Annotated in this window: 642 protein-coding genes, 8 tRNA genes, 1 pseudogene and 2 riboswitches (1 of these 653 only partly in view); of the genes and pseudogenes, 304 read left to right on the top strand and 347 right to left on the bottom strand. The window is 32.8% G+C overall.

Going from position 1 to position 735835, the window contains the following annotated elements; translation table 11 throughout:
* Nucleotides 1-6: 6 nt before the first annotated feature.
* The 5 genes from ACVCXO_RS18970 to xrtF all read right to left on the bottom strand — a co-directional run bounded on the left by ACVCXO_RS18970 (nucleotide 7) and on the right by xrtF (nucleotide 4212).
* Complete coding sequence (locus tag ACVCXO_RS18970) at nucleotides 7-363, bottom strand: heavy-metal-associated domain-containing protein (protein ID WP_452231159.1); 357 nt, start codon at nucleotides 361-363, stop codon at nucleotides 7-9.
* A 64-nt stretch (nucleotides 364-427) separates the two neighbouring features.
* Entirely contained in the window at nucleotides 428-2668 is a 2241-nt protein-coding gene (locus ACVCXO_RS18965; RefSeq protein WP_452231158.1) for a TonB-dependent receptor, read from the bottom strand.
* A 99-nt stretch (nucleotides 2669-2767) separates the two neighbouring features.
* The gene (locus ACVCXO_RS18960) at nucleotides 2768-3181 is read right to left on the bottom strand and encodes an HYC_CC_PP family protein (RefSeq protein WP_452231157.1); all 414 of its coding nucleotides are present in this window, start codon (nucleotides 3179-3181) and stop codon (nucleotides 2768-2770) included.
* A 58-nt stretch (nucleotides 3182-3239) separates the two neighbouring features.
* The gene (locus ACVCXO_RS18955) at nucleotides 3240-3668 is read right to left on the bottom strand and encodes an exosortase F system-associated membrane protein (protein ID WP_452231156.1); all 429 of its coding nucleotides are present in this window, start codon (nucleotides 3666-3668) and stop codon (nucleotides 3240-3242) included.
* On the bottom strand, nucleotides 3661-4212 hold the full coding sequence (gene xrtF, locus ACVCXO_RS18950; RefSeq protein ID WP_452231155.1) for an exosortase family protein XrtF: 552 nt from the start codon (nucleotides 4210-4212) through the stop codon (nucleotides 3661-3663). The genes ACVCXO_RS18955 and xrtF overlap by 8 nt, the downstream gene beginning before the upstream one ends.
* 89 nt (nucleotides 4213-4301) lie before the next feature.
* Between xrtF and ACVCXO_RS18945 the strand changes: the two genes are divergently transcribed.
* Complete coding sequence (locus ACVCXO_RS18945; protein ID WP_452231154.1) at nucleotides 4302-4757, top strand: GAF domain-containing protein; 456 nt, start codon at nucleotides 4302-4304, stop codon at nucleotides 4755-4757.
* Between the two features lie 103 nt (nucleotides 4758-4860).
* On the opposite strand, the gene ACVCXO_RS18940 is transcribed toward ACVCXO_RS18945, so the two are convergent.
* Nucleotides 4861-6114: an ABC transporter permease gene (locus ACVCXO_RS18940; RefSeq protein WP_452231153.1), complete on the bottom strand. Its 1254-nt coding sequence runs from the start codon at nucleotides 6112-6114 to the stop codon at nucleotides 4861-4863.
* A gap of 197 nt (nucleotides 6115-6311) precedes the next feature.
* Between ACVCXO_RS18940 and purH the strand changes: the two genes are divergently transcribed.
* The 7 genes from purH to aqpZ all read left to right on the top strand — a co-directional run bounded on the left by purH (nucleotide 6312) and on the right by aqpZ (nucleotide 14494).
* Nucleotides 6312-7844 (top strand): bifunctional phosphoribosylaminoimidazolecarboxamide formyltransferase/IMP cyclohydrolase, encoded by a 1533-nt coding sequence (gene purH, locus ACVCXO_RS18935; protein ID WP_452231152.1) that lies wholly within the window; start codon nucleotides 6312-6314, stop codon nucleotides 7842-7844.
* Nucleotides 7845-8044: 200 nt separating this feature from the next.
* Nucleotides 8045-9073 carry a rod shape-determining protein gene (locus tag ACVCXO_RS18930; protein WP_452231151.1) on the top strand — a complete coding sequence of 343 codons (1029 nt, stop codon included), beginning with the start codon at nucleotides 8045-8047 and terminating at the stop codon, nucleotides 9071-9073.
* 19 nt (nucleotides 9074-9092) lie between these two features.
* On the top strand, nucleotides 9093-9914 hold the full coding sequence (mreC, locus tag ACVCXO_RS18925; protein WP_452231150.1) for a rod shape-determining protein MreC: 822 nt from the start codon (nucleotides 9093-9095) through the stop codon (nucleotides 9912-9914).
* Nucleotides 9907-10413 (top strand): rod shape-determining protein MreD, encoded by a 507-nt coding sequence (locus ACVCXO_RS18920; protein WP_452231149.1) that lies wholly within the window; start codon nucleotides 9907-9909, stop codon nucleotides 10411-10413. The genes mreC and ACVCXO_RS18920 overlap by 8 nt, the downstream gene beginning before the upstream one ends.
* On the top strand, nucleotides 10410-12338 hold the full coding sequence (mrdA, locus tag ACVCXO_RS18915) for a penicillin-binding protein 2 (protein ID WP_452231148.1): 1929 nt from the start codon (nucleotides 10410-10412) through the stop codon (nucleotides 12336-12338). The genes ACVCXO_RS18920 and mrdA overlap by 4 nt, the downstream gene beginning before the upstream one ends.
* Nucleotides 12339-12341: 3 nt before the next feature.
* Nucleotides 12342-13619 (top strand): rod shape-determining protein RodA, encoded by a 1278-nt coding sequence (gene rodA / locus ACVCXO_RS18910; RefSeq protein ID WP_452231147.1) that lies wholly within the window; start codon nucleotides 12342-12344, stop codon nucleotides 13617-13619.
* A 173-nt stretch (nucleotides 13620-13792) separates the two neighbouring features.
* Nucleotides 13793-14494 carry an aquaporin Z gene (aqpZ, locus tag ACVCXO_RS18905; RefSeq protein ID WP_452231146.1) on the top strand — a complete coding sequence of 234 codons (702 nt, stop codon included), beginning with the start codon at nucleotides 13793-13795 and terminating at the stop codon, nucleotides 14492-14494.
* 74 nt (nucleotides 14495-14568) lie between these two features.
* On the opposite strand, the gene gldC is transcribed toward aqpZ, so the two are convergent.
* Together gldC and gldB are read right to left on the bottom strand one after the other, a co-directional pair.
* A complete protein-coding gene (gldC, locus tag ACVCXO_RS18900; RefSeq protein WP_452231145.1) occupies nucleotides 14569-14904 on the bottom strand; it encodes a gliding motility protein GldC in 336 nt (111 codons plus the stop codon).
* A complete protein-coding gene (gene gldB / locus ACVCXO_RS18895; RefSeq protein WP_452231144.1) occupies nucleotides 14904-15866 on the bottom strand; it encodes a gliding motility lipoprotein GldB in 963 nt (320 codons plus the stop codon). Before gldB ends, gldC begins: the two co-directional genes overlap by 1 nt.
* A 78-nt stretch (nucleotides 15867-15944) precedes the next feature.
* Between gldB and nadE the strand changes: the two genes are divergently transcribed.
* Together nadE and ACVCXO_RS18885 are read left to right on the top strand one after the other, a co-directional pair.
* Nucleotides 15945-16733: an NAD(+) synthase gene (gene nadE / locus ACVCXO_RS18890; RefSeq protein WP_452231143.1), complete on the top strand. Its 789-nt coding sequence runs from the start codon at nucleotides 15945-15947 to the stop codon at nucleotides 16731-16733.
* A 106-nt stretch (nucleotides 16734-16839) separates the two neighbouring features.
* Entirely contained in the window at nucleotides 16840-17466 is a 627-nt protein-coding gene (locus ACVCXO_RS18885; protein ID WP_452231142.1) for a response regulator, read from the top strand.
* On the opposite strand, the gene dnaG is transcribed toward ACVCXO_RS18885, so the two are convergent.
* On the bottom strand, nucleotides 17461-19419 hold the full coding sequence (gene dnaG / locus ACVCXO_RS18880) for a DNA primase (protein WP_452231141.1): 1959 nt from the start codon (nucleotides 19417-19419) through the stop codon (nucleotides 17461-17463). The genes ACVCXO_RS18885 and dnaG overlap by 6 nt on opposite strands.
* A 254-nt stretch (nucleotides 19420-19673) precedes the next feature.
* On the opposite strand from dnaG, the gene ACVCXO_RS18875 reads away from it, so the two are divergent.
* Both ACVCXO_RS18875 and ACVCXO_RS18870 read left to right on the top strand, forming a co-directional pair.
* Nucleotides 19674-20261 carry an aspartyl/asparaginyl beta-hydroxylase domain-containing protein gene (locus tag ACVCXO_RS18875; RefSeq protein WP_452231140.1) on the top strand — a complete coding sequence of 196 codons (588 nt, stop codon included), beginning with the start codon at nucleotides 19674-19676 and terminating at the stop codon, nucleotides 20259-20261.
* Between the two features lie 24 nt (nucleotides 20262-20285).
* Entirely contained in the window at nucleotides 20286-21770 is a 1485-nt protein-coding gene (locus ACVCXO_RS18870) for a pyridoxal phosphate-dependent decarboxylase family protein (protein WP_452231139.1), read from the top strand.
* A 146-nt stretch (nucleotides 21771-21916) separates the two neighbouring features.
* Here ACVCXO_RS18870 and ACVCXO_RS18865 read toward each other — a convergent pair whose 3' ends face one another.
* The 4 genes from ACVCXO_RS18865 to ACVCXO_RS18850 all read right to left on the bottom strand — a co-directional run bounded on the left by ACVCXO_RS18865 (nucleotide 21917) and on the right by ACVCXO_RS18850 (nucleotide 25416).
* Nucleotides 21917-22996 carry a hypothetical protein gene (locus ACVCXO_RS18865; protein ID WP_452231138.1) on the bottom strand — a complete coding sequence of 360 codons (1080 nt, stop codon included), beginning with the start codon at nucleotides 22994-22996 and terminating at the stop codon, nucleotides 21917-21919.
* Nucleotides 22997-23028: 32 nt separating this feature from the next.
* Entirely contained in the window at nucleotides 23029-23823 is a 795-nt protein-coding gene (locus ACVCXO_RS18860) for a hypothetical protein (RefSeq protein WP_452231137.1), read from the bottom strand.
* Nucleotides 23810-24373, bottom strand: a complete 564-nt coding sequence (locus tag ACVCXO_RS18855; protein ID WP_452231136.1) for an RNA polymerase sigma factor — start codon at nucleotides 24371-24373, stop codon at nucleotides 23810-23812. Before ACVCXO_RS18855 ends, ACVCXO_RS18860 begins: the two co-directional genes overlap by 14 nt.
* A 65-nt stretch (nucleotides 24374-24438) precedes the next feature.
* Nucleotides 24439-25416: a polyprenyl synthetase family protein gene (locus ACVCXO_RS18850; protein WP_452231135.1), complete on the bottom strand. Its 978-nt coding sequence runs from the start codon at nucleotides 25414-25416 to the stop codon at nucleotides 24439-24441.
* A gap of 171 nt (nucleotides 25417-25587) precedes the next feature.
* On the opposite strand from ACVCXO_RS18850, the gene ACVCXO_RS18845 reads away from it, so the two are divergent.
* Nucleotides 25588-26403: a choice-of-anchor J domain-containing protein gene (locus tag ACVCXO_RS18845; RefSeq protein WP_452231134.1), complete on the top strand. Its 816-nt coding sequence runs from the start codon at nucleotides 25588-25590 to the stop codon at nucleotides 26401-26403.
* Nucleotides 26404-26457: 54 nt separating this feature from the next.
* Here the strand turns inward: ACVCXO_RS18845 and rlmN are convergent, their stop codons facing one another.
* The 13 genes from rlmN to ACVCXO_RS18780 form a co-directional block, all read right to left on the bottom strand.
* On the bottom strand, nucleotides 26458-27498 hold the full coding sequence (gene rlmN, locus ACVCXO_RS18840; RefSeq protein WP_452231133.1) for a 23S rRNA (adenine(2503)-C(2))-methyltransferase RlmN: 1041 nt from the start codon (nucleotides 27496-27498) through the stop codon (nucleotides 26458-26460).
* Nucleotides 27499-27778: 280 nt separating this feature from the next.
* A complete protein-coding gene (queA, locus tag ACVCXO_RS18835; protein WP_452231180.1) occupies nucleotides 27779-28828 on the bottom strand; it encodes a tRNA preQ1(34) S-adenosylmethionine ribosyltransferase-isomerase QueA in 1050 nt (349 codons plus the stop codon).
* A 105-nt stretch (nucleotides 28829-28933) separates the two neighbouring features.
* Nucleotides 28934-30157 (bottom strand): 3-phosphoshikimate 1-carboxyvinyltransferase, encoded by a 1224-nt coding sequence (locus ACVCXO_RS18830; protein ID WP_452231132.1) that lies wholly within the window; start codon nucleotides 30155-30157, stop codon nucleotides 28934-28936.
* 56 nt (nucleotides 30158-30213) lie between these two features.
* Complete coding sequence (locus ACVCXO_RS18825; protein ID WP_055443603.1) at nucleotides 30214-30540, bottom strand: nucleotide pyrophosphohydrolase; 327 nt, start codon at nucleotides 30538-30540, stop codon at nucleotides 30214-30216.
* Nucleotides 30537-31055 (bottom strand): metal-dependent hydrolase, encoded by a 519-nt coding sequence (locus ACVCXO_RS18820; protein ID WP_452231131.1) that lies wholly within the window; start codon nucleotides 31053-31055, stop codon nucleotides 30537-30539. The genes ACVCXO_RS18825 and ACVCXO_RS18820 overlap by 4 nt, the downstream gene beginning before the upstream one ends.
* Before the next feature lie 18 nt (nucleotides 31056-31073).
* Complete coding sequence (locus ACVCXO_RS18815) at nucleotides 31074-31601, bottom strand: hypothetical protein (protein ID WP_452231130.1); 528 nt, start codon at nucleotides 31599-31601, stop codon at nucleotides 31074-31076.
* A 75-nt stretch (nucleotides 31602-31676) separates the two neighbouring features.
* Nucleotides 31677-33512: a DUF3857 domain-containing protein gene (locus ACVCXO_RS18810; protein ID WP_452231129.1), complete on the bottom strand. Its 1836-nt coding sequence runs from the start codon at nucleotides 33510-33512 to the stop codon at nucleotides 31677-31679.
* 135 nt (nucleotides 33513-33647) lie between these two features.
* Nucleotides 33648-34100: a D-aminoacyl-tRNA deacylase gene (dtd, locus tag ACVCXO_RS18805; protein WP_452231128.1), complete on the bottom strand. Its 453-nt coding sequence runs from the start codon at nucleotides 34098-34100 to the stop codon at nucleotides 33648-33650.
* A 100-nt stretch (nucleotides 34101-34200) separates the two neighbouring features.
* Nucleotides 34201-35148 carry a ribosome small subunit-dependent GTPase A gene (rsgA, locus tag ACVCXO_RS18800; protein WP_452231127.1) on the bottom strand — a complete coding sequence of 316 codons (948 nt, stop codon included), beginning with the start codon at nucleotides 35146-35148 and terminating at the stop codon, nucleotides 34201-34203.
* A gap of 173 nt (nucleotides 35149-35321) precedes the next feature.
* Nucleotides 35322-36404, bottom strand: a complete 1083-nt coding sequence (locus ACVCXO_RS18795; protein WP_452231126.1) for a chorismate mutase — start codon at nucleotides 36402-36404, stop codon at nucleotides 35322-35324.
* A 120-nt stretch (nucleotides 36405-36524) separates the two neighbouring features.
* A complete protein-coding gene (locus tag ACVCXO_RS18790) occupies nucleotides 36525-37376 on the bottom strand; it encodes a prephenate dehydrogenase (protein ID WP_452231125.1) in 852 nt (283 codons plus the stop codon).
* Between the two features lie 154 nt (nucleotides 37377-37530).
* A complete protein-coding gene (locus tag ACVCXO_RS18785; RefSeq protein WP_452231124.1) occupies nucleotides 37531-38673 on the bottom strand; it encodes a pyridoxal phosphate-dependent aminotransferase in 1143 nt (380 codons plus the stop codon).
* The gene (locus ACVCXO_RS18780) at nucleotides 38670-39497 is read right to left on the bottom strand and encodes a prephenate dehydratase (protein WP_452231123.1); all 828 of its coding nucleotides are present in this window, start codon (nucleotides 39495-39497) and stop codon (nucleotides 38670-38672) included. The genes ACVCXO_RS18785 and ACVCXO_RS18780 overlap by 4 nt, the downstream gene beginning before the upstream one ends.
* Before the next feature lie 319 nt (nucleotides 39498-39816).
* Here ACVCXO_RS18780 and gldA point away from each other — a divergent pair, with 319 nt between their 5' ends.
* Nucleotides 39817-40710 carry a gliding motility-associated ABC transporter ATP-binding subunit GldA gene (gene gldA, locus ACVCXO_RS18775; RefSeq protein WP_452231122.1) on the top strand — a complete coding sequence of 298 codons (894 nt, stop codon included), beginning with the start codon at nucleotides 39817-39819 and terminating at the stop codon, nucleotides 40708-40710.
* 455 nt (nucleotides 40711-41165) lie between these two features.
* A complete protein-coding gene (locus tag ACVCXO_RS18770) occupies nucleotides 41166-41318 on the top strand; it encodes a hypothetical protein (RefSeq protein ID WP_452231121.1) in 153 nt (50 codons plus the stop codon).
* Nucleotides 41319-41513: 195 nt separating this feature from the next.
* Here the strand turns inward: ACVCXO_RS18770 and ACVCXO_RS18765 are convergent, their stop codons facing one another.
* Entirely contained in the window at nucleotides 41514-42299 is a 786-nt protein-coding gene (locus tag ACVCXO_RS18765) for an ABC transporter permease (protein ID WP_452231120.1), read from the bottom strand.
* A 4-nt stretch (nucleotides 42300-42303) separates the two neighbouring features.
* Nucleotides 42304-43221 carry an ABC transporter ATP-binding protein gene (locus tag ACVCXO_RS18760; RefSeq protein WP_452231119.1) on the bottom strand — a complete coding sequence of 306 codons (918 nt, stop codon included), beginning with the start codon at nucleotides 43219-43221 and terminating at the stop codon, nucleotides 42304-42306.
* A 223-nt stretch (nucleotides 43222-43444) separates the two neighbouring features.
* Here ACVCXO_RS18760 and ACVCXO_RS18755 point away from each other — a divergent pair, with 223 nt between their 5' ends.
* Complete coding sequence (locus ACVCXO_RS18755) at nucleotides 43445-43936, top strand: hypothetical protein (protein WP_452231118.1); 492 nt, start codon at nucleotides 43445-43447, stop codon at nucleotides 43934-43936.
* Between the two features lie 257 nt (nucleotides 43937-44193).
* Here the strand turns inward: ACVCXO_RS18755 and ACVCXO_RS18750 are convergent, their stop codons facing one another.
* The 18 genes from ACVCXO_RS18750 to ACVCXO_RS18665 form a co-directional block, all read right to left on the bottom strand.
* Complete coding sequence (locus tag ACVCXO_RS18750; protein ID WP_452231117.1) at nucleotides 44194-44940, bottom strand: head GIN domain-containing protein; 747 nt, start codon at nucleotides 44938-44940, stop codon at nucleotides 44194-44196.
* Between the two features lie 85 nt (nucleotides 44941-45025).
* Nucleotides 45026-46120: an acyloxyacyl hydrolase gene (locus ACVCXO_RS18745; protein ID WP_452231116.1), complete on the bottom strand. Its 1095-nt coding sequence runs from the start codon at nucleotides 46118-46120 to the stop codon at nucleotides 45026-45028.
* Nucleotides 46121-46151: 31 nt separating this feature from the next.
* Complete coding sequence (gene metF, locus ACVCXO_RS18740; protein ID WP_452231115.1) at nucleotides 46152-47105, bottom strand: methylenetetrahydrofolate reductase [NAD(P)H]; 954 nt, start codon at nucleotides 47103-47105, stop codon at nucleotides 46152-46154.
* Between the two features lie 305 nt (nucleotides 47106-47410).
* Nucleotides 47411-50086 (bottom strand): methionine synthase, encoded by a 2676-nt coding sequence (metH, locus tag ACVCXO_RS18735; RefSeq protein ID WP_452231114.1) that lies wholly within the window; start codon nucleotides 50084-50086, stop codon nucleotides 47411-47413.
* Nucleotides 50086-50367, bottom strand: a complete 282-nt coding sequence (locus ACVCXO_RS18730) for an antibiotic biosynthesis monooxygenase family protein (protein ID WP_452231113.1) — start codon at nucleotides 50365-50367, stop codon at nucleotides 50086-50088. Before ACVCXO_RS18730 ends, metH begins: the two co-directional genes overlap by 1 nt.
* Complete coding sequence (locus tag ACVCXO_RS18725) at nucleotides 50367-51368, bottom strand: homocysteine S-methyltransferase family protein (RefSeq protein WP_452231112.1); 1002 nt, start codon at nucleotides 51366-51368, stop codon at nucleotides 50367-50369. Before ACVCXO_RS18725 ends, ACVCXO_RS18730 begins: the two co-directional genes overlap by 1 nt.
* Before the next feature lie 52 nt (nucleotides 51369-51420).
* Nucleotides 51421-51539: riboswitch (SAM riboswitch) on the bottom strand.
* A gap of 58 nt (nucleotides 51540-51597) precedes the next feature.
* The gene (gene cysM / locus ACVCXO_RS18720; protein ID WP_452231111.1) at nucleotides 51598-52488 is read right to left on the bottom strand and encodes a cysteine synthase CysM; all 891 of its coding nucleotides are present in this window, start codon (nucleotides 52486-52488) and stop codon (nucleotides 51598-51600) included.
* Nucleotides 52488-53216 carry a serine O-acetyltransferase EpsC gene (gene epsC, locus ACVCXO_RS18715; RefSeq protein WP_452231110.1) on the bottom strand — a complete coding sequence of 243 codons (729 nt, stop codon included), beginning with the start codon at nucleotides 53214-53216 and terminating at the stop codon, nucleotides 52488-52490. The genes cysM and epsC overlap by 1 nt, the downstream gene beginning before the upstream one ends.
* Before the next feature lie 9 nt (nucleotides 53217-53225).
* The gene (locus ACVCXO_RS18710; RefSeq protein ID WP_452231109.1) at nucleotides 53226-54275 is read right to left on the bottom strand and encodes an NAD(P)/FAD-dependent oxidoreductase; all 1050 of its coding nucleotides are present in this window, start codon (nucleotides 54273-54275) and stop codon (nucleotides 53226-53228) included.
* On the bottom strand, nucleotides 54268-54864 hold the full coding sequence (locus ACVCXO_RS18705; RefSeq protein WP_452231108.1) for a precorrin-2 dehydrogenase/sirohydrochlorin ferrochelatase family protein: 597 nt from the start codon (nucleotides 54862-54864) through the stop codon (nucleotides 54268-54270). The genes ACVCXO_RS18710 and ACVCXO_RS18705 overlap by 8 nt, the downstream gene beginning before the upstream one ends.
* A gap of 12 nt (nucleotides 54865-54876) precedes the next feature.
* On the bottom strand, nucleotides 54877-55659 hold the full coding sequence (cobA, locus tag ACVCXO_RS18700; RefSeq protein ID WP_452231107.1) for a uroporphyrinogen-III C-methyltransferase: 783 nt from the start codon (nucleotides 55657-55659) through the stop codon (nucleotides 54877-54879).
* 12 nt (nucleotides 55660-55671) lie between these two features.
* Nucleotides 55672-57765 (bottom strand): HEPN domain-containing protein, encoded by a 2094-nt coding sequence (locus ACVCXO_RS18695; RefSeq protein WP_452231106.1) that lies wholly within the window; start codon nucleotides 57763-57765, stop codon nucleotides 55672-55674.
* 12 nt (nucleotides 57766-57777) lie between these two features.
* On the bottom strand, nucleotides 57778-58398 hold the full coding sequence (locus ACVCXO_RS18690; RefSeq protein ID WP_452231105.1) for a phosphoadenosine phosphosulfate reductase domain-containing protein: 621 nt from the start codon (nucleotides 58396-58398) through the stop codon (nucleotides 57778-57780).
* A gap of 121 nt (nucleotides 58399-58519) precedes the next feature.
* Nucleotides 58520-58930, bottom strand: coding sequence for an RrF2 family transcriptional regulator (locus ACVCXO_RS18685; RefSeq protein ID WP_452231104.1), 411 nt, complete (start codon nucleotides 58928-58930; stop codon nucleotides 58520-58522).
* A 25-nt stretch (nucleotides 58931-58955) separates the two neighbouring features.
* Nucleotides 58956-60119, bottom strand: coding sequence for a trans-sulfuration enzyme family protein (locus ACVCXO_RS18680; RefSeq protein ID WP_452231103.1), 1164 nt, complete (start codon nucleotides 60117-60119; stop codon nucleotides 58956-58958).
* 24 nt (nucleotides 60120-60143) lie between these two features.
* A complete protein-coding gene (gene thrA, locus ACVCXO_RS18675) occupies nucleotides 60144-63593 on the bottom strand; it encodes a bifunctional aspartate kinase/homoserine dehydrogenase I (protein ID WP_452231102.1) in 3450 nt (1149 codons plus the stop codon).
* A 27-nt stretch (nucleotides 63594-63620) separates the two neighbouring features.
* Complete coding sequence (locus ACVCXO_RS18670; RefSeq protein ID WP_452231101.1) at nucleotides 63621-64913, bottom strand: O-acetylhomoserine aminocarboxypropyltransferase/cysteine synthase family protein; 1293 nt, start codon at nucleotides 64911-64913, stop codon at nucleotides 63621-63623.
* 121 nt (nucleotides 64914-65034) lie between these two features.
* Nucleotides 65035-65157, bottom strand: a riboswitch (SAM riboswitch).
* 107 nt (nucleotides 65158-65264) lie between these two features.
* Nucleotides 65265-66809, bottom strand: coding sequence for a hypothetical protein (locus tag ACVCXO_RS18665; protein ID WP_452231179.1), 1545 nt, complete (start codon nucleotides 66807-66809; stop codon nucleotides 65265-65267).
* 146 nt (nucleotides 66810-66955) lie between these two features.
* Here ACVCXO_RS18665 and ACVCXO_RS18660 point away from each other — a divergent pair, with 146 nt between their 5' ends.
* The 5 genes from ACVCXO_RS18660 (at nucleotide 66956) to ACVCXO_RS18640 (ending at nucleotide 74103) form a co-directional block, all read left to right on the top strand.
* Nucleotides 66956-68131 (top strand): 2-isopropylmalate synthase, encoded by a 1176-nt coding sequence (locus ACVCXO_RS18660; protein ID WP_452231100.1) that lies wholly within the window; start codon nucleotides 66956-66958, stop codon nucleotides 68129-68131.
* Nucleotides 68132-68164: 33 nt separating this feature from the next.
* Nucleotides 68165-69565, top strand: a complete 1401-nt coding sequence (gene leuC / locus ACVCXO_RS18655) for a 3-isopropylmalate dehydratase large subunit (protein ID WP_452231099.1) — start codon at nucleotides 68165-68167, stop codon at nucleotides 69563-69565.
* 90 nt (nucleotides 69566-69655) lie between these two features.
* Entirely contained in the window at nucleotides 69656-70243 is a 588-nt protein-coding gene (gene leuD, locus ACVCXO_RS18650; RefSeq protein ID WP_452231098.1) for a 3-isopropylmalate dehydratase small subunit, read from the top strand.
* A gap of 158 nt (nucleotides 70244-70401) precedes the next feature.
* A complete protein-coding gene (gene leuB, locus ACVCXO_RS18645; RefSeq protein WP_452231097.1) occupies nucleotides 70402-71520 on the top strand; it encodes a 3-isopropylmalate dehydrogenase in 1119 nt (372 codons plus the stop codon).
* A 3-nt stretch (nucleotides 71521-71523) separates the two neighbouring features.
* On the top strand, nucleotides 71524-74103 hold the full coding sequence (locus ACVCXO_RS18640) for a phosphoenolpyruvate carboxylase (protein WP_452231096.1): 2580 nt from the start codon (nucleotides 71524-71526) through the stop codon (nucleotides 74101-74103).
* A gap of 358 nt (nucleotides 74104-74461) precedes the next feature.
* On the opposite strand, the gene ACVCXO_RS18635 is transcribed toward ACVCXO_RS18640, so the two are convergent.
* Genes ACVCXO_RS18635 through ACVCXO_RS18625 form a run of 3 tightly spaced genes read right to left on the bottom strand, consistent with a single transcriptional unit; the run spans nucleotide 74462 to nucleotide 77126 of the window.
* Nucleotides 74462-75694 (bottom strand): ammonium transporter, encoded by a 1233-nt coding sequence (locus ACVCXO_RS18635; RefSeq protein ID WP_452231095.1) that lies wholly within the window; start codon nucleotides 75692-75694, stop codon nucleotides 74462-74464.
* 8 nt (nucleotides 75695-75702) lie between these two features.
* Nucleotides 75703-76041, bottom strand: a complete 339-nt coding sequence (locus ACVCXO_RS18630) for a P-II family nitrogen regulator (protein WP_452231094.1) — start codon at nucleotides 76039-76041, stop codon at nucleotides 75703-75705.
* Between the two features lie 56 nt (nucleotides 76042-76097).
* On the bottom strand, nucleotides 76098-77126 hold the full coding sequence (locus ACVCXO_RS18625; protein WP_452231093.1) for an outer membrane beta-barrel protein: 1029 nt from the start codon (nucleotides 77124-77126) through the stop codon (nucleotides 76098-76100).
* A 441-nt stretch (nucleotides 77127-77567) separates the two neighbouring features.
* Between ACVCXO_RS18625 and gltB the strand changes: the two genes are divergently transcribed.
* Together gltB and ACVCXO_RS18615 are read left to right on the top strand one after the other, a co-directional pair.
* Nucleotides 77568-82064 (top strand): glutamate synthase large subunit, encoded by a 4497-nt coding sequence (gene gltB, locus ACVCXO_RS18620; RefSeq protein WP_452231092.1) that lies wholly within the window; start codon nucleotides 77568-77570, stop codon nucleotides 82062-82064.
* 3 nt (nucleotides 82065-82067) lie between these two features.
* A complete protein-coding gene (locus tag ACVCXO_RS18615) occupies nucleotides 82068-83534 on the top strand; it encodes a glutamate synthase subunit beta (protein WP_452231091.1) in 1467 nt (488 codons plus the stop codon).
* On the opposite strand, the gene ACVCXO_RS18610 is transcribed toward ACVCXO_RS18615, so the two are convergent.
* The 17 genes from ACVCXO_RS18610 to ACVCXO_RS18530 all read right to left on the bottom strand — a co-directional run bounded on the left by ACVCXO_RS18610 (nucleotide 83531) and on the right by ACVCXO_RS18530 (nucleotide 104877).
* Nucleotides 83531-84487, bottom strand: a complete 957-nt coding sequence (locus tag ACVCXO_RS18610) for a hypothetical protein (protein ID WP_452231090.1) — start codon at nucleotides 84485-84487, stop codon at nucleotides 83531-83533. The genes ACVCXO_RS18615 and ACVCXO_RS18610 overlap by 4 nt on opposite strands.
* Nucleotides 84488-84543: 56 nt before the next feature.
* Nucleotides 84544-85818 (bottom strand): argininosuccinate lyase, encoded by a 1275-nt coding sequence (gene argH / locus ACVCXO_RS18605; protein WP_452231089.1) that lies wholly within the window; start codon nucleotides 85816-85818, stop codon nucleotides 84544-84546.
* A gap of 99 nt (nucleotides 85819-85917) precedes the next feature.
* Nucleotides 85918-86979, bottom strand: coding sequence for a M20 family metallo-hydrolase (locus ACVCXO_RS18600; protein ID WP_452231088.1), 1062 nt, complete (start codon nucleotides 86977-86979; stop codon nucleotides 85918-85920).
* The gene (argB, locus tag ACVCXO_RS18595; protein ID WP_452231087.1) at nucleotides 86976-87752 is read right to left on the bottom strand and encodes an acetylglutamate kinase; all 777 of its coding nucleotides are present in this window, start codon (nucleotides 87750-87752) and stop codon (nucleotides 86976-86978) included. Before argB ends, ACVCXO_RS18600 begins: the two co-directional genes overlap by 4 nt.
* 93 nt (nucleotides 87753-87845) lie before the next feature.
* Nucleotides 87846-88781, bottom strand: coding sequence for an acetylornithine carbamoyltransferase (locus tag ACVCXO_RS18590; RefSeq protein WP_452231086.1), 936 nt, complete (start codon nucleotides 88779-88781; stop codon nucleotides 87846-87848).
* 78 nt (nucleotides 88782-88859) lie between these two features.
* Complete coding sequence (locus ACVCXO_RS18585) at nucleotides 88860-89987, bottom strand: aspartate aminotransferase family protein (RefSeq protein WP_452231085.1); 1128 nt, start codon at nucleotides 89985-89987, stop codon at nucleotides 88860-88862.
* Nucleotides 89988-90084: 97 nt separating this feature from the next.
* Nucleotides 90085-90885 carry a pyrroline-5-carboxylate reductase gene (gene proC / locus ACVCXO_RS18580; RefSeq protein ID WP_452231084.1) on the bottom strand — a complete coding sequence of 267 codons (801 nt, stop codon included), beginning with the start codon at nucleotides 90883-90885 and terminating at the stop codon, nucleotides 90085-90087.
* A gap of 196 nt (nucleotides 90886-91081) precedes the next feature.
* Nucleotides 91082-92065, bottom strand: a complete 984-nt coding sequence (argC, locus tag ACVCXO_RS18575) for an N-acetyl-gamma-glutamyl-phosphate reductase (protein WP_452231083.1) — start codon at nucleotides 92063-92065, stop codon at nucleotides 91082-91084.
* A 118-nt stretch (nucleotides 92066-92183) separates the two neighbouring features.
* Nucleotides 92184-93368, bottom strand: a complete 1185-nt coding sequence (locus ACVCXO_RS18570; RefSeq protein ID WP_452231082.1) for an argininosuccinate synthase — start codon at nucleotides 93366-93368, stop codon at nucleotides 92184-92186.
* On the bottom strand, nucleotides 93361-93987 hold the full coding sequence (locus ACVCXO_RS18565) for a GNAT family N-acetyltransferase (RefSeq protein WP_452231081.1): 627 nt from the start codon (nucleotides 93985-93987) through the stop codon (nucleotides 93361-93363). The genes ACVCXO_RS18570 and ACVCXO_RS18565 overlap by 8 nt, the downstream gene beginning before the upstream one ends.
* A gap of 433 nt (nucleotides 93988-94420) precedes the next feature.
* Nucleotides 94421-96013, bottom strand: coding sequence for an NADP-dependent glyceraldehyde-3-phosphate dehydrogenase (locus tag ACVCXO_RS18560; protein WP_452231080.1), 1593 nt, complete (start codon nucleotides 96011-96013; stop codon nucleotides 94421-94423).
* Between the two features lie 175 nt (nucleotides 96014-96188).
* Nucleotides 96189-97457, bottom strand: a complete 1269-nt coding sequence (gene ilvA / locus ACVCXO_RS18555; RefSeq protein WP_452231178.1) for a threonine ammonia-lyase — start codon at nucleotides 97455-97457, stop codon at nucleotides 96189-96191.
* A 99-nt stretch (nucleotides 97458-97556) separates the two neighbouring features.
* The gene (gene ilvC / locus ACVCXO_RS18550; RefSeq protein WP_452231079.1) at nucleotides 97557-99059 is read right to left on the bottom strand and encodes a ketol-acid reductoisomerase; all 1503 of its coding nucleotides are present in this window, start codon (nucleotides 99057-99059) and stop codon (nucleotides 97557-97559) included.
* 22 nt (nucleotides 99060-99081) lie between these two features.
* Entirely contained in the window at nucleotides 99082-99612 is a 531-nt protein-coding gene (ilvN, locus tag ACVCXO_RS18545) for an acetolactate synthase small subunit (protein WP_452231078.1), read from the bottom strand.
* Between the two features lie 112 nt (nucleotides 99613-99724).
* Nucleotides 99725-101461 (bottom strand): biosynthetic-type acetolactate synthase large subunit, encoded by a 1737-nt coding sequence (gene ilvB / locus ACVCXO_RS18540; protein WP_452231077.1) that lies wholly within the window; start codon nucleotides 101459-101461, stop codon nucleotides 99725-99727.
* A gap of 64 nt (nucleotides 101462-101525) precedes the next feature.
* Nucleotides 101526-103205, bottom strand: coding sequence for a dihydroxy-acid dehydratase (gene ilvD / locus ACVCXO_RS18535; protein WP_452231076.1), 1680 nt, complete (start codon nucleotides 103203-103205; stop codon nucleotides 101526-101528).
* A gap of 496 nt (nucleotides 103206-103701) precedes the next feature.
* On the bottom strand, nucleotides 103702-104877 hold the full coding sequence (locus ACVCXO_RS18530) for a pyridoxal-phosphate-dependent aminotransferase family protein (protein ID WP_452231075.1): 1176 nt from the start codon (nucleotides 104875-104877) through the stop codon (nucleotides 103702-103704).
* A gap of 483 nt (nucleotides 104878-105360) precedes the next feature.
* Here ACVCXO_RS18530 and metK point away from each other — a divergent pair, with 483 nt between their 5' ends.
* A complete protein-coding gene (gene metK / locus ACVCXO_RS18525) occupies nucleotides 105361-106617 on the top strand; it encodes a methionine adenosyltransferase (RefSeq protein WP_452231074.1) in 1257 nt (418 codons plus the stop codon).
* Between the two features lie 225 nt (nucleotides 106618-106842).
* A tRNA-Tyr gene (locus ACVCXO_RS18520) sits at nucleotides 106843-106924 on the top strand.
* A gap of 374 nt (nucleotides 106925-107298) precedes the next feature.
* Here the strand turns inward: ACVCXO_RS18520 and ACVCXO_RS18515 are convergent.
* The 3 genes from ACVCXO_RS18515 to ACVCXO_RS18505 all read right to left on the bottom strand — a co-directional run bounded on the left by ACVCXO_RS18515 (nucleotide 107299) and on the right by ACVCXO_RS18505 (nucleotide 111843).
* On the bottom strand, nucleotides 107299-109995 hold the full coding sequence (locus tag ACVCXO_RS18515; RefSeq protein WP_452231073.1) for a carboxypeptidase regulatory-like domain-containing protein: 2697 nt from the start codon (nucleotides 109993-109995) through the stop codon (nucleotides 107299-107301).
* 41 nt (nucleotides 109996-110036) lie between these two features.
* Entirely contained in the window at nucleotides 110037-110927 is an 891-nt protein-coding gene (locus ACVCXO_RS18510; RefSeq protein WP_452231072.1) for a GLPGLI family protein, read from the bottom strand.
* 109 nt (nucleotides 110928-111036) lie between these two features.
* The gene (locus ACVCXO_RS18505; RefSeq protein ID WP_452231071.1) at nucleotides 111037-111843 is read right to left on the bottom strand and encodes a GLPGLI family protein; all 807 of its coding nucleotides are present in this window, start codon (nucleotides 111841-111843) and stop codon (nucleotides 111037-111039) included.
* Between the two features lie 122 nt (nucleotides 111844-111965).
* Here ACVCXO_RS18505 and ACVCXO_RS18500 point away from each other — a divergent pair, with 122 nt between their 5' ends.
* Genes ACVCXO_RS18500 through ACVCXO_RS18485 form a run of 4 tightly spaced genes read left to right on the top strand, consistent with a single transcriptional unit; the run spans nucleotide 111966 to nucleotide 115546 of the window.
* Nucleotides 111966-113435 carry a sensor histidine kinase gene (locus tag ACVCXO_RS18500; protein ID WP_452231070.1) on the top strand — a complete coding sequence of 490 codons (1470 nt, stop codon included), beginning with the start codon at nucleotides 111966-111968 and terminating at the stop codon, nucleotides 113433-113435.
* Nucleotides 113428-114111 (top strand): response regulator transcription factor, encoded by a 684-nt coding sequence (locus ACVCXO_RS18495; RefSeq protein ID WP_452231069.1) that lies wholly within the window; start codon nucleotides 113428-113430, stop codon nucleotides 114109-114111. The genes ACVCXO_RS18500 and ACVCXO_RS18495 overlap by 8 nt, the downstream gene beginning before the upstream one ends.
* 34 nt (nucleotides 114112-114145) lie before the next feature.
* Nucleotides 114146-114928, top strand: a complete 783-nt coding sequence (locus tag ACVCXO_RS18490) for a hypothetical protein (RefSeq protein WP_452231068.1) — start codon at nucleotides 114146-114148, stop codon at nucleotides 114926-114928.
* Nucleotides 114929-114931: 3 nt separating this feature from the next.
* A complete protein-coding gene (locus tag ACVCXO_RS18485) occupies nucleotides 114932-115546 on the top strand; it encodes a deoxynucleoside kinase (protein ID WP_452231067.1) in 615 nt (204 codons plus the stop codon).
* 277 nt (nucleotides 115547-115823) lie between these two features.
* Here the strand turns inward: ACVCXO_RS18485 and ACVCXO_RS18480 are convergent, their stop codons facing one another.
* From ACVCXO_RS18480 to ACVCXO_RS18470, 3 genes are all read right to left on the bottom strand, one after another.
* A complete protein-coding gene (locus ACVCXO_RS18480) occupies nucleotides 115824-116828 on the bottom strand; it encodes an App1 family protein (protein ID WP_452231066.1) in 1005 nt (334 codons plus the stop codon).
* Nucleotides 116829-116902: 74 nt separating this feature from the next.
* Complete coding sequence (locus ACVCXO_RS18475; RefSeq protein ID WP_452231065.1) at nucleotides 116903-119332, bottom strand: sodium-translocating pyrophosphatase; 2430 nt, start codon at nucleotides 119330-119332, stop codon at nucleotides 116903-116905.
* A gap of 263 nt (nucleotides 119333-119595) precedes the next feature.
* Nucleotides 119596-120123: an inorganic diphosphatase gene (locus tag ACVCXO_RS18470; RefSeq protein ID WP_452231064.1), complete on the bottom strand. Its 528-nt coding sequence runs from the start codon at nucleotides 120121-120123 to the stop codon at nucleotides 119596-119598.
* A 190-nt stretch (nucleotides 120124-120313) separates the two neighbouring features.
* Between ACVCXO_RS18470 and ACVCXO_RS18465 the strand changes: the two genes are divergently transcribed.
* Entirely contained in the window at nucleotides 120314-120691 is a 378-nt protein-coding gene (locus ACVCXO_RS18465) for a hypothetical protein (protein WP_452231063.1), read from the top strand.
* 24 nt (nucleotides 120692-120715) lie between these two features.
* On the opposite strand, the gene ACVCXO_RS18460 is transcribed toward ACVCXO_RS18465, so the two are convergent.
* The 12 genes from ACVCXO_RS18460 to ACVCXO_RS18405 form a co-directional block, all read right to left on the bottom strand.
* Nucleotides 120716-121717, bottom strand: a complete 1002-nt coding sequence (locus ACVCXO_RS18460; RefSeq protein ID WP_452231062.1) for an NAD(P)H-dependent glycerol-3-phosphate dehydrogenase — start codon at nucleotides 121715-121717, stop codon at nucleotides 120716-120718.
* Nucleotides 121718-121721: 4 nt separating this feature from the next.
* The gene (locus ACVCXO_RS18455) at nucleotides 121722-124952 is read right to left on the bottom strand and encodes an HAD-IB family hydrolase (protein WP_452231061.1); all 3231 of its coding nucleotides are present in this window, start codon (nucleotides 124950-124952) and stop codon (nucleotides 121722-121724) included.
* A gap of 6 nt (nucleotides 124953-124958) precedes the next feature.
* Nucleotides 124959-126140: an alpha/beta hydrolase gene (locus tag ACVCXO_RS18450; protein WP_452231060.1), complete on the bottom strand. Its 1182-nt coding sequence runs from the start codon at nucleotides 126138-126140 to the stop codon at nucleotides 124959-124961.
* A gap of 9 nt (nucleotides 126141-126149) precedes the next feature.
* Nucleotides 126150-127085 carry an alpha/beta fold hydrolase gene (locus ACVCXO_RS18445; RefSeq protein ID WP_452231059.1) on the bottom strand — a complete coding sequence of 312 codons (936 nt, stop codon included), beginning with the start codon at nucleotides 127083-127085 and terminating at the stop codon, nucleotides 126150-126152.
* 3 nt (nucleotides 127086-127088) lie between these two features.
* A complete protein-coding gene (locus tag ACVCXO_RS18440) occupies nucleotides 127089-128933 on the bottom strand; it encodes a wax ester/triacylglycerol synthase family O-acyltransferase (RefSeq protein ID WP_452231058.1) in 1845 nt (614 codons plus the stop codon).
* Between the two features lie 196 nt (nucleotides 128934-129129).
* The gene (locus ACVCXO_RS18435) at nucleotides 129130-130440 is read right to left on the bottom strand and encodes an ABC1 kinase family protein (protein WP_452231057.1); all 1311 of its coding nucleotides are present in this window, start codon (nucleotides 130438-130440) and stop codon (nucleotides 129130-129132) included.
* Between the two features lie 68 nt (nucleotides 130441-130508).
* On the bottom strand, nucleotides 130509-131159 hold the full coding sequence (locus ACVCXO_RS18430) for a TetR family transcriptional regulator C-terminal domain-containing protein (protein ID WP_452231056.1): 651 nt from the start codon (nucleotides 131157-131159) through the stop codon (nucleotides 130509-130511).
* A gap of 128 nt (nucleotides 131160-131287) precedes the next feature.
* Nucleotides 131288-131575, bottom strand: a complete 288-nt coding sequence (locus ACVCXO_RS18425; protein WP_452231055.1) for a hypothetical protein — start codon at nucleotides 131573-131575, stop codon at nucleotides 131288-131290.
* A gap of 28 nt (nucleotides 131576-131603) precedes the next feature.
* Nucleotides 131604-132461 carry a hypothetical protein gene (locus tag ACVCXO_RS18420; RefSeq protein ID WP_452231054.1) on the bottom strand — a complete coding sequence of 286 codons (858 nt, stop codon included), beginning with the start codon at nucleotides 132459-132461 and terminating at the stop codon, nucleotides 131604-131606.
* A gap of 106 nt (nucleotides 132462-132567) precedes the next feature.
* On the bottom strand, nucleotides 132568-132831 hold the full coding sequence (locus ACVCXO_RS18415; protein WP_452231053.1) for a hypothetical protein: 264 nt from the start codon (nucleotides 132829-132831) through the stop codon (nucleotides 132568-132570).
* Between the two features lie 171 nt (nucleotides 132832-133002).
* Complete coding sequence (locus tag ACVCXO_RS18410; protein ID WP_452231052.1) at nucleotides 133003-133803, bottom strand: AfsR/SARP family transcriptional regulator; 801 nt, start codon at nucleotides 133801-133803, stop codon at nucleotides 133003-133005.
* Between the two features lie 9 nt (nucleotides 133804-133812).
* Nucleotides 133813-134379 carry a hypothetical protein gene (locus tag ACVCXO_RS18405; protein ID WP_452231051.1) on the bottom strand — a complete coding sequence of 189 codons (567 nt, stop codon included), beginning with the start codon at nucleotides 134377-134379 and terminating at the stop codon, nucleotides 133813-133815.
* A 161-nt stretch (nucleotides 134380-134540) separates the two neighbouring features.
* On the opposite strand from ACVCXO_RS18405, the gene glpK reads away from it, so the two are divergent.
* Both glpK and ACVCXO_RS18395 read left to right on the top strand, forming a co-directional pair.
* Nucleotides 134541-136034: a glycerol kinase GlpK gene (glpK, locus tag ACVCXO_RS18400; protein WP_452231050.1), complete on the top strand. Its 1494-nt coding sequence runs from the start codon at nucleotides 134541-134543 to the stop codon at nucleotides 136032-136034.
* 2 nt (nucleotides 136035-136036) lie between these two features.
* Nucleotides 136037-137713: an FAD-dependent oxidoreductase gene (locus tag ACVCXO_RS18395; protein WP_452231049.1), complete on the top strand. Its 1677-nt coding sequence runs from the start codon at nucleotides 136037-136039 to the stop codon at nucleotides 137711-137713.
* 5 nt (nucleotides 137714-137718) lie between these two features.
* On the opposite strand, the gene ACVCXO_RS18390 is transcribed toward ACVCXO_RS18395, so the two are convergent.
* A complete protein-coding gene (locus tag ACVCXO_RS18390) occupies nucleotides 137719-140217 on the bottom strand; it encodes a DUF5686 family protein (RefSeq protein ID WP_452231048.1) in 2499 nt (832 codons plus the stop codon).
* Nucleotides 140218-140302: 85 nt separating this feature from the next.
* Nucleotides 140303-141319, bottom strand: coding sequence for a pyruvate dehydrogenase complex E1 component subunit beta (locus ACVCXO_RS18385; RefSeq protein WP_452231177.1), 1017 nt, complete (start codon nucleotides 141317-141319; stop codon nucleotides 140303-140305).
* Between the two features lie 270 nt (nucleotides 141320-141589).
* Here ACVCXO_RS18385 and ACVCXO_RS18380 point away from each other — a divergent pair, with 270 nt between their 5' ends.
* From ACVCXO_RS18380 to ACVCXO_RS18355, 6 genes are all read left to right on the top strand, one after another.
* Nucleotides 141590-142336: an electron transfer flavoprotein subunit beta/FixA family protein gene (locus tag ACVCXO_RS18380; RefSeq protein WP_452231047.1), complete on the top strand. Its 747-nt coding sequence runs from the start codon at nucleotides 141590-141592 to the stop codon at nucleotides 142334-142336.
* Nucleotides 142337-142445: 109 nt separating this feature from the next.
* Nucleotides 142446-143405, top strand: a complete 960-nt coding sequence (locus ACVCXO_RS18375; protein WP_452231046.1) for an electron transfer flavoprotein subunit alpha/FixB family protein — start codon at nucleotides 142446-142448, stop codon at nucleotides 143403-143405.
* An 85-nt stretch (nucleotides 143406-143490) separates the two neighbouring features.
* Complete coding sequence (locus ACVCXO_RS18370) at nucleotides 143491-144105, top strand: bifunctional nuclease domain-containing protein (protein ID WP_452231045.1); 615 nt, start codon at nucleotides 143491-143493, stop codon at nucleotides 144103-144105.
* Nucleotides 144106-144210: 105 nt separating this feature from the next.
* Complete coding sequence (locus ACVCXO_RS18365) at nucleotides 144211-145878, top strand: NupC/NupG family nucleoside CNT transporter (protein ID WP_452231044.1); 1668 nt, start codon at nucleotides 144211-144213, stop codon at nucleotides 145876-145878.
* A gap of 227 nt (nucleotides 145879-146105) precedes the next feature.
* Nucleotides 146106-146930, top strand: a complete 825-nt coding sequence (locus ACVCXO_RS18360) for a thymidylate synthase (protein ID WP_452231043.1) — start codon at nucleotides 146106-146108, stop codon at nucleotides 146928-146930.
* A gap of 15 nt (nucleotides 146931-146945) precedes the next feature.
* Nucleotides 146946-147803, top strand: coding sequence for a hypothetical protein (locus ACVCXO_RS18355; protein ID WP_452231042.1), 858 nt, complete (start codon nucleotides 146946-146948; stop codon nucleotides 147801-147803).
* Nucleotides 147804-147891: 88 nt separating this feature from the next.
* Here ACVCXO_RS18355 and ACVCXO_RS18350 read toward each other — a convergent pair whose 3' ends face one another.
* Complete coding sequence (locus ACVCXO_RS18350) at nucleotides 147892-148188, bottom strand: isoamylase early set domain-containing protein (RefSeq protein ID WP_452231041.1); 297 nt, start codon at nucleotides 148186-148188, stop codon at nucleotides 147892-147894.
* A gap of 252 nt (nucleotides 148189-148440) precedes the next feature.
* Here ACVCXO_RS18350 and ACVCXO_RS18345 point away from each other — a divergent pair, with 252 nt between their 5' ends.
* The 10 genes from ACVCXO_RS18345 (at nucleotide 148441) to lspA (ending at nucleotide 156625) form a co-directional block, all read left to right on the top strand.
* Nucleotides 148441-149349 carry a dihydrofolate reductase gene (locus tag ACVCXO_RS18345; protein ID WP_452231040.1) on the top strand — a complete coding sequence of 303 codons (909 nt, stop codon included), beginning with the start codon at nucleotides 148441-148443 and terminating at the stop codon, nucleotides 149347-149349.
* 54 nt (nucleotides 149350-149403) lie between these two features.
* Nucleotides 149404-149859 (top strand): GNAT family N-acetyltransferase, encoded by a 456-nt coding sequence (locus tag ACVCXO_RS18340; protein ID WP_452231039.1) that lies wholly within the window; start codon nucleotides 149404-149406, stop codon nucleotides 149857-149859.
* Nucleotides 149860-150233: 374 nt separating this feature from the next.
* Complete coding sequence (locus tag ACVCXO_RS18335; protein WP_452231038.1) at nucleotides 150234-150671, top strand: hypothetical protein; 438 nt, start codon at nucleotides 150234-150236, stop codon at nucleotides 150669-150671.
* A 198-nt stretch (nucleotides 150672-150869) separates the two neighbouring features.
* Nucleotides 150870-151472: a TetR/AcrR family transcriptional regulator gene (locus tag ACVCXO_RS18330; protein ID WP_452231037.1), complete on the top strand. Its 603-nt coding sequence runs from the start codon at nucleotides 150870-150872 to the stop codon at nucleotides 151470-151472.
* Nucleotides 151473-151527: 55 nt separating this feature from the next.
* Nucleotides 151528-152328: a haloacid dehalogenase type II gene (locus ACVCXO_RS18325; RefSeq protein WP_452231036.1), complete on the top strand. Its 801-nt coding sequence runs from the start codon at nucleotides 151528-151530 to the stop codon at nucleotides 152326-152328.
* The gene (locus ACVCXO_RS18320; RefSeq protein WP_452231035.1) at nucleotides 152329-152709 is read left to right on the top strand and encodes a DoxX family protein; all 381 of its coding nucleotides are present in this window, start codon (nucleotides 152329-152331) and stop codon (nucleotides 152707-152709) included.
* 11 nt (nucleotides 152710-152720) lie between these two features.
* A complete protein-coding gene (locus ACVCXO_RS18315) occupies nucleotides 152721-153455 on the top strand; it encodes an SDR family oxidoreductase (RefSeq protein WP_452231034.1) in 735 nt (244 codons plus the stop codon).
* Between the two features lie 80 nt (nucleotides 153456-153535).
* On the top strand, nucleotides 153536-155092 hold the full coding sequence (locus ACVCXO_RS18310; protein ID WP_452231033.1) for an NAD(P)/FAD-dependent oxidoreductase: 1557 nt from the start codon (nucleotides 153536-153538) through the stop codon (nucleotides 155090-155092).
* 159 nt (nucleotides 155093-155251) lie between these two features.
* A complete protein-coding gene (gene fabD / locus ACVCXO_RS18305) occupies nucleotides 155252-156145 on the top strand; it encodes an ACP S-malonyltransferase (protein ID WP_452231032.1) in 894 nt (297 codons plus the stop codon).
* The gene (lspA, locus tag ACVCXO_RS18300) at nucleotides 156146-156625 is read left to right on the top strand and encodes a signal peptidase II (protein ID WP_452231031.1); all 480 of its coding nucleotides are present in this window, start codon (nucleotides 156146-156148) and stop codon (nucleotides 156623-156625) included.
* Nucleotides 156626-156669: 44 nt separating this feature from the next.
* Here lspA and ACVCXO_RS18295 read toward each other — a convergent pair whose 3' ends face one another.
* From ACVCXO_RS18295 to ACVCXO_RS18285, 3 genes are all read right to left on the bottom strand, one after another.
* Nucleotides 156670-156861 (bottom strand): hypothetical protein, encoded by a 192-nt coding sequence (locus ACVCXO_RS18295; protein ID WP_452231030.1) that lies wholly within the window; start codon nucleotides 156859-156861, stop codon nucleotides 156670-156672.
* Nucleotides 156862-157023: 162 nt separating this feature from the next.
* Nucleotides 157024-158043: a UDP-glucose 4-epimerase GalE gene (gene galE, locus ACVCXO_RS18290; protein ID WP_452231029.1), complete on the bottom strand. Its 1020-nt coding sequence runs from the start codon at nucleotides 158041-158043 to the stop codon at nucleotides 157024-157026.
* 101 nt (nucleotides 158044-158144) lie between these two features.
* Nucleotides 158145-159302, bottom strand: a complete 1158-nt coding sequence (locus ACVCXO_RS18285; RefSeq protein WP_452231028.1) for a DegT/DnrJ/EryC1/StrS family aminotransferase — start codon at nucleotides 159300-159302, stop codon at nucleotides 158145-158147.
* Between the two features lie 142 nt (nucleotides 159303-159444).
* Between ACVCXO_RS18285 and ACVCXO_RS18280 the strand changes: the two genes are divergently transcribed.
* From ACVCXO_RS18280 to ACVCXO_RS18270, 3 genes are all read left to right on the top strand, one after another.
* Entirely contained in the window at nucleotides 159445-160707 is a 1263-nt protein-coding gene (locus ACVCXO_RS18280; RefSeq protein WP_452231027.1) for a 3-deoxy-D-manno-octulosonic acid transferase, read from the top strand.
* Nucleotides 160708-160822: 115 nt separating this feature from the next.
* Nucleotides 160823-161257 (top strand): hypothetical protein, encoded by a 435-nt coding sequence (locus ACVCXO_RS18275; RefSeq protein ID WP_452231026.1) that lies wholly within the window; start codon nucleotides 160823-160825, stop codon nucleotides 161255-161257.
* Between the two features lie 100 nt (nucleotides 161258-161357).
* Nucleotides 161358-161771: a hypothetical protein gene (locus tag ACVCXO_RS18270; protein ID WP_452231025.1), complete on the top strand. Its 414-nt coding sequence runs from the start codon at nucleotides 161358-161360 to the stop codon at nucleotides 161769-161771.
* 561 nt (nucleotides 161772-162332) lie between these two features.
* Here the strand turns inward: ACVCXO_RS18270 and ACVCXO_RS18265 are convergent.
* The 3 genes from ACVCXO_RS18265 to mutS form a co-directional block, all read right to left on the bottom strand.
* Nucleotides 162333-162416: transfer RNA gene (locus tag ACVCXO_RS18265), tRNA-Leu, on the bottom strand.
* A gap of 50 nt (nucleotides 162417-162466) precedes the next feature.
* Nucleotides 162467-162538: transfer RNA gene (locus tag ACVCXO_RS18260), tRNA-Gly, on the bottom strand.
* Between the two features lie 100 nt (nucleotides 162539-162638).
* Complete coding sequence (gene mutS / locus ACVCXO_RS18255) at nucleotides 162639-165251, bottom strand: DNA mismatch repair protein MutS (protein ID WP_452231024.1); 2613 nt, start codon at nucleotides 165249-165251, stop codon at nucleotides 162639-162641.
* Nucleotides 165252-165407: 156 nt separating this feature from the next.
* On the opposite strand from mutS, the gene ACVCXO_RS18250 reads away from it, so the two are divergent.
* Together ACVCXO_RS18250 and ACVCXO_RS18245 are read left to right on the top strand one after the other, a co-directional pair.
* Nucleotides 165408-165851 carry a DUF1573 domain-containing protein gene (locus ACVCXO_RS18250; RefSeq protein ID WP_452231023.1) on the top strand — a complete coding sequence of 148 codons (444 nt, stop codon included), beginning with the start codon at nucleotides 165408-165410 and terminating at the stop codon, nucleotides 165849-165851.
* 67 nt (nucleotides 165852-165918) lie between these two features.
* Nucleotides 165919-166464 (top strand): RNA methyltransferase, encoded by a 546-nt coding sequence (locus ACVCXO_RS18245; RefSeq protein WP_452231022.1) that lies wholly within the window; start codon nucleotides 165919-165921, stop codon nucleotides 166462-166464.
* Here ACVCXO_RS18245 and ACVCXO_RS18240 read toward each other — a convergent pair.
* Both ACVCXO_RS18240 and folK read right to left on the bottom strand, forming a co-directional pair.
* Complete coding sequence (locus ACVCXO_RS18240; protein ID WP_452231021.1) at nucleotides 166448-168748, bottom strand: hypothetical protein; 2301 nt, start codon at nucleotides 168746-168748, stop codon at nucleotides 166448-166450. The genes ACVCXO_RS18245 and ACVCXO_RS18240 overlap by 17 nt on opposite strands.
* A gap of 40 nt (nucleotides 168749-168788) precedes the next feature.
* Entirely contained in the window at nucleotides 168789-169916 is a 1128-nt protein-coding gene (gene folK / locus ACVCXO_RS18235) for a 2-amino-4-hydroxy-6-hydroxymethyldihydropteridine diphosphokinase (protein WP_452231020.1), read from the bottom strand.
* Nucleotides 169917-170174: 258 nt separating this feature from the next.
* Between folK and ACVCXO_RS18230 the strand changes: the two genes are divergently transcribed.
* The 3 genes from ACVCXO_RS18230 to rpsU all read left to right on the top strand — a co-directional run bounded on the left by ACVCXO_RS18230 (nucleotide 170175) and on the right by rpsU (nucleotide 173965).
* The gene (locus tag ACVCXO_RS18230; protein ID WP_452231019.1) at nucleotides 170175-170879 is read left to right on the top strand and encodes a queuosine precursor transporter; all 705 of its coding nucleotides are present in this window, start codon (nucleotides 170175-170177) and stop codon (nucleotides 170877-170879) included.
* Nucleotides 170880-170969: 90 nt separating this feature from the next.
* Nucleotides 170970-173690, top strand: coding sequence for an AsmA family protein (locus tag ACVCXO_RS18225; RefSeq protein ID WP_452231018.1), 2721 nt, complete (start codon nucleotides 170970-170972; stop codon nucleotides 173688-173690).
* An 80-nt stretch (nucleotides 173691-173770) separates the two neighbouring features.
* Complete coding sequence (gene rpsU, locus ACVCXO_RS18220; protein ID WP_055443717.1) at nucleotides 173771-173965, top strand: 30S ribosomal protein S21; 195 nt, start codon at nucleotides 173771-173773, stop codon at nucleotides 173963-173965.
* A 66-nt stretch (nucleotides 173966-174031) separates the two neighbouring features.
* On the opposite strand, the gene ACVCXO_RS18215 is transcribed toward rpsU, so the two are convergent.
* Entirely contained in the window at nucleotides 174032-174826 is a 795-nt protein-coding gene (locus tag ACVCXO_RS18215; RefSeq protein ID WP_452231017.1) for a DUF2797 domain-containing protein, read from the bottom strand.
* 136 nt (nucleotides 174827-174962) lie between these two features.
* On the opposite strand from ACVCXO_RS18215, the gene ACVCXO_RS18210 reads away from it, so the two are divergent.
* Nucleotides 174963-176477 (top strand): GH3 auxin-responsive promoter family protein, encoded by a 1515-nt coding sequence (locus ACVCXO_RS18210; protein ID WP_452231016.1) that lies wholly within the window; start codon nucleotides 174963-174965, stop codon nucleotides 176475-176477.
* Between the two features lie 232 nt (nucleotides 176478-176709).
* Here ACVCXO_RS18210 and ACVCXO_RS18205 read toward each other — a convergent pair whose 3' ends face one another.
* Nucleotides 176710-177576, bottom strand: a complete 867-nt coding sequence (locus ACVCXO_RS18205) for a MerR family transcriptional regulator (RefSeq protein ID WP_452231015.1) — start codon at nucleotides 177574-177576, stop codon at nucleotides 176710-176712.
* Between the two features lie 151 nt (nucleotides 177577-177727).
* Between ACVCXO_RS18205 and ACVCXO_RS18200 the strand changes: the two genes are divergently transcribed.
* From ACVCXO_RS18200 to ACVCXO_RS18180, 5 genes are all read left to right on the top strand, one after another.
* The gene (locus ACVCXO_RS18200) at nucleotides 177728-179146 is read left to right on the top strand and encodes a fasciclin domain-containing protein (protein ID WP_452231014.1); all 1419 of its coding nucleotides are present in this window, start codon (nucleotides 177728-177730) and stop codon (nucleotides 179144-179146) included.
* A gap of 78 nt (nucleotides 179147-179224) precedes the next feature.
* Nucleotides 179225-180691 (top strand): phytoene desaturase family protein, encoded by a 1467-nt coding sequence (locus ACVCXO_RS18195; protein ID WP_452231013.1) that lies wholly within the window; start codon nucleotides 179225-179227, stop codon nucleotides 180689-180691.
* A 1-nt stretch (nucleotide 180692) separates the two neighbouring features.
* Nucleotides 180693-181529: a phytoene/squalene synthase family protein gene (locus ACVCXO_RS18190; protein ID WP_452231012.1), complete on the top strand. Its 837-nt coding sequence runs from the start codon at nucleotides 180693-180695 to the stop codon at nucleotides 181527-181529.
* Nucleotides 181530-181558: 29 nt separating this feature from the next.
* Nucleotides 181559-182017: a sterol desaturase family protein gene (locus ACVCXO_RS18185; protein ID WP_452231011.1), complete on the top strand. Its 459-nt coding sequence runs from the start codon at nucleotides 181559-181561 to the stop codon at nucleotides 182015-182017.
* A 3-nt stretch (nucleotides 182018-182020) separates the two neighbouring features.
* Nucleotides 182021-182722: a lycopene cyclase domain-containing protein gene (locus ACVCXO_RS18180; RefSeq protein WP_452231010.1), complete on the top strand. Its 702-nt coding sequence runs from the start codon at nucleotides 182021-182023 to the stop codon at nucleotides 182720-182722.
* Here the strand turns inward: ACVCXO_RS18180 and ACVCXO_RS18175 are convergent.
* From ACVCXO_RS18175 to ACVCXO_RS18145, 7 genes are all read right to left on the bottom strand, one after another.
* Nucleotides 182700-183221: a GNAT family N-acetyltransferase gene (locus tag ACVCXO_RS18175; protein ID WP_452231009.1), complete on the bottom strand. Its 522-nt coding sequence runs from the start codon at nucleotides 183219-183221 to the stop codon at nucleotides 182700-182702. The genes ACVCXO_RS18180 and ACVCXO_RS18175 overlap by 23 nt on opposite strands.
* Before the next feature lie 76 nt (nucleotides 183222-183297).
* Complete coding sequence (gene clpX, locus ACVCXO_RS18170) at nucleotides 183298-184530, bottom strand: ATP-dependent Clp protease ATP-binding subunit ClpX (RefSeq protein WP_452231008.1); 1233 nt, start codon at nucleotides 184528-184530, stop codon at nucleotides 183298-183300.
* 89 nt (nucleotides 184531-184619) lie between these two features.
* Nucleotides 184620-185294, bottom strand: coding sequence for an ATP-dependent Clp endopeptidase proteolytic subunit ClpP (gene clpP / locus ACVCXO_RS18165; RefSeq protein ID WP_055443725.1), 675 nt, complete (start codon nucleotides 185292-185294; stop codon nucleotides 184620-184622).
* Nucleotides 185295-185472: 178 nt separating this feature from the next.
* Nucleotides 185473-186801: a trigger factor gene (gene tig / locus ACVCXO_RS18160; protein WP_452231007.1), complete on the bottom strand. Its 1329-nt coding sequence runs from the start codon at nucleotides 186799-186801 to the stop codon at nucleotides 185473-185475.
* A 182-nt stretch (nucleotides 186802-186983) separates the two neighbouring features.
* Entirely contained in the window at nucleotides 186984-187331 is a 348-nt protein-coding gene (locus ACVCXO_RS18155) for a phage holin family protein (RefSeq protein WP_452231006.1), read from the bottom strand.
* Between the two features lie 46 nt (nucleotides 187332-187377).
* The gene (locus tag ACVCXO_RS18150; protein WP_452231005.1) at nucleotides 187378-188154 is read right to left on the bottom strand and encodes an alpha/beta fold hydrolase; all 777 of its coding nucleotides are present in this window, start codon (nucleotides 188152-188154) and stop codon (nucleotides 187378-187380) included.
* Nucleotides 188155-188213: 59 nt separating this feature from the next.
* The gene (locus tag ACVCXO_RS18145; protein WP_452231004.1) at nucleotides 188214-188927 is read right to left on the bottom strand and encodes a pyridoxine 5'-phosphate synthase; all 714 of its coding nucleotides are present in this window, start codon (nucleotides 188925-188927) and stop codon (nucleotides 188214-188216) included.
* 91 nt (nucleotides 188928-189018) lie between these two features.
* On the opposite strand from ACVCXO_RS18145, the gene ACVCXO_RS18140 reads away from it, so the two are divergent.
* The 8 genes from ACVCXO_RS18140 (at nucleotide 189019) to murI (ending at nucleotide 197356) form a co-directional block, all read left to right on the top strand.
* Entirely contained in the window at nucleotides 189019-189678 is a 660-nt protein-coding gene (locus ACVCXO_RS18140; RefSeq protein WP_452231003.1) for a CBS domain-containing protein, read from the top strand.
* 2 nt (nucleotides 189679-189680) lie between these two features.
* Complete coding sequence (locus ACVCXO_RS18135) at nucleotides 189681-190553, top strand: NAD kinase (RefSeq protein WP_452231176.1); 873 nt, start codon at nucleotides 189681-189683, stop codon at nucleotides 190551-190553.
* 98 nt (nucleotides 190554-190651) lie between these two features.
* Entirely contained in the window at nucleotides 190652-191344 is a 693-nt protein-coding gene (porG, locus tag ACVCXO_RS18130; RefSeq protein ID WP_452231002.1) for a type IX secretion system protein PorG, read from the top strand.
* Nucleotides 191345-192085: an isoprenyl transferase gene (locus ACVCXO_RS18125; RefSeq protein WP_452231001.1), complete on the top strand. Its 741-nt coding sequence runs from the start codon at nucleotides 191345-191347 to the stop codon at nucleotides 192083-192085.
* Between the two features lie 4 nt (nucleotides 192086-192089).
* Nucleotides 192090-194708, top strand: coding sequence for an outer membrane protein assembly factor BamA (gene bamA, locus ACVCXO_RS18120; RefSeq protein ID WP_452231175.1), 2619 nt, complete (start codon nucleotides 192090-192092; stop codon nucleotides 194706-194708).
* A 186-nt stretch (nucleotides 194709-194894) separates the two neighbouring features.
* Nucleotides 194895-195917 carry an OmpH family outer membrane protein gene (locus ACVCXO_RS18115; protein WP_452231000.1) on the top strand — a complete coding sequence of 341 codons (1023 nt, stop codon included), beginning with the start codon at nucleotides 194895-194897 and terminating at the stop codon, nucleotides 195915-195917.
* 30 nt (nucleotides 195918-195947) lie between these two features.
* The gene (locus ACVCXO_RS18110; RefSeq protein WP_452230999.1) at nucleotides 195948-196457 is read left to right on the top strand and encodes an OmpH family outer membrane protein; all 510 of its coding nucleotides are present in this window, start codon (nucleotides 195948-195950) and stop codon (nucleotides 196455-196457) included.
* A 119-nt stretch (nucleotides 196458-196576) separates the two neighbouring features.
* Nucleotides 196577-197356 carry a glutamate racemase gene (murI, locus tag ACVCXO_RS18105; protein WP_452230998.1) on the top strand — a complete coding sequence of 260 codons (780 nt, stop codon included), beginning with the start codon at nucleotides 196577-196579 and terminating at the stop codon, nucleotides 197354-197356.
* A 342-nt stretch (nucleotides 197357-197698) separates the two neighbouring features.
* On the opposite strand, the gene ACVCXO_RS18100 is transcribed toward murI, so the two are convergent.
* From ACVCXO_RS18100 to ACVCXO_RS18090, 3 genes are all read right to left on the bottom strand, one after another.
* Nucleotides 197699-198211 (bottom strand): gamma carbonic anhydrase family protein, encoded by a 513-nt coding sequence (locus tag ACVCXO_RS18100; RefSeq protein ID WP_452230997.1) that lies wholly within the window; start codon nucleotides 198209-198211, stop codon nucleotides 197699-197701.
* A gap of 250 nt (nucleotides 198212-198461) precedes the next feature.
* A complete protein-coding gene (locus ACVCXO_RS18095; RefSeq protein WP_452230996.1) occupies nucleotides 198462-199196 on the bottom strand; it encodes a LytR/AlgR family response regulator transcription factor in 735 nt (244 codons plus the stop codon).
* A 153-nt stretch (nucleotides 199197-199349) separates the two neighbouring features.
* Nucleotides 199350-201524, bottom strand: coding sequence for a tetratricopeptide repeat-containing sensor histidine kinase (locus ACVCXO_RS18090; protein WP_452230995.1), 2175 nt, complete (start codon nucleotides 201522-201524; stop codon nucleotides 199350-199352).
* A gap of 205 nt (nucleotides 201525-201729) precedes the next feature.
* Here ACVCXO_RS18090 and ACVCXO_RS18085 point away from each other — a divergent pair, with 205 nt between their 5' ends.
* Together ACVCXO_RS18085 and ACVCXO_RS18080 are read left to right on the top strand one after the other, a co-directional pair.
* Nucleotides 201730-202743 (top strand): SIMPL domain-containing protein, encoded by a 1014-nt coding sequence (locus tag ACVCXO_RS18085; RefSeq protein WP_452230994.1) that lies wholly within the window; start codon nucleotides 201730-201732, stop codon nucleotides 202741-202743.
* Between the two features lie 18 nt (nucleotides 202744-202761).
* Nucleotides 202762-203919 (top strand): vWA domain-containing protein, encoded by a 1158-nt coding sequence (locus ACVCXO_RS18080; RefSeq protein WP_452230993.1) that lies wholly within the window; start codon nucleotides 202762-202764, stop codon nucleotides 203917-203919.
* 78 nt (nucleotides 203920-203997) lie between these two features.
* Here ACVCXO_RS18080 and ACVCXO_RS18075 read toward each other — a convergent pair whose 3' ends face one another.
* The gene (locus ACVCXO_RS18075; RefSeq protein WP_452230992.1) at nucleotides 203998-204999 is read right to left on the bottom strand and encodes a PorP/SprF family type IX secretion system membrane protein; all 1002 of its coding nucleotides are present in this window, start codon (nucleotides 204997-204999) and stop codon (nucleotides 203998-204000) included.
* Nucleotides 205000-205243: 244 nt separating this feature from the next.
* On the opposite strand from ACVCXO_RS18075, the gene ACVCXO_RS18070 reads away from it, so the two are divergent.
* From ACVCXO_RS18070 to ACVCXO_RS18055, 4 genes are all read left to right on the top strand, one after another.
* On the top strand, nucleotides 205244-206146 hold the full coding sequence (locus ACVCXO_RS18070; protein ID WP_452230991.1) for a NifU family protein: 903 nt from the start codon (nucleotides 205244-205246) through the stop codon (nucleotides 206144-206146).
* A 128-nt stretch (nucleotides 206147-206274) separates the two neighbouring features.
* Nucleotides 206275-206475 carry a dodecin family protein gene (locus ACVCXO_RS18065; RefSeq protein WP_055443742.1) on the top strand — a complete coding sequence of 67 codons (201 nt, stop codon included), beginning with the start codon at nucleotides 206275-206277 and terminating at the stop codon, nucleotides 206473-206475.
* 106 nt (nucleotides 206476-206581) lie between these two features.
* Nucleotides 206582-206941, top strand: coding sequence for a DUF1304 domain-containing protein (locus tag ACVCXO_RS18060; RefSeq protein ID WP_452230990.1), 360 nt, complete (start codon nucleotides 206582-206584; stop codon nucleotides 206939-206941).
* A gap of 120 nt (nucleotides 206942-207061) precedes the next feature.
* Complete coding sequence (locus ACVCXO_RS18055) at nucleotides 207062-207874, top strand: mechanosensitive ion channel family protein (RefSeq protein WP_452230989.1); 813 nt, start codon at nucleotides 207062-207064, stop codon at nucleotides 207872-207874.
* 82 nt (nucleotides 207875-207956) lie between these two features.
* On the opposite strand, the gene tsaB is transcribed toward ACVCXO_RS18055, so the two are convergent.
* The 48 genes from tsaB to ACVCXO_RS17815 all read right to left on the bottom strand — a co-directional run bounded on the left by tsaB (nucleotide 207957) and on the right by ACVCXO_RS17815 (nucleotide 264051).
* Entirely contained in the window at nucleotides 207957-208634 is a 678-nt protein-coding gene (gene tsaB, locus ACVCXO_RS18050) for a tRNA (adenosine(37)-N6)-threonylcarbamoyltransferase complex dimerization subunit type 1 TsaB (protein WP_452230988.1), read from the bottom strand.
* A gap of 8 nt (nucleotides 208635-208642) precedes the next feature.
* Nucleotides 208643-209932, bottom strand: coding sequence for an efflux RND transporter periplasmic adaptor subunit (locus tag ACVCXO_RS18045; protein WP_452230987.1), 1290 nt, complete (start codon nucleotides 209930-209932; stop codon nucleotides 208643-208645).
* A 5-nt stretch (nucleotides 209933-209937) separates the two neighbouring features.
* Entirely contained in the window at nucleotides 209938-211380 is a 1443-nt protein-coding gene (locus ACVCXO_RS18040) for a TolC family protein (protein WP_452230986.1), read from the bottom strand.
* Between the two features lie 50 nt (nucleotides 211381-211430).
* The gene (locus ACVCXO_RS18035; protein WP_452230985.1) at nucleotides 211431-212594 is read right to left on the bottom strand and encodes an efflux RND transporter periplasmic adaptor subunit; all 1164 of its coding nucleotides are present in this window, start codon (nucleotides 212592-212594) and stop codon (nucleotides 211431-211433) included.
* Nucleotides 212595-212701: 107 nt separating this feature from the next.
* A complete protein-coding gene (locus tag ACVCXO_RS18030) occupies nucleotides 212702-213958 on the bottom strand; it encodes an ABC transporter permease (protein WP_452230984.1) in 1257 nt (418 codons plus the stop codon).
* 1 nt (nucleotide 213959) lies between these two features.
* Nucleotides 213960-215204, bottom strand: coding sequence for an ABC transporter permease (locus ACVCXO_RS18025; RefSeq protein WP_452230983.1), 1245 nt, complete (start codon nucleotides 215202-215204; stop codon nucleotides 213960-213962).
* Nucleotides 215197-215898 (bottom strand): ABC transporter ATP-binding protein, encoded by a 702-nt coding sequence (locus ACVCXO_RS18020; protein ID WP_452230982.1) that lies wholly within the window; start codon nucleotides 215896-215898, stop codon nucleotides 215197-215199. Before ACVCXO_RS18020 ends, ACVCXO_RS18025 begins: the two co-directional genes overlap by 8 nt.
* A 136-nt stretch (nucleotides 215899-216034) precedes the next feature.
* Nucleotides 216035-216256 carry a hypothetical protein gene (locus tag ACVCXO_RS18015; protein WP_452230981.1) on the bottom strand — a complete coding sequence of 74 codons (222 nt, stop codon included), beginning with the start codon at nucleotides 216254-216256 and terminating at the stop codon, nucleotides 216035-216037.
* 48 nt (nucleotides 216257-216304) lie between these two features.
* The gene (locus ACVCXO_RS18010; protein ID WP_452230980.1) at nucleotides 216305-216832 is read right to left on the bottom strand and encodes a DUF420 domain-containing protein; all 528 of its coding nucleotides are present in this window, start codon (nucleotides 216830-216832) and stop codon (nucleotides 216305-216307) included.
* 96 nt (nucleotides 216833-216928) lie between these two features.
* Nucleotides 216929-217678, bottom strand: coding sequence for an SCO family protein (locus ACVCXO_RS18005; protein WP_452230979.1), 750 nt, complete (start codon nucleotides 217676-217678; stop codon nucleotides 216929-216931).
* Between the two features lie 121 nt (nucleotides 217679-217799).
* A complete protein-coding gene (locus ACVCXO_RS18000; protein WP_452230978.1) occupies nucleotides 217800-218516 on the bottom strand; it encodes a hypothetical protein in 717 nt (238 codons plus the stop codon).
* Nucleotides 218517-218584: 68 nt separating this feature from the next.
* Nucleotides 218585-218965 carry a cytochrome C oxidase subunit IV family protein gene (locus tag ACVCXO_RS17995; RefSeq protein WP_452230977.1) on the bottom strand — a complete coding sequence of 127 codons (381 nt, stop codon included), beginning with the start codon at nucleotides 218963-218965 and terminating at the stop codon, nucleotides 218585-218587.
* A gap of 56 nt (nucleotides 218966-219021) precedes the next feature.
* Nucleotides 219022-219999 (bottom strand): cytochrome c oxidase subunit 3, encoded by a 978-nt coding sequence (locus ACVCXO_RS17990; RefSeq protein ID WP_452230976.1) that lies wholly within the window; start codon nucleotides 219997-219999, stop codon nucleotides 219022-219024.
* A gap of 137 nt (nucleotides 220000-220136) precedes the next feature.
* Nucleotides 220137-220718 carry a cytochrome c oxidase subunit 3 gene (locus tag ACVCXO_RS17985; protein ID WP_452230975.1) on the bottom strand — a complete coding sequence of 194 codons (582 nt, stop codon included), beginning with the start codon at nucleotides 220716-220718 and terminating at the stop codon, nucleotides 220137-220139.
* Nucleotides 220719-220720: 2 nt separating this feature from the next.
* Nucleotides 220721-221614, bottom strand: a complete 894-nt coding sequence (gene cyoE, locus ACVCXO_RS17980) for a heme o synthase (RefSeq protein WP_452230974.1) — start codon at nucleotides 221612-221614, stop codon at nucleotides 220721-220723.
* 405 nt (nucleotides 221615-222019) lie between these two features.
* Nucleotides 222020-222214, bottom strand: coding sequence for a hypothetical protein (locus tag ACVCXO_RS17975; protein WP_452230973.1), 195 nt, complete (start codon nucleotides 222212-222214; stop codon nucleotides 222020-222022).
* A gap of 262 nt (nucleotides 222215-222476) precedes the next feature.
* Nucleotides 222477-222644, bottom strand: a complete 168-nt coding sequence (locus tag ACVCXO_RS17970) for a hypothetical protein (protein WP_452230972.1) — start codon at nucleotides 222642-222644, stop codon at nucleotides 222477-222479.
* A 566-nt stretch (nucleotides 222645-223210) separates the two neighbouring features.
* A complete protein-coding gene (locus ACVCXO_RS17965) occupies nucleotides 223211-223405 on the bottom strand; it encodes a hypothetical protein (protein WP_452230971.1) in 195 nt (64 codons plus the stop codon).
* A gap of 442 nt (nucleotides 223406-223847) precedes the next feature.
* Entirely contained in the window at nucleotides 223848-224459 is a 612-nt protein-coding gene (locus tag ACVCXO_RS17960; protein WP_452230970.1) for a hypothetical protein, read from the bottom strand.
* Nucleotides 224460-225419, bottom strand: a complete 960-nt coding sequence (locus ACVCXO_RS17955) for a hypothetical protein (protein WP_452230969.1) — start codon at nucleotides 225417-225419, stop codon at nucleotides 224460-224462.
* 35 nt (nucleotides 225420-225454) lie between these two features.
* Complete coding sequence (locus ACVCXO_RS17950; RefSeq protein ID WP_452230968.1) at nucleotides 225455-225832, bottom strand: hypothetical protein; 378 nt, start codon at nucleotides 225830-225832, stop codon at nucleotides 225455-225457.
* Nucleotides 225833-225888: 56 nt separating this feature from the next.
* Nucleotides 225889-226257 (bottom strand): hypothetical protein, encoded by a 369-nt coding sequence (locus tag ACVCXO_RS17945; RefSeq protein ID WP_452230967.1) that lies wholly within the window; start codon nucleotides 226255-226257, stop codon nucleotides 225889-225891.
* Between the two features lie 338 nt (nucleotides 226258-226595).
* Entirely contained in the window at nucleotides 226596-228683 is a 2088-nt protein-coding gene (locus ACVCXO_RS17940; protein WP_452230966.1) for a gliding motility protein RemB, read from the bottom strand.
* Nucleotides 228684-228801: 118 nt separating this feature from the next.
* Entirely contained in the window at nucleotides 228802-229596 is a 795-nt protein-coding gene (locus ACVCXO_RS17935) for an energy transducer TonB (RefSeq protein WP_452230965.1), read from the bottom strand.
* A 116-nt stretch (nucleotides 229597-229712) separates the two neighbouring features.
* Complete coding sequence (locus ACVCXO_RS17930) at nucleotides 229713-230441, bottom strand: energy transducer TonB (protein WP_452230964.1); 729 nt, start codon at nucleotides 230439-230441, stop codon at nucleotides 229713-229715.
* A gap of 61 nt (nucleotides 230442-230502) precedes the next feature.
* Nucleotides 230503-230877: a VanZ family protein gene (locus ACVCXO_RS17925; RefSeq protein WP_452230963.1), complete on the bottom strand. Its 375-nt coding sequence runs from the start codon at nucleotides 230875-230877 to the stop codon at nucleotides 230503-230505.
* Nucleotides 230870-231250 carry a glycine cleavage system protein GcvH gene (gene gcvH, locus ACVCXO_RS17920; protein WP_452230962.1) on the bottom strand — a complete coding sequence of 127 codons (381 nt, stop codon included), beginning with the start codon at nucleotides 231248-231250 and terminating at the stop codon, nucleotides 230870-230872. The genes ACVCXO_RS17925 and gcvH overlap by 8 nt, the downstream gene beginning before the upstream one ends.
* A gap of 60 nt (nucleotides 231251-231310) precedes the next feature.
* The gene (gene sov, locus ACVCXO_RS17915) at nucleotides 231311-238519 is read right to left on the bottom strand and encodes a T9SS outer membrane translocon Sov/SprA (RefSeq protein WP_452230961.1); all 7209 of its coding nucleotides are present in this window, start codon (nucleotides 238517-238519) and stop codon (nucleotides 231311-231313) included.
* Between the two features lie 6 nt (nucleotides 238520-238525).
* The gene (gene ruvA, locus ACVCXO_RS17910) at nucleotides 238526-239107 is read right to left on the bottom strand and encodes a Holliday junction branch migration protein RuvA (protein ID WP_452230960.1); all 582 of its coding nucleotides are present in this window, start codon (nucleotides 239105-239107) and stop codon (nucleotides 238526-238528) included.
* Nucleotides 239108-239208: 101 nt separating this feature from the next.
* A complete protein-coding gene (locus tag ACVCXO_RS17905; protein WP_452230959.1) occupies nucleotides 239209-241515 on the bottom strand; it encodes an NADP-dependent malic enzyme in 2307 nt (768 codons plus the stop codon).
* Between the two features lie 197 nt (nucleotides 241516-241712).
* A complete protein-coding gene (locus ACVCXO_RS17900; protein ID WP_452230958.1) occupies nucleotides 241713-242618 on the bottom strand; it encodes a hypothetical protein in 906 nt (301 codons plus the stop codon).
* 177 nt (nucleotides 242619-242795) lie between these two features.
* Complete coding sequence (locus ACVCXO_RS17895) at nucleotides 242796-243956, bottom strand: hypothetical protein (protein WP_452230957.1); 1161 nt, start codon at nucleotides 243954-243956, stop codon at nucleotides 242796-242798.
* Nucleotide 243957: 1 nt separating this feature from the next.
* Nucleotides 243958-244410: a hypothetical protein gene (locus tag ACVCXO_RS17890; RefSeq protein ID WP_452230956.1), complete on the bottom strand. Its 453-nt coding sequence runs from the start codon at nucleotides 244408-244410 to the stop codon at nucleotides 243958-243960.
* Nucleotides 244411-244426: 16 nt separating this feature from the next.
* Nucleotides 244427-244927 carry a hypothetical protein gene (locus ACVCXO_RS17885; protein ID WP_452230955.1) on the bottom strand — a complete coding sequence of 167 codons (501 nt, stop codon included), beginning with the start codon at nucleotides 244925-244927 and terminating at the stop codon, nucleotides 244427-244429.
* A gap of 96 nt (nucleotides 244928-245023) precedes the next feature.
* Nucleotides 245024-245998, bottom strand: a complete 975-nt coding sequence (locus ACVCXO_RS17880) for a hypothetical protein (RefSeq protein ID WP_452230954.1) — start codon at nucleotides 245996-245998, stop codon at nucleotides 245024-245026.
* A 138-nt stretch (nucleotides 245999-246136) separates the two neighbouring features.
* On the bottom strand, nucleotides 246137-246604 hold the full coding sequence (locus ACVCXO_RS17875) for a hypothetical protein (protein ID WP_452230953.1): 468 nt from the start codon (nucleotides 246602-246604) through the stop codon (nucleotides 246137-246139).
* Nucleotides 246605-247610: 1006 nt separating this feature from the next.
* Nucleotides 247611-248321: a hypothetical protein gene (locus ACVCXO_RS17870; protein ID WP_452230952.1), complete on the bottom strand. Its 711-nt coding sequence runs from the start codon at nucleotides 248319-248321 to the stop codon at nucleotides 247611-247613.
* A gap of 320 nt (nucleotides 248322-248641) precedes the next feature.
* The gene (queG, locus tag ACVCXO_RS17865; protein WP_452230951.1) at nucleotides 248642-249568 is read right to left on the bottom strand and encodes a tRNA epoxyqueuosine(34) reductase QueG; all 927 of its coding nucleotides are present in this window, start codon (nucleotides 249566-249568) and stop codon (nucleotides 248642-248644) included.
* Nucleotides 249568-250896 carry a cytochrome P450 gene (locus ACVCXO_RS17860; protein ID WP_452230950.1) on the bottom strand — a complete coding sequence of 443 codons (1329 nt, stop codon included), beginning with the start codon at nucleotides 250894-250896 and terminating at the stop codon, nucleotides 249568-249570. Before ACVCXO_RS17860 ends, queG begins: the two co-directional genes overlap by 1 nt.
* A 140-nt stretch (nucleotides 250897-251036) precedes the next feature.
* On the bottom strand, nucleotides 251037-252059 hold the full coding sequence (gene ruvB, locus ACVCXO_RS17855) for a Holliday junction branch migration DNA helicase RuvB (protein ID WP_452230949.1): 1023 nt from the start codon (nucleotides 252057-252059) through the stop codon (nucleotides 251037-251039).
* A 187-nt stretch (nucleotides 252060-252246) separates the two neighbouring features.
* Nucleotides 252247-254040: a cytochrome c oxidase subunit I gene (locus tag ACVCXO_RS17850; RefSeq protein ID WP_452230948.1), complete on the bottom strand. Its 1794-nt coding sequence runs from the start codon at nucleotides 254038-254040 to the stop codon at nucleotides 252247-252249.
* Between the two features lie 28 nt (nucleotides 254041-254068).
* Nucleotides 254069-255136: a cytochrome c oxidase subunit II gene (locus tag ACVCXO_RS17845; RefSeq protein ID WP_452230947.1), complete on the bottom strand. Its 1068-nt coding sequence runs from the start codon at nucleotides 255134-255136 to the stop codon at nucleotides 254069-254071.
* 29 nt (nucleotides 255137-255165) lie between these two features.
* A complete protein-coding gene (locus tag ACVCXO_RS17840) occupies nucleotides 255166-256506 on the bottom strand; it encodes a quinol:cytochrome C oxidoreductase (RefSeq protein ID WP_452230946.1) in 1341 nt (446 codons plus the stop codon).
* A 25-nt stretch (nucleotides 256507-256531) separates the two neighbouring features.
* Nucleotides 256532-257089 (bottom strand): c-type cytochrome, encoded by a 558-nt coding sequence (locus ACVCXO_RS17835; RefSeq protein ID WP_452230945.1) that lies wholly within the window; start codon nucleotides 257087-257089, stop codon nucleotides 256532-256534.
* A 1-nt stretch (nucleotide 257090) separates the two neighbouring features.
* Nucleotides 257091-257627 (bottom strand): DUF3341 domain-containing protein, encoded by a 537-nt coding sequence (locus ACVCXO_RS17830; RefSeq protein WP_452230944.1) that lies wholly within the window; start codon nucleotides 257625-257627, stop codon nucleotides 257091-257093.
* Nucleotides 257628-257636: 9 nt separating this feature from the next.
* On the bottom strand, nucleotides 257637-259382 hold the full coding sequence (gene nrfD, locus ACVCXO_RS17825; RefSeq protein WP_452230943.1) for an NrfD/PsrC family molybdoenzyme membrane anchor subunit: 1746 nt from the start codon (nucleotides 259380-259382) through the stop codon (nucleotides 257637-257639).
* 30 nt (nucleotides 259383-259412) lie between these two features.
* On the bottom strand, nucleotides 259413-262676 hold the full coding sequence (locus tag ACVCXO_RS17820; RefSeq protein WP_452230942.1) for a TAT-variant-translocated molybdopterin oxidoreductase: 3264 nt from the start codon (nucleotides 262674-262676) through the stop codon (nucleotides 259413-259415).
* Nucleotides 262677-262755: 79 nt separating this feature from the next.
* Nucleotides 262756-264051, bottom strand: a complete 1296-nt coding sequence (locus ACVCXO_RS17815; RefSeq protein ID WP_452231174.1) for a c-type cytochrome — start codon at nucleotides 264049-264051, stop codon at nucleotides 262756-262758.
* Between the two features lie 213 nt (nucleotides 264052-264264).
* On the opposite strand from ACVCXO_RS17815, the gene ACVCXO_RS17810 reads away from it, so the two are divergent.
* Nucleotides 264265-264663, top strand: a complete 399-nt coding sequence (locus ACVCXO_RS17810) for an SPOR domain-containing protein (RefSeq protein WP_452230941.1) — start codon at nucleotides 264265-264267, stop codon at nucleotides 264661-264663.
* An 89-nt stretch (nucleotides 264664-264752) separates the two neighbouring features.
* On the opposite strand, the gene ACVCXO_RS17805 is transcribed toward ACVCXO_RS17810, so the two are convergent.
* From ACVCXO_RS17805 to rimP, 6 genes are all read right to left on the bottom strand, one after another.
* Nucleotides 264753-264977, bottom strand: a complete 225-nt coding sequence (locus tag ACVCXO_RS17805; RefSeq protein WP_452231173.1) for a T9SS type A sorting domain-containing protein — start codon at nucleotides 264975-264977, stop codon at nucleotides 264753-264755.
* 237 nt (nucleotides 264978-265214) lie between these two features.
* Nucleotides 265215-265397 carry a hypothetical protein gene (locus ACVCXO_RS17800; protein ID WP_452230940.1) on the bottom strand — a complete coding sequence of 61 codons (183 nt, stop codon included), beginning with the start codon at nucleotides 265395-265397 and terminating at the stop codon, nucleotides 265215-265217.
* A complete protein-coding gene (locus tag ACVCXO_RS17795) occupies nucleotides 265394-265741 on the bottom strand; it encodes a phage tail protein (RefSeq protein WP_452231172.1) in 348 nt (115 codons plus the stop codon). The genes ACVCXO_RS17800 and ACVCXO_RS17795 overlap by 4 nt, the downstream gene beginning before the upstream one ends.
* A gap of 222 nt (nucleotides 265742-265963) precedes the next feature.
* A complete protein-coding gene (gene infB, locus ACVCXO_RS17790; protein WP_452230939.1) occupies nucleotides 265964-268843 on the bottom strand; it encodes a translation initiation factor IF-2 in 2880 nt (959 codons plus the stop codon).
* Between the two features lie 35 nt (nucleotides 268844-268878).
* A complete protein-coding gene (nusA, locus tag ACVCXO_RS17785) occupies nucleotides 268879-270111 on the bottom strand; it encodes a transcription termination factor NusA (RefSeq protein WP_452230938.1) in 1233 nt (410 codons plus the stop codon).
* A 12-nt stretch (nucleotides 270112-270123) separates the two neighbouring features.
* The gene (gene rimP, locus ACVCXO_RS17780) at nucleotides 270124-270585 is read right to left on the bottom strand and encodes a ribosome assembly cofactor RimP (protein ID WP_452230937.1); all 462 of its coding nucleotides are present in this window, start codon (nucleotides 270583-270585) and stop codon (nucleotides 270124-270126) included.
* 164 nt (nucleotides 270586-270749) lie between these two features.
* On the opposite strand from rimP, the gene ACVCXO_RS17775 reads away from it, so the two are divergent.
* Complete coding sequence (locus ACVCXO_RS17775) at nucleotides 270750-271580, top strand: universal stress protein (RefSeq protein ID WP_452230936.1); 831 nt, start codon at nucleotides 270750-270752, stop codon at nucleotides 271578-271580.
* Between the two features lie 112 nt (nucleotides 271581-271692).
* Here the strand turns inward: ACVCXO_RS17775 and ACVCXO_RS17770 are convergent.
* Nucleotides 271693-271765: transfer RNA gene (locus ACVCXO_RS17770), tRNA-Gln, on the bottom strand.
* A 222-nt stretch (nucleotides 271766-271987) separates the two neighbouring features.
* Between ACVCXO_RS17770 and ACVCXO_RS17765 the strand changes: the two genes are divergently transcribed.
* Both ACVCXO_RS17765 and ACVCXO_RS17760 read left to right on the top strand, forming a co-directional pair.
* On the top strand, nucleotides 271988-275416 hold the full coding sequence (locus ACVCXO_RS17765) for a protein O-mannosyl-transferase family (RefSeq protein WP_452230935.1): 3429 nt from the start codon (nucleotides 271988-271990) through the stop codon (nucleotides 275414-275416).
* 12 nt (nucleotides 275417-275428) lie between these two features.
* A complete protein-coding gene (locus tag ACVCXO_RS17760; protein WP_452230934.1) occupies nucleotides 275429-276067 on the top strand; it encodes a polysaccharide deacetylase family protein in 639 nt (212 codons plus the stop codon).
* A 51-nt stretch (nucleotides 276068-276118) separates the two neighbouring features.
* Here ACVCXO_RS17760 and ACVCXO_RS17755 read toward each other — a convergent pair whose 3' ends face one another.
* Together ACVCXO_RS17755 and ACVCXO_RS17750 are read right to left on the bottom strand one after the other, a co-directional pair.
* Nucleotides 276119-276412, bottom strand: coding sequence for a thioredoxin family protein (locus ACVCXO_RS17755; protein ID WP_452230933.1), 294 nt, complete (start codon nucleotides 276410-276412; stop codon nucleotides 276119-276121).
* Between the two features lie 138 nt (nucleotides 276413-276550).
* Nucleotides 276551-277783 carry a metallophosphoesterase gene (locus ACVCXO_RS17750; RefSeq protein ID WP_452230932.1) on the bottom strand — a complete coding sequence of 411 codons (1233 nt, stop codon included), beginning with the start codon at nucleotides 277781-277783 and terminating at the stop codon, nucleotides 276551-276553.
* 117 nt (nucleotides 277784-277900) lie between these two features.
* Between ACVCXO_RS17750 and ACVCXO_RS17745 the strand changes: the two genes are divergently transcribed.
* Nucleotides 277901-279565: an MFS transporter gene (locus tag ACVCXO_RS17745; RefSeq protein ID WP_452230931.1), complete on the top strand. Its 1665-nt coding sequence runs from the start codon at nucleotides 277901-277903 to the stop codon at nucleotides 279563-279565.
* A gap of 121 nt (nucleotides 279566-279686) precedes the next feature.
* Entirely contained in the window at nucleotides 279687-280301 is a 615-nt protein-coding gene (locus ACVCXO_RS17740; RefSeq protein WP_452230930.1) for a response regulator, read from the top strand.
* Here the strand turns inward: ACVCXO_RS17740 and ACVCXO_RS17735 are convergent.
* On the bottom strand, nucleotides 280293-282227 hold the full coding sequence (locus ACVCXO_RS17735; protein WP_452230929.1) for a histidine kinase dimerization/phosphoacceptor domain -containing protein: 1935 nt from the start codon (nucleotides 282225-282227) through the stop codon (nucleotides 280293-280295). The two genes, ACVCXO_RS17740 and ACVCXO_RS17735, sit on opposite strands and share 9 nt — an antisense overlap.
* A 493-nt stretch (nucleotides 282228-282720) precedes the next feature.
* On the opposite strand from ACVCXO_RS17735, the gene ACVCXO_RS17730 reads away from it, so the two are divergent.
* The 4 genes from ACVCXO_RS17730 to ACVCXO_RS17715 all read left to right on the top strand — a co-directional run bounded on the left by ACVCXO_RS17730 (nucleotide 282721) and on the right by ACVCXO_RS17715 (nucleotide 289448).
* Nucleotides 282721-285252 carry a T9SS type A sorting domain-containing protein gene (locus ACVCXO_RS17730; RefSeq protein ID WP_452230928.1) on the top strand — a complete coding sequence of 844 codons (2532 nt, stop codon included), beginning with the start codon at nucleotides 282721-282723 and terminating at the stop codon, nucleotides 285250-285252.
* A gap of 86 nt (nucleotides 285253-285338) precedes the next feature.
* On the top strand, nucleotides 285339-287630 hold the full coding sequence (locus tag ACVCXO_RS17725) for a tail fiber domain-containing protein (protein WP_452230927.1): 2292 nt from the start codon (nucleotides 285339-285341) through the stop codon (nucleotides 287628-287630).
* A complete protein-coding gene (locus tag ACVCXO_RS17720; RefSeq protein ID WP_452230926.1) occupies nucleotides 287627-288640 on the top strand; it encodes a hemagglutinin protein in 1014 nt (337 codons plus the stop codon). Before ACVCXO_RS17725 ends, ACVCXO_RS17720 begins: the two co-directional genes overlap by 4 nt.
* Nucleotides 288641-288665: 25 nt before the next feature.
* On the top strand, nucleotides 288666-289448 hold the full coding sequence (locus ACVCXO_RS17715) for a T9SS type A sorting domain-containing protein (RefSeq protein WP_452230925.1): 783 nt from the start codon (nucleotides 288666-288668) through the stop codon (nucleotides 289446-289448).
* 69 nt (nucleotides 289449-289517) lie between these two features.
* Here the strand turns inward: ACVCXO_RS17715 and ACVCXO_RS17710 are convergent, their stop codons facing one another.
* Both ACVCXO_RS17710 and cphA read right to left on the bottom strand, forming a co-directional pair.
* Nucleotides 289518-290927, bottom strand: a complete 1410-nt coding sequence (locus ACVCXO_RS17710; protein ID WP_452230924.1) for an aldehyde dehydrogenase family protein — start codon at nucleotides 290925-290927, stop codon at nucleotides 289518-289520.
* A gap of 158 nt (nucleotides 290928-291085) precedes the next feature.
* Complete coding sequence (cphA, locus tag ACVCXO_RS17705) at nucleotides 291086-293728, bottom strand: cyanophycin synthetase (RefSeq protein ID WP_452230923.1); 2643 nt, start codon at nucleotides 293726-293728, stop codon at nucleotides 291086-291088.
* Nucleotides 293729-293832: 104 nt separating this feature from the next.
* On the opposite strand from cphA, the gene ACVCXO_RS17700 reads away from it, so the two are divergent.
* Together ACVCXO_RS17700 and ACVCXO_RS17695 are read left to right on the top strand one after the other, a co-directional pair.
* Complete coding sequence (locus ACVCXO_RS17700) at nucleotides 293833-294693, top strand: cyanophycinase (protein WP_452230922.1); 861 nt, start codon at nucleotides 293833-293835, stop codon at nucleotides 294691-294693.
* A 467-nt stretch (nucleotides 294694-295160) separates the two neighbouring features.
* The gene (locus ACVCXO_RS17695) at nucleotides 295161-295457 is read left to right on the top strand and encodes a GIY-YIG nuclease family protein (RefSeq protein WP_452230921.1); all 297 of its coding nucleotides are present in this window, start codon (nucleotides 295161-295163) and stop codon (nucleotides 295455-295457) included.
* 349 nt (nucleotides 295458-295806) lie between these two features.
* Here the strand turns inward: ACVCXO_RS17695 and ACVCXO_RS17690 are convergent, their stop codons facing one another.
* Entirely contained in the window at nucleotides 295807-296736 is a 930-nt protein-coding gene (locus tag ACVCXO_RS17690; protein WP_452230920.1) for an isoaspartyl peptidase/L-asparaginase family protein, read from the bottom strand.
* A gap of 219 nt (nucleotides 296737-296955) precedes the next feature.
* On the opposite strand from ACVCXO_RS17690, the gene polA reads away from it, so the two are divergent.
* The 4 genes from polA (at nucleotide 296956) to ACVCXO_RS17670 (ending at nucleotide 300549) form a co-directional block, all read left to right on the top strand.
* Nucleotides 296956-299802 (top strand): DNA polymerase I, encoded by a 2847-nt coding sequence (polA, locus tag ACVCXO_RS17685; protein WP_452230919.1) that lies wholly within the window; start codon nucleotides 296956-296958, stop codon nucleotides 299800-299802.
* A gap of 108 nt (nucleotides 299803-299910) precedes the next feature.
* Nucleotides 299911-300159: a hypothetical protein gene (locus ACVCXO_RS17680; protein WP_452230918.1), complete on the top strand. Its 249-nt coding sequence runs from the start codon at nucleotides 299911-299913 to the stop codon at nucleotides 300157-300159.
* A 3-nt stretch (nucleotides 300160-300162) separates the two neighbouring features.
* Complete coding sequence (locus tag ACVCXO_RS17675; RefSeq protein ID WP_452230917.1) at nucleotides 300163-300330, top strand: NUDIX domain-containing protein; 168 nt, start codon at nucleotides 300163-300165, stop codon at nucleotides 300328-300330.
* Between the two features lie 30 nt (nucleotides 300331-300360).
* Entirely contained in the window at nucleotides 300361-300549 is a 189-nt protein-coding gene (locus ACVCXO_RS17670; protein ID WP_452230916.1) for a hypothetical protein, read from the top strand.
* Here the strand turns inward: ACVCXO_RS17670 and ACVCXO_RS17665 are convergent.
* A complete protein-coding gene (locus ACVCXO_RS17665; RefSeq protein ID WP_452230915.1) occupies nucleotides 300546-302513 on the bottom strand; it encodes a DUF2075 domain-containing protein in 1968 nt (655 codons plus the stop codon). The genes ACVCXO_RS17670 and ACVCXO_RS17665 overlap by 4 nt on opposite strands.
* Complete coding sequence (locus tag ACVCXO_RS17660; protein ID WP_452230914.1) at nucleotides 302514-302783, bottom strand: helix-turn-helix domain-containing protein; 270 nt, start codon at nucleotides 302781-302783, stop codon at nucleotides 302514-302516.
* Nucleotides 302784-302873: 90 nt separating this feature from the next.
* On the opposite strand from ACVCXO_RS17660, the gene ACVCXO_RS17655 reads away from it, so the two are divergent.
* Nucleotides 302874-303194, top strand: coding sequence for a hypothetical protein (locus ACVCXO_RS17655; RefSeq protein WP_452230913.1), 321 nt, complete (start codon nucleotides 302874-302876; stop codon nucleotides 303192-303194).
* Nucleotides 303195-303445: 251 nt separating this feature from the next.
* Here ACVCXO_RS17655 and ACVCXO_RS17650 read toward each other — a convergent pair whose 3' ends face one another.
* The 4 genes from ACVCXO_RS17650 to ACVCXO_RS17635 form a co-directional block, all read right to left on the bottom strand.
* On the bottom strand, nucleotides 303446-304249 hold the full coding sequence (locus ACVCXO_RS17650; RefSeq protein ID WP_452230912.1) for a tryptophan-rich sensory protein: 804 nt from the start codon (nucleotides 304247-304249) through the stop codon (nucleotides 303446-303448).
* Nucleotides 304250-304676: 427 nt separating this feature from the next.
* On the bottom strand, nucleotides 304677-304979 hold the full coding sequence (locus ACVCXO_RS17645; protein ID WP_452230911.1) for a type II toxin-antitoxin system RelE/ParE family toxin: 303 nt from the start codon (nucleotides 304977-304979) through the stop codon (nucleotides 304677-304679).
* On the bottom strand, nucleotides 304976-305218 hold the full coding sequence (locus tag ACVCXO_RS17640) for a type II toxin-antitoxin system ParD family antitoxin (protein WP_452230910.1): 243 nt from the start codon (nucleotides 305216-305218) through the stop codon (nucleotides 304976-304978). The genes ACVCXO_RS17645 and ACVCXO_RS17640 overlap by 4 nt, the downstream gene beginning before the upstream one ends.
* A 93-nt stretch (nucleotides 305219-305311) precedes the next feature.
* The gene (locus tag ACVCXO_RS17635) at nucleotides 305312-306379 is read right to left on the bottom strand and encodes a methyltransferase (RefSeq protein WP_452230909.1); all 1068 of its coding nucleotides are present in this window, start codon (nucleotides 306377-306379) and stop codon (nucleotides 305312-305314) included.
* Between the two features lie 270 nt (nucleotides 306380-306649).
* Here ACVCXO_RS17635 and ACVCXO_RS17630 point away from each other — a divergent pair, with 270 nt between their 5' ends.
* A complete protein-coding gene (locus ACVCXO_RS17630) occupies nucleotides 306650-308920 on the top strand; it encodes an aminotransferase class III-fold pyridoxal phosphate-dependent enzyme (RefSeq protein WP_452230908.1) in 2271 nt (756 codons plus the stop codon).
* Nucleotides 308921-309133: 213 nt separating this feature from the next.
* Here ACVCXO_RS17630 and ACVCXO_RS17625 read toward each other — a convergent pair whose 3' ends face one another.
* The 3 genes from ACVCXO_RS17625 to ACVCXO_RS17615 form a co-directional block, all read right to left on the bottom strand.
* Entirely contained in the window at nucleotides 309134-311095 is a 1962-nt protein-coding gene (locus ACVCXO_RS17625) for a YgiQ family radical SAM protein (RefSeq protein WP_452230907.1), read from the bottom strand.
* Nucleotides 311096-311293: 198 nt separating this feature from the next.
* Nucleotides 311294-312463: a lipase family protein gene (locus ACVCXO_RS17620; protein ID WP_452230906.1), complete on the bottom strand. Its 1170-nt coding sequence runs from the start codon at nucleotides 312461-312463 to the stop codon at nucleotides 311294-311296.
* A gap of 101 nt (nucleotides 312464-312564) precedes the next feature.
* A complete protein-coding gene (locus tag ACVCXO_RS17615; protein WP_452230905.1) occupies nucleotides 312565-314196 on the bottom strand; it encodes an ABC-F family ATP-binding cassette domain-containing protein in 1632 nt (543 codons plus the stop codon).
* Nucleotides 314197-314440: 244 nt separating this feature from the next.
* Between ACVCXO_RS17615 and rplM the strand changes: the two genes are divergently transcribed.
* From rplM to ACVCXO_RS17550, 13 genes are all read left to right on the top strand, one after another.
* Nucleotides 314441-314896 carry a 50S ribosomal protein L13 gene (rplM, locus tag ACVCXO_RS17610; protein WP_452230904.1) on the top strand — a complete coding sequence of 152 codons (456 nt, stop codon included), beginning with the start codon at nucleotides 314441-314443 and terminating at the stop codon, nucleotides 314894-314896.
* Between the two features lies 1 nt (nucleotide 314897).
* Nucleotides 314898-315284, top strand: a complete 387-nt coding sequence (gene rpsI / locus ACVCXO_RS17605; protein ID WP_452230903.1) for a 30S ribosomal protein S9 — start codon at nucleotides 314898-314900, stop codon at nucleotides 315282-315284.
* Nucleotides 315285-315494: 210 nt separating this feature from the next.
* Complete coding sequence (rpsB, locus tag ACVCXO_RS17600) at nucleotides 315495-316271, top strand: 30S ribosomal protein S2 (RefSeq protein WP_452230902.1); 777 nt, start codon at nucleotides 315495-315497, stop codon at nucleotides 316269-316271.
* 96 nt (nucleotides 316272-316367) lie between these two features.
* Nucleotides 316368-317330 (top strand): translation elongation factor Ts, encoded by a 963-nt coding sequence (tsf, locus tag ACVCXO_RS17595; RefSeq protein WP_452230901.1) that lies wholly within the window; start codon nucleotides 316368-316370, stop codon nucleotides 317328-317330.
* Between the two features lie 196 nt (nucleotides 317331-317526).
* On the top strand, nucleotides 317527-318234 hold the full coding sequence (gene pyrH / locus ACVCXO_RS17590; protein WP_452230900.1) for a UMP kinase: 708 nt from the start codon (nucleotides 317527-317529) through the stop codon (nucleotides 318232-318234).
* Nucleotides 318235-318352: 118 nt separating this feature from the next.
* Nucleotides 318353-318910 carry a ribosome recycling factor gene (frr, locus tag ACVCXO_RS17585; RefSeq protein WP_452230899.1) on the top strand — a complete coding sequence of 186 codons (558 nt, stop codon included), beginning with the start codon at nucleotides 318353-318355 and terminating at the stop codon, nucleotides 318908-318910.
* A gap of 64 nt (nucleotides 318911-318974) precedes the next feature.
* The gene (locus tag ACVCXO_RS17580; RefSeq protein ID WP_452230898.1) at nucleotides 318975-319715 is read left to right on the top strand and encodes a peroxiredoxin family protein; all 741 of its coding nucleotides are present in this window, start codon (nucleotides 318975-318977) and stop codon (nucleotides 319713-319715) included.
* A 5-nt stretch (nucleotides 319716-319720) separates the two neighbouring features.
* Nucleotides 319721-320998: a hypothetical protein gene (locus ACVCXO_RS17575; RefSeq protein ID WP_452230897.1), complete on the top strand. Its 1278-nt coding sequence runs from the start codon at nucleotides 319721-319723 to the stop codon at nucleotides 320996-320998.
* A gap of 123 nt (nucleotides 320999-321121) precedes the next feature.
* The gene (locus ACVCXO_RS17570) at nucleotides 321122-323533 is read left to right on the top strand and encodes an efflux RND transporter permease subunit (protein WP_452231171.1); all 2412 of its coding nucleotides are present in this window, start codon (nucleotides 321122-321124) and stop codon (nucleotides 323531-323533) included.
* A 71-nt stretch (nucleotides 323534-323604) separates the two neighbouring features.
* Nucleotides 323605-325038 (top strand): asparagine--tRNA ligase, encoded by a 1434-nt coding sequence (gene asnS, locus ACVCXO_RS17565; RefSeq protein WP_452230896.1) that lies wholly within the window; start codon nucleotides 323605-323607, stop codon nucleotides 325036-325038.
* Nucleotides 325039-325050: 12 nt separating this feature from the next.
* Complete coding sequence (locus ACVCXO_RS17560) at nucleotides 325051-325242, top strand: hypothetical protein (protein ID WP_452230895.1); 192 nt, start codon at nucleotides 325051-325053, stop codon at nucleotides 325240-325242.
* 120 nt (nucleotides 325243-325362) lie between these two features.
* Entirely contained in the window at nucleotides 325363-326823 is a 1461-nt protein-coding gene (rpoN, locus tag ACVCXO_RS17555; protein ID WP_452230894.1) for an RNA polymerase factor sigma-54, read from the top strand.
* The gene (locus ACVCXO_RS17550) at nucleotides 326823-327431 is read left to right on the top strand and encodes a hypothetical protein (protein WP_452230893.1); all 609 of its coding nucleotides are present in this window, start codon (nucleotides 326823-326825) and stop codon (nucleotides 327429-327431) included. The genes rpoN and ACVCXO_RS17550 overlap by 1 nt, the downstream gene beginning before the upstream one ends.
* An 81-nt stretch (nucleotides 327432-327512) precedes the next feature.
* Here ACVCXO_RS17550 and ACVCXO_RS17545 read toward each other — a convergent pair whose 3' ends face one another.
* From ACVCXO_RS17545 to ACVCXO_RS17500, 10 genes are all read right to left on the bottom strand, one after another.
* Nucleotides 327513-328211: a porin family protein gene (locus ACVCXO_RS17545; protein WP_452230892.1), complete on the bottom strand. Its 699-nt coding sequence runs from the start codon at nucleotides 328209-328211 to the stop codon at nucleotides 327513-327515.
* A gap of 63 nt (nucleotides 328212-328274) precedes the next feature.
* The gene (locus tag ACVCXO_RS17540; RefSeq protein ID WP_452230891.1) at nucleotides 328275-328760 is read right to left on the bottom strand and encodes an ExbD/TolR family protein; all 486 of its coding nucleotides are present in this window, start codon (nucleotides 328758-328760) and stop codon (nucleotides 328275-328277) included.
* A gap of 20 nt (nucleotides 328761-328780) precedes the next feature.
* Nucleotides 328781-329413, bottom strand: a complete 633-nt coding sequence (locus ACVCXO_RS17535; protein WP_452230890.1) for an ExbD/TolR family protein — start codon at nucleotides 329411-329413, stop codon at nucleotides 328781-328783.
* A gap of 1 nt (nucleotide 329414) precedes the next feature.
* Entirely contained in the window at nucleotides 329415-329855 is a 441-nt protein-coding gene (locus ACVCXO_RS17530; RefSeq protein WP_452230889.1) for a hypothetical protein, read from the bottom strand.
* A 30-nt stretch (nucleotides 329856-329885) separates the two neighbouring features.
* Nucleotides 329886-330656 carry a MotA/TolQ/ExbB proton channel family protein gene (locus ACVCXO_RS17525; RefSeq protein WP_055443845.1) on the bottom strand — a complete coding sequence of 257 codons (771 nt, stop codon included), beginning with the start codon at nucleotides 330654-330656 and terminating at the stop codon, nucleotides 329886-329888.
* A 163-nt stretch (nucleotides 330657-330819) separates the two neighbouring features.
* Nucleotides 330820-330907 (bottom strand) — tRNA-Ser (locus tag ACVCXO_RS17520).
* 75 nt (nucleotides 330908-330982) lie between these two features.
* Nucleotides 330983-332014, bottom strand: a complete 1032-nt coding sequence (locus ACVCXO_RS17515; RefSeq protein WP_452230888.1) for an asparaginase — start codon at nucleotides 332012-332014, stop codon at nucleotides 330983-330985.
* A 104-nt stretch (nucleotides 332015-332118) separates the two neighbouring features.
* Complete coding sequence (locus ACVCXO_RS17510) at nucleotides 332119-332886, bottom strand: TatD family hydrolase (RefSeq protein WP_452230887.1); 768 nt, start codon at nucleotides 332884-332886, stop codon at nucleotides 332119-332121.
* A gap of 42 nt (nucleotides 332887-332928) precedes the next feature.
* Entirely contained in the window at nucleotides 332929-333675 is a 747-nt protein-coding gene (locus ACVCXO_RS17505) for a tetratricopeptide repeat protein (protein ID WP_452230886.1), read from the bottom strand.
* A 4-nt stretch (nucleotides 333676-333679) separates the two neighbouring features.
* Nucleotides 333680-334261, bottom strand: a complete 582-nt coding sequence (locus tag ACVCXO_RS17500; RefSeq protein ID WP_452230885.1) for an RNA polymerase sigma factor — start codon at nucleotides 334259-334261, stop codon at nucleotides 333680-333682.
* A gap of 153 nt (nucleotides 334262-334414) precedes the next feature.
* On the opposite strand from ACVCXO_RS17500, the gene ACVCXO_RS17495 reads away from it, so the two are divergent.
* The 6 genes from ACVCXO_RS17495 (at nucleotide 334415) to ACVCXO_RS17470 (ending at nucleotide 341916) form a co-directional block, all read left to right on the top strand.
* Complete coding sequence (locus ACVCXO_RS17495) at nucleotides 334415-334855, top strand: hypothetical protein (RefSeq protein ID WP_452230884.1); 441 nt, start codon at nucleotides 334415-334417, stop codon at nucleotides 334853-334855.
* Between the two features lie 78 nt (nucleotides 334856-334933).
* Nucleotides 334934-335950, top strand: a complete 1017-nt coding sequence (locus ACVCXO_RS17490; protein ID WP_452230883.1) for a hypothetical protein — start codon at nucleotides 334934-334936, stop codon at nucleotides 335948-335950.
* Nucleotides 335951-336198: 248 nt separating this feature from the next.
* Nucleotides 336199-338160: a PKD domain-containing protein gene (locus ACVCXO_RS17485; protein ID WP_452230882.1), complete on the top strand. Its 1962-nt coding sequence runs from the start codon at nucleotides 336199-336201 to the stop codon at nucleotides 338158-338160.
* 47 nt (nucleotides 338161-338207) lie between these two features.
* Nucleotides 338208-340784: a CHAT domain-containing protein gene (locus ACVCXO_RS17480; protein WP_452230881.1), complete on the top strand. Its 2577-nt coding sequence runs from the start codon at nucleotides 338208-338210 to the stop codon at nucleotides 340782-340784.
* On the top strand, nucleotides 340781-341224 hold the full coding sequence (locus ACVCXO_RS17475; protein ID WP_452230880.1) for a retropepsin-like aspartic protease: 444 nt from the start codon (nucleotides 340781-340783) through the stop codon (nucleotides 341222-341224). Before ACVCXO_RS17480 ends, ACVCXO_RS17475 begins: the two co-directional genes overlap by 4 nt.
* A gap of 59 nt (nucleotides 341225-341283) precedes the next feature.
* Nucleotides 341284-341916 carry a response regulator gene (locus tag ACVCXO_RS17470; RefSeq protein ID WP_452230879.1) on the top strand — a complete coding sequence of 211 codons (633 nt, stop codon included), beginning with the start codon at nucleotides 341284-341286 and terminating at the stop codon, nucleotides 341914-341916.
* Nucleotides 341917-343136: 1220 nt separating this feature from the next.
* Here ACVCXO_RS17470 and odhB read toward each other — a convergent pair.
* Complete coding sequence (gene odhB / locus ACVCXO_RS17465) at nucleotides 343137-344348, bottom strand: 2-oxoglutarate dehydrogenase complex dihydrolipoyllysine-residue succinyltransferase (RefSeq protein ID WP_452230878.1); 1212 nt, start codon at nucleotides 344346-344348, stop codon at nucleotides 343137-343139.
* A gap of 21 nt (nucleotides 344349-344369) precedes the next feature.
* The gene (locus ACVCXO_RS17460) at nucleotides 344370-347126 is read right to left on the bottom strand and encodes a 2-oxoglutarate dehydrogenase E1 component (RefSeq protein ID WP_452230877.1); all 2757 of its coding nucleotides are present in this window, start codon (nucleotides 347124-347126) and stop codon (nucleotides 344370-344372) included.
* Between the two features lie 102 nt (nucleotides 347127-347228).
* On the opposite strand from ACVCXO_RS17460, the gene ACVCXO_RS17455 reads away from it, so the two are divergent.
* Nucleotides 347229-347789, top strand: coding sequence for an alpha-ketoglutarate decarboxylase (locus ACVCXO_RS17455; protein WP_452230876.1), 561 nt, complete (start codon nucleotides 347229-347231; stop codon nucleotides 347787-347789).
* Nucleotides 347790-347818: 29 nt separating this feature from the next.
* Here ACVCXO_RS17455 and ACVCXO_RS17450 read toward each other — a convergent pair whose 3' ends face one another.
* Together ACVCXO_RS17450 and ACVCXO_RS17445 are read right to left on the bottom strand one after the other, a co-directional pair.
* Nucleotides 347819-348169, bottom strand: coding sequence for a hypothetical protein (locus ACVCXO_RS17450; protein WP_452230875.1), 351 nt, complete (start codon nucleotides 348167-348169; stop codon nucleotides 347819-347821).
* An 80-nt stretch (nucleotides 348170-348249) separates the two neighbouring features.
* Nucleotides 348250-349224, bottom strand: coding sequence for a polyprenyl synthetase family protein (locus ACVCXO_RS17445; protein ID WP_452230874.1), 975 nt, complete (start codon nucleotides 349222-349224; stop codon nucleotides 348250-348252).
* 123 nt (nucleotides 349225-349347) lie between these two features.
* Between ACVCXO_RS17445 and ACVCXO_RS17440 the strand changes: the two genes are divergently transcribed.
* The 4 genes from ACVCXO_RS17440 to ACVCXO_RS17425 are packed head-to-tail and all read left to right on the top strand — an operon-like array spanning nucleotide 349348 to nucleotide 355998.
* Nucleotides 349348-349953 (top strand): TetR/AcrR family transcriptional regulator, encoded by a 606-nt coding sequence (locus ACVCXO_RS17440; RefSeq protein WP_452230873.1) that lies wholly within the window; start codon nucleotides 349348-349350, stop codon nucleotides 349951-349953.
* A 7-nt stretch (nucleotides 349954-349960) separates the two neighbouring features.
* The gene (locus tag ACVCXO_RS17435) at nucleotides 349961-351304 is read left to right on the top strand and encodes a TolC family protein (protein ID WP_452230872.1); all 1344 of its coding nucleotides are present in this window, start codon (nucleotides 349961-349963) and stop codon (nucleotides 351302-351304) included.
* A 22-nt stretch (nucleotides 351305-351326) separates the two neighbouring features.
* Complete coding sequence (locus ACVCXO_RS17430) at nucleotides 351327-352499, top strand: efflux RND transporter periplasmic adaptor subunit (protein WP_452230871.1); 1173 nt, start codon at nucleotides 351327-351329, stop codon at nucleotides 352497-352499.
* A 10-nt stretch (nucleotides 352500-352509) separates the two neighbouring features.
* Nucleotides 352510-355998 (top strand): efflux RND transporter permease subunit, encoded by a 3489-nt coding sequence (locus ACVCXO_RS17425; protein ID WP_452230870.1) that lies wholly within the window; start codon nucleotides 352510-352512, stop codon nucleotides 355996-355998.
* Nucleotides 355999-356077: 79 nt separating this feature from the next.
* Here ACVCXO_RS17425 and ACVCXO_RS17420 read toward each other — a convergent pair whose 3' ends face one another.
* The 3 genes from ACVCXO_RS17420 to ACVCXO_RS17410 all read right to left on the bottom strand — a co-directional run bounded on the left by ACVCXO_RS17420 (nucleotide 356078) and on the right by ACVCXO_RS17410 (nucleotide 362717).
* Nucleotides 356078-356914, bottom strand: coding sequence for a hypothetical protein (locus ACVCXO_RS17420; RefSeq protein ID WP_452230869.1), 837 nt, complete (start codon nucleotides 356912-356914; stop codon nucleotides 356078-356080).
* Nucleotides 356915-356920: 6 nt separating this feature from the next.
* Nucleotides 356921-359827 carry a TonB-dependent receptor gene (locus ACVCXO_RS17415; protein ID WP_452230868.1) on the bottom strand — a complete coding sequence of 969 codons (2907 nt, stop codon included), beginning with the start codon at nucleotides 359825-359827 and terminating at the stop codon, nucleotides 356921-356923.
* Nucleotides 359828-360092: 265 nt separating this feature from the next.
* The gene (locus ACVCXO_RS17410; protein WP_452230867.1) at nucleotides 360093-362717 is read right to left on the bottom strand and encodes a TonB-dependent receptor; all 2625 of its coding nucleotides are present in this window, start codon (nucleotides 362715-362717) and stop codon (nucleotides 360093-360095) included.
* 190 nt (nucleotides 362718-362907) lie between these two features.
* Here ACVCXO_RS17410 and aspS point away from each other — a divergent pair, with 190 nt between their 5' ends.
* From aspS to ACVCXO_RS17395, 3 genes are read left to right on the top strand one after another with little or no spacing between them, the layout of a single operon-like run.
* A complete protein-coding gene (gene aspS, locus ACVCXO_RS17405; protein ID WP_452230866.1) occupies nucleotides 362908-364662 on the top strand; it encodes an aspartate--tRNA ligase in 1755 nt (584 codons plus the stop codon).
* A gap of 45 nt (nucleotides 364663-364707) precedes the next feature.
* Complete coding sequence (locus ACVCXO_RS17400; RefSeq protein WP_452230865.1) at nucleotides 364708-366498, top strand: chloride channel protein; 1791 nt, start codon at nucleotides 364708-364710, stop codon at nucleotides 366496-366498.
* Between the two features lie 51 nt (nucleotides 366499-366549).
* Nucleotides 366550-366789 carry a hypothetical protein gene (locus ACVCXO_RS17395; RefSeq protein WP_452230864.1) on the top strand — a complete coding sequence of 80 codons (240 nt, stop codon included), beginning with the start codon at nucleotides 366550-366552 and terminating at the stop codon, nucleotides 366787-366789.
* A 220-nt stretch (nucleotides 366790-367009) separates the two neighbouring features.
* Here the strand turns inward: ACVCXO_RS17395 and ACVCXO_RS17390 are convergent, their stop codons facing one another.
* A complete protein-coding gene (locus ACVCXO_RS17390; RefSeq protein ID WP_452231170.1) occupies nucleotides 367010-367459 on the bottom strand; it encodes a nucleoside deaminase in 450 nt (149 codons plus the stop codon).
* Between the two features lie 93 nt (nucleotides 367460-367552).
* Here ACVCXO_RS17390 and dxs point away from each other — a divergent pair, with 93 nt between their 5' ends.
* On the top strand, nucleotides 367553-369319 hold the full coding sequence (dxs, locus tag ACVCXO_RS17385) for a 1-deoxy-D-xylulose-5-phosphate synthase (protein ID WP_452230863.1): 1767 nt from the start codon (nucleotides 367553-367555) through the stop codon (nucleotides 369317-369319).
* Here the strand turns inward: dxs and ACVCXO_RS17380 are convergent.
* The 3 genes from ACVCXO_RS17380 to ACVCXO_RS17370 all read right to left on the bottom strand — a co-directional run bounded on the left by ACVCXO_RS17380 (nucleotide 369316) and on the right by ACVCXO_RS17370 (nucleotide 374308).
* A complete protein-coding gene (locus ACVCXO_RS17380; RefSeq protein WP_452230862.1) occupies nucleotides 369316-369444 on the bottom strand; it encodes a hypothetical protein in 129 nt (42 codons plus the stop codon). The genes dxs and ACVCXO_RS17380 overlap by 4 nt on opposite strands.
* Nucleotides 369445-369671: 227 nt before the next feature.
* The gene (locus ACVCXO_RS17375) at nucleotides 369672-372902 is read right to left on the bottom strand and encodes a PA domain-containing protein (RefSeq protein ID WP_452230861.1); all 3231 of its coding nucleotides are present in this window, start codon (nucleotides 372900-372902) and stop codon (nucleotides 369672-369674) included.
* A gap of 59 nt (nucleotides 372903-372961) precedes the next feature.
* A complete protein-coding gene (locus ACVCXO_RS17370) occupies nucleotides 372962-374308 on the bottom strand; it encodes a deoxyguanosinetriphosphate triphosphohydrolase (protein ID WP_452230860.1) in 1347 nt (448 codons plus the stop codon).
* Between the two features lie 178 nt (nucleotides 374309-374486).
* Here ACVCXO_RS17370 and ACVCXO_RS17365 point away from each other — a divergent pair, with 178 nt between their 5' ends.
* A complete protein-coding gene (locus ACVCXO_RS17365; RefSeq protein ID WP_452230859.1) occupies nucleotides 374487-377300 on the top strand; it encodes a TonB-dependent receptor domain-containing protein in 2814 nt (937 codons plus the stop codon).
* Between the two features lie 44 nt (nucleotides 377301-377344).
* Complete coding sequence (locus tag ACVCXO_RS17360; RefSeq protein WP_452230858.1) at nucleotides 377345-378526, top strand: multidrug transporter; 1182 nt, start codon at nucleotides 377345-377347, stop codon at nucleotides 378524-378526.
* Nucleotides 378527-378597: 71 nt separating this feature from the next.
* Here the strand turns inward: ACVCXO_RS17360 and ACVCXO_RS17355 are convergent, their stop codons facing one another.
* A complete protein-coding gene (locus tag ACVCXO_RS17355; protein WP_452230857.1) occupies nucleotides 378598-378957 on the bottom strand; it encodes a toxin-antitoxin system YwqK family antitoxin in 360 nt (119 codons plus the stop codon).
* Nucleotides 378958-379333: 376 nt separating this feature from the next.
* Between ACVCXO_RS17355 and ACVCXO_RS17350 the strand changes: the two genes are divergently transcribed.
* Both ACVCXO_RS17350 and ACVCXO_RS17345 read left to right on the top strand, forming a co-directional pair.
* On the top strand, nucleotides 379334-380518 hold the full coding sequence (locus tag ACVCXO_RS17350; protein WP_452230856.1) for a porin: 1185 nt from the start codon (nucleotides 379334-379336) through the stop codon (nucleotides 380516-380518).
* Between the two features lie 69 nt (nucleotides 380519-380587).
* Nucleotides 380588-382897 carry an anion permease gene (locus ACVCXO_RS17345; RefSeq protein ID WP_452230855.1) on the top strand — a complete coding sequence of 770 codons (2310 nt, stop codon included), beginning with the start codon at nucleotides 380588-380590 and terminating at the stop codon, nucleotides 382895-382897.
* A 294-nt stretch (nucleotides 382898-383191) separates the two neighbouring features.
* Here the strand turns inward: ACVCXO_RS17345 and ACVCXO_RS17340 are convergent, their stop codons facing one another.
* Nucleotides 383192-384985, bottom strand: coding sequence for a ribonucleoside-diphosphate reductase subunit alpha (locus ACVCXO_RS17340; protein ID WP_452230854.1), 1794 nt, complete (start codon nucleotides 384983-384985; stop codon nucleotides 383192-383194).
* Nucleotide 384986: 1 nt separating this feature from the next.
* Nucleotides 384987-386261, bottom strand: a complete 1275-nt coding sequence (locus ACVCXO_RS17335) for a ribonucleotide-diphosphate reductase subunit beta (protein WP_452230853.1) — start codon at nucleotides 386259-386261, stop codon at nucleotides 384987-384989.
* 710 nt (nucleotides 386262-386971) lie between these two features.
* Here ACVCXO_RS17335 and ACVCXO_RS17330 point away from each other — a divergent pair.
* Nucleotides 386972-387712: a LytR/AlgR family response regulator transcription factor gene (locus ACVCXO_RS17330; protein WP_452230852.1), complete on the top strand. Its 741-nt coding sequence runs from the start codon at nucleotides 386972-386974 to the stop codon at nucleotides 387710-387712.
* 3 nt (nucleotides 387713-387715) lie between these two features.
* Nucleotides 387716-389683: a tetratricopeptide repeat protein gene (locus tag ACVCXO_RS17325; RefSeq protein ID WP_452230851.1), complete on the top strand. Its 1968-nt coding sequence runs from the start codon at nucleotides 387716-387718 to the stop codon at nucleotides 389681-389683.
* A gap of 12 nt (nucleotides 389684-389695) precedes the next feature.
* Here the strand turns inward: ACVCXO_RS17325 and ACVCXO_RS17320 are convergent, their stop codons facing one another.
* A complete protein-coding gene (locus tag ACVCXO_RS17320) occupies nucleotides 389696-390265 on the bottom strand; it encodes a DUF3109 family protein (RefSeq protein WP_452230850.1) in 570 nt (189 codons plus the stop codon).
* A 287-nt stretch (nucleotides 390266-390552) separates the two neighbouring features.
* Here ACVCXO_RS17320 and ACVCXO_RS17315 point away from each other — a divergent pair, with 287 nt between their 5' ends.
* From ACVCXO_RS17315 to ACVCXO_RS17305, 3 genes are all read left to right on the top strand, one after another.
* Nucleotides 390553-391134 carry a MarC family protein gene (locus tag ACVCXO_RS17315; protein ID WP_452230849.1) on the top strand — a complete coding sequence of 194 codons (582 nt, stop codon included), beginning with the start codon at nucleotides 390553-390555 and terminating at the stop codon, nucleotides 391132-391134.
* A gap of 86 nt (nucleotides 391135-391220) precedes the next feature.
* The gene (locus tag ACVCXO_RS17310; RefSeq protein WP_452230848.1) at nucleotides 391221-391424 is read left to right on the top strand and encodes a hypothetical protein; all 204 of its coding nucleotides are present in this window, start codon (nucleotides 391221-391223) and stop codon (nucleotides 391422-391424) included.
* Nucleotides 391424-392026, top strand: coding sequence for an FAD-dependent oxidoreductase (locus ACVCXO_RS17305; RefSeq protein ID WP_452230847.1), 603 nt, complete (start codon nucleotides 391424-391426; stop codon nucleotides 392024-392026). Before ACVCXO_RS17310 ends, ACVCXO_RS17305 begins: the two co-directional genes overlap by 1 nt.
* On the opposite strand, the gene ACVCXO_RS17300 is transcribed toward ACVCXO_RS17305, so the two are convergent.
* The 4 genes from ACVCXO_RS17300 to ACVCXO_RS17285 all read right to left on the bottom strand — a co-directional run bounded on the left by ACVCXO_RS17300 (nucleotide 392027) and on the right by ACVCXO_RS17285 (nucleotide 394916).
* Complete coding sequence (locus tag ACVCXO_RS17300; RefSeq protein ID WP_452230846.1) at nucleotides 392027-393616, bottom strand: S41 family peptidase; 1590 nt, start codon at nucleotides 393614-393616, stop codon at nucleotides 392027-392029.
* Entirely contained in the window at nucleotides 393616-394047 is a 432-nt protein-coding gene (locus tag ACVCXO_RS17295; protein WP_452230845.1) for a deoxycytidylate deaminase, read from the bottom strand. The genes ACVCXO_RS17300 and ACVCXO_RS17295 overlap by 1 nt, the downstream gene beginning before the upstream one ends.
* Before the next feature lie 128 nt (nucleotides 394048-394175).
* Complete coding sequence (locus ACVCXO_RS17290) at nucleotides 394176-394763, bottom strand: HupE/UreJ family protein (RefSeq protein ID WP_452230844.1); 588 nt, start codon at nucleotides 394761-394763, stop codon at nucleotides 394176-394178.
* Between the two features lie 73 nt (nucleotides 394764-394836).
* Nucleotides 394837-394916: transfer RNA gene (locus ACVCXO_RS17285), tRNA-Leu, on the bottom strand.
* 144 nt (nucleotides 394917-395060) lie between these two features.
* On the opposite strand from ACVCXO_RS17285, the gene ACVCXO_RS17280 reads away from it, so the two are divergent.
* The 3 genes from ACVCXO_RS17280 to pth all read left to right on the top strand — a co-directional run bounded on the left by ACVCXO_RS17280 (nucleotide 395061) and on the right by pth (nucleotide 397363).
* Nucleotides 395061-396002 (top strand): ribose-phosphate pyrophosphokinase, encoded by a 942-nt coding sequence (locus ACVCXO_RS17280; RefSeq protein WP_452230843.1) that lies wholly within the window; start codon nucleotides 395061-395063, stop codon nucleotides 396000-396002.
* 26 nt (nucleotides 396003-396028) lie between these two features.
* A complete protein-coding gene (locus ACVCXO_RS17275; protein WP_452230842.1) occupies nucleotides 396029-396646 on the top strand; it encodes a 50S ribosomal protein L25/general stress protein Ctc in 618 nt (205 codons plus the stop codon).
* A gap of 150 nt (nucleotides 396647-396796) precedes the next feature.
* On the top strand, nucleotides 396797-397363 hold the full coding sequence (gene pth, locus ACVCXO_RS17270; protein ID WP_452230841.1) for an aminoacyl-tRNA hydrolase: 567 nt from the start codon (nucleotides 396797-396799) through the stop codon (nucleotides 397361-397363).
* A gap of 48 nt (nucleotides 397364-397411) precedes the next feature.
* Here pth and ACVCXO_RS17265 read toward each other — a convergent pair whose 3' ends face one another.
* Complete coding sequence (locus ACVCXO_RS17265; RefSeq protein ID WP_452230840.1) at nucleotides 397412-400126, bottom strand: T9SS type A sorting domain-containing protein; 2715 nt, start codon at nucleotides 400124-400126, stop codon at nucleotides 397412-397414.
* A 320-nt stretch (nucleotides 400127-400446) separates the two neighbouring features.
* Between ACVCXO_RS17265 and ACVCXO_RS17260 the strand changes: the two genes are divergently transcribed.
* From ACVCXO_RS17260 to ACVCXO_RS17185, 16 genes are all read left to right on the top strand, one after another.
* Nucleotides 400447-403338 (top strand): choice-of-anchor J domain-containing protein, encoded by a 2892-nt coding sequence (locus ACVCXO_RS17260; RefSeq protein ID WP_452230839.1) that lies wholly within the window; start codon nucleotides 400447-400449, stop codon nucleotides 403336-403338.
* Nucleotides 403339-403421: 83 nt separating this feature from the next.
* Nucleotides 403422-404360, top strand: coding sequence for a bifunctional riboflavin kinase/FAD synthetase (locus ACVCXO_RS17255; protein WP_452230838.1), 939 nt, complete (start codon nucleotides 403422-403424; stop codon nucleotides 404358-404360).
* Complete coding sequence (locus tag ACVCXO_RS17250; protein ID WP_452231169.1) at nucleotides 404350-405675, top strand: HTTM domain-containing protein; 1326 nt, start codon at nucleotides 404350-404352, stop codon at nucleotides 405673-405675. The genes ACVCXO_RS17255 and ACVCXO_RS17250 overlap by 11 nt, the downstream gene beginning before the upstream one ends.
* 77 nt (nucleotides 405676-405752) lie before the next feature.
* Entirely contained in the window at nucleotides 405753-407024 is a 1272-nt protein-coding gene (serS, locus tag ACVCXO_RS17245) for a serine--tRNA ligase (RefSeq protein WP_452230837.1), read from the top strand.
* Nucleotides 407025-407432: 408 nt separating this feature from the next.
* A complete protein-coding gene (locus tag ACVCXO_RS17240) occupies nucleotides 407433-409211 on the top strand; it encodes a tetratricopeptide repeat protein (RefSeq protein WP_452230836.1) in 1779 nt (592 codons plus the stop codon).
* 59 nt (nucleotides 409212-409270) lie between these two features.
* Nucleotides 409271-409792, top strand: a complete 522-nt coding sequence (locus ACVCXO_RS17235) for a GNAT family N-acetyltransferase (RefSeq protein ID WP_452230835.1) — start codon at nucleotides 409271-409273, stop codon at nucleotides 409790-409792.
* 78 nt (nucleotides 409793-409870) lie between these two features.
* Nucleotides 409871-410206, top strand: coding sequence for a DUF4286 family protein (locus tag ACVCXO_RS17230; protein WP_452230834.1), 336 nt, complete (start codon nucleotides 409871-409873; stop codon nucleotides 410204-410206).
* Nucleotides 410207-410308: 102 nt separating this feature from the next.
* Nucleotides 410309-411100 carry a 16S rRNA (adenine(1518)-N(6)/adenine(1519)-N(6))-dimethyltransferase RsmA gene (gene rsmA, locus ACVCXO_RS17225; protein WP_452230833.1) on the top strand — a complete coding sequence of 264 codons (792 nt, stop codon included), beginning with the start codon at nucleotides 410309-410311 and terminating at the stop codon, nucleotides 411098-411100.
* A 6-nt stretch (nucleotides 411101-411106) separates the two neighbouring features.
* On the top strand, nucleotides 411107-412480 hold the full coding sequence (gene mgtE, locus ACVCXO_RS17220) for a magnesium transporter (RefSeq protein WP_452230832.1): 1374 nt from the start codon (nucleotides 411107-411109) through the stop codon (nucleotides 412478-412480).
* 210 nt (nucleotides 412481-412690) lie between these two features.
* Nucleotides 412691-413650 carry a 2-hydroxyacid dehydrogenase gene (locus ACVCXO_RS17215; protein ID WP_452230831.1) on the top strand — a complete coding sequence of 320 codons (960 nt, stop codon included), beginning with the start codon at nucleotides 412691-412693 and terminating at the stop codon, nucleotides 413648-413650.
* A gap of 60 nt (nucleotides 413651-413710) precedes the next feature.
* On the top strand, nucleotides 413711-414133 hold the full coding sequence (locus ACVCXO_RS17210) for a hypothetical protein (RefSeq protein WP_452230830.1): 423 nt from the start codon (nucleotides 413711-413713) through the stop codon (nucleotides 414131-414133).
* A 6-nt stretch (nucleotides 414134-414139) separates the two neighbouring features.
* A complete protein-coding gene (locus ACVCXO_RS17205; RefSeq protein WP_452230829.1) occupies nucleotides 414140-414598 on the top strand; it encodes an iron chaperone in 459 nt (152 codons plus the stop codon).
* A gap of 51 nt (nucleotides 414599-414649) precedes the next feature.
* The gene (locus ACVCXO_RS17200) at nucleotides 414650-415036 is read left to right on the top strand and encodes a VOC family protein (RefSeq protein WP_452230828.1); all 387 of its coding nucleotides are present in this window, start codon (nucleotides 414650-414652) and stop codon (nucleotides 415034-415036) included.
* A 51-nt stretch (nucleotides 415037-415087) separates the two neighbouring features.
* Complete coding sequence (locus ACVCXO_RS17195; protein ID WP_452230827.1) at nucleotides 415088-415618, top strand: hypothetical protein; 531 nt, start codon at nucleotides 415088-415090, stop codon at nucleotides 415616-415618.
* An 87-nt stretch (nucleotides 415619-415705) separates the two neighbouring features.
* Complete coding sequence (locus ACVCXO_RS17190; protein WP_452230826.1) at nucleotides 415706-416164, top strand: YtxH domain-containing protein; 459 nt, start codon at nucleotides 415706-415708, stop codon at nucleotides 416162-416164.
* A 115-nt stretch (nucleotides 416165-416279) separates the two neighbouring features.
* Nucleotides 416280-416609, top strand: coding sequence for an ArsR/SmtB family transcription factor (locus ACVCXO_RS17185; protein WP_452230825.1), 330 nt, complete (start codon nucleotides 416280-416282; stop codon nucleotides 416607-416609).
* Nucleotides 416610-416673: 64 nt separating this feature from the next.
* Here ACVCXO_RS17185 and ACVCXO_RS17180 read toward each other — a convergent pair whose 3' ends face one another.
* From ACVCXO_RS17180 to ACVCXO_RS17160, 5 genes are all read right to left on the bottom strand, one after another.
* Nucleotides 416674-417723, bottom strand: a complete 1050-nt coding sequence (locus ACVCXO_RS17180; RefSeq protein WP_452230824.1) for a carboxypeptidase-like regulatory domain-containing protein — start codon at nucleotides 417721-417723, stop codon at nucleotides 416674-416676.
* Nucleotides 417724-417810: 87 nt separating this feature from the next.
* On the bottom strand, nucleotides 417811-418833 hold the full coding sequence (locus ACVCXO_RS17175) for a carboxypeptidase-like regulatory domain-containing protein (RefSeq protein ID WP_452230823.1): 1023 nt from the start codon (nucleotides 418831-418833) through the stop codon (nucleotides 417811-417813).
* Between the two features lie 7 nt (nucleotides 418834-418840).
* A complete protein-coding gene (locus tag ACVCXO_RS17170; protein ID WP_452230822.1) occupies nucleotides 418841-420661 on the bottom strand; it encodes a GNAT family N-acyltransferase in 1821 nt (606 codons plus the stop codon).
* A 79-nt stretch (nucleotides 420662-420740) separates the two neighbouring features.
* Nucleotides 420741-421991 carry an aspartate kinase gene (locus ACVCXO_RS17165; RefSeq protein WP_452230821.1) on the bottom strand — a complete coding sequence of 417 codons (1251 nt, stop codon included), beginning with the start codon at nucleotides 421989-421991 and terminating at the stop codon, nucleotides 420741-420743.
* Entirely contained in the window at nucleotides 421988-422467 is a 480-nt protein-coding gene (locus tag ACVCXO_RS17160; RefSeq protein WP_452230820.1) for an N-acetyltransferase family protein, read from the bottom strand. Before ACVCXO_RS17160 ends, ACVCXO_RS17165 begins: the two co-directional genes overlap by 4 nt.
* A gap of 119 nt (nucleotides 422468-422586) precedes the next feature.
* Here ACVCXO_RS17160 and fbp point away from each other — a divergent pair, with 119 nt between their 5' ends.
* The 5 genes from fbp to ACVCXO_RS17135 all read left to right on the top strand — a co-directional run bounded on the left by fbp (nucleotide 422587) and on the right by ACVCXO_RS17135 (nucleotide 426867).
* Nucleotides 422587-423591 (top strand): class 1 fructose-bisphosphatase, encoded by a 1005-nt coding sequence (gene fbp, locus ACVCXO_RS17155; protein ID WP_452230819.1) that lies wholly within the window; start codon nucleotides 422587-422589, stop codon nucleotides 423589-423591.
* Between the two features lie 72 nt (nucleotides 423592-423663).
* The gene (locus tag ACVCXO_RS17150) at nucleotides 423664-424026 is read left to right on the top strand and encodes a fructose 1,6-bisphosphatase (RefSeq protein WP_452230818.1); all 363 of its coding nucleotides are present in this window, start codon (nucleotides 423664-423666) and stop codon (nucleotides 424024-424026) included.
* An 18-nt stretch (nucleotides 424027-424044) separates the two neighbouring features.
* The gene (locus ACVCXO_RS17145) at nucleotides 424045-424863 is read left to right on the top strand and encodes a cell envelope biogenesis protein OmpA (protein WP_452230817.1); all 819 of its coding nucleotides are present in this window, start codon (nucleotides 424045-424047) and stop codon (nucleotides 424861-424863) included.
* Nucleotides 424850-425341: a Rab family GTPase gene (locus ACVCXO_RS17140; protein ID WP_452230816.1), complete on the top strand. Its 492-nt coding sequence runs from the start codon at nucleotides 424850-424852 to the stop codon at nucleotides 425339-425341. The genes ACVCXO_RS17145 and ACVCXO_RS17140 overlap by 14 nt, the downstream gene beginning before the upstream one ends.
* Nucleotides 425342-425352: 11 nt before the next feature.
* A complete protein-coding gene (locus ACVCXO_RS17135) occupies nucleotides 425353-426867 on the top strand; it encodes an ATP-binding response regulator (RefSeq protein ID WP_452230815.1) in 1515 nt (504 codons plus the stop codon).
* A 57-nt stretch (nucleotides 426868-426924) separates the two neighbouring features.
* On the opposite strand, the gene ACVCXO_RS17130 is transcribed toward ACVCXO_RS17135, so the two are convergent.
* Nucleotides 426925-427356, bottom strand: a complete 432-nt coding sequence (locus ACVCXO_RS17130) for a TerB family tellurite resistance protein (RefSeq protein ID WP_452230814.1) — start codon at nucleotides 427354-427356, stop codon at nucleotides 426925-426927.
* Between the two features lie 309 nt (nucleotides 427357-427665).
* Between ACVCXO_RS17130 and mfd the strand changes: the two genes are divergently transcribed.
* The 4 genes from mfd (at nucleotide 427666) to ACVCXO_RS17110 (ending at nucleotide 435372) form a co-directional block, all read left to right on the top strand.
* Entirely contained in the window at nucleotides 427666-431016 is a 3351-nt protein-coding gene (mfd, locus tag ACVCXO_RS17125) for a transcription-repair coupling factor (RefSeq protein ID WP_452230813.1), read from the top strand.
* 30 nt (nucleotides 431017-431046) lie between these two features.
* Nucleotides 431047-432414 (top strand): TlpA family protein disulfide reductase, encoded by a 1368-nt coding sequence (locus ACVCXO_RS17120; RefSeq protein ID WP_452230812.1) that lies wholly within the window; start codon nucleotides 431047-431049, stop codon nucleotides 432412-432414.
* 183 nt (nucleotides 432415-432597) lie between these two features.
* Complete coding sequence (locus ACVCXO_RS17115; RefSeq protein WP_452230811.1) at nucleotides 432598-433320, top strand: LamG domain-containing protein; 723 nt, start codon at nucleotides 432598-432600, stop codon at nucleotides 433318-433320.
* A gap of 210 nt (nucleotides 433321-433530) precedes the next feature.
* Nucleotides 433531-435372 (top strand): cystathionine beta-synthase, encoded by a 1842-nt coding sequence (locus ACVCXO_RS17110; protein WP_452230810.1) that lies wholly within the window; start codon nucleotides 433531-433533, stop codon nucleotides 435370-435372.
* Between the two features lie 112 nt (nucleotides 435373-435484).
* Here the strand turns inward: ACVCXO_RS17110 and ACVCXO_RS17105 are convergent, their stop codons facing one another.
* Nucleotides 435485-435829, bottom strand: a complete 345-nt coding sequence (locus ACVCXO_RS17105) for a DUF983 domain-containing protein (protein WP_452230809.1) — start codon at nucleotides 435827-435829, stop codon at nucleotides 435485-435487.
* Between the two features lie 95 nt (nucleotides 435830-435924).
* Here ACVCXO_RS17105 and ACVCXO_RS17100 point away from each other — a divergent pair, with 95 nt between their 5' ends.
* Complete coding sequence (locus ACVCXO_RS17100; protein ID WP_452230808.1) at nucleotides 435925-436800, top strand: helix-turn-helix domain-containing protein; 876 nt, start codon at nucleotides 435925-435927, stop codon at nucleotides 436798-436800.
* A 66-nt stretch (nucleotides 436801-436866) separates the two neighbouring features.
* The gene (locus ACVCXO_RS17095; RefSeq protein WP_452230807.1) at nucleotides 436867-437472 is read left to right on the top strand and encodes a hypothetical protein; all 606 of its coding nucleotides are present in this window, start codon (nucleotides 436867-436869) and stop codon (nucleotides 437470-437472) included.
* Here ACVCXO_RS17095 and ACVCXO_RS17090 read toward each other — a convergent pair.
* Nucleotides 437449-438123, bottom strand: a complete 675-nt coding sequence (locus ACVCXO_RS17090; RefSeq protein WP_452230806.1) for a methyltransferase — start codon at nucleotides 438121-438123, stop codon at nucleotides 437449-437451. The genes ACVCXO_RS17095 and ACVCXO_RS17090 overlap by 24 nt on opposite strands.
* Nucleotides 438124-438298: 175 nt before the next feature.
* Here ACVCXO_RS17090 and ACVCXO_RS17085 point away from each other — a divergent pair, with 175 nt between their 5' ends.
* The 8 genes from ACVCXO_RS17085 (at nucleotide 438299) to ACVCXO_RS17050 (ending at nucleotide 443836) form a co-directional block, all read left to right on the top strand.
* Nucleotides 438299-438862, top strand: coding sequence for a TetR/AcrR family transcriptional regulator (locus ACVCXO_RS17085; protein WP_452230805.1), 564 nt, complete (start codon nucleotides 438299-438301; stop codon nucleotides 438860-438862).
* A 75-nt stretch (nucleotides 438863-438937) separates the two neighbouring features.
* Nucleotides 438938-439486: a carboxymuconolactone decarboxylase family protein gene (locus ACVCXO_RS17080; protein WP_452230804.1), complete on the top strand. Its 549-nt coding sequence runs from the start codon at nucleotides 438938-438940 to the stop codon at nucleotides 439484-439486.
* Between the two features lie 88 nt (nucleotides 439487-439574).
* On the top strand, nucleotides 439575-439889 hold the full coding sequence (locus ACVCXO_RS17075) for an EthD family reductase (protein ID WP_452230803.1): 315 nt from the start codon (nucleotides 439575-439577) through the stop codon (nucleotides 439887-439889).
* Between the two features lie 24 nt (nucleotides 439890-439913).
* Nucleotides 439914-440585 carry a hypothetical protein gene (locus tag ACVCXO_RS17070; protein WP_452230802.1) on the top strand — a complete coding sequence of 224 codons (672 nt, stop codon included), beginning with the start codon at nucleotides 439914-439916 and terminating at the stop codon, nucleotides 440583-440585.
* Nucleotides 440586-440645: 60 nt separating this feature from the next.
* Entirely contained in the window at nucleotides 440646-441302 is a 657-nt protein-coding gene (locus ACVCXO_RS17065) for a DsbA family oxidoreductase (protein WP_452230801.1), read from the top strand.
* A 27-nt stretch (nucleotides 441303-441329) separates the two neighbouring features.
* Nucleotides 441330-441995, top strand: a complete 666-nt coding sequence (locus ACVCXO_RS17060; protein ID WP_452230800.1) for a peroxiredoxin-like family protein — start codon at nucleotides 441330-441332, stop codon at nucleotides 441993-441995.
* Between the two features lie 27 nt (nucleotides 441996-442022).
* Nucleotides 442023-443099 carry an L-dopachrome tautomerase-related protein gene (locus tag ACVCXO_RS17055; protein ID WP_452230799.1) on the top strand — a complete coding sequence of 359 codons (1077 nt, stop codon included), beginning with the start codon at nucleotides 442023-442025 and terminating at the stop codon, nucleotides 443097-443099.
* 53 nt (nucleotides 443100-443152) lie between these two features.
* Nucleotides 443153-443836 (top strand): haloacid dehalogenase type II, encoded by a 684-nt coding sequence (locus ACVCXO_RS17050; protein WP_452230798.1) that lies wholly within the window; start codon nucleotides 443153-443155, stop codon nucleotides 443834-443836.
* A gap of 31 nt (nucleotides 443837-443867) precedes the next feature.
* Here ACVCXO_RS17050 and ACVCXO_RS17045 read toward each other — a convergent pair whose 3' ends face one another.
* Together ACVCXO_RS17045 and ACVCXO_RS17040 are read right to left on the bottom strand one after the other, a co-directional pair.
* Complete coding sequence (locus ACVCXO_RS17045) at nucleotides 443868-444227, bottom strand: YraN family protein (protein WP_452230797.1); 360 nt, start codon at nucleotides 444225-444227, stop codon at nucleotides 443868-443870.
* A 224-nt stretch (nucleotides 444228-444451) separates the two neighbouring features.
* A complete protein-coding gene (locus ACVCXO_RS17040; RefSeq protein WP_452230796.1) occupies nucleotides 444452-445483 on the bottom strand; it encodes a S66 peptidase family protein in 1032 nt (343 codons plus the stop codon).
* A gap of 58 nt (nucleotides 445484-445541) precedes the next feature.
* On the opposite strand from ACVCXO_RS17040, the gene metG reads away from it, so the two are divergent.
* The 8 genes from metG to ACVCXO_RS17000 all read left to right on the top strand — a co-directional run bounded on the left by metG (nucleotide 445542) and on the right by ACVCXO_RS17000 (nucleotide 455380).
* Nucleotides 445542-447602: a methionine--tRNA ligase gene (metG, locus tag ACVCXO_RS17035; RefSeq protein ID WP_452230795.1), complete on the top strand. Its 2061-nt coding sequence runs from the start codon at nucleotides 445542-445544 to the stop codon at nucleotides 447600-447602.
* A gap of 1 nt (nucleotide 447603) precedes the next feature.
* On the top strand, nucleotides 447604-449040 hold the full coding sequence (locus ACVCXO_RS17030) for a hypothetical protein (RefSeq protein ID WP_452230794.1): 1437 nt from the start codon (nucleotides 447604-447606) through the stop codon (nucleotides 449038-449040).
* A 32-nt stretch (nucleotides 449041-449072) separates the two neighbouring features.
* A complete protein-coding gene (locus ACVCXO_RS17025) occupies nucleotides 449073-449540 on the top strand; it encodes a hypothetical protein (protein ID WP_452230793.1) in 468 nt (155 codons plus the stop codon).
* A gap of 399 nt (nucleotides 449541-449939) precedes the next feature.
* Nucleotides 449940-450410 carry a lipocalin family protein gene (locus ACVCXO_RS17020; protein WP_452230792.1) on the top strand — a complete coding sequence of 157 codons (471 nt, stop codon included), beginning with the start codon at nucleotides 449940-449942 and terminating at the stop codon, nucleotides 450408-450410.
* 6 nt (nucleotides 450411-450416) lie between these two features.
* Nucleotides 450417-451121, top strand: a complete 705-nt coding sequence (locus tag ACVCXO_RS17015) for an OmpA family protein (RefSeq protein ID WP_452230791.1) — start codon at nucleotides 450417-450419, stop codon at nucleotides 451119-451121.
* 89 nt (nucleotides 451122-451210) lie between these two features.
* Complete coding sequence (locus ACVCXO_RS17010; protein WP_452230790.1) at nucleotides 451211-453337, top strand: Tex family protein; 2127 nt, start codon at nucleotides 451211-451213, stop codon at nucleotides 453335-453337.
* A 113-nt stretch (nucleotides 453338-453450) separates the two neighbouring features.
* Nucleotides 453451-454350: a DMT family transporter gene (locus tag ACVCXO_RS17005; RefSeq protein WP_452230789.1), complete on the top strand. Its 900-nt coding sequence runs from the start codon at nucleotides 453451-453453 to the stop codon at nucleotides 454348-454350.
* A 562-nt stretch (nucleotides 454351-454912) separates the two neighbouring features.
* Nucleotides 454913-455380, top strand: a complete 468-nt coding sequence (locus tag ACVCXO_RS17000) for an H-type lectin domain-containing protein (protein WP_452230788.1) — start codon at nucleotides 454913-454915, stop codon at nucleotides 455378-455380.
* Nucleotides 455381-455413: 33 nt separating this feature from the next.
* Here ACVCXO_RS17000 and ACVCXO_RS16995 read toward each other — a convergent pair whose 3' ends face one another.
* Complete coding sequence (locus tag ACVCXO_RS16995) at nucleotides 455414-456082, bottom strand: C40 family peptidase (protein ID WP_452230787.1); 669 nt, start codon at nucleotides 456080-456082, stop codon at nucleotides 455414-455416.
* Nucleotides 456083-456530: 448 nt separating this feature from the next.
* On the opposite strand from ACVCXO_RS16995, the gene ACVCXO_RS16990 reads away from it, so the two are divergent.
* The 20 genes from ACVCXO_RS16990 (at nucleotide 456531) to ACVCXO_RS16895 (ending at nucleotide 482011) form a co-directional block, all read left to right on the top strand.
* Nucleotides 456531-457460: a polysaccharide lyase family 7 protein gene (locus ACVCXO_RS16990; protein WP_452230786.1), complete on the top strand. Its 930-nt coding sequence runs from the start codon at nucleotides 456531-456533 to the stop codon at nucleotides 457458-457460.
* 77 nt (nucleotides 457461-457537) lie between these two features.
* Complete coding sequence (locus tag ACVCXO_RS16985) at nucleotides 457538-459847, top strand: chondroitinase-B domain-containing protein (protein ID WP_452230785.1); 2310 nt, start codon at nucleotides 457538-457540, stop codon at nucleotides 459845-459847.
* Nucleotides 459848-459872: 25 nt separating this feature from the next.
* Nucleotides 459873-460895, top strand: a complete 1023-nt coding sequence (locus tag ACVCXO_RS16980) for a polysaccharide lyase family 7 protein (RefSeq protein WP_452230784.1) — start codon at nucleotides 459873-459875, stop codon at nucleotides 460893-460895.
* Nucleotides 460896-460996: 101 nt separating this feature from the next.
* Nucleotides 460997-462880: an NADP-dependent phosphogluconate dehydrogenase gene (gene gndA, locus ACVCXO_RS16975; RefSeq protein ID WP_452230783.1), complete on the top strand. Its 1884-nt coding sequence runs from the start codon at nucleotides 460997-460999 to the stop codon at nucleotides 462878-462880.
* Between the two features lie 27 nt (nucleotides 462881-462907).
* Nucleotides 462908-464182 carry an Nramp family divalent metal transporter gene (locus tag ACVCXO_RS16970; protein ID WP_452230782.1) on the top strand — a complete coding sequence of 425 codons (1275 nt, stop codon included), beginning with the start codon at nucleotides 462908-462910 and terminating at the stop codon, nucleotides 464180-464182.
* A gap of 41 nt (nucleotides 464183-464223) precedes the next feature.
* Nucleotides 464224-465327 carry a polysaccharide lyase family 7 protein gene (locus ACVCXO_RS16965; RefSeq protein WP_452230781.1) on the top strand — a complete coding sequence of 368 codons (1104 nt, stop codon included), beginning with the start codon at nucleotides 464224-464226 and terminating at the stop codon, nucleotides 465325-465327.
* Nucleotides 465328-465339: 12 nt separating this feature from the next.
* Complete coding sequence (locus ACVCXO_RS16960) at nucleotides 465340-466107, top strand: SDR family NAD(P)-dependent oxidoreductase (RefSeq protein WP_452230780.1); 768 nt, start codon at nucleotides 465340-465342, stop codon at nucleotides 466105-466107.
* A gap of 34 nt (nucleotides 466108-466141) precedes the next feature.
* On the top strand, nucleotides 466142-468415 hold the full coding sequence (locus ACVCXO_RS16955; RefSeq protein WP_452230779.1) for an alginate lyase family protein: 2274 nt from the start codon (nucleotides 466142-466144) through the stop codon (nucleotides 468413-468415).
* A gap of 76 nt (nucleotides 468416-468491) precedes the next feature.
* Nucleotides 468492-468866 (top strand): cupin domain-containing protein, encoded by a 375-nt coding sequence (locus ACVCXO_RS16950; RefSeq protein ID WP_452230778.1) that lies wholly within the window; start codon nucleotides 468492-468494, stop codon nucleotides 468864-468866.
* A gap of 487 nt (nucleotides 468867-469353) precedes the next feature.
* Nucleotides 469354-472440, top strand: coding sequence for a SusC/RagA family TonB-linked outer membrane protein (locus tag ACVCXO_RS16945; RefSeq protein WP_452230777.1), 3087 nt, complete (start codon nucleotides 469354-469356; stop codon nucleotides 472438-472440).
* Between the two features lie 10 nt (nucleotides 472441-472450).
* Nucleotides 472451-473896 (top strand): RagB/SusD family nutrient uptake outer membrane protein, encoded by a 1446-nt coding sequence (locus ACVCXO_RS16940; protein WP_452230776.1) that lies wholly within the window; start codon nucleotides 472451-472453, stop codon nucleotides 473894-473896.
* 16 nt (nucleotides 473897-473912) lie between these two features.
* Complete coding sequence (locus tag ACVCXO_RS16935) at nucleotides 473913-474911, top strand: PKD domain-containing protein (protein ID WP_452230775.1); 999 nt, start codon at nucleotides 473913-473915, stop codon at nucleotides 474909-474911.
* Between the two features lie 28 nt (nucleotides 474912-474939).
* Complete coding sequence (locus tag ACVCXO_RS16930; protein ID WP_452230774.1) at nucleotides 474940-475842, top strand: polysaccharide lyase family 7 protein; 903 nt, start codon at nucleotides 474940-474942, stop codon at nucleotides 475840-475842.
* Between the two features lie 144 nt (nucleotides 475843-475986).
* Nucleotides 475987-476688 (top strand): FadR/GntR family transcriptional regulator, encoded by a 702-nt coding sequence (locus tag ACVCXO_RS16925; RefSeq protein WP_452230773.1) that lies wholly within the window; start codon nucleotides 475987-475989, stop codon nucleotides 476686-476688.
* A 28-nt stretch (nucleotides 476689-476716) separates the two neighbouring features.
* Nucleotides 476717-478018 (top strand): MFS transporter, encoded by a 1302-nt coding sequence (locus tag ACVCXO_RS16920; protein WP_452230772.1) that lies wholly within the window; start codon nucleotides 476717-476719, stop codon nucleotides 478016-478018.
* A gap of 43 nt (nucleotides 478019-478061) precedes the next feature.
* Entirely contained in the window at nucleotides 478062-478826 is a 765-nt protein-coding gene (locus tag ACVCXO_RS16915; protein ID WP_452230771.1) for an SDR family NAD(P)-dependent oxidoreductase, read from the top strand.
* Between the two features lie 86 nt (nucleotides 478827-478912).
* On the top strand, nucleotides 478913-479935 hold the full coding sequence (locus ACVCXO_RS16910) for a PfkB family carbohydrate kinase (protein WP_452230770.1): 1023 nt from the start codon (nucleotides 478913-478915) through the stop codon (nucleotides 479933-479935).
* Nucleotides 479936-479944: 9 nt separating this feature from the next.
* Nucleotides 479945-480613, top strand: a complete 669-nt coding sequence (locus tag ACVCXO_RS16905) for a bifunctional 4-hydroxy-2-oxoglutarate aldolase/2-dehydro-3-deoxy-phosphogluconate aldolase (protein WP_452230769.1) — start codon at nucleotides 479945-479947, stop codon at nucleotides 480611-480613.
* 6 nt (nucleotides 480614-480619) lie between these two features.
* Nucleotides 480620-481147, top strand: a complete 528-nt coding sequence (locus tag ACVCXO_RS16900) for a LacI family DNA-binding transcriptional regulator (protein ID WP_452230768.1) — start codon at nucleotides 480620-480622, stop codon at nucleotides 481145-481147.
* A gap of 18 nt (nucleotides 481148-481165) precedes the next feature.
* Nucleotides 481166-482011, top strand: a complete 846-nt coding sequence (locus ACVCXO_RS16895) for a DMT family transporter (RefSeq protein WP_452230767.1) — start codon at nucleotides 481166-481168, stop codon at nucleotides 482009-482011.
* A gap of 59 nt (nucleotides 482012-482070) precedes the next feature.
* Here ACVCXO_RS16895 and ACVCXO_RS16890 read toward each other — a convergent pair whose 3' ends face one another.
* Complete coding sequence (locus tag ACVCXO_RS16890; RefSeq protein ID WP_452230766.1) at nucleotides 482071-482403, bottom strand: single-stranded DNA-binding protein; 333 nt, start codon at nucleotides 482401-482403, stop codon at nucleotides 482071-482073.
* Between the two features lie 171 nt (nucleotides 482404-482574).
* On the opposite strand from ACVCXO_RS16890, the gene ACVCXO_RS16885 reads away from it, so the two are divergent.
* The 3 genes from ACVCXO_RS16885 (at nucleotide 482575) to ACVCXO_RS16875 (ending at nucleotide 484150) form a co-directional block, all read left to right on the top strand.
* Nucleotides 482575-483135 carry an HNH endonuclease gene (locus tag ACVCXO_RS16885; RefSeq protein ID WP_452230765.1) on the top strand — a complete coding sequence of 187 codons (561 nt, stop codon included), beginning with the start codon at nucleotides 482575-482577 and terminating at the stop codon, nucleotides 483133-483135.
* A gap of 131 nt (nucleotides 483136-483266) precedes the next feature.
* The gene (locus ACVCXO_RS16880; RefSeq protein ID WP_452230764.1) at nucleotides 483267-483797 is read left to right on the top strand and encodes a GNAT family N-acetyltransferase; all 531 of its coding nucleotides are present in this window, start codon (nucleotides 483267-483269) and stop codon (nucleotides 483795-483797) included.
* 2 nt (nucleotides 483798-483799) lie between these two features.
* Nucleotides 483800-484150, top strand: coding sequence for a hypothetical protein (locus tag ACVCXO_RS16875; protein WP_452230763.1), 351 nt, complete (start codon nucleotides 483800-483802; stop codon nucleotides 484148-484150).
* Nucleotides 484151-484152: 2 nt separating this feature from the next.
* Here ACVCXO_RS16875 and ACVCXO_RS16870 read toward each other — a convergent pair whose 3' ends face one another.
* Nucleotides 484153-484617: a CBS domain-containing protein gene (locus ACVCXO_RS16870; RefSeq protein ID WP_452230762.1), complete on the bottom strand. Its 465-nt coding sequence runs from the start codon at nucleotides 484615-484617 to the stop codon at nucleotides 484153-484155.
* Nucleotides 484618-484729: 112 nt separating this feature from the next.
* Here ACVCXO_RS16870 and ACVCXO_RS16865 point away from each other — a divergent pair, with 112 nt between their 5' ends.
* Entirely contained in the window at nucleotides 484730-487030 is a 2301-nt protein-coding gene (locus ACVCXO_RS16865; protein ID WP_452230761.1) for a M28 family peptidase, read from the top strand.
* Between the two features lie 53 nt (nucleotides 487031-487083).
* Here ACVCXO_RS16865 and ACVCXO_RS16860 read toward each other — a convergent pair whose 3' ends face one another.
* From ACVCXO_RS16860 to ACVCXO_RS16850, 3 genes are all read right to left on the bottom strand, one after another.
* Nucleotides 487084-489174, bottom strand: coding sequence for a M13 family metallopeptidase (locus ACVCXO_RS16860; protein ID WP_452230760.1), 2091 nt, complete (start codon nucleotides 489172-489174; stop codon nucleotides 487084-487086).
* A 144-nt stretch (nucleotides 489175-489318) separates the two neighbouring features.
* The gene (locus ACVCXO_RS16855; RefSeq protein WP_452230759.1) at nucleotides 489319-489849 is read right to left on the bottom strand and encodes a nuclear transport factor 2 family protein; all 531 of its coding nucleotides are present in this window, start codon (nucleotides 489847-489849) and stop codon (nucleotides 489319-489321) included.
* 1 nt (nucleotide 489850) lies between these two features.
* A complete protein-coding gene (locus tag ACVCXO_RS16850) occupies nucleotides 489851-490366 on the bottom strand; it encodes a hypothetical protein (RefSeq protein WP_452230758.1) in 516 nt (171 codons plus the stop codon).
* A 144-nt stretch (nucleotides 490367-490510) separates the two neighbouring features.
* On the opposite strand from ACVCXO_RS16850, the gene ACVCXO_RS16845 reads away from it, so the two are divergent.
* The 4 genes from ACVCXO_RS16845 to ACVCXO_RS16830 all read left to right on the top strand — a co-directional run bounded on the left by ACVCXO_RS16845 (nucleotide 490511) and on the right by ACVCXO_RS16830 (nucleotide 494010).
* Nucleotides 490511-491461 (top strand): NAD-dependent epimerase/dehydratase family protein, encoded by a 951-nt coding sequence (locus ACVCXO_RS16845; protein WP_452230757.1) that lies wholly within the window; start codon nucleotides 490511-490513, stop codon nucleotides 491459-491461.
* Between the two features lie 53 nt (nucleotides 491462-491514).
* Nucleotides 491515-492117 (top strand): hypothetical protein, encoded by a 603-nt coding sequence (locus ACVCXO_RS16840; protein ID WP_452230756.1) that lies wholly within the window; start codon nucleotides 491515-491517, stop codon nucleotides 492115-492117.
* 199 nt (nucleotides 492118-492316) lie between these two features.
* On the top strand, nucleotides 492317-493438 hold the full coding sequence (locus ACVCXO_RS16835; protein ID WP_452230755.1) for a hypothetical protein: 1122 nt from the start codon (nucleotides 492317-492319) through the stop codon (nucleotides 493436-493438).
* Nucleotides 493439-493500: 62 nt separating this feature from the next.
* Entirely contained in the window at nucleotides 493501-494010 is a 510-nt protein-coding gene (locus ACVCXO_RS16830; protein WP_452230754.1) for a hypothetical protein, read from the top strand.
* A 30-nt stretch (nucleotides 494011-494040) separates the two neighbouring features.
* Here the strand turns inward: ACVCXO_RS16830 and ACVCXO_RS16825 are convergent, their stop codons facing one another.
* Complete coding sequence (locus ACVCXO_RS16825; protein WP_452230753.1) at nucleotides 494041-495291, bottom strand: NAD(P)/FAD-dependent oxidoreductase; 1251 nt, start codon at nucleotides 495289-495291, stop codon at nucleotides 494041-494043.
* Between the two features lie 111 nt (nucleotides 495292-495402).
* Between ACVCXO_RS16825 and ACVCXO_RS16820 the strand changes: the two genes are divergently transcribed.
* From ACVCXO_RS16820 to ACVCXO_RS16645, 36 genes are all read left to right on the top strand, one after another.
* On the top strand, nucleotides 495403-496932 hold the full coding sequence (locus ACVCXO_RS16820) for an HAL/PAL/TAL family ammonia-lyase (protein ID WP_452230752.1): 1530 nt from the start codon (nucleotides 495403-495405) through the stop codon (nucleotides 496930-496932).
* Between the two features lie 103 nt (nucleotides 496933-497035).
* The gene (locus ACVCXO_RS16815; RefSeq protein WP_452230751.1) at nucleotides 497036-498163 is read left to right on the top strand and encodes a WG repeat-containing protein; all 1128 of its coding nucleotides are present in this window, start codon (nucleotides 497036-497038) and stop codon (nucleotides 498161-498163) included.
* Between the two features lie 25 nt (nucleotides 498164-498188).
* Nucleotides 498189-498920 (top strand): 3-oxoacyl-ACP reductase FabG, encoded by a 732-nt coding sequence (gene fabG, locus ACVCXO_RS16810; RefSeq protein WP_452230750.1) that lies wholly within the window; start codon nucleotides 498189-498191, stop codon nucleotides 498918-498920.
* A 17-nt stretch (nucleotides 498921-498937) separates the two neighbouring features.
* Nucleotides 498938-500155 (top strand): beta-ketoacyl-[acyl-carrier-protein] synthase family protein, encoded by a 1218-nt coding sequence (locus tag ACVCXO_RS16805; protein ID WP_452230749.1) that lies wholly within the window; start codon nucleotides 498938-498940, stop codon nucleotides 500153-500155.
* 6 nt (nucleotides 500156-500161) lie between these two features.
* Nucleotides 500162-500404 carry a phosphopantetheine-binding protein gene (locus ACVCXO_RS16800; RefSeq protein ID WP_452230748.1) on the top strand — a complete coding sequence of 81 codons (243 nt, stop codon included), beginning with the start codon at nucleotides 500162-500164 and terminating at the stop codon, nucleotides 500402-500404.
* A gap of 20 nt (nucleotides 500405-500424) precedes the next feature.
* Nucleotides 500425-501315, top strand: coding sequence for an LpxL/LpxP family acyltransferase (locus ACVCXO_RS16795; RefSeq protein WP_452230747.1), 891 nt, complete (start codon nucleotides 500425-500427; stop codon nucleotides 501313-501315).
* 114 nt (nucleotides 501316-501429) lie between these two features.
* On the top strand, nucleotides 501430-502353 hold the full coding sequence (locus tag ACVCXO_RS16790) for a dialkylrecorsinol condensing enzyme DarA (RefSeq protein WP_452230746.1): 924 nt from the start codon (nucleotides 501430-501432) through the stop codon (nucleotides 502351-502353).
* A 9-nt stretch (nucleotides 502354-502362) separates the two neighbouring features.
* A complete protein-coding gene (locus ACVCXO_RS16785) occupies nucleotides 502363-503496 on the top strand; it encodes a beta-ketoacyl-ACP synthase III (RefSeq protein WP_452230745.1) in 1134 nt (377 codons plus the stop codon).
* Nucleotides 503497-503919, top strand: a complete 423-nt coding sequence (locus ACVCXO_RS16780; protein ID WP_452230744.1) for a hypothetical protein — start codon at nucleotides 503497-503499, stop codon at nucleotides 503917-503919.
* Nucleotides 503919-504383, top strand: a complete 465-nt coding sequence (locus tag ACVCXO_RS16775; RefSeq protein ID WP_452230743.1) for an ABC transporter permease — start codon at nucleotides 503919-503921, stop codon at nucleotides 504381-504383. The genes ACVCXO_RS16780 and ACVCXO_RS16775 overlap by 1 nt, the downstream gene beginning before the upstream one ends.
* Before the next feature lie 5 nt (nucleotides 504384-504388).
* Entirely contained in the window at nucleotides 504389-504796 is a 408-nt protein-coding gene (locus ACVCXO_RS16770) for a hypothetical protein (RefSeq protein WP_452230742.1), read from the top strand.
* Nucleotides 504786-505781 (top strand): BtrH N-terminal domain-containing protein, encoded by a 996-nt coding sequence (locus tag ACVCXO_RS16765; protein ID WP_452230741.1) that lies wholly within the window; start codon nucleotides 504786-504788, stop codon nucleotides 505779-505781. The genes ACVCXO_RS16770 and ACVCXO_RS16765 overlap by 11 nt, the downstream gene beginning before the upstream one ends.
* Before the next feature lies 1 nt (nucleotide 505782).
* Nucleotides 505783-506526, top strand: a complete 744-nt coding sequence (locus ACVCXO_RS16760; RefSeq protein ID WP_452230740.1) for an ABC transporter ATP-binding protein — start codon at nucleotides 505783-505785, stop codon at nucleotides 506524-506526.
* Nucleotides 506519-507784, top strand: a complete 1266-nt coding sequence (locus ACVCXO_RS16755; protein WP_452230739.1) for an ABC transporter permease — start codon at nucleotides 506519-506521, stop codon at nucleotides 507782-507784. The genes ACVCXO_RS16760 and ACVCXO_RS16755 overlap by 8 nt, the downstream gene beginning before the upstream one ends.
* On the top strand, nucleotides 507774-508211 hold the full coding sequence (locus ACVCXO_RS16750; protein WP_452230738.1) for an acyl-CoA thioesterase: 438 nt from the start codon (nucleotides 507774-507776) through the stop codon (nucleotides 508209-508211). Before ACVCXO_RS16755 ends, ACVCXO_RS16750 begins: the two co-directional genes overlap by 11 nt.
* On the top strand, nucleotides 508204-509349 hold the full coding sequence (locus tag ACVCXO_RS16745; protein ID WP_452230737.1) for a beta-ketoacyl-[acyl-carrier-protein] synthase family protein: 1146 nt from the start codon (nucleotides 508204-508206) through the stop codon (nucleotides 509347-509349). Before ACVCXO_RS16750 ends, ACVCXO_RS16745 begins: the two co-directional genes overlap by 8 nt.
* A 2-nt stretch (nucleotides 509350-509351) precedes the next feature.
* Nucleotides 509352-510413, top strand: a complete 1062-nt coding sequence (locus tag ACVCXO_RS16740) for a methyltransferase (protein ID WP_452230736.1) — start codon at nucleotides 509352-509354, stop codon at nucleotides 510411-510413.
* A 3-nt stretch (nucleotides 510414-510416) separates the two neighbouring features.
* Nucleotides 510417-511037 carry a 3-oxoacyl-ACP synthase gene (locus ACVCXO_RS16735; protein WP_452230735.1) on the top strand — a complete coding sequence of 207 codons (621 nt, stop codon included), beginning with the start codon at nucleotides 510417-510419 and terminating at the stop codon, nucleotides 511035-511037.
* A 1-nt stretch (nucleotide 511038) separates the two neighbouring features.
* Complete coding sequence (locus ACVCXO_RS16730) at nucleotides 511039-511296, top strand: phosphopantetheine-binding protein (protein ID WP_452230734.1); 258 nt, start codon at nucleotides 511039-511041, stop codon at nucleotides 511294-511296.
* A gap of 83 nt (nucleotides 511297-511379) precedes the next feature.
* Nucleotides 511380-512582, top strand: a complete 1203-nt coding sequence (locus tag ACVCXO_RS16725) for a beta-ketoacyl-[acyl-carrier-protein] synthase family protein (RefSeq protein WP_452230733.1) — start codon at nucleotides 511380-511382, stop codon at nucleotides 512580-512582.
* Between the two features lie 2 nt (nucleotides 512583-512584).
* Nucleotides 512585-513646, top strand: a complete 1062-nt coding sequence (locus tag ACVCXO_RS16720) for a beta-ketoacyl synthase N-terminal-like domain-containing protein (RefSeq protein ID WP_452230732.1) — start codon at nucleotides 512585-512587, stop codon at nucleotides 513644-513646.
* The gene (locus tag ACVCXO_RS16715; protein WP_452230731.1) at nucleotides 513640-514416 is read left to right on the top strand and encodes a polysaccharide deacetylase family protein; all 777 of its coding nucleotides are present in this window, start codon (nucleotides 513640-513642) and stop codon (nucleotides 514414-514416) included. Before ACVCXO_RS16720 ends, ACVCXO_RS16715 begins: the two co-directional genes overlap by 7 nt.
* Nucleotides 514409-515026, top strand: a complete 618-nt coding sequence (locus ACVCXO_RS16710; protein WP_452230730.1) for a LolA family protein — start codon at nucleotides 514409-514411, stop codon at nucleotides 515024-515026. Before ACVCXO_RS16715 ends, ACVCXO_RS16710 begins: the two co-directional genes overlap by 8 nt.
* The gene (locus ACVCXO_RS16705; protein ID WP_452230729.1) at nucleotides 515007-515612 is read left to right on the top strand and encodes a hypothetical protein; all 606 of its coding nucleotides are present in this window, start codon (nucleotides 515007-515009) and stop codon (nucleotides 515610-515612) included. Before ACVCXO_RS16710 ends, ACVCXO_RS16705 begins: the two co-directional genes overlap by 20 nt.
* Nucleotides 515609-517510, top strand: coding sequence for a transglutaminase-like domain-containing protein (locus tag ACVCXO_RS16700; RefSeq protein WP_452230728.1), 1902 nt, complete (start codon nucleotides 515609-515611; stop codon nucleotides 517508-517510). The genes ACVCXO_RS16705 and ACVCXO_RS16700 overlap by 4 nt, the downstream gene beginning before the upstream one ends.
* A gap of 6 nt (nucleotides 517511-517516) precedes the next feature.
* Nucleotides 517517-519685 (top strand): hypothetical protein, encoded by a 2169-nt coding sequence (locus ACVCXO_RS16695; protein ID WP_452230727.1) that lies wholly within the window; start codon nucleotides 517517-517519, stop codon nucleotides 519683-519685.
* A 47-nt stretch (nucleotides 519686-519732) separates the two neighbouring features.
* Nucleotides 519733-520377, top strand: coding sequence for a porin family protein (locus tag ACVCXO_RS16690; protein ID WP_452230726.1), 645 nt, complete (start codon nucleotides 519733-519735; stop codon nucleotides 520375-520377).
* A gap of 4 nt (nucleotides 520378-520381) precedes the next feature.
* Nucleotides 520382-520747, top strand: coding sequence for a 3-hydroxyacyl-ACP dehydratase (locus tag ACVCXO_RS16685; RefSeq protein WP_452230725.1), 366 nt, complete (start codon nucleotides 520382-520384; stop codon nucleotides 520745-520747).
* A 65-nt stretch (nucleotides 520748-520812) separates the two neighbouring features.
* A complete protein-coding gene (locus ACVCXO_RS16680; protein ID WP_452230724.1) occupies nucleotides 520813-521310 on the top strand; it encodes a hypothetical protein in 498 nt (165 codons plus the stop codon).
* Between the two features lie 19 nt (nucleotides 521311-521329).
* Complete coding sequence (locus ACVCXO_RS16675) at nucleotides 521330-522526, top strand: DUF2062 domain-containing protein (protein WP_452230723.1); 1197 nt, start codon at nucleotides 521330-521332, stop codon at nucleotides 522524-522526.
* The gene (locus tag ACVCXO_RS16670; RefSeq protein ID WP_452230722.1) at nucleotides 522519-526196 is read left to right on the top strand and encodes an MMPL family transporter; all 3678 of its coding nucleotides are present in this window, start codon (nucleotides 522519-522521) and stop codon (nucleotides 526194-526196) included. The genes ACVCXO_RS16675 and ACVCXO_RS16670 overlap by 8 nt, the downstream gene beginning before the upstream one ends.
* A gap of 4 nt (nucleotides 526197-526200) precedes the next feature.
* On the top strand, nucleotides 526201-527739 hold the full coding sequence (locus tag ACVCXO_RS16665; RefSeq protein ID WP_452230721.1) for a phytoene desaturase family protein: 1539 nt from the start codon (nucleotides 526201-526203) through the stop codon (nucleotides 527737-527739).
* The gene (locus ACVCXO_RS16660) at nucleotides 527729-529405 is read left to right on the top strand and encodes a C45 family autoproteolytic acyltransferase/hydolase (protein WP_452230720.1); all 1677 of its coding nucleotides are present in this window, start codon (nucleotides 527729-527731) and stop codon (nucleotides 529403-529405) included. The genes ACVCXO_RS16665 and ACVCXO_RS16660 overlap by 11 nt, the downstream gene beginning before the upstream one ends.
* Before the next feature lie 62 nt (nucleotides 529406-529467).
* Nucleotides 529468-529686: a hypothetical protein gene (locus ACVCXO_RS16655; RefSeq protein ID WP_203460570.1), complete on the top strand. Its 219-nt coding sequence runs from the start codon at nucleotides 529468-529470 to the stop codon at nucleotides 529684-529686.
* Between the two features lies 1 nt (nucleotide 529687).
* Nucleotides 529688-529993 (top strand): type II toxin-antitoxin system RelE/ParE family toxin, encoded by a 306-nt coding sequence (locus ACVCXO_RS16650; RefSeq protein ID WP_452230719.1) that lies wholly within the window; start codon nucleotides 529688-529690, stop codon nucleotides 529991-529993.
* Entirely contained in the window at nucleotides 529990-531279 is a 1290-nt protein-coding gene (locus ACVCXO_RS16645; protein ID WP_452230718.1) for a phenylacetate--CoA ligase family protein, read from the top strand. Before ACVCXO_RS16650 ends, ACVCXO_RS16645 begins: the two co-directional genes overlap by 4 nt.
* Nucleotides 531280-531291: 12 nt before the next feature.
* Here ACVCXO_RS16645 and ACVCXO_RS16640 read toward each other — a convergent pair whose 3' ends face one another.
* From ACVCXO_RS16640 to ACVCXO_RS16630, 3 genes are read right to left on the bottom strand one after another with little or no spacing between them, the layout of a single operon-like run.
* Complete coding sequence (locus ACVCXO_RS16640; RefSeq protein WP_452230717.1) at nucleotides 531292-532293, bottom strand: type I phosphomannose isomerase catalytic subunit; 1002 nt, start codon at nucleotides 532291-532293, stop codon at nucleotides 531292-531294.
* 12 nt (nucleotides 532294-532305) lie between these two features.
* Nucleotides 532306-532791, bottom strand: a complete 486-nt coding sequence (locus tag ACVCXO_RS16635; protein ID WP_452230716.1) for a glycosyltransferase — start codon at nucleotides 532789-532791, stop codon at nucleotides 532306-532308.
* Between the two features lie 27 nt (nucleotides 532792-532818).
* Nucleotides 532819-534003 carry a response regulator gene (locus ACVCXO_RS16630; protein WP_452230715.1) on the bottom strand — a complete coding sequence of 395 codons (1185 nt, stop codon included), beginning with the start codon at nucleotides 534001-534003 and terminating at the stop codon, nucleotides 532819-532821.
* Between the two features lie 270 nt (nucleotides 534004-534273).
* Between ACVCXO_RS16630 and ACVCXO_RS16625 the strand changes: the two genes are divergently transcribed.
* Genes ACVCXO_RS16625 through ACVCXO_RS16615 form a run of 3 tightly spaced genes read left to right on the top strand, consistent with a single transcriptional unit; the run spans nucleotide 534274 to nucleotide 540088 of the window.
* Entirely contained in the window at nucleotides 534274-537363 is a 3090-nt protein-coding gene (locus tag ACVCXO_RS16625; RefSeq protein ID WP_452230714.1) for a hypothetical protein, read from the top strand.
* On the top strand, nucleotides 537363-538580 hold the full coding sequence (locus ACVCXO_RS16620) for a hypothetical protein (RefSeq protein WP_452230713.1): 1218 nt from the start codon (nucleotides 537363-537365) through the stop codon (nucleotides 538578-538580). The genes ACVCXO_RS16625 and ACVCXO_RS16620 overlap by 1 nt, the downstream gene beginning before the upstream one ends.
* Entirely contained in the window at nucleotides 538574-540088 is a 1515-nt protein-coding gene (locus ACVCXO_RS16615) for a cellulase family glycosylhydrolase (protein WP_452230712.1), read from the top strand. The genes ACVCXO_RS16620 and ACVCXO_RS16615 overlap by 7 nt, the downstream gene beginning before the upstream one ends.
* A 148-nt stretch (nucleotides 540089-540236) precedes the next feature.
* On the opposite strand, the gene ACVCXO_RS16610 is transcribed toward ACVCXO_RS16615, so the two are convergent.
* Together ACVCXO_RS16610 and ACVCXO_RS16605 are read right to left on the bottom strand one after the other, a co-directional pair.
* Complete coding sequence (locus ACVCXO_RS16610) at nucleotides 540237-541457, bottom strand: glycosyltransferase (RefSeq protein WP_452230711.1); 1221 nt, start codon at nucleotides 541455-541457, stop codon at nucleotides 540237-540239.
* Nucleotides 541458-541692: 235 nt separating this feature from the next.
* Nucleotides 541693-542934: an oligosaccharide flippase family protein gene (locus ACVCXO_RS16605; RefSeq protein WP_452230710.1), complete on the bottom strand. Its 1242-nt coding sequence runs from the start codon at nucleotides 542932-542934 to the stop codon at nucleotides 541693-541695.
* A gap of 180 nt (nucleotides 542935-543114) precedes the next feature.
* Between ACVCXO_RS16605 and ACVCXO_RS16600 the strand changes: the two genes are divergently transcribed.
* From ACVCXO_RS16600 to ACVCXO_RS16590, 3 genes are all read left to right on the top strand, one after another.
* A complete protein-coding gene (locus tag ACVCXO_RS16600) occupies nucleotides 543115-545175 on the top strand; it encodes a tetratricopeptide repeat protein (protein ID WP_452230709.1) in 2061 nt (686 codons plus the stop codon).
* A gap of 491 nt (nucleotides 545176-545666) precedes the next feature.
* Complete coding sequence (locus tag ACVCXO_RS16595) at nucleotides 545667-547187, top strand: PAS domain-containing sensor histidine kinase (protein WP_452230708.1); 1521 nt, start codon at nucleotides 545667-545669, stop codon at nucleotides 547185-547187.
* Complete coding sequence (locus ACVCXO_RS16590) at nucleotides 547174-547569, top strand: response regulator (RefSeq protein WP_452230707.1); 396 nt, start codon at nucleotides 547174-547176, stop codon at nucleotides 547567-547569. The genes ACVCXO_RS16595 and ACVCXO_RS16590 overlap by 14 nt, the downstream gene beginning before the upstream one ends.
* A 144-nt stretch (nucleotides 547570-547713) precedes the next feature.
* On the opposite strand, the gene ACVCXO_RS16585 is transcribed toward ACVCXO_RS16590, so the two are convergent.
* From ACVCXO_RS16585 to ACVCXO_RS16525, 13 genes are all read right to left on the bottom strand, one after another.
* A complete protein-coding gene (locus ACVCXO_RS16585) occupies nucleotides 547714-550314 on the bottom strand; it encodes a DUF6923 family protein (RefSeq protein WP_452230706.1) in 2601 nt (866 codons plus the stop codon).
* A gap of 116 nt (nucleotides 550315-550430) precedes the next feature.
* Nucleotides 550431-550925, bottom strand: coding sequence for a CAP domain-containing protein (locus ACVCXO_RS16580; protein WP_452230705.1), 495 nt, complete (start codon nucleotides 550923-550925; stop codon nucleotides 550431-550433).
* Between the two features lie 416 nt (nucleotides 550926-551341).
* On the bottom strand, nucleotides 551342-552055 hold the full coding sequence (locus ACVCXO_RS16575; RefSeq protein WP_452230704.1) for a LytR/AlgR family response regulator transcription factor: 714 nt from the start codon (nucleotides 552053-552055) through the stop codon (nucleotides 551342-551344).
* Nucleotides 552056-552064: 9 nt separating this feature from the next.
* Complete coding sequence (locus tag ACVCXO_RS16570; protein ID WP_452230703.1) at nucleotides 552065-552382, bottom strand: Hpt domain-containing protein; 318 nt, start codon at nucleotides 552380-552382, stop codon at nucleotides 552065-552067.
* Complete coding sequence (locus ACVCXO_RS16565) at nucleotides 552354-553433, bottom strand: sensor histidine kinase (RefSeq protein ID WP_452230702.1); 1080 nt, start codon at nucleotides 553431-553433, stop codon at nucleotides 552354-552356. Before ACVCXO_RS16565 ends, ACVCXO_RS16570 begins: the two co-directional genes overlap by 29 nt.
* The gene (locus ACVCXO_RS16560) at nucleotides 553433-554566 is read right to left on the bottom strand and encodes an FIST signal transduction protein (protein WP_452230701.1); all 1134 of its coding nucleotides are present in this window, start codon (nucleotides 554564-554566) and stop codon (nucleotides 553433-553435) included. Before ACVCXO_RS16560 ends, ACVCXO_RS16565 begins: the two co-directional genes overlap by 1 nt.
* Before the next feature lie 2 nt (nucleotides 554567-554568).
* On the bottom strand, nucleotides 554569-556527 hold the full coding sequence (locus ACVCXO_RS16555) for a PAS domain-containing sensor histidine kinase (protein WP_452230700.1): 1959 nt from the start codon (nucleotides 556525-556527) through the stop codon (nucleotides 554569-554571).
* Nucleotides 556527-557066 (bottom strand): heme NO-binding domain-containing protein, encoded by a 540-nt coding sequence (locus ACVCXO_RS16550; protein ID WP_452230699.1) that lies wholly within the window; start codon nucleotides 557064-557066, stop codon nucleotides 556527-556529. Before ACVCXO_RS16550 ends, ACVCXO_RS16555 begins: the two co-directional genes overlap by 1 nt.
* A gap of 4 nt (nucleotides 557067-557070) precedes the next feature.
* Nucleotides 557071-557484 carry a response regulator gene (locus tag ACVCXO_RS16545; protein WP_452230698.1) on the bottom strand — a complete coding sequence of 138 codons (414 nt, stop codon included), beginning with the start codon at nucleotides 557482-557484 and terminating at the stop codon, nucleotides 557071-557073.
* Between the two features lie 137 nt (nucleotides 557485-557621).
* Nucleotides 557622-557942 (bottom strand): hypothetical protein, encoded by a 321-nt coding sequence (locus ACVCXO_RS16540; RefSeq protein WP_452230697.1) that lies wholly within the window; start codon nucleotides 557940-557942, stop codon nucleotides 557622-557624.
* A 222-nt stretch (nucleotides 557943-558164) separates the two neighbouring features.
* Nucleotides 558165-558238: transfer RNA gene (locus ACVCXO_RS16535), tRNA-Asn, on the bottom strand.
* 75 nt (nucleotides 558239-558313) lie between these two features.
* Complete coding sequence (rseP, locus tag ACVCXO_RS16530) at nucleotides 558314-559654, bottom strand: RIP metalloprotease RseP (RefSeq protein ID WP_452230696.1); 1341 nt, start codon at nucleotides 559652-559654, stop codon at nucleotides 558314-558316.
* A 72-nt stretch (nucleotides 559655-559726) separates the two neighbouring features.
* Nucleotides 559727-561667 carry a M1 family aminopeptidase gene (locus tag ACVCXO_RS16525; protein ID WP_452230695.1) on the bottom strand — a complete coding sequence of 647 codons (1941 nt, stop codon included), beginning with the start codon at nucleotides 561665-561667 and terminating at the stop codon, nucleotides 559727-559729.
* A gap of 114 nt (nucleotides 561668-561781) precedes the next feature.
* On the opposite strand from ACVCXO_RS16525, the gene ACVCXO_RS16520 reads away from it, so the two are divergent.
* The 4 genes from ACVCXO_RS16520 to ACVCXO_RS16505 all read left to right on the top strand — a co-directional run bounded on the left by ACVCXO_RS16520 (nucleotide 561782) and on the right by ACVCXO_RS16505 (nucleotide 565041).
* Nucleotides 561782-562453 (top strand): SCO family protein, encoded by a 672-nt coding sequence (locus tag ACVCXO_RS16520; protein ID WP_452230694.1) that lies wholly within the window; start codon nucleotides 561782-561784, stop codon nucleotides 562451-562453.
* A gap of 73 nt (nucleotides 562454-562526) precedes the next feature.
* Complete coding sequence (locus ACVCXO_RS16515) at nucleotides 562527-562763, top strand: FeoA family protein (RefSeq protein ID WP_452230693.1); 237 nt, start codon at nucleotides 562527-562529, stop codon at nucleotides 562761-562763.
* On the top strand, nucleotides 562756-564855 hold the full coding sequence (feoB, locus tag ACVCXO_RS16510) for a ferrous iron transport protein B (protein WP_452230692.1): 2100 nt from the start codon (nucleotides 562756-562758) through the stop codon (nucleotides 564853-564855). Before ACVCXO_RS16515 ends, feoB begins: the two co-directional genes overlap by 8 nt.
* 54 nt (nucleotides 564856-564909) lie before the next feature.
* On the top strand, nucleotides 564910-565041 hold the full coding sequence (locus ACVCXO_RS16505) for a FeoB-associated Cys-rich membrane protein (RefSeq protein ID WP_452230691.1): 132 nt from the start codon (nucleotides 564910-564912) through the stop codon (nucleotides 565039-565041).
* Between the two features lie 297 nt (nucleotides 565042-565338).
* Here ACVCXO_RS16505 and ACVCXO_RS16500 read toward each other — a convergent pair whose 3' ends face one another.
* The gene (locus ACVCXO_RS16500; RefSeq protein WP_452230690.1) at nucleotides 565339-565764 is read right to left on the bottom strand and encodes a hypothetical protein; all 426 of its coding nucleotides are present in this window, start codon (nucleotides 565762-565764) and stop codon (nucleotides 565339-565341) included.
* A 112-nt stretch (nucleotides 565765-565876) separates the two neighbouring features.
* The gene (locus ACVCXO_RS16495) at nucleotides 565877-566533 is read right to left on the bottom strand and encodes a metal-dependent transcriptional regulator (RefSeq protein WP_452230689.1); all 657 of its coding nucleotides are present in this window, start codon (nucleotides 566531-566533) and stop codon (nucleotides 565877-565879) included.
* 99 nt (nucleotides 566534-566632) lie between these two features.
* Between ACVCXO_RS16495 and ACVCXO_RS16490 the strand changes: the two genes are divergently transcribed.
* From ACVCXO_RS16490 to ACVCXO_RS16465, 6 genes are all read left to right on the top strand, one after another.
* Nucleotides 566633-568885: a TonB-dependent receptor gene (locus ACVCXO_RS16490; RefSeq protein WP_452230688.1), complete on the top strand. Its 2253-nt coding sequence runs from the start codon at nucleotides 566633-566635 to the stop codon at nucleotides 568883-568885.
* A gap of 40 nt (nucleotides 568886-568925) precedes the next feature.
* Nucleotides 568926-569837 carry a metal ABC transporter solute-binding protein, Zn/Mn family gene (locus tag ACVCXO_RS16485; RefSeq protein WP_452230687.1) on the top strand — a complete coding sequence of 304 codons (912 nt, stop codon included), beginning with the start codon at nucleotides 568926-568928 and terminating at the stop codon, nucleotides 569835-569837.
* A 146-nt stretch (nucleotides 569838-569983) separates the two neighbouring features.
* On the top strand, nucleotides 569984-570781 hold the full coding sequence (locus ACVCXO_RS16480) for a metal ABC transporter ATP-binding protein (protein ID WP_452230686.1): 798 nt from the start codon (nucleotides 569984-569986) through the stop codon (nucleotides 570779-570781).
* 355 nt (nucleotides 570782-571136) lie between these two features.
* On the top strand, nucleotides 571137-572264 hold the full coding sequence (locus tag ACVCXO_RS16475) for a metal ABC transporter permease (protein WP_452231168.1): 1128 nt from the start codon (nucleotides 571137-571139) through the stop codon (nucleotides 572262-572264).
* Nucleotides 572257-573417 carry a metal ABC transporter permease gene (locus tag ACVCXO_RS16470; protein ID WP_452230685.1) on the top strand — a complete coding sequence of 387 codons (1161 nt, stop codon included), beginning with the start codon at nucleotides 572257-572259 and terminating at the stop codon, nucleotides 573415-573417. The genes ACVCXO_RS16475 and ACVCXO_RS16470 overlap by 8 nt, the downstream gene beginning before the upstream one ends.
* A 98-nt stretch (nucleotides 573418-573515) precedes the next feature.
* Complete coding sequence (locus ACVCXO_RS16465) at nucleotides 573516-573662, top strand: hypothetical protein (RefSeq protein ID WP_452230684.1); 147 nt, start codon at nucleotides 573516-573518, stop codon at nucleotides 573660-573662.
* Here the strand turns inward: ACVCXO_RS16465 and ACVCXO_RS16460 are convergent.
* Nucleotides 573659-573818, bottom strand: a pseudogene (locus tag ACVCXO_RS16460) (DnaJ domain-containing protein); the annotation flags it as partial. The gene ACVCXO_RS16465 and the pseudogene ACVCXO_RS16460 sit on opposite strands and share 4 nt — an antisense overlap.
* Before the next feature lie 485 nt (nucleotides 573819-574303).
* Between ACVCXO_RS16460 and ACVCXO_RS16455 the strand changes: the two are divergent.
* Nucleotides 574304-574678 (top strand): GreA/GreB family elongation factor, encoded by a 375-nt coding sequence (locus ACVCXO_RS16455; protein ID WP_452230683.1) that lies wholly within the window; start codon nucleotides 574304-574306, stop codon nucleotides 574676-574678.
* A gap of 71 nt (nucleotides 574679-574749) precedes the next feature.
* Here the strand turns inward: ACVCXO_RS16455 and ACVCXO_RS16450 are convergent, their stop codons facing one another.
* A complete protein-coding gene (locus ACVCXO_RS16450) occupies nucleotides 574750-575532 on the bottom strand; it encodes a TerB family tellurite resistance protein (protein WP_452230682.1) in 783 nt (260 codons plus the stop codon).
* A gap of 468 nt (nucleotides 575533-576000) precedes the next feature.
* Here ACVCXO_RS16450 and ACVCXO_RS16445 point away from each other — a divergent pair, with 468 nt between their 5' ends.
* The 4 genes from ACVCXO_RS16445 (at nucleotide 576001) to ACVCXO_RS16430 (ending at nucleotide 578918) form a co-directional block, all read left to right on the top strand.
* A complete protein-coding gene (locus tag ACVCXO_RS16445; RefSeq protein WP_452230681.1) occupies nucleotides 576001-576411 on the top strand; it encodes a BrxA/BrxB family bacilliredoxin in 411 nt (136 codons plus the stop codon).
* Between the two features lie 115 nt (nucleotides 576412-576526).
* Nucleotides 576527-577264, top strand: coding sequence for a lysophospholipid acyltransferase family protein (locus ACVCXO_RS16440; RefSeq protein ID WP_452230680.1), 738 nt, complete (start codon nucleotides 576527-576529; stop codon nucleotides 577262-577264).
* Nucleotides 577265-577268: 4 nt separating this feature from the next.
* Entirely contained in the window at nucleotides 577269-578255 is a 987-nt protein-coding gene (locus ACVCXO_RS16435; protein ID WP_452230679.1) for an acyl-ACP desaturase, read from the top strand.
* A 6-nt stretch (nucleotides 578256-578261) separates the two neighbouring features.
* Nucleotides 578262-578918 carry an HD domain-containing protein gene (locus tag ACVCXO_RS16430; RefSeq protein ID WP_452230678.1) on the top strand — a complete coding sequence of 219 codons (657 nt, stop codon included), beginning with the start codon at nucleotides 578262-578264 and terminating at the stop codon, nucleotides 578916-578918.
* Between the two features lie 51 nt (nucleotides 578919-578969).
* On the opposite strand, the gene ACVCXO_RS16425 is transcribed toward ACVCXO_RS16430, so the two are convergent.
* Complete coding sequence (locus ACVCXO_RS16425; RefSeq protein ID WP_452231167.1) at nucleotides 578970-579842, bottom strand: AraC family transcriptional regulator; 873 nt, start codon at nucleotides 579840-579842, stop codon at nucleotides 578970-578972.
* A gap of 359 nt (nucleotides 579843-580201) precedes the next feature.
* Between ACVCXO_RS16425 and ACVCXO_RS16420 the strand changes: the two genes are divergently transcribed.
* Together ACVCXO_RS16420 and ACVCXO_RS16415 are read left to right on the top strand one after the other, a co-directional pair.
* Nucleotides 580202-580798 (top strand): hypothetical protein, encoded by a 597-nt coding sequence (locus ACVCXO_RS16420; protein ID WP_452230677.1) that lies wholly within the window; start codon nucleotides 580202-580204, stop codon nucleotides 580796-580798.
* Nucleotides 580799-581105: 307 nt separating this feature from the next.
* Nucleotides 581106-581705 (top strand): hypothetical protein, encoded by a 600-nt coding sequence (locus ACVCXO_RS16415; protein WP_452230676.1) that lies wholly within the window; start codon nucleotides 581106-581108, stop codon nucleotides 581703-581705.
* Between the two features lie 87 nt (nucleotides 581706-581792).
* Here the strand turns inward: ACVCXO_RS16415 and ACVCXO_RS16410 are convergent, their stop codons facing one another.
* The 7 genes from ACVCXO_RS16410 to ACVCXO_RS16380 all read right to left on the bottom strand — a co-directional run bounded on the left by ACVCXO_RS16410 (nucleotide 581793) and on the right by ACVCXO_RS16380 (nucleotide 588492).
* A complete protein-coding gene (locus tag ACVCXO_RS16410) occupies nucleotides 581793-583316 on the bottom strand; it encodes a hypothetical protein (RefSeq protein WP_452230675.1) in 1524 nt (507 codons plus the stop codon).
* 24 nt (nucleotides 583317-583340) lie between these two features.
* Nucleotides 583341-584123, bottom strand: a complete 783-nt coding sequence (locus ACVCXO_RS16405; protein ID WP_452230674.1) for an enoyl-CoA hydratase/isomerase family protein — start codon at nucleotides 584121-584123, stop codon at nucleotides 583341-583343.
* A gap of 63 nt (nucleotides 584124-584186) precedes the next feature.
* Nucleotides 584187-585638: an ATP-binding protein gene (locus tag ACVCXO_RS16400; protein ID WP_452230673.1), complete on the bottom strand. Its 1452-nt coding sequence runs from the start codon at nucleotides 585636-585638 to the stop codon at nucleotides 584187-584189.
* A gap of 181 nt (nucleotides 585639-585819) precedes the next feature.
* Nucleotides 585820-586368 (bottom strand): CopD family protein, encoded by a 549-nt coding sequence (locus ACVCXO_RS16395; protein ID WP_452230672.1) that lies wholly within the window; start codon nucleotides 586366-586368, stop codon nucleotides 585820-585822.
* 7 nt (nucleotides 586369-586375) lie between these two features.
* Nucleotides 586376-587407, bottom strand: coding sequence for a ferrochelatase (gene hemH / locus ACVCXO_RS16390; RefSeq protein ID WP_452230671.1), 1032 nt, complete (start codon nucleotides 587405-587407; stop codon nucleotides 586376-586378).
* A gap of 34 nt (nucleotides 587408-587441) precedes the next feature.
* On the bottom strand, nucleotides 587442-588338 hold the full coding sequence (locus ACVCXO_RS16385) for a helix-turn-helix transcriptional regulator (protein ID WP_452230670.1): 897 nt from the start codon (nucleotides 588336-588338) through the stop codon (nucleotides 587442-587444).
* A gap of 25 nt (nucleotides 588339-588363) precedes the next feature.
* Nucleotides 588364-588492, bottom strand: a complete 129-nt coding sequence (locus ACVCXO_RS16380) for a hypothetical protein (RefSeq protein ID WP_452230669.1) — start codon at nucleotides 588490-588492, stop codon at nucleotides 588364-588366.
* Between the two features lie 39 nt (nucleotides 588493-588531).
* On the opposite strand from ACVCXO_RS16380, the gene hemA reads away from it, so the two are divergent.
* From hemA to ACVCXO_RS16340, 8 genes are all read left to right on the top strand, one after another.
* On the top strand, nucleotides 588532-589794 hold the full coding sequence (gene hemA / locus ACVCXO_RS16375; protein WP_452230668.1) for a glutamyl-tRNA reductase: 1263 nt from the start codon (nucleotides 588532-588534) through the stop codon (nucleotides 589792-589794).
* Nucleotides 589787-591370 (top strand): hydroxymethylbilane synthase, encoded by a 1584-nt coding sequence (hemC, locus tag ACVCXO_RS16370; protein WP_452230667.1) that lies wholly within the window; start codon nucleotides 589787-589789, stop codon nucleotides 591368-591370. The genes hemA and hemC overlap by 8 nt, the downstream gene beginning before the upstream one ends.
* Nucleotides 591371-591471: 101 nt before the next feature.
* Nucleotides 591472-591828: a four helix bundle protein gene (locus ACVCXO_RS16365; protein WP_452230666.1), complete on the top strand. Its 357-nt coding sequence runs from the start codon at nucleotides 591472-591474 to the stop codon at nucleotides 591826-591828.
* Nucleotides 591829-591871: 43 nt separating this feature from the next.
* Nucleotides 591872-592900, top strand: coding sequence for a uroporphyrinogen decarboxylase (gene hemE, locus ACVCXO_RS16360; protein ID WP_452230665.1), 1029 nt, complete (start codon nucleotides 591872-591874; stop codon nucleotides 592898-592900).
* 260 nt (nucleotides 592901-593160) lie between these two features.
* Nucleotides 593161-593928: an EI24 domain-containing protein gene (locus ACVCXO_RS16355; RefSeq protein WP_452230664.1), complete on the top strand. Its 768-nt coding sequence runs from the start codon at nucleotides 593161-593163 to the stop codon at nucleotides 593926-593928.
* Nucleotides 593928-594473 (top strand): GNAT family N-acetyltransferase, encoded by a 546-nt coding sequence (locus ACVCXO_RS16350; RefSeq protein ID WP_452230663.1) that lies wholly within the window; start codon nucleotides 593928-593930, stop codon nucleotides 594471-594473. Before ACVCXO_RS16355 ends, ACVCXO_RS16350 begins: the two co-directional genes overlap by 1 nt.
* Nucleotides 594474-594546: 73 nt before the next feature.
* Complete coding sequence (gene hemF / locus ACVCXO_RS16345) at nucleotides 594547-595449, top strand: oxygen-dependent coproporphyrinogen oxidase (RefSeq protein WP_452230662.1); 903 nt, start codon at nucleotides 594547-594549, stop codon at nucleotides 595447-595449.
* 96 nt (nucleotides 595450-595545) lie between these two features.
* The gene (locus ACVCXO_RS16340) at nucleotides 595546-595935 is read left to right on the top strand and encodes a YchJ family protein (protein ID WP_452230661.1); all 390 of its coding nucleotides are present in this window, start codon (nucleotides 595546-595548) and stop codon (nucleotides 595933-595935) included.
* A 4-nt stretch (nucleotides 595936-595939) separates the two neighbouring features.
* Here the strand turns inward: ACVCXO_RS16340 and ACVCXO_RS16335 are convergent, their stop codons facing one another.
* Nucleotides 595940-598576 (bottom strand): DEAD/DEAH box helicase family protein, encoded by a 2637-nt coding sequence (locus ACVCXO_RS16335; RefSeq protein ID WP_452230660.1) that lies wholly within the window; start codon nucleotides 598574-598576, stop codon nucleotides 595940-595942.
* Between the two features lie 72 nt (nucleotides 598577-598648).
* On the opposite strand from ACVCXO_RS16335, the gene hemB reads away from it, so the two are divergent.
* Nucleotides 598649-599638: a porphobilinogen synthase gene (gene hemB, locus ACVCXO_RS16330; protein ID WP_452230659.1), complete on the top strand. Its 990-nt coding sequence runs from the start codon at nucleotides 598649-598651 to the stop codon at nucleotides 599636-599638.
* A gap of 56 nt (nucleotides 599639-599694) precedes the next feature.
* The gene (locus ACVCXO_RS16325) at nucleotides 599695-601143 is read left to right on the top strand and encodes a hypothetical protein (protein WP_452230658.1); all 1449 of its coding nucleotides are present in this window, start codon (nucleotides 599695-599697) and stop codon (nucleotides 601141-601143) included.
* Between the two features lie 15 nt (nucleotides 601144-601158).
* Here the strand turns inward: ACVCXO_RS16325 and ACVCXO_RS16320 are convergent, their stop codons facing one another.
* On the bottom strand, nucleotides 601159-602388 hold the full coding sequence (locus ACVCXO_RS16320) for a hypothetical protein (RefSeq protein ID WP_452230657.1): 1230 nt from the start codon (nucleotides 602386-602388) through the stop codon (nucleotides 601159-601161).
* Nucleotides 602389-602390: 2 nt separating this feature from the next.
* The gene (locus tag ACVCXO_RS16315) at nucleotides 602391-602897 is read right to left on the bottom strand and encodes a hypothetical protein (protein WP_452230656.1); all 507 of its coding nucleotides are present in this window, start codon (nucleotides 602895-602897) and stop codon (nucleotides 602391-602393) included.
* Nucleotides 602898-603294: 397 nt separating this feature from the next.
* On the opposite strand from ACVCXO_RS16315, the gene ACVCXO_RS16310 reads away from it, so the two are divergent.
* The 4 genes from ACVCXO_RS16310 to ACVCXO_RS16295 are packed head-to-tail and all read left to right on the top strand — an operon-like array spanning nucleotide 603295 to nucleotide 606860.
* Nucleotides 603295-604410: a CNNM domain-containing protein gene (locus ACVCXO_RS16310; protein WP_452230655.1), complete on the top strand. Its 1116-nt coding sequence runs from the start codon at nucleotides 603295-603297 to the stop codon at nucleotides 604408-604410.
* Between the two features lie 2 nt (nucleotides 604411-604412).
* On the top strand, nucleotides 604413-604886 hold the full coding sequence (locus tag ACVCXO_RS16305) for a methylated-DNA--[protein]-cysteine S-methyltransferase (protein ID WP_452230654.1): 474 nt from the start codon (nucleotides 604413-604415) through the stop codon (nucleotides 604884-604886).
* Between the two features lie 58 nt (nucleotides 604887-604944).
* Nucleotides 604945-606096, top strand: a complete 1152-nt coding sequence (locus ACVCXO_RS16300) for a serine hydrolase domain-containing protein (protein ID WP_452230653.1) — start codon at nucleotides 604945-604947, stop codon at nucleotides 606094-606096.
* Nucleotides 606097-606146: 50 nt separating this feature from the next.
* On the top strand, nucleotides 606147-606860 hold the full coding sequence (locus ACVCXO_RS16295) for a 3'-5' exonuclease (protein ID WP_452230652.1): 714 nt from the start codon (nucleotides 606147-606149) through the stop codon (nucleotides 606858-606860).
* 327 nt (nucleotides 606861-607187) lie between these two features.
* On the opposite strand, the gene ACVCXO_RS16290 is transcribed toward ACVCXO_RS16295, so the two are convergent.
* A complete protein-coding gene (locus ACVCXO_RS16290; protein WP_452230651.1) occupies nucleotides 607188-610067 on the bottom strand; it encodes a GEVED domain-containing protein in 2880 nt (959 codons plus the stop codon).
* 166 nt (nucleotides 610068-610233) lie between these two features.
* On the opposite strand from ACVCXO_RS16290, the gene ACVCXO_RS16285 reads away from it, so the two are divergent.
* The gene (locus ACVCXO_RS16285) at nucleotides 610234-611925 is read left to right on the top strand and encodes an ABC transporter ATP-binding protein (RefSeq protein WP_452230650.1); all 1692 of its coding nucleotides are present in this window, start codon (nucleotides 610234-610236) and stop codon (nucleotides 611923-611925) included.
* A 232-nt stretch (nucleotides 611926-612157) separates the two neighbouring features.
* Here ACVCXO_RS16285 and ACVCXO_RS16280 read toward each other — a convergent pair whose 3' ends face one another.
* From ACVCXO_RS16280 to ACVCXO_RS16245, 8 genes are all read right to left on the bottom strand, one after another.
* Nucleotides 612158-612802 carry a hypothetical protein gene (locus ACVCXO_RS16280; protein ID WP_452230649.1) on the bottom strand — a complete coding sequence of 215 codons (645 nt, stop codon included), beginning with the start codon at nucleotides 612800-612802 and terminating at the stop codon, nucleotides 612158-612160.
* Between the two features lie 186 nt (nucleotides 612803-612988).
* A complete protein-coding gene (locus ACVCXO_RS16275; protein ID WP_452230648.1) occupies nucleotides 612989-613642 on the bottom strand; it encodes a CoA transferase subunit B in 654 nt (217 codons plus the stop codon).
* 3 nt (nucleotides 613643-613645) lie between these two features.
* Nucleotides 613646-614347, bottom strand: coding sequence for a CoA transferase subunit A (locus tag ACVCXO_RS16270; protein WP_452230647.1), 702 nt, complete (start codon nucleotides 614345-614347; stop codon nucleotides 613646-613648).
* 94 nt (nucleotides 614348-614441) lie between these two features.
* Nucleotides 614442-615017, bottom strand: a complete 576-nt coding sequence (locus ACVCXO_RS16265) for a TlpA family protein disulfide reductase (RefSeq protein ID WP_452230646.1) — start codon at nucleotides 615015-615017, stop codon at nucleotides 614442-614444.
* A 125-nt stretch (nucleotides 615018-615142) separates the two neighbouring features.
* Nucleotides 615143-615538, bottom strand: a complete 396-nt coding sequence (locus ACVCXO_RS16260) for a hypothetical protein (RefSeq protein WP_452230645.1) — start codon at nucleotides 615536-615538, stop codon at nucleotides 615143-615145.
* 516 nt (nucleotides 615539-616054) lie between these two features.
* Nucleotides 616055-618409 carry a penicillin-binding protein 1A gene (locus ACVCXO_RS16255; RefSeq protein WP_452230644.1) on the bottom strand — a complete coding sequence of 785 codons (2355 nt, stop codon included), beginning with the start codon at nucleotides 618407-618409 and terminating at the stop codon, nucleotides 616055-616057.
* A 40-nt stretch (nucleotides 618410-618449) separates the two neighbouring features.
* Nucleotides 618450-618938 carry a gliding motility lipoprotein GldH gene (locus ACVCXO_RS16250; protein WP_452230643.1) on the bottom strand — a complete coding sequence of 163 codons (489 nt, stop codon included), beginning with the start codon at nucleotides 618936-618938 and terminating at the stop codon, nucleotides 618450-618452.
* Complete coding sequence (locus ACVCXO_RS16245) at nucleotides 618928-620316, bottom strand: PSP1 domain-containing protein (RefSeq protein ID WP_452231166.1); 1389 nt, start codon at nucleotides 620314-620316, stop codon at nucleotides 618928-618930. Before ACVCXO_RS16245 ends, ACVCXO_RS16250 begins: the two co-directional genes overlap by 11 nt.
* 280 nt (nucleotides 620317-620596) lie before the next feature.
* On the opposite strand from ACVCXO_RS16245, the gene ACVCXO_RS16240 reads away from it, so the two are divergent.
* On the top strand, nucleotides 620597-622009 hold the full coding sequence (locus ACVCXO_RS16240; RefSeq protein ID WP_452230642.1) for a peptidoglycan DD-metalloendopeptidase family protein: 1413 nt from the start codon (nucleotides 620597-620599) through the stop codon (nucleotides 622007-622009).
* A gap of 4 nt (nucleotides 622010-622013) precedes the next feature.
* Here ACVCXO_RS16240 and ACVCXO_RS16235 read toward each other — a convergent pair whose 3' ends face one another.
* Both ACVCXO_RS16235 and trhO read right to left on the bottom strand, forming a co-directional pair.
* Complete coding sequence (locus tag ACVCXO_RS16235) at nucleotides 622014-623018, bottom strand: radical SAM protein (protein ID WP_452230641.1); 1005 nt, start codon at nucleotides 623016-623018, stop codon at nucleotides 622014-622016.
* Nucleotides 623019-624089 (bottom strand): oxygen-dependent tRNA uridine(34) hydroxylase TrhO, encoded by a 1071-nt coding sequence (gene trhO / locus ACVCXO_RS16230; RefSeq protein ID WP_452230640.1) that lies wholly within the window; start codon nucleotides 624087-624089, stop codon nucleotides 623019-623021.
* Between the two features lie 714 nt (nucleotides 624090-624803).
* On the opposite strand from trhO, the gene recA reads away from it, so the two are divergent.
* The 4 genes from recA (at nucleotide 624804) to ACVCXO_RS16210 (ending at nucleotide 628612) form a co-directional block, all read left to right on the top strand.
* The gene (gene recA / locus ACVCXO_RS16225; RefSeq protein WP_452230639.1) at nucleotides 624804-625811 is read left to right on the top strand and encodes a recombinase RecA; all 1008 of its coding nucleotides are present in this window, start codon (nucleotides 624804-624806) and stop codon (nucleotides 625809-625811) included.
* A gap of 104 nt (nucleotides 625812-625915) precedes the next feature.
* On the top strand, nucleotides 625916-626335 hold the full coding sequence (locus tag ACVCXO_RS16220; RefSeq protein ID WP_452230638.1) for a hypothetical protein: 420 nt from the start codon (nucleotides 625916-625918) through the stop codon (nucleotides 626333-626335).
* A 22-nt stretch (nucleotides 626336-626357) separates the two neighbouring features.
* Nucleotides 626358-626900 (top strand): RNA polymerase sigma factor, encoded by a 543-nt coding sequence (locus tag ACVCXO_RS16215; protein ID WP_452230637.1) that lies wholly within the window; start codon nucleotides 626358-626360, stop codon nucleotides 626898-626900.
* Complete coding sequence (locus tag ACVCXO_RS16210; protein ID WP_452230636.1) at nucleotides 626900-628612, top strand: hypothetical protein; 1713 nt, start codon at nucleotides 626900-626902, stop codon at nucleotides 628610-628612. Before ACVCXO_RS16215 ends, ACVCXO_RS16210 begins: the two co-directional genes overlap by 1 nt.
* An 85-nt stretch (nucleotides 628613-628697) precedes the next feature.
* On the opposite strand, the gene ACVCXO_RS16205 is transcribed toward ACVCXO_RS16210, so the two are convergent.
* The gene (locus tag ACVCXO_RS16205) at nucleotides 628698-629438 is read right to left on the bottom strand and encodes a lysophospholipid acyltransferase family protein (protein ID WP_452230635.1); all 741 of its coding nucleotides are present in this window, start codon (nucleotides 629436-629438) and stop codon (nucleotides 628698-628700) included.
* A gap of 180 nt (nucleotides 629439-629618) precedes the next feature.
* Here ACVCXO_RS16205 and trpS point away from each other — a divergent pair, with 180 nt between their 5' ends.
* Nucleotides 629619-630587 carry a tryptophan--tRNA ligase gene (gene trpS, locus ACVCXO_RS16200; protein WP_452230634.1) on the top strand — a complete coding sequence of 323 codons (969 nt, stop codon included), beginning with the start codon at nucleotides 629619-629621 and terminating at the stop codon, nucleotides 630585-630587.
* A 91-nt stretch (nucleotides 630588-630678) separates the two neighbouring features.
* Here trpS and ACVCXO_RS16195 read toward each other — a convergent pair whose 3' ends face one another.
* Together ACVCXO_RS16195 and dprA are read right to left on the bottom strand one after the other, a co-directional pair.
* Entirely contained in the window at nucleotides 630679-635160 is a 4482-nt protein-coding gene (locus ACVCXO_RS16195) for a T9SS type A sorting domain-containing protein (protein WP_452230633.1), read from the bottom strand.
* Between the two features lie 96 nt (nucleotides 635161-635256).
* On the bottom strand, nucleotides 635257-636360 hold the full coding sequence (gene dprA / locus ACVCXO_RS16190) for a DNA-processing protein DprA (protein ID WP_452230632.1): 1104 nt from the start codon (nucleotides 636358-636360) through the stop codon (nucleotides 635257-635259).
* A 103-nt stretch (nucleotides 636361-636463) separates the two neighbouring features.
* On the opposite strand from dprA, the gene ACVCXO_RS16185 reads away from it, so the two are divergent.
* Nucleotides 636464-637402 (top strand): HU domain-containing protein, encoded by a 939-nt coding sequence (locus tag ACVCXO_RS16185; RefSeq protein WP_452230631.1) that lies wholly within the window; start codon nucleotides 636464-636466, stop codon nucleotides 637400-637402.
* A 364-nt stretch (nucleotides 637403-637766) separates the two neighbouring features.
* Nucleotides 637767-638282, top strand: coding sequence for an acyl-CoA thioesterase (locus ACVCXO_RS16180; protein WP_452230630.1), 516 nt, complete (start codon nucleotides 637767-637769; stop codon nucleotides 638280-638282).
* 181 nt (nucleotides 638283-638463) lie between these two features.
* Here ACVCXO_RS16180 and ACVCXO_RS16175 read toward each other — a convergent pair whose 3' ends face one another.
* From ACVCXO_RS16175 to ACVCXO_RS16075, 21 genes are all read right to left on the bottom strand, one after another.
* Nucleotides 638464-639696 (bottom strand): murein hydrolase activator EnvC family protein, encoded by a 1233-nt coding sequence (locus ACVCXO_RS16175; RefSeq protein ID WP_452230629.1) that lies wholly within the window; start codon nucleotides 639694-639696, stop codon nucleotides 638464-638466.
* The gene (locus ACVCXO_RS16170; RefSeq protein WP_452230628.1) at nucleotides 639696-640466 is read right to left on the bottom strand and encodes a DUF4292 domain-containing protein; all 771 of its coding nucleotides are present in this window, start codon (nucleotides 640464-640466) and stop codon (nucleotides 639696-639698) included. Before ACVCXO_RS16170 ends, ACVCXO_RS16175 begins: the two co-directional genes overlap by 1 nt.
* Nucleotides 640467-641828: a tetratricopeptide repeat protein gene (locus tag ACVCXO_RS16165; RefSeq protein WP_452230627.1), complete on the bottom strand. Its 1362-nt coding sequence runs from the start codon at nucleotides 641826-641828 to the stop codon at nucleotides 640467-640469.
* 61 nt (nucleotides 641829-641889) lie between these two features.
* Nucleotides 641890-642909, bottom strand: coding sequence for a sugar phosphate nucleotidyltransferase (locus ACVCXO_RS16160; RefSeq protein ID WP_452230626.1), 1020 nt, complete (start codon nucleotides 642907-642909; stop codon nucleotides 641890-641892).
* 205 nt (nucleotides 642910-643114) lie between these two features.
* The gene (gene dut, locus ACVCXO_RS16155) at nucleotides 643115-643549 is read right to left on the bottom strand and encodes a dUTP diphosphatase (RefSeq protein WP_452230625.1); all 435 of its coding nucleotides are present in this window, start codon (nucleotides 643547-643549) and stop codon (nucleotides 643115-643117) included.
* Between the two features lie 90 nt (nucleotides 643550-643639).
* Nucleotides 643640-645103, bottom strand: coding sequence for an oligosaccharide flippase family protein (locus ACVCXO_RS16150; RefSeq protein WP_452230624.1), 1464 nt, complete (start codon nucleotides 645101-645103; stop codon nucleotides 643640-643642).
* 64 nt (nucleotides 645104-645167) lie between these two features.
* A complete protein-coding gene (locus ACVCXO_RS16145) occupies nucleotides 645168-645704 on the bottom strand; it encodes a hypothetical protein (RefSeq protein ID WP_452230623.1) in 537 nt (178 codons plus the stop codon).
* A gap of 174 nt (nucleotides 645705-645878) precedes the next feature.
* Nucleotides 645879-646739 (bottom strand): ATP synthase F1 subunit gamma, encoded by an 861-nt coding sequence (atpG, locus tag ACVCXO_RS16140; RefSeq protein WP_452230622.1) that lies wholly within the window; start codon nucleotides 646737-646739, stop codon nucleotides 645879-645881.
* 116 nt (nucleotides 646740-646855) lie between these two features.
* Complete coding sequence (atpA, locus tag ACVCXO_RS16135; protein ID WP_452230621.1) at nucleotides 646856-648436, bottom strand: F0F1 ATP synthase subunit alpha; 1581 nt, start codon at nucleotides 648434-648436, stop codon at nucleotides 646856-646858.
* 69 nt (nucleotides 648437-648505) lie between these two features.
* Nucleotides 648506-649042 carry an ATP synthase F1 subunit delta gene (gene atpH / locus ACVCXO_RS16130; protein WP_452230620.1) on the bottom strand — a complete coding sequence of 179 codons (537 nt, stop codon included), beginning with the start codon at nucleotides 649040-649042 and terminating at the stop codon, nucleotides 648506-648508.
* A 9-nt stretch (nucleotides 649043-649051) separates the two neighbouring features.
* A complete protein-coding gene (locus ACVCXO_RS16125; RefSeq protein WP_452230619.1) occupies nucleotides 649052-649552 on the bottom strand; it encodes a F0F1 ATP synthase subunit B in 501 nt (166 codons plus the stop codon).
* Nucleotides 649553-649644: 92 nt separating this feature from the next.
* Entirely contained in the window at nucleotides 649645-649833 is a 189-nt protein-coding gene (gene atpE, locus ACVCXO_RS16120; RefSeq protein WP_013993139.1) for an ATP synthase F0 subunit C, read from the bottom strand.
* 36 nt (nucleotides 649834-649869) lie between these two features.
* Nucleotides 649870-651015, bottom strand: a complete 1146-nt coding sequence (gene atpB, locus ACVCXO_RS16115; protein WP_452231165.1) for a F0F1 ATP synthase subunit A — start codon at nucleotides 651013-651015, stop codon at nucleotides 649870-649872.
* Between the two features lie 141 nt (nucleotides 651016-651156).
* Nucleotides 651157-651543, bottom strand: coding sequence for a DUF6168 family protein (locus tag ACVCXO_RS16110; protein ID WP_452230618.1), 387 nt, complete (start codon nucleotides 651541-651543; stop codon nucleotides 651157-651159).
* Nucleotides 651536-651745, bottom strand: a complete 210-nt coding sequence (locus ACVCXO_RS16105; RefSeq protein ID WP_452230617.1) for an AtpZ/AtpI family protein — start codon at nucleotides 651743-651745, stop codon at nucleotides 651536-651538. The genes ACVCXO_RS16110 and ACVCXO_RS16105 overlap by 8 nt, the downstream gene beginning before the upstream one ends.
* The gene (locus ACVCXO_RS16100; RefSeq protein WP_452230616.1) at nucleotides 651738-652157 is read right to left on the bottom strand and encodes a bactofilin family protein; all 420 of its coding nucleotides are present in this window, start codon (nucleotides 652155-652157) and stop codon (nucleotides 651738-651740) included. Before ACVCXO_RS16100 ends, ACVCXO_RS16105 begins: the two co-directional genes overlap by 8 nt.
* A gap of 13 nt (nucleotides 652158-652170) precedes the next feature.
* Nucleotides 652171-654741 carry a type IX secretion system periplasmic lipoprotein PorW/SprE gene (gene porW / locus ACVCXO_RS16095; protein WP_452230615.1) on the bottom strand — a complete coding sequence of 857 codons (2571 nt, stop codon included), beginning with the start codon at nucleotides 654739-654741 and terminating at the stop codon, nucleotides 652171-652173.
* 150 nt (nucleotides 654742-654891) lie between these two features.
* Nucleotides 654892-655599: an ABC transporter ATP-binding protein gene (locus ACVCXO_RS16090; RefSeq protein WP_452230614.1), complete on the bottom strand. Its 708-nt coding sequence runs from the start codon at nucleotides 655597-655599 to the stop codon at nucleotides 654892-654894.
* Nucleotides 655600-655610: 11 nt separating this feature from the next.
* Nucleotides 655611-657089, bottom strand: a complete 1479-nt coding sequence (locus ACVCXO_RS16085; RefSeq protein ID WP_452230613.1) for a DUF5687 family protein — start codon at nucleotides 657087-657089, stop codon at nucleotides 655611-655613.
* Between the two features lie 42 nt (nucleotides 657090-657131).
* On the bottom strand, nucleotides 657132-657896 hold the full coding sequence (locus ACVCXO_RS16080) for a hypothetical protein (protein WP_452230612.1): 765 nt from the start codon (nucleotides 657894-657896) through the stop codon (nucleotides 657132-657134).
* Complete coding sequence (locus tag ACVCXO_RS16075) at nucleotides 657896-658234, bottom strand: PadR family transcriptional regulator (RefSeq protein ID WP_452230611.1); 339 nt, start codon at nucleotides 658232-658234, stop codon at nucleotides 657896-657898. Before ACVCXO_RS16075 ends, ACVCXO_RS16080 begins: the two co-directional genes overlap by 1 nt.
* A 108-nt stretch (nucleotides 658235-658342) precedes the next feature.
* On the opposite strand from ACVCXO_RS16075, the gene ACVCXO_RS16070 reads away from it, so the two are divergent.
* A complete protein-coding gene (locus ACVCXO_RS16070; RefSeq protein WP_452230610.1) occupies nucleotides 658343-659395 on the top strand; it encodes a 2Fe-2S iron-sulfur cluster-binding protein in 1053 nt (350 codons plus the stop codon).
* Nucleotides 659396-659671: 276 nt separating this feature from the next.
* Here the strand turns inward: ACVCXO_RS16070 and ACVCXO_RS16065 are convergent, their stop codons facing one another.
* The 3 genes from ACVCXO_RS16065 to ACVCXO_RS16055 form a co-directional block, all read right to left on the bottom strand.
* On the bottom strand, nucleotides 659672-660685 hold the full coding sequence (locus tag ACVCXO_RS16065) for a glycosyltransferase family 9 protein (RefSeq protein WP_452230609.1): 1014 nt from the start codon (nucleotides 660683-660685) through the stop codon (nucleotides 659672-659674).
* Nucleotides 660686-660782: 97 nt separating this feature from the next.
* Nucleotides 660783-661391 carry a DUF4254 domain-containing protein gene (locus ACVCXO_RS16060; RefSeq protein ID WP_452230608.1) on the bottom strand — a complete coding sequence of 203 codons (609 nt, stop codon included), beginning with the start codon at nucleotides 661389-661391 and terminating at the stop codon, nucleotides 660783-660785.
* 89 nt (nucleotides 661392-661480) lie between these two features.
* Nucleotides 661481-664234, bottom strand: a complete 2754-nt coding sequence (locus ACVCXO_RS16055; protein ID WP_452230607.1) for an SdrD B-like domain-containing protein — start codon at nucleotides 664232-664234, stop codon at nucleotides 661481-661483.
* Nucleotides 664235-664447: 213 nt separating this feature from the next.
* Between ACVCXO_RS16055 and upp the strand changes: the two genes are divergently transcribed.
* The gene (gene upp / locus ACVCXO_RS16050; protein WP_452230606.1) at nucleotides 664448-665107 is read left to right on the top strand and encodes a uracil phosphoribosyltransferase; all 660 of its coding nucleotides are present in this window, start codon (nucleotides 664448-664450) and stop codon (nucleotides 665105-665107) included.
* Here the strand turns inward: upp and ACVCXO_RS16045 are convergent.
* Complete coding sequence (locus tag ACVCXO_RS16045) at nucleotides 665078-666019, bottom strand: DUF6427 family protein (RefSeq protein WP_452230605.1); 942 nt, start codon at nucleotides 666017-666019, stop codon at nucleotides 665078-665080. The genes upp and ACVCXO_RS16045 overlap by 30 nt on opposite strands.
* A gap of 47 nt (nucleotides 666020-666066) precedes the next feature.
* Between ACVCXO_RS16045 and ACVCXO_RS16040 the strand changes: the two genes are divergently transcribed.
* Nucleotides 666067-666294, top strand: a complete 228-nt coding sequence (locus tag ACVCXO_RS16040; protein ID WP_452230604.1) for a DUF6341 family protein — start codon at nucleotides 666067-666069, stop codon at nucleotides 666292-666294.
* 3 nt (nucleotides 666295-666297) lie between these two features.
* Here the strand turns inward: ACVCXO_RS16040 and purD are convergent, their stop codons facing one another.
* A complete protein-coding gene (purD, locus tag ACVCXO_RS16035) occupies nucleotides 666298-667569 on the bottom strand; it encodes a phosphoribosylamine--glycine ligase (protein ID WP_452230603.1) in 1272 nt (423 codons plus the stop codon).
* An 84-nt stretch (nucleotides 667570-667653) separates the two neighbouring features.
* Here purD and ACVCXO_RS16030 point away from each other — a divergent pair, with 84 nt between their 5' ends.
* From ACVCXO_RS16030 to ACVCXO_RS16020, 3 genes are read left to right on the top strand one after another with little or no spacing between them, the layout of a single operon-like run.
* On the top strand, nucleotides 667654-668964 hold the full coding sequence (locus tag ACVCXO_RS16030; protein ID WP_452230602.1) for a phenylacetate--CoA ligase family protein: 1311 nt from the start codon (nucleotides 667654-667656) through the stop codon (nucleotides 668962-668964).
* 1 nt (nucleotide 668965) lies between these two features.
* Nucleotides 668966-670060, top strand: coding sequence for a non-hydrolyzing UDP-N-acetylglucosamine 2-epimerase (wecB, locus tag ACVCXO_RS16025; protein WP_452230601.1), 1095 nt, complete (start codon nucleotides 668966-668968; stop codon nucleotides 670058-670060).
* A complete protein-coding gene (locus tag ACVCXO_RS16020; RefSeq protein ID WP_452230600.1) occupies nucleotides 670060-671226 on the top strand; it encodes a glycosyltransferase family 4 protein in 1167 nt (388 codons plus the stop codon). Before wecB ends, ACVCXO_RS16020 begins: the two co-directional genes overlap by 1 nt.
* Here ACVCXO_RS16020 and ACVCXO_RS16015 read toward each other — a convergent pair.
* The 29 genes from ACVCXO_RS16015 to ACVCXO_RS15875 form a co-directional block, all read right to left on the bottom strand.
* A complete protein-coding gene (locus ACVCXO_RS16015; RefSeq protein WP_452230599.1) occupies nucleotides 671223-672581 on the bottom strand; it encodes an undecaprenyl-phosphate glucose phosphotransferase in 1359 nt (452 codons plus the stop codon). The genes ACVCXO_RS16020 and ACVCXO_RS16015 overlap by 4 nt on opposite strands.
* 1 nt (nucleotide 672582) lies before the next feature.
* Nucleotides 672583-673569, bottom strand: a complete 987-nt coding sequence (locus tag ACVCXO_RS16010; protein WP_452230598.1) for a UDP-glucuronic acid decarboxylase family protein — start codon at nucleotides 673567-673569, stop codon at nucleotides 672583-672585.
* Between the two features lie 12 nt (nucleotides 673570-673581).
* Nucleotides 673582-674979 (bottom strand): UDP-glucose 6-dehydrogenase, encoded by a 1398-nt coding sequence (locus ACVCXO_RS16005; RefSeq protein WP_452230597.1) that lies wholly within the window; start codon nucleotides 674977-674979, stop codon nucleotides 673582-673584.
* A gap of 39 nt (nucleotides 674980-675018) precedes the next feature.
* Nucleotides 675019-676119, bottom strand: coding sequence for a DUF1972 domain-containing protein (locus ACVCXO_RS16000; RefSeq protein ID WP_452230596.1), 1101 nt, complete (start codon nucleotides 676117-676119; stop codon nucleotides 675019-675021).
* Nucleotides 676094-677374: a hypothetical protein gene (locus ACVCXO_RS15995; protein ID WP_452230595.1), complete on the bottom strand. Its 1281-nt coding sequence runs from the start codon at nucleotides 677372-677374 to the stop codon at nucleotides 676094-676096. The genes ACVCXO_RS16000 and ACVCXO_RS15995 overlap by 26 nt, the downstream gene beginning before the upstream one ends.
* Nucleotides 677374-678543, bottom strand: coding sequence for a glycosyltransferase (locus ACVCXO_RS15990; protein ID WP_452230594.1), 1170 nt, complete (start codon nucleotides 678541-678543; stop codon nucleotides 677374-677376). The genes ACVCXO_RS15995 and ACVCXO_RS15990 overlap by 1 nt, the downstream gene beginning before the upstream one ends.
* Nucleotides 678540-679742, bottom strand: coding sequence for a hypothetical protein (locus ACVCXO_RS15985; RefSeq protein ID WP_452230593.1), 1203 nt, complete (start codon nucleotides 679740-679742; stop codon nucleotides 678540-678542). Before ACVCXO_RS15985 ends, ACVCXO_RS15990 begins: the two co-directional genes overlap by 4 nt.
* Nucleotides 679726-680715 carry a glycosyltransferase gene (locus ACVCXO_RS15980; RefSeq protein WP_452230592.1) on the bottom strand — a complete coding sequence of 330 codons (990 nt, stop codon included), beginning with the start codon at nucleotides 680713-680715 and terminating at the stop codon, nucleotides 679726-679728. Before ACVCXO_RS15980 ends, ACVCXO_RS15985 begins: the two co-directional genes overlap by 17 nt.
* The gene (locus ACVCXO_RS15975; RefSeq protein ID WP_452230591.1) at nucleotides 680691-681578 is read right to left on the bottom strand and encodes a sulfotransferase family protein; all 888 of its coding nucleotides are present in this window, start codon (nucleotides 681576-681578) and stop codon (nucleotides 680691-680693) included. Before ACVCXO_RS15975 ends, ACVCXO_RS15980 begins: the two co-directional genes overlap by 25 nt.
* Entirely contained in the window at nucleotides 681578-682138 is a 561-nt protein-coding gene (locus tag ACVCXO_RS15970) for an acyltransferase (protein ID WP_452230590.1), read from the bottom strand. Before ACVCXO_RS15970 ends, ACVCXO_RS15975 begins: the two co-directional genes overlap by 1 nt.
* Before the next feature lie 2 nt (nucleotides 682139-682140).
* Entirely contained in the window at nucleotides 682141-683439 is a 1299-nt protein-coding gene (locus ACVCXO_RS15965) for a flippase (RefSeq protein WP_452230589.1), read from the bottom strand.
* Nucleotides 683440-683491: 52 nt separating this feature from the next.
* Nucleotides 683492-684043: a hypothetical protein gene (locus ACVCXO_RS15960; protein WP_452230588.1), complete on the bottom strand. Its 552-nt coding sequence runs from the start codon at nucleotides 684041-684043 to the stop codon at nucleotides 683492-683494.
* An 18-nt stretch (nucleotides 684044-684061) separates the two neighbouring features.
* Entirely contained in the window at nucleotides 684062-685315 is a 1254-nt protein-coding gene (locus ACVCXO_RS15955) for a sulfate adenylyltransferase subunit 1 (protein ID WP_452230587.1), read from the bottom strand.
* A gap of 131 nt (nucleotides 685316-685446) precedes the next feature.
* Nucleotides 685447-686883 (bottom strand): hypothetical protein, encoded by a 1437-nt coding sequence (locus ACVCXO_RS15950; protein ID WP_452230586.1) that lies wholly within the window; start codon nucleotides 686881-686883, stop codon nucleotides 685447-685449.
* Between the two features lie 9 nt (nucleotides 686884-686892).
* Nucleotides 686893-688131: an MBOAT family O-acyltransferase gene (locus tag ACVCXO_RS15945; protein WP_452230585.1), complete on the bottom strand. Its 1239-nt coding sequence runs from the start codon at nucleotides 688129-688131 to the stop codon at nucleotides 686893-686895.
* Nucleotides 688132-688391: 260 nt separating this feature from the next.
* A complete protein-coding gene (gene cysD, locus ACVCXO_RS15940) occupies nucleotides 688392-689297 on the bottom strand; it encodes a sulfate adenylyltransferase subunit CysD (RefSeq protein WP_452230584.1) in 906 nt (301 codons plus the stop codon).
* 275 nt (nucleotides 689298-689572) lie between these two features.
* Nucleotides 689573-690550, bottom strand: a complete 978-nt coding sequence (locus ACVCXO_RS15935) for a lysylphosphatidylglycerol synthase transmembrane domain-containing protein (protein ID WP_452230583.1) — start codon at nucleotides 690548-690550, stop codon at nucleotides 689573-689575.
* Between the two features lie 69 nt (nucleotides 690551-690619).
* Nucleotides 690620-691222: an adenylyl-sulfate kinase gene (gene cysC / locus ACVCXO_RS15930; RefSeq protein ID WP_452230582.1), complete on the bottom strand. Its 603-nt coding sequence runs from the start codon at nucleotides 691220-691222 to the stop codon at nucleotides 690620-690622.
* A 94-nt stretch (nucleotides 691223-691316) separates the two neighbouring features.
* Nucleotides 691317-691742 (bottom strand): DUF2061 domain-containing protein, encoded by a 426-nt coding sequence (locus ACVCXO_RS15925; protein ID WP_452230581.1) that lies wholly within the window; start codon nucleotides 691740-691742, stop codon nucleotides 691317-691319.
* On the bottom strand, nucleotides 691743-692537 hold the full coding sequence (gene cysQ / locus ACVCXO_RS15920) for a 3'(2'),5'-bisphosphate nucleotidase CysQ (protein ID WP_452230580.1): 795 nt from the start codon (nucleotides 692535-692537) through the stop codon (nucleotides 691743-691745). It lies immediately after the preceding gene.
* Nucleotides 692530-693387, bottom strand: a complete 858-nt coding sequence (gene rfbD, locus ACVCXO_RS15915) for a dTDP-4-dehydrorhamnose reductase (RefSeq protein ID WP_452230579.1) — start codon at nucleotides 693385-693387, stop codon at nucleotides 692530-692532. Before rfbD ends, cysQ begins: the two co-directional genes overlap by 8 nt.
* Complete coding sequence (rfbC, locus tag ACVCXO_RS15910) at nucleotides 693384-693929, bottom strand: dTDP-4-dehydrorhamnose 3,5-epimerase (protein ID WP_452230578.1); 546 nt, start codon at nucleotides 693927-693929, stop codon at nucleotides 693384-693386. The genes rfbD and rfbC overlap by 4 nt, the downstream gene beginning before the upstream one ends.
* Before the next feature lies 1 nt (nucleotide 693930).
* The gene (gene rfbA, locus ACVCXO_RS15905) at nucleotides 693931-694794 is read right to left on the bottom strand and encodes a glucose-1-phosphate thymidylyltransferase RfbA (protein ID WP_452230577.1); all 864 of its coding nucleotides are present in this window, start codon (nucleotides 694792-694794) and stop codon (nucleotides 693931-693933) included.
* A gap of 15 nt (nucleotides 694795-694809) precedes the next feature.
* Nucleotides 694810-695856, bottom strand: a complete 1047-nt coding sequence (gene rfbB, locus ACVCXO_RS15900; RefSeq protein ID WP_452230576.1) for a dTDP-glucose 4,6-dehydratase — start codon at nucleotides 695854-695856, stop codon at nucleotides 694810-694812.
* 10 nt (nucleotides 695857-695866) lie between these two features.
* A complete protein-coding gene (locus ACVCXO_RS15895; RefSeq protein WP_452230575.1) occupies nucleotides 695867-696976 on the bottom strand; it encodes a hypothetical protein in 1110 nt (369 codons plus the stop codon).
* 9 nt (nucleotides 696977-696985) lie between these two features.
* Nucleotides 696986-698674, bottom strand: a complete 1689-nt coding sequence (locus ACVCXO_RS15890; protein WP_452230574.1) for a DUF6909 family protein — start codon at nucleotides 698672-698674, stop codon at nucleotides 696986-696988.
* A 28-nt stretch (nucleotides 698675-698702) separates the two neighbouring features.
* Nucleotides 698703-700205: a GH3 auxin-responsive promoter family protein gene (locus tag ACVCXO_RS15885; RefSeq protein WP_452230573.1), complete on the bottom strand. Its 1503-nt coding sequence runs from the start codon at nucleotides 700203-700205 to the stop codon at nucleotides 698703-698705.
* Nucleotides 700205-701062 carry an alpha/beta hydrolase family protein gene (locus tag ACVCXO_RS15880; protein WP_452230572.1) on the bottom strand — a complete coding sequence of 286 codons (858 nt, stop codon included), beginning with the start codon at nucleotides 701060-701062 and terminating at the stop codon, nucleotides 700205-700207. The genes ACVCXO_RS15885 and ACVCXO_RS15880 overlap by 1 nt, the downstream gene beginning before the upstream one ends.
* A gap of 32 nt (nucleotides 701063-701094) precedes the next feature.
* The gene (locus ACVCXO_RS15875; protein ID WP_452230571.1) at nucleotides 701095-701964 is read right to left on the bottom strand and encodes a M23 family metallopeptidase; all 870 of its coding nucleotides are present in this window, start codon (nucleotides 701962-701964) and stop codon (nucleotides 701095-701097) included.
* Between the two features lie 115 nt (nucleotides 701965-702079).
* On the opposite strand from ACVCXO_RS15875, the gene tatA reads away from it, so the two are divergent.
* On the top strand, nucleotides 702080-702259 hold the full coding sequence (gene tatA / locus ACVCXO_RS15870) for a twin-arginine translocase TatA/TatE family subunit (RefSeq protein ID WP_452230570.1): 180 nt from the start codon (nucleotides 702080-702082) through the stop codon (nucleotides 702257-702259).
* Between the two features lie 78 nt (nucleotides 702260-702337).
* On the opposite strand, the gene ACVCXO_RS15865 is transcribed toward tatA, so the two are convergent.
* The 4 genes from ACVCXO_RS15865 to ACVCXO_RS15850 form a co-directional block, all read right to left on the bottom strand.
* Nucleotides 702338-703318, bottom strand: a complete 981-nt coding sequence (locus ACVCXO_RS15865) for a DUF4837 family protein (RefSeq protein ID WP_452230569.1) — start codon at nucleotides 703316-703318, stop codon at nucleotides 702338-702340.
* A gap of 23 nt (nucleotides 703319-703341) precedes the next feature.
* Nucleotides 703342-704931, bottom strand: a complete 1590-nt coding sequence (locus ACVCXO_RS15860; protein ID WP_452230568.1) for a LysM peptidoglycan-binding domain-containing protein — start codon at nucleotides 704929-704931, stop codon at nucleotides 703342-703344.
* Between the two features lie 84 nt (nucleotides 704932-705015).
* A complete protein-coding gene (locus ACVCXO_RS15855) occupies nucleotides 705016-706203 on the bottom strand; it encodes a phosphoglycerate kinase (RefSeq protein ID WP_452230567.1) in 1188 nt (395 codons plus the stop codon).
* 102 nt (nucleotides 706204-706305) lie between these two features.
* The gene (locus tag ACVCXO_RS15850; RefSeq protein WP_452230566.1) at nucleotides 706306-707523 is read right to left on the bottom strand and encodes a hypothetical protein; all 1218 of its coding nucleotides are present in this window, start codon (nucleotides 707521-707523) and stop codon (nucleotides 706306-706308) included.
* 181 nt (nucleotides 707524-707704) lie between these two features.
* On the opposite strand from ACVCXO_RS15850, the gene ACVCXO_RS15845 reads away from it, so the two are divergent.
* Nucleotides 707705-708862, top strand: a complete 1158-nt coding sequence (locus ACVCXO_RS15845; protein WP_452231164.1) for a DNA polymerase III subunit — start codon at nucleotides 707705-707707, stop codon at nucleotides 708860-708862.
* 32 nt (nucleotides 708863-708894) lie between these two features.
* Here ACVCXO_RS15845 and ACVCXO_RS15840 read toward each other — a convergent pair whose 3' ends face one another.
* The 6 genes from ACVCXO_RS15840 to ACVCXO_RS15815 form a co-directional block, all read right to left on the bottom strand.
* The gene (locus ACVCXO_RS15840; RefSeq protein ID WP_452230565.1) at nucleotides 708895-709404 is read right to left on the bottom strand and encodes an OmpH family outer membrane protein; all 510 of its coding nucleotides are present in this window, start codon (nucleotides 709402-709404) and stop codon (nucleotides 708895-708897) included.
* Nucleotides 709405-709615: 211 nt separating this feature from the next.
* Complete coding sequence (locus tag ACVCXO_RS15835; RefSeq protein WP_452230564.1) at nucleotides 709616-710491, bottom strand: class I SAM-dependent methyltransferase; 876 nt, start codon at nucleotides 710489-710491, stop codon at nucleotides 709616-709618.
* Nucleotides 710492-710568: 77 nt separating this feature from the next.
* Nucleotides 710569-711057, bottom strand: coding sequence for a hypothetical protein (locus ACVCXO_RS15830; RefSeq protein ID WP_452230563.1), 489 nt, complete (start codon nucleotides 711055-711057; stop codon nucleotides 710569-710571).
* 96 nt (nucleotides 711058-711153) lie between these two features.
* Nucleotides 711154-713025, bottom strand: a complete 1872-nt coding sequence (gene mnmG / locus ACVCXO_RS15825) for a tRNA uridine-5-carboxymethylaminomethyl(34) synthesis enzyme MnmG (protein WP_452230562.1) — start codon at nucleotides 713023-713025, stop codon at nucleotides 711154-711156.
* 99 nt (nucleotides 713026-713124) lie between these two features.
* On the bottom strand, nucleotides 713125-713541 hold the full coding sequence (gene ybeY, locus ACVCXO_RS15820) for an rRNA maturation RNase YbeY (RefSeq protein WP_452230561.1): 417 nt from the start codon (nucleotides 713539-713541) through the stop codon (nucleotides 713125-713127).
* Nucleotides 713534-716941 carry a hypothetical protein gene (locus ACVCXO_RS15815; RefSeq protein WP_452230560.1) on the bottom strand — a complete coding sequence of 1136 codons (3408 nt, stop codon included), beginning with the start codon at nucleotides 716939-716941 and terminating at the stop codon, nucleotides 713534-713536. Before ACVCXO_RS15815 ends, ybeY begins: the two co-directional genes overlap by 8 nt.
* 200 nt (nucleotides 716942-717141) lie before the next feature.
* On the opposite strand from ACVCXO_RS15815, the gene gltX reads away from it, so the two are divergent.
* Nucleotides 717142-718650: a glutamate--tRNA ligase gene (gene gltX, locus ACVCXO_RS15810; protein ID WP_452230559.1), complete on the top strand. Its 1509-nt coding sequence runs from the start codon at nucleotides 717142-717144 to the stop codon at nucleotides 718648-718650.
* A 116-nt stretch (nucleotides 718651-718766) separates the two neighbouring features.
* On the opposite strand, the gene ACVCXO_RS15805 is transcribed toward gltX, so the two are convergent.
* On the bottom strand, nucleotides 718767-719453 hold the full coding sequence (locus ACVCXO_RS15805) for a hypothetical protein (RefSeq protein WP_452230558.1): 687 nt from the start codon (nucleotides 719451-719453) through the stop codon (nucleotides 718767-718769).
* A gap of 74 nt (nucleotides 719454-719527) precedes the next feature.
* Here ACVCXO_RS15805 and ACVCXO_RS15800 point away from each other — a divergent pair, with 74 nt between their 5' ends.
* Nucleotides 719528-720454, top strand: a complete 927-nt coding sequence (locus ACVCXO_RS15800) for an SPFH domain-containing protein (protein WP_452230557.1) — start codon at nucleotides 719528-719530, stop codon at nucleotides 720452-720454.
* 50 nt (nucleotides 720455-720504) lie between these two features.
* Here ACVCXO_RS15800 and ACVCXO_RS15795 read toward each other — a convergent pair whose 3' ends face one another.
* The 5 genes from ACVCXO_RS15795 to ACVCXO_RS15775 all read right to left on the bottom strand — a co-directional run bounded on the left by ACVCXO_RS15795 (nucleotide 720505) and on the right by ACVCXO_RS15775 (nucleotide 728469).
* Nucleotides 720505-720708, bottom strand: coding sequence for a hypothetical protein (locus ACVCXO_RS15795; protein WP_452230556.1), 204 nt, complete (start codon nucleotides 720706-720708; stop codon nucleotides 720505-720507).
* Between the two features lie 80 nt (nucleotides 720709-720788).
* Entirely contained in the window at nucleotides 720789-721946 is a 1158-nt protein-coding gene (locus ACVCXO_RS15790) for a GNAT family N-acetyltransferase (protein WP_452230555.1), read from the bottom strand.
* A gap of 70 nt (nucleotides 721947-722016) precedes the next feature.
* Nucleotides 722017-722502, bottom strand: a complete 486-nt coding sequence (locus ACVCXO_RS15785; protein WP_452230554.1) for a DUF1761 domain-containing protein — start codon at nucleotides 722500-722502, stop codon at nucleotides 722017-722019.
* A gap of 147 nt (nucleotides 722503-722649) precedes the next feature.
* Complete coding sequence (locus tag ACVCXO_RS15780) at nucleotides 722650-726276, bottom strand: S8 family serine peptidase (protein WP_452230553.1); 3627 nt, start codon at nucleotides 726274-726276, stop codon at nucleotides 722650-722652.
* A 183-nt stretch (nucleotides 726277-726459) separates the two neighbouring features.
* Complete coding sequence (locus tag ACVCXO_RS15775; protein ID WP_452230552.1) at nucleotides 726460-728469, bottom strand: glutamine--tRNA ligase/YqeY domain fusion protein; 2010 nt, start codon at nucleotides 728467-728469, stop codon at nucleotides 726460-726462.
* Nucleotides 728470-728596: 127 nt separating this feature from the next.
* On the opposite strand from ACVCXO_RS15775, the gene ACVCXO_RS15770 reads away from it, so the two are divergent.
* From ACVCXO_RS15770 to ACVCXO_RS15755, 4 genes are all read left to right on the top strand, one after another.
* Nucleotides 728597-728806: a zinc ribbon domain-containing protein gene (locus ACVCXO_RS15770; RefSeq protein ID WP_452230551.1), complete on the top strand. Its 210-nt coding sequence runs from the start codon at nucleotides 728597-728599 to the stop codon at nucleotides 728804-728806.
* 123 nt (nucleotides 728807-728929) lie between these two features.
* Nucleotides 728930-729292, top strand: coding sequence for a dihydroneopterin aldolase (gene folB / locus ACVCXO_RS15765; RefSeq protein WP_452230550.1), 363 nt, complete (start codon nucleotides 728930-728932; stop codon nucleotides 729290-729292).
* 84 nt (nucleotides 729293-729376) lie between these two features.
* Nucleotides 729377-729447 (top strand) — tRNA-Cys (locus ACVCXO_RS15760).
* Between the two features lie 764 nt (nucleotides 729448-730211).
* On the top strand, nucleotides 730212-730445 hold the full coding sequence (locus ACVCXO_RS15755; protein WP_452230549.1) for a hypothetical protein: 234 nt from the start codon (nucleotides 730212-730214) through the stop codon (nucleotides 730443-730445).
* Nucleotides 730446-730495: 50 nt separating this feature from the next.
* On the opposite strand, the gene ACVCXO_RS15750 is transcribed toward ACVCXO_RS15755, so the two are convergent.
* Complete coding sequence (locus tag ACVCXO_RS15750) at nucleotides 730496-731497, bottom strand: fibronectin type III domain-containing protein (protein WP_452230548.1); 1002 nt, start codon at nucleotides 731495-731497, stop codon at nucleotides 730496-730498.
* A gap of 706 nt (nucleotides 731498-732203) precedes the next feature.
* Here ACVCXO_RS15750 and ACVCXO_RS15745 point away from each other — a divergent pair.
* The 3 genes from ACVCXO_RS15745 to ACVCXO_RS15735 all read left to right on the top strand — a co-directional run bounded on the left by ACVCXO_RS15745 (nucleotide 732204) and on the right by ACVCXO_RS15735 (nucleotide 734193).
* A complete protein-coding gene (locus tag ACVCXO_RS15745; protein WP_452230547.1) occupies nucleotides 732204-732425 on the top strand; it encodes a PLDc N-terminal domain-containing protein in 222 nt (73 codons plus the stop codon).
* Nucleotides 732426-732677: 252 nt separating this feature from the next.
* A complete protein-coding gene (locus tag ACVCXO_RS15740; RefSeq protein ID WP_452230546.1) occupies nucleotides 732678-733334 on the top strand; it encodes a hypothetical protein in 657 nt (218 codons plus the stop codon).
* Between the two features lie 571 nt (nucleotides 733335-733905).
* A complete protein-coding gene (locus tag ACVCXO_RS15735) occupies nucleotides 733906-734193 on the top strand; it encodes a hypothetical protein (protein WP_452230545.1) in 288 nt (95 codons plus the stop codon).
* A 9-nt stretch (nucleotides 734194-734202) separates the two neighbouring features.
* On the opposite strand, the gene ACVCXO_RS15730 is transcribed toward ACVCXO_RS15735, so the two are convergent.
* From ACVCXO_RS15730 to ACVCXO_RS15720, 3 genes are all read right to left on the bottom strand, one after another.
* Nucleotides 734203-734880 carry a LysE family translocator gene (locus ACVCXO_RS15730; protein WP_452230544.1) on the bottom strand — a complete coding sequence of 226 codons (678 nt, stop codon included), beginning with the start codon at nucleotides 734878-734880 and terminating at the stop codon, nucleotides 734203-734205.
* Between the two features lie 39 nt (nucleotides 734881-734919).
* A complete protein-coding gene (locus ACVCXO_RS15725; RefSeq protein WP_452230543.1) occupies nucleotides 734920-735597 on the bottom strand; it encodes a head GIN domain-containing protein in 678 nt (225 codons plus the stop codon).
* Nucleotides 735598-735658: 61 nt separating this feature from the next.
* On the bottom strand, nucleotides 735659-735835 hold the 3' portion of the coding sequence (locus ACVCXO_RS15720; protein ID WP_452230542.1) for a YbjQ family protein. It continues 123 nt past the right edge of the window; the window shows 177 of its 300 coding nt (coding positions 124-300); the start codon falls outside the window, past its right edge; it ends in the stop codon at nucleotides 735659-735661.

Raw genomic sequence — 735835 nt, 5'->3', positions numbered from 1 at the left:
CTCTCGTTATTCTTTATGATCGTCTTTCACTTCTTCATCGCGATACTCACAACAAGGATGCACCGTTGCATACGCTTCATCGGTTGCTTTTAAATCTTTCGTATCATGACCAACCGCTGCAATACCAGTATGAATTGCATTTAAGTTCGTTTTTTCCTCGTTATAAATAAGTTGCAATTCATGCGTTTCTACACTCCAAATTGCAGACTTTACCCCTTTAATTTTAAAGCATGCTTTTTCAATTCGGTCTTTACACATACCGCAAACGCCATCTACTTCAATAGATGCTTTCGCGTTTTTGTTTTGCGCAAAAGTTGCTGTACCAACAAATAATAAAACGAGTAATGCTATTGTTTTTTTCATAATAATCTTCTTTTTTTTATTTCCACGAAGGTGGAAATCTTTTTATTAAACTTATTTTTATTTTTTACTGTATTTTAAATCGTAATCCCGCGTAATAATTAGATCCATAAATAGGACCATATACAAATGTGGTATCAAAATTTGCGCCAAAAGGATCGTCTGCTCCTAAAATAGGATTGTTCTGTCTTACATTGGTAACATTTTCTCCTCCTAAATATACTTCAAATTTTGGAGAAAACACTTTGGTTACTTGCAGATTTAAAGTTCCTACTGTTGGTGAATATTCGGAAAGCTGATATTGCAATGGATTAGATGCGGTTGACGAAAAACGTTGTTTACCTAACCAATTAAATGTTGCATCCATTTTCCAATGTCCTGTTTTCCCTTCTTTAATAGGTGTTTCATACGATGCATTTGCAAAAAATCTATTTTTAGGAACAAGTGGTTTTTCTAATTTCTCGGAACCATATTGCGTTTGTACATCATAATATTTATAAGCCAATCGCAAATCGAAATTGGTAAACATATTATAATTCATTTCTATCTGAAAGCTATTCGCATAACTATCCCCTTCTAAATTATAGAAGTTTACTTCTTGCGGATTTTCATAATCTACAACCACTTGATTCTGGAAATCTGTTCGGTAATAATCTAAAGTAATGTCTGCTTTTCTATTAAATAAATTAAATCCTTGTAAAAAAGAAACACCATAATTCCATGCTATTTCTGGATCTAAACCATAGATTTCCCCTCCAGAATTTAAAATATTAAAAGTTCTAGAGGTAGAAAATATACTTTGATTTTCGGCAAAAATACTAGCACTACGTTTTCCTCTTCCAAAAGAAGCTCTTAAAGCAGATTTTCCCCAAGGTGTATATCGTGCATGTACTCGTGGCGTAACAAATGTGCCTAGCAAATTATGAGCATCTACACGAATTCCGGCAGTAACGTTTAGGTTCTTTAAATTATCATATGCATATTCAAAAAAGGCACCAAAATCCGCTTCATTTCTTCCGTAATCTACCGTGTTTACTAATTCGTCATAATGATCGTAGGTATAACTAATTCCGGTTTTAAACTTACTTCTAGAATCCCCAATAATCGAGTTATAAATTATTGTAGAATACAAACTGTTTTGGGTAATATCATAGGTATTCAATCCAAAATAAGAATCTTGCGCATGACTACTAAAAGCTGCTTGCACGCTAACACTTTGCCAAGGAATTTGTGGATTTACATAACCCAACTTTGAAGAAACCTCATATCTTCTTGTGTCAATTTCACTTCCCCAAGCGTTAGTTGTTCCTCTATCTGTTTTAGGATCAAAATCGATTTCTCCAGTTTGCTTTTCATCATTTAAAAATTTAAAATTAATAAAGCTTACTAGACCTTTTTCTTGGTTGATATATTGCCAACGGTTCATTAGATTTATTTGATTATACAAAGGCATATCCATAAATCCGTCATCATTTACATCATGCTTTTCATTATGGGTATTCCCGTGTAAATATATTCCTGTATCCCATTTTTCACTTACTTTAGTATTAAAGTGTGTATTTAATTCTAGACGCGTATTACTTGCTCCATAAAGATTCACGAATAATTTATCATCGGATGCAGGCTTAACCAATTCGGCATTTATTTGGCCAGCAATACTTTCATAACCATTAACAACGCTTCCCGCACCTTTTGTAATTTGAATACTTTCTACCCAAGTTCCAGGAATAAAACTTAATCCGAAAGCTTGAGATGCGCCACGAATGGATGGTATATTTTCGGTAGCAATTAATAGATATGGACTTGTTAAACCCAGCATTTTAATTTGTCGCGTTCCAGTAACTGCATCTGCAAAATTCACATCAATAGATGGGTTTGTTTCAAAACTCTCCGACAGATTACAACATGCCGCTTTTAACAGTTCTTTACTGCTTACCGTAAAGGTATTCGTTGCATTCAAATAAGATTTTGCAGTTGCCTGTTTTCTAGAAGTTATAGTTACTTCTCCTAAATCACTCTTAGATTCTAATAGAATTTGAACCTTTTTCGCACTATTAATCGTTAAAGTATCGGTTTTAAAACCAACATAACTAATTACTAGTTTTTTATAGGAAGTGTTATACGGAATACTAAAGTTTCCGTCATAATCGGAAGTAGTACCAACAGAGGTATCTAGCCAATATACATTTGCTCCAAATAAAGGAGACTGTTCATTTTTATCATTGGCTTCCATAATTACGCCGCTAATTTTGTCTTGTGAAAAAATGGCAAGAGGAAGCATTAATACTATATATAATATGTTTTTCATAGGTTTTATTAAGTCCATAGATTGTTCTATGTATACGGAAAAGTTTGCGCATACGTGTTTACTTCCATAAAATGAAAGCATCGATAATCACTTAATAAATCAAATTAAAAAAGTATCGTGAACCAGCTGAAGATCTACAACTAGCCTTGGCGGAGCATAATCTTTATGAGGAATAATTTGCGTTGAAAAATCTTCAAAAAGAGTGCTATACGTGTAGGTAAATGCTGTTAAAAATAATTGCTGTTCAAACTCTAAATCGTCAATAGTTTTAATCGTCAAATTCTTTTGACCTTGCACTACATCAATCTCATTTTTACAACAACTCTTTTTTGTGATTACAGCTTTTTCTAATGCTAAAGTATCCTTTCCGCAATCTTCTCCTTCAGAAAAAATGGAAACATCTACCAAAACATCACCACAAAAATGCTTTTCAATAGTAAGAGATACTGTTGAAAATAGCACTAAAAAGGCTAATGTTATAGAAAAACTGGTATGTAAAAACTGTTTTATCACTTTGCAAAATTACAAAAACAAAGTTTAAAAACCTTGTTTTGTAGGACCATTAACAATTTTACTCCTGCCGTTTATAATTATAGAATGCAGGAATTAAGAGCAATAATATTAATGGCTGAATTAAAAATCTTCGCACATTAAAAAACAAATAATAATCTTCTTGTCTCGGACTTATTACAAAATACAAGAATAACACTAAAAGTATCACTAATGCTAGTGCGTATATAATAACAGAAAATTTAACGATGCTTTTATCTCTAAAAAGAACAAATAAAATGGCTAAAGAAATCGCAGAATTAATTACATATCGTAAAACCGTAAACATGGTTAACTTAAAGGCTTCTTGCCTTGGCGAGTCTAAATACAAATAATCATTCTTAAAAAAAGACAAATATGGATCATAAAAAATGTGTTCTTCAAACACGCGAATTAATATGAGTAAAACACCCAAAACCAACAACATACCATATTTTGCTAATTTATGCATCTTGCTTCTTAATTTTAGAAAAACGATTCACCCAAACTATCCAGAGTAAACAAACCATACCATAAATAATAGCAGGAAAAATTACAGTGTGTAAAATATCTTTTCGCCAAGGATAATGATATAAACCAATGGATAGGATTACAATTCGAACTAAATTAGCAATATAAATTAATACACTTCCTGCTAAAATATAAAGCGCTGTAGTTTTAAACTTACTGCCAAATGCTATAATAAAGGATATAAATAAAATAATAATACTTACCGAATTACAACCTTCTATAACTCTAGCCACATATTTTTCGTTAATAATTAATTTTAAAGAAGCTTCTGTAGGATGTGGTATAAGCGAAACTCTGTAATCTAAAGCGCTTAATATTTCCTTACTTTGTTTTCCTACCAAATTAGTCATGTAATCTGGATAATAATCTTCTCCTGAAGAATATTGTAAAAACAATTTATAGCTAAAAGTTAAAACGGCATACACCAATAAAAAGGTTACTATAAATTTTATTACCGACTTATATTTTATAAAAAGTTGTTTCAATATTTCTTTTAGTTTACAAGGTTAAATTTATACAAAAAGCGATTAAGTTTATTGGTTTTTAAATACTTTTGTAAAAAGTTTTTAAAGAAATGAATTTCGAGCAATTAAAACCAGAGATAACAAAAATAATTAACACCAAAGAAACGTCTGTAGATGATAGATTATTATCTATTTGCACACTTCTTGACGAAAATATCACGTACTACAATTGGGTTGGTTTTTATTTTAAAAATGGAGATAAAAACGAATTAAAGCTTGGTCCTTACGTTGGTGAGCCAACAGATCATATTATTATTCCTTTTGGAAAAGGTATTTGTGGTCAAGTTGCTGTTAGTAATGAAAATTTCGTGGTTGCAGATGTTGCTGCTCAAGATAATTATATCGCTTGTAGCATTACGGTAAAAGCAGAAATTGTAATTCCTATTTTTGTTAATGGCGAAAATATAGGACAAATAGATATTGATTCGAATACTCCAGATCCTTTTAACGAGGCAGATGAGCGTTTTCTAGAGTTTGTTTGCGCGCAAGTTGCTAAGATCTTATAACAGAGTAACAATTAAAATTAAAAAAAATCCTCAAGATTCATATATAAATGAATGCTGAGCATTTTTTGTGTGTTTATAATTTAAAAGCAAGCTTCGTTAAAACCTACATTCCGGATCTAATAGCTTCTACAGGATCTAATTTGGAAGCGGAAAGCGCAGGAATAACTCCGGAAACCAAACCTATAATGGTCGAGAGTATAAACCCTAGAAACATATTACCATAAGACAAGATAAACTCAAAGCTATCGGTAAGTTGTGTCATTAATATAGATACTAGCCAAACTAAAAACAAACCAACTAAACCACCTATTACAGCTAAAATAACTGCTTCAAACAAAAACTGAAACAGAATAAATCGGTTTTTTGCTCCTAGTGATTTTTGAATTCCTATTAAATTCGTTCTTTCTTTTACACTAACAAACATAATATTAGCAATACCAAATCCGCCAACTAAAAGAGAAAAACCACTAATAATCCAACCCATAAAATTTAGTTGTCCGGTAATATTATCTATTAAATCGGTAAAACCTTGCAGCTCATTTACAAAAAAATTATTTTCTTCTCCTGCTTTTAATCCTCTAAAGTTTCTCAATCCTTGTGCAATAACCGCATTAAACTCCGATAAATCCACACCAGATTCTGGTTTCACTACAATAGCAGGGAAAGCTATTTTATTATTATCCCCTAAAAGTCTTCGTACAAAGTTTACAGGTAAAATTGCCGCGGTGTCTTTAGAGCCTCCAAATAAACCAGAGCCTTCTTTTTTAAGCACCCCGATGACTGTAAATTTTCTTCCGTAAAGGCGAACTATTTTTCCAATAGGATCTAAATTACCAAACAAGCTACTTGAAATTTCATCTCCTAAAACCACCACTGGCGAACCAGAATCAGATTCCGATGCATTAAAAAAGCGACCTTGTTCTATTTGTAAACTTTCAATATCATAATATCCACTAGTTACTGCAGCCATTTCTACATTTTCAACTGAAGCTCCTTCATATTTAATGGTTTCCGGATTTACATTTAACGAGAAAGATGCAGCTTCTACATTCGGGATTCGATCTTGTATAAATTGATATTCTTCATACGTAACATCTGGAAATTGTTCTCTTTTCCATTGCGGAATCGTAGATGGACCAAAAGAAAAACGCATAATATATAAGGTACTATTATCTAAAGAACTAATACTTCCTTTTATATCATTTTTTAAAGAATCTACCGCCGCTAAAACTGCTATAATAGAAAATATACCAATGGTAACACCAAGCAAAGACAAAAAAGTTCTCAGCTTATTGTTGGTCAAGGCACTAATAGCAAAAGAAAAGCTCTCTTTAAAGAGACGTAAATACAGTAACATATGCAGTAAATATTATACTTTTTTAAAGTGATATAAAGGTAAGACGTTTTTATATATTATTTGTTACAAATAAATGAAAACAAATTACAAGAACAAAGTTGTTAATAACTCCTTGTTTTAGTTGAAAAAACAAATGTAATTTCACTTATTAAAAGCACTTTATATTACTATTTTTGCAGCCAAACAACACAACAACAATGAGCAACAGTAAAACAATTAAGTCTGCACTAATTTCGGTTTTTAGTAAAGATGGTTTAGAACCAATTGTAAAAAAATTAAATGATCAAGGAGTAATTATTTATTCTACAGGCGGAACACAAAAATTTATAAACGATTTAGGTATCGATGTCGTTCCTGTAGAAGATGTAACTTCTTATCCTTCTATTCTTGGCGGACGCGTAAAAACATTACACCCAAAAGTATTTGGAGGTATTTTAAACAGACAAAATCATGCAGGTGACGTAGCAGAATTAGCAGCATTTGAAATTCCGCAAATCGACTGTGTAATTGTAGATTTATATCCTTTTGAAAAAACAGTTGCTTCTGGAGCTAGCGAACAAGACATTATTGAAAAAATCGATATTGGTGGTATTTCATTAATTCGCGCAGCTGCAAAAAATTATGCAGATGTCATTTGCGTTTCTTCGGTTACTGATTATTCTGAATTTTTAGAATTAATCACAGACAAAAACGGAAACCTAACCGAAGCAGATAGAAAACAATTTGCTGCAAAAGCGTTTAATGTTTCTTCGCATTACGATTCTGCTATTTTTAATTACTTCAACAAAAACCATGAGATCGCTTCTTTTAAACTTAGCGAAACGCAAGGGAAGACTTTACGTTATGGAGAAAATCCGCATCAAAAAGGTTTCTTCTTTGGTGATTTTGATGAAATATTCACGAAACTTCATGGTAAAGAATTAAGCTACAACAATCTTTTAGATGTGGATGCTGCTGTAAATTTAATAAACGAATTTAAAGGAGAAAAACCAACATTCGCCGTTTTAAAACACAATAACGCTTGTGGTTTTTCACAACGTGAAACGGTACTTGATTCTTATGTTGATGCTTTAGCTGGAGACCCAGTTTCTGCATTTGGTGGTGTTTTAATTAGCAACACGGAAATAGACAAAGCTACTGCTGAAGAAATTCACAAGTTATTTTGTGAGGTTGTAATTGCACCTTCGTTTTCTGCGGAAGCTTTAGAAATTTTAAAAGGAAAGAAAAATAGAATCTTACTTATTTTAAAGGATTTTGATTTCCCACAAACGACAGTAAGAACTTGTTTGAATGGTGTTTTAGTTCAAGAAAGAAATAATAAAACGGATAGCCTTGAAGATTTAAAAGATGCTACAAACAATAAACCAACCCAAAAGGAGTTAGATGATTTAATCTTTGCATCTAAAATTTGCAAACACACCAAATCAAACACGATTGTTTTAGTAAAAAATAAACAATTATGTGCAAGCGGAACAGGACAAACAAGTCGTGTAGATGCATTAAACCAAGCGATTCATAAAGCGCAATCTTTTAAATTTGATTTACAAGGAGCGGTAATGGCGAGTGATGCATTTTTCCCGTTTCCAGATTGTGTAGAGATTGCTAAAAACGCAGGAGTTACAGCAGTAATACAACCTGGAGGATCGATTAAAGACCAATTAAGTATCGATTATTGTAATGCTAATAATGTTGCAATGGTATTTACTGGCACAAGACATTTTAAACATTAAAATCCCTTAAAAAAAGGGATCTTAATAGCAATAATAATTCCACGAAAGTGAAAAATATAAGCTTAAATAAATAGTTGAAAATCTGCATTTAATGGTGTAGATTTTCAGCTATTAAAACATTAATTTTAAAATCAAATTTAGAAAGAGTTTTACTACCTTTACGAGATGTGATTTTTTAACGTACATAATTAAAATAAAGAATGGGATTTTTTGACTTCTTAACCGAAGAGATTGCAATAGATTTAGGAACTGCAAACACTTTAATTATTCATAATGACAAAGTGGTTGTTGATAGTCCATCCATAGTTGCTAGAGATAGAATAACAGGAAAAATTATTGCTGTTGGTAAAGAAGCCAGTATGATGCAAGGAAAAACGCATGAAAACATTAAAACCATTAGACCATTAAAAGATGGTGTAATTGCAGATTTTGATGCTTCAGAGCAAATGATAAGCATGTTTATTAAAAACATTCCCGCTTTAAAAAAGAGACTCTTCACTCCTGCTTTACGTATGGTAATTTGTATTCCTTCTGGAATTACAGAAGTAGAAATGCGAGCGGTAAAAGAAAGTGCAGAACGCGTAAATGGTAAAGAAGTTTACCTAATTCACGAGCCTATGGCTGCAGCAATTGGTATTGGTGTAGACATTATGCAACCAAAAGGAAACATGATTGTGGATATTGGAGGTGGTACTACAGAAATTGCAGTAATTGCTCTTGGAGGAATTGTTTGTGATAAATCTGTAAAAATTGCCGGTGATGTATTTACAAATGACATTATTTATTACATGCGTACCCAACACAATTTATATGTTGGTGAACGTACTGCCGAAAAAATTAAAATTCAAATTGGTGCTGCTACCGAAGATTTAGATCTTCCGCCAGAAGATATGAGTGTTCAAGGTCGTGATTTACTTACCGGAAAACCAAAGCAAGTACAAATATCGTATCGTGAAATTGCGAAAGCTTTAGATAAATCTATTCTTCGTATTGAAGATGCAGTAATGGAAACACTATCGCAAACACCACCAGAATTAGCTGCAGATATTTACAACACAGGAATCTACCTTGCAGGTGGAGGATCTATGTTACGTGGTTTAGACAAGCGTTTATCTCAAAAAACAGATTTACCTGTTTATATAGCAGAAGATCCATTACGTGCTGTTGTTCGTGGTACAGGAATTACCCTTAAAAACCTAGCTAAATACAAAAGCGTATTGATTAAATAAGAGTAATACCCATTAAATCATGCAGCAAATAGTTAATTTTATATTACGTAACAAATCATTTTTGTTATTTATATTGCTGTTTTCTATATCCTTTGTTTTTACTATTCAAAATCATTCGTACCAAAAAAGCAAGTTTGTAAACTCTGCTAATTTTTTGTCTGGAGGTATTTATAATAAAGTAAATAATATTAGTCAATATTTTGGTTTAAAGGAACAAAACCTACTACTCCAGGAAGAAAACAATAAACTAAAATCTATACTTTTTAATACCAATAAAGATACAATATCTAGTTTTTTAGATAGTCTTTCGTATAGCTCTATTTACAAGGTTACACCCGCCATTGTAATAAAAAACAACTATACATTTAGCACCAATATTTTACTTATTGACAAAGGAAAACGCGATAGTATTGAACAAGATTTTGGTGTTATAACGTCTAAAGGAATTTTAGGAATTGTAGATCATACTAGCAAAAAATATGCAACAGTACTTTCCATTTTAAACACGAAAAGTAAAATTAGTGCGCAATTAAAAAGAACCAATCATTTTGGTACCCTAAAATGGAATGGCAAATCACCAGAGTTTGTGCAATTGGTAGATATCCCATCTAAAGCAAAGCTAATACAAGGAGATACCATAATGACTTCTGGTCGTTCTGCTATTTTTCCCAAAGGAGTTCCTATAGGTATAGTAAAAGACTTTAAGTTGGATGCTGCCGAAGATTTTTACGAGATCAACGTTACTTTATTTAATGACATGACCAATATGGAACATGTTTACGTGATTGAAAACACAGATGCAAAAGAAATTAAGAACCTAATAAATCCTGTGGATGAATAGTATCATTTCTTCCAACGCTATCCGATTTATAGTATTAGTGCTCGCGCAAATATTAGTGCTTTCGCATATTAACTTTTTAGGGTACATAAACCCTTATATATACATTCTGTTTATCCTTTTATTTCCAGTAAAAAATAACAGAATGCTGTTTTTGCTTTTAAGTTTTTTATTAGGTATTACTATAGATATGTTTTTAGATTCTGGTGGTATGCATGCAGCTGCTTGTGTAACCATCGCTTTTATAAGACCAGCCGTTCTAAAATTTTGCTTTGGCGCAGTATATGAGCACCAAACCATTAAATTTAATCAGGTAGAATTTGGCCCAAGACTAACCTATATAACCATACTTACAGTAATACATCATTTCCTATTATTCCTTTTTGAAATTTTTAACTTTTCAAAGATAATTTTAGTACTTCAAAAAACGTTATTCTCAAGTATATTTACTATTATACTATGTGTTTTAGTAACCATTATATTCAGCAGAAAATCTAAATGAGGCAAATACTACTTTTCATTTCCATAATTTTTGTCGGTATTCTTTTTATTGCAAGACTTTTTTTTCTTCAAGTATATCAAGATAATACCAATAATTTATATGAAGACAACGCCATACGTAAGGTATATGATTACCCAAAACGAGGTTTTGTATATGATAGAAACGGAAAACTTCTAGTTTCTAACCAACCATCTTATGATGTGATGGTGATTCCCCGCGAAGTAAAACCACTAGATACTTTAGAGTTTTGCTCTCTTTTAAAAATAGACAAAGAACAGTTTATTCAAACCTATAAAAAAGCCTACACCTATTCTCCAAGATTGCCTTATGTTTTTCTTCCGCAATTATCGAAAGAAGACTACGCCGTTTTACAAGAGAAAATGCGCAAGTTTGAAGGGTTCTACATTCAAAAACGTTCTTTAAGAAATTACGAAACCACCATTGGTGCCAATGTACTTGGTGATATTGGTGAAGTAAATCAAAGAATCATGAATAAAAATCCCTATTACAAAATGGGCGATTTAATTGGTATGCAAGGTATTGAAGCTTCTTATGAAACCACATTACGAGGTGTAAAAGGAATAAAATTCATACAAAAAGATAGATTTAATCGAAATATCGGTCCCTACAAAAAAGGGAAATTTGACACCTTACCAGAATCTGGGAAAGACATTAAAACAACTATCGATGCTACGTTGCAAGCGTATGGCGAAATATTAATGGCTAATAAACGTGGTGGAATAATTGCTATTGAGCCAAGCACTGGAGAAATACTTTCTATGGTAGCTGCACCAACATACAACCCTAATTTATTAGTCGGTAGAGATCGTTCTAAAAACTTCACCAAACTATATAATGACTCCATTGCAAAACCATTATTTAATAGAAGTTTACAAGGCGTTTATGAGCCTGGCTCTCCTTTTAAACTAATGAATGCATTGGTTGCTTTACAAGAAGGTGTAATTTCTACAGACGAAAAGATTACCTGTTATGCTGGTTATAAATACGGGAACAGATTTATGAAATGCCATTGTAGAAGTGGTACAAGAAACGATATGGTACATGGTATTCAAGAATCTTGTAATGCCTATTTTGCAACGGTATACCGAAGAATTTTAGACAAGCCCGAAAATGCTTCCTTAGGAATTAACGTTTGGAGCGATCACGTAAAAAGTTTTGGTTTAGGAAACTTTTTAAACAACGATTTATACGTTGGTCAAAAAGGAAGAATTCCGGACAGAGCCTATTATAAAGGTATTTACCCAAAAACGTTTTATTCCACATACACTATTTCTAATGCTATTGGACAAGGAGAAGTTGCTACAACACCAATTCAATTAGCAAATATGATTGCGGCAATTGCGAATAGAGGTTATTATTTTACACCCCATATTATAAAAGAAATTAAAGGAGAAAACGTAGATCTAAACTTTACTACACCAAAATATACAACCATAGATAAACAACATTTTGAAACTGTAATTGAAGGGATGCTGAATGTTTACAAATATGGAACTGCAAGTCATTTACAAGTTCCTGGAATTGAAATTTGTGGAAAGACAGGTACTGTTGAAAATTTTGTGAGAATTGATAGTGTAAGAACACAACTTACAGACCACTCTATATTTGTAGCCTTTGCACCTAAAAATAATCCAAAAATTGCCATTGCAGTATTTGTTGAAAATGGATATTGGGGAGGACGCTTTGCAGGACGTATTGCAAGTTTAATGATAGAAAAATATATAAATGGCGAAGTAACCAGAAAAGATCTAGAAAATTGGATAGTATCGCACAGTTTAGAAGATGAATATGCTAAACCATACTCGGGTGAACCCTTTAAAATTAATGGAGGAACCACGCTACAAACAATTTCCTTAGAAGAAGTAAATAAACTAAAAGAACAACTAACCAAATTAGAATACTAATCTATGTTTAGACAAACAGATAGACATTTTAAATTTGACTGGGTTACTATTATTTTATTTTTAATTTTAGTAGGTTTTGGTTGGATGAATATCTTATCCGCTTCCCACACAGGAACAACCATTGATTATACTAATTTCTCCCAACCTTACGGAAGACAACTAATTTTCATAGGCTTAACCATTATACTCATAATCTTTATTCTTTCTATAGACGCTAAGTTTTACGAACGGTTTGCCAGTTTAATCTTTATCGTTTCCATGTTATCCTTAGTTGGTCTATTCCTCTTCGGTAAAAACGTAAACGGAGCCACTTCTTGGTATGGTATTGGAGGCATGACCTTTCAGCCCAGTGAGTTTGCCAAAGCTGCTACGGCATTAGCTGTTGCCAAATACATAAGCGATTTAAATACCGATATTAGAACCTTTAAAGACCAAATAAGAATCTTTATTATCATCCTAATTCCTGCCTTTTTAATCTTACTTCAAAATGACGCAGGAAGTACTTTAGTTTATGCCTCTTTCTTTTTTGTTTTATACAGAGAAGGTTTACCAAAAATATACCTAACACTTGCATTAACCTTAGTTGCTATTTCCATTTTAGCATTAAAATTCGGACCAATAATCACTTCTGTTTTAGCTATTATTTTCATTATAGCAAACTACTTTATTCAAAAAAAGAAACCTGTAATCTTACAGCCAATTCTTACCGCTTTGGTTTGTATAGTAATTGCTTTCGGAATTAAATTTTTCTACCAAAACATTTTACAACCACACCAACAAGACAGAATAAGTCTTTGGTTACGTCTAGAAAAAGATCCGCAAAAAGTAGCAGAAATGCGTAGAGATATTTTGTATAATTTATACGAATCTGAAAAAGCAATTAGCTCTGGAGGTTTTTCTGGAAGAGGGTTTTTAGAAGGAACAAGAACCACAGGGAAATTTGTACCAGAACAGCATACAGACTATATTTTTAGTACTGTTGGTGAAGAATGGGGTTTTCTAGGAAGTGTTTTTGTAGTCATCATATTTGTATTACTGATGCTTCGTATTTTAAAATTAGCAGAACTCCAAAAATCACAATTTAGTAGAGTGTATGGCTATTCGGTAGCCTCTATTTTATTTTTCCACTTTATGATTAATATTGGTATGGTAATGGGTTTAATACCTACCATTGGTATTCCGCTTCCCTTTTTTAGTTACGGTGGTTCCGGACTTTGGGGATTTACCATTTTACTATTTATATTCATCAAATTAGATTCGAATAGAATTAATGAATGGTAAGTAATTACCTTCAAAAATTATAGTATTCAACAGATTACAGAATAAAACAATCACTTCATCCGAAAAAATAGATTGGTCCAACTTCCAAAATAAAATATTTCATTCCTTTTTTTTAATTTAGAAAACACTCTAATATTTAGAGCATTCAAACTAATTAACAAAAAACAAAAACAATGAAAAAATTATTAGCAGAGTTTATTGGTACTTTCTGGTTAGTACTAGGTGGTTGTGGTAGCGCAGTTTTAGCAGCAGGAATTCCCAATATAGGAATAGGTTTAGTAGGTGTAGCACTTGCTTTTGGACTTACCGTTTTAACAGGAGCGTACGCTTTAGGACATATTTCAGGCGGCCATTTTAATCCTGCTGTATCTATTGGTCTTTTTGTTGGTGGACGATTTGACGGAAAAGATTTACCGGGGTACATTATTGCTCAAGTATTAGGTGGTATTGCTGGAGCCGCAATACTCTATGCCATTGTTAGCGGTATGGATGGTTTTGCTGGCTACTCGAAAGCTGGCGATTTTGCAACTAATTTTTATGGCGTAGAACAATACGGACATACCTTTAGTATGACCTCTGCGTTACTAATTGAAGTAGTAATGACCTTTATGTTTTTAATCGTGATTTTAGGCGCAACGCATAAAAATGCTTCACCAGGTTTTGGCGGATTGGCAATTGGTTTGGCATTAACACTAATACATTTAATTAGTATTCCTGTTACAAATACTTCTGTAAATCCTGCGAGATCAACTAGTCAAGCTTTATTTGTTGGCGGGGAAGCAATGGGACAACTATGGTTATTCTGGGTAGCACCAATTGTTGGCGCTATTTTAGCCGGCCTTGTTTACAAGTTTATGGCTCCAAATAAAGACTAATACCCAATATTATATACTAAAAAAGCGTCTTAAAATTAAGTTTCAAGACGCTTTTTGTATGTATAAAAGGAAAGTTAATCCTTTTTCAATTCTAATTTCTCAGCAAAATAATCACAAAAATCTTTCATGGTTGCCGTCATTTTTTCGTCTTGGGTTGCTCTATTAAAAGTATCACTCATAGCAACCAATGTTTGATGAAAAAACACTTTCATTTCATCGACAGGCATATCTTTTGTCCAAAGATCTATACGTAGCATTTCTTGGGTTTTACTGTCCCAAACAGAAAGCATCATCGCTTTAGCTTCTTGTTTACTAATGCCTCCATCTTCTGCTGTCCATACTAATTTTTCTGGAACTCTATTTTCGTCTAGTTCTACGTTTAATTCAATTTTTGAGGTAATCTTAGCCATTACAATTCTGGTTTAAAGTTCGATTTATTAAATATTTCTTCGGCATTATCAGTAAGCATTTCTTTTAAAGACACATTATTATTCTTCATATAAGCGCGTACAATTTGCCATCCTATATACTGACCTATTCTTCCTGGAGATTCTTGATCTATTTCTACCAACTTGAATTTAGAAAAAGGTGCTGGATTTATAAACCTATTTGGTAAATCTGCATCTGTACTAAACAATAATTCATTTTCTACAAAATAGCTCCAAATTTGTGCTTCATTGGCTTTCGACCAATCTAACTGTTCTTGCGAATAGCCAATTTTTTCTGCATCTGTTTTAAACGGAATCATGATATCTTTAAAATATAATTGTTTTCCAAAGAAAATCATTTCGTCTAAAAATGTTTTATTCCCTTTCGGAAAAATATAGTTTTCCGCATATTTGGAAGCAAAATCTACTACGATCTGATCTTCTGTAAAATTTGCTGCTAAATACTTTTGAATGCCATTATAAAAAGGATGTTCACTTCCTAAATACGTATCTATCGAAATAAGCGAAATCGTATCGGTTACAATCACTTTATTTCTATAATCTACAAAGGAAGTTGCACTAACTAAACGCGGTGTTTTAAATTCGGGAAAATAGTATTTCATGTGTTGAAAGAAACTTTTTAGCTCACTTTCCACCGTATTCAGATTGGGATATATTTTTTCTACTTCGGTATTTAATTCTAATTGTAAGGTGTCATGCATTTTGGCCACCCAAAAAGAATCTACATATTTTTTAGAAAACATAAACGGAAAAGCATCTTTTAAACTACTAAGGTCATTCGCTTTAGCATGTGCAAATGCCAAATCAAATCGCTCAATAGCCACAGACACATCTACTTTAGAAATTTCTTTTTCAAAGCTTGCATCCCGTTTACACGAAACACACAAAACAGCGATAAAAAGAAATAAAAAAATATTCTTCATAAACTTATTTTTATTAATTAAGCTATTGTTTATTTTTGTTAGGCAAAGGTACTATTCTTTGTTCTAAAATCTTTAAAAATGCAAACAGAAAAAGTAGCACATCATATTGTAAATTGGTTAAAAGAGTATGCATTAAACGCTAAAGTGAATGGTTTTGTTGTTGGTGTTTCTGGCGGAATAGATTCTGCGGTAACTTCTACTTTATGTGCAGAAACAGGCTTAGACGTTTTATGTATTGAAATGCCAATTCATCAAGCAGCAAGTCATGTTAGCAGAGCACAAGAGCATATCGATCAATTAAAAAAACGATATACAAATGTGCGGTCTACAAGAACAGACTTAACTCCTGTTTTTGAAGAATTTAAAACCGAAGTTTCTTTAAATGGCGACCAAGCTATTGTAGATATGGCCTTAGCAAACACGCGAGCTCGACTACGTATGACTACTTTATATTATTATGCAGGATTACAAAAACTACTGGTAGCAGGAACCGGAAACAAAGTAGAAGATTTTGGTGTTGGTTTTTACACGAAGTATGGAGATGGCGGTGTTGATTTGAGTCCGATTGCAGATTTATTAAAATCGGAAGTATATCAAATTGGAGAATATTTAGAAGTACCGGAATCTATAATGAAAGCTGCACCAAGTGACGGATTATTTGGTGATGCTAGAAGTGATGAAGATCAAATTGGAGCGTCGTATCCAGAACTAGAATGGGCCATGCAAATGCATGATGAAGGTAAGACCGAGGACGATTTTTCAGGAAGGCAAAAAGAGGCTTTTGTAATCTACAAACGTTACCATTCGGCTAATAAACATAAGATGATTGCCATTCCTATTTGTGAAATATCAAAAGATTTAAAATAAAATATTTTATTTATCAGTAAGAATTCACTACTTTTACTAAACGACTAATAGCAAAAACGTCTGTTGTTTTCCTCAGAAGTTATAACAAATTTAAAAAATTAAAGTTATGATTAAACTGTTGGTAGTAGACCATCATCCTATAATTAGGAAAGGTCTAGAACTACTTTTTATTACGTCGTCTAACATTCAAGTTGTTGGCACACTAGATGATGGTGAAGCCATATTTGAATTCTTAAACAAGAATAAAGTAGACATTATTATTTCTGAAATTGACTTACCAAAGCTTAATGGCATTACTGCCTTAAGAAGGCTTAATCAAGAACATCCTGATGTTAAAGTTATCATGTTTAGCGCCCAACCTGAAGAGGTCTACGCTATGAACACGATAAAAGCTGGGGCTTCTGGTTACTTATGCAAAACGGCTAATATTGTTACACTTAAAGAAGCTATTATAAAAGTGTATAGTGGCGGCATTTATTTAAGTAATGATCTCACGCAACGTTTAGCAATTGGTAAACGGGTTAGTCGATCTGGTAATTTTTACAAGAAATTATCTACGAGAGAAATTGAGGTTTTAAAACTCATTTCATCTGGAAGAAAAAACAAAGAAATTGCGGTAGAACTTGCTATTAATGAAAAAACAGTGAGTACATACAAAGCGCGTTTAATGAAAAAACTAAACGTTTCTAATATTGTCGACTTAATTAATAGAGCAAAATTATTAGAGTTATAAAACTCTATTTAGTTTTCGGGAAAGTAACATTTTTAGACTAGAGTAATCTTTTACTTCTTCTAGAACGCTTCTGTTTACTTCCGATCTGTTTTCAAGTGTTTGCTGCATAAACTCTTTTACTTTTTGGTCTATTAAAAAACAACGCAAACTTAAAATGGTTTCGCTAACTAACTGGGCAATAGATTGATCTTTCTGTTTTGGGAATATATTTTTACTATGCCAATCCGATAAACTATAACGTTCATCCTCCATTAAAATGGAAGATATTTCATTCGCCACATCCTGTTCTACCGTATTTACAAACTGCTCAATGGCAAAATCCGGATTTTGGTTTAAGGTATCAATTATGGTGTAATACAAGTTTTTAAACTGCTCATTGGTAAACTGCATTTCATCATCTTGCAAGTCTAAATATATTTTTTCAAAAACTTTAGTTTGGTGTTTTACAGGCTCGAGAATTAATTCGTTTTTCTCGTTTTCTTTTAAAACTAAATCTTCAAAATCCTCTGTTTTATTCCCATAAAGCAGCAGTATTTCAATAATTTTACGTTCTAAAATGTATTGCACATCCACCTTCTTCTTAGGCTGTTCATGCTTAATAACTTCAAAAGCAGTTTGTTTTTTACTCTGTTCCTTATGCGTTTCTTGAACGTCTTTATTTGTTATTTGTGCCAAGGTTGTAAACAATACTTGCTCACTAATATCCATAATTCTAGAACATTCTTGAATATAGATTTCCTTTTTAATTCGATCCGGAATTTTAGCAATACTATTTACAATATCTCGAATAGTATCGGCTTTTTTAACCGGATCATTTTTAGATTCTTCATATAAAACCGAAGCTTTAAATTGAATAAAATCTTGTGCATGCTCTTTTAAATACTCGCTTAACTCTTCTAAAGTATTTTGTTTTGCAAAACTATCTGGATCTTCTCCTTCGGGAAACGTACAAATTTTCACATTCATACCTTGTTCCAGAATTAAATCAATTCCGCGAAGCGATGCACGTAATCCGGCAGCATCTCCGTCAAATAGTACGGTAATATTTTTAGTAAGCCTATTTATTAATCGTATTTGATCTGGCGTTAATGCAGTACCAGAAGAAGAAACCACATTATGAATTCCGGTTTGGTGAAACTGAATCACATCGGTATATCCTTCCACCAAAAAACAATTATCTTCTTTAGCAATACTTTGTTTGGCCTGATAAATCCCGTATAAAACTTTACTTTTATGGTAAATATCACTCTCTGGAGAGTTTAGATATTTCGCCGCTTTTTTATCATTGGTTAAAATACGTCCGCCATAACCAAGCACGCGCCCACTCATACTTTGAATAGGGAACATCACGCGACCTTTAAATCGGTCAAAGCGTTTTTCGCCTTTCACAATAGTCAGTCCCGTTTTTTCTAGAAACTCTATTTTATATCCTTGTTTTAAAGCTTCGTCTGTAAAAGCTTGCCACTCATCTAAAGAAAAACCCAGTGCAAATTTCTTAATCGTTTCGTCTGTAAAACCACGTTCTTTAAAATAGCTTAAACCAATCGCTTTTCCTTTATCGGTTTTTAGTAATACCTTCTGAAAATACGTACTCGCATATTCACTTACTAAATATAAACTCTCCCGTTCATTGGCTTGCTCCTTTTGCTCGTTGCTCTGCTCGGTTTCTTCAATTTCAATATTGTACTTTTTAGCCAAGTACTTTATAGCTTCGGGATAGGTAAAATGCTCATGCTCCATTAAAAAAGCAACCGCATTCCCTCCTTTTCCGGTACTAAAATCTTTCCAGATTTGTTTCACAGGAGACACCATAAAACTTGGTGTGCGTTCTTCACTAAAAGGGCTTAATCCTTTAAAACTACTTCCCGACTTTTTTAACTGCACAAAATCGCCAATAACCTCTTCTACGCGTGAGGTTTCAAATACATGATCTATGGTGGATTTTGATATCAATTATGGAAGTTTTTTCGCTTTCGCGGAATTATTCCGTAAATGTAATATAAAAGATTTTGGTTTAAAAATTAATAGCAATAGGAAAGCTCTCTTTCTAAAAAATTCTATTTATCCTCTGGAATACAACCAGATATAAAAAACAAAACATATTCCGTTAGAAAAAAAAAGTTAACTTAGATAAGGAAAATTATAAATCAGCAAACTGAAAATCAACCACTACGACTATAAAATTCAAAGAAACGGCAAAATACCAAATGGAAACAAAGAAGCAATTTAGTGACAGAATACAATTACCTTTTACGTTTGATGTAGAAAAAATGGCCGCAGAAGCACAGGCATTAAAAAAGGAACATTACGAATATTATAAAGTTATTACTTTGCGTTCTCCGGCACATTTGGTAGACAGCTCTTTGCCTTTCCCTCCGCCTGCAACGGATTATGCAGATGGCTCTTGGACAGATTGGATGAACACACCGAATTTAGAAAAATCACCATATTTAAAAAGCGTTATCGATAGCTTTAGCAAGCATACTTCCGTTAATTTGGTTAGGTTATTATTTTTGGCACCAAATTCTGTAGTAAAAGAACATACCGATCCTACTTTAGGCTTAGAGCAAGAAAAATCAATGATTAGACTTACCATTCCCATAGATAATAATGAAGGCGTTTCGTTTTTTCTTAACGACTCTTTGGTTACTATGAAAACTGGAGAATGTTGGTATTTGCGTTTAACCGATAAACATCGTGTTATTAATAATGGCAACACAGATCGTATTAATTTAACCATAGATGTAATACCTAATAATAGCATTGTTGAAATCATTTCTAATGCAGTACACTAATAAATTCACAAAACAAACCGAAGCATGAAGACTAGAGAAAACGCCATCGAAATGGATAAAGCAGCGTTTCGAAAAATTGGTTATGAACTAATTGATACCATTTCTGATTTTTTGGAAGAGCTTCCGGACAAACAACTTACAACAAAAAAGACACCAAAAGAATTACAAAATATATTAGGAGATGCTGCTTTACCAGTAGATGGAAAACCAGCGGAAGCATTAATTTCTAATGCTACGAAATTACTATTAGACCATTCGTTATTTAATGGACATCCTAAATTTTTTGGCTATATCACATCTTCTGCAGCACCAATTGGCGCTTTAGCAGATTTATTAGCAGCTTCCGTCAACCAAAATGTTGGCGCACAAATACTGAGTCCGATAGCCACAGAAATAGAAAAACAAACCATTAAATGGTTGGCAGAATTTATTGGTGTATCTCCAAATTATGGAGGCATTTTGGTAAGTGGTGGAAACATGGCTAATTTTACCGCTTTTCTAGCAGCAAGAACAGCCAAAGCTCCAAAAGAGATTAAAGAAAACGGACTTTCCAATGCATCGAAACAATTAATTACCTACTGTTCGAAATCTACACATACTTGGATAGATAAAGCTGCCATTTTGTTTGGGCATGGTTCTAAATCGGTACGTTGGATTGCTACAGACACATCCAATAAAATGAATACACATCTTTTAGAGCAAACCATAAAAGAAGATATAAAGCAAGGCCATCAACCGTTTATGGTTGTTGGTACTGCTGGAGATGTGAGTACAGGAATTATTGATAATTTAGAAGCTATTGCTGCTATATGCAAAACCTTTGATTTATGGTTTCATATTGACGGTGCTTATGGTGCTCCTGCTGCAATTATTCCGGAATTAAAAGAATTATTTATAGGAATAAAAGAAGCCGACTCTATTGCTTTAGATCCGCACAAATGGTTGTATAGTCCGTTGGAAGCCGGTTGTACTTTGGTAAAAAACCCGAAACATCTAATAGACACTTATAGTTCGCATCCAGAATATTATAATTTCAGTTTAACGGAAGAAGGAGGATCACAGAATTACTTTGAATACGGACTCCAAAATTCTCGTGGTTTTCGCGCATTAAAAGTATGGCTTGCATTACAACAAATAGGAAGCAATGGCTATACAAAACTAATAAGGGAAGACATAGAATTATCAAAATATTTCTATGCCTTGGCGAACAGTCACGAAGAATTAAAAGCCGTAACTCAAAACTTAAGTATTACCACACTTCGATATGTGCCAAAAGATTTAGAAGGAGATGTTGAGGAAAAAGAGGTTTATCTAAATACCTTGAATGAGAAACTATTAGACGAACTTCAAAAAGGCGGAGAAATATTTCTATCTAACGCGATTATAGCAGATCAATATTGTTTGAGAACCTGTATTGTTAACTTTAGAACTACAAAAAAAGATATAGAGGATTCCATCAAAATACTAGTTACAGAAGGACGGAAAATGCATTTAATGCTGCAAAGTTAGATAACAATAAAGCAACTCGTTATAGCATATATAATTAAAGTACATTCTACTTCTAAAAACAAATCACGTAACTAATCATTAATAAACATCTTAAACAAAAAAAGCACCAAAAAGGTGCTTTTTTTCAATTCACTAACTCAAAAAAATTAATCCAAATCAAATCGTAATCCTAAAGAAATATTGTTTTGATCTATTGCTTGGTCTTTAAATAATGGTGACAAATCATACTTTGCATATACGGCAACATTACCAAAAGAAATGTAACTACTTATCCCATAAACAAAAGGATTGGTGTTTAAATCGGTTTCTTTATCCTTTTCTCTATCGCCATCTAGTTTGTATTTAATTTTATGCATCGAACTTAAATTAACTCCTGCGTAACCACCAACTCCGATTTTAAATTTATTATAAGTCGAGTATCTAAAATACGTATCACGTTCAATTTTTTTGGATGGGCCAAATTCAAAATGTATTGGCACTACTAAATTGGTAGTTCTAAACTTAGATTTGTTTAAGTTAAAAGCACTTGTTTCTAAAGAAACAACATCATTATTTTCGGTAAGAAACTGATCGTCTTTTAGATCTAATTTATTCCATTGCACCGATAGACCATACTTTAAACGTACCGCATTTGAATTTTTAAACAGACGTGTTTTCCATGCCCAACCTAATTCTACAAATCCAGAACCACCTAATTTATATGGCGAATCACTTAACGATTGCCCTTCAATGATTGCATTATTAAAACCTATGGCAAAAACCATATCGCTTGTGGTACGTCTATCGTATATTTTCGGAATTGCTTTCTGTTTCGGACCAATATAAATACCGCCTTTATCAAACTCATCGGAATCTTCCTCCTTTCCAATAGAAATTACAAAACCATCTAGGTTAGCACCAACATCGGAAGTTACTTCTTCATTTCTTTCTAATAAGGCAATTTTATTATCTAGAATAGCAATTCTATTTTCAATATTTAATGCGTGTTTTTCTGCTTCTGTTTGCTTTAATACATCTGCTTCTTCACTGGTAATTTCGCCACTATCTAATTTGACATTTATACTTGCCACACTTTCTTTTAAAAACTCCTTTTCCTCATTTGTAACTTGCTCCTTTTTATTTTCTAAAAATTCAATCTTTAATGCATTTGGATTTTCTTGTGCTTTGGCAAATTGCATCGCACACACTAAAATAATACCGATTACGTATTTTGTTGCTGTTTTCATTACTGTTCGTTTTTTAATGGATGATTTATATATTACTCGTTTCTAGTAGCAACTGCTGTGGTTGCCGTTTTAAAATTTTCCTCAATAACTTTAAATAACTTACCTCTTAATGATGGAGGCAATTCTGTTTCTGTATCTTCTAATAATGTATTTGCATCAACCTCAATAGACTTTACGCTGCTATTCGTACTTAATTGCATCTTTTTATTAGCAGTCTGCAATAGCGCTTCAATTTCAGAATCTGTTGTTTTTAAATTGGTGCTTACTATTTGACTTTCTTTCTTTCCTAAAACGCCTTCTGTTTTAACAACCGAAGCTATAACCTCTTCTTCCGCTATCCCAATAACACTTAATACTTTTGATTCTTTTTTAGCGCTGTTTGTTATGGCGGAATTACGAACTAATGGCTGCTTTATTTTTTGATTTTGGATTGTTTTTCGAACTGTATTTTCAGTAATACTACTGTTAGTTGGTATGGTATTTATTTTCATGTTTTCTGAAGTTTGCACTTGTTCTTGAACCACTTCTTGTATTTCTAGAATGATTTCCGAAGTTGGACTTGGATTCGTACTCGTTTCATTTTCTGCATCTACAACAATAGGTGAAACAGTCGAATTGGTAGTATCTAGCGTTACAAATTGAGTAACCACAAACAAGAGACCTATTACACTTGCCGCAATACCAAACCATAAAAACGTATTTTTACTTGGCTTTTTTTCGTCTGCATTTAAGCGTTGCTCTAAACTTTCCCACGCATTTTCAGAGGACTCCAGAGTTCTTCTCTCCAGCTTCTCTCTTATGTTTTCTTCAAATTTAATTGGTGCCATAACCTGTTTTGTTTAATGCTTTAATTTTTTGCTGAAGCGCTTTTCTTGCTTTGAACAATTGCGACTTAGAAGTACTTTCAGAAATCCCCAACATGTCTGCTATTTCTTGGTGTTTATAGCCTTCAATGGCATACATCACAAATATCATTTTATAGCCTTCAGGTAAATCATCTATGAGTTGCTGGATTTCGGCAACTTCCATATTTGTTTGAATATTATTGGAATGATTTACATCTTCTACTTCTGCATCCGACGAAAATTCAATTTGCTTTTTCTGCCTTAAAAAAGAAATAGATTCTCTTACCATGATACGTCTAATCCAACCTTCAAAACTACCTTCGTTTTTAAAATTTTTTAAATTCTGAAATACTTTAAAAAAACCATTTAACATGGCTTCTTCTGCAAATTGGGTGTCTTTAATATAATACCGACAAACGCTTAACATTTTGGGTGCATGCAACTGAAACAATACGTGTTGGGCTTCACGATTATTTTTTATTGCTTTTTTTATAAGCAAGGGTTCGTTTTTATGCAGTTGAATAACTTTCAAAATATGCGTACGTATTACGTTCTATTTATAAAGACGCAAAAAGGAAGGAAAAGGTTGCCTGAAGATTATTTTTTTCTATCAATTACGTAATTAACCATAATCTCTAGCGAGTTTCTATATTGGCTTTCTGGATATTTTTGTAGTATTTGCAGTGCTTCTGCTTGAAATTCTTTCATTTTAGCAACTGCATAATCTAATCCGCCATTATCTTTAACAAAAGCAATAACTTCTTTTACTCGTTTTTGATCTTTGTTATGGTTTTTAATAGAATTGATTACCCACTTTTTATCTTTTTTGCTCGCATGGTTTAATACATAAATTAAAGGCAAGGTCATTTTTTGCTCTTTAATATCTATTCCTGTTGGTTTTCCTATTTGTTCTTTACCATAATCGAACAAATCATCTTTTATTTGAAAAGCCATCCCTATAAGTTCTCCAAACTTCCGCATGGTTTCTACATGCTCGGATTCTGGTTTTACAGATGCAGCACCAAGGCTACAACAGGCAGCAATTAAAGTAGCCGTTTTTTGTCTTATAATCTCGTAGTAGATAGCTTCTGTGATATCTAGTTTTCTTGCTTTTTCAATTTGAAGAAGTTCCCCTTCGCTCATTTCCCGAACGGCAATAGAAATAATTTTTAGTAAATCGAAATCATTATTATCTATAGAAAGTAGTAATCCTTTTGAAAGTAAATAATCACCAACTAGAACCGCTATTTTGTTTTTCCAGAGTGCATTAACAGAAAAGAAACCACGACGACGATTGCTCTCATCTACTACATCATCATGTACAAGTGTTGCTGTATGAATAAGTTCAATTACCGAAGCGCCTCTATAGGTACGTTCGCTAACCTCTCCATTAGAAACCATTTTAGAAACCAGAAATACAAACATTGGTCGCATTTGCTTTCCTTTTCGGTTTACAATATAATGTGTTATTCTATTAAGTAATGCTACTTTAGAAGACATAGAAAGTTGAAACTTTTGTTCAAAAAGTTCCATCTCATACGCAATAGGCTGTTTTATTTGTTCTACAATTTTCAATAGAAAAAAGGTGTGAAATATGTAATAACAAACGTACTAAAAATGTGTGTGAAATACTATTAATCTCCTATAATTAGAACATTTAGAAATGAAATAACTAAGAGTAAAAGAGTTATAAATGCTTAAATTTTTGTAACTTTATTTATAATAACAACCACAAAAACAAATACTATGAAGAAAATTACTTTATTCGTTTTTTTACTGGCATCTTTTTTTAGCTATAGCCAGACCTCCATTTATAGTGAAGATTTTTCATCTGGAGACATTTCTAGCTGGACATTTTATGATGTAAATAATGTAGCTGGTGACGATTGGTTTTTAACAGACGAAACCAATTGGACAACACCTTTTGGCTATTACACAGATAACTTTTTAGCCTCCTTTTCATGGAATGATGTAGATTTTACGCCGGACAACATTGCTGTATCCCCACTAATTTCTATTCCTACTGATGCAACAGATGCTTCTCTAGATTTTTTAAGTGGTTCTGGTTCGGATCCAGCTTTTTTTAGTGAACATTATGCGGTATATGTTACTACAACAAATGATCAAGCTTCTATTCTAGCTTCCACTCCTGTTTTTGAAGAAACTTTAGGAATGGTTGGCACAAGTGTAAAAACGGTTAATCTATCTGCTTATGCTGGAATGGATGTTTATATTTCATTTAGACATTTTAACACTACTGGACATTGGCTTTTAGCGATTGACGAAATAGACCTTACCTCTCTACTACTTAGCGTAGATGAATTTGATCAACCGAATTATTATCAAATAAGTTGTAATGATAAACGGGTAACTATTTCTAATATACAAGGTGCAGCGAATTACAAAGTAATTTCTTTAACTGGACAAACCGTTTTAGAAAGCAGTACTCGTTTAGAAACGCAAACTATAAATCTTAATAGTATTGCTTCTGGTATTTATATTGTGGAAGTTAGTAATGCAGAAAATAGCAAAGTGAAACGTAAGAAAATTGTATTGCAATAGTATTTCATATTTATAATAAATAAAAAAGCTTCCTAAATTTAGGAAGCTTTTTTATTATTGCTTGTTTGCTAATTGTCCGCAAGCGGCATCAATATCTTTACCTCTAGAGCGTCTTACCGTTACGGTAATATTGTTTTGTTCTAGTATAGAAACATACATATCTGTTGCAGCACTATCTGCTTGTTGAAACTCGCCATCGTCTATTGGATTGTATTCGATTAGATTTACTTTACTCGGCGCAAATTTACAGAATTGCACCAATGCCTCTACATCTTCTCTTTTGTCGTTAATATCTCGCCAAACGACATACTCGTAAGTAATTCTGTTTTTTGTTTTTTCGTACCAATATACCAAAGCTTCCCGTAAATCTTTTAAAGGAAAGGTTGCATTAAATGGCATGATAGAAGTACGTACTTCATCTATTGCAGAGTGCAAAGAAACGGCTAGTTTAAACTTCACATCATCATCTGCCATTTTTCGAATCATTTTTGGCACTCCAGAAGTAGAAACTACAATTCGTTTTGGTGACATGCCTAATCCTTCTGGGGATGTAATCTTGTCTATTGCTTTTAGCACATTGTTATAGTTCATGAGTGGTTCTCCCATTCCCATAAAAACAATGTTACTTAATGGTTTATTGTGGTATAATCTACTTTCTTTATCTATGGCAACTACTTGATCGTAGATTTCGTCTGGATTTAGATTTCGCATACGTTTTAATCTAGATGTTGCACAAAATCTACAGTCTAAACTACAACCTACTTGACTAGAAACACATGCTGTGGTTCTTGTTTTTGTTGGTATTAAAACAGACTCGACTATTAAACCATCATGCAAGCGTACTGCATTTTTTATAGTACCATCGCTACTTTTTTGCATGGTATCTACATGAATGTGATTGATAACAAAGTTATCTTCTAGCATTTGTCTGGTTTCTATAGAGAGATTCGTCATGTCTTCAAAAGTATGTGCAGACTTGCTCCATAACCATTCATATACTTGGTTACCACGAAAGGCTTTATCGCCTTCTTTTACAAAGAAGTCTCTAAGTTGTTCTTTGTTTAATGCTCGGATGTCTTTTTTAGTTGTTGCCATTGTTCTGCAAAAGTAGTGAAAGGAATTTGGTTTGACGAATTACTGTTTTATGTTTTATGCAATTGCCTTTGGTAGGTGCATTAGGGATTGAGCAATTGTGGAAGCTCTTTTTATGTTGTTGCATATATGCAACATAAAAAAGCGACTTGCGAAAGCGCGACGCAACGTAGCTTAAGCGTAGTTGGGTAATGCCATAAAAAAAAGCCTCTAAAAAAGAGGCCTTATTTATATTATAATTTAAATCTCGGTGATAATATAAGATTCTCAATCTGGTTGCGGACTAAATGATTAGCATCGCGTCACCATAACTGTAAAAATTGTATTTTTCTTTGATTGCTTCTTGGTATGCTTTTAAGATAAACTCATGACCTGCAAAGGCGGAAGCCATCATTAACAGCGTTGATTTTGGCGTATGAAAGTTTGTAATCATACAATTTGCAATACTAAATTCATAGGGTGGAAAGATGAATTTGTTGGTCCAACCATCATACTCATTTAATGTACCGCTGGATGAAACCGAGCTTTCTACTGCACGCATTGCTGTTGTACCTACTGCGCAAATACGTCTTTTATTCTTTTTAGCATTGTTTATAATATTTGCCGCTTTTGCGTCAATGATTATTTCTTCGCTATCCATTTTATGTTTCGATAAATCTTCTACCTCAACCGCATTGAAAGTCCCTAAACCTACGTGAAGTGTAACTTCTGCAAATTCTACTCCTTTAATTTCTAAACGCTTTAAAAGGTGTCTAGAAAAGTGCATACCTGCTGTTGGTGCTGCTACTGCCCCTTCGTTTTTTGCAAAAATAGTTTGGTAACGCTCTTCATCTTCTGGTGTTACGTCTCTTTTTATATATTTTGGTAAAGGTGTTTCCCCTAATTCGGTAAGTTTTCTTCTAAATTCTTGGTAAGAACCATCATAAAGAAAACGTAATGTTCTACCTCTAGATGTAGTATTATCAATTACTTCTGCGACTAAAGTCTCATCATCCCCAAAGTATAATTTATTACCAATACGTATTTTACGTGCTGGATCTACTAATACATCCCAAAGACGTTGTTCTTCATTAAGTTCTCTTAATAAAAACACTTCAATACGCGCTCCAGTTTTTTCTTTATTACCATATAAACGTGCAGGAAATACTTTGGTATTGTTAAGTATTAATACGTCATCCTCTTCAAAATAATCAATGATATCCTTGAACATTTTATGCTCAATGGTTTGCTTTTCCCTATTTAAAACCATTAAACGAGACTCATCTCTATTTTCTGCTGGATGTTCTGCTAATAATTCTTCTGGAAGCTCAAATTGATAGTGAGACAACTTCATTTTAAAATTCTGCATGTAGTAGTATTAGGTATTGTAATGTATTTTACAAGGCTACAAATATACAATCTCAAAGTAGGCGTTGTCAAGTAAATAGCTAATTATTATTTAAAATAATTTAAAACCAATGCCTTTTAAGTCTTCCCAAAAAGTAGGATACGATTTAGAAACCACGAATGCTTCTTCTATTATTATCGACGTTTTTAATGCTAACGGCGCAAATGCCATTGCCATTCTGTGATCTTGATATGTTGCTATTTTTACATCTTTGTTCATTATAGTGGAAACTTCAAGCTGTAAGGTTTTATTTGTAATAGTTACTTTACCACCTAATTTTTCTATTTCGGTTTTTAAAGCTACAAGTCGATCTGTTTCTTTAATTTTTAAAGTATGCAATCCTTTTAAATCACATGCAATTCCTAAACCAAAACAAGTGACAGCAATAGTTTGCGCAATATCTGGCGCATTTTTAAGGTCTAAAACAATTACCGTTTCCGGAGGAACAGTTGTTACTTTTTGAAGTCTAATGCTATGGTTTTCAAAAGTTGTTTCTACGCCAAACTGCTTATAAATTTTAGCCAAAGCTGCATCGCCTTGTAAGGAGTTCTCTTTATAAGAAGCTAATGTAATTTCGGTGCCAACGGCACTCATTGCAACAATACTATAATAGTAGGAAGCCGAAGACCAATCGGATTCGATGGTCAATTGTTGCTTCTTAATTTCGGATTGCGGGTTTACTTTTATAATATTATTTTCAAAACTTGTTTCTACTCCAATATCGTTAAGTAACGATAATGTCATATTTATATATGGAACAGATGTTATCTCTCCATCTAAAGTAAGTTCTAAACCGTTTTCTAGTTTTGGCGCTATTAATAATAAAGCCGAAATATATTGGCTGCTTACATTTGCTTTTAAGGTTACTTTATTTTTTGCTATTTGTTTCCCCTTTATTTTTATTGGTGGATAGCCATCGTTTTTTTCATAACTAATTGAAACACCTAATTGACTTAATGCATCTACCAAAATAGCAATAGGTCTTTCTTGCATTCTTTTAGATCCAGTAAGAATTACTTCTCTATTATTTTGAATAGAAAAATACGCGGTTAAAAAGCGCATTGCTGTTCCTGCGTGATGGATATCTATAACATTTTCTGAAGCGAGCAAAGCTTTTTGCATGACTTTAGAATCGTCGGAATTAGAAACATTATTGATTTCTAAATTAGGATACAAGGCTTGTAATAATAACAATCTGTTAGATTCACTTTTAGAACCTGTTACTTGTATTGTAGATTGCTTTGCAATGGATGACTTTTGAAGGTGTACGTTCATAGGTATAAATAGAATAAACTATTTTATTGCACTTCGACTGCGCTCAGTGTGACAATTTATTTTAGTTTTTCGTTGTTGTGGTGACGATCGTGATCGCGTTTGGTTTTAATATCTAGCTTTTTATCGAATGCTTCTTGTAAATCGATTCCGGTTTGGTTTGCTAGACATAAAACTACAAACATCACATCTGCTAATTCTTCGCCAAGGTCTTTATTTTTATCGCTTTCTTTTTCGCTTTGTTCGCCATAGCGTCTTGCAATAATACGTGCAACCTCACCAACTTCTTCGGTTAATTGCGCCATATTAGTAAGCTCATTAAAATAACGAACACCATGGTTTTTTATCCAATTATCTACTTCTAGTTGTGCGTTTTTTATGCTCATGCTTTTTTCTTTTTTAGGAAATGTAAAGTTATTAAAATAATACAGCATGGAATAGCGATATACTGTAATTCGCTAATAATTACTCGTATTCCCCATTCTGAAAAAAACTTTTCTATACCAATTGGTGAAACTTTTATGACTTGCCAAGGAAAGAAAAATCTAGAATTATCGAAAGGTATAAAAAAACCAACTCCTTTTCCTCCTGTGGTTAGTGCGTCTAAAAGTCCGTGAGAAATTGTCGATAAAAACAAAACGATAAAGAAGATTTGCTTTCTCGTCTTTCCGAAGAGAAAAGCCAACAACAAACTCCAAAGTACAGCAAAAACAATAGAATGCGTAAAACCGCGATGCCCAAAAGGATCCAAATAAGGGATACCAAAATGAAAAGCCAAGACATCTAAATCTGGAAGCATAGTAGAAACTATTGCTAATCCTAAAAGTAATTTACTGTTTTGAGAATCGATTACTTTTGCTGTTGTGTATGCTACTAAACCATGTCCGAAAATGGATGCCATATTATACCAATTTAGCTATTATATTTTTTTAAGTACTATTTGCTCTGTTTGTTTTTTAAATACTAAGTCGAAAAACCGCTTAAATTCTAGATAATCTTTGGGTAATAGAATGGATTTGTTAATATCTAGATTTGTTGTGATTTGCAATAAATTATTGCTATGTTTTATTAAATACACAAAGCTTCCATCCTTAATATTTGATATTGTAAATTTTGTTTGCTTCCAATAGCGATTTGTTTTTTCTTCAAAAATGCCATTATTATTCGGTTTCGTATCTTCTACTTTCCCATTATTTAAATTATAGGTGTAGGCTTTAAAATTGATTAATTTATATTTAGTATCATTACCTTCATCATAAAGACTTATTGTTTTTGTAGCATAATCATCTTTATTGTAAATCTTGATACGTTCATGAATTTCATTATACTGCACAAAACCTTTTCCTTGCTCGTACATAAAAGAAACATCTTGATTTCTATACAAAACAGCTGCACTAGCTTCTGGCTCCAATGGATGTTGTGTTTCTTCTAATTCCTCTTTACTCACTTTGCCAAATTTAAAATCTTGAGAAAATGTGAATTGCGTTATTAGCAGTGTGATGATTAGTACTGTTTTCTTAATTTAGTTATTCGTTTTTAATACTATTTTAGATTTATCGTGCTTTGTTACTTTTAATAAAAATTTTCTAAACTCTTTATATTCTTCTTTGCTATAGTTTCCTTTTTTTAATTTGAATTTTCGTTGAAACAAAAGCGTATTCGCATCTTTTTGCGTAATGGAGAAATGATACTCCCCAAATTTATTGGTTATAGTAACTGCATCTTGCAATGCTTCCACCTGAAGTGTTTTTGGTATTGTAATTTCGAAAGCATTATTATTTACTCTCCCTCTTTTAATTTGAAAAGGTAAATTTCTTTTTTTATAACGCGGAGGAACGTATTCTTCTTCATTGAAAATATTTGGTCTTAGTAAGATTCGCTCTCCTACTTTGGAAGCATATTTTGTTGCTTTAACCGCTACGTTTTCCGTAAAAACAATATCCTCTTTATTGTTATTAAAAGTGATTGCGTTAATTTCTAAATTATTAATCGTATTATAATACGCTTTATAATGCAGTTTTTGATCTTTCTCTAATTCGTTCTCTATATAATAATGCTTCGCATATCTTGTACCTTTACTGGTAATTTTGACTTGTGCAGTAATATTTCCTGTCACATCTAGTTGTACTTTTGCTTTTGTTTCTGTCGTGTTTTCTTCTGCCGAATACACTTTGGTATGCACAATTTTTCCGCCTTCTGGTGTTACTACTAAAACATCTCTATCGTCTGTGAAATTCGCGGTATACGCAAAAGGACTTGTTTGACTAGTACATTCTAACCATAAATAATCTTCTTCATCTGGAATGCTTAATATCACATGATTTCCTTGTAAGGATGAAAAATCTTTATCGATATCTATAATATCATTATCCCCATAAACTACGGTATAGTAAGATTCGACGCCTACTTCTGCCAATAGTGATTTGGTGTAATTTGTTAATGCCTTGCAATCGCCATAACCCAATCGATCTACTTCTTCTGCGAACATGGGTTTCCAGCCACCAATACCAACTTGAACACTAATATATCGCGTTTTATTCTGCATATATTGGTATACAATTTTTGCTTTCTCTCTATTGGTTGTCGCTAATGCTGTCTTTGCTTTTATTTCGTCTATTACAGCTTGTGGTAATGCTTCCGTTCCTGAAATTAATTCGTCGTACATCCATTTTCCAAAATCTTGCCAATTGTTATTTACACCGCGAACACCTTCCATATTAAAATCCGTCAAAGTAGCTTTTAAATATGGTGCATAGGTTTTAAACGAAGGACTGTAAGATTCGCTTTTAATAGCTTTTAAATTCTCAGCAATAAAATGATAATCACTTTGCTTTTTGATGTTGTAATCTTCAAAATTTAAAGTTTGTATTCTAACCTTTCCTTCAGATACATTTGTAATCTTATATTCAGCACTTTCGATACTGACATAAAACCCTTCCACGGGTCTCCAACTATGTAAAAAAGCAGTAGATTGGTATACTACTTCTACATCAAAAACCATGGTATACGGATAATTTATGGGTGTGTAATCTAAATATTTAACACGACTATCGGAATATAATGTCCCACCACTAACGGCACTCACATCTTCAAAATCTTTTTCTCTAAACTTCTTGATTTCTTTGCCTTGGGTATTATAAATTCTTGCTTCTAGCTTTTTAATATTCGTGTTTTTATCGTAATGCTGATAGGCGCCAAGATTGTTATCGCCTTCTTTATTAAGAATGGTTACTATACGTTTATTGGTATATACCATTTTATCAAAATCTTCTATTTCTATATGCATATGCTCGGATCGAACCACAGCATTTGCATTCATTTTTAAAGCAAGAGGAATGGTAGAGGAATCTAACAGCATTTCATCTTGTGCATGTATTGAAAAAACCGAAAGAAATAAGAAAAATATAAGTAGGAATTGCCTTGAAATCATCTAGTTGGGTTTGCGCTTTTAAAAATACTATTTTTTAAGACCTCACAAAACAAAACAGAGATTTTATTCTCTATTTTTAGTATCTATAAGGATAGTCACAGGACCATCATTTAAAAGAGAAACTTGCATATCTGCGCCAAACTCTCCGGTTTGCACCGATTTACCTAAGTCTTTTTCTATTTGTAAAATGAAGTTTTCATATAAAGGAATGGCAACATCTGGTCTTGCTGCTTTAATATAACTTGGTCTATTTCCTTTTTTGGTATTTGCGTGCAATGTAAATTGGCTGACTACAATAGCATCGCCATTATTTTGCACTAATGAATTATTCATGACACCTTCTGCATCATTAAAAATACGAAGGCTAACTATTTTATTAGACAACCAATTAATGTCTTCTTGCGTATCTTCTGCTACAATACCTAAAAGAATTAATACACCTTGTTTTATAGATGCTACTTCTTTACCTTCAATAGTAACACTTGCGTGAGAAACCCTTTGTATAACTGCTTTCATCTAATAGAGAGATTCATTTTTTTTTATTGTTCTCGATACAAAATACTTTTGCAAAGCATTTCACTCGAACTGACGTTAAAACGCGAAGTACAGGAATATATTAATTATAATTATCGGTTCTGTAGTGCTCGTCTTCCCCTTCAATAATACTAACATAGCTTCTATAGCGTGAGTATGCTATTTCTTCTTTTTCTACAGCTTCTTTTATAGCGCATTTTGGTTCTTCAATATGCAAACAGTTATTGAATTTACAATGTTGTTTTAATTCGAAAAACTCTGGAAAATAATCACTTATTTCTTCCTTTTCCATATCTACAATACCAAATCCTTTTATTCCTGGAGTATCTATAATTTTAGCATTAAAACTAAGATCAAACATTTCGGCAAAAGTGGTTGTATGTTGTCCTTGACTATGTTGTGTAGAAATAGCTTTGGTTTTTAAGTCTAAATTTGGTTCTATCGCGTTTACTAATGTAGATTTACCAACTCCAGAATGGCCAGCAAACATGCTTACTTTATCATGCATCATGGCTTTTACTTTATCTACATTTTTCCCTGTAGTTGCAGAAACACCAATACATTCATACCCTATTTTTCTATAAGTATGCGCTAAAAAACGAACTTCGTCTAAAGTCTCTTTATCATAAGTATCTACTTTATTAAAAAGTAAAACGGTTTTTATAGAATATGCTTCTGCCGTAACTAGAAAACGATCGATAAAGGAAGTCGATGTTGGTGGATTATCAATAGTAATCAATAAAAATACCTGGTCGATATTAGATGCAATGACATGTGTTTGTTTAGAAAGGTTAACCGATTTTCTAACAATGTAATTTTTTCTATCGTGAATATATTTAATTACACCTATCGGATTTTCATTGTTATCGGTATCTAAATCGAAATCCACAATATCACCAACAGCAATAGGATTGGTACTTTTAATCCCTTGCAATCTAAATTTTCCTTTTATTCTACATGGGTATGTTATACCTAATTCCGTTTTTACGGTGTACCAACTTCCTGTAGATTTATAAACTAGTCCTGTCATTACTGCAAAGATGCCATTATTAAATTAATAATTAAAAAGGATTTTAATTTAATGCAAAAAAGAAATTAAGGAAAACAGTCATTTTGAGGGTGTTTTAAAAATATTTTTAATGCATAACCAACATTTGATATTTCTCTATTACCCTCAAAATGACATTATCTTCCTAATTTAAATTAACTCTTTAAAATCTTTTCTTGATGATTAATAGATTCTTGGTGAATGGCTTTAAACATACGTAAAATAAACTCTTCACTTAATCCTTTTTCATGGCCTTCAAGAACCATTTTACCTAGTATTTCGTTCCAACGTTTACTTTGTAAAACAGCAACGTTCTTTTGTTTTTTAAGCGATCCAATACCATCTGCTACTTTCATTCTTTTACCTAATAAATCAATAATTTGATTATCTACCACATCAATCTGTGCTCTAAGGTTATTCAATTCCGTATTGTATTCTGCTTCTGGATCCGATTCTTTTCTAATACGCAAATCGGTCATTATTTGCACTAAAGCATCTGGTGTTACTTGCTGTGCAGCATCACTCCATGCGTTATCTGGATCATAATGTGTTTCTATCATTAAACCATCAAAATTAAGGTCTAATGCGGTTTGCGAAACATCTAAAATCATATTTCTATTTCCTGTAATATGCGAAGGATCGTTAATTAAAGGAAGGTCTGGAAATTTATTTTGAAACTCAATAGCTATTTGCCATTCTGGAATATTTCTATATTTCGATTTTTCGTAGGTTGAAAAACCTCTATGAATTGCTCCTAAGTTTTTAATTCCTGCAGCATACAGTCTTTCAATGCCACCTAACCATAAAGCTAAATCTGGATTTACTGGATTTTTCACCAATACAATTTTGTCTGTTCCTTGTAAAGCATCTGCAATTTCTTGCATGATAAATGGACTTACAGTAGAACGTGCACCAATCCATAATAAATCGATATCATGTTCTAAAGCTAATTTTACGTGGTTTGCATTTGCAACCTCAGTACAAGTTTTCATTCCTGTTTCTGCTTTTACTTTTTGCAACCATTTTAAACCTAAAGCACCAACACCTTCAAAATTCCCTGGTCTTGTTCTTGGTTTCCAAATTCCAGCTCTAAAATAGTTTACATCGGTATCTTTCAACTCATGCGCAATTTTTAAAACTTGCTCTTCTGTTTCTGCACTACATGGTCCTGCTATTACTAGTGGATGATCTAATTTCATGTCATCTAACCATGTTCTTAATTCTTTCTTGTTTTCCATACTCATTTTCCACCAAAGTGGAATCTTATTAATTCAACTTATTTTCTTTATGCTTCTAACTTCCAATTTGCATTCAAAGCTACCTTTCCAATAAAAGAGGAAGGGATTTTTTATTTACACTTACTGTATTCCGTTTAATATATCTTTAATGTAATTGGTGTTTTCCATTTCATTAAAAATGGTTTCAAAATCATCTGCTTTCATACTGTCTTTAAAATGGGTAAGATTGCTGATATATTCTTCTAAAGTTTCAATTACATTTTCTTTATTCTGCTTAAAAATTGGTGTCCACATTGCTGGGGAACTTTTTGCCAATCGTACTGTGGAAGCAAACCCACTTCCTGCCATATCAAAAATATCGCGTTCGTTTCGTTCTTTATCAATTACTGTTTTCCCTAGCATAAACGCACTAATATGTGATAAATGTGATACATAAGCAATATGTTTATCGTGTGCTTCTGGATTCATATAACGAATACGCATTCCCATAATTTGAAAAATAGCTAATGCTTTTTCCTGTAATTTGAATGCTGTTTTTTCTACTTCGCAAATGATATTTGTTTTCTTTTGAAACAAACCTACCATCGCTGCTTTTGGCCCGGAAAACTCTGTTCCTGCAATAGGATGTGTTGCTAGAAAATTTCTTCGTTTCGGATGGTTTTCTACCGCTTTACAAATATCTCTTTTTGTAGAACCTGCATCCATAACCAAAGCGTCATCACTTACCATATCTAGTATTCCTGGTAATATTTTCACCGAAACATCTACAGGAACGGCAAGTATTACAAAGTCGGCATGCACCACATCTGGTAACGTTGCTTCAAAATCTATTACATTTAATTCTAATGCTTCTTTTAAATGCTCGGCATTAGAATCTATACCAAATATGCTAATACTAGGATTTAGGTCCTTCACATCTTTAGCGATGCTTCCTCCTATTAATCCTACGCCAACTATGTATATATTTTTCATTCCTATCTGTGTCTTTTCAAGACCTCTTCCTAAAGGGAAGCTTTATTATTTATTAATAGTTACAAGGCTTTAAAAAACCTGCAGAAAGTCTACTTTTAATTTTGACCCTTAACTATTCCTTTTACTTATTATTTTACTGCCTACTGCATACTATTTACACTCTCGCTAAAGCTTCTTCTAAATCCTCGGTCGAAGCACATAATGAAAACCTTACATACCCTTCGCCTTGCGTTCCAAAAATGGTTCCTGGAGCAATGAATATGTGATTTTCTTTTAGCAGTACATCTATAAATTCTTCCGATTTAAAATGTGGTGGTAATTTTGCCCAAACAAATAATCCCGAAGCATCCTTATTATAGGTGCAATTTAATGCATCAGCCAATTTCCAAACTAATTTACGTCTTTGCTCATACACACTATTTAAACTCTGATACCACATATCAGAACATTTCAAAGCTTCTATTGCTCCTTTTTGAATGCCATAAAACATTCCAGAATCCATATTACTTTTCACTTTTATAATCGCTTCTATATGTTTTGCGCTTCCTAAAACCATACCTACTCGCCAACCAGCCATATTAAAGGTTTTACTTAGCGAGTTTAGCTCTAAACAAACTTCTTTCGCTTTTCTAACGCTTAAAATACTTCTTGGCGTATCGTTTAAAATAAAACTATACGGATTGTCATTTACTATTAAAATATCATGCTTTACAGCAAAGGCAACTACATCTTCAAATAACTGTGCTGTTGCTTTTGTTCCTGTTGGCATGTGTGGATAGTTAAGCCACATAATTTTTACTTTACTTAAATCTAATTTCTCTAATTCTTGTAAATTAGGAAGCCATCCTTTGCTTTCTTCCAAATCATAAAAAACGGGTTTTGCACCAAGTAATTTAGTAACCGAAGCATAGGTTGGATACCCTGGATTAGGAATCAGTACTTCGTCACCTTCATTTAAAAAAGCCATAGAAATATGCATGATACCTTCTTTGCTTCCCATTAATGGTAATACTTCTGTCATCGGACTTACATGAACTGAAAAATGCTCTTTATAAAAACCTGTAATTGCTTCTCGCAGTTCTGGTAAACCCTGATAACTTTGGTATTTATGCGCTGTGGCATCTTGAAAACTATTTGCAATAGCCGTAATTACTTTTGCTGGTGGTTGTAAATCGGGACTACCAATACCTAAATTGATAATTGGTTTTCCGTTTGCTTTAAGCAAGTTTACTTCACGCAATTTTCTTGAAAAGTAGTACTCTTCTACGGTATGTAATCTGTCTGCTACTTGTATCATTGTTTTGCGTTTTTAAATTCGCCTAATATTTTAAAATCTTGTGCCATTATCTCTAATATAGATTTAGCCTTTTTATAATCTGCATACATATCAAAAGTGATATCTACAAAAAAAGCATACGTCCAAGGGGTTTCTATTTTTGGTAAGGATTGTATTTTAGTAAGACTCATTTTACAATCACTCATCACATTAAGGATTGCGGCCAAGCTTCCTCGTTTGTGTTCTAGTTCGAACTTAATAGATGCTTTATTTATTTCGTTTTCCGAAATTTCGTGATTCTCACGTTTTACAATTACAAAACGAGTTTCATTAAGCTGGATCGTTTGAATGCTTTCTACTAAAATTTCTAATTCAAAAATATCTGCTGCCAAAGCACTTGCGATTGCTCCTACATTTTTTAAATTGTTTTTCTGAATTCGTTGTGCAACCTCAGCGGTATCTTTATCTTCAATGAGTTTAATGTGTGGATATTTTTTAAAAAACTCCTTACATTGTAACAATGCCATAGGATGCGAATATACTTCGGTAATATCTGCAATACTTTGGTTTGGCAATGCCATCAAATTATGCTGTATATCTAAATACTGCTCACCAACAATATGTAAATTATGATTATCAATTAATGCGTAATTTGGGATTATAGACCCTGCAATAGAATTCTCTAAAGCCATAATTACAGCATCTACTTTTTTATCTAATAGGTTTTGCACCGTTTCGTCAAAAGACAAACATTCTTGTATAGCAACCTGGTTTCCAAAATATTGTTGTGCTACAATATGGTGAAAAGATCCTTTTACTCCTTGAATTGCTACTGATTTAATCATACCTATTAATTGAGATAACTTTTCACTAAAAAATATGCATAAAAAAAAAGCCTCGATATATCGAGACTTTTTGTTTAATTTATATTTTAAAATACATATACAACGTCCCGTTTCTTTATTTAAAAAAGAAATATATCCAGCTATAAAATGTAAAGTTTGTTATCATGTTCATTATTACATGGCTAAAGTAATTAAATATCTGAATAAACAAAATTGTTGAAATAGTTTTTTGCCTTTTACGTTTAATTTTTAAAGATTTAGTAGTTATTAATCTATTAAATTATATAATTACTATTATTTTTGAACAAACTATTTATCTATGTCTATTGAAGTTACAAACATTTCTAAAGTTTATGGCACGCAAAAAGCGTTAAACCAAGTATCTTTTAAAGTAAGCAAACCCGAAATAGTTGGTTTTCTTGGTCCGAATGGCGCCGGGAAATCCACCATGATGAAAATTCTAACTACTTATTTAGATGCTTCAGAAGGGGAAGCTATAGTAAACGGACATAATGTAAACACAGAAACCAAGCAAGTACAGCAAAGTGTTGGCTACTTACCAGAACACAATCCATTATATTTAGAACAGTACGTAAGAGAATATCTTGCTTTTAACGCCCAGGTTTATGGGGTTACTAAAAGTAGAATCAATGAGGTTATTGCACTTACAGGTTTAACACCAGAAGCACATAAAAAAATAGGACAGCTTTCAAAAGGATACAGACAACGTGTTGGTTTAGCAAATGCACTTTTACATAATCCCGATGTTTTAATTTTAGATGAACCTACAACTGGTTTAGATCCAAATCAATTAGTAGAGATTAGAAACTTGATAAAAAGTATTGGTAAAGAAAAAACAGTTTTCCTTTCTACACATATCATGCAAGAAGTAGAAGCGATGTGTGATAGAGTGATTATCATTAACAAAGGAGAAATTGTTGCCAATAAAACCTTGAAAGAATTACGTACCGAAAAAGAGCAAGTAGTAATTGTGGAATTCGATTACCGAGTGGAAGATACTTTTTTACTAAAATTACCAAAAGTGAAATCTGTAAAAAATACACACGATTTTATTTATGAAATTACTTTTGCAACTACGGAAGATATGCGATCTCATGTATTTGATTTTGCACATGACAACGACTTGAAGATTCTTCAACTGAACCAAAAGAATGCGAGTTTAGAAAGTTTATTTAGAGAATTGACGAGTTAGACACATTCGTTATTCTTTAACAAAAAAAAACATTCAAAGAAATCTTTTGAATAGCGCTCTTAAAAAAACCAGCTATAAGGCAACGGCATGACTTATTTACGGGATATCATAATAAAAGTTGTTATATAACACGTTGGCAATAATTTAGAAGACACTATTCCGATAAATTCAAAATTAAACACTAATAATTAAATTACCTCAAATGAAAATTAAATTAAATTAATCATCATTCTCTTTTTATCTATTACAACTTCTATTTATGCGCAAAAAATAAAATTAAAAAAAGAATCTATCTATGTTGACGGAAAAGCGATATTAAGTTTTGAAAAGAAATCTTACGGAAATGAGTTTGTTATATATGAACTGAATACAAAAAATGAAATAATTTCTGCTACATATAATCCAAATGGAAACTATCAAAAAATATTCTTTGTGAATACAAAAAAAGTATGGAAATGAAACCAAAATATTGGAATAAATCTCTAATAAAGTGGTTCATAGAGCAAGGTCTTTTAGATTTAAATGGTGATTTTAATGATGACAAAGTTGATGTATTTATTGAAAAATTTGATGAAAATATTACTGAACGAACTATAATTAGAAATTAAAACTATTACCAACACCGTATAAAAATAATTGCGGCTTAGTGCTTAATCAAAGGTCGTTGCGAGTTTGTAACGTCTGATTTCCCTTCGGAAAATCCTCGCATACAAATCCGCAACTATTCTTATACATAAACGTTATGCAGCATATAAAAAACTCGCAAAAAAAGTGAATAATCATCAAAATAATTTACTATTTGCTTATTTAATATTTAACTTCTTTATGTTAAAATAACCAAAAATACTTGTTATTAAAAAGCACGTGATACTAAATATAGTAACAGAGGAAACACCAAAAATCAAAGGCATTTTATCACCTAGAGAAACGGATAAAACACTAAACGAATATGGGAAATAAATGGATAATTGTGGCGCTTGTGAAACAATGATACCTATAATAGCTAAAAACATTCCAAACCCTAAAGGAATAACAAAGTTCTTAAATCTAAAACTTAACCAAAATTGAATTCCAATAATACCAAAAGAAGCTACAAAAGATGTCGTTAACATTTTTAGGTATCGCCAATGTTCGGGCGGAAAATTTAAAAACCCCAAATCTGGATAAACAAAACCTAATAAAATACCGGATAATAGAATTGCGATATAGTAATATATATAAGTAACTATTATAGCTAAAATGACAATGCTTAATTTCCCGAAATAGATACTCCATTTAGGCACAGGCAATGCAAATAAATGTTTTATACCTAAAGACTTATGCTCTATTTGCATAATCAAGCTCGTAATTAAAACAATAAACATGGGTATAAAAAAGGGTGTAGAATTTTCAATTTGAGTCACCATAAATTTCTCCCATGGATTCACTCCTGCTAATGGAACTAAAGTTTCACGCTCAAAAACATAAGCTACAATGAATAATATAGGAAAAAGGACTGCACTAATAATTGTAAGCCAAAAAGCAAAGGTTCGTTTTAACTTAATAAGTTCATTTTTTAAGCTTGCGGTATAATATAATATTGTTGGCATATTATTAATTTTCGGTTAATGATAAAAAGAGTTCTTCTAAATTATTCTTAATAGATACTTGATAAATATTAATTCTTTCAGCTCTTAAAACATCTATCACTTCTGTAATTTCATTTTTACTTTTCACTTCAATTTGCAGCAAATCATCAAGCAACGAAATATTTTCCATTTTCAAATTCTTAAGTACAGACAACCCTTCAATAGGAGAATCTACTTCTATTTCAAATTTGATATTTGTTCCTTTAGATTCTTTTAAACTTGCTACAGTATCTTGATATAACATCTTACCATTTCTAATAATACCAACATGTGTACAGGTTTTTTCGATTTCACTTAATAAGTGACTTGAAATAAAAATTGTTGTCCCAAACTTTTTGTTTAAGTCTTTAATAAGGGTACGCATTTCTATAATCCCTTTTGGATCTAATCCATTCGTTGGTTCGTCTAAAATGATAAGTTCAGGATTACTTAATAAAGAAATTGCTAATCCTAAACGTTGTTTCATTCCTAGTGAATACTCTTTAACTCTTTTATTTTTAGCGTACGTTAGGTTTACAATCTCTAACACTTCTAAAATTCTACTTGGCGATATATTTTGCCTGTAGTTGGCAGATATTTTCAAATTATCAATCGCATTTAAGTGTTCATATAAAGACGGATTCTCTATCAAGGCACCTACTTTATTCAAAACTTCAAGTCTTGATTGTCCATTAAAGAGTTCCCCAAAAAGAGAAACAGTTCCAGAGTTTTTCTTTAAAAGACCAAGAATTAGACGAATGGTGGTACTTTTCCCGGAGCCATTTGGACCTAAAAAACCATAAATACTTCCTTTAGGAACTTTAAGCTCTAAATTTTCAATATCATTCTTGGTTTTAGAATATGAAAAATTGAGATTTTTGGTTTCTACAATAAGTTGATTCATTTTTAAAGTTTAATGGGTTGGTATATTATCATAACGATTAAAGAGGGAAAATGTAACAAACCATTCAATAGAGAAAGAATAATTTTACACATGCAATGGGAATAATGCGTTGCACAACGGCGTTTATAATTAATTGTTAGGTTCTCACTTACTTGGAAAGTTCAATCCGAATTTTCTCTGGTTCGTTTTCTTTTACTAGATGAATTCCACCCAACACAACTAAGTGTATACAAGAACGTTAAACAAAATTCTTATAATACAAAAAAAATTACTATTCCTATGTTTATTACTTATCACTCCAATCATTTCGGCTCAAAACAAGGTTAACATAGAAATTATCTTCGAAAGACAATCCGATAATAGTATCGATTTCTTTTATTCTAAAAACGTTCTAGGCACTAATTCTTTAAGACTAGAGTTCACACGTTTAACAAATCCATATGACAAACGCGATTCTAATCCTAAAGTAAATACATCTATAAAATATAGCTTACTCTTTATTAATGAAAAGGACATAACGATTATGGAAGCATCTTATTTAGGTGAAACCTATTTTCAAAACGAAAAACCAATAGACTGGAAATCTTTTGTAGTGTACTCAAAGAAAGCAGACACTATATGTAGCATGAGAAAAGGAAAAGTGATTAGAATCATTAACAAACATAAAAATAACAGCACAATAACAAAGTATATACTAGTAAAAGGAATCGTATAACCATAAAACATGAAGATGGCACATTCGCTATTTATACTGGTTTGGATAAAAATAAAATAGGCGTAAAACTTGGACAAGACGTTTATCGGCAAACCAAATTAGGAGTCTTAGAAATCTTTAATAAAATTAATTATTGCTTAGGTTTTAATGTGTATTATTATCTCGAGAATGTTCTTGATAAACCTAAAAACGAAACTTTAACAAATAGAAAATATAGTAAAAATTATAAAAAAAACGTGTACCAACACAACGTAAACCTATCTAAAAATCAATTTTCCATCATAAAATTCTTCCACAGTCACAAGTGCTGGTTGGTGATACGCAACCACATCTCCTGTACTTCTAATTTCTCCTGTAATAGATGCTTGCGGATTTACAAGAATATCATTGGTTCCTCTATGGTAGATTTCTACATCTTGAGCGATTAAGTCTTCGCCTTGAAAACGCCCTGTTCCTGAGAAAAATCCAACGTATAATGCTTCCGTTGTCCCAGAAATATAAAAGGAAGAAATATTATTCCCAACTACGCTTAAGCTCTGTGTATTTACCTGTAGTTTAAAATCGCCAACAGTAAAACTTTCTGGCACATTAAAATCTTCTGAAAACAATTCTAAATGGGTATAGTTTAAAACACCATCACTAGAAATATCATATTGTGTAGAGCTTCTAATAGCTGTAATATTTGGAGCGGTGACATACACTTTAGTGATACCATAATCCCGAACGTAGTTACAGGTATTCTTATCGGTAAGCTGTAATTCATTAGCTACCACTTTTGCTTCTACATCATTTAATAAATTTTCACCAGTCTCAATAACGACTTGAAAAGTGACTCCTTGTTTTAATATCAACTCTATATCTCTATGTACTAGAATTTTTTCAAAGGAAGAAAGCATCACTTCCTCTTGTACTATTTTTCCTGACTTTTGAAAGCAATCATTTGCATCTTCGCTATTGCAAGAAAACAAAATGGCAACTATTAATATATATACTATTTTTTTCATCTTTATATCTTTCCGCGCTACGACGCAAAATCCGTTTATAATTTATTTTACAAGTATTTCAAAGCAAGTCCGAAAAAACGAGTATTTATAATCTAATCCCAACACCAAGTTCTACAGCTTCGGCTTTTGCACCATGAGACTTCAAGGTTAAAGCAGCGAACCATTTTTCACCAAAATAACGTTTTAAACCAATTCTAAGATAGGTTCTTCCTTCAAAATCATAAGGGTAATACACATAGTAACCAAACTGTGTTTCTAACGACATTTTATTTATAAATAACTCGTGACCAGCAAAAACACCAACACGTTTATAATCTGCAGTACCATCTTCACCTTCTTCTGGAAAAGCAGCAGCTCTATATTTTATGTGTTCCTTTAAAAAAGTAGAGAAGAAAACATCGGTTCCTAATTGAATCGCGCTTTTATGATTTAAACGTTTGTCGGCATATGCCGAAACAATATAAAAAGGAAACTGACCTGTACCTACAACATCACTTTCATTCACTCCACTTCTAAAAACAATATTATATTTTATAGGTTGCGTGAATTTCTCTTTCGTTAAAGTACTTTTAAATTCGGGATCTTCTTCGTCTAGATTATAAGTCACACCAACATTAAAAGCAATAGTATTCACACTCGCATTTGGCGCTTTCACATTCGCATTAGAATAATGAATTAAGGAAACACCTGCTTGCAAACCAAACCTATCAAAAATGCGCTCTTTTTTGTAATTAAGCATCGCATAGGTACTACTTAAAATACTAGAACCAAAAGCAACATTTTTATGGTTGTCTACTTTATCATACGGATTAGAAGTATACCCCAAACCTTGACCAATACGAAACATTAAGTTCCGTTTTAAAAAATAAAAATTGTAATGTGCATAAATAGAAACATTGTTACCAAGCACGCTATTTTTTAAATCTTGATAAGCTAGAGAAAATCCGTAATCCGGATAATTATAACGTTGTTGCCAATCTTCTTCTCCAAAGGTTTTGGTATTCCAACTGACAATAAAACCTTCCGGATGTCCTTTAATTAAATGCGAAATATCGGTATTATGTAAAGCAATATTTCCTGAGAAATAATTTACATCAAAATAAGAATCTGTAGCTTTCTTTTCTTGCGAAAAAACACAAGCACAAAAAAGGCAAAAAATGTAGGTTAATAAACGCTTCATTAAATTTAATTAGAGCGCAAAAATATAAAATTTAAAATAAAGCCGAAGCAATCGTTTTTATATTATCACTTTTTCCCATAGAATAATAATGAAGCACAGGAACTCCTGCATCTTGTAGCTCCTTAGATTGCTGAATGGCCCATGCAACACCAACTTCTCTAACTTGCTTATTATCTGTGCAATTATCTACTGCCTGAATTAAATCTTCTGGTAAATCTATTTTAAAAACCTGAGGCAATAATTGCAAATGTCTTTTTACAGCAATCGGTTTTATTCCTGGTATAATTGGCACGTTTATTCCCGCTTTTTTTGCAGCATCTACAAACTGAAAATATTTTTCATTATCAAAAAACATTTGCGTCACCACATAATCTGCTCCAGCATCTACCTTTTCTTTTAAGCGTTTTAAATCCGTTTGCAAAGAAGGTGCTTCAATGTGTTTTTCGGGATAACCGGCAACACCAATACAGAAATCAGACTTATCATCCACTTCTATAACATCATGCAAATAGTTTCCTGTATTCAAATTCTGAATCTGTGCCACCAAATCCCTCGCGTACATATGTCCACCTTTTTGCGCTTCAAAGTATTTTTGATGACTCATCGCATCGCCGCGCAAAGCCATTACATTATTAATTCCTAAATAATGACAATCGACCAATAAGTACTCGGTTTCCTCTTTACTAAAACCACCACACAAAACATGCGGCACCGTATCTACATCATATTTATGTTTAATTGCCGCACAAATACCAACAGTACCAGGACGCATTCTAGTGATTTTACGATCTAAAAGTCCTTGTTTCTCTATGTAAATGTATTCTTCTCTAGAAGTGGTAACATCTATAAAAGGTGGTTTAAATTCCATTAAAGGATCAATATTATCATATAAATCCTGAATATTCTTTCCTTTTTTTGGCGGAATAATTTCAAACGAAAATAACGTTTTCCCGTTTGCATTTTTTATGTGTTCGATTACTTTCATAATAATGCCAGCGAAGGCAGGTATCTCATTAAATTATTATTTATTTCTTTTGGGCGTTACCTTTTGCTCATACCTGCCAGGTTTAGATGCCAAATAAATTGGCACAAGCCTTGCAGGATCGCAAAACGTCGCGCTTTTCGCTATATCTTTTTACTGGTTCTCGATACTATACTCCTTGCAGTCGCAGCACTCGAACTGACATAAAAAGGATGCCGCTACAATCCCTAACGCAGCTATCCGTTATGTTTTTTTCTTTCCAAGATGCTGTGCTTATTTGCAATGAGATTCCTGCCTGCGCAGGAATTCTAATCCGCTAAATTCGGATTCAACCATTTTGTGGCTTCTTCTATACTTATGCTTCTTCTTTTTGCATAATCTTCTAATTGGTCTTCCTTAATTTTCCCTAGTCCAAAATATCTAGCTTCCGGATTTGCAAAATAATAACCACTAACACTTGCTGCTGGCCACATCGCTAGACTTTCTGTTAACTGAACACCAATAGCTTCCTCCACGTTTAAAAGTTTCCAAATAGTTTGCTTTTCTAAATGATCTGGACAAGCAGGATAACCAGGAGCTGGACGAATACCTTTATATGTTTCCTTAATTAAATCTTGGTTGCTTAAGTTTTCGTTATGCGCATAACTCCAATAATCTGTTCTTACTTTTTTATGTAAATATTCTGCAAAAGCTTCTGCTAAACGATCTGCTAATGCTTTTATCATAATCGAATTATAATCATCATGTGCATCTTCAAATTGTTTTGCGAGCTCTGCAGTTCCAAATCCTGTAGACACACAAAATGCGCCCATATAATCTTCTCTTCCTGTTTCTTTAGGAGCAATAAAATCTGCCAATGCAATATTTGGTTTTCCTGCTGCTTTTCTAGATTGCTGACGTAGCGTTAGAAAATTTAATGTTTTCTCTTGAGATGCTTCTACTTCAATATCATCATCATTTACCGTGTTTGCTGGAAACAATCCGAAAATCGCCTTCGCTTTTAAAAGCTTTTCGTTAAATACACGTTGTAATAATTCTTGTGCGTCTTTAAAAAGATCGGTTGCCTGTTCGCCAACTACCTCATCGGTTAAAATATCTGGATACTTTCCATGTAAATCCCAACTTCTAAAAAATGGAGACCAATCGATAAATGCTTCTAATTTGGTGATATCAAAATCTTGAAAATCTTGAATCCCTAATTGTTTTGGTTTTGTAATTTGAGACGTATTCCAATCTATTTGAAACTTGTTTTTTCTAGCGTCTTCTATCGAGACGTATTCTTTCTTTGTTGTTCTGCTTAAAAACTGCGCTCTAAACTTATTATATTCTTCACGTATTTGCTCTTTATATATTTTATTGTTTTTGTTTAACAACTGACCAACTACAGTTACCGCTCTCGACGCATCATTAATATGCACGACTGTATTGCTATAGTTTGGCGCAATTTTCACCGAAGTATGTGCACGAGATGTTGTTGCGCCACCTATAATTATTGGAATGGTAATATTCTTTTTTTCTAAGGACTTGGAAACATAAACCATCTCATCTAACGAAGGAGTAATTAATCCACTTAAACCAATAATATCTACCTTTTCTTTAATGGCAATTTCTACTATTTTTTCTGGCGGAACCATAACGCCCAAATCGATGATTTCATAATTATTACAACCTAAAACAACACTTACAATATTTTTACCAATATCATGTACATCGCCTTTTACGGTCGCCATTAATATTCTACCTGCAAATTCTTGTTTCCCATCTTTTTCCGCTTCAATAAATGGTTGTAAATAGGCAACAGCTTTTTTCATAACACGAGCAGATTTCACTACTTGTGGTAAGAACATTTTTCCGCTTCCAAAGAGATCTCCAACCACACTCATTCCAATCATTAAATTCCCTTCAATCACTTCGATGGGTTTTTCTGCAATTTGCCTAGCTTCCTCTACATCTTCGATAATAAAAGCATCAATCCCTTTTACTAATGCGTGTGTTATTCTTTCTTGTAACGGATTACTTCGCCATTCTAAAACCTTGGTAACATCTTCTTTTACATTTCCTTTTACGGTTTCTGCAAAATCTAATAAACGTTCGGTAGCATCATCACTTCTATCGAATAAAACATCCTCAACATGGGTTAACAAATCCTTATCAATCTCATCATAAACCTCTAACATCGTCGGATTTACAATTCCCATATTCATTCCATGTTGAATCGCATGATATAAAAACGCAGCATTTATAGCCTCGCGAACGGTATTATTTCCTCGAAAAGAAAAGGACACATTGCTCACACCACCTGAAACATTTGCATACGGCAGATTTTCACGAATCCATTTGGTAGCACGAAAGAAATCTAGTGCATTTAATCGATGTTCGTCCATTCCTGTTGCTACAGGAAATATATTAGGATCGAAAATAATATCTTGAGGTGCAAAGTGGACAATGTCCACCAATATTTTATAAGAGCGTTCGCAAATTTCAATTCTGCGTTCATACGTATCTGCTTGTCCGTTTTCATCAAACGCCATTACAATTACAGCAGCACCATACCGTTTTACCAGTTTTGCTTGTCTAATAAATTCGGCTTCCCCTTCTTTTAAACTAATAGAATTCACGACGCATTTTCCTTGTGCTACTTGTAATCCTGCTTCAATGATTTCCCATTTGGAGCTATCAATCATTAATGGCACACGAGAAATATCTGGTTCGGATGCTATCAGGTTTAAAAACTTCACCATGGCATACTTTCCGTCCAGCATACCTTCATCCATATTCACATCAATAATTTGTGCGCCTCCTTCTACTTGATCTCTGGCAACACTTAATGCTTCTTCGTATTTCTCTTCTTTTATTAATCTAAGAAATTTACGTGACCCAGTAACATTTGTACGTTCTCCAACATTAATAAAATTACTTTCGGGAGTAACTACCAATGGTTCTAACCCAGAAAGAGTAAGGTATTTATTTTTAGCTTTTTTCATTATTTATAATGTTCTACTGTTGGGAATGGTTGATAAAAATGATGCAATAAATTTTTCCATGTTTGATATGCTTCCGATTTTCTAAACCCTATTTCATGATCTTCTAAAGCTTCCCAATGCACTAATAAGATGTATTTATCTTCTTCTTCGATACATTTTTTAAGCTGATGTGAAATGTATCCTTTCCTAGAAGAAATTATTACCTCTGCATTTTTGAAGGTTTCTTCAAATTCTTCTGAAACACCTTCCCTTATATTTAAAATTGCAACTTCTAATACCATTATGCTTCGATTTCTAATTTTCTTGGTTTGTACTTTGCAGCAACTTCGGCTATGGCTTTAATATGTTCCGGACTTGTGCCACAACAGCCACCAATGATATTTATTAAATCGTCTTGTAAGTATTCTTCAATATATGCTTGCATCTGTTTTGGAGATTCTTCATACTCCCCAAAAGCATTTGGTAATCCTGCATTTGGATGTGCAGAAGTGAAAAATTCTGTTTTATCGGATAAGCGTTGTAAATAAGGCTTCAACTGTTCTGCTCCTAAAGCACAATTAAATCCGACACTTAATAAAGGAATATGAGAAATGGAAGTCAAAAAAGCTTCTACGGTTTGTCCAGATAATGTTCTACCAGAAGCATCTGTAATAGTACCCGAAACCATTATTGGAATATCGATATTGCGTGCTTCTTTCACTTCTTCAATAGCAAATAATGCGGCTTTTGCATTTAGCGTATCAAAAATGGTTTCTACTAAAAGTAAATCTACACCGCCATCGATTAACGCTTCTACTTGCTGTTTGTATGCAACGCGTAATTCTTCAAAAGTAATAGCTCTATATTCTGGTCTATTTACATCCGGTGATAAACTTGCTGTTTTATTGGTAGGCCCAATACTTCCAGCGACAAATCGAGGTTTGCTTGGGTTTTGTTTGGTGAATTCTTCCGCAACTTTTTTAGCGATTTTAGCAGACTCGTAATTTAGCTCGTATACTAAAGCTTCCATATCATAATCTGCCATGGCGATTGTAGTTCCAGAAAAGGTATTGGTTTCTACAATATCTGCTCCAGCTTCAAAATATTTAGCATGAATAGTAGCAATTGCTTCTGGTTGGGTAAGCGATAGTAAATCGTTATTTCCTTTTAAAGAAGAAGGATAATCTTTAAAACGTTCGCCACGAAAATCTTCTTCAGAAAAATTATATTGCTGAAGCATGGTTCCCATCGCGCCATCGAGAACTAAAATATGTTTTTGTAAAATGTGTTTGATATCAGACATGTTATATTAAATTATATAAATGTCATCAGAAGGGAAGTAAGGTAATTACTTGTGGTTATCTGTCTAATTTCTGAAATACATTCAGAAAAAAGTAGAATTTAGCACCTTCTTTTTTATAAAGGGTTGCCAAGGCTTCAATGGGTCTAATCCCTCTGCCTTTCGTGATAACATTCAATACGATTAAGAACTAAAGTGTAAATTAAGGGAATAAAAATAGGATTACCAATTTTTATTCGTATAAATCTGAGGAAATATAACGATCACCAATATCACAGATAATAGCGACAATAATTCCTTTTTCTATTTGTGCTGCAATTTCTAATGCGGAAGCAACAGATCCACCACTACTCATTCCTGCAAAAACGCCTTCTTCTTTTGCTAGACGATTCGTCATTGCTCTAGCATCTTCTTCACTTACATCTACCACTTGATCTACTTTGGAAGCATTAAATATTTTTGGCAAATAGGCTTCTGGCCATTTACGAATTCCCGGAATCTTCGCGCCATCTTTAGGTTGTGCACCAACAATTACAACGTCTTTATTTTGCTCTTTCAAATAAGTAGAAACGCCCATAATGGTTCCTGTGGTACCCATTGCAGAAACAAAATGTGTGATTTCGCCGTTCGTATCGTTCCAGATTTCTGGGCCCGTGGTTTTGTAATGTGCTTTCCAATTATCCTCATTTGCAAATTGATTCAGCATGAAATATCCTTTTTCTTTTTCTAGTTGGATTGCTAAATCTCTTGCACCTTCTATACCAACTTCTACCGAAGTTAATATTAATTCCGCGCCATAAGCACGCATCGTTTTAATACGTTCTTGTGTAGAATTTTCTGGCATCACAAGCACCATATTTAATCCGAAAAGTTGCGCTATAAATGCCAAGGCAATTCCGGTATTACCACTTGTAGCTTCCACTAAAGTATCCCCTTTTTTAATATCTCCACGTTTTAAGGCTTCGGTAATCATATTATAAGCAGCTCTATCTTTAACGCTTCCGCCAGGATTTTTTCCTTCTAGTTTTAAAAATAGTCGTACACCTTCTTTTTGTAAAATATGCGTTGCTTCTATTAAAGGCGTATTACCAATTAAGTCTGTTATCGATTTTCCTTCTATCATTATTTTCTAGTCTTAATTTTAATTTCAGATTGGTACGTAACTAATGAATTTTCTGGAACAGATTGTGTAATCCACACATTTGCTCCTATAATACTATTTGCTCCTATAACAATATCGCCACCAAGAATGGTTGCATTTGCGTAAATAGTCACATTATCTTCAATGGTTGGATGCCTCTTTGTGGATGCCAAACTTTTTTTGACTTGAATGCCGCCTAAAGTAACTCCTTGATAAATTTGAACTTGACTTTTAATAATTGCAGTTTCGCCAATTACAACACCTGTTCCGTGATCTATAAAAAAGGAATCACCAATAGTAGCTCCTGCATGAATATCAATTCCTGTAATGCCATGAATATACTCCGACATCATTCTAGAAAGAATATGCAAATCTAATTTATAAAACTCATGACTTAAACGATACACAGCTATAGCGTGAAATCCCGGATATGCTAAATACACTTCCTTTAAACTTTTACAAGCTGGATCATTATCTTTTGCAGCAATGGCGTCTAACTCAATTTTCTTTTTAATTAGATGTAATCTTTCAGAAAAAGACTTCCAAATAGCCTCTCCTTTTTCTACAGAAAGTGCTGTTGAAAATTTTAAAAAAACTGCTTTTAAGTACTTTAATTCCTCTTTTTGTTTTTCTCTACTTTCAAATAAAGCATAAAACAAATCTTTAGTAAATATTGCTACTTCTTCTTTTAAACGAAGGTTGAAAACCATTTAAATTCATTAGTTAATGGATTGAACTACTGCTTTTGGCGCTTCTTTACGTGTACCGTCAAAACCATCAATACCACTAACTGTTGTATATTTTAACACATACTTTTTACCAGGATTAATAATTTTATATGCGGATTGGCACATTAAAGTTGCTTCATGAAAACCACACAAGATCAACTTCAGTTTCCCTTCGTATGTGTTTACATCTCCAATTGCAAATATACCGGGAATATTTGTTTGATAATCTAATGTATCCACTTTTATAGCATTTTTAACAATTTCTAATCCCCAATCTCCAATAGGACCTAATTTAGGAGACAAACCAAATAGCGGAATAAAGTGATCTGTTTCTAGTAAGGTTTTTTCACCGTCTTTAGTTATTGTAATGCCGTCTAACTTATTATTACCATGCAAAGCAGTAACTTCTGCTGGAGTTATCAAGTTTATTTTACCTAGTTTTTTTAATTCTTGCACTTTTTCTACGGAATCTAAAGCGCCACGGAATTCATTTCTTCTATGAATTAAAGTTACTTCTGAAGCTATATTTGCTAGAAACACACTCCAATCTAAAGCAGAATCGCCACCTCCAGAAATCACCACTTTCTTATCTCTGTATACTTCTGGATCTTTAATAAAATATTCTACACCTTTTTCTTCGTAATACGCAATGTTTTCAATCTTCGGCTTACGCGGTTCAAAAGAACCTAAACCTCCCGCAATGGCAACAATTGGCGCTTGGTGTTGCGTCCCTTTATTTGTAGTTACAATAAAACTTCCGTCTTCTTGTTTTTCTATGGTCTCTGCACGTTCCCCTAAAGTAAAACCAGGTTCAAACTGTTTCCCTTGTTCTAATAGATTTGTAGTCAAATCTCCTGCTAAAACTTCAGGAAATCCCGGAATATCATAAATAGGTTTTTTAGGATAAATCTCAGAACATTGTCCGCCAGGCTGAGGCAATGCATCAATTAAATGGCACTTTAATTTTAGCAATCCTGCCTCAAAAACTGTAAATAAACCTGTTGGACCTGCTCCTATTATTAATATATCTGTTTTAATCATGATGTACTTCTTTCTTACTAATTAAACCTTTTGTGAATTCGTTTAAAGTGTCTACTTTTTCTTCGAAATCCCCTTTTATTGTTTTTCTAAAAACGTTCAAATTCTTCACCATATCGTCAATATTATCTGGAATAACATCTTCAAAAAACTGACGTAATCGTTTTGCTGTGGTTGGGGATTTTCCATTGGTGGAAATGGCTATTTTCACATTTCCTTTGGTAACAATGCCGCCCATATAAAAATCACAATATGGCGGATTATCAGCCACATTTACTATAATATTCCGTGCTTTGCAATCCTCGTAAACTTCTATATTTACATCGATATTATCTGTGGTTGCAATAACGATGTGTTTATTACTTAAAAGCGTATTATTATAAATATTTGGTATCATTTCAATGCCAAATTTTGTGGCAAGCGTAATAGTTTCGGCTCTAAAAAAAGGAGCTACCATTTGCACTTTTGCATTCGGACTAGATTTTAGCAAAAAGCTTAATTTCTCTAATGCGACATTTCCGCCACCAACAATGAGAACGTTAAGTTGTTCTACTTTTAAAAATATTGGATATAAATTATTTCTCTCTTCCATTTTACACGAATCTTATGCAGAAATCACTTCTGGTTGCTTATTCACTTCTTTAAAAATAGAATCTAATTGTACGCGTTTTTCAACCACTTCTCCTATTACAATTATTGCAGGGTTTGCCAGTTGTTTTTCTTTTACCACATTGCAAATAGTTTCTATCGTTCCTACGCCGAATTTCTCTTCTTTTGTAGTTCCGTTTTGAATGATTGCGATGGGCGTTTTTTGTTTTCCTTCCGAAGAAAAAATAGATACAATTTCTTCTAATTTCCCCATTCCCATTAAAATAACAACGGTTGCTGTAGATTTTGCTGCAAGCGCAACATCATTAGAAATAGTATGTGCTTTTGTAGTTCCTGTAATTACCCAAAAACTTTCGGAACTTCCTCTTTTTGTTAATGGAATTCCTTGATATGCAGGAACTGCTAACGAAGAGGAAATACCTGGAACCATATAGGTTTCTAATCCAAATTGTCTTACATAATCGATTTCTTCTGCACCACGACCAAAGATAAATGGATCACCACCTTTTAAACGTACTACATGTCCATATTGTAAAGCGCGACTAACAATAAGCGCATTAATTTGTTCCTGTTGGTATGCATAACAACCTTTGCGTTTCCCAACAAAAATTAATTCTGCCTTTGACGATGCATATTGCAATAATTCTTTATTTACAAGTGCGTCGTACAAAACAACTTGCGCATCTTTAATTGCTTTAATTGCTTTTAAAGTAATTAAATCTGGATCTCCAGGACCTGCGCCTACAACGGTTAGTTTTGGTGTTATTATCGCTTTCATCTTACACGTAATTTAGGATACTAATTGTTTTTCTTGTTCTCTAAATACACGGACAGCTTCTAAGAAATCCCCTGCACTTTGGATATAGTTTTTCGCAAATGCTTCGGTTGGAGCATTATTTTTTATCTGATAAATTAATTCGGAAAAAGAAACGCCTAAATTAATTTTATTGCTTTCTACAAATTCAGTTTGAAATGTATTGATAATTCCTGCTTGTGTATTCACTGAAATATTTTCGGAAAGTAGAATTGCTTTCGCCGAATTCACCATCGAGCTATATGCAAAATAGATCGCATTGGAATACACTTTATTACTAAATGCTTCTTTTGCCGTTTCTATTTTCTCTTCACTTTCTAAAAAAAGCGTTGCAATTAAATCGATAACAACTCCTGCACATTCTCCAATTCCGATAGCTTTTATATAGGCTTCGTTGGTTCCCCAATCTATAAAATCGTCTTGTGTAAGATTTGTAGCATCAGATAAATCGGTTAACATTTCATAGAAATATTTTTCTCCTTGTTGTAAATAATAATCTACAAACAGTTTTCCGTTTCCGTTAGCTTCAAAATCGTTTAAAATTCTACGTAAGGCTTCTGGACCTCTTCTACTTGGCATTTTCACCACTTTATCTGCAAAAACACCTTTTCCGTTTCCTCTATTTCCTCCTCCTAAAAGTACTTGTACTGCTGGCGCAACTAATTTATCTGGCGTACGAATGGACATTCCTTGAAAGCCAATATTTGCGGCATTGTGTTGTCCGCAAGCATTCATACAACCACTAATTTTAATGACTAAATCCTCATTTCTCAAGTATTGCGGATACTCTGCTTTTATAACACGTTCCAATTCATCTGCAATCCCGGTACTACTTGCAATCCCTAAATTACAAGTATCAGTACCTGGACATGCAGTAATATCTACCGCTTTATTATAACCCGCTTCTACAAAACCTAGCTTGGCTAATTCTTGGTAGAAAAATGGCAATAAGTCTGCTTTCACAAACGGAATTAATATGTTTTGGCGCAAACTTAATCGTAACTCTCCTGCAGCATATTCTTGCACCAAATCTGCTAACAATCTTGCTTTGTCTGTATAAAAATCTCCTAAAAGGACTTTAATTCCGATAGCGAAATATCCTTTTTGTTTTTGCGGAATGACGTTTGTTTCTTTCCAAAGGTTAAAAGCTTCTTCGTCCTTAATTTCTACTTTTGGAGCTGTCACTGTAACAGGAATTGAAATAGGATATACATCCGCATCTATTGCCACCGTTTTATATTCGATAGCACCCTGTTCTTCTTCTACTAGTCTTTTAAATTCTTCTAAACCAAGATCTTTTATTAAGAACTTCATTCTAGCTTTGGCCCGGCTTTTACGTTCGCCATAACGATCAAAAACTCTTAAAACACCTTCCATTACAGGAATGATTCTATCTGATTCTAAAAAATCATAAAATAAATCCGCATGTCTTGGTTGTGAACCTAATCCGCCACCAAGCATCACTTTAAAACCTCTTACACCATTTTGTATTTTAGCAATAAAACCTAAATCGTGCATGTACGACAATCCAGTATCTTCATCGGAAGCTGAAAAAGAAACCTTGAATTTTCTTCCCATTTCCTGACAAATAGGATTACGTAAAAAGAACTTAAAAATAGCATCCGCATACGGCGAAACATCAAAAGGTTCATTCACATCTATTCCAGCAGTTTCACTTGCGGTTACATTTCGAACGGTATTACCACAAGCTTCACGAAGTGTCACATCATCTCTTTCTAATTCTGCCCAAAGTTGCGGTGTACGATCTAAATCGACATAATGAATTTGAATATCTTGCCGTGTAGTAATGTGTAATCTTCCACGAGAATATTCATCAGAAACATCAGAAATTCTGTGCAGCTGATTACTCAAAACTTTACCGTAAGGCAGTTTAATTCGAATCATTTGCACTCCTTCTTGACGTTGGCCGTAAACTCCTCTTGCCAAACGAAGACTTCTAAATTTTTCTTCATCTACTTTCCCGGCCTTAAAAAGCTGAATCTTATTGGCCAGATCCATAATATCTTGTTCTACTACTGGGTTTTCTATTTCGGTTCTAAAACTTTGCATACTGTTTCAACTTTATTGCAAGTGTATACCACACTCTCTATTCTCTAATGCTTTTATGGGATCAAAATACTCATGGTTTATAGGCAAATTGTGGACTTCTAAATAATTATCTAAATCATAATCTGTCCAATAATAAAATGGGCTAATTTTTAAAATCCCATCTTTACTATAACTTAAAATATCTTTCTTGTCTCGTAATTCGGTTTGACGCACTCTAATATTTGTAAACCATAAATCGGGTTGATGCTCTTGCAATGCTCTTCTAAAAGGTTCTAATTTTACAATTTCAGAAAAGGCTGCATGATTATCATCTTCTATAGTTGGTAAACCTATGGTTGCATCTATCTCCTCTTTAGTTTTTAACGATTGGTATTTATTGATTTTTAAATCAAAATCCTCTATAAGATTAGCAGCATGCGCATAGGTAGTTGGTTCATTATATAATGTATCGCACCAAATCACCTTTATATCTTTATCATGCTTAGACATGGTACTTAACAATATTGCAGAGTATTTCCCAAAACTTGTCGTTACTATTCTGTTGTCAGATAGAGTTAAAGCCCATTGAATAATTTCATCAGGTGTTTTCGTTTTTAACTCTTTGTTTAGTGTATTAATATCTAATTTGATCATTCTGTTCTTTTAATTCTATAAATCCCATCGACTTACTAGGGTAATAAAGCAAATGTATTATTTTATTCTTCTTTAAACACTAATTAAATCATAAAAATAGGGGGTTGTTTTTATTAATATGTTAACGAGTTAAATCTGCAAGCGAGGTATTTCGAAAAATATCTAAAGTATTATCTCTCACTTTAATCATTAACAAATGTACAGCACAAGAGGCTTCGTCTGGGCAATCGGAACATTTTTCGTAGAAGTTTAAACTTACACAAGGAACCATTGCAATTGGACCTTCTAAAATTCGCATGACATCTACCATTTGAATTTCATTTGGTGTTTTTAAAAGATAATAACCGCCACCTTTTCCTTTTTTAGATCCTAAAAACCCATTTTTCCGTAAGCTTAACAGTATACTTTCTAGAAATTTTCTTGAAATGTTTTCACTTTTAGAAATCGTTTCAATAGCTACTGGTGCATTACCTTCTTGTTTCGCCAAAAAGGTGAGCGCTTTAATTCCGTATTTTGTTTTCTTTGAAAGCATCTTACAAAGGTACTTCTTTTAAAGATTAATCTAAAGCCTGTTTTAAATCGTTAATAATATCTTCTACATTCTCTAAACCAACCGAAACACGAACTAATCCATCTGTAATTCCCACTTCTAATCTATCCGTTTCATTTAACTTACTATGTGTTGTAGAAGCTGGATGTGTTACAATAGTTCTTGTATCTCCTAAATTTGCAGAAAGGGAAGCCATTTTAATTTTATTTAAAAAATTTCTTCCTGCTTCTATTCCACCTTTCACTTCAAAAGCGACAATATTTCCTCCTTTTCTCATTTGCTTTTTAGCAATTTCGTATTGTGGATGCGACTTTAAAAAAGGATATCTCACTAAGTTCACATTGGTATGCGACTCTAAAAACAACGCCACTTTTTCGGCATTTTCGCAATGTCTATCTACTCGAACAGCAAGTGTTTCTAGACTTTTGGACAATACCCAGGCATTAAATGGAGATAATGCAGGGCCTGTATTTCTGGAAAACAAATAAATTTCTCGGATTAAATCTTTACTCCCAACCGTAACGCCTCCCAAAACGCGACCTTGACCATCTATTAATTTAGTTGCAGAATGAATTACTAAATCTGCTCCAAATAAAATCGGATTTTGCAAATATGGTGTTGCAAAACAGTTATCTATTACCAATAAAATATTGTGTTTTTTAGCAATGTTTCCCAAGCGTTCTAAATCGATAATATCTACTGCTGGATTTGTCGGACTTTCAGCATATAGAATTTTGGTGCTAGGCTGAATTAAAGCGTCAATGCTGTCTAAATCGTTTACATTAAAATAACTGGTGGTGATATTCCATTTTGGTAAAAACTTGGTAAACAATCCATGTGTTGAACCAAAAATACTCCGTGCAGAAACAATATGATCTCCTGCATTTAGCAACGCGGCAAATGTGGAAAAAATAGCAGACATACCAGTTGCAAAGGCATAACCAGCTTCTGCACCTTCCATTTTACATATTTTATCTACAAATTCCGAAGTATTCGGATTGGTAAAGCGGCTATAAATATTTCTATCTTTTTCTTCTGTGAACGAAGCTCTCATGTCTTCGGCATCTTCAAAAACAAAACTAGAAGTAAGATACATTGGCGTGGAATGCTCTAAAAACGGAGAACGTTCCATCTGAGTTCTAATTGCTTCGGTTTCAAAATGCTTGCTCATACCAATTTAGGTTATTAAATACTATTAATTATTATTTTCTATTAGTCTCAAAATATCACCAAAAACACCTCTTGCCGTTACTTGTGCTCCCGCTCCTGCACCTTGAATCACCAATGGTTGTTCTCCGTACGATTCTGTATAAATTTCAAAAATAGAATCCGATCCCTTTAAAGCACCCAACGGTGAACTTTTAGGAACAGAAACTAATTTCACTTCTAATTTCGCACCATTTTCATCTTCTAAATTCCCAGACAAATCTCCAATATATCGCAATACATGCTCTTTTTCTTGGTTATTTTTTAACGTCGAATAGGCTTCATCCATTTGACCCAAACCATTCAAAAACGAAGATACATTTACACTTTGTAGCGCTTCCGGAATTAAATTCTGAATCACAACATCTTCCATTTCATTATTTAAATCTAACTCTCTAGCTAAAATGAGCAGCTTTCTAGCAACATCATTTCCGCAAAGATCTTCTCGTGGATCTGGCTCTGTAAACCCTTTTTCTATGGCGTCTTTTAATACTTCGGAAAATAATCTATCTTCCACAGAAAAGGTATTAAACAAATAACTTAACGAACCAGAAAACACACCACGAATACGCGTAATGTTTTCACCGGAAAGATGTAATAACTTAATGGTATCGATTAAAGGCAAACCCGCTCCGACATTAGTTTCGTATAAATATTTTTTCTGATTTCTATCTAAATTCGCTCTTAGTTCCTTATAAAAATTCAAACCTATTGTGTTTGCAATTTTATTGGATGACACCAAATCAAAACCATGAGAAACTAACGTATTGTAATTCTCTACAAAGGTTTTACTTGCCGTATTATCTATTGCAATTAAATTTTCTAAATGGTGTTTATCTGCAAAATCTAAAATACTCTGAATAGCATATGTTTCTCCATTTTCTAGTATTTCTTCTTTCCAATTTTCAGTAACCCCATTTTTAGATAACAGTATTTTTTTCGAATTAGAAATGGCGAAAATATTCAGTTTTACACCTTTGCGTTTTTCAATTTCTTTTGCAGAAGATATTATTTGATTAATTAATGCACCACCAACCAAACCATGACCAAAAATAGCGAGATTCACTTTTTTTGAACTGTTGAACACTTCGCCATGAATGACATTTGCAGCCTTTAACAATTGATCTTTTCTAACCACTAAACTTACATTCTTTCCGGTAAACGTATTATTGAAAAGCAATGGTGTAATTTGATTTTTTATAAGTGCATTAAATGGTTTATGAAAGGCACTCAATTCGATACCAATAATAGAAATCACCGAAACATCGTCTACAACATCAATCTTATTAACGTCTTGCGAGTAAAAATCATTTTCAAACTCGCGCTCTAAAGCAATAACGGCTTGTGTGGCTTTATCTGCATCAATAATTAATCCAATTCCTCTTTCTGAGGAACCTTGAGAAATAATACTTACACTAATATCATGTGCGCTTAATGCTTTAAAAATTCTAGCATCCACACCAACTTTACCTAACAACCCTCGACCTTCTAGGTTTATTAGAGCGACATTATCTAAAACAGATAAGGAAGTAGCTTCCGTGCTATCTTTTTTGGCAGTAATTAAGGTACCTTCATCGTCTGGATTAAAAGTATTTAAAATACGAAGGTTTATATTTTTTTCTAATAACGGAATGATGGTTTTTGCATGTAATATTGTCGCTCCAAAGTTTGCTAACTCATTCGCCTCGGCAAAAGAAAGCTCTTTAATCTTTTTTGCATCTGGAACCAAATCTGGATTAGCAGTATAAATTCCGTTAACATGCGTATAATTCTGAAGCTCTTCTGCATCTAAATAATTTGCCAATAAAGCAGCCGAATAATTACTACCATTCCTTCCTAAAGTGGTGGTTTCATTTTTCAGATTAGAGCCAATAAAGCCGGTTACTACATTCACTGTAGTTCCATTATATTGTTTAAAATGCGCCAAAACATTCTCTTTAGAAACATTATGAATTGGTTGCGAGTTACTAAAATTACTATCTGTTTTAATTAAAGCTCTAGCATCTGTTGCATTAGCATTTACTTTTTGTTCCTTTAGTAATTCTGCAATTAATTTAGCAGATAAAATCTCACCAAAAGCCAACACTTGATTTTCAATTTTCTCACTATAATCTCCTAATAAGAATACGCCTTCAAAAATAGTTTCTAAGGTTTTAAATTCTTCGGAAAAATCTATCGTTTTTAAAGGTGCAATTTGGTATTCTTGAAATGCTAAAAACGCTTCTTTGTATGCTTCTTTTTTGGAAGCTTTCACAAGAATTCCCTCCAACTCATTCGTTGTATTTGCTCTTGCCGAAACCACAACGGTTATACGCTCTTCTTTATTTACTTTATTCTTTATAATGGAAATAGCGTTGTTTAAACCTTCGTTATTCGCTAAAGATTTCCCACCAAACTTTAATATTTTCATTTTATTTTTTTTACAATTCGGATTAAAAATAGTTTCAATTATTTTTTCTAACTGCTCGAATTCTATTAAAAAAGCATCATGTCCATGATCGGAATTAATTTCATTATACGTCACATTTGGATGCAATAATGCTAATTGTTTTTGTGTTTCTCTGTTTTCTTCCGCAGTAAAAAACAAATCCGAATCTACACCTACAATGGTAATATTAGCATTGATATTTTTTAAAACAGTATCGAAATCACCTCTGTCTTTTGTGACATCTATACTTCTTAATAATTGGTTCATTAATTTATATGCCGACAACTGAAAACGCTCTTGCAATTTTTTACCATGATGCAGCAACCAGCTTTCCACATTAAAAATTTCTAACTCCTTATTTCTACTTCTTTTAAAACGTTCTTTAAAAGATTTTGGCGTTCTATAACAAAGCATAGCGTGCATTCTTGCGTCATGTACTGGATTGCTCGAATTCACTAAAAACTGCTCTTGTATTTGGCAATTTGCAATTAGCCAATCTGTAGATTTCCAATCGGTTGCAACCGTAATTAAATGTGTTGCTAAATTTGGAGATAGCACAGCCATTTCCCAAGCAATTCCTCCTCCTAAAGAACCACCAATCATTGCAAATACAGCCGATATATTCAATTTTTGAAGTCCTACTAAAAATAATTCTGCAATATCTCTTGCTACAAAATCTTTGTAGTTAGTAATTACAAAACCATCGTAACCATTTCCAGGAATATTAAAAGCTAAAACGGTATACGTATTTGTATCAATCACTTTGTTGGGACCAATAACATCACTCCACCATCCATCATTACCGGTTACATTACTATTTCCTGTAAGCGCATGATTCACCAATACAATTGGTGCTTGATGTAAAGGTTGTCCGAAAATTTGATACGACAATTCCACATCCTGATTCACGCCAGAAGCAAGTTGGAAACCAGAAATTTTTATGTAATGCAATGCAGCCATTATTACGTTTGGAGTAGTTAGAAATGCTACGCAAAAAATATTACGCAGCATTTATTTATGAACACGAATGAAGATGTATTAAGCCAGAACTGTTTTCTTTAAAACTTGAAAAGCTTCTTTTAAATCTGCTTTTAAGTCTTCAATATTTTCAATCCCAACAGACAAACGAATTAAATCTTTTGTAACTCCTGCTGATTCTTGAACTTCATCACTTAGCTGCTGGTGTGTTGTACTTGCTGGATGAATAATTAAGGATTTTGTATCGCCAATATTAGCCAGCAATGAAAATAATTTGGTCGTATCTGCTATTTTTTTAGCAGACTCATAACCGCCATCTACACCAAAAGTTACCACACCACTTTGTCCGTTTGGCAAGTATTTTTTAGCAAGCTCTTTGTACTTACTAGTTTCCAATCCTGGATAATTCACCCAATTTACTTCAGGTTGTTCTTGTAACCATTTTGCTAATTCGAGTGCATTTTGACTATGTTTTTTAATACGTAACTCTAAAGTTTCTAAACCTTGAATGATTTGAAAAGCATTAAAAGGACTCAATGCAGCACCATAATCACGAAGACCTTCAATTCGAACTTTTGCAATAAAAGCTGCTGCTCCAATAGCTTTGCTATATACTAAACCATGATAACCTGCAGAAGGCTCTGTGAATTCCGGGAATTTTCCGTTCGTCCAATCAAAAGTTCCAGCGTCGATAATAATTCCGCCAAGGGAAGTTCCGTTACCAGTAATATATTTTGTTAGCGAGTGAATTACAATGTTTGCACCATATGCTATTGGATTTAATAAATATGGAGTTGCCACGGTATTATCTACAATTAAAGGCACTTTACTACTTTTAGCTTCTTTAGAAATAGCTTCTAGATCTAAAACATCTAATTTTGGATTCCCTAAAGATTCTACAAAAAACGCTCTTGTATTCTCTTGGGTTGCATTTTTAAAATTTTCGGCATCCGAAGGATCTACAAAAGTGGTTGTAATACCGTGTCTTGGTAGCGTAACACTTAATAGATTATAGGTTCCTCCATACAAACTGCTCGATGCCACAATATGATCTCCAGCTTTTAAAAGTGTCAGTAATGTTGTAGAAATAGCTGCTGTTCCAGAAGCTGTTGCTACTGCTGCAATTCCGCCTTCCAAGGCAGCTAATCGTTGTTCTAAAATATCGTTTGTAGGATTATTTAATCGGGTATAAATAAAGCCTGGAACCGAAAGATTGAATCTTCCTGCTGCATCATCCGAATCGTTAAAAACATAAGATGTTGTTTGATAAATTGGAACGGCTCTGGTTCCTCCTGTTTTACTAACGTCGTGTCCTGCGTGCAACGCTTTGGTTGCGAATTTTTGTGTACTCATTTTTCTAAGTTTTTTTGAATTAAAATAAATTAAACCAAAAGCCAAATAAGCCTCGTTAGAAGCGTACTTAATAGAAAAATGTTAAAAAGAAAATACTAATTACAGATGGGTAATTAGATTTGAGTTATCTATCCAATATTTCGATTAATGAATCGAAAATTAAGTAGAATTTAGCACCTTCTTAGTAAATCTAAGGGTTGCTAAGGCTTCAACGAGTCTATCTCTCCGCCTTTCTTGATAACATTTCAGTAAGTGTTTGAACTTTGTGAGCACAAATATTGCATCACAAAAGTTTAATATCCAAATTTTTAAAGCTTTTTTTATTTCTTTTTTTTGAAATCAGATAAAAATCTAAGCATAGTTTTCAATATACTTGTCTTTGATAACCTGACCTACAGGCTTATTTTCAATTTTACTTTCCAGCCAAGAAATAATATCTAAATATAAAAATGCACGACGTTCATACGGATGATCTTCATATTGTTTTAAAACTTCTAATAGTTTTTTAAACTCTTTTTTAAGGTCTTGCGGATAAATATCTTGTAAACCTCTAATGAATTTTATCATCTCTTTTTGCACTTCATGCAAATCATTCATCTTGATTAAAAATTTATAAGTACTTCTTAACAAGGTTTCTAAATGATAATCTAAACCCGCTTCATAATGCGCAACAAGATTTAAAACTCTAGAAAAACAGAGCAAATCTTCTCGCATGGAAAGTGTTTTATTGGATATAATTTTATCTAAATATTTAATACATTCTTTATTATTCCCTGCTCCAAAATGCATACTTGCAAACTTGTAATAGAAAACCATTTTATGGTGTGCATCAATTTTAGTTTTGAATGGAATTAGCTCCTTTTCTATTTGAGGAATAAGCGACAAACCTTCGTCAAAACTACCATCGATAAAGTGTCCATTTATTTTATGAAAATTAGTATATAGAAAAACTAAGCTTGCTACATTTTCGTCTTTAGGGAAGTTTTCTGCATGAACTGCAGATTGAAACTCGTTTAGTTTTTCAAGAAATTTGGGTTTATTTCTAATAAAAAATATAGCCTCTAAAAGATAGTTATTTCCTTTTAAAAAGAAAACTGGATTTAGATTTATCATACTTGGATTCTGATAAAATAAATCCACCCATTTGGAAGCATATTTATAACAATTTAAAAAATCTTGTAACAAAAAGCTATACCATAAATGCGCTTTATAAAACCATAATTTCTCTCTAAAACCTACTTTAGCTATATTAAATTTGGGTAGCCTTTTATTAAAATAATCGGTTACTAAAAGGCTTTCTTCTTCGTTTTTAACATAACCTGTTTTTAAGATTATACTATATAATTGAAGTGATAAATTCGACAATTTACTAGCAATAACATTTAACGAACTAATCTCTTTTGCTTGCATTGCCAATGCATCTGCACGTGTACTTATACTTCGCGTAATGTATTGGGATTCGATTATTTTTTCTAATTCAATAATCTCAAAAGCAGCATTTTTTTCTTCGTTAACAATTGCCAACTCTTTTGCCTTATCCAGAATTTTTAGACTTTGTTTATACAATCCTTTATGATATAGAATAGACGCAAAATCTAACTGCTCTCTAATTTGAGAACGTATATTTTGATGGGAAGGATTTAATTTTAAACTTATTAAAATCTGCTTGTACAAATGCGCTTTTACATTAGCAACCTGTTGTTTTTTAACAATACCGCTTTTAATAATGGAAGCCTCGTCATACGTTGGGGCCTTATCTAACAGGTTAAACAATTTTAAAAACTTAGAATCTGAATTTACTCCAAGTCTGCCCACATACAATTTAAATTGTCGCTTTTCAGATTTAGTTAATGACTTAACTAATAAAAATAAATTATCTTTTTGTTCTTTAGTTATCAATAGAATATTGTTTTAACTATTTGATTTTCAATACATTAAATTAAGTTTATGCTTTTGAGCATCGTAAAAGTAAATCAAAAACAAATAATAATACCTAATCAAAATATAAATTCGTAATACAATACTAAAATATATTTTGATATATGTCAAATAACAATATACAAATATTCGATACAACACTGCGTGATGGAGAGCAAGTTCCTGGTTGTAAACTGAACACCGAACAAAAAGTTATAATCGCAGAGCAGCTAGACGCACTTGGAGTGGATGTCATTGAAGCGGGTTTTCCCGTCTCTAGTCCAGGAGATTTTAAATCGGTTCAAGAAATTTCTAGGATTGTAAAAAACGCTACGGTTTGTGGTTTAACTAGAGCTGTAGAAAACGATATTAAAGTTGCTGCAGAAGCACTAAAATACGCTAAAAAACCTAGAATACATACAGGAATCGGAACATCAGACTCTCATATTATTCATAAGTTTAAGTCGAATAAAGAAGCAATCATAGAGCGTGCTTTTGCCGCTGTAAAGTATGCAAAGTCGTTTGTTGAAGATGTGGAATTTTATGCAGAAGATGCAGGAAGAACAGATAACGAGTATTTAGCTAGAGTTTGCGAAGCTGCAATTAAAGCTGGCGCTACCGTTTTAAACATCCCAGATACTACAGGATATTGTTTACCAAGTGAATATGGTGCAAAAATCAAATATTTAAAAGAAAATGTAAAAGGCATTGAAAAGGCAATTTTATCTTGTCATTGCCATAACGATTTAGGTTTAGCAACTGCCAACTCTATTGAAGGAGTAATAAATGGCGCTCGCCAAATTGAATGCACCATTAACGGTATTGGTGAACGTGCAGGAAACACTGCTTTAGAAGAAGTAGTGATGGTATTAAAACAACATCCATATTTAAATTTAGATACCAATATTAAAACCGAAATGCTTTACGGAATTAGTCAATTAGTTTCCGATAGCATGGGGATTTATACCCAACCAAACAAAGCAATTGTTGGCGCAAATGCTTTTGCACATAGCTCCGGAATTCACCAAGATGGCGTTATTAAAAACCGTGAAACGTACGAAATCATCAACCCCAAAGATGTTGGTGTAACAGAATCGGCTATTGTTTTAACCGCTAGAAGTGGTAGAGCTGCTTTAGCATATAGATCTAAAAATATTGGTTACGAATTAACCAAATTACAATTAGATGAAATCTATGCAAGCTTTTTAACGTACGCCGATAATAAGAAAGAAATTAATGATCATGATATTCATCAAATCATTGAAACTAGTAAAGTATACCAACAAATAATTAGCGCTTAGTTAATTGAAATTACCGCTTTCGCGGAAACAAATATGAGTAAGAAAACACTATTCGATAAAGTTTGGGATGCACACGTGGTGGACACTATAGAAAATGGTCCACAAGTTCTTTATATAGACAAACATTTAATACACGAAGTAACAAGTCCGCAAGCTTTTAACGAATTAGAAGATCGCGGAATTCCTGTTTTTAGACCAGAACAAATTGTTGCAACAGCAGATCATAATACACCAACACAAAATCAAGATCAACCAATTAAAGATGAATTATCTAGAAAACAACTAGAACAACTATCTATTAATTGTAAAAAAAATAATATTACGCTTTACCAATTGGGCCACAAATACAATGGTATTGTACATGTAATGGCTCCCGAATTAGGTTTTACCCTACCAGGAATGACTATGGTTTGTGGCGACAGCCACACCTCAACACATGGCGCTTTTGGCACCATAGCTTTTGGTATTGGAACCAGTCAAGTAGCACAAGTTTTTGCGAGCCAATGCTTACTACTCACAAAACCAAAAAGCTTAAGAGTTTCGGTAAACGGAAAGCTTAAAAAAGGGGTTTTACCAAAAGATGTTATTCTTTATATTATCTCGAAATTAGGCACCAATTCTGGAACCGGATATTTTTGTGAATATGCAGGAAATGTTTTTGAAGAAATGAGCATGGAAGGAAGAATGACCGTTTGCAATATGAGTATTGAAATGGGCGCTCGAGGCGGCATGATTGCTCCAGACCAAACGACATTTGATTATGTGGAAGGAAGAGAATTTGCTCCTAAAGGAAAAGAATTTGAAAACAAAGTAGCCTATTGGAAAACCTTACCAACAGATGAAGGCGCTACTTTTGATAAAGAATATTTTATAGATGCTGAAGATATAGAACCAATGATTACCTATGGTACTAATCCAGGAATGGGAATTAAAATCACCGAAAACATTCCTACAGACACTAGTGCTTCCTTTAAAAAATCTTTGGAGTACATGAATTTTGAAGCTGGAGAAAGCTTAATAAACAAACCTATTAATTTTGTATTTATAGGAAGCTGTACCAATTCTAGAATTGAAGATTTTAGAGTTGCCGCAAAATTTATAAAAGGAAAACAAAAAGCCGACAATGTTACTGCTTGGTTAGTTCCGGGAAGTAAACAAGTAGAAGCTCAAATTATAGAAGAAGGACTAAAAGATATTTTTGATGCCGCTGGATTTGAATTAAGACAACCAGGTTGTTCTGCATGTTTAGCCATGAATGATGATAAAATTCCGCAAGGCGAATATTGTGTATCCACTTCTAACCGAAATTTTGAAGGCCGCCAAGGACAAGGTTCTAGAACCATTCTTGCTAGTCCGTTAGTTGCAGCCGCAACAGCTGTTGCAGGAAAAATAGTAGATGTGACGCAAGAAATTGAGGAATTAGAATTTGCTTAATTCTTAATGCACAAAAAAAAGACCTGTCAGGTTTGATAAATAAAACAATAACTAATTAAATAGAGATTCCTGTTTTTGCAGGAAGTTGAGATGGAAAAATTTACAACATTACAGTCTAGAGCAATTCCGTTACAAATTGAAAATGTCGATACCGATCAAATTATTCCTGCGCGTTTTTTAAAAGCGACAGATAAAAAAGGCTTTGGAGACAATGTTTTTAGAGATTGGAGATATAAAAAGGACGGATCTATAAACACAGAATTTGCACTTAATAACGAAAATTACTCTGGAACCATTTTAGTCGCTGGAGATAATTTTGGATGTGGTTCTAGTAGAGAACATGCAGCCTGGGCTTTAACCGATTATGGTTTTAAAGTAGTAGTTTCTAGTTTTTTTGCAGACATCTTTAAAGGAAATGCTTTAAATAATGGTTTGTTACCAGTTCAGGTTAGTGAAGTGTTTTTAAAAGAATTATTAAATGCTATTGAAAACAAACCAGAAACAGAAATAATCGTTAATTTAGAAGTACAAACCATTTCGGTAGCTGACACTAATTTATCGGAAGCTTTTGAAATTGATGCATACAAAAAAACCTGTATGATAAATGGTTATGATGATATTGATTATTTACTAAGCAAAAAAACAGTCATTGAGGCTTTTGAAAATGCAACTAGTTAACACGTGCGTTAGCGATTGCAGTGGCATCCTTTTTTGAGGCACGAAAAAAAGATATAACGAAAAGCGCGACCACACGAAGCTTTAGCGCAGTATGGTAACGCCCAAACAAAATAAAAATTAAGATTTCCGTTTTCACGGAATTGAAAAAAATAGCAAAGATGAAATTAAAAATAGCAGTTTTACCAGGAGATGGTATTGGTCCAGAAGTGACAAAGCAGGCAATAAAAGCTTTACAAGCAATTGCTTTAGAGTTTGATCATTCGTTTTCATTTACGCAAGCTTCTGTTGGCGCGATTGCAATTGACGAAACAGGAAATCCGTTGCCAGAGCAAACATTAGATTTATGCGAGGTCTCTGATGCTATTTTATTTGGTGCGATTGGAGCTCCGAAATACGATAACAATCCAGATGCAAAAGTGCGTCCGGAACAAGGTTTATTGCGTCTACGTAAATCTTTAGGTTTATACGCAAACATTAGACCTGTAAAGGCTTATGAAACTTTACTGGATCAATCGCCATTAAAAAGACACATCATAGAAGGTACCGATATTAGTATTTATAGAGAATTAACGGGCGGTATTTATTTTGGAGAAAAGTATTTAAGTGCAGATGGTAATACGGCTTCCGATTTATGTTTATACACAAAACCTGAAATTGAACGTATTGCACATTTAGCTTTTAAAGCTGCAGCAACTAGAAGAAATAAAGTGACTTTAGTGGATAAAGCAAATGTTTTAGAAAGCTCTAGACTTTGGCGAAGAGTAGTTACTGAAATCGCAAAAGAATACCCAACGGTTGCCTTAGATTTCTTATTTGTAGATAATGCTGCGATGCAAATGATTTTAAACCCAAAACAGTTTGATGTTATTTTAACAGAGAATATGTTTGGTGATATTATTAGTGATGAAGCTAGTGTAATTGGCGGTTCTATTGGTTTATTAGCTTCGGCATCTGTGGGAGACAAATATGCCATGTTTGAGCCTATTCACGGTTCGTATCCAGAAGCTACAGGAAAAGGAATTGCAAATCCAATTGCTTCTATTTTATCTGCTGCCATGTTATTAGAGCATTTTGATTTAACCGAAGAAGCAAATGTGATAAAACAAGCGGTTGAAAAATCATTACTCCTTAACATTACAACACCAGATTTAAATACAGAGTATAGCAATGTAACAACCTCTAAAGTTGGAGATTTTATTGCGGACTACATTTCGAACCCTAAAGATTCTAATCTTAATTTTAATAATATACATTTAGGTCAATCTACTATCATATAACACATGTCTACACAACCAAAACTAACAAGATTTAATCAAAACGTACTAGCAAAATACCAGATATACAATAGTATTTTCATGACTTTGCCTTTTGATTCTATTACAAAAACAGGTGTTTTATTGCCATTGTTTCATGAAACTTGTAAAAATGGTTTTGAAAACGGAGAAGACCCAACAACAATTGTAAATACGTTTTTTAAAAAATATCAAGCACGAAGATCCCCTGACAGTCAAATTAGTTTACTCTTTAAATTTATTCAATATATCGAACGTCAGGTAGTATTATTTGATGCCATTGAAGACGCTGCATTTCCTGTGGTTAATAATATGGACGGTATTGGTACGTTACGAAGCTTGAAAGAGACCGCTTCTGCGGAAGGCAAACTAGAAACACTTCAGAAATATCTGGAAGAATTTAAAGTCCGAATTGTTCTAACCGCACATCCTACACAATTTTATCCAGGTTCTGTTTTAGGGATTATTACGGATTTAACCGAAGCTGTTAAAGAAAATGACTTGCTAAGAATTAATGATTTATTAGCACAATTAGGAAAAACACCTTTCTTTAAACATACAAAACCAACACCTTATGATGAGGCAGTGAGTTTAATTTGGTATTTAGAGAATGTTTTTTATAAATCCTTCGGAAGCATTTACGATTATATTCAACAAAATATTTTTGACGGGAAACAAATAGATAACGACATTATAAATATTGGCTTTTGGCCTGGAGGAGACAGAGATGGAAACCCATTTGTAACTCCAGAAATAACACTTAATGTTGCTAAAAGATTGCGAGAAACCGTAATTAAAAACTACTATAGAGACGCTAGAAGATTAAAACGAAAGCTTACTTTTCATGGTGTTGAAGAAAAAATTGGGGCTTTAGAAAAAGAACTTTATAATATAATTACCAATAAAGAATCGAACTTAACGGTAGCATATTTTACTTCCGAATTAAAAGAGATAAAACAAGTTATTATAGATAAGCATCAGTCGCTTTATGTGTCTGAAGTGAATAGTCTTTTAAATAAGATTCACCTTTTCGGATTTCATTTTGCAAATCTAGACATTAGACAAGATAGCAGAAAGCACGACCAATTCTTTAAGGATATGGTGGATGCTTTAATTACAAGCGGAAGCGATATTTTCCCGAAGAATTATCACGATTTATCAGAAACAGAACAAATACAAATCCTATCTAAAGTAAAAGGAAACGTAGATCTTTCTTTAATAAAAGACGAAGAAACGCTAATGGCTTTAAAAACGATGCAAGCCATTAAAACCATTCAAGAATCTAATGGAGAAAAAGCAGCAAATCGCTATATCATAAGTAACAACCAGACTACTTTAAATGTCATGCAATTGTTTGCGATGTTAAAACTAGTTGCTTTTCAAGATACATTAACGGTGGATATAGGACCACTTTTTGAAACGATTACAGACCTAGAAAATGCGCCTGCCATTATGGAAGCGTTATATACAAATCCAGAATATGCCGCTCATTTAAAAGCTAGAGGCAACAAACAAACCATTATGCTTGGTTTTAGCGATGGGACAAAAGATGGTGGTTATTTAATGGCAAACTGGGCTATTTATAACGCCAAAGAAAACCTAACAACCATTTCTAGAAAATATGGCATAACCGCTATTTTCTTTGATGGCCGCGGTGGACCTCCTGCACGTGGTGGTGGAAAAACGCATAATTTCTATGCGTCTTTAGGACCAACTATAGAAGATAAAGAAGTACAATTAACCATACAAGGACAAACGATTAGTTCTAATTTTGGGACTTTAGATTCTTCGCAATACAATTTAGAACAACTTATTACTTCTGGAATTCATAATAGTTTTAGCGAAACCAGCTTAAGCATGCTTCCGGAAAACAGAGAAGTAATGAATAATATTGCTAAACTGAGTTATGATGCATATGTGAAATTTAAAGCACATCCTAAATTCATTTCGTATTTAGAACACATGAGTACTTTAAAATATTATGCAAAAACAAATATTGGTAGTCGCCCTTCTAAAAGAGGAAAAGCAGAAGGTTTAGTTTTTGAAGATTTAAGAGCAATACCTTTTGTAGGATCTTGGAGTCAATTAAAACAAAATGTTCCAGGGTTTTATGGTGTTGGTACTGCATTAAAAAAATATGAAGACGCTGGTGAATTTGATAAAGCACAGCATTTATTTAAAACATCCGATTTCTTTAAAACATTAATAGAGAATAGCATGATGTCTTTATCTAAATCGTTTTTCGATTTAACAAAATACATGTCTGAAGATCCTGAATACGGAGAATTTTGGAAAGTAATATACAACGAGTATGAAACATCAAAACGCCTTATACTCAAACTTACTGGCTATAAAGAATTAATGCAAGAAGAACCTGCCGGAAAAGCATCTATTGCCGTTAGAGAATCCATTGTTTTACCATTATTAACGATACAACAGTTTGCTTTAAAAAAGATTCAAGAATTAGAAAAAGCGGAAGTTAGAGATGAAGAACAAATTAAAATCTATGAAAAAATAGTAACACGTTCCTTATTTGGAAATATAAACGCAAGCCGTAACTCTGCCTAACCTAAGTATTTTATAGTTAGTCTAATTAAAAAAACCTCGAAACATTACGTTCCGAGGTTTTTTCTAACAAACAATTAAACTAAATAAATGAATACGCATTCATTCTAAAGTCTAGATATGCATTCCTACCATATTTACAAACATCAAGAGCTTCTATTTCTGAAACCGTATTCCTAGTTCTTTATTGTAAACAGGATTAAAGCGGACAACTAAATAAAACCCCTAAAATGAGTAACGTGTTTACTATTAGAAAACACAAGTAGCAACACGACCTAAATACTTTTAAATTAATGTAATTAAAAAACCTCGAAACATTACATTCCGAGGTTTTTTCTAACAAACAATTAAACTAAATAAATTAATGTTCATTCATTCTAAAGTCTGGATATGCATCCATACCGTGTTCATGAACATCAAGACCTTCTAACTCTTCTTTTTCTGAAACTCGTATTCCCACTATTTTCTTCATGGTAAACAGGATTAAAAAGGACGACACTATACATATTGCAGCATAAGAAACGACACCTATAAGCTGACTTACAAATTGTGCACCACTAGCCAATTCTCCAAAAAGACCAACAGCTAATGTTCCCCAAATACCACATACTAAATGTACCGCAATTGCTCCAACTGGATCATCTAGTTTTAATCTATCAATTAATGCTACTGCAAAAACAATAATAGATCCTGCTATCGCTCCAATTATAATAGCATCTGTTGGACTCATTTGATCTGCACCCGCAGTAATTCCAACTAAACCTCCAAGAATACCATTTAAAAACATGGTTAAATCTAAATTTTTATATAATAATGTAGATACTAATGCTGCTACTACTCCACCAGCTGCTGCTGCCAAACATGTAGTTACCAAAGTTAAAGATGTTAATCCTGGATCTGCAGATAATACAGAACCACCATTAAATCCAAACCAACCTAACCAAAGTATTAAAACTCCAGCTGTTGCTAATGGAATATTATGTCCTGGAATCGCTTGAATCTTACCATTTTTAAATTTCCCAATTCTGGATCCTAATAAACACACAGCTACTAAAGCTGCCCATCCACCAACAGAGTGTACTAATGTAGATCCTGCAAAATCATAAAAAGGAGTTTCTAATGTTTGTAAAAATCCGCCTCCCCATTTCCAAGAACCTGCAATTGGATAAATTAATCCAACATATATAATAGCGAATATCATAAAAGGGCCTATTTTCATACGTTCTGCAACTGCTCCAGAAACTATAGTCGCTGCTGTTGCTGCAAACATTCCTTGAAATAAGAAATCTGTCCAATACGTATATCCTTCACTGTACGTTAAATCTAATGCTCCTTCTGCTGTTAAAGGGGAATCTAATCCGAAACCAGCAAATCCAAAAAACCCATTAAATTCTCCTGGATACATTAAATTAAAACCAACTAAACAGTATAATAATAACCCAATGGTAATTATAAATATGTTTTTAAAAAGTATGTTAATTGTATTTTTTTGTCTTGTTAACCCAATCTCTAAAAATGCAAAACCTAAGTGCATAAAGAAAACGAGTGCTGTACAGATCATCATCCATACATTATTTATAGTAAGTAATTCCATGTTTTTTTTTATTTTAAAGTGTTTCCTCCTTTTTCTCCTGTTCTTATTCTGTAAACGTCATCGATTTTCGAAACGAATATCTTACCATCCCCAACTTCACCAGTTGACGCAGCTTCAAGAATAGCTTTGATAGTAACTTCTTCAAAATCGTCGTTAACTACAATAGATAAGTAACGTCTTTGGATATCGCTAGTGCTATACGAAACACCTCTATATACATGTCCTTCTTTTTCGTTACCAAGTCCTGTAACATCCCAATACGAGAAGAAGTTTACGCCTACTTCATGCAGCGCTGTTTTTACCGCAGAAAACTTAGATTTTCTGATTATTGCTTCAACTTTTTTCATATAAAATTTGCTTAATTTATTCTACCACAGCAGAAAATTTGTTAGTTATTATTTAATTAAAACTGGTAAATAGCAGCCATCGTAAATGCAGCAAAACTCTTCGTGCTTTCTAAATCACTATCTGCATACACTTCTTGCGAATTGCTATCTAATCTTAATTCTGGTTTTATAGTTAAACTTTCGTAGGTATAACTTCCTGTTAACGTAAGCGCAAGTACATCTTGATCATCTACAGAAGTATCCGCATCACTTAACCAATCAAAGTATTCTCCTCTTAAACCAATAGAGAATTTATCGGATGCAGCAAACTGCGGATAGATAGCAGCTCCCATAAAACCTTCACCATCATTATCTGCATACGCAGCATTTAATCCTAAGTAGAAAGAATCAGAAACATCAAATCCACCGGTATAATCAATTTCAAAACCTAAAACCTCATTATCATCATAATAGAAGTTTAAAAATTGTCCCGAATATCCTAATTGCGCACCCAAGGCATAACCTCCAATGTAATTATTGTTAACATCTGTTGGGTTCATAACCGCCACCATTAAACTAAAATCATCTGATAAAGCAAAGTCTGCCTTTAAACCAACATGAGAGAATGGTCCACTAGAAAATAAATACGAAGTACTGTAGTTAAAATTTCCTGTTGGAGAAATTACCTCATAACCTAAATACGTATTAAAACGCCCTAAAGTTAAAGTGGTACTTTCTGTAACATTCCAATACGCATATAATTGATTTAAATTATAACCTCCTATAGCAGCATCTCCTCTTGGCCCAAAAACTAAGTCTGCAACAACTCCAGTTTTCCCCCCTTCATACTTGGCAATAATATTTGCCATACCTAAAGCAAAACCAGTTTCATCTGCGAATGAAGTTCCAAAAGATTGAAAGGCATCACCGTCGTCGCCAAAAATAGCTTTATCACTGGAAGTTAAATTTGTTTGATAGTATGCATCCACACTTCCTTCAAAAGAGAACTTTTTTTCCTTTGTTTCTGTTTCGGTAGTTTCTGTAACTTCTTGTGCAGAAATATATGATGTTGTTAATAGCATAGCAGAGAGTAATAATTTTTTCATAAAGTATATGTTTTAGTGGTTATTAGAATTCCAAATCTATATTAAAAACAAATCAACCCCTAAACTTTAAGGGGTGAAATAGTCATTTTTATCAATAAACCATTTTGAACCCTATTTTTTATAGGGTAAAATAAAATAATTATGTTTTTATTGATAAATCCATATTCGAAAAAAGTGATATTATCAACAATTTTGAATTTTTGATAAATTATATTCATCTTTTTCATATTTACGAAAACGTTTTCGCAAAAAAAGCTTATTTTCACTACACATTATTCATTGCTTATTTATTAGTATTCACTCATATTATTACCGAATTTTCATTTAGAACGAACTTAACTAGGGATATGAGAAAAGTGTTTCCTGCTTTTTTTTTATCAAACAATAGCTTCTATATTAGAGATATAATAAGGCTCTAAAAGCCTTTAAATTTTACTCATTATGCTTAAGAAACAAGGACTTTATTTACCAGAATTTGAACACGATAATTGTGGTGCGGGATTTATATGCAGTTTAACAGGAAAACGATCCAACGACATCATTCACAAAGCACTTGAAATCTTAGTGAAATTAGAGCATCGTGGCGCAGTAAGCGCTGATGGAGTTACAGGTGATGGCGCAGGTATTTTAATAGATATACCACATAAATTTTTTAAGATTTTTTGCGAGTTTGATTTACCTGAAGCTGGCGAATATGCAGTTAGTAATGTATTTCTTCCTAAAAAAGAAAACCAACGAGAATATTGTATTGGCATTTTTGAAAAAGAAATACAAAATCAAGGTCTTAAATTAATAGGCTGGAGAGACGTCCCTGTAAATAGCGATGTTTTAGGTAAAATCGCTAAAATAACAGAACCTTTTGTAAAGCAAATTTTTATAGGAAAGTCTAACGAAAAGCAAACAGAAAGAGAGTTCAACTTAAAATTATACGCTGCTAGAAAAATTGCAGAACACACTATATATGATTCTAAATTATCAGAATCTAAATTCTTTTACCTTCCAAGTCTATCTACCAAAATAATTATTTTCAAAGGCTTACTCATGCCAGAACATATTAATGAGTATTATCTGGATTTATTCAATTCGGCTTTAGACACTCGTTTAGCATTAGTACACCAACGTTTTTCTACCAACACATTTCCAACTTGGGATTTAGCACAACCTTTTAGATACATTTGTCATAATGGCGAAATAAACACCGTAAGAGGTAATGTATCGCGTATGTTTTCTCGTGAAGAAATCATGGAAAGCCCATTATTTGGTGAGGATATTAAAAAGATAATTCCGACTATCTTAAGAGGGAAATCCGATTCCGCAACCTTAGATATGGTTGTAGAATTATTATTAATGACAGGCCGCTCACTTCCTGAAGCCATGATGATGCTTGTTCCTGAAGCTTGGGAGAAAAACCCTAATATGTCGGATGCTAAAAAAGCATTTTACGAATTCAATTCTTGCCTGATGGAACCTTGGGACGGACCAGCTTCTATACCATTTACAGATGGTAATTTTATTGGTGCCGTTTTAGATAGAAACGGTTTACGCCCTTCTAGATATACGGTTACTAAAAAAGGAAATGTTATCATGTCTTCCGAAACCGGAGTGGTAGATATTAAACCTGAAAACGTAGAATTCCATGGTCGTTTAGAACCTGGAAAAATGTTTCTAGTAAACATGAGCGAAGGTCGAATCGTTAACGATGAAGAAATAAAAGAAGAAATTGCTTCTAAGTATCCGTACAGAAAATGGCTAGATGAAAATTTAGTACACTTACGAGATCTTTCCGCAAAACAAGGACATATTGAATACGACGAAATTGAATTAAAAAAACGGGAAGTTGTTTTTGGCTATACCGAAGAAGATTTAAATACCATCATTCGTCCGATGGCGCAACTAGGAAAAGAACCTATTGGATCTATGGGAAGCGACACGCCAATTGCGATTTTATCGGAAAGACCACAACTCATTTATAATTACTTCAAACAATTATTTGCACAAGTTACCAATCCGCCTTTAGACGGAATTCGCGAAGAACTAATTACAGATATCAGTTTAACTTTAGGAAGTGACGTAAACCTTTTCGATATTAACGCAGAGCATTGTAAAAAATTAAAAATACAGAATCCTGTAATTTCAAAACACGATTTAGACAAAATTAGAGATTATGATACGAATCCTGATTTTAAAGTCGAATCTATTTCGATGTTATATGAAGTAAATCGTGGACTAAACGAATTAGAAGTTGCTCTTGAAAACTTAGTAACTAAAGCCTCAAAAGCAATAGATGAAGGTGCAAACATTATTATTTTATCCGATAGATTTGTAGATGAAAATCACGCACCAATTCCTGCTCTTTTAGCATGTTCTTATGTAAATCATGCTTTGCACAAATTGAAAAAACGCTCCAGAATTAGTTTAATTATTGAATCTGCCGAACCTCGTGAAGTACACCATTTCGCTCTATTATTTGGTTATGGCGCAAGTGCTGTAAACCCATATATTGTAAACGAAATTGTTCAAGAACAAATTAACAATGCAGATCTTACTGATTTAGAATATTTAGCTGCCATTAAAAATTATAATAAAGCAGTGGGAAAAGGAATTCTGAAAGTAATGAACAAAATTGGAATCTCCACTCTAAACTCCTATCGCGGCTCCCAATTGTTTGAATGCATCGGAATAAATACGGCTACCGTTGAAAAATATTTCCCAAACACACCAACCAGAATTCAAGGTATTGGCTTAAGAGAAATTGAACAAGAAATTGTAAAACGTCATAAAAGAGCATTTCATAAAAACATAGAACCAGATATCGAAGTTGGTGGAGAATACAGATGGAGACGCGGACAAGAAAAGCACATGTTTAATCCATTAACGGTTGCAAAACTTCAAGAATCGGTAAGAACCAATAAAGCCTCTACTTTCAAAGAGTTTTCAGATTTAGTTAACGATCAATCTAAAAGTTTAATGACGATTAGAGGATTGTTTGAGTTTGATCAATTTGATCCAATTCCATTAGAAGAAGTAGAACCTTGGACAGAAATAGTAAAACGCTTTAAAACTGGAGCCATGTCTTATGGTTCGATTAGTAAAGAAGCACATGAAAATTTAGCCGTTGCCATGAATAGAATTGGAGGGAAATCTAATTCTGGTGAAGGCGGAGAAGATCAAGAACGTTTCTACAAAAGCTCACAAGGAGATTGGAAAAACTCTGCAATCAAGCAAGTTGCTTCCGGTAGATTTGGTGTAACATCCAACTACCTAACAAGCGCGAGCGAAATTCAAATAAAAATAGCGCAAGGTGCAAAACCTGGTGAAGGTGGACAATTACCCGGACCAAAAGTAAATCCAGAAATTGCTAAGACAAGAAACTCCACTCCTTATGTTGGATTAATTTCACCACCACCACATCACGATATTTATTCTATTGAAGATTTATCGCAATTAATTTACGATGTAAAATCAGCAAATAGAACAGCAAGAATCAATGTGAAACTGGTTTCCGAAATTGGCGTAGGTACCGTTGCAGCAGGAGTTGCAAAAGCAAAAGCAGATGTTATTTTAATCGCCGGTTTTGATGGAGGAACAGGAGCAACACCTTTAACTTCTCAAAAACATACAGGCTTACCTTGGGAACTTGGTGTTGCTGAAGCACAGCAAACTTTAGTAATGAACGACCTTAGAAATCGTATTGTTTTAGAATGCGACGGACAATTAAAAACGGGTCGAGATGTTGCAATCGCATGTTTATTAGGAGCAGAAGAATTTGGTTTTGCAACCGCACCTTTAGTAGCTTCTGGTTGTATTATGATGCGTGTTTGTCACCTAAACACTTGCCCAGTTGGTATAGCAACTCAGAATCCAGAATTACGTAAAAAGTTTAAAGGCAAACCGGAACACGTGGTTAACTACATGTATTTTGTAGCACAAGAGTTACGTGAAATTATGGCAAAACTTGGATTTAGAACCATCAACGAAATGGTTGGACAATCTCAAAAACTAAATAGAAACAAAGCGATTGACCATTATAAATCTTCAGGAATAGACTTAACACCTATTCTACACAAAGTAGAAGTTGCGGAAGACGTAAAATTATACAACACCTATTGTCAAGACCACAACCTGAATGTGCATTTAGATTTTAAAATCATAAAACAAGCGCATCAAGCATTATTTAGAAGGCAAAAAACGTATCTAGAAATGCCTATCACAAATGTAGACCGAGCAGTTGGCGCAGTAATAAGTAACGAAATTTCCAAAATTTATGGTGCAGATGGTTTACCAGAAGACACTATAGATATTCAATTTAGTGGTTCTGCCGGTCAAAGTTTTGGCGCATTTGCTACCAAAGGATTAAAATTCACTGTCCACGGTAACACAAATGATTACTTAGGAAAAGGATTATCTGGAGCAAAAATAATTATCAAAGTTCCCGAAAAATGCACCATTATTCCTGAAGATAACATCATTACCGGAAACGTAACTTTATATGGAGCAACCTCAGGGGAAGTGTATATAAACGGAAAAGCTGGAGAACGTTTTTGTGTTAGAAATTCTGGCGCAAAAGCAGTTGTAGAAGGTATTGGAGATCATGGATGTGAGTATATGACTGGTGGCGTTGCCGTTATTCTTGGGGCCGTAGGAAGAAATTTCGGAGCAGGAATGAGTGGCGGAGTTGCCTACGTTTTGGACCAAGACGGAAGCTTTAAACAAAATTGTAATGCGGATGATTTAAATATCGATCCATTAGACAACGAGACGGACATCCTTCAGTTGAAACAATTAATCGAAAATCATTTTGAAGCAACTGGAAGTCCGTTAGCGGAACGTATTTTAAAAGACTGGAACAAGTACCTTCCGAAGTTTAAAAAAGTATTACCAGAAGAATACAGACAAGCCTTAGTAAGATTAGAACAAGAACAATTAGAATTAGCGTAAATTATGGGAAAGATAACAGGATTTTTAGAGTTTGAACGCGAAAACGAAAGTTATATAGCGCCAGAAAAGCGTATAGAAAATTACAAAGAATTTACGATTCCGTTAAAAAAAGACCACCTGCAAGATCAAGGCGCAAGATGTATGGATTGCGGAATTCCGTTTTGCCATAGTGGTTGTCCGCTAGGTAATTTAATTCCAGATTTTAACGATAAAGTCTACAAAGGGAAATGGAAAGAAGCTGCTGAAATTTTACACAAAACCAACAACTTTCCAGAGTTCACTGGACGCTTATGTCCTGCACCTTGTGAAGAAGCCTGTGTTTTAGGAATTAATGAAGATCCAGTAACCATAGAAAATATTGAAAAAAATATTGTAGAAACCGCCTTTAATGAAGGTTGGATTGTTGCACATCCTCCAAAAGTTAGAACCGAAAAAACCGTGGCTGTTATTGGCTCTGGACCTGCCGGTTTAGCTACTGCACAACAATTAAATCGCGCAGGACATACTGTTACCGTTTTTGAACGCGACGAAAAAGTTGGTGGCTTATTACGTTATGGTATTCCAGATTTTAAAATGGAAAAGAATGTGATTGACAGACGTGTTGCGGTTTTAGAAGAAGAAGGAATTATATTTAAAACCAATGCTCATGTTGGCGTAAACGTGGACGCTACCCAATTAAAAGACGATTTTGATGCGGTTATTTTATGTGGTGGAGCAACGGTAAGGAGAAACATTCCTATACCTGGAGCAGATTTAAAAGGCGTGACGCAAGCGATGGATTTTCTTAAACTAAACAACCAATATGTAGATGGTTTAGTAGATTTTAAAGATGTAATTTCTGCTAAAGACAAAAACATCATCGTAATTGGTGGTGGTGACACAGGAAGTGATTGCATAGGAACTTCCAATCGTCATGGCGCAACATCCGTTACCAATTTTGAAATTTTAAGCAAACCTTCCGAAGGTAGACCAGCAAATCAACCTTGGCCATATTGGCCTATGAAGCTAAAAACAACTTCCTCTCACCAAGAAGGTGTAGATCGTTTTTTTAGTATTTCTACTAAAGAATTTTTAGGTGATAAGAAAGGAAACTTAACCGGATTAAAAACCGTGGAAGTAGAATGGATTTTCACACCTGGAGAAAGACCACAACTTAAAGAAGTACCAAATACGGAAAAAGACTGGAAATGCGATATCGCATTATTAGCACTCGGATTTACAGGTGCTGAAAAAACGCTAGCTGACCAATTCGGTTTAAAAATGGATTTTAGAACCAATATCGAAGCAACTACCAAAGATTACAAAACGAATGTTCCAGGAGTTTTTGCCGCTGGAGATATGCGTCGCGGACAATCATTAATTGTTTGGGCAATCTCAGAAGGAAGACAAGCAGCTCATCATATTGACACCTATTTAATGGGAGAATCTTGTTTACCATTAAAGGATGATAGTGATTTACCAAGGGTCTAGTTAAACTCATAAAATAATTCATCTACAACATTTACATTATGCTCCTTAAGCAAACGTATTAAAGATATCCATTGTGATTCTTTTAAACTGCTTGACTGAAATGAAGTAATACTGTAATCTTTGTAGATGATTTTTATGGATGGTTCTTTTTTTAATTTTTGCTCAAAACCTATTAACCTAACTTCATCTAGATTTATTTGAATTTTAGAATGTAAAAAAACATGGTTTTTTACTAATAAAAACTTACCATCTATAACAAAATAGTACGATTGAAAACCAAATACGAAAAGTGAAATAAGTGGAATCGCTAAAAGTACTAACACTCCCACAAAAGTCATAGAAGACCAACTATGCCATAGCATAAAACTAGACAAAACAATAAAAAAAACCATCAAACCCCCATTGAATGACATCATAAAACTCCCTTTAAACACACTCTTATTAAATGGTTTAATTGATTCATTAGTATTATCATCATAGGAATTGGTAACTTTTAAATCCTTCTTATTTTTAAAATATCGTCTTAATGAAGGCATGTTTTTATAATACATTGAGAATAACTCTAGCACTTCTCCACTTTTCAAATGAATAGTAAGAGTATCTTCTTTTAAATATTGCATTAATATTTTTTCATATCTATTTTTAACAATAGAAACTTTTTTAACATCATTCCATGAATAAAATTCTTTTCCAAACACATTTTTAACTTCAATTCCCTTTTCAAAAAAAACATATTTCTTAAAAACTATTAAATAATGACGAATACTCCAGAATAACAGCAAGACAAACACCAAAACACACCAAATAGGAGTTTTATATAATGGTGCACCATCAATTGTCATTTCAACAGACAGAAAAGATATAATTGAAATTAAAAAAACAACAAACAAACTTGTGATTATTGGAAATACAACAACCTGTTTTATTGAAAATTTACTTGAAATAATTTTCATCAAATTTAATAAATATTTTAATTTATAAGTCAAGTAAAAACCATAAACGTTACAATCTACCTAGGATATTTAGTTCTAATCCCATCCAAACACAAATTACCAATACTACCAACATGCGTATGTTTTTTAGAAGTATCTGGCACATAGGTTCCATTCTCCACTTCACCACCAATCTTTTGATACGCTTCCCTAAAAGGCATTCCTTCTACCACCAAAGTATTAATATTATCTACCGTAAACAGGTATTGGTATTTGGCATCGTTTAAATCGATATGTTTTACAATTACTTGCTGAATGGCATAATTAAAAATATCCAACAGATCTTTTACATCTTCAATAGCAGCAATTATATTCTCTTTTAATAACTGAAAATCTCTGTGGTAACCACTTGGTAAATTATTGGTGATTAAAACCATTTCGGTATGCAACGCTTGGATTTTATTTGCCTTTCCTCTAATCAATTCAAAAACATCCGGATTCTTTTTATGTGGCATGATACTACTTCCTGTAGTTAACTCATCAGGAAAAGCGATGAAGCCAAAATTCTGACTGTTATACACACAAATATCCATTGCAAAACGCGCCAATGTATTACACACACTTCCTAAAGCTAATGCAATAGTACGTTCACTTTTTCCTCTGCTCATTTGTGCGGCAACCACATTATATTTTAAGGTGGTAAAATTCAATTCTTTAGTTGTTAATTCTCTATCAATAGGAAATGAACTTCCGTAACCTGCAGCAGAACCTAACGGATTTTGATCTACCGTTTTTAAGGCTGCGTTTAGTAAATATACATCATCAATTAAAACCTCAGCATAGGCAGAAAACCACAATCCGAAGGAAGACGGCATGGCAACTTGTAAATGCGTATAACCAGGAAGCAATGCTTCTTTATGTGTTTCGGCTAAACCCAAAAGTGTTTCAAAAAACGTTTTTGTTTTATCGTTAATTTCTTGTAAATTCTCTTTGTAGTATAATTGAAGTGCCACTAAAACTTGATCGTTTCTAGAACGCGCAGTATGGATTTTCTTTCCTACATCCCCCAAAGTTTTGGTAAGTTCATATTCTATTTTAGAATGCACATCTTCAAACGAAGCTTCAATGACAAAGGTTCCATTTTCTATAGTTTCAGCAATCTCGTTTAATCCACTTTTAAGTTGTTGTAATTCTTCCGAAGAAATTATTCCGATAGATTCCAACATTATAGCATGTGCTAAAGACGCTTGCACATCATACTTTGCAATATGCATGTCAATCTCTCTATCGTTTCCAACCGTAAATTGTTCTATTTTTTTGTCGATACTTATTCCTTTGTCCCAGAGTTTCATAATTTGATTTTTTATTGTCATTGCGAGGAAGAGTGACGAAGCAATCTGCTCCTTAACCATGAGGTTGCTTCACTTTGTTCGCAAGGACGTTTCACTTTTTTAAAGTACTTTTTCTAACAATTCAATATAAATTTTAATCCCTTCTTCAATCTCATGCACGTAAATATATTCATCGGCAGAATGCGATCTTGTACTATCACCAGGTCCTAATTTTAAAGAAGCACAAGTTAAAACTGCTTGATCGGAAAGTGTTGGCGAACCATAAGTACTTCTGCCAATTTGAATTCCTGCAATTACCAATGGATGATCGATTGGAATAGACGACGAATTTAATTTTATACTTCTTGGAATAATACTATCACAAGGCGCTTCCTTTTGAAGGATATCTACAATATTTTGATTGGTATACTTATCATTTACACGAACATCCACCACTAATTTAACATCTGCAGGAACCGCATTATGTTGTTTCCCTGCATTTATTTGTGTGACAGTCATCTTCACTTCCCCTAAAGCTTCCGAGGCTTTATCAAACTTGTAATTTTTAAACCATTCTAAAATCGAAATCGAATTATAAATCGCATTATTATCGTTTGGATGTGCAGCATGACTTGGCGTTCCTTTTACAACGGCATCAAATACTACTAAACCTTTTTCGGCAACAGCAAGATGCATCAGCGTTGGTTCCCCAACAATAGCAACATCCACTTTAGGAATTACTTTCAACATGCTATTTAAACCATTATCGCCACTACTTTCTTCTTCCGCGGAAGCGACAATAACCAGATTATAATTTAGGTCTTGTTTGTTATAAAAATACGCAAAAGTTGCCAATAAACTCACCAAACAACCTCCAGCATCATTACTGCCCAAACCATATAATTTCCCATCTTCTACAATCGCTTTAAACGGATCTTTAGTATAGCCATTATTGGGTTTTACCGTGTCGTGATGGGAGTTTAACAATAACGTTGGCTTGCTATCGTCAAAATGTTTATTGGTAGCCCAAACATTATGTTTCGTTCTATTAAAAGGAATATCTTGTTGTACAAACCACTGTTCAATATGTGCTGCCGTCGGACCTTCTTCCGAAGAAAACGATTGTGTTTCTATTAACTGCTTTAATAAAGCAATTGCTCTTGTTGTTAATTTTTCTATCATTTGGTAATGGTTGTGTGTTTACTATTTTTATTAAAAAGCATGTCTGATTTTCCAATACAAACTTTCTGAACTTGATGCTGTATCGCATGAAAACAATTGTTTAATTTAGGAAGCATGCCTTCGTAAATAATTCCGTTTTCAACAAGTGCTTTATAGGTTTCTGTGTTTATATTTTCGATTACGGAAGCATCATTATTCACATCTTCTAAAACACCATTTTTTTCAAAACAATAATATAATTCGGTGTTATAAACAGATGCAAAACCAATTGCTAATTCGGAAGCAATCGTATCTGCATTTGTATTTAAAAGCTGCCCTTTTTCATCGTGCGTGATCGCACAAAAAACAGGAGTTACACTATTATTTAAAAGCAGTTCTACCGTTTTTGTATTTACCTTTTTAACGTCTCCAGCAAAACCATAATCGATAGGTTTTGATGGTCTTAAATCGGAAACTATCGTATTCCCATCTGCTCCCGAAAAACCAATAGCATTACATTTATTGGCTTGCAATTGTGCTACTATATTTTTATTTATCTTTCCAGCATACACCATCGTGATAATATCTAAAGTCACTTGATCGGTTACGCGTCGTCCATCTATCATTTTAACTTCCACTTGCATTTGTTCTGCAAGCTTGGTAGCTAATTTTCCACCGCCATGCACTAGAATCTTAGGAGTATCTATCGTTGCAAATTCTTTTAAGAATTGTTGCAAAGCAGCAGCGTCATCAATAATGTTTCCGCCTATTTTTATGATTTTTAGTGTTTTCATTCCCATCCTAACCTTCCCAAAGGGAAGGATTTTATCTTTTAGTTTTAGACCTACAAGGTTTTTAAAACCTCGCAGGACTTATAATTCAAAATATTACAATGCTTCCAAAATCTGCTTCAGCACAATTTGCGCTGCAAAAGTTCTATTATTAGCTTGCTGCATCACCAGAGAATTTTCACCATCTAAAACAGCATCTTCCACCACCACATTTCGTCTAACTGGTAGGCAATGCATAAATTTTGCCTTTCCTAGTTTCGCTTTGGTCATCATCCAATTTTTATCTTGGCTCAACACTTTTCCGTAGTCACTATAACAACTCCAATTTTTTACATACACAAAATCGGCATCTTTTAATGCTTCTTCTTGGTTGTAATTTATTGGCGTATTTTTCGATATCTCTTCGCTCAACTCATATCCTTTAGGATGCGTAATGATTAAATCAACATCCATGTTTTGCATCATTTCTACAAACGAGTTTGCAACTGCTTGCGGCAACGCTTTTGGATGTGGCGCCCAAGACAATACCACTTTTGGTTTCGCTTTTTCGGTTAATTCGGTAATGGTAATCGCATCGGCCAAAGCCTGCAAAGGATGTGCTATTGCACTTTCCATATTTACAATTGGCACTGTCGCATATTTAACAAAGCTATTCATTACAAATTCACTTGCATCTTTTTGCTTATCTGTTAAACTTGGAAATGCTCTAACAGCAATTACATCGGCATATTGCGATATCACTTGCGCAGCTTCTTTTATATGTTCCGACGTATTCGCATTCATGATCGTCCCATCTTCAAACTCTAGATTCCAAGCGTCATTCACATTTAGAATCATGACCTGCATGCCTAAGTTTTTCGCCGCTTTTTCGGTACTTAATCGCGTACGTAAACTGGCATTAAAGAATAACATAACCAAGGTTTTATTTTTTCCTAAGTCTTGGAATTCAAAAGGATTCATTTTTAATAGAATGGCTTCCTTAATGGTTTCTTGAAGATTAGATATATCTTTTATGTTGGTGTATTTTTTCATATTCATTTCCCACAAAAGTGGAAATCTTTTATTAAACTTTAATTCTAAGGCTATACACCCTTAAATTATTTCATTTCACTATCTTAATTCACTTTTCAAAGCCTCAAAAAACAAATCGATATGTTCTTTTTGGATCGTTAAAGGCGGAAGAATTCGTATTAAATTAGGATTCTTTGCACTTCCTGTAAATATTTTATGATCGAAAATCAGCTTTTTACGAAGTTCCGAAATTGGAAAATCAAATTCCAAACCAAGCATTAAACCTCTTCCTTTTACCTTTTTTATTGCAGAAATTTCATTCGCTTTTTCTACAAAATACGCGGAGATTTCTTTTACATTTTGCATCAAATTCTCTTCTTCAATAACTTCTAGAACAGCGGAAGAAGCAACACATGCTAAATGATTTCCGCCAAAAGTGGTTCCCAACAAACCAAAAGAAGCTTTGATATCTGGATGAATTAAAATACCTCCAATTGGAAAACCATTTCCCATTCCTTTTGCAATCGAAATAATATCCGGAGTCACGTTATATTTTTGAAACGCGAAGAAATCGCCAGTTCTACCAAAGCCAGATTGCACCTCATCTGCAATAAAACAAGTATTGTACTTTTCACACAATGCATCGATGCCTTCATAGAATGCAGCAGTACTTTCATCTAAGCCGCCAACACCTTGAATACACTCGATAATAACAGCACAAACATCTTCTTTTGCTAATGCTTTTTCGACGGATTCTAAATCGCCTAATTCTAAAATTTCGACTTCCTGTTGTGCGTTTATTGGCGCAATAATTTTAGGATTATCGGTTGCCGCAACTGCTGCCGACGTACGGCCATGAAATCCGTTTTTAAAAGCAACAACCTTTTTCTTTCCGTTATGAAAGGATGCTAACTTCAATGCATTTTCATTCGCTTCTGCTCCAGAATTACACAAAAACAACTGATAGTCTTTACAACCAGAAACCGCTTCCAACTTATTTGCCAAAGCAACTTGTAACGGATTCTGAATCGAGTTACTATAAAACCCTAATTTAGCAACTTGATCGCTAATATTTTTTACATATTTAGGATGTGAATGCCCAATAGAAATCACGGCATGTCCACCATACAAATCTAAATATTTGGTATTGTTTTCATCAAAAACAAAGACATCTTCTGCTTTTACAGGAGTGATATCGAATAATGGATATACATTAAATAAACTCATATTTATTCTTTTTTATCCTTCAAGGTTTTAAAACCCTGCAGGTATTTCACTTATCGAAAAACAAACCTACAAGGTCTTAGACACCTTGCAGGAGTTTCTAAATTTGCTCTTTTTTGATGTTGCTTATTTTATTAAACGAAGCAACCATACCTTGAATTAAAGAGGAACTCAATCCTTTATGTTCCATTTCATTTAAACCTTCAATAGTACAACCTTTTGGCGTGGTTACTCTATCTATTTCTTCTTCTGGATGATTCCCATTGGTAATCAATAAACTCGCAGCTCCTTCACTAGTATACATGGCTAATTCTTGCGCTTCTTTTGCATCAAAACCCAACTGAATTGCCGCTTGTGTTGTCGCTCTAATTAAACGCATCCAAAAGGCAACACCACTTGCACAAACTACCGTCGCTGCTTGCATCTGGTTTTCTGGAATACTTAATGAATGTCCTAAACGGTTAAAAATAGCTTCTGCAATTTTAATACGTTTTTCTCCTTGTTCATTACAACACAAACAAGTCATCGATTTACCAACTGCAATTGCCGTATTTGGCATGGCACGAATGATATATTTATCTGCACCAACAATATCTTCCATCTTCGGAATTAAAAACCCTGTAATAGTAGAAATTAACACATGCTTTTCGGTTAAATATTCTTTTATGTCCTTTAAAATCCCTTCAAAATGGGCTGGTTGCACAGCAAAAATGATAATATCCGACTGTTTTACAGCTTCCATATTATCTGTAGTTAAATGCACATTTTTATAGCCATCAAACTCTTGAATGCCTTCTAAATTCCGCTTGGTTAAATATAAACTAGTAATCGCGTTGTTGGTTATTAATCCTTTTGCGATGGATTTCCCTAAGTTTCCTGTTCCTATGATTGCTATTTTCATTCTTTTTCCTTTTTTCATTTCCACAAAGGCGGAAATCTTTATTTTCTGTTTTTTTTAGCGTTACCACAAGGGTCGCGCTTTACACTATATCTTTTTTGTCTTGTTCTCGATACAAATTTGCTCATGCTTCACAAATTCACTCGAACTGACGTCAAAAAAGGATGCCGTTCCAATCGCTAACGCAGCAGCAGTACTTCTAAAAATAATTTGCTTTCAATTTCAAACCTTCCGATTCTTCAAAACCATACATTAAATTCATATTTTGAACTGCTTGTCCGGAAGCACCTTTTAAAAGGTTATCAATAATACTTGTTACTAATAATTTATCTTCATGTTTATGTAAATGAAGGATACATTTATTAGTATTCACCACTTGCTTTAAATGAATCTCTTCATCAGAAACTACGGTAAAAGCAGCATCTTTATAAAACTCGGAATACAACTTTTTTGCATCTTCCAAACTGCCGGCATATTTGGTATACATGGTAGCAAAAATTCCTCTAGAAAAGTCGCCACGATTGGGCATGAAATTGATTTCAGAAGCAAAGTCAGATTGCAAAATTTTAACCGACTGATTAATCTCTCCTAAATGCTGATGTGTAAAAGCTTTATAATGTGAGAAATTATTATCTCTCCATGTAAAATGTGTGGTTTCCGACAAGGATGTTCCTGCTCCTGTTGCTCCTGTCACTGCATTAATATGCACATCGTTTTGTAAAACTTCCGCTTTAGCTAAAGGCAATAATGCAGATTGAATTGCGGTTGCAAAACAACCTGGATTCGCAATATAATTCGCTTTTTTAATGGCTTCCTTATTTAATTCCGGCAAACCATAAACAAAGGTTTTATTATCAAAAACAGCATCTTCAGTCAATCTAAAATCATTACTTAAATCGATGATCTTAGTGCTTTTCGAAAATGTATTTTTCTCTAAAAAAGCTTTGGAATTCCCATGCCCTAAACACAAGAACAATACATCGATTTCCGTATTAATTTCGCTTGAGAACACCAATTCTGTAGAACCAATTAAATCCTGATGCACTTTATATAATTTGTTTCCCGCATTAGAAGTACTGAATACAAAATCGATTTCTACTTTAGAATGATGAATTAATAATCTTATTAATTCTCCTGCTGTATATCCGGCTCCTCCTATTATTCCCGCTTTTATTTTTTTCATTTCAATTCTATTTTCACACCCCTAAAATTTCCTCAAGGGGACAATTGTCTAATTTAAAAGATTGCCTTGCCACTTGAGCGGACTTGAGGGGTGTTTTGTACCTGACAGGTCTGTACTCCTATTTAGAGTTTACTTGTTGATAGATTTTGTTTTGATTCCCAAGAATCTTAATAAACCCTTTTGCCTCCTCTGCAGTCCAACCTTTATTTTCTTCCCCATAACTTCCAAATTTCGCGTTCATTAAATCGTGCTTTGAAATAATTCCGTCTAAAGAAAAATGATACGGTTTCAAGGTTACAAAAACATCTCCCGATACTTTGTCTTGGCTACTTTGTAAAAAGGCTTCCATGTCACGCATTACAGGATCTAAATATTGACCTTCATGCAAATGCATTCCGTAGAAACTAGATAAATAATCTTTATGCTGTAATTGCCATTTGGTCAACGTATGTTTCTCTAATAAATGATGTGCTTTTATAGTTACCAAAGCTCCTGCAGCTTCAAAACCAACACGACCTTTAATGCCTACAATCGTATCTCCAACATGAATATCTCTACCAATAGCGTAGGCAGATGCCAGATTATTTAAAATTTCAATGTTTTTTTGAGAAGAACCTTTCCTTCCATTTACCGCAACGAACTCGCCTTTATCAAAAGTTAACACCACTTTATCTTCTCCTTCTTTTTTTAATTGTGAAGGATAAGCACTTTCTGGCAATGCTTTTTCCGACGTTAATGTTTCTTCTCCACCAACACTTGTTCCCCAAAGCCCTTTATTGACCGAGTATTTTGCTTTTTCCCAAGATGCTTCAATTCCGTTTTCCTTAAGGTAATCAATCTCTTGTTGCCTGGTTAGTTTCCCATCTCTAATTGGTGTGATGATTTTAATCTGTGGGGCCAATGTTTGAAAAATCATATCAAAACGTACTTGATCATTTCCTGCTCCTGTGCTTCCGTGGGCAATATATGCTGCGCCAATACTTTTAGCATATTCTACAATTTCTATTGCTTGAATGATACGCTCTGCACTTACAGATAAAGGATACGTGTTATTTTTAAGTACATTTCCGAAGATTAAATACTTCACCACTTTTTTATAAAAAGTAGCAACTGCATCTATATTCTTATACGTAGAAACACCCATTTTGTATGCATTACTTTCAATCTCCTTAATTTCTTCCGAAGTAAAACCACCTGTATTTACACTTACCGCATGCACCTCGTATCCCGCTTTACTTAAACTTACTGCGCAATAGGATGTATCTAATCCTCCGCTATATGCTATGACTAATTTTTTACTCATCTTTCTTTTCTTTTTTTAAAAACATGGTCTGTTTTATGTTCTTTAATCTCGTCCACACTTTTTTATCGTACGTATGTTCGTGCGTTTTTTTCACTTCTTTAGAAGGATCATAAAGCATACCTGTACACAAGCACATTTTTTGCTCCGTTCTTGTTAAAACATCGAAATTTTTGCAGGTTTGACAGCCATTCCAAAAGGATTGATCTTCTGTTAATTCTGAAAACGTAACTGGCTTATAACCTAAGTTACTATTCATTTTCATAACCGCTAAACCTGTAGTAATACTAAAGACTTTTGCATCCGGGAACTTGGTTCTAGAATGCTCGAATATTTTCTTCTTAATTTGCTTCGCTAAACCTAGATTTCTAAAATCTGGATGCACAATTAGCCCAGAATTGGCTACAAATTTGCCATGACTCCATTGTTCTATATAGCAAAAACCAGCAAATTTATCGCCGTCTAAAGCAATAACCGCATTACCATTTTCCATTTTGGTAATCACGTATTCTGGTTTGCGCTTTGCAATCCCAGTTCCTCTAACTTGAGCTGCATCTGCAATAGTTTCGCAAATAATGTCTGCGTAAATACTGTGTGATTTATTCGCAATAACAATTTCCATTGTAATTGATTTTAAATTATAAATAGGTTGATTTTGATTTTTTTCTGAAAGCAGAACCGGACTCACCTTAGTTCTATATATAGAAGCACACCCTAAGGGCGACGACGGAAAATTGGACGTATGTCCATCTTGTTATTATTTCTAATAACTATATTTAATACTGTAAATATTTGTGATGGATTGTTCAATGTAAAAAAAATAAAAACGGTTAACGAAATAGCTTGAAGTATGCGTATTAGCGACAGCGTCTACGCGTTGGTAAACTTATGGGTGTTTCGTTTTTATTTATTGTTTTAAACATAATGTAAAGCTATAAATTAATTTGATACGAACTAAGAAAATATTCATTTTATATGAATTATTATGATAATCGTTATTCTTAAGCCTAATAATTATACAAATCTCATTATTAGGCGTTACCGCATTAAAAAAACTATAAAATATAATCTGTACTCACAAAATTAGAAGCTCTAGAATCTAATAATTCCTTTAAAATAGCATTATTATAATCGTTGTCTTTAGAAGCCACAAAAGTTCTAATAGAAAAAGAACGCAAAGCATCATGTACACTTAATGTTGCAACAGCAGAATCTTTTCTTCCTGTAAATGGATATACATCTGGTCCACGCTGACAAGAGCTATTTAAGTTTACACGACAAACTAAGTTCACCAAAGTATCAATTAATGGCGCTAATGTTTTCACATCTTGCCCAAACAAACTTACTTGTTGTCCGTAATTAGAAGCCGCCATATCATCTAAAGGCTCTTCAATATCACTAAATGGAACCACAGGAATTACGGGTCCGAATTGCTCTTCTTGAAATACGCGCATGTCTTTACTTACTGGATACAAAACTGCTGGAAAAATATAATTATCAGTAGTTTCACCACCTTTTGCATTAATAACTTTTGCTCCTTTTGCAGTAGCATCATCCATTAATTCTTGAATATATGCTGGTTTATCTGGTTCTGGTAATGGTGTTAATTTCGCACCATCTTCCCAAGGATTTCCAAATTTAAGCGCATCTACTTTCGCGGAGAAGCGTTTATTAAATTCTTCTACTACATCTTCATGCACATATAACACTTTTAACGCAGTACAACGTTGTCCGTTAAAAGATGTAGCGCCTGCAATACATTCGTCTATTGCTAAATCTAAATCCGCATCTTTTAATACAATCGCAGGATTTTTAGCTTCCAAACCTAAAACCAAACGCAGTCTATTACTTTTTGGATGTTGATTCTGTAACGCATTTGCTGATTTACTATTTCCAATTAAGGCTAACACATCGACTTTACCAGATTGCATGATTGGCGTTGCGACTGTTCTTCCTCTTCCATAAATAATATTAACAACACCTTTTGGAAAACTAGTTTGGAAAGCTTCCAATAAAGGAGAAATTAATAAAACACCATGCTTTGCTGGCTTAAAAATGGCTGTATTTCCCATAATTAAAGCAGGAATTAAAAGTGCAAAGGTTTCATTTAAAGGATAATTATAAGGTCCTAAACATAGAACAACACCTAAAGGCCCACGACGAATATGTGCATTTACTCCGGCATTTTTTTCAAACTTCGCACTATCGCGATCCATTTGTTTATAATCTTCAATAGTATCATAAATATACTCGACTGTTCTATCGAACTCTTTTTCAGAATCTGGTAGATTTTTACCAATTTCCCACATTAAGAGTTTCACTATTTCTGCTCGTTTGGTTTTCATTTGCGAAACAAACTTTTCCATACAAGCAATACGATCTACCACTTTCATGGTTGGCCATAAACCTTGTCCTTTATTATACGCTAAAGATGCAGCATCTAAAGCCTCTAAAGCTTCCTTTTCTCCTAAAGTTGGAATACTTCCTAACAAAGTAGGTTTATATTCTTCAGTAGAAGATATGGTAGAAAAAACTTGTGAAGTTTCTCCACTCCAAGGTATTAATTCTCCTCCAACCAAATAAGTATCTTGATTAGTTTGATTTGTGATTTGAAAGGCTTCTGGAATAATCGAAAAAGGTGTTTTCATTTGTGAAATATTAAAATATTATAGCGCTAATTTCAAATAAAAAGCCCACGTAACCAATTATAAACAAAAGATTTAGTGAATTATCATAAATTTAAACTTTTAAATATTTATAACTCATTACTAAAACGTTTTAGCAAAAACATAATTCATTTTTATAAATTATTCAAATGAAATATTAAACTAAAAACTGAAATAAATCTGGTTTATCATTTAAATAGTCTCCATAAAAATTATGGAGTTTCATTTTAGTAATTAATGGCTCTAAATCATCTGGAGATTTTAACTCCAATCCAACGACAGCCACATCATTTTCACGGTTTGCTTTTTTGGTATATTCAAAATGCGTAATATCATCATTCGGACCTAAAATATCGACTACAAAATCTCTTAAAGCTCCTGAACGCTGTGGGAATTTCACAATAAAATAATGTTTTAAATTAGCATACAACAGCGCACGTTCTTTGATCTCTGCAGTACGTGTGATATCGTTATTACTTCCGCTAATTACGCATACCACATTTTTACCTTTTATTTCTTCGGAAAACTGTTCTAAAGCAGAAAGACTTAAGGCTCCGGCTGGTTCTACAATAATAGCATCTTTATTATATAAATCTAAAATAGTCTGGCAAACCTTACCTTCATCAACGGTAACCACACGATGTAATGTCTCTTTACAAATTGCAAAATTTAAATCTCCAACACGTTTCACGGCAGCACCATCGACAAAGCTGTCTATGGTTTTTAATTCTGTATTTCTATTTGCTCGAATAGAAGTTAACATAGCAGGCGCACCTTTTGGCTCTACACTAATAATTTTTGTTTGCGGGGATAGAATTTTAAAAACAGACGACAATCCAGATGCAAGTCCGCCACCACCAACCGGTACAAAAACATAATCGATAGGATGTGATTCTGCTTGATCTATAATTTCTAAACCAACCGTTGCCTGGCCTTCAATAACTTTCTCATCATTAAAAGGATGAATAAACGTTTTATTTAAACGTTCACACTCTTCCATTGCTGCATGACTAGCATCATCAAACGTATCCCCAACCAAAATAACATCGACATATTCTTCACCAAACATTTTTACCTGCTCAATTTTCTGATTAGGTGTTGGTGAAGGCATAAAAATAGTTCCTTTTATTTTTAAAAGCTTACATGAAATAGCAACGCCTTGCGCATGATTTCCTGCACTAGCACAAACTATTTCATTCTCAATTTGCGTCGGACTTAAAGAAGCAATTTTATTATAGGATCCTCGAATCTTATACGATCGCACCTCTTGTAAATCCTCTCTTTTAAAAAAAATATTAGCACCAAAATGCTTAGAATAGCGCGCGTTTCTAATTAAAGGTGTTACAGATGCGATCCCTTTCAATCTTTCGGCAGCAGCTTCAATAGCTTCTAGTGTTGGTCTGTATGTTGTTTTGATTTCTTCCATTCCCCTAAATCCCCAAAGGGGACTTTTAATCTGCAAAAGCAGGATTTTTTTTAAACACCTACAAGGTTTTGGAAACCTTGTAGGATATTATAATTTTTTTTAAGCTAAGACTGAATCCTTAGATTCTACATCTGATTTTATAATTTTCATTGCTGTCATTGCAGTTCTTAAACGTTTACCAACGGCTTCAATTGGATGATTTCTAATCGCCTCATTTATTGCAATTAACTCCATATTATCTACTCCATTTCCTGTTGAAAAGGATTTACCAATAATATCTGTTTTTACAGTTTTCATAAAATCGGTAAGTAACGGTTTGCAAGCATGATCAAATAAATAACAACCATATTCTGCAGTATCTGAAATTACACGGTTCATTTCAAATAATTTTTTTCTAGCAATGGTATTTGCTATCAATGGTAATTCGTGTAAAGATTCGTAGTATGCAGAATCTTCAATAATACCTGCACTAATCATAGATTCGAAAGCTAATTCTACTCCTGATTTCACAAAGGCAACTAATAAAACACCATGATCAAAATATTCTTGTTCCGAAATATGGTTTGGTGTTAATGCTGTTTTTTCAAAAGCAGTCTCCCCTGTTGCTTCTCTCCATTTTAAAAGATTTACATCATCATTTGCCCAATCTTCCATCATGGTTTTAGAAAAATGCCCAGAGATAATATCGTCCATATGCTTTTCGAATAATGGACGCATAATATCTTTTAATTCTTCCGATAATTGGTATGCTTTTATTTTTGCTGGATTCGATAAACGATCCATCATATTTGTAATTCCGCCATGTTTTAAAGCTTCGGTAATGGTTTCCCAACCAAACTGAATTAATTTTGCTGCATAACCAGCTTCAATTCCTTCTGCAACCATTTTATCAAAAGATAAGATTGCTCCTGTTTGTAACAAACCACATAAAATAGTTTGCTCTCCCATTAAATCACTTTTTACTTCCGCAATAAATGAAGATTGTAAAACTCCTGCCTTATCTCCACCTGTTGCAACGGCGTAGGCTTTTGCTTGTGCCCAACCTTTATTTTCAGGATCGTTTTCTGGATGCACGGCAATTAATGTTGGTACACCAAAACCACGTTTATATTCTTCTCTAACTTCTGTTCCAGGGCATTTAGGCGCCACCATAATTACAGTTAAATCTTCACGAACTTGTGTTCCTTCTTCTACGATATTGAATCCGTGAGAATAGCTCAATGTTGCTCCTTTTTTCATTAAAGGCATTACCGCTTTTACTACACTTGTATGTTGTTTGTCTGGTGTTAAATTTAAAACCAAATCTGCTGTCGGAATCAACTCTTCATAAGTACCAACAGTGAAATTATTAGACGTTGCGTTATTAAACGAATCCCGTTTTTGATCGATAGCTGCTTGACGCAAAGCGTAAGAAATATCTAAACCAGAATCACGCATGTTTAAACCTTGATTTAAACCTTGTGCACCACAACCAATAATTACTATTTTTTTTCCTTTTAATGCGTTTACACCATCTTCAAACTCTGAAGCATCCATGAATCTACATTTTCCTAATTGATCTAATTGATTTCTTAATGATAATGTGTTAAAGTAATTTGACATTTTCTTTGTATTTAATTGTTGCTTATGCTTGAAAAGCTTCTAGCATTGTTGATATTTTCATTTCTTCTTTAGATACTGCAATTCGTCCGGAACGTGTAAATTGCATAATACCAAAAGCACTTAATTCTCTATATAATAATTCTATTTCCTCTTTTCTTCCTGATTTTTCAATCACGAAAAAATCTCGATTTACGGTTACTATTCTTGCATTACTTTCTTTAATTATATTCTGAATTTCGCGTTCATCAAATAATAATCCCGATCTCATTTTGAAGATGCAAGATTCTTGATAAATAATTTCATCTTCGGTATGACAGTATACTTTGATAACCTCTACTTGTTTTTCTATTTGACCCATTATTTTCTTGATATTTTCTTCGGTCATATTTACTACAATGGTAAATCTAGAAACACTTTCAATTTCTGAAGGAGAAGTATTTAAACTCTCTATATTGATATGTCTTCTTTGAAAAATTGCTGAAATTCTATTCAACAATCCTATGTTGTTTTCCGTGTAAATGGAAACTGTAAATAGTTGTTTTTCTGTGCTCATTTACTTTATGCTTTTAGCTTTTGGCTACTTGCCTTTAGCATTTTTATTTATGGATTCTTTCCATCGAATTTCAAATCATTTATACTTCTTTGAAATATAATAGAACGAACATTTACTCTAATCTTATATCGGAAACGGAAGCTCCTGTTGGTATCATAGGAAATACATTTCCTTCTTTTTCTACACAAACCTCTAAAAAGTAAGCCTCTTTACTTGCCATCATTTCTGCAACAGCTTCTGCTAATTCTTCTCGTTTAGTAACTCTTCTTGCATTTAAATAATATCCTTTTGCAATAGCTACAAAATCTGGATTTGTCATTTCTGTAGATGCATAGCGTTTATCGAAAAATAGCTGTTGCCACTGACGAACCATTCCTAGAAACTCATTGTTTAGCACCACAATTTTCACTGCTGCTTTTTGCTGAAAAATAGTACCCAATTCTTGAATCGTCATTTGATAACCACCATCCCCAGAAATAGAGACCACTTCGCGTTCTGGTCTTGCCATTTTAGCTCCAATAGCAGCCGGAAGACCAAAGCCCATGGTACCTAAACCTCCAGAAGTAATATTACTTTTAGTTTGATTAAACTTCGCATAACGACAAGCAATCATTTGGTGCTGACCAACATCACTTACAATAGCAGCTTCTCCTTTAGATTGTATGTTTATTTGGTTTATAACCTCACCCATTGTTAATCCTTCTTTGGTAGGATGCAAGTCGTCTTTAATTACTTTTTCAAACTCAATAGCATATAAATCCTTAAATTTTTGATGCCATTCTGGATGTGTATTTTTATTTAATAACGGAAGTATAGCTTCTAAGCTCGCTTTTGCATCGCCTAAAACTGCTACATCTGCTTTTACATTTTTATTTATTTCTGAAGGATCTATTTCAAAATGAATCACTTTTGCTTGTGTAGCATATTCATCTAATTTACCGGTAACACGGTCGTCAAAACGCATTCCGATAGCAATTAAAAGATCACATTGATTCGTTAAAACATTTGGCGCATAATTACCATGCATACCAACCATACCAATATTTAAAGGATGCGATGTTGGTATTGCCGAAGCTCCCATAATGGTCCAAGCGGAAGGAATTCCTGCTTTTTCAATTACTGCTTTAAAAGCCTCTTCTGCTTTACTTAAAATCACGCCTTGTCCCCAAACTACCATTGGTTTTTTAGCGGCATTAATTAATTTCGCAGCTGCTTCCAGCGAAGCCATTTCTGTTTTAGGAACGGGAATATAACTTCTTACTCCAGTACATTTTTTATATTTAAAATCGAATTCTTCAAATTGCGCATCTTTCGTAATATCAACTAAAACTGGACCTGGACGACCACTTTTAGCAATATAAAATGCTTTAGCCATCACTTCAGGAATATCGGAAGCCTTGGTTACTTGGCAATTCCATTTGGTAACTGGTGTTGAAATACCAACAATATCTGTTTCTTGAAATGCATCACTACCTAACAAATGCGAAGCTACTTGCCCTGTAATACAAACCATTGGTGTACTATCTATTTGCGCATCTGCAATCCCTGTAATTAAATTTGTTGCTCCAGGTCCTGAAGTTGCAATTGCGACTCCAACTTCTCCCGAAATTCTTGCATAACCTTGTGCAGCATGTGTTGCACCTTGTTCATGGCGTGCTAATACGTGATGAATTTTATCTTGGTATTTATATAATTCATCATAAACCGGCATAATAGCTCCTCCAGGATAGCCATAAAGTACTTTTACACCTTCTTCTAAAAGACATCTTACAACAGCTTCGCTTCCTGAGATACGTTCTGTTGTTTCTGTACTTTTCGTTTTATTTTCTACGGTTTGTGTTTCTCTCATCTCGTTACAAATTTGGAAACCTTTCGACTGCGCTCAAGGTGACAACATTTAATTTAATATTTTGTTAGAACTCATCCGTTACACATCCTTTAGATGCAGACGAAACTGTTTTGGCATATTTATAAAGAACACCACGTTCAAACTTTAAATCTGGTGCTTTCCATGTTTTTCTTCTTTGGTTTAACTCTGCATCTGAAACCTCTAGAACTATAGAGTTCGTTTCTGCATCTATGGTAATAATATCTCCATCTTTCACTAAGGCTAGATTTCCTCCTTCTTGTGCTTCTGGTGTAATATGGCCAACTACAAATCCATGTGTTCCTCCAGAGAAACGACCATCTGTAATTAATGCGACATCTTTACCTAAACCCGCTCCCATAATTGCAGCAGTTGGCTTTAGCATTTCGGGCATTCCTGGTCCTCCTTTTGGTCCTTCGTAACGAATGACGACCACATCTCCTTTTTCTACTTTACCATCTCTTATTCCGTCATTAGCTGCATATTCTCCTTCAAAAACTTTTGCTTTTCCTTGAAATTTCAAACCTTCTTTTCCGGTAATTTTAGCAACACTTCCTTCGGTTGCTAAGTTTCCGTAAAGCATACGTAAGTGTCCAGAAATTTTAATAGGGTTTTCAATTGGTTTTATCACCTCTTGACCTTCCTTTAAATCTGGAACATCTAATAAATTTTCGGCAATCGTTTTTCCGGTAACGGTTAAACAGTCTCCATGAATTAGTCCTTTCTTTAAAAGGTATTTTAATACCGCAGGAATTCCGCCAACTGCGTGAACGTCTTCCATTAAATATTTTCCGCTAGGTTTTAAATCTGCTAAAAACGGCGTAGTATCACTTATTTTTTGAAAATCTTTTAATGTAAAATCTATTTGAGCGGCTCTTGCTATTGCTAAAAAGTGTAGCACTGCATTTGTAGAACCTCCAAGAATGGTAACTAATCGGATTGCATTCTCTAAAGACTTTCTGGTAATAATATCACTAGGTTTAATATCTTTTTCTAAAAGTAATCGTAAAGCTTCACCTGCTTTTACCGACTCTTCTTTTTTAGCATCACTTAAGGCAGGATTTGAAGAATTAAAAGGTAAAGTCATTCCTAAAGCTTCAATTGCAGAAGCCATTGTATTTGCAGTATACATTCCTCCACAAGCTCCAGCTCCCGGACATGCTTTTTCTACAATACTTTGGTATTCGGATTCCTCCATAGTACCAGCAACTTTACTTCCCCAAGCTTCAAAAGCAGAAACGACATCTAGTTTTTTCCCGTTATGACAACCAGAATCTATCGTTCCTCCATACACTAATATAGACGGACGATCTAAACGAATCATTGCGATTAAAGCACCAGGCATGTTTTTATCACAACCAACAACGGTAACTAAACCATCATAACTCATTGCTTGCACAACGGTTTCCATAGAATCTGCAATAATATCGCGAGATGGCAAGGAGTAACGCATTCCTGGAGTTCCCATAGAAATACCATCACTAACACCAATCGTATTAAAAATTAGACCTATAATATCTTCGTTTTTGGTTCCTTTTTTAACCAGTTTTGCAAGGTCATTTAAGTGCATATTACAAGGATTACCCTCATAACCTGTACTTGCTATTCCTACAATAGGTTTAAAAAAATCTTCTTTTGTTAACCCAATTGCGTGCAACATTGCTTGTGCAGCTGGTTGTGTTGGGTCTTGTGTAACTGTTTTACTGTATTTGTTTAATTGACTCATATTTTAATGCAAATTGTATTTGCTAGAACTAAATTAAAGTTTTAGCAGACTATTTATAATATCATTCGTTTTATCCAGCTAAATCCAATGCTAAAAATTAATGATTAATTTATTGATTACCAGTAATTTACACCTCTGTAAATATGACACTCAAATGGTTTACTTTTTTTTATTCTTACCTACTGTATTCGATAATACTTTCTTGTTTGAAAAGAAATTATATTTCATCCAATTTTCGAACTTTACATTACGGCCCATTTTAACTTGTCTTTTAAGCATAAAAAAAGCCTTCCGATTATGGAAGGCTTAAAATATATTTTTATGTATAATTATTTATAGCATTCCCTGGCTTCGTGAAATAATCACGATGCGAATAATGGAAATACTATTTACTATTTGTTTTTTCATTGGATGGTATAAAGGTATAAAACTCTTTTTAATATTCTATCCTTATTCTTAAAAGATACTATAGAATTTGTTTTTTCACCTTCCGTTGTTATTCTATTTTTTTATTCAGAATCTTTTGAAAAGTACTTAATCCAATTCCAGATTGGAATGGAAAACCACTTTTTACTAATGCAAACTCTATAGCACTTAAAGTACTAATGATATCACTAGAGGTAACCGCTCCCATGTGGCCCACTCTAAAATATTTCGTTTTTAATTCAGGCAATAATCCACCAGCAACAATGACATCTAATTTAGATATCTGTTTTAAAAACGAAGCTGCCTCTATTCCTTCCGGATAATAAACGGCGGTTAAGGTATTTGCTGCATTTTCCGTTTTTGAAGGTAATATATTCAAACCTAAAGCAGCTATTGCTTCCCGAAAAGCACCAGCTAATTGTTTATGCTTTTTAACTCTAGCTCCAATTCCTTCCGAATTAATTAGCTTTAAACTAGTTTCTAAGGCCATTATTAAATTTACTGGCGGCGTCCCAAAATAAGATGGTTTTCTTGCTTGGTATGCTTTCATAATTGGCAACCAATTTTTCCAATCGGCATAATAATTAGGCACTAGTGTTTTTCTATGCTCCCAGGTTTGAATCGCTTTTTTAGAAGCCACTAACAACGCTAATCCTGGAGGTACACCAACCGCTTTTTGAGATGCTGTTAAAACCACGTCAATTCCCCATTCCTCTTGTTTTATTTCTTCACCTGCAACAGAGCAAACACCATCTAAAATACTTAGTGCATTATACTTTTTTGCTAGTGCGGCAATTTCTTTAGGGCGTACCAAAACTCCTGTAGACGTATCTACATGTGTCATGGTTACGACTTTATAAACTTTATTTTTTAATGCATTTTCTATAGCTTCTAAACTAGGTACTTCTCCAACAGCGACCTCTAAAATAGTTACATCCACTTGATAGCGTTCTAAAATATCTTTATAACGCGTACCAAAATAACCTGTAGAAATTACTAATGCATTATCTCCAGCTTCCACTAAATTCGCAACCGCCATATCCATAGCCAAGGTTCCACTTCCTGCTACCACAAAAGGCTGCCCTGTTGGCGCCTGCCAAACCTTTTTCATTGCATCTAATGCATTCCCAAAACTATTAATAAAACTAGGAGCTACATGACTTGTTGTAACCGCACTCATTGCCCTTAAAACTTCGGGTTCGAATTCTATTGGTCCGGGAATCATTAAAAGTTTTCTTCCTTTCATTTCTTTTTAGTTATTAATGTATGCACTAAATTAGTTTATTCTTTGCTTTTATTTTTTAACTTCCGTTATCTAAGACTAAATCCATAGTGAAAAATACATTTTTAAAACACTATTAATCAAAGTATTAAACACCAAAACATATGATGTTCAATTCCTAAAAACCATATAAAACCCACTTCTATTTCTATTACTAGACATCCCATTAAATTGAGTAATATATTGGTGCACTAAGTTATATAAATTAAAAGTTCTTTAAAAAAGGTTAAATTGGTATGCGTTCCGTTTTATTTTTCTACTTTTGCTGTATTAAAATTAAGAGGAAAAATTTGTCTGATTGCAACCTCTTCAAATCCATTTAGGTATCTAGACTAAGATTCCAAATTAAATTTGAAATAAAATGCTAAAGCAGTAAGTTATTCACTTCTCTAGCGACCAAGCAATCCAACAAATTTATAATTAAACTATAATTAAAAATTAGGATTTATGCCATATTTATTTACTTCGGAAAGTGTATCAGAAGGACATCCAGATAAAGTAGCAGACCAAATAAGTGATGCTTTAATTGATCATTTTTTAGCTTTTGATTCAGAGGCTAAAGTTGCATGCGAAACATTAGTAACTACAGGACAAGTTGTACTTGCTGGTGAAGTAAAATCGAACACCTATTTAGACGTACAAAAAATTGCACGTGATACCATTAATAAAATTGGTTACACGAAAAGCGCATATATGTTTGACGGAAATTCTTGCGGTGTTTTCTCTGCAATACACGAACAGTCTGAAGACATTAATCGTGGTGTAGATAGAGCTAGCAAAGAAGAGCAAGGAGCAGGAGATCAAGGAATGATGTTTGGTTACGCAACCAATGAAACCGAAAACTATATGCCATTAGCATTAGATCTTTCGCATAAAATCATGTTTGAACTTGCTGAATTACGAAGAGAAAACAAAGAAATCACCTATTTACGTCCAGATTCTAAAAGTCAGGTAACTATTGAATATAGTGATGACAATGTACCGCAACGTATTGAAGCTATTGTAGTTTCTACGCAACATGACGATTTTGATACCAATGACGATGTGATGTTAGCGAAAATCAGAAAAGATATTGTAGACATATTAATTCCGAGAGTAATTGCAAAATTACCAGAGAATTTACACGCACTTTTTAATGCGGATATCAAATACCATATAAACCCAACAGGGAAGTTTGTAATTGGTGGACCTCATGGTGACACCGGACTTACAGGAAGAAAAATCATTGTAGATACTTATGGTGGAAAAGGTGCTCATGGTGGAGGTGCTTTTTCAGGAAAAGATCCAAGTAAAGTGGACAGAAGTGCTGCTTATGCGACAAGACATATTGCTAAAAATCTAGTTGCTGCAGGAATTTGTGACGAAATTTTAGTACAAGTAAGTTATGCAATTGGCGTTGTAGAACCAATGGGGATTTTTGTTGACACCTATGGAACTTGTCCTTTTAATATGACCGATGGAGAAATAGCTCAAAAGGTTTCTGAAATTTTTGACATGCGTCCATCTTCTATTGAAACACGTTTAAAACTACGTAACCCAATGTACAGCGAAACTGCTGCCTATGGACACATGGGAAGAGTAAATGAAACAGTTACAAAAACATTCTCGCAACCAAATGGAGATGATCTTACCGTAGATGTAGAATTATTTACTTGGGAAAAATTAGATTATGTAGATAAAGTGAAAGCTGCCTTTGGGTTGTAAGAAACTATTATCCTACCCCTTTTTAAAGCCGTTACTATTTTTAGTAGCGGTTTTTTTATTCTCTAAACAAAAATATGTGTTTCCAAATACATGTGTAAACAATTAATTAACAAAGACATAACCACCACTACTTTTTGTCTAAAAAAAATATCTTTACATTTTTAAAAAAAAGTACAAATTATATAGCGGTAAAACAGTAAAACTTAAATATATTTGCACTCGTTTGGGGAGATACTCAAGCGGCCAACGAGGACAGACTGTAACTCTGTTGTTTTTAACTTCGTAGGTTCGAATCCTACTCTCCCCACTTTAATTCGAAAAGTCTGCATGTAAATGCAGACTTTTTTGTTTTTAGAAAAAGCTGAAATGTTGCTTTGAAAAGACACTGTTAGTTTTTAAGCAAAAAAAGCCTTCTTTTTCAAGAAGGCTTTTTTGCGTTAAGGATGGAAGTGGCATCCTTTTGTTTTTACAAAAGATTTAACGTACAGCCTGACGCTACGTAGCTTTTGCGAAGTAGGGTAACGCCATAAAAACAGAACGATTGGTTCTTATTAGAATAGATTACTACGTCGCTCTGCTCCATTCCTAACGGAAGGCAAGCTCATAATTTTATAAGATTCCCACGTCGCTCTGCGTATCATAATGACGTATGCTTCATGAGATTCCCGCCTGCGCGGGAATTTATAGGTTATACTTCACACTAAACACCACATATCTTGGCTGAATATAATATTCTCTATTACTCACCGAAATATTTCCTGTGTTACTCTGACTCAAGCTTTGCGTATCTAGCAAATTGGTTGCACCTACTTTGTACTCCCATTGGCTATCTGTTTTCTGATAGGTTAAGGAAGCATCTAAAAAGCCATAGGTATTCAATGAAGTTTCGGTATTTCTAAAATCGTAATAACTGTACTCGGTAACAAAACTAAAGTCTTTTAAAATCACTGCATCCACGTTTATAAATGGTCGGTGTGTATAAAATTTGGTGTTGTTATTTCCTTGGTCGTTATCATTGATAGTTAAGTCATAACCCAATTCTACGTTTGGCGCATTCTTAAAAAAGGTACTCACTCGAGAACCATAGGTTTGTGTAAAGCTTTTGTTTTCACTTTGGTTTCCGCCTACAAACTGATTAAAGGTTGCCCAACTCCAAGATCCAGAAAGGTTGGCTTTTATTTTTCCGAAACGACGCTCAAAACGTCCACGAGCAGAAAAAGTTTCGTCTGCAAAATCAGAATTAAATGGTGTGGAAGTGGTAATTACACTTTCGAAATCTGTACTATTTCTTATTCCATCTATATTTTTAGAATAGTTTAAAAACCCGAATACATTGGTATAATTAAACATATTAAAACTAAAATACGATAGATTTAAATTATGCGATAAAGAGTTTTCTAATTCACGATTTCCAGAAAACAACGAACTGTAATTATTCATAATTAAACCTTCTGCCAATTGTGTGACATCTGTAAAATTGGTTTGCATGGAATAACTCAAGTTTAGATTTTCACTCTTTTTAAGTTGTAATCGTATCGTCGCATCTGGTAAAATTCTAGCAAAACTGTTAGAATTTGTAGATCCGAATTGCGTATCCTTGGTACTATATGCATGTGCAGAAAAACCTGGTGTTAGCGTAAACTTCCCCGCTTTTAAGTTATAATGCACACCAACATAAGCGTCACTAAAAGTATAATCTACATCGTTGGTATTAGAACCGTCGATTGGCGTTGGATCATATTCTGAACCATCATCTAGAATTTGAAATATTTCGGAATTAAACTTCTGGTTGCTATATACCAAACCTACCGTATAATTTAGATTACTCTTTTGATTGAGTACATTCCAGTAATTTAATTTTGCATCTAATTTATTGGACTTTACACGTTTGTTTTGTGCAGCATCATACGCAGTTTGCGCATCGTCATATCCCAAATTATCTGCGGTACTAGAATAGGTCGCTTTGTCTTCAATAAATGCATTGTAAAAAGGATCTTCATCTTGCAATAAATGTTGTGCTTCAAAAGAAAAAATATTATTTTCGTTTAAGGTATAGTAGTAGTTTAAATTCTGATTAATACTATATGGCGTTTGCTCTTCTATTTGATCGACTTGCCCTAAAACGGAAGAATTAAAAAAACGATTTTGTGTTTGCTTCGATAGCCTTCCGAAGATATCATAATCCAATTGATTACTTGCATTTGGTTTATACACCGTACTTAATTTTAGTAAACCTAAATTACTTTCTTGCTGTGTGTAATTGGTAGTAGATTCGTCTGGAATACTCAATTCATCATCGGTATAGGTAACTTCATTATTCTCACGAATTGCTGTTTTTGTTCCGGAGAAAATCCCGAATCCGCTAAACGTTAATGCTTTATTTGGCGCATGGCTAAAGTTTGCAGCTGCAAATTTAGTCTCTATACTTTCGGCTTTATTATTGGTTGTATTTAAAAAACCTAAACTATTATCGCCTAAGCTAATATTGGTTCCACTACTCTGACTTAGGTTTCTAAAACCACCTGTAAAATTAAAATAGTCTCTACGTGTAAAGGCAATTTCACCGGTATTATTTAAATCTCCAATAAAGTTGATACTAGTTTTCGGACTGTAGAAAAAGAGTTTAGGTTGCACTTTATATAATCCGTCATCACTTGCAATTCCTGCACCGACCGTAATATCTCCAAACCAGAATTTATCTTTTCCTTCTTTGAGTTTTATATTTATGGCAATATTATCTTGATTATTGGTAACGCTACTTAATTGTCCTACTTCGCTAAAGTTTTTAAGTACTTGTACTTTATCAATAGCATTCGATGGAATATTTTTCGCTGCTAATTTGGTATCTCCATCAAAGAAATCTTTACCATCGACCATGATTTTAGTAACCTTCTTTCCTTCTACTTCAATCTCACCATCGTCGGTGATTTCTACTCCTGGAAGTTTCTTTAAAACATCTTCTAGTTTTCTTTCGGTTCCCGTTTTAAAAGAATCTGCGTTATATACAATGGTATCTCCTTTCACCGTTACCGGCATTTCATAGACTAGTTCTACTTCGTCTAAAGTATTATCGTCTTGCAAAGTGTAATCTCTGGTAAGATCTTCTTCTTTGGTGCTAAAAAGATCTTCGGTCATTTTCATACCAATATAACTCACTTGTATTTGGTAATTAGAATTCTTCTCTAAAGAGAGTTTATAACGTCCGGTATCATTGGTAATTCCGTAAGAATCTAATGCTTTTGTTTCTTGATTTATAGCTACAACATTGGCAAGTTCTAAAGGGTTACCAATACTATCTTTGACTACGCCTTCTACTCTAACTTGAGCAAAAGTGGTACTTGCTACTAAACAGATTAGTAGCGTTAAAAGGTTTTTCATTTTTAAAATTTAAGGTTGGTTTGAATAGACACTTTAATGGATTAACGACCTCTTCCTGATCCTCTGCCTCCACGACCTCCGTACATTTCGCGCATTTCTTCCATTTTCTTAGTAACGGTTTCTGTGTATTCTTCTTTGGTAACTTCTTTTCCTTTAGATGGCGCTTTGATGCTTTCTTTTTCTTCAGGATTTAAAACTATTTTAGTACATAAAACAGTCGTTCTATCTGCACTAACTTCTAGTATTAAACCTGGAAGCCCCCAATATTCTCCCGGACCTTGGTTTACTGGAATTTGCATGGTGTACCAAGCAGTAACTTCAATTTCTTTTGGCACTTCTTTTTCTTCCACTGACTTATCTACCTTGGTAGAATCGCCTTTTTTATCTGCTGTTTCTTTATCACCACCTCTTGATCCTGGTCTAAAACTTGCAAAACTCATTTTATCTACAGGTTTCATTGCAGTAGCTTTCATAGCCATATACTGACCAATTTGTTTGGTTTCCCCAGTCATTTTCCATTTTAATTTTGGCAACGAATCTTTAATTAAAAATTGTTTTCCAAAAAACTCTTGTTCTTGTAATAGCGCATTGCTTTGCACATTTTTATATTGCTCTCCTGCAACAAAACTAGCACCAAAACCTCCAAAACCTCTACCTTGAGATCCTCCTGGAGCAGCTAATTGTTCTTCTTCTTTATAAATAGATTCCGTTTTGTTAAACGTAAGAATGTAGGTTTTCTCAAGAAAGCTTTTCATACGTTCCATCATTTGCTTTTTTCTGTCTGGCGACATGTCTGGACGACCAAAGTTGTCCATATCTACAGTAGTTTTAGATGCGTAATACGCTTTCCCTTGAAAGTCTTGTTGTGCAAAAGTGTACGCACTAGTAAAAAGTGCAAAACAGAGAATAGATAGTGTTTTTAATGTTTTCATTTTTAAGCGTTTGTAGTTTTTATGTATAATACTATTTTTACTGACTTTGGTAAGACATGAAAAACAGCAAAACGTTTAAGTTACAAATGTTAAAGTTTTCTTAAAAAAGCTATCCACCAATAAGGATAATACTGCTTCCATCCTTTTTTCCAGAATGCATACGATCCATCATTTCCTTGTCTTTCTTCTCCATGATTGCATCAAATTTTTCTTGCGAAACCACTTTTCCTTTCTCTGGTTCTTTAATTTCGATAGTATCTTTAGGATTCATTATAATTTTAGAACATATTAAAGTCAGCTTACCGTCATTAATCTCAAGTATAAGTCCGGGCAAACCATGAAAGTCTTGTGGCCCATTATTCACTGGGATTTGCGGCGTATACCAAGCAATTGTTGTGCGTTCTTCTTGTACGGTTTCTAAGCTTCCGTCGATAAAATTTTTTGTTTCTACTTCTTCTGAAAACGTCCCTTTATAACAAGTATATTCTCCAATATTTTTGGTTTCATTAACTAATTTCCAGTAGTTATTATTCAGGCTATCTTTTATTAAAAACCGCTTATTAAAAATTTCAGATTCTTCTACATATCTATTTTCTTTTATGTTTTTATACAGCACATCGGAACTCGATTCTATCGTAATTTGAAATCCGCTAGAAGAAGGCGTAGGAGCAGCAAGTTTTTCGTTTTCTTTATAGATAGATTCATTTCTAGTAAAGGTTAGCGTGTACTCTCTTTGCATTTGTTTTTGAAGCTGCTCTTGAATTTGCTTTTGCATCGCTTTACTCTGATTATCATTTCCTTTTAAATCTATTTTACGGAAGGACTTATAGGTTGCTACACCTTGAAAATCTTGTGCAAATACGCTTGTTGAAAAAACGATTAGCAGTAAAAGAATACCTGTGTTTTTAAATATCATAACTTGTGTTTTTTGATTAATACACCGCAAATATGAAACTATAAATACCTTTTAATAGTTAACGAGTGTTAACTAGTGTTAAGCGATTGGTTTTATAGAGTTTTTACTTATACATTTGAAATATGAATACAAAAAAATACCGTTGGATTCTATATTTAATCCTAACTACTATTGTACTAACGATAGTAGTACAAGGCTATTGGAACTATAAAAACTACCTGCAAAACAAGCAGCATTTTAGTAATAATGTGCAAACGAGTTTAGACAATGCCTTAGATGCGTATTATGCAGATTTAGCGCAATCGAATAAACGCATCACCTTTATAGATAGTGAAAATAGCAACATCAATATTCACAGTAAACCACATAAAGATGCAGATTCGCTATTTCTTGTCCTTGAAAAAGAATACAAAGATAAACTTGGAGAAGACATCACCGGATTTACACAAATGCAAGATTCTAGTAGTGGATTTACCTTTTTAAAAGAAGGGAATACCACCAAACAAATACAAGTAATTTGGGACCAAAAAGTAGCGGATAGTTTAGAATTAACAAAAAACATTTCTTCCATTTACATATCTATACTAGAAGACACCTTAAACTTCTCCAAACTAAGCCCTTTAATTATAAAAGAGTTAAACAGAAAAAAAATTGCAATTCCGTTTACGCTAAAACATTTTAAAAACGACAGCATTATTAATACTTCTAATAAAGCCATTGTTCCTATTCGTTATTTAACGACGACATCGAAATCCAAGTTTTTAAAATCACATGAAAAAATAACGATGGCTTATCCTAATGCCACAAGCATCATTTTAAAAGAAGGTTTATTAGGCATGTTATTATCCTTCGTACTAGCCTTAGCAATAATTTCTAGCTTGTTCTATTTATTGAAAATTATTAAACATCAAAAGGAACTAGCAGAAGTAAAAAACGATTTGATAAGTAATATCACTCATGAATTTAAAACGCCAATCGCCACTATTAGCGTTGCCTTAGAAAGTATTAAAAATTTCAATATCCAAGAAGACAAAGAGAAAACTTCTAATTATTTAAATATTTCTACTAATCAATTAGCTAAGCTAAATACAATGGTTGAAAAATTATTAGAAACAGCCACGCTAGATAGCAACAGTTTACAATTGGTAAAAGAAAAATATAATATTACCGATTTATTGCAATCGATAGTAGACAAACACGAATTGCAATTGGATAAGAAGAGTATCCTTTTAAATACAAATCCAGAAAAAATCTTAGCCTTTATAGACGTTTTTCATATAGAAAATGCGATTAATAATATTGTTGATAATGCGATTAAATATGGTGGAAATAAAATCAGCATTCAATTAGAGCAAAACGCACAATCCTTTATTATTTGTATATCCGACAACGGAAATACATTAACGAAAGCCAATAAAGAAAAGATATTTGAACAGTTTTATCGTGTTCCAAAAGGAAATATTCACAATGTAAAAGGCTTCGGAATTGGTTTGTATTACACCAAGAAAATCATTGAGAAACATAACGGAACGATTCAATTAGATCTAGAAAATAAACAAACAACTTTTAAACTAACACTTCCTAATGCATAAACCAATCACCATATTACTGGCGGAAGACGAACCTGCTTTAGGACAAATCATTAAAGAAAGTTTAGAAACCCGAAACTTTAAAGTATTACTTTGTGCTAATGGCGAAACCGCTTATTCTACTTACAAAAAAGAACAACCAGAACTATTAGTTTTAGACGTGATGATGCCAATAAAAGACGGTTTCACTCTGGCAAAAGAAATTAGAATAGAAGACGAAACCATTCCTATTATCTTTCTAACAGCAAAATCACAAACGCAAGATGTAGTAGAAGGTTTTACAATTGGGGGCAATGATTATCTAAAAAAACCATTTAGCATGGAAGAGCTAATTGTTCGAATTCATAATTTAATCGATAGAACCAAAGTTCAAAGAACTGCCGAAATACTTCCTATTGGTGATTTCACATTTCACTTTCCAAAGCAAATACTGCAATACAAAACCGAAGCTGCGGTGCAACTCACACATCGAGAAGCACATTTATTATTTCATCTCTTAAAAAACAAAAACCAAGTATTAGATAGATCCTTAATACTAAATAAACTTTGGGGAAACGATGATTTTTTTAACGCCAGAAGCATGGATGTCTTTATTAGCAAGCTTAGAAAAAAAATAAAACAAGACAGTACATTACAAATAATAAACGTGAGAGGCTTTGGTTATAAATTAATTTGCTAAAAAGTGGTGCAATTTTTGTACTTTCCGTTTTCCTATGAAAAGTATATATATCCTATTCTATTTCCTTATATCTGTTTCGGTTTTCGGACAAGAACCCATTGCTGCCATTTTTCAGCTAAAGACAGAACTGCCATCTAGAACCATCATTGCCATTGATAATTTTGGAACACAATACGATCTAGATCACAACATTCTATATAAAAAAGACACAGAAAACACAATCAGTTACAGTAATGTACAATTGGGAGAAATCACTTCAGCAAATGCCTTTAACCCCTTAAAAATAAATGTGTTTTACAAAGATTTTAATACCGCAATTATATTAGATAACCGACTAGCCGAAATTTTTAAAATAGACTTCAATACCACAAAACCTTATAAAAGTGTGTCACAAATTTCTACAGGAAACGATAATACGCTTTGGATTTTTAATCAAGACACCCAACAATTAGAGGTGTATGATTATAAAATTAATAAAACAAGAGCAACAATGCTACCTGTACAATCTACTATTTTAGACTTAAAAAGTAACTTTAATTTTTGCTGGTTGCTTACAGAGAACTACCTATACAAGTACAATTACTTTGGTAGTTTGACCCAAAAAATTAAAAATGAAGGTTTTACTAATATAGAAGAAGATAACGGTAATCTAATTTTAAAAAAAGAGAACAGCCTTTATTTTTTACAGAAAAACACCGATCAGTTCTTAGAAATCAAAATACCAAATTTGTTAATAAATCAGTTTTTACTAACCAATGAAACCTTGTATATTTGCCACGAGAAAACGCTTTCTAAATTTCAACTAAAAACTAAATAAGATATGCACGTTGCCATAGCAGGAAATATTGGTGCTGGTAAAACCACCCTTACAAAATTACTAGCCAAACATTATAAATGGGAAGCGCAGTTAGAAGACGTAGTAGACAATCCTTATTTAGACGATTTTTACAATCAAATGGAACGTTGGAGTTTCAATTTACAAGTTTACTTTTTAAATAGTAGATTCCGTCAAGTATCGCAAATTAGAGAAAGCGGTAAAGACATTATTCAAGACAGAACTATTTACGAAGACGCACATATTTTCGCACCCAACTTGCACGCTATGGGTTTGATGACCAATCGTGATTTTGAAAACTACAAATCGCTTTTCGACCTTATGGAAAGTTTTGTTGAAGGTCCAGATTTACTAATTTACTTACGCAGTTCTATTCCAAATTTGGTGTCGCAAATTCACAAACGTGGTCGCGATTATGAGAACTCCATAAGCATCGATTATTTAAGCAGATTAAATGAACGTTACGAAGCTTGGATTACTGGTTACAACAAGGGAAATCTATTAATTATTGATGTAGACAATCTCGATTTTGTAGATAACCCAGAAGATTTAGGTTTTATTTTGAATAAAATTGATGCACAAATAAACGGATTATTTTAATCTAATATTTTTTCTAGGGCGTTACTTTTTACGCATACCTGCCAGGTTAGATACCCAAAAAAATTGGGCACAAGCCTTATAGCAACGTAAAAAGTCAGGCTTTTCGCTATATCTTTTTTAAGAAAAATAAAAAAGGATGTCGCTGCAATCCTTAACGCATTACTCGAATACATAAAAAGAGCTTCGCCTTTTATGACAAACCATCCGCTTTTTTGTTAAAACATAAAACCACCTTCCTTTAACTAAAGGAAGGAGCACTTCACAATAGTATTTTCAGCTATACGATAAAATTATTTTCCCGAGCATGTATAATCGCTTGCGCACTACTTTCCACTAACAAAGCAGGAGTCGTTTTATAATTTGCAAGTAAAGACTTTACCCGAATCATTTTCTTTTTATGTTTTACGCTACGCAAATAAATCGCTTTTATTCGTTCTGGATACAACTCGGCTATCTCTATATAGATATCCGGATCATGCTCCCCGCTATCGCCAATTAAAATAAAAGGTAAATCTGGATATGTAGTTAATAAATCTAAAATCTCTTTTTGTTTTTGCGGTTTTTCATCCACTTTTTTTCGCTTAAAAACATCTTTAAAACTCCGCAATAATATGGGACCTTTCGGAAAATTGTTTTGTTTTAAAAACAATGCTAAATAACGATATAAATTCCACGGACTATGACTGACATAAAATATAGGATTTGCATTTTCACCAGATTTTCCGCGATGTAATAAATGATAAAAATCTGCAGCACCTTCTAAAGGCAAACGCATTTTTGCAGATTTAAAAAAGGTATTATAAAGCACACGCCATTTTAAGGTAGAAACCACTCCGGTATGTAAAATAGTATCATCTATATCACTAGCAACACCAAAATCTACTTTACTAGAAGGTATTAATATTTCGGCAGGAAACCGGTTATCCTTTTGTATGTTTTCCTTAATAGAAGCATCATTAAAAGCAACTTCACAATGCAACCAACCTTCGGCATTAGCCATCACTTTTAGACCTTGCACATCTGCTTTTACTTTAAAATAACCATGATTATCGCTCGTGGCTTCTAAAAACTGCCCATTTGGTAATTGCACCGTAATACCAACATGTTTTAATTCATCGCTTTCTAAACGCTTCCAGGTATTCACTAACACACTAAAAAAACCTTGCTGTTCTAAATCTATGGATTCGTCTTCAAGAGTTCTTCCGCGTAAATAAAAGTGCGTATCTGTTCCATAGCTTTGAAATGCAATAATTTGAGCAGGATCTTTTTTAAATAATCTCATGAATAATTGATTAGTTCAAAATAACAAAAAACCACGCATAAAGCGTGGTTTTAATTCATAAAATATAAAGAAACTTATTCTTTTACATCAATTATTTTTATATAAATATCTCTTTCTGAGTCTTCTACAATTTTAAGAACATCATTAAAAACACCTTCTAAAACTTCCGTTTTAATATCTTCTATGCCGTTTGTAATACTAACCGTTTTTATTGTTGCTCTTGCGGTACCATCTGCAAATTTTTCAATAGCAGCTTTATGCATTACCTCTGTTTTGGCGTCACTTACTACACTTTCCATTTGAACGGTATCTGTCACGACCATTCCTTCTTCCGCGTGCCCTCCTAAAATAGGAGCAATTACTAAACCAATTAAACAAGTAAGTTTAATTAAAATATTCATGGATGGTCCAGAAGTATCTTTAAAAGGATCTCCAACGGTATCTCCAGTTACAGCTGCTTTATGCGCATCAGAACCTTTATACGTCATTTCTCCATTAATCTCTACTCCTGCCTCAAAAGATTTCTTAGCGTTATCCCAAGCACCTCCAGCGTTATTCTGAAAGATTGCCCAAAGCACACCAGAAACAGTAACACCGGCCATATAACCACCTAACATTTCTGCAATAGCAAGATTATTCATTCCAAAAATCATTGGTACAAATGCAATTACTAAAGGAAAACCAATAGTTAATAAACCAGGTAACATCATTTCTTTTAAGGATGCTTTTGTAGAAATAGCAACACATTTATCGTATTCTGGTTTCCCAGTTCCTTCCATAATCCCTGGAATCTCTTTAAATTGTCTACGTACTTCTTCTACCATTTCCATGGCAGCTTTACCTACCGCATTCATTGCTAAAGCAGAAAATACTACAGGAACCATTCCACCAACAAATAGCATTGCTAAAACAGGAGCTTTAAAAATATTAATTCCGTCAATTCCAGTAAATGTAACATAAGCAGCAAAAAGCGCTAATGACGTTAATGCAGCAGAAGCGATTGCGAAACCTTTTCCTGTTGCAGCAGTTGTATTACCAACAGCATCTAAAATATCTGTACGCTCTCTTACAATTGGCTCTTGTTCACTCATTTCTGCAATACCACCTGCATTATCGGCAATTGGCCCAAAAGCATCAATTGCTAGTTGCATAGCAGTTGTTGCCATCATAGCAGAAGCTGCTAAAGAAACACCATAAAATCCTGCAAATGCATACGAAGCCCAAATTGCTGCAGCAAATAACAAAACAGAAGGGAATGTAGAAATCATACCAGTAGCTAAACCAGCAATAATATTAGTTCCCGCACCCGTACTTGACTGTTGTACAATTTTTAAAGTTGGAGATTTCCCCAATCCTGTATAATATTCTGTAACCGAAGAAATAACTGCTCCAACTACTAAACCAACTAAACAAGCGTAAAATACACGCATGGAAGAAATTTCTTGTAGACCTTCCCCAAAGAAATTCATTTGCATCGTTTCTGGTAACATCCATGTTACTAAACCGTAACATGCTGCGGCAACTAAAATAATAGAGGTCCAATTACCAACATTTAAAGCGCCCATTACCTGAGTTTCTTTAGCGTCGTTACTTTTTATTTTAACCAGCATCGTACCAATAATAGAAATAATAATTCCTACACCAGCAATTGCCATTGGTAATAGAATTGGTCCAATACCTCCAAAGGCATCGCTAATATTTCCGCCCATATCTTTAATAACATAGTTACCAAGTACCATTGCTGCTAATACTGTTGCAACATACGAACCAAATAAATCTGCTCCCATTCCTGCTACATCCCCAACATTATCACCTACGTTATCTGCAATTGTTGCCGGATTACGAGGATCATCTTCTGGAATACCAGCTTCGACCTTACCAACTAAATCTGCACCAACATCTGCTGCTTTGGTATATATACCTCCACCAACACGTGCAAATAACGCAATAGATTCCGCTCCTAGAGAAAAACCTGCTAGCGTTTCAAGAACAATAGTCATGTCCATGGTGCTTGTCCAAACGCCACCCATAAAAAAGTGGAAGAAAAATATAAAAAATGCGGTTAAACCTAACACTGCTAAACCAGCAACACCAAGTCCCATTACTGTACCACCACCAAAAGACACTTTAAGTGCATTTGGTAAACTAGTACGTGCGGCCTGTGTAGTTCTTACGTTTGTTTTAGTCGCTATTTTCATCCCCATATTTCCTGCCCAAGCAGAAAAGAAAGCTCCAAAAATAAAAGCGACAACAATTAACCAGTGTGTCGTTGGCACAACAAAAGATACTATTGCAAGTAATACACTTACTATAACTACAAAGATTGCTAATAAACGGTATTCTGCATTTAAAAACGCTAAGGCACCTTCGTAGATGTGATCTGAAATTTCTTTCATCTTGCCATCTCCAGCATCTTGTTTCATTACCCAAGATTTCTTTACAACCATGTAAATTAATCCTAAAATTGCCAATATAATTGGCATATAAATCATCATTGATTCCATATTATTTTATAGTTTGATTAGTTTTTAACGATTGCTAAAGTAATAAAATCAAATAGAAGTAAAAAATATTTTAAAATTGACAATTTTTTAACACAAAAACTACGCTTTTTTTAATCTGATTCACAAAGAAAAACTTACCACACAAGGGTTTTATTAAAAACATAGAAATAAAAAATCACAACACGCTATATTTCAGTATTTTAAAGCAAAAAGCCCTTTCATTTAAAATGAAAGGGCTTTTATAATTTATATTTTAAAATGTCTTATATGGTAAAATTACCATTTGCTTTATGTTCGCTATTTTCATAACGCTCCACACATTTATTTAAAATCTCATAAGCTTCTTCTGCATTTCCCCAACCACCAACATCTACTTTTTTCTTTTCTAGATCTTTATACACCTGAAAGAAATGGGTGATTTCTTTTATTCTATGCGGATTTAAATCGTCAATATCGTTATAAATATTCCAGATAGGATCTGTAGTAGGTACACAAATTAATTTCTCATCTGGTCCTTTTTCATCCGTCATATGGAATACTCCAATTGGTTTTACTTCCATAACACACATTGGGAAAGTTGGTTCTGTTCCCATGACTAATACATCTAATGGATCTCCATCCAGCGCTAAAGTTTCTGGAATAAAACCATAATCTCCAGGATACATCATGGATGAAAAAAGCATTCTATCGAAACGGATTTTATGTAAATCAAAATCGTATTCGTATTTATTTCTACTTCCTTTTGGGATTTCTATTAAAACATCAAATGTTTTTTTTCCTTTTGGGCTCATTTATATAGTATTTATTAATTTCCGCGAAAGCGAAAACAGTATTGTTAATATCCATAATTCGGAGAGCAAAAGTACAGAAACATTTAGCTTCTAGCAACTAAAAAACATTTCATTTCATCAAAAAACAGTACCTTGTTATTTATTAGCTATTAAACCTATTCTTCAAATGCCTCTATATAAAAATTATTTCTTGGTTTTTTTATTCCTAATTCCACACATAACCTCAGCACAAAATTTAGAATGTTGCTCTTCGGATAAAGAAATTGAAGAAGCAATTACTGGGTATTGGAAAATTAAAAATGATGCATCTAAAAGTATTTATCATTATTGGTTTGAAAATGGTCGAGGAAACGTTGAAAATGTAATAATAACAGAAACGAAAGAAGAATACAAGCCTGTTGAAAAATCACACTCGCATATTTATTTAAAGAAAGAAGACACCACCTTTATATTGGAATATATTTATAAATATGGTAATTGGACCTCGGTTTTAAAAAAATTGAATGCAACTAATTTGGTCATAGAAACGAATGGTGAAACTACTGCGTATTATAAAGTGGCGTTTTGAAAGTATGCTATCTAAAATCAATCCTTACCCTGGCTCCTTCTCCGATCCACTCTCCAATTTAATCAAACCTCTAAAGGCATCATTAACTGTATTTCCTTCATAAAGCACTTTATATACTTCTCTAGAAATTGGCATATCTACCTTATAATCTTTGGCTAATTCCATGACCACTTTTGCTGTTTTCACACCTTCAGCAACTTCATCCATTTCTTCTATAATCTGCTCTAAGCTTTTCCCTCGTCCGATTTGAAACCCTACATGATGGTTTCTACTTTTAGAACTCGAACAAGTAGCCACTAAATCTCCCATTCCTGCAAGTCCTGCAAACGTACGTCGTTTTCCTCCCATTGCAATTCCTAGTCTTGTTAGTTCAGACAAACCTCTAGTAATTAACGCAGCTCTTGTGTTGTCTCCTGCATTTGCTCCATCTCCCATTCCTGTAGCAATGGCCATAATATTTTTTAAAGCACCACCAAGTTCGCAACCTATCACATCATTATTGGTATACACACGAAACAATCCGGTGCTAAATACTTGTTGTAGTTGTTTGGCAATGGTTTTATCTACCATCGCAATTACTGCTGCTGCTGCTTGACCTGCATGTATTTCTTTCGCCAAATTAGGCCCCGTTAAAACACCTGCTGGATGCCCAGGAAGTTCTTCTTCGATGATTTGCGTCATTCGCATTTTGGTAGTTAACTCTAAACCTTTAGACAAACTTACAACAGGAACCCACGGTCTAATAAAAGGTTTTGCTGCGCGTAACACTTCTCTAAAATGTTGCGAAGGGATTCCCATAACAATCACATCGGCATTCTTCACCGTTTCTTCAATAGAAGTAGAAGCTTTTAAATTCTTATGTAATTTGGCTCCTGGCAAATATTTAGAATTAGCATGTTCTTCATTTATTTCATGAACGGTTTTCTCATTTCTTGCCCATAAAATAGTATCATTATTTTTTGCAGTTAATGATGCTACTGTGGTTCCCCAAGAACCTCCTCCTAAAATTCCGACGTTTAGTTTCATATGCTTAGTTTTCTAATTCGTTAAGGTATAAATTACGAACTTCTTCAATATGTTTATTGATATTTTTTAATTTCCAAAGGGATGTATCTACAGGCTCTAAAACAACCACTTCAATATGCGTTGGCTTAAACATGCTCGTTCCTTTTGGCATTGCCATATATGCGTTTTTAATTACAATAGGTATAATAGGAACTCCTGCTTGCATTGCTAAATGAAATGCGCCTTTTTTAAACGTTCCCAAAGTTTTGCTTCCACTTCTGGTACCTTCTGGTGCAATTGCAACGGAAATACCACTTTTTAAGGCATCTACCGCCGGTTGCATCGCTTCAATTGCCTTTTCCTTATTAGCACGATCTACATAAATAGCACCTAGTGCTTTAAATATGGGACCGAAAGGCGTTCTCTCTAACTCTTTTTTAGCGATGCCTGTAAAATCATGGCGGATTAATTTCATCACAATAAAGAAATCGGCAGCACTTTGATGATTAAAACAAAAAACAGCTGGTCTTATTTCTTCTAAATTATGTTTTCCTTTTACCGCAATTTCTAAACCTGCCATTTTAGAACCTAAATCTCCAATACTTGAAAATGTAGTATTAGCAGCTTCCTGTCGAGACAACGTCATTGCCCCTTTTATTATTCCTTTTATAGCAGAAGGATAAATAGTTGCAGCTGCTAGTCCTGTTCTAAAACCATTAACTAAAGGTTTTCCTACTGGTTCTTCAAATCTTAGAATTGGCCAGTTATTTTCGAATGCTACTTGTGACAAGCGTGCATCTGGATTTGTTGCAACCGGTTTTCCAACGATTTTCAACAATGGATAATCATCAAAACTATCGGTATAAAAATAACTTTTAGATAAGTCTGTATTGTTCTTTTTAGCATACTTTCTTGCCGCTCTCGCTTTACCTTCTCCCCAACACATTTCAGAAACACGTCCGGTAAATTTACCATTACGCAATTCCATTTCCGTAGCATAAATATCTTTTATGCCTAATGCTTTAGCAATGGGTTCTATTTGATACGTTGTTGCTGCCGATATAATAACGACTTTATGTCCTTTTTCTAAATGCTTTTCAATTAACTCACGAGATTCCGGATAAATAGTTTCTTCTAAATAATCGGTAAAAACTTGTTCCCCTAATTCGGTAAAAGCAGATTCTTTAATTCCTTTCACACCAAGTGCTGCAATTTTAGTAAGCACTTCAAAATCTCTATTTCCTAAAGCAAATACTGCTGCGGTAGCAAATTGAGTTACATATTCTTTTGCTGTTGTTTTTCCGCTAAACAAACGTGTTGTCATAAATTTCTTTGCAGAAAAATCATTGATTAGCGTTCTATCCATGTCGAAAAACGCAGTAATATGCGGTCCTTCTTCTATCACTTCTTCTTGATGTACTTCATCATTTCCAGAATCGGGAACCATACTGTGTTCTTGCGGTTCTTCTTTTAATCCCTTTTCATCCTGAATATTTTCTATTTGCTTTAAGAAGAATAACCTCTCGGATAAATCTTCTAACTGATTTCTCCAACTTTCTAAAGCGGCATAATCTATGGCTCTATCTATTGGAATTAAATTTGCGTTCTTCGCAAAACGAAGTGCATTAATTAAAAATGGTTTAGAAACACTATCTAGACGTGTTATCTTCGATTGCCAATGCAGCTCTTTTCCTTTAAACATAGAAAGTTCTAGGAATTCATTATCTGTAAAATCATCGTCGGTATCCCAACTATTTAAGGTATGACAAACCACTTTATCTGCTTCTAAATACGACAATAGAATTGCTCTAGAAACGAATAAATCTTGCTTCTTCAATAAAGCAGAAACATCCCCTTTTGGATCTGCTAAAATGGCTCTCCAGTTTTTATCGAATCGGTATAATTCAGTTTCAATTTCACTGCTAAATTTCGGCTTATTGGTGTAGAAAAATTCAAATTTAAATAAGTTACGAAGCTCCATAATTTCATTCCAGAAATTCGTAATTCGATGCGCAGAAGTATCGTCTTTTATTTTCACCAAAGCCATTTCAATAAAAGCTTGATGGTATAAATGACCCGAAGCCATATTTGCATAATAGGTAGCCGGTAAATACTCGGTAGCAACTAAACTGTATTGCGCCTTTTGTCCTGCTCTACTTTTTTGAATTATTCGTGCTCCTTTTAATAAATTTAGTGCTGTTTGAATGGTCACTCCAATCTTTTTTCCACGATCGATAAGTACATCTTCTTGTTTCTGACCAATGTATGCCATTAATCTATTGACCTTGAATTCGATTTCTTTTTTGGTTAAAGCAAAATCGTTTAGCAACACATGACAAATTAAGGAAACCGTCGTTACTGGTGTAATCGCGTTGGTTTTATGAATTAACTCAAAAGCAAAACGTGGTAGTGTATTTTTATCGGCATAACTATCTTCTTCCATATCTGGAATGATGGCTTGCTGGTCTTCATCCATTTCCACAGGATCTCCAAATCGAATTGCTGCACGGCCATAATCATTTCCTAGTTTCTGGATATAACGGACTGCTTCTTTTATGTTTTCCGATTTTTTCTCTTGTCCTTTTCCTTCCTCTGTCATTTGTTTGACATCTGGAATTAAGTCATAAACAATAGAAACCGGCACGTATTTTATATTTCTTGTACTTTGCGATTCCCCTTCCTTAATATATTTTAAAATTCCCATTTGCGGATAAATAATTTTTCCGGTTCTGGATCGCGTTCCTTCAATATTCCACGTTAAGTGATCGCCTTTATCAATAATAGAAGCGATGTAATGACGTAAAGCTGCTTTGTAAATGATATCGTCTTTAAAACTGCGACGAATAAAAATGAGTCCTGCATTATTTCCTAATTGTTTCAATCCTGGAAATGCTAAATTACTTCCGCCAAAGGAATAGGGAATTGGCATTCCATAACGCGCCAATGTTGAAATTAACACCAACGTATCTAAATAGGTTTTATGTGTCATGATGAATGCAACTGAATTTTGCTGCATTAATTTCATGAGTTTTTTTATCCCTTTAGGATCGACATCAATCTTATCATTATAGGCTCTAGAAAGTATATAATCAAAGCTTTTTACAGACATCAATTTGGCAATTGGATGCTGTTGTGCGTATAATTCTTTAATACACTTTGCCCCTTGCTTTTTTACATCTTCAAAATCTAACTTTTGCTCCTTTGCAATTCGCTTTAAAGCTTCTTGGAATTTATGATGTTCAATAATATGATCCATACCTTATTATTTTATGACTTGTACCTTTGGCTTTTTTGTTAGAAATGCTTTTCTTGCTTTGTTCCAAAAATTAGGATACAAAAAACGCTCCATATTAGAAGAAACGTCTTGTATTTCTTTTCCATTTAAATTGGCACTTAATGCCTTTGCCGTTATTAATAAAACGCTAGCATTTGCTCCCATTCCCGAATGACTTCCATAGACCTCTATGTTTTTAATATCTTTTCTATAGGTTTCTGCTTCCATACAATGTTTCCAAGGGACTAAACCATCTGTTTTTGTATAAATACAGGTTACTGGCACTGTTGGTATTGGTTCTAGTTCTGCAAGAAATCTTTCGTTTCGCTCCTTTAAAGACTTTCCTCTAAAAAATTCTAGCAAACCGTAAAGTGGTGTTTTCATATCCATAACACCCCAGATTGGAGAACCTATGGTTAAAATTTGCTCGACTTGATTTGGATGTCTATTTGCCATTATTTTAGCAAAAATTCCGCCGCCACTCCAGCCTACAACGCTCACTTTTTCTTGATGTTCTTGATAAATATCTGCTAGCTTTTCTTCTAATCTAGGAATGTAATGGGACTTCACCATATTAAACCCCAACTCCCATTTATAGGTAGTAAAACCAAGAGATTTTAGATATTTTCTAACAAATGTTGTCGAAGAATCATCCCCTAAATATGGAGGAATTAACAATACAGGCTTTCCTTTACCTTCCATTCGCTTTGGTATAAATGGATATATGCAATAAATGGAAGACCATTCGATTATCGACCTACTCTCCATTACCATATTAAATAATGGTGGTAAAGGGATTTTTTTATTTATAAATGCGATTTCTTTTTTGAATCTATCAAGAATAGAATTGGTGTATTTGTATTCATTTTGGTCGTGACCTTCAGAAATAGAACGCTCTATGTTTTCTAAGATTTTCACTAAGGTGATATAATCTCTATTCGGACCTAATTCATCACATACTAAAATAGATTTATCTAATAGCTCCTCAATAATTTCGTGTTCATCTGTATCTATATTCTTAATAAGCGCTTTAATTTCTTTTTGATACGGATGCTGCTTAAATTGTAGGTTCGTAAGCTTTTTTGCTTCTTTAATAGTCCAGCCATTTAAGGTCCCTAAAGCAACTGCTAATCGTGTAAAAATTCTATATATAATTTGGGTTTCTTCCATTCTTTTTTTTTAATCTTGCATACGTACATTTAACCAATCTAAAACTTCTTGCTTAACCGTTTCTGCATTGGTTTCATTAAGCATTTCGTGTCTGCCATCTTCATATAAATTAAAGGTTAAATCCTCCATACCACGACGTTCATATTCTTTTACGACACGTTTTACGCCTTTTCCCATTTCGCCAACAGGATCTTTATCTCCCGAAAATATAAGTACGGGCAAATCTTTAGGAGTTGCTTTAAAAGCATCGGATTTATTCAGTTTTTTAGAGTTTTTAATAATATCTAAAAACACACCTAATGAAAAATCTTCCACACGATATGGATCTACAGCAAAAAGATCGACTTGTTTTTCATCGCGACTTAGCCAATCAAACTTGGTTCTATTTGGTTTAAACTTTTTATTAAATTCGCCAAAAAAGAAAGATTTTAAAACTTCGTTTCCTCTTGCTCTTCCGCGAAAAGCGGTAACTGTTGTTGCGGTTAACAGCCCTATATTACCAAGTCCTTTTATAAAACTTGCTGTTCCAGATAAAATTAAAGCATCTAATTCTTCCGCGTATTTTGTAACATACTTTCTACTAAAAAGCGATCCCATGCTATGCCCAAATAATATAAATTTAGTTTTCGGGTTTTCGGCTTTCATTAAATTAGACAACACATGCATATCTTCAATACAATCATCAAAATATTCGTTGCCATCATAATACCCAAACAAACGTTTTATTTCGGCAGTTTTACCATGTGCACGATGATCATTAGCATAAACAGAATACCCTTCATCTTGCAAAAGATGCGCCATAGCATCATATCTACCTGCATGTTCTCCTAGTCCATGTGCGATTTGTACCATTCCTTTAAAAGGTGTATTGGGATTCGCTTCCCATTTATAATAACAAATGGATTCTCCATCTGTAGCTTGTAATATATGTGTATTATAATGCATTCATTATCGTTCTAAAAATGCAGAAAGTAGCTTCATGAACTTTGTTTTACTTGCTGCAGTTCCCGTTATTTTAATTCGCCCTTGAATTTTCAATTCTTCTAAAAGCAACTTGCCTTTATACAAAGCAAATAGATTTTCATCTTCAATTTCGATTAACACTTTAGGGGCTAAATTTTTCTTCTTTTTAATAACTGCGGTTGCCTTTGTAAGATCTAATTCCCAGCCATCTGTTCTATCTCCTAAATCTAATTGCATGTGATACAAACCCTTAGCTGCTTTAACTTCTTTAGGATTGGTTTTTACATACTTTTTAAAAGCCGTAAAAAATGGGCCACTTTTGCTCTTTATTTGTTTTGCTGTTTTACTGGCAGATTTATCCTTTCCTAGGTTTGCGATTTCCGCTTCCAATTCGTTTGCAGATTCTCTAATATATCTAGAAAACACATCTGCATCTGGCATTGTTTTAGCGTCCGAAGTTGTAGTAATACTTACTTGCCCATTGTAACTAAATGCTGCAATAATCAATCCGAAACCATCGACAACAGGCGTTAAACCAAAAATAGAAACCACTTTATGCCCATTTAAATACAATAAACCTCTTGGACCAGGAACATTAGTAATGGTAACATTAAATGGTGGTCTGTGTAAATCTTTGATATTGTATTTACTGTATAATCCAGCGGCTAGATTAGCTAAACCAAAAGGAACCACATCTGCCATTTTAGCCAATGTTTTTGCTCCCATAGTATTATGTCTCGATTTACCCAGCATGGTTTGTTCCTGAATATATTCTAAACGCTCTAACGGATCCTCGATATGTGTTGCTAACTGAATCATCATATTAGCAATTTGATTATTCATTTTATTGTCGCCGCCTTCTGTTCTTATAGAAATTGGCACATTTGCCACCAAAGGATGTAATGGTAACTTTTCTTTTTCTACTAAATAACGACGAAGCGCCCCTGCACAAATAGCCAGAATAACATCGTTAATAGTTCCTCCCATTGTTTTTCTAAGTGCATTAATGCGATCAAAAGATAAAATGGCTGTTCCCCAGGTTCTTTTGGCAGAAATGGAACCATTAAAAATGGTTATTGGTACTGGAAATTTTGTAGAACTAAATTCTCTTTGAATACTTAGCTTTTTTGCGGCTTTACTTTTAATAAAACTATAAGCCGTTTCTACAACTGTCTTTGGGATTTTAAATGGGTTCTTTAAAAAGCCATACCCACTTTTTAACAGCAAACTAAGTTCATCTGGTAATGGTTCTGGATTAAAAGGTTTTGGTTTCGATCGTTTTTTCTGTTTACCATCTGCATCACTATCATACAAAACACCAAGTAAACCAACGCCAGAATTACCATCAATCATTACATGGTGCACTTTAGTTACAATGGCAACAGAACCTTTTGGCACTTGTGCAATTTCGTCGATCCCTTCAATAAAATGCACCGACCATAATGGTCTACGTAAATCTAAAGGTGCGGAAAATAATGTGGACGTTAAATCCCTTAACGTTTTCCAGTTCGATGGATCCGGTAATTTAATACGATTTAAATGCAAGTCGATATCAAAATTTGGATCGTCTACCCAATATGGATAATCTAAATCCATAGGAACACTTAATAGACGCTGTCTAAATTTTGGAACTAAATGCAACTTGGATGCAACAATTTCTTTAAAATCCTCAAATTTCAAGGAACCTTCCACAATATTTAAGGTTGCAATATGCATTGGACTCGTTGGTGATTCTGCATATAAAAAAGCTGCATCATAACCTGAAATCTGCTGTATTGAAGCATCGAATGCATCTTGCACAATGTCCTTCAAATCAATTTTTTTTGCCATTATTAGTTACTTGTATTTTATACGGTTCTATTAAGAAATTGCTAATTCCTTTAATTTAATGTGAAAATTTAATGTTTTTATCAAAATAAACCACAAATTAACCTGTCTTTTTTACAAGATACGATATTTTCACAATATACTATGCGCGCATAGTATTTTTAATATCTTCAAGGTTTAGCTCCGATTAGTTAGAATTTCAGAAGTTCTTATAATTATCAATCTTAATATTTTTGGCTTGTAAATCGAACATTAAATTAAACAATCCGAAAAATGTTCTATTCATATAGATAAAATGCTTAGAACCTCTATTTGCATTCATTTTATTAGATCTTGTACTTTTAAAATAACGTTCACCAATGGCTGCTATCTTCTCAAAAAATGCGGGATCTGAAAAATCAAAAGTTTCTTCTCTAAATGGCTGTGTAAAAAAGCGCAGTACATCATGAAACATATTGGTAAAGAATGCTATTTCTTCTTTGGAATCGTCTTTCCTTAAAATCTCCAATTTCAATAATTGCTTATGAAACCGTTTAGAATCGTCCAGTATTTCTTTATTGAATAATTCGAAATAAGGAACGTAAAAATCTTCGGGAATAATTTTCATACAGCCAAAGTCAATAGCGATTAATTTTCCTTTTTCCGAAACTAAAAAATTACCGGGATGTGGATCTGCATGTACTTTTTTAAGTATATGCATTTGATATAAATAGAAATCCCATAAAGCTTGTCCTAATTGACTTGCAAGCTCCGGATTGGTATTTATTTTAGCAAATTCGGAAAGATGCATACCTTCCATCCAATCCATCGTAATGATTTGTTGTGAAGAGAAATCTTCATAATATCTAGGGAATTCTAAATTTGGAATATGTGCACATGCCGCAACAACTTCTTTGCTTTGTGCTATTTCTAATAAATAGTTTGTTTCTTCCAATAGCTTCCCTTCTACTTCTTTAAAATAGACATCGGAATGTTCGCCTTTTATGTTAAACATCTTCATAGCAATCGGCTTCACCATTGCTAAATCAGACAAAATACTATCTGCAATTCCCGGATATTGAATTTTAACAGCCAAGGTTTTTCCATCTTTTTCTGCTTTATGTACTTGTCCGATACTCGCTGCATTTATTGCTTCCGGATTGAAAGCATCAAAAATTTCATTTGGGAATTTCCCGAAAGATTTTTTAAAAGTTTTCATTACTAATGGCGCAGATAATGGAGGCACAGAAAACTGTGACAAAGAGAATTTCTCCACATAAGCTTGTGGCAAAATATTTTTCTCCATGCTTAGCATTTGCGCTAATTTTAAGGCAGATCCTTTTAGGTCTTTCAAGCTATCGTAAATATCTGTAGCGTTAGATTCGTCTAAACGTTCTTTAGCTTCTTCTTCCGAATTAACCATTTTATCGCCATAATATTTCAGGTAATTTACGCCAACTTTTGCTCCCGTTTGCACCAATTTAGATGCACGTTGGATTTTAGAAATTGGTATGCTTTTTAGTGTTTTCATTTTATGCTCGCGATAGCGAGTAACTTTTAGTTGCCCACCCACACCGTTTTAAAAACCTTGCAGGAATGCTATTTCACTTTCTCTTTATACAAAAACTTCGCCAAATCAATTATATTATTCAAAGACTTGGTATTTAACAACTCAAAACTGGTATTTAATGATTTCTCAATAAAAATATCTGTTTTTTCGAAGTCTTCTGAAGTATCATCCAACCAAAATTTCATGGTAAACAAGAACTGAATCCAAAAGGATTCTTTAATGGTTTTCTTTTGAATGTTTTCAATAGTATCGACATTCAAACTAATTGTTTCCAGATTCAGATCTTCTACAAATGCCTTAAAACTGCGTTTTAATCTTGAAAAGGTCGCAAGTGCTTTCAGCTGATTTTCAAAACCTTTCAGATTGATTTTTATGAATTCTTGATTGAGCGACAGATTTTCAAAAAAGGTATAATACAAACTTAATAGTTTGTCCTTTTTAGTAAACGTAATATACTCTGGCGTTTGCTTTAAAATAGCTAATGAATTTTCAAAAAGCAGTACATAAATATCCTTTTCTAAATCTTTAAAAGAGGTGAAAAGCGTATAAAACACTTCGTCATCAAAATGATGCACTTCTGCAAAACTTGTTACCGATTCTGGTTTACTATGGTGTTCCACCACATAATCCATGTACATTGTTATCATTTCAGAAGCTGAAATCTTCTTTTTCTTTGCCATTAACCAAATATTTGCTATAAAAGTACGAAACGTTTTTGCTAAAACGAAGATCTATAAAACAAAAAAAGATTGCCTCTACAGACAACCTTTTCAACTAACCAACCTAATAATAAACAAAAACTTTAATACTATGCCATAAGCTTAGTAAATCTTTTTTTGCTAAGTTTTACATGTTTTTTTACACCTGTTAAAGCGGTAAAAACTAAATCTTGATTTGTTGCAGCTATTTTCAAACTATCTTTAATTGCTTTATTAGCAACCGTTTGCCATTGCTCTGCAACAACTATAGTTTCACTAACAACATCTTCTGTGGTATGTAGCGCATAATCATTTGCCGATTCTGCAGCTTTTCTTGTTTTCTTTAATGCTTTAAAAACCATGTTTTTTGGAGCATCTAATATTGAATTTTTACGCATATCAAATTACTTTTTATAAGTTATGGTATTATTTTGTTACTTCCACTTTCACTTCAGCAACATCTGCTACTACTTCGTTTTTAGCTTCTGCTACTTTCACTACCGTTTCTTTTTTAACTGCTGTTGCTTTTTTAGCCACAGTAGCTTTTGCTTTAGGAGCTACTTTTGTTGCTACTTTAGTAACCGCTTTTTTAGTTACAGTTGCTTTCTTAGCTACTGTTTTCTTTGGTGCTGATTTTGCTACCACTTTCGTTCCTTTAGTAACTTTAGCGACTTTTGCAGTTGCTTTTTTAGCTACTGTTTTTTTAGCTTTAACGACTTTTTTAGTCACTTCCTTAGTTACTTTAGCTTTAGGTGTTTTAGCGTCTTCAATAATAGCTTCTCCCTTGTTAATGATTTTTGAAGCTTGCTCTAACACATCTCCTTTAAGTTCATTATATTTAGCCACTCCCATGTTTTTAATATCTTCAGTAGCTTTTTCTGCTTTTTGAACCATTGGGTTTTCAGAAACTTTCTCTGTAATATCTTCTACAATATCCAATACTTTTTTCGCTATTGGATTGTTCATAGCCATATCTTTAGCTTTCTCAACTATAGTTGCATCGTAACCAACTAAATCTTTCATTTTATCTGCTCCCGTTACAAACTGCCCTTTTACAGCTTCTGCAGTATCAAAAATCATATTAATTTGTTGCTCTCTTACCTTTTCTGACTTCTTCATTAACTTAGAAGCTAATTTTTGCCATTTTTCACCATTATCTACAACAGTATTAATTGTAGCTATAGAAGCGTTAACTAATTCTGTGTTAATTTTATTTACAACATTTGTATCGTTTTTCACTTTACTTGTTGCTTTTTTTGCTACTTTTTTAGTTTTAGTTGCCATAATATATTGTTGTTATTGTGTTGTTATTCTTAATTCTGGTACAAACATACAATCAGCGAGTTACAAATGAGTTGCACTTGTGTATGTGTTCCTTTTATTTTTGAAATTATTTAGATTTGGCCATAAACTTTACCGCTTTCCCTTTTACCGTTTCTAAAGTATTAAAAACAATATCTTGGTTTTTAGCAGATACTTTTAAACCTTTCTTTACTAGTTTTGCAGAAAGACCTAATCCTTTCTCCGTTAAACCAATAGATTTTGTGAATGCTTTTTCTGTAGTATTTAAAGCGAAATCATTTACTTTCGTAGTTAATTCCAACACTTTATTTGTAGTACTATTTATTAATGTTGCTTTTGTTTTAGTAGCCATAATATATTGTTTAAATGTGTTATATCTTATTTTATGGTACAAACGTACAATCACGTAGTTACAAATGAGTTACAAAAACGATGCTTAGCGTTTTTTTATAAAAAGGAAGAATAAAAACTGGAGTAAAACCAAGGGTTTACAGAGTATAATTATTTTTAAAATATTTTACAATTAAATGTTTTCAATCTCTTTTAGAAGATTTTTTGTAGCTGGAAGTGGTTCAATACCATATTCTTTTTCTAGCACATCGGCACATTTTTTATAGGCTTTAATGGCTTGTGGTCGGTTTCCTTTTTTTATGTAAGCTTGCATTTGAAGTCGGTATGCATCTTCCCAAGTATTATCTATGGCAATAGCACATTGTGCTAAACGGATACTTTCTAAAGGGTTTTCGTTAAGTAATAATTCAGCAAGTATTACATAAGCTCCTAAAATTAGGATTTGAATTTTCTCGCGCTCTTCCGAAGACCAATCTTCAAAAACACGATTTGGTAAATATACACCTCGATATAATGCTATAGCTTCTTTATAGGCTTCTTTAGCAATTGCTTGATTATCACCAAAAGCTTCGTTTCCTATAATAATATATTGCTCTAAAGCTTCCACATCAATCCAAACTTTTTCTAAATCTAATTGGTAACTAATACCTTGTCTAATCACAAAAACAGGTTCGGTTCTAGAAGGCCTTTCTGGCTCTAATACTTTATTAACACCGTGTAGTGCTACTTTAAAATCCCTGTCATCTCCATCTTCCCAAAGATGATCCATGATTTTTTCTTTATGAAGCGCATGCCGTTGTCTATTAGAAATTAAATACTGAAGTAATTGAACGGTTTTATCTCTTCCCCATTTTTTGGAATCTACTTTCTCATTATGCAACCATAGATTAAACTGCCCCAAAGTCTGAATACGAATAATCGCATCCTTTTGAAACTGTTTTAATTCTATTAATTTATCGGTAAGTGAATTCATTTATAAGGCTTACTTCTTTTTAGTAGCTCGTGGGCTTTTTGTAGTTTTCGTGGTTTTCGTAGTTTTTGTCGCTTTTGTTGAAGTACTAATAGCATCGACTTTAGCATTTAATTTTTTAATCTCATCTGCTAAACCGCTAATAGAATCTTTTATGGTATTAAAATCAGATCGAGAAGCATTTCGCCATTGATCAATATGTACTTTATCCATTAAGTCTTCGCCTAAATAACTAATCTGATCTTGTATGTTTGCAACTTGCTTTCTAGGATCTTTAATGGTTTCTAGGATTACTTTCGGACCTTCTTTAGAAATGGTTTTCCAAAGCGAAAAACTCTTTTTCAATAGAGAATCCTGTACTTCTGGAGATTCATGTTTTGTAGCTTCTAAGGTTAAATCGGCTAATTTGGATTGAATAAAAGCTACTGCTTCTTTAAAATCTGAAAAACTTTTATCTTCACCACCTTGTACATGCGATACTTTTCCACGCCATTGTACCTTAGATTCACCATCTTCTTCAAAAATAATCTGGTTAAACCGAACCATAAAGGATGCTGTTTGGTCTGCTTTTTTAGCCATAATCTTAAAATTTTATCCGTTACAAATTACAATTCTTTTTTGAGAAATGAATTGCTCGGGAAACAGAATACTACATTTAAGTTTTAAAATAATTCTTATGCACGCATAGTATATTAAAATAATTTCGGTACTTTATGTTTTAATTTTTGAAAGAGTTGTTCATGCAAAAAAAATACGTAATCGCTTTTGACCAAGGCACAACCAGTACCAGAACCATTATTTTTGATGAAAAAGGGGCTATAGTAGGTATTTCGCAAAAAGAACTAACACAACATTATCCAGAATCTGGTTGGGTAGAACACGACCCTATCGAAATATATAAGGACCAAAAAGAAACTTTTGAAACCGTTTTAAAAGACACAGGAATTCAGCCGGAAGAAATTGCAGCCATAGGAATTACCAACCAAAGAGAAACCACTGTGGTTTGGGATAAACATACTGGAGAACCTATCTACAATGCCATTGTTTGGCTAGACAATAGAACCAAAGACATTTGTCAGACCTTAAAAAAAGATGGGTTAGGAACCTATGTTCGAGAACATACAGGATTGGTTATTGATGCTTATTTTTCGGGAACCAAGCTAAAATGGATTTTAGATAACGTACCAGAAGCGCGTAAAAAAGCCGAAGCTGGGCAACTACTTTTCGGAACTATAGATAGTTGGCTGATTTATAAATTTACCAACGGAAAGCAACACGTTACCGATCATACCAATGCATCCCGAACCATGCTATATAACATTAAAAATTTAACGTGGGATGCTACTTTATTGGCTGCTTTAGATATCCCGAAATCGATGTTACCAGAAGTAAAAACCTCATCCTCTAATTTTGGCGCTGTACCTTTTAACGGAATAGAAATTCCTATTTATGGTGTTGCTGGAGACCAACAAGCTGCTTTGTTCGGACAAGGAGGTTCGGAAGCAGGAATTGCTAAAAACACCTATGGCACGGGTTGCTTTTTATTACTTAATAATGGAAAAGATTATGTGTCTTCTAAAAACGGACTCATCACCACATTAACTTGCAGTTTACCCAATGAACCTATAAACTACGCATTAGAAGGCAGTATTTTTATTGGTGGTGCATCTATACAATGGTTACGTGATAAATTGTTATTCATTAAGGACGCCAAAGAAACTGAGGCTATTTGTAATCGTATTCCACCATTAAAAGATGTATATGTAGTTCCCGCTTTTGCCGGATTAGGAGCACCATATTGGGATGCCAATGCCAAAGGTGCTATCTACGGAATTACGCTGGATATTGGAAAAAATGAAATCATTAAAGCCACAGTAGAAGCCTTAGCATACCAAACCAAAGATGTCATAAAAGCAATGGAAGAAGATAGTGGAAAAACACTAACTTCCTTAAAAGTGGATGGTGGTGCAAGTGCTAATAATTACCTGATGCAATTTCAATGTGATATGCTTGATGTTATTGTTGAAAGACCAAAAATGCTAGAAATCACTGCTCTTGGAGCTGCCATGTTAGCAGGATTAAAAGCAGGAATTTGGTCAAGAAAAGACATGGAGTCCATTCGAGAAATAGACCAAATTTTTACGCCAAAAATGGATATAAAAACAAGAACCCAAAAATATGCAGGCTGGTTGTCGGCTATTAAAAGAACCAAAACCTTTAATGACGCGGAGTAAATATGATGAAAACAAAACCATTTTCTATTCTAAATAGAGCCGAAGATCTTAAAACAGTAAGTACACAAAAATTTGACCTTGTTATTATTGGAGGTGGCGTTACAGGAGCAGGAATTGCTCTAGATGCTGCATCACGAGGTCTAAAAACCTGTTTGATTGAGAAAAATGATTTCGCCTCTGGAACTAGTAATAAATCGACAAAACTAATTCATGGAGGTTTGCGTTATTTAAAACAATTGGAAATTGGTTTGGTAAGAGAATCTGGCAGAGAACGTGCTATTGTGCATACACTAGCACCACATTTAGTGATTCCAGAAAAGATGCTTTTACCTCTTGTTGAAGATGGCACTTATGGCAAAATGATGACTTCTATTGGATTAAAAGTATATGATTTTTTAGCCGATGTAGAAGGTGATGATCGTAGGAGAATGTTAGATAAAGCCGAAACTTTGAAAAAAGAACCTTTATTAGATGAAGAAACGATTCTTGGAAGCGGTTACTACTCGGAATACAGAACAGATGATGCACGACTTACCATAGAATTACTTAAAAAAGCTTCCGAATTTGGTGCGACGATTCTTAATTATTGTGAGATGGATAGCTTTGTTTACAATTCTAAAAAGGAAATAAAAAGTATCGATTGTATCGATCATAATTCTGGAGAAAGCATTAACATTAGGTCTATAAATTTCGTTTCAGCTACTGGTCCGTGGGTGGATAAATTACGAGAAAAAGATGCTTCCAAAAACAAGAAACATTTACATCTAACAAAAGGTGTGCATATTGTTTTTCCTATTGAAAAATTCCCATTACAACAATCGGTTTATTTTGATGTGGCAGATGGGCGCATGATATTTGCAATTCCTAGAGGACGAGCAACCTACGTTGGCACCACAGATACCGATTATTTTGGAAATTTAGATCGCGTGGTTACCACAAAAGCAGATATTCATTATTTGCTAGACGCTGTAAATGCTGCATTTCCAGATATTCATTTAAAAGAAAAAGACATCGAATCCAATTGGGCCGGATTGCGACCTTTAATTCATGAGGAAGAAAAAGATCCTTCCGAATTATCCAGAAAAGATGAAATATTTATTTCTAAAAGCGGCTTAATTTCTATTGCTGGCGGAAAATTAACAGGCTATAGAAAAATGGCACAACGTGTTATGGATGCCGTTTTAAACACCATGACTGACAAGCAAGTAGCGAAACTGAAAGATTCGTATACCGAAAAAATTTTGCTAACAACAGATGCGATGACTTCTTCTAAAGAAGTGAAAAAATACCGAAAAAAATTACAATTAAAGCTTCAGAAAGTTGGAATAGAAAACGATTATTTTGCATGGTATTTAACTTCCAACTATGGTAAACAAACGAATGATATACTAGAGCAAATGCAATCCTTTCTAGATAAAGATCCAGAAGCTAGACTAATTAGAGCCGAATTATGGTATGGTATTCACCATGAAATGATTAACAGTCTTGCTGATTTTTTTGTACGACGAACCGGCAGACTCTATTTTAATATTTCTAGTATTGCAAAATTTGAATCGCTTATTCTTAAAGACTGTACGCAATACTTACATTGGGATGCTTCTCGTATTAAAAAAGAAAAAGAAATAATAAGCATACTTGTAAAAGATGCTACCCATTTTTATGATGCAGAATTGGTATAGGATTTCTAAAAATTAAATCCGAAACTACCTGTAATACCAAATTTTCTGGCATCCGGATAATTGGTTTCGTCTAGATAATTTCCTCTAAAATTAAAATCAATTCTAAAGACTTTAAAGATATTATCTATACCAAAACTGTATTCGTAATACGCTTTATTACTTGGTGCTTTATAGACTAAACCAGAAGCATTAAGCGCTCTGTTTTCATTAGAAACTTCACCTACAACTGCTCTAAAACCAACTATTTCTCGCCAGTTCAATTTACGTAGAAAAGGAATTCGTGAAAAGAAACGACCATTAAAGTTGTGTTGTATATGCATAGACGCATAGGTGTCTGTTACAAACTCGTAATAATCTAGATTAGAAAAGGTGTTATAAATAGAGAAATAACTTTGGTTTCCAGGAACGACACTTAATAGTCCTAACGGAACTTCTCCAAAGGTTTTCCCTACTTCTAGCGTAGTGTATAATCTTCCTAAGCCACCAACAGACCAAGGCTGTAAGTATGATAATTGTACCTTCGTATAATCAAAATCACTTTTAAACATGTTTTGATTACCATTACTAACTTGCGCAAATATTCTTGCAAAATTATCATTTGCTTCTCTGCGTTCTACACCATAACCAGTCATTTTTCTTTTCGGGAAATACGAAACAGATAAAGAACTTTCAAATTGTTTGACTTCCGACTCTATTCCTGTTGGTGTATTATAATCTAAACTAAAAGTTGGTGATGCCGACTCTAAAGTTCTATAGTTTCCGCTTAATCTAAAAACCACATTTCTTACAGGTTCCATTTCAACGGCAAGACTGGTTAGATTAATAGAGGTAAGTTTATCGTTCGTTCCTGTTCCTACAATGGATGAAGATGCTAGGCTTCTACCCAAAACATCTGTTGATGTGGTTAAACTCGCTCCTATTTGCTCTACATCTCTTCGGTTTCCACCAGAAATAATAAATCTATTTTTTTTGTTTAAGAGTACTTTTCCAGAGATACCATATTTAAACTTATCGTCTTTAAAACCATAGGCTGTATATCCTTCGATACGCCACAGATCATTTTGTCCGAAATAGGTTCTTCCTCCAGCTCTTAATCGTACGCCTTCTACTTCGTTAAAACCAAAGGTTGAAAATATGGGTCCGTAATCTAAATTTAAACTTGGCATTTCTATATATCCAGATGCCAGAATACTTCCTACATTATAAAGACGCTTAAACTTTTTAACGGTTTTTAAAGTGTCTAGCATTTTATAAACCCCTTTTTCGTCTTTACTTAAAGCTTCCATTCGGTTATCTTCCCAAAAGTTGTCTTCTCTATTATAAACATCTTTATCGTAATTGTACACTTCCTGACTGTAGAACTTTTCGTCTTTCGGAATATCAAAAGCATAATTATCATATAAAGTAGTACGCTTACCGTAAACACCACGAGCTTCTTCCTTTTTATTAAAAGAGAAATCCGACATAAAATAATCTCGTTTTAATAATAGTAACGAATCATTTAACACATCAAATTCCTGCTCTATATAAATTTCTTTTACCCAGTTTATATTGGCACTTTTGGAAGCTTGCATGTTGATTTCCTTAATGGCATACGTAGTATCTGCAACCCAAAAATCGCCTTTAAAGGTAAGTTCGTTTTTACGTCTTGGATAATATATAATATTGTAACACCATTTATTATCTCTATACGTACTATCGGATAAAACGTAATTGTAGGTGTTTATTCCTGTTCTAGAAATTGGACTAACAAAACTCTTATCGAAAAACTTAAGGTAGTTATCATAAATATCAAACTCGGAATATAAATCATTCACAAAATCAATAATGACTTGATTATCGCTAAAACCAGAGTTTTTATTTCCTAATAAATCTATTTTTTCTTTATTAATAGTATTGTCTCCATAAATTTTAGAAACGGCTTCATTAATAAATATTGGTAAGTAGGTTTTTCCTGTGACACGCGAAGTATCTACCTCATCAAATACAAACTCCATACCTTTAAACAACTTACTTTTAATAAGCGAACTATCTATAGTATTAAGATCGAATTCTACTTTTTCGTATTTATCGTATTCGTATTGTTTGAATTGTTTTAAACCATTCTTTCGTTTGTGCTCCCAAACTTTTTTAAGAATAGCTATTGCAGGGTTTTCAGATTCTTTTTTAGACTGTTTCCCGGTAACAATAACCACTTCATCTAAGGACCCTTCTTCTTCTTTTAAAATAAATTTAAGATCGTAATTAACTCGTTTTTCAAGAGGAACATTTAAAGTAGCAAAACCAATAAAGGAAACAAAAACAGTATCCCAAGTAGCATCCGATTCTAAATAAAATGTACCGTTTTCATCGGTTATTGTACCTTCAGAAGAACCTTTAAATATAACATTTGCAAAAGCTACTGGTTCATTAAATTCATCGAATACTTTACCACTAACTTTGGTTTGCGCTACCACGGAAACTATTCCGAAAAAAAACAATAAGACAATTAATTTACACTTCATTTAATCCACTTCTAATTTCATGATACTAAAAAGACTTCATCAACAATGTTGCCAATGAAGTCTATATAACGAAAATAATTCGTTTTTATTTATACATTACTTTTTTAACAGCTGCTATAACATCATTGCTATTTGGTAACCATTCTGCAAATAATACTGGCGAGTAAGGTGCAGGAGTATCTGCTGTATTTATTTTTACAATTGGCGCATCTAAATAATCAAAAGCTTGCGCTTGCACTTGGTATGTGATTTCTGTAGATACGTTTCCAAATGGCCAAGCTTCTTCTAAAATGACCAATCTATTCGTTTTCTTAACCGAAGTTAAAACCGTATTAATATCTAATGGTTTTACAGTACGTAAATCGATAACTTCGCAAGAAATACCTTCTTCTGCTAATTGATCTGCAGCTTTGTACGCTTCTTTAATAATTTTTCCAAAGGATACGATAGTTACATCTGTACCTTCTCTTTTAACATCTGCAACTCCAATAGGTACAACATATTCCCCTTCTGGCACTTCTCCTTTATCCCCATACATTTGTTCACTTTCCATAAAAATAACTGGATCGTCATCACGTATAGCTGCTTTTAATAAGCCTTTTGCATCATAAGGATTAGAAGGTACAATTACTTTTAAACCAGGCGTATTAGCAAACCAACTTTCAAAAGCTTGCGAGTGAGTTGCTCCTAATTGTCCTGCAGATCCTGTTGGACCACGAAAAACAATAGGACATTTAAACTGTCCTCCAGACATTTGTCTAATCTTTGCGGCATTATTTATAATTTGATCAATACCAACTAAAGCGAAGTTAAAAGTCATATACTCAACAATAGGTCTGTTTCCTGTCATGGTAGAACCAACAGCAATACCAGAAAAACCAAGTTCAGCAATTGGTGTATCAATAACACGCTTTGCACCAAACTCATCTAGCATTCCTTTACTTGCTTTGTAAGCACCATTATATTCTGCTACTTCTTCGCCCATTAAATAAATGCTTTCATCTCTGCGCATTTCTTCGCTCATGGCTTCGCAAATAGCTTCTCTAAATTGTATAGTCTTCATTCGTGTTCTTGTTTTATATTCTGATAAATGAAATTTTATAACCACATAATAGTTTATATAAACCTATGGGTTTTACATATTTCATCTATATTAATTATTTAATCGGAACAAAAATAGCAATAAAAGAAAAACTTTCTTAGAAAGATTTGTTTAAAATTTACTATGCACGCATAGTAAATAATCAAAATATTATAATTAACTTCGTAGCCTAGAGAATAAAGCCTAGAATTATAAATTGCAAATAGCTATTCGAAATCGTTATAGTTCTAGGCTTTACAAAAAATACAATTTTAATTAAATTATATAATTATGAAAATTTTAGTGTGTATCAGTCACGTTCCTGACACGACATCAAAAATTAATTTTACCGAAGGAGATACTAAATTTGACACCAATGGTGTACAATTTGTAATTAATCCGAATGATGAGTTTGGATTAACTCGTGCCATGTGGTTTAAAGAAAAGCAAGGAGCTAGTGTAGCTGTTGTTAATGTTGGTGGTCCAGAAACAGAACCTACTTTACGTAAAGCTCTAGCAATTGGAGCAGATGAAGCAATTAGAGTAAACACAGAAGCTACAGATGGTTTTGCCGTTGCAAAGCAATTAGCTAAAGTAATTCAAGATGGTGCTTATGATTTAGTAATTGCTGGTCGTGAATCTATTGATTATAATGGCGGAATGGTTCCAGGAATGATAGCAGCTTTAACAAATGCAAATTTTGTAAATAACTGTATTAGCCTAGAAGTAGATGGAACAAACGCAACTGCCACTAGAGAAATTGATGGTGGAAAAGAAACCGTTACTACTGCCTTGCCTTTAGTAATTGGAGGACAAAAAGGATTAGTAGAAGAAAGCGATTTACGTATTCCAAACATGAGAGGAATCATGATGGCTCGTAAAAAACCGTTACAAGTTATAGAACCTGTTGCTACGGAAGCCGAGACTACCTCTGTAAGTTTTGAAAAACCTGCTCCAAAAGGTGCAGTAACGCTTGTAGCTCCAGATAATTTAGACGAATTAGTAAACTTACTTCACAACGAAGCTAAGGTGATTTAAATCCTCCCTTAACCCCTCCAAAAGAGGGAAACGATTGGATTAAATAATATGTAATTTTTTTAGCCCTTTCCTTTGGAAAGGGTTGGGATAGAAAAAAAAAGAATAGATTATGTCAGTTTTAGTATATACAGAATCAGAACAAGGAAAATTTAAAAAAGTTGCTTTAGAAGTAGCTTCATACGCAAAAGCTGTTGCTAACCAATTGGGTACAACGGTTACGGCGGTAACTATTAATGCTAGCGATTCTAGTGTCTTAGGAAACTATGGCGTAGACAAAGTATTAAACGTTACTAACACAAAGTTAGATGCTTTTAATGCAAACGCATATGCAGATATTATTAAACAAGCAGCAGAAAAAGAAGGTGCCAAAGTAGTTATTGTAAGCTCTAGTGCAGACAGTAAATATTTAGCGCCATTATTAGCTGTTAGATTAAACGCCGGTTTTGCTTCTAATGTTATTGAAGCACCTTCAAGTACTTCTCCTTTTACAGTAAAACGTACTGCTTTTACTAATAAAGCATTCAACATAACCACTATTAATACCGATGTAAAATTAGTTGCAGTATCTAATAATTCATTTGGTTTAGTAGAAAATACAGGAAGCGCTTCCGCGGAAGACTTTGCTCCTGCTATTCCAGATTTTAGTGTACATGTGCAATCTGTAGACAAAGCAAGTGATAAAGTAAGTATTGCAGATGCCGAAATAGTAGTTTCTGCTGGTCGTGGATTAAAAGGACCAGAAAACTGGGGAATGATTGAAGAATTAGCAGATGTACTTGGTGCAGCTACAGCTTGTTCTAAACCTGTTAGTGATTTAGGATGGAGACCACATAGCGAACACGTAGGCCAAACAGGGAAGCCTGTTGCTGCAAACTTATATATAGCAATTGGTATTTCTGGTGCTATCCAGCACTTAGCAGGAATTAATGCGAGTAAAGTAAAAGTAGTAATCAACACAGATCCAGAAGCTCCTTTCTTTAAGGCTGCAGATTATGGTGTTGTTGGTGATGCTTTTGAAGTTGTACCAGCATTAATCGAAAAATTAAAAGCCTTTAAGGCCCAACAATAAATATTTTTTTATAAATTGTATTGTTAAAAAGGACTGTTTAAATTTTGTTTTGTCCGAATTTAAACAGTCTTTTGCGTTTTATATTATGAGCTTAGTCAAGTTAAACATAAAAGGTATTTCATATAGCCAAACTCAAAATGGCGCTTATGCCTTGATTTTAAATGAAGTGGATGGAGATAGAAAACTCCCAATAGTTATTGGTGCTTTCGAGGCTCAATCTATTGCTATTGCTTTAGAAAAGGAAATTCGTCCGCCAAGACCACTCACACACGATTTATTCAAAAATTTTGCAGATCGGTTTGATATTGTTGTAAAACAAGTAATCATCCATAAACTAGTAGATGGTGTTTTCTATTCTAGTTTAATTTGCGAACGCGATAAAATTGAAGAAATCATTGATGCAAGAACAAGTGACGCTATTGCATTAGCTTTACGTTTTCAAGCTCCAATTTTCACCTATAAAAACATCTTGGACAAAGCCGGGATTTATTTAAAAGTAAATCCGGAGAGCGAAGAAAAAAACATGGAAGGAGATATTCTTTTAGATGCTTTAGTTACGGAAGAATTAGAAACCGAATCACCCAGCGATACCTTTGCCAGTAAGACTATTGAAGATCTACACAATATGTTAGACGAAGCAGTTGCTAATGAAGACTATGAAAAAGCAGCGCACATAAGAGATGAAATCTCTAAACGATAACTAAACACCACCACATGAAACGTGCATGCTAAAAAGTTTTTCATGTAAAATGAATCATTAATAGCCAACAGCATGTGACGAATTAAAAACAATAAATATAAACACATGAAAAAATTTGTATTAGCTATTGTAGCTATTTTTTTTGGATTTTCTACAAGTATTGCACAAGACCTAGAAAAAAAATGGATAGCAAATAACCAAAACAATAGTTTTGAAACCTTAGAACTAATCGAAGGTGAATTTAGTACAGCAAATGCTTCCGGAGATTATATACACCAAAACAACTTATTAGTTTTTTACTACAACCAACCTAACGATACGATACGTCGTTACAAAATTAAAGAGCATACCGATTCTACTTTAGTATTCTCCGAAAAAAATACGGTCTTTCATTTTACGGCAGTAGATGAAGAAGTCCCGATGGCAATAGAAAATGCTGTAGAACCAACAGACACTATTATAGGAAGTCAAGGATTTTCTATACAAAGTTTATGGCGAGGTGTATTAGGAATGATTTCCCTTTTAGTTTTAGCCTTTCTTTTTAGCAATAACAAAAAAGCAATAAACTGGAAAACGGTTGGACTTGGTTTGGTATTTCAACTTATAATCGCTGTTGGTGTTTTAAAAATTCCTTTTGTTCAAAAAATATTTGAATGGGTTGGAGGCTTATTTGTAAGTGTGTTAGATTTTACAAGAGCAGGAAGTAAATTCCTATTCGATGGTTTAGTAGTAGATATGGATACCTTTGGATTCATTTTCGCATTTCAAGTTTTACCAACTATCATATTCTTTTCGGCATTAACATCCCTCCTATTCTATTTAGGAATCATACAAAAAGTAGTGAAGTTTTTTGGTATCGTTTTATCTAAAGTCTTAAAGATTTCAGGAGCAGAAAGTTTAAGTGTTGCCGGAAATATTTTCCTTGGTCAAACGGAAGCGCCTTTATTGATTAAGGCATATTTAGAGAAAATGAACAAATCGGAAATACTCCTAGTAATGATTGGTGGTATGGCAACCGTTGCTGGTGCAGTACTTGCTGCATACATTGGTTTTCTTGGTGGTGACGATCCGGTTTTAAGATTACAATTCGCAAAACATTTACTAGCAGCTTCAGTAATGGCAGCTCCTGGAGCTATTGTCGTTTCTAAAATATTATATCCACAAACCGAAGAAATAAATACCGATGTAAGTGTTTCTTCCGAAAAAATTGGTTCTAACATTTTAGATGCCATAGCTAATGGTACCACCGAAGGATTAAAACTAGCAGTAAATGTTGGTGCTATGCTTTTAGTATTTGTCGCTTTTATAGCAATGGTAAATGGTATTCTTGGTTGGGTTGGAGATATTACAACCATAAATACATGGATTGCTTCTAATACAGCATATCAAAGTTTATCCTTAGAACTTATTTTGGGTTATATATTTGCGCCATTAATGTGGCTAATAGGTGTAGCTACGGTAGATATGACTTTAATGGGACAACTTTTAGGTATCAAATTAGCAGCAAGTGAATTTGTTGGGTACATACAATTAGTAGACTTAAAAGATGTAGCAAGCGCAACACATTTAACCTATAACAAGTCCATTATCATGGCAACCTATATGTTATGTGGTTTTGCAAACTTTGCTTCTATTGGAATTCAAATTGGAGGTATTGGATCTATTGCACCAGGACAACGTAAAACATTATCTGAGTTAGGTATAAAAGCCCTAATTGGAGGTACTATTGCATCGCTTATGTCTGCAACCATTGCAGGAATGATAATTGGTTAGTAGCAAATCGCTAAAGACAAATTACTAAATTTTGGTCTCAAAAAATCGTTAATAACTTTATAATAATATAGTAAAGCATCAAGCATCAAATCTTGGTGCTTTTTTTTATTTTAGCATCGCTTATTTATGTCATACTGAGCGCAGCCGTTGAATCTATTCATATTAATTCCAACTGCTAATAAAATCAAGTTTAATTTAATGAGATTCCCACTTTCGTGGGAAATGCTATGAAACAATATTTAGACCTAGTACAACACGTTTTAGAAAACGGAAACGAAAAAGGAGATAGAACAGGAACTGGAACAAAAAGTGTATTTGGTCACCAAATGCGTTTTGATTTAAGTGAAGGTTTCCCAATGGTTACTACAAAAAAACTCCACTTAAAATCTATAATTTACGAACTACTTTGGTTTTTAAAAGGCGACACCAATATTAATTATCTTACCGAAAACGGTGTAAAAATATGGAATAGCTGGGCCGACGAAAATGGTGATTTAGGACCTGTTTACGGCCACCAATGGCGTAACTGGAACGATGATGAAATCGATCAAATAAAAGAGGTAATTCAAGCCTTAAAAACAAATCCTAATAGTAGAAGAATGTTGGTTTCTGCCTGGAATCCTTCGGTTTTACCAGACAACTCGAAATCTTTTAGTGAGAATGTTGCCAATGGCAAAGCTGCGCTTCCACCTTGTCATGCTTTCTTTCAGTTTTATGTAGCAGACGGGAAATTATCTTGCCAATTATACCAACGTAGTGCAGATATCTTCCTAGGTGTTCCATTTAACATTGCATCCTATGCTTTATTTACCATGATGATGGCGCAAGTTTGTGGTTACCAAGCAGGAGATTTTATACACACTTTTGGTGATGCACATATCTATAGCAACCATATGGAGCAATTAGAATTACAATTATCTCGCGAAACTAGAACGCTTCCTAAAATGAAAATCAATCCAGATGTAAAAGATATTTTCGACTTTACTTTTGATGATTTCACACTCGAAGATTATAATCCACATCCACATATTAAAGGAGCAGTTGCTGTATAATTTTAAAAATCCCAAATGAAATACGTTTACCTTTTTGTATGCTTATGGTGTACCACATTTTCTTTTTCGCAAGACCAACCTACAACGAAAGTAGAAACCACAGAAGCATCTGATGAAGTTGCATTTGAAGTCATTGAAACTGTACCGGTGTATTCGGGTTGTGATGAAAACATGGGAAATCAAGCACTTAAGCAGTGCATGAGTTCTCAAATAGCTACTTTGATTAATAAACATTTCAACACAAAAATTGCACAATCACTTGGTCTTCCGGCAGGAAAACACAGAATTAGTATACAGTTTAAAGTCGATAAAGAAGGTCATGTTATAGATGTTAGGGCCAGAGCGCCACATCCAACATTAGAAAAAGAAGCGATTCGTGTCACCCAATTAATACCGCAACTAGATAAACCAGGCTATCAGTTAGGGAAACCGGTAATTGTACCTTACGGATTTCCTATAAGTTTTACAGTAGAAGATGCACCAAAATCAACTTCTCGTGCGACTTCTTCTTCTAAAGAAAAACCTGCCAAAATAGATAGCTATCCAATGTATAGAAGTTGTAGTGAAAAGCTAGACTACCAAGGAACAAAAAGTTGTACTACAGAAAAAATAGTGGATTTTATTAAACTTGGCTTTAATTATGAATTAGCAGACAAGTTATTTCCGCTTGACGAATCTACACAGTTTTTAGTAGAATTTACTATAGACGAAAAAGGAAAGACTAAAAACATAACAGCCAAAGCACATAAAAAAGAAATTGCTGCAGAAGCCATTAAGCTTTTAAAACGACTTCCAAAAATGAAAAAACCTGGTTATTTAAATGGCGAACCAGTTGCGGTTCCATTCCGGATTTTAATGACTATTTATTTTTAATGGCCTCGTTTTTTCCAAAAGTATAAAAACATAAAAAAAGGTGTATTCTAATTAAAGAATACACCTTTTCTGTTTTACTAGTCGCGAATTACAAATTTATCACACTATTGTCTGATGCTGCAAACTCATTCCAAACAAATGCATCTGCTTGTTCCTCGTTTTGCCATTGTCCGTCAACAACATATTTAAATTCGTACGAACTACCACTTTCTAAGTTTACTGTCCCTTTAAATGTTCCGTTTTTTAATTTTTGTAAAGGTTCTGCTTTTGCATCCCAATTGTTCCAATTTCCTACCACCAAAACTTCATTTGCTTCTTTAGCAGGAACTGTAAATGTTACTTTACAAACTGGCTTACTTTTTAAAAATTGTTTCTTAATTGCCATAATATTATTGATTTAAGCTAGTTCAAATTAAATAAGAAAGTTAGAGGTATCAAAAAAATAAATACCTAATTTTGAATTATTATTCTATTATTATAAATCCTATAGTAAAAGTATTAAATCACTACAAAACGGATTCAGAATTAAAGAATATAATAATCGCAAAAACAACATAAAGCACTGAAAACCAAACTATATCGTTTTCGTGAACGACAAAAATGAATTCAGTAACTTTACATAAGAAACCTATTAAATATGTTCGGTAAAAAGAAAAACAAACCACAAATAGACCCAGAGCAATTACAGCTGATACAGAATGCGCAACGTAGAATAAAACAGAAAAAACGTTTTTATTCCCATGCGATCGTATTTGCAATTTTTGGTTTAATACTCTATACTTTTAATGTTGGTTTACAATTAGCAGATGAATTTACACTAGCAACACTTCCATGGTCTGTTGTAATCATTGCTGTTTGGTTTGCGCTATTATTCTGGCATTTTTTAAATGTATTTTTGTTTCAAACCTTTATGGGAAAAGAATGGGAAGAAAAACAACTAGAAAAACTAGTAAGCAAGCAACAAGCACGTATTGAAAAACTAAAAATCAATCTTAAAAAAGAAGCACCACATATTGCGAAAACAGAAATATACAATGAAGCTTTGGCCGCTAAAAAACAAGTGTTAACTATTATTGTTGCCGCTGGAGAAAACGACGCTATTGGCAAAGATAATAAGCTTATCTGGCATTTACGTGACGATTTAGTACGCTTTAAAGCACTTACTTCTGGGCACCATATTATTATGGGAAGAAAAACGTTTGAAAGTTTCCCAAAACCACTACCAAACAGAACGCATGTTGTAATCTCTAGACAAGCAGATTACCAAGTACCAGAAGGTGTAATTGTAGTAAACTCTTTAGAAAAAGCAATTGCAATCTCTAAAAGTGATCTAAACCCTTTTATTATTGGTGGTGGCGAAATTTATAAACAAGCCATGACTTTAGTCGATAAGATTGAAATTACGCGTGTGCATGAAGTATTTGAAGCGGATACTTTCTTTCCGAAAATAGATCCTAAAATTTGGAACAAAACCAACGACAAATATCATGTAAAAGATGAAAATCATGATTATGAATTTTCGTTTCTAACGTATGAGAGAAAATAAGTGTATTTAAATTTATGAAAAAACTTCCTTTAACTCCATTTAAAAACACGAAAGATGATTGAAAAACTTGAAAATAGCGATTTAGAAATAGCTAAAAAAATACGTTCTGTTTTTCAATCTTCGTATAAAGTAGAAGCCAAATTATTAAAAGCAGTCGACTTTCCTCCTTTAAAAAGAACCCTAGAGAATTATATAAAGAGTAGCACTGCATTTTTCGGATATATAAAAGAAAAACAATTAGCTGGAGTCATCGAAATTAATCACACGAATGATTTTACATCTATTAATAGTTTGGTTGTAGATCCAAACTTCTTTAGACAAGGCGTTGCCAAAAAGCTAATGGAATTCACTTTAAGCACATTCGATTCTAGCCTTTTTGTTGTAGAAACCGGACTAGAAAATGGACCAGCAACAGCACTATATAAAAAATATGGTTTTAACGAAGTGAACCAATGGGATACAGATCATGGTATTAGAAAAATAAAAATGGAATATAGACGAAGTAACTAATTGATAGACCATGTAATTCATATGCTCGCGCTAACTCTTAATAAGAGGCAAGAAAGAAGAAAATAGTTCTTCAAATAAACTATCGCAAAAGAACCCATGAAAGCACATGGTTTTCTTACAGCCATTTCCATTGCTAACGAGAAACAACAAAGGAAAATAAATCCTGAAAAAATCTGCGTACATGTAAATTTTCAATGGGATTAGAAAAGGGGAAGCACTTCCTGTTACAGAAATCAAATAATAAAACAATTGGAAATTTATGAAAAATAATAAACCATCTTTAATTGCTGGTTTATTTCAAAAATCATATTAAAGTCAGAAAAAACCTATTAATTTGTAAACTTAAAATTAATATAACCTCTAACCCCATTTCAATGAAACAAAAAATCACTTTAGCTGTATTACTATTTACAATTAGTCTTAATTTCCAATCCTGTATGAGCACGGTTGCCGGTATACTTAATCAGGAAATTATTGATCAAACTGAAGATAATTATGTTAATAACGAGATTAAAAGAATAGCACAATTAAATTTATCTGAGGACCAATTATTGAAAGCTAATAAAGTATTTTCAGAAGCATATACTGAAAAAAGAGATAATGCTCACAGAGAAAAAAGTAAAGAAATTAGTAAGAAGGCATCATTTAATAATCTTAAGTATATTATATACAAAAACCAGGTGAAATTTGAACGAATTTTAAACAAAGAACAGTTAATAGCCTCTAGACAAAGTAACTATGGTTTAAACGCAGATCAATTAAAAAAACTAAAAAATGATGTTTCTAAAATGGGTTATAGCCTTAGCTTTTAAAATAGCTTATCTTAAATAACGAATCCGTAAAAGAAAGAAAACAAAGCTACACCTATTTCTGTAGCTTTTGTTTTCATATCTAATTTCGCTCCTATTACTTTTGAAATATGTACATCCAAAATAATTATATTTTTTAAAAAATTGTTAAATAAAAATCAAAAACATACCGACTAGTATTTTTTAATATACATTTGCACTATGCAACAAGAATTAAAATCGGAACTCACAAAGCAAAACATTCTAAACGAATCTTTTAAGCTGTTTTATGAAAATGGTTTTAAAACTACAAGTGTCGATAAAATAATGAAAGCTACCAAACTCACTAAAGGAGCTTTTTATCATCATTACAAAAACAAAAAAGAGCTTGGTCTTGCCGTAATTAGTTTAAAACTTCAAAAAAGGGTACATGACGGTATGATTGCACCTTTGTACAAACCAGGAAACACTTTAGAGATTTTAGAAACCACCTTTTTAGAGCGATTAAAGTCTTTTCCGCTATATGATAAGCAACACGGTTGCCCAATGAATAATTTTATAAATGAAATTGGAGATCTCGAAATAGCATACCAAATGGCTTTAAGAAGTATTATTGAAGAATGGAAAGCAGCACTTACCCATTTAATCCATAGAGGTAAAACTGAAAAAACAATCAGCGAAAATGTTTCCAGTAAAGCAGTAGCTGTTTACCTCATAAGTGCTTTTGAAGGAATTCGTGGCATTAGAAAATTATATGATAATGACATAATTATTGATGAATTTATCTCCGGACTTTCCATCTACCTAAAACAAATAAAAGCTTAATTTTTTTTACCCTAAAACATACTAGTTGGTATGTTTTTAATTAATGATAATATATATGAAAAACGAAAAAAACAATAGACGAGACTTTCTAAAAAAAGCAGCAATAGTAGGTTTAGCTGCGCCGCATTTAGCATTTAGCTCTTCTTTAAAGGAACCAGAAAAAAAAGAAAAAAGCAACATACGACCTAAAGTATTATTTTTTGATGTCAATGAAACCTTACTAGACCTTACTGTAATGAAAGACAGTGTTGGTAAAGTATTAGGAAACCGAAGCGATTTATTACCATTATGGTTTACAACCATGTTACAGTATTCTTTAGTAACCACAGTAGGAAGACAATACAACGATTTTGGAATTATTGGTGCTGCTGCCTTACAAATGGTTGCTTCTAACCATGGCATTACAATATCAGAAACCGAAGCAAAAGAAGCTATTTTAGGTCCGATTCGATCTTTACCTGCACATCCCGAAGTAAAAGAAGCACTTCAAAAATTAAAAGATGCTGGTTATAAACTAGTATCCTTTACAAACTCCTCTAACAAAGGTGTGCAAACCCAATTTGAAAATGCAGGCTTAATTGATTTTTTTGATGATCGTTTGAGTATCGAAGATATTGGAAAATTTAAACCACATACAGATGCTTATGATTGGGCGGCAAGAAAAATGGGAATTAAACCTATCGAATGCTTACTAATTGCTGCACATGGATGGGATATTGCAGGTGCACTTTGGGCAGATTGGAGAGGTGCTTTTGTTAGCAGACCAGGAGCACAATTATATCCTTTAGCAGATAAACCAGAAATTGTGGCATCCAATTTAACACAAATAGCAAATCAACTTATAGCATTAAAATAAATGAAATATTTAAAAAATCAAATAATAAACGTTTTGATAACTGCTGTAATGGTATTTTTTGCGATTCCTAAATTATTAGGAAAACCGCAAAGTATCGAAGGCTTTCAACAATTTGAAAATGCCTTTGGTATTCCTGCAGATTTATTTAGAATCTTTACAGGAATTGCAGAACTTGGATTAGCAACATTATTTATCATTTTCGCTATTAATAAAAATAAAACAATTGGTAAAATCGCATTTGCTTTTTTATTAATAACCATGATAACCGCTTTATTTCTGGAATTTTTTGCAAGGCCAGAACCAAAAATGATTCTTGTAATCATTGCTATTATTTTAGTCCTTATTTCGGTTTTCCGCTTAAAAAAATTATCTAACGCTTAAACTATAAACACATGAAACTAGAAAACAAAGTAGTAATAGTAACTGGTTCTTCTAAAGGAATTGGAAAAGAAATAGCAACACTTTTAGCTAAAAATGGAGCAAAAGTAGTAGTAAATCATTCGAATAGTGAAGCAGAAGCTAAAGCTGCCGTAGATACCATTTTAAAAAATGGTGGTACAGCCATTTCTGTAAAAGCAGATGTAAGTATAAAAGAAGAAGTAACCCAACTATTTGACCAAGCCATTGCTGCATTTGGCAAAGTAGATGTATTAATAAATAATGCTGGGGTTATGATTTCTAAAGCATTAAAAGATAATACCGAAGCCGATTTTACTAAACAATTTAATGTCAACGTAAAAGGTGTCTTTAACACATTACAGGAAGCAAGCAGTAAATTAGCAGACAACGGAAACATTATCAATATATCCTCCAGTACGGTAAAATTAATGTTTCCTACATACGCAATATACTCTGCATCTAAAGCTGCAGTAGAACAAATGACACGTGTGTTTTCTAAAGAAATAGGAAGAGGGATTTCGGTAAATGCATTAGCTCCCGGCGCTACAGAAACCGAATTATTTTTAAAAGGAAAGTCCCAAGAATTTATAGACAAACTAAGTAGCATGAATGCTTTTAATCGCCTTGCCAAACCAATCGACATAGCAAAAGTGGCTTTATTTTTAGCCAGTGACGATTCTAAATGGATTTCTGGTCAAGTAATTGGTGCTAATGGTGCATTAGTTTAACTTCATATATAAAGCGTGATAGGGATGTAAAACTCCTAAAATCTTTAATCCGCTATCGCATTTTTTCATAAATTCGCAGTATGATTAAAGACCTTCAATTACGCGTTTCCCTTAAGGAAGAAGAAATACCTAATATCCTTTTGAAAAAAGCTTCCAAAATACTAGCTATTTCTTACGAAGATATTTCCGGAATTAAAGTATTGCGTAAGTCTATTGATGCGCGTAAACCCAAAATAATCTTTAATTATAAGGTTGCTGTTTACATCAAAGAACCGGTTCCGCAAAAATCAGAATACTCTTTTGAATATAAAGACGTTTCTAATGCAAAACCGATTCATATTATTGGTTTTGGTCCTGCAGGAATGTATGCCGCTTTGCGTTGTATAGAACTTGGTTTTAAACCTATTGTTCTGGAACGCGGTAAAAATGTAAAAGACAGACGTCGCGATTTAAAAGCAATTAATCAAGATCATTTTGTAAACGAAGATTCTAACTATTGCTTTGGTGAAGGTGGCGCAGGTACCTACTCTGACGGAAAACTATACACCCGAAGTTTAAAACGTGGTGATGTGCGCCGTATTTTTGAAAACCTTGTTTTTCATGGTGCAACCGATCAGATTCTAGTAGATGCACATCCGCATATTGGAACCAATAAGCTTCCTAAAGTAGTTACTAACATTAGAGAAACCATTTTAAAATTTGGTGGCGAAATTCATTTTGATACTCGTGTCACCGATTTTGTTATAAAAAATAATACTATTCAAGCTATTCAATTACAAAATGGCACAGAACTAACCGCAAATCGCGTTATTTTAGCTACTGGTCATTCTGCTCGTGATATTTATTATTTATTACATAAAAAGGAAATCGCTTTACAAGCAAAATCTTTTGCAATGGGAGTTCGTGTAGAGCATCCACAACACATTATAGATTCTATTCAATACCATTGTGATGGCAATCGTAGCGAATTACTTCCTGCGGCTGCTTATAGTTTGGTACATCAAGTAAATGATAGAGGCGTATATTCTTTTTGTATGTGTCCTGGCGGATTTATAGTTCCTGCTGCTACTGCAAACGGAGAAGTGGTTGTAAATGGAATGTCACCTTCTAAACGAAATAACGAATTTGCAAATTCGGGAATTGTAGTTGAAATTAATGTGGATAAAGATTTAGCTAAATATGAAAAGTTTGGCGTTTTAAAAGGATTAGAATATCAGAAGGATTTTGAAAAACTAGCTTTTAATGCTGGCGGAAGAAGTCAAGCTGCGCCTGCCCAACGTTTAACTGATTTTGTAGAGGGAAATTTATCTGCGAGTTTAAATCCGACCTCGTATCAACCAGGTCTGCATTCTGCACCATTACATTCTTTATTTCCTAAATTTATAGGAAGTAGATTACGTCAAGGTTTTAAAGCTTTTGGTTCTAAAATGAACGGTTTCTATACTGCGGAAGCCAATATTATTGGAGTAGAATCTAGAACTTCATCTCCTGTAAATATTCCACGAAATGAAAATTTAGAACATCCAGAAATTATCGGACTTTTCCCTTGTGGGGAAGGTGGCGGTTATGCTGGCGGAATTGTTTCTGCTGCAATGGATGGTGAACGCTGTGCAGAATCTGCAATTGTTGGATTATAAAAAACGGAATAGAGACCACTTTGCTTTTAGATACAAGAGCCAAGACTTAGTGCTTATTCTTCTATAAAAAAATTTAAAAATAGAAACAAACCTTGATTCTTGACTCTTGATTCTTTTAAAGATTTTATTCCTATTTTTGCAATTCAAAATAAAAAACAAATGAACGCATATATATTTCCAGGTCAAGGCGCACAATTCTCAGGAATGGGTTTAGATCTTTACGAAAACGCTCCGGAAGCACAACATCTATTTGAAGATGCGAATGCTATTTTAGGTTTCAACATTACCGATATTATGTTTGAAGGTACAGCGGAAGCTTTAAAAGAAACTAAAGTAACCCAACCAGCAATATTTTTACACTCTGTAATTTTAGCAAAAACTTTAGGTGAAAGCTTTAAACCAGATATGGTTGCCGGACATTCTTTAGGTGAATTTTCTGCGCTAGTTGCTGCAGGTGCTTTAACTTTTGAAGACGGATTACGTTTAGTATCCAAACGTGCTTTGGCGATGCAAAAAGCCTGCGAAATACAACCAAGTACTATGGCTGCTGTTTTAGGCTTAGAAGATAAAGTGGTAGAAGAAATTTGTGCAAAAATGGAAGGAGTTGTAGTTGCCGCAAATTATAACTGTCCCGGTCAATTAGTAATCTCTGGTGAGATAGATGCTATTAACCGCGCTTGTGAAGCGATGAAAGAAGCTGGAGCAAGACGTGCTTTAGTACTTCCTGTTGGTGGAGCATTTCACTCGCCAATGATGGAACCTGCAAGAGAAGAATTAGCTGCTGCTATAGAAAACACAACGTTTAGCAAACCAAATTGCCCAATTTATCAAAACGTTACTGCAAGTGCTACAACGGACGAAGCAGAAATAAAAAAGAATTTAATTTCGCAACTTACTGCTCCTGTACGTTGGACGCAATCGGTACAACAAATGATTACAGATGGTGCCACTTTATTTACAGAAGTTGGACCAGGAAAAGTTTTACAAGGATTGGTTAAAAAAATTAATAGAGAAGCGCAAACAGCTACTGCAACTATAGAAACCAAAGCATAAATGAAACGTTCTCTCTTTATTGCATTTTTAATTATTTTCAATATTGTTATTGATCAACTTTCTAAAATTTGGACACGAACAAATGTTGTAAAAGGAAGTAAATCGGAAATCCTTGGTGACTACCTTACTTTACACAATGTAGAAAATTCTGGAGCATTTTTAGGAATGGGAAGTGATTTGAGTCCGACAATGCGAGCAATATTCTTACTTATTATCCCAGTATCTGTAATGGGCTATGTTTTATTTCTTCTTTTTAGTAATAAAGATTTAGACAAACTTTCCATAATAGGCTTTTGCTGTATTTTAGGTGGTGGAATAGCTAATATTTACGATCGATTCATGTATGGTTCTGTAACCGATATGTTCCATATAGATCTTGGCGGTGTTTTTAGAACTGGAATTTTTAACGTTGCAGATATGTCTGTAATGGTTGGTTTAGGATTTCTAATTCTTGGCAATTTTAAAAAGAAAAAAGCGTAAATTATAAAGCACAAAAAAGCCTCGAAATATTTCGAGGCTTTTTTTTATTTCACTAGACTACAAGCATCGCAGTCTTTTACTTTTCCGTAATAGGTTTCTCGATATTTATGTAATGTTTTAATAGGAATGCCAAGTACTTGCTTTTTAATGTAAGTAACTTTTGCACTAACACGTCCCATGTTTGGAGCAAATCTGTTTTCTTGTCTTGTCTGACGCTTTACTGAAATCCATTTCATTGTTTTATCATTTTCATTAGCTACAAAGAAAACAAGAATATACGCCAATCCCGAATCTACAATATTAAAATATTGTTAATCAGCTTATTAATAAAAATCACATACCTATATGTACAATCTATTACGCATATGATAATAGAACAGCAAATGCATTACGATATTTTAAGTAACATCTAGGCTATTTTGCCATTGCCAAGAAGATAGAATGGCATCTTCTAGATTATATTTCGCTTCCCAACCTAGTACATCATTTGCTTTTTTGGTATCTGCATAAGCAGAAACAACATCTCCTGAACGTCTATTTACTATTTTATAATTTAGTTTTTTGTTGGCAACTTTTTCAAAAGTTTGAATAACCTCTAAAACCGAACTTCCTTTTCCTGTTCCCAGATTAAACGTTTCGTAATTAGATGTATTCTTTTGTTCTAACAATCTTTTTAAAGCTATCACATGCGCTTTAGCTAAATCTACAACATGAATATAATCTCTAACACAAGTTCCATCTATGGTTGGATAGTCATCCCCGAAAACAGAAAGCTGCTCACGTATTCCTGCTGCAGTTTGCATAATATAAGGGATTAAATTTTGTGGCACACCTATTGGTAATTCACCAATCAAAGTACTTTCATGTGCTCCTATTGGATTGAAATACCGCAATGCAATTACTTGTATTTTAGCATTTACTTTGCAAGTGTCTTGCAGGATTTCTTCTCCTATTTGCTTGGTGTTTCCGTAAGGAGATTCGGCAATTTTTATTGGTGCATCTTCCGTAATTGGCATGACATCTGCTTGCCCATAAACAGTACAAGAGGAACTAAAAATAAAATTAGCTATGGCTAACTTTTCTAATTCTTGAAGCACATAAACCAAGGTATTGATATTATTCTCATAATATAATAATGGTTTTTCTACACTCTCACCTACTGCTTTACTAGCAGCAAAATGTATTACTCCTTTTATGTCCTGGTGTTGTTTAAAAAATGCTTCAACTTTTACTTTATCTTTTAAATCTAGTTTTTCGAAAATGGGTGTTGTACCAGTTATGGCAACAATTCCTTTTAAAACATCGATAGAGGAATTCGATAGATTATCTATAATCACTACTTCATATCCTTCTTTTTGAAGTTCTACAACCGTATGTGACCCTATAAAACCTAAACCTCCTGTGACTAGTACTTTCATTGGCTGGTATGTGCGTTAGGGATGGAAGCGTTATCCTTTTTTTGGTTGCCTATACGGCAAAAAAAGATTTAAGCGAACAGCCTGACCCTTGCGGTAACGCTCTAATTATTTGCTATAAATTCTTTAATTTTATTGGTAATAAAGGCTATTTGCTCATCGTCTAACTCGGTATGCATTGGTAAAGAAATCACGTCTTTTATCAACTGGTTAGTAACCGGGAAATCTGCTTCATTATATCTAGAATCTTTATATGCTTTTTGATTGTGCAACGGAATTGGATAGTACACACCACATGGTATTTCGTGGCTATTTAAAAACTTCACTAAGCCATCTCTGTCCACATTGTTTAACTTTAAAGTATATTGATGAAAGACATGACAATCACAATTTTCGCAAATAGTAGTGCATGTTTTAGAAACCTGAGGTGTTGTTATGTTTGCTATTCCTTCTAAGGCTTGGTTATATTTTCTTGCTGCAGATTGCCTTGCTTTATTATAGCTATCTAAATGCGGTAATTTTGCATTTAAAACGGCCGCTTGAATAGAATCTAATCTTGAGTTTACACCAACTACATCGTGATGATAACGTTCATACATACCGTGATTTACAATTCCTCTAATGGTATGTGCTAATGCATCATCATTAGTAAAAATTGCTCCTCCATCTCCATAACCTCCTAAATTTTTGGAAGGGAAAAACGAAGTAGAAGCTACATGACCAATGGTTCCCGCTTTCGCTTTTTTACCATCACTGTAAGTGTACGATGCTCCAATTGCTTGTGCATTATCTTCAATTACGTACAAGTTGTGTTCTTCGGCAACTTTCATAATTGCTTCCATATTGGCACATTGACCAAATAAATGTACAGGAACTATTGCTTTTGTTTTTGGTGTTATCGCTTTTTTAATAGCTTCTACACTAATATTAAAGTCGTTTGGATCTACATCTACCAAAACTGGAGTTAATTGCAATAAAGCGATTACCTCAACAGTAGCTGCAAATGTAAAATCTGCAGTGATAACTTCATCTCCTGGTTTCAAACCTAAACCCATCATTGCTATTTGCAATGCGTCTGTACCATTGGCACAAGGAATAACATGCTTTACACCTAAATAATTTTCTAAATTTTCCTGAAACTCATGAACTTTTGGTCCGTTAATAAAAGATGCATTATCTATTATTTCTTGAATCGTTGCATTAACAACATCTTTTATACCTGCATATTGACCTTTAAGGTCAACCATTTGAATCTTTTTCACATTCTTAAATTTTGAAACCTTAACTATACATTTTGGCTCATTATATCTTACGAATTTACAAAAAACCATATTGTTTAGCAATGAAGATGAATGAATAAAAAATAATTTATTAAAAACTACTTATGTATATAATTTAAAAGAAATGTATTTTAGCAATAAACAAAAACTATTGGGTTTCATTTATAACATACTTATTTCTTTAACTTCATTTGTTTTAAAAGGAATAGCGCTATTTAACACCAAAATTAGTAAAGGTGTCCACGGAAGAAAACAGACATTTACTGTTTTAAAAAACAACATTCTACAAACAGATGCTTGTATATGGTTTCATTGTGCTTCTTTGGGAGAATACGAGCAAGGCTTACCTGTTTTTAAAGAAATTAGACAGCTTTACCCAAAGCACAAAATTGTACTCACTTTCTTTTCACCTTCTGGTTATGAAATTAGAAAAGATACAGAAATAGCAGATGTTGTTGTTTACCTTCCTTTAGATTCTAAGAAAAACGCAAAAAGATTTATAGATATAATAAACCCACAGCTGACTATTTTTGTAAAATATGATATTTGGCCGAATTTTTTAAAGGAAATAAAAAAGCGAAATTTAAAAGCCATTTTAATTTCTGCTCTTTTTAGACCTTCGCAATCTTTTTTTAAGTTTTATGGAAAAGAACAACGTAGTGCTTTATTTGCCTTCGAACATATTTTTGTTCAAAACGAGGCCTCAAAAGCTTTATTGAATACCATAGGCTACAACCATGTAACCGTTTCTGGTGATACCCGTTTTGATCGTGTTTATAGTCAGCTCTCCCAAAATAATACCTTAGCCTTTATTGAAGAATTTAAACAAGACAGTTTATGTGTTGTTGCAGGAAGTACTTGGCCTGAAGACGAAAACATCCTATTAGATTACATGAATAAAAATGCTTCCGAAGACTTGAAATTTATTATTGCGCCTCATAATCTTAAAACAGCACAAATAGATAGATTTAGTAAACAACTACAAGTACCTAGTATTAAGTATTCCGAAAAAGAAAACCAAGATGTGTCTAAATATCCCGTTTTTATAATGGATACTATTGGATTATTATCCAAAACCTATAGTTATGCGGATATTGCTTATATAGGCGGAGCAATGGGGAATACGGGTTTACATAATACTTTAGAACCGGCAGTGTTTGGTATACCTGTACTTATTGGAAAAAACTACAAAAAATTCCCGGAAGCATATGCAATGTTAAAAGAAAAAGGGATGTTCTCGGTGAAAAACAAAGAAGAATTAGACTTTATACTAACCGAGTTGATTCAAAATAAAGAAAAGAGATTGCGTTCTGGAGCTAAAAACTTAAATTATATTAAAAAAAACAAGGAAGCTGTAATCCAAATTATGAACTACATACGTAAATAGACTATTAAATCTACCTGAATAACGATTATGTTAAAAATTTTAACAAACATGTGCGAATTTTAACAGGAAGTTGTTACTTTCGTATATTGAAAATTAACACTAAAAACTATTACTGATGAAAAAATTATTATTAAGCGCAGCTTTACTATTAGCATTAAGCGTATCGTTTACATCTTGCAAAGACGTAAAAGAAAAAACAGATGCAGCAGGTGATGCTGTTGAAAATGCAGCTGCAGAAACAACTGAAGCTGTCGAAGAAGCTGCTGAAGCTGTAACAGAGACTGTAACAGGAGTTCCTTCTTTTGACAATGCAGAAGTACAATCTTATGTTACTGCTTACGAAGATTACATTGAAACTTACACGGAAGCTGTAACAACAAAGGACATGACTAAAATGCAAGCACTTGCAACTAAAGGTCAAGAACTTGCAACTAAAGGTCAAGAAGCAATGAAAAACGTAAAAGCTGAAGACATGAAAAAATTAACGGATTACATGACTTCGAAATCAACGGAAGTTATGGAATTAGCTAAGAAAATGACTGCTCAATAAAAAACAGCAAATAATTACACTATTAAAAGAAACCATTAAAAGTAATTTCTTTTAATGGTTTTTTTTGTACCATTAAAATTAACACTAAAAACTATTACTGATGAAAAAATTATTATTAAGCTCGGCTTTATTATTAGCATTAAGCGTATCATTTACTTCTTGTAGGGAAGCAAAAGAAAAAACAGATGAAGCAGGAAATGCTATAGAAAATGCTACTGAGGCTACTGGTGATGCATTAGAAGATGCTGCTGACGCTACGGAAGATGCAATCGAAAACGCTGCTGACGCTACTGAAGATGCAGTAGAAGATGCTAATAGCGCAACTAAAGACGCAATGGAAGATGCTGGTGATGCAATAAAAGGTGCTGCTAATGCTACTGGAGATGCTTTAGAAAACGCTGCTGATGCTACTGGTAATGCTTTAGAAAATGCTAAAGACGCTACTACTGGTGCAGTATCAAAAGCTGCGGATGCAGTTGCTGATAAAGCAAAAGAAATTAAAGATAAGCACTAAGAAATTTTCTTATTTTTTATTTAAAAGCCTTCATAAATATGAAGGCTTTTTTTTGTGTCTATTTTTAAGGTTTGAGACCTTATAAAACAAAACACAACTAGACTATACCGATTTTATACAAAAGGCAGGAAACGAAACGCGTGGCGCTCCTATCGATACATTAAGAAAAGACAACTCATAACACGTAATTGCTTTTTTCTTTTGCACTGTATTTAAAAGAGAATTTTGGGACGTTTTCTAAAATACAAAAGCCTTTCATTCCTGTAAGGCTTTTATATTGAAGACGGGAATTGACTGCGTCGAGTCCTAGTTTCAACATGTTGAGAAAAGCCAATCTATAGCATTGGAATTCTTCTTTACTCCAAGAATACTCTTGAAATTAAAACTTACTTAAATTTTTAAAACACAAAAGCCTTACATTCCTGTAAGGCTTTTGTGCTGAAAACGGGAATTGACTGCGTCGAGTCCCAGTTTCAACATGTTGAGAAAAGCCAATCCAAAAGATTGGATTGTTTTTTTTAAAACAAAAAAGCCGAAACTTTCGTTTCGGCTTTTCATCTGTACTGAAGACGGGACTTGAACCCGTACGTCCTAATGGACATTGGATTTTAAGTCCAACGTGTCTACCAATTCCACCACTTCAGCAGGAAACGATATTTAAAATATCACTTGGTATATTATTTTGAAAGTGTCAGAGCGAAAGACGGGATTTGAACCCGCGACCCCCACCTTGGCAAGGTGATGCTCTACCCCTGAGCTACTTTCGCAGTCTTTTGTATGAACGTGCAATATTGCTATTGCGGTTGCAAATTTAGAATAAATCTCTTAATTGCAAAGCTTTTTTTGAAAAAATATTATTTTTTTTTTTCAAACCTCCTTTTTCTTAACCAACATTCGTTTTATTTCGTTGAGTTTCATCAACGCCTCTACCGGCGTAAGTGTGTCAATATCAATATGTAATATTTCTTCTTTTATGTTTTCTAATAACGGATCGTCTAGATTAAAGAAACTCAATTGCATTTCATCTTTTAAAGATTTTACTTTATCTGTAAGTTCTTCGCTAGAATGTGATTTCTCTAATTTCTTTAAGATCTTATTCGCCCGATGTATTACCTGCTGTGGCATTCCAGCCATTTTAGCAACGTGAATTCCAAAACTATGCTCACTTCCACCAGGAACTAGCTTACGAATAAACAAAACGTTATCTTTTAATTCTTTTACAGAAACATTGTAGTTTTTTATACGAACAAACGTTTCTGTCATTTCATTAAGTTCATGATAATGGGTTGCAAAAAGCGTTTTTGGTTTTGCTGGATGCTCATGTAAATATTCGCTAATTGCCCAAGCTATAGAAATACCATCATAGGTACTTGTTCCTCTTCCTATTTCATCTAGCAAGACTAAACTTCTATTACTAATATTATTTAAGATAGAAGCTGTCTCATTCATTTCTACCATAAAGGTAGATTCTCCCATCGAAATATTATCACTCGCTCCTACTCTAGTAAATATTTTATCTACTAAACCAATTCTAGCAGCTTTTGCGGGAACAAAACTTCCCATCTGCGCTAGTAATACTATTAATGCTGTTTGGCGTAAAATAGCAGACTTACCAGACATATTAGGACCAGTAATCATAATCATCTGTTGGGTGTCTCTATCTAAGAACACATCATTAGCAATATAAGGTTCGCCAATTGGTAATTGCTTTTCAATTACAGGATGACGACCATCTTTTATTTCTAAGTCGTGCGAATCATCAATAATTGGATAGATATACGTATTATCTTTTGCTAATTGTGCAAAACCAGCTAAGCAATCTAATTGACCAATTAAATACGCATTCTGTTGTACCGGTTTTATGTATTGGTTCATCCAAGTAACCAATTCTGTAAATAGCTTTTGTTCTATGGCTAGGATTTTCTCTTCTGCACCTAAAATTTTTGTTTCGTATTCTTTAAGCTCTTCCGTGATATAACGCTCCGCATTCACTAAAGTCTGCTTTCTAACCCATTCTTCTGGAACTTTATCCTTATGTGTATTTCGTACTTCTATATAATAACCAAATACATTATTGGATGCTATTTTAAGAGAAGTGATGCCGGTACGCTCACTTTCACGTTGCAACATTTTATTCAAATAATCTTTACCCGAAGTAGACAAAGCACGTAGTTCATCTAATTCTTCAGAAAACCCTTGCGCAATACTATTTCCTTTTAAAACATTTACGGGAGCTTCTTCGTTAAGCATCGTTTTTATCTTCTCTCGAAGGATATCACAGCTTTGTAATTTATCACCAATAATTTTAAGTGATTCATTATCGCAATTAGACGATAATACTTTTATTGGCAGTATAGCTTCTAAAGAGTTTTTTAGCTGAATAACCTCTCTTGGATTCACCTTTGCTGTAGCGACCTTAGAGATTAGTCTTTCAATGTCTCCAATATGTTTTATATGATTCTGTATTTTTTGAAGCGTCGTTTTATCTTTCGTAAAGAAATCTACGACTTCATGACGTTCTTTTATTTTCTCTACATTCTTCAATGGTAAAGCCAACCAACGTTTTAATAAACGTCCTCCCATTGGAGAAATCGTTTTATCAATAACATTTAAAAGCGTCACTGCATTATTATTGGTAGAGTTATAAAGTTCTAGATTCCGGATAGTAAATCGATCCATCCAAACATAATCATCTTCAGCAATTCTAGAAACAGAAGTAATATGTTGCAATTTATTATGTTGTGTCTCTCCCAAATAATGTAAAACAGATCCGGAAGCGATAATCCCTTCCTGTAAATCTGCAATACCAAAACCTTTTAACGTTTTAGTATTAAAATGCTTAATTAAAGTTTCGTTTGCATAATCGGTTTGATATACCCAATCTTCTAAGTAAAACGTATGAAAATCAGTTCCAAAGGTTTCATTAAAAAGCGTTCGTTTTTGTTTGGAGACTAATACTTCACTCGGACTAAAATTTTGTAATAATTTATCGATATACTCGGCATTCCCTTGTGAGGTTAAAAATTCCCCTGTAGAAACGTCTAAAAAGGAAATTCCTATTTTGTTTTTATCGAAATAAACCGAACATAAAAAATTATTCGATTTAGAAACTAAAACCTCATCATTGAGTGCAACTCCGGGAGTTACAAGCTCAGTAACACCACGTTTAACAATGTTTTTGGTAAGTTTAGGGTCTTCTAACTGATCACAAATTGCAACACGTTCTCCAGCCTTTACTAATTTAGGCAAATACGTATTTAAAGAATGATGCGGAAAACCAGCAAGTTCAATTTCGCTTTCACTTCCTGCACCTCGTTTCGTTAATATTATACCTAGAATTCCAGCCGTTTTAATGGCATCTGCACCAAAGGTTTCATAAAAATCGCCAACACGAAATAACAATAAAGCATCTGGATACTTTACTTTTATAGCATTGTACTGCTTCATTAAAGGCGTTACTTTTTTTTCTTTTTTTGCCAAGGGTAGATGTTCTTTTTAGTAAAAATTGATTTCATTGCGAATTTAGTTAAATTAATAGTTGTTATAAAATAATGTTAAAAATTAAATTGTAATACGAAACACATATTGTTTTAGTAAATTTGGAATACTTATTTTTAAATCAAACCATTATAAATTATGAAAAAAGCAATTTTATTAAGTTTTGCTATGCTAGCAATGACGACAGTAGGAATAGCTCAAAACACCGAAAAAACTAGCGAAGTAAAAACAGTAGCTAATGAAGACGGCGCACAAATTGAGTTTGAATCGGAAACCATAGATTATGGAACCATAGAAAACAGCTCGGATGGAAATAGGGAATTTACATTTACAAATACAGGAAGCACTCCTTTAGTAATTACAAATGCAAAAGGCTCTTGCGGATGTACGGTTCCTACTTGGCCAAAACAAGCTATTGCTCCTGGAGAATCTTCTGTTATTGGTGTACGTTATGCTACAGATAGAACTGGATCTTTTTCCAAAAGTATAACGCTAACTTCTAATGCGGTAAACGCTCCTAAAAAAGTAATACACATTAAAGGAAAGGTTAATCCAAAACCAACAGAAGAAGAGAAAATTTAATTTCTTTTTTTGATAACTTTAAAGCTTCCTCTTCAAAAAGGAAGCTTTTTTTTTGAATATTTGCACTATGAGAAAACTAAAAAACAACGAGCTAGATCGATTAACCGTAGAAGATTTTAAAACTGCTACCAAGACTCCTATTATAATCATTTTAGATAATATTAGAAGCTTGAACAATATCGGCTCGGTATTTAGAACTAGTGATGCTTTTTTAGTTGAAAAAATCTATCTCTGCGGAATTACTGCTACTCCACCACACAAAGACATTCATAAAACAGCACTTGGAAGCACAGATACTGTTGCCTGGGAATATGCCGAAAGCACAACTTCTTTGGTAGAAAATCTAAAGGCTGAAAACGTAAAAATATGCGCTATCGAACAAGCGGAAAATGCAACCATGCTAAATGACTTTTCACCGGAAGCAAACACAAAATATGCTTTCGTTTTTGGAAATGAAGTAAAAGGTGTTGCCCAAGACGTGGTAAGCGCAAGTGATGTCGTAATTGAAATCCCTCAATTTGGAACCAAGCACTCCTTAAATATTTCGGTGAGTTGCGGCGTTGTGGTTTGGGATGTTTTTAGTAAAATGAAAAGCACTATTCTACAACAATAATTTCGCTAATCAATTTTCCTGACTTGGTAAACCCTTGAATAGAAAAAGTATATCCTGAAGAATTATTTTTAACTTTAAAAATAGCTTCCCCATTCGTATTGGTTTCTAGTATTGGTTTCCAATCTATTTCTGTTGCTTCATTTTGAAAATTAAAATCATGAATTGGCGTGTAATACTTTTTAGCCGTATTGTAACCATACTCAAAAACATAATTCTGGTATAATTCTACAATTCCTTTTTTGTAATTATCTGTTGTAAAAACTTGATATGCCCTAAACCCTTTTTTAAGAGGTTGCACCATTACATTTTCAACATCTTTCATTTCTAATTTTAAACCTCCTAAATCTTCAGACTCCATTCTTTTCCCATCAATAAACAGAAAAGCTTCTTTTTCTACACCCAACTCCAAATACCATTCTAATCCTTTCCAATTTACCAACCTAGCACCTTCTGCTCTTTCTAAATACCCCAAGAACAATTCTTTTTTATAACGATCGGCTACCTCTAATGGCATGTATTTTCCAATATCAAAAGTTATTTTCTTGTATTTACGCACCAATTTTGTTTTTTCTAAATACGCCTTAGTTTTAATTCTTCCAGTAACATTAACGGTATCTAACCTGGTAGCATCGGCTTCATAAAACACGAAGTCATCTTCTTTTTCTATGGCTACAGATGTATAATTTGACTTTAAAACTATAGGCTTAAATTCCAATTTAGAATGAACTACAGAATCTAAAGTCATATTTTCTGGTTTTGCCAATTCGTTATCTGGTTTTACAAAAGATAATTTTACAGCATCCCCTTTATATATCAACAGATTTTTAAAGGTGAAATCCAACTTATTATTCAAAAATATCTTATCTATTACCTTATTATCTTCACTAATTAACGCAAGGTTATTAGACCCTAATGGCGCAGCGTGACCAGACAATTTAAACCCTAATTCAAAGTCGTATTTATATTTTGGGTTTACATTATTCACAAATCGCGAAGTAGTATACTGCGTCCAACCTTGCGTTAACAATAGTAAGTCTGCATGTTGCAATCGATTTATGTTTTTTTCATCCAAGTAATAGGAAGGCTTTTCTATATATCCTTTTATATAAGGCGTTAGCAAAAAAGCAGACTCTATAGTAGTCTCTTCTTCTATTTGTGTTTTACTTGACATCACAGAAACGCTTAAATTAGCTCGTTCTGCTTCAGCTATCATTTTCAATTTAAAAACACTAGAATCTTTTTCTTTTAGTTGCTTTTCAACTTTCACTTGGATTTTAGCATTGTCTTTATACACAAAAAACTTTCTTTCCAGAATTGGCGTATCCTTTTTAAATACCGTTACCGTATTTACCCCGTTAAAAAAATCATTCTTATTTATTTGCAGAATTATTTTAGAAGTATCCCTAAGCACAATATCTGCGTAATTAACCAATTTATTATTTTGATGAAATAAAACCGAATAACTATCCTTTTGGCTTTGTAACGTTTTCCTATTCGTTTGCAATTGCATATCCACAAAATCTACGCGATCTATAACCTTAAGAGACAAACCTTCTTTTTTAGCCACTGGAACGTCCATTTTTAGAACCGTATCTTTTATCCTGATAATTGCTTGATATTTTTCTGATGCATCATAGAAAAGCGCACAAGTAGTCATTCCTAAATACCGATTTTCAAAACTCGTGATTACTTTATTTTTAGAATCTACAATTTCACCAGTAAAATCGAGTCCTTTCCCATTCACTAAAGCTTTAATAGCAATTACATTTTCGACATTTTCTAGTAAATAGCCTCCTTCTGGAAAAAGCTGTAGATCATATAAAACAGGATTATTTTCACCATTATTTTTAGCCGTATTACCTATACTTATTTTAGAGACAAATGTGTTTTCGTCTCCAAAATTTTTCATAAAATTAGTATGTGCCTGAATATAATAATCTCCATATTCTAAAGTATCGAATAGTTCAAATTGCCCAACTCCTACTCCTTTATTAATTAAAATATTTTGCTCTTCTATTAACTGGCCTGTTTCAGAAAACAAGCTAACATATAGCAAAGTCGTTTTTAATGAAGGCTTATTGACACTGGAAGAAACATAGCCCTTAAACCAAATAGTATCTTCTTTATCATACTTCGTTTTATTGGTATGTATAAATACTTTTTCGAAAAACAACGGATCCTTTTGTAATGCGGCAACTAAAGAATCTACAGATGTATCTTGCGCCATTGCAATTACACTAAAAAAAAGGAGAAAATAAAATAGTACATAATTGGCTAGCTTCATAAATTCTAAATATTTAGAAATTTACAAAAAAATTAAACAACTATTCACAAATTCTATCCAACAACCAAAGATAGTCTGCTCGGTTTTTAACAAAGTCTTTTTCAGAAATATCAATAATCTTGACATTCAATTCGGTTTGCTCTTTTAAAAACTCTAAATAACCAGAATTGATTTTATCTAAATAATCGTTTTCAATATCCTTCTCGTAGCTTCTACCTCTTTTTTTAATATTGGCTTGAAGTCTTTCTGTATTCTGATATAAATACACATACAAATCTGGTTTTGCGATGTCTTTATATACCTGATAAAAGAGTTTTCTGTAGAGTTTAAACTCATCTTCGGGTAAAGTAATTTTTGAGAATATTAGAGATTTAAACACATCATAATCACTAACAATAAAATCTTTAAATAAATCTAATTGTGATAAATCATCACTAATTTGCTGATAGCGATCGGCAAGAAAAGACATTTCTAAAGTAAATGCATAACGCTTTGGCTCTTTATAAAATTTAGGCAAAAACGGATTATCTGCAAAACGTTCCAAAATAAGTTTCGCATTAAAATCATGTGCCATTTTATTGGTGAAGCTCGTTTTTCCTGCTCCTATATTCCCTTCTATTGCAATAAAATTATATTTAGAAAAATCATACTGCTTACTTGTATTTTTTAACCAAATATTTACTGGCTCCAAAACACTAGTATCCTCGCATTCAGCTAACAAAACACCAACTTCTTTGTTTAATATGGGATGCTTCATTTGCGAAGCTATATTATGTAAAGGCTCCAATACAAACTTGCGTTTATGCATTTCTGGATGCGGAATCTGTAAGGATTTAGAATCTACAATTTCGTCTTCGTAAAAAACAATATCTAAATCTATAATTCTAGATTCATATCCTTCATTTTTAGAGCGAACTCTTCCTAATTGTTTTTCAATATCTAACAAAATCTTTAAAAGCTTACTTGCTTTAAATTCCGTTTCTAAAATTAAACACGTATTTAAAAAGGACTCGCCTTTAAAACCAAAAGCAGGTGTTTTATAGACCTTAGATATTATTTTAATATTACCAACTTGTTCGTGAATGCGATCAACAGCATTTTGCAAATTTTTAAATTTGTCGCCTTGATTGCTTCCTAAAGAAATGTATGCTTTTTTTGGTTGGTTCATAAGTAAATTAACACATCTTACTTTTTTCTATTTCCCACAAATAGTTAAAAACAAAAGAAAAGACGAATTCCTGCAAAATAACTAAAACAATTTTTAATGCTTTATATTTATCTTAGCTATTTATTCACAATTTAATCTCAAAAGTTTTTGAGTGGAAACTTGTCTAATCTGAATACGCTAAATGTGACAGATGAAAAACAAAAATTAACAGAAAATTTAGTAAACAAAATTTAGCTTCCCGATTTCGAAGTACATATTATGACATTAAAAGATAAACTTGCTGCACAACGTATTTACCTATTTCTGGGTGCTTTATTTATAACTTCATTAGTGGTTTCTAATTTAATATTTCAAAAGTTTTTTTATTGGCACCCAATTGATGTAGAGATATTTGGTTCCAAATTATTTGAAATTTCCGTTGGTATTTTACCATATCCTATTACCTTTTTAATCACCGATTTAATTAGTGAAATCTATGGTAAAAAACGAGCAAACGACATTGTTATCGCTGGAATTTTCGCCTCCTTTTTCTCCATGCTAATTGTTTATGTCGCCAATGCAGTGCCTGCTACAAGTTGGTCGCCAGTAGACAACAATCTATTTACCACTGTTTTTGGCAGCACAGCAATTGCTGTTTTTGCTAGCATGATGGCTTACTTATTTGCGCAATTAATAGATATTCAAATTTACCATTTCTGGAAACGCGTAACCAAAGGAAAACATTTATGGTTGCGAAATAATTTCTCCACCTTTTTCTCCCAGTTTGTAGATACGTTTACCATTTTAATTTTATTATGCTCTTTTCATATTATAGCTTGGGATAAGTTTGCTGGCTTACTAATTGCAGGATTTGTTTTCAAAGTGCTCATCGCTCTTTTTGACACTCCTTTTTTGTATTTAGGCGTCTATATTTTTAGAAAACGTTTTAACCTTAAAATTAACGAAGAAATAGATTTACTTTAAACGCTAAAATTTTGCTAAAGTCTATCTTTACAACATCTAAACCGAGTATTATTACGTAAATACGTACACAAACAAATTTGTATTTTTTTTATGAAGAAAGCTTTAAAAATTACTGGTATTACTTTACTCATTATAGTGGCACTTTTGGTTGCCATTCCTTTTATGTTTAAATCACAAATTAAGGATATGGTAAAACGTTTTATAAACGAAAACATGAATGCTAAAGTAGAATTTAGCGATGTAAGCTTAAGCTTTTTAAGCAGCTTTCCGCAAGCACATGTTAGTGTAAACGATTTAGTAATCACCAACTTTGAACCTTTTAAAGACGAAACTTTTGCTACTGCCAAGTCTATTACTTTTGATATGTCTATAAAAGAGCTATTCAAAAAAGCAGACGAAGGACCAATTGTTGTAAATGCTATAAACGTAAACGAAGCTTTATTAACTTTAAAGACCAACAAATTTGGAGATGTAAACTACGACATTGCTAAAAAAGATGAAAAGGAAACAAAAAGCACCAATACAGAAGGTGACTCTAGTTTTAGTTTTGACATTAAAGATTACGCGATAAACAATAGTGCTTTTACGTATTTGGATGAAAAATCGAACATTACCTTTTATATCACCGAATTAAATCACTCGGGAAAAGGAACTTTTTCTGGTGAAGTTTCAGAACTAGACACCAATACGGAAGCTAGAGTAAGTTTAAAATTAGATAGTACAGAATACCTCAGCAACAACACCATTAAACTAGATGCATTAATCGATCTGGATTTAGAAAATAATAAATACACTTTTAAAGAAAACAAGGCAGTAATCAACCAGTTACCATTAGCGTTTCAAGGATTTATTCAAATGGTAGACGAAGGTCAAAACATAGATATTTCTTTTGAAAATTCGGGTTCCGATTTTAAAGACTTTTTAGCTATTATTCCGAAAGAATATTCAAAAAACATCGAAAACGTAGCAACAACAGGAACCTTTAAAGTAAAAGGAATTATTAAAGGTTTGAGTAGCGACACCACTATTCCGCATTTAGACATAAACATAGCATCTAACAATGCTTCGTTTAAATATCCAGATTTACCAAAAAGCGTACAAAACATCATCATAAACGCATCGGTAAAAAACGATGATGGAAACGTGGACAACACCTATATAGACATTAAAACTTTAAATTTTAAAATAGACGAAGATATTTTTAAGTCTTCAGCTACTTTAAAAAATATCACCAAAAATATGTTTGTAAACGCTGACATTGATGGTGTTTTAAACCTAGCAAACATCACCAAAGCCTATCCTGTAACTTTAGAAAAAGAATTAAGCGGAATTTTAAAAGCAAAGCTAAACACTTCTTTTGACATGAATGCTTTAGAAACCAATGCATACCAACGCATTAAAAATAATGGAACGGTAAGTATTACGGATTTTATATTTTCTGGAGAAGACATTGTAAATCCAATTCATATAAGCAAAGCAGATATCACCTTTCACCCTGGAACTGTTTCGCTAAACAATTTTGATGCAAGAACAGGAACTAGTGATATAAATGCAACAGGAACCATTAATAATCTATTAGGTTTTTTACTTAGTGATGGAAAGCTAAAAGGAGATTTTAATGTAAAATCAAACACCTTTGCTGTAGATGATTTTATGGTTGCTGAAACGGAAACTGCTTCTAAAAACAAAACGACGTCCAGTGAAGAATCGCTGAAAATTCCAGCATTTTTAGATTGTACTATTAAAGCAGACGCGAAAACGGTTTTATACGATAACTTAACCCTTAAAAATGTAAAAGGAAATCTAAAAATAAAAGACGAACAAGCCACTTTAGAAAACCTAACCTCTAACCTTTTTGATGGCGATATTGCTGTTTCTGGTTTGGTAGACACGAAAAGTAAAACACCTCTTTTTAATATGAACCTTGGTATTGCAAATTTTGACATTTCAGAATCCTTTAAAGGTTTAGAATTACTACAAAGCTTAGCTCCTATTGCTAAAGTTTTACAAGGAAAACTAAATACAACCATTAATCTTTCTGGCGCTTTAGATGAGCATTTTTCCCCAGATTTGGCTTCGGTTTCTGGTAATGCACTTGCAGAACTGTTAACTACAGATATTTCTTCGGAAACCGCTCCTTTATTAAGCAAACTAAATGGCGCATTTAGTTTTATAGATTTTGATAAATTAGATTTAAAAGACCTAAAAACAAAATTAGAATTTAAGGACGGAAAAGTAAATGTGAAACCTTTTGATATTAAATACAAAGACATTAACATTACTGTCGATGGATCGCATGGCTTTGACAAAAGCATGGCTTACAATGCCGTTTTACAAGTTCCTGCAAAATACCTAGGAAGCGAAATCAATCAACTTATTGGTAAAATAAACGATCCTGCCGCAGATAAAATAACAATTCCTGTAACAGCAATAATTGGTGGTACTTTTAGCGCTCCAACCGTTAAAACAGATTTAACAAGCGGCATTACCAATCTTACCAAACAACTAATTGAAATTGAAAAACAAAAACTTTTAAATCAAGGCACACAACAATTACAAGATTTAATTGGTGATGCTTTAGGAGGAACCAAACCTAAAACCGACTCTACAAAAACACAAAATAGCAATCCAATAAAAAATGTCCTTAATGATATTATAGGAGGAAATACCGCAAACACAAATAACACAGATTCCACAAATACAGAAACAACGCCTACAAAACCAACTGTTGAAGACGGTGTAAAAGATATTTTAGGTGGTCTTTTTGGAGGAAAAAAGAAGAAAGAAACTGTAAAAGACTCGATAGAGTAAAAAAGAAGAAAAAAAAAGTAAATAAATATTATAAAATAAGAATAATTAATTACTTTTGCATCCACAATTAAAGATTCATTATGTTAAGAATAGAAATAAAAGAAGGAGAAAATATAGAACGTGCTTTAAAACGTTACAAGCGTAAACACAGAAATGTGAAAGTTATGCAGAACTTAAGAGAAAACCAGTTTTTCACTAAGCCATCTGTAAAACGTAGACGTCAAGTACAAAAAGCATCTTATATTCAAGGTTTAAGAGACGCTGAAGATATTTAGTAGATACTTCTTTTTACATATATACAAAAACACGCTTTTATTAAAAAGCGTGTTTTTTTGTTTGTCTTAATCTACTGTAATTGCTACAACCAAACCTTCATTAGATCTCACGTTAAAAACCGTTTGATCTTCAAAAATGAGGTATTGCCCCTTTATCCCAACCAATTTACCAGAATAACTTCCTTGCTTTTTTATATTTAAGCTTTTTGGCTTTAAAGGATATTGCAACACCGGAAATTCTATATTCGTTTCCGTATTATTTTCAATAAAATACTGTTGTGCTTCGTCTGGTATATATTGTTTTAAGCGTTCTCGCCAAACCACCAAATCTTCATCTGCTATTTCATTTTTCAACATGGTTCGCCAATTCGTTTTGTCTGCAACATGATCTTTTAAAGCAACCTCCGTAATTCCTGCTAAATATCTATTTGGCACTTCTACAATTTCAATAGCTTCATGAGCACCTTGATCTATCCAACGTGTTGGTACCTGCCCTTTTCTAGTAACACCAACTTTTACATTACTTGAATTAGCTAAGTAAACAATATGTGGTTGCAGTTGCACTTTCTTTTCGTAAGCTAAATCGCGATCTTCTTTATCTAAATGCGCTGTGCTCAATTCTGGACGTATAATCCAATCTGCTGCTTGGGGAATGTCAAAAAAACAGCTTTTACAAAAACCTTGTCTGTAAATTTCTTTGTTGAAACTACAATTTAAACATTGGTATTTTATAAACTTAATATCTATTGTCTTGCCTAGCAACTGGTTCATATTCAAGAAATCACTTTCAAACACTAAATAATATTGAATAGGCTTTGTAAACTCGGTTGCCATTTTTGTTAAAACACCTTGGTAGAACATAAAAAAAAGTCTTATTTTTATCGTTGAAGATACTTATAAAAGATAAAGGCGCTTCTCGAAAATTTCAGCGTGAAATTAGTATCGAAAAAAGCAATTTTTATAAGCAAATCTAATTAAGAATAAAGATAGTATAAATATGGCAATTCCTATAGTCAATTCTATTGCTTCGTGGTTTTTAAAAAAACGATTTCACCAAATCGAATTATTTTTAAAATACCCAAACGAAGTACAAACAGAATTACTGTTAGAACTTATAGACACAGCAAAAGATACCGAGATTGGTAGGCAATATGATTTTGCATCCATTAGAAACTATACCCAATTTGCGGCCCGTGTTCCTGTTTCTTGTTATGAAGATTTCCAACCTAGTATTGAGCGCTCTAGAAAAGGAGAAAACAATATCTTTTGGCCAACACCTATTAAATGGTTTGCAAAATCTAGCGGAACCACAAATGCGAAAAGTAAATTTATTCCGGTTAGCACTGACTCTTTAGAAGATTGTCATTATGCAGCAAGTAAAGATTTACTTTGTATGTACTTAAATAACAATGAAGACTCTCAACTCTTTACAGGAAAAAGTTTACGTCTAGGTGGCAGTAAAGAACTTTACAAAGAAAACGGAACTGCTTTTGGCGATTTAAGTGCTATTTTGATTGATAACATGCCTTTCTGGGCTGAATTTAGTAGCACGCCAAGCAACAAAGTTTCTCTCATGAGTGATTGGGAACATAAAATGCAAGCCATTGTAAACGAAACTATAAATGAAAACGTAACCAGTCTTGCAGGTGTACCTTCTTGGATGTTGGTTTTATTAAACAATGTTTTAGAAACAACAGGAAAAGGTAATTTACATGAAGTTTGGCCAAATTTAGAAGTTTATTTTCATGGAGGTGTTAGTTTTACGCCGTACCAACAGCAATACAAAAATATTTTACCAAACAGTAGTTTTAAGTATTATGAAATTTATAATGCTTCGGAAGGATTCTTTGCGATTCAAGATCATAACAATTCTAGTGAATTACTACTCATGTTGGATTACGGGATTTTTTATGAATTTATTCCCATGGAAACTTATGGCGGTTTTAACGAAAAAATTATTCCGCTTGCCGAAGTCGAAATTGGCAAAAACTACGCGGTAATTATCACTACAAATGCTGGATTATGGCGTTACAAAATTGGGGACACAGTTCGATTTACTTCTACCAAACCATATAGAATAAAGGTTTCCGGACGAACAAAACACCATATCAATGTATTTGGTGAAGAGCTAATAATTGAAAATGCAGAAGACGCACTAAAAACAGTTTGCAAAAAAACAAAAGCAGAAATTGTAGATTATACCGCTGCTCCAATTTTTATGCAAGGCAAAGAAAAAGGTGCTCATGAATGGCTAATAGAATTTAAAAAACCACCAAAAGACATAAACATGTTTAATGAATTGTTTGACAATGCGTTAAAGGCTCTAAATTCGGACTACGAAGCAAAGCGCTATAACAACTTGACACTTAACAAACCAACCGTTCATGTTGCTAGAGAAAAACTGTTTTATGATTGGCTAAAACAGAACAACAAACTTGGTGGGCAACATAAAATACCTAGACTTTCTAACACTAGAGATTATATAGAAGAGTTATTGAAACTAAATAGTTAACGCTGAATGTTTTTATACTGAAAGTAGTTAATCGAAGAAAAAAACAATCCTTTTTCTTACAACGAGTATAAGTTATACTTTGTCTAAAACAGTTTATTATTTAATAAATTAAAACTACTTTAGCCTTGCTATTAATCGATTACTATATACTAATGTAGTATTAATTATCGTCCATAAACAATAAAAAACCCAAGCAATTTGCTCGGGTTTTTTTTATTATTTAATTTTATTTTTATTTTTTCAAAAGACCAATTAGTTCTTCGGGATGTGCTAAGTATTTCACCCTCTTATCTTGACTAACATTCTCTAAAATAGTTGGGTTTCCGGAAACCAAAAGCGCAATATCTCCTTGGGATAATATAGTATCTATTTTACTAGAAACAGATTCTTCAGTTGGCGTTACAAACATAGACAGCATTAATTCTGGTTTTACTTCCTCTATAACTTGTTTTATATTTTCCGTAGGTACATTTTGTCCTAAGTAATACACTTTCCACCCCATTTCTCTTGCTATATAATACGCTAATAAAAGTCCTATTTCATGGTATTCTCCTTCCGTCAAAAACATTAATATACTAGGAGCTCCTTTATGCGGATACGCAAGTAAATCTATAGAAGCAAACATTTTTTTCTTAATTAAATTAGAAATAAAATGTTCTTGAGCAGGCATTACTTTATTAATTCCCCATAGAACTCCAACCTGGTTTAGAAAAGGATAAATAAGATCTGTAGTAGTAGCCAATAGACCTTTTTTAACAATTTGAGTTCTTAGTATTTCATTGAATGTTACCTCATCCATATCGAGCATACTAATAACTAGCGCACTTATCTCGTCTTCATAATCTCCAGAAATAAATTTCTCTGAAATGGTTTGGTGAATCTCGGTATCCGACATTTTATCTATTTTAGAAATCCGATAACCATTTCTAGTTAAAACACCAATATTCAACAACTTCTTTAATTGAAGATCTGAATAATACCTAATATTAGTATCGGTTCTTTCGGGATTTAAAAAATTATATCTGGTTTCCCATTTTCGTAATGTATGCGCTTTAATACCTGTTAAAGTGACAATCTGTGCCATTGTATATTTACTCATGTCTAATTATTTACCACGCAAAGTTAAACAAAAAATAAGGAAATCGATATTTCAATCAAAAAACTTTTGTCTAACTTTTTATATATTTTATTTGACAAATTAAAATTATTTTATATATTTGTCCAAACAATAACAAAAAATATTAGACATTATGAAAACGAAATTCTTTTTTATCGCACTTTTTAGTCTATCCTTATTAGTAACATCTTGTAGTAATGATGATGATAGTTCTAATACCCCAATTACTCCTACACCAAATATTATAGAATTAGCACAAGCAACACCAGATTTAAGTTCTTTAGTAGCTGCTTTATCTAGAGCAGACGGAAACTTGGTTTCTGTATTAAGCGGAAACGGACCTTTTACAGTTCTTGCTCCAACTAATGCTGCCTTTACTACTTTCTTATCTGCTAACGGATTCGCATCTTTAGAAGATGTACCAACAGATATACTATCACAAGTACTTTTAAACCATGTAATTATGGCAGATGTTTCCTCTAGTGATTTAGCATCTATGGGTTCTGGCTACACCTCAGGAAGCGCAAGTGGTCCAGATGGTTTAAACATTAGTATCTATTTTGATGCATCTGGTGGCGTGATGTTTAATAACGTTGCAACCGTCACTACTGCTGATGCAGATGCATCCAACGGAACGGTACATATTATTGACGCTGTTCTAAGTTTACCAACCATAGTGGATCACGCAGTTGCGAATCCAGCTTTTTCCAATTTAGTAGCTGCCTTAGGTGCAGCAGATGGAAACTTAGTTAATGTACTTAGTGGAGATGGACCATTTACAGTTTTAGCACCCGACGATACTGCTTTTAGCACCTTTTTAAATGGTACTCCTTTAGCAAATGTAGATACTGCCGTTCTTTCTCAAATATTATTAAACCACGTTATTATAGGTTCTACCATAACTTCTACTTCTTTAGTTGATGCTGGAGCAGGATATACAAATACAGGAGCAACTGGTCCTGGTGGAAATGCTTTAAGTTTATATTATAATACTTCAAGTGAAGTAGTATTTAATGGAATATCTACAGTAGCACAAGCAGATGTAGTTGGAACCAATGGAATAATTCATGCAGTAGATACCGTAATTGATATTCCAACCGTAGTTACTTTTGCTACAGCAGACCCAACGTTCTCTACTTTAGTACAAGCATTAACAACTTTAACGCCTGCAACAGATTTTGCTAGTATATTATCGAGAACAGCAATTGGAAACACAGACACCATAGATCCTGATTTTACCGTATTTGCGCCAACAAATGATGCTTTTGCTGCTTTAGCTGCAATTCCTGCGGAAGGGCCTTTAACTCAAATTCTATTACACCACGTAATTAAAGAAGCAAACATCACATCTAGTATGTTAAATAATCCTGGTGACACGACTGCTGCTACACTAGAAGGTGATAACATCACGATTACACTACCTGGTTCTGGTAGTAATATAGCAGACATTACAGATGGCTCTGGAGCTACAGATATTGGCATAGTAGCTGTCGATGTTCAAGCTGGAAACGGCGTTATACACGTAGTAAACAAAGTAATGATTAATAATTAAGAGTAAAATATTTATAACACACTGATAAATAGACCGATAACTACTTTTTGTTGTCGGTTTATTTAATTAAATTATACCATGAATTCAAAAAAAATTATAATCGTTGGTTCTGGATTTTCATCTTTATCTGCTTCCTGTTATTTAGCAAGCAAAGGTTTTGATGTAACCATTCTAGAGAAAAACAAAACGGTTGGCGGAAGAGCAAGACAACTAAAAAAAGATGGTTTTGTTTTCGATATTGGTCCAACTTTTTATTGGATGCCTGATGTTTTTGAACGTTTCTTCAATGATTTCAACACGTCTACTAAAGCGTATTACCAACTAAATAAGCTAAACCCTGCTTATCAAATTTATTTTGGAAAGAAAGATTCCATTAGTATATCTGACAATTTTGAAGATATAAAAACAACTTTTGAAGGTATTGAAAAAGGTAGCGCTAATAAACTTCAAAAGTTTATAGACAAAGCGCAAAGAAACTACAACATTGCAATTAAAGATTTAGTGTACAAGCCCGGAGTGCACGTTTTTGAAATTATAAACAGTAAAACTATTTTAAAGTTATACGAGTTTATTTTAACTATAAAAAAACAGGTTACAGGTTATGTAAAAAACAAAAAGCTACAAAAGATATTAGAATTTCCCGTTTTATTTCTTGGTGCCAAACCAAGCAATACACCTTCCTTTTATAACTTCATGAATTATGCCGATTTCAAATTAGGAACATGGCACCCACAAGGAGGTATGTACGAAGTCGTTAAAGCGATGACAAGCCTTGCTAAAAGTCTTGGTGTGAAAATAGTAACAGATTGCGCCGTTGAAGCCATACATATCGAAAACAAAAAAGTAGTAAATGTTAGTACGAAAAAAGGTTTAATGCACTGCGACATATTGTTAAGCGGAGCAGATTATCACCATACAGAAACCTTACTTCCAAAAGAACTAAGGCAATATTCAGAATCGTATTGGAATAAAAAAACCTTTGCTCCTTCTGCATTATTATTCTACGTTGGATTTAATAAAAAAATAAAAAACGTTTCGCATCACACTTTATTTTTTGACACTGATTTTGATGCACACGCCAAAACCATTTATGACACCAAAGAATGGGCAGAAAAGCCTTTATTTTATGCAAGCTTCCCAAGTATAACAGATGCTTCATCTGCTCCTGATGGCAAAGAAGCTGGTATCTTTTTAATTCCTATTGCACCAGATGTAGAAGACACTCCAGAAATTAGAGAACATTACTTTAAACAACTTATAGATCGAGTTGAAAAAATTACTGGAGAAGACCTTCAAAATAATATTTTATTTAAAGAATCGTATTGTGTAAAAGACTTTAAAGACGATTACAATTCATATAAAGGCAACGCATATGGCCTGGCTAATACACTTACACAAACACATGTTTTAAGACCTAAATTAAAAAGTAAAAAAGTGGATAATTTATATTTCTGCGGACAACTAACCGTTCCTGGACCAGGCGTACCACCATCTTTAATTTCGGGTAAAATAGTAAGTGATTTAATTATAAAAAACATCGCATAACATGAAAGCATTATTTGACACATCTAGTTTAAAATGTAGCAAGATTGTTACTAACAGCTACAGCACATCGTTTTCTCTTGGCATAAAACTATTTGCTCCTTCTATACGCCCTTCTATTTATGCCATCTATGGATTTGTGCGTTATGCGGATGAAATAGTAGATTCTTTTGAAGCGTATCCACAAGAAGATTTATTCTATGATTTTGTTACAGACTACAAGAAATCATTAGATAGAAGAATTAGTTTAAATCCCATTGTAAATTCGTTTCAAGAAGTAGCACATAAATATCATTTACAAGGCTATGCAGATGATTTTCTAAAGCGAATGGAAGCTGATTTACTAGTAACAGATTACACCACTAAGGAAGCCTATGAAAACTACATATATGGATCTGCAGATGTTGTTGGTTTAATGTGTTTGCGAGTATTTGTAAATAACGATGATGCCAAATTTGAAGCGCTAAAAGAATCGGCCACACGATTAGGATCTGCGTTTCAAAAAGTAAATTTCTTAAGAGATATTAAAGAAGATACCGAAAACTTAGGTCGTTCGTACTTTCCTAATTTAGATAGTAATTCACTAAACAATTCGAATAAAGAAGAAATAATAAAAGACATTGAAAAGGATTTTCAAGAAGCATATAAAGGTATCATTCAATTACCTTTAGAAAGCAGGCTTGGCGTTTATATTGCGTATCGATATTATTTAAAATTACTGAAGAAGCTTAAAAAAGCAGATCCTGAAAAGATTTTAAGCGGAAGAATTCGAGTTTCAAACCCGTTAAAATTAGTAATACTAACTAAATCGTATATACGATATAAATTAAATGCGTATTAATTTTAACCGATTAAGTATCTTACAACACAATGAATATTATACTATACATACTAATTACAATAGTAACCTTTTCTTGCATGGAAGTGGTTACTTGGCTTACTCATAAATATATAATGCATGGCTTTCTATGGTATTTACATGCAGATCATCACGAACCAAAATACCCGCATGCTTTTGAAAAGAATGATGCTTTTTTTGTCATTTTCGCCACTCCTAGCATACTACTTTTATACTTCGGATTAATACCAACCTTAAACTACCTATTCTTTATTGGCTTAGGTATTTTCTTTTATGGAATGAGTTACTTCTTAATTCACGATGTACTTATTCACCAACGTTTTAAATGGTTTAAAAACACCAAAAACAAATACCTTATTGGCTTAAGGAAAGCACATAAAGTGCACCACAAACATTTAGGAAAACAGGAAGGCGAATGTTTTGGAATGTTGTTTGTTCCGAAGAAGTATCATAACACTTTTAAAAAATAACACATGCAATCATACACTTATCTTTTTGTAGATTTAGCTTGTATTACTGTTCCGTTTATAGCGAGTTTTTATAAAAAACATGCCTTTTATAAAGAATGGAATTCCTTTTTTAAAGCCAATATTATTGTTGCTTTACTATTTATTTTATGGGATTCGATTTTCACTAACATGGGAGTTTGGGGTTTTAACACCGAATATTTAACAGGGATTCATTTAGGAAATTTACCGCTAGAAGAAGTATTATTTTTTATCTGTATTCCGTATTGTTGTGTCTTTACCTTTTTTGCTTTACAGCATATTATTAATCATAATCCTTTAGAAAAAATTGCATCAGGCTTAAGCTATTTTTTAATAGTAGTTCTTTTAATAGTTGGCTTTTTTCATTTTGAAAAATGGTACACTTCCATTACTTTTCTAAGTACATCCGTATTTCTAATGTATTTAAAGGTTAAGAAAACAAATCTTTCATACCAGTACTTCACGTACTTTTTAATTCTTCCTTTCTTTTTTATTAGCAACGGCATTCTTACGGGAAGCTTTTTGGTAGCACCTATTGTTTGGTATAATGACGCCGAAAACCTAGGAATTAGAATTGGTAATATCCCTGTGGAGGACTCTATTTACGGCTTACTTCTTATTTTTATGAATATTGAATTATATCGCTATTTTAAAAATAGAAAAACTAAAGCGTTAGACGAAAAATAATATTATCCGGAAATCCTTCGTCTTTCCTATGCTGTTCTAGAATAAAATTATTCTTTTCTAACAGAGCAATAGAACCTTTATTATGTCTGCTTGTAAATGCTTCGATAGCTTTTAATTTCAGTGCATCAAAACCAAAATGCACTACACTTTGTAAAGCTTCTGTCATGATTCCTTTATTGTAGTATTCTGGTAATAAATCATAGCCAACCTCCGCTGTTTTTCTGTCTGTACTAAAATTCCATAAGCAAATGCTTCCTATTTTTTTTGTTTCCGAAGTACGGTTGATAATCCAAGAAATGGATGTATTAGTATCTATATACTTCACTAACTCTTTCGTTTTCTCTTCTGCTTCAGAAGCAATTTTAAAAGGTTCTCTTGCTATGTATTGTATTACTTCTTCATTAGAACGAAGTGCAAAAACAATATCGACATCCTTCCTATTTAAAATAGTCAGGGTTAATCTTTTCGTTTGTATTTCTTTAACCTCTTTAAATTTCATCCTTTAAAATAAACAAAAAAAACCATTTACAAATAAATTTATAAATGGCTTTTATAGGTAGTACAACATATAAAAATTAAGAAACTGCTTTCAATTTTTTTATAGTTGTTTTAGTCAGTTTTTCTTCTGCGTATTCTTGTGTCACATTTAATGCTTTCTCTTTACTACCTGGTAATTCAAACATAGCATCTGTTAAAATTTCCTCGCACAGTGCACGTAAACCACGAGCTCCTAACTTATACTCTATTGCTTTACCAACAATAAAATCTAAAGCGCCATCTTCGATAGTAAACTCGATATCATCCATTTCGAACAATTTCTTGTATTGCTTAATGATTGCATTTTTAGGCTCTGTTAAAATCGCTCTTAATGTTTTAGCATCTAAAGGATCCATGTATGTTAATACGGGAAGACGACCAATAATTTCAGGAATTAAACCAAAGTCTTTTAAATCTTTTGGAATAATATACTGTAATAAATGATTTTGATCTACAACGTTATCACTCATAGATGCAGAATAACCAACAGCTTGCATGTTTAATCTTTTAGAGATTACACGATCAATACCATCAAAAGCACCTCCAGCAATGAATAAAATATTTTCTGTATTTACTTCAATAAATTTCTGATCTGGATGCTTACGTCCTCCTTTAGGCGGCACATTTACTACGGTACCTTCCAAAAGTTTCAATAATGCTTGTTGTACACCTTCACCAGAAACATCACGAGTTATAGATGGGTTATCACTCTTACGCGCAATTTTATCTATTTCGTCAATAAAAACGATTCCTTTTTCAGCTTTTTCTAAATTGTAATCTGCAGCTTGTAGTAATCTTGTTAAAATACTTTCTACATCTTCACCAACATAACCCGCTTCTGTTAAAACAGTAGCATCTACAATTGCTAATGGTACGTTTAGCATTTTAGCAATAGTCTTGGCCATTAAGGTTTTACCTGTTCCGGTTTGACCAACCATAATGATATTTGATTTTTGAATTTCAATATCATCATCACTTGGTGGTTGTAATAATCTTTTATAGTGATTATATACAGCAACAGACATTACCTTTTTTGTTGCTTCCTGACCAATTATATATTCGTCTAGAAAGCCTTTAATCTTTTTAGGTTTGCGTAATACTAACTCTGCAGAAAGGTCACTATTATCGGTTTGTTTGGATTCTTCGATAACAATACCATGTGCTTGCTCAATACAGCGATCGCAGATATGCGCATCTAATCCTGCTATTAATAAGTTGGTTTCGGGTTTTTTACGTCCACAAAACGAACATTCTAAATCTTCTTTTGCCATTACTTAAATTATAATGTCCAATGGAACGAAATGAAGAATTTATTATTAAAGATGCTCCACTTCGCTCGATATGACAGTTTACTTTTATTTTAGCTTCTCACTAAAATTTCATCAATCATTCCGTATTCTTTCGCTTTATCCGATTTCATCCAATAATCACGATCAGAATCGTTGTATACTTTGTCGTAATCTTGACCAGAATGCTTACTAATAATATTATAAAGCTCTTCTTTTAAGATTAAGATTTCACGAGCAGTAATTTCTATATCACTAGCTTGACCTTGTGCGCCACCTAAAGGTTGGTGAATCATAACACGAGAATGTGTTAAACCACTACGTTTCCCTTTGGTTCCTGCACATAATAAAACAGCTCCCATAGAAGCAGCCATTCCTGTACAAATTGTAGCTACATCTGGTTTAATAAACTGCATGGTATCATAAATACCAAGACCTGCATATACACTTCCTCCTGGAGAGTTGATGTATATTTGAATGTCTTTATTAGCATCTGTACTTTCTAAAAACAATAATTGGGCTTGAATAATATTAGCAACTTGGTCGTTAATCCCAGTTCCTAAGAAGATGATTCTATCCATCATTAAACGAGAAAATACATCAAAAATAGCGATGTTCATTTGACGTTCTTCAATTATGTTTGGTGTCAAGTTTGTTGGATACATGCTACTAATTATTTTGTTGTAGTATGTGCTGCTAATTCCTTGATCTTTTATTGCAAATTTTTCGAATTCTTTTCCGTAATCCATATGTTGTATAAAATTATAGTTATGAACTATTTAAGCTTTTCTATTTAAGAAAAAGAGCCTAAATGCGCTCTATTAAAAAAGGCGTTAAAACGTAAAAGTTTCAACGCCCAAATATAAGGATTTATTCTTTAAAAGTATGTTAACACTTATATAAGCTAAGTGCAACTATTTTCTCTTCTTATTTATCTCCGTAAACTTCTTTTACAAAGTCTTCGTACGTTAATTCTTTAACCTTAACATTTGCCTTTTCTTTATAAACTTCTAATAAGCGTTGGCTAACGATTTGTTCTGATATTTTACGAGCTTCTTCTTGGCTAGATAAAACACGAGCAGCAATATCATCAAGCTCTTTTTCTGACGGGTTCATTTGTCCGAATTGAGCCATTTGCCCTTTAATCATGTTTTTAGCATGCCCTTGAATATCTTCTAAGGTTACTTGTATTTTGTTATCTGTGATTAGTTTCCCTTCAATTAATTGGTAACGTAAGCTTTTTTCAGACTTTTCGTATTCGTCTTTTGCTTGATCTTCTGTCAATTGTTGTTCTCCTGCAGTTTGCATCCATTTTTGTAAGAATGCTGCTGGTAAATCGAATTTAGTATTGTCTACTAAGTATTCTGTAACATCATTTAAAAGTTTTTGATCTCCTTGTTGCACGAATTGTTTTTCGGCATCTTCTTTAATCTTTTCTTTTAATTCGGAAACAGAAGTTACACTACCATCTGCAAATAATTTAGTAAACAACTCTTGATCTAAGTCTGCAAGCTCACGTTTATTGATTTCTGTAACGGTAAAAGTTACTTCAATTTCTAAACCATGCGCATCCTCATGTTGCACTTTTAATGCATGCATTAAATCATGATCGTCACTATATAAACCTTTTGTTTTTAAAGTAATTACATCACCAACTTTAGCACCAACAAATTTCTTTGCGTTTGCAGCTCCTTTAAGTTTATCTAAAGTTATGGTAACTGTATTTTCAATTTCTTTCTCTTCGTTTTTAAAAGTTCCAGTTATTTCACTGTCTTTTTCAATGGCAGTTTGCGAAATTAATTTACCGTACTGTTTCTGGATGTTTATGATTTGATCATCAATCATTTTATCTCCAGCAACAATATTATAATGTGTTATTGCTTTTTTACTTTTTAAATCTACGCTAAATTCTGGTGCTAAACCTAATTCGAATTCAAAAGAAAAATTTTCAGCTTCCCAATTAACTTCGTCTTGAACTTTAGGTAATGGTTGCCCTAAAACATCTAACTTTTCTTCTGTTAAATATTTATTTAAACCTTCTTGTAAAAGTTTATTAACCTCATCTACCAAAACGGCTTTACCATATTGTTTCTTAACCATTCCCATTGGCACGTGACCTTTTCTAAATCCAGGAATGTTAGCAGTTTTTCTATAATCTATTAAGATTTTTTCAATTTTATCGCTATAATCTTCTTTAGCGATTTCCACTTTTACTACTGCATTTAATGCATCAATGTTTTCTCTTGTAATATTCATTATAAATGATATAAAACCCTAAAAGGGCATTTAACACTAGTTTTAGATTCTCATTTTCATGAGAAACACCATTTAATAGAACTCTAAAAGCTAACTTTTAAAGAATTTTCCCTATTAAAAAGGAGTGCAAAAATACTACTTTTTTACACTACAACAAAGTTTTTAACGTATTGAAAATTAGCCTACTTTTTATCTTGTTTTAAAAAGGATTGCAACAAAGATTGTAAAATACTTAAAAGCACAGAAAAAAGCATTGCTGTCCAGAAGCTACTCACGGCAAATCCATCTATAAAATTATCTGCTAAAAGAATAATACATGCGTTAATAACAAACATGAATAAACCTAGAGTTACAATGGTAATTGGCAAGGTTAAAATAACTAAAATAGGCTTCACTATTAAGTTTAAAATAGAAAGCACAATTGCAACAATAATTGCTGTTTGGTAGCCATCTACAGTTACACCATTTAAAAAACTTGCTAAAGCAAATACAGCAATAGCATTAAGTAAGAGTCTTATTATTAAGTTCATAGTTTGTTTATTGAATTTATTCGTATTAAAGATTAATAGTTATCTTCTAATTTACAAAATCTATTACAGCTTTATAGAAATCTTCCGGATTTTCTGCATGTAACCAATGTCCTGCATTTGCAATAGTTGTAATCCTTGCTAAAGGGAAATGTCTTTTAATTAACGCTTCGTCTTGCAGCGCAATGTATTCACTTCTGTCTCCTCGCAGAAACAAAGTGTCTTTATCAAATTTGGCGTGCATTGGTAATGCTTCACCAACCTCGCTTACATTTTCTTTTAAAGCTTCTAGATTTATACGAAGAGCAAGTTTTCCTTTTTCAATCCAATATAGATTTTTAAGTAAAAATTGCCTCGTTCCAGGTTCTGAAACATAATTAGCTAACACTTTATCTGCGGCACCTCTCGATTTTAATTCTTCAAAATTCAAACGACTTAATCCATCTAAAATAGCGTCGTGATGAATAGGGTAAAATCTTGGTGAAATATCTGCTATTATTAATTTAGAAACCAGTTCTGGATATTCTGTAGCAAAAAGCATAGCAGTTTTCCCTCCCATAGAATGTCCTAATAATATAATATCTTCTAGTTTATATGCTTCACAATAGTTTTTTAAGTCTTCGACTAAAGCATCATAATTAAAAAGATCACTATGAAAACTTCTACCATGGTTACGTTGATCTATTAGATGCACTTGAAAGCCAGCTTCGCTAAAATGAGTACCAAGTGTTTTCCAGTTATCACTCATCCCTAAAAAACCATGAAGAATAATAAATGGTTTTCCTTCTCCTAATATATTGGATTGTAATATTTCTTTATTTACCACGAATGCACGAATTTTTTTGACTGATTATACTTTGATTATTTAGATGGAACACGGAATACTTACTTCAGTCGTTGTAAATACATTTGAATTACATTTTCTACACCTAGATAAAGGCTTTCAGAAATTAAGGCATGACCAATAGAAACCTCTAATAATCCTGGAATGTTTTCTTTAAAGAATTTCATATTATCTAAAGATAAATCATGCCCAGCGTTTATACCTAAACCAATCGTATTACATAATTGAGCACAGGCGGTGTATGGGATAATGGCGTCGTGATTCCCTAAACTGTATTGATGTGCAAATGCTTCTGTGTATAATTCAATTCTATCTGCTCCCGTTTCTTTTGCTCCTTCCATTTGCTTTACATCTGGATCTACAAAAATGGAGGTTCTAATGCCGTTCGCTTTAAATTCCTGAATTACTTCCACTAAAAAATCTTTATGTTTAATCGTGTCCCAACCAGCATTACTAGTAATTGCACTTACACTATCTGGAACCAAGGTAACTTGGGTTGGTTTTATTGCTAAAACCATTTCTATAAACTTCGGAATTGGGTTTCCTTCTATATTATATTCGGTGTATACTTCTGGTTTTAAATCGTAAGCATCTTGATAGCGAATATGTCTTTCATCTGGTCTAGGATGAATAGTTACTCCTTCTGCACCAAAACGCTGTACATCCTTCGCAAACTGTACTACATTAGGTAAATCTCCACCACGTGAATTTCGTAAAGTGGCTATTTTATTAATATTTACACTTAGTTTTGTCATTATATATAGTATTATAGTACAAAAATACAAACTAGAACCACCTTATTGTGCTATTTTTTTGATTAATTTGCAGAAGCAAAAAAGAAGAAAAATGAATCTTTCTAATTATATAATAAACGACATCAAACCACTTACATTAAAGGATAGTGTACGGGATTTGCAAGTGCTATTCAATCAGCTTACCTATTCACATATTCCTATAAAAAACAATGAAGATGTTTATTTAGGTTGTATTTCTGAAACGGATGTGCATTGTTTTGAAAGCAAAGAACTTGTTAGTGATATTACCTATTCTATGGAAGGCTTTTTTGTTAGAGAAGACACTAATTGGCTAGACATACTAGAAGCTTTTGCTCAGAACTCTACGAACATCATGCCTGTTTTAAGCAAAAGCAATACCTACTTAGGCTATTACGAGCTTAAAGATATTATCCGCTTATTCAACGACACTCCTTTCTTCTCTGAAGCTGGTGGGATTTTAATAATAGAAAAAGGAGTAAATGATTATTCTTTTAGCGAAATAAGCCAAATTGTAGAATCTAATGACGGTAAGTTACTAGGTGCTTTTATTTCAAAAATGGAAAATGATGTGGTTCAAATAACACTCAAAATTGGAAACACAGGATTGAACGATATTATGCAAACCTTTAGACGTTATAGCTATAATGTGGTTTCGGGTCATGAAGAAGATAGTTATATGGAAAGCTTAAAAGAGCGATCAGACTACCTTAATAAATATCTAAACATGTAATGATGAAGATAGCTATTTACAGTCAGTACTATTCTGAAAAAACCATAGATGCATTTCAGCTTTTATTAAAAGTGCTTTTAAAGGAAGATGTCGAAATCCATATAGAACAAGAATTTTTAAATCATATAAAAGATTCCATAAAAAACACTTCTATTGCCTCTTTTATAGATCTAGACAAAAGTTTTGATCTTTTAATAAGTATTGGTGGTGACGGTACTATTTTACGCGCAATAACGTACGTGCAAGATTTAGATATTCCAATTGTAGGAATAAACACTGGTCGTTTAGGTTTTTTAGCGACCATACAAACGGATGATATAGCAGAAGCTTTCAAAAATATTTTAGCTGGAAACTACAAAATATCAGAACGTAGTTTATTAAGCATGGAGACTACTCCGGAAAACACAGATATTAAAGAAATAAACTTTGCCTTAAATGAAATTGCAGTAAGCAGAAAGAACACCACTTCTATGATTACTGTAGACACCAAACTAAATGGCGAGTATTTAACATCCTACTGGAGTGATGGCTTAATTGTATCTACACCAACAGGATCTACAGGATACTCACTAAGTTGCGGCGGACCAGTAATAACACCAGATACCAATAGTTTTGTACTTACACCAATTGCGCCTCATAATTTAAGCGCAAGACCATTAGTAATACCAGACTCTACAGAAATAGAATTAATGGTAGATGGTAGAGAAGACCAGCATTTAGTTTCCTTAGATTCTAGAATAGCCACACTAAATAATAATACTATTATAAAAATTAAAAAAGCATCCTTTACGGTGAAAATGCTTGAATTGATTGAAGAAAGTTTTCTAGACACACTCCGAAAAAAATTACTTTGGGGTGAGGATAAACGGAATTAAACAATATTTTAACCGAAATACTGTTTTATTCCCATACAATTTGTTTCAAATTGCTATAGGCTAATCTTATTTATTATATTTGCAAACTTTAATTCTATATGAGGTATTTTTATATTATTTTAATAACTGCTTTAACTTTTCAGCTATCGCAAGCACAAACTTATGAAATAGGTGTGTTCGCTGGTGGTAGTAATTTTATTGGTGATGTTGGTTCCTCGAAGTATATTTCGCCAAACCAACCAGCAATTGGAGGGATTTTTAAATGGAATAGAAGTGCAAGGCATTCTTTTAGGTTCTCCTTAATATACTCAGAACTAGAAGCAGACGATAGTAAATCTAACGATCCTAGAAGAAAAGAAAGAGGTTACAAATTTAACAATTCCGTAATTGAAGCTTCGGCAGGAATCGAATTCACCTTCTTAGATTTCAATTTACATAGTAGAAAAACGAATTCTACACCTTATTTATATACAGGAATTGCAGTAGCAAAACATAATAATTTTCACTTTAATTTTAATGGTGAATTAATAGATGATGACACCTCTAGTATAGCTTATGCTATTCCTATGGTTTTAGGATACAAGCATCAAATAGCACAAAATCTGATACTTGCAGGAGAAATTGGAGCACGCTATACTTTTACCGATGAAATTGACGGTAGTGTACCAGATGCCGAAGAAGCTTATGATAGATTTGCTTTTGGTAACTTAAATAATAATGACTGGTATGTATTTACTGGTTTTACATTAACCTACACATTTGGCGAAACACCTTGCTATTGCTCCTTTTAAATGGATTTGAAAGAAAAAATAAATATAGATAAATTACCAAAACATCTAGCTATTATAATGGATGGTAATGGACGATGGGCAAAACAGAAAGGTATGCTTCGTGCTTTTGGACATGAAAATGGCACAAAATCTGTTCGAGAAACGGTGGAAGCAACAGCAGAATTAGGTATTGAAAACCTAACACTTTATGCTTTTTCAACAGAAAACTGGAATAGACCAAAACTAGAAGTACAAACTTTAATGAAGCTATTAGTTTCTGCTTTAAAGAAAGAAATAAAAACACTTCAAAAGAATAACATCAAATTAGCGGCCATTGGTAATCTAGAAGCCTTACCTAAAAAAGCATATCGCGAACTTCTTGAAGTTATTGACAAAACAAAAACAAACAATAGAATGACGCTTACTTTAGCTTTAAGCTATGGTTCTAGAGAAGAAATACTAAATACCGTTAAAAAAATAGCAATTAAAGTTAAAAATAATATAATTTCGCCCGAAAATATTGATGAATCAGTTATTAATGAGCATCTTTACACGCAAAATTTACCAGATGTAGATTTGCTTATTAGAACGAGCGGTGAACAGCGTATTAGTAACTTCCTGCTTTGGCAAATAGCCTATGCAGAATTGTATTTTACGGAAACCTTATGGCCTGATTTTACAAAGCAAAATTTATACGAAGCCATAATAGAATATCAAAAAAGAGAAAGAAGATTTGGGAAAACAAGTGAACAACTTAGCTAAGTTAATGCCTTTAAAAGCAATTACTAAACATTTTTTAGCGCTAACAGTAACCATATTTAGTTTAAGCACATTTGCTCAAGAAACTACATTTACAAAAGGCAATAAATATACTATTGCAGAAATTACCGTAAATGGTAATACTTCCTTTAGTGAACAAACCATTATTACCTATTCTGGATTAAGAAAAGGAAGTGAAGTGCAAATCCCTGGGGAAGACATAAGTAGTGCCATAAAAAAACTATGGAACTCTAATCTTTTTAACGATATAGATATCTACCTATTAAAAATAGAAGACAACAGTGCTTATTTAGAAATAAGACTATCGGATTTACCAGAGCTTAATGATATTAAAATTACTGGAGTAAAAAAAGGTAAAAAAGAAACTATAATTAAAGAAAACAAACTTCAAAAAGGAGTTAAGGTTACAGAAAACTTAGTAACTACAACAAAAAACTATCTACAAAACAAGTACAAAAAAGATGGATTTTATAACGCTAAAGCGCATATTAATACGGTAGAAGCGGAAGCAACAGATTCTATAAATAAAGCTAAAGTCAATATGGTTTTAGCAATAGATAAAGGTAAAAAGGTAAAAGTAAAAGAGATTGTATACACAGGGAACTCTGTTTTAAAAGAAAGCAAGCTTCGTAATGCGATGAAGAACACTAAAGAAAGAAACTACTTTAGAGTATGGAAGCGTTCCAAATACATAGAAGAAGACTACAAAGCCGATTTAACAAGTTTAATAAACAAGTATAAAGAAAACGGTTATAGAGATGCCAGAGTGTTATCAGATAGCTTAATAATAAATAATGATAATACAGTAACTTTAAATATTAACCTAGAAGAAGGAGAAAAATATAGCTTTGGTGATATTTCTTTTATTGGTAACACGGTATATACAGACGAACAATTAAAAAGAGTTTTACGTGTAAATAAAGGCGAAACTTATAATGGTGTCTTATTACAAGAACGAATTGCAGATAACTCAAAACCAGATGCAGACGATTTAACTAATCTATATCAAAATTTTGGTTATTTATTTTCTACTATAAACCCAGTAGAAGTGAATGCCGAAGGGAATGTTATTGATATGGAAATTAGAATTTCTGAAGGAAAGCCTACCTATTTCAATAGTGTAACCGTACATGGTAATGAAGTTACCAACGATAAGATAATTTACCGTGAGCTTCGTACAAGACCAGGACAATTATATAGTAAATCCAATGTGGTACGTACGATTAGAGAATTAAGTCAATTAGGATTTTTCGATGCGGAGCAAATCAGTACAGACTTTAAAAACCCGAATCCTAATGAAGGAACTATCGATTTACAATATGGTGTTGTAGAAACAGGATCTAGCCAAATAGAACTACAAGGTGGTTATGGTGGAGGAGGTTTTATTGGAACTTTAGGTTTATCCTTTAACAACTTTTCTATTAAAAATATTCTAAACAAAAAAGCATACAAACCTGTACCTCGTGGTGATGGTCAAAAACTAGCACTTCGTTTACAAGCAAGTAAATTTTACCAAACCTATAGCTTCTCTTTTACAGAGCCATGGTTAGGTGGTAAAAAGCCAGTTCAGTTTTCTACATCTATTTCTCACTCGAAGCAGTTTTTATATGATTCAAGTACTGGAAATGCAGATAAAGACAAACGTTTTAACATTACAGGTTTATCTGTTGGTTTAGCAAAAAGACTTTCTGTCCCAGATGATTACTTTACCCTTTCTCAAGCGGTAAGTTACCAACATTACGACCTAAAAAACTATAACACTGGTTTATTTACTTTTGGTGATGGTTACTCTAATAACTTGGCATACACTATTGGTTTAAGTAGAAACAACACCTATAACGATCCCGTTTTCCCAACAGGTGGTTCTAATTTCAACGTAAGTGCAAAACTATCGATACCTTACTCTTTACTTAATAGTGTTGATTATGGTGCGCTAGCAGAAGAAAGAGATGCAGAGGAAGAAATTTACAATTCTACGGATGGTACTTATACGGATGTACAAAGAACAGATGCCTATACAAGAATGGGTGAAATTGACCAAGAACGTTACAAATGGTTAGAATTTTACAAAATAAAATTTAAAGCAGATTGGTATACTAAAGTGGTAGGAAAATTAGTATTACGTCCTAGTTTAGAATTTGGTTTCTTAGGAGCATATAACAATGATAGAGGTGTTATTCCTTTCGAACGTTTCTTTGTTGGTGGTGATGGTTTAGGAAGTTATAGTTTAGATGGTAGAGAGTCTGTTGCATTACGTGGATACGAAAACCAATCTATACAACCATTAGATGATAATGGCTTAGTAACAAATGATGGTGGTTCTATCTACAATAAATTCTCGTTAGAGTTACGTTACCCAATTACCTTAAAACCATCTGCCAAAATTTATATGCTAGGTTTTCTTGAAGGTGGTGTCTCTTATAATGACTTTAAAGACTACAATCCTTTTGATCTTAAAAGGTCTGCTGGTTTAGGTTTACGTTTATTTATGCCTGCTTTTGGTTTATTAGGAATTGATTTCGGTTACGGATTTGATACCGTTCCAGGTCAAGGGAATCAAGTAAGTGGATGGCAAACACACTTTATAATTGGACAACAATTTTAATTATAAAAAATTTTGGCACGATATTTTCTATTAACATTTTGATTATTTAAAAGAAGAATTAAAATTTTTAAAGTTAAAATTCGTTAATTTTGAAAAGCTTAATTCTAAAAGTGACAGAAACCCATAAATAATCATCTGTCCTTTTTTAGAATTTATAAGGCCTATAAATTATAAAATATAAAACAGATGAAATTAAAAGTTCTTTTTTTACTGGCAATTGTATTCATGCTTAGCATATCTACTACTCAAGCACAACGAGGTGTACGAATAGGTTATATTGACACGGAGTACATTTTAGAAAACATACCAGAATACCAAGAAGCAACAACGCAATTGGAAGGTAAAGTTCAAAAATGGAAAACGGAAATAGATTCTCGTTTAGGTGTAATTGAGCAAAAACGAAAAGATTTAAGTAATGAGAAAACACTTTTAACTAGTGAACTTGTTAAAGAACGTGAAGAAGATATTAATTTTGAAGAACTTGAAATATTAGAATACCAACAGAATAGATTTGGTCCTACTGGAGATTTAATGATTCAGAAAAGACAATTAATTCAACCCATACAAGATCAAATATTTGCGGCAGTGCAAGATATAGCAACCACTAAAAAGTTTGATTTTATATTTGATAAGTCCGCAGATGTAGTAATGTTGTATTCTGCAGATAGGTTTGATATTAGCGAACAAGTGATACGAGCAATTGTACGTACCTCTAAACGAGATCAAGCAAATTCTAAGAAAGAAAGAAAAAATGCTAAAGACGAAGAAGTTGTACCTGAAGTAAACGAAACATTAGATGCTAGAAAACAAGCATTAGAAGATAAAAAAGCAACTCGTGCTGCAGAGGCAGAACAACGTAGAAAAGAAATACTAGAAGCTCGTGAAGCTAAAAAAGAAGCAGCACAAAAAAGAAGAGATAGTATTGTTGAAGCTAGAAAACAATTAAAAGAAGGCACGGTTAGTGAAACAAATGATGCTGGGGATGACAATGAAGAAATAGAAGAATCGGATAGTAAAAACGATACAAAAACAACAGATAGTAACGAAGATACAACAAGAGAAGAAGCTGCTGCCAAAAAATTAAGTGAAAGAGAAGCACGTAAACAAGCACTAGAAGAAAGAAAAAAGAAAATATTAGAAGCGCGTAAAAAAGCAAAAGAAGAACGCGAAAACAATAATGCCAACGACGGCGAAGAAGAAGATAATTAACAATTCATAACACACATTAAACTATTACAAATGAAAAAAATTAAAACCCTTTTATTAGCAGCAACATTATTTATTGCAGGAACTAGCTTTATGCAAGCACAAACTAAAGTTGCACATATAAACACACAAGATCTTATTGCGGCTATGCCTGCAATGAAAACTGCGCAAGGTGAAATGGACAAATTAGGTAAAACCTATGAAGCAGATATTAAAGCAATGGCTACAGAGTACCAAAGCAAAATGAAATTATACGATGCAGAAGCTTCTACTAAAACCGCGGAAGAAAACCAAAAACGTATGGTAGAGGTGCAAACAATGCAACAAAACATACAACAATACCAAGGGCAAGCGCAAAAAGACATGCAAGAGAAAGAATTAGCTTTATTAAAGCCAATTACTGAAAAAGCAAAAGCGGCTATATTAAAAGTAGCTAGAGCACAAGGTTTTGCTTATGTGTTAGATTCTACTCAAGGTGGTGGAGTTATCATGGCAGATGGTAAAGACTTACTTGCAGATGTTAAAAAAGAATTAGGATTCTAATATACATTTACAATAACTTAAAAAAAAGCTACCTTATAAAAGGTGGCTTTTTTTATTTATAACGCTTTCCTAAAAATGAATATTATTTATTTACTTTTATAATCCACATAAATATGTCTATGAGTAAGCAACCTATTGGTATTTTTGATTCTGGTGTTGGCGGTACTTCTATATGGAGAGCGCTTAATGCTTTACTTCCGCATGAGCATACTATTTATTTAGCAGATAGTAAATATGCACCTTATGGAAATAAAAGTAAAGAAGAGATCATTGCTTTAAGTACAAAGAATACCGAACTATTGCTAAACAAAGGCTGCAAACTTATTGTTGTCGCTTGTAATACGGCAACTACAAACGCTATTGACCATCTACGCGAAAATTATAACGTGCCTTTTATTGGAATCGAACCAGCCATTAAACCCGCTGCCTTAAATACCAAAACAAAAGCGATTGGTATTCTTGCAACTAAAGGAACCTTATCTAGCGAGTTGTTTCATAAAACAACGGATTTATTCACCAATGGAATTCAGGTTATCGAGCAAGTTGGAGAAGGTATTGTTTCTTTAATTGAAAATGGCAATGTTGGGTCTACAGAAATGAAAGCCCTTTTGCAATTGTACTTAAAACCGATGCTGGATGCCAATATAGATTACCTGGTTTTGGGTTGCACACATTATCCGTATTTGATTCCGCAGTTATTAGAGATATTACCAAGTCATGTTAAGATAATCGATTCTGGAGAAGCGGTGGCGAAACAAACGAAAGCCGTTTTAAGACAACATGATCTTTTAAATAATACCACTAATAAACCTAGTTTACAATTTTATTCTAACGCAAACCCTAAAGTGATGTCGCAACTTTTAGGTGAAGATTTTACTGGTGCATATTTAGATTTTTAAAATTCTTGGTACTTTTCATTTATAGGAAGGAATGTATTTAAGACTTTGTTTTTCCTATGGAATAATCTTTTAAAATCACACTTTCAAACGCTCCGAATTTCCATATCTAGGAAATCCTCTTATCTTAAATTTAAGAGAGGCACAAGCACCAATAATACGTTCATTAAATATGGAAGCTCTATCTGCGTTAGCGATTGTAGTGGCATCCTTTTTTACGTCAGTTCGCGTGATGCGACAAAGGAGCATTGTATCGAGAACACGAAAAAAAGATATAACGGAAAGCGCGACCCTTGTGGTAACGCCATAATTACTATTTTTAATCTGCTCTCCCTTGTTATTTTATTATTTAAACCAACTGGAATATTTCACATAGTTTTCGGCAATGCGATTAATTTCACCATGAATTAACTCTTCGCTAATGTCTTTGACTTTCTTGGCTGGAACACCTGCGTAAATACTTCCTGCTTCTACTCTAGTGTTTGCTGTAACCACCGCTCCTGCTGCGACTATACTATTGCTTTCTATCACGCAATCGTCCATTACAATGCTTCCCATACCTATTAAAACATTATCGTGAATAGTACAACCATGCACGATGGCATTATGACCAATAGATACGTTGTTACCAATGGTTGTTGGGGATTTTTGGTAGGTTGCATGGATTACTGCGCCATCTTGTACGTTTACCTTGTTCCCCATTTTTATAAAGTGTACATCGCCACGAATGACCGCATTAAACCAAACGCTACATTGGCTACCAAAGCTTACTTCGCCTACTATAGTTGCGTTTTCTGCTACATAGCAGTCTTCTGGTATTTGTGGATGTTTGTTGTTTACGGATTTGATTACTGGCATATTATTTTAGTTTAAAAAAAGGAATCTCATGAGTTAATTTCAGGAGTTCCTTCTTGGTTCTTTTTTATTTTTAGTTTGAGATTCCTCGACTGCGCTCGGAATGACATGCATTCAAATTTAAATATTTTAAACCTTGTTGGCTTTGTTCTTTACTGTTGAAAAATTTCTTGCTTCGCTCGAACGCTTTAGATTTTCTTAAACTAAAAACAGTTTCATTCTTTTTAGGAGATTCCTGCCTAACGCAGGAATACTATTTAAAATACGATAGCAAATCAGATTTTCTAGATGCCGAAACCAAGATTTCTTTTCCGCTACTTAATACTACGTGTCCTCCTTTTCCTTTTACATATTTAGTAATTTCGTTTACGTTTACTAAATAGCTTTTGTGCACTCTGGCAAAACCAGATCCTTGTAAGGCTTCTTCAAAATATTTTAAGGTTTTGCTTACTAGCTTCTTTTTATTGGTGCTTAAATATATCTCGGTATAATTATCGTCTGCTTTGCAATACAAGATGTTAGCTGTTTCTAAAACTTCAAAACCATCTTGTTGCGGAATGGTAATTTTTCCGTGTACTGTATTTGTTTTCGGGACTAGAATGGCATCTTGTAAAGCGTCTTCTTTGGTTTTAATTTCTACTACATAATCTACTGCTTTAATGAGTTCATCTATCGATATTGGTTTCATTAAATAATAGCTTGCGTGTGCATTTAAAGCATCTATTGCATAATGATTATATGCGGTTACAAAAACGGTTTCGAAAGTTCTGTCGCCCACTTTATCTAGCAAATCGAATGCATTTCCATAAGGCATTTCTACATCTAAAAAAACAAGATCTAAATCGTTGTTTCGTATTAACACCAGGGCTTCTTCTACATTTGCAGCTTCCCCAAGAATGTTGACATTAGGACAGTATTTAGCAAGATAGTTTGTTAAAATATCCCTACTCGTTTTTTCATCTTCTACTATAATAGCGTTTAGTTTCATGTTCACTTCCTGCGAAGGCAGGAATCTTATTAAGGTTATTTCTCTTTTTAATTTGCGTGCTTAAACTTTAGAATTATCAAAACAGCATACCGCATATAATAAACAGATTGCTTGATTTTATTCGCAATTACATTAAGCAATAATGGTTAATCTCTAATCCTTTTTTAGAGTTACCTCTACTCTAGTTCCTTTGTCTCCTTCGGTTTGATAATCCGCAATAAAAACAGCTACTTTATCTTTATACATTTCGTTTAAAATAGCAACACGTTTTTTAATATTGTTCATTCCTTGCGAGTTTTGCTTTTTTTGATTTTCGGTTTTTAAGCTTTTCGACTTTTCTCTTCCTATGCCGTCATCTAGAATTGCAATGGTAATTTCATCGGGACTCCTTTGAGATATATTAATTTCAAGCTTTCCTTTTTCTTCTTTATAGCGTAAGCCATGCCATACTGCATTTTCTATGTACGGTTGTAAAAGCATTGGTGGGATTTGAAACTCGTTAATAGCAACGTTTTCATCTACGGTTATACTATAATCAAACTTATCTTTAAATCTAAAATGCTCTAATTGCGTGTAAAGTTCTAATAGATCTACTTCTTTTTGAAGCGGAATAAAATCCTGCTCGCTATTTTCTAATACTGCGCGCATGAGTTGCGAGAAATCGGAAAGATATCTATTTGCTGTACGTTCATCATTGGATGCTATAAAACTATTTACCGAGTTTAATGCATTAAAAATAAAATGCGGATTCATTTGACTTCGTAGCGATTTTAAAGCCAGCAGATTGTTAGCAAATTTTTGTTGCTTGATATATTTATACATTAAATACGCCGCAACTAATAACAAAATTACACCACCAAAAAGAGAGTAAATGACCAGTTTTTGTCGTTTACTTTGTTCTATAGAAAGTTGGTAATTACTCTGCGTTAATGCGCGATCACTTTCTAAACTGGTAATTCTGTTTTGTTTTTCGGTAATGTTTTTATTAAATCTGGCAGCTTGTGTAATTTCCTGTTCCATTTTAACATATAAAGCATCTACCGTTTCTTGGTATGTTTTATACGCTTCTAATGCATCCACAGAATTACCAGCGTCTCTATAGGTTTCAGACAGTTTACGTACCGCATCCTTTTTTACCAATAAATCTTCTTTATTATCCGCTTCGGCAATACTTTTCTCCAAATAAGGAACTGCATTTACATAATCTTTTTGTTGGTAATATGCATTTCCAATTTTATAGTTTTGCTTTTGTAAGGTTAATGCGCTTTCATTATCTATAATCGTATCGGTTTCTAATTCTGAAATTTCTTCAATTGCTTCTTTACGTAACTGAATTTCATCTTCATAAGCCATATTATCATTCTGAAAATCGGCAACCTTCACCTTCTCTTCTACGGCTCTTTTTTTATTCTCTTGCGAAGCTAAGTCCAATGAATTTTTAAAATAAGTATTTGCTTCCGTTAACTTTCCACTTTCATTATATGCTTCCCCAATTTTTGAATTTAAGTCCGTGATTTTTGGTTTAATAAGATGTTTTTCTGCTATTGCTAGTCCTTTTTTATAACTTGAAATTGCAGTATCTAATTGTACAATCTTTTTGTACACATCTCCTAAACCTTCATAATAAACCGTTTTTTGATAGTTCGAAAGGCTATTTTCATTTATGTTTTGATACGCCTGCAAGCTTTCTTGATAGTCTTTATTTTTATAATATGCTTTTGCTAACTTTAAAGCTACTTCGTTTAAGGTATTATTCTGAAGGCTAATTTTGTAATTTGAAATCGCTAAATCATACTGTTTCCAATGCATATATACATCTGCAAGAATCTCATACGCTTCGGCATTTTGTTTGGTAGAATTACTTTGGGATAATGCTTCGGTAATAAACTGAATACTTTTTTCCGCATCCGTTTTTAGATAAGCATCTGCAGAATCTAGGATACTATTAAAGGGTTTAATAGCAGTTTTTCGTTTGTAAATTCCTTGTTCATCTTCAGCAGCAGCTTTTACTTCAACTGTAATTCTCTCATCATCCTTTACCTTGTAATAAACGGTTTTAATTCCCTTATGCCCAATGATTAACTCATCTCCTTTTTTAACTTGAATTCTAAAATCCCCAGAAAGATTGGTCTTTGTATATGCGCCTCCATTTACAGAAATTTGCACATTAGTAATTGGTTTACGCGTATCACTTTCTACTACCGAGCCTTTTACTACAAAACTAGAGTCTTCTTCATCTCGCTCTAATTTGGCATTCTGTTGTGCGAATAAACCGCCTGTAAAAAACAGAAAGCTTAAAATGAGAATATATTTTAGGATGTTTTTCATTTTATATAGTTACAAAGTATAAACTTACATACTTTAATTTACACTTAAAAACTACAACAAGTGTCTTTTCGCTTTTTTTACGCTTCAAAAGTTGCGTTCCCTAATTATAAGAAAGGCTTTACGCATGCATATAACCATTTCACGCATTGGTGGTTTTTCTTTAAAAACTTTGGTACTAAGTTTACTAAGAATTTAAAAACAAACCATGAAAAAGCACATACTTACCTCCTTAATTATTTTATATACGATTTCCAACTTTGCGCAAATAAAAGGAAATGCCATTTCGATCTCTAGACAAAATATTGCTTCTAAAGACTTAGGAAATGGGTATATCTACGGAAATAATAGCAATTCATTTCAACACCAAAACGTAACACCCAATCCTACAATCACTTTAGATGTAAAAGCTTTAAGTAATATTGTTGCGAGTTCCTACACGGCGGTTTTCAACATTACACAAATAGGAGAAACCTCTGAAGAAACCAATAACTTAATAAAAGAACGAACCCAAAAACTAAGAAATGATTTAGCTTCAAAAGGTATTTCTACAAACGATTTTGTTATCGACGTAATCTCTTTTGTTCCTGTTTACGAAACTATTGTGGAGAAAAAATTATTCAGCAAAACCTATGTCGAAGTGCCAAAAGGATTTGAATTACAGCAAAATATTCATATTAAGTTTACTAAAGTCGAGCAATTTGAAAACATTTTGGCGGCTTGTGCAAACAACGAAATCTACAACCTGGTTAAAGTCGATTACTTTATAGATAACCTTCAGGAAGCATATAAAAACCTTCGTATAGAAATTTTAAAAGAATTAAAAGAAAAACAAGAATTCTACAAAAACTTGGGCTTCGACTTAACGCTATACACGCCAATTATTGCAGACAATAAGTATTGTTATTTTCCAAGAGACTTTTATAAAAACTACCAAGCATTCAATAGTATTTCTATGGAAGCTTTAAAGAAAAACCGAGGCGTTTTTCAGGTAAAAAAACAAACATCTTATTATTATGATCCTATTTCTTATAGTCATTACGATGTGGTTATAAATCCTTCGATTGTAGAACCTGTAATACAAATAGGAATGGAAATTAAATTGCAATATACACCAAAACCAAAAGAAGAAAAACCAACCGAAAAGGAAGTGATAAAAAACAAATATTACATCATTTCTCCAGACGGAAGCATTGATATCAAAGAAATAAAAACAACATAACAATTAAAAACAAAAACTATGAAAACAGTATTTAAAATGAGTTTACTAGCATTCTTTTTTGTTAGTTTAAGCGCATGTCAAGCGAAAGAAAAAAAACAACAAACAGCATTGGCTGTACATCAACCAGCAAAAGATAAGCCAAGCAAACAGTTTATTAAAGTGGCATTACTATTAGACACTAGTAATAGTATGGATGGATTAATAGATCAAGCAAAAGCACAACTCTGGGAAATTGTAAATGAACTTTCGTATGCGAAATGTGATGATGCCAAGCCAAATCTTCAAATTGCATTGTATGAATATGGCAATGACAATTTAAATGGAAACGAAGGCTTTATTCGTCAGGTATTAGCTTTTAGTCAGGATTTAGATGAAATATCTAAGGAACTGTTTTCACTAACAACAAGAGGCGGCAATGAGTTTTGTGGTCAGGTTATTAAAACTTCTATGGATCAATTGCAATGGGGAACCAATCCAGACGACTTAAAACTAATTTTTATTGCCGGCAATGAGCCTTTTACGCAAGGAAGCGTAAGTTATAAAGACGCTAGTGCATTAGCAAAAATTAAAGATGTTACCGTAAATACTATTTTTTGCGGAGATTACAACCAAGGTATTTCTAGCTACTGGAAAGATGGAGCAGATTTAACACATGGTAATTATATGGCAATAAATCATAATCAAGCAACCGTACATGTAGCTTCGCCTTATGATGATACCATTTTACAATTAAACAGTAAGCTAAACGCAACCTATGTTGCTTATGGAAGCTCTGGGAAAGACAAAATGCAAAATCAAGCAGAGCAAGATAATAATGCACAAGGTTATAGTGAAGCAAATGCGGTGAGTAGAGCGGTGAGTAAAAGTTCACATTTGTATAAAAATGCTTCTTGGGATTTAATTGATGCTAGCGAAGACGAATCTTTTACCTATGAAACATTAAAAGAAAGCGAATTACCGACAGCACTTAAAGGTAAAACCAAAGCAGAAATGAAAAGCTATTTAGATACCAAACGAAAAGAGCGTGAAGTAATACAAACCCAAATTCAAGATTTAAACTTAAAACGTAAGCAACATCTTGTAAAGCAACAAAAAGGTAAAAATGACAATTTAGAAAACGCGATGCTTGGTGCGATTAAAACACAAGCGAAAATGAAAAATTATAAATGGGAATAGTTATCTAAAAGAAATCCAATAAAAAAGCCTTCATAAATTATGAAGACTTTTTTATTGTTATAATTATTATAAATTTCATTAGTTAATTGCAGGACAATTACAATGGTATCGCTCTTTTCTACAGTTAAAGTTTAATCCAAGTGTTATTTGATGAAAACCAGCATTGTTAAACACTACAGAATTTGCTTGATATGCATAGGTATATGCAAACATAAAGTTATTATAGTTAACACCTAATATTGGTGAAATGTATTGTAATTTTTGGCTATTTATACTACTACCATCTATATACTCCGCACCATCTAAACTACGTCTGTATGATAATCCGGCCCAAACTTGACCAAAGTCCATTTTCTTATATGCTTTAAGATTCAAATCAAAAGAAGCCTCTTTTGTTCCATCTTTATATTGAAACAAGATAGAAGGTTCATAAGACCAATCACTACCAAACTTACCAAAACCATAACCAGCAGAAAGCAAATAACGTCTTAGGTTACTTGTAATTTCAATATCATTATTAATCCCTTTATTATTCAACATATTCTTTACTGTTGCATGTGCATAGAAATTATATAAGTTATAAGAAAAACCAAAATCCATATTAAAATTAGTCGAGCTTTGCTCTATTCCTGCAATAATAGGATCAAAAGGCTCATTTAAGAAAGCAGTTTCATCTAATTTATATTGTATCATTCCTATACTTAACCCAAAAGAAAGCTGATTTAAATCTACTTCACTTCTAGAAAACATTAAATGGTGTGCATATGTTAAATACATACCGTTTTGAGAATGGTACCCATTTTTATCTGAATATACAATAGCTCCAATACCAGATTGTGTTTCACCAATTCTGCTGTTTACACTTACAGTAGCTAGTTGTGGCGCATCATCCTGGCCAAACCATTGTTGTCTACCTGTAATTCTTAACTTCGCACAATTTGCAGCTCCAGCCATTGAAGGATGGATTAAATAGTAGTTATCGGTTAAGTAATCTGTGTAAATAGGGAGTCCTTCTTGAGCGTTTACAAACTGTGTGCAAAACACTACAACAGCTAAAAGGTATAACTTTTTTAAATTCATAGTTTTGGTTTTCAAGGCAAATTGGTTAAAAGTGCACTTTCTTACATGTGTTACAACTTAATATTTTAAATTAAATTATATTATTAGTCACCAAATATATAAAAATTAGTCTTTATAAATAAAGTAATAAAAGTTAAAGATTTAAGTTCTTTGTCGTAAACCCATAATAACTCGCATAAGAAAAGCTAAATATATAGATAACTGTTGAGTTCTTTTAGTATTTTTGCAAAAAAAATAATAGACAATGAATACGTTTAAAGTCTCTATACAAGAAACCAACAATCCAACTATAATTAAGTTTGAGTTAAACCAATTTGTAACCAAGCACCAAAGCTTTGAGTTTAACAACATTGACGAGGCAAAAAACTCTCCTTTAGCACAACAATTATTCTACCTCCCTTTTGTAAAAAAGGTATATATTACTAGTAATTTTATTGCTGTAGAGCGTTTTAATATTGTAGAATGGAAAGATGTACAAGCCGAAGTTGCAGAACAAATAGAAAGTTATTTAAATAATGATGGCGTTGTAGTAGAAGAAGAAGCAACACCAAAAAAAGTTCCAGTAACGGTTTATGCAGAAAGCACTCCTAATCCTTCTGTTATAAAATTTGTAGCGAACAAAAAATTAGTTGCTGCTACTTTTGAATTTACTTCTATTGATGAAGCAAAATCTTCTCCTCTAGCTTCCGAATTATTTCACTTTCCTTTTGTGAAAAGTGTTTTTCTCGATGAAAATTATGTTTCTATTACCAAGTATGAAGTTGCAGAATGGAACGATATCACCATGGAGCTTCGTGAGTTTATTAGAACATTTATTGAAAACGGAAAAGAAGTAGTGATTGCTAATGCACCAGAAGTAGTAAAAAAATCTACGGAAGCGTTAGATAAAACTTATGAAAATCTAGACGATACCTCTAAAGAAATTATAAATATCTTAGAAGAATATGTAAAGCCAGCTGTTGCTAGTGATGGTGGAAACATTCAGTTTGAATCTTATGATCCAACGACCAAAACAGTAAAAGTTATCTTACAAGGTGCTTGTAGTGGTTGCCCATCTTCTACGTATACTTTAAAAAGTGGTATTGAAAATATGCTTCGAGAAATGATGAAAGGTAGAGTCGAGATTGTGGAAGCTATAAATGGTTAAAAGGCCTTTTATCTGTTAAAATCGTATTTTATCTAATAGTTCGATCTATATGAATTACATTTTACTTTTACTGTAATTATTTGTAAATTTAGGTTTCAAACAATGTTTAACTTAAAACAATACATATTATGGCAATAATGAAAGTAATTGAAGTATTAGCAAATTCTGACAAAAGTTGGGAAGATGCAACAAAGAAAGCAGTAAAACATGCTTCTAAAAGTGTAAAAAACATTAAATCTGTTTTTGTACAATCGCAAAGTGCAGTGGTTAATGATGATGAAGTTACCGAGTTTAGAGTAAACTTAAAATTAACTTTTGAAGTAAAATAAACTTCAAAAAGTATATACATTAAAAAGCGTTCTATAAATAGAACGCTTTTTTTATGTTTTAAATTCGCTAACTTTGATTCCTACTTCTTTAAAAGAATAATTACATATGAAAATTTTAGCAACCGTATTAGTCGCCTTTGTAGCTTTTGAACATTTTTACTTTTTAGCATTAGAAATGTTTTTATGGACCACACCAAAAGTGATAAAAACCTTTGGTATAGAGAGCGCTGCATTTGCTGAAAAGACTAAAGTATTAGCAGCTAATCAAGGTTTATATAACGGTTTTTTAGCAGCAGGTCTAGTTTTTGGGTTATTGTTTAACAACACAAGCATGGTACTATTTTTATTAAGTTGCATTGTCATTGCTGGAATTTACGGAGCGTATTCTACAAAAAAAATCAGATTGTTCTACTTTCAATCGGTTCCCGCAATGTTAGCATTAGTATCTGTCTTATTCTTTTTTTAATTACATCGATGAAATCAGAAGTTCAAAGAATACCTTTTTAAATAGTATTTGTTTAACACTACTCTTTAATTAAGTACTTATTTTTACAAAAAAAATATTAATTAATCACAAAATAAAATTATGGAAATACAAAAATGGACAGACATGGGCATAGAGTTCTTAAGTACCTATGGTATTAAAGTTCTTGGAGCTATTGCAATATGGATTATTGGTTCTTGGGTTATTAAAAAAATAATGAAGGCCGTTAGTAAAATAATGGATAAAAGAGACTATGATGAAAGTCTTAAAAAATTCCTATTAAACTTAATTGGTTGGATTTTAAAAATACTATTAGTAATAACTATTCTTGGTAATTTAGGTGTAGAAACTACTTCTTTCGCTGCTCTTTTAGCCGCTGCTGGTCTAGCTATCGGTATGGCTTTACAAGGATCACTTGGTAATTTTGCTGGTGGTGTTTTACTTATGATTTTTAAACCTATAAAAATTGGTGATTTAATTGAAGCACAAGGCGAAGTTGGTGTTGTAAAAGAAATTGAAATTTTTACTACTAAATTAACCGGACTTTCTAATCGTGAAATTATTATTCCTAATGGATCTTTATCTAACGGAAACATTATAAATTACAGTACAGAAGGAACCCGTCGTGTAGATTTAACTTTTGGTGTTGGTTATGATTCTGATATCAAAAAAACAAAAGAAGTTTTAATGCAAGTTTTAACTGCTAATCCAAAAGTACTTAAAGACCCTGCTCCTACTGTAAATGTTTCCGAGCTGGCAGATAGTTCTATAAATTTTGCTGTAAGACCTTGGTGTAAAGCAGAAGATTATTGGGCTGTTTACTTTGAAACAACAGAAAATGTTAAAGAAGCTCTTGATGCTGCTGGAATAGAAATTCCGTATCCACATCAAGTAGAAATACACAAGGAATCTTAATAGCTTTTTTGTTATTCTAAAAAGAAAAACCTTTCTACTTTAAAAGTGGAAAGGTTTTTTTATGTTTTATACTTTTTATGTTTTATACTTTAGGCTTCGGTTTTAAAGCCACAAAATCTTTTAAATAATAGGGTTCAAAATAAGCGACATTTTCTAAATCGTTTTTTTCGTACTTGTTATTTGCAATCACAGACATTTCATTTGCTGATGGTAATTTATCATCGATAAAAACAGCGTTTTCATGTGTAATTAGCGTTTTGGTTTTTTCTACTCCATTACCAATAAAATAGACTTTTCCTTTTTCTAAATAACTTGCAAAAGCATGTTCGTCTAAAATCTGAGCTTCAATTTCTCTCACGGTATTAAAACTAGCGTCAAATACCGCAGAATAGACCTCCATACGCCTTGCATCTAGCATAGGTACAATTAGTCCGTCATCGGCCTTAACTTGTCTAGCAAGCGCTTCTAATGTAGAAACCGAAATTAAAGGTTTATCCAATGCAAAACACAGTCCTTTTGCTGCCGAAACACCAATACGTAATCCGGTATAAGATCCAGGACCTTTGCTTACCGCTATAGCATCTAGGTCGGTAGGATTTATGTTATTCTGTTTTAACAAGTCGTCAATATACAGATGCAAACGTTCTGCATGCGAATACTGTTTACTGTTATCTTCTTGTAAAGCAAAAGTCTCTCCTTCTTTAGAAAGAGAGACCGAGCAGTTTGTTGTTGCTGTTTCTATGTTAAGTATTATAGCCAAAATATCTTTTAATCTTCTTCGTTTTTATCTTTAGAGATTACCTTTTTGATTTCTACATCATCTCCATTTTTCAACGATTTGGTTACCGTGTTATATGGTCCTGTAATAATTTCATCGTCTTCTTGTAAGCCTTCTAAAATTTCAATATTAGAATTATCTTGAACACCCGTTTTTACTACTCGGAGTTTCGCTTTGCTTCCATCTTTAATAAAAACGCATTCAAACTTCTCTTCGCTTTCGCTTTGCATAGCATCTTTTTTAACCGCTTTTTTAGTGGTAGAGGTATCTGTTTTAATTACAATAGCACTAATTGGCACACCAACTACGTTTTCGCGTTTATTGGTAATAATATCTACAGTAGCTGTCATTCCTGGTCTAAAAGGAGAATAACTTTCGTCTTTTCCTACTAATAAGTCTTTGTAGGATTCTTCAATAATTCTAACTTTCACTTTAAAGTTGGTTACTTGGTCTGCTGTTAAAACACCATCTGCAGAGTTTGCAATTTCTGTAACCAAGCCTTTAAATTGCTTTTTTAAATACGCATCTACTTCCACAATTGTAGAATCCCCAATATTTACTTTTACAATATCATTCTCGTTAACGTCTACTTCCACTTCCATATTCGTCAAGTTGGCAACACGCATAATTTCGGTTCCTGCCATTTGTTGTGTACCTACAACACGTTCTCCTAATTCTACATCTAGTTTAGAAATAGTTCCAGACATTGGTGCATAAATATTCGTTCTGTTTAAGTTATCACGAGCTTCATTTACTGTAGCGGCAGAACTTTGTACATTATAATATGCAGATTGCTTGCTTGCTTGTGCAATTTCATAAGAAGAAATTACTTTATCCCAATCTGCTTTAGAGATAATACCTTTATCAAATAGTTGTTGATTTCTATCGTAATTAGACTTTGCTTCTTTAAGAGAAGCTTCTGCTTGATTTAAACCAGAACGCACATTTTGTAAAGATGCTTGTGTTCTATTTAAACTAGATTGATAAATATCTGGATTTACACGAACTAATAAATCTCCTTTTTCAACTTGTTGCCCTTCTACAATAGGAAGTTCAATAATTTCACCAGATACTTCACTAGAAAGTTTAACTTCTATTTCTGGTTGAATTTTTCCGGTAGCAGAAACAGTTTCAATAATATCAATTTTAGAAATATTTTTGGTTTCTACTTCTTTAAAATTACCTTGTTTACCATACCATCCTGCTTTTTTTCCTCCAATTAAAAGGGCTAGTAATGCAATTACTACAATTACAATAATGGTTACTGTTTTCTTACTCATGGTTGTTAGTTTAATGCTGTAATAGGAATTCCGAAATAGAATTCTAATACTTTAAGTTTAAATATATAATCGTATTTGGTTCTTACTACTTCGCTTTCCGCATTTTCCAGTCTGTTTTTAGATTGGCTAAAATCGAAAGCATTTAACATACCAACATTATATCTTTCTTGCGAATAATTAAATGCTTCTCTTCTTGCATCTTCTGTCTTTAAAGCTGCTTCATATGCTTTTAAACTTCCTTTTGCATCATTATATGCTTGATAAACGTTCGTTTCTAAATCTAGATTTGCTTGTTTTAATTGATACTTTGTACTCTCTAAATTTATTTTACTTCTACTGATATTATTTTTAACTGCAAAGCCATTAAAGATAGGAATACTTAATTGCACTCCAAAATTATGACCATCATTAGCGCTAAACTGATCAAAGATTGGATCTGGACCGCCTAATACCGGATTAAGATTAGGAGAGGTATTAAATACAGATTGCCCTGTACCTTCTACAAAACCAATTTGCGTAGTTGTTGATGGATTACTAGCATCTACACTAAAACCAGTTACCTGATCACTATATGATGCTCTAGTACTATAACTATAGAAACCTGAAAGTGTAGGTTGTAGCGCTCCTTTTGCTATTTTAAGATTGTATGCTGCAATTTCACTATTGTTTTCTGCAATTTTAATATCATAACGTGCTTCTTTAGCTTTTGCTATAATAGTCTTAGGAGACTCGTTTAAAATAGTAGTTGGAGGTACTTCATACGCATTATCTACAATATCAAAAGTTTCATAATCTTCTAATAGAAGCAATTGTGCTAAACTTATTTTAGATAATGAAATTGCATTTTCTGCCACTACCACTTGTTGTTCTTGCGTTGCTATTGTTGCTTGAATTTCTAACAAATCTCCTCTTGGTAAAGAACCTGCTTCTACTAAATCATTAGTACGTTGTAATTCTTGTTGGGTGATTATTTGTTGTGCTTGCAATACTTTTAGTTGTTCCTTATTAAATAGTATTTGAAGAAAAGCATTCGCTATGTTTAGCGACATGTTATCTTTTATATTATCTAATTGGTATTGACCAGCTAATATTTCAAGATTAGAACGTCTTAATTCATTGAAGTTTCTTAAACCTTTATAAATATCCACACTAGAATTTAAACCTAACGAACTAAATTGCGTGGTTTGATTTTCTAGTAAACCTGTTGTTATATTTTGGTTTAAACCAATATTCCAGGAATGCGAACCAGAACCATTGATACTTGGTAAAAAGTTACCAAAAGCATCTTTTTTATTAATCTCCGCATTTTGCAAATCTAACTCACTTTGCTTTACAGAGATATTGTTATCTAACGCATAAGTTACACACTCTTGCAGCGTCCATAGTTTTTCTTGGGCTTGTGTTAAAATGCTTAAAAAAGCAAACACTATAAAAATAAGTTTTTTCATAATTAAAGTATAAGTCTATATAAATGTAAATGTGTTACAATTATTTTAAATTAATTCTCTTGTGCATATTTAGGAATACCTTGTACTTGATTCCACACCTTTATTTTATCGTCTTTAGAAACACCACTTTTTACTTCTACAAAAATACCATCACTAATACCAAGTTCTACATCTTTTTTCTCAAAAGTCTGATCACTAGACTCAATTTCTACAAAAGGCTTTTTTGTTTCCTCATCATATTGCACTAATGCTTCTTTTATAGCTAGTACATTTTCCGCTTTTTCTAAAATAATAGATGCATTCGCACTTAAGCCAGCTCTAATAAAAATAGAATCTATTTTTTGAAGTGTTCCTTTTATTTCAAATTGAATGGCTCCATTTTCGGCAACACCTTTTGGCGCTATATAATCTAAAATAGCGTCAAATTTTGTATCTTCAATGGCTCCAACTGTGATTTCTAAAGGTAAACCTTCTTTTATTTTACCAACCTCACTTTCATCTACTTTACCTTCAAAAATCATTTTCTTCACATCGGCAAGTGATGCAATAGAAGTCCCTTCATTAAAGTTATTTGCTTCAATTACTTGGTTCCCTTCTTTTACAGGAACATCTAAAACCATTCCTGAAACCGTAGCTCTTACTTGTGTTTGCGCAATATTCCCTAAACCAGAAGTAGTTCCCGTTTTTACAATATCGTAATTTTGCCTTGCAGTATTCACATTAATTCTTGCTTGCTCCACACTTTGTTTTGCTTGCAAATAGGTATTATTAATAGCTTCAAAATCATTAGCAGAAATAACACCTTTATCAAACAATGCCTTTTGGCGATTATAACTTGCTTCTTGGGTTTGTAGGTTTATTTGCGAAGTTTGTAATGCTGTTTGATTAATAGCAATACTACCTTTTGCATTGGTTAAAGAAGACACATTAGGAATTACTCTAATTTTAGCAATTAAATCTCCTGCTTTAACATATTCACCAGCTTCGATAAATATTTCTTCTACTACTCCAGAAATATTCGATTTAATTAAAACTTCATCTTTTGGGACAATACTTCCAGTTGCTACCGTTTTTACGGTTATCGTTTGTTCACTAGCAGTATCTGTGGTATAAGTAACTGGATCTTCTTGATTTTTTTGCCATAAATAATATAGCGATGCCCCAAAAACAGCAATAATAATTGCTAGTACGATTATAGTTTTGGTTCTTTTCATGAGTTTTAATTTATTGTTTTTTGATTGTAACGTATACCATCCTTCGTATTCATTCTGGATGATTTTTTAATTATTTGATTTCTTATTTTTTCTTTACGGAATACCTTTTACTCCATTCGTAAAGCGTCTACTGGTTTCATTTTTGTTGCGCTATTTGCTGGAATTAGCCCTGCTAATAAACCGGAAATTACTAATATAAATAATGCTATAAATATTACCGACATACTTACACTCGGATTTGCAAAGTTATCTACTGGACCACTTTGATCTAGAATATAATTCATTATAAAAATCACAAAGGCTGCAAAAGAAATACCTACCATTCCCGAAATAATAGTCAACAATAAACTTTCCTGTAATACTTGTGATTTGATAGTCCAAGGTGAAGCACCTAAAGCACGTCTTACTCCAATTTCTCTTGTGCGTTCTTTAACAACAATAAGCATGATATTACTAATACCAATGATTCCGGACATTAATACCAAAGCACCAACAAAATAGCCTACAAATCCTAGTATAGAAAACAGACCGTTAACACGACCAAATGCTTCCGATAAATCGAAATTACCAATAGCACGTTCATCCTCGGGATGTACTTTGTGGCTCGCTCGCATTAATTCTAAAATCTTCGCTTTTACAGAAGTTACACTAGTACCATCTTTTGCCGTAATTGCCATCCAACCTACACTATCACCCCTATTAAAAGCTTGTCCGAAAGTAGTAAAAGGCATAAAAATAGTATTTGCATCTTCTTCTTGATCGCCACTATTGGAAGCTTTAAAAGTTCCTATAACTAAAAAGTTTACGCCATTCACTTTAACATAAGTACCAAGTGCATCTTCGCCTTTATCATACATAGCCTTCACTACATCTTCGCCAATAACGCATACTTTACGTTTGCTATCTATATCTGAATAACTTATAAAACGACCTTGAAGAATATCCATAGGTTGTTGTTTTATATATTCGGGATAGTCACCATAAATAGTAAACGCTCCTGTTTTTGTTCCTCTAACCACATTATTTGCACCATTATAACCACCTAATTGGTGTCTAGGAGAAACATATCGCAATGCAGGTATTTCACGTTTCAGTGTTTCTACATCTTCTAATTTAAAATTAAAACGTCTCCCTTTTGGTAAACCTTTATACGTTTTGGTGGTACTTTGCGTCCACATAAACATGGAGTTTGTGGCAAAGTTTCCAAAATCTGCAGTTACCCCATTTCTCAAACCATTTGTTAATGCCAGAAGTAGCACTAGAATGGTAATTCCCCAAAACACACCAAAAGCAGTCAAAAAAGTTCTAAACTTATTTGCTGTAAGTGCTTGTAATATTTCGTCCCAACGATCTCTGCTAAACATATTATTCGTCTCTAAGTGCTACAATTGGTCTAATTTTAGCGGCTCTATATGCTGGAATAAATCCTGCTAAAGCACCTGCAAATACTAAAATAAAAACGGTTGCTATTGCGGTATTAAAATCTACTTGTGGATATTTTATAAAATCACTTTCTATGAGTGGGCCCACTAGTTCTAGTAAACCTAAACCAAGAATAAGTCCGAATAAACCAGAAAACATAGTTACAAAAACAGACTCTTGCAAGATCATACCTACAATAGACCAAGGTTGTGCTCCAAGTGCTTTACGTATACCAATTTCTTTGGTGCGTTCTTTTACTATAATAAGCATGATATTACCAACACCAACTACTCCGGCTATAATAGTACCAATACCTACAAACCAAAAAACAGCTGCAATGGTGTCTATCAATGAGAATATTTTTTTTGCTTCTTCTAGTGTATTGTTTACTCTTACTGCATTTGTATCGTCTGGAGCAACAGTTTGTCTTAGCTTTATTTCGTTTTCTATAGCAGCAGAAATAGCTTGCGATTCTGCAACTGCTTGATCAAAGTCATCCGCCATTTTTAGCGTAAACTTCATGTTACGAATATTGTCTGCACCATTAAAAGCCAATTGCGCTGTCGATAATGGTAGAAAAACTTTACTTTCATCACGTTCTCCTCCTGGATCATAAAAAACGCCAACTACTTTAAAGCTAATACCATAAAGGGATATGTTTTTATTAATAGGGTCTTCGCCTTTAAATAAGTCTTGACTGACTTTATTACCAATGACTGCTACTTTTTTAGAGCCATCTACATCTGCAATATTGATAAAGCGTCCTTGGCTTACATCTGCATTTTCAATGAATTGATTTCCTGGTAAAATTCCTTGAATTCTATAATTTCCAGATTCCTTTTTGTAGTTTACTAATCCACCCCAAATAGTATAGAAAGAAGATTCATGTTCTATATTATCTGTATATTTATTGGATATGGCATTAAAATCAGCATTTTTTAATTGAATACGTCTTCCAGGATTTAGCCCTTTGTATTCTTTAGTAGTTGTTCCTGCCCAAATACTCACCAAATTGGTTGCATCTCTTGAAAACTGAGACCGAACACCATTTTGAATTCCGGTACTAAAACCTAAAAGTATTACTAATATAAAAATACCAGAAGCCACAGAAAGCCCTGTTAAAAAAGTACGAAGCTTGTTTTTACTTAAGGTATCAAATATTTCTTGCCAACGTTCTAGATCAAACATGTGCTGAAGCTCTTACCTGTTCTACTTTACTATCGTCTATAATTAAACCATCTTTAAGATTTACAATACGCTTTGTCATTTGTGCAATATCTGGCTCATGCGTAACGATAAGTATGGTTTTTCCTTCGTCATTAATCCCTTGAATAAGATCCATCACCTCATATGAAGTTTTAGTATCTAATGCACCTGTTGGCTCATCTGCTAATAAAACTTTAGGATCACTTGCTAATGCTCTTGCTATGGCAACACGTTGTTTTTGACCACCAGAAAGTTCACTTGGTAAATGGTGAGACCATTCAGCCAAACCTACTTTTTCTAAATAGTGCATTGCTTTTTCAGCTCTTTCTTTACGTTTTACACCTTGGTAGTATAAAGGTAATGCAACGTTATCTAATGCAGATTTGTAGTTTATTAAATTGAAGGATTGAAAGATGAATCCTAAAAACTTATTTCTATAGTTTGCTGCTATTTTTTCATTCAGATTTTTGATTGGAACATTACCTAATGTGTAAGATCCTTCGTCTGCTTCATCTAGCATACCTAAAATATTAAGTAAGGTAGATTTTCCAGATCCTGAAGACCCCATTATAGAGACAAGTTCTCCTTCTTTCACACTAAAATTAATACCTTTTAAAACGTGAAGAGAATTACTCCCCATATGATAAGACTTGTGTAAATCTTTGATTTCTATCATGATGATTGATTGATGATTGATTAGCACTACAATATTACATAAACCTTGAAATGATTTATCCTAACAAACTGTTAAGAAATAATAATGCTATAGTAGTAAGACTGCTAAAAGAAAGAAATGTTACAGAAAAACAAAATTAATCGGTTTTTGTAGTAGAAAATTTTCGGTAGATAAAAAAAGCGATACCACCAACCATGATATATGGAATAGCCATAAGATAAACAATACCATCATTTACACCTTCAGCGGTTACTAAACCATCTTCGCTTTCTAAAACTGCTCTACACATGGCACATTGCGCGTTTGTCTCTAGAAAAAAGAGAACAGAGAAAATAAAAAAGAATACTTTTTGTTTCATAACTATTGTAATAAAAGCTGCTTCGTCAAACCCAACAGGGCAACCAATTTAAATATAATAAGGTGAAATCATAAGATACACAATAACTCCTGTAACGGCAACATATAACCATAATGGAAAAGTGATACGTGCTATTTTTTTATGTCTTTCAAAATTTTTGGTAATTGCTCTAACAAAAGTAATTAACACAAAAGGAATGATAATAATGGATAATAAAATGTGCGTAATAAGTATAAAGTAATACACATATTTAATGATTCCTTCCCCTCCAAATTTAGTGGAATCACTAGTCATATGATATGCGACATACAGCACTAAAAACACTGCAGAACACATTACAGCGGTGGTCATTAGATTTTCATGAAGGACAATGTTTTTCTTTTTAATAGCTAAAAATGCAGCCACTAAAATCACTGCAGTGAATCCGTTTATTGTAGCATAAATAGGAGGCAAAAAGGATAACGGCTCTACATTTGGTATTTTAACACCAAATAGAATGGCAACTACTATAGGAATTGCAATGGATAGAACAACGATCCACTTATTATACTTTTTTTCGTTTTCTATATTTTCCATAATTTCTTCTCGATACCATTTATCATTCTTGGAAACCAGTGGTTTCTCGATACAATTTAAGCGCTCTTCACAAAACACTTGAAGTTGGGTTAATTATTACTCGCTTAGTAGTTTATTGATATCTTCTTTAAGCATTGTTATTTGTTGCGCTTGACCATCATCATCTACTCCTTCTTCTTCAGAGATCATACCGTTATAATAAATAACAGGATTCCCGTTTACTATTCTAGAACGAATAAAACCATTTTTATCTACTAGCGCAAAGTTCCCTGAATGCTCAAAACCTCCTTCCGCTTCTTCCTCTTCTGCGGTGTATAAATTAAAACCTTGGTTCGCTAGTTTATAGATTGCTTCTTGATCTCCTGTCATTAAATGCCAATTCGGATTAGTCATTTTATATTTTTCGGCATACGCCTTTAATACTTCTTGTGTATCATGTGCGGGATTAATTGTAAATGAGGCTACACCAAAGTTTCTATTATCTGGAAACGTATTTTGAATCTCTACCAAGTTACTACTCATTCTAGGACAAATAGTAGGACAGGTTGTGAAGAAAAACTCAATAACGTACACTTTACCAAGATAATCTTCATTGGTAATCATTTTACCATCTTGATTTGCAAAACTAAAGCTAGGTACTTTTTTTGCTTCACCATTTATTTCTAGAAAAGCTAAATCTGACGTTCGCATCGTTCGATCTTCATTAGACACACTAACACTTCTGCTTTCTTCTCTAGTGATGTCATTACTTGTCACTCTATCTACTATTTTAGGAATAAAAATAATTCCGAAAACTAAAACAGTTAATGCGATACCTATATATGAATAATTTGATTTTTTGCTCATGTTCTTTTTTTATATAAGACCTGCAAAGTTTTAAAAACCTTACAGGAAAATTGTACTAATTAATATCCTTCTCTCCAATTGCAATACATACTATGCGGCACATCTTCAGAATAAATATATCTTATTCTGATACATTTTTTAAATCGTTAGCTCTTCTGGTTTCCGAACTAAAGTTTCCTTTTCGTTTTTGTCGATATTCTGTAAAAAGAATTCTTACATCTTCGCTCATCTTATTTTTCAACTCAGCAACCTCAATACAATCGTATGATTTCATTTGATATGCAGGCCTATTCTTTTGCTTTTCATAATCTGCTCTATCATCTATTCTTCCTCTTAAGTTTAATTCTTTATCAATAATAACCACATCATCGGTTGCTAGATTTGCATCTAGATCACTAATTAAACGTAAGCTTTTATATAATTTTTGAATTTCTTTATCGGAAGCCGAAACGTATTTCCAATATTCTAAATAGTCGTATTTACTTAGCTCGCTTTTTAGTTGTTCTACTTCCGCTTTAGCGTTATTTGGAACCACCATAACAATCTGAAACTTTTTAAAACCTTTAAACTTATCGTACATCAACTCTTTCAAGTTAGACATAGCAGTAAGTTTATCCATTGGATTATTACCTAAAAACCCTAAAATAGTTATATGATCTTTAAGTAAAACTTTTTCGTTTTCTGTGGAAGTAAAAGAAGCAATGTCTAAAACATTTTCCTCTAAAATATCTAAAGCAATATAGTTGTGTTTTGCAGGATATAAAAATAATAGAAATAATACTGGAAGGAAGAATAAAATTCCAAGAATCACATTTCTTTTAATCAGCTTTTTGTTCATAGTACAAAAATAAAAAAAGACGGTTTAATAACCGCCTTTTATATATAATTTAACTGAAAGATTTTGTGTTAAAAATCGTTTTTAATAAAACCTGAAGAATATACAGATTCTATATAACCTCCTTCTTGTAAAAGAATGAATACAAGGTATAATATTAAGAATACTGCAGTCCATACTACCATACGTCTTAGCGCTTTTACTTCATCACGCATGTGCATAAAATCCCACGTGATGTAATATGCTTTTACAATAGTTAATATAATGAATATCCAATTTAAGATTTTCATTCCTAAAAACTTACCCATTAAAGCTTCTGGTTTTGCAATACCTAACGCTACTTCAATTACAGTAACAAGTGTTAAGAAAGCTAATACTCCCCAAATTTTTGAAGTGTTCGATTTAAATTTAACTAAACCTCTAAATATTTCTAATTTATGTTCGTGTGCCATTATATATGTTTTTAGATTTCCTAGGTAACGGAAATGAAAAATAAATTTTTAATTAATTAAACTAGGTAGAAGAATGTAAATACAAATACCCAAACTAAATCTACAAAGTGCCAGTAAAGTCCAACCTTTTCGACCATTTCGTAGCTTTTACGTCTTTCATATGTTCCTAAAATTACATTAAAGAAAATAATGATATTAAGTACTACTCCCGAAAATACGTGAAAACCGTGAAAACCTGTTATAAAGAAAAAGAAGTCTGCAAATAATGGCGCTCCATATTCATTTACATGAAGGTTTGCTCCTTGCACAAATAATACCCCGTTATCTTTTAGTTGACTTATAGACTCTTCTCTAGATAACACGGTCTTTTTACCTTCTGCATTAATAATTTGTGTTCTTACTAAAACATCTGGATGCGCTTCTAAACCTTTAGTAATTTCGGACATTGTATATGCAGGTAAAGCACTTTCACTTTCAAACCATAAACCGTTTTTACTTTCGTGTTGCGTTCTTGTTCCTGCTTCTAATTTAGCAAAATCTGCCACAGCTACTCTATGACCATCCGTATCTACAAACTGTAAAATGTTCCCACCTTTTGTTTGTACCGCTCCAAATTCACCTTTAATAAAAGTGTTCCATTCCCATGCTTGAGATCCAACAAATATAACACCACCAATTACCGTTAAAAACATGTAAATAGTAACTTTTGCTTTATTCATGTGATGACCGGCATCCACTGCAAGCACCATAGTTACAGACGACATAATAAGTACAAATGTCATGAAAGCAACATAATACATTGGTGCTTCTACACCATGTAAGAAAGGAAAGTGAGTAAACACTTCATCTGCAATTGGCCAAGAATCAATAAATTTAAATCTTGAGAAGCCATAGGCTGCTAAAAACGCTGAGAAGGTTAATGCATCGGAAACGATGAAAAACCACATCATCATCTTTCCATAACTTGCTGTTAGAGGTTTGTTGCCTCCACCCCAAGTTTTACCTTCTGTTCCAGTAGCTACTGTAGTATTCATATAATTGGTTTAGTTATTAAAGTTGCACAAAAATAATCATTTTATTTTTCTAACGAAACATACAACACTAAATTTTAAAGGACTCTAAGCAAGCTTTAGCTAATACGCTAAAAAAGAACCTTAAAAAAGCGTTAAAATTATCTTACAAAATATAAAAACAAAAAGAGATATACCCAAAGTATATCAATAAAATGCCAAAAGGTTGCAGCTAGCTCGAAGCCTAGCATATTGGTAGTATTGTACTTTTGTTTAAAATGATTATAAATTACGACCAACAAGCAAAACAGACCAACAACAACGTGCAAAATGTGCACCATTGCTATTAAATAGATATAAGACATGGTAACATTACTAGTAGGACCAGTAAAATTATACCCTAAATCTATGATTTGCTGAAAGCCGGTAAATTGATTAAAAATAAAAATTAACCCTAAAACTAAAGTGGTTAATAATAAAATAGTAGTCTGTTGTCTGTTATTATTTTTTAAAGCACGTTTTGCTAAAAGGAATGTAATACTACTTAATATAATTACAACAGTACTAATAATAAAAGCATTTGGTAGCACAAAATCCTTTAACCAGTCTGGTCTAGAACTACTTACTACAAAAGCACTGGTCCATCCTGCAAAAGACATCACTAATGAAATTATACCAAACCAAAGCATCATCTTCTTTGCTCTGCCCTGTTTTTCTTTTAAAGTACCTTGAGTTAAATCCATGATTAACGTATAAATTTATCTAATACATATACTATTTGTAGCAATGTAATATAAGAAACACTAGCAATCATTAATGTTTTTGCTGCTTGTGTTGTCATTTTTTTAAATAATTGAAAAGCAAAATATAGCATACCTAAGCCTAAAAGACCAACTATAATTGCCGAAATTGGTGTTAAATATAATTTTCCTGTAAAGCCAAATGCTGGAATTAGCGAGGCTAAAATCATCCAAACGGTATACACAATAGTTTGCACTGCTGTACCTTTATCGCGTTTTCTTGTTGGCAACATAAAGAAACCTCCTTTTTTATAATCGTCGAATAAAAACCAACCAATGGCCCAAAAATGGGGGAATTGCCAAAAAAACTGTATAGCAAACAAGGTTCCTGGCTCGATACCAAAATCGTTTGTTGCAGCAACCCAACCTAACATAAATGGGATTGCTCCTGGAATAGCACCTACAAAAACAGATAATGGTGTTTTTGTTTTTAACGGCGTATAAACACAAACGTATAAGAATATAGAGATTGCGCCAAACATTGCTGTTTGCGGGTTTATGATATATAAAATAGCAATTCCTAAAATGGTAAAAATGGAAGCAATGGCAAAAGCAGTATTTACAGACATACGTCCTGCAGCAACCGGTCTGTCTTTGGTTCTATCCATTAAGGCATCTAGATCTTTTTCTATAATTTGGTTGAATGCATTAGATGCTCCAACCATAAAATAACCTCCAAAAGCTAAAAGAGTAAGTGTGGTATAGTCTACAGTTTCAACGCCTAATAAATATCCTGCAATAGAAGAAAACACGACACTTAATGCCAAGCGCATCTTGGTAATTTCTTTAAAATCTGAAATTAATGAATGCTGTACTGTAGATGTGGCTGTTGTGCTCAAATAAAACGCTTTGTTTTGCGAGTGCAAAGATACTTTATAAAACGATATTTAAAAAGAAAAACCCACAAGGTTTTAGTTTGTGGTTTTTTCTTTTTAAAATTAAATTATTTTGTAAAAAAAATAATTGCATAAAAAACAATTAGTATAATTAGCCATTTACCAAATCCGATGGATAATTTTCTTATTGTCAAAAAATCTTTTTTATTTAAAAAAAACAAAATAAATATAATAAATAGCAAAAGTAACATTGGGAAAAATACGTAACCGTATAAGTATCCATAAACTGGATTCGTTTTTTCAAAACTTACTAAAAGTATAAAAGCTAAAAAAGAAATTACAATAATTGCATTGAGCAAATTAAATATCTTGATGATTTTTCTATTTGTTAAATTCATAAACTTAATATTATTCACAACCTAGGTCGCCTATTGGTTTTTTTCCTTGTAACACTTCTTTTATTTCCTCCCAATCTGGTCTATTAATTATTGGTGTATTAATAGTAGAACTACCTCCATTTTCATTAATAAAAATATTTAATTCTTCTTGAAAATGCTCCCATAAGTTATCTGCAAAAGCAAATGGACTACCTAAAGTTAACATATATGCTGAGTTTTCTTGAAGGTTTGAAGTAAACCTATCAACTCCTCTAACAAAAAAATTAAAAGAACGATCAGAATTAGTCTCATAACCAAACTGCCTCGTTCCGGTAACTGGATGACTACTGTCATAAGGCGCTTCCCCACGCTAGCGCTCGTCTTTGACGAGTGCATACAACAACAAAACAATTAATATTTTTCAAAAAATGTAATAACAAAAGACAACCTCTTTATTCCTTTTTAATAAACTTTAGGAGCACTCGTTACTAACGAGCGCTAGCGAGGGTAAGTGTGGTATAGTCTACGGTTTCAACGCCTAACAAATATCCTGCAACCGAAGAAAACACGACACTTAATGCCAAACGCATTTTAGTAATTTCTTTAAAATCTGAAATTATTGAATGCTGTACTGTAGATGTGGCTGTTGTGCTCAAATAAAACGCTTTGTTTTGCGAGTGCAAAGATACTTTATAAAACGATATTTAAAAAGAAAAAACCACAAGGTTTTAGTTTGTGGTTTTTTCGAGATTAGTTTGTATTAAATCTTTAATGTGAGTTTTTAAATTATACGTAGTAAAAAATCAAATTGTATTTTAAAAGATTTTCTATATAGCTATTAACATAAAAGGTTTTTATTATAAAAATATCTCTAGATTTCTTATTACATATTTAATTATTTTATGTTCTATAAAACAAAATAACTAATAAAAACACAAACATTAAAATTAGATATAAGCTTCTTTTCTTAAGATTTTTGAAAAATTTTCTTTTAACGTCAAAATAAAAAAGTGTTATGAAAATGATTAAAATAAAAATGATGACTACATATAAAACAATTGGATAATATGAGTAAAAATAAACCTTTTCAAGATCTTCAAAATTCAGAAGTTTCACAATATTTTTTGCAGAAACAGTCGTCATACAAAATACGATAACAAGGAATAAATAATAGAAAAAACTTAATTTTTGATAATTTTTTATATTCATAATAATCACTTTTTTAGTTACATCCAAAAACACTAATTGGTCGGTTACCTAATAATACATCTTTAACTTTCTGCCAATCAACTCTATTATCTGTTATTGATTCACCTATAGATGAAGCTCCTCCATAACTATTAACAAAATTATCCATGTTCTTTTGTAATGAATACCACATTAAATCAGCAGCAAGAAAAGGGTCTGTATCAGTCATAGCTTGAGCAACATCTGATAAAATATACGAATTAAATCAATCTACACCTCTAACAAAAAAGTTATATGAACCATCATTGTTTTGTTCATATCCAAATTGGCGAGTTCCACTTACTGGATGATTCCCTGCATAAGGAGCATTCATTGTCATGAAAAACCAATAGTCATTATGGAACTCAAAACAAATGACCACCCACGCTAGCGCTCGTCTTTGACGAGTGCATACAACAATAAAACAATTAATATTTTTCAAAAAATGTAATAACAAAAGACAACCTCTTTATTCCTTTTTAATAAACTTTAGGAGCACTCGTTACTAACGAGCGCTAGCGAGGGAAAAGAACTAAAAAGAATACATATAATAAGTATGTTTTTCATTGCATTTTGATTTACTAAGAGTTTTTTTAAAAAAATATTAAAAAAAGAAATAGAATCTAGACAACTTAATACTCCCATTCCTCTAATTGATAATACTTTACCATCTGCCAATTGTTAGTGTTATCTTTTTTAAATAAATAAAGACCTCCACTACCACCTAAAGAACTTCTACCTATTCCTAATCTCAATGCTGCCTTATTAAAAGAATCATTAAAAGATATATTAGAAAATCTAAATAACAGATCATAATCTTTCCAATTTTTTGATTTTTTCAAAACTAATGTATCAGCGACTGTAATAACATGCCTACTATTTGCATTAATTTTTTCTATATTAATGTTGTTATTAACTTCAATAATATTAAAGTTTTCTATTAAATCCGTAAATTCAATATCAACACCTTCAAGATTTAATATATTGTTAAGAATAGGCTTTTCAAGAATAGGGTAAACTCCAACCCTCAATTTTAAGTCACGCAAAGAATCTATTACTTTTGCCGATATTTTCCAACTACTTATAGTATCTGACGGCAATGGTGGCAGTGGAGGTAGTGGATAAGCTTTTACATTAATAATGTAAGAGATTAAACTTTCGGTATTCTGTTCTAAGAAATTATCTTGTTCTTTACAAGAAAAAAAAAGCAAAAATATACCGAATACAAATAAAAACTGTTTCATTTAGTTACAGACTTGAATGTTAAGATTGGTTTGTGTTACTCGCAGATTAATATTGTTATTTTCTTCGGCATCTGTAAGTACACCTCGATAATCATAGGCTCTTAAACCATCCCAAGCATAATCTTTGTAATTAGCTAGGGGATATCTATTATTATCAAATTGTCTTAATGCTAATGCTATTTTGTTAATATAGTTTTCAATAATATATTGATGGTCAGCAGCATTGTCCCAATTAAAATCAGGATCTACTACATCTGTATAGTTTTTATAGTAAGCATATAACTGAAACAAACGCGACCTATTATTCACATCAACTCCTGACTGAAATAGCTTCACAAACCTAGCTATTTCGGCATGAATTGACTCGTGTAATATAGCTTGTGCCATTTCGATTGGGTTAGTATTTACATCTTCAAAAGTAATAACAATATTAAAAGGGTCACTATCATCAGTACATTGATCATCTGTTAAGACACAATTCCCAACTTTAAAAGTAAGGTTAAATTTTGGATCGTTAATAAAAGCACCCACAGTACTTTTAAAAAGAGCTCTATTATCTTTTACCAACTTATCATATACACATTTTAATTGAACATTATTTACAAAAGTTGAATCTAAAATGATTTTATTTGGCATATCAACTTCACCACCTTCATTCATTGCCTCCATAGCTTTTTCAGCAAAAGCAAGAACTTCTAGACTTGGGTAAGTATTACTATTAGGCGAATTATTTCTTAAATAGATAGAAATACTTCTCATATTATGAAAATTTGAAGTTGATTGTAGCCAAAGTTCTGCATCTGGATCTAGAGAAGCACCTAAACAATCAATTATCTTTTTTTTATAATCTACAGTTTTTGGGGTTAGTGTTGCTACAGTAGATGAGTTATTATTTGTAGAGCCACCAAAATCTGTTGGAACAAAATCATCATTATGAAGTGGGTCTTGATTATCGTTCATGTAACTAGGACATTCTACATTGTATTCTGTTTGTACTATTGGATGACTGGTTGGGCTAGTTGGATTAGTTGGGCTTGGATTTTCAGCACCAATAGTGTAATAGTCCTATTACAAGAACCATTACTATTTTGCATGTAAAACCAACTTCCTGTATAGTTTGAAGAAGAAGAAGAAGAAGAAGAAGAAGAACCATTTACTCCAGTGCCAAAACCTCCCGAACCACTACCACCTTGAGAACCCAAACACCAAATTACATCTTCATTTCCCAGATCATCTACAGAAACCAAACAACCATCTATCATCATCATCTTAGTAGCATTTATAGAATTATAAAAATCATCCATATTTATTAAATCACTATCAATTTCTTTTATAGAAATAAGTAATGAATACTCTGTATTATCTGAAAACAATATCGTTATATAACTATAAAAATGAAAAACTTCTTGATTCGCTCGTTTTTCAATTATTAATAATTGAAAGTAGCCTCTGAATGTATAGGCGTTTCTATTTTAAAGGTATAAGCTTCAGAATTATCCGTTACGGTTTGCACTATTTCATCTGTTAAAATCACAAAACTACCATCTGAAGCGTTAATTTTTGAATTAACAGTATTGATTTTGCTTACATCTAAATACTTATTAATCTTATAAAATGTATTGTTTAACTCACTGTTCTCTTTAATTTCATTAAGTGTTACTCTTTTTACAAGTACTTTATTTGTGTTTTCGTTTTGCGAAGTATTTTCTTTAAATTCATCATCCTTCTCACAATTAACCAACGTTAAAGCAAAAAATAGCACTATAATCTTAATGCTTGTTTTTAAAATGTTTTTCATTTTTTTTTACCAATTCTTAAATATATTAAACAATAGGTTTGCCAAACAAAAACGAGATGCTTTTGTTTACTTACTATTAATTATATTTTCTTAGGGAAAGTTTGAAATAAATTTCAGCTTTTAAATACGTCTATTTATTAAGCCTAAAAATTTATTACTCAAATATGAAAAAAAAAAAAAAACAATTTAACAAAGGCTTTTTTCAAGAATGTGTGCAGTTCATCGAAAAACAGCAAAAGGCGTTACGGTAAAACCGTAAATTAAAAGGGTTTACGTGAAGGTTGTTGTAATAGAATGAAATACATAACTATGAGATTCCTGCCTTCGCAGGAACTAGACTACAAATCAAAATACCAGTTAAATAAGTCGGTTCTAATTCCGAAATTAAACCATACTGTATTATTCTTAAATGTAGTGGTTGTTTGCGCTTCCGGATTAAAATCTCTAATACTTACATCTGCAAATATTTTTAGATTGGTCGCAGGATTTATTAAGTAACCCGCTTGCAGGTTGGTATAAAACGTTTTGGTCTTGTTTCCTTGTGCTACAGTAATCCCTGTATTTCCTGGTCTGTCGGTATAGCTTTCGTAAATATTACTACCATAACTAATACCATTATCAAAATCTAAACCACGAGAACCTAAAACCATTTTTGCATTTGCAAACCAGCGTTTGTAATTGTAACGACCAATAAGTACTAATTCACTAAAATTTGCTCCCCAAAGATGCGCCATAGATTGGTTGTTATGTCCATAGTTTAAAAAGGTAGTATTGTGAGAATAGGTATATGGTCGCACTCTATTGTATTCTGCTTGTAATAAAAGATTATCTACTTTAAAAGCGTTGTAATATTTTAGTCCTAGTTGGTAACCAAATTTGTTTTTCCAACTTTTTTCGCCTCCAGTAATATCACTTAACGAAAACTCATCTAACACAAATTGACTGTATGCATTGATGTTATCGTTAATTTTATATTTTCCTGATAAACCCATAATAGCATTTCCTGCATCTTGCCCAGTTTCAAACTCGATAGCACGATAAAAAATAATAGGATTCAAGTAATTTACATCAAAACCTCTGTTTTGGGATTTTGCCCAAACAATAGATTCAAAAAAACCAATATTTAAACGTTTTGTGGCATTCCAACTTAAAAAATGCGTTGCCATATATTTACTTAAATAAGCACCATCTTCATCTGTTCCTGCTGGTGTAACATCCTTTAGCCACATCCAAGTATTGGTATATTTAATTTTCCAGAATTTCGTGTTAATCTTTAAAAATGGTGAAGGACTAGCAACATCACTTAAAAACAAGGAACGATATCCGTCCCCAATAAAGTTTTTACCATGACCAAATTGCACGTTTAAAAAATCGGTTGGTGCATAAGATAAATATGCTTCAGCAACTGGGTAATCATAAGCATCCTTTTTAAAACGTTTTGCAATTCCTCTTCCTGGAATTATAGCAACTTCATCCGATGCTTTTATAGATTCTGCATATTGATTGTAGTATTGTGCAAAGCGTCCTTGACTTTCATACACCGAAGCATAAAAACTAAACTTATCTCCTAATCCTCCTTGAATATAAAGTCCTCTTGTATTATTATATGTCGAGCTAAAATCTGCTTCTGTGTCTTTACCGACTTCAAAATCAAAAATAGGATCTATAGTAAACCAATAGTTTTCTGCTTGGTAGCGCACTAAATGTTCGTTCCATAGTTTTCTAGACAACAGCGTTTCTTTTCCTTTTTGTAATTTTTCTTTTTCTCCTTGAAAATCGTAATATTTAGATACCTCTTCATACACAAAAGGCTTAGAAGCGGTATGGCTATTTGTACCAACTAGATTGATATTTCTATCAAATTTAGCATATGCACTATGTGTAAAGGGTATATTTAACTGGCTAGTAAATTCTTTGTTTGTGTATGGAACCAGTTTTTTATTCACACTATCATATTCCGTTTTAATAGCTTCTTCAATAGATAGTTTTGTTACTTCTTTTGTAACCGCTTTAGCTGGAACCGTTTGATTTATAATAGGTATTTGAATAGGAAGGGAATACTGCTTATATGTAGGTTTACCATTATAAGTTCCTGGTTTAATTTTAGGCAACGCATCAAAAACACGAGTAGCTTCGTCCTTTAAGTCGTCATACATAGCATCTACATAAATAACACGAAAAGCACCTTCTTTATCTACTTCAAAAAGCACCACAACTTCTCCGCTATACTTTTCTTCGGAAACGATTTCTGGTGTTTTAAAACTATTGTAAATATGGTTTAACACATTCGTATCAAAACAATTCTGAAGGGCATCTATTTCTACAGATTCACAATTTGGAAAAACCGGAGGCTTTTCGAAAAAAGAATCTTCTTGTGAAAAGGTGAAATATGGAATAAGAAGAAGTAAAAAGATAAATTTCTTCATAGTTATTTTTGCTGTTTTTTATAATGTGGTAAGATACTATTTTTTTATAATCCTGTAAATTAAAAAAAGTCGTTAATAATAACTTATTAACGACTTTACTTCAAAAAGAATATTACTCTTAATTCTGAACGCTAAACTTAATAGGAATTCCATAAATAACGGAAACATTTTTATGATGTTGTTTTCCTGGAGTCATTTTTGGTAATTTACCAATCACTTCATTCGCCTCAATTTCAAGTTCCTTGTGCCGAGATCTTGCTTGCACATCTGTAACGTTTCCGTTTTGATCAATTTTAAACATTACATGAATCTGCTGTACGCCATTTAAACCTAACTCGGCAGCAATATCTGTATCAAATTTTTTCTGAATGTGCTTTGCTATTTTTTCAGACATACATGCTTTTCGTTCTGCATTAGTGGAAGCACTTTCGCAACCTGGAAAAATAGGAACTTCTTCTACAAAATCCACAGGAATTATTACAGGTTCTTCAGGGAGCTTTACATTAGGAACATCGACTATTGCAACTATTGGTTTATCTACCTTTGGAGGAGCTACAATAACATCCACAACTTTTGTCTCCGGTGTATCATCTGGAACCGTTTTATACGTGTCAATTAATCTTGCCGGTTTAGATCTTTCAACAGCTTTCTTTACTATTACGGGTTCTTCGATAACAAAATTAATATTAATTAAATCATCGTCTGGATCTACTGTAAAAGCTTCACCTAAGTCTAACGCTTTTGTTTCAAACTTCATTTCTAGAAGTCCGTAGCTAAATAGCAAACATATTATTAAACCTACTTGAAAGTAAATGGTAGCGTTTTTTTGTAAATTTGCATCATGCTTTTGTGATTTTAATACGTTTTCCTCTTTTTGGTCATTGAGGTCGTAATAATTTTTAAGTTTTCTCATAATATTAAAGATTTAAATGTTAATATTATGATAAAATAACAATAAGCATACCAAAAAAGAAATCCCGTTACAAAAAATGTAACGGGATTTTAATATAGGCTTTAAAACGTATTGTTTTAGTCTTGTACTTGGAATGAGATTGGAAATCCGTAAGGTACTGTTACTGCTTTACCACGTTGCATACCTGGTTTCATTTTAGGTAATTGACTTACAACTTTCACTGCTTCTTGTTCTAATTTTGGATGTGGAGCTCTTGCACGTACACCAACTACATTTCCGTTTTTATCTACTTTAAACTGAATGCTTATTCTGTGTTTACCAGCATTTAGTCCTAAATCTTGTGCTAAGTCTGTATTAAATTTCTTGTTTACAAATTTGCTAATCTTTTCAGACATACATTTTTTTCTTGCATTGTTATTTGATTCTCCTTCACATCCTGGAAATACAGGAACGTTTTCAATAACCGCAAAAGGAACTTCGATATCTTCTTCTACTTCTTCAATTTCTTGAACTTCTTCCACCTCAACAATTTCTTCTTCTTGACTGGTTTCTGTAGATTCTATCACTGTTTCTTCCACTTCAGCTTCATCTTCTACTATTTCAATAACTTCTGGAGCTGCTGGTGGTGGCGGTGGTGGTGGTGGTGTTTGAATTTGTTCTGTAATTGGCACTTCTTCCTCTAACTCTTCATCCAAGTTTAATTGTCCGATATCTATAACAGACTTGTCGTATGTTTTATAATTAATCGCAAAATTTGTTAAAAATAACATTAACGCTAAACCTATTAAAAAGTATAGGCTACTATTTCTACCAACGTTTGCTTTAGGATTTTTCTTAAGTTCCATGATTATATGTTTTTACTTGTTGCTAAAATAACCATTTATTTGGCAAATAAGCAAGGGTTTATTATTTTTTAACTTCTGTTCTCTTAAATAGCAATAAAACGATAACGGTTATACCTACACCCAATGTGTTAGCTAAAATATCATTATTATCTGCAACTCTTGTTTTGGTAAGCATACCTTGTAATGCTTCAATAATTATACCAAAGATTACGGAAACAATTGCAGAAACCAATAATGCTTTATTAAAAGGCCATTTAAATTTATTATAAAATGCTTGAAACCAAAACCAGGATAAACCACTGTATGCAATAAAATGAAATATCTTATCTGAGTTGGAATAATTAATATCTGGCAAACCAGAAATATGAATAAGACTTGCTATTGCCAATACTATAGTATAGCACAAGGTAATCCCAAAGGCATATTTTCTAAGCACCTATTAATGCTTTATAGTCTTCCGCAGACATTAAATTTTCGACTTCTGATAGATCAGAACATTTCATTTTTATCATCCAACCGTCACCGTAAGGATCTGAATTTACTTTTTCTGGTTCGTCTTCTAAAGATTCGTTAAATTCTGTGATTTCTCCAGATAATGGTAAAAATAAATCAGAAACTGTTTTTACAGCTTCTACTGTACCAAAAATTTCTTCAGCTTCTAATGTTTCGTCTACAGTTTCTACTTCCACATAAACAATATCACCTAATTCACTTTGTGCGAAATCTGTAATTCCTATGGTTGCTACATCACCTTCTAATTGGATCCACTCGTGATCTTTTGTATATTTTAATTCTGCTGGAATGTTCATTTTTTATTTTAGTTATTAGTTATTCGCAAATGTATTTAATTGTCCTTTAATTTTAAACTTTTAATTACCAAAATTATATCTTAATGTTAAACCAGATCTAATTGTTGTTTGTGGGAATGCTGTAGATATTGCATATTCTGAAAAAGTATAATCAAAATAGAAAATTCCAGTTAGGTTTTTACTAAAGGCATAATCTGCAGTAAACTTCCCACTCCATAAGGATTGTCCGGATGTTATTTGATTATTTTCTAAATCTAAATATCGGATTATCGTTTTATTATCTCTAAACGAAACATCTGCCTTTAGATTGATATCACTAATAATCGTTTTGTTTGGTCCTGCAAGTTTAGATTTCATTCGTACGTCTTTAATTCTATATCCTAGACCTACAATGTATTCTTTACCTTGAATTTCTGTCATCAAGTTATTGTCGAAACTCAAGGATAGCATTCTATCTTTTTTCATTTCTAAAAGTACTTTTATGGCACTTTTAGATTCAAAATCTATACGAAATAGCGGACTAAACATTTCTGTTAAGTTAATATTGCTGTATAGCTTCTCATTTTTAAAATCTCCAGATTGATCTAATGCATCTGCAGATTGACTTGCATAATCCTCGGTTGGATCTGGAGCGGTATAATCTAAGTTTGTTCTAAACTGATTAATAGTATATGCAGAACGATAACCATGCGATAAAGAGAAACGTTTGAAGCGTTTTTTAAACCAATTCAGTTTCATAAAACCGGTATACTTTAAATCCCAGTTAGGAATTGGTATATCTCTTAAAGCAGTAGTCTTCGTTTTACTTGCATCTTGTCCTTGGTAAGCAGATAAAAAGGATGGTAATAATACCGCTTGACTAGATTTCCCAAATCCTTCAGGATAGCCATCTGCATCTCTATTAAAGCCTGCATTACCATAGAATTTTTCGGCCAATCTATTTGCAACCACCAATCTATTCGTTCTAAAATCTTCAAAAGTTTTAGATTCATTTTCATCACTTTTATTAAATGCTGTTTTAATTAAAGCTGTCGAAATAGTAAAGTTTCCGTAGGTATTTGGAGTTAATTGGATATACTCTAAATCACTGTTTACGTTATAATTTTCGGTTAGATTTTCAGAATAAATTCTATTTCCAACAATATCAATTTTAAGATCGTTGAAAGGCTCCATATTAATTGCATAGTCAAATTGCTTTGCATGTGTTTCTGTATACTGCTGATTAAATTCTGGATATTGTGTTAGCCACCCATTTCTTGCAGCTAATTCTCTAATATCATTTTGACTACCAAAGGTATAACCAACTGTAGGTTTAAATGTTCCTGCAAATCCTGGTGTTTGCGTATAACCAGGAAGATAAGTACCATTAGATTCGTTATAATTTAATTGTATACGTTTTACACTTGTTAGTACACCTATTCCGAAATTTGCAAGCTTACTGGTCTTCTTAACTTTTTTAGGTTTTTTAGCTTTTTCTCCTGCTCCCGGAGGCGTTGCACTACTAGCTCTGCTTACTTTACCATTACTTCTTGCTCTCTTTTTTGATATTCCAAGATATTTATACAGCTTATTCATATCTAAAGAAGCATTCACATTGTGCTGGTTTGCATTAGATATCGAGTTTCCTAAATCATAGGTTCCAGATAATCCACCACCACCGGTATCTACATATTCTATATCTCCGTATAAATCGGATCCTTTTTGCCATTGAAACTCACCGCTATAGGTATACGTAGCATCAATAAAGCTAAAGGTTGGTATTTTATTTATAGGTAATTTGTAGTTTAAGCCAAGTTTTTGATATTGTCTATTAGGATCACCAAAATCGAAGAAACCATCCCAAACCGTTAATTCTGGATCTTGCCTTCCGTTTAACTCATCATCGATATAATAATTTCTTACAATTTTATTACTAGATGAAGTATAGTCGAAACTTAATGATTTTGTTACATTAAAGTTTACCGTATATTGAAAATCGAAGGTATAATTTCTTCTAAACAATTCCTCTAAACCAATATTGTCTCCAGTTAAATCTACATCTCTAAATTTTTGTTTATTAAACTGTCTGTTAAAGTCTGAATTAACGGTAAAACTTGAAGGTAAAGGGTTAAAATTGAAGTCTTTTAATATTTTCCAATATTTCCCCGTAAATAAGGAGTCGTTCTTTTTAAATGGCTCAATGGAAAATGGCGCAAAATTATACGCATAGTTTGCTCCTGTTCTTACTTGTTGATCTAGCGAGCGTTCTATTTCAAAATCACGATACTCTATTTTGTTGTATGCATAACTAAATGTTAAGTTCTCTACATCATAGAATTGTGGTTTTTTATCTGTAGTTCTATTTTTTCTTACTCCAATAAAACTAATATTTTTTCTTTTCGTGTAGGTTTGCGACTGTTCTTTAATGGTTTCTTTTTCGGCACTAGTTTCTGCCGCATCTATTCTTGTTTGCAGTTCAATATCTTCGTAAAGCTGATCGTATTTGGGTGTAATACTTTCTTCTCCTTGACCATAATTAAAAGGAATTTGAATTCCCCATTTTTTAGGTAGTAACTGACCTGCATTTATATTAGTAACCACATCATATTGTTGTACGTCTTCTAAACTACGCTCTTGAGGTCCTTGTTCTATAGAACCAAAACCAGAGGTACTATATCTACCTGTTGCACTAACATTTGCAAAATCGGCAATATTTCCATCCGCACTTATAACGGTTGCCCAACCACCTTCATTATCCATTTCTGCAAGACGAAGTTCATTAAACCAAATCTCACCACATTTTGAAGTTCTATCATCGGCATTTTTAACCCCAACCATTAAGCTTCTAATATCTCCAAAATTAGGATTACCAAATATAGCGACACGTTGTTGCCCAACGGTGTATGGTGAAAATTCTGCAACAGAATTCTCGCTTAAATCGCCATCAATAATATCATAAAATGTTGCATTTGTAGCACTAAAATTATCGGCAATTGCTTTTGCTTTTATTTGTTGTAAAATAGCTAACTCTATATCTAATCCATTGGCGTCAGGCCAAAGATCGGATCTGGATGTTCCCGTAGATACCATTAAAGGTACTTCTATTTGGTAATAGTTTTGGGAAAGGTCATTACCCATTCTTATAAAACCAACTAAATCTCCATCCTCTAATAAAGACATATCTTCTCCTACTTCTGCGTGCATAAACATCTTTAAGTGTTTATACTGCCTCATATCTACGTTTATATTTTTATAAACTGCTCTTGCATCATGGGATTCTAAATCGCAAACATTCACCACTAATGACTGTTCGTTTTGTCTTATAACCGTATTGTTATTATATAATTCTTCTGGATCTACTCCTGGAGGCGATTCATAATCTCCATCATTTTCTAAAGTACTAATTACACCAATACTAAAGTCTGTATTTACATCTAATACTGGATCACCTAGATCTTCATCTAAAGTCTGTGAGTATCTTCTCCATTCACTACGTACTAAATCTAAAGAACCAAATCTAAAGACTGTAGCTTCTGAGAAATCTTTAACATACATACGAGCAAAACGTATAGAGCGTAAATCGGCAATACCACCAACATCATTTGTAAAGTCAGATACTGGAACTCTAAACTGATACCAAATTGGAACTACAGATTGACCATTAGGTAATTGTCTAGTTTCCGCGTCTTTGATATCTACAATGTATGGATTGTTAAGATTTAAATCGGAAGGCCTAATATCTAATTCATATTCATAATAACTATCAATGGTATTCATTGTGTTATCTCTATTAATATCTTCAACGTCTGGTTGCGTAGTACTACCTCTATTGGTGTCACTAAATTCATCTGGCGAGTTACCTTCTACATTATTGTACTTTTTATAACGATCAAAAACATCTCCATCTGTATTTAAAAAATAAGAATAATTATCATTCGAAGGATCTTCCAAATTTTGATAGTCTAAAGATGGAGAAAGTGATTTTTCTTCTCTATCATCATAACCATCATATCCTACATCTTGATTGGTACGCTCACCTCCAGTAGAATCAAAAGCATAAATTAAGGATTGATTTAAAGGCACTACACTTCCCCAATCTGTTTGGGTAAAAACACTAACATCGCCATCTTTTGGCAAACCGTTTTCATATAATTTTCTACCATCTTTAACAATATCTTCTGAAATATTACCAAGGTTAAAAACTAATTTACCTCCTGGATTTGCTGCATTTTCTTGAAATGGATCTTGTAACCAAAACTCTATATATTCTACATTTGCTTGTTCAAAATCTGTAGAGGTAAGTGATCGTGAAATCCCCGCCCAAGAGTCTTGAGGTGCTGTTAAAGTTCCGTTAGGAATATCAATATCATTCGTTTGAAAATTATAAGGTCCACGTTCTTCTGGATAGTATGCTAAATCTAACGTATTTAAGACTGTTGTTTGTCCTTGTGCGATGTCTTGTTGCGGAAAAAGTTCATTAATAAAAACTCTGGAAGTATATAAGCCTGACATATCATCATCACTAATACCATCTGGACGTCTACTACTATAAAAAATCGGATCCACGTGATACCAGTTTAACATTGCTCTACCATAACCATTGGTAATATTTTGCACATCAAAAACATCAGTATCATCTACTCGAATAGGTCTACTCGATAAGTGCCAAGAACTAGCCGATTTTAAATCTATAGCACTTTGCGACCCTTCAAAATCATCTATATACGATGTTGCTTCTCCATCAAAATCTGTTCCACTAGGCGAACCTGGACGCAAAGCAGCAACTTCTCCTCTTATAGAGAAATTAGAAGGAACATCGGTATCTATATTAGGAAGTTTATTTACTAATCTTGTTAAAAAAGGAACTTCTGTAGAATAGTTTACATTAAAACCATAAATCTGATTATTTATTGGTTCACTATTATAATTTGCTTTTTGGGTTATTGGTCTTTCTTTTAAGCCAATGTATGTTGCACCAATAACAAAGTTTTCGTTAAACTTATGTTCCACATTTAAACCAAAAAAACGTTTAGATGTTTGTCCGAAAATAGAATTATTTTCTGTAGAAACCTGAATAGGTGTGTTGGAAGCTTTTAACGCTTCGTCCAAAATTTGCACCGTTCCTATTTGATAGTTTACCGTATAATCAATACCTTCTACTAAAACACGACCACCAGCGGTAACCACTACAGATCCTCTTGGCACATTAAATGCACCTATAGAAATACCACCACTACCGGAAGATGTATATCGCCCTGTTATTTGGAATTTATTTTTCTCAACCTCTTCAAGAGCTGCTGTTTTTGTTTCTTTATATAAAACATCATACACATATTTTGCTTGATTGCCGTTGTATGAAGTCGTCATTTCATAATCCTCACCTCCTAATGCTAAAACATCAAAAAGGTATTCTCCAAAAGGTTCTACTTTTGTGAACACAATTTTTCCGTTTTGCGGAATTACAGTGGTTCCAGAAACAAAATCGAAGAAACCATCTCCTCCAACTTGCGGATCATTATTATAGTTTAATTTATCTAAATGAAATAAACGAATTAATGGAGTCTCGGTTATTTCAGAATCATCTGATGTAATGGTTGTATTGGCATCAAAAGTTGGAAATGCTGTTCCAGAAACTGGTGTAATAAAGTTTACTGGAGAACCTTCGTTGTAAAAAATATTTAATTTAAAATCTTCTTGACTTAATTGATACGCTCCTGTATCATAAATATTTTTCATCATTAAGTCCCAAATTGGTTGGGAAGTAGATGTAATCGGACTTTTTAATAATTTTAAAACTAAGTTGTTATTTGTAACAGCGGTAACATTTCCGTCTGTATCTGTAGTAACTCCTGTTGCGTCTACACCATCATTTGCAAATTCACCAACTTGATATACTTGCCCTGCAACTGTAAATTGAAACGCAACAGCCAAAACTTCATCACTATTTAAACGTTGGTTTAAAGAAATATAACCCAATTGCGTGTTTAGCGTATACTCTTGATTTTCGGTTAATTTTCGTGCATTCTCTAATTTTGCATAATCTGCTCCTTCCGTAACTCCTGCAACATTAATACCCGATTGTACAGTGGCAATATCTCTAATTAAATTATTAAGTTGTGATCCTGCGCCACCAATATTGGTTGGATCGAATGCATTATTCTCATTATCTGGATACGCATTTGGACCTCCGCTAACTGCAACTGCAGAACCTACTCTAGCCGTTTCCCCTAAATCTTGTAATCCTACAATATTTCTTACATTTTCTGTATTATTACTTCGATTCGTGATCCAAGCTTCTATTCTAGTAATTTGAACTTGCGTGTTTATAAATGGGTAATTATTTAAAGCAGCATCATAATTATTTCTAAAATAATGTGCTAAAAAGAAGTGTCTATTTTCATCATAGTCTCTAGCATAAAAATCGAACTCCTCTAGTGTTCCTCCACCTTGAGCTACTACGGTTTTGGTATCTGATTTTTGTTCGGAATACACTGCAGTAATGGTTGTTCTACCAAATTGCAATTGTGTTTTTACACCAAATAAACTTTGCGCTCCTGTAATTAAAGAACTATTAAGAGGCATGCTTACATTACCAACTTCTATCTTTTGAATGATATCATCTTCCGTTGGTGTGTACTCTAACTTTACTAAATTTTGAAAATCGAAAGTAGATTCTGTATCGTAATTAGCGGTTACTTGCAAACGCGTTCCTACTTTTCCTAATAAACTTAAGCTAATACGTTGATCAAAATCAAAGGTAAAATTACTTCTGTTTCTAGGAGAAAACGAAGGATTATCTTGTTTGGTGAACAATACTCCTAAGTCCATTTCTACAGAACCTTGCGGTACTACTTCAATAGTATTACTTCCAAAAATGGTTTCAAAAAGCCCCGAGTTTACATAAAATTCTGGTAGTAGATTTTTTTGTTCTTCTTCACTTCCTTCCTTTTTCCCATCGAAAGCATCTATTTTTTGCTTGTAGTAACTTCTTGAGTTTTCTTTGGCTACTAGTTCTTGAAACTCTCTTGGTGTTAAGATTACCGGATAGTTAATATTAAAAGTACCTACCGTTTCTGTATAAAAATATCTATCTGTTGTGGGATCATAGGTGTATTGCGAAACAATACTGGTAGGATTTGGCATTTGTAAATTACCAAGACTGTAACCTGTGCTTGTGGAGTCCTGCGGTGTTGGCTCTTGCGACCAAGCTACAAAAGACAATAAAACGGCAACTGTAGTAAAGAGTTGCTTTTGAATTGCTTTTACTGATTTAGAGTTAGTTGTATTCAAATCTTATTATAAGTTTTTTAAAGCTTGCTTAATAATAACTTCTACGTTTGCGTCTGGTTGAACAGCAATCACTTTATCTACCACGCGTTCTGCCTGCTTTTTATTAAAACCAAGAACTTCTAAAGCTGATAACGCTTCATCTTTACTTGTATTGTTTTGAGATACTGAAACTTCATCAATATCATAAATCTTTAGGACTTTGTCTTTTAAGTCGAGTATAACACGTTGTGCAGTTTTTGCTCCAATACCTTTAATAGATTGAATTAAAGCAACATCACCAACGGCAATTCCTTCTCTAACTTGTTTTGGTGTTAATGAAGAAAGCATGGTACGAGCAATGCTTGCACCAATACCACTTACAGAAATTAAAAGCTTAAACATTTCTCTTTCTGCCAAAGAAGAAAACCCAAATAAAGTATGTGAATCTTCTTTAACCTGAAGATGTGTATACAGTTTCAAGTTTTCTTGATCTGGAATTTGAGAATAGGTGTGTAAAGAAATATTAAGCATATAACCAACGCCATTGCAGTCTATTACTACATCTGTTGGATTTTTCTCTACTAACTTTCCTTGTATATGTGTTATCATGTAAAAATTCGCATTAAACTCTCAAATGTAATAAAATTATTATGCAATACCATTGTGATATGTTAAATCACAATAAAACGTTAATTTAATCGGTAAAATACTTACTTTTTGCCTGTCTTTTTACTTTGTTTTAATTCCCATTTCTCTTTTTCTTGTGCATCGATAACAGCAATTGCCGTCATGTTTACAATTTCGTCTACACTTGCTCCTAGTTGCAGAATATGAACTGGTTTACGCATTCCCATCATAATTGGCCCAATAGAATCTGCTTTATTAAGTACTTTTAATAGTTTGTACGTAATATTTGCGGCGTCTAGATTAGGAAAAATTAGTGTATTTACTTTCTTTCCTGCTAATTTTGAAAACGGAAACACTTCTTTTATCTTTTCGCTATTTAAAGCAAAATCTGTTTGTAATTCACCATCAATAACCATATCTGGATATGCTTTATGAAGAATAGCAACTGCATCTCTTACTTTGGATGCTTTTTCATTTGTTGAAGAACCAAAGTTAGAGTAACTAGTCATTGCCATAACAGGATCCATACCAAACATTCTTACAGTTCTAGCGGTCATTTGCGCAATAATAGCTAAATCTTTTGCTGTTGGATCAATATTAATTGCGGTATCACTTAAAAACAAAGGACCTCTTTTGGTCATCATTAAATTGGTAGTTGCTACACGAGTTGTTCCATGCGCCATACCAATAAGTTCTAACATTGGTTTTACTACCGAAGGGTAACTTCTAGAATAACCAGAAATAAGTGCATCTGCATCGCCTTCATTAACCATCATTGCTGCAAAATAATTACGTTCACGCATTATTTTTTGTGCAGAATACAATGTAATTCCTCTACGTTTACGTTGTTGCCAATAGGCATCCGCATATCTGTTTTTACGTTCTAATTCTTCATCCGATTTAGGATCGATAATTGGCACATCTGCATCAAACTCTATTTCTTCTTTTAGTCTTTCAATTTCATCTCTTCTTCCCAAAAGAATTGGATGTGCAATGCCTTCTTCATATACAATTTGCGCAGCCTTTAAAACATCTAACTGATCTGCTTCTGCAAATACTACACGTTTTGGGTTTGTTCTTGCCCTGTTAAGTAGAAGTCTAACTGTTTTATTATCACTACCAAGACGTTCTAATAATTCTTCTTCGTATTTCGCCCAATCTTCTATTGGTTCTTTAGCTACACCACTTTCCATAGCTGCTTTTGCTACTGCTGGGGGAACGGTTGCTATTAAACGAGGATCAAATGGTTTTGGGATGATATATTCTTTACTGAATGTTAACCTAGTTTCACCATATGCAATATTTACTTGCTCTGGAACCGGTTCTTTTGCTAATTCTGCTAAAGCTTTAACTGCTGCCATTTTCATAGCTTCGTTAATTTTTGTTGCACGAACATCTAAAGCGCCTCTAAAAATAAATGGAAACCCTAGTACATTATTAACTTGGTTAGGATGATCACTTCTACCCGTTGCCATAATAATATCATCTCTAGTATCGATTGCTAGTTGATATGCTATTTCTGGATCTGGATTCGCCATTGCAAAAACTATTGGGTTTTTAGCCATGACTTTTAACATTGCTGGAGTCACTACATCTGCCCTTGACAAACCAATGAAAACATCTGCATTGTTCATTGCTTCATCTAATGTATCTATTTTTCTATGTGTTGCAAATTCTGCTTTTTCAGTAGAAAGATTCCCTCTATCATCACGAATAACACCTTTGCTATCTACCATTACAATATTTTCACGTTTAGCACCAAAGGCTTGATATAGCCTGGTACATGATATTGCTGCTGGCCCCGCTCCACTAACTACAATTTGAACTTGGTCTATTTTTTTTTCGGAAAGCTCTAAAGCATTTAATAATGCTGCCGCAGAAATGATTGCGGTACCATGTTGGTCATCATGCATTACAGGAATATCCAATTCTTCTTTTAATCGTCTTTCAATTTCAAAAGCTTCAGGAGCTTTGATGTCTTCTAGGTTAATTCCACCAAAAGTTGGTGCTATATTTTTAACGGTAGCTATAAATTCTTCAATATTTTCGGTATCTACTTCAATATCAAAAACATCTATTCCTGCAAAAATTTTAAACAGAAGTCCTTTTCCTTCCATTACTGGTTTAGAAGCTAATGGGCCAATATTACCTAGACCTAAAACGGCTGTTCCGTTTGAAATTACGGCAACTAGATTCCCTTTCGCGGTATATTTATAAGCGTTGTTTTTGTCTTTTTCTATCTCTAAACAAGGTTCTGCTACTCCTGGAGAATACGCTAAAGACAAGTCTCTTTGAGTCGCATATTTTTTTGTTGGTACTACTTCTATCTTTCCTGGAGTTGGCTTTGCATGATATACTAAAGCTTCTCTACGTTTACTTTGTTTGCTCATAATGACTATGGTTTTATGGAACTAGCAAATATAAACTATTACAAGAACAGAGCATAGAAAAAAGTACACGGAAATAGCATAATAATGGATGTCATTAATTCCTTTTTTTGGGATTAAATAAAACCTATGAAAAACAAAAAGCCTTAGTAATCAAAAGAGAATTACTAAGGCTTTTATAATACTATTCGTTACCAATACTAATCGTTTAACACTTTTGCTCCTTCTGGTTTAGAAAAGAAGTTCTCTTCTACGGTAGGAGAGAAACTAAGATCACTAACGGTTATTTTCGTAATGTATTGGCCTAATCCATCTTTATCTGTAGTAGACCAATAGGTTTTAAAACCAGTTGCAAAAACAATTCCGTCTACAGTAGTCGTTCCTTGTGTAACCGTAATTTTTTCTGGTGCGTGCCCTCCATTTGGAAAGTACTTTGGATAGGAAACAATATATTTAAAGGCATCTACCAAATTCGTTTTTGTATTGATATACAGGATATAATAATCATCTGGAGCAGAACCGACACCAGCATCATAAGTCGCTTTTATTACTTTTTGCATGCTTCCTTGAAATTCTTGTTCTGGCAATAATTCTAAATTCACGCCTTCTCCATCCAATACAAATGGATGCCCTGAAAAATACAATGGTGTTAAAGCCCAGAACTTAGTATCATAAGCAAACGATGCACTATCTTTTGCTTTTACCCAAGACTCTTGACCATCCCAACCAAAAATAGATGTTGAATCTGCAATACTATTATGTCTTGCCTTATTACTCCAAGTATCTATCGTTTGATAAGAATCTCTAATACCTTTACCATCTACTGGTTCATAATTAAAACGGAATGAAAAGTAGCCATTGCCATACCATTTATCTAATCCACCGTGTGCTTTCATGGCATTCCATAGCACTTTACCCGCTTCGGTTGTATTCAATCGTTTATTTGCTTTTTCCACTCTTTCTTGTATCCAAGAATCCGGAATATTATATTGTGTTTCAGACTTTTTCGTTTCTACACTAGTAACTACTTCTTTTTTCGTAGTTTCTTTACATGCGACAAGATTTAGTACTAAAAACAAACCTAAAAGGTTCTGTGCTATTTTCATTTTTTATTTTCTTTTTTTAATTAATCGGTAGTAGTCGAGATAATTCTTCAGACATTTCAAAATTACTTAATTTTATTTTGAAGTCGTATGTTAATCTTATCTATAAATTAATACTTCTATCGTTAAACACCTAATATTTGATCCAATAGCTTTTCCGAAGTGAAGAAAATAAAGAAACTAATCGTATTCATTAATGCCGTAAAGGATTTGTTTCATTTTACTTCCATTAATTTCCACAGGTTTATAAGCGGTATTAAATTTATCAATACTAACTTTTATATTTTCTTTTAAGGTTTTATATTCTGCAGGTATTTTTGAAGCACATTGCTTTTCATTTTGATAACTGTTTAGCATGATTCCAAACTTTTCATAGAATTTTGCGCCTTGATTTATATGCGAATTATATTGTGTTATAAATTGCAGTAATCTATCTATTGGAAACTCCAAGTTTATCTGCATTTTATGCGCCTTGTAACGTTGTGCATCATCAATTATCACTTTGTTTAATTCCTCTAAAAACCCATTAAGGTTTTCTCTAACAGCATCCCAATCGTCTGCATTTCTACATTCCTTTAAAGGTGTTTTATATTGAATAGGTTTTGTGAAATCTACGAACAACTGTTCTAACTCTATAATAATATTATCATTACTCTTTTGTAAAAAAGCAGTTTCAAAATAGATGGTATTTAAATCATTATGCATTCGCAAAGTAAAATCTAAAATACACTCCACATCTTTTAAATCTGCTTCTTTTTCCATTTGGCTAGAACTGGAATTAGTAAATAAGGACACTATGGAATGCACCACGGAAGTATATATATTATCTCCCAAAATGCTAGATAAGTTAAACCCTGTTTTTTTGTCTTGCTTACTACTAATTACGTCTTTCATCTTAGCAAACTCTGGATAATGGTTTGGGTTACTCAGATTATTTATTTCATTAAAAGTAGCCACGGTTGCAAAATGATGATCTAAACTCAAGGTTTTTTCATACAGTATTTTAATAATCTGTAACCCTTTTAAATAACGGATTTTACTAATATCGCTAGCTTCCGATAAGGAATTTCGTTTTAAACGTTCTTGTAATTGGTCTTTTTGTATTAGAAGTGTAATTTGCTGGTTTGCTCTTTTGGCATGCAGCAGATTTTTGTTTAGTAGTATTAGCTTTTCTTGTATCGCATAATTTTTCAAACGATACTGAGTTGTTATCGTTTGTATTTCTTGTTGTAATTCGGTTAAAACAGTATCTATATCATTTTCTGCATTCACACCTGCAAATCCAGAAAATGTTATAAACAACAGTACTAAAAGAACTAGATATTTTATAAATTGTACCATACTATTCTAGTTTTAAAATGATAGTAAACGTATCTTTTGTAATATATACAGGATAATTGCCCTTTGTTATTTTGGTTAGATGCTTTGCTGTTTTCAAACCAGTTTTGGTTTCTGCTTCTAGCGTTAAATCTTCTTCCATTATAAAGGTTAATGCATTTACCTTAGAGGTTGTAGTTAGGTATTGACCAACAATTTTATATTCTTCCTCTTTTGTAATTTTGGTTCTATCTATAATTAAAGTTATACTGTTCTCTTTATTATAGATTATTTGTGTGTTTCCTTGCGCTTTACTCTGACTCGTATTAAAAGTACAAATACCACCTCTTCTTATACAATCTGGATTTTTACCAAAGGTTAATTCTCCATTAATTGAGGTTTTTTCTGTTGTGTTTTTCTGTTGAGAAAAGAGCATAAGAGGTAGGCACAGCATTGCTATGAGTGTGTGTTTTTTCATTTTTAATTTACTATTATTAAAAACCAAAAATGTTACGAGCACATTGTACTTGACATCTAAAGCAGAAAAAACAACAACCACAGGGATGATTATTTTTATATTTACTTGCTACTGTATTAGCAGTTACTCCGAAAAGCTCACGATCTAAGTTTGCGTTTTTATTTAGTTTTTTGGCAATATTTGTATATGTTATTGCATCTGCTATAACCTCACCAGAATCATTTAGAATAATACTACTTGTCGCTTTTGTTTTTAAATAATAATACACTTTTTCAATCAATTGCTCTCCTTCTTTTGAGATTGGAGCAATTTCCGTGACACCGTATAACTTCTGTTTAAAAACCATATATGTATCCCCTTCTTTATAATATGGTTTTGCACTTTCTACCATACCGTTTAATACTTCTGCTAATTCTTTCTGCATGCCTTTAATATCATCTATAGATTTAGTTTGTGCAGACATGTTCATGGTACACATTACCATAATAATAGTATATATATATTGTATAGTTTTCATGATTTAAAATTTTATATTTCCCTACTCATTTTGCTTTTCGGGTTCCGCATTTTGTTTGAGTATTATTATTTCTAATAATATCATACTTTATAATTTTCACTTTGAATATTCAATATCTAAGGTGGACCAATTAATAGTACTATTTAAAAGATCATTGAAAGTACAAATATTTTCAACTGTAATAAGTTCCTTATTTACTGAAACAATGCTTTTATCTAATTCATAGATTTTGGAATTATTATCTGTTTGGTAAAAAATTAGTTTATCCTCTCGAATAATTGATCTGTTACTATATTTCGGTGATATATTATTTGCTATTTTTTTATAATATACTTTCCCTTCAGCGTAGTCAAAAATCCAATTATAATTTTTCATTAATTGTACTCCAATTAAATTCCTTTTTATATAATTATTTGACTTAACTATAAAATCGTTTTCCATTGATTTAGTTCTAGAACTAAAAATAGTATCTAGTTTACCTCTATTGATAAAGTAAGAGAAATAAGTCTCTCTTTTAATCTTATTAAAATCCTCTTTTGTTAATAAAAGTGAATATGGGCTTCCTGTATCTAGCTTAACATTAAAATCTTGACCTTTAACACTTAAAGAAACAATAAAATAATAGCCATCAAAGTCTACAACCTTAAGTTTTTTATAGTCTTTATTGTTTTTTATAAATGACACAGGTAATTTCTGAATAGTATTATTTTTAAAATCTAAACCTATAACTTCATTATAGAATAGCTCACACCCAATTAAGCCCAAATTATCATTACAAATAGTATTATTTGGTAAAACTCGAAATACTGCATTATTAACTTCAAAAAAATTATTTTTAATTAATTCAATAACCATTGATTTATTCTCAATTCGTTTTCCATTTGAATTAACTAATTCACCAATTTTTATCGAATCTTTGATATTTAAACTTTTTAATTTTTCTTTATAGATAATATTTGGGGCTCCAATATCTAAAAAGAAATTAACACTATCTTTTAAAGAAATCCTATTATTTAATATTTCAAAAGCAATTAATTGATTGCTTAATTTAATTTCCTGATTATTAACCAACTTATTAAGTTTGATAAAACTACAGCTACAAAACAAGCATATAATTCCAATAACATAAAGATTCCTCATTTTTATATAATTTAAGTTAATACTAAATAAGAGGTTGATTAATCCCTCTAATCAACCTCTTAAAAAAGCTTATACCCAAGTATCATCTAACCAATCAATAAATTTTCTTAACCAGTTAAACCATTTTGGTTTTTTTATCCTAGAAGCCTCTCTCCCATTCTTAATTTCATATTTTTTTAAAGCAGAAGCTGTTTTTGAAAAGCTATTTCCATCTATATAATCATAAACTTGATCTGGACTTAATTTCTTTGTGTGAAACACATAGATTTCTTCCATATAAGGTTTAAAAATATTTACTAACTCCTTATCGTCTACACAAGATGTTGTTGATTTAACAAACTCATCCTTAGTCATGCCATTTTTATAGAATTCTTTTGTTTCTAAATACGTAATAACTGCATGAAACTTTCCAACTAATTTTACAGAAGTTGGAACTTTATCATTTACCTTAAAACTTTCTTGTGCTTTAGAACTAAATGAAACCAACATCACCAAAGCTAAAGTGATAACGGACACTACATTTTTAAAATTTTTCATATTTATATATTTTAAATAAGATTACCTACTCTATACGTTTTTCGGTATGCACGGCTTTTTAAAGTGTGTAAGCTTTACACTCTTCAAAACAAACTGGCTTTTATCTTATTTAAATTTTTTGTATCTTTATACAAGATAAACACTGTTTATTTTGGTTTTAGCGAACCTATGAGAGCCTTTACCTAGTAGAGGCTTTCTCTTTTTTAGTTATTTCCTTTCTGTTTTGTATTCCACTTTTATGATTAACAATAACTAAATATAGAAAATTTTCTACATAAAACAAAATATTTATGCCTAAAGCACTAATTATTAGTTAATAAAACAAATCTTAATATTTAAAAAACATGGTTGTTTCCCGTTCCATCCTATCGTTTAGAAGACTTTTCTCAAGTTTAATGAACACTTCAAGAAAAAAAATTTTGGAATGAAGTGTTAATAATAATTGAATACTAACAATTACCCGTATTAAAAGTACAAATATCACATCTTCTTGTACCATATGATTTTTCACCAAAGGTAATTTCCTCCAATTGTTGTACTTCCTATTATCTTTTTCACTTCAGAAAAGACAAAGCTTGTGTTCAACACTAATAAGATAAAACAAACGTAGATTTATCTTATTTACGATAAACAATATTTAGCTTGGTTTCAGAAAACTTTTAAGAAACTAAAACTGAATAAAATATATCGTGTAGGTATGGAAAGTTGCATGTTTATATGCGAAGATTTCCCGAAGGAAAATCATTTCGAAATTTAATTATTCAGTTTTTTTCTGTCAATATATTTCATTAACAATCCGAATAATAATCCAGAAATTAGAGAAAGTATTATTCTTTTCCCTATTCGGTCCATTGTGAAATCTCCAGCTAAAAAATCAATAAAAATGTGTGAAAGTAGTATGAAAATCGCGAAAAATATGCCTTTGTAATACCAATTTAATTTTGTCATCATCATTTTTTATAAGTTTATTTAATATTTTGCTCACTATGAATGGAACTCCATTTATTCAATTATAACCTTTAGATAATAATTGTTTTTCAATTCCTGGGAAGTGATTCGCACCATAAATAATTGCTAGCTTTTTGAGAGTGCTTTTTTCAACTTCATTTACAACATGGTTATTTCGATAATGAAGAATTACTTCTTCTATAAATGTTTTATTTTTCTGTTGGTTTTCACAAATAGATTCTTCAAAAATAGAAGTTTCAAAATCACATGGTTCTAACATAATAGGACTGAAATTTTCCTCATAATGATTAATCATATCTTCTAAATAAACATCTACATTTTTAGAATTCATAGAATCTAATCCCAATAATTCATAGGAAGGCTGGTTAATTAGTTCTTTTTTAAGTTTCAATCTTATGGTTGAATCTATCATCCCTTCATATCCATTTTTCAAATAAGGCAATGTTGTTGCTTTCCTAAATTTTCTAAACAACAAGGTATCTGCTAAGTCCACTTTTACTTTTTCGTAATAAAAATAATATCCTTCTTTTTTTAAAGAGTCTATTTTATTCTTGACATCGGTATAAAACAAATCCGTACCTAAATGAGCAATAGGAAAGAAAACTATTTGTTTCTCCTTCTTTGTCATTCGTTGCAATTTAATCGCATCATTAAACACTCCAATTCTCTCTAAATGGGAGTTGAGCAATACACTTTTACAATTAAGGAAGACAACACTAATTAACAATAAGACTATAGTATTCTTCATATTTAAGAATTTTAAACACTTTAATATTTATGGGATTTTAATATTAAGGACAGATAAAATCATGTAAAATTGCTGAATCTTCCTTTGGACAATTACCAAAATTAACATTCCACAAGAATTCCAATTATTGCTATCTACCTATTATTATAGTTTTACCAACTTTGAAATATGAATAATTACTATCGTCATATCTTCAAATGAAGTAAGAACAACCCCTCTTCTATACTTCACTTTTAACAACAATTAAATATAGAAAATACTCTACACGAAACAAAATGTTTTTACTATAAAACACTAAATACTAGATGTTAACATGATATTTAATCTTTAATAAAATGGATATTGCGTGTTAAACCACTAAACTTGGTACGCTTTACTGCAGATTTCTGAAACACTTTACTAAAGGTTTCTTGCGTAATTTCTTCCCAGTCTTTTTTTGTCATTTCTAACAATTCTGGCTTCGGATTGAAAAGTGGTTCGTTATGTGGTTTGGAGAATTTATTCCACGGACAAACATCTTGGCAAACATCACAACCAAACATCCAATCGTCAAAAGAACCTTTCATACTATTTGGCAATTGGTCTTTTAACTCAATAGTAAAATAAGAAATACATTTACTGCCATCTACTACATACGGTTCTGTAATGGCTTGCGTAGGACAAGCATCAATACAAGCAGTACATGTTCCGCAATGGTCTGTTGTAATACTATCATATTCTAGATCTAGATCAACAATGAGTTCGGCAATAAAATAAAAGGAGCCTGTTTGTTGGGTTAGTAGATTGCTGTGTTTACCAATCCACCCTAATCCTGATTTTGCAGCCCAAGCTTTGTCTAAAACTGGTGCAGAATCTACAAAAGCACGTCCGGAAACTTCGCCAATTTCTTCTTGAATGTATTGTAAAAGATGTTTGAGTTTATCTTTTATTACGAAGTGATAATCGGTTCCGTAAGCGTATTTCGATATCTTATAACTTTCTGAATTTTGTATTTCGGAAGGATAATAATTCAGTAATAAAGAAATCACAGATTTAGAATCGTCCACCAGTTTTGTAGGATCGAGTCGCTTATCAAAATGGTTTTCCATGTATTGCATTTCGCCATGCATGTTTTGGTTTAACCAATTTTCCAATCTTGGTGCTTCGGTTTCTAAAAATGCAGCTTTACTAATACCACAAGACAAAAAACCGAGGCGTTTGGCTTCCGTTTTTATACCTTTTGTGTATTTCGCTTTATTATTTATCATTACGCTCTTTTCTGAAACTTTAAAAAGGCATTTTTGGGTTTTAATGTGATTAGCGGAGTAATTTCTATCGCTTCAAATTGCGCTTGAATTTTAAAACTCTTCACTAGTTCTTTAACTGCCAATATCATTTCGAACATCGCAAAGTTATTTCCTATGCATTTTCTTGGTCCTGCGCCAAATGGAAAATATTGTGAAGAGAATTTCCTGCTTCCTTCCCCAAACCGTTCTGGTTTAAATTGTTCTGGTTGCTCCCATAAATCCGGATGGCGATGTATTTCGTAAATGGAAAACAACAAATTGGATCCCGCTTCTAAATCCAAACCATTAAAACTATCTGCATTGACATTCACGCGATCTATAAAATAAGCTGGAGGATACAATCGCATGCCTTCTTCTATTACTTGCTGCGTTATTTTTGAAGACATAATTTGCGTCATTAAATCATCCGATTCGGCATCCACTCTAACTATTTCTTCATGAATTTTTTCTTGCCATTCTGGATGTTTCGCTAACAATTGAAAGATAAAGGTTAGCGCGTTAGATGTGGTTTCATGACCCGCTGTAAAAAGAATTAGAATTTCATCGATGAGTTGTTCTTCTTCCATCGCTTGACCATCTTCATACCTAGCATCTAAAAGCATGTCTAATAAATCGTTGTGTTTTTCTTCGGAAGCTTTGCGTTCATTAACAATACCTCTCAATATATTACGTCCTTCTTTGGTTAAGTCCAACTCCTGCTTAAGTTTACCGCTTAACTGAAACCACCAACCTAAATAAGGCTGTCGTAACTCTTTGACCAACATTTTTTGTCCAGACTCTGTAATATGTTGTAATCTATTAATCTGTTCCTGATTTGCAGCACTACTAAATAACGATTTAACCACCGTTTGAAACGCTAAATCATTGCAGATAGGAAAAACATCTATGGTTTGGTGCACTGTGATTTTTTGGTATTCGGAAAGAATAGCTTCACGAATGCTACCTAATAAATTATTTAATTGATTTTTATGAAAAGCTGGCTGAATCAGTTTACGTTGTTTTCGCCAATGTTCTCCTTCGGAAGTAAGCAAACCTTTACCAACGTATTTTACTAAATCTACCGTTTGAATTTTTGATTTTATAAAGTTCTTTTGGTTTTTCTGAAGCGCATATTCTGCTAACGAAGCATCACGGCAAAAAACAACTTTGGAATTGAAACCTATTTTTAAACAAAAAACATCTCCTAATTTTTCGAAATATTTATGGTGAAAAGGAAGTGGGTTTTTAAGGATTTCTAAGGAATGCTTAATGAAATTAAAAAGAGAAACTTCTGGTATTTTCTTATTCATTTATACTTTATAAATAGTTTCTATTTTGTTTTGTGTTCCTTTTTGCATTAACGATTGCGCAATTGTTGGAGCTCATCTCTGATAGCGACTTGCAAAAGCGTGACCGACCGAAGCTTTTTTTAGCGAAGGTTGGGAATGCCCTAAAACAAACCGCCTTGCGTTGGTCCCTTTACTCTTCCTAAATGTTTATAAGCAAGTTCTGTAACTTCCCTTCCACGCGGTGTTCGCATAATGAATCCTTGCTGAATAAGAAAAGGTTCGTACACTTCTTCAATAGTTTCCGTATTTTCGCTAACTGCAGTTGCTATAGTTGAAATACCAACTGGTCCTCCTTTAAACTTATCGATTAAAGTGGTTAGTATTTTATTATCCATTTCATCTAAACCATGTGCATCTACATGCAATGCTTCTAAGGCATAACGTGCAATTTTAATATCTATGCTACCATTCCCTTTAATTTGAGCAAAATCACGTACACGACGTAGCAGTGCATTTGCGATTCTTGGTGTTCCTCTACTTCTACCTGCTATTTCGATTGCAGATTCCATGGAAATTGGCACTTCTAATATTTCAGCACTACGCTGCACAATGGTAGTTAGTAATTCGGTGTTATAATATTGTAGCCTACTTTGTATACCAAAACGCGCTCGCATTGGAGCGGTTAATAATCCGGATCGTGTAGTTGCACCAATTAAGGTAAACGGATTTAGATTTAACTGTACCGTTCTTGCGTTTGGTCCAGACTCGATCATGATGTCAATTTTAAAATCTTCCATTGCAGAATAAAGGTATTCCTCTACAATTGGACTTAGGCGATGTATTTCATCTATAAACAAGACATCGCGTTCTTCTAGATTGGTAAGTAATCCTGCTAAGTCTCCAGGTTTATCTAAAACAGGACCTGACGTTACCTTAATACCCACTTCCAACTCATTAGCTAGAATGTTAGCTAAGGTTGTTTTACCCAATCCTGGAGGTCCATGAAACAGCGTATGATCTAATGCTTCACCACGACCATTTGCGGCTTGAACAAAAATCTGCAGATTTTCTAATACTTGTTCTTGACCAGTAAAATCGTCAAAAGATAGTGGTCTTAACTTTTTTTCTACGTCGAATTCTTCAGGTGAGAAATTGTCGTCGGTTGGATCTAGGTTTTCGTTCATGTTTACTTTCCACGAAAGTGGAAATCTTATTATATTAAAAAAGACTCTTTGTTTGCACTCCCAGTGAGAACAAAATACGGAAACAAATTCAGTACAAACAAATATAAACAAAAAGACCTTTGATTGAATAGTTCAACCAAAGGTCTTTGAATGTTTATTATATGATTCCTGCCTTCGCAGAAATATATTAATGCTGAAGTTCTTCTTCTCCTTCTTTTAAAGGCACATTTTGAGGAACGAAATCTACATCATGTCCTGGTTTTGAATAGTCATAAGACCATCTGTACACATGAGGAATATCACCTGCCCAGTTACCATGTATATGTTTTACTTCTGTAGTCCACTCTAAAGTAGTAGCTCTCCATGGATTCTTTTCAGCTTTCTTACCAAAGAACATACTGCTAAAGAAATTATATAAGTAAATCAATTGCACTGCTCCACCTATTAAAGCAAAAACAGTAATGATTACGTTTGTATTTGCTAAATCGTCAAATAATGGAAAGTTTGAATTTGTATAATAACGTCTTGGTAATCCTGCCATACCAATAAAATGCATAGGGAAGAATACACCATAAGCACAAATTGCTGTTATCCAGAAATGGATATAACCAAGATTCTTATTTAACATTCTACCAAACATTTTTGGATACCAATGGTAAATTCCTGCGAACATACCATAAAGAGCAGATATACCCATTACTAAGTGGAAATGCGCAATTACAAAATATGTATCGTGTACGTTAATATCTAATGCAGAATCTCCAAGAATAATTCCTGTTAAACCTCCAGTAATGAAAGTAGAAACAAATCCAATAGAAAACAGCATGGCTGGATTCATCTGAATGTTCCCCTTCCAAATAGTGGTTATCCAGTTAAAAGCTTTTACTGCCGAAGGAATTGCAATTAATAAAGTTGTAAATGTAAATACAGAACCTAAGAATGGATTCATTCCTGAGATAAACATATGGTGACCCCAAACGATAGTAGAAAGGAATGCAATTGCTAAAATAGAAGCAATCATTGCACGATACCCAAAAATTGGTTTACGTGAATTGGTTGCCATAATTTCAGAAACTAATCCCATTGCTGGTAAGATTACAATATATACTTCTGGATGTCCTAGGAACCAAAATAAGTGTTCAAACAATACCGGTGATCCACCTTGATAGTGCAATACTTCCCCTTGAATAAATATATCGGATAAGAAGAAAGATGTACCGAAACTTCTATCCATTATTAACAATAAACATGCAGATAACAATACAGGGAACGAAACTACTCCAATAACTGCCGTTACAAAAAACGCCCAAATTGTTAAAGGTAATCTAGTCATAGACATTCCTTTAGTACGCAGGTTTATAACAGTAACAATGTAATTTAAAGAACCCAATAATGAAGAAGCAATAAAGATAGCCATTGAAACTAACCATAGAGTCATTCCCATTCCTGAACCTCCTTGTGCCATTGGCAATGCAGATAATGGTGGATAAATTGTCCAACCTGCTGCTGCTGGTCCCATTTCTAAAAATAGTGAAGATAACATGATAACACTAGATAAGAAAAATAACCAATACGACACCATATTTAAGAAACCGGAAGCCATATCTCGTGCTCCAATTTGCAATGGAATTAGTAAGTTACTAAAGGTACCACTTAACCCTGCTGTTAATACAAAGAATACCATGATAGTACCATGAATAGTTACTAATGCAAGATATATATCTGCATCCATAACTCCTCCAGGAGCCCATTTACCTAATAATGCTTCAAAAATTACATTAGGCTCTTCTGGCCATGCAATTTGCATACGAAACATAAGAGACATAATAACTCCAATAACTCCCATGATTGTACCAGTAATTAAATACTGTTTTGCAATCATTTTGTGATCTTGGCTAAATATATATTTAGTTACAAAAGTTTCTTTATGATGATGCTCTTCGTGTGCTTCGTGATCGTGTGTATCTGCGTGTGCTGACATAATTTAATATTCTTTTGTCTTATTAAATTTAGTTAATTAGTGAGTTTTTGAAAGCCTTCTGTTCTTTCATCCAAGCGTCATACTCTTCTTGAGTTTCCACAATTATTTTCATTTGCATGTTGTAATGTGATTTTCCACAAATCTTATTACATAATAACAAATAATCAAAATCATATCTTTCTAGAGCTTCTTCTCCTTTAGCAATTAATTTCTTGCTTTTTTCTACTCTAATGCTGTTAATATTTGCCACCTTATCAATCATATCCGGGTTTTGGCGCATATCTGCAGTTGTTACCGTAGGTGTAAAACCAAACTGTGTAATCATACCAGGAACACAGTTCATTTGTGCTCTAAAGTGTGGCATGTATGCAGAATGTAATACATCTTGCGAACGCATTTTAAATAATACCGTACGCCCTACAGGTAAATGCAATTCGGATGTGATTACATCATCTTGGGCATTTGGATCTGCTTCGTCTAGACCTAAAATATTAGCTCTATCGATATCAATTAAACGAACATTTGCTTTTCCCAAAGTATTATCTACTCCACTATATCTAGCTTTCCAGTTAAACTGCTGTGCATATAATTCTATCACTAAAGGATCGTCATCTTCGTTTACATTCATTATATCCGACCAAGTAAATAATCCGTAAATGATTAAACCAGCTAAAACAATAACAGGAATAACAGTCCAGATAAACTCTAAAGTGTTATTATCTGCAAAGAATAAAGCTTTCTTTCCTTTTTCTCCTTTGTATTTGTAAGCAAAGTAGTACAATAGAAATTGCGTAATGGTTTGCACTACAAAAATAAGTGCCATGGATATCAGCATTAAATTATCTACTTCTGGACCATGTGCTGATGCAGAATTAGATGTTAATGGTAAATCCCCTAATTCTACAAAACTCCAAATAGTTATGAGATAGATGAACGCTAAAAAGCCCATCATTAAATAACCATTTAAGGTATTATCTTTGTCTGTTGCAACCTGGCTATTTGATGTACCTACTTGAGCTAAATCAAATATTTTAACCATCTGCCAAATGGCAATTGCTATAAATACTAAAACTAAAATTGTTAATAAAACAGTCATTGTTGTCTATCGTCTTTATTTATATTTTATTAATAATGGAAATTTTCACTTTCTTTTACAAAAGGATTTCTCTTCGCTAATAATGGTGCTTTCGTTAAAGCATTAAATACTACATATATGAATAATCCTGCGAACAAAAATACTGCACCTATTTCAGGAATACCAATAAACCATCTATCTCCTACTGTTGCCGGCATAATCATATTGAAAACGTCTACATAGTGTCCTATTAGGATTACAATACCTGCCATAACTACAAACCATGGAACACGTTTATAATCACTATTCATTAATATTAAGAATGGGAATACTAAATTAAGTACTAACATTCCAAAGAATGGTAATCTATAGTCTTCAATTCTAGTTATAAAGTACGTAACTTCTTCAGGAATATTGGCGTACCAGATTAACATGAATTGTGAGAACCATAAGTATGCCCAGAAAATACTAAATCCAAACATGAATTTAGCTAAATCATGTAAATGACTATCATTTACTAACTCTAAGTAACCCTTAGATTTTAAGTATAGAGATATAAATGCGATTACAGTAATACCACAAACCATCATACCAGCTAACACATACCATCCAAATAAAGTAGAGAACCAATGTGGATCTACACTCATTATCCAATCCCAAGACATCATAGATTCTGTGTATAAAAAGAATACTAAGAATGCTGCTGAAATACGAAAAGTCTTCTTAAAGTTTTTGTCATCTGTTGCATAATCTTGAGCAATGGAGAATTTACGAGAAAATTGTCTGTATAACACCCAACCTCCAGTAAAGATTAAACCTCTAAAAATGAATCCCCAAATGTTTAACCATCCAGATTTCCCTTGAATTAATTTATCGTGAGCCACTACTTCTGGATCCATCCATACAAATATATTGTTGTGACCAATAAAGTGAGATGCTGCAGCAATAGCTATTACTATTAGAGCGCCAGGAAGTAAATATGCTGTGATACCTTCCATTACTCTAAATAACACAGGAGACCAACCAGACTGCGAAGCCCATTGTACTGCGTAAAAAGCTAAAACTCCAAGAGCAATCATCATAAAGAAGAATGCTGCTACATATAATGCAGCCCAAGGTCTGTTAGCAATTTGATGTTGTACATGCTCGACATGTTTTGTATGCTCATCTACATGTGCATTTTCCGTTGCATGCGCATCCTGTGCGTTTTCTGTTACTGCATGTGCAGCTTCTTCGCCATGACCGCTACCGTGATGTGCTTCATCAGCTAATATTGCTTCCACGTCTTCAAAGGATTTATGAGATGTCATAAAACCATATCCAACTCCTAATAATCCTAAAATCATTAGTGCGAAAGAAAATGTCTTTAATTTATTTGAGAATGTGTACATATCTATATATAAACTTTATCTAATCTTATTTTTCTAAATCAGCTTTCAACGTTAAAACATAAGCAATTACTTGCCAACGTTCTTCTTCGTTAAGTTGGTTTGCGTAAGAACCCATTGCATTTTTACCATAATAAATAGTATGATAAATACTTCCTGCATTTATAGCTCTTCCCGCATCGTCATAACTTGGTATACCTAGTATTTTTTCACGCTTTACTAAGTTTCCTTGCCCGTTACCTTTATTACCATGGCAAATACCACAATAAATATCGTATAATGCTTTCGCTTTATCTTCGTCAAATTCACTAGCCGTTAACGGACTTACTAAATTTGCTTTTGCTTCTTCGTAACCAGCTGTCGTATTCTCAATTTCAAAAGGAGTATATCCTCTTGGAATGGTTCCTTCTACTGGTAATTGTGCTTCTACTCCATTTGCAAATGCAGCAGACTCGCCATACGCCTCATAAGGTACAGGTTCATACATGTTAGGCATGAATTGATAGTTAGGTCTAGAATCTTTTTTACAAGATACTATTGAACTTACTACAAGTACGAATACAAATATTTTTATTAAATGCTTCATATTAATGTTCATCTTCTTTATCAATAATATTTACTTCTACAGCTCCTGTTTCTTTTAACAAGTTTGTTAGTTCGTTTTCATTACCATGAACAGCGATTTCCATTAAAAAATGATCATCTGTTGTTCTAGGATCTGGATTTTCTGCTTTCTTAAAAGGCCACATTCTACTACGTAAATAAAATGTAATTACCATTAAATGTGCTGCAAAAAACACCGTTAACTCAAACATGATTGGTACGAATGCTGGCATGTTTTCGATATAACTAAAACTTGGTTTACCACCTATATTTTGTGGCCAGTCTTCAATCATAATGAAATTCATCATTAAAGTTGCTACTGCTAAACCAACACATCCATACATAAAAGATGCAATTGCTATTCTTGTTGGAGCTAATCCCATTGCCTTGTCTAGTCCATGAACTGGAAAAGGGGTATATATTTCTTCAATGTGATACCTTTTGGCTTTAACGGCCTTAACGGCATTCATTAACACATCGTCGTCTGTATAAATAGCGTGAATTACTTTTGAAGCTTCCATATGCTACTTTTAGTTTATTAGTTGTTTAGCTTGTCCTGCCCAATCGTCACGTTCTGCTCTTCCTGGGAATGATTCTGTAATAGAATCTAACAAGTCATATTCATTTTTAGTCATCTTACTTACTTGTAAGAAAGTATAAATACCAATGCTATTTAATACTTCTTCCATTTTTGGTCCAACACCATTAATCTTTTTAAGATTATCTGCTGTTTGTGTATTAGAATCAAAGGTTCCGATAGTCCCTAAAAGGTTTGTTACTCTACTTGAATTATCTTCAGTCGAAGTATCTGCTACTTTTTCTACTTTAGGTTTAGAAGCAACAACAGCATTTCCTGATGTTCTAGAATCTGTTCCTGTTCCTACTAAGCTATCTCCTCTTTCTCTGATTTTTTTATAACGTTCACCAGAAGATTTCAATATAGTTTTAACCTCTGCTTGCGCAATCACCGGGAATGTACGAGCGTATAATAAGAATAACACAAAGAAGAATCCTATGGTTCCAATAAAGATCCCTATATCTACAAATGTAGGAGAGAACATGGTCCATGATGATGGCAAATAATCTCTGTGCAACGATGTTACAATAATTACAAAACGTTCAAACCACATACCGATATTTACTACAATCGAGATAAAGAAGGAGAACATGATACTTGTTCTTAACTTTTTGAACCACATAAACTGTGGGGAGATAACATTACATGTCATCATGGACCAATATGCCCACCAGTAAGGTCCTGTTGCTCTATTTAAGAATGCAAATTGTTCATATTCTACACCAGAATACCAAGCAATAAATAATTCTGTTATATATGCTACACCAACTATAGAACCAGTAATCATAATTACAATGTTCATTAATTCTATATGTTGTACCGTAATATAATCTTCTAGGTTACACACTTTTCTCATAATAATAAGAAGCGTATTTACCATTGCAAATCCTGAGAATACCGCTCCTGCAACAAAGTATGGAGGAAAAATGGTAGTATGCCATCCTGGAATAACAGAGGTTGCGAAATCAAAAGATACAATCGTGTGTACCGAAAGTACTAAAGGCGTTGCTAAACCAGCAAGTACTAAAGACACTTCTTCAAAACGTTGCCAATCTTTTGCGCGACCAGACCAACCAAAACTTAACAAAGAATATATTTTCTTTTGAAAAGGTCTAACGGCTCTATCTCTAAGCATTGCGAAATCGGGTAATAAACCTGTCCACCAGAAAACTAGAGATACAGATAAATACGTTGAAATTGCAAATACATCCCAAAGTAATGGGGAGTTAAAGTTTACCCATAGAGATCCAAATTGATTTGGTATTGGTAACACCCAATATCCTAACCATGGTCTTCCCATATGTATGATTGGAAATAATCCAGCTTGAACTACTGAGAAAATTGTCATTGCTTCTGCAGAACGGTTAATTGCCATTCTCCATTTTTGACGGAACAGTAAAAGTACTGCAGAAATAAGTGTTCCTGCATGACCAATACCAACCCACCAAACGAAGTTAGTAATATCCCAAGCCCAACCAACGGTCTTGTTTAAACCCCAAGTTCCAATACCCGTAGATACTGTGTAGAGTATACATCCAATCCCCCAAAGAAAAGCGACTAATGCAATAGAAAATACTATCCACCATTGCTTGTTTGCTTTCCCCTCAACAGGTGCAGCTACATCCACAGATACATCGTGGTATGATTTTTCACCTGTAACTAAAGGTCTTCTAATAGGTGCTTCGTAATGAGACGCCATAATGCTTTATAATTGATTCTTAATTAATTTTTATGCTTCGGTTGTATTTCTCACTTTAGTATGATACTGCACATTAGGCTTAGTACCAACACTCTCTAATAAGTGATACATACGGTTATCTTCTAAAAGTTCTGCAACTTTAGATTCTTTATCGTTAATATCTCCAAATACCATTGCTCCACTACTACAAGCAGCTGAACACGCGGTTTGGAATTCACCGTCTTTAATTACACGTCCATCACGTTTTGCATCTAGAATTGTTTTTTGTGTTTTTTGAACACACATAGAACATTTTTCCATCACACCACGAGAACGAACAACAACATCTGGATTTAATACCATACGTCCTAAATCATCATTCATGTGGTAATCAAACTCATCATTCCCATTATATAGGAACCAGTTAAAACGACGCACTTTATACGGACAGTTGTTTGCACAATATCTTGTACCTACACAACGGTTATATGCCATGTGGTTTTGACCTTGACGACCATGAGATGTTGCAGCAACAGGACAAACAGTTTCACAAGGTGCATGATTACAGTGTTGACACATTACAGGTTGAAAAGCAACCTGTGGGTTATCTGCTGCATGCTCCAATTCTCCGAATTCACTTAAAGAACTGCTTAAACCTGATATATTATCTTTCTTTTCGTTATCCCCTGCAAAAGTAGTTTCTGAAGAATAATATCTATCGATACGCAACCAGTGCATATCACGACTACGTCTTATCTCTTCTTTACCTACTACCGGTACATTGTTTTCTGCGTGACATGCAATAACACATGATCCACAACCTGTACAAGCATTTAAATCTATAGAAAGGTTAAAGTGATGTCCGATAGAACGATCAAATTCTTCCCAAAGATTTGCATCTTTCGATGTTACCGGAATTTCTTCATGGTTAAAAGAAACTACAGGAACTGCATTCCAGTATTTTTTATCTTTCGTATTAAATACTTCTAAAGTTGTTTCCTTTATAATATCTCCACGACCCATTAATGTGTTGTGTAATTGTACACAAGCAAATTCATGCTCTCCAGGTACAACTTTTACAGACACATCACTTTGCACTGTATTAAAATCTTGGTAGAAAGGAAATACATTCTTACCCGTTTGCATTTCTTCTTTTAATCCGTTTTTACGACCAAAACCAAAAGACATTCCTAAAGAACCAACCGCTTGACCTGGTTGAATAATTACTGGAACTACTTCTGTTATACCGTTAACGGTTAATTCTACTATACTAGAGTTTAAACCACCTGTTGCAACATGCCAATTTCTAACACCAAATTTCTCGGCATCTTTAGCAGACATTGTTAAGTAGTTATCCCAAGTTGTTCTTGTAATAGGATCTGGAAATTCTTGTAACCATGGGTTATTGGCTTGTTGACCATCTCCCATTCCTGTTTTAGAATATAAGGTTAACTCTAAATCGGATGTTTTAGCTGAAGCCGCTAAAGCTCTTGCTGCATCTCCACCAGATTTAGCAGACATACCTGCTACAGAACCACCATTTGATGTTGTAGCAGAAGACGTAGTACTTGTATAGGTATTTTTATCTTCTTCTTTTATCCCAACTCCAACAGCAGCATCATGAATGACACCACCAACCCAAGTTCTATCTTTGTTATCGTTTAATGCTGTAGAAGTAGTTTCTATGGTATTACTTGAAGCACCATTTGCTCCTCCAATAGATGATCCTGCAACAAAAACACCATCATGTAATGCTTTGTTAAAAGAACCGCCACTTACTATACTAGACTTCCATGTTTTTTTAATATAATCATGGAATGACTCGCTATTTCCTGTCCACTTTAATAAAGTATCTTGAAATTGTCTTGTATCGAATAAAGGACGAATTGTTGGTTGCATTAAAGCAAACTGTCCCTTTTTCATTTCTACATCTCCCCAAGATTCTAAATAGTGAGGTGCCGCGGCAACATATGTGGAAGCGCTAGCCGTTTCGTCTGCTTTCATAGAGAAACAAACCGAAACTAAATTTTCATTATTTAATCCTTCCGCAAAATCGGAAGCATTTGGTAATGTATATAATGGATTTACACCACTCATGATTAAAGCGCCAACTTTACCTGCTTTCATATCCGCAACTAAAGCATTTACTGCTTTATCATTCCCTTGTCTTGTTTGTATTGGCGAAGTAGTATCAAAAGCTCTAGAGTTTAAAGCTTCATTTATTTCTAAAACTACTGTTTGTGCATCTACATCTTGTATTCCTGTTACTACAACTCCGTTTCTTCCTGCTTTCTTAAGCTGTGAAGCTGCTTGACGTATTGCTGTATCCGTTGCTTCTGGTAACGTTCCTGAAACAGAACCACCAACCACATAAGAATACAATTTAGCTAAAGCTATTTTTTGTTGACTTGGCGTTAAAGGAATACGTTTATCTGCATTTGCTCCAGATAAAGACATATTAGATTCTATCTGAATATGACGAGACATTTTTCCGTGTGTTGGAATTTTATTCTTCGCATATCCGGAATCAAAACCTCCACCTTGCCAATCTCCTAAAAAGTCAGCACCAACAGATACAATTGTCATTGCTTTAGAAAAATCATAATTAGCTAAAGCGCGTTCACCGTACTTCGCTTGGTAAGCATCTAATGCAGCAGATTCTGAAACAGCATCGTAAACTACATGACGAACATTGCCGTATTTCTCTGTAAACTCTGCAATTAATTTTGAAGTGGATGGACTAGCAAAAGTTTGTGTTAATAAAACAATGTCTTTGCCAGAACCCTTTACAGCTTCTAGTTTTTGCATCATTGCATTATCAAGTTCTGTCCATGAAATAGCATTTTCGCCTTGCATTGGACCTTGAACCCTTAAACTATCATACAACCCTAAAACCGACGCATTAACTCTAGCATTAGCGCTTCCATTAGAAGGAGCCATGGTATTGTTTTCGATTTTAATAGGACGACCTTCTCGAGTTTTAACTAAAACAGATGCAAAATCAAATCCATTTGCAATGGTAGTTGCATAGTAGTTTGCAACACCAGGAATAATTTCCGTTGGTTGTACTACATAAGGAATAGACTTAATAACTGGTCCTTCACAGGCAGCAAGTGATGCCGCGGCTGTACTAAAACCAACATATTTTAAGAAATCACGACGCGTAGTTGAAGAAGATTCTAAAGTTTCTTTATTTCCTAAAAATTCGTCTGTAGGAATTTCTTCAACAAATTCGTTTTGTTTTAGCGCCTCAACAATAGAGCTATTTTCGTTTAGCTCCTCAACACTTTTCCAGTATTTCTTGTTTGATGACATATTATATAATTGAATTACTTCTTATTAATTTATTTAAAATTTTTCCGCTATAGCGAAAAGAAAACTTACTACCTTATTATTAGTAGTGACATTTTCCACATTCTAATCCACCCATTTGCGCTGCAGTTAACTGCTCTACACCATATTTCTTAGATAACTCTTCGTGAATTTTTGTATAGTATGCGTTGTCTTTTACTTTCACATTTGTTTCTCTATGACAGTTAATACACCAACCCATTGTTAATGGAGCGAATTGTGACACTATCTCCATTTCTTCCACAGGACCGTGACAAGTTTGACATTCAAGACCTGCAACCGTTACGTGTTGCGAATGATTAAAGTATGCGAAATCTGGTAAATTATGAATTCGTATCCATTTTACTGGTTGTGGATCGCCTGAATATTTTTGATCTGCATCATTCCATCCTGCTGCTGCATATAATTTCTGAATTTCGCCATCGTAAAACTCTTTTGAATATTCTGCAGATGTTTCTCCTGTATATTCATACACTGATTTATGACAGTTCATACAAACGTTTAAAGAAGGAATACCTGATGTTTTACTTACTCTAGCAGAAGAGTGACAGTATTTACAATCGATACCGTTATCTCCAGCATGAATCTTATGAGAAAAGTGTATTGGTTGCACCGGTTGGTACCCTTGATCTACACCTACTTGCATAAAAAAGCCATAAACAAAATAACCACTAGCTAATAAAAAGAATATTGCCGTTACCAATACTAAGAATTGATTTTGCGCAAATGCCTTCCATAATGGAACACTTTTATCTTTTATAGCAACATCAACTCCTTTAGCATCTGCAAATCTGCGTAAAGTTTTAGTTACTAAAATTAACGCTAGTGCTAACAAACCGAACAAGACAGCTAATGCGCCTAAGATTAATTTATTAGAAACACCATCTCCAGTACCTGATGCTGGAGTAACTCCAACTTGTGTCGCAGCTCCTGCAGCTGGCGCTGCTGCTTCTTCAGCAGTATACGCTAAAATATTACTAATATCATCGTCCGATAGTTGCGGAAAAGCAGTCATTGCAGCTCCTCCAAACTCTTTATAAATCTTGTCTGCATACGCATCACCAGATTTAATTACTCCTGAACTATTACGAATCCAAGCAGAAAGCCAAGCTCTATCTAAACCTTCAGCATCTGACAAACGTTGCTCTACATTACGTAAAGCTGGACCTGTCATTTTCTTGTCTAATTTATGACAAGCAGCACAATTGGCGTTAAATAAAGATTTACCCTTAGCTGGATCACCTTCTTGAGCAGAAAGCGCCATGGAAAACGTTAGCAAAATAATTAAGCTTAAACGAAGAATAGTTGCACTTAATTTACGGTGAATCACCTGTTTCATATTATTTTTTGAATTAACTTCTAAACTTTGGTATGGTTTTTTCATTTACTAAAAGAAAAAATACAGTTATAAAATCTCAAGCAAAAGTAATATTAAAAGTCGATTTTAGAAATGTTAGGGAAGTGTTAATTGCTAATTTAGAGAAATTCTAAATAATAAAACAGCTAACTATTTAGTTTAGAACATTTACATTTGCATCAAACCTCATATAAAATGAAATTATTAAAAATAAAACAAATCATTCTTTCCACATTTATAATATTTGCATTTACAGGTATTTGTAGTGCACAACAAGGTACTGTTATTGTAAATCAAGATCCGGAAATTACCGAATTGTTAGCGCTAAAAAAAGAAATAAACAAGAATGAAGACGCTAGTGACAGATATAAAATACAGATTTATTCTGGAAGAAGAAGCACCGCAGAAAGTAACCAAACAGATTTTAGAGGTAGTTATTCGCAATGGTCTAGCAAATTAGTTTATGAAACGCCAAACTATAAGGTATGGATTGGTAGTTTTAGAAATAGATTAGAAGCGGAGCGTGCTTTATTGAAAGTGAAAAAGAAATTTCCAAATGCTTTTCTTTTTAAACCAAAAAAGAAGAAAGAGTAAAATAAAAAAAGCGACCGATGGTCGCTTTTTTATTTACAGAAAGTCTGATTTTTATACTTTAACTATTTTTTTATTACTTCTTTATTTTCCTATTTAAACTTAACAAAGTAAATTCCGGAATTAAGTGTTGATACATTAACAACGATAGAATTTGCACTACTAAGAACCAAATTACACAGAACATTATACATATATGCAGGACCGATACTTCTGTAAGCATGTTTCATGTTAAGAATATTTTTAACTGGATTAGGATACCTATTTATCTCATTTTCTAATTCTACATCTATTATACTTAAAGTCGTGCCTTGCACAGTTCCCGTTAAATTATTAATTTCTCTACAAAGGGATTGTGTTACGCTGGTACCTTCCAACCAAGCACCTTAACTTAAACTTGGAGAATTTGGTAAAGATATTTCCGCATTATAATACAATACGTAGGTATTTAAAAACGTACCATTTCCATAATCCGCAAGGATTTCCCAACGGGAATTAGTTATATTCCAAGCAATTTGAAATTCGCAATTCCCTACTCCATCGCCAGGTGAATTCTAGTCTACAGGATTTGTTTCAAAGGTATTTCTACCTGTCTCATCTAATGATTTTTGAATAAACATATAATCTTCTGCTTCTATTAGTGGATGGCAAGCATTTAGCGTTATTGTTTGGGCTCTTACATTTACACCAACCAACATAAAACTCATTATTAAAATTAGATTTGTTTGTTTCCTCATAAATCTAATTTCTTGGAGGATAAAGTCCTCTTACACATATAAGAAAAGGTACGGTTTGATATGGCTCTATCTTCTTTATCTAGCAGCTTTGTTTTTGCAGGGTAATTATTCATTGGTAAAGAACTATCTCCTTCCTCCACAATAGCAGTTACATGGTTATTATGTACTTGCAAATTTTCAACTTGTACACTGCTGATAGCATAACCACCAGCATCATCTTGGGTATATTGGTTACCATAGTGCATTGGGACACGACCTCTAAAATCTGGCAATGTAAATGTAATGTAACCATCACCTCCATGGGTTATGTCTAGCACAGAAAATAAAGCTGGGTTTTGACCAATTTGAATAATTTGCCTTCACATTTCATCCAATTATTAATTGTGAAATCTCTAGCAAACATACCTATTTCTCCTATATTGGCATCTTGCGAATTACCGTATTACTAAAAGCAAGCATAGTAGAAAATATAAAATTGTTATTAGCTTTTCAAAAAACGGTAAAATGAATTTTAAAAAAAAAGCGACCAATTGGTCGCTTTTAAAATAATTATATGAGAGAAGAAATTATTTCAATTTCTTTTTCACTTCTACTTCATGGAATGCTTCAATAACATCTCCTTCTTTAATATCATTATAGTTTTTAATCTGCGTACCGAAATCATACCCTTTAGCAACTTCTTTCACATCGTCTTTAAAACGTTTTAATGAAGTTAACTCTCCAGTATAGATTACTACACCATCACGGATTAAACGAATTCCTGAGCTTCTATAAATTTTACCAGTTAATGCCATACAACCTGCAATACTTCCAATTTTAGAAACTTTAAAGATTTCTCTAATTTCTGCAGTACCTGTAATTTCTTCTTTAAGCTCTGGAGATAACATACCTTCCATAGCATCTTTAAGATCGTTAATAGCATCATAGATAATCGAGTACATACGGATGTCGATTTCTTCTTTGTCTGCTATTTGACGTGCATTACCCATTGGACGCACATTAAATCCTATAATAATAGCATCTGAAGCAGTTGCTAATAATACATCACTTTCTGTTATTGGTCCAACACCTTTATGAATAATATTTATTTGAATTTCTTCCGTAGATAATTTCTGGAAAGAATCTGTTAATGCTTCTACAGAACCATCTACATCTCCTTTTAGTATAATATTTAGCTCTTGGAAATCACCAAGTGCAATACGACGACCAATTTCATCCAGTGTTATATGACGTTGTGTACGTACAGATTGCTCACGTTGTAATTGCGTACGTTTGGTAGCAATTTGTTTTGCTTCCCGTTCGTCTTCAAATACATTAAATTTATCTCCTGCTTGTGGCGCTCCATCTAAACCTAGAATAGATACTGGTATGGATGGCCCAGCTTCTAAAATTTCATTTCCACGCTCATCATGCATTGCTTTTATTTTTCCACTGTTTTTACCAGCTAAAACATAATCCCCAATACGTAATGTACCAGCTTGCACTAAGATTGTAGATACATATCCACGACCTTTATCTAAGAATGCTTCCACAACAGTACCCTGCGCTAATTTGTCAGGATTTGCTGTTAACTCTAACAATTCGGCTTCTAAAAGTACTTTTTCTAATAGTTCTTTTACTCCTGTTCCTACTTTAGCAGAGATATCATGAGATTGAATTTTACCTCCCCAATCTTCTACTAAAAGGTTCATTTGCGCTAATTTCTCTTTAATTTTTTCTGGATTAGCGTCTGGCTTATCTATTTTATTAATTGCGAAAATTATTGGAACTCCTGCTGCTTGTGCATGCGAAATAGCCTCTTTAGTTTGTGGCATGATGTCATCATCTGCTGCTGCAACAATAATTGCTATATCTGTTACTTGGGCTCCACGAGCACGCATTGCCGTAAAGGCTTCGTGACCTGGAGTATCTAGAAATGCAATTTTTTGTCCGTTATCTAAAGTTACTCCGTAAGCACCAATGTGCTGCGTAATTCCTCCAGACTCCCCTGCGATTACATTTTCTTTACGTATATAATCTAGAAGTGAAGTTTTACCATGATCGACGTGACCCATTACAGTTACAATTGGTGCACGTGGTTTTAAATCTTCTGGTTTATCTGCAACTTCTTCTATAGATTCTTCACGATCTGCTTTTATGAATTCTACTTGGTAGCCAAACTCATCTGCAACAATAGAAAGTGTTTCTGCATCTAAACGTTGGTTCATGGTAACCATCAAACCAAGCGACATACATGCCGATATAATTTGTGTTACTTGAACATCCATCATAGTTGCAACTTCATTTGCTGTTACAAACTCTGTTACTTTAAGAATTTTGTTTTCTGCTGCTTCTATTTGTTGATCAATTTCAGTTTGCTCTCTATGTTGATCTCTTTTGTCTCTTCTATATTTAGCACCTTTACCTTTACTAGATTTTCCTTGCAGTTTTTCTAAGGTTTCACGTACTTGTTTTTTAACATCTTCTTCGCTAGGCTCTTCTTTTACAATTGTTCTTCTTCCTTTGCCTAATCCTGGTTTGCTATTTCCTTTAAATCTGCTGTTTCCGCCACCGGTATTTCCTCCTGGTCTATTATCTCCTGGTTTAGAAATTCTACGACGTTTACGTTTGTTATCTGCAGATTTATCGTCTTTCTTAGGGTCTTCTTTTTTCTTTTTAGGTTTATTAAATTGGCTTAAATCAATTTTAGTACCTGCTATTTTTGGACCTGTAAGTTTTTGATATTTTGTTTCAACCTTTTCTTCCTTGTTAGGTTGATCTTCTGTAGTAGTAGTTTCTTCTTTTTTAGTAGCCGCTGGTTTTATCGTTTTTACAACTTCTTCAACCTTTTCTACTTTTTTAGTTTCTTCTACCTTTTCTACCTTTACTACTTTTTCTACTTTTACAGTTTTTTCCGTTTTCTCCACCTTAACTGGTGTTTCCGGTTTTTCTGTTTTAGCAGGTTGTACTACCTCAGGTTTTTTAATTTCTTGAGGTTTCTCAACTTGTTTAGGTGCTACAGGAGCTACTTCTTCTTTAACCGTTTTTTCTAGCTTAACTTCTTCGGTTTTAGGTTTTGGTTCCTCTTTCGCTTTTTTAGCTTTTGGATCTAAATCTATTTTACCAACTTGTTTCGGCCCAGACAGAGTAGATCTAGCTTTAACAATTTCTTGTCTTGCTTCTTCTCTTTTGGCTTCAGCTTTTTGTTTTTCTTCAATTTCTTTTTCACGTTGTTCACGCAAAGCCTCTTTTTCTTTGAGTTTTGCTTCACTAACTTCTTGAGACGCCATCCTTTTGGACGCATCTGTTTGAAATTCGTTTGAAAGAATTTGGTAAACTTCTTCTGAAATTTTTGTAGTAGGACGCTTCTCTATTTCGATGCTTTTAGATTCTAGAAAATCTACTGCACGATCGATAGAGATGTTAAGCTCGCGTAATACTTTATTTAATCTTACTGTTCCAGCCATAAATTGCTTGTAATGTAATATAACCTAAAAATATGTTAGTCTTCGAATTCTGCTTTAAGAATTCTAACCACTTCGTTTATTGTTTCTTCTTCTAAATCGGTACGTTTTACTAAATCTGCAACTTCTTGTTCTAGTACACTTTTTGCGGTGTCTAGTCCAGCTTTGCTAAACTCATCAATAATCCATCCCTCAATTTCATCTGAGAATTCACGTAATTCTACATCTTCTTCTGCACCTTCTCTAAACACATCAATTTCATAACCTGTTAGTTTTCCTGCTAAACGTATGTTGTGTCCTCCACGACCAATAGCTTTACTTACTTCTTCTGGTTTTAAAATTGCTTCTGCTCTTTTATTTACTTCATCAATTTTAATAGATGTTACACGAGCAGGACTTAATGCTCTTGTAATATACAATTGTAAATTACTTGTGTAATTAATTACATCTATATTTTCGTTTCCTAATTCGCGAACAATTCCGTGAATTCTAGATCCTTTCATACCTACACATGCTCCTACAGGATCAATTCTGTCGTCATACGAATCTACGGCTACTTTTGCTTTTTCACCTGGAATGCGCACTACATTTTTAATAGTAATTAAACCATCAAAAACTTCTGGAATTTCTTGCTCAAATAATTTTTCTAAAAATACAGGTGTAGTTCTAGACATTATTATTGCAGGTTTATTTCCTTTTAGCTCTGCACTTTCAATAATTCCTTTTACATTATCTCCTTTACGGAAAAAATCAGAAGGAATTTGTTTATCTTTTGGCAAGATGATTTCGTTTCCTTCATCATCTAAAAGTATTACCGCTCTATGACGAATATGGTGAACTTCAGCAGTATAAATTTCTCCTACTAATTCTTGAAATTGCTTATATATATTCGTGTTATCGTGTTCGTGAATTTTAGATATTAAGTTTTGTCTTAATGCTAATATAGAACGACGACCAAGGTCTATTAATTTCACCTCTTCGGATACATCTTCACCAACTTCAAAATCTGGCTCTATTTTTTGTGCTTCTGTTAACGATATTTCTTGATTTGGTTCTTCTACTTCACCATCTGCTACTACTATTCTGTTTCTCCAAATTTCTAAATCCCCTTTATCTGGGTTGATAATAATATCAAAATTATCATCATCACCAAATTTCTTTTTTAAAGCATTTCTAAAAACATCTTCTAGAATAGCCATTAAGGTTACACGATCTATTAATTTATCGTCTTTAAATTCTGAAAAAGAATCAATTAATGCAAGATTTTCCATAACTCCTTTAAATTAAAATTTAATCATAACTTTTGCTTCTACAATATTTTCGTAGGCAATATCTGCCTCTTTTTGGACGGTCACTTTACCTTTACCAACTGGCTTAGGCTCTCTGCTCTTCCACTGCAAAGTGATTTCATTTTCAGTAGCATCTACTAGCGTACCTTCTATGTTATCTGTTTTTGTTTTAACTTCTAAAAGTCTACCAATGTTTTTAGTGTATTGACGTTTATGTGTTAAAGGAGAAGTTGCTCCTGCCGATGCTACTTCTAAAGAAAAATCTACTTCTTCTCTATCTAGATTGTTATCTATAGCTCTACTAATGAAGATACAATCTTCTACTGTAACACCATCATCACCATCTAAAATAACCTTTATTGTGTTATCTGCTTCTATAGAAAATTCTATAAGGAATAAATTTGGCTTTTCTTCTAAGCCTGCTTCTAATAAGTCTTTTACTGTATTCTTAAACATTTTTTGGTATAAAAAGAGGGGACTTTTCGTCCCCTCATCCTTTTCTTTTTCGTTTCAACGCTGCAAATATACAATTTTTATCTTGATTTGCAATAAGGTTTGAATTGTCATTTTAATTTCTTAAATTTAAGGAGCTATTCCTCTTAACTAAACCTTTCAAAAACATGAAAAAAATACTTGTACCAACGGACTTCTCAGAACAAGCAAATTATGCGCTTGAAGTTGCCGCACAGTTAGCCAGAAAAAACAACGGAGAGATCTATCTGCTTCACATGCTAGACTTACCTTTAAATCAGATACCTGAACTTGGCGGAGACACTGTAGATAATATTCCAGAAGCAATGTTTTTCATGAAATTAGCACATAATAAATTTGAAGAAATCTTAAGCCAAGATTTCTTAAAAGGAATTACTATTCATGAAACCGTAGATTTTCACCAAACTTTTGAAGGCATAAAAAACACATGTAAAGAACATCGTGTAGACATGATAATCATGGGCTCTCATGGCGCAAGTGGATTAAAAGAAATGTTTATTGGCTCTAACACAGAAAAGGTAGTACGCACTTCAGATGTTCCTGTTCTTGTAATTAAGAACGAACACGAAAATTTCACTATTAATGATTTTGTATTTGCTTCAGACTTTAAAAACGACAGCAAAGAAACATACAAACAAGCTACAGAATTAGCACAAGCTTTTCATTCTAAAATTCATTTACTATTTGTAAATACACCTAGTCGATTTACAACAACAGCAACTGCCAATGCTAGAATATTAGATTTTATTAAGGATTCTGATTTTAGCAATTATGAGATTAATATTTTTAATGACGAATCTGTAGAAAAAGGAATTCTAAATTTCTCACATATTATTGGAGCAGATTTAATTGGTATTAGTACACATGGCAGACAAGGAATCGCTCATTTTTTTAACGGAAGCATTAGCGAAGACCTTGTAAATCATGCAAAAAGGCCAGTGATTACCTTTAAAATATAATGTACCAAAGTATTGCAATCCAAAAAGTCTTCCTTTTCAGGAAGACTTTTTTACTTCTCGCCAAAACAAAAAAAATCCCTACTTATAAAAGTAAGGATTTATTTAATTAATGTTGGCCCACTAGGTCTCGAACCTAGACTCTTCTGCACCAAAAGCAGACGTGTTGCCAATTACACCATGGGCCAATATCTCAAACGAGATTGCAAATTTAACACAAAGTTTTATTTGCGCAAACTTTTTTAGATAAAAAATAAATAAATTTTAATCTTTTTTTTAAAAACGCAGTGTATCAGATATTTCAACCTTACCAACAAACTACTATTCTTCCTATTTTAGTTATGAAAACCTTAAAATCTATGCTCATTTCATATTTATTATTAAATTCGCCATGTTAACAAGATAGATACATGACACAATTCAATTTTAAAAAATGGAACACCATTTTAGGCTGGTTTTCTTTTTTAATAGCTTTAATCACCTATAGCTTAACTGTTGAGCCTACCGTAAGTTTTTGGGATGCTGGAGAGTATATTTTAACTGCTTCAAAATTACAAGTAGGGCACCCACCTGGAGCTCCTCTTTTTCAAATGCTTGGCGCTTTTTTCTCCATATTTGCTTTAGAATCTTCACAAATCGGATTGTTAATGAATATGATGAGCGCTGTTTCTAGTGCTTTCACCATATTATTCATGTTCTGGACTATTAGTCTTCTACTTAAAAAAGTAGTTGCTAAGGATTCTGAATTAAATAAAAATCAATCTGTAGCTATTTTAGGTTCTGCCTTAGTTGGTAGTTTAGCTTTTACTTTTACCGATTCTTTTTGGTTTAATGCTGTAGAAACAGAGGTATATGCTATGGCAACTTTAATTATGTCCATTCTGTTTTGGCTAGGATTGCGTTGGGAACAAGACATGGATAAACCCAGAGGAAACCGTTGGCTTATTTTAATTGCCTTTGTTATTGGTCTTTCTTTTGGAGTACATTTTATGGGGTTACTTACCATTCCTGCAATTGGATTGATCTATTATTTTAAAAACTATAAAGAAATTACAGTAAAGAATTTTATAATCGCAAACGCAGTGACTATCGCTATTCTGCTTTTTATATTTAAACTTCTTGCTCCTAATATATTAAGATTTTTTAGTGTTCTAGAAATTTTCTTTGTGAATTCTATAGGTCTTCCATTTAATTCTGGGTCCATCATTGCCGGCCTACTTTTAGTCGCGCTTATTTATTTTGGATTACAATATACCAGAAAGAAAAACTACATACATTTAAACACAGCAGTACTTTGCTTAACCTTTATCATTATTGGTTTTTCATCATGGACCATGCTTCCTATTCGTGCAAATGCAAATGTTGTTATTAATGAAAACAACCCATCCAGTGCTAGAGAATTATTAGCATATTATAACTTAGAGCAATATCCGGAAACCCACTTGTTTTACGGACCTCAATTTACAGATCAATATTCTGGTTTAGATGAAATTGAACCTTATGTAGATGATAAGCCCAAATACGAAAAAGACTTAGTAAAAGGTGAATATGTTATTGTAAACGACTACAAAAAAGCGAAGCAAAACTACAATCATGAACATGCTTCTATTTTACCAAGAATGTGGAGTGCTGATAATGCCGAAAATTATTTAATGTTTACTGGTATTTTAGATTTTAAACTAAAACCAGAAGTTTCTTTAGACCACGAACAACGTTCTAATATTTCTGAAGTTATTGGTAGATACCAATCTGGAGGAATATCGGAAAGCGAATATGAAAACTTTATTACTTCGAATAGAGAATTAATTTCAGCATATTTTAAAGAAACGGAACTTAAAAAAACGATTACTGATTTTAAATCCGATGTCTCTCAAGGTTTAATAGACTATGAAGATTATAACAAATTTTTAAAGCAGTTTGGACAATATCTAGATATTGAAAAACCTTCCTTAATGAGTAACATTGTCTACATGTTTGAATACCAATTAGGCTACATGTATTGGCGTTATTTTATGTGGAATTTCACCGGAAGACAAGATGATATGCAAGGGGAATATGACAACCACGGAAACTGGATTAGTGGTATTAACTTTATCGATTCTTGGCATTTAGACCAGTCACAAACAGACTTACCGGGAGATGTAAAAAACAACAAAGCTAGAAATACATATTATTTCTTCCCATTAATTCTAGGGTTAATTGGCTTATTCTTTTTATATAATAAAGACAAAAAAACATTTTGGACAATGCTTGTGTTCTTCCTGTTTACAGGATTAGCAATTCAAGTATATACAAACGTAAGACCTTTTGAACCTCGTGAACGAGATTACTCTCTCGTTGGTTCATTCTACGTATTTGCCTTATGGATTGGATTTGGTGTTTACGGCATTTATGACGCGCTTAAAAAATATGCGCCTTCCAAAATGCTAGCTCCCGCAATTACATTGGTTTCTCTTATTTTAGTTCCTGGAATTTTAGCTGCAAATAATTGGGATGATCATGATCGATCTGGAAAATACACTGCAGAAGCAATGGCTAAAATGTATCTCGATTCTTGTGATGAAAACGCCATACTTTTCTCTATTGGAGATAATGACACCTTTGCACTTTGGTATGCCCAAGAAATTGAAGGTTATAGAACAGATGTTCGTGTGGTGAATACAAGTCTTTTTCAAACCGATTGGTATATCGATCAAATGAAACGTAAAGCATACGAGAGTGATCCAATTCCTTCGCAATTTACGCATGACCAATACAAACATGGTACCCGTGATTATGTAATGAAAAGAACCATCTCTAAGGATACCATGATGATTAAAGACTTCTTAGATTTTATAGGAAGTGAAAATCCTAAAACAAAATTCAAATATATTATTGAGCAGCAAGGAGACAACCCGAATGAGTATCCAAGTTATTTAACGAACTCTAATTATTTCCCTGTGGAAGATGTTATCATTCCTGTGAATAAAGAAAATGCTTTAAAATACGGAATTGTAGCCGCGAAAGATGCCGATAAAATAGAAGATCATATTCAGATCAAAATCACAGAAAGCGCATTATATAAAAACCGTCTTCTGATGTTAGATATTGTTGCGAATAATGATTGGAAAAGACCAATCTATTTTACAGGTGGCGCTTTTGGCGAAGATGATTATATCTGGATGAAAGATTATCTGCAACTTGACGGTATGTGTTATAAATTAACACCTATTAAAACTGCTGTAGACAGAGCGAACCCATTTGATATGGGAAGAGTAGATAGTGAAAAAATGTACAATATTGTTAAAAAATGGGATTGGGGAAATAGCAACAGCCCAGATATTTACCATGATGTAGAAACAAGAACAAATTCTATTACTTACAGAGGAAACTTAGCACGTTTAGTAGAACAATTTATAAATGAAGAAAAGCCTGAAAAAGCAGAAGAAATTGCAGATTTAGCAATGGATAACATGCCTGTGGATTACTTTGGTTACTATACATTGCTAGAACCATATATAAGCGCTTATTATGAAGTTGGTGCAAAAGAAAAGGCACGCAAATTATTTAAAGACGTAAGTGTTAAGTATCAAGAAAACTTAACATATTACAGCACTTTAGACCAAAGAAAACAGCGCGAACTTGGGGAACTTATCATTACAGATATAGAGCGTTATAAAGCACTTGTAGATGTTGTTCTAGACTATGATGATGAATTATCTAAAACCGAAGCTAAAACGTTTACTAACTTCTTACAGTTGTTTGATCATTTTAATGCTGGTATTTCTGACGAAGCACCTAGAGCACCAGTAGAAGATATAGATTTAATTCAAAAAGACACGGTGATTGCACCAGAATAAAATCTGGAACACATGAATTTAACGCCAGTAAAAACACCTTTAGTTGTACAGAAACTATTTCCTAAATATACTTGGGAAATAGCTTCTGATACTAAAGAAATTTACTTGACTTTTGATGATGGCCCAACACCTGAAATCACCAATTGGGTTTTAGATTTACTAAAACAATATAATGCAAAAGCTACCTTTTTCTGTATTGGAAATAATATAGAAAAGCATCCAGAAATATTTCAAGATATAATTAATGACGGTCATGCAATTGGAAACCACACACAAAATCATATAAAAGGTTGGAAAACTTCGGTTATAGATTATTTACACAGCGCAAAACGAACATATGATTTAGTATTAAACAATTATCAAATCAAGCTGAATTTGTTTCGTCCTCCTTATGGGCAAATAACTCCAAAACAAGGGACAGCACTTATAAAGCTAGGTTATAAAATAATCATGTGGAGTGTACTTTCTATAGATTGGGATGATTTTGTTTCTAGAAAAACTTGCTTAAACAATGTAATTACTAAGGCAGATTCCGGAAGTATTGTTGTATTTCATGATAGCATAAAAGCTTCAAAAAACATGCAATATGCATTACCTAAAGTATTAGAATATTTTAGTAAAAAGGGCTATGCTTTTAAAAGTATAGCATAGTTTTTTAGAAAAAAAAGCAAGGAATATGCTTCTTGCTTATAAAGAAATACATTAAACGTATTCTTGAATGATTCCAATAAGCGTATCTGAATCTTGCGCTCCAGTTTGCCTCCATTTCATTTCTCCATTTTTATAGATAATTAAAGTAGGTACGTTTTTAACACGCAAAGCTTCTGCTAATTCTTGGTTTTTATCTACATCTATTTTAATAACTTTTGCTTTATCACCTAATGCAGCAGCAACATCTCGAAGTATTGCATGCATACTATGCGATTGTTCATCTACCGCAAAAAAGTCTAAAAGCACAGGAATTTCTACATCTATAAGTTCTCCAAATTTTGACATATACAATAGTTTTTGTTCCAACACGTATATACAAACTTACTATTTCTATTCGTTTAATAATCCAAATCTATTTTAGTTGGATTACGTGTTATTTATAAAAATAAGCATTTTCGTATTAAAAATAACATTTCTTATAAATTATGTAACATTAGAACCTTTTTTAAGCTCTATTACAGTTACTTCTGGCCAAATCCCAACTCTTCCTGGAAATGCATGATAACCAAAACCTCTGTTCACATTAATAAAACGACCAAACTCATTATACAAACCAGCCCATTGTTTATATACATACTGTGACGGACTCCATCTAAAGAAACCTGGAATTTCAATACCCATTTGCAGTCCGTGTGTATGCCCACTTAAAGACAAGTGATAGTTAAAATCATCGTTTTTCACTTTATATTCCCAATGTGAAGGATCATGCGTCATCAAGATTTTAAAATCGTCTTTATGAATTCCTTCGGAAGCTATTGCTAAATCTCCCGCTTGATTAAATCCTTTTCCCCAATTCTCTACGCCTACTAAAGCTATTTTCTGACCATCTTTTTCAATGTATCTGTTTTCATTCAGCAATAAATCAAAACCTATTTTTGGGTGAATATCCTTTACATCTTGAAAATTCTTCACCTTATCTTGTGGTGTTTCCCATTCTACATAATCGCCATAATCATGATTACCAAGTACAGAATACTTCCCCATTGGTGCTTCCAGTGTACTAAAAAGAGTAATCCAATCGTTCATTTCATCTGCTTTATTATTTACAATATCTCCGGTAAATAAAATAATATCCGACTTCTGGTCATTAATCATTTGCACACCATATGCAATCTTCTCTTTATTGGTAAAACTCCCCGAATGAATATCGGATATCTGCGTGATTTTAAATCCGTCGAAAGCTTCCGGTAAATCGTCAAAAGTTAATTGATATTTTAGTACTTTATAGTTGTAACGCCCTTGGATTATTCCGTACAAAAAAGAGGCAAACGGTAATGCTGCTAGCCCCAATGCTATTTTAGCTATAAAAGCACGTCTTCCCTCAACTGGTTGTGTTTCTCCATTAGAAAAAACGGATAATAATTTCATAAATCCTCTAAAAACATCTTCGCCAAACATAACAGCTAAAATCAATACTTTAGGAATTAAAAATGTAAGCAAAAACCCTGCAGCTAACTGAAACCCTTTGGTTTGCCCAGCACTTCTAGGTGTTGTAAAAACAGTATAAAATAAGTTGGCGTAAATAGCCACTGCAATAAGAATCCAAACCCATTTTATTATTTTATTTTTTGTAACCGTCTTTAAAGCTTGAAAAGCATAAAACTCTACAAAAAACAAGACTAGTGAAACTAGTATAAGCGTGATAACAAATTTCATTTAATAATTTTTTATCAAATGTAATTCATTGCAGCCCATTTTAACATTCCGCATTTATATTTAACTATACCTTAAGATTTATTATATTACCGTTCTTAAATTAACTAAACCAACCAAATGAACAATCAAAATAACAAATCGGCTTTAACTACTTTGGTTACTGTTTTCTTTTTCTGGGGATTTATAGCTGCATCCAATGGTGTTTTTATTCCTTTTTGTAAAACGTATTTCAATATTGATCAGTTTCAATCGCAATTAGTAGATTTTGCTTTTTATGGTGCATATTATTTGGGCGCATTACTCCTATTTGTTTTATCGAGTTCTATAAAAAAAGACATCTTAAATTCTTGGGGTTATAAAAACGGCATTGTTTACGGTTTACTCCTATCTGCCATTGGTGCATTTGTTATGTACCCGGCAACTATGGGAGCCGAACAAGGACAAACACAAGTTTTCTATTTTGTTTTAATTGCGCTTTTTATTGTTGGTTTAGGTTTTTCGTTACAACAAACTGCAGCAAACCCTTTTACCATTGCACTTGGTGATCCTGCAACGGGATCTCATAGACTTAATTTAGCAGGAGGAATAAACTCTTTTGGGACTACTATTGGCCCAATTGTAGTAGCATTTATCATCTTTGGTTCTGCACCTTTATCTGGTGAAGAATTAACCACTATGATTCAAAATAATGAAATAAAACTAACCACAATACAATCGCTCTATCTTGGTGTTGGGGTATTATTTTTAGTAGCTGCAGCCTTGTTTCATTTTTCAAAAAAACTACCCGCTTTAAAGTCAGAAACAGCCTTTGAACCCGCAAACAAAGCCAAAAACTTACTTCTAGTTTTAACGGTAATTATTGTTGCATGTTTTGGATACATTTTTAGCACATACTCTGGTGGCCAAATTTCTTCGGAAGCTTTAGAACACAAAAGATTAATCCTTTTAGTTATCGCATTATTTGCAGTAATAGGCTGCCTTATTTTTGCATATTCTAGCTCTTCTAAAAAAGCGGAAGGTTGGGGAGCAATGAAGTACCCACAACTCGTTTTAGGTATGCTAGCCATATTCACCTATGTTGGTGTAGAAGTTACTATTGGAAGTAATTTAGGCGAATTATTGAAACAAGCAGTAAACGGCACAAATCTAAACGCATTAGGCCTAGCAACATTAAATGATGGGCAGTTAGCGCCTTACATCTCATTATATTGGGGCGGATTAATGGTTGGCCGTTGGGTTGGATCGATTACCATTTTTAATCCTAGTAAAGGGCTTAAAAAAGTATTACTAATTATTGTACCATATATTGCATTTGGTGTTATTCTATTAGTCAATTTTGGAAAATACTCCTCAGACCAAATACTCTTTTTTGGTCTTTGCGTAGCAGTACAAATCTTTGGTTTCTTTTTAGCGAAAGACAATCCTGTAAAAACATTAAAAATATTTAGTCTATTTGGTGTTCTAGCAATGCTAATTGGTTTGTTTTCTTCTGGAAATGTGGCATTATTTGCATTCTTATCTGGAGGATTATTTTGCTCTATTATGTGGCCTTGCATCTTTACATTAAGCATTGCAGGATTAGGAAAATACACCTCTCAAGGTTCTGCTTTTTTAATCATGATGATTCTTGGTGGTGCAATTATTCCGCCACTGCAAGGAAAATTAGCAGATGTTTTTAATATTCAATCTTCCTATTGGATTGCTGTTTTATGTTTTGTGTACTTACTATTCTATGCCTTTAGAACAAAAACGGTTTTAGATAAACAAGGCGTGACATATTAAGACTAAATAAAAACTAAACAGCTGATTTTAAATTTTTTACCAAAAATACTTACTTACAAATCACAAATAGCTTAACTTTCACTTTTCGTAAAATTAACCTGAAAACTGAAATAGAGTTTGTATGTCTGCTATTCGTATTTTAATTGTTGAAGACGACCCAATTATATCTGAAGATATTAAAGATATGCTAACTAGTGCAAACTATGAAGTAGTAGGAACTGCCTATGATAAAACAGATGCTTTACAGGCTATTGAAAAAATGAAACCCGATTTAGTTTTATTAGATATTAATTTGGATGGAAATTATGAAGGTTTTGAAATTGCAGAACATATTAACAAAACTCGGAAAATTCCATTTCTATATTTAACTTCTTATTCCGGAAAAGAAATAGTACAAAAGGCAAAAAAGACTTTACCAATGGGTTATATCGTAAAGCCATTTAATGAGCAAGAACTTTTTACAAGTATTGAAATAGCTTTTTATAATTTCTCCAAATTTATACTCCCGCTAGAGCTACATCGAGAGGTTATTAATAAATTAATTGCAACGCCGTTAACACAAAAAGAATTTGACGTACTAAAAGGAATGTATGACGGTAAAAACAACCAACAGTTAGCCGACGAACAATTTGTTAGTATTAATACTACAAAAACACATATTAAAAACATTTACGAAAAACTAAATACGCATACACGTTTAGAAACCATAAACGCACTAAACAACTTGCTACGCTAATTTTTTAGGAATTGTTAAAGCAACTTCGGTACCATTATTATTATTTGTTGTAATAGTAGCTTTTAATTTTTGAACAAACGAATTTATAAGACGTTGCCCAAATGTTTCTGTATTCGATTTTTTAATAAAATCCTCTCGAAGACCAATACCATTATCTTTTACAGACAAATCATAACTAGCAGTACTTTCTTTCATTACTATTATAATTTCTGGATTTTTAGATTTCACACCTTCAAAAGCATGCTTTAGCGAGTTTGTCATCAATTCATTAACAATTAAACCAATAGGCACAACCGATTCAATTTCCATAACAATACCTTTCGCCTGAATAGTAACCTGTATTTCCTTTCCCGATTTTTGATAGGAGTTAAATATACTGGTAGCTAATCCTTCAAAATAATCTTGAATATTAACCAAAGTTAAATCGTCTCCTGCATAAAGATTTTTATGCAAAATAGCCATAGACTGCACTCGATTTCTTCCATTCTGTAATACTTCAAAAGCTTTTTCATCTTCAACATATTTAGATTGCAGGTTAAGCAAACTAGATATCATTTGTAAATTGTTTTTAACTCTATGATGTGTTTCGTGAAGCAATAATTCTCGATCTTTTAACGCTTTGGTTATGATCTGATTTTTGGTTTTTATCTTATTATACACTTTAAAGAGACTAAGAACAGCTATAGAAAGTAAAAACAAAACAATAAGCGTACCAATAGATATTGCTCGAGTTCTAGAAAGTTTTACGGTAGCAACTTCTTTTTCTTTATTCAATAATAAAATCTCTGCATCTTGGTTTTGTTTTTCATACAAAGCATCTTTTTCTGCTATAATTTCTATAGATTCTTTAGAGTAAATAGAATCACTAATCTCTTTAAAAGATTTATAATCCTTTAGCGCATCTTTATAATTCCCACTGTTTTCATATGCTTCCGACAAAAGCTGATACGCTGTTTGTTGTTGGTAAAGCGATTCATGTTCATCATATTTAAAAACATCTTTTAAATGAGAAATTGCTTCTGGGTATCTATTTAATTTAATTAAAACCTTACCCATATTTAGTTTTGATTCACATAAATTATAGGTACTACTTAAATGTTCTCTAATTTTTAGTGCTTTAAGATGCTCCATATATGCCTCTTCTAAGCGATCTTGTTTTTGTCGTAAAAGTCCCAAAAAATCATAATGAAAACCCATTTCTCGAAGTGTTGGAAACACTTTATTGAGTTCTTTTTGCTTCATTAAATGTAGTTCTGCCTTATCAAAATTACCCAATTCAGTATAAAGTAAACCTAAATTAGCATTTGTTCCAGCCATACCAGAGCTATCCTTTAAAACTTCAAACTGTTGTAATGCTTTTACATATTGTTCTTTACTTTTTTCTAACTGATCTATATTCATATAAAAGCCTGCCAAAGAATTATTAATTCTCGCTTTTTGTTCTGCTGTTCCTATAGCATCGTAAATTTTGGCGGTTTCAATTAAATGTTTTTGAGACACCACATTATTACCTAAATACATATTTAAGGTGCCTATAAAATGTCCGCTAATAGCGATATCTAAAGAATCTTTGTGCTTTTTAGAATAATTGTAAATGTTTTGATAATAATTAAGTGCCGTAGCATAATCTCCATGCCATCGATGACAAGCTGCAAATATGTAATTATTACGCCTTACTTGACTACTGTCTGCAGTATTTACATATTCTTGCTTTAATTGATTCGCAATTTTTTCTGCCAATTGTGGGTTACGTTGTACCAAATGTTCCCCCATTAAAAACAGTACTTCCGTTTTTTCTTTTTTATTGGTACTCTTATTTATTACAGATTGCAAGCTATCCTGATACGCATCCGGTTTTGCATCTTGCCCATAAGACAACGAACAAATTAGAATACATATATAAAATAGTTTTATAGAAAATTTCATTTGCTTTTAATCATTAGGATACAAAAGTACAACATCCTGTTTTTAAAAAAATCACCCATTAGGATGAAAAAAAAATGCAGATAAAGTATGAATTTTACATCGTTCTTAAAAAGGAACATAAGCTATTAATCTCGTGGAATTAAATTTCCTTAAACGTCAATCTAATGAAAAAACTACTTTTTTTTATACTACTCTATTGTTTACCCCTTTTTTATTTTCTCAGATAGTAATTGATGACTCTGCCTTATCTAAAAACATCTCCGTTTCCCAAAATGGAATTCCTATAAAATTGAAACAGGGAAAAGTAAGGCCTCTAAAAAAATCATTATTCTATAAGATACAAAAGCGCTATTAATCGAAATAATTGAAGTGAATTCAATTATTTTTTAAAGAAGAAAGCTACTCAAACTATTGGTTTTCTAAAAAATAAAAAACGTCACACAAAAAAACAACACGTAAACCACTCACAATTAAAGCCTTAATATATAAGACCATGAAAAAAATTTACTTTTTAATTAGCACCATATTATTAACACAATTCGCTTTGGCACAACCCGCAAATGATACTTGTGCTAATGCCGAATCCATAATAGTTACCACTAGTGAAACGAATATCAGTTTTACAATTATCGATGCCATAGTTACTAATGAAGAAGGTTGTGCTGGATCTACTGCAGACTATGCAGATATTTGGTATGATTTTACCATGCCTGTTGATGGAAATGTATTTATTGACGGTATAACTTCTTGGAATAGATTTGCACTTTATGATGCTTGTGGTGGCACACAAATACAATGTGGCTCTGGTGACCAATTATACTCTAGTTTAACCGGAGGAATGAACTATAAACTACGTCTTTTTAGAACCGCTTCGAATGCTACGAATACAAACTACCTAAACTTCTCCATAAAAGCATATCCAGCAGCAACAAATGATGATTGCGCTTCTGCGGAAACACTTAACGTTTCTACCGAAGAAACAGAAGTCGATTTCCAAATTGCTGGTGCAACCATAAATAATGAAGAAGGTTGTAGTGGAATAACTAGTGACTATGTAGACGTCTGGTATGATTTTACCATGCCTATAAATGGAAATATATTTATTGATGGAACTAGTAACTGGAATAGTTTCGCTCTATATGATGCTTGTGGTGGCACACAATTGCAATGTGGTTCTGGCGATGCCTTATATTCAGAATTAACAGCAGGAACAAATTACAAATTACGCCTTTTTAGAACGGTTGCGCTTGCAGACAATGTATACCAGAATTTTTCAATTAAAGCGTATCCTGAAGTAGCAAATGATGATTGTGCTTCTGCACAAACACTAAACGTTACTACAGAAGACACCTACGTAGCGTTCGAAATTGGTGGCGCAACGATAAATAATGAAGAGGGTTGCACTGGAACAACAGCTGACTATATAGATATTTGGTATGATTTTACCATGCCTGTAAATGGAAATTTATTTGTTGCCGGTACAACTACTTGGAATAGCTTTGCACTATATGATTCTTGTGGTGGCACACAAATGCAATGCGGCACTAGTGACCAACTGTATTCTGGTTTAACCGCAGGAACAAACTATAAATTACGCCTTTTTAGAACGGTGGCACTTGCAGATAACACCTACCAATACTTTTCAATTAAAGCATATCCAGAAGTAATAAATGATACTTGTGCATCTGCCCAAACATTAAATGTTACTACAGTAGAAACCAATGTAGATTTCGAAATTGGTGGTGCAACAATAAATAGTGAAGAAGGCTGTGCTGGAACAACAGCTGACTATGTAGATATTTGGTATGATTTCACCATGCCTGTAAACGGAAATTTATTTATTGATGGCACTAGTTCTTGGAATAACTTTGCGCTATATAACACTTGTGGTGGTACACAAATACAATGTGGTGATGCCGACCAGCTATATCCTCAATTAACAGCTGGAACAAACTATAAACTTCGTGTTTTTAGAACCGTTGCTTTAGCAGATAACGCCTATTCCAACTTTTCCATAAAAGCATACCCAGAAGCAACAAATGATTTTTGCACTTCCGCACAAACATTAACAGTGACAACAGAAGAAACAAACATCAATTTTGAAATTGGTGGTGCAATGCTAAATAATGAAGAAGGTTGCACAGGAACAACAGCTAACTATTTAGATATCTGGTATGATATTACCATGCCAGTAAACGGTAATTTATTTGTTGGTGGCACAATAAATTGGAATAATTTCGCATTATATGATGCCTGTGGTGGCACACAAATTCAATGTGGCAATACCGACGAACTGTATTCCGGTTTAACCGCAGGAACAAATTATAAATTACGCCTTTTTAGGACCGTTGATTTAGCAGACAATAGTTACTTAAATTTTTCTATTCAAGCTTTTGAAATTATAAATAATGACGATTGCGCTTCCGCGGAAAACATTACAGTTACCAATTCACCTACAACCGTAAACTTCGGAATTGCTGGAGCAACCATTAATAATGAAGTTGGTTGTTCTGGAACTGCTGCTGAAGATTATGCAGATGTTTGGTACGATTTCACCATGCCAATAAATGGTTATATAGTTATAGATGGAACAATAAACTGGAATAATTTTGCCCTTTACGACGCTTGTAATGGCACAGCATTAGATTGCTTTGAATATGAAGGAACTATTGCTGATTTAACATCTGGAACAACATATAAGCTTCGCGTATTTAGAACTTTAGCACTTGCAGATAATGAATACTACAAAAGCTTTACTATTCATAGCACAGAAACATTAAGCACAAATAGCAATGCATTAGAAAACAGTATTCAAATGTATCCCAATCCAGCAGATACTATTTTAAACATTTCATCTGCAGAAAACCAAACCATTTCAGCGATTACTATTTATAATATGTTGGGCAAAAAAGTATTAATAACAAAAGTAAAATCGATTGATGTTAGTAATTTTCAAACAGGAATGTATCTCGTTAAAATCACCACCGAAAAAGGACAAGTCACAAAAAGAATAGTTATTCAATAAACCTCTTTTTTTTTAGAAAAGGAAATCATAATAAAAAGCAGTTAATCCGGTACTTTCTCTAAACAAAGTCCATAAAAAACATGATTATGAAAAACACAATTTTAAGTATTGCGCTATTACTCATTATCCAATTTACGTTTGCACAAGGCAATAGCATTAACTATAAAGCCATAGTAAAAGACAACCTTGGTAATGTAGTAGCAAACCAAAATATTACAGTTCAATTTATCATTCGAAAAGGTCTAGCTAATGTATATCAAGAAACCCATACACCAACAACCAATGCCAATGGGGTCATTATTGTAAACATAGGAGAAGGTACTACTTCTGATGATTTCTCAACGATTGACTGGGGAGAAAATGATCATTTTTTAAATGTGCAGATCGATACCGGAAATGGACTTATTGATCTTGGAACAACACAATTTAAAACTGTGCCTTATGCATCCTTTGCTACAGAAGCCGGTAATGTTTCGGGTCTAGAATCCATTAATGAGGGTACTGGGCCAGGATGGAGATTAAAAGGGAAAAACCCCATACAATTTGGGAATATTGGTAATTTAGCTGTAGATCTTAGTACTTCTTTCGAAGTATCCGATGACCATGGCGCAACTGGTAATAGATCATTTGCTGTAGGGACAAACACAATTGCTTCAAACAGTTCCACTGCTGCTTTTGGTTTTGAAAGCGAAGCTTCTGGTGGTAACTCTACTGCAATGGGATATCGCACAAAAGCAGAGGCATTAGCTTCTTTAGCAATTGGTTCTTACAATGTAGGTGGAGGTGCTCCTTCCAATTTCGCCTCTACAAACCCACTGTTTGAAGTCGGTAATGGAACTAATACGAATACGCGAAGTAATGCCCTTACCGTATTACAAAATGGCACCGTTACAGCACCAAGTTTTGATTTAGCTGAAATTACAGACCCTAAAGCACTTATTACTAAAGAATACGCTGACATTAATTTAGTAACTTCTGGTTTAGAGGCTATAGACGAAGGCAACGGAATAGGATATCGAATAAAAGGTACAAACCCTGCTAATTATGGAAATATTGGAATTGGTGCAACCGATTTAAATATAAACAGCATAGCATCGACAACGTATGGTGCAACTGGCAATAAATCTTTTGCTCAAGGATCTCATACTACTGCCTCTGGATATGGCTCTGTGGCAATGGGTAATTTCACCAATGCTTCGGGTATTATGTCTACAGCAATGGGAGATTACACGATATCTTCAGGAACAGCTTCTACGGCTTTGGGTAGAAACACAAAAGCTTCAGCAAATTACGCAACATCTTTAGGTAAAAACACAAAAGCCGAAGCGCTTTCTAACACTGCAATTGGTCAGTATAATATTGGAGGCGGTAGTCTTACTAATTGGTTATCAACAGACCCATTATTTGAAATAGGAAATGGTACTTCTACCAACAATCTATCCAATGCGCTAACCGTACTCAAAAACGGGCGTGTAGGTATAGGAAAACATAGCGATCTAAATGGCATGTTAGAAATAGAAGGTAATAGTTCTTTAAGTAAACCTCAACTCTCCTTAGTAGAAAATAATGCAGGTTTTGCACGATTAAAATTCACGAACTCCAATCGCCCTGGTAATGGTTACTGGGATATCGCTGGTTTCATAGGCGAACAAGGAATTGATGATAGACTCAATTTTTTTAGTAGTTACCAAGGTAATATACTGTCTTTAGGTGGCTTTGGCGATGTAGATCTTAATGGATGGTTAGAGATTAAGAACGATATAGGCATCCCTTTACTAATTTTAAAGTCAGAAGGTATTAACACGGTATCTCTAAGAATGCAGGGTTCTGGTCGTGGTGGAAATGATCGTTGGGACATAGATGCATTTATATCAGGCACTAGTTCCTCATTAGATCGCTTAACATTTAATAACAGTGATGGTGGGGATATTATGTATATGACGGGAAGTGGTAATGTTTTTGTAAACGGAAATCTTGCGCATGCATCCGACAAACGTCTAAAACGTGATATTGAAACAATAGATTTTGGTATTGCTGAAATTTTAAAGTTAAACCCCGTACAATACAACTGGAAAGATAAGGAGAATAAACCCTATAAATCCTTAGGCGTAATCGCACAAGAAATAGAAGAAATAATTCCTAATGTAGTACAGATAGGTGATGATTCAACACAAATGTTAAGTGTAAGTTATACCGAATTGATTCCAGTGTTGATTAAAGCTATTCAAGAACAACAAGCAATCATCCAAGAACAAGAAACCAAGATTGCTTCCCAAGATGATAAATATACTTCCCTTGAAAAAATGGTGCTGTCGATGGCTTCAAAAATGGAAGGAGAAATACCAAATTTAATTTCCGAAAACACATCCAAAAAATGAAATTTTCAAAGAAACATAACAAACACCAAGTAATCCTAAGGAAGAGGATGAGTAAAACAAGTCTTATCTTTTTAAGTTGTCTATTATGTAGTTACATAAGTTTTGGACAAACCATAGAAAAGTTCAGTATAGACAGTGGAGGTGCAATTGCTACTGCAGGAAATATTGAAATACTATATACCATTGGTGAATTAAACACACAAGAATTGAGCACTGCAAACATACAGGTTTCTGAAGGCTTTATTAATGGAATCCTGAAAATTAAAATAGAACCAAAATTATTTTTACAAGGACCATTTCTAAATCCTGCTACTCCTGGATTAATGAATGACAACCTGCGTAGTTCAAACTATCTTCCAACTACAAGTCCGTATGCTGACGCTGCTACTTGTAACCCGTCTGTATTTTCAGTAACAGGAAACCAGGCTATTGTAGATTGGGTTTGGGTAGAACTACGCGCTGCTAATGACAATCAAAAATTGATAAATGGAAAATCGGCTTTACTACAACGCGATGGTGATGTGGTTGCCTTAGATGGTCTATCCGATTTGGTAATGTACGCAGCACCAACCAACTATTATATAGTGGTTAAACACAGAAATCATTTAGGCGCTATGAGTGCTACAACTATTGGATTAAACGAAAACGCTGCTACCCTTGTAGATTTTACTACGCCAGCCTTTGCAACCTTAGGTACTAATAGTCAAGCCAACCTAAGCGGTACCATGGCACTTTGGGCAGGAGATGTAAATGGAAATAATCAATCTCGATATTTAGGTCCTAATAATGATGCTAGTGCTTTAAAAAATGCTATCGTTAACCATTCTGGTAATACTACAAGTAGTAATTACTATCCTTTTACTGGCTATAATAATGCAGATATTAACATGAATGGTCAAGTACGCTATCTCGGACCAAATAATGATAGTGCTATTTTAAAAAACGTGATTGTTAACCATCCTAGTAACACCTCATTTTCAAACTATTTCCCAATTCAAATTGCATTTTAAATAAAAAATTATAAAAACATAAATTATGAAAAACCGTTACAAAACAATGCTGCTTATGCTTTTAAGTATATGTAGCTATGCACAAACCATAGACTTTAGTATTTCTTTCTTAGGAATTAATAGCGCTACTAATAATTATCAAATAGCATTAATAGCCACGCCTAGTAGCAACATGACTAATGCGAACACCGATGATATGGTAGCAGCTTTTTATGTACCTCCAGGAATGACCTTAGGTAATTTTGAATTAGGAAACTCGGGTATACCTATTAACGATTGGTCTTCTAATTCTTTAGGATCTAATGCAAATGGAGATGCCTACTATTTAGCTCGTGTGGAAGGAGGAGCTTTTGGTACCTTTTTAAATGGAGACGGCCCTTTTCAATTAGTTTTGTTTGATGTGATTACCAACCCAAATCCAATGTCTGGAAGTATTACTTTTATTGAAAATGGCGACACTATTCTTACAGATAATTTTTTAGAAAATTATATCAATATTAATGGAATAGGAAACATTTATAATCAAAATGATCCATCTGCAAAAACAATAAACTTTTCGACACTTTCATTAGAAGACCATACAGCTATAGAAAATGAATTAGTGGTGTATCCAAATCCAACCTCAGAATATTTAAATATTGCAACAAAACACCAAATTGAACAAGTAGAAATATTTGACCTGTTAGGAAAAAAAGCACGAACAACAAAAGCAAAATTAATCGACGTTAGTACTTTTCAAAAAGGGATTTATCTCGTTACCATTACCACCAAAAAAGGTCAGATTACCAAAAGAATTGTTATTCAATAAAATATTAAAGACGCTATTAATTGAAGTAAAAAAGGGAAGGTTAAGTAAAACTAACACTCCCTTTTTTCATTAAAACCACTTAATAGTTAAGTCCACAAGACTCTGTTTAAAATTAGTATATGGCGGAAACAAAAATTCTATAGAACCTATAGTATGCTGCTTTAATACCGAACGCATATTCGAAAATTCTTGGAAACCAAAAATACCATGTGCTTTTCCTATACCGCTATTATTACTTCCTCCAAACGGTAAGTTATGATTGGTATATTGCAATACATTATTATTAATTGCGGTACTTCCTGCTCTCGTGTTTTTTATAACCTGATTTATATTTTTCTTGCTTTTACTATACATGTAAAGCGCTAAAGGTTTTTCTTTAGAATGGATATAACCAATAGCTTCTTCTAGTGTTTTATATGTTTTTATAGGAAGAATAGGTCCGAAAATCTCGTCTTGTAAAAGCAAAGCACTTTCTGGTACATTGGAAATAACGGTTGGTTCTATAAAGTTATCTTCGGAAGCTGTTTTACCTCCAATTTCAATCGTGGCATTATTAGATTTCGCATCTTCCAAATGCGCTACTAAACGCTCAAAATGTTTTGCATTTACCACACGAGAAAGCGAATCGGAAGCAGAAGCATCTTCGGTAAAAAACGTTTTCAGCTGTGCTCTTAACTCCGAAACAAAAGCGTCTTTAATCGTGTCTTTTATTAAAATATAATCTGGAGCAATACAGGTTTGTCCGCTATTTAAAAACTTTCCCCAAGCAATCTTTTTAGCGGCAGCTTTTAAATTTGCCGTTTCATCAATAATGGTTGGCGATTTGCCTCCAAGTTCTAAAGTCACCGAAGTTAAATGCGCCGATGCCGCTTTCATTACAATTTTTCCAACCTGTGGCGATCCTGTAAAAAAGATGTGGTTAAAAGGAAGTTTTAATAATTCGGTAGAAACTTCTACTTCACCTTCTACCAAAGCGATTTCATTGGCATCAAACAAATCAGAAATAATTTCTGCCATCACTTTAGAAATATGCGGCGTCATTTCGCTAGGTTTAATAATCACTGTATTTCCTGCTGCAATTGCAGAAACTAATGGTCCGAACGTTAAGTTTAAAGGAAAATTCCATGGAGAAATAAGCAAACAAACCCCTTTTGGCTCGTGTATATAATACGAAGAAGATCCAAGTAAAGCCATTGGCGTTTCTACTTTTTGGCGTTGCATCCAGCTTTTCAGATTACTCTTTGCAAATTTAATTTCACCAATTACCGGATAGATTTCTGTTAAATCGGTTTCAGTAAACGGTTTTTTAAAATCTGTATATAACGCTTCTCTTATTTTATCCTTATACGTAAACTCCACTGCTTTTTTTAACGCATTCAGTTTTGCAATACGTTGCTTATAGGTTGTGTTTCCTATGTGATACTGATTTGCTTTCTGGATATGAAATAAAGTAGCGTATTTATTATCGGAGTAATTCATTGTTCCATAAATATTATTTAAAATCAACGAGAAGCTGACTAAAAAGTTTACAATTAAAAAATGTCATATTAAACGCAGTCGAAATACTTAAAAAGATAAAGGTTTCCGACTGTGCTCAAACGGACATTATATATTATTTTCGAGAGCTTTATTTCTAACTAATCTGCGTAATTCAGCTCGCCTCTAGATTCTTGTTCTTTAAACTTTTTTACCAGTTCTAAAGCATCCGGAATCACATCACTACACAAAATAATTAACGAACCTTTCACTGCATTTTTAACCGCAAATTTTATCGCCTCTTTTTCCGATGGAATAATGGTTGTTTTCTTATTCGGATCTTTCATTTTAATACCATCATTCAGCATTTTAATAAGCTCCTCTTCTGTTTTTCCGCGTAAGCGTTTGTCTTGTCTAATAATAATTTCATCAAACATTTCGGCAGCAATACTTCCCATTTCATTATTATCTTCTACTCTTCGATCGCCAATTCCTGCAATAATTCCCACTTTAACAGTAGCATCTAATTCTTCTACAAAATTTTGAAGGGCACGCATTCCTGCTGGATTATGCGCATAATCTAAAAGAATAGAAAAGTCATTAAATTCGAATAAATTTAAACGACCAGGCGTTTGTGCAGCCGAAGGAATAAAGGTTTCTAAAGCCGCTTTCATATCTTCAATACTAATGCCTTGAACATGCGCAGCAAGCACAGCACCAAGTACATTTTGAATCATGAATTTCGCTTTCCCGCCATAGGTTAACGGAATATTCACCGCTTCCATAATACGCATTTTCCATTCGCCTCTACAAATAGTAACCCAACCGTTTTCGTACACAGCAGTAATACCATTAAGACGTTGTAATGCTTTTACATGCGGATTGTTTTCATCCATAGAAAATAAAGCGACGTTACAATCTAGGTTACGACGCATATCGTAAACCAAATCATCGTCCGCATTTAAAATAGCATAACCATCTGGTAAAACCGTTTCCGGAATCACCGCTTTTACTTTTGCTAATTGTTCTACGGTATGAATTCCTTTTAAGCCTAAATGATCTGCTGCAACATTAGTTACTACAGCGACATCACACTTTTTAAAACCTAATCCAGCACGAAGCAATCCACCTCTTGCACATTCTAAAACCGCAAAATTTACGGTTGGATCTTTAAGTACAAATTCGGCACTCGCAGGACCAGTACAATCGCCAGTCATTAATAATCTATTTTGTATATAAACACCATCACTTGTAGTATAACCAACACGATGGCCATTCATTTTTACAATATGTGCAATAAGTCTTGTGGTTGTTGTTTTACCATTCGTTCCAGAAATTGCTACAATAGGAATACGTCCTGTTTCTCCTTTTGTTGGAAATAATTTATCAATTACTGGAGCTGCAACATTACGTGGTAACCCAGTAGTTGGTGCTAAGTGCATTCTAAATCCTGGACCAGCATTTACTTCTAAAACAGCACCACCAGTTTCGGATAGTGGTTTAGAAATATCCGTGGTCATAATATCAATTCCGCAAATATCTAAATCTATAATTTTAGAAATACGTTCTGCCATGGCAATATTTGCAGGATGAATTATATCGGTAATATCTTCCGCAGTTCCACCAGTACTTAGGTTTGCGGTATCTTTTAATATCAATCTTTCACCAGCTGCTAAAACCGATTCTAAAGTATAACCAGCATCTTTAATGATGGTTTGCGTTAGCTCGTTGGTAGTAATTTTAGTCAATACATTTTCATGTCCGAAACCACGACGCGGATCGCTATTTACTTTATCAATTAATTCTTGCACGGTAGATTTTCCGTCACCAACAACATGTGCAGGCGTTCTAATCGCTCCAGCCACTAACCTATTATTAATTACAAGTAGCCTATAATCTCGACCTGTAATAAATTTTTCGACAATAATAGCACCGCTTCGTGAGCTTTCTTTTGCATGATGAAAAGCTGCTAGTGCATCTTCATAATTATTAATGTCTACTGTAATTCCTCTTCCATGATTGCCATCTACAGGTTTAATCACTAGCGGATAACCAACATAGCTACATGCTTCTTCTAAACTACGTTCGCGTCTAATAATATCACCACGAGGTACTTCTACTTCCGCTTGTTCTAATAAGTATTTGGTATCTTCTTTATCACAGGCTAATTCTACACCAATACTACTTGTTTCACTGGTAACTGTTGCTTGAATACGTTTTTGATTTGCGCCATAACCTAATTGGCAAAGCGAATATTTATTTAAACGAATCCAAGGAATTCCTCTAGATTCGGCTTCTTCAATAATAGAACCTGTACTCGGACCTAATCGATCCGATTCCCGAAGTTCTCGCATTTCTTGAATATCATCGGTTAAATCGTAGTCTTCGCCAGCAATTAAAGCTTCGCAAATTCGGACTGCAGATTTTGCTGCAAAGCGACCAACAGATTCTTCCATATAAGAAAAAACAACGCTATACACGCCATGTTCGCCATAACCTCTGGTTCTTCCAAAACCAGTATCCATTCCAGCTAATGTTTGAATTTCTAAAGCAATATGCTCTATAATATGTCCCATCCAAGTACCTTCATCCACGCGCATAAAAAACCCACCTTCGCAACCTTCCGAACATCGATGCGAATACATCGTTGGGAACATTGCTTTTAATCTTTCTGGAAATCCATCAATTTTATTCGATGGTAATTCTTCCATTTCTTCCAGATCAAGAACCATTACTATTAGTTTGTGACGTCTTATAGACCAGTAGTTTGGTCCTCTCATGGCATTTATTTCGCGTATCTTCATGCAGGTTTTGGTTTAATTAGTTATTGTGAAAGATTATAAATATATACAATTTCTGTAAAAAAATTAGCCTATTTTTGCACATTATAATTTTAAGTGATAAATAGATGCATAGATTTAACGGAACGTTAATTCCTATAGGAGGAAATGAAGATAAAGGAATTGAAGAAAGTGAACAATATACGCTAGAATTTATAAGCGAAGGTATTTTGTTTCATGTAGTTGAAGAAGCTGGAGGAATAGACGCTAATATTGTGGTGATACCTACCGCATCTAGTATCCCTGTAGAAGTTGGTGAAAATTACATGGAAGCATTTACTACTTTAGGTTGTAAAAACGTTACTATTCTAGACATAAGAAGTAAAGAAGACTCTGAAAAACAAGTAGCTATCGATTTAATCAAAGAGGCAGATTGTGTCATGTTTTCTGGAGGAGATCAATCTAAAATCACCGATAAAATTGGAGGTACTACCATGCATACTATTTTGGTAGATCGCTATAAAAACGAAGAAGGTTTTGTTATTGCAGGTACCAGTGCTGGTGCAATGATGATGTCTCAAGAAATGATTGCTGGCGGATCTGCTTCAGAAGCATTTATAAAAGGAGCAGTTACTATGTATAAAGGATTAGCTTTAATCCCGGAATTAATTATAGACACGCACTTTATTAAAAGAGGTCGTTTCGGACGCATATCGGAAGCGGTTGCACAATTTCCAAAGCTTGTCGGACTTGGCTTAGCAGAAGACACCGGACTTATTATTAAAAATGGCGTTTTAGAAGTAATAGGCTCTGGAATGGTAATTATTTTTGACGGAAGAAAGCTAAAACATAACAACCATAAGGTTTTAAAAGAAGGCACACCAATGTCTCTAACCAATTTAAGAACGCATATTCTATCTAACGGAGACCGTTTTAATATTAAAAATAAAGAAGTAGAAGTGCTACCTATCGAAGCTCCTTTTATCTGAACTCCTAAATTACTGCGCAGACAGGAATCTCATACCTATTAATATTTTTTTTGATTAGCCCACCGAAGTTTTAACATGGGTTGGGCGTTACCTTTTGCTCCTACCTACAAGGTTAAAAAAACCTCGCAGGACCACAAAACGTCAGGCTTTCCGCTATATCTTTTTTACTGGTTCTCGATACAAAATTGCGAAAAAGCAATTGCACTCGAACTGACATAAAAAAGGATGCCGCTGCAATCCCTAACGCGGAACTACCTCATCTTTAATTGTCACTTCGAGTGGTTTTCGAGGCACGAGAAAATTGTATCAAGAAGCAAACACAAATAGTTCTCGATACAATGCTCCTTTGGTCGCATCACTCGAACTGACAATGAAATCCAATTAAAATACTACTTGTCACTTCGAGTGATTTGTGAAGCATGAGCAAATTGTATCGAGAAGCAAACATTTTTTTACTAACTTTAAACATGAAAACATATTACGTTTACATATTAGAGTGTTCCGATAAAAGTTACTACACAGGATTTAGTTCTAGATTAAACATTAGAATTATAGAGCATCAAACAGGTAAATACCCAGATTGTTATACGTTTAAAAGAAGACCAATCAAATTAGTTTTTCATACTTCATTTTCAAATCCAAATCATGCTATTGCTTGTGAAAAACAGATTAAGAAATGGTCCAGAGCGAAAAAGGAAGCTTTAATAAATAATACATTCGAAAAACTACCTAATCTCTCAAAGAAGAAGTTCAACAATAAATAGGTTCTCGATACAATTTCGATAAAAAATCGAAATCACTCGAACTGACAATACAACCAACTTGTCACTTCGAGTGGTTTTCGAGGTACGAGAAAATTGTATCGAGAAGCAAACACAAATAGTTCTCGATACAATGCTCCTGGGTCGCATCACTCGAACTGACAATGAAATCCAATTAAAATACTACTTGTCACTTCGAGTGGTTTGTGAAGCATGAACAAATTGTATCGAGAAGCAAACACAAATAGTTCTCGATACAATACTCCTAGCGTCGCATCACTCGAACTGACAATACAACCACCTTGTCACTTCGAGTGGTTTTTGAGGTACGAGAAAATTGTATCGAGAAGCCTTATTTATAAATAGAAACCTCTTCCATTCCTGTAGAAGATTTACTAGCGCGATACATGCCTTCGGTATTAAAAGGCATGGCGATATTTCCTTTGGTGTCGACAGCTATTAATCCGCCATCGCCTTTAATCTCCAGAATACGTTTATTAATTACTTCGTTAGATGCAGCTTCTAAACTCATTCCTTTATGCTCGATTAAGCAAGCAACATCATAAGCCACCACACCACGAATAAAAAACTCACCACTTCCAGTACAAGAAATAGCACAGGTTTTATTGTTTGCATAGTTTCCTGCACCAATCATCGGACTATCACCCACGCGTCCCCATTTTTTATTGGTCATTCCACCGGTAGAAGTTGCAGCTGCAATATTACCGTCTTTATCGCAAGCAACAGCGCCTACGGTTCCGAATTTAGAATCCTTCTTTTTGGCATGATCTAACTGAAAACTATCGGTATCTTTTATTTCTAACCACTGATTATGTCTTAATTCATCGTAGAAATACGATGCATCTTCTAAGGTATAATCTAACTCTTTAGCAAACTGCATAGCACCTTCGCCAGCAAGAAAAACATGCTCGCTTTTCTCCATCACATCCCGAGCCAAACTAACTGGGTTTTTAATTCCGGTAATTAAGCTAACCGCTCCTGCATTTAATGTTTTTCCATCCATAATAGAAGCATCCATTTCATGAGATTCGGTTGCTGTAAAAACAGATCCTTTTCCGGCATTAAACAATGGAGAATCTTCCAAAACAACCACAGCTTTCTCCACAGCTTCGGTTGCCGTTCCATTATTTTCTAGTACTTTATAACCTGCATCTAATGCTAATTGTAAAGCTGCTTTATACTTCGCTTCTAACTCCGGAGTCATCATTCCTTTTACTAAAGTTCCTGCTCCACCATGAATGGCGATTGAAAATGTATTCATCTATAAATATTTTCCGCAAAAATACGTAGCAATTTTTTAATAACTTTATTAATAATCAGGTTCTTTAGTTTTTAAAGAAATTGTAATTTGCAGTCGGACTGATTTCTAATTTAAAATCACCATTCTTTTGTCTCCTCGAGCGCAGTCGAGAGGTTAACACCACCCAAAAGAGAGTTCTCGACTGCGCTCGAACAGACAAAAACTTATACTCAAAATCAAATGTCAGATAATAAACGTGTATTTCTAGTTGATGCTTTTGCATTAATTTTTCGTGGCTACTATGCCTTTATAAAAAATCCGAGAATCAATTCTAAAGGGGAAGATACCTCTGCTATTATGGGTTTCATGAATTCTCTTTTAGACGTTATTAAGCGTGAAAGACCAGATCATTTAGCGGTATGTTTTGACAAAGGTGGATCTGCAGATCGTGTAGAAATGTTTGAAGCGTATAAAGCGAATAGAGATGAAACTCCGGAAGGTATTAAAACCGCTATTCCATATATCATGGAGATTTTAAAAGCCATGCATATTCCTATTGTAGTAAAAGCAGGTTTTGAAGCCGATGATATTATTGGAACCTTAGCAAAACAAGCAGAAAAAGAAGGCTACCAAACGTTTATGGTTACTCCGGATAAGGATTTTGCACAGTTAGTAAGTGAAAACATATTTATGTACCGACCAATGTTTGGTGGTGGTTATGAAACTTGGGGAATCCCAGAAGTACAAAAGAAATTTGAAGTTACCGATCCGTTACAAGTGATTGACTTTTTAGGAATGATGGGCGATGCGTCTGATAATATTCCTGGGCTTCCTGGTGTTGGAGAAAAAACAGCCAAGAAGTTTTTAGCGGCTTACGGCAGTATGGAAAATCTTTTTGCAAATACCCACGAGCTGAAAGGTAAAATGAAAGAAAAGATTGAAGCCAATCAAGAAATTGGTTTACTCTCTAAAAAACTAGCAACCATTATGCTAGATGTTCCAGTGACTTTTAATGCGAAAGATTATGAATTAGACCAACCAGATATTCCTAAGGTGGTCGAAATTTTTCAGGAATTAGAATTTAGACGATTAATAGATAATTTCACCAAAACATTTTCCTTAGAAGCACAAGCTCCTGCTACCGAAAAACCTTCCGTTAAAGCAGAAATAAAAGTAACACCAAAGGAAGCAGAAAGTGCTGGAGCAGGGCAATTTAATTTGTTTGGAGGCGAAACCAATTCCGCGGAAGCGACAACACAAGACCCATTCGCCAGAAAAACCATAGCCACCTATTCGCATTTCTACCAAAGTGTAGCGCCAGGAATGGCAACCAAGTTATTCATTAAAAACTTAATGAACCAAACTAGTGTGTGTTTTGATACCGAAACCACAGGCTTAAATCCGTTGACCGCAGAATTGGTAGGGATTTCATTTTCCTGGGAAGTTGGCAAAGGATTCTATTTACCGTTTCCGGAAGACCAAGAAGAAGCACAGGCTATCATCGAAGCATTACGATGCTTTTTTGAAGCAGAAAACATTCAGAAGATTGGTCAGAATTTAAAATACGACATTAAAGTATTAGCAAAATATAACCTGCAAGTTAAAGGTCCGTTGTTTGACACCATGATCGCGCATTATTTGATCAATCCAGACATGCGACACAACATGGATATATTGGCAGAAACCTACTTAAACTACACACCAGTTTCTATTGTAGAACTGATTGGTAAAAAAGGTAAAAACCAATTATCGATGCGTGATGTTCCGTTAGAAAAACAAACCGAATATGCGGTAGAAGATGCAGATATCACCTTGCAATTAAAAGAACATTTTGAAAAAGAATTAGGCGAAGCAAACACCAAAAAATTATTTGAAGATATAGAAGTGCCGTTGTTGCGCGTACTAGCAGCTATGGAATTGGAAGGAATAAAATTAGATGTTCCGTTTTTAAATGGCCTAGCCGAAGACTTAAACAAAGACATTGAAACCTTAGTAGCTAAAATTTATGCCGTTGCAGGTGAAGAGTTCAACATCGCATCGCCAAAACAATTAGGAATCATCTTATTTGAAAAACTAAAATTAGTAGACAAACCGAAAAAGACAAAAACGGGACAATATAAAACCGGAGAAGATATTTTATCTGCTTTAGCAAAAGAGCACGAAATTATTAGAGATATTTTAGAATATCGCGGATTGGCAAAACTAAAAAGCACCTATGTGGATGCCTTACCATTGCAGGTGGAAGAAGCAACCGGACGTGTGCACACCGATTATATGCAAACCGTAGCTGCAACAGGAAGACTGAGTAGTAACAATCCGAATTTACAGAATATTCCTATCCGTACCGAACGTGGACGACAAGTGCGAAAAGCGTTTATTCCGAGAAATGACGAGTATATTTTACTTGCTGCCGATTACAGTCAGATAGAACTGCGTATTATTGCCGCTTTAAGTAAAGAAGAAACCATGATTGAAGCCTTTAAAAACGGCGAAGATATTCACGCTTCTACTGCTGCAAAAGTATTTGGTGTTCCGCTAGCCGAAGTAACCAGAGCGCAACGTAGTAATGCCAAAACGGTAAACTTTGGAATTGTGTATGGGGTTTCTGCTTTTGGACTGAGTAACCAAACCGATTTATCGCGTGGGGAAGCCAAAGAGCTTATTGATACCTATTACGAAACCTACCCAAAACTGAAACAATACATGAGCGAACAGGTCGATTTTGCTCGGGATCATGGCTATGTAAAAACGGTTTTAGATAGAAGACGTTACCTAAAAGATATTAATAGTGCCAATGCCATTGTACGTGGTGCTGCAGAACGTAATGCGGTAAATGCACCAATTCAAGGTTCTGCTGCAGATATTATAAAAATTGCCATGATTAATATTTATAACAAACTAGAAGCTGGTAATTATAAAACCAAAATGCTTTTACAGGTGCATGATGAATTGGTTTTTGATGTCTATAAACCGGAACTAGAAGAAATGAAAACGTTGATTAAAACGGAAATGGAGAGTGCTTTTGTGATGGATGTGCCGCTTGATGTTGAGATGGATGTTGGAGTTAATTGGTTGGAGGCGCATTAGTAATATATTTTGGGCGTTACCCGGAAAGGGTCAGGCTATCCGTTGCAAGTCCTCGTTCGTGCCTCACTGTGGGCTTTCCACTACTATCCTTAACGCAAATAAATATGTATGAATAATTTTGAAACGATAAATACTGAATATTTAAGAGCTTCTAGAACCATAGAAACAGTTTTAGTTTCAAATAGAACTTCAAGTGCACTTTTCTTTATTTATAATTATGAAGGGATTTCATTTAGAATATTTAAGACTCATATTGATTTGATAAAATTTTTTCTGAATAAATCAGAAAGTTATATTCATTTTGATTGTGAGAATGAAGTGGACGATTTTCTTAGTGAAGTAAAATTAGCTGCATAAAACATGAAAATAATCCCTGTAACTTGTGCTATAATTCAATTTGAAGATAAAACTTTAGCAGTCCAAAGAAGTGCTACAATGAAACTTCCATTGAAATGGGAATTTGCAGGAGGTAAAATTGAGGAAGGAGAAACAGAAATTGAATGTATTGAAAGAGAAATTTCTGAATAGTTAAATATTAAAATTGAAGTCAAAAAAAGATTGACTCCTGTTACTCATCAGTACCCAAATTTCAAAATAAATTTGATTCCTTTTATTGCTGAATATCTTTCAGGTGAATTAGAACTAAGAGAACATTGCAACTTTTTACTTGCGGATAAAAACGATTTGATTAATTTAGATTGGGCTGAAGCGGACTTACCAATTTTAAAAGAATATTTAGCAACTTAAAACAATTCTTCAATCCCTATTTCTTTTAAATAACTATAAGTCCCACCGTAAAAACTACTAGGTCTTGTATGGTCTAATTCAGAACCTTCTGGTATAAAAATAATCATACCTTGCCTTGCTCTAGTTAATAAAACCCGATAGGTGTTTTTAAGATACTCTCTACTTTCCTCTTGATTTATATTCATCCATTTAGTTCCTCTAAAACTCTGATATTTCCATTTCTTATCATTTATATGAAAATTTGCTCCCCAAATTAAACAAGTTCTATCAATTTCTAAACCCTGTATATCAAACTCTGTAGCAATGTCTTCAAGAAAATATGAAGATCTAATATCCTCACTAGAATTCAAAAACCAATTCGGTGCAGATATTTCATTTTTAACATCTAAACCTAAAGCCCTTAACCTTCTAGAACCTGAAGATGCTATTAAACCTACTCTCTCGCTTCCTTTACTTTCTTTTCTTAACCATTTTTTAGCAATTTCAATATCTCGTGTTAAAAATATTGGAAATGTTTTTTTTACATCTGAATACAATTTTTTCGAATTATCTAAATTTAATTCTAATAACTCGTGAACAAAATCAGATACTTGCTCAGACCTAAAAGAACGAACAGATACTGCTAAATGTAAGTTTGTTTCAGAAATACCATTAGTTATTAACCAATTTTTCTGGGTTGATGTTTTTATATAATTAGGACTATTAACTATTTTGTTTGAAAAATGAATATCCCAATCTTGATAATTTTCCTGGAATGAATTTATCCATTCCTCTAAACCAGCTTCACCAGTATTTATCTCTTGACCTCCTCCAATTAAGCAAACAATTGTACACCAATCTTTATGGCGATTCATCACATCTATCAAAAATTCAGGTTCAGACATTGCAAAATCTTCAATACCTTTTTTTCTTTTCATAAATGAACTAACCTGCTTTTTAGTCCACGCTCTTTGAGCTTCATCAAACACAACAACTTTTTCTGTTGGCGCAACATCATGTTTTAAATATTCATCTCTAAAATGATGAATATTTTGAATAAAAGCACTTGTTCTTCTTTTTGCATTATCTTTAGTTACACGTTTTCCGTTTTCTTCTGATGTTAAAACAAAATCCCTAGCTAAAGCCTCTCTTAAAACATCCACTAAAGGACCATTACCTGAAAGAAAAACTGCATGTTCATCTTCATTAGCCAACATCCTTTCATTTGCAATACTTAATCCTGCCAAAGTCTTTCCTGCTCCAGGAACACCTGTAATAAAACAAATTGATTTTTTGTTATTTAGTTTTGAGTTTTCTATTACTTCTTTAATATAATTAGAAGTTTTATCTAGATTTATTTTTTCTGAATCATGTCTTGAAATCTCTTCTACCTTATGCCCTTTATATAAAGCCTGTGCTGCTTCAACAATAGTTGGTGTTGGTTTATAAATTGAATTTTCCCAAATATTAATATCGATTTTACCATTTGAATTTTGAAGGAAAACCTCAATAGTATCTTTTATTCCTGTTTTATTGCACTTGGCAACTTGATGATGCTCTATGACTTCATCTAAATCTATAAAACTAGGTTCAGCATTAGTCGCTATTAATACAGGTATTAATTTAACAAAATGGCTTCCTTCATGAAAATTTTTCAAATCTAGACAATAGTCTATCACTTGTATTTCTGCATGTTTGCCATATGAATTATCACCAACTTTAAATTCAACAACAAAAACACAATCATCAACTATAATAATATTGTCGACTCTTTTTCCCATTCTTGGAATTTGAAATTCAAAATAAATTGAACCTTCGATTCCCTTTAACTGATTCTTAAGAATTTCTATTTGTTTAACCCAAGCATTCTTTTGTAAATCCTCCAAAGTACGATTAGAGTGATTTAGACTTAACTGCCCTAAGATTGAATTTGAATCTTCAAGTATAAAATTTGAAATTGAACTACTATAATAAGCTCTATTCATTTAGTTATCAGCTTTAAGTTCATAATCTTGATAACTCAACTTTGAATTCTGATTTTTAAAATCTAACAAATCAGACAAATCCATTTCAAAAGCTTTTGAAAATACTGCAATATTGGTTAGAGATATATTTCTCTCACCTCGTTCAATCATACCAATATAAGTTCTATGAAATCCAGTTTTGAACGAAAGTTTTTCTTGACTGAGTTTATTTTCAAGTCTTAACTCTCGAATTCTTTGTCCAAATTCTTTAAGAAGGAATTTATTTACCATTAATCGAAACTATACTTATTGTATGCATTAATCAACATACAATAAGTATCATTTTTATATATTTACATCAAAACTAATAAGCACTTCTTAATGATTTGGTATGCAAGAAAATCAAGTGACGATGGAAAAGGGATGAATAAAGGAATCCTTTTTCAAGAAGGAGAACATTATTCTCGAACTGTAGAACAGGCAAAGAAATATGTTGAATCATTAGGGTTAGTTTGGGAAGAAGAACTAAAAACTATCGATACAAAAAACGAATGGTTTTATTTTACTGATTGGGAAGAACTGGATGAGGAAGAGTTTTATGATTTTGATGGAAACACACATAAACTATGTCACAACTGCAAACATGTAGTAAGAGTATTAACCGAAAGGAATCTTTGTGAAAAATGTAATACTTATACTTAATAAAAACACATAACAATTCACCTTTATAAAATGAAAAGAATAGAAACAAAACTTTATGCCATATACAAGAATAAAAATCACATGGGCAATGCAAGAGGTATTTCAAAAGCAGATGCTATAAAGTCCTATTTAATTGCAGCAGACTTAGAAGAGTTCGATTACGGTATAGAATCAACAAATCATTACTCTGCTATTTTAGCAATAAATGGAGTACATCATCATACTATAAAAATTAACGAAACACCAACAAACTATTTCCTCCCCCTAAAATACTCCAAACATTTAATCGCAGGATTCGTTTCCCGGTTTTTAAAAGCATGCGTAAAACTGCTAAGTATTAAAATAGCAGCAGCAATTACTGCTGTATACGCTACCGTAGTATTCACTTCGCTATTGGCAACATAAATAGCAATTAAAGCCCAAGCACCAACAAGTGCAAACTCGCGCATGTTACGTGTCCAGGTAATCATTAGGTTTATTATCATGGCGATACCAATAAGTAAAACGGTCCAAACGGTTGGCGAGAGTCCAAAACCATCCCAATGGTATTTCACTAAAACTGCGGAGACGTTTGCTATACTAGCTACGGTAATCCAACCACTATAAATTACAAAAGGCCACCATAAAAAAAGGATAACAGAAATGGGCTCGTCTACCAGTTCCATGTTATTTTTAAGCACAATTTTGATTAAAGAGAATAGCAGTATAAAAATAAATATAGAAGATAGTAAGGTGTAGCTGTAAATCCACGTTATAATCCACAAACAATTTGCAATGCAAGATGCTAAAAACCACCAACCTGTTTTTAGCACAAAAGCATCCTCTCTTACGTTTACAAACAAGCTTCGTCCTTGGTAGATAACAAAACCTAATACGAGTACATAGATAAGTCCCCAAATGGAAAATGCATAACCTGCTGGTGTAAATAAGGTATGGTATTGCTTAGAAACTTCTCCTATGGTGGTATTGTTTAATAATCCGGTATTGGATAAATAATTCATTACAATAACACAAACAAATGCAATACCGTTAATTATTTGTAGTCGTTTTTTCATAGTAGTAATATAATTAAAAATGGAATGCTTAGAAAATGGTTTTCCAAAAAATTAGGATTTCCTTTTTAAGTTGCGTTTGGTTTTATCTATGAAACCTTTTGCAGTGATTTAACGAAATTAAAGGGAACAAAAACATTTTAAAAACACCCCTAAAGTCCCCTGAAGGGGACAACCCTAAATATTAAACTTTAGAGTTAAGAATATTATTATCCTAAAATGTTAATTAGTTAACGTGAACAAATGTCCCCTTGAGGGGACTTGAGGGGTGTCAGAGCAAAAAACATAAAACAAAAATCAATCTCTAAGCATGCACCAACTCCCAAAGGGCTACTTCTTCCTCAGCACGCCAATTCTGGTCGCGTTTGGTTTTATCGGAAGCCAGTTTTACTTTTCGTGTTAAGCGGTTTTGTAGTTTAAAACCTTCGTATTACTCCAATCGCTTTTTAACATCCATTCTTTGATGTAAAATTCTAACAATTTCAATAGCTTCATTGTCTATTTTTCTATAAAAAATAAGATGCGATTTTATTTTAGTCACACGATAATTTTTTCGAGTAGCTTCTACAGATTTTCCACTTAAATAATTTTCAGATACAAATTCTATCTCACCAATTATTACATCGTAATATCTATCTGCTTGCTTCTTAGACCATTTGTGTAGTGTGTAAATCCAAATATTGTTTAAATCAGTAATCGCTTGTTTACTTATACGATACTTGTTTTTACTCATGAGTTTTGAGCATGTAACTTCGCTAAGTTTTCCTTTGGATTGAAACTATCAACAAAACCACTTTCTTCACCAACCTCAAGCGCTTTAATAAGTTCTCTTTCTTTTTTCTCTTCGCTTTCTAATAGGCGTAATGCAGAACGAATAACCTCACTAACAGAGCTATATCTGCCAGATTTTACTTCTTGACTAATAAAATCTTCAAAATAATCTCCTAATGATATGGATGTGTTTTTCCCCATTTTAATACTAATTTACTCCAATGTACCAAATCTTGGTAACGTTTGCAAGTTTAACATATCAGTGATAGTATCCAATGATACTATCAAAACGACCTAAGCATGCACCAACTCCCAAAGTTCCACTTCTTCTTCGGCGCGCCAATTTTGGTCGCGTTTGGTTTTATCGGAAGCCAGTTTTACTTTTCGTGTTAAGCGATTTTCTAGTTTAAATCGTCCGCCTTCTGCAAGTTCTTTTTCTATAGGATGTTCTTTAGTAACCTCTGTTATTTGTGCCATATTAGAAAACAGAATCACTAGTTTTCCTTCTGGAAGCAATCGTTTTTTAGCTTCGGCAAAGAATTCCGAAAATAAGGTTTCGTTATAATAAATAGCTTCGTCATTGGTATCCATTTCTTGTGAAGCTGGTAACCATGGCGGATTAAAAACAATCAATTCGCTAGGCTTATCGAACTTCCCAAAAAGAGGTGCAAAATCAAGATCTATTTTACGAGACATTTTAGTATCTCCCATTGTTTCTGTTAAACCAACAATAGCATTCGGATTAGTATCTGTTCCAAATACTTTCTGAAAACCATGCTTTACCATTTGAAAGGATAAAACGCCGCTTCCTATGCCAACATCGATAGCCGATTTTTTTGGTCCGTCGTAACGTTTCAGCCAATTATCGAAAAGTATTAAATGATCAAAACGCGTTGGGAAATACACACCATAAAAAGGATGAATTTTATTTCGCAACACAGGAACCGTAATTCCGTTTAGATGCCATTGCCAAGCGCTATTTAAGCCTTGTACTTTAGTAAATGGTAATAAAAAACTCTCGTTTTCGGGATACAGTTTTTCCAACCAACCAATAGATGGTGCTTTTTTTACCGCTAATTGATGTGCTTCAATTTTTATATAAATAAGACTAGATAGCTCTCTAAATGCCGAACGATATGCACGTTGCTCTGTAAAAGAATCTCCAGGAAACTTCTCTTTAAGATGTTTTTGTAACTCTTTAAGTAATTGTAAACCGTTACTATAAAATTCGGTTATCATTATAGGTTTACCAGCTTCTAAACCTCGAATAGTACGCTTCACGTTTATAGAGCGATTAAATTGTGGCAATGGTTGCTCTGGTAAAAAAGGTGCTGGTTTGTTAATAATTATATCAGAAATCATAGTTTGTATGGTGTTAAATGGAATTGCAGACGAATGACGTTGCAAGTCATAATAATAAAATAATCGGTAGTATTTACAGGTTAATAATTAATATCTATAGGTAAATAATACAGTGGCAAAGGTACTTTTTTAAAAGCCATTATAAATAGTAATAATAAAGTATTATCGTTTCTCACATTAACAATAAACTTAAAATTATATTCCTCTAATTATTACCACTAAAAGCACTTGATAATTCCTTAAATTAGCTTCACCCAATACATCCGACGTATGCTAAACACCATTAAAAACTGGTTTGATTTCGAAATTGTTGCTTTAAAAAAACTCCATGGTTATGATAATATCAATTATTTATTAAAAACCACTTCCGAGACATACATTTTTAAAACCTACACTTTTACGGAAGACATATTGGCTTTAATTGAAGCAGAAAATAGCGTTTTAAATGCACTAAACAAGAGTTCTTCTTTTCCGAAACCTATAGCATTTACTACCGGTGCATTTATAAAGATCACTGAAATTAATGGTATAAAAACCATCTGTAGATTATTAACATTTTTGGACGGCACTTTTTTAGGGGATACCAAACACACACCAGAATTAATAAGCTCTATTGGAACTTTCACTGCGCAAATGGATTTAGAACTTTTAAAGCAGAATAACTATGTTTTAAAAGCGAGACAATGGGAATGGGATTTACAATACCTGCAGCTAAATAAAAAATATATTACCGATATTGAGAATGCAAGCGATAGAAACCTCGTTTCTTATTTCTTTCAGCAATATGAATTTCACGTAACTCCTAGTATACCGGAATTACGCAAATCGGTTATTCATAACGATGTGAACGAGTGGAATGTTTTAGTGAAAGACAATGCTATTTCCGGATTAATAGATTTTGGAGATTTGGCACATGCGCCATTAATTAATGAAGTAGCTGTTGCTATAACTTATGCGTGCTATGATAAAGAAGCACCTTTAGAATGGGCTATTCATTTTATAAAAGGTTATCATAAAATCCTTCCGTTAAAACAAAAAGAATTAGACCTCTTATATTATCTTATTGCTGGTAGATTATGTATCAGTGTTTGTAATTCCGCACACGCAAAAAAAGCAGACCCAGAAAATGTGTATGCTTCGGTTAGTGAAAAAAATGCATGGAACATGCTTAATAAATGGCTAAAAACAAATCCGATACAAGCGAAAAACGCATTTTACAAGGCAGCAGGTTTTAAAGTGGCAACGCCAAAAGCGATAACCGATTTAATTACAGAACGTCATAAGCTAACGAGTCCAATATTATCGCTAAGTTACGATGAACCTATTTACATGAAAGGTTCTGCTTTTCAATATATGTATGATGCCTACGGAAACACTTTTTTGGATGCCTATAATAACATTCCGCATATTGGTCATGCACATCCTGAAATCACAAAAACAGCATCACTACAAATCGGAACCTTAAATACAAACACGAGATACTTATTTGACGCTTTTCCGGAATATGCCGAAGCTCTACTTTCTAAATTCCCAAAGGAACTGGATACTGTTTTCTTTGTAAATTCGGGAAGTGCTGCAAGTGATTTAGCCATACGATTAGCGAATTCACATACCAACCAAAACACCATAATGGTTATGGAACATGGCTATCATGGCAATACGCAAATGGCTATCGACATTAGCCATTACAAGTATGCGAATAAAAAAGGGCAAGGCGAAAAAAATCATATTATTAAAACCAAAATTCCAGATACCTATAGAGGAAAATACACCAACAATGATGGAACCGCTGGGCAAGCATATGCAAAAGATGCGATTGCACAAATGGAAAATAGCGCTTCTAAAATTTCCGCATTTATCACAGAACCTGTAGTTGGTTGTGGCGGACAAGTGCCTTTAGCAAAAGGTTATTTAAAAGCCATTTATCCCGCCATTAGAAAACAAGGTGGTGTTTGCATAAGCGACGAAGTACAAACTGGTTTTGGCCGTTTAGGAGATTATTTTTGGGGATTTGAAGGGCAAGAGGTCATTCCGGATATTGTAATTCTAGGCAAACCAATTGCTAATGGACATCCAATGGGCGCTGTGGTTACTACCAAAGAAATTGCTAGTTCATTCGAAAAAGGTGTGGAGTTTTTCAGTTCTTTTGGAGGCAATCCTGTGTCTTGTAAAATTGCATTAACGGTTTTACAAGAAATCGAGAATAGCCAACTACAGCAAAACGCCAAATTGGTTGGAGATTATTACCTGTCGCTTTTCAAAAAACTAAAAGAGAAATATCATTGTATTGGTGATGTGCGTGGTTCTGGATTATTTATTGGCGTTGAAATAGTAAAGGAAAACAGTATAGATCCAAACACAGAATTAGCACATTACATTAAAAATGAACTGCGACACCGCTTTATTCTAATTAGTACAGATGGTCCTGATGATAGTGTATTAAAAACGAAGCCTCCTTTATGTTTCACAATAGAGAATGCGAAACAAGTTGTAGATACGATAGATGCAGTTTTAGAAACCTATTATGAAAAAGAGGTTTGATTTCTTTGCGAGTGCAGCATACGAAGCAAATAGCTTCCAATAATGCAATTATAAAAGTCTTTTTAACCCATGTAGTAATTTTCGGATTTCAAGTAAAAAACAATTGAAATAACACTAAAACCTCCTTCAAAACTTAAAGAACAAAAGCCATAACTTTGGACAAAAAGTACTTTCAGAAAAAAACTATATTTTTAAAATAACACGTTTAAAAACCTAACGTCTTTTCTTCTTACCTCTAAACTTCGCTTTATCCTTTCTTTGGTTAAAAGGAATAGGAGCAACAGCATCATTAAATGTGTTTTTAGCGTCCCCTGTTGGTTTATTTTTACGCCACTTTTCATCTTTTTCAGGAAGCAGAACTTTTAGTAAATCTTCACGCCCTAACCTATTTAAAGTCTTTTTTATCCACGCTTTATTTTCCTCTTTATACCAGAAGAAAAAACGATGTTGTTCATCTTTCTCTTTTCTAGTAATTGGTGTGTTCACTTTTTTAAGCGTGTAGGGATGATAACCACTATAATAAATTACCGTAGCAACCGTCATTGGCGTTGGTGTAAAACCTTGTACTTGTTCTAGCTGAAAACCCAAATCTTTCGTTTCGGCAGCTAGGTTTGCCATATCTTCTACTTCACAAGCAGGATGGTTTGATATAAAATAAGGAATCAACTGAAGCTTTAAATTCTTGGCTACATTAATCTTATCAAAACGCTCTTTAAACTTATGGAAGTATTTAAACGATGGTTTACGCATCAGTTTTAAAACCGGATCACTAGTATGTTCTGGCGCTACTTTAAGTCGGCCAGAAACGTGCTTCGTCATCACTTCTTCAGTATAGGCATCCAACTCTTTCGGATCTGCATTTTTATTAAATTCTGGCACCAACATATCATGTCTAATTCCAGAACCTATAAAGGATTTTTTTACTTTTGGATGACTATCTACCGCTTGGTATAATTCGGTTAACGGCTTATGCGACGTATCTAAATTACTACATATTACTGGAGAAATACAACTAGGTGCAACACACTTATCGCAAATAGATTGTACTTTTCCTTTCATTTGATACATGTTGGCACTTGGTCCTCCAATATCACTCAAATAGCCTTTAAAGTCTGGCATATTTGCAACCGTATCTACTTCTTTTAAAATAGATTCTTTACTACGTGATGCAATAAATTTTCCTTGATGGGCAGAAATGGTACAAAAGCTACAACCACCAAAACATCCTCTGTGAATGTTGATGGAAAACTTAATCATTTCGAATGCAGGAATTGGTCCGCGTTTATTATATTTTGGATGTGGTAATCTGGTATATGGTAAATCGAAAGAAGCATCAATTTCAGCTTCGGTCATGGTAGGATACGGCGGATTTATCATCAACGTCTTATCCCCTATTTTTTGAAAAATTCTTCTTGCTGCAAGCTTATTGGATTCTTGCTCTATGGTTTTAAAATTAGAAGCATATTTCTTCTTGTCCTTTAAACAAACTTCATGAGACTGGATTTCTATGTCTTCCCAATTACTGTTTTTCGGAATTTTTTCATCCTTATTCATTAATACAGCGGTTTGATTCACGGTATTAATACTAGAAAAAGGAACTCCTTTTTCTAATAAACGCACCACTTCACGTAAGGGTTGTTCTCCCATTCCGTACACTAACATATCTGCTTTAGAAGTTTCTAAAATAGATGGCATTAGCTTATCACTCCAATAATCGTAATGTGTAACACGACGCAATGACGCTTCTATTCCACCAATTAAAACAGGTGTATCTGGCCATTTGTCTTTTAATATTTTAGAATATACAGAAGTTGCATAATCTGGTCTAAAACCAATATCACCATTTGGTGTATATGCATCTTTATCCCTTCTTTTTTTATTCGCATTATAGTTGCTAATCATAGGATCCATACAACCTCCTGTGACACCAAAAAATAATTTTGGCTTCCCTAATTTTACAAAATCTTGTAAATTATCGGTTACACTAGGTTGCGGTACAATAGCAACACGCAAACCAAAACTTTCTAACATACGACCAATTACTGCAGGACCAAACGTAGGGTGATCTACATAAGCATCTCCACTAAAAAGTATAACGTCTAGCTCTTGCCAACCGCGTATTTTCACCTCTTTGTTTGTGGTAGGTAACCAATCTGAAAGTTTTAATTCTTGCATATTGCTGCAAAAATAGTCAAAAAAAGACTCTTAACCATTATTATAAAAGGGTTTAGCATATATTTTAGAAGTGTAAAGTCTACAGAAATAAAATAAAGCAGGTAAATATAGTTTGATTTCTTTGTTTTTCGGAAGAAATTCTACAACATATAAAACGCAAAACAAGGAATTAAAAACAGTGTAAAGAAATAGCATCTTTTACAAATCACTAAGCAAATACCTATCTTCTAATTGGTTATACGCAGGAGCATTCCATTTTTTTAAAACAGCGACATAATAATTATAAGGCTTATGCTGAAAAAATTTAGCTTCCTTTTTATACCATTTTCCATTGGCATCTTGTTCTAATGCACTTAATTCTTTTTCGGTCACATCACGAACATCTACTTCCACTTTAGGATAGTCAAATACAGGAAGCTCTTTCAATTCTCCTGTAGGATAATAATTAATATCAGCCACAAATGCTGGCATTTCAATCTTTCCGAATTTCAATCCTAGAATCTTATTAATTAACGAGTTGCTGCCTTTTACATAACCAGTCAATCCTCTTTCAAACAAACGTATAAAAGCATCTTGACCAAGTTTCTTTGCTTTAAATTGGCTATCACCAAAAATCCATGCCCCAATTTTTTTCTTCGTAATTAGTTTTTCTTCTTCATAATTAAAAGGCATATAAGGCACAGGATCTTCGGCATTTATAATAGAATAACTCGTTCCTGCATCACTAAATCTAGTATTGTATTCTTCGGCAAACTCTTTATTTCCAGACATAGGTTGCGCATACGCATAGGTTTTATATCTATTTTTTTTAGATACTTCGCCTTTTGGTAAATTTTCTAAATATGCTCTTGTCAGGCTTGCCAAAGCACCACCTTGACTATGACCCGTTATCATAATATTATAAATTCCTTTTTTGTTTAAGACTTGGATTTGTTCTATAATTTCTTCGGAAAGCATCACCACTGTTAATCCGTAGCCAGCATGAACCGCAGCATTTTCATTGGAAGCAAAAGTATAATCATGCACTTTCTCATCTATAATAATTTCTCCTGTTGCCGGAATCATAGCAGAGTAGCAATTTTCGACCCAACTAATCATTTTATCTGTAGAACCTCTGTAGTTAATAACGCCTACATTTTCGTTTTCATAAACTTCAAACTTATTATCCATTCCTAATACATCTGAAGTATAGTGCAAATTGAAATGTTGCGGAATTATATTTTCGCTAGTTCCATATTGTTCTATAAAATTAAAACTATTACACATAGCAATGGTAGAAGTAGCTTCTTTAACATCAAAACCAGGTTCCCATTGCGCAAAAGAACTTAAGGAATAAAACAGAAATACGATGGCTAATAATACTCTCATAAGGATATAACTAATGGTTAAATTAAATATTGTGCATACTGTTAAATACAAAAACGATTCCAAAAATGAAATCGTTTTAAAACCCTTATAAAATAAAACGATTATAAATCAATAGCTTTTAAGCTTTCTATTCTATTTCTAGCTAAGAAATCATCCACGGTTTCAAAATGCTCGATCACACGTTTGTCTTTAAACTCGAATACTTTATTAGATAAACCTTGTAGAAAATCTCTATCGTGCGATACTAATATTAAAGTACCATCAAAATCTAATAAAGCTTCTTTTAATACATCTTTAGATTTTAAATCTAAATGGTTTGTAGGTTCATCTAAAATAAGCAAGTTTACAGGCTCTAATAAAAGTTTCACCATCGCCAATCTGGTTTTTTCACCTCCGGAAAGCACACTTACTTTTTTGTCAATATCTTCCCCTTTAAACATAAAACGACCTAGAATGTTTTTTATCTGTGTACGTACATCTCCTTTAGCAACTTCATCTACGGTTTGAAAAACCGTTAGCTCTTCATCTAATAAAGCGGCTTGGTTTTGTGCAAAATATCCCACTTTCACATTATGCCCTAAAGAACAAGTACCTTCTACTTCTATTTCACCTAAAATCGCTTTGATCATCGTCGATTTACCTTCTCCGTTCCGACCTACAAAGCATACTTTTTCTCCACGAGCAATAGACATATTCGCGTTATTAAACACTACATGTGCATCATAAGATTTAGAAACATCTTTTACAGTTACCGGATAATCACCAGAACGTTGCGTTTTTGGAAAACGCAGTTTTAACGCCGAAGTATCTAAATCATCGACTTCAATAATTTCTAATTTCTCTAACATGCGCTCACGAGAAGTCACCTGATTGGTTTTAGAAAACGTCCCTTTAAACCTATCAATAAAAGCTTGATTATCTGCAATATATCGTTGTTGCTCTTGAAATGCCTTAATTTGATGTACACGTCTATCTTCACGCAATTGTAAATAATGACTATAATTTGCTTTATAATCATAAATACGTCCCATAGTTACTTCAATAGTACGATTGGTAATATTATCGATAAACGCTTTATCATGTGAAATCACAACTACCGCATTCGCTTTATTTACTAAAAAGTCTTCCAGCCAAATTACAGATTCGATATCAATATGATTGGTAGGCTCATCTAATAATATAAGGTCTGGTTTCTGTAATAAAATTTTAGCCAGTTCTATTCGCATACGCCAACCACCACTAAACTCATTGGTTAGTCTAGTAAAATCTTCTTGTTTAAAACCTAATCCTTTTAATGCCTTTTCAACTTCAGCATCATAATTGACATCTTCTAATGCATAATATTTTTCCCCTAAATCGGAAACACGCTCAATAATTTTCATGTAGGCATCCGATTCATAATCGGTTCGCGTTTCTAATTCTTTATTTAAAGCATCCATTTCATCGCGCATGGTATATACGTGACTAAAGGCTTTAGAGGCTTCGTCAAAAACAGTAGTATTATCTTCGGTTAATAAATGTTGTGGTAAATATGCTATTACCGCTTCTTTTGGATAACGCACATGGCCGCGAGTTCCATTTTGTACACCAGCAATAATCTTCATCATAGTAGATTTTCCCGCACCATTTTTACCCATTAATGCAATCTTATCATTTTCATTAATAGTAAAAGACACATCACTAAATAAGGTGTGCCCACTAAACTCAACTGCTAAAGCATCTACTGAAATCATATCTATGTTTTTTTAGAAATGCAAAGCTAATAAAAGAGAGCAATACATAATAGGTATCGCTTTAAAAATCTATTTTAAAGTATCCTTCCTTAGGAAGTAAGTTTAACCTGTTGAAAATCAATAAAAAAATAAATTACCTCACTATTTGGTATTCAAATATATAATCGTAAATTTGCAAACTCTTTTTGAGAGAGGAATGTTTAATCTACCTAGTCTATAGACGGGTAAAAAAATTATTAATAACGTGGACACATTAAGCTACAAAACGATTTCAGCAAACAAAGCTACTGTAGATAAGCAGTGGGTTTTAGTGGATGCTGAAGGTCAATCTTTGGGTCGTTTATCTTCTAAAGTTGCAAAACTTTTAAGAGGAAAACATAAACCTAGCTTCACACCACATGTTGATTGTGGAGATAACGTAATTGTTATCAATGCAGAAAAAATCAACTTAACAGGGAAAAAGTGGACGGACAAATCTTATATCCGTCATACTGGTTACCCAGGTGGTCAAAGAAGTTTAACTGCTACAGAATTGTTTGGAAAAGATCCAACAAGATTAGTAGAAAAATCAGTAAAAGGAATGCTTCCTAAAAACAAATTAGGTGCAGCAATATTCCGTAATTTAAATGTTGTTGTTGGTACAGCTCATACACATGAAGCTCAAAAACCAAAAACAATTAACTTAGAAGAATTCAAATAACATGGATGTAATTCACAAAATTGGTCGTAGAAAAACGGCTGTTGCACGTGTATATCTTGCCGCAGGAACTGGGAAGATAACAGTAAATAAAAAAGACATGACAGATTACTTTTCTACTGCAACCTTGCAGTACAAAGTAAATCAACCTTTAGTTATGACTAACAACGATGGCAACTTTGATATTACAGTTAATGTATTCGGAGGAGGTATTACAGGTCAAGCAGAAGCAATCCGTTTAGGTTTATCTCGTGCAATGTGCGAAATAGATGCTGAAAACAGATTAATTTTAAAACCAGAAGGTTTATTAACAAGAGATCCAAGAATGGTGGAGCGTAAGAAATTCGGACAGAAGAAAGCGCGTAAGAAATTCCAATTCTCGAAACGTTAATAGTATCCTTCAACAGTATTGGAAATCTGTTTTACAGGCTTTCCCTTCTGTTGAAAATAAAACAAAATTTAAACAGTTATTGTTGTCCTAGCGTCTTTAATTTAAAAGCACAGGATTTAGTTAAGCATCTAAATGAAGCCAAAAGCGAGTCATTAATACGACACAGCCAATTGGAACATTGCTAATCAACAGAACGTAAACTATTACAAAATGGCAGTAGAAGTAAAAGAATTACTTGAAGCAGGTGTACACTTTGGTCACCTTACACGTAAGTGGGATCCAAATATGGCTCCTTACGTATATATGGAGCGTAATGGCATCCATATAATCAACCTTTATAAAACAGCAGCTAAAATGGACGAAGCTGGAGATGCACTTGCAAAAATTGCAGCTTCCGGTCGTAAAATTTTATTTGTTGCTACAAAAAAACAAGCAAAAGACATCGTTTCAGAAAAAGCAGGTAGCGTAGATATGCCTTACATTACTGAGCGTTGGCCTGGTGGAATGTTAACCAACTTTGTTACTATTAGAAAAGCTGTTAAAAAAATGGCTACTATTGATAGAATGAAGAAAGATGGAACATTCATGACTCTTTCTAAAAAAGAAAGATTACAAGTAGATCGTTTAAGAGCTAAATTAGAAAAGAATTTAGGTTCTATTAACGATATGACTCGTTTACCAGCAGCTTTATTTGTTGTAGATATTAAGCGTGAGCATATTGCAATTAAAGAAGCACAAAAATTAAACATTCCAATATTTGCAATGGTAGATACGAACTCTGATCCACGTCAAGTAGATTACGTTATACCATCAAATGATGATGCTTCTAAATCAATTGACAAGATTTTAACGCATGTTACTAATGCAATTGCTGGTGGTTTAGCAGAGCGTAAAGCAGAAAAAGATGCTCCAAAGGCAGAAAAGAAAGCAGCAGCTCCAGCTCCTAAAGCAGAAAAAGCGGAAGTAGCAAAAGACGAGGAAGAATAATATAACATTAACACAACTTAAAAAAGTCGTTTCGTTCTTTTTCTTTTTAGAAATTTGATGGTACGACTTTTTTAAATTACAAAATATAGGCAAGCTATGGTAAAAATAACAGCGGCAGAAGTAAACAAATTAAGACAAGCTACAGGAGCTGGAATGATGGATTGCAAGAATGCTTTAGTAGAAGCAGAAGGTAATTTTGACAAAGCAATTGAAGTTTTACGTAAAAAAGGACAAAAAGTAGCAGCTAAAAGAGCAGATCGTGACTCTAGTGAAGGTGCAGCAGTTTCTAAAATTAATGCAGACAACACTGTTGGTGTAACTATCGTTTTAGGATGTGAAACGGATTTTGTTGGTAAAAACGAATCTTTCTTAGCATTAGCTAACCAATTTGCAGACATAGCAATCAACTTTGATAATAAAGAAGATTTCTTAGCTGCAGATTTTGGAGGAATGACAGTTGCTGAAAAATTAGTAGAGCAAACAGGTGTTGTTGGTGAGAAATTAGAAATCAACGGATTTGAAAAATTAGAAGCACCTTATGTTGGTACGTACGTACATATTAACAAAATTGGGGCTTTAGTTGGTTTATCTGAAAAAACAGATGATGCAGAAGCAGTAGCAAAAGACGTAGCAATGCAAGTAGCATCTATGGGAGCAACTTCTTTATCTTATAAAGGTTTTGATCCTGCATTTGTAGCAAGTGAAACAGAAGCAAGAATTGCAGTTATAGAAAAAGATAATATTGAATTAGGTCGTTTAGGTAAAACACTTAAAAACGTACCTGAATTTATTTCTATGGCACAACTAACTCCTGAAGTTTTAGCAAAAGCAGAAGAAGCTGCTAAAGCGGAATTAAAAGCAGAAGGAAAACCAGAGCAAATTTGGGATAGAATTCTTCCTGGAAAAATGGAACGTTTTGTTAGCGATAACACAACTTTAGATCAAGAACAATGTTTATTAGATCAAAAGTTTATTAAAGATGAAAAAATGACTGTTGCAGAATATGTAGCATCTAAAAATCTTACGGTTACTGCATTTAAACGTGTATCTTTAGGATAGAAAATTATATTTTTTCATTTCCGTGAAAGCGGAAATCTTAAACCATATTAAATTACTATAAACCACTACTCTTTTTATTTAAGGGTAGTGGTTTTTTTATTTCTACAATTCTGCTTTCGTAAAAAAAGATATTGATTATATTTGCTAAACTCTAAGTTTCTGCAAAAAGCAGTAAGCTCACAATTAGCTAAACAAAATGAAATACAAAAGAATTCTTTTAAAATTATCTGGGGAAGCCTTAATGGGAAATCGCCAATATGGTATTGATCCAGAACGTTTAGCAGAATATGCACATGACATTAAAGAAATTACAGAGCTAGGTATAGAAGTTGCCATTGTAATTGGTGGTGGAAACATTTTTAGAGGTGTTGCTGGAGCCATGAATGGTATGGATCGCGTACAAGGAGATCATATGGGAATGTTAGCAACTGTTATTAACGGTTTAGCGTTACAAAATGCTCTAGAAGATGCCGATGTTAAAACCCGTTTACAAACTGCCATAAAAATTAACGAAGTAGCAGAGCCTTTTATTCGTAGAAAAGCAATGAGCCATTTACGTAAAGGTCGTGTTGTTATTTTTGGTGGTGGAACAGGGAATCCATATTTTACTACAGATTCTGCAGCAGTTTTAAGAGCTATTGAAATTGAAGCAGATGTCATTTTAAAAGGAACTCGTGTAGATGGGATTTACAATGCAGATCCAGAAAAAGATAGTACAGCAATTAAATTTGACCATATTACTTTTGATGATGTATTGCGTAAAGGACTAAAAGTAATGGACACAACAGCATTTACCTTAAGCCAAGAAAACAAATTACCAATCATTGTTTTTGATATGAATAAAAGAGGAAACTTAATGAAAGTGGTTTCTGGTGAAAATATTGGTACAAAAGTAAACTTGTAACTTTCATAACAAGTAATTATCTTAGTACACCCAAAAATTGGTATTCCCTTAAAAAAGCGAATCTAAACTTTGGCTTAGTTTTTGAAAACTAAACTAGTATATTAAAATTTCTTAAAAAATGAACGAAGACATCCAATTTATAATAGACGGAACAAAAGAAGCAATGGTAAACGCCATGAAGCATCTAGAAAAACAATTATCCAACATTAGAGCGGGTAAAGCTAGCCCTGCCATGCTTGGTAGTGTAATGGTAGATTATTATGGTTCACAAACGCCGCTAGCTCAAGTTGCCAATGTAAATACTACAGATGGTAGAACGATTACAGTACAACCTTGGGAAAAAAATATGCTTCAAGAAATTGAGCGCGGTATTATGTACGCTAACCTTGGTTTTAACCCAATGAATAATGGTGATCTTATTATTATCAACGTTCCGCCTTTAACAGAAGAACGCAGACGTGATTTAGCAAAACAAGCAAAAGCCGAAGTAGAAGACGCAAAAGTTGGTATTAGAAACGCAAGAAAAGAAGCGAATAACGACCTTAAAAAAGCAGATGGGATCTCTGAAGATCTTCTAAAAAATGCAGAGAAAGATGTGCAAGGTTTAACAGACAACTATATCAAAAAAATTGATGAAGTATTTGCTGTTAAAGAAAAAGAAATCATGACCGTATAATTTAAAAGCGACGTTCTTGTCGCTTTTTTTATACCAATAACATATATTTTTCGTTTATCTAATTATGCAAAAAACACTTCACCTTTTATTAATCCTTTGCTTATTTCAATGTGCTATTAGTGTTGCACAAAATAAATATCCGTTTATACCTGCCAATCAGTACCAACTAACGGAAGCACAAATAGCAAGCACCCCAATTAATATTACGCCAGATGTTTTGTTGTTTAATGAACAAGGTAAACTGCTTTCTATGGCTAGCTTGTCTTTAATGACAAACACAGATTACAAACCTATTTTTTTTGCGGATACAAATGGGAAGTTGAAAAGTCTTGTGTTCCTAAAAAAAAGCAACACACCTATTTTAATAGAACAAAATGCAGAAGCTATATTTGCTCCTGGTGAACGTGCTTTAGATTTTATTGCAAAAGATATACATGGCAAATCCTATAAACTATCCGAACTAAAAGGCAAAGTAGTTGTCCTTAATTTTTGGTTTACAAAATGTGGACCGTGCATTGCAGAGATGCCAGAACTAAACAAATTAGCATCTAATTTTAAAGAGGAAGACGTTGTCTTTTTAGCACTTACTTTCAATAAAAAAGGAGTTGTAAATGATTTTTTAGAAAGCAACCCGTTTGCGTATACTATTTTAGCAAATGCTAATGATGTCATTACCATGTATGGCGTAAATAGCTACCCTACAAGTATCGTAATTAATAAAAAAGGAGAAATAGTACTCAAAGAATTAGGTTATAGAACCAACATCAAAGAAGTACTAGCTACCTCTATAAATGCATCCCTATAATATTAATGAAAAAATACTGCTTTACATTTTTACTTTGTTTATCCTTCTTTTTAAGTAAAGCACAAACAACAATTTCAACAGATTCGACTAAAGTTGTAACAAAAGATTCCCTGAAAAGAAAAGCCTTTTTACAGCAATTAGGTAATGGCTATTTCCCAACAAAATATTTTGATATTGACTTAAGATATTTAGTGAAATATAACCAATATGAAGGATCTAGAAATGGTCTTGGCGGACAAACAAATAATGCATTTTCAGAAAAAATAAGATTCAACGCCTACGTTGTTTATGGTTTTAGAGATGATGCTTTTAAGTATAGTTTTGGTTCAGGAATTAAACTAAACGAAAAAACCAACACTTGGCTAAACTTCTCATACACCGACGATTTAAGTGAAACCGGAAGCTCTACCTTTTTAACAGACAGCAGGTTTTTCCAGCTTTTTGAACCAAGACTTCTAAACATCAATTTGTTCTATAAACATATTACAAAAGCTATTTCATTAGAGCATCAACTAACACCTAGTTTGATTGGTGAGACCGAACTTGCAATTAGTAATATAAACACAACCTATGATTATAGCTTTGTAGTAAATAACAAAGTATACAATCAAATGCATTTAAGCATTTCTAAAACAGCAGTGCAATGGAGTCCTTTTAGTTCTTTTGAAACCATCGATAACAAATTCAAAATACTTAAAGAAGGCTATCCTAAGTTCACTTTACAATACACTAAAAGTTTTAGTGATGTTTTTAATGGCGACTTTAATTTCTCGAAACTAGATTTTAGAACCATCTTTAAAAAAGAATATGGCAACAAAGCATTTTCCTTATTAACGCTTACTGCTGGATTAGCAAGTGGAGAAACTCCTTTATCACATTTATATCACGCGTATCCCAATAATATAAATAAGGAAACCATTATGCAACGGTTTTCTGTAGCTGGCGTAACAAGTTTTGAAACGATGTTTTTTAACGAATTCTTTTCCGATAGAATTACCACCTTACAATTCAAACATCACTTAAGTCCGTTTAAAATAAGCAGACGTTTCAATCCAGAATTAGTACTAATTTCTAGATTTGCTATTGGTAACATGAGCAATACAGAAAGACACCAACAAATTACCTTTAATACCCTTGAAAAAGGGTTTACAGAATCTGGTTTAGAAATCAATAAACTATTTTTTGGTTTCGGTTTAAGTTTCACCTACAGATATGGCGGATATCATTTACCTAAACTAGAAGATAATATGGCGTTAAAATTTACATTTAACGTTACTTTATAACAATTTAAGACTTTGTTATACCTAGCTTTTTCCTACCTTTACCACTCTAATTTAACGACGTAATTTTGCCTCAATTAAAAGTCTTAAAATGTCCTTAAATAGATGCATTTATTTAATTATACTATGTTCAAACTATTTACAAAAAGCTTTTGGGATGTTATTGCAGGACTAATTCTACGTAATAAAATCGCCATTATACTTGGTATATTATTAGCTACTGGATTACTTGCTACGCAATGGAAATACATGCGCTTTACATACACCGAAGCTAATTTATTACCAGATGACCATGAAGTAAATCAAAAATATAACAACTTTCTTGATATTTTTGGTGAAGAAGGAAACCTAATTGTTTTAGGTGTAAAAGACACGACCCTTTTTACAGTCGAAAAATTAAACGCTTGGAACAAACTTTCAGAAAGCTTTAAAAACACAGACGAAGTAGAAACGGTGGTCTCGATTAGCGATCTTCAGAAACTGATAAAAGACACCAAGAATGAAAAATTTGCACTAGAACCTTTTATAAAAGATTCGATAACCTCCATAGAACAAATAGATCTTCTACAAGAAGAACTGTTTGAGAAATATCCTTTTTACGACAATTTTCTGTTTAACAAAAACACAAAAACGGTACGTACAGCAATTTACATGAATAAGGAAATTGTAAATACTGCCGCGAGAAAAGATTTTGTTTTTGATAACCTTATACCTAAAATTGCTGCTTTTGAAAAACAAACAAATCTAGATGTTAGAGTATCTGGAATGCCTTACATTAGAACTTTAAATGCGCAAAACATTGTAGATGAGATCGGCAAGTTTATTGGTTTAGCACTGCTAGTTACATCTTTTATTTTCTTTTTATTTTTCAGGTCGTTTAGAGCAACTTTTATATCCCTTATTGTAGTTTGTTTTGGTGTGATGTGGACCTTTGGTATTATTGGTTTACTTGGCTATGAAATCACGGTTTTAACCGCACTAATTCCACCATTAATAATTGTAATTGGTATCCCTAACTGTATTTTCTTAATTAATAAGTACCAACTTGAAGTAAAATTACATGGTAACAAAGTAAGATCTTTACAACGTGTAATCACCAAAGTTGGTAATGCTACATTAATGACCAATGTTACCACAGCATCTGGTTTTGCAACATTTATTTTAACCGAAAGTCAGCTTTTAAAAGAGTTTGGTATTGTTGCATCTTTAAGTATAATCTCCATTTTTATATTGTGTTTACTAATCATTCCTATTATTTACACCTTTTTACCGTATCCTAAAGACAGACATTTAGAACACCTAAATAAAAAATGGATTGGTGGTTTTGTAGATTGGATTGAACGCATGGTAAAACAAAAACGAATTACCATTTATATCACTTCTGTGGTACTTTTAACACTGAGTATCATTGGTATTTTTCAAATCAAAATTTCTGGTAGTTTAATTGAAGACATGTCTAAAAAGTCCGGATTCTTTCAAGATATCCGATTTTTTGAAGAAGAGTTTAATGGAATTATGCCTCTAGAAATTTTAGTAGATACCAAACGTAAAAAGGGAGTTATGAAACTTTCTACCTTAAAACGAATGGATCAACTAGAAGAAGTTATTCTGGAAACGCCAGAACTCTCTAAACCAATTTCTGTAGTAAGTTTAGTAAAATACTCGAAACAGGCTTATTATAATGGTAATCCGAAATATTACCAATTGCCAACAAGTCAAGAAAACAGTTTTATCATGTCGTATGCAAAAAACTCATCGTCTGATGTAGACTTGCTTAAAAACTTTGTGGATAGCACAGGACAATATGCACGTATCACCACTTTCATGAAAGATATTGGTACAGACAAAATGGAACGCATTGAAGAAAACCTTCAAAATAAAATAGACAAGGTTTTTCCTAAAGAAAACTTCAACATTACCATGACAGGAAAAGCATTAGTTTTTCAAAAAGGAACAAAATATTTAGTAAAAAACTTAGCCATTTCATTATCGCTTGCTATTTTATTAATAGCATTGTTTATGGCATATATGTTTCGATCTTTTAGAATGATCATTGTTTCCTTAATACCAAACCTATTACCGTTATTAATTACAGCAGGATTAATGGGGTATTTGGGAGTACCAATAAAACCATCTACCATATTAGTTTTTAGTATTGCATTTGGTATTTCTGTAGATGATACCATTCACTTTTTAGCAAAATACAGACAAGAATTAATTGCCAATCACTGGAAAATTAAAAAATCGGTTTACGCCGCTTTACGAGAAACCGGAGTGAGTATGTTTTACACATCTATCGTATTATTTTTCGGGTTTTTGGTGTTTACCTTTTCAAGCTTTGGAGGTACAGTAGCTTTAGGAGCCTTAGTTTCTACAACGCTATTATTTGCCATGCTCTCTAATTTATTACTTTTACCATCTTTATTACTTTCACTAGAAAGAAGTATTGCCAACAAAGAAGTTTTAAGAGAACCAGCGATAAATATTATTCCTGAAGAAAATGACGAAGATGAAAATCTAAATGTTTCTGAAGATTAAATACAACAATAAATTATATTTGCATCCATATACATCGAAGCCTTGGCGTAGATGAAAAAAAATTAAATACAATGAACACTAATACAGTTTCACAATTATTAGCCAAAGACCAATTTGGTCAAGAAATAGAAATAAACGGTTGGGTTAGAACCTTTCGTGCTAAACGTTTTATTGCCTTAAATGACGGATCGACAATTAACAATATACAATGTGTTGTCGATTTTGAAAACACAGACGAAAACACGCTTAAGCGCATCACAACTGGAGCTGCAGTACATATTAAAGGAGAACTGATAGAAAGCCAAGGTAAAGGTCAAAAAGTAGAGATTGTTGTAACCAGCATCGAAATTCTTGGAGACTCCGATCCTGAAGAGTATCCTATACAACCTAAAAAACATACGTTAGAGTTTTTAAGAAAAAATGCACATTTACGTACTCGTACCAACACCTTTAGTGCGATCATGCGTTTACGTTCTAGCTTATCTTTTGCCATTCATAAATACTTTAATGAAAACGGTTTTTACTACATGCACACGCCAATCATCACAGGAAGTGATGCAGAAGGCGCTGGTGAAATGTTTAGAGTAACTAATTTAGATGCTAAAACGCCTCCATTAACAGAAGACGGGAAAGTAGATTTTAAAGAAGATTTCTTCGGAAGCGAAACCAACTTAACCGTTTCGGGGCAATTAGAAGCAGAAACATACGCGATGTCTCTTGGTAAAGTATATACTTTCGGACCTACATTTAGAGCAGAAAACTCCAATACTTCGCGTCATTTATCTGAATTTTGGATGATTGAACCAGAAGTTGCTTTTATGGATTTAGCTGGAAATATGGATTTAGCGGAAGACTTTATGAAATCGGTTTTAACTCATATTTTAGAAAATAACCGAGAAGATTTAGAATTTTTAGAAACTCGTTTATTGGACGAAGAAAAAACAAAACCACAAGCAGAACGCAGTGAAATGAGTTTAATTGAAAAATTAAAATTCGTTGTAGACAATAATTTCAAACGTGTAAGTTATACGGAAGCTATTGATATTTTAAGAAACTCGAAGCCAAACAAGAAGAAAAAATTCAATTATATTATTGAAGAATGGGGAGCAGATCTACAAAGTGAACACGAACGTTTCTTAGTAGAAAAACATTTTAAATGTCCAGTAATCTTATTTGACTATCCTGCAAACATTAAAGCATTTTACATGCGTTTAAATGAAGATGGTAAAACGGTTCGCGCTATGGATATTCTTTTTCCAGGAATAGGAGAAATAGTTGGTGGTGCACAACGTGAAGAGCGTTTAGATGTTTTAAAAGAAAAAATGGCGGCATTAGATATTTCGGAAGAAGAACTTTGGTGGTATTTAGATTTACGTAAATATGGTACCGCTGTACATTCTGGATTTGGTTTAGGTTTTGAGCGTTTGGTAATGTTTGCAACAGGAATGACCAACATTCGTGATGTAATCCCTTACCCAAGAACACCTCAAAACGCAGAGTTTTAAAAATATAACATCATGAATAGAACATTATCCTTAATAATAGGAATATTAGCCGTTGCAAACGTAATCTATAGCTTTTTTAGCAACTTAGAACACGCTACGATATTCGGAATGGAATTAAACATTTGGGTATACCGACTAATTTGGAGTTTTCTTGCTGTTACTATTCTGTATAAATATTTTAAAGAGAATAAGGCTTCGGAATAATTACGCATTATAAAAATATTTTAATTAAAACAATCTAGATTAGGCATAATCTAGATTGTTTTTTTTATTTTTAGCTTTACTACCATTTCTAACATAAGTAGGTAAAATCAAAACATAACAATGCTTAAACAATATTTACAGTTCAAATTATCGCAAAAATTGTCCCCACAACAGATTCAATTAATGAAATTGATACAGTTGCCAACACAAGCATTTGAACAACGTTTAAAGCAAGAACTGGAAGAAAACCCCGCTCTTGAAGGCGGTAAAGAAGAAAATGATAGTGACTATGATGATGATCTCGATAACACCAAAGATGATTATGATGACAACGAAACCATAGATGCTGGAGATATTAATGTAGATGAGTATTTAAGCGATGACGAAGTACCAGATTATAGAACACAAGTAAATAATTATAGTGCAGACGATGAAGAAAAAACCATGCCTTATGCCGCAGGGACTTCTTTTACACAACATTTAGTAAACCAATTGAATACCTACAGACTAAATGACGAAGAACGCGACATCGCAGAATTTTTGGTTGGTAGTGTAGATGAAAGTGGTTATATCCGTCGGGAATTATCAGATATTATGGATGATTTAGCGTTTACTCAAAACGTTTTTACTACGGAAGAAAAAATTGAACGGGTTTTAAAAATTGTACATCAATTAGATCCTGCAGGAGTTGGGGCTAGAAATTTACAAGAGTGTTTATCCATTCAGTTACACAGAAAAGAACAGCATCCAGATGTAGCATTAGCAACTAGTATTATTGATAAAGCTTTTGAACAGTTTACTAAAAAACATTACAAAAAGCTTTTACAAAAATTTGATATCAGCGAGTTACAACTTAAAGACGCTATTCACGAGATAGAACGCTTAAATCCAAAACCAGGTGGAAGCTATGCTGGAAATAACCGAAGAGTAGAACACGTTGTTCCAGATTTTGCCATCAAGATTGTAAACGGAGAATTAGAGCTCACCTTAAACGGAAGAAATGCTCCAGAACTTCATGTATCGAGAGAATACAACAATATGCTTAAAGGCTATAAAGAAACCAAACAAAAAAGCAAATCACAAAAAGATGCGGTCATGTTTATTAAACAGAAACTAGATGCCGCAAAATGGTTTATTGAAGCGATTAAGCAAAGACAACAGACGCTTTTTGTAACCATGAGTTCTATTATGCATTACCAAAGCGAATATTTTTTAACGGGAGATGAGCGTAATCTCAAACCTATGATTTTAAAAGATATTGCAGATGAGATTGAAATGGATGTATCTACGGTTTCTCGTGTTGCAAATAGTAAATATGTGGACACACCTTACGGTACCAAATTGATTAAAGAATTCTTTAGTGAGTCTATGACTAATGATAAAGGAGAAGAAGTTTCTACTAGAGAAATTAAAAAAATATTAGAAACAGTTATTGAAGAAGAAAGCAAGAAAAAACCTTTAACAGACGAAGCTTTAGCAAAAATATTAAAAGAAAAAGGTTATCCTATTGCTAGACGTACGGTTGCAAAATATAGAGAGCAATTAGATATCCCTGTGGCAAGATTGCGAAAAAAGATTTAATGAATCACATTCTAAAAAGCATATCGTTTATTTTTCACCCTTTAATCATGCCATTACTTGGTGTGATTTTTTACTTTTCCAAATCACCAAGATTTATTCCTAAAGAAATAATACAAGCAAAGCTTATTTCTATTTCTATTTTAACCGTAATACTGCCTATACTTATATATTACTTATTAAAAACGATAGGTAAAACTAATAGCATTTATTTAAAAACGGCTAAAGAACGTGTTTTGCCTTTAGGTCTCAATTGCATTATTATCTATTTAATAGTAAAGCGTGTTTTTCCTCCTAGTGAGATTATAGAGCTCTACTATTTTTTTATTGGTGTATTGCTATCTAACCTTACTTGCTTTATTCTAGCTATATTAAAATTCAAAGCAAGCATACACATGATTGCTATATCTGGTGTATTTATGTTTTATATCGCTTTAAGCATACACTTTGGTATAAATATTAATGGCACGTTAGCGATAATGGCAATACTTACAGGAGCGATAGCCACTTCAAGGTTACACTTAAAAGCACATAATTATGTGGAGTTACTTGCTGGTTTTTGTATTGGATTTTTACCGCAACTTACGCTATTGAATTACTGGTTGCACTAAAAGCAAGGTTAGGTTTCCTCCAGTTTCTTTGAGAATAAATAACTTTCAAGCAGCACTGAACAGACAATTCAATTATCGCACTTATAGTAAATAAAGCATCAACCCTATTTTTACTGCATGCATATCTAAACTTGTGCTATCCAATTGTGCATCTTTATTAAATAGGGTGTTTAATGCATAATAGAAGTGAATATTCCAGGTATTATAACCTGCGCTAATGGTAAAACCATATTGCAACTTATTGAAGTCTTTAATACCACCATGTTTAATAGTAGTGTCACCAACAAATTTTGAAGAGTTGGCTAGCACATATCCCAATTTAAATCCAGTGTATATCCTCCAGAATTTATATTCGGTTGGTGTAGAAGTTCGCCATCTAAATTCAATGGGAGCTTCAATCATATAGGTTGTAAATTTATTCTTAGTATACGATGTTTCACTATCCTCTAAAACCGTGTAGGTATACTTACTATCACTATCCTTATCTATCAACATATTCTGATTAAAAGAATTACTAGAAAGACCTAAGCCTACACCAATAGCAACATTACGGTTTACGTTAATTGGCATGTCTTTAATGTATCCTAAATGAAAACCACTAGAAAACCCACTTTGTGAAACGCCCTTTGGTCTTTGCACCAATAAATTATAGGTAACACCAATATAAAATTGATCTTCTTTATATAAAGAATCGACCTCTTGTTCTACAGATTTTTCTTCTTGCGAAAAAGAATTGGTTAGACTAAAAAAGCACAGTACAATAAAAATAATATGTTTCATTTGCTACAAAAAAAAGGCGTAATGATTTCTCAAAACGCCTTTTTATAAAATTAAGATTTATAATTATTTCTTTAAACCTTCTAAGGCATTACCTTTTCTAGTTGTATAATTAATTTTTAATGCGTTTACCTTACGCAATTCTTGTTTGATATCTGTTACCAATCCCATGTTTGCTTTACTATCTACTTTTAGAGCAGTAGTAAGAAAAGGTACTTCTTCTTCTCTTTTAGCGGCTCTTTCTGCAGCAATAAAAGCAGCAATGTCTTTAACATCAGCAAACTTATCGTTTAGCTGTATTCTAGCCTCACTTCCATATTGACTTTTGTAATTTGTACTAGGTTTACCAGCATAAATATACATTACCAAACTCTTTTTATCTAGTTTTTCAACCTGATCTGCTTGAGGTAATTTATTCTCAATCATTAAAGTGTTTTGTCTCATAACAGTAGCTACCATGAAAAAGAATAATAACATAAATACAATATCTGGTAAAGATGCCGTATTCACTGCTGGAATTTCGCCTCCTTTTTTCTTTTTAAATTTAGACATATTTTATTTAAGTTTTTTATCTAATTAGACTTTGGCTCTGCTTCAGAGAATTTTTGAGGAACAAGTATTTTAATTTCCTCTAATTTCACTTTTAGTTTTGCTTTTGTTGCAGGTGTTGTTCTTGCATCTGAATATGCATTTTCAGCCTCAATAAAGTTCATATCTAAAGTAGGAAATGCTCTTTTAAATTCTCTATTTCTTAACTCATTATAAGCAGCAATAATTTCATTTTGAACTGCTATATACGTGTCATACTCCGTGGCTCTATCATTCTGTAAAGAAATAATTGCTTTATCAAAATTATCAGAGGACCTTGGGTTCTTCTTTCCTTGGCAAAATTTACAAGCATTATCTCCTGTTCCTGCTCCATTATCTAGAAAAGTAACAGCGGATGCACGCAAATCTTTGATTTCAATTCTTTTTTCCTCTCCACCTGTCTTTAAAAACAACTCGTTTTTTCTATTAACTTCTAATTGAAAAATGTTTTTCTCTTTAATAATAACATCTTCATCAGAATCCTCCATTGGTGGAAGTTTTCTAGTTAAACCAGAATCTGTTTCGATAGTTGTTGTTACTAAGAAGAAAATAAGGAGTAAGAAAGCGATATCAGCCATCGATCCTGCATTTACTTCTGGTGCTGCTCTTTTTGCCATCTTATTTAATCATTTTTTTAACCGAAGATAGTAACATAGTTCCTATTGCTATTATACCAAGCGCATAAAACATATATATACCAGCTCCTATTAATTTAGAATCTCCTGCAGAAAGCATTTTACCTTCTCTCATTGGTGTTTCTTCTCCACTAGCTAAAACAAAGTAACATATGGCGAATACTACTAAAAAGGCTCCAACAGCCATCAACGCACTTTTAAGCATTGCTGGATGTGTGAATAAGTTTTTTAGAGTAAATATAACCACTAAAGCTATAGTAACAATAAAAATCGCATAAGCTATATACATAAACGTATTTACTGTACCGCCTGACTCCCCTGCTTTAACAGCTTCATCACCTGCACCAATAATTCTAATTAGGAAAAACATGGCTATTACACCAATTAGTCCTACTATTATGGTAATTATTTTTTGTGAATTCATAATATAATTTAAAAATTAGAATTATTACTATTACTTCTTATATCTTGATAACATATCCATTAAGTTAATAGAAGAATCTTCCATATCATTAACGATACTATCAATTTTTGCAATGATATAATTATAAAAGATTTGAAGTATAATTGCAACTACAAGTCCAAATACGGTTGTTAAAAGTGCTACTTTAATACCACCTGCAACAAGTGAAGGCTGCATATCTCCAGCTGCTTCAATTCTATCAAAGGCTTGAATCATACCAATTACAGTTCCCATGAAACCTAACATTGGTGCTAATGCAATAAATAAAGAAATCCAAGATACGTTTTTCTCTAATTGACCCATTTGAACACCACCATAAGCTACAACCGCTTTTTCGGCAGCTTCTAAATCTCCGTCTGCTCTATCTAATCCTTGATAGAAAATAGAGGCAACAGGTCCTTTTGTGTTTCTACATACTTCTTTAGCAGCTTCTAAACCACCTGATTGTAATGCGTCTTCAACGTTTTGTGTTAATTTTTTTGTATTTGTACTTGATAAGTTTAAAAAGATAATTCTCTCGATAGCAATTGCTAATCCAAGAATTAAACATAATAATACGATTCCCATGAATCCTGGTCCACCTTCAATAAATCGTCTTTTAAGTTCTTGGTGAAATCCTTCTGATTCAACTGTTGCTGCATCTGCTGCATCATCTTGAGTGGTAACAACTGTTGTTGCAATAGTGCTTGCATTAGTTGTTGCATTTGCTGTTCCGAATGCCATAAAACATACTATGGCTAGAATTGAAAATAATCTTTTCATTGGTTCTTGATCTTAATTTTATTAGTTAAAGTGTTAAAGATATAAAAAAAATGCAATTAAAAAATAAAAAAGCAGCTTATACGGAAGGAAATATTATTATTATTTGATCCTATCTATATAAAACAACAAAAGAATTTTTAAATAATGTACAAAAACTCTTTTGCAGAGAGGAAGGGATTCGAACCCTCGATACGCTATTAACGCATACACGCTTTCCAAGCGTGCGCCTTAAGCCACTCGGCCACCTCTCTCTAATTTTTAATCCTTTATTACAGTGGCTCAAATAACAAAAAAAAGTTTAGATGTTAAAATTTTGACAGTTAATTTTAAGCCATTTCTCCTCTTAATGGAGTTTCGAATGTGATTTTGAAGGTTTTAGGCATAATTTTTTGTCCTAATAAATACATAAGTTTACAAATAGCGGCCTCTGTTGTTATGTCTTTTCCTGAAATTATACCTATTTTTTTAAGTTTTTCGCTAGTTTCATACTGCCCCATGGCAACACTTCCACCAGAACACTGCGTAATGTTAATAATATGCACTCCTTTTTTAATGGTATTTTCTAACAATTCAATAAACCAATTTTCAGTAGAACAGTTTCCTGCGCCATAGGTTTCTAAAATAACCCCTTTTAAGTTTGGGGTAGAAAAAATAGATTCTAAAAGTGCTTTTGAGATTCCTGGAAATAGTTTTACTAGCGCAATGTTTTCGTTGAATTTTTTAAAAACTTTAAGCTTTGCTCCTTTTTTGGGCTTTAATAAATGCTCCTTATTTACTTTTAAATGCACTCCTGATTCTGCCAAATCTGGATAATTTAAGGATGCAAATGCTTCAAAATGCTCTGCATTAATTTTAGTAGTTCTATTTGCTCTATATAATTTGTACTCAAAATATAAACCGACCTCTTGAATAACTGGTTTATTATTTTTTTGTAAAGCCGCTATTTGTATAGAGGTTATTAAATTCTCTTTAGCATCTGTGCGTAAATCACCAATAGGTAATTGCGATCCTGTAAATATGACTGGCTTACTTAGATTTTCTAACATAAAACTTAGAGCAGATGCCGTGTAACTCATAGTATCACTACCATGCAAAACTACAAAACCATCAAATTGACTATAATTCTCTTCTATAATTGTAGCGATTTGCGACCAATATTCTGGATTCATATTACTAGAATCTATTGGTTCGTCAAATGAAATAGCTTCAATTTCACAATCTAACAAATTGAGTTCCGGGATTTTATTCGATAAATTTTTAAAATCAAAAGCCCTTAAAGCTCCTGTTTTAGAATCTTTTATCATTCCTATGGTTCCTCCGGTGTATACTAAAAGTATGCTTGGTTTTGTTGTCGACAATTTGATTTACAATTTAAAAATTCACTAAAGTTATTACGGTCTGCACTGCCATGGACAAAACATTATATTTATTTCCTCAAATTCCGCAGAAAGGCTTACTACATTTAGATTCCGAAAACATGTTCTGAATTCGCTGTAGTAATGGCAGCTATTTTTTCTTCGGAAACCGCATAAATTTCGGCTAGTTTCTCTACTACTTTAACAATATAACTACTTTCGTTACGCTTTCCTCTGTATGGTTTTGGTGCTAAATATGGGGAATCGGTTTCTAAAACAATATGCTTTACATCTATTTGATTTAAAAACTGATCTATCTTTCCGTTTTTAAAAGTTACAACGCCACCAATTCCTAATTTCATGTTATAAGAAATTGCTTGTTTGGCTTGTTCTAAAGTTCCTGTGAAACAATGAAAAATTCCGAAGAGTGTATCGTCTTTTTCTTCCTCTAAAATTTCAAAAATTTCATTAAAAGCATCTCTACAATGAATAACTATAGGTAACTTATATTTTTTCGCTAATTTAATTTGATGTCTAAAAGCATCTTGTTGTATCTCTAATGTACTTTTATCCCAATATAAATCAATACCAATCTCACCAATAGCAACAAATTTTCTTTTGGCAAGCATTTCTTCTACATGCGCAAGTTCTTCTTTATAGTTTTCTTTTACGTGCGTAGGATGTAAACCCATCATTAAATGCACGTTTTCCGGAAAATCCGTTTCTAATTGTAGCATCGATTCTGTGTACGTAGAATCTATTGCTGGAATAAAAAAACGGGTAACATTTGCTGCAATAGCACGTTGCATCATTTCATTTCTATCTACATCAAAATCCTCACTATATAAATGTGTATGTGTATCTGTAATTATCATTTTGCAAAAATAGCTAATTTAAAATCGTATCGCTTTCGCTTATTATTCTAATTTATTTAAAAGTTGCTGCGCTTGACGATAGTCGTCTGCTCCTTCCGGAATTTGTTTCAACCATTTTATAGATTCTTCTTCTTTTTCTTGTTTAAAGTTACTTAACGCTAAGTACCAAGTTGCTTTGTTTTTATATGCAGAATTACTTTTGGCTAAATCCAGTAAAATAGGTTGAGAAATCTCAAACTTATCCAATTCCAAATTAGTCACGGCATAATATAATTGATATTCCTTATTATCTGGTTCTTCTTGAAGTAAGTCCTCTAAATAACCAGAAGCTTTTTCGTATTCTTTATTATTAAACGCTTTAGTTGTTTTAATTAGTAAACCAATATTTCCACCTCTAACCGTTAGATCAATTATACCATGCTCATTATAATCACTATAAGCAGGTTGGTTCATTTTATTAAAAGTAACAATACCAAACATCAAAACGACACATGCAGCAATAGCATATTTTAAAAGATGAAATGAACTATCTTTTTTCTTTTCTTCGGAAGTATTTTTAGTAGCTCTAAAATGTGTATTAGAAATAGACTTTAAGTTCGATTTAAAAGCTTCTGTTTCTTCTTCATTTTTAAATTTATGTTCTAAAAACCCAGATAACTCTTTGTACGTGTTGAAGCTTTCTTGAAAAGCATCTTCAGTTTCTAATCGGTTTTTAAAAACTGTATTTTCTTCCGCAGATAATTCTCCTGCCAAATACGCTTCAAATAATATATAATCTTCTTCTTTCATTTTGCTAATAATTAAGTTGGTTAAATTGTGGCGACTCTTGAACCAGCTTGGTTAATTTACCAATACAAAGCGATTTCTTTTTTCTAGCATAGGCATACGTTACGCCTAAACTTTTGGCAACTTCTTCCATAGATTTTATTTTAAAAGTTGCTTTTATTAAGTCTTTACATGCGTTTCCTAACTTTTGAAACATGGTATTAAATAACTCTTGTTTTTCACCAAATAAGGAAGTTTCAAAAGCTAACTCTTGTGAGTCGTCATCTTTAGATAGTACTTCTTCATTTATTGTTACCTCTTTATTGGTTTTCTTTTTTAATTCGTTTAACCATTTACGTTTACATAGTAGAAAAAAGTACGCATCAAAAGGACAAGTTAGTTGTAGCTTTTTTTGACTAGCCTGATTATATATAGTAATAAGTGTTTCTTGAATTACATCTTGTGCTTGATCGGCATCTCCACTATTTTGTTTTATGTAATTAATAACCTTTGGCACAAACCTATCATAGATAGCTTGTATAATAAAAGAGTTGTTTTTTAATAATCCCTCTATATATTTTTGGTCTTCGTGTATTTTTTTCTCACTCATAAACCCTTTTGTTTTCGGTTGATTGCCAACGAATTTAAAAAAACTTTATAAAAAAAGGGTAACAATTTTTAAATGCTTTTGATATAAGGTTGTAAAAGCCAAACAGGCATTCAATAAAAAAACAAATTATAAATCTATAAAAATTTAGAAACCATGAGAAAATCAATTTTAATTATCGCGACAGTAGTATTTAGTTTATTAAACGTTAACGCTACAACAAGTAACACCATTCTTAACACTACAACTGAAAACGTAGAAATTGCAAAAGACGACTTAATACAAGTCTATGATTGGTCCGTAAAAACTACAAATGGCGAATTTTCGGGAACAGCATTAACCTTATTTGATGCAAAACGAATGGCAAATATTGTTGGTCAAGCAGAAGTTGTTTTAGAAAGACAAATAAACAGCTATTACATGCTTGCAAGTGAACTAAACAAAAAAGAATCTAGACTGTATTACTGGGAAGTAAATAGCAAAACAGCAAAAGCACAGGGATTTGCTTCTACAGAATTTACTGCAAAAAGGATGATTCAACTAGTAGCAAAAGGAGACATCATTAATTATAAAATAATTGCTAGTAGCCCAAAATAAAAAAACAAATCTAAAAACCGGGTAACAAAAAGAGTACCCGGTTTATATAAAGATGTATAACGATTAAACCTATAAATTATGAAACATTTAAATCAACAATTAAAAATTAGAAATGTGGTAAACAACACATTAAAGCAAGTATTTGGAAGCTTAATTTTTGCAACTATATTATTTACAAGTTGTAACCCCGATGACGACGGCTCTTCTACCACAGTACAATACGTCCCAGATGCAGATGCATTTACCCAATTAAAAGATCAAGCTTTAGAGAATGCAACACAAACTTTTCAGTTTAATGCAGACGATGGAAACATAACACTTACATCGGAAGCTGGAGTACAAATAAACATTAATGCAGATTGCCTAACCTTAAACGGAGATGCAGTAACCGGACAAGTAGATATAGAATTTATAGAATTATTTGAAAAAGGAAGTATGCTTACTACAAACAAACCCACCATGGGAAGATTACCTAATGGAGATAAAGCGCTATTAATTTCTGGTGGTGAGTTTTTTGTGGAAGCTACACAAAATGGAAATGTATTAGCTACAAATTGTAATTTACAAATGGTTATTCCTGCAAGTTTGACTGGAGGAGCAGATACAGAAATGACTTTATGGGAAGGCCAAATAGACAATGAAGATAATCTAACTTGGGAAGAATTATTACCTGGTGTAGATGACGAAGAAATGTTTGTTGAAGATGAATCGTATTATGTTTTTCTAAATTTTGGTTGGACGAATGTAGATCGTTTTTATAGCGACACGAGACCTAAAACACCAATTCAAGTACAACCTCCTGCTGGATATACTAACTTAAATAGTGCTGTTTATTTATCGTATGATGGTGAAGCTCCTGCATTAGCCAATCTAGATACTTTTGATAATGCTACAAATATTTTTAGTGAGCATTACGGACAAATACCAATTGGTTTAGAATGCCATGTGATTTTTGCAACAGAAGAGAACGGCGTATGGAGATACGCTATAAAAGCGGTAACTATAGTTGCCAATGACGTAATTACTTTTACATTAAACGAAACGAATACAGGTACAGAAGCTAGTTTAACTGCATTAATAAATGCACTACCTTAAAAAAGGGGGTATTTAAATTTATAAAAGAGCAGAAAACTTATTTTCTGCTCTTTTTTGTTATCTAGAACTAAATAAAAATTATATATTTTTCTATAACAAATACAACTTCATACTACAAACAAAGCCTTTGATAGATTGAAACCGTTACTTTATAAAATCATAGATTTATTTTAATGTTCCTTGAAGTATATTGGTCATCCTTTTAAATTATCCTATTTTGTATCCTTAAATGCTTTAATCTAACTTATATGAAATTTACTACATTATTATGTTGCCTTATTTTTTCATGGCATTCTTTTTCGCAAGAAGCACAAGTAATAGATACTTTAAGACGAGTAGCAATTATTGAGTATAACACCAATGGAAATGAAGTAAACTTTACTCCAAATGCTCCAGAACTAAATCAGATAGCAGGAGCGCCAAAAGCTTTTTATACGCATTATTGGGAATTTGGAGATGGCGAATATAGTAAAGAAACCAATCCGAAGCATACCTACAAAAAAGCTGGAGACTACGAAGTGAAACTATGGTCTACTAATAATTACGATACCGGAAAGCCACCAACTTCTAGACCTAAAAAGCTAAGCATAGCAAAAGATGCAGATACCCAAAGCTATAGCGAAGTGGCTAGCATGACTGCAAATCTCGATCTGCAACGCAACACAGAACCAATGCCAGAAGAAGAAATTGTAGTTATTTTGAGTTATAAAAACACAAAAGAATATGCTACAAATGGTAAACTACACTTGTTTTACAACGAACAAAAATACCAAGCCAATAATTTTGAGCTAACAGATACCAGAACATACCATAACGAAAGAGAAAGTTTTGCATCCGACTTTGTATATACCTATGATTATGATAATAAGGAAAGCGTAGTCGCATCTATTGAAGACAATATTGCCAAACTACGTTTAAAGTTTCAAGACAGCACAGAAAAAAGCAACCTACCACTTACTTTAGAAAGCTCTAAAGCATATTATAAAGATGCAAGTGTTTTAGAATTTGACAACATGAAACCAAACGAAGAACGTCATGTATTCTACACGTTAAAAACGACACCAGAAATGCTTAAAGACACTAGTGCTATTATTTCTGTTCGTGGTGTATATATTCCAGATGACAATTTTGACAACCATAATGTAAAAGACATGGAAATGGAGATTGTAACTTCTCATGATCCTAATAAAATGTCTACCTCCGCAACATTTCTAAATTACAGATTGGTTCGTTTTAAACGTCCGAAATTTAAAATTAAATTTCAAAATAACGGAGAAGGTCCTGCAAGTACTATTCGCTTAGAAACAGACATTCCAGATATGTTTGATAAAACTTCCATTCTTGTAGAAGACATGTATCCTAAATGTAAAATTTGTCCGAAACGCGAAGTAGAATATAGTTGTCTAGACACCACCTTTACAGAAAAACAAGCAATCTTTACCTTTAAGAATATCTACCTTCCTGGAAGCGAACAAAAAAATGTAAAAGAATATGATTCTACTAAAGGATTTGTAAAATACAGCTTGAAATTTGGCAAAGATTTTCACAAACAGAAAACAAAAAGCAAAACGGCTATTATTTTCGATAAAAACGAACCTATAATCACCAATTATTCTACAACACGCTTTCTTCCTGGAATATCTATTGGAGCAAAAGTTGGTTATAATTCGTATGCCAATCTAGAAAATTCTAAAAGTTATTTTGTTGGAGCAACAGTATCTCCTTACAAGTCATACAGATGGTATTGGCAAGTAGAATTATTAAACAGCTTTCATAGTTACGACGGGAATAAAACGGTAACCGTAGAAGAAATAGACCGTCCAGATTTTATTGGTAGAGAACGAACCACTACTTTAAATAGTTACGATAATGTAGACTGGGAAATCCCCGTTTTAGCGCGATATAACGTAAACAATTACATTGGCTTAGGCGCAGGTTTACAAGCTGCCTTTTCATTAAGTGAGAAAACGGAAAATAGCATTATTATAGAACAGGCAGAAAATATTAATGGTATTGATTTTGGCCCATACGCTACCATAAACGAGTCCTCAAACAAAACTAGTAACTCGTTTAATAATTTTAGAACCGGATTATTATTGGAAGCTACAGCTGGATTTGCTAGAATTGGACCAAGCGTTGGTGCTCGCTATGTACTTAATTTTAAAGAAGACTTTAATTACTTGCAACTATATGCTATCTGGAAATTCTAGAGTCTATAAATAATGCATTAATACGTATTTAATTTTTAATTTTATAAATGAATAGAATCCTCTTCATTATATGTTTTTTTGCCTTCGGAAATGTTTTTTCTCAAGATCTGGAAAATGCTATTTATGAAGCAACCGAAATATTTAATGACAACAAAAGTGAAGCTTCACTAATTCATCTTAATGAAAAAATAAGTGTTTTTGAAAGTAGAATAACTTCTGAAGACGAATATTTCGCTTTCATTAATCTACTAGCAAACAAAGCCTATTACTTAGATGCCAGTAATAAACAGCAACAAGCAATTGCAACGTATGAAAAAGCTTGGACGCTTTACAAAAAACAGGAAGTTTACAATTATGATATTACGGAATACTGCCTAATTCCGCTAGGTATTTTATACCATAAAACGAAAGATTATACCAATGCTGAAAATATTATTAAGCAATATATTTTTCTTGCAGAGCAACAGAACAATAATAGCCATAAAATAACAGGAACCATCAACCTTGCTAATCTATATCAATCTATTGGTAGTTATGCACTAGCAAATGAAACAGCAAATAAAGGTTTACAGTTTAAAGACATAAAAGCCTATCAGCTAAAAAGACTAAAAAGCTTAAAATCAAGAAGTGCTTTATTTTTAAATAACAATGTTGTTATTATAGACAATGGTGACGTTTTTTCTAGAAATTTAAATAAAGAATCGGAAATAGATATCACTTTAAAATACGAACAAGCTCTAAAAAACAAAGACTATAAAGCAGCACAAAAAAACTTCTACAAACTTAAAAACAAAAAACCTAGAAACATACTATCTTCTAGAGATCAAGCAAAATTATTTTTTCAGGAAGGACAACTTTACTATTTATTAAAAGACACTTTACAAGCAAATAGATATGCCCACTTTGCTTTAAAAACGTTGCTTCCAGGATTAGAAGATAAAAAGCTACCAACCAAAGAAGCTTTATATCCGGAAAACACCTTTATAGATCTTTTTGATTTATTAGCAGAAATACAAACTAGTCCAGAAAAAGCATTGGCTTGTTATGATTTAAGTTTTTATGCTTCGTCTTTAATAGAACAAAATATCACTTCACAAAAAGGGCAACTTATCAACCTTTATGGAAACCGAGTACGTAGTGAAAAATGCTTGAATATCTTATATCAATTACAAGCAACAACAGACGCTACAAACTATACAGAACGTGCTTTTCAGTATGCAGAAAATCAGAAAGCAAGTATTTTAAAAGATATTAAAACTAAAAAATCATTATTAGAACTTCATCCAGAAGATAGCTTATTAATTACTCAAAGCAACCTTGTTAAGCAAGAAGAGAGATTAACCAATAAATTAATAAACACACCTATTAGTAATGCTTCGGCTGAAGAAAAAAACACATTAAGACAAGAACTTAATGCGGTAAGTATTGCTTTAAAAACCCGAAACAATGCCATTGATAAAAAATATGCAGTTCTTAAAAATAGTGAAGCCCTTCCTTTTGAAGACTTAAAGAAAAAACTAACGCAAGACCATGCTGTTTTAGTAGAATATTTTTATGGTAAACACGACCTCTACCAGTTTATATTTTCAACCAAAACAGCCAGCTTTCACCGAATTCCATTAAATGAAGAAACAAATAATGCAATCTCTACTTTCATTACTTATTTTGGTTCCAGCGCAGCCATAAATAATGATATTTTAAAGTTTACTGAAGATGCATTTACTTTATACAAAACACTGCTTTTAGATAAAATAGCAGACCAAGAAAATGTTATTATTATTCCAGATAGCAAACTAAACTTTATTCCATTTGATGCTTTATTGACTGCAAAAACCACAAGTTCATCCTTTTCTAAAATGCCTTTTTTAGTGAAGAAACATAAACTAGTCTATAATGCAAATGCTTCCATTTACCTAAACCAAAAAAATACGAACAAAAAAGGATCTCTTTTGGGTGTTTTCCCTGTTTTTGAAGGCACAAATCAAGAATTAATTTATTCTAAAAAAGAAGCGGAAAGCATAGAAAAAATTATGAACGCAGATCTGCTTTTTCAAACACAAGCAACCAAAAGAAACTTTATAGACAAAGCTACTAACTATTCTATTCTTCATTTATCGACACATGCAAAAAGTGGTAATTTTCAAGAACCTGCAAGTATCGATTTCTATGATGAAACTTTAACTATAAACGAGTTATATAGTTTAAACATGAATGTTAATCTAGTTGTTTTAAGCGCTTGCGAAACCGGAGTTGGCACATTACAAAAAGGAGAAGGAGCTTTAAGTATTGCTAGAGGATTTCAATATGCTGGAGCAAAAAACGTATTATTTTCGCTATGGCAAATTAATGACTTAGCTACTTCACAAATCATGACTTCATTTTATAAAAATTATAATAAATACAATTCTGAATTTATAGCAAACAATACTTCAAAAATAGAATACCTTAATAATGATGAAATAAGCAACATTAAAAAATCGCCTTATTATTGGAGTGCTTTTGTTTACTATGGCACCATATCCCAAAAAACAAAAATACCTTTCTTATTATATTCTATTATAGCGATACTTTCTCTAATATTACTTGTATTTTTATTCCTTAAAATAAATAGAAAAAACACATGAAAACTTTACAAGAGTTTTTACTAAAGCAAGAGTATTTAAAAATAAAACTAAAGCTTACGAAAACAAATCATTTTGAAATAAAAGCCTCCATAAATGGTGTAAAAGGACTTTTCATTTTAGATACCGGAGCGTCTAGTTCTTGCGTTGGTTTTGAAGCTATAGAAAATTTTAAACTAAAAGTAAAGGATTCTGAAATTAAAGCAGCCGGAGCAGGAGCTACAAATATGCTAACGCAAATTTCTAAAAAAAATAAAATAAAGATAGGTCGTTGGAAAAACGAAAAAACACCACTCATACTATTTGACCTTACCCATGTTAACACAGCACTCACAAATCATAATGCAAAACCAGTAGATGGTATTATAGGTGCAGACATATTAAAAAAAGGAAAAGCTATTATAGATTATGAAAAGAAATATTTGTATTTAAAAAAACCTTAAATAACTAAACAAATTTCTTACATTTACGAGTAATAGCAACAATTACTCCCTCTTACTTAATGAATACCTCTATAATAATAGCAGACGATCATCCATTAATGCTTCGTGGCATTCAAGATTTTTTAACTTCTAAAGGTTTTAATATATTAGGAAGTGCTCCAGACGGGCAAGCGGCTTATAATCTTATTGTTAAAGAAAAACCAGATATTGCACTTTTAGACATACGAATGCCCTATATGACTGGCTTAGAAGTTGCTGAAGAATGCAAGAAAAACGGTCTGGAAACCAAAATAATCTTAATTACGTTTGATAAGGAAGAAGCTATTTTTGACAAAGCCAAAGCGCTTGGTATTTATGGCTATATATTAAAGGAGTTTGCTATTGAAGAAATTGAAACATGTATCGCACATGTAGAAATGGATGAACCTTATTTTAGTGAAGAAATTGCAGACTACCTTAATAAATCGGATGTTACCATAGGTACAAGTGTACTTGCTAACCTTACCAAATCGGAAAGAAGGGTTGTTCATTTTATTTCAGAGAATATGACTAGTCAGCAAATAGCCGATACCCTTTTCATTTCTGTTAGAACTATTGAAAAACATCGTTCTAATATTGTAGCGAAACTAAATCTTGATAATAAACCAACTGCTTTATCTATTTGGGCCAATCTAAATAAAGATAAATTTTAACAAAAAATACGTAGAGGTACGTATTTCACATATCCATAACATAATATATCTTTACACTGCTATTAATTCAGTTCTTAGGGAGAATTGTTAAAGGCTCTAGTTTTAATTAAAACTAGAGCCTTATTTTTTTAACACCCTTTTTTGTTAGAAGGTAAAACAGGTATAACTACGTGTTTTATATATAAATAACATACTTATATTTGTCATGCTATTATTCGATTTTTTAGGGAATCACTAAAGGTTCTAGCTTGTACAAACTAGAACCTTTTATTTTTAAGAAAGATTACTTATAAAAAATACGTAGAAGTACGTATTTCATATATGGTAAACATACTATATCTTTACAGTGCTATTAATCGGTTCTTTAGGGAGAATTGTAAAAGGCTCTAGTTTTAATTAAACTAGAGCCTTTTTTATTTTAGACCATATTATTTCTTTAAAAAATACGTAGAACTACGTATTTCATATATGGTAAACATACTATATCTTTACAGTGCTATTAATCGGTTCTTAGGGAGAATTGTAAAAGGCTCTAGTTTAATTAAGCTAGAGCCTTTTTTTATTTTAGATCACATTGTTCTTCTTAAAAAATACGTAGAACTACGTATTTTTTATATGAATAACATAACATATCTTTACAGTATGCTATTAATTAGTTTTTAGGGAAAATTATTTTTGCATGAAAACTCCACGTTCTTATAATGTGGAGTTTTCGCATTTTTCAGGTTAAGCTTTTCTTCTGTCCGTATAGCTTTCCAAATTAAAAAAAAAGTATTCCTGTATCGCTTACCGCAAGTGCTAAATTATGAATTTATACTTTAAAAATAAAACAAACCACTGTAAATCAACTTATTAATTCGTTTTTAGAAAAAAAATACATTTAAAAAAATACGTATATATACGTATTTTTTTTACCGTATATGTTCTTTATATTTACAAAGCTATTAATCAATTACTTATAAAGGGGAAACTCGACATTCTGTAGTATAAAAGTGCTACTAGTGTTAAAATTCAGAAAGATATGGAAAACACTCTAGAAATGGAAAACAACCTAAATTTCACTCACAAACTACTTATTGCCGGTCTAGTTGTACTAGTCATTACAATAATTTTAGTAAACATTTATGTAAATTTCTTTTAGTTTTATTATAGTTATTTAAACAGAAAAAAGCGCGATTTTAGGGATATCGCGCTTTTTTATTTAATATACTTTAAAGATTTTACATTTCTAAAGCCTTCTTAATATCATTATTCATTAATAATTCTGTTGGATTTTCTAAAGCTTCTTTAATAGCTACTAAGAAACCTACAGACTCTTTACCATCAATTATTCTGTGGTCATAAGATAATGCTAAATACATCATTGGATGTATTTCTACTTTACCAGCAACAGCAATTGGTCTTTCAATTATATTATGCATTCCTAAAATGGCACTTTGTGGTGGGTTAATAATTGGCGTAGATAACATACTTCCAAAAACACCTCCATTAGTGATGGTAAATGTACCACCTGTCATTTCATCCACGGTGATTTGACCATCTCTTGCACGAAGCGCTAAACGCTTTACTTCAGACTCAATACCTCTGAATGATAAATTCTCTGCATTTCTAATAACAGGAACCATAAGTCCTTTTGGTCCAGAAACAGCTATAGAGATATCTACAAAATCATAGGTTAACATTTCTTTTCCATCTATCATTGAGTTTACAGAAGGATACATTTCTAATGCTCTTACTACTGCAAGTGAAAAGAAACTCATAAAACCTAAGCCAACGCCATGCTTTGCTTTAAAATCTTCTTTATATTGATTACGTAAAGCAAAAATAGGAGTCATATTAACTTCGTTAAACGTAGTTAACATGGCTGTCGTATTTTTCACTTCTACTAAACGTTCTGCTACTTTTCTTCGTAACATAGACATTTTACTTCTAGAAGAACCTCTATTTCCACCTGTTGGTGTTCCCATAGATGGTACCGCTTGTACGGCATCTTCTTTGGTTACTCTGCCATCTTTTCCTGTTCCTGTAACAGCAGAAGCTTGCATCCCTTTTTCAGCCAAAATCTTTTTTGCCGCAGGACTTGCTGTTCCTGTTGCATAGGTTTCCGTTTTAGGAGATTCCGCTTTTGGAGCCTCAGCCTTAGGCGCTTCCGTTTTTGCTTCCGCTTTTGGTGCAGCTCCACCTTCTGGTTTTGCAGCACTTGTATCTATTAAACATACTACTGCTCCAACAGCTACAGCATCTCCTTCTTCTGCTTTAAAAGTAATTGTTCCGCTAGCTTCGGCAGGCAATTCTAATGTTGCTTTGTCACTATCTACTTCTGCAATAGCTTGGTCTTTTTCTACATAATCACCTTCTTCAACTAACCACGTTGCTATTTCTACTTCTGTAATAGATTCTCCTGGTGAAGGAACTTTCATTTCTAAAATCATGCGCTATAATTTTATTTTATATTATCGTTGATTATTTTTTGTTTTATCAAATACGAAATCAATAACTTCTTGATGACGTTTTTTAGATCGAACAGAACTACCAGCTGCTGGTGCTCCATAAGGTCTTCTACTTGCTGCTCTAAAAGTTTTCACTTCGTCTAAATGCATTAACATATGACTGTAAGCTCCCATATTTCTAGGTTCTTCTTGTGCCCAAACAATATCGTCTGCATTGGTATATTTACCTAATACTTTACGAATATCTTCTGTTGGTAATGGGAATAACTGTTCTATTCTTACTAAAGCAATATCTTCTCTTTCTAACTTTTCTTGTTGTTCTAATAAATCATAATAGAACTTTCCAGTTACAAAAACTACCGTTTTTACTTGGTCAACTTTTGCTTTTTTATCATCTATTAGCATCTGGAAACTTCCGTTAGCAAATTCATCGACAGTAGATACTACTAGTGGATGACGTAATAAACTTTTTGGTGTAAATACAATTAACGGTTTTCTGAAATTTGCTTTCATTTGTTTACGTAACAAATGGTACATATTTGCTGGTGTAGTACAATCTACTACAAACATATTGTCTTTTGCACACATTTGAAGATAACGTTCCATACGTGCAGAGGAATGCTCTGCTCCTTGCCCTTCATAACCATGTGGTAACAACATAACTAAACCGTTTTGTAGTTTCCACTTATCTTCTGCTGCTGTTATATATTGGTCTAACATAATTTGTGCTCCATTACTAAAGTCTCCAAATTGTGCTTCCCAAATGGTTAATGTTTTTGGACTTGCCATTGCATAACCATAATCGAAACCTACAACACCGTATTCTGATAATAAGGAGTTGTATATAAAAAAGCGTCCTTGCGTATCACTTAATTTATTGTGTAAAACGATTTCTTCTTCACTGTCTTCTACTTTTACCACTGCATGACGATGCGAGAATGTTCCTCTTTCGACATCTTGACCAGAAATTCTAACATCGTAACCTTCTTCTAAAAGCGTTGCGTATGCTAAATGTTCTCCCATTGCCCAATCTAATCTGTTTTCGTCAAACATCGTTTGCCTAGATTCAATAAGACGGGATATTTTACGAATGAATTTTTTATCCTTTGGAAGGTTAGAAATTACTTTAGTAATTCTTGCTAATTCTTCTGTAGAATACGTAGTATCCACAGGTTTCATCATTCCGTCTTCTTCTGAAGTACCATAGTTTACCCATTCATTACTCATAAATGGTGTAATTTCCGTCTTCTTTATTTTACGCGAATCTTCTAATTTTTCTTCTAAAGAACTTTTATAGTCTTCTTCTAATTTAGAAACATAAGTATCATCTATAATTCCTTCTGCCATCAGCTTTTCGGCATAAAGATCTCTAGGATTTCTATGCTTTGCTATTGCTTTATATAATAAAGGTTGTGTAAACTTAGGTTCATCACCTTCGTTATGTCCATATTTTCTATAACCTAACAAATCAATAAAGACATCACGCTTAAATTTCATTCTAAAATGAAGTGCAAATAAAACGGCATGTACTACTGCTTCTACATCATCTGCATTTACATGAAGTACTGGAGATAAGGTTACTTTAGCAACATCTGTACAATAGGTACTCGATCTTGCATCTAAATAATTGGTAGTAAAACCTATTTGGTTATTTACAACAATATGAATGGTTCCATTGGTTTTGTAACCATCTAATTGCGCCATTTGTACAATTTCATACACCAAGCCTTGTCCTGCGATTGCAGCATCTCCATGCACAATAATAGGTAATACTTGTGATGGATTGTCTGGGTATTTATCGTCTTGTTTGGCTCTCGTTATTCCTTGTACTACTGCGCCAACCGTTTCTAAATGCGAAGGGTTAGGTGCTATATTTAAGTTTATCTTTTTTCCTGCATCTGTAATTCTATCGCTAGTCCAACCTAAGTGATACTTTACATCTCCATCAAAAACCTCTTGCTCATAATCTTTACCATCAAACTCACTAAAGATATCTTTTGCCGATTTACCGAAGATATTTGTAAGGGTACTTAAACGACCACGATGTGCCATTCCCATTACAAATTCTTTTACGTCGTAACCGGATGCTTTTTCAATTAAGGCATCTAAAGCTGGGATTAGCGACTCTCCACCTTCTAAAGAAAAACGTTTCTGCCCAACATATTTGGTATGCAAAAAGCTTTCAAAAGAAACTGCCTCGTTTAGCTTTTTAAGGATATGTCTTTTTTCCTCTGCAGAAAAACTTGGTTGATTATCGTTAACATTTAGCTTATTTTGAATCCATTGCATACGCTCTGGATTTCTAATATACATATACTCCACACCAATAGATTTGCAATAAATTGCTTCTAAATGTTTGCGTATTTCACGTAATGTTTGGGCACCAATACCTATAATTTCTCCTGCACTAAAAACAGTTTCTAAATCGGAATTTGACAAACCGAAATTTTCAAGTTCTAATGTTGGTGCGTATTGTCGTCTTGCACGAACGGGATTGGTTGCTGTAAAAAGGTGACCTCTGGTTCTGTAACCATCGATTAACTTTACAACCTGAAATTCTTTTTGAAGGTTTTCGGGAATTTGTGTGGTAACTGTTTCCACAGTTTCCCCTTCTGTTCCAAAGGTTTCAGAACCAAAATCGTAACCTTGAAAAAAGGCTCTCCAACTAGGCTCTACAGAGTCTGGGTTTTTTAAATATTGGTCGTAAAGTTCAGCAAAGTATGCTGTATGTGCTGCGTTTAAAAAGGAATATTTATCCATTATTTTTTTTGAGAGAATCTAGCTTCAACAAAATTTCTTCAAAAATACAACTTTTACTAAAAATAGATGTAGTTTTAGTATATTTATAACATTAAAAATTCAATGTTTTACACAATTATGAATAAATATAGCCCTTTTACCAAAAAAATTATTACTTTTTTAGTCTTTTCCTGTTTTCTTGCTACATCTGTAAAAGCACAAGACAATATTAGAAAACAGAAAAGTGTGTTTTGGCAAAAAGTACGTATTGGAGGCGGAATTGGATTAGGTTTTGGAGATGGTTTCTTTAGCGGCACCTTAGCTCCCAGCGCCATTTACCAATTTGATGATCAATTTGCATTAGGTGTAACACTTAATGGAACATATAACAAACGTAAAAACTTTTATAAATCTACTATTCTAGGTGGTGGTATTATTGGTTTATACAGTCCGATTCCTGAAATACAGCTTTCTGGAGAGTTTGAGCAACTGCATGTAAACAGAGACTTTGATGCAAATTACGTTAGTAATATAGACGATAGCTATTGGTCTCCAGCTTTATTTTTGGGTGCTGGTTACAGATCACAAAATTTCACTATTGGTATGCGATATGATGTATTATATGACAATGACAAAAGTGTATATGGAAGTGCTTGGATACCTTTTGTAAGAGTTTATTTTTAATCTCATGGTAATTCCTTAGAAAAAGGAAATCAACTATACTTATTTTTAAACCACACCTTTTGCCATTCGCGTTTCAAAATTAAAAACGAAACGTCTTCTGCCAGTTTAAGTGTATCATTCCCGTTTAACTCTTTTACTTGTTTTTCTGGCACATCTATAATATAGAGAAGATTTAAATACTCGGCAAATTTTTCTTGAATGAGCTTATAAACCGTTTCATGAAGCATTAGTTTTAAACTTGCTGGTAGAATTTCTTCATCAAAATCTAAATCTATATTGGCAAACAAAAAATCTTTATTAAGTTGTTTTACTAGTTTTTGATAAAGCGCAAGACTATTTGCTTCTGCTATTAAATCGTTAAAAGTTGTAGGTATATTCATTTTTGTCATTCCAGCCAAAAGGGGAATCGATTTTAATTTATTTTCTATGGATACGATTGCTTTCCTGTTTGGGAATCAAATTAAACGTCTCTATTCATTAATTGTCGGCCAAACAACTTTAATTCGTTTTTACTTTCTTCGGAAACATCTAAAGTTTCTAAGACTAAGAATGCTTTGTTTGTATACTTTTCAATAGCTTGTTTTGTAGCTTCCGCAGCACCACTACTAATAAAAACCTCTTTTGTAGCTTCAATTTTATCAGAAGAATCCGTTGGATTTATACTAAATAAATGTTCCAATTGTTGCTGATCTTCTTCCGAAGAAAATTCTAAAGCTTTTAGATATAAATATGTTTTTTTGTTTTCAATAATATCTCCTCCTACTTGTTTTCCAAAAGTTTCAGGATCACCAAAAGCATCTAAAAAATCGTCTTGTAACTGAAATGCAATTCCTAGGTTTTTACCAAATTGGTAAATTGTATTTTGATCTTCTTTTGTTGCTTCTGCTACAATTGCTCCCATTTGCATTGCTGCACCTACTAAAACAGCTGTTTTGTATTCAATCATTTTTAAATACTCTGCAATAGTAACATCATCGCGGGTTTCAAAATCTATATCATATTGTTGCCCTTCGCAAACTTCTAACGCCGTTTTACTAAACAACTTAGCAAGCGCTTGAAAGATCTTTGGTTCATAGTTTTCGAAAAATTGATATGCTAAAATAAGCATCGCATCTCCAGAAAGAATACCTGTGTTTATACTCCATTTTTCATGAACGGTTTCTTTCCCTCTTCGTAAAGGAGCATCATCCATAATATCATCATGTACCAATGAAAAATTATGAAAGACCTCAATACTTAAAGCGGCATCTAACGCTTTTTTATAATCCCCATTAAAAATCTCTGCTGTCATTAGAGTTAAAACAGGACGTAATCTTTTACCACCTAAGTTTAATATATAATGAATAGGATCATATAGTGATTCTGGTTCTCGCTTGGAAACAAATTTCTCTAAATAGGAAACAAATGTTTCTTGATAAAATGGAATGTTTTGCATGCCGCAAAAATAAGTGAATTATAAAAAAATAAAGGCATTCTTTTCGTAAATGTTAAAAAACAATTAAAACTATGGAAACTTTTTTTGTTTTTAAAGTTTCCTAGCGTACATTTGCACCAAATTATGAGAGAAAAAATTATACATAAATCAGGAGAATTATTCTTAACCCTAGGTTTTAAGAGTGTCACTATGGATGACATAGCCAACGAATTGGCTATATCTAAAAAAACCATATACCAGCATTTTGATAATAAAACCAAATTAATTGAAGCTACCACATCAAATATGTTTGAAAATATTTGTGGTGGAATAGATTGTATTTGTGACGCATCACACAATCCTATTGAAGAATTATATGATATTAAAATGTTTGTGATGAATTATTTGAAAAACGAAAAAACATCCCCTCAATATCAATTAAAAAAATACTATCCTCAAATTTTCAAGAACTTACAACTTAAACAATTTGAAAAAATGCATAAGTCTGTTCAAGAAAGTTTGAAAAGAGGTATTGATACCAGATTGTTTAGACAAAATATAGATGTAGATTTTATTTCCAGAATGTATTTTAATGGTATGACTGGAATTAAAGACGAATCTATTTTTCCTTCCGATAAATTTACTATGGATTATCTAACAGAAAGCTATTTGGAATATCACTTAAGAGCGATTTGTAACGAGGAAGGCTTACGCACACTAAACAAGTTTATAAAAACCAATCAATCCTAAAGACCGAATGAAAAAAAGTATCACACTTCTATTCTTTTTAATAACCGCAGTCGCTTTTTCGCAAGAAGCAGCTACTAGTTTTAGTTTACAAGAAGCCATAGATTATGCTTTAGAAAATAATAGGACTGCTAAAAATGCAGTTCGAGATATTAAGGCAGCAGAATTACAAAAATGGGAAACTACTGCTACAGGTTTACCACAATTAAGCGCGAGTGTAGATTATCAAAATTGGATTAAACAACAAGTTACTTTACTTCCTGCGGAATTGGCTGGCGGAACTCCAGGAACATTTATTCCTGTTGCTTTTGGCACAAAACAAAGTACAACGGCGACAGCAACTTTAACCCAAAAATTATTTGATGGTTCTTATTTAGTAGGTTTACAATCTGCCAAAGTGTATTTAGAAATTTCTAAAAACGCAAAAGAAAAAACAGATTTAGAAGTGCGTAAAGCGGTTATTAACGCTTACGGAAACGTTTTATTGGCGGAAGAAAGCCTTTCCGTTTTAAATAGAAACATTCGTGTTTTAGAAAAAAACATTTTTGAAATCACTAAAATATATGAAAACGGTTTAGAGGAAGAGGAAAGCGTAGAGCAATTACAAATCACACTTTCGGGAGTAGAAAGTCAGTTAAAAAACACCGAAAGACTTAAAAAACTAGCCTACCAAATGTTTAACATCACACTTGGACTAGATGTTGATACAGACTCTAAATTAATAGAAAACCTAAGTGGCTTAGCGAACTATCATTCTGTTTTAAGTTTATTAGAAGCGGAAGAAAATGTAGAAAACACAATCGACTTTAAAATTGCAGAAAATGATAAAGTAGCAAAAGAATTATTACTTAAACTCGAAAAAAGCAAGGCATTACCAACATTGGATGCTTTTGTAAATGGAGGTTATGCAGCATATAATGAAAAATTCCACTTTGCAAATAGCAACCAAAAATGGTTTGGATCTTCTTTATTTGGTGTAAGCTTAAACATACCAATATTTAGTTCCGGCATGCGAAGCGCCTCTACACAAAGAGCTCAAGTTAATCTTGAAAAAGCAAAAGACGATTTAACAGAAACGCAACAAAAGTTAAAATTACAAATTGCTTCAGCAAAAAGTGATTACCAATTTGCCATGGAAGATTATGAAAACAAGACTTCTAATCTAAACTTAGCAGAACGTATAGAACAAAAAAATCAAATCAAATTTTTTGAAGGTATTTCTTCTAGCTTTGATTTACGCCAAGCACAAACACAGCTATACACAGCACAACAGGAGCTATTACAAGCGATGCTAAATGTAATAAATACAAAAGCAGAACTTGAAACTGTTTTAAACGAAATACCAAAAAACTAAAACAACCAGAAAACACTTTATAATGAAAAATATATATTCACTATTTATCCTTACTCTATTAATTGTCTCTTGCGGAGGTGAGAAAAAGAATAATTCTGTAGAAAACATTTTAGCTACTGAAAATTTAGAAAAAATACGAACTAAAAGAACAGAATTAGTGGATGATCAAAAGATTCTTCATGACAAGATTAAAGTTTTAGACGAAGCTATTACAAGAATAGACACGATAAAAAAAATACCATTAATAACCACTTTTACTGCAAAGCATGAAGTATTTAAACATGTATTAGAAATTCAAGGAAATGTAACCACCAAAAACCTTATTGTTATTACTCCTGAATATAATGGTATTCTAACTAAAGTATATGTTACAGAAGGTCAAAAAGTAAAAAAAGGACAGTTGTTGGCTAAAATTGATGATGGTGGATTAAGCCAACAAGTAGCACAATTACAAATTCAAGCAGATTTAGCAAAAACTACTTTTGAGCGTCAAGAAAGACTTTGGAATCAAAAAATAGGAAGTGAAATTCAATATTTACAAGCAAAATCTAATTACGATGCACAAACACAAGCTGTAAACCAATTACAACAACAGTTAGGTAAAACCAACGTAAAAGCACCTTTTTCTGGGACTATAGACGATGTTATTACAGAGGAAGGTAGTGTCGTTGCAGCTGGTCAATCACAATTAATTCGTATTATCAATCTGGATGAAATGTATATTGAAACAGATGTTCCTGAAGCGTATATTGCAAACGTTGTAAAAGGTAAAAGTGTAACTGCAGAGTTTCCAATTTTAGGAAAAACAGTAGACACGGAGATACGTCAAGCAGGAGATTTTATTAATCCAGCAAATCGTACGTTTAAAATAGAAGTTGCTATTCCTAATAAAGACAAAACAATAAAACCTAATTTAACTGCAAAGCTTAAAATTAACGACTACACCAACAAAGAAGCGTTATTAATTCCGCAAAGTATCATTTCTGAAAATGCAGAAGGGGAACAATATGTTTACGTTGTAAATAATAAAAACGAAAACAAAGAAGGCGTTGCTAAGAAAATTATAATTAAAACTGGAAGAACACAAGGAGATGTTATTGAAGTTTTAGAAGGTATTGAAAATGACGCAGAACTTATAAAAGAAGGTGCACGTAGTGTAAAAGATGGGCAAACTGTTAAAGTGATAAATTACTAAGCCAAATACAATGACAAAAAAGAAAAAAAACATAGAAAAGGAGTTTGGTTTATCCTCATGGGCTATTAACAATAAGACCACCATGTATGTGCTTATTGCTGTAATCTTTTATATAGGTGTATCTGCTTTTTTTAGTATGCCAAGAGAAAATTTCCCAGAAGTTAATGAGACTAAAATATATGTAAGCTCTGTTTTTCCTGGTAATACCGCTGAAGATATTGAGAAATTAATAACAGATCCATTAGAGGACAAATTAAAATCGGTTAGTAATGTAGTTGAAATCACCTCAACATCACAAGAAGACTACTCGATGGTAGTTGTAGAGTTTGACGAAGACATTACTGTTGAACAAGCAAAACAAAAAGTTAAAGATGAAATTGACACCGAAACTTCTGGTGAAGATTGGCCAACATTTAATGACGCTAAAGTAGAACCGGATGTTTTTGATTTAAGTCTTTCGGAAGAAATGCCAATTCTTAATATTAATATTTCTGGAGATTATCCTGTTGAAAAATTAAAAGATTTTGCAGAATACCTTCAAGATGAAATTGAAGATATTCAAGAAATTAAGAAAGCAGATATTCGTGGTGCGCAAGAAAAAGAAGTAGAAGTTGCTGTCGATATTTATAAAATGATGGCTGCAGATGTGACTTTTAATGATGTTATTGGCGCGATTAGAAATGGTAATGTTACCATGTCTGCAGGTAATTTAATTACAAGCGGGCAACGTCGTACGATTAGAATAATAGGCGAAATAGAAAAACCTTCCGAACTAGACAACTTTGTAGTAAAGGCCGAAAACGGCAATGCCATCTACCTTAAAGATATTGCAACGGTTACTTTTAAAGAAGAAGACAAAAACACATTTGCTAGAGAGTTTGAAAAACCTGTTGTAATGCTTGACGTAAAAAAACGTGCAGGTAAAAACATGGTTGCAGCCGCAGAACAAATACAAGTGATTGTTCAAGATGCTAAAGACAATATATTTCCACAAGATTTAGAAGTAACGATCACTAATGACCAATCGCCTAAAACCATTGGTCAAGTAGATGATTTGGTAAATAATATTATTTTCGGGATCATCTTAGTAGTTACCGTTTTAATGTTCTTTTTAGGTTTTAAAAATGCCATTTTTGTTGGATTTGCTATTCCTATGTCTATGTTTATGTCGCTAATGATATTAAACCTGTTAGGACACAGTTTAAATACAATGGTTCTTTTTGGATTAATCATGGGACTTGGTATGCTGGTAGACAACGGAATTGTTGTTGTTGAAAACGTGTACAGATTGATGGATGAAGAAGGCATGGGCAGAATTGAAGCTGCTAAAAAAGGGATTAGCGAAATTGCCTTTCCCATTATTATATCTACAGCAACCACGGTTGCGGCATTTATTCCTTTAGGTTTATGGCCAGGAATCATGGGAGATTTTATGATGATCTTGCCAATTACGCTATCTGTAGTTTTAGGTTCTTCCTTATTTGTTGCTATTTTCTTTAACTCTGTTTTAGTTTCTCAATTCATGAGTATTGAAGATAAAGACATGCCATTAAAGCAAATCATTAAAACCACAAGTATTATTGCAATCCTTGGTGCACTCATTTTACTTTTTGGTGGTGCTTACCGAGGACTCGGAACATTAATGATCTTTACTGCTATCATGCTTTGGTTTTACCGATGGTTTATTCGTAAATGGGCGAATAACTTTCAAACAAAAACACTGGTTAGGTTAGAACGTTGGTATGAGAAGCAATTACGTTGGGCACTTTCTGGATGGAAACCATATGTATTAACTATTGGTACTTTTGGGTTACTTATACTTGCCTTTGTAGCTTTTGGAGCTTCTTTGAGTTCACAACGAACTAAAGTAGAATTCTTTCCAGATAATAAACCGAATCAAATTATTGTTTATATAGAATATCCCGAAGGTACAGCGATTGAAAAAACAAATGCGATTACTAAAGAAATTGAAAAGCACGTTGTAACGGTTTTAAACAATGCGCAATATATAGACGATGGCTATAATTTTATGGTAGAAAGCGCTGTATCGCAAGTTGGTGCTGGTGCAGGAAATGCCCAAACAGATATGGGATCTGCTGCAGAAACGCCACATAAAGCAAAGATTACTGCTTCTATGCGCGAGTACAAATATCGTAGAGGTGAAGATAGCGAACTGTTAAGACAAAAAGTACAATCTTCATTGGTAGGGATTTATCCTGGTGTTTTAATTTCGGTAGAAAAAGACGTTAATGGACCACCAGCTGGATCACCAATTAATATTGAAATTGAAGGAGACGATTATAATGAGTTGATTGCTGTTGCAGAAAACATGCGTGAATTTATTAATACTAAAAATATTCCTGGTATTGATGAACTTAAAATTAACGTGAACAAAGACAAGCCAACCATGCGTGTTACTGTAGATCGTGAAAAAGCAGGAGAACTAGGTGTTAGCGCGTTACAAGTAGGACAACAATTACGTAATTCTATCTTTGGTTCTAAGGCCGGAATCTATAAAGAAGACGGTGATGACTTTGATATTTATGTCCGTTTTAATGAAGACCTTAGATATAACACAAGTGCATTATTCAATCAGAATATAACCTTTAGAGATAATACGGGACAGTTAAAAAGTGTTCCAGTTTCTGCGGTAACAAAATATGAAAACAATTCTGGGTTCAACGCGATTAAGCATAAAGACACCAAACGTGTTGTTACTGTTTATTCTGCACTTTCTCCTGGCTTTACAGATGCCGGAGTCATTGTTGCACAAGTGCAAAATGAAATGAAAAACTATGAAGGTTTACCAGAAAATGTTAAGGTAGATTATACGGGTCAGATTGAAGAACAGAACAAACAAATGACTTTCTTAGTGGGAGCATTCTTTACTGGATTAGGATTAATTTTCTTTATTTTAATTTTTCAATTTAATTCTATTTCAAAACCAACGATTATTATGTTGGCTATTTTCTTGAGTTTTATTGGCGTATTTGGAGGTATTGTTATTACAGGAAGTGCCTTTGTTATTATGATGACTATGGTTGGTATTATATCACTAGCAGGAATTGTAGTAAATAACGGTGTGGTACTACTCGATTATGCACAACTACTAATTGACAGAAAAAAGAATGATTTAAATCTAGGCAAAGAAGATTACCTAGAAGAAGATGACCTATTTGAAAGTATTGTTCGTGCAGGAAAAGCGCGTTTACGCCCTGTATTATTAACGGCTATTACTACTATACTTGGTTTAATTCCGTTAGCAATTGGTTTAAACATTAACTTCTTTACTTTATTTAGTGAGTTTAATCCACATATTTACATGGGAGGAGATAACGTAGTATTCTGGGGTCCATTAGCTTGGACCGTTATTTACGGGCTATTCATTGCTACTTTCTTAACACTAATTGTGGTACCTATATTATTCTACTTAGTGACAAGATTTAAAATGTGGTTACGAAATAGAAGCAATACAACAGTAGCTATTACTGAAGAATAAAAAACAGACGATAGAAGAAACAAAAAATCCGAAGCACATGCTTCGGATTTTTTTTATTATAATAAGTTACCTGAATCTATTAAAGTCCTGGATCTTCTTCAAACACTTCAACAATAGAAGAGTTCCCATCTCCATCTGCCCCTAAAGAAAACCATAATCTCCAAGCATTTGTTGCTGCTGGAAAAGTACCTAAATAATCATCTCCAATTTGCTGTGTTGTTTCTATATCAAAAAGCTGAATTTTGTAATCTACAGCGGTATTGTTATTTCCCCAAAACCATAAAGCTAAATTACCTTGTCCTACGACACCTAATAACTCTACTGTTTCCGATAAATCTATAGAAGTACTAGAACTACTGGAATCGAATGTTACAAAACCCCATCCCCAAGCTGCTGTCATTAAATCTAAATCCATATCTAAATTCACCGTCGCATCGGTCCAAGTTAATATAGCTCTATAACTTCCAGAGTCTGTTGAGAAAAACCTACTATTTCCAGCTGCATCTACAGAAGCATCTGAGGAACCATCTAAAACAACTTCATAGATTCCATCGGTTAAAAAAGTAATTTGCGCAGTACTACTCATGCTTCCTGCTGCAATATCAGCAACACTAATAGTGTAGTCTGTACCTAATACAGCCGTAGAATTATCTGCATAATTATAGACTGTAAATCCAGGAGTTAAGTTAGCAGTAACCGCGTTGTTAATTGCTATATTTATTTCATCCGTATTATTTAATCCTGTTAAGGTAAAGATCCCTGCACTTGCGTCATCTGTTTCAATAAAAACAGAGTTTCCTTGTGCTGTTGTTGTACTAGTTACAACATCATTCATATCATCACTATCATCACAACTGACTACCAATACGACAGCAAGTAATAAAAATAGCTTATAAATTGATTTTATATTTTTCATATTTTTTTATTTTAAAGTGAAAGTTAATCTAGCAAACACATAACGACCATTAAATCCGAATTGCGAAGTTCTTCTAGAGAAAATAAATTGATCTCCATACTGAGAACCTTCAAAAGGCACTTCGTCTGGGTATATATCAAATAGATTATTAGCTCCTGCTGTAACTCTTAAATTATCCATTAAGCTATAAGAAGCTGTTAAATCGGTTACAATTTTAGCACCATATTCTACAGGTGTTGCAGTGCCTCTAAAGTCTGGATCATTTACGGAACCAAAGTATACATTACGAAGCATCAAACTCCATTTTTCACGCTTGTACGTATTGGTTAAGTTTACTTTAGTGCTTGGCATCGCATCTTCAATATACCCTTTTAAGGTTTCGTCTAAAATTTCTTCACCAAGAATCTCTCTTACATTTTTTACTTCCACTTTTCTAAAAGTAGCAGAAAGATTATTTGTTAAATTCCCTTCCCCTAAAGACATATTATGAGCAATTACAATATCTACCCCTTTATTATCTAAATCAAATCCATTGGTAAAAAACTTAGCTGCAGTCGCTGCTGCATTATCAAATGCTTGTTGTGATTCGTCATTTTCATCAATAACACCATCGTTATTATCATCAATTGGGCTGTAACTTTTTGTTAAACCGACTCTATCTTCTACGTTTACGATATAACCATCGATTGTGAATTTTAAACCTAAGTCTGGTAATTTCGCTGTAAAACCTAAACTGAAATTTTTAGAAGTTTCCTCCTTTAAGCTAGGTATTTCTAACAACTGTGCTAACCTACTATTATTAGAAAAAGTACCTTGTTCAATTGGTATTCCTCCAACAAACTGTGTTGCTGTAGCATTAAAATAAATCTGATGTAAATCTGGTGCTCTAAAACCGGTACTATATGCAGCTCTTACTGCAAAATTATCGGAAAACTTATATTTAGAGGCTAGTTTCCAGTTAAAGGTATCTCCAAAGTCATTATAATTTTCATATCTAAAAGCGGTACTTATTAAAAATGCCTCACTAATATCTGCTTCTAAATCTAAATAACCAGCATAACTATTTCTGTTTTGATTTACTTCATTTTCTGGTCTATATCCTGGAAAAACTTGCGCTCCACCTGGAACAACATTTCCAAAATAACTAGTTACTAAATCTGCATCTGGTGTAGCTCCTGTTACAATTTGACCATTTTGATCATAGCTTGCCCAAGAAGCCTCTTCACCTGCTATTTCTTGATAATTCTCTACTCTATATTCCGCACCAAAAGCAACGTTAAATCCGGAAAAAGTATCTTCATAAAATTTAGAAAGATCTAAATTAGTAGTGTTTTGAGCAAAAGAAAAACCTCCTGCTTCAAACTCTCTAGGAGATGCTGTACCTAAAGTTGCATTCACGGTGTTTTCAATCGTAAAATCGAAACTATTTGTTCCATAGGTATTAGAAAAATCTATATCCCAATCCCCAATTTTACCTTTAATTCCTGCAGCAAAAGACTTATCTATAATTTTAGATGCAATATGTGGTAAAAAACCGTTTGGTAAAGCTTCTTGATTCCCTCTACCATCGGTATACGCAGGTCTTCTATAAAACCCAGCTCCTAAACCATCTCTAAAACTAATACCACCAAAAGAATAAAATGTAGCCCCATTATCATCTAATGGTAACTCCATATTCATCATAAACTTTCCACCACGCAATTTAGATTGCCCAACTTTCATTCTAAAATCATCCCGAGTAAGACCTCTTTGTGCTAATTCATATTCGGATATTGGAGCAGGATTAGATGTATCACCACTAAAAGTAGCACCATCGGATGCGATTATATCTAAATAAGAATCTCCATTTGCAATACCTTGATCATAAACCGCTTGTAAAGAAGGATCTAAGCCTGCAACATAATTTGCTAACGCACTAGGATTCATATTATAGGCTTCATCATAACCTAAATTTCTAGCAGCAATATCAAACATTGTATAAATTGGTTGTCCCATAGAACCACTTCTATTGGTAGCTCCTCTATTTTCTAAAGAACCTGTAAAATTGATATAACCACCATTTTTACCCAAATCTACACCGTAGTTCGCATCTATTTGAAATTTTTCACCATCTACACCACCTTCGTCGTATTGCTCGGCGTGTTGACTAAAATTTGCTCCAGTATTCACATTTAAAGTTAATTCATTGGTAGCTTTTTTCAATACAATATTAATTACACCAGCAATAGCGTCGGATCCATATTGTGCCGCGGCACCATCACGCAATACTTCTATTTTAGAAATTGCTGAAGAAGGAATAGAATTCATATCGGTACCTACTGTACCAGTACCAACAGTACCATTTACATTCACTAAAGAAGATTTATGACGTCTTTTTCCATTAATTAATACTAATACTTGATCTGGACCTAAACCTCTTAACGAAGCAGGATCCACATGATCTGTTCCATCGGAAACTGTTTGTGCATTAGATGTAAATGAAGGCGCAACATAATTTAAAATTTCATTAACTGTTGTTTGCGCTCCAAGCGATGCTATTTCCTGAACATCTATAACATCAATTGGCACAGGAGAATCTAAAACAGTTCTTCCTGCTCGTCTTGATCCAACCAATACAACTTCATCTAAAGCAACTCCAGAGACTAAAGTAACATTCATCACATTTCCTGTTACAATAACTTCTTTCTCATCATAACCTACATAAGAAAACAATAATGTAGCACCATTGTTAGCTTCTATGGAGTAATTTCCATCAAAATCTGTTGTGGTTCCTGTTGTGGTTCCTTTAACAATAACCGAAGCTCCTGGGATTGGCCCAGTATCATCCGAAACATTTCCGGTAATTTGCTGTTGTGCAATGATTTGAGAAGCTCCAAAAAAAAGCATCATTGCCATTAGGTAGTTTTTAATCATAATTTTTGTTTTTATTAGTTCTTACTAAGTAACAACAAAAAATGCTAATTATTTAAATAATTTTCAATTTAAAATACTATTATTTATAAAATGTCTTTATTTTTTGTTAAAAAAACACGCATTTAAACGAATAAATAAAAACTTCATTTAATATAAAAATTACCAAACGTATACATATCAAAAAACCAGAGAAGCGAACTTCTCTGGTTTTATTTTTATTCAAATCTGTCCTTATTATTTTAAGACAGTGATCTATATAAAAAGATTAGAATTTAAAATTCAATCCACCACTAATAGTTGTTCCATTAGTACCAAATTGATTTACTTCCCAAGGATATTTAAATCTACCACCAAGATCTGTAACAACATCTCCTCCTGTTTCTATTTCATCTGGATATACATCTAATAAGTTGGTAACAGATAAAGAGGCAGAAAGACGATCGCTAAATGCATAACCAAAAATTAAATCAGTAATTACTTTCCCTGCAAATGTTTGATCTTTATCAGTATCTGTAGCATGTTGCCAAGTTACTTTACCAAAATAGGTGTTATTTAATGCAAAATTCCATTTATTCAATTCATAATCAAAACCTAATAACACTTTAGTTTTAGGTCTAGAAGAAAGGATTCTAGCTTGCTCTTTTCTATTAAAGATATCATATCCATTAGCTTCCAGTAAAGCTGGAGTATCAATCTTACCATCAATATCCGTATTATTAAAATTAGCTGCTAATGTTGCTGATAATTTACCATTACCTATTTCCATATTTCTATAATTAGCTACTAAATCGACTCCTGTAGTATTTGTATTCACTGCATTAACAAAGAATTTTAAACTTGTAATCGAATTATCTATCAATATCTGTTCTACAGGATTGATGGTTGAACCATCTGAATCAAAACCAATTTCATTTGTAAATAATACTCTATTATCTACTTTCACATTGTAAAAATCTAATGAAAGAGATAAATTATTTAAAGGCTTAAAAGTAATTCCTGCAGAAATATTTTTAGAAGTTTCTGCTGTTAATTGCGGCACACCTAAACCATTTCTAATTATAGGGTCTACATTATTAAAAGTACCTTGATTAGAAATAGAACCACCAGAAACTAGCGTTTGTACATTACTCAAATAAATTTGATGTAATGAAGGCGCTCTAAATCCTGTACCATAAGATGCTCTTATAGCTCCTTTTTCTCCTAAAGAATAACGACCATTCACTTTCCATGACGTATTATCTCCAAAATCACTAAAGTCCTCATAACGAACAGCACCACCTATTAAAAGTTTTTCAGTTGGTTCCCAGTCTAAAGCTCCATAAACACCATAATTATCTCTTGTTGCATTTACAGCATTACTTGGTTGTAATCCAGGAAAAGATTGTGCTCCTCCACCTCCTGAAGGATTATAATAAGATGCTGCATCTCCTGCCTTAGCAGTAAAACGTTCTCCTTTTACTTCAGCACCAAAAGAAACTACAAACTTTCCAATTTCTCTACTTAAGTCTAAATTAGCAAGTGTATTACTAAAAGTATATGCACCAACATCAAAAGACGTAGGGCTATTAGCTCCTAAATCTACATTTAACGTATTACCAACCTCATAATTCACAGCGTTTCTTCCATAAGTTCCACTTAAATCTACTTTAAATCCAAGTAAATCCCATTTAAATCCTGCAGTAAAATTATTATCTCTAATATCTGTTTCAAATGTAGGCTGAAAACCTTGATATTCTGTTCCTGCCTCATGTAATAAATTATGTGGATCTGTAACCCAATAAGGTGTACGGTACAATGCAAAACTTTTCCCTGTTCTGTATGTCAACCCTCCAAAAGTATAAAACTCGGCTCCTTTGTTTCCTATAGGAACTCCAGCATTAACAAAAATATCCATAATTTTAGATTCTGGTTGTCCCACATTCATTCCTAAATCTGGATTCTCAGCTAACCAAGCTCCAAACATGGGATCATCTGCTCCAACACCGAATAAATCATCTTTTCCTGGCGTACCAGCACGATTCGTTTTTTCTTGCTCGTAGTAACCAAGCGTGAAGTTTAAATAACTTCCTTCTACTCCTAAACCAATAGAAGTATTTAAGTCCACTCCAAAATTAAAACCATCTCCTTCTGTAGTTACTCCTGCTTTTGCACTAACTGTAGTAAACTCAACATCTTTTTTTAAGACCATGTTTATTACTCCAGCAATGGCATCCGAACCATATTGTGCAGATGCTCCATCTCTTAAAACCTCGATACGCTCAATAGCTGCAGCTGGCACACTTTTTAAATCTACACCAACTTCTCCTTTACCAGGCGTATCATTAATATACACTAAAGCACTTTGATTTTTACGTTTACCATTAATCAAAACTAAGGTTCTACTTGGACCTAATCCACGTAAATCTGCTGGATCAAAATGTGCAGTACCATCAGAAATGGATTGCGTTGTAGAATTAAAAGAAGGTACTTTATACGTTAACATCTTATCTACTGTAGGTTGCCCTGTATTCTTTAACTCTGCAACACCAATATTATCTATTGGCACAGGCGAATCTAGAATAGATCTTGGTTTTGCCCTATTTCCTACAAGAATAACTTCATCTAACGAAACTCCAGATTGCAGCGTTATATTCATAACACGACCACTAACCGTAGCTTCTTGTTCTTCATAACCAACATAAGAATATATTAAAATATCCCCATTATTGGCATCAATGGTATAATTACCATCAAAATCTGTAGTTGTACCATTTGCGGTTCCCTTTACAACAACAGAGGCTCCAGGTATTGGCCCAGAATCATCCGAAACGCTCCCTGTTACTTGTTGTGCACTCATAAAATGTGAAGTCCCTAATAATAGAAACAACACCATAAAGAAGTTTTTTACCATAAGTTTAGATTTATATTGTTTAAACAAAAAAACAACAAAATTGTTAAATATTTAAATTTTTATCCCTTTTTATGAATATATAATAACAAAAAACCAATATAATCCTAGCTGCACACTATTAAAATTAGTTCTTACAATACCAATTAAAGTCACAATATAAATGTTAAATTTGCACTTCAAATAAAATTTTATGTACAGAAGTCATAATTGTGGTGAGTTAAATGCATCACATATAAATACAGAAGTAACTCTTGCAGGTTGGGTTCAAAAATCGAGAGACAAAGGATTTATTGCTTGGGTAGATTTACGAGATAGATACGGAATAACGCAATTGGTGTTTGATGAAGAGCGCACCTCTAAAGCAATGTTAGAGCAAGCACAAAAATTAGGTCGTGAGTTTGTTATTCAAGTGAAAGGAACCGTAATAGAGCGCGCATCTAAAAATCCAAAAATGCCTACTGGAGACATTGAGATTTTAGTTTCTGAGTTAAATATTTTAAATGAAGCTTTAGTTCCTCCGTTTACTATTGAAGATGAAACCGATGGAGGTGAAGAACTACGTATGAAATATCGTTATTTAGATATACGACGTAATCCCGTAAAGAACAATCTAATTTTTAGAGCGAAAGTAACGCAAGCAGTACGTAACTTTTTATCTAACGAAGGATTTATAGAAGTAGAAACTCCGTACTTAATAAAATCTACTCCAGAAGGTGCTCGTGATTTTGTGGTGCCAAGCAGAATGAATGCAGGGCAGTTTTACGCACTTCCACAATCGCCTCAAACCTTTAAGCAACTGCTTATGATTGGTGGCATGGATAAGTACTTCCAAATTGTAAAATGTTTTAGAGACGAAGACTTACGTGCAGATAGACAACCAGAATTCACACAGATAGATTGCGAAATGGCTTTTATTGACCAAGAAGACATTTTAAATGTTTTTGAAGGATTAACACGTCATTTATTAAAAGAAGTAAACGGTGTTGAAATAGAGAAATTCCCAAGAATTCTTTACGATGATGCAATGCGTTTATACGGAAACGATAAACCAGACATTCGTTTCGGAATGGAATTTGGCGAGCTTAACGCAGTAGCCCAACATAAAGAATTTGGTGTTTTTAATAGCGCTGAATTAGTAGTCGGTATTGCTGTTCCTGGCGGAAACACTTATACAAGAAAAGAAATAGATAAAATTATTGATTGGGTAAAGCGCCCACAAGTTGGTGCTTTAGGAATGATTTATTCTAGATGTAACGACGATGGAACATTCAAATCTTCTGTAGATAAATTTTACAACCAAGAAGATTTAGCAAAATGGGCCGAAATTACAGGAGCAAAACCTGGAGACCTTGTTTGTGTATTATCTGGAGACACAAACAAAGTAAGAGCACAATTAAGCGCTTTACGTATGGAGTTAGCAACTCGTTTAGGTTTACGGGACCCAAAAGTATTTGCTCCACTTTGGGTACTAGATTTCCCATTATTAGAACTAGATGAAGAAACGGGCCATTACCATGCAATGCATCATCCATTTACATCTCCAAAACCTGGACAAATAGAATTATTAGATACCAATCCTGGAGAAGTAAAAGCCAATGCATACGATTTGGTTTTAAACGGAAACGAAATTGGAGGTGGATCGATTAGAATTCACGACAAGAAAACACAAGCCATCATGTTGAAGCATTTAGGCTTTTCGGAAAAAGAAGCAAAAGCACAATTTGGCTTTTTAATGGATGCCTTTGAATATGGCGCTCCTCCTCATGGCGGACTTGCTTTTGGATTAGACAGATTGGTTGCCATTTTAGGCGGTCAAGAAACTATTAGAGATTTTATAGCGTTCCCGAAAAACAATTCTGGTCGCGATGTCATGATAGACGCTCCTGCTCCAATTGATGATGATCAACTAACAGAATTAAGTTTAAAACTAAACTTAAAATCATAAATTAAAAATCCTGCTTTTTGCAGGATTTTTTAGTAGTTTTAAATTATGCCAAAACAACAGCCATTATTTAAACGTTTTTTGATTTGGAGAGCTAAACACATCTCTCACAAACAATTTGTTTATTTATTAAGTATTATTGTTGGTTTTACATCCGGAATTGGGGCTGTAGTATTAAAAAACTTAACCCATTTAATTCAGCATTTTCTAGAAGGTAATTTAATAAAACATTACCATCAGGCATTCTATTTTTTATTTCCAATTCTGGGATTCACATTAGTTCATTTCATAATAAAGTATGTGATACGAAATAAGGTTAGCCATGGTATTCCATCTACCCTTTATTCTATTTCCAAACGCAAAGGAATCATTAAGCGATTTCAAATGTTTGGTTCCATTTTAACAGCCCCAATTACCATTGGTTTTGGTGGTTCTGTTGGTTTAGAAGGTCCAACGGTAGCTACAGGTGCTGCCATAGGTTCAAACATTTCTAGAATGTTTCACATGAACCAAACCACTAGAAACCTCCTAATTGGTTGTGCTGCGGCTGGAGCCATGTCTTCTATTTTTAAAGCACCCATAGCTGCTATTATTTTTGCTATAGAAGTCTTTAGTTTAGATTTAACATTAGCATCCATGTTACCGCTTTTACTTGCATCGCTTTCTGCAATCTTAACTTCCTATTTTTTCTTAGGAAATGATGTTTTATTACCTTTCAAAATTGAAGATCCATTTATACTTTCTCAAGCGCCATTTTACGCTATTTTAGGTATAACAGCGGCCATAACCTCTATTTATTTTACTAGTATTTACGAAAGGGTTCAAAAAGTGTTTGATAAGATTGACTCACCCATAAAAAGAGTACTTTTTGGAGGAACACTAATTGGTATTTTGGTCTATTTAATTCCTCCTCTTTATGGGGAAGGTTTTAATATTATAAATAACCTTATTGCAGGGCATCCCGAAAAAGCACTTCAAAATAATTTATTCGATCTAGACTTATCGAATATTTGGATTATTGTAGCCTTATTAGCTGGTTTAGTGTTTTTCAAAATATTCGCTAGTGCTTTAACTTTTGGCGCTGGAGGTGTTGGAGGCATTTTTGCTCCAACCCTTTTTATGGGTAGTATTATGGGAAACTGTATTGCTAAAATAATTAATAACTGCGGACTAGTAAGCACTCCGGTATCGGAAAGTAATTTTACACTTGTTGGTATGGCAGGTTTATTAGCAGGGGTTTTGCACGCACCATTAACTGCTATTTTCTTAATTGCCGAATTAACTGGTGGTTATGATTTGTTTATACCTTTAATGATTACAGCAGCAATTTCGTATGGTATTACTACATATTTCAATCCGCATTCCGTATACACCATGGAATTAGGTAGAAAAGGCGAATTAATTACACACGATAAAGACCATGCTGTTTTAACTTTAATGGATATTAATAAAGTCATTGAAACCAATTTTATTACCATAACTACAACCATGACTTTAGGCGATATTGTGCATAAAGCAGTTGTAAAATCCAACCGAAACATTTTCCCTGTTGTCGGCGAAGAAGACGGCATGTTAAAAGGAATCATCCTACTAGATGATATAAGACCAATAATGTTTGACCAATCTCTTTACAAAGAAGTATTTGCAAATGAAGTCATGCAGAAACCACCAGAAATTATTGATATGGATAACGATAAAATGACAGATATTATGAAAAAGTTCCAGGACAGTAGTGCTTGGAATCTCCCTGTTGTAAAAAACAAAGTCTATATTGGTTTTATTTCAAAATCAAAACTACTCACTGCATATAGACGTCAATTAATTAACTTTACTAAATAACACCCAAGTGCATACGTAAAGCTTTTCCTATAAAAACTACAAAATAGACACATGAAATACTTTTTATACCTTTTATTTTTCGCCTGTATTTCTAGCATTATTGCTGGTTATTTTTTAGAAGTAGACTATTCTCAAAAACTAATTGGATTCGGTGTTTTGGGTCTTTTCTTGCTTTTCTTTCCGTTATTCACCTATCACACTTGGAAAAACAAAGACATCAAAGATTATATGCTTACCAAAGAGAATTTAGATAAAATGCGTAAACGCGAAGGAGATAAGCGAAAGCTATAATTTGGGCATTTCCCTTTTCCGTAAAAACTACAAAGCGTCGCGCTATCCACTATATCTTTTCTGCGAAGCAGTCTCTAACTGGATTTGAGATCTCTTTTTACTTCAGAGAAGCCTAAAAATTTATAATTTATTATTCAAAGCTTCTTGAAAAGGATGCCGTTTCTATCGCTAATGCACGTGCCAAAAAAGTTTCGTCATAAAGAAAAAGCAGTAGCATTCATTAATTTAAATTGCGCTTTTCAATAAAAAAACGTTTCATAATGGCGGAAGCTTCTTCTGCTAAAACACCACCTTCTATTATTGTTTTAGGATGCAATTTTGTTCCCATTACACCACAACCTCTGTGATCATCTGTTGCACCATACACAATTTTTGAAATCTGACTCCAATACAAAGCGCCCGCACACATTTGGCAAGGCTCTAACGTAACATACAACGTACAATTTTTAAGATATTTTCCTCCTAAAAAATTAGCAGCAGCAGTAATCGCTTGCATTTCTGCATGCGCAGTGACATCGTTTAGCAATTCGGTTAAATTATGCGCTCTTGCAATAATTCGATCTTCTACAACAATAACGGCGCCAACGGGAACTTCTCCTTTTTCTAAAGCAGCTTCCGCTTCTTGCAGGGCTTTCTTCATAAAATACGTAGCATCAAAAGGTGTAATCATAGCCATAATTTCAAGAATTAATAATTACCGTAAAAGTACAATTTCAAATGATATTAGTATTAGTATCATTTTCAAATATTACATTTGTATTCCATGAATAAGATGCTAGACCATATAAATTACCCAAAAGATTTGCGCCTTTTAAAGCAAGAGCAATTACCTGTACTCGCTAAAGAATTACGGGACTTTATAATTCATATGGTTGCTACCAAAGAAGGGCATTTAGGTGCAAGCCTTGGTGTTGTAGAACTTACTATTGCTTTGCATTATGTATTTAACACTCCCGAAGACTTATTGGTTTGGGATGTTGGCCATCAAGCTTACGTACACAAATTACTAACGGGTAGAAAAAATGTTTTTGATACCAACAGACAACTTGGTGGCATTTCTGGTTTTCCAAAACGCGAAGAAAGCGAATATGATACTTTTGGTGTTGGTCATTCTTCCACATCTATTTCTGCAGCTTTAGGAATGGCTTTAGTTTCGCAATTAAAAGGAGATATAGACAAACAGCACATCGCTGTTATTGGCGACGCTTCTATTGCTAGCGGAATGGCTTTTGAAGGCTTAAATCACGCCGGAGTTACTAATGCGAACTTGTTAGTTATTTTAAACGATAACGCTATTGGCATCGACCCAAGCGTTGGTGCATTAAAGTTATATTTAACCAATGTTAAAAAAGGAACACAAAAGCAAGATAATATATTTGAAGCCTTAAATTTTAATTATTCCGGACCAATAGACGGTCATGATTTACCCGCATTAACTCTAGAACTAGAACGACTTAAAAAAGTAAAAGGTCCAAAATTCTTACACGTAATTACCACAAAAGGAAAAGGCTTAAAACAAGCAGAAGAAGACCAAGTAAAATACCACGCCCCCGGAAAATTTAATGCAGTAACCGGAGATTTATATGAAAAAATCGACCAAATACAACCTCCAAAATTTCAAGATGTTTTTGGACATACGATAGTAGAACTCGCTAGAAAAAACGAAAAAATAATGGGCATCACTCCTGCAATGCCCACAGGAAGTTCGTTAAAATTTATGATGCAAGAGTTTCCTGATCGCGCTTTAGATGTTGGTATAGCAGAACAACATGCAGTAACACTAGCTGCAGGAATGGCAACGCAAGGTTATATTCCCTTTTGCAATATCTATTCTACTTTTTTACAACGCGCTTATGATCAAGTAATACATGATGTCGCTTTGCAAAAACTACCTGTAGTATTCTGTTTAGATCGCGCAGGTTTGGTTGGTGAAGATGGTGCAACACATCATGGTGTTTTTGACTTGGCATATTTAAGATGTATACCAAACCTTATTATTTTTGCACCAAGAAACGAAATAGAGTTACGCAACATCCTATACACCGCGCAACAAGGTTTAGATTTACCTATTGCGATTCGTTATCCCAGAGGAAGAGGCCAAATACTAGATTGGAAACAACCCTTTTCTGAAATCGAGATTGGTAAAAGCATTTGTTTAAAAGAAGGAAAAGATATAGCGCTTTTAAGCGTAGGCACCATGGCAACTAATGCAAAAGAAGCCATTAACTTAGTGGATAAGGAAATGGATGTTGCACATTACGATATGCGTTTTATTAAACCTATAGACGAAGCTCAATTACATACCATATGTAATACCTATAAAAATATTATAACCATAGAAGATGGCGCCGTAAAAGGAGGTTTTGGAAGTGCCGTTTTAGAGTTTGCAGCAAAAAACAACTACAAAAATAATATAACGGTATTAGGAATTCCAGATATATTTATGGAACAAGGAAACACAATAGAACTACAAAGTTTAGCAGCATTAAACGCGGAAAGTATAGCCGACAAAATAAAAGCGACACGTTAATCTGTAACGTAGTATTGATCATTTTCTACATCTGAAGCATTCGCACTGGAAACTTCATTAATAACCAATAAACATGCAAAAGTCACAAAAAATATGACTATTGCTCCTAGTAGGTTTTTTCTCATGATATAATTTTTAGTATTGTTCCAAGAAACAATTTTATTAAATATCTCTGCAATAGAATAGTAAACTTAATAAAAATATCGATTAAATACAATTTTTACCCGCAAAATACCTGTTTACACATTGTTTGAATAGAAAAAGTAAGGTTATGACTACCTTAATAAAAGTTTATTATACAAAAAATGCCACTTAAAAAGTGGCATTTTTTTATTTAATAATGTGTCTATTATTATTTCTTAATAACTAATTTTTCTGAATGAGTGAAATTAGCACCTTGAATTTTCAATACATACATTCCTGTAGCTAGATTATTAGCTTCAATTGTAGACTGTTGGTTTAAAGATAACTCAGATGAGAATACTTTTCTACCATTCATATCAAATATAGTAGCTAAAGCTTTACCATAATCTTGAGATACTTTAATATTTATAGTACCGTTTGAAGGGTTAGGATAAATACTAAATGCATTCGCTGTATTTTCGTCAATACTTAAAGCATCTGGAGTAAATTGTCCAGAGAAAATACCACGACCATGTGTTGCAGCAAAGACCATATTATCATCTCTTAAATCAAGATCTAATACTTTCACATCACTCATACCGTTAAAAGCCTGAGTCCATGTAGGTGATGTACTAGAAAAATTGCTAGTATACCAAACACCCAATTCTGTACCAATAAGTACTTCTTCTAAATTTAAAGGATTCTGTAAAATTGCTTTAACTGGTAAATCTGGTAAGTTACCATCTTTTTCCTCCCAAGTAGTACCAGCATCTCCTGAATACCAAACATTGTTCACACCATAATTATGTACAGTAACAAACATTTCATCTTCCGACTGTCCGAATTCTACATCCGAAATACTACCAACTATTCTTCTTTGGTCTAAATTTGTCCAAGTAGGTGTAGCTGTATTTGCATTTTCAATTAAAAGAACATCCCCTAAAAGAGTACCCACTAACAACTTAGATGATGTTAAAGTATAAGGCGAAACAGTAAACGCTGTAGGTCTTGTAGTCAACTTATCTGCATCCGTTAAATCAAAACTAGTTAAAGTTCCTTGAGATTTAATACCAGAATACCTTTTAATAATCATATCTGTATCAGAATAATTAGAATATAAAATATCTAAATTAGAATCTAATGCTTGTGGATTAATAAATGAACCATTACTAGCCGTTTCATTATTAATAGTAACATTTGGGCCGTCAAAATTATAAAGATTCACACCACTATTATAAACATAGTTTCTAATGAAGTATCTATCTGCTCCATCTTGATCAAAAAACGTGTATGCTCCATCACCTCCATAAGCCTCTGTTGCACTATCTGTTCCAGTTGGATCCGCGTTTTGAAAAAGTTGTGTACCATTATCTTGTAAACCACCTGCAAAATAATCTCCTGATGGGAAAGCCTCCGTTGGCCCAACTCCTACCGTATAAAATTGCGATGTTACAAAACCATTATTTCTATCCTGAATAGTTGTACCACCATCTGCAGAGTAATACACACCACCATCATTTCCAAATAAAACTTTATTAGAATCACCAGGTGCAAAAACTGCTGCATGTTGATCTGCGTGCACTTCTTGTTCACCAAAACCACCATACCAATGCGAAATTTGAGTCCATGCTGCTGTTGCTGTAGCACCACTTACTGCATTAGTACTTTTAAATAAATCTATTCCTCCTGCATATAAAATATTATCATTGTTAGGATCGATAGTTAACATTAAATCATAAAACGCTTGTCCTCTTGTAAAATCCGTTGCTGCAATGTCTGGATCTGCATCACTAGGCACTTTTTTAGTTTGCGTTAAAAATGAAAGACTAAAACCATTTGGTGAATATTTAATAGATACTCCTCCAGCAGCTAGCTCTGTTAAAACATATATCTTACCTGCATTTTGTTTAGAGGCAGCTATTTGCGTTCTTAGACCGTCTGCAAGGGTATATACTAGACTAAAAGTAGCACCATTATTTGTAGAAGAAAATACGCTTCCTCCGCCATCTCCATATAAAGAACTTGCAGTTGAAGACATAAATATCGTTCCTGCAGCATCATAGTCTAAATCATTAGGCTCATATTTATTTCCATCTGCAGTTAAAGGTAAATCTATTTCTGCCCAGTTTGCACCAGCATCTGAAGATTTATATAACCCATACGTTTCTCCACCCACAGTTGTTCCTGCATTAGATGAACTGTATACCGCTTCACCTGCTGCTACATAAATATCTGAAGTACCAGCATTATCAACAACAATAATATCATTAATATGCTGTATTCCAGGAACTACCGTTGCTGTAAAAGTTCCTGAAGCAGGAGTTAAAGAAACACTTAATGTACCTGCAATTACGGCACCCTCTAATAGATCTCCATTTTCTTTAGAAATCATTACGGAAGGGATTGTAATTGTAGCATCTGTACCTCCCATTGGGATAGGTTCTCCAGAAACATTATTCATCATAATAGCAGCTATTGCTCCAGCATCTTGTGCTGCTTTTACTTTTTGAACAAAAGAACAGTTACCTCTACGAATTAAAGCAATCTTACCTGTCATATCTAAAGTAGATGGTCCACATCCTTCTGTAGTTTCTGTTGAAACTGTATTGTCAGGATTTGTAAAAGGAACTGTACTATTTGATAAAATAGCATCTGCCGTTATTACAGCATCAATTACTGGCCCAAAATTAGTAGTTGGAAAAGATTGATAATCTCCAGCAATACTTCCTGGTGCGTTTACCGTAATACTAGAAGCAGAAACAAAATAGCTATCTCCAGTGCTACCACCAAATATTTGAGCCCAAGTAGTTCCTCCATCTGTAGATTGCCAAACACCATCTCCGTTTACCGCACCATCCGTATGACCTACATAAGATTCTCCTGTACCGACATATATAATCTGAGGATTAATTGGATCTGCTTTAATCACAGAAACTGTTAAATTTTCTGGAATATCTAATCTTTCCCATACAGTACTTGCACTAGATATATTAGAGTTTTTCCATAAACCTCCACTTACACCTCCAGCAAACACAGTATTGTTAGATGCATCATTTGGATCAAACATAAGACCTCTTGTTCTACCACCTACATTATTAGGTCCACGAGAAATCCAACCGTTATCCATTGCATCACCAGGAACTCTTTGTGCAGAAAAATCATTTCTTCTTTGTTCTATAAGTTCTTTTTGTAATTGCGCAACTTTTTCTGGAGTTGGTCTTCCCAACTCTGGATTCATAGTTAACTCCCACATTTCCTCATTGTACTTATTAGGAGTTAATCTGTGTTCTTTTCTTTCCTTCTTACTTAACTTAAGCTGTTCTGTAAAAGGGCTTTTTGCTAAATTTTCAGCATGTAATTCTTTTAATTTCGCCGTGTCTTTTTTTGATTCTTGATTCGAATTACATCCAACCAAAACGAAAACAAAAAAAACACTTAATAAATAGGTAATCTTTTTCATAGTTTATTTTTTATAGTAGAGTAGCAAATATAACAAAACTAGAGAGATATAAAAAAATCTTATATGTTAAAGGTTAAACCCTTGATTTTCTTATATCCCATAATGGCTTTGCTATCGGAAAGCAGGGAAACATAGTTACAAACACTCAACAATCTCAAGTATAAATTGTCTTCCATTATATTAATTGTCTTAGGCAGCCTTTTAAGCACCAGTTTATCGTAATTCGTTGGCGTTTCATTATAATTATTATTAATCGCCTTAGTATAAACACTTAATAATGTATTTAAAACTTGGTAACCTGAAATCTCTTTATCTATGACTTCTTTAGATTGGTATACATTATCGACACTTATTTTAATAATATCATTTATTTGTGCTTCGTATTTACTTTTATCTAACAAAGCGATCTTAAATTCATCTTTTAATATCGCTTCTTCATTAGCAATAAAAATAGCTACAGCTTCATTAATAAGCGTATTAATTGCCAAGGCTCTTAAATAACTAACTCTATCTTGCGTATTACTTAGTTGGTGGTATTTTTTGGTATTTATGGTTTCTCTAACCAAATTAATTAAATACTCTAAAGCGTACTCTTCTTGAATTAAGCCTAAATTTATTCCATCTTCAAAATCAATAATAGTATAACAAATATCATCTGCTGCTTCCACTAAAAAAGCTAATGGATGACGTGAAAAACTAACATCTGTTTTACTTCTACTAATTAAGCCAAGCTCATTTGCTACATCTAAAAACGCTTCTTTTTCACTTTGAAAAAAGCCATACTTTTTATCTGCAATATGCTTCGTTGGTTTTTTAGGTAGTGACTCTTTGGGGTATTTCATAAAAGCACCAAGCGTTGCATAACTTAAACGCAAACCTCCTTGACGACCTTCTCTATTTTCGGTAACTATTTTAAAACCGTTTGCATTTCCTTCAAAATCACATAAATCTTGATATTCTTTTGCCGAAAGCTGTTCCTTATATTGTTTACCTTCTCCTGTTTTAAAAAACTCTCCAATAGCTTTCTCTCCAGAATGTCCAAATGGCGGATTCCCTATATCATGCGCAAGTGCTGCAGATGCCACTATAGCACCAAAGTCATTTGCTTGGTAGCCATGAATATTCTGTAAATGCGGATATTTTTCTAGCAACCTCTTCCCTACTTGCCTACCTAAAGACCTCGCTACTACACTAACCTCTAAACTATGTGTTAAGCGTGTGTGCACAAAATCGGTTTGCGACAGTGGTATTACCTGTGTTTTATCCTGAAGACTTCTAAACTCTGAAGAAAATATTACCCGATCGTAATCCACTTCAAAGCCCAAACGTGTTTCATCTTGTTCTTTTCTTAACCTTTTATTAGTGTCGCCAAAGCGCTTTAAAGAGAGTAATTGTTCCCAGTTCATCTTATATATTTATTCTTTTGCAAGATACATTTTTAGTGTTAAGAAATTATTTCCAAATAAAAATAATATGCAAATCGCATAACATTAAGCTAACTGTTTTATTACGCTTGTTTAACCTGTGGTTAACACGAACTTTACATAGTTGGAGTTTCTTTGCCTCAAGAAATTAAAACAAGTAATGAGAAAATTTTTATTAGCATTAGCACTATTTACTTCTTTAGCAACCTTTGCACAATCTACAGGCTCTTTAGTAGGAAAATTAATAGATAAGGAATATAGCAATGAGCCTCTTCCTTTTGCAAACGTAATCATTAAAGGTACATCTACAGGAACAACGTCTGACATGGATGGTCTTTATGCTTTAAATGATTTAGCAACTGGAAGCTACACCATTGTTTACAGTTTTGTTGGTTACGAAACACAGGAGATAGCAGTAGAAATTATTGCAGGTAAAGTTACTAACGTAGATGTAACTATGGGAGCAAGCGCTGCTTCTTTAGATGAAGTTGTAATAACAACTACTACAAAAAGGGAAAGCGAGACCGCCTTATTACTAGAACAAAAAAAGGCCGTAGAAATTAAACAAAGTATTGGAGCCGAAGAACTTTCTAGAAAAGGAGTTAGCAATGCTGCTGGCGCTGTTGCAAAAATTTCTGGAGTTTCTAAACAAGAAGGATCTAGTAATGTTTACGTTCGTGGTTTAGGAGATCGATATTTAAACACCACAATGAATGGTTTATCCCTTCCGTCTAACGATGTGAATAAAAAGAATATCGATTTGAATCTTTTTTCTTCAGACGTTATAGAAAACGTATCTATTAGTAAAGCGTATTCCTCTAAATACTACGGAGACTTTTCTGCTGGTAATGTCGATATTAGTTCGAAAGACTATAAAGGAAACGGTTTCTTTGATGCTTATGTTACTACCGGATTTAATACCAATGCAATCGATAAAGATTTTGTAAGAAGTGAAGGAACTGGTTATTTTGGATACTATGGAAGATATGACCATAATCCTTTCGCTGTAGTTTTATCGCATGGTGTGGATCCTGAAAATGCTGGTACACCAATGAATATTGGTTATGGTGCTTCCGCAGGAAAGTCTTTCACTTTTAAAAACGACTCTAGATTAAGTGTTTTTGCCACGGCTTCTTTTGAAAACGCTTACGAATACAGAAAAGGATCTGCTGTAGATTACACTTTAACAGAAAAGAAAGCTTTTATAGATAATGCCGAAGAATACGAATATGGTACTACTACCACCGCAATGGCATCTATTAATTACAAAATAGATAGCGACAATAGCATTAAATACAATTCTCTATTTATAAACAACTCTTCTGACAAAGTTGGCTATTTTGGTATTGACGGAAAAGGCAGAAGTCGGGACGCTATTTTAAATACAGACGAAGGTTTTTACCAAATGAATGTACAGTTTGACCAAACACAAATGTATGTGAACCAACTATTAGGAGAACATACTTCTGGGAAATTCGATGTAGATTGGGGATTTGGTTACAACTACGTATTCTCTAAACAACCGGACAGAAAACGTGTAAGTGTAGAAAACTATCATTTAGCATTAGATAATGATATTAATACAAACCCTGCTTTTTATAGTAATGTGGTTTTTGATAACCAACGTTATTTTCAAAATATTGAAGATAATGAATACAACGGAAGAATCAACCTTGCATACAATGCCAATGACAATGTAAAAATTAATATTGGTTATAACGGAAGAAGCAAAGAAAGAACGTTCAACAACATTCGTTACGGATATGACATTTTAGACTCTGGTTATGGTATTACCGATGTCAATAATTTGGATGGTGTATTCACGCTAGACAACTTAAACATCAACGATGGCGATAATGGTATTTACGAAATACAGGTAATTAACCCAATTCCAACGGTATCTAATGTAAACAGACCAGGATTATATGAAAACACATACACCGGAAACCTTAATGTTTATGCTGGTTATGTAGATGCTGAAATTAAATCTGGCGAAAAATGGCTATTTGTTCCTGGTGTACGTTTAGAGTCTTTTGAACAAAAAATAGCGTTTAATGTTATTAACTTAGGGAACTTAGGAGATAGCGAAATAACCTCTAAAGAAACCTTTGTACTTCCTACGCTAAATGTAAAATATGCATTAACAGAAGATGCAAACCTTCGTTTTTCTGCTAGTCAGACCGTTTCTATTCCTGAATTTAAAGAAGTTGCTCCTTTTGTTTACGAAGATATTTCTACTAGAATTGGTGGTAATCCAGATTTATTAGACAAAGGATATTCAAAAATCTTAAATATCGATTTAAAATACGAATGGTTTTTCAGCAAAAACGAAATATTATCTGTAGCTGCTTTCACCAAAGAAATTAAAGACCCTGTAAACTTAGTTGTTGGTGCAGATGCAACTGGTACACAACGTTATTTTAGAACTGGAGACAAAGCAAATGTATATGGTTTAGAAGTAGAAATAAGAAAAAACCTGATTACAGATCAAGACGAAGAAACCAAACTTTCTGCTGGATTTAATGCAACGTACATGCACACCACACAAGATTTATATAGCTCTATTGATGGTGCGTTCTACGATGTTAGCTTTCAAGAAAGCAAAGAAGAACTACAAGGAGCTTCCCCATTAATACTGAATGCAGATATTAATTATTCTCCAACTTTTGGAAACTACAAACCAACAGCAAACTTAGTATTCTCTTATTTCTCAAATAGAATAGATGCTTTAGGCTCTGGACAATTAGGAAATGTTATTGAAAAAGGCGTTCCAACTTTAGACTTCATCTGGAAAAACAAAATAAATGACAAGCTGGAAATTAACCTAAGTGCCAAAAATCTTTTAAATGCAAACATCGATTATTACAGAGAAACAACATTAGGTAATATTTCTGTAAACTCTGCAAATGGTAAAGGCGTAACAGACTACCAAAGAGGAATGGATCTTGGGTTACAACTTAAATATAAATTTTAAACACAACTATAAAAATAAATACCAATTTAATTAAACTTGAAACAATGAAAAATTATTTTATTTTAGGATTAGCAATTATAACAGTGCTTTTCTCTTGTACTACAGATGATACTTCAGATATCGTAATCAATGACAATAGTACCGTAAACAACAATTCTGGTGGTGAAACACCAAATGATGATTGCATCTTCCTCTCTGGAACGTATGTAGAAGATTTAACTTTAGACGCAAACAACTGTTATAAAGTAAACGGTTCTTTAATCATGGCAGAAGGAACTACATTAACTATTCCTGCAGGAATGACATTAGAAGCTTTAGCTGCTGGAGCAAACGTATACATTGCTATTTCTCAAGGAGCTCAAATTATTGCTAATGGAACTGCAGATAGCCCAATAGTATTAACATCGGATGCTTCTTCTCCAAGTGCTGGAGATTGGGGAGGATTAATTCTTTTAGGAAAAGCGCCTATCAACTCGGTAACTGGAACTTCTACTTCTACTTCAGAGATTGCTAGTTTACCATTTGGTGGAACAGATGCTACAGATAATTCTGGAAGCTTACGTTATGTTCGTGTAGAATATTCTGGTGGTGCTGCAGATGGCCAATCTGAAAATAACGGATTCTCTTTCTACGGTGTTGGTAGTGGTACTTCTGTAGAATACATTCAAGCTTTTGAAGGGAAAGATGATGGTATCGAATTTTTTGGAGGAACCGTAAACGCTAGTTATGTTTCTGTTGTTAATGCACAAGATGATTCTATTGACTGGACAGAAGGATATACAGGTACTATTACAAATGCATATGTGAAACATGGAGCAGATCACGATAAAGGTATTGAAGCAGATGGTTTTAACACAGACTTTAGTAATGCTGCTGGTTATTTTTCTAAACCTACAGTAACTAACTTAACGATAATAGGATTAGGTTCTGCAACTGGAAACGAAGCAATTCGTTTAAGAGCAGGAACACAAGGAATATTTAATAACGTTTTAATTCAAGGTTTTGAAGAAGGTTTTGATTTAGATGGAGATGGTGCAAATAGCCCAACAGGAGCTGGTGTTTCTAGTGGTGATTTAAGTGTTACAGATATCACTTTTATAGACGTTATACAAAACGTACAAAACGATACCGCTGTAATCTTTACAGATGCAGAATTTATTTCTGGTGAAGGTAACGGAACAGGAACAGATTATGCTTCTTGGGGAGCATCTTGGACAGTAGAGTAAATTTCAGAATTAGTCTAAACAAAAAAAGCATCCTATATTTAGGATGCTTTTTTATGTTTTCTTAAATGCTATTATTGTCGTGATGCAATAGACGTTTTATTTGTCCATTCACTCACATTTGCAATTGCATTGTTTGTATAATCTACTTCTTTTAAAGTTTTATCATTCCAATAAAACCACTTGCCGACTTTTTTCCCATTATCATAATTCGCCGAAACTGTTTTGTCGCCTTTCGTATCAAAACTTAACCATTCGCCTTGAAGTTTACCATCTGTTGTATAGAATCCTGTTTGACTCACTACGCCATTGTCATGATAGTACGTTACTTCAATTAAGCTGGTTTCCTCATTAAGTTTTAATGTTCTCTCTTGCTGTGCAAAAGAAACCACTGAAATCATTAAAGCTAAAAACAAAATAAATTGCTTCTTCATTATTATGGGTTTTAAATTGTTAATACCTCAAATATAGACATTAATTGACAATTAAGCAACCTTTACGTAACATTAAATTAACATTAAACTTGTAACTCATTGATAATTAGTATTTTACTATTTTAATTTTAACATGTTTTATTAATAATTACTTAATATTGAGGTAATACTAACATGACGTTTAAAGTAGATATTTGCTTGTATTTTAAAATGCATTACAAGTATTTCATATAATCTATTAGTTTTTGTCGACTAAATTATCATGAATTCTATGGGCTGCTTTAGGCCAAAGCAGCCTTTTTGTTCTTCACATTTAACGATTTAGAAACATTAATTTAACTTTTATTTAAGTTCTTTGCAGTGACAAAAACTAATAATGAAACTAAATTTTACAGGTATTGTATTATTTATTTTTTCCATTACAGCAATGCAAGCGCAAGAAACGCCTTCTCCTAAATTTGGGAATGGTTTATTTAATCTTGTAGGAAAAGATAGTACGTTCACCATGAGGATTGGAGCTAGAATGCAATTTCTAGCCATCTCCAATTGGGAAGATGGAGAAGCCAATGAATCTACTTTTTTAGTACGTCGTGCTAGATTAAAGTTTGACGGCTTCGCTTTAACTCCTAAATTAAAATACAAACTAGAACTAGGTCTATCGAATAGAGATATTTCTGGAGCTTCCGAATACACCAGCAATGCACCAAGATATATTTTGGATGCCGTTATAAAATGGAATTTTCACCAAAACTTTGTGCTTTGGTTTGGACAAACAAAACTACCAGGTAATAGAGAACGTATTATCTCTTCCGCTAATCTGCAACAAGTAGATCGTTCATTATTAAATAGCAGATTTAATATTGATCGGGATCTAGGTATTCAATTAAGACATCACTTTAACCTTACAGACACCTTTATTATAAAAGAAGCACTTGCTATTTCACAAGGAGAAGGAAGAAATATTACCTCCGGAAATATTGGAGGTCATCAATATACTGGTCGTTTAGAATTTTTACCATTTGGAAACTTTACAAGTAAAGGAGATTATGTAGGAAGTGATTTAAAACGCGAACCAAACCCAAAATTAGCCGTAGCTGTTGCTTACGATTTTAACAACAACGCCGTAAAAACCAGAAGTAATCAAGGTGCTTACATGGTAAATGAAGAAGGTGTGTTTCATGAAACCAACATTTCTACTTTATATATAGATGCCATGTTTAAATACAAAGGCTTTTCGTTTATGGCAGAATATGCAGATAGAAATGCAGACGATGTATTATTCACCAATGAAGATGGCGATATCGATGCCGTACAAATTGGAAATGCTATCAACCTACAAGCTGGATATCTACTTAAGAAAGATTGGGAAGTTTCCGGAAGGTATACCTATATAGATTGGGATAAACTAACAGAAAATGCTAATCAGAGTCAATATACCGTTGGTGTTTCCAAATATATTGTAGGCCATAAATTAAAAGTACAAACAGACATTAGCCATTTAGAAGTCACCGATGGAAATAATGAATTTATGTACCGATTGCAATTTGATATTCATTTTTAAAACATAACAATTAGGTAACATCTTAATCAAGAAGACTAAAGATATTTGCAAACATTTTTAAATTAAATTATGGAAAATATATATTTATATATGATTATTGCTCTTGCTATTTTGGCGGTTGCCGATTTAGTGGTTGGAGTAAGTAATGATGCTGTAAACTTTTTAAACTCAGCAATCGGTTCTAAAGCGATTTCGTTTAAAACCGTCATGATTGTTGCTAGTTTAGGAGTTGCTGTTGGCGCAGTGTTTTCTAGTGGAATGATGGAAGTTGCTCGTAAAGGAATCTTTAATCCTGGAGAGTTTATGTTTAATGAAATCATGATTATTTTCATGGCAGTAATGATTACCGATATTCTACTTTTAGATTTCTTTAATACTATTGGTATGCCAACCTCCACTACGGTATCTATTGTATTTGAGTTATTAGGAGCTGCGGTTGCCATGGCTTTAATAAAAATTGGTCATGATGGTGGTAATTTTGACGATGTAGTAAACTATATAAACACCTCTAAAGCGTCTCAAATTATATTCGGAATTATCCTCTCGGTCGTCGTCGCATTTTCCATTGGAGCATTAGTACAGTGGTTTTCTAGACTACTATTATCTTATAATTTTGAAAAGAAAGCAAATTGGGTTGGCGCATTATTTGGTGGATTAGCACTGACTGCAATCACCTATTTCATTTTCATGAAAGGTTTAAAAGGAACTTCTTATGCAAACCAACCATTTGATCTTTTAGGTGGGGACACGATGAAAGACTTTTTAGAGCATCAAGTATTTTATATTATAGTTGTAAGTTCTATAATCTGGTCTTTATTAGCTCTTGCTGCCATTACCTTATTTAAAACAAACATTTATAAACTCATTATTATTGTAGGTACTTTTGCATTAGCGCTTGCTTTTGCAGGAAATGATTTAGTAAACTTTATTGGTGTACCAATAGCTGCATATAATGCATTTACAGAGTGGACTGCTTCTGGTTTAGCTGCAGATGCTTTTCCTATGGATGTGTTAGCAGAAAAAGTACCAACAAACAACTTGCTTCTTTTTATAGCAGGAATTATTATGGTATTAACCATCTGGTTTTCTACTAAAGCAAGAAATGTAGTTAAAACATCTTTAGATTTATCTAGCCAAAGTGCAACTAAAGAACGTTTTCAACCTAACTTTTTATCTCGTGGATTTGTAAGAGTAGCGATAGGAGTGTCTCAAATGTCTTCGTATATATTACCAGAAACATGGCAAGCAAAAATTGATAAACAATTTGAAGTTCCAGTAATCAAAATATCTAAAGACAAGGTACATGAATTACCTGCTTTCGATATGGTTCGTGCTGCTGTAAACTTAATGGTTGCTGCGGTATTAATATCTTTAGCAACATCCTACAAATTACCTCTTTCTACAACATACGTAACTTTTATGGTTGCCATGGGAACCTCTTTAGCAGATAGAGCTTGGGGAGCAGAAAGCGCGGTATATCGAGTAGCTGGTGTTATCAATGTCATTGGAGGTTGGTTCTTTACTGCCTTTAGTGCTTTTGTTGCTGCTGCTTTAGTTGCCTACCTACTAAACTTAAACCTACAAGTCATGTTTCCTTTATTATTGGTAGCTGCTTTTGGTTTATTATTAAGAAACTATATCGCACACAATAAAAAGAGTAAAGAAGAAAAAGCAGAAGACACTTTAACAAAAGCAGAAAGTAGTTCTGTGCAAGGTGTAATACACGAAAGTGCAAGTAATATTGCAAGTGTTGTAAAACGTGGAAATAGAATATATACCAATGCGGTTAAAGGGCTTGCAAAACAAGATTTAGCATTACTTAAAAAGAATAAAAAACAGGTTATTAAGCTTTCCGATGAAGTAGATGAACTTAGAGATAACATCTTCTATTTTATTAAAAACTTAGACGAATCTAGTATTGGAGCAAGTAACTTTTACATAAACATTTTAGGTTATTTACAAGATATGACACAGTCTTTAGAATACATTTCTAGAGTAAGTCATAAACACATTAATAACAATCATAAGAAACTTAAATTCAATCAAATTAAAGAATTGAAACAAGTAGATGATAAAGTAGAGGTTTTATTTAATGATATTAAAGATGCTTTCGATTCTGGTTCTTTTGAAAGAATTGGTGCTATTCTAAACGAGAAGACAGAAGTTTATGATTTAGTAAAACAAAAGATTCAAGCGCAAGTTGCTAGAACACGTACGGAAGAATCTAGTCCGAAAAACACAACATTGTACTTCGGATTGTTATTAGAAACAAAAGATCTACTGAACGCTACGATGAATTTATTAGAAGAATACCACGGCGCACATGATAGTAGTATAAAACCTGCTGTAATTGCTGAAGAAGACGTAGAAGAAGAATAGATTTCTGACAAACAATTCTTATATATTACAAAAAAAACCATCTCGATTGAGATGGTTTTTTTATTGGCACTATGCAGTTCCCATATTAAGAACATTCTTTTTACAACAAGAAAAAGGTGCGTCCCAACAATCTCCTTAGCAATTAGAATTGTAGAACACAATCCTAAACTTATATCTATCTATTTTTGGAGATCTACAATACCAACCAAAAATACTTATGCATTCTTTAATCAAACAAAAAAGCCACCTCATTTAGAGATGGCTTTTAATTAACACTTATATAAACAATACTAATTACCCTTCGCAACTAGCACATTCTTTCTTTTGCTTAAACTGTTGTGCTGCATTGATACTGTGTTGGTAGTACAACGATTTAACACCTAATTTCCAAGCAGTAACATATAGTTTATTTATCTCTTTTACCGGCATATCTGGATGCACCATGATATTTAAAGATTGTCCTTGATCTATATGATTCTGTCTGTTTGCCGCTTGATAAATAATGGTCATTTGGTCAATTTCGGAATAGGTTTTAAACACCTCTTTTTCATGATCTGTAAGTTCTTCTAAATGTTGTACAGAACCATCGTAATCACGAATACTTTTCCAAATCTCACTGGTATTCAATCCTTTTTCTTCTAAAAGATCCAATAAAAATGGATTTTTAATCGTGGTTTTAATTTTCGCAATATCTTTCACATATATGTTAGACCAAATTGGCTCGATACCTTGAGATACTTGTCCTAAAATAAACGCAGAAGATGTTGTTGGTGCAACAGCATTTAAGGTAGTATTACGTCTTCCGTAACCTTTTAATACTTCTGGCTCACCAAAAACTCTTGCTAATTCTTCCGAAGCACTTTTAGATTTATCGTTAATCGTTTTAAATATTTCACTATTTAAACTAAATGCTTCCGCACTATCAAAAGACAACATTTTAGATTGTAATAAAGAATGCCATCCTAAAGCACCTAGACCTAAAGCTCTGTTTTCTTTTGCAAAATTATACGCTTTCTCCATGAACATGAAGGTTTGTCTATCGTCTCTATTATCGGAATCTCTATATCCTTCTAGTTTCGAGATAAACTCTTCTAAAACAGCATCTAAAAAGTATACCATCGTTTCTACAGCATCGGTATCTTTCCACTTATCATAATGCAATAAGTTTATAGAAGAAAGTACACATACAAAAGACCATCTATCATTAGTTGGTAACATGATTTCTGTACACAAGTTACTTGCATAAATCTCATGGTTTTTATCTTTATAAACATCTGCAGCATTATTGTTTGCATTGTCTCTAAAGAAAATATATGGATATCCTATTTCACCTCTACGTTGTAATACTTTAGCCCAGATTGCTCTTTTATCTGCATCTCCATCAATCATTTCTTGCATCCATTCATCACCAACCGTTACACCATGCGTTAATTCTTGAATTGGATTCCCTTCGGTACCAATCTCTAAAAACTCATGAATATCACTGTGATCTATTGGCAAATAAGGAGAAAAACGACCTCTTCTTACCGAACCTTGACTTACCACATCTACCATTTTTTCAAAAAGTTGCATGATATGTACCGCTCCAGAAGATTCTCCGTTATTTTTTACAGGAGCACCACGATGACGTAGTTTACCAAAATAACCTGAAGTACCACCTCCTAATTTCGACATCATTCCTACTTCCGACTGTGTATATAGGATATCTCCCATATCATCATCTATATGCGAACCAAAGCAACTAATTGGTAAACCTCTTTTTTTACCAAAGTTAGACCAAACTGGAGAAGCTAATGAGTAATACCCTTCTGCCATATACCCATAGAACTTGTCTGCAAAGCCATCCATTTTTAGAATGTCTTCTGCTCTTTCAGCAATTTCTCTAATTCTTTCTTCTGGTGTTGTATCTCCTGTTAAGTACCCTGAAGATAAAAACTTACGACTATTTTCTGTTAACCATTTAATCTCTGGTTGTTTTGTGGCTTCTTTTCTGGCTTCTTTTCTAGCGTTAATTAATTCGTCATAATTGGAAGCTTTTGCCTCTTGGCTTACGTTTGCTTCGGTGTTCTGTTTTGTTTGGTTGCTCATCTTAAAATAGGTCGTCGCTAGTTATACTTTTTGTTCTTTTACTATAGTTTATAGATCTTTTCACGAAGAAATCTCCATGTTTTGTTCCTATAATTTCGTCGTCAAACCATTCGGTTTTTTCCACTAATTTTTGATCAATTTCAAATACTTTTTCAATTCCAATACTTTCTAAAGAGTTATTAAAACGATTTTTAATAAACTCATTAATCACATTTTTTGGCAAGAATTCTAATTCTCCTGCTTCAAAAATCCAGTCTATAATTTTACTTTCAGAATCAAAAGCTTCTTTACATAATTCTTGTACTTGTTTTGCATGTGCTGCATCAAACCAAGTTGGATTTTCACTTTTAATAATTTTAATAATATCGATTCCGAAATCCCCGTGAATCTGTTCCTCTTTAGAGGTTGCTTCCACAACATTAGAAACTCCTTTAAGCATGTTTTTATGCTTATTGAATGCCATAATTATTAAAAACTGAGAAAATAAAGACACGTGTTCTATAAACAGAGAGAATAACAAAATAGATTCTGCATATTCTTTATTGTCTTCACTTTTAGAGTTTTTTAAAGCCATCTCTAAATAATGCACACGACGCATAATTACTGGCTTATTCTTAATGTTTTTAAACTCGTTGTTAAGTCCTAAAATCTCTAATAAATGCGAATATGCATCCTGGTGACGTACTTCACTTTCAGCAAAAGTTGCTCCTACCGAACCAATCTCTGGTTTTGGTAATTTATTATAGATTTCTCCCCAAAAGTTCTTCACTGCAACTTCGATTTGAGAAATGGCTAGCATGGTATTTTTAATAGCGTTTTGCTCTACAACTGTAAGTCTGGTTTTAAAGTCTTGTATATCACTAGTAAAATTAAATTCCGAGTGAATCCAGTATGAATGTCTAATCGCATCCACATAATCGTTAAGTTCTGGATATTCGTATGGCTTCAGGTTTATACGTTTTTCAAAAATATTTGTTTTTCTATTTCTTGTTTGCTCATCGCGGTACAAAATATAGGCTTTAGCAACATCATGAAATGCGCTTTCCATTAATTTTTCTTCTACAAGATCTTGCACTTGTTCTACCGTTGGCACATATCTATAGTCTTGTTCTTTTCTATCTAATAAAGTTTTTAAAACGTTTACAGAAATGGCATTTGCATCTTCTTTACTACCATTACTCACCGAAAGCATTGCTTTTTCGATGGCATTCGTAATTTTATTTAAAACAAAAGGGCTTGTTTCATAATCCCTTTTAATAATTTGAGTAATCTCCATAATCTTTTAATTAAATAGCTAGTTTGTTATTTGGAATGACATGTATCATTCAAAAACTTAATAATAAATCTGTAAAAACGTGTTATATATTTCCTTTTGTAGGTTTAGAAAAGGAAGCATTCTTCAAAAAAACATAGAAAATCTATTTCGCTTTTTTGCCCTGAACAAAGATTGACAATTGTACTTAAAAAAGAAAGGGTATTCTGCAAACGTTGTCAACAAGTTTTTAACAACCTAGCATTTACCACCTATTTCAAAGGATTTCACTGTATTAATCTAACCTATTAATAATCAGTACTTTAGGTTTATTAAAGTTTTGTTAACAGCAGTAAAACAAGGGTTTTAAGAATTTTATAAAACAAAAAAAACGAGCGTTTTTCACACTCGTTTTTCTCCCTAAAATAACTAACTGAAATAACTAAAAAAATCAATCAATATAATCCCATAATTTTAGTGTTTCAAAATTATGTAAATCGATTAATAGTAAATTAATATTGATAATTTTTTACAATTAATAGCAATGCTAATATGCTAATTTTATACAAAATTCAGATACACAAATGTATAGTTGGTAAGAAATTTTGTATAGTTGGTAGGAAAAACAACCACAAAACCTAAGTAAACATAAAATTAAGCTTGTTATACAAAAAAAGCAACCAGCTACACATAATAAAGTTATAGCCTCATTTTATATTATTATATTTGATATTATGATAAAAGCAGTTATAGTAGATGATGAACATAAAGCGATCCAAAGTCTTAGTTGGGAGCTTGGTCACTTCAGTAAAGACATAGAAATTATAGAAACATTCACTAGTCCAGAACTCGCTATATCTTTTTTAAACAAAACGGCAAATACACCAGATTGTCTTTTTTTAGATATACAAATGCCAACTATGGATGGTTTTCAGTTTTTAGAAAAGCTAACCAATAAAGATTTTGCTGTAATAATCACCACTGCTTATGACGAGTACGCCATTAAAGCCATAAAACATGAAGCTATAGATTATTTATTAAAGCCTATAGATTCTGATGACTTAAGTAGCACGATTAAAAAACTTAAAAATTTAAGCACTAAAAATATCAATTACGATAAGTTAGAAGAGTTATTTTATAAATTTAATGAAGAAAACAGTAAACAAAAAATCACTATAAATACGGATGGAAAGCTCATTTTCTTACATGTGGATGATATTATTTTTATTGAATCTGACGGCAATTACAGCACCCTTATCTTAAAAGACAATCAAAAGCTGGTAGTCACAAAAAAATTAAAAGAAGTAGACGCACTATTACCGGATAAAATGTTTTTTAGAATTCATAATTCCTACATTATAAACCTAAACAAAGTAAAAGAGTTTATTAAAACGGAAGGCTATGTGGTTATGCAATCCAACCATAAAATCCCGGTTGCTAGGCAACGTAAACTAGATTTTTTAGACAGACTTTAAGATATGCGAACACTACAACCTAAACCCTTAAAATATTTTAAGCTACTAATCCTTTTATTATTAGTAAATAGCCTGCAAGCGCAACAACCAGAAGTTACTAATTTTAGCGTTCAAGTAGAAAGCATTACCGATAAGAAACCTAATAGCTACCAAGCACTTTATTCCCTTTTTGATGCGGTTAGCAATGACACAATAAAAATGCGTTATTTATCTAGAAAAAGTAAAGACGCAAACTATCTTGAAGGAGAGAGCTACGCATTAAACATGCTTGGTATCTATTACAGAAACACCTCTAAATACGATAAAGCAATAGCGTTTCATAAGCAAGCACAAGAATTAGCAATAAAAGCTAATAATTTAGAGCTACAAGTAATTAGTTTAAATATGCTTGGTGTTGTAAACAGAAGGTTAGATTTAATTCGTTATGCATTAGAATTTCATAAACAAGCTTTAGATCTTGCCGAAACAGAAAAGAATCCATCTATTACTTTAAAACGAAGTATTGCTGTTTCTAGAAATAGCATGGGAAACATTTATTTAGTATTAAAGCAATATGATTTAGCTTTAATACAATTCCATCAGTCTTTAGAAATTGAAAAATATTTAGACAATAAATTAGGCTTAGCCATTAACTACCAAAACATTGGGTATGTCAAGGAAAGCAAAGGTTTATTAGAAGACGCCCTGGAAGACTACAAAACATCTTTAGATTTCAATAACCAAATAAACTCCGATATTGGTCGCGTAATATGCAACAATAGTATAGGTGTCATCTATATAAAACAAGAAAAGCTAAAAGAAGCACAAGTCACCCTTAATATCGCTTTAGAAAAAGCATTAGAATTAAACGACCAATATCACATTGCTCCTGTTTATATTAATTTAGGATGGTTACAATTAAAACAAAATAGGTTTGAAGCATCTGAAAACAGCTTAAAAAAAGGATTACAAAAATCTAACGATTACAATTTAGTAACCTCCAAAATTGACGCCTATAAATATCTTTCCGAATTATACGAATTAAAAGGAGACTACAAAAAATCTAACGAATACTACAAAGCACATGTCGCTTTAGACCAAACCGTAACCAACGAAAGAAACCTGCAATATGTAAATGATTTGGTTATTAAATATGAAAGTGAAAAGAAAAGCAATCAGATAAAAGAGCTCGCTAGTGAGAATGAAATTGTAAAACTACGCTTAGCGCAAAACAAAAGAATTCTTTTATTAAGTGTCTTTGGCGCACTATTAACCTTAGGTATTTTGTATGTATTAAACCGACAAAAAAGTTTAAAAAGTGAAAAGCAAATTATTATGCTTGAGCAGGATATGTTGCGTAATCAAATGAATCCGCATTTTATATTTAACACACTAAATTCTATTAAACTTTACATTATTAATAATGAAAAGGAAAACGCGGTGTACTACTTAAACAAGTTCTCTAAACTTATTCGAAAAATTCTAGTCGCATCTACAGAAAAAGAAATCTCTTTAGCCGAAGAAATAGAGACCATGACGCTTTATATGAATATTGAAAACATCCGTTTTGATAATGAAATTAAATACAAAATAGAAATTGACAAAAATGTAAATGCCGAAGTGATTAAAGTACCATCGCTAATTTTACAACCCTTTTTAGAAAATGCTTTATGGCATGGCTTATCTTCTAAAACAAAAAACAAGGAGATTCATGTACATATTGAAAAACCAAAACACAATGCAGTTTCTATTTACATTACAGATAATGGTATTGGCAGAGTAGCTTCAGAAAAAATTAATAGACAAAAAACATTAAAACGAAAATCTGTTGGTATTTCTATTACCAAAGAACGATTAGAAAATTTTTCTAAACAATTCACAAACGATTATAAACTGGAAATACTAGATTTATACGACGCAAATCATCTAGCAATCGGAACAAAGGTAATTATAGAAATTCCTACGGAAGAAATAAAACTAAAAACAGCTTAACTAATTCTATACTTATTTTTTCATTTTATCAGCAACCTTTTCTAATTCGCTATACCAATCTTCACCAAACTTTCTAATTAAAGCTTGTTTTACAAATTTATAAACAGGAACCTGAAGCTCTGCACCAAGCGTACAGGCGGCATCACAAATCTCCCATTTATCATAATTTACAGCAGAAAACTCCGAATACTCTTTAACTCGAATAGGATATAAATGACAAGATACTGGTTTTTTCCAGTCGATATCGCCTTGATTATATGCTTCTTCAATAGCACAAAGTGCAGTGTTTTTATCATCAAAAATAACATAAGCACAATCTGCACCGTTAATTAATGGCGTTTCTAAATCCCCAAAAGCAGTAACAATAGAAGTACCTTGTCTTTCAATCTCGGCAATACCTTCTTTACGTAAATATGGTTTTACTTTCGGGTAAATATCCTCTAGTATTTTAACTTCCTCTTTATCTAAAGGCGCTCCAGCATCTCCATCTATACAACAAGCACCTTTACATGCAGATAAGTTACACACAAAATCTTTTTGAATAATATCTTCTGAAACTATTGTTCTTCCTAATTGAAACATCTAACTACTTCTCTTTAATTAAATTACGAATTCTAATTATACTTTTTTATTTACCTTTAAATATAAACAAAAACGAAACTATGACTATCTTTAATTTTCCTATATCCTATAAACAAAAAACTATTGCTTACCATTTACAGTAATTTAAAGAAAGATATAGTACCGCAAATATACTAGATATTGCGTCAAAAAAGCTAACAATTAAAGCACATAAAATTTACGATTATTTAATGTTAAGAATCCTTTTTTTATAACGACATTTGCACCGAAATTTAAAAGCTAAAATCATGCAACTTAATTTTAAAGAAATATTTACAGCCTTTATGGTATTATTTGCAGTAATTGATATTATAGGAAACATTCCTATTATCATTGATTTACGCAAAAAAGTAGGTCATATACAAAGCGGAAAAGCATCCATAATTTCGGGAATAATTATGATTGTCTTTTTGTTTTTAGGTCAGAGTTTATTGTCTTTAATTGGTATCGATGTAAATAGCTTTGCAGTTGCAGGTTCTTTTATCTTATTTTTTATTGCTTTAGAAATGATTTTAGGTATCACATTATATAAAGATGATGGAGTAAGCCCTATAACTGCTTCAGTTTTCCCGTTAGCTTTCCCATTAATTGCAGGACCAGGAAGTTTAACAACCCTGCTTTCTTTGCGCGCAGAGTTTAGAATTGAAAATATTATAGTTGCTGTTTTAGTAAACGTTTTAATTATCTTTATTGTTTTAAAAACCTCTGCAAGAATTGAAAAGCTTATTGGTCAAAACGGAATTAACATCATTAGAAAAGTATTTGGTGTTATTCTTTTAGCTATTGCAGTAAAATTATTTGCACACAATATTAAAGCCCTTTTTATATAACGGAAACAACTCTGCTTGCAGATTTAATCCAATAAAAGGCATTGTATACATATTACCTATAACCAAAAAACAATAACTAAAAACACATGAAAATATTCACCATTATATTTACCATTATAGCTTCAGGTTTAATTATTTTCAACCTGACGCAAATAGATTTCAATGCTCTTTTTGAAGGACAAAGTGTAGTTGCACTAATTACCATTTTCACTTCTCTATGCGCCATTGCTTTATTACAAGTTTTAAGGCTTTCTAAAAAAGTAAACAAACAACTAAAAAACAGAAACTAATGTTTGATGCTCTTATTATTGGTGGTGGAGCAGCAGGAATGTCTTGTGCATTGGTTTTAGGTTCTGCCCAAAACAAAGCCTTTGCTAAAAACAAACGCGTTGGTATTATAATGCATCAAAAGACATCACACTTACAAAATGCATTATTTAATAATGTATTAGGCTTACAGCCAGGAACTACAGGAGCAACTATTTTAGAAGAAGGTAAAGAGCAGCTTAGCTCACAATACCCTCATATTACACAAATAGAAAACGAAAAGGTTTGTGAAATAATTAAAACCAAAACTGGCTTTACGGTTATTACAAACAAAGAAACATATCTTACCAAATGCGTAGTAATTGCCGTTGGGTACACCAATTTAATGACCATAAAAGGACTAGATAATTATATTGAAGCACATCCTAGATCTGCAAAAGATAAAGATAGAATTTGGTTAAAAAACACAGACCATAAAATAGAGGAAGGTTTATATGTTGCAGGATCTTTAGCTGGTTGGCGAAGTCAATTTGCAATTGCTTCTGGTAGTGGCGCACATGTTGCTACCGATATTTTAACCCTTTGGAATAATGGCGCACATACTAAGATACATGATAAGGGTTAGTTAGTTTTCTTCACTCAACTTAATAACTTCTTCAATCATAATATCTTGTTGATTTATAACTTCTTGGTACGTACCTTCCCCAAACAATTGCTCGCCTAAAGCAGCTTTAATAAGCAGTTTAATTTCTTCCTTAAAGGTTAAAAAAGTAATATTTCTTTTTAAACGCTCTCTTAAATACTCTTGAAAATCTTGTACCACATCCTCTGTGATTATAAAATCCTTTACAAAATCTTCTTGCGTTAAATTATCATACGCTTCTCTTTGCTTATCTAATTGCTCAAAAACAAAATAATTTAAAAACCCTGTTTGTTGCAAATAGTTAAAGGTGTCATTTTGCATACTTAAATCTAAAGGCACAAATACATCTGGAATAATGCCACCACCACCATACACTACTTTTCCTTTTAGCGTTGTAAACTTAAGAGAATCTGCTACTTCTATTTTTTCTGGATCCAGCAATTCACCGCTATCTATACGTGAAAAATACTCATCGTAATAATCTTTGTTTCCGTTTTTATAAGAACGCTGTATCGACCTTCCAGTTGGTGTGTAATATCTTGAAACGGTTAATCGCACTGCGCTACCATCACCAAGTTGCATTTCGCGTTGCACCAAACCTTTACCATAAGAACGTCTACCAACTATGGTTCCTTTATCATTATCTTGTAGAGCTCCAGCAACTATCTCACTTGCAGATGCAGAATTTTCATCCATAAGCACAAAAACATCTGCTTGTTCAAAATCTCCTTTTTTGGTTGCAAAGCTTTTTTCTATGGTTCCGCGTTTATTTTTGGTAAACAGAATAAGTTTATCGTCTTCTAAAAACTCATCTACAATCTGTTCCGCTATATTTAAAAACCCGCCTGGATTACCTCTTAAATCTAAAGCAATCTGTGTTGCACCAAGCTCTTGAAGTTTTTTTAATTCGGATTTAAATTCTTTAAAAGTAGATTCTGCAAAACGATTTATTTTCACATAGCCTAACGTATTGGTTAACATATACGCTGCATCTACACTAGTAATTGGCACATGATCTCTAGTCACTTCAAAATCTAAGAGTTCAGGTTCTCCTTTTCTATAAACCTTCAGTTTTACGTCACTATCCATAAGCCCTTTAAGCTTACTTACAATAGTATCATTAGAATAATTTTTCCCAAATAAAGTATCCTTATTAGCAATAAGTATTCTGTCTCCTCCTTGTATTCCTCTTTTTTCACTAGGACCTCCATGCACGGTTCGTATAACCGCAATAGTATCTTTGTAGGTATAAAAACTAATTCCGATACCAACAAAATCTCCTTTCATGTTTTCGCTTACGCGTTGCATGTCCGCTTTAGGAATATACACAGAATGCGGATCTAGGTTTTCCAGAATTCCGTTTACGGTTACATCTACAATGCTATCTGTGTTAACCTCATCTACATATTCATAATCGATATAATCTATAAGTCTGTTTAGTTTATCTTTTTTACTATTTGCCGTAAATAACCTATCTGAAGAATCTGTGAAATTTAATTTTCCGCCTATAAAAATACCAGCTGCAATGGCAACTCCAAGAATTAATGGTAGATATTTTTTTGTGTTATTCATTATGCTTTTAAATCTTCAATTAATTCTAATTTTATGCCTGCTTTTTCTAGGAAACGCAGACCAGAATCGTCTTTGTATGCTTGATTATATACTACTCTTACAATTCCGGATTGGTGTATTAGTTTACTACACTCTTTACATGGAGATAACGTGATATATAACGTTGCTCCTTTGCAGGATTGTGTAGAAGATGCTACTTTTAAAATAGCATTAGCTTCTGCATGTAATACATACCATTTGGTGTATCCTTCCTCATCTTCACAATAGTTTTCAAAACCAGTTGGTGTACCGTTAAAACCATCCGAAATAATCATTCTGTCTTTTACTATTAAAGCACCAACTTGTTTACGTTCGCAAGCCGATAGCTTTCCCCATTCTGTTGCAATCCTTAAATACGCTTTATCATATTTAAGCTTCTTCTTTTCTGACATATACTATTTTGAAGTTAGAATGGTTTTACCCTATAAACATTTCATACCAAGAGGTATAACGAAGATACTTGCTTCGTATTTTAATTACAACACTTGTAAGTTAAAGTTTTACCAAACTTTAAGAGCCCTTAAAAGAAATTACTGTGGATAATCATTGGAATTACTAAACCAATGACTACGGCAGAGATTACCATAACCCAATCTCGTTTAGAAAATCTAAAAATAGTTTGCATTAAAAAACCTAGAAATAGCACAACAAAAACGATAATAATTTGCGCTAGCTCTATACCTAGTGCAAACTCTAAAAGTGTTATTAGTTTGTTTTCCGTTCTACCTACCATGATCTTAAACTCTCTTGCAAAACCTAGACCGTGCACTAAACCAAAAAAGAGTGTTGAGAAAAATAAAACGCCAACTTTATCGCTTTTGGCTGTTTTACCAGCAGTAAAAACGTTAAAAACAGCGATAACCAAAATGGTAATAGGAATTAAAAACTCTACCAATTTACCATTTACAGAAACCACATTATAGGCGGCTAATATTAAAGATAATGTATGTCCTAAAGTAAAGATAGACACCAACATTAAAACCCTTTTCCAATCTTTAAAAATATAGGGAACAGCAAGCACTATTAAGAAAAGTACGTGATCATAAGCATTAATGTCTAACACATGGTTTATACCATATTGTACGTTAAACCAGAATTCTTCTAACATAAGTTTAAGTATTTGGGTTGCGTGAAAATATATAATATTAAATAAAAAACCTCAACATTTCTGTTAAGGTTTGTACTCAAGGCGGGAATCGAACCCGCACTCCGGAGAATCGGATTTTGAATCCGACGCGTCTACCAATTCCGCCACTTGAGCAATTTAGTTTTGCAAAACTAATTTATTTTTCTAAATAACCTTTAAAAATTACGTGTAAATGCTGTATAAAATGAAAAAAAACTCTAAATTTGCACCTCAATAAAAATCAGGCGACTTAAAAGCCTAATTAATAATAGATTAATCATGTCAAACACCATTACTGAAGCAAAGATTTTTTCTTGTATGCAAAGTAAAGTATTAGCAAAAAAAATTGCTGACGCCTATGGTACACATTTAGGTAATGTAATTACATCTACTTATAGCGATGGAGAGTTTCAACCATCTTATGAAGAATCTATACGTGGAACCCGCGTTTTTATTATTGGTTCCACAAACCCTGGCCCAGAAAACTTAATGGAAATGTTGTTAATGTTAGATGCTGCTAAACGAGCATCTGCAAGACATATAACCGCAGTTATACCATATTTTGGTTGGGCAAGACAAGACAGAAAAGACAAACCTAGAGTTCCTATTGCTGCAAAATTAGTGGCTAAAATGTTAGAAACTGCTGGAGCGACTAGAATAATCACGATGGATTTGCATGCAGATCAAATACAAGGTTTCTTTGAAAAACCTGTAGATCATTTGTTTGCTTCCACAATATTTTTACCATATTTAAAAGAATTAAATTTAGATAACCTTACTATTGCCTCTCCAGATATGGGAGGTTCTAAAAGAGCATATGCATATTCTAAAGCTTTGGGTAGCGATGTTGTAATATGTTATAAACAACGCGCTAAAGCCAATGTAATTTCACACATGGAACTTATTGGTGATGTTACAGGTAAGAATGTAGTATTAGTGGATGATATGGTAGATACTGCGGGAACATTAACGAAAGCCGCAGATTTAATGATGGAAAGAGGCGCTTTAAGTGTTAGAGCAATTTGTACACATCCTATTTTATCTGGAAATGCTTACGAAAGAATAGAAGCATCTAAACTAGAAGAATTAATAGTAACAGACTCTATTCCTCTTCAAAAAGAAAGTGCTAAAATTAAAGTATTAAGCGCTGCTGATTTATTTGCGGAAGTGATGCAAAACGTACACCACAACAAATCTATTAGCTCAAAATTTTTAATGTAATTAATAATTAATATAAAAACAAAACAATGAAATCGATTACAATCAACGGATCTCAAAGAGAAAGCGTAGGCAAAAAAGCAACAAAAGCTTTACGTAATGCTGGTCAGGTTCCTTGCGTATTATACGGAGGAGACAAACCAGTGCATTTCTCTGCACCAGAATTAGCTTTCTCTAAACTAGTATACACGCCTAATGCGCATACAGTTGTAATTGAGCTTACAGACGGAACAACACTTAATGCAGTATTACAAGACATTCAATTTCACCCAGTAACAGACAGAATTTTACACGTAGATTTCTATCAGTTATTTGATGATAAAGAAATTGCATTAAATATTCCTGTAGAATTAGTAGGAAACTCTAAAGGGGTTAAAAATGGTGGTGTTTTAAGAAAAAACAACCGTAAATTACGTGTAAAAGCGTTACCAGCTAACTTACCTGATTTAATTGAAATAGATATTACTAATTTAAAAATTGGTGATAAAGTATCTGTAGCAGATTTAAATCAAGAGAAATACACTTTATTACACTCAGACAACACCGTAGTTTGTCAAATTAAGACATCTAGAACTGCAGTTGTTGATGATGAAGATGAAGAAGGTGCAGAAGGAGACGCTCCTGCAACGGATGAAGCTCAAGAATAAATTCATTTATTTATACAATTATAAAAGCATTCTGTTTATTCAGGATGCTTTTTTTATTTTTACAAAAAACAAAAATTTTCTATGTGTACATTCTTAACATCTCTTTTCAAAAAAAAGAAGACTACACATAAAGCCGAAGAAATAGATTATATGAAAAAATTTCTAATTGTTGGACTAGGTAATATTGGAGAGAAATACGCGAACACTAGACATAATATTGGTTTTAAAATGCTAGATTATTTAGCCGAAAAAGAAGAGCTACAATTTGAAACTCAAAAACTAGGAGACATTTCTAGCTATAGATTTAAAGGAAGAACATTTATTTTGCTAAAACCAAGTACCTATATGAATTTAAGCGGAAAAGCTATTCTGTATTGGTTAACGAAAGAGAAAATTCCTTTAGAAAATTTACTAGTTATTACCGACGATTTAAATTTACCATTTGGAAGTATTCGAATTAAAACCAAAGGAAGTGATGGAGGTCATAACGGATTAAAAGATACACAAGACAAATTAAACACTACCAAATACAATAGATTTAGATTTGGTATTAGTGATGCTTTTAGTACTGGCAGACAAGTAGATTATGTATTGGGTGAATGGACGGAAGAAGAAGAAAAGAAACTTCCTGAAAGATTAGAAAAAGGAAAAGAAATTATTAAATCTTTTGGTACTGCAGGTATAAATAATACCATGAATACGTTTAACGGAAAATAAAAAAAGGAAGCCAATTGGCTTCCTTTTTTAGTACCTACTATTTTAGTATTATTCAATAAGAATCTTTTTAATAGTTTCTTTCTCTCCATCACTAACTTTCACTAAGTACATTCCAGATTGTACGTTATTCAAATTAATCACTTGATTAAAATCTGCAGTATTCACATATTCCTTATTAAAAACAGAACGTCCTCTAATATCATAAACCTGAACCTTAATATCGTTATTAGAAGCGGAGTTTAATTGTAATGTAAACGCTCCGTTATTTGGGTTCGGAAAGATAGAGAAGGCATCAAAAGCATTTTCATCAATAGATGCTGTAGGGTCTAGACATATTTCTAGAGTCCAAGAACTCAACTCACCACCATCCGCATTATATGCATCTACAAAACCCAAAGTCCAATTACCAGCAGCATCTTCTCCATTAAAAGCAGAAAGCGCTCCGGAAGGAATATATAGCATTCCATCTGTTGGAGGGCAAGGTATCGTTGCTGTAGTTGCATCATCATCAAATCCAAAGTTAAAATTATCTAAGCTACCACAAATTCCAGCAAATAATTCTACAGATGTACCGGCGGGACTAGTTAAAGTAAACGTTAAATCACTAACATAAGTATGCAGCCCAGTAATATTAGGAATATTAATATCCGAAATAATTCCACCACCTGCTATAGTAATCACAGACGTATAAGCAAGTCCTGCTCCAGAAGCTGAAATTGCAACCGCTATGTCGTTAGAAACACTTGAGCACGAAGGACAAGCAGCTCCGGAAACTACAGAAATATAATCTGCCATCGTTGCTGTATCATTACCATACGAATTGGTTGCAACTAAAGTCACATCATAAGTACCATTTGCAGCGTAAGTAACCGTTGGGTTTTCATCTGTTGAAGTTGCTGGTATACCACCTTCAAAAGTCCAAGCCCAAGACGTTGCACCTGGAACCGTTTCATCCATAAAGGTTATTGTGTTATTTGTATCTAAACAAATTATTTCATTATTAGCACTAAAAGCCGCAACTGGCGGACCAGGTAAAGCTGGCAATGTATATCCACAATCGGATAAGGAAGTATGAATAGTATTAATTTCTGTTTCAGTATACCCTAAACTGATAGCCGCTTGATAAACAGCAACTGCTGCATCATTTTGCCCGGTTGTACCTGCTGTCATTCCTAAACCTTCCCAGAAAATCTTATCCATTCGCTGACCACCAATTTGATCCCAGATTCCCATCAAGCAAGAAGCCCAAATTTGGCCATCTGTATGAATAGAACCCGTTAATCCGCCTGGATAAATTGCAGTATACGCCGTACTTCTCCCAGTCCAACATTCATTATGTCCATCCCAATTAAATACATAGTCATATTGCGGATCTGTTGAAGCCCAATAACCTAAGCTTCTATTATACGATTGAGCAACATAATCTCCAGTACCTTCACCTAGTCCTTCTGCTCCACTATTTCCTCCAGAAGTAACCCAGTCATGAAGTCCATGACCTAATTCATGATGTATAACATCCGAATCTTCACCATCATCTACACAACCTTCTCCAAATCTTAATTGGCCTGTTACCCCATTATATGAAGATTGATCTTGGCCTCCCCAACCAGAAGGATCAAACTGAACTCCTCCCGCATATTGATAAGGCATCACATCACATCCTAATGTATTATTTATATAATTCATCATAAAATCGATATGGTAATATACATTTACTGCTTCAAAACCATCTTGTTCTCTTGTAAAATTAAAATCGGAAGAATTTTGTGTAAACAAGCCATTAAAAGGCGAATCAAAATCTACTATTTCTGCTCTTGGCCCAACAAGGGAATAGGTACCACCTGTTAATGTAATATCATTTAAAGTCACACTAACTCTTGCCGCATCTAGTTCTGGAGAATCCGCATCATTATTATCTACATAACCACCTCCATAAGCAACCATATTTGAAGACAATGGATCTGGATCAAACACCATACCTGTTCCGCTTACTCTTCTTCGTTCTTCCGATTTTTTAGCTGAAGAATGCAAACAATCTTCATTATGTTTATGTTCTTCATCTTTATAATATTGATTTAAATCAACAACCTTAAATATTTCTTCTGTTTGTGCATCTACAAAAACATGCCATTCTCCTGCTGGATTATTAGTAAGAATGGTTACTTCATTTGCTAAACGAGTCATCTTAGTATTATTATACACCATCCATCTATTGGCTTTATATAAAACAGCACTAGACACATTTAAATAAGCATAAGCCAAATCATAAGCTTTTGTTTCAGAAACACTTGGTGTACCATTAAAAGATTTAATCGACTGATAACTATTCATAACATAAACCACTTTGTTTTCTGGAGAAATAGTAATAGTTATCTCTGCTTTATTTACGGGATAACCATTTAAGTATTGCCTAAAACGAACAACAGATCCTGCATTGGTAGTTCTTGTTGCGTGATGACGTAGGTTCTTAATTTCCTCTTTAGAAAACCCTAGTGTTTTAGATTCATGCTCTAAATAATACAGGGCCATACTTTCAGGCGAACCTTGAGGAACTTCGTAATTTAAACCATAAAGAGCAACAGGTAATCCTGTTTCTATATTAACTCTCTGGTTGTTTTTAATTACAGTCTGAATAGCCTCTTCTTTTTCTAAGCGGATTTCAAAAGATCGTTTTTCTACAGGCTTTTGCGCGAATATGTTTAAGGAAAACATAATTGCTATACATGTAAAAAAAGCAAATTTATATTGCGTAATTTTTTGCATAATTCTGGTTTTTAAATAGTTAAAATTCCTATTAAATATACAAATAAAATAATGATGCTATTGTTTTTTTTATTAAATATATACTTGCCTTTTCACGACTTCATCTCAGAACACACCTTTTCACAGTATTCTTATAGAAGAATACATATTATTTTACCAATAAATAATGTATTATAAGCTTTTATTACAAACCTTAAATAAGGAGTAAACACCTACAAAAGCAAGTGTTAAAGTTTGCTGTTTATTCATTTCAAACACTTCACATAAACATATATTCCGTACTTTTATGGCTATAATCGAATTATTTTAAACTAATAAAAATGAAAAAAATTACTTTTAGTCTTTTAATTTTTCTGCTAGCATCTCAGATTTCTGTGCGTGCTCAAGAACAATCAAAAAGCATAGGATCCAATGCGTCTTCACAGGTGTTTGAACCTACTCCAGCAACCTTAGAGTCTATAAACCAAACAGGTTTTGCAAGATGTTTAACTGTAGAAAACGAAGCATTATTACAACAAAAATATCCAGAACGCTTATCTTCTGAGGAATTTGAATCATGGTTAGCCCCAAAAGTTTTAGCTGTAAAAGCGAACAGAGGAACTGCTAATAGAGCTGTTTTTAATATCCCTGTAGTTATACATATTATTCATAATGGAGATGCAATAGGAACTGGAGAAAACATTACAGATGCGCAAGCAATTTCTCAAATCACAGTAATGAATGAAGATTACAGAAAACTATCTGGTACTAACGGTGGTGCTGACACTACAGGAGCAGCAGTAGATACTGAAATTAACTTTTGTTTAGCACTCACAGATGAAAATGGTGTCGCTACAACTGGTATTGTAAGACATGTTATTACACCTTATTCTAATGATGTAACAGACGGAGCTGGTGGACCAGATTGGGAAACAAATGCAGATGTACAACAAATGAAAACTACAACCCAATGGGATCCTACAAGATACTTAAACATGTGGGTAATTCGTCCTGGAGGTCTACCAATAAACCAAGGTGGATACGAGGGTCTTTTAGGTTATGCACAATTTCCTAGTAGTTCAGGATTAGCTGGAGCTCCTGCTGGTGGTGCAGATAATACCGATGGTGTTGTTGCTGCATATAATGCTATGGGTACTATAGACCTAGACGACGGAACTTTTATTTTAAACGATCAATACGAACTAGGAAGAACAATGACACACGAGGTTGGACACTGGTTAGGACTACGTCATATTTGGGGGGATAGTGATCCTGACCCTCTAATTGATAATAGTTGTGGTGTTGATGATTATTGTGATGACACACCAAATGCAGGTGCTCCAAATTACAACTGTGTCGAAATTACTAGTTGTGGTTCTGCCGATCAATACCAAAACTATATGGACTATTCTTTTGATTACTGTATGGATACATTCACGCAAGATCAAAAAGACAGAATACAAACGGTAATGACTAATTCTCCTCGTAGAATGGAATTAAATGCATCTACTGCATGTTCTACATCACCAACTATTTATTTTGAATCATCCCCTTCAGGAGATTTAGACGAAGGAAGTGATTGTGGTTACACTGACTATGTAATTGGTTTTAACCTTACAGACGGAGGTTCTGCTAGTGCAACCGTATCTGTTGTAGCATCTGGAACTGCTACAGAGAATGAAGATTTCGAATTACTTAACAACTCCGTAACTTTTGCTTCAGGTTCTACTACTGCAAGTAATGCTGTTACTTTAAGAATACATCAAGATAGTTTTGTAGAAACAGATGAGACTTTAGAACTTTCTATAAATCTTTCTACAACTGGGGATGCAATAGCTACGACTTCAACGAAATCTATTACAATTATTAATGATGATATGGCTGCATCAGCTTCTGGTAATGTCGTATTATTTGAAGATAGCTTTGAAACGTATACAGATTTCGATACTGCACCAATTGGAGATTGGACGATGTTAGATGGGGATGGAAATTCAACTTACGGATCAGAAACAACCACTTGGACAAACACCGGATACACTGGAACATTCATGGTATTTAATCCTAGCCAAACAACTCCTTCTTTAGCAGGAACTATTTGGGATCCGCACACTGGATCTAAAGGATACTATTGTTTTAATGCTACTAATACCCCTAATGGTACTGCTCTTAATGATGATTACATTTTCACTCCTCAAATGTTAAATTTAGGAGCAAATGGAGAGTTAAAACTATGGGTTAAATCGTTAACAGATCAATACGGTTTAGAACGTTTTAAAGTAGGTGTTTCTACAACAGATACAAATCCTACTAGCTTTACTTATCTTTCAACATCTCCTTATGAACAAGCTCCTATAGATTGGACAGAGTACACGTATGACCTATCTGCTTATCAAGGAGAAGACATCTACATAACAATATATGTAGAATCCGCAGATGCTTTTGCATTTATGTTAGATGATATCTCTGTTACTGCAGATGTTACAACTATCATCCAAGAAACAATAAACACGGCAACTGCAGACCAATTAAACCTAACTGGTTCTGGTGAAGCTTTTGCTTTTGATACTACTTCTCAAAACCTAATATTATCTATTGATAATACTGGTGGATTTAATTATGGATGTACAAACGTTTCTGTTTCCAGAGATGTGGCAACTGTTGGTGCAGCTACAACTATGTATGGTACAAATGCAGATCCTACTAGTTTTGTTAGTGCTAAAACGTACGATATTACAACAGCTATAGCTAACACATCGGATTCTTCTACCTTAAAGTTTTACTTTACAGAAGCAGAATTAGCAGGTTGGGAAAATGAAACAGGTAATTCTAGAAACAACCTATTTGTTAAAAAAGAAGGAACCAATGAAGTAGCGCCAGTTAGTGTTGCTGCATTTGGTGCAGATCTTGAATTAACAGCAAGTTTTACAACAGGATTAGAAGGTACTTATGTATTTGGAATTCAAACAGCGTTATCTACTAATTCAGTAATGATAGATTCAGGAGTTTCTATATTCCCTAATCCTACAACCAATGCATTAAACATTAAGACAAGCGATAAGAACTTACCAGACGCATATGTAGTTTACAATATGCTAGGTCAAGTTATTATGAATCGTTCGATTTCTAACAACGCTGATTTATCTATAAACACTTCAGCATTAAGTAACGGTATGTACTTTATTAAAATATCTAAAGAAGGAAACACGGTTTCTTTACCTTTTGTAAAAAAATAATACAGTAATACTCTAATTAAAGAAAGAGGATTGATACTATATCAATCCTCTTTTTTTTATTTTTGTACAAAACATAAATACAGTTGAAAATAATTGAATCTTTTCAAAACCTAAATTCTCATAAGACCATTGTTACTATTGGTACTTTTGATGGCGTGCATATTGGCCATCGAAAAATAATTGAACGCTTAGTTAATACTGCAAAACAGGAACATTTAAAATCGGTAGTATTAACCTTTTTTCCGCACCCTAGAATGGTATTGCAAAAAGACGCTAATATCAAACTGATAAACACCATTGAAGAAAGATCCCAAATTTTAAACCAATTAGGTATTGACTACTTATGTATAAAAAAGTTTACTAAGGAATTTTCTAGATTATCTGCGGAAGAATTTGTGGCAGACATTCTAGTAAAACAACTGAATATTAAAAAAATCATCATTGGATATGATCATCACTTTGGCAGAAATAGATCTGCTAATATTGAGGATTTAAAAAGGTTTGGAAAAGCATATAATTTTGAAGTCGAAGAAATTTCTGCGCAAGATATAAATGACGTCTCCGTAAGTTCTACAAAAATTAGAACCGCCTTAACGGAAGGCGATATAGAAACCGCAAATTCGTTTTTGGGTACTAATTTTATGTTCAACGGAAAAGTAACCAAAGGCAAAGGCTTAGGGAAAACTATTAACTTTCCAACGGCAAATATAGCTATCGATGAAGCTTATAAACTAATACCAAAACAAGGCGTTTATGTGGTTCGTTCTACTTACAAAAATCAAAAACTTTTTGGTATGATGAATATTGGCACCAATCCAACCATTAGCGATAATACCAAACAAACCATAGAAGTTCACTTCTTTAAATTTAATGAAAATATTTACGACGAAAATATAACCGTAGAAATTTTAACCAGAATTAGAGACGAACAAAAATTTGAATCGCTTGAAGCATTGAAAAAACAAATAGAACAAGACAAAATAATTGCACTGCAATATATAACTCAAAGTAATATTGAATAAATTTTTATTTAAACATATAGACAACAGTCCGCTAATCGTTTTTAGAATCCTTTTTGGTTTACTATGCTTTCTCGAATCTGTAGGTGCCATTTTTACTGGCTGGGTTTCTAGAGCATTTATAGAACCACAATTCACCTTTACATTTATTGGTTTTGAGTGGCTGCAACCACTTCCAGGAAATGGCATGTATATCTATTATCTAGTCATGGGGATTTTTGGATTCCTAATCATGATTGGCTACAAATACAGACTTAGTACTATTATGTTTACATTAATGTGGACAACCACCTACTTAATGCAAAAAGCATCCTATAATAATCACTACTATTTATTGATTTTATTAAGTGCTATTATGGCATTTCTACCAGCGAATAAATACCATTCTGTCGATGCTAAACTAAACCCTAAAATAAAAAGTAACTCTATGCCACAATGGTGTAGTTGGGTTTTTATATTACAAATGTTTATTGTGTACACCTATGGTTCCATTGCAAAAATATATCCAGATTGGTTAAACGGATCGGTTATGGAAATCTTTATGTCTAGTAAAAAGAACTATATGCTTATAGGTGAGTTTTTACAACAAAAATGGCTACACTATTTTCTTGCCTATGGCGGTATTTTATATGATGGTTTAGTCGTTCCGTTTTTACTTTACAAACCAACTCGAAAATATGCCTTTTTTGGCTCTATATTTTTTCACCTGTTTAACTCTATTGTATTTCAAGTTGGTATTTTTCCATACTTAGCTTTAGGTTTTAGTCTGTTCTTTTTTAATCCGCAAACCATTAAAAACATCTTTTTCAAGAAAAAAGAATTTTATACCGATGCAGAAATAATAGAACCAAAATTCAAAAAACCATTAGTAGCTTTATTCAGTATTTACTTTATCATCCAAATGGCATTACCATTACGACATCACTTTATACAGGACAATGTACTTTGGACAGAAGAAGGACACAAAATGTCATGGCGTATGATGCTTAGATCTAAATCTGCTCATATTAACTTTCAAGTAAAAGACAAAAATGCAAACAAAACAATATTTATTGAACTCGACCAATATTTAAGCAAAAAACAAAAGCGATTAATAAGTACGCATCCAGACGTTATGTGGCAGTTTGCGCAAAGGTTGAAAAAAGAATATGCAGAAAAAGGTCAAGATATTGCCGTTTTGGTTAACTGTAAAGTAAGTGTAAATAGAAGGCCTTATAGTCCATATATAGATTCAGAAGTGGATCTTGCATCTGTTTCCTGGAGTGCTTTTAAACATAGTGAATGGATTTTACCTTCAAAACTAGATAATACCAAATAAACATAACGCGCAATCTAAAGTATTTCTTATTTTTACGCTTTCCTATTGGAATATATTTCAGAACAAAAAAATAAAGCATGTTACAAGTACCATTTATTAGAGAAAACAAAGATTTAGTAATTACACGTTTAGCAAAAAGAAATTTTGATGCTACACAAATAATTGAAGAAGTAATTACTTTTGATGAAGAACGTAAACAGATTCAAACAGAATTAGATGGTACTCTTGCAGAATCCAATGCTATTTCTAAAGAAATTGGTGAACTGTATAAATCTGGTCAAGCAGCAAAAGCAACTATTTTAAAGGCTAAAACTGTAGATTTAAAAGAAGCTTCCAAAGAATTAAGCGAAAAACTAAACGCTAAAGTGCAGGCTTTAACCAACCTGTTGTATAAAATTCCTAATGTACCTCACGAATCTGTTCCAAAAGGAAACTCAGAAGACGACAACGAAGAAATTTTTAAAGAAGGAGAAATCCCTACTTTATATGATGGCGCAATGCCACATTGGGAACTTGCAAAAAAATACGACATTATAGATTTTGAGCTTGGTAATAAAATTGCTGGTGCTGGATTTCCTGTGTACAAAGGCAAAGGGGCAAGATTACAACGTGCTTTAATCGCTTATTTTTTAGATAAAAATATTGAAGCTGGCTATACAGAATATCAATTACCGCTTTTAGTAAACGAAGCATCTTGTTATGGTACCGGGCAATTACCGGATAAAGAAGGACAAATGTATCATGATTCTCGCGACGATTTATACTTAATTCCTACAGCCGAAGTTCCTGGAACAAATATCTTTAGAGATGTTATTTTAAACGAAAACGAATTACCTATTGGTATCACAGGTTACACACCTTGTTTTCGTAGAGAAGCAGGCAGTTATGGTGCACACGTAAGAGGATTAAATAGATTACATCAATTTGATAAAGTAGAAATCATTCGTGTAGAACATCCAGACAACTCCTATAACGCCTTTAATGGCATGATAGAGCACGTCAAAAATATTTTAAGAGAACTTAACTTACCATACAGAATATTAAGACTTTGTGGTGGTGATACTGGTTTTCCTTCTGCAATGACTTATGATTTTGAATTATTCTCTACAGCACAAGACCGATGGTTAGAAATTTCTAGTGTGTCTAACTTTGAGAACTACCAAGCAAACCGTTTAAAATTACGTTTTAAAAATAGCGAAGGTAAAAACGAACTTGCGCATACACTTAATGGTAGCTCTTTAGCTTTACCTAGAGTGCTAGCGGGAATTCTTGAAAACTACCAAACCGAAGATGGTATTGTTATTCCGGAAGCATTAGTACCTTATACAGGTTTTAAAATCATCAACTAAAATACGGTTGTAAAAACGCACAAAGTGTAGTAAATTCCCTCATCTTTACCGATGAAACGCTAAAATATAACGTTGTTTAACGAATATATTCTATTACGCATGGTTAATTCAAAAAAAAACCTGAGTTTTATATCATAGATTATTAAACCTTCTTAAAAAGAAAAAGATTTTACTTCTTTTCGTTTTATGGTTTAACGTTTTCGCAAAAAAATATAACGTAATAATAAGAGACAAATAAAAATGCCCCGATCAAGTATTTGAATCATGTTAAATTGACATTGATTAATAGCACAATTATTTAGATTGGTTAATGCCTGAAATAACATTTCAGGCATTTTTTTAACCTAATATTTACAATATCTACTAGTTACATTTCTTATATTTACGCAAAGTACTTGCCATAATCTTATGAAGTTTTTATATATCCTTTGTTTTCTTTTTAGTTTTCATGCTTTCGCGCAAGAGGACCTTTTGGCTAAAGAATATTTTAAAAACGGAGAATTTGAAAAAGCACAAATACTTTACAAAAAACTTTACGACAAGAACCCTACCAACTACATTTATCTTATACAGTTAGTAAAAACACACCAACAGCTGGAGCACTTAGAGGAAGCCCAAGAATTATTACAAACATCTCTTATAAAATATCCAGCATTATTAGTGGAACTTGGTTATAATTACCAGCTAAAAAAGGATGTAGAAAACACAAACATAAATTACAATAAAGCCCTAGAAGCCCTAGAAGCGGTAGACCTCGATGTGAATACTGCCTACTCTATTGCTCGTGCTTTTGAAGAACACTCGCTTTTAGACCAAGCCATTAGTACTTATGAAAAAGCAATGCAGATTAAACCCGAATATAATTTTAATGTGCAATTGGCTAGAATTTATGGAGAGCAAGGTGATGTAGAAAAAATGTTTTCTAGCTATATAAATTTTATTGAAACCAATGAAAATTATGTAAACACCATAAAACGTGCTTTTAGTGAATTTATAAGCGAAGACAAGAACAACCCAAATAACATCCTCTTAAAGAAAATACTATTAAAAAAGATTCAAGAAACCCCAGACTTACTATTTAATAATTTATTAAGTTGGTTATTCATTCAGCAAAAAGAATACTACAAAGCATTTACCCAAGAAAAAGCCATCTTTAAAAGAAATCCGGAAAGCTTATACAGAATAGAAGATGTAGCTTTAATAGCAACTAATGAGAACCAAGATGCAATTGCTATAGAAATTTTCGAGTACATTATAAAAACTTCGCAAGACCCAGAAATTACTTTAAAAACAGAAAATAATATTTTAAAAATAAAAACTAAAAACGCAGACCCTAAAGACTATCCCGACCTAAATGAAAAATACAAAAACCTTTTAGAAACCTATGGTAAATTTGCGGGTACCATTCCATTACAAATAGCCTATGCGCATTTTTTAGCTTTCCATTTAAACGATACAACACAAGCAATTCAATTTTTAAAAGAAAGTTTAGAACAGCGATTAACAACGTATCAAGCTTCCGAAGTAAAGTTAGAATTAGCAGATATTTTAGTTTTTCAAGAAAAATTTAACGAAGCATTAATTTATTATACACAAATTCAGCGAAGCTTAAAAAACAGCACTATATCACAAGAAGCACGTTTTAAAGTTGCTAAAACAAGTTACTACAAAGGCGATTTTAAATGGGCAGAATCCCAATTAAAGATTCTAAAATCTTCCACTTCCCAATTGATAGCAAACGATGCATTGGATTTAAAATTACTGATTTCAGATAACAAATACGAAGACTCTACACAAACCGCTTTAAAACTATATGCTAAAGCAGATTTGTATGCCTATCAGCATAAAACGCAAGAAGCAATTAACGTACTAGACAAAATTTTAGCAGCGCATAAAACCGAAACTATAATAGATCAAGCACTATACAAACAAGCACAACTTTTTGAAAGCAAAAAACAATACCAAAAAGCAGCCGATAATTATGCAAAAATTATAAAAGATTATAAAGAAGAAATTCTTGCAGATGATGCACTTTTTTATCTAGCAAAATTATACAACGATCATTTAGCGCAACCAGAAAAGGCAAAAGAACTGTACGAACAAATCATCTTTAATCATCAAGACAGCATTTACTTTATAGAAGCCAGAAAAAATTTCAGAATGCTTCGTGGTGATGCTATTAATTAGTTGTTAGTTAAAATTGTCACTTCGAACTTTCTAATCCATACAGAAATCCCAAAAAAAAAATGATTGTAGCCGAAACAGAAAGACTAACCATATCTAAATTTTCTATAGACGATGCTCCTTTCTTTTTAGAGTTAGTAAACACACCACATTGGCTTAAATATATTGGTGACCGAAATGTAAAATCTATAGAAGAGGCAGAACAACGTATTACCGAAAGTCACATAAAAAGCTATAATACCAACGGATTTGGTTTTTATGTACTCCGATTAAAAGAAGGAGACAACCAACCTATTGGTACTTGCGGACTCCTAAAACGCGATACACTAGAACATGTAGATATTGGCTTTGCAATGCTTCCAGAAAATGAAGGAAAAGGCTATGGTTATGAAGCTTCTATAGCAGTTTTAAAGCTAGCAAAAGAAGTTTTTAAACTTCAAACTATTCTAGCCATCACATTACCTACAAACGCACCTTCTATTAAATTAATAGAAAAATTAGGATTAACCTATCAAAAACGAGTGAAACCTTTTGATACTGAAGAAGAACTTCTGTTATTTGCAAAAACTTTAAACGAACACTAAAACTTCCAGAACTAGAAGTCGATATCCACGGGAATACCGATCTAGAAGCTACAGGTGACAAAAAAGAAATAAGAAACTATGAAACAAACAAAATATATCTATAACGTTACTCTAAATTTTGAAGAAGATATTCATGACGAATGGTTAATTTGGATAAAAGAACACATTCCACAAGTACTTGGAACAGGGAAATTTGAAAAAGCAACGTTAACCAAAGTATTAGTAGAAGACAAAATAGAAGGCCACACCTACTCTATTCAGTACACCAGTTATTCCAGAGAAGCTTTAGATGCGTATTATAAAGAAGATGCAGAACGCCTAAGAACAGAAGGACAAAAAAAGTTTGCAGATAAAATGCTAGCTTTTAGAACAGAACTTCAAATTGTAGATGAATACCATGTTACTTTTAAATAGCCTAATTTTGTCGTTCTAAATAACACGAACCTATTTAGCGGTACAAAAAGCAAAAGCCTGCTCTTCATTGGAGTTAGCATTAACAGATTAAACAATAATTACGTGGCACATAACCATCAAGTAAAAGCAAAAAAAAAATTAGGGCAGCACTTTTTAAAAGACGAAGACATTGCGCAAAAAATTGCAGATTCCCTAACGCTAAAAAACTACAAAACCGTTTTAGAGATTGGTCCGGGAATGGGTGTTTTAACAAAGTATTTACTTAAAAAAGAGGTTACCACACACGTCATAGAAATAGATACCGAATCTGTAGAATACCTAAAAAACAACTACTTAACTCTAGCATCTAGAATTATAGAAAAAGATTTTTTAAAGTACGATTTAAACGAGGTTTTTAAAGGAGAACCTTTTGCTATAATTGGTAACTTCCCGTATAATATTTCTACGCAAATCGTTTTTAAAACATTAGAAATGCGCGATCAAATTCCAGAGTTTTCTGGTATGTTTCAAAAAGAAGTAGCACAACGTATTTGCTCTAAAGAAGGATCTAAAGTCTACGGGATTCTTTCCGTTTTAACGCAAGCTTTCTATGATGCCGAATATTTATTCACCGTGCCACCAGCAGTTTTTAATCCGCCTCCAAGAGTAGAATCTGGAGTACTTCGTCTTACAAGAAAAAAGGATTACAGTTTAGCTTGTGATGAAAAGATGCTTTTTAAAGTAGTAAAAACTGCTTTTCAGCAACGAAGAAAAACACTTCGTAACAGTTTAAAAACACTCAATTTATCTGATAGTTTAAGAGAAGATGCTATCTTTGGCAAACGCCCAGAACAATTAAGTGTCGCACAGTTTATTGCGCTCACTACTTTAATTGAAAATGATGTAAAAGATTAGGATTTAGTGGAAGAAAATAACGAAAATATTAAGTTTCAAATAAGTGAAGAGCTTATTGAGCAAGTAGCACAATTGGTAGATGCTAGAAATGACGACGCACTTTCTAATCTATTAAATGATTTTCATCATGCCGATATTGCAGAAATTCTAGATGAAATTAATCTAGAACAAGCTACTTATATTTTCAAACTTTTAGATAGCGAAAAAACATCCGAAATTCTTTTAGAACTAGATGATGACAATCGTGAAAAAATACTAGCTAATCTTTCCGTAAAAGAAATTGCCGAAGAACTAGAAGAACTAGATACCGATGATGCTGCCGATATTATTTCCGAACTTCCAGAAGCACGTCAAGAACACGTAATTGCCCAAATTGAAGATGCCGAACACGCAGCAGATATTCAAGAGCTTTTAACCTATGATGAAGATGTTGCCGGAGGACTCATGGCAAAAGAATTGGTAAAAGTAAACGAAAACTGGACTATTAATAGATGCGTAAAAGAAATGCGTGCGCAAGCAGAAGATGTAACACGCGTACACTCCATATATGTTGTAGATAATGCCGGAAAACTAATTGGTCGCTTATCGCTAAAAGACCTGTTAATGGCTTCTACAAAAGCACATATTTCTGACGTTTACATCCCAAAAGTAGATTATGTAGATGTGCACGAAGATGTAGAAGAAGTTGCCAAAATCATGCAAAAATATGATTTAGAAGCAATTCCTGTAGTCGATGTAAATAAAACATTAGTTGGTCGAATTACCATTGATGATATTGTAGATGTTATTCGAGAAGAAGCCGAAAAAGATTACCAACTAGCAGCAGGTATTTCCCGCGATGTAGAAGCAGATGATAGTATCTGGAAACTAACAAAAGCACGCCTACCTTGGCTATTAATTGGTATGTTTGGTGGTTTAGGTGCTGCAAGTATTATTGAGCATTTTAACCAAGACATGGGCAGTTTTATTGTGCTCTTAAGTTTTGTGCCTTTAATACAGGCAACTGCCGGAAATGTTGGTGTACAATCCTCTGCAATTGTTGTGCAAGGTTTAGCAAATGACAGCATAGATGGTAATATTTTAAAACGCCTTTTTAAAGAATTTCTTTTAGGTTTAGTAAACGGTTTCGCCATCGCAGTTATAGGTTTACTCATCACACATTTTGTATTTGGTACACCATATGTAGTCTCTATAACCATAGCAATAGCACTCGTTGCAGTGATAGTAATGGCAGCACTTATTGGCACATTTATCCCGATTTTTTTAGACAAAAGAGGTATTGATCCTGCCGTAGCAACCGGACCTTTTATCACCACCAGTAATGACGTATTTGGTATACTATTATACTTTTCCATCGCAAAACTTATTTTAGGTTTTTAATAATTATGGCGTTACCACAAGGGTCGCGCTTTCACTACTCGCTTTTTTATGAAAAATAAAAAGAGCTCAAACATGCCGTTCAATCCCTAACGCAAATACAAAACAACAAAGAGCATCTTTCCTGTTAAAAAAACAGAATACGAAAGCGTAAAATATTGTACTTTTACTTTATAGAAAAGCAATTCGATTACACTTTCGCACAAAAAAACCATGAAAATCCTTCACTTAGATTCCAACCACCCACTTTTAATAAATCAATTAAACGATTTAGGCTTTACCAATCACGAAGATTACACATCTTCAAAACAAGACATTCTTAATAAAATACACGAGTATGATGGCTTTATAATACGAAGTCGTTTTAGCATAGATAAAACCTTTCTAGATGCCGCAACCAACCTAAAATTTATAGGCCGTGTTGGTGCAGGATTAGAAAACATAGATTGTGATTATGCCAAAAGCAAAGGCATCCATTTAATTTCGGCTCCAGAAGGAAACAGAAACGCAGTTGGTGAGCATAGTTTAGCCATGTTACTTAGTTTATTTAACAAACTCAATAAAGCAGATCAAGAAGTACGGGCTGGTAAATGGTTACGCGAAGAAAACAGAGGAATCGAACTAGACGGAAAAACCGTTGGTCTTATTGGTTATGGTAACATGGGAAAAGCATTTGCAAAAAAGCTTCGTGGTTTTGAAATAGATGTTTTATGCTATGATTTAAAAGATAACGTTGGAGATGCTAATGCAGAACAAGTCCCTTTAGAAGTGCTTTTTAATGAGGCAGATGTAATTAGCCTACATACCCCAGAAACTCCTTTAACCACGAATATGGTGGACGCAGATTTTATTAACAAATTCGCCAAACCATTCTGGTTTATCAATACCGCAAGAGGAAAAAGCGTCGTTACTAAAGATGTAGTTTCCGCTTTGCAATCCGGTAAAATTTTAGGAGCAGGACTCGATGTTTTAGAATACGAAAAAGCTTCGTTCGAAAATTTATTTAAAAAAAGTGTCACATCGAGCGCAATTGAGATGCCAGAAGCATTTCAGTATTTAATACAAGCAGAAAACGTTTTACTTTCTCCGCATGTTGCAGGTTGGACTATAGAAAGTAAAGAAAAACTAGCACAAACTATAGTAGATAAAATACAACTTTTTTTTAAGCTTTAGCAAGGTTCTTTTTTCATAAAAATAAATTCACTAAATTTAAATCACTAAAAACCATCAACGATGCATCCTATCCTTAGAAATATTTTAGCAGTAATCTTCGGCTGGTTCGGTGGTAGTCTTATAAACATGTCCATTATTCAATTAGGAAACAAACTATTCCCAATAGAAGGTATCGATCCTAATGACATGAATGCTTTGGCAGAAATAATGCCAACGCTAGAAGCCCATCACTTTATTTTCCCATTTTTAGGGCATGCTTTAGGTACGCTTATTGGAGCACTAATTGCTGGTCTTATAGCATTTAATCATAAAATGAAATTTGCGCTAGCTATCGGAGTACTCTTTTTATTAGGCGGAATTGCTGTAAATTATATGTTACCAGGACCAACATGGTTTGCCGTTGCAGATATTGTTATAGCCTATATTCCAATGGCTTGGCTTGGTGGAAAAATAGCAACTAGAAAATCCAATAAAACGAGTTAATATAATATGCAATACAAAGCAAATTCACCAGAAGATTATATTAATCAAGCACCAGAAGAAAGACAAGCAGTTCTAAAAAAACTACGTAAAACTATTACAGACCATTTACCGGAAGGTTTTCAAGAAGTAATTTCTTATGGCATGATTGGTTATGTGGTGCCGCATGCTTTATATCCCGACGGTTATCATTGTGACCCTAAAACACCATTACCTTTTATGAGTTTTGCTTCACAAAAAAACTCTATAAACTTATATCATATGGGTGTTTATGCAAAACCAGAAATACACGATTGGTTTGTTTCCGAATATCCAAAACACTGCAAACGCAAATTAGATATGGGAAAAAGCTGTATCCGATTTAAAAAAATAGAAGAAATCCCGTTCGATCTCATTGGAGAACTATGCACCAAATTAACGGTAAAAGATTGGGTTGGTATTTATGAAAAAAATATTAAAAAGAAATAAAGGATTCATTAATAAGATTCCCTTTTTCAAGGGAATGAAAAAACATTTTCAATGAAAAAACGAGTTACAGGAATTGGCGGTTTATTCTTTAAAACGAAAGATCCTAAAGCAGCAAAAGATTGGTATAAAACACATCTTGGTTTTAATACAGACGATTACGGATCTACTTTTTGGTGGAAAGACAAAGAAGGAAAAGACTGTTCTACACAATGGAGTCCTTTTCCAGCAGACTCTAAACATTTTGAGCCTTCCAAAAAAGACTTTATGTTTAACTATCGAGTAGAAAACTTAAAAGAATTACTAGCAACTTTAAAAGAAGAAGGCGTTACTATTGTTGGTGAAATGGAAGAATATGAATATGGGAAATTTGGATGGATTTTAGACAACGATGGCAACAAAATTGAACTTTGGGAACCAATAGACAAAGCCTTTTTGTAAGCAACAACTTTTACATTCTTGATTAGAAATAATTTTTTAAAAGACAATACCATGGCTACAGAAAATAAAAACATAGAAGATAAAATAAACGATCCAATAGATAATATTGCAAACTCAATAGATAATGCTGCAGATGCTATTGCAGATAAATCGGAAAATTTAAAAGGAAATGCTAATGAAACTTTAGAAAATGCAAAAAATAAAGCAAGCGCATTAGCAGATGAAGCTGGCGAAAAATTAGGGGACTTTGCCGAAGATGCTAAAGAGGCTTTTACAAATGCCAAAGACAAAGCGAATGCTTTTATAGAAGGTGATGCTAAGGAAGCTATAGATGCTGCCAAAGTAAAAGCTGGTGAATTTGCAGAAGACGCCAAAGAAGCCATAGATACAGCTAAAGAAAAAGCTAGTGAATTTGCAGAAGATGCAAAGGAAGCTTTTGACAACGCAGCAGGGAAAACAACAGAATTTGCAAGTGAAGCTAGCGAAAAACTAGAAGACCTAGCTGAAGACGCCAAAGAAGCATTGGAAGAAACAAAAGTGAAAACAAAAAACTTTTTTCAAAAACTTTTTGGCTCTAAATAAATAAGATCCAAACAATTAAATATAAGCTAGATCAAAATCTAGTTTTTTTTATTATTTTAGAAGTAAATTAATTAAATATTAAAACTTATGGCAGACGATAAAAATTTAAATGACGATCTAGACGACATGATAGGTGACGTAAAGGAAGGAGCAAAAAAAGCAGCAGGTAAAGCAGAAGAATATGCGCATGAAGCCAAAGAAGCCGCTAGCGACTTTGCAAATGACGCAAAAGAAGTATTAAGCGATGGTAAAAACGTGGCGATTATTGCACATATTTGGTGGATTGGCTGGATTATAGCTTTAGTAATGAATAATGGGGAAAAGAAATCGGAATATGGTTCTTTTTATATTAGACAAATGCTAGGCTTATTGATATTATCTCTTGCTAGCTATGTTTTAAGTTTTATTTCAGGTTTACTTTCTGGGATTTTCGGTTTGGCAATGTTAGTATTATGGATTATGAGTTTAATAGGCGCTTTAAGTGGCGAAAAGAAACTTACTCCTGTTGTTGGACCAATGTTTCAAGATTGGTTTAAATCTCTTTAAAAATAATTATAAAATTAAAATAGCCAAAACATGTGTTTTGGCTATTTTAATAAAGTTCTTATCGTAATATTGCAATATTACTATTATATTTATACTTTATTTTAAAACTAGAATTATGGGATCTACCAAATTAAACATTCATGAAGCAGAAAATAATTACTTAGCTAAAGTCGCTAAAGTGTTTAGCCATCCCGCAAGAGTTGCTATTATTAAATACATTAGCTGTTGCGAGTCTGGCTGTATTTGTAATGATATTGTTAAAGAAATTGGTTTAGCGCAACCTACTATTTCACAGCACTTAAGTGAAATAAAAAAAATTGGCTTATTAGACCAATCTGCTAGTGGTAAAAGTTTAAGTTATTCGATTAATACCGAAAAGCTAAATGCTTGTAGAAGACTTATGAATGACTTTTTTGTGAAAATTCAAGTACACGCAAGTGCTTAAGAAGCGGTTCTATTTCCCCTATAAATAAAGGTAAACTATAAAATAGTCTTACCCAGAATTTCAATTAAAATAGGTTAGTTTCTAAACGAAAATCTAATGGTAATGCATCTGACATTCTATTTACAGACATATCTCCACTAAAATTTAGGCTTTTTATTGGACTATAAACACCTAATGCATCTACCGTAAATTCTTCAGCAATAGGAAGAATAGAAGAACGCCTTCTATTTTTATAAACCACTTCCATTTCTTTTGAAATTCGCACTTTAACCAAACCTTCTCTTTCCGTCTTGCGAATAGAGATATAATGTTCTGGTGCTACTTTACTTCCTTCCTGTAAAATAACAAATTCCTCTTCCTCTAATTGATCATTTACCAATGCTCTCATAAAATGTAATATAGAGCCATCAAATGCTTTGTTTCTTTTTTCTAAAATCTTCGGATTCGTTTCTTCTTCTATATCACTAAACAGGGTCGTTCCGGCATAAAAAACGGTCTCCACTTGGTACACTTTTTTTTTGGTTTTAAGATTATTGCCTACAAGTACTTCCCGAAGCGTGTAATCTATTGAAAATTCTTGTAAATCATATTTAATCTTATAATTCAAACTCTTGTTTAGGACTATTATAGGCTTACTTGCATAGGCTACTAATTGCTTTTTAGGACTATTATAATACAACGTTATATCTGCTTCGTTTAAAATTTTACAAGATTTAGCATTTTTAGTGCTACCCAAAAATTGCTCTTTAAATTCCTTCATTTTTTTCGTTCTGCTCCATTCGTCTTTAACTTCTAAAACAACTTCATCTAAAGAATTTAAATCTTCTTCTAAATAAAAAACATAGTCTTCCTTTGGCTTATACTCTTGATTAATTATTTTTTTATACCCCAAATAGGATATTACTAAAGGAGAAGTCGTATTACTAGAATAATCAATCTTAAAATATCCTTTATTATTAGTAACGGCGCCAATTGTAGTATTATCAAAGTAAATAGAAACGCTTTCTAAAGGCTGTTTTGTATTCTTATCATAAACATGACCTTGAATGGTTTGCGCAAAAGAAGCAACACACAAAAATATAGTAAGCAGCAATAAAACGTATTTTTTGATCATGATTTCAGGTTAGAATTAGAACTATTTATATCATAAATTTCATTCTTAAAAGAAACAATTACCATAGAAATGAAGTACAATATAACACTAAAATTGATAATCTGCGGGTAACATAGTCGCTATTCTTTTATTACCAAAGTAGCCACTAAAAAACATTTTATCTACAGGTGCGTGTATTCCATAACTGTCTATCAAAAACACATTAGAATCTGCTTTAGTAACAAGCGTAGATTGTACATTTTTATCATAGGAAATAACAATTTCTCTATTCTCTACGGTAAGTTTTACGTTTTGATCTTCTTGATCTTCAACAATTAAATAGGTATAGGCATTTACTGGGAAAAACAGATTAGAAGTTCCGGAAGGGTCTTTTATAAAAATCTCAAAATTATTCTCTAAGAGTTTCTTTTTTGCCAAAGACCTCATAAAGTGAAGCGCAGAGCCTAAATATTCCTTTTCTCGTTGTACATTATGTTTCTTCTTGGTTCTTTTATTCTGCTCCGCAAATAAACTTGTTCCACTGTAGACCACACTTTCAACCAATTTTAACCCACTTAAACTTTGTTTAAATTTAATTTCAAAATCTACTAAATTATATTTTACATCATACCCTAAATGCTTATTCTTAATAAGAATTGGGACTTCACAGTATGCGTACAATATATCTTCAGATGCTATATAAATTAACCGAATGGCATCTTCATTACTAATCTTACAAGAGGAAGACGACATATCATTACCCAGAAATTCTCTTCTAAATATTTTTAGTTTTTTTTCTCTACTCCAATAATCTCTTTCTAATACAACTTCATTTAAACTGGTTGCTTTTTCTTTTAAATAAACCACATCTAATCCTCTTATTTCGTCTAAAGAAAATAACCTGGTTTCATAACCAACAAAACTAATTACTAAAGTAGCATTTGGAGAGACTTTGTCTGTTATTGTGAAATAGCCTTTTGTATTTGTAGTTGTACCTATAGTCGTTTCATTAAAATACACAGATACCGCTTCTAATGGTTCTTTTGTATTCGCATCTAAAACCATATTTTTAATTTCCTGGGAATACGAAAAACAAGAAAACATTAGTAAAATCCCAAGGATACTTTTCATTTTAAACTTATTCTTCTTCAGAGTTCTCACTAGTAAACTTGCGTTCTAATTCGGCTTGAAATTCTTCCATAACTGGACGAACAGTACTTTCTGGTAAGTCAGCAATTTTAATATACATTAAACCATCTACCGCATTATTAAATAAAGGATCTACGTTAAAAGCGACCAACCTAGCATTCTGTTTAATGTATTTTTTAAGCAACACAGGAAGTCGTAATGCACCTGGTTCTACTTCGTCTATAATTTTATCAAACTTGTTTAAATCTGCTTCCGCGGCATCAAAAACAAAGTCTTTATCTGCATCTTTTAAAACGACTTTAAATTCTTTTTTAGGATGCACATATTGCGCAACGTAAGGATCGTAGTAATTGGATTTCATAAACTCGATCATTAAAGATTTTGAGAAATTTGAAAACTGATTACTAATACTTACACCACCAATTAAAAATTTATGTTCCGGATAACGCAATGTAGTATGTACAATTCCTTTCCAAAGCAAAAATAAAGGCATTGGTTTTTGTTGGTAACTTTTAATAATGAAAGCCCTACCCATTTCTATAGATTGGCTCATCATTTTATATAATTCTGGCTCAAATCGAAACAAATCTTGAAGGTAAAATCCATCAATACCATATTTAGCAAATATTTGAGAACCAAGTCCCATTCTATATGCTCCGGCTAAGGTATTGGTGACGTTATCCCAAAGAAACATGTGGTGGTAATAGTTGTCAAAATCATCTAAATCGATAGCTTCATTAGTACCTTCACCGACTTCTCTAAATGTAATTTCTCGTAGACGACCAATTTCATGAAGTACATTAGGAATTTTGCTTGCTGGCGTTAAAAAGACTTCATAGTTTTTACTTTGCAACAACCTTAAATCATCTTGTCTTAAGGCTTCCACTTCTTCTATCATAGATTCCTTACTTACCGGAGTCACAATACGCTTTGGCGGTTTTGCTGGCGTTTTTAATGTATTAGAAAGATTCTCTAAAATTTTAGGTTCATCTTCAAAAGCATGCGATAACATGTAGGTTTTCTTCCTTAAAAACTCCGAAAGACTTTCAATAGTTTCGTGCTCCTCTTGGTCTTTTACACTAATTGGTTTTCCTATTCGTACTTTAATAGTTCTACGTTTTTGTGTTAAAACTTCGGATGGTAATTTTGCAGTTCTAAACGTATCGCTAATTTTGGATAGCTTATAAAACAATTTCGAATTTTTGGCATGAAAATAAATGGGTACTACAGGAACTTCTGCTTTTTTAATAAGCTTGATTGCTGTTTCTTCCCAAGGTTTATCGACTACCAACTTACCATCTCTATAGGTAGAAACTTCTCCCGCGGGGAACAAACCAAGTGGGTGCCCATCACGTAAATGCAAAATAGAATTTTTAAAACCAGCAACACTAGACTTCACATCTTTCCTGTCTTCAAAAGGATTTACAGGCATAATATAAGGTTTCATTGGCGCAATGCGATGAAGCAAGAAGTTTGCAATTATTTTAAAGTCTTTTCTTTGCTCTAACATCAACTTTAAAAGCAAAACACCATCTATTCCACCAAGCGGATGGTTAGAGACCGTTATATATGCGCCATCTTTTGGCAAACGTTTTAAATCTTCTTCAGGAATTTCGAATTTTATCTGGAATTCATCTAAAATAGCTTCTAAAAAAGGCAAACCTTCTAAATGCTTATTTCTATTGTACACTCTATTTAAGGTCGATATTTTTAAAACCTTCATTAAAAGCCAACCAAAGAATGTACCAAGAAAACCATACTTATCTACGTGTATGGCTTTTGCTACTTCTTTTGCTGTTACTAGACTCATATTTGTTTTTTTATGCTAATATTTTTACACTTTCTTACGTACGGAAAAATATATACGCAAGCGCAAATGTAATAAATGTTTACTTAGTAACGATCTGCGTAGTGGATTGCGTTAATTGTTTTAAAAGCACCACCTTATCTTTCTCCAATTGCTTAACCACCTGATCATTACTATGTCTAATAGTATATAACGAAACATCTTCGTTATAAACCACTCTAAATTTCGCTTTTAAATGTTGGATCAATTTACCTAAATTATTATAATTGTTTTCTATACACACTGAAAAACTAATTGCCGAGTTTTGTATGACATCTACTTTCATTTTATATAAATGAAGCAAACTAAATATTTCGCTAATATTTTCTTCTACGATATACGAGAAATCTAAAGACGAAAGCGAAATTAACACCTGATTTTTCTTAACTATAAAACAAGGTATTTTGGGATCTAAATCTACACCTTTACTCACCTTAGTTCCTGCGGCTTCCGGATTTAAAAAAGACTTTACATACAAAGGGATTTCCTTTTGCTGTAAAGGCTGCAAGGTTTTAGGGTGAATTACAGAAGCACCATAAAAAGCCAACTCAATCGCTTCTCTATAGGATATTTTGTTTAGCAATTGTGCATTTTCAAAATAACGCGGGTCTGCATTTAAAACACCTGGTACATCTTTCCAAATCGTTACGCTTTCCGCATTTAAACAATAGGCAAAAATGGCTGCGGTATAATCACTTCCTTCTCTTCCTAAAGTAGTTGTGAAATTATTAGCATCGCTACCAATAAAACCTTGCGTAATGTTTAACGTATTGGTATTAAATTTAGTACTAATTTGGGCTTGCGTTATTTCCCAATTTACATTTGCTCTTCGATAGTAATTATCTGTTTTAATGTATTCTCTTACATCTAACCAACTATTTATTAAACCTACTTCATTAAAATAGGCACTAATAATTATTGTAGATGCTAACTCACCATAACATATCGTTTGATCATAAACATAATTATAATCTGGCGATTTATTAGTTTTAAAAAAGGAATCTAATTCGTCTAATAAAGCACTTATTCTAGCAAACACCACATGATTCTCATTCGTAAATAAATCTAATAAAATTTCATTGTGAAACTTTTTCACTTCTTGAATAGCACTTTGTAATGCGGCTTTATCTTTATAATATTTATCTATAACTAGCTCTAAAGCATTGGTGATTTTACCCATTGCCGAAACCACAATTAAGGTATTTTCAAAACCAACAGTTTGTAAGGTTTTCACTAAGTTTTTTACACCTTCCGCATCTTTAATAGATGCGCCTCCAAATTTAAAAACTATCATATATTTAATAAATAATTTTTAATTCCCATTTCATCCAATTGCACCACATCCCAATTACGAAGTACATTTGCCCCTTTTTGTTCATAGAAACTAATTGCAGGCTCATTCCAATCAATAACTTCCCAGTTGATTCTTTTTACACCAAGTTTATTCCCATAGATAACCACTTGATTCAAAAGTAAAGTACCAAGTCCTTTGCCTCTATATTTTTGACTTACAATAAGATCTTCAAGGTGTATTATTTTTCCTTTCCAAGTAGAATATCTGTCATAAACCACAGCGATACCTGCAATTTCATTCTGGTATTCCGCAACAAAACATTTAAAAACAGGACTCGTTCCAAATCCGTCTTTTTCTAAATCCTGTACCGTTACCTCTACGGCATTCGGTTCCTTTTCAAAAACTGCCAATTCTACAATTAAACCTAAGATTTGTTTTGCATCTTTTATAGTTGCCTCTCTAATTATAAAGTCCATCTGCTTATTTTATTCTCAAATATAGTTTAAAGCCATTAATTTTTATGCATTAAAGTAAAACGATAACGTTATAGTTTGCTAAAAAAAGCGATATTTGTACAAACTATTAAAAAGCTATTATGTCTAGAACAAAACAAACATTAGGAGAATTTATTATAGAAAATCAAACATCTTTTAAATATACTTCTGGCGAGTTATCTAGACTTATTAACTCTATCAGGTTAGCTGCAAAAGTGGTAAACCATGAAGTAAACAAAGCTGGTTTAGTAGATATTATCGGTGCAGCTGGAGATACCAACATTCAAGGAGAAGACCAACAAAAACTGGATGTTTATGCCAACGAAAAATTTATACAAACACTTACAAAAAGAAATATAGTTTGTGGTATTGCAAGTGAAGAAGAAGATGATTTTATTGCAATTAATAGCCAAGACGAAAACAACCAAAATAAATACATTGTCTTAATAGATCCTTTAGACGGTTCCTCTAACATAGATGTAAATGTTTCTGTAGGTACTATTTTTTCTATTTATAGACGTGTAACTCCAGTAGGAACCCCTGTTACTTTAGAAGATTTTTTACAAAAAGGAGACCAACAAGTAGCGGCAGGTTATATTGTTTATGGAACATCTACCATGATTGTTTACACAACAGGAGATGGTGTTAATGGTTTTACTCTTAACCCGGCAATTGGTACCTTTTATTTATCACATCCAAACATGCAATTTCCTATAGATGGTAAAATTTACTCGGTGAACGAAGGTAATTACGTACACTTTCCTTTAGGTGTTAAAAACTATATTAAATATTGCCAAATGGAAGAAGGTGATAGACCATACACAAGCAGATATATTGGTTCTTTAGTTTCCGATTTTCATAGAAATATGATAAAAGGAGGAATCTACATGTATCCTAAAAGTTCTAAAAATTCGGAAGGTAAACTACGTTTGTTATACGAGTGTAATCCAATGGCATTTATAGCAGAACAAGCAAACGGAAAAGCTAGTGATGGCTATACCAGAATTATGGAAATTGAACCTACAGAACTTCACCAAAGAGTGCCATTTTTATGCGGAAGTAAAAATATGGTAGAAAAAGCAGAAGAATTTATGCAAAACGCTTAAAAATTACTAGTTTAAGTCCTTACTTTTTCATTATTTTTGTACATTACTTTTTTAAACAAAAGCTAAACCATAATGGCTAAAGATAAACTTACAAATAGCAATACAGCAACACACAATTCAGATGTAGAAGCTTCCACCAAAATTGATGCAATAAAACAGCTTATTTTTGGGGAAAACATGCAGGCTTACGATAGTGAGTTTGAATCTGTAAAAAATGACATCCTTTCCAAAAAACAAGAATTAGAAAACTTGGTAGATGACGTTAGAAAAGAATTGCTTCAAAATATAGATAACTTAAGCACCGACATTAACATAAGAATTACAGATCTTGAAAATTCTTTTAATGACAAAGCAGATGCTCTTGATGATAAGAAATTAGACAGAAAACTGTTAGGCGATTTGCTAATGAATCTTGGGGAAAAAATAAGCAAGTAATACAAATTACTAGCACTTATGAATCAAGAAGATAAACTTAAAATTCTTAAAGACATCTTATTAACAGATGAGAGGGAATACGCTTTATCTATTCATGAGAAAATTAAAATTCTTGAAGAAACCATAAATCAAAAAACAAATTTATCCGAAAAGGTAAATCCTATTATTCAAGATCAATTAAATAAATTTGTTCTAGAAATACCAGAAACACTTGGCCCTGCAATTACAGAAGCCTTAAAAACAGAGATCAAAAACTCGCAAGATGCCGTAGTAGAAGCATTATATCCTATTCTTGGTAGAATGATAAAAAAGTACATTCAGAATGAATTTAAACTTTTATCCGAAAAAATAAACGAACAAATAGACAACACCTTTTCTTTTAAAAGTTTTAAACGTAAATTTAAAGCTAAAACTTCTGGTGTTAGCGAGGCCGATTTAATTTTACAAGAGCAACATGCTCCTAAATTAAATCAGTTTATGGTTATTGAAAAAGGGTCTGGTTTACTCATTTCCAAATACTCCAAAACAGATGATATAGATGAAGATATGGTTGCAGGAATGCTCACAGCAATAAAAAGCTTTGTGGAAGATGCATTTAAAAAAAACAATCAAAACCTAGAACTTATTGAATATGAAACCTATAGTATTTATATTCAAAATTTCTCATCTTACTATATAGCAGTTGTGATTTCTGGCATATTTAATGCTACACATAAAAGTGCATTAGAAGACAAACTACTAGATTTTGCGCAAAACACAATAAACAAAACAGATTTAAGTAATAAAGAATCTTTAACTAAAAAATTAAAAGCATATTTTGCTAATGAATATCTCTAAAAAAATAGTTTTACTAGGACACTTTGGCGTTGGTAAATCTTCACTAATAAGACGTTTTGTCGAAGACACCTTTACAGACAACTATAAAGTAACTATTGGTGTACACATATTAAAAAAAGAAGTTGTAATTTCTCCAAAAGAGACCGTTTCTTTAATCCTATGGGATTTAGAAGGTAATGATGATATAACCAACACAAGACCATCTTATATGTTAGGTACTAGTGGTATGATATATGTCTTCGACCTTACAAGACCTACTACCTATGAGCAATTAGAAAGTGATTTAAACTTTATCAAAACAAACTACCCAAACATCCCAGTAAAAGTAGTTGGAAACAAAAAGGATTTAGTTACAAAAGACTTTATTAAGCAGAACAGCGATGTTTTTGGGCCGTTCACCGATTTTTACACAAGTGCAAAAGCAAATACTAAAGTTAATGATCTATTCTCTACATTAGCTAAACAATTAATTTCATAAACTCAAGAATAATGCTTGCAGAATATAAAATAGCGCATGAAAAAGCTATTATTCAATATCTAATTATTGACAAAAAAGGTGTTATCTTAGATTCTGATGACGCTTTCTTCTCAAAGATTACCAAGCAGGACATAACTAGTTTACATCCTTTTTTCGAAAGCATCACCTCCTTATTAGACACAGAAAAAAACCAAGAGTTTCTATTCTCATGTATTCATTTAGCGACAGACAATGAAGACATAATAGCAGATATTACGCTCAAAACTTTTTCTGAAACACATTCGCTAATAATAATTCAAGACTTAACAACGCATTACAGTAATTACCAATTAACTGCGCAAAAGAGAAACGAATCGGTTATAGACTCCCAAATTCTTGAATTAAAAAACAAATATCTACTAGAAAAAGAAGAATTTAAAAATACCTTCATCGCTAATTTTAGTCATGAAATTAGAGAACCTCTTTCTGGTATAGGTACCTTTGTAGATATCTTAGGAAAAACCAATCTAGACTCCGAACAAAAAGATTACTTAAATATTATCAATACCTCTTCCAATCATTTAAAACATATGATTGAAGACATTTTAGATATCTCTAAAATAGAAGTTGGCAAACTTAATCTTGTAGAAGATTCTTTTAACCTTTATGAGTTTTTAGAAGAATTTATTTTTACCTATAAAATAAAAGCCGAAGAAAAAGGATTAACTTTTCTTAATACTATTGGAGAAAAACTACCCGCACAAATCATTGGCGACCCATATAGATTAAAGCAAATACTTGGTAATCTAATAGACAATGCAATTAAATACACCACAAAAGGTAGTATCACTTTACATGTTTCTTTAAATCAAGTAAGAGCAAATAAAGCAAGTATCCATTTTCAAATTATAGACACCGGTATTGGTATAGAAGAAGGAAACCTAGAAAAAATATTTACAAGTTTTACTCAAATAGACAAGAACCAAAGAAACAAAGGCACCGGATTAGGATTAGCCATTGTAAAAAACTTGGTATCGCTAATGGATGGCAATATTTCTATTGATAGCACCTTTAATGAAGGGACTTCTTTAGCGCTAAACTTAAGTTTTAAGTTAGATACCAAAACAAAAGATAAAAAAGTAGAAGTTGCTACCGTAGAAAAACTAGAAAAAGATAAATACCATATTCTTTTAGTAGAAAACTCGGAAATAACGCAACTTTCCGTTCTTAAAATTTTAGCAGCGCAAGGAAAGTTTTATTTAGATATCGTTACCAATCCTGAAAATCTAATTGAAACCATTAAAAACCAAAAGCCAGATGTTATTTTAATGGATATAAATCTACCAAATACGACTGGAGATCAACTTGCCATAGAAATTAGACAACTACCAGAAAAAGAACTCAAAAAAATACCAATTATAGCTTTAACAGGAAAAGTGTTTCCTGAAGATTTAAAACGCTACAAAAAGGCAAAAATAAACGATGTTATTAGCAAACCCTTTGACGAGAAAAGTTTACTAAAAACCATTCGAAAATACTTAAAATAAAAAAAAGGCGAACTATTATATAGATCGCCTTTTTTAATACCAAATAATATAAAATTATTATTTATTCATTGTTTTAATTTCTTCCATAAAAGTATCTAAATCCACTTTATTACTAACTAAAACAAGTGCCTTATCTACTACATATTTCACGTTTTCAGGTTTAAAACCTAAACCAACTGCAATTTTACGCAAAACAAGTTCTTCATTATCTCCTTTAATATGATCCACATAAACCATTCTAGACAAATCATATAAACGCTCTAAACGATTATCGTAAGAAGTTGGAGGATTAATATGGTGGGAAGCATAATCCTTTAAAATTATTGCATAATCCCCTTCGCTAATATCTAAATTTCTAGCTAAACGATCTAAAAACGCCTTTTCTTCATCTGTAATAACACCATCATCCATTGCAACTCTAACAATTGATGCAAAATGGTCTTCATTACGCTTTTTAAATCCACTATCAAATAAATCTGAAATTGACATATATTCTTTTTTTTAAGTGCCACAAAGATAATTAAACAAAACGCTTTTTAAAACATTATTAATAGCTTTTTTTAGGCCATTCCGCTACTTCGCTTAAGCTACGTAACGTCGGGCTTTCCGTTATTAGTTTTGGCTTAAAACGCACACGCGCCAAAAGCTAGACACTGCAATCCCTAATGCATAACATCGGCATCACTTCTCGAGACTTCTACTATAAAAGAAATAGAATTTCATAAAAAACAAAAAAAAACATGCCGCTATTCATGACAAAAAAAATGTAAATACTATCTTTACATAAAACTAAAATACGTGAGTAAAACACTTCTCTCGCAAACCTACGCACAGTCTTTGCAATCGCAAAAACTGCAAACTGCTATTGCCAAAACCGAAACAAAAACACATATTAAAGGACTTATTGGTTCTTCGCTTTCGTTCCTAATTTCGCAAACCTTTAAACAAGCGGACAAACCATTCTTGCTTATTTTTAACGATAAAGAAGAAGCAGCTTTTTACCTCAACGATTTAGAACAATTACTAAACAGTAAAGATGTACTCTTCTACCCAGGAAGTTATAGAAGACCTTATCAAATTGAGGAAACAGATAATGCCAATGTCTTGCTTCGTTCCGAAGTATTAAACCGAATAAATTCGCGTAAAAAACCGGCAATAATTGTTACGTATCCAGATGCACTATTCGAAAAAGTAGTCACCCGTCGTGAGCTAGAAAAAAATACATTAAAGGTTTCTGTAAATGACAATCTCTCCATAGATTTTGTAAACGAAATGCTATTCGAATATAAATTCAAACGGGTAGATTTTGTAACCGAACCTGGTGAGTTTTCGGTTCGTGGAGGAATTGTAGATGTATTTTCCTTTAGTCATGATGAGCCCTATAGAATTGAGTTTTTTGGCGACGAAGTAGATAGTATTCGTACCTTCGATGTAGAAACACAACTCTCTACCGAACAGATTAAAAAAATAAGCATCATACCAAATGTTGCTAATAAATTTTTAGAAGAAAGCAGACAAAGTTTCTTAAAATATATTGCACAAAAAACAGTAATATTTACCAAAAATGCAGACTTAACATTCGCTAGAGTAGATTCGCTCTACGAAAAAGCAGTAGAAGCATTTGAGAATCTTTCCAAAGATATAAAACATGCCGAACCAAAAGAATTATTCTGTAATGCAACTTTACTAAAAAAACAATTTCTAGATTTTAATATCGTAGAATTTGGAAGCACATCTGTCATGTCGAACGCAGTCGAGACATCTCAACCTATAGAATTCAAAACAACACCACAACCTGCTTTCAATAAAAATTTCGACTTACTTATTGAAAACCTGAATAGCAATCATAATAAAGGTTTTACCAATTATATCGCTTGCGTAAGTGAGCAACAAGCAAAACGATTTCATGATATTTTTGAAGACGTAGAACAGGATGTTAGCTATAAAACTATAGTACTTTCTCTGTTTCAGGGTTTTGTAGATCACGACAATAAAATCATTTGTTATACCGATCATCAAATATTTGAACGTTACCATAAATTCCATTTAAAAAATGGGTACGCTAAAAAGCAATCTATAACCTTAAAAGAACTTACAAATCTAGATATTGGCGATTATGTTACACATATAGATCATGGTATTGGTAAGTTTGGCGGACTTCAAAAAATTGATGTCGAAGGCAAAAAACAAGAAGCTATTAAATTAGTGTATGGCGAACGGGATATCTTATATCTAAGCATTCACTCTTTACACAAAATCACCAAGTTCAATGGGAAAGATGGGAAACCACCAAAAGTCTATAAACTGGGTAGTAAAGCTTGGAAAGTTTTAAAGCAGAAAACAAAATCTAGAGTTAAAGAAATTGCGTTTAATCTTATTAAAGTCTACGCAAAACGAAAACTAGAAAAAGGCTATCAATACAAACCCGATTCTTACTTACAACACGAGTTAGAAGCTTCTTTTATTTACGAAGACACGCCAGACCAAAGTACTGCAACTGCAGATATTAAATTGGATATGGAAAGCGAGAGACCAATGGACCGACTAATTTGTGGTGACGTAGGTTTTGGTAAAACCGAAGTAGCAATTCGTGCTGCTTTTAAAGCCGTAGATAACGGAAAACAAGTTGCCGTTTTAGTACCAACAACCGTTTTAGCATACCAACATTCTAGAACCTTTGCAGCACGTTTAAAAGAATTTCCGGTTACTGTAGATTACCTCAACCGTTTTAGAACTGCAAAAGAAAAACGCGAAACCCTAGAAAAACTAGAAAAAGGACATGTAGATATTATTATTGGCACACACCAACTAGTAAATAAAAATGTAAAATTTAAAGATCTAGGATTACTTATTGTAGACGAAGAACAAAAATTTGGTGTCGCTGTAAAAGAAAAACTAAAAACGTTAAAAGACAATGTAGACGTGTTGACTTTAACAGCAACTCCAATACCAAGAACGCTTCAGTTTAGCTTAATGGCAGCAAGAGATATGTCGGTAATTACCACTGCACCTCCAAATCGTTATCCTATAGAAAGTAACGTGATCCGCTTTAGCGAAGAAACAATTCGTGATGCAGTTAGTTATGAAATTCAACGTGGTGGACAAATTTTCTTCATTCATAATAGAATAGAAAACATCAAAGAAGTTGCAGGAATGATTCAACGCCTGGTTCCAGACGCAAAAATTGGTATTGGTCATGGGCAATTAGACGGCAAAAAACTAGAGCAATTAATGCTTTCTTTTATGAATGGGGACTTCGATGTTTTAGTAAGTACCACCATTGTAGAAAGCGGATTAGATGTTCCTAATGCAAATACTATTTTTATTAATAATGCGAATAATTTCGGACTTAGTGATTTACACCAAATGCGTGGACGTGTTGGTAGATCGAACAAAAAAGCATTCTGTTATTTTATAACACCAGAATATTCTGCAATGACTAATGATGCCAGAAAACGGATTACGGCTTTAGAACAATTTACAGAACTTGGTAGCGGATTTAACATCGCCATGAAAGATTTAGAAATTCGTGGTGCTGGAGATTTACTTGGTGGAGAACAAAGTGGTTTCATTAATGATATTGGTTTTGATACCTACCAGAAAATATTAAATGAAGCTATTGAAGAACTTAAAGAAAACGAGTTTAAAGATTTATACGAAGACGACGGAAAAGAGAAAGAATTTGTAAAAGATATTACTATTGATAGTGATTTCTCACTACTATTCCCTGACGATTATGTCAACAATATTACCGAAAGATTAAACCTATACACGCAATTAAATAACATTAAAACAGAAGAAGAACTTACCGTTTTTGAAACCCAACTTATAGACAGGTTTGGAGAACTACCAACACAGGTTGTAGACTTGTTCAATTCGGTTAGAATAAAATGGATAGCAACCAAATTAGGTTTAGAAAAAATCATAATGAAAAAAGGTAAGCTCGTTGGTTATTTTATTAACGACCAACAAAGTGCTTTTTACCAAAGTCCAGGCTTCACCAAAGTTTTGAAATACATACAAGCAAATCCGCTAGCATGTAAAATGAAAGAAAAACAAACCAGATCGGGCTTAAGACTATTACTTACTTTTGATAGAATAAACACTGTGGATAAAGCATTAAACGCTTTAAAACCTATTTTGGCATAACCTTTGAATTAGAATAAAAAACCAATAACAATGACTAAAAGATTATTATTTTTAATCGCTTTTTTACCAAGCATTCTATTAGCACAACATACTATTAAAGGAACATTCACTCCTGCAGACGAGTTTAAATTCGCCATACTTTATAAAGTAACCCCAACGACTTCGCTTTATGTAAATAACGCAGAAATCGATAGCATTGGTAATTTTCAATTCAAACTAGATACTACCGTTACAAAAGGGATGTATCGAATCGTTTATGCTTTACCGCAAGACGAGTATAATTTTGACCTTATTTATAATGCAAAAGAAGATATAGAACTAACTTTTAATTTAGACGAAGGCGTAAAATACATAACATCTCAAGAAAACAAATTATTAGGCGCTTATACAGAAAGTTTACAAACGGTTAGCAAAAACATAAATACATATTACTCTAGTAATAAAGAAAGTAAAAAGGAATTCCGTAAAGCTTTTGATGTATTAGCCGAAACTCAAAACGAATTTGAAAAAGCTTCCAAAGGCATGTTAGCTTCCCATTTTATAAAAGCTAGTAAGCCATATATTCCATCAGAAATGGAAGATGCGCAGACGTTCTCCAAAAACTTAAAAGCTAATTATTTTAGTAATATAGATTTTAGCGATGCCACTTTACAAAGCTCTAGTTTTTTAATTGAAACCGTTTTAAATTATGTGTTTACGTTTACAAATCCGATAGACGAAAATCTTGGTTACAAAAACAATGTAGATGCAGTTATCGCAGCAATTGGAGATAATCCTACCATTAAAGAGATTATTACAGAAGTACTTTTTAATCAGTTTGCAGATACTAAAAAAGAGGAAGTTGCAAACTATATTGCAGACCTTTATTTATTGCCAATAGCAAAAGCTAAGAGAGATAACACTTTAATAGAAAAACTTACCGTTTATAAAAATACATCTATTGGTGAGCGCGCTTCCAACTTTACTTTAGAAATCACAAAAGACAAAAAAGTAGCACTTACTAAACTGTATGATTATAAAGAAGCAGCACAATATGTTGTAGTTTTTTGGAGCAGTACTTGTTCGCATTGTTTAGAAGAATTACCAAAGCTACATGCATACTCTAAAACTTTAGAAGAAGGCAAATTAAAAATCATTGCAGTTGCTTTAGAAAATGATATTTATAGATGGAAGGACAAAACCTATGATTTCCCAGAATTCGTTCATGTATATGGCGAAGGTAAATGGGACAACTCGATAGGTAATGCTTACGGTGTTTCTGCAACACCAACCTACTTTATTCTAGATGCGGATAAAAACATCCTAGCAAAACCAGATGACTTTACTGCTTTAGAAACGTTTTATAAAGACCATCCTATTGTTTTAGAGAAAGAAGAAATGGAGAACGAAGATGAATAATATTTAAATCATTTCTGAAAAAACAAACTATAAAATCTTCAACTATTTTATCGCATATTTTTTACTTAACCAAGTTCGCAACCACAATACTACATCTTATAATTTAACAACAGCCTAACAAAAAAAATAGTGAAGTGGTATAATAATTGTTACGTCCTTGTAAGTATAGATAAACCTACCACGATGAAAAACTATTTCTTACTTTTTGGACTACTACTTATAACACTAAACTCTTGTACTAAGGATGACAAGGATGATTTAGCAATCACCGATGCGCACTCTGAAAACCTAATTGCTTACTATCCTTTTAACGGGAACTCTCTAAACGAAGTAAATTTCGACCATAATGGAACGGTTGAAGGTGCTATTTTGACTTCAGATATGAATGCTGTAGAAAACAGCGCTTTCCTTTTTAATGGTGTGGATGATGTAATAAAAATCGATCACCATGCCGTATTTAACTTATCCGATGCATTTACAATTTCTGCACTTGTTAATCCTCAGGAAATAAAAACGCAAGGAATTATTAAAAAAGGAGCTATTGTAAATGGTTCAGGCACTTTGCCTTATGACATTTCTTTATCACAAACTGGCGACATTGTATTTACAATAACTACAGAAAATGGGGAAACAATAAATCAAGTTAGAAAACAAGGCTACCAAACTAATGCATGGTATTTGATAACTGGCGTTTTAAAAGATTCGGAGATGTTGTTATATGTTAACGGAACGCTTCAAGGGTCTCAAAGTATTAATGGGGAAACAAACACAAATACAGAACCTTTAATAATTGGTTCTAGATTAGGCCTACCAAGTGACACCTTTAAAGGAACTATAGACGAAGTCCGTATTTATAATGCTGCTCTAAATGCTTCCGAAGTAATGCAGTTGTATAGCAACCTATAAATTAACTACCACCATTATTGGATTTACTAATTGTTAGCTTCTAGTCTATTTCTATAAAACAATCACAGAATTTCTATTCTGTTTTATTCACAAAATCAAGACCTAGAAAAGACAACTCTATTCGAAAAAACAAGTTAGACAAAACGCACTACAAGACGCCAGAAAAAATCTAATTAACGTACCTTTGCAACCTATTTAAAAGGGAACATTATGGAAGCAAACAAAACACTAATATATATTAAAGAAGTATTAGAAAATATGCCAACTGCTTGGCTAAATCTAACCACCCATCGACTAGATATTTATAACGAAGAATTAGCGAAAACGCAATTTTTAGATCAGTTTGAAACCTTATTTAAAAACAACAACGCTACAAACTCTGCACTAAATGAATTACCTACCGCATATGATTATATTCGTTTAGGTCATCCATTATCTTGTGTATTAGAATGGGCAATTGCCAACGAACAAGGACTAAAACCAGAAAGTGTAATTAGTTTTTCTTCGCAAACAGTTCCTGTTTTAGCAATTCTAAGAAAAAATCTAATAGATAATAAAAAGACTCAAATTCTATATACCGATACATTACCTGCCTTTTTTGATGCAGAAGTAATACAACGTGTTTATGGCTATACTTTTGAGTTGAAGAAAGTAGATAGCTCCAAAGATATTCCGGAGTTTAATGGTAGTACTATTTTCCTTTCTAAACAAGATACATGGAATGCTCTAGATATTAATCCAGAGATAGACTTTTTTATTCGTCTTCAAAATCACTTAGGAAGTATTCTAATAATAAATGGCGAAGAAAACGAAAGTTACATTTCCGATATTCAACACGTACGACGAAGAGAGACCATTGCAATGACTCCAGACAATTCGCTTACTGCATTAAAATCACTAGTAACGCAGTCTTCCGTAGAAAACAAACCAAAGAACACAGCAAACAAAACAAGCGTTCTAAATGCTATTAATAAAATCACGAATACCAATACAAAACCTTTAGTTGCTTCTAGCGGATTATCGATTCAGTATGCCATTTTAATGGGATTAGTGCATGATGCATTAGAAAACCACAAAGGAAAAGCGATCAAAATTATTGTTCCTCCAAATTGTTATGGTGGTACCAATGATCAAGCAAGACGTGTTGCTGCTTGTATTGATAATGTAGAAATAGTGGATTTATTAGTCGATGGTGATAATGATATGGTGCAAAGTATTGATACCGTATTAACGCAAATTGCTGCGCAAGATGCTGTTCCTTTAATCATTGCCGAAATTCCTACAAACCCAAGAGTTGAAGTTCCAGATCTTATACAGCTAAAAGAAGCTTTAACTAAAGAACGTAAAACAGCAGCAGGAGAAATTGCAATCGACCCAGTGTTTATTTTAGATCAAACTTTTTGTCCGAATGTGCACTTTTTAGGCGAAGACGACATCCTTGCAACGGTTCGAACGATTTCATTTGCTAGCGGATCTAAATTCCCTAGTGGCGGAAAATGTACTGCTGGGTATTGCGTAGGAAATGAAAGAACTATCGCTTTAATGGAAAAAATTGAAATGCATCTAACGCTTTGTGATAATGAGGCTACCGATTTTCAATATGAAATATTAGCGAAGCAAATGCCTTCTATGAATCAGAGAATCACGGATGCATATAAAAACACCAGAGAATTTGTAAACTTTATTCATGAAGCATTACCTGGATCAAAAATCAATTTTGTTTCTTCCGAATTAGCAGAACAAGGCTTTACACCTTCCGTTTTCTCATTAGATCTTCCTACCAAAGGAGATAATGATGCAGAAAGAGAAACCTATAAAAGAGCATTGAATTTAAGCTTAATTAATTTAATGATTACAGAGATTCCAGACGAGAGTAAATTCTGTGTCAGCTACGGACAATTAAAAGGATGTTATTGGACTATTCCTGCAACCTCAACGCAAGGAACAACCAAAGAAGGCGATAAAGATTATATTGTACGCGCATCTCTTTCTCCAAATCTGGATTTAGAATTGCACAAAAAAGTATTTTTGAAATTTGTGGAAAGCATCTAATACACTGGAAATTGTCGAGAATATATAATTTAAATTAAAAAAAGGGAAACTGCATAAGATTATGTAGCTTCCCTTTTTCTTTAAAATATACTTACGAAATATTCAATTTGGACTAATAAAACATATAGATCCAAATAGATCTTGAAATTCTATAATTAACAGCACCCAGTAAAAAGGCGATTAAAGTAATAATCAAAAATACGCGTATTGGAGACAAATCAATAAAAGACCAAAACACAATAAGGCTTGCTATCATTTGCGCTACAGCAAGCGCATAACTCACAAACATAGCCCCAAAAAAGAAACCTGGTTCTCTTTCAAATTTAAAATCACATTCGCTACACCTAGCACTCATTTTCGGGATCTTAAACAATAACAAACTACCTCTATTATTAAAGATATTTCCTTTTTTACAATTGGGACATTTACAATTTAATGCATTTAAAACTACGCTCATAATCTATAAATTAATGATACCGCAAAATTAGAAGAATAAAACCTTAATAATCCTATAGAATAATCGCCATTTTTTGTACTTTTAGGACATTTACTATGAAGATACCCGTTTTAAAAATTGATGAGTTTCAAAAATCAAAGCCATTAAAAGATTTGTATATCAATTCTTTTTCTAGCCATATAGAAAGGAACAAGAACTTAATTAACAAACCACACAGCCATAATTTCTATCTCTGTGTTCTCTTTACGGAAGGAACTGGAACACATGAAATTGATTTTAATTCTTATACTATAAACCCAGGGAAAGTTTTCTTTTTAAAACCTGGGCAAACACATTTCTGGAAATTTGACACAAAACCAGAAGGCTATATCTTTTTCCATTCTCAAGCATTTTACGACATGAAGTTTTTAGATCATACGCTGCATTCGTTTCCTTTTTTTTATTCCTATCAAAACCCGCCTTTATTAGAAGTACCTCTAGAAAAAAGACAGGAATTACAACTAAAATTTCAAGAGGCTTATACCGAATACCAGCAAGACAATCTTTTAAAAGAACTAAAAATAGTAAACCTTATAAATAGTATTTATATAGAATTAACACGAGCATATACAGCAGATATAAATATAGAAAAGCTTGTTTCTCCCAGCTATTCTATATTACTAGAAAACTTAGAAAATGCGATAAACACGCATTTTTATACCGAGAAACTACCAAAATTTTATGCTAATAAATTAAACATAACAACAAAGCATCTCAATCGAGTAGTAAGGCAAACCATAAATAAAACCACAAGTCAGCTAATTTCGGAAAGAATAGTACTAGAATCTAAAAGACTGATCGTGCACTCCAATAATAATTTAGCCAATGTTGCAAATACATTAGAGTTTTCGGATTACGCCTATTTTTCAAAATTTTTTAAAGCTAAAACCGGAGAAACACCAATACATTTCAGGAAGAAATATTTTCATTAAAATTCTAACTATTTAATGCCTTCCTATTTTACTATCTTAGTTTCCTGAAAAATCAGTAACAGTTACATGCTTTACATCAAATTTAATATCCAGAACGCTTCTAAATATTTAGATTTTCAAAAATTATATGCGCATATGGTTGAAACTAGAGAACCTGGTTTTAATTTTCAAGACGATGAAAGCGCACCAGAAATGGATTGGGATAGTATGAAAAATGAAGAGGAGATGGATGAGGCAGTAAAAGAACTAAATGATTATTTAGACCAAAAACCAGAATTTCATAGATATCACGAGAAAATTCCTAATTATGCAAATGATTTTCTAGAAAGCTATTTACAATATGACAATGAAAAATCGGGATATCTAGGCGAGTTTGATCCGATTTCCATTTTTAATTATTTAGAATGCGGATTTGAAGTAGATTTGGACAGTCTAGAAAAGCATAATGAAAAATACGGAATAGTAAGATTCTCTACAGGAAACTATCCTTTTGGTGGGTTAGAACGTTTTTTTATAACCTTAAAAGCATACGAAATAATTCCTTTAGAATGTTATGATGGTTTTACTACCAACCAAATAAAATGGCTCAATAATTTTGAATACAAGGAAACGGAATTTCCTAAGAGAAATAAAGGGATCTTTAAGTTTCTAAACTTTATAAATGGTCGTTAAAATAATGCCTTTATTATCGTTTAAAACAACAGACAATACTTGTTTTTCTTCTTGTACTTTAAAATGAAATGGAGCAGATAACACATCTAAACCACTTTGTTTTTTTAGCCGGATTCCTTGCCCGGAAATAATAGCTGCATTAGGAATAAAATCACCTTCCGGTACATGTTCTGTTATAATCACATATTTAAATTCACTTAACTTATATAGTATTTTTTGCACCTCAGCATTCGAGAGATGCTGTAATACTTGTCGTAATAAAACACAGTCTCCAGAAGGCAAATCGTCGACTGCAATATCCAAACAATGGAACTCTAAATGATCTGCTGTAAATTCTTTTTTATTATGTTTTATAAGATCGGAAACAATATCCACAGCAATATACTTTTTGGTATGCTTCACCAATTCTTTGCCTACATTAAAATCGCCACAGCCTAAATCGCAAACCACAAGCGGCGATTTAAAAGAGGTTAAAAAGGAAGTTATAACATCTATATACGGATTTACAATATTCGCATCATGCGATCCTACACCAGAATAAAAATCAGAAGAATTACTTCCCCAAAGATTCCTTTCATAAACCTGTTCCATGGCATCTTTAGTTGGCCACGGCTGCTTTCTTTTTTTAGATTTATTTTCCTCGTTATTCATGAATATCTTATTGGTCCCTACAAATTATAAAGGCATCCTTATAGGTATCAAAGTGTAAAACTAAAACATTCCTTTTCAAGCAAACTATAAATAAAAGTTAAAACGTTTTTTTATTACTAAACGATTGGTTAGTTTTGTCTCATAATTAGAATATTCCGTTTTACGGAAAGCAAACATGGCTAGAAAGAAACAATATAACGAACAAGAAGTAGTAGAAAAAGCAATGCACCTTTTTTGGAAAAACGGCTATGAAACTACTTCTATGCAAATGCTTGAAAAAGAAATGGGCATTAACAAGTTCTCTATATATTCAAGTTTTGGGAACAAACACGGACTATTTCTGGAAAGTTTAAATCTTTATAAGTCTAAAGTAAGCACGGTTTTACAAAAGCTAAAAAACGGAACCAATGGTGTTGCAGACCTTAAACAATTCTTTTATGATTCTGTAAGTTCTAATTTTAAAACCGACGAAATAAAAGGTTGTTTTGTAACCAATACGTATAATGAGTTTTCTGAAAAAGAAGATGTATGCATCCAGACACAAATGAATTCCTTTATGGATAATTTAAAATCCATCATTATAGAAAAATTACAAATGGATGCTACAAAAGATGCGCAAACGATAGCAAAACAAGCTAATTATTTATTATTAGCAAAACATGGTTTAGCTGCTGCCGCAAGAGTTAATACCAAACAAGAAATGGAAGATTATATAGAAATGACCTTCCAAAATTTATAAAACATTTTTTTTACATAATAACTAAACGAACGTTTAGATAAAATTAACATAAATATTAAACTAAAAAGAAAAATTATGACAACTTTAAAAATTCACAACATTGAAACTGCTCCTGAAGCAAGCAAACCTTTATTAGAAAACTCTCAAAAAGCTTACGGAATGATTCCTGGTTTACACGGTGTATTAGCTGCGTCACCTCAATTATTAACCGCATACCAAACCTTACACGAGTTATTTACACAAACCTCATTTAACGAAGAAGAATTGACTGTAGTTTGGCAAGCTATTAACGTAGAACATGCATGTCATTACTGTGTTCCTGCACATACAGGAATTGCAAAAATGATGAAAGTAGACGACGCTATTACAGAAGCTTTACGTAATGAAACACCTTTAGAAAACGCTAAATTAGAAGCTTTACGTACAATGACTTTATCTGTTGTAAGAAATCGTGGTAACGTATCACAAGCAGATTTAGATGCTTTTTACGCTGCCGGTTATGGTGAGCAACAAGTATTAGAAATCATTTTAGGATTATCTCAAAAAGTAATTAGTAATTATACAAACCATATTGCAAATACACCTGTGGATGCTGGTTTTCAAAAATTTGCTTGGAAAAAATAAAAATGTAGTCCCTAAAACTACAGATTAATAGCTGTAAGCCTTCCTCTTTTTTTTGAGGAAGGTTTATTAATTTTATAAAAAAAATATCATGATAAAAGTATCTGTAATGTATCCAAACGGTAAAGATGTACAGTTTGATGCAACATATTATAAAACAAAACATTTACCAATGATCGTAGATGCTCTTGGTAGCGCGTTAAAAGGTTTAGAATTAGATTTAGGATTGGCTAGCAGAGTTCCTGGTGAACCTGCTCCTTATGTTGCCATTGCACATTTAAAATTTGATAGTGTAGCGTCCTTTCAAGAGTCTTTTGGACCACACGCTGAAACCTTTGCAGCAGATATAAAAAACTATAGCAATGTAAAAGGAGAACTTCAAATTAGTGAATTGGTTACCTTTTAAAACAGAAACCCAAACGGTGTATTAATGAAAATTAAAGAGGAAACTATAACACATATAGCAAACAAGAGCTTCCAAACAGTTTTTAGAACTACTACGAAAGCACATGGCTTTATGCACTTAGTTTTCAGTAAAAAAGAAATAACACCGTATCAATTTAGGTCTATTATGATAGATCTAAAAAAAGAACTATCAAAACTTAGTGTTTCAAAATTCAACAAAAAGCTAAGCTATCATTGGCTTGTACGTTTTGACCAACAGGTAAACACACCTTTTCATGTAGACAATGCTGCAGAGCAATCTATATTAATGTTGGGTTACGAACCTAGTGCCATTAAAAGTGAATTGCATTTGGCAGATTATCATGCCTACGCTAATAAATCATATAAAACGCCTGAAGATTATTTTAATAAATTTACGCCTGTTTTTAAAGAGAAAGAGGATGTATTACAACCTTTCATTTCAAAAATAAAATCTGTAGATAACGATCATTATTCTATTGTTATAATTAATAATAGTAGTCCAAAAGCTAATGTCGGTACTTTAGGTTTGTTTCATAAAGCTTTAATTATTAAGGAGGATTTAAGCAAAAGTAGAATCGTTAATTCTATGGTTTTAAATCTTGTGTCAAAAGATAAAATCACAGAAGATCAACAAAAGGAAAACGACTTTCTAAACACTAATCTAATCAGCAAATAGATTAGCGTAATAGATTAGCGTAATAGAAATCAATATAAAATTCAATTAAAAAATAAAGTTATGGCAAATAAATTAAAAATAGATATCGTTTCCGATGTGGTGTGTCCATGGTGTACCATTGGTTACAAACGTTTGGAAAAAGCAATCCAAGAACTTGGTGTTCAAGATCAAATTGAAATAGAATGGCAACCATTTGAGTTAAACCCGAATATGCCAGCTGAAGGTCAAAATGTAAATGAGCATATTACAGAAAAATATGGTTCTACTATAGAGCAACAAAACCAATCGAAGCAAATGATGACGGAAGCTGGTGCAGAATTAGGTTTTAAATTCGATTATTTTGATGAAATGCGTATGGTGAACACTTTTGACGCGCACGTTTTATTAGAATATGCTAAAGACTTCGGAAAACAAACCGAACTAAAAATGGCATTGACTACAGCTTTTTTTAGCGATAGAAAAGATGTGTCTAAAAAAGATGTTTTAAAAGAAGTGCTTTTAAGTGTTGGTCTTCCTGCTGACGAAGCTTTAACTAAATTAGATAATGAAGAAGCACGTTTAGAAGTAAGAACGAAGCAAAACTATTGGAAAAGCATGGGTGTAAACTCTGTGCCTACTATTGTTTTTAATCGTAAAAGTGCCGTTACAGGAGCACAACCTGTAGACACTTTTAAACAAGTTTTAACCGAATTAATTAAAGAACAACAATCGGTTTAATACAACCCATTGTTTAAAACACAACCCATGGACAACAATAAAAACACTGGAGAATTAGACGTTTTATTAGATAAAGTACGTCAAGCTGGTGCTGCCAAATTCTCAGACGAAAAGAAACAAATATATGCCGACGGCATTGCAAGTGTTGCTAAATCTGGCGTACTAGATACTGCCTTAAATGTTGGTGACAAAGCACCCAATTTCACTTTAAAAAACGCCTTAAACGAAGCGGTTACGTTATACGATGCACTTAAAAACGGACCAGTAGTTCTAACCTGGTATCGAGGTGGTTGGTGTCCGTATTGCAATATCACATTGCACGCTTTACAAGAAAAATTACCTGAATTTAAGAACGAAGGTGCTACACTTTTAGCTTTAACACCAGAATTACCGGATAATTCCTTGAGTACTTCCGAAAAAAACAATTTAGAATTCACCGTTTTAAGTGATATTGGCAATGTAATAGCAAAAGAATATGGCGTTGTTTACACGTTAACAGACGACGTCGCTTCTATGTATAACACTGGTTTTGGTTTAAACAAGGTAAATGGAGATACTAGTAATACCTTACCTTTAGCGGCAACTTATGTTATTGATATTAACGGAATTATTACGTATGCTTTTTTAGATGCAGATTATACAGCGCGTGCGGAACCTTCAGAAATAGTATCTGCTTTACACAAGTTAAAATAATGTATTTTTATTAAGAAAAACAAAACAATGAAAAATTTCAGCTACATCCTTATCCTTTCTGTTTTACTGCTTTCTTGTAAAGAAAAAACAGAAAATAAAGTGGAAACCACACCTGTTACGGTGCAAAACGAAACTCCAAAAGTGACACAAATAACTGCTTTTAAAGGGCAGCAAGTAACCGGAATTTCGATAAGTAATGCAGGTCGTATTTTTGTAAACTTTCCAAGATGGAGAAAAGGCGTTAAAAATGCTGTAGCAGAAATTACAAATGGTACAAACGCTCCTTTTCCAAATGAAGCATGGAACTCTTGGAAAATAGGAGACAAAATAGAAACCAATAAATTTGTTGGGGTACAATCCGTAGTTGTTTATGACCACCTTATCTATGTTTTAGATACTAGAAGTCCCCTTTTTCAAGAAGTTGTAGATGCACCTAGAATTTTTGTTTTTGATATAAACACCAAAAAACTAGAGCATACTTATATTTTGAATGAAGACGCTTATCATCCTAATTCTTACATAAACGATTTACGTCTTGACAAAAAGAATAACAAAATCTACTTCACAGATTCTGGTAATTCTGGATTAGTCATTTTAGATTTAAAAACGGAAAAGTTCACTAGAGTTTTAGACAACCATTCTTCCACAGCAGCAGAAGTAGATTTTTTAACTTTTGAAAATAAGAAATGGACAAATGCTGTAAATTCCGATGGAATTGCTTTAGATACCAAGAACGATAAGCTATATTATCACGCACTTTCAGGATATAGTTTATACAGCATCCCCACAAAAGCACTGACTTTAGAAAATGAGAAAGATATTGAAAACGCAGTAACTTTGGAAGCTAAAACGGCTGCACCCGACGGAATGATTTTTGACGAAAACGGAAACTTATATTATGCCGATTTAGAACATAACAAAATCAAGTATCGCAAACCAGATGGTAGTATACATACTTTAGTGGAAGGTGACGCCATAAAATGGGCAGATACCTTTAGCATATACGATGGTTATCTATATTTCACTAACTCTAGGATTAATGAGGTAACTGCAGATATTTCTGAAATGGAATTTACCATTAATAAAATTGCATTAGCAAATTAGTTCTTGATGCTTCTAGAGTAAACCGAAAGTAAAATATTACATATCTTCATAAAATGAAAACCAAACCTAAAGTATTATTCTTTGATGTAAACGAAACCCTTTTAGATCTCACCGCTATGAAAAAACAGGTTGGAGCCGCTTTAGGCGGAAAAGAGGACTTGCTATCTTTATGGTTTACAACGATGTTACAATATTCGTTAGTGGTTTCCGCAAGCGGACAATACAAACCTTTTGGTCATATTGGTGCTGCTGCTCTGCAAATGGTGGCTGCAAATAATGATATTCTAATTTCTGAAGATGAAGCAAGAAAAATTGTTGCAAATGCCATGCAGAATTTACCGCCGCATCCAGAAGTTAAGGATGCCTTAGCAGTATTAAAAAAGGAAGGATATACTTTGGTAGCACTTACTAATTCGGACACAGAAAGCTTAAAAAACAAATTTAAAAACGTAGGTTTAACACCTTATTTTGATGCATTATTAAGTATTGAGTCTGTTGGTAAATTCAAGCCTTTTACCGATGTTTATGATTGGGCTGCCCATAAAATGAACGTAAAACCAGAAGAATGTATGCTTATTGCTGCACATGGTTGGGATGTTGCTGGCGCACTTTGGGCTGACTGGAGAGCTGCATTTATTAGCAGACCTGGACAACAAGCATTTCCATTAGCTCCTAAAACGGAGATTAGCGAAACCGATTTGCAAAAGGTTGCTACTATTCTTATTTCGTATACCTAAAGGATGAAAAGAAGTTTCATTTCCGTAGTATTTAGAAATGATAAAAAGCATTTTCTAAATGCTCTATTTCAAATTTGTTTCTGGTTTTAACGATAGCTATAATATCAAAACGCACTTCCACATCTAGTTTATTAGTGGTTACATAATGGTCCACTGCTTTAACTATTCGCTGTATTTGTTTCGGTTTTAAAAAATCTTGCGGATTCCCAAAATCGATAGTAGATCTGGTTTTTACTTCTACAATAGCAAGTGTATCTTTTTGCCTGGCAATAATATCTACTTCGGCTTTTTGAAATCGGTAATTGCGTTCCATAATTGCATACCCGTTTTGCAATAGAAAATCTACTGCAAGCTGTTCTCCTTTTTCACCAAGTTCGTTATGTTGTGCCATATTTCCTGCCTTTCGACTCCGCTCAAGATAAACTCCAACAGGAATCTCTTCAAGCCAACTAAATTTAATTTCACGTAAGTGAGAATCTCTTTTGTTTTATTATAATTAAGGCAGAAATCTCATCCTTCTTCCTATTCCTATTATTTCATTTTTCTGTCATTCCGCACTAGATGCGGAATCCATATTAAAAAGGCATCCTAAATCTACTTCCGGATAACAAATTTTTACTCTTCAAAAACAACCGTACTTTTATCTTTCCCTACAGTTATCGTAGCATTTCTACCCAAAATCAATGCGCGGTTATCCTTTTCATGACCAGCAGGAACATTAAAAACGACAGGGAAATCATATTCCGCTAAAACATCTAAAATAAGTTGCTCTACCGAAGTTCCCCAAGGAGTTGTATTCTTCCGCATCTTACTCATATCTCCAACCATAAGACCTTTACAGTTTTCAAAATAACCTGCACGTTTTAAACTTTGCAACATTCTATCGATATGGTATTTGTATTCGCCTATTTCTTCAATAAATAAAATTTTATCCGTAGTATCGATACTCGTATTAGAACCTAACATAGTGTGTAAAATGGTCAAGTTTCCACCTACAACTGGAGCAGTAACCGTTCCTATTTTATTATAGGAAGAACCTTTTAAAGTATATGCAATCGGCTTCCCAAAAAGTGCATCTTTAAAAGTAGCCACACTTTCTTTTATATCGCCTAAACCTTTCGTTAAACTTACACACATTAATGCATGCAAAGATTGAAATCCTTCGTTATGCACTTGGTTGTGTAGTGCTGTAATATCGCTATATCCAATAATCCATTTCGGATTTTCCTTAAACGTAGTATAGTCTAATTTATCTAAAATCCGTACCGTTCCATAACCGCCTCGCGCACTCCAAATAGCACTAATTGTTGGGTCGTCTAATGCTTTCTGAAAATCTTCACAACGTTCTGCATCGGTTCCTGCAAAGTGATTGTCTTTACTAAAAACGTGTTTTCCAACAACCACATGCAAACCCCAACTTTTAAGTAAAGCCTTTGCTTGTTCCACTTCACCAATTCTGTTTTTAAGTATTCCCGAAGGTGCAACAATAGCAACAGTATCTCCTGCTTTTAAATAATCTGGTTGTATCAAATTCGTAGTGTTTTTAATGCTTCCATTTTGTGCGGTAAGTGATAACATTCCGAAGAATAAAAACACACAAAACAATTGTAAAAAGATTCCTTTTCTAGTCATAATGTAAATGTACATTTTTTTTCTAAATCCCTCTTAAAAAGCGTACTTTTGTGGCTTCAAAAAGAAATTTACAATGTCAAAAAGATATACTATTACTGCTGCTTTACCATATACTAACGGTCCAATTCATATTGGTCATTTAGCTGGTGTTTATGTGCCCGCAGATATTTATGCGCGTTTTATGCGTTTAACAGGAAACGATGTTGCTTTTATTTGTGGAAGCGATGAACATGGAGTTCCTATTACTATTAAAGCGAAAAAAGAAGGCGTAACGCCACAAGACATTGTAGATAAATATCACGCCATTATTAAGCAATCTTTTGAAGACTTCGGAATTACTTTCGATAACTACTCACGTACTACTGCGAAGATTCATCACGATACAGCATCTGAATTTTTCACAACTTTGTATGACAAAAATGAATTTGTTGAAGAAATCACAGAGCAATTATACGATGCGGAAGCTAATCAGTTTTTAGCAGATCGATTTGTAGTTGGTACTTGTCCGAAATGTGGATTTGAAGAAAGTTATGGCGACCAATGTGAAAACTGCGGAACTAGTCATAATGCAACCGATTTAATAAACCCAAAATCGGCAATCACAGGAAATGTACCAAGTTTAAAACAAACCAAACACTGGTTTTTACCTTTAAACAAACATGAAGAGTTTTTAAGAGAATGGATTCTAAAAGGACATAAAAAGGATTGGAAACCGAATGTTTACGGACAAGTAAAATCATGGATTGATGATGGTTTACGTCCGCGAGCAGTAACCAGAGATTTAGATTGGGGAATTCCTGTACCTCTTGAAGGCGCAGAAGGAAAAGTACTTTACGTTTGGTTTGATGCTCCAATTGGATACATCTCGTCTACCAAAGAATGGGCAGCACGAGTTGGTAAAGATTGGGAACCATATTGGAAAGACAAAGACACTAAATTAGTCCATTTTATAGGTAAAGACAATATTGTATTTCATTGTATTATTTTTCCAGCAATGCTAAAAGCGGAAGGTTCTTATATTTTACCAGATAATGTACCAGCAAACGAGTTTTTAAATCTAGAGGGTAAAAAGCTTTCTACTTCTAAAAATTGGGCGGTTTGGTTACCAGAATATTTAGAAGATTTCCCGAATCAGCAAGACGTATTGCGTTATGCATTAACCGCAAATGCTCCAGAAAGTAAGGATAACGATTTTACTTGGAAAGATTTTCAAGCGAGAAACAATAACGAATTAGTGGCCATTTTTGGAAACTTTATTAACCGCGTAGTTGTTTTAACGAATAAATATTACGAAGGAATTGTTCCAGAACCAGCTGATTTTTCAGAAATAGACCAAGAAACACTTGCTGCAATTAAAGCATATCCAAATGTAATTTCTAGCTCTATTGAAAGATATCGATTTAGAGAAGCAGGACAAGAATTAATGAATCTTGCTCGATTAGGAAACAAATATTTAGCAGACGAAGAACCTTGGAAGGTTATTAAATTAGACGAAGCACGCACAAAAACGATTATGTATGTTGCACTGCAAATCGCTTCCGCTTTAGCGACATTAAGCGAACCATTTTTACCGTTTACTTCCACAAAATTAAAAGGAATACTTAATAGCACATCTAGTGAAAATGAAACGTCTTGGGATGAAGTTTCTACCAAAGAAATCTTACTTCCAGCTGGACATAAAATAGGAAAAGCAGAATTACTTTTCTCCAAAATTGAAGATGAAGAAATTCAGAAACAATTAGACAAATTAGAAGCTAGCAAAAAAGCTAATGAAATAGCAAATGCAGTGGTAGAACCACAAAAAGAAACGATAGATTTTGAAGATTTTACAAAATTAGATATTCGTGTTGGTACTATTTTAGAAGCCGAAAAAATGCCAAAAGCAAAAAAGCTTTTAGTACTTAAAGTAGACACAGGAATTGATGTAAGAACCATCGTTTCTGGTATTGCAGAAAGCTTTACAGCAGAAGAAGTTGTTGGTAAAAAAGTAACTGTTTTAGTAAACCTTGCTCCTAGAGCATTACGTGGTGTAGAAAGTCAGGGAATGATTTTAATGACCGAAACGCCAGATGGTAAATTGGTATTTGTAAATCCCGATGATGCAAATGTTAGCAATGGGTTACATATTAGTTAAGATGAAAAAAATTCTTTTATTCTTTTATTTACTTAGCGTATCGATTACGTCCATTGCACAAGAAAATTGGCTAGAATTAGTAATTAATAATCCGTTATCTGAAGAAAGGATAAAAGAAGTTATCCCTATTACAAACACTAAAACTGGTGATTTAGCACTTTTTTATAAAACAAGATCTGGTTTATTATGCTATTTGTTTAACAATAAGCAAGAACTAACAAACACATTTGCAGTCGATACGCTTCCCGATAAATCGGATATTTTTATTGGTGAAGTTACTTCAGATAATAAAATTTACAATCTGTTTTTCACCAATTCTAATGGAAACAAATTAGGGAGCATTCAAATTAATTTTCAAACAGAAAGCGCTCTCACTAATAATAACTTTGAGCTTCCTAAAAAAGAAAAAGTAATTCAATTTGTGAATCACGAAGGTGGTTTATTCCTAGTGACTTCCTTAAAAAAATCGTCCATATTAAAACTATATACTTTTAATATACATGGAAAAGCTAAATCTCAAGTTGCCGATTTTTCCAATGAAATTTTCGAAAACGACAATGGACTTAGTAAAAAATTTCACGATTTAATCTTTCAAGGCTCAGAGCAAAAAACCATTGCATATATCACGAACAACTCGCCCAATTCTTTAGAAACTACTTCGGCTAAAACCAAATTATATTTAAATGAAAACACATTACGATTAACAAATAATCTTTTTAATAAGAATACATTTATTGTTGATTTCAATATTAAAGAACACGCGCACAAACTAACAGTATTAGAAAACCAAGACTTTATTAAAAAGCAAACAGGAGCAAATACAAACTCCTATATACTAGATGATTATTTTTTTAGAGTATACGCAACAACAGAAAAGTTAAACCTCGCTATTTATAACTTAAAAACAAACACACTACAAAAAGAGTTCGTAATTAACAAAGGAGAACCTATCTCTTTTAAAAACACACCAATCATTCAAGAAGGCGGAGAATTTGATACGTATAGAGAATTAGAAAAAACGTCAAAGTTTTTACGCAAAATAGTGTATTCTAATGTAGGTATTATAGCCTATAAGATAAATGACAATTATGTTTTAACTCTTGGTGCTAGCAAAGACGTTTCTTTAGGAAATTTAGCAATGGTTGGCGCAATGACTGGAGGTGCATTAGGCGCAATAGTTGGCGGTTTGCTTTCTACCGCATTCCAATCGTATCTTACAACAAAATCTACACGAATATTAAGTGTTTTAGACCAAAATTTCAATCACACTTCTGGTGATATCCCTGTAAATAGTTTTGATAAAATTGATACATTTATTGTAAATAAAAGCGGAAAAGAAAACGCACTTCAAACGATCTTCAAATACCAAAACATAACCATATGGGGTTCATACAATAAGACCAATAAAATATATACGTTTACAAAATTTAGAAACTAATACTTCATTTTAAAAATTATAAAAACGTTAAAATGAAAAAATTAATCCTGCTCTCTATTCTTTTATTTGTTATATCCTGTAAAACTGCAATACCTAAAAAAAAGATAGCAACGTTTAGTCTTTCCGATAGTTGGTTACTCACAAAAGTATCTTTTGTAGAACCCAACATGTATGACAAGACAATTCTCTTTAATGATGCAACAAACCTTTGTTTTAAGGATAGTCGTTGGTATTTTAATTCAAAAGACTCGGTTGGCACCTATGCAATAAATGACCTTTATTGTACTATTGGCAAGCGTAAAATTTCGTATCGATTTCTTAAAACCGAAGAAAAAACAGGGTATTCTCATATCGTTTTAAATGCAGAGAATAAAGCTGGAAAAGCGCAAGATTACAGAATTAAAATAACAGAGCTTTCCAACGATTCGATGCAATGGAATTACGTTGTGTATGTTAAAAACAAACGATATACGGTTAATATGCAATTTCAAAAAGCATAGTAAACCCATATTAATAAAAACCTCGTAGTATAGAACTTCGAGGTTTTTTTATTATATATTTCCTACCGGTTAATCCCTAACCCAATTTCTATAAAACAAATTATTACCATCTAATCAAAGAGCGCCGCATACTTCAAAAAAGTCACCTCTTATTTAATACCTGCATCTACAAATACTTCCTCAAGAATAGCAGTACTACTGTTTGTTTTACTACGGACTTATATACACATTTATTTTAGTTAAATTTTAGCCAAAACTAAGGGTTCAAAAATCTATTCACACCGCGTATCTCGTACCTTTACTAGTACTTAAATTATGGTATGCGTTATCATTTTATTGGATAATGTCATTCCCTATCTAGTATAAAATTTATATTGAAAAAAAACTTAAAACTAATTTATGAAACATTTAATACTATGCTTATTAACCGTTTGCCTCGTTTCTTGTGGCACAACGAAAACGGTTAGACAATCCAAAAAAGTAATCAAAGGCGATTGGGTAATAGATAACATTACGTACAGCGAAATAGGAACTTTTAATGTCAAACTATTGGGCGACGCTTCAAAAGAATGCTTTGAAGGTAGTACATGGAATTTCATTCCGAATAACAATACTGGAACCTACACTGTAAATAGTACCGAATGTACAGAAGGAGTAAGAAACTTTGTATTTACTATTAAAGAAATTGATGAACTAACTGGTTTATATGATTTCTTACTAAAACCTACAAACGAAAAAAACAAATCGGAAACAAATACTGGCTTCCGATTAAACCTAACTGCATTGTCGGATACGCAGATGCAGTGGAAACAAACGGTAGCTCTAGAAGGAAAACCATTTACAATAACTATTAACTTTTCAAAACTTTAAAAACCTATGAAAAATACTATAAAAAAAACAGGAATAATACTTTTCACAATGCTTTTAGCAATTAGCTTAAGTAATTGTAAATCGGTTGAAAATGCGAACAACAAACAAAAAGGTGCTGTTATTGGAGCTACAGGTGGCGCTCTTTTAGGTGCCATTCTTGGAAACAACATAGGAAAAGGAGGCAATGGCGAATTAGGTGCCGTTATTGGCGGTGTTGTTGGTGGTGGCGCTGGTGTTCTTATTGGAAACAAAATGGATAAGCAAGCTCAAAAAATTGAAGAAGAAATCCCAGGAGCAACAGTAGAACGTATTGATGATGGTATTGTTGTTACTTTTGATGAAAACAGCGGTGTTTATTTCGCTACAGAAAAATACAATATTAATACTGCTTCCCAAGAAACTTTAAATAAATTAGTAGGTATTTTTAAAGAGTATCCTAACACAAACATATTAGTAGTAGGCCACACAGATAGCGCTGGTAATGAAGACTACAATATGACACTTTCTAAAAATAGAGCGAATGCAGTGACTAATTATTTAACGAGTCAAGGCTTAAGTTATGGTCGTTTTACAACCAATTGGTTTGGGGAATCACAACCAATGCACGACAATGCAACTGCAGAAGGTAGAGCAAAAAACAGACGTGTAAATGTGGCTATTTTGCCTAATCAAACAATGATTGATGAAGCCAATCAACAAACTGGTAATTAAAATTTTATTTACATTTGTATATATCTCGTTTTCATTGTTATTTTGAAAACGAGATTTTTTATATCCTTTTAATTTTTTCAGCATAACCAATGAGCCACTTATTACGTTTTATAATTTCCAAAACCCAATTACCAGAAACTTCAGTAAAAAATACGGTTGCACTTTTAAACGAAGACTGCACCATTCCTTTTATTTCTAGATATAGAAAAGAAGCTACTGGAAATCTAGACGAAGTACAAATTGGAGATATTGTAAAATACAAAGAACAATTTGAAGCTTTAGAGAAACGAAAAGCAGCCATTTTAAAAGCCTTGAAGGAACAAGGGGTTTTAACTTCAGAATTAGAAGTAAAAATTAAAGGTTGTACCGATTTAACTACATTGGAAGATCTATACTTACCCTATAAGAAGAAGCGAAAAACCAAAGCCGAAACTGCTAGAAAAAACGGATTAGAACCTTTGGCAAAGATTATTATGAGCCAAAATGCGAACGATATAGAATCCATAGCTTATACATATATCAAAGGAGAAGTCACTTCCATCGAAGATGCTTTAGATGGCGCAAGACATATTATTGCCGAATGGATTAACGAACGTACAGATGTTAGAAATAACATTAGAAACCAGCTGGAACGTTACGCAATCATTTCCACGAAAGTGATAAAAACAAAAAAAGAGGACGAAAAAGCACAAAAATTCAGAGATTACTTTGCATGGGAAGAGTCCTTAAACAGAATTCCTTCGCATCGATTACTTGCTATTTTAAGAGCAGAATCCGAAGGGTTTATCCGCGTAAAAATCGAGATCGATAATGCACGTGCTTTACAAAAAATAGAAAATAAATTGATACGTTCACAAAATGCATGTGCGCATCAAATAGAATTAGCAATAGCCGACGCCTATAAACGCTTGCTTTTACCTTCCTTATCTAACGAAGCTTTACAAAATGCAAAAGACAAAGCAGACGAATCTGCAATTACTGTTTTTGCCAAAAATTTAAAACAGTTGTTATTAGGTTCTCCACTCGGACAAAAACGTGTGCTAGCCATAGATCCCGGATTTAGATCTGGATGTAAAGTGGTTTGTCTGGGTGCTCAAGGACAACTCCAACACCATGAAAACATTTATCCGCATGCGCCAAAAAACGATAGTATTGGAGCCATGAACACGATTAGCGCTTTGGCAGACACTTACAAAATGGAAGCCATTGCGATTGGAAACGGAACAGCTTCCAGGGAAACAGAAGCTTTAATTCGGAAAATTCAATTTAAAAACGACATGCAAGTATTTGTGGTTAGTGAAGCTGGCGCAAGTATTTATTCAGCTTCTAAAATTGCTCGTGAAGAATTCCCAAACTACGATGTAACCGTTAGAGGCTCGGTTTCTATTGGTAGACGTTTGCAAGATCCTTTAGCAGAACTCGTGAAAATTGACGCGAAGTCTATTGGTGTTGGACAATACCAACATGATGTAGACCAAAGTAAACTTCAAAAACAGCTAGATGTTGTAGTAGAAAACTGTGTAAATAGTGTTGGTGTAAATATTAATACGGCGAGTAAAAGTTTACTAAGTTATGTTTCTGGTATTGGACCAAAACTAGCCGAAAATATTTTTAATTATCGAAATGAGAACGGTGTATTTGCTTCCAGAAGCGAGATAAAAAAAGTGCCGAGATTAGGCGGAAAAGCATTTGAGCAAGGTGCAGCTTTTTTAAGAATAAAAGATGCTAAAAATCCGTTAGACAATTCTGCAGTACATCCGGAAAGCTATAAAATAGTACAAAATATGGCAAAGGATTTAAAGGTTTCTGTAGCAGAGTTAATAGGAAATACAGCATTACTTCAAAAAATAAATTTAAAGAATTACAGCTCGGCAACTGTAGGTTTACTAACCTTGGAAGATATCTTAAAAGAGCTAGAAAAACCAGGCTTAGATATTAGACAAGAAGCCAAAGAATTCTCTTTTAATCAGAATATAAAAACGATTAATGACCTTGAGGAAGGTCAGTTATTACCAGGAATAGTAAATAATATAACCAACTTTGGTTGTTTTGTAGATGTTGGGATTAAAGAAAGTGGTTTGATTCATGTTTCCAATTTGTCAGACAGCTTTGTAAGTGATGTGAATGCACATGTTAATTTACATCAACAGGTTATTGTTAAAGTATTAGAAGTAGATGTAGCACGAAAACGCATCCAACTAAAACTGCAGAAGTAAAAAAAAGTAAAAACCGGATACGATTTAATCATCAATTATTAATTTAGTATCATTAAATCCGTAAAGTAGAACTACTTTTGCCGATTCATTTTAAGTCGCTAAATAATTTTTAGATGAAAAAGGCAAGAATCGCATTGGCTATTGGAATACTGTGTATTTCTATATTCCCTATTTTGGTGAAGTTAAACCTAACTCCAGGAGTTATTTCTGCATTCTATAGAATGTTGTTTTCCTTACTGTTGTTATTACCTTATGCTTTAATAAGCAAGCAACTTAAAATTCCGAATGTAAAAACTGCCATTTTAGCCATTATTTGTGGTGTTATCTTTGGTAGTGATGTTGCTGTATGGAATATTGCTATTCAAGAATCTACTGCTACGCAAGCATCTTTACTAACCAACTTATCACCTGTTTGGCTTGGTATTTTTTCGTTGTTATTTGTTAAAGATAAACCTAAAACTAATTTTTGGATAGGAACAATAATTGCCGTTTTTGGTATGATGATGCTCGTTGGTTTTACGGTATTTAGAAATCTTGATTTTGATTTACCTTTTAGTTTTGGTGTGCTTTCTGGTGTTTTGTATGCCGTTTATATGCTGATTAGTAAAGAGGTTTTAAAAACCATGAATGTCATTTCATTTATGACGATAAGTTTAATGGCATCTTCCCTTCATTTAGCAATAGTAAGTTATGCTTTAAACGAACCTTTTGCTGGTTTTTCTAATGCAGGCTGGCTGGTTTTAATTGCTCAAGCTGTTTTTTGTCAGCTTTTAGCATGGTTACTTATTAGCTATGCTACACAGCATATGCGCGCAACTAGAGTTTCATTAAGTTTATTAGGACAAGGTATTTTAGCATCTATTTTCGCTTGGATATTTATAGATGAAACCATTTCACTACAAATGGTTTTAGGCGGTTTAATTTTGCTTTTTGGAATTCGTATAACCTTTTATGAAAAACAAATCCTATCGTCTTTTAAAAATAAATTGTTTAAAACCAAAAAAATAAATTAGAGCGTTTTTATATACATGTGCAACACCCTGCATTTTACCTACTACTAAAACCGCATTACAAAACGCTTAGGTAATCTAAGATCTATACCTCTTAGCTATGTAGCTTCAGAAAAGGCATACCTACCTCTTATTACTTAACAACAATTTTGCCTGCTTTGTGCATCTTAAGATTAAAGTCGATTAGTATATGATGCTAATGTTTATGATGCTTTTTCAAGAAATTAATACATCTTTAGATTTATACGAATAAAGCACTGCTAAATTCTGAAAAAGAATGTGTTTGAAAAATATATTCCCTCAAAACAAAACGAATAGTTGTAAAAAATCGTAAAAAACCTACAAAACCTTTGGTAAAATGACCGTTAATGTGTTATATTCGTACTTTGTCGATTAAAAGATGGACAAAAAACCCTAAAAACCCTAACAATAGCAGTGAAATATTTAATAAAAGTTTTTTTTATTTAATATTTTTAAAAACATTATTTAGAATTCCGAATTACCAGTGTGAGGGCCTGGTTGTACAGAATATTAATACTGTAATGCTAGCAACATTAATAGCAAAATGATTAAAAAATTAGTACTCATTCCCCTAGTGTGTATCTTATTACTCTCTTTTAAATCGTCTAACGATGTTTCTTCAGAACACATTCTGAAAGATTTCTGGTTACTTAATAAAGTATCTTATGTAGAACCAGACATGTACGATAGAATAACTCTTTTTAATGATGTAACCAATTTTTGCTTTGAGCAAAGTCTTTGGAGGTTTAGCGAATTAAACAATACTGGAAGTTACGCAATAAACGATCTTTATTGTTCTTTTGGAAAACGAAACATTTCTTTTGACGTATCTAAGTCTTCAAAAAAAACAGAACTGTATGACGTTGTTTTAAAAATAGAAAATAGCAATGGTGGTACGGACAGATTTAAAGTAAAAATCACAGAAATTACAAACAAATCTATGCAATGGAATTACACCACGTGGGTGAATAAAAGACCATATACTATAAAAATGAGTTTTCTTAAAAAATAAGTCTACCTTTTATAAAACAAGAATCCGTTTCATTTACCCATTCAAAAGACTTTCAAAAACCGCTCTAGATTGACTACCATAAATACCATCAACGGTAATAGCGTTAGCGGTTTGGAATGCTTTAAGAGCCGTTTCTGTTTTAGGTCCAAAAACACCATCTGCACTTCCGGTAAGGTAATTTAGCTGGATTAATATTTTTTGCAATAATTTCACCTTTTCACTGCTATCCCCTTTTCTTAGATATCCTGTCGGAATTTCTAAGTCTTCCACTAAATCATCCGTTAAACTTCTAAATTCAATAATCCGATCTAATGTAAACGTTTGAATATTCACTTCATCCGATTGATTTCCACCAAGGCAATAGATAGACTTTCCGCTTTTAGTATACCCCAAAAAGAATCCGACGTGACCAAAAAGACTATGAATATCATTTCGCCAAAAAACAACAATATCCCCTGGTTGTGGCCAATCGGTTTTTTTACCAACCTTCAACCAGCTTCTAGCCATAGCACTATTAGACATTTCCAAATTAGCTTGTAACGCTACCCAGTTTGCAAAAATACTGCACCAAGCAACCTCATCATTACCAAAGTCTAAACCAGTCATTTCTTGGTATTCTAAAATACGTTCGTTGTGTGCAGAACCGCTAATTTCTTTTTGGCCAAGTTCGCCAAATGCAATTTTTAAAGTATCACCTAACATAATTATAAAATTTAAAGAGTTTATAATATGCTATTAAAAGTAGAAGGGAGATTTAATAAAAATAACAAAAAAACAGATAACAAGCTGATTTAAAAACTTTTATTTTAAAAAGTCGTTTTTATTAAACAGTACATTTACTCTAATGACCGCAACAAAAAAAGATGAAAAACAACAAATAAACTAGCTCGTATTATGCGTTCTTAATGGAAACAATCATAGCACACTTTAAACGGAATGAATCCAACGAACACAGACAAGCAATGCTTCTTTAAATATTTAATTTCATAGCTGTTCATTTAATATAAATTCATTATTATTCTTGCTAATAACGCCACAAAATGCATTGTTTTTTATTAAATACATAATATAAAATTTGTTTGTTAAACATATATACATATATTTGGTAAACCAATCTGGTTAACCAATTAGCCGTATTTAACAACAATTGATGAAAACAAACACTAAAAACCAACTATTACAAGTACTCACAATTTGTATTGTGTCTATAGTTTTTAGCTGTACTACTGACGACAATGCATCAGAGAATACGGTAATAACAGAACCAGAAAACGATAATTCGGAAGAAGAAGAAATCATAGCATATGCAGATATCGATTTCTCTAACTGGAAAGTAACTTTACCCGTAGACGAAAACAATAACGGCGCACCAGACGAATACCAACCTTCACAGTTAACAAATTTTAGTTATCAAACGCTACTGCCTGTACAACCATATATGTATGATGATACAACGGATACTTCTCTTGTATTTTATACATTTCCAGATATCTCTACCACAAACAGCTCGTACTCTAGAACCGAATTAAGAGAGCTTATAAACCCAAATAGCTCTAGTGAAAACTGGACCTTATTAGAAGGTGGTGAAATGACAGGGCGCTTAAAAGTCGATGCCGTTTCCGAAAACACACAATCTAGTGATACGTATCACAAAGTAATTGTCATGCAAATTCATGGTATCATTTCTCAAGAAGATATGAATACACATGGATTCTCTTCCAATAATGGTCCTCCATTAATAAAGATTTATTGGAAAGATGGCTACATATGGTCCCACAAAAAATCGTTACTAGAGGAAACCACCGATGGAGACGATTTATTAGAAACATCTAGCAGTACATGGACAGACATTAAAGTAAATCTTGGCTATGTTGGTAATGCCGCTTTCGATTTCAGAATAACAGCAAGGGATGCTAAAATCGAAATACAACTAAACACAGATACACCCTATGTTTATGAAGATATTAGTCTAGACAAATGGCCTTATGAAAACTACTTCAAAGCAGGTAATTATTTAACAACTACAGATGCAGATGCATTTTCGTATGTAAAATATTACAGTCTAAGTGTTACGCATTAAGTAAAACAATTTTAAAGCCTTCTAAAACGAAAGGCTTTTTGTATTTTAAAAAACAACAACGTATTAATAATTCTTTTATGAAAAAAATAGCTTCCATTTTAATCCTAACCTTATTACTAGTCGCTTGCGGAAACACAGAAACTACTAGCGTAAATACAGTATCCAATATAGAGGAATTAAACAACGCCATTAAGAATAGCAAACCTGGAGACAACATTGTTTTAGCCAATGGAATTTGGAAAGATGTGGAAATAAAATTCACAGGAAAAGGAACCAAAGACAACCCTATAACCATTAAAGCAGAAACTGAAGGCCAAGTTTTTATCGAAGGGATTTCCAACCTAGCTTTTGGTGGTGAATATTTAGAAGTTAGTGGTCTACATTTTAGAAATGGATATTCTCCATCCGAAAATGTAATCGCTTTCCGTTTAGACAAAAATACGATTGCAAATAACTGTAAAGTTACAAACTGTGTTATTGTAGATTTCAACAAACCACAACGTGATGATGATGATCTTTGGGTACAGTTTTATGGAAGACATAACGAGCTAAGCAACTCCTATCTTGCTGGAAAAACAAACGGCGGACCAACAGTAAGAGTGGATCTAAAAGGTGTGGAAAGCATTAAAAATTACCATAAAATTATAAACAATCATTTTGGACCACGCCCAAGAAAAGGTGGAGCAAGAGGTGAAACGATTCAGTTAGGAAGTAGCTTTACTTCTATGAGCCCTAGTAACACCACCATTGCAAATAACTTATTTGAGGAATGTAATGGCGAAGTAGAAATCATTTCAAGTAAAACTAACTTCAACGAAATTAGAAATAATGTTTTTTATAAAAGTGAAGGTTCTGTAGTTACGCGTCATGGAAACTACGTAACCATTGATGGAAACTATTTTATTGGTGATGGCGTAAATGAACAATATGGTGGAATTAGAATTATAAACACAGGACATTGGGTTACCAATAATTATTTTTTCAATTTAAAAGGAAAAAGCTTTAGAAGTCCGTTGGCAGTTATGAATGGTATTCCAAAATCCCCATTAAACCGGTACAATCAGGTAACCGATGTGGTGGTTGCATATAACACATACGTAAATTGTAGTTCGCCTTGGCAATTTGGTGTAGGTACCAATATTGCACAAGCAGATTTTTTGCCTAAGTCCGAAATCCGTTCTGCACGAGCAATTAGAACTACTGTTGCTAATAATGTGGTGTATAATGATAAAGGTCTAGAAAGTATTGTTATTGAAAATGACAAAGCAGATGGCGTTACTTTTAAAAATAATATTGTAGATAATCAAGGTGTAAAATTCAAAGACTTTGACGGCGGCATTATCGCTGCATCTTTAACGCTGAAAAAAGTATCGGATAACATCATGCTTCCAACAGGAATTCCTAGTGATGTAGAAGCTTATAATGGTTTTGATTTCAACACTATTGAAAACGACCTATTTGGAAACTCTAGAAAAAACAGCAAAAGTATTGGTGCCGTTGTAGGTGTAGATTTTAATAATCCTAACATTTTAGATAAATCCAAATATGGTGCTTCTTGGTATTCTAACGAAATGAAAGCAAAAGATCCAATAACGCATACGGTAACTAAAGCAGAACAATTACAAACTAAAATAGATGCTGCAAATAATGGTGATATTATCGCTGTAGCGGAAGGCATTTACGGTATTTCAAAATCTTTAGTAATTAATAAAACACTGACTATCCAATCCGAAGGAAAAGCACAACTCGTTTTTTCAGGTGCAACCGATACGCCATTATTTTCTTTACAACCTAAAGGAAAACTGACGATAAACAATTTGGTCTTAAAAGGAAATGCTTCCAACTATGCTTTTGCTAGTTTAAAAGAGAATATGTCGAATCATTTCGGATTAACGGTTACTAACACAGAAATAAGTGATTTCAACTATGTTTTAAGAGCGTATAAACAATCCTTTTCCGAACGTGTTACTTTTGAAAACACTTCCATTTCAGACTGTGAAAATGGTATAGAATTATCTGAAGAAACCAACGATAGAGGCGATTATAACACCGAATATTTAAGCATTAACAACTGTAAATTCAACAACGTAAAACAAAATGTTGTGGATTATTATAGAGGTGGTTATGATGAATCTACTATTGGAGGAAACCTTTTAGTAGCTAACAGCACATTCACAAATTGTGGTGCAAATGAGAAAAACAAAAGATTATTTAATCATAACGGCATTGTAAATGTGAATATCCATAATAACATATTTAAAAACAATCCAGTACAATTTGTGTCTATTCTTTGGGGAGCAAAAAACAATGTAGAATCTGAAAATGCAATAACTAATTCCGGACAAATTAAGACAGAAGAAAATCTAGTCATGACACTGATGTACTAATCGAAACCCTAAAACGAATCCACAAATGAAAAAATCAATATTTACAATTTTTACGCTTCTACTAATTGTTGGATGTAAAAATAATACGAAAACTACTCCAGAAGTACCAGTTGAAAAGGAAACGGCACAAGTAAAAAAACAGCCAAATGACGTCATTCCATTTATGGATAAATGGAAAATTCTTTTAGGCGACGGAACCTACGTGGAGGATTTAGTAAACTTTCAAAAAGACGACTTCTTTTATGTTCAAAATGATGGTAAAACGGATTGGGTGGTATACAAAACACCAAACTCTGGTATCACTTCAAAAACATCTAGTAACACAAGAACAGAACTTGGTGAAAAAGCACATTGGATTCCAGAAACTGGCGGAAAACTAACAGGAACACTTAAAGTACAACACGTTTCTACAACTGGAAATGCCGATATTTCCTCTGCGTTTTCAGTTGTCGTTGGACAAATTCATAGTGATGAAGGACATGAAAATGAGCCTTTAAAAATCTATTATAAAAAATTCCCTGGCCATACAAAAGGGTCTGTTTTTTGGAACTATGAAATCAATACCAAAGGAGACAACTCTGGAAGATGGGATTACTCTACTGCGGTTTGGGGTTATGATTTTTCTAACGTTGGAGACCATGCAACTACAAGTCCTGCAGAACCAGAAGATGGTATTGCATTAGGCGAAGAATTTAGTTACGAGGTAAATATTTATAAAGGTATTATGTATTTAACTTTTACCAGTGCAGGACATGAGACGATCACCTTTACAAAAAACTTACTGAAATCCGATTTTGCTACAAAAGCACAAATTCCACAACAGATTATAGATGGCTATTCCTCTAGAAGAACCGTAGGTGTAGAAAGAGAAATAGCATATGCTGGCGAAATCAATTATTTCAAACAAGGCGCCTATAATCAAGCTAATATTAAAACAGGATCTGAGACCTACGATGGAGATATAGTAAAACAATATGCTAACGGAAGTTACACTGAAGTTTGGTTTAAAGAAGCAACTGTAGGAGAAGGAACAAATCCCAACGAATAAAACAAAGAAATCTTGAAACATCCATAGCTAAAATTTAGTCGCATAGCGGAATAATTGTATGGATGTTACATCTGACAAATAAAAATAATAAGTATAAGCAGATGAAAAAAGTAATATTTATAATGGGAGTTTCGGGTTGTGGTAAAAGCACTATCGGAAAACTATTAGCGCAAGAATTAGATATTCCTTTTTTTGATGGTGACGATTTTCATCCAAAGGCTAACATTAAAAAAATGTCTAGTGGTGAAGCTTTAAATGACAACGACAGACAAGGTTGGTTAGAAACATTGAATGCTTTAGCGAAAAAGCAACGCACTAAAAATAGTTGTGTCATTGTCTGTTCTGCATTAAAACAAAAGTATCGAGATATATTAAGTTTAAATATCGAAGCCCAAACAAAATGGGTGTATTTAAGTGGCACTTTTAATCAGATTTACAATAGAATGCATAAGAGATCAGATCACTTTATGCCTTCGGAATTATTACAATCGCAGTTTGATACTTTAGAAGAACCTAAAGATGCTTTGAAAATCGACATTAGCACAACACCAGAAAATATTATAAAAACGATAAAAAAAGGATTAATGGATAAATCAGCATTTGGATTATTTGGTTTGGGTGTCATGGGAAAAAGCCTATGCCGAAATCTAGCAAAAAACGGATTTAAAATCGCCATGTTTAACAGGCATGTCGATGGCGTTGAAGAAGATGTTGCTAAAAACTTTAAAGCAAGTTATTCCGAATTATCTGAAGCTGCTGCCTTTGATGATATTTCCGCTTTTGTAAACGCTTTGCAAACACCAAGAAAAATAATGCTGATGGTGAACGCTGGAAAGACAATAGATTATGTTATTGAAGATCTGCTTCCGTATTTATCAAAAAACGATATTTTAATTGATGGTGGAAACTCCAATTATTTAAAAACGAAAGAACGTGGTGACTATTTAAAAACGAAAGGCATTCACTTTATAGGAACTGGTGTTTCAGGAGGTGAAGAAGGCGCATTAAACGGACCATCAATAATGCCAAGTGGCGACTTAGAAGCGTATAATAAAGTGAAGCCTTTTCTGGATAAAATTGCAGCAAAAGACAAAAACAATGTACCATGCTGCACCTATGTTGGACCGGAAGGAAGTGGTCATTTTATAAAAATGGTACACAATGGTGTAGAGTATGTAGAAATGCAATTGCTTGCTGAGGTTTGTACTATTTTAGAAGCTTCCGGACAAAATTTAGACGAGATTGCTAATACCTTAGAAACTTGGAAAAGCACATCAGATAGCTACTTGTTAGAAATAACCATAGATATTCTAAGAAAAAAGGAAGGTACTGATTGGTTAGTAAAAAAGATATTAGATAAAGCAGGAAATAAAGGCACAGGAAACTGGACCACTATTGCTTCCGCAGAATTAGGAGTACCCAGCACATTAATCGCTTCTGCCCTATTCTCTCGTTATATCTCGTTTTACAAAGAAGAACGTCTTCAGCTAAATAAAATTTTTAAAAGCGAAAATTCTTCCGTAGTACATAGTACTTCATCTGAAATTTTAGAAGCGTATCAATTTGCCAGAATTATAAATCATTACCAAGGATTTAAACTCATCTCAGAAGCTTCCAATAAATTCTCATGGGATTTAAATTTAAGCGAGATTGCTAGAATTTGGACCAACGGCTGCATCATAAGATCCACTTTAATGGAAGAATTGGTTTCTGTTTTTAAAGAGACGACAAACATATTAACCAACACGCAACTTATAGCTTCAATAAAACAATACAAACCTTCTGCAAAAAAGGTAGTGTCGCAATGTATTCTTAATGATATTACGGTGCCTTGTTTAGGAGAATCTATTCCGTTTTTTAACGGCATTACAACAGAAAATTCTTCTGCAAATATCCTACAAGCACAACGCGATTATTTTGGAGCACACACGTATAAAAGAATAGATGACGATGGTGTAAAAAGCCATCATACCATCTGGAAATAACACAAACGAATCAAACCAACATATACTATGGACGTAACACAACCTAAAAAATCCTTTCTCAAAAAAATTATCGCGTTAATATTGGGGTTTGGCCCTGGTATTTTCGCTATTGGTTACACCATTGGTACAGGTAGTGTAACCTCTATGATTGTTGCAGGAAGTAAGTTTAATATGCAACTACTTTGGGTACTTTTGTTAAGTTGTTTGTTCTCTGGTATTTTAATGTTTGCCTATGGTAATTACGCATTATTGACTGGTGAAACTGCGCTTTACGGATTTAAAAAACATTTCAAATACGGAAAAATATTAGCCATATTAATTATAGTTGGTATTACGTTTGGGCAATGGAATTCGTTAATGGGAATTTTAGGAATCTCTTCCAATATTATTTTTGAAATCTTATCTGCAAATTTTGAAGGTTTAGCTGCTCATAAATATGAGACCGTTTTAATAACAGCAATTGTAATTATCGTTACATTTTATCTTTTAATGTTGGTTGGTAAGTACACTTTCTTCGAAAAAATACTTGTCATTTTTGTAACCTTAATGGGAATATCTTTTGTACTTTCCTTATGCTTTGTGCAACCACTTCCTTTAGATGTTGTAAAAGGATTAATACCAACAATACCAGATGTAGTTGGCGGTAAAATGTTGGTTGCTGCTTTTGTTGGAACTACAATGGCTTCGGCTACATTTTTATCTAGACCACTTTTTGTAAAAGGAAAAGGATGGACTATTAAAAACTTAGATCAGCAAAAAAAGGATGCTATTACAGCTGCCATTTTAATTTTTGTAATTAGTGGTGTGATCATGGCTGTTGCTGCAGGTGCTTTATTTTACCAAGGTAAAGAAGTAACACATGTATTAGATATGGCAAATACTTTAGAGCCTGTTGCGGGTAAATGGGCCGTTACTATTTTCTTTTTCGGAGCATTAAGTGCTGGATTATCCTCTATTTTCCCATGTTTATTAATCGCACCTTTATTAGTTGCAGATTATCAGTCGGGAGAATTAGACACCAACTCACGTCAGTTTAGAATCATTACTGCAATTGCTTGTTTAGTAGCTTTAATTGGCCCCGCATTTGGAGCAAATCCTATTGAAATTCAAATACTTTCACAAGTGTTTAATGTATTTGTTTTACCGCTAGTAATTCTTGGTATTATAATGATGGTAAACAGTAAAAAAATAATGAAAGGATATAAGACTGGTATTTTTGTTAATATAGGATTATCTGCAGCTTTACTATTCTCTTTGATTATTTCGTATAACGGAATTATAGCCTTAACAGAATATTTCTAATCGATATTTAAGACCTTAAAATGAATTTAAAAAATATAAAAATGAATAAAAAAACCACCACAATAGCACTTTGTATTTTATGTGCCATTTTCACACTGAATAGCTGTAAGAATACAGATAAAAAAGTAGAGGTAAAAGACCAAGAAAAAGAGATTGAAAAAACAGTATATGCAAGTGATGTCATTCCGTTTTTCGATGATTGGAAATTAGTTTTAGGAAATGGCGCTAATGTTGGAATTGCAAATAATTTGGAAGACAAAGACTTCTTTTACACAGCACAGGATAGCGATGGTGATTGGGTAGTTTTTAAAGCACCAAATGCAGGAAGCACACACGGAACTTCAAACAATACAAGAACCGAATTGGCACAAACCAAAAAATGGTATCCAGAAACGGCTAATGATAAATTAACTGCAACTCTTAAAGTGATGCAAGTTTCTGCTACTGGAGATGCGCGTGTAGCTGCTTCACATGCTGTAGTTGTTGGTCAAATCCATAGTGCAGATAAACATGAAAACGAACCGCTTAAAATATTTTACAAAAAATTCCCAGGACATACCAAAGGATCTGTTTTTTGGCATTACGAAATAAATACGGAAGGTGATGACAATTCTGGAAGATGGGATTATTCTTCAGCTGTTTGGGGAAATGACTTTTCTGTCGTTGGTAAAACCGCAGATACCTATCCTGAAGAACCTAAAGATGGTATTGCTCTTGGTGAACCGTTCAGCTATGAAGTAGAAGTTAAAGATGGTATCATGACCTTACATTTCACAAGTGAAGGACATGAAACAAAAACATTTACAAAAAACTTATTAGTATCTGAATACACAACAAAAGCAGATATCCCAGAACAAACACAAAAACTATTTGTACCAATTGGTCAAGATGGCGTAGAGCGCAAAGCTGCTTATACTGGTGAAGGTTGTTTTTTCAAATTAGGTGCTTATAACCAAACCAATGGTAAATCTCCAGAAGTAAATAAAAACTGGTGTTCTGGTGCAGAAACACATGGTGGCGATATTGCAAAACAATATGCAGATGGAAACTACGCGGAAGTATGGTTTAAAACAGGAAGTATTTCGGTAAGTGAAAATGCAGTATCTAACGATGGCTATTTCAATAAAAATGACAAAGTAAAATAAACTATAATTACGATGACAAATAATAAATTAACAGATAAAAATATACTAATCACAGCAGGTGCTCAAGGAATTGGAGAATCTATTACCAGACATTTTATAGATAGTGGTTCTAATGTCGCTATTCACTATTTTTCTAGTGCAGATACTGCGAATCAATTAGTAGATTACGCACATAGCAAAGGAGTAAAAGCAGTTGCCATATCTGGTGACTTAACAAAAGAAGCCGATGCAAATGCACTGGTAGAAAAAACAGTAGAAGCTTTTGGAGGTTTAGACATCCTTATCAATAACGCAGGTTCTTTGGTTGCACGAAAAATGCTGAATGAAATGGAAACGGAGTTCTGGCATAAGGTAATGGACATCAACCTTACATCAATGATGTTTGTTACGCGAGCAGCTGCTCCATATTTAGCAAAACAGGACAATAGCAGTATTGTTAATTTAGCATCCCTTGCAGGACGTAAAGGTGGTCATCCAGGATCTCTTGTGTACTCTACGAGTAAAGGTGCCATCTTAACATTTACACGCGCGTTGTCTACAGAGTTAGGTGCACAAGGTACTCGAGTGAACGCGGTTTCTCCAGGCCTTATTCTTGGTACCTCCTTTCACAATACACATACCACAAAAGAATCTGCAGCTGCCACAACTGCAGGTATACCAATACAACGGGCAGGTAATGCTGCCGATGTAGCACGAGCAGTTTTATACTTGGCTTCAGAATACGACGGTTTTATTACGGGAGCTACGCTAGATATTAATGGTGGTGTTTATAATATGTAGTTTTATTATATTACCAATACAATAGATCTTTTTTATGAAAAATAAATTCTCTTTTCACTTTATTCTAATCTTTGTTTTATGCTTGTTGTTTTCATGCAAAAAAGAAAACACAACGGTGTCCAATAAGGAAACAGCAACATCTAATTTGCAAGCGCATCCTAATTTAATTTTAACTGCACAAGGCGTTAAAGACATTAGAGCACAATTGGGGAATATTCCAATTTTTGATAAAACGTTAAAAGCAGTTAAAGAGGAAATAGATGCAGAAATTGCACTAGGTATAGACACGCCAATTCCTATAGATTATTCTGGAGGATATACACATGTACGTCATAAACGAAACATGATCGTTTTGCAAAAAGCAGGTGTTTTATATCAAATTTTAGAAGACGAAAAATATGCGAAGTATGTAAAAGATATGCTAATGCAATACGAAGCGATGTACAAGACATTACCATTGCATCCAAAAACAAGATCGTACGCAAGAGGAAAATTATTCTGGCAATGTTTAAATGATTCGAATTGGTTGGTATATGTAAGTCAAGCTTATGATTGTATCTATAATTATTTATCGGAAGAAGAACGCAACAAACTAGAAACTAACTTATTTAAACCGTTTGCAGATCACATTTCTATAGATAGTCCGCAATTTTACCAAAGAGTACACAACCATAGTACCTGGGGAAATGCAGCAGTTGGCATGATAGGTTTAGTAATGAACGACCAAGAATTAATTGATCGTGCTTTGTACGGAATTAAAGATTTAAAATTAGATACTAAAGAAAAAGATGATGATGGTGGTTTTTTAAATAAAGACGGAAAAGCAGGCTTTTTAGCGAATATAGAAGAGCCTTTTTCTCCGGATGGATATTATAACGAAGGACCATATTACCAACGCTACGCGATGTATCCGTTTTTAATTTTTGCGGAAGGATTACACAACGTCAAACCAGAATTAAAAATATTTGAATATAAAGATGGCGTACTTTTAAAATCGATTAATGCACTTCTGAATTTATCGGATGCGGATGGCGATTTTTTCCCACTTAACGATGGTCAAAAAGGAATGTCTTATTACACCAGTGCTTTAGTTACAGCGGTAGATATTTCGTATCATTTTGGAACTCAAGATCCAGGCTTATTAAGCATAGCGTCTGCACAAGACCGTGTGTTGCTAGACGATTCTGGTCTTGCTGTAGCATTGGGAATTAAAAATGGAAAAGCAACTCCTTTCCTCAAAAAATCTATTAATCTTTCCGATGGACCAAATGGTACACAAGGCGGTGTTGCCATATTAAGAAATGAAGATATAGAACTCGTGTTTAAGTATGCAGCGCAAGGATCTAGTCATGGTCATTATGATAAGTTATCTTATTCTTTATACGAAAAAGGCGAAGAAATTCTTCAAGATTACGGTTTAGCACGCTTTGTTAATATCGAACAAAAAGGTGGTGGAAATTATCTAAAGGAAAACAAGACTTGGGCAAAACAAACCATTGCACATAATACAGTAACACAAAACGAAACCTCTCATTTTAATGCGAAGTATGAAGTAGGAAGTAAGCACCATTCGGTACTAAACTATTTTTCTTCAGAAAATGAAAACGTTCAAGTTGCTAGTGCAAAAGAAAGTAATGCCTATCCTGGAACAGAGATGCTTCGTACCATGGCCATTATAAAAGATGCAGATTTTGAAAAGCCATATATGTTAGATATCATGAAAGTGACTTCTAACAAAGCAAATCAATATGATTTTCCGTATTACTTCTTAGGACAAGTAATACAAACAAATTTTGACTACAAAACACCTAAGACATTAAACCCTTTAGGAACAAAAAATGGATATCAACATCTATTTGTAGAAGGAACCGCAAAAGCAACTAGTGATAACAGTAAATTATCGTGGTTAAATAAAGGGAACTTTTACACCTTAACATCTGTAACCAATACTAAGGATGAATTGTTATTTACTAGAATTGGAGCAAACGATCCAGAGTTTAATTTAAGACGTGAAGCTGCTTTCATGTTAAGAAGAAAAAATGCTAAAAACACTATTTTTGTTTCGGTAATTGAAGCACACGGAAACTATAGTCCGGTTACAGAATCCGCAGTAAACTCTAATAGTAATATAGCAGCTTTAAAAGTGGTTTTAGATACTGAAGATTATACCGCAATACAAATCACCAATATAAAAGGGAATACCAAACTGTTTATAACAGCAAATACAGATGCTTCTAAAGAAGGACAACATAATGTAAAAATAAACGATAAGAATTATGAATGGTCTGGTTCTTATTATTTCAAATAAAAAAATAAATCAAGCGTCATACAGAGCGCAGTCGAAGTGGACATTAAAAATATAAAAACCAATAAAAATAAATATTATGAAAAGATTTAGCGAAAAGTACGTCATCACAAAAGATATGGAATGGGAAGTTCTTGGTGGCGGAGTATCCAGAAAGTTCTTAGGTTACGATAACCAAATCATGATGGTAAGAGTGAAGTTTGACAAAGGTGCATTAGGTGCTCCACATCAACATTTTCACACACAAGCTACCTATTGTGTTTCTGGTAAATTTGAATTTGAAATAGATGGAGAAAAGCAAATTGTAGAAGCAGGAGATGGCGTATATATCGAACCTAATTTATTGCACAGTGCAGTTTGTTTAGAAGAAGGAGAATTAATTGATACTTTTAGTCCTGTAAGAGAAGATTTCTTAAGTGGTGATGGACCATCTTATTTTGCAGATAAGTCCTAAAAAAAACATTAGCAATTTCTAGAGGTAAAAAACAGTTTTATGGGATTTTAGAGATTCTATATACATTTCACCTCTAGAAATGCATGAAGCAACTTATAATAAATAAGGAATATTGAGAAATAATTCCTTTACTCCTATATATGAGGACTTTACAAAACAGCGGTAAAACCCTTACACTTAAAGCAAATCTTTGCTATTTTAACTCAAACATATACTCATTTACCATATAAAATTCACGAAAACGTTGTAATTAACAAAATTTTATATATATTTGGTAAACCAATCTGGTAAACCAATTTTTTTTACTGGATTAATACCAAAAAAAAAAGGATAGGTTTTAAAGCCTACCCTTTTTAAAAACACTTCTTCGACGGAAGTAATTATGTAATAAAACATAACATTACAAAAGTAACAAACATATTGATACTTGCCTAATAATTGTGTTTTTAGTAAAACAAATTAATTAACTAAAACTTAAAAATTAATTATGAATTTAAAAGCTAAATCGGCATTATTTGCATTACTCTTTATGTGCATTTCTGCCTTTGCCCAAGAAAAAGTAACGATAACAGGGCTAGTTGTTGATGCTAATGACAACATGCCTTTACCGAGTGTAAATGTAATTATTGTAGGTACTAGTACGGGTACAAGTACTGATTTTGATGGTAACTACCAAATACAAGTTAAAAAAGGTGATGTTATACAATTCTCTTATATAGGTTATATCTCACAAACTGTAATTATTGATAATCAAAGTACAATCGACATGTCTTTAGCTGCAGATGCTAATAATTTAGATGAGGTTGTTGTAATTGGTTATGGTACACAAAAGAAAAGTCACTTAACAGGATCTATCTCTAAAGTAGTAAACGAAGATTTAGATCAAATAGCCGTTTCTCGTGTAGATGACGCTTTAGTAGGTCAAGTATCTGGTGTAAACATTGCCGCTACAGAAGGTGAAGCTGGTTCTGCTCCAACTATTACTATTCGTGGTGCTGGTTCTATTACAGGTAACTCTACTCCTTTAATAGTTGTAGATGGTTTAGTAGTAGACGATGACTATTTAGGATCGTTAGACATGAATGATGTAAAATCTTTTGAAGTACTAAAAGATGCTGCATCTTCTTCTATTTATGGATCTCGTGGAGCTAATGGTATTATTATGATTACAACTAAAGATGGTAAGGAAGGTCCTACCAAATTTAGCTATAATACTTTTACAGGATTTAAAGAAGCTAGACATAGTGATGCATACACATTCACTGTAAAAGAAACTGCTGAAAGAGAGTTAGCAGCAACTGGAATGCTTTCAGATAGAACAAAATTCAAGCAATTATTAGGAGATAATACAAACTGGCAAGATGTTATTTTTGATGGTGGTGTTATTTCAAGTCACTCTTTCGCCGCAAGAGGTGGTAGTAAAAGAACAAAATTTAGTACAGCAATAAACTATGTACATGATGAAGGTGTTTTATTAACAGATGATTATAAAAAATACAGTCTTAAATTAAAAGTAGACACTAAATTAAGTGATAAATTATCTTTTGGTGTTAACCTATCGCCTTCTATCACAAATAGAAGAAGATTTGATGGATCTACACATGATATCTTACGTCAACCATCTTGGTTACCAGTATATGTTACTGCAGACAACATTCAATATGTAAACCGTTTAAGAGATGGTGGTGCTTATGCAGATGTACAAATTGGTGATTATGCGCAACAACGTATGTTTGATAATTTTGATTTAGATTCAGGAACTACATTGGCAAGTGGTGGTACAAGTATTAGTAATACTTCTAACACAAATCCTGCTGCCAAAATTTTAGAACGCGATCGTACAGATGATAAATTCAAACTTTTTGGAAGTATCTATGGAAAATATGATATTACAGATGCATTAAGCTTTAAATCTACACTTGGTGGAGATTTACAAAACACACAACAACGTAGATGGCAAGGTGTAAAAGCTAGTAGAAATGGAGCAGATGCCGCGCAATTAGATTTATTTAACGAACAGCGTATACACATGTCTACAGACAACTATTTTTCTTATGACAAAAACTTTGGTAAGCATGACATTTCTGCTATTCTTGGTTTTGCTGCAGAAAAATGGAATTTTAGCAATGACGGACAATCTGCAAATGGATATACTTCAGATAAATTACAAACAATATCTGCTGGAACAACTATAATAGATTTCGAATCTGAAGAATACGAAAAAGCATTAATCGGATTTTTTGCTAGAGCAAATTATGCTTTCGACAACAAATACTTAGTATCTGCTAGTTTTAGACGTGATGGTAGTTCTATTTTTGGTGATAATTCTAAATACGGAAACTTCCCTGCTTTTTCTGTTGGATGGATACTTAGTAATGAAAGCTTTTTAGAAGACAGTAATATTGTTAGTAAATTAAAATTACGTGCAAGTTATGGTTTCACTGGTAATGATGGTTTAGATACAAACAATGATCAAATTGACCATTACCCATCTCTTTCTTTACTGGATACATCTACAGCAGTAATAAATGGTAGTGCAATTAACGGGTACAACCCTTTAAATATTGCCAATGAAGACCTACAATGGGAACGTTTAAGAGAATTTAACCCAGGTATTGACTTTGGTTTTTTTAACAATATAATCTCTGGTTCTTTTGATTATTATGAAAGAACAAGTGATCAGTTATTATTAAACAACCCTATCTCTTCTACAACTGGTTTCAATGAAGCTTTAGTAAACCTTGGTGAAGTTAAGAATAGTGGTATGGAATTTGAATTACGTTCGCGTAATTATTCAAGAGAGAATTTTTCTTGGAACACAACTTTAATAGCATCTAAAAACGAAAACGAATTAATTGACTTTGCAGAATCTAATGGTCAAATTCAAAATGTCGATGAAAAGAGAGCTGCAGAATGGGTTAACCTACAAGGTAATCCTATCTCATCTTTTTACGGTTGGGTTGTAGATGAAGAAATTCCTTTAGAATTCATTTCAAACCCTTACCATCCAATTGGAGGTCAAGCTCAAGATGTATATGTAAAAGATTTAAATGGTGATGGAATAATTGATGATGATGATAAAACAATTTTAGGAGATCCGTATCCAGATTTAGTTTGGAGTTTATCTAATGATTTTAAAATCTTCAATTTCGATTTATCATTTATGTTCCAAGGAAGTCATGGTGCAGAAATCCGTAATATGGCAGATCAATATATTTTTAATCACTTTAACTCTTCTCAAGATTATGTTTCTTCAACACCTAATCAAGGATTTATTAAAGAAAAAATATTCACAAATTCTATCATACAAGATGCTTCTTATGTAGCATTAAGAACAATAAGCATCGGTTACACTTTACCGGATAGTTTAATTTCTAAATTAAAACTAAGTAAACTTAGATTATATGCAACAGGTCAAAACCTTATGTACTTTACTGCAGATAATTATACAGGTTTTAATCCAGAATCTATTTATCATACTTCTGGCACACAATTATCTACAACATATGGATACCAAAGAGGTGGTTCTCCAATAAATCAAACAATATCAGTAGGCTTAAATGTTCAATTTTAATATAATAAAAATGAAAAACATAACAAAACACATTAAAAAGCTTAATTTATTCATACTAGCCGTAACACTATTTTCATGCGGTGAAGATTTTTTAAGCCCAGCACCGACATCTGTATTAATTGCAGATACTTACTTTGCTTCTGAAGCAGATTTAGAAGCAGCTCTTGTAAACATGTACGATGGAATACAAGGTGAAAACTCTACAAGCAATGGCGACAACCATGCATTACAAGTAGAGTTTTATCTAACCGAAATGCGTAGCGATAATACCCGAACTAAAAGTAGTGAAGGAGAAGCTGCTCAATTTGAAAACTACAGCGTTGTAGCAACTAACGGAATTGTAAGTGACTACTACAGAAGTTTTTATAATGTAATTTTTAGAGCAAACACGGTTTTAGCACATTTAGATATTGCAACAGATGCAAATCGTGCAAAAATTGAAGGAGAAGCAAAATTTGTTCGTGCTTACGCATATTTTAACTTAGTACGTTTATACGGAGACATTCCATTAATAGATAGAGTTCTTGAAATTACAGATCCAAATTACAATTCGCTAGCGTATACAAGAGTAGATAAAGCAACTGTTTACGAATTAATTGAAAGCGATTTATTAACTGCTATTGATGGTTTAGACAACACTTATGTATCTCGTGCTTCTTTAGCTGCAGCTCAGACGTTACTAGCTAAAGTATATTTAACACTTGGTACTAATTATTTAGACGCACAACTTTTATGCGAAGCAGTAATGGGAAGTGGTTTTACATTAGAACCAAATTTTAAAGATGTATTTTATACAGAATTAAATAATGAATTAATCTTTTCTATAGGATATATAGGAGATTCTTCTCAAGATAGTCAAAACTTTTCTGCAGAGTGGTTAAACGCTGTTGGTAGAACAAGTGGTGTAAACTATACTACAGAAGATGTAAGAACAGTAATAGATGCTTTAGGAGGAGATAGAAAACCGTATTCTTATCGCGTAGATACAGAACAACCATCACAATTTCAAGTTGCAAAATACATACCTGATGGAGATGCTACCTTAGATATATCACCGACATCTACAGATCCTACTTCTGCTGGAAATGACTGGATTGTTTTACGTTATGCAGATGTACTTTTAATGCATGTAGAATCAATTATGGCAGGAACAAGTAGTACTTCGGTACAAGCAGCCCTAGATTCTTTCGAGCTTGTAAGATTAAGAGCAGGTTTACTTGCTGATGATGACAATAATATTACCAAACAAGAATTATTAGATGAAAGACGCGTAGAATTAGCTTTCGAAAATCAAAGATTTTTTGATTTAGTTAGATTCAACGAAGCACAAAATGTGTTATCTGCTTTTTCTACAGCTACAGGAGGAACTTTTAATGCTTCTGATCTTTTATTACCAATTCCACAAAGAGAAATTAACTTAAGTAACGGTCTTTTATCACAAAACCCTGGTTACTAATTAAAATACAAAAACAATGAAAAAACAATTAAAAAATAGTTTTTGGGTTATCGTTGCAATGGCAACCGTGACCTTAATTAATAGCTGTGACGATTTTGAACAATTCGAACCAATTGGTGAAAATTCTATAGAAGATGCAACGCCTCCAAATGCTTTCTTTTCTTATTCACAAGGACAAGGTGTAGGAGAAGCTTGGAAAGGTTACACATTTGCCAATGCTTCTACAAGTGCTACAACTTACGCTTGGAATTTTGGTAATGGAGATACATCAACAGATGTAGATGGCGCTACTGTTTATCCGGGTGAAGGTACATATACGGTTTCTTTAACTGCTTCAGATAATTTAGGAGTAGTAAGTACCTATTCAGAAACATTTGACGTGGTAGAGCCGGAAGAACTTTTAGTTGCAAACCCAACTTTAATCAATGCCGATTTTGATAAACTTCCTAAAAATAATGGAAACTCAAGTGACTGTGCATGTTCTGGATGGGATAATGATGATATAGGAGAACAAGGAGAGTCTAGCTCTGGTAATGGTGGTACAAATAACGTTCTTAAATTTGACAATAACGAACCAGATCATATCTATCAAGAGTTTGCCGTTACGCCAAATGCAGAGTATTCTATAGCGATAGTTACCTCTTTTAAAAGCTTAGAAAACAACACACCTCCAATGGATAGCAGGCTTGAAGTACGAGTTTTATCTGGAGCAGGGTACGTTAGTGGTTACACACCTATTTATTATGCTACTGCTACAGAATATCCAAGTTCTGGTTATGGTTATGCAACCGTTGCTCAAGTGGAGGATGCCACAAACAATCTTTTAACAGAAACAATAACCAATCCAGGTAATGATGACTATTTTACAACCACGTATACTTTCGAAGCAGGAGCTAATAATAGCGTTGCTCTTTTCGTAAGAGGTTTAGGAGGAGCTGCAGGAGGAGAATACGGATATAATAGTGGTGATGAAGAAATACGAGCAGACTCGGTAACTATTACAGCCCTTAACTAATTATAAATAAATTTAAAAACTGAATCAAATGCGCATAAAAATTAAATTAATAGCATTATTCGTATTTGCTTCAGTCTTAAATGGGAATTGCCAATCTAATAAAACAGTTACTGAAGCCAAAGTAGAATCTAAAAAGAAGAAGAAAAAAAATAAAAAGTATAAACTTCCAGAAATAGATTTAACGCATTGGTCATTAACAATTCCAGATGGAGAAAATGGAAAAGCAAAAAGTTTTAAAGGAAAAGATGTTGTTGTTAATTATGCAACCAATGAAGAAATAAAACCTTACATGTACAATGATTCTACTAAAGGAGCTTTAGTATTTTATGCATATCCTAGTAAGGCAACTACCGCGAACACCAAATACTCTAGATCAGAGCTAAGAGAGCAAATGATTCCTGGAAACAACAATGTTAACTGGACCTTTAAGCAAGGTGCTTACATGAAAGGTACATTAGCAATGGATGAGGTAACACGAGATAGTGACGGTAAATACCATAGAGTAATTATTATGCAAATACACGGAAGACTTACAGATGCCCAAAGAGATTTAATTGGTCAAAAAGATAATAATGCTCCTCCAATGTTAAAAATATACTGGGATAAAGGTAAAATTAGAGTAAAAACTAAAGTGCTTAAAGATTTAAATGCTACCGAAGAAGAAATGCTACGTGAAGATGCTTGGGGAGATGATGACGGTTTTAATTTTGAACAAGAAGTAGGCTTTAAAAAATTCACTCTAGAAGTAGAAATATCGGATGGTAAAATGGTTATCATTTTAAACAAAAACGAATATAAAGTGTATGAAAATATACACATGAAAAAATGGGGAGTATTTGAAAACTACTTTAAAGCAGGAAACTATTTTCAAAGTAGAGATAAAGATGCTTTTGCTAAAGTTAGATATTACGATTTAGAAGTCACACATTAAAAATATTTTGATTAGTCTTATTGTGATTTAGTTAAGCTTTAAAGGTCTATAAAAGGCCTTAAAGTTTGGCTTATAGATTATACTTCTATTCGATTTTAGTAAATTTAGCCACTTAAACAAAACAGCAATAAAAAACATTAATTTATGAAATTAGAGGTCACTACAAAAACGGAAAAATTTGATGTCCAAAAACATATCATTGCTAGTATTCGAGATTTAATAAACTTAAAAAATCTAGAACCTGGAGATAAACTACCTGCAGAGCGTGTACTAGCCGAAAAATTTGAAGTGTCTAGAAGTAATGTTAGAGAAGCTATTCAAAAACTAGAGTTATATGGCTTACTAAAATCTATTCCGCAAAGCGGAACATTTGTAGCAAACATTGGTGTCATTGCCATGAATGGTATGATTAACGATATTTTAAGATTAGAGGATCCAGATTTCAAATCACTAGTGGAAACTAGAATCTTATTAGAATTAAAAACAGTACGATTAGCCGCGATAAGAAGAACGGAAGCGGATTTAAAAAAAATGAAAGCAACAATAGATGCATATTCCAAAAAGGTTTTAAATGGGGAAGATGCTGTTCAAGAAGACTTATTATTTCACTTAGCTATAGCTAAAGCAAGTGGCAATAGCTCTATGAATACTTTCATGTTAATTATTACACCTGAAATTATTACCAATTTTGAAAAATATCATGTTTGTAATAAAAACTTAGCACAAAAAGGTATTGAAGAACACCAAGCTATTTACGATGCCATTGAAAGGCAAGATCCGCAATTAGCAAAACAAAAAATGAAAGATCATTTTAGTGAATTATATCAATACTGTTATAAGGATTAAAAATATAAACTAACTAGACGAAACAAGCATGAAGGTAAAAGGACTAAGATGGTGGGTAGTAGGACTTGTGGCTTTGGCTGCAGTTATTAATTACATAGATAGACAAGCTTTTGGAGCGCTTTGGCCAGACATAGCTAATGATTTATTTCCAGAAATGGATAAGGATGGACATAAAGCAATCTATGGTACAATTTCAACAGTATTCATACTTTCATATGCTGGAGGTCAAGCCCTTTTTGGTAAAATTTTTGATTGGATAGGAACCAGAATTGGTTTTGCAATTTCGATTGGTGTATGGTCTATTGCTACTCTAATGCATGCATTTGCTCAAGGATTGTTAAGTTTTGGAATTTTCAGATCTATATTAGGGATTGCGGAAGCAGGAAATTGGCCTGGTGCCGCTAAAGCTAATGCAGAATGGTTTCCAACTAAAGAAAGAGCTCTTGCTCAAGGAATCTTTAATTCAGGAGCAGCTATAGGAGGTATCGTAGCATATCCAGTGATCGGGCTATTATCTGTTTATTTCGATTGGAAGGCAATATTTATAGTTGTAGCAGTACTTGGGTTTTTATGGTTACTACCTTGGTTATACGTAGTAAAAGGAGCTCCAAAATCACACCCTTGGTTGACAGATGATGAAAAAAAATATATTCTATCCGGACAAAGAAATCAGGATATTGATGAAGATGGTAGTTTTGATGAAGGTTACGCTCCCGACACTAGCCAATTACTAAAACATAAAGAGAGTTGGGGAGTAATAATAGCATCCGCAGCAATTGATCCTATTTGGTGGCTATTTATCGTTTGGATACCAATCTACCTTTCTGAAGTTTTTGGAATGGATGTTAAACAAATAGCATTCTCGGCGTGGGTACCATATGTTGGTGCAATGATTGGAGCTATTTTTGGTGGTTTACTTGCCAAAAATAGAATTACAGCAGGATGGTCTGTAGATAAAACACGAAAAATGACGATCACTTTAGGTTGTTTAATAATGATTCCATGCTTCTTCCTATTAAAAGCACCTGCATCTGCTATGCAAGCAGTGATTATTATGGCTGTTTTACTTTTTGGATTTCAAGTAGCAATAGGTAATATACAAACTTTACCAAGTGATCTTTTTAGCGGAAAAATAGTAGGCACATTGTCAGGTTTTGCAGGTATGGCAGCCAAACTTGGTGCAGCTGGACTTACCATTTTAGTTACATTCATCACGACAGGAGGAAATTATACACCTGCTTTTTTAATAGGTGGCGCTTTAGCTATAATAGCGCTTTTAGCGGTTTGGTTATTATGCCCTAAAATAGAGCCTTTAAAACCTAAAGAATAATTAGAAAAAATAAAAAAAATATTAAAGAATAAAATTAGAAAAAATGAATAAAGCAAAAGAAAAAGTAGCTATCGTTACAGGTGCCACAGGAGGTATTGGTTTTGAAGTAGCAAAAAGATTAGGTAAAGATGGGTATACGGTAATTTTAAACGGTATAGATGATAAAGCTGGAGCTGAAAAACTGAAAGCGCTTACCGACGAAGGAATTACAGCAGAATACCATGGCTTTGATGTTACGAATGAAGCGGAAGTAACTTCTAACATTCAAGCAATTGGAAATAAGTATGGAAGAATTGACGTACTTGTGAATAATGCAGGTGGATTAGGTGGACGTTCTAGATTTGAAGAAATGACTACTGAGTTTTACAAAAATGTTATGGCTTTAAACTTGGATTCTGTTTTTTATGCATCCAGAGCTGCAATACCTTTCCTGAAAAATGGAGAACACCCTTCTATAATTAATTATACCTCTAATGCAGGATGGACTGCTGGTGGACCTGGAGCAGGAATCTACGGAACATCTAAAGCTGGAGTTCATGCAATTACTAGAGCATTAGCAAAAGATTTAGCAGAATATGGTATTAGAGTTAATGCTGTATCTCCAGGTACTATTGATACGCCATTTCATGCACAAATTAAAGCAACAAAACCAGAAGTTTTTGCTTCATGGGCAAACAATATTATGTTAGGTAGATTAGGACAACCAGAAGATGTGGCTGGAGTTGTTTCTTTCTTAGCAGGTAAAGATGCGTCATTCATAACTGCGGAAACAATCCAAATTGGTGGCGGACAAGCATTAGGAATCTAGAATTAGATATTTAAAAAGCCAAATAGAATTATTATGTAATAAAACTATTTGGCTTTTATTTAAAAGTAATAAATTAAATTCAAGAAATGAGTAAGATCGTCACATTTGGTGAAATTATGTTAAGACTTTCCACAGAGCGCCATTTAAGATTTTCGCAAGCAAAAAAGTTTGCAGCCTCTTATGGTGGTGGAGAATTTAACGTAGCAGTATCCTTAGCAAATTATGGTATTACTGCCGAATTTGTTACTAGATTACCAAAAAATGAAATTGGAGCTTGTGCATTAAAAGAGATGCGCAAATTCAATGTAGAATCTAAAAATGTTATTTACGGTGGCGATAGACTCGGTATCTATTACCTAGAAACTGGTGCTGGAACTCGTGGTAGCAACGTAGTTTATGATAGAGCACATAGTTCTATGGCAACTATTGAAAAAGGTTCTATAGATTGGGAATCCGTTTTAAAAGATGCGACATGGTTTCATTGGAGTGGTATTACTCCTGCTATTTCTCAGTCTGCTGCAGACGAATGTTTAGAAGCAATCAAAGTGGCACATAAATTAGGCGTTACTATCTCTTCCGATTTAAATTATAGATCCAAATTATGGCAATACGGAAAAGAACCAAAAGAAGTAATGCCAGAACTTTTAAAGTATAGCAATATTATTTTAGGAGATATTGATACGGCATTTTTTATGTTAGGAAAAGATAAAGCAAATCCGAACTATCAAGACGAAAAATCGTTACCTTATTTATACGATCAAATATTTAAATCATGTCCTAACTTAAATACTGCAGCTACAACGCTAAGGTATTCTGTCAGTGCATCACACCAACGTATTGGCGGTATTTTATACGATGGTAAAACTATTTATAATGCAGATGTTAAAGAAGTAACTCCTGTTGTAGATAGAGTTGGTAGTGGAGATGCTTTTATGGGTGGATTAATTTACGGATTAGTAAACAACGCTACCGATAAGCAAAAAGCGTTAAATATTGCGGTAGCAGCTTGCTGCTTAAAACACACCATTTCTGGTGATTGTAATTTAATTACACTAGATGAAATTGATAAATTATTAAATGGCGATGCCTCAGGAAAGGTTTCCAGATAAAAAAATAAAATGGCACAATACTCAAGAATTGAAGTTGCAACAGTAATGCAAAATACAGGCTTAGTTCCTTTATTTTATAATGAAGATATAGAAGGAAGTAAAAAAATAGTAAAAGCTTGTTACGATGGTGGAGCAAGACTTTTAGAGTTTACAAGTAGAGGCGATTTTGCATTCGAAGTTTTTGCAGCACTTAATAAATACGTAATAGCAGAATTACCAGGAATGATAATGGGAGTTGGTTCGGTTACAGATGCAGCCGCTGCTTCCCTCTATATGCAATTAGGTGCAAATTTTATTGTAACACCTGTTTTAAGAGAAGACATTGCTATGGTATGTAACAGAAGAAAAGTATTATGGTCTCCTGGTTGCGCAACATTAACAGAAATAGCAAAAGCGGAAGAACTTGGTTGTGAAATAGTAAAATTATTTCCTGGTAATGCGTATAACCCTAGCTATGTTAAAGCAATAAAAGGACCACAACCTTGGACTAGTATTATGCCCACTGGTGGTGTAGAACCAACACAAGAAAGTTTATCTTCATGGTTTAATGCCGGAGTTACTTGCGTAGGAATAGGATCTAAACTTATAGCCAAAGATACAGCTGGTAATTACGATTTGGAAAAAATAAAAGCGCTTACAAAAACGTCCATAGACATTATACAAAAGCTAAAAAACTAACTGTTAATGTATCAATCTACAGTAACACTTAAAAGTATATCCATTTTATCTGGGTTCTCTGTTTCTACAGTCTCTAAGGCTTTAAATGACAAAACGGACATAAGTTCTAAAACTAGAACCCTAATAAAAACTATTGCCCAAAAACACAATTATGTGCCAAACTTTACTGCTTTATCTTTAAGAAAGCAGCAAACTAAAACGCTAGCAATAATTGTTCCCGAAATAGCAGATTCTTTTTATGGCTGCATCATTTCAGAAATACAAAAATTCTCTTTTAAACACGGGTATAGATTACTTGTGTTTCAATCTTTCTCTTCTCAAAAAAAAGAAGAACAATGCTTAAAAAACATAAATGATGGTAGTGTAGATGCTGCCATTATGGTCTCCAATTTCAAACAAGATAATTCTTCTATTTTTATTAATAACCAATTACCAATTGAGTATATTGAAATTTCAAACACAACAAATAGAAAAGAACTTAAAAAAGAGGTCATTGTAAGTTTTAAAGCATCTCTTAAACGCTTAATTAGTTAGCGCAATATAATTTAGTTTATGCACAAAAAAGCTATAATCTATATGTCTATTAGTGCTTTAGCCTTTGCACTACTAAATGTTTTTGTTAAAAAATTAGGTGATTTTAATGTCTATCAAATCGTTTTTTTTAGATCTATTGGCTCTTTAATTTTCACCATTCCTTATCTTTTAAAAAACAAAATCTCCTTTCTTGGTAATAAAAAAGCACTTCTAGTCGCAAGAGGACTCGTTGGTTTTGCTGGTATGACCTTATTTTTTATGGCAATAAAACATCTGTCTATGGGTTCTGCGGTTTCTATTCGATATATATCTCCCATTTTTTCTGCTTTATTTGCACTGTTTTTACTTAAAGAAAAAATAAAATATATTCAATGGCTCTGTTTTGGTATCGCGTTTTTTGGAGTTGTTCTTTTAAAAGGGTTTGATAATCAGATGAACAATATTGGCTTAATGCTTGCGGTAATATCTGCTATATTTACAGGTCTAGTTCCTATTATAATTCGTAAAATTGGAACAAGAGATCACCCAATAGTTATTGTTAATTATTTTATGATAATATCTGCCGTTATTGGAGGTCTCTTAGCCATAAATAATTGGAAAAACCCAATAGGTTTAGAATGGTTATTACTGCTAAGTCTTGGTGTTTTTGGGTACTTCGGACAAGTTTACATGACCAAGGCATTGCAAAGTAGCGAAATAAACCAAATAGCGCCATTAAAATATATTGAAGTTATTTTCACCATGATCATTGGTGCGGTTTGGTTAAATGAAAACTACAGCTTACTAAGTTTATTTGCCATTCTTTTAATTATAATAGGATTAGTTTTAAATGTAATGGTAAAGCAGTCTAAAAAAGTAAGTTGATTTTTAAGCTAAAAAAAAGCGACCTAAGCCGCTTTTTATTTGCATTATTTAACCATATATTACTTCCCAAACATCAACAATTCAGTACAAACCACTTCTGTCATGTAGCGTTTCACACCTTCTTTATCATCCCAACTTCTAGTAGTAAGCTTCCCTTCTATTGCAATTTCTTTTCCTTTGGTAACATACTTTTCTACTATCTCCGCAGTTTTACCCCAAGCTACCACATTGTGCCACTGCGTATCTGTTACTTTTTCGCCTTTTGCATTTTTATAACTTTCATTGGTTGCGATAGAAAATCTTGCTAACATTTTACCAGTTTCTAAATTAATGATTTCTGGATCGTTTCCTAAGTTTCCAATTAACTGTACTTTGTTTCTTAACGTATTCATAAGATAAGGTTTTTATTATATTGAATTTCATTAGTTCCATTCAACACTGCAAAGATGAAACAACACACAAATTTTATTCGGTTGTTACGCACTTAAAATCGTTTGTAAATGTTTGTAGTCGTTTGCAAACGAATAATTTCGTATATTTAAAACCTCTAAAAACACTTAATTATGTTAACCAAATTACCTGGTGAACACTGGCAACTGATTTCAAAAGATACTTGGCATAGTAAAGAAAAGTACCATGTATCTTCCTTGGGAAGAGTTTACAGTGAAAAGCATCAACAATTAAAACTAAACTTTAGATGTTCTGTAATTAATGGTTACGAAGCATTTTCAGCAATAAAAAAAACTGGAAAAACAGATTTAGTTTATGTACATCGTATCATGGCGAAATCATTTATAGACAACCCAGAAGAAAAACCTTTTGTAATTCATAAAGATTTTGACAAAAAAAATAATGAGATTTCTAATTTGTCCTGGGCTACTCGAAAAGAGGTTACCACGCACAATTTGAAAAACCCTCTAGTTATAGAAGGCAAAAGAAAACGGAAAAAAAACACAAGACATTTTAAGTTATCCGAAGCCAAAGTAAAGATGATTAAACGAAAATTATTCGACCCAAATCGTAAAACTAGAATGCGTTTAATTGCTAAGCAATTTGGTATTTCTGAAATGCAGTTATACCGAATTAAATCTGGAGAAAACTGGGGACATGTTACCGATTTCTAAGTGCATTATCATGTAGTATTCGTTTACTTTCAAAAGAAAAATAAACAAAAAATTCTGAAATAATTAATGATATGCTTATGGAAGAAAATGGTAAAATGGAAGAGGTACAATTCAGCTACAAAAGAGAATAAATGAAATTTCATATAGAAACAGAAAGACTCCTTTTAAGAGAACTTAGACTAACAGACCTTGAAGGAATGTTTGCTTTAGATTCGGATCCTGAAGTACATAAATATCTGGGTAATAAACCGGTAAAAACGATAGCGGAATCTCAAAAAATACTGGAAAGCGTATTCACGCAATACAAAGAAAGAGGCATTGGTAGATTTGCTGTTATAGAAAAGGGTACAGGTGATTTTGTTGGCTGGTCTGGCTTACGTTTAAACACCGAATACAACATGAATGGTTTTACGAAATATTATGATGTTGGTTACCGACTTATAAAACGGTTTTGGGGAAAAGGCTATGCAACCGAATCTGGAAAAGCGTCTTTAGATTATGCTTTTAATATATTAAAACTACCAGAAATATATGCTACTACAGAAATAGGAAATGAAGCTTCGCATAACGCATTATTAAAAATAGGTTTGCATTATGTGGAAGACTTTTATTTTGAACAAGAGCAAATGAACTTACGTTGGTATACACTAGAAAATAAATAACGATGAAAAAACAGTGCCCAGAATGTGGTGATAAAATTATTGGAAGAATAGACAAGAAATTTTGTAGCGATGCATGTAGAAATGCATACAATAATAGTGTAAATAAAGACAGTAAGAATTTAATACGCAACACCAACAATAGATTGCGAAAAAACTACAGAATTCTAGAAGCGCTAAACCCAGAGAAAAAAACAAAAAGCTCTAGAGCAAAACTTATAGAAAAAGGTTTTGACTTTAATTACTTTACAAGTATCTACACTACCAAAGCAGGAACAGTCTACTACTTTGTATACGATCAAGGTTATTTGCCTTTAGAAGGGGATTATTATGCTTTGGTAAAGCGAGAAAGTTAAGTTTACTTCCAAGTATGCCCTTTTAATTGTAAAGCAGCTTTAAGAATATCTTTTTGACTAATCTGGCCAACTAATTTACCGTTTTCTAATATTGGAAAACGTCTATGCTTAGATTCTAAAAACATATTGGCAGCATCAAAAATATTCATATTACCATCCATAGTGTCCACATTTTTAACCATGCGTTTCTCTACATTGTCTTGTGCCATTGGCATATTATAATATCTACTTTCGCTAATTTGTTTTAAACAATCTCCTTCACTAATAATGCCAACCAATTCGTTGTTTGCATTTACAACGGGTCCTCCAGAAATTTTATTCATAATAAGGGATTCTATAACTTCATCCACAGATTGCTCTGGTCTAAAAGTGATTAAATTCTTGGTCATATAATCACTTACTTTTAATTGCGTTTGGTCTACAGCACTCTGCTGTTTCCTTGCTCCTTGAAAACTTTTTATACCCATAATATTAGCTTTTAATAAACTTGAATATACTGATTTTAAGCGATTTATCCTAAAAGAAAAAATCCTAATTATTATTTCCTATTTTTATAGGTAAATATCATATCCCAGAAACATGTTTAAAAAATTTATTGCAATCCTAATTATAGTCCTTGCTGTCTATTGCAGTTTTGATGCTTTACTACCAAATACAATTTCGACAATAGACGCACCTGAAACTTCTTTTTCTACCCAACGCGCATTAATCCAATTAAAAGAAATTTCTAAAAAACCACATTTTCTAGGCAATCAAGCACACCAAGAAGCGAGAGATTATATAATAAAAGAACTCGAAAAGCTTGGATTAGAAACTCAAATACAAGAGGATTACTCTATGAGTCCATGGGGAAATTTATCGAAGCCTAAAAACATTTTAGCAAGAATAAAAGGAAGTGATAACAGTAAAGCTTTGCTCCTACTTTCACATTATGATAGCAATCCGCATTCTTCTTTTGGAGCTAGTGACGCCGGTTCTGGAGTGGTCACTATTTTAGAAGGTATTCGCGCATTTTTAGCAGAAAATAAAACGCCGAAAAATGATATCATTATTCTAATTTCCGATGGTGAAGAACTAGGATTAAATGGTGCAGATATTTTTGTAAACAGGCATCCTTGGTCGAAAGATGTTGGTTTGGTTTTAAATTTTGAAGCGCGTGGTTCTGGCGGACCAAGTTATATGCTTATTGAAACCAACCAAGGAAACGCAAACTTAATGAAAGAGTTTGTAAAGGCTAATCCCGAATTCCCAGTTGCAAACTCCTTGGCATATAGTATTTATAAAATGCTTCCTAATGATACCGATTTAACGCGTTTTAGAGCAGATAAAGATATCGACGGTTTTAATTTTGCCTTTATTGATGACCATTTTGATTACCACACCGCTTTAGATACCTATGAAAGATTAGATAGAAATACTTTAGAGCATCAAGGTTCTTACCTCATGCCACTACTACATCACTTTAGTAATGCCAACCTTAACAATGTTAAAAGTACCGAGGATTATATTTACTTTAATATCCCTATTTTTAAAACGGTTATTTATCCTTTTTCGTGGATTTGGCCCATGTTAATTTTAGGTGTTATTGGATTTATCGCACTACTTATTTACGGGTTTAAAGAGAAATCCCTTAATGCAAAAGACATACTTAAAGGATTTATTCCATTTTCTTTAAGCCTTGTTATTGGAGGTTTATTTACTTTTTTTGGTTGGGAAATTTTAAAACTTCTGTATCCCAAATACCAAGAAATGCTTCATGGCTTCACCTATAATGGTCACGCTTACATTGCAGCATTTACTTGTTTAACTTTGGCTATCTGTTTTTATAGTTATCATGTATTTAAAGGTTCTGAAAAACCAATAAACCTACTCATCGCTCCATTAGTTTTCTGGTTGCTTATTTGTGTATTAGTTGCTCTACAACTAGAAGGTGCTAGCTTTTTTATTATTCCGGTATACTTTGGTTTATTAAGCTTGTTTTTAATGATTAGACAACAAAAACCTAGTCTTATTCTTTTAGCGTTATTAGCAATTCCGGTATTGTTTATTATGTCGCCTTTAGTAAAAATGTTTCCGGTTGGTTTAGGCTTAAAAATACTGTTTGTTTCTGCAATATTTGTGGTCCTAATTTTTGGGTTATTAGTTTCCGTATTCGGATTTCTAAAACACAAAAAACGATGGTCTTATTTGTTTTTATGCTTCGGAATTGGTTTTCTTATAACGGCACATTTTAACTCCAAATTCACCAAAGACACACCAAAACCAAACAGTCTTTTATATGTTTTAGATACCAATGAAAACACAGCGGTTTGGGCAACCTATGATGCTCTTTTAGACAGTTGGACGGAAGGTTTTTTAACAGACAATCCAGACCGTGCAACGGCACTTTCTAAAAACACGATTGGTAGTAAGTACAAGTCTAGTTTTACGTTTACAAAAAACGCTGCAGTAAGAAATATTCCAAAACCTAAGATTGAAATATCCCACGATACAATTATTAATGGCGAACGAAAAATTGCAATCTGCGTAACCTCTCAACGAAATGCAGCGCGTTTTGAAATCTTTTCAGACAGCACTAACATTTTTAATTCTTTTGTAATAAACGGTATCTCTGCTAAGAAAGACGAAACTACCGGAACTGTTTTTAAGGAAAGATTAAACAATCGCTTATTTAGTTATTACGTGGCAGACAATGAGCCTTTAGACATGATTTTAACGGTTCCTGTTTCGCAAAAAACAAGTATACAGGTTTATGAAGCTACTTACGATTTACTAACAAATAAAGAGCTTAATGTAACGCAACGGGAAACATATATGATGCCAAAACCCTTTATACTAAATGATGCTATTGTAACCAAAAACAGTATTGTTATAGAATAAAAAAAGGCAACTCTAACGAGTTGCCTTTTTTAAAATACTATATCTTAAAAATCTTACCAGATTCTTACTCTATCTTCTGGAGCGATGTACATTTTATCTCCTTCTTTAATACCAAACGCTTCATAAAAAGCATCTATATTTAATAAAGGTTGTACTGCTCTATTCATTCCTGGAGAATGTGAATCTGTTTTAATTCTAGTCTTTAAAGCTTCATCACGCATTTTAATTCTCCAAACGGTTGCCCAAGACATAAAGAAACGTTGTTCTGCTGTGTATCCATCAATATCTGCTGGTCTGTTTCCTTCAAAACTCATTTGTAAAGCATCATAAGCAGCAAGAACACCACCTAAATCACCAATGTTTTCCCCTAAAGTGAATGCACCATTAATATTGGTTTCTGGTAAAACTTCAATAGCACTATATTGATCTGCTAATGCTTTTCCTAAACCTTCAAATTGCGTCAAATCTTCATCTGTCCACCAGTTATTTAAGTTTCCATCTTTATCATATCTAGAACCAGAATCGTCAAAACTATGTGAAATCTCATGACCAATAACGGCTCCAATTCCTCCATAATTTACAGCATCATCTGCAGTATAGTTATAAAAAGGTGCTTGTAAAATAGCTGCTGGAAAAACAATCTCGTTGTATGCAGGATTAAAATATGCATTCACTACTTGTGGTGCCATATACCATTCACTTTTATCTACAGGCTTCCCTAATTTGTCTATATCTTTTTTAAAGTTCCAAGCGCTAGCATTTAAAGAGTTTTGAAGATAAGAACCTCCATCTTCTACACTACTAATATCTAAAGCGGAATAATCTTTCCATGTGTCTGGATATGCAATTTTAACTTTCGTTGCTCTTAGTTTTTCAATCGCTTTTTCCTTCGTTTCTGGACTCATCCATTCCAACTTATTGATTCTGTGTTCGAAAGCTAAAATGACGTTTTTAATCATTTTTTCTGCTTTCACTTTCGCTTCTGGCGGGAATTTTTTATCCACATAAAGTTTCCCTAAAGCTTCACCAATAGTTCCATTTAAAGAACCTAAAGCTCTTTCATCTCTTGCTCTTTGCGCTTTAGATCCATTAAGCTCTTTTCCGTAAAACTCCCAATTAGCAGTTTCAATATCTGTACTTAAAAATCCAGCAGCGCCATTAAAAGCATCCCATTTTAAATATGCCTTCCAATCACTAACGTTTCCTTCTGCTAATACTTCTTGTAATCTATTAAAGTATCCTAAGTCCCCAATAATTACAGTGTCTAATTCTTTAACACCAATACCAGATAAAAAGTTTTTCCAGTTTACTGCAGGAACCATTTTTTGAACATCTGCAATAGAGCGAGGATTGTAACGTTTACGAGCATCACGACGATCTACTTTATCCATTTTAGCTTCTTCCAATCTAGTTTCGAAAGCTAAAATCTGATTTGCTTGCGCATTTGCATCGGCTTCACTATCTCCTAAATATTGTAACATTCTAGTGATATGTGCTACATATTTTTCTCTTTTCTCTTTAGAATCTGCATCGTCTTTTACATAATAATCTCTATCTGGTAATCCGGTACTTCCTCCTCCTAAATAGGCAACATTTCTGTTACTATCTTTCGGGTCGCTACCAACACCAAACCCGTATAAACCTGCACCACCTTTTGGTTCCATTTCAATCATGAAGGCTTGTAGGTCATCTACATTCTTAATCGCTTCAATTTTTGCTAAATATGGTTTTATTGGATCAATACCAGCTTCGTTTCTGCTAATAGTATCCATTATCGTTTGGTAGTAGAATACTGCTTTTTCTTGGTCAGAACCAGGAAGTACTTGAATATTCCCTAAGTCTTTATTATCTGACATAGCAGATTTTAAAATAGCTAAGGCATCATCATCTGTTTTTTTACGCAGTTCTTGAAAACTTCCCCAAGTTGCTTGATCATCTGGGATTTCGTTGTTTTCTAGCCATTTCCCGTTAACGTGTTTGAAAAAATCTTCGCTAGCAGGTATGCTAGTATCCATATAATCTAAGTTGATTCCTGGCGTTTTTTCTACTACAGCAATTTCTTTTTTAGCTTCTTCTTTACAAGATACTAATCCTAAAAAAGCGACAGCACTAAATAGTGATAGTTTTTTAAAGTTGGTTTTCATTTATAATTAGTGTTTAATTTTGGTTACAATTTAATACTAAATAGACTGCTAAATATTAATTCCGTTACATCTTAACAAAAAATTAATAAAAAAAAAGCCTAACTATAAATAGAAAGGCGCTTACTGGAATAAAACATAATAAAGCTAATCCATAGCCTTATCTAATAGATTTTTAGCGTACAGGCTATCCCACTCTTTTTTAATTTTCACTACCTCATTTACATTGTCATTAGGTATTGTAATAGACAAAACATAGTGTGCAATTTTCCATGTATTATCTTCCCGTTTTAGAACGCCAGATCCTCTACAAATTTTCATTTGCGTATCTAGTAACTCATCAAACCATGCCGTGTTTTTATCTTCCGATATATAAATATTTCTTTCTATTGCAGTAAAATTCCATGCTTTCCCTTTATCAAAATACGGTTTTGAAAAAGCTTTAAAAGCTTCGTTTTGCCAATTTTCGGTAGCATCTGTACCTATAAAAACACCATCTTTAGTCATTAAATTAAAGTAGGCATCCAAGTTTGCTTCCGCAGCAGCTTTATGCCAAGCATCTAAATTGGTATTAATTTCTTTTTTAATCTCTGAAGAGGAAATCTTCTGTTTCTCTTCTACTTTCTTAGTGCAAGATGTAATTACTACTAATAAAAAGAAGACATATGCATGTTTCATATTAATAGGGCTTTTCAATTTTTTGAGCTTCTTTTTCAAACTTCTTATTTATTTGAAGATTAAGATTTGAAAATGCAGTTAAAAAATCTCTAACCACTAAAAGCGTTTCCTTTTTTCCTGGTTGCGATAAATTAACAACACCTTCTAGCTTTAGCATCTGCGTTTCTAACGCAACTAATCTAGCCTGGATTGCTGGTGTATCTACTTCTTCTGGAATGGTTTCATTTAAGTCCTTAATAAAAGCGATTAGCAATTCATTATTGTCCTTAAAAAAAGACAAATCAGCTTGATTTACTTTTAAAATTAGATCATTTAATTCGGTATACTTTTGCCAAAATTCTGGGGAGTTTTTTGTTTTAGCATCTAGAATAAACTGGGTATATTTAAGTTTAGATATGTCTTCTTTCGTTATTTTTAGAGAAATTTCATCTTTGGTAGTTTCTAACTCTTGTGTTGCATCTGTTTTCTTACATGAAAAAAAACAAAATATGAAGGTAATGTATAGTAATGCTTTCATTTATAATTAACTATTGTGTTTACAAATATATTGTATTCTTTACTTTTATTATTAAATACTTTAGACTGTTATTATTTTAAGTGAATTTTATATTTTCTTCTTTAAAAACTTGTTATTTTTGACCACCTTAAATTTCAGGAATTAATGACTTCAAAAATTTTAATTATTGGCGCTTGCGGACAAATTGGTTCTGAGCTTACGTATAAACTTAGAGACATTTATGGTGTAGATAATGTTATTGCAAGTGACATTAATACCAGAAAATTAGAACTAGTAAATGCTGGTCCTTTTGTAATTCTAGATGCTAAAAACTTTAATGCTATTAAAGATTGTTGCATAAACCATAACGTGAAAACAGTCTATCTTATGGCTGCTTTACTAAGTGCAACGGGTGAAAAATACCCAATGGAAGCTTGGGATCTAAATATGAATTCTCTTTTTCATGTATTAAATTTAGCCAAAACAAAACAAATTGATCATGTGTTTTGGCCATCCAGTATTGCTGTTTTCGGACCAACAACTCCTAAAGAAGACACTGCGCAACATACCATTATGGAACCTTCAACGGTTTACGGAATAACAAAACAAGTTGGTGAACGTTGGTGCGAATATTACCATGAAAAATATGGTGTAGATGTTAGAAGTATTCGTTATCCAGGAATTATTAGTTGGAAAACGTTACCTGGAGGAGGAACCACAGATTACGCGGTAGAAATTTATCATGAAGCACTAAAAAACAAAGCTTACGAATGTTTTTTAAGTGAAGACACAAAACTTCCAATGATGTTTATGGATGATGCTATAAAAGCCACAGTAGACATTATGCAAGCCGAACCAGATACGCTTAGCATTAGATCTTCCTACAATTTAGCTGCAATTAGTTTTACACCTCAAGAAATTGCTGCTTCTATACAAAAGCAGATTCCAGATTTTAAAATTACCTATAAACCAGATTTCAGACAAGCTATTGCAGATTCTTGGCCAAAAAGTATAGATGATAACATTGCAAAAAAAGATTGGAACTGGAAACATGCCTTTTCACTAGAAGATATTACCAAAGAAATGCTTTCACAATTAAGCAAAACAAAAGGTTAATTTTAACTTTAGCATAATATTCGTTATTTTAGCGGGAATCTAAATTCATAAAAATGAAAAAACAATTATCTCTTATTTTAGTATTATTATGTTCTACAGCACTTTTGGCGCAAAAAGCAAACGTTCAAAAAGGCGATTGGGAAAGCCTTAAAGGCATCACTGCATACAATGTAGAATTTGATTATTCAAACCTTGAAATCCCTAAGTACGATAGCGAAGAAGCATTTTTAAAAGATAAAATGGCGAAACGCGAGGAAAAAGAAGCAGGTACTGGAGAGAAATTTAAAGCATCTTGGTTTTCAGATAGAGAAGAGTTTTATGAGCCAAATTTTATTGAAACCTTTAACGATAGAATTAAAGATGGCATGGTTAAAGTTGGTAAAGATATAGGTGCTGAATACACAATGAAAATCCATACTACCTTCATGTACCCTGGATACAATGTTGGTGTCGTTAGAAAAAATTCTAAATTAGAGCTTACTTTATCGGTTTATAAAACAGATAGCCCATCGGATGTTATATTCTCTGTAGATTATACAAAAATAGAAGGTCAAGGAAAAGGTGGTTACGATTTTAATTCTGGTCAACGAATTGCCGATGCTTACATCATTTTTGGTAGAGCATTTGCTAAACACCTTTATAAGAACACAAAATAGTATATAGCTGTTTTTAGTATTTAAAAAGCGAACCAATAGGTTCGCTTTTTCTTTTAGCACCAATCTTAACCGTTCATGAAATACTCTCATTAACCAATACTTTTATAAACCAACTGACTAAATTCTTCCTTTAAAACTATCTTTTTGAAGATGATAAATATTTGGTTATGTTTGTAAGAGTTAACCTATAAATATCCTTATGAAAAAGATATACCTGCTTCTTTGTCTTTGTTTTTATGTTTTTGCTGCGAACGCTCAAAATGAAATATCACCTGATTATAATTTTAATGTAAGTGCTCCTTATCCAGTTTATGATGCTCCCGTAAAATATTATTTCAATAAAGGCAATGAAATTCTTTCGGTAAAACCTTGGAAAAAACAGCTCGTAATTCAAAAATTTGGAGTAGAAGGTTTAAACCTTATTTCAGAAAAAAAATATAAAGACTTCCCAGACAACTATGTAGTTGAAGGCATGCTAGAGCTACAAGACAAATACTATTTCTTTTACTCTTCTTGGTCTGGCAAAAAAACCAAACAAGAACGTTTATACTACAGAGAAATTAATTTTAGCACTGGAGCGTTTATTGGTGAAGCAAAAAACCTGATTACTGTTCATGGTAAATTAGCTGGTTCGCCAAAACGAAGCTACACGAATTCTGGTTCTTTCTTTGGTAGTGGTATTGTCAATAAATTTAGTTTCTTAACATCTAAAGATGCTTCTAAAATTTTGATTCAGTACAGACGCAAACCTACAGTAAAAAGAGACACCAAGAGTTATGATATTATAGGCGTTAACGTATTCAACTCGGCATTAGAGAAGTTATGGTCTGAAGACTATAAAATGCCTTATACCGAAAGAAAAATGGACATCTTAGATTATGCTGTAGATTCTAGAGGAAAAGGATATATGGTAGTACGCGTATTTCATGATGATAGTAATGATGACAAAAAGAGAGATAAAAGTAATTACCATATTGAAATGTTGGCTTTTTCGGAAAACAATTCTGAAATTCAAAAATCGAAAATGAATTTAGAGGATAAATTTATTAATGGTATTTCTCTTTTTGAATTGGATAATGACTTAATGGTTTGTGCAGGTTTTTACAGCAAACTAGTAAGTGGTTCCGAAAAATCACATAGAGGAAAAGATTTAAAAAGAGGAAATGCCGATGGCCTATTTACTTTTAAGCTTTCCAAAGAAGGCACTATTGTAGATCAAAACACTTATGAAATTCCAGCGGAAATAATTGGCCAATATTTAGGCAAAAGAGGCAAAAAAAAGATAAGAAAGACAAAGCAGAATTTGTCGATTTACTTTTAAAAGATCTAATTATTAATCCAGATGGTAGTCTTTTATTAATTGGAGAACAAACCTATGTTCAAGTGCACCATAATTTTAATCAATATGGAGGTGGCGGCGAATCTTACACCTTCCACTATAAAGATATGCTTGTTGCTAAAATAGATACTTCTAGTAAATTAGCTTGGATGAAAAAACTTCCAAAAAGGCAAAGTGGATCTCCTAAAATGTTTGGTAGTATTTATGATACTAGTAAAATTTATCAAGGAGGAATGTCTTATTCTTATCTGTTTACCAAAGGGAATCACTATTTAATTTTCTTAGACAATGTAAAAAACATAGATCTTTCACTTTATGAAGTACCCGCAACGCATACCGATGGCAAAGGTGGTTACTTAACAGCATATAAGATTAATGATGCTACAGGAGCCGTTTCTAAAGACAATATTCTAGACACAAGAAATGTAACAAATAAGCTAGAGGTTTTTCAATTTAGCAACAACAGAGTTATTAAAACTGCGGATAACCAATTTGTAATTGAGTTTTATAAAAAGAAAAAAGAAGACGTTTTAATTAAAGTTGAAATTAAATAAGTCTTCTCTAATGAAAAGCAAAAAGCGAACCTAAAGGTTCGCTTTTTCTTTTACTTCCATATCTATTAAATAGGCTAGATTTTTAACTAGTCTATCGTGTTTTCTTACAAAAGGATTGGTATCATCCCAAACATATCCTGCAAGTACCGCACAAATTTGTTTTTTAATATCTGGATTTTCTGGTCTATGAAAAAACAAGGTTTGCAAGTTTCCTGTGTACCATTCTTTTACATAGGTTGAAAATACATTTACACCTTTCATAATATAACCGGTGTAATCTGTTTCCCAATCTACCGTTTCGCCATTCAACTCTTTCGTTATAAGTTTTGCTGCTTTTAAGGCAGATTCTGTAGCAAAAGTCACTCCTGAAGAAAAAACAGGATCTAAAAACTCTGCGCTATTTCCTGTTAAAGCATAGCCTTTTCCATAAAGTTGGGTTACTGATTTAGCATAATTTTTAATAGTAACCGGCGGAAATTTAAATTCTAATCCTTCAAAACGCTTGTGGTAATATTTAGAAAGCTTCAGCATTTTCTGCATTCTTTCGGTAGTATCTCCTTCAAAAGAATCGATAAAATCGGTTAAACCAACAAAACCAATACTAGTATCTCCATTAGAAAAAGGGATTACCCAAAACCAAGTGTCTTTATCTAAAACGTCAAAAGTAATAATGGTTCCTTCTTCGCCTTCCGGTCTTTTTAAATCTTTTACATGTGTAAAAATCGAAGAATGTTCTGGTATCGAAGACGGTTTATCTAATCCAAGTATTCTTGGTAAAACGCGACCATAACCACTAGAATCTATAATGTGTTTTGCGTGTACTTTATATATAACGCCATTTTCATCTTTTATATTAGTAATAGAAGTGCCATCTGCATCAAACACAACATCTACCACTTCATTATTAAAAGCAATATCTACGCCTCTATTTACTAATTCGGTTGCAAGAATATTATCAAAATCTGCACGAGGCACTTGCCAAGTCCAATCCCAACCTTCGGTATGCTTTTTACTAAAATCAAAATTACAAACCACATCCTCTCTTAAAAACCGAGCACCATGTTTTTTTTCAAATCCGAAATCTTTCAAAACGTCTAAAAGACCAACTTCTTCAAAATGATCCATACATCTTGGTAGTAAGCTCTCTCCTATCACAAACCTTGGAAAGACACTCTTTTCCACTACTTTGACCTGCTTTCCTTGGTTGTGTAAGTAAGAAGCAGCAACGCAACCAGAAGGTCCAGCTCCTATAATTAAAACATCCACATGTATTTCATTCATAATCATTATAGTATTTTATCTTAATTATATTAAATTAGCGCACACAAAAATAACTACTTTACTTTTAGTTATTAAAATATTTATTAAAAATAGTCAGAATAAAACATATAGATGCTAACATTTAACGGAAAACTAGGATTAGAAGATTTTTACAAAATTATAATAGAAAACAGTAAAATTAAGGTAGCGGATTCTGTTTTTGAAACAGTAGAAGAAAGCTTTGATTTTCTGAAAAAATTCTCAGAAAACAAAGTAATTTATGGTGTAAACACTGGTTTCGGACCAATGGCACAATACAAAATTAAAGATTCAGAACGTATTCAATTACAATACAACTTAATTCGTAGTCATGCATCTGGAACAGGAAATCCAATTGCACCTCAGTATGTAAAAGCAGCTATGCTTGCTAGATTAAACACACTATCTTTAGGTAACTCTGGTGTACATAAATCTGTAATTGAGTTAATGTCAGAACTTATAAACAGAGACATTACTCCTTTAATTTATGAACATGGTGGCGTTGGTGCTAGTGGAGATTTAGTGCAACTTGCGCATTTAGCATTAGTTTTAATTGGTGAAGGAGAAGTATTTTATAAAGGAGAAAGATTAGAAACTGCAGTTGTTTTTGAAAAGGAAAATCTTAAACCTATCTCTGTAGAACTTCGCGAAGGTTTAGCCCTAATGAATGGTACTTCTGTAATGACAGGAATTGGTATTGTAAACACTATGTACACCAGACGTTTGTTAAATTGGATGATTTCTTGCTCTGCAGCAATTAATGAAATTGTAGAAGCATATGACGATCATTTATCGGAAGAATTAAACAATTCCAAAAAACATAAAGGACAACAAAATATTGCTAAAAGTATGCGTGAGCATTTAACAGACAGCAAACTTACTAGAAAAAGAGAGCATCATTTGTACGAAGCAAATAATGATGATGTTTCTGTTTTTCAAGATAAAGTACAAGAATATTATTCTTTACGTTGTGTACCACAAATTTTAGGTCCGGTTTTAGACACTTTAAGTAGTGTAGAAAATATTTTAATAGAAGAAGTAAACTCTGCAAATGATAATCCAATTGTAAATGTAGAAAAGAAGCACGTATATCACGGAGGAAACTTTCATGGTGATTATGTTTCTCTAGAAATGGATAAGCTTAAAATAGTAGTTACTAAAATGAGCATGCTTGCAGAAAGACAGTTAAACTATTTATTAAATCCTAGTTTAAATAATATACTTCCTGCCTTTGTAAATCTTGGTAAATTAGGATTGAATTTCGGTATGCAAGGTGTCCAATTTACAGCAACTTCTACAACTGCCGAAAACCAAACATTGTCCAACCCAATGTATGTACATTCTATTCCTAACAATAACGATAACCAAGATATTGTAAGCATGGGAACCAATGCAGCATTAATAACCAAAAAAGTTATTGAAAATGCATTTGAAGTTATGGCAATAGAATTAATCACTGTAATTCAAGCTATTGAATATTTAAAAGTTCAAGACAAAGTCTCCTCAAAAACTAAAAAATTGTATGATGAGATAAGAGAAATAGTTCCTATATTTACAGAAGACGTTACTATGTACCCTTATGTTAACCTTGTTAAAGATTATATCATTAACAATAAAGCATAAAAATAATTTATTATTACAATAGTATTTTAAACAAAACATTTCCCTAACCAAAGAAGTGCATACATCCTACTTGTAATAGATATTAACCATTAAATTTAAACACATGAAAACGAAATCGCTATTAATCGTATTACTCTTTTTAAGTGCAATAACTTTTGCTCAAGAATTAGCACTTGCTAATCAAGACGGCAAATTTGGCTACATTACTAAAACAGGAGATTGGCAAATTCAACCTAAATTCAAAGTAGCTAAAAACTTTTCTGAAGATTTAGCGGAAGCTATGAATGATAAAAAACAATGGGGATTTATCAACCGAAAAGGAGAATGGGCAATACAACCTGCTTTCGATAAAACCAAAGCATTCAACTCTGGTATCGCAATTGTGTTAAAAGACAAAGAATGGTTTTATATAAATACAAAAGGTGAAAAAGTATTAACCGATGTTACTACAGATAAAATTTACGATTTTGAAGAAGGTCTAGCACAAATTAGACATGAAGATAATGTTGGTTTTATAAACACTTCTGGCACCGTAGTTATTGAACCTAAATTTAACAAAGCTTTCGATTTTGAAAATGGTTATGCTAAAGTAAGAGAAGGTGAAAAATGGGGATTGATAGACAAAACTGGAAAGTATTTTGTAAAAACGGAATATGATGGCGTTAGCAAATTTTACAACGGAAATGTTACTGCAACAAAAGGAGAAACTCACGGTTTAATTATTAATGGACAATTTAAAGAAGTTCCTGGCGCACAAAAAATTTGGGATTTCTCTGTAAATGGAGACATTACTTACGCTAAGAAAAATGACAAAATTGGTTTCATTAATAAAAATGGAGAGTGGATTATTGAACCAACTTATGATAAAGTAAGAGCTTTTGTAAATGGCCTTGCTCCTGTTTCTAAAGACAAAAAATGGGGATATATTGATACTACGGGAAAAGTAGTTATTCCATTACAATATAGAGATGCAGAAATTTTTAGTAAAGACGGATTAGCTCCTATAAAAATCGATAAACTTTGGGGATTTATAAATACTTCCGGAGAACAAGTGATTACGGACAAATATGTTATTACAGCTGGAGGTTTCGCACTCTTTAAAAAGAATGCCGAAAAAGGTTTTATAAACGGTTTAGCTCGAGTGAAAGACAAAAAACTATGGGTTTTAATTAATACGAAAGGTGAAGTATTAAAAAACATGGAATTTAAACAACTAGAATTATTTAATTAACACCCCAAATCTAAAAGACTTACGAATGAAATGTGCCCTAATAACAGGTGGTTCCAGAGGAATTGGTAAAGCCATTTGCTCACAACTAGCAATAGATACAGACTATCATATATTAATAAATTATAACAGTAATGAAGAAGCTGCAAAAGACACTTTAAAAGCAGTGCTAGCAGCAGGAAATACTGGAGAAATCATAGGTTTTAATGTAACAGATGCCGAACAAGTAAAATCTAAATTAGATGCTTGGCAAGAAGCAAACCCAGATGCTTTAATAGAAGTAGTTGTTAATAATGCAGGTATCACCAAAGATGGTTTATTTATGTGGATGCCAAAAGAAGATTGGCAAAGCGTAATCAACACCTCTTTAAATGGGTTCTTCAACGTTACCAATTATGCTATTCAAAAAATGCTTAGAAACCGTTATGGTCGTATTGTAAACATAGCATCGGTTTCTGGTGTAAAAGGAACGCCAGGGCAAACCAATTATTCTGCTGCAAAAGGAGCAATTATTGCTGCTACAAAAGCACTAGCCCAAGAAGTTGCCAAACGTAAAATAACTGTAAATGCTGTAGCTCCCGGATTTATAAATTCGGATATGACGGCAGCATTAGATGAAAAAGAACTTAAAAAAATGATTCCCGCAAATCGTTTTGGTGAAGCACAAGAAGTCGCAGATTTAGTTTCTTTTTTAGTTTCCAAAAAGTCTTCTTATATTACTGGTGAAGTAATAAATATTAATGGAGGAATTTACTCTTAAATAATCTTACAGTTAGTATGAAACGTGTTGTTATAACAGGAATGGGTATTTATTCCTGCATAGGAAAAAATCTGGAAGAAGTAAAGAATTCATTATACAATGGAAAGTCTGGGATTGTCTATGACCAAGAACGAAAAGATTTTGGTTATCGTTCTCCATTAACAGGAATGGTAGAAAAACCAAACCTAAAAAAACAACTTACAAGAAGAGAGCGCATTAGCCTAGGTGACGAAGGTGCATACGCATATGTTGCAACGACCGAAGCTTTAGAAAATGCTAAAATAGATATCGATTTTTTAAAAGCAAACGAAGTAGGTATTCTGTATGGTAACGATAGCACAGCAAAGGCTATTGTAGATTCTGTAGATAAAATTAGAGAAAAAAAAGACACCACACTTGTTGGTTCTGGCGCTATTTTTCAAGCGATGAACTCTACAGTAACCATGAACCTCTCTACTCTTTTTAGTCTTACTGGTGTAAATTTCACCATAAGTGCTGCTTGTGCTAGTGGATCTCATGCCATTGGTATGGCTTTCCAATTAATAAGAAGTGGCTTACAAGATTGTATTATTTGTGGTGGAGCGCAAGAAATAAATAAATATGCCATGGGAAGTTTTGATGGACTTGGTGTTTTTGCCATGAACCTAGAAAATCCTGAAAAAGCATCTAGACCTTTCGATAAAAACAGAGATGGTTTAGTACCAAGTGGTGGCGCAGCAACCCTAGTTGTAGAAAGCTATGAATCTGCTGTAAAACGTGGAGCACCAATTTTAGCCGAAATTATTGGTTATGGTTTCTCGTCCAATGGCGAGCACATTTCTACACCAAACGTAGACGGACCATCACGAGCAATGGCAAAAGCAATTGCACAATCTAATTTAAAACCATCAGAAATAGATTACGTTAATGCGCATGCAACCTCCACTCCTGTAGGAGACACTAATGAAGCGAAGGCTATTGTTAAAGTTTTTGGAGAAAATGGCCCTTATGTAAGTTCTACAAAATCCATGACAGGACATGAATGCTGGATGGCTGGAGCTAGTGAAGTTGTATATTCTATGTTAATGATGCAAAATAATTTTATTGCACCAAACATTAATTTAGAAGACCCAGACGAGGATGCTAAAAAATTAAATCTAGTAAGTAAAACGCTAGATAAAAAATTTGATGTATTTTTGTCGAATTCGTTTGGATTTGGCGGAACAAACTCAGCATTAATAATAAAAAAATTATAATACAGAATGACTAAAGAAGTTATTATTGAAAAAATAAACGACTTTCTTATAGATGAATTTGAAGTGGAATCAGATGATATAGCACCTGAAGCAAACTTAAAAGACACTCTAGAATTAGATAGTTTAGACTTTGTTGACCTTGTGGTTGCAGTAGAGTCTAACTTCAGCGTAAAATTAGTTGGAGAAGATTTTGTGAATGTAGAATCCCTTCAAGATTTCTATGATCTAATTGAAAAAAAATTAGACTAAACACTTTACTTTAAATATTTATGGCTGCTGAATGGCAAGGAAAGTCCAGAGGAACTGTTTTTGGATACAAGATTTTTGTGTTTTGTATGAAGACATTCGGAATTGGTTCTGCATACTTCATTCTGCATTTTGTTGCGCTATACTTTTGCTTCTTCTCTAAAGATAGCACAGAAGCTAGTTACTATTATTTTCGGGAAAGACGTAAAAACTCTAAACTTAAAAGCTTTATAAATATCTATAAAAGCTATTATGTTTTTGGGCAAACCATTATAGATAAAATAGCGATATCTTCGGGTTTACGAAATAAATTCACCTATCATTTTGATGGCTTCGAACTTATTGACAAAGCTTTAAAACAAAAAAAAGGAGGCATTTTAATCAGTGCACATGTTGGTAATTTTGAAATTGCCGAACACTTTTTTGGCGAACTAGAAGAAAATACTTCTATCAGTATCTTAACTACAGATGCCGAACATTCTAATATTAAAGCATACCTAGAAAGCGTAACCGATAAACCGAAAGTAAAGATTATCCTAATACAAGAAGACTTAGGTCATATTTTCGAAATTAATGCGGCACTTACAAGAAATGAACTTGTTGTCATTACAGGAGACAGATACATAACAGGATCCAAACACCTAACACAAGACTTATTAGACCAAGTAGCAAAATTTCCTGCCGGCCCATTTATGCTAGCTTCCCGTTTAAAAGTTCCTGTACTTTTTGTGTATGTAATGAAAGAAACCAACAAGCATTACCATCTATTTACTAGAAAAGCAGAAGCAAAACATAGAGATGCACAAGCACTTTTAAAAGAATATACAGAAAGTGTTTCTTGGATGCTGAACAAATATCCTTTACAATGGTTTAACTATTTTGATTTTTGGGGGGCTTTCGATAAAAAAAACTAAGAATACCTCCATTTTTATTACACCTTTCGTAAAAGTTAATAAGTTCTATTATTTACAAAGAGCGAAACTTCTATATCTAGACTTTTATTCCGAAATTACCAAAAAATCTATCTTTTGAAAAACGTTTTAGTTATACACTATTCTCAATCTGGACAATTAACAGAAATTGTAAAGAATATAGTTTCTCCTTTAGCCAATGATGCTATACAAATAGATTATCACGATATAAAAATGGAAACTCCTTTCCCTTTTCCGTGGAAAGCAGATGCGTTTTATGGTGCTTTTCCAGAGACCTTTCAACAAGTCCCAGAAAAAGTAAAACCAATTTCATTAGATATTCTTAACAAAAAATACGATCTCATTATTTTAGGATATCAAGTGTGGTACTTAACACCATCTATTCCTATAAATTCCTTTTTAAGCACACCAGAAGCAAAACAAATCTTCAAAAACACACCAGTAATTACAGTGATTGCTTGTCGAAACATGTGGATTATGGCGCAGGAAAAAATGAAGAAAAAACTAAAAGCATTAGAAGCCAATCTAGTTGGTAATATTGCTTTGGTAGACCGTCATATCAATCACATAAGCGTTATTACCATTGAAAAGTGGTTAATGTCTGGAAAAAAAGAAAAATATCTTGGTATTTTTCCTAAACCAGGAGTTTCGCAAAAAGATATCGATGAAGCTGTCAAGTTTGGTCCAATTATATTAAAACATTTAAAAGAAAACAATTTCAACAATTTACAAGACAACCTTTTAAAACAAGGTGCAATTCTAATTAAGCCCTTTTTAGTAGTTACAGATAGCCGAGCAAACGTTATTTTTTCTAAATGGTCCAAATTAATTCAATCTAAAGGCGATAAAAATAGTCCGAAACGTAGTTTTTGGGTTAAATTTTTTACTTATTACTTATTATTTGCTATTTGGATTCTTGCACCAATTGTTTTTATCTTATTTTTGTTGACTTATGTGTTATCAATACATAAAATAAAAAAAGACAAATTATACTATTCGTCTGTAAATTATATAGAGTAAGGCATTAATATGAAGGAAGTTTACATCAACAAAATTTCAAAATTTTTACCAAATCGTCCAATTTCAAATGACGAGATGGAAGAAAAATTAGGTACCATAAACGGTAAGACTTCAAAAGGAAGACGTATTGTTTTGCGTAACAATAAAATTAAAACCAGATATTATGCTATTGATGATAATGGCAATATCACACACAATAACGCACAACTTACAAAAGAAGCAATAGTTGCCTTATGTGATGCAGATTTTAAAGCAGAAGATATTGAATTACTTTCTTGTGGTACATCTAGTCCAGATCAAATTTTACCATCACACGCAGCAATGGTTCATGGTTTTCTAAAAAACGGAAACTTGGAAATTAATTCGCCTTCTGGTGCTTGTGTTTCGGGGATGAATGCCCTTAAGTATGGATACATGTCTGTAAAATCTGGGGAAACTAAAAATGCGGTTTGTACAGGATCGGAACGCACCTCTTCTTGGATGATGTCAGATACTTTTGAAGAAGAAGTAAAACACTTAGAAACATTAGAAGACAACCCAATATTAGCCTTTAATAAAGACTTTTTGCGTTGGATGCTATCCGATGGTGCTGGTGCTTTTTTACTAGAAAGCGAACCAAAAGGAAACCACCCTTTAAAAATTGAATGGATGGAAGGCTACTCATATGCACATGAAATTGAAGCGTGTATGTATGCAGGAAGTGACAAATTAGAAGATGGGTTTTTAAAACCTTGGAGTGAATATCCTTCCGACCAATGGAGTAAAAAATCATTATTTGCCATGAAGCAAGATGTCAAACTTCTAAGTGAAAACATACTAGTAAAAGGTGTGGATAGCTTAAAAATGGCTATTGCAAAACACGACCTAAAACCAGAAGATATAGATTACTATTTACCACACGTTTCTTCGTATTACTTTAAAGACAGTTTATATAAAGAAATGGTAGCGCAAGGTGTTGAAATACCTTGGGAAAACTGGTTTATGAACTTAAGCAAAGTAGGTAATGTAGGAGCAGGTTCTATCTACATCATGTTAGAAGAATTAGCAAGTTCTGGAAAACTTAAAAAAGGAGACAAAATATTACTTTCTGTTCCAGAGAGTGCTCGTTTTGCTTATGCTTATGCACTTTTAACTGTTTGCTAAATGGGTTTACCAATAACAGATATTTCGCATTTAATTCCGCAAAAAACACCATTTGTAATGGTAGATACTTTGTTGGATTTCACTGCAGATAAAATTGTGTCTAGTTTCACTATTTTAGACACCAACCTTTTTGTAAAAGATAATTATTTTTTAGAATCTGGCTTGATAGAAAACTTAGCACAAACCGTTGCCTTACACACTGGTTACGACTTCTTTTTAAAAGGAGAACAAGCACCAACAGGTTATATTGGTTCTATAAAAAAAGTAGAAGTACAGAAGCTTCCAAAACTTAATGAAACCATTACAACCGAAGCAACCATACTTCATGAGTTTATGGGAGTAACAATGGTAGAAGTTAAAGCCTTTAATCAAGATAAAGAGGAAATTGCCTTTGCACAAATGAAAACCGTTATTGCTAGCTAATGAATAAGTTTCAGTCACTAGATATCACAAAATTTTTACCACATCGTACGCCATTTTTAATGGTAGACCATGTAATATCTATTGATGATGAACACGTAACCACTTCGTTTGAAATAAAAGAAGATTGCATTTTTGTAGATGAAGACATGCGGTTTAATGAATTAGGTCTCATTGAAAACGCAGCGCAGACTTGCTCTTCTATTGTTGGTAAAAGCTACTTTGAAGAAGATGATCTAGAAGGAGAAGGAACAAAGCTTATCGGTTTTATTTCCGCTATAAAAAAAGTATCCATATTTGCGTCTCCTTCCATTGGAGAGATCATAATATCGAATGCAAATTTAAAATCTAGGTTTGACGCCAATCATTATAGCATTTGTACTTTAGAGTGCACTATTGCTACTTCAAACAAAGAATTATTATCTTGTGAAATGAATTTGTTTATTCAGGAAATACCTAAAAATTAAAGGTCATGAAAAAAAGCGAAGTACCTCAGGATAAAAGTAATTTAGAGTCCGCAAATTTTAGAGAATTATGCTATGCTGTAGATGAAAACGGAGAATATACAACGGCACACACAACCGGTTGGGATCCTAAAACCATTGCTTTAGACAATGCGATTGACGATATTAATCAACGCGTTGCCGACGCTAAAAAGAGAGTCCAAAACAACCAAACCAGTCCGATAGAATATTATATGGAATTTCATAAAATGGATCTTCCAATTTTAGCAAGCTATGTTGGCCTTTGGCAATGGCGCGTAAAACGTCATTTTAAACCCAATGTATTTAATAAATTATCCAATAAAATCCTTCAAAAATATGCAGATGTTTTTGAAATTACCATAGACCAACTTAAAAACCTACAACATGCAAATTAACTTTACACATCATCAATCTGCGCATTGCGAGAATGGTGTGGTTTCTAATTTAATGAAACATCATGGCTTTAATGTTAGTGAGCCAATGGTTTTTGGTATTGGTTCTGGATTGCTGTTTTGTTATATTCCATTTTTAAAGGTAAATCATGCTCCTGCAATTACATACAGAGCAATGCCTGGTTTTATTTTTAAACGATTTGCAAAACGTGTTGGTATTAAAATAAAACGAGAAAAATTTAAAGATCCTATAAAAGCGAAAGCTGTTTTAGATGAAAACTTAAACAATAATAATCCGGTTGGTTTACAAGTTGGTGTTTACAACTTAACATATTTTCCAGACGAATATCGTTTTCATTTTAACGCACACAATTTAGTCGTTTACGGAAAAACGGAAGACACCTATTTAATAAGTGATCCGGTTATGGAAACGGTAACCACTTTAACAGATAAAGAACTTGAAAAAGTAAGATTTGCTAAAGGCGCTTTACCACCAAAAGGGCATATTTATTACCCAACAAATTTCCCAAAAGAACTTGATTTAGAAAAAGCGATACTAAAAGGAATTAAACATACCTGCAGAGATATGTTAGCTCCAATGCCTGTTCTTGGTGTTAAAGGAATTCGTTTTACTGCAAAGCAAATAAGAAAATGGCCTAAAAAACTAGGCGTTAAAAAAGCAAATCATTATTTAGGGCAAATAGTAAGAATGCAAGAAGAAATAGGAACTGGAGGCGGAGGTTTCCGATATATTTTTGCAGCATTTTTACAAGAGTCTAGCAAAATATTAAACAATCCTAAACTAGCAGATCTTTCTAAAGAAATGACACAAATTGGTGATTTATGGCGTGATTTTGCTGTAGATGCTTCCCGAATTTATAAAAATAGAGGAGCAAAAGCAGATGGTTATAACGAAGTAGCTTCACAGTTAGAAGCTATTGCAGACAAAGAAGAAGTGTTTTTTAAAGCTTTAAAAAAAGCTATTTAATATGATCCGTATTGAACACATATCTAAAAAATATAAGACTGCCGAAAATTTTTCGTTAGTCGATTTAGATTTGTTTATTGAAGAAAAGGAAATATTCGGTCTTCTTGGTCCAAATGGAGCAGGAAAAACGACCTTAATTTCTATATTATGTTCCTTAATAAAACCAACTTCCGGTACTTTTACTATTAACGGTTTAACCTATCAAGCCAATAAAAACGAACTAAAACAACGTATAGGTATTGTACCGCAAGAGTACGCACTTTACCCTACGCTTACCGCCAACGAAAACCTAAAATATTTTGGAAGCATGTATGGTTTACATGGAAAGGATTTAAATAAAAAAATAGCAGAGTATTTACAAATATTAGGGCTATCACAATTTGCCAATAAAAAAATAGAAACTTTTTCTGGAGGAATGAAACGTCGTATAAATCTTATTGCAAGTATTTTGCACGAACCAAAAATTTTATTCTTAGACGAACCAACCGTTGGTGTAGATGTACAATCTAAAAATGTAATCATACAGTTTCTTCAAGGTTTAAACAAAAAAGGAACTACCATAATTTATACTTCGCATCATTTAAATGAGGCCGAATCTTTTTGCACCAGAGTTGCTATAATAGATCATGGGAAACTGATAATAACAGGAAAACCAGAAACGCTAATAAGTAACCATAAAGGTGCTCATAATCTAGAAGATGTATTTTTAAGTTTAACAGGAAAAGCCTTAAGAGATCATGCGTAAACTTTGGGCTTCGGCATATAAAGAGTATTTACTTCTAATTAAAGATTTTGGAGGTCTTGTGGTATTATTTGTAATGCCATTAGTACTTATTATTACCATAACCATCATTCAAGACAGCACTTTTAAAACAATTAGCGATGCTAAAATCCCTGTTTTAATTGTAGACAATGACAAAGGTACCGTTTCGCAAACGATACAAGATGGATTAGCGAATTCTAACACATTTCAAGTTATTGTAAAAGAAAACGAAACCGTTGCTAAGGACTTGGTTTTTTCGGGAAAGTATCAGCTTGCGATCATTATTCCAGAAAATCTTTCTTCCGATTTAAATAAAAAAGTAACGCAAAACGTAGATGGTATTCTGTCTAAATTTGGTTTAGATGAAGAAGGCGAAACCGAAACCATTCCTATTCCAAAAAAAGAAGTAAAACTCTATTTTGACCCTGCAACACAGCTTACTTTTAAGTCTTCGGTTAAAAACGGAATAGATAAAATGATTTCAAAAATTGAAACACAGTCTATCTATAAAGCCTTTCAGCAACAAATAACAGATGATCCTTCAGAAGCTATTTTTGAAACCGATAATTTTATCAGCTTTAAAGAAATTTTACCAATAAAGAATGATGAAGAAATAAAACCAAACTCGGTACAACACAACGTTCCTGCTTGGACATTATTTGCCATTTTCTTTATAATCGTGCCTTTGTCTATCAATATAGTTAAAGAAAAAAGTCAAGGTACTTTTGTGCGCTTACGTACAAATCCAGTTTCTTATGCCACGGTTTTAGGAGGAAAAACATTGGTCTATCTCTGTGTTTGTATTATTCAGTTTATGTTAATGCTTGCCATTGGCGTGTATCTTTTCCCAATAATGGGCTTACCAACGTTGGATATTTCAGGACGCTTACCCCTACTTTTTGTTGTTGCTATATTTTCAGGTTTAGCAGCAATTGGTTTAGGTCTATTACTTGGTACCGTTGCAAAAACACAAGAACAATCTGCTCCTTTTGGCGCTACGTTTGTTGTTATTTTAGCGGCACTTGGTGGTGTTTGGGTTCCTGTATTTATTATGCCTAAGTTTATGCAAACTTTATCTAATATTTCTCCAATGAATTGGGGATTAAATGCATTTTACGACGTATTTTTACGAAATTCCGGTCTTGTAGAAATTTTACCAGAAATAGGTTTACTATTTGTATTTTTTATAGTAACCACGCTAATCGCTATTGTTTATAATGAAAAGAAAAATGCAGTCTAATAAACTCGTAGAACATACCAATCAAGTACGTGTACGCTTTGTAGAAACAGATCCGTTGGGTATTGTTTGGCATGGAAATTATATTCAGTATTTCGAAGATGGGCGTGAATCTTTTGGCAGAAAACATGGTATTTCTTACCTCGACCAAAAAGAGTATGGATACGCAACACCAATTGTAAAATCAAGTACAGACCACAAATTACCTTTACGCTATGGTGACGTTGCGACCATAAAAACAATCTATATAGATAGTCCTGCTGCTAAAATGGTTTTTCGTTATGAAATTTACAACCAAAAAGAGCAATTAGTATGCACAGGAGAAACCGTTCAGGTATTTGTAGATAAAATTGGTGAAGGAGATTTATCATTAGCTATTCCAGAATTTTTTATGGAATGGAAAAAAACCGTAGGCTTACTAGATGAGTAAAGTGTACGTTTCACATAACAATATTATTTCGTCACTAGGTTTTACTAGTGAAGCGGTTGTTGCTAAAATTAGCAATGAGGTTTCCGGTTTACAACGTATAGATGACAAATCGATATTACCAGAACCTTTTTATACTTCTTTAATTCCTACGGAAGCTTTACAAGAAAAATTTAATACCCTAAATCCGAAAGCCGATTATACGCGTTTAGAGCAAATGATGATTACTTCTTTAAGTAACGTGATAGATGCTTCAAACATAGCAATTAATGATCGTGTCGGACTAATTATTTCTACTACAAAAGGAAATGTAGATGCTTTAGATACAAACAATCCTTTTCATAAAGACAGAGCGTACTTAAGTGAGCTTGGTAATCAAATCAAAGATTTTTTCCATTTTAAAAACGACGCAATTGTTGTTTCTAATGCTTGTGTTTCTGGAATTCTAGCCGTTGCAATTGCAAAAAGATATATACAACAAGGCACTTACGACCACGTATTTATCACCAGTGGAGACGTCATTACAGAGTTTATTTTATCTGGATTTAATTCTTTTCAAGCTTTAAGCAGCGAACCCTGTAAACCTTATGACGTTAATAGAACAGGAATAAATATCGGGGAAGTTGCAGCAAGTGTTTTAGTTACTAATAACCCTAATAATCTAGCGGAAGAATCCGTTACTATTTTAGGCGAAGGTTCTTGTAATGATGCAAACCATATTTCTGGTCCTTCCAGAACTGGCGAAGGTTTATACCGAAGTATGCAATCTGCATTTAAGCAAGCAAATATTACAGCAGAAGATGTCGATTTTATTTCAGCACACGGAACAGCAACCATGTTCAACGATGAAATGGAAGCCATTGCGTTTAGCAGAATGGACTTAAGCAGTGTTCCTTTACATAGTTTAAAAGGCTATTTCGGACATAGTTTAGGTGCTTCCGGATTGGTAGAAACCATTGTTGGAATGCATTCCTTAAAAAATAACACGTTGTATAAATCGTTAGGTTTTGAAACTTCCGGAGTTACTAAACCAATTAACGTAATCACAGAAACAACTAAAAAAAACAGTCATAGATTCTTAAAAACGGCTTCCGGATTTGGAGGTTGTAATACAGCAATATTATTTCAAAAAACTAAATAAATATGTCAAACCCATCTATAAAAGCTATAGACGCAATTCAAGAAGCACAAAAAATAGCAATGGCTCCTTTTGTATTTCAAGCAACAGTATCTTTAAGAAAACTTGGTATTTTCGATCTTATTTTCGAGAAAAGAAAAAAAGGAGGAATCACTTTAGAAGCAATTGCTGAAGAATTAAAACTTAGCACCTATGGTGTTGGTGTATTATTAGAAATTGCTGAAAGTTCAAACATTGTTTCCAAAAACGAAACAGCACATTTTGAACTTACTACTATTGGTTACTTTTTAGCATATAACGAAACGGTTAACGTAAATATTAATTTCACGAATGAGGTTTGTTATAAAGGTTTATTTCATTTAGACGAAGCTATAAAAACAGGAGAACCAACGGGTTTAAAAGAACTTGGAGATTGGCCAACGGTTTACGAAGGCTTATCACAACTTACACCTTTACAACAAAAATCTTGGTTTGACTTTGACCATCATTATTCGGATGACATCTTTACAGAAGCTTTAGGTCTTTTATTTAAAAAAGACCGTAAGAAAATATTTGATATCGGGGCAAATACAGGGAAATTCACCGTAAAATGTTGTACTTACAATAGCGATGTAAACATAACAATGATTGATCTTCCTGGACAATTAAACAAAGCGAAAGCGAATGTTAAAAAAGCAGGTTTTGAAGACCGAGTAAAAGGTCATGAAATAGATTGGCTGTCTGACAACCCAACAATACCAAGTGATGCGGAAACGATTTGGATGAGTCAGTTTTTAGATTGTTTTTCTAAAGAAGAAATCCTAAAAGTGCTTAAAACTTGTGTGAATTCTATGAATGAAAACTCAGAATTAATCATCATAGAAACCTTTACCGACAGACAGAAATTTGATAATGCTAAATTTATTTTAGAAGCGACATCGCTTTACTTTACCGTAATTGCAAATGGGAATTCTAAAATGTACAAAGCAACAGAATTTAAAGAAATAGCAGAAGAAGCTGGTTTACAACTTAACGAAGATGTCGAAATTGGTGAATATCACACGATGTTTACTTTTAGCAAAGCATAATAGATGAATACCAATTACCACATAAAATCCTATTGCAGTATAAAGAACAATCAAGTTTCTTTAAACGGTTCTGTGGTATATAAAGACGAAGAGGAATCGTTTTCTCCTTTTATAAAAGCTGCTTACAAAGACCAGAACACGAAATATCCAAAATTTTTTAAAATGGATAATTTGAGTAAACTTGCTTTTTTAACTGCCGATATTCTATTAAAAAACGAAAACCTCTCTTCTGAAGAAGAAAACAACATTGCCATCGTGTTTTCTAACAAAGCATCTAGTTTAGATACCGACAGAAAACACCAAGAATCTATTCAAAACAAAGAAAGCTACTTTCCTAGTCCTGCGGTTTTTGTATATACATTACCAAATATTTGTATTGGTGAGATAAGTATAAAATATAAGCTGTATTCTGAAAATAGTTTTTTTATCTTTGAAAACTTTAACGCAACACATTTGTTAACGTATGCCAATAGTTTATTATCCAGCAACAAAGCAGATCAAGTACTTTGTGGCTGGGTAGAATTTGATGGCGAAGACAACTACGAAGCATTTTTATATTTAGTGGCTACAGAAGGCACAATAACACATAGTAAAAAAGACATAATAAAATTATATAATACATAGTATGGAGGCATTAAAACAAGAATTAAAAGAAAACCTTATTGAGCAATTAAACTTAGAAGACATGACTATTGCAGACATCGCAGATGATGATATGCTTTTTGGTGATGGTTTAGGTTTAGACTCTATTGATGCATTAGAGCTAATTGTAATGTTAGATAAAAGTTATGGTATTAAATTAACAGACCCAAAAGAAGGACGTTCTATTTTTGAGTCTATTAACACCATGGCTGCTTATATTACAGAACACAGATCTAAGTAACAAACTTAAAAAAGAGACCTGCCAGGTTTTAAAAACCTGGCAGGTCTGAAATCTAAAAAACCCTGTTTTCACAGGAAATAAATATGAGTAAAGGAGTTGCTATAACAGGAATGGGAATTATTTCTGCCATTGGAAACAATGTTGCAGAAAACTACCAATCGCTTATACATGGTAAAAAAGGAATCTCTCGCGTTTCTAAAATTAAAACCAATCATGTCAATGATATTATGGTTGGTGAGATTGATTTTACTAATGAAGCATTAGAACAACAACTTGGTTTACCTTCAGATAATAATTATTCTAGAACCGCATTACTTGGCGTCGTAGCTGCAAAACAAGCGATACAAGATGCTGGTATCACAGATATTAACGCATACAAAACAGGTTTAATTTCGGCAACAAGCGTTGGTGGCATGGACATGACAGAGCGTTATTATTATGAATATTTAGAAGATAAAAGCACTCAAAAATATATTTCAGCACATCATGCTGGAGATTCTACTCAAAAAATAGCAGAACAATTAGGTATAGAAAAAAGCCTAGTTACCACAATAAGTACGGCATGTTCTTCGGCAGCAAATTCCATAATGCTAGGCGCTCGATTAATAAAATCTGGTCAACTAGATCGTGTGATTGTTGGTGGAGCAGATTGCTTATCTAAATTCACCATTAACGGTTTTAAAACCTTGATGATCTTATCGGATACGTATAGCACACCTTTTGATGAAAACCGAAAAGGTTTAAATCTTGGTGAAGCCGCTGCTTTTTTAGTTTTAGAATCCGACAAAGTAGTACAAGCAGAAAACAAAAAAGTGCTTGCTTACGTAAAAGGGTATGGAAATGCCAATGATGCATATCACCAAACTGCATCTTCAGAAAATGGAGATGGCGCAACACTTGCCATGCAAAAAGCATTAGATATTGCGGGTTACAAAGCCGAAGATATCGATTATGTAAATGCACATGGAACTGCAACTGGAAATAATGATTTATCCGAAGGAAGAGCCATTATAAGAGTCTTTGGTGAAAACGTTCCAGATTTTAGTTCTACCAAAGCATATACCGGACATACCTTGGCTGCTGCTGGAGCAATTGAAGCGGTATATTCCGTTTTAGCATTGCAAAACAATATCATTTACCCAAATCTGAATTTTAAAACACAGATGAAGGAATTTAGTATTACACCACAATTAGAATTAAAAGAAAAGCCATTACAATCTGTGATGTCTAACTCTTTTGGTTTTGGAGGAAATTGTTCTACTGTAATATTTTCAAAAGAGCAATAATTATGAAGACCGTTTATATAAATAGTATCGCTTCCATATCTGCTCAAAAAACATTGGATAACACTTCCTTTTTAACAGAAATTGAAGATTACGAAGCCAATGTAATTCCTGCGATAAATCCGAATTACAAAGATTATATTCCACCAGCTGCTGCAAGGCGCATGGCAAAAGGAATTAAAATGGGAGTTGTAGCTTCCAAAATAGCAGTACAAGAATCTGGTTTAGACAATGTAGATGCCATTATTACCGGTACCGGAATGGGTTGCGTACGCGATTCTGAAAAATTTGTAAGTGCTATTATAGATAATGACGAGCAATACCTTACGCCTACTTCCTTTATACAATCTACGCACAATACGGTTGGCGGACAAATAGCTTTAGAGTTACAATGTAAAGGCTATAATTTCACCTACGTGCATTCTAGTAATTCTTTTGAATCTACTTTGATAGACGCAAAATTGCAATTAGAATTAGACGAAGAAAAAAACATTTTAGTTGGTGGTGTCGATGAGTTAGGGGAACATACCACAGAAATTCAAAAAGCAGTTCATCTAGTAAAACAGGAAAACGTAAAAGTTTCCCAACTATTAGAATCTAAAACCAAAGGCGCAGTTTTTGGTGAAGGCGCAAATTTCTTTGTACTTTCTAACGAAAAACAAGCATCTTCTTACGGAGAACTTGTTGCCATACAAACTTATAATACTTTAGCAGAAGCTGAACTTTTACAGGAAGCTTCTCGTTTTTTAGAGGAAAACAACCTTAATATAGAAGCTATAGATCTTTTAGTTCTTGGTAATAATGGCGATATAGAGTTCGATTCTTTTTACACTACTTTATCGGAAGGTTTTAAAAACACACAACAAGGTTACTACAAGCATTTATGTGGTGAGTTTAACACCGCATCTTCTTTTGGATTTTGGTTAGCTTCAAAAGTATTAAAAACACAAACAATTCCAGAAGTTGTAAAACGCAATGATAAAGCAACAACTTCTTTTAAAACTATCTTATTATACAACCAGTATCGTGGAGAAAATCATAGTTTCACGTTACTTAAACAATGCTAAATTTTAAATCTGTAAATATTATCTCAAGCCTTCTTTTAATTGGTTTGTTACTTGCTTACAGCTTTTATAGTTTTTCGTTTTGGTTTATTATTTTATTCCTATTTGCTTGGTTTTTAATTACCGTTGCAGGTTCTTCTTTTGTTGGTTGGAACTATCACTATAGATCCTTAAATTCCAATCCGAGAACCCCTAAAAACCAAATCGCAATTACTTTTGATGACGGCCCAAATCCTGAATTCACACCAAAAGTTTTAGCGCTTCTTAAGACCTATAATGCGAAAGCTACTTTTTTCTGTATTGGAAAAGAAATAGAAATGCATCCAGAAACCTTCAAAAGCATTGTAGAACAAGGACATACCATTGGTAACCACACCTATTCCCATAGTACTAAGTTTGGCTTTTTTTCGGTGGAAGAAATCGTTTCAGAATTACAACAAACCAACAACATCATTAAACAACAAATAGGTTTAGAAGCATTACTATACAGACCAACTTTTGGCGTTACAAATCCGCGAATAAAACGTGCTTTACAAATTATTAAATTACAATCTATTGGATGGAATAAACGTTCGCTAGACACTAGAAATTTAAGTGAAAAAACAATATTAAAAAGAGTAACCAAAAACCTTAAAAAGGGCGATGTTATTCTATTACACGATACTAGCGACAAAACTATTGCTGTTTTGGAACAGTTATTGTTATTTTTACAACAACAAAAAATAACGTCTGTTACAATAGACAACTTATTCCAAATAAAAGCCTATGCGTAAGCTAGTATATATATTATTCTTCACTGTTTTTGCTGCGCACGCACAAACACCAATGGATACCACAGAAGCTGCAGCTTTAAAAACAAAAGTAAAAGCATTAGCAAATACAACCAAAACCATTTCTAGTGATTTTGTACAATACAAACATTTAGATTTTTTGGATAACGATATTGAAACCTCTGGAAAATTAGCGTTTCAAGCGCCAGATTTAGTAAAATGGGAATATCTAGATCCGTTTAAATACTCGGTTTTATTTAAAAACGAAACCCTTTATATTAATGACGAAGGCAACAAAAGCAATGTGGATATTGGCAGTAATAAAATGTTTAAACAATTAAATAAACTTATTATAAGTAGCGTAAAAGGCGATATGTTTGATGAAAATGAGTTTAGCATAACATACTTCCGTAAAGACCAAAACAGCTTGGTTTATTTTAGTCCGAAAGACAAAAAATTCGCAAAATACATTCAAGCATTTCATATTACATTCAATACAAAAGGAGATGTAATAGAAGTAAAAATGGTAGAACCTTCACAAGATTATACAAGAATCGTATTCAGCAATAAAGTATTAAACCAAACATTAGATAATGCGATATTTACTAATTAGTATATGCTTTATCTTTATTGGCTGTGCATCGTTTCCTAAAAAAAACAACTTCGAAGCAGCTGCTATAACTAGCAATATTATTAATCCGTATTTTGCTAATTCCAATCAAGATTATATTTACAAAGCCAATATAGAAGTGTATGACAACTCTTTTGGTGGGATTTTTATTGTAAAAAAAATAGGCGAAGAACACCACAGAATTGTTTTTACCACAGAAATAGGAAACAAGCTTTTCGATTTCACCTTTAATAAAGACACCTTTACCGTAAATTATATTCTAGATGATCTTAATAAAAAAATACTAATCAACGTATTAAAAAAAGATTTCAAAGTTTTAATTACGGAGCATTTAATAGCTGAAAAAACCTACACCATTACTAATGAAACCATAAAAAAAACAAGTTTAGACAATAAAACCTACTACTACTTTGAATCCCCAGAAATCACTAAAATCATTAGAGCCAATAGCCATAAAGAAAAAGTAAGATTTCTGTTTACCGATTTAAAGGATAATATTGCACAACATATAGAGATCATTCACTCTAATATTAAGCTAAAAATCAACCTCAAATCTATTACAAAATGAAAAAAATATTTTTAATCATTTTGCTGCTTCCGTTTATTGGTTACTGTCAGAAAAAAATTGACCCAACGCCAGAAGATATTTCCAAAGCAAAAGAACTAAGAGCTATTTATGAAGAAGAAGATATTGTTTTATTAGAAAGTGATAACCTAATTACTTTCTCTATAGAAGACAATAAAGTTGCTGTAAATAATTATACTACGGAACACTTAATGAATATCAATTATCGATCTGATATTCAAAAACCCGTGTTTTATGATGGTGCATCCAAAATTGAAAAATTTCAATTCTATTATCGCAATAAAAAAGAAGCACGTATTCTTAGCAAAGATGTTTCCTATACAGACAACGATTTATTTCATAATGACGCTCGTGTCAAATTCGCTAATGTGGATTTCCCAACACAAGGCTACACCTATTTTTTCGAATCGATAAAACACACCAAAGACATCAAGTACTTTACCAGTATTTATTTTACTAGCGAATATCCTAGTTTAAGCAGAAAGATTGTCATTGAAATTCCGGAATGGTTAAACATCGATTTATTTGAAAATAATTTTGAAAATTTCGACATTCAGAAAACCGAAAAACAAGAAGGAGATAAAAGAATCATCACCTATCAAGTATCGAATTTAGATGCATATTATGATGAAAAAGGCTCTCCAGGACCAAGTTACATTTATCCCCATATTTTATTATTAGCTAAAGATTTTACTTCTAAAGGCGAAAAACAAACGCTTTTTAACGAAACCAAAGACTTATATACTTGGTACCGATCGCTTACCAAAGACATACATACCGATAGCGAATTATTAACCGAAAAAGTTACAGAGTTAACGGCAGAGGCTACCACAGACGAAGAAAAAATCAAAAATATTTACTATTGGGTGCAAGACAATATTAGATACATCGCGTTTGAAGATGGTATTGCCGGTTTTAAACCAGAAACTGCAGAAAACGTGCTTAAAAAAAGATATGGTGACTGTAAAGGAATGGCTAACCTAGCGAAAGAAATGCTCGTTATTGCCGGTTTTGATGCTAGATTAACGTGGATTGGGACCAAACGGATTGCATACAATTACAGTACGCCATCTCTTGCTGTAGACAATCACATGATTTGTACGTTATTTAAAGATGGTAAAAAGATATTTCTAGATCCTACCGAAAAATTTAATGCCTTTGGTGAATATGCAGAAAGAATTCAGGGCAAGCAAAGTATGATAGAAGATAACGATTCGTTTTTGCTAGAAGAAGTACCAACAAGCACATCTACCCGAAATAAAGAGTCTTTTTTATTTAATGCTACTATTATAAATGAAGAAATTGAAGGCCTAGCTACCAGAGCGTATGAAGGAGAAAGTAGAGCCGATTTTTTATACAACTTCAATAATTTAAAAAGCAATAAAAAACAGGAAGCACTAAAAGATTATTTAGCCAGTTACAATAGAAACGTTTTGATTAGTGATATAGAAACCTCTAATCTAGAAAATAGAGAAGCAACTATTGATGTTAACTATGCTTTAAAACACAACAATGCCGTTTCTTCTTTTGACAATGAAATGTATATTGATTTAGACTTTTATAAAGAATTCGATAACTATACTTTTGAAGAAAGACAAACCAATTACAATTTTGCGTACAAGAAAGACGTACTTACAGAAATGCGGTTAAAAATTCCAGAAACCTATGCTGTTTCTACATTACCAGCATCTTTTACTGTAGATAACGATAACTTTAAAATTAGTGTTTCTTTAGAAAAAGAATCCGATTACATTGTTTACAAAAAGGAATTCGAAATAAAAAAAGCAACGATTACTACAGATGATTTTGAAGCATGGAATGCTGCAATAACTAAATTAAATGCTATTTATAACGAACAAATAATACTAACCAAGTCTTAATTAAATATGAATAAAGCATTACTTATAACCCTAGTATTTTTAATGAGCGTACCTACTTTCGCACAAAAAAAATCGAAAGAACATTTAAAAAAGGAAGCTAGTGTAAAAGAATATATTTGGAGCGAGAAAAAAGATTTTAGCGCTATTACTATACCAACAGATTTAGAAGACCAATCTGCAATAATACTATATAGAGAGGTCAAATATATTTACAACAGACCGCATAATAGCATAGAATATACAAAAATAGAACACGAGCAAATTAAACTATTAGACCAAGTTGCTGTGAATGATTTTTCAGAATTTAAATTTCAAAAAACAGCACATATCGAAGGTTTATTAAACACATTTATATTAGGTGTTAAAATCATTAAACCTGATGGTGAAGAAATTCAAATAGATGTAGATAACGAAGCGATTAAAGAAGAAGACGAAAACAAACTAGCAATTCCGAACCTGGAAAAAGGAGATATTTTAGACTATTACTTCTACTCCAATATCATTGTCAGTGAAAATGATTTGTATCAATTTGATGATGTTGAAGATATTGTAGGAGAGCATTATCCGATTCTAGATTTTAAATTTTCTTTAGAAACCGAAAAAGATTTCTTTGTGAGTTTAAACACCTACAATAATGCTCCAGAATTAGAAACATACAAAGCACTTTCCAAAGAAAACAAAACAAGACTTTATGGTTTCACCATGCAAAATGTGGCATCTAATGATTTTCCAAGATGGTTTTATCCTTTAGTAGAGCTTCCTGCGTATAAGTTTCAAGTGTTGTTTGCTAGAACAAGAAAGCATGAAAAACGAGCAGATGCATTTATGCCAACCGATGTAAATACCATAAAAAAGGATATTAAAAAGGAAGAAATTTTTAATTTATACGAAGATAAATTCAGTCCGTATGGAAATCTTGGAGATGTAGAAAGATTCTTAAAAGATAAAAGTTTTACAACGGAAGAAGAAAAGGTAAAAGAAGCGTTTTATTTTATTCGTCATAAATACTTCACTAATTATGTAGAAGCTTTTGTGTTAGATGAAAGTGATATTATGTATCCGTATGGCTATTATAAGAATCCGATAATATTTAATTCCGATACCCAATTTATCAAGTTTTTTGCAGCTTTTTTAAAAGACAATAAAATAGATTACGAAATATTAATTGGTACGAAAAGATACAATGGTCCCATTAAAGATTTACTGATAGAAGATAATGTAGATTTTGTTCTAAAAATTCTAACCGAAAAACCTTTGTATATAGAGCATTTCAATCAATTTTCAACAGTGAATCAAATATCACCTTTGTTAGAAAACTCGGATGCCTATGCTTTAAAAGTGGTAGACAGAAAACATATTGAAGATATTCAATTAACGAGTTTACCAGCTTCCGATTACAAAATAAATAACACTACAGAATCTATTGCAATTACACTTCCTGATGATTTTTCTGGAATGCACATAAACAGAATTTCGGCAACAACAGGACATAACAAGATAGATGCACAAAAGGATCGATTAAACTTTTATGATTACATCTATAAAGATCATAAAAAGTATGGCACCGAACCTGTTTTAGATCAAGTCAGAAAAGAGAAAGACAGACTTCGTTATAAAAAAGAATATAAAAGTTTATTAGATAAGCAAAAGGAAAAACAACTAGAACAATTAGAAAAACAAACCGAAAACGAATACGATCTAGAAATAGACGATTATACTTTTAAGGTGCTCAATAATGGCCGTTTTGGAGTGGAAGACCCTTTAGAATTCGAAGAAGCGTTTACTTTAAAAGAAGATCTTATTCGAAAAGCTGGTAATAATTATATCCTTTTAATAGGAAAACTTATTGGCGGACAAGCAGATATCGACGAAGAACATAAACAACGCGATAACAATGTTTATATGAACTATCCAAGATCGTATAGCAATAATATATCGTTAACTATTCCGGAAGGATATTCGGTACAAGGACTAGAAAAACTGAATAAAAATGTTCAAAATCAAACTGGAGGTTTTACTAGTGAAGCTTCCGTTACCGATAACATTCTAACTATCAAAACCAATAAATACTATCAGAACTATTTTGAGTCTGCTGCAAACTGGCCAGACATGGTATCCTTTTTAGAAGAAGCATATTTATTTTATGATGGCAAAATACTTCTTAAAAAGAACTAAATTTTATACTTTACCAGCCTTAAATTATTTCAACAAACAAAAAACAAATGAAAAAAATTATTTTAAGCCTAGCATTACTTATTGCCGGTACAACCGCTTTTTCGCAAGTAACCTTAAAACCAGGAGTTAGAGCTGGTGCTAATTTTGCAAATGTAAGTAACTTAAAAACAGACCAAAAGACAGACTTCTATATTGGCGCTTTTTTAGAGATGCAATTAGCAGATTTTTATGCCTTGCAACCAGAAGTCACCTATTCTAGACAAGGAGCAAAATATGATATTTCTGGCGTTGATGATCTTGATTTACAATATGTAGGTTTAACTGTAATCAATAAATTTTCACCAATTAAAAACCTTGGGTTACATTTCTTAGTAGGACCTGGAATCGATGTAAAAGTTAGTGATAATGTGCAAAGCAATTATCGTTATGACTCTTATTATGATCCGTATTATAATTCTTATGATACCGCTCCAATAGATATTACCTTTACAGGAGGAATTGGTTATGATTTCCCTTTTGGTTTATCTGTGGAAGCACGTTACAAACAAGGTATTATTGATTATGACGACGGTTTTTCTGAATTTGGAGATAGCGGAAGTGGTGATTACTATTATGATGATGAAAGAGATGATAATAATCTAAATGGCGTTTTTCAAATTGGTGTTTCTTATAAATTTGATTTTAGCAACTAAAACGATGCAATTAAAAGACTTTTATACCGTAAATAATGTAGCAGTTGCCGAGAATTTGGCAACTGCAAACATTACAATAAACAAAGATCACGACATCTTTAAAGGACATTTTCCAGGAAACCCTGTAACTCCAGGAGTTTGCATGATGCAAATTATTAAGGAGTTAACGGAAGAAGTCGTTGGTAAAAAATTAATGATGCAATCCTCCAGCAACATTAAATTTATGGCCATTATAAATCCGGAGAAAACACCAGATTTAGTGCTAACTATAGATATTAGTGAAACGGAAGAAGGCTATAAAGTAAAAAATATAACCAAATTTGATGAAACTGTGGCATTAAAATTGACTAGTAACTTTATAGAAAAATAACGTGCAAGGCATGGTGCTGCATTTATTTCAGTAGCTAAAACCTTGTAGGTTTATAAAAATTCAAAATGAAACTTATACTTGTACTTATTGCCAGTTTTTTAATTACTATTCAATCTTTAGATTTGAATACCGTAAGAGATGCTTATAAAATTGCAGCGCAAGACAAGACAAAAACCGAAGCTTTTAATGCGTCACTAGCAGAAGTTACCAAAAAGGATAAAATAGAATTTGTAGCATATAAAGGAGCTGCAATGGCATTAGTTGCTAAGCATGCAAAAACACTAAAAGAAAAAAAAGAGGACTTTATAGCAGGTGTTACTTTAGTAGAATATGCAGTCGAAAAAGCCCCTAACAATATAGAAGTTCGTTTTATACGTATTGGTATTCAAGAAAACACACCAAAGCTTTTAAAATACAAAGGCAATATAGATGAAGATAAACATTTCATCTTAAAACAATTCCATGGCATAAAATCCTCCGCATTAAAAAAACACATAAAAGACTATATTTTACAGTCTAAAGGCTTTACAGATGAAGAAAAATCATTAATTTTAGAGTCCTAAAAAGAAAACACTTTCTTAAGTGACTAACGAGCTATTAATTAATAAAATAAACAGACTGAAAATCTGTGTGTTAATCCCAACATACAACAACGAGCGCACCTTAAAACGTGTAATCGATGGGGTTTTGCAATACACTAAAAATATTATTATTATTAATGATGGCGCTACAGATAGCACTTCTCAAATTCTAGAAAACTATACTCAAGTACAGCATATTCTAGTTCCTAAAAACCAAGGAAAAGGAAATGCCTTACGTCAAGGTTTTATAAAAGCAACGACTTTAGGTTATGATTATGCCATTACTATAGATTCTGACGGACAACATTTCCCAGAAGACATACAAGTATTTGTAGCCGCTTTAGAGCAATCGGAAAATAAAAACCTATTACTTATTGGAGCGCGTAACATGAGTCATGAAACAGTTCCTGGAAAAAGTAGCTTTGGTAATAAGTTTTCTAACTTCTGGTTTTGGTTTGAAACCGGAATTAAACTTACAGACACACAATCTGGATTTCGAATGTATCCTTTAAAAGCTTTAGAGAAGCTTACATTTTACACGAAGAAATTCGAGTTTGAAATAGAAGTCATCGTGAAAGCAGCATGGAATGATGTGGCAGTAAAAAATATCCCTATACAAGTATTGTATGATGAAAGTGAACGCGTTTCACACTTTAGGCCTTTTAAAGATTTCACCAGAATTAGCATTTTAAATACCTGTTTAATTTTAATATTAGCATTTTATATAAAGCCTAGAAATTTATTTAGGAAATTAAAAAAAAAAGGAATTAAACGATTCTTTGTCGAAGACTTTTTAGGGCATCAAGATTCGCCAACTAAAAAAGCATTATCGGTTGCACTAGGTGTATTTATTGGGATATCTCCTTTTTGGGGATTTCAAACATTACTTGTTATTTCCATAGCCATACTATTGAAGCTAAATAAAGCGATTGCTTTTGGTTTTTCTAATGTGAGCTTACCTCCTTTTATTCCATTTATATTGTATGGAAGTTCCATAATTGGACAACGTATTTTAGGTTTAGATTTTAAGTATACTTTAGATATGTTTAAAAATGGTTTCGATATTACAGAACATCTAAAAACATACTTAGTTGGTAGTTTTACATTAGCCACAATTTCTGCTATTGTATTTGGTATCATAAGTTTTATATTCTTTACCTTTTTCAAAAAAAAGAACACAACACTACAAAATGGATAAGCTGTTTTATAACATATACCAACGCATAGCGTCGCAAAAACCTTTGAGTATCGGTATTTTGTTGTCGTTAATTATTGGTCTATTCTTTCTAGCTTCTAACATTGAATTTGAAGAAGATATAACGAAACTTATTCCGCAAAGCGAAAAGTCTTCCGAAGCACAAAAAGTACTTAAACAAGTTAATTTTGCCGATAAGATTATTGTAAATATTCAACGCAAAGAAAACGGAAATGCAGACGACTTAACAACCTATGCAACGGCATTTATGGATAGTATTGCTACTACTTCCGAAGCATATATAAAAGACATTCAAGGTCAAGTTGCAGATGAAGATATCATGAACACTTTAGACTTTGTCTACAACAATTTACCGCTATTTTTAAACGAAAGCGATTACCAATCCATACAGCAAAAACTACATAAAGACAGCATTCAAAAAACAACGAATGCCAATTATAAAACCCTGATTTCACCCTCTGGTTTTGTAGCGAAAGAAACGATTTTAAAAGACCCTTTAGGTTTATCTTTTATTGCTTTAAAGAAACTACAAGAACTCAGTTTTGGTGACGACTTCACCTTACACAACGGCTTTATAATTAGCAAAGACAAAAACAATGTCCTGCTTTTTATCACGCCTACTTTTGCTTCAAGCGAGACTGCTGAAAACGCTACTTTTGCGGATAATTTATATGCTTTACAAGAACAACTTAATACTACTTTTCAAGGCAAAGTAACCGCAGATTATTTTGGTGGAGCACTAATTGCTGTTGCAAATGCCAAACAGATTAAAACAGATATTCAGCTTACTGTTGGTATTGCTATTACGGTTTTATTACTCATTCTCATTCTGTTTTATAAAAAGCTAAGTGTACCCATTATACTATTTACACCAACTGTTTTAGGTGCACTTCTAGCCGTTAGTTTCCTGTATTTAATTCGTGGTAAAATCTCTGCTATTTCTTTAGGAATTGGTTCGGTACTTCTTGGTGTTACTTTAGATTACGCATTGCATATTCTTACACATATACGCAGTAATAACAACGTAAAACAGTTGTATAAAGAAATTACAAAACCTATTTTAATGAGTAGCTTAACGACTGCTCTAGCCTTTTTATGTTTGCTTTTTATTGAGTCGCAAGCATTACAGGATTTAGGAATTTTTGCTGCTATTAGTGTTTTAGGAGCTTCGGTTTTTGCACTTCTTTTTATTCCGCAAGTGTATCATACCAAAGCAGAAACGAATGCCAAAAAGAATATTATAGATCGCGTTGCTTCTTATCCTTTGCATAAAAACAAATGGAGTTTAATTGCTTTGGTTATTCTTTTAAGTATTAGCGCTTTCACCTATAACAAAGTGACTTTTAATAACGATTTAGCCAAATTAAATTTTGAACCTAAACCGCTTATGGAAGCACAACAAAGATTGGATGCGCTTACCAATATTTCTTCCAAATCGGTGTATTTAGCAACTTATGGAAACACAGAAAACGAAGCTTTATTAGCTAACGACGCTATTTATCCAATACTTAAAAAGCTTCAGAAGGAAGATAAAATCATTCAATTTAGTTCTATAGGTTCTTTAATTCAATCGGAAGAAATTCAGCTTCAAAAAATAAATAATTGGAAGCAATTTTGGACTACTCAAAACATTCAAAACACTAAAAATAATTTAGTAGAAAGCGGAAACACTTTAGGTTTTAAACCTAGCACTTTTAAAAACTTTTATGCGCTTTTAGAAAACGACTTTACACCTCTTTCTGTTGCAGATTTTAAAGCTTTAAAAACGATTTCTACGGAAGACTATATTACAACCAAAGAAGATTTTTCTACCGTTACCACTTTGGTAAAAGTACAAGATGAAAACACACAAAATCTTGTAGATACTTTTGAGCGTCAAGACAAGACGGTTGTTGTAGATAGAAAACACATGAACGAAACCTTTTTGGGGAACCTTAAAACGGACTTTAATCGTTTGGTTCTATATTCGTCTATCGTCGTTTTAATACTACTATTATTATTCTACAGAAGCATTTCTTTAACCTTAGTTACTGCAATTCCAATTGCACTTACTTGGTTGGCAACGCTTGGTGTTATGGGTTTATTTGGTATTCAGTTCAATATTTTCAACATCATTATTTCTACTTTTGTTTTTGGTTTAGGCATAGATTATTGCATATTTATTACCAACGGTTTACTGCATGAATATAAAACGGGAGAAGCAGCGTTACCAACACATAAAACTTCGATTATCCTTTCGGTTATTACTACTATTTTAGGAGTCGGCGTTTTAATTTTCGCCAAGCATCCTGCGCTACATTCTATCTCTTTAGTTTCTATTATTGGTATTTTATCTGCTTTGCTAATTTCGTTTAGCATTCAGCCTTTACTTTTTAAATTATTCATAGGTAGCAAAACTAAAAGACCAATTACCTTCCATTTGCTGTTACATGCTATATTTTCTTTTGGATATTATGGTATTGGCGGATTTATACTGGGTTTAATAAGTGCTATTCTATTTCCACTTATTCCGCTTTCCAAAAAAATAAAAATGGCTTGGTTTCATAAAATACTTTCTAAGTTTATGAAGTCCGTTTTTTACACCAATCCGTTTGTTAAAATCCGTACTTTAAATCCGAGTAACGAAACCTTCAAAAAGCAATCTATTATTATTGCAAACCACACCTCTTTTCTAGATATTCTAGCAATAGGAATGCAATATCCAAAAATTATTTTCTTGGTAAATGATTGGGTGTACAACTCACCAGTTTTTGGTAGAGCAGTAAAAATGGCTGGTTTTTATCCGGTTTCTAACGGTATCGATAAAGGCGTTTCGCATTTACAAACCAAACTAGATCAAGGCTATTCTTTAATGGCTTTTCCAGAAGGAACTCGTTCGTATACCAACAAAATAAAACGCTTTCATAAAGGTGCCTTTTTTTTAGCGGAAGAATTAAAACTAGATATTGTTCCAATACTTATTCATGGAAATTCGGAAGTATTACCAAAAGGAAGTTTTATTATAAAAAGGGAACATCTTACTATCAAAATATTAGATAGAATTCCATTGGAAAACACTAATTTTGGTACCACATCTAGAGAAAAAACGAAAGCAATAAGTGCACATTTTAAGAAAGAATTTAATCTCCTTCGTGAAGAGTTAGAAGACGAAACGTACTTTCATCGTATTACTTTAGAAGACTATAGATATAAAGGCGATGCACTTTACTATAAAGTAAAAACAGACCTAAAAACCAATGCAAAAAACTATAGAACCATTCTAGATTTTATAGACGAAAAAGCAAGTATCATACATCTTTCTAAAGATTCTGGGCAACTCGATTTCTTATTAGCTTTAGATCATCCAGATAGAAAAATACACACTTTTATAGCAGATAAAAACGAAAGCGCTATCGTTAAAAATAGCTATATTACAAATACACATTACAAGATTTTGGTTTGTAATTCTGTAGAAGAAGTAATACAAAACAATGCTAATGTTGCCCTTCTTAATTTGGAAGGTATCGCTGAAAATGAAATAGAAAACATGGCAAATACTGCAAATCTTTTTGTATTATTAAAAGAAAGCAGAAATTTATATCTGGAGCCTTTAAAATCCTTAGGTTTTAAAGTAGAAATAGAAAACGATACACTTAGTATCTTAAAAAAATAAAATATTGAAGTACAAAGAGCATTATGATGTTGTAATAGTTGGAAGTGGTCTTGCGGGAATGGTTTCTGCAATCATTCTTGCTAAAGAAGGAAAGAGTGTTTGTGTTTTAGAAAAGAACAATCAATACGGTGGAAACCTACAAACCTTTGTACGTAATAAAACCATTTTTGATACTGGAGTGCATTATATTGGCGGCTTAAGCGAAGGCCAGAATCTGCATCAATACTTTAAATATATTGATATTTTAGACGGCATACAGCTTCATAAAATGGATGAAGATGGTTTTGATATTATCTCTTTTGATGGCGACCCAAAAGAATACAAACATGCACAAGGTTATGATAATTTTATAAAAAACCTATTGGTAGATTTTCCAGAAGAGGAAGAAGGCATTAGAATGTATTGCGATAAACTACAAGCAACGTGTCAGAAATTCCCTTTATATTCTCTAGAAAAAGGAAAGCCTTATTATGATGATGCAGAGATTTTTCAACTACCAGCAAAACAATACATTAATTCATTTACAAAAAATGAAAAGCTACAAGCGGTATTGGCGGGCTCTAATTATTTGTATGCCGGAGATCAGAATAAAACACCATTTTTCGTGCATGCTTTATCTACAAACTCGTATATACAGAGTTCGTATCGTTGTGTGAATGGCGGAAGTCAGATCACCAAAGTACTTATTAAAAGATTAAAAGCAGAAGGTGGAGAAGTTTATAAACACCATGAAGTTTCTAAATTTGGGTTTGAAGATGGTTTGATTACCTCAGCAATTACAACCAAAGGAATTGAAATTAAAGGCGATTTGTTTATCTCTAATATAGAACCAAAACTTACCGTAAAAATGGTAGGTGAAGATAAGTTTAGAAAATCATACACCAACAGAATTCAAAAAATTGAAAGTACGATTGCTGCTTTCACTTTATACCTGGTTTTAAAACCGAACAGTTTTAAGTACCAAAACAAAAATTTCTACCATTTTAAAGATGCTAGCAAGGTTTGGGATTCGCACAACTACACACAAGAAAGTTGGCCAGAAGGTTATATGATGTCTATGGGAATTAAGAAAAACTCTAATGGTTATGGCGATAGTATTGCGGTGATGACCTATATGAATTATGACGAAGTAAAACCTTGGGAAGACACACATAATACGGTTGCGAATAAAAACGAAAGAGGACAAACCTACGAGCAGTTTAAAACGGAAAAAGCAGAAACATTGATTGATGAATTGGTGAAAAAATTCCCGAATCTTAGAGATTGTGTGGAAACCTATTATACCTCAACACCTTTATCTTATAGAGATTATATTGGTAGTAATCGTGGTTCTATGTATGCGTATGTAAAAGATGTAAACAAACCACTACACTCGCATTTATCGCCAAAAACAAAAATTAAAAACTTGTTTTTTACCGGTCAAAGTTTAAATATGCATGGCATTTTAGGTGTAACTATTAGTGCTATTATTACCTGTTCCGAAATTCTTGGTAAAGATTATTTATTAGATAAGATTCTAGACTCTAACAGCAATGAAGATTAATATTTTTAAGCAATATCCTTCGTTTTTAGTCGTAGTACTTTTTACAGTACTTACTTCTTGTGGTATCTCGAAATCTATTCATGATATTCCAGATGTTAGTGGCTATGATGCAACAATTTCAGAAAAAATAACGATTAATGATTCTACATTCACTTCTGGAAACAACAGTTTTGCAAAAAACAAGTATGGTTCTTATGAGCTTTATGTAACAGGAAATGCCTATCAAATTGGTTTAAATACCGGTTTACTAACCGAAGATTTATTCAAAACCCAAGAACACGCTTTTTTAAGTAAAGTAGATGAATTGGTGCCTTCCAAATTCAAACAATATCTATTGCGCAAAGTTTTAGCATTCTATAATCGTAAAATGTATTTACATATTACCGAAGAATACAAGGCAGAGATTTTGGGTCTCTCCAAATACGCATCCAACGAATACAATCATATTGCCGAAGAATATTTAAGAGTGCTATACCTTCATGGTGCGCATGATATTGGTCACGCCATGCAAGATTTAATGCTGGTTGGCTGTTCTTCTTTTGCGGCTTGGGGAAATAAAACCGAAGACGGACAATTATTAATTGGAAGAAATCTCGATTTCTACGCTGGTGATGATTTCGCAAAAAACAAAATCATAGCTTTTGTAAATCCTACCGAAGGCTACAAATTTATGTCGGTAACTTGGCCAGGAATGATTGGTGTGGTTTCTGGGATGAATGAACACGGACTTACAGTCACTATAAACGCTGGGAAGTCTAAAATTCCGTGGATTGCCAAAACACCCATTTCTATTCTGAATCGTGAAATTTTACAACACGCAACCAATATTGAAGAAGCGATTGCTATTGCTAAAAAGCGTCAAGTTTTTGTTTCCGAATCTATTTTTGTGGGTAGTGCAAAAGATAAAAAAGCAGTTACTATAGAAGTTTCGCCTAAGAATTTTGGAGTGTATGCAGTAGAAAACACCAACCAACTAATTTGTACTAATCATTTTCAAAGTGACGCTTACGCGGAAGATAAAAATAACCTAAAAGCAATAGCAGAAAGCCATTCGCAATATCGTTACGAACGCATGGAAGAGCTTTTAAACGCAACCGAAAAACTAAACGTACAAGATGCTGTTGATATTCTAAGAAACAAAGAAGGCTTGCATGATAAAGTGATTGGTTATGGTAATGAAAAAGCCTTAAATCAGCTGTTAGCGCATCACGGAATTGTTTTTAAACCAGAAGAAAGACAAGTTTGGGTTTCTTCCAATCCGTATCAATTAGGAGCTTTTGTAGCCTATGATTTAGATGAAATATTTAGTGATAATTCTGCATCCCATTTAAATCTATCCATACCAGAATTAACAAAGGAAGCAGATCCTTTTCAGTTTACCCAAGCGTATAAAAATTATGAAGCCTATAGAATAGCTAGTAAAGAATTACAAAAAGCTATTCGTAAGGATAAATCCATTCCTTCAGAAAAACTAAAGGAAACCATAGAACTAAACCCAGAATATTGGGAAGTATATTATCTTGTTGGAAAATATTATTACGAAAAAGGTTTTTACACAGCAGCATTAAACGCTTTTGAAATAGCGAAAACGAAAGAGATTACAACGGTTCCAGATCAACAGGAATTGGAAAAATATATTAAGAAAATTAAGAGAAAACTTAAATAGAAAATACGAAGCAAACTAATTAAGAAAAAGAATTCTTATTTTTGTTTATAATACGCTATAAGATGGACATTCAAGCTGAAAAAATAGAATTAGTAAAATTGTTATTAAATACTGATAACCCTAAAATTATTGAATCCATAAAGCAAATTTTCAAAAAAGAAAAAAATGACTTTTGGGATGATCTTTCAGCAGAACAACAATCTGAAATTGAATTAGGGTTACATCAAATAAATGAAGGCAAAGTTACTGACTATGAAACTATCATGAAAAAACATAGATAGTATGTCAAGAGTTGTTAAGTTTTCGGACATCGCAAATGAAAAACTTCCAGAATTATTTGAATACCTAACCGAAAACTGGTCTTTAAAAGTAAAATCTAATTTCATAAAAAAACTAGACAAATCAATATCCATTTTACAGGATAATCCAGAAATATTTCCTTTATCTAAAAATAAAAAATCTCTTCATAAATGTGTAATAACTAAACATACTACATTATATTACACATTTACAAGTAATGATGTATTTGTCGTTACGCTTTTTGACACAAGACAAGATCCAAAAAAATTAAAGAAGGACTTAACATGATTCCTAAAATAGAACAAGCATCTACACCAGAAATAAAAGCTTTTCAAGAAGAAAAGTTAGCCGAATTATTAGCGTATTTAAATGAAAATTCTACGTATTACAAACGTGTGTTTTCAGAAAACAATATAGATCTAGATGCGATACAATCTATTGAAGATTTATCTAAAATTCCGGTGACAACCAAAGATCAGCTACAACAATACAATGATGATTTTTTATGTGTAGCTAAAAGTAAAATCATAGATTATGTGACTACTTCTGGTACTTTAGGAGATCCTGTAACTTTCGCATTAACCGATAATGACTTGGAGCGTTTAGCATATAACGAAGCCATTTCTTTTGCTTGCGCGGGCGTTGGTAAAGAAGATGTTGTACAGCTCATGACCACCATGGACAGACGTTTTATGGCTGGGTTAGCATATTTTCTTGGTGTTCGTAAGCTTGGCGCGGGAATCATTCGTGTTGGCGCTGGAATTCCAGAACTACAATGGGATTCTATTTTAAAGTTTCATCCAACCTATTTGATTGCAGTTCCTTCTTTTTTATTAAAATTAATAGAATACGCAGAGCAACATAATATTGATGTAAATGCATCTGGAGTAAAAGGTGCTATTTGTATTGGTGAACCTTTACGTGAACAAGATTTTAGTCTGAATACCTTATCGCAAAAAATTACAGAAAAATGGGATATTGAATTGTTTTCTACCTATGCTTCTACCGAAATGAACACTGCTTTTACCGAGTGTGAATACCAACAAGGCGGACATCAACATCCAGAACTAATCATTGTGGAAATTTTAGACGATAACGATCATATCGTTGCAGAAGGAGAAGTTGGGGAATTAACGATTACAACCCTTGGTATTGAAGGCATGCCTTTGCTGCGTTTTAAAACGGGTGACATGGTAAAAGCAAATCAAGAAACTTGTGCTTGTGGTAGAAATACGATGCGTTTAGGGCCGGTTGTTGGTAGAAGAAAACAAATGATAAAATACAAAGGAACCACTTTGTATCCGCCAGCAATGGATAATATTTTAAATGATTTTAATGATGTAGAAGCCTATGTTATTGAACTTTCACATAATGATATTGGTACCGATGAAATTTTAATTAAAATCGCGGCAACAAATCCTTCCGAAAAATTATTACAACATATAAAAGATCACTTTAGAGCTAAGCTTCGTGTAGCGCCAAGGATTGCCTTTCATGATAAAAAGGAAATCCTGAAATTGCAGTTTCCTGCGATGAGTAGAAAGCCTATTTTGGTGATTGATAAGCGGGTGTAAATGTTTTGCTTCTTAAGAAGCTTGTTGCATGTTTTGCACGATTCCTTTATCGACATAAACTTCTAATAATTTTGCATTAGTAGCGCTAAACACAACTTCTTCTGTATTGGCAGGAATTAAAATAGTTTCTCCCATTTTAACAGTTTCGGTATGTAAACCTGCAGTTATTTCTGCTTCCCCTTCCACACACATAAAGATTACAAACGAATCTAAGTTGCTATAATCTTTTACTTGATGATTGGTTACATCTAAAATGTTGGTTGTAAAATATTCACAATTTACTAAGCTCGCACTTGCATTTGGCTGTAAATTATATACCGCTTTTCCGTTAGAATCAAATTGCTTCGTTGCTTGTTCTGCTAATTGGGTATGTAATTCTCTTTTTTGTCCAGAATCATCCGTTCTATCCCAATCGTAAACACGATACGTAATATCTGATGTTTGTTGAATTTCGGCAGCTAAAACTCCTGCTCCAATAGCATGAATTTTTCCTGCAGGAATAAAAAAGCTATCTCCTTTTTTCACTTCTTCTCTATTAAAAACAGCATCTACATTATTTGCGTTGATATGATTTAACAATTCTGGGTTTGTTGTTTTATCCTTTAAACCTAAAACAATATCTGCATTAGTATCACTATCCATAATGTACCACATTTCTGTTTTTCCAAAAGAATTATGGTGCTTTTTAGCCATTACATTATCTGGATGTACTTGAACAGATAAGTCTGTTTTTGCATCTAAAAATTTAATTAGTAACGGAAAGTTATAACCAAAATTAGCAAAGTTCTCTGTTCCTAAAAGCGCTGCTTCATGTGCTTCAATAAGCTCTTTTAAATTTGCTCCTTTATATGCACCATTACTAACTTCTGAAATGTTTCCGTTTACATCTGAAATCTCCCAGCTTTCCCCTACATTTTCTTTATTTGTCTCTTTTCCTAAAAGGTTTCCTAGTTTGTTTCCTCCCCAGATTTTCTCTTTTAATATGGGATTGAATTTTATTGGATATACTTTCATAACTGTTTTTTTTTAAAGGTTTCTTTGATACTGAAGTTGGATAAAGGGATTCTCTATTTCTATATTTTTTAAGTAATCGATAACAGAGAATAAACTCTGAAATAAGGTTTGTTTCCTTTTTAAAGGTTTGCGACTATAATTAATAATAACCTCTTGATTTTCGGCGATCACCTTAATCAACCTATTTACACCATGGTATTTAGTGTTTATCATATTTATAGAAACGTAACCTACATTTTTTAGTTGAAACGCATTAAACATAAATCTTGCTCCCGCTTTTACTGCTGCAACATCCGATTTAAACTTTCGAATATTAACCACAGATACATTATTACAAGCGGCTTTTACTTCATTTAATAAATCGAAAGTACTGTCTTTACTATCATTGTTTACTAAACATAATTCTAAATTGGACGTTTGCTTTATTTGTTCAATAAAAAAAGAAGGGTCCATTTCACTGTCATTATTATGAAAGATGATAATAATTCCTGTTTTCATGATTTGAGACGTTTTAACTATTAGTAATTAGGCTGCGTGCAAATCGGTAGTAACTGCTGTTTTCACGACTTGCTTTTTGTTTCTATATACCCAAGCTATTTGTCCTAATTGTCCAACAATTTTTATAGAATCTTTCATCGATAATTTAGAACCATCCGCATGAATCCATCTTTTTAATGGTTGCTCACAAAGCATTGCTTTCGCTTCTTTTAATCCGAAATGAATACGCATTCTTTTAAATATTTCTACATCAAAAATCCATTGGGTAACAAACTTTTCACCAAAAGCGATTTGAATTACATCTTTACGAAATATTTTAGCACCACATTGTGTGTCTTTAAAATCCATTTTTAAGATTTTTCTAATGATAAAATTAATCGTTAAACTAATTATTTTTCTAGCAGATTCTTTAGTGATATTTGCTCCCATTCGAGATATTCTAGAACCACTTACAATTTTAAAATCGGAAGTTTCAATTGTCTTTACTAAATCATCAAAATCGGCTAAGTCTGTAGATAAATCGGCATCTAAAAATCCGATATAATCTAAATCTTCTTTTTTAGCCATGTGTAACATTCCTAAACGAACAGCTTCTGCTTTTCCTCCGTTTTTCTCACAGTCGTATACCGTAATAAAATCTTCTCTTCCTTTTTGTAAATTTTTTAAAACTTCTAAGGTTTTATCCTTACTACCATCGTTTACAAAACATAAATGGTACCCAGAATTTTTATCGATATAGTTAATAAATTCATCACTTAATAAACGTTCTTCTTCATTATAACAAGGAATAACAACACCAACACAACGCTCTTGAATCATTACATCACTTTTAGTAACTGCATTTTGCACTTCAGGAGCTCCAATTAATCTTTTTACACGAGCACTAATCTCGTTTAAGCTTAATGGTTTTTTCATATAATCGTTGATCCCTAAATCGAAACCTTCTGTAATCGTTTCATCTTTTGTATCTCCAGATAAAACCATGATTGGTGTTTGTGAATTTTTAGTAACACGAATATGTTTTACAACATCTAAACCAGAAACGAAAGGCATATTAATATCTACAATAACTAAATCTGGATTAAAAGATTCATATAATTTTAATCCTTTAGTTGCATCGGTTTCAATTTTCACTTCATAACCTAATTCTACTAATCTCTTTTGTAAAGGAAGTAATACTAATTGTTGGTCATCTATGGCTAAAACTTTCATAATAAGTTGTTTTTATTTGTTGTTGATGGTACAAATGTACAGGAGAAGACAGTCCTAAAATTCTTATTTAGTTTAACCTATAGCTAAGTGTCGACGAATGGTAGATTGCTGTAGATAATTAAAAATGGAAGCACTATAATATTTATTTATCTTTACCATATTATTAGAACTTAGGCTTTAAATGAAATATCCCTATATATTAATAGGACTAGTAAACACATGGTTATGGATATTACAACTGACCTATAAATGAATAACCAAAATTAACCGTTGAAAGAAACCTCAAATAAATACTTAATCGTTGCCATCCTTTTGGGATTAGCATTTCATGGTAGTGCCATATTTTTCACTTTGGAAACTACTTATGATGCGTTAATACACCTGTTTTTTGCAGATCATTATGCAAATAGCTGGTTTGAGCCTTGGAATTATGAATGGTACACAGGTTTTACCGTACAGAGTTACCCACCTTTAGTACACCAATCTATTGGACTCTTGTCTATGATTGGCGGTTTAAAGTTTGGTATGTTTAGTGTTGCCTTAATTGCAATTGTTCTATTTATTACAGGAGCTTATCGTTTTTCTTTAATGATGACTGGTAACAAAACAGTTGCTGGTTATGCTGCTATTTTAGCGGTGTTTAGTTCTTCTTTTGTGGAGACGCTTCATATTTTCGGACAGTTACCAAGTATTATAGGTGTATCGGTATTAATGCATGCCTTACCAGAAATCTATTTGTGGCTAAAAACGGGTAAAAAATGGTATTTAGCAACCTCCTTATCTTTAATAGCAGTTACCGTGACTTCGCATCACGTGACACCTATTTTTGGGATGATCTTTTTTATCTTTCCCTTAATAGGAATGGTAATTATGGATGTTTCTAGAGAGCAAGTAAACACCATGAAAGAAGTCACCTTCAAAATATTTTTGAATAGCTTTTTCAAATTGTTTAAACGTATTATAAGCTTTGGAATGCTATCCTTGGTATTAATTATAGGTTGTATTTTTCCGTATTGGCTAAACTCGAAAGCGAATCCAATTACACAAGTTCCCATTCCGCATGGTTCTCGAGATAATTTTTTGGAAATCACCTCCTCCGGATTGGTATTCTTTTTAATTCCTTGGGGAATATTACTCGTATTATTACCTTATATATTCTACAGATATTATAGCAAACGATACTTGTTTTTTGGATTATCTATAACCATTTGCACCATTTTAGGAACTGGAGGAACCACTCCTGTACCTTTAAAAATGCTAGGTGAAACAGCATTTAATATATTAACCTTAGATCGGTTTACACTTTGGGCTTCGATATTGTCTATACCTATGTTAGGTGAATTTACCTATCGTTTTGTAGAAGGGGATTTAAAGGAACGCATTCAGTCTAAATTTGGAGCTATTTACCATCGTATTATTGGCGGAATATTAGCAGGCCTAATGGTATTTATGGTTGTATTTACCATGAGCTTAAACTACTTTAGACCATCGCAACCACAGAAAATAAAGATGTTACCTATCGTGAATTTCTTAAATCAAGATGATCACGATAAATGGCGATTTTTAACCTTAGGTTTTGGAGATCAAATGGCGTGGTTAAGTGCACAAACTAATGCCATGACTGTGGATGGAAATTACCATTCTGCAAGACGCTTACCAGAATTAACCACAAGACCGATAGAACGTTTGGAGAACTCCAAATTTAAAGGTGTTGCCGGCATTGGTTCGTTACAGCAATTTTTAACTACTCCAGAAAAATACAATCTAAAATATATATTTTCTAACGATAAATTTTATGACCCCATTCTCTACTTCTGTGGTTGGCAACGATTACGACAATTAGAAAATGGCATTATGGTTTGGGAACGACTAAACATTCCGCCAGTTTCCTCTATTTTACCCAAAGAAGATGTTGCTAAATGGGTAAAATTAATGTGGGGAATTATTCCATTTTTAACCGTTTTAATTGCGTTTGTTTTAAACATACAAATGCTTTGGGTTAATGCTTTAAAAACACGCATAAAAACCATTCCCGACTTTTTAAAGTTTCCAACAACGTATACTAAGTTTAACCGAAACGTATTACGAATCACACACATTTGGTCCATACTATTAGCGGTTGCAGTCTTTTATGGTATTTATTTATTCTACCTCAAAAACGATTCGCAACGCAGTCCGGAAAATGCCATTATCGCCTATTATGATGCTTTAGATTTTAAAGAATTTGAAAAAGCACATCGTTTAATCGATCCAAAAAACCAGTTACCAATTGCCCAATATATGTTGGAGATTTCCGTAACCGATGGTTTACTAAGTAGCTATGCAAAAATGGATGCTATTGAAACCGAAATCACCAAACATAACGACAGTACCGTTTCGGCAAAAGTGACTAGCCAATGGATTACACCTTTAGAGAAAATTGAAAAAGTGGATTATAAATCGCTATCCAAACGAAAGGGAAAATGGTATTTACAACCAGACGATTTAAATAACGATTTACCGCCAGACCAACTCTATTCTGCGAATGCCACCAAGTATTTTAATCAAGGTAGACGTCGTATAACAACAGAAGCAACGCATCATGAAGATATTTTAAAACAACCTGTTTTAGAGGTAGTTTCGGCTAAATTAGTACAATATGATGGCAGTTATGCGATTATTGGGGAAGTCCAAAATATAGATAACGTACCTGCAGATGTTATTTTAAAAGGAACCTTGTACAACGATGCCAACAAACAACTCGCAACATACAATGCAAAGTATCATGTGAAGCATAAATTAATGCCTAAAGAATCCAGTAGTTTCCGTATTAATTTTGAAGGAATTGCCTGGTCTAGAACCCAAGATTCTATTCCGGACACGTTTAATCCTGATGAATTTACACCTATTGAATTTGAAGAACAACCCACCAAATTTAACTTACAAGTAGCAGGAAATGTATCGGGCTCTGATTTATATAAAAACGTGGTATTAAGTGCCATCAATATTAAAGACAGTATTATAAACGGAAACTTATTTAATAGCGGTATTCAAGAAATTACCATACCTCAGCTTTTAGTGACTTACTATGATGCCAATAAAGACATGGTTTGGGTAGATCATCTATTTGTAAAAGAAGGTGTGCGACAACAACGCAAGCAAGATTTTGAATACCAAATATTAAAAGATGGTCCTGTGAAAATTATAAATACAGACATGCAAAACATTTTTGTAAACGGATTACCAAACGATGCTATTGCTGGTAAAATTGTACCAAATAGAATAGAGAATCATAGCGATGACCAATTGCAAAAAATAGATCATCCCGATTTTAGTTATATTAAAATAGAAATTAACACATACATAGGAAGCCCCAATTAATGCCATTTAAACATACATACATATTTGTTTTAGGTTTGATTTTATTATCATCGTTTGCTGTTGCGCAACAAAACGAAGTCACTAATCCTATCCAATTACTAACCACCCAAACAGATTATCAAGTTGGAAATGCTGTGGTTCTAAAATTTACGGCTTCCGAAGGCGAAAAACCACTACTCTATTGTTCTAATAGTTATGGTTCTACTTTAGTTTCGGCTGTAGTACAAGAAAATATACTTCAATATATAATTCCGAAAAACATCACTAAAAAAATTGGTGTTGTTCACTGGAAGCTATTAGACCAAAACAAAGCTATTTCTGGTCAATTCTATATGCGTTCAAAAGCGGAAGTCGCAACCATGGAAACCTATATTGGTCCGCCAAGTATAGAAGCTGGAGGAACAGATTACACCATGTTAGTTGTTATTCCAACCGATTCTTTAGATAATCCTGTACCAACAAATACGAAGGTAAATGCAAAGTTTCAGTTTTTAGCTTCCGAAGAAAATGATGACATTTTTACCAAGAATTTAATTGCTTATCGAAATATTAATTCGAAAAAAGAAAGCGGACGCATGTTAGTGTCTTCAGAAAGTTTAGGTATCAATTCTAAAGAATTCACTATTAATGTTTGGGCTGCAATTCCTACAGATTTCACTATTTCTGCCAAACGACCACATAATTATGCCGACGGAAATCAAGTAACCACTTTTAATACTTCTGTACTAAAAGACAAGCAAAATAATGTAGTTAGCGACGGGACATTTGTCACCTTTTTTATTACGAATGCAAACGGAAACATTTTAAAAACTACAGGAACCACTATAGAAGGTATAGCACATTCTAAGATGATTCATCCCGATTTTAAAGACAACTGGAGCATTAAAGCTTATGTAGATGGTATGGCAGAAAGCAACACGATTACCTTAGATTATCAAAGTGTTATCGACGATTTTGAAGTTGCTTTTACAAACAAAAATCGCGACCTATTAGTTGGTCCTTTACAAAGTTTTATGGAGCAGATGATTCCGGATGGTTTACACGTCAAACTTTTAATTTACAAAGACAATACACTTGTGGATACCATTACAAAAACATCTTTTAATGGTTATGTCACTTTTAATTTGAAGCCGGCTGTTTATGAAAATAACACTTATAATTTCCGTATAGAAACTGCAGGAATAGACAAAACTTTTAATAATAAAAAACTATGGTAAGTCTTAATAAAAACATACTTCGTACCATATTAATAATCTCATATATTATGATTGTAGCCTTGATTATTTCTGGTATTAGCGCGCTTTTTAGCTACCTAAACACTGGAGCAGACCGAAGCACCATGCTACATACCGAAATACAAAAAGTAGAACAATACGCACCGAAATTAATTTGGGAACCTTTAAACAATGAAGGCAGACCAATGGATACCGAAAATATAAATGCCTTACAAAAGGATTATCTAGATGCTTGGTATGTAAAACAAGTCGCTTATGAAACGAATAAAACTGCGGGTATAAAAGATTATTATACCGATAGTGCCAGAGAAAACTTATATGCTTTTATCGCATTAAACAAAGCCGAAAAAACCACTATTGAAGCGACTACATTAAACCACAATCCAACTTTAGAATTTTTTAGCGAAGACGGCCAATTAGCTGTTATAACAGATAGAGATGTTGTAGAATATAAACGGATTTTTAAAGCAGAAAAGCTTGTACTAGAAACTACAGAAACCTCCACTTATAAAATGGTATTTTTATTAGAAGATGGCTTTTGGCGCATTAGACATTTGGTAAAAGAAAGCAGTAATCCTTTGGAAGCAAAAACAGCAAAAATAAAAACCGATAGTTTAATTATAAAAGGAATTAATTATTATCCGAAAGCAACGCCTTGGAATATGTTTGGTGACGCTTTCGCGGAAGACATTATTGCTAACGACTTTAAAATCATTAAAAATGCTGGCTTAAATTCGGTTCGTATTTTTGTGCAATATGATGATTTTGGAAAAGCAGATGTAGATCCTAAAAAGCTAGAAAAATTAAAACAAACCTTAGATGCTGCGGAAGCAAATAAACTAAAAGTCGTGTTGACCTTATTTGATTTTTTTGGTGATTATTCGGTGATGAACTGGACGTTAAACCAGCGTCATGCAGAAACCATAGTCTCCACTTTTAAAGACCATAACGCTATTATTGCTTGGGATATAAAAAACGAACCAAACCTTGATTTTGAATCTAGAGGAAAAGATATGGTTATCGCTTGGTTAGATAGCATGATCGATTTAGTAAAATCTGTAGATGCAGAACATCCTGTAACTATTGGTTGGTCTAACACACAAAGTGCACCCATTTTAAAAGATAAAGTAGATATTGTTTCGTTTCATTATTATGAAGGTTTAAGCGAGTTGGATGCTGCTATAAAAACATTGCGTAAAGACATTCCTAACAAACCACTAGTATTACAAGAGTTTGGAATTTCATCGTATAGTGGTTTCTGGAAACCACTTGGTTCTTCCACAGAAGACCAAGCCAATTACCACAAAAAAATCCAAGAGATTATTGCTGCGAATAGCTTGCAATTTATGTCTTGGACTTTATATGATTTTGTAGATGTGCCAAAAGCTGTTGTAGGTAGCAGACCTTGGCGTCGAAATACCCAAAAACATTTTGGATTTATCGATAAAAATGGGGCAAAAAAGGCATCGTTTAAATACATTACGAACTAGTACTTTTCGTTCGTTTGCTATCTAGAGTAAAGCGAAGAATCTCAAATCCAATAGGTTGATTCTTAAGATTCTTCGTTATACTTCCTTCTAAACAACTATAGGTTTCTTAATTGTTTTGGGACAAAAAAAGGCATCGATTCATTTCATTTTATGCATTAGTAGGTTTTAATGCATTGGTACTTTGTGGTATTTTTTTAGCAATAATTCTATCAAAATGAGATAAGTACATGTCAGCAATTTTCTCCATTGGATATGCTGTTGCAGCTTCGTAGTTTGCTTTACCTAAAGCAATTCTGTGCGCTTCATTGGTTACAATAGCTTCAATTGCTGTAGCTAAACTAGTTACAGAGGTTGGCTCAAAAAACTCCCCTTTATACCCTTCATCTTTTACTAATAAAGCAAGATCTCCTAAATCTGGCATCACTACTGCTTTACCATAACTTCCTGCTTGGTGTAAAACACCCGAGCTTCCAGTTGTAGACGTATATGGAAATACTACTACTGCACTTTCTTTAAATAAGGTTGGCACTTCATATTCTTCTACATAACCTGTAAAACGAACTTGTGGTACATGCTTATAATCTTCTTGCACTTTTGCTAAATAACCTGGCACATTTGGATTGTCTGTTCCAGCAATGACAACCTCTAAATCTAATCCTGTGGAAGCTCTTACTTTCTCCACCGCTTCAATCATACCTTCTACTTTTTTGTAGGTTCCAAATTTTCCAAAAGTCATTATTTGTAAAGGTCCTTGTGGTAAACTATATTCTGGTTTTTCGTCAGAGATTTCAAAAGTACCATGCGGAATTAAAGTCACATTTGAAGCATTGTATTTTTCCTCTAAAATATCCACATATTTTTGCATCGTTACTGCAACGGTATCCGCTTGTAAGAGTAACTTTGTTAAGCTAGTTCCTATAAAACCATATACTTTTTGCATGATTTTGCTACTTGTAAATCCTGCAGAACCTAAATCTACTTCTTCTAATATATTATGTAATAAGACTATGTTTGGAATCTTTTTCAGCTTGCAAACCAATGGTAACATTAAACCTAAAGCTGCTGCTACTTTTTTGTCTCCAAACTTCATGAATTGCAAGTTGAATAACACCGCATCTGGTTGTGTATTGTTAATCGCTTTAGTCACATTTATAATATTGGTATAACTATTAAATGCCCAACATTCTTTCACTGTAATCTTGCAACCGTCTTCTGTAAAAGCGATGTCTTTTGCGCCTTCCGTTTTGTCTGTGAGTAACACAATTTCAGTAACGTTTTCTTTTTGTCTAAAGTGCTTTACTAAATGGTAAGCGTACTCGTTTAAGGTTACTTTACTTGGTGGATATGCGGTTACGATTGCTAGTTTCATAATGTATGTTTTTAATATGTTATTTCTTAATTACAGTACAAATTTGCGTTTTAAAAGGCACTAAATCCGGTAACTTTAGATAGGTTGCAAGTTGCTGTAGACGAATGGTAATTAAGTGTAGATTTACTTATTTTAGATAGTGCATAAGAATGTTATAAAACAGAAAAAGCTGCAGTATAAAACCACAGCTTCTTCCTTTATATAGACTAATAATATAAAATTCTATTTCTTCTTATTACTTACGTTTCGTATCGAAAGCAAAGAATAAGATCTGCACCACTAATAATGAAATCATTGCTACAATTTGCATGTGTACCACTTGCTCTAAGCTGTCATGAAAAAAGACAACTAATCCCATTTGTAGCATTCCGAAGACACCAGATATCACTACAGGAACAAACTTATCTAAGGATAAATAGTAATATGCAAAGATGTTAGATATGGCAAATAAACCAGTTGCTAAAGCATATTTCCATAACAATGGAGCCATTGCTAAATAGCTATCTCCAAATAATATGGTAATTGCGGTTTCTGGAAACAATGCACAACCAATTACGATTGCTGTTGCAATTGCTGCGATGTAAGCAACATATTTAAATAAAATTGGCGCGGTTTCTTTACCTTCTTTTTTAAGCTGAACTACTGTTGGTAATAACAACATGACAAACATCCATGCCACGAAGTAAACAATACGACCTATTAAGGCTAATGATGCATATAATCCGGCATCGTATGCATCAAAGTAATGTTTCACTAATAAGATGTCGCTATTGTTAATTATAATCTGTGTGAACTCGTAAAAAGCTGTAATTATAAAAAAGCTTCTTACTTGTTTCGATTGGCTTTCGGGAATAGCAATCGTCTTTTTATAGTTTAGATTTTTAAATTTAAAAGGCACTAAACCAAATCCGAAAGAGATTAAAATACCTATTGCAATCACCACCGAAGATTGTATATCGAATAAGAAGATTAAAGCTAAGGTGATTATTAATCTGCTTAACATTTCGGCTTGATAGGTAATCGATAAAGATTTAAATTCTTTTTTACCTTGAAACACACCTCGATTCACACTCATTAAAAAGTACAAAGGCACTCCAATTCCGAAAATAGTAAACATGCTAGAAGACGACGTATTAAAAAGATCTTGTAGTTGGTTTGCAAACACAATGATTAAAGCTCCTAATCCCAATCCAACAAGCGTTGCATTTTTATAAATATTGGAGACGAAATTTTTAAACGTATCATTTTCAAAAACCACTGAAAACTTTGCAGTTACTAATTGAAAGGTCATCGCTACAAAAGATAGCACTAATAAAAAGGTTATTAGCACAGCTGCATCTGCAAATTGTGCTGGGCCTAACACACGTCCTAAAATAAGATTATACAAATAATTCCCTCCATTTACAGCTAATACACTTAGCATAAAGACTTGTTCTGGAGTTATTTTTTTCGATTTTAATAAAGATAAAGTTTGCATCTTATTCTGTGGTATTTGTTAGTGTGATAATTGTTATTTTTGTTTTGATTGTGTCTAATTTCTGATGCAAAGATGCAATGGAAAGCTATGAGATTCCATTGAATTTCGACGAGTGGACCATTGCTGTAGATGAATGAATGGAAATGAATGCCTAACTTGCAAATGATTAAAAACCAGAACATGAAACTTAAATTTTTTGCCTTACTTACCTTATTATTAACCGCTTTTTTTAGCCATGCACAAGACATGCAAAAAGGCTTTACCTATTTAGAAACTGGTAAGTACGCTCAAGCGGAAACGTTTTTCCAAAACATATTAAAAGAACATCCAGATAATAAAACTGCCAGACTTTGTTATGGTCGTGCTATTGGACTAAACGGAAAACCAGAAGCAGCGAATACCCTTTTCACAAACCTATTATCAGATTACCCAACCGATTTTGAGGTAAAACTAAATTATGGAGAATCTTTATTATGGAATAGCAATTTCCCAAAAGCCAAAACCTATTTTAAAGGTTTAATCGATGAAGATCCTAAAAGCTTTCCTGCATTATTAAGTTATGCCAATACACTTTCTAATTTAAAAGAATATGAGGATGCTTTGAAATATGTAAATAAAGCTTTGGAAGTTTTACCAGGAAATCCAAATGCATTAACCTCTAAAAAATATATGTATTTAGGATATGCGTATCAAAAACAGCAATCGCAAAAATACGAGGAAGCAGAAGTATTACTAAAAGAAAACCTTACGCTATTTGATAATGATAAAGACACCTTATTAAACTTAGCCAATTTATATTTAATTGCCAATCGTTTAGAGGATGCCAAAGCAACCTATGACATTTTAGCTGAAAATCCGGAGAATAAAATCACCGCACTAAACGGTTTAGCATTAGTATCTCACTTAAACGGAAAAGAAAAAGACGCATTACAATTAAGTACAGAAGCTTTTGAAAGTTTAGATAAAACTACAGAATCAACACTTAGCCAACAAACGACAGAGCGTTATGCACAAGCTTTAATTTGGAATAAAAAATTCAAAGCAGCAGACACACTTATTAATAGATTAATAGAAACCAAACCTAACGAAAACTGGTTATTAGCTTTACGTGCTACGCTTAACATCTATAAAAGTGATTTTAAAAAGAGTGTCCAAGATTACGACCAGATTTTAGTGAATGATAGCACTTCTTTTGATGGTAACTTAGGAAATGCAAATGCTTTAAAAGCTTTAGGTAAATATGAAGCTGCATATACTTCTGCCGAAAACACCTTAAAGTTTTACGACAATCAAAAAGACGCTACCAACTTTATTAAAAACCTCAACACCACATTTACCCCTTTTTACGAAGGAAAAACATCCTATACCTTTGATAATGGAGATAACGAAGCATTTGCGTTTAACAATAATATGGAGTTTCCATTCTCTACAAAATTTAAAATATTAGCAAGTTATAATTATAGAAGTACAACCAATGCCGTTACTAATAATGATGCTACTTCTAACGACTTTAGTTTAGGTTTATCGTATCAATTATTACCAAACGTAACCTTTAAAGGTACTGCAGGACTTACCTCTGCAAAAGCAACTACGAATGATTATACACAACTATTAACCGATGTATCTTTTAATATTAAACCCTTTAAATTACAAGATTTAACGGTTGGTTACAAGCGTGAATTACAAAGTTTTAATGCCGAATTATTAGATCGTGAAATCGTACAAAACAACTATTATGCAAACTATAGCTTAAACACGAACTTTAACTTAGGTTGGTTTACACAATACTTTTATACTAGCCAAAGCGATAGCAATGCTAGAAACCTTTTATTTACTTCTTTATACTATAACATTTTACCAAAACCATCGCTTAAAGCCGGTGTAAACTACCAATACATTACGTTTAAAAACCAAGTACCAACAGTGTATTTCTCACCAGAAACCTTTAATGCTGTAGAGGTTTTTGCAAATCTTATTAAAGACGAAAACATCGCGAAACCTAAAGAATGGTTTTACGAATTGACAGCTGCAACAGGATTACAATATATTGAAGACGATAAAAGCCAAAGCACCTACAGAATACAAGGAAAATTAGGTTATAAATTCTCCGATCGTTGTATGGCAAACCTATTTGGTACACGAAGTAATATTGCCTCTGCAACTGCTGCTGGTTTTACTTTTAATGAGATTGGATTACGTTTTAAATGGTTGTTATTTAAAAAGCCTGTTTTTAGAAAGTAGGGTTTATTCTTAAACCTTAATTCTTCCAATAAAAAGAAATGCTTCAACGACTTCATTATTGTTGTACTTTTTTCTAAATGACAACTCTAGTACTGTCGTTCAAAGCGCAGCGAAGCATCGCTATTAAAGAGATGCTTCTGATATTCGATTAGCATCTAAATTCCTTCAGAATAACAAATAGAACAACGCACCCAACATCCTTCAGAAGAACCACTCCAATACTATCATTCAGAATGCAACGAAGCATCTCTATGCATAAGCGATTTCCATTATAAAACTGTGCTTTTACTATAAATAAATTACCGTTCCATTCGCAACAAATACAGTATTATAGGCAAAAACCAGTGCTCTAATTAGGTTACCAATAAAATAACATTGCTTTTTAACGTAAATAATTGCGTTTAATCGGATTTACGGTAGTATGTTTGTAATTCGAAATCTATTTAATCCTTGTAAACCAATAACTTGCCAGGACTAATCCTACAACTTATATGAAAGATGTTTATAATTACTTACTTCAAACCCAAAATACACAGACATCTAAAATAGACACAAGCATCTTTTTAGACTCCATACAACAATCTATTGCTATAGGGTCTTGGGAAGTAGAACTTGAAACCATGCGCATCACTTGGAGTCCTATGACCCGATCTATTCATGAAGTAGAAAAGGACTATACACCCAATTTTGAAGAGGCTATACATTTTTACGAAGAAGGAAAGTATAGAGATTTAATCGCTGTGTTATTTGATAAAGCGGCAAAGAATGGGGAAGAATTTGACACAGAACTATTAATACGGACTGCTAAAAATAATCTAAAATGGGTACGATCTATTGGTTTCCCCATTGTAGAAAACAATAAAGTAGTTAAAATACTTGGTGTTTTTCAAGATATTACTGAAAAAACGAATATTATTAATGAGCTTCAATATAAAGAGCAATTAATACGTACTACCTTAGAACATGCACCAAACGGAATGGTATTAGTGGGATTAAACGGTGAAATTTTAAATTTAAACAAAAAATTTTGTGATTATTTAGGGTATACAAAAGAAGAGCTAATGCATACCAATGTAAACAAACTCTCTCATACTGGTGACATCAATATTATACCAATACACATTAATGAAATGATGAATGGTACAAAAGATAGTTTTGAATGTGAAAAAAGGTATCTCAAAAAAGATGGATCCATTATACACTGCTTGTTGTCAGTTTCCATCCTTAGAGATCAAAACCATGCACCACTGCATTTTATTTCTAATATTATAGATATATCTAAAAGTAAGGAGGCAAATAAAAAAATTAAATCACTATTACAAACTACAAAAAGTCAAAATACAAGACTTCAAAATTTTGCTCATATAGTATCTCATAACTTGAGATCACATTCCGGTAATTTAGAGATGCTATTGGAATTAATGCAAGAAGAAATCCCAGAATCTACTAAAAATGATTTTTTTCCATTAATAAGTGAAGCCGTAAACAAATTAAGTGAAACCATTCAAAACTTAAATGAAGTAGCGAATATAAACACCAGGGAAAAACAAGAATTAGAAAGTAATAATTTATTAAATTTCACAAATGATGCTTTAGGAACTTTTAGAGCAGAAATACTAGAAACAAAAGCAAAAATAAATATTGATATTGACACTAAAATAGAAGTATTGGCGATACCTGCTTATTTAGAAAGTATTTTATTAAACTTTATATCTAACGCTATTAAATATAAAAAAGAAGATATCCATCCTATCATAAACATTACAGCAGAAAAGGCCAATAAGTATGTAAAAATTAAGATTGAAGATAATGGTCTTGGTATTAATCTAGACATGCATGGAGATAAAATTTTTGGCTTATACAAAACATTTCACCAACATGACGACGCTAGAGGTTTAGGACTTTACATTACCAAAAATCAAATTGAGTCCATGGATGGTAAAGTAGAAGTAACTAGTAAAGTAAATAGCGGTACAACTTTCACCATATACTTAAAACATGATGAAAATTAACGCTGTCTGTTTAATTGATGATGATCCTGTTTTTATTTTTGCTGTAAAAAGAATTTTTGAGCTATCTAATATTTCCACAAAATTTACAATCTACAATAATGGTGAAGATGCAATGGAAGGGTTATCAAAAACGATAGCATCTGGAAAAGAGATTCCTAAACTTATTTTATTAGATATAAATATGCCTATAATGGATGGATGGCAATTTCTAGATGAATTTGTTAAAATGAAAGTTTCAAATAAAACCAAATTGTATATTGTAAGTTCATCTGTAGATTCCGTAGATTTCATAAAGGCTAAGACCTATGATATTATAACAGATTTCATTATAAAACCTGTAACCACAAAAACAGTAATTAATCTTGTTCAAAATATGAGCTAAAATTAATAGATACTTCCTTACCCAACAAAACTACTCAAAAAAAAAGGCAAGAGTTTAAAGTCTTGCCTTTAGTAGAAACCAACTTATAAGCTATTATTAGTTTTTAGGTTTCTACACCAACATCAAAAAAATAAATAATTAGTGTTACTTCACAAGTAACTTCAAGGGACTATAATAGATTTGTGTGCCTGATAATTTACAGATATATAAACCTGTACTTAAATGCTGTCTGCTTATTGCTATTTGGTTTTTACCAGATTGCGCTTTTACCGTTTTTGTATATACTACTTTACCCAAATGGTTGTAGATTGTTAAATGTATCGTTTCGGTTTGGTTTGCTGTAAAGTGTATGTTTGCTTTGGTAACCATTGGGTTTGGATATACCGCAAGTACATCCGCTTCTGTTTCTATATTAGTTACGGATAAAGTATTTGCTATTGAGAAACGTACATCTTGCAACTGCATTTCTTTTGTTGTTCTCGAACCGTCTTCACTAACCATTGTAAATACTATAGTTACAATATCATCCAATACTAGGTCTCCGTTTAATGAAGATCTAAATTCTGAAAATGGTATTTCAAAGTTTTGAAAGTTTGCTGTTAAAGCAATGTTTGTTTTGTATTGCTCTTCCCAATTGGTAATACTTTGTTTTACAAAAGTAATTTCTAAATCTCCAGTTCCTTTTGCTTGTAATTTAAAGCTATTATAGTCTGTTAAGTCTACTGCTTTGAAACGTGGTGTCAACGCTCTGTAAGCCGCAAAATACGTACTTGTGGTTGCGCTTAACGATACGTTTCTTTCTATAGGAAAATCTGCGGCATCAAAATCATTAGTATTGGGAGAGATAGCGTAGTTCGTTACCACAGTACTTGCTTGCGAATCATCCATTCCCCATGGACCATCTGACATAAATAAATCGTCTGGTGTGTGTATTCCGTCTCCTATTCTAAATCCTACATCAAACAACTTTCCCGTTGGAACTTGAATATCGGTAATGTAGTTTTCGTTTAAGTCCAGATTAGAAGATGTGTAGTTAAAATCACTAGTCTCTGTTTCTCTAAATCCAGAATCGAAGGTTACATTTTCTGTTGCATTGGTATTTATAATTTGAAGGTCTAAAGCGCCATTGTTATATTTCCCTTTTCTTACAAAAACGGTTGGAGGCGAAGATAACTCGTAACCAGAAATTGGTTTTACCACTTCTAATAAGTTTAACACTTCTTGAGCAAGGCTATATAAATCGTCTATAGAATCGGACCAGATTTGAAAGTTATAAAAGGTCACATCTGCTTCGTATACATCTAAGTTCCAGTGCGATTCTACTTCAAAATTAACGTCGTTATTAGCTACTTTAGCAGACAAACTCAATACATATTCATAAGAACCATCTGCATTTTTAATAATAGACTTTATAAATGCTTGGTCATTAATATCTATGGTAGATACCGAAATCAATTCTGCTCCTAATAATCTGTCACAAATATATTTGGTGTGTTCATATACACCATTTTCTGTTTTTAAGGCTAAAATAGAAGCGATAGAAGCATCGTTTTGCATATAATCTACAGCGTATACTTCTGTTGCATTGGTAATGTTTAATAAGTCGGTAGGTGTAGATTCTACTGCATAATCTTCGTTAATAGTTGTTAATGGTACAAAGTCTTGTAATTGAAAATCATTGATTGTTCTGCTCGTATAATTTACAGGGTTTGGAGTAACACGTTTTGCCGACATTTGGTCAAACGCATAGCTCTTTTTAGCACGATTAAAATTACGTTTACTGATTGCTTCCGATAATCTTCCGTTGCTTTCTAAACCACCATCATTAGCAGTGGTTGGAGCAGCAATTTCTTCGCAACTACCAAAACCAGAACAAGAAGGATCTTCGCAATCTATTAAACCATCGCCATCATCATCAATACCATTATCACAAATCTCTTGCGCAACAGGCGCTGTTGGACAACGTGCTCCATCATTACTAGCACTTGAAGGACCAAATGCAAATAAATTAGAATCTATAATAGATGTTGGATTTAAATCTTGTACACTTTGAATCACGTATATGGTTCCTGTTTGGTTTGCAGATACGTAAAATCGTCCGTCACCATCAAAATAAACAGCACCGTACGTATACTTTAATCCAGATAAAATTGGCACTTCGCCCAAAGCTACTACAGTACTTGTTATTGGGTCAATTCTATATAATATATTACTGTTTTTTTCTACGGCATACAAATTACCATCTACTGCATTAAAAGCCCAATCATGAATGCTAATATTTTGCGATAACGTTTCTGTTGATACGTATTGCGTATAGGTTGCGGAGTTAGGATCTAAATCTACTTTAAAATAGCTTGTTCCTCCTGCCTTTAAATAATAAATGCCTTCTGGACTAACATCTCCCACATATTTATTCCCAGTTGTTAATTCTGGCACGCTAAAAGATGTAGTTTGAAAATTTTTTCCGATTCTAACTATAGTTTGTGACGGTGTGCTTAAATATCCCCAAATATAACCATCTGCTGGATTGTATGCTGTTGCGTTTATATTTCCTGTTGTAATATTGGAAGCAGCAAGGTAAGAATTACCAGACGCTAAGTCAATGGAATACACATCGTTATACTGAAATAGATATGCACTAAAATCACAATTAAAAGGAATGTCTTGTGCTTGACTAGAAAAGCTAAAAAGCAATACTACAAGTACTATTATTTGATTTTTTAGTGTGTGTAATGTGGATGTCATGATTTGTTTATTTCTTATTTACAAGACAAAATTACGAGTATAACTTGCCTTAAAATATGTTTTTCGTTTAGTGCAATTTAAGTGTAGACGAATGGTAAAAAGGTGTAGATAAGCTATTAAAGCGTTACAAAAATATTGGTAACATAAGCACTTCCTATGGCATCTTTCTTCGAAGAAATACCAAAATCTGTATATATTGGATTTTCGATTGCTTGTCTATGCCCTTCACTATTTAACCAAGCATTCACTAAAGATTGCGCCGATACATACCCATAACCAACATTTTCGGATACGTGTTTTGCATTCACTGCATCTTTTAAGTTTTGGGAACGTTCACTAAAATGGTCGTGACTAAGCACACCTTGATTCACCATATACTGATTATGTGAAATTGCTTCCGAAGAAGCATGATTTAAAATATGTAAAGCTTGAAGACCTATGGAAATTCTATGCGCATTAATTAGTTCTGCTATTTCATAATCTAGCGATGTGTATTCTATGTCTATAATTTCGGAAGCATTATGTGTTGCAGTATTATTTTCTTCCTCTGCAGAACAAGACATTAAAAAGATACTTAATAAGATTGCTGTGGTAGCTACTAATTTTTTCATCGGGTTTGGTTTAATTTGATGGCAAAACTATATGTAAAGACAGTTGGGTTTTATACTTTTCGATAAGTGCAATTTTAAGTATAGATGAATGGTGAAAACATTTAGTTAAACGTTTTATAAATCTATTTTCTAAAGGTTTAAATATACCTACTAAAACAAAGGTGTTTTAATGCGCTGGGAGAGATATTAGCGAAAGGTGAAGGATGATTAAATACTTCAAGGGACTTTTTAATGTCTAATTATTTTATAAAAAAAAGGACAAAAAAATTAATTTCTGTCCTTTAAATTATTAACCAATAAATCCCTCAACTGATTAGACCTCAAAAATAATGGGAATTCATTTTATTATTGTTTTAAATAGGACTTGAAAAATACTTTAAGACGAATGCCTTAAAAAAATCGTTGTAATACAACTATTATAATAAATTCAATCTTTTCATTAACTCTGGTCTATTCGATCTGCTAACAGGAATAACATCTTTTTTAATTAAAACACTATTATCTTCTATATCGATTATCTTTTGAATGTTTATAATATACGATCTGTGCACCTTTAAAAACAAGGCATCTGGTAGTTTGTCTTCAATTTTCTTTAAAGTAGAATGTACGGTATAGTTTTTATCTTCGGTTTTTACTTGAATATAATCCCCTTTTGCTTCTACTAAATAAATACTTGGAATATCAATTTTAATTAAGCGTCTATCAATATTTACATATAAATCGTTACCCGAAGTACTTTCTACTTTTTCTGCTTTTGATGCAATTGCAACAGGTTTATTTTGTTTCGCTTCTGCTTTATCAATTGCTTTTTGAAAACGCTCTTGTGTGATTGGCTTTACTAAATAATCTACAATACAATCATATTCAAATGCTTGAATAGCAAAATTAGGATCGGATGTGGTAAGTACAATTTTTGGCGGATTTTTAAGTGTTTCAATAAAATCGAAACCTGTAAAATCTGGCATATGTATATCTAAGAAAATTAAATCGACTTCCTTCTGATTTAAATATTTAATGGCTTGCATTGCATTAGGAAACTCCTGAAAAACATTAAGACTTGGTACATTGGAGCACAATTGAGAAATAATCATTCTAGCTGTTGCTTCGTCATCAATAACAATACAATTCATACGTTGTGTTTAAATTTCTTCTAGATATTTGGTGATATTAGTTAGTATAGCTTCAAATTGATTTTTCTGGTTGGTAGAACCTTCCAATAAATTATTTTCGTATGCTACAGCAACCTCATACCCTTTTTCTAGGCCTAAAATACTAATTTTATGTTTAAGTTTATGCACATTATCTGCTGCTAACTTATAATTTTTAGCATTGTAGTTCTCCAAATACACTTGTTTCTCTTCTGGAAACTCTTTTTTAATAACGTCAATTAATTTTTGTTTGAAAGCTTTATCGTCTCCAGACAAGCTGTTAATGTAGGATTGGTTGGGTTGTTCCATTTGGGGATTTTTTTAAGGTGAAATAAAAAGTAGTTCCAATATGGACTTGTGATTCTAGCCATATTTTTCCACCATATAATTCGACGATTTTTTTTACAATAGACAATCCAATTCCTGAAGAATCTGGATTATTCTCTAATTTTTCAAAGGTTTTGAAAATTTTATCAAAATAGGTTTCTTCAATACCTTTACCGTTATCTTTTATATAAAACTGCCAATAGTTATCTTGATCTTCTACACCAATTTCAATAGTTCCTTTCGCTTTATCATTATATTTTACAGCATTACCTATCAGGTTTTGAAACAATTGTTGTAACCTGTATTTATCTCCTTTTATAGTTGGTAAATTCGTTTTTGTTATGTGAATATGATTTGGAATTTTAATACTACTCAATATGCCATCTATAAGCTTATTTAAATCGACATCATAAAGCTCTATTTGATTTTTTCCAATGGTGGAATACTCTAAAATACCATTAATTAAGGTATCCATTTTTTCTACATTATTTCTAATAAGATGTAATGTATTTTTACCATTATCATCAAAAGTATCTTTGTAATCTTCATCTAACCAGGCCGTTAAAGCATCAATGCTTCGTAATGGTGATTTTAAATCATGAGATACCATATGCGCATAGTCACTAAGTTCTTGATTTTGATGGGCTAATTCGTTTAAAAGAGATTGTCTCTGCTTATTCATTTCGATAATCTCTTTGGTTTGATTATCAATAAAATCTACCAAATCAGAACCTGTTAATTCTACTTCTTCTGGATTTTCGTCTTCTTTTAAATTATAAAACTTTAGTGTATGGATAACATTTTTTAATTTATCAATGACTTCTTTTTGTTCTTCTGCTTCTTTTTGCAACTTTCGGTTAGCACTATATAACTCATCGGAACTAATAGACATAGCTCTTTGAATCATGCTAGATTGTTCGTCAAAATTATTATAAGAAAGGTCTATAGCATTAATAAACGCAGTTAAATCTCCATTGTTTTTTAATTCTTCACTTAAAAATTTACGTATTTGTCTTTTTAATAATGAATTCATTATTCGCTAATTAGCGTTATAGTCATGGTTTGATTATGTAACTGACAAGCCATTTCTCCATGAAAAGGTGCTATTTCTCCATAAGAATAAAAACCGGTGATAACGGTATCTTTTCCTAGTACATCAATTACTTCTTCAATTTCTTCTTCTACACGTTGGTCCAGCACTAGTTTTCTCCCAATACAGCTTACTAATATAGCTAGCTCTGGTTTGTTTGTTCTATATTCTAGAGCTTGTCTTGCCGCGCGTTCGGATGCATTTGCAATATTATCTACATTAGTCATCATGAGCTGTACTTTGGAGTTTTCTTTAATATCTCCTGCTAAAATCACCGCATTTTCTTCTTCATTAATATTCAAAATAGATCTTACAATAGATTGATTTTCATCTGCAGATGTTACATTTAAAGGATACAATAAGGCTGCTCCTGGTAAATCTTTAGCTTTATCTCCTAAGTATTTTTTATATAAATCTAAAGCTGGTTGACCATCTAACTCATACAATGTGTTGCCTTCCGATTTTGTAACAATACGTTCTGGTCCAAAAGGTGTCCATCCACCATGAATAGAAAAAGATATTTCTAGTGTTTCTCCATAAAAACCAACGGCAACTAACTCGCCTTCTTTAGGATTTTCATTATAAGACGCTAGTGTTTTTTCAAAACGCGAATCATCCCCACATAATCCGCCAGTGATTACTAAATTATCACCAGTAGAAGCACTCATCCCTTTGGTGAGCTGACTACCGTTTATAAAGCTGCCTTCTGACACTACAAAGACGTATTTTAAGCCCTCTTTTGGAAATTGTTTAATAAGATCATCTCCTGTTTTAAAACTGTCTAAGTCGGTGTTTAAAACATTACTTGTCTTAATTAGGAAGTTGCTTTTTTCAAATTCTATAGCTGTTACTGTAATGCTTTCTTCGTTTACAGTATCTGATGAAATTTCGGCACATGCAGAACCAAAAATAATATGTCCATCTGGAAATAACGTTCTAATATCTTCGTAAATAGCATCTTCTTCTAACAAATATCTATTCCCAAAAACAATAACTAAAGGTTCCTTTAATTCTTGTTTTTCAATTACGTACTCCCAATCTTTATTTTTATGTTTTACTAATTGTACTGTTTTCATCGTTATTTTTTTAATGTGAAATAGAAAGTAGTTCCTACATTTGGCTCACTATCTAGCCATATTTCTCCGTCGTGTAAATTGACAATCTTCTTAACGATAGACAATCCAATTCCTGAGGAATCCTTACTTTTCTTTAAAGAATGAAATATTTTAAATATTTTATCGTGATACTTTTTATCAATACCAATACCATTATCTTGTATTGAAAATTTGTAGTGGCTTTTAAAATCTTCTACGTCTATAATAATACTACCACACTTTTTATCTATAAACTTAACAGCATTACTAATTAGGTTTTGAAATAGCTGTTGCAGCTTTGTTCTATCGCCTTGTATATCAGGTAACACATGAAGACTTTTAATTTCTATGTGCTCCGGAATGTATAACAGATTAATCAATTCACTAACCATACTATTTAAATCTACATCCACTTTAACGGCATTGTCGGCTCCTACACTAGAGTAATTTAACACATCTGTAATTAGCTGTTCCATCTTCTCTAAAGTGGTTTCAATAAGTCCGAAATTTTGAAGACTTACCGCGTCCAACTTCCCTTGATTATCTTCTTTTAACCAACTTACTAATGCATGTAAACTACGTAAAGGTGATTTTAGATCATGCGATACAATGTGTGCATATTCTTGTAACTCGTCATTACTTCTTTCTAGTTTTTCTAATAATTTTTCTTTTTGAACTTCTAGGTTTTTAGTTTCGGTAATATCTAAATGGATTCCAATAGACCCAATTATTTCACCATCTATATTATAGTTTGGTGCCCCACTTACTAACCAATGTCTCGTCTTTCCTGCTTTACAAACCGCTTTGAGTTCGTACGAGTTGGATAGCCCTTTTTGTCGTTTCTCTCTTTCTTCTTTTAACAATTCTTCTCCGTCTTCCGCAGAAAAAAGTATTCTTGCATTTTTCCCTTTAACTTCTGCTTCGGTATAGCCAGACATTTTCTCAAAACTCTGATTTACCATCAGAATTTCGTCGTCGTTATTTAACTCTACCATCCCTAAATTCATATTAGCAATGATATTATAATATTTTTGCTTTTGCGCTTCTAGGCTTTTTCTGTAGGTTCTTTTTAAGGTGACATCTGTGAAGGTCCATAAATAACCTTTATATGCACCTCCTGATACTATAGGCATATAACTGCGTTCTAGAATTTTACCATCTATCATTTCTAGCTCGTCACCAACTACTGTTTTTTTATTAGCATCAATATCTCGCATCCTTTGCATAAATCCCTTAGGATCTTTAAACAATACTTTATTTTTCTCGGATGCCGCTGTGCAATCCATACCTAACAACTCCGTAGGTTTTGCATCTATTCCAAAAAGCTCACAAAATTTATTATTTGTGAGTACTATGTTTCTGTTTTCATCTTCTAAAACAATACCGCTATCTAAGTTTAAAATAAGCGCTGATAATCTATTTTCGGACTCTATTAATTTTTCTTCCGATATTTTTTGATCTGTAATATCTCTAACTACACCTTGTGCTGCTACGGGGTTTTGATCTTTATCATAAATTACACTTGCATTTATATGTACCCATTTTACCTCTTTGGATTTGGTATACACTCTAGCCTCATAATTTTTAAAAAAACCTTTGCTTTGTAATGCCAAGAAAGAGGTCATTGCGTAGGAAAGATCTTCTTTATAAATAAGGTTTATAACATTTACTTCATCTCTAATTATATCGTACCCAAATAATTTGGTTGCTGCTTCGTTAAATTTTATAAAGTTACCTTCAAGATCCATAACAACGTATGCATCTAGAATATTTTCAAAAACACCTTCTAATTGTGTAGATTTCTCGTCTAACAGTTGCTCTAGCTTTTGGGAAGTAAAATATAGCTCTCTGGATTTTTCTTCTAGAATTTTCTCGGCTGCTTTTCGTGCAGCTCTTTCTCTTTTTAAAGCACGTTGTAATATTTCGGTTTGTTCTTGACTCATTAATTTTTATGAATAACAAATCTAACTTCCGTTCCGTCTTCTTTAATTTTTTGCAAATCTATGGTCGCTGTTGCATTAAAATGTTCAAATGTTTTATTCATTAATCCTAGACCAAAATGATGCATAGATCTACTAGATTTATATATCATCACCAAAGAGTTCTCTGTTTTTTCTACGACTTCAAAGGTTGGTAATTCTGCATCCGGATAAATCTTTCTAACCTCTACATGAATATGATTTTCTATAGATGAAATCATTTCAATAGGATCTTTATAGGTAGCTAAAAGACCTGGATAACTTTTTTCAATAACGCTAAAAAAGTGCTCGGCGTACACCAAAAGTAGGTTATCTATAGAAATACCTGTATTTTCACTTAAATGCCCTAATAACTGTAGCATTTCGGAAAAACTATAGGTACCAACTGCGGTGTAAACACCTTCAGACTCTAAGGTAGAACTCGTGATAATATTGTCTACCATTTCTAGACCAAACTTATCTTCTACTAATTCTAAAAACTCTGTAAAAACGATACCTTTCATTATTTTAAACTACAATTAATTCATTAATACTCCAATATGCTAATAATTTTTCAATTTTACTAACGTAATCCTCATATTTTAAGGGTTTAATCACATAACCTGCTACTCCTGTTTTATAACATTCCAGCAAATCTTTTTGATTGTTGGATGTCGATAAAATTATGGTTGGAATGTACTTTAAAACACTATCCTTTTTTAGAATATTTAAAAATTCAATACCATTAATCTTAGGCATATTTAAATCTAATAAAATAATATCAGGTAAGTTGTCCTTTTGTTCTAATATTTCTAAAGCTTCTTCCCCATTGTTAGCTTCGATGATTTTATGATCTAATTTTAAAGTTGAAATGGTTCTATTCAATTTCATAACTTCTATCATGTCATCTTCAATAAGCAGAATTTTAAGTTTTTTAATCATATTAAAGGTATTGTTTTAATTACCTCAAAGGTACCTTAATGAGATCACGGCGGATTAAAATTTCGTTTAGCGTAATTTTAGTGTAGGTGAATAGCATTTAAGTGTCGACGAATGGTTTTTAGAACTATTTAGATACTTTACTCAAATTTATTCATTGCATGAAGTGCTGTTAAAAGATTACATTGAGAATGCTGCTTTAGTGTGTTTAAATCTGTTAAAAATTCAAGAGGCATATTATTTATTTGCTTGTCTTGTAAATTCATTTCTAAATGATTTATAAATTCTAAATTCTTTATGTTTTTATTTAATGCACGTATTCCCATTGTTTGTAAATTATCTTTTTTTGCATCTATTTCAACGGCATACTGGTTAAACGTATTCTTATTAATTGTTTGTTTCTTTTTAAAAAACATATTGCTTATTCTAATGAAGCAAGAGGGCGTTTTTGTCTTAGACATGGTGTTTGTTTGAATTAACTAGACCAAAACTAAATAAAGAAGAATCTAAATTTTAAAAAATTCTTTAAGACACATAACAACTATAGATAAGTGGAAAACAAGTGTAGACGAATGGTTTTTAGAGACCCTAAAAGCCTAGCTACTAAAGGAGTATTAGCAGAACACTCCTTTGACTTTACCCCATAAAAAAAGCCACTATAAATAGTGGCTTATTCTAACTTGCTCCTCTTCTAAGACTCGAACTTAGGACCCTCTGATTAACAGTCAGATGCTCTAACCAACTGAGCTAAAGAGGAGTGTTATTCGCTTTTGCGAGCGCAAATATATGTTTATTTTTAGTTACTACAAATCTTTTTTAAAAAAATTTTAAATTAATTTAACCAATCTTGTATTGCTTTGAATGCATCGTTACCATTTGCAAACAGAACCAAACCTATAAGAAGTACAAAACCAACTAATTGCGCATATTCCATGAATTTATCTCCTGGTTTTCTTCCAGAAATAATTTCATATAATAAAAACATTACGTGACCACCATCAAGTGCAGGAATTGGTAATAAATTTAAAACACCAAGCATAATAGATAAGAATGCTGTCATTTTCCAAAACACTTGCCAGTTCCATTGCGCAGGAAACATTTGTCCGATTGCAGCAAAGCCTCCAATTTGCGACGCTCCTTTTTTAGTGAATATATATTGAAATTGTGCTAAGTAATCTTTTATCTCCCAATATCCCTTGCTAATTCCTCCAGAAACACTTTCGCCTAAAGTATATTCTCTTTGGTTTACCTTTATAAAATCGGGATCTGTTCTTGTTACTACAATACCAACCTTATTATCTTCGGTTGGTGTTAAAGTAAATTCCTTTTGCTCATTGTTACGTTCTACTAGTAAAACAATGTCTTTTGTCGCACTATTTTTTAATTGATACGTAAAATCTGAAAAATAAGTAATCGGATTTCCATTTACAGATACAATTTTATCCTGAGCCATAAGTCCTGCTTTTTCTGCAGGTAAACCTGGTTCTACTTCTTCTACTTGAAAAGGAGAACGTGGTTCGAAAGCAGGTAAATCTCCAGCAGCAAAAAGCTGTTTTCCTATATCTTCAGGAATAGCAAGATCTTCAATAGTACCATTAGGGTGCTCTACTTTAATCGTTTCTATATTTCTAAACATTAGGTATTTACTAACATCTTCTGATAAATCTTCAATAGGCTCACCATCTACAGATACAATTTTATCTCCTTGCTGAAAACCATAGTTCTCCATAGTTTTACTAACGCCGTAACCATGTTTTACATCATCTTTAGAAATATAAACAGTTCCCCAAACAAACAAAATCACCATGTACAGGAAGAACGCTAATAAAAAATTCATAAAAACACCACCAAGCATAATAATTAAACGTTGCCAAGTTGGTTTAGAACGAAACTCCCACGGTTGTGGTGGTTTAGCCATTTGTTCTTTATCCATACTCTCATCTATCATTCCGGCAATTTTTACATAACCTCCAAGTGGTAACCAACCAATACCATAAACGGTTTCGCCAATTTTTTTCTTAAATAAAGAGAATTTAACATCAAAGAATAAGTAGAATTTTTCTACTTTGGTTTTAAACAGTTTTGCAGGAACAAAATGTCCTAATTCATGCAAAACAACTAATATAGAAAGGCTCAAAAATAACTGAGCGGCTTTAATTATAAATACAGTCATGTATTGGTTTTTATTTGTAACGTGCAAAAGTAAGCTTTTATGCTAACTAAAAAAAACACGAAGGTGTATTGCTTAATCCTTTAACAGCCTTTTATGAAAAACACCTTGGTTCGTAGTAAATTTTACAAAGTGAATACCAGAAGACAAGCCTTCTGTACGGATACTTTCTTGATAATCTGTCTCTAACACCAACTTGCCTAAAACATCAAATATTTGAATCTGATGAATCACTAATGCATCCGGTTTATCAAATCTAAGATAGCTTGTTGTTGGATTAGGATACATTATTAAGCTGTTTTCTATTTGAAAGGTATTCGTGCTTAACGTTACCGTATTATCTTTAGAAATCAAATCAAATTCTGGATCAAATAACACGTCGCTTACCGCAAAATTTACGGTTTCTACAAATGTTTCTCCTTGAAAAGTATTATCTAAAACAATATCTAAAATCTCTCCATTTGTACCTACAATTCGTAACGGAATTGGTGCTTCAAAATAACTAACCGAACTATGACTTTGTGTTTGGCTTATTTGAAATTGAAGTTGATTTGCATTTAACCAACTCGAGCTAATATTGTAAGATGGATATCCTTGATTGTAAATCCAATCGTCAAAAAACTCCGTTAAATTTTCACCAGTAGCCGCTTCCATTTTAGCAATATAATCTGGTGTTTTAGCATAACCAAAAGCTAAATCCGTATCACTTAAGTAATCTTGCATGCCTTGATAAAAATTAGCGTCACCTGCTTTTTTTCTAAGCATGTGTAATACCATCGATCCTTTATTGTAACTTAATCTGCTACTAAAAATTCTACCAACACTTGTAGTATCGGAATCTGCTAAATATACAGCCCCATCTGGTTGCGAGGTTATTGAATTCACACGTCCTTGTTTCCAGTTTTTAAAACTTTCTTCTCCATCAAAATCCTCAATTACTAGTCCTGCTAAATACGTAGCAAAACCTTCATTTAACCAAATATCTTTCCAGCTACCACAAGTAATTTTATCGCCAAACCATTGATGTGCTAATTCATGAGCTATTAAGCTTCTTCCAAAACTTCCCATAAAAGAAACTGTGGTATGCTCCATTCCTCCACCCCAACCAAATTGAGCATGTCCATATTTTTCGGATGCATACGGATATTCTTCAAACTTGGTAGAAAACAATTCCATAATATCTACAGTAACTGCCGTACTTGTCTGTGCAGAAGTAAGGTTTTCTGGATATACATAATTTACAATTTCAAAAGGGTTTCCGTTATTAGGAACGGTATGCGAATACACTTCATAATTTGTTGCTGCAATTGCAATTAAATACGCAGGAATAGGAAACTCATGTTTGTAATATGTTGTTTTATTAGCGCCATTTACGGTTTGACTTTGCTCCACACCATTACTTACCGCAATATATTCTTCGCCTTGCGAATTGAACTGCGGCGTAGTTATATACACATCTATATTTTCAATTTTATCATTTAGATCTTGTTTACAAGGCCACCAACCTTTTGCGCCATAAGGTTCTGATAATGTCCAAATAATAGGATCACTATTATGTGTCGTTTGTGCAAAAGAACCAAAACCAGAACTTATAGGATTCCCAGAATAGGTGATTTCCACAATTCCTGTTTGCCCCGTATTCACCGTTGTTTGTAAAGTTATTACCAACTCATCATCTACATTTTGCAAATAAGTTAAGCTATTTCCGTTTTGTAAAACTTGAGAAACAAGCATATTATCTGCTAAATCAAAAGTTACTTCGGTCATATTTTCTTTTGCTACAAAATGTGTAGTCACAATCCCCGAAATACTTGCCACACTTGGGTCTATAGTAAATTCTAATTTATGATAGGTAACATCATAATTCCCTGTATTTAGATTTACTCTATGGTTGTAAATTCTATTATAAGCCGATTTAGCTTCGCCTTCCACAAGGGTATTTAAATCTTCATCAAAGGTTTGTGAAAAAGAAGAACCTATAGAAAGCAAGGTGATCAATAAAAAATAATATTTCATTTCAATAGTTTTTTTTAAGAATTTAAAGTTACAATATTTAGTTTTAACTTATGTAACCATTATTACTAGTACCGCATGAAATAATTTGTAATTTTGCATAACAAAACACTTTTTATGCTTTCGTTTTTTAAAGATTATAAATATTTCGCTCTTGTTTTAGGAATTCTGTCCATCATCATCATCACTATTTTCTACAATATTCTAAAAGTAGAAAAAGTACTACCTATTTATCAACCTGCTTTGGTAAATGCAGAATTGGTAGACAGCACCATGCAATACGTAAAAAAATATCACAAAATTGCAGACTTTAGCCTTACCAATCAAAACGGAAAAACAATAACGCAAGCGGATTATAAAGATAAAATCTATGTAGCCGATTTCTTTTTTACTACTTGTCAAACTATTTGCCCAATAATGACAGATAATATGTCTCAAATTCAAAAAGAGATTCTAAATGACGATGACGTTATGTTACTTTCCCATTCGGTGACTCCTAAAATAGATAGCGTGGCACAATTAAAACGTTATGCACTAAAAAAAGGTGTTCATGATGATAAATGGAATTTAGTAACTGGAGATAAAAAACAAATCTATGCACTCGCTAGAAAAAGTTACTTAGCAGTGAAAACTGCTGGAACTGGTGATGCGTATGATATGATACACACAGAAAACTTTATTCTTATAGATAAAAAGCGACAAATAAGAGGTTTTTATGACGGCACCAATCCGGAAGAAATAGCACAACTTATTGAAGATATAAAAATCCTAAAAAAAGAATATAAATAGTTTATTAAGCAACAATTTTTTTAGCTACTACTTTTATACTACATTTGCTTCTTTAAAATCAATCTAAATAAGCTTGCAAGTAACTATAGCACATCTTAAACGTGGAGAACAAGGCATTATCACTGATGTTTCTTCTGCTCACATACCGTTAAAACTGTTAGAAATGGGTTGTCTTCCTGGTAATACAGTCCAACTTTTACAGGTTGCTCCTTTCCAAGATCCCATGTATTTGAATATTAATGGTACGCATTTAGCAATTCGAAAAGAAACGGCAAGTCATATACTAATCGAAAAAATAGTCCATGAGTAAACAAATAAATGTTGCGCTTATTGGAAACCCAAATACAGGGAAGACTTCTGTATTTAATGCGCTTACAGGTCTACACCAAAAAGTGGGTAACTACCCTGGAATTACAGTCGAAAAAAAAGAAGGTATCTGCAAATTACCGCGTGGTGTAAAAGCACACATTATAGATTTACCAGGAACCTATAGCTTAAATGCTTCGTCTTTAGATGAAAATGTAGTTATAGAACTGCTTTTAAATAAAACAGATAAAGACTATCCAGATGTTGCAATAGTAGTCAGCGATGTAGAAAACTTAAAAAGAAATCTACTTCTTTTTACGCAAATTAAAGATTTAGAAATCCCTTGTATTCTAGTTATTAATATGTCGGATAGAATGCGATACAAAGGTATTTCATTAGATATTGATTATTTAGAAAAACAACTAAATACTAAAATAGCCTTAATAAGCACACGTAAAAACGAAGGTATAGATACCTTAAAACAACACATTGCTAATTATAAAGAATTATCGATTACGCCTTGTTTGCATGCTTCAGAAATAGATAAAGAATATTTTGATAGATTACGTCAAGCATTTCCTAATCAACTATTATACAAACTTTGGCTAGTAATTACACAGGATGTAAATTTTGGAAAAACAGACAGGCAGGAACTAGAAGCTATCGCTAGCTTTAAAACAAAATCGAAGGCAGATCTTAAAAAGCTGCAACAAAAAGAAACAATAAAACGTTACCAGTTTATAAACAATACGCTTAAAAAAGGACAAACTATTGATGCGAGTCAAGCCAAAGGTTTACGAGCAAATTTAGATAGAGTACTAACCCATAAAGTTTGGGGTTACGTTATTTTTGCATTCATTTTGCTAACCATTTTTCAAGCAATTTACGATTGGTCTAGCGTACCAATGGATTTCATTGATTCTACATTTGCATCTTTAAGTGAATGGACAAAAAACGCATTGCCAGCAGGTGCTTTTACTAATTTAATTGCCGAAGGTATTATCCCAGGACTTGGCGGAATTATCATTTTTATTCCACAAATCGCATTCTTATTCCTATTTATAGCCGTTTTAGAAGAAAGTGGCTATATGAGTCGTGTGGTCTTTTTAATGGATAGAATTATGCGACGTTTTGGACTAAGCGGAAAAAGCGTAGTACCTCTAATTTCGGGTACTGCTTGTGCCATTCCAGCAATTATGGCAACCAGAAATATTGAAAGTTGGAAAGAACGATTAATCACCATTTTGGTAACTCCGTTTACTACTTGTGCTGCAAGATTACCGGTATATTTAATTATCATTGCTTTGGTAATTCCGGAAGGACGAATCTTAGGATTAAGCTACCAAGCGTTAACACTAATGCTATTATATTTAATAGGATTTGGAACCGCAATTTTTTCAGCATACCTATTAAATAAAGTACTTAAAATAAAGAACAAAAGCTTCTTTGTAGTAGAAATGCCAAACTACAAATTACCGCTTATAAAAAATGTTGCTTTAACCGTTTTAGAAAAAACAAAATCTTTTGTATTTGGAGCTGGTAAAATAATCCTTGCCATATCTATTGTACTTTGGTTTTTAGCGTCATACGGACCAGGAAAAAACTTTAATAATGCAGAAGAGATTGTGAAAACAGAATACGCTTCGCAAAACTTATCGGAAGAGGAAATCAATCAGAAAGTAGCTTCGCAAAAATTAGAATACTCTTATATTGGTATCACAGGAAGAGCTATTGAACCTGTTATAAGACCTTTAGGTTACGACTGGAAAATTGGTATTGCTATTGTTAGTTCTTTTGCTGCTCGCGAAGTATTTGTTGGTACACTTGCAACTATTTATAGTGTTGGTAATGATGAAGAAGAGACCATTAAAAACAAAATGGCTAAAGAAATAAATCCAATTACTGGCGGCCCTTTATTTACCTTAGCTTCCGGTATTTCACTATTACTTTTCTATGCCTTTGCCATGCAATGTATGAGTACATTAGCCGTTGTAAAAAGAGAAACCAATTCCTGGAAATGGCCAACTTTACAATTAATAATCATGACCGCTATTGCTTACGTAGCAGCATTATTAGCGTATCAGTTTTTAAAGTGAGGTAATTAATAGAAAATTTTGTAAATTAATAGAATAGCAAACGACCAATAAATTATGAATACAATCATTCAAGACATACTCGTTTTTTCTACTGTTTTACTAGCAGTAGCTTTTATTGTAAAAAAGTATTTTTATAAGAAGAAATCGAAAAAAGCATGTGGAACAGACGACTGTGGTTGTCACTAAAATCCGTTTAAAAAAAGGGATCTCATAAATTTAAAACCAATTTTTATTTGGGCGTTACTTTTACGCATACCTTCCAGGTTTTAAAAACCTTAAAGGATCGCAAAAGTCAGGCTGTCACTACTCAATCTTTTTTTGCAAAAAAGGATTTCAAACATGCCGTTTCATCCTTAACGCGCTCACTCTGTCATAAAAACCTTACAAATTATAGGAATATTTAAAGTCTTTGTAAACCGTATTTATTATCAATCTATTTGAGATTTACGGTCTCACACGACTGCATTTTAATAACGCAATTTTCTAGTTTCTTACCTCTAATTGAATGTAATATTCTTCCATCGGAACCTTACCACCTGAAACAGGATACGGCAAAACATTAAAACCAGAAACATCTAGTTCTTCCGAAGAAAACAAATTCCCTAGTTGCTCCTGCGAAGAAAAAGTAGGATTAATCGTTAACTTTTTTTGTGCTATTTTGTTTCCGTTTTTAAAAACATCCACCAAAACAATTACTTCCCCAGCCCAAATACATTGCACCGCTTTAGGGCATCGAGAATCCTGCACTACTTCCACAAATTTTAATCGAACATCGGCAAACTGTACACTGGAACCAAAATGAAGTTTTGTTACAATTTTTGGCGGTGTTACTATGGTTTCCACTATAGAATCTTGTGCAAAACCAGAGCTTGTTACTAATAATAGAAAAATAAATAATAGGTGTTTCATCTTTAGTTTCCGCGAAAGCGGTAATCTTTTAAATTAATCAAGGTGTCTTTAGACATTAAATCCAATCTTAAAACCTGCCAAATTATAATTTACAAAAAGATTGCCTACATCACTAAACCTTCTTTAAATAAATATTTTTAGCGACATTTTGAGAAACAACCATCTCTTTTTCATCAAACGCAATTTTTACAGAATTATCATAAGGCTCTTTATGTTGGATAGTAATTATCGTTCCAAGCGCAATATTATTACTGTCTAGATATTTTAAAAACTCTGAAGATGTATCGTCAACTCCTACACATTTATAGACCGCTCCAATTTCTGCTTTTGCCAAAACAATTTTTTCAATATGTTTAAAATTGCCTTCTTTATCCGGAATTGGATCGCCGTGTGGATCGTGAGAAGGAGAACCTAAAAAAAGATCTAATTCCTCTATTAGTTTTTCTGATTTTATATGCTCTAAGTGCTCTGCAACTTCATGTACTTCGTCCCAAGAAAAATTTAATTTTTCTACTAGAAACACTTCCCAAAGACGGTGTTTTCTTATAATATTTAAAGCTACTCTTCTACCACCATCGGTTAAAGTAACTCCTTGGTATTTTTTGTAATCTGCATAGCCTTTTTCAGATAATTTCTTAATCATATCTGTAACCGAAGAAGCTTTCGTTTCTAAGGCCGTTGCAATAGCATTTGTATTCACCGTTTTATCACCAGTACTTCCTAAATGATAAATGGCCTTAATATAATTTTCTTCCGTTAGTGTGATCATAGCATAATTATGTAATACAAATATAGAAAAGATATATTTCTTAAAATATTTTTAGACTAATCTAAAAATAATTTTATATTTGCTTAAAAATAATTCAAGATGAAACTAATTAATTTTTTTATACTATTACTATTTTCTTCCGCTACAGCGCAAAACACCTTTAGCATCAAAGGAAAAGTGCTATCTAATGGAGAACCGCTTCCTTATGCTAATGTTTATATAAAAAACACTACAAAAGGAACAACAACCAATGATGACGGCTCTTTTATTATTAAAAATTTAGAACCCGGAAAATACAGTATCGCAGCTTCTTTTGCTGGCTACACCCTTCAGAAAAAGACAATAACCATAAAAGATAAAACCGTATTTATAACCTTTAATTTAAATGAAAATGAAGATTTAGACGAAGTTATTATAACCGGAACCTTAAAAGCGGTTTCCAGATTAGAGAGCCCTGTTCCTGTAGAAGTATACTCTCCAACCTTTTTAAAGAAAAATCCAACACCTAATATTTTTGAAGCGCTTCAAAATGTAAACGGCGTTCGCCCGCAATTAAACTGTAATGTATGTAATACAGGAGATATTCATATTAATGGTTTAGAAGGACCTTACACACTCGTTTTAATCGATGGAATGCCTATTGTAAGTGGTTTATCTACCGTTTACGGTTTATCTGGAATACCTAATTCACTAATAGAACAAATTGAAATTGTTAAAGGTCCTGCATCTTCCTTGTATGGTAGTGAAGCGGTTGGCGGTTTAATTAATGTGATTACCAAGCTTCCGGAAAATGCTCCAAGATTCTTTGCTGACGGTTTTATAACTGGCTGGAGAGAAGTGAATTTAGATGCCGGTTTTAAAGCTAATATTGATGAAAAAGCAACGGTTTTATTTGGTGTAAACTATTTTAAATACGATAATATTGTTGATAATAACAATGATAATTTCACAGACTTAACATTACAAAATCGTATTTCTGTTTTCCAAAAATGGGATTTTAAAAGAGCGAGTAATAAAAAATTATCTCTCGCTGGCCGTTACTTTTACGAAGATCGTTGGGGAGGAGAATTACAATGGACCAAAGCAGATAGAGGAGGAAATGAAGTTTACGGAGAAAGCATTTATACTTCTCGATTCGAAATCTTAGGAAACTATGAATTACCAATTAAAGAGAAAGTAAATTTTCAATTTTCTTATTCCGACCATGATCAAAACTCGGTTTATGGTGATGTTCCATATTTAGCACAACAACGTATTGGTTTCGGACAATTTATTTGGGATAAAAAAATAAACAAACACGATTTACTATTTGGTTCTGCAATACGTTACAACTACTACAATGATAACACTACAGCAACCGAAGATGCAGATCAAGTTACTATTCCTTCGCTATTTGTTCAAGATGAAATTAAGTTCAGTAAAAAACAAAGTCTATTATTAGGAATGCGTTATGACTACGATAGCAGACATGGTAATATTTTTACACCAAGAATCGCGTATAAATACAAACCAACAGACAATGATATTATTCGATTAAATGCGGGTACAGGTTTTAGAGTGGTAAATCTATTTACCGAAGAACACGCAGCACTTACCGGATCCAGAGATGTTATTATTGAAGAAGCCTTAAATCCTGAAGAATCTTACAACATAAACCTTAATTATTTAAAAAAAATGTACTTAAAAAATGGCATGTATTTCACTTTCGATACTTCTGCTTGGTATACCTATTTTACCAATGCTATTATACCAGATTACGACACCAATCCAAATCAAATCATATATAATAATCTAGATGGTTATTCTACTACTAAAGGGCTTAGTTTTAATGTGGATGCCGTTTTAGGAAGCGGTATTAAAACTTCTATTGGCGCTACCTACCAAGATGTATCACAAACAGAAAACGGTCAAAAGACAGAACAAATACTTACCGAGAAATATTCGGGAGTTTGGTCCTTTAGTTATAAAAATTACCCAACAAACCTAACCTTAGATTATACCGGAAGTATTTATGGCCCAATGCGTTTACCACTACTTGGTGAATTAGACCCAAGACAAGAATATTCGCCAACGTGGAGTATTCAAAATATTCAATTAACATTTGATGGCATTGATAATCTTGAAATATATGCTGGCGTTAAAAATCTATTAAACTGGACACCAAACAAAGGAAATCCGTTTATTATTGCAAGAGCAGACGATCCTTTTGATGAAAACGTACAGTTTAATGGAAACGGAGATGTTATAGCAACAGCAGACAATCCATATGCGCTAACCTTCGATCCTTCATATGTATATGGACCAAATCAAGGCATTCGTTTATTCTTTGGTGTAAGATATAAACTGAATTAATCACACATTTTTAGTATCTTCGTAATAAATATTTAGACCTATGAAAAAAATAATTACACTTTTTAGTATTTCTCTAGTTTTAATCGCCTGCAAAAGCGAATCTAAAGACAACGGAAAACTAAACATCGTTACCACCACAACAATGATTACAGATTTGGTTAAAAATATAGGTGGCGATCATGTAAATATTCAAGGTTTAATGGGTTCTGGAGTAGATCCGCACTTATACAAAGCCAGTGAAGGAGATGTATCTAAATTGGTAAATGCAGATATTATTTTTTATAGCGGATTACATTTAGAAGGAAAGCTTGTTGAAGTACTTGAAAAAATGGAGAGCACGAACAAAACAACCATAGCGCTTTCTGATGCTTTAGACAAAAATACACTTATAGGTTCTGAATATTTTGCCTCCAATTACGATCCACATGTCTGGTTTGATATTAATTATTTTGAGAACTTTGCTAAAAAAGCAGCTGCTGTTTTATCTGAAAAAGATCCAGAAAACGCTAAAAATTATGAAGTAAATAAGAATGCCTATATTTTGAAATTAGAAGCACTTCAAAAGAATATCAAACAAACAATAAGTACGCTTCCAAAAGAAAAAAGGATATTAGTAACGGCGCACGATGCATTTAACTATTTTGGGAAAGCTTACGGATTTGAGGTTGTTGGTTTACAAGGTATATCTACAGCAACGGAAGCAGGCGTGCAAGATGTACAAAAATTAGCTGCATTTATTATCGAAAGAAAAGTAAAAGCTATTTTTGTAGAAAGCTCTGTACCAAAACGTACTATTGAAGCTTTGCAAGCATCGGTAAATTCTAAAGGACACCAAGTTACTATTGGAGGCACTTTGTATTCGGATGCTTTAGGAAATGACGGAACTGTAGAAGGAACCTATATTGGTATGTTTGAGTATAATGTGAATACAATTGTGAATGCTTTGAAATAGTATACAGTTTTCAGTCACTGTTTTCAGTGCTTACTCGATGGAATACAAAATATAATTAGAATAAATTCCTTCCCTTTTTTTAAGGGAAGGTGGATTTAAGCTTCCGAAAAAGCTTAAAGACGGAAGGGTTTTAAAAACTAGTATTAATGAAAAACAATTCAGAAGAAAATATAAAAAACAAAAATCCTAATCAGGAGACTCCTGCCTTCACAGGAGTGTTAGCAGTAAAAGTAGACGATTTAACCGTTGCTTACAACTACAAACCTGTACTTTGGGATATTGATTTAGAAATACCCGAAGGTGTTCTTATGGCTATTGTTGGTCCAAATGGCGCAGGAAAATCCACACTAATAAAATCTATTTTAGGAATTTTAAAACCTATTGCAGGAAGCGTAACTATTTATGGTAAACCATACGACAAGCAACGTAAACTAGTAGCTTATGTACCACAAAAAGGAAGTGTAGATTGGGATTTCCCAACTACTGCTTTAGACGTGGTGATGATGGGAACTTATGGTAGCTTAGGATGGATCAAACGTCCCAGACAAAAAGAAAAGAAAGCAGCTTTGGAAGCCTTAGAAAAAGTAGGAATGCTTTCGTTTAAAGGAAGACAAATTAGTCAGCTTTCTGGCGGACAACAACAGCGTATATTCTTAGCAAGAGCATTAGTACAAAATGCTTCTATTTATTTTATGGATGAACCTTTTCAAGGTGTAGATGCAACTACCGAGATTGCAATTATCAACATTTTAAAAGAATTACGAAAAGCAGGTAAAACAGTAATTGTTGTACATCACGATTTACAAACGGTTCCGGAATATTTTGATTGGGTAACGTTTTTAAATGTGAAGAAAATTGCCACAGGACCTGTGAAAGATATTTTTAACGATGATAATTTAACCAAGACTTACGGTATTAATTATAAAGTAAGTGTTCAGAAATAAAGAGTAAGCAGTAAATAGTTAGCGGTGCGCAGTCATCAGTTGGCAGTACTTACTCGGATGAAAAACAAAAAAATGCAGTATGAAGTGGCAGTCGGCAGTGTTTACTCGATTAAATAAAAGGATGTCACTTCGAGTGATTTGTGAAGCGTGAGCAAATGGTATCGAGAAGTCATTTAAAGTTCTCGATACCATTCCGAAGAAAAATCGGAATCACTCGAACTGACAAAAAAACAAATATAATTAGAAACAATTCCTTAAAGAGATTAAAGACGGAAGGGTTTAGAAACAACTTAAGACTAGAAATAAACAGATTGCCTCGACTTAAAAGTCTCGCAATGACATAAAATATAGAATCATCGACATAACAGAATATTTTTCATTAGTCTTTACAGACTACACACTAAGAACCATCACACTTGGCACAGCACTTTTAGGCGCTGTTACAGGAATGCTTGGTAGCTTTGCAGTATTACGAAAACAAAGTCTTTTAGGCGATGCGATTTCGCATGCAGCGTTACCAGGAATTGCAATCGCTTTTTTAATTACTGGCGCAAAGGATAGCAACACTTTATTATTAGGCGCTTTAGTTAGCGGGCTTGTTGGTACCTTTTGGATTCGAGGAATAATAACCAAAACCCATTTAAAAAGTGATACTGCTTTAGGTTTAATATTATCTATATTTTTTGGTTTCGGTATGTTGCTTTTAACTTTTATTCAGAAACAACCCAATGCAAACCAAGCAGGTTTAGACAAGTATTTATTTGGTCAAGCCGCAACCTTAGTAGAAAGTGATGTTTGGCTGATGGCAATAGTAACAGGGATTTGCCTCTTTGTACTATTACTTTTCTGGAAAGAATTTAAACTCTTACTTTTTGATGCAGACTACACGAAAACACTTGGTTTCAACACCAAGTTCATAGACATTCTTATTACCACTTTTATTGTTTTAGCTATTGTTTTAGGACTACAAACCGTTGGTGTTGTACTTATGAGCGCCATGTTACTTGCTCCCGCAGCTGCAGCAAGACAATGGACAAACAGTCTTAGTGTAATGGTATTTCTAGCTGCAATTTTTGGAGCTTTTTCAGGCGTCTTTGGAACCGCTATTAGCGCCAGTCAAAACAACCTTTCTACTGGCCCAGTAATTGTATTAGTTGCTGCCGTATTTGTTGCATTCTCCTTTATATTTTCTCCAAGTAGAGGTTTGCTTTTTAAACAAATTCGATTAATAAAAAATAGACGCGATTTAGAGCTACATAAAACATTAGCTTTCATGCATCATATCGCAGAAACGCATGAAAACATTTCACATCCGCATGCCATTAAACTATTGAATAATTTTCAAGGTTTCACAAAAAAAACACTGCAGAAGTTAGTGGAGAAAAATTACGCTACAATTAGTGGTTCCATGTGGAGCTTAACGGATTTAGGGTTTAAAACCGCTGAAAATTTATACACTAAACAAGAAACGAAAGATGAATAGTGCGCAAATAGAAATACAACTTATTGCAAGCTTAGTAGCTATTGCTTGTGCTATTCCTGGTACTTTTCTTGTCTTAAGAAAAATGGCAATGATTAGCGATGCTATTAGTCATTCTATTTTACCGGGAATTGTAATTGGGTTCTTTATTACACAAGACCTCAACTCGCCTTTATTAATTTTACTAGCTGCCTTTACCGGAATTATTACGGTGGTTTTAGTTGAGTATATTCAGAAAACAGGATTAGTAAAAGAAGACACTGCCATTGGTTTAGTTTTTCCTGCACTATTTAGTATTGGTGTTATATTGATTGCAAAAAATGCGAATGATGTACATTTAGATGTTGACGCTGTGCTTTTGGGCGAATTAGCCTTTGCTCCTTTTGATAGACTTACCATTTCTGGAGTAGATGTTGGTCCGAAATCCTTATGGATTATTGGTACTATTTTACTTATAACTATTGGCTTACTTATCGCTTTTTTTAAAGAATTAAAACTAAGTACTTTCGATAAAGGTCTTGCTGCATCCTTAGGTTTTTCACCAGCAATAATACATTATGGTTTAATGTCTGTAGCATCGGTAACAACCGTTGGTGCTTTTGATGCTGTTGGCGCTATTTTAGTAGTTGCACTAATGATTGCTCCTGCTGCGACCGCATATTTACTAACCACAGACTTAAAGAAAATGCTTTGGCTTGCCGTTGGTTTTGGTGTATTAAGCGCTATTTCTGGTTACTGGTTTGCACATTGGCTAGATGCATCTATTGCCGGATCTATAACCACCATGTTAGGCTTAATATTCTTAATCGTGTTTTTATTTGCTCCGAGTAAAGGAATAATTGCTGTTATGTATAGAGAAAAGCAGCAACGTGTAGAAGTGTCATTATTAACTTTCCTATTGCATTTAAAAAACCATACCGAAGAACGAGAACGTCACGTAAATCATTTACAAGAACATATTAATTGGCAAAAAGTAAGAGCACGAACAGTGTTAGACTTGGCGTTAAAAAACAATATGATTGTTTTAGATAAAAACATAGTATCCCTTACCGAAAAAGGGGATGCTTTTACTTCTAAAGCTATTGATTACATTATCACAAATGAAGATGCACAGATTGAAGATATGAAAGATGACTTCTTCTTATTTAGAGGTTAATAGATCTATATAATCAGAATTCAAAAAAAAAAAAAAAACAGCTACACACTGAAAGCTTCTTTATTTAATACCGACTTTTACATCTCTAAATAATACTCATGAAAATATTTGAATACCTGACAGGAAAAGAAGGAATGATGATTCTTGGCTTAATTGTTTTAGTAGTCTTTTTTATTAGAAAATGGAAGGAAAAGCGCTACTTTAAGAGTGTTGAAAAACGAATTAAAAACAAAAAAACGAATTAAAAACTACGTTCTTTTTGCAACTGCTCGTATGCTTTTTGTATTTGTTTAAATTTTTCCTCTGCTCCTTTTTTATGTTTGTTCTACTTTATCTGGATGGTATTTTTTAGCCATAGTACGGTAGGCTTTTTTAATTTGGTCTGTAGTTGCCGGTTTGATGTTATCTAAAAACTTATGAGTACTATTACTTCTAGAATGATTGTCTTTTCTTTAAACAGTTAATTTTGATGAGAACAGTCGAACTTATCGTTGAGTAAGACAAATCTATTTTTAATATTCAACATTAATTTTTCATCCTTATATCATTGTAATTATCAAATATAAAGGTTAAATTTGATTAACAACTTTTGATAAAATGACAACTATTTATTTTTTAGATACTATAAAAACTTCTTTGGGGTTAGTTTTGTCATTATCTTACTTACACGACGATATTTTTTTAAAAAATTCAAAAGAGTTTATTAATTAATCCCTGTTACGACTCAAAACAGGGCTACTCTTTTTAGTATCAAATTTTTAACCTTAATTTTCTTTTAAATCTACTTTTAACACTCAAAAATGCACCTCTTTACGCTGTGTTCTTTTTTTGAATGTTTGAGTCACAACTACATTGTAATTAGAAGGAAGTTTTCAAAAAAAATATTATGTCAGAAAATGTAATTTTAACAACAGGAATATATGATATGATTAAAGATCATATCCGAAGAAAAAAAGTAACGAAACAAGAAGAAGAACTATTAGTTTTAGAATTAAAAAATGCTAAACAAGTACTTCGACGAGACTTACCAAGTAATATAGTTACGGTAAACCGACGTGTAAAAATTAAAGATCACACTGTAAATAAAGAACAAGAATATATGTTTGTTCCAACCAATAAAGCCAACAACAAAAAAAGAAAATCATCTATTTTATGTGATATTGCCGTTGCAACAATTGGACGACAAGTAGGGGATATAGTTACTTGGCCTTTTAAGGATGGAGAAAGAAAACTAGAGATTTTAATGGTTGAAAGTATGTAACGTTTTTTTTTTACAAAAAAAGAGTTCTTGTAAGATACAAGAACTCTTTTTTATTTCTATAAACTAAAGATTTAAAAACCACGTTCTTTCTGAAGTTGCTCGTATGCTTTTTGTATTTGTTTAAATTTTTCTTCGGCTCCTTTTCTATGTTCCTCTCCTAAATGTGCTACTTTATCTGGATGGTACTTTTTAGCCATGGTACGATATGCTTTTTTAATCTCAACAACAGTTACCGTTTTTGTGATTTCTAAAATCTTATATGCATTCTCGCTACTGTTATAAAACATCGCTTTAATACTGTTATAATCTCGAGAGCTTATTCCTAGATATCCAGCGATGGTAAAAATGGTTCGCTCTTCATCTTCGGTAACCATATCGTCTGCTTTGGCGATACCAAATAGAAAATGCATTAATTGTAAACGAGATGCATGATCCATCATTTGTTGAATCTGACTACAAACTTGACGTAATGGCACCGTTTGACTACTAATACCTTTAAAAAGTTTAAATGCTTTGTTCGCTCTGTCTTTTCCGTACATGCTAACAAATTGATTACGCACAAAGTCCAATTCTCTTTGGTCTTGCACTCCATCTGCTTTTATTACTACAGATGCCAGAATAAGTAAGCTTACTTCAAAATCACCAGAAGTAGTTTGCGATCTACGTTGTTGTTGTGTTCTATAATTTGGTCTTTGTTGCGTACTTCCTCTTTCAAAATCTCCTTGACCAATTGTAAATCCTTTACCTGAAGATAATGTATCTACAAAACTACCAAGTGCTAAACCTATAATGGCACCTATTGGCCCTCCAAAAGACCATCCTAAAGATGCTCCAATCCATTTTCCGAAACTCATGTTTTTATTTTTAAAGTTCAAAGATACTACTTGTTAGTTATAATATGTGTGGTTTTGTTACAGAAACCCTTTTGCATATTCGTGACATCTCCTCTTTAAAATACGGGAAGTAAAACTAAAATTGAAAATGCCGTTGTTCGCGTTAAGGATAGAAACGACATCCTTTTTTACTTTTTTGTAAAAAAGATATAGTGTATAGCCTGACCTTATGACACCATAAGTGTAATTGCCATTAGTTATTTATATTTAGCATTATAAAATGGTTCTTTTTAGCTAATTCGTCAAAATAAAAACAAACCATAGCTATTGCTATGCTTGATTTTTCTTTTTTGCCTAAACTAAAAACTCCTAATTTTCTTTAACACTAAATATAAAGAACTACTGTCATAAGGTAACACCATAATAATTATTGCACGGTTTTTGATTATCTTTGCATAGAAATAATTATTAAACATAAAATTACAAGATATGTATCCAGCAGAATTAGTAAAACCAATGCGTGAAGATTTAACCAACGTAGGTTTTGAAGAATTACACACAGTTGCAGATGTGGATGCAGCTATTGCAAAAGAAGGAACAACTTTAGTGGTTGTAAATTCAGTTTGCGGTTGTGCTGCAGCCAATGCAAGACCAGGAGCTAAAACTAGTATAAAAAACGCAAAAAGACCAGACCATATTGTAACGGTTTTTGCAGGAGTGGATAAAGAAGCAGTGAATAAAGCTCGTGAATATATGATCCCTTTTCCTCCAAGCTCACCATGTATGGCTTTGTTTAAAAACGGAGAGTTAGTACATATGCTAGAACGTCACCATATTGAAGGTAGACCTGCAGAAATGATCGCAGAAAATCTTATAGATGCGTATAACGAGCATTGTTAGTAGCCTTTTAACATTATATGTTAAAAGTTAAAGTTACACACAAACTATTACAATTAAACCACGTTTTATAGACGTGGTTTTTTTATTTTTGGAGTATTACATTTTAACAAAAAAAATGAGAAAACTTATAGCATATCCATTATCTTGTATCTACTATCTTTTTTTCGGATTAACATTAGCAGTGTTTCATCCCATACAATGGTTTTGTTTCAATGTTTTTGGATACAATGCGCATAAAAATAGTGTAGATGCTTTACAGTTTTGTCTTATGCGATGTGTAAATATTTTAGGCTCAAGACATTCGTTTTACAATGCCTATCCCTTAGATAATTCGCAACCTGTACTGATCGTTTCGAACCATCAAAGCATGGCAGATATTCCACCATTGATGTGGTATTTTAGAAAGCATCATGTTAAATTTGTAAGTAAGAAGGAATTAGGAAAAGGTATTGCTAGTGTTTCTTATAACCTGCGTCACGGAGGTTCTGTTTTAATAGATAGAAAAAACCCAAGGCAATCTATTGTGGCCATTCGTAAATTTGGAGATTATATAGAATCTACAAAACGGGCAGCAGTTATTTTTCCGGAAGGTACTAGAAGTCGTGATGGAAAACCAAAACCTTTTCAAACTAAAGGTCTGGAAACGCTAATAAAATACATACCAAGTGCTATTATAATACCAGTCACTATTAATAACTCATGGAAAAACTTACGCTATGGTAAGTTTCCTTTAGGTATAGGAAATCACTTAACTTTTACGGCACATAAACCAGTTAAAAAAAGTGATTTTGAAACGACGGAATTATTGCTAGAGCATATTGAAAAAACAATAAAAAACAGTATTAAACTATAAAATTATGTCCACAAAAAATGTAAGATTAGAAGTGATGTCGTTTTTAGAAAAAGACATAGAGTCCTTAATTCAAAAATATCTAATTCCGGTAGATACCATTTGGCAACCATCTGATTTTTTACCAAATAGCGAAGGTGATAATTTTTTTGAAGAAGTAAAAGAAATTAGAGAGCTTTCTAAAGAATTACCTTATGATTTCTGGGTAGTTTTAGTTGGTGATATGATAACAGAAGAAGCCCTACCAACCTACGAATCCTGGTTAATGGATGTGGAAGGTGTAGATCAAGTAGGAAGAAATGGTTGGTCTAAATGGGTGAGACACTGGACCGCAGAAGAAAATAGACATGGTGATGTGTTAAACAAATATCTATATCTTTCTGGACGTGTTAATATGAAAGAAATTGAAAAAACCACGCAGCATCTTATTGCAGATGGTTTTGATATTGGTACCGATAGAGATCCGTATAAAAACTTTTTATATACCAGTTTTCAAGAACTAGCTACCTACATTTCTCATAATAGAGTCGCTAAAATGGCGAAACAGAAGGGAAATAAGCAACTCTCTAAAATGTGTAAAATTATTTCTGGAGATGAAATGAGACACCATCATGCATACTGCGAATTTGTAGAGCGTATTTTTGCTGTAGATCCTAGTGAAATGATGCTTGCTTTTCAATATATGATGAAGCAAAAAATTACCATGCCTGCGCATTTTTTAAGAGAATCTGGAAACAAAATAAGTTCCGCTTTTGAAGAGTTTTCTAATACCGCACAACGTATTGGTGTATACACCGCTGCAGATTATGTAGATATTTTAGACAAACTTATTATCCGTTGGGAAATTGACAAGGTTTCCAATCTAACCGATGAAGCTGAAAAAGCTAGAGATTACCTGATGAAGCTTCCTTCTAGAATGATTCGTATCGCAGATCGTATGAAAGTTCCTGAAAACTCTTTCCAATTTAATTGGGTAGAACCTGCAAAATTATAGAAGTATATGAATACTGAAATCCTCATGGAAGCCACAAAAGCATTTGTAAAAGAAACGCTTAAAGATGCCGAAGGTGGCCATGATTGGTTTCACACCCTAAGGGTTTTTAATAATTCTTTACTTATTTCTAAAAAAGAAAACGTAGATGTTTTTGTAGTTTCATTAGCTGCCCTTTTACATGATATTGCAGATAGCAAATTTCATGGCGGAGATGATGCGGTAGGACCAAGAGTAGCACGTGAATTTCTATTTAAAGAAAATGTACCTTCTGAGGTTATCGAACATGTTGTAAACATTATTGCAAACATGTCCTTTAACAAATCCTTAGAAGGTGCATTAGCTTTTACTTCTAAAGAACTAGAAGTTGTACAAGATGCAGATCGATTAGATGCCATTGGCGCTATTGGTATTGCGCGCTGTTTTAATTATGGCGGATTTAAAGACAGAGCACTTTATAATCCTGAAATTACGCCGAATTTAAAAATGAGTACAAAAGAATATAAACAATCTACTGCTCCTACAATTAATCATTTTTACGAAAAACTACTATTGCTAAAAGATAAAATGAATACAAAGACTGGCCAAGAAATTGCGCAAGAAAGACACCACTATATGGAAGGTTTTCTAACCCAATTTTATGCCGAATGGCATGGTGAAAAGTAAGTTTGAATTCTCTTTTGCAATTTCTAATGCAGTACTTCTATTCCGGTATTTTTATTGAATTATTAATCGCATTTCATTTCTATATTTCGAGGCGCTCTTTCCTATTACTTCATTGAACACCTTATTAAAATGTGAAAAATTATTAAAACCACATTCAAAACAAATATCGGTGATACTACTTTGACTTTCTGTTAAAAGCTTTGTTGCATAAAATATACGACACTCATTAACAAACTGTGTAAATGTCTTTCCTGTAACTTTTTTAAAATACCTGCAAAACGCAGGAACCGTTAAATTTACATGACTTGCAATTTCATCTAAAGTAATATGTTCTTGATAATTTTTATTAACGTATTTAAAAATCTTATCTACTTTATTACTGTCTTGTGGTTGGGTTTCAAACATATGCCCATTTTCGTTAAGCAACACATAGTCTGCACTTAAAGCCAACAATTCTAATATCTCTAAAAGCTTTGTTACGCGTTTTATGCCTTCATATTTTGGTAACTTCTCTATTTTTGGACCAACAATTCTCTTTATTTCTGGTTTGAATAAAATTCCTTTTTTAGCGCGTTCTATTAACTGCAAAATGTTTTTCATTTCTGGCAGCTTATTAAACAAATCACCCAAAAACTCCGGATGAAATTGCACCATTGTTTCTTTCCCTTTAGAAGTTAATCGATCTGTAAATCCATTGTGCGGTAAATTAGATCCGATTAAAATCAATTGACTATTATTAAAGTAAGAAAGGTGATTACCAATATGCCTTCTCCCTTTTCCTTTATTAACATATACTAATTCTAATTCTGGATGAAAATGCCAGAAAGCTTCGCTTCGTTTTCGCTTCTTGGTTTTTTGAATAGCGGTAATAGAACTACCAAAATCCGGCGTAATTTTTCTAAATGTAGGTTTTAACTGCAAAATATTTTTTTGATATTAAATACGCTACAAATTTACAAATAATAAAAATTTTAGCATGTGTTAATTTACCACTATTATATACTATTTTAACATATATCGTTTTCGCAACAACCTACAAGGTTAAAATAGCATAGATAGTTGTAAAAATAGATGTTTAATAGACTCTCCTTTGCTTATACCTTTGTCCACATAATAATTAAACCCAAATGGTTATGAAAAAATTCATACAAGAAACAAAAGCCCAAGCAATACGCTTTATTACTATAATAGTAATAGCCAACAAAGTGATCAACTAAGAACCAATTTAATTACCGTTGTTTTAATGAAACAACGATTAGGAATATATATAACAAGAAAAGATTATGAAAAAATTAATAAAAAACACCTTAGTACTAGTAGTATTATTTACTGCTTTACTAGCAAACGCAAATGCACCTTTAAATAATTTAAAGGATGCAAAAAGAACAACTCTAACATTAAAAGATGTTAAACAAGGAGACGAACTTATCATTAAAAATGCCTACGGAATTATTCTTTACAAAGAAGTAATTAAAAATTCTGGTAATTATATAAAAGGATTTGATTTAACAGAATTACCAAAAGGAGATTACTTTTTCGAATTAAACAAAGATTTTACAATTAAAATAATTCCTTTTAATGTTTCAAATAATTCAGTTGCATTTAAAAATGACAATGAATCTACAATTTTTAAACCTTTGGTTAAAAACAAAGAGAACAAAGTGTACATCTCTAAACTATCTTTAAACTACCAACCTTTAAAAGTGGAAGTTTATTATGAAGATTTAGAAAGCAATAACTATAATTTAATCTATTCTGAAACCCTTGAAAATTCAAATAATATAAATAGAATTTTAAATTTAGATATAGAGAAAAAAGGAAACTATAGAATAGTAACAAAAACCGAAGGAAGAACATTTGTTGATTATATACAGTTTTAGTTAGATTTATATAATACTTCTTCAGTTTTCAAAAAGCGAGCATTTATGCTCGCTTTTTTGTTTTACACACTTCCGTTTAAATATTAAACTTAAAGCTCCCCATACTTTTAAAACCTTAGGTATTTAAGTAAAATTATAAGAAGCTTTGTGTGTGCTATATTATCAAAATTATATTCCATATTAACAGATAATATTTTATAATTCAAATAGTTGAGTTAAAATAGTATATATAGTTGCAAAAATAGCTGTTTTACAAACTCTCTTTTCATTATAACTTTGTCCGTATAATCATTAAACCTATAAGATTATGAAAAAATTAATGAAAAGCACTTTAGTATTAGTAGTACTATTTACTACTTTACTAGCAAACGCAAATGCACCACTAAACAGTTTAAAGGATGCAAAAAGAACAACCTTAACATTAAATGATGTTAAAAAAGGAGACGAACTATTAATTAAGAATACGTACGGCATTATTCTCTATAATGAGTTCATTCAGAATTCTGGGGATTACACCAAAGGATTTGATTTAACAGAATTACCAAATGGGGATTACTTTTTTGAATTAAACAAAGATTTTAAAATCGTAATAATTCCTTTTCAAGTCTCTAACAATATAGTTGTTTTTAAAAAAGAAAAAGAATCTATAATCTTTAAACCTCATGTTAGAAATAAAAAGAACAAAGTGTACATCTCTAAATTATCTTTAAACCAAGAACCTTTAGACATTAATGTTTATTACGAAGACGCAGAAGGTGATATCTTTAACTTAATTTATTCGGAAACCATTATGGACGACTCTAAAAATATAAGTAGAGTATTAAGTTTAGACCAAAAACTAAAAGGAACATATAAGATTGTTACAAAAACAGAAGGAAGAACATTTGTTGATTACATACAGTTCTAGTTAGATTATATAATATCAACGTAAAAAAAAAGCGAGCATTTATGCTCGCTTTTTTTGTTTAAAATACTTTTGTTACTCTGTAAAAATTTAGATTTTTATTTTAAGAAATCTTTTTTGTTCCCCAGAATCACCAAAAATAATTATGTTTCCTTCAGCATCTATAATATTGTCTTCTGTATGAAATAGAATGTCTAAATCTTTGTCTTCGTATATTTTTTTATAATTTGACTTTCCGTTTTCATCTAAAATAACACAATAGATAGCAGATTTATCTCTTTTGAATTTCCCAAATTCAACCACGCCATTTTTTGATTCTTTTATTTTTGGAGAAGCATTAAAAAAGTAATATAGTTTGTCATTCCTAAATACAGAACCATAGGATGCATGTACAGTATTAGCAACATCAAAATAAGTATCCGCCTGCTCTTTAATTATATTTTTAGCCCAAGTTAATTCACCATTATTGTTCATTTTAATTGAAATAATATCATCATAGAGATAAGTTATTCCTGTATGCTGACCATATTTATCTAGTTGTTCTTCTGCAGCTAAAATAATATTACCATTATCTTGCATGTAACCAGCATTAATATTCAAATCTTTAAACCCTTTATCCGATTTTTTACCAAGTTTTTCAATAATAAAATCATCTGAAAATTGAGCAAAACTACTTTTTTCTATACTTAGATTTTTAATATTTATATCAAACCTACATACTCCATTTGATTTTTCTTCCTTGTCTTTTCCATAAAAACCAACATAAGATAAATTATTTCCTTTTCTAACTGGCACTAAAGATTTAACAAAGTTATTGTTTGTTTGTAAATCTACTTTTTCTTGTCCATTATTAGTTAGCTTAAAGAGTTCATAATGATAGTTTACTTTATCGTCTTTTATTAATTTTCTAGTATTATTTTCAAAAACTTTACCTAATAAAAGAATGGAACCGTCTGTGTCATCTACATTAACACTTTGAAAATCAAAAAATACATCTGGAATGTTTTTCTTGAATGTGTACTCCTTTACTTGTTCGAATTTCTTATTAAAAACAAAAACTTTATGTGTTGCTTCTTCTTCATTTTTAATATCAAAAATCAAAGCACTATAGTTTTTGTTTTCAGAGAAATATACAGTTCCAAAAGAATTAGGATCATATGTTTTAGATGAAGCGTACAAAGACATAGATAATTTTTGATCTTTCCCTGATGAGCATAAATGCTTCTTTTCAAACTTCATGGATTCAATAGTAGATGATAATAAATTAAACTCATATGCATTTGTTGCTTCATCCAAACCAAACATAATCATATTAATTACACCATTATCTATAACAATATTGCTTGAAGCATTATCTATTTTCACTCTATTAGTTAATTTCAAATCACTATCATAATGCTCTATATAGTAGGCTTCCGCATTTGATCTAGAGTGCACATGAAATGTTCTTACAATTACAAGACCACCATTTCCATCATCTTCAGAAGAAACTATTTGTGTCCAATTTGTTTGATCTTTAAAGACAGGTCCTTCAATAATATTGTCAAATTCATTTTGTCCAAAAGTTAAAATACTTGTAAATAAAATTATACTTGTAATAAGTAGTTTCCTCATATGTGTTTTTATTAAATATATCGTTTATTTACCTGGAAAATCTGCTTTACGTTTTTCTAAAAAGGCGGTTGTTCCTTCTTTAAAATCTTCGGTTCCAAAACATTTTCCAAATTGTTTAATTTCTACTTTATACCCATTTTTACCATCTTTATAATTAGCATTAATGGCTTTGATGGCTTTGGCTATTGCAACCGTTGAATTACGCATAATCTTACTTGCTATTTTCTCAGCCAATGGTATTAACTCTTCTTGCGTGGTTACATGATTTACTAATCCGTAGTTTTTTGCTGTTTCTGCATCAATCATTCCAGCGGTCATTATCATTTCCATAGCACGACCTTTACCAACTAATTGCGGCAAACGCTGTGTACCTCCATAACCAGGAATTACACCAAGAGAAACTTCTGGTAATCCCATTTTAGCAGTATCACTTGCTATTCTAAAATGGCAAGCCATTGCTAACTCTAATCCGCCACCAAGTGCAAAACCGTTAACAGCAGCGATAACTGGTGTTTCTAAACTTTCTACAAAATCGAATAGTAATTCTTGTCCTTTAGCTGCCAGTTTCCCGCCATTATCTACACTAAAGTTTGCAAACTCGCTAATATCTGCACCCGCAACAAAAGCTTTTTCACCACTTCCTGTTACAATAATAACTTTGGTGTTTTTGTCTTTATTCGCAGCTTTAAAACCTTCATGCAGTTCCTGAATAGTTTCTTTATTAAGCGCATTAAGCTTTGTTGGTCTATTAATAGTAATGGTTGTTATTCCGTTTTGGGTTGCAGATAAGATGTTGTTGTATGACATTTTTATTTGGTTTTAGAAGACTCTTCGACACGCTCAGAGTGACCATCTGATTTATTTTTAACTTTATTCTTTCGGAAAAGTCACCGTAAAAGTGGTGCCTATTCCTAATTGCGTGGTAAAGGTAATACTTCCCTTATAAGTTTCCATAATATTTTTAACCATTGCAAGACCTAATCCCATACCACTGGTTTTGGTCGTAAATTTTGGTTCAAATATTTTTAATTTATTTTCTTCTGTAATTCCGATACCATTATCGGAAACTGTAATCTTAATCTGCTCATTTTCCTCCAGTACTTTCACTACAATCTCTGGTTTTTTATCTTTAGGAATTGCTTGAATACCATTTTTAATTAAATTGGTAACCACTCGAATGAGCTGTGTTCTATCAAATTTAGCGATAATTTCTTTTCTATTAGATGAAAACGCGATATAATCTTCATTAAAAATATCTAGAGAAAGATCTACAATTTCAACCACGTTAAGCATTTCATTTTTCTGTGCTGGCATTTTAGCAAAGTTTGAAAATGCCGAAGCTATAGAGCTTAGTGTATCTATTTGCTGAATTAACGTTTTGCTATATTCGTCTAGTTTTTGATGTATGTTTTCATCAGAAGGATCAAACTTACGTTGAAAACTCTGCACGGTTAATCGCATTGGCGTCAACGGATTTTTAATTTCATGCGCAACTTGCTTTGCCATCTCTCGCCAAGCCTGTTCCCGCTCGCTAGTAGCTAAGTGCACTGCACTTTCTTCTAACTCATCAATCATACTATTGTACGATTTTACAAGCGCAGCAATCTCCACTGTAGCAGAATCTAATTCAATTTTTTGATTCCGTTTTTCTAACCGAGTTGTATTAATTTTATCACTAATGGTATTTAAAGATTTTGTTATATATTTTGATAAAACATAAGCCAAAGCAATTGCCATTAGCAACATAAACAAATATGCAAAAGCGATTCGTTCTAAAAATTCATCCAGTTCTTTTGCCAAAAAATCATCATTCTCTAATAATGGTAAATTTAAAATAGCAATAGGCTTTGATTTATGGTCTTTTATATAGGTAAATGAAGATTGATAGGTTTCTCCGTTTACTTGTCTTTTCTCAACATACCTATGTTCCACGGTATTTGCTAAAGCATTTAAAACTTCTGCATTTAAACAGGTTTGCAAAGAATCTTGCGTTAAGGTTGCTATGGAGGATTTTAAAATCTGACCACTTAAATCGTAAAGGTTTATTGGTAAATCATGTACCGAAGCAATTTTGTAAATTTCATCTTTAAAAATAAACGGGAGCTTCTCGGTTTTAACCTCAAAAGTTGTTTCTTGAATTACAAAATTAATATGTCTTTTAATATTAGCTTCTTTACGCTCTAATCTTTGCGTGTGGTAATCAATAGTTTCTTCTTTATTTTGATAAACAGCTACTGCCGTTATTAAAATAGACGCTAAAAACACCAAAAGAATCATGGCAATAAAAATACGAACCCGTAAAGACAACTTTTTTAATATCATAGAAATGCCTGTATAAACAGGTACCTTAAATTAGTATTATAATAGTCTAAATATAGCAATAATCACACCAAAAACACTTCGTGTAAATACCAGAAAAATCAAATTAGAAATTCCATTTGTTAGGTCTCAAGATTATTACTTGGCATTTGGGGTTTTAGTTTTTGGTATTTGTATCTTTTAATCAAGCTTCCGGATTCTTGTTGCGTATATTTTTATACACTTTAAAACCTAACATTAATAATACACCTAGAGCAAAAATACCTAGCACGCCAAAAATCCAATTAAAAGCACTTTTTAGTATGACTAGAAATACCACTGCAAACAGAATAAAGGTTGCTCCTTCATTCCATAATCGCATAAAATTAGAAGTTTTTTTAACCACATCGTTTTGCAGTTGCTTATAAAACTGATGTGTTCTTAAGTGATAAATGATTAGTAAAACTACAAAACCTAATTTTACATGCATCCAAGGCTGTTGCAACCAAACGGGTTGTAAAATCAATAACCAAATTGCAAAGCTTGTAGCTAAAATTGCAGAAGGCCAGGTAATGATATTCCATAAACGCTTTGCCATTAGCTTCAACTGCTTCCCAAGAATTTCTTTATCTGGTGAAGGTTTATGAAACGCTTCAATTTGATACACAAATAATCTAGGAATATAAAATAATCCTGCAAACCAAGTAATCACAAAAATGAGATGTAAGGATTTTATGTAGTTGTAATATTCCATAGTGATATTATGATAAAACTCCTTTATCAGACCAGTTATTCACCCATTTCGCAAGTAAAGAAACCCATTCGTCATCGTCATTTAAACACGGAACCGTTGAAAAATCCTTTCCTCCCATTTCATGAAAAATTTCTTGCCCTTCCATCGCTATCTCTTCTAAAGTCTCTAAACAATCACTCACAAAAGCTGGCGTTACAATGGCCATATTTTTCACACCTTTTTTTCCTAAACGCTCAATAGTTCTATCTGTATATGGCTGCAACCAAGGATCAAATCCTAATCTAGATTGAAACGATGTAGAAAAAGCACCTTCTTTAAATTGCAACTTTTCTGCAACCAAACGTGTTACTTCTAAACATTGATGTCTGTAACAAAATTCGTGTGCTTTGCTTGGCGTTACGCAACAACTTCCATCTATTTTGCAATGCGATTTTGTAACGTCACTTTTTCTAATATGTCTTTCTGGAACACCATGATAAGAAAACAATACATGGTCATAATTTACCGTTTTTAAATGCTTCGCAATACTGTTAGATAAAACTGCAATATAATCTGGTTTGTTATAAAACGCAGGAACAGATTCTATTTTCAAATTCGGAAAATGTTCTTGACGTAATTCTTCAGCTAAAACCGTTATGGTCTCTGTAGTTGCCATTGCAAATTGCGGGTACAACGGAAAAAGTAAAACTTCATCCACACCTTTATCTACCAATTCCTGAAGCCCTTTCTTCATGGTCATACTTCCATAACGCATGGCTAAAGCAACAGGCATATCTGTTTGTTTCTGCAATTTATTTTGAAGCCTTTCCGAAAGAACAATAAGCGGTGAACCTTCTTCCCACCAGATTTTTTTATAGGCGGCTGCAGATGCTTTTGGTCTGGTATTTAAAATAATACCTTTTACCAAAGCGGTTCTAGCCAAAAGCGGGATATCAATAACACGCTCATCCATTAAAAATTCTCCTAAATACTTTTTAACGTCTTTAGGTTCCGGACTTTCTGGAGAACCTAGATTTACTAATAATATTCCTTTACTCATTTCTATTGTATTTTCCACAAAAGTGGAAATGATTTTAGTTTATAGATTGTATATATTTTTTCGGAGTCGTTCCGTACTTCTTTTTAAAAGCCGCAATAAAATGGCTAGAAGTACTATAACCAACTTTTAGTCCAACTTCATTTACATTATGGTCACCAGATTCTAATAATTTTCTAGCGACTTCCATTTTATAATCTAATAAAAAGCTAAATACAGAATCGCCATAAATTTGTTTAAATCCTTCTTTAAGCTTTTTTAAACTTAAAGCAATCTCGTCTGCTAATTCCTGCAAACTTGGCGGTTCTGACATTCTAGAGATAATAATATCTTTTGCTTTTCGTATTTTAATCACATTCGTTTCATCTACCAAAAAAGGACATTGTTCTACATTTGCATCTTCATTTCTATTAAAATACAAGCTTAAAAGTTCATACGCCTTTCCTTTAAAATATAGGTTTTTAATAGATTGGTTTAAATTATAATGTATCAATTGGTTTAATACAATAGACATGGAAGGCGAAATTTTTCCGTCTTTATAATACTTTTTATCTTTATTGTCATCACTCAAAAACGTGATATAATCTGCTTCCTGACTAAATAAACCATGAAATTTTTTAATAGAAATAAGAAGAGAAACCAACCACGTATTGGCATCTACTTGCAAATGAATTGGTAAATCGCGTTGCGGATTATATAAAAGTAAAGAAGTTTCGTCTTGTATGTTTAAGGTATAACTTCCCGTATTAAACAAAAAAGCGGCAGAACCTTTAATACAAAAATGGAACTGAATAAAACTACTATCTATCTCTCTCTCCAGAGTTTCAACTAATTGGCTTTCATTCTGATAACTTAGCACAAAAAAACCATCATCGACCTTTGTTTCATTAAAAGTCCCTCTAGCGACATTTTTTAAAGTAGTATTCTCTTTCATTTTTAAATTCTTATTTAGAACAGTTCTAAACAATAGCATCAAAAAGCGTTGCTATTACTGCAAAAGTATGACAATTATCATATAATATTAAAAAATACCACCAAAAAACCACAAACGACACTAAAAGTTCTTTTAGCGTTACTTTTATCCGCATAAGCGTTCTATTTTTGTCTGGTAATATCCAAATCAGGTAATGGAGCAATACAATATTTCTAAAGGCAATTCATTTTACGCAATTGGTCTCAGCTACAAAAAAGCAGATGCCGAAATTCGTGGGCATTTTAGTTTAGACTCAGAATCTAAAATAAAGTTACTAGAACAAGCAAAACAAGAAGGTGTAGAAAGCCTTGTGGTAACTTCCACATGTAACCGAACCGAAATTTACGGTTTCGCACAACACCCATTTCAACTTATAAAATTACTTTGTGACAATACAAAAGGTACTGTTGAAGAGTTTCAACAAGTAGCATTTGTTTTTAAAAATAAAGATGCTATTTCTCACATGTTTAGAGTTGGCTCTGGATTAGATAGTCAGATTTTAGGGGATTTCGAAATTATTGGTCAGTTAAAGCATGCTGCTTCACAAGCTAAAAAAGAAGGTTTATTAAATCACTTTTCAGAGCGTTTAGTAAATGCAGTAATTCAAGCAAGCAAGCGTATTAAAACCGAAACAAGCATCTCTACAGGAGCAACTTCTGTTTCCTTTGCATCGGTACAATATATTTTGAATGAAGTGGAAAATGTTTCGCAAAAAAATATTCTTCTTTTCGGAACCGGAAAAATTGGAAGAAATACGTGTGAAAACTTAGTGAAACATTCGCAAAACGAACAAATCACTTTAATTAACAGAACCAAAGATAAAGCCGAAGCTATTGCTGGAAAATTTAACCTTGTAGTTAAAGATTACAGCAATTTACAAGAAGAAATTCAAGCTTCCGATATTTTAATTGTTGCTACTGGAGCGCAAATGCCAACGGTAGATAAACATATTATACAAAACAAAAAGCCGCTTTTAATTCTAGACTTATCCATTCCTAAAAACGTAAATGAAAATGTAAATGAACTAGAGAACATCACTTTAGTACATTTAGATCATTTATCTAAAATAACCGACGATACTTTAGAAAAGCGCAAGCTAGACATCCCGCTAGCAGAAATAATTATTGAAGAAGTTAAAGCCGACTTTAACGCTTGGTTAGAAACTAGAAAGTTTGCACCAACTATTAAAGCGCTAAAGCTAAAATTAAATGATTTTAAAGTTGCGGAATTAGATACGCAACGTAAAAAATTAAACAATTTTAACGAAGAACAAGCGGAATTAATTAGCAATAATATTATTCAAAAAATAACAAATCATTTTGCACATCACTTAAAAGATGATGCTATATCTACAGACGAAAGTCTAGAACTCATAAAAAAAGTGTTTCAATTAGAAACATCCACAACAAATGTCTAAAACAATTAGAATTGGTACTCGCGATAGCGAACTTGCATTATACCAAGCAAAAATCGTAAAAAGCCAATTAGAACATCTTGGTCACAAAGTACAATTAGTTCCTGTAAAATCTACAGGAGACTTGCAACTAAACAAACCGCTATACGAATTAGGAATAACCGGGATTTTTACTAAGACCCTAGATATTGCGATGCTAAATGGCGATATAGATATTGCAGTACATTCTTTAAAAGATGTACCTACACTTTTACCAAAAGGTATTGTTCAAGCCGCTGTTTTAAAACGTGGTAACGTACGAGATACTTTAGTGTATAAAACAACAGAAGAGTTTTTGGGAGCGCGTGAAGCCGTAATTGCAACTAGTAGTTTACGTAGAAAAGCACAATGGTTAAACCGTTACCCAACACACACCATCGAAGATATTCGTGGTAATGTAAACACACGTTTGCAAAAATTAGACGACACAGAACATTTTGATGCCGCTATTTTTGCAGCAGCAGGAATTGGTCGTTTAGAATTACGTCCAGAAACCGCTGTGAATTTAGAATGGATGATTCCAGCAGCAGGACAAGGTGCAATAGTGATTGTTGCTCTAGAGGAAGATGAAGAAACAAGAGCTATTTTAAGCGAAATTAATGATGAAGAAACACAAACTTGTACGCAAATTGAGCGTGAGTTTTTAAATCGTTTAGAAGGTGGATGTTCTGCTCCAATTGGCGCATTATGTTATATTAAAGAAGAAGAAATACATTTTGATGGTGTTTTATTAAGCCCTAACGGAAGTAAAAAAATAACCGTACAACGTGTAAAAACATTAGGTGAGCACCATGATATGGCAGAATGGTGTGCCAATTACGTAATAGAAAAAGGCGGGAAACGTTTAATGGATTCTTCACAAGAATCTAGCAAACCAACTACCGTATATTCTACAAAATCATTTACAGAAGATCAACGTTTATTAGTAAACGAAAATCTTGGTGTAGAAAGTTCCGACTTTGTAAAAATAAGCACCAATAGATTAAAACCACAAGTGGTTAGAAATCCTATTCAAAACGTGGTGATTACAAGTAAAAATGCCGTGGAAGCATTACTCCAAAACTTTTCTGCAATCGAGCTACAATTTCAAAATATTTACTGTGTTGGTCGTAGAACAAAACGTTTGGTAGAAAAACGTATTGGCGAAGTAAAACATACCGAACCAAATGCTAAAAAACTTGCAGACTATTTAGTAGATTACATAGAAGGAACCGAAGTTACTTATTTCTGTAGTGACTTGCGTTTAGACGCGCTTCCAACTATTTTAACCGAAAACAATATTACCGTTCACGAAATTGAAGCATACCAAACCAAATTGGATGCGGTAAAACTTGCTGATACTGTAGAAGCTGTTTTATTTTATAGTCCATCCACAGTACAAAGTTTTAAGCAAGAAAATAACGTTTCAGAAAATATGATTGCCTTTTGTATTGGAGAAACTACGGCACAAGAAGCTAAAAAACACTTTAAAGATATCCGAATAGCTAAGGTTCCCACTGTAGAAAGTGTAATCCAATTGGTGAATGAGCATTATATTTAGCTCACTGTAGTGAAAATAGCTTTTGGCTGTTGGCTCTTAACCTTTAGGTTCACTGTTATAAATAAAAAATATTAGCAAAGGCAAAAGGCTAAATATATAAAATGAGAAATTATAAGAATCTAAAAATTTGGGAGCAAGGAATTGAATTAGTAAAACAAATATATGTTTTAACCGCGCAATTACCTGCAACTGAAAAATTTGGATTAAAGTCTCAGATTACAAGAGCAGCGATTTCCATTCCTTCAAATATTGCTGAAGGTTGTAGTAGAAACAGTGAACTTGAATTCAAACGATTTCTTGAAATTGCGATGGGTTCTCTTTTTGAAGTAGATACGCAATTAATTATAATAAAAGAATTAAAATTCATCAAACCAGAAGATTTAAAATCCATTTTTGAACTTATAGAAACAGAGGGCAAAATGATAAATGGATTAATAAACACAATTAAGAATAGCTAAAGACCAAAGCTAAAAGCTAGGGGCTAGCAGCTAAAAGCCAGTTATGAAAAACGATTTATTTTTAAGAGCATTAAAAGGAGAAATAGTAGAGCGTCCACCAGTTTGGATGATGCGTCAAGCAGGACGTTACCTTCCAGAATTCATGGAAATCAAAGCAAAGTATGATTTCTTTACACGTTGTCAAACGCCAGAATTAGCAAGTGAAATTACAGTGCAACCCATCCGAAGATTTGGAATGGATGCTGCTATTTTATTTTGTGATATTTTGGTAATTCCACAAGCAATGAATATTGAGGTTCAAATGAAACCTAATTTTGGTCCCTATTTACCAAATCCTATTCGCTCACAAAAAGATGTCGATACGGTAATCGTTCCAGACGTAAAAGAAAGTTTAAGCTACGTTTACGAAGCTATAAAAATGACCAAAGAAAAACTAAATGACGATATTCCGTTAATAGGTTTTGCTGGTTCGCCTTGGACCATCCTTTGCTATTGTGTACAAGGACAAGGCTCTAAAAACTTTGATAAAGCCAAAGAATTTTGCTTTACCAATCCGGTTGCTGCACATCAATTGCTTCAAAAAATTACAGACACCACCATTGCCTATTTAAAAGAAAAAGTAAAAGCAGGTGTAAACGCTGTTCAAGTATTCGATTCTTGGGGAGGCATGCTTTCTCCTGTAGATTATCAAGAATTTTCTTGGCAATATATTCAGCAAATAATCGATGCTTTAAAAGACGAAACTCCGGTTATCGCATTTGGAAAAGGATGTTGGTTTGCACTTGATGAAATGGCAAAATCTGGAGCTGCAGCTTTAGGAATTGACTGGACATGTTCTGCCAGAAACGCTCGTTATCTTACTGGTGGAAACATTACGCTTCAAGGTAATTTTGATCCTACGCGATTATTTTCACCTCCTGCAGAAATCAAGAAAATGGTACACCAAATGATTAACGAATTTGGTAAAGACAAATATATTGTAAATCTAGGTCACGGTATTCTACCCAACATTCCGTTAGAAAATGCCAAAGCCTTTATAGATGCTGTAAAAGAGTATAAAAGCCCATCTTAATCTTCCCTAAGAGAAGAATCTGCTACGGCAAAAAGATTAAACATTTACGTTTCCTTTCATTAGAAAAGGGTTTAGAATAGTAATAATTTGGGCGTTACCCACTTTTTTAAGTAACATTTCGTTGTTAATTGCAACAAATAGCTATAAAAAAGTAGGTCGCGCTTTCAGCAGTCGCTTTTTATTTGCTTTCAATAGCAAAAAAAAGAGCTTCAACAAATGCTTCAATCGCTAACGCGAGGCTTGGTTTTAAAAAAAAGACTATGGTTAAAAATATACTTCAAGGCATAAAAGCATACACAGGAAGTTTCGCACTAATTTCTAAATTAAAACTGTGGAAATTCTTTTTCATACCAATAATTATAAGTTTAGTAACCGCAACCATAATAGGTATTACTGCCTATGGTTTATCCGATAATGTTGGTAATTTTATCGCGAAAATTTGGTTTTGGGAATGGGGAAAAGAAACCTTCACTTCTATTTCCACAGTGATTGGCGGAATCGCAGTTTTAGCAATAGGTTTAATTGTCTACAAACACATTATCATGGCACTTTCTGCGCCATTTATGAGTCCCGTTTCCGAAAAAATTGAAGCATATCTTACAGGCGTTGAAAACCACACACATCGTCAAACCTCCTTTAAAGAACAATTATGGCGAGGAATACGTATCAATATTAGAAACTTAGCCAAAGAACTTCTATTTACCATTCCGTTATTATTACTTAAATTTATTCCCGTAGTAAATATATTCTCCACCGTATTATTATTCTTTCTTCAAGCCTATTATGCAGGTTTTGGTAACATGGATTATACTTTAGAAAGACATTTTAAATATCGAGAAAGCATTCAGTTTATTAGAAAAAATAGAGGTATTGCCATAGGAAATGGTATTGTATTTATGCTCTTTTTATTAATTCCAGTATTTGGTATTATTTTCGTTTTGCCACTATCTGTCACTGCCGCGTCTTTAAATACAGTAACCTTAATAGAAGCCGAAAAGAAACTATCTAATACAGCAATACAACAATAATGATAGTAACGTTTAGCAATTTCTATATCGATAAAATCCAAGAAAAAGACGCTTGGAAAGTTTGCGATTTTGTGGTCGCTAACCAAGATAGGCTGAAACGTTATTTTCCAGGAACTTTAGCAGACAGCTTAACACCAAATTTAGCCAAGCTTTTTGTAGAAAAAAAAGTAAAACAGTTTCAAAAAAACGAAGAATATTTATTCACTATAAAAGAAAAAGAATCCCATACTTTGGTTGGCTTAGTCTACATCAAAGCATTAGATTGGACTATAAAACAAGGCGAATTTGCTTATTGTATTGGTTATCCTTTTAAAGGAAAAAAAGTAATTACTAATGCTGTAAAAACTTTATCCGAATATGCTTTTAAGCATTTAGAATTAGAAACGCTTCAAATTATAGTACACAAAGATAATTTACCAAGTGTAAACGTAGCTTTAAACAATGGTTTTGTTTGGCAAAAAACGTTAGAAAAAGAATTTACTCCAACTAATGAGAGTCCGTTAGACATGGAATTATACGAATTGCATAGACCTAGCAGGTTTTAAAAACGTTGTAGGTCTGCAGTAAACAATAGGCACGGATACCTCATCAAATAACCTTAACATATTTGACAGTAAAATGAAAGACAAATTCTACCAATACATACAAGATTTACAAGACAGGATTACAGCTGGTCTAGAAGCAGTTGACGGAAAAGCAAAATTTCAAGAAGATATTTGGAAACGACCAGAAGGTGGTGGCGGAAGAACACGTGTCATTGAAAATGGAAACGTTTTTGAAAAAGGAGGTGTTAATATTTCTGGTGTTCATGGCAAATTACCAGACTCGATGCAAAAGTATTTTGGCGTAGAAGATGCCGATTTTTTCGCTTGTGGATTAAGCCTCGTATTACATCCTACAAACCCAATGGTTCCAACAGTACATGCAAATTGGCGTTATTTTGAAATGTATGATAAAGAAGGAAATATTGTAGACCAATGGTTTGGTGGCGGACAAGATTTAACGCCTTACTACTTGTTTGATGAAGATGCAAAACACTTTCATCAGACATGTAAAACAGCTTGCGACAAGCACAATCCTGAATTTCATTCAAAATACAAAGCACGTTGTGACGAGTATTTTTACAATGCACATAGAAACGAAGGTCGTGGAATTGGCGGTTTATTCTTCGATTATTGCAAAGCTTCCGACGAGATGAGCATGCAAAACTGGTATGACTTTGTTACAGAAGTTGGGGATAGTTTCCTAGAAGCCTATGTTCCTATTGCTGAAAAAAGAAAAGATTTAGCATACACAAAAGAACAACGCGATTGGCAAGAAATTCGTCGTGGTCGTTATGTAGAATTCAATTTAGTGCATGATAAAGGAACGCTTTTCGGATTAAAAACTAACGGAAGAATTGAAAGTATTTTAATGAGTCTCCCGCCACATGTGCAATGGGTTTATGATCATCATCCGGAAGCTGGTAGCGAAGAAGAACGATTAATTGAAGTATTACAAAATCCGAAAGACTGGGTATAATTGAAACACCTAAAAGGTCTTAAAGACCTCGCAGGGTATATATAAATAAACATTCCTGCAAGGTTTCAAAAACCTTGCAGGTTTAAAGGCAAAACCATGAATTGCTACTGCGGAAATAACAAAACCTACAAAGCGTGCTGCGAAGTGTTTCATTTAAATAATGGAAAAACAGAAACAGCAGAACAACTCATGCGTTCTAGATATAGCGCATTTGTAGTAGCAAATGGTGATTATTTAATGGAAACGCATCATCTATCCACAAGACCGATATCCGAAAAAAAAGCAATTGTAAAATGGGCGAAATCTGTAGCGTGGATAAAACTAGAAGTACAAGAAACTACCAAAGGCTTAGAAAAGGATAATGAAGGTACGGTAACCTTTAATGCGTATTTTAATGAAAACGGAAACACAGATATTATTCATGAAAAATCAGCTTTTATAAAAGAAAACAACCAATGGTATTACGTTGGTTATGCCAAAAACTAAATAACTATTTCCAGATAGTAACTTCTTTAGATGTTTTTTTAAATGCATTATACACATGAAATAATCTAGCTTTTAAAAGCAATCTTCTGCCTTTCAAATGTCTCGTGTAAAACAACTTGTTTCTACCAATATTTTTACTCCAATTTTTTTGAAAAATAATAGCATTCTCTTTTCTATCTCCAAAGATTTCCGGAACAGGATAAAAATTTTCAATATCTAATGTTCTTCTAAAAAAACTAGTTTTAATTATTAAATATCTTGGCGAATCTATAGCATCTAATAATTCGCATAAAGCGGAAGAGAACAATGCATTTTCATAAGTATTACTTCCTACTAAATTGCAAACAACATCGCCACTAGTAACACGACTCGATGTTACAAAAACAGCTTCTCTACTAGTTGTTAGATGTCCTAAATCATACAAGGAATCTAATATGGTTTCTCCCATTTTCTGAATACTTTTATACAAGTAACCATAACGAATATATAAAGTGATAGCCTTATAGAGTTTAAGCCCGAAAGAGAGCACAAAAAAAGCTAAAAAGGAATATATAAAATAGGTGACGCCACGTTGTAAAATCACATTAAACCCTTTAATAATAAACTCGAAATAGAACAATAAGATAGAAAAAAATAATTCGATTGTAAAAAACCGGACCACATCAAAATAGTACACTTGTTTCTGCTTTTTAAAAGGCAGTTCGCTTAAATTAAAAATCTTAACTTCTTTACTTAACTTGGTTCCGTTGCCAATGGAGTTTTTCCATTTTTTGGCAATACATTCTCTATCTGTAGCACGTTTTAAAGTTGCTATATTTAAGCTTTCTAAATCTATATCTGTAAATTTTTCTGGTATATTTAAACGATCCATTCCATTAGAAATATAAGGAATATCGCTATTTGCAACTCCAACAAACGCTTCAAAACGTCGTCTTAAAGTATCGACATCTTTACCTCCATTTATCGCTGTACGATCTACACAAGCTAAATGCCAAATGTTTCCGGTTTTATTTAACTTTTTAGGGTTTTTTCTAATGGCTCTTCCACGCATTTGATTAGAAGACACAAACGAACCTATAAACGATGCTAGAATTAAACTATTAATAGATGGCGCATCCCAACCTTCGCCTAATAAGGATTTTGTACCAACCAATACTTTAATCTTTCCGTTTTCAAAAAGAGTGGTTATTATACTTACTATACTATTTTTAGTTTTTGTTTTAGCGGAAACAATTACAAATGCATCATCGACTTCTAAAGGTATAAATGAAAAATGTACTTCCCTTTCTATAGCGCAAAAAGCAGGTATTATAGATTGATGAATAATAACCAAACTGCCGGTTAATACTGCTACATCTTCCTTTTTAGAAAAGCGACAACGCAATTGCTGGAAAATAGGAATAACACCAATTTTATTAATCGTATTAAGATCGCTTTCTGGAGTGGTTAAAAATTCCTGTCTAATATAATCTGTTAAAACCACACACCTTAAATCGGCTTGTAAACTCTTACTTTCGGCATTCACAATGGTGATAATACTTTTAAGTTTACTCGGACTACTAATTAGCGATTTATACAATAATTCTTCTCCTAAAAAGTGCACTCTATTTTTATCAAAAACATGTAATCTTCTTAGCGCTTTCTCTAAACTTAAAAGGTATGCTTCACTTGCAATTAACTGTTCTCGATCTTTTACTAACAGGTTTTGAAACAAAATTTCTAACCAGTCTAAATACAACTCCGGAAAATTTATAGTTTCCTTTTTATGAAATCCTAAAGTCTTTAATTTAGAATCATCAATAGGTATTCCGCAGGCATTTAAAAAAATAAGCATTGCCGAAAAATATTCGGTATTGCTATATAATTCATCTAAACAATCTTCTGTATTTTTATAAAAACGATGTTCTTTAATAAATGAAATAAAGGTTTCGTCTTGTAGTAATTCATCTTTAAAACCAGCTATTTTCTGTCGGTATTCATAAATTAAATGAATCTCTAAATCTTCCGGTTTGGAGAAATACACAAAATCTTGATGTGGACATAAATCAGTTTCTTTTACTAAATCGGGAACTGCAATTTCATCATCTATTTCTCCGCAAAGGCTAAAATATTTAGAAACCTCAGTCCTATCACTATCATAAGGAGGCGTTGCTGTTAAAGCAACCACAAAAAAAGGAGTACTGTTTTTTAATTCGAATAAACATTTCCACCATGCGTTTTTTAAATGGTGCGCTTCGTCTAAAACTAGCGTTTCAATATGATGCTTTTTAAAAAAATTAAGGTAGTCGTTTTTATCTTCAAAGGATTTATAAAAAGCATGCAAAGATTGATAGGTAATAAAAGTAATATCGCTAGGGAATTTTACATCAAAAGAGAACGATTTAAAATCCTTGTTTTTAGTAAAAAAAGACTGTAACCTATTTTCCCATTGGTTTCTAATAGTAAGGGTTGGCGCGAGAACTAGTGTTTTCTTTCCTAGTTTTCTCATTATTTCAATACCCAAAATAGTTTTTCCAGAACCTGGCGGCGCAATAACATGAAAATGACGATCTAGAATATGCGTCTCAAAGTTTTTTAAAAGCTTGGCTTGATAACTTCTCCACGGAAAAATAAATTCTAAACTAGACCATGCTTTGCTCAATATAAATACGGATTATTGATTAACTTTGTATTTGATAAAAGTAAACATTATCCCGAATTTTACACAAAAATTATGTATCCAATTAAAAGAAACAGAAGATTAAGAACCAACGAAGCGATTAGAAGCTTAGTTAGAGAAACTATTATATCTCCGAACGATTTTTTAGTACCACTTTTTATAGTAGAAGGAAAAGGTATTAAAGAAGAAATTGCTTCGATGCCTAATTACTATCGTTTTAGCTTAGATTTATTACAAGCGGAAGTGAAAGAACTGTGGAAACTGGGATTAAAATCGGTATTACTTTTTGTAAAAGTACCCGATAATTTAAAAGACAATAAAGGAACCGAAGCGGTAAACCCTAACGGATTAATGCAACGCGCAATAAAAACAGTTAAAGATGTTTGTCCAGGAATGTTAGTGATGACAGATGTTGCTCTGGATCCATATTCTATTTATGGCCACGATGGTATTATTGAAAATGGTAAGGTAATTAACGACGAAAGTGTAGAGATCTTAACAGATATGAGTGTTTCTCATATTGAAGCTGGAGCAGATTTTGTAGCTCCTAGTGACATGATGGATGGTCGTATTTTATCTATTCGCGAAGCTTTTGAAGATGAAGGTTATACCGATGCAGGTATTATGAGTTATTCGGCGAAATATGCATCTGCTTTTTATGGTCCTTTTCGAGATGCTTTAGATTCTGCTCCTGTAGATTCTCAAGACATTCCAAAAGACAAAAAGACTTACCAAATGGATTACGCAAATCGTTTTGAAGCGATTAGAGAAACCGAAATGGATATTGATGAAGGCGCAGATATTGTGATGGTAAAACCAGGTTTATGCTATTTAGATATTGTGCGTGAAATTAAAAACGAAGTCGATGTTCCTGTTGCGGTATACCAAGTTTCCGGTGAATACGCAATGCTTAAAGCTGCTGCCGAAAAAGGTTGGTTAGATCATGATGCGGTTATGATGGAACAAATTACAGCCATTAAACGTGCTGGCGCAGATATCATTGCTAGTTACTTTGCTAAGGATGTGGTGAAGTTGTTGTCTTAAAGGCTCTTTTTTAATTAATTAACTAACATATTATTGATTTTGGGTATATTTATCAAATGGATTCTAAAGAACTTGATAATCTATTTAAATCTGATAAAACAGATTGGTATTCTGAAAATAAGAATGGCACAAAAACATGGGATATAAGTAAATTAGATCATTTTTGGAATATGATTAAGATTCATAAAATTCTAAAAAATGATTTTAAATTTGACGGCTTCGTTTTTCCTAGTTTTTACAGAACAAACCCTCCACTATTAAATGCCAATGCTATATATTTTCATGAAGTTTTTGGTTCAGGTGGTTTGTTTATTAATACCAGAGTAATTTTTTCAAATTGTAGATTTTCTGGACCATTTATTATTCCTAATTTAATTATACCTGATTATAAAACATCTCCTCTTGTTATTTTTAAAAGCGATTTAACCTTTGAAGACTGTGTTTTTGAAGAAAATTTTAAAATTCAATACACATCTATTCATGGCGATTTTACAATATCTTCTTGTATCTTCAGAAATGAATTTTCTTTAACTAATTGTCAATTGTTTAAAAAATCAAATTTAAATTTCAACCTATTTGAACAAAGGCTTTTATTACATGGTAATACATTCAATGACAATACTAATTTGTCAGAAAATAATTTTAATGGATTATGCCAAATTGGAAGTAACAAGAGTATTAATCTCTTTAGCATTATTTCTTCTACTTTTAATAAGGAAGTAAGAATGTATAATAATAATTATTTAAAAACTTTTACTCTTGCCTCAACAAAATTTGAGGACAACGTTTTAATTCATCGGGAAAGCTTTGTAAATGGAGGTTTTAGTAATCTTGAATTCCTTGGTAAAAAATCATTATTCAGAGATATTTCAATAAAAGAAAATCAAGTACTTAAATTAAGAAACATCTTTTTTCAAGACAATTTTTATTTCTTTCGATGTGATTGTAATAACATTGTATTTATGGAATCTAACATTGTAAAACCAATATTTGATTCCTGTAAATGGAATATAACTCACAGGTTGCTTATTAAAGATGAAACAGATTTAAAATTTATTAATACTTCTAATTATTTAAAACTTGAAAACATTTATCGCCAATTAAAGAAAAATTTCGATGGACAAAAGGACTGGGAATTATCAGGTTACGCTTATATAAGCGAAATGGAAATGAGGAAAAACCGTCTGTTGCATGAAAGAAAATATGCCTCTTTTTTTATTTATTGGTTTTATGGTTTTTTTGGTGGTTATACCCAAAATTTTCTGAGACCAATTATAAGTTTAGCTATATTAACTTTAGTTTGTACAATAGTATATTTCTTAATTGATTACAATGTTATTAATGCATTAGAACGAGGTTTAAAAGGCTCAATTCCCTACATAGAAATTAGAGAAAATGAACCTTACCCAAGATATTGGTTACTGCTTAAAAACATACAGCTTATATTAAGTGGAACCTTTTTATCTTTCTTTATTCTTGCTTTAAGAAAAAGGTTTAAACAATAAAACAGAATTTAAATTTTATTTCGTAAATGATGACTCTCCCAAATCTAAACCCCAATTAATTCCAATAATTGACACCAAGTTATTATCTACAGGGAAATCTTTACCGAAACCTCCAACAATACTCATTTTTTTTGACAATTGATAGGTGATATTACCCACAGATCTATATTGTTCACCAAAACCTTCTCTTGCTATATATTCATAAGAGAGTCTAAATTTGTTAATGTCAAACTCTACTTTTCCACCATAATCCCAAAAACTAGTATCAAAATATCCATCTGCATTTAAATTAAACCCATCATCCACGTACTTTCCAATAGCCAACACATGAATATAATTCTTATCGCTAAACTTAAGTGCTAAATCTAAAGACACCCAAGCTCCTATTCGTCTAGCGGTATTAGAATCAATATTACTATCTTTAAATAAAATACTATACGCAGCTGCACCATCAATTCTTAAAAGAGGTTTTATGGTTTTGGGATTAAAAACAAAGTTAACAATACGTTCGCTTGCTTCTTCAAAATAATCCTTCACTAATTCAGCGCTATTATTATACAAACTAGCATACTGAGGTAATTTTGATAAAAAAGATTTTCCAGCATCCAAATACTCTTTAGGAATCACTTTGGTATCTATATAAGCTTTTGATTGAATTTCATCTGGCGCACCTAATGGAGAGCCATCTGCTTTCAATGTACCAGCAAGAAAATCATTGAATACCTCTAATATATTTTTAGAGAAACCTGTATCCATAGCATTCACAACTTTAAGAACTTCTCTTGTTCTTTCTTTACCATAATATTCAAATATAGTTCCACGACCTCCTATAGCAAGAACTTTTTTAGCTTCATCAAAGCCATTAAATTCCTTCTCTAAATAGGCAATAGAAATGGAACTATTTGTTGAAAAAGCTTTAAAAGGACTAATCTTTGCTTCTGCATCACTTTTTTTAATTCCTCTATACGCTTCATAAGAAGTGTCTTGTTCTCCAAAAATCCAATATGGATTAATTTCAACTGCAATATTACTGTTAGAAAAACCATTAGACAAGTAAAGTCCTAAACTCTTTAAATTATCTGGTGTATTAATTGCCGAAGGCGTTTCATCTAGTATAGAAAATGCTGGATTTGAAACACTCTCGAAATTGAAATCATTGATGCTTTTTTTGACAGTATTATCATCTTGTGCATATGTAAATACAAATGAAAAGCATAGTACGAAACTAACTAATATTGTTCTCATAATTAAAGATTTAATGTGGACACAAATGCTTTGTGATGTTCTATTATATTTTCTTTTAAAACTATTTTTATTCTTTTTACAACAGTGAATTTTGCTCCACTTCCATTATGATATTCCCCTGAAAAATCTAGAAAAGTGGAAAAATATGTATGTCTATTATCTTGATCAAAAATACTATTTCTTATGCTCGTTGCCTGCATAATTTTTTCCTTATTAGCTAATTGTCCGGAATCCACAAAAAATTGTGTGGTAATATCTAAAATTGCTTTTTCAATAGTTTGTTCTTTTCCGAATTTACAGCTGTCATCTGTGTCTCTTGGCAAAATATCAAAGTCATTTAAGTCACTTTCCTTTCTTAAAAAAAAGGATACAGGTCCAAAGCGTTTTGCCATAGATGTGTATGTAGAGTTGACATTGATTTTTTGATTATTACTGAAGGTTTCAAATGTTTCCATCTTTTTTGGTTGTTTAATGTGTACTACTTGTTTTAAGTCTATTATATCTGCCATGTTCTCATTAAGTAATGGAACATAACTTTGTCTTTAAATGATGCTACTAAACTAAGTACTATAGGGAAAGAATACCATACCCAATAAAAGGTATATTGGTACTAATTTACAAAAAAATAGTACAGTATTTTTTTTACCTAGCTATTTATTAGTCAACTACCTCAACTTCACTTTATGCTAGATGTAAAATACGCGACATTATTTAAGTGACAACAAAAAGGATAATTAATACTATTTATAGAAACAAAGCAACCATTAAAGTAAACTCACCTATAAATTACACGAATAAATTTACTTTTCATCGCAATTTCAAAAGGTTAAACAACCTATTATCTTGAAGTCTATTAATATAAATAGGATTTTGTAAATTAGCCAAAACAAAAATCTAAAACCAACTATGGGAGTACTCCTATTTTACGCATTTATTTCAATATTTTTTTCTTTTTTATGTTCTATTTTAGAAGCCGTTCTTTTAAGTGTTACACCAACATTTATTAACCTAAAAAAACAAGAAGGGAAAGCATTTGCAACCGAATTAGAATTACTAAAAAAGGATGTAGACAGACCATTAATTGCTATTTTAACCTTAAACACAATAGCGCATACAGTAGGTGCTATTTTAGTTGGTGTACAAGCAAAAGTAGCTTATGTAGAACTTTATGGTAGTCAAACAAAATCCATATTTGGTATCGAGTTTACAGAAGATTTAATGGTTGGAGTCGTTTCTTCAATAATGACGATTTTAATATTAGTAGCTTCAGAAATTATACCAAAAACTGTTGGTGCTACCTACTGGAAAAGCTTAGCTAATTTTACTACAACAGCGCTAAAAGTTTTAATATTCCCACTTAAATGGACAGGTTTATTATGGCTATTACAACTTACTACAAAACTTATTGGAGGCAAAGGACATGGAAGTGTTTTAAGTAGAGAAGGCTTTTTGGTTATGGCTGATATGGCTCACGAAGAAGGTGTATTTGAAGGTAATGAAAGTAAAATCATTAAAAACCTTTTAACCTTTAAAGAGGTATTTGCAAAAAATGTGATGACGCCTCGAACCGTTATGAAATCGGAGAACGAAAATACCACAGTAGAAGATTTTTTTAATAGAAATATGAACCTTCGTTTTTCTAGAATTCCGGTGTATTCGGAAACAGAAGACAACATAAAAGGACTCGTTTTAAAAGACGAAATTTTTAAAGAAATGGCTTTAGGAAATGGCTCTAAAAAGTTAATCGAATTAAAAAGAGATATCATAATTGTAGAAAGAAACCTACCAATACCTACGCTATTTGAAAAACTAGTAGAAACTAGAAACCACATGGCCTTAGTGGTGGATGAGTACGGAAGCGTAAGCGGAATTGTAACTATGGAAGACGTTATAGAAACCCTTTTAGGTATGGAAATCATGGACGAAAGTGACAACGTAAGTGATCTTCAAAGTCTGGCAAGAAAAAGTTGGGAAGCACGTGCTAAAAAACTTGGTATCATAGACGAAAACAACCCAGAATAACAATGGAAGAATGCACTATCAAAACCCCTTTAGGTTTCACCAAAATAACAGGTGACATAGATGGTATTGCATCCATTATTGTTTTAAATTCGGATGAAAAAGTAACCGATATTATTCCGCAAGAACTAGAAGAATGTGCTATACAACTGCAAGAATATTTTAACAGAGAACGGCAGCAATTCAGCTTTAAAACCAACGCTCAAGGTACCGATTTTCAAAAACGTGTTTGGAAAGAATTGTTAACTATTCCCTTTGGTAAAACCACCTCCTATTTGAAGCTATCGCAACAACTTGGTGATGTTAAAGCCATTCGCGCAGTAGCAAATGCCAATGGCAAAAACCCACTATGGATTGCCGTTCCTTGTCATCGTGTAATTGGTAGTGATGGCTCACTAACGGGTTACGCTGGAGGGTTACAGCGCAAACAATGGCTTTTAGAACATGAAAGCCATTACAAACAAGAAAGTCTTTTTTAATTCCTTCTAAATTTTTTAATCAGAGAAAATATTCTATATTTAATAATTATATTACCTTATGAAAATAATAAAAAAACTAATTAAAGTACTTGCTATCCTTTTTGCATTACTAATTGCAACCCTTTATATTACAGATACAGACTACTTAATAAAAGCGGTTCGTACCATTTATATGCAAGGTTATACTACTGCTTTTTTAGACGATTATAAGAAATTTGATAACCAAGTTATAGAAAACGGGACACCGCAACTTTGGCCAAATCATAAAATGTATAACAAAGTAACAGAAACGGAAACGTTGCAAAAGGCCAATAAAGATTGGGGAACCATTGCTTATGTTATTATTAAAAATGATAGTGTTTGGTTTGAGAATTATTACGATGGCTATAACAAAGACTCAAAATCTAATTCTTTTTCTATGGCAAAAAGCTATGTTTCTGGTTTAATGGGAAAAGCTATTATGGAAGGTTATATAGAAAGCTTAGACCAACCTGTTTGTGACTTTCTACCTGAATTCTGCGATGGAGATGCAGCAAAAATGACGGTTGGAGATTTAAGTAGTATGGCATCTGGAACCAATTGGGATGAAGCATATTATTCCCCACTATCTATAACCACACGTGCGTATTTTGATGACGATCTTGCCAAGGTAATGAATGGTTTAAAAGTCGTTACAAAACCAGGACAAGCCTTTAAATATGCAAGTGGAGACACGCAAATGTTAGCTATGGTAATAGAGAAAGCGACAGGAAAAAAAGCATACAATTACTTAACAGAAAGCTTTTGGAAACCATTAGGTAGCGAAAACCCAACCCTTTGGCAAGTAGACAGTGAAGATCATGATTTAGTAAAAGCATATTGCTGCATTGCAAGCAACGCCAAAGACTTTGCGCGTTTTGGAAAACTATATAAAGACCATGGAAAATGGAATGGGAAACAAGTATTAGATTCTGCTTTTGTAGCGAAATCTTTAAAACCTCGTTTTCCTGCAAGTCCAGAATATGGATATGGTTGGTGGTTAAAAACCCAAAACGAAAAAGATTTTTTCATGATGCGTGGCCACTTGGGGCAGTACGTAATTGTACAACCAGAAGACAATGTGATTATTGTGCGTTTAGGACACCAAAAATCGCCGGATGCTGGAATTGGAGCGTATACCAAAGATATTTCTTTATACATAGAAGAAGCGTATAAGATGATGAATAACTAAGATTATTGCTGGAGTTTATCTGAAGCATAATCGAAAGACTAAAAGCAAATATGATTAGCAAACTCCATTTAGAAGACATTTTATTTTTAGATATTGAAACGGTTCCGGAAACAGAGAAGTTTTCGGAATTAGATAAAACCAAACAAGAACTTTGGGATGCCAAATCACGTTACCAAAGGAAGGAAGAATTTACTGCGGAAGAATTTTATGATCGTGCAGGAATTTGGGCAGAATTTGGTAAAATAATATGTATTTCGGTTGGCTATTTTGCTATTCAAAACGATATAAGAACTTTTAGAGTTACCTCTTTTTATGGTGAGGAACCTAAACTTTTAAAAGACTTTAAAAACCTACTGCTTTCCCATTTTAGTCAGAATAAACATTTATTGTGCGCACATAATGGTAAAGAATTTGACTTTCCGTATATCGCAAGACGTATGATTATTCACAACATAGAATTACCATACAAACTAAATTTATTTGGCAAAAAACCTTGGGAAGTTCCGCATTTAGATACGCTGGAACTTTGGAAGTTTGGTGACTATAAAAACTATACTTCTTTAAAGCTACTGACTAATGTTTTAGGAATTCCTTCACCAAAGGATGATATTGATGGTAGCGAAGTATATCGTGTATATTATCAAGAAAAGGAAATAGACCGGATTGTTGTTTACTGCGAAAAAGATACCATTGCTGTTGCTCAAATATTTTTAAGACTTCGTGGGGATGCGCTACTTCATGACAATGAGATTGTTCATATTTAGTATTGCAAAAAGGATGGAACGGTTTGTTTGAAATCCTTTTTTTTAGTTTTGATACCTCTCTAAATAAAGTATAATAGTTTCTATTTCTTCGAAAGATCTTCCTATAGGAAAGAGCTAAAAAAAAGATTGAGTAGTGACAGCCTGATTTTTTTCCTTCAAAAAAATTTGCCCAAAAACAAAAACAGCTTCCGTCTCTTCGAGCCACCTTCCTCAAGGAACAAAAACACCTTCCGTCTCTTCGAGCCACCTTCCTCAAGGAAGGATATAAAAAAAGCCCAGAGCTTTCACTCTGGACTTTAAAAAAACTAATTCTTGGGGATTACTTGTTTATTGTTTAATAAACTTTTTAACCTTCGTTTTCTCCCCAATATTTAATTGCAAAATATACATACCTTGTTGCAATTTAGACACATTAATCGTGTTGGTATATCTTCCATTAATCACCGTTTGTCCTAACAGGTTTTTAATCTCGAAACTTTGTGCTTCTAATCCTACTAAACGCACATTAAGCGTTTGCTTAGCCGGGTTAGGATACAATGTAAACGGATTATCTAAAGTATTCACTGTAGATGCAGTAAAATAATTAGAAGCGGAACTTGATGCACCTCCAACACAAAATGTTGTGGTTTCAGAGTTCGTAAAAGAACTTCCGCTTACTAATACCGTTCCTCCGCCGGTTAAAGAATAAGATCCATTTCCGTATGAACAGCAAATACCGTCTCCGTAAACATCACTAATTGTAAAAGAATAACATCCTGCTGGTAAGGTTTCATTAATATTTAATGTAGAACCATCGGCTTGACTTGCGTATGTTCCTCCAGATGCTACAACACTATTAGAGTCATCTGTTATTGTCCAAGATGTTTCTTCTGGATAATTATCAAAAGTAATAGATAAGGTAACGTCTGTACTACTACCTGAAGATCCACCACTTGTAGATAAGCTTACTGCATCTACTGCCATATCGCCTTGCCAAGTAGTTCCTGTAACGCCATTAAAACGTAATTGAACTGTTGCTCCTACATACCCAGATAAATCTACAGATGCTGTTTCCCAAGCATTTCCTTGATTTCCAGATTTACTCCAAACACTTGTCCAAGAGCTTCCGTTATTACTACTTGCTTCTAAAGCTAAACTTCCCATTGCAGAAGCACCATACATATGATATGCAAAAGCGAATGTAGCTTGCGTTTCTCCGTTTAAATCAAAACAAGGAGAATTTAAAATGGCTCTTTTAGTAGAATTGTTAGGCGAAGAAGATTCCATAAAAATATATTGAGAACCTTCTGATGCACTAGTTGGACCTGTGTTACTAGAAGGAGTTGCTCCAGATTTTCTTGTCCAATTAAAATCGTCACCGCTACTTTGTGTCCAAGATCCAAAACTAGATTCAAAACCTTGATTATATGGGAAAGAGCTAATAGCTCCAGAACAACCTGTCGTACTTGCTGGGCTTACCACTATAGATCTAGATACTTGGTTTGCTGCATTACCTGCTGCATCACTAACATTATAGTTTCTTGTATAGGTTCCTGCAGTATTTGTATTTACAGTTCCTGTTACTACAATACTAGAAGTCAAGTTTCCATCTATATTATCTGTAGCTGTAGCACCCAATTCTGTATAAGTGTCTCCAACGGTTAAATTAATGGTTGCACTTCCTGTTAAAGAAATAACTGGCTTCACCGTATCTGCTACTCCTGCAGTAATATTTACCGTATAATCTTCTACTTCTCCATAAGAGAAAGCTTCGCAAGAAGTTGGTAGACCATTATATTTCATGGAAACACGCATTCTCTTGTCGCCACTTGCAGTTCCTGTTGGTACTGTAAAAGTCCCACTTCCTGGTGTTACTGATGAAGCAGCTTTAGAGAATATTTGTTCTCCAGCATCTGTAAAATCACCATCGTCATTATAATCTATCCATGCTGCATACCCTTCGCTATAAGTAGATCCCGTCCATGTAGGTGTTACTGTTAAGGTATAACTTGAACCTGTATCTAAATCTGTAGAAACACTTGTGAAATCTGAATATAATTGCGCTCCAGAAGCATTGTTAATAGTACCTACTTGCACTCTAGAAATATATTCATCATTTGAATTATTTCCTTGCGAATCGCAATATTGGGTTCCAGTTTGACATGGTGCACAAGAAGAACCTCCACAATCTATTCCTGTTTCATCTCCATTTTGAATACCATCGGTACATGTTGGTGTAGTTCCTGTTGCTCCACATTTATCAGATAATGCTAAAGTACGTCTTGCTCCTCCTGCCTCTAACACAGCGCGCATTCTTGTTTTTTGTCCTTGTGTGAATAAGTTCATACACGAGTCATTGGTATAATCCATATAATTCTCCACCATATCTGTTGAAGAACAAGAAGTTTGACCCGTTGGACAACCATAGTTTGAAGTTTGATGTGTTGGTGTATCACTTACAAAATCATTACCACAATTAGAATCTCCCCAAATATGACGAAGATTAAAATAATGTCCTATTTCATGCGTCGTAGTTCTACCTCCATCATAAGGAGAAGTAACAGCTCCTGTTGTACCAAAAGCATTGTAAATCATTACTAAACCATCAGTCGCAGCTGAACCTCCTGGGAATTGCGCATAACCTAAAAGGTTAATTGTTTGTCCTCCAGAAGTTGTTGTCATTTTTGGAACAATCCACATGTTTAAATACTCCGAAGTATTCCAAGGATCTATTCCTCCTGAAGAAGCACTTTTAGCTTCATCATTTGCACCCCAATCTTGACGTGTAGTTGATTTTCTAGTAATACCTGTTGTAGCATTTCCGTTAGGATCTACTGTAGACAAACAAAATTCTATTTGTGTATCTGCGGCTTGTGACCAAGTACTGTTCGCATCTGAATTAGTACGTCTAAAATCTTCATTTAAAACATCTATTTGTGACTGTATTTGTGCTTCACTAATATTTTCTGTGCTATTTCTATATAACACATGTACTACTACTGGAATGGTAATGATACTCCCATCTACTCGATATGCACTACTATTATTTTCTAATGCTTGGATTTTTGCTTGCGTAAAATTTTCTATTTCCGTCATTCGCTGTTCCAATTGCGGATCCAATTGCTTTCTATATTCCAGGTTTTCCATAGTAGCACATCTTCGATCTTGAGCGAAAATGGAGACAACCATCAAAAAACACATAATTGATAATGTAAAGTTCTTTTTCATGCGAATGTTATAATTTTTTGGTTAATATTCTGATGAAAGTAGTGTTTTTGATTTAAAAAAATAAATAATTAATAGCTTTTCGACGAAATACATTTTTTTTGTAAAAAAACAGCTATATTTTACGGTTTTCCCGTAATTTTTCTGACTAAAAAAGCTATTTTTAACCATGTTAAAAAACAAAATACTTGCTATTAAAAACCTTTCTATTTCCTTCTATAATAAAAAGGAAGAAAAAGAAATTATCCACAATATTTCTTATCATTTAAATGAAAATGAAATATTAGGCATTGTTGGTGAATCTGGTTCTGGAAAATCTGTTTCTACATTGGCAATATTAGGATTATTACCAAAAAACATATCCAAAATCACCAACGGAAGCATTTTATATAAAAACGCAGATCTAACAAAATTAGACGCAAAAGGGTTTCAGAAAATAAGAGGAAAAAAAATATCTATTATTTTTCAAGAACCAATGAGTTCTCTAAATCCCTCTATGACTTGTGGAAAACAAGTTCTTGAAATTGTTTTACAACACACTAGTTTAACTAAAACCAAAGCCAAAGCGCATGTGATTTCGCTTTTTGAACAAGTAAAGCTTCCTATTCCTGAAACCACATATAATAAGTACCCGCATGAAATATCTGGCGGACAAATGCAACGGGTTATGATTGCCATGGCTATTGCTTGCGAACCGGAGATTTTAATTGCTGACGAGCCCACCACCGCATTGGATGTCACAGTACAAAAAGATATAATTCTACTTTTAAAAGAATTGCAAGCAAAAACCAAAATGAGTATTCTTTTTATTACACATGACCTTTCTTTAATATCTGAAATTGCACATCGCGCATTAGTCATGTATCAAGGTAATATTGTAGAACAAGGCAGCATAGAACAAATATTTAAAAATCCGGAAAACAATTATACCAAAGCTCTTATAAGTTCTAGACCTTCTTTAAACACCAGACTAAAAACACTACCTACTATTCAAGATTATCTACAAGAAACCACATCGAAAGAAATAATAACTACGGAAGAAAGGAAAAAACATCATGAAGCTATTTATAGTAAGCCTCCCTTATTAGAGGTTATAAATTTGGAAAAAGAATATTTTAGCACTTCTGGTTGGTTTCATAAAACGGAGGGTTTTAAAGCTGTAAACGATGTGAGTTTTAAATTATATGAAGGCGAAACCTTAGGATTGGTTGGCGAATCTGGTTGTGGAAAATCTACGCTTGGTAAAGCTATTTTACAATTAGATAAAGCTACAGCTGGAAATATTTTATATAAAGGGCAAGATATCACTAAAATTTCTGCTGCAGAAATGCGAGTGCTTAGAAAAGACATTCAAATTATTTTTCAAGATCCTTATGCATCCTTAAACCCAAGACTAACGGTTGGTAATGCTATTTTAGAACCAATGAAAGTGCATCATCTATATAACACGTATACTGAGAGAAAAGAAAAAGTTCTAGAAATCTTACATAGAGTTGGTTTGGATGCGGATGCATTTAACAGATATCCACATGCATTTTCTGGCGGACAAAGACAACGTATTGGAATAGCTAGAACTATTGCTTTGCAACCAAAACTGATTATTTGTGATGAATCTGTTTCTGCTTTAGATATTTCTGTGCAAGCGCAAGTACTAAATTTATTAAATGAATTAAAAACAGATTTTGGTTTTACCTATATTTTTATCTCACACGATTTGGCTGTGGTAAAATATATGGCAGATCAATTGCTAGTAATGAATGCTGGTAAAATTGAAGAGTTAGATGATGCAGATGTAATTTATAACAATCCGAAAAAGGAATACACAAAAAAGTTAATTCACGCTATACCCAAAGGGTTATAGCATGAATACTTTTTTTGTTAAATATAATAAGCTCGCCATAAATTTGAATGTGTTCTTTAGTTTTTTAAAAAGTTTTAAAAAAAATAAATCCGTATTCATAATTCATAATTTTAGGTTAAGTCTATGTTAGACTCGGGTTATTATATTTGGTACATTTGGGGACTCCAAAGATGTAACTTATTTTAGAATTATCAGTTAAAAAGCATAATAAATCGATGAAATACCTAAAATTTTAACGTTTCAACCAGTTTCTAGGTTTGTTCTTCTTTTTTTTAGTACTTAATACATGTTCTACAGCATAATAACTTCTACCATAATTAGAGCGTTTATCTTCTCCCAATCTTTTTGCTATCTGATTCGTCATTTTAACTACAAAGACTTCTTCTGCATTAGGAAATGATAAATCATGACCATCATAATCTACTTTTTCCCCTCTAGAAGAATGATCCTTCTTTCTAGCATGATAATCTTCGGTTTCATACAATTCATTATAACAATGTATCAGTTCATGGCTAAATAAAGCCAAAGGAGAATTGAAGCCCTTATTTCGTTTAAACCATTTTTTTTTATGGTTTTTTCTAAATACAGCGCCATGTGTATCATAAAACATAATGGCATTATGTGCATGGTAGTATGCGTTTTTATTCCCCGGAACTATAGAAATATGGTTTACTGTATCTGCTATTAAAACATCTATGATATCGACTCTTTTTAACTCGTAATCGTCTTCAAAAGAAATCGTTAGCGTATTATTTTTCACTAAAAAATCTAATGCAGTGGTGGTGTTTCTCACAAAACGATCTGTTATCGTTTCATAATCTCGATCTTCTTTATATTGATAGTTAAAAAACTCTCCGCTAAGGGATTTTATTTTCATTCCGAATATTAAAGACTTGTCTGAATTTCATTTATTCTATTACCTTAAATCGGAAAAACGGAATTCAACATAAGTGATTTACAATAATAGCTTGCTTTTTACAAGCTCATTTAATTTTCCGTTTCTATTACTTAAATAGGAAAAATAGAATTCGCTATTCTTGATAAAACAAAACGAGAAACCTTTTTACAAGCTCATTTCAGGAATATCTCCCTCCACAATTAAAGTACCTTCTGTAGCATTTTGAATATCTTCCACAGAAACTCCTGGAGCACGTTCTAACAGTTTAAATCCGTTTGCCGTTACTTCTAAAACAGCAAGGTTAGTGACAATCTTTTTTACACAACCAACTCCTGTTAAAGGAAGACTGCAATTTTTAAGCAGTTTAGATTCGCCTGCTCTATTGGTATGCATCATGGCAACAATTATATTTTCGGCACTGGCAACTAGATCCATTGCACCTCCCATTCCTTTTACCATTTTCCCTGGAATTTTCCAGTTGGCGATATCTCCATTCTCTGAAACCTCCATAGCGCCAAGAATAGTAAGATCTACATGTTTCCCTCTAATCATAGAAAAGCTCATCGCAGAATCGAAAAAACTAGCACCAGGAAGCGTCGTAATGGTTTGCTTACCTGCGTTTATAATATCTGCATCTTCTTCCCCTTCAAAAGGAAATGGCCCCATTCCTAAAACGCCATTTTCACTTTGAAATTCCACTTCTATATCATCTCTAACATAGTTTGCTACCAGCGTTGGTATACCAATACCAAGGTTTACGTAGTAACCATCTTGTACTTCTTTTGCAATTCGTTTTGCAATTCCTGTTTTATCTAACATAATTTAATTTCTTTGTCTTACTGTTCTCTGCTCAATACGTTTTTCATACTTAGCACCTTGAAAAATACGTTGTACAAATATTCCTGGAATATGAATTTGGTTAGGGTCTAGCGTCCCAACAGGAACTAGTTCTTCTACCTCAGCAACGGTAATTGTTGCTGCTCCGCACATATTAGGATTAAAATTTCTAGCCGTTCCTTTAAAGATTAAATTTCCTGCTGCATCTCCTTTCCACGCTTTTACAAAAGCAAAATCTGCTTTAAAAGCATGTTCTAATACATACATTTTACCATCAAACTCTCTGGTTTCTTTTCCTTCTGCCACTTCCGTTCCATATCCTGCTGGCGTATAAATTGCAGGAAACCCAGCTTGTGCGGCTCTACAACGTTCTGCTAATGTTCCTTGTGGAATAAGTTCTACGTCCAATTCACCAGAAAGCATTTGACGCTCAAATTCTGCATTTTCACCAACATAAGAAGAAATCATTTTTTTGACTTGTTTTTGATGCAGCAATAAGCCTAAACCAAAGTCATCAACTCCTGCATTATTTGAAATACAGGTAAGTCCTTTTATGTTTTTCTTTACTAATTCTGCTATAGAATTCTCAGCAATACCAGAAAGACCAAATCCACCAAACATAAAAGTCATGTTGTCTTGAACTCCTTGCAATGCTTCTTGTACAGAATCTACTTTTTTATTAATCATTTTTGTAATTTTTTGGAACTGAAAAATACGAAATAAAAAAACCATTCGGAATAGAATGGCTTTGAATTTATGTGTGACTATTAGAGAATAATATTTACTGTATTAGTTGATTTAATGTTTTAAGTATTTCTTCTTTACTCTCATTATAAGTTGAAGCATAAAGAACTTCACCTTTATTATTAAATAAAATGTTTAATGAAAGCCCATATTCATTATGATTTGGTTTGATAGATTCTACAAATTCATAATATTTCTTTTTAGGGTTTTTAGATTTTCCAGATGTGATACAATATAAAGGTTTCTTGAAGCTTTCCATTTTATCAAAAAATACTTTGGAATTATATAATTTTTCACTTGCATCTTTTTCTATAATTATGATGTATAATTCTATATTGTTTGTTTCTACATAATCTAACAACATAGGCAAATACTCTCTACAAGGACCACACCAAGTAGTGAATGAATAAATTATATGATATTCTTTATCACTTGATTTTATTAATTCTAATATAGTATCACTATTTATGGAATAGACTTCTGTTTCTTTAGGAATACTTAATTCAATAACAAAATCTTTTGTATTGAGAATCTCATTTGCTTTTAATGTATTTTGGGCTTTTATAGCACCAAAACAGAAAAACAATAATAAATATAGACAGGTTTTTTTCATTTTTTTTATTAAAAGCTTACTTTATTCTAAAGCAAGCTTTTTAGATTATTTTATAATAAAATCTTATAACCTCCATACTCTCCAAGTGAATTATCTATTGAGTAAACACCTTCAGATAATAAAAGTTATCCAGTATCTTCATCATATAAGTCTTCATCAATATAAATATTAGAATCGAACTCATCTCCTAATTCATAATCTAAATGTAATTCAACAAATTCTCCAGTTTCATACTCGTTTACTGGTATTTCTAAAATATCACCATCAACTCTTGCTGTTCCACAAGCTACACATACTCTGCAAAATCCGAAACCAATACAATTTTTTGATTTTCTACCTAATTTTACAATAATAATTTTAGACTCATCGTCTAATCTAGTTTGCTTATTATTAATTGGGGAAAGTTTTACATCTTTACCATACTCAGGTGATATTAATGAAGTACTAGAATCATCTTGACTACAAGAATTTAGACCAATAAAAAGTATAACTACTAAAAGATTTAAAAATATTTTTTTCATTTTTTTAAAATTTTAAACCAGTTGATTATTTAAAACTGGTTGGTTAATAAAAATTAAGCCGAATTTTAAAGCCGAAAAAAAGTGTAAAGCCGAAGTGTATTAAAACAACAAGCCGTTGTTATTTTAATGCGCTATTTAATTGTTAAGGAAGATAATAAAAAACTAGCGCTAGTTATAGATTAATCTTAATGTCATTAGCAATCATTTAATCGGCTTTGATTTAAACTTTTGCCTCTGACAGGACAAACCTAAAAAAAAAAAAAACTAATACAGCAAGTTTTTATAGAAAATATTCTAATATATTAAAATTTACGGTTTTCCCGTAAAAATGTTACGGGAAAACCGTGAAAAATCAATTTTTTTTAATAAAAAAAGAATGGCTTTGAAATAACACATGACTTTTAGAGAACTAATTTATTTGTTGGAAATTAAAATTCGCTACGCTTATTTTTTGTCAACTCTTACATTTCTATCATGAATAAATTTACATCATGAGATTCCTGCCTTCACAGGAATTTAGAAATCTAAATCCTCAGGAACATCATCACCTGGCGTATCAGAATTAGAATCTTGATTTTGTTTATAATCCTTACAATCTACAGCAATAGATAGATTTTTTGGTCTTTCAAAATCGCCTTTAGAAATTTCAAGTTCTTCATTTTCATAACAGCTTCGCATGTACATTCCCCAAATTGGTAGTGCCATTGCTGCTCCTTGTCCGTAGGTAATAGAAGCAAAATGCGCTGCTCGATCTTCTGCACCAACCCAAACTCCGGTAACTAGGTTTGGAACCATTCCCATAAACCAACCATCACTTTGGTTTTGTGTAGTTCCTGTTTTTCCTGCTATAGGATTTTTAAATTCATAAGGATAACCAGTAATTATCTCTTTATAATCTTTTCTATAAGAATCTGCTCCTTTAGTTCTTAATCTTGCTCCAGATCCAGATTGTGTTACACCTTGCATTAGGTTTACGGTTACATAAGCAACTTCTTCGCTTAGTACATCACGGGATTCTGGTGTAAACTGATATAAAATAGTTCCGTTTTTATCCTCAATATGCGTAACCATTACTGGTTTTGTGTATACCCCTTGATTTGCAAAAGCAGCATAAGCACCAACCATTTCATACACACTTACATCTGGTGTACCTAAAGCTATAGAAGGCACTGGAAGCACTTCCGATTCTATTCCTAATTTTTTAACTAAATCTACCACGGGTTGCGGACCAACCTTATCCATTAAACGCGCAGTAATCGTATTAATAGAATTTGCTAAAGCATTCTTTAAAGTACGTGTTCCTCCATATTTATTATCTGAATTCCTTGGCGTCCAAGGCTCTGGGTTTCCATATTTATTTGCTTCAATTGTAATTTGTGTATTTGGCAACTCATCACAAGGCGAAAGATGCAATTGATCTATTGCTGTTGCGTAAATAAAAGGTTTAAAGGTAGAACCTACTTGACGTTTTCCTTGTTTTACGTGATCGTATTGAAAATGCTTATAGTTTATACCACCAACCCACGCTTTTACATGACCTGTTTCCGGATCCATACTCATCATTCCTGTATGTAAGAAATGCTTGTAATAACGCATGGAATCCATTGGTTTCATAATGGTATCTATTTCGTGTACTTTACCTTCTTTCCATGAGAAAATGCTCATTTTTGTTGCGACATCAAAAGAAGCTATAATATCTTTTTCCTTCTTTTTTAAATCATACTTCATATGTCTCCAGCGTTCACTTTGTTTTATAGAACGTTGCATTAAAGCATTGACTTCCGCAGTATCTAAATCTAAAAAGGGAGCTGTTGGATTTCTATCTGGTGTATTTTGATGAAAAAACTCTGCTTGTAATCTTGGCATGTGTTTCGCTACAGCATCTTCTGCATATAATTGCATACGAGAATCTATAGTAGTGTATACTTTTAAGCCATCACTATTGATGTTGTATTTTGTACCATCTGGTTTTTTATTCCCTTTTTCATTGGTCCAATCTTTCATAAAAGCACGAAGATATTCTCTAAAATAAGTCGCTGTTCCTTCGCGATGCGATTCTGGTGAATAACGTAAACCTAAGTCTAATTTTTGTAGCGAGTCTTTTAATTTTTCGTTTATAAAATCATACTTTTCCATTTGTGCTAAAACAACATTACGTCTGTTTCTTACGCCTATTGGATTACGTTCTGGTCTTGGATTGTACAAGGAAGAATTTTTAAACATACCAACTAACATGGCAGATTCTTTTACATCTAGCTCCATTGGTTCTTTACCAAAATAAATTCTGGAAGCAGAACGAATTCCATCTCCATTGTTTCCAAAATCATAAATATTAAAATATTGCGCTATAATCTCTTCTTTAGTGTATTGTCTCTCTAAACGAATCGCTATAATCCATTCTTTTGCTTTTTGTAAAATACGAGCGATCGTATTTTTAGATCCTTCCCCGTGAAATAATTGTTTTGCAAGTTGCTGCGAAATAGTACTTGCTCCTCCACCTTTTCCTAGTTTTACAATGGCTCTTAATGTTCCTCTTGCATCAATCCCTGAATGCTCATGAAAACGTGCATCTTCTGTTGCTATTAAAGCATCTACCAAATGCTGCGGCAATTCATCATAACTTACTGGCGTTCTATTATCATTAAAATAGAATTTACCTAAAGTTTTTCCGTCGGAAGAAATAATCTCTGTCGCTAAATTGGTTTTAGGATTTTCTAAGATGGTGTGATCCGGTAAATCCCCAAACATAGATGTTAATACAAACAATAAGATGAATGCTAAAACACCACCTAAAAAAAGTTTCCAAAATAAACGAACGTACTTCGTGAAATCTTCTGTTTTTGCTTGTTTTTTCGCTTGTTTTTTTGCCATATTCTTAAACTACAAGGAATTGAAACCCTTGTTTACTAATTTATTTAATTTGTTTTTCTACTCTAAATCCAACATCTGTAACGCCTTCTAAGTCAATGACACCATTCACTTTTCCGTTTTCACGCATGGCATGTTGTATATTAATTTGATACTCTCCTATTTCGGTAAAAGTAAAATTCTCTTTATACCACAATTTATTTTCTTTAATGCTAGAAAAACCAGTACCTAAAAATGCGCCATTCGGTTTTGCCATTTTGTATTCTAATGTGTCCTTAACCGTTTTTCCATGCGGAAAATTCATTTCTACTATTAAATACAAATTATTGTATTTGTATTCCTGATTATTTCTCAAGTTTACAAACAAATTGTATTTATTTATAGAGTCTGGCGCTTGTACTTTAAACGTTACTAAAGCTTCTTTATTCCATTGGTTTGGTATACTTTGATACCTATCAAAAACACCATTAGCATCGCAAGACACAAAAAATAAAGAAAGAAAAAAAAGCAATAGAGAAATACTATTTCGCATTGTTTGTTTTATTAGTATTACTGGTTTTATTCGTATTACTGGTTCTATTTGTATTTCTAGTTTTGTTTGTATTGCTAGCTTTGTTTGTGGTATTACTTTTATTGGTGGTATTGCTTTTGCTCGCAGTACTCGTTTTGTTTGTATTACGGGGTTTATTGGTGTTCGCTTTGTTTGTTTTATTGGTATTCGATTTATTAGTCTTAGCAGCAGTATTGGTGTTGGTATTGTTTGTACTATTTTGAGGTTTTGTTCTTCTCTTATTGTTTTTACGTTTTTTATTGCCTTTTGGACTATCAAAACGTGTTAAACTATCTTGACCAACAACGTTTTCAAACTCTGTTTTAGTATCTTCTACTAGTTCTAATGCGTATTCCTCTAGACTTTCTATTTTTTCTTTATTCTTATTTATTGCTATAATTTCATTGGCTTGATCTTTAGTAATCTTATGCCAATTCATCCATTCGCCTTCATAAGCGTACCATAAATGTCCTTGAAAAATATCTGTTTTCTGACAAACAGCAGTTCCTTTTTTAGTGTATAATTTTATTTCCGGTTTTGGAAGCGTTTTTAGAGCATCTAAATAACTATCTAACTCATAGTTTAAACAACATTTTAGTTTTCCACATTGTCCTGCTAATTTTTGCGGATTTAAAGATAATTGTTGGTAACGTGCTGCAGATGTGCTTACCGAACGAAAATCGGTTAACCAGGTAGAACAACATAACTCACGACCACAAGAGCCAATACCACCAAGTCTTGCAGCTTCTTGTCTAAAGCCAACTTGTTTCATTTCTATTCTGGTTCTAAACTCTCTTGCAAAAAGTTTAATAAGCTCTCTAAAATCTACGCGCTCTTCTGCTGTATAATAGAAAGTAGCTTTACTTGCATCTCCTTGAAATTCGATATCTGAAATCTTCATTTTTAATTTCAGCTCTATTGCAAATTGGCGTGCTTTTACCTTCATTGCGTCTTCTCTATCGCGAGCTTCAGACCAAATATCAATATCTTTTTGTGATGCTTTTCTGTATATTTTTAAAATTGTTTCTGGTTTTTCAGAAACTTTTTTACGTTTCATTTGTACTCTTACCAATTCTCCGGTAAGTGTTGCCATACCAATATCATGACCAGATTGCTCTTGCGTTGCAACCACATCACCAATCGCTAAGGTTAGATTTTCTGTGTTTTTGTAGTATTCTTTTCTTCCGTTTTTAAAACGAACCTCCACCCAATCAAAAGGTTTCTCTCCGTTTGGAAGCGACATGTTTGCTAACCAATCAAAAACAGTAAGTTTATTACAACTATCTGTTCCGCATGTTCCGTTACTTTTGCAGCCTTTTGGTTGGCCATCTTTTCCTGTTGAACAAGTTCCACAAGCCATAAAGTGTATATATTGATTCTGAAAAAGCATTCTTTTTTCAGAAGAAGATTAATAAAAAATAGTTTCTTTTTTAAACATTTCCACTTTCATAGAAATTTAAAACCAAAGCTCTACTTTGGAATGTAAAGATAATATTATTTATTAAGTTAAAAAGCTAGTAAATTTATAAAACTCAATATTATAAAAAATTTGTATCTTTATACTTCCTAATTCATTAATAGCAAATAGATTACAATTCCTTTTTTAAGATATTTCGACAACCCTTAAAGCTATTAATATTATGAAAAAAATCACTAAAACTTCCATCGCACTACTTTCGGTATTCGGATTTTTAATTTCTGTACATGCTCAAGAATCTTTTCAAAAAATAAATAGCGGAGAATACATCTTTAATGAAGCAAAAAAACCTTGCTTAACCATAGAACAAAGGGAAAACATTAAAGTTTCCTTAAAGGAAAATATGCGCGTTTTAAAACAAGAAAACAAACTCGCATTTAAAGAAACAAATAAAGCTGGTGGTCATGTTTTATTTGATTGGCCCATACAGCAAGCCACTGGTTTTGATTTTAATGAGACTTGGGCAATTTCTGGATATGTAGATCATAATACGGCGTTTCCAAGTCAATTATTAGATTATAATTGTGGTTCACAAACCTATGACACCCCAGCGGGATATAACCATCAAGGTTTAGATATTTACCTATGGCCGTTTAGTTGGAAGCAGATGGATGATAGCCAAACAGAAATTATTGCCGCGGCAAGTGGGCAAATTATAGGAAAAGGAGATGGTCAATTTGATAGAAGTTGCGGCTTTAATAATAATCAATGGAACGCTGTTTACGTGCAACATAGCGATGGTAGTGTTGCTTGGTATGGCCATATGAAAAACGGATCTGTAACTCCAAAAATTATTGGAGATATGGTAACCACAGGAGAAGTTCTTGGAACGGTAGGAAGTTCGGGGAATTCAACAGGACCACATTTACATTTTGAAGTATACACAAATGCGAGTTATACACAATTAGTAGATCCGTATTACGGAACATGCAATAGTTTAAACGCAGACTCCTGGTGGCTAAACCAAAAACCATATAGCAACTCAAATATAAATGCCGCACTTACACATAGCAATAACCCTATTGTATTTCCAACATGTCCTGAGCAAGAAACCACTTATGAAAGTACTGATTTTGAATTAGGAGACACCATTTATTTAACTGCTTTTTTAAGAGATCAAGTTGCAGGAACCAATTTAAGTGTACAGATTTTAAGACCAAATAATTCTGTTTTTTTTAATTCCTCTTTTAATACCAGCACAACAAGTTCTTCTTGGTATTACTACTGGTATTTTAATTCATTTGATGTAGTTGGTACGTGGAAATGGGAAGTTACTTATGAAGGACAAACCATTACACATCTATTTAATATGCAAACCTTAAGCATCGGTGAAAACGATTTACCAGCAGTTTCCATTTACCCTAACCCAACTAAGGATTATATTCATATTTCATCTAGCCATAGCATTACAAAAGCTACATTAGTGGATATTCAAGGTAAAAACATAAAAACAATAAATAACATTTTAGAAGGAATACAAAAAGTAAGTTTAGGAAACCTTTCTAATGGGATGTACTTTTTAACCCTTGAAAGTGACACCTACCAAAAGAAAACGTTTAAAATTATAAAAGAGTAGCATTTTAATTAAACTCTACTTCATAATTTAATCTATTGGTAAGTGATTTTAATTCGGTTTCCGACTTAAAAACATTTGCATATAATTGCTTGCTCCAGCCTATTCTTTTAGAGTAACTATTGAAGCTTTCTTCTTTCCAATTAAAACCTTCTTTCCAGAATTGATTGGGAGAAACATAGCAAAACGTATAGTCAAAAATTAAACTAGAGTTGTTTATTTTCGTTTTTTTAGGAATTTCGTTGGACGCTAAAAGCGTAATATTATTGGCTTTACAATTGTCTCGAATTTGTGTTATCAATTTCGGGTAATCTGCACGAATACTTTCTAAATCGAAATCATTATACTCGGTATTACCAATTTTTCTAATGGGACGAATTTGAAGAATATCGAAACTTTTTCCGCTAAAGTGATCAAAGAGCTCTGTTAGTTCGTAAAAATTATCTTTATTGAAAGTATAATTAATTCGGACTTTAAAATCGTATTTACTTTTTAGTTTTTGAAAAGCATTAAATGCATTATGAAATTTCTCGTAGCTCGATTTTTTCATAAAACCCTCATAACTTTCTTTGGTTACGCCGTGCAATGAGATCGTAAATTCATTAAGACCTGCTTTTAAAAGTGCTTCAATCTTTTCTTCATCTAGCAAATTCGCATTGGTAGTTACCGAAATATAGGGCACTCCGTATTCTTTACCTAGTTTTACAATTTCTGGTAAGTTTTTATAAAGCGTTGGCTCTGTACCGCAACCAATTTGCAATTTTAATGCACGTTTAAAAATGGTTTTTGCTACCTGATCTAACTCTTCTTGTTTAAATTGCCCTTTTAAGGTTTTTACATAATCTGCATCTGTAAAATAGCACATTTTACAACGTAAGTTACAAGCCATTACAGGATCTAAATTTACTGCTAGATAACGCCTGTTAAATTTGTGTAACAGCCAAAGACCAAAGAATTTAATTCGATGACTTTTTATCTTTCGGTTTAGTTGTAATAGCTTGTAAATATCCATTTACTTCTTGTTTGGTAAGGATTCAAAAATATTCCTTAAATCTTTTTTGTAAGGTAAGTGATCTGCTCTTCCTTTTTTAAATATATCATTACTATTTGCTTGTCCTTTTCGCAATGCTTTTTGTTCTTCAAAAGGAAGCACATGAATTTCTTGACAAGTTGTAGAGCAACAGTTATCCATTTCGGCTTTACAAGCATCACATTGAATAAAAAGTAGATGGCAAGCATCATTTGCACAATTGGTATGAATATCGAAAGCATCTCCACATTGATGGCATTTTGCAATCACATCTTCGCTAATTTTTTCGGCTCTTCTTTCATCGAAAACAAAGTTTTTTCCAATGAATTTATTTTCTAATCCTTCGTCATTTATTTGACGTGTATATTCTATGATTCCGCCTTCTAACTGATATACATTTTTAAAGCCTTTATGTTTAAAATATGCGGAAGCTTTTTCACAACGTATGCCACCAGTACAATACATGACAAGGTTTTTGTCTTCTTTATGTGCTTTTAAATCTGCTTCAATAATATCTAAAGATTCTCTAAACGTATCTACATCTGGAGTTACTGCATTTTTAAAATGACCTATTTCACTTTCGTAATGGTTTCGCATGTCCACTAAAATCGTATTCTCATCTTCAATAAGTTGGTTAAATTGGTCTGCACCAACATGAACCCCTTTATTTCTTACATCAAAAGTATCGTCATTTAAACCATCGGCAACAATCTTGTTTCTAACTTTTACTTTCAGTTTTAAAAAAGACATATTATCTTGCTCTACGGCAATATTTAAACGGATTCCGTTTAAAAAATCGATGGTATCTAAATGGGTTTTAAAAGATTCAAATTGATCTGCCGGAAGAGATAGTTGTCCGTTGATACCTTCTGTAGCCACATATATTCTACCAAGAACATCTAATGCATTCCAGGTTAAAAATAAGTGGTCTCTAAATTCTTGAGGATTTTCAATTTTAGCGTATTGGTAAAAAGAAAGTGTTAATCGGTCTTTTCCTGCTTCTTCGATTAACGCAGCTCTTTCTTTTGCGCTTAAGGTGTTGTACAGTTGCATGCTATACTTAGTTTTAAGGTTAAAGATTCTCATTTAACTTCACATAAGGAAGAGTTTTGAGTTTATAATGCAAAGGTAGTATTTTAAAAAGAATAGGCAAGATTTGTGCATTTGTATAATACCATTTATAAAAGTATAAGGCAAAAAAAAGTCCTTTGCGCTTTGCAAAGGACTTTTAATAGACTAACTCGTTATTAATATTTTCAATTTCTTAAAATTTTAAATATTTTACGAGTTAACCTCCATCGGCCTTACAGTTACTATTTATAAATATAGCAACGGAACCGCCTAGTGCATGAATACATTTTTTAAAAAACTTCATAGTTCTATTCTTTAAAGATTAAACTATATATACCTAATAAAGATTAAAACAATGAATTAAAGTTATTTCTATTTTCTTCATGTTCCAACATAAAACAAAACGTATTTAAGGGATGCTTAAATTATCATTTCATCACAAGAAAATAAAATTCAAATTAGATTCAATAATTTTAAAATTTATTCGACACTATTTATTAAAAAGCAAGGTTATTTTTCTTTTTCATAGCATAAAATTTTCCCACTTTATATAGTAGATGCAAAAAGAGCAAAAAGGTTGCGTCGCGAAGGCAATTATTATTTAATTAATTTAAAATGAAATGTATTATTGTATTGCAATATGACAAAAGAAGTAGTATTTTAGCGTCTCTTACACGAATAAAATAATATACACAGATGAGCAGCGAAAAAGAAGCAAAATTAAAAGCCCTTAAACTAACTTTAGACAAATTAGACAAGGCTTACGGGAAAGGAACAGTAATGAAAATGAGCGATAAAGCCATAGTAGATGTAGAGGCTATTTCTTCTGGATCTTTAGGTTTAGATATTGCATTAGGCGTTGGTGGTTATCCAAGAGGTCGTGTTATAGAAATATATGGTCCAGAATCTTCTGGTAAAACGACGTTAACTTTACATGCCATTGCAGAAGCTCAAAAAGCTGGTGGAATTGCTGCATTTATTGATGCAGAGCATGCTTTTGATAGATTTTATGCTGGAAATTTAGGAGTAGATATAGATAATTTAATAATCTCGCAACCAGATAATGGGGAGCAAGCACTTGAAATTGCCGATAACTTAATACGTTCTGGTGCTATTGATATTGTGGTAATTGATTCTGTTGCAGCATTAACACCAAAAAGTGAAATTGAAGGTGAAATGGGAGATTCTAAAATGGGTTTACATGCACGTTTAATGTCTCAAGCTTTAAGAAAATTAACAGCATCTATTAGTAAGACTAATTGTACGGTTATTTTTATTAACCAATTGAGAGAAAAGATTGGTGTTATGTTTGGTAATCCAGAAACAACAACTGGAGGAAATGCATTAAAGTTTTATGCTTCTGTTCGATTAGATATTAGAAGATCCACGCAAATAAAAAGTACCGACGGAGAAGTACAAGGAAACAAAACCAGAGTAAAAGTGGTTAAAAACAAAGTAGCTCCACCTTTTAGACTTGCCGAATTTGATATTATGTATGGAGAAGGAATTTCTAAAGTTGGTGAAATTTTAGATATTGCTGTAGAATTTGAAATTGTAAAGAAAGCTGGTTCGTGGTTTAGTTATGACGAAACAAAACTAGGTCAAGGTCGAGATGCTGTTAAAGCATTAATAAAAGATAATCCGGAGCTCATGGATGAGCTGGAAGGAAAAATTAAATTAGCAATTAAAGCTGCTAAAGAATAAATTTAAAAAAATCCCGATATATTCGGGATTTTTTATTTTTACACGCAACCTTTTATACTTTTCTGCATCTAGTAATTAAAACCTATGTTTTTATTATACTTAAAATGAAAAAAATATTAGCAATCTTATTATTCGTTTCTTTATTTTCTTGTAGTGTAAATGATGAGGATACGCCACGTTCTCAAACAGAGTTTTTACCTATAGAAAGTGTTAGCATGCCAGATGTATTTAGAAGAAACTACACATACACTATAGATTTGGTTTATTTCAAGCCATCTTCTTGTCACGTTTTTAATGGCATTTATTCTACTGCAAATGGAAATGAAAGTATTATTGCTGTGGTTAGCCAAGTGTATACAAATATAAGTGACTGCCAAGAAACAATGACAGAAGCAGAAGCTTCCTTTAATTTTAGACCAACCGAGCTAGGTACTTATGTTTTTAAATTTTGGCATAGTGAAAACGATATAAACAACACGAATCAAGACAACTACTTGATCTATGAAATAGAAGTAGTAGAATAATTTTAACTAATACATATATCCTTTGAGTTTAGACCAACTCATTCTAAATTGTAAAAAAAATGATGCTAAAGCACAAAGCGAACTATACCAACTCTTTTCGAGTAAGCTGTTTTCTCTTTGCTTAAAGTATTCACGAAGTTACGCCGAAGCGGAAGATAATCTGCAGGATGCTTTTGTGACTATTTTTAACAAAATATCACAATACAATAACAAAGGTTCTTTTGAAGGTTGGTTAAAACGAATAGCAATAAACACAGCTCTACAATGCTACAGAAGCCAAGGTGTTTTTGAAATTGTAAACGAAGAAAATATTGAAGATGTAACTCTTGAAATAGAAGATGATGAATTATCTATAGACTATCTATTACAAATTATTCAAGAATTACCAGACAGATACAGATTAGTATTTAACCTGTATGCCTTAGACGGCTATTCCCATAAAGATATAGCAGCTATGTTAAGTATAACAACAGGAACATCAAAATCTAACTTAGCAAGAGCCAGACAGACTTTAAAAGATAAAATAGAAACCTATAGAGCGTCTTTAAACGCGCAAACATTGTAATGAGTGACAAAAAACATATAGATAGAATTTTTCAAGAAAAACTTAAAGATTTAGAGGCAACTCCTAATCCGAAAGTTTGGGAAAATATTCAAAGCAAACTAGAGCAACCTAAAGAAGATAAGGAAAAGATTTTTCCTATTTGGCTACGTATTGGTGGTATTGCAGCATTATTGCTCATACTATTAACGATAGGGAATCGCTATAATTCGAATAGAAATAATGCAACCAAAACAAATGTTGTAGACATAGAGAATGCCGTAAATGCTTCCGAAATGGAAAAGAATAGTACCAACGCGAATAGTACAAATTCAGAAAACACAAATAATGGAATTGTAGAAGAAAGCAATACCACTTCTAACAAAGAAGGAATAATGGATGGCTTTAAAAACACTCCCGAAGCAAACAAAAACAACACAAATTCTAGTGTTGCATCTTCTAACACCTCTCAAAATACAACATCCGAAGCAAACAAAAACAATATAAACGCTGGTGTTGCATCTTCTAATACGTCTAAAACGACAAATAACAATGTAAACACGAACAATTCCGTTAGCAATAATACTTCACAAAACAGCAAAGCATATACTTCTGTAACCCAAAATAAAAGAAAGGCTACCGCTAATAAACAAACCCAAATAGTACCTACTAAAAATAATTCACCGTTATATACGAAGACCAAAAACGTTACTATCAATACTGCACAATCTAGCACTATAAATAAGAATATTATCGCTACTAATGCTACAGAAAAAAATACAGGTATTACTAATACAAACGCCAATACTGTAGCCCAAAACAGTAATTCTACGAATGGAAATGTAACCGAATTAGACAAAAACAAAGTAGCTTCTGCATTAGAAAATAGTGCTACAAATACTATAGCAGAAAACACTATAAATACCGAAGAAGAAAACACAACTACAGATACAGAAACCGAAAAGGAAGAAACATCTATAGAAGAAGAAATAGCGAAAGTGGAAGATCTCATTGAAAAAGAGGAAAAGGTAAACAGGTGGCAAGTATATGCTAACATTGCACCTGTTTACTATAATACCCTTGGAAAAGGATCTCACATGGACGATCAATTTATTGACAACTCCAAATCTGGTGAAACAAACACGAGTTATGGTGTCAATGTAAGCTATGCTTTTAATAACAAATTAAAATTGCGTTCTGGTGTGAACTCTTTAAATTTAAGTTATGACACAGATAATGTGATTATTTATCAAAATGTTTCTGGAAATAATGCTCCTGCTTTAAAAAATGTAGACTTTAATAACGGTCAAAATATTTCGGCTATTTCTGCAAATAATCTGGTGGTGCAACAAGCGGTTGGTCTTTTACCAAATGAAAATGCAGCTATAAGTCAGCGTATTGGTTATTACGAGGTTCCTATGGAGTTAGAATACACGATATCTAGTAAAAAGTTTGGCGTAAACGTTATTGCAGGATTAAGCACCTTTATTTTAAATGATAATAAGATATTTTCTGAATTTGATGGCCAAAAAACAGAAATTGGCGAAGCAAATAATATTAACGAGGTTAGTTTTAGCGGAAACTTAGGACTTGGTTTAGACTATAAGTTTTCAGATAAAATTAAATTCAATATACAACCAACCTTTAAATACCAAATGAATGCGTTTGAAAATACTTCTGGTGATTTTAGACCATACATTATTGGTGTGTACACAGGGTTGAGTTATAAGTTTTAGTTAGGTTGGTTGTTGTTTTTTTGAAGTATTTAATATTTAAAAAAGCAAGAATACAAAAAGCTGCTCTATGCCAAGAGCGGCTTTTTTATTTGGCATTATAAGCGATTAGCTGATTTAAAATCAAAGCTTTTGACGCTTTATTTATTGTTTTAGCATCGGAAGATTTCAAACCTTCCGTAGGAATAAATGTATGCATCTTTGCTCGCATTCTTCCTGGACTGCCGCTAAAAAAAGTATAGGAGAAACGTTTTTTATTATCAGCGAAAGTTATAGGTACAATTGGTATTTGATGGTTTATTGCCAATCGGAAAGCACCATCTTTAAAATCGGTTAAAAGCACATCGTCATCTGGAACCAATCCTTCCGGAAAAATACAAATACTTAAGCCTTGCCCTAACCGTCTTTGTGCATTTTTAAACACCGCTTTTCTACTGCGTTCGCTACTTCTATCTACTAAAATACTTGTCCGTTTATAAAAGAAACCAAAAAGAGGAATTTTAGCCAATTCTGCTTTCCCAACAAAAACAAAAGGGTTTTTAACCGCAACCAACATGAGCATAATATCTGCCATCGAGGTATGATTTGCTATAAACATATAGCTTTTATCTTTTTCGGTAATTTGATCGCGTTCTATCTTTACATTAAAACCCATTCCTATTAAAATAAACCTTGCCCAAATACGTGCAATTTTAAAAAAGAAAGGATACCAAGTTTCCTTTAAAATAGAAACAATTAAAAATGGAAATAATATAATAATCGGTATTGCAACCAGTATATAAAACCAAATACGATAGAAAACCCAGAAAATGTATTTAAAAATCTTCATAAGTGCCAAATCTAGTAAATTTATCGAACTCCTCTTTATAAAAAAATTATCTTTGTAAGTAGAAACAGAAATTAAGTTTAATTTAAAGAGGTTCCTTTTATATTATTAAAAGTGAAATCTTAAAACACAATATTACATTGTGTTTTTAAAAACAGATTCCCGCTTTCGCGGAAAGTAAACATGGCAAGAATTTTAACAGGAGTACAAAGTACAGGAACACCACATTTAGGAAACATTTTAGGCGCAATTATGCCTGCTATTAAAATGGCTGAAGATGCCAATAATGAGTCTTACTTATTTATTGCAAACTTGCATACTTTAACGCAAATTAAAGATGCAGAATTATTAAGAGAAAACACGTACTCTGTTGCTGCAACCTGGCTTGCTTTTGGTTTAGATATAGAAAAAACGGTATTTTACAGACAAAGTGATATTCCGCAAGTTACCGAGTTATCTTGGTACCTATCTTGTTTTTTCCCATACCAACGTTTAACCTTAGCGCATGGATTTAAAGACAAAGCAGACGTTTTAGAAGATGTAAACGCTGGATTATTTACCTATCCAATGTTAATGGCTGCCGATATTTTAGCTTATGATGCCAATATCATTCCGGTAGGGAAAGACCAATTACAACATATTGAAATGACTCGTGATGTAGCATCTCGTTTTCATGCTAAAATGGGAGAAACCTTTGTTATACCAGAAGGAAAGATTCAAGAAAACATCATGCTTATTCCAGGAACCGATGGTGAGAAAATGAGCAAGAGTAGAAATAATTTTATCAATATATTTTTAGAGGATAAAAAACTACGAAAACAAATTATGGGTATTGAAACAGATAGTACTGCTTTAGAAGACCCTAAAGATTGGAAGACCTGTAATTGTTTTACGCTATACAAAGTTTTAGCTTCGGAAGCAGAAATAGAAACCATGAAAGCCAACTATGAAAATGGCGGTTATGGTTATGGTCATGCAAAACAAGCTTTATTTGAATTGATTGTTGAAAAATTCGCGGTGCAACGTGAACGATACAATTACTACATGAATAATTTAAACGAATTAGATGATGCTCTAGCTATTGGTGCTGAAAAAGCAACAATAGTAGCCAATGCTGTTTTGGCTAGAGTAAGAGAAAAGGTTGGATATTAATACCTTTCTAAAAAATTAAGAATTTTATACTATTAAAAAAGCTATTATGTTTTCGTGAAAACATAATAGCTTTTTCTTTTACATTCTATTTCTATTTTTTTATAATTCGAGTAGTATTTATTCTTCCTTCTACATCTTTTATTTTCAAGAAGTATATACCCTCACTAATTTTTGAAACATCTAAGTCATTTACTTCCTTGTTCTCTAAAATTAATTGTCCGAGGTTATTATACAACTTTAAGGATTGAATTTTTGTTGCAGCTTTTATGTTAATAACACCTGATGTTGGGTTAGGATATACATGAATCTCTTGAATTTCATTTTCAGAAATAGTTAAGATTTCAGGATTAAACAGTATTTCAAATCTATTATTAAATTCTCCAGATCCCGAAGTAAAACTATAATTAGATGCATTTAAATCGTGAATAACATCTAATAGATTATCCTTCAGGTAACAGGTATTGTTATTTAAAAAATCGCCTTCTAATTGCGGAATAGAAATAGTATAATTAGTTGTTTCCTCTATGCCGGAATAAAATCCGAAAGGGATAATTTCATCTATATTTAGTGCGTTAGGATCTTTACCTTGAATAGCGAATCTTCTAGGATCGTTTTCAATTTCGGTATAAATAACCGATGCATTTCCACCAAACAAACTTCTAGTTGCTTCATAAGAAAATCCGTCATAGCCATTCGTTGCTCCATCTACATAGGCAATAAGTATTTGGTTAAAAATACCTGCTTCCGACGTTAAATTTAACCATAATTTATTGGCATCTGTGGTGCTATTAGCATTTCTAAAAAACTGAAGATTACTTACCAAATCTGCTCTACGCATACTATTGTTAAAGGTTAGCGTTCCGTTAGATTGCCCTATTACAAAAAATCCTTGACCAGATGGTATGGTATTTTCTATATTAGGAATATTATTATCGGTTAAGGTACCACTACCAGCAATGTTTCCACTTCCAACGGTAATAATTGCATAGTCATTGGCATTAAAATTTAAGACATCATTACCAGCGTTATTACTATCTGGAGGACTAGCATGCGACCAAAGGTAAGCTGCACCTCCTATTACACCAGAGTTTAGTGCATATAAATCATCAAAATCAATGGCGCTTGGATATGGATTACCAATTAAATTCCAATCGTTATCTGTAGGAAAACTATTTACAGATATTGGTGTTTCTATGATACCGTTATTAAACGCACCTTCAAAAGTTGCTTGATACGACACAAGCATAAAACCAACAGGGGAAACTGTTGCGGCATAACCTACTCCTGGGGTCATAATAGATCCTGCTGTTGCTACTTGCCAATCGTTAGCATCATCATCAATATCGTCACTTCCAAGAACGGTGTTGCCAGAGCTATCTAAATATTGATCTAAATAATTTTGCGCATTGTACCAAAAACGTCTATTTGCAGGTGCAATATCTAAAGCATCACCAATGGTTTCGTCTACTATTGGAGAACTCCAATAGGTATAATCGTACCAATTACTAACTAGGCTTGTGTACTTATTTACAAGAGCATTTCCTCCAGGATTGAGGGTAAATGCATTTACCAAATCCATATTTTGCACAAATGCGCCATGTGTTTCTACAAATAACTCGCCACTTACAGTAGTAGTGGTTTGTACCTCTACGTAAGTAGCATCTTGTATTGTAAGTTTAAAACCAGCATTTACAGTTAATTGACAAGCGCTAAAACTTCCGTTAGGTATGGTGTTGTAGTTTCCATTAATTATTACTCCTGTATTTATATCTGGTACACCATTGCTCCATGCGGTTCCATTCCAAGTGGTACTGGTAGGACAACCACATAAAACATTTATACTTTCTTGGTAAGTTAAACTTCCACATTGATTAGATACTGTATGTGTTACAGTATATGTGCCTTGCGTTGTAAATGTGTAACTTGGATTTGTGTTTGCCACATTGCTTCCAGGTCCTGAAATATCAATTATGCCATCATTATTAAAATCCCACTCGTGATTTGCATAGGTTTCGCTTGCTTGAAAAGTATGTAATAAACAGTCTATACTATCCTCTGTGTTAGTAAAACTTCCATCTTGTGGTTTCTCTGGTGTTACATTAATGGTAATTGGTAATACAGTGTTGCACGTGTTTATATTTATTGGGACACCATTAGTATTAACAAAAACACGTCTTAATTCTATATTAACAGTAGCAGCTATGTCATTTAAAATAACTTCTGAGCTGTTTAAATCGCTCACATAATAATTAGGTGTAACCAATGCATTGGTTAATTGAAATGTATTTGATACATCTGTAACATCCCAATACTGGTATTCTAAATTAGAAACCAAGCACAATGCTTGGCCTAAATTAGCGTCTTGTCCACAAATTAAATCGTATGTTGTTTGAATGTTTGCAGTGTTTGTAATAAATTTATCTTCTATTAACTCCACATTATCTATTAATACATGACTTCCGCTAGTAGAAGCCGAATACGCATTTAATATTAGGCTTTGGTAATTGTCATCTGCCGTGAAACAAAACAAAGACTGTTCCCATAGATTACTTGTAATATTATCTTCAAAAGCTATTTTTTGAACTGGTAAACCATCTAGAATATTAGTAGTTCCACCACAATCTGTAGAAGAACTCCATGAAGATATTGCATTATTATCACTTAAATATACTTGATAACTGCATGCTCTATTTGCAACCCATCTATTTCTATTAATGGATAGTAGATAGTTCACATTATTATAAATAGTAACATTAGTTAATAAAGCTTCTCCATTGTTAATTTGATTGGAAGAGCATCCATAAAGAGCAATTGCTCCTTCTCCTGAACTACCTGGTAAATTAAAATAGTTTACAGGCACTTCTGTAGTCCCAATCCATTGTGGTAATGAAAAATCGTAATAAGAAACACTACCATTAAACGCAAACCATCCATCTAATTCACTGGGTCCATTTCCACTAGTATTCATATGATACGCCATATCAAATGGGTTGTATGAACCTATATTTCCAAGTGTTGGATCCATAAACTCAGGATTACAAATTAAATTACAACTACTAGTATTAATACAGTTCAAACTAGTACAAATAGTCACCACTATATTAGCAAACGTATCATTTCCTAAATTACCATTGGTGTCCATAGGCTTATAAGTTAACTGAAGATTACCAACAGTATTTGGTGACACAAGAAAAGTTCTATTTGGTGCTATACCTGTAAACGTTGTAATTAAACTACCATTTAAGCTTAAGTTAGAAACCTCTAGTGTTAAACCTAAATTAGATACATCATTATTTAATAAATCTTGTTCTAAAATACTTAAAACAGAACCTTGACAATTATCAATAGTTGGTTGTGTAGCAACATCAACAAAATCATCTAATCCAAAAACTTCAGGGTTGCAGCTTGCATAAGTAACAATATTACTTGTATGATTATTTTGTGCCGTTACCACTGCAGGATTTCCAAAATCTACAACATTATTATTTCCATATTGCGTTGCAAGATTATAGTTTAAACTACATAGTATATCAAACTCTTGCGTAATTGGTCTTCTTGGAGTTTCCACCGAAACCGCATAAGCCATAATATAATCTGTTACTGGATAGACACAATCATTATCCAGATCAATATGACTTAAACTAGAACCACTTGAATATGTTTGTGGTGTATGAACAAATAAATCATCATCTCCTAATCTAACTTCAGAAGTACTAGGACAACCATTAGTTAAAACATTTGTACTTAAAGCACCATTAAACAACCAACTGGATCCAGAAGGAACAATTAAATCATCTCCAGTATCTGTATGCAAAAGCGTATCATAAGTTAGAAATGCATTTCCGTTTCTAGGATTCCCGTTATCATCTATTCCGGAAGCAAATCCCAATGCATGCATGATTTCGTGCAACAAAACAGCATACATATCGAAAGAATTCGTACCACTAATAGCTGTTGGATTACTAAAATCTGTATACCAGGAATGAAAAAAGTTTACTTTTATAAAACCATCCCAGAAATTTGAATCATTAGCTCCAGTATTAATAGCTTTCCATACTTCTCCATCTACAATGGTTCCGGGTGCTACTCCATTATAATTATAATAAGAAGAAGCAGATGCTAAAGCGCTACTACTGCTAGAATAAACAGATTGTAATTCTATTTTTACCGGTTCTAAAACTCCAGTAGCTGGATTTTCTATTATCAATTGCTCTAAATCTGCAAAAATTTGAGCGATTACATTTCTATAATTAGCATCATTATTAAAATCTGTAATACTATTATCTGCAATTTGATCTGTTAAATAAATAGCAAACAATCCTTCAGGACTAACATAATCTGGTGCTAAAGGAATTGCTCTTTGTTCTCCTGATAAATTGGTGTTTATTTCTTTAAAATGTGTATTACCAAATCGATCCACAAAATTGTCTTCTGGGTTATTTCCTCTATTTTGGATCGCGTCTATATCGCTATGAAATTCTCCGCAAGTATACATGGTTGGTTCTATTTCTTGCGCAGAAATATGCATTTGAACAACGCATGTTAGTAAAAAAAAGAAGTAAAATTTCTTCATTGAAAAATTATCATAAATGTTTGATTCACAAACATAAACCATAAAAAAATAAGCATGAAATTTCCCACACCAACGATACATTTTATCGATGAACGGTTAGATCACCTCGAACAATTTTCCAGGAAGTGGTCTTATCACTCCTTTTAATTCCATATTTAACAATAAACCAGCGACTTTAAAGGTTGGTAAATTACAACGCAACGCAATAACGTCTAATTGTTCTTTTTCGATATCTTTTAAGAAGTTATAAATCACTTTTTCTTGATCATCGAGCTCTACAAACAACTGTTTTTGAACTGCAGGTTTTTGGTTGTCCTCTAATTCCCAATTTAAAATATATGGAATATCTAAAGGGGTAGACAACATGTGCGCTCTTTGGTGCTTTATTAAATTATTACAACCAACACTTTGGCTATCGGTAACGCGACCAGGAACCGCAAAAACATCTCTATTATAGGAGTTTGCAATATCTGCAGTTACAAGGCTTCCGCCTTTTTCGGCAGATTCAATAACTATGGTTGCCTGGCTAACACCTGCAATTATTCTATTTCGTTTTAAAAAATTATTTCTATCAAAGGTAGCGCTACTCCAGAAATCGGTAAAAAACCCTCCGTTTTTTTCTACATCGGCAACATATTTTTTATGTGTTTTTGGATATATCTGATTTAACCCATGCGCTAAGCAGCCTATCGTTTGTAGCTTATGTTTCAAGGCAGCCTTTTGTGCTGTAATATCGGTACCATACGCAAATCCCGAAATTATAACAGGGTTAAAAACGGCAAGTTCTTCAATCAGTTTTTCGCAAAAAGCAATGCCGCTAGTGGTGACTTTTCTTGCGCCAACAATACTAATGATGCGTTGTTGTTTCAGATTAATATTTCCTGCTTGAAATAAAACAATAGGACTATCTATACAATGTTTCAGTTTTTCTGGATATCCTTCCTCCGTAAAATAGTGGCAAACAATATTTTCGTCTTTTATAAATTGTAATTCCTTTTCTGCTGCTTTAATATGCGCACTACTAAACAAATCACTAATTACAATACTTCCAATACCATCAATTTTTAATAGATTTTGCTTCTTTTCTTTAAAAACAGCTTCCGCAGAACCGCAATGAGCAATCAGTTTTTTAGCTGTTATATCTCCAATTTTGGCAACATGTTGCAATGCTAAAACATAAATCAAATTATTTTCTATCATCTAGTGTTTTGATTTTCAACCTACAATTTAATTAATTTTTGCACTGTTAATAAATAGTTACGCGTAAATTTTATAGAAAGCCAAAAAAATCTAACTTTGTTTTATGCAATTAGAAATTTACATAAGCGATTTACTATATAGATATGACTGTGTTACTGTACCAAGTTTTGGTTCGTTTTTAACACAACGTGTTTCAGCAAAAGTGCACGAGTCTACCAACGCCTTTTATCCTCCAAAAAAAGTATTATCTTTTAACGAGCAAATACAAACAAACGATGGTTTATTAGCGCATTACATTGCAGATGTAGAAAAGATTCCTTTTGAAGTTGCTGTTAAAAAAATTGAAAAAAGAGTAAAATCTTTGAAGTCTTATTTAACAGAAGGCGAAACGCTTACTTTTGATAATATTGGTGATTTATCGTTTAATACCGAAGGCAAGATGTTGTTTGAGCCATCGTATCATTTAAACTATTTAACAGACGCTTTTGGTTTAAACCAATTAGTTTCTCCTGCAATTTCTAGAGAGGTTTATAAAGAAGAAGTGGAAGCTATAGAAAAAGTAATTCCGATTACTATAACTCCAGAAAAACGCAAAGCTAGACCGTATTTAAAATATGCTGCTATTGCTTTATTAGCCTTAACTGCTGGAGGTTTGGTTTCTTCTAATTACTACGTAAACGGAATTAAAACACATAATCAATTAGCACAAGAAGAGGCGAATACGCAATTAGAAAGCAAAATTCAAGAAGCTACTTTTGTAATTGATAATCCGCTTCCAGCTGTAACTCTTACCGTGAACAAGCAAACGGGTAAATACCATATTATTGCTGGTGCTTTTAGAGCCGAAGAAAATTGCGACAAAAAAGTACAGCAATTGAAATCAGAAGGTTATAATGCTAGAAAAATTGGCGTAAATAAATATGGTTTACATCAAGTTGTTTACTCTAGTCATTCGGACAGATTAGAAGCGCTACAAACTTTACGTGACGTTAAAAAAACGCATAATAAAGAAGCTTGGTTATTGGTTAAAGACCTTAACTAGTTTTTTACTAACACCTAAAATTAAAACCTTCCTTTTATTAAGCGAAGGTTTTCTTTTTTATAATACATTTTAAAAACCACCTCGTCTTCCGTTTCTGTTGGGAAACGGAATCCACTCCTGCTTTTAAATAAGTAGGAGAATTTTTTAAATTATAATTTCACGAAACTTCCAACTATACGGAATACATATAAGTAGCACTTTTTAATTCCTTCCCTTTTTTCAAGGGAAGGTGGCTTTAAGCTCCTTAGAGTTTAAAGACGGAAGGGTTTTTAAGACCACCAAATCTTCTCGTTATATTTTTGTTTTTCTTAACGAGTAAACTCTAAAATCGCTTTACCTTTGCGGCTCATTTAAAAAACACAAAATGCCTGTAAAAACTCCAAAACAATCTAAAACGATCATGACCGATTTAGTACTGCCAAGCGAAACCAACCCAATAAACAATTTATTTGGTGGTGAATTACTTGCTAGAATGGATCGTGCTGCTAGTATTGCTGCTAGAAGACATTCTAGACGTATTGTTGTTACAGCGTCTGTAAATCACGTTGCTTTTAATCGTGCCGTGCCTTTAGGAAGTGTTGTTACTATAGAAGCAAAAGTTTCTCGTGCTTTTAAAAGTTCTATGGAAGTCTATATGGACGTATGGATTGAAGACAGAGAGTCTGGTGATAAAACAAAAGCGAATGAGGCTATTTATACTTTTGTTGCTGTTGATGAAACTGGTAGACCTGTTCGAGTAGATGATATAAATCCGGAAACCGATTTAGAAAAAGAACGTTTTGAAGGTGCTTTAAGACGAAAACAATTAAGTTTAGTACTTGCCGGAAAAATGAAACCTAATGAAGCTACGGAGTTGAAGGCTTTGTTTATGGCAGAATAGATTCTGAAAATTTAAAATAGAGATTGCTTCATTACAGTTAGAGTGACATCGTGTTTCAATTCCTGATTATATAATTATTTCAAGTTATGCTATCATTTCGATGACTAACCAAGAAATCTATTTAGATACACAAAATTCATAAAGAGGTTCCTTCATCGTAGTCAGAGCAAACAACTGCTTATCACATTTTAAATATCCAAGAAGCAGGATTTTCCGTTTTAGAATTATTGAAAATACTAAAACTTAAGGTCGTTTGCCCATTAGAAGGGTTCGTAAAAACTTCGCCAATTTCTTGTTTGGTAGTTACCTTATCACCTTTTTTAACGTAAATTTTCCCTAGGTTAGAATATGCTGTAAAATAATTACCATGTCGAATTAAAACGGAAGGGTTTCCATTTTTAGACGCTATAATTCGATAGACCTCTCCGTTAAAAACCGCACGTACTTTCGCGTCCTTTTCTGTAGCGATTCTAACCCCATTACTTTGTATCATAATCGTTTTTACAATCGGACTTGGCTGTCTACCATAACGTAATTTTACAACGCCTTTTTCTACAGGCCAAGGCAATTTACCTTTACTAGTAATAAAGCTATTAGCTAACACTTTGTCTTCTGGTGTCATTGCATAAGCGGTGGACTTTGAAGTAGATTTCGTTCCAGATTTTGCATTCGAACTTGCAATCGCTTCTTTAATAATACGCTCTATTTCTCTATCTATTCGATTTGCTTCTGCTTGTCGGTTTTTAATTTGCGAAGCATATTTACTTACATCTTTATTAATAGCAGACATTAATGTTTCGTGTTGTTTTAGTTCTTTTTCTAATTCAACTTGTGCTATTTTATTTTCATTAATTAACTGCTGTTTATCTGCTTTTTGCTTTAATAACGCTTTATTAGTTACTTGTAATTCTGCTGTTTTAGCTTTTATAGATTCGCCTTGTTCCTTTTGGTATTCGGCATATTGATTAATGTATTTTACCCGTTTATATGCTTGCTGAAAATTACTAGAAGACAATAAAAACATCACGCGGCTTTGCTCACTTTTACTCTTATACGAAGTAACAATCATTTTAGAATAATTGTCTTTTAGCGTCGCTAATTCCTCTCTTAATTGGGATATTTTATTTTGGTTATCATTAATTTCTCTAGTGAGTAAATTGGCTTGTTGGTTAGTAACTTTAATTAAATTTCTACGTACGCTAACTTTATAATTTAAATCTTCAATTAAGGTTAATTGTGATTTTTGCTGCGATTTGTTTTTAGAAAGTAAACTATTGATTTGCTGAATTTCTCTACGCAATTCTTGTCTACGTTCTTCTAATTCTTGCTGTTTTTTACTTTGTGAAAACGACAGCGAAGTGTAGAAAAACAGTGCTACTAAAAAGGCTATTTTGTATGTAAGTTTACGCTGCATTATTTAAGTATAATTTCATCAAACCCAGAAGGAATATTAAACGGAAAGCTTAGTTTTTCATTTAAAGCTATGGACTTAAACTCTAAATGCAACCTTGTTTCTTCAAAACCTTCCACAGCATTTATTTGTATCTGTTTCGGAAACGTTTGTTTGCCTACTTCTTGATAACTAGTATAATCTATTTGAAGCATTCTCTTTTCTTTTGCTTGCGCTAATTGTTGTGAATTTATTTTAAAATGTGAGGCATCTAAAAGGTAAAACAACTCGAAAGCTTCCGGTTGTATTTTAGGTTTTAAAACGTATTGATTTTCTTGGGTTAGCACTTCAAAATCACCATCCTTTAAATCATATAAAGCTTCGCCCAAAAGCATATTTTGCACTTTATTGAAGTCCAAATCTGTTCCGAGCAAATCGCTTAAATATTTATAGTCGCCATCAAAATACGTGTTATCTAATTTATTATAAAAGCTTACACGCTCTGGAGTAATTAGCGCTTTTATAAAACCTAATTTACTCATCCAGATCACTTTATCCTTTTCCATTCTAAAACTTACTGTCGTGCTTTTAGAATTGGAACCTTCGGTATAATCTATTTTCACTCTAGCAACCAGTGTTTTAAAATCTGGAGTCTTTTTATTATTCTCTTTAATAAGCTGTTTGGCTGAAAGGTTTAAATTACTATTTCCTGTAGCTACTGTTTTGGAGGATCTACAACCAATAAACAAGAAAACAAAAAAGGAAAGTGTGTATATAACGCGTTTTGTATGCATTTAATTTGTAGATTCTAATTGTTTTGCTTTATCACTAAACGTCTTTGCTTTGTCTGTATTGTTTAATTGTGTGTACGAAATGCTTATTTGTTTGTAAAAATCGCCTTCCATTTTAGTATCATCTATCACATAATCTAAACCGGTTTCTAAAACACGAATCGCTTTTTCGGGTTGGTTTAGTTTATTTTGAGCAACGCCATTTACCAAATAAAATATGGGTTGTGAAGGGAACTTATCTAAAGCCTCATTACTCATGGTTACCGTTTTAGTATAGTTTTCTACATCTATATATAACAACAATACATTACGAAGCACCCCAAAATTTTCTGGTTCCTTTTCTAGTGCTTTTTCATAATAAGTTACTGCTTTTACTTTATCGCCTTTCGTTAAAAAGTATTGCGCTACTTCTATATTCGATTTCCCTTTTTCCGTTTCTGTGATTTGTGAGGTAATTTCAACTAGTTGGGTTTCGTATTCTGGGTTTTTACCAACAAATTTTACAAAATCTTGAAGCACCATCATTTTGGCTTCTGGTTTAATCTGACTAGAATTTAGTACAATTTGCATGGAAGCAACCGCTTTATCCGCACTGTTTTCATCTAAATAAAATTTGTACAAAGCTAGATGTACCATTTGCGAATTAGGATGGCTTTCTAGAAGTTTTTTGGCCGTTTCGAAAGCTTTTTCTTTTTCGTTATTTTCGCTATATCTGAAGATTAGAGAAAGGTAATTTTTTTCTTTATCTGGATTTTCCTCAACGCGTTCTTCCAGGTTTTCGATCTGCTCTTTTTTATTTCCGGTAGCATTATAAATTCTATTTCTTACACGATCTCTTGTATCTGAAACGCCAAGTTCTGCATCCATTTCATCTAAAACCTTAAGTGCATCCTCGTATTTTTTAGTTTTCACATACAATGTTGCTAAGTCTTCTTTATAATCTGGATGGTACTTTACAAGTTGTTTTACCGTTTTAATAGCTTTGTTTAAGTTATTTTGTTTTGCATAGATATCATAAAGCTCATCTAAATACCATTCGTTGTCGGGCTGCTTTTTTATGGCTCTTTGCAATGCATCTTCTGCTGCTCCAAAGTTTTTAAGCTGGTTATAATTTTTTCCTAATTCAAAATATAAAGCGGCATCTGAATCGTCTAATTTTTCGCATTTTAATAAGGCTTCAACAGCACGGTCGTAGTTTTCTATTCCTTTTTGTTTTAATGCTTCAAAGAAAAGTTCTTGGTACGCATCTTCATTATCTCCTAAATCATCATCTGGCTTTTTATTAAAATCAACTTGTGCATAGTTTGCCTGCGGAAACAGAAGTATTCCGAAGATAAAAAGTAATATGTATAGTTGTTTTTTCATAAATCACGAGACCTTTCGACTGCGCTCAAGGTGACATTTAGTTAAACAATAAAGTCAATAATTATTCTAAAATAGAATAATCACCAATACTAATTTTAGTAAACTCGCCATTATACTTCACGTGATTACCTATCATAGCTTCGTCTAAATTAGCGTTTTTTATACTTGTATGGCTTTGTATTAAACTATTTTTAACGCTTGCGTTTTCTAAGATACAATTATTACCAATAGATACATTTGGTCCAATAGTCGCATTTATAAGTTTTACATTTTCACCAATATAACAAGGTTCGATAATTTTAGCGTTTTCTAAGGTTACAGAATCTGCAATTAATTGCTCTTCATTATCGGCTTTTAAAAAGCCTAACATTCTCGTATTTGTTTCAATGGTAACGGCTTTATTTCCACAATCCATCCATTCATCTACAGTTCCTGTTTTAAAGACTTTTCCTTCTGCCATCATGCGTAAAATACCATCGTTAATTTGGTATTCGCCGCCATTCATAATATTTTCGTCTAAAACCTCTTGTAGTTTCCCTTTTAAAACCGCTACATCTTTAAAATAATAAATACCAATTACCGCTTGATTACTAACAAAGGTCTCCGGTTTTTCTACAAGTTCTGTAATATTATTTTCGGCATTTAATTTTACAACACCGTATGCTTCTGGGTTTGCCACTTTTTTAGTCCAAATTACAGCATCTGCTTCTGGATCTAAATTAAAATCTGCACGAATTAAAGTGTCTGCATACGCAATAACGGCAGGACCAGAAAGGGATGGCTCTGCACACATAATTGCGTGTCCGGTTCCTAACGGTTTATCTTGTCTGTAAATAGATGCTTTTGCACCAAGGCTTTCTGCTAATGCTTTTAAACTAGAAACTACCTCGTCACCAAACCAGGCTGGATCGCCAAGAACAAATGCAATTTCTTCAATAGGTTGGTTTAAAACTTTTGCAATATCCTTTACTAGCCTATGCACTATTGGCTGCCCTGCTACAGGGATTAATGGTTTTGGTACGGTTAAACTATGTGGACGTAAACGAGAACCTCGTCCTGCCATTGGTACTATTATTTTCATCGAAAAATATATTTTTCGTTTCCGTGAAAACGGAACTCTTATTAAACTTTATCCTTTTATACCTGCCAGGTTTTAAAAACCTTGCAGGAAAACTATCTATTTGTTCCGTTGTTGATTTGCTTTGCTACGTCCCGACAACTATTGGAAACACAAATGTTATTCTTTAGTATTCTAAAATCAAAAATCAGTATTCGTTAATCTCCAATCATTTTACTCCTGTACTCCCAAAACCACCTTCACCACGATCTGTTTCAGAAAGCGCTGTAACTTCTACCCATTCTGCTCTTTCATGCTTTGCAATTACCAATTGAGCAACACGTTCTCCATTTTCTATTGTAAAATCTTCATTGGATAGATTTACTAAGATAACCCCAATTTCACCTCTATAATCTGCATCTACGGTTCCAGGCGCATTTAATACTGTAATTCCTTTTTTTGCCGCTAGACCACTTCTTGGTCTTACTTGCGCTTCAAAACCTATTGGTAATTCTATAAATAAACCTGTTTTAACAATGGTTCTTTCTAAGGGCTTAAGTAGTATTACTTCTGTGATATTTGCTCTTAAATCCATTCCAGCAGACGCTATGGTTTCATAGTGCGGTACTGCGTGACTGGATTTGTTTATTATTTTTATTTTCATTATCATCTTCCGTCTTCCCAAAAGGGAAGAAACTGTTTTAAATTATACTTTGATTTTATTGTGATGCTTCCGTGACCTTCCGCAGGACAATTACTTCTGGATAAATATTCGTTTTAATTCTTTCTTTTCCAATTGAAAAACGAGACCTAAAAATACAATTATTGCACCAATTCCTATATAATAATTTCCTCTAAATCTATAAAAACTTAAAGCGGAAAAAACGATAGAAACCAATAGATATAATCCTATTTTCTTCATGTTATACGGAATTGGATAATACTTTCTACCAAAATAATAGGAAGCAAACATCATACAAGTATACGCTGCAAGTGTTGCAATTGCAGAACCTTTATAACTCATTATTGGTATTAGCCAAAAGTTTAAAGCGACTGTTAAAATAGCTCCAAAAACTGAAATATATGCTCCAAACTTAGTTCTGTCTGTTATTTTATACCAAACCGATAGATTGTGGTAAATACCTAAACAGAAACTTGCCAATAATACAATGGGGACAATCCACATGGCTTCCCAATATGCTTCATCTCCTATAAAAATAACTTTTAAGAAATCTGCAAAAACAATTACAATTAATAATATTACGGATCCGAAAATAACAAAGTACTCTAAAATTTTAGCGTAGTTTTTTTGCGGATTTTCTGTTTTAGCATGACTGAAAAAGAAAGGTTCTATTCCTAATCGATATGCGGTTGCAAAAAGTGTCATGAACAATGCTAGTTTGTAACAAGCAGAATACATCCCTATTTCGGTTTTAGCAATGCTTTCTGGTAGTAGTTTATCTAATAAAATTCTATCAAAAACTTCGTTTACAGAAAAGGCAACTCCAGCAATTAAAACTGGAAAAGCATAACGCATCATTTGTTTCCAAAGAATCATATTGAAGGTATACTTTATCTTAAAATAAAACGGAAGCATCAATAAAAGCGTTACGCCACTTGCTACCAAATTAGCGATAAATATATATTGGATTTGGAAATCTGGTTTATAAATAGAAGCAAACACAGCAGATTCGGCGGCTATATCTTTTAACCAAAGTAGGAAGAATAGATTTAAACCAACATTAATAAGTACGTTTAGTATTTTAATTGCCGCATACTTCATGGGTTTAGCATTTGCTCTTAACCAAGCAAAGGGAATAATAACTAAAGCATCTAACAGTAAAATCCAGATCACTAGATTAATGTACTCGGCTTTAATATCTGTAAAGCTTGCAATATGATTTTGAAAAATTAATGCTAAAACAAAAAAGCTCAAAGAACTAAGTATCAAAGAAACGGCAGAGGTGCCAATCACTTTAGATTTATCTTCTTCTTTATTGTAAAACCGAAAGAATGCGGTTTCCATTCCGTAGGCAATAATGACGTTAAATAAAACGAAATAGGAAAATATTAACGAGACATCTCCATAATCGGCAACCGTTTTTAGCACACTTTTATCGGTATGCAAACGCACCAACAAAACACTTAACATTCTAGGTAGCACCGTTGCTAGACCATAAATAAAAGTTTGTTTAAAAAGTGTTTTTAATGTGCTCAAGAAGCTTTTTTTTAATTCTGCTAAATATACATATATAAAAAACGATGTACAATGCTAAATAGTATTAGTGCTGTGGTGGAGCACTTGGATACATGTCTCTAGCTTTTTCGACTAGATTTTCAATTTTAAAATATTTGGTAATATTATCTTCTATATAGCTAATTACGCATTCGTTATCTTTTAATTGAAAAGGAAAAGTTGCTTGGTTTGGTATTTCATTACCATATTCCGCACTTTTATTGGTACTCATTATTATATCCTCCTTTTGATTTGCTAATGTTCTAAAATTTGCTACGTAACCCGAGTTAATGGCTTCTAGTTTAGATTCCATACCTCTAAAATAAACAGTATCTAACACTATATTATTTTTATTCTTTTCCATAAGAATAAATAAATTAACACCAGAACCACCACCTTTAACGCCCGCAGTCCAATACTTAAAACTGGTTTCCCCTAATATAAACGATGGGTTTTCTTGAAAATCTTGCATACTTATTTTATTCGTTTGGTTACTCGCTTGTTTTGTACTGGAACAATTGGAGAAGTTTACCATCAAAAAAAGTACAGAAAGAGATAAAATAGATGTTTTAATAAAACTCATGAAAATGGATTTAATGATTATAAAGATAGTAAATCAAATAGTGTTCCATAAAAAAACCTCACGATATGTGAGGTTTAATTTTATTATAATAAGATACAGAAGTCAATCCTGTAAAATAACACTAGTTATTTAAAGCTTCCGTTCCTTTACTAAATTTGACTCGCTCTGCTTCGTCTAATTGTTCAATGCTTCCGCCCCACCAACAATTTCTAAGATTTCGTTAGTAATTGAAGCTTGACGTGCTTTATTGTATGTCAATTTAAGTTGATCTCTTAATTCTGTCGCATTATCTGTAGCCTTATGCATTGCTGTCATACGTGCTCCATGCTCACTAGCAAAAGAATCTCTAATTCCCTTATACAACTGTGTTTTTAAAGACTTCGGAATTAATTGTTCAACAATTTCTAATTTTGAAGGTTCAAAAATATAATCTGCATTATTTACTGCTTCACCTGCAACTGGTACAATTGGTAAAAACTGTTCCGTCATTACAATTTGTGTCGCTGCATTTTTAAACTTGTTGTAAACAATTTCGATTTGATCAAATTCACCAGTAACAAACTTCTCCATTAGCATTTCTGCTATTTCCGCTACATTATCGAAAGTTAAGTCGTCAAAAATAGTGCTTTTGTTATCGATTACAATTCCTTGCTTAGAAAACGCATCGTTACCTTTCTTCCCTATTGCTAATACCGATACTTTTTTACCTGTATGTACATTAGAAATCAAGTTTTTTGTTTGCTTAATGATGTTAGAATTAAAAGCACCACATAATCCTCTATTCGAAGTTATTGCTACAATTAATACATTATTAACGGTACGTTGTTCTGCAAATTTACTTCCAGAATCTGCATCTAAAGTTGCACTTAAACTTTGTAAAAGTTCAGTCAATTTATCTGCATAAGGGCGCATTGCTGTAATAGCATCTTGCGCTTTTTTCAATTTTGCAGCAGATACCATTTTCATGGCACTAGTAATCTGCATCGTTGAAGATACTGAAGATATTCTGTTACGTATTTCTTTAAGATTAGCCATTCTTTATTTTATAAAGACTCTTCGCATACGCTCTGAGTGACATTAGTTTAATAATTTAAAGTTAAAGTTATGAGTAAGAAAAACTCTTAACTCATAACTCTAAACTTATAACTTCTTTATGCTCTATATTTAGCAGAAAGGTCTTTACAAACAGTCATTAATGTGTCTGTAACCTCGTCTGTTAATTTCCCTGCTTTTAAAGTATCTAAAACATCTCTATGTTTCGCATTTAAGAATTCAAGATAATCTCTTTCGAATTCTTTAATTTTATTTACAGGTACGTCTTTTAATAAGTTTTTAGATCCAGCATAAATTATTGCTACTTGGTCTTCCACTGTAAACGGATCGTTTTGACCTTGCTTTAAGATCTCCACGTTACGTTTTCCTTTATTAATTACATTTAAAGTAACCGCATCTAAATCAGAACCAAACTTAGCGAAAGCCTCTAGCTCACGGTATTGTGCTTGATCTAATTTTAAAGTACCTGATACTTTTTTCATAGATTTAATCTGTGCATTACCACCAACACGAGATACAGAAATACCTACGTTAATTGCCGGACGTACACCAGAGTTAAATAAATCTCCATCTAAGAAAATTTGTCCATCTGTAATTGAAATTACGTTTGTTGGAATATATGCCGAAACATCTCCTGCTTGCGTTTCAATAATTGGTAATGCTGTTAAAGAACCTCCACCTTTAACCAACGGTTTTAAAACATCTGGAAGGTCATTCATTTCTCTAGCAATAGCATCATTATTAATGATTTTTGCAGAACGTTCTAATAATCTTGAGTGTAAATAAAATACATCTCCAGGATACGCTTCACGTCCTGGTGGACGTCTTAATAATAAGGATACCTCACGGTACGCAACTGCTTGTTTTGATAAATCATCAAAAACAATTAAAGCTGGTCTACCAGTATCTCTAAAATACTCTCCAATAGATGCTCCTGTAAAAGGTGCATACACTTGCATTGCAGCAGGATCTGATGCATTTGCAGCCACTATTGTTGTGTATGCTAAAGCTCCTTTTTCTTCTAAAGTTTTAGCAATTAAAGCTACTGTTGCAGCCTTTTGACCAATAGCAACATATATACAATATACAGGCTCACCTGCATCATAAAATTCTTTTTGATTTAAGATCGCATCAATACAAACTGCAGTCTTACCTGTTTGTCTGTCACCAATAACTAACTCACGTTGTCCTCTACCAACTGGGATCATAGCATCAATTGCTTTAATACCTGTTTGTAATGGTTCTGTTACTGGCTCTCTATAAATAACACCAGGAGCTTTACGCTCTAAAGGCATTTCATAAGTTGTTCCAGCGATTGGACCTTTACCATCAATTGGGTTACCTAAAGTATCTACCACACGACCAACAATACCTTCACCTACTTTTACAGAGGCAATACGATTAGTACGTTTTACTGTAGATCCTTCTCTAACTCCTACTGAAGTTCCTAAAAGTACAATACCTACATTATCTTCTTCAAGATTAAGTACAATACCTTCTAATCCACCATCAAATTCTACTAACTCACCATATTGTGCGTTAGCTAATCCGTAAGCACGAACAATACCATCACCTACTGTTAATACTGTTCCAACTTCGTCTAATGAAGCGCTTGCTTCAAAACCGGATAATTGTTGTTTTAAGATTGCTGATACTTCAGCTGGTTTTACTTCTGCCATTTTATTTAGTCTTTAGCTTTTAGCTGTTAGCCTTTAGTCGTTTTGAATTAAGGCAAACATAAAACTGTTTTAATTAATTGTAAACTCTCTTTTCAACTTATTCAATTGGCTAGAAATACTTGCATCATACTGCGTATCTCCAACTCTTAAAATGAAACCACCTAAAATGCTTTCATCTACTATATTTTTTATTGCAGTTTCTTTTCCTGTAAGTTCTTTAACTTTTGCTAAAACTTGCGTTTCTAAAGCTTCTGTTAAAGATACAGCTGTTGTAACTATTGCAATTTGACTACCTTTTTGTTGCTCGTATAAAGTTATAAACTTTGCAGCTACTTGTGGTAATAAATCTGTTCTTTTATTCGCAATTAGCGTATCTATTAGGTTAACCGTTGCTGGACTAATTCCTTTAAAGATTTCTAATAAAGCCGATTTTTTTATAGCCGAAGTAATTACAGGACTATAAAGCATATCTTTTAAGTCTTTACTTTGCGCCACTGTATTGTTAATTAGCTCCATGTCACTATTTACAACTTCCGTTGTATTTTTGTCTGTTGCTAAACTTAAAACCGCTTTTGCGTAACGTATTGCTGCTCTTTCTCCTGCCATAACTTAAACTTAGTTTAATTTAGCATCATTTAACATAGAGGCAACTAATTCTAATTGCTTGTCTTTGTTAGCTAATTCTTGACGTACTACTTTTTCTGCAATCTCTATAGACAAACCTGCAACGTGGCTTTTTAATTCTGCCATCGCCGATTTCTTTTCGCTTTCAATAGCACTTTGCGCTTGAGCAATCATATTGTTTGCTTGCGTTTGTGCTTCTGCCTTCGCGTCTTCAATCATTTTGTTCTTTAAATCTCTTGCTTCTTTAAGCATAGACTCACGCTCTGCACGTGCTTCTTTTAATAAGTTTGCATTATCTGCTTGCAGGTTTTGCATTTCTAATTTTGCTTTTTCAGCAGCATCTAAAGCACCTTGAATTCCTTCTTCTCTTTCCGTTAAAGAATTCATGATTGGTTTCCATGCAAATTTCACCATTAATAAGATTAATAATAAAAGTAGTATTGTTTGCACTACAAATAACCCAGGTGAAAAATCATTTAATAACTTATCCATTTCTAAATGTATTTAAATTTCTTCTTTTTTAATTTAATAAACACAATCTGCAACCAACCGTTGCAGATTTGTGTTTTTAATTTGATTGCTGCTTATTTCCCTAAGAATAAAGCACCGAATGCTAATCCTTCTAAAAGTGCTGCAATAATAATCATTGCTGTTTGGATTTTTCCTGTTGCTTCTGGTTGACGTGCAATACCTTCCATTGCTTTTCCACCAATTTGACCAAGACCAATTCCTGCTCCGATTACGATTAAACCTGCTCCAATTAAATTGTACATAATAAAAAATTTATAGTTAAATTAAAAAAACTCTTGTTAAATGAAATCTCCTCGCACATCTTCTGCATCGGCAACTTCGTGACCATGATCATCATGTGCATGTTCATGATCGTGCTCTGCTACAGACATACCAATAAACAATGCAGAAAGCATGGTAAAGATATACGCTTGTAAGAAAGCAACTAATACTTCAATTAATGTTATGAAAAAAGATAATACTAATGATAACCCTGTTGCACCTACAACACCTAAAGATTTTTTAAGTGTAAACATAATTGCTATTAAACTCATTACTACAATATGTCCTGCAGATATATTTGCAAACAAACGTACTAATAATGAAAATGGCTTAATGATTAATGCTCCAGCTAATTCAATCACAGCTAAAACTGGACGAATTAAAATTGGCACTCCTGGCATCCATAAAATATGCATCCAGTAATCTTTATTACCACTTACGGTATATATTACTAATGTAAAGATTGCCAAACAAGCAGTAACTGCTAATTGACCTGTTACATTAAAACCAAATGGTGTTAATCCTAATAAGTTTAAGATCCAGATAAAAAAGAATACTGTTAATAAATACCCTGTAAATTTCCTGTAGTGTTTTTCTCCAATATTTGGTCTTGAAATTTCGTCTCTTACATATAACACTAACGGTTCTAATACACGACCAAAACCAGTTGGCACTTGCCTCTTTTTGTATTGTCTTGCTAAACCAGTAAACCAGAACAACATTAATAAACCAATTAGTAAAACTCCTACTACACTTTTAGTAATAGAGAAATCTAATATTCTGTGTGCGTTTGTTGCGTGGTGTGTTTCATCAAAAGCTACTGTTGCAGCTCCGCCATCTAGTTCGTAGATCTTAGAATGAATCTTTGCGAATTTTACTCCGTTTTTCTCTACAACTACATGACCATCATCATTATGATGAAACTCCGAAGACATAAAAGTGACTAAACCTTCACTTGACCATAAAATTACAGGTAATGGAAATCCGAAATGTTTACGTTCACCTTCATCACTCGTATATGAGAATAATGAAAAATCGTGCGAATCTTGTATGTGATGCAAAATGTACGCTTCTACTTCTGCTTTTGTATCTACTTGACCTCCTGAATTTTCTACAGGATCTGTAGTGTTTTCAGCCATTGCGAAAGCACTTACGAAAAGCATTAATACTAGTGAGTAAATTTTAAAAGTTTGTGTAGCTACCTTCATTGTTAAAAAAATCAAAAAAACTGTGTTTCTAAATTCGGTGCAAAACTACGGAAATTATTGAAAAAACAATTACTTTTTTTTTAATAATATTTAGCCCTATTTTTTACTTAATATCTTCGCTATGAAATAGACTTCTAAAAAAAGAAAAAGAAACACTGGTATTAATAGGTTAAAACCTTCTATTTTACTCAGGCTCTCCACTTTAAAAACAGAATTTTTAAAGATTACAGCAAACAACATAAGCTTTGTAATAAAAGTAAACAGATACACAAAACCAAGTTGTTGTGACCATTTTTTAGTGGTATCAAGCACAGCAAAACCGGTACAAATAAGCAATGACACTATAAAATGAAATAGATAGATGGAAAATAGCGGAACGCTTAGTGTAAGATTTAAATCTTTTAAACCCGATACGTGAATAGCATAAGAAGCTGCAAATAAAAATGAAAAACCAATACAATAGAAAACAATTCTCTTAATCATTGTCTTCCTTATCTTTTGACATTTTTAAAACTTGGCTAATTACGAGGTACATAGAAATAAAAACAGCGAGAAGTGTTATGCTATTTTCTAAATACGTGGTTTGGTATTTATTATCTAACCATTCTCCAAGTACATTACCCAACCAAATGGTTCCTCCCATTTGAAAAGCGGTAGAGGTAAACCGTAAAAACTTACTAGGCACTTTGTCCTTTCTTTAACTTCTGTGAAGTGTTGTCATTGTTTACTTCTTTCAAATCACCTTTCATGACACAGTTTACATTAAATGTTGCTCCAGGCTCTACTTCTAGTTTCCCTAAAACCACTTCGCCTTCAATATGAGCAGAAGATTTTAAGGTTAAGGTTCCTGTTAACGTAAGGTTTCCTGAAAATTTGCCTTCAAAATAAGCATCAGAACCAATTAGTGTTCCTTTTATAACACCAGATTTTCCTACTACTACTTTTCCTGGTGTTTTTAAGTTTCCTTCTATAGTCCCATCAATTCTTAAATCACCTTCACTAGAAAAGTCTCCAATAATACTGGTTCCTTTTGCAACAATGTTTTGGCTCGAACAATTCTCGTAATCGTTTTTATTTTTTTTACTATCTGAAAACATGGCTATTATTTTATTATTGGTCAGCTTTAATATAATCGTCTAAATTCTTATGAATCTGAACAATTTGATAATTTGGAGAGGAAATAGCTATAGATGGTTTTGTTATTTTAGATCGATCCTCATCTCTTAATATATATGCAAATCCTTTTGCTCCATCGATACTTTTTAGTCCGTGAATGACAACAAATGTTGTTTCTGGATTATACACATCTACCGAAGTAGTTAATCTATAATGTGGAACATGAGCTGTTACTTCGTTTAATGTTTTTACAAAACTTGTTATTTCTTCTGTATCCGCGGTATTGAATTTGTACAACACTTTATAATTACCATTTAAACTATCGGAAGCAAATTCTTTTTCAGCCAACTTAGGTAATGCATTGTCTGACAAGTCTTTTGCTCGTTGTCCTTCTGGTGTGTTCGCATAATTAAGTGCTACAAAATTAATGGCCTTTTTATAGGCTTCATAGCCATATAAACGTCCTGTTGCTGTTGCCTTAAGAAGCTCAAATTTAGAAACTATTGCCTCTGCTTCAAAAGCGGTAATATACTTTTCTATATCCGAAAGTACTTGCGTATATTCCTGATTTAAAAATTGATTATACAGGTTTTTGTATATAGTTTCTGGACTATTCGCATCCTCCAGGTTTGCTGCTTCTGGATTATTTAAAATAGTTGCATATCTAGAATCTGGATAATTGGTGGTAATATCCTTTTTAGTGAACTCCGCTTCTCCTTGATCTCCTAGCAATTGATAAATCTTGTATAGATTATATTTGGAAGGAAGCACTAGATTTTCTTCCGGATTATTATTTAAAAGTTGTGTGAATTTACGCTTCGCTAAAGGATATTCTTTAAATTTCTCTTTATAGATTAAACCTAATTGGTAGTATGCAAAGTTTCTTTCTTTCACGATGCTGTCTACTGCTTTCGCTTCGGAAGGAATTTGATCTACATAAAACTGAGGATCGTATAATTCTTCTTTGGAAGCATTTGTTAATACCGGATTTTCTTCTATAGCACTTATAGACGAATTTGAATTACTAGACCATCTCCAATCATCTTCTAATTTACGGCTTCCCCAATCTTTAACAAACTCGGATTTACCATAAGCTACTGTTGAAGTATTGTAAAAGTAAAAAGAAGAACCTTGTCCTGGTGTTGGGCCACCTCTGGAACCTTTTCCTCCTAAAGCAGAAGTTTTATTACCAAAGCTATTGTTGCTGATAACAAGTCCTTTATTTCTTTCTGCAGCTTCTAGTCTTTCTTGCTCCTTTTCGGCTTCCACCTTAAGTTTCGCTACATGTTTTTCAAAAAACGCAAGCTTATCCTCTTTAGACAAGGAAACCAACCTTAAAATACTATCGTTATTTTTCGCGATATCTTCATACAAAATAACATCTTCAAGATTATCTCTTTTACGCTTAATAACTCTATATGGTTTGGTGTTTACCACCATATTAACCATGGTACTATCATAATAATCACCAGCACTTTTATATTGGGCAGCTATGAATTTCATGTCCCCAATAATCTCATAGGTTCTAGCTTTTAAAACCTTATCACTAGTATCTGTTCTTAAGGATTTATTATAGTATGCAAGCGCTAAAGAATCGGATTGATTCTTTAAATGATACTCCCCAATCTGATGGTAAATCTTATCTAAATAAGGTCTGTTTTCACGATTTTCTTCTAAATCGGTAAGTAATTCTAAGAACTCTAATTTGTTTCCTTCGTTATAGTCAAAGTTTTTTGCTTTTTCAATATGTGCACTAATAAGGTACATTCTTGGCGTGCTTCGGTTTAAATCTATAACCCTATCAAAAGCAATGTTTGCGCTATCTTTATCCCCTAAAGCATTGTACAATTGTCCTTGTATAAAACGATATCTTCCGCGTTCATCATTACTTTTTGTAGTACTAGATGCGATATCTATTTGTGTTAAAGCGCTATCTAAAGATTTTGTATTAATATAGGCTTGCGCAAGAATAGAAGTGGCATCTGCTAAGTCTTGATCTTTTAATTCTTCCTGATCTAAAAGACGTTTTAAATTTTTAATAGCAAGTTCTTCATTTTCCAAACGAATATTGGATTTTTCTCTCCAGATTTTAGCTTGATTAATCTTATTACTGGCTGGATACTTGTATAAAATGTAATTGAAAGATTCTAAGGAAGGAACAAAACGTTGATCAAAATAACGTGCTTTTCCTAAAAGTAAATACGCTTCATCTATTTGGTAATTATATTCTTTTCCTTGAATATTCATACCATGTTTCTGAATCGCTTTTACCGCTTTTTCTTCTGCTCTACTAAAACTTTCGTTTTTGTTTTGCCCAGGAAGTGTCACTTCTTCAAAAACTTGCATTCGCTCTATTGGAAGGATTTCCCAATAATTATCGGTATAACTTTGGTTCAGGTTTTCTCGACCTTCTTCCAGCGAATTATAACCATTAAAAAGCGTATTATCTCGAGCAGCCAATGCATGATAATTTCTACTAATAAAGCTGTTCTTTTTTCTAGAACAGCTAGTTATTAAAGTTACAGAAACTAAAAGGACTACTATAATTTTGTAAGATGTTTTCAAAAGCTGTGTATTTAACTCAAATAAATAACTGTAAACTCAAGCATATATTATAAATGGCATCCCTAATTTTAAATTAGAAAGGATATAAAAACCGCCTAAGCACGTAAAAATACGCATCTTTTTTAATTTAGCTATAAAAACGAAGTGTTTTTAGATTATTTCTGTTCCTGCAAAGTGTGCTTCCAATTCTTTTAGAGTAGCTTCACTAGTTACAATATCTTTAACAATCTCTCCTTTTTCAAGTACAACTATACGATCACAAACATCTGTAATATGCATTAAATCATGACTAGAAATAAGTACGGTTACGCCTTGTTCTTGTGCTAAATTTTTCACTATTTGTTTTAGCTTTATTTGGGTTGTTGGATCTAGATTAGCAAAAGGCTCATCTAATATAATTACTTCTGGATTCCCTATAAGCGCAGCAACTATTCCAGCCTTTTTTTGGTTTCCTTTACTTAGGTCACGAAGATATTTTTTCTGTCCAATAATTTCCCCGTGAAAAAAGTCTTCAAAAGTAGCTACTAATGCATCTACATCTGCTTTATTTTGTCCTCTAAGTTCCCCAATAAAATAAAAGTATTCTTCTGCGGTTAGGTAACCAATTAAAAAGCTTTCGTCTATAAAAGAAGAAGTAAACGGTTTCCAGTCTTCACTAAGGTTTACCTGAATACCGTTATTTTTAATAGACCCCGTTGTTGGTTGTATTAAATCTAAAAGCAAACTAAAATAAGTGGTTTTTCCTGCCCCATTATTACCAACTAAACCAAAGCTTTGTCCTTTAGGGATTTCTAAACTTTCAATGTTTAAAACGGGATTTGAATTGTATTTTTTGGTAAGGTTTGTTGTAGTTATCATGTTTTTATATTTTAGTTATCTTGATCAAAAGCAGCAATCATTTTATATTTTGAAGCTAAATATCTGTTGGTTATAAACTTCATTATTTTTTGGTGAAAAATAATTCCTATTACACCTAAAAGAATAAGTACTAGAATACCTATTTCGAAATTGAAAGCAAAATTGAAAATGGCAAATATGCCCATTGGTAAAAGCATTAGTGGTAAACCAATAATCCATTGTACAGCTCCTGTACCTTGAAAGTTAAACGCTGCTCTTTGACTTAGGTCAATTTTTTTTCGATTAAAAGAACCTCCTAACAATATGACGTACGTATTCACTCCAATATTATAAACTGCTGCTGCAAAATGCGCTAGTAAAATTTTCCAACCAAAGTACACGTAAGGAATACTCAACACAAATAAAATAATAACACTTAAAGTCATTAAAGTGTATTTTGATTTTAAGTATTGTTTGTACTTAATGTTTTGACTCATTAGCATCTTGTAGTAACCACTATCCCAAGCAGGAATGAATTGCCCGAAGTTGATAAGAAAAATTCCAGTTACAAAAATACCAACAAATGCAAACAAGAACTCTTTATCTTGATACATCGGGTTTGGATAAAAGAATAAGCCATATAAAAGACCAAATAAAACCATCCATACTGCTGATTTTGGACGTTTATTACGCCAAAGCAATTTTAAATCTAATTGCATAAAAGGAGCAATATCTCCAAACTTTTTAGTCCATTCGAAACTAGAAGCGTTTACCGCTTCCGTTTTGGTTTTTAAGGAACTGTCTAAAAATAATTTTTCACGAAGAATTTTAAAATTATAGAGGTATAGACCCGCTAAAGTTAGCATGGGCACTATTAATAATAACGGATTATTAGAAACAGCTTGAATACCATGAGATAAAGCCCCGGCAATATTAATTATTTCAAAATGGTTTAATGCAAAAAGAGATCCTGCAAAAAGTATAATCGGTAAAAAAGATAATTCTGTTTTTGCCGATAAGCTTTCAATAATAAAATTTAAGAAATTATTTATCAGTGTAATTAGCACGATAGTAAGCATCCAAACCAAAACAACAGAAACGTTGTAATCTTTTAGAATAAGTGTAATACCGAATGGCACTATTGCAAATAAAGGCAAGAAATTAAAAAAGGACAATGCAGATTTTCCCAATACGAAATTTACGACTTTACTTCGTTTTATAGGAAGCGTAAGTAACGGTTTGACACTCATTACCGGTAATTTCTGGAAGAAAAAACGGATTACTAAATCGCCTAAAATCCAAAAGAAAATAAACCCATTAAACATTACAAAAGGATCACTTTCTGGAAATACTTTTTTAAGTAATGGATACATTGCAATTCCCATGATTAAAAACATGGCAACAAAATACAAGGCAAAAAAGGCCATTACTATTTTTAGCGCTACACTTTTACCAAAACTTGCCGATCTAGTAAATTGTTTCCACTCTAAGTCTAAAAAACGTTTTATCATTATGGATGGTTTTGAGTATTAGTACTCCCGAACTTGTTTTTGTTACAAACAAAATTCTGGATATGTTGTTTTTAATAATTGTTCTGCTTTATTTGGTAAGACTTGAAAAGTTACAAAAAGCCAAAGAGAAAGTAATGTGGAAAACACAGAAAAACCGAATACGAAATAATAGTTTTCAAAGATATTATTTGAAAAATTAACCAAAAGATGTAATTGTGCAATTAATCCAATGCTAGAGCTTCCGGCTTGTTTAAATATAATTTCTTCTAAATACCATTTTTTGTGCGATGCTTTTTTTCGTGTATTAAATTGTCTTTTTAACTGCACACTTTTAATAAGAACCAAAACAACCATTATAGAATAAAAGGCAACAAAAAAGTAATTAGCCAAAGACGTAGAAAAAGCGGTGTGAAAAAGTAAAAAAAGTAAAATCGCACTTAGTACTTTAGGTAAAGTAAACCATTGTTTAAGCTCTGTCCATAAAAACTTTAAATAGCGTTTATGCATTGCTTTTTGACGTTGCTCAATAGCGCTCATGAAACCAAAAATACCAAACTTTTTAAACGCTTTATCCCGCGCATCCTCATAGGATACATTGGGGTGTTTTATCCAAATAGATTCTATATCATTTGCTAGATGATCTACTAATTCTGTTTGCAAATCGTAATGTTCTACAAAATGTTTTATAGTGAATGTATAAAGATCCTCTACCTGTTCTTTATTAACCTTCAAAGTAGGGCTTAAAATTTTATGCTTTTCTGTTTTTTTCGAAATAAACTGTTGCTTTTCTTTACTTAAACTATTCATTAATCTAGACTAAATTTAGGGTTTACCAGAAGTTGCATGGTTTTAATATAATCCTGAAGTTCTTGCAGTTTACTTTGGGTTTCCTTGCTTCCTTTTTCGGTTAGCTTATAGTATTTTCGCAATCTATTATCTACCTTTTCTACCTCAACCTCCAACAAGCCTTCTGCTTCTAATTTATGTAAAGCGGGATATAAAGCACCTTCCGTTATCTTTAATTCTCCGTTGGTAATACTTTTTACTTTTTGCGTGATTTCATAGCCATACATTTTATCTCCTTCATTAAGAAGCTTTAATATAATGGTTGTTAAACTCCCTTTATACAATTTATTATTTGCCATAAATCAAATATACATAAAATTCTTATGCATAAAAGAATTAGGTATAAATTTTAATAGAAAAGAAAGACAAAACGGAAATGCTTCATTATTTTTACAAAAAATTATAATATGTCGCAATTTCATAAATTAACCATTGAAGATATCCATAGAGAAACTGAAAAATCAGTTACGATAACCTTTAATGTACCAGAAAACCTAAAAGAGACTTTTACTTTTCAAGCAGGACAATATATAACGGTAAAAACCACAATTAATGGTAATGAAGTAAGACGAGATTACTCTTTATGTTCCTCTCCAAAGAGTGGCGAATTAAAAGTTGCCGTAAAAGAAGTAGAAGGTGGGACATTTTCTGCCTATGCAAATAATAGTTTAAAAGTTGGAGATGTTCTAGAAGTCGCTTCACCAAAAGGAAGGTTTGTATTTACACCTAACGACTCTAAAACTAAAAATATAGCTGCATTTGCTGCAGGAAGCGGGATTACTCCTGTATTAAGCATTATAAAATGTGCCTTGGAAGAAGAAGTACACAGTAAAGTTATTTTAGTTTACGGAAACAAAACGACTAAAGACACTATGTTTTTGGATGCGCTACTAGCCTTGCATCATAATTACAAAGAGCGTTTTTCTATTCAATTTGTATTTAGTCAAGAAGATGAAGAGGATGCTATTTTTGGTAGAATTGAAAAAAGCACGGTGAATTATGTTATGAAAAACAAGCATAAACATATTGATGTAGATGCTTTTTACCTTTGTGGTCCAGAAACCATGATTCATACGGTTAAAGATGTTTTAACAGAACATGAAATACCACAAGATAGAATTCATTTCGAGCTTTTTAAGGCTGCAAAACCAGCTCCTGTAAATGAAGATGCTGTAGAAGGGGAAACCGAAATAACGATTACTGTAGATGATGAAACAACCACATTTACTATGTCTCAAAAACAATCTATTCTTGAAGCTGCGTTAGACAAAGATTTAGATGCGCCGTATTCTTGTCAAGGCGGAATTTGTAGTAGTTGTATTGCTAGAATTACAGAAGGAGAAGTCAAAATGAGACAAAACAATATTTTAACAGAAAGTGAATTGGCGGAAGGTTTAATTTTAACCTGTCAAGCACATCCAACAACTTCTAAAATTATTGTGGACTACGACGATGTATAAACAGAAAAAACATTTAAAATCATTCTTGTAACAACATTTTATCGATGAAAATCTGGTTTTAGCTTAAAAAATATACACTTTAACGATTATATTATCTTTTCCTAGAGGTTAATTTTTTTTAAAAAATAAACGAAATATATTCGTTGCAGTTTTAAACGATAAATGATAATAGTTAGGGATTATTTATTTTATGGTAAGTTTAAAATAAACCCTACTCTTCGGAGTAGGGTTTTCCATTTTAAGACCTAAAATTCTCAATAACAATACCTTAAATATTTAAATTATAGCATTTATAGTGTCTACCACTTTTTGTGGAGAAATACTTTTTGAAGCATCTTGATAGCCTTCAGGAAACGTATTTCCATAAATAGAAGTTGGTATCAAAGGATACTGTTTTCTATCTGCCAACAGTGCATAATTTTCTGGTTGATTAAATGGAGAGAAACCTGCAAAAGGATGTGTAACTCCCCAAATAGTAACTGCTTTTATACCAAGCATTGCTGCAAGGTGCGCATTACCAGAATCCATAGACAACATTACATCTAGATTAGAAATAACGTCTAATTCTTCATTTAAACTTAATTGTCCTGCTAAATTAACTACGTTCTTGTTTATCACTAAACCTAGTAGTTCTTGAATATCTTGTTTTCCTCCAAATAGAAAAATAGTATCCTCTTTAGACAGTGCTTCAATTACCACACGCATAGCATCTAAAGGATACATTTTACTTTTAAAAGCAGCAAACGGCGCAATACCTATCCATTTTTTGGTTTTATCTCCTGTTTTAGAACGTGTATTTTTTTGAAGTTTAATTGTTTCCGGAAAAGTAGGATTACTTAAATCTACAGGAAAACCAAGTACTTTAAAAACATCTGCATAGCGCTGGTGAGATGTTTTTAGTTGTTTGAAATGTGCACCAGAAACCAATGCTTTTTTTTCTGCTCTACCTTTATTTATCTGAATATATTTTCTTCCGAAGAAAAAGACTTTTAGAATCTTAGTACGCAACACATTATGCAAATCTGCAACGGCATCAATATGTAATTTTTTTAATTCTTTTGAAAGTTTAAAAAGTCCGAAAACCCCTTTATGCTTTCCTTTTAAATCTATTGGATAAACAGTAACGTTCTTTAAATCTCTAAAAAAAGGAGCAAAAAACGCACGTGTTAAAACGGTGATCTTCACTTCTGGATGCTGTTGGGTAAGCGCTCTTAAAACAGGAACCGTCATAGCAACGTCTCCCATTGCAGAAAGCCGGATAACTAATATGTGTTTTGGTTTTTTAGACATTATAAATACGGTCACACGGAGCGCAGTAAAAGTGTTTTTATGTCCTGTCTCTCCTTTAGTCTTTTACTGCGCTCAGACTGACAGTTGTATGTTTTTTTTACTTCTGACCTCTTAAAACTGGATTAAGCTCATCATCATTATACATTTTCATTTGCTTATACACTTTCATGTATTTATCTCCATTTTCGATATCTTTTAACAAAGTATCTATTGCTGTGGATAAATCTACACGTTGTTCTAATAAGATGTCTAATTTCTTTTGACAAGCAGCTTTATGAGCATCTGTTGCATTGGTACGAGTTGCTTCTTCCTGCATATGATATACTTTTAAAGCTAGAATAGATAATCTATCGACTCCCCAAGCAGGACTTTCGGTATTAATTGTAGCATTTTCTTTTACAGAAACATCTTTATTTTTTTCTAAAAAATAGCTATCAATATACTCTACCATATCTGTTCTGTCTTGGTTAGAAGCATCTATTTGACGTTTTAATGCTAAAGCAGCAACAGGATCTATTTGTGGATCTCTTATAATATCTTCATAATGCCATTGCACTGTATCTATCCAACATTTTCGGTATAACAAATGTTCTAATACATTCGCTTCTTTATCATAAATGTTAGTGAAAGGTTGGTCTACAGTATTTAAAACGTGGTAGGTATTAATTACGTCTTGAAATATTTTATTGGCTTTTTCTGAAAACATATTTTAATTTATTTGATTGCAAATATACATTAATGAAACCAAAAAAGCCGCTTTAAGCGGCTTTTTGGAATCAAATTAGATTAGTTTAATTACTGCTTAACAAATCGTTTAACGATTGTTTTATTATCACTAGTTGAAATTTTTGCAAGATATAATCCAGCACTTAATTGATCTAAATTGAGTTTCACTTCCCTTAAATTAGATTCTGCACTGTAATCTTTAGTCATAATTAGCTTACCAGTAATACTGTATACGTTAATAATAGTATTCGTATCTAATATATCTGATTTTACAATTATGTATTTCGTTGCAGGATTAGGATATAATTTTATATCCTTATATAAGGCTACTGTTTCTTCATCTAAATCTTGACTATTTTGCGTAAATTCTTTTATTACCGTATTATCAAGTGTTTGCTCATTAGTAACCGTTGTATCCGATTTCCCTAGATCTTTTCCACCATCTACTTCTATTTTAGAGTTTCCAAATATTTTATCGATACCAAAATCAACTCCTTCTGTTGTTTCTTGTAAATTAAATGCATAGAAACCATCTGGATTATTCGTTCCATTATCTAAATCAAAAGTAGTAGTGAAAGATAAGAATGGTGGGTTATTTTCCGGTGTTATTGCTTGTACAATTTTCATACCTGCTGTAACATTACTAAAGGTATAATTAGGGTTAGAGAAAGATGTAAATCTAGTATCTACATATTCATCTCCAGAGTCTAAAACGCCGTTTTCATTTAAGTCATTATACAAATTAACAACAACATCTGTTAAAGGCGTTTCACTTGCATCTTGCGCACCATCTCTATTATTATCATCCCATACTATACCAGAGATATTGAATATTAAAACAACATCTTCATTAATTCCAAAATCAACTCCGGCAACATCCTCAGTAGCACTAATTGCAACCACAGCATCTGTTGTTAATGTATATGTGTTTTCATCTGTATCTTCAGGTGTAACAACAACCACAAATACGTTTTCTTCACTTACATTACCAAAACTATAATAACCATTTTCGTCAGATCCTGTTACCGCTAATTCTTCATCATTATCATCTAATACACCATTATTATTACTGTCTGCATATAAAAATACTACAACGTTATTTAAATAAGCTTCTTCGTTTTCATACGTTTGATTTTCATTATCATCATCAAATACAATTCCATCAATAGTATAGTTAATTAAGGCATTTTGATGGATTCCAAAATCAACTCCAGAAACATCTTCTGTTGTTGTAATTACTACCACTTCATTGGTTGTTGAAGTATATGTATTTTCTTCAGTATTTTCGGGTACTGTTACAATTACTAAGACATCCTCTTCACTAATATTAGTAAAGTTATAATACCCGTTTTCATCCGATGAAGTAACCGCTAATTCTTGGTCACCTGCGTCTAAAGCGCCATTATTATTACTATCTGCATATAAAGTTACTCTTACATCGTCTACATAACCTTCTTGTGTATTTTGTATTCCGTTCTCGTTATCGTCATCAAAAATAGTTCCTTCTAAATTATAAGAAACTTCTACATCTACCACTAAGTTTAGATAATCTGCAGCATCTGTTATTTTACCTCGATCTTCAGAAGATAAACCTTGAATCTCGATTAAACTTCCTAATTGAATATTGTTACATGTTTGCAATTGTCCTGGTTGCGTATAGCTTTGTACATAACTTTTTCTAGTACAGCTTGAAGAACAAGATCCGTAATGCGAACAAACCTTTTGGTTTTTAAGTAAATGAAGATTACTGTTTTTATCTTTTGCTATTTGCGCATAGACATCTTCATTATTTGCCCAACTAAACGTATTTGTATTCAAGTCGAAATGTTGCATTTGGTAGGTTGTAACCGCATAAATTTGACCATCATCACTTACAGCAATATCTCCAAGCTCCCCTTTATATAAGAAACTAGAATACCCATAACTATCATATTTAGGACTAGCATTTGAAATATTAGAAGAATCTCCACTAAAATCGGAAAGGTTGTTGAAACAAACCTCTAATAGGTAAATTCTATTATTATAACTGTTATAACTACGTTGTGCGCTTACGGTACTCGAACTACTTCTTGGACTAGAAGAAATACTTCCCATACTAGTAGAACCACTTACATCGTTTGTGTTATCGATTAAACTAGACTCGGAAACATAGTCAAGCACATTAAAGTTGCTTTTTTCTTTTGTTAAACTTTTAGTTGCAAGATCATTACCGCTTGGTAAAACTTCTCCTGACGAGGATCTACTAGTACTTGTTTCGGCAGCAGTGTTTAAAATTGAACCGTTTTCAACTTTCCTGCTTTCTAATTCTCTCTTCAATTCATCCTTTACATTAACCACACCACCAGATGTTCTATAATTATAACAACTTGTAGGGTACTCCATTGCGAAGTAAAGTTTACCATTGTAAAAAGTGGCTCCTCCAGAACCTAATCCTCTGGATGAATTTGCATGTCCGCTTGAAGTAAAATAAGATTTAATATCTCCAAAAGATTTATGTGTATTCGAATAGACATTGTAACCATATACCGTCCAATTGTATCTTGAAGCTTGATTACTTACGTAAAAAATCCATCCTGTATTAGCATCTACTGCTAATGAATTTATCTCAGATACATAAGGAGAGGATGTTAATAAAGTAGCTTGATACGATTGCATATTTACTGTATAAATATGACAACCTGCAGAAACAATTAAGGAATTATCATCTGTGGTCATCATTACAGTTGCAGCTTGTCCTTCTAAATACAAGGGCGCATTAGCTTGCATGGTATGAAAACCAAATGCAAAAGTCAAAAAGGCTAGAATTGTAATTTTTAATTTCATGTTTGTTAGTTAGTTTTATGTTTAAATTACAGCATACTATAACACAAAACAGGCATAAAATTTTTGGTAGATTTTTTGAAGGGGGCAATCAAATATAAAACAAATTACAACTATTCACATATAATTTAAAAAATTACAAAATTTTTAGATAAAACTCATAAAAGTCGGCTTAACATCTAAACGTATTATCGATTTTATCACTATTTTTATGGCATGAAAATATTTAATCTAGCTAAAGAGAATTCTATCTTAAATTCTTTTATTTCTGAACTTAGAGATGTGAACATTCAAAAAGACAGTATGCGTTTTAGACGAAACATAGAACGCATAGGTGAAATTTTGGGATATGAAATGAGCAAATCACTCCACTATAATACAACTACTATTGAAACACCTTTAGGAAATTGTGAAATGAGTTTACTAAACAATGATATTGTTTTATGCTCTATTTTAAGAGCTGGAGTACCATTACACAACGGACTACTAAATTATTTTGATGATGCGGAAAACGCATTTATTTCTGCTTATAGACATCATAAAGAAGATCCAGATAGTTTTGAAATAATAGTAGAGTATTTAGCTTGCCCAAGTTTAGAAAACAAAACACTTATTCTTGCCGATCCTATGTTGGCTACAGGACAATCTATGCTTGCCACTTTTGAAGCTTTAAAACCTTTTGGAAAACCAAAAAACGTGCACTTAGTAAGTGTCATTGGTGCTCAAGAAGGTGTAGATTTTTTAAACAATAATTTTAGTGAAGACACTAATTTATGGATTGCTACTATTGATCCAGAATTAAGTGACCAAGGCTATATCGTTCCAGGTTTAGGTGATGCTGGTGATTTAGCTTTTGGCAAAAAACTGCAACACTAATAATATAAATGGTGTAATTAATAAAATACCAAAAAACATCTCTTTAAACCATTTTTCTGTGATAGTCTCAATATAACTAGCGATTATTATTGCTAAAGGAGCAAATAAGAATAAAAGTGCGCTTCCGTTTTTGTTAGGCACAATCACAAATAATACAAAAGCTATTATTGAAGCCGAAAAAATGGTTTTAAACGCTGGCCTTATTGTTCTTGTTTTCTTTCTAAAGTTTTTTAAATAGTAGAAAACAGACCAAAACCCAAAGGAAAACAGTAAGGTTAGCGCTACTAAAAATGGCAACGTGTTATAATTATTAAAGTTTAAACTTATTTGATAATTACTATTAAAAAACCCTAAATAGGTATTATTTATTAGCACAGATGCACCAATACATAATATAAAAACGGTGGCAACTCCAAAAACAGGTGTTAACCAATGTTTTATATTATCACTAGAATGAAACAATAAAACTAATGGAATTAAAAAAAGAAATAAAATAGCCCAAAAATAAAACAAAGAAGCAATAGCAATACAAAAAGCAGCATCAAACAATTTACTTTTTATATTTTTTTTAGTTCGTAAGCTTATTAGTCGTCTTAAAGCAAAGAGGATAAAAAAATTAGCCCAAATGACTCTAGAGCTTACTAGTGATTCGGGTATTAGTAGCAAAAAAAGACTAAATAATATAATTTCTATATTACTTTTTAGTGTTAATTCATTTTTTGTTACAATAAAATTCAATAGCAAAATGGAAAAATAGGCAACCATAAAAGTTCCTACTTGCTGTGTAACAAACACGGTAGTAACAGGCCCTTGTATATACTTTAACTTCACGCTTAAAAACGCCAAAGCAGTAATTACAAAAACGATTAAAAAATTTATTGGCTTAGATTTACTAAAAATACTTGTAATCATTAACTCTTTTTGTACTTTTGTATTGTAAATATACTATTATTACTATTATGAAAGACTTTTTTTACGCAATACAGGACCTATTTGTTGATGTATTATTAGCACCTTATAGTGCTTTAGCAAAATTTGAATTAGAAAACTGGTTTGGCGCAAACACCATTTCTTGGATTTTTATTCTTATTGGATTTGTAGCAATGGTTTACTGGATGCTTCAATTAAGAACGTTTGATAAAAACAACGAAGAAAACAAAACTGTTTCTGCACATTCTTATTTATAAGAATTACAGATCAAAACCAATATCTTTACGATAATTCATCTTATCAAAATGTAGTTTATCTATACTTTGGTAAGATTTTTTTATGGCCTCTTGGTAGGTGTTTCCATAACTTGTAATTGCCATTACACGTCCTCCAGAAGTTACTACTTTACCGTCTATTAGTTTTGCTCCAGCGTGAAAAGCTATAGAATCTGTTATATCTTTTATCCCTGTAATCTCTTTTCCTTTTTCATATGCTTCTGGATAACCGCCAGATACTAACATAACTGTTGTTGCAGCACGTTCATCTATTTCAATTTCTATTTGATCTAAAGTCTGATTAGCTATCGCTTGAAATATCTCCACTAAATCGTTCTTAAGCCTTGGTAGTACCACCTCTGTTTCTGGATCTCCCATTCTCACATTATACTCAATAACTTTTGGGTCGTCACCAACTTTGATTATACCAATAAACACAAAACCTTTATATGGTAAATTGTCTTTTTGCAAACCAGAAATGGTTGGTTTTACTATGCGCTCTTCAATTTTATTTAAAAAGTCTTCTGTAGCAAAAGGTACTGGAGAAATAGCTCCCATTCCACCTGTATTTAATCCTGTATCTCCTTCACCAATACGCTTATAATCTTTTGCTGTTGGTAATATTTTATAATTTTTTCCGTCACTTAAAACAAAACAGCTTAATTCGATACCATCTAAAAACTCTTCAATAACGACTTTGTTACTTGCTGCTCCAAACTTAGCATCTACTAACATACTTTTTAATTCGGCTTTAGCTTCGTCTAAATCATTCAGAATTAGAACCCCTTTTCCTGCTGCCAAGCCATCTGCTTTAAGAACATAAGGCGCTTTTAATGTTTCTAAAAAAGCATAACCTGCTTCCACATTACCTGCGTTAAAACTTTGGTAAGCTGCTGTTGGTATATTATGTCTGTATAAAAATTCTTTAGCAAACTCTTTACTACCTTCTAATTCTGCTGCAGCTTTTTCAGGGCCAATAACGGCAACATGTTTTAAAGCTTCGTCTTGTAAAAAGAAATCATGAATACCTTGCACTAAAGGGTCTTCTGGTCCTACAACAATCATATCCACAGCATGTGCTAAAACAAATGTCTTAATCGATTGAAAATCTGTAACGCCAATATCTATATTTGTAGCAATCTCTGCTGTTCCAGAGTTTCCAGGAGCAACATAAAGGTTTTTACATAAAGGGCTTTGCGATATTTTCCAAGCAAAAGTATGTTCTCTTCCGCCAGAACCAAGAATTAAAATAGTCATGTTGTATTTTGTTTGCTCAAAAATAAAACTAATGCATCGAATACACGAATATTTTTTATTTACTTTACAAAAATATCTTATTGTTTGAATTTATTTAATATTTCCTTGAAACTAAATGGCTTTCCTATACAGAAAGCTTGTCGTGTTTTAGAACAGATTCAAAGTAAAAACGAAGCCGATTTTGAGGCCTATGTGGTTCAGAAAAAAAAGGATATTTTTAATTACCACATGCAAAACAATTCGTTTTATCAAAAAATTGCGGAGAACGCACATGTTAGCGATTGGAAAAACATTCCTATACTAACAAAAAGCGATTTGCAACAACCTTTAAAGCAAAGGCTTTCTGCTGGATTTACAACAAAAAACGTATATTTAAACAAAACCTCTGGTTCTTCTGGAGATCCTTTTGTTTTTGCTAAAGACAAATTTTGTCACGCATTAACATGGTCTGTAATACTAAACAGATTTGGTTGGTTTGGTTTAGATTTTAGTAGGGCAAAGCAAGCACGTTTTTATGGAATTCCGCTAGACAAAAAAGGGTATTATAAGGAACGTTTAAAAGATGTTTTAAGTAATCGCCATCGGTTTTCGGTTTTTGATTTAAGTGATATTGCTTTCGAAAAATGCTTGAAGCAATTTGAAAACACCAACTTTCATTATATTAATGGTTATACCAGTGCAATCGTTCAATTTGCCAAGTTTCTTCAGAAAAAAAACGTGATTCTAAAAAATGTTTGTCCGACATTAAATGCCTGTGTTGTAACTTCTGAAATGCTTTTTGAAGACGATAAAAAGCTACTAGAAAAACAATTTAATGTTCCTATAATTAACGAATATGGCGCTTCGGAATTGGACTTAATTGCTTTCCAAAACCCAGAAGGCGATTGGCAAGTAAATAGCGAGACTCTTTTTGTTGAAATTTTAGATGCCCAAGACAATATTTTACCTTTTGGTGAACAAGGAAGAATTGTAATTACATCGCTGTATAACAAAGCACATCCTTTTATTCGATATGATATTGGAGACCTTGGTATTCTTAGCAAAAAAAGTACTTTACAGAAACCTATTCTTGAAAAACTTATTGGAAGAACCAATGATATTATTATTTTGCCAAGCGGAAAAAAAGCCGCTGGATTAACTTTTTACTACATTACTAAAAGTATTATTGAAGAAGATATTAAAATAAAAGAGTTTATCATCGAGCAGCACAAAACAGATACCTTTAAAATTATTTATGGGAGTGCGGAAAATATTTTGGAAGAAAAAACAGAAAAGATTAAAACGGAAATAGCTAACTATCTTGAAAAAGGATTGACTGTTATTTTTGAAAGACAAGATAAAATAGAACGATCTAAAAGTGGTAAATTAAAACAATTTAGATCTTTACTTAACTAATATGAACATAACTATTATTGCAGGAGCACGGCCTAATTTCATGAAAATAGCTCCAATTATAGAAGCTATTCAAGAAAAAAAAGCACAAGGTTATAATATGAATTACAGGCTAGTTCATACTGGGCAACATTATGATAAAAATTTAAGCGACACCTTTTTCAGGGAACTAAACATTCCTTTTCCTGATATTAATTTAGAGGTAAAAAGTGGAACACAAGCAGAACAAACGGCTGCCATTATGATCGGTTTTGAAAAAGAACTACAGCAAAATCCTTGTGATTTAGTACTAGTTGTTGGTGATGTAACCTCAACGATGGCATGCACTATTGTTACTAAAAAAGCGGGAATAGATGTTGCACATATAGAAGCAGGAATACGCTCTGGAGACATGAATATGCCAGAAGAAATTAATCGAATTGTAACCGACAGTTTAACCGATTACTTTTTTACCACTACAAGCTATGCTAATAAAAACCTAGCGAATCTTGGAGTTCCTGAAAGCAAAATTTTCTTTGTTGGGAATGTTATGATTGATACGTTACTAAAAAACATTCCAAGACTTGAAAAACCACAACTTTGGGATACTTTACACCTTCAGAAAAAAAAATACATGGTTATGACTTTGCATAGACCAAGTAATGTAGATGAAGAAAATCAACTAAAAAATCTGATACAACAAATTGTAGATCTTGGTAAAGACTATCCTATCATTTTCCCTGTACATCCAAGAACAAAAAAGCTTTTAGAAGGTTTAGATTTAAACTTTAAAAACCTCCATTATGTAGAACCTTTAGGTTATTTACATTTTAATTATTTGGTGAAAAACGCTTTTGCCATGCTTACGGATTCTGGCGGAATTACAGAAGAAACGACAGTAATGAATGTGCCGTGTATTACACTTCGTGACTCTACAGAAAGACCAGAAACTTGTGTTATTGGAACCAATGTTTTGGTTGGAAATGATTCGGAAAAAATTAAATCTGCTTTTAAAGATTTACTTTCTGGCAATTGGAAACAAGGGCAAACACCAGAGCTTTGGGATGGTAACGCCGCAAAACGAATTATAGATTGTTTGGTTAAAACATATTCGTTGTAATGAAAGATGTTCTTATTATAACTAGCTACTATCCTCCAGAAATTGGCGCTGCTTCCAACCGTATTTTTCATCTTGCGGAAGGATTACAACAACGCAATTTTAAAGTACAAGTAATAACTCCTTTACCAAATTATCCAACAGGTAAAATATTTGAGGATTATAAAGGAAAGTTCAAGCAAACCAATGTTGAAAAAAATATTATCGTTCATCGGTTATGGATTTACGCTACGGTTTCTAAAAACAAGTTTTTACGTTTAATTGCAATGCTATCTTACAGTTTTAGTTTGGTTTGGTTTTTCGCTTCCAACAAATTACCTAAAACCATAATTGTACAATCCCCACCTTTACTAGTTGCTTTTACTGCGATGCTTTTTTTACGTTCTAAAAACCGAAAGCTTATTTTAAATGTTAGTGATTTATGGCCAATTGCAGGATTAGAACTTGGTGCTTTTAAAAGGAATTTTAGCTATAGAATGCTGGAGAAAATTGAACGGTTTAATTATAATAAAGCACATTTCATTTTAGGTCAAAGCAAAGAAATAATAACACATATATGTTCTTTATTTCCGGAAAAAGAAACCTTTTTATATAGAAACTACCCAGATTTTGAAGCTCCTGAAATGGAAGTCAGAAATACTTCCGAAGAAAAAATAAAACTAGTTTACGCTGGTCTTTTAGGCATTGCACAAGGCGTTTACAAGCTCTGTACTGCATTAGACTTTAATAACAAGATAGAACTTCATATTTATGGCTCTGGCGCAGAACAGAAGCGTATTGAAGCCTTTATAGAAAAACATCCTGATTTGCCAATATATTTTCATGGTAGAGTATCTAGAGACGCATTACACAAGGTACTTTTACAGTATGATGTAGCTATTATCCCTTTATTAAATAGGATTTATGGTTCTGTGCCTTCCAAAATATTTGAATACGCAAAACTTGGTTTACCTATTCTATATTTTGGAGGAGGAGAAGGAGAAGATATTATAAACAACAACAAACTGGGTTGGATTGCTAAGGCAGGAGATTATCAAGATTTAAATACGATAATTGCTGGTATAGATGTTTCAGAAATCACATTGGTTTATAAACAAAAAATAAAAGAAACAGCAACCACTAACTTTAATTTAGAAGATCAATTAATAACGCTCTCTACGATGCTTTAATAAGCTTTGTCTTCACCATTAACAACATTCATAAAGGTTTGGGCAACTATTTTAATATCTAGCAATAGAGACCAGTTTTCAATATAAAAGATGTCTAGTTTTACACGATTAATAATGTCTTTGTCTGTTTCAATTTCTCCTCTAAAACCACTTACTTGTGCCAATCCTGTAATTCCTGGTTTCACAAAGTGTCTTACCATAAACTTATCGATTCGCTTTGCATACATATTGGTATGACTTACCATGTGTGGTCTAGGACCTACCACAGACATATCACCAAACAATACATTAAAAAACTGTGGTAATTCGTCTATACTCGTTTTACGAATAAACTTACCAATTTTAGTTACACGTTGATCTCCTCTTGTTGCTTGATGCACATTGGCCGTTTTATTTGGAGTCATCGATCTAAATTTATAACAATCAAATTCTTTATAATTAAAGCCGTTTCTAGGTTGTTTAAAGAAAATTGGTCCTCTAGATTCTAAAACAATAAGTATTGCAATAATTGGTGTTAACCACGAAAGTAATAAAATGATCACTGCAGATGAGAATACAATATCGAATATTCTTTTAAGGAACTGGTTTACAGAATCTTCTAAAGGAATATTACGAAAAGATAAAATGGGTGTGTAGTTATAGTATTCGTACTTTAATTTTTTAGAATATATATCTTTATTGTCTGGTAAAAACTTTAATATTTTAAGGTTATTATCTGCAAAATCGATAACTTTTACCAACTGACTATTTGTTAGTTGTGATAAGGAACAATAGATTTCATCCACATTTTCTTCCTTTAAAAAAGCGAAACACTCTTGTAATCCTTCTTCCGAAATATTTTTAAAACTAAAGGTTTTTGTATGCGAATAGCCATATTCTGGTTTATCGTTAAAAAAATTTTCTAAAGCGTGCGTCTGCTTATTTTTACCTAAAATAGCGGTAACTCTATAATTACCACCAAAAGACACTCTATATCTTTGTAATAAATAATACAGAGTAAATTTAAATAGCGTTACAAGAACAAATACACAAAGAATGTATTTAAAAATGGTTAATGGAAGAATGTCTAACTCGTAGTAAAAACCAGAAAAGGCAAATACGATGAGTGTAAAAAGCGCCATTTGTCTAAAAACAAGTGTCATAATAACGACCTCTCTTGTGTACCTAAAAACACCATAAAATTTAGATAGTGTAGATATAAGTATCCAAGCTAAAGAGATTACAAATACAAAAGAAACAGGCTCCACACTTTTAAAAAAATAAAGTAATGCTAAACTGTTTATTATGATTAAATCTATTATATATGATATAGGTCTTAAATAGACAGAATATCTTCCTTGTTTAAATGTGCTCAATTTACTTTTTTATGTGTTTAGAAAAATCTTTATGTTCGCTTTTATATAAGTCTTCATCAGATAAAGACTTAAAATAACTAAATGTTTTAAGCATCCCTTCTTCACGTTCCACTTTTGGCTCCCAACCTAACAACTTTTTTGCTAGTGTTATATCTGGCTGTCTTTGCAATGGGTCGTCTACTGGTAACTCTTTATAAATTATTTTTTGAGAGGTATTTGTTAGTTTTATTATTTCTTCTGCAAAATCTTTAATGGTAATTTCATTTGGATTACCAATGTTTACAGGGTTTGCATAATCGCTAAACATTAATCTAAAGATACCTTCTACTTGATCATCTACATAGCAAAAAGATCGTGTTTGCATACCGTCTCCAAAGACGGTTAGATCTTCCCCTCTTAAGGCTTGCCCCATAAATGCAGGAATAACTCTACCGTCATTTAGCCTCATTCTTGGCCCATATGTGTTAAATATACGAACAATACGTGTTTCTACACCATGAAATCTATGATAAGCCATGGTTATAGATTCTTGAAAACGTTTTGCTTCATCATAAACACCTCTAGGTCCAATGGTATTTACATTTCCATAATAACTTTCTGTTTGTGGGTGCACTAAAGGATCTCCATATACTTCGGATGTGGATGCAATTAGTAACCTCGCATTTTTAGCCTTTGCTAAACCTAATAAATTATGAGTACCTAAGGATCCTACTTTTAAAGTTTGGATTGGTATTTTCAAATAATCTATTGGACTTGCTGGTGAAGCAAAATGCAGAATATAGTCTAGTTCGCCGTCTATTTTAATAAACTCTGTTACATCGTGTTCTATAAACTCAAAGTTAGCATTATCTGTTAAATGGGCAATGTTCTTTTTGTCTCCAGTAATGAAGTTATCCATACCAATAACATGAAAACCTTCACAGATAAATCTATCACATAAATGGGAACCTAAAAAACCTGCTGCTCCTGTTATAAGTACTTTTTTCATTTTTTAATATAATTATTTACCTGTTCCTATTTTGTAATAGACGAACCCGATATCTTCTAAAACTTCTTTATTTAAAACACCTCTTCCATCGAAAACAAAAGCAGGTTTTTGCATGTTATCAAAAATTTTCTTCCAATCGTAAGTTTTAAACTCATCCCATTCGGTTAAAACAGCAATAGCATGTGCATCCTTACATGTATCGTACGGGCTTTTCTCTACTTGGAGAAGGTTTCTATTCTCTTCGTTTGATCTTGTGTTTAAATACTCTAAATCTGCATAAATACGTTCTTCTACAACTTTAGGGTCATAAACACTTATTTCTGCCTGCTCATTCAATAGGTTATCTGCTACTTTAATTGCTGCCGATTCTCTAGTATCGTTAGTATCTTTTTTAAATGCCCATCCTAAAAACGCGATTTTTTTACCAGATACGGTATTGTAAAGTGTACTTACAATATTATCTGAAAAACGTTGTTTTTGATGTTCGTTCATCAATATAACCTGCTCCCAATAATCGGCAACTTCATTTAAGCCATAGCTTTTAGCTATATAGACTAAGTTAAGTATATCTTTTTGGAAACATGATCCACCAAAGCCAACGGATGATTTTAAAAATTTAGAACCTATTCGGCTGTCCATACCTATGGCTTTAGAAACTTCATTTACATCTGCTCCTGTCTTCTCACAAATTTCTGACATCGCATTTATCGATGAAACACGTTGCGCTAAAAAGGCATTTGCTGTAAGTTTAGATAACTCGGAAGACCACACATTAGTTCTTAAAATTCTTTCTTGTGGTACCCAATGCGCATATACTGCTGCCAAAGCTTCGATAGCTTTCGTTCCTTCTGGAGTTGTATCACCACCAATAAGCACTCTATCTGGGCTTAAAAGATCTTCAACCGCTGTACCTTCGGCTAAAAATTCTGGATTTGATAATATTTGAAAAGCAACATCATTACCTGTATTGTCTAAAATATCTTTTATAGCAGAAGCTGTACGGACAGGAAGGGTAGATTTTTCAACAATAATCTTATCTTGTTTAGAAACTCTAGCTATTTGGCGAGCACATAACTCAATATATTTTAAATCTGCAGCCATCCCTTTACCTTTTCCGTAAGTTTTGGTTGGGGTATTTACAGATATGAATATCATTTCTGCTTCATCGATAGCCTTATCTACTTCGGTGGAAAAGAATAAATTTCTTCCTCTTGCTTCTTTAACAATAGCATCTAAACCAGGTTCAAAAACAGGAAGATTATCTAAGTTCTCATCATTCCAAGCAGCAATTCTAGCTTCGTTAATATCTACAACGGTTACTTTTATTTGAGGGCATTGCTTTGCTATTACGGCCATAGTTGGTCCTCCAACATATCCAGCTCCAATACAACAAATGTTTTTTATTTTCATTTTTACTTCTTTTATTGTGATAAAAATAGTGTTTTTTTTCTATTTTTTTTCTTTTAAAGCTTTTGTTAAAAGCTTCAAATATTCATTATTAATTTTATTCCAATTAAAAGTTTCCTCTATTTTTTTAAAATTATTAATTATTTTAAATTGGTAATCCTCTTTCTTTATAGTCTCAATACATTTCGCTACTTCTTCTTTAGTGGTAAAGTAGAATGCATCATCGTTTAAAATTGCTTTATTAAAAATATTATCATTAGCAATAATTAATGTGGTTGATGCCATTGCTTCTAATAAAGAAGGGTTTGTTCCTCCTACAGAGTGCCCATGAAAATATAAGTTAGAAAAATGTCTTAAGTTATTCAAATGTTCTAAATTATACACACCACCAATGAAACGTATGTTTTTATGGTTTATATATTTTTTCTTTAAATACTCCCCAAATTCATTTGCATCATGTTTTCCAACCACTAAAAACGTATCCTCATTATCTGCAAGACTAGCACCGTCTAAAATGGTTTCTAGATTATTTTCGGGCTCAAATCTAGCAATTAGCATATTATATTTATACGGAGTTACCTTGTATGCTGCTAAAACGGCACTATCTTCCTTTGTAAAGTTATTAGCTCCGTAAGCAATGTATGTAGATTCTTTATGATATGTATTCTTTATATACTCCTGTATTCCTATAGAATCCGAAATTAGATAATCACTACTGTTTACAGCTAATTTTTCGGCGTACTTTAGAAAGGCTTGTACTGGTTTGGAATATTTACTTCTTTTCCATTCTAAGCCATCCATATTGGTTATTATAATTGCTTTTTTAGGCAAAAATTTATACCAAATAGAATTACTTGTATAACCGAGCTGTAGTACTATGTCGAAGTTTCTTTTTCTTGCATCCCTAATACAGTTTAAATCATACAAAAATTGTCCGGGTGTACCTATAACGTTTTCTGGATCTTTACAATGAATTATATTCACTCCCTTGAAGGTACTTTCTTGATAAGGGTGTGTGTGAGAGTTATACACATATACGTCATGGTTATTTTTAGCTAAAAAAACTGAAAAAAACTCTGCAAATTGCTCGAAGCCTCCGTGATGATTTGGAACTCCTCTAGTTCCTATTATTGCTACTTTCAAAATTTAAATAGTTTTGTAAAAAAAGTGTGTTAAAAAAATAAAAAAATACGATGCCTTTGCTTCTTACTAGGTTAACTTCAAAAAGAAAGCCGAAGCAGACAAGGATAAGAAAAAAAACATGTAATGTATCCTTATGTTTAATGGCAGCGTAAAAACTAAAAAACAAATAACTTAAAAAAAACAACAATACCAGAATACCATATGTTACAAGTATGTGTGTATATTGGTTATGCAAATTAAAATCTTCATACCAATTAGGCCCTAAGTTATAGGAAAAAAAATAATAGTTTAAATAGTCTTTAGTATCTCCCTGCTTGTAACCTAACAGTAATTTATTATCTTTTACTAAATGATAAACCCCAATACTACTTAAAACATATCTTAACTCGAGATCACTTATCTCTGTTTTTTCTTCGTAGGTAAATATTTTTTTCTGACTAAAATCATTAGTGGGTTGAAAACTTGAGATCTCCGGACTAAAACGTAATCCATCTATAAAGCGTTCTTTAATAAATTTAATATTAAATACACCTATCCATAGCATGGCTAATATTGTAAAATACGCAATTCTTTTTTTTAAGTGCTTTATTTTAAACGAAAAGTAAAGTACGTAAATTATTCCATTTATAAATAATATTGCTTTTGAAACGCAAAATATTAACCCTAAAAGAAGCACTACTATAAAGCCTATTTTAATTATTTGACTCTTTTTATAAAACCAATTGGTTTTCGTGTTAATAATAAAGAATAAGGCTAAAGAAATATTTAAAGAATAATAAATGGGGTGATAATCATATAGTAGTGTGAAGTTGTGAAATATTAATTCTTCAAGCCCTTTATTTTGTGCAATTTTTATTAGATTATTAATTAATAAAATACTTACACTTAGAACGGTTGCATACGTAAACCAAATTAATATTTTTATTATTTTGGTTTTGTTTATTTTGTTATTCACTAAAATAAAAACGAGTAAAATCAATAAAACCTCTAAGTTTAGACGTTTTAAACCTAGCATGTATTTATTACTTAAAAAGCTACTTATGATTACAATGAAAAAGAATGCTATGGGAAAAACAGCACTAAAAGATTTTAGTTTTTTGAAATTATCTTTTTGAAAAAAAAACAAAGTATATGCGGAAGCAAGAATAATGGCGGCATTACCAACATTAATTCGAAATGGTATTGTTGCAGCAATTAGACATAACAAAATTGTTGCTACATCGTACTTTTCTATAATGTTTTTTACAAACCTCACTAATGAAGCAGTTTAATTAAATCTTCTACTTTTGTATTCCAAGCGTGTGTATTTAAATCTATTGCTTTTTTTGAATTTTGTTTGTTTGTAATTTCTGCAGAAAACTCTTCGGCATTATTAATTATATACACATGCTCTTTTAATTCTTCTAAGCCATTAGAGTCTGTACCAATAACTTTTTTTGTGGTAGCTAAGTACTCATAAACTTTAATAGAGTTAGCTCCTGATTTCTTGTCTTCATCTACCACATAAGGCACGGTACAAATATCAAAATTTTTCACATAGTTTGGATAGATTTCGTAGTGCTTGTCTCCTAAATAATAAAAATTATCTAATTTTAAAATACTATTAAATACTTGTTTATCTAAAATCTGACCAACAAAAACAAAAGAAGCGTTTTTAGTTAACTTCATGGTTTCATTTAACAAATCAACATCCAAAAGGTGCGTTATTTTTCCACCAAAACCAACAATTGGCCTTGGGATATTTTTCATATCCTCAGGGATTTCTACTTGTATATCCTTAGCAAATCTAGAAACGTCAACACCGTTTTTAATTAGCACTAGTTCTTTAGGATGATATGCTTTTGAAAAATCTCTAATATTATCATTGGAGTTTGTAATCCAAAAATCACAAATCTTAGCATATTCTTTGTAAGCAGAAAAAATTTCTTCTTTAATTTTAGAATATACATTAAATTTCGCAAAATTATCCCAAGCATCAAAAACGGATTTTTTAGGATTTAAGGATTTCGATAATTTACTTGCAAAGATATTTTGATTGAGTAAAAAGTAATCTTCATGAATACCAAGTTTACTTAAAGACTCGTTAATGAAGTTAATATATTTTGGGTTTTCATATTGTGAAATAAACCACTTATAGCCGTTTAATACTTGACCAAAAATATCCTTTGAAACAAAATCTATGACATAAAAATTTTTGCTTACTTCATAAAGTTTAAAGTTAGATTTTGAATAAATAACTTTCCCTTTTATTAAATTAGGTTTTCTTTTAAGTAATATCTCTACTAGGGTTGTTGGCCTATTGATAATAACTTTTACGTCCGAACTATTTTTATTTAAATGTTCTATAAAGTGTGCATCTCTAGTTCTAAAACCTTCTAGGATAATTTTTCTCCAATCGTGAAAAGGCGCTATAAGTATATTCATTCTTTTCTAATCTTATTATTGTTTTGTAATAAACTGGTTAGGGTTATCATTATTGCTAAATCTGAAAAAATAGTTGTCATAAAAGCATAGATAATTACAACACCAAAAAGAATAAATTTAACACTTGAATCGAGATTAAAACTATTTACAAGCAAATATAAAAGTAATATCAATAGAATTAGACCTATAATTCCTAAATCTGCATACGCCCATATTAATTGGGAAAAGTGTTTTGTTGCTGCAAACTCCCCTTTTAATACATTAAAATAAGAATACGGTCCTTCCCCTACTATTCTTAGCGGTAACACTGTTGCATAGGTTATAACCACTTGGGGCCGCTTAGCAATACCCCTGTTATAGTTTGAAAATGATTTTTTAGAATTATATTCTTGATGAAAAAAGTAAATTTCCCTTTCAAAAGCTTTTATTTTTTTAGCCTGTGAAAATACTAAAGGCATTAACAATAGAACAACTAAAATACCAAATACTTTTATTTTTTTCGGAAATGTTTTATAAATTAAATAACCAAAAAATAAAATTAGTAATAGTTTGGTAATATTTGATTCTGCAATAAATATGGTTAAAGACAGATAGAAAACAATTAGTTTGGGCCTTTTGGTAATGCTATTGTTTATGTTGTTTTCAAAAATGTTAAAAATATTTAACAACAAAAAGAACCCTAAAGCATGATCGGCTTTTAAAAAAAAGGTACCAAACATAAAGTCGAAAGAAGCAATAGCTTGGCTACTATTATTAAACCGTATAAGAAAATCATATCCAAAATTCTGGATTAAAATAACCGGTAATTGCAAACAAGCTATAAATAAATAGATTTTACTAATTGTTCTAGAGGAAATATATCTTTCTTTTTGATTTATTTTAAAGAACAAATAACTACCTAAAGGAATAAGAATAAAAATAAAGTAAATAATTGTTTTTAATATATTGGTTTGGTTTACTATAGAGCTGAGAATAATGAGCAGAAATAAAACAAAGAAAAGCAAGACTATTTTGTCAAAAATCACTCTTTGTTTTACTATTACATAAACGAAATAAAATAAAAAAAACAACCCCATTACACCGTAAGAAAAAACAGTATTAGGAATACCTATAAAAAATTGAGTAAAACCTCCTATTAGAAAACAAAAAGCTACAATTAATAAAAAAACACCTAAGTATAACTTATTTAATTTTATCATTTGTTTTAAAATGTTTTCTAGAAGATAGTATCGCTCTTAAAATTATAGGAAACTTCCAGAAGTGAGTTGGATTGAAAATCATTGCCAAAAATAAGATAAAAATATAACTTAAGGTATTTACAGAATACACCAACTTACTATTCACAAAGTTTTTCTCAAAAAACACATTGTTACGAACAGAGTAATAAATTGCATTTTTTGAATCGGTTGAAAAATATCTTGTATGCAGAATTTTTTTTGGTTTTTTTAAATGAAAAGAGGTTTCTAAATCTTCTAATTCGCTATCTAAAACTAAAATTATTTTACCTTCTTTTTTTGTTATTCTATAAGAGAACTCATGGTCATCTGCATATAGAAAAAAGTGTTCATTAGGAAGTCCTATTTGACTAATAGTATCTTTATGAAAAAACATACCGCCATAAGGTGCAACAGCTACCACACCAGAATCTACTTCTTCTGGTTTATTAGCTTTAGGCTTCTTTAGTTTATCTAAAATATTAAATCCTAAAAAAGAATTTTCCGTACCTAACATTAAATATGGATTATGCTGTGAAATAGCATCCTTGTATATCTTTCTTTGTGGTCTGTAGGATAATAATGAAAGAGGTTTAGTAGTATTGTCTTTAAAACTATCCCAAGACTTTAATAACACTTCTAAAGCATTATTCTTAGGTAGGTTATCATCATCTAAAAGCCAAACAAAATCAACATCTTCTTCTAAGACTCTTTTTATTCCTTCTTTAAAACCTAATGCAGAACCAGAATTATAGCCCATATCATGAACTATAAGTTTTGCTTTATTAACCTCTTGCAATTGGTTTAAACGAACGCTGCTTTCTTCATCAACGCCATTAGAAACTACCACAATTTTTGCAACATTGGGATTTTTTACAACAGAATCAATTAGTTTTGAAAAATAAGCGGCTCTATTTCCATAAGTAACGGTTACTATTCCGATTCTTTCTTGTACCATGAAGATAAATCTTGATTTATTAAACTTTCTAAAGCTTTTATATCGTCTAAAAACACAGACTTAGTAAGCTTTTCTTTAAGATCTACATTGGTATTATACGTTATTTTCTTTCTGTTAAGATGATCTATTTTACTAATAATATTTTTTCTAATTTGCGGAGAAGCAATAATTTTCTTTCCTATTTTTCTAATAATATTAGGTTTGTTTACAAAGTCTCTAATCCATTTACTTTTAGGAGTTGAAGCCACATTGCTCTGAATGCTTAAATCGTAGCTAAAAGGCTCTAAACCCAGAAAATCATTTACCTTATTTATAGTGGCTTGTTTATTAGCAATAAAATCGTCTTCAAAACGAATAAACAAAAAATTAGATGGATTGAAAAACTTAAAATACTTATTAATTTGCTTGCTGTACAAGCTTCTTGTTTTATAGCTAAAATATAACTCACCAAAATCATCTTTGGTACGTGATGCTTCTTTTTCTATAGCTTCTTCAAACTCTAAATCTTCAAAACCTCTTCGTTTACTCATCAAATACTGAGAAAAAGCTCTGTCATACGGATTTCTTAAAATAACAATGAATTTTAAATCGGTTCCAAAATGTTTAAGAATTCTTTCTGGTGCTTTTTCTGAACACAGGTATTCTGGATCAATTTCGCCAACAACCTCTTTTTCATTTAAATCGTCATTAAACATTTTAAAATACTCGTCTAGATTTCCTGTGTACAAGTCATCATGAGAGAAAAAGTGGGTTTCTTTATTTATTGGCAGACCGATATTTGGATTCTGCAATAAGATATCATGTAGAGATGTTGTCCCTGATTTTTGAGCTCCTATACAGAAAAAATCAAATTTATGTGTCATTATGTTCTCATTTTAATTAATCGTGCTGGTACACCTCCAACAATTGCCATTTTAGGCACATCTTTTGTAACTACTGAATTAGCACCTACTATAGCGCCAGAACCTATTGTAACGCCTTTTGTGACTACTACGCCGTGTCCTAACCATACATTGTCTTCAATAACTACAGGGGCTGTGGTTATACCCTGAAATAGCATTGGTTTATCTATATTAGAAAAAGCATGATCTGTATCTCTTATTGAAACACTTTGTGCAATCATAACATTTTTACCTATTGTTATAGAATCATTTACTCCAATAACCGAAAACTGTCCAATAAAGGAGTTTTCACCCAATGTTAATTTTCCAGAACCTTGAATAAGAACATTCGATTTAATCGAGTTATTATTAAGGCTAATAAGTAATTTAGAATCTCGCCACAAAAAAGGAGTTATTTTAACATTTGAGCCAATGCTAATTTTTCCTTGTTTTTTGACCATCCCATTATATTTTAATAAAAACCAGGATGTAGTTATCTTATCTTTAATTTTAAAATAGATTTTATAAAGTAATACGTTCATGCCTATTTGGAATTAAACGGAGATATATAAGTAATAATCCCCAATCTTCTTTTTACAAAAATAACCGAAATTATATTAATAACAACACTACTAGTTGCTGTAGCAATTGCTGCTCCTAAAATACCATATAAAGGAATTAATATTAAATTTAAAACAATATTTAAAATAACGCTAATTATAGTAAAGTCTCTAAGTTTTTTGTGATTGCCTGTCATATTCATAACCTGTCCAACGCTACCTGTCATGGCATTGAAAAGTTGAGCCAACATAATTACTATTAATGCAGTACTACCTATAATAAACTCATCACCAAAAAGACCCAAAACAAATTTATTTGCTATTAAAATCAGTCCTACCATAGGTGCGGTAGTTATAAAAATAATTTTTGTAGCCTTTCTTATAAGCTCTTTCATTTTATCATGCTCGGATTTGCTATATAATTCCGAAATTTTTGGAGCTAAAACAAGATTAACAGAAGTTAGCACAATTATAGCTATTCGTGCTATTTTAATAACTACACTATAAATACCAACATCAGCTTTATCATTATAATACCCAAGCATTAAAGTGTCTGTCCATCCCATTAAAAAAATAAAAGAACTTGTGGCTAGCATTGGTAGCGAATAATTCATCATTTTTTTTAAAGGAAATGCTTTTCGTTTAATTTCTTCCTTATGCTTTGTCAAAAAAACACTTAATATAAAAGCAATTACTGTACCCAAAAAATAAACTTTTATAGTTTGTAATCCATTTTTTTCTTCAAAAACAAAAAACACAAATAAAATTGCTAAGACTGAAATCAAATAAGGAATTATATGAGACAAAAAACCAAATTTTACAATTTCATTTCTCCCTCTTAATATTTCAAAATTATAACGCAAAAGAACCAATGGAACCAATGCTGCTGCTGCAATCAATAAATAATCATACAAAACACTGTCGGTATAAAATAATGCGAGTGGTTTTGCTGATAAAAAAAGTACAATTGCTCCAATAACACTTGAGATAAGTATAGCTCTTAGGGCTGTTTTTTTTAAATCAAACTGCTGTTTGTAGTTGCTGTCCGCAATAATTTTCACCATGGTATCTGGAATACCTAAAGCAAAAAAAAGTGCAAACAAATTTAATATTGTAAAAGTTAAAGAAAAGCGACCAACAACCTCTGCACCATAAAACCTTGATATTAAAAGAGTAAAAAAATAACTTAAACCAAGACCAAAAAATTTAAGCAAAAATGAAAACAGCGTTTTTTTAGCAAACTCGCCTTCAAATTTTTTTTTTAATACTGTTTTAAAATTCATTTCACTCTTTATTTAGATACTACGATTGATGTAAGATACTTATAAGTAAGTTCTATCTTTCTTCTAATTCTAATTTTTTATCAAATACTGGACGAGATTTAAAATGTGGATCATATTTACCATCTACTGATATACAATTCATAACCCCTGTTTCTTTATTATATTTGATATACTTGTTTGGAGTAAAGAACGCATAAAACTCTTGTGGTGTAAGATTTAACTTAAAATCTTCATAAGACAATGAAACCGAATTTATAGTAATGTTTTCTTCTGTTTTATTTTCTCCAAAATCAAATAATAATTTAGAAGGGAATATTTTTTCTGGAATATTAAACTCAACTAATTGCGGTTGTGTGTTTCCTTTTACTAATTTCGGAATTCTCTTTTTTTGATTCCATTTAGTATCGCCATATTCTAAATAATACATTTGAAATTTTTCGTCATTATTAATAATAACATCTAGAACCACCTTAAAAACAGACTTCTCAACTGTTTCTTCTAATATAATTTCTTTAGTATCCTCTTTTTTTTCTGAAGCTTTTTTACAACTAAAATTAGCCCCTAACATACAGGCTAAAAATGCCCCTAATAGTATTTTTTTCATTATTTTATTTTTTTATTATTAAACAATCATTCCTGCTGCAACAGTTTCGTTGGTAGCATCATCTACAAGAATAATACTTCCAGTTGTTCTGTTTTCTCTATACGTATCCACCATTAATGGTTTAGTAGTACGTATTTTAACTTTACAAATATCATTCATATTCATTTCTTTATCGTCATTAATACGATCTAGAGTATTGATATTGTATTTGTAAACCACCTCTTTGATCATTGCTTTTTGATCGTTTGAAGTATGTTTTATAGTGTATTTTGTTCTTGGTTTTGCAGCAGAGTTATTTAACCAACATAACATCACTTCAATATCTTGTACCGCTTCTGGTTTATTGTTAGAACGTACAATCATATCACCACGGCTGATATCAATATCATCTTCTAGTGTTATAGAAATAGACATTGGTGCGTAAGCTTCATCCAACTCTTTATCTAAAGTATCAATGGTTTTAATTTTAGAAGTAAATCCTGATGGCATAACTGTTATGTCATCTCCTTTTCTAAAAACACCACTTGCTACACGTCCTGCATACCCTCTGTAATCAATAAAACCTTCACTTTGTGGTCTTAGTACTGTTTGTACTGGAAAACGCGCGTCTACCTTATTAATATCGCTACTAATGTGCATGGTCTCTAAAGTATGTAACATTGGAGCTCCTTGAAACCAAGGCATATTCTCTGATTTGTGAACTACATTATCTCCTAATAAAGCACTCATTGGAATAAAACGAACATCTGTTACTAACATTTTTGAAGAAATGTCTTCAAATTCTTTAACGATATTATTGTATACCTCTTCAGAAAAGTCAACCAAATCCATTTTGTTAACACAAACAATAATGTGAGGTATTTGTAATAAAGAAGCAATAAATGCGTGTCTTTTAGTTTGTTCTATTACACCGTGTCTTGCATCTATTAAAATAGTTGCAACGTTTGCGGTAGATGCTCCTGTAACCATATTACGAGTGTATTGAATATGCCCTGGAGTATCTGCTATAATAAACTTACGTTTAGGTGTTGTAAAATATCTATAAGCAACATCTATAGTAATACCTTGTTCACGTTCATCACGTAAACCATCTGTAAACAAAGCTAAATCTACGCCTTCGTGGCCTTTCTTCTTACTTGTGTTTGTAATGGCTTCTAATTGGTCTTCGAAAATAGATTTTGAATCGTATAATAAACGTCCAATTAAGGTGCTTTTTCCATCATCTACACTTCCTGCTGTTGTAAAACGTAATAATTGATTATTGTCTAACATGGTTCTTATATTATTTCTATTCGTTTTTTACTAATACTTTACCTTTTATCTATTACTAAATAAAAAGTAACTTATCTCTATATTAATATAATTTAATAAAATTATATTTCATTTATGGTAAATAAATGAACTTATAAAATTTTAATTTTATTCTTAACTGGCTTTACCAAAACCTTCCCGTTTTCATCTCTTATAATAAGCGATATAGAATAGTTTCCTTTCTCTAATAATTCGCTTTCGATTTCTAATTTAAATCCCGAATGATCATAAATTGCTTCCTTTTTAAAAAATTTAGAAACATCCTTTCTTATTTTTCTATTATTCATCTGCCTAACCAGGATGAAATCTTCATTCTTTTCTAATGCAATAAATAATTCATTGAATTTGGACTCTTGATTTTCTATAACCATCCAACCTTCAAAAACAATAGAAGACTTTCCTTGCCTTAAGGAGAACTTTTTATCTTTAAGCCCATTAATTCTCTCTAGGTTTGATAAAATACGTCCTTTTTCAATTAAGGTATCTATTGCCTTTTTATTATAAACAAAAGACTCGGGTTTTAATCTATTTACTTTATTTAGATTAAAATTGTATTCTTTATTAACATAATTGGCTAATATATTTGTAGCCTTAATACCTCCTTTATAGTTTAGGTGTTGATTTCTTGATGGTTTTTCATCCAGAAAATAAGTTCTAGAAAAATCAGACATCGTATTTAGATCTAAAAACTTAACATTATTATGTTCTTTAATAATAGCGTTCAGCTTTTTGTTTACTTGCTTTAATTGGTCTTCTATTTTAGCGTAATAATTATTATAAAAAGGAATAGTTACAAATAAAAGTTCAAAATCATGTTCTTGAGAAAGTTTTATAATTCTTTCAATAAATACTTCTTGATCTTTTGAAATATTAATTGTGTCCTTAATTTTTAAATTGTCAATTTTTGACGCTCTTTCTTTTCTCAATATTTTTAAAGATTGATAATGATCTTTATAGTCTTTATCTTTAAAATTACTAGAAGTATACTTGTATAAAACTTTAGATTGATTTTCTAAATCACTCCAATTTTCATGGCCTCTAAAAAGATTAAAAAAGTTATAAAGTTTGTTTTCTTTATATGCTAAATTAATTTCTTCAAACTTGTTTAAACCTGGTTTTTTTGCATGAATAGCTCCATAGTTTTTAACAAACATTTTACCTTCTTCATTTAAAAATTCAGATTCAGCTGCATTTTCTAAAAAAGTAAAATTTTCAATTACTACTAGTTTAGGTTTTTGATTTTTTAATGCTTCTACTAAATTATAATAAGTATGAAAAATATTTGTTGCACGTAAACCTAAATTATAGGAACTTAATTTACATTTTGCGTTTATAATTTTGGTGTTAACTCCGTTTGCTAAATGTGAATTTCCTAAAAAAAGCACATCTACTGTATTCTTTTCTTTTTCATTATAAAACTTATATTTTTCAAAAGCAGGATCATCTTTAACAAAATAGCCATCAACGTTATAAACTATAACGCTAATTAATATACTGAATAAAAATATTTTTAAAATTAATGTTTTCATTTTATATCTCTAAAATTGAAAATAAATAAATTCCTGAATTGCTCTATCTCCATAGATACCAAATATAGTAATTGTAAAGACAATCATTAAGTAGATACTCCATCTAAACACAACACCTTGATGATTCAAAAACTTTATTAAATTATACTTTCTGTGAAGCACTTCGAAAAGCAGTAGTGTAAGTATAAAGAATACAATTACCCTAAATTCATTTACCTTAAAACCAATTAAATAAGTTTCCTTTTTAAAAATTTCTCCAAAATCAAAATTAAAAAAGATTCCACTAATAATATCAAAAGAATCCTGTAAGGAGTTTGCTCTAAAAAATACCCAAGCAAAACAAACTATAAAAAAGGTTATCGTGCTAAAAAAAAAGTTGTTTGCATAGTTACTTTTACCTAATCCTATTTTTTCAAATAGTGGTTTTTTCAAATTATAAGTAGCTTTTTCAAAAACAATGATTAAGCCGTGTATTGTTCCCCAAATTACAAATGTCATTGCTGCACCATGCCATAAGCCACTAACGAGAAAGACCAAGAACAAATTAAAATAGGTTCTGTACTTTCCTTTTCTGCTTCCTCCTAATGGAATGTATACATAATCTCTAAACCATGTGGATAAGGATATATGCCAACGTCTCCAAAATTCAGTTATGGATTTAGAAAAATAAGGACTATCAAAGTTTCTCATTAAGTCAAACCCCATAGTTCTTGCAATTCCTATGGCAATGTCTGAATAACCAGAAAAATCACAATAAATTTGAAAGGCAAATAAAATGGTTCCATAAAAGAATGCAACACCATCATGATCTGAAGTATTATTATAAACTTCATTCACATAAAGAGCTGCTCGATCTGCTATAACCATTTTTTTAAACAACCCAAAAGCCATTAATAATAATCCGGATTTAACCTGATTATAATTAAACTTGTAGGTTTTATAAAACTGAGGTAATAAATGGGATGCTCTCTCAATGGGTCCTGCAACTAGTTGCGGGAAGAAAGACACAAACGAGAAAAAAGCAAGCCAGTCTTTAGTAGGTTCTAGCTGTTTTCTGTAAATATCGATAGTGTAACTAAGCGTTTGAAAGGTGTAAAAACTAATCCCAACTGGTAAGATGATATTTAGTGTAGAAACTTCTAACTCAGTACCAAATAACCTAAAAGAATCTACAAAAGTGTCTATAAAAAAGTTCGTATATTTAAAATAGACTAAGAAACCTAAATTAATGACAAGACTAACTAACAAATATTGCTTTTGTTTTTTCTTGTTATCCGTATTATAAATTTTTTGGCCAATTAAAAAATCAACCAAAGAACTAAAAGCTATTAGTAATAAAAACCTCCAATCCCACCAGCCGTAAAACACGTAACTAGAAACAAGTAAAAGTATATTTCTATAATTTCTATTTTTAGCAACGAGCCAATAAAGAACAAAAACTATTGGAAAAAATATAGCAAAGTCTAAGGAATTAAACAGCATAAGTAATTAGTAAATCGGGTTGTTTATTAAAAGTATCCTTGACGTTTTCTGTCTTCCATTGCAGATTCGGAACGCTTATCATCACTTCTATTTCCTCTTTCTGTGTTACGCATACCCGCAACTTCTGTCGCAATTTTCTCTAAAGTATCTGCTTCCGATTCATCGCCACCAGTAATGGTAATATCTCCTAAAGTTCTAAAACGAATTTTTTTAGTTACGACCTCTTCATGCGCTTCTAAAATTAAAAACTCTGAGTTTGGAATCCATGTATCTTGTCTCCAAACTACTTCACGTTCATGTGCAAAATATAAAGATGGAATGGCAATGTTTTCTCTTTTTATGTAGTTCCAAACATCCATTTCTGTCCAGTTACTAATAGGAAACGCTCTAAAGTGTTCTCCTTCAAAATGTTTACCGTTAAATATATTCCATAATTCTGGTCTTTGGTTTTTAGGATCCCATTGTCCAAAATCATCTCTATGTGAAAAGAAACGTTCTTTTGCTCTTGCTTTTTCTTCGTCACGTCTTCCTCCACCAATTGCGCAATCTATTTTATTAGATTCAATAGCATCCAGAAGCGTTGTAATTTGAAGTGCATTACGCGTAGCATTCTTACCTTTTTCTTCTGCTACTCGACCATCATCTATAGATTCTTGTACAGAACCAACAATAAGTTTTACACCTAATTCTTCTATAACAGCATCTCTAAACTCTATAGTTTCAGGAAAGTTATGTCCCGTATCTACATGCATTAATGGAAATGGTATTTTAGCAGGGTAAAAAGCTTTCTTAGCTAAATGTGTTACTAAAATAGAATCTTTTCCACCAGAAAACAGAATTACTGGGTTTTCAAATTGTGCCCAAACTTCACGTAAAATAAAGATTGCTTCACTTTCTAATTCATCTAAATAATTTAAGTAATATTTACTCATTGCTCGAATTTTAATATTGTCTTTATATTTTTCCTAATATATTAATTTTTCACAGAACATCCTTTTTCCGTTCTTTCTTAATTATCAAGACTTTATCTATATACTAAATAAAACGGAATTACCGTTGTACTTTCCTATTTATTCATAATATTGTTTCTATGAATATCGCCAAAGTTAACATCTTTGACGGTATTTTAAACTCTTTAACCATTTTTTTTATGATAGTAGATATATTAACCCATTTCATAATCAAGACATTAAATATTGATGTTATTCTATTTATTTAATGGCATACTGTTTTTATTATAAATTGGTAAAAAAACAAACGACAGAACACCTACTACAATAATCATTACCGTTTGAGAGGTCCAAACAATCCAGCCAAAAGCAAAACTAGGTTCCTCTGCCAATCCAAATAACGTGAGTGCCGATAATACGGCTGCTGGGTAAAAAAATACACCTCCATTTGTTGCTGCAACAGTAAAACTTGCTGCAATAAATGCAACAATCATAGATGAAAAAGGCGCTCCTTCCAATTCTTGTACAGAAAAGGATGTTACATAAAACATTAAGATATACATTAACCAAATAAAAATAGTATGACAAATAAAAGCACCTTTATGCTTCATTTTATAAATACTAGTAATCCCTTCTAAAAGACCTAATGTAAATCCTTTAATTTTATTAGCAAACTTCCCTTTAGACTTTCTAATATAGAAAAGGATAACACCAAACAATAGGCATAAACCCAGTAGCATAAAAATAAGATTAACTAGATTAAACTTTGCTACTAGAATACCATAAATAAAATCGAACTGAAAAAACAATGTTATAACACAAATTGTAAGCATCATAATTAAATCAAAAATGCGTTCTGTTACAATAGTACCAAAGCTTTTTTCAAAAGGAATACCTTCATAATTAGTAGCAACTGCGGCACGTAAAACTTCCCCAGATCTTGGCACGCCATAATTGGCTAAGTATGCTATAAATATAGACATGATACTGTTTGGGGTTTTTATAGAGTACCCCATTGGTTGTAGTAAGTAATTCCATCTATACGCTCTTGATAAATGGCTAAGAACTCCAAAAAACAAACCTAAAGCAATCCACCAATAATTAGCGGATTTAAAATAGGGAATGATTTCAGAAATTGGAAGCTTAGAAAAAGTTAGCCACCCAAAAAAAACAGCCAATACGATGGGAAGTATTAGCTTTATATTTTTTAAAAAAAAATTCTTTTTGTTACTCATGTTATATTAAAAAAAACGCTGCTTAATTATATGGATATCCCAATGCTATAATTCATTTAAAAAACGAAGTTAAAGCACTCCCAATGCTAATTTAGGTTTAATAAATTCCATAATAAGCTGCACTGCTTCTTCTACGGTTTTCTCTTCCGTTTTAATTTCTATATCTGGGTTTTCTGGAGCTTCATAAGGAGCAGAAATACCTGTCATGTTTTTTATTTCACCAGCTCTTGCTTTTTTATAAAGCCCTTTAACATCTCTACGCTCGCACTCTTCGACACTAGTATTTATATATATTTCGATAAAATTAACATCCTTAATGATGTCTTTAATATTCTCTCTATCTTTTCTATATGGTGAAACAAATGCTGCTAATGTAACCAAGCCAGCTTCTACCATTAAATTTCCTATTTCAGCAATTCGTCTTATGTTTTCTGTTCGGTCTTGAGGAGCAAAAGTTAAATCACTATTTATACCTTTTCTAATATTATCACCATCTAGTGTATAGGTGCTTATTCCTAATTTATATAGTTCTTGCTCAACGACATTTGCAATGGTAGATTTACCAGAACCTGAAAGCCCTGTAAACCATAATAAAAAAGACTTATGTTTATTTTTTTCTTGTCTATCCTCTTTAGAAACCTGATAGTTATGTGCTATAATATTTTCTTTCATCTGTATCGTTTTATTATTTTATTTGCAGATGCAATGTGTAAATAATGAACTAGGTTAATTTCCTTCTAGCGCAATTCGTTACAGTGCTTATTTATTAGTTCTTTCGATCTACAAGTCCAAAATTCACTTTATACCAAACACGTTCGTGTAAATAATATAATATCATTTTTGTTACTACTTCTGCAAATCCTATTTTAAGACCTGTTAATGGGTCTCCTGAAATTAGCCAAGCTAATAACATCGTATCCATAGTACCTATAAATCGCCAAGTAACGGTTTTTGCTATATGTCTTTTTCTACTTTCTAAAATCTCCCCTTCCTTAGATAGGTTTATTTTAAACCAAACACGTTCATGCAGGTAGTATAAAGTCATTTTTGTGAGTACCTCAGCAAAACCTATTTGAAGCCCTATAAATGGATCTCCTGAGATGATCCAAGATAAAATAATAGTATCTATAGTACCTACAAACCTCCACGTAATAGTTTTAGCAATATGCCTTTTATAAGATACGTCTGCCATTTATTTAGTTACTAAGAAATAACTATTTAATAAATTTTCTTTATTGTATAGAAGCGGTTTATTGGTGTCTTTAGAAATAACCTGTAAACCTACTGCGTTACAAATAGCTTGTCCTGCAGCAGTATCCCACTCCATCGTAGGTGCAAATCTTGGATACACATCTGCGTTACCTTCTGCAACTAAACAAAACTTTAGTGAGCTTCCTTTAGAAACAACAGCAACCTCTTTGCCTTCTGTTTTAATGGTCTCAATAAAATCTAAAGTTTCTTGACTCATGTGCGATCGACTACCTACAACCTGCACTGGATTTGATCCTGCCTCTTTTGGTTGTAGTTTTACAGCAGCTTTAACAACATCTTGCAAAGAAGTGTCATGACTGTTTAATTCTGCTTTAAAAGCTTCCTTATTAGTAACATCTGCAACATAAATAGTTTTTGTCGCTGGCACATAAATAACTCCTAATTCTGGTTTACCATTAGTCACTAGTGCTATATTTACTGTAAACTCTCCGTTACGTTTTATAAACTCTTTGGTTCCATCTACCGGATCTACAACCCAGCAAGTCTTCCATGTTTTTCTTACTGCGTAATCGGTTTGCTTATTTTCTTCACTAATAATTGGAAATTCTGTATTTACCAAATATGCGTTAATCACATCATTGGCTTTTTTATCTGCCTCGGTTAAAGGAGATTTGTCATCTTTAATTTCTACATCAAAGGCAGTATCATATACTTCCATGATGACTTTTCCTGCTTCTAAACTTGCTTGAATAGCTATTTCTAAATTTTTATTCATGGTTATTGGCAATTGCTTTTCTTAAACTGTCTCTCCAATGTGGTATTTCTATTTGAAGATTCGTTTTTATTTTGGTTTTATCTAACACGCTAAAATGTGGTCTTTTGGCTGGTGTAGGATATGCTTCCGATGGAATTGGTAAGACTTTTATTTGAATATTACTTTCTTCAAAAATCGCTTTTGCGAAATCATACCAACTAGCTACTCCTTCATTACTGTAATGATAAACACCATATTGTTGGTTTTGTGAAGTTATTATTTCAATAATCGTTTCTGCTAAGTCTGTAGCATAAGTTGGTGTCCCTATTTGGTCTGCGACGACATTTAATACCTCTCTGTTTTCGGATAATCTAATCATGGTTTTCATGAAATTATTACCATTTTCAGAATATAACCAAGAAGTTCTTATAACAAAATGTTGTTCTAGATTTTTAGCGACTTCTAATTCGCCATCTAGTTTTGTTGCTCCATAAACCCCTGTTGGATTTGTGGTATCTGTTTCTGTATATGCTACAGATTTTTCGCCATTAAACACAAAATCGGTAGACACTTGAATCAAGGTTGCGTTTTTTTCCGCGCAAGCGATAGCTAAATTTTTTGCACCAACAACATTAACTTCCTCTGCTTTTTGTTGTTCACTTTCTGCCTTATCTACAGCTGTGTAAGCCGCACAATTAATACAATAATCAATATTTTGAGTATTAAAAAACTGTTGCACAGCTTCAAAATCGGTAATATTTAATTCTGAAGAATTTGTGTATATAAAGTTTAAATTAGAATGTTTAGATTCTACATCTTTAATACAGTTTGCTAATTGTCCATTTCCTCCTGTCACCAAGATATTTATCATAGTCTAGCGTTCTCTAAAGTTGGCAAAATTACATCTTTTTCTGAAACAAGCAATTCATTTTCAGGCAATTGCCAATCTATCTTTAATTTTGGGTCATTAAAAATGACACCTCCTTCTGCTTCTTTATTATAAAGATTATCACATTTATACGAAAAGATCGCGGTATCACTCAACACAATAAATCCATGTGCAAATCCTCTAGGCACAAAAAGTTGTTTCTTATTATCCTCAGATAATTCCACAGCTACATGTTGCCCGAAAGTTTTTGAGTTTACCCTAACATCTACTGCTACATCTAAGACTTTTCCTTTAACAACACGAACAAGTTTTGCTTGTGCATGTTCGCCAACTTGATAATGTAATCCTCTTAAAACTCCTTTAGAAGAAAAAGACTCGTTATCTTGAACAAAGTCCACTTTCTTATTAATTAGAGTATTAAATTTTTCTTGGTTAAAGCTCTCGAAAAAATAGCCTCTTTTATCTTCAAAAATTGTTGGTTCTAAAATAAAGCACCCTTCTAGCTTGGTTTCTATTGCCTTCATATTAATTTTCTAAAATGCTTAACAAGTGTTTACCATAACCACTTTTTATTAGTGGTTGTACTAAGTTCTTTAATTGCTCTTTGTTTATATACCCCATTCTATAAGCTACTTCTTCTATAGCTCCAATTTTAAGACCTTGTCTTTCTTCAATCACTTGAACAAACTGCGATGCCTGCATAAGTGAATTGAAGGTTCCCGTATCTAACCAAGCGGTACCTTTATCTAATACACTCACCTGAAGTTTACCTTGTTTTAAATACTCTTTATTCACATCGGTTATTTCTAACTCACCTCTATGACTAGGTTTAATGTTTTTAGCAATTTCTACTACAGAATTATCATAAAAATAGATTCCTGGAACTGCATAGTTTGATTTTGGTTTTATTGGTTTTTCTTCTATAGAAATAACCTTACCTTCTTCATTAAATTCGGCTACACCATAACGTTCTGGATCATGCACATGATATGCGTAAATAATACCACCATCCGGGTCGTTATTGGCTTGTAATAATTCTGCAAGACCCGAACCATAAAAGATATTATCTCCTAAAATAAGGGCTACTTTATCCTCACCAATAAAATCTGCACCTATAACAAAAGCTTCTGCTAAACCATTTGGTTCTTCTTGTACTGCGTACTCAAAATTACAACCAAACTTTTTTCCATCTCCCAAAAGTTGTTCGAATAAAGGCAAATCGTGCGGTGTAGATATAATAAGAATATCTTTAATTCCGGACCACATTAAAGTAGCTAATGGATAATATATCATTGGCTTGTCATAGATAGGCATTAATTGCTTACTTACGGCAAGTGTTAAAGGGTGAAGTCTTGTACCTGAACCTCCTGCTAGTATTATTCCTTTCATGTTTTTGTTTTTATATTAGCTGTATTGCTTTTGGTAATATGCTTGATAATTACCACTTGTAACACTATTTAACCAATCTTCATTGTTTAAATACCAATCTATAGTTATTTTTAAGCCTTGCTCGAAGGTTACCGATGGTTTCCAACCTAATTCCTTATTTATTTTAGATGCGTCAATAGCATATCTTAAATCATGTCCTGGACGGTCTTTAACGTATGCTATTAATTGTTCTGAAGAACCTTCTTTTCTACCTAATGCAACATCCATTTGTTGGCAAAGTAGTTTTACTAGATCTATATTCTTCCACTCATTAAAACCACCAATATTATAGGTTTCTCCCTGTTTTCCTTCATGGAATACTAAATCTATGGCAATTGCATGATCTACTACATACAACCAATCTCTTGTATAATTACCATCCCCATAAACAGGTAGTGCTTTGTTATTTATTATGTTATTAATGAATAACGGAATTAATTTTTCAGGGAATTGATTTTGACCATAATTGTTAGAACAGTTTGTTATAACATAAGGCATCCCATACGTTTCGCCATATGCTCTTACAAAGTGATCGGAACTTGCTTTGGAAGCCGAATATGGTGAATTTGGATCATAAGATGTTGTTTCTTCAAACAAACCTGTTTCGCCTAAGGAACCATAAACCTCATCTGTACTGATGTGGTAAAATAACTTGTCTGTAAAATTATCTTTCCATAGTGCCTTAAAGGCGTTTAATAAAATCATGGTACCAATAACATTGGTTCTAACAAATGCTAACGGATCTTTAATAGATCTATCTACATGAGATTCTGCTGCTAAATGAATAACGCTATCAAATTTATATTCTTCAAAAAGAGAATTAATAAAAGCTTCATTAGTAATATCTCCTTTTACAAAAGTATAATTAGAAGCATTTTCAATGTCTGTTAGATTTTCTAAATTACCGGCATAGGTTAAAGCATCTAAATTAACAATATTGTAATCTGGATATTTTTCAACAAACAGTCTAACAACATGAGATCCTATAAATCCTGCTCCTCCTGTAATTAATAAATTTTTCATGAATCTGTTTTTATACTAATTTGTCTGTTAGATTTTCTTTTTTTCCGTAATAATCAATAAAAGATATTAACTTAAACTCTTTAACTAAATAGAACAGCACTATTAAAATTGCTATTAACATTGTAGCTGTTTTTCCATTCTTCCTATAAAAACTATCTACAGTAATTGCTCTTGTAAAATCTTTTTGAAGTCTTACAATTGTTTCCTTTTCTATAAGCTGGTTTTCTAAATCAATAATATTTAGCCTCGCTTCATTTTGCTTACCTAGCAATTCAAATTCTTTTGTATTAATTTTTTCTTTATTATTAGATAGATTCAAACTAACATTTGCTTGGCTAGTTTCTCCATCGGTAGCACTATAATAGCTTTTTAAAATACTAACATAATCTTTTTGTAAATCTTCCGATTTAACTAAATTATCTTTATATGTTTTAATTTCCAATTTAATTTTGGTAGTTACTTTTTGTTGCTCCTCAATAAAATATTTATTGGATTCAATTAGTTTTAAAAACGCATCAGACATCCCACTGTATATAGTTGGATCTTTTGAATACACGAAAATAATTTGTGTTTCAAAATTTTCTAAGTCTTGTATGTCATTAAAGGCTTCTTGCGTAACCATTGCTGTAGAGTCTTTCTCGGCATTGTATTCATTAAAAGCCTCTATGAATTCTGTTTTACTCATATAATCCTTAACACCCAGCTCAACAATTTTAGAAGCTTTTTCTAGAGAAACACCTAGTTCATTACTTAATCCTACAGAATCCTTTTCTTTAGCTAATGTATTTAGTCTTGAAATCGTATTATATAATAAATTTCCTGTTTGAAAATTTTGAGTTATAACGATAGTAGATTGGTATTTTTTACTAGAATATTTATCCAATAGATAAAAAGAGACATAAACTAATATACAACCTCCTAAAACTTTTAGGAAGTGCTTTTTTAATATACTTATAATAACAAGAATTAATATTCCTATTTTTTCTAAAACCCAAACAATAGCAGAAAATATTTTATAAATAAAATTGCCTATCCTTTTAAAAACCCTTTCAATAAAAGAAAACAATTGCCCTAAATCGATTTCTTCAGAATTATTTGTATCTGGTAATTTATCACTCATAATCGTTTGTTAGTTAAATATTTGTTGTAAAATTTTTCTTGTTATTAAGTATGTTGGTTTTACACCAGAAGTTCCTAAACCTCCAGATGCTAATGTACCTCCTGTTTCTAATGGATTATCACTTGCGTAATATGCATAACGCACTTTAACGTCTTCGTTTATACTTCCTCTTACTTTAGAGGCTGCTTGAATTGCTTTTTGGTAATGTGCACCTTCCATTTCTAGACCAATTACATTCCAAGTAGAGCTATGAAAGAACTTTAAAATATCTTTATTTTGTAAAGAAGTACCTAAAACAGTAATCATAGAACCTTCAAATATTTGTAATCCTTGTCCTTCTAAATCTGCTGTACACAATTCATTTTTAAAAGGATAATTGTCTGCTGTACCTTCAAAAATATGTGCAGAAGGTATCATAATATCTCCTTTTCCTCCTTCTAAAATACCTGCTTTTCCCATAATAGAAATAGAATCTACATATAAATGTGTTTTCTTTCCGTTAGGTTTATATGGCTTTAAAAGTTCATCTATAGTTTCGTAAGCTTGCTCACCAAAAGCATAATCCATTACAATAATAATTGGTTTTTCTGCTTCTAGTTTTTCTTGGTTAACGTCTATGTCTACTTTAGAAAAATCTATTTTTGCAGTATCAAAAACCTGGACATTAATATTGGTACCAGACTCATCTTGAATATAAAGCATTCCTTTTTGCAATGCTTCTTTAGTTACCTTATCACGTAAATCTTTATTATCCTTATGACTTATAGCTTCATAAACTTCAAAAATATCATTTTTAGAAGCTAAAGACTTTAAGGCATTTGGAGCAAAAAGCGTATTCATTACACTATGCATGTTTGCACTAATGACATGAATTGGTCTTTCTAGCAATTCGTTTTTATGTAAAATTGCTTTTATATTATTTGCCCAAATTTCTCCATGAATATGATGTCCTAATCGTTCTCTTAAAACAGGACTAAAAGTAACCGTTCTTTTATTGTTGTTTACAACTTCTTCAATGGCTAATTTACCTAGCCAATACACAATGTGTAATAAACGTTCTGGTTGTGTTGGTATGGCAAAATCTTCATACACTTCATTTAGCTCATTAAAGGTTCTTCCTAAAATATTAGCGGTATGTGTTATTGCTATTTCGCGTTCTTGTTGTGTAAGTTTCTTTTTGGTAGTTACTGCTTTTTCAAGCTTAATCCAATCTCGAGTAGTAGAGCCATTTTCATCTATTAAAACGCGTTTGCTAATTTTATGAGATTCTACAAAAAGAAAAGTAAGATGTGTCAGTATATCATAAATTTCTGAGCGACCACGAGTAATCTCGATGTTCATTTGCTCTTCATCTATTCGATAGCAATTACGTCTTCTTTTTGGTGGAATTATAGTCTTAAAATGGGAATTAGCATAGCCTTCATCACTAGTTAAGTTTATAAAGGTGCATTCTTCTATTCCTTCTGGTAATCTATCTACTACATAAAGTAGTCCTTCTAGTTCTGCTTTTTCTTCGCCAATAGAACCATAAATTTCTGGTCTTAACAATAACAATGCCTCACGTAATGTTTCCCCTGAAACACCCATTGGTTTATAAAAACCACGATTAAAAAGGTGTCGCATAGTAATATACATACGCTCAATAGCATTTGAGCTCTCTTGGGCTCTCGTTCTTGCATGATGTTTTTTGTTACTCATATACTTTATTTAACCCGCAAATATAGTATTATTTCGGGAGATTTAATGTTTCTAAATTATCAACTAATTTTCTGTCGTTAGATAAACGCGGTAATTTGTTTTGTCCGCCAAGTTTCCCAATAGATTTCATATAATCCTGAAAACCACCTTTTTTAACTAAAGTAATCTTTAAAGGTTGCAATACTTTGCCTACTATTAAATCTAAATAATAACTATTCTGTTTCTGTAATGAAGCGTCCATTTTTTGCGCTAAAGCGGAAATACTTTCAGGTTCTTTTTCAAATTCTATAAACCATTCATGATATGGCAGTCCTTCTGTTGGATTAATTTGAGGTGCTACTGAAAACTCAGAAACCTCCCCATTACCATCTTCTAAAGCTTCTTGCAATGCTTGCTCTACTTCTTTACCAATAACATGTTCCCCAAAAGCAGAAATAAAATGTTTTATTCTACCAGAAACAATAACTCGGTATGGTTTTGTAGAAGTAAACTGCACCGTATCCCCAATATTATATGCCCAAAGTCCTGCATTTGTAGAAATGAGCATCACGTAATTTACATCCACCTCTACATCTTTAATAGTAAGTCGTTTTGGGTTTTCATTAAAAAATTCGTCTGCTTTTATAAACTCATAAAAAATCCCCGATTTTAATTGCAGCAACATTCCTTTTTCGTTCTGTTTGTCTTGGTATGCAAAAAAGCCTTCACTTGCAGGATAGAGTTCTATGCTATCTACTTTTCGTCCTATTAAACTCTCGAATTTTGCTCTATAAGGCTCATAGTTTACACCTCCAAAAATAAACAAATTGAAGTTTTTAAAAATATCACCAACCTTTTTCCCTGTTTTTTCCTGAAGCCTTTCAAAATACATTTGTACCCAAGATGGTATTCCAGAAATGATGGTCATATTTTCTGGCAGGGTTTCTTCTACAATAGCATTTACTTTTGTTTCCCAATCTTCAATACAATTGGTTTCTAGAGAAGGCATTCTATTTTTTTGAAGGTATTTTGGTACGTAATGTGCTACAATACCCGAAAGCCTTCCTAATTGTATGCCGTTTTGTGTTTCTAGAATTGGAGAGCCTTGAAGGAAAATCATTTTACCATCCACAAACTTCGCATTTCCAGTTTCATGAATATACAGTAAAATAGCGTTTCTAGCGGCTTCTACATGCGTTGGCATGCTTTCTTTGGTAATCGGAATGTATTTAGCGCCAGAGGTTGTACCGGATGTTTTTGCAAAGTAAACAGGTTTCCCTTTCCAGAGTATATCTTCTTCTCCTGCAACCACTCTTTCTACATACGGTTTTAAGTCTTCGTAATCTCTAACCGGAACGCGCTTAATAAAGTCTTCATGATTATTAATGCTTATAAAATCATGGTCTTTACCAAATTGTGTAGTCGCAGCATCGCTAATTAATTTTTGAAATACTTTGTGCTGTGTTTCCACAGGGTTATTCGCCCATTTTTGAACAGATTTATATACTCGTTTTGCAAATGGTTTTGCTAAAGCAGCTTTTAATGAGAACATTATTTATGGTGTTTTTTAAACCAGTTGGAAATTAATTCGTTTCGTTCTTCTTCAAAATTGGATACACTATGATTTCCGCCTTCAAAAATTTTAAACTGAAAATCTTTTTTATTAGAACTTGCAAAAGAGTCTCTTAATATTTGCGCCTCTTCTACTTCCACCTTAGAATCCTCGCTTCCATGAAGAATTAGCGTTGGTTCATTTAATTTATTGTGCCAAAAAACAGCCGATCTTTCTTCATATTCCTTTCTTTTAGTTAAAGAATCTCCAATTAATGGTTGCATCACTTTGGTATACATTCTTGGTCTAAATTTAGATAAGCGAAAAAGGTTTGTTGGCGATCCAACAATTGCTATACTATTTATAGCATCCGATAATTTAGAAACTTGATAGGTATTCATTCCGCCTCTAGATATACCAAATACGTGCATATTTTTTGCATCTACAAATTCTAAATCTTGCGCTATATCCATTAGATTTAAAATATCGTTTACATCTTTCCCTCCAAATTCATCTACGCCTTCACTATACATATTACCTCGTAGCTGGGAGGCCAAAACAACAAAACCTTTCGTTGCTAAACGGTTCATTATTTGAAGTTGATAATCACTAATCGCACCAAAACTTTGATTTCCTCCGCGGCAATAAATTATCGCTGGTAATTTTGTTGTTGGTTTATATTGTGTTGGTCTTGCAATAAATCCTTCAATATTTAAACCATCCGATTTATAATTAATTTTATAGGTATCTACGCCATCAGAATGAAACATTTCTGTTTCGTTTAAAAGTATTTGAGAAACTATTTGCGCATGAAATGTAGTTTCCTGATTTTCTTTACAAGAAAAACAGATTATCATAAAAACGAACAAGATTATACCGCAAATTTTTCTCATTCAAAGTCTATAAAATTGGTTGGGTTAATAGGGTATCCATCACTCCAAAGTTCAAAGTGTAAATGCGGTCCAGTTGTAAATTCTCCTGAATTTCCAGACATGGCAATCACTTCACCCGTTTTTACTAAATCCCCTTGCTCTTTGTTTAAAGACGCGTTGTGTTTATATACAGAAATTAATCCGTGGCTATGCTCTACAATAATTACGTGCCCTGTTTTGGTTGTCCAATCTGCAAAAATAACAATACCATCTGCAGTTGTTTTAATAGGCGTATTTTTAGCAACTGCAACATCTACAGCATAGTGTTTTTCTTTGGCATTATAGCTTTCTGTAATGGTTCCGTTTACTGGAGGAAACAATACAAAACTAGCATTAGAGGTTGCCGACTCAAAAAGATTATACTTATCTTCTTTATCCACTTTTTCGCGTAATAAAGAATCTTCTTTATTTGGTGCAAGATCTATTTCGCTTACATCTAATTTAGCAGCTTCCACAATAGAGTCTCTATTAAAGTTTTCACTACTTAATTCCCCATGTAATACTTTTTTTATCGAAGAAAAATAACGTTCATTTATGGTTATTACTTTTTCTAAAGAATCCGTTTTATGGTTTAATATAGTAGCTTTCTTTTTTAAAGCTGTAGAAGAGTAACCTGGAATATATTCTTTTAACGGCGTAAACGCTATAAAAAATGTTGTAGCCGTAATTAATAGGATGGAGGATATGGCAAGCAAGACAAATACGTTAAGCCTGGTAAGCTTAAAGGATAAGCGCTCTTCAAAAGTATCTTCATTAAGTATAACTAGTCTATACTTATGTAGTAACTTTTTTGCTATTTTTTTTTCTTTGTTATTTTTTCTTTTCATGCTTAAAACAAAAGTATATAAAATTATAAAGTCTTACTTTAATATTATACTAAAGTTGTGGTTTAAACGATAATATTAAACTTTAATTATTAACTTTGCTCTAAATTTAAAGATTATGATTTTAAATATGATACCTCTTTTTATAGGTTGGCCTCAAGTAGTATTAATTGCTGTAGTTGTTTTACTAATTTTTGGTGGTAAAAAAATACCAGAACTTATGCGTGGTCTTGGTAGTGGGATTAAAGAATTTAAAGACGCTACTAAAGAAGAGGAAGAAGAAAACAAAAAAGAATAATTACCTTCTTTTTTATACAAAACAAAAAAAACCAACGTATTGCGTTGGTTTTTTTTTGTTTTATATTTTTAAATATGTCTATTCCAATTTTATAGATTTAATAATAGCTTCTAACTCAAACATATAATCTCGTTTTGAAACAGAAGGAGCAAAAGCAAAACCTTCTATAACCACATAGCGATCGTTTACTTTATCTTCTATCATATAATTTACAAAAGGTCCAGACATAAATGCATTTTCCATATCCCAAATACCTTTTGTTTCTATAGTTGGCTTGTTATCTATAATGGTTTCCGAAAGAAAAGGTGCGTACGCATCCTCGGTAACCATATATGCATCTTCTGTTGCTCCAGGAATATAAATTTTGTTAACAGAATCTCTAATTTTAATAATCTGATTTATTAAACTATCGTTTTTCTTAATAGCATTAGATGGAAGTGCATATAACATTAGGTTGGTTGTACCTGTATTAATATCTTTTCTAATCCAAAATACGTTGTTCTCTTCTTTTGCTATTCGATATGCAGTAGGAAAATTTATAGTAAATCCTAGTTTTTCTTTAATGCTATTGTTTTTATTTAAAGATAAATTTATTCTTCGTTGCTTTTCTTTTAGCTCTTCGTTTTTAAAAGCCGCTACTATTTTAACTGCATTATCTTTAATTTGCTTGATAATCTCTGCATTCGTTTTACCTGTGATTAAAACCAGTTTTTGTGGTCTTGCATACACATCACTTGCAATTTTCACTGCAGCTTCTGCCGTTCCTTTTTCGATTTTTAAAACCGTTCTATTTTTGGTTACAAAGCCAGAAAATACTTGTGGTGGTATTTGTGCCATTGTAAAAAAGGGCTCGTCTTGTGGCAAACCATAAATTGGTGCAGCAAGCGCGCCTCTAATCGACTCTCCTACTTCACTATCCCAAAGTTCGTTGTCTACAACTACAGAAATATTATTAAGTGTCCCTGAAGATGCTGAAACGATTCTTTTGTTAGAAGATTTACTATCCTCACAAGATGTAAACAGTAGTATTACCATTGCAATACAAAGAAAATTACGCATAATTGTTAGTTTTTATAGAAGTATTAGCTTTTAGAAACTACAAGCTTCATTCCTGGTTTTAAATTGTTACCACTAATATCGTTCCAATCTCTAATATTTTGAATAGAAGTTCCTGGGAATTTTTGAGAAATACTCCAAAGGGAGTCTCCACTTTTAACCATATATGTTTTGGCATTGGCTGGAACCGCAGTTTTTACTTGTTTTTTGGGTGTGTTTTTTGTTGTTGCAGCGGTGTTTCTTGGATAAATAGTTAAGCGCTGTCCTATTTTAAGATTATTGCTTCGTAAACCATTCCATTGTTTTAATTGACTAACGCGAACACCAAATTTTCTTGCAATTTTTCCGAGGTAATCCCCATTTTGCACTTTATATCTGGTTTTACTTTCCGAATTAAAGAATTGGGGTAATTGTTTTTCACGTTTATCCAATTCCGCTTTAGCCAAAGCATAGAATGCTTCTTCGTTATTTACAAACTTCCCTACTACATCTCTTGGCAATCTTAACGTATAATTCTCGTCTTTTACCACAGGAATAATATCCAATTTATACGAAGGGTTTAAAAACTGAAGCGTTTCGATCTGCACTCCCGTTGCTTCGCTAACTTGATCTAAGGTAATCATATGTTTTACTTGAACAGTATCTGTTTCTATATATTGAAACTCTGGTTTCACAGGTTTAAAACCGTGTTCTTCCGCAAATTCAAAAATATACATGGTTGCCAAAAAAGCGGGTACATAACCTGCTGTTTCCCGTGGAAGATTATGACGAATATTCCAATAATTCTCATAGCCACCAGAACGTCTTATGGCTTTACTTACATTTCCTGGACCAGAATTATATGCTGCTAGAGCAAGATCCCAATCGCCAAAAATTTCATAAAGCCTCGCTAAATATTTTGATGCGGCTTCTGTAGATTTTATTGGGTCACTACGTTCATCTACATAAGAGCTTACATTTAAGCCGTATTGCTTTCCTGTTGCAAACATAAATTGCCACAAACCTGTAGCGCCAACTCTAGATCGTGCTCTTGGTTTTAAAGCAGATTCTACAATGGCTAGATATTTCATTTCTAACGGAATGTTATAATTGTCTAATTCACGCTCAAACATTGGAAAATAATAATGGCCTAATCCCATTAATTTCTCAAAGGACCTTCTTCTATGTTTTAAAAAAGATTTAATGACACTTTCTAACGAAGGATTATATTCTACATTAAAAGGGGTTCTTGCATTTAATTCTGCAAGTCTAGATTTTAATAATTCAGTAGATAATTCGGGATAATAAACATCTTTATAATCTAAGTCACCAACAGCTTTGTAAATAGTATCAAACAAAGAATTACTATATAATTCTTCTAACCATTTTTCGTCAATTTTTGCTGCGTAGTCATTATCTAAAAGTGCACTATCCAGATCTAGTTCTTCAATAATCTTTATTTCCTTTTTATAGTAAGCTTGACCATCCACTATAGTATCTATAATGTAATTTTCACCAGCTTCTAATTGCTGCTCTGTAAGGCGTAAATTCTCTGTTGTCACTTGTAAAGAATCTTGTGCTTGAAGCATAGCAAGACCTAAAAAATAAACAAAGAAAAAGAGTTTTTGTAATTGCATGATTGTATAATTAGCGTCTTCTTTTAACGTATAAGATACTAAATTCGTGTTTTATTAAAATAAAAAAGTTTGTGCGGCTTTGTACTATTCTAAAATAGCAGCAATTCCTGGAAGCGTTTTACCTTCTAAGCTTTCTAACATAGCTCCTCCACCAGTACTTACATAACTAACTTTATTTTCAAAGCCAAATTGTTTTACTGCTGCAACAGAATCGCCACCTCCAACTAATGAAAATGCTCCTTTTTTTGTTGCTTCTGCAATAGAGTTTCCTAAAGCAATGGTTCCGCTTGCAAAGTTTTCCATTTCAAAAACACCTAAAGGACCATTCCAAAGAATCGTTTTACATTGTAATACGACATCATTAAAAATTTGTTTCGATTTTGGTCCGCAATCTAAACCTTGCCAACCGTCAGGAATTTTATTTATATCGCAAACTTGTGTTTCTGCATCGTTACTAAAAGCATTAGCAGCTAAAACATCTACAGGAATATGAATTTGAACTCCTTTTTCTTTTGCTTGTTTTAAAATTTCTAAAGCTAGTGGCATTTTATCATCTTCACAAATAGAATCTCCTACTTTCCCGCCTTGCGCTTTAACAAAGGTGAAACTCATTCCTCCTCCAATTATTAGGTGATCTACTTTATCTAGAATATTTTCAATTATTGTAATTTTTGAAGATACTTTAGCTCCTCCTAAAATAGCAAGAACCGGTTTTTCTCCTGTTTCCATTACTTTTTTAATGCTTTCTATTTCTTGCGCTAATAAATAACCAAAACATTTTCTTTCTGGAAAAAATTGAGCAACAACAGTTGTAGAAGCATGTGCACGATGTGCTGTACCAAAAGCATCATTTACATAAATGTCTCCTAATTTGGAAAGTCCTTCAGCGAAGTCTTTGTCTCCTGCTGTTTCTTCTTCATGAAAACGTAAATTTTCTAATAATAAAATTTCGCCTGGTTTTAAGTTTTTTGCTGCTTCTTCAGCTTCCTTACCAACACAATCGGAAACAAACTTTGTTTCTACTCCAATGATTTCTTCAATTTTATTTGCAATGTGACGTAAAGAAAATTCGTCTTGAACTCCTTTTGGTCTTCCTAAATGCGACATTAAAATACAGCTTCCTCCATCTTCTAAAACTTTAATAATGGTTGGCTTTGCAGAACGTATTCTGGTAGCATCTGTTACTTGAAAGTTTTCATTTAATGGTACATTAAAATCTACTCTTATTAATGCTTTTTTGTTTTTAAAGTTAAAGTCGTTTAGTGTTTTCATTTTTGTGGTATATAAAAATTGCGCATATTATTTTGAACGCTAAAGGTCTTCAAAATAAATAATATGCGCAATATTATTATTGTTGTACGAATTTATCGTGTTTTACTCTTCGTCTTCTATATTACCAACCACAGGCTTTGCTTCTTTTAAAACATCTCTTGTAACCAATAAATCGTTGTTCTCTAGGTTATTTTCAATATAACAGCTTTCGCTAATATCTGTTTTAAAAGCGGTGAAAAACATATAAAATCGATCTGCTTTGGTATAGATTTTAAAATCTAATTCCTTTTGATTGTTAGCCAATAAAGCATTATTGGCGTTAGGAATATCGAATGTTACAAGATCGAACCCTAAGGTATTTTCGCTTTTAGGAAGTCTTTCTGCTACATATTCTTCGTTTTTTGTGATCTTACTATTAAAGAAATTAGATGCCGGTCTTAACTTAGAACTCATAGTAATAAACCGGTTATCTTTATTACTAAAAATAGCACATTTATCTGTTTTTAGTTTTGCATCTCCTTCAATTGCTGCCATGGTAATACTAGCGTCAATTTCACCAAACGCTGTGGTCTTAAAATTATTAAATTGAATATCTAATGGCTTTTTATTTACCAGCGACAAACCGTGATATGTACCAATGTATTTAAGTGTAGCGTTTTCTTGTTCATAAACAACATATAATACCCAACCAGCAGAACTCCCGCCCGTTATAACGCCCTCGGTCGCTCTTATATTTGCAACGGTAAAGTATCCATTTGTATTACTACTTTGCAAGATTGAAGTTACATCTGCATAACAAACATAAGGTGAATTTGAGGCAAAGAATTTTTTATCGTGACCATCAAAAAGGACTTCTCCTTTTATGTTTTTATATTCTTGATTTGGCGTTTTAAATTTTATGTAATTAAATGTAGTGTCTCTTTCTCCTTTTCCTTTCACTATCATTTTGTTATTTACTACTTTGTATTGCCCTTTTTTAAAACCATACGTTGCACTCCAATATAAAGCAGCAAACTTTATCTTATTAACATTTTGTGGTAATTCCAATGCTGCCGCACTAGAACTAAAGGTATCCTTTTCATTGTCAATATCTACATATTTCATTTCGACTTTGTCATTCATCAAGCCTATTTGATTATAGTTTTGATTACCATGTTCGCTTAAAATATTATTACCAATAGCAACAGCATCGCCTTGAATATAAAATTCTTTTTGCGTGCTTAACGGACGTTCTTGAATGGGTTCTAATGTTTCTAGATTTTGTGCACTTGTAGAAAACACAATAAGTACAGCAAAGCTATATTTAAGTAGATTTTTCATTTTAGGTAGGGATTTGGGATTGTCAAGATACGTAATTAATACACTTTATCTATATTATTAGTATTTAATCGTGATTTAACAGGCTTTTATAGTACTTATGAAGTATAAATACTTCCTGATTTCTTTAAAATTGAAGTTTGGTTTTGTATTTCCTTTTAAGGATAAAAACTATATTTGCGCTATGCTTTTTAGTGATATTTTAGGACAAGAACATATAAAAAACCATTTAACACAAAGTGTTGATAATGGTAGAATTGCACATGCACAATTATTTGTAGGCCCAGAAGGTTCTGGTACGCTACCAATGGCTATTGCGTATGCACAATACGTTTTATGTGGCAATACAAACAAAGAGAACAACAGTGGAAACCCTGCTTGCAACCTTAAATTTAATAACCTTTCACATCCGGATCTCCATTTTGCTTTTCCTGTTACTACCAGTGATAAAGTAAAAAGCAAACCTGTTTCTAGTTATTATTTAGAAGAATGGAGACAACTACTAAAAGAGCAACCGTATGGCAATCTGTTTGATTGGTATAAATTACTTGGTGTAGATAACAAACAAGGACAAATTGGTGTTGATGAAGCGCTACAGGTTGTAAAATCTCTTGCCTTAAAATCTTATGAAGGTGGTTATAAAATAATGATCATTTGGATGGCAGAAAAAATGAACACTGCCGCTTCGAACAAGCTTTTAAAACTAATTGAAGAACCACCAAACAAAACTATTTTTCTTCTAATTGCGGAAGACGAAGAGCAAATAATTAATACGATTAAATCCCGTTGTCAAATTTTACATTTTCCTCCTTTGGCAGAAAATGATGTAAAAGAAGGCTTAGTAAAACAATATAATTTAGACGATTCTGTAGCGACAAAAATTGCACATCAGGCCAACGGAAACTACAACAAAGCTTGTGATTTAGTATATCAAGATAGTGAAGATATACAGTTTGAAACGTGGTTTATCTTTTGGATCAGAAGCGCCTTTAAAGCAAAGGGAAATAAGGCAGCCATTCATGATTTAATTTCTTGGAGTGAAGACATTGCTAAAACAGGAAGAGAAACTCAAAAACAATTTCTTCAATTTTGTATTGACTTTTTCAGACAAGCATTATTATTGAATTATAACGCAAATGAACTAGTATATTTTGAACCTAAAACCGAAAAATTCAAACTAGAAAACTTTGCTCCCTTTATTCATGGTAACAATATTTTGGAAATATCGAATGAGTTACAAGATGCTATTTACCACATAGAACGTAACGGAAATTCTAAAATAATCCTAACCGATTTATCTATAAAACTAACCAGATTACTGCATAAAAAAAGCCAAGCATAAGCTTGACTTTTAAAACAATAATACATTTTATATTACTTAGTGTACGAAGCATTTAACGCTTCAGCAACTGTTTTTGTAATATCATTAGCTTCGGTTCCGTACATCACGCTACCAGCTTCATTCTTTCCTAAGATATATGTGTAACCGTTGTTCTTTCCATAATCTGCTACAAAGTCTCTTACCTTAACAAGAGCAGAATCAATTTCCACTTGAAATTCTTGTTGCATTGCTTGTTGCTGCATTTGCACTTGTCTTTGTAAACCTTGTTGCTTTTGCATTAACTCTTGGTATTTTTCTTGCTGCTTGCTTTGAGACATTTTTGCTGCTGCAAGTTCAAAAGCTTTTGCTTCTATTTGAAAACCGTTAGCTAAACTATCAGTGTTCTTTTTAAAAGCTTCATCTTTAATTTTAAATTTTGCTTCAATGTCTTTTTTCCCTTGATATTCATTTATTAATTCTCCATTATCTATAAAAGCAATTTTTTGTTGCTCACAAGAAGTAAAAACGAAAACGGTTACAAGTGCTAAAATTATTTTTTTCATGGTTTGTGATTTTTATTTTTTAATCTGCGCAAATGTAAAAAAAGGAAAGGAAATTACTTGTATAAAATATACTTATACTTAAAACACAATCTATAAGTGAAATTTATTAAAAACCACCTCGTATAACGCCTTTTAAGGCGTTTTAAAAAAAACAAGATGTATTCTGTTGTTTTTGGTCCTAAAAACCGATTTACAATAGTTAAAACAAGAATTAGCTGTTTTTTAGCACATAAATTAACGAAGAGTACTCTCCAGAACGTTTTCCTTTTTGATTAGAAAGAAATCCGAACCAAAAAGCTTTAAAAGGATTCATAAATCCAGATTTATATTTTTCAGAAAGTAGACTCACATAATACGCATCAAATTGCATAGGAAGTGTTTTTACAATCTTCATATTTTCTTTAGCAAAAAGTTTTGCAATAGATTCTTGATTAAAATGCCAAAGGTGTCTTGGCACATCTAAAGCTGCCCAAAAGTGTTTATAATGTTTTGCATCATAACTTTTATAGTTGGGTACCGCAATAATTAAAGTTCCGTTTTCCTTTAATAAACTTTTAAAAACAGCAACTTGATCTTCTAAATTTGGCAAATGTTCTAATACATGCCATAAAGTAATCACATCAAAACTATGTTTGTTAAAAGCTGATAACTGTTTGGTGCTATAAACCGCATTACCAGTTTTACTATTTGAGATAGCTCTTGCTTCTTGGTTTGGTTCTATTCCAGAAACATTCCAATTGCTATTTTTAGCTACCTGCAAAAAATCTCCGGTACCACAACCAACATCCAAAAGGTTTTTTTCTTCCGAATTTTTAAAGTCCGCATTACTAATGGAAAAAGAATTAATAAGTTTTAATTTTCGTTTTAAAGAAATACCTCGAACGATATGATATACTTTTTCAAGTATATTTCTTTTAGAATCTGTGTGCGAAATATAGTCTTCGGTTTTATAATATTCAGAAAGTTTTTCTTCTTTAGGCTGCGGCATTGTTTCTAAAAAACCATAGGTTTTATTTTCTACCAATTCAAATGCTTCACCAGAAACAGAATGATCTTTCACTTTTAGAGGTATGTAATTTTCTTTCATTTGGAATAAATTCTGAAAACAGATTCAGACGGAGAAATAAATATATTTTAGTTTCGTTCTTTTAATTGTAAAATGTTCTAATACGCTTTAAAACGCATTCGGATATCGTCTAAATATTTTGCAACAATATATCTGTAAAACGAATTTGTACTCAAAGCATCTTCTCCATTTTCGTCATTCGCAACGATATAAATGAATTGCTTCTTTTTACCTTTCTTCACCAATTCTGGATCTTCCTTTTCAAAAATATAATCCGTGAAATCTAAATATTGATTAGATTCTTCTTTACTTAAAACACGAATTACAAATGGTACATCTTCAATTTCTACAATAAAATTAGTAGAAGAAAAACCAGGAGTATCTCCAAAACGTTCTTCTAAATATTTATCAAACGCACGCTTTCCTTTATAGATTTGAAAACTAAAAACATTTTGATTTTTAAAATCTGCACCTCCTTTTTTAGTCCCTTCTATAATATGATATCCATTAATATCTGGAACCGATTTCACAGGAATACAAGAGCCTAATAAAACAAGAAATAGAACAAATAACAAGTGTGGTTTCATAGTATAATTCTCAATGGTTTTACTTCCAAATACAATCTAAAAAAACAACATGTTCCACGTGGAACACAAAAATAAATATTAGTTTATATACAAAAATCACCTTCCCATATACACCAACAATACCGAAATATCACTTGGTGAAACACCACTAATTCTAGAGGCTTGGGAAATGGTTACTGGTTGAATTTTATTTAATTTTTCACGTGCTTCTAAACTCATCGATTGCAATTTAGAATAATCAAAACCTTCTGGTATTTTAATATTCTCTAACCTATTTAACTTATCTGCATTTAGTTTTTCTTTAGCGATATAACCAGCATACTTTACTTGAATTTCTGCTTGCTGAATTACTTCATTATCTAAATCATGCGCTTGAATATAACCTTCTACAACCTCCAGTTTTCGCATATCTTCAATCGAAATATTAGGTCTTGCAAACAACTTATGCATCTTCCCTTGCTGTTTAATTGGCGCAGAATCTTTCGCTTCTAGAACAGGATTTGCTTCCTTAGTAGTAATACTAGTATCTTTAAAAAACTGAACAAACTTATCAGAAGCACTAAACTTTTCTTCCATTCTAATCAAACGTTTTTCACTCGCTAAACCTAAGGAATGCCCTTTTGGTGTTAAACGAATATCTGCATTATCCTGGCGTAATAACGTTCTATATTCTGCACGAGAAGTAAACATTCGATACGGCTCTTCTGTTCCTTTGGTTATCAAGTCATCTATCAATACTCCAATATACGCTTCATCTCTTTGTAACATAAAAGGATCCTTTTCCGCCACCTTTAAACTCGCATTTATTCCTGCCATCAAACCTTGAGAAGCCGCTTCTTCATATCCAGTTGTTCCGTTAATTTGACCAGCGAAATATAAACCAGAAACCAACTTAGTTTCTAAAGTATGCTTTAATTGTGTTGGTGGAAAATAGTCATATTCGATAGCATAACCAGGTCTAAAAAACTTCACGTTTTCAAAACCAACCACAGAACGCAATGCTTTAAATTGAACATCTTCTGGAAGCGAAGTGGAGAATCCATTAATATAATATTCAACGGTATTCCATCCTTCCGGTTCTACAAAAAGTTGGTGTCTATCTTTATCTGCAAATCGATTTATTTTATCTTCAATCGACGGACAATATCTTGGTCCGAGACTTTTAATTCTACCATTAAACATTGGTGAACGATCAAATCCTTCACGAAGTAAATCATGCACTTCCAAACTCGTATACGTCATGTGACAAGAACGTTGTTTTGTCAACGGTTTGGTACTATCTAAATACGAGAATTTTTCAGGAACGGCATCCCCAGGTTGTTCTTCCATTTTAGAAAAATCTAAAGAACGACCATCTACTCTTGGTGGTGTTCCTGTTTTCATTCTACCAGATTCAAACCCTAAAGTTATAAGTTGTTCCGTAATTCCTGTAGCAGCTCTTTCCCCAGCTCTTCCTCCTCCAAAATTCTTATCTCCAATATGGATTAATCCGTTCAAAAAAGTTCCATTAGTTAACACTACAGACTTCCCTCTTACTTCTACGCCAAGTGAAGTTTTTACACCAACCACTTTATGATTTTCTACAATTAAACTAGAAACCATTTCTTGATAAAAATCTAAGTTCTTGGTTTGCTCTAAAAGTAATCTCCAGTCTTCCGCAAAACGCATTCTATCGCTTTGCACTCTCGGACTCCACATAGCAGGTCCTTTCGATTTATTAAGCATTTTAAACTGAATAGCAGAAGTATCACTAACAATACCACTATACCCACCAAGCGCATCTATTTCGCGCACAATTTGTCCTTTAGCAATTCCTCCCATTGCAGGATTACAAGACATTTGCGCAATGTTTTGTAGGTTCATGGTAATAAGCAATGTTTTGCTTCCCATGTTTGCTGCTGCCGCTGCTGCTTCACTTCCTGCGTGACCAGCACCTACAACTATAACATCATATACTTCGTTAAACATGTAATTATAACTTTAAAATGTTTTTGTTTGTTTCTTTAAAATAAAGAGATTGTTCCACGTGGAACACTTTGCTCCTAACTATAAATAGGTGCTAAAAAATTACATGGCTACTAATTGCTTCAAGTAAAAATTCTCTTTGCTTCGCATCAACTTAGCTTCCTCTTCGCTCTTATCCTTATATCCGCAGTAATGCAAAATACCGTGAACAAGTACACGCTGCACTTCTTCTGAGAATTCTACTTTAAAATCTTTCGCATTATCTTCTACCCTTTCTATAGATATGAAAATATCACCCTGTAAGGTTTTTCCCATCGAATAATCGAAGCTAATAATATCTGTCAAAGTATCATGCTTTAAAAATTCTACATTTAATTTATGCAGATATGCATCGTCACAAAAGACATAATTAATCTCATCCTCTGTACAACCTTCCGAAACAATTACACTAGATATCCATTTAGCTAATTGTTCTTCGTTGTTTAATTTAAAATCGTTCTCGTAATTAAAACTAATCATTGTTTTGTTTAAAGTACTCTTGCACTTTCTTTTTATAAATTGGTTGCAAAGGTAAGCTTTGTCTGTTTAATATTTCTGTAGTGTTAAAATATTGTTTTGCAGTAGGAATTTGATTATTGGTTTTATTATCAAATTGTCTTTGGTTAGCTTCCGATTCTCTTTTTTCTTCCTGACCTTGTTGAAAAGTTGCTTGTTCTAATTTAAGCAATTGATGTTTTAAATTCATCATTTTTTCCATCGTCTGATTGGTAAAACCCTTATTCAAAAGATCCATTTCAATCTGCTCCATTTGTTTTACCAAATTACTTCCTACACCACTCTTTCCCTCTTTAGCCAATCGATCTTGCAACGCCTGACGAATTTGTTGTTGTTGCTGATAAATTCTATATAACTCTCCGTTCAACTCTTCATTACTACCTTCTCCTTCCCCTTGCTTATCACCTCCTTCTCCACCTTCTCCTTCTTTACCTTCTCCTTTTTCTTTGCCCTTTTCACCTTCTTTCCCTTTCTCTCCTTCTCCAGATTTACCCTTTTCACCTTCCTTCATTTTACCTTGCATTTCTTTAGCAAGTTGTTCTTGACTTTTAATAATATCTGGAAGTCCACCTTCACCTCCTTTTCCTTCTCCTGGTTTTGGTTTTCCTTTTCCTCCTTCTCCTTCACCACTCATTTGCATTTGCATATTATCTAATGCATTGCTTAAAAAATCTGCTAAATTATTAGCCGATGTTATCGTGTACTGCTGACTAGAAACACCTTTACCTATCTGGTTTTCAGAGAATACGGTTAAAGATTTGTCGATGTTATAAAAGACCTCACCGATTTCTTTATTCACTTTTTCTGAAATTTTTGGTTGCCGAAGCGATAACGCAAACAAACTATCATCGATATGTGAAAAATGTTCTCTTAAATCATGTTGTTTACGCAAATACGAAGCATATTTATTATGGTTGATCTCTATACTTTCAAACTGATTCATTAGCGATTCTTGGTCGAAAGAAAACAATAATAGGTTATCCAGAATTTGACGAAGCATTTCCACATCTTCTGCCATTTGTTCTCCGCTTGAAGAAGCCATACTCGCCTGCATTTCTTCACTCATTTTTTTCATTTTTTGAGCTGCTTGCTTTTGTTTTTGTTTGGCTTGTTTCTGGCTATCTTGTTTTTGTTGTTCTTCTTGACTTTCTTCTTTTTCCTCTAATTTATCGGAAGCTTCTTGTTGATCATCCTTAACATTTTCTTCTTCATTTTTATCTCTATCAATATCCTCTGGTTGTTTTAATTCTTTATTTTCTTTTTCCAGAGCATCCATTTCTTTTTGAAAGTCTTCAAACTCTTTATTAATTTCGTCTTGCTTTTCTTTCGTATTATTTTCTGGTGTTTCCTCCGATAGCTTTTCTTGCTTCTCAGCTAACTTTGCTAATTCTTGTTGTAACTCTTCTAGCTTTTTACCGATATAGTATTTTTTAGTAAGTTCTAATAATTGTTCTAAACTGCGCTTTTGATTTTTGTTTTGTTTGGCAAGCTTTTCTAATTTATCACTTAACTCTTCTTTATCTAATTTGTCGATTTTTTCTTGCAATTTCTGTAACTCGTCTAGCAGTTTCTCATCTTTTTTAAGCTGCTGTTCATTTTCTTTTAAACGCTCCTTTAAATCCTCTTTAAATGGGTCATCTTCCTTTTCTTGCTGAAATTCCTCTAAATTATCCTTCAACTTTTTATTAAAACTCTTCATCATCTCTTCTTGCTCCTTTTGACGTTTCAAGAAGTTATCTAATTTGCGTTTATCGTTAAAATTTAATTCTGTCTTTTCTTTTTGGGTTTTAGAAAGTTCTTGTAATTCTTTTTCACGTTCTTCAAATTTCTTTATCGATTTATCTAAATCTTGAATGGTTTCCTTTTGTTCTTGTAACTGCTTCTGCTCTTCTTCGTCCTTGGTTAATTTTCTGTAGGAGAAAACTTCACTTTTAGTTCGTTTATAATTATGAATCGCATCATTATCAAAAACCTGAAAATATAATTCATAACTTATACCTTCCGTAATTTCTAAATCATTTGGAAAAGCACTGATAAAATCGGCTACGTTAGACTTAGAAATTGGAATATTTACCGTTGTCTTTTCCCTCTCTTTTTCCGAAGGATAATATACCAATTGCAATTTATTCAATCCGTAATCATCGCTTACTTGTCCGTAGAAATAAAGACTTTGCTGATCTAAACTATCTACTTGCATTTGGATATTTAGTTCTGGATATTCGTCTTTTATCACATCGATGCTAAAGGCCAAATTTTCGTAGTCTTTTAGATTCGCATTACTCGTGGTGAGATTGTATTTTAAATGATCATAAATACGTTTAGAAGCCTCAAAAACACCTAAGGCATTAGAATTAAAATCTAAGGTATCTTTTGCATATAAACGGACTTGCTCTGTTGCTTTGGTATTTAATTTCCAAGTAACATTAGTTCCTTGTGGAACTACAGCGTTTCCTGTGCTCTTAAGCGTTTCATCTCGTTTTTTAGTATGACTCGGATAGTGTAAAACCATATCAAAACTCAATAAAGTTGGTGCCTCAATGACCTCTAAAGTATAGGCTTTTGACGTTACGGTATTTGCCGAAAGTTGAAACGTAATATTCTCCTTTGGTTTTGGTAAAACATACTCAAAATTACCAATAGCTTTTTGTTGTAAAAAATAGGTTTCGTTATTATAGGTGATTTGTACATTTTCTGGTTGCACTTCTCCAGCCGTTTTTACAAAAAGTGTAAAATCCTTATTTTCTGTTGCTTGTAGATTTTCATTAACCACAAAAAACTGAAAAGGCGCTGGTGGTTCATATGCTGTTTTGTAATCTACAACTCTTTTATAGCTATCGCTAAACCAATCTAAATGTCCCGAAATGGATGCCAAAAGCAATATCAAAAGAGGAATTGCCGCGTACTTTAAATACTTGGTGTTCTTTTTAAAATTAACCGCAAGCTTAAATGGTATTGGTTGCAGTGTTGCTGATTTTTGCTCGATACTTGCAAGAAGTAATTCCGATGAAGATTCAGATTGCTTTAGCTGTAAAACATTAAGAAGTTTATCACTAACTTCTGGAAAATGTGTACCAATAATTTTGGAAGCATCTAAATAATCTATTCCTTTTTGAAGCTTTAATAGCTTAGCTAACGGAATAGCTATAAATTTAGCAAACAACAACAACTCCACAACTACAAAGAGCCAAAACAAAACGGTTCTTCCTGTAGAACTTAACCATAAAAAATGCTCTATAAGTAAGGTGACTAAAAAGTATAATAACCCAATACTAAAAAATAGAATTGTGCCTTTAATTAGCTCATTAGTGTAATATTTTCTAATAAACGATTCAAGTTTTGCTTGTATGTTTTTAAAGTTGCTCAATATATTAATATAGATTTCCGCCTTTGCCAGAAGCCATTTTTATACATTTATCTTTGTAAAAGCAAAGATAGTCTAGCTTAATCTACTAAACTACAATTTTATTTTAAAGAGTATTTATAATTATGTGTTAATTGTATCTTTGCACTTAAGTTCCTGAAATAACTTCAGGATTACAGTTTTAATTGATTTTTATATTCACAATGACCAAAAACGTTAGAGTGCGTTTTGCACCAAGTCCGACAGGACCTTTACATATTGGAGGAGTTCGTACTGCTTTATTCAACTATTTATTTGCCAAAAAACACAAGGGTACTTTTGTGTTACGTATTGAAGATACAGACCAAAATCGTTATGTAGAAGGCGCAGAAAAATATATTATAGATGCCTTAAACTGGTGTAATATTCCGTTTGATGAAGGACCAGGAAAAAATGAAAAATTTGGACCATACAGACAAAGTGAGCGTAAACATTTATACAAAGAATATGCAGAACAATTAATTGCTTCTGGCAATGCATATTATGCTTTTGATACTTCTGAAGAATTAGATTACTACCGAAAAGATCATGAATCAAAAGGAAAAACATTTATTTATAATTGGCATAATAGAAATTTCTTATCTAATTCACTATCCTTAACTGCCGAAGAAACACAAGCAAAGTTAGATGCTGGTGCTGATTATGTAATTCGTTTTAAATCACCACAAGATGAAACGTTACATCTTACCGATATTATAAGAGGAAATGTAACAATAGACACGAACGTATTAGACGATAAGGTTTTGTTTAAAAGTGATGGTATGCCAACCTATCATTTAGCGAATATTGTGGATGATCATTTAATGGAAATCACACATGTAATTCGTGGTGAAGAATGGTTACCAAGTTTAGCATTACACTATCAATTATATAAAGCTTTTGGCTGGGAATCTCCAGAATTTGCACATTTACCGCTTATCTTAAAACCAACAGGAAAAGGAAAATTAAGTAAACGTGATGGCGATAAATTAGGGTTTCCTGTGTTTCCTTTAGAATGGAAATCTCCAGATGGTGAAGTTTCTAGAGGGTATAAAGAAGATGGTTATTTTGCCGATGGTATGGTAAACTTTCTTGCCTTTTTAGGATGGAATCCAGGTACAGAACAAGAGATTTTTAACTTAGAAGAATTGATTGCTGCTTTCGATTTAGATCGCGTAAATAAATCTGGAGCACGTTTTGATCCAGATAAAATAAAATGGTTTAATCATCATTATATGCAAGAGCAAGACAATGATGATTTAGCTTTAGCTTTTCAACAAAAACACGAAGCATTAAAAGATATCGACGTTAATTACATTGCCATGGTTGTTGGTTTAATAAAAGAACGAGCAACATTTATAAGTGACTTTTGGGATTTAAGTGCTTTCTTTTTTCAAGCGCCAAAAAGCTATGATGATAAAGCGTATAAAAAGGCAATGAAAGAAGATACTCGTGAATTGATGAGCGAACTTTCTATGTTAATAAATACGATAGAAGACTTTGAAGTAGAAAACCTTACCACTACTATTAAAACCTGGATTACCAACAAAGAAATTGGTTTTGGAAAAGTAATGATGCCATTGCGTTTAGCGTTAGTTGGTGCATTACAAGGTCCAGAAGTTTTTGATATTATGTATATGATTGGTAAAAACCAAACGGTAGAAAGAATAGAAAATTTAGCAAATACTATTTAAATATTTACTTATATATAAAACAAAAAAAGCGAGCCGTTAAGCTCGCTTTTTTATTTTTTATACGATTTTAAAAGACACTACTACAGGGTAATCTATCCTTTAAAAAACAATATTCTTTATAATGTAATCATTAGTGTAAAAGCTAACATCGATTGATTTCCTTTAAACTTACTTTCACTGCTTCCGCTAGTATCTAAATTGTTCTTATTTAGCTTTCCTAACATATTTGTAAATCCGTAGATATATTGTGCTTTCAATCTAAAATGGCTCACTCCAGCAGATAAACCAATAGCACCATCCACATTAAACTTTGAAATATCACTGATTTCTTTTGCTAGAAGATTGTTGTAATTACTAATAAAATAGTTTTCGTATTTATCATCTTTCAGCTCTAATTCACTGTTATATTGCAACATTGGTCCAACGTCCAGCGTTAAATAACTATCTACAATTTTAATATGTGCTTGTAAAGAAATCTGTGCCGTAAATAATTTATAATCGATATATTCTTCAGAAGTAATTAAAGGTATAGGTCGTGCAGCAATACCAACGGTATTTTCAGAAAGCTGAATACTATAACTCATATTGTAAAACTTATGCGGTATATCTACCGTTGCAGATCCTCCAGCAATCCAACCATTTCCTTTTTGGGTATCAAAATTATCGGTAATAATATCAAACTGCGTAAGTCCTCCCTGAATTCCTACTCCATTTTTTATAGGCACCGTTCTGTGTTGCGCGAAATTTATTGTAACGAAACCCATCGAAAAGGCTACTAATAAGATATACTGTTTAAATTTCATAATTGTATGTGTGGTTTGGACAAATATAGCTTAATTTTAAAGTATTATTATTTTAACCATTTAAAAAACATATTATGGGAAATTTTCTTTTTATACCTATTATTTTTTTCGGATTACTCATTTTAATTTCTGGAATATTTACTGTTAAACAACAAACAGCTGCTATTGTAGAGCGCTTTGGTAAATTTCATGCTATTCGCCAATCTGGTTTACGTTTTAAAATTCCAATAATAGATAAGATTGCTGGTCGTTTAAGTTTAAAAATTCAGCAATTAGATGTCATTATTGAAACCAAAACTTTAGATGATGTTTTTGTTAAATTAAAAGTGTCTGTACAATATAAAGTAGTTACTGAAAAAGTGTATGATGCTTTTTATAAATTAGATTATCCGCATGATCAAATTACAAGTTATGTTTTTGATGTAGTGCGTGCCGAAGTTCCAAAAATGAAGTTAGACGACGTTTTTGTTAAAAAAGATAATATTGCTTTAGCTGTAAAAGCAGAATTAAATGATGCTATGATAGATTATGGTTTCGATATTATTAGAACTTTAGTAACTGATATTGATCCAGATCCGCAAGTAAAAATAGCAATGAATAGAATTAATGCTGCAGATAGAGAAAAAACTGCTGCACAATATGAAGGAGATGCACAACGTATTTTAATTGTTGAAAAAGCAAAAGCGGAAGCAGAAAGCAAGCGTTTACAAGGACAAGGTATTGCAGATCAACGTCGTGAAATTGCAAGAGGTTTAGAAGAATCTGTAGAGGTTTTAAATAAAGTTGGTATTAACAGTCAAGAAGCATCTGCTTTAATTGTAGTTACCCAACATTATGATACGTTACAGGCTATTGGACAACATACTAATAGTAATTTAATATTAATGCCTAATTCGCCACAAGCAGGAAGTCAAATGTTAAATGATATGGTTGCTAGTTTTACTGCGAGTAATCAAATTGGAGAAGCAATGAAGAATGCTAAAAAGAAGGAAATTAAATAAACATATTTACTATTCTTATAAAAACCTCAAAGTTAATCTTTGAGGTTTTTTTAGTGGTTCTTTTTATATTTTTTTAGAATCTCTTTCAGGCTTATAAAATAATCTTCTAGTGAATTAGAATCTACTTTAGACTGTTGCAAAGCAGGAATTGGCATCGGATTTTCATCTAAATGCACATACAATTCATGATGATTCGTTTCTATGTCTAATAAAATTTTAGAAATTCTAACTAATATTTTCTGAGTGTTTTTCATGATCCTTATACTCTAAATTACACAACATAAGTTACTGATATTTAGACAATAATCAAAAATATAATAGTTAAAAGCTAGCCTTATTTAAAAGGATGTCGCTCTTGCCATTCTCTAATGGGGTTCATATACTTCACAATGAATTTTAAAACGGTGTTGGCAATAATATTATTGGTATGTTTTAAATACAAATACATAGTATATGGTTTTGCACCAATAGAGCTTTTAATTTCCATTGCTGTTCTAGCAAAAACAATGGTTTCCATTTTATTTTCTATCCCAAAATTAGCCATATTATATAACATGTTTAAATACATTTGGTATTCCTGCTGCACTTCTGGGTTGTATCCTAAAAAATACGTTTCCAACTTCTTATCATTTAGAATTAAGGTATAAAAACCAACGAGTTCGTTATTTAAAAAATATCCAAAGATTTTAAAGTCTTCTTTTAAATGTTCTTTTAGGCTGTAAAAATTATTTTTAGCTAGTTTAAAGGAGTTTATTCCTGCATTATCTGATACACACTCATATAAATCAAAAAGTGCATTAGCATTTTTATTTATACCTTCTAAATCTAGTTCTATAAGTTCTAGAGCAGCTCCTTTCTTTCTTGCTCTCTTAAAACGATCTCTATATTTTTTAGTGAAAGCAGCGATGTAATCTTCTTTGGTATGCCATTCTTTCGGAATAGAAAATAACATATTGGGTTGTACTTGTACTTTATACAGGTTTTCTTTTTGGAAAAAAGCATGATTTTCGTGAATGCTATCGGTTTCAAAATAATCTTTAAAAGCGATGATTCGTATCTTTTTTCGGAATTGCTTTTTTATCGTTTTTCGCAATTCTTTAATTGCCGCACTTATCTGATTCAGATATGCTTCTTCCGAAATTTCTTCCTTTAAAAAAAACAAACCATGTTGTCCTGTATGCATTACGTTTCCAACAATTAAAGCATTTCCTCTTACTATTTTGGCAATTACTTTTTTTCCGATTACTTTAAAAATATTAGAAGATGTTTTTCTAAAGATATCTTCTGCATACATTTCTAGACGTTGTAAAATGGCAATTCCTATTAACTTTTCGGCTTTAAAAACAGCTAAATAATACGAAGTTATATTACTTGGTGAAGATTGCTCTAATGCTTTTAAAAAAGGCGTTTTCAAGAAAATATCTTGTGTTGGTAGGTAGTTCCAGGATTCTGGAAGGTCTTCAGTAGTATTAAAAAGTTTAAAGTGTATCAAATAAATAAAAATAAAAAAGACTGAAAATAAAAGCTTTCAGTCTTTACATGTGATAAATAATTACAAAATTTTATAAGCCACAAAGTAATGCGCCCATTACACCAAGTGTAACCATCCAATATCCAGCATTTATAAAAATATATTTTGCGCTTTTACGTTCAAATAATGCGATAGTTCCAAGTATTGGTAATGCGCCAAGCACACCAAACATAGTTCCGTGTAATGCGCCATGTTTAAAGGTTCTAAAAGCATTTCCGTAGTCTGCCATAAAAGCTTCATAGGATGGTAAAGCTGTTTCTGGGCTTCCTCCTATCATTCCTATTGCTCCCCATTGATGGTTTGTATAATTCATTAATAACCCAGCCAACATTGCTGCAAAAACTAAAGACAAGCCAAAGATTTTGAACATATTAGTTCCTCTCATTTTCTCTTCTGTCATACCAGATTCTCGCATCCAAACGCTTCCAAAGACTTTTGGATTGTACCAAATTGCCCCAATTAGTAAGGCTGCAACAGCCGCTACTGGGATTGCCCAAGGGTTGATAAGTTGTTCCATTTTTAATAGTATTAGTTAGTTGTTTTCAATGTACAAAAAATAATGGCTGTTTATAAAATTAGTTCCCTAGAAGCCCAGTAGGACCAAAAATAAAAAAAATCCCATAAATATTATAATTATGGGATTTTACACTTACCTATTTCTTCCTTATTTTATAATTAATTTTTTCACTACTTCCTGGTTATCTACTTTAATTTTCACGAAATATAATCCTGCCGCATATTTTGAAACATCCAAACGCTGTTGGGCGCTTTGACTAAAACGCGTTTTAGAAATGGAAGTAATATTTTGTCCGAGGTTATTTAATAACTCTATTTGATACGTATTGCCAATAGTAGTATTAATATGAATAAATACATCTGCTTCCGATGGATTTGGATATACAGAAATTGCATTTTCTAATTCATTTTCTGCAATAGATAAAGGATTGACCTCCTTTGTTAGATTAATATTATCTAAAAAAGTACTATTACTATAATCATTAATATTTATAAAACGAAGCAATATTTGTTCTCCAATATAAGGCGTAATATCTACGATTTCGGTTCTCCAATCACTTCCACTATTTGGAGACCAAGAAGCATTAATATAACCAACTGTTGCTAAATCTAAACCTTCTTTAAAATAAATTTGTGTGTAATTTGTGCCACAATCTATAGAAACTTCTACACGAAAACCATCATTGTAAGCTGCAGACCATTGTGCTTTTGCAATATCAAATTTTAATTCTGCGGTACCATTAAAATCTAAATCATAATACGCGGTAATAATAACATCTTCTTGTCCTCTTGCGCTATAATTTGCCCCATCTACATAAGCTGTTGTTGTTGTATTGCCGTCTATTCCAACTATACCTGCTCGTTCTTGCCAAGTTCTAGCATTATCTGGATTACTTAATGCCCAACCACTTGGAGGTACTCCATTTACCTCAAACGTTTCAACAACACCTGGTTCTGTACCAGATACTTGTGCAAAATAATCTAATGCTTTTTCATTATTATTTGTAAATTCATCTCCCGAAAGCGAGGTCCAAACTTTTAAGGTAGAAGCACCATTGGCTGTTACATTTACTGGTGTGCTAAAAATAAAAGTATCTGTTATACCAGGCGAAAGAATACTTGCATACATTTCATCTACCGGAGTTTCTGTTCCTATTTGGTAGGAAATCATAAAATTAGATTGGTGGTCTGTACCTAAATTTGAAATATCTGCCGTAATAATTATAGGATCTTGGTTACATACTTTAACAAAATCGGAAGCTGAATTATTCAATACGGTTACTGCTATATCTTTACTTAACGGACAATTAAACAATCCGTTACCTGAATAATTTACAGCGTTTGTTCGTAAACTTTCCCAACCATTTCCTCCTTTGGCACTAACCGCAACCCAAATTGGATTATTAGGATCTGTAATAGGAATTGCTAAAGATGTTGTTGTAGTGTTACCTACAACCTCCATAAATTTTTCTCCTAAAAGGTAAACATCATATGACGTCGCGTCTGTTACTGCATTCCAGGTTAGGCTTACTTCTGTTGGGCAAATTTGTGTAATATTCACACCCGTTACGCGTTCTGCGATAGAAAAATTAGCAGTACTTTGATCGACCAATGTGCCATTAGAAACTCTTACTAAACACGTTCCAGAAATACTATTTGGAACGGTCCACGTATAATTAGTAACTGTAGCTGCTACAGTAGCCATTGCCGTCCAACTAGCACCATTATCTATAGAGTATTCTAGATCCGTAGAACCGCTAACATTTACGGCATCCCAATGTATTACTTCCTGAGTTCCTACCTCTAATTTTTCTCCTCCTAACGGATAAGTAAGTGTTAAACCGTTGGTAATAATTTCATAAACCACATAATATTTTTGTGGTCCTACGGGAACATTAAATCCTGAAATATTTATAGTATATGCTCCTTCAGCAGGGTTATTAATTAAAACCTGCTCCATGTTATTTAGATGATCTGCACCTGTAGTTGCAGGTGTATTTAAGTTTGCAGCATTTGGAGTTGAATCTAAAACCCATGGTAGGTGTGTTCCAGTTCCTGGGTCTGTTACTACTAAATCTAAATCATTTACTAATGCAGGTGAAGCTGCTGGCGCTCCTGCTTCATCACTCCAATACACCATAAAACGCACTTGAGCAGTATTTCCTGGTACATACATTAAATGATTATTATTTGTTCCTTGTGTAACGGTACTATTTAAATAACGTCCTTGTTCTATTAACTTTGCTGCTCTAAGTCCGTTTACCATTCCCCAACCAAAACTAAAATCTGGGCCTACATTTCCATAATCATTTGCTGTATTTAGTAGCGTTGCTTTTATTAAAGCAGACTCTGGTAAAGCACCTCCATTTAAAGTAGTATAAGCTTCATATAATTGTGCAGAAACACCTGCAATTCCTGGAGCTGCCCCAGAAGTACCACCAAATGTTTGATAGGTGTTGTTTTCTGCTGTAGATTCTTGGTTTTGTCCGTGCGCTGTGATATCTGGCTTAATTCTACCATCTAGAGCAGGACCACGACTACTGGTACTGGATAATGATCCATCAAAAAATGTATTTGCTGTTGCAATTACATTTTTACCTTGTTTATGTCCTCCAGTAATATTTCCCCAACCTGCTCCTGCTCCATAACCGCAATCCAAAGCCCCAGAATTACCTGCCGAGAATACGTGCAATAAGAAAGGGTTTGTATTTGTTTGAGAATCTACTGTAATAGCATTGGTAGTATAGCCATCATTACAACCATCACTATACGATGAGTTTGTAATTTGGACTAATCCGTTATCCATTAAACTCGTTGTTTCCGGATCTAAAAATGTAGAAATATAATCGGTTACAAACAGGTTTGCCCCTGCCGCCATTCCTCTTTTTCTTGGGTCTAGGTTTCCGGCTCCTGTTAATATTCCAGCAACACCATCCCCATGCGTTTGTCCGGTAGTTGTTGTTGCACTATTATCTATTCTTCCTTCAAAATCAATATGAGGTCCTACAACGCCATCATCTCTTACAAGTACACCTATTCCTGCTCCTGTATAATTTCTACCAGCAGTGGTTTGTGTATCTAAATTAGAAGCTCTGTGCAAATTTCGTCCTTGTATATCTTCTTTTACTGCAGGTGCTGGAATTAATTCTATCCATTTTACAAAAGGTTTAGATACTACTTGATCTATTTGTTCTAAAGGAACGGCAATTTGTAACATGCTGTGTCCTTTAAAATTTTCTTGGATGGTTACAGATTCTATTTTTAGTAATTCTGAAACTACATAATCGGTATTAACAAAATCATGATGCAATAACGTGATAAGCACATTATTTCCTTCCATTGCGTAGTCCTCAATCGTGTTAGATTTGATTTCTAAAGATTTTTTAAGTCTGTTTTCTAAAGGAATAATAGAACGTACTCCAGATTGTTTTAAGTAGTTTATATTGGTACGCTTCGGAAAGTAAAAAAGGTAGGTTCTATCTGGATAATACGCAATAAGCTTTAGTTTTTTAGCTTTAAATGCATCTTGAATACTTTGGGAAGGTGTTTCATTAAATTGAAGCCATCCAAAATAACCTTCTCTAAATTTTGCGGTTTCTGGCATCGCATCCCAAGTGAAGGTTTCTATGTTATTTGGCATGCTAATTACTTCGTCTTGAAAGTAAACGATATTAGAATTTTGAGCGGTTAAAAAACTACAATGGAGTAAAAGTATTGCAGTCCATAAAGTAGTAAACAAGCCTATTAAGCTTGTAGATTTTTTGGTTTTTTTCATGGTTAGTTTAGTTGTAAAATGTTTAAAATTAGAATAATAGCACTCGAATATAGTGATTATTCTTTATTTCTAATATTTTAGAAAGAATTTATACACAACAAAAATCCACTTCTTTATAAAATAAAAAAGTGGATCTATTAAATTGAATTCCATGTTTTAAAAAAGCTTTATGGCAAGAAATAACTAGTTTATATTTTTTGCTTCTGCAACCAGCAATTCATTTTTATCTTCTAATGCTTTTTCAATAAAATCTATAATCGCTTCATTTTTCTCTAAACCATTTTCTAATAAAACACGCAAAGTTAACATGGCTCCTATTCTAGTTCCCGCTTTTTTAACTGCGGTAGCAAAAAGAGGTTCTAATTCTTCATACGAAACTTCTTTAGCGAGTTCCAGTATTTCTGCTCTAACTTTTAGTTGCTTTTCTTCCGGAAGATTGGTGTATTTCTTTCCGAATTGTTGAATCACACTAATTGCTTTACGCTGACTTTGTTGTTGTGGTTTTTGTTGGTTTTGATTTGCATTTTCTTTAGGTTTTACTTTTGCCCAAGAATCCCGTAAACCAACGGTTTTATTAAATACTAATTTATTAGAAGTTGAATCGTTGTCTACATTAAAATACCCCAAACGTTGAAACTGAAACTGCGCTCCTATTTTAGCTTCTGCTAAACTTGGTTCTACAAATGCGTGTATCTTTTTTAATGACTTCGGATTAACAAATTCCATAAAATCTTTGCCTTCATGGCTATCTGGAGCTTCGTCTACAAATAATCTATCATACTCTCTAACTTCTGCTTGAACCGCATGTTTTACAGAAACCCAATGCAAGGTTCCTTTTACTTTTTTGGTGGTATCTTCCGAATAGGTAGCATGTATTTCTGTGATGTTTCCGTTGGTATCTTTTACAACTTCTTCCGCATTAATAATATATGCGTTTTTAAGTCGTACTTCACCTCCTAGTTTTAATCTAAAAAACTTATCGCTAGCTTCTTCTTTAAAATCGTCTTTTTCAATATAAATTTCTCTAGAAAAAGGCACTTTCCGAATTCCTGCAGCAGCATCTTCTGGATTATTTTCTGCTTCAAACCACTCTTCTTTATCTTCCGGATAATTGGTAATTACCACTTTTATAGGGTCTAAAACAGCCATCACTCTTGGTGCTGTTTTATTTAAATCTTCTCGAATACAGAATTCTAAAAGCGAAACATCAATAACGTTTTCACGTTTTGCTACTCCTACTTTTTCTATAAATTGTTTAATAGAATTTGGCGTATATCCTCTTCTTCGTAAACCAGAAATAGTTGGCATTCTTGGGTCGTCCCAACCAGAAACCATATTTTCTTCTACCAATTTAAGCAGCTTTCGCTTACTCATAATGGTGTAGCTTAAATTTAAACGTGCAAATTCTCTTTGCTTCGGAATTAAAGGATATTCTTTAGCACTTATAGGATATACTTGCTCTTTAAACCAATCGTATAATTTACGATGCGGTTTAAATTCTAAAGAACATAAAGAATGCGATACTTGTTCTATATAATCACTTTCTCCATGCGTCCAGTCGTACATTGGATAAATACACCAATCGTTTCCTGTTCTGTGATGATGTGCATGCATGACACGATACATTATAGGATCACGCATCAACATGTTAGGATCTTCCATGTCTATTTTAGCACGAAGAATGTGAGATCCATTAGGGAATTCTCCATCTTTCATACGTTGAAATAAATCTAGATTTTCTGCTACAGATCTATTTCTATACGGACTATTCGTTCCTACTTCTGTTGGTGTTCCTTTTTGTACACGCATTTCTTCCGAAGACTGAGAATCGACATAGGCTTTATCGTCTTTTATTAATTGTACTGCCCAATCATACAATTGTTGAAAGTAGTCTGATGAATATACTTCCTTTGCCCAAGTATAGCCTAACCAAGTAATATCGCGCTTAATAGCATCCACATATTCTTGTTCTTCTTTTGCAGGATTGGTATCGTCAAACCTTAGGTTTACAGGTGCGTTGTATCTTTCCCCTAAACCAAAACTAATACCAATTGCTTTGGTATGCCCAATGTGCAAATAGCCATTTGGTTCTGGTGGAAAACGAAAACGTAAATGTTCTTTAGACATTCCGTTTTGTAAATCTTCTTCTACAATATGCTCGATAAAATGGAGCGCTTTGGTTTCTTCAGACATAATTATATTACTTTCTAAACTGAAATACAAAACTAGACAAATTTATAGTAACTACATATTTGCAAAAGCGTATAAATTTCGTAACTTTTTTGAAGTATTAAGACGTATATATAAAACAACAATAATTATGGAACACAAAAACTACGAATGCCCAAAATGTAACAATAACAAGTATATCACAGGACAAATGCGAGCTACTGGCGGCACTTGGTCTAAAATATTTGATGTACAATCCCAAAAATATACTTCGGTAACTTGCGATAATTGTACATATACCGAGTTTTATAAATCGAAAACAAGCGCACTTAGTAATATTTTCGATTTGTTTACTAACTAATCTGACTATAAAAAAAGGAAGACCGCTTTGCTTTTAGCGCCAAGAATCAAGATAGATTAATAACTAATGGAAATACATTAGAATTTTTATGAAAAGTGCCATGGATTATACTACTTTTGCGCCATGGGAATAATAAAAGTAGAAAATATTCGTGTTTTTGCACATCATGGTTGCTTAACCGAAGAGACTAAAATAGGTAGTGATTACCGTGTAGATATTAAAGTAAAAGCCGATTTACAAAAAAGCGCAAGTACCGATGATTTAAAAGATACTGTAGATTACGTATTTTTAAACAAGGTGGTTCGTGAAGAAATGGCGATACCTTCGCACTTATTAGAAAGCGTTGCAAAACGTATTTTAAGACGTGTACTTAAAGAAGTTAGACTAATTAGTATTGCTACAGTTGCAGTAAGTAAAATTAATCCTCCAATTGGTGGAGATGTGGAAATGGTAACCATTGAAATTACCGAAAAAAGAAAAAAGTAAAACTAACTAGTGTTAAAAGGGAAATATTTTTATATTTGCCTTCTCGTTAGAATTAATGAGATTCCTAATAAACTAGGAATTTACGGTGTCGTGGCCGAGTGGCTAGGCTTTGGTCTGCAACACCAACTACAGCGGTTCGAATCCGCTCGACACCTCAAGAAACCGTCAACATATGTTGTCGGTTTTTTTTGTTTTAAATTTTAATAAAATTTTGAGTAAGATAGATACAGCGGTTCGATAGCAGGAATCGACACCTCAAAAAATAGTTTCTCAATCTAGTAGCTCTTTTTTTGTTTTAAATTTTAATAAAATTTTGAGTAAGATAGATACAGCGGTTCGATAGCAGGAATCGAAACCTCAAAAAATAGTCTCTTAATCTAGTAGCTCTTTTTTTGTTTTAAATTTTAAAAAAATTTTGAGTAAGATAGATACAGCGGTTCGATAGTAGGAATCGACACCTCAAAAAATAGTCTCTTAATCTAGTAGCTTTTTTTTTGTTTTAAATTTTAAAAAAATTTTGAGTAAGATAGATACAGCGGTTCGATAGCAGGAATCGACACCTCAAAAAATAGTCTCTTAATCTAGTAGCTCTTTTTTTGTTTTAAATTTTCAGAAAATTTAGAATATGTTTAAGACTTCCAGAAACCTAAAACTTAACTTAAGAGTATTTAAAAATTAGAATTGAAATTATTACAAAAATTAGAAAAAAGTAGCTGTTTGAATATTACTTTAAAAGAATTATATTTACGAAATAACAGTACTAAAAAAGTTATTATAACCTGTTCTATTTAAAGGGTATAATTAATATAAAACTTGTTGTGCACAATAGTGACAAAACAGAAACCCTCACCCAAAAACCTTTACTAACCATAATATTTGAAACAAATACTAGTTTTCTTTACTACTGAATAACAACGAAATGATTATAGACCAAGAGCAAAAATTTAAAGAAGTACTTTCTAAAATAGAAGGAAAAATAAATGAACAAAGTGTTTTTAGCAAGTTCTTAGAATTGTATCCAGAAGCATGGAAAAAACATAAGAGTACGTTTTCAAAATTTAATAGAAGTAAACAATTCGGACAAACAATTCCGTTACCAAAACCTGAAGTTTCTTTGCGAAAAGAAATTAGGATGTGGTTACGTAAACAATAAAAAAAGAAGCTAACAAAACAAATTTCCCTGCTACTTTATGAATAATCAAGCTAGAATCCCGCGGTAAAAGTTGTTGGGCCATACCAATCACTATTTCCATCCATTCCACAATTGGCTCTAATATAAAAATCATAGCCTTGACCATGAATGTAACCATTTTGGTTCGTGAAATATAATCCGAAAGTATTGTCTGTGACATTAAATGTATTTGTGTCGTTTAGATTAATCGGACTACCTTCAGGAATAATATGAATGTCCCAACTTGATTCCGAATTATCACTCCAATAAAAACTTGCCCACCCATTTCCTGTTCCTGGACCTATATCAAAATCAGTAGGATCCTTACAATTTACATTAAACGGGGTTTCATCTGTATAAATCCATTCCGGCCCTAACCAACCACTGTAACCAGCGCTAGAGCAAATATTTCTAATATAAAAGTGATAGGAAGTATCCGGCTCTAATCCAGAAATTGCTGCAGATCCACTTCCAATACTACTTGTGTTTTGTACTGTAATTATGGTGCCTTCATCTATGTTGAAATTTGCAGGACCATATTGAACTTCCAATCCATCCACACTTCCACCTGACCATTCCACGTGAACAGTGTTATGCGTTTCAGTTGGATGCAACCAAGGTTTCCTTTTGACTTGCATTACTAATGGATCATTACAAAAAGGGTTTTCCTCTTTTGTTCTAAAACTATGTACATTAGACCATTCGCTATACGAAGTAGTATCTTCACAAAACGCTCTAACAGAATAGGAATAATCGCTAGATTTAATTAAACCTTCTATAAATAAAGAGGTTGTAGTAGCATTTATTGTGGTACCACTACCTAATGCAAAACCTTCAAGACCATATTCTACTTCAAAATTAGAAGCGTTTTCATTAGTTGTCCAAAACAAATTTACAGTGGTATTTCCTACGTCAAATGCTGTTAAACTTAATATTTTAGAACATGATGAAGATTGGGTTTCCTCTTCTTCATTACTTGAAGAACAAGTACTAAAAAACACAAGAATAAAAACAATTAAGCATCCTTTTTTCATTTGAAAGTCATTTTAATTGGATGTAAAAATAGTAATTTTTATAGGCTAACGCTTCAAAAGAAGAAATACTATAAAAATGAATTAAAGCATTCTTTTAGTTTTATTTAGTAATTACACAGTAAAATAGTATTATAATGGCCTATTTTTATGCAACTTGTATTTAATTAATTCCTTTTCTTTTGGAAAGAATACTTGTACTAAAAGTAAAATACCAAAGCCTAAAATAACCCAGGACATTTGTTTTTGATTTAAATTTTAAAAAATTTGAAGTAAGATAGATCTAGCGGTTCGATACTATAAATCGACAACTAAAGAAACCTTTATCTTATGTTATCCGTTTTGTTTAATAAAAATTGTAATCTAATTTTAGGGAAATTGAAAGATTAACAAATACCTAGTATAAACCTTTATTGGTTTAGTAATGATTTGTTTTACATCTGTATGAATTCGTTAGCTTTAATGCCATTTTACAACTATAAAAAAACCTTGTTTTATTTTAGTTTGAGTTTTAAAACGAACAACTACGGTGCAGGTTTTTAATAATTATTTTGACTGCTCACTCCATTGCTGAATGAAATACTTTCCGGATTTTTTTAGCTCGTTTTCAGAATTTTTAACTAAATTGAATACGCTAAACCTCACGCAATCCATATTTACCAAGTTTCAGAATTAAAAATCAATTATATAAATATTTAAAAATAATATTATGGATAAAACAGTAACAGATTTTTCTTTAGGTTTATTTATTTGGCAAGCGCTACTATTTATTTCTATTGGCCTTTGGCTTTTTTGCATAAGAGATATATTAAGAAATCAGTTTCAGAAAAATGACAAAATTACTTGGACTTTAGTTGTTATATTCCTACCTATTTTGGGATCCATTCTATATCTATTTATTGGAAAGAGTAAAAAAATAAAAATCAACTAATAACTGTCAAGAAGCACTAAAAGCCAACAACGTGTATGAAAAATAGCTACATTAGTGCTTAAATAAAGTCGGTTACTCATTTGTTTCGTCTGATTTTCCTTTCGAAAATCCTTGCGCTCAAAACGTAAATTTCTGTACATAAACGCTACAAACAATATGAAAACGAACTTTTTTATAACATTGATATTTTTACTAGGAACCGTATTTTCTTGTAGTACCAAATCGGAAAAAGTAGAAATTAACGATTCTGTTATGGAAGCTTTTTGGACTTTAGAAAAATCAAAAAAATTAGCATCTGAATTCAATTCACCTGAAAAATGGGATACCACAACTCTCAAAATGGAAATTGAGAATTTGAAAAAATATCCACCATCTGATTTTCCTCTTTATACATCCCCTTTTCCAACGCCAAACTATGAATCACCAGGTAATGGAAATGGTTCCATTGAAACAGAAATTGGTGGCAAAAAAATTATTGGACAAACGATAATAATTGGTAGAGGCGAACACAGCGAATATCTATTCAAAAATTTAAACGATGAATATATAACCTATTTTACGATTTTGACAATATCAGACGGCATGGATACGGAAAACCCTGTTTTAGCAACTTCTAGAAATCACCCACATTATTTAGCACAAGGAAGTTTAAATACATCCAGCAAAAGTAGAGTGGATTGGGTTGCTACGCAATTTGCAGACAAAAACGCATACGGAATAGTTAATACTCGCATTTTTGATTTAAGAATTGGACGTTTGATTTTGGTTGCGCCTCAAAAAGACGGTTCAATTAGATTTTATCAAACGGAAGCACCAACTATGAATGCAGAGGAGCGAGAAAAATTTATTGAAAATTTGAAAACGGAACCGAAAGCAATTGCGTTTTTCAATAATAAGAACAACATCTAATAAAATACGGTTTGTAACAAAGAATAGCGTTAAAAGACAAACTTAAACCGTGTATATTTAATTATTTGATTCTAGACTACATGCGAAAGTCATCTCTTTTTTATCACAAAAAATAAAATGGAAATACTCCTTGGATTTTTTTTACTAATTTGTTTTATATCCCTCATAATCTTTGGTGCACATTATGCAGCTATACGAATGGAATTGGAAAAAAAGGGAATTAAATTATCTCCTTTTTTTATTTGGATTTTACCAGATTTGATGGAATTCAGAGCATTAATAACTTACGAGAAAAAACAAGAAAAGAAAAAGGATTATTTAAGAATGTACCATTGGTCTGTTTACCCGCTAATTATTTTTTTGTTTTGTGTTGTTATCTGTTTTATCTTATTCCCTGTTTAACGCATCACACAGCACTAACTTGTATCCTTCTAAAAAATAAACCATGTCTTTTAAATATTCCATTTGTCATCCAGATAAACGCAATATAGAGTACCCAAAAACCATTTTAACAGCCGATGCTGTTACAGAAATGGTTCATAGTTATCCTTAAAAGGAAGCATTAAAGAAAATGCATGCATTCCATTCTAATGAAGTTTACTATTGTAAGTCTTTAGATTTTACTAATTTAAATAACAATTATAGTTTTTGTTTATCTGCTGCTGGTACAGAATCTGATAATTTCACTTTTTATATTTTTAATAATCGGAAAATTAAGAAGAAAATACTATTTGGTTTGCTTGGTGAGAAAGAGGATTTTTACTTGATTGACAAAGCCTTCTCCAAGGATGCTGGTTATTTATTATTAGACAGTTTTTTATCTGGTAATTACAAAGTGATTAAAAAAATAATACATTAAAATAAATCCTTAAAGCGGATTAATTTGCTCCAACTTATCTTTAATTAGTTCTTTTTCTTTTGGAAAAAACGCCTGTACTAAAAGTAAAACGCCAAAGCCCAAAATAACAAGTGCTACTATTTTTTTTGTTTTAAAAATTCGTCTTGGTGTTAGTTTATTTTTAAGTGTTTTTGCTGCGGCAATCTTTAATAAATCTACTAGAAAGTAAACCAATAAAATGGTTCCTAAAAATAATTGAAGTTCGTGTGTAGTTTCGGTTAAGGAGTTACCAATAACAATAAAACCAAGCCAACCCAATAAAACACCAATGTTTATAAAGTTTAGTAAAAAACCTTTGATAAAGAGTTTTCCATAATTTTTTTTAAATTCTACCGTATGGTATTCTCTAACGATTTCTCGGAAAGATTTTGAGGTTTTAATAAACGAAATTAATCCGTAAGCTGTTAGGAAAACACCTCCAAAAATTAGAAAACTAGGATCGTCTTTTACTTTTTCTAAAAGTTTACTAGTACTATAAAAAGCAACAACAATGAAAAAAATATCTGCTAGAATAACTCCGGAATCAAATATTAATGCACTTCTAACTCCTTTTGTGGCACTGGTTTCTAATAGTACAAAAAAAACAGGCCCAATCGTAAACGATAGAATTATTCCAAAAGGAATTGCTGTTAAAATTGTATCAAGCATAAGTGAATCTTTCTTACAAATTTAAGAAAAATGCTAGGATTAATCTTTAATAATAATTTTTCCTCCTAAAATAGTATTTTCATCTACTGTTTCTGGGTTGCCATAAATGTAAACCGTTCCTCCTGCTCGCACTTTAGCTTCTACTTTTTTGGTTGCATTTACATGTGCAACTCCTGCAGCATTTATAGTAACTGTCGTATTTTCACTAATTAAATCTTTTCCTTTATAAGCACCTCCTGTATTAATATCTACGGTTTGATTCGCAGTGTTACCTGAAATATTAATAGTTCCTCCAGAAACCGATTTTATATCTAAAAATTGAAGTGCTTTTACTTCTAGTCTAACGGATCCTCCTTCTTGTGCCTTCACCTTTAGGTCAAACTGTTCAATAACATCATTAGAACCTATAAAAGTGCCTTCATTGGCATCTATAACATCTAAAGAAGTATAATATACCTGCACTGTGGTATCTTCACCGTTAAATGCTTCAGAAAGTGTCATTCTAATTTTTAGAATGTCTTTTTTATGCACAATGACCACATCATTTGTGTTCTTTCCAGAAACCACAACTTTGTTTTCATCTGCTTTAATAAGTTCTACTTCTATTCGATCATAGACTTTTATTTCGCTAAATTCTCCAATAGTAGTATTTTGAGATTCTTGTGCAAAACTCGTAATGGTAGTAAGTATAAATAGTACGGACAGAATATTTTTCATGATATATATTTTCTTAAATAAGATGTAAATTTATACAATTAAGAATTCAATATCTTGATTTTTAGGCAACTTTAACAGCTGTTCCAGTAATAGAAATCATAAGTATTCCGGTAGTTGCAAAAGTTTCTACATCTACAGTAATACCTACAACGGCATTTGCATGCACAGTAATAGCATTTTTTTTAAGGTTTTGAAAAGCTTCTTCTTTTACGATTTCAATATTACTTTCTAAAGCATC

It is taken from the genome of Lacinutrix sp. MEBiC02404, assembly GCF_053601575.1.
This window is presented reverse-complemented; position numbering and strand designations above follow the sequence as displayed.

Excerpts from the sequence above, each read along its gene's own strand:
- ACVCXO_RS18970 (WP_452231159.1), bottom strand. The coding sequence starts at position 363 with ATGAAAAAAACAATAGCATTACTCGTTTTATTATTTGTTGGTACAGCA.
- ACVCXO_RS18965 (WP_452231158.1), bottom strand. The coding sequence starts at position 2,668 with ATGAAAAACATATTATATATAGTATTAATGCTTCCTCTTGCCATTTTT.
- ACVCXO_RS18955 (WP_452231156.1), bottom strand. The coding sequence starts at position 3,668 with ATGCATAAATTAGCAAAATATGGTATGTTGTTGGTTTTGGGTGTTTTA.
- ACVCXO_RS18945 (WP_452231154.1), top strand. The coding sequence starts at position 4,302 with ATGAATTTCGAGCAATTAAAACCAGAGATAACAAAAATAATTAACACC.
- ACVCXO_RS18940 (WP_452231153.1), bottom strand. The coding sequence starts at position 6,114 with ATGTTACTGTATTTACGTCTCTTTAAAGAGAGCTTTTCTTTTGCTATT.
- purH (WP_452231152.1), top strand. The coding sequence starts at position 6,312 with ATGAGCAACAGTAAAACAATTAAGTCTGCACTAATTTCGGTTTTTAGT.
- ACVCXO_RS18930 (WP_452231151.1), top strand. The coding sequence starts at position 8,045 with ATGGGATTTTTTGACTTCTTAACCGAAGAGATTGCAATAGATTTAGGA.
- mreC (WP_452231150.1), top strand. The coding sequence starts at position 9,093 with ATGCAGCAAATAGTTAATTTTATATTACGTAACAAATCATTTTTGTTA.
- ACVCXO_RS18920 (WP_452231149.1), top strand. The coding sequence starts at position 9,907 with ATGAATAGTATCATTTCTTCCAACGCTATCCGATTTATAGTATTAGTG.
- mrdA (WP_452231148.1), top strand. The coding sequence starts at position 10,410 with ATGAGGCAAATACTACTTTTCATTTCCATAATTTTTGTCGGTATTCTT.
- rodA (WP_452231147.1), top strand. The coding sequence starts at position 12,342 with ATGTTTAGACAAACAGATAGACATTTTAAATTTGACTGGGTTACTATT.
- aqpZ (WP_452231146.1), top strand. The coding sequence starts at position 13,793 with ATGAAAAAATTATTAGCAGAGTTTATTGGTACTTTCTGGTTAGTACTA.
- gldC (WP_452231145.1), bottom strand. The coding sequence starts at position 14,904 with ATGGCTAAGATTACCTCAAAAATTGAATTAAACGTAGAACTAGACGAA.
- gldB (WP_452231144.1), bottom strand. The coding sequence starts at position 15,866 with ATGAAGAATATTTTTTTATTTCTTTTTATCGCTGTTTTGTGTGTTTCG.
- nadE (WP_452231143.1), top strand. The coding sequence starts at position 15,945 with ATGCAAACAGAAAAAGTAGCACATCATATTGTAAATTGGTTAAAAGAG.
- ACVCXO_RS18885 (WP_452231142.1), top strand. The coding sequence starts at position 16,840 with ATGATTAAACTGTTGGTAGTAGACCATCATCCTATAATTAGGAAAGGT.
- ACVCXO_RS18875 (WP_452231140.1), top strand. The coding sequence starts at position 19,674 with ATGGAAACAAAGAAGCAATTTAGTGACAGAATACAATTACCTTTTACG.
- ACVCXO_RS18870 (WP_452231139.1), top strand. The coding sequence starts at position 20,286 with ATGAAGACTAGAGAAAACGCCATCGAAATGGATAAAGCAGCGTTTCGA.
- ACVCXO_RS18865 (WP_452231138.1), bottom strand. The coding sequence starts at position 22,996 with ATGAAAACAGCAACAAAATACGTAATCGGTATTATTTTAGTGTGTGCG.
- ACVCXO_RS18860 (WP_452231137.1), bottom strand. The coding sequence starts at position 23,823 with ATGGCACCAATTAAATTTGAAGAAAACATAAGAGAGAAGCTGGAGAGA.
- ACVCXO_RS18845 (WP_452231134.1), top strand. The coding sequence starts at position 25,588 with ATGAAGAAAATTACTTTATTCGTTTTTTTACTGGCATCTTTTTTTAGC.
- rlmN (WP_452231133.1), bottom strand. The coding sequence starts at position 27,498 with ATGGCAACAACTAAAAAAGACATCCGAGCATTAAACAAAGAACAACTT.
- queA (WP_452231180.1), bottom strand. The coding sequence starts at position 28,828 with ATGAAGTTGTCTCACTATCAATTTGAGCTTCCAGAAGAATTATTAGCA.
- ACVCXO_RS18830 (WP_452231132.1), bottom strand. The coding sequence starts at position 30,157 with ATGAACGTACACCTTCAAAAGTCATCCATTGCAAAGCAATCTACAATA.
- ACVCXO_RS18825 (WP_055443603.1), bottom strand. The coding sequence starts at position 30,540 with ATGAGCATAAAAAACGCACAACTAGAAGTAGATAATTGGATAAAAAAC.
- ACVCXO_RS18820 (WP_452231131.1), bottom strand. The coding sequence starts at position 31,055 with ATGGCATCCATTTTCGGACATGGTTTAGTAGCATACACAACAGCAAAA.
- ACVCXO_RS18810 (WP_452231129.1), bottom strand. The coding sequence starts at position 33,512 with ATGCTGTTAGATTCCTCTACCATTCCTCTTGCTTTAAAAATGAATGCA.
- dtd (WP_452231128.1), bottom strand. The coding sequence starts at position 34,100 with ATGAAAGCAGTTATACAAAGGGTTTCTCACGCAAGTGTTACTATTGAA.
- rsgA (WP_452231127.1), bottom strand. The coding sequence starts at position 35,148 with ATGACAGGACTAGTTTATAAATCTACAGGAAGTTGGTACACCGTAAAA.
- ACVCXO_RS18795 (WP_452231126.1), bottom strand. The coding sequence starts at position 36,404 with ATGGAAAACAAGAAAGAATTAAGAACATGGTTAGATGACATGAAATTA.
- ACVCXO_RS18790 (WP_452231125.1), bottom strand. The coding sequence starts at position 37,376 with ATGAAAAATATATACATAGTTGGCGTAGGATTAATAGGAGGAAGCATC.
- ACVCXO_RS18785 (WP_452231124.1), bottom strand. The coding sequence starts at position 38,673 with ATGATACAAGTAGCAGACAGATTACATACCGTAGAAGAGTACTACTTT.
- ACVCXO_RS18780 (WP_452231123.1), bottom strand. The coding sequence starts at position 39,497 with ATGATTAAATCAGTAGCAATTCAAGGAGTAAAAGGATCTTTTCACCAT.
- gldA (WP_452231122.1), top strand. The coding sequence starts at position 39,817 with ATGTCTATTGAAGTTACAAACATTTCTAAAGTTTATGGCACGCAAAAA.
- ACVCXO_RS18770 (WP_452231121.1), top strand. The coding sequence starts at position 41,166 with ATGAAACCAAAATATTGGAATAAATCTCTAATAAAGTGGTTCATAGAG.
- ACVCXO_RS18765 (WP_452231120.1), bottom strand. The coding sequence starts at position 42,299 with ATGCCAACAATATTATATTATACCGCAAGCTTAAAAAATGAACTTATT.
- ACVCXO_RS18760 (WP_452231119.1), bottom strand. The coding sequence starts at position 43,221 with ATGAATCAACTTATTGTAGAAACCAAAAATCTCAATTTTTCATATTCT.
- ACVCXO_RS18750 (WP_452231117.1), bottom strand. The coding sequence starts at position 44,940 with ATGAAAAAAATAGTATATATATTAATAGTTGCCATTTTGTTTTCTTGC.
- ACVCXO_RS18745 (WP_452231116.1), bottom strand. The coding sequence starts at position 46,120 with ATGAAGCGTTTATTAACCTACATTTTTTGCCTTTTTTGTGCTTGTGTT.
- metF (WP_452231115.1), bottom strand. The coding sequence starts at position 47,105 with ATGAAAGTAATCGAACACATAAAAAATGCAAACGGGAAAACGTTATTT.
- metH (WP_452231114.1), bottom strand. The coding sequence starts at position 50,086 with ATGAAAAAAGCTAAAAATAAATACCTTACTCTTTCTGGGTTAGAACCA.
- ACVCXO_RS18730 (WP_452231113.1), bottom strand. The coding sequence starts at position 50,367 with ATGGTATTAGAAGTTGCAATTTTAAATATAAGGGAAGGTGTTTCAGAA.
- ACVCXO_RS18725 (WP_452231112.1), bottom strand. The coding sequence starts at position 51,368 with ATGTCTGATATCAAACACATTTTACAAAAACATATTTTAGTTCTCGAT.
- cysM (WP_452231111.1), bottom strand. The coding sequence starts at position 52,488 with ATGATAGAAGGAAAATCGATAACAGACTTAATTGGTAATACGCCTTTA.
- epsC (WP_452231110.1), bottom strand. The coding sequence starts at position 53,216 with ATGGTTTTCAACCTTCGTTTAAAAGAAGAAGTAGCAATATTTACTAAA.
- ACVCXO_RS18710 (WP_452231109.1), bottom strand. The coding sequence starts at position 54,275 with ATGATTAAAACAGATATATTAATAATAGGAGCAGGTCCAACAGGTTTA.
- ACVCXO_RS18705 (WP_452231108.1), bottom strand. The coding sequence starts at position 54,864 with ATGGAAGAGAGAAATAATTTATATCCAATATTTTTAAAAGTAGAACAA.
- cobA (WP_452231107.1), bottom strand. The coding sequence starts at position 55,659 with ATGAAAGCGATAATAACACCAAAACTAACCGTTGTAGGCGCAGGTCCT.
- ACVCXO_RS18695 (WP_452231106.1), bottom strand. The coding sequence starts at position 57,765 with ATGCAAAGTTTTAGAACCGAAATAGAAAACCCAGTAGTAGAACAAGAT.
- ACVCXO_RS18690 (WP_452231105.1), bottom strand. The coding sequence starts at position 58,398 with ATGATCAAATTAGATATTAATACACTAAACAAAGAGTTAAAAACGAAA.
- ACVCXO_RS18685 (WP_452231104.1), bottom strand. The coding sequence starts at position 58,930 with ATGCTTTCAAAGAAAACAAAATACGGAATTAAAGCGCTCACCTTTTTG.
- ACVCXO_RS18680 (WP_452231103.1), bottom strand. The coding sequence starts at position 60,119 with ATGAGCAAGCATTTTGAAACCGAAGCAATTAGAACTCAGATGGAACGT.
- thrA (WP_452231102.1), bottom strand. The coding sequence starts at position 63,593 with ATGCTGCGTAATATTTTTTGCGTAGCATTTCTAACTACTCCAAACGTA.
- ACVCXO_RS18670 (WP_452231101.1), bottom strand. The coding sequence starts at position 64,913 with ATGAGTACACAAAAATTCGCAACCAAAGCGTTGCACGCAGGACACGAC.
- ACVCXO_RS18660 (WP_452231100.1), top strand. The coding sequence starts at position 66,956 with ATGTCAAATAACAATATACAAATATTCGATACAACACTGCGTGATGGA.
- leuC (WP_452231099.1), top strand. The coding sequence starts at position 68,165 with ATGAGTAAGAAAACACTATTCGATAAAGTTTGGGATGCACACGTGGTG.
- leuD (WP_452231098.1), top strand. The coding sequence starts at position 69,656 with ATGGAAAAATTTACAACATTACAGTCTAGAGCAATTCCGTTACAAATT.
- leuB (WP_452231097.1), top strand. The coding sequence starts at position 70,402 with ATGAAATTAAAAATAGCAGTTTTACCAGGAGATGGTATTGGTCCAGAA.
- ACVCXO_RS18640 (WP_452231096.1), top strand. The coding sequence starts at position 71,524 with ATGTCTACACAACCAAAACTAACAAGATTTAATCAAAACGTACTAGCA.
- ACVCXO_RS18635 (WP_452231095.1), bottom strand. The coding sequence starts at position 75,694 with ATGGAATTACTTACTATAAATAATGTATGGATGATGATCTGTACAGCA.
- ACVCXO_RS18630 (WP_452231094.1), bottom strand. The coding sequence starts at position 76,041 with ATGAAAAAAGTTGAAGCAATAATCAGAAAATCTAAGTTTTCTGCGGTA.
- ACVCXO_RS18625 (WP_452231093.1), bottom strand. The coding sequence starts at position 77,126 with ATGAAAAAATTATTACTCTCTGCTATGCTATTAACAACATCATATATT.
- gltB (WP_452231092.1), top strand. The coding sequence starts at position 77,568 with ATGCTTAAGAAACAAGGACTTTATTTACCAGAATTTGAACACGATAAT.
- ACVCXO_RS18615 (WP_452231091.1), top strand. The coding sequence starts at position 82,068 with ATGGGAAAGATAACAGGATTTTTAGAGTTTGAACGCGAAAACGAAAGT.
- ACVCXO_RS18610 (WP_452231090.1), bottom strand. The coding sequence starts at position 84,487 with ATGAAAATTATTTCAAGTAAATTTTCAATAAAACAGGTTGTTGTATTT.
- argH (WP_452231089.1), bottom strand. The coding sequence starts at position 85,818 with ATGAAACTCTGGGACAAAGGAATAAGTATCGACAAAAAAATAGAACAA.
- ACVCXO_RS18600 (WP_452231088.1), bottom strand. The coding sequence starts at position 86,979 with ATGATAGAAAAATTAACAACAAGAGCAATTGCTTTATTAAAGCAGTTA.
- argB (WP_452231087.1), bottom strand. The coding sequence starts at position 87,752 with ATGAAAACACTAAAAATCATAAAAATAGGCGGAAACATTATTGATGAC.
- ACVCXO_RS18590 (WP_452231086.1), bottom strand. The coding sequence starts at position 88,781 with ATGAAAAAATACACCAACATAAAAGATATATCTAATCTTCAAGAAACC.
- ACVCXO_RS18585 (WP_452231085.1), bottom strand. The coding sequence starts at position 89,987 with ATGAGTTTATTTAATGTATATCCATTATTCGATATCACTCCTGTAAAA.
- proC (WP_452231084.1), bottom strand. The coding sequence starts at position 90,885 with ATGAAAATAGCAATCATAGGAACAGGAAACTTAGGGAAATCCATCGCA.
- argC (WP_452231083.1), bottom strand. The coding sequence starts at position 92,065 with ATGAAAAAAATAAAAGCGGGAATAATAGGAGGAGCCGGATATACAGCA.
- ACVCXO_RS18570 (WP_452231082.1), bottom strand. The coding sequence starts at position 93,368 with ATGAGTAAAAAATTAGTCATAGCATATAGCGGAGGATTAGATACATCC.
- ACVCXO_RS18565 (WP_452231081.1), bottom strand. The coding sequence starts at position 93,987 with ATGGAAATTGTTATTGCGAATAAATCACACAGTATTTACGCAGACATT.
- ACVCXO_RS18560 (WP_452231080.1), bottom strand. The coding sequence starts at position 96,013 with ATGAAAACACCTTTTTCGATTATTCCAGAAGCCTTTCAAATCACAAAT.
- ilvA (WP_452231178.1), bottom strand. The coding sequence starts at position 97,457 with ATGGAAGAAATCAAAACAACATACAGACCAACACTAGAAGCTATTGAA.
- ilvC (WP_452231079.1), bottom strand. The coding sequence starts at position 99,059 with ATGTCAAATTACTTTAACACATTATCATTAAGAAATCAATTAGATCAA.
- ilvN (WP_452231078.1), bottom strand. The coding sequence starts at position 99,612 with ATGAGCACAGAAAAACAACTATTTACAGTTTCCATTTACACGGAAAAC.
- ilvB (WP_452231077.1), bottom strand. The coding sequence starts at position 101,461 with ATGAGAGAAACACAAACCGTAGAAAATAAAACGAAAAGTACAGAAACA.
- ilvD (WP_452231076.1), bottom strand. The coding sequence starts at position 103,205 with ATGAGTCAATTAAACAAATACAGTAAAACAGTTACACAAGACCCAACA.
- ACVCXO_RS18530 (WP_452231075.1), bottom strand. The coding sequence starts at position 104,877 with ATGAAAGGAAGAAAACTTTTAATGATTCCCGGACCAATAGAATTCGAA.
- metK (WP_452231074.1), top strand. The coding sequence starts at position 105,361 with ATGCCATATTTATTTACTTCGGAAAGTGTATCAGAAGGACATCCAGAT.
- ACVCXO_RS18515 (WP_452231073.1), bottom strand. The coding sequence starts at position 109,995 with ATGAAAAACCTTTTAACGCTACTAATCTGTTTAGTAGCAAGTACCACT.
- ACVCXO_RS18510 (WP_452231072.1), bottom strand. The coding sequence starts at position 110,927 with ATGAAAACATTAAAAACACTATCTATTCTCTGTTTTGCACTTTTTACT.
- ACVCXO_RS18505 (WP_452231071.1), bottom strand. The coding sequence starts at position 111,843 with ATGATATTTAAAAACACAGGTATTCTTTTACTGCTAATCGTTTTTTCA.
- ACVCXO_RS18500 (WP_452231070.1), top strand. The coding sequence starts at position 111,966 with ATGAATACAAAAAAATACCGTTGGATTCTATATTTAATCCTAACTACT.
- ACVCXO_RS18495 (WP_452231069.1), top strand. The coding sequence starts at position 113,428 with ATGCATAAACCAATCACCATATTACTGGCGGAAGACGAACCTGCTTTA.
- ACVCXO_RS18490 (WP_452231068.1), top strand. The coding sequence starts at position 114,146 with ATGAAAAGTATATATATCCTATTCTATTTCCTTATATCTGTTTCGGTT.
- ACVCXO_RS18485 (WP_452231067.1), top strand. The coding sequence starts at position 114,932 with ATGCACGTTGCCATAGCAGGAAATATTGGTGCTGGTAAAACCACCCTT.
- ACVCXO_RS18480 (WP_452231066.1), bottom strand. The coding sequence starts at position 116,828 with ATGAGATTATTTAAAAAAGATCCTGCTCAAATTATTGCATTTCAAAGC.
- ACVCXO_RS18475 (WP_452231065.1), bottom strand. The coding sequence starts at position 119,332 with ATGGAATCAATGATGATTTATATGCCAATTATATTGGCAATTTTAGGA.
- ACVCXO_RS18470 (WP_452231064.1), bottom strand. The coding sequence starts at position 120,123 with ATGAGCCCAAAAGGAAAAAAAACATTTGATGTTTTAATAGAAATCCCA.
- ACVCXO_RS18460 (WP_452231062.1), bottom strand. The coding sequence starts at position 121,717 with ATGAAACTAAACGTCGGAATTTTAGGAGGAGGTTCTTGGGGAACCACA.
- ACVCXO_RS18455 (WP_452231061.1), bottom strand. The coding sequence starts at position 124,952 with ATGGATCATATTATTGAACATCATAAATTCCAAGAAGCTTTAAAGCGA.
- ACVCXO_RS18450 (WP_452231060.1), bottom strand. The coding sequence starts at position 126,140 with ATGGAAGAAACCCAAATTATATATAGAATTTTTACACGATTAGCAGTT.
- ACVCXO_RS18445 (WP_452231059.1), bottom strand. The coding sequence starts at position 127,085 with ATGCATTATAATACACATATATTACAAGCTACAGATGGAGAATCCATT.
- ACVCXO_RS18440 (WP_452231058.1), bottom strand. The coding sequence starts at position 128,933 with ATGGCAAAAAAAATTGATTTGAAGGACATTGTGCAAGATGCATTCGAT.
- ACVCXO_RS18435 (WP_452231057.1), bottom strand. The coding sequence starts at position 130,440 with ATGAAAACACTAAAAAGCATACCAATTTCTAAAATCCAACGTGCATCT.
- ACVCXO_RS18430 (WP_452231056.1), bottom strand. The coding sequence starts at position 131,159 with ATGGCAAAGAAAAAGAAGATTTCAGCTTCTGAAATGATAACAATGTAC.
- ACVCXO_RS18425 (WP_452231055.1), bottom strand. The coding sequence starts at position 131,575 with ATGCGTAAAAATTCAATATTAGATGCTCCAAAAAACATGGTTTTTAAA.
- ACVCXO_RS18420 (WP_452231054.1), bottom strand. The coding sequence starts at position 132,461 with ATGGCAACTAAAACTAAAAAAGTAGCAAAAAAAGCAACAAGTAAAGTG.
- ACVCXO_RS18415 (WP_452231053.1), bottom strand. The coding sequence starts at position 132,831 with ATGGCTACTAAAACAAAAGCAACATTAATAAATAGTACTACAAATAAA.
- ACVCXO_RS18410 (WP_452231052.1), bottom strand. The coding sequence starts at position 133,803 with ATGAATTCACTTACCGATAAATTAATAGAATTAAAACAGTTTCAAAAG.
- ACVCXO_RS18405 (WP_452231051.1), bottom strand. The coding sequence starts at position 134,379 with ATGGCTAAAAAAGCAGACCAAACAGCATCCTTTATGGTTCGGTTTAAC.
- glpK (WP_452231050.1), top strand. The coding sequence starts at position 134,541 with ATGCAAAAAAAATACGTAATCGCTTTTGACCAAGGCACAACCAGTACC.
- ACVCXO_RS18395 (WP_452231049.1), top strand. The coding sequence starts at position 136,037 with ATGATGAAAACAAAACCATTTTCTATTCTAAATAGAGCCGAAGATCTT.
- ACVCXO_RS18390 (WP_452231048.1), bottom strand. The coding sequence starts at position 140,217 with ATGAAGTGTAAATTAATTGTCTTATTGTTTTTTTTCGGAATAGTTTCC.
- ACVCXO_RS18380 (WP_452231047.1), top strand. The coding sequence starts at position 141,590 with ATGAAAATTTTAGTGTGTATCAGTCACGTTCCTGACACGACATCAAAA.
- ACVCXO_RS18375 (WP_452231046.1), top strand. The coding sequence starts at position 142,446 with ATGTCAGTTTTAGTATATACAGAATCAGAACAAGGAAAATTTAAAAAA.
- ACVCXO_RS18370 (WP_452231045.1), top strand. The coding sequence starts at position 143,491 with ATGAGCTTAGTCAAGTTAAACATAAAAGGTATTTCATATAGCCAAACT.
- ACVCXO_RS18365 (WP_452231044.1), top strand. The coding sequence starts at position 144,211 with ATGAAAAAATTTGTATTAGCTATTGTAGCTATTTTTTTTGGATTTTCT.
- ACVCXO_RS18360 (WP_452231043.1), top strand. The coding sequence starts at position 146,106 with ATGAAACAATATTTAGACCTAGTACAACACGTTTTAGAAAACGGAAAC.
- ACVCXO_RS18355 (WP_452231042.1), top strand. The coding sequence starts at position 146,946 with ATGAAATACGTTTACCTTTTTGTATGCTTATGGTGTACCACATTTTCT.
- ACVCXO_RS18350 (WP_452231041.1), bottom strand. The coding sequence starts at position 148,188 with ATGGCAATTAAGAAACAATTTTTAAAAAGTAAGCCAGTTTGTAAAGTA.
- ACVCXO_RS18345 (WP_452231040.1), top strand. The coding sequence starts at position 148,441 with ATGTTCGGTAAAAAGAAAAACAAACCACAAATAGACCCAGAGCAATTA.
- ACVCXO_RS18340 (WP_452231039.1), top strand. The coding sequence starts at position 149,404 with ATGATTGAAAAACTTGAAAATAGCGATTTAGAAATAGCTAAAAAAATA.
- ACVCXO_RS18335 (WP_452231038.1), top strand. The coding sequence starts at position 150,234 with ATGAAACAAAAAATCACTTTAGCTGTATTACTATTTACAATTAGTCTT.
- ACVCXO_RS18330 (WP_452231037.1), top strand. The coding sequence starts at position 150,870 with ATGCAACAAGAATTAAAATCGGAACTCACAAAGCAAAACATTCTAAAC.
- ACVCXO_RS18325 (WP_452231036.1), top strand. The coding sequence starts at position 151,528 with ATGAAAAACGAAAAAAACAATAGACGAGACTTTCTAAAAAAAGCAGCA.
- ACVCXO_RS18320 (WP_452231035.1), top strand. The coding sequence starts at position 152,329 with ATGAAATATTTAAAAAATCAAATAATAAACGTTTTGATAACTGCTGTA.
- ACVCXO_RS18315 (WP_452231034.1), top strand. The coding sequence starts at position 152,721 with ATGAAACTAGAAAACAAAGTAGTAATAGTAACTGGTTCTTCTAAAGGA.
- ACVCXO_RS18310 (WP_452231033.1), top strand. The coding sequence starts at position 153,536 with ATGATTAAAGACCTTCAATTACGCGTTTCCCTTAAGGAAGAAGAAATA.
- fabD (WP_452231032.1), top strand. The coding sequence starts at position 155,252 with ATGAACGCATATATATTTCCAGGTCAAGGCGCACAATTCTCAGGAATG.
- lspA (WP_452231031.1), top strand. The coding sequence starts at position 156,146 with ATGAAACGTTCTCTCTTTATTGCATTTTTAATTATTTTCAATATTGTT.
- ACVCXO_RS18295 (WP_452231030.1), bottom strand. The coding sequence starts at position 156,861 with ATGAAATGGATTTCAGTAAAGCGTCAGACAAGACAAGAAAACAGATTT.
- galE (WP_452231029.1), bottom strand. The coding sequence starts at position 158,043 with ATGAAAGTACTAGTCACAGGAGGTTTAGGTTTTATAGGGTCACATACG.
- ACVCXO_RS18280 (WP_452231027.1), top strand. The coding sequence starts at position 159,445 with ATGTATTTTAGCAATAAACAAAAACTATTGGGTTTCATTTATAACATA.
- ACVCXO_RS18275 (WP_452231026.1), top strand. The coding sequence starts at position 160,823 with ATGAAAAAATTATTATTAAGCGCAGCTTTACTATTAGCATTAAGCGTA.
- ACVCXO_RS18270 (WP_452231025.1), top strand. The coding sequence starts at position 161,358 with ATGAAAAAATTATTATTAAGCTCGGCTTTATTATTAGCATTAAGCGTA.
- ACVCXO_RS18250 (WP_452231023.1), top strand. The coding sequence starts at position 165,408 with ATGAAAAAAGCAATTTTATTAAGTTTTGCTATGCTAGCAATGACGACA.
- ACVCXO_RS18245 (WP_452231022.1), top strand. The coding sequence starts at position 165,919 with ATGAGAAAACTAAAAAACAACGAGCTAGATCGATTAACCGTAGAAGAT.
- ACVCXO_RS18240 (WP_452231021.1), bottom strand. The coding sequence starts at position 168,748 with ATGAAGCTAGCCAATTATGTACTATTTTATTTTCTCCTTTTTTTTAGT.
- folK (WP_452231020.1), bottom strand. The coding sequence starts at position 169,916 with ATGAACCAACCAAAAAAAGCATACATTTCTTTAGGAAGCAATCAAGGC.
- ACVCXO_RS18230 (WP_452231019.1), top strand. The coding sequence starts at position 170,175 with ATGACATTAAAAGATAAACTTGCTGCACAACGTATTTACCTATTTCTG.
- ACVCXO_RS18225 (WP_452231018.1), top strand. The coding sequence starts at position 170,970 with ATGAAGAAAGCTTTAAAAATTACTGGTATTACTTTACTCATTATAGTG.
- rpsU (WP_055443717.1), top strand. The coding sequence starts at position 173,771 with ATGTTAAGAATAGAAATAAAAGAAGGAGAAAATATAGAACGTGCTTTA.
- ACVCXO_RS18215 (WP_452231017.1), bottom strand. The coding sequence starts at position 174,826 with ATGTTCTACCAAGGTGTTTTAACAAAAATGGCAACCGAGTTTACAAAG.
- ACVCXO_RS18210 (WP_452231016.1), top strand. The coding sequence starts at position 174,963 with ATGGCAATTCCTATAGTCAATTCTATTGCTTCGTGGTTTTTAAAAAAA.
- ACVCXO_RS18205 (WP_452231015.1), bottom strand. The coding sequence starts at position 177,576 with ATGAGTAAATATACAATGGCACAGATTGTCACTTTAACAGGTATTAAA.
- ACVCXO_RS18200 (WP_452231014.1), top strand. The coding sequence starts at position 177,728 with ATGAAAACGAAATTCTTTTTTATCGCACTTTTTAGTCTATCCTTATTA.
- ACVCXO_RS18195 (WP_452231013.1), top strand. The coding sequence starts at position 179,225 with ATGAATTCAAAAAAAATTATAATCGTTGGTTCTGGATTTTCATCTTTA.
- ACVCXO_RS18190 (WP_452231012.1), top strand. The coding sequence starts at position 180,693 with ATGAAAGCATTATTTGACACATCTAGTTTAAAATGTAGCAAGATTGTT.
- ACVCXO_RS18185 (WP_452231011.1), top strand. The coding sequence starts at position 181,559 with ATGAATATTATACTATACATACTAATTACAATAGTAACCTTTTCTTGC.
- ACVCXO_RS18180 (WP_452231010.1), top strand. The coding sequence starts at position 182,021 with ATGCAATCATACACTTATCTTTTTGTAGATTTAGCTTGTATTACTGTT.
- ACVCXO_RS18175 (WP_452231009.1), bottom strand. The coding sequence starts at position 183,221 with ATGAAATTTAAAGAGGTTAAAGAAATACAAACGAAAAGATTAACCCTG.
- clpX (WP_452231008.1), bottom strand. The coding sequence starts at position 184,530 with ATGGCAAAAGAAGATTTAGAATGTTCGTTTTGTGGACGTAAAAAACCC.
- clpP (WP_055443725.1), bottom strand. The coding sequence starts at position 185,294 with ATGGATTACGGAAAAGAATTCGAAAAATTTGCAATAAAAGATCAAGGA.
- tig (WP_452231007.1), bottom strand. The coding sequence starts at position 186,801 with ATGAATATTACAAGAGAAAACATTGATGCATTAAATGCAGTAGTAAAA.
- ACVCXO_RS18155 (WP_452231006.1), bottom strand. The coding sequence starts at position 187,331 with ATGAACTTAATAATAAGACTCTTACTTAATGCTATTGCTGTATTTGCT.
- ACVCXO_RS18145 (WP_452231004.1), bottom strand. The coding sequence starts at position 188,927 with ATGACAAAACTAAGTGTAAATATTAATAAAATAGCCACTTTACGAAAT.
- ACVCXO_RS18140 (WP_452231003.1), top strand. The coding sequence starts at position 189,019 with ATGAATCTTTCTAATTATATAATAAACGACATCAAACCACTTACATTA.
- ACVCXO_RS18135 (WP_452231176.1), top strand. The coding sequence starts at position 189,681 with ATGAAGATAGCTATTTACAGTCAGTACTATTCTGAAAAAACCATAGAT.
- porG (WP_452231002.1), top strand. The coding sequence starts at position 190,652 with ATGAGGTATTTTTATATTATTTTAATAACTGCTTTAACTTTTCAGCTA.
- ACVCXO_RS18125 (WP_452231001.1), top strand. The coding sequence starts at position 191,345 with ATGGATTTGAAAGAAAAAATAAATATAGATAAATTACCAAAACATCTA.
- bamA (WP_452231175.1), top strand. The coding sequence starts at position 192,090 with ATGCCTTTAAAAGCAATTACTAAACATTTTTTAGCGCTAACAGTAACC.
- ACVCXO_RS18115 (WP_452231000.1), top strand. The coding sequence starts at position 194,895 with ATGAAATTAAAAGTTCTTTTTTTACTGGCAATTGTATTCATGCTTAGC.
- ACVCXO_RS18110 (WP_452230999.1), top strand. The coding sequence starts at position 195,948 with ATGAAAAAAATTAAAACCCTTTTATTAGCAGCAACATTATTTATTGCA.
- murI (WP_452230998.1), top strand. The coding sequence starts at position 196,577 with ATGAGTAAGCAACCTATTGGTATTTTTGATTCTGGTGTTGGCGGTACT.
- ACVCXO_RS18100 (WP_452230997.1), bottom strand. The coding sequence starts at position 198,211 with ATGCCAGTAATCAAATCCGTAAACAACAAACATCCACAAATACCAGAA.
- ACVCXO_RS18095 (WP_452230996.1), bottom strand. The coding sequence starts at position 199,196 with ATGAAACTAAACGCTATTATAGTAGAAGATGAAAAAACGAGTAGGGAT.
- ACVCXO_RS18090 (WP_452230995.1), bottom strand. The coding sequence starts at position 201,524 with ATGAAAAACATCCTAAAATATATTCTCATTTTAAGCTTTCTGTTTTTT.
- ACVCXO_RS18085 (WP_452230994.1), top strand. The coding sequence starts at position 201,730 with ATGAAAAAGCACATACTTACCTCCTTAATTATTTTATATACGATTTCC.
- ACVCXO_RS18080 (WP_452230993.1), top strand. The coding sequence starts at position 202,762 with ATGAAAACAGTATTTAAAATGAGTTTACTAGCATTCTTTTTTGTTAGT.
- ACVCXO_RS18075 (WP_452230992.1), bottom strand. The coding sequence starts at position 204,999 with ATGAATTTAAAAAAGTTATACCTTTTAGCTGTTGTAGTGTTTTGCACA.
- ACVCXO_RS18070 (WP_452230991.1), top strand. The coding sequence starts at position 205,244 with ATGAATACGTTTAAAGTCTCTATACAAGAAACCAACAATCCAACTATA.
- ACVCXO_RS18065 (WP_055443742.1), top strand. The coding sequence starts at position 206,275 with ATGGCAATAATGAAAGTAATTGAAGTATTAGCAAATTCTGACAAAAGT.
- ACVCXO_RS18060 (WP_452230990.1), top strand. The coding sequence starts at position 206,582 with ATGAAAATTTTAGCAACCGTATTAGTCGCCTTTGTAGCTTTTGAACAT.
- ACVCXO_RS18055 (WP_452230989.1), top strand. The coding sequence starts at position 207,062 with ATGGAAATACAAAAATGGACAGACATGGGCATAGAGTTCTTAAGTACC.
- ACVCXO_RS18045 (WP_452230987.1), bottom strand. The coding sequence starts at position 209,932 with ATGAGTAAGAAAACAGTAACCATTATTGTAATTGTAGTAATTGCATTA.
- ACVCXO_RS18040 (WP_452230986.1), bottom strand. The coding sequence starts at position 211,380 with ATGAAAAAACTTATTTTTATAGTGTTTGCTTTTTTAAGCATTTTAACA.
- ACVCXO_RS18035 (WP_452230985.1), bottom strand. The coding sequence starts at position 212,594 with ATGAAAAGAACCAAAACTATAATCGTACTAGCAATTATTATTGCTGTT.
- ACVCXO_RS18030 (WP_452230984.1), bottom strand. The coding sequence starts at position 213,958 with ATGTTTAGCAGAGATCGTTGGGACGAAATATTACAAGCACTTACAGCA.
- ACVCXO_RS18025 (WP_452230983.1), bottom strand. The coding sequence starts at position 215,204 with ATGTTTGATCTAGAACGTTGGCAAGAAATATTTGATACCTTAAGTAAA.
- ACVCXO_RS18020 (WP_452230982.1), bottom strand. The coding sequence starts at position 215,898 with ATGATAGAAATCAAAGATTTACACAAGTCTTATCATATGGGGAGTAAT.
- ACVCXO_RS18015 (WP_452230981.1), bottom strand. The coding sequence starts at position 216,256 with ATGAAACAAAAAGTATTCTTTTTTATTTTCTCTGTTCTCTTTTTTCTA.
- ACVCXO_RS18010 (WP_452230980.1), bottom strand. The coding sequence starts at position 216,832 with ATGGAAAATATAGAAAACGAAAAAAAGTATAATAAGTGGATCGTTGTT.
- ACVCXO_RS18005 (WP_452230979.1), bottom strand. The coding sequence starts at position 217,678 with ATGAGCAAAAAATCAAATTATTCATATATAGGTATCGCATTAACTGTT.
- ACVCXO_RS18000 (WP_452230978.1), bottom strand. The coding sequence starts at position 218,516 with ATGAACAAAAAGCTGATTAAAAGAAATGTGATTCTTGGAATTTTATTC.
- ACVCXO_RS17995 (WP_452230977.1), bottom strand. The coding sequence starts at position 218,965 with ATGGCACACGAACATAAATTAGAAATATTTAGAGGTTTAGTTAAATTT.
- ACVCXO_RS17990 (WP_452230976.1), bottom strand. The coding sequence starts at position 219,999 with ATGAATACTACAGTAGCTACTGGAACAGAAGGTAAAACTTGGGGTGGA.
- ACVCXO_RS17985 (WP_452230975.1), bottom strand. The coding sequence starts at position 220,718 with ATGGATTTAACTCAAGGTACTTTAAAAGAAAAACAGGGCAGAGCAAAG.
- ACVCXO_RS17975 (WP_452230973.1), bottom strand. The coding sequence starts at position 222,214 with ATGTTAACTTTAGGTAGTCCATTTGCTTTTGCAGATAACTTATGGGAG.
- ACVCXO_RS17965 (WP_452230971.1), bottom strand. The coding sequence starts at position 223,405 with ATGACTGATACAGACCCTTTTCTTGCTGCTGATTTAATGTGGTATTCA.
- ACVCXO_RS17960 (WP_452230970.1), bottom strand. The coding sequence starts at position 224,459 with ATGAAACAGTTTTTATTTGTATTCGGTATATTTTTGCTTTTTTTTTCT.
- ACVCXO_RS17955 (WP_452230969.1), bottom strand. The coding sequence starts at position 225,419 with ATGAACGATAATCAAGACCCACTTCATAATGATGATTTTGTTCCAACA.
- ACVCXO_RS17945 (WP_452230967.1), bottom strand. The coding sequence starts at position 226,257 with ATGAAAAACATTTTAAAAACAAGCATTAAGATTATAGTGCTATTTTTT.
- ACVCXO_RS17940 (WP_452230966.1), bottom strand. The coding sequence starts at position 228,683 with ATGAAGAAATTTATCTTTTTACTTCTTCTTATTCCATATTTCACCTTT.
- ACVCXO_RS17935 (WP_452230965.1), bottom strand. The coding sequence starts at position 229,596 with ATGAGAAAACTTAAAAATTATTACGACCTCAATGACCAAAAAGAGGAA.
- ACVCXO_RS17930 (WP_452230964.1), bottom strand. The coding sequence starts at position 230,441 with ATGGAACTTAAGAAAAATCCTAAAGCAAACGTTGGTAGAAATAGTAGC.
- gcvH (WP_452230962.1), bottom strand. The coding sequence starts at position 231,250 with ATGAACATTCCAGCAGAATTAAAATATACAAAAGATCACGAGTGGATC.
- ruvA (WP_452230960.1), bottom strand. The coding sequence starts at position 239,107 with ATGATAACACATATACAAGGAAAGTTAGTAGAGAAAAATCCAACAGAT.
- ACVCXO_RS17905 (WP_452230959.1), bottom strand. The coding sequence starts at position 241,515 with ATGAGCAAACAAAGTAAACGTAGAGAAGCTTTAGTATATCATGCAAAG.
- ACVCXO_RS17900 (WP_452230958.1), bottom strand. The coding sequence starts at position 242,618 with ATGAAAATAGCACAGAACCTTTTAGGTTTGTTTTTAGTACTAAATCTT.
- ACVCXO_RS17895 (WP_452230957.1), bottom strand. The coding sequence starts at position 243,956 with ATGGTACAATTTATAAAATATCTAGTTCTTTTAGTACTGTTGTTTATA.
- ACVCXO_RS17890 (WP_452230956.1), bottom strand. The coding sequence starts at position 244,410 with ATGAAAAAACACACACTCATAGCAATGCTGTGCCTACCTCTTATGCTC.
- ACVCXO_RS17885 (WP_452230955.1), bottom strand. The coding sequence starts at position 244,927 with ATGAAAACTATACAATATATATATACTATTATTATGGTAATGTGTACC.
- ACVCXO_RS17875 (WP_452230953.1), bottom strand. The coding sequence starts at position 246,604 with ATGAAAAATTTTAAAAATGTAGTGTCCGTTATCACTTTAGCTTTGGTG.
- ACVCXO_RS17870 (WP_452230952.1), bottom strand. The coding sequence starts at position 248,321 with ATGAAGAATACTATAGTCTTATTGTTAATTAGTGTTGTCTTCCTTAAT.
- queG (WP_452230951.1), bottom strand. The coding sequence starts at position 249,568 with ATGATAAATAATAAAGCGAAATACACAAAAGGTATAAAAACGGAAGCC.
- ACVCXO_RS17860 (WP_452230950.1), bottom strand. The coding sequence starts at position 250,896 with ATGAATAAGAAAATACCAGAAGTTTCTCTTTTTAATTTCATTAAGCAT.
- ruvB (WP_452230949.1), bottom strand. The coding sequence starts at position 252,059 with ATGAACGAAAACCTAGATCCAACCGACGACAATTTCTCACCTGAAGAA.
- ACVCXO_RS17850 (WP_452230948.1), bottom strand. The coding sequence starts at position 254,040 with ATGTCAGCACACGCAGATACACACGATCACGAAGCACACGAAGAGCAT.
- ACVCXO_RS17845 (WP_452230947.1), bottom strand. The coding sequence starts at position 255,136 with ATGACTGTTTTATTAACAATTTTAGTTTTAGTATTTATAGCAATTGCC.
- ACVCXO_RS17840 (WP_452230946.1), bottom strand. The coding sequence starts at position 256,506 with ATGTACACATTCTCAAATAAATTAAAGACATTTTCTTTCGCACTAATG.
- ACVCXO_RS17835 (WP_452230945.1), bottom strand. The coding sequence starts at position 257,089 with ATGAAGCATTTAATAAAAATATTTGTATTCGTACTTGTAGTAAGTTCA.
- ACVCXO_RS17830 (WP_452230944.1), bottom strand. The coding sequence starts at position 257,627 with ATGGAAGCTTCAAAAGTAATTCACGCTATTTATACAGACGACGATGTG.
- nrfD (WP_452230943.1), bottom strand. The coding sequence starts at position 259,382 with ATGGCGTCTCATTACGAAGCACCTATTAGAAGACCTTTAGTTACAGGT.
- ACVCXO_RS17820 (WP_452230942.1), bottom strand. The coding sequence starts at position 262,676 with ATGTCATCAAACAAGAAATACTGGAAAAGTGTTGAGGAGCTAAACGAA.
- ACVCXO_RS17815 (WP_452231174.1), bottom strand. The coding sequence starts at position 264,051 with ATGAAACAGGTGATTCACCGTAAATTAAGTGCAACTATTCTTCGTTTA.
- ACVCXO_RS17810 (WP_452230941.1), top strand. The coding sequence starts at position 264,265 with ATGAAATTATTAAAAATAAAACAAATCATTCTTTCCACATTTATAATA.
- ACVCXO_RS17800 (WP_452230940.1), bottom strand. The coding sequence starts at position 265,397 with ATGAGGAAACAAACAAATCTAATTTTAATAATGAGTTTTATGTTGGTT.
- infB (WP_452230939.1), bottom strand. The coding sequence starts at position 268,843 with ATGGCTGGAACAGTAAGATTAAATAAAGTATTACGCGAGCTTAACATC.
- nusA (WP_452230938.1), bottom strand. The coding sequence starts at position 270,111 with ATGGAAAATCTTGCATTAATTGATTCTTTTTCAGAATTTAAAGACGAT.
- rimP (WP_452230937.1), bottom strand. The coding sequence starts at position 270,585 with ATGTTTAAGAATACAGTAAAAGACTTATTAGAAGCAGGCTTAGAAGAA.
- ACVCXO_RS17775 (WP_452230936.1), top strand. The coding sequence starts at position 270,750 with ATGAAAAAAATACTTGTACCAACGGACTTCTCAGAACAAGCAAATTAT.
- ACVCXO_RS17765 (WP_452230935.1), top strand. The coding sequence starts at position 271,988 with ATGACACAATTCAATTTTAAAAAATGGAACACCATTTTAGGCTGGTTT.
- ACVCXO_RS17760 (WP_452230934.1), top strand. The coding sequence starts at position 275,429 with ATGAATTTAACGCCAGTAAAAACACCTTTAGTTGTACAGAAACTATTT.
- ACVCXO_RS17755 (WP_452230933.1), bottom strand. The coding sequence starts at position 276,412 with ATGTCAAAATTTGGAGAACTTATAGATGTAGAAATTCCTGTGCTTTTA.
- ACVCXO_RS17750 (WP_452230932.1), bottom strand. The coding sequence starts at position 277,783 with ATGAAATTTGTTATCACGCTTATACTAGTTTCACTAGTCTTGTTTTTT.
- ACVCXO_RS17745 (WP_452230931.1), top strand. The coding sequence starts at position 277,901 with ATGAACAATCAAAATAACAAATCGGCTTTAACTACTTTGGTTACTGTT.
- ACVCXO_RS17740 (WP_452230930.1), top strand. The coding sequence starts at position 279,687 with ATGTCTGCTATTCGTATTTTAATTGTTGAAGACGACCCAATTATATCT.
- ACVCXO_RS17735 (WP_452230929.1), bottom strand. The coding sequence starts at position 282,227 with ATGAAATTTTCTATAAAACTATTTTATATATGTATTCTAATTTGTTCG.
- ACVCXO_RS17730 (WP_452230928.1), top strand. The coding sequence starts at position 282,721 with ATGAAAAAAATTTACTTTTTAATTAGCACCATATTATTAACACAATTC.
- ACVCXO_RS17725 (WP_452230927.1), top strand. The coding sequence starts at position 285,339 with ATGAAAAACACAATTTTAAGTATTGCGCTATTACTCATTATCCAATTT.
- ACVCXO_RS17720 (WP_452230926.1), top strand. The coding sequence starts at position 287,627 with ATGAAATTTTCAAAGAAACATAACAAACACCAAGTAATCCTAAGGAAG.
- ACVCXO_RS17715 (WP_452230925.1), top strand. The coding sequence starts at position 288,666 with ATGAAAAACCGTTACAAAACAATGCTGCTTATGCTTTTAAGTATATGT.
- ACVCXO_RS17710 (WP_452230924.1), bottom strand. The coding sequence starts at position 290,927 with ATGAATTACTCCGATAATAAATACGCTACTTTATTTCATATCCAGAAA.
- cphA (WP_452230923.1), bottom strand. The coding sequence starts at position 293,728 with ATGAAGATACGCGAAATAAATGCCATGAGAGGACCAAACTACTGGTCT.
- ACVCXO_RS17700 (WP_452230922.1), top strand. The coding sequence starts at position 293,833 with ATGCATAGATTTAACGGAACGTTAATTCCTATAGGAGGAAATGAAGAT.
- ACVCXO_RS17695 (WP_452230921.1), top strand. The coding sequence starts at position 295,161 with ATGAAAACATATTACGTTTACATATTAGAGTGTTCCGATAAAAGTTAC.
- ACVCXO_RS17690 (WP_452230920.1), bottom strand. The coding sequence starts at position 296,736 with ATGAATACATTTTCAATCGCCATTCATGGTGGAGCAGGAACTTTAGTA.
- polA (WP_452230919.1), top strand. The coding sequence starts at position 296,956 with ATGTCAGATAATAAACGTGTATTTCTAGTTGATGCTTTTGCATTAATT.
- ACVCXO_RS17680 (WP_452230918.1), top strand. The coding sequence starts at position 299,911 with ATGAATAATTTTGAAACGATAAATACTGAATATTTAAGAGCTTCTAGA.
- ACVCXO_RS17675 (WP_452230917.1), top strand. The coding sequence starts at position 300,163 with ATGAAAATAATCCCTGTAACTTGTGCTATAATTCAATTTGAAGATAAA.
- ACVCXO_RS17665 (WP_452230915.1), bottom strand. The coding sequence starts at position 302,513 with ATGAATAGAGCTTATTATAGTAGTTCAATTTCAAATTTTATACTTGAA.
- ACVCXO_RS17660 (WP_452230914.1), bottom strand. The coding sequence starts at position 302,783 with ATGGTAAATAAATTCCTTCTTAAAGAATTTGGACAAAGAATTCGAGAG.
- ACVCXO_RS17655 (WP_452230913.1), top strand. The coding sequence starts at position 302,874 with ATGATTTGGTATGCAAGAAAATCAAGTGACGATGGAAAAGGGATGAAT.
- ACVCXO_RS17650 (WP_452230912.1), bottom strand. The coding sequence starts at position 304,249 with ATGAAAAAACGACTACAAATAATTAACGGTATTGCATTTGTTTGTGTT.
- ACVCXO_RS17645 (WP_452230911.1), bottom strand. The coding sequence starts at position 304,979 with ATGAGTAAAAACAAGTATCGTATAAGTAAACAAGCGATTACTGATTTA.
- ACVCXO_RS17640 (WP_452230910.1), bottom strand. The coding sequence starts at position 305,218 with ATGGGGAAAAACACATCCATATCATTAGGAGATTATTTTGAAGATTTT.
- ACVCXO_RS17635 (WP_452230909.1), bottom strand. The coding sequence starts at position 306,379 with ATGATTTCTGATATAATTATTAACAAACCAGCACCTTTTTTACCAGAG.
- ACVCXO_RS17630 (WP_452230908.1), top strand. The coding sequence starts at position 306,650 with ATGCTAAACACCATTAAAAACTGGTTTGATTTCGAAATTGTTGCTTTA.
- ACVCXO_RS17625 (WP_452230907.1), bottom strand. The coding sequence starts at position 311,095 with ATGCAAGAATTAAAACTTTCAGATTGGTTACCTACCACAAACAAAGAG.
- ACVCXO_RS17620 (WP_452230906.1), bottom strand. The coding sequence starts at position 312,463 with ATGAGAGTATTATTAGCCATCGTATTTCTGTTTTATTCCTTAAGTTCT.
- ACVCXO_RS17615 (WP_452230905.1), bottom strand. The coding sequence starts at position 314,196 with ATGATTTCAGTAGATGCTTTAGCAGTTGAGTTTAGTGGGCACACCTTA.
- rpsI (WP_452230903.1), top strand. The coding sequence starts at position 314,898 with ATGGATGTAATTCACAAAATTGGTCGTAGAAAAACGGCTGTTGCACGT.
- rpsB (WP_452230902.1), top strand. The coding sequence starts at position 315,495 with ATGGCAGTAGAAGTAAAAGAATTACTTGAAGCAGGTGTACACTTTGGT.
- tsf (WP_452230901.1), top strand. The coding sequence starts at position 316,368 with ATGGTAAAAATAACAGCGGCAGAAGTAAACAAATTAAGACAAGCTACA.
- pyrH (WP_452230900.1), top strand. The coding sequence starts at position 317,527 with ATGAAATACAAAAGAATTCTTTTAAAATTATCTGGGGAAGCCTTAATG.
- frr (WP_452230899.1), top strand. The coding sequence starts at position 318,353 with ATGAACGAAGACATCCAATTTATAATAGACGGAACAAAAGAAGCAATG.
- ACVCXO_RS17580 (WP_452230898.1), top strand. The coding sequence starts at position 318,975 with ATGCAAAAAACACTTCACCTTTTATTAATCCTTTGCTTATTTCAATGT.
- ACVCXO_RS17575 (WP_452230897.1), top strand. The coding sequence starts at position 319,721 with ATGAAAAAATACTGCTTTACATTTTTACTTTGTTTATCCTTCTTTTTA.
- ACVCXO_RS17570 (WP_452231171.1), top strand. The coding sequence starts at position 321,122 with ATGTTCAAACTATTTACAAAAAGCTTTTGGGATGTTATTGCAGGACTA.
- asnS (WP_452230896.1), top strand. The coding sequence starts at position 323,605 with ATGAACACTAATACAGTTTCACAATTATTAGCCAAAGACCAATTTGGT.
- ACVCXO_RS17560 (WP_452230895.1), top strand. The coding sequence starts at position 325,051 with ATGAATAGAACATTATCCTTAATAATAGGAATATTAGCCGTTGCAAAC.
- rpoN (WP_452230894.1), top strand. The coding sequence starts at position 325,363 with ATGCTTAAACAATATTTACAGTTCAAATTATCGCAAAAATTGTCCCCA.
- ACVCXO_RS17550 (WP_452230893.1), top strand. The coding sequence starts at position 326,823 with ATGAATCACATTCTAAAAAGCATATCGTTTATTTTTCACCCTTTAATC.
- ACVCXO_RS17545 (WP_452230892.1), bottom strand. The coding sequence starts at position 328,211 with ATGAAACATATTATTTTTATTGTACTGTGCTTTTTTAGTCTAACCAAT.
- ACVCXO_RS17540 (WP_452230891.1), bottom strand. The coding sequence starts at position 328,760 with ATGTCTAAATTTAAAAAGAAAAAAGGAGGCGAAATTCCAGCAGTGAAT.
- ACVCXO_RS17535 (WP_452230890.1), bottom strand. The coding sequence starts at position 329,413 with ATGGCAAAAAGAGCAGCACCAGAAGTAAATGCAGGATCGATGGCTGAT.
- ACVCXO_RS17530 (WP_452230889.1), bottom strand. The coding sequence starts at position 329,855 with ATGAATTCACAAAAAATAATTACCATAATAGTAGGACTAATTGGTGTA.
- ACVCXO_RS17525 (WP_055443845.1), bottom strand. The coding sequence starts at position 330,656 with ATGAAAAGATTATTTTCAATTCTAGCCATAGTATGTTTTATGGCATTC.
- ACVCXO_RS17510 (WP_452230887.1), bottom strand. The coding sequence starts at position 332,886 with ATGATAATTACAGATACACATACACATTTATATAGTGAGGATTTTGAT.
- ACVCXO_RS17505 (WP_452230886.1), bottom strand. The coding sequence starts at position 333,675 with ATGAAAGAAGAAGATTATATATTATTTGAAGCGTATTTGGCAGGAGAA.
- ACVCXO_RS17500 (WP_452230885.1), bottom strand. The coding sequence starts at position 334,261 with ATGAGTGAGAAAAAAATACACGAAGACCAAAAATATATAGAGGGATTA.
- ACVCXO_RS17495 (WP_452230884.1), top strand. The coding sequence starts at position 334,415 with ATGAGAAAATCAATTTTAATTATCGCGACAGTAGTATTTAGTTTATTA.
- ACVCXO_RS17490 (WP_452230883.1), top strand. The coding sequence starts at position 334,934 with ATGAAACATTTAAATCAACAATTAAAAATTAGAAATGTGGTAAACAAC.
- ACVCXO_RS17485 (WP_452230882.1), top strand. The coding sequence starts at position 336,199 with ATGAAATTTACTACATTATTATGTTGCCTTATTTTTTCATGGCATTCT.
- ACVCXO_RS17480 (WP_452230881.1), top strand. The coding sequence starts at position 338,208 with ATGAATAGAATCCTCTTCATTATATGTTTTTTTGCCTTCGGAAATGTT.
- ACVCXO_RS17475 (WP_452230880.1), top strand. The coding sequence starts at position 340,781 with ATGAAAACTTTACAAGAGTTTTTACTAAAGCAAGAGTATTTAAAAATA.
- ACVCXO_RS17470 (WP_452230879.1), top strand. The coding sequence starts at position 341,284 with ATGAATACCTCTATAATAATAGCAGACGATCATCCATTAATGCTTCGT.
- odhB (WP_452230878.1), bottom strand. The coding sequence starts at position 344,348 with ATGATTTTAGAAATGAAAGTTCCTTCACCAGGAGAATCTATTACAGAA.
- ACVCXO_RS17460 (WP_452230877.1), bottom strand. The coding sequence starts at position 347,126 with ATGGATAAATATTCCTTTTTAAACGCAGCACATACAGCATACTTTGCT.
- ACVCXO_RS17455 (WP_452230876.1), top strand. The coding sequence starts at position 347,229 with ATGTTTTACACAATTATGAATAAATATAGCCCTTTTACCAAAAAAATT.
- ACVCXO_RS17450 (WP_452230875.1), bottom strand. The coding sequence starts at position 348,169 with ATGAATATACCTACAACTTTTAACGATTTAATAGCAGAAGCAAATAGT.
- ACVCXO_RS17445 (WP_452230874.1), bottom strand. The coding sequence starts at position 349,224 with ATGCAAAACATTCCATTTTATCAAGAAACATTTGTTTCCTATTTAGAG.
- ACVCXO_RS17440 (WP_452230873.1), top strand. The coding sequence starts at position 349,348 with ATGAGAGAAAAAATTATACATAAATCAGGAGAATTATTCTTAACCCTA.
- ACVCXO_RS17435 (WP_452230872.1), top strand. The coding sequence starts at position 349,961 with ATGAAAAAAAGTATCACACTTCTATTCTTTTTAATAACCGCAGTCGCT.
- ACVCXO_RS17430 (WP_452230871.1), top strand. The coding sequence starts at position 351,327 with ATGAAAAATATATATTCACTATTTATCCTTACTCTATTAATTGTCTCT.
- ACVCXO_RS17425 (WP_452230870.1), top strand. The coding sequence starts at position 352,510 with ATGACAAAAAAGAAAAAAAACATAGAAAAGGAGTTTGGTTTATCCTCA.
- ACVCXO_RS17420 (WP_452230869.1), bottom strand. The coding sequence starts at position 356,914 with ATGAAAAATATAAAATCAATTTATAAGCTATTTTTATTACTTGCTGTC.
- ACVCXO_RS17415 (WP_452230868.1), bottom strand. The coding sequence starts at position 359,827 with ATGATTAAAAACTACCTAATGGCAATGATGCTTTTTTTTGGAGCTTCT.
- ACVCXO_RS17410 (WP_452230867.1), bottom strand. The coding sequence starts at position 362,717 with ATGGTAAAAAACTTCTTTATGGTGTTGTTTCTATTATTAGGGACTTCA.
- aspS (WP_452230866.1), top strand. The coding sequence starts at position 362,908 with ATGTACAGAAGTCATAATTGTGGTGAGTTAAATGCATCACATATAAAT.
- ACVCXO_RS17400 (WP_452230865.1), top strand. The coding sequence starts at position 364,708 with ATGCCAAAACAACAGCCATTATTTAAACGTTTTTTGATTTGGAGAGCT.
- ACVCXO_RS17395 (WP_452230864.1), top strand. The coding sequence starts at position 366,550 with ATGAAATACTTTTTATACCTTTTATTTTTCGCCTGTATTTCTAGCATT.
- ACVCXO_RS17390 (WP_452231170.1), bottom strand. The coding sequence starts at position 367,459 with ATGATTACACCTTTTGATGCTACGTATTTTATGAAGAAAGCCCTGCAA.
- dxs (WP_452230863.1), top strand. The coding sequence starts at position 367,553 with ATGAATAAGATGCTAGACCATATAAATTACCCAAAAGATTTGCGCCTT.
- ACVCXO_RS17380 (WP_452230862.1), bottom strand. The coding sequence starts at position 369,444 with ATGAGAAAAAACCTACTAGGAGCAATAGTCATATTTTTTGTGACTTTT.
- ACVCXO_RS17375 (WP_452230861.1), bottom strand. The coding sequence starts at position 372,902 with ATGAAAAAGATTACCTATTTATTAAGTGTTTTTTTTGTTTTCGTTTTG.
- ACVCXO_RS17370 (WP_452230860.1), bottom strand. The coding sequence starts at position 374,308 with ATGAACTGGGAACAATTACTCTCTTTAAAGCGCTTTGGCGACACTAAT.
- ACVCXO_RS17365 (WP_452230859.1), top strand. The coding sequence starts at position 374,487 with ATGAGAAAATTTTTATTAGCATTAGCACTATTTACTTCTTTAGCAACC.
- ACVCXO_RS17360 (WP_452230858.1), top strand. The coding sequence starts at position 377,345 with ATGAAAAATTATTTTATTTTAGGATTAGCAATTATAACAGTGCTTTTC.
- ACVCXO_RS17355 (WP_452230857.1), bottom strand. The coding sequence starts at position 378,957 with ATGAAGAAGCAATTTATTTTGTTTTTAGCTTTAATGATTTCAGTGGTT.
- ACVCXO_RS17350 (WP_452230856.1), top strand. The coding sequence starts at position 379,334 with ATGAAACTAAATTTTACAGGTATTGTATTATTTATTTTTTCCATTACA.
- ACVCXO_RS17345 (WP_452230855.1), top strand. The coding sequence starts at position 380,588 with ATGGAAAATATATATTTATATATGATTATTGCTCTTGCTATTTTGGCG.
- ACVCXO_RS17340 (WP_452230854.1), bottom strand. The coding sequence starts at position 384,985 with ATGAGCAACCAAACAAAACAGAACACCGAAGCAAACGTAAGCCAAGAG.
- ACVCXO_RS17335 (WP_452230853.1), bottom strand. The coding sequence starts at position 386,261 with ATGGAGATTACTCAAATTATTAAAAGGGATTATGAAACAAGCCCTTTT.
- ACVCXO_RS17330 (WP_452230852.1), top strand. The coding sequence starts at position 386,972 with ATGATAAAAGCAGTTATAGTAGATGATGAACATAAAGCGATCCAAAGT.
- ACVCXO_RS17325 (WP_452230851.1), top strand. The coding sequence starts at position 387,716 with ATGCGAACACTACAACCTAAACCCTTAAAATATTTTAAGCTACTAATC.
- ACVCXO_RS17320 (WP_452230850.1), bottom strand. The coding sequence starts at position 390,265 with ATGTTTCAATTAGGAAGAACAATAGTTTCAGAAGATATTATTCAAAAA.
- ACVCXO_RS17315 (WP_452230849.1), top strand. The coding sequence starts at position 390,553 with ATGCAACTTAATTTTAAAGAAATATTTACAGCCTTTATGGTATTATTT.
- ACVCXO_RS17310 (WP_452230848.1), top strand. The coding sequence starts at position 391,221 with ATGAAAATATTCACCATTATATTTACCATTATAGCTTCAGGTTTAATT.
- ACVCXO_RS17305 (WP_452230847.1), top strand. The coding sequence starts at position 391,424 with ATGTTTGATGCTCTTATTATTGGTGGTGGAGCAGCAGGAATGTCTTGT.
- ACVCXO_RS17300 (WP_452230846.1), bottom strand. The coding sequence starts at position 393,616 with ATGAATAACACAAAAAAATATCTACCATTAATTCTTGGAGTTGCCATT.
- ACVCXO_RS17295 (WP_452230845.1), bottom strand. The coding sequence starts at position 394,047 with ATGTCAGAAAAGAAGAAGCTTAAATATGATAAAGCGTATTTAAGGATT.
- ACVCXO_RS17290 (WP_452230844.1), bottom strand. The coding sequence starts at position 394,763 with ATGTTAGAAGAATTCTGGTTTAACGTACAATATGGTATAAACCATGTG.
- ACVCXO_RS17280 (WP_452230843.1), top strand. The coding sequence starts at position 395,061 with ATGTCAAACACCATTACTGAAGCAAAGATTTTTTCTTGTATGCAAAGT.
- ACVCXO_RS17275 (WP_452230842.1), top strand. The coding sequence starts at position 396,029 with ATGAAATCGATTACAATCAACGGATCTCAAAGAGAAAGCGTAGGCAAA.
- pth (WP_452230841.1), top strand. The coding sequence starts at position 396,797 with ATGAAAAAATTTCTAATTGTTGGACTAGGTAATATTGGAGAGAAATAC.
- ACVCXO_RS17265 (WP_452230840.1), bottom strand. The coding sequence starts at position 400,126 with ATGCAAAAAATTACGCAATATAAATTTGCTTTTTTTACATGTATAGCA.
- ACVCXO_RS17260 (WP_452230839.1), top strand. The coding sequence starts at position 400,447 with ATGAAAAAAATTACTTTTAGTCTTTTAATTTTTCTGCTAGCATCTCAG.
- serS (WP_452230837.1), top strand. The coding sequence starts at position 405,753 with ATGTTACAAGTACCATTTATTAGAGAAAACAAAGATTTAGTAATTACA.
- ACVCXO_RS17240 (WP_452230836.1), top strand. The coding sequence starts at position 407,433 with ATGAAGTTTTTATATATCCTTTGTTTTCTTTTTAGTTTTCATGCTTTC.
- ACVCXO_RS17235 (WP_452230835.1), top strand. The coding sequence starts at position 409,271 with ATGATTGTAGCCGAAACAGAAAGACTAACCATATCTAAATTTTCTATA.
- ACVCXO_RS17230 (WP_452230834.1), top strand. The coding sequence starts at position 409,871 with ATGAAACAAACAAAATATATCTATAACGTTACTCTAAATTTTGAAGAA.
- ACVCXO_RS17215 (WP_452230831.1), top strand. The coding sequence starts at position 412,691 with ATGAAAATCCTTCACTTAGATTCCAACCACCCACTTTTAATAAATCAA.
- ACVCXO_RS17210 (WP_452230830.1), top strand. The coding sequence starts at position 413,711 with ATGCATCCTATCCTTAGAAATATTTTAGCAGTAATCTTCGGCTGGTTC.
- ACVCXO_RS17205 (WP_452230829.1), top strand. The coding sequence starts at position 414,140 with ATGCAATACAAAGCAAATTCACCAGAAGATTATATTAATCAAGCACCA.
- ACVCXO_RS17200 (WP_452230828.1), top strand. The coding sequence starts at position 414,650 with ATGAAAAAACGAGTTACAGGAATTGGCGGTTTATTCTTTAAAACGAAA.
- ACVCXO_RS17195 (WP_452230827.1), top strand. The coding sequence starts at position 415,088 with ATGGCTACAGAAAATAAAAACATAGAAGATAAAATAAACGATCCAATA.
- ACVCXO_RS17190 (WP_452230826.1), top strand. The coding sequence starts at position 415,706 with ATGGCAGACGATAAAAATTTAAATGACGATCTAGACGACATGATAGGT.
- ACVCXO_RS17185 (WP_452230825.1), top strand. The coding sequence starts at position 416,280 with ATGGGATCTACCAAATTAAACATTCATGAAGCAGAAAATAATTACTTA.
- ACVCXO_RS17180 (WP_452230824.1), bottom strand. The coding sequence starts at position 417,723 with ATGATCAAAAAATACGTTTTATTGCTGCTTACTATATTTTTGTGTGTT.
- ACVCXO_RS17175 (WP_452230823.1), bottom strand. The coding sequence starts at position 418,833 with ATGAAAAGTATCCTTGGGATTTTACTAATGTTTTCTTGTTTTTCGTAT.
- ACVCXO_RS17170 (WP_452230822.1), bottom strand. The coding sequence starts at position 420,661 with ATGAGTCTAGTAACAGCAAAAGAAGTAGCAAAAGCCATACACGTAGAT.
- ACVCXO_RS17165 (WP_452230821.1), bottom strand. The coding sequence starts at position 421,991 with ATGATAGTTTTTAAATTTGGAGGCGCATCTATTAAAGATGCGGAAGGT.
- ACVCXO_RS17160 (WP_452230820.1), bottom strand. The coding sequence starts at position 422,467 with ATGGACTTTATAATTAGAGAGGCAACTATAAAAGATGCAAAACAAATC.
- fbp (WP_452230819.1), top strand. The coding sequence starts at position 422,587 with ATGTCTAGAACAAAACAAACATTAGGAGAATTTATTATAGAAAATCAA.
- ACVCXO_RS17150 (WP_452230818.1), top strand. The coding sequence starts at position 423,664 with ATGGCTAAAGATAAACTTACAAATAGCAATACAGCAACACACAATTCA.
- ACVCXO_RS17145 (WP_452230817.1), top strand. The coding sequence starts at position 424,045 with ATGAATCAAGAAGATAAACTTAAAATTCTTAAAGACATCTTATTAACA.
- ACVCXO_RS17140 (WP_452230816.1), top strand. The coding sequence starts at position 424,850 with ATGAATATCTCTAAAAAAATAGTTTTACTAGGACACTTTGGCGTTGGT.
- ACVCXO_RS17135 (WP_452230815.1), top strand. The coding sequence starts at position 425,353 with ATGCTTGCAGAATATAAAATAGCGCATGAAAAAGCTATTATTCAATAT.
- ACVCXO_RS17130 (WP_452230814.1), bottom strand. The coding sequence starts at position 427,356 with ATGTCAATTTCAGATTTATTTGATAGTGGATTTAAAAAGCGTAATGAA.
- ACVCXO_RS17120 (WP_452230812.1), top strand. The coding sequence starts at position 431,047 with ATGACTAAAAGATTATTATTTTTAATCGCTTTTTTACCAAGCATTCTA.
- ACVCXO_RS17115 (WP_452230811.1), top strand. The coding sequence starts at position 432,598 with ATGAAAAACTATTTCTTACTTTTTGGACTACTACTTATAACACTAAAC.
- ACVCXO_RS17110 (WP_452230810.1), top strand. The coding sequence starts at position 433,531 with ATGGAAGCAAACAAAACACTAATATATATTAAAGAAGTATTAGAAAAT.
- ACVCXO_RS17105 (WP_452230809.1), bottom strand. The coding sequence starts at position 435,829 with ATGAGCGTAGTTTTAAATGCATTAAATTGTAAATGTCCCAATTGTAAA.
- ACVCXO_RS17100 (WP_452230808.1), top strand. The coding sequence starts at position 435,925 with ATGAAGATACCCGTTTTAAAAATTGATGAGTTTCAAAAATCAAAGCCA.
- ACVCXO_RS17095 (WP_452230807.1), top strand. The coding sequence starts at position 436,867 with ATGCTTTACATCAAATTTAATATCCAGAACGCTTCTAAATATTTAGAT.
- ACVCXO_RS17090 (WP_452230806.1), bottom strand. The coding sequence starts at position 438,123 with ATGAATAACGAGGAAAATAAATCTAAAAAAAGAAAGCAGCCGTGGCCA.
- ACVCXO_RS17085 (WP_452230805.1), top strand. The coding sequence starts at position 438,299 with ATGGCTAGAAAGAAACAATATAACGAACAAGAAGTAGTAGAAAAAGCA.
- ACVCXO_RS17080 (WP_452230804.1), top strand. The coding sequence starts at position 438,938 with ATGACAACTTTAAAAATTCACAACATTGAAACTGCTCCTGAAGCAAGC.
- ACVCXO_RS17075 (WP_452230803.1), top strand. The coding sequence starts at position 439,575 with ATGATAAAAGTATCTGTAATGTATCCAAACGGTAAAGATGTACAGTTT.
- ACVCXO_RS17070 (WP_452230802.1), top strand. The coding sequence starts at position 439,914 with ATGAAAATTAAAGAGGAAACTATAACACATATAGCAAACAAGAGCTTC.
- ACVCXO_RS17065 (WP_452230801.1), top strand. The coding sequence starts at position 440,646 with ATGGCAAATAAATTAAAAATAGATATCGTTTCCGATGTGGTGTGTCCA.
- ACVCXO_RS17060 (WP_452230800.1), top strand. The coding sequence starts at position 441,330 with ATGGACAACAATAAAAACACTGGAGAATTAGACGTTTTATTAGATAAA.
- ACVCXO_RS17055 (WP_452230799.1), top strand. The coding sequence starts at position 442,023 with ATGAAAAATTTCAGCTACATCCTTATCCTTTCTGTTTTACTGCTTTCT.
- ACVCXO_RS17050 (WP_452230798.1), top strand. The coding sequence starts at position 443,153 with ATGAAAACCAAACCTAAAGTATTATTCTTTGATGTAAACGAAACCCTT.
- ACVCXO_RS17045 (WP_452230797.1), bottom strand. The coding sequence starts at position 444,227 with ATGGCACAACATAACGAACTTGGTGAAAAAGGAGAACAGCTTGCAGTA.
- ACVCXO_RS17040 (WP_452230796.1), bottom strand. The coding sequence starts at position 445,483 with ATGTACATTTACATTATGACTAGAAAAGGAATCTTTTTACAATTGTTT.
- metG (WP_452230795.1), top strand. The coding sequence starts at position 445,542 with ATGTCAAAAAGATATACTATTACTGCTGCTTTACCATATACTAACGGT.
- ACVCXO_RS17030 (WP_452230794.1), top strand. The coding sequence starts at position 447,604 with ATGAAAAAAATTCTTTTATTCTTTTATTTACTTAGCGTATCGATTACG.
- ACVCXO_RS17025 (WP_452230793.1), top strand. The coding sequence starts at position 449,073 with ATGAAAAAATTAATCCTGCTCTCTATTCTTTTATTTGTTATATCCTGT.
- ACVCXO_RS17020 (WP_452230792.1), top strand. The coding sequence starts at position 449,940 with ATGAAACATTTAATACTATGCTTATTAACCGTTTGCCTCGTTTCTTGT.
- ACVCXO_RS17015 (WP_452230791.1), top strand. The coding sequence starts at position 450,417 with ATGAAAAATACTATAAAAAAAACAGGAATAATACTTTTCACAATGCTT.
- ACVCXO_RS17010 (WP_452230790.1), top strand. The coding sequence starts at position 451,211 with ATGAGCCACTTATTACGTTTTATAATTTCCAAAACCCAATTACCAGAA.
- ACVCXO_RS17005 (WP_452230789.1), top strand. The coding sequence starts at position 453,451 with ATGAAAAAGGCAAGAATCGCATTGGCTATTGGAATACTGTGTATTTCT.
- ACVCXO_RS17000 (WP_452230788.1), top strand. The coding sequence starts at position 454,913 with ATGATTAAAAAATTAGTACTCATTCCCCTAGTGTGTATCTTATTACTC.
- ACVCXO_RS16995 (WP_452230787.1), bottom strand. The coding sequence starts at position 456,082 with ATGTTAGGTGATACTTTAAAAATTGCATTTGGCGAACTTGGCCAAAAA.
- ACVCXO_RS16990 (WP_452230786.1), top strand. The coding sequence starts at position 456,531 with ATGAAAACAAACACTAAAAACCAACTATTACAAGTACTCACAATTTGT.
- ACVCXO_RS16985 (WP_452230785.1), top strand. The coding sequence starts at position 457,538 with ATGAAAAAAATAGCTTCCATTTTAATCCTAACCTTATTACTAGTCGCT.
- ACVCXO_RS16980 (WP_452230784.1), top strand. The coding sequence starts at position 459,873 with ATGAAAAAATCAATATTTACAATTTTTACGCTTCTACTAATTGTTGGA.
- gndA (WP_452230783.1), top strand. The coding sequence starts at position 460,997 with ATGAAAAAAGTAATATTTATAATGGGAGTTTCGGGTTGTGGTAAAAGC.
- ACVCXO_RS16970 (WP_452230782.1), top strand. The coding sequence starts at position 462,908 with ATGGACGTAACACAACCTAAAAAATCCTTTCTCAAAAAAATTATCGCG.
- ACVCXO_RS16965 (WP_452230781.1), top strand. The coding sequence starts at position 464,224 with ATGAATAAAAAAACCACCACAATAGCACTTTGTATTTTATGTGCCATT.
- ACVCXO_RS16960 (WP_452230780.1), top strand. The coding sequence starts at position 465,340 with ATGACAAATAATAAATTAACAGATAAAAATATACTAATCACAGCAGGT.
- ACVCXO_RS16955 (WP_452230779.1), top strand. The coding sequence starts at position 466,142 with ATGAAAAATAAATTCTCTTTTCACTTTATTCTAATCTTTGTTTTATGC.
- ACVCXO_RS16950 (WP_452230778.1), top strand. The coding sequence starts at position 468,492 with ATGAAAAGATTTAGCGAAAAGTACGTCATCACAAAAGATATGGAATGG.
- ACVCXO_RS16945 (WP_452230777.1), top strand. The coding sequence starts at position 469,354 with ATGAATTTAAAAGCTAAATCGGCATTATTTGCATTACTCTTTATGTGC.
- ACVCXO_RS16940 (WP_452230776.1), top strand. The coding sequence starts at position 472,451 with ATGAAAAACATAACAAAACACATTAAAAAGCTTAATTTATTCATACTA.
- ACVCXO_RS16935 (WP_452230775.1), top strand. The coding sequence starts at position 473,913 with ATGAAAAAACAATTAAAAAATAGTTTTTGGGTTATCGTTGCAATGGCA.
- ACVCXO_RS16930 (WP_452230774.1), top strand. The coding sequence starts at position 474,940 with ATGCGCATAAAAATTAAATTAATAGCATTATTCGTATTTGCTTCAGTC.
- ACVCXO_RS16925 (WP_452230773.1), top strand. The coding sequence starts at position 475,987 with ATGAAATTAGAGGTCACTACAAAAACGGAAAAATTTGATGTCCAAAAA.
- ACVCXO_RS16920 (WP_452230772.1), top strand. The coding sequence starts at position 476,717 with ATGAAGGTAAAAGGACTAAGATGGTGGGTAGTAGGACTTGTGGCTTTG.
- ACVCXO_RS16915 (WP_452230771.1), top strand. The coding sequence starts at position 478,062 with ATGAATAAAGCAAAAGAAAAAGTAGCTATCGTTACAGGTGCCACAGGA.
- ACVCXO_RS16910 (WP_452230770.1), top strand. The coding sequence starts at position 478,913 with ATGAGTAAGATCGTCACATTTGGTGAAATTATGTTAAGACTTTCCACA.
- ACVCXO_RS16905 (WP_452230769.1), top strand. The coding sequence starts at position 479,945 with ATGGCACAATACTCAAGAATTGAAGTTGCAACAGTAATGCAAAATACA.
- ACVCXO_RS16900 (WP_452230768.1), top strand. The coding sequence starts at position 480,620 with ATGTATCAATCTACAGTAACACTTAAAAGTATATCCATTTTATCTGGG.
- ACVCXO_RS16895 (WP_452230767.1), top strand. The coding sequence starts at position 481,166 with ATGCACAAAAAAGCTATAATCTATATGTCTATTAGTGCTTTAGCCTTT.
- ACVCXO_RS16890 (WP_452230766.1), bottom strand. The coding sequence starts at position 482,403 with ATGAATACGTTAAGAAACAAAGTACAGTTAATTGGAAACTTAGGAAAC.
- ACVCXO_RS16885 (WP_452230765.1), top strand. The coding sequence starts at position 482,575 with ATGTTAACCAAATTACCTGGTGAACACTGGCAACTGATTTCAAAAGAT.
- ACVCXO_RS16880 (WP_452230764.1), top strand. The coding sequence starts at position 483,267 with ATGAAATTTCATATAGAAACAGAAAGACTCCTTTTAAGAGAACTTAGA.
- ACVCXO_RS16875 (WP_452230763.1), top strand. The coding sequence starts at position 483,800 with ATGAAAAAACAGTGCCCAGAATGTGGTGATAAAATTATTGGAAGAATA.
- ACVCXO_RS16870 (WP_452230762.1), bottom strand. The coding sequence starts at position 484,617 with ATGGGTATAAAAAGTTTTCAAGGAGCAAGGAAACAGCAGAGTGCTGTA.
- ACVCXO_RS16865 (WP_452230761.1), top strand. The coding sequence starts at position 484,730 with ATGTTTAAAAAATTTATTGCAATCCTAATTATAGTCCTTGCTGTCTAT.
- ACVCXO_RS16860 (WP_452230760.1), bottom strand. The coding sequence starts at position 489,174 with ATGAAAACCAACTTTAAAAAACTATCACTATTTAGTGCTGTCGCTTTT.
- ACVCXO_RS16855 (WP_452230759.1), bottom strand. The coding sequence starts at position 489,849 with ATGAAACATGCATATGTCTTCTTTTTATTAGTAGTAATTACATCTTGC.
- ACVCXO_RS16850 (WP_452230758.1), bottom strand. The coding sequence starts at position 490,366 with ATGAAAGCATTACTATACATTACCTTCATATTTTGTTTTTTTTCATGT.
- ACVCXO_RS16845 (WP_452230757.1), top strand. The coding sequence starts at position 490,511 with ATGACTTCAAAAATTTTAATTATTGGCGCTTGCGGACAAATTGGTTCT.
- ACVCXO_RS16840 (WP_452230756.1), top strand. The coding sequence starts at position 491,515 with ATGAAAAAACAATTATCTCTTATTTTAGTATTATTATGTTCTACAGCA.
- ACVCXO_RS16835 (WP_452230755.1), top strand. The coding sequence starts at position 492,317 with ATGAAAAAGATATACCTGCTTCTTTGTCTTTGTTTTTATGTTTTTGCT.
- ACVCXO_RS16825 (WP_452230753.1), bottom strand. The coding sequence starts at position 495,291 with ATGAATGAAATACATGTGGATGTTTTAATTATAGGAGCTGGACCTTCT.
- ACVCXO_RS16820 (WP_452230752.1), top strand. The coding sequence starts at position 495,403 with ATGCTAACATTTAACGGAAAACTAGGATTAGAAGATTTTTACAAAATT.
- ACVCXO_RS16815 (WP_452230751.1), top strand. The coding sequence starts at position 497,036 with ATGAAAACGAAATCGCTATTAATCGTATTACTCTTTTTAAGTGCAATA.
- fabG (WP_452230750.1), top strand. The coding sequence starts at position 498,189 with ATGAAATGTGCCCTAATAACAGGTGGTTCCAGAGGAATTGGTAAAGCC.
- ACVCXO_RS16805 (WP_452230749.1), top strand. The coding sequence starts at position 498,938 with ATGAAACGTGTTGTTATAACAGGAATGGGTATTTATTCCTGCATAGGA.
- ACVCXO_RS16800 (WP_452230748.1), top strand. The coding sequence starts at position 500,162 with ATGACTAAAGAAGTTATTATTGAAAAAATAAACGACTTTCTTATAGAT.
- ACVCXO_RS16795 (WP_452230747.1), top strand. The coding sequence starts at position 500,425 with ATGGCTGCTGAATGGCAAGGAAAGTCCAGAGGAACTGTTTTTGGATAC.
- ACVCXO_RS16785 (WP_452230745.1), top strand. The coding sequence starts at position 502,363 with ATGAAGGAAGTTTACATCAACAAAATTTCAAAATTTTTACCAAATCGT.
- ACVCXO_RS16780 (WP_452230744.1), top strand. The coding sequence starts at position 503,497 with ATGGGTTTACCAATAACAGATATTTCGCATTTAATTCCGCAAAAAACA.
- ACVCXO_RS16775 (WP_452230743.1), top strand. The coding sequence starts at position 503,919 with ATGAATAAGTTTCAGTCACTAGATATCACAAAATTTTTACCACATCGT.
- ACVCXO_RS16770 (WP_452230742.1), top strand. The coding sequence starts at position 504,389 with ATGAAAAAAAGCGAAGTACCTCAGGATAAAAGTAATTTAGAGTCCGCA.
- ACVCXO_RS16765 (WP_452230741.1), top strand. The coding sequence starts at position 504,786 with ATGCAAATTAACTTTACACATCATCAATCTGCGCATTGCGAGAATGGT.
- ACVCXO_RS16760 (WP_452230740.1), top strand. The coding sequence starts at position 505,783 with ATGATCCGTATTGAACACATATCTAAAAAATATAAGACTGCCGAAAAT.
- ACVCXO_RS16755 (WP_452230739.1), top strand. The coding sequence starts at position 506,519 with ATGCGTAAACTTTGGGCTTCGGCATATAAAGAGTATTTACTTCTAATT.
- ACVCXO_RS16750 (WP_452230738.1), top strand. The coding sequence starts at position 507,774 with ATGCAGTCTAATAAACTCGTAGAACATACCAATCAAGTACGTGTACGC.
- ACVCXO_RS16745 (WP_452230737.1), top strand. The coding sequence starts at position 508,204 with ATGAGTAAAGTGTACGTTTCACATAACAATATTATTTCGTCACTAGGT.
- ACVCXO_RS16740 (WP_452230736.1), top strand. The coding sequence starts at position 509,352 with ATGTCAAACCCATCTATAAAAGCTATAGACGCAATTCAAGAAGCACAA.
- ACVCXO_RS16735 (WP_452230735.1), top strand. The coding sequence starts at position 510,417 with ATGAATACCAATTACCACATAAAATCCTATTGCAGTATAAAGAACAAT.
- ACVCXO_RS16730 (WP_452230734.1), top strand. The coding sequence starts at position 511,039 with ATGGAGGCATTAAAACAAGAATTAAAAGAAAACCTTATTGAGCAATTA.
- ACVCXO_RS16725 (WP_452230733.1), top strand. The coding sequence starts at position 511,380 with ATGAGTAAAGGAGTTGCTATAACAGGAATGGGAATTATTTCTGCCATT.
- ACVCXO_RS16720 (WP_452230732.1), top strand. The coding sequence starts at position 512,585 with ATGAAGACCGTTTATATAAATAGTATCGCTTCCATATCTGCTCAAAAA.
- ACVCXO_RS16715 (WP_452230731.1), top strand. The coding sequence starts at position 513,640 with ATGCTAAATTTTAAATCTGTAAATATTATCTCAAGCCTTCTTTTAATT.
- ACVCXO_RS16710 (WP_452230730.1), top strand. The coding sequence starts at position 514,409 with ATGCGTAAGCTAGTATATATATTATTCTTCACTGTTTTTGCTGCGCAC.
- ACVCXO_RS16705 (WP_452230729.1), top strand. The coding sequence starts at position 515,007 with ATGCGATATTTACTAATTAGTATATGCTTTATCTTTATTGGCTGTGCA.
- ACVCXO_RS16700 (WP_452230728.1), top strand. The coding sequence starts at position 515,609 with ATGAAAAAAATATTTTTAATCATTTTGCTGCTTCCGTTTATTGGTTAC.
- ACVCXO_RS16695 (WP_452230727.1), top strand. The coding sequence starts at position 517,517 with ATGAATAAAGCATTACTTATAACCCTAGTATTTTTAATGAGCGTACCT.
- ACVCXO_RS16690 (WP_452230726.1), top strand. The coding sequence starts at position 519,733 with ATGAAAAAAATTATTTTAAGCCTAGCATTACTTATTGCCGGTACAACC.
- ACVCXO_RS16685 (WP_452230725.1), top strand. The coding sequence starts at position 520,382 with ATGCAATTAAAAGACTTTTATACCGTAAATAATGTAGCAGTTGCCGAG.
- ACVCXO_RS16680 (WP_452230724.1), top strand. The coding sequence starts at position 520,813 with ATGAAACTTATACTTGTACTTATTGCCAGTTTTTTAATTACTATTCAA.
- ACVCXO_RS16670 (WP_452230722.1), top strand. The coding sequence starts at position 522,519 with ATGGATAAGCTGTTTTATAACATATACCAACGCATAGCGTCGCAAAAA.
- ACVCXO_RS16660 (WP_452230720.1), top strand. The coding sequence starts at position 527,729 with ATGAAGATTAATATTTTTAAGCAATATCCTTCGTTTTTAGTCGTAGTA.
- ACVCXO_RS16655 (WP_203460570.1), top strand. The coding sequence starts at position 529,468 with ATGGACATTCAAGCTGAAAAAATAGAATTAGTAAAATTGTTATTAAAT.
- ACVCXO_RS16650 (WP_452230719.1), top strand. The coding sequence starts at position 529,688 with ATGTCAAGAGTTGTTAAGTTTTCGGACATCGCAAATGAAAAACTTCCA.
- ACVCXO_RS16645 (WP_452230718.1), top strand. The coding sequence starts at position 529,990 with ATGATTCCTAAAATAGAACAAGCATCTACACCAGAAATAAAAGCTTTT.
- ACVCXO_RS16640 (WP_452230717.1), bottom strand. The coding sequence starts at position 532,293 with ATGAAAGTATATCCAATAAAATTCAATCCCATATTAAAAGAGAAAATC.
- ACVCXO_RS16635 (WP_452230716.1), bottom strand. The coding sequence starts at position 532,791 with ATGAAAACAGGAATTATTATCATCTTTCATAATAATGACAGTGAAATG.
- ACVCXO_RS16630 (WP_452230715.1), bottom strand. The coding sequence starts at position 534,003 with ATGAAAGTTTTAGCCATAGATGACCAACAATTAGTATTACTTCCTTTA.
- ACVCXO_RS16620 (WP_452230713.1), top strand. The coding sequence starts at position 537,363 with ATGCCATTTAAACATACATACATATTTGTTTTAGGTTTGATTTTATTA.
- ACVCXO_RS16615 (WP_452230712.1), top strand. The coding sequence starts at position 538,574 with ATGGTAAGTCTTAATAAAAACATACTTCGTACCATATTAATAATCTCA.
- ACVCXO_RS16610 (WP_452230711.1), bottom strand. The coding sequence starts at position 541,457 with ATGAAACTAGCAATCGTAACCGCATATCCACCAAGTAAAGTAACCTTA.
- ACVCXO_RS16605 (WP_452230710.1), bottom strand. The coding sequence starts at position 542,934 with ATGCAAACTTTATCTTTATTAAAATCGAAAAAAATAACTCCAGAACAA.
- ACVCXO_RS16600 (WP_452230709.1), top strand. The coding sequence starts at position 543,115 with ATGAAACTTAAATTTTTTGCCTTACTTACCTTATTATTAACCGCTTTT.
- ACVCXO_RS16595 (WP_452230708.1), top strand. The coding sequence starts at position 545,667 with ATGAAAGATGTTTATAATTACTTACTTCAAACCCAAAATACACAGACA.
- ACVCXO_RS16590 (WP_452230707.1), top strand. The coding sequence starts at position 547,174 with ATGATGAAAATTAACGCTGTCTGTTTAATTGATGATGATCCTGTTTTT.
- ACVCXO_RS16585 (WP_452230706.1), bottom strand. The coding sequence starts at position 550,314 with ATGACATCCACATTACACACACTAAAAAATCAAATAATAGTACTTGTA.
- ACVCXO_RS16580 (WP_452230705.1), bottom strand. The coding sequence starts at position 550,925 with ATGAAAAAATTAGTAGCTACCACAGCAATCTTATTAAGTATCTTTTTA.
- ACVCXO_RS16575 (WP_452230704.1), bottom strand. The coding sequence starts at position 552,055 with ATGAATTGTATTGTTATTGATGACGAAGCAACAGCTAGAATGATTATT.
- ACVCXO_RS16570 (WP_452230703.1), bottom strand. The coding sequence starts at position 552,382 with ATGGAACAACCCAACCAATCCTACATTAACAGCTTGTCTGGAGACGAT.
- ACVCXO_RS16565 (WP_452230702.1), bottom strand. The coding sequence starts at position 553,433 with ATGAATTCATTATTAAAAAGACAAATACGTAAATTTTTAAGTGAAGAA.
- ACVCXO_RS16560 (WP_452230701.1), bottom strand. The coding sequence starts at position 554,566 with ATGAAAACAGTACAATTAGTAAAACATAAAAATAAAGATTGGGAGTAC.
- ACVCXO_RS16555 (WP_452230700.1), bottom strand. The coding sequence starts at position 556,527 with ATGAGTCAAGAACAAACCGAAATATTACAACGTGCTTTAAAAAGAGAA.
- ACVCXO_RS16550 (WP_452230699.1), bottom strand. The coding sequence starts at position 557,066 with ATGAAAGGTATCGTTTTTACAGAGTTTTTAGAATTAGTAGAAGATAAG.
- ACVCXO_RS16545 (WP_452230698.1), bottom strand. The coding sequence starts at position 557,484 with ATGATTAAAAAACTTAAAATTCTGCTTATTGAAGATGACATGATAGAA.
- ACVCXO_RS16540 (WP_452230697.1), bottom strand. The coding sequence starts at position 557,942 with ATGTCTAAGACAAAAACGCCCTCTTGCTTCATTAGAATAAGCAATATG.
- rseP (WP_452230696.1), bottom strand. The coding sequence starts at position 559,654 with ATGACTGTATTTATAATTAAAGCCGCTCAGTTATTTTTGAGCCTTTCT.
- ACVCXO_RS16525 (WP_452230695.1), bottom strand. The coding sequence starts at position 561,667 with ATGAAATATTATTTTTTATTGATCACCTTGCTTTCTATAGGTTCTTCT.
- ACVCXO_RS16520 (WP_452230694.1), top strand. The coding sequence starts at position 561,782 with ATGCTTTCGTTTTTTAAAGATTATAAATATTTCGCTCTTGTTTTAGGA.
- feoB (WP_452230692.1), top strand. The coding sequence starts at position 562,756 with ATGAGTAAACAAATAAATGTTGCGCTTATTGGAAACCCAAATACAGGG.
- ACVCXO_RS16505 (WP_452230691.1), top strand. The coding sequence starts at position 564,910 with ATGAATACAATCATTCAAGACATACTCGTTTTTTCTACTGTTTTACTA.
- ACVCXO_RS16500 (WP_452230690.1), bottom strand. The coding sequence starts at position 565,764 with ATGAAACACCTATTATTTATTTTTCTATTATTAGTAACAAGCTCTGGT.
- ACVCXO_RS16495 (WP_452230689.1), bottom strand. The coding sequence starts at position 566,533 with ATGATCACACTAACGGAAGAAAATTATATTAAGGCCATTTATCATTTA.
- ACVCXO_RS16490 (WP_452230688.1), top strand. The coding sequence starts at position 566,633 with ATGAAACTAATTAATTTTTTTATACTATTACTATTTTCTTCCGCTACA.
- ACVCXO_RS16485 (WP_452230687.1), top strand. The coding sequence starts at position 568,926 with ATGAAAAAAATAATTACACTTTTTAGTATTTCTCTAGTTTTAATCGCC.
- ACVCXO_RS16480 (WP_452230686.1), top strand. The coding sequence starts at position 569,984 with ATGAAAAACAATTCAGAAGAAAATATAAAAAACAAAAATCCTAATCAG.
- ACVCXO_RS16470 (WP_452230685.1), top strand. The coding sequence starts at position 572,257 with ATGAATAGTGCGCAAATAGAAATACAACTTATTGCAAGCTTAGTAGCT.
- ACVCXO_RS16465 (WP_452230684.1), top strand. The coding sequence starts at position 573,516 with ATGAAAATATTTGAATACCTGACAGGAAAAGAAGGAATGATGATTCTT.
- ACVCXO_RS16455 (WP_452230683.1), top strand. The coding sequence starts at position 574,304 with ATGTCAGAAAATGTAATTTTAACAACAGGAATATATGATATGATTAAA.
- ACVCXO_RS16450 (WP_452230682.1), bottom strand. The coding sequence starts at position 575,532 with ATGAGTTTCGGAAAATGGATTGGAGCATCTTTAGGATGGTCTTTTGGA.
- ACVCXO_RS16445 (WP_452230681.1), top strand. The coding sequence starts at position 576,001 with ATGTATCCAGCAGAATTAGTAAAACCAATGCGTGAAGATTTAACCAAC.
- ACVCXO_RS16440 (WP_452230680.1), top strand. The coding sequence starts at position 576,527 with ATGAGAAAACTTATAGCATATCCATTATCTTGTATCTACTATCTTTTT.
- ACVCXO_RS16435 (WP_452230679.1), top strand. The coding sequence starts at position 577,269 with ATGTCCACAAAAAATGTAAGATTAGAAGTGATGTCGTTTTTAGAAAAA.
- ACVCXO_RS16430 (WP_452230678.1), top strand. The coding sequence starts at position 578,262 with ATGAATACTGAAATCCTCATGGAAGCCACAAAAGCATTTGTAAAAGAA.
- ACVCXO_RS16420 (WP_452230677.1), top strand. The coding sequence starts at position 580,202 with ATGAAAAAATTAATAAAAAACACCTTAGTACTAGTAGTATTATTTACT.
- ACVCXO_RS16415 (WP_452230676.1), top strand. The coding sequence starts at position 581,106 with ATGAAAAAATTAATGAAAAGCACTTTAGTATTAGTAGTACTATTTACT.
- ACVCXO_RS16410 (WP_452230675.1), bottom strand. The coding sequence starts at position 583,316 with ATGAGGAAACTACTTATTACAAGTATAATTTTATTTACAAGTATTTTA.
- ACVCXO_RS16405 (WP_452230674.1), bottom strand. The coding sequence starts at position 584,123 with ATGTCATACAACAACATCTTATCTGCAACCCAAAACGGAATAACAACC.
- ACVCXO_RS16400 (WP_452230673.1), bottom strand. The coding sequence starts at position 585,638 with ATGATATTAAAAAAGTTGTCTTTACGGGTTCGTATTTTTATTGCCATG.
- ACVCXO_RS16395 (WP_452230672.1), bottom strand. The coding sequence starts at position 586,368 with ATGGAATATTACAACTACATAAAATCCTTACATCTCATTTTTGTGATT.
- hemH (WP_452230671.1), bottom strand. The coding sequence starts at position 587,407 with ATGAGTAAAGGAATATTATTAGTAAATCTAGGTTCTCCAGAAAGTCCG.
- ACVCXO_RS16385 (WP_452230670.1), bottom strand. The coding sequence starts at position 588,338 with ATGAAAGAGAATACTACTTTAAAAAATGTCGCTAGAGGGACTTTTAAT.
- ACVCXO_RS16380 (WP_452230669.1), bottom strand. The coding sequence starts at position 588,492 with ATGCGGATAAAAGTAACGCTAAAAGAACTTTTAGTGTCGTTTGTGGTT.
- hemA (WP_452230668.1), top strand. The coding sequence starts at position 588,532 with ATGGAGCAATACAATATTTCTAAAGGCAATTCATTTTACGCAATTGGT.
- hemC (WP_452230667.1), top strand. The coding sequence starts at position 589,787 with ATGTCTAAAACAATTAGAATTGGTACTCGCGATAGCGAACTTGCATTA.
- ACVCXO_RS16365 (WP_452230666.1), top strand. The coding sequence starts at position 591,472 with ATGAGAAATTATAAGAATCTAAAAATTTGGGAGCAAGGAATTGAATTA.
- hemE (WP_452230665.1), top strand. The coding sequence starts at position 591,872 with ATGAAAAACGATTTATTTTTAAGAGCATTAAAAGGAGAAATAGTAGAG.
- ACVCXO_RS16355 (WP_452230664.1), top strand. The coding sequence starts at position 593,161 with ATGGTTAAAAATATACTTCAAGGCATAAAAGCATACACAGGAAGTTTC.
- ACVCXO_RS16350 (WP_452230663.1), top strand. The coding sequence starts at position 593,928 with ATGATAGTAACGTTTAGCAATTTCTATATCGATAAAATCCAAGAAAAA.
- hemF (WP_452230662.1), top strand. The coding sequence starts at position 594,547 with ATGAAAGACAAATTCTACCAATACATACAAGATTTACAAGACAGGATT.
- ACVCXO_RS16340 (WP_452230661.1), top strand. The coding sequence starts at position 595,546 with ATGAATTGCTACTGCGGAAATAACAAAACCTACAAAGCGTGCTGCGAA.
- hemB (WP_452230659.1), top strand. The coding sequence starts at position 598,649 with ATGTATCCAATTAAAAGAAACAGAAGATTAAGAACCAACGAAGCGATT.
- ACVCXO_RS16325 (WP_452230658.1), top strand. The coding sequence starts at position 599,695 with ATGGATTCTAAAGAACTTGATAATCTATTTAAATCTGATAAAACAGAT.
- ACVCXO_RS16320 (WP_452230657.1), bottom strand. The coding sequence starts at position 602,388 with ATGAGAACAATATTAGTTAGTTTCGTACTATGCTTTTCATTTGTATTT.
- ACVCXO_RS16315 (WP_452230656.1), bottom strand. The coding sequence starts at position 602,897 with ATGGCAGATATAATAGACTTAAAACAAGTAGTACACATTAAACAACCA.
- ACVCXO_RS16310 (WP_452230655.1), top strand. The coding sequence starts at position 603,295 with ATGGGAGTACTCCTATTTTACGCATTTATTTCAATATTTTTTTCTTTT.
- ACVCXO_RS16305 (WP_452230654.1), top strand. The coding sequence starts at position 604,413 with ATGGAAGAATGCACTATCAAAACCCCTTTAGGTTTCACCAAAATAACA.
- ACVCXO_RS16300 (WP_452230653.1), top strand. The coding sequence starts at position 604,945 with ATGAAAATAATAAAAAAACTAATTAAAGTACTTGCTATCCTTTTTGCA.
- ACVCXO_RS16295 (WP_452230652.1), top strand. The coding sequence starts at position 606,147 with ATGATTAGCAAACTCCATTTAGAAGACATTTTATTTTTAGATATTGAA.
- ACVCXO_RS16290 (WP_452230651.1), bottom strand. The coding sequence starts at position 610,067 with ATGAAAAAGAACTTTACATTATCAATTATGTGTTTTTTGATGGTTGTC.
- ACVCXO_RS16285 (WP_452230650.1), top strand. The coding sequence starts at position 610,234 with ATGTTAAAAAACAAAATACTTGCTATTAAAAACCTTTCTATTTCCTTC.
- ACVCXO_RS16280 (WP_452230649.1), bottom strand. The coding sequence starts at position 612,802 with ATGAAAATAAAATCCCTTAGCGGAGAGTTTTTTAACTATCAATATAAA.
- ACVCXO_RS16275 (WP_452230648.1), bottom strand. The coding sequence starts at position 613,642 with ATGTTAGATAAAACAGGAATTGCAAAACGAATTGCAAAAGAAGTACAA.
- ACVCXO_RS16270 (WP_452230647.1), bottom strand. The coding sequence starts at position 614,347 with ATGATTAATAAAAAAGTAGATTCTGTACAAGAAGCATTGCAAGGAGTT.
- ACVCXO_RS16265 (WP_452230646.1), bottom strand. The coding sequence starts at position 615,017 with ATGAAAAAAACCTGTCTATATTTATTATTGTTTTTCTGTTTTGGTGCT.
- ACVCXO_RS16260 (WP_452230645.1), bottom strand. The coding sequence starts at position 615,538 with ATGAAAAAAATATTTTTAAATCTTTTAGTAGTTATACTTTTTATTGGT.
- ACVCXO_RS16255 (WP_452230644.1), bottom strand. The coding sequence starts at position 618,409 with ATGGCAAAAAAACAAGCGAAAAAACAAGCAAAAACAGAAGATTTCACG.
- ACVCXO_RS16250 (WP_452230643.1), bottom strand. The coding sequence starts at position 618,938 with ATGCGAAATAGTATTTCTCTATTGCTTTTTTTTCTTTCTTTATTTTTT.
- ACVCXO_RS16245 (WP_452231166.1), bottom strand. The coding sequence starts at position 620,316 with ATGGCTTGTGGAACTTGTTCAACAGGAAAAGATGGCCAACCAAAAGGC.
- ACVCXO_RS16240 (WP_452230642.1), top strand. The coding sequence starts at position 620,597 with ATGAAAAAAATCACTAAAACTTCCATCGCACTACTTTCGGTATTCGGA.
- ACVCXO_RS16235 (WP_452230641.1), bottom strand. The coding sequence starts at position 623,018 with ATGGATATTTACAAGCTATTACAACTAAACCGAAAGATAAAAAGTCAT.
- trhO (WP_452230640.1), bottom strand. The coding sequence starts at position 624,089 with ATGCAACTGTACAACACCTTAAGCGCAAAAGAAAGAGCTGCGTTAATC.
- recA (WP_452230639.1), top strand. The coding sequence starts at position 624,804 with ATGAGCAGCGAAAAAGAAGCAAAATTAAAAGCCCTTAAACTAACTTTA.
- ACVCXO_RS16220 (WP_452230638.1), top strand. The coding sequence starts at position 625,916 with ATGAAAAAAATATTAGCAATCTTATTATTCGTTTCTTTATTTTCTTGT.
- ACVCXO_RS16210 (WP_452230636.1), top strand. The coding sequence starts at position 626,900 with ATGAGTGACAAAAAACATATAGATAGAATTTTTCAAGAAAAACTTAAA.
- ACVCXO_RS16205 (WP_452230635.1), bottom strand. The coding sequence starts at position 629,438 with ATGAAGATTTTTAAATACATTTTCTGGGTTTTCTATCGTATTTGGTTT.
- trpS (WP_452230634.1), top strand. The coding sequence starts at position 629,619 with ATGGCAAGAATTTTAACAGGAGTACAAAGTACAGGAACACCACATTTA.
- ACVCXO_RS16195 (WP_452230633.1), bottom strand. The coding sequence starts at position 635,160 with ATGAAGAAATTTTACTTCTTTTTTTTACTAACATGCGTTGTTCAAATG.
- dprA (WP_452230632.1), bottom strand. The coding sequence starts at position 636,360 with ATGATAGAAAATAATTTGATTTATGTTTTAGCATTGCAACATGTTGCC.
- ACVCXO_RS16185 (WP_452230631.1), top strand. The coding sequence starts at position 636,464 with ATGCAATTAGAAATTTACATAAGCGATTTACTATATAGATATGACTGT.
- ACVCXO_RS16180 (WP_452230630.1), top strand. The coding sequence starts at position 637,767 with ATGCCTGTAAAAACTCCAAAACAATCTAAAACGATCATGACCGATTTA.
- ACVCXO_RS16175 (WP_452230629.1), bottom strand. The coding sequence starts at position 639,696 with ATGCAGCGTAAACTTACATACAAAATAGCCTTTTTAGTAGCACTGTTT.
- ACVCXO_RS16170 (WP_452230628.1), bottom strand. The coding sequence starts at position 640,466 with ATGCATACAAAACGCGTTATATACACACTTTCCTTTTTTGTTTTCTTG.
- ACVCXO_RS16165 (WP_452230627.1), bottom strand. The coding sequence starts at position 641,828 with ATGAAAAAACAACTATACATATTACTTTTTATCTTCGGAATACTTCTG.
- ACVCXO_RS16160 (WP_452230626.1), bottom strand. The coding sequence starts at position 642,909 with ATGAAAATAATAGTACCAATGGCAGGACGAGGTTCTCGTTTACGTCCA.
- dut (WP_452230625.1), bottom strand. The coding sequence starts at position 643,549 with ATGAAAATAAAAATAATAAACAAATCCAGTCACGCAGTACCGCACTAT.
- ACVCXO_RS16145 (WP_452230623.1), bottom strand. The coding sequence starts at position 645,704 with ATGAGTTTTATTAAAACATCTATTTTATCTCTTTCTGTACTTTTTTTG.
- atpG (WP_452230622.1), bottom strand. The coding sequence starts at position 646,739 with ATGGCTAATCTTAAAGAAATACGTAACAGAATATCTTCAGTATCTTCA.
- atpA (WP_452230621.1), bottom strand. The coding sequence starts at position 648,436 with ATGGCAGAAGTAAAACCAGCTGAAGTATCAGCAATCTTAAAACAACAA.
- atpH (WP_452230620.1), bottom strand. The coding sequence starts at position 649,042 with ATGGCAGGAGAAAGAGCAGCAATACGTTACGCAAAAGCGGTTTTAAGT.
- ACVCXO_RS16125 (WP_452230619.1), bottom strand. The coding sequence starts at position 649,552 with ATGGATAAGTTATTAAATGATTTTTCACCTGGGTTATTTGTAGTGCAA.
- atpE (WP_013993139.1), bottom strand. The coding sequence starts at position 649,833 with ATGTACAATTTAATTGGAGCAGGTTTAATCGTAATCGGAGCAGGAATT.
- atpB (WP_452231165.1), bottom strand. The coding sequence starts at position 651,015 with ATGCTTTTCGTAAGTGCTTTCGCAATGGCTGAAAACACTACAGATCCT.
- ACVCXO_RS16110 (WP_452230618.1), bottom strand. The coding sequence starts at position 651,543 with ATGATTAAGAGAATTGTTTTCTATTGTATTGGTTTTTCATTTTTATTT.
- ACVCXO_RS16100 (WP_452230616.1), bottom strand. The coding sequence starts at position 652,157 with ATGTTTTCAGATAGTAAAAAAAATAAAAACGATTACGAGAATTGTTCG.
- ACVCXO_RS16090 (WP_452230614.1), bottom strand. The coding sequence starts at position 655,599 with ATGATAACTACAACAAACCTTACCAAAAAATACAATTCAAATCCCGTT.
- ACVCXO_RS16085 (WP_452230613.1), bottom strand. The coding sequence starts at position 657,089 with ATGATAAAACGTTTTTTAGACTTAGAGTGGAAACAATTTACTAGATCG.
- ACVCXO_RS16080 (WP_452230612.1), bottom strand. The coding sequence starts at position 657,896 with ATGAATAGTTTAAGTAAAGAAAAGCAACAGTTTATTTCGAAAAAAACA.
- ACVCXO_RS16075 (WP_452230611.1), bottom strand. The coding sequence starts at position 658,234 with ATGGCAAATAATAAATTGTATAAAGGGAGTTTAACAACCATTATATTA.
- ACVCXO_RS16070 (WP_452230610.1), top strand. The coding sequence starts at position 658,343 with ATGTCGCAATTTCATAAATTAACCATTGAAGATATCCATAGAGAAACT.
- ACVCXO_RS16065 (WP_452230609.1), bottom strand. The coding sequence starts at position 660,685 with ATGTCTAAAAAACCAAAACACATATTAGTTATCCGGCTTTCTGCAATG.
- ACVCXO_RS16060 (WP_452230608.1), bottom strand. The coding sequence starts at position 661,391 with ATGTTTTCAGAAAAAGCCAATAAAATATTTCAAGACGTAATTAATACC.
- ACVCXO_RS16055 (WP_452230607.1), bottom strand. The coding sequence starts at position 664,234 with ATGAAATTAAAAATTACAATTCTAGCCTTTTTGACTTTTGCATTTGGT.
- upp (WP_452230606.1), top strand. The coding sequence starts at position 664,448 with ATGAAAATATTTAATCTAGCTAAAGAGAATTCTATCTTAAATTCTTTT.
- ACVCXO_RS16045 (WP_452230605.1), bottom strand. The coding sequence starts at position 666,019 with ATGATTACAAGTATTTTTAGTAAATCTAAGCCAATAAATTTTTTAATC.
- ACVCXO_RS16040 (WP_452230604.1), top strand. The coding sequence starts at position 666,067 with ATGAAAGACTTTTTTTACGCAATACAGGACCTATTTGTTGATGTATTA.
- purD (WP_452230603.1), bottom strand. The coding sequence starts at position 667,569 with ATGACTATTTTAATTCTTGGTTCTGGCGGAAGAGAACATACTTTTGCT.
- wecB (WP_452230601.1), top strand. The coding sequence starts at position 668,966 with ATGAACATAACTATTATTGCAGGAGCACGGCCTAATTTCATGAAAATA.
- ACVCXO_RS16020 (WP_452230600.1), top strand. The coding sequence starts at position 670,060 with ATGAAAGATGTTCTTATTATAACTAGCTACTATCCTCCAGAAATTGGC.
- ACVCXO_RS16010 (WP_452230598.1), bottom strand. The coding sequence starts at position 673,569 with ATGAAAAAAGTACTTATAACAGGAGCAGCAGGTTTTTTAGGTTCCCAT.
- ACVCXO_RS16005 (WP_452230597.1), bottom strand. The coding sequence starts at position 674,979 with ATGAAAATAAAAAACATTTGTTGTATTGGAGCTGGATATGTTGGAGGA.
- ACVCXO_RS15990 (WP_452230594.1), bottom strand. The coding sequence starts at position 678,543 with ATGAATATACTTATAGCGCCTTTTCACGATTGGAGAAAAATTATCCTA.
- ACVCXO_RS15985 (WP_452230593.1), bottom strand. The coding sequence starts at position 679,742 with ATGATAAAATTAAATAAGTTATACTTAGGTGTTTTTTTATTAATTGTA.
- ACVCXO_RS15980 (WP_452230592.1), bottom strand. The coding sequence starts at position 680,715 with ATGGTACAAGAAAGAATCGGAATAGTAACCGTTACTTATGGAAATAGA.
- ACVCXO_RS15975 (WP_452230591.1), bottom strand. The coding sequence starts at position 681,578 with ATGACACATAAATTTGATTTTTTCTGTATAGGAGCTCAAAAATCAGGG.
- ACVCXO_RS15970 (WP_452230590.1), bottom strand. The coding sequence starts at position 682,138 with ATGAACGTATTACTTTATAAAATCTATTTTAAAATTAAAGATAAGATA.
- ACVCXO_RS15965 (WP_452230589.1), bottom strand. The coding sequence starts at position 683,439 with ATGAATTTTAAAACAGTATTAAAAAAAAAATTTGAAGGCGAGTTTGCT.
- ACVCXO_RS15960 (WP_452230588.1), bottom strand. The coding sequence starts at position 684,043 with ATGAAAAAAATACTATTAGGGGCATTTTTAGCCTGTATGTTAGGGGCT.
- ACVCXO_RS15955 (WP_452230587.1), bottom strand. The coding sequence starts at position 685,315 with ATGTTAGACAATAATCAATTATTACGTTTTACAACAGCAGGAAGTGTA.
- ACVCXO_RS15950 (WP_452230586.1), bottom strand. The coding sequence starts at position 686,883 with ATGAAAACATTAATTTTAAAAATATTTTTATTCAGTATATTAATTAGC.
- cysD (WP_452230584.1), bottom strand. The coding sequence starts at position 689,297 with ATGAGTAAATATTACTTAAATTATTTAGATGAATTAGAAAGTGAAGCA.
- ACVCXO_RS15935 (WP_452230583.1), bottom strand. The coding sequence starts at position 690,550 with ATGAGTAACAAAAAGAATTTTTTTTTAAAAAATATAAAGCTAATACTT.
- cysC (WP_452230582.1), bottom strand. The coding sequence starts at position 691,222 with ATGAAAGAAAATATTATAGCACATAACTATCAGGTTTCTAAAGAGGAT.
- ACVCXO_RS15925 (WP_452230581.1), bottom strand. The coding sequence starts at position 691,742 with ATGGCAGACGTATCTTATAAAAGGCATATTGCTAAAACTATTACGTGG.
- cysQ (WP_452230580.1), bottom strand. The coding sequence starts at position 692,537 with ATGAATAAAAATTTAGAAATAGCTATTCAAGCAAGTTTAGAAGCAGGA.
- rfbD (WP_452230579.1), bottom strand. The coding sequence starts at position 693,387 with ATGATAAATATCTTGGTGACAGGAGGAAATGGACAATTAGCAAACTGT.
- rfbC (WP_452230578.1), bottom strand. The coding sequence starts at position 693,929 with ATGAAGGCAATAGAAACCAAGCTAGAAGGGTGCTTTATTTTAGAACCA.
- rfbA (WP_452230577.1), bottom strand. The coding sequence starts at position 694,794 with ATGAAAGGAATAATACTAGCAGGAGGTTCAGGTACAAGACTTCACCCT.
- rfbB (WP_452230576.1), bottom strand. The coding sequence starts at position 695,856 with ATGAAAAATTTATTAATTACAGGAGGAGCAGGATTTATAGGATCTCAT.
- ACVCXO_RS15895 (WP_452230575.1), bottom strand. The coding sequence starts at position 696,976 with ATGAGTGATAAATTACCAGATACAAATAATTCTGAAGAAATCGATTTA.
- ACVCXO_RS15890 (WP_452230574.1), bottom strand. The coding sequence starts at position 698,674 with ATGAGTAACAAAAAACATCATGCAAGAACGAGAGCCCAAGAGAGCTCA.
- ACVCXO_RS15885 (WP_452230573.1), bottom strand. The coding sequence starts at position 700,205 with ATGTTCTCATTAAAAGCTGCTTTAGCAAAACCATTTGCAAAACGAGTA.
- ACVCXO_RS15880 (WP_452230572.1), bottom strand. The coding sequence starts at position 701,062 with ATGATAATCTGTTTTTCTTGTAAAGAAAATCAGGAAACTACATTTCAT.
- ACVCXO_RS15875 (WP_452230571.1), bottom strand. The coding sequence starts at position 701,964 with ATGAAAAGAAAAAATAACAAAGAAAAAAAAATAGCAAAAAAGTTACTA.
- tatA (WP_452230570.1), top strand. The coding sequence starts at position 702,080 with ATGATTTTAAATATGATACCTCTTTTTATAGGTTGGCCTCAAGTAGTA.
- ACVCXO_RS15865 (WP_452230569.1), bottom strand. The coding sequence starts at position 703,318 with ATGCGTAATTTTCTTTGTATTGCAATGGTAATACTACTGTTTACATCT.
- ACVCXO_RS15860 (WP_452230568.1), bottom strand. The coding sequence starts at position 704,931 with ATGCAATTACAAAAACTCTTTTTCTTTGTTTATTTTTTAGGTCTTGCT.
- ACVCXO_RS15855 (WP_452230567.1), bottom strand. The coding sequence starts at position 706,203 with ATGAAAACACTAAACGACTTTAACTTTAAAAACAAAAAAGCATTAATA.
- ACVCXO_RS15850 (WP_452230566.1), bottom strand. The coding sequence starts at position 707,523 with ATGAAAAATCTACTTAAATATAGCTTTGCTGTACTTATTGTGTTTTCT.
- ACVCXO_RS15845 (WP_452231164.1), top strand. The coding sequence starts at position 707,705 with ATGCTTTTTAGTGATATTTTAGGACAAGAACATATAAAAAACCATTTA.
- ACVCXO_RS15840 (WP_452230565.1), bottom strand. The coding sequence starts at position 709,404 with ATGAAAAAAATAATTTTAGCACTTGTAACCGTTTTCGTTTTTACTTCT.
- ACVCXO_RS15835 (WP_452230564.1), bottom strand. The coding sequence starts at position 710,491 with ATGAAAGAAAATTACATACCTCTAAAAGTGAAAGATCATTCTGTTTCT.
- ACVCXO_RS15830 (WP_452230563.1), bottom strand. The coding sequence starts at position 711,057 with ATGAAACCACACTTGTTATTTGTTCTATTTCTTGTTTTATTAGGCTCT.
- mnmG (WP_452230562.1), bottom strand. The coding sequence starts at position 713,025 with ATGTTTAACGAAGTATATGATGTTATAGTTGTAGGTGCTGGTCACGCA.
- ybeY (WP_452230561.1), bottom strand. The coding sequence starts at position 713,541 with ATGATTAGTTTTAATTACGAGAACGATTTTAAATTAAACAACGAAGAA.
- gltX (WP_452230559.1), top strand. The coding sequence starts at position 717,142 with ATGACCAAAAACGTTAGAGTGCGTTTTGCACCAAGTCCGACAGGACCT.
- ACVCXO_RS15805 (WP_452230558.1), bottom strand. The coding sequence starts at position 719,453 with ATGAAATTTAAACAGTATATCTTATTAGTAGCCTTTTCGATGGGTTTC.
- ACVCXO_RS15800 (WP_452230557.1), top strand. The coding sequence starts at position 719,528 with ATGGGAAATTTTCTTTTTATACCTATTATTTTTTTCGGATTACTCATT.
- ACVCXO_RS15795 (WP_452230556.1), bottom strand. The coding sequence starts at position 720,708 with ATGAAAAACACTCAGAAAATATTAGTTAGAATTTCTAAAATTTTATTA.
- ACVCXO_RS15785 (WP_452230554.1), bottom strand. The coding sequence starts at position 722,502 with ATGGAACAACTTATCAACCCTTGGGCAATCCCAGTAGCGGCTGTTGCA.
- ACVCXO_RS15780 (WP_452230553.1), bottom strand. The coding sequence starts at position 726,276 with ATGAAAAAAACCAAAAAATCTACAAGCTTAATAGGCTTGTTTACTACT.
- ACVCXO_RS15775 (WP_452230552.1), bottom strand. The coding sequence starts at position 728,469 with ATGTCTGAAGAAACCAAAGCGCTCCATTTTATCGAGCATATTGTAGAA.
- ACVCXO_RS15770 (WP_452230551.1), top strand. The coding sequence starts at position 728,597 with ATGGAACACAAAAACTACGAATGCCCAAAATGTAACAATAACAAGTAT.
- folB (WP_452230550.1), top strand. The coding sequence starts at position 728,930 with ATGGGAATAATAAAAGTAGAAAATATTCGTGTTTTTGCACATCATGGT.
- ACVCXO_RS15755 (WP_452230549.1), top strand. The coding sequence starts at position 730,212 with ATGATTATAGACCAAGAGCAAAAATTTAAAGAAGTACTTTCTAAAATA.
- ACVCXO_RS15750 (WP_452230548.1), bottom strand. The coding sequence starts at position 731,497 with ATGAAAAAAGGATGCTTAATTGTTTTTATTCTTGTGTTTTTTAGTACT.
- ACVCXO_RS15745 (WP_452230547.1), top strand. The coding sequence starts at position 732,204 with ATGGATAAAACAGTAACAGATTTTTCTTTAGGTTTATTTATTTGGCAA.
- ACVCXO_RS15740 (WP_452230546.1), top strand. The coding sequence starts at position 732,678 with ATGGAAGCTTTTTGGACTTTAGAAAAATCAAAAAAATTAGCATCTGAA.
- ACVCXO_RS15735 (WP_452230545.1), top strand. The coding sequence starts at position 733,906 with ATGCATGCATTCCATTCTAATGAAGTTTACTATTGTAAGTCTTTAGAT.
- ACVCXO_RS15730 (WP_452230544.1), bottom strand. The coding sequence starts at position 734,880 with ATGCTTGATACAATTTTAACAGCAATTCCTTTTGGAATAATTCTATCG.
- ACVCXO_RS15725 (WP_452230543.1), bottom strand. The coding sequence starts at position 735,597 with ATGAAAAATATTCTGTCCGTACTATTTATACTTACTACCATTACGAGT.